Source organism: Microterricola viridarii (assembly GCF_900104895.1).
GTDB classification, from domain to species: domain Bacteria; phylum Actinomycetota; class Actinomycetes; order Actinomycetales; family Microbacteriaceae; genus Microterricola; species Microterricola viridarii.
The window spans coordinates 2,327,958-3,233,437 of record NZ_LT629742.1; the positions used below are offsets into that span (position 1 = coordinate 2,327,958).

General features: G+C 69.0%; 827 protein-coding genes, 6 tRNA genes, 3 rRNA genes, 4 pseudogenes and 3 riboswitches (2 of these 843 cut by a window edge). Of the genes and pseudogenes, 297 read left to right on the forward strand and 543 right to left on the reverse strand.

Annotated features, from left to right (window positions below; all coding sequences use genetic code 11):
- On the forward strand, window positions 1–39 hold the end of the coding sequence (locus BLT62_RS10695; protein WP_083364044.1) for a DUF4352 domain-containing protein. The gene continues 540 nt to the left of window position 1, outside the view; 39 of the gene's 579 nt are visible here — the last part of the coding sequence; its start codon lies off the left edge, out of view; the stop codon is at window positions 37–39.
- Between the two features lie 40 nt (window positions 40–79).
- On the opposite strand, the gene BLT62_RS10700 is transcribed toward BLT62_RS10695, so the two are convergent.
- The gene (locus tag BLT62_RS10700) at window positions 80–1,567 is read right to left on the reverse strand and encodes an MATE family efflux transporter (protein ID WP_083364045.1); all 1,488 of its coding nucleotides are present in this window, start codon (window positions 1,565–1,567) and stop codon (window positions 80–82) included.
- Window positions 1,568–2,272: 705 nt separating this feature from the next.
- Here BLT62_RS10700 and BLT62_RS10710 point away from each other — a divergent pair.
- The 3 genes from BLT62_RS10710 to BLT62_RS10720 all read left to right on the forward strand — a co-directional run bounded on the left by BLT62_RS10710 (window position 2,273) and on the right by BLT62_RS10720 (window position 7,983).
- Window positions 2,273–3,691 (forward strand): HNH endonuclease signature motif containing protein, encoded by a 1,419-nt coding sequence (locus tag BLT62_RS10710; RefSeq protein WP_083364047.1) that lies wholly within the window; start codon window positions 2,273–2,275, stop codon window positions 3,689–3,691.
- A gap of 127 nt (window positions 3,692–3,818) precedes the next feature.
- Window positions 3,819–6,209: a glycoside hydrolase family 3 C-terminal domain-containing protein gene (locus BLT62_RS10715; protein ID WP_083364048.1), complete on the forward strand. Its 2,391-nt coding sequence runs from the start codon at window positions 3,819–3,821 to the stop codon at window positions 6,207–6,209.
- A gap of 991 nt (window positions 6,210–7,200) precedes the next feature.
- Window positions 7,201–7,983 (forward strand): hypothetical protein, encoded by a 783-nt coding sequence (locus tag BLT62_RS10720; protein WP_083364049.1) that lies wholly within the window; start codon window positions 7,201–7,203, stop codon window positions 7,981–7,983.
- A gap of 139 nt (window positions 7,984–8,122) precedes the next feature.
- Here BLT62_RS10720 and BLT62_RS10725 read toward each other — a convergent pair whose 3' ends face one another.
- From BLT62_RS10725 to BLT62_RS10730, 3 genes are all read right to left on the reverse strand, one after another.
- Complete coding sequence (locus tag BLT62_RS10725) at window positions 8,123–8,935, reverse strand: GIY-YIG nuclease family protein (RefSeq protein ID WP_083364050.1); 813 nt, start codon at window positions 8,933–8,935, stop codon at window positions 8,123–8,125.
- A gap of 42 nt (window positions 8,936–8,977) precedes the next feature.
- Window positions 8,978–9,478 (reverse strand): restriction endonuclease, encoded by a 501-nt coding sequence (locus BLT62_RS17690; RefSeq protein ID WP_156786312.1) that lies wholly within the window; start codon window positions 9,476–9,478, stop codon window positions 8,978–8,980.
- Between the two features lie 369 nt (window positions 9,479–9,847).
- Window positions 9,848–9,920: transfer RNA gene (locus tag BLT62_RS10730), tRNA-Val, on the reverse strand.
- Between the two features lie 102 nt (window positions 9,921–10,022).
- Between BLT62_RS10730 and BLT62_RS10735 the strand changes: the two genes are divergently transcribed.
- Complete coding sequence (locus BLT62_RS10735; protein WP_083365418.1) at window positions 10,023–10,739, forward strand: hypothetical protein; 717 nt, start codon at window positions 10,023–10,025, stop codon at window positions 10,737–10,739.
- A gap of 15 nt (window positions 10,740–10,754) precedes the next feature.
- Here BLT62_RS10735 and BLT62_RS10740 read toward each other — a convergent pair whose 3' ends face one another.
- The gene (locus tag BLT62_RS10740; protein WP_083364051.1) at window positions 10,755–11,231 is read right to left on the reverse strand and encodes a peroxiredoxin; all 477 of its coding nucleotides are present in this window, start codon (window positions 11,229–11,231) and stop codon (window positions 10,755–10,757) included.
- A 220-nt stretch (window positions 11,232–11,451) separates the two neighbouring features.
- Between BLT62_RS10740 and aceE the strand changes: the two genes are divergently transcribed.
- From aceE to BLT62_RS10770, 6 genes are all read left to right on the forward strand, one after another.
- Complete coding sequence (gene aceE, locus BLT62_RS10745; RefSeq protein ID WP_083364052.1) at window positions 11,452–14,178, forward strand: pyruvate dehydrogenase (acetyl-transferring), homodimeric type; 2,727 nt, start codon at window positions 11,452–11,454, stop codon at window positions 14,176–14,178.
- Between the two features lie 6 nt (window positions 14,179–14,184).
- On the forward strand, window positions 14,185–15,402 hold the full coding sequence (locus BLT62_RS10750; RefSeq protein ID WP_083364053.1) for a PucR family transcriptional regulator: 1,218 nt from the start codon (window positions 14,185–14,187) through the stop codon (window positions 15,400–15,402).
- 96 nt (window positions 15,403–15,498) lie between these two features.
- Window positions 15,499–16,416, forward strand: a complete 918-nt coding sequence (locus BLT62_RS10755) for an ACP S-malonyltransferase (RefSeq protein ID WP_083364054.1) — start codon at window positions 15,499–15,501, stop codon at window positions 16,414–16,416.
- A 36-nt stretch (window positions 16,417–16,452) separates the two neighbouring features.
- Window positions 16,453–17,457 (forward strand): beta-ketoacyl-ACP synthase III, encoded by a 1,005-nt coding sequence (locus tag BLT62_RS10760; protein ID WP_083364055.1) that lies wholly within the window; start codon window positions 16,453–16,455, stop codon window positions 17,455–17,457.
- Between the two features lie 65 nt (window positions 17,458–17,522).
- On the forward strand, window positions 17,523–17,771 hold the full coding sequence (locus BLT62_RS10765; RefSeq protein ID WP_047410294.1) for an acyl carrier protein: 249 nt from the start codon (window positions 17,523–17,525) through the stop codon (window positions 17,769–17,771).
- A gap of 92 nt (window positions 17,772–17,863) precedes the next feature.
- Window positions 17,864–19,099: a beta-ketoacyl-[acyl-carrier-protein] synthase family protein gene (locus tag BLT62_RS10770; protein WP_083364056.1), complete on the forward strand. Its 1,236-nt coding sequence runs from the start codon at window positions 17,864–17,866 to the stop codon at window positions 19,097–19,099.
- 65 nt (window positions 19,100–19,164) lie between these two features.
- Here the strand turns inward: BLT62_RS10770 and BLT62_RS10775 are convergent, their stop codons facing one another.
- On the reverse strand, window positions 19,165–19,686 hold the full coding sequence (locus tag BLT62_RS10775; RefSeq protein WP_083364057.1) for a DUF3145 domain-containing protein: 522 nt from the start codon (window positions 19,684–19,686) through the stop codon (window positions 19,165–19,167).
- A gap of 127 nt (window positions 19,687–19,813) precedes the next feature.
- Between BLT62_RS10775 and BLT62_RS10780 the strand changes: the two genes are divergently transcribed.
- Complete coding sequence (locus BLT62_RS10780; protein WP_083364058.1) at window positions 19,814–20,422, forward strand: alpha/beta fold hydrolase; 609 nt, start codon at window positions 19,814–19,816, stop codon at window positions 20,420–20,422.
- A 37-nt stretch (window positions 20,423–20,459) separates the two neighbouring features.
- Window positions 20,460–21,005, forward strand: a complete 546-nt coding sequence (locus tag BLT62_RS10785; protein WP_083364059.1) for a PadR family transcriptional regulator — start codon at window positions 20,460–20,462, stop codon at window positions 21,003–21,005.
- Between the two features lie 18 nt (window positions 21,006–21,023).
- On the opposite strand, the gene BLT62_RS10790 is transcribed toward BLT62_RS10785, so the two are convergent.
- Window positions 21,024–22,763 carry a bifunctional 3'-5' exonuclease/DNA polymerase gene (locus BLT62_RS10790; protein ID WP_083364060.1) on the reverse strand — a complete coding sequence of 580 codons (1,740 nt, stop codon included), beginning with the start codon at window positions 22,761–22,763 and terminating at the stop codon, window positions 21,024–21,026.
- A 131-nt stretch (window positions 22,764–22,894) separates the two neighbouring features.
- Here BLT62_RS10790 and BLT62_RS10795 point away from each other — a divergent pair, with 131 nt between their 5' ends.
- Window positions 22,895–23,653, forward strand: coding sequence for a putative protein N(5)-glutamine methyltransferase (locus tag BLT62_RS10795; protein ID WP_331710521.1), 759 nt, complete (start codon window positions 22,895–22,897; stop codon window positions 23,651–23,653).
- A gap of 38 nt (window positions 23,654–23,691) precedes the next feature.
- Here BLT62_RS10795 and BLT62_RS10800 read toward each other — a convergent pair whose 3' ends face one another.
- The 14 genes from BLT62_RS10800 to BLT62_RS10865 form a co-directional block, all read right to left on the reverse strand.
- Window positions 23,692–24,486, reverse strand: coding sequence for a class II glutamine amidotransferase (locus BLT62_RS10800; protein ID WP_407937547.1), 795 nt, complete (start codon window positions 24,484–24,486; stop codon window positions 23,692–23,694).
- A 169-nt stretch (window positions 24,487–24,655) separates the two neighbouring features.
- Window positions 24,656–25,972 (reverse strand): threonine/serine exporter family protein, encoded by a 1,317-nt coding sequence (locus BLT62_RS10805; protein WP_083364063.1) that lies wholly within the window; start codon window positions 25,970–25,972, stop codon window positions 24,656–24,658.
- A 121-nt stretch (window positions 25,973–26,093) separates the two neighbouring features.
- On the reverse strand, window positions 26,094–27,341 hold the full coding sequence (locus BLT62_RS10810; RefSeq protein ID WP_083364064.1) for a ScyD/ScyE family protein: 1,248 nt from the start codon (window positions 27,339–27,341) through the stop codon (window positions 26,094–26,096).
- Between the two features lie 175 nt (window positions 27,342–27,516).
- Entirely contained in the window at window positions 27,517–28,527 is a 1,011-nt protein-coding gene (locus tag BLT62_RS10815; protein ID WP_083364065.1) for a zinc-dependent alcohol dehydrogenase family protein, read from the reverse strand.
- 22 nt (window positions 28,528–28,549) lie between these two features.
- Window positions 28,550–29,752 (reverse strand): metal-dependent hydrolase family protein, encoded by a 1,203-nt coding sequence (locus BLT62_RS10820; protein WP_083364066.1) that lies wholly within the window; start codon window positions 29,750–29,752, stop codon window positions 28,550–28,552.
- 82 nt (window positions 29,753–29,834) lie between these two features.
- Complete coding sequence (locus tag BLT62_RS10825; RefSeq protein ID WP_083364067.1) at window positions 29,835–31,538, reverse strand: hydantoinase B/oxoprolinase family protein; 1,704 nt, start codon at window positions 31,536–31,538, stop codon at window positions 29,835–29,837.
- The gene (locus BLT62_RS10830) at window positions 31,531–33,588 is read right to left on the reverse strand and encodes a hydantoinase/oxoprolinase family protein (protein ID WP_083364068.1); all 2,058 of its coding nucleotides are present in this window, start codon (window positions 33,586–33,588) and stop codon (window positions 31,531–31,533) included. The genes BLT62_RS10825 and BLT62_RS10830 overlap by 8 nt, the downstream gene beginning before the upstream one ends.
- A gap of 60 nt (window positions 33,589–33,648) precedes the next feature.
- Entirely contained in the window at window positions 33,649–34,632 is a 984-nt protein-coding gene (locus tag BLT62_RS10835; protein ID WP_083364069.1) for an ABC transporter permease, read from the reverse strand.
- Complete coding sequence (locus BLT62_RS10840) at window positions 34,629–36,158, reverse strand: sugar ABC transporter ATP-binding protein (protein WP_083364070.1); 1,530 nt, start codon at window positions 36,156–36,158, stop codon at window positions 34,629–34,631. The genes BLT62_RS10835 and BLT62_RS10840 overlap by 4 nt, the downstream gene beginning before the upstream one ends.
- A 6-nt stretch (window positions 36,159–36,164) precedes the next feature.
- Window positions 36,165–37,202: a sugar ABC transporter substrate-binding protein gene (locus BLT62_RS10845; protein WP_083364071.1), complete on the reverse strand. Its 1,038-nt coding sequence runs from the start codon at window positions 37,200–37,202 to the stop codon at window positions 36,165–36,167.
- A 59-nt stretch (window positions 37,203–37,261) separates the two neighbouring features.
- Window positions 37,262–37,576, reverse strand: coding sequence for a hypothetical protein (locus tag BLT62_RS10850; protein ID WP_083364072.1), 315 nt, complete (start codon window positions 37,574–37,576; stop codon window positions 37,262–37,264).
- Between the two features lie 255 nt (window positions 37,577–37,831).
- The gene (locus tag BLT62_RS10855; RefSeq protein WP_172829686.1) at window positions 37,832–39,346 is read right to left on the reverse strand and encodes a PucR family transcriptional regulator; all 1,515 of its coding nucleotides are present in this window, start codon (window positions 39,344–39,346) and stop codon (window positions 37,832–37,834) included.
- On the reverse strand, window positions 39,343–40,425 hold the full coding sequence (locus BLT62_RS10860; RefSeq protein WP_083364074.1) for a DUF917 domain-containing protein: 1,083 nt from the start codon (window positions 40,423–40,425) through the stop codon (window positions 39,343–39,345). The genes BLT62_RS10855 and BLT62_RS10860 overlap by 4 nt, the downstream gene beginning before the upstream one ends.
- Entirely contained in the window at window positions 40,412–41,731 is a 1,320-nt protein-coding gene (locus tag BLT62_RS10865) for a hydantoinase/oxoprolinase family protein (protein WP_231919105.1), read from the reverse strand. Before BLT62_RS10865 ends, BLT62_RS10860 begins: the two co-directional genes overlap by 14 nt.
- Before the next feature lie 128 nt (window positions 41,732–41,859).
- Between BLT62_RS10865 and BLT62_RS10870 the strand changes: the two genes are divergently transcribed.
- On the forward strand, window positions 41,860–42,951 hold the full coding sequence (locus BLT62_RS10870) for a Fic family protein (RefSeq protein WP_231919106.1): 1,092 nt from the start codon (window positions 41,860–41,862) through the stop codon (window positions 42,949–42,951).
- A 176-nt stretch (window positions 42,952–43,127) separates the two neighbouring features.
- Here BLT62_RS10870 and BLT62_RS10875 read toward each other — a convergent pair whose 3' ends face one another.
- On the reverse strand, window positions 43,128–44,081 hold the full coding sequence (locus BLT62_RS10875) for an NAD(P)-dependent alcohol dehydrogenase (protein ID WP_083364076.1): 954 nt from the start codon (window positions 44,079–44,081) through the stop codon (window positions 43,128–43,130).
- Window positions 44,082–44,190: 109 nt separating this feature from the next.
- On the opposite strand from BLT62_RS10875, the gene BLT62_RS10880 reads away from it, so the two are divergent.
- On the forward strand, window positions 44,191–44,667 hold the full coding sequence (locus tag BLT62_RS10880; protein WP_172829688.1) for a nitroreductase/quinone reductase family protein: 477 nt from the start codon (window positions 44,191–44,193) through the stop codon (window positions 44,665–44,667).
- A gap of 45 nt (window positions 44,668–44,712) precedes the next feature.
- Here the strand turns inward: BLT62_RS10880 and BLT62_RS10885 are convergent, their stop codons facing one another.
- Both BLT62_RS10885 and BLT62_RS18335 read right to left on the reverse strand, forming a co-directional pair.
- Window positions 44,713–45,438, reverse strand: coding sequence for a Type 1 glutamine amidotransferase-like domain-containing protein (locus tag BLT62_RS10885; protein WP_083364077.1), 726 nt, complete (start codon window positions 45,436–45,438; stop codon window positions 44,713–44,715).
- Window positions 45,435–45,560 carry a hypothetical protein gene (locus BLT62_RS18335; RefSeq protein ID WP_269457769.1) on the reverse strand — a complete coding sequence of 42 codons (126 nt, stop codon included), beginning with the start codon at window positions 45,558–45,560 and terminating at the stop codon, window positions 45,435–45,437. The genes BLT62_RS10885 and BLT62_RS18335 overlap by 4 nt, the downstream gene beginning before the upstream one ends.
- A 459-nt stretch (window positions 45,561–46,019) precedes the next feature.
- Here BLT62_RS18335 and BLT62_RS10890 point away from each other — a divergent pair, with 459 nt between their 5' ends.
- Window positions 46,020–46,649 carry a hypothetical protein gene (locus BLT62_RS10890; protein WP_156786316.1) on the forward strand — a complete coding sequence of 210 codons (630 nt, stop codon included), beginning with the start codon at window positions 46,020–46,022 and terminating at the stop codon, window positions 46,647–46,649.
- Between the two features lie 513 nt (window positions 46,650–47,162).
- Here the strand turns inward: BLT62_RS10890 and BLT62_RS10895 are convergent.
- Window positions 47,163–47,576: a hypothetical protein gene (locus tag BLT62_RS10895; RefSeq protein ID WP_083364079.1), complete on the reverse strand. Its 414-nt coding sequence runs from the start codon at window positions 47,574–47,576 to the stop codon at window positions 47,163–47,165.
- A 67-nt stretch (window positions 47,577–47,643) separates the two neighbouring features.
- On the opposite strand from BLT62_RS10895, the gene BLT62_RS10900 reads away from it, so the two are divergent.
- The 5 genes from BLT62_RS10900 to BLT62_RS10925 all read left to right on the forward strand — a co-directional run bounded on the left by BLT62_RS10900 (window position 47,644) and on the right by BLT62_RS10925 (window position 56,048).
- Window positions 47,644–48,672 (forward strand): hypothetical protein, encoded by a 1,029-nt coding sequence (locus tag BLT62_RS10900; RefSeq protein WP_156786317.1) that lies wholly within the window; start codon window positions 47,644–47,646, stop codon window positions 48,670–48,672.
- Window positions 48,673–48,692: 20 nt separating this feature from the next.
- A complete protein-coding gene (locus BLT62_RS10905; protein ID WP_156786318.1) occupies window positions 48,693–49,394 on the forward strand; it encodes a hypothetical protein in 702 nt (233 codons plus the stop codon).
- 1,388 nt (window positions 49,395–50,782) lie between these two features.
- Complete coding sequence (locus tag BLT62_RS10910) at window positions 50,783–51,241, forward strand: prevent-host-death protein (RefSeq protein WP_083364082.1); 459 nt, start codon at window positions 50,783–50,785, stop codon at window positions 51,239–51,241.
- Window positions 51,242–52,317: 1,076 nt separating this feature from the next.
- Window positions 52,318–54,291 carry an ATP-dependent nuclease gene (locus BLT62_RS10920; protein ID WP_083364084.1) on the forward strand — a complete coding sequence of 658 codons (1,974 nt, stop codon included), beginning with the start codon at window positions 52,318–52,320 and terminating at the stop codon, window positions 54,289–54,291.
- Window positions 54,288–56,048 (forward strand): UvrD-helicase domain-containing protein, encoded by a 1,761-nt coding sequence (locus tag BLT62_RS10925; RefSeq protein ID WP_083364085.1) that lies wholly within the window; start codon window positions 54,288–54,290, stop codon window positions 56,046–56,048. The genes BLT62_RS10920 and BLT62_RS10925 overlap by 4 nt, the downstream gene beginning before the upstream one ends.
- 252 nt (window positions 56,049–56,300) lie before the next feature.
- Here BLT62_RS10925 and BLT62_RS18420 read toward each other — a convergent pair whose 3' ends face one another.
- A complete protein-coding gene (locus tag BLT62_RS18420; RefSeq protein ID WP_083364086.1) occupies window positions 56,301–56,486 on the reverse strand; it encodes a Wadjet anti-phage system protein JetD domain-containing protein in 186 nt (61 codons plus the stop codon).
- 163 nt (window positions 56,487–56,649) lie between these two features.
- Between BLT62_RS18420 and BLT62_RS10935 the strand changes: the two genes are divergently transcribed.
- Both BLT62_RS10935 and BLT62_RS17695 read left to right on the forward strand, forming a co-directional pair.
- Entirely contained in the window at window positions 56,650–57,540 is an 891-nt protein-coding gene (locus BLT62_RS10935; protein ID WP_156786319.1) for a hypothetical protein, read from the forward strand.
- A gap of 43 nt (window positions 57,541–57,583) precedes the next feature.
- Window positions 57,584–58,378: a hypothetical protein gene (locus tag BLT62_RS17695; RefSeq protein ID WP_156786320.1), complete on the forward strand. Its 795-nt coding sequence runs from the start codon at window positions 57,584–57,586 to the stop codon at window positions 58,376–58,378.
- Window positions 58,379–59,535: 1,157 nt separating this feature from the next.
- Here BLT62_RS17695 and BLT62_RS10945 read toward each other — a convergent pair.
- Window positions 59,536–60,534, reverse strand: a complete 999-nt coding sequence (locus tag BLT62_RS10945; protein ID WP_083364089.1) for a Gfo/Idh/MocA family protein — start codon at window positions 60,532–60,534, stop codon at window positions 59,536–59,538.
- A 393-nt stretch (window positions 60,535–60,927) separates the two neighbouring features.
- Here BLT62_RS10945 and BLT62_RS10950 point away from each other — a divergent pair, with 393 nt between their 5' ends.
- Complete coding sequence (locus BLT62_RS10950) at window positions 60,928–61,656, forward strand: MFS transporter (protein WP_156786321.1); 729 nt, start codon at window positions 60,928–60,930, stop codon at window positions 61,654–61,656.
- A 54-nt stretch (window positions 61,657–61,710) separates the two neighbouring features.
- On the opposite strand, the gene BLT62_RS10955 is transcribed toward BLT62_RS10950, so the two are convergent.
- From BLT62_RS10955 to BLT62_RS10985, 7 genes are all read right to left on the reverse strand, one after another.
- A complete protein-coding gene (locus BLT62_RS10955; RefSeq protein ID WP_083364091.1) occupies window positions 61,711–62,754 on the reverse strand; it encodes a LacI family DNA-binding transcriptional regulator in 1,044 nt (347 codons plus the stop codon).
- On the reverse strand, window positions 62,751–63,311 hold the full coding sequence (locus tag BLT62_RS10960; protein WP_083364092.1) for a gluconokinase: 561 nt from the start codon (window positions 63,309–63,311) through the stop codon (window positions 62,751–62,753). The genes BLT62_RS10955 and BLT62_RS10960 overlap by 4 nt, the downstream gene beginning before the upstream one ends.
- Window positions 63,301–64,539: a D-mannonate dehydratase ManD gene (manD, locus tag BLT62_RS10965; protein WP_083364093.1), complete on the reverse strand. Its 1,239-nt coding sequence runs from the start codon at window positions 64,537–64,539 to the stop codon at window positions 63,301–63,303. Before manD (BLT62_RS10965) ends, BLT62_RS10960 begins: the two co-directional genes overlap by 11 nt.
- 26 nt (window positions 64,540–64,565) lie before the next feature.
- Entirely contained in the window at window positions 64,566–66,359 is a 1,794-nt protein-coding gene (uidA, locus tag BLT62_RS10970; RefSeq protein ID WP_083364094.1) for a beta-glucuronidase, read from the reverse strand.
- Window positions 66,360–66,437: 78 nt separating this feature from the next.
- The gene (locus BLT62_RS10975; RefSeq protein WP_083364095.1) at window positions 66,438–67,265 is read right to left on the reverse strand and encodes an SDR family NAD(P)-dependent oxidoreductase; all 828 of its coding nucleotides are present in this window, start codon (window positions 67,263–67,265) and stop codon (window positions 66,438–66,440) included.
- A gap of 28 nt (window positions 67,266–67,293) precedes the next feature.
- Entirely contained in the window at window positions 67,294–68,589 is a 1,296-nt protein-coding gene (locus BLT62_RS10980) for an MFS transporter (protein WP_231919109.1), read from the reverse strand.
- Window positions 68,590–68,618: 29 nt separating this feature from the next.
- Window positions 68,619–69,842: a glycoside hydrolase family 1 protein gene (locus BLT62_RS10985; protein WP_083364097.1), complete on the reverse strand. Its 1,224-nt coding sequence runs from the start codon at window positions 69,840–69,842 to the stop codon at window positions 68,619–68,621.
- A gap of 107 nt (window positions 69,843–69,949) precedes the next feature.
- Here BLT62_RS10985 and BLT62_RS10990 point away from each other — a divergent pair, with 107 nt between their 5' ends.
- The gene (locus BLT62_RS10990; RefSeq protein ID WP_083364098.1) at window positions 69,950–70,567 is read left to right on the forward strand and encodes a TetR/AcrR family transcriptional regulator; all 618 of its coding nucleotides are present in this window, start codon (window positions 69,950–69,952) and stop codon (window positions 70,565–70,567) included.
- Here BLT62_RS10990 and BLT62_RS10995 read toward each other — a convergent pair.
- The 10 genes from BLT62_RS10995 to BLT62_RS11040 form a co-directional block, all read right to left on the reverse strand.
- Window positions 70,552–72,006, reverse strand: coding sequence for a glycoside hydrolase family 43 protein (locus tag BLT62_RS10995; protein ID WP_083364099.1), 1,455 nt, complete (start codon window positions 72,004–72,006; stop codon window positions 70,552–70,554). The genes BLT62_RS10990 and BLT62_RS10995 overlap by 16 nt on opposite strands.
- A gap of 17 nt (window positions 72,007–72,023) precedes the next feature.
- Window positions 72,024–73,823, reverse strand: coding sequence for a family 43 glycosylhydrolase (locus tag BLT62_RS11000; protein ID WP_083365421.1), 1,800 nt, complete (start codon window positions 73,821–73,823; stop codon window positions 72,024–72,026).
- A gap of 67 nt (window positions 73,824–73,890) precedes the next feature.
- Complete coding sequence (locus BLT62_RS11005) at window positions 73,891–74,715, reverse strand: ATP-binding cassette domain-containing protein (RefSeq protein ID WP_083364100.1); 825 nt, start codon at window positions 74,713–74,715, stop codon at window positions 73,891–73,893.
- Window positions 74,712–76,511: a dipeptide/oligopeptide/nickel ABC transporter permease/ATP-binding protein gene (locus BLT62_RS11010; RefSeq protein ID WP_231919110.1), complete on the reverse strand. Its 1,800-nt coding sequence runs from the start codon at window positions 76,509–76,511 to the stop codon at window positions 74,712–74,714. The genes BLT62_RS11005 and BLT62_RS11010 overlap by 4 nt, the downstream gene beginning before the upstream one ends.
- Before the next feature lie 17 nt (window positions 76,512–76,528).
- Window positions 76,529–77,470: an ABC transporter permease gene (locus BLT62_RS11015; RefSeq protein WP_083364102.1), complete on the reverse strand. Its 942-nt coding sequence runs from the start codon at window positions 77,468–77,470 to the stop codon at window positions 76,529–76,531.
- A gap of 51 nt (window positions 77,471–77,521) precedes the next feature.
- Window positions 77,522–79,087: an ABC transporter substrate-binding protein gene (locus tag BLT62_RS11020; protein ID WP_172829690.1), complete on the reverse strand. Its 1,566-nt coding sequence runs from the start codon at window positions 79,085–79,087 to the stop codon at window positions 77,522–77,524.
- A 303-nt stretch (window positions 79,088–79,390) separates the two neighbouring features.
- Window positions 79,391–80,770 carry a mannitol dehydrogenase family protein gene (locus tag BLT62_RS11025; RefSeq protein WP_083364104.1) on the reverse strand — a complete coding sequence of 460 codons (1,380 nt, stop codon included), beginning with the start codon at window positions 80,768–80,770 and terminating at the stop codon, window positions 79,391–79,393.
- Window positions 80,767–82,179: a glucuronate isomerase gene (uxaC, locus tag BLT62_RS11030; RefSeq protein ID WP_083365422.1), complete on the reverse strand. Its 1,413-nt coding sequence runs from the start codon at window positions 82,177–82,179 to the stop codon at window positions 80,767–80,769. Before uxaC ends, BLT62_RS11025 begins: the two co-directional genes overlap by 4 nt.
- Window positions 82,180–82,527: 348 nt before the next feature.
- Window positions 82,528–85,179: a family 78 glycoside hydrolase catalytic domain gene (locus tag BLT62_RS11035; RefSeq protein WP_231919112.1), complete on the reverse strand. Its 2,652-nt coding sequence runs from the start codon at window positions 85,177–85,179 to the stop codon at window positions 82,528–82,530.
- A gap of 56 nt (window positions 85,180–85,235) precedes the next feature.
- Window positions 85,236–86,459 (reverse strand): MFS transporter, encoded by a 1,224-nt coding sequence (locus tag BLT62_RS11040; protein WP_231919114.1) that lies wholly within the window; start codon window positions 86,457–86,459, stop codon window positions 85,236–85,238.
- A 254-nt stretch (window positions 86,460–86,713) separates the two neighbouring features.
- Between BLT62_RS11040 and BLT62_RS11045 the strand changes: the two genes are divergently transcribed.
- Both BLT62_RS11045 and BLT62_RS11050 read left to right on the forward strand, forming a co-directional pair.
- A complete protein-coding gene (locus BLT62_RS11045) occupies window positions 86,714–87,370 on the forward strand; it encodes a TetR/AcrR family transcriptional regulator (protein ID WP_083364106.1) in 657 nt (218 codons plus the stop codon).
- Window positions 87,371–87,412: 42 nt separating this feature from the next.
- Window positions 87,413–88,255: a sugar phosphate isomerase/epimerase family protein gene (locus tag BLT62_RS11050; RefSeq protein WP_083364107.1), complete on the forward strand. Its 843-nt coding sequence runs from the start codon at window positions 87,413–87,415 to the stop codon at window positions 88,253–88,255.
- Here the strand turns inward: BLT62_RS11050 and BLT62_RS18340 are convergent.
- The gene (locus BLT62_RS18340; protein ID WP_083364108.1) at window positions 88,153–88,479 is read right to left on the reverse strand and encodes a hypothetical protein; all 327 of its coding nucleotides are present in this window, start codon (window positions 88,477–88,479) and stop codon (window positions 88,153–88,155) included. The two genes, BLT62_RS11050 and BLT62_RS18340, sit on opposite strands and share 103 nt — an antisense overlap.
- A 323-nt stretch (window positions 88,480–88,802) precedes the next feature.
- Window positions 88,803–91,052 (reverse strand): glycoside hydrolase family 2 protein, encoded by a 2,250-nt coding sequence (locus tag BLT62_RS11060; RefSeq protein ID WP_083364109.1) that lies wholly within the window; start codon window positions 91,050–91,052, stop codon window positions 88,803–88,805.
- Window positions 91,053–91,200: 148 nt separating this feature from the next.
- On the opposite strand from BLT62_RS11060, the gene BLT62_RS11065 reads away from it, so the two are divergent.
- Window positions 91,201–92,427: a helix-turn-helix transcriptional regulator gene (locus tag BLT62_RS11065; protein WP_083364110.1), complete on the forward strand. Its 1,227-nt coding sequence runs from the start codon at window positions 91,201–91,203 to the stop codon at window positions 92,425–92,427.
- 54 nt (window positions 92,428–92,481) lie between these two features.
- On the opposite strand, the gene BLT62_RS11070 is transcribed toward BLT62_RS11065, so the two are convergent.
- Both BLT62_RS11070 and BLT62_RS11075 read right to left on the reverse strand, forming a co-directional pair.
- Complete coding sequence (locus BLT62_RS11070) at window positions 92,482–93,984, reverse strand: MFS transporter (protein ID WP_083364111.1); 1,503 nt, start codon at window positions 93,982–93,984, stop codon at window positions 92,482–92,484.
- Window positions 93,985–94,954: 970 nt separating this feature from the next.
- Window positions 94,955–95,548 (reverse strand): acyl-CoA-like ligand-binding transcription factor, encoded by a 594-nt coding sequence (locus tag BLT62_RS11075; RefSeq protein ID WP_083364112.1) that lies wholly within the window; start codon window positions 95,546–95,548, stop codon window positions 94,955–94,957.
- Window positions 95,549–95,630: 82 nt separating this feature from the next.
- Between BLT62_RS11075 and BLT62_RS11080 the strand changes: the two genes are divergently transcribed.
- Together BLT62_RS11080 and BLT62_RS11085 are read left to right on the forward strand one after the other, a co-directional pair.
- Entirely contained in the window at window positions 95,631–96,458 is an 828-nt protein-coding gene (locus BLT62_RS11080; RefSeq protein WP_083364113.1) for an SDR family NAD(P)-dependent oxidoreductase, read from the forward strand.
- A 1-nt stretch (window position 96,459) separates the two neighbouring features.
- Window positions 96,460–98,064 (forward strand): FAD-binding protein, encoded by a 1,605-nt coding sequence (locus tag BLT62_RS11085; RefSeq protein WP_083364114.1) that lies wholly within the window; start codon window positions 96,460–96,462, stop codon window positions 98,062–98,064.
- Between the two features lie 124 nt (window positions 98,065–98,188).
- Here the strand turns inward: BLT62_RS11085 and BLT62_RS11090 are convergent, their stop codons facing one another.
- Genes BLT62_RS11090 through BLT62_RS11100 form a run of 3 tightly spaced genes read right to left on the reverse strand, consistent with a single transcriptional unit; the run spans window position 98,189 to window position 103,061 of the window.
- Window positions 98,189–100,606, reverse strand: a complete 2,418-nt coding sequence (locus BLT62_RS11090) for a glycoside hydrolase family 2 TIM barrel-domain containing protein (RefSeq protein ID WP_083364115.1) — start codon at window positions 100,604–100,606, stop codon at window positions 98,189–98,191.
- Complete coding sequence (locus tag BLT62_RS11095; RefSeq protein WP_172829691.1) at window positions 100,603–101,616, reverse strand: Gfo/Idh/MocA family protein; 1,014 nt, start codon at window positions 101,614–101,616, stop codon at window positions 100,603–100,605. The genes BLT62_RS11090 and BLT62_RS11095 overlap by 4 nt, the downstream gene beginning before the upstream one ends.
- Window positions 101,613–103,061: an MFS transporter gene (locus BLT62_RS11100; RefSeq protein ID WP_083364116.1), complete on the reverse strand. Its 1,449-nt coding sequence runs from the start codon at window positions 103,059–103,061 to the stop codon at window positions 101,613–101,615. Before BLT62_RS11100 ends, BLT62_RS11095 begins: the two co-directional genes overlap by 4 nt.
- Window positions 103,062–103,183: 122 nt before the next feature.
- On the opposite strand from BLT62_RS11100, the gene BLT62_RS11110 reads away from it, so the two are divergent.
- Both BLT62_RS11110 and BLT62_RS11115 read left to right on the forward strand, forming a co-directional pair.
- The gene (locus BLT62_RS11110; RefSeq protein WP_172829692.1) at window positions 103,184–104,155 is read left to right on the forward strand and encodes a LacI family DNA-binding transcriptional regulator; all 972 of its coding nucleotides are present in this window, start codon (window positions 103,184–103,186) and stop codon (window positions 104,153–104,155) included.
- 528 nt (window positions 104,156–104,683) lie between these two features.
- Window positions 104,684–105,875 (forward strand): IS3 family transposase gene (locus tag BLT62_RS11115; RefSeq protein WP_156786324.1). Its coding sequence is split into 2 segments (ribosomal slippage): window positions 104,684–104,968 and window positions 104,970–105,875, totalling 1,191 coding nucleotides; the frame shifts between segments, so codons are not numbered across the junction.
- Between the two features lie 498 nt (window positions 105,876–106,373).
- Here the strand turns inward: BLT62_RS11115 and BLT62_RS11120 are convergent.
- The gene (locus tag BLT62_RS11120; protein WP_083364117.1) at window positions 106,374–106,706 is read right to left on the reverse strand and encodes a hypothetical protein; all 333 of its coding nucleotides are present in this window, start codon (window positions 106,704–106,706) and stop codon (window positions 106,374–106,376) included.
- Window positions 106,707–106,815: 109 nt separating this feature from the next.
- On the reverse strand, window positions 106,816–110,364 hold the full coding sequence (mobF, locus tag BLT62_RS11125) for a MobF family relaxase (RefSeq protein ID WP_156786473.1): 3,549 nt from the start codon (window positions 110,362–110,364) through the stop codon (window positions 106,816–106,818).
- A gap of 453 nt (window positions 110,365–110,817) precedes the next feature.
- Here mobF and BLT62_RS11130 point away from each other — a divergent pair, with 453 nt between their 5' ends.
- On the forward strand, window positions 110,818–112,554 hold the full coding sequence (locus tag BLT62_RS11130; protein WP_083364118.1) for an ATP-dependent nuclease: 1,737 nt from the start codon (window positions 110,818–110,820) through the stop codon (window positions 112,552–112,554).
- Window positions 112,555–112,710: 156 nt separating this feature from the next.
- Here BLT62_RS11130 and BLT62_RS11135 read toward each other — a convergent pair whose 3' ends face one another.
- From BLT62_RS11135 to BLT62_RS11150, 4 genes are all read right to left on the reverse strand, one after another.
- The gene (locus BLT62_RS11135; protein WP_231919116.1) at window positions 112,711–113,493 is read right to left on the reverse strand and encodes an alpha/beta hydrolase family protein; all 783 of its coding nucleotides are present in this window, start codon (window positions 113,491–113,493) and stop codon (window positions 112,711–112,713) included.
- 377 nt (window positions 113,494–113,870) lie between these two features.
- On the reverse strand, window positions 113,871–114,893 hold the full coding sequence (locus BLT62_RS11140) for an MAB_1171c family putative transporter (RefSeq protein WP_083364120.1): 1,023 nt from the start codon (window positions 114,891–114,893) through the stop codon (window positions 113,871–113,873).
- Window positions 114,890–115,354 (reverse strand): ImmA/IrrE family metallo-endopeptidase, encoded by a 465-nt coding sequence (locus BLT62_RS11145; protein WP_083364121.1) that lies wholly within the window; start codon window positions 115,352–115,354, stop codon window positions 114,890–114,892. Before BLT62_RS11145 ends, BLT62_RS11140 begins: the two co-directional genes overlap by 4 nt.
- A gap of 64 nt (window positions 115,355–115,418) precedes the next feature.
- The gene (locus BLT62_RS11150) at window positions 115,419–115,856 is read right to left on the reverse strand and encodes a hypothetical protein (RefSeq protein ID WP_231919118.1); all 438 of its coding nucleotides are present in this window, start codon (window positions 115,854–115,856) and stop codon (window positions 115,419–115,421) included.
- A 332-nt stretch (window positions 115,857–116,188) separates the two neighbouring features.
- On the opposite strand from BLT62_RS11150, the gene BLT62_RS18140 reads away from it, so the two are divergent.
- Genes BLT62_RS18140 through BLT62_RS11190 form a run of 9 tightly spaced genes read left to right on the forward strand, consistent with a single transcriptional unit; the run spans window position 116,189 to window position 123,312 of the window.
- The gene (locus BLT62_RS18140; RefSeq protein WP_083365428.1) at window positions 116,189–117,244 is read left to right on the forward strand and encodes an ArdC-like ssDNA-binding domain-containing protein; all 1,056 of its coding nucleotides are present in this window, start codon (window positions 116,189–116,191) and stop codon (window positions 117,242–117,244) included.
- Entirely contained in the window at window positions 117,244–118,149 is a 906-nt protein-coding gene (locus BLT62_RS11160) for a bifunctional DNA primase/polymerase (RefSeq protein WP_156786326.1), read from the forward strand. The genes BLT62_RS18140 and BLT62_RS11160 overlap by 1 nt, the downstream gene beginning before the upstream one ends.
- A 32-nt stretch (window positions 118,150–118,181) precedes the next feature.
- Window positions 118,182–118,808, forward strand: coding sequence for a DUF2637 domain-containing protein (locus BLT62_RS11165; RefSeq protein ID WP_083364123.1), 627 nt, complete (start codon window positions 118,182–118,184; stop codon window positions 118,806–118,808).
- Window positions 118,801–119,208: a hypothetical protein gene (locus BLT62_RS17705; RefSeq protein ID WP_156786327.1), complete on the forward strand. Its 408-nt coding sequence runs from the start codon at window positions 118,801–118,803 to the stop codon at window positions 119,206–119,208. The genes BLT62_RS11165 and BLT62_RS17705 overlap by 8 nt, the downstream gene beginning before the upstream one ends.
- On the forward strand, window positions 119,205–120,083 hold the full coding sequence (locus BLT62_RS11170) for a hypothetical protein (protein WP_231919121.1): 879 nt from the start codon (window positions 119,205–119,207) through the stop codon (window positions 120,081–120,083). Before BLT62_RS17705 ends, BLT62_RS11170 begins: the two co-directional genes overlap by 4 nt.
- Window positions 120,080–121,177, forward strand: coding sequence for a ParB N-terminal domain-containing protein (locus BLT62_RS11175; RefSeq protein ID WP_083364124.1), 1,098 nt, complete (start codon window positions 120,080–120,082; stop codon window positions 121,175–121,177). Before BLT62_RS11170 ends, BLT62_RS11175 begins: the two co-directional genes overlap by 4 nt.
- Before the next feature lie 37 nt (window positions 121,178–121,214).
- Window positions 121,215–121,868: a hypothetical protein gene (locus tag BLT62_RS11180; RefSeq protein WP_083364125.1), complete on the forward strand. Its 654-nt coding sequence runs from the start codon at window positions 121,215–121,217 to the stop codon at window positions 121,866–121,868.
- Between the two features lie 9 nt (window positions 121,869–121,877).
- Window positions 121,878–123,044, forward strand: coding sequence for a M23 family metallopeptidase (locus BLT62_RS11185; RefSeq protein ID WP_083364126.1), 1,167 nt, complete (start codon window positions 121,878–121,880; stop codon window positions 123,042–123,044).
- 1 nt (window position 123,045) lies between these two features.
- Entirely contained in the window at window positions 123,046–123,312 is a 267-nt protein-coding gene (locus tag BLT62_RS11190) for a DUF6112 family protein (protein WP_083364127.1), read from the forward strand.
- Window positions 123,313–123,474: 162 nt separating this feature from the next.
- Here BLT62_RS11190 and BLT62_RS11195 read toward each other — a convergent pair whose 3' ends face one another.
- Window positions 123,475–123,792: a hypothetical protein gene (locus BLT62_RS11195; protein WP_083364128.1), complete on the reverse strand. Its 318-nt coding sequence runs from the start codon at window positions 123,790–123,792 to the stop codon at window positions 123,475–123,477.
- A 450-nt stretch (window positions 123,793–124,242) separates the two neighbouring features.
- On the opposite strand from BLT62_RS11195, the gene BLT62_RS11200 reads away from it, so the two are divergent.
- The 4 genes from BLT62_RS11200 to BLT62_RS11220 all read left to right on the forward strand — a co-directional run bounded on the left by BLT62_RS11200 (window position 124,243) and on the right by BLT62_RS11220 (window position 129,608).
- Window positions 124,243–125,799: a P-loop ATPase, Sll1717 family gene (locus BLT62_RS11200; protein ID WP_156786328.1), complete on the forward strand. Its 1,557-nt coding sequence runs from the start codon at window positions 124,243–124,245 to the stop codon at window positions 125,797–125,799.
- A 659-nt stretch (window positions 125,800–126,458) separates the two neighbouring features.
- On the forward strand, window positions 126,459–126,728 hold the full coding sequence (locus tag BLT62_RS11210; protein WP_083364131.1) for a DUF6112 family protein: 270 nt from the start codon (window positions 126,459–126,461) through the stop codon (window positions 126,726–126,728).
- Between the two features lie 25 nt (window positions 126,729–126,753).
- Complete coding sequence (locus BLT62_RS11215) at window positions 126,754–128,142, forward strand: conjugal transfer protein TrbL (protein WP_083364132.1); 1,389 nt, start codon at window positions 126,754–126,756, stop codon at window positions 128,140–128,142.
- Window positions 128,143–128,144: 2 nt separating this feature from the next.
- Window positions 128,145–129,608, forward strand: a complete 1,464-nt coding sequence (locus BLT62_RS11220; RefSeq protein ID WP_083365430.1) for an SCO6880 family protein — start codon at window positions 128,145–128,147, stop codon at window positions 129,606–129,608.
- 502 nt (window positions 129,609–130,110) lie between these two features.
- On the opposite strand, the gene BLT62_RS11225 is transcribed toward BLT62_RS11220, so the two are convergent.
- Window positions 130,111–130,308: a hypothetical protein gene (locus BLT62_RS11225; protein ID WP_083364133.1), complete on the reverse strand. Its 198-nt coding sequence runs from the start codon at window positions 130,306–130,308 to the stop codon at window positions 130,111–130,113.
- Between the two features lie 443 nt (window positions 130,309–130,751).
- On the opposite strand from BLT62_RS11225, the gene BLT62_RS11230 reads away from it, so the two are divergent.
- From BLT62_RS11230 to BLT62_RS11255, 6 genes are all read left to right on the forward strand, one after another.
- Window positions 130,752–131,192 (forward strand): hypothetical protein, encoded by a 441-nt coding sequence (locus tag BLT62_RS11230; protein WP_083364134.1) that lies wholly within the window; start codon window positions 130,752–130,754, stop codon window positions 131,190–131,192.
- Complete coding sequence (locus BLT62_RS11235) at window positions 131,189–132,676, forward strand: TraC family protein (protein WP_083364135.1); 1,488 nt, start codon at window positions 131,189–131,191, stop codon at window positions 132,674–132,676. Before BLT62_RS11230 ends, BLT62_RS11235 begins: the two co-directional genes overlap by 4 nt.
- A gap of 50 nt (window positions 132,677–132,726) precedes the next feature.
- Complete coding sequence (gene dprA, locus BLT62_RS11240) at window positions 132,727–133,722, forward strand: DNA-processing protein DprA (RefSeq protein WP_083364136.1); 996 nt, start codon at window positions 132,727–132,729, stop codon at window positions 133,720–133,722.
- Window positions 133,723–133,750: 28 nt separating this feature from the next.
- Complete coding sequence (locus BLT62_RS11245) at window positions 133,751–135,562, forward strand: type IV secretory system conjugative DNA transfer family protein (protein WP_083364137.1); 1,812 nt, start codon at window positions 133,751–133,753, stop codon at window positions 135,560–135,562.
- A 96-nt stretch (window positions 135,563–135,658) separates the two neighbouring features.
- On the forward strand, window positions 135,659–136,117 hold the full coding sequence (locus BLT62_RS11250; RefSeq protein WP_083364138.1) for a single-stranded DNA-binding protein: 459 nt from the start codon (window positions 135,659–135,661) through the stop codon (window positions 136,115–136,117).
- Window positions 136,118–136,125: 8 nt separating this feature from the next.
- On the forward strand, window positions 136,126–136,707 hold the full coding sequence (locus tag BLT62_RS11255) for a hypothetical protein (protein WP_083364139.1): 582 nt from the start codon (window positions 136,126–136,128) through the stop codon (window positions 136,705–136,707).
- Between the two features lie 278 nt (window positions 136,708–136,985).
- Here the strand turns inward: BLT62_RS11255 and BLT62_RS17710 are convergent, their stop codons facing one another.
- A complete protein-coding gene (locus tag BLT62_RS17710) occupies window positions 136,986–137,456 on the reverse strand; it encodes a hypothetical protein (RefSeq protein WP_156786329.1) in 471 nt (156 codons plus the stop codon).
- A 1,460-nt stretch (window positions 137,457–138,916) separates the two neighbouring features.
- Here BLT62_RS17710 and BLT62_RS11260 point away from each other — a divergent pair.
- Window positions 138,917–139,450, forward strand: coding sequence for a peptidase inhibitor family I36 protein (locus BLT62_RS11260; RefSeq protein ID WP_172829693.1), 534 nt, complete (start codon window positions 138,917–138,919; stop codon window positions 139,448–139,450).
- Between the two features lie 501 nt (window positions 139,451–139,951).
- On the opposite strand, the gene BLT62_RS11265 is transcribed toward BLT62_RS11260, so the two are convergent.
- Window positions 139,952–140,563, reverse strand: coding sequence for an RNA polymerase sigma factor (locus tag BLT62_RS11265; protein ID WP_231919125.1), 612 nt, complete (start codon window positions 140,561–140,563; stop codon window positions 139,952–139,954).
- A 461-nt stretch (window positions 140,564–141,024) separates the two neighbouring features.
- Between BLT62_RS11265 and BLT62_RS18425 the strand changes: the two genes are divergently transcribed.
- Together BLT62_RS18425 and BLT62_RS18430 are read left to right on the forward strand one after the other, a co-directional pair.
- On the forward strand, window positions 141,025–141,168 hold the full coding sequence (locus tag BLT62_RS18425; RefSeq protein ID WP_407937566.1) for a transposase: 144 nt from the start codon (window positions 141,025–141,027) through the stop codon (window positions 141,166–141,168).
- Between the two features lie 174 nt (window positions 141,169–141,342).
- A complete protein-coding gene (locus BLT62_RS18430; RefSeq protein WP_172829694.1) occupies window positions 141,343–141,621 on the forward strand; it encodes an IS3 family transposase in 279 nt (92 codons plus the stop codon).
- 330 nt (window positions 141,622–141,951) lie between these two features.
- On the opposite strand, the gene BLT62_RS11280 is transcribed toward BLT62_RS18430, so the two are convergent.
- The 5 genes from BLT62_RS11280 to BLT62_RS11300 all read right to left on the reverse strand — a co-directional run bounded on the left by BLT62_RS11280 (window position 141,952) and on the right by BLT62_RS11300 (window position 145,986).
- Complete coding sequence (locus BLT62_RS11280; protein WP_083364144.1) at window positions 141,952–143,142, reverse strand: tyrosine-type recombinase/integrase; 1,191 nt, start codon at window positions 143,140–143,142, stop codon at window positions 141,952–141,954.
- Window positions 143,142–143,378: a helix-turn-helix domain-containing protein gene (locus BLT62_RS11285; protein WP_083364145.1), complete on the reverse strand. Its 237-nt coding sequence runs from the start codon at window positions 143,376–143,378 to the stop codon at window positions 143,142–143,144. Before BLT62_RS11285 ends, BLT62_RS11280 begins: the two co-directional genes overlap by 1 nt.
- Window positions 143,379–143,549: 171 nt before the next feature.
- Window positions 143,550–143,623, reverse strand: a tRNA-Ile gene (locus tag BLT62_RS11290).
- Window positions 143,624–143,651: 28 nt separating this feature from the next.
- On the reverse strand, window positions 143,652–144,914 hold the full coding sequence (locus BLT62_RS11295; protein ID WP_231919126.1) for a glycosyltransferase: 1,263 nt from the start codon (window positions 144,912–144,914) through the stop codon (window positions 143,652–143,654).
- Between the two features lie 151 nt (window positions 144,915–145,065).
- Window positions 145,066–145,986 carry a DMT family transporter gene (locus BLT62_RS11300; RefSeq protein ID WP_083364146.1) on the reverse strand — a complete coding sequence of 307 codons (921 nt, stop codon included), beginning with the start codon at window positions 145,984–145,986 and terminating at the stop codon, window positions 145,066–145,068.
- Between the two features lie 39 nt (window positions 145,987–146,025).
- Here BLT62_RS11300 and def (BLT62_RS11305) point away from each other — a divergent pair, with 39 nt between their 5' ends.
- Window positions 146,026–146,592: a peptide deformylase gene (def, locus tag BLT62_RS11305; RefSeq protein ID WP_083364147.1), complete on the forward strand. Its 567-nt coding sequence runs from the start codon at window positions 146,026–146,028 to the stop codon at window positions 146,590–146,592.
- A 12-nt stretch (window positions 146,593–146,604) separates the two neighbouring features.
- Here the strand turns inward: def (BLT62_RS11305) and BLT62_RS11310 are convergent, their stop codons facing one another.
- The 16 genes from BLT62_RS11310 to BLT62_RS11385 form a co-directional block, all read right to left on the reverse strand.
- Window positions 146,605–146,910 carry an AzlD domain-containing protein gene (locus tag BLT62_RS11310; protein WP_083364148.1) on the reverse strand — a complete coding sequence of 102 codons (306 nt, stop codon included), beginning with the start codon at window positions 146,908–146,910 and terminating at the stop codon, window positions 146,605–146,607.
- A complete protein-coding gene (locus BLT62_RS11315) occupies window positions 146,907–147,623 on the reverse strand; it encodes an AzlC family ABC transporter permease (RefSeq protein WP_083364149.1) in 717 nt (238 codons plus the stop codon). The genes BLT62_RS11310 and BLT62_RS11315 overlap by 4 nt, the downstream gene beginning before the upstream one ends.
- The gene (locus BLT62_RS11320) at window positions 147,620–148,525 is read right to left on the reverse strand and encodes a sensor histidine kinase (RefSeq protein WP_083364150.1); all 906 of its coding nucleotides are present in this window, start codon (window positions 148,523–148,525) and stop codon (window positions 147,620–147,622) included. The genes BLT62_RS11315 and BLT62_RS11320 overlap by 4 nt, the downstream gene beginning before the upstream one ends.
- 68 nt (window positions 148,526–148,593) lie before the next feature.
- Window positions 148,594–148,941, reverse strand: a complete 348-nt coding sequence (locus BLT62_RS11325; RefSeq protein ID WP_231919127.1) for an SHOCT domain-containing protein — start codon at window positions 148,939–148,941, stop codon at window positions 148,594–148,596.
- A 92-nt stretch (window positions 148,942–149,033) separates the two neighbouring features.
- Window positions 149,034–149,696, reverse strand: coding sequence for a response regulator (locus tag BLT62_RS11330; RefSeq protein WP_156786330.1), 663 nt, complete (start codon window positions 149,694–149,696; stop codon window positions 149,034–149,036).
- On the reverse strand, window positions 149,693–150,865 hold the full coding sequence (locus tag BLT62_RS11335) for a sensor histidine kinase (protein ID WP_083364152.1): 1,173 nt from the start codon (window positions 150,863–150,865) through the stop codon (window positions 149,693–149,695). The genes BLT62_RS11330 and BLT62_RS11335 overlap by 4 nt, the downstream gene beginning before the upstream one ends.
- A gap of 93 nt (window positions 150,866–150,958) precedes the next feature.
- A tRNA-Asn gene (locus BLT62_RS11340) sits at window positions 150,959–151,031 on the reverse strand.
- Between the two features lie 133 nt (window positions 151,032–151,164).
- The gene (locus tag BLT62_RS11345; protein WP_083364153.1) at window positions 151,165–152,169 is read right to left on the reverse strand and encodes a D-isomer specific 2-hydroxyacid dehydrogenase family protein; all 1,005 of its coding nucleotides are present in this window, start codon (window positions 152,167–152,169) and stop codon (window positions 151,165–151,167) included.
- Window positions 152,166–152,507 carry a TfoX/Sxy family protein gene (locus tag BLT62_RS11350; RefSeq protein WP_083364154.1) on the reverse strand — a complete coding sequence of 114 codons (342 nt, stop codon included), beginning with the start codon at window positions 152,505–152,507 and terminating at the stop codon, window positions 152,166–152,168. Before BLT62_RS11350 ends, BLT62_RS11345 begins: the two co-directional genes overlap by 4 nt.
- Window positions 152,497–153,318, reverse strand: a complete 822-nt coding sequence (locus BLT62_RS11355; RefSeq protein WP_083364155.1) for an ATP-binding cassette domain-containing protein — start codon at window positions 153,316–153,318, stop codon at window positions 152,497–152,499. The genes BLT62_RS11350 and BLT62_RS11355 overlap by 11 nt, the downstream gene beginning before the upstream one ends.
- A 5-nt stretch (window positions 153,319–153,323) precedes the next feature.
- Window positions 153,324–155,015, reverse strand: a complete 1,692-nt coding sequence (locus tag BLT62_RS11360) for an ABC transporter ATP-binding protein (protein WP_083364156.1) — start codon at window positions 155,013–155,015, stop codon at window positions 153,324–153,326.
- Window positions 155,012–156,055 (reverse strand): ABC transporter permease, encoded by a 1,044-nt coding sequence (locus BLT62_RS11365; RefSeq protein ID WP_083364157.1) that lies wholly within the window; start codon window positions 156,053–156,055, stop codon window positions 155,012–155,014. Before BLT62_RS11365 ends, BLT62_RS11360 begins: the two co-directional genes overlap by 4 nt.
- Window position 156,056: 1 nt before the next feature.
- Complete coding sequence (locus BLT62_RS11370) at window positions 156,057–157,160, reverse strand: ABC transporter permease (protein ID WP_083364158.1); 1,104 nt, start codon at window positions 157,158–157,160, stop codon at window positions 156,057–156,059.
- 87 nt (window positions 157,161–157,247) lie between these two features.
- Window positions 157,248–158,891, reverse strand: coding sequence for an ABC transporter substrate-binding protein (locus BLT62_RS11375; RefSeq protein WP_083364159.1), 1,644 nt, complete (start codon window positions 158,889–158,891; stop codon window positions 157,248–157,250).
- A 200-nt stretch (window positions 158,892–159,091) separates the two neighbouring features.
- A complete protein-coding gene (gene dnaG, locus BLT62_RS11380; RefSeq protein WP_083364160.1) occupies window positions 159,092–160,981 on the reverse strand; it encodes a DNA primase in 1,890 nt (629 codons plus the stop codon).
- 263 nt (window positions 160,982–161,244) lie between these two features.
- Complete coding sequence (locus BLT62_RS11385; protein ID WP_083364161.1) at window positions 161,245–162,081, reverse strand: endonuclease domain-containing protein; 837 nt, start codon at window positions 162,079–162,081, stop codon at window positions 161,245–161,247.
- 272 nt (window positions 162,082–162,353) lie between these two features.
- On the opposite strand from BLT62_RS11385, the gene BLT62_RS11390 reads away from it, so the two are divergent.
- The 3 genes from BLT62_RS11390 to BLT62_RS11400 are packed head-to-tail and all read left to right on the forward strand — an operon-like array spanning window position 162,354 to window position 165,443.
- Window positions 162,354–164,003, forward strand: a complete 1,650-nt coding sequence (locus BLT62_RS11390; RefSeq protein ID WP_083364162.1) for an amidohydrolase — start codon at window positions 162,354–162,356, stop codon at window positions 164,001–164,003.
- Between the two features lie 49 nt (window positions 164,004–164,052).
- The gene (locus BLT62_RS11395; protein ID WP_083364163.1) at window positions 164,053–164,580 is read left to right on the forward strand and encodes an ArsR/SmtB family transcription factor; all 528 of its coding nucleotides are present in this window, start codon (window positions 164,053–164,055) and stop codon (window positions 164,578–164,580) included.
- Window positions 164,577–165,443: a M23 family metallopeptidase gene (locus BLT62_RS11400; RefSeq protein ID WP_083364164.1), complete on the forward strand. Its 867-nt coding sequence runs from the start codon at window positions 164,577–164,579 to the stop codon at window positions 165,441–165,443. The genes BLT62_RS11395 and BLT62_RS11400 overlap by 4 nt, the downstream gene beginning before the upstream one ends.
- 12 nt (window positions 165,444–165,455) lie before the next feature.
- Here the strand turns inward: BLT62_RS11400 and BLT62_RS11405 are convergent, their stop codons facing one another.
- Together BLT62_RS11405 and dusB are read right to left on the reverse strand one after the other, a co-directional pair.
- Entirely contained in the window at window positions 165,456–166,733 is a 1,278-nt protein-coding gene (locus tag BLT62_RS11405) for a deoxyguanosinetriphosphate triphosphohydrolase (protein ID WP_156786331.1), read from the reverse strand.
- Complete coding sequence (gene dusB, locus BLT62_RS11410) at window positions 166,723–167,883, reverse strand: tRNA dihydrouridine synthase DusB (protein WP_083364166.1); 1,161 nt, start codon at window positions 167,881–167,883, stop codon at window positions 166,723–166,725. Before dusB ends, BLT62_RS11405 begins: the two co-directional genes overlap by 11 nt.
- Window positions 167,884–167,914: 31 nt before the next feature.
- On the opposite strand from dusB, the gene BLT62_RS11415 reads away from it, so the two are divergent.
- Together BLT62_RS11415 and BLT62_RS11420 are read left to right on the forward strand one after the other, a co-directional pair.
- Window positions 167,915–168,484, forward strand: coding sequence for a dihydrofolate reductase family protein (locus BLT62_RS11415; RefSeq protein WP_083364167.1), 570 nt, complete (start codon window positions 167,915–167,917; stop codon window positions 168,482–168,484).
- A complete protein-coding gene (locus BLT62_RS11420) occupies window positions 168,481–168,987 on the forward strand; it encodes an aminoacyl-tRNA deacylase (protein ID WP_083364168.1) in 507 nt (168 codons plus the stop codon). Before BLT62_RS11415 ends, BLT62_RS11420 begins: the two co-directional genes overlap by 4 nt.
- Before the next feature lie 100 nt (window positions 168,988–169,087).
- Here the strand turns inward: BLT62_RS11420 and BLT62_RS11425 are convergent, their stop codons facing one another.
- Window positions 169,088–169,483, reverse strand: a complete 396-nt coding sequence (locus BLT62_RS11425) for a VOC family protein (RefSeq protein ID WP_083364169.1) — start codon at window positions 169,481–169,483, stop codon at window positions 169,088–169,090.
- Window positions 169,484–169,567: 84 nt separating this feature from the next.
- On the opposite strand from BLT62_RS11425, the gene BLT62_RS11430 reads away from it, so the two are divergent.
- Window positions 169,568–170,431 (forward strand): alpha/beta fold hydrolase, encoded by an 864-nt coding sequence (locus BLT62_RS11430; protein ID WP_083364170.1) that lies wholly within the window; start codon window positions 169,568–169,570, stop codon window positions 170,429–170,431.
- Between the two features lie 4 nt (window positions 170,432–170,435).
- Here the strand turns inward: BLT62_RS11430 and BLT62_RS17860 are convergent, their stop codons facing one another.
- Together BLT62_RS17860 and BLT62_RS11435 are read right to left on the reverse strand one after the other, a co-directional pair.
- Window positions 170,436–170,576 (reverse strand): hypothetical protein, encoded by a 141-nt coding sequence (locus BLT62_RS17860; protein WP_172829695.1) that lies wholly within the window; start codon window positions 170,574–170,576, stop codon window positions 170,436–170,438.
- Window positions 170,573–171,247 carry a DsbA family oxidoreductase gene (locus BLT62_RS11435; protein ID WP_083364171.1) on the reverse strand — a complete coding sequence of 225 codons (675 nt, stop codon included), beginning with the start codon at window positions 171,245–171,247 and terminating at the stop codon, window positions 170,573–170,575. The genes BLT62_RS17860 and BLT62_RS11435 overlap by 4 nt, the downstream gene beginning before the upstream one ends.
- A gap of 72 nt (window positions 171,248–171,319) precedes the next feature.
- On the opposite strand from BLT62_RS11435, the gene BLT62_RS11440 reads away from it, so the two are divergent.
- On the forward strand, window positions 171,320–171,907 hold the full coding sequence (locus tag BLT62_RS11440; RefSeq protein ID WP_083364172.1) for a HEAT repeat domain-containing protein: 588 nt from the start codon (window positions 171,320–171,322) through the stop codon (window positions 171,905–171,907).
- A 63-nt stretch (window positions 171,908–171,970) separates the two neighbouring features.
- Here BLT62_RS11440 and BLT62_RS11445 read toward each other — a convergent pair whose 3' ends face one another.
- The 3 genes from BLT62_RS11445 to recO are packed head-to-tail and all read right to left on the reverse strand — an operon-like array spanning window position 171,971 to window position 174,188.
- Complete coding sequence (locus tag BLT62_RS11445; protein ID WP_083365433.1) at window positions 171,971–172,615, reverse strand: DsbA family oxidoreductase; 645 nt, start codon at window positions 172,613–172,615, stop codon at window positions 171,971–171,973.
- A gap of 38 nt (window positions 172,616–172,653) precedes the next feature.
- Window positions 172,654–173,457, reverse strand: a complete 804-nt coding sequence (locus BLT62_RS11450; protein ID WP_083364173.1) for an isoprenyl transferase — start codon at window positions 173,455–173,457, stop codon at window positions 172,654–172,656.
- Window positions 173,454–174,188, reverse strand: coding sequence for a DNA repair protein RecO (gene recO, locus BLT62_RS11455; protein ID WP_083364174.1), 735 nt, complete (start codon window positions 174,186–174,188; stop codon window positions 173,454–173,456). The genes BLT62_RS11450 and recO overlap by 4 nt, the downstream gene beginning before the upstream one ends.
- A gap of 38 nt (window positions 174,189–174,226) precedes the next feature.
- On the opposite strand from recO, the gene BLT62_RS11460 reads away from it, so the two are divergent.
- Genes BLT62_RS11460 through BLT62_RS11470 form a run of 3 tightly spaced genes read left to right on the forward strand, consistent with a single transcriptional unit; the run spans window position 174,227 to window position 176,008 of the window.
- Entirely contained in the window at window positions 174,227–175,006 is a 780-nt protein-coding gene (locus BLT62_RS11460; protein WP_231919128.1) for an SDR family oxidoreductase, read from the forward strand.
- The gene (locus tag BLT62_RS11465; RefSeq protein WP_083364175.1) at window positions 175,003–175,662 is read left to right on the forward strand and encodes a trimeric intracellular cation channel family protein; all 660 of its coding nucleotides are present in this window, start codon (window positions 175,003–175,005) and stop codon (window positions 175,660–175,662) included. The genes BLT62_RS11460 and BLT62_RS11465 overlap by 4 nt, the downstream gene beginning before the upstream one ends.
- Before the next feature lie 13 nt (window positions 175,663–175,675).
- Window positions 175,676–176,008: a hypothetical protein gene (locus BLT62_RS11470; RefSeq protein ID WP_083364176.1), complete on the forward strand. Its 333-nt coding sequence runs from the start codon at window positions 175,676–175,678 to the stop codon at window positions 176,006–176,008.
- A 186-nt stretch (window positions 176,009–176,194) separates the two neighbouring features.
- On the opposite strand, the gene leuA is transcribed toward BLT62_RS11470, so the two are convergent.
- The 13 genes from leuA to hrcA all read right to left on the reverse strand — a co-directional run bounded on the left by leuA (window position 176,195) and on the right by hrcA (window position 189,560).
- Window positions 176,195–177,976 (reverse strand): 2-isopropylmalate synthase, encoded by a 1,782-nt coding sequence (gene leuA / locus BLT62_RS11475; RefSeq protein WP_083364177.1) that lies wholly within the window; start codon window positions 177,974–177,976, stop codon window positions 176,195–176,197.
- 268 nt (window positions 177,977–178,244) lie between these two features.
- Window positions 178,245–179,657, reverse strand: coding sequence for an ABC transporter permease (locus BLT62_RS11480; RefSeq protein WP_083364178.1), 1,413 nt, complete (start codon window positions 179,655–179,657; stop codon window positions 178,245–178,247).
- Window positions 179,657–180,418, reverse strand: coding sequence for an ABC transporter ATP-binding protein (locus BLT62_RS11485; RefSeq protein WP_083364179.1), 762 nt, complete (start codon window positions 180,416–180,418; stop codon window positions 179,657–179,659). Before BLT62_RS11485 ends, BLT62_RS11480 begins: the two co-directional genes overlap by 1 nt.
- Before the next feature lie 79 nt (window positions 180,419–180,497).
- Window positions 180,498–181,151, reverse strand: coding sequence for a response regulator (locus tag BLT62_RS11490; RefSeq protein ID WP_083364180.1), 654 nt, complete (start codon window positions 181,149–181,151; stop codon window positions 180,498–180,500).
- Window positions 181,148–182,377, reverse strand: coding sequence for a sensor histidine kinase (locus BLT62_RS11495; protein WP_083364181.1), 1,230 nt, complete (start codon window positions 182,375–182,377; stop codon window positions 181,148–181,150). Before BLT62_RS11495 ends, BLT62_RS11490 begins: the two co-directional genes overlap by 4 nt.
- Window positions 182,378–182,381: 4 nt before the next feature.
- Complete coding sequence (era, locus tag BLT62_RS11500) at window positions 182,382–183,305, reverse strand: GTPase Era (RefSeq protein ID WP_083364182.1); 924 nt, start codon at window positions 183,303–183,305, stop codon at window positions 182,382–182,384.
- Window positions 183,302–184,621 (reverse strand): hemolysin family protein, encoded by a 1,320-nt coding sequence (locus BLT62_RS11505; protein ID WP_083364183.1) that lies wholly within the window; start codon window positions 184,619–184,621, stop codon window positions 183,302–183,304. The genes era and BLT62_RS11505 overlap by 4 nt, the downstream gene beginning before the upstream one ends.
- Window positions 184,622–184,624: 3 nt before the next feature.
- Window positions 184,625–185,086 carry an rRNA maturation RNase YbeY gene (gene ybeY, locus BLT62_RS11510; RefSeq protein ID WP_083364184.1) on the reverse strand — a complete coding sequence of 154 codons (462 nt, stop codon included), beginning with the start codon at window positions 185,084–185,086 and terminating at the stop codon, window positions 184,625–184,627.
- A gap of 14 nt (window positions 185,087–185,100) precedes the next feature.
- Window positions 185,101–186,198, reverse strand: a complete 1,098-nt coding sequence (locus BLT62_RS11515) for a PhoH family protein (protein ID WP_407937548.1) — start codon at window positions 186,196–186,198, stop codon at window positions 185,101–185,103.
- A complete protein-coding gene (locus BLT62_RS11520; protein ID WP_083364185.1) occupies window positions 186,185–186,556 on the reverse strand; it encodes an HIT domain-containing protein in 372 nt (123 codons plus the stop codon). The genes BLT62_RS11515 and BLT62_RS11520 overlap by 14 nt, the downstream gene beginning before the upstream one ends.
- Window positions 186,557–186,575: 19 nt before the next feature.
- Complete coding sequence (locus BLT62_RS11525) at window positions 186,576–187,349, reverse strand: 16S rRNA (uracil(1498)-N(3))-methyltransferase (protein WP_083364186.1); 774 nt, start codon at window positions 187,347–187,349, stop codon at window positions 186,576–186,578.
- Window positions 187,350–187,354: 5 nt separating this feature from the next.
- Window positions 187,355–188,467 carry a molecular chaperone DnaJ gene (gene dnaJ / locus BLT62_RS11530; RefSeq protein WP_083364187.1) on the reverse strand — a complete coding sequence of 371 codons (1,113 nt, stop codon included), beginning with the start codon at window positions 188,465–188,467 and terminating at the stop codon, window positions 187,355–187,357.
- A gap of 70 nt (window positions 188,468–188,537) precedes the next feature.
- Window positions 188,538–189,560, reverse strand: coding sequence for a heat-inducible transcriptional repressor HrcA (hrcA, locus tag BLT62_RS11535; protein ID WP_083364188.1), 1,023 nt, complete (start codon window positions 189,558–189,560; stop codon window positions 188,538–188,540).
- 190 nt (window positions 189,561–189,750) lie between these two features.
- Between hrcA and BLT62_RS17995 the strand changes: the two genes are divergently transcribed.
- Window positions 189,751–190,350 (forward strand): DUF4870 domain-containing protein, encoded by a 600-nt coding sequence (locus BLT62_RS17995; protein ID WP_083364189.1) that lies wholly within the window; start codon window positions 189,751–189,753, stop codon window positions 190,348–190,350.
- A 137-nt stretch (window positions 190,351–190,487) separates the two neighbouring features.
- Window positions 190,488–190,874, forward strand: a complete 387-nt coding sequence (locus BLT62_RS11545; RefSeq protein ID WP_083364190.1) for a DUF4870 domain-containing protein — start codon at window positions 190,488–190,490, stop codon at window positions 190,872–190,874.
- Between the two features lie 97 nt (window positions 190,875–190,971).
- Here BLT62_RS11545 and BLT62_RS11550 read toward each other — a convergent pair whose 3' ends face one another.
- The 4 genes from BLT62_RS11550 to lepA form a co-directional block, all read right to left on the reverse strand.
- Window positions 190,972–191,784: a histidine phosphatase family protein gene (locus BLT62_RS11550; RefSeq protein WP_083364191.1), complete on the reverse strand. Its 813-nt coding sequence runs from the start codon at window positions 191,782–191,784 to the stop codon at window positions 190,972–190,974.
- A gap of 128 nt (window positions 191,785–191,912) precedes the next feature.
- Window positions 191,913–193,142 (reverse strand): radical SAM family heme chaperone HemW, encoded by a 1,230-nt coding sequence (gene hemW, locus BLT62_RS11555; RefSeq protein WP_083364192.1) that lies wholly within the window; start codon window positions 193,140–193,142, stop codon window positions 191,913–191,915.
- Window positions 193,143–193,148: 6 nt separating this feature from the next.
- Window positions 193,149–193,796, reverse strand: coding sequence for a DUF1990 family protein (locus tag BLT62_RS11560; protein ID WP_083364193.1), 648 nt, complete (start codon window positions 193,794–193,796; stop codon window positions 193,149–193,151).
- A 423-nt stretch (window positions 193,797–194,219) separates the two neighbouring features.
- Complete coding sequence (gene lepA / locus BLT62_RS11565) at window positions 194,220–196,070, reverse strand: translation elongation factor 4 (protein ID WP_083364194.1); 1,851 nt, start codon at window positions 196,068–196,070, stop codon at window positions 194,220–194,222.
- A 107-nt stretch (window positions 196,071–196,177) separates the two neighbouring features.
- On the opposite strand from lepA, the gene BLT62_RS11570 reads away from it, so the two are divergent.
- The 4 genes from BLT62_RS11570 to rpsT all read left to right on the forward strand — a co-directional run bounded on the left by BLT62_RS11570 (window position 196,178) and on the right by rpsT (window position 199,239).
- On the forward strand, window positions 196,178–197,464 hold the full coding sequence (locus BLT62_RS11570; RefSeq protein ID WP_083364195.1) for a sensor histidine kinase: 1,287 nt from the start codon (window positions 196,178–196,180) through the stop codon (window positions 197,462–197,464).
- Window positions 197,461–198,105 carry a response regulator gene (locus tag BLT62_RS11575; RefSeq protein WP_083364196.1) on the forward strand — a complete coding sequence of 215 codons (645 nt, stop codon included), beginning with the start codon at window positions 197,461–197,463 and terminating at the stop codon, window positions 198,103–198,105. Before BLT62_RS11570 ends, BLT62_RS11575 begins: the two co-directional genes overlap by 4 nt.
- Window positions 198,102–198,857, forward strand: a complete 756-nt coding sequence (locus BLT62_RS11580) for an alpha/beta fold hydrolase (protein ID WP_172829696.1) — start codon at window positions 198,102–198,104, stop codon at window positions 198,855–198,857. Before BLT62_RS11575 ends, BLT62_RS11580 begins: the two co-directional genes overlap by 4 nt.
- A gap of 121 nt (window positions 198,858–198,978) precedes the next feature.
- A complete protein-coding gene (gene rpsT, locus BLT62_RS11585; RefSeq protein ID WP_067227368.1) occupies window positions 198,979–199,239 on the forward strand; it encodes a 30S ribosomal protein S20 in 261 nt (86 codons plus the stop codon).
- Between the two features lie 242 nt (window positions 199,240–199,481).
- On the opposite strand, the gene holA is transcribed toward rpsT, so the two are convergent.
- From holA to BLT62_RS11630, 9 genes are all read right to left on the reverse strand, one after another.
- The gene (gene holA, locus BLT62_RS11590) at window positions 199,482–200,495 is read right to left on the reverse strand and encodes a DNA polymerase III subunit delta (protein WP_083364197.1); all 1,014 of its coding nucleotides are present in this window, start codon (window positions 200,493–200,495) and stop codon (window positions 199,482–199,484) included.
- A 26-nt stretch (window positions 200,496–200,521) separates the two neighbouring features.
- Complete coding sequence (locus BLT62_RS11595; protein WP_083364198.1) at window positions 200,522–202,888, reverse strand: ComEC/Rec2 family competence protein; 2,367 nt, start codon at window positions 202,886–202,888, stop codon at window positions 200,522–200,524.
- On the reverse strand, window positions 202,885–203,595 hold the full coding sequence (locus tag BLT62_RS11600) for a ComEA family DNA-binding protein (protein WP_083364199.1): 711 nt from the start codon (window positions 203,593–203,595) through the stop codon (window positions 202,885–202,887). The genes BLT62_RS11595 and BLT62_RS11600 overlap by 4 nt, the downstream gene beginning before the upstream one ends.
- Window positions 203,596–203,714: 119 nt before the next feature.
- The gene (leuS, locus tag BLT62_RS11605) at window positions 203,715–206,246 is read right to left on the reverse strand and encodes a leucine--tRNA ligase (protein ID WP_083364200.1); all 2,532 of its coding nucleotides are present in this window, start codon (window positions 206,244–206,246) and stop codon (window positions 203,715–203,717) included.
- Window positions 206,247–206,384: 138 nt separating this feature from the next.
- The gene (locus tag BLT62_RS11610) at window positions 206,385–206,576 is read right to left on the reverse strand and encodes a helix-turn-helix transcriptional regulator (protein ID WP_067227373.1); all 192 of its coding nucleotides are present in this window, start codon (window positions 206,574–206,576) and stop codon (window positions 206,385–206,387) included.
- Window positions 206,573–206,971, reverse strand: coding sequence for a hypothetical protein (locus tag BLT62_RS11615; RefSeq protein ID WP_083364201.1), 399 nt, complete (start codon window positions 206,969–206,971; stop codon window positions 206,573–206,575). The genes BLT62_RS11610 and BLT62_RS11615 overlap by 4 nt, the downstream gene beginning before the upstream one ends.
- A gap of 68 nt (window positions 206,972–207,039) precedes the next feature.
- A complete protein-coding gene (locus BLT62_RS11620) occupies window positions 207,040–208,314 on the reverse strand; it encodes a low temperature requirement protein A (protein WP_197675132.1) in 1,275 nt (424 codons plus the stop codon).
- A 188-nt stretch (window positions 208,315–208,502) separates the two neighbouring features.
- Entirely contained in the window at window positions 208,503–209,921 is a 1,419-nt protein-coding gene (locus BLT62_RS11625; RefSeq protein ID WP_083364203.1) for an HNH endonuclease signature motif containing protein, read from the reverse strand.
- Between the two features lie 203 nt (window positions 209,922–210,124).
- Window positions 210,125–211,561, reverse strand: a complete 1,437-nt coding sequence (locus BLT62_RS11630; RefSeq protein WP_231919129.1) for an anthranilate synthase component I family protein — start codon at window positions 211,559–211,561, stop codon at window positions 210,125–210,127.
- Between the two features lie 94 nt (window positions 211,562–211,655).
- On the opposite strand from BLT62_RS11630, the gene BLT62_RS11635 reads away from it, so the two are divergent.
- Window positions 211,656–211,979, forward strand: a complete 324-nt coding sequence (locus BLT62_RS11635) for an SdpI family protein (RefSeq protein WP_156786333.1) — start codon at window positions 211,656–211,658, stop codon at window positions 211,977–211,979.
- Between the two features lie 27 nt (window positions 211,980–212,006).
- On the opposite strand, the gene cydC is transcribed toward BLT62_RS11635, so the two are convergent.
- Genes cydC through BLT62_RS11655 form a run of 4 tightly spaced genes read right to left on the reverse strand, consistent with a single transcriptional unit; the run spans window position 212,007 to window position 217,916 of the window.
- Window positions 212,007–213,794 carry a thiol reductant ABC exporter subunit CydC gene (gene cydC / locus BLT62_RS11640; protein WP_083364206.1) on the reverse strand — a complete coding sequence of 596 codons (1,788 nt, stop codon included), beginning with the start codon at window positions 213,792–213,794 and terminating at the stop codon, window positions 212,007–212,009.
- A 13-nt stretch (window positions 213,795–213,807) separates the two neighbouring features.
- The gene (gene cydD / locus BLT62_RS11645) at window positions 213,808–215,472 is read right to left on the reverse strand and encodes a thiol reductant ABC exporter subunit CydD (protein ID WP_231919130.1); all 1,665 of its coding nucleotides are present in this window, start codon (window positions 215,470–215,472) and stop codon (window positions 213,808–213,810) included.
- Entirely contained in the window at window positions 215,469–216,494 is a 1,026-nt protein-coding gene (gene cydB, locus BLT62_RS11650; RefSeq protein ID WP_083364207.1) for a cytochrome d ubiquinol oxidase subunit II, read from the reverse strand. The genes cydD and cydB overlap by 4 nt, the downstream gene beginning before the upstream one ends.
- A gap of 9 nt (window positions 216,495–216,503) precedes the next feature.
- Complete coding sequence (locus BLT62_RS11655; protein WP_083364208.1) at window positions 216,504–217,916, reverse strand: cytochrome ubiquinol oxidase subunit I; 1,413 nt, start codon at window positions 217,914–217,916, stop codon at window positions 216,504–216,506.
- A 94-nt stretch (window positions 217,917–218,010) separates the two neighbouring features.
- On the opposite strand from BLT62_RS11655, the gene BLT62_RS11660 reads away from it, so the two are divergent.
- The 3 genes from BLT62_RS11660 to BLT62_RS11670 all read left to right on the forward strand — a co-directional run bounded on the left by BLT62_RS11660 (window position 218,011) and on the right by BLT62_RS11670 (window position 220,137).
- On the forward strand, window positions 218,011–218,388 hold the full coding sequence (locus tag BLT62_RS11660; RefSeq protein ID WP_083364209.1) for a BlaI/MecI/CopY family transcriptional regulator: 378 nt from the start codon (window positions 218,011–218,013) through the stop codon (window positions 218,386–218,388).
- A 14-nt stretch (window positions 218,389–218,402) separates the two neighbouring features.
- Window positions 218,403–219,380 (forward strand): M56 family metallopeptidase, encoded by a 978-nt coding sequence (locus tag BLT62_RS11665; protein WP_083364210.1) that lies wholly within the window; start codon window positions 218,403–218,405, stop codon window positions 219,378–219,380.
- Between the two features lie 88 nt (window positions 219,381–219,468).
- The gene (locus BLT62_RS11670; RefSeq protein ID WP_083365438.1) at window positions 219,469–220,137 is read left to right on the forward strand and encodes a DedA family protein; all 669 of its coding nucleotides are present in this window, start codon (window positions 219,469–219,471) and stop codon (window positions 220,135–220,137) included.
- An 11-nt stretch (window positions 220,138–220,148) separates the two neighbouring features.
- Here BLT62_RS11670 and BLT62_RS11675 read toward each other — a convergent pair whose 3' ends face one another.
- The 5 genes from BLT62_RS11675 to BLT62_RS11695 are packed head-to-tail and all read right to left on the reverse strand — an operon-like array spanning window position 220,149 to window position 223,952.
- Window positions 220,149–221,108 carry an ABC transporter substrate-binding protein gene (locus BLT62_RS11675; RefSeq protein ID WP_083364211.1) on the reverse strand — a complete coding sequence of 320 codons (960 nt, stop codon included), beginning with the start codon at window positions 221,106–221,108 and terminating at the stop codon, window positions 220,149–220,151.
- On the reverse strand, window positions 221,105–221,845 hold the full coding sequence (locus tag BLT62_RS11680) for an ABC transporter permease (RefSeq protein WP_083364212.1): 741 nt from the start codon (window positions 221,843–221,845) through the stop codon (window positions 221,105–221,107). The genes BLT62_RS11675 and BLT62_RS11680 overlap by 4 nt, the downstream gene beginning before the upstream one ends.
- Window positions 221,842–222,480, reverse strand: coding sequence for an ABC transporter permease (locus BLT62_RS11685; RefSeq protein ID WP_083364213.1), 639 nt, complete (start codon window positions 222,478–222,480; stop codon window positions 221,842–221,844). Before BLT62_RS11685 ends, BLT62_RS11680 begins: the two co-directional genes overlap by 4 nt.
- The gene (locus BLT62_RS11690) at window positions 222,477–223,289 is read right to left on the reverse strand and encodes an ABC transporter ATP-binding protein (RefSeq protein ID WP_083364214.1); all 813 of its coding nucleotides are present in this window, start codon (window positions 223,287–223,289) and stop codon (window positions 222,477–222,479) included. Before BLT62_RS11690 ends, BLT62_RS11685 begins: the two co-directional genes overlap by 4 nt.
- A 21-nt stretch (window positions 223,290–223,310) precedes the next feature.
- Window positions 223,311–223,952 carry a TetR family transcriptional regulator gene (locus tag BLT62_RS11695; protein ID WP_231919131.1) on the reverse strand — a complete coding sequence of 214 codons (642 nt, stop codon included), beginning with the start codon at window positions 223,950–223,952 and terminating at the stop codon, window positions 223,311–223,313.
- 153 nt (window positions 223,953–224,105) lie between these two features.
- Between BLT62_RS11695 and BLT62_RS11700 the strand changes: the two genes are divergently transcribed.
- Complete coding sequence (locus BLT62_RS11700) at window positions 224,106–225,182, forward strand: App1 family protein (RefSeq protein ID WP_083364216.1); 1,077 nt, start codon at window positions 224,106–224,108, stop codon at window positions 225,180–225,182.
- A gap of 38 nt (window positions 225,183–225,220) precedes the next feature.
- Here the strand turns inward: BLT62_RS11700 and BLT62_RS11705 are convergent, their stop codons facing one another.
- Entirely contained in the window at window positions 225,221–226,255 is a 1,035-nt protein-coding gene (locus BLT62_RS11705) for a quinone-dependent dihydroorotate dehydrogenase (RefSeq protein ID WP_083364217.1), read from the reverse strand.
- Between the two features lie 70 nt (window positions 226,256–226,325).
- On the reverse strand, window positions 226,326–226,799 hold the full coding sequence (gene nrdR / locus BLT62_RS11710) for a transcriptional regulator NrdR (RefSeq protein WP_083364218.1): 474 nt from the start codon (window positions 226,797–226,799) through the stop codon (window positions 226,326–226,328).
- 86 nt (window positions 226,800–226,885) lie between these two features.
- On the opposite strand from nrdR, the gene BLT62_RS11715 reads away from it, so the two are divergent.
- Window positions 226,886–227,551: a hypothetical protein gene (locus tag BLT62_RS11715; RefSeq protein WP_083364219.1), complete on the forward strand. Its 666-nt coding sequence runs from the start codon at window positions 226,886–226,888 to the stop codon at window positions 227,549–227,551.
- 27 nt (window positions 227,552–227,578) lie between these two features.
- On the opposite strand, the gene hisD is transcribed toward BLT62_RS11715, so the two are convergent.
- Window positions 227,579–228,883 (reverse strand): histidinol dehydrogenase, encoded by a 1,305-nt coding sequence (hisD, locus tag BLT62_RS11720; RefSeq protein WP_083364220.1) that lies wholly within the window; start codon window positions 228,881–228,883, stop codon window positions 227,579–227,581.
- A 90-nt stretch (window positions 228,884–228,973) separates the two neighbouring features.
- Between hisD and BLT62_RS11725 the strand changes: the two genes are divergently transcribed.
- Window positions 228,974–229,510, forward strand: coding sequence for a flavin reductase family protein (locus tag BLT62_RS11725; protein WP_083364221.1), 537 nt, complete (start codon window positions 228,974–228,976; stop codon window positions 229,508–229,510).
- A 151-nt stretch (window positions 229,511–229,661) separates the two neighbouring features.
- Here the strand turns inward: BLT62_RS11725 and dnaE are convergent, their stop codons facing one another.
- From dnaE to BLT62_RS11830, 21 genes are all read right to left on the reverse strand, one after another.
- Window positions 229,662–233,138, reverse strand: coding sequence for a DNA polymerase III subunit alpha (gene dnaE / locus BLT62_RS11730; protein WP_083365439.1), 3,477 nt, complete (start codon window positions 233,136–233,138; stop codon window positions 229,662–229,664).
- A 99-nt stretch (window positions 233,139–233,237) separates the two neighbouring features.
- Entirely contained in the window at window positions 233,238–234,155 is a 918-nt protein-coding gene (locus BLT62_RS11735; protein WP_083364222.1) for an RluA family pseudouridine synthase, read from the reverse strand.
- 2 nt (window positions 234,156–234,157) lie between these two features.
- Window positions 234,158–234,742: a signal peptidase II gene (lspA, locus tag BLT62_RS11740; RefSeq protein ID WP_083364223.1), complete on the reverse strand. Its 585-nt coding sequence runs from the start codon at window positions 234,740–234,742 to the stop codon at window positions 234,158–234,160.
- Window positions 234,732–235,385, reverse strand: a complete 654-nt coding sequence (locus BLT62_RS11745) for a DivIVA domain-containing protein (RefSeq protein ID WP_083364224.1) — start codon at window positions 235,383–235,385, stop codon at window positions 234,732–234,734. Before BLT62_RS11745 ends, lspA begins: the two co-directional genes overlap by 11 nt.
- Window positions 235,386–235,548: 163 nt before the next feature.
- Entirely contained in the window at window positions 235,549–235,860 is a 312-nt protein-coding gene (locus BLT62_RS11750) for a YggT family protein (RefSeq protein ID WP_083364225.1), read from the reverse strand.
- 7 nt (window positions 235,861–235,867) lie between these two features.
- Complete coding sequence (locus BLT62_RS11755; RefSeq protein ID WP_083364226.1) at window positions 235,868–236,341, reverse strand: cell division protein SepF; 474 nt, start codon at window positions 236,339–236,341, stop codon at window positions 235,868–235,870.
- A 35-nt stretch (window positions 236,342–236,376) separates the two neighbouring features.
- The gene (locus BLT62_RS11760) at window positions 236,377–237,066 is read right to left on the reverse strand and encodes a YggS family pyridoxal phosphate-dependent enzyme (RefSeq protein WP_083364227.1); all 690 of its coding nucleotides are present in this window, start codon (window positions 237,064–237,066) and stop codon (window positions 236,377–236,379) included.
- A gap of 19 nt (window positions 237,067–237,085) precedes the next feature.
- The gene (ftsZ, locus tag BLT62_RS11765; RefSeq protein WP_083364228.1) at window positions 237,086–238,264 is read right to left on the reverse strand and encodes a cell division protein FtsZ; all 1,179 of its coding nucleotides are present in this window, start codon (window positions 238,262–238,264) and stop codon (window positions 237,086–237,088) included.
- 188 nt (window positions 238,265–238,452) lie between these two features.
- Window positions 238,453–239,646, reverse strand: coding sequence for an FtsQ-type POTRA domain-containing protein (locus tag BLT62_RS11770; protein WP_083364229.1), 1,194 nt, complete (start codon window positions 239,644–239,646; stop codon window positions 238,453–238,455).
- Window positions 239,647–239,653: 7 nt separating this feature from the next.
- On the reverse strand, window positions 239,654–241,066 hold the full coding sequence (gene murC, locus BLT62_RS11775; protein WP_083364230.1) for a UDP-N-acetylmuramate--L-alanine ligase: 1,413 nt from the start codon (window positions 241,064–241,066) through the stop codon (window positions 239,654–239,656).
- Window positions 241,067–241,131: 65 nt separating this feature from the next.
- On the reverse strand, window positions 241,132–242,238 hold the full coding sequence (locus BLT62_RS11780) for a UDP-N-acetylglucosamine--N-acetylmuramyl-(pentapeptide) pyrophosphoryl-undecaprenol N-acetylglucosamine transferase (RefSeq protein ID WP_083364231.1): 1,107 nt from the start codon (window positions 242,236–242,238) through the stop codon (window positions 241,132–241,134).
- Window positions 242,239–242,247: 9 nt separating this feature from the next.
- Window positions 242,248–243,528 (reverse strand): putative lipid II flippase FtsW, encoded by a 1,281-nt coding sequence (gene ftsW, locus BLT62_RS11785; RefSeq protein ID WP_083364232.1) that lies wholly within the window; start codon window positions 243,526–243,528, stop codon window positions 242,248–242,250.
- On the reverse strand, window positions 243,503–245,047 hold the full coding sequence (gene murD, locus BLT62_RS11790) for a UDP-N-acetylmuramoyl-L-alanine--D-glutamate ligase (RefSeq protein ID WP_231919133.1): 1,545 nt from the start codon (window positions 245,045–245,047) through the stop codon (window positions 243,503–243,505). Before murD ends, ftsW begins: the two co-directional genes overlap by 26 nt.
- Window positions 245,044–246,135: a phospho-N-acetylmuramoyl-pentapeptide-transferase gene (gene mraY, locus BLT62_RS11795; protein ID WP_083364234.1), complete on the reverse strand. Its 1,092-nt coding sequence runs from the start codon at window positions 246,133–246,135 to the stop codon at window positions 245,044–245,046. Before mraY ends, murD begins: the two co-directional genes overlap by 4 nt.
- Window positions 246,129–247,535, reverse strand: coding sequence for a UDP-N-acetylmuramoyl-tripeptide--D-alanyl-D-alanine ligase (locus BLT62_RS11800; protein WP_083364235.1), 1,407 nt, complete (start codon window positions 247,533–247,535; stop codon window positions 246,129–246,131). Before BLT62_RS11800 ends, mraY begins: the two co-directional genes overlap by 7 nt.
- Window positions 247,532–249,073, reverse strand: coding sequence for a Mur ligase family protein (locus BLT62_RS11805; RefSeq protein ID WP_083364236.1), 1,542 nt, complete (start codon window positions 249,071–249,073; stop codon window positions 247,532–247,534). Before BLT62_RS11805 ends, BLT62_RS11800 begins: the two co-directional genes overlap by 4 nt.
- Window positions 249,074–249,086: 13 nt before the next feature.
- Window positions 249,087–250,889: a peptidoglycan D,D-transpeptidase FtsI family protein gene (locus tag BLT62_RS11810; RefSeq protein WP_083364237.1), complete on the reverse strand. Its 1,803-nt coding sequence runs from the start codon at window positions 250,887–250,889 to the stop codon at window positions 249,087–249,089.
- Between the two features lie 48 nt (window positions 250,890–250,937).
- A complete protein-coding gene (locus tag BLT62_RS11815; RefSeq protein ID WP_083364238.1) occupies window positions 250,938–251,540 on the reverse strand; it encodes a hypothetical protein in 603 nt (200 codons plus the stop codon).
- On the reverse strand, window positions 251,537–252,520 hold the full coding sequence (rsmH, locus tag BLT62_RS11820) for a 16S rRNA (cytosine(1402)-N(4))-methyltransferase RsmH (protein ID WP_083364239.1): 984 nt from the start codon (window positions 252,518–252,520) through the stop codon (window positions 251,537–251,539). Before rsmH ends, BLT62_RS11815 begins: the two co-directional genes overlap by 4 nt.
- Before the next feature lie 99 nt (window positions 252,521–252,619).
- Window positions 252,620–253,051 carry a division/cell wall cluster transcriptional repressor MraZ gene (gene mraZ / locus BLT62_RS11825; protein ID WP_083364240.1) on the reverse strand — a complete coding sequence of 144 codons (432 nt, stop codon included), beginning with the start codon at window positions 253,049–253,051 and terminating at the stop codon, window positions 252,620–252,622.
- A gap of 258 nt (window positions 253,052–253,309) precedes the next feature.
- Window positions 253,310–253,687 (reverse strand): DUF3040 domain-containing protein, encoded by a 378-nt coding sequence (locus BLT62_RS11830; RefSeq protein ID WP_083364241.1) that lies wholly within the window; start codon window positions 253,685–253,687, stop codon window positions 253,310–253,312.
- Window positions 253,688–253,764: 77 nt separating this feature from the next.
- On the opposite strand from BLT62_RS11830, the gene BLT62_RS11835 reads away from it, so the two are divergent.
- The gene (locus BLT62_RS11835) at window positions 253,765–254,889 is read left to right on the forward strand and encodes a polyprenyl synthetase family protein (RefSeq protein ID WP_083364242.1); all 1,125 of its coding nucleotides are present in this window, start codon (window positions 253,765–253,767) and stop codon (window positions 254,887–254,889) included.
- 74 nt (window positions 254,890–254,963) lie between these two features.
- On the opposite strand, the gene BLT62_RS11840 is transcribed toward BLT62_RS11835, so the two are convergent.
- On the reverse strand, window positions 254,964–255,305 hold the full coding sequence (locus BLT62_RS11840) for an Rv2175c family DNA-binding protein (RefSeq protein WP_083364243.1): 342 nt from the start codon (window positions 255,303–255,305) through the stop codon (window positions 254,964–254,966).
- A gap of 234 nt (window positions 255,306–255,539) precedes the next feature.
- Here BLT62_RS11840 and BLT62_RS11845 point away from each other — a divergent pair, with 234 nt between their 5' ends.
- Together BLT62_RS11845 and pknB are read left to right on the forward strand one after the other, a co-directional pair.
- Window positions 255,540–256,793, forward strand: coding sequence for a LysM peptidoglycan-binding domain-containing protein (locus tag BLT62_RS11845; RefSeq protein WP_083364244.1), 1,254 nt, complete (start codon window positions 255,540–255,542; stop codon window positions 256,791–256,793).
- A gap of 142 nt (window positions 256,794–256,935) precedes the next feature.
- A complete protein-coding gene (pknB, locus tag BLT62_RS11850) occupies window positions 256,936–258,894 on the forward strand; it encodes a Stk1 family PASTA domain-containing Ser/Thr kinase (RefSeq protein ID WP_172829777.1) in 1,959 nt (652 codons plus the stop codon).
- 159 nt (window positions 258,895–259,053) lie between these two features.
- Here pknB and BLT62_RS11855 read toward each other — a convergent pair whose 3' ends face one another.
- From BLT62_RS11855 to BLT62_RS11865, 3 genes are all read right to left on the reverse strand, one after another.
- A complete protein-coding gene (locus BLT62_RS11855) occupies window positions 259,054–260,391 on the reverse strand; it encodes a class II 3-deoxy-7-phosphoheptulonate synthase (RefSeq protein ID WP_231919135.1) in 1,338 nt (445 codons plus the stop codon).
- A 129-nt stretch (window positions 260,392–260,520) separates the two neighbouring features.
- Window positions 260,521–261,210 (reverse strand): lysophospholipid acyltransferase family protein, encoded by a 690-nt coding sequence (locus BLT62_RS11860; RefSeq protein ID WP_083364247.1) that lies wholly within the window; start codon window positions 261,208–261,210, stop codon window positions 260,521–260,523.
- Between the two features lie 12 nt (window positions 261,211–261,222).
- On the reverse strand, window positions 261,223–262,170 hold the full coding sequence (locus BLT62_RS11865; protein WP_083365440.1) for an ROK family glucokinase: 948 nt from the start codon (window positions 262,168–262,170) through the stop codon (window positions 261,223–261,225).
- A gap of 189 nt (window positions 262,171–262,359) precedes the next feature.
- On the opposite strand from BLT62_RS11865, the gene BLT62_RS11870 reads away from it, so the two are divergent.
- Window positions 262,360–264,189, forward strand: a complete 1,830-nt coding sequence (locus tag BLT62_RS11870) for an AMP-dependent synthetase/ligase (RefSeq protein WP_083364248.1) — start codon at window positions 262,360–262,362, stop codon at window positions 264,187–264,189.
- Window positions 264,190–264,610: 421 nt separating this feature from the next.
- On the opposite strand, the gene def (BLT62_RS11875) is transcribed toward BLT62_RS11870, so the two are convergent.
- From def (BLT62_RS11875) to BLT62_RS11885, 3 genes are read right to left on the reverse strand one after another with little or no spacing between them, the layout of a single operon-like run.
- Entirely contained in the window at window positions 264,611–265,102 is a 492-nt protein-coding gene (gene def, locus BLT62_RS11875) for a peptide deformylase (protein WP_083364249.1), read from the reverse strand.
- A gap of 6 nt (window positions 265,103–265,108) precedes the next feature.
- A complete protein-coding gene (locus BLT62_RS11880) occupies window positions 265,109–266,485 on the reverse strand; it encodes a MinD/ParA family ATP-binding protein (RefSeq protein ID WP_231919136.1) in 1,377 nt (458 codons plus the stop codon).
- Between the two features lie 42 nt (window positions 266,486–266,527).
- The gene (locus BLT62_RS11885; RefSeq protein WP_083364250.1) at window positions 266,528–269,932 is read right to left on the reverse strand and encodes a pyruvate carboxylase; all 3,405 of its coding nucleotides are present in this window, start codon (window positions 269,930–269,932) and stop codon (window positions 266,528–266,530) included.
- Window positions 269,933–270,008: 76 nt separating this feature from the next.
- Between BLT62_RS11885 and BLT62_RS11890 the strand changes: the two genes are divergently transcribed.
- Window positions 270,009–270,824 carry a ParA family protein gene (locus tag BLT62_RS11890; protein ID WP_083364251.1) on the forward strand — a complete coding sequence of 272 codons (816 nt, stop codon included), beginning with the start codon at window positions 270,009–270,011 and terminating at the stop codon, window positions 270,822–270,824.
- Window positions 270,825–271,044: 220 nt separating this feature from the next.
- On the opposite strand, the gene BLT62_RS11895 is transcribed toward BLT62_RS11890, so the two are convergent.
- The 5 genes from BLT62_RS11895 to BLT62_RS11915 all read right to left on the reverse strand — a co-directional run bounded on the left by BLT62_RS11895 (window position 271,045) and on the right by BLT62_RS11915 (window position 274,047).
- Window positions 271,045–271,593 carry a MerR family transcriptional regulator gene (locus BLT62_RS11895; RefSeq protein WP_083364252.1) on the reverse strand — a complete coding sequence of 183 codons (549 nt, stop codon included), beginning with the start codon at window positions 271,591–271,593 and terminating at the stop codon, window positions 271,045–271,047.
- Window positions 271,594–271,705: 112 nt separating this feature from the next.
- Window positions 271,706–272,401: a transcriptional regulator FtsR gene (ftsR, locus tag BLT62_RS11900; RefSeq protein ID WP_083364253.1), complete on the reverse strand. Its 696-nt coding sequence runs from the start codon at window positions 272,399–272,401 to the stop codon at window positions 271,706–271,708.
- The gene (locus BLT62_RS11905; protein ID WP_083365442.1) at window positions 272,401–272,856 is read right to left on the reverse strand and encodes an FHA domain-containing protein; all 456 of its coding nucleotides are present in this window, start codon (window positions 272,854–272,856) and stop codon (window positions 272,401–272,403) included. The genes ftsR and BLT62_RS11905 overlap by 1 nt, the downstream gene beginning before the upstream one ends.
- Window positions 272,857–272,915: 59 nt before the next feature.
- Entirely contained in the window at window positions 272,916–273,539 is a 624-nt protein-coding gene (locus BLT62_RS11910; protein WP_231919137.1) for a CDP-alcohol phosphatidyltransferase family protein, read from the reverse strand.
- 10 nt (window positions 273,540–273,549) lie between these two features.
- Window positions 273,550–274,047, reverse strand: coding sequence for an NUDIX hydrolase (locus tag BLT62_RS11915; RefSeq protein ID WP_083364254.1), 498 nt, complete (start codon window positions 274,045–274,047; stop codon window positions 273,550–273,552).
- 99 nt (window positions 274,048–274,146) lie between these two features.
- On the opposite strand from BLT62_RS11915, the gene BLT62_RS11920 reads away from it, so the two are divergent.
- Together BLT62_RS11920 and BLT62_RS11925 are read left to right on the forward strand one after the other, a co-directional pair.
- A complete protein-coding gene (locus BLT62_RS11920; RefSeq protein WP_083364255.1) occupies window positions 274,147–274,542 on the forward strand; it encodes an RNA-binding S4 domain-containing protein in 396 nt (131 codons plus the stop codon).
- 49 nt (window positions 274,543–274,591) lie between these two features.
- Window positions 274,592–275,380 (forward strand): lysophospholipid acyltransferase family protein, encoded by a 789-nt coding sequence (locus BLT62_RS11925; protein ID WP_083364256.1) that lies wholly within the window; start codon window positions 274,592–274,594, stop codon window positions 275,378–275,380.
- 34 nt (window positions 275,381–275,414) lie between these two features.
- Here the strand turns inward: BLT62_RS11925 and BLT62_RS11930 are convergent, their stop codons facing one another.
- From BLT62_RS11930 to BLT62_RS12010, 18 genes are all read right to left on the reverse strand, one after another.
- Window positions 275,415–276,869 (reverse strand): glyceraldehyde-3-phosphate dehydrogenase, encoded by a 1,455-nt coding sequence (locus BLT62_RS11930; RefSeq protein WP_083364257.1) that lies wholly within the window; start codon window positions 276,867–276,869, stop codon window positions 275,415–275,417.
- A 133-nt stretch (window positions 276,870–277,002) separates the two neighbouring features.
- A complete protein-coding gene (locus BLT62_RS11935; RefSeq protein ID WP_083364258.1) occupies window positions 277,003–278,046 on the reverse strand; it encodes an LLM class flavin-dependent oxidoreductase in 1,044 nt (347 codons plus the stop codon).
- Between the two features lie 14 nt (window positions 278,047–278,060).
- On the reverse strand, window positions 278,061–278,285 hold the full coding sequence (locus tag BLT62_RS11940) for a carbon storage regulator (protein WP_407937549.1): 225 nt from the start codon (window positions 278,283–278,285) through the stop codon (window positions 278,061–278,063).
- 72 nt (window positions 278,286–278,357) lie between these two features.
- Entirely contained in the window at window positions 278,358–279,362 is a 1,005-nt protein-coding gene (locus tag BLT62_RS11945) for a hypothetical protein (RefSeq protein WP_156786334.1), read from the reverse strand.
- Window positions 279,340–281,382 (reverse strand): flagellar biosynthesis protein FlhA, encoded by a 2,043-nt coding sequence (locus tag BLT62_RS11950; RefSeq protein WP_083364261.1) that lies wholly within the window; start codon window positions 281,380–281,382, stop codon window positions 279,340–279,342. The genes BLT62_RS11945 and BLT62_RS11950 overlap by 23 nt, the downstream gene beginning before the upstream one ends.
- Window positions 281,379–282,479 (reverse strand): EscU/YscU/HrcU family type III secretion system export apparatus switch protein, encoded by a 1,101-nt coding sequence (locus tag BLT62_RS11955; RefSeq protein WP_083364262.1) that lies wholly within the window; start codon window positions 282,477–282,479, stop codon window positions 281,379–281,381. Before BLT62_RS11955 ends, BLT62_RS11950 begins: the two co-directional genes overlap by 4 nt.
- Window positions 282,480–283,241, reverse strand: a complete 762-nt coding sequence (locus BLT62_RS11960; RefSeq protein WP_083364263.1) for a flagellar biosynthetic protein FliR — start codon at window positions 283,239–283,241, stop codon at window positions 282,480–282,482. It lies immediately after the preceding gene.
- Window positions 283,241–283,516 carry a flagellar biosynthesis protein FliQ gene (fliQ, locus tag BLT62_RS11965; RefSeq protein WP_083364264.1) on the reverse strand — a complete coding sequence of 92 codons (276 nt, stop codon included), beginning with the start codon at window positions 283,514–283,516 and terminating at the stop codon, window positions 283,241–283,243. The genes BLT62_RS11960 and fliQ overlap by 1 nt, the downstream gene beginning before the upstream one ends.
- Window positions 283,516–284,322, reverse strand: coding sequence for a flagellar type III secretion system pore protein FliP (fliP, locus tag BLT62_RS11970; protein WP_083364265.1), 807 nt, complete (start codon window positions 284,320–284,322; stop codon window positions 283,516–283,518). Before fliP ends, fliQ begins: the two co-directional genes overlap by 1 nt.
- Window positions 284,322–284,879 (reverse strand): FliO/MopB family protein, encoded by a 558-nt coding sequence (locus BLT62_RS11975; protein ID WP_083364266.1) that lies wholly within the window; start codon window positions 284,877–284,879, stop codon window positions 284,322–284,324. Before BLT62_RS11975 ends, fliP begins: the two co-directional genes overlap by 1 nt.
- 2 nt (window positions 284,880–284,881) lie before the next feature.
- Window positions 284,882–285,631, reverse strand: coding sequence for a flagellar motor switch protein FliN (fliN, locus tag BLT62_RS11980; RefSeq protein ID WP_083364267.1), 750 nt, complete (start codon window positions 285,629–285,631; stop codon window positions 284,882–284,884).
- On the reverse strand, window positions 285,628–286,542 hold the full coding sequence (locus BLT62_RS11985; RefSeq protein WP_231919138.1) for a flagellar motor switch protein FliM: 915 nt from the start codon (window positions 286,540–286,542) through the stop codon (window positions 285,628–285,630). The genes fliN and BLT62_RS11985 overlap by 4 nt, the downstream gene beginning before the upstream one ends.
- A gap of 32 nt (window positions 286,543–286,574) precedes the next feature.
- Window positions 286,575–287,390 carry an OmpA/MotB family protein gene (locus BLT62_RS11990; RefSeq protein ID WP_083364268.1) on the reverse strand — a complete coding sequence of 272 codons (816 nt, stop codon included), beginning with the start codon at window positions 287,388–287,390 and terminating at the stop codon, window positions 286,575–286,577.
- On the reverse strand, window positions 287,387–288,181 hold the full coding sequence (locus BLT62_RS11995; protein WP_083364269.1) for a motility protein A: 795 nt from the start codon (window positions 288,179–288,181) through the stop codon (window positions 287,387–287,389). The genes BLT62_RS11990 and BLT62_RS11995 overlap by 4 nt, the downstream gene beginning before the upstream one ends.
- Window positions 288,181–288,444 (reverse strand): flagellar FlbD family protein, encoded by a 264-nt coding sequence (locus BLT62_RS12000; protein ID WP_083364270.1) that lies wholly within the window; start codon window positions 288,442–288,444, stop codon window positions 288,181–288,183. Before BLT62_RS12000 ends, BLT62_RS11995 begins: the two co-directional genes overlap by 1 nt.
- Window positions 288,445–288,590: 146 nt before the next feature.
- The gene (locus BLT62_RS12005) at window positions 288,591–289,109 is read right to left on the reverse strand and encodes a DUF6328 family protein (protein ID WP_231919139.1); all 519 of its coding nucleotides are present in this window, start codon (window positions 289,107–289,109) and stop codon (window positions 288,591–288,593) included.
- Window positions 289,106–289,255, reverse strand: a complete 150-nt coding sequence (locus BLT62_RS17865) for a hypothetical protein (RefSeq protein ID WP_172829697.1) — start codon at window positions 289,253–289,255, stop codon at window positions 289,106–289,108. Before BLT62_RS17865 ends, BLT62_RS12005 begins: the two co-directional genes overlap by 4 nt.
- Before the next feature lie 60 nt (window positions 289,256–289,315).
- Window positions 289,316–289,582 (reverse strand): DUF7218 family protein, encoded by a 267-nt coding sequence (locus BLT62_RS12010; RefSeq protein ID WP_083364272.1) that lies wholly within the window; start codon window positions 289,580–289,582, stop codon window positions 289,316–289,318.
- A 220-nt stretch (window positions 289,583–289,802) separates the two neighbouring features.
- Here BLT62_RS12010 and BLT62_RS12015 point away from each other — a divergent pair, with 220 nt between their 5' ends.
- The 3 genes from BLT62_RS12015 to BLT62_RS12025 are packed head-to-tail and all read left to right on the forward strand — an operon-like array spanning window position 289,803 to window position 291,381.
- Complete coding sequence (locus BLT62_RS12015) at window positions 289,803–290,048, forward strand: hypothetical protein (protein ID WP_083364273.1); 246 nt, start codon at window positions 289,803–289,805, stop codon at window positions 290,046–290,048.
- A 25-nt stretch (window positions 290,049–290,073) separates the two neighbouring features.
- The gene (locus BLT62_RS12020) at window positions 290,074–290,361 is read left to right on the forward strand and encodes a hypothetical protein (protein ID WP_156786335.1); all 288 of its coding nucleotides are present in this window, start codon (window positions 290,074–290,076) and stop codon (window positions 290,359–290,361) included.
- Between the two features lie 6 nt (window positions 290,362–290,367).
- The gene (locus BLT62_RS12025) at window positions 290,368–291,381 is read left to right on the forward strand and encodes a DNA topoisomerase IB (protein ID WP_083364275.1); all 1,014 of its coding nucleotides are present in this window, start codon (window positions 290,368–290,370) and stop codon (window positions 291,379–291,381) included.
- A gap of 84 nt (window positions 291,382–291,465) precedes the next feature.
- Here BLT62_RS12025 and BLT62_RS12030 read toward each other — a convergent pair whose 3' ends face one another.
- From BLT62_RS12030 to BLT62_RS12110, 17 genes are all read right to left on the reverse strand, one after another.
- Window positions 291,466–292,635 (reverse strand): flagellar hook protein FlgE, encoded by a 1,170-nt coding sequence (locus BLT62_RS12030; protein WP_083364276.1) that lies wholly within the window; start codon window positions 292,633–292,635, stop codon window positions 291,466–291,468.
- 30 nt (window positions 292,636–292,665) lie between these two features.
- Entirely contained in the window at window positions 292,666–293,169 is a 504-nt protein-coding gene (locus tag BLT62_RS12035) for a flagellar hook assembly protein FlgD (RefSeq protein WP_083364277.1), read from the reverse strand.
- An 11-nt stretch (window positions 293,170–293,180) separates the two neighbouring features.
- Complete coding sequence (locus tag BLT62_RS12040; RefSeq protein ID WP_083364278.1) at window positions 293,181–294,599, reverse strand: flagellar hook-length control protein FliK; 1,419 nt, start codon at window positions 294,597–294,599, stop codon at window positions 293,181–293,183.
- Window positions 294,596–295,306 (reverse strand): C40 family peptidase, encoded by a 711-nt coding sequence (locus tag BLT62_RS12045; RefSeq protein ID WP_172829698.1) that lies wholly within the window; start codon window positions 295,304–295,306, stop codon window positions 294,596–294,598. The genes BLT62_RS12040 and BLT62_RS12045 overlap by 4 nt, the downstream gene beginning before the upstream one ends.
- Window positions 295,303–295,743 carry a hypothetical protein gene (locus tag BLT62_RS12050; RefSeq protein WP_231919141.1) on the reverse strand — a complete coding sequence of 147 codons (441 nt, stop codon included), beginning with the start codon at window positions 295,741–295,743 and terminating at the stop codon, window positions 295,303–295,305. Before BLT62_RS12050 ends, BLT62_RS12045 begins: the two co-directional genes overlap by 4 nt.
- A complete protein-coding gene (locus tag BLT62_RS12055) occupies window positions 295,740–297,107 on the reverse strand; it encodes a FliI/YscN family ATPase (RefSeq protein ID WP_083364280.1) in 1,368 nt (455 codons plus the stop codon). Before BLT62_RS12055 ends, BLT62_RS12050 begins: the two co-directional genes overlap by 4 nt.
- The gene (locus tag BLT62_RS12060) at window positions 297,104–297,727 is read right to left on the reverse strand and encodes a FliH/SctL family protein (RefSeq protein WP_172829699.1); all 624 of its coding nucleotides are present in this window, start codon (window positions 297,725–297,727) and stop codon (window positions 297,104–297,106) included. Before BLT62_RS12060 ends, BLT62_RS12055 begins: the two co-directional genes overlap by 4 nt.
- Window positions 297,728–297,743: 16 nt before the next feature.
- Window positions 297,744–298,766, reverse strand: coding sequence for a flagellar motor switch protein FliG (gene fliG, locus BLT62_RS12065; RefSeq protein WP_083364282.1), 1,023 nt, complete (start codon window positions 298,764–298,766; stop codon window positions 297,744–297,746).
- Window positions 298,763–300,355, reverse strand: coding sequence for a flagellar basal-body MS-ring/collar protein FliF (fliF, locus tag BLT62_RS12070; protein WP_083364283.1), 1,593 nt, complete (start codon window positions 300,353–300,355; stop codon window positions 298,763–298,765). Before fliF ends, fliG begins: the two co-directional genes overlap by 4 nt.
- On the reverse strand, window positions 300,355–300,675 hold the full coding sequence (fliE, locus tag BLT62_RS12075; RefSeq protein WP_083364284.1) for a flagellar hook-basal body complex protein FliE: 321 nt from the start codon (window positions 300,673–300,675) through the stop codon (window positions 300,355–300,357). Before fliE ends, fliF begins: the two co-directional genes overlap by 1 nt.
- Window positions 300,675–301,064, reverse strand: a complete 390-nt coding sequence (locus BLT62_RS12080; RefSeq protein ID WP_083364285.1) for a flagellar basal body rod protein FlgC — start codon at window positions 301,062–301,064, stop codon at window positions 300,675–300,677. Before BLT62_RS12080 ends, fliE begins: the two co-directional genes overlap by 1 nt.
- A gap of 14 nt (window positions 301,065–301,078) precedes the next feature.
- Window positions 301,079–301,420, reverse strand: coding sequence for a flagellar basal body rod protein FlgB (locus BLT62_RS12085; RefSeq protein ID WP_083364286.1), 342 nt, complete (start codon window positions 301,418–301,420; stop codon window positions 301,079–301,081).
- Between the two features lie 130 nt (window positions 301,421–301,550).
- Window positions 301,551–301,883, reverse strand: coding sequence for a hypothetical protein (locus BLT62_RS12090; RefSeq protein WP_156786336.1), 333 nt, complete (start codon window positions 301,881–301,883; stop codon window positions 301,551–301,553).
- Entirely contained in the window at window positions 301,876–302,439 is a 564-nt protein-coding gene (gene fliS, locus BLT62_RS12095) for a flagellar export chaperone FliS (RefSeq protein ID WP_331710498.1), read from the reverse strand. Before fliS ends, BLT62_RS12090 begins: the two co-directional genes overlap by 8 nt.
- Window positions 302,436–303,800: a flagellar filament capping protein FliD gene (fliD, locus tag BLT62_RS12100; protein ID WP_083364288.1), complete on the reverse strand. Its 1,365-nt coding sequence runs from the start codon at window positions 303,798–303,800 to the stop codon at window positions 302,436–302,438. Before fliD ends, fliS begins: the two co-directional genes overlap by 4 nt.
- 165 nt (window positions 303,801–303,965) lie before the next feature.
- Window positions 303,966–304,799 (reverse strand): flagellin N-terminal helical domain-containing protein, encoded by an 834-nt coding sequence (locus BLT62_RS12105; protein WP_083364289.1) that lies wholly within the window; start codon window positions 304,797–304,799, stop codon window positions 303,966–303,968.
- Window positions 304,800–304,918: 119 nt separating this feature from the next.
- Entirely contained in the window at window positions 304,919–305,728 is an 810-nt protein-coding gene (locus tag BLT62_RS12110) for a sigma-70 family RNA polymerase sigma factor (RefSeq protein ID WP_083364290.1), read from the reverse strand.
- A 302-nt stretch (window positions 305,729–306,030) separates the two neighbouring features.
- Between BLT62_RS12110 and flgN the strand changes: the two genes are divergently transcribed.
- The 4 genes from flgN to fliW are packed head-to-tail and all read left to right on the forward strand — an operon-like array spanning window position 306,031 to window position 309,195.
- On the forward strand, window positions 306,031–306,516 hold the full coding sequence (gene flgN, locus BLT62_RS12115; protein WP_083364291.1) for a flagellar export chaperone FlgN: 486 nt from the start codon (window positions 306,031–306,033) through the stop codon (window positions 306,514–306,516).
- Between the two features lie 10 nt (window positions 306,517–306,526).
- Window positions 306,527–307,942, forward strand: coding sequence for a flagellar hook-associated protein FlgK (gene flgK, locus BLT62_RS12120; RefSeq protein ID WP_083364292.1), 1,416 nt, complete (start codon window positions 306,527–306,529; stop codon window positions 307,940–307,942).
- Between the two features lie 15 nt (window positions 307,943–307,957).
- Window positions 307,958–308,830, forward strand: coding sequence for a flagellin N-terminal helical domain-containing protein (locus BLT62_RS12125; protein WP_231919145.1), 873 nt, complete (start codon window positions 307,958–307,960; stop codon window positions 308,828–308,830).
- Window positions 308,827–309,195, forward strand: a complete 369-nt coding sequence (gene fliW / locus BLT62_RS12130; RefSeq protein ID WP_083364294.1) for a flagellar assembly protein FliW — start codon at window positions 308,827–308,829, stop codon at window positions 309,193–309,195. Before BLT62_RS12125 ends, fliW begins: the two co-directional genes overlap by 4 nt.
- Window positions 309,196–309,323: 128 nt before the next feature.
- On the opposite strand, the gene BLT62_RS12135 is transcribed toward fliW, so the two are convergent.
- From BLT62_RS12135 to BLT62_RS12145, 3 genes are all read right to left on the reverse strand, one after another.
- The gene (locus BLT62_RS12135) at window positions 309,324–309,848 is read right to left on the reverse strand and encodes a glutathione peroxidase (RefSeq protein ID WP_083364295.1); all 525 of its coding nucleotides are present in this window, start codon (window positions 309,846–309,848) and stop codon (window positions 309,324–309,326) included.
- Window positions 309,849–309,886: 38 nt separating this feature from the next.
- Window positions 309,887–310,363 (reverse strand): VOC family protein, encoded by a 477-nt coding sequence (locus BLT62_RS12140; protein ID WP_083364296.1) that lies wholly within the window; start codon window positions 310,361–310,363, stop codon window positions 309,887–309,889.
- A 161-nt stretch (window positions 310,364–310,524) separates the two neighbouring features.
- Window positions 310,525–311,460 carry an aggregation-promoting factor C-terminal-like domain-containing protein gene (locus BLT62_RS12145; protein WP_197675133.1) on the reverse strand — a complete coding sequence of 312 codons (936 nt, stop codon included), beginning with the start codon at window positions 311,458–311,460 and terminating at the stop codon, window positions 310,525–310,527.
- Window positions 311,461–311,956: 496 nt separating this feature from the next.
- Here BLT62_RS12145 and BLT62_RS12150 point away from each other — a divergent pair, with 496 nt between their 5' ends.
- The gene (locus BLT62_RS12150; protein WP_083364297.1) at window positions 311,957–312,754 is read left to right on the forward strand and encodes an SGNH/GDSL hydrolase family protein; all 798 of its coding nucleotides are present in this window, start codon (window positions 311,957–311,959) and stop codon (window positions 312,752–312,754) included.
- On the opposite strand, the gene BLT62_RS12155 is transcribed toward BLT62_RS12150, so the two are convergent.
- From BLT62_RS12155 to BLT62_RS12165, 3 genes are all read right to left on the reverse strand, one after another.
- Window positions 312,732–313,259, reverse strand: coding sequence for a nitroreductase family deazaflavin-dependent oxidoreductase (locus BLT62_RS12155; protein WP_083364298.1), 528 nt, complete (start codon window positions 313,257–313,259; stop codon window positions 312,732–312,734). The genes BLT62_RS12150 and BLT62_RS12155 overlap by 23 nt on opposite strands.
- Before the next feature lie 64 nt (window positions 313,260–313,323).
- Window positions 313,324–313,797, reverse strand: a complete 474-nt coding sequence (locus BLT62_RS12160; protein ID WP_083364299.1) for a hypothetical protein — start codon at window positions 313,795–313,797, stop codon at window positions 313,324–313,326.
- Window positions 313,798–314,839: 1,042 nt separating this feature from the next.
- A complete protein-coding gene (locus BLT62_RS12165; RefSeq protein WP_083364300.1) occupies window positions 314,840–316,237 on the reverse strand; it encodes an NAD(P)-binding domain-containing protein in 1,398 nt (465 codons plus the stop codon).
- A 422-nt stretch (window positions 316,238–316,659) separates the two neighbouring features.
- On the opposite strand from BLT62_RS12165, the gene BLT62_RS12170 reads away from it, so the two are divergent.
- On the forward strand, window positions 316,660–318,282 hold the full coding sequence (locus tag BLT62_RS12170; protein ID WP_083364301.1) for an ABC-F family ATP-binding cassette domain-containing protein: 1,623 nt from the start codon (window positions 316,660–316,662) through the stop codon (window positions 318,280–318,282).
- Window positions 318,283–318,300: 18 nt separating this feature from the next.
- Here the strand turns inward: BLT62_RS12170 and BLT62_RS12175 are convergent, their stop codons facing one another.
- The gene (locus tag BLT62_RS12175) at window positions 318,301–318,651 is read right to left on the reverse strand and encodes an MmcQ/YjbR family DNA-binding protein (RefSeq protein WP_083364302.1); all 351 of its coding nucleotides are present in this window, start codon (window positions 318,649–318,651) and stop codon (window positions 318,301–318,303) included.
- Window positions 318,652–318,788: 137 nt separating this feature from the next.
- Between BLT62_RS12175 and BLT62_RS12180 the strand changes: the two genes are divergently transcribed.
- The 5 genes from BLT62_RS12180 to BLT62_RS18150 all read left to right on the forward strand — a co-directional run bounded on the left by BLT62_RS12180 (window position 318,789) and on the right by BLT62_RS18150 (window position 325,330).
- Complete coding sequence (locus tag BLT62_RS12180; RefSeq protein WP_083364303.1) at window positions 318,789–320,666, forward strand: DEAD/DEAH box helicase; 1,878 nt, start codon at window positions 318,789–318,791, stop codon at window positions 320,664–320,666.
- A 225-nt stretch (window positions 320,667–320,891) separates the two neighbouring features.
- On the forward strand, window positions 320,892–321,869 hold the full coding sequence (locus tag BLT62_RS12185; protein ID WP_083364304.1) for an intradiol ring-cleavage dioxygenase: 978 nt from the start codon (window positions 320,892–320,894) through the stop codon (window positions 321,867–321,869).
- Between the two features lie 105 nt (window positions 321,870–321,974).
- On the forward strand, window positions 321,975–322,520 hold the full coding sequence (locus tag BLT62_RS12190) for a hypothetical protein (protein ID WP_083364305.1): 546 nt from the start codon (window positions 321,975–321,977) through the stop codon (window positions 322,518–322,520).
- Window positions 322,521–324,506, forward strand: coding sequence for an ATP-binding cassette domain-containing protein (locus BLT62_RS12195; protein ID WP_231919149.1), 1,986 nt, complete (start codon window positions 322,521–322,523; stop codon window positions 324,504–324,506).
- A complete protein-coding gene (locus BLT62_RS18150) occupies window positions 324,503–325,330 on the forward strand; it encodes an ECF transporter S component (RefSeq protein ID WP_231919151.1) in 828 nt (275 codons plus the stop codon). The genes BLT62_RS12195 and BLT62_RS18150 overlap by 4 nt, the downstream gene beginning before the upstream one ends.
- Before the next feature lie 1,175 nt (window positions 325,331–326,505).
- Here BLT62_RS18150 and metH read toward each other — a convergent pair.
- Window positions 326,506–330,132, reverse strand: coding sequence for a methionine synthase (gene metH / locus BLT62_RS12200; protein ID WP_083364306.1), 3,627 nt, complete (start codon window positions 330,130–330,132; stop codon window positions 326,506–326,508).
- A gap of 99 nt (window positions 330,133–330,231) precedes the next feature.
- Between metH and BLT62_RS12205 the strand changes: the two genes are divergently transcribed.
- From BLT62_RS12205 to BLT62_RS12215, 3 genes are all read left to right on the forward strand, one after another.
- The gene (locus BLT62_RS12205) at window positions 330,232–330,633 is read left to right on the forward strand and encodes a DUF1622 domain-containing protein (RefSeq protein ID WP_083364307.1); all 402 of its coding nucleotides are present in this window, start codon (window positions 330,232–330,234) and stop codon (window positions 330,631–330,633) included.
- Between the two features lie 76 nt (window positions 330,634–330,709).
- The gene (locus BLT62_RS12210) at window positions 330,710–331,855 is read left to right on the forward strand and encodes an alpha/beta hydrolase family protein (RefSeq protein WP_083364308.1); all 1,146 of its coding nucleotides are present in this window, start codon (window positions 330,710–330,712) and stop codon (window positions 331,853–331,855) included.
- Between the two features lie 154 nt (window positions 331,856–332,009).
- Window positions 332,010–333,506 carry a S8 family serine peptidase gene (locus tag BLT62_RS12215; RefSeq protein ID WP_083364309.1) on the forward strand — a complete coding sequence of 499 codons (1,497 nt, stop codon included), beginning with the start codon at window positions 332,010–332,012 and terminating at the stop codon, window positions 333,504–333,506.
- Window positions 333,507–333,639: 133 nt separating this feature from the next.
- Here BLT62_RS12215 and BLT62_RS12220 read toward each other — a convergent pair whose 3' ends face one another.
- The 3 genes from BLT62_RS12220 to BLT62_RS12230 all read right to left on the reverse strand — a co-directional run bounded on the left by BLT62_RS12220 (window position 333,640) and on the right by BLT62_RS12230 (window position 336,912).
- On the reverse strand, window positions 333,640–334,575 hold the full coding sequence (locus BLT62_RS12220; RefSeq protein ID WP_231919153.1) for an alpha/beta hydrolase: 936 nt from the start codon (window positions 334,573–334,575) through the stop codon (window positions 333,640–333,642).
- Between the two features lie 70 nt (window positions 334,576–334,645).
- The gene (locus BLT62_RS12225; protein WP_083364311.1) at window positions 334,646–335,020 is read right to left on the reverse strand and encodes a VOC family protein; all 375 of its coding nucleotides are present in this window, start codon (window positions 335,018–335,020) and stop codon (window positions 334,646–334,648) included.
- A 41-nt stretch (window positions 335,021–335,061) separates the two neighbouring features.
- Window positions 335,062–336,912, reverse strand: coding sequence for a glycoside hydrolase family 15 protein (locus BLT62_RS12230; RefSeq protein ID WP_083364312.1), 1,851 nt, complete (start codon window positions 336,910–336,912; stop codon window positions 335,062–335,064).
- Window positions 336,913–337,042: 130 nt separating this feature from the next.
- On the opposite strand from BLT62_RS12230, the gene BLT62_RS12235 reads away from it, so the two are divergent.
- The 4 genes from BLT62_RS12235 to BLT62_RS12250 all read left to right on the forward strand — a co-directional run bounded on the left by BLT62_RS12235 (window position 337,043) and on the right by BLT62_RS12250 (window position 340,991).
- Window positions 337,043–337,573, forward strand: a complete 531-nt coding sequence (locus BLT62_RS12235; RefSeq protein WP_083364313.1) for an O-acetyl-ADP-ribose deacetylase — start codon at window positions 337,043–337,045, stop codon at window positions 337,571–337,573.
- Between the two features lie 108 nt (window positions 337,574–337,681).
- Window positions 337,682–338,995, forward strand: a complete 1,314-nt coding sequence (locus BLT62_RS12240; protein WP_083364314.1) for an MFS transporter — start codon at window positions 337,682–337,684, stop codon at window positions 338,993–338,995.
- A gap of 78 nt (window positions 338,996–339,073) precedes the next feature.
- Window positions 339,074–339,505, forward strand: coding sequence for a nitroreductase/quinone reductase family protein (locus tag BLT62_RS12245; RefSeq protein WP_083364315.1), 432 nt, complete (start codon window positions 339,074–339,076; stop codon window positions 339,503–339,505).
- 232 nt (window positions 339,506–339,737) lie between these two features.
- Window positions 339,738–340,991 (forward strand): HNH endonuclease signature motif containing protein, encoded by a 1,254-nt coding sequence (locus tag BLT62_RS12250; RefSeq protein WP_172829700.1) that lies wholly within the window; start codon window positions 339,738–339,740, stop codon window positions 340,989–340,991.
- Window positions 340,992–341,815: 824 nt separating this feature from the next.
- Here the strand turns inward: BLT62_RS12250 and BLT62_RS12255 are convergent.
- On the reverse strand, window positions 341,816–342,301 hold the full coding sequence (locus tag BLT62_RS12255) for a GNAT family N-acetyltransferase (protein ID WP_083364317.1): 486 nt from the start codon (window positions 342,299–342,301) through the stop codon (window positions 341,816–341,818).
- A gap of 79 nt (window positions 342,302–342,380) precedes the next feature.
- The gene (locus BLT62_RS12260) at window positions 342,381–345,035 is read right to left on the reverse strand and encodes a LuxR C-terminal-related transcriptional regulator (RefSeq protein ID WP_083364318.1); all 2,655 of its coding nucleotides are present in this window, start codon (window positions 345,033–345,035) and stop codon (window positions 342,381–342,383) included.
- 331 nt (window positions 345,036–345,366) lie between these two features.
- On the opposite strand from BLT62_RS12260, the gene BLT62_RS12265 reads away from it, so the two are divergent.
- From BLT62_RS12265 to BLT62_RS12280, 4 genes are all read left to right on the forward strand, one after another.
- Window positions 345,367–346,269, forward strand: coding sequence for a MurR/RpiR family transcriptional regulator (locus BLT62_RS12265; protein WP_083364319.1), 903 nt, complete (start codon window positions 345,367–345,369; stop codon window positions 346,267–346,269).
- A gap of 70 nt (window positions 346,270–346,339) precedes the next feature.
- Window positions 346,340–349,201, forward strand: coding sequence for an FAD-binding and (Fe-S)-binding domain-containing protein (locus BLT62_RS12270; protein ID WP_083364320.1), 2,862 nt, complete (start codon window positions 346,340–346,342; stop codon window positions 349,199–349,201).
- 97 nt (window positions 349,202–349,298) lie between these two features.
- Complete coding sequence (locus tag BLT62_RS12275; protein ID WP_083364321.1) at window positions 349,299–350,024, forward strand: IclR family transcriptional regulator; 726 nt, start codon at window positions 349,299–349,301, stop codon at window positions 350,022–350,024.
- Window positions 350,025–350,092: 68 nt separating this feature from the next.
- Window positions 350,093–352,336, forward strand: a complete 2,244-nt coding sequence (locus tag BLT62_RS12280; protein WP_083364322.1) for a LuxR family transcriptional regulator — start codon at window positions 350,093–350,095, stop codon at window positions 352,334–352,336.
- A 12-nt stretch (window positions 352,337–352,348) separates the two neighbouring features.
- Here the strand turns inward: BLT62_RS12280 and BLT62_RS12285 are convergent, their stop codons facing one another.
- Window positions 352,349–352,675 carry a carboxymuconolactone decarboxylase family protein gene (locus BLT62_RS12285; RefSeq protein WP_083365447.1) on the reverse strand — a complete coding sequence of 109 codons (327 nt, stop codon included), beginning with the start codon at window positions 352,673–352,675 and terminating at the stop codon, window positions 352,349–352,351.
- Between the two features lie 268 nt (window positions 352,676–352,943).
- Here BLT62_RS12285 and BLT62_RS12290 point away from each other — a divergent pair, with 268 nt between their 5' ends.
- On the forward strand, window positions 352,944–353,324 hold the full coding sequence (locus BLT62_RS12290) for an SHOCT domain-containing protein (RefSeq protein WP_083364323.1): 381 nt from the start codon (window positions 352,944–352,946) through the stop codon (window positions 353,322–353,324).
- A gap of 8 nt (window positions 353,325–353,332) precedes the next feature.
- On the opposite strand, the gene BLT62_RS12295 is transcribed toward BLT62_RS12290, so the two are convergent.
- The 3 genes from BLT62_RS12295 to BLT62_RS12305 are packed head-to-tail and all read right to left on the reverse strand — an operon-like array spanning window position 353,333 to window position 355,379.
- Window positions 353,333–354,535, reverse strand: a complete 1,203-nt coding sequence (locus BLT62_RS12295) for an AI-2E family transporter (protein ID WP_083364324.1) — start codon at window positions 354,533–354,535, stop codon at window positions 353,333–353,335.
- 58 nt (window positions 354,536–354,593) lie between these two features.
- Window positions 354,594–354,917 (reverse strand): SHOCT domain-containing protein, encoded by a 324-nt coding sequence (locus BLT62_RS12300; protein WP_172829701.1) that lies wholly within the window; start codon window positions 354,915–354,917, stop codon window positions 354,594–354,596.
- 33 nt (window positions 354,918–354,950) lie between these two features.
- Window positions 354,951–355,379 (reverse strand): DUF6325 family protein, encoded by a 429-nt coding sequence (locus BLT62_RS12305; protein ID WP_083364326.1) that lies wholly within the window; start codon window positions 355,377–355,379, stop codon window positions 354,951–354,953.
- A 145-nt stretch (window positions 355,380–355,524) separates the two neighbouring features.
- Between BLT62_RS12305 and BLT62_RS12310 the strand changes: the two genes are divergently transcribed.
- A complete protein-coding gene (locus BLT62_RS12310; protein WP_083364327.1) occupies window positions 355,525–355,935 on the forward strand; it encodes a hypothetical protein in 411 nt (136 codons plus the stop codon).
- 69 nt (window positions 355,936–356,004) lie between these two features.
- Here BLT62_RS12310 and BLT62_RS12315 read toward each other — a convergent pair whose 3' ends face one another.
- Window positions 356,005–357,897, reverse strand: coding sequence for an FAD-binding monooxygenase (locus BLT62_RS12315; protein WP_083364328.1), 1,893 nt, complete (start codon window positions 357,895–357,897; stop codon window positions 356,005–356,007).
- A gap of 251 nt (window positions 357,898–358,148) precedes the next feature.
- Between BLT62_RS12315 and BLT62_RS12320 the strand changes: the two genes are divergently transcribed.
- Complete coding sequence (locus tag BLT62_RS12320) at window positions 358,149–360,347, forward strand: LLM class flavin-dependent oxidoreductase (protein ID WP_083364329.1); 2,199 nt, start codon at window positions 358,149–358,151, stop codon at window positions 360,345–360,347.
- On the forward strand, window positions 360,344–361,279 hold the full coding sequence (locus BLT62_RS12325; RefSeq protein ID WP_083364330.1) for an LLM class flavin-dependent oxidoreductase: 936 nt from the start codon (window positions 360,344–360,346) through the stop codon (window positions 361,277–361,279). The genes BLT62_RS12320 and BLT62_RS12325 overlap by 4 nt, the downstream gene beginning before the upstream one ends.
- Here BLT62_RS12325 and BLT62_RS12330 read toward each other — a convergent pair.
- Complete coding sequence (locus tag BLT62_RS12330; RefSeq protein ID WP_083364331.1) at window positions 361,266–361,916, reverse strand: response regulator transcription factor; 651 nt, start codon at window positions 361,914–361,916, stop codon at window positions 361,266–361,268. The two genes, BLT62_RS12325 and BLT62_RS12330, sit on opposite strands and share 14 nt — an antisense overlap.
- Window positions 361,904–363,697 (reverse strand): sensor histidine kinase, encoded by a 1,794-nt coding sequence (locus BLT62_RS18345; protein ID WP_156786338.1) that lies wholly within the window; start codon window positions 363,695–363,697, stop codon window positions 361,904–361,906. Before BLT62_RS18345 ends, BLT62_RS12330 begins: the two co-directional genes overlap by 13 nt.
- 359 nt (window positions 363,698–364,056) lie before the next feature.
- Here BLT62_RS18345 and BLT62_RS12340 point away from each other — a divergent pair, with 359 nt between their 5' ends.
- Window positions 364,057–365,508, forward strand: a complete 1,452-nt coding sequence (locus BLT62_RS12340) for an MFS transporter (protein WP_231919154.1) — start codon at window positions 364,057–364,059, stop codon at window positions 365,506–365,508.
- Between the two features lie 33 nt (window positions 365,509–365,541).
- Here the strand turns inward: BLT62_RS12340 and BLT62_RS12345 are convergent, their stop codons facing one another.
- Window positions 365,542–366,465: a pseudouridine synthase gene (locus BLT62_RS12345; protein ID WP_083364334.1), complete on the reverse strand. Its 924-nt coding sequence runs from the start codon at window positions 366,463–366,465 to the stop codon at window positions 365,542–365,544.
- 118 nt (window positions 366,466–366,583) lie between these two features.
- Here BLT62_RS12345 and BLT62_RS12350 point away from each other — a divergent pair, with 118 nt between their 5' ends.
- Both BLT62_RS12350 and BLT62_RS12355 read left to right on the forward strand, forming a co-directional pair.
- Window positions 366,584–367,972 carry an FAD-binding oxidoreductase gene (locus BLT62_RS12350; protein ID WP_083364335.1) on the forward strand — a complete coding sequence of 463 codons (1,389 nt, stop codon included), beginning with the start codon at window positions 366,584–366,586 and terminating at the stop codon, window positions 367,970–367,972.
- Between the two features lie 33 nt (window positions 367,973–368,005).
- Window positions 368,006–368,230: a DUF1653 domain-containing protein gene (locus tag BLT62_RS12355; RefSeq protein ID WP_083364336.1), complete on the forward strand. Its 225-nt coding sequence runs from the start codon at window positions 368,006–368,008 to the stop codon at window positions 368,228–368,230.
- Window positions 368,231–368,272: 42 nt separating this feature from the next.
- On the opposite strand, the gene arfB is transcribed toward BLT62_RS12355, so the two are convergent.
- The 8 genes from arfB to BLT62_RS12395 form a co-directional block, all read right to left on the reverse strand.
- The gene (gene arfB, locus BLT62_RS12360; RefSeq protein ID WP_083364337.1) at window positions 368,273–368,695 is read right to left on the reverse strand and encodes an alternative ribosome rescue aminoacyl-tRNA hydrolase ArfB; all 423 of its coding nucleotides are present in this window, start codon (window positions 368,693–368,695) and stop codon (window positions 368,273–368,275) included.
- A 26-nt stretch (window positions 368,696–368,721) separates the two neighbouring features.
- Entirely contained in the window at window positions 368,722–369,153 is a 432-nt protein-coding gene (locus BLT62_RS12365; protein WP_083364338.1) for a DoxX family protein, read from the reverse strand.
- Window positions 369,146–369,652, reverse strand: a complete 507-nt coding sequence (locus BLT62_RS12370; RefSeq protein WP_083364339.1) for a hypothetical protein — start codon at window positions 369,650–369,652, stop codon at window positions 369,146–369,148. Before BLT62_RS12370 ends, BLT62_RS12365 begins: the two co-directional genes overlap by 8 nt.
- Before the next feature lie 9 nt (window positions 369,653–369,661).
- Entirely contained in the window at window positions 369,662–371,359 is a 1,698-nt protein-coding gene (locus BLT62_RS12375; protein WP_083364340.1) for a DHA2 family efflux MFS transporter permease subunit, read from the reverse strand.
- A gap of 132 nt (window positions 371,360–371,491) precedes the next feature.
- Entirely contained in the window at window positions 371,492–372,709 is a 1,218-nt protein-coding gene (locus BLT62_RS12380; RefSeq protein WP_197675134.1) for an ABC transporter permease, read from the reverse strand.
- Window positions 372,706–373,410 (reverse strand): ABC transporter ATP-binding protein, encoded by a 705-nt coding sequence (locus BLT62_RS12385; protein WP_083364341.1) that lies wholly within the window; start codon window positions 373,408–373,410, stop codon window positions 372,706–372,708. The genes BLT62_RS12380 and BLT62_RS12385 overlap by 4 nt, the downstream gene beginning before the upstream one ends.
- Window positions 373,407–374,522, reverse strand: coding sequence for a peptidoglycan-binding protein (locus BLT62_RS12390; protein WP_083364342.1), 1,116 nt, complete (start codon window positions 374,520–374,522; stop codon window positions 373,407–373,409). The genes BLT62_RS12385 and BLT62_RS12390 overlap by 4 nt, the downstream gene beginning before the upstream one ends.
- On the reverse strand, window positions 374,519–375,025 hold the full coding sequence (locus BLT62_RS12395) for a hypothetical protein (protein WP_156786339.1): 507 nt from the start codon (window positions 375,023–375,025) through the stop codon (window positions 374,519–374,521). Before BLT62_RS12395 ends, BLT62_RS12390 begins: the two co-directional genes overlap by 4 nt.
- Before the next feature lie 161 nt (window positions 375,026–375,186).
- Between BLT62_RS12395 and BLT62_RS12400 the strand changes: the two genes are divergently transcribed.
- Both BLT62_RS12400 and BLT62_RS12405 read left to right on the forward strand, forming a co-directional pair.
- Window positions 375,187–375,843 (forward strand): response regulator transcription factor, encoded by a 657-nt coding sequence (locus BLT62_RS12400; protein WP_083364344.1) that lies wholly within the window; start codon window positions 375,187–375,189, stop codon window positions 375,841–375,843.
- A complete protein-coding gene (locus BLT62_RS12405; RefSeq protein WP_083364345.1) occupies window positions 375,830–377,044 on the forward strand; it encodes a sensor histidine kinase in 1,215 nt (404 codons plus the stop codon). Before BLT62_RS12400 ends, BLT62_RS12405 begins: the two co-directional genes overlap by 14 nt.
- Before the next feature lie 175 nt (window positions 377,045–377,219).
- Here BLT62_RS12405 and rimK read toward each other — a convergent pair whose 3' ends face one another.
- On the reverse strand, window positions 377,220–378,410 hold the full coding sequence (gene rimK, locus BLT62_RS12410) for a 30S ribosomal protein S6--L-glutamate ligase (RefSeq protein ID WP_083364346.1): 1,191 nt from the start codon (window positions 378,408–378,410) through the stop codon (window positions 377,220–377,222).
- Window positions 378,411–378,435: 25 nt separating this feature from the next.
- Between rimK and BLT62_RS12415 the strand changes: the two genes are divergently transcribed.
- Window positions 378,436–378,915, forward strand: a complete 480-nt coding sequence (locus BLT62_RS12415) for an ATP-dependent zinc protease family protein (protein WP_083364347.1) — start codon at window positions 378,436–378,438, stop codon at window positions 378,913–378,915.
- Between the two features lie 116 nt (window positions 378,916–379,031).
- A complete protein-coding gene (locus BLT62_RS12420; RefSeq protein WP_156786340.1) occupies window positions 379,032–379,316 on the forward strand; it encodes a YciI family protein in 285 nt (94 codons plus the stop codon).
- A 43-nt stretch (window positions 379,317–379,359) separates the two neighbouring features.
- Here BLT62_RS12420 and BLT62_RS12425 read toward each other — a convergent pair whose 3' ends face one another.
- Window positions 379,360–379,959, reverse strand: a complete 600-nt coding sequence (locus BLT62_RS12425; protein WP_172829702.1) for a TetR/AcrR family transcriptional regulator — start codon at window positions 379,957–379,959, stop codon at window positions 379,360–379,362.
- Between the two features lie 98 nt (window positions 379,960–380,057).
- Here BLT62_RS12425 and BLT62_RS12430 point away from each other — a divergent pair, with 98 nt between their 5' ends.
- Window positions 380,058–380,480 (forward strand): nuclear transport factor 2 family protein, encoded by a 423-nt coding sequence (locus tag BLT62_RS12430; RefSeq protein ID WP_197675135.1) that lies wholly within the window; start codon window positions 380,058–380,060, stop codon window positions 380,478–380,480.
- Between the two features lie 20 nt (window positions 380,481–380,500).
- Here the strand turns inward: BLT62_RS12430 and BLT62_RS12435 are convergent, their stop codons facing one another.
- Window positions 380,501–381,442: a LysR family transcriptional regulator gene (locus BLT62_RS12435; RefSeq protein WP_083364350.1), complete on the reverse strand. Its 942-nt coding sequence runs from the start codon at window positions 381,440–381,442 to the stop codon at window positions 380,501–380,503.
- 95 nt (window positions 381,443–381,537) lie between these two features.
- On the opposite strand from BLT62_RS12435, the gene BLT62_RS12440 reads away from it, so the two are divergent.
- The 3 genes from BLT62_RS12440 to BLT62_RS12450 all read left to right on the forward strand — a co-directional run bounded on the left by BLT62_RS12440 (window position 381,538) and on the right by BLT62_RS12450 (window position 385,187).
- Entirely contained in the window at window positions 381,538–383,277 is a 1,740-nt protein-coding gene (locus tag BLT62_RS12440) for an L-aspartate oxidase (RefSeq protein WP_083364351.1), read from the forward strand.
- A gap of 97 nt (window positions 383,278–383,374) precedes the next feature.
- Entirely contained in the window at window positions 383,375–384,811 is a 1,437-nt protein-coding gene (gene rox / locus BLT62_RS12445; RefSeq protein ID WP_083365450.1) for a rifampin monooxygenase, read from the forward strand.
- A gap of 82 nt (window positions 384,812–384,893) precedes the next feature.
- Window positions 384,894–385,187, forward strand: coding sequence for a DUF4287 domain-containing protein (locus BLT62_RS12450; protein ID WP_083364352.1), 294 nt, complete (start codon window positions 384,894–384,896; stop codon window positions 385,185–385,187).
- A 65-nt stretch (window positions 385,188–385,252) separates the two neighbouring features.
- Here BLT62_RS12450 and BLT62_RS12455 read toward each other — a convergent pair whose 3' ends face one another.
- The gene (locus BLT62_RS12455) at window positions 385,253–385,738 is read right to left on the reverse strand and encodes an SRPBCC family protein (RefSeq protein WP_083364353.1); all 486 of its coding nucleotides are present in this window, start codon (window positions 385,736–385,738) and stop codon (window positions 385,253–385,255) included.
- Window positions 385,735–387,435, reverse strand: a complete 1,701-nt coding sequence (locus BLT62_RS12460) for a GMC family oxidoreductase (RefSeq protein WP_083364354.1) — start codon at window positions 387,433–387,435, stop codon at window positions 385,735–385,737. The genes BLT62_RS12455 and BLT62_RS12460 overlap by 4 nt, the downstream gene beginning before the upstream one ends.
- 131 nt (window positions 387,436–387,566) lie before the next feature.
- Between BLT62_RS12460 and BLT62_RS12465 the strand changes: the two genes are divergently transcribed.
- From BLT62_RS12465 to BLT62_RS12485, 5 genes are all read left to right on the forward strand, one after another.
- Complete coding sequence (locus BLT62_RS12465) at window positions 387,567–388,151, forward strand: TetR/AcrR family transcriptional regulator (protein WP_083364355.1); 585 nt, start codon at window positions 387,567–387,569, stop codon at window positions 388,149–388,151.
- Between the two features lie 92 nt (window positions 388,152–388,243).
- A complete protein-coding gene (locus tag BLT62_RS12470; protein ID WP_083364356.1) occupies window positions 388,244–388,930 on the forward strand; it encodes a DNA alkylation repair protein in 687 nt (228 codons plus the stop codon).
- 211 nt (window positions 388,931–389,141) lie between these two features.
- Window positions 389,142–390,332: a sensor histidine kinase gene (locus BLT62_RS12475; RefSeq protein ID WP_083364357.1), complete on the forward strand. Its 1,191-nt coding sequence runs from the start codon at window positions 389,142–389,144 to the stop codon at window positions 390,330–390,332.
- The gene (locus BLT62_RS12480) at window positions 390,329–391,015 is read left to right on the forward strand and encodes a response regulator (protein ID WP_083364358.1); all 687 of its coding nucleotides are present in this window, start codon (window positions 390,329–390,331) and stop codon (window positions 391,013–391,015) included. The genes BLT62_RS12475 and BLT62_RS12480 overlap by 4 nt, the downstream gene beginning before the upstream one ends.
- A gap of 73 nt (window positions 391,016–391,088) precedes the next feature.
- Window positions 391,089–392,024, forward strand: a complete 936-nt coding sequence (locus BLT62_RS12485) for an alpha/beta fold hydrolase (protein WP_083364359.1) — start codon at window positions 391,089–391,091, stop codon at window positions 392,022–392,024.
- Here BLT62_RS12485 and BLT62_RS12490 read toward each other — a convergent pair.
- Window positions 392,021–393,343 carry a flavin monoamine oxidase family protein gene (locus BLT62_RS12490; protein WP_083364360.1) on the reverse strand — a complete coding sequence of 441 codons (1,323 nt, stop codon included), beginning with the start codon at window positions 393,341–393,343 and terminating at the stop codon, window positions 392,021–392,023. The genes BLT62_RS12485 and BLT62_RS12490 overlap by 4 nt on opposite strands.
- 56 nt (window positions 393,344–393,399) lie before the next feature.
- The gene (locus BLT62_RS12495; protein WP_083364361.1) at window positions 393,400–393,897 is read right to left on the reverse strand and encodes a GNAT family N-acetyltransferase; all 498 of its coding nucleotides are present in this window, start codon (window positions 393,895–393,897) and stop codon (window positions 393,400–393,402) included.
- A 122-nt stretch (window positions 393,898–394,019) separates the two neighbouring features.
- Between BLT62_RS12495 and BLT62_RS12500 the strand changes: the two genes are divergently transcribed.
- On the forward strand, window positions 394,020–394,673 hold the full coding sequence (locus BLT62_RS12500) for a P-loop NTPase family protein (RefSeq protein WP_331710499.1): 654 nt from the start codon (window positions 394,020–394,022) through the stop codon (window positions 394,671–394,673).
- Window positions 394,674–394,680: 7 nt separating this feature from the next.
- Here the strand turns inward: BLT62_RS12500 and BLT62_RS12505 are convergent, their stop codons facing one another.
- The 3 genes from BLT62_RS12505 to BLT62_RS12515 all read right to left on the reverse strand — a co-directional run bounded on the left by BLT62_RS12505 (window position 394,681) and on the right by BLT62_RS12515 (window position 397,507).
- The gene (locus BLT62_RS12505) at window positions 394,681–395,121 is read right to left on the reverse strand and encodes a hypothetical protein (protein WP_083364362.1); all 441 of its coding nucleotides are present in this window, start codon (window positions 395,119–395,121) and stop codon (window positions 394,681–394,683) included.
- A gap of 125 nt (window positions 395,122–395,246) precedes the next feature.
- Entirely contained in the window at window positions 395,247–396,926 is a 1,680-nt protein-coding gene (locus BLT62_RS12510) for an ABC1 kinase family protein (RefSeq protein WP_083365451.1), read from the reverse strand.
- 35 nt (window positions 396,927–396,961) lie between these two features.
- A complete protein-coding gene (locus BLT62_RS12515) occupies window positions 396,962–397,507 on the reverse strand; it encodes a PadR family transcriptional regulator (RefSeq protein WP_083365452.1) in 546 nt (181 codons plus the stop codon).
- 203 nt (window positions 397,508–397,710) lie between these two features.
- Here BLT62_RS12515 and BLT62_RS12520 point away from each other — a divergent pair, with 203 nt between their 5' ends.
- The 9 genes from BLT62_RS12520 (at window position 397,711) to BLT62_RS12555 (ending at window position 409,789) form a co-directional block, all read left to right on the forward strand.
- Entirely contained in the window at window positions 397,711–400,575 is a 2,865-nt protein-coding gene (locus tag BLT62_RS12520) for a cation-translocating P-type ATPase (RefSeq protein ID WP_083364363.1), read from the forward strand.
- Between the two features lie 176 nt (window positions 400,576–400,751).
- Window positions 400,752–401,912: an ABC transporter substrate-binding protein gene (locus tag BLT62_RS12525; RefSeq protein WP_083364364.1), complete on the forward strand. Its 1,161-nt coding sequence runs from the start codon at window positions 400,752–400,754 to the stop codon at window positions 401,910–401,912.
- Between the two features lie 115 nt (window positions 401,913–402,027).
- Window positions 402,028–403,905, forward strand: a complete 1,878-nt coding sequence (locus tag BLT62_RS12530; RefSeq protein WP_083364365.1) for an ABC transporter permease — start codon at window positions 402,028–402,030, stop codon at window positions 403,903–403,905.
- Window positions 403,902–404,807 carry an ABC transporter ATP-binding protein gene (locus BLT62_RS12535; RefSeq protein ID WP_083364366.1) on the forward strand — a complete coding sequence of 302 codons (906 nt, stop codon included), beginning with the start codon at window positions 403,902–403,904 and terminating at the stop codon, window positions 404,805–404,807. The genes BLT62_RS12530 and BLT62_RS12535 overlap by 4 nt, the downstream gene beginning before the upstream one ends.
- A complete protein-coding gene (locus BLT62_RS12540; protein WP_083364367.1) occupies window positions 404,804–405,565 on the forward strand; it encodes an ABC transporter ATP-binding protein in 762 nt (253 codons plus the stop codon). The genes BLT62_RS12535 and BLT62_RS12540 overlap by 4 nt, the downstream gene beginning before the upstream one ends.
- A complete protein-coding gene (locus tag BLT62_RS17870; RefSeq protein ID WP_172829703.1) occupies window positions 405,562–406,074 on the forward strand; it encodes a carboxymuconolactone decarboxylase family protein in 513 nt (170 codons plus the stop codon). The genes BLT62_RS12540 and BLT62_RS17870 overlap by 4 nt, the downstream gene beginning before the upstream one ends.
- Window positions 406,071–406,703, forward strand: a complete 633-nt coding sequence (locus tag BLT62_RS17875) for a peroxidase-related enzyme (RefSeq protein ID WP_104474053.1) — start codon at window positions 406,071–406,073, stop codon at window positions 406,701–406,703. Before BLT62_RS17870 ends, BLT62_RS17875 begins: the two co-directional genes overlap by 4 nt.
- Window positions 406,704–406,712: 9 nt before the next feature.
- Window positions 406,713–408,635 carry an FAD/NAD(P)-binding protein gene (locus BLT62_RS12550; protein ID WP_083364368.1) on the forward strand — a complete coding sequence of 641 codons (1,923 nt, stop codon included), beginning with the start codon at window positions 406,713–406,715 and terminating at the stop codon, window positions 408,633–408,635.
- A complete protein-coding gene (locus BLT62_RS12555; RefSeq protein ID WP_083364369.1) occupies window positions 408,632–409,789 on the forward strand; it encodes an FAD-dependent oxidoreductase in 1,158 nt (385 codons plus the stop codon). Before BLT62_RS12550 ends, BLT62_RS12555 begins: the two co-directional genes overlap by 4 nt.
- Here BLT62_RS12555 and BLT62_RS12560 read toward each other — a convergent pair.
- Window positions 409,779–410,366, reverse strand: coding sequence for a TetR/AcrR family transcriptional regulator (locus BLT62_RS12560; RefSeq protein WP_083364370.1), 588 nt, complete (start codon window positions 410,364–410,366; stop codon window positions 409,779–409,781). The genes BLT62_RS12555 and BLT62_RS12560 overlap by 11 nt on opposite strands.
- A 71-nt stretch (window positions 410,367–410,437) precedes the next feature.
- Between BLT62_RS12560 and BLT62_RS12565 the strand changes: the two genes are divergently transcribed.
- Window positions 410,438–412,960: an MMPL family transporter gene (locus BLT62_RS12565; RefSeq protein ID WP_083364371.1), complete on the forward strand. Its 2,523-nt coding sequence runs from the start codon at window positions 410,438–410,440 to the stop codon at window positions 412,958–412,960.
- Between the two features lie 24 nt (window positions 412,961–412,984).
- Here BLT62_RS12565 and BLT62_RS12570 read toward each other — a convergent pair whose 3' ends face one another.
- The 3 genes from BLT62_RS12570 to BLT62_RS12580 form a co-directional block, all read right to left on the reverse strand.
- Entirely contained in the window at window positions 412,985–413,398 is a 414-nt protein-coding gene (locus BLT62_RS12570; RefSeq protein ID WP_156786341.1) for an SIP domain-containing protein, read from the reverse strand.
- Between the two features lie 87 nt (window positions 413,399–413,485).
- Window positions 413,486–414,427 carry an alpha/beta fold hydrolase gene (locus BLT62_RS12575; RefSeq protein WP_083364373.1) on the reverse strand — a complete coding sequence of 314 codons (942 nt, stop codon included), beginning with the start codon at window positions 414,425–414,427 and terminating at the stop codon, window positions 413,486–413,488.
- A 123-nt stretch (window positions 414,428–414,550) separates the two neighbouring features.
- Window positions 414,551–415,336 carry an isocitrate lyase/PEP mutase family protein gene (locus BLT62_RS12580; protein ID WP_197675136.1) on the reverse strand — a complete coding sequence of 262 codons (786 nt, stop codon included), beginning with the start codon at window positions 415,334–415,336 and terminating at the stop codon, window positions 414,551–414,553.
- Window positions 415,337–415,470: 134 nt separating this feature from the next.
- Here BLT62_RS12580 and BLT62_RS12585 point away from each other — a divergent pair, with 134 nt between their 5' ends.
- Window positions 415,471–416,010 (forward strand): dihydrofolate reductase family protein, encoded by a 540-nt coding sequence (locus BLT62_RS12585; RefSeq protein ID WP_083364375.1) that lies wholly within the window; start codon window positions 415,471–415,473, stop codon window positions 416,008–416,010.
- Window positions 416,011–416,093: 83 nt separating this feature from the next.
- Here BLT62_RS12585 and BLT62_RS12590 read toward each other — a convergent pair whose 3' ends face one another.
- The 5 genes from BLT62_RS12590 to BLT62_RS12610 form a co-directional block, all read right to left on the reverse strand.
- Window positions 416,094–416,453, reverse strand: a complete 360-nt coding sequence (locus BLT62_RS12590; RefSeq protein WP_083364376.1) for a PRC domain containing protein — start codon at window positions 416,451–416,453, stop codon at window positions 416,094–416,096.
- Between the two features lie 134 nt (window positions 416,454–416,587).
- Window positions 416,588–417,631, reverse strand: a complete 1,044-nt coding sequence (locus BLT62_RS12595) for a glutathione synthetase (RefSeq protein WP_083364377.1) — start codon at window positions 417,629–417,631, stop codon at window positions 416,588–416,590.
- Window positions 417,632–417,692: 61 nt separating this feature from the next.
- A complete protein-coding gene (locus BLT62_RS12600) occupies window positions 417,693–418,904 on the reverse strand; it encodes a flavohemoglobin expression-modulating QEGLA motif protein (RefSeq protein WP_231919155.1) in 1,212 nt (403 codons plus the stop codon).
- Window positions 418,901–419,704, reverse strand: a complete 804-nt coding sequence (locus BLT62_RS12605) for an N-formylglutamate amidohydrolase (protein WP_083364378.1) — start codon at window positions 419,702–419,704, stop codon at window positions 418,901–418,903. Before BLT62_RS12605 ends, BLT62_RS12600 begins: the two co-directional genes overlap by 4 nt.
- A gap of 83 nt (window positions 419,705–419,787) precedes the next feature.
- Window positions 419,788–420,312 (reverse strand): DUF427 domain-containing protein, encoded by a 525-nt coding sequence (locus BLT62_RS12610; protein ID WP_083364379.1) that lies wholly within the window; start codon window positions 420,310–420,312, stop codon window positions 419,788–419,790.
- Window positions 420,313–420,439: 127 nt separating this feature from the next.
- Here BLT62_RS12610 and BLT62_RS12615 point away from each other — a divergent pair, with 127 nt between their 5' ends.
- A complete protein-coding gene (locus BLT62_RS12615; protein WP_083364380.1) occupies window positions 420,440–421,327 on the forward strand; it encodes a helix-turn-helix transcriptional regulator in 888 nt (295 codons plus the stop codon).
- Here the strand turns inward: BLT62_RS12615 and BLT62_RS12620 are convergent.
- A complete protein-coding gene (locus tag BLT62_RS12620) occupies window positions 421,324–421,719 on the reverse strand; it encodes a DUF2255 family protein (RefSeq protein ID WP_083365455.1) in 396 nt (131 codons plus the stop codon). The genes BLT62_RS12615 and BLT62_RS12620 overlap by 4 nt on opposite strands.
- A gap of 53 nt (window positions 421,720–421,772) precedes the next feature.
- Window positions 421,773–422,810 carry a zinc-binding dehydrogenase gene (locus BLT62_RS12625; protein WP_083364381.1) on the reverse strand — a complete coding sequence of 346 codons (1,038 nt, stop codon included), beginning with the start codon at window positions 422,808–422,810 and terminating at the stop codon, window positions 421,773–421,775.
- A 149-nt stretch (window positions 422,811–422,959) separates the two neighbouring features.
- Between BLT62_RS12625 and BLT62_RS12630 the strand changes: the two genes are divergently transcribed.
- The gene (locus BLT62_RS12630; RefSeq protein ID WP_083364382.1) at window positions 422,960–423,844 is read left to right on the forward strand and encodes an aldo/keto reductase; all 885 of its coding nucleotides are present in this window, start codon (window positions 422,960–422,962) and stop codon (window positions 423,842–423,844) included.
- A 21-nt stretch (window positions 423,845–423,865) separates the two neighbouring features.
- On the opposite strand, the gene BLT62_RS12635 is transcribed toward BLT62_RS12630, so the two are convergent.
- Window positions 423,866–424,225 carry a hypothetical protein gene (locus BLT62_RS12635; protein ID WP_083364383.1) on the reverse strand — a complete coding sequence of 120 codons (360 nt, stop codon included), beginning with the start codon at window positions 424,223–424,225 and terminating at the stop codon, window positions 423,866–423,868.
- 198 nt (window positions 424,226–424,423) lie between these two features.
- On the opposite strand from BLT62_RS12635, the gene BLT62_RS12640 reads away from it, so the two are divergent.
- Complete coding sequence (locus tag BLT62_RS12640) at window positions 424,424–424,843, forward strand: cupin domain-containing protein (RefSeq protein ID WP_083364384.1); 420 nt, start codon at window positions 424,424–424,426, stop codon at window positions 424,841–424,843.
- A gap of 19 nt (window positions 424,844–424,862) precedes the next feature.
- Here BLT62_RS12640 and BLT62_RS12645 read toward each other — a convergent pair whose 3' ends face one another.
- The gene (locus tag BLT62_RS12645) at window positions 424,863–425,447 is read right to left on the reverse strand and encodes a TetR/AcrR family transcriptional regulator (protein WP_083364385.1); all 585 of its coding nucleotides are present in this window, start codon (window positions 425,445–425,447) and stop codon (window positions 424,863–424,865) included.
- Between the two features lie 99 nt (window positions 425,448–425,546).
- Here BLT62_RS12645 and BLT62_RS12650 point away from each other — a divergent pair, with 99 nt between their 5' ends.
- A complete protein-coding gene (locus tag BLT62_RS12650; protein ID WP_083364386.1) occupies window positions 425,547–426,251 on the forward strand; it encodes an MBL fold metallo-hydrolase in 705 nt (234 codons plus the stop codon).
- Window positions 426,252–426,307: 56 nt separating this feature from the next.
- Here BLT62_RS12650 and BLT62_RS12655 read toward each other — a convergent pair whose 3' ends face one another.
- The 9 genes from BLT62_RS12655 to BLT62_RS12695 form a co-directional block, all read right to left on the reverse strand.
- Complete coding sequence (locus tag BLT62_RS12655; protein WP_231919156.1) at window positions 426,308–427,249, reverse strand: patatin-like phospholipase family protein; 942 nt, start codon at window positions 427,247–427,249, stop codon at window positions 426,308–426,310.
- Between the two features lie 21 nt (window positions 427,250–427,270).
- On the reverse strand, window positions 427,271–428,047 hold the full coding sequence (locus tag BLT62_RS12660; RefSeq protein ID WP_083364387.1) for a PspA/IM30 family protein: 777 nt from the start codon (window positions 428,045–428,047) through the stop codon (window positions 427,271–427,273).
- Window positions 428,044–428,652, reverse strand: a complete 609-nt coding sequence (locus BLT62_RS12665; protein ID WP_083364388.1) for a hypothetical protein — start codon at window positions 428,650–428,652, stop codon at window positions 428,044–428,046. The genes BLT62_RS12660 and BLT62_RS12665 overlap by 4 nt, the downstream gene beginning before the upstream one ends.
- 248 nt (window positions 428,653–428,900) lie before the next feature.
- The gene (locus BLT62_RS12670; RefSeq protein ID WP_156786342.1) at window positions 428,901–429,485 is read right to left on the reverse strand and encodes a peptidylprolyl isomerase; all 585 of its coding nucleotides are present in this window, start codon (window positions 429,483–429,485) and stop codon (window positions 428,901–428,903) included.
- A 197-nt stretch (window positions 429,486–429,682) separates the two neighbouring features.
- Complete coding sequence (locus BLT62_RS12675) at window positions 429,683–433,597, reverse strand: right-handed parallel beta-helix repeat-containing protein (RefSeq protein ID WP_083364390.1); 3,915 nt, start codon at window positions 433,595–433,597, stop codon at window positions 429,683–429,685.
- Window positions 433,587–434,828 (reverse strand): family 20 glycosylhydrolase, encoded by a 1,242-nt coding sequence (locus tag BLT62_RS12680; protein ID WP_083364391.1) that lies wholly within the window; start codon window positions 434,826–434,828, stop codon window positions 433,587–433,589. The genes BLT62_RS12675 and BLT62_RS12680 overlap by 11 nt, the downstream gene beginning before the upstream one ends.
- A 2-nt stretch (window positions 434,829–434,830) precedes the next feature.
- The gene (locus tag BLT62_RS12685; protein WP_083364392.1) at window positions 434,831–435,778 is read right to left on the reverse strand and encodes a carbohydrate ABC transporter permease; all 948 of its coding nucleotides are present in this window, start codon (window positions 435,776–435,778) and stop codon (window positions 434,831–434,833) included.
- A complete protein-coding gene (locus BLT62_RS12690; RefSeq protein WP_231919157.1) occupies window positions 435,778–436,647 on the reverse strand; it encodes a carbohydrate ABC transporter permease in 870 nt (289 codons plus the stop codon). The genes BLT62_RS12685 and BLT62_RS12690 overlap by 1 nt, the downstream gene beginning before the upstream one ends.
- A gap of 119 nt (window positions 436,648–436,766) precedes the next feature.
- Window positions 436,767–438,005 carry an extracellular solute-binding protein gene (locus BLT62_RS12695; RefSeq protein WP_231919158.1) on the reverse strand — a complete coding sequence of 413 codons (1,239 nt, stop codon included), beginning with the start codon at window positions 438,003–438,005 and terminating at the stop codon, window positions 436,767–436,769.
- A gap of 260 nt (window positions 438,006–438,265) precedes the next feature.
- Between BLT62_RS12695 and BLT62_RS12700 the strand changes: the two genes are divergently transcribed.
- Window positions 438,266–439,414, forward strand: a complete 1,149-nt coding sequence (locus tag BLT62_RS12700; protein WP_083364395.1) for an ROK family transcriptional regulator — start codon at window positions 438,266–438,268, stop codon at window positions 439,412–439,414.
- A gap of 361 nt (window positions 439,415–439,775) precedes the next feature.
- Here BLT62_RS12700 and BLT62_RS12705 read toward each other — a convergent pair whose 3' ends face one another.
- Window positions 439,776–439,991 (reverse strand): hypothetical protein, encoded by a 216-nt coding sequence (locus BLT62_RS12705; RefSeq protein ID WP_231919161.1) that lies wholly within the window; start codon window positions 439,989–439,991, stop codon window positions 439,776–439,778.
- On the reverse strand, window positions 439,988–441,433 hold the full coding sequence (locus tag BLT62_RS12710) for a glycosyltransferase family 2 protein (protein ID WP_083364396.1): 1,446 nt from the start codon (window positions 441,431–441,433) through the stop codon (window positions 439,988–439,990). Before BLT62_RS12710 ends, BLT62_RS12705 begins: the two co-directional genes overlap by 4 nt.
- Window positions 441,434–441,763: 330 nt before the next feature.
- On the opposite strand from BLT62_RS12710, the gene BLT62_RS12715 reads away from it, so the two are divergent.
- Window positions 441,764–442,105, forward strand: coding sequence for a YciI family protein (locus tag BLT62_RS12715; RefSeq protein WP_083365458.1), 342 nt, complete (start codon window positions 441,764–441,766; stop codon window positions 442,103–442,105).
- 105 nt (window positions 442,106–442,210) lie between these two features.
- Window positions 442,211–442,642: a hypothetical protein gene (locus BLT62_RS12720; RefSeq protein WP_083364397.1), complete on the forward strand. Its 432-nt coding sequence runs from the start codon at window positions 442,211–442,213 to the stop codon at window positions 442,640–442,642.
- A gap of 10 nt (window positions 442,643–442,652) precedes the next feature.
- On the opposite strand, the gene BLT62_RS12725 is transcribed toward BLT62_RS12720, so the two are convergent.
- Window positions 442,653–443,147 (reverse strand): DUF1801 domain-containing protein, encoded by a 495-nt coding sequence (locus tag BLT62_RS12725; RefSeq protein ID WP_083364398.1) that lies wholly within the window; start codon window positions 443,145–443,147, stop codon window positions 442,653–442,655.
- A gap of 140 nt (window positions 443,148–443,287) precedes the next feature.
- Here BLT62_RS12725 and BLT62_RS12730 point away from each other — a divergent pair, with 140 nt between their 5' ends.
- Window positions 443,288–443,941: a HEAT repeat domain-containing protein gene (locus BLT62_RS12730; RefSeq protein WP_083364399.1), complete on the forward strand. Its 654-nt coding sequence runs from the start codon at window positions 443,288–443,290 to the stop codon at window positions 443,939–443,941.
- A 323-nt stretch (window positions 443,942–444,264) separates the two neighbouring features.
- Window positions 444,265–445,422: a GTPase family protein gene (locus BLT62_RS12735; protein ID WP_083364400.1), complete on the forward strand. Its 1,158-nt coding sequence runs from the start codon at window positions 444,265–444,267 to the stop codon at window positions 445,420–445,422.
- A gap of 115 nt (window positions 445,423–445,537) precedes the next feature.
- On the opposite strand, the gene BLT62_RS12740 is transcribed toward BLT62_RS12735, so the two are convergent.
- Window positions 445,538–446,365 (reverse strand): GIY-YIG nuclease family protein, encoded by an 828-nt coding sequence (locus BLT62_RS12740; RefSeq protein ID WP_083364401.1) that lies wholly within the window; start codon window positions 446,363–446,365, stop codon window positions 445,538–445,540.
- Between the two features lie 408 nt (window positions 446,366–446,773).
- Here BLT62_RS12740 and pdxY point away from each other — a divergent pair, with 408 nt between their 5' ends.
- Window positions 446,774–447,625, forward strand: coding sequence for a pyridoxal kinase PdxY (pdxY, locus tag BLT62_RS12745; RefSeq protein ID WP_083364402.1), 852 nt, complete (start codon window positions 446,774–446,776; stop codon window positions 447,623–447,625).
- Between the two features lie 28 nt (window positions 447,626–447,653).
- On the opposite strand, the gene BLT62_RS12750 is transcribed toward pdxY, so the two are convergent.
- Window positions 447,654–448,310 carry a histidine phosphatase family protein gene (locus tag BLT62_RS12750; RefSeq protein WP_083364403.1) on the reverse strand — a complete coding sequence of 219 codons (657 nt, stop codon included), beginning with the start codon at window positions 448,308–448,310 and terminating at the stop codon, window positions 447,654–447,656.
- A 418-nt stretch (window positions 448,311–448,728) separates the two neighbouring features.
- Here BLT62_RS12750 and BLT62_RS12755 point away from each other — a divergent pair, with 418 nt between their 5' ends.
- Window positions 448,729–449,190, forward strand: coding sequence for an SRPBCC domain-containing protein (locus BLT62_RS12755; protein ID WP_172829704.1), 462 nt, complete (start codon window positions 448,729–448,731; stop codon window positions 449,188–449,190).
- A 510-nt stretch (window positions 449,191–449,700) separates the two neighbouring features.
- On the opposite strand, the gene BLT62_RS17720 is transcribed toward BLT62_RS12755, so the two are convergent.
- Window positions 449,701–450,225, reverse strand: a complete 525-nt coding sequence (locus tag BLT62_RS17720) for a hypothetical protein (RefSeq protein ID WP_156786344.1) — start codon at window positions 450,223–450,225, stop codon at window positions 449,701–449,703.
- Between the two features lie 224 nt (window positions 450,226–450,449).
- Window positions 450,450–450,860 carry a NucA/NucB deoxyribonuclease domain-containing protein gene (locus tag BLT62_RS18450; protein WP_456238014.1) on the reverse strand — a complete coding sequence of 137 codons (411 nt, stop codon included), beginning with the start codon at window positions 450,858–450,860 and terminating at the stop codon, window positions 450,450–450,452.
- A gap of 2 nt (window positions 450,861–450,862) precedes the next feature.
- Between BLT62_RS18450 and BLT62_RS12760 the strand changes: the two genes are divergently transcribed.
- Window positions 450,863–451,264 (forward strand): hypothetical protein, encoded by a 402-nt coding sequence (locus BLT62_RS12760; RefSeq protein ID WP_083364405.1) that lies wholly within the window; start codon window positions 450,863–450,865, stop codon window positions 451,262–451,264.
- A gap of 496 nt (window positions 451,265–451,760) precedes the next feature.
- Here BLT62_RS12760 and BLT62_RS12765 read toward each other — a convergent pair whose 3' ends face one another.
- The 5 genes from BLT62_RS12765 to BLT62_RS12785 all read right to left on the reverse strand — a co-directional run bounded on the left by BLT62_RS12765 (window position 451,761) and on the right by BLT62_RS12785 (window position 461,734).
- Window positions 451,761–454,175 (reverse strand): AAA family ATPase, encoded by a 2,415-nt coding sequence (locus tag BLT62_RS12765; RefSeq protein ID WP_083364406.1) that lies wholly within the window; start codon window positions 454,173–454,175, stop codon window positions 451,761–451,763.
- On the reverse strand, window positions 454,168–454,668 hold the full coding sequence (locus BLT62_RS17725) for a hypothetical protein (RefSeq protein WP_156786345.1): 501 nt from the start codon (window positions 454,666–454,668) through the stop codon (window positions 454,168–454,170). The genes BLT62_RS12765 and BLT62_RS17725 overlap by 8 nt, the downstream gene beginning before the upstream one ends.
- 71 nt (window positions 454,669–454,739) lie before the next feature.
- Entirely contained in the window at window positions 454,740–456,476 is a 1,737-nt protein-coding gene (locus BLT62_RS12770) for an SIR2 family protein (RefSeq protein WP_172829705.1), read from the reverse strand.
- Window positions 456,477–457,633: 1,157 nt separating this feature from the next.
- Window positions 457,634–459,451 carry a hypothetical protein gene (locus BLT62_RS12780; protein ID WP_083364409.1) on the reverse strand — a complete coding sequence of 606 codons (1,818 nt, stop codon included), beginning with the start codon at window positions 459,449–459,451 and terminating at the stop codon, window positions 457,634–457,636.
- A gap of 1,323 nt (window positions 459,452–460,774) precedes the next feature.
- Window positions 460,775–461,734 carry a DUF4238 domain-containing protein gene (locus BLT62_RS12785; RefSeq protein WP_172829706.1) on the reverse strand — a complete coding sequence of 320 codons (960 nt, stop codon included), beginning with the start codon at window positions 461,732–461,734 and terminating at the stop codon, window positions 460,775–460,777.
- Window positions 461,735–462,006: 272 nt separating this feature from the next.
- Between BLT62_RS12785 and BLT62_RS17730 the strand changes: the two genes are divergently transcribed.
- Window positions 462,007–462,561: a hypothetical protein gene (locus BLT62_RS17730; RefSeq protein ID WP_156786346.1), complete on the forward strand. Its 555-nt coding sequence runs from the start codon at window positions 462,007–462,009 to the stop codon at window positions 462,559–462,561.
- A 274-nt stretch (window positions 462,562–462,835) separates the two neighbouring features.
- On the opposite strand, the gene BLT62_RS18160 is transcribed toward BLT62_RS17730, so the two are convergent.
- From BLT62_RS18160 to BLT62_RS12800, 4 genes and pseudogenes are all read right to left on the reverse strand, one after another.
- Complete coding sequence (locus BLT62_RS18160) at window positions 462,836–463,363, reverse strand: tyrosine-type recombinase/integrase (protein ID WP_231919164.1); 528 nt, start codon at window positions 463,361–463,363, stop codon at window positions 462,836–462,838.
- Between the two features lie 323 nt (window positions 463,364–463,686).
- A pseudogene (locus BLT62_RS18395) lies at window positions 463,687–464,022 on the reverse strand (tyrosine-type recombinase/integrase); the annotation flags it as partial.
- A gap of 31 nt (window positions 464,023–464,053) precedes the next feature.
- A complete protein-coding gene (locus BLT62_RS17880) occupies window positions 464,054–464,239 on the reverse strand; it encodes a helix-turn-helix transcriptional regulator (protein ID WP_172829707.1) in 186 nt (61 codons plus the stop codon).
- Between the two features lie 244 nt (window positions 464,240–464,483).
- Window positions 464,484–464,560: transfer RNA gene (locus BLT62_RS12800), tRNA-Pro, on the reverse strand.
- Window positions 464,561–464,811: 251 nt separating this feature from the next.
- On the opposite strand from BLT62_RS12800, the gene BLT62_RS12805 reads away from it, so the two are divergent.
- The 5 genes from BLT62_RS12805 (at window position 464,812) to crcB (ending at window position 467,491) form a co-directional block, all read left to right on the forward strand.
- A complete protein-coding gene (locus tag BLT62_RS12805) occupies window positions 464,812–465,408 on the forward strand; it encodes a GNAT family N-acetyltransferase (RefSeq protein ID WP_083364412.1) in 597 nt (198 codons plus the stop codon).
- 88 nt (window positions 465,409–465,496) lie between these two features.
- On the forward strand, window positions 465,497–465,973 hold the full coding sequence (locus BLT62_RS12810) for a hypothetical protein (protein WP_083364413.1): 477 nt from the start codon (window positions 465,497–465,499) through the stop codon (window positions 465,971–465,973).
- Window positions 465,974–466,107: 134 nt separating this feature from the next.
- Window positions 466,108–466,629 (forward strand): universal stress protein, encoded by a 522-nt coding sequence (locus tag BLT62_RS12815; protein ID WP_083364414.1) that lies wholly within the window; start codon window positions 466,108–466,110, stop codon window positions 466,627–466,629.
- Window positions 466,626–467,117: a fluoride efflux transporter FluC gene (locus BLT62_RS12820; RefSeq protein ID WP_083364415.1), complete on the forward strand. Its 492-nt coding sequence runs from the start codon at window positions 466,626–466,628 to the stop codon at window positions 467,115–467,117. Before BLT62_RS12815 ends, BLT62_RS12820 begins: the two co-directional genes overlap by 4 nt.
- The gene (gene crcB / locus BLT62_RS12825) at window positions 467,114–467,491 is read left to right on the forward strand and encodes a fluoride efflux transporter CrcB (RefSeq protein WP_083364416.1); all 378 of its coding nucleotides are present in this window, start codon (window positions 467,114–467,116) and stop codon (window positions 467,489–467,491) included. The genes BLT62_RS12820 and crcB overlap by 4 nt, the downstream gene beginning before the upstream one ends.
- A gap of 313 nt (window positions 467,492–467,804) precedes the next feature.
- Here the strand turns inward: crcB and BLT62_RS12830 are convergent, their stop codons facing one another.
- From BLT62_RS12830 to BLT62_RS12975, 30 genes are all read right to left on the reverse strand, one after another.
- Window positions 467,805–468,734, reverse strand: coding sequence for an urea transporter (locus BLT62_RS12830; protein ID WP_172829708.1), 930 nt, complete (start codon window positions 468,732–468,734; stop codon window positions 467,805–467,807).
- A gap of 1 nt (window position 468,735) precedes the next feature.
- Complete coding sequence (gene nicT, locus BLT62_RS12835) at window positions 468,736–469,911, reverse strand: Nickel transporter NicT (protein WP_083364418.1); 1,176 nt, start codon at window positions 469,909–469,911, stop codon at window positions 468,736–468,738.
- A 12-nt stretch (window positions 469,912–469,923) separates the two neighbouring features.
- Complete coding sequence (locus BLT62_RS12840) at window positions 469,924–470,991, reverse strand: urease accessory protein UreD (protein ID WP_083364419.1); 1,068 nt, start codon at window positions 470,989–470,991, stop codon at window positions 469,924–469,926.
- Complete coding sequence (gene ureG, locus BLT62_RS12845) at window positions 470,988–471,623, reverse strand: urease accessory protein UreG (protein WP_083364420.1); 636 nt, start codon at window positions 471,621–471,623, stop codon at window positions 470,988–470,990. Before ureG ends, BLT62_RS12840 begins: the two co-directional genes overlap by 4 nt.
- Before the next feature lie 35 nt (window positions 471,624–471,658).
- The gene (locus BLT62_RS12850; RefSeq protein ID WP_231919165.1) at window positions 471,659–472,339 is read right to left on the reverse strand and encodes an urease accessory protein UreF; all 681 of its coding nucleotides are present in this window, start codon (window positions 472,337–472,339) and stop codon (window positions 471,659–471,661) included.
- Between the two features lie 34 nt (window positions 472,340–472,373).
- Window positions 472,374–474,098, reverse strand: coding sequence for an urease subunit alpha (ureC, locus tag BLT62_RS12855; RefSeq protein WP_083364421.1), 1,725 nt, complete (start codon window positions 474,096–474,098; stop codon window positions 472,374–472,376).
- Window positions 474,098–474,553, reverse strand: coding sequence for an urease subunit beta (locus BLT62_RS12860; RefSeq protein ID WP_083364422.1), 456 nt, complete (start codon window positions 474,551–474,553; stop codon window positions 474,098–474,100). Before BLT62_RS12860 ends, ureC begins: the two co-directional genes overlap by 1 nt.
- Window positions 474,554–474,572: 19 nt before the next feature.
- Complete coding sequence (locus tag BLT62_RS12865) at window positions 474,573–475,514, reverse strand: hypothetical protein (protein ID WP_083364423.1); 942 nt, start codon at window positions 475,512–475,514, stop codon at window positions 474,573–474,575.
- Between the two features lies 1 nt (window position 475,515).
- A complete protein-coding gene (locus BLT62_RS12870; RefSeq protein WP_083364424.1) occupies window positions 475,516–475,821 on the reverse strand; it encodes an urease subunit gamma in 306 nt (101 codons plus the stop codon).
- Between the two features lie 167 nt (window positions 475,822–475,988).
- Window positions 475,989–479,474 carry an FUSC family protein gene (locus BLT62_RS12875; RefSeq protein ID WP_083364425.1) on the reverse strand — a complete coding sequence of 1,162 codons (3,486 nt, stop codon included), beginning with the start codon at window positions 479,472–479,474 and terminating at the stop codon, window positions 475,989–475,991.
- A gap of 38 nt (window positions 479,475–479,512) precedes the next feature.
- Window positions 479,513–481,021, reverse strand: coding sequence for a ribosome biogenesis GTPase Der (gene der / locus BLT62_RS12880; RefSeq protein WP_083364426.1), 1,509 nt, complete (start codon window positions 481,019–481,021; stop codon window positions 479,513–479,515).
- Between the two features lie 39 nt (window positions 481,022–481,060).
- Window positions 481,061–481,753 (reverse strand): (d)CMP kinase, encoded by a 693-nt coding sequence (gene cmk / locus BLT62_RS12885; RefSeq protein ID WP_083364427.1) that lies wholly within the window; start codon window positions 481,751–481,753, stop codon window positions 481,061–481,063.
- Window positions 481,754–481,757: 4 nt separating this feature from the next.
- Complete coding sequence (locus BLT62_RS12890; protein ID WP_083364428.1) at window positions 481,758–482,855, reverse strand: prephenate dehydrogenase; 1,098 nt, start codon at window positions 482,853–482,855, stop codon at window positions 481,758–481,760.
- Window positions 482,855–483,751 (reverse strand): pseudouridine synthase, encoded by an 897-nt coding sequence (locus tag BLT62_RS12895; RefSeq protein WP_083364429.1) that lies wholly within the window; start codon window positions 483,749–483,751, stop codon window positions 482,855–482,857. Before BLT62_RS12895 ends, BLT62_RS12890 begins: the two co-directional genes overlap by 1 nt.
- Window positions 483,738–484,325 carry an SMC-Scp complex subunit ScpB gene (scpB, locus tag BLT62_RS12900; protein WP_083364430.1) on the reverse strand — a complete coding sequence of 196 codons (588 nt, stop codon included), beginning with the start codon at window positions 484,323–484,325 and terminating at the stop codon, window positions 483,738–483,740. The genes BLT62_RS12895 and scpB overlap by 14 nt, the downstream gene beginning before the upstream one ends.
- Window positions 484,318–485,166 (reverse strand): segregation and condensation protein A, encoded by an 849-nt coding sequence (locus BLT62_RS12905; RefSeq protein WP_231919166.1) that lies wholly within the window; start codon window positions 485,164–485,166, stop codon window positions 484,318–484,320. Before BLT62_RS12905 ends, scpB begins: the two co-directional genes overlap by 8 nt.
- Window positions 485,150–486,028: a ParA family protein gene (locus tag BLT62_RS12910; protein ID WP_083365460.1), complete on the reverse strand. Its 879-nt coding sequence runs from the start codon at window positions 486,026–486,028 to the stop codon at window positions 485,150–485,152. Before BLT62_RS12910 ends, BLT62_RS12905 begins: the two co-directional genes overlap by 17 nt.
- Before the next feature lie 141 nt (window positions 486,029–486,169).
- Entirely contained in the window at window positions 486,170–487,069 is a 900-nt protein-coding gene (gene xerD / locus BLT62_RS12915; RefSeq protein ID WP_156786480.1) for a site-specific tyrosine recombinase XerD, read from the reverse strand.
- A gap of 104 nt (window positions 487,070–487,173) precedes the next feature.
- Entirely contained in the window at window positions 487,174–487,827 is a 654-nt protein-coding gene (locus tag BLT62_RS12920) for an NUDIX domain-containing protein (protein WP_083364433.1), read from the reverse strand.
- Between the two features lie 15 nt (window positions 487,828–487,842).
- Window positions 487,843–489,531, reverse strand: a complete 1,689-nt coding sequence (locus tag BLT62_RS12925) for a CTP synthase (RefSeq protein ID WP_231919167.1) — start codon at window positions 489,529–489,531, stop codon at window positions 487,843–487,845.
- A gap of 17 nt (window positions 489,532–489,548) precedes the next feature.
- The gene (gene recN, locus BLT62_RS12930; RefSeq protein WP_083364435.1) at window positions 489,549–491,267 is read right to left on the reverse strand and encodes a DNA repair protein RecN; all 1,719 of its coding nucleotides are present in this window, start codon (window positions 491,265–491,267) and stop codon (window positions 489,549–489,551) included.
- A complete protein-coding gene (locus BLT62_RS12935) occupies window positions 491,260–492,180 on the reverse strand; it encodes an NAD kinase (RefSeq protein ID WP_083364436.1) in 921 nt (306 codons plus the stop codon). The genes recN and BLT62_RS12935 overlap by 8 nt, the downstream gene beginning before the upstream one ends.
- Before the next feature lie 4 nt (window positions 492,181–492,184).
- Window positions 492,185–492,997 (reverse strand): TlyA family RNA methyltransferase, encoded by an 813-nt coding sequence (locus tag BLT62_RS12940; RefSeq protein WP_083364437.1) that lies wholly within the window; start codon window positions 492,995–492,997, stop codon window positions 492,185–492,187.
- 3 nt (window positions 492,998–493,000) lie between these two features.
- Window positions 493,001–493,174 carry a hypothetical protein gene (locus BLT62_RS17885; RefSeq protein WP_172829710.1) on the reverse strand — a complete coding sequence of 58 codons (174 nt, stop codon included), beginning with the start codon at window positions 493,172–493,174 and terminating at the stop codon, window positions 493,001–493,003.
- Entirely contained in the window at window positions 493,171–494,253 is a 1,083-nt protein-coding gene (locus BLT62_RS12945; RefSeq protein WP_083365461.1) for an HAD-IIA family hydrolase, read from the reverse strand. Before BLT62_RS12945 ends, BLT62_RS17885 begins: the two co-directional genes overlap by 4 nt.
- Window positions 494,228–496,525, reverse strand: a complete 2,298-nt coding sequence (locus tag BLT62_RS18170; protein WP_231919168.1) for a primosomal protein — start codon at window positions 496,523–496,525, stop codon at window positions 494,228–494,230. The genes BLT62_RS12945 and BLT62_RS18170 overlap by 26 nt, the downstream gene beginning before the upstream one ends.
- Window positions 496,526–496,633: 108 nt before the next feature.
- A 5S ribosomal RNA gene (gene rrf / locus BLT62_RS12960) occupies window positions 496,634–496,750 on the reverse strand.
- Between the two features lie 185 nt (window positions 496,751–496,935).
- A 23S ribosomal RNA gene (locus BLT62_RS12965) occupies window positions 496,936–500,053 on the reverse strand.
- Between the two features lie 446 nt (window positions 500,054–500,499).
- Window positions 500,500–502,027, reverse strand: a 16S ribosomal RNA gene (locus BLT62_RS12970).
- Together the 16S, 23S and 5S rRNA genes form the textbook arrangement of a ribosomal RNA operon.
- A 557-nt stretch (window positions 502,028–502,584) precedes the next feature.
- Entirely contained in the window at window positions 502,585–504,552 is a 1,968-nt protein-coding gene (locus tag BLT62_RS12975) for an ABC1 kinase family protein (protein ID WP_083364438.1), read from the reverse strand.
- Window positions 504,553–504,716: 164 nt separating this feature from the next.
- Here BLT62_RS12975 and BLT62_RS12980 point away from each other — a divergent pair, with 164 nt between their 5' ends.
- Window positions 504,717–506,444, forward strand: a complete 1,728-nt coding sequence (locus BLT62_RS12980) for an amidase (RefSeq protein WP_083364439.1) — start codon at window positions 504,717–504,719, stop codon at window positions 506,442–506,444.
- An 18-nt stretch (window positions 506,445–506,462) separates the two neighbouring features.
- Here BLT62_RS12980 and tyrS read toward each other — a convergent pair whose 3' ends face one another.
- Window positions 506,463–507,764: a tyrosine--tRNA ligase gene (gene tyrS, locus BLT62_RS12985; RefSeq protein ID WP_231919169.1), complete on the reverse strand. Its 1,302-nt coding sequence runs from the start codon at window positions 507,762–507,764 to the stop codon at window positions 506,463–506,465.
- 130 nt (window positions 507,765–507,894) lie between these two features.
- Here tyrS and BLT62_RS12990 point away from each other — a divergent pair, with 130 nt between their 5' ends.
- Together BLT62_RS12990 and BLT62_RS12995 are read left to right on the forward strand one after the other, a co-directional pair.
- On the forward strand, window positions 507,895–508,512 hold the full coding sequence (locus BLT62_RS12990; protein WP_083364441.1) for a DNA-binding protein: 618 nt from the start codon (window positions 507,895–507,897) through the stop codon (window positions 508,510–508,512).
- Complete coding sequence (locus BLT62_RS12995) at window positions 508,509–509,156, forward strand: hypothetical protein (RefSeq protein WP_083364442.1); 648 nt, start codon at window positions 508,509–508,511, stop codon at window positions 509,154–509,156. Before BLT62_RS12990 ends, BLT62_RS12995 begins: the two co-directional genes overlap by 4 nt.
- Before the next feature lie 68 nt (window positions 509,157–509,224).
- Here the strand turns inward: BLT62_RS12995 and BLT62_RS13000 are convergent, their stop codons facing one another.
- Complete coding sequence (locus tag BLT62_RS13000) at window positions 509,225–509,842, reverse strand: TetR/AcrR family transcriptional regulator (RefSeq protein ID WP_083364443.1); 618 nt, start codon at window positions 509,840–509,842, stop codon at window positions 509,225–509,227.
- Window positions 509,843–509,948: 106 nt separating this feature from the next.
- Between BLT62_RS13000 and BLT62_RS13005 the strand changes: the two genes are divergently transcribed.
- The gene (locus BLT62_RS13005; RefSeq protein ID WP_083364444.1) at window positions 509,949–511,007 is read left to right on the forward strand and encodes an agmatine deiminase family protein; all 1,059 of its coding nucleotides are present in this window, start codon (window positions 509,949–509,951) and stop codon (window positions 511,005–511,007) included.
- Here the strand turns inward: BLT62_RS13005 and BLT62_RS13010 are convergent, their stop codons facing one another.
- The 18 genes from BLT62_RS13010 to infC form a co-directional block, all read right to left on the reverse strand.
- The gene (locus BLT62_RS13010; RefSeq protein WP_083364445.1) at window positions 511,008–511,628 is read right to left on the reverse strand and encodes a DNA-3-methyladenine glycosylase; all 621 of its coding nucleotides are present in this window, start codon (window positions 511,626–511,628) and stop codon (window positions 511,008–511,010) included.
- Between the two features lie 17 nt (window positions 511,629–511,645).
- Entirely contained in the window at window positions 511,646–513,124 is a 1,479-nt protein-coding gene (gene argH / locus BLT62_RS13015; RefSeq protein ID WP_083364446.1) for an argininosuccinate lyase, read from the reverse strand.
- 39 nt (window positions 513,125–513,163) lie between these two features.
- A complete protein-coding gene (gene argF / locus BLT62_RS13020) occupies window positions 513,164–514,093 on the reverse strand; it encodes an ornithine carbamoyltransferase (RefSeq protein WP_083364447.1) in 930 nt (309 codons plus the stop codon).
- Window positions 514,090–515,292: an acetylornithine transaminase gene (locus tag BLT62_RS13025; RefSeq protein ID WP_083364448.1), complete on the reverse strand. Its 1,203-nt coding sequence runs from the start codon at window positions 515,290–515,292 to the stop codon at window positions 514,090–514,092. Before BLT62_RS13025 ends, argF begins: the two co-directional genes overlap by 4 nt.
- On the reverse strand, window positions 515,289–516,263 hold the full coding sequence (argB, locus tag BLT62_RS13030) for an acetylglutamate kinase (protein ID WP_407937550.1): 975 nt from the start codon (window positions 516,261–516,263) through the stop codon (window positions 515,289–515,291). Before argB ends, BLT62_RS13025 begins: the two co-directional genes overlap by 4 nt.
- Window positions 516,264–516,277: 14 nt before the next feature.
- Window positions 516,278–517,429, reverse strand: a complete 1,152-nt coding sequence (gene argJ, locus BLT62_RS13035) for a bifunctional glutamate N-acetyltransferase/amino-acid acetyltransferase ArgJ (protein WP_083364450.1) — start codon at window positions 517,427–517,429, stop codon at window positions 516,278–516,280.
- Entirely contained in the window at window positions 517,426–518,475 is a 1,050-nt protein-coding gene (gene argC / locus BLT62_RS13040; RefSeq protein ID WP_083364451.1) for an N-acetyl-gamma-glutamyl-phosphate reductase, read from the reverse strand. Before argC ends, argJ begins: the two co-directional genes overlap by 4 nt.
- A gap of 225 nt (window positions 518,476–518,700) precedes the next feature.
- The gene (locus BLT62_RS13045) at window positions 518,701–519,138 is read right to left on the reverse strand and encodes a DUF1801 domain-containing protein (RefSeq protein ID WP_083364452.1); all 438 of its coding nucleotides are present in this window, start codon (window positions 519,136–519,138) and stop codon (window positions 518,701–518,703) included.
- 165 nt (window positions 519,139–519,303) lie between these two features.
- A complete protein-coding gene (gene pheT, locus BLT62_RS13050) occupies window positions 519,304–521,829 on the reverse strand; it encodes a phenylalanine--tRNA ligase subunit beta (protein WP_083364453.1) in 2,526 nt (841 codons plus the stop codon).
- Between the two features lie 2 nt (window positions 521,830–521,831).
- Window positions 521,832–522,902 (reverse strand): phenylalanine--tRNA ligase subunit alpha, encoded by a 1,071-nt coding sequence (pheS, locus tag BLT62_RS13055; protein ID WP_083364454.1) that lies wholly within the window; start codon window positions 522,900–522,902, stop codon window positions 521,832–521,834.
- A 44-nt stretch (window positions 522,903–522,946) separates the two neighbouring features.
- Entirely contained in the window at window positions 522,947–523,894 is a 948-nt protein-coding gene (locus BLT62_RS13060) for an amino acid ABC transporter permease (RefSeq protein WP_083364455.1), read from the reverse strand.
- Entirely contained in the window at window positions 523,891–524,538 is a 648-nt protein-coding gene (locus tag BLT62_RS13065; protein ID WP_083364456.1) for an amino acid ABC transporter permease, read from the reverse strand. The genes BLT62_RS13060 and BLT62_RS13065 overlap by 4 nt, the downstream gene beginning before the upstream one ends.
- A 95-nt stretch (window positions 524,539–524,633) precedes the next feature.
- Window positions 524,634–525,509 carry a glutamate ABC transporter substrate-binding protein gene (locus tag BLT62_RS13070; RefSeq protein ID WP_407937551.1) on the reverse strand — a complete coding sequence of 292 codons (876 nt, stop codon included), beginning with the start codon at window positions 525,507–525,509 and terminating at the stop codon, window positions 524,634–524,636.
- A gap of 80 nt (window positions 525,510–525,589) precedes the next feature.
- Window positions 525,590–526,390 carry an amino acid ABC transporter ATP-binding protein gene (locus BLT62_RS13075; protein ID WP_083364457.1) on the reverse strand — a complete coding sequence of 267 codons (801 nt, stop codon included), beginning with the start codon at window positions 526,388–526,390 and terminating at the stop codon, window positions 525,590–525,592.
- A gap of 91 nt (window positions 526,391–526,481) precedes the next feature.
- The gene (locus tag BLT62_RS13080) at window positions 526,482–527,294 is read right to left on the reverse strand and encodes a TrmH family RNA methyltransferase (protein WP_083364458.1); all 813 of its coding nucleotides are present in this window, start codon (window positions 527,292–527,294) and stop codon (window positions 526,482–526,484) included.
- A gap of 73 nt (window positions 527,295–527,367) precedes the next feature.
- Entirely contained in the window at window positions 527,368–527,760 is a 393-nt protein-coding gene (gene rplT, locus BLT62_RS13085; protein WP_083364459.1) for a 50S ribosomal protein L20, read from the reverse strand.
- Between the two features lie 44 nt (window positions 527,761–527,804).
- Entirely contained in the window at window positions 527,805–527,999 is a 195-nt protein-coding gene (rpmI, locus tag BLT62_RS13090; protein WP_047406521.1) for a 50S ribosomal protein L35, read from the reverse strand.
- The gene (gene infC / locus BLT62_RS13095; RefSeq protein WP_083364460.1) at window positions 527,992–528,588 is read right to left on the reverse strand and encodes a translation initiation factor IF-3; all 597 of its coding nucleotides are present in this window, start codon (window positions 528,586–528,588) and stop codon (window positions 527,992–527,994) included. Before infC ends, rpmI begins: the two co-directional genes overlap by 8 nt.
- A gap of 266 nt (window positions 528,589–528,854) precedes the next feature.
- On the opposite strand from infC, the gene BLT62_RS13100 reads away from it, so the two are divergent.
- Window positions 528,855–529,235 (forward strand): DUF1844 domain-containing protein, encoded by a 381-nt coding sequence (locus BLT62_RS13100; protein ID WP_083364461.1) that lies wholly within the window; start codon window positions 528,855–528,857, stop codon window positions 529,233–529,235.
- Between the two features lie 69 nt (window positions 529,236–529,304).
- Here the strand turns inward: BLT62_RS13100 and BLT62_RS13105 are convergent, their stop codons facing one another.
- From BLT62_RS13105 to BLT62_RS13135, 7 genes are all read right to left on the reverse strand, one after another.
- A complete protein-coding gene (locus BLT62_RS13105) occupies window positions 529,305–530,720 on the reverse strand; it encodes a pyridoxal phosphate-dependent decarboxylase family protein (protein ID WP_083364462.1) in 1,416 nt (471 codons plus the stop codon).
- A gap of 123 nt (window positions 530,721–530,843) precedes the next feature.
- A complete protein-coding gene (locus tag BLT62_RS13110) occupies window positions 530,844–531,680 on the reverse strand; it encodes an SseB family protein (RefSeq protein ID WP_083364463.1) in 837 nt (278 codons plus the stop codon).
- A gap of 40 nt (window positions 531,681–531,720) precedes the next feature.
- On the reverse strand, window positions 531,721–532,467 hold the full coding sequence (gene priA / locus BLT62_RS13115) for a bifunctional 1-(5-phosphoribosyl)-5-((5-phosphoribosylamino)methylideneamino)imidazole-4-carboxamide isomerase/phosphoribosylanthranilate isomerase PriA (protein WP_083364464.1): 747 nt from the start codon (window positions 532,465–532,467) through the stop codon (window positions 531,721–531,723).
- 111 nt (window positions 532,468–532,578) lie between these two features.
- Window positions 532,579–533,220, reverse strand: coding sequence for an imidazole glycerol phosphate synthase subunit HisH (gene hisH / locus BLT62_RS13120; RefSeq protein ID WP_083364465.1), 642 nt, complete (start codon window positions 533,218–533,220; stop codon window positions 532,579–532,581).
- Window positions 533,217–533,828: an imidazoleglycerol-phosphate dehydratase HisB gene (hisB, locus tag BLT62_RS13125; protein ID WP_083364466.1), complete on the reverse strand. Its 612-nt coding sequence runs from the start codon at window positions 533,826–533,828 to the stop codon at window positions 533,217–533,219. Before hisB ends, hisH begins: the two co-directional genes overlap by 4 nt.
- Window positions 533,829–533,837: 9 nt before the next feature.
- Window positions 533,838–534,986 carry a histidinol-phosphate transaminase gene (locus BLT62_RS13130; protein ID WP_083364467.1) on the reverse strand — a complete coding sequence of 383 codons (1,149 nt, stop codon included), beginning with the start codon at window positions 534,984–534,986 and terminating at the stop codon, window positions 533,838–533,840.
- Between the two features lie 72 nt (window positions 534,987–535,058).
- Window positions 535,059–535,352 (reverse strand): LysM peptidoglycan-binding domain-containing protein, encoded by a 294-nt coding sequence (locus tag BLT62_RS13135; protein WP_331710500.1) that lies wholly within the window; start codon window positions 535,350–535,352, stop codon window positions 535,059–535,061.
- Between the two features lie 486 nt (window positions 535,353–535,838).
- Between BLT62_RS13135 and lexA the strand changes: the two genes are divergently transcribed.
- Window positions 535,839–536,474 carry a transcriptional repressor LexA gene (lexA, locus tag BLT62_RS13140; protein ID WP_083365463.1) on the forward strand — a complete coding sequence of 212 codons (636 nt, stop codon included), beginning with the start codon at window positions 535,839–535,841 and terminating at the stop codon, window positions 536,472–536,474.
- 67 nt (window positions 536,475–536,541) lie between these two features.
- On the opposite strand, the gene metE is transcribed toward lexA, so the two are convergent.
- The 3 genes from metE to hflX all read right to left on the reverse strand — a co-directional run bounded on the left by metE (window position 536,542) and on the right by hflX (window position 541,816).
- Window positions 536,542–538,890, reverse strand: a complete 2,349-nt coding sequence (metE, locus tag BLT62_RS13145) for a 5-methyltetrahydropteroyltriglutamate--homocysteine S-methyltransferase (RefSeq protein WP_083364469.1) — start codon at window positions 538,888–538,890, stop codon at window positions 536,542–536,544.
- A 159-nt stretch (window positions 538,891–539,049) separates the two neighbouring features.
- On the reverse strand, window positions 539,050–540,024 hold the full coding sequence (locus BLT62_RS13150) for a methylenetetrahydrofolate reductase (RefSeq protein ID WP_231919170.1): 975 nt from the start codon (window positions 540,022–540,024) through the stop codon (window positions 539,050–539,052).
- Window positions 540,025–540,226: 202 nt separating this feature from the next.
- Window positions 540,227–541,816, reverse strand: coding sequence for a GTPase HflX (hflX, locus tag BLT62_RS13155; protein ID WP_083364471.1), 1,590 nt, complete (start codon window positions 541,814–541,816; stop codon window positions 540,227–540,229).
- A 43-nt stretch (window positions 541,817–541,859) separates the two neighbouring features.
- Here hflX and BLT62_RS13160 point away from each other — a divergent pair, with 43 nt between their 5' ends.
- Window positions 541,860–542,480 carry a class I SAM-dependent methyltransferase gene (locus BLT62_RS13160; RefSeq protein WP_083364472.1) on the forward strand — a complete coding sequence of 207 codons (621 nt, stop codon included), beginning with the start codon at window positions 541,860–541,862 and terminating at the stop codon, window positions 542,478–542,480.
- Between the two features lie 33 nt (window positions 542,481–542,513).
- Here BLT62_RS13160 and dapF read toward each other — a convergent pair whose 3' ends face one another.
- The 17 genes from dapF to BLT62_RS13245 form a co-directional block, all read right to left on the reverse strand.
- A complete protein-coding gene (gene dapF, locus BLT62_RS13165) occupies window positions 542,514–543,395 on the reverse strand; it encodes a diaminopimelate epimerase (protein ID WP_083364473.1) in 882 nt (293 codons plus the stop codon).
- A gap of 9 nt (window positions 543,396–543,404) precedes the next feature.
- Window positions 543,405–544,418, reverse strand: a complete 1,014-nt coding sequence (gene miaA / locus BLT62_RS13170; protein WP_083364474.1) for a tRNA (adenosine(37)-N6)-dimethylallyltransferase MiaA — start codon at window positions 544,416–544,418, stop codon at window positions 543,405–543,407.
- Window positions 544,418–546,013: a tRNA (N6-isopentenyl adenosine(37)-C2)-methylthiotransferase MiaB gene (gene miaB, locus BLT62_RS13175; RefSeq protein WP_083365464.1), complete on the reverse strand. Its 1,596-nt coding sequence runs from the start codon at window positions 546,011–546,013 to the stop codon at window positions 544,418–544,420. The genes miaA and miaB overlap by 1 nt, the downstream gene beginning before the upstream one ends.
- A gap of 18 nt (window positions 546,014–546,031) precedes the next feature.
- Window positions 546,032–547,024: a regulatory protein RecX gene (locus BLT62_RS13180; RefSeq protein ID WP_083364475.1), complete on the reverse strand. Its 993-nt coding sequence runs from the start codon at window positions 547,022–547,024 to the stop codon at window positions 546,032–546,034.
- Window positions 547,025–547,037: 13 nt separating this feature from the next.
- Window positions 547,038–548,150, reverse strand: coding sequence for a recombinase RecA (gene recA / locus BLT62_RS13185; RefSeq protein ID WP_083364476.1), 1,113 nt, complete (start codon window positions 548,148–548,150; stop codon window positions 547,038–547,040).
- Between the two features lie 273 nt (window positions 548,151–548,423).
- Entirely contained in the window at window positions 548,424–548,654 is a 231-nt protein-coding gene (locus tag BLT62_RS13190) for a DUF3046 domain-containing protein (protein ID WP_083364477.1), read from the reverse strand.
- A 163-nt stretch (window positions 548,655–548,817) separates the two neighbouring features.
- The gene (locus tag BLT62_RS13195; protein ID WP_083365465.1) at window positions 548,818–549,126 is read right to left on the reverse strand and encodes a helix-turn-helix domain-containing protein; all 309 of its coding nucleotides are present in this window, start codon (window positions 549,124–549,126) and stop codon (window positions 548,818–548,820) included.
- Window positions 549,127–549,305: 179 nt separating this feature from the next.
- Window positions 549,306–549,845, reverse strand: a complete 540-nt coding sequence (locus tag BLT62_RS13200; RefSeq protein WP_083364478.1) for a CinA family protein — start codon at window positions 549,843–549,845, stop codon at window positions 549,306–549,308.
- A gap of 8 nt (window positions 549,846–549,853) precedes the next feature.
- A complete protein-coding gene (gene pgsA, locus BLT62_RS13205; RefSeq protein WP_083364479.1) occupies window positions 549,854–550,474 on the reverse strand; it encodes a CDP-diacylglycerol--glycerol-3-phosphate 3-phosphatidyltransferase in 621 nt (206 codons plus the stop codon).
- A gap of 6 nt (window positions 550,475–550,480) precedes the next feature.
- A complete protein-coding gene (locus BLT62_RS13210; RefSeq protein ID WP_083364480.1) occupies window positions 550,481–553,384 on the reverse strand; it encodes an FtsK/SpoIIIE family DNA translocase in 2,904 nt (967 codons plus the stop codon).
- Window positions 553,385–553,515: 131 nt separating this feature from the next.
- Window positions 553,516–554,733: an ABC transporter permease gene (locus BLT62_RS13215; RefSeq protein WP_083364481.1), complete on the reverse strand. Its 1,218-nt coding sequence runs from the start codon at window positions 554,731–554,733 to the stop codon at window positions 553,516–553,518.
- Entirely contained in the window at window positions 554,730–555,533 is an 804-nt protein-coding gene (locus tag BLT62_RS13220; protein ID WP_083364482.1) for an ABC transporter ATP-binding protein, read from the reverse strand. Before BLT62_RS13220 ends, BLT62_RS13215 begins: the two co-directional genes overlap by 4 nt.
- Entirely contained in the window at window positions 555,533–556,576 is a 1,044-nt protein-coding gene (locus BLT62_RS13225; RefSeq protein WP_083364483.1) for an efflux RND transporter periplasmic adaptor subunit, read from the reverse strand. The genes BLT62_RS13220 and BLT62_RS13225 overlap by 1 nt, the downstream gene beginning before the upstream one ends.
- Window positions 556,577–556,737: 161 nt before the next feature.
- Window positions 556,738–558,414, reverse strand: a complete 1,677-nt coding sequence (locus BLT62_RS13230; protein WP_083364484.1) for a ribonuclease J — start codon at window positions 558,412–558,414, stop codon at window positions 556,738–556,740.
- A gap of 71 nt (window positions 558,415–558,485) precedes the next feature.
- Window positions 558,486–559,463, reverse strand: a complete 978-nt coding sequence (dapA, locus tag BLT62_RS13235) for a 4-hydroxy-tetrahydrodipicolinate synthase (RefSeq protein WP_083364485.1) — start codon at window positions 559,461–559,463, stop codon at window positions 558,486–558,488.
- 195 nt (window positions 559,464–559,658) lie between these two features.
- On the reverse strand, window positions 559,659–560,246 hold the full coding sequence (locus tag BLT62_RS13240; RefSeq protein WP_083364486.1) for a dihydrofolate reductase: 588 nt from the start codon (window positions 560,244–560,246) through the stop codon (window positions 559,659–559,661).
- Window positions 560,243–561,067 (reverse strand): thymidylate synthase, encoded by an 825-nt coding sequence (locus BLT62_RS13245; protein ID WP_083364487.1) that lies wholly within the window; start codon window positions 561,065–561,067, stop codon window positions 560,243–560,245. Before BLT62_RS13245 ends, BLT62_RS13240 begins: the two co-directional genes overlap by 4 nt.
- Before the next feature lie 90 nt (window positions 561,068–561,157).
- Between BLT62_RS13245 and BLT62_RS13250 the strand changes: the two genes are divergently transcribed.
- From BLT62_RS13250 to BLT62_RS13265, 4 genes are read left to right on the forward strand one after another with little or no spacing between them, the layout of a single operon-like run.
- Entirely contained in the window at window positions 561,158–561,628 is a 471-nt protein-coding gene (locus BLT62_RS13250; RefSeq protein ID WP_083364488.1) for a TlpA family protein disulfide reductase, read from the forward strand.
- Window positions 561,609–562,157, forward strand: a complete 549-nt coding sequence (locus tag BLT62_RS13255) for a DUF4395 domain-containing protein (RefSeq protein ID WP_083364489.1) — start codon at window positions 561,609–561,611, stop codon at window positions 562,155–562,157. The genes BLT62_RS13250 and BLT62_RS13255 overlap by 20 nt, the downstream gene beginning before the upstream one ends.
- Before the next feature lie 22 nt (window positions 562,158–562,179).
- On the forward strand, window positions 562,180–562,605 hold the full coding sequence (locus BLT62_RS13260; RefSeq protein ID WP_083364490.1) for an OsmC family protein: 426 nt from the start codon (window positions 562,180–562,182) through the stop codon (window positions 562,603–562,605).
- Window positions 562,606–563,556: a TIGR01777 family oxidoreductase gene (locus BLT62_RS13265; protein ID WP_231919171.1), complete on the forward strand. Its 951-nt coding sequence runs from the start codon at window positions 562,606–562,608 to the stop codon at window positions 563,554–563,556.
- Between the two features lie 226 nt (window positions 563,557–563,782).
- Here BLT62_RS13265 and BLT62_RS13270 read toward each other — a convergent pair whose 3' ends face one another.
- Window positions 563,783–564,226, reverse strand: a complete 444-nt coding sequence (locus BLT62_RS13270) for a tetratricopeptide repeat protein (RefSeq protein WP_407937552.1) — start codon at window positions 564,224–564,226, stop codon at window positions 563,783–563,785.
- On the reverse strand, window positions 564,223–565,050 hold the full coding sequence (gene dapB, locus BLT62_RS13275; RefSeq protein ID WP_083364491.1) for a 4-hydroxy-tetrahydrodipicolinate reductase: 828 nt from the start codon (window positions 565,048–565,050) through the stop codon (window positions 564,223–564,225). The genes BLT62_RS13270 and dapB overlap by 4 nt, the downstream gene beginning before the upstream one ends.
- A gap of 59 nt (window positions 565,051–565,109) precedes the next feature.
- Between dapB and BLT62_RS13280 the strand changes: the two genes are divergently transcribed.
- Entirely contained in the window at window positions 565,110–565,607 is a 498-nt protein-coding gene (locus tag BLT62_RS13280; RefSeq protein WP_083364492.1) for a GNAT family N-acetyltransferase, read from the forward strand.
- Between the two features lie 119 nt (window positions 565,608–565,726).
- Here BLT62_RS13280 and BLT62_RS13285 read toward each other — a convergent pair whose 3' ends face one another.
- Window positions 565,727–566,329, reverse strand: a complete 603-nt coding sequence (locus tag BLT62_RS13285; protein ID WP_083364493.1) for a histidine phosphatase family protein — start codon at window positions 566,327–566,329, stop codon at window positions 565,727–565,729.
- 85 nt (window positions 566,330–566,414) lie between these two features.
- Window positions 566,415–567,908, reverse strand: coding sequence for a M16 family metallopeptidase (locus BLT62_RS13290; protein WP_083364494.1), 1,494 nt, complete (start codon window positions 567,906–567,908; stop codon window positions 566,415–566,417).
- Window positions 567,909–568,315: 407 nt separating this feature from the next.
- On the opposite strand from BLT62_RS13290, the gene BLT62_RS13295 reads away from it, so the two are divergent.
- Entirely contained in the window at window positions 568,316–568,966 is a 651-nt protein-coding gene (locus tag BLT62_RS13295) for a TetR/AcrR family transcriptional regulator (protein WP_083364495.1), read from the forward strand.
- A gap of 20 nt (window positions 568,967–568,986) precedes the next feature.
- On the opposite strand, the gene BLT62_RS13300 is transcribed toward BLT62_RS13295, so the two are convergent.
- From BLT62_RS13300 to pdhA, 8 genes are all read right to left on the reverse strand, one after another.
- Window positions 568,987–570,156: an aldo/keto reductase gene (locus BLT62_RS13300; protein WP_156786347.1), complete on the reverse strand. Its 1,170-nt coding sequence runs from the start codon at window positions 570,154–570,156 to the stop codon at window positions 568,987–568,989.
- 68 nt (window positions 570,157–570,224) lie between these two features.
- Window positions 570,225–571,082, reverse strand: a complete 858-nt coding sequence (locus BLT62_RS13305) for an HpcH/HpaI aldolase/citrate lyase family protein (protein WP_083364496.1) — start codon at window positions 571,080–571,082, stop codon at window positions 570,225–570,227.
- Complete coding sequence (locus BLT62_RS13310) at window positions 571,079–571,612, reverse strand: MaoC family dehydratase (RefSeq protein WP_083364497.1); 534 nt, start codon at window positions 571,610–571,612, stop codon at window positions 571,079–571,081. Before BLT62_RS13310 ends, BLT62_RS13305 begins: the two co-directional genes overlap by 4 nt.
- Window positions 571,605–573,902: an acetyl/propionyl/methylcrotonyl-CoA carboxylase subunit alpha gene (locus BLT62_RS13315; protein ID WP_231919173.1), complete on the reverse strand. Its 2,298-nt coding sequence runs from the start codon at window positions 573,900–573,902 to the stop codon at window positions 571,605–571,607. The genes BLT62_RS13310 and BLT62_RS13315 overlap by 8 nt, the downstream gene beginning before the upstream one ends.
- A gap of 19 nt (window positions 573,903–573,921) precedes the next feature.
- Complete coding sequence (locus BLT62_RS13320) at window positions 573,922–575,592, reverse strand: carboxyl transferase domain-containing protein (protein ID WP_083364499.1); 1,671 nt, start codon at window positions 575,590–575,592, stop codon at window positions 573,922–573,924.
- 72 nt (window positions 575,593–575,664) lie between these two features.
- Window positions 575,665–577,197 carry a dihydrolipoamide acetyltransferase family protein gene (locus tag BLT62_RS13325; protein ID WP_083364500.1) on the reverse strand — a complete coding sequence of 511 codons (1,533 nt, stop codon included), beginning with the start codon at window positions 577,195–577,197 and terminating at the stop codon, window positions 575,665–575,667.
- Window positions 577,194–578,231, reverse strand: a complete 1,038-nt coding sequence (locus BLT62_RS13330) for an alpha-ketoacid dehydrogenase subunit beta (protein ID WP_083364501.1) — start codon at window positions 578,229–578,231, stop codon at window positions 577,194–577,196. The genes BLT62_RS13325 and BLT62_RS13330 overlap by 4 nt, the downstream gene beginning before the upstream one ends.
- The gene (pdhA, locus tag BLT62_RS13335) at window positions 578,228–579,415 is read right to left on the reverse strand and encodes a pyruvate dehydrogenase (acetyl-transferring) E1 component subunit alpha (protein ID WP_083364502.1); all 1,188 of its coding nucleotides are present in this window, start codon (window positions 579,413–579,415) and stop codon (window positions 578,228–578,230) included. Before pdhA ends, BLT62_RS13330 begins: the two co-directional genes overlap by 4 nt.
- Window positions 579,416–579,675: 260 nt before the next feature.
- On the opposite strand from pdhA, the gene BLT62_RS13340 reads away from it, so the two are divergent.
- Window positions 579,676–580,146 carry an Lrp/AsnC family transcriptional regulator gene (locus tag BLT62_RS13340; protein WP_083364503.1) on the forward strand — a complete coding sequence of 157 codons (471 nt, stop codon included), beginning with the start codon at window positions 579,676–579,678 and terminating at the stop codon, window positions 580,144–580,146.
- A 68-nt stretch (window positions 580,147–580,214) separates the two neighbouring features.
- Here the strand turns inward: BLT62_RS13340 and BLT62_RS13345 are convergent, their stop codons facing one another.
- The gene (locus BLT62_RS13345) at window positions 580,215–582,515 is read right to left on the reverse strand and encodes a polyribonucleotide nucleotidyltransferase (RefSeq protein WP_083364504.1); all 2,301 of its coding nucleotides are present in this window, start codon (window positions 582,513–582,515) and stop codon (window positions 580,215–580,217) included.
- Window positions 582,516–582,857: 342 nt separating this feature from the next.
- On the opposite strand from BLT62_RS13345, the gene BLT62_RS13350 reads away from it, so the two are divergent.
- Window positions 582,858–583,049: a DUF5302 domain-containing protein gene (locus tag BLT62_RS13350; RefSeq protein WP_083364505.1), complete on the forward strand. Its 192-nt coding sequence runs from the start codon at window positions 582,858–582,860 to the stop codon at window positions 583,047–583,049.
- Window positions 583,050–583,210: 161 nt separating this feature from the next.
- On the opposite strand, the gene BLT62_RS13355 is transcribed toward BLT62_RS13350, so the two are convergent.
- From BLT62_RS13355 to BLT62_RS13370, 4 genes are all read right to left on the reverse strand, one after another.
- A complete protein-coding gene (locus BLT62_RS13355; RefSeq protein ID WP_083364506.1) occupies window positions 583,211–583,837 on the reverse strand; it encodes an FMN reductase in 627 nt (208 codons plus the stop codon).
- Between the two features lie 2 nt (window positions 583,838–583,839).
- Window positions 583,840–584,991: an LLM class flavin-dependent oxidoreductase gene (locus BLT62_RS13360; RefSeq protein ID WP_083364507.1), complete on the reverse strand. Its 1,152-nt coding sequence runs from the start codon at window positions 584,989–584,991 to the stop codon at window positions 583,840–583,842.
- 172 nt (window positions 584,992–585,163) lie between these two features.
- Window positions 585,164–586,093, reverse strand: coding sequence for an NADP-dependent oxidoreductase (locus BLT62_RS13365; protein WP_197675138.1), 930 nt, complete (start codon window positions 586,091–586,093; stop codon window positions 585,164–585,166).
- Complete coding sequence (locus BLT62_RS13370; protein WP_083364509.1) at window positions 586,090–587,622, reverse strand: amino acid permease; 1,533 nt, start codon at window positions 587,620–587,622, stop codon at window positions 586,090–586,092. The genes BLT62_RS13365 and BLT62_RS13370 overlap by 4 nt, the downstream gene beginning before the upstream one ends.
- A 158-nt stretch (window positions 587,623–587,780) precedes the next feature.
- On the opposite strand from BLT62_RS13370, the gene BLT62_RS13375 reads away from it, so the two are divergent.
- Entirely contained in the window at window positions 587,781–588,200 is a 420-nt protein-coding gene (locus BLT62_RS13375; RefSeq protein WP_083364510.1) for a VOC family protein, read from the forward strand.
- 224 nt (window positions 588,201–588,424) lie between these two features.
- On the opposite strand, the gene BLT62_RS13380 is transcribed toward BLT62_RS13375, so the two are convergent.
- The 3 genes from BLT62_RS13380 to rpsO form a co-directional block, all read right to left on the reverse strand.
- The gene (locus BLT62_RS13380; RefSeq protein ID WP_083364511.1) at window positions 588,425–589,327 is read right to left on the reverse strand and encodes an LLM class flavin-dependent oxidoreductase; all 903 of its coding nucleotides are present in this window, start codon (window positions 589,325–589,327) and stop codon (window positions 588,425–588,427) included.
- A 105-nt stretch (window positions 589,328–589,432) separates the two neighbouring features.
- Window positions 589,433–589,585 (reverse strand): hypothetical protein, encoded by a 153-nt coding sequence (locus BLT62_RS17890; protein WP_172829581.1) that lies wholly within the window; start codon window positions 589,583–589,585, stop codon window positions 589,433–589,435.
- A gap of 223 nt (window positions 589,586–589,808) precedes the next feature.
- Window positions 589,809–590,078 (reverse strand): 30S ribosomal protein S15, encoded by a 270-nt coding sequence (rpsO, locus tag BLT62_RS13385; RefSeq protein ID WP_083364512.1) that lies wholly within the window; start codon window positions 590,076–590,078, stop codon window positions 589,809–589,811.
- A 260-nt stretch (window positions 590,079–590,338) separates the two neighbouring features.
- On the opposite strand from rpsO, the gene BLT62_RS13390 reads away from it, so the two are divergent.
- Genes BLT62_RS13390 through BLT62_RS13400 form a run of 3 tightly spaced genes read left to right on the forward strand, consistent with a single transcriptional unit; the run spans window position 590,339 to window position 593,843 of the window.
- Window positions 590,339–591,130 (forward strand): succinate dehydrogenase cytochrome b subunit, encoded by a 792-nt coding sequence (locus tag BLT62_RS13390; protein WP_083364513.1) that lies wholly within the window; start codon window positions 590,339–590,341, stop codon window positions 591,128–591,130.
- On the forward strand, window positions 591,127–593,097 hold the full coding sequence (locus tag BLT62_RS13395) for a fumarate reductase/succinate dehydrogenase flavoprotein subunit (RefSeq protein WP_083364514.1): 1,971 nt from the start codon (window positions 591,127–591,129) through the stop codon (window positions 593,095–593,097). The genes BLT62_RS13390 and BLT62_RS13395 overlap by 4 nt, the downstream gene beginning before the upstream one ends.
- Complete coding sequence (locus BLT62_RS13400) at window positions 593,094–593,843, forward strand: succinate dehydrogenase/fumarate reductase iron-sulfur subunit (RefSeq protein WP_083364515.1); 750 nt, start codon at window positions 593,094–593,096, stop codon at window positions 593,841–593,843. The genes BLT62_RS13395 and BLT62_RS13400 overlap by 4 nt, the downstream gene beginning before the upstream one ends.
- A 22-nt stretch (window positions 593,844–593,865) precedes the next feature.
- Here BLT62_RS13400 and BLT62_RS13405 read toward each other — a convergent pair whose 3' ends face one another.
- Window positions 593,866–595,344, reverse strand: a complete 1,479-nt coding sequence (locus tag BLT62_RS13405; RefSeq protein ID WP_083364516.1) for an anion permease — start codon at window positions 595,342–595,344, stop codon at window positions 593,866–593,868.
- Between the two features lie 178 nt (window positions 595,345–595,522).
- On the opposite strand from BLT62_RS13405, the gene BLT62_RS13410 reads away from it, so the two are divergent.
- A complete protein-coding gene (locus BLT62_RS13410; protein WP_083364517.1) occupies window positions 595,523–595,963 on the forward strand; it encodes a pyridoxamine 5'-phosphate oxidase family protein in 441 nt (146 codons plus the stop codon).
- 78 nt (window positions 595,964–596,041) lie between these two features.
- On the forward strand, window positions 596,042–596,650 hold the full coding sequence (locus tag BLT62_RS13415) for a flavin reductase family protein (protein WP_083364518.1): 609 nt from the start codon (window positions 596,042–596,044) through the stop codon (window positions 596,648–596,650).
- A 160-nt stretch (window positions 596,651–596,810) separates the two neighbouring features.
- Here BLT62_RS13415 and BLT62_RS13420 read toward each other — a convergent pair whose 3' ends face one another.
- On the reverse strand, window positions 596,811–597,638 hold the full coding sequence (locus BLT62_RS13420; protein ID WP_231919175.1) for a CPBP family intramembrane glutamic endopeptidase: 828 nt from the start codon (window positions 597,636–597,638) through the stop codon (window positions 596,811–596,813).
- Between the two features lie 85 nt (window positions 597,639–597,723).
- Here BLT62_RS13420 and BLT62_RS13425 point away from each other — a divergent pair, with 85 nt between their 5' ends.
- Both BLT62_RS13425 and BLT62_RS13430 read left to right on the forward strand, forming a co-directional pair.
- Window positions 597,724–598,881 carry a M4 family metallopeptidase gene (locus tag BLT62_RS13425; protein WP_083364520.1) on the forward strand — a complete coding sequence of 386 codons (1,158 nt, stop codon included), beginning with the start codon at window positions 597,724–597,726 and terminating at the stop codon, window positions 598,879–598,881.
- The gene (locus tag BLT62_RS13430; protein ID WP_083364521.1) at window positions 598,878–599,177 is read left to right on the forward strand and encodes a protealysin inhibitor emfourin; all 300 of its coding nucleotides are present in this window, start codon (window positions 598,878–598,880) and stop codon (window positions 599,175–599,177) included. Before BLT62_RS13425 ends, BLT62_RS13430 begins: the two co-directional genes overlap by 4 nt.
- Here the strand turns inward: BLT62_RS13430 and BLT62_RS13435 are convergent.
- Entirely contained in the window at window positions 599,113–599,850 is a 738-nt protein-coding gene (locus tag BLT62_RS13435; RefSeq protein ID WP_231919177.1) for a lysoplasmalogenase, read from the reverse strand. The genes BLT62_RS13430 and BLT62_RS13435 overlap by 65 nt on opposite strands.
- A gap of 35 nt (window positions 599,851–599,885) precedes the next feature.
- The gene (locus BLT62_RS13440) at window positions 599,886–600,437 is read right to left on the reverse strand and encodes an adenine phosphoribosyltransferase (protein ID WP_083364523.1); all 552 of its coding nucleotides are present in this window, start codon (window positions 600,435–600,437) and stop codon (window positions 599,886–599,888) included.
- Window positions 600,438–600,543: 106 nt separating this feature from the next.
- Between BLT62_RS13440 and BLT62_RS13445 the strand changes: the two genes are divergently transcribed.
- A complete protein-coding gene (locus tag BLT62_RS13445) occupies window positions 600,544–601,671 on the forward strand; it encodes a hypothetical protein (protein WP_083364524.1) in 1,128 nt (375 codons plus the stop codon).
- 91 nt (window positions 601,672–601,762) lie between these two features.
- Here BLT62_RS13445 and BLT62_RS13450 read toward each other — a convergent pair whose 3' ends face one another.
- The 10 genes from BLT62_RS13450 to BLT62_RS13495 all read right to left on the reverse strand — a co-directional run bounded on the left by BLT62_RS13450 (window position 601,763) and on the right by BLT62_RS13495 (window position 611,829).
- Window positions 601,763–602,134 carry an FKBP-type peptidyl-prolyl cis-trans isomerase gene (locus BLT62_RS13450; RefSeq protein ID WP_197675139.1) on the reverse strand — a complete coding sequence of 124 codons (372 nt, stop codon included), beginning with the start codon at window positions 602,132–602,134 and terminating at the stop codon, window positions 601,763–601,765.
- Between the two features lie 215 nt (window positions 602,135–602,349).
- Complete coding sequence (locus tag BLT62_RS13455; RefSeq protein WP_156786348.1) at window positions 602,350–603,585, reverse strand: PrsW family intramembrane metalloprotease; 1,236 nt, start codon at window positions 603,583–603,585, stop codon at window positions 602,350–602,352.
- Window positions 603,586–603,783: 198 nt separating this feature from the next.
- Entirely contained in the window at window positions 603,784–604,773 is a 990-nt protein-coding gene (locus tag BLT62_RS13460) for a CU044_5270 family protein (RefSeq protein WP_083364526.1), read from the reverse strand.
- A complete protein-coding gene (locus BLT62_RS13465) occupies window positions 604,770–605,318 on the reverse strand; it encodes an RNA polymerase sigma factor (RefSeq protein ID WP_083364527.1) in 549 nt (182 codons plus the stop codon). The genes BLT62_RS13460 and BLT62_RS13465 overlap by 4 nt, the downstream gene beginning before the upstream one ends.
- Window positions 605,319–605,471: 153 nt before the next feature.
- On the reverse strand, window positions 605,472–606,836 hold the full coding sequence (gdhA, locus tag BLT62_RS13470) for an NADP-specific glutamate dehydrogenase (RefSeq protein ID WP_083364528.1): 1,365 nt from the start codon (window positions 606,834–606,836) through the stop codon (window positions 605,472–605,474).
- A 58-nt stretch (window positions 606,837–606,894) separates the two neighbouring features.
- Complete coding sequence (locus BLT62_RS13475) at window positions 606,895–608,028, reverse strand: YihY/virulence factor BrkB family protein (protein WP_172829712.1); 1,134 nt, start codon at window positions 608,026–608,028, stop codon at window positions 606,895–606,897.
- Window positions 608,029–608,240: 212 nt separating this feature from the next.
- Complete coding sequence (gene ispG, locus BLT62_RS13480) at window positions 608,241–609,401, reverse strand: flavodoxin-dependent (E)-4-hydroxy-3-methylbut-2-enyl-diphosphate synthase (RefSeq protein WP_172829713.1); 1,161 nt, start codon at window positions 609,399–609,401, stop codon at window positions 608,241–608,243.
- 129 nt (window positions 609,402–609,530) lie between these two features.
- On the reverse strand, window positions 609,531–610,193 hold the full coding sequence (locus BLT62_RS13485) for a hypothetical protein (protein ID WP_156786349.1): 663 nt from the start codon (window positions 610,191–610,193) through the stop codon (window positions 609,531–609,533).
- Between the two features lie 207 nt (window positions 610,194–610,400).
- Window positions 610,401–611,045 (reverse strand): 3-oxoacid CoA-transferase subunit B, encoded by a 645-nt coding sequence (locus BLT62_RS13490; protein WP_172829714.1) that lies wholly within the window; start codon window positions 611,043–611,045, stop codon window positions 610,401–610,403.
- A 1-nt stretch (window position 611,046) separates the two neighbouring features.
- Window positions 611,047–611,829 (reverse strand): CoA transferase subunit A, encoded by a 783-nt coding sequence (locus BLT62_RS13495; RefSeq protein ID WP_083364532.1) that lies wholly within the window; start codon window positions 611,827–611,829, stop codon window positions 611,047–611,049.
- Window positions 611,830–611,939: 110 nt separating this feature from the next.
- On the opposite strand from BLT62_RS13495, the gene BLT62_RS13500 reads away from it, so the two are divergent.
- The gene (locus BLT62_RS13500; protein WP_083364533.1) at window positions 611,940–613,124 is read left to right on the forward strand and encodes an acetyl-CoA C-acetyltransferase; all 1,185 of its coding nucleotides are present in this window, start codon (window positions 611,940–611,942) and stop codon (window positions 613,122–613,124) included.
- A gap of 52 nt (window positions 613,125–613,176) precedes the next feature.
- Here the strand turns inward: BLT62_RS13500 and BLT62_RS13505 are convergent, their stop codons facing one another.
- Window positions 613,177–613,557 (reverse strand): sec-independent translocase, encoded by a 381-nt coding sequence (locus tag BLT62_RS13505; protein ID WP_083364534.1) that lies wholly within the window; start codon window positions 613,555–613,557, stop codon window positions 613,177–613,179.
- A gap of 88 nt (window positions 613,558–613,645) precedes the next feature.
- On the opposite strand from BLT62_RS13505, the gene BLT62_RS13510 reads away from it, so the two are divergent.
- Window positions 613,646–614,278 carry an O-methyltransferase gene (locus BLT62_RS13510; RefSeq protein ID WP_083364535.1) on the forward strand — a complete coding sequence of 211 codons (633 nt, stop codon included), beginning with the start codon at window positions 613,646–613,648 and terminating at the stop codon, window positions 614,276–614,278.
- An 82-nt stretch (window positions 614,279–614,360) separates the two neighbouring features.
- Here BLT62_RS13510 and BLT62_RS13515 read toward each other — a convergent pair whose 3' ends face one another.
- From BLT62_RS13515 to dapE, 3 genes are all read right to left on the reverse strand, one after another.
- Entirely contained in the window at window positions 614,361–614,534 is a 174-nt protein-coding gene (locus BLT62_RS13515) for a DUF3117 domain-containing protein (protein WP_082716883.1), read from the reverse strand.
- 102 nt (window positions 614,535–614,636) lie between these two features.
- A complete protein-coding gene (locus tag BLT62_RS13520; protein ID WP_231919179.1) occupies window positions 614,637–615,872 on the reverse strand; it encodes a hypothetical protein in 1,236 nt (411 codons plus the stop codon).
- A gap of 2 nt (window positions 615,873–615,874) precedes the next feature.
- A complete protein-coding gene (gene dapE / locus BLT62_RS13525) occupies window positions 615,875–616,990 on the reverse strand; it encodes a succinyl-diaminopimelate desuccinylase (RefSeq protein WP_231919180.1) in 1,116 nt (371 codons plus the stop codon).
- A gap of 87 nt (window positions 616,991–617,077) precedes the next feature.
- Between dapE and dapD the strand changes: the two genes are divergently transcribed.
- Window positions 617,078–618,070 (forward strand): 2,3,4,5-tetrahydropyridine-2,6-dicarboxylate N-succinyltransferase, encoded by a 993-nt coding sequence (gene dapD / locus BLT62_RS13530; protein ID WP_083364536.1) that lies wholly within the window; start codon window positions 617,078–617,080, stop codon window positions 618,068–618,070.
- 63 nt (window positions 618,071–618,133) lie between these two features.
- Window positions 618,134–620,749: a penicillin acylase family protein gene (locus BLT62_RS13535; RefSeq protein WP_083364537.1), complete on the forward strand. Its 2,616-nt coding sequence runs from the start codon at window positions 618,134–618,136 to the stop codon at window positions 620,747–620,749.
- Window positions 620,750–621,340: 591 nt separating this feature from the next.
- Here BLT62_RS13535 and BLT62_RS13540 read toward each other — a convergent pair.
- Window positions 621,341–622,600, reverse strand: coding sequence for a citrate synthase (locus tag BLT62_RS13540; protein WP_231919444.1), 1,260 nt, complete (start codon window positions 622,598–622,600; stop codon window positions 621,341–621,343).
- Window positions 622,601–622,868: 268 nt separating this feature from the next.
- Here BLT62_RS13540 and BLT62_RS13545 point away from each other — a divergent pair, with 268 nt between their 5' ends.
- Window positions 622,869–624,062 (forward strand): hypothetical protein, encoded by a 1,194-nt coding sequence (locus BLT62_RS13545; RefSeq protein ID WP_156786350.1) that lies wholly within the window; start codon window positions 622,869–622,871, stop codon window positions 624,060–624,062.
- Window positions 624,063–624,088: 26 nt separating this feature from the next.
- On the opposite strand, the gene dapC is transcribed toward BLT62_RS13545, so the two are convergent.
- Genes dapC through BLT62_RS18175 form a run of 3 tightly spaced genes read right to left on the reverse strand, consistent with a single transcriptional unit; the run spans window position 624,089 to window position 626,496 of the window.
- Entirely contained in the window at window positions 624,089–625,189 is a 1,101-nt protein-coding gene (gene dapC / locus BLT62_RS13550) for a succinyldiaminopimelate transaminase (protein ID WP_269457783.1), read from the reverse strand.
- Between the two features lie 17 nt (window positions 625,190–625,206).
- Window positions 625,207–625,527, reverse strand: coding sequence for a ferredoxin (gene fdxA / locus BLT62_RS13555; RefSeq protein WP_083364541.1), 321 nt, complete (start codon window positions 625,525–625,527; stop codon window positions 625,207–625,209).
- Window positions 625,528–625,578: 51 nt separating this feature from the next.
- Window positions 625,579–626,496: a hypothetical protein gene (locus tag BLT62_RS18175; protein ID WP_231919182.1), complete on the reverse strand. Its 918-nt coding sequence runs from the start codon at window positions 626,494–626,496 to the stop codon at window positions 625,579–625,581.
- Window positions 626,497–626,679: 183 nt separating this feature from the next.
- On the opposite strand from BLT62_RS18175, the gene efeU reads away from it, so the two are divergent.
- Genes efeU through efeB form a run of 3 tightly spaced genes read left to right on the forward strand, consistent with a single transcriptional unit; the run spans window position 626,680 to window position 630,124 of the window.
- Complete coding sequence (efeU, locus tag BLT62_RS13565) at window positions 626,680–627,534, forward strand: iron uptake transporter permease EfeU (RefSeq protein WP_083364542.1); 855 nt, start codon at window positions 626,680–626,682, stop codon at window positions 627,532–627,534.
- Between the two features lie 39 nt (window positions 627,535–627,573).
- Window positions 627,574–628,752 carry an iron uptake system protein EfeO gene (gene efeO, locus BLT62_RS13570; protein WP_156786351.1) on the forward strand — a complete coding sequence of 393 codons (1,179 nt, stop codon included), beginning with the start codon at window positions 627,574–627,576 and terminating at the stop codon, window positions 628,750–628,752.
- 10 nt (window positions 628,753–628,762) lie between these two features.
- Window positions 628,763–630,124 carry an iron uptake transporter deferrochelatase/peroxidase subunit gene (gene efeB, locus BLT62_RS13575; RefSeq protein WP_083364543.1) on the forward strand — a complete coding sequence of 454 codons (1,362 nt, stop codon included), beginning with the start codon at window positions 628,763–628,765 and terminating at the stop codon, window positions 630,122–630,124.
- Window positions 630,125–630,188: 64 nt separating this feature from the next.
- Here the strand turns inward: efeB and BLT62_RS13580 are convergent, their stop codons facing one another.
- From BLT62_RS13580 to BLT62_RS13610, 7 genes are all read right to left on the reverse strand, one after another.
- Window positions 630,189–630,653, reverse strand: a complete 465-nt coding sequence (locus BLT62_RS13580; protein WP_133161194.1) for a hypothetical protein — start codon at window positions 630,651–630,653, stop codon at window positions 630,189–630,191.
- Between the two features lie 93 nt (window positions 630,654–630,746).
- Window positions 630,747–631,514, reverse strand: a complete 768-nt coding sequence (locus BLT62_RS13585) for a M23 family metallopeptidase (RefSeq protein ID WP_083364545.1) — start codon at window positions 631,512–631,514, stop codon at window positions 630,747–630,749.
- 218 nt (window positions 631,515–631,732) lie between these two features.
- On the reverse strand, window positions 631,733–633,643 hold the full coding sequence (typA, locus tag BLT62_RS13590) for a translational GTPase TypA (protein WP_083364546.1): 1,911 nt from the start codon (window positions 633,641–633,643) through the stop codon (window positions 631,733–631,735).
- Window positions 633,644–633,887: 244 nt separating this feature from the next.
- Window positions 633,888–635,636, reverse strand: a complete 1,749-nt coding sequence (locus BLT62_RS13595) for a dipeptide ABC transporter ATP-binding protein (RefSeq protein WP_083364547.1) — start codon at window positions 635,634–635,636, stop codon at window positions 633,888–633,890.
- Window positions 635,633–636,577 (reverse strand): ABC transporter permease, encoded by a 945-nt coding sequence (locus BLT62_RS13600; RefSeq protein ID WP_083364548.1) that lies wholly within the window; start codon window positions 636,575–636,577, stop codon window positions 635,633–635,635. Before BLT62_RS13600 ends, BLT62_RS13595 begins: the two co-directional genes overlap by 4 nt.
- On the reverse strand, window positions 636,567–637,496 hold the full coding sequence (locus tag BLT62_RS13605; RefSeq protein ID WP_083365475.1) for an ABC transporter permease: 930 nt from the start codon (window positions 637,494–637,496) through the stop codon (window positions 636,567–636,569). The genes BLT62_RS13600 and BLT62_RS13605 overlap by 11 nt, the downstream gene beginning before the upstream one ends.
- 126 nt (window positions 637,497–637,622) lie before the next feature.
- Window positions 637,623–639,248 (reverse strand): peptide ABC transporter substrate-binding protein, encoded by a 1,626-nt coding sequence (locus BLT62_RS13610; RefSeq protein WP_083364549.1) that lies wholly within the window; start codon window positions 639,246–639,248, stop codon window positions 637,623–637,625.
- 299 nt (window positions 639,249–639,547) lie between these two features.
- Here BLT62_RS13610 and BLT62_RS13615 point away from each other — a divergent pair, with 299 nt between their 5' ends.
- From BLT62_RS13615 to BLT62_RS13625, 3 genes are all read left to right on the forward strand, one after another.
- Window positions 639,548–639,865, forward strand: coding sequence for a DCC1-like thiol-disulfide oxidoreductase family protein (locus tag BLT62_RS13615; protein WP_172829715.1), 318 nt, complete (start codon window positions 639,548–639,550; stop codon window positions 639,863–639,865).
- Complete coding sequence (locus BLT62_RS13620; RefSeq protein WP_083364551.1) at window positions 639,862–640,650, forward strand: CPBP family intramembrane glutamic endopeptidase; 789 nt, start codon at window positions 639,862–639,864, stop codon at window positions 640,648–640,650. The genes BLT62_RS13615 and BLT62_RS13620 overlap by 4 nt, the downstream gene beginning before the upstream one ends.
- Before the next feature lie 164 nt (window positions 640,651–640,814).
- Window positions 640,815–641,750 carry an endonuclease domain-containing protein gene (locus BLT62_RS13625; RefSeq protein ID WP_172829716.1) on the forward strand — a complete coding sequence of 312 codons (936 nt, stop codon included), beginning with the start codon at window positions 640,815–640,817 and terminating at the stop codon, window positions 641,748–641,750.
- An 88-nt stretch (window positions 641,751–641,838) separates the two neighbouring features.
- On the opposite strand, the gene gcvP is transcribed toward BLT62_RS13625, so the two are convergent.
- Genes gcvP through gcvT form a run of 3 tightly spaced genes read right to left on the reverse strand, consistent with a single transcriptional unit; the run spans window position 641,839 to window position 646,374 of the window.
- On the reverse strand, window positions 641,839–644,751 hold the full coding sequence (gcvP, locus tag BLT62_RS13630) for an aminomethyl-transferring glycine dehydrogenase (protein WP_083364553.1): 2,913 nt from the start codon (window positions 644,749–644,751) through the stop codon (window positions 641,839–641,841).
- Between the two features lie 47 nt (window positions 644,752–644,798).
- Window positions 644,799–645,170, reverse strand: coding sequence for a glycine cleavage system protein GcvH (gene gcvH / locus BLT62_RS13635; protein ID WP_083364554.1), 372 nt, complete (start codon window positions 645,168–645,170; stop codon window positions 644,799–644,801).
- Between the two features lie 55 nt (window positions 645,171–645,225).
- Window positions 645,226–646,374, reverse strand: a complete 1,149-nt coding sequence (gene gcvT / locus BLT62_RS13640) for a glycine cleavage system aminomethyltransferase GcvT (protein WP_083364555.1) — start codon at window positions 646,372–646,374, stop codon at window positions 645,226–645,228.
- 74 nt (window positions 646,375–646,448) lie between these two features.
- A riboswitch (glycine riboswitch) is annotated at window positions 646,449–646,561 on the reverse strand.
- Window position 646,562: 1 nt separating this feature from the next.
- Window positions 646,563–646,660, reverse strand: a riboswitch (glycine riboswitch).
- A 304-nt stretch (window positions 646,661–646,964) separates the two neighbouring features.
- Here gcvT and BLT62_RS17735 point away from each other — a divergent pair.
- Window positions 646,965–648,833, forward strand: a complete 1,869-nt coding sequence (locus BLT62_RS17735) for a hypothetical protein (RefSeq protein WP_156786353.1) — start codon at window positions 646,965–646,967, stop codon at window positions 648,831–648,833.
- 79 nt (window positions 648,834–648,912) lie between these two features.
- Here BLT62_RS17735 and BLT62_RS13645 read toward each other — a convergent pair whose 3' ends face one another.
- Entirely contained in the window at window positions 648,913–649,428 is a 516-nt protein-coding gene (locus tag BLT62_RS13645) for a GNAT family N-acetyltransferase (RefSeq protein ID WP_083364556.1), read from the reverse strand.
- The gene (locus BLT62_RS13650) at window positions 649,425–649,700 is read right to left on the reverse strand and encodes a type II toxin-antitoxin system TacA family antitoxin (RefSeq protein ID WP_231919184.1); all 276 of its coding nucleotides are present in this window, start codon (window positions 649,698–649,700) and stop codon (window positions 649,425–649,427) included. Before BLT62_RS13650 ends, BLT62_RS13645 begins: the two co-directional genes overlap by 4 nt.
- Window positions 649,701–649,861: 161 nt before the next feature.
- Here BLT62_RS13650 and BLT62_RS13655 point away from each other — a divergent pair, with 161 nt between their 5' ends.
- From BLT62_RS13655 to BLT62_RS13695, 10 genes are all read left to right on the forward strand, one after another.
- Window positions 649,862–650,593 carry an NUDIX hydrolase gene (locus BLT62_RS13655; protein ID WP_083364557.1) on the forward strand — a complete coding sequence of 244 codons (732 nt, stop codon included), beginning with the start codon at window positions 649,862–649,864 and terminating at the stop codon, window positions 650,591–650,593.
- Window positions 650,590–651,957 (forward strand): quinolinate synthase NadA, encoded by a 1,368-nt coding sequence (gene nadA / locus BLT62_RS13660; protein ID WP_083364558.1) that lies wholly within the window; start codon window positions 650,590–650,592, stop codon window positions 651,955–651,957. Before BLT62_RS13655 ends, nadA begins: the two co-directional genes overlap by 4 nt.
- A gap of 1 nt (window position 651,958) precedes the next feature.
- A complete protein-coding gene (gene nadB / locus BLT62_RS13665; protein ID WP_083364559.1) occupies window positions 651,959–653,590 on the forward strand; it encodes an L-aspartate oxidase in 1,632 nt (543 codons plus the stop codon).
- Window positions 653,584–654,450, forward strand: coding sequence for a carboxylating nicotinate-nucleotide diphosphorylase (gene nadC / locus BLT62_RS13670; protein WP_083364560.1), 867 nt, complete (start codon window positions 653,584–653,586; stop codon window positions 654,448–654,450). The genes nadB and nadC overlap by 7 nt, the downstream gene beginning before the upstream one ends.
- Before the next feature lie 11 nt (window positions 654,451–654,461).
- Window positions 654,462–655,652, forward strand: a complete 1,191-nt coding sequence (locus BLT62_RS13675) for a cysteine desulfurase family protein (RefSeq protein ID WP_083364561.1) — start codon at window positions 654,462–654,464, stop codon at window positions 655,650–655,652.
- Window positions 655,653–655,874: 222 nt separating this feature from the next.
- Complete coding sequence (locus BLT62_RS13680) at window positions 655,875–656,348, forward strand: DUF6220 domain-containing protein (RefSeq protein ID WP_083364562.1); 474 nt, start codon at window positions 655,875–655,877, stop codon at window positions 656,346–656,348.
- A gap of 70 nt (window positions 656,349–656,418) precedes the next feature.
- On the forward strand, window positions 656,419–658,476 hold the full coding sequence (locus tag BLT62_RS13685; RefSeq protein WP_083364563.1) for a multicopper oxidase domain-containing protein: 2,058 nt from the start codon (window positions 656,419–656,421) through the stop codon (window positions 658,474–658,476).
- Between the two features lie 71 nt (window positions 658,477–658,547).
- Window positions 658,548–658,685 (forward strand): hypothetical protein, encoded by a 138-nt coding sequence (locus BLT62_RS17895; RefSeq protein WP_172829717.1) that lies wholly within the window; start codon window positions 658,548–658,550, stop codon window positions 658,683–658,685.
- A gap of 325 nt (window positions 658,686–659,010) precedes the next feature.
- Window positions 659,011–660,498, forward strand: coding sequence for an MDR family MFS transporter (locus BLT62_RS13690; protein WP_083364564.1), 1,488 nt, complete (start codon window positions 659,011–659,013; stop codon window positions 660,496–660,498).
- A 568-nt stretch (window positions 660,499–661,066) separates the two neighbouring features.
- Window positions 661,067–662,059 carry an IS481 family transposase gene (locus tag BLT62_RS13695; protein WP_083364565.1) on the forward strand — a complete coding sequence of 331 codons (993 nt, stop codon included), beginning with the start codon at window positions 661,067–661,069 and terminating at the stop codon, window positions 662,057–662,059.
- Between the two features lie 271 nt (window positions 662,060–662,330).
- Here the strand turns inward: BLT62_RS13695 and BLT62_RS13700 are convergent, their stop codons facing one another.
- Window positions 662,331–663,242 carry an EamA family transporter gene (locus tag BLT62_RS13700; protein WP_083364566.1) on the reverse strand — a complete coding sequence of 304 codons (912 nt, stop codon included), beginning with the start codon at window positions 663,240–663,242 and terminating at the stop codon, window positions 662,331–662,333.
- A 177-nt stretch (window positions 663,243–663,419) separates the two neighbouring features.
- Between BLT62_RS13700 and BLT62_RS13705 the strand changes: the two genes are divergently transcribed.
- Window positions 663,420–663,692, forward strand: coding sequence for a DUF2277 domain-containing protein (locus tag BLT62_RS13705; RefSeq protein ID WP_083364567.1), 273 nt, complete (start codon window positions 663,420–663,422; stop codon window positions 663,690–663,692).
- A 132-nt stretch (window positions 663,693–663,824) separates the two neighbouring features.
- Window positions 663,825–664,172: a LysR family transcriptional regulator gene (locus BLT62_RS13710; RefSeq protein ID WP_083364568.1), complete on the forward strand. Its 348-nt coding sequence runs from the start codon at window positions 663,825–663,827 to the stop codon at window positions 664,170–664,172.
- Between the two features lie 39 nt (window positions 664,173–664,211).
- On the opposite strand, the gene BLT62_RS13715 is transcribed toward BLT62_RS13710, so the two are convergent.
- The 5 genes from BLT62_RS13715 to BLT62_RS13735 all read right to left on the reverse strand — a co-directional run bounded on the left by BLT62_RS13715 (window position 664,212) and on the right by BLT62_RS13735 (window position 669,802).
- Window positions 664,212–664,514 carry a transcriptional regulator gene (locus tag BLT62_RS13715; protein ID WP_083364569.1) on the reverse strand — a complete coding sequence of 101 codons (303 nt, stop codon included), beginning with the start codon at window positions 664,512–664,514 and terminating at the stop codon, window positions 664,212–664,214.
- Between the two features lie 5 nt (window positions 664,515–664,519).
- Window positions 664,520–665,389 (reverse strand): hypothetical protein, encoded by an 870-nt coding sequence (locus BLT62_RS13720; protein ID WP_156786354.1) that lies wholly within the window; start codon window positions 665,387–665,389, stop codon window positions 664,520–664,522.
- A 120-nt stretch (window positions 665,390–665,509) separates the two neighbouring features.
- Window positions 665,510–667,180 (reverse strand): ABC-F family ATP-binding cassette domain-containing protein, encoded by a 1,671-nt coding sequence (locus tag BLT62_RS13725; RefSeq protein WP_083364571.1) that lies wholly within the window; start codon window positions 667,178–667,180, stop codon window positions 665,510–665,512.
- 41 nt (window positions 667,181–667,221) lie between these two features.
- Window positions 667,222–668,445 carry an MFS transporter gene (locus BLT62_RS13730; RefSeq protein ID WP_172829718.1) on the reverse strand — a complete coding sequence of 408 codons (1,224 nt, stop codon included), beginning with the start codon at window positions 668,443–668,445 and terminating at the stop codon, window positions 667,222–667,224.
- A 145-nt stretch (window positions 668,446–668,590) separates the two neighbouring features.
- The gene (locus BLT62_RS13735) at window positions 668,591–669,802 is read right to left on the reverse strand and encodes an amidohydrolase family protein (RefSeq protein ID WP_083364573.1); all 1,212 of its coding nucleotides are present in this window, start codon (window positions 669,800–669,802) and stop codon (window positions 668,591–668,593) included.
- A 212-nt stretch (window positions 669,803–670,014) separates the two neighbouring features.
- Between BLT62_RS13735 and BLT62_RS13740 the strand changes: the two genes are divergently transcribed.
- Window positions 670,015–670,767, forward strand: coding sequence for a GntR family transcriptional regulator (locus tag BLT62_RS13740; protein ID WP_231919186.1), 753 nt, complete (start codon window positions 670,015–670,017; stop codon window positions 670,765–670,767).
- A gap of 12 nt (window positions 670,768–670,779) precedes the next feature.
- Here the strand turns inward: BLT62_RS13740 and BLT62_RS13745 are convergent, their stop codons facing one another.
- Together BLT62_RS13745 and BLT62_RS13750 are read right to left on the reverse strand one after the other, a co-directional pair.
- Window positions 670,780–671,169, reverse strand: coding sequence for a DUF1801 domain-containing protein (locus tag BLT62_RS13745; RefSeq protein WP_083364574.1), 390 nt, complete (start codon window positions 671,167–671,169; stop codon window positions 670,780–670,782).
- Between the two features lie 45 nt (window positions 671,170–671,214).
- Window positions 671,215–671,760, reverse strand: a complete 546-nt coding sequence (locus BLT62_RS13750) for a hypothetical protein (RefSeq protein ID WP_083364575.1) — start codon at window positions 671,758–671,760, stop codon at window positions 671,215–671,217.
- Window positions 671,761–671,820: 60 nt separating this feature from the next.
- Between BLT62_RS13750 and BLT62_RS13755 the strand changes: the two genes are divergently transcribed.
- Together BLT62_RS13755 and BLT62_RS13760 are read left to right on the forward strand one after the other, a co-directional pair.
- Entirely contained in the window at window positions 671,821–672,717 is an 897-nt protein-coding gene (locus BLT62_RS13755; RefSeq protein ID WP_083364576.1) for a bile acid:sodium symporter family protein, read from the forward strand.
- An 8-nt stretch (window positions 672,718–672,725) separates the two neighbouring features.
- A complete protein-coding gene (locus BLT62_RS13760; protein ID WP_083364577.1) occupies window positions 672,726–673,712 on the forward strand; it encodes a DUF6578 domain-containing protein in 987 nt (328 codons plus the stop codon).
- Between the two features lie 165 nt (window positions 673,713–673,877).
- Here the strand turns inward: BLT62_RS13760 and BLT62_RS13765 are convergent, their stop codons facing one another.
- Genes BLT62_RS13765 through BLT62_RS13775 form a run of 3 tightly spaced genes read right to left on the reverse strand, consistent with a single transcriptional unit; the run spans window position 673,878 to window position 675,343 of the window.
- A complete protein-coding gene (locus BLT62_RS13765) occupies window positions 673,878–674,066 on the reverse strand; it encodes a hypothetical protein (RefSeq protein WP_083364578.1) in 189 nt (62 codons plus the stop codon).
- A gap of 35 nt (window positions 674,067–674,101) precedes the next feature.
- Window positions 674,102–674,983, reverse strand: a complete 882-nt coding sequence (locus BLT62_RS13770; RefSeq protein ID WP_156786355.1) for an alpha/beta fold hydrolase — start codon at window positions 674,981–674,983, stop codon at window positions 674,102–674,104.
- Between the two features lie 3 nt (window positions 674,984–674,986).
- Window positions 674,987–675,343 (reverse strand): zinc ribbon domain-containing protein YjdM, encoded by a 357-nt coding sequence (locus BLT62_RS13775; protein WP_083364579.1) that lies wholly within the window; start codon window positions 675,341–675,343, stop codon window positions 674,987–674,989.
- 63 nt (window positions 675,344–675,406) lie between these two features.
- On the opposite strand from BLT62_RS13775, the gene BLT62_RS13780 reads away from it, so the two are divergent.
- The 4 genes from BLT62_RS13780 (at window position 675,407) to BLT62_RS13795 (ending at window position 678,092) form a co-directional block, all read left to right on the forward strand.
- Window positions 675,407–675,850 carry a DUF4180 domain-containing protein gene (locus BLT62_RS13780; protein WP_083364580.1) on the forward strand — a complete coding sequence of 148 codons (444 nt, stop codon included), beginning with the start codon at window positions 675,407–675,409 and terminating at the stop codon, window positions 675,848–675,850.
- 128 nt (window positions 675,851–675,978) lie between these two features.
- Window positions 675,979–676,971 (forward strand): IS481 family transposase, encoded by a 993-nt coding sequence (locus BLT62_RS13785; protein ID WP_083364581.1) that lies wholly within the window; start codon window positions 675,979–675,981, stop codon window positions 676,969–676,971.
- 99 nt (window positions 676,972–677,070) lie between these two features.
- Entirely contained in the window at window positions 677,071–677,346 is a 276-nt protein-coding gene (locus tag BLT62_RS13790; protein WP_231919197.1) for a PLD nuclease N-terminal domain-containing protein, read from the forward strand.
- Window positions 677,347–677,390: 44 nt separating this feature from the next.
- The gene (locus BLT62_RS13795) at window positions 677,391–678,092 is read left to right on the forward strand and encodes an alpha/beta fold hydrolase (protein ID WP_083364582.1); all 702 of its coding nucleotides are present in this window, start codon (window positions 677,391–677,393) and stop codon (window positions 678,090–678,092) included.
- Window positions 678,093–678,217: 125 nt separating this feature from the next.
- Here BLT62_RS13795 and BLT62_RS13800 read toward each other — a convergent pair whose 3' ends face one another.
- From BLT62_RS13800 to BLT62_RS13840, 9 genes are all read right to left on the reverse strand, one after another.
- Window positions 678,218–679,654, reverse strand: a complete 1,437-nt coding sequence (locus BLT62_RS13800; RefSeq protein WP_156786356.1) for a hypothetical protein — start codon at window positions 679,652–679,654, stop codon at window positions 678,218–678,220.
- Window positions 679,655–679,723: 69 nt separating this feature from the next.
- Window positions 679,724–680,335, reverse strand: coding sequence for an RNA polymerase sigma factor (locus tag BLT62_RS13805; protein ID WP_231919198.1), 612 nt, complete (start codon window positions 680,333–680,335; stop codon window positions 679,724–679,726).
- Window positions 680,336–680,438: 103 nt separating this feature from the next.
- Window positions 680,439–681,131 carry a hypothetical protein gene (locus BLT62_RS13810; RefSeq protein ID WP_156786357.1) on the reverse strand — a complete coding sequence of 231 codons (693 nt, stop codon included), beginning with the start codon at window positions 681,129–681,131 and terminating at the stop codon, window positions 680,439–680,441.
- A 70-nt stretch (window positions 681,132–681,201) separates the two neighbouring features.
- Window positions 681,202–681,843 carry a hypothetical protein gene (locus BLT62_RS13815; RefSeq protein ID WP_083364585.1) on the reverse strand — a complete coding sequence of 214 codons (642 nt, stop codon included), beginning with the start codon at window positions 681,841–681,843 and terminating at the stop codon, window positions 681,202–681,204.
- A gap of 53 nt (window positions 681,844–681,896) precedes the next feature.
- Window positions 681,897–682,229, reverse strand: coding sequence for a hypothetical protein (locus BLT62_RS13820; protein ID WP_156786358.1), 333 nt, complete (start codon window positions 682,227–682,229; stop codon window positions 681,897–681,899).
- Between the two features lie 109 nt (window positions 682,230–682,338).
- Window positions 682,339–683,307 (reverse strand): Ppx/GppA phosphatase family protein, encoded by a 969-nt coding sequence (locus BLT62_RS13825; RefSeq protein ID WP_083364587.1) that lies wholly within the window; start codon window positions 683,305–683,307, stop codon window positions 682,339–682,341.
- 225 nt (window positions 683,308–683,532) lie between these two features.
- Window positions 683,533–684,036 (reverse strand): hypothetical protein, encoded by a 504-nt coding sequence (locus tag BLT62_RS13830; protein WP_156786359.1) that lies wholly within the window; start codon window positions 684,034–684,036, stop codon window positions 683,533–683,535.
- A 322-nt stretch (window positions 684,037–684,358) separates the two neighbouring features.
- A complete protein-coding gene (locus tag BLT62_RS13835; RefSeq protein WP_156786360.1) occupies window positions 684,359–684,598 on the reverse strand; it encodes a hypothetical protein in 240 nt (79 codons plus the stop codon).
- A 434-nt stretch (window positions 684,599–685,032) separates the two neighbouring features.
- Window positions 685,033–685,443 (reverse strand): VOC family protein, encoded by a 411-nt coding sequence (locus tag BLT62_RS13840; protein WP_083364590.1) that lies wholly within the window; start codon window positions 685,441–685,443, stop codon window positions 685,033–685,035.
- 330 nt (window positions 685,444–685,773) lie between these two features.
- Between BLT62_RS13840 and BLT62_RS13845 the strand changes: the two genes are divergently transcribed.
- Window positions 685,774–686,175, forward strand: a complete 402-nt coding sequence (locus BLT62_RS13845) for a DUF6924 domain-containing protein (protein ID WP_083364591.1) — start codon at window positions 685,774–685,776, stop codon at window positions 686,173–686,175.
- 253 nt (window positions 686,176–686,428) lie between these two features.
- Here BLT62_RS13845 and BLT62_RS13850 read toward each other — a convergent pair whose 3' ends face one another.
- Window positions 686,429–686,818 carry a VOC family protein gene (locus BLT62_RS13850; RefSeq protein ID WP_083364592.1) on the reverse strand — a complete coding sequence of 130 codons (390 nt, stop codon included), beginning with the start codon at window positions 686,816–686,818 and terminating at the stop codon, window positions 686,429–686,431.
- Window positions 686,819–687,878: 1,060 nt separating this feature from the next.
- Between BLT62_RS13850 and BLT62_RS13855 the strand changes: the two genes are divergently transcribed.
- The gene (locus BLT62_RS13855) at window positions 687,879–688,253 is read left to right on the forward strand and encodes a VOC family protein (RefSeq protein WP_083364593.1); all 375 of its coding nucleotides are present in this window, start codon (window positions 687,879–687,881) and stop codon (window positions 688,251–688,253) included.
- Window positions 688,254–688,515: 262 nt separating this feature from the next.
- On the opposite strand, the gene BLT62_RS13860 is transcribed toward BLT62_RS13855, so the two are convergent.
- The 3 genes from BLT62_RS13860 to ychF all read right to left on the reverse strand — a co-directional run bounded on the left by BLT62_RS13860 (window position 688,516) and on the right by ychF (window position 690,890).
- The gene (locus BLT62_RS13860; RefSeq protein ID WP_083365481.1) at window positions 688,516–688,962 is read right to left on the reverse strand and encodes an AAA family ATPase; all 447 of its coding nucleotides are present in this window, start codon (window positions 688,960–688,962) and stop codon (window positions 688,516–688,518) included.
- 123 nt (window positions 688,963–689,085) lie between these two features.
- Entirely contained in the window at window positions 689,086–689,514 is a 429-nt protein-coding gene (locus BLT62_RS13865; protein ID WP_083364594.1) for a DUF2695 domain-containing protein, read from the reverse strand.
- A gap of 302 nt (window positions 689,515–689,816) precedes the next feature.
- A complete protein-coding gene (ychF, locus tag BLT62_RS13870; protein WP_083364595.1) occupies window positions 689,817–690,890 on the reverse strand; it encodes a redox-regulated ATPase YchF in 1,074 nt (357 codons plus the stop codon).
- A gap of 134 nt (window positions 690,891–691,024) precedes the next feature.
- Between ychF and BLT62_RS13875 the strand changes: the two genes are divergently transcribed.
- On the forward strand, window positions 691,025–691,387 hold the full coding sequence (locus BLT62_RS13875) for a DUF1801 domain-containing protein (RefSeq protein WP_083364596.1): 363 nt from the start codon (window positions 691,025–691,027) through the stop codon (window positions 691,385–691,387).
- A 142-nt stretch (window positions 691,388–691,529) separates the two neighbouring features.
- Window positions 691,530–694,571 carry a DEAD/DEAH box helicase family protein gene (locus BLT62_RS13880; protein ID WP_083364597.1) on the forward strand — a complete coding sequence of 1,014 codons (3,042 nt, stop codon included), beginning with the start codon at window positions 691,530–691,532 and terminating at the stop codon, window positions 694,569–694,571.
- A gap of 15 nt (window positions 694,572–694,586) precedes the next feature.
- On the opposite strand, the gene BLT62_RS13885 is transcribed toward BLT62_RS13880, so the two are convergent.
- The gene (locus BLT62_RS13885; RefSeq protein WP_156786361.1) at window positions 694,587–695,504 is read right to left on the reverse strand and encodes a DMT family transporter; all 918 of its coding nucleotides are present in this window, start codon (window positions 695,502–695,504) and stop codon (window positions 694,587–694,589) included.
- 85 nt (window positions 695,505–695,589) lie between these two features.
- On the opposite strand from BLT62_RS13885, the gene BLT62_RS13890 reads away from it, so the two are divergent.
- Entirely contained in the window at window positions 695,590–696,207 is a 618-nt protein-coding gene (locus BLT62_RS13890; protein WP_083365482.1) for an exonuclease domain-containing protein, read from the forward strand.
- 111 nt (window positions 696,208–696,318) lie between these two features.
- Window positions 696,319–697,737: a DNA recombination protein RmuC gene (rmuC, locus tag BLT62_RS13895; RefSeq protein WP_083364599.1), complete on the forward strand. Its 1,419-nt coding sequence runs from the start codon at window positions 696,319–696,321 to the stop codon at window positions 697,735–697,737.
- Between the two features lie 134 nt (window positions 697,738–697,871).
- Here rmuC and glpX read toward each other — a convergent pair whose 3' ends face one another.
- Window positions 697,872–698,864, reverse strand: a complete 993-nt coding sequence (gene glpX, locus BLT62_RS13900) for a class II fructose-bisphosphatase (RefSeq protein ID WP_083364600.1) — start codon at window positions 698,862–698,864, stop codon at window positions 697,872–697,874.
- 286 nt (window positions 698,865–699,150) lie between these two features.
- Here glpX and fbaA point away from each other — a divergent pair, with 286 nt between their 5' ends.
- The 3 genes from fbaA to BLT62_RS13915 all read left to right on the forward strand — a co-directional run bounded on the left by fbaA (window position 699,151) and on the right by BLT62_RS13915 (window position 701,283).
- The gene (gene fbaA / locus BLT62_RS13905; protein ID WP_083364601.1) at window positions 699,151–700,176 is read left to right on the forward strand and encodes a class II fructose-bisphosphate aldolase; all 1,026 of its coding nucleotides are present in this window, start codon (window positions 699,151–699,153) and stop codon (window positions 700,174–700,176) included.
- Window positions 700,177–700,186: 10 nt separating this feature from the next.
- Window positions 700,187–700,813, forward strand: a complete 627-nt coding sequence (locus tag BLT62_RS13910) for a DUF6264 family protein (RefSeq protein WP_156786362.1) — start codon at window positions 700,187–700,189, stop codon at window positions 700,811–700,813.
- A gap of 89 nt (window positions 700,814–700,902) precedes the next feature.
- On the forward strand, window positions 700,903–701,283 hold the full coding sequence (locus BLT62_RS13915) for a YciI family protein (RefSeq protein WP_083364603.1): 381 nt from the start codon (window positions 700,903–700,905) through the stop codon (window positions 701,281–701,283).
- Window positions 701,284–701,316: 33 nt separating this feature from the next.
- On the opposite strand, the gene BLT62_RS13920 is transcribed toward BLT62_RS13915, so the two are convergent.
- Window positions 701,317–702,381 (reverse strand): 4-hydroxy-3-methylbut-2-enyl diphosphate reductase, encoded by a 1,065-nt coding sequence (locus BLT62_RS13920; protein WP_083365483.1) that lies wholly within the window; start codon window positions 702,379–702,381, stop codon window positions 701,317–701,319.
- Window positions 702,382–702,488: 107 nt separating this feature from the next.
- Between BLT62_RS13920 and xseA the strand changes: the two genes are divergently transcribed.
- From xseA to BLT62_RS13945, 5 genes are all read left to right on the forward strand, one after another.
- Window positions 702,489–703,724, forward strand: coding sequence for an exodeoxyribonuclease VII large subunit (gene xseA, locus BLT62_RS13925; protein ID WP_407937567.1), 1,236 nt, complete (start codon window positions 702,489–702,491; stop codon window positions 703,722–703,724).
- 114 nt (window positions 703,725–703,838) lie between these two features.
- On the forward strand, window positions 703,839–704,081 hold the full coding sequence (locus tag BLT62_RS13930; protein ID WP_083364604.1) for an exodeoxyribonuclease VII small subunit: 243 nt from the start codon (window positions 703,839–703,841) through the stop codon (window positions 704,079–704,081).
- Window positions 704,078–704,761: a DUF4245 domain-containing protein gene (locus BLT62_RS13935; protein WP_083364605.1), complete on the forward strand. Its 684-nt coding sequence runs from the start codon at window positions 704,078–704,080 to the stop codon at window positions 704,759–704,761. The genes BLT62_RS13930 and BLT62_RS13935 overlap by 4 nt, the downstream gene beginning before the upstream one ends.
- On the forward strand, window positions 704,758–705,414 hold the full coding sequence (locus BLT62_RS13940; protein WP_197675140.1) for a carbonic anhydrase: 657 nt from the start codon (window positions 704,758–704,760) through the stop codon (window positions 705,412–705,414). The genes BLT62_RS13935 and BLT62_RS13940 overlap by 4 nt, the downstream gene beginning before the upstream one ends.
- A gap of 156 nt (window positions 705,415–705,570) precedes the next feature.
- Window positions 705,571–706,974: a class II fumarate hydratase gene (locus tag BLT62_RS13945; protein WP_083364606.1), complete on the forward strand. Its 1,404-nt coding sequence runs from the start codon at window positions 705,571–705,573 to the stop codon at window positions 706,972–706,974.
- 89 nt (window positions 706,975–707,063) lie between these two features.
- Here BLT62_RS13945 and BLT62_RS13950 read toward each other — a convergent pair whose 3' ends face one another.
- The 4 genes from BLT62_RS13950 to BLT62_RS13965 form a co-directional block, all read right to left on the reverse strand.
- Window positions 707,064–708,026: a hypothetical protein gene (locus BLT62_RS13950; protein WP_156786363.1), complete on the reverse strand. Its 963-nt coding sequence runs from the start codon at window positions 708,024–708,026 to the stop codon at window positions 707,064–707,066.
- Between the two features lie 99 nt (window positions 708,027–708,125).
- A complete protein-coding gene (locus BLT62_RS13955; protein WP_231919446.1) occupies window positions 708,126–709,424 on the reverse strand; it encodes a PhoH family protein in 1,299 nt (432 codons plus the stop codon).
- 358 nt (window positions 709,425–709,782) lie between these two features.
- Window positions 709,783–710,910, reverse strand: a complete 1,128-nt coding sequence (locus BLT62_RS13960) for an aminotransferase class V-fold PLP-dependent enzyme (RefSeq protein WP_083364609.1) — start codon at window positions 710,908–710,910, stop codon at window positions 709,783–709,785.
- Window positions 710,911–710,951: 41 nt separating this feature from the next.
- A complete protein-coding gene (locus BLT62_RS13965) occupies window positions 710,952–711,737 on the reverse strand; it encodes an isoprenyl transferase (RefSeq protein WP_083364610.1) in 786 nt (261 codons plus the stop codon).
- A gap of 71 nt (window positions 711,738–711,808) precedes the next feature.
- Here BLT62_RS13965 and trhA point away from each other — a divergent pair, with 71 nt between their 5' ends.
- Window positions 711,809–712,489, forward strand: coding sequence for a PAQR family membrane homeostasis protein TrhA (gene trhA / locus BLT62_RS13970; protein ID WP_083364611.1), 681 nt, complete (start codon window positions 711,809–711,811; stop codon window positions 712,487–712,489).
- A gap of 178 nt (window positions 712,490–712,667) precedes the next feature.
- On the opposite strand, the gene BLT62_RS13975 is transcribed toward trhA, so the two are convergent.
- Window positions 712,668–712,952 (reverse strand): hypothetical protein, encoded by a 285-nt coding sequence (locus BLT62_RS13975; RefSeq protein ID WP_083364612.1) that lies wholly within the window; start codon window positions 712,950–712,952, stop codon window positions 712,668–712,670.
- Window positions 712,953–713,077: 125 nt separating this feature from the next.
- Between BLT62_RS13975 and BLT62_RS13980 the strand changes: the two genes are divergently transcribed.
- Both BLT62_RS13980 and greA read left to right on the forward strand, forming a co-directional pair.
- Entirely contained in the window at window positions 713,078–713,491 is a 414-nt protein-coding gene (locus BLT62_RS13980; protein ID WP_083364613.1) for a DUF4307 domain-containing protein, read from the forward strand.
- A 119-nt stretch (window positions 713,492–713,610) separates the two neighbouring features.
- Complete coding sequence (gene greA / locus BLT62_RS13985; protein WP_083364614.1) at window positions 713,611–714,102, forward strand: transcription elongation factor GreA; 492 nt, start codon at window positions 713,611–713,613, stop codon at window positions 714,100–714,102.
- An 83-nt stretch (window positions 714,103–714,185) separates the two neighbouring features.
- On the opposite strand, the gene ilvA is transcribed toward greA, so the two are convergent.
- From ilvA to BLT62_RS14015, 6 genes are read right to left on the reverse strand one after another with little or no spacing between them, the layout of a single operon-like run.
- Window positions 714,186–715,445, reverse strand: a complete 1,260-nt coding sequence (gene ilvA / locus BLT62_RS13990) for a threonine ammonia-lyase (protein ID WP_083364615.1) — start codon at window positions 715,443–715,445, stop codon at window positions 714,186–714,188.
- Window positions 715,438–716,748: an AI-2E family transporter gene (locus tag BLT62_RS13995; RefSeq protein WP_083364616.1), complete on the reverse strand. Its 1,311-nt coding sequence runs from the start codon at window positions 716,746–716,748 to the stop codon at window positions 715,438–715,440. Before BLT62_RS13995 ends, ilvA begins: the two co-directional genes overlap by 8 nt.
- Before the next feature lie 9 nt (window positions 716,749–716,757).
- A complete protein-coding gene (locus BLT62_RS14000; RefSeq protein ID WP_231919204.1) occupies window positions 716,758–717,819 on the reverse strand; it encodes an ABC transporter ATP-binding protein in 1,062 nt (353 codons plus the stop codon).
- Between the two features lie 17 nt (window positions 717,820–717,836).
- On the reverse strand, window positions 717,837–718,655 hold the full coding sequence (locus BLT62_RS14005; RefSeq protein WP_083364618.1) for an ABC transporter permease: 819 nt from the start codon (window positions 718,653–718,655) through the stop codon (window positions 717,837–717,839).
- An 8-nt stretch (window positions 718,656–718,663) separates the two neighbouring features.
- Window positions 718,664–719,593 (reverse strand): ABC transporter permease, encoded by a 930-nt coding sequence (locus BLT62_RS14010; protein WP_083364619.1) that lies wholly within the window; start codon window positions 719,591–719,593, stop codon window positions 718,664–718,666.
- A 53-nt stretch (window positions 719,594–719,646) separates the two neighbouring features.
- Window positions 719,647–720,753: an ABC transporter substrate-binding protein gene (locus BLT62_RS14015; protein WP_269457784.1), complete on the reverse strand. Its 1,107-nt coding sequence runs from the start codon at window positions 720,751–720,753 to the stop codon at window positions 719,647–719,649.
- 254 nt (window positions 720,754–721,007) lie between these two features.
- Between BLT62_RS14015 and BLT62_RS14020 the strand changes: the two genes are divergently transcribed.
- Window positions 721,008–722,204: a winged helix-turn-helix domain-containing protein gene (locus BLT62_RS14020; protein ID WP_083364621.1), complete on the forward strand. Its 1,197-nt coding sequence runs from the start codon at window positions 721,008–721,010 to the stop codon at window positions 722,202–722,204.
- Between the two features lie 204 nt (window positions 722,205–722,408).
- Here BLT62_RS14020 and BLT62_RS14025 read toward each other — a convergent pair whose 3' ends face one another.
- From BLT62_RS14025 to BLT62_RS14050, 6 genes are all read right to left on the reverse strand, one after another.
- Window positions 722,409–723,833 (reverse strand): NAD(P)/FAD-dependent oxidoreductase, encoded by a 1,425-nt coding sequence (locus tag BLT62_RS14025; protein WP_083364622.1) that lies wholly within the window; start codon window positions 723,831–723,833, stop codon window positions 722,409–722,411.
- A gap of 123 nt (window positions 723,834–723,956) precedes the next feature.
- A complete protein-coding gene (locus BLT62_RS14030; protein WP_083364623.1) occupies window positions 723,957–725,615 on the reverse strand; it encodes a dipeptide ABC transporter ATP-binding protein in 1,659 nt (552 codons plus the stop codon).
- Window positions 725,612–726,478 (reverse strand): ABC transporter permease, encoded by an 867-nt coding sequence (locus BLT62_RS14035; protein WP_083364624.1) that lies wholly within the window; start codon window positions 726,476–726,478, stop codon window positions 725,612–725,614. Before BLT62_RS14035 ends, BLT62_RS14030 begins: the two co-directional genes overlap by 4 nt.
- Complete coding sequence (locus tag BLT62_RS14040; protein ID WP_083364625.1) at window positions 726,475–727,431, reverse strand: ABC transporter permease; 957 nt, start codon at window positions 727,429–727,431, stop codon at window positions 726,475–726,477. The genes BLT62_RS14035 and BLT62_RS14040 overlap by 4 nt, the downstream gene beginning before the upstream one ends.
- A 96-nt stretch (window positions 727,432–727,527) precedes the next feature.
- A complete protein-coding gene (locus BLT62_RS14045; protein ID WP_083364626.1) occupies window positions 727,528–729,192 on the reverse strand; it encodes an ABC transporter substrate-binding protein in 1,665 nt (554 codons plus the stop codon).
- Window positions 729,193–729,209: 17 nt separating this feature from the next.
- Complete coding sequence (locus BLT62_RS14050) at window positions 729,210–730,835, reverse strand: amidohydrolase (protein WP_231919208.1); 1,626 nt, start codon at window positions 730,833–730,835, stop codon at window positions 729,210–729,212.
- Between the two features lie 229 nt (window positions 730,836–731,064).
- Here BLT62_RS14050 and BLT62_RS14055 point away from each other — a divergent pair, with 229 nt between their 5' ends.
- On the forward strand, window positions 731,065–731,766 hold the full coding sequence (locus BLT62_RS14055; protein ID WP_172829719.1) for a TetR/AcrR family transcriptional regulator: 702 nt from the start codon (window positions 731,065–731,067) through the stop codon (window positions 731,764–731,766).
- Window positions 731,747–732,067, forward strand: coding sequence for a hypothetical protein (locus tag BLT62_RS14060; RefSeq protein ID WP_083364629.1), 321 nt, complete (start codon window positions 731,747–731,749; stop codon window positions 732,065–732,067). The genes BLT62_RS14055 and BLT62_RS14060 overlap by 20 nt, the downstream gene beginning before the upstream one ends.
- A gap of 76 nt (window positions 732,068–732,143) precedes the next feature.
- Here the strand turns inward: BLT62_RS14060 and BLT62_RS14065 are convergent, their stop codons facing one another.
- The gene (locus tag BLT62_RS14065; protein ID WP_083364630.1) at window positions 732,144–733,022 is read right to left on the reverse strand and encodes a M48 family metalloprotease; all 879 of its coding nucleotides are present in this window, start codon (window positions 733,020–733,022) and stop codon (window positions 732,144–732,146) included.
- Window positions 733,023–733,090: 68 nt separating this feature from the next.
- Window positions 733,091–733,657, reverse strand: coding sequence for a LemA family protein (locus BLT62_RS14070; RefSeq protein ID WP_083364631.1), 567 nt, complete (start codon window positions 733,655–733,657; stop codon window positions 733,091–733,093).
- Window positions 733,658–733,865: 208 nt separating this feature from the next.
- Between BLT62_RS14070 and BLT62_RS18435 the strand changes: the two are divergent.
- Window positions 733,866–734,369, forward strand: a pseudogene (locus BLT62_RS18435) (ABC transporter ATP-binding protein); the annotation flags it as partial.
- Between the two features lie 293 nt (window positions 734,370–734,662).
- Window positions 734,663–735,397 carry an ABC transporter permease gene (locus tag BLT62_RS18005; RefSeq protein ID WP_083364633.1) on the forward strand — a complete coding sequence of 245 codons (735 nt, stop codon included), beginning with the start codon at window positions 734,663–734,665 and terminating at the stop codon, window positions 735,395–735,397.
- 495 nt (window positions 735,398–735,892) lie between these two features.
- On the opposite strand, the gene BLT62_RS14085 is transcribed toward BLT62_RS18005, so the two are convergent.
- The 5 genes from BLT62_RS14085 to BLT62_RS14105 form a co-directional block, all read right to left on the reverse strand.
- Window positions 735,893–737,311, reverse strand: a complete 1,419-nt coding sequence (locus BLT62_RS14085) for an HNH endonuclease signature motif containing protein (RefSeq protein ID WP_083364634.1) — start codon at window positions 737,309–737,311, stop codon at window positions 735,893–735,895.
- Between the two features lie 393 nt (window positions 737,312–737,704).
- Window positions 737,705–739,033, reverse strand: a complete 1,329-nt coding sequence (locus tag BLT62_RS14090; RefSeq protein WP_083364635.1) for a D-arabinono-1,4-lactone oxidase — start codon at window positions 739,031–739,033, stop codon at window positions 737,705–737,707.
- A 71-nt stretch (window positions 739,034–739,104) separates the two neighbouring features.
- Window positions 739,105–740,325 carry an alanine racemase gene (locus tag BLT62_RS14095; RefSeq protein ID WP_083365486.1) on the reverse strand — a complete coding sequence of 407 codons (1,221 nt, stop codon included), beginning with the start codon at window positions 740,323–740,325 and terminating at the stop codon, window positions 739,105–739,107.
- Between the two features lie 50 nt (window positions 740,326–740,375).
- A complete protein-coding gene (locus BLT62_RS14100) occupies window positions 740,376–741,668 on the reverse strand; it encodes an MFS transporter (RefSeq protein ID WP_083364636.1) in 1,293 nt (430 codons plus the stop codon).
- Window positions 741,665–742,261: a TetR/AcrR family transcriptional regulator gene (locus BLT62_RS14105; RefSeq protein ID WP_083364637.1), complete on the reverse strand. Its 597-nt coding sequence runs from the start codon at window positions 742,259–742,261 to the stop codon at window positions 741,665–741,667. The genes BLT62_RS14100 and BLT62_RS14105 overlap by 4 nt, the downstream gene beginning before the upstream one ends.
- A gap of 169 nt (window positions 742,262–742,430) precedes the next feature.
- Between BLT62_RS14105 and BLT62_RS14110 the strand changes: the two genes are divergently transcribed.
- Window positions 742,431–743,357 (forward strand): Ppx/GppA phosphatase family protein, encoded by a 927-nt coding sequence (locus BLT62_RS14110; RefSeq protein ID WP_083365487.1) that lies wholly within the window; start codon window positions 742,431–742,433, stop codon window positions 743,355–743,357.
- Between the two features lie 76 nt (window positions 743,358–743,433).
- Here BLT62_RS14110 and BLT62_RS14115 read toward each other — a convergent pair.
- The 8 genes from BLT62_RS14115 to BLT62_RS14150 form a co-directional block, all read right to left on the reverse strand.
- Window positions 743,434–743,507: transfer RNA gene (locus tag BLT62_RS14115), tRNA-Leu, on the reverse strand.
- 83 nt (window positions 743,508–743,590) lie between these two features.
- A complete protein-coding gene (locus BLT62_RS14120; protein ID WP_083364638.1) occupies window positions 743,591–745,162 on the reverse strand; it encodes an NAD(P)/FAD-dependent oxidoreductase in 1,572 nt (523 codons plus the stop codon).
- 42 nt (window positions 745,163–745,204) lie between these two features.
- The gene (locus BLT62_RS14125) at window positions 745,205–746,512 is read right to left on the reverse strand and encodes a S8 family peptidase (RefSeq protein WP_231919209.1); all 1,308 of its coding nucleotides are present in this window, start codon (window positions 746,510–746,512) and stop codon (window positions 745,205–745,207) included.
- 1 nt (window position 746,513) lies between these two features.
- The gene (locus BLT62_RS14130; RefSeq protein WP_083364639.1) at window positions 746,514–747,035 is read right to left on the reverse strand and encodes a DUF501 domain-containing protein; all 522 of its coding nucleotides are present in this window, start codon (window positions 747,033–747,035) and stop codon (window positions 746,514–746,516) included.
- A complete protein-coding gene (locus BLT62_RS14135) occupies window positions 747,032–747,517 on the reverse strand; it encodes an FtsB family cell division protein (RefSeq protein WP_231919212.1) in 486 nt (161 codons plus the stop codon). Before BLT62_RS14135 ends, BLT62_RS14130 begins: the two co-directional genes overlap by 4 nt.
- Before the next feature lie 63 nt (window positions 747,518–747,580).
- Window positions 747,581–748,861 (reverse strand): phosphopyruvate hydratase, encoded by a 1,281-nt coding sequence (gene eno, locus BLT62_RS14140; protein ID WP_083364640.1) that lies wholly within the window; start codon window positions 748,859–748,861, stop codon window positions 747,581–747,583.
- Window positions 748,862–748,978: 117 nt separating this feature from the next.
- Window positions 748,979–750,235 carry a histidine--tRNA ligase gene (hisS, locus tag BLT62_RS14145; protein ID WP_083364641.1) on the reverse strand — a complete coding sequence of 419 codons (1,257 nt, stop codon included), beginning with the start codon at window positions 750,233–750,235 and terminating at the stop codon, window positions 748,979–748,981.
- Between the two features lie 196 nt (window positions 750,236–750,431).
- Entirely contained in the window at window positions 750,432–750,965 is a 534-nt protein-coding gene (locus tag BLT62_RS14150) for a ferritin (protein WP_083364642.1), read from the reverse strand.
- 84 nt (window positions 750,966–751,049) lie between these two features.
- On the opposite strand from BLT62_RS14150, the gene BLT62_RS14155 reads away from it, so the two are divergent.
- Window positions 751,050–752,018 (forward strand): ABC transporter ATP-binding protein, encoded by a 969-nt coding sequence (locus BLT62_RS14155; RefSeq protein ID WP_083364643.1) that lies wholly within the window; start codon window positions 751,050–751,052, stop codon window positions 752,016–752,018.
- Window positions 752,015–753,124, forward strand: a complete 1,110-nt coding sequence (locus BLT62_RS14160) for an ABC transporter permease (RefSeq protein WP_231919214.1) — start codon at window positions 752,015–752,017, stop codon at window positions 753,122–753,124. Before BLT62_RS14155 ends, BLT62_RS14160 begins: the two co-directional genes overlap by 4 nt.
- Before the next feature lie 256 nt (window positions 753,125–753,380).
- On the opposite strand, the gene BLT62_RS14165 is transcribed toward BLT62_RS14160, so the two are convergent.
- Both BLT62_RS14165 and BLT62_RS14170 read right to left on the reverse strand, forming a co-directional pair.
- Window positions 753,381–754,088: a MazG family protein gene (locus BLT62_RS14165; RefSeq protein WP_083364644.1), complete on the reverse strand. Its 708-nt coding sequence runs from the start codon at window positions 754,086–754,088 to the stop codon at window positions 753,381–753,383.
- 9 nt (window positions 754,089–754,097) lie between these two features.
- Window positions 754,098–754,679, reverse strand: coding sequence for a DUF1648 domain-containing protein (locus tag BLT62_RS14170; protein ID WP_083364645.1), 582 nt, complete (start codon window positions 754,677–754,679; stop codon window positions 754,098–754,100).
- Between the two features lie 151 nt (window positions 754,680–754,830).
- Between BLT62_RS14170 and BLT62_RS14175 the strand changes: the two genes are divergently transcribed.
- Both BLT62_RS14175 and BLT62_RS14180 read left to right on the forward strand, forming a co-directional pair.
- Window positions 754,831–756,048, forward strand: coding sequence for a Na+/H+ antiporter NhaA (locus tag BLT62_RS14175; protein ID WP_083364646.1), 1,218 nt, complete (start codon window positions 754,831–754,833; stop codon window positions 756,046–756,048).
- 10 nt (window positions 756,049–756,058) lie between these two features.
- Window positions 756,059–756,379, forward strand: a complete 321-nt coding sequence (locus BLT62_RS14180; RefSeq protein ID WP_083364647.1) for a hypothetical protein — start codon at window positions 756,059–756,061, stop codon at window positions 756,377–756,379.
- A gap of 43 nt (window positions 756,380–756,422) precedes the next feature.
- Here the strand turns inward: BLT62_RS14180 and mfd are convergent, their stop codons facing one another.
- The 10 genes from mfd to BLT62_RS14230 all read right to left on the reverse strand — a co-directional run bounded on the left by mfd (window position 756,423) and on the right by BLT62_RS14230 (window position 769,931).
- Window positions 756,423–760,154, reverse strand: coding sequence for a transcription-repair coupling factor (gene mfd, locus BLT62_RS14185; protein WP_083364648.1), 3,732 nt, complete (start codon window positions 760,152–760,154; stop codon window positions 756,423–756,425).
- Between the two features lie 148 nt (window positions 760,155–760,302).
- Entirely contained in the window at window positions 760,303–761,013 is a 711-nt protein-coding gene (locus BLT62_RS14190; RefSeq protein WP_083364649.1) for a phosphatase PAP2 family protein, read from the reverse strand.
- Window positions 761,014–762,303: 1,290 nt separating this feature from the next.
- The gene (gene pth, locus BLT62_RS14195; protein ID WP_083364650.1) at window positions 762,304–762,891 is read right to left on the reverse strand and encodes an aminoacyl-tRNA hydrolase; all 588 of its coding nucleotides are present in this window, start codon (window positions 762,889–762,891) and stop codon (window positions 762,304–762,306) included.
- A gap of 50 nt (window positions 762,892–762,941) precedes the next feature.
- A complete protein-coding gene (locus BLT62_RS14200) occupies window positions 762,942–763,514 on the reverse strand; it encodes a 50S ribosomal protein L25/general stress protein Ctc (RefSeq protein WP_083364651.1) in 573 nt (190 codons plus the stop codon).
- 238 nt (window positions 763,515–763,752) lie between these two features.
- On the reverse strand, window positions 763,753–764,991 hold the full coding sequence (gene manD, locus BLT62_RS14205) for a D-mannonate dehydratase ManD (RefSeq protein WP_083364652.1): 1,239 nt from the start codon (window positions 764,989–764,991) through the stop codon (window positions 763,753–763,755).
- Between the two features lie 55 nt (window positions 764,992–765,046).
- On the reverse strand, window positions 765,047–766,192 hold the full coding sequence (gene dgoD, locus BLT62_RS14210) for a galactonate dehydratase (protein WP_083364653.1): 1,146 nt from the start codon (window positions 766,190–766,192) through the stop codon (window positions 765,047–765,049).
- A complete protein-coding gene (locus tag BLT62_RS14215) occupies window positions 766,179–766,760 on the reverse strand; it encodes a gluconokinase (protein WP_231919215.1) in 582 nt (193 codons plus the stop codon). Before BLT62_RS14215 ends, dgoD begins: the two co-directional genes overlap by 14 nt.
- Before the next feature lie 2 nt (window positions 766,761–766,762).
- The gene (locus BLT62_RS14220; RefSeq protein ID WP_083364654.1) at window positions 766,763–767,647 is read right to left on the reverse strand and encodes a carbohydrate ABC transporter permease; all 885 of its coding nucleotides are present in this window, start codon (window positions 767,645–767,647) and stop codon (window positions 766,763–766,765) included.
- On the reverse strand, window positions 767,644–768,567 hold the full coding sequence (locus tag BLT62_RS14225; protein WP_231919216.1) for a carbohydrate ABC transporter permease: 924 nt from the start codon (window positions 768,565–768,567) through the stop codon (window positions 767,644–767,646). Before BLT62_RS14225 ends, BLT62_RS14220 begins: the two co-directional genes overlap by 4 nt.
- A gap of 65 nt (window positions 768,568–768,632) precedes the next feature.
- Entirely contained in the window at window positions 768,633–769,931 is a 1,299-nt protein-coding gene (locus tag BLT62_RS14230) for an ABC transporter substrate-binding protein (RefSeq protein WP_083364655.1), read from the reverse strand.
- 136 nt (window positions 769,932–770,067) lie between these two features.
- Between BLT62_RS14230 and BLT62_RS14235 the strand changes: the two genes are divergently transcribed.
- Window positions 770,068–770,886 carry a FadR/GntR family transcriptional regulator gene (locus BLT62_RS14235; protein WP_231919220.1) on the forward strand — a complete coding sequence of 273 codons (819 nt, stop codon included), beginning with the start codon at window positions 770,068–770,070 and terminating at the stop codon, window positions 770,884–770,886.
- 71 nt (window positions 770,887–770,957) lie between these two features.
- On the opposite strand, the gene BLT62_RS14240 is transcribed toward BLT62_RS14235, so the two are convergent.
- Complete coding sequence (locus BLT62_RS14240) at window positions 770,958–771,998, reverse strand: alcohol dehydrogenase catalytic domain-containing protein (RefSeq protein WP_197675141.1); 1,041 nt, start codon at window positions 771,996–771,998, stop codon at window positions 770,958–770,960.
- Window positions 771,999–772,141: 143 nt separating this feature from the next.
- On the opposite strand from BLT62_RS14240, the gene BLT62_RS14245 reads away from it, so the two are divergent.
- Window positions 772,142–772,891 carry a GntR family transcriptional regulator gene (locus tag BLT62_RS14245; protein ID WP_083364656.1) on the forward strand — a complete coding sequence of 250 codons (750 nt, stop codon included), beginning with the start codon at window positions 772,142–772,144 and terminating at the stop codon, window positions 772,889–772,891.
- Here the strand turns inward: BLT62_RS14245 and BLT62_RS14250 are convergent.
- The 6 genes from BLT62_RS14250 to BLT62_RS14275 form a co-directional block, all read right to left on the reverse strand.
- Window positions 772,872–773,774, reverse strand: coding sequence for a Cgl0159 family (beta/alpha)8-fold protein (locus BLT62_RS14250; RefSeq protein WP_083364657.1), 903 nt, complete (start codon window positions 773,772–773,774; stop codon window positions 772,872–772,874). The two genes, BLT62_RS14245 and BLT62_RS14250, sit on opposite strands and share 20 nt — an antisense overlap.
- The gene (gene iolC / locus BLT62_RS14255) at window positions 773,771–774,712 is read right to left on the reverse strand and encodes a 5-dehydro-2-deoxygluconokinase (protein WP_083364658.1); all 942 of its coding nucleotides are present in this window, start codon (window positions 774,710–774,712) and stop codon (window positions 773,771–773,773) included. The genes BLT62_RS14250 and iolC overlap by 4 nt, the downstream gene beginning before the upstream one ends.
- A gap of 173 nt (window positions 774,713–774,885) precedes the next feature.
- Entirely contained in the window at window positions 774,886–775,932 is a 1,047-nt protein-coding gene (locus tag BLT62_RS14260; protein WP_083364659.1) for an L-idonate 5-dehydrogenase, read from the reverse strand.
- A gap of 24 nt (window positions 775,933–775,956) precedes the next feature.
- Window positions 775,957–776,730: an SDR family oxidoreductase gene (locus tag BLT62_RS14265; RefSeq protein ID WP_083364660.1), complete on the reverse strand. Its 774-nt coding sequence runs from the start codon at window positions 776,728–776,730 to the stop codon at window positions 775,957–775,959.
- Between the two features lie 104 nt (window positions 776,731–776,834).
- Window positions 776,835–778,238 (reverse strand): GntP family permease, encoded by a 1,404-nt coding sequence (locus BLT62_RS14270; protein ID WP_083364661.1) that lies wholly within the window; start codon window positions 778,236–778,238, stop codon window positions 776,835–776,837.
- 127 nt (window positions 778,239–778,365) lie between these two features.
- On the reverse strand, window positions 778,366–778,923 hold the full coding sequence (locus BLT62_RS14275; protein WP_407937553.1) for a gluconokinase: 558 nt from the start codon (window positions 778,921–778,923) through the stop codon (window positions 778,366–778,368).
- Between the two features lie 279 nt (window positions 778,924–779,202).
- Here BLT62_RS14275 and gndA point away from each other — a divergent pair, with 279 nt between their 5' ends.
- Both gndA and BLT62_RS14285 read left to right on the forward strand, forming a co-directional pair.
- Window positions 779,203–780,651 (forward strand): NADP-dependent phosphogluconate dehydrogenase, encoded by a 1,449-nt coding sequence (gene gndA / locus BLT62_RS14280; RefSeq protein WP_083364662.1) that lies wholly within the window; start codon window positions 779,203–779,205, stop codon window positions 780,649–780,651.
- Window positions 780,652–780,800: 149 nt separating this feature from the next.
- Window positions 780,801–781,625 (forward strand): hypothetical protein, encoded by an 825-nt coding sequence (locus BLT62_RS14285; protein WP_231919221.1) that lies wholly within the window; start codon window positions 780,801–780,803, stop codon window positions 781,623–781,625.
- 36 nt (window positions 781,626–781,661) lie between these two features.
- On the opposite strand, the gene BLT62_RS14290 is transcribed toward BLT62_RS14285, so the two are convergent.
- The gene (locus tag BLT62_RS14290; RefSeq protein ID WP_231919223.1) at window positions 781,662–783,020 is read right to left on the reverse strand and encodes a glycosyltransferase family 2 protein; all 1,359 of its coding nucleotides are present in this window, start codon (window positions 783,018–783,020) and stop codon (window positions 781,662–781,664) included.
- A gap of 333 nt (window positions 783,021–783,353) precedes the next feature.
- Between BLT62_RS14290 and BLT62_RS14295 the strand changes: the two genes are divergently transcribed.
- From BLT62_RS14295 to BLT62_RS14305, 3 genes are all read left to right on the forward strand, one after another.
- A complete protein-coding gene (locus BLT62_RS14295) occupies window positions 783,354–784,766 on the forward strand; it encodes a nucleotide sugar dehydrogenase (RefSeq protein ID WP_083364664.1) in 1,413 nt (470 codons plus the stop codon).
- A gap of 261 nt (window positions 784,767–785,027) precedes the next feature.
- The gene (locus BLT62_RS14300) at window positions 785,028–788,402 is read left to right on the forward strand and encodes a cell wall-binding repeat-containing protein (RefSeq protein ID WP_172829720.1); all 3,375 of its coding nucleotides are present in this window, start codon (window positions 785,028–785,030) and stop codon (window positions 788,400–788,402) included.
- Window positions 788,403–788,498: 96 nt separating this feature from the next.
- The gene (locus BLT62_RS14305) at window positions 788,499–789,584 is read left to right on the forward strand and encodes an NAD-dependent epimerase/dehydratase family protein (RefSeq protein WP_083364666.1); all 1,086 of its coding nucleotides are present in this window, start codon (window positions 788,499–788,501) and stop codon (window positions 789,582–789,584) included.
- Here BLT62_RS14305 and BLT62_RS14310 read toward each other — a convergent pair.
- Window positions 789,581–790,885 (reverse strand): APC family permease, encoded by a 1,305-nt coding sequence (locus tag BLT62_RS14310; RefSeq protein ID WP_231919224.1) that lies wholly within the window; start codon window positions 790,883–790,885, stop codon window positions 789,581–789,583. The genes BLT62_RS14305 and BLT62_RS14310 overlap by 4 nt on opposite strands.
- Before the next feature lie 88 nt (window positions 790,886–790,973).
- Here BLT62_RS14310 and BLT62_RS14315 point away from each other — a divergent pair, with 88 nt between their 5' ends.
- From BLT62_RS14315 to BLT62_RS14325, 3 genes are read left to right on the forward strand one after another with little or no spacing between them, the layout of a single operon-like run.
- A complete protein-coding gene (locus BLT62_RS14315; RefSeq protein WP_083364668.1) occupies window positions 790,974–791,327 on the forward strand; it encodes a YidH family protein in 354 nt (117 codons plus the stop codon).
- Between the two features lie 7 nt (window positions 791,328–791,334).
- A complete protein-coding gene (locus BLT62_RS14320) occupies window positions 791,335–791,676 on the forward strand; it encodes a DUF202 domain-containing protein (RefSeq protein ID WP_156786366.1) in 342 nt (113 codons plus the stop codon).
- Window positions 791,677–791,719: 43 nt separating this feature from the next.
- Window positions 791,720–792,076 (forward strand): hypothetical protein, encoded by a 357-nt coding sequence (locus tag BLT62_RS14325; protein ID WP_083364669.1) that lies wholly within the window; start codon window positions 791,720–791,722, stop codon window positions 792,074–792,076.
- A gap of 170 nt (window positions 792,077–792,246) precedes the next feature.
- Here BLT62_RS14325 and BLT62_RS14330 read toward each other — a convergent pair whose 3' ends face one another.
- The 4 genes from BLT62_RS14330 to BLT62_RS14345 form a co-directional block, all read right to left on the reverse strand.
- Window positions 792,247–792,720 (reverse strand): hypothetical protein, encoded by a 474-nt coding sequence (locus BLT62_RS14330; RefSeq protein ID WP_083364670.1) that lies wholly within the window; start codon window positions 792,718–792,720, stop codon window positions 792,247–792,249.
- Between the two features lie 325 nt (window positions 792,721–793,045).
- Entirely contained in the window at window positions 793,046–794,023 is a 978-nt protein-coding gene (locus BLT62_RS14335) for a ribose-phosphate diphosphokinase (protein WP_083364671.1), read from the reverse strand.
- Between the two features lie 42 nt (window positions 794,024–794,065).
- Window positions 794,066–795,493, reverse strand: coding sequence for a bifunctional UDP-N-acetylglucosamine diphosphorylase/glucosamine-1-phosphate N-acetyltransferase GlmU (gene glmU / locus BLT62_RS14340; protein WP_083364672.1), 1,428 nt, complete (start codon window positions 795,491–795,493; stop codon window positions 794,066–794,068).
- A 144-nt stretch (window positions 795,494–795,637) separates the two neighbouring features.
- Window positions 795,638–795,709: transfer RNA gene (locus BLT62_RS14345), tRNA-Gln, on the reverse strand.
- Between the two features lie 125 nt (window positions 795,710–795,834).
- Between BLT62_RS14345 and BLT62_RS14350 the strand changes: the two genes are divergently transcribed.
- On the forward strand, window positions 795,835–796,326 hold the full coding sequence (locus tag BLT62_RS14350; RefSeq protein ID WP_083364673.1) for a MarR family winged helix-turn-helix transcriptional regulator: 492 nt from the start codon (window positions 795,835–795,837) through the stop codon (window positions 796,324–796,326).
- Window positions 796,327–796,443: 117 nt separating this feature from the next.
- On the opposite strand, the gene BLT62_RS14355 is transcribed toward BLT62_RS14350, so the two are convergent.
- From BLT62_RS14355 to BLT62_RS14370, 4 genes are all read right to left on the reverse strand, one after another.
- Complete coding sequence (locus tag BLT62_RS14355; RefSeq protein WP_083364674.1) at window positions 796,444–797,103, reverse strand: methionine ABC transporter permease; 660 nt, start codon at window positions 797,101–797,103, stop codon at window positions 796,444–796,446.
- Entirely contained in the window at window positions 797,103–798,128 is a 1,026-nt protein-coding gene (locus BLT62_RS14360) for a methionine ABC transporter ATP-binding protein (RefSeq protein WP_083364675.1), read from the reverse strand. Before BLT62_RS14360 ends, BLT62_RS14355 begins: the two co-directional genes overlap by 1 nt.
- A gap of 147 nt (window positions 798,129–798,275) precedes the next feature.
- Window positions 798,276–799,184, reverse strand: a complete 909-nt coding sequence (locus BLT62_RS14365) for a MetQ/NlpA family ABC transporter substrate-binding protein (protein WP_172829721.1) — start codon at window positions 799,182–799,184, stop codon at window positions 798,276–798,278.
- Window positions 799,185–799,397: 213 nt separating this feature from the next.
- Window positions 799,398–801,245 carry an ABC-F family ATP-binding cassette domain-containing protein gene (locus BLT62_RS14370; protein ID WP_083364676.1) on the reverse strand — a complete coding sequence of 616 codons (1,848 nt, stop codon included), beginning with the start codon at window positions 801,243–801,245 and terminating at the stop codon, window positions 799,398–799,400.
- A gap of 228 nt (window positions 801,246–801,473) precedes the next feature.
- On the opposite strand from BLT62_RS14370, the gene BLT62_RS14375 reads away from it, so the two are divergent.
- Window positions 801,474–802,400 carry an endonuclease domain-containing protein gene (locus BLT62_RS14375; RefSeq protein WP_156786367.1) on the forward strand — a complete coding sequence of 309 codons (927 nt, stop codon included), beginning with the start codon at window positions 801,474–801,476 and terminating at the stop codon, window positions 802,398–802,400.
- 162 nt (window positions 802,401–802,562) lie between these two features.
- Here the strand turns inward: BLT62_RS14375 and BLT62_RS14380 are convergent, their stop codons facing one another.
- The 8 genes from BLT62_RS14380 to rsmI all read right to left on the reverse strand — a co-directional run bounded on the left by BLT62_RS14380 (window position 802,563) and on the right by rsmI (window position 810,942).
- Complete coding sequence (locus BLT62_RS14380) at window positions 802,563–803,498, reverse strand: 4-(cytidine 5'-diphospho)-2-C-methyl-D-erythritol kinase (RefSeq protein WP_083364677.1); 936 nt, start codon at window positions 803,496–803,498, stop codon at window positions 802,563–802,565.
- Between the two features lie 9 nt (window positions 803,499–803,507).
- Window positions 803,508–804,053: a DUF4287 domain-containing protein gene (locus BLT62_RS14385; protein ID WP_083364678.1), complete on the reverse strand. Its 546-nt coding sequence runs from the start codon at window positions 804,051–804,053 to the stop codon at window positions 803,508–803,510.
- A 171-nt stretch (window positions 804,054–804,224) separates the two neighbouring features.
- Window positions 804,225–805,157: a 16S rRNA (adenine(1518)-N(6)/adenine(1519)-N(6))-dimethyltransferase RsmA gene (gene rsmA / locus BLT62_RS14390; protein WP_083364679.1), complete on the reverse strand. Its 933-nt coding sequence runs from the start codon at window positions 805,155–805,157 to the stop codon at window positions 804,225–804,227.
- Complete coding sequence (locus tag BLT62_RS14395) at window positions 805,154–806,206, reverse strand: TatD family hydrolase (RefSeq protein ID WP_083364680.1); 1,053 nt, start codon at window positions 806,204–806,206, stop codon at window positions 805,154–805,156. Before BLT62_RS14395 ends, rsmA begins: the two co-directional genes overlap by 4 nt.
- Before the next feature lie 63 nt (window positions 806,207–806,269).
- Complete coding sequence (gene metG, locus BLT62_RS14400; RefSeq protein ID WP_083364681.1) at window positions 806,270–807,832, reverse strand: methionine--tRNA ligase; 1,563 nt, start codon at window positions 807,830–807,832, stop codon at window positions 806,270–806,272.
- A gap of 59 nt (window positions 807,833–807,891) precedes the next feature.
- Window positions 807,892–809,160 carry an NADP-dependent oxidoreductase gene (locus BLT62_RS14405; RefSeq protein ID WP_083364682.1) on the reverse strand — a complete coding sequence of 423 codons (1,269 nt, stop codon included), beginning with the start codon at window positions 809,158–809,160 and terminating at the stop codon, window positions 807,892–807,894.
- 73 nt (window positions 809,161–809,233) lie between these two features.
- Complete coding sequence (locus BLT62_RS14410; RefSeq protein ID WP_083364683.1) at window positions 809,234–810,028, reverse strand: SDR family NAD(P)-dependent oxidoreductase; 795 nt, start codon at window positions 810,026–810,028, stop codon at window positions 809,234–809,236.
- A 68-nt stretch (window positions 810,029–810,096) separates the two neighbouring features.
- A complete protein-coding gene (rsmI, locus tag BLT62_RS14415; protein WP_083364684.1) occupies window positions 810,097–810,942 on the reverse strand; it encodes a 16S rRNA (cytidine(1402)-2'-O)-methyltransferase in 846 nt (281 codons plus the stop codon).
- A 27-nt stretch (window positions 810,943–810,969) separates the two neighbouring features.
- Here rsmI and BLT62_RS14420 point away from each other — a divergent pair, with 27 nt between their 5' ends.
- The 3 genes from BLT62_RS14420 (at window position 810,970) to BLT62_RS14430 (ending at window position 815,213) form a co-directional block, all read left to right on the forward strand.
- Window positions 810,970–812,709 (forward strand): dolichyl-phosphate-mannose--protein mannosyltransferase, encoded by a 1,740-nt coding sequence (locus tag BLT62_RS14420; RefSeq protein WP_083364685.1) that lies wholly within the window; start codon window positions 810,970–810,972, stop codon window positions 812,707–812,709.
- Between the two features lie 226 nt (window positions 812,710–812,935).
- On the forward strand, window positions 812,936–814,078 hold the full coding sequence (locus tag BLT62_RS14425) for a fatty acid desaturase family protein (protein WP_083364686.1): 1,143 nt from the start codon (window positions 812,936–812,938) through the stop codon (window positions 814,076–814,078).
- Window positions 814,079–814,196: 118 nt separating this feature from the next.
- A complete protein-coding gene (locus tag BLT62_RS14430; protein WP_083364687.1) occupies window positions 814,197–815,213 on the forward strand; it encodes a YeiH family protein in 1,017 nt (338 codons plus the stop codon).
- A gap of 46 nt (window positions 815,214–815,259) precedes the next feature.
- Here BLT62_RS14430 and BLT62_RS14435 read toward each other — a convergent pair whose 3' ends face one another.
- Entirely contained in the window at window positions 815,260–815,574 is a 315-nt protein-coding gene (locus BLT62_RS14435; RefSeq protein WP_083364688.1) for a DMT family transporter, read from the reverse strand.
- A 13-nt stretch (window positions 815,575–815,587) separates the two neighbouring features.
- Window positions 815,588–815,652, reverse strand: a riboswitch (guanidine-III (ykkC-III) riboswitch).
- A gap of 90 nt (window positions 815,653–815,742) precedes the next feature.
- On the reverse strand, window positions 815,743–816,051 hold the full coding sequence (locus BLT62_RS14440; RefSeq protein ID WP_083364689.1) for an antibiotic biosynthesis monooxygenase family protein: 309 nt from the start codon (window positions 816,049–816,051) through the stop codon (window positions 815,743–815,745).
- Window positions 816,052–816,160: 109 nt separating this feature from the next.
- Between BLT62_RS14440 and BLT62_RS14445 the strand changes: the two genes are divergently transcribed.
- Entirely contained in the window at window positions 816,161–816,721 is a 561-nt protein-coding gene (locus BLT62_RS14445) for a cysteine hydrolase family protein (protein ID WP_083364690.1), read from the forward strand.
- A 12-nt stretch (window positions 816,722–816,733) separates the two neighbouring features.
- Here BLT62_RS14445 and BLT62_RS17740 read toward each other — a convergent pair whose 3' ends face one another.
- Window positions 816,734–817,759 carry a GNAT family N-acetyltransferase gene (locus BLT62_RS17740; RefSeq protein WP_231919225.1) on the reverse strand — a complete coding sequence of 342 codons (1,026 nt, stop codon included), beginning with the start codon at window positions 817,757–817,759 and terminating at the stop codon, window positions 816,734–816,736.
- 209 nt (window positions 817,760–817,968) lie between these two features.
- Between BLT62_RS17740 and BLT62_RS14455 the strand changes: the two genes are divergently transcribed.
- On the forward strand, window positions 817,969–819,429 hold the full coding sequence (locus tag BLT62_RS14455; protein WP_083364692.1) for an L-serine ammonia-lyase: 1,461 nt from the start codon (window positions 817,969–817,971) through the stop codon (window positions 819,427–819,429).
- Window positions 819,430–819,559: 130 nt separating this feature from the next.
- Here BLT62_RS14455 and BLT62_RS14460 read toward each other — a convergent pair whose 3' ends face one another.
- The 4 genes from BLT62_RS14460 to BLT62_RS14475 all read right to left on the reverse strand — a co-directional run bounded on the left by BLT62_RS14460 (window position 819,560) and on the right by BLT62_RS14475 (window position 823,563).
- Window positions 819,560–820,930, reverse strand: a complete 1,371-nt coding sequence (locus BLT62_RS14460) for an FAD-dependent oxidoreductase (RefSeq protein WP_083364693.1) — start codon at window positions 820,928–820,930, stop codon at window positions 819,560–819,562.
- Window positions 820,923–821,732, reverse strand: a complete 810-nt coding sequence (locus BLT62_RS14465; RefSeq protein WP_231919227.1) for a methyltransferase domain-containing protein — start codon at window positions 821,730–821,732, stop codon at window positions 820,923–820,925. Before BLT62_RS14465 ends, BLT62_RS14460 begins: the two co-directional genes overlap by 8 nt.
- Window positions 821,729–822,973, reverse strand: a complete 1,245-nt coding sequence (locus tag BLT62_RS14470; protein ID WP_083364694.1) for a type III polyketide synthase — start codon at window positions 822,971–822,973, stop codon at window positions 821,729–821,731. Before BLT62_RS14470 ends, BLT62_RS14465 begins: the two co-directional genes overlap by 4 nt.
- A gap of 71 nt (window positions 822,974–823,044) precedes the next feature.
- Window positions 823,045–823,563, reverse strand: coding sequence for a rhodanese-like domain-containing protein (locus BLT62_RS14475; RefSeq protein WP_083364695.1), 519 nt, complete (start codon window positions 823,561–823,563; stop codon window positions 823,045–823,047).
- A 152-nt stretch (window positions 823,564–823,715) separates the two neighbouring features.
- Between BLT62_RS14475 and BLT62_RS14480 the strand changes: the two genes are divergently transcribed.
- The 4 genes from BLT62_RS14480 to BLT62_RS14490 all read left to right on the forward strand — a co-directional run bounded on the left by BLT62_RS14480 (window position 823,716) and on the right by BLT62_RS14490 (window position 827,624).
- A complete protein-coding gene (locus BLT62_RS14480; protein WP_083364696.1) occupies window positions 823,716–824,294 on the forward strand; it encodes a dihydrofolate reductase family protein in 579 nt (192 codons plus the stop codon).
- A 442-nt stretch (window positions 824,295–824,736) separates the two neighbouring features.
- Window positions 824,737–825,039 carry an acylphosphatase gene (locus BLT62_RS14485; protein WP_083364697.1) on the forward strand — a complete coding sequence of 101 codons (303 nt, stop codon included), beginning with the start codon at window positions 824,737–824,739 and terminating at the stop codon, window positions 825,037–825,039.
- Between the two features lie 56 nt (window positions 825,040–825,095).
- Window positions 825,096–825,248, forward strand: coding sequence for a hypothetical protein (locus BLT62_RS17745; protein ID WP_156786368.1), 153 nt, complete (start codon window positions 825,096–825,098; stop codon window positions 825,246–825,248).
- An 81-nt stretch (window positions 825,249–825,329) separates the two neighbouring features.
- Window positions 825,330–827,624, forward strand: a complete 2,295-nt coding sequence (locus BLT62_RS14490; RefSeq protein WP_083365501.1) for a RecQ family ATP-dependent DNA helicase — start codon at window positions 825,330–825,332, stop codon at window positions 827,622–827,624.
- 290 nt (window positions 827,625–827,914) lie between these two features.
- Here BLT62_RS14490 and BLT62_RS14495 read toward each other — a convergent pair whose 3' ends face one another.
- From BLT62_RS14495 to BLT62_RS14515, 5 genes are all read right to left on the reverse strand, one after another.
- A complete protein-coding gene (locus BLT62_RS14495; RefSeq protein ID WP_083364698.1) occupies window positions 827,915–829,330 on the reverse strand; it encodes an HNH endonuclease signature motif containing protein in 1,416 nt (471 codons plus the stop codon).
- Between the two features lie 796 nt (window positions 829,331–830,126).
- Window positions 830,127–830,981 carry an NAD(P)H-binding protein gene (locus BLT62_RS14500; protein WP_083364699.1) on the reverse strand — a complete coding sequence of 285 codons (855 nt, stop codon included), beginning with the start codon at window positions 830,979–830,981 and terminating at the stop codon, window positions 830,127–830,129.
- Between the two features lie 63 nt (window positions 830,982–831,044).
- Window positions 831,045–831,275, reverse strand: a complete 231-nt coding sequence (locus BLT62_RS14505) for a hypothetical protein (protein WP_083364700.1) — start codon at window positions 831,273–831,275, stop codon at window positions 831,045–831,047.
- 35 nt (window positions 831,276–831,310) lie between these two features.
- Window positions 831,311–832,738, reverse strand: a complete 1,428-nt coding sequence (locus tag BLT62_RS14510) for a M18 family aminopeptidase (RefSeq protein WP_083364701.1) — start codon at window positions 832,736–832,738, stop codon at window positions 831,311–831,313.
- Window positions 832,739–832,899: 161 nt separating this feature from the next.
- Window positions 832,900–833,424 carry a nucleoside deaminase gene (locus tag BLT62_RS14515; RefSeq protein WP_083364702.1) on the reverse strand — a complete coding sequence of 175 codons (525 nt, stop codon included), beginning with the start codon at window positions 833,422–833,424 and terminating at the stop codon, window positions 832,900–832,902.
- 78 nt (window positions 833,425–833,502) lie between these two features.
- On the opposite strand from BLT62_RS14515, the gene BLT62_RS14520 reads away from it, so the two are divergent.
- The 5 genes from BLT62_RS14520 (at window position 833,503) to BLT62_RS14540 (ending at window position 842,828) form a co-directional block, all read left to right on the forward strand.
- Window positions 833,503–835,734 (forward strand): S9 family peptidase, encoded by a 2,232-nt coding sequence (locus BLT62_RS14520; RefSeq protein WP_083364703.1) that lies wholly within the window; start codon window positions 833,503–833,505, stop codon window positions 835,732–835,734.
- A 231-nt stretch (window positions 835,735–835,965) separates the two neighbouring features.
- On the forward strand, window positions 835,966–839,631 hold the full coding sequence (locus tag BLT62_RS14525; protein WP_231919229.1) for a DEAD/DEAH box helicase: 3,666 nt from the start codon (window positions 835,966–835,968) through the stop codon (window positions 839,629–839,631).
- Between the two features lie 147 nt (window positions 839,632–839,778).
- Entirely contained in the window at window positions 839,779–841,398 is a 1,620-nt protein-coding gene (locus tag BLT62_RS14530) for an APC family permease (RefSeq protein WP_083364704.1), read from the forward strand.
- A 68-nt stretch (window positions 841,399–841,466) separates the two neighbouring features.
- The gene (locus BLT62_RS14535) at window positions 841,467–841,898 is read left to right on the forward strand and encodes a DUF1761 domain-containing protein (RefSeq protein ID WP_083364705.1); all 432 of its coding nucleotides are present in this window, start codon (window positions 841,467–841,469) and stop codon (window positions 841,896–841,898) included.
- Between the two features lie 3 nt (window positions 841,899–841,901).
- On the forward strand, window positions 841,902–842,828 hold the full coding sequence (locus BLT62_RS14540; RefSeq protein ID WP_083364706.1) for a fructose-bisphosphatase class II family protein: 927 nt from the start codon (window positions 841,902–841,904) through the stop codon (window positions 842,826–842,828).
- 429 nt (window positions 842,829–843,257) lie between these two features.
- Here BLT62_RS14540 and BLT62_RS14545 read toward each other — a convergent pair whose 3' ends face one another.
- A complete protein-coding gene (locus BLT62_RS14545; RefSeq protein ID WP_083364707.1) occupies window positions 843,258–844,028 on the reverse strand; it encodes a DarT ssDNA thymidine ADP-ribosyltransferase family protein in 771 nt (256 codons plus the stop codon).
- A 389-nt stretch (window positions 844,029–844,417) separates the two neighbouring features.
- Here BLT62_RS14545 and BLT62_RS14550 point away from each other — a divergent pair, with 389 nt between their 5' ends.
- Window positions 844,418–844,702, forward strand: coding sequence for a GNAT family N-acetyltransferase (locus BLT62_RS14550; protein ID WP_083364708.1), 285 nt, complete (start codon window positions 844,418–844,420; stop codon window positions 844,700–844,702).
- On the opposite strand, the gene BLT62_RS14555 is transcribed toward BLT62_RS14550, so the two are convergent.
- The 4 genes from BLT62_RS14555 to BLT62_RS14570 form a co-directional block, all read right to left on the reverse strand.
- The gene (locus tag BLT62_RS14555) at window positions 844,699–845,625 is read right to left on the reverse strand and encodes an LLM class F420-dependent oxidoreductase (protein ID WP_083364709.1); all 927 of its coding nucleotides are present in this window, start codon (window positions 845,623–845,625) and stop codon (window positions 844,699–844,701) included. The two genes, BLT62_RS14550 and BLT62_RS14555, sit on opposite strands and share 4 nt — an antisense overlap.
- Window positions 845,626–845,689: 64 nt before the next feature.
- Complete coding sequence (locus BLT62_RS14560) at window positions 845,690–846,259, reverse strand: hypothetical protein (RefSeq protein ID WP_083364710.1); 570 nt, start codon at window positions 846,257–846,259, stop codon at window positions 845,690–845,692.
- Between the two features lie 119 nt (window positions 846,260–846,378).
- A complete protein-coding gene (locus BLT62_RS14565; RefSeq protein ID WP_083364711.1) occupies window positions 846,379–847,608 on the reverse strand; it encodes a lipase family protein in 1,230 nt (409 codons plus the stop codon).
- A 129-nt stretch (window positions 847,609–847,737) separates the two neighbouring features.
- Window positions 847,738–848,157 (reverse strand): hypothetical protein, encoded by a 420-nt coding sequence (locus BLT62_RS14570; RefSeq protein WP_083364712.1) that lies wholly within the window; start codon window positions 848,155–848,157, stop codon window positions 847,738–847,740.
- Between the two features lie 164 nt (window positions 848,158–848,321).
- On the opposite strand from BLT62_RS14570, the gene BLT62_RS14575 reads away from it, so the two are divergent.
- From BLT62_RS14575 to BLT62_RS14590, 4 genes are all read left to right on the forward strand, one after another.
- Entirely contained in the window at window positions 848,322–849,827 is a 1,506-nt protein-coding gene (locus BLT62_RS14575; protein WP_083364713.1) for a SulP family inorganic anion transporter, read from the forward strand.
- 223 nt (window positions 849,828–850,050) lie between these two features.
- Window positions 850,051–850,752, forward strand: a complete 702-nt coding sequence (locus tag BLT62_RS14580) for a TetR/AcrR family transcriptional regulator (protein ID WP_083364714.1) — start codon at window positions 850,051–850,053, stop codon at window positions 850,750–850,752.
- A 24-nt stretch (window positions 850,753–850,776) separates the two neighbouring features.
- Window positions 850,777–851,637 carry a 3-hydroxyacyl-CoA dehydrogenase gene (locus BLT62_RS14585; RefSeq protein ID WP_083364715.1) on the forward strand — a complete coding sequence of 287 codons (861 nt, stop codon included), beginning with the start codon at window positions 850,777–850,779 and terminating at the stop codon, window positions 851,635–851,637.
- 171 nt (window positions 851,638–851,808) lie between these two features.
- Window positions 851,809–852,081, forward strand: a complete 273-nt coding sequence (locus tag BLT62_RS14590) for a DUF4242 domain-containing protein (RefSeq protein ID WP_083364716.1) — start codon at window positions 851,809–851,811, stop codon at window positions 852,079–852,081.
- 54 nt (window positions 852,082–852,135) lie between these two features.
- Here the strand turns inward: BLT62_RS14590 and BLT62_RS18350 are convergent, their stop codons facing one another.
- A complete protein-coding gene (locus tag BLT62_RS18350) occupies window positions 852,136–855,087 on the reverse strand; it encodes an ATP-binding protein (protein ID WP_172829722.1) in 2,952 nt (983 codons plus the stop codon).
- 166 nt (window positions 855,088–855,253) lie between these two features.
- Between BLT62_RS18350 and BLT62_RS14600 the strand changes: the two genes are divergently transcribed.
- From BLT62_RS14600 to msrA, 5 genes and pseudogenes are all read left to right on the forward strand, one after another.
- Window positions 855,254–855,619, forward strand: coding sequence for a hypothetical protein (locus BLT62_RS14600; RefSeq protein WP_172829723.1), 366 nt, complete (start codon window positions 855,254–855,256; stop codon window positions 855,617–855,619).
- Between the two features lie 93 nt (window positions 855,620–855,712).
- Window positions 855,713–856,885, forward strand: a complete 1,173-nt coding sequence (locus BLT62_RS14605) for a MarP family serine protease (RefSeq protein ID WP_083364719.1) — start codon at window positions 855,713–855,715, stop codon at window positions 856,883–856,885.
- Window positions 856,886–857,185: 300 nt separating this feature from the next.
- Complete coding sequence (locus BLT62_RS17905; RefSeq protein WP_172829724.1) at window positions 857,186–857,641, forward strand: pyridoxamine 5'-phosphate oxidase family protein; 456 nt, start codon at window positions 857,186–857,188, stop codon at window positions 857,639–857,641.
- Between the two features lie 143 nt (window positions 857,642–857,784).
- Window positions 857,785–858,270 carry a peptide-methionine (R)-S-oxide reductase MsrB gene (gene msrB, locus BLT62_RS14615; RefSeq protein WP_083364721.1) on the forward strand — a complete coding sequence of 162 codons (486 nt, stop codon included), beginning with the start codon at window positions 857,785–857,787 and terminating at the stop codon, window positions 858,268–858,270.
- Window positions 858,267–858,787 (forward strand): annotated as a pseudogene (msrA, locus tag BLT62_RS14620) (peptide-methionine (S)-S-oxide reductase MsrA). The gene msrB and the pseudogene msrA overlap by 4 nt, the downstream one beginning before the upstream one ends.
- 33 nt (window positions 858,788–858,820) lie before the next feature.
- Here the strand turns inward: msrA and BLT62_RS14625 are convergent.
- Both BLT62_RS14625 and BLT62_RS14630 read right to left on the reverse strand, forming a co-directional pair.
- Window positions 858,821–859,516: a hemerythrin domain-containing protein gene (locus BLT62_RS14625; protein WP_083364722.1), complete on the reverse strand. Its 696-nt coding sequence runs from the start codon at window positions 859,514–859,516 to the stop codon at window positions 858,821–858,823.
- 79 nt (window positions 859,517–859,595) lie between these two features.
- Window positions 859,596–859,982, reverse strand: coding sequence for a DUF7715 family protein (locus tag BLT62_RS14630; RefSeq protein ID WP_083364723.1), 387 nt, complete (start codon window positions 859,980–859,982; stop codon window positions 859,596–859,598).
- Window positions 859,983–860,140: 158 nt separating this feature from the next.
- Between BLT62_RS14630 and BLT62_RS14635 the strand changes: the two genes are divergently transcribed.
- On the forward strand, window positions 860,141–861,502 hold the full coding sequence (locus BLT62_RS14635; RefSeq protein WP_083364724.1) for a hypothetical protein: 1,362 nt from the start codon (window positions 860,141–860,143) through the stop codon (window positions 861,500–861,502).
- Here BLT62_RS14635 and BLT62_RS14640 read toward each other — a convergent pair.
- Window positions 861,499–861,948 carry a very short patch repair endonuclease gene (locus BLT62_RS14640; RefSeq protein ID WP_231919232.1) on the reverse strand — a complete coding sequence of 150 codons (450 nt, stop codon included), beginning with the start codon at window positions 861,946–861,948 and terminating at the stop codon, window positions 861,499–861,501. The genes BLT62_RS14635 and BLT62_RS14640 overlap by 4 nt on opposite strands.
- 20 nt (window positions 861,949–861,968) lie before the next feature.
- A complete protein-coding gene (locus BLT62_RS14645) occupies window positions 861,969–862,574 on the reverse strand; it encodes a dihydrofolate reductase family protein (RefSeq protein ID WP_083364726.1) in 606 nt (201 codons plus the stop codon).
- Between the two features lie 208 nt (window positions 862,575–862,782).
- On the opposite strand from BLT62_RS14645, the gene BLT62_RS14650 reads away from it, so the two are divergent.
- Together BLT62_RS14650 and BLT62_RS14655 are read left to right on the forward strand one after the other, a co-directional pair.
- Entirely contained in the window at window positions 862,783–863,787 is a 1,005-nt protein-coding gene (locus tag BLT62_RS14650; RefSeq protein WP_083364727.1) for a hypothetical protein, read from the forward strand.
- A gap of 95 nt (window positions 863,788–863,882) precedes the next feature.
- On the forward strand, window positions 863,883–864,218 hold the full coding sequence (locus BLT62_RS14655; RefSeq protein ID WP_083364728.1) for a GNAT family N-acetyltransferase: 336 nt from the start codon (window positions 863,883–863,885) through the stop codon (window positions 864,216–864,218).
- 63 nt (window positions 864,219–864,281) lie between these two features.
- Here the strand turns inward: BLT62_RS14655 and BLT62_RS14660 are convergent, their stop codons facing one another.
- Complete coding sequence (locus tag BLT62_RS14660; protein ID WP_172829725.1) at window positions 864,282–865,097, reverse strand: nuclease-related domain-containing protein; 816 nt, start codon at window positions 865,095–865,097, stop codon at window positions 864,282–864,284.
- 185 nt (window positions 865,098–865,282) lie between these two features.
- On the opposite strand from BLT62_RS14660, the gene BLT62_RS14665 reads away from it, so the two are divergent.
- Together BLT62_RS14665 and BLT62_RS14670 are read left to right on the forward strand one after the other, a co-directional pair.
- Window positions 865,283–868,453, forward strand: coding sequence for a M14 family metallopeptidase (locus BLT62_RS14665; RefSeq protein ID WP_083364730.1), 3,171 nt, complete (start codon window positions 865,283–865,285; stop codon window positions 868,451–868,453).
- 420 nt (window positions 868,454–868,873) lie between these two features.
- On the forward strand, window positions 868,874–870,577 hold the full coding sequence (locus BLT62_RS14670; RefSeq protein ID WP_172829726.1) for a DUF262 domain-containing protein: 1,704 nt from the start codon (window positions 868,874–868,876) through the stop codon (window positions 870,575–870,577).
- Between the two features lie 72 nt (window positions 870,578–870,649).
- Here BLT62_RS14670 and BLT62_RS14675 read toward each other — a convergent pair whose 3' ends face one another.
- The gene (locus tag BLT62_RS14675) at window positions 870,650–872,029 is read right to left on the reverse strand and encodes a DNA cytosine methyltransferase (protein ID WP_231919237.1); all 1,380 of its coding nucleotides are present in this window, start codon (window positions 872,027–872,029) and stop codon (window positions 870,650–870,652) included.
- Here BLT62_RS14675 and BLT62_RS14680 point away from each other — a divergent pair.
- The gene (locus tag BLT62_RS14680) at window positions 871,973–873,151 is read left to right on the forward strand and encodes a hypothetical protein (protein ID WP_197675142.1); all 1,179 of its coding nucleotides are present in this window, start codon (window positions 871,973–871,975) and stop codon (window positions 873,149–873,151) included. The genes BLT62_RS14675 and BLT62_RS14680 overlap by 57 nt on opposite strands.
- 479 nt (window positions 873,152–873,630) lie before the next feature.
- Here BLT62_RS14680 and BLT62_RS14685 read toward each other — a convergent pair whose 3' ends face one another.
- Together BLT62_RS14685 and BLT62_RS14690 are read right to left on the reverse strand one after the other, a co-directional pair.
- Window positions 873,631–874,287 carry a hypothetical protein gene (locus tag BLT62_RS14685; protein ID WP_156786372.1) on the reverse strand — a complete coding sequence of 219 codons (657 nt, stop codon included), beginning with the start codon at window positions 874,285–874,287 and terminating at the stop codon, window positions 873,631–873,633.
- 9 nt (window positions 874,288–874,296) lie between these two features.
- Window positions 874,297–875,025 (reverse strand): alpha/beta fold hydrolase, encoded by a 729-nt coding sequence (locus BLT62_RS14690; protein ID WP_083364735.1) that lies wholly within the window; start codon window positions 875,023–875,025, stop codon window positions 874,297–874,299.
- 82 nt (window positions 875,026–875,107) lie between these two features.
- Between BLT62_RS14690 and BLT62_RS14695 the strand changes: the two genes are divergently transcribed.
- Complete coding sequence (locus BLT62_RS14695; RefSeq protein WP_083364736.1) at window positions 875,108–875,797, forward strand: helix-turn-helix transcriptional regulator; 690 nt, start codon at window positions 875,108–875,110, stop codon at window positions 875,795–875,797.
- A 212-nt stretch (window positions 875,798–876,009) separates the two neighbouring features.
- Here BLT62_RS14695 and BLT62_RS14700 read toward each other — a convergent pair whose 3' ends face one another.
- The 4 genes from BLT62_RS14700 to BLT62_RS14715 form a co-directional block, all read right to left on the reverse strand.
- Window positions 876,010–879,492 carry an ATP-binding protein gene (locus BLT62_RS14700; RefSeq protein ID WP_083364737.1) on the reverse strand — a complete coding sequence of 1,161 codons (3,483 nt, stop codon included), beginning with the start codon at window positions 879,490–879,492 and terminating at the stop codon, window positions 876,010–876,012.
- Complete coding sequence (locus tag BLT62_RS14705; RefSeq protein WP_083364738.1) at window positions 879,489–880,556, reverse strand: DUF4194 domain-containing protein; 1,068 nt, start codon at window positions 880,554–880,556, stop codon at window positions 879,489–879,491. Before BLT62_RS14705 ends, BLT62_RS14700 begins: the two co-directional genes overlap by 4 nt.
- Complete coding sequence (locus BLT62_RS14710; RefSeq protein ID WP_083364739.1) at window positions 880,549–882,096, reverse strand: DUF3375 domain-containing protein; 1,548 nt, start codon at window positions 882,094–882,096, stop codon at window positions 880,549–880,551. Before BLT62_RS14710 ends, BLT62_RS14705 begins: the two co-directional genes overlap by 8 nt.
- Before the next feature lie 143 nt (window positions 882,097–882,239).
- Complete coding sequence (locus tag BLT62_RS14715; protein WP_156786373.1) at window positions 882,240–883,187, reverse strand: FRG domain-containing protein; 948 nt, start codon at window positions 883,185–883,187, stop codon at window positions 882,240–882,242.
- A 160-nt stretch (window positions 883,188–883,347) separates the two neighbouring features.
- Here BLT62_RS14715 and BLT62_RS14720 point away from each other — a divergent pair, with 160 nt between their 5' ends.
- Window positions 883,348–884,856 carry an NERD domain-containing protein gene (locus tag BLT62_RS14720; RefSeq protein ID WP_083364740.1) on the forward strand — a complete coding sequence of 503 codons (1,509 nt, stop codon included), beginning with the start codon at window positions 883,348–883,350 and terminating at the stop codon, window positions 884,854–884,856.
- Between the two features lie 89 nt (window positions 884,857–884,945).
- Here BLT62_RS14720 and BLT62_RS18440 read toward each other — a convergent pair.
- Window positions 884,946–885,269, reverse strand: a pseudogene (locus tag BLT62_RS18440) (DUF7002 family protein); the annotation flags it as partial.
- Window positions 885,270–885,343: 74 nt separating this feature from the next.
- A complete protein-coding gene (locus BLT62_RS14725; RefSeq protein ID WP_133161128.1) occupies window positions 885,344–885,937 on the reverse strand; it encodes a ribonuclease HepT family protein in 594 nt (197 codons plus the stop codon).
- Between the two features lie 104 nt (window positions 885,938–886,041).
- Here BLT62_RS14725 and BLT62_RS14730 point away from each other — a divergent pair, with 104 nt between their 5' ends.
- The 4 genes from BLT62_RS14730 (at window position 886,042) to BLT62_RS14745 (ending at window position 891,128) form a co-directional block, all read left to right on the forward strand.
- Entirely contained in the window at window positions 886,042–887,574 is a 1,533-nt protein-coding gene (locus BLT62_RS14730) for an aminotransferase class V-fold PLP-dependent enzyme (RefSeq protein WP_083365504.1), read from the forward strand.
- Between the two features lie 391 nt (window positions 887,575–887,965).
- Window positions 887,966–888,703 carry an HNH endonuclease family protein gene (locus tag BLT62_RS14735; RefSeq protein ID WP_083364742.1) on the forward strand — a complete coding sequence of 246 codons (738 nt, stop codon included), beginning with the start codon at window positions 887,966–887,968 and terminating at the stop codon, window positions 888,701–888,703.
- 171 nt (window positions 888,704–888,874) lie between these two features.
- Window positions 888,875–890,269 carry an HNH endonuclease signature motif containing protein gene (locus BLT62_RS14740; RefSeq protein ID WP_083364743.1) on the forward strand — a complete coding sequence of 465 codons (1,395 nt, stop codon included), beginning with the start codon at window positions 888,875–888,877 and terminating at the stop codon, window positions 890,267–890,269.
- Between the two features lie 73 nt (window positions 890,270–890,342).
- Window positions 890,343–891,128, forward strand: coding sequence for an alpha/beta hydrolase (locus BLT62_RS14745; protein WP_231919238.1), 786 nt, complete (start codon window positions 890,343–890,345; stop codon window positions 891,126–891,128).
- Between the two features lie 58 nt (window positions 891,129–891,186).
- Here the strand turns inward: BLT62_RS14745 and BLT62_RS14750 are convergent, their stop codons facing one another.
- From BLT62_RS14750 to BLT62_RS14755, 3 genes are read right to left on the reverse strand one after another with little or no spacing between them, the layout of a single operon-like run.
- Window positions 891,187–891,750, reverse strand: a complete 564-nt coding sequence (locus BLT62_RS14750) for a hypothetical protein (protein WP_156786374.1) — start codon at window positions 891,748–891,750, stop codon at window positions 891,187–891,189.
- Window positions 891,738–891,866, reverse strand: a complete 129-nt coding sequence (locus BLT62_RS18355) for a hypothetical protein (RefSeq protein WP_269457785.1) — start codon at window positions 891,864–891,866, stop codon at window positions 891,738–891,740. The genes BLT62_RS14750 and BLT62_RS18355 overlap by 13 nt, the downstream gene beginning before the upstream one ends.
- On the reverse strand, window positions 891,863–892,336 hold the full coding sequence (locus BLT62_RS14755) for a hypothetical protein (RefSeq protein ID WP_156786375.1): 474 nt from the start codon (window positions 892,334–892,336) through the stop codon (window positions 891,863–891,865). Before BLT62_RS14755 ends, BLT62_RS18355 begins: the two co-directional genes overlap by 4 nt.
- A gap of 88 nt (window positions 892,337–892,424) precedes the next feature.
- On the opposite strand from BLT62_RS14755, the gene BLT62_RS14760 reads away from it, so the two are divergent.
- Window positions 892,425–893,018: a TetR/AcrR family transcriptional regulator gene (locus tag BLT62_RS14760; RefSeq protein WP_083364746.1), complete on the forward strand. Its 594-nt coding sequence runs from the start codon at window positions 892,425–892,427 to the stop codon at window positions 893,016–893,018.
- A 43-nt stretch (window positions 893,019–893,061) separates the two neighbouring features.
- On the opposite strand, the gene BLT62_RS14765 is transcribed toward BLT62_RS14760, so the two are convergent.
- Window positions 893,062–893,358 carry a DUF1905 domain-containing protein gene (locus tag BLT62_RS14765; protein ID WP_083365506.1) on the reverse strand — a complete coding sequence of 99 codons (297 nt, stop codon included), beginning with the start codon at window positions 893,356–893,358 and terminating at the stop codon, window positions 893,062–893,064.
- A gap of 75 nt (window positions 893,359–893,433) precedes the next feature.
- Between BLT62_RS14765 and BLT62_RS14770 the strand changes: the two genes are divergently transcribed.
- Together BLT62_RS14770 and BLT62_RS14775 are read left to right on the forward strand one after the other, a co-directional pair.
- Complete coding sequence (locus tag BLT62_RS14770) at window positions 893,434–894,831, forward strand: DUF2252 domain-containing protein (RefSeq protein WP_083364747.1); 1,398 nt, start codon at window positions 893,434–893,436, stop codon at window positions 894,829–894,831.
- Between the two features lie 116 nt (window positions 894,832–894,947).
- A complete protein-coding gene (locus BLT62_RS14775) occupies window positions 894,948–895,832 on the forward strand; it encodes a tryptophan-rich sensory protein (protein ID WP_231919239.1) in 885 nt (294 codons plus the stop codon).
- Between the two features lie 27 nt (window positions 895,833–895,859).
- On the opposite strand, the gene sufU is transcribed toward BLT62_RS14775, so the two are convergent.
- The 6 genes from sufU to BLT62_RS14805 form a co-directional block, all read right to left on the reverse strand.
- A complete protein-coding gene (gene sufU / locus BLT62_RS14780; protein WP_083364748.1) occupies window positions 895,860–896,309 on the reverse strand; it encodes a Fe-S cluster assembly sulfur transfer protein SufU in 450 nt (149 codons plus the stop codon).
- Complete coding sequence (locus BLT62_RS14785) at window positions 896,306–897,628, reverse strand: aminotransferase class V-fold PLP-dependent enzyme (protein WP_231919241.1); 1,323 nt, start codon at window positions 897,626–897,628, stop codon at window positions 896,306–896,308. The genes sufU and BLT62_RS14785 overlap by 4 nt, the downstream gene beginning before the upstream one ends.
- A 144-nt stretch (window positions 897,629–897,772) precedes the next feature.
- Window positions 897,773–898,789 (reverse strand): LacI family DNA-binding transcriptional regulator, encoded by a 1,017-nt coding sequence (locus tag BLT62_RS14790; protein WP_083364750.1) that lies wholly within the window; start codon window positions 898,787–898,789, stop codon window positions 897,773–897,775.
- A 71-nt stretch (window positions 898,790–898,860) separates the two neighbouring features.
- Complete coding sequence (locus tag BLT62_RS14795; protein ID WP_407937568.1) at window positions 898,861–899,730, reverse strand: carbohydrate ABC transporter permease; 870 nt, start codon at window positions 899,728–899,730, stop codon at window positions 898,861–898,863.
- 13 nt (window positions 899,731–899,743) lie between these two features.
- The gene (locus BLT62_RS14800; protein WP_231919243.1) at window positions 899,744–900,733 is read right to left on the reverse strand and encodes a carbohydrate ABC transporter permease; all 990 of its coding nucleotides are present in this window, start codon (window positions 900,731–900,733) and stop codon (window positions 899,744–899,746) included.
- Window positions 900,734–900,851: 118 nt separating this feature from the next.
- Complete coding sequence (locus BLT62_RS14805) at window positions 900,852–902,153, reverse strand: ABC transporter substrate-binding protein (protein WP_083364751.1); 1,302 nt, start codon at window positions 902,151–902,153, stop codon at window positions 900,852–900,854.
- A 244-nt stretch (window positions 902,154–902,397) separates the two neighbouring features.
- Between BLT62_RS14805 and BLT62_RS14810 the strand changes: the two genes are divergently transcribed.
- Window positions 902,398–904,461 (forward strand): beta-galactosidase, encoded by a 2,064-nt coding sequence (locus tag BLT62_RS14810; protein ID WP_083364752.1) that lies wholly within the window; start codon window positions 902,398–902,400, stop codon window positions 904,459–904,461.
- A gap of 47 nt (window positions 904,462–904,508) precedes the next feature.
- Here BLT62_RS14810 and BLT62_RS14815 read toward each other — a convergent pair whose 3' ends face one another.
- On the reverse strand, window positions 904,509–905,234 hold the full coding sequence (locus BLT62_RS14815) for an endonuclease/exonuclease/phosphatase family protein (protein WP_083364753.1): 726 nt from the start codon (window positions 905,232–905,234) through the stop codon (window positions 904,509–904,511).
- 198 nt (window positions 905,235–905,432) lie between these two features.
- On the opposite strand from BLT62_RS14815, the gene BLT62_RS14820 reads away from it, so the two are divergent.
- Window positions 905,433–905,480 carry the 5' portion of a response regulator transcription factor gene (locus tag BLT62_RS14820; protein WP_083364754.1) on the forward strand. The gene runs 630 nt beyond the window's last position, so 48 of the gene's 678 nt are visible here — the first part of the coding sequence; it begins with the start codon at window positions 905,433–905,435; its stop codon lies off the right edge, out of view.

The following is a 905,480-nucleotide window of genomic DNA, read 5'->3' on the forward strand; positions in this document are numbered from 1 at the left end:
AACATGTTCACGGACGGCACGGCGATCCAGCTCGGCTAACGCCCACAGCGTGACCGGGTCAGCTCCTGCGCTGCCCCGGTCAGTGCGTCGGCGTGGAGACCTCGGTGCGGGCGTCGCGATCGGCGAGGCGCTGCACCGGCACCGCTCCCGTCACCACGGCATCGACACTCATCGAGCCGTCGACCGGGCCGATGATGGCGATCGGCGTGGTCGGGGTCGGGGCCAGCGGCTCGACCGGCATCGCGGCGAGCCGGCGGCGCTCCCGCAGATACGCCGGGATAAGCAGGGCGATCGCGCCGAACCAGGCGAGCGGGTTGCTCCACACCACACCGGCGAACCCGAAGAGCGAGCCGAGGACGATGGCCGCCCCGACGCGCATGGCGAGCTCGATGACCCCCGTCAGCGTCGGCACCACGGTGAGGCCGAGGCCCTGCAGCGCACCGCGCAGCACGAACAGCACACCCAACGAGGTGTACGTGAAGCCGCCGACGGCGAGCATGTATGCGGCATCCGCGACCACCGCGTCGGAGCCGTCGCCGACGAAGAGGCGCACCATCTGCTCGCCGAACAGGATGAGCAGGGCGCCGACGACGATCGCGGTGCCGATCGCCATCCACACGGCCTGAGCCACCCCGCGCCGGATCCGGTCCGGCCGGCGCCCGCCGAGGTTCTGCGCGGCGAACATGGATGCCGCCAGGCCGAGCGAGGAGAGCAGCGCCACCGCGATCGACTCGACGCGGGAGGCCGTCGTGTACGCGGCCACCGCCTCGGTGCCGAGCCCGTTCAGCGCCACCTGCACGGTGAGCGTTCCGATGGCGATGATCGAGGCCTGGAAACCCATCGGCAGGCCCACCCGCAGGTGCTCGGCAACCGCGGTCCGCGGCACGCGCCAATCGGCGCGGCGCAGGTGCAGAACGGGCAGCCGTCGGCGGACGTAGTCGAGGCAGAGCCCGACAGACACCGCCTGCGCGACGACCGTGGCCAGTGCGGCCCCGGCGACACCCCAACCCAGCGGCCCGACCATCAGCACGACGAGGCCGACGTTCAGCACACAGGCGAGCACCAGGAACAGCAGCGGGGTGCGCGAGTCGCCGATCGCGCGGATGACGGCGGAGAGGAAGTTGAAGAACATCACGGCGGATGCCCCGAGGAAGCTGACCTGGGTGAACACCGTCGCCTCGTCGAGCAGTTCCTCTGGAGTCTGCAGCAACTGGAGCGCCGGGCCGGCGATGAGCGGCGCCCCGACAGTCAGCACAATGCTGATGGCGCCGGTGAGCAGCGTGCCCGTCGCGACCGAACGTCGCACGGCGTCGAAGTCTCCCGCGCCGAACGCCTGCGCCGTCGGGATCGCGAACCCGGAGGTCACACCCCAGGCGAAACCGAGCAGCAGGAACAGCAGGGAGCCGGTCGCTCCGACCGCGGCGAGCGAGTCGACGCCGAGCCAGCGGCCGACGACGATGGCGTCGGCAACCTGGTAGAGCTGCTGCACGATGTTGCCGATCAGCAACGGAACGGCGAACACGAGAATGACCCGCCAAGGCGCGCCGGTAGTGAGGGATCTTGACATGGGTACTCGCACAGAAAGTGAGGGCGGTCGGATGGACGGCTCGCGCCGCCCGCAATCCTAGCAATCCGCCTGCCTCGGAGGCAGTAGCGAACTCGGGAGGAAACTCATCGCCGACCGGGGCGTCCCCGACCACCGTCCGCGTCCCAACAGGATGCCACAGACCGCCGTTTCTCCCGCGCTGCCGGATGCCGGCGCTGTCGTCCGTTGTCCGCCCCCGGGCTTCGGGCGCTGCGCTGCTCCTTCGTCGCGGCGCGGCCCCCTCCAGCCGACGTGCGGAGGCCAGCCGCCACCACCACCGTTGGTCGAGTAGGCGCGCCAGCGCCGTATCGAGACCCGGCGACCCGACCTCGCCAGCCTGCCCTTGCCCCCTCCGCCCTCTGCCGACCGGCCCCTCCCCACGTCGGCAGGACTCCCCTCCCCGCGTCGGCAGAACGCCCGACCCACGTCGGCAGGACTCCCCTCCCCGCGTCGGCAGAACGCCCGACCCACGGCGGCAGAATGCCCCGTCCCACGTCGGCTGAACGCCCCTCCCCACGTCGGCTGAGCGAGGAACGAGCGAAGCCCCGGAGCCCACCCGCAACGCTCGCCCGCGAGGGTCTACCCGAAGGTCACAATCAGGTCACGACGGCAGAAGTTGTCCACATTTGCCCTGATTTGGGCCCATTTTCGCCTCGCAGTGTCAGAGGTCGGTGAGACGCTTCAGTCATGGAAACGCAGCCAGCGAAGGCCCCCGCAACCGGGTTCGACCCGGTGCTGGATGCAGACCTGGCCGAGCTCTCCTCGGGTGCTTCCGCGGAGTGTGCGCTGCAGGCGGAACGCTACCGGCGCATCGATTCCGCCGTGCGCCGGGCGGTCGCGATCGCCGACCCGCTCGGCGGCCGCCCGTCCCTGGACGAGCAGTTCGCCCGCCGCAGCATCACCGCCGAGCTCGCCCTGATCCTGCGGGTGCACGAGCGCACCATGGTCGGCCTCATCTACGAGGCCGGGCAACTCTGCGGCACCTTCTCCAACACGCTGGTCGAGCTCTCCGCCGGCACCATCACCCAGCGGCACGCCCGCGAGATCCTCGCCGCGGCCGTCTTCCTGCCGCCCACCCTGCACGCCCCCTTCGAGCAGGAATCCCTGGTCAAAGCCCGCACCATGAACGTCTCCGCATTCCACAAGGCGGTTGCCCGGATCCGCGACCGGCTGCACCCAGACGCCCTCGCCGACCGCGCCGCCCGGTCCCGAGCCGACCGACGCCTGGTGTTCGAGCCGGACGCCGACGGGATGGCCTGGCTGCACCTCTACCTGGAGGCGGAGAAGGCCCTCGCCATCAGCACCCGAGTGGGCGACCTCGCCACGGAGGCGCAGAAGGAGGCGGCCGAGGCCGGCGAGCTGGTGACAGACGTGGTGGCAGCGGACGAGGCCACAGGCGAACTGACCGACGACATCCTGAGCGCGGGCACCCACGCTCAGCTCGAGGCCGACATCGCCGCCGAGCTACTGCTCGGCCTCCCCACTCAGAGCACCGACGACGGCCAGACCCACATCCCGACGCTCGCGTTCGCCCGCCCCGAGGTCTTCGTCGCCGTCCCAAAACTCACCATCGGCATCGACACCCTCATCGGCACCTCGGAGGAGCCGGCCGAACTCCACGGCTACGGCCCGATCGACGCCGACACGGCCAGACGGCTCGTCGCCGAGGCCCCGACACTGCACCGGATCCTCACCGACCCGCTCGACGGCACCCCGCTGCAGCTGGACCCGACCCAGTACCGGCTGAGCGCGTCGCTCCGGCGCTGGATCCTGTACCGGGACGAGACGTGCCGGTTCCCGGGCTGCACGAGGAAGGCCGAGCGTTCCGAGACCGACCACACCCGGGCCTGGGAGAGCGGCGGGCTGACCGTCGAGGACAACCTGGCCGTGCTCTGCAAGAAGCACCACCGGCTCAAGCACAACTCCCGCTGGCGGGTGCGGCAGACAGGCGGCGGGAACCTGAACTGGAGGTCGCCGGGCGGCCGCGAGTACACGACGACCCCGTCCCGGATGCAACACGCCCCACCGCGACCACCGACGGTTCCGACGGCCTCAACCGTCGAAATCGGACCGCCACTACTATTCAACGACGCCCCACCGTTCTAGCTTGACGCTGCCACGCCACAAGCCGGGTCGCAGGCACCGCAAACCCAGATACCAAGTAGCGCTCGGGTTTGACATAGTAGTGACGACACTGGTGCCAAGAATGCGGCACTCCGATCAGGGAAGAGCAATGACCACACCGCATCTCGGCAGCGCTGCCGCGCTCGTCTCCCAGCTCACGCTCGACGAGAAGCTCCTGCTTCTCTCAGGGGCAAACATGTGGGCGACGCAGACGGTGGGCGCGATTCCCTCGACGTTCCTCGCGAACGGCCCGAACGGTGTCGGCAAGCAGGCCTCCGAAGCCGACCACGTCGGCGGCGGAGAGATGCTGCCAGCGACCTGCTTCCCCTCCCCCTCGGCGCTCGCCTCCTCCTGGGACGTGGCGCTCGTCGAGGAGGTCGGGGTGGCGCTCGGCCGCGAATCCCGCTCGAAGGATGTCGGCGTGCTGCTCGGGCCCGGGCTCAACATCAAGCGCCACCCCGGCGGCGGGCGTGTTTTCGAGTATTTCTCCGAAGACCCTCACCTGTCGGGCAAGATCGCCGCCGCGCTCGTGCGCGGAGTGCAGTCGCAGGGCGTCGGCTCCTCGATCAAGCACTTCGCCGGCAACAACCAGGAGACCTTCCGGATGCGGCTGGACTCCATCATCGACGAGCGCACGCTGCGCGAGATCTACCTCACCGGTTTCGAGATCGCGGTGCGGGAGTCGGACCCGTGGACGGTCATGACCTCGTACAACCTGGTCAACGGCGAGCACCCCGGCGAGTCGCAGCGGCTCCTCGCGCAGATCCTCCGCGAGGAGTGGGGCTTCACCGGTCTCGTCATGAGCGACTGGTTCGCCGTCTCCGACCGCCCGGCCGGCATCCGCGCGGGGCTCGACCTCGAGATGCCGGGCAACAACGGAATCTGGACCGGGCGCGTCAAGAAGGCCATCGCCGAGGGCACCCTCACCCTTGCCGAGGTGGATGCCGCGGCCACCCGTGTTGCCGAACTCGCCCTGCGCGCCGCCGCAGCAGCAGCCGGCCCCGCCGTTCCGGCCGACCTCGACGCCCACCACGCCCTCGCACGCCGCGCCGCGGCCGCCGGCACCGTCCTGCTCCGCAACGACGGCATCCTGCCGCTCCGCGCAGAGGGCACGATCGCGATCATCGGCGCCGCCGCCGAGACCCCCCGCTACCAGGGCGTCGGGAGCGCGCATGTCAACGCCGTCACAGTCGAGACCGTGCTCGACGCGCTGCCCGGGCGCCTCGGCACGAGCGCCGAGTTCACCTTCGCGCGCGGCTACGACGCCACCTCCGGTGCTGTCAGCGCAGAGGACTCCGCCGCAGCGTACGCGGCCGCCGAGGCCGCCGACGTCGCCGTCCTCCTCCTCGCCATCCCGGCGGGCAAGGAGGCAGAGGGCATCGACCGCGAGAACCCCGTCTTCCCGCCGGCCATGAACGAGCTGGTACGCACCGTGACGGCGGCAAACCCGCGAACAGTCGTCGTGCTCGTCAACGGCGCTCCCCTGGAGCTGCCGTGGGCGGACGCCCCCGCCGCGCTGCTGGAGGCCTATCTGGGCGGCCAGGCGGCCGGGCCGGCGATCGTCGACGTGCTCTTCGGTGATGCGGAGCCCGGCGGGCGGCTCGGCGAGAGCTTCCCCGTCGCGGCAGCAGACCTGCCGGCGTCGGCAAACTTCCCGACGACGAGCCCCACGCAGGTGCAGTACCGCGAGAACATCTACGTCGGCTACCGCTTCCACGACTCGTTCGGGATCGCCCCGCGCTTCCCGTTCGGGCACGGCCTCGGCTACACCAGCTTCGAGTACGGGGCGCTGGAGGTCTCCGGTGAGGGCGTCAACCTGGCCATCACCGTCCCCGTGACGAACACGGGCGAGCGCGCCGGGTCGGAGGTCGTGCAGCTCTATGTGCACGCAAGCGAATCCGCGGTGCACCGGCCGGAGCAGGAACTCAAGGCGTTCGCCAAGGTGCACCTCGAACCCAACGAGACCCGACGCGTGACCCTGAGCTTGGGGCACCGGGCGTTCGCCGTCTACGACGTCGCGCGCTCCTCGTGGGCGGCGGAGAGCGGCGACTACGAGATCCGTGTCGGCTCCTCCTCGCGCGACATCCGCAGCTCCACGATCGTGCTTCTCGACACCGGCGACGCCGTGACCCCCGTCGAACGGCCCCAGGCTGCCGTGGCCAGCGCCGCCGAGTTCGCGCGACTCCTCGGCGGCCCGGTTCCCCCGGCCGCGGGGCTCGTGCCGTACAGCATCAACTCCCCCATCGACGACCTGCGCACCACGTGGTTGGGGCGTCGCCTGCACGGCGCGCTGCTCGGCGTCATCACGAAGAAGCTGCCAGCCGGCGGCGACGACGACACGCAGGCGATGATCACGGCCGTCGTCGGCGGCATGCCGCTGCGCACCCTCGTCGCGAACTCCGACGGCAAACTCAGCCTCGACACGATGGAGCGCATCGTGCGCGTGCTGAACGCCGCGTCGCCGGAGGCCCGGCACGCCCGGCGCGCGGCCACGACCTAGCCGGCCGACAACGCCCGGAAACAGAAAACCCCCGCCTGAGGCGGGGGTTTTTCGATGTGGGCCCTACTGGGCTCGAACCGATGACATCCACGGTGCAAATGTGGCTATAGCCCTGTCCGAGCAAGAATCCGCAAGATTCCGCGGCTTCTCCAGGACCCTTGATTTGCGGGATTCTGCAAGAACACGCGGATACTGACAGAGCTGTCGGCACCGCGGGTCCTGATTAATTTGGCGACAAAGTACGGAATCCCCAAGAAACTAACGACGCCGAGGCAAGAGCCTCGCAGATGACGCCTCTGCCCAGCTCTCAGTTGCTCCGGATCAAAGCAGTGGCGTACCTGCTCGAACTCTTCGGCGGCATCTGCGAGATCTGCGGAGCGCCGGTCGACGGGGAGCTCAGGAGCCCCATCCAGCAGCACCGCAGATAGACCATATTCGGCCTCGTTCGGAGGGCGGCAATGACGTCTGAGGGAAAGTTCGAATCCTCCACAACTCGTGCGACTCGGAACGCGGGCCGGGCCTGCTACCGGTTCCCAAAGAGCGGGCTGTTCGGCTGATGGCTCCCCGCATCGCCTGTCGAGAGGGGCTGCTTGCCCAGGCAGAGCTATACGCGATGGAGATGAATCAGGCGCAGCACAGGGCGGGCGTCCTTCAGCTGACGATGGATGCACTCACTCCCAATGATGGGTGTCTCGCTACGACGCAGCTCCGACGAAATGAAATCAGATTCAAAGCCCGAGGAGAGTGGTGTACGGCGGACTCCTCATGGCGCAGGCTCAAGCGAGAGATAGACGCCGCAACGCGTTCTGAATAGGCGCAGTTGCCGATGGTGCCGGAGAACTTGTCGCATGGGTGCGTCCCCGCCTGCCGGTGATTCGGGTCACTTTGAAGTTAGAGCTTCCGGTGCGCCGGGATCGGCGATCGCACGGAGACATATAGGCTCCACTGAGTTCAATTTAGATGAGTCCCCGCGGGGGTTTAGGGGAGCCCCATGGCTGACGTAGAAGTCAAGTACGAGACGAAGACCGCCACAACTGTACGCGGCATGGAGGCGCGCTCCATCGAGAAGGCAAAGCAGGACGGCTGGGAATTCGTATCCCAGACCGAACTCCCTTTGCTTCGCACCCAGCTGAGCTTCCGTCGTGTGAAACCCAAAGTCAACTGGACCCCATTCTTGATACTGGGCGGCGTGATCGTAGTCTTGGCCAGCATTATCACCGTGATGAGCATCGTCACCGGCGGGGACGACGGGGCGGCGTCGGTTCCAGCGGCACCCACTGCGACCGCGCAAGCCGGAGCGGAGGCCGAGGTGAAATCGGAGCCTGCCGCTGATGTGTTCGTCTACGAAGGCCCCGCATACGAACTCATCACCGCTGAAGATCCGATTAGCGAAGGCGGTCTGAGGCAGTATTGGGTGCTTACGGACAAGCTCGACTATTCGAACCCCAGTTTCAAAGAGCAGGTCAAGCTGATCATCACCGATGTCACTCGTGCGGCAAAGACGACCGACATCATCGTGCAGGTCGTCACCGATGCCGAGATCATCGAGGCGGAATCCTACTCAACATTTGAGAGCTACTCCGCGACACACGATGCGGATCACATGAAGAACGTGCTCTTCCCCAAGCAGGCGACCGACTGGGTCGCTTGGTACGCGGGCGGCTATGACTACGATGAGGTCGCGCTGACTGGGGCTGACGACACTTACACGCTCGACTGGCTCCCCGTGGGCTACGAGGGCCACGAGAAGTGGAAGCCGCTGGCTGAGGGCTAACTTTTTGGCTAGATGGCGTGCCCCGCTCCGTGAGATGCGCCGGCGGTTCGCGAGCGACACGCCTACGCCGACCGGGTGAACTCTTCCTGTGAGGCATCCGTGCTGCACGAGGCCAAGCGTCTACGGCGAGCCACCTCGCCTAGCCTCCGTTCAGGCCATGCCTACGCGTGTCCAGCGCCACCTTGAAGTGGCTCTCTGCTGCATCGATCACCGATGTAGGTGTCGCCGGATCGAATACACGCAGGAGCGAGAAGCGGAAGCTGGCCGGCTGGAGTCCGCGGAGCATGACGTTGCCACCGTGCCCGTTGGCCGCATATGCGCCCCACCGCTGACGGATGTTCTCGAGGCCTTCCGCTTTGCCAACGTACTGGCGCCCGTCGCTGGTGTCAGTGATCAAATAGATACCGGCAACGGATGCGAGCGCGGTACGCCACGAGGCGTACCGGTGTTCACGCATCACCGCCTGGAGTTTCGCATGATCGAGCACGAGCCGGTCAAACCCGGGGAAGGGCACCGGCTCCGCATCGGCGATTCCCATCACAGGGAGGCTTGCCGCTGTGTTGGCCCATACCCACCAGGCACGCGGCGACCTCCATCCGATTACGAGCCGGTTTCGAAGGTCCGTCATGTGATCTGACTCGACCACGTCGAAGATCCGACGCACCCCGTCATTGGCAATCTCGCCGCGGTTCTCGACGACGCCCCAGAGCCGGGCCTGGTCACCGCCCTCCTTGATGAAGACGATCCAAAAACGAGGCGGTACCGCCGGGAACCTCTGCGTGATTGCGGACTGGTTTCTCGTGTACTGGAGAATCTCTGCGTCGGTGGAGTCCGCGTGTATGCCTGGTAGGCCGCTGTCCTCATGTGTTCGCACATACGCGTGTCGGATCACCAGGGCGTCAGCGAGGTCGATGCCCGCGTCAAGGAGAATCGGGCCAGTCGTTAGCGCCATCCGGGACTCCCTCTTTCAGTTCGATCCATTGTGCCGTGACGTTCACACGTTGCCAGACGTGGGAGTCTGGAATCTCGCGACCGGACCATGCTCACGCGGATGTTTGAACAGCTGGTTAGGACGTGGAACGACAGCGGTTCGATCGTCGGCTACGGCGTCAAGCGCGGCCTGCTTCAACATCGTTCCGCCATTTCGGATACTGATACGTGTCGAATACAGTCGCACGGCAAAATCGAGTGTGAAGTCGGTCTGAGGCGCCAGCTCAGCCCCCGTTCCAGCCGCGCTGAACCAGAGCAAAAGCACGCCTGCGGCTTCCACGAACTTGGTGGTTTCATTGCTGAACCGGCATGTTGCGAAGAAAACTGCCTTCTTCCGTTCCGCTGCCGCAATACCAGCGATCTGTCGCACTGCGTCAACGCCCTTGGATCCGGTCTTCGCGTCGTAAATCTTTACCTGAGCTACAAACCGACCCCACGAGCCAGCAACGCCGCCGCCTGTCCTACGTCGGGACGTCTCAGCATCGCGTACCCCCAGCCATCGCATCCAATCCCGGGATTGATATCAAGGCTGTTAGTACGTGGCTTGGGCACAGCGACACCGCGATCACGCTCCGCTTCTACATCCATTGGATGGGGATCGCCGACGACCCTCATGCGAGGACCGTGCTCAACGCTCGGGCGAGTGCGCCGAACGCTGAGGTACGAGTTCTGCGGAAGGTTGCCGTGCGCAGGGCCTAGACAATCCATTGACGCGCGCCGGATACCAGTGGGCGTTTTGTGTTGCACCTTACCCAGCTATCCGCAACAGCCTGGCGAAGCTCGCCACCGACACCTCACCGACACGCGGCCAGCATTTGGGCCACAGCGCCACCGTCTCACACAAAAAACCCCGCCTGAGGCGGGGTTTTCTCTGTGGGCCCTACCGGGCTCGAACCGATGACATCCACGGTGTAAACGTGGCGCTCTACCAACTGAGCTAAAGGCCCATTGCGGGTGGATCACGCGCAACGACTCATCTACCTTACCGACATTTTCGGATGCCGCGCGCCACTGGCCCCGCCTGCGCATCGCTGCCTACACTCATGGTCATGCGCATCTCGCCGGCGAAGGACGATGGTCGCGACGCCCAGGAGCGCCGCTCGGAGACGCGCTGGCCGGCGTTCGCGGGTCTGGTCGTCGCGATCCTGCTCTACGTGAGCGTGCCGAACCCCGACACGGTTGTGCTCCGCCAGGTTGCCACCGTGATCCTGCTGCTCATGTTCATCCCCCTGGTGATCCAGAACCCGCACCGCCTCACCCGGCAGACGCAGTGGTCGCGTTGGCTGTCGATCAGTTTTGCCGCGCTGCTGGTGATCGCCAACCAGGTCAACGTCGCCTACGTCATCCGCTCGCTCATCGACGGCTCGGCCAACGGCCCCACGCTGCTCCTGACGGCCCTGCAGGTGTGGATCACCAATGTGATCGCCTTCGGCCTGTTGTACTGGGACCTCGATCGCGGCGGCCCCGTCGCCCGCGGAAACCTCGAACGCAGCCAGCTGCCCATCGCCGACTTCAAATTCCCGCAGGACGAGAGCAGCGACGACGTCGACGAGATTCGCCGCGTCTCCGCGCAGGCCGCGGACTGGCGGCCCGGCTTCGTCGACTACCTCTACGTCTCGCTGACCAACATGATGGCGTTCAGCCCGACGGATGCCATGCCGATGCGCTCGCGCACGAAGCTGATCATGGCGGCCCAGGCGCTCACCGGGTTCGTCCTGTTGGCGCTCGTCATCTCGCGGGCCGTCAACATCCTCGCCGCGACCTAGGCACGCCCGGCGCGTCTACGCGGCGGGCTGCTCCTCCAGCTCGGCCAGCGCGGCCCGGTACGCGTCCAACTGGCGCGCCTCGCCGGGCGCCGTGACGAAGTGGGCGCGGATGACGCCGGCCTTGTCGATCAGCACGGTGGCGCGTGTCGCGAAGCCCTTCTCCGGCAGGAACGCGCCGTACTGGGCGGCAACCTCCCCGTGCGGCCAGAAATCGGCCAGGAGCTGGAAATCGTAGCCCTCCTGCTCACCCCAGGCCCGGAGCGCGTACTTGGAGTCGACGGACACGCCGATGAGCTCGACGTCCTGAGCCGCGAACAGGGCGAGATTGTCGCGCAGCTCGCACAGCTCCCCCGTGCACGTGCCGGAGAAGGCCAGCGGGAAGAACACCAGCGCGACGGACTTCTTCCCCCTGAAATCACTGAGCTTCACGCCCTGACCCCACTGGTTGGCCAACTCGAAATCGGGGGCGGTCTGGCCAATCTGCAGCGTCACTCTGGGGCTCCTGTTCTGATTCGGCCCGGATATCGCCGAATGCACGCCTCGATCGTAGCCGCCCGGTGTCCGCGTACCCGAAATAGAATCAATAGGATGGCGTACTGTGCCCGGTCGCGACCCGACCTGGTTTTCGCTTGTGTTCAGATTGTTTTTGAGCGCGCTGACACGGCCTGCCCTGCACACGCGATCGGTACTAGAACAAAGAGAGAGGTCGACTGTGACTGTCAACGACCAGGACCCTTACTCGGTCAACAACGTGGACTCCGACCCGGAGGAAACGGCCGAGTGGGCCGAATCGCTCAACGCGCTTGTCGCTGCTCACGGGCACGAACGCGGCCGCGAGATCATGCTGAGCCTGCTGAAGCGCTCCAAAGAGCTGCACCTCGGCGTGCCCATGGTTCCGACCACGGACTACATCAACACCATCGCGCCCGAGGACGAGGCAGCATTCCCCGGCGACGAGGGCATCGAGCGCCGTTACCGCGCCTGGCTGCGCTGGAACGCCGCCGTCATGGTGCACCGCGCACAGCGTCCCGGCATCTCCGTCGGCGGCCACATCTCGACCTACGCCGGAGCGGCCTCGCTCTACGAGGTCGGCTTCAACCATTTCTTCCGCGGCCAGGACCACCCGGGCGGCGGAGACCAGATCTTCATCCAGGGCCACGCCTCCCCCGGCACCTACGCCCGCGCCTACCTCGAGGGCCGCCTGAGCGAGCAGCAGCTCGACGGATTCCGCCAGGAGAAGTCCCAGGCCCCGTACGGCCTCTCCTCCTACCCGCACCCGCGCCTCATGCCCGAGTTCTGGCAGTTCCCGACCGTGTCGATGGGCCTCGGCCCGATCAACGCGATCTACCAGGCGCAGACCAACCGCTACCTCACCAACCGCGGAATCAAGGACGCCAGCGACCAGCAGGTCTGGGCGTTCCTCGGCGACGGCGAGATGGACGAGGTCGAGAGCCGCGGCCAGCTCCAGGTCGCAGCCAACGAGGGCCTGGACAACCTCAACTTCGTCATCAACTGCAACCTGCAGCGCCTTGACGGCCCCGTCCGCGGCAACGGCAAGATCGTGCAGGAGCTGGAGAGCTTCTTCCGCGGTGCCGGCTGGAACGTCATCAAGGTCGTCTGGGGCCGCGAGTGGGACGACCTGCTCGCCCGCGACACCGACGGCGCCCTGCGCACGCTGATGAACGTCACCCCCGACGGTGACTACCAGACCTACAAGGCCGAGAACGGCGCCTACGTCCGCGAGAACTTCTTCGGCCGGGACCCCCGCGCCCTCGAGCTCGTCAAGGACCTGAGCGACGACCAGATCTGGGGCCTCAAGCGCGGCGGCCACGACTACCGCAAGATCTACGCGGCGTTCAAGGCGGCATCCGAGCACAAGGGCCAGCCGACCGTCATCCTGGCGAAGACCGTCAAGGGCTACGGCCTCGGACCGAGCTTCGAGGGCCGCAACGCGACCCACCAGATGAAGAAGATGACGCTGGACAACCTTAAGACGTTCCGCGACGCGATGCACATCCCCATCACCGACGCGCAGCTCGAAGAGAACCCGTACCTGCCGCCGTACTACAAGCCGGCAGACAACGACGAGGCGATCCAGTACCTGCACGACCGCCGTCGCGAGCTCGGTGGCTACCTGCCGGAGCGCCGCAGCGCGCACACGGCGATCTCGCTGCCGGATGACTCGGCCTACGCCATCGCCAAGAAGGGCTCCGGCACCCAGGAGATCGCCACCACCATGGCGTTCGTCCGACTGCTCAAGGACCTGATCCGCTCCAAGGAGTTCGGCCACCGCATCGTGCCGATCATCCCGGACGAGGCGCGCACCTTCGGCATCGACGCCTTCTTCCCGACGGCGAAGATCTACAACCCGAACGGCCAGCACTACACCTCGGTCGACCGCGAACTGCTGCTCGCCTACAAGGAGAGCCCGCAGGGCCAGATCATCCACGTCGGCATCAACGAGGCCGGCGCCCTGGCGTCGTTCACGAACATCGGAACCAGCTACGCCACGCACGGCGAGCCGCTGATCCCGTTCTACGTGTTCTACTCGATGTTCGGCTTCCAGCGCACCGGCGACGCCATCTGGGCCGCCGGAGACCAGATGGCCCGCGGCTTCATGATCGCCGCGACCGCCGGGCGCACGACGCTGACCGGCGAGGGCCTGCAGCACGCCGACGGCCACTCCCTGGTGCTCTCCGCCACGAACCCGGCCGTCGTCTCCTACGACCCGGCCTACGGCTACGAGATCGGCCACATCGTCCGCAGCGGCCTGGAGCGCATGTACGGCGGGGCGCACGAAGACCCCAACGTCATGTACTACCTGACCGTCTACAACGAGCCGATCATCCACCCGGCCGAGCCGGAGGGTCTCGACGTCGACGGCGTCGTGCGCGGCATCTACAAGCTCAAGGACGGCGCGGCCGCCGGCCCGAAGGCTCAGCTGCTGGCATCCGGTGTCTCGGTCGCCTGGGCCCTCGAGGCGCAGGAGCTGCTCGCGGCTGACTGGGGCGTGTCGGCGGATGTCTGGTCGGTCACCTCGTGGAGCGAGCTGCGCCGCGACGGCCTGGCCGCAGACGAGCACAACTTCCTGTACCCGGAGGAAGAGCCCCGCACGCCGTACGTCTGGCAGAAGCTGGGCGCGGCCCAGGGCCCGTTCGTCGCTGTGACGGACTTCTCGCACAGCGTGCCGGACCAGATCCGCCCGTTCATCCCCGGCACCTACGCGACGCTCGGAGCCGATGACTTCGGCTTCAGCGACACGCGTGCCGCCGCCCGCCGCTACTTCAAGATCGACGGACCGTCGATGGTCGTCCGCACGCTGCAGCTGCTTGCTGCACGCGGCGAGGTCGACCCCGGCGCACCCGCGCAGGCGATCGCGAAGTACCGTCTGCACGACGTCAACGCCGGCACGACGGGCTCAGCCGGGGGCGAGAGCTAACAAACCGTGGCGACGAGGCCGAAGACAAAAGAAGAGACGCTGGCTTGGCTGCGCACCCTCTCCGGTGAGCTGTCAACCACGACGTTGAAGCGTCTCGAGGAGACGCTGCCCTGGTATGGCGACATGCCACCGGGGCGGCGCTCCGCCGTCGGCCTCGTCGCGCAAGCGGGCATCACCTCGTTCATCTCCTGGTACGACGACCCGGCCTCCACGCCGTGGATCGCCGCGGACGTGTTCGGGGCCGCCCCGCGCGAGCTCCTCCGCTCGGTCAGCCTGCAGCAGACGCTGCAGCTGATCCGGGTCGTCGTCGAGGTCGTCGAGGAGCGGATCAAGGACCGCGGCGAGGGCCTGCACGAGGCGATCCTGCTCTACTCGCGGGAGATCGCCTTCGGCGCCGCCGACGTCTACGCCAGGGCCGCCGAGGCCCGCGGCCTCTGGGACGCGCGCCTGGAGGCACTGGTCGTCGACTCGATCCTCTCCGGCGAGTACGACGACGAACTGCCCAGCCGCATCGCCGCGCTCGGCTGGCACGGCCACGGCGAGGTCTCCGTGCTCGTCGGCACCACGCCGCGCATGCTGGACGTCGACCAGCTGCGCCGCGCCGCCCGGCATATGTCTGCCGACGTGCTCATCGGCGTGCAGGGCAACCGGCTGGTGCTCGTGATCGGCCGCTCGCAGCCCTCTCCGGGGGCCACCGCCGAGACGGACGACGAGTCCAAGCCGATCGAGCCGGTCATCAGCTTCATGGAGATGGCCGTGCAGCTGGAACCGCACTTCGGCCAGGGCCACCTCGTGCTCGGCCACGAGGTGCCGAACCTGGTGGACGCCTCCAAGAGCGCCAAGGCGGCGCTGGCCGGCTTCGCCGTCGCCCACTCCTGGCGGCACGCCCCGCGCCCAGTGCAGGCCGACGACCTGCTGCCCGAGCGCGCCCTGGCCGGCGACCCGCTGGCCCGCGCCACCCTCATCCACCGCATCTACCGCCCGCTGCAGGCGCACTCCACCGAGCTGCTCACCACCCTGTGGTGCTACCTCGACAACGGGCGCTCGCTCGAGGCGACGGCGCGCGAGCTCTTCGTGCACCCGAACACCGTGCGCTACCGACTGAAGCGCGTCTCCGAGGTGATCGGCTGGGATGCCACCGGCGCCCGCGAGGCGCTGATTCTGCAGTCCGCACTCATCATCGGCTCCATCAGCGACCACGACGGCCTGCGCCGACGCCGCTGATTTGCCCCACAATTTGTGCGAGATTCACAAGGGTCTCGCCGATACGCTGTCGATGCTCCACATCACAGCACGGCATGAGATTGGCAAACTAGAGAAGTGATCGTCGTCGTCTGCCCTGGACAGGGCTCCCAAACCCCCGGTTTCCTCGAGCCCTGGCTGGCCGAACCGCAATTCGCCGAGCGCCTGCGCGCCCTCTCGGATGCCGCGGGCACCGACCTGCTCGCCCACGGAACCGTGAGCGACGCCGACACCATCCGCGACACGGCCGTGGCCCAGCCGCTCATCGTCGCGGCCGGCATCCTCACCCTGCAGGCCCTGCTCGCCGGGGGCCGCCGGGACAAGATCGCCGGCATCGCCGGGCATTCCGTCGGTGAGATCACCGCGGCAGCCGGCGCCGGCATCCTGAGCGACGAGAACGCGATCCGCTTCGTCGGCGAACGCGGCCGCGCCATGGCATCCGCCGCCGCCGCCCAGCCCACCGGCATGAGCGCCGTCCTCGGCGGTGACGAGGCCGAGCTCCTCGCCCGGCTCGCCGAACTCGGCCTCGAGCCGGCCAACTACAACGGCGGCGGCCAGATCGTCGTCGCCGGCGCCCTGCCGGCACTCGCCGCCCTCGCGGAGGAGCCGCCGGCCAAGGCCCGCGTCATCCCGCTGCAGGTCGCCGGCGCCTTCCACACCCGGTATATGCTTCCGGCCGTCGCGCACCTCAGCGAGGTCGCCGCGACCCTCAGCCCGAGCGACCCGACCCTCCCGATCTGGACCAACAACGACGGCACCCGGGTCGAGAGCGGCTCCCGCTTCGTCGACCTGCTCGTCGGCCAGGTCTCGTCCCCCGTGCGCTGGGACCTCTGCATGGAGTCCTTCGCGGCGGCCGGCGTCACCGGCATCATCGAGCTGGCCCCGGCCGGCGCGCTCACCGGCCTGGCCAAGCGCGCCCTCCGCGGCGTTCCCACCGTCGCCATCAAGACCCCCGATGACCTGCCCGCGGCGTTCGAGCTCCTCGACAACGCGTAGTCTCACACTCCTCCACAGCAGATCGGCTTTCAGACCATGACCCGTCCCACCCTGCAGCAGTCGCACGGCCCGGCCCACACCCGCATCTACGCGGTCGGCGCGGCGCGCGGCTCCGTCGCCGTCACGAACGACGACATCGCCGGGCCCATCGACTCCTCCGACGAGTGGATCCAGCAGCGCACCGGCATCATCACCCGCACCCGTGCGACCGCCGACGTCTCGGCGCTGGACCTGGCCACGGATGCCGCCCGCGAGGCGATCGAGCGCAGCGGCATCGCCCCCGAGCTCATCGACGCCGTCATCGTCGCCACCATCAGCAACACGCAGCAGTCGCCGTCGATGGCCGCCGTCGTCGCCGACCGGGTCGGCGCGAACCCCGCCGCCGCCTACGACGTCAACGCCGCCTGCGCCGGGTACGCCTACGCCGTCGCCCAGGCCGACGCCCTGATCCGCGCGGGCGTCGCCCACTACGCGCTCGTCATCGGCGCGGAGAAGCTCTCCGACATCGTCGACCCCACCGACCGCAGCATCTCGTTCCTGCTCGGCGACGGCGCGGGCGCCGTCGTCATCGGCCCGAGCGACTTCGCCGGCATCTCCCGCACCGTCTGGGGGTCCGACGGCTCCAAGGCCGCCGCGGTCGGCATGAACCACACGCTGGTCGAGTACCGTGACGGCGCCGCCGAGTGGCCCACGCTCCGCCAGGAGGGCCAGACGGTCTTCCGCTGGGCCGTCTGGGACATGGCGAAGGTGGCCAAGGAGGCCCTCGCCGCCGCCGGCATCACCGCCGACGACCTCGCCGCCTTCATCCCCCACCAGGCCAACATGCGCATCATCGACGAGTTCGCCAAGCAGCTGAAGCTGCCGGAGAGCGTGGCCATCGCCCGCGACATCGCGACGACCGGCAACACCTCGGCGGCGTCGATCCCGCTGGCCACCCACCGCCTGCTCGAGGAACACCCCGAGCTGAGCGGCGGCCTCGCCCTGCAGATCGGCTTCGGCGCCGGCCTGGTCTTCGGCGCACAGGTCGTGGTGCTGCCCTAACAGTCCTGCCGTCCCCCTAAACTAGGTGGCGGTCAAACGAAACACCCCCCTCAAGGAGAAAACACATGGCATTGTCCACCGAAGAAGTTCTTGCCGGCCTGGCCGAGCTCATCAACGACGAGACTGGCATCGCGACCGACACGGTTGAGCTGGGCAAGTCGTTCACCGACGACCTCGACATCGACTCGATCTCGATGATGACGATTGTCGTCAACGCTGAAGAGAAGTTCGACGTCAAGATCCCCGACGAAGAGGTCAAGAACCTCAAGACCGTTGGTGACGCTGTCACCTTCATCGTCGGAGCCCAGGCTTAAGACCCCTTTCCCCGTCTGGCGGGTCGGCTCAGCCCGACCCGCTTGACCGGGCATGCCCGCTTGTTCCTCACTGCGTGGAGAGTTTGACCGTTATGACCAAAAAGATTGTTGTTACGGGTATCGGTGCGACGTCGCCCCTCGGCGGAACCGTATCCGAGACCTGGGAAGCGCTGCTCGCCGGCGTCTCCGGCGCCGAGACGCTCCCCTTCGAATGGGTTGAGCAGTACGAGCTTCCCGTGAAGTTCGCCGCCCGTGCGAAGGTTCGCCCCGAAGAGGTCCTCGACCGTCCTGTGGCGAAGCGCCTCGACCCCTCGGCGCAGTTCGCCCTGATCTCGGCCATGGAGGCGTGGGCGGATGCCGGCGCACCCGATGTCGCCCCGGAACGCCTGGGCGTCGACTTCGCCACCGGCATCGGCGGCATCTGGACCCTGCTCGACGCGTGGGACGTCCTCCGCGAGAAGGGCCCCCGCCGCGTCCTCCCCATGACCGTGCCGATGCTGATGCCGAACGCGGCCTCCGCGGCCGTATCGATGCACTTCGGTGCGCGCGCCTTCGCCCGCACCGTGGCCTCCGCCTGCGCCTCGAGCACCGAGTCGATCGTGAACGCCTACGAGCACCTGCAGGCCGGGTACGCGGACGTCGTCATCGCCGGCGGCACCGAGAGCGCCATCCACCCCATCACCATGGCCTCCTTCTCCTCGATGCAGGCGCTCTCCAAGCGCAACGACGACCCGTCGCACGCCTCCCGGCCCTACAGCGTCGACCGTGACGGCTTCGTCATGGGCGAGGGCGCGGCCAGCCTCGTGCTCGAGACGGAAGAGCACGCCCTGGCCCGCGGTGCGCGCATCTACGCCGAGGTCGCCGGCGGCGGCGTCACCGCCGACTCGTACCACATCACCGCCAACGACCCGGAGGGTCGCGGCGCGAGCCGCGCCGTCGAGATGGCGCTCGAGCTGGCCGGCGCCCGCCCGGAGGATGTCACGCACATCAACGCGCACGCCACGAGCACGCCCGTTGGGGACATCGCCGAGTACGCGGCGCTCAAGGCCGTGTTCGGTGAGCGCGTCAACGAGATCCCCGTGTCTGGCACCAAGGGCGCAACCGGCCACCTCCTCGGCGGCACCGGCGCGCTGGAGGCCATCTTCACGATCCTCGCGATCACGAACCGCGTGGCACCGCCCACGATCAACCTCACCACGCAGGACCCCGAGATCCCGCTGACCATCTCCGGCCAGCCGATCCCGCTCGGCGACGGCCCGCAGCTGGCCATCTCCAACTCCTTCGGCTTCGGCGGCCACAACGCCGTCGTCGCGTTCCGGAGCGTCTAGCCCCAGAACCCCGACGCTCAGAAGGCCCGCACGGTATTCCGCGCGGGCCTTCTGCGTCTGTGGGGTCAGCCGGTCTTGTGCAGCCAGACCACCGGGGCGAAGTCGCTGGCGTAGCGGTACACGTCCAGCTCGTCGTCCCACTCCTGGCCGAGGGCGAGGCGCAGCTCCCGGTGCAGCTCCAGCGCGTCGGTGCCGGCGCGCGCCATGGCCGAGCGGATCCGGTCCTCCGGCACGACCATGTTGCCGGCGCTGTCGATCTGCACCCAGACGATGCCGAGGCTCGGCGTGTGCATCCAGCGGGACCCGTCGGAGCCGCTGCCGGCATCCTCGGTCACCTCGAACCGCAGCTGCTCCCAGCCGTGCAGGGCGGAGGCGATGGCGGCGCCGGTGCCGCGCTCGCCCTCCCAGTAGAACTCGGTGCGCAGGGCGCCGTCGAGGGCGGGCTGCCCGGCCCAGTCGAAGTTCACGGCGCGCTCAAGGGCCCGGCCGACCGCCCATTCGACGTGCGGGCACATAGCCTTGGGCGCCGAATGGACATAGATGACTCCCCGTGCGGGGCTCGCCTGACGGGCTGTGGGTGCCGTCATGTTCTCTCCGTTTCCTCTGAGGTGCGTCTTCCCCAACGACCTCTGAAACGGCTTCCCCAACGGGCACTTCCCCGATTATGCCCTGAGAGTGCGGCCAGCGTCTAGCCTCTGCGGCCTAGCATGGGGCATGGCTGCGCCCCTTCTCCTGCTGCACGCGTGGGGTGAGACCGGCCGCTCCTTCGACCGACTGCTGCCCCTGCTGCCGCCCGGCGTGGGGGCGCGGGCCGTCGACCAGCGCTGGGACGACTCCGCGGCGCCGCGTACACTCGCCTCGCTGGCGGCGGAGGTGCTGGCCTTCATGGATGCCGCCGGGCTGCCGCGCGCCGTGCTGCTCGGCTCCTCGAGCGGCGGCTACGTGGCCCAGGAGGTGGCGGTGGCCGCGCCGGAGCGCGTGGCCGGCCTCGTGCTCGTCGGCACCCCGCGCAGCCTGCGCGGAAGGCCGGCGTTTGCCGGGGACGTCGAGCGGCTGACCGACCCGGTAGGCGCCGGCTGGGTGCGGCGCTCGCTGGACTGGTTTCCCCGCGTCCAGGCCGTGCCGCCGTGGTACATCGACGACAGGGTCTCGGACGGCGCCCGGATCCCGGCCAGGGTGTGGCGCGAGACGTTGACGGCGCTGTGCACGGCGGAACCGCCCACCGAGAGCGGCGGCGTTCCTCTCGGCGCTGGGATAGCCGCTCCGCCCCGGAATTCCGCGCGCCCAGCGTGGCAACACCCCGGCGCGCCGGGTGCTGCATAGGCTCGAGGCACGAAGTGGGGTCGACGAGAGGAGCGGGATGTCGGTACGCGAGAGCCTGCTCGCCGTGCTCACCCTGGGGCCGGCCTACGGGGCACAGCTGCACGCGGAGCTCCTCTCCCGCCTCGGCCACCGCCGCGACATCAATGTCGGCCAGATCTACGCCACCCTCGACCGCCTCGGCAAGAGCGCCCTGGTGCGCGACGCCGGTGCCACCGCAGACGGCCTGCCGCTCTACGCGCTCACGCCCTCCGGCACGCTGGCCGCCCGGGAGTGGCTGAGCGTCGTCGGCCCGGGCCAGCTGGACTGGAACGAGATGCTGGACCAGCTGCTGGTCGCCTCCTCGCTGCCCGGCGCCCCATTCACGAGCCTGCTCGCCCAGCACCGCGAGCTCTGGGCCGCGCCGCTGCTGCGCGAGACCGAGCCGGAGTCCGCCCAGGGCGCCCTCGCCGCGGCATCCGAGGAGGAGCTGCGCGCGGCCGCCCTGCGCTGGCTCGACGCCTGCGAGGCGGCAGCAGCCAACACGGCGCTCGCCCGGCCGCTCAGCGAATCCCGCCCCCGCCGCGGGCGTCGCCCCGCGGCCTGAGCCACAGCCCGGTCGGGGCTATTTGGCCTCGGAATAGCGGTCGACGACCGCGATGCCGAGCGGGAAGTCCACCGGGAAGTCGCGGAACAGCAGCCGGCCGGCGAAGGCGGCGGCCTCGGTCACCGTCTGGGCGACCTCCTCCGCGTGCTCCTCCGGCGTGTGCACGATGATCTCGTCGTGCAGGAAGAACACGAGGTGCGGGAGGGACTCGAAGACGGCACCGGATGCCGTGGCGAGGCGCCCCGGCGGGGTGCTGGAGCGCTCCTCGATGGCGCGCAGACCGTTGCGGATCTCCCCCATCCAGCACAGCGCCCACTCGGCCGCGCTGCCCTGCACGACGAAGTTGCGGGTGAACCGGCCCCAGTCGCGGGCCCGGCTGCGCGCCCGGGACTCCTCGGCGGCGCTCGCCCCTGGCTGGCTGGCCAGGCGTTGGGCCTCCTGCCAGTCCGCGCCGGGCGCCGGCGACGAGCGGCCGAGCCAGCTGGTCACGTGCTCGCCGCGCTCGCCGGCCCTGGCCGCCTGCTCCACCAGCCGGATCGCGCGCGGGTAGGCCCGGGTGAGCTTCGGCATCAGCCGCCCGCTCTCCCCCGTCGTCGCCCCGTACATGGCGCCGAGCATGGCCACCTTGGCGTGCTCGCGGCTCTCCACCACGCCACTGGCGACGATGCCGGCGTACATGTCGGTGCCGCGGCCGGCCGCGGCCATCGCCGTGTCGGCCGAGAGGGCGGCCAGGATGCGCGGCTCCAGCTGGGCGGCATCGGCCACGACCAGCTTCCAGCCGGGGTCGGCGGTGACGGCGGCGCGGATCTGCTTCGGCAGCTGCAGGGCGCCGCCGCCGCTGGTCGCCCAGCGGCCGGTCGCGGCACCGCCCGGCACGTAGTCGGGGTGGAAGCGCTCGTCGATGATCCACTGGTCCATCCAGGTCCAGCCGTTGGCGGTCAGCAGCCTGGCCCGCTTCTTGTACTCGAGCAGTGGCGCGATCACCGGGTGGCTGTACTCGGCCAGCTCCCAGCGGTTGGTGGAGGTGATCATCAACCCGGCGCGGTTCAACGCCTTGAGCACGTTCTGCGGGGAGTCCGGGTTGACGCTCTGGTCGCCGAGGATGCCGCGGATGCGGCCGGCCAGCTCCTCGAGCCGGGCCGGGCGGGTGCCGTAGGGCACGCGCGGGCCGAGCTCAGCGGTCAGCAGGGCGTCGTGCACCTCGGTGCGCCACGGCAGCCCGGCGTGGCGCATCTCGGCGGCGATGAGCGCGCCGACGGACTCGGCGGCCAGCAGCAGCCGCAGCCGGCCGGCATCCGGCACCTCGGCGAGGGCCTGCAGCTGGCGCCGGTACTCGGCCGCGCTGTCCTCGCGGGCGGCGCTGCGGCCGCTGGCCATGGTCTCGCCGAGGTCGAACAGGGTGCTGTGCACGGGGGCCACGTGCGCGCTCGGCGGCTCGACCGGCTGGTCCCAGGCGCTCGGCTCGGCGCGGGCGAATGCGGTGTGCGCGGTGAGGGTCGAGTTGCGGAGGATCGCGTGGCTGAGCCGCAGGTCGTGGCAGCGCCGCACGCGCACCCCGGCGTTCAGCAGGTCTCCGTACCAGCGGGAGCTGTCGCTCCACACCCAGCGCTCCGGCTCCGGGGCGCCCTCCCGCTCGGCGACGAAGCCGGCGAGCCGGTCGAACGGCAGCACGGTGGCCTCGCCGAGCAGCTCGCCGTGCGCGTCCACGCTGCTCGCCACGACCTCGGTCGGGCTGTTGCGGGCGAGAACGATGGTCACCCACCCATTCTCCACTACCGAACGCACGTTCGAATGCCGCGACCCGCGCCGCTCGTGCATTCCGGGGCTCGAGGGTTTAGCATCGATCCGTCGAAAGGCGCGCCCTGCCCCCTCCCGAAGCCCCGCCGCTGCTGCCAGAGCTCGTCCGCGCGCTCCGGGCGGGCGGCTCCGTGTTCGCGGAGGACGAGGCCGCGCTGCTCGCCGAGGCCGCGGGCGGCGATCCCGCCCGGCTGGCGGGGCTGCTGGCGGAGCGCCTCGACGGGAGGCCGTTGGAGCAGGTGCTCGGCTGGGCCGAGTTCGCCGGCATCCGCGTCGGCATCGCGCCCGGCGTGTTCGTGCCGCGCCGGCGCACCGAGCTGCTCGCCCGGGAGGCGATCGCCGCCTGCGCCCCGGGGGCGATCGCCGTCGACCTCTGCTGCGGCAGCGGGGCGATCGGCGCCGCGATCCTCGCCGCTCGGCCCGGCGTGCGGCTGTACGCCAGCGACGTCTCGGCCGCGAGCGTCGCGTGCGCGGCGGGCAACCTGGCCGGCCGCGCCACGGTGCTGCTGGGCGACCTGTTCGCGGCACTGCCGGGCGGCCTCCGCGGCCGGATCGATGTGCTCGCCGTCAACGCGCCCTACGTGCCGAGCGAGGCGATCGCCTTCATGCCGCCGGAGGCCCGCGAGCACGAGCCGTTGGCCTCGCTCGACGGCGGCAGCGACGGCCTCGACGTGCACCGCCGGATCGCGGCGGAGGCCGCGGAGTGGCTGCACCCGGGCTCCACCCTGTTGATCGAGACGAGCAGCGCTCAGGCCGGGGCCTCTGCGGCGTTGTTTTCGGCGGCCGGGTTCACGACTCGCATCGCGCGCGACGACGCACGCGACGCCACGGTGATCGTCGCAACGGCCTGAACGCGCCAGTCGTTGTCGGCGCCCTGCGCCGCACCACGTCAGTCGTTCGGCGCGAGGAACGGCTCGTGGTGGTAACCGGAGGCATCCACGACGGCGACCGTCGATTCGGGCACCGCGTTGAAGACTCCGGGGAGGTTGTTGAGCGGCTCAGACACGATGAGCCGGGCGCGCGATCCGAACAGCTTGAGTCGTTCGGCGCCCGGGTACATCTCGCGCACGGTGTCCACGTCAACGGAATGGAACAGCGTGCGCGTGCGCCCCTGCGAGGAGTACCGGAACGCCCACACGGTGACACCGTCTGTGACGGCGAGCGTGCCCTGCATCGGAAACGCGATGCCGCGCTCACGCCCGACGGCCTCGACCATGCGGATCGCCTCCCCCATCGCCGCGATCGGGTCGTCTGTGAGGCCGAACGTCAGCGCGAGGTTGAACAGCACCTCGGAGTCGGTCGTGCCCAGAATGGCCGGGTACAGAGACGGGTCAACGGCGAAGGTCAGGTCGCGCTTCATCTTCGCGAACCCGTCGAGGAAGCCGTTGTGCATGAACATCCAGTTCTGGTGCCGGAACGGATGGCAATTGGTCTGCTGGATCGGTGGCCCGGCGGCCGCCCGAACATGGCTGAAGAACAGCGGGCTGCGCACGCTGCGGGTCAGCTCCCGCAAGTTCTGGTCGTTCCACGCCGGCTCGATGCTGCGGAAGAACGCCGGCGCGTCGCCGGCGTGCGCGTTCTCGGGATACCAGCCGAAACCGAATCCGTCGCCGTTGACGGTCTCGTTGCCGAGCGGCGAATCCAGCGACTGTGCCACCAGCGAGTGCTGAGCATCCAGAATCACTGTGGAGGCTTGCAGCGGTTCACCTGTGTATGCCAGCCATCGACACATCTTCGCACCTGCCTCTCGTCGCCCGGCGGTACTCAGACCGTAGACGCGGGCACTGCGCCCGGCGTCACCCGAACCGGGTGATGCTCGCGATCGCCGGGGGTTGGTTGGCAGCGGTGGCCGATCAGCTGAACCGGAGCCCCCAGCGGCTCGGAGCGAGCCGGTAGATCTGCCGGTAGACGGCGGTGCCGGTGACGACGCCGAGCGCGATCGCCACGATCGAGCCGAGCACGGAGAAGGTGTTCACCGTCTCGAGGGCGAGGCCGAGCACCTTCTGGGTGAAGTCGATCAGGCCCGCTGCTCCGGGCACGAGCAGCCAGAAGGCCGGAAGGAAGCAGACCACGGCGGGCGGGGCGCCGCGGAAGGACTGCAGCAGGTAGGCGACGACGGTGAGCACGAGCGCGCCGACGAAGCCGCTGAAGACGGCCGGGACGATCAGCGCCGAGAGCACCTGCGCGCCGTAGGCGGCGAACAGGGTGACGGTGAGGAAGTACACGGCGCGCGGCGGGCCGCAGTAGTACAGGAAGAAGCCCAGCGCCATCAGGATCACGCCGACCCACGGCTCGAACGCGCCGAACCCCGGCCCGGTCACTTGGAGCGCGCGGGAGGGCGCCAGGCCGCTGATGGTGAGGGCGGCGATGATCCCGAAGGCCAGGAGGACGAGTTGGATCGCCCCCGAGACGAGGCGGCTCGACCCGGAGATCATGTCGCCCGCGGCCAGCTCCTGGATGCCGGTGGTGAGCGCCGCTCCGGGCAGCAGCGTGACCAGGGCGGGGACCAGCACCTGCAGCGGCACGGCGAGCAGGTGCGCCTCGGCCGCCGCGAACACGAGCAGCGCGGTCAGGAACGACATGAACGCCGGCAGCAGTGTGGCGGAGAAGGAGTTGGGCCGCACGACGAGCTTGGCTGCCCCGACCAGCGAGCCGAGGAGCAGCGCGCCGATCATGCTGGTCAGGTCGGCGCCGAGCAGGATGAGGGCAACCCCGGATGCCGCGACGCCGTGCCCGATGATCCGCACCGGCCAGCGGAACCGCGGCGGCTCGGCCTGGATCGCCGCCAGTCTGTCCAGCCCCTCCTCGGCGGTGAGCTCGCCGCGCTGGGCGGCGAGGACGAGCTGGTAGACGCCGGACGCGCGGTCGAATCGCACCTCGCCGTCGTGCGGCTCCGTCGCCGCGAGCCCGCGCTCGCTGGCCTCGGTGAGCGAGATGATCATCACGGTCGGCAGCACGATGATCGACGCCTGCTCGTAGCCGAGCGCCCGGGCGACGCCGTGCAGGGTGCGGTGGATGTCGGTCGTGGCGACACCGACCGAGAGCAGGGCGCTGCCCAGGCCGACGAGGAAGCGCTGCGCCGCGGCCGGGTCGGCCTCCTCGTGGACGTCCGGGCGGTCGTCTCGGCTCCAGCGGCGCGAGATCGCGTGCCAGATCGACTTCACGTCCACGGGCGCCTCCTCCCCCGTTCATTCTCGGGCCGCGCTTCAGGGCGCTGCATCACGCGGAACGAATGAGCGCACAGGCAGAGGGGCCGGCCGCGTGGCCGACCCCTCCGCCGTGTGCCTCTCGTTAGCGGTGGCCCCCGGAGTGGCCGTTCTGGCCGTGGTTGCCCCAGTGGCCGTTGCCGCCGTGGTGACCGTGGCCGCCGTCATCCTCTGAGTCGTCGCCCTGCCCGCTGCCGCGCAGGGGCACCTGGGTGACCTTGCCGACCGGCTGCGGACCGGTCTCGCCGAGCACGAAGGCATCCGTCGTCAGGTACAGCTTGCCCTTGGCCAGTGCGATCGCGGCCGGCGAGTTGATGGTCAGCAGGACGCTGGCCGTGGAGGCGCCACGCGGGACGACCGAGACCTGGCCGGTTCCGGTCGGGCCGCCGAACAGCTCCGTCACGTACACCGTGCCGGTCTTCGGCGAGACGGCAACGCCGGTGCTGCCGACGAATCCGGTGGCGACGGTGCGGATCTCCCCGTCGTCGGGGTCGACCTTCAGCACCGAGCCGCGGGCGCCGAGGCTCGCGTCCTCCGGCCCGCCGGGCAGACTGGACACGTACAGCCAGCCGTCCGGGCCGAGCGCGATACCGGTGGGCACCGGCTCGAACGCGTACTCGTAGCCGGCCGCGCAGGCGGGGAAGCCGAACGCGGCCACGATCTCCGCGGTGGCAGTGACCGGTGTGGCCGGCGGCAGCACAGCCGTCGTGGAGATCGTGCCGTCGTAGTCGATGCGCAGGATCGCGTTCGCGCCGGCATCCGCAACATAGATCGCGTCGTCGAGCGCGATGGACGCGTAGGCGTGCGTGTCGACGACGCCCGTGTACGTGGCGGGGAGGAATGGTTCCACCGTTGGATCGAACTGGTCGGCGCACGATTGCGGCAGCCCGATGAAGCCGTAGGTGTTGATCTGGTCGGGGTTGACCGTGCTCTCGTACGCGTAAATGTCGGCGAACGGGGTCGGCGTGCCCTTCTTGCCGATCGACACCATGTTCGAGCGGGTGTGGTCTTGGGCTGCCTGGGCGTAGTAGACCGTGTTCTTCCGCACCGACACGGCGCCGATCTCGTCGCCGGGCGCGCTCGCCACGACGGTCGTGGTGCCGTTCTTCCCCACCTTGTTCAGCGTGCCGGTGAAGTTCTGGCTGACGTAGACGCTGCCGTCGCGGCCCACCGCCATGCTGAGCGGTGTGAGCAGCCCGTCGGCGAGGGTGACCGGGGTGCCCGCCTGGGGAGGCGGATTGTTGTCTCGGCCGCCGGCCACTGCGGGGCCGGCGACGGCGAGCGACGCGAGCGCGAGGACGCCGGCCGCGGCGACGATGGACGTGATTCTCATTGGGTCCTCCAAGATCTCGGAACGAGGTCGATCAGGGAGGCAGAGCCGGACGAGCAGGGCAACCCCGACGACCCGTGTGCACGCGACACTGCCTTTTCGGTTGTGCCCCCAGGGCAACGGCGGGGCCGTCGCTCGGGGGGAAACCTACGCCCGGCCTCGGAGGGCGACTAGGGGGCTAGCCCTGAGTCGCGTGGAGCGATTCGCCGCGCACGACGATCTTGCCGTTCTGGGCGTTGGACTCCATGTACCGGTACGCGTCGATGAGCTCGTGGAAGTCGAAGACCCTGTCGATGATCGGCGCCAGCCTGCCGGTCTCGAGCGCCGCGCTGATCGCCGCGACGGCGCGTGCGCGCTGCCCGGGCTCGCGCATGTGGTTGAACATCGAGTACGGGTGAAACACGGCGTTCGCGCGCACCATCGCCGCGACCGGCACGCTGGGCTGCTCGTCGCTCAGCGTGCCGTAGGCGAGCACGGTGGCCCCCTCGGCGAGGAGGTCGGCGTAGTCGAAGAGCGAGCGCCCGCCGATCGGGTCGAAGGATGCCGCGATCCCCGCACCGCCGGAGACGTCGCGCACGGCCGCCGACAGGTCATCGCGCCCCGTGACGACGACCGCGTCCGCTCCCTGGGCGCGCACCAGGTCGGCCTTGGCCGCGCTGCGCACGGTCGCGATTGCGCGCACGCCGAGCAGCCGGGCGATCTGGAGCGCGCCGAGCCCCGCGCTGCTGGCCGCGGCGGTGATGAGCACCGTGTCGTCGGGGCGCAGCCTCGCGACCTCGACGAAGGCGAACCAGGAGGTCAGGTACTGCATCCAGATGGCGGTGCCCTGCTCGAGGTCGAGGGCGGCCGGCACCCGCGTCAAGTACTCGGCCGGCGTGACCGCGCTCGTCCCCTGCACCCCGTGCGTGCTCGTGAAGAACGGCAGCGCGGTGACTCGATCGCCGAGCTGGAAGGCGGTGACGCCCTCACCCAACTCGGTGACGACGCCCGCCGCCTCCTGCCCGATCCGGGAGGGAAAGCTCGGGATCGTGTAGTGCTCGCCCCGCAGGAACATGAGGTCGGCGCGGTTGAGCGCGAATGCGCCCACGTCATAGCGCACCTCGCCGGGCCCGAGCGGGGCATCCGCGCACTCCACGACCCTGAGCACCTCGGGGCCCCCAAACTCATGGCACTGCACGATGCTGGGCATGCTGAGTCCCCTCGGCCCGCGGCTAGCGCTCGGCGCGGACGATGCGCCCCGCCTGGACGACGGCGCGACGGGCGTCCTGCGCCCAGAGGGCCGACGGCTCCTCGAGCGGGTTCGCGGCGAGCATGAGCAGGTCGCCGTATGCGCCGACGCCCAGGTGTCCGAGCTTGTCGTCGCCGATGAGGGCCGCGTTCTCCTGCGTGAGCGAGCGCAGCATGGCGCTGGGCCCAGCGGCCTCTGTCTGCAGGCGGATGCCGCACAGCTGGTCGTCTTCGAGATCGCCCATGAGATCGCTGCCGAAGCCCACGCGCACGCCGGCGGCCAGGGCGAGCTGAATGGCTTCCTGGCCCTTGGAGAGCACCTCGGAGTTCTTGGCGAGCGAGATCGCGTTGAGGCCGATCTCTGCGCCGCGGCGGTCCATGGCGTCGTAGGCGGCCAACGTGGGGACGAGGAAGGCGTCGCGCTCGGCCATCATCCGGGCCGTCTCGGAGTCAATCAAGTTGCCGTGCTCAATCGAGCGGACACCGTTCTCGATCGAGTGCTGCACGGCCTCCGAGGAGTAGGCGTGCGCGGCGACGTAGCTCCCGCGACGAGTTGCCTCGTCGACGATGACGCGCAGCTCCTCCGGGGAGTACTGCGGGATGCGGATCGGGTCGGTGAGGGAGAAGACCCCACCGGAGGTCATCACCTTGATGGCGTGTGCACCGGTGCGGAAGCGCTCGCGCACGGCGACGCGAAGGTTCTCGGCTCCATCGACGACCTCACACATGTGACCGTGGCTGAAGCACACGTCGACGTGCTCTGAGCGTGGGTCGCCGTGGCCGCCGGTCTGGCTGAGCGCCGGCCCGGTGAAGTGGTACCGCGGCGAGGCGAACAGATTCGCGTCGATGGCGCGCGCGAGGCCGATGTCGCCTCCGGCAACGTCGCGGACGGTCGTGAAGCCGCGCTGGAGCGCCTTCTCGAGACGCAGGGTTCCGTTGATCGCCGAGAAGCTGAGCGGACCGCGCTCGTTCTCGAAGCCGTCCATGCTGGTCGCGTAGGCGTGGAAGTGTGCGTCGACGAAGCCCGGAACGATCCAGGAGCCCGAGCCGTCGACGACCTCCGCGGCGGGGTCGGCCTTCTCGGCCACCAGGCCGTCGACGATCGCGATGTCTCGGGCGGAGAACCCCCGACCCTCCCCCGCCCATACGTGTGCGCCGGCAATGGTCAGCGAAGCAGTCTGCGACATCTCGTGTCACCTCTCGAGTTGAGTCTCACAATTGGGAGTGGGAGGGGCCCGGGCGGTCGGAGCGCCCGGGCCCCCTGAATCGCTAGGCGCGCAGCGCGGCTGTTGCCGCCTCGTCGACCCGGAAGTCCTCCATCACCGCTACACCGTAGTCGTTCCGCGCGGATTCCTCCGAAACGAAGCCGTTGCGCACGTCGTGTGCGACAGCGAGCGGATCGCGCTTGAACGGCAAGCCGTAGCCACCGCCGCCACCCGTCGCGTTCACGAGGACATCGCCGGCGTCGAGCTTGTTGTAGCTGCCGCCCTGAATGACCTCGCGCGGTGTCCCGGGGTTCAGCACGATCCGGTTCGGGCGCCCTTCCTGGCCGCCGCCGATCGACCACGGCTCGGTCTTCGTCTTGTACACGAGGCAGATTCCGGTGGATGGGGCGGTGAAGCGATAGGAGCGGCTGACGCCGACCCCGCCGCGGAACTCGCCCGCGCCGCCCGAATCCGGCCGGTAGCCGTAGTGGTCGATGATCATCGACGACTTGGCCTCGAGCACCTCGACGGGGTTGTTGCGGCAGCCGGGCTCCGAGAGGTGCATGATGCCGTCCTCGCCGTCGTGGTGCGCCGATCCCCCGTAGCCCACGGCCTCGTTGGTGGCCTCCTGCCACGGCTCGCCCGTCCGCGGGTTGATGCCGAGCCCCATCATCGAGCAGACATCGCCGCCGGAACAGGCCGGCACGAGCTCCGGCATGCCCTGGGCGAGGGCGCGCAGGATCACCTCGCCGGCCAGCAGCCCGGTCCACAGGGTGAATGTCGGCATCGGGTCGACGGCGTGCATGACCGAGCCGGGGACGGTGACCACACGAAGTGGTGCGAAGTTTCCGGCGACGACGGGCGAGTTCGGCGTCGTCAACGACTTGAAGATCAGGCTCGACAGTGCGGCGGTCTGCCCGACGGGCAGGTTGATCGGGCCCTCGACGTTCTCGGCGCTGCCGGTCCAGTCGACCACCATCTCCTCGTCGCTGACGGTGACGGTGCACTGCAGGCGGACGAGCTCGCCCTTGTTGATCCCGTCGTCGTCGACGTAGTCGACGGCGCTCCAGGTTCCCTTCGGCAGCTTGGCGAGGGCCAGGCGGGCGAGTCGCTCGCCGTGCTCGTGGATCGACTCCATCACCTCGGTGAGCACGGCAACGCCGTACTTGTCGGCGAGCTCCTGGGTGCGGCGCACGCCGGTGATGCACGCGGAGACCTGCGCCTGGATGTCGCCGATGGTGTGCTTGGGCATCCGGCTGTTGAACCGGATGATGTTGAACACGTCGTCGTTGCGCTCGCCGCGACGGTACAGCTTCGAGGCGGGCATCATGAGGCCCTCCTGCGACTTGTGCGTCGAGTCGAGAACGTATCCGGGGTCCTTCTGGTTGAGGTCCGTGATGTGCACGCGGCAGGAGGCGAAGCCGATGAGCTGGTCCTCCGCGTGGATGGGGGCGAACACCAGCGGGTCCAGAGTGTGCGCGCTCGACCAGTACGGGTAGTTCAAGATGAAGACGTCGCCCGGTTCCATCGCGTCGACGCCGAGGAACTCCATCGAGTGCTTGATGCCGGCGTCGTTGCCCCGCGTGAACACCGCGATGCCGGGGGCATCCGCGACGACGTCGCCGTTCACGTCGTGCAGGCCGATTCCGTAGTCGTGAATCTCATACACGACCGTGTTGTATGCGGTGCGGCAGAGGTTGCGGGCGATCTCCTCGGCAGCGGCGAGAAGGCCATGGCGGATGATCTCCGTGGTTACTGCGTCAGCCACGAGCGGACTCCTTCTGGTTGTTCTTGATCGAGATGGTGAGCTCGCCGTACAGGCCGACCTCGAGGCGGTCGCCGGCGTGCATCACGGTGGTGGCCGTGTGCTCGGTGATGACTGCGGGGCCCTCGACGACGTCGCCGGCCATGAGGGCCTCGCGAGCGACGAGGGTGTACTCCGCGGTGCTGTCGCCGTCGAGCGTCACGGTGCGGATGCCGGCCGTGAAACTCTCGCCGGCGGGGCGGACGGGCGCCTTCGGCAGATCGGGCTTGTCGACGATGCCGGTCGCGGACAGGCGCAGTGCCGTCGTCTCGATCGGGTCGTCCATGATGTGGCCGTACTGGCGCAGGTGAAGGCGGTCGAACTCCGCGCGGATCGCGGCCCTGGCGTCGGCACTCCCGGCTGGGTAGGTGACCGTCACCGAGTGCTCCTGGCCCGAGTAACGAACGGCGACGACGCGCTGGAACGACCGACGCTCCGCACCGAAGCCCTCGCTCTCGAGCGTGCTGACGGCGTCGGCCTCCATCTCGGCGAACAGCTCGTTCGCGATGGCGTCGTCGAGGTCGTCGAGGTTCTGGAGGCTGGTGCGGGAGTAGTCGTGCTGCACATCGGCCATGAGCATGCCGAGCGCCGAGAACGCGCCCTGCCCCGGAGGGACGATGACCTCGGGGATGCCGAGCTCACGCGCAACATCGACGGCTACGAGGCCGCCGCCGCCGCCGAAGGACAACAGGGAGAAGTCCTTGGGGTCGTTGCCGAGCTCGATGGTGATCGCACGGACGGCGCCGACGATCTTGGTGTTGGAGATCCGCACCATGCCGCGCGCCAGCTGCGTCACCGTGAGGCCGAGCTCGCCGGCGATCGTGGCGAGCGACTCCAGCGACTTCTCCCTGTCGAGGGTGAGTTCGCCGCCGAGCGGCGTGTCGACTCCGAGGTAGCCGATCGCGAGTGCCGCGTCGGTGAAGGTCGGTTCCGTGCCGCCACGCCCGTAGGCGGCGGGGCCCGGCACCGCACCGGCGCTCTTCGGCCCCACCTGGAGCGCGCCTGCCTCATCGAGGTAGCCGAGCGATCCGCCGCCCGCGCCGATGGTGTGGATGTACAGCGACGGCGTGTTGATGGGCAGGCCCTCAAACTCGGCGCCGTGGTAGAGCACCGGCTGGCCGTTCTGCACGAGTGAGGCGTCGAGGCTCGTGCCGCCCATGTCGATGGTGATTAGATTGGGGCGGTCGATGAGCTTCGAGAATGCCGCAGCGCCGACGACTCCGCCGGCGGGGCCGGAGAGGATCAGGTGCACCGGCTGCTCGCGGGCGGCGGATGCCGTCATCGCGCCGCCGCCGGAGCGGGACATCAGGAACCGGCCGGCGAATCCGCGCTGCTCCAGCTCGCTCTCGAGCGCCTTCAGGTAGGTGCGCATGATGGGCTTGATGTAGGCGTCGAGCACCGCGGTGCTCGTGCGCTCGTACTCGCGGTACTCGCGGGACAGCTCGTGTGAGAGCGTGACCTCGACGCCGGGGGCCTCCCGCGCGAGGACCTCGCGCATCCGGACCTCGTGGTGCGGGTTCGCGTAGGCGTGCAGGAATGCGACGGCGACGGCGTCATAGCCGCGGCTCGCGATCTCGCGGGCGACCGATCGGGCGTCCTCCTCGTCGAAGGGGGTGCCGACCGTGCCGTCGAAGTAGCTGCGCTCGCTGACCTCGAAGGTGTCGTACCGCTCGAGCAACGCCTTCGGCTTCTGGTAGGCGAAGTCGTACATCACCTTGCGGTCCGTGCGACCGAGCAGATAGACGTCGCGGAAGCCGCGGGTGGCGATCGTCGCGATGCGCGCGCCGCTGCGCGTCAGGAGCGAGTTCAGGCCCAGCGTGCTGCCGTGGTTGAACGTCTCGACCGTCGAGGGCGCGGCATCCGCCTTGTCGAATGCGGCCAGCACGCCGGCGGTGGGCTGCTGCGGGGTGGTGGGAACCTTCTCGAAGCGAAGCTCACCGGTCTCCGGTACGAGCTTCACCATGTCGGTAAAGGTTCCACCGACGTCGATGGCTACGCGAACATTTGTGGACATGAAGATACTTCCTCTTGTGGGTGGTAGATGGGGCTGCAGTGCGGTGATGGAGCGCGCGGCTTAGCGTCGCCCTCGGCCGGCGGCGGCGATGCCGACCGCCGCCAGGATGATGATTCCGGTGACCATGTCCTTCAGCTGCGGGTTGAGGTTGAGCAGGTCGAAGCCGTTGCCGATCAGGGCGATCAGGAACACGCCGGCGATGGAGCGCCAGACGGCCCCGACCCCGCCGTAGATGCTGGTCCCGCCGAGGATCACGGCGGCGATCGCGCTGAGCTCGAGGCCGGCACCGGCCAGGGGCTGTCCAGAGGAGATGCGCGAGACGCCGATGGCTGCGGCGGTTCCCGCGGCGAGGCCGCTCAGGACGAACACGATCACCCGGGTGCGATTGATGTTGATGCCGGAGAGCTCCGCGGCCTCGTCGTTGCCGCCGACGGCGTAGACGTGGCGACCGAAGATGGTGCGCGAGAGCAGCAGCCAGAAGATGGCGGCGACGACGATCATGATGAACACCGCGATGAAGACGCCGCCGACGCGTTCGCGGCCGAGCGTCGAGAACCCGGGCGTCGTCACCGTGATGAGGCTTCCGCCGGTGATCAGCACGGCAATGGTCGTGAAGATCATCGAGGAGGCCAGTGTCGCGAGGAACGAGTGCACCCTGAGCTTGGTGATCACGATGCCGTTGAAGGCACCGAGGACGACGCCGGCGACGGGTGCCGCCAGCAGCGCGAGCCACACGTTCTCCGTCGCGACCGCGATCCACGCCGCGATCACGCCGGCGACACCGTAGACGGCGCCGCTGGACAGGTCGAAGTTGCCCGAGATGATCACGAAGGTGCCGGCCGCTGCGATGATCACGAGCGGTGCGTTCTGGTTCAGGATGTTGACGATGTTGCCGAAGGTGAAGAACGACGGCGAGAGGATCGCGAGCGCGATCAGCACGGCGCCGAGCAGGAAGAGCACGGCGTACTCGATCGCCAGCTCCTTGACGGCAAACCGCTTCCGCGACCGGATCTGGGTGACGGTGGTGTTGATGGCCTCACTCATGCTGCCGGCTCCTCGTTTGGGGTGACGTTGAAGAGCTGGAACAGCACCTTCTCAACGGTGGTCTCCTCGGGAACGATCTCCCCGAAGGTGCGGCCCTCCGAGACCAGGTAGGCCCGGTGTGCGAGCTCCATGATCTCTTCGTGCTCCGAGGAGATCAGGACGACGCCGATCCCCTCCTGTGCGAGCCTCACGATGAGCTCGTAGATGGTGCGCTTCGCACCGACATCCACCCCGCGCGTCGGCTCGTCGAGGATGATGACCTTCGGGTCTGCCGCGAGTGCCTTGCTGAGCAGCGCCTTCTGCTGGTTTCCTCCGGAGAACCAGCCGACGGGCAGCTCAATGTCGAGCGGGCGTATCTGCAGGGCGCTCGCGAACCCGAGTGCGACGCTCTTCTCGGCACGGGTGCTGATGACGCCGGCGGCGGCACGCTTGCCGAGGCTGGCCAGCGCGATGTTCTCGCGCACGGAGCGTTCGAGAACGAGCCCGTCCCGGTGCCGGTCCTCCGAGACAAAGATCAGGCCGGCCGCGATCGAGTCCTTCGGTTTTTTCCGCGCCCAGTCGGCGCCCTGGTAGACGACCTCGCCACCGCTCAGCTCGTCCACGCCGAAGACCGCACGGAGGCACTCGGTCCGGCCGCTGCCGACCAGGCCGAGCAGGCCGACGATCTCGCCGGGCCGGACCTCGAACGACATGCCTTCCACACCGGTGGAGGTGCGCGCGTTGGCGACCCGCAGGAGCGGTGCAGCCGTGCGGTCGGGCGCGGAGGGGCGCTCGGGGTAGGCCCCGTCCAGTTCGCGTCCGAGCATCGCGGTCACCAGCTCGTGCTTGGTGACCTCGGAGGTGGCGACCGTGCTGACCCGGCGTCCGTCGCGCATCACGGTGATGCGGTCGGCGACGCTCAGCACCGAGTCGAGGAAGTGGGACACGTAGACGACGCAGCATCCCCGGTCGCGCAGGGTGCGCATGAGCGCCTCGAGCTGCGCCATCTCCTTGGCCGCGAGCGAGGAGGTGGGCTCGTCCATCACGATGACGCGCGCGTTCCGGGCGAGGGAGCGCAGGATCTCCACCTTCTGCTGGTCGGCGATGCGGAGCCCCCGCACTTTCGCCCGGGGGTCGAGCCCGAAGCCGACCTCGGCGTCGAGGGCCAGGAACCGCTCGCTCAGGTTGCGGCGCTCGAACCCGAATCGCTGCTCCTCCGCACCGAGGAAGACGTTCTGGGCCACGGTCAGATCGGGCACGAGCGCGAGCTCCTGCGCGATCATGGCGACGCCGTGCCGCTGAGCCAGTGCCGGGTTCCATCGCTCGACCGAGACGTCGTCGACGAGGACCTCGCCCTGGTCTGCCGCATAGATGCCCGCGATGACCTTTCCGAGGGTCGACTTGCCGGCACCGTTCTCTCCGACGAAGGCATGGATCTCGCCCGCGCGCACCTCGAGGGAGACGTTGTCGAGTGCCTGCGTGCCGCCGAAACGCTTGCTCACGTTGCGCAGCTCGATCAGAGTGGCCCCGATCACTGGCTCAGCCATGGTGGGTTATCCGTTCCACTCGCCGGTGTAGTCCGGGTGCTCCAGCAGGTCCTTCTGGGTGATGAAGGGGCCGAAGTCGCCCAGCGAGTCAGCATCGACGACGGCTTCCACCGGCTCGCCGCGCAGCTGGTTGACGATCTGCTCGAGCGCCTTCCCGCCCATGGTGACCGGGTAGTTCAGGTAGCCGTTGCTCCAGGTGCCCGCGCGGACGGCGTCGACGGCCTCCCGGGTGCCGCCGCCACCGGTGAGGAACACCGTGGACGGGTCGATTCCGGCATCCTCCAGCGCGATCTGCGCGCCCATCGTCTGCTGGTCGGCGTTGCTCAGGATGCCGTTGATGTCCTTGTTGCCCTGCAACAGGTTGCTCACCGCGGTCAGCGACTTGTCGCGGTCGTAGGCACCCTCGACGGTGCCGACGATCGTGATGTTCTTGTGCTTGTCGAGAACCTGGTGCCACGCGTCGACGCGGGCAACGTCGAGCGGCGAGTTCAGCAGGCCGGCGAGGAGGCCCAGCTTGCAGGGGTCGATGTCCTTGCAGTACTCGACGGCCTGCTCGGCCTGCCCCGTCGCACCGATCGAGGGAGGCGAGGCGACCGTGCTGATGACGCCCTCGGTCTGCTGTTCCATCTTCTCGATGTCCGGGCCGATCGGGTTGAGCACCGTGGCGACGGGAACGTCGTTGCCGAGCGGGAATGCCGCGGCGAGGCCGGGGCCGTCGTTGGGAACGACGATGATGCCGTCGGCCTGGCCGGTGGTGCCGGCGTTCTGCATCTGGGAGAGCTGCGTGTTCGCGTCGAACTGGCCGTCCTGGATCTTGGTGGTGATGGTGATGCCCAGCTCTGCGGAGAGCTCTGCGGCACGTGTCTCGATGCCCTCGTAGACGGCCTGGCTGTAGCCGTTCTGCGACGACGCGGCGAGGAACACGATGTTGAACGACTCGCCATCGGCGTTGCCGGCGGGCCCGGTGTCGGCGCTGCAGCCGGCGAGGGATGCTCCGAGCGCTAGAACACCAGCGCCTGCGATTACTCGGAGAAGAGGCTTCATTGCTTTCTACTTTCTTCAGGGATTGCGGAATCAGGGGGTGCGGAGGGGAAGGACGAATGTCACCGCGGCTCGGAGTTCTTGCTCACTCCGTGGTCGACGCGGTAGAGCCTGCCGACGCCGATCTCGGCGTCGGCGAGCAGTGCTGTCAGCGCGGGGGCCGTGCGGCCGCGGTTCGGGTGGTCGATCCACTCCTGGTAGGCGGCCTCGTCTGGCCACAGCGCGGTGACGATGATCTCCCCCGAGCCGTCGACGGCCGCGGAGATCTCGGATGCGACCGCGCGAGTGAGGGCGAGTGATTCCCGCAGAATCTGCTCTGTGCGGTACATCTCGAAGATGGGCTCGACCTTCTCCGGTGTCGAGCGAAGGGTGAGCACTGAACGAATCATCTGACCGAAAACTCCATTGTCTTGGTGGTGATCACACGCAAGCGGAACGCTGTCGCGGATGTGAGGAGAAGCTATCCGTCGCGCTCGGGGCAGCAGTGTGCAGAATGCACAAGCCCAACGGCTTGCGTTGGGCATTGGCAATTCTCGGCGCCGAGAAGACGCCGTTCTCTGGGCGTCGAATCTCTCGGAAAAAAGCTTGCGGAGGGTCTCGCTCGTGCCCTGGGATCGGCTCCGAGCAGTGCCTCAGGCGCGGCCGGTGACGCCTGAGGCACTGCGCCGACGGGCGAGCGCGGCCAGGATCATGTGGGCGGGGAGGATCTCGCCGGGGTCGTTGAGCGCGACGCCCAACTCCTCCGCGCGGCGCAGTCGCGATTGGACGGTGTTGCGGTGAACGCCCAACGCGCTCGCCGTGTGCGAGATCGATCCGCGCGCCGACAGGTAGGCGAGGAGCGTCTCGATGATCTCGCCGGAAGCGGCGTCCGTGAGCAGCAGCGGGAAGATCTCGGTGGCCACCTGCTCGGCCAGCTCGGGCGGCAGAAGTCGTCGCAGCAGGTGCGAACGGATGTCGTCGAACACGACGAGCGCGTCATCCGAGGCTCCGTCGGAGCCGGCCAGCCTGGCTGCCAGCCACGCCTTTCGCACGCTGTTCACGGCCTCCGCCGAGCCGCTGAAGATCGGCGAGACGCCGACCATGAGGCCGAGGACGCGCAACTGCTCGAGCTGCTCGCGCAGCCGATCAATGATGAGCTGTTGGCTGTCCTCGTCGCGCAACGGCACAAATGCCAGCCAGCCGTCGGTGAAGCGCCCGAGCGGGACATCGGGCACTTCCGCGTTCCAGAGCTGGTGCACGGCGCCGCCAAGGCGTCCCGGGTCGTTGCTCAGGATGCACAGGGCCATGTGGCTTCCGTCGAGCGGCCAGGTCAGGGCAGCTGCGGCTCCCAGGTCGAAGGGGTCCTCGTAGCCGCCGACGCGCGAGGTGCCGGTGAGCGCGGTCATGGTGACCATCGGAAGGGACGCCCGGATCGCGCCCAGCCGCGTCTCGCTGAGCAGCGCCCGTATCGCGGGCACCGCCGCGAGCAGCACGTGTTCGGTGAAGGGACGCGCATGCTCGGTGACGTCGGCGACGAGCATGTCGGCCGCGCTGCCTCGCCGGGAGACGCGAACGGTGACCGGCGCGGCCTGCTCACCGGGTGAGAGGGTGGGGCGCGTGGGAGCGGACGAGCTCCCGGCCTCGGCGATGGCGACTCCGCCTGTCGACACGACCCGCACCCGCACTCCGCCGAGTTCATCGGAGACCAGCGCGACGAGCGAGACGAGGTCCTCGGCGTCCGCCAGCCGAGCGCTGAGAGCCTGGATCCTCGCGACGGACCCGGCCCGAGCGACTCCCAGCTGTATCGCAACGTCCAGCGCCAGCCTGGTCACGTCTCGATTCGTGGTGAGCAGGGAGACACCGAGTCGGCGGGCCAGCTCGATCACGGATTCGGACAGCGACTGCTCTGGCACGATCAGCGCACAGGCCTTGCGCTCCCAGGCGTACCGGAGCGCGGAGGAGATCATCCAGCCGCCGAGCGCGACCCCTTGGCTGAGCAGGACGACGGTGTCCGGGCCGATCGAGGCGATCTCCTCGATGTCGGTGATGAGCGCGAGGTCGCGCACCGGGCTCGCGCCCGAGGCGACGTAACGCGCGGTGAGGTCGTGGAGCTCGCGGGAATCGATCAGGTGGCGCAGCTCAACGGTGCCGTTCGATGGGCGGTTCACGGGCGTTTCTCCCATCGTCGGCGCAGCAGCGCGTGGTGCGCGGCGGGGCCGGCCAACTCGATTCCTGCGGGCGTGTACCACTGCGCGGCGGCCGGCAGCACGACGATGTCGAGGATGTTGCCCACCCACAGGTCGTCAAGCCCCGCGACGCTGGCGTCCTCGGGGCGCAGCATCGTGATGATGTCGGGCAGCACTGCCTCGACGGCGCCGTCGACGAGCACCATCAGAAGCTCGTTCTGAATCTCGATCTGAACGATCTTCCCCTGCGACTCCTCGACGAGGAAGACGCTCGACGGGCGATCCGGCTGGCCAGGTGGCGCCGGCCGGGAGAGCCCCTCGACGTTGCTCACCCGGGCACGGATGATGCGCTGCACGCCCTGCGTGCGGCGCAGTTGCTCGTGCTTGTGGTGCGTGGGGAGGCCAGACTCGAGGATCTCGCCGATGTGGATCAGGCGGGAGACGCTGCCGATCACCCCGCTCGCGCCCAGCGTTCCCGCGCTCATCGGGTACAGGGCCGCGGCGGCCCAGCCGCCGAACTCCCCCGCGAGGGCACGCACGAGGCGCTCGGCCCTGGCCGGCTTGTCGACGTCGAGGATCGCCGTTTCCCCGGTCGGCCCGGTCACGGCGACGGGCCCGGCGGTAAGCCCGGCGAGGGTGAACAGCGACTGGTGCAGGAGGGGGAAGACCCGGCCCATGGGGTCGGCGTCGACGATCGGGAGCCCGATCTGCATGCCGGTCAGGATGGGCACCAGCGCGTTGACGTTCGCCGCGGCCAGCGGCATGAGCCCCGCGACCGGGCGCCCGACGGCCTGCTCGAGCAGGCGGAGGCTCGTGGCGAACTCGTCGCCGGAGGGGCGCAGCTCCGAGAGCGAGAGCCCGTTGTTGACGAAGCCGACCGCGACGATGAGCGCGTCATCCTCGAAATCGTCGACGCCGCGCAGCTCCGGCTCGATCCCGTGGGCGTGCATGTGGGCGAGGGCGCGCTCGGCTTGGTCGGTGCACCATCCCGGGTCGGCCGCGCAGGCCAGGAAGAGTGCGCCCGTGCGCAGGCGGGCGATCTCGGGGCTAGAGAGCCACATCGTACTCCCCCACCCGCAGCATGCTGCCCACCGTCTGACCCGCCAGTGCGCGCACCCGCACCGAGACCACGCGCGGGTTCTCGTACGCGGTCGCCGCGACTCCGGACTCGATGATTCTCACCTCGGATGGCGCCGCGCCGAACGCGACCAGCCTCGCGGTGGCCCGCGCCTCCGCCGCGGCCAGGGCCTGATCCATCTCCACGGCGCTGCCGACAGTCACCACCTGGGTGACCCAGTCGGCGAGGGGCGCACAGGCCGCCCCGAGCGCGCGCAGATCAACGTCTGCTCTGCGGGAGGCCCGCAGCCAGAGGTGGGGAACGAGGCGGGGTGCGCCCTCTGCGGCGACGACAGTGGGCGGCTTGGCTTGCCCGCCCACGAGGAACTCGGTCACGGGAAGTACCTTCGCCGACTGCGTCGCGAGCGTGTCCTCCCCGCGACGTTGACGCTGCGGCACGACGGCAGGCACCCCGGCCAAGATCTCGCCGTGGAAGGACCTCGGCCCGTCGGCGACGATGACGGCGCCGTCCTCGAGGTTGCTCAGTGCGGCGGCGCCGATGAGCTCGCTGGCCTGGCCGGCGTACATGGAGTGCACCGGGGTGCTCGACAGGCGCGAGAGCGGCATCCGCCCACCGTCATTCGTGGTCACGTATAGCCGCGCGTCCGGAACCTGCGCCTCGGCTGCCAGCGCGAGCGAGGTGGCGAGCGATTCCGCGAACGGCACGAGCGCGCTGTTGAGCACCGCCGTGCGCTCCCGGACCGCAAACGAGCTGTTCGAGAACGAGTGCGAGTAGGCGACCGACTGCGGCTCGGCGTGCTCCATCAGGATCCGGCCGGCCGCGAGCTCATGCGCGGTGTTGACGAGTGCGCCGACGCTCGTGACGACGTACCGGCCACCCCGCGCGGCGGTCGAGGCGAAATCCCGGAGCGCCTCCGCGTCCAGCGGGACGATCTCCTCGCCGAGGGTCGTGTGACCGCCGGCGATGTGAACAGCAGTGAAGACGTCTGCATGCGCCCGGCCGTTTCCGAGCTCGTGTTGCGGGTCGATGGGCGGGCGCGGCGCGATGCGCACGACGCTGACGGGTGTCGTCTCCTCCCGCCGGAGCACCGCGCTCACATCGAAACAGATGGAGGAGATCTCCTCGTCCTGCACGAAGCCGGAGTCGGAGGCATAACGGCGGAGTCCGCGGAAGAGCGCATCCGCCGCCTCGGCATCACCCGAGTCAACGAAGTGCATGCCGTAGTTGCCGTCGTCGCGCACGAAGACGCCGACGACTCGATCGCTGGAGATCCGCACACCAATTCTCACTGGCTTCCTCGATTCTCCACGCTGACCTCACGACCCTACTACCCGCGCGGCACCGCTTGAGGACGGTGACGCCTCCCGTCACGTCGCGCGCGGCACCGTCTCGAGCGGGAGCCGAGGACGCAGTGGCCGTGCTCGCCCGTGCAGACGAGCGGATCGGCGAACGAAGCGGGTACCTCAACCACCTGCTCGTGCGATCCGAGAGCATCTCGTCATCCTGGATCGAGGGCAACAGTGTCACCCCCAAGCGGCTCGCCATTGCGGAGCTGCTTCAGCACGGCAGCCGCGTTGCCGTGGACGTCGTGGCGAACGTGCGTGCAACCGAGGAGGCCATCACCGAGCTCGGCGACCGCCTGCACTCTGTCACGACTGCGGACATCGAACGCTTGCAGCACCTCATCGAGCCGCGGCTCGCGCCCGGCCTCCGCACCGAGCAGAACTGGGTGGGCGGGCCCGGCTGGAGCCCACTGCGCGCGGACTTCGTCCCGCCGCCAGCGTCCGAAGTCGGCAGGCTTGTCGATGACCTCGCCCGGTTCGTTACCGCCACCACCGGCAATCCGGTCGTGCGGGCGGCGATCGCCCACGCGCAGTTCGAGACGATTCACCCGTTCATCGACGGCAACGGCCGCACCGGACGCGCGCTCATCCACACGGTGCTTCGCCGCGCCGATGCGCTGCGGAACACCCTGATCCCGATCAGCACGGTGTTCGCCGGCGACAAGGACCGTTACATCGCCGGGCTCACGGCCTACCGCGAGATCCCCTCCCGGCTGGACGAGTGGGTCATCGCCTTCGCCGAGGCCGCCGAGCTGGCCGCCGGCAACGCCGTCAGGCTGTCCTCGGACATCGCAGCCCTCGACGCCGCGGTACGGGAGGAGCTGATCCGATTTCGTCGGGCGCAGGGTATCAAGCCGGCCACACCTCGCCGTGATGCCGTGGTGCTCCGCATTCTGGATGCACTGGCCACCGACCCGGTGCTCACCATTGAGACGGCGGCCGAGCGCCACGAGGTGTCGATAGGGGCCGCGCACCGCGCCCTCGTCCAGCTGGCCGACGCGGGGATCCTCGGCCGCACCAAGGACCACAAGGGCAAGCTGATCTGCTGGACGGCCGACCTGCACCTGGCGCTGGTGAGCCTCACGGAGCACAGCAACCGCGTCGGGGTCGGCGACACGGGGGCCGGCCACCCGCGTCTCGGGCCGCCTGGAGTGAATAAACGTTGAACAAACGTGCGCGCGTCAAGTCTCGAGCGCGAGCTGCCTCACGCTCGACCGACGCCGAGGAGTCGCCCCAGCCTTCGAACAGTTGAGCTACCGGAGGGTTTCTGCGCGTCGGAGGGAACGCCTGGACATCGCCACCACGGTGACACGCCCCCGCCTCCCGCACAATCCGGACCCACTCACGGGGTTGTGACGACCACCTTGCCGCGCACTCGCCCCTCACCGACAGCGGCGAGCGCCTGAGGCACCTCGTCGAGGGGGAAGGCGTGGTCGATGTGGATGCGAAGGTCGCCAGCTCTGCACAGCTCGGCGGCGGGCGTGAAATGCTTCGGCCCTTGCCTCACCAGGAGAACCCCCAGCCGACGCCCGGTGAGCAGGCCGAGCGCAGCGCCGACCGTGACGACCCCCAGCAGCGTTCGCACGGTTCCGCCGACGCAGAGGTAGCGGCCACCGCGCGCCAGCGCCCGCCAGTAGGGGAACACGGATCGGTGCGCGACGAGATCGAGCACGAGGTCGTACCGTCCGAGCCGGGTGAAGTCCTCGCTGCGATAGTCGATCACCTCGTCGGCGCCGAGCGCCCGCATGAAGTCGAGCTTGCCTGCATTGTCAACGCCGGTCACGTGCGCCCCGGCGAGCGTGGCGAGCTGGATCGCGAACGAGCCCGCCCCGCCGCCCGCCCCGTTGATCAACACGCGCTGCCCGCGACGTGCGCGCGCCATCCCCTGAAGCGCGATCGAGCCCGCCTGAGGCAACGTCGAGGCCTCGGCGAACGTCAGCTCCTCTGGCTTGTGTGCGAGCGCCGCCTCAGGCGCCACCGCGTACTCGGCGAACCCGCCCATGAGGCCGAGGTTGTCGCCGTACACCTCGTCGCCGACGCGGAACCGCGTGACGCCGGAGCCGACGGCTGCGACACGCCCCGCGATGTCGGAGCCCAGCACCCGGTGCGCCGGGGTGCGCAGACCCCCGATCCGCGCGTACCCCGGAGTTCCCGTCAGCCCCTCCCAGTCCGAGAGATTGACGGATGTCGCGGCGACCTCAACCAGCACCTGATTCGCGCCCGGTGACGGCACCGGAACGTCTTCGACCCTCAGCACCTCGGGAGGACCGTATCGGTCGTGGACGACGGCCCTCATGCTGATCAGCCGCCGACGGCGGGACGCAGGTACCTGGACATGGCGCAAGCTTACGCAAGGCTTCCGCGAGACCATCGTGGGCACGGGCGCCGGCAAGTAGGATCCAGCTGTGTCGAGAGCACGGGAGGATCGACCGAGGATTCCACCTCGCTGGTTCGTCAGGCTCGCCTGGGGCATCCACCGGGCCATCTACCGAATCACCCGTGGACGGGTCGGATTGTGGCGGCCCAAGCCTCAGGGCTGGGGAACGCTCCATTTGACGACCATTGGGCGCCGCACCGGCGAGGAGCGAGAGGTGATCCTCGGCTACTTCGAGGACGGTCCCAACCTCGTCACGATGGCCATGAACGGCTGGGCGGACCCGGACCCGGCGTGGTGGCTCAATCTCCAGGCCCAACCCGATGCGAGGGTGGTCGTTCGGGACGGCCCGCGCCTCGTGCACGCTCGCGCCGCGCAGGGCGACGAGCGCTCGCGGCTGTGGGCCAGGTGGCGCGACATCGATACGGGGCTGGACAGCCTGGCGGCGCGTCGATCGGCCGAGACCGCGGTCGTGATCCTGGAGCCACGGGCCGGTCCGATTCGCTGAGCCGGCACGAGCGCTCTCACGGCCCGCGAGAAACGGGGACGTGGATCAGGTGACGATCGTAGAGACCAGCACGCCGCCCTCGGCCGGCAGCACCCGCCAGACGCTGCCCACGCCCTCGACCCGGAGCCCGCCGTCGCCGACGATCAGGGCCGTGCGCTCGTCGATCCCGAGCCCGCCAGGGACCAGCCCCGATTCGACGGCAGCGACCAGTCGGGACAACATGCCACGCTGGGCAACGTGTACCTCCACGGCCACGTCCACGAGACCGATGCCGGCGGCGATCTCCAGCTCGTCACCCGCTTCGTCGGGGTCCTCAGGCGAGACGACCACGCCGCCGATGCGCGAGCCGCTTCCGAGCGAGCCCTCCGACGCAATCATCGCGCCGGCCGAGACGCCGAGGTAGGGCACGCCTGCGGCGACCAGCCGGCGCAATTCGCCGAACAGCGACTCGAGCCCGGCGCGCACCTCCTCTACGAAGCCGCCGCCCACCGCGATGCCGTCGACGTCGGCGATCGCGCCGAGCCCGATCGGCTCGCCGGGCCGCCCTGCGATCAGATGCAGCTCGATCGCGGGTCCCGCTCCGGCCTCGGCCAGGAGGTCGCCGAGCGCCGCCGCCTTCTCCTCGGCCTCGGGGTGCAGTGAGATCACGGCGATGCGCGGCCGTGCGCGGCCCGCGTGGCCCGCTCGCAGCGCCGCCTCGGCGACGAACGGAGCGTAGAGCGGGGCATCCACACTCGTGGTCGCGCCGCCGCCGATGAGGTGCACGCTCACGCGGCAGCCTCCCCAGCCGTGACGGCAAGCGACGGGGCCGCATCGCCGAATTGTCCCACCACGAGGATCTCGCGGCGGACCCCGTCAATTCCGGTTACCAATTCGTGCACATCGAAGGTCATCCGACGAGGGTACCCGGGCTGGAATCCCTGTGGCGCCCGCGTCGCGCCGGGTAATTCTCGGCGAGCAGCGGCATCCGGAGTTTGGCGCGGATTCTTTCGCACCCGATGAGGATCACTAGCCGAAATTGGCAGTATGACCACCGGCCCGTGGGCCTCTGTTTGTAGGGCGGACGGGACTTGAACCCGTGACCGGCGGACCCCGGCCGGCACTCCCCCGCGAGCCATCTTGCCTCGAGCAACCTCGAGCATTCTCGGCCTGACTAGGGATTTCTTGCGTGGTGTACTCCATTGTATCGACCCACCTCGACCCATCTCGGGCCGTCTGGAGTGAATAAACGTTGAATAAACGTGCGCGCCTCAAGTCACTACGCATTTGGGGAAGCCCGCGTCTCTCGGCAACGACGACAACACTTCCATTCGTGACGAAGGCCGGGCCGGTGAGTCCGTATCGTTGAGTGTGTGGATACGAAGATCCGGCGATTGTCCGAACGGCACTTCGATGGGGTGCGCATGCTCTTCAACGGATCAGTCGAAGACGGGGCACTCGACGAGATGCTGCGCGCCGACCTCAAAGCAGGTGCAGGCGGGCAAGCCGTCGCACTGGTCGCCGAGACTGCGAGCGGTCAGGTCGTCGGGTTCGTGAACACGTCCCCCCACGACGACTTCGACGGCGACGACGGCCATCTGGACGTCGACACACTCGAAATTGGTTTCCTCCTCACTACGCCGCATCAGCCTGATACCCGACCCCAGCTGCTCGGCAAGCTGATCCCCGCCATTACAGTTCGAGAGTTCGAACGCGTCTACCGGCGGGTACAGTCACCGGAGCAGAGGGTTTTCGAGACGCCGGAATGGTGGATGCTCCCGCTGAACTATGGCATCGCCTGGAAAGACGTCGACGACGCATCCTCCGTGTTCATACAACTGCCAGACGTCGGCGAACAGATCGCGGTGCACGAGACAGGCGCAGGCGACAACTCCTGGGCGTTCCCCATCCCCGACGACCTGGACGAGCTCAGCAGCATCATCGTTGAAGGTCGCGAGTACGCGCGTCATAGAGGCCAGAACGACGACTTGCCCCGAGCATGAGACGCGAAAGCGCAAGCCGTCTCAGCTGCGACATCAGCATCCTGCCAACCGTGACATCGTGCGCCTGAGCACAATGGCGCGAGAGTCCACAGGCAGCGCCGTGAATCATGCCTATGGGGCAAAAGCAACGCTGGTCGGCTGAGATTTTCGATTTCCGCGAAACGTGACCATATGACGCTGGCTGTACTCAACCGCGGTTCATTGTGTCGAAAAGTGAGAGCTGGCGCATGGCTGTTCGGCCTGACCAACGACGTGGCCGAAGAAATGTGGGCGGGACCACGACGGTTGCTCCCCTCTGGCGAACGGCAAATGTGAGCTGACTGCGACTACACGAGGTAACCACTCGCCCTCAACAGTGCTGAGCGGAACGAACTGCGTGACCCGCGGCTGCAGTCCACCGACATTGTCGCGAGTCACCAACACCGAACTCATCGACGCAATCGGGAGGGAACTTCATGGGCATAGCCGCGGATCCTTCCACCAGAAAAAATGCGGAAGCAAACCCGGGACGGTTCACTCCAAGTCCGGTTCGGGAATCTCCGGCGGCGCGGGATAGTCCGAGATCGACGACAGAAACACCCCAGACACAAAGTGCGGATTGTCCGAGTTGCTCGTGATCTCGACGAGAATCGCATCACCGTCGCACTCGAGGACGGTATACGTGTCTTCCTCGCGGAACTCGAGGCCCTGCTCGTCCGTACCGGCAGTGTGAACCGTGAAGCTACGGCCCAATGTTGGACAGGGCGGGCGTTGGTGGCGAGAGTTCTCTATGGCCTTCATGATGGCCTTCGCGGCCTTCTGAGCGCCCACGGTGATCAGCCCGCCCGCAGCGAGCGTGCCGCCGATCAAGAGGGTGCCGGCCTTGGCGGGCCCACCCAGCGTCTTGATGAGCTTGGTGATGTCCTGGTACGCCCCGAGATTCCCCATGGCGGAGAGTCTACTGTTCGGACCGAAGCCCTCGGAGCGCACCGTACTGTCCCACTACGGTAAGAGCATGTCGCTGACTCGTCATCTCAAGAACGCAGACTCTCCTGTCCGGAACTTCATCTACGCGAGCGCACCGGCCCTCGCAGCAGCAGGGATTCGGGGCCCAATTGGTACGGCGACGGCGAAGAAGTTCGGTTTCGACAAGCTCACGTCTCTCGTGACTCAGATTCCCATCCCGGCAGAAGTGAAGCGGGCCCAGAGGAAGTCCCACGCGGTCGTGGCGGGAATGGCGCTGGACTATCGCCTCCGTATGGACTTGCCGGGCTTCGATGTCGGCGAGACCACGGCCTGGAGAGGCCTCGAACGTCTCCAAGCAAACTCGGATGCCATACATCGGGGTAAGCACATCGCGCAGTTGCTGCAGGACGCGCTCAACTTCGGCTATCTGACGCTCAAGGAGAAGGACCCACATCCTCTGAGCCTCGCTCGGATCTCCATCCCGCTTGCCTGGTGCGAAGCCATTTACCGCGCCGGGCCTGTGTCAGCGCTCACCAACGACCTGGGTCGTCGGATCAAGCGTGCGGAGGACGCCGTCGGGCTGATGATGAGTATCGACGAAGAACTAATCTTCGATGTGGCTCAGATGCACAAGCCGCTCGTCCCACTCCTACAGGAGTGGGACGAAGCGGAAGCGGACGGGCGCGTCTACACTCCGAATCCTACGTTCCTCGGAAGCAACGCGGTGGGCGGCGCCGATGCCGACCTCGTGATCGACGATCTGCTTGTCGAGGTCAAGACCCGCGAGCAAATCACGAATCCGTGGATCCGGGACACTCTCTTTCAGCTCCTCGGCTACGCGTTGCTCGACATCGACGACTTGCACGGTATCCGCCGTGTGGCGATTCTGTTGCCGCGTCAGCCGTACATAGCAATTTGGGATCTGGATGACTTGCTGGGTCGAGATGCCGACGATGCATTGCCAGAGCTGCGCGAGGAGTTCGCTGCTCTGCTCATGGGCATGATGAGCAATCAGCCCCGCGAGGGTGGAGCAGACGACGAGTTCGACGATGACGAGCTCGTCGCCGAGCTTGATTGACTGGGCCGGCATAACCCGCAATGATCGGTGACTCCGTTCCCTGGAGAGAAGAGCTCCTAAAATCTGCAGCGCGACTAAGGCGCTGGAACACACAGCGGCGCTGGACCAGCCGCACATATTTCCTCGCCGAGCGCGACATCATGATGGGCGCGTACTCGATCCGGCGTCTCATCGACTCCGAGAAGTCGTCGTCGCTCCTGCCGACCAGGCGGATTCGAACCTACAGATATGCGCTGATCGCTCGGGTCCCGATGCTCCTAGATCGTTTCGAACCTGAACGGTTCTACGACCTAAGGAAGCCCGCGCGTACCGAGCTTGAGGTTGGTCGGCTGTGCAACCAAATCATCCACAGTTTCGTGTTCCAGATCTACCTCGAGCATGACTCCACGACGAGCGTCGTATTCAACTCCGATCGCGACCGCGGCAAACACTTGCACGGGATCTCGTTCGAAGATCTCGCAGCCCTTTTCGACTATGTCGGGAGAGAGGACATCGTCGACTACTCAGGCACGATGATCGACGGAATACAAGAGGTCGTGAATCGCTCCAACCACGATGCCGTGGAGAGCGGTCGAGCGACGTACTCGGATGACGATCGCGTGCTCATCGAGTGGAAGCAGGAGGAGATCCCTGCCTTCGATCAGCAGATTCTCGACATGGTCAACAGCCGCATGGCGGAGCTGCGCGATAACGTGCAGCGGGAAAATGATCACAGAGCATGAACATGGCGACAACGCCTACGTACGAGATGAAGCGAGGGCGTCTGTACTCCCACCAAGCCTGACGGCGGCCGCGCCGAAAAGCACGGCTTCCCTTGACGGAGGGACAGGAATGCGGACCGTGACCCTTTCAAAGACTATAGACAACCAAGTTCCTTGGATGGAGTCCCTACTGTTGCTTGTTGCTTGACCACTCGATCCGAACTGACTCGGCCGCATGCACCTCTGCGCGGGCTCGCCGGCCGTGGCCGATCGACTAGATCGTCGCGGTGGGGCCATGTCCTCGCAATGTCAATCAAGGTGCGCCAAAGGCAAGACTGGCCCGCGACTTGTGGTGCTCGCGACAGACTCTTCGTGCTGCACTCCGCGGTACAGGCCCCATATGAGTTGGATGCCGTGACACCACGACTGACGTTATACACGACTGACGTTATAAGTGAGGTGCCGCGTAATGCGAACGGAGCGCAACGCGCGCCGCTGCCGCCAGACGCTCCACGACGACCAGTCGAGACAGGCCGAGCCGCGATGAACGCCTCCCGAGGTGATTTGAACCCGAGACCAGGTTGCACCGAATAAGTGTTGAATAGACGCGCGCGGGAATCCGCCGATACCCATGCCACCGACGGACTCGGATCCCCGGAACGGCGCGGATCTTGCCCGGCCCCGCCACGGCCAGGCCGCCGAAAACGTGGGGAATAAACGTTGAACGACCTGTCAACACAATCGACATGAGGCTCGGTAGACCCAGCTCAAAGATATATTCGCGTCGACAAAATGAGACTTGACTCCGTGTCGAATAACGAGTGAATGGCCACTTCACATACAAACGCATGGATTTAAATAGTACTTGATCAGGGATTTTACAGTAGGGCGGACGGGACTTGAACCCGTGACCGGCGGGCTCCATCCGCGCCTCCCCCGCGAGTCGATTTACGTCGACTCACCTCGAGTAATCTCGATCTGACTAGGGATTCCTTGCGTGATGTTCCCTCATTATATCGAGATATCTCGACTCCCCTCGGGCCATCTGGAGTGAATAGACGTTGAATAGACGTGCACGCATCAAGTCTCCTCGACGGCACTACACCACACCGACGGGCGGGACCTCGCACCGAGGATCTCCTCGTTTCGCAGGAGAGTCAATATGATCCGTGCGCTGGTTCGCTATCGCACACTCGATCGCTCGCTGCAGCCGCTCCAGCGCCGTCGCTCGCGCAGCTTGATCTAGTTAGCGGTGCGACCAACCAACTCTCGTGAACGACTGCCTGCCAGCCTCCGACCGCAACGCCGAAGCTTAGGAGGCCTGGAAGCGGCCGCAGTTGCAAACCGCAGATGCCTTGGGGCACAAGCACCGTCTGGACTTCCGAATACATTCCGAATACCATGTACTTATGACCCTGCTCAATGAACTCCGGACCACGACGAGACGCTCATCCGACCTGAGCAAGCACTCGGCCGACGTGTTCGCCGAGGCTGAGGACCACACCGTCCAGATCACTCGCCGCGACGGTGAGACTCTCGTGCTGATGTCTCAGCGAGAGGCGGACGCTCGCGACACACTGCTGCAATTTGCAGCAGACCTCATCACGGTCACACTCGATGACGAGGGCACTCTCGCATCACGGATGGCGGACCGATTCCAATGGATGCTTGCATTGTCACCGGAGGATCAGACGAAGTGCGCGCAAGATCTCGTCAATGCCGCTCGAGCGTCGTTCGCAACGGGGCAGCCGCACCTCGCCATCGCCGAGCTCACCTCCTGGCGCGAGACCGCAACGGCGATCGCGGCTGGACTCTCAAGCCTTCCGATCGAGTGGCTCGACGACGCTGAGCCAGTCGAGCGTCCCTGACTGTGGCAAAAGACGAATTGGTCGCCAGGCCCATCAAGAAGACCGAGTACACGATTCGATTCGCGTCGACTGGCGCGCAAAAAGGGTGGCGCGACTTGGTCGCAATGATCCGAAACCCCATGACCGACGTATGGGACTTCCTCACGAAGACGCCCACAGCGAGGACACCGACGAATTACCCGCTCCGCGGGAATCTTGAGTTCATCCAGCGTGGGGGCAAGAGTCACGCGCGCTGGCAGCACAAGCCCACCGCTAAAGGTGACGCTCGAATCTGGTTCTACGTAGACGGACAGGACGTGTTCCTCGAACAGGTCCACACTCATCATCCGAACGCGACAAAGTGAGCGCAGGCGAGAGCAACTAGCGAAGGCTGGCCAAGCACTAGTCAACGGACGTAACAGCTCTTCTCTGGGCTCTGAACGAATGACCCGAGTACAGCGGAGAACTTGATCTCCATGGCGATCCCCGATCAAATGCTTGGCCGCGATGGTGGCGATTCCCGCCATCCTGTTGGCTGGTCGTCGACCAACGTATGGCGATCATTGGTCATCCGGCTCCGAACTGCGGCGCGCTGCGCTCCAACCTACGGGCGTCGCCACGGCTACCGGCTGCCGGCTACCGTCAACTTGGTCGTGTCCTGCATCTCCAGCACCGAACGGCCGAATTGCCTCAGAGCAACCACATTGAGACCATCTCTCCCCCGAGGCCGTTGTCGATGTCGATGTCATTCTCTGGTCGAGCGCCCTTTGCTACTGAGCGCTCATCGAAGTCGAGCGACGAGGAACTATGCACCTCACCCGACTGGCCGGCACACTCGAGATGCTCAATGTAGACGCTCCCGCGAAGAACTACTCATTCCGAGAGGAAACGTTTGACAAGTCGATGAACTGCTCCTCGCTGCACCACCATCACCACACACGACTGGTTCGAAGTAGGGATTGAACGGGCGCTCGCTCAGCTCAAAGGTTCTCGCGGATCCTTAGCGTGCGTCTAACACAGCCCCGACGAAATGGTCGTGGCACCATTGAGCTGCCCTCGGCTTCGCTGGGGAGAATTCAATTGCAATCGGGGGAACTATGTGGCTATCGCAACTCGACCTTTCTAACTATCGGGCCTGCGCGGATACGTCCTTGCATCTCGACCCCAACCTGACCGTTCTCGTTGGGGAGAACGCATCTGGCAAAAGCGCCTTGGTAGACGGAATTCGACTGGCCACTTATCCCGCATCCGGGCGATCCACACTGTGGTTCGACCGAGAACGCGACGTTCATCGAGCAGCACCCGAAGGCACAGCAGTATCCGCGAAGCTGACCTTTTCTGGGCTTTCCGAGGTTGAGCAGGCGATCTATATGGCACACCTAGTGGACGGTGACGACAAGCTTGTTTTTGGGACCGCGTGGGCAACAGCAACAGACGTTCCACGACGGAACATCCAATCAATCTCCATCGGAAGTGCCAGCGTTGACGATCCGGAGCCTTCGGCCCGACGGCGCATAGCCCACGTGTACTTACCGCCACTACGCGATGCGGTCAAAGATCTCGACGGCGGCGACGGCGTTCAGCTCTTCGAAGTGCTCAAGGTGCTCCTCGACAAGGATCAAGACGGCGAGGAAAAGTTCGTGGACTTTGCGAACAATGCGTTGTCGACTATCGCGGACCAAGCATTGCCGAAGATGGCATCGGCGAATATTCAAGCCCAGATGGGCGATGCAACTCCGCCGTCCCGTGCACACACCGTGGGAATAGCATCCCGGGAGCAAGAATTACGTCGGTTGTCCCGACTGCTTCGTGTGCAGCTGGCCGAAGACGGCCTCCAGCTGGGTGAGGTCGGACAAATCGGACTCGGCTATGCGAACTTGCTGTACATCTCGATGATCGTCCTCCAACTCTCGCGAGCATCGGAGTATGACTTGACGTTGCTGCTGGTCGAAGAGCCCGAGGCACATCTGCACCCGCAACTGCAGACCGTCCTGCTGGATTACCTTATGAACCGGGCCCGTGAAAGTGGCACGTCCGACGCGAAACTGCGGCCCGCAGGAAAGATTCAAGTGATAGTCACGACGCACTCGCCTGTCTTGGCCAGTGCGGTCAGCATCAGCAACGTCGGCGTGGTGACCCGTCACGCCACTGATGCAACGACTTCACCATTGCAGGACCAGCAGGAAGTTCAAGGCGATGAGCAGCACCCGGAGGACCATACAGAAGAGCAAGCAACGTCCGGCGAGGAATCCATTCGTGCAACTGGCCTGTGGACGACACGGGTGACATCGATTGGACGACTTGGACTCACCAAGCCTGAAATTCGAAAGATTGACCGCTATCTGCACACCACGCGTGCGGCACTGCTCTTTGCGCGCCACGTCATTCTGGTCGAAGGCATTGCCGAGAGTGTCCTTATGCCCGTCTTCGCGGGCATCATCTACTCACAGACACCTCCAGTTGAATCGGAGACGCCGGCAGAACGAGAAGCGCGCGAGGAGCGCAATGAGCACAACCGCACGTCGCTGCGACAGTTCAAATCGGCGTCGATTGTCGCAGTCGACGGTGTCGATTTCCTGCCCTACCTGAAGCTCCTCTTGGGAGGTAACACGCATCGGCTGGATCGTCTTGCAGTCATCACCGATGCCGATGGCGAGGCTGGACAGCTACGCCGGGCCACTTATCGGAACGCCTTCTCTAAGTCAGTTCACCTCAAGCGGTTGGAAGCGTTTGTCGGCACCAGAACGCTGGAAGCCGACCTCTTCGCCCAGAAGGACAACGAGACCATCCTCCGCACCGCGTTTCTGGAGCTTCACAAGTTGTCCGCGACCAGCTGGGATGCTTTGGCAGAGGCGGCGAAGGACATGTCTCCTGCAGAACGTGCGGATCTTTTTGGGGACGCGATCAGGACAACCAGGAAAGCTGAAGACAAGTTGTCTCTCAATATCGGCAAAGGTGACTTTGCTCAAGTCGTGGCGGAGGGCGCACTTCTAGCAAGTGAAGCGGGAACCGTTCCGCTTACGGTCCCGCCCTACATCGTGGACGCAATCCGGTTTGTGGCTGAGAAGTGACCGACGAGTATCTCAGCTCGCAGCAGCTGAACGCCTTAGCTCCGGCAATTCGGCTGATCGAGGCGGGCCCGGGATCGGGGAAGACCAGGGCCGTGGTCGAGCGATACCGGCAAGTCGCTTCCCAGCCCGGCCAGTTTGCCTCACTGGTGTCCTTCACCAACAGCGCTGTCAATGAAGTACGCAAGCGCTGCGCGAGCCAGCCCCACCTCCTCCAACACCCAAACTTCGTCGGCACTTTCGACGCGTTCTTCCACCGATTTGTCACTACGCCATCTTTCCTGCGTACGGAAGGCAAGCAACTTCGATACGTCGCGTCATGGGACGATCTTCCGGATCACTGGTCTCGACTACGGCCCCCAAAGGGAGGAACCGGCTTCCCCCTCACCGCGTTCGAACCAAGGCCAGATGGGCGGTTCCAGATTGTCGAGAAGCGCTTGTCTCGACTTGAGCGCGCTATGTGGACCAGTCTCCCCGCATTCACTCGGAACAACCTTGCTGCCGAGGCCGCCACTCGCAATGCCCACTTGGCTTCTGCCGGAATTATGAGCGCCGAAAGCGCGCGCAGCTACGCGCTGGGTATTCTTCACACCGCTGAAGGAACTCGAATCTTGGAACGTCTGCACCGCCGTTTCTCCGAGCTCATCGTTGACGAGTTCCAAGACTGCAACGAGACCGAAATCCAACTCTTGGAACTTCTGCAAGAGAAAGGCCTGGCCATCGTCGCTGTCGCTGATCCAGATCAGGCCATATACAACTTCCGCCAAGTAGCAGCAGGCGACATCTACCGGAAATTCCGAGACACGGTACCGGAGAGCGCTATAGCTCCTCTCAACGAATGCCACCGCTCCACCCAGTCGATTTGTGACGTCGTGACGAGTTTGCGAAGTATCTCCCCTGACCCTGTCGTCGCGTCTCCCACGGCACCAGCCGGTTCACCCCATGTCTACGTGTTCAAGGGAAAACGCAACGAGATCATGGCCAGGGCCAATACAGTCCTTCAGACCCATGGAATCAGCCCGCAAGACGCCCGAGTACTCGCCCACGGAAGCACCGATGCTCGACAACTACTTCATCATCAATCAGCACTCACGGGAAACTCCTCCGCCCGACGGGTCCTTCACGCGATACTCGAACTGCGCGGGCGAGGAACTGCCACACATCGCCTATCCGCACTAAACGCCCTCGGCCGCGTATTCCTATCAGCGATCGAACAACCAGGCATCCCGCAGACCTCAACCATGGATGAGACCCTAGCAATCCTCGGGATCGAAGCTGCGACGCTTCGTTTGCTATCCAAAAGGCTGGTGACGACAAGCCAGCAGTGGCAAAACCCGGACGACTATGCGACCTCGTTGTCTGCTGTCATTAGTGAAGGCTTCGCCGAATTCGGGCTCAATCCGAAATCGCAGCTGAAGGTTGTCTTTCCCAAACCAAAACCGGACCTGTGGGCCCATTGGACAAACCAAGTTGATGGTCTCTCCACGGATACGTCCTTCGGTTGGCAATGGTCAAACATTCATCAAGTGAAGGGCGGCGAATTTGACGCCATCTTAATGTCTATCCCGTCAAAGGCCCGCGGAGACAACCCACACGCACTCGACGACTGGGAGACCAACACCAACTCGGAGCAGCGACGGGTCCTTTATGTGGGCGCCAGTCGCGCGCAGCGGGTTCTGATGTTCTGGCCGGAAGGGCAGCGCTACGCGCAGCTAGTACGGATACTGAAACGCGACGGTATCCCCTACTTGGTCGTCTGATCCGGACTTTTCCACCGCGCGGCACGCCACAGAACTCCGCCCTGCCGGAGCGTATGAATTGGCAGCGGCACTGCTAGCGGTGCAGCTTGCGGACACACTCGGGTGACGCCCCCGTGGCGTGGTGCATCTTTCGGCAGAGTGTCACGACGAGCAGAGACCCGTACGAGGGAAGAACTTCAAATCAGACCCTGCGTGAGACGCTCACCGCACTCATCGAGCGGATCCCTCGAGTCAGCCAGAACAAGTAGGCCATCAGTCCCCACTCGCCGCGACGACCGTGGCGCGGGCCATGGGGAGCGGAATCCTCTCCTGCTCGACCCGGCGTTTCCGTGCCCAGGACGGGTGCACCAGATCGAGGTAGAGCGCGCGCTCATCGGCGGTGAGATGAGGGACAGGACGAGGCTCCCGCGCCGCCGAGGGTGAGGACCATTTCGGGATGGATTCATACGGCGTGGATGAGTTCGTCGCCTACAACGCCGACACGACCTCTGAACACAATGCGTTCCCAAGCCAGGCGAACCAGCTTTGTGTATCACCCACGCCGTTCGACCGACGGGTCTCGCGCCACGGGCCAACTGGTGAGGATCACTAGGCTTGCGCCATGAACAGAGGCGAACCTCGCAACCTTCAAGAGGGCTGGTGTCCGGAGGGCGAGGCCTGGTCGAACGCCGCCGCGAGAGTTGACCCGGAAGAGTGGGAACGAATCAAGAACGCGTTCGACCCGAAGAAGGCCGCCGAAGTGACGGCGGCGCTGCTCACTTACGCCTTCACCGGCCTCACGCCGTCGAACCAAGACGATCAGGGAGGGCAAGGGCAGGGCCGCAATGGCGCGGTAGACATTCTGCTCACGGATGCAACCACGGGCGAGCAGCAGGCTATGGAGGTCACCACCTCCCTCGACCGCCGCTACCAAGACTCTTCCGCCGCTATCGCCAAGTTTGAGGAAGCGGTGACGGTTTCATACAACGGTGAACGTTCCTGGTCGCTAGAACTCGAACGAGGCTGGGAAACGTTACGGCTCGTGAAAGATCTTGCTCCCACCGTGGCGAATGCGTTAAATGAAATGCCCGCTACAGGTGAGCCCATCTCAGGCCCAAGGACACTTCACTCGCACGTCGTCGCCTGGCCTATCGACCCAGTGGCCCAGCCCACGGTGAAGGTGACAAGTAGGAATGCAGGGGCGCTCAATCGCGACGACCCGTATCTCGATGCGCTCACCAACTACCTCGCGACGGACATCACGATAAAGTCCAAGCTCGACAAACTAGAGAGTGAGGCCCCGCGCTTCAACGCCACGCGGTCTCACCTGTACATCGGCATGGCCTCCACCGGAGTACTTGGAGGCCTTCTTCCCGCAAGCCCCTCCTACTTCACCTGGGGAACATTTGCGACGCCCAAGCCGCTTACCGACCTTTGGCTAGAGGGCGGCACAGGTGAGATGTACCACTGGACGCAGGAAAACGAATGGATTTTCCACAACCTGCAGAAGTGACACGGTTCACCGGCAGACTAGTGGGGATCACTAGGCTTGCGCCATGAAGCTGATTGAGGACTACGAACGGCCGCCCCGCAAGAGCCACAAGCGGCTTTCCGGCAACGCTCCCGCTCGAACTGCGCTGCACTTCGGCATCAATGTTCGGAGCGGAAGTCGGCACGGCCTGAACATCGACCGAACCACCTACGCTGACATCAACAAGCGGTCCTCAACCCACTTTCCGCGAGAGCTGAACCCCGCTCTTTGGGATGCGCTTGATGAATATTTCGAAGATGACGAACATCGAATCCACACCGACGATTGGTGCGCAGCTCATCAGGCGCGAGCACTTGAAAACTTCGACCTCAACATGGCGTACTTCGCGTCCCTCGAGCACGCGGAGTTCGATCGAGCAATTGCTGAAGCGGTGGCTGCACAGAAGGGCATGGTCGAGGTTGCCGATCTCAACGAGTGGGACGGGAAGCGTGGCCTCTACGTGATGGTGCTCGACGGCCACAGACAGGCCTATGTGGGTATCACAGAAAGCGAGGGAGGAATCAAGGCGCGCGTCAGACAGCACTGGTCGACGAGCAAGCAGTTCGACCGCTTGCTCTGGGGTGGAGTCAACGAATCCATCCTGTCCGTAGATAGCTTTCGAGCACTCGACACCACCCGGATCTTCGCAGCACAGGTGCGCAGCCCCCTCACCCTCGAAAACAAGGTGATTGAGTCACTACCAGGGAAGTTTGTCCTGAACCGCATCGCGGGCGGAGATGCCAAGCTGATCGGTTTCGCCAGCGCGCTGGGCGCTGACATTGTGAAGAAACACCAGCTGCAGGCCGACCCAACTCCATAACTAGATTGCCTGACCCGTCCAGTTAATCATGCCGCTGCTTTACCACCGGCGTCATCGGTTGAGAGGGCGACTGCTCGAGCACAGTGGCTCTACTCGTGCTCCTCGGCGGAACGATCCCGAGGGCGCGGTGGAGGCGCTTGTTGCCGCACAGTGCACTCAGTCGAGGGTGAGCTCCGGGACGTCGGTCGCTGTCTTCAGCGCGCCGGCGAGGAAGGGTCGTTCCTTCGCGACAGCCCCGGCGATTCAATTCGACGCTTTGGGATACCGCTTCGAAGCGGTGGATCGTCCAGCCCCATATGAGTTGGCTGCTGTCACAACACGACTGACGTTCTTGGGTGGGGTGCCGCACAGCGTGAACGGAGCGCAACGCCCGCTGCTGCTGCTGCTGCTGCTGCTGACAGTCGATCCGCCACAATCGGTCGAGACAGGCCGAGCCGCGATGACCGCCTCCCGAGGTGATTTGAACCCAAGGCCAGGTTGCAACCAATAAGTGTTGAATAGACGTGCGCGGAAATCCGTCGATTCACCTGCCGCCAACGGCCCCGGATCCCCGGAACGGCGCGGATCTTGCCCGGCCTCGCCGCGCCCAGGCTGCAGAAAACATGGGCAATAAACGTTGAACGGCGCGCAGAAGCCGTCAACAAGCATCTCAGTAAACCCCAGGTCAAGCCAATATTCTGGTCGGCAAAATGAGACTTGAACCCGTGACTGACTATCAAATGAATGCCCGATTCACATACAAACGCATGAATATAAATAGCGCTTGATCAGGGATTTAACTGTAGGGCGGACGGGACTTGAACCCGTGACCGGCGGGCTTCACACAGCCCTCCCCCGCGAGTGGATTCACCTCGGGACACCTCGAGTAATCTCGATCTGACTAGGGATTCCTTGCGTGATGTTTCCTCATCATATCGCGCCACCTCGACTCACCTCGGGCCGCCTGGAGTGATTAAACGTTGAATAAACGTGCGCGCATCAAATATCGAAGGCCAACGGGCTAAACCGTTCGATTGCATCGACGACGACGATTCAAGTGCCGGGCCGGAACTAGCACCGCGCAATCCAACCGAGCTGGCGGATTGTGTCGATCATCGCGACGGCTGCACGGGCGCCAAAGCGCAAACTCAGGTTCAGGCTCAGGCTCAGGCTCAGGCTCAGATCGAATCTCTCGTCGTTTCGAGCGAGTTATTGTCGACCAACTCACGTATCGCGTCGAGGGTTTGCGCGACCTCAACCGTCGAGTCTCGATCGTGCGACGGGTGCTCCCACAGTCCATCTCGGAGAGCATCGCGAACCGCTCCAAGCATCGGGACGTAGCCATTCCCCTGTCGAGGGTGATTCAGGATCTCCGGCGAACCGAATATTCTCTCCGCCGAACCCGCGTGGATGCGGGCAGTACTACCGGCCCAGAACATTGGATCCAGGGTCACCCAGCCGTGATCGCCGCTGATTGCGGCAGAGAGATCAAGAAACTCGACCCCTGACCAGGCCGCGTGCGCAAAACGCCCGTCGCTGTAGTCCAGTGTCGCGTGTCCAGCGATGTCGACAGCGCCATCAACAACCCCGCTCGCGTTGACCGAATCAGGACGCCCCATGGCCCAGTGCGCCAATGTCACCGCGTAGATGCCCCTGTCGAGCAGGATACTTCCGCCGTCCGCAGGCCGCAGCCGAGTGGGACTCGCTCGGAATGGTGTGCCGAAGCTTGCCCTTACGCTGCGGACGTCCCCGAGCAGACCGGCACGAATCCGCTCTATCACCTCGACGTGGAGACGATTGAAGCGCATCCACATGGCCTCCATGGCAAATTTGCCGACCTCTCGGGCCTTGGCAAAGATCGCCTCAACATCGGGCGCCGACATCGCCATCGGCTTTTCGACCAGCACATGCTTGCCGGCCTCCAGTGCTTCGAGCGCTATCTGGCGATGCGTGTGGGCCGGTGTCGCAATGTAGACCATATCCACATCGCCTCGTTCAAGCAGTCGCGCACGCTGATCCGTTGCAAAAGGAATGTCGTGCTCTGCTGCGAAACTGTCGGCACGCTCCTGCGCCCTCCCCCACACGGCGGTGACCGAGCATCCGTCAACGGTCAGCAGATCGGGAACGAGACGACTCGAAATATCGCCGGTGCCGATGATTCCCCAACGGATCGTCATCGAGTGCCAACTACCCGCATTGCCGCCACCGTGCGCTCGAACACTAGGACTCCTTCGTGATTAGTCGAAGTTCTCATCATGAACCTTTGGCAACCGGTTGTCAATGGGTGGTCCCCACGTTTTGCTTGATACCAACGACCTCTGGTCGAGTGCCCGACGAAGGAGTTTTGCGAATGGTGACCCCCACCCTGACTGCGCCTGTTCCCACAGAGCGCCTCCCCCTCTAGCGGCTGGCGGCATGGGCTGGCGCGGGGCTCTTGGCCGCGGCTAGCTTCAATCTGTGCAATGGCTTCTTTGGACTGGGCGCGGCGCCTCTGGCCAATCGCGACCCCGAGACCCGCTTTGGCAAGGCCCGACATATGAATTCGCCGACTTGGGTATTGGGTTGGCCACGTGGCTACTTTTCTCGACGCCGTCATCGCTCTCCGAAGCAAGACGGATTGCGTGGGTCTTCGCCACGTTCATCAGTATTCAAGCAGTGTTCGACACCCGGTTGAGTGCCCACCCGTGCAGGTGCGCGACATCCTCACAGCACTCACAGGCAATCGGTGGATCTTTGCCCTCGCGGCGCTTCAGCTCGTGGCTGCAGCCATCAACGGCACCGGCGCCGGCGCGTACTACTTCCGGTACATCGTGGGCGACCTAGGGCTGCAGTCCATCGTGTTCGGCGCCGGAATCCTCGTTCTTCCCAGCATCCTCCTTCTCCCCGTTTTGATGAAACGAGTAGCCATCTCACAGACCATCATGACCGGCGCGGTCTGCGGGCTTATCGGTTCTGTCATCAACGGATTCGCAGGTGCGAACGTCTCGATCCTGATCGTCGGCGAGCTCTTCACCGGGCTCGCGTTTCTTCCGGTGAGCTACCTCATCGCTGTTCTGATTCTCGACCTCGTGCTGATCTTCGTGATCATGGTGAGCTCCGGGCGATTCGATCGCCTCATCCTGCCGCAGGTGCACGCTGACCTAGACGCACGTGGGCCTGCCGCGCAAGGATCAGCACAGGGCAGCGAAATCGAGCTCGAGGCGACGCCACATGTGATGGTGGGCGACCCCGCTGGCGTTGACCCGAATCCGTCCCGTGATCTTCTGAGCGTTGCGCGTTCGGTACGCGACGACAGCTGATAACCACAGCGCTCCGCGCTGCGCCAGATCGGCGGCGCGGCGCGGAGCGCTATGTTAGACCGCCGTCTCCGGTGCCGCCCCCGTGCTTCCGCGAATGATGAGGTTCGTGGCAAGCAGTTCGTCGTCTACCTGATCGGCGTTGTGGCCCAACTGCGCGAGCAACTTCTGCACCGCACGCTCTCCCGCAAGCTCAAGTTGTGCTCGAACAGTTGTGAGCGCCGGAACAATGAGCTCGCTGCCGAAGATGTCGTCGAATCCCATGATGCTGAGGTCTTCCGGCACCCGGATCCCGACTGCAGAGGCCGCCTGGATGAGCCCAATCGCCATGAGGTCATTGAAAGCGATGACCGCCGTGGCGCGCGACGCAACAACGCGTCGGAGCGCGATTTGGCCGCCCTCAATTGTTGGCTGGTTGGGGCCAACCTCTACGAGCGCCAGCCCGCGATTCTCCGCGCCATCAAGCATGAGCTCCCAGCGTTGCCGGCTCACCCATGAGGATTCAGGACCGGACAAGAAGAGAAGTGACTTGTGCCCGAGCCCGTCGAGATGAGTCATCATTTCTTCGACGCCCATCTCAACGTTTGGAAGTACCCCCGGCACCCCATCTACGGCACGATTGATGAGCACGACCGGCTTGCGTTCAGCGAGATCCGAGATTTTCTCGTCGGCGAGTCGAGTCGTTGCGAGAATCACTCCGTCGACGCTCGGAACAAGCCGGGAAATGACCTCGGCCTCGGCCTCGCCAGACTCCTGGGACTCCGCGATCACGAGGGTGTATCCAGCAGCAGTAGCGGTGTGTTCGGCACCACGGACGATTCCAAAAATCACCGGGTTCGTGATGTCAGCAACGACAAGCCCCAGCGTTTGGCTCCGACCTGTGGGAAGCGCCCGCGCCATGGGGTTAAACCGGAAGTCCAGCCGCTCTGCAGCCGCCCTGATCCGCGCTTCGGTCTTCACGCTGATTCGTCCGGGCTTGCTCAGCGCGCGTGACACGGTCGACGGGTTGACACCGGCGAGTTCCGCAATGTCGTAAATCGTCGCCGACCCACCGCGGCGTTTGAGCCGCGCGGCCAAATCTGGAGGAAGTTCCTCAGTCACGCGGCTCCTGTCTTGTCCCGATCGCAGTCACGACTTGCCACCCATTCTCGAGCGGCGAGTGCAATGTTCTCCACCGTAGCGTCAATGTCGATTCGGATGCCTGTTTCGTCGCCTTCGAGACGCTCCAGCGTGTCCAGCTGCGAGTCGAGCAGTGTTGTAGGCATGAAGTGGTCCGCCCGCCCAGCGGCACGCTCACGCAGAAGCTCCCTCGTTCCCGTGAGATGGATGAACCCGACGTTCGGAGCAGCACCCCTCAGCCTGTCCCGATACGAACGACGCAGTGCCGAGCAGGCCATCACCACGCCTTCTGCCGGGGCATCCTTGAGCTCCTGACCCACTCGGTCAAGCCACGGCCAGCGATCCTCGTCGCTCAGGGGCACGCCCCTGGCCATCTTCTCAACGTTTGCGGTCGGATGCAGATCGTCCGCGTCCACGTAGGAGATGCCCAGCTGGGCCGCAAGGGTTCTCGCAACGGTGGATTTGCCTGCTGCGGAAACTCCCATCACGACGAGGAGCGGGCCGCTTCCGCGACTCGCCGTTGCGACGTCACCAGTCATGGACGGTTCCATCGGCGAGCCGGTTGTACGGAAGGTATGCACGCTCGTAGGGGTATTTCCCCGCCTCATCCACGTTGAGCTCAATCCCGAGACCAGGCTTGTCGCCCGGGTGCAATAAGCCGTCACGCCAAGTGAAGGACTGCTCGAAGACCTGGTCGGTCTTGGCGCCGTGCTTCATGTACTCCTGAATGCCGAAGTTGTGAATGGCGAGCCCCAGGTGCATTGCCGCGGCCATCCCGACCGGCGAGATGTCCGTTGGGCCGTGCATGCCAGACTTGATCTGGTACATCGCGGCGTAGTCCAGCGTCTTCTTCAACGGGCTGATGCCGCCCATGTGCGTGACAGCGCCGCGTACATAGTCGATGAGCTGGTCGCGGATGATGTCCTTGAAATCCCACACCGTGTTGAAGATCTCCCCAATGGCGAGCGGGGTTGTCGTGTGCTGCCGCACCAGCCGCAGTGCCTCCTGATTCTCGGCCGGGGTGCAGTCTTCCAGCCAAAACAGATCATATGGTTCGAGGCTCTTGCCCAGCTTCGCTGCTTGAATCGGCGTCATCCGGTGGTGGCCGTCATGCAGGAGCGGAATATCTGGACCGAACTCATTGCGCACCGCTTCGAACACTCCGGGCAGGTGATTCAGGTACGCCCGCGTGTCCCAATCCTCTTCTACGGGCTTCGCCCCTCGACGGGCTGGCTCGTGGTCGTAGCGCAGCTCGGAGTCGCCGTGGTCTCCGCCCTGTGATGCGATGCCATAGATCGCGTTGAGCCCGGGCACGCCGGTTTGAATCCGGATGGCCTTGTATCCCTGTTCGAGGTGGGAACGAACCGAATCGAACAGCTCGGGAAGCTCCTTGCCCGAGGCGTGCCCATAAGCGAGGAGCCCGGTGCGGGAGGCGCCGCCGAGCAGCTGGTAAACAGGCATGCCGGCGGCCTTACCCTTGATATCCCAGAGCGCCATGTCGACAGCGGCAATCGCGGCCATCGTCACTGGTCCGCGCCGCCAGTACGCAGAACGGTAGAGGAACTGCCACGTGTCCTCAATCTTGGAGGCATCGCTGCCGAGGAGGAGTGGAACGACGTGTTCCTGGAGGTAGGCGACGACCGCGAGCTCGCGGCCGTTCAGAGTTGCGTCGCCCAGCCCGGTGAGCCCGTCAGCCGTCGTGAGCTTGAGGGTCACGAAGTTTCGGTCGGGGCTCGTGACGATGACTTCTGCTTTGTCGATGATCATTGGATGCCTTCGGGAGTAGTGGTCGGTTATTCAGTGGCGCCGGGCTTACGACCGTTCAGGCCGCGCCAACGGTCGCGGAGCGAGAAGGCCGCGGACTTGGGCTTGCGGTCGCGAGTGAAGACGCCCTTCTTGTTCCCGTCAACGCGGTGGATGCCGTTGGAGGTCGCGAAATCGGCGAAGTTCCAGACCTGTTCGCCGACGAACTGCGGAAAACGGTCAAAGACGCGGTGGTTCATCGCGAGATAGTTGACCTGGTATTCCTCGGTCCAACCGGCATCCCAGACCGAGTGAATTCCCGGCTGCGTGTCTGCGCCGTATTCGGTCATCATGATCGGCTTGCCGGTGCGTTCTACCCACCCCTCAATGTCGCCCTGTAGATACATCTCCGCCGTCTTGAGGTCCCCGATCGCGATGTACCAGCCGTAGTACCGGTTCATGCTGACGACGTCGAAGAGGTCGATGATCTGATCATTCTGGAACGTGGCGAACATCACCAGTGCGTACGTGAGCGGCCGCGTCGGGTCCAGCTCGCGCGCAAGCTTCACCAACGGCTCGAAGTACTCGCGCGCACCGTCTTCATTCGATGCTGGCTCGTTCGCAATGCACCACATCACGACCGATGGGTGGTTCTTGTCGCGCGTGATGAGCTCACGAATGTGTTGGGCGTGAGCATCCTGCGTTGCGGCACCGGCGTACTGTTCCGAGAACGTCGGAAACGGCGGTACGCCGCTCATTCCTCCCACGACGCCCATGTTCAAACCCACCGCTGCGGTCTCATCGATCACGACAATGCCCTGTCGGTCGGCGAAATCGAGAACTTCTTCGGCGTAGGGATAGTGCGAGGTACGGAACGAGTTCGCGCCCGTCCAATCCATGAGCTGGAAGTCGTGCACCATGAACGCGTCATCGTGGCCCTTGCCGCGCACGGGAGAATCTTCGTGCTTGCCAAAGCCCGTGAAATAGAACGGTTCACCATTGATCAGGAACTCATGCCCGCGCACCTTGACGGTGCGCACACCAACGGGAACGGGATAGCTGTCGATGACGTTTTCGCCGTCGACCGCCTCGACGGTGAGCTCGTACAGATAGGCCGCACCGGGCTTCCACAGCGTGACATCGGCGACCACAAGCGAGCCGGCAACACCTTGCGCCTCGGCGACGACAACGCCGCCGGCATCGGCCAGCCGAACGCGTACCTCCGCGTCGCCGTCCAGCTCGACGCGATAGTCCACCGTGCCTACTGAGCCTTCAAAATCGGTCACGACTGTGACGTCCGCGATGCGTGTCTGGGGCATGCAATAGAGCCAGACCGACCGGGCCAGACCGGCGTAGTTGTAGAAGTCGTGGAAGTAGACCTGCTTGCGCCGGCCGTCCATGCCGACCTCGATCCTGCCCGGCGGGATCGTTTCGTTGGACAGATCCCCGCTCACGCCCACCGTCAGCCGGAAAGCTCCGCCGGCCTTGACGCGATCCGTGATGTCGACATCAAACGGGGTGTAGCCGCCGATGTGGGCACCAACAAGCTCATCCCCCACATACACGCGTGCCGCATGGGTGGCAGCATCGAAACGCAAGACGATACGCTCACCAGCCCAGCCTCTGGGCACCCGCACCTCGCGCTGGTAGTAGACCCAGCCCACGTGGTCGCGGATCTCAGAGTCGGTGAACAAATCGTTGTAACTGGCAGGCACGGCCGCTTCAAGGGGCGTTTCCAGCAGTGCCGTCCACGGCTGCTCGCTCAGACGCGAGTCGATTCCGAATCGCCAGACTCCGTCGAGGTTCAGGAGTTCGCGGGTGGGTGTGTGCTTGGGCTTCAACATTGAGGGCCTTCCTGCGCTTCTTTACGTTGTGTTGTTCTAGCTGATCAGAGCGGACCGCGTTTGGCAACCGATTGCCGGCTATATTGTTTCTCCGGCATCGGCGAGCAGCGTACTTCCCGTCATGATCAGGGAGAGGTCGCTCGCGCAGAACAGCACGACCCGCGCGATGTCGTCGGGGGTGCCGGTGCGGCCGATGAGGCTGTGGGACATGGCTGTCGGCATATTCTGCATATCGACCCCCGCCTCGGTCATGGCTGCCATTGCCGCCGCTGCGGCGGCCATGTTGCCCTCCGTCGGAACGTAGCTGGGGGCGACACCGACCACTCGGATACCGCGCGGTGCGAGCTCCAGCGCGAGCTGCTTTGTCAGGCCACGCACCGCGTGCTTGGAGCTCACGTAGGCCGAGAGGCCGGGCGCGATACCGTGGAATCCTGCCGTGGAGACGACGTTGACGATCACTCCGCCGCAGCTCATGCGACGTGTGGCTTCGCGAGCACCGTTACGCACACCGCGCGTATTGACGGCGAACACCGCCTCCCACGTCTCGTCGCTCATCTCGAGAAGTGGCTGGCTGGGGAAGATCCCCGCGTTGTTGACCCAGATATCGACTCCGCCGAAGGTCGCCACGACCTCATCGGTTGCCTTCGCCACGGAAGCTGAGTCAGTGACGTCCATCCGAACGCCCAGCGCCGAGATGCCAAAGCGCGCAGTGATGGTTTCGGCCGAGGAGGCTGCGAGACCAACGTCGAGGTCCGCAATTGCTACTTGCGCGCCGGCCTCAGCGAGGCGCACAGCAATAGCAAATCCAAGGCCCTGGGCGCCACCCGTGATGATGGCACGACGACCTTCGAGGGAGAGTAGCGCGGGAAGAGAGTGTGCCGATACATCGGCGAAGGGGTAGGTCATTTCAATGCTCCAATTCTTGGGATGAAGATCAGCGGATTCCGCGCACCTTGAGCGCGATAATGAGCCCGCCCGCGAGGGCAAGACCCGCGGCGGTCAGGTAGAGCGCGGTGAAGTTCTGCGCGCCGGCGCCAATCACGAGGAGCGCAGGAGCCGCGATGGGCGCGAGCACACCGGGAATCTTTTGGGCGAACATCGTGATCGCCATGTAACGCCCGGCTTGCGTGTCACGCTCGGGCAGCACGTCGAGCACGAGCGCCTGGCCGACCGCGGAGAACAACGCGATGCCGAGCGAGGAGACGAGGGTGCCCAAGACGAGCGTGACGATGTCGTGTGCGAATGCCGCAATGACACAACCCACGGCGAAAAGCGCCGCGCCCGCCAGGGTCAGAGGCTTTCGCCGAGCGGTCTTGTCACTCAGCCAGCCCCCGCCGATGGATCCCAGCACCGCCGTGCCGATGCTGAGCGACGACGTCAGCACCATCACGCCGGCCACATCGGGAACAGCGAGCTCGAGCCGCTGAGCATAGAAGTAGACCGTGAAACTCGTCGTCAGCGTGAGCCCCAGGAAGAAGACAAAGCGGCCCAGCCAGTTCCAAGCGAAATCTGGCACGTCTCGAGGGCGGAAGACGTAGCTCTTGAGAAGACCCGCGACCGTCAGGCGGTCATGCTCGCGCTGACCTCTGCTGTCAGGGTCGCCGGCGAATGTCACAAAAAGCGCCACGAAGACCGTTGCAATGGCAGCGGGAACGGCAAAAACCAGCAGGGTCTGGTCCCGCACCTGCGCAACGAGCAGGATTCCCACGACAGGAGACAACTGCATCATGAGACCGGTGAAACCGGAAATTTTCCCGCGCTGATGCGGCGGCAGCCGATCGGCTTGCCAGTTGCCGATCGACCCGGCCGACGTGCCCCATCCAACTGTGGAGAGCATCCACCCGAGCGCAAGCACGAACACATTCGGCGCCAGCGCCATGACCGGCACGGACGCGATGCCGATGAGTAGCCCGATGACCGTGAATGGCCGTCGACGCCCCCATCGGGATCGGGTCCGATCACTGAGGATCCCTGTCAGAGGGGCGAGCAGGAGCGTTGCGGCCGAGCCGGTGCCGAGAATGTAGCCAAGCACCTCCGTGCGGCCGGGCGCCAGTTCGTCGAGCCGCACCGCCAACGAATACGCCATCGGAACAATCATGGCCATGCCCGCGCCGAACGTGGCCGCGATCAGAAGTGCGATTCCCCACCAGGGAATCGAGGGCAGGGCTTGTTCCTCGTTCGGGTCGAGCGCCGGGGACAGACCGTCCACCGGCGCCGCCGTGACCGACACCGTCATCGTCTTTTCGAGGTCGACTTCGCCTACGCGAGCCCGTTGCGGCGTGCGACGTCACCCAGCCATGCGAGGCTGGGCTTGGGGGTGCGCACGAAAGTCTCCCTGTCGACAACGACCAGGCCGAATGTCGGCCCCCAGTGACCCCACTCGTAATTGTCGAGAAGGGTCCAGTGTAGGTATCCGCGCACATCGATGCCATCGGCAATCGTACCGGCGAGACCCTGCAGCGCCTCGGCGGTGTACCTGATGCGCTGCGTGTCGTCTGCGGTTGCAATACCGTTCTCGGTGATGAGGATCGGCACGCCCTCGGTGACATCCCACGCATGGCGAACGGCCATCGCCAGTGAATCTGGCCGGTACGCCGTGCCTACCAGGGTGTTGTCCGGGCGGGGCGGGTGCGGTACGAGGCCGTTGGCGTCAACTTCTTGGCTGGAGTATGCCTGGACCCCGACGAAGTCGTCTCCACGGCTGCCCTCCCAGTAGACGTCTTCCTTGCCGTAGCGGATCTCCGCGAGTTTCTCTTCGCCGCCGGGGGCGGCCGTGAGAGCGCCCGCCGCGATGGTCCAGCCAACTTTTGCGCTGGTGCGCTCGCGAATGATCGCGCGGGCCGCGTGGTGGATCTGAACGAACATCTTGCCAATCTCGGGATCGGCGTAGGTCAGGAAATCACTGTGCGACTGCTTCTTCTCCTCGCCGCCTTCGCTCTCAACGGTCGGACTCTGCCATTGCCCGCCAGCCTCCAACTGCATGCGGCGCATTGCCGTCATGATTGCGGCCTGCATGTTCGGCTCGTTCATGGTGACGACCCACTCGACGCCGTCGAGAATGGTCGTAGCCTCTGCGACGAAACGCTGGAACTTCTCGGAAGCATCCGGCGCCATCCATCCACCGTCGGTGGCAAACCACTGCGGCGTCGTGAAGTGCTGAAGCGTGACGACCGGGGTGATTCCTCGTTCGAAGCAAAACTCGATCATGCGGCGATAATGCGCGAGTTCAGCCTTGGAGAAATGACCCTGCAACGGCTCGATGCGGGACCACTCAAGGCTGAACCGGTATGAGGTCAGCCCGGCATCCGCAAGCAGCGCAATGTCTTCACGGTAACGGTGGTAGCTGTCGCAGGCGTCGCCAGAAAGCTCCATGCCCGGCATCTGCTGCTCACGCGCCCACCAATCGCTGTTCACGTTGTTTCCCTCGATCTGGTGGCCGGCGGTGGCCGCGCCCCAGAGGAAATCTGCGGGGAAACTTGTCATGAGTACATCCTTGTCTTCGTGAAATGTGCTTGGTGTGTCAACCGATTGCCACACTGTAGCATGAAAATAGTAAGCTCTCACTAATTCTTAGAGGAAGGGCCGCCCATATGGCACGCCAGTACGCAAAGTCGGCCGCGGTACGCCGCACGATCATTGAAAGCTGCTCAGAAACTTTTCAGGAGTCCGGCTTTCGTGGCGTATCGATGGCCGAAATCGCCAGGCGGGCGGGCATCAGCCATACCGGGTTGTTGCACCACTTCCCGCGCAAGGAGGCACTCCTGACTGCGGTGCTCCAGCTACAAGACGAACGCGGAGAGCAGTTCCTTCGCGAACACAGCACCCTCTCCCCCGAGATCGACCCTGTCGCAATTCTGCGGGGAATGGTAGCGACGCTTGTCGAGCGCGACCGCTACGCCGGTTTGGTCGAGCTGAGCGCGACCCTGGGCGGCGAAGCGACGACACCGGGGCACCCAGCGCACGACTACTTCGCCGCTCGCTATCACGATGTGCGCAGCTTCCTCACCCGTCTCTTCACCGCGCTGCGGAACGAAGACCGGCTGCGCTCATCGCTCTCGCCCGCGCATCTCGCGGCCATGACACTTGCAGCCACCGACGGCCTGAACACCCAGTGGCTGTACGCACGTGACGAGATCGACGTTGACGCAATCGTCAATGCCTTCCTTGCCTCGGTCGTGAAGGGCCTCGGCGATCAGCTTCCCGAGTAGGAGAAACGCGTCACCCGCGCGTCGGCGCCGAGCGCTTCCACCCCGATGACACGACCGGTGAATCCACCCGCAACCTCAGTGGACAGATACCGGCCGTCGACGGCGGCGATCTCGACGAAACCCCCGTCTTCGTAGCCAAGAAGGATGCGGTCCGGCCCCTGTCGCTCGCCGCGCTGGCCGCCGAACGGCACCGCGCGCACCGCGAGTGTTGCGCTCATGGGGGCGCTTCCCCGCGAGCCTATGATCTGGTCCAGCGGCCCAATGACGACGCGAGCGGAAATGGTGTCACCGATCCGCTCAACGATGGCCTGGTGCGCATCGTCGATGCGCACCACGAGTGCGAGATCTCCATCTGCCTCGACATCAACATCCCAGGAGAGCTCGGTCGCCCGCACTGCCAGCAAGTGCTCCGCGTCGCGCGCCTGGGGCGTGCGGCCGGCGCGCAACAGCAGGCCACCATCGCCCGGGAATGCGAACACGGCCGGTGCCGTGCCAGGAGCAATCCACCGTGGGTGAAGCTCGGTGGTGACGAATTTCTCGGTGAACACACGCGGATGTGCCGAAACCTCGAAACGTTCCTCATCAACGACTGGCCAGTCATCGACCCAGTCGATCCCGACGAGGAACGTTTCGCGCCCGTTGGTATGCCACCGGGGAAAGGTGCCGCGCGAGCGGGTGCCCAGATGGACCATCGCCCAACTGCCGTCGGCGAGCTCAACGATGTCGGCATGCCCCGTCGCCTGCACCGGAAGCGACGTGCTGCGGTGGGTGAGCAAGGGATTCTCGGCGCTGGACTCAAAGTCACCGTCGATGGTCCTCGACCGTGCAACAGTCACCATGTGACCTGCTCCGGTCCCGCCTTCCGCGGCCAGGAGATACCACCAGCCGTTTCGTTCAAACAGATGCGGCCCTTCCGCGTGAGCCCCACCCGTTCCGCGCCAGATTTCCTTGGGCGCAGAGAGGACCTCGCCACTGATGGGATCAATCTCAATCTGTGAGATCCCTCCACGAACAACGTCAGACCAGGAGAGCCGACAGACGCCGTCGTCACCCCACGCAAGATCAGGGTCGATGCCGATCGCATTCGCCACGTAGACAGGCTCGCTCCACGGCCCGGATGGGCGTTCGGCATGCACGATGAGGTGGCCCTGAACGACCTCATGGATATTCGTTGTCGTCATCCAGAAGAGTCCGTCGTGATGGCGAATGGTTGGGGCGTAGATCCCTCCGCTCGCACCTGCAATGCCCGCGCGAACGCTCAGTTGTGACGTGCGATCGAGGACGTTTCCGATCTGCTCCCAATTCAAGAGGTCCCTGCTGGTGAAAACCGGGACTCCTGGAAAGTACTCGAACGTCGAGTTGACGAGGAAGAAGTCGTCTCCGACTCGACAGATGGAGGGATCCGGGTGATAGCCGGAAATGATCGGGTAGTTGCTCATAGTGCGTTGCGGCGCGCCTACGCCACATCTCCTATCGCTAGTGTCGCAGCGGTGGCCTGCACCGGCTCCCCGAATGTGACGCCATTCTCGTTGAATGAGTCCACCGCGAACCAGGCGCTGGCCCCAGCGTTGAGCGTCGGCACCTCCAGTGAAGTGCGGCCATAAACCAACCAGCTGCGGTAGAGCTTGTCGCGATCCGGCCCGTACCGGATGTTGTAGCCCTGCGCCCCGTCCGCCTCTTCCCAGGTGAGGCTCGCGGTGCGATCGTCGACGCGCACCACATCGGGGACGATCTGCTGTGGAGCGATGCCGCGACCCCGACCGAACACACGAAGTCCGCTCACTGCGAAGGCGCCGTCAAATGGTAGCGACTGAGCCGTTACCCGGATGTAGCGCACGGCTTGGGGTGCGTCGAGCACGACCAACGCGTGCGGTCTGTCCTCTCCTGCCTGACTGCCGTCGTGGAGTACTGCCCAGTTCGCCCCGTCGATGGACCCCTCGAGGAGCACTTCTGCAGGCGCGTGCGACTCATAAATCCCACGCCAGGTGTGCCCGCTATCGGCACCCTCGTCGAGCAGCGGTGCGCTCTGCGCGAGCTCGTGGTCCCCCAGATTCACCTGAACGGCGTGTACGTCCTTTTCCTCGCCGAGATCAGCGGTCAACCATTGGCCAACGCCAGGCAGCGCGGATGCCCACCAAGAACGCACATCCTCGTTGACAGCGAGGTCGGAGTCATGACCTTCGGCATGTGATGACGCCAGCGTGCGAGCTTCATAGGACAGCAGCATCCACGGCGGCCGGCGTAGTTCCTGCGGGTCAAACGCGCCTTCGGGCACGAGCATCGGGTAATCCGCAAAGCTCTGATTGCAGAACAAGACTCCGTCCTCGTCAAAACCTGCGGGGAAGATCCCGACTCGCCGTTCGAAGACGTCGTTCACGCTGATGCGCATTGTCGCCGCATGCCACCAGTTGCCCCATTCATCCTGGAACGTACTGCCATGGCCCGCGCCGGTGATGAACCCACCGGGCTTGGACGAGAACGGACTATTCGAGGAATAGGTGAACGGCCCGAGCGGGGAGCTCGCAGTCAGATAGCCGTCCGCGTAAGTATTCCACTGGGTACCTGGAGCCGAGTACTGCAGATAGTAGAGATCACCAACACGCGTCATCCAGGCGCCCTCGACGTACGTTGACGCTCCGGAGAATTGCGCGACGAGCCGCTCCCGCTCGGTCGTCGGCTCCGGCACCATATAGTCCTCTCCGGGGCGCTCCCATCCCCGGCTACTGGCGTCAGAGTAGGCAAGCGGCACTGCCTCCCCGATCGGCGTCAGCTCGCGATCGAGCTCGATGCCGTACAGCGGCTGCACTGCATCGCACCCCCAGTACAGATAGATGCGGCCGTCGTTGTCCTGGAAGACGCTCGGGTCCCAGAAGGCAAATGTTCCAGCGGCAATCTCTTCGAAGTCGTCCTCGAGCGGGTTGCGGCTGCGGAAGAAGGGCGAGTTTCCGGTCTTCCGCGATGCGCTGATAATCAGCGTACCGTCGACTTCACGGACGTCTGGGGCGTAGTCAAAGGGTGGAAGCTTCGCGGTCGGGTGGAATTGCCAGCTGTTGAGATCGGTCGACGACCAGAATCCGCGAGACATAGAGGCGAAGAGAAGGTAATGCCCCTGGTATCTCACGATGGAGGGGTCTGCAGCCTCGCGGTGCACGCTGCGCTGCGGTTCACCGATCTTGACCCCCTGCACCGATCCCGAGAAACGAACGTCTTGGTAACGGTACGGAAGATCCAGCGGATTACACGATATGTGACTCATGAGTGACACCCCTACATTTCTTGATAGCTGTGCCCGCGCACCGGGCATTCCTGCTCTATTGCTCACGTCAGGCGAGCGCAGCGACCTTGCGTCGCTCGTCTCTGCGAGCCTTTTGTTCGATCGGGTTGGCCACCGGTGCGGCCAGCAGCAGGCGTTGCGTGTATGGATGCGATGGCGTCGACGTCACGGTCGCGGCAGGCCCGGTTTCTACCAGGTCGCCTCGGTAGAGCACGGCGACGCGATGGCTGATGTGTCGTACGACGGAGAGGTCGTGCGACACGAACAGGTAGGCGACACCCGTCTCTCGCTGGATTTCGATGAACAGGTCGAGCACCCGCTCTTGGGTCGACAGGTCCAGTGCGCTGACGGGCTCATCGCACACGATGAGCTTGGGCGCTGGCGCGAGGGCACGCGCGATCGCCACACGCTGACGCTGACCACCGGAGAATTCGCGCGGAAGCCGCTCGGCGGCATCCGCGGGCAATCCCACCTGGTCGAGAAGCGTCTTCACTCGTGCCTTCGCGTCCCGGGCGGAGGTCCCCTGTACCACCAGCGGCTCCGCGAGGATGTCACCCACCGTGAGCGAGGGGTTGAGCGAGGTGTACGGGTCTTGGAACACCACCTGGATGTCCTTCGCGAGACGGCGACGCTCACGGGCACCGAGCCGGGAGATGTTCTCACCTTCAAAAGAAATGCCGCCTCCCGCCGGCTTCACAAGCCCAAGCACAGCGCGCCCGATCGTGGTCTTCCCCGAACCGGACTCACCCACGAGGCCGAGCGTTTCGCCGTGGCCGATCTGCAGGGAAACCCCGTGCAATACCTCGAGCGGCTTAGCGCGCCATCCTCTACCTGGAAAGCTGACGCGGAGGTCGGTGACATCGAGCAGGCTCATCGCATACTCCCCTCAGTGGTGGCTGCAATGGACGGGTCAGTACGCACGGAATCCTCGCTGAGAATTGCGGCGAGCAAGAGTTGCGTGTACTCGTGCTGCGGATTGCGGAAGATCTCATGCGTGCTGCCCGACTCAACGACAACGCCGTCCTGCATGACCGCGATGTGATCGCAAATGTCGGCTACAACCCCAAAGTTGTGGGTCACCAGCAGGATGGCCATGCCAAGCTCGGCCTGCAAGTCTCGCAACAAATCGAGAATCTCGGCCTGCACGGTCACGTCTAAGGCCGTCGTCGGCTCGTCAGCGATGAGCAGCCGAGGGCGGCTGGCCACAGCGCCGGCGATGAGCACGCGCTGCGCCATGCCGCCAGAAATCTGGTGCGGGTAGGAGTCAAAAGTGCGCTGAGGGTCGGCGATTCCACACCGTGCGAGGAGTGCGAGAACACGCTGTTTCGCTTCCTTCGTCGACAGCCCCAGCGCAGAGCGCACTCCCTCAACGAGCTGCGAACCCACGCGGAACGATGGGTCAAGGTTCGACATCGGCTCCTGCGGAATATACGCAATTTCCTTGCCGCGCAGGGGTCGCATTTGGGTATCGGTGAGCCCGACGAGTTCGCGGCCATCGAAGCGGATTGAACCGCGGGTGATCAGCGCTTCCGGAGGGAGCACGCCCAGGATTGCAAATGCAGTCTGCGTCTTGCCTGACCCAGATTCTCCGACGAGCCCGAGCACCTGACCCGGAGCGATTGAGAGAGAGACACCGCTGACAACCTCACGCGGGCGCCCACCGGGACCACGATATGCGACGCCGAGGTCGGTGATCTCGAGCAGCGCCCCGTGCTGAGCAGGCGTAGTGGAGTCGTTGCCGATAACACGCTGACCGATGCCGACCTTGATCGGTTTCGGCTTCGCGCCCTCGAGCGTGTCTCGCAGTGCGTTGCCGAGCAGCACTAGCGATGCAGTGATGACGCCGAGCATGAGGCTAGGCCAGAGGAACTGGGTCGGCGCGATGTAGAGGTTGCGGAAACCCGACGAGATCATGGCACCGAAACTCGGAATCTGCAGCGAGCCAACGCCGAGGAACGCAAGCCCCGATTGCACAGCGATCGCGGACCCCGACATAAATGCCGCGGCAATGATGATCGGTCCACGGATCACGAACAGCACGTGTTTGCTCAGAATACGGAGATTGCCGAGCCCCGAGACACGTGCGGCGTCGACGTAGAGCTCGTTCTTGACGCCGACAACGAGGTTTCTCACGATGCGGTAGATGCCCGGCGAGAGGAGCACGCCGAAGATGAGCATGGTGAACCGGTAGTCGCCACCAGTAACAGGCATCAGGATGATGAGAAGCAGAATGCCGGGGAAAGTCATGATGAGGTTGAAGAGCCACTCGGTGGTGGCTCGAGTGGCGGTGCCAAAGTAGCCGCCGATCAGGCCGGCGACTACGCCAATGACGAGAGCAACGCCCGCGCCGATAAGCGCGGAGATCGCAGCCGTGTTGATGGAGTGCAACAGCCGCGTCCAAATGTCACGGCCAACCTCATCGGCGCCGAGCGGGTACCCCGGTGTACCGACTGGTGCGTTGATCATCGACAGGTCAGCTTCATTCGGTCCGTGCACGGTGAGGAATGGTACGAGAACGCCAAGCACGAAGATGACGATGAGGATGCTCGCAGTAATCACCGCCTGAGGATCTTTCAGCAGACGCTTCCAGGTTGGAGTGCGCGCTGCAGTGGCCGCGTGCTCGATGGCGACCAACAGCTCGGTACTTGGAGTCATAATCGATTGCGTCACAGGTTCACGCTCGTTGCTCAATGAACTCTCGCTTTCGGGTTCAGCCAGCCGTTGGCCAGGTCGGTGAGGAGGTTGACAATCGTGACAAGCAACACGCCGAACGCTGCGACGCCCATGATCACGGGGAAGTCGCCTTGCAGCGACGCGTTGAAAGCGAAACTCCCGTAGCCGGGCAGGGCGAAGACATTCTCGATGATGAGTGCTCCGCCAAACATTTGGATGAACTCGAGTGACATTACGGTCAAAGCCGGACCGCCGGCGTTGCGCAGCGCGTGACGCAACACGATTGAGCGAGTCGACGTGCCGCGGGTGCGCAGAGTGCGCACATAGTCTCGTCGAAGTTCGTCGATCATCCGTCCACGCACCTGTGCGGTCATGCTCGCAATACCACCGATTGAGAGCACGATTACGGGGATGGTAATGCTCCGTATCCAGGCGGCAGGATCCTCCGTTGGCGGCGTATACCCGGTCGCAGGGAGCCATTTCAACTGCACCGCGAAGATGACCACAAGGCCAATGGCCAATAGGAGACCCGGCAGGATGTAGCCGATAAGTGAGATGCCCTGTGCTACGCGGTCGATGGCTCCGCCCCGCGAGGCGGACCACACACCCAGAACGATCGACACGATCACCGAGATGATGAGGGCGGGCACGATGATTGACAGCGTCACTAAGAGTCGTTGAATGACGGAAGGGCCAACCGGCAGAGACGTGTAAACAGAGACGCCGAAGTCGCCTTGGACGGCGTTGACGAGCCAGTCGGCATATTGCACGACTATGGGCCGGTCCCACCCTTTCTCGGCGATGAGTGCCGCGGTGATTTCGGGGGTGGCTGACGAGCCGAGGATTGTCTGCGCAACGTCGTCAAATGACGAACTCAGGAGGAGGAAAGTGATGAGCGTGACTAAAACAGCGAGCACGACGCCCGCACCGAGGCGACGAAGAACATAAGCGAGCATCTAGGACTCCGGATCTTGTGGTGGGGGCGATTGCTCGCCCCCACCCGTCACCTATTCGGTGACCGCGAACTGACGGATCGTGGACAGGGTGTTCGCCTTGCCCACATAGGAGATTCCGTCGCCGGTCGCCCACGTGGTTCCGCTGAAGACGACCGGAGCGACGAGAGCCTGGTCTACGACGTACTCGTTGAGCTCCTTGTACGCCGGCAATGCTTCCTCGAAATCAACCGTTGAATTGATTTCAGCAAAGAGCGCATCAAGCGTCGGGTCAGTGTAGTTGCGGGGGTTTCCGACGTTGTCGACAGCAATGGTTGTGGCAATATCCGCCGCGTCTGAGTTGAAGCCTAGAATCTGGAAGTAGAGTCCGTAGTCTCCCGAACGAGCGGCAGATTGAGCCTGCTGAGGCGGCACGGTCACCCACTCGAGGTTCAGGCCGATGTCAGTAAAGGCCTGCGAAAGTACGGGCTCGATCGTGCCAGTCAGGAACGTGCTGGGGATCTGGAATGTCTCGCCAGCGAAGCCCGCTTCCTCTACAAGCGCACGACCCGCCTTGGGATCGTAAACATAGGTCTTGTTGAGCGACTCGTCGTAGATCGCGCCGTAGGGGCTGGGCAGCTGCGCCGTCTCAAGACCGACTCCGCTATAGAGCGCCTTCACGATGCCCTTGCGGTCGATAGCAAGGTTGATTGCCTGGCGCACTCGCTGATCGCCGAGGGCTGGCCATTTCTCACCGCCACGGTCGAGGATGTTGAGGATGGTCGTCGCTACAGCTTGGTTTTCAGTGATGGTGAAATCATCCGGGTTCAGCTGACTGACCATCTGCGATTGAACGGTGGATGCATTGATCTCACCGGACTGCAAGGCATTGAACGAGGCCGTTGGATCTTGGATTACCTTGACCGTGAGCGTGGAGAACGGCACGTTTTCCGCGTCCCAGTATTCGTCGCGCTTGGTCAGAACGTAGCTGCTGCCCGGAACCGTCTTCGCCACGTCAAGGATGAACGGGCCGGAACCTATCGGATCTGTCGCGGTGCGCTCCTGGTCCATTGTGGCGGGATCGCCGATGGCACCTGGTCCTGATGAGAGGTTGTCGATGAGCTGCGGGTCGAAAGCGGTGAGCTTGATGACCACGGTGAGGTCGTCTGTTGCGCTCACGCTTTCAATTCTCGAGAGGCGCCCCTGAATGTTGCCGGGGGTGATCCGCGAGCGGTCAAGCGTCTTCACGACTGCCTCCGCGTTCACCGGGTCACCCGAACTGAAAGTCATTCCTTCACGAAGCGAGAGCGTCAGCTCTGTGCCGTCTGAGTTGTACTCCCAGGCTTCCGCGGCGCCCGGGATGGTCGAGCCGGTGTCGGGATCCTTCCGCAGAAGAGTGTCGAGCACAGAGGACCACACGAACATCTGCTGTCCGTCAACCAGTTGAGCGGGGTCCAAGGAGTTCGGAGCGGAGAACGCAGCGAGTGAGAGGTCCTTCTCCACAACGACCGGTGCGCCGCTTGCTGCGGGCTTCATGGGTTCCGCGGACGGTGAACATCCGGTCAGCGCGAGGGCCGCGGTGAGAACCGCAGCCGACAGGACTGCCAACTTACGCTGGCGATCCGTTCGGGAATTCGACATCTTATTCATACTCCTTTGAATGAATCAACATTTACGCAAACGCGTGAGAGTCAAAGCCGCAAGGTTGTCTCAACGATTGGGCATGAGCCAGTCAACCATCATTTCGACATTTTGACAACCGATTGCCAGCAGGAGGTTCGGACGTTATGAACACGTGATCCCGTGACAGCATGACCGAGGCCGTTATGGCCGCACTATTTCAATGCAGCAGCAGCGAGATACGCATGTTGCCAGAGGGTGAGGCTACGCCCTGTAAAGAGTGTTCACTTGCGACATCCGATTGCCAGACCGGGCTTGACGCCGTCACCACGACACGAGGCTCTTCACCTGCTGAACCGATTGCTCGATGAGCGTTACGAATGCGAAATCCTCTGCTAGTTCCGCGCTCACAGCGGTGAGCGCCCCGGCCACGGAGTTATCCTTGGTCGGGGCCTCGATGCCGGAGACGGATGCCGGCGCCAAGCCGCTTTCGCTGGCGACCATCCAGGCAGCGAGGACAGTCGCACACCCGCGTGCTGAGCGCCCGGCGCGGCGCTCCCGCTCTGCAACCGGCGCGATGCGCAAGCGGAGTTTCGTTGGTGTGTCGAGCACAATTTGCGACAGACGGTGAACGATTCCCGGGTTCGTGAAGCGCTCGATCAGAGCGGCACGATAGCCGTGAAGGTCCAAATCCTCGGGAAGGTGGCGCTGTGCTTCGCTCCAGAACTCTTCGACCGCCTGGCGACAGACGGGGTCCGCCATGGCGCGTGCAACGTCGACGTGCCCTCTCAGGAGACCAAGGCATGCCAGCAGCGTGTGGGCACCGTTCAGCAGCCACAGTTTGCGCGCCTCCCATGGCTCGAGCTCGTTGGTGAATCGTGCGCCAGAGCTCTCCCACGCCGGTCGACCCTCCGGAAAATCGCCCGCGAGAACCCAATCGTGGAAAGGCTCTGTGAGCACAGGAACGCCGTCCCCGTAGCGCGCAGCGAGAGCTACCTGCTCCTGGCTTGATATGCGCGGGGTGATTCGATCAACGGATGAGGACACGAACGAGATGTTCTGTTCACACCACATCGCCGTTTCTGGCAACACCGAACGTGCCAATGAAACCACGCTGCGCCCCACGTGCCTGCCGTTGTCGGGGAGGTTGTCGCACGAGACGACGGCGAGCGGGGTCCCGTGTGACCGCCGCCGCAATTCGAGGCCCCACACAAGCCGTCCGAGTGCGGTCTGGAGGCGCAACGTCCCGGGGTCACTTCCACGGGCGAGCGTCCGGAGCGCCGCAATGTCGGCAACAACGAGCGGGTCGGTGAGGTCTGGCGCCCCGTCGGCCCCAGATCGATAGCCGGCCTCGGTGATCGTCAAAGTCACGATCGACGTTGTGACCGCCGCAATGTCAGCGAAGAGTGAATCGAGATCATCGCCCGGGTGCGCGCGTACGATGCTCTCGATGACTTCAGCCTGATCGCCACCGGCGGAGCGCTCGATCAGCGTGTACAAACCATCCTGCGCGGTAAGCGCTTCAGCGAGATACGCACTGCGGCCCGTGTATGCAGCGATGCCCCATTCGTGTGCATCGGCCGCGTGAGCGGTGTACCACGCTGTATGCGAACGACTGAACGCGCCAAGCCCCATGTGCACGATTCGAACCGGCGGGGCCGGCCGCGTGCGCGCACGTTTGTGCGCGGGTACGACGAGGCTCATAGTTTGAACACCCGCTTCGGCTGCGGACCGACAATATCGTCAATGATGGCCCCAGCGGCGGCAACCGAAATGCGACCCTCGACGACCAGTCTGGCGAGGAATGAAGCATCGGTTCGACGCGCGGTGTCATGGCGCGCGGGGATCGAGAGGAATGCCCGCGTGTCATCGATGAATCCGGAACCACGAGAGAATCCCGCGGACTCCGTCACTGCTGACCGGAAGCGAAGCATCGCATCCGGAGCATCGAGGAACCACCAGGGAGCCCCGATATACACGCTGGGATAGAAGCTGGCCATCGGCCCGATCTCGCGTGAATACACGGTCTCATCCACGGCAAATAGCACCAGGTGAAAGTCTCGCTCGAGACCAAATCGTTCGAGAAGCGGCCGCAGCCCACCGACGAAATCTGTGCGTCGCGGAAAATCGTGGCCTGTGTCTGCACCGAAGCGCCGATGGGTTTCCGTGTGGTGGTTGCGCACAACGCCGGCATGGATGGTCATGACCAGCCCATCGTCGATGCTGAGCTGCGCCATGCGCAACAACATGTGGCCAGTGAAAGCGCGTCGATCCTGCTGGCTCGCGCCACCCCCGATGACAACTCGAAAAAGACGCTCGGCATCGGCGTCGCTCATCTCGACAGTGACAAGCTCTTCAACTCCGTGGTCAGCCGAGACCGCTCCATGACCGATGAAGTGTTGCCGGCGCGCCGCAAGCGCACTCAAGTATCCGACAAATGTTGCCGGCTCACCGGTCGCAGCCAGGAGCCGATTGACGTTCAGGCTGAAGCTTTCTGCATCCGGATCCAGGTAGCGATCTGGCCGAAATGTTGGCAGAACCCGCCCGGCGAGTCCGCTCCGCGCGATTGCCGCGTGGTCAGCGAGATCGTCCAACGGATCATCCGTAGTGGCGAGCACTTCGATACCGAATCGCTCGAAGAGCGCGCGTGGACGAAACTCAGCAGTCCCGAGCAACTCGTGAATGTGGTCAAAGATCCCATCTGCCGTCGCAGGCGTCAGAGGGGTGTCAATCTTGAGCTCGGCGCGCAGTTCCTGCTCGATCCAGTACCCGGAGGCGGTGCCTGCGAAGAGGTGCCAGTGAGCTGCGAAGATTCGCCAAACCTCCCGCGGATCCACCGCATGCCCGCCAAGCCCGAGCGAGGCGAGGTCGACTCCAGAGGCGTGCAGCAGTCTGGTCACGTAGTGATCGTGTGAGACAAGCAGCGCAGCCGGATCCGGAAAAGGCGTGTCCTCGGCGAGCCATCGCGCGGGAACGTGCCCGTGCGGAGACACGATAGGCGCGTCCGCAACACGTTGGTACAAATCCCGCGCCAGGCCGCGCGTGTTGGGGTCAGCGGGAAACAAGCGGTCGTGGTCGTGGTCGTTCCGATTCGAGGAGAGCTTTTCATTCATTCCGGAGAGCCCCAGCTTCATCGCCACGCGAACTCTCCAGGAACACCAGCGAACGCGCAGCGTCTGGACGGCGAACTTCGGGCCACGGCGCTGTGTCAGGAGAGCCATCTCGGGCCAAGCGCGGCAACCCATCCAGGTCTACGAGCTCACGGGTTGGTGACCATTGGGGTCTCAGCATCGAGGGTCCTCTCTTTCCGGATGGCTAAGCACCGTCCTTGTTGCGTCCCTCGAGCAAATCACGAAAACAAATATTTGGCAAGCGGTTGCCACGCGTGTGTTTCACAGGTGATGGGCAACGCGCGACCCGCTGCGCGCCGCGCCCAGCACAGGGCTGGGTCGCGGCGTCCGTTACGCCGGGTTCGGCAGAGTACGCCTCCCCCGGAAGTGGCCGGCCGCCGCCAGTTCCGACGACCCATCGGGAAACAGAATCACTGCCGACGAACTCGGTGGTACGTCAACTGTGATCTCCATTTCAGCATCCTCAATTCTCCACTCGACCCGAATGAGCCCTTGGGGGGTCTCGTGCGATCCCGACGCCCACGTGACGTTCTCGCCTCGAACCGGCTGCACGATGAAGGACTCCCAAGCGATTGACGTTGGGGCTTGCCGGAGCCCGAGTGTGTGCGTGTGCAGAAAACGGATCACCGCGCCCTTGCTGTAATGGTTCAGTGACTCGTGGGCGTTGCCGTCTTCGTCGATGCCGTCCCAGTCCTCCCAGATCGTGGTCGCTCCGCGGTCGACCATGTAGAGCCACGATGGCGCCGACCGCTGAAAGAGGAGCTCGTACGCCACATCGGAGTGCCCGCTGTCACATAAGACCGGAAGGAGGTCGCCGGTCGCGAGAAACCCTGTTCCCAGGTGCGTGCCTGCAGCGCGAATCAGCTCGACGAGTCGGCGCGCGGCTGGCGCACGGAGTTCATCGGGGACAAGCCCGAATGACAGTGCGCGCACGTAGCTGGCCTGAGTGTCACCGAGAGTTCGACCGTCCCCATGCAGGAATTCCGTCCGCCATGCGTCTCGGATGCGATGTGCTGTCTCCGCATATCTTTCGGCGTCGTCCATGCGACTGAGCACCTCTGCAGTGCGAGCAAGGATCGACACCGAACGGTACAGGAATGCGGTACCGACCTCCCCTTTGTCCGCCATGAACCACGCCATCGGATTGTGCTTGATGGGGTCGATTCGCGAGCCGTCGGCAGCCTTCGCTTTGGGTTCGGTCCACTCCCCCCAGTGGAAAGATCCGTCCCAGAGGTACTGCTCATGCGGCAGCGGTTCGGTGGACCGTTCAATTCGAGAATGATGACGAGCCGTGGCGGATGTGTGAAGTGCCCAGTCAACCCACCTGACCATGGCGTCCCAGTTCTCGACGAGTACTTCCCGATCTCCATACGCCTCGTAGAGTTCCCACGGAACGATGGTGATCGCGTCGCCCCAACCCGCCGATCCCGTCATCATGGCGAACTGGTCGTCAAGGTTGCGCTTGATCTGCCGCCCATCCGGCGAGAAGTTTGCGATCCGGCCGTCGTCGAGCTGGTCGTCCCTGACCGAGCGCAGCCACTTGCGGCTGAATCCCAGAACGTCGTAGAGCCGTGTCGCTGTGGGGGCGAAGACCTGATAGTCCCCCGTCCAGGCGAGTCGCTCACGCGTTGGGCAGTCAGTGGGCACGTCGACGGCGTTGCCGAGAAAACTCCATTCGGCGATTTCATGGAGGCGGTTCAGGTCTGGGTCGCTGCAGGCGAAAGTTCCAGTGCGCTGCAGATCAGAATGCACGATCCGCATCGTCACACTCGCCGGGTCGAGATCGGCTGTTTGGCGACGGATGCGTGCGTACTGGAACCCATGCACAGTGTGGCGCGGTTCGAAGACTTGGTTGTCTCCGGCGGAGACGACCTCATCGCGCTGCACGAATGCTGTCGGCTCCTCCCCGGGACGTGAGGAGTCCAGATGCGCGGTGGAGAGGTCCCCATCCGGGCCCACGTATTCGCCATAGTCGATCGTCGTGCGTGTGCCGACCGGGCCAAGATCGGCAAGCGCGATCCATCCGGATGCGTTCTGGCCGAAATCCGCAATCCAGACACCGGTTTCGATCTTTCGGAGCGTCGCCGGCTTGCGACTACCGACCACACGCACTGCGGGCGCGGGCGACCAGTCGATCGCGGGAGCCGACACCCTGTCAACAAGTACAGCGCGCGGCACATCTGGAACACTCGTCAGATCCACCGTCTGGCCGTCCATGAGGTCCGCCCGAGTGATGGCGGATGGCACGCTCGTCCAGTTCTCGTTTGTGCGCACGATCTGGCGCGCGCCGTTCGCGAGAACAAGGTGGAGCTCGAGTCGAGCACCGAGCACCGTTCCCCATTGGGCGGGCATACGGTGAGCGCCGACCAACCCCCGAAACCAGCCGTCCGACAGCACGATTTTGAGACGATTCGTGCCGATCCGAAGGCTGGTGAGTACATCGGATGCCTGTGCGTACAGGGTTTTGTCGTAGGAGCTCGCACCGGGAGACAACTCGGCGGTGCCCGCACGATCCCCATTGACAAAGGCTTCATAGACGCCGAGCGCGGTCGCGTACAACCGGGCTGTTTGCACATCGGAGGTGAGATCAAACTCCACGGAGAGCGTGTGCGCCGGGCGTTTGCCGTAGCCAGGATCGTTGCCTTGTACGGGCGAGATCCACTTCGCCTGCCAGTCATGGTCAAGCAGTCCGGCTTCGAAGTCGCTCCATTCCGACCAGCCCGAAGCGCCCTCTGTTCCAGCGACGCGCACCCGCCACTTCACGCGCTGCGCGCTCACGAGCGGCGCCCATGGCCACGCAATGTGCAGATGACGGGGCGAGTCAGCCGAGACCGTCGGCATGGATGCGCCGTCGACTGTCGCATCCAGTTCATACCCGATCTGCGCGCCCAACCCCAACGGCACTTTCCAGGACATCCGGGGCGTCGGGCCCGAGACGACGAACTGGTCGCCGTCGCTGTCGATCGTCAAATCAAATGGCATTCGGGTCATCGTGATTACTTCCTATCTCGCGTCGAGGTACGTGGCTCAGATGTCGGCTATCGAACGGACTTGACTTTGAACATGATCACCAAGCCGCCGATCAGAGCAAACGCGGCCCCGGCGAGGTACAGCAGGGTGTAATTCTTCTCCACCCCGACCGCGCCGATCATGATGATCAGTGGCGCGATCAGCGGCGCGATGGCGCTCGGGATCTTCTGCGCGAAGGCGACAATCGCTAGATACCGTCCGGCTTCGGCGCGATCAGGCAAGATAGCGAAGACAATCGCTTGGTCGACGGTTGCGAACACCGCGATAGCAAGTTGCATGAGCACGGCGCCGGCAATGAGCGGCGCCAAGGACCACGCGAATGCCTCCGTGACCGCACCACAGACGAAGAGCGCTGCTGCCACGACGACAAAGAGTCGCCGACGTCTGAGCTTGTCTGAGAGGAACCCGCCCAGAATTGCACCGGCTGCGGCGGCGACGATGCCGATCATGCCGATTGTGGTCACGACACCGGCGACCTCACGCACGGGCAGATCGAGGCGCTGGGCGTAGAAGAAGGTACCGAATGTCGTGTTGAAGTACAGGCCAATGAAGAACACAAATCGTCCGAGCCAGTTCCACGCGAAGTCAGGGTACTTGCGCGGGCTGAAGCCGTAGCTTGTCACGATCTTCTTCAGGGTGACGTCGGAGGTGCTCACGAAATCTCTTGAGCTGCCTTCTGGCTTGAAGACCGGGAGCAGCACCAACAAGAGTGCACCGATGAGCCCAGGAACGAGGAACACGAGAAGCGTGTTGGATGACACCGCATATGCGATGCCGATGCCGACAACCGGGGCAATCTGGGTCGTGAGGCTCGTGAGGGCAGAGACCTTGCCTCGCTGTTCTTCGGGGAGTTTGTCTGCCTGAAGGGTTTGAATCGCGGCACCCGACATCGACCAGCCGGTCATTCCGAGCACCCAGCCGAGCGCGATTATGGGGATTGCCGGCGCTAGGCCGATGATGAGCAGGCCCACGATTCCGATGGCAGTGCCGAGGAAGATGAAGGGCGTGCGTCGCCCTAGTCGGGAGCGCGTTCTATCGCTCCACAGCCCAACCATCGGACTGAGAATGATGTACACCAACTGAGCCGACCCGGTCACGTAGCCGAGAACCTCTTCATGCCCAGGTGCAAGTTCCGAGATGCGCAGCGCAAGGCCATACGCCAGCGGAACCATCATCGCGAGCGAGGCACCGAAGTTCGCCACCATCAACCACGCGACGTAGCTGCCACTCACTCGCTTCAGTGGAGGGGCGCTGTTTCCGCTTCGCTCACCCGCAAGGGCAGTCGAATCTGGGGGGCCACCCGCCACTGGCTGGGAGGCAGCCACTTCCTCGATCGTCGCATCGAGTTGGGACTCACTCGTACTCACCTTGACTCCTTTATCGTTCAGTGACTCGCCGCAGCCAATGGCAATCGGTTGCGGTGCGTAGACAAACTGTAACCACCATGGTTACAATTTGCAAAACAGGTCCGCCGACAAGGAGGAATATGGGAACCGAGGAATCTCCCCAACCCGAGACTGAGCCGGTCAGCCAGCGACGGCGCGGGCCGTACGCCGCGACAGCGGCGCGACGCGCAGACCTCGCGCGCGCCGCGCTCGCCAGCTTCGCTGAGCATGGCCACGAACGCGCATCCCTGAGGGACATCGCCGCCCGCGCTGATATGACTCATGCGGCGCTGCTACGTCATTTCTCGGGCAAGGATGAGTTGCTTCTCGCCGCGCTCACCCAGCATGAGCAGGACGAGGAAGATCTCGCGGCACGGATTGCAGAGTCGCGCCTGCCCGCCGAGAAGATCTTGAGTACGGTGCTCCGCGAAGAATTCTCGGAAGCCGACTATCAGCGAAACTGGATGGCGCTCGTGGTCGCGGCGACCAATCCCACCCATCCTGCGCACGAATTCTTCATGGGGCGGCGCGAGCGCATGCGAACGCGCTTTACCGGCACGGTTCTGACGACTTCACGTGACAGTGCAAGCATTTCGGCCGATGAGAAGGTGACTCTTGCCCTAGCCATGATGGACGGGCTTCGAATTCAGGTTTTGATGGACCCGACGCGCGACGTCTTGGCTGTGCTCGAGGTGTTCATGAAGCTCATCGCGAGCCCCGAAGAACACGGGCACTCTACGACGCCTACAGAGAAGTAACGAAGAATTTCCGACCGCACAACCCCTGACTATTGGAGAACAATGACCACGCCCCGGCTATCAATTCAGCTCTACAGCATCCGTGATCAGCTCGACGACCTCGATGCAACGATGAAGCGCATCGCCGCGCTCGGCATTGATGCCGTTGAGCCCTTCTCGATCTTCGACCGACCGCTCGAGCTGGGAATTGCGCTCCGCGCTCACGGTCTCAGCGCGCCGACCGGGCATGCGCCCTTCCTGTCTGACGAGATCGAATTTGGAGGGCGGATGGTCCCACTTCCCCCGGCATCGATCGCGTTCCAGGCGGCGGCCGCGCTCGGTGTTGAAATCCTGTTCGATCCGATGGTCGCCCCTCATCGGTGGCGGACGCCGTCCGACGTGGCAAGCACGGCAGAACGTCTGAATGTCGCCGCTGAAGAAGCGGCTCAGCTCGGCCTGCGAGTCGGGTACCACAACCACTCCTTCGAATTCCACAATTTCTTCGACGGAGTCTCCGCATACGAGTACTTCGTCTCACTTCTCGATGAGCGAGTTGCTCTCGAACTCGACGTCTTTTGGGCGGCGACGGCAGGCCAAGATGTCCCGGCACTCCTCGGCCGACTCGACACTCGGGTGCGTGCTCTGCATCTGAAAGACGGCGTGCTTGCTGCAGATCCGTTTGCCCCGGCAGCGAGCTACGATCCCACCGCTCTCGAGCTTTGCTCGTTCGGGCAGGGCGAGCTCGGTCTCGACCGCATTCTCGGCGCAGCAACGTCGAGTGAGTTTGATGTCATCGAGTTCGATCACTTCGATGGCGACATTTTCGAAGCAATTGACCAGTCTGCGACATTCATGCGCGAGGTTCGTGGGCAGGCCGTGACGAATCTCACGCACGACATTGCGTAACAGCTTCCAGTAGCGGCTGGGTTGATTTGATGGTTGCGAGAAATGCTCTCGACGATGAGCAGCGGCACGACGTACTCCCGCAGGTATGCGACGACGGCGAATTCGTGACCGTTCAGGGTTGCGTCGCCGAGGCCCGTGAGTCCGTCGGCGGTCGTGATTTTCGAGGTGACGAAGTTGCGGTCGGGGCTGACGATGACCTCGGCCTTGTCGATGATCGTGCTCATGTTGTATTTGGTGATCGTGCGTGGTGCGCCAATGGGGCCAGGATGCCTTGAGTGCGGTGCCATTCGGAGCCGGGCCGGCAGCCGCCTCACGTTCTCCGCGAATCCGACTGCGTCGGGGTCGAGGTACCGGTCCAGGCGGAACGTCGGCACGACCCGACCCGACCCGGAAGCCCGGATGCGGCCAGTGCGCCACACCGTGCGCGCATAACTCCCCGAAGCCTCGTCGCCGAGCAGATCGCGCAGGTCGACGCACGAAGCATGCAGGAGCCGGGACACGTAATCGTCCTCGTTGAAGAGCAGTGCGGGATCGCGGGGTCACACGGTCATTTGGCGATGACGTTGAGCCGGGCATTCAGCGCCGCGACGGCCTCGATGGGCACACCGCCCGCCTGCTTGATGAGCTTCTCCACACTCATACGGTCGACGATGGCCTGCATCGCCGGCGGGATCTCAACGCCGTGACCGACCTCTCCACGGCTGGTCGCGACGGCCTCCATCACCGAGGCGATGACGCGGGCACCATCGTTGGACTGCTTGATGTCGCCGAGCGAGTCGCGCACGGAGAAGAACCCAACGGGGCTCGGCAGCTCGGCCTCGTCGAACCAGTTGGCGATGGTCGTGGTAGGCATCACGCTCGAGGCGGGAACCTCGTCGACTCGGCGGAGCACGACGGCATCGGTGAGATCGCCGGAACGGGCGATGATCTCGTGTTCACCGCTCAGCGGCACCTCGAAGCGGAAGACCCGACGGCCTTCGACAGTGCCGGACTCGACGCCGTCGACGGACAGCGTGACCTTGGCCTGGTTCGAGTACACGATCACCTCGGTGACATCCTCCGCCCGTTCTGTGCGGCGACGCCCTGCGACATGCACGAACGGTTCGCTCGACCAGGCTGCCTTGTACAGGTAGAACGCATCCTTCTTCAGCGATCGGTCGAACGAGACGAGGCCCTTCTGGTTGCGGCCGGCCGCTCCGCCCTCGTCACGACCGGCGGAGCCGAAGTCGGCGAGGTTCCACACGTGGGTGGCCCAGAGCCATGGCCGCTGCTCGATCATGGCGAGCATGTGCTCGTGGTAGAGCGCCTGGTATCCCTCGGTGTAGTCGCCCTTCTCGGGTTCAGCGGACTGGAACTGCGCGTTTGCGTCCGCGCCGTATTCGGCGAGGCCGATCGCGATCCCGGGGTACGCCGCGTGGAAGTCGTCGAGCCAGGTGTCGTTGTCGGCGACCTCGCCGACGTACCAGCCGAAGTAAAGGTTGTACGACATGACGTCGGGCAAGCCGACCAGCGGGTGGTCGGTCTCGAGCAGGAACAAGTTCGCCATGGCGGTCAGGCGGGTGGGATCGAGTTCGTGCGCGAGGTCGTTCAACTCGCGGTGGGCGGCGACCACGTCTTCGCCTGATCCCGCGAGCGTGATCTCATTCGACAGCCCCCAGGAGATGATGCTCGCGTGGTGGCGGTTCTGCACGATCAGCTCGGTGAGCTGGCTGCGGGCGTTCTCGGTCGCGCCCGCGAGGAAGACCGTGATCTGTGGGATCTCAGCCCACACCACGATGCCCGCCTCGTCGCAGAGGTCGTAGAAGCGCTGGTCGTGCTGGTAATGCGCGAGGCGCACCGTGGTGGCGCCGAGCTCCAGAAGCAGCGCGAGATCGTGCTGCTTCATCGCCTCGGTGACAGCGTTGCCGACGCCTTCGTGGTCCTGATGGCGCGAGACACCGCGGAGCGGGTACTCCTCGCCGTTCAGCAGGAAGCCGCGGTGCGGATCAACTGCGAACTCGCGGCATCCGAATCGCAGCTCGACCGCGTCGAGCACGGTCTCGCCCGCGAGGAGTTCGGCTCGGGCGGTGTAGAGGTGGGGGTCGCGCAGGCCGTGCCAGCGGCGCACGCCTTCGATCGTGAGCGTCGCACGCGCCACTCCGCCGACGATCGGCACGGTCTTCTCCGCCTCGCCGACGATGGTGAAGCGAACGGCGGAGGCCGCGCCCGCTTCACTGGTCGATATGGCAGCGGAGACCGTCACCTCTGCGCGCTCGCCGTCGAGTTTCGGAGTGACCGTCAGGCCCGGTCCGCCATGCTCGGCGAGCTCGAAGTGCTCGCGCCCAACGGTTATCAGACGCACCTCGCGGTATATTCCGCCGTAGAAGGTGAAGTCGGCCTGCTGCGGGTAGACGTGGTCGTTCGCGGCGTTGTCCACGATGACCAGGAGGGTACGGGCGCCGGCAGCGAGACCGGCGGTCAGGTTCACGCGGAACGTCGAGTACCCGCCGTCGTGACACGCGAGCAGTTGCCCGCCGAAGTGCACCTCGGCCGACGAGTTCACGCCGGCGAACTCGATCCAGGTGTCGACGCCGGGCACCGCGGGCTCGATCAGGCGTGCGTACGTCGAACGACCGCGACGGTACTCGCCGCCCGCCTGTCCGTCGGTCGCGTTCCAGGTGTGAGGCACGGTAACCTGCTCGCCAGCCGCCGCGACATCCTCCCAGCTCGAGTCCGCAGGCCGCTCGACGGGCGCGAACGCCCAGCCGTCGTGGATCGGCACGACCAGGCGGGCGTCGGTGGCAAGGTGCGGCGTCATGGGAGTCTCCTTCGACGGGAATGCGCCGGCGCAAGCCGGCTGGGGTCCCACCACGATACGAACTACCACCACGCGCATGATAGAACTGGTCACGCACGATCAGAATTGATTCAGCACCATCTGCTGTCCTGACGAACCGAGGCATCCAATGACGACGACGTCGCACTCGCGTCCGCTCGACGCCCTCGACGCCCTCGACGCGGTCACGGCCGCGGTGGCCGGCGTCTTGAGCTGCCCGATCGAGCTCACGACCGACCTCGTGGTTGCGCTCGATGAGTTCGAGGCGGCGCACTGCCTGGACTCGCGCATCCTACCCGCGTTCACTGCGTCGGCGATCCGCGGGTTCGCTCGCGACATGGAGCGGCAGGTCGTGCACGAGATCCGGGAACCGCTCGGAATGGCGATCGCGCTGGTGCACTGGGACGACCGACTGCTCGTCATCGGTCCCTACACGCATGCGCCGATGCATCCCGGCGTCGCCGAGGAGGCATTCACCAGGCTGGGCATTCCGAGTGCCCATCTTCCGGCGTACAAGCTCTACCGCACCCGGTACCCGATCGTCGATGCCGAGTACGTGTATCGCGGGGCCGTGGCCCTGCTCCGAGCGACGGGGAGCGAGGACCTCCTCGGCAGCCTCCGCGAGGTCGAGGTCGAAGGCGGGACGATCGCGCCGGGGTTCGGCGAGACGCTGCAGTCGGCCGCATTCACCGTCATCGAAGACCGGTATCGGCTCGAGCGGGATTTCATGGACGCGGTCGCAGAGGGCTCGTCAGAACGTGCCCTCTCCGCCCTGCAGCGCATGGGGCGGATGCCCCAGACCATCAGTTACCTGAACACGCCGTTCCTCGGCACGACGATCCTGCGGATCATGGCCAGGGTCGCGGCGCAGCGGGGCGGATTGCCGCCGGTGGCCATCGATGCGATCTCGCAGGAGTACGCGCAACGTCTGCACCGGGTCGGCCACTCCTCCATCGCGGAAAGTTCGTTTGCCTTCACCGCGGAGATGGTCAACGACTTCTGCCGGCACGTGCGCCGTCACAACCAACTTGATTTTCCGCCGCTGGTGCGCCGGATCGCTGACGAGGTCGACCTTCATCTCCGCAGCCCGGTCACCACGACGGACCTCGCGGAGCGGCTCGGGGTGTCCGCCTCCACGCTCGCGCGCCGGTTCAAGTCCGCGACTGGCATGACCATTGCCGCCTATATTGCGCAGCAGCGCGCCGAGCGCGCGGCCAGGCTGCTCGTGACGACGACGGAGAGTGTGCGTGACATCGCACTGTTCGTGGGGTATGACGACGCGAACTACTTCGTGAAGGTGTTCCGCAGGGCGCACGGGGTGACGCCGACGGCGTACCGCGAGGCGCACACCGTCTGACGTGAAAGCCGGCCGCCGATCGTGGGATCCGCGGCCCTCAGCACAAGCGCCTCGTCAGGCGAGGACGCCCTCGGTTTCACTACCCGCTGGCTGCAGTGCGTCCTTCTTCTCGGCGACTCGCTTCTGGACCTCGATCATTTCGATGCGGTCGAGTTTGTAGCCCCGCATGGCGATGATGGTGCACGCCCAGCCGAGGATCGGCAGGCCGAAGAAGAGCAGCAGGCTGATCAGCAGGATGGGCGTCGATGGGCTGTCGGTGGGCTGGGGCATAACCGTGGTGAACCCGATGAGGGCGACGGCGCCGAGCGCGAGCGCCGCGCCGAGCGAGGAGATGATCTGGTCGACGATGTTGTACGTCGCGGTGACCGTCGCGGGGAGGAACTTACCGGAGCGGTCTAGCTCGTAGTCGATGACGTCGGCCCGCATGGCGCCCGACGCGACGGTGACCACCATGGACGCGCCGTTCAGAAGCAGGTACACGAGGAAGAACCCGATCGTGAGCCCCAGGTTGCCGAGAATTGAGCCCATGTCGACCACCAGGCAGAACACGGTCAAGATCACGGCGAGGATTATGCAGATCCAGGTCCATGTGACGGTGGCGGCCTTCGAGCCGTGCTTGCCGGTGTAACGAGCACCGAAGATCGCGAACACGATGCCCGGGAGGATCGCGATGAGGCCGAGCACCGATCCGAGTTGCATGTTGCCGAGCAGGATGCCCCACATGAGCGTGCCGATGACGGCCTGCGACTTCACAACCTGGGCGAGCTTGTCGGACGCACCGCTGATCAGGTAGCGCTGGAACGGCCCGTTCTTCGCCAGCAGGCTCCACATGTCGCGCATGGAGACGTCGGCCTTGTCTCGGTCGACCGAGATGTGGGCGAAGTTCTCGGGCTTGTCGATGCGCGAGACACCGACGCAGGCGAGGATCTGGAATACCAGCGAGCAGGCTACGTATGCGATCGCGGTCTCGCTGAGCATCTCGACCGTGAACTGGTTGCCGTGGCGAGGCAGGAAGACCAACGTCGAGAGGATCGAGAAGATCGCGGGCACGAAGTACGCGTAGGCGGTGGACCATACTTGCACGGTGGGCCGCTGCCGAGGGTCATTGGTCAGCACGGGGCCGGTCATCTGCCCGGCTATGTCGTTCATCGAAGATCCGATGATGTAGACGACGTATATCGCGATGAAGAACACGGCTCCGAGCCCACTGTCGGGGGCCCAGACGAAGAGCAGCAGGATCGCAAGGGATCGAATCATCCAACCACCGAGCATGAAGAAGCGCAGCTTACCGAACCGGAAGTCGACCTTCTCGATGATGAGCGCAAGGAGCGGATCGATTAGTCCGTCGAAGACGCGGGTGAGCGTGAGGATGAGTCCTGCCGCCGCGACCGCGATGCCATAGCCGGCATTCTGCAGGTAGCTCATGAGGCCGACGAGGACGTAGAAGATCATCGCCGAGCCGTTGTTCATCTGGGAAAAGGCGATCTCCCACGTCTTGGCGCGGCGGTAGGTGATGCCGTCCGCCTCGCTGGCCGTCTGCTTTGGGTCACGCGCCATTGCGTGTTCACTCCTTCGGGAATCCGCCCCGGCGAGCGACGGGTCGTTCCGCCGGCCGCCTCATGAGCTACAGCCACACTACGAAGGCGGTGCGCGTTCGTGATAGAAGTCGTTGGGCGGGCGTAGAAGAGAACCGGCGAATCTTGCGAGCACCGCGATGGAGCGGAACGTCAGACGCGGCCGTTTTCGCCAGGCGATGTAGTCAAAGAATCGCACACACCATCATTGATTCGCAGCTTGGAGCCGAGGCTGGTCGTGTTGGTCGCGATGAAATCGACGGTGACGGCATCTGCGGTTCTGCCTCGCAATGCGGCCTCTAGATCGTAGTTTCCAAGAGCTCGGCTGGCGACGAGTCCGCATCGCCGTGCAGGCTGAACTCGAGAGCAACCGGTGTCCGCGCGGAATCTAGATTGCCCCTACGCAGTCTTTTCTGTCCACACTCTCTTTGCCTCCCTCTACGAACCATGCTCCGGCGGTGGAATCGGCGTGAAAGTCGCCCTGCCGAGCGACTTCTCGCGGTCCCTCAAGAATCACGAGCTCGGAAGCGGAATCCAGCACTTCTGACCCCGGCGCTCCGTCAATGAGCTCATGGGTGGACGCCTCCAGCCAGCCATCGGCGAGCGGCGATCCGAGCACGACTACGACGCTGAACTGCCCACCTGTCAAGGCCAACCGGCGAGCTCGGGCGTATTCGGTGGAAGCACCGGAACTGCAGTTGTGGTGTAGGTCGGCTCCTGCGGAGCACCAGAAGCACGTCCCGCTCGCCAGGGCCAAGAATCGGATTCTGCATGCACGCAGCTGACAGCACGACACTCCAGTCTGGTCAGCAGATCGTTTCATTTGGCATCCGGATGAAGCCCAAGCATATTTCGGGGTCCGACCACAATTTCAGCACGGATGCATCATTCTCGGCGTGCTGTTGCCGACGATGAACCGACGAGGCGGAATGTGACCCGCGAAGGACGAAAGATCAAGGTTCCCCGAGCGCGCTCAAACTATGGAGAGCCTCAGTAATACAACCGGCGGGATCAGCCACCTCCGCGTGCAGCGCCCACCAGCTGAGTGCTTCCATGATTGCCGCGTGCATTGCTGTTCCCGCGGTGACGCATATCAAGCTATTCGGGGCAAGCTCGAGCCGGAATGCCACAAAGCGGATGATCGCCTGGCGCCAGCCTTCAAAGGTGGCAGATCGACTCGCCTGAAGTTCAGGGGTGAGTGCGATCAGCCTCAATCGTGTGCGCATGATCGCGAGGTCGTCAGCATTCTGATCGAAAACGCCGGCAATGGCATCGGCGACTGCGTCCAGAGTGCTGCGCGCTTCGTCCGCGCTATTGAGCTCTGACACAAGGATTTCGATTGACGACTCGATTCCGCCCCAAACGATGTCCGCTTTGGCGGGGAAATAGCGGTGCAGGGTGCGCACATTCATGCCCACGTCAGCAGCGAGAGATCCCATCGAGGCACGTTCGTACCCAAGCTGCTCGATGAGCCCGAGGAGCTGTGATCGCAGAGCCTCGGGCTCGGCTTTCGGCGGGCGGCCGATTCGCAAGCTATTTTGCTCCATCCGCTAACGCTACCCATCTAGCCAGGCAAATAGTTTTGCCATAGTCTGGCAAAACTATTACCGCATCTACCTGGAGGCCCTCATGCCTTTTCCCTTTTCCGATGTGTCCGCCCGCTCGGTCGCAGATCTGATCGCGCTGAACGGCCGTTCGGCACTCATCACTGGAGGCGCGCAGGGCCTTGGCAGGGCGATCGCTGAACGGCTCGCCGAAGCCGGCGCCAACATCGCCCTCGCCGATCTCAACGGCGAGCTCGCAAGCGAAGCCGCCCTCGCTATAGGCCATCGCTTCGGTGTGACCACCATCGGCGTACGAATGGACGTCACCGATCAGAATTCTGTTTCGGATGCCGCCGCCGAGGCCGCCGCGGTCGTCGGCGCCCCAGATATCTGGGTGAACAACGCGGGCCTCTTCCCGAGCGTGCCAGTGCAGCACATGTCTGTCGAAGCATGGGACCAGGTGTACGCGGTCAATACTCGCGGCGCCTTTCTCGGCGCTCGCGAGGCTGCGAACCAGATGACAGGGAACGGCGGCGTCATCATCAACATTGTTTCCACCGCCGGCTTCCAGACGCCGGCCCCAGGACTTTCCGCCTACGTCAGTTCCAAGCATGCAGTCCGCGGCATGACAAAGGCCATGGCGCTCGAGTTCGCCCCGCTCGGCATTCGGGTTCTCGGCGTTGCTCCCAGTTATGTTCCGACCGAGGGCAACATCGCCATGGCGACGGCGATGATGGAGCAGGCTGCAGCCGCGGGGGTCGAGATTCCGTCTATGGACGTGATGAGCCAGAGCCTCATCGGGCGCATCGGCCGCCCGGACGACATCGCCCGCGTCGTGCTCTTCGCCGCGAGCGACCTGTCCATGATCATGACGGGCAGTGTGCTGCTTGCCGACGCCGGCGAAACGATCTGACATGGCCAGGGTAAATGAGGAGCAGAGCTACGACGTCATCGTCGTGGGATTCGGTGTCGCCGGCGCTGCTGCCGCGATCGAAGCGGCCGATCGCGGCGCGCGCGTGCTCGTGCTGGACAGCTCATACGGCGGCGGCGCCAGCGCGCTGTCCGGCGGAGTCGTGTATGCCGGGGGTGGCACTAGCCACCAGAGCAAAGCTGGGTATGAAGACAACCCTGAGAATCTTTACGCTTATCTCAAGCAAGAGGTTGGAGACGCCGTGGACGACACAACACTGCGCCGCTTCTGCGCTGAGAGCGCTGGGATGATCCCGTGGCTGGAGCAGCAGGGAGCATCCTTCGGCAGCTCGGTCGCACCGTACAAGACGTCTTACCCCACCGACAGGCACTACCTGTACTTCTCCGGCAACGAGAAGGCGTATCCCTACCGACAGGCTGCTACTCCCGCTCCCCGTGGGCACCGCGTGCTGGCAAAGGGCCTCGCCTCGGGAATGGTTTTGTGGACTCGGCTCGCCGAGTCTGCAGTGCGGAAGGGAGTGACATTCATTCCGATCGCGAAGGTCACTGAGCTGATTATCGAAGACGGCGTCGTGACTGGCGTGAAATACCGTGTGCTTGAGCAGGCTCACCCGAGCGCAGCGCGACACCGCCGGATGACAAAGCGCACGGCAAAAATCGGCAACTGGGCGCCGGATCTTGTCAAGGGCACAACCGACCGCATCGCGCACATCTGGAAGAAAGGTGCGGTCGAGCGCGAAGCGCGCGCTTCTGCGGTCATTCTCTCTGCCGGCGGCTTCATCTACAACAAGCAATGGGTCGCGCAACACGCGCCCGGGTTCGTCAAGATCTCCCCGCTTGGCACACCCGCAGATGACGGCAGCGGTATCCAGTTGGGAATGAATGCCGGCGGCACGACCGCGAAGATGGGAAACGTCACCGCGTGGCGGTTCCTTTCGCCACCGAGTGCATTCATCGAGGGCGTCACCGTTGGACTCAATGGCCGCCGCATCGCCAATGAGGATCTCTACGGCGCCACGCACGGCAACGTACTCATGCGCGAGTTCAGCGGCAAGGGCTGGGCCGTCTATGACTCCGAGAACTGGAAGAAGGCCCGCGGGCAGTACTGGACGCAGACACAGATCTTCCACAAGCTCACAGCGACGTTCACGTTCACACTCGGCCACAAGCGCGCCCGAACACTCGAAACACTTGCCGCGAAGATGGGTGTCGACCCTGCCGGAATGGCGCAGACGATCTCCGCGTACAACGCGGGCATCGCTTCCAGCGCCGGCGACCCTGCACACAAAGAGGCCGACGTCTGCCATCCGATCACCAAAGCGCCGTTCTACGCGGTGAACATATCCGACGACTCGTCGCCCTTCTCCCCCATTCCCGGCCTCACGCTGGGAGGTTTGGTGGTCGAGGGAGACAGCGGACTCGTGCAGCGAGCCGACGGGTCGACCATCCCCGGCCTCTACGCTGCCGGTCGAACAGCGGTCGGGATCTGCTCGAACAGCTACGTCAGCGGACTCTCGCTCGCCGATTGCGTCTTCAGCGCCCGCCGGGCGGCAGCCCACGCGGCGGCCCGCCTCCACGCCGTGGCGTAGGCAACCGACCCTTGTGACACCCAGGCGTCGTGAGCGGAGAGGCTTCCCCGTCCCGCTCACGACGCCGGCTGCAAATCTGTGGCGGAACGGGCCCCAAGCCGCGCTCAAGCCGAAGTCCAAACTGTCAGCGGACGGACGCGAGGCTCGTCGCCGTAGCGGTGGCCTGCAGTTGTAGGCTCACCGTGCCGTGTCGGGTACTGGTTGCGGTAAGGACAATCGTTCCCGGAGCGCCTGTGCCACGAATAACTGCCAGAGCCCGACCGCGCCAGGTAGTGTGCTCATCGTCGGTGAAGCTCTCGGTCGAGGATGGGGCGGCGCTGGCAAAGCCGACGAGTTCCGCCGGACCGACGATCTCGATCGCCACGTTGTCATCGTCCAGCATCTCGATGACTCCATTGTGGTCTCTGATTTCGACGTTCACAAAGGCAACATCGCTGCCATCACTCTCAACCCAGCTGGACTCCGCCACCAGCGCGAGAGACGTGTCACTCGCGGACTTCAGGGTGCTCCGCGAAGTCTCGATGTTCCCGCAGTAACCCACGGCAGTGATCTCGCCCGCCTCGTACGGGACCCGGAAACGAGTGACGAACCCTGCTCGAACACCGGCCCGTCGGCGGCCCAAGCTCCGCCCGTTGATGAGAAGTTCAACCTCATCGTCGGAGGAATACACTTCAATCTCTGCACGCTTGCCCTCGGAGCCTCGCCATGCCCAGCTGGCTACGGCATCCGAAGGACGCCACGCCATGCGTCGAACCTTTTGTCCGCTGCGGTCCATCGGGCGGACAGCGATGGCGGGCGCATCCAGCTCACCCCACACGGCGCGGGCTAGAAGCATGGGCGCCCCGGGAACACCGGTAATGTCGATGGCCCCACACCCCGCGGTCAGCTGTGGAAATGGCTTCGTGATTGAGCCGGATTCGGATCCGTAGGCCCACGTTCCAATTCCGGCTTCTCCGAGGTAGTCCCAGCCAGTCCACATAAAGTCGCCGATGACATTTGGCAATTCCTTAACGAGGGGCCAGATTGAGACAATGTCTCCCGACATTGACTCGGACCCGACCACAACGCGGCTCGGGTAGTTGCGGGCATCCTTCTTGTACCGCGACCACGCGTAGTTGTAGCCGGCGACGTCGACAGCGGGAAAGACGTCCCGTGTGCTCTTGTCGGCAATCGGGAGGCCCGAGATGAATTGAGTGATCCGTCCGATCCTGTTTGAGATTACGTTCGCCATTGTGCTCGTGGCTGCGGAGGACTTCCTCACCGGAGCCTTCTTCTCGGTGGAGAACACCGACTTGCCTTGGCTGGCCATGACGTTGAGGAGAAAGTTCACCGCGAGTGTAGTGGGGCGATCGGTATCCAACTCACGCACGAACGAGGAGATTCGACGCGCAGCATCGATCCCGGCTGTGGTTCCTGACTCAGCTATTTCGTTGCCGATCGAGTACATGATGACGCTGGGGTGGTTGCGAACCTTCGCGACGAGCGACCGAGCGTCGTCCGGCCACAGGTCCTCGAAACGAGCAGAAAGGTCGTGCGCAGTCTTGGGCGCAAACCAGACGTCGCTGAGCTCGTCCATGACATACATGCCAAGTTCGTCGCAGGCATCGGTCATGTCGCGCGAGAGCGGATTGTGTGAGCTGCGGATCGCGTTGAACCCATTCTCCTTCAGGATGCGAATACGTCGGAACTCAGCTGCGCGAAAGGTAGCGGCGCCCAAAGGGCCGTTATCGTGATGTACGCAGGCACCGCGCAGAAGCACCGTCTGCCCGTTGATGCGAAGCCCGTGCGTTGCATCAACCTCGACGGTACGGATGCCAACTCGCTGGGTGAACCGATCGAGAATACGTCCATCCTCAACGAGCTCGATCTCCGCGGTATAGAGGAAGGGGTCCTCCGCCGACCAGAGCCGAGCTCCGGGCGCTTCTACAATGTTCGACCCGATCACTCCGACGTGCTCGAGAAGTACCGAATCGCCGTCGCGCAGGGAGATCCTCACCGACGCTGCATCCGACAACGGGCCGTCGACATCCACCTCAACGCAGAGTCGTGCCCGGTCCTGAGTGGAGAGTGTCCTGATTCGCACACCGTCGAACGCGAAGCGGGTCTCGGGAGCAGAGATGAGCGAGACCGGTCGATAGACTCCGGACCCGGTGTACCAACGACTGTTTGGCGTCAGGGTGTTGTCGACGCGAACCTCCAGAAGATTCTCCTCGCCGGGCCTCAGAGCAGATGTGAGCGGCACGCTGAACTCCCGGTACGGGCTGACCGATTCGCCCACGAGCTGACCATTGAGGGAGACCTCAGTCGCTCCATAGACGCCCTCGAAATGCACTGAAAGTGTGTGGCCGGGCTCGACTTCGGCGACCCAGCGTTTCTCGTAAAGGTATCGGCCGCCGGGAAAATACGAGCTATGGTACCCGCCCGCGGCATCGGCCGAGCGGGTCTCGGAGATCATCGCATCGTGCGGGATCACCACGGCGATGTCGTCGACGCCTTCTCGTCGCAGAGTCCAGTTCTGACCGAAGGGTTGGATGATTTTCATGTGGGGAGTCCTAACTGGGGTTGTGAGGTGGCGCACGCTCGAATGCGGTCGAGAATCTCGGCGATCGTGATGCTGTCTTGGAGGGGGTGCAGCGGATGTTCTTTGAGGCCGTCCGCAATGGCCTCGGTCACGGCTCGCAGCATGGGGACATAGCCGAACCCTTCGCGAGGGTGCACCGTAGGGTCGGGGCGGAAGAGAGACTCCTGATCAGTCGCCCCACCCGCGAGAGAATGCAGGACATACCGATCGGTCGCCCAAAAGGGGGGCGAGAGAGTGAGCCAACCGGCCGATCCACTAACCGCGGCACTCAGCTCCGTCCACCCAGTCATCGAGGCAGCGAGCTGCGCGAAGCGGTGGTCGCGGTACTCGAGCGTCGCGTGGACGGCGAGGTCGACACCGTCAGAGCGCACGTGCGCTGTCGCGCATAGTGACTCCGGCACTCCAAGCACATCGAGAGCGAGGGTCACGGGGTAGATTCCCTGATCGAGGAGCGTGCTGCTGCGTCGTTGTACAGTCCAGGACGCGGATTCGGGATCGCCAAAGGGAATCCCGAATGACGCGCGTACGCTTGTCACGCTCCCGATTGCTCCATTGCGTATGTCCTCGATCGCAGCCCTGTACGCGGGGGCGAAACGCATCCACATCCCCTCCATCGCGAAGCGCCCCGACGCTCGGGCTGCGTCGGCGATGCGGCGAACATCACTAGAGTCCACCCCGGCCGGCTTCTCGACGAGCACGTGTCGGCCAGCCTCGAGCGCGCGCACCGCGATGTCGGAGTGCGTCGCATGCGGGGTACCGATGTACAGAATGTCAACGTCCTCATCTGCGAGGAGCTCCTCAACACCGCCGTATGCGCGCTCGATCGAAAACGTATCCGCGAACTCACGCGCCCTCGGTTCTTCGCGTGAAGTGACAGCGAGTCGACGGACGCCCGGCGTCAGAGCCAGATCTGCTGCGATGGCCCGGGACACGCTACCAGTTCCGACGATGCCCCATGCCAGTTCGGTCACCGCGGGTCGCCTTCTGCAGTCGCGACCGCTATGGCGCTGCGGCGAGCGGCGAGGTCGACGTGAATCTGCGGGAGGTATTTGTCGATGTTGAGGAACCACACGATGATGCCGGTGAGAATAGCAACAATGAGTGGAAACCAGAGCTGGAGGAAGATCTCCGCCGAGATGGCCGACGGCGCCTGCAGGGCCGCCTGCCCGTCGTACGATGCCGCGGCGAGCACCCAGCCGACGATTGCGATGCCGAGACCTGCGCCGAAGTTCTGACCAGCCGTGGCGGCTGCATATGTCATGCCGTCCAACCGGGCGCCGTGCTTCCACTCGCCGTAGTCCACGATGTCGGCGACAAGAGCAAAGAGCGACGCCATGGCGGGAATGCCGCCGAATCCTCGGATGGCGGTACCGAGAATCACCAGGGGGAGATTGCTTGGGTCGATCAGCGTAATGATGGAACCGACGATGACAACGACGGTGCCGAACAGAATTGACCGTCGCTTGCCAAACCTGCTGATGACCCGGGGCATGAACCACAGCCCAAGCAGCATTGGCGCGAGTTGAGCAACAGAGAGGAGTCCAAACGAGTTGGGATCGCCGAGCACGTCGCTCGCGAAGTAGACTCCCACCCCGCTGGTTCCTTGGAGGATAAACGTGAGGAAGAACAGTCCGAATCCGAGGAAAAAGAAGGGATTACTCAAGAGCTTCTTCAACTTGATGCCAAGAGGCATGGTCACGACGTTGTTCGCCCCCACCGCAGGCTTCACCCTCTCCTTCGTCCCTAAGAAGAGCACGGCGAACGTGATGGTGGCGATTCCGCCGTATCCGATCATGACACCCGTCCAGGCGCTCTGACCAGAGCCGAGTGCTGTGATGAGAGGCATCGTGATCGCATTGACGACCAGGGTCGTAGCAAGTGCGAAGAATGTGCGGAATACGGTAAGAGAGACGCGCATCTTTGTGCTGCTCGTAATCACCGAGAGCAGCGTGTGATACGCGAGATTCGATGACACGAATCCCACGCCAAGGCAAAAGAAGTAGAAAGCGAATGCGTAGAGCTCCTTGCCACCCGGTGAAAGCCCGGAAGGCACATTGAATAAGAGCACGAAGGAGACCACTAGCACGGGAGTGGAGAACAGAATCCACGGGCGCGCTTTGCCCCAACGAGTGGATGTCTTGTCGATGAGCGTCCCGACAATGAGATCTAGCGTGCCATCCATGACCCGGCCAAAGAGCAAGAGCGTGCCCGCGATCGCCGCTCCGATTCCCACGACATCAGTGAGGTAGAAGAGCAGGAAAGCGCTGATCGGAGCGAAAACGAGGTTGCCCCCGACATCCCCCACTCCGTAGGAGAGTCGTTCCCTGATTGTGAGTCGTTCAGCGGTCGCATCGGCGCTGCTTGATGTCGCCGTTGAGTCGGCAGCCGAAATGGCGGTGGTGGAAGCACTGGTCATGGAACGTCCTTGTTCGGAGGGTGCACGTGCGCGAACATTGTCACGTGACAATGAGAATACACGGTCATTGTCACGTGTCAATCATGGGCTTTCAAGCGATCCCACTGTGCAAGACTTGCCACGTGAGCGAGCAGGCGGAGCAACCATGGCGGCCAACGGCGAAAGATGTCGCCGCATTTGCTGGATTGTCCAGATCCACCGTGAGCCAGATTCTCAATGGGCACGGCGACCGCTTTCACGCTGAGACGCAGCAACGGGTCGCCCAGGCGGCCGCCGAACTGAACTATCGACCGTCTCGGGCCGGGCGCGCCCTGTTGACCGGCCTCAGCGAGATGGTCATCGTCGTCGTGCCCAACGCCACCTTCGGCAGACACCTCCAAGATGCCGTCGATCGAATCGCAGGGGTCACGTCCATCCATGGCAAGTCCGTGGTTGTCCGCTACTCGGGTGACGATCCCGCGGCTACCCTTACCGCGGTGCTAGATCTTCGCCCCGCAGTGGTCGTCGATCTCGGGGTCTTCAGCTCGAGCGAGCGGCGGAGAATCGCGGCGGCGGGGACAACGATCTATCCGGAGCTCACCGCGGAGAGTGGGGTGGAACAGCCGAGTGAAATGGTTGGGCGGTTGCAGGTATCCCACCTCTTGCGGCACGGCCACCGTCGGGTCGTCATCGCTTTGCTCGCGGACGAGCGATCGGACCCGTATGGGCCGTCTCGTGTTGCAGGAGCTACGGCCGAATGTCTCTCCCGCGGGCTGCCCCCGCCGGATGTCGTCTCAATCCCTTTGCGCCGCGAAGGCGCGCGTGAGGCTCTCGAGCCGTTGCTTCGCGAATCCGACGAACCCGTTGCAGTGTGCTGCTACAACGACGACGTTGGCTTGGCCGTGCTCGCTGTTGCGCACGATCTTGGCTTTGCCGTCCCCGAGCAGATCTCCGTAATCGGCGTCGACAATTCCGAAGTTGGCCAACTTGTGGAGCACCCTCTATCCACGATCAGCGTCGACATGCCGTCAATCGTGGCCTCTTTCTTCGCCGAAGTCCCATCCGACAACCGTTTTGATCGATTCGTAACGATCGTGCCTGGCGCCACCACATGAGAATTCACGCCACGAGTTGCCTCACTCACGCCTCGTGGCCTCGAACGGTCTGCAGCCGAATGAGGGCGACAGGACTAGCCACGCTAAACCTGAGTAGAGTTCACGCTAACTAGAAGCAAGGAACGTACCTTCCAGCCCGTCCGAGCCGCCAACGTCGAATAACTCGGTGAACTACACCACGGTCGTGGCACGCTGGGTGAGAAGGAACACCACCGCATACCCCACAGGCCGCGACATGTGGGGAGCGCGTCGATCGCGCTGTTCGTCGGCACTGAATGCAGGGCACGATGCCTTGTATTCGGTCGCCGGCGGCGCGCTCCCGCCCCACGGACGTCACTTCGGGCAGCTTAAGGGTTCAGGCCGAATCTCTCGCCTCTTCGAGCGATTCGCTGTCGACTAGCTCACGTATCGCATCGAGGCTTTGCGCGACCTCAACCGTCGAGGTTCGATCGTGCCACGGGTCTGCTGCACGGTTAGGTGACATCTGATTTGGCTTGCCCGGGAGGGCGGGCCTGGAAGGATGTTGCTGTGCCCAAGCCCTACCCCACTGAGTTCCGTGACGACGTCGTGCGCGTTGCGAGGAACCGCGAACCCGGAGTGACGATCGAGCAGATCGCGAAAGACTTCGGCGTCCACCCGATGACGTTGCAGAAGTGGCTGAGCCGCGCCGCGGTGGACGCGGGCGTCAAGCCCGGCCAGACGCGCAGCGAGGCGGTCGAGTTGCGCGAGGCGCGGAAGAGGATCCGGCTGTTGGAGCAGGAGAACGAGGTCCTCCGGCGGGCGGCGGCGTATCTGTCGCAGGCGAACCTGCCGGGAAAGGCTCTACCCGCTCGTGAGCGAGCTCGCCGGATCGGGGATCCCCGTGACGGTGGCGTGCCGGGTCCTCAAGCTCTCACGTCAGCCCTACTACCGGTGGCTGGCGGACCCTGTCACGCCCAGCGAGCTGGCGGAGGCGTATCGGGCGAACGCGTTGTTCGACGCCCACCGGGACGACCCGGAGTTCGGGCACCGGCTGCTGGCCGACGAGGCCCGCGACGCCGGCGAGCCGATGGCCGACCGGACCGCCTGGCGGATCTCGTTGGCCAACGGCTGGTGGAGCGCGTTCGGGAAGAAGCGGGGACGGAAGGGGAAGAAGCCGGGGCCCGCGGTCCACGACGACCTCTGCACCGTCACCGACGAGAACGGGCGGACCCGGCACGAGTTCACCGCGGACGCCCCGAACAGGCTCTGGCTCACCGACATCACCGAACACAAGACCGCCGAGGGCAAGCTCTACCTCTGCGCGATCAAAGACGTGTACTCGAACAAGATCGTCGGCTACTCGATCGACTCGAGGATGAAGTCCAGTCTGGCCGTCAGCGCACTCAACAACGCTGTGGCCATGCGCGGGAACGTCGCCGGCTGCGTGGTACACAGCGACAGAGGATCGCAATTTCGAAGCAGGAGGTTCCTCCGCACCCTGGCGCGGCACGGCATGGCCGGGTCCATGGGGCGGGTGGCTTCGTGCGGGGACAACGCCGCGATGGAAAGCTTCTTCAGCCTGCTGCAGAAGAACGTCCTGAACCGCCGCTCGTGGAGCGCACGGGAAGAGCTGCGAATCGCGATCGTGACCTGGATCGAGCGAACCTACCACCGCCGACGCCGCCAGCCCCGCCTGGGCCGTTTGACCCCGATCGAGTTCGAGGCCATCATGAACACGCCAGCCACTCTGGCCGCGTGACTACAACCTGTCACCTATTTGTGCAGCAGACCCGAGCGATCTTCTTGGGTATGTATTGTGAGCTGCCCGCAACAGAGTCGCCGAATTGCGCACTACCGCTCTGGCTAGAGGCGGACCGTGTCCCCGAACTCCAAGCGACCCCAACCTCAAGTCGCAATCACGGAGGAACCCCATCAGTCGTCGCCGAAGTGCCCATCCGCACACACCTTCACAGGCCTCGGTGGAGACGTTGAGGCATTTCATGCGCGATTCGATCGGTTTCGCATCACTCGCAACGGTCTTGCTGGATGGATGTGCCCTGACGTCTGAAGAGATGGCAACAACTCTCCACGCCAAATCTGATGTCACGATCCCGCCGAGGCTGCAACCGGAGACGGCGGAGGTGTTGGTGCCCACGCCACCAGAAACAGAGGATCGATGTCACGTCGACGGTCCGGTCTCGGCGAATGCGATGACCGGGGCCAAGCGAGAAGAGACAACTCTCAGGCGGCAGCACCATCAGTGTGCCGGAGGCGGAAGCTGATTCGAGATTCCTTCACGGCGGCGCACATTCAACAGTGCCAAGAGCGTCCCCGGCCCCGCGACGAGAAACTTCAGTGCATTCCAGAGAGACAGAAGCGAAAGCAATGAGAGCCAGCCTCCGTCGCCTGCCTCGAACAAGCCCGCACAGTAGACGGCTGCGAGTCCGTACGGGATCGCGAGCAGCATCGCGGGGGTGCCCCATTTGAGTCCGCGGCGCGAGTGAATCGCGTCGAGCAGAACATTCGTCGGCGCGAACCGGCGGATGAAGTGGTATAGGCGAGCGGCGATCGCCAAGCCAAAACCGAACATGAAGGAACCTCTTCGTTTCAGCAACAAGAGGTCGAGTGGGCTTCCCGTCGCGGGGAGCCATGTCATCGCGACGAGCGATGGCGCGGGTAGGAGGTTGCTTGCTGGCAGTCTAAACCCGAAGCACGGCTCCCGAAAGTGGTCGATGAGCAGTCACCAGCTGCGCTCCGAACTGACCGGAATCTTGTTGCGCGAGTGCGCTTGCCACCTCCATTGCGGCCCGCGCTCGTCCGGCATCGATCGCTTGAATGTCGGTCGCAGGCGCGGCTCCCAGCGGCCGCGCACTCGAGATTCCGTACCGCTCACGATATGCAGCGACGATGCGTGCACTACGCCGCCAAACGGCCTGACTCGAGGACCGCACTGGTGGGGAACCGAGGCTCCGGATCCACGCTTCCCTGCCGTCAATCGCCTTCCGAACCAGTGCATCCGCCCGCGCTTCGATGAGGCGGTGGCGCTCCGCCAAGGCCAGGGCATACTCGGTCGGCATCGGCCCGTCGGCTAGTGGGATCAAACCCGCGATCAGCCGTGGCGCGTTCCGCGTGCGGGCTGCACCGGCATTCCTTACACCCACCCTCATGATTCGGGCGCGGAGCACAGCGGCGATGTCTTGCGCATCGTCGAAGCCACGCGCACGCACGACTCGCCCAAGCAAGCTCTCGACGTTCGAGTGGTGAGCTTCTGCCCTACGCAGTTCTGCTCCCAACGACCCGAAGGCGTCGGAGGCGATGGCGGATGCCGCTTGCTCGGCGCTGAGGCCGCTCCCCTGCACCAGCGCGGCCCACCGTTCATGTTGGGCGGATGCCGCAATCGTCTCGTACTCGGCCGTAAGCTGCGCAATTGAACCCCAGCCGTCCTGCTCGGCCGCAAGCGTCTCGTGCGCGGACGGATCGGAACTGACATGCTGCAGCACCCCGGCCAGAACGCTGCGCCCGGTCGGTACGACCTCATCTCCCGGCAGCGGCGCACTATGCACGGCATCGGGCCGCTCAATCGCGACGTATGCGGTGTTCGAGTCACGCCCACGAGTCATCGCCACGTAGAAGCTTTCCCTCGTCCCTCCCGGTGCAACCACCACGTGGGCGGTGTCGGTAGTGAGCCCCTGGGCGCGAAACGCACTCACGGCATAGCCCAGCTCAACGTGGCGCTCCGCATACTCGCCCGGAAGCACGACCGTACTCCCCCACTGCCTGCCAAGCCTGCGCACTTCGAGCGCGCCGTTCCTCCGCACTGCCAGCACCGTCCAGCGGTCCCCATTTCGCACCCATGTCCCTGTCGCGCGCAGGTCTCGGTCGTTGCGGCGGGTGATGATCGTGTCACCGACTGCCGCGGCCGTGCCGTCATGCAGGGCGGTCTCGCGGCGGGCATCGATGCGGCCGGCCAGGATGCCGTCGGCGCGGGCCCGCGCGTTCAGCGCAGCGAGGGCTTCGTTCGAGCCGCTCACCAGCACGCTGACTTTGGCGGCGCGGGTGTCCTCCCGCCACGCGACGTAGGCGGCATCCGCCATGTCGTCGGCGCTGCCTTCGTGCACGCGACCGTGGGCGACGTAATCGTCGACGGCCTCGGTATTTCCGTGACGCAGTTCGAGCGAAGCCGCGCGCTCCCACTCCTGGGTGAATCGGCGCACCTCCAGGAGCTCCGGCGCATCCGTGCGGTCGTGAACGAGCAGCGCGAAGGCGCCGCCTGCATCGGCCGACTGCAGCTGGGCATGGTCGCCGACGAGCAGCACTTTCGCCCCGGCACCCGAAGCAAGGCGTGTGATGCGATCCAATGCCATGGTGCCGGCCAGGGACGCCTCATCGATGATCACCAGCTGGCCAGACTCGAAGGTCGTACCGTGCGTGAGGTGGTTCTGCCACCACATCGCCAGGTTCTCCGTCGGGATGCCGAGGTCCTGGGCGAGCACGCCCGCTGCCGCCGCGGACGGCGCGAGGCCCAGCACCGAGCCCGGCCCGCGTTGCGCCTCCCAGGCATGACGCAGCGCACTCATCGTGGTCGTCTTCCCGGCTCCGGCCGGGCCCACCAACACGTCGAGCACATGACCCGAGCCGGCAACGGCTATCACGGCTCTGAGCTGGTCATCGCCCAGGGCATCCCAGCCGCCGGCCGCCCGGCGCACGCTCTCCGTTGGCGCCATCGCTGTCACACGCGGCCCCGATGTATCCGCGCCGCGCTGCAACAACCGGGTCTCCGCATCGAGCAACTCCGTCGAGCTGAACACGGTGGAGTACCGGGGGCGGAAGACCGATGTGCCATCCTCACGACGAAAAGCGGCCGGGCTTGTTGCGAGCTCGGGCGGAGAGAGCCGCAGTGAGGCTTGTTCCGCCGCGGCAACGACGCGCTCGATCACCTGTTCCCGGTCGGATGCCGTCGCGAATCGGAAGCCCATGGTCTGACGGGCCGCCTCCGCGAGGAGATTCCAATGCCGCCATGTGGAGCGCTTCTCGCTGACCGCGCCCATCACGCTCCGCCCGATTGTATTGAACGCAGTGGCCGGCAGTTCGTCCGCCCGCAAGGTCGATGCCACCGGGGTGGATGTCGCGCTCTTCGCCCACTGCCCTGCGTCCGCTCCGAGGACGCGGTTTGCCTGCTGGCGCCACGTCGCGGTGAGCTCCGCCAGCGAATGCACCTCCTTCGCGGGCCGGGTCGCGAGAGTCGCTTGAGCGCGGAGCTTCATGACCGTCGTGGGCTTCGGGCGGTGCCCATGCGCGCTCACAAAAGCACTGATCAGTCGGTCGGTCTCCTCATCGATGTGCTTGGCCCGGGTCGAGAACTCGGCGACGAGCGCTACCGGCACGGAACTGATCGCCCAGGTCGGGTTACGGTCACGGCCCCGCTCGCGTTTCTCCCACTGCACCCCGAGGGCACGGGTGAGAGCGTCCGCGAACAGCGTCTCGTGCAGCTCCGACAGGGCGACGACCGCGCCGTGCAGGGGCCGACCATCGAGGGAGCGCCACTTGCCGTCGAGCACGGTCCGCACCTTGTTGCTCACCACGACGTGGGTGTGCAGGTGCGGGTCGCCCGCCCTACTGTCGAAATGGTCGAACGCCGTCGCGATCAGCCCCGACACATCGACCTGCGCGGCAGCCCCGTTGCCGGCCGTCGCACCCGTCCGGGTCGCAGCGACCTCGCGTTCCATGAACGCCACTACGTCGGCCACCGCCTCGTGGTGCGCTCGTGCGATGATGGCCTGCGTCGGCGCATCTGCGATGCCCCACAAGATGCTCGCCGACTTCGGAATCGAAAAGGTGAAGTCGTAGCCCGCAACTGCGCGGCGCACGCATGCGGCCTCAGGCTGGCCTGTGACCGGCTCTGCTGCCACGGGCTCAGTTGGACCAAGCACGGTCTGGGCCTCGGTGGTTGGCGCACCGTTCCGCGCAGCAGCGGAGTAGGCCGGGTATGCCCGACCCAGTTGTTCACCGCTCACGGGATCGCGACCCAAACCGATAAGCAGCTGCAGCTGCCGTTCTGTGACCGCGTCGCCCCGTCGGATGCCGCCGCTTCCCAGTCCGGAAACACCGCCGCCCATCCACAGCCCGGGCGGGGTTCCCTTGGCGCTGTAGTAGCGGGTCAGCGGTGTCGACAGCGAACGGTCTCCGTCACCAGCGGCGATCGTGCGAAGCAGGTACTTGTATCCGTCCCCCGCGCTCATCACACGCATCGACACCGTCACCGCGCCACCTCCGCCATCACAGAGGAGGTGCGCTACCTCGATCTGCAAGAGGCGTGGGCCGACCAATGAGAACGCGGAAGCTCGAGGCGTTGCAATCACATCCCGCCGACGGCGACGCCCTGAGTCGCGACTGTCGAGTCTCGCCACAGGAACGAGCCCTTGTCCGGCCTAACGAGTCGAAGCGTCCGGGCCCCTTTCGCCGCTGGAGACCGCCCGTCCATTGGCCGGGTAGGCGCCTGACAAGTCAGTACAACGAGGCGGTCCGGAAAGATCTTCGATCCTCAGTACTCTGAGAAGTCACGCCTGAAAGGAACCCAATGAAGAGTGACCGATCGCATGCACCTCATGTCATCGTCGAACGATGCGGCGCCGACAGTAGGGAAGTCGTATTTTCTGACTCGATCGTCGAAGTAACGCTCGACACGACAAAGGCCTGAGTGAATGTCGATTCAACACGGCATCCACGTGACCAAGGTCAGGATCGAGAAGTTTCGTGCGATTGGGAAAGCGGAAGTCGAGCTCCAGGAGGCAACTGCTCTCGTTGGGCAGAACGGCTCAGGAAAATCGTCGGTTCTCCGGGCGCTGAACTCCTTCTTCAATTTTGAGGAGGAGAGGGCTGACTTCGAGGCGGGAAGACATGCATATCAGAAGGGAACGGGAAGCACCATCGAGCTGACAATCACGGGGCTCGCATCCGATCCCGCGCTCCCATACGTGCAGCCCGGCGGCACGACTCTTAGGGCACAGTTCAAGTTCACTCGTCTGAAAGCTTCGTGGCACGTTTATACCGGTGGCCGATGGCAAAAGGCACCCGACGGTTTCCGCGACGCGTTGCGAAAGCAGATTTCCTTTGCCTTGATTCCCACTCGGCGTGATCACGAGGTCGCGCACGGCGCAGAACACGGTCTACTCGGTCGCGCAGCAGGAGAGTGGATCGCCGCCAATAGGCAGCGGGATCGAGTAAGCCCGAGACTCGTTGAGATCGGGGCTTCCTTCAAGAAGAACGCGCTCACTGGGTTCCAGAAACAGCTTCGCCAAGTCGCCCCGATGAACGGTCCCTTCAGTTTTGAGTTGGAGTTCTCCACCGACCCGGACTACCGACTACTTCTTCCGAACCTAGCGTTGACGGTGCGGGAAGGAGGCCAGTCCATACGGCTTGAAGACAGCGGGTCCGGAACTCAGAGTATTGCCATCTTCGCTCTCTACGCATATCTCGCAGAACTAGAGGGCAAGGCGTTCATTATTGGAATGGAGGAACCGGAACAAAACCTCCACCCTCAGGCGCAACGACAGCTCATGGCACACCTTGTCGGCATGGGTCTGCAAGTAGTGTTCACAACACACTCACCCACGATTGTGGACACCCTTGAGCACGAGCAGGTCATTCTGTGTCGGCGCGTAATTGGGAAGTCTCGCGGATTGGAGTCGCAACTCACCCAGGTGGGGTCAAACTTCTTCACGAGATACGGGATTGATCGAGCTAGCTACTACCGATTCCATCGAAGACTGAACTCTGAGTTCTTGTTTGCGGACTTTGTCGTAGTCGTTGAGGGTCCGGCCGACACGGCGGTAGTCAACACACTGATGCAGGATGCTGGGGTGGATACCGCCGAACTGGGAATGAACATTGTGACCCTTGGCGGCGTTACGTCTATCGCCCACATGTACTACCTCATGCGGGAGCTTGACATCGCATCTGCATACGTAGTCGACAAGGACTATTTCCTGCCGTACAGCAAGTCTGATCGGGCGGCCAGTTTGGACAGCGCTGGATACCCGCAGTATCAATCTGTTGCCAAGTCCGGGACCCTCCTTCCGGTACTTTTCCCCAAAACCTCGGATCAGGCCACCCTCACAAGGCACCTTCACCGAAACCATGCAGAGGCCATGAAGATGTTGCGGCCCCTAGGGTTCTTCTGTTTTCGCTATGCACTTGAGGTGGACCTTGTGGCGGCGCAGAAGCCGCGGGCGAAGATGTTCGCGAGTTTGAAGGTTGCGGCTAGTGACCAAAACGAAAAGCATCTTCTCACCAAACGATATGCATCCAAAGGAATCAAGAGTCTCGAGGTGATCGTTGATGCCATTACAGGCATTCCACCAGTGGCTCTTCCGAACTCGTATAAGGCTCTCCGTCGTGAGCTCCCCCTGATGGCGCAGGCCGCGCGCAAACGCCCTTGATTGAGCTGACAGCGAGCGGATCCTTCGGACGTGAGAGGCCGATGTCGCGCGTCGTGGAGCCGGAACTGCCCAGCGCGACTGATGCGCGAGGATACATCTATGGGCGCATAGACGCTTGCCAAGGGCGAATCTGTTTGGGAGGACTAACAGCTGCGATCAACCTTTGGCATGTTCCGGTTCACCGCACGATTCCAGGAACGAAAGAACGGCGACTCGCCACCGATCCCTGTCTGAGTTCCATGTCATTGCATGGTCTACGTGGAACTTTTGGAGCTGCACGAGGTCCGGGCGGCGATCGCGGAGGCGTGATGAGATCGCAAACGGCACCGACGTGTCGGTTGAACCATGCAGGATGAGAGTCGGGACGGCGAGTTCGTCGGCGCGCGCGGTCCAGTCAAAATCGCGCAGTCGAGCGCGACCGCCAGGGCCGGTGATGCGAGCGAGAAACCCGCTATCCAGCCAAGGGACAGCGAAAGTGCCTGCCCATGCTGGCAATCCCGACCGCACGCAATTCGCCTTGATCGTCGAAACCCAGTCAAGAACTGGCGATTCGAGCACGAGCCCGGCAACGACGCCGCGGAGTTCAGTGTCGACGGCGAGCTGCAGTGCGATCGCGGCGCCCATGGACCAGCCGAAGAGGACGATGCGGCTCGCACCATGCGCGAGCGCGTAGCGCACGGCATCCCGCACGTCGTCGACTTCCGTGGCGCCCAATGTCGAACGACCTGACCCGACCGCCGGGCCTTCGCGGTCATTCCGGTACGTCACGACAAGTGACGTGAGCCCAGCATCAGCGGCGACTTGTACGCCGCGAAGCGTCGCAGCGCGACTGCTCCCGAGCCCGTGGATATGGATCGCCCAGGTCGACGACGGCCCCCCTGCGGGGTTGATGAGCCATGCGGGTGCCACGCCGACATCCGTCTCGATATCGACGTCCACTGCCTCGAGGCCGGCGTCTTCCGGGCTCGCGAAATAGATGCCACTCCAGGATGCCCGCGAGCCGGATCTCACACTAGGGTCAAGCGGCCCCAGGACTTCGCGGCCAACAAGTGTTGGACCGTGGTCTTTGACTGCGCGCGACAGCCGCACTAGGCCGCCACTTTCGAGCAGGAGACAGTAGGCGCCGGGCGCGGCAGTGCGTGGTGTGCGGTCGAGGAGAACGACCGGTCGCTCCCCCGACCTATCGACACCTCGAATCGTGAGCTCATAGCGTCGCTCGCCGACGGAGGCAGTGAGGCGCCTCGCAATGACCAGGCCGAGGCCCCCCAAAGTTGCGCCGGCCGCAGCCGCCGCACTCGTGACCACCCAACCCAGCCTCATGCGCGCTGCTGCCCGTCGACTATCTCAATCCTCGACATCGAACTGCTAGGTATGCCCGTCGAACTTGCTCCGAGGAGGTGCAGCTCGGCACGCTCAAGCAGCTGTCTCTCTCCTTCGCTCAGCTCGAACGACACCCGGGTATCGATCATCGCGTCACGGATCTCCACGACATGGCGGTGAAGAAGAGTTTCGGGCTCGTCCGCGTTGAATGCAGCCGTCTCGTTCTGGCTGATGCCTGGCCGTAGCGCCGTCGCTGCAGCCCAGAGCGGATCGAGCTCACGCACGAGCATCCGCGCTCTTTGTTCTCGCGAACGCGTCTGCATGGCCCGGGCCGCTGGCTGGCCGGCAAATCCCAGGCAGAGAAAAAGGAATGTCAAGAGGTTCAGCGGCCCATATGCCTCAGATACCGCCGACATCAGGCCCAGGTTGCCCGCCACGTGCGCAAGGTTCATCACGATGACGATCACGGCCAGCATGACTCCGAGGACGCTTCCGAGGAGGAGAGAAACGGATGGCAACCGCAGGGCACCCTCGTTGACACGGATTTGCCTCGCCGACAGCACCGCCATCGCCGCAACCACAATTCCGTAGTAGAGGAAGTGGATTGTCGAGTAGGCAGCCGCGGCAGGCTGATTGCCCAGATCAAGCATGAAGTTCGTGGTGGTGGCGCCACGATCGATGAGGAAGAAGGTGACGACAGCGCACACGAAGGCGATCGCGAGCACGGCCCGCCCGAGTGCGAGTTGCACGGCTCGCGACTGGTGATCGGATGCCCGGTTAACGCCGCGACCGAGGAAGAAGATGCCGACCATCAGGGCGAGATCGGCGACAAGCGTGACGAAGTTGGTGCCGCCCGCAAGACCGTCAAGCGTTTCGTAGACGGAGTCGATGTTCAGGGTCATCGCGATTGCGATGGTGAGCGCGGCGTAGGTGATGCTGCGTTCACCGCGCCCGCGCCGCAGAATGAGCAAGCTCGCGAGAAGCGTCCACATGAGGGCTGATACGAGAACTGGGATCACCCGAAGATCTCCAGGAATTTGGAGCCGTGCATTGTCGAACCCCTGATGGCCGCGGCGAGCTTGTCGGCCAGTGACTCCGCCACGATCTCGTCGGCAGTGTCCAGATTCTGGCGCCGGAGAAGGCGCCGGCGTGTCTCGGACGGGATGTCGGGCAGGAGGACGTCGGGCATATCTGGATCATCATGGTTGCCGTGATTGAGCAGGATGTGCGCGAACTCGTGCAGCACGAACTGCTGCCGATGCAGCGCCGAGTCGCTGTGGGCGTGAAGCACCAGGTCCTCGGCGTCCGTCATCAGCCAAACAGCACAGAGCCCGTCGTGATCGCCGAGTTCAGCCAGTTCGATGATGCGCAGGCGGCGCTGGCGGCGCTCTTGCACCGCGCCAACCAGCTCGTCGAAGGAGAACGTGTCGCCGAGTGCGAGTTCGTCGAAAGCTGCCGACACGATCACGTCTGTGTTCACGATGTCGTCACTTCCCTTCGGACGTGCCTGGATCCCCGCGTCCCCGGCGCACTCAGACAGCTGGCTATGTTTGGGCGATCTCCTCGTCGAGGAACTTGCTAATCGCCTGAAGCGCGTTGGGTGAGATGTCTCCCAAAGTGCGAGCCGCATACGACTTCACCCGCGCGGCGCGCATGGAACGCACCAGATCGAGCTGTGCGCTCACCCGGGCGGGGGTTTCGGCCCCTTCCGCGCCCATCAGGAATGCGGGATCCACGTTGAAGAACTCGGCGAGGCCGTCGAAGAGCGCCTCATCCTGCACGTACCGATGGCCGTTCACCATGTACGTCCAGCGAGAGCGCGAGAGGTTGGACCCACGTTCCTCAAGAAATGCTGCGATCTGCGAAAACGTCGGCTCGGCACCGGTCTCGGCGATCGCAACATCGAGCAAGAGCCGGAGGCGCTTGGCGAGGTCCTCCGCGGCGGCTTTGCTCTCTGCCTCGGTCAAGTCGCGGATCACCATTCACCACCTCTGGGTAGGCACACCACCATCATCAGCCCGCCGCAAATCGTAGAACATTGGGAATGCTCAATTTACTCCTTGAGCATGCCCAAATCAAGGGTTGCGCATGCTCAATTCGAGTGTTAGAACGTATCCATCCACTGCATTGAGCATGCTCAAAGGGAGGCGCCAACACGTTCTAGTTGTAGCCACGGACTCCGCACCGCTGCCGCGTGCGGAGTCCGCGAAGTTCGCACTCTGCGCCCGGGCCAGCCGTGCGCAGCGGAGCACACCTATGTGTCGTCCACGCCTCTTATGTGTGGCGACGACCCGGGAAGGTGATCGATGTGTCGATGAACCCGCAGCCTCATCACGAGTGGGAGGAAAAGCTCACTGAGCTTCATGAGCATCTGGTCTCCGCCGTTGAGGCGCTTGTCACCGGCGATGAGTGGAAACGCGCGCTGGAGTTTGTGGCCCGCTTTCGATCACGCTCGTTCAACAACACGCTTCTGATCTGGTCGCAGCATGACGCCGCGTACCGGCGCGGGCTCGTCCCGGACCCAGTTCCGAGCTACGTGGCCGGTTTCAAGCAGTGGCAGACGCTCGGCCGGCACGTCGTGGCTGGCCAAAAGGGGTACATGATCTTCGCCCCCGTAACCGCGCGGTTCGCATCATCCTCGCCCAGCGACCCTGGCTCGTGGCGAAGGCTCAACCCCTCCGAGAGACCGCGATCGGGCGAGGTCGTGCGCCCGCGCATGATTGGCGTCAAGCCGGCGTACGTCTGGGACGTTTCGCAAACCGACGGACAGCCACTTCCCGACAGTTCCACACCGCACCTGTTGAAGGGTGAAGCGCCGGCCGGGCTCTGGGATGGTCTCGCGTCGCTCGTCCGAGGCGATGGATTCAGCCTGTCGCTGGCACAAGATGCCCAAACGCTCGGCGGCGCGAACGGCATGACCGGCTTCGGCTTGCGAGCTGTCACCGTGCGAGCTGACATGGATGCCGCGGCTCGCGTCAAGACGCTGGCGCACGAACTCGCCCACATCCGGATGCACGAGCCCAACGGCGAAGCACGCTCTCACCGTGGGACCGGTGAGGTTGAAGCCGAATCGGTGGCCCTGATGATCGGTGCGGCGCACGGCATGGACACCACCGCGTACACGATCCCCTACGTGTCCACATGGGCGGCTTCGGTGTCGGGCACGACAGCCGTCGAGGTCGTGCAGGCAACCGGCGAGCGGGTGCGTAGAACCGCCGTAGCGATACTCGACCAGCTCCCCACCGCGCAGAGCGGGGCGGGTGATACCCCGGGGCTCGACCGGTCGAAGCCGGCGCAGGTCATCGCCGACACGGCCCCTAAGCCGTCAACCGCCCAAACGGCGGTGCAACGTGGAGCACTGACGCTGTGATGGACGTCGCTGACGTGCTCTTCACGACGCGCGGGATGCCGTCGCTCGATGCCGCGCTCGCCTTCGCCCGCGCCGGCATCCGAATCTTCCCGTGTGCCAGCGGCGGCAAACGCCCACTCACGCACGCGGGCTTTCACGACGCCAGCCGCGACGTCGCCCAGGTGCGCTCATGGTGGACTCGATGGCCTGCTGCGAACCTGGGGCTGCCAACGGGCAGCGCCTCGGGCATCGAAGTCGTCGACATCGATGTAGCGGATGCCGGTTCGGGCTTCGTCACGTTCGAACGCGCGAGTGCGGCCGGGATGGTCGCGGGCGAGCTTGCTCGGGTTCGCACGCCGTCTGGCGGCCTGCACGTCTATTTCCCCGCTTTGCCGAGCCACCCACAGCGGTGCTGGCAGTCCGCCGTCGCGCACATCGACTTCCGCGGTGAGGGCGGCTACGTCGTCGTGCCTCCCTCGGCGCTGGTGACGAACAACGGAAGAGTGGCCTATCGCGTTGTCTCCCTGTTTTCTTCTGGTTCAACGTCAGTCGATGCTGCCGCGCTCCGGGACTTCATCGACCCCGGGCATAGCCGATCAGAACCACCGCCCGACGGAGCCGCGGCCGCTGCGCCTGCACCAACCCGGCTAGCGCGCTGGATCGCCAATCTTCACGAGGGCGAGCGGAACAGCGGCTTGTTCTGGGCTGCCTGCCGCCTGTTGGAGGCCGGCAGCCGACCCGCCGAGGTCGAAGCGGCGCTCGCGCCTGCCGCGGCGAGCGCCGGACTTTCGGAGCGAGAGATCAGAACGACCATCCACTCGGCGAACCGGCAAAGCGTCAGAATGCCGCTGGGTTCAACTGCCGCGACGTGGTCGTATCCGGTCACTCCGCGACACAGAGATGGAGACGCGCCGTGCCTCTCGTGAAGTGGCCGCGCACAGAAGGCGTCCGGCTGGCGATGGTCACCGCGATCATAGGGACGGTGTTCATCGCGGCCGGCGCGTTCTGGCTGTCGTTCACGTCACTCACCGATCTCGCCCGCCGTTCGGGCATCGATGCGGCTCGAGCATGGGTCTGGCCGCTCATCGTCGACGGAATCATTGTCGTCGCGACTGTAGCCGTGGTCGCGCTCGCACGATCGCGCGCGGCTTGGTACCCGTGGATGCTGCTCATCGCGGGCGCCGCGATCTCTGTCGCAGCAAACGCGACCCACGCGCTCGTTGCCGGAGCGACCGACGTCCCAATCCTGCTCGCGGCATGCGTCTCTGCAGTCCCTCCCCTGGTGATCCTCGCGATCACGCACCTCACATCGGTGCTCATGCGGCACGAGACGGGCAGGGCCGTGGCCCCCGCGACGCAAGACGTTGTCGTGCCGGCCGTCGAGACCCTATTCGATGCGGATGCCGCCGCAGTCGGCGAAGGCCAGGCCGACGCGTCGTCGCTCCGGGCGCTTGGCTGGTCGAACTCGGCGATCGCACGGCGCCTGGGCGTGCATCCGTCTACCGTCGGGCGGTGGTTTCGGGTTCACGCGGGTGCACCTGCTGTCCAGACCACAACAGTAGGCGAGGGCATGAGCGATGAATGACCACGAGGTTGAAGAGGCACTCCTGACGGAACACCTCGATGCGGCTGCCAACGCAGAGGGCACGCACCCGGTGCAGGCCGAGCGCTCTCTGCCCTCCGCAGCCCCCCGGCGCTCGCAGGCGCTTAGACATCCGGGCCGTTCCACTCTGGTGAGGCCTGACTACCGCTCGGGCATCGTCTGGGTTCGCGCATCGGACCTCCTGAACACCGGCACCGGCCGCATTGCCGGTCGTGGGCTCGACTTCGAGTCGGAGCTGGTCCGTCGTATGCGGCGAGCGCCCGCGACAACTCGTCGGGCGATCCGCGAGCGCACCGACCGGCTGCCCCCGCTCTCCGCGTTTGGGCGGTCGACCGAGAGTGCGTCGGTCGCGCAGCATGGCCTTGGACGGCGCGAGCTATGAACACCCCACTGCACACGGCATCCCCTACCGTTCCTGCTGCACCCGCCGCGATAGGCCGGACCGGGCAACGGACTTCTGGCTCGGAGGCGTTCCGCGACTCCGAGGGTCTGCGCACGCTGCTTCGCCGGTTGCAGGCTGACGACGGTTCCGCCTGGCGGACCGACCGTGAGGCGGCCGAGCTCATGCGCTTCGTTGCGGAGCGCTACGCCGCGCTGGCACGCAAGCACGGCTTGGATCCCTGGGAGGCGGCGGCCGCCGCGTTCGACGCGATGCGGGCGCCGTCTGCTCTGCGCGCCGATGACCCGTGGGCGATCGTCACCCGCGCAGTGCAGGTCACCTGCATCGCCGAAGAACGCGCACACGGACTGCTCTGCGCGGTGCACCAGGCACGCAGACCCCGCCTCTCGGGATACCACGACGCCGAACGCTTCAGCGATCGCGAGCACCCTCTGCCGGACTACCACCCAGCGTTCCACACCAGCCCGGTCGAGGAACCCGACGAACCTCCGCTCGGCGTGCAGTCGGCTGTCGAAAACGCGATCGAGTTGTTCCGCTTGCTTGGCTGGCCGCCCGACCGTGCACGTGACGGTGTCGAGTACATTTGCAGCCGGCTCGCGGATGCCGCGTCCCGACCCTCGGCCTACGAGTCCCTGCGGCGGGACTACGCCGCCCGGGCCCTCCTCGACCTCCCGCAGCGCGCGTGGATGACGATGCTCCGTACACTCCTGGGATGCGGTGACCCGCTGCAGGCCCACACGGCGGCTGGCCGCGGCATCCTGCTGCGATTGATAGTCGGCGAACCGCTCGATGTGCTGCTTCGGGATGACGAGCTGGTGTCGGACATCGTGGCCAACGTTCCGGGCGTCGGGCCGTGACCAGCACCCCGGGGCACATCGAGTTGGAGCGATCGATCGACTCCATCCGAATCGGTGCGCGGCATCGCACCGACCTCGGCGACATCGACGCACTCGCCGCCTCAATCGAGCGACAGGGACTTCTCCAGCCGATCACAGTAACCCCTGACGGCATTCTCGTCTGCGGAGCCCGCCGGCTGGCCGCCCTCCGGCAACTCGGAGTGCGCAAGCTCAACGTATGGGTTCGCTCCGGCATCTCGGACCGGCTCACCCAGCTGCTCGCCGAGCAGGACGACAACGCGCTGCACAAGTCCCTGAGCCCGACCGAAGCAGCCACCCTGTACCGCGAGGTGAAGGCACTTCTCGCCGAAGAGGCACGGCATCGGCAGGAGTCGTCGCGATTCGGCGCGGCCCCGGAGAACCGCCGATCAGGTGGTGCTGCCACCGTGGCAGCACCGGTGACGCTGCTCGACGGCTACGCCCGGGCACAAGCGGCACTTCTGGTGACCGGGCGGCGCTCGTACACGACGCTCGATCGCATCAGCGACGTACAACGCATCACGGCCGACGAGAGCGTGGACCCCACGATCCGCGAGCAGGCACAGCGCGAGCTAAGTGCGATTGAGGCCGGCGGCTCCGTCGCTTCGGCGCACCGCCGCTTGAACACGCAGCTCACACTTGCTGAGCTGGAGCATTTGGCAGCGGATGCCGCGCAGCCCGCGGGCATCCGCCAGGCCTCGTCGGTGGCTGCCGCACGCGTGCATGCCGCTGAGCGCTCGGTGACTGCGGCCGAACTCGAGCAGCTGGCGCGGGAGGCCCTCGCCCGCGTGAAGGCAGCACCGAAGGCAAAGGGCTCCCGACCGGCGCATCCGTCAGCGTCGACCGCCATCACTTCGAAGTTGCCGACCCGATCATTCGTCTTCCTCTGGAATGACTTGCACGACTGGTGGCTCCGCTACGACGTCGCTGAAATCGCCGCCGAACTCACCGAGGAGCAGTGGGAGCAGTTTGAAGCGGCGCTGGCAGGCACGCTCACCTTCGCCGAGCGGATGCGCGCGCAGCGCTCGGACGTGCAGGCGGCGGCCCGCGAAGCGCAGGCGGGTGCACCTTCCTAACGTCCGGGTCCATCGCCCCGGCCCCGAGGAGCAGACAATGCACGTCCCACACAGGCGCCGCCCGATCATCGCGATAGCCGGTAGCACCATCGCGCTGCTGATGCTCACAGCGATCGGCGTGTACGGGCTGTTCCGGGGGCCGTCGCCCGCGGCTCGACCGGCGCCGGCGGCGAACAACGGATCCTTTTCATCGACGGTGCCCGATCGCGTCGACCAGCCGCAACCGGTGGCGGTGACGTCTGATCCCAAACTGTTCGCCCGCAGTGTCGCGCGAGCACTGTTCACCTGGGACACGCGCCACGAGGGCGGCCCCGGCCCGTGGGCGCAGGTGCTCGTCGACGCCGCCGATGTCGACGAGGCGGCCGCCGTGGCATCCGATGTTCGCGGCTTTCTCCCGGGCGTCGAGATGTGGCAGCGGCTTGGCACCTACGGCACGCGCCAGTGGCTCGAACTGCGGTCAGTCGCCGTTCCGGATGCCTGGTCGACAGCGCTCGAGCAGGCAGCACCTGGGCAGCTCCCCCGCGGCGCCACGGCTTTGAAAGTGGTGGGCACCCGCCATCGGGCAGGGACGTGGGACACCGAGCTCGTGCGCACAGACCGCTCCGTGTCTTTCACGATCTTTGTCGCGTGCCCGGGCGTGGACCCGTGCGTGCTCCTGCGGCTCTCGCAGCTCGACCGGCCACTGGAATGAGGCCGGGAGATGAAGAGACTCATCGGCTTCCTTGGAATCATCCTGCTGGCCGGCCCGCTACTTGGACTGATGGGCGTCGCCGCACTCATGAACCCCGCTGAGATCTCATGCGGCTGGGGATCACTTGCCGTCGGTCGCATTCCCGACTCGCTCACCGCGCACACGCGAGACGGCGGGTCGATATCGCTCAACCGACAGCAGCTCACCCATGCAGCGACGATTCTCGCTGTCGGAGGGCAGCTGCCTGGCGTCGGCCGCCAGGGCGCACTCATCGCACTGATGGCCGCACTGACAGAGTCGACATTGCGCATGCTCACCAATCCAACCGCGCACCCCGAGTCTGCGAGCTACCCCAACGACGGTGTCGGCTCCGATCACGACTCGCTGGGGCTCTTCCAAATGCGATCGGCCTCGGGCTGGGGCACCGTCGCCGATCTCATGGACCCTGAATACCAGGCGCGGGCATTCTTCGGTGGACCGTCGGGGCCGAATGCCGGATCGCCACGCGGGCTGCTCGACGTTGACGGCTGGCAGTTCATCGACCCGGGCGAAGCCGCGCAGGCAGTGGAAGTCAGCGCGTACCCGGATCGGTACCAGAACTACCAGCCGGTCGCGGAAGCGATCATCACCGCACTCACTCAGCCGACGTCGACGAAGCCGAGCGCTGCCGGTGTGACCGTTCAGGAGACGTCACGCATCGTGTTCCCTCTTCCGGCCGGCACATACACCGGAACCGACAGCTTCGGCTGGCGAACCGACCCCGTCACCGGGGCCCAGGCATTCCACGCGGGCAGCGACCTGGCTGCACCGGCCGGAACACCGATCCTCGCGGTTGCGGACGGAATCGTTGGTTTCGCCGGTCAACGCGGCAGCTACGGCGGGCTGATCGTCATCGAACACACGGTCGCCGGTGGGCCGGTTGCTTCGTACTACGCGCACATGTACGACGATGGAATCCTTGTCGCGGTGGGCGAGCGCGTGGCCGCGGGCCAGCACATAGGCGACGTCGGCTCCGCGGGCAAGTCGACCGGCCCGCACCTCCACGTCGAGATCCACCCGGGCGGTGAGCGCGAACCGGCTGTCAACGCGATGGAATGGCTCGCGGAGCACGGTGCGGCGGGACTCGCCGGTGCCGAGGCAGGCTCGACCGGGTGCAGACCAGGCAAGGCGGCATGACATGGACGTGTTCCCCGACTTCGGTGCCGTGGGCGGCGCCGCCGAGCTCCAGAGCATCGTTGGCGCGCTACTGACTCTCGTACTCATCGTGGCAGTGCTGATGATGGTCATCAGTGGGGTCACTTGGGCGCTCGCCACGGCGAACGGCCATTTCCAAACCGCCACAAAAGCCCGGACCGGGCTCTGGATAGCGTGCGGGGCGGCTGCACTTGCTGGCGCCGCCGTCGCCCTGGTCAATTTCCTGCTCTATGTAGGTGCGGGGCTCTGACGACCGGCCCTCATGCCGAGAACCGCGCTGACAACACGACGTCATGAAACTCGGACGGCTCAGACCTATCTATCAAACTGCCAGCAGCAGCCATCCCCGAAAACGACTGCGCAGATGCCAAGAATCGTCTGCGAATCAGTTTCATGCCCGCAGGCCAAGGGCCTATTGAGCCTCGCCTCTCTCTCGAACTATTCTCCGAACCCATCTGACGGAATCCAGCATGTCTGCCCAATCCAATGCACCAGAACGGCCGATCTCGAAGACGATCTGTTTCAGCAACTCTCGCAACTCCTCATCGCTAAGCGGCCCGATCATATCGAGACGATCTGGCGTAGAGGCGAGGGCGAGGCGAGTTGCCTCGACCCAGCGCCGTTCGGCCGCTTTCCTCTGGAACCGTGCGAACAACGCCTTGCAGCCCCACCAGATCGCTATCACTAGAGCCGCAAGTCCGGCGAGGACAATCGTCAAATCGGGAAGCATGAGCCGGAGTCTATGAGTCAGCAAATACGAGCTCCAGCCCCAGAACTGGTCCTGCCGCCCCTCGGCCGCGCGCCAACGCTTAGGTCGATGTCAAAGCATTGTGACGATAGGTATGGAGAGCGAATCGGGCTCAGCTCACCGGAATAGTCTGTCCATGGTGATCCTTCGGATGTAGTGGTTCGCATCTCCACGTGGGGCGAACGACGATAATGGGTCCCTTTGTTGAAACTCTTCGACAAGAAATTCCGCCACTATTTCGCCCAGCCGCGTCTCTGCCGCCCAATCTTGCGCCTGGAACGGCATTTCGGCTGGGACGGCTGAAGCTATGACAGCCGTCATCGCGCAATGATGCTGCACGTCGCGGCCGACACGCCCCCTTGCGGCAAGCCGACGGGCCATCCATCGATAGGTTGTAGGCAATCACTTGACTACAGAGGATTCGAAACTCCGATGATTTACAGCTCGTTTATCGCTACCGCGGGATTCATCAGCGATCCGTTTGCTTCGACCGATTCCGATCGTGAAGAGAGATTATCCGAGTACTTCGTACCGCCGCCGTACTTCGCAAGTGTGATGGGCGATCCCAGTGATCCCGAAGCCTCGATTGTGTTCTCGCCAAGAGGTACGGGCAAATCGGCGCTGCGACGAATGGTTGAGGAAGGCGCGTCAAATCCTACGACGCCGTACCTCGCGTTGACCTACATGGATTTTGAGTGGGCGGCCGGCCAGACTCCGACCGTCGAAGACCACCAGCTTGCCGTGGCACGCTTACTCACGCTCGCTATCCTTACTGAGCTCGACGCAGAGCCCAACGGCGCAGATCTGTATCTCGATGAGCACGACAAGAACGTCCTCAAAACAGCCGCGAGCGCTCTACTCACAAGCTTGACCACGTCGCAGTATCGCGACGCGATGTCAGCGGTCAAGACCCTTCACGACAAGGCGAGCGAAGCGTGGCACAAATACGGTGGCGTTGTGGCGACCGTGGTCGGCGCACTTATGGCGAAAGCGGGAATTGAAGGTTCGACCATCGACCGCGACCTAGTCTCCACACCTGCCTCGCTCGCCGCGGGGGCGAGAGACCTGCTCACAGACCTGCTGGCGATCTCGAAGAAGCTCTTCTGGCGTTCGGTCTACGTCCTAGTTGACCGGGTAGACGAGACATCGGCGACTGCGAACAGCCCTCAGGCGGCCTTCGACATAGTGTCGAAGCTACTAATCAGCCTGCCCACGATCCAACAAACGGGAGTTGGGTTCAAATTCTTCCTGTGGGACCAGACTGAACGCTTTTTCATGGAAGCTGGGGGGCGCCCCGACCGAGTCATGATCCACCGACTACGTTGGTCCGTTGAAGAGCTCACCGAGATGCTTTCACGGCGGCTACGAGCGCATTCTGAGAAAAGAATCGGCTCGCTCAACGACCTCCTTTCGTCCGAAGCCGGACTTGACGCCCACTTGCTCATTTGCCATGTCGCTCATGGCTCACCGAGAGACATGATCCGCATTGCGAAGCAAGTGATTGCGGAGGCCACAAAATCCCAAGTCGGTGAGGCGCGGATATCTCGAGACAATGTGATGATTGGGATCGGTGAGTTTTCGAAGCAACGAGTCGACGAACTCTACCCGCGATTCTCCGCAGAATTTTCGCGCGTACCGAACGCCAACTTCACGACACCTCAACTGGCGAATGACGTCTTCCGGATTACGACACAGGCAATGCGACAAAAGATCCTCCAATGGGTAGAAGTAGGGGCGGTGCGTAAAGTTGCGGAGCAGCCGACGGGAGAGAACCGCCCCCTGCACGTGTACGCCTTCAGCGATCCACGGATTCTCCTCCGTGGATTTCACGCCTCGACAATCGAGCTGAACTTGGACAACTACCTGCTCGAGTGCGAGCATTGCCGTTTGATCGCGATCGGCTCGGACGCCGCTTTCACATGTGCCGAATGCGGGTCAGACGTGGTACTCAAGGATGCGCGAAGCCTCCTCGAAATTGTGTCCATCTAGGGCTAGCTTTTTTGAGCTCGGTCACGTCCCATGGACTCCTCTTGACTCACAGCGGCGGCGGCGGCGTACGCTCGTTTGTTATCGAACATAAGTTCGACTGAAGCAAGTTTCGAGAGAATGCAGGAATCATGCGCACCGTCACCGACGCTGTAACACTGTGGCTGCACGGCGGGGTCCCAACACGAATGATCTGGCGGGGATCACGATGGCGAGTCACCGACACACCCACCGAGCTCTTCCGCGACGTTGGGTCACTCCCAACAATGATCACGCACCCGCCTGTAATTCCGGTCGGCTGGCGATTCCAAGCTGCCGATAGCGCCGGGCTCAACCGCATCTTCGACGTTCGACGTGATGGCCTGAGCTGGTTACTCGAGCACGTCTATGAGTAGCGGCAGGCTTGGCCGTTGTGGGATGCGCCACGTTTCCGACCCTGATGGAAAGTCCATCAAGTTGGCGCCGAAGTCCCACGACAGCGTGATCAGCGTCATCAGCGCTCGCTAGTTGTGCGGAAGCGTCGTCGGCGATATCCGATGATCTGCGTGCCAAGAGAACGGTCCGGCTTCGTTTGCATACGCAATGGCGCGTTCCTCTGTAGCTCGCGGAAGCGCTGTGCGCTCCTCACGTTCGTACCCATTCAACGAGCGAGGGAGCACCCTGTGATCGACATCGACCCGAACGGGACCGGCCTTCCGGGCATCGAGCAGCTGCGCGTCATCGTCGGCGCGGTGATGACGGTCGGGCTGATCCTGAGCGTGCTCGCCCTGATCATCTCGGCGATCGTCTGGGGGTTCGGCGCCAACTCGTCCAACCCGCACCTGGCGTCGCGCGGCAAGCTCGGCGTACTGGTGTCGTGTGGCGCAGCGATCATCTGCGGCGCGGCCGTCACACTCATCAACTTCTTCTGGGGCGTCGGACAAACCGTCTGACCCAGCGAGACAACCGGTCAGAGCGATGAGTGTCTGCGACATCCCCGTCATCGCCGAGGTGTGCAGCACCGTCGGCGAAGGCACCGCTTCGCTGATCGCGGCACCGTTCGACTGGCTCGCGAGCGCGATGGGCGCGGCCGCGGCCTGGCTCTTCGAAGCCGTCTGGGCAGCATTCGACACAACGACTCTCGTCGACGTCACCGACCCCGGATACCTCGACGTGTACAACGTGCTCTTCGGCGTCGCCGTCTTCGTCACCCTGGTGCTCTTCTGCCTGCAACTCATCACCGGGCTGGTGCACCGCGACCCGACTGCGCTCTCCCGAGCCGCGCTCGGCCTCGCCAAGTCGGTGCTCGGTTCCTTCGTGCTCATCACCCTCACTGGCCTGATGCTTGAGATCACCGATCATTTGGCGATCGGCGTCGTGCAGGCCAGCGGCAACACCATGGAGGGAATGGGCGACCGCATCGCGCTTCTCGCCGGCGGTCTCACGACGATCAGTATCGCTGCCCCCGGTGTCGGTGCGATCGTGACGATCTTTCTCTCAGCGCTCGCAATCAGTGCAGCCGCGATCGTGTGGTTCTCGCTCCTCGTCCGCAAGGCACTGCTACTCGTCGCGATCGTGTTTGGGCCGATCGCTCTCGCGGGCGCAACCTGGGACGCGTCGAAGGGGTGGTTCACGAAGTGGGTCGCGTTCGTGCTCGCCTTGATCCTGTCGAAGCTGGTGCTCGTCGTCATCTTCCTGGTTGCCGTTTCCCAGGTCTCCGCGCCCATCGATGCGGACCTCGCCTCGATCAGCGATCCGATCGCGGGCATCGTGCTGATGTTCATCGCCGCTTTCGCACCTTACATCACCTACAAGTTCCTGAGCTTCGTCGGGTTCGACATGTACCACGCGATGTCGAGCGAGCAGGAAGCCAAGTCCGCACTGAACCGGCCCGTTCCTGTGCCGAGCACACCGATGGCGGAGAACGCGAAGAAGATCCTCGGCCCGAGCAAGGACATCGAGAACGCGACACCTGCAGAGGGCCGCGCTGTGCCTACCGCCGCACAGGGTGGTCGCGGTTCTGCCACTGCAGGCGGCACTGCCACCCCAGCCACCTCGAGCGCTGGCACGGCGGGCGGTGGCGGCGCCAGAGCGGGCACCGCGGGCGCGGGCACCACCGCAGTGCCGGCCGCAGCGGCCGTGACCGTCGGTGCGTCAGTAGTCGGTGGAGCGGCCAAGGCCGGCCCGCAAGTCGGCAATGCGATCGGCCGGAAGGCCGACGCCCACGCGCCATCAGCCGACGACGTCGCTGCGCCTGCCCCGGCGAGTCCAGCACCGCCGGTCGTCGGCCGCCGGCGCCCGCGGGTTTCCTCGCCGTCACCAGGTGCGCATTCCCCCATCACCGCACAAGCACGAAGGGACGTGTGATCATGACCGCGGACGGCAACCGCACCGCGTATCAGCTCTCCCCCGTGCAGTTCTCACGGCTGGCCCGCCGCGGCATCCTGCTCGGGCTCTCGCTGCCGCAACTGATCGCCGTGTCGACCGGGGTACTCACCCTTGTCACCGCGCTCTACACGGCGGGCGCCCCGGGCATCGCCTGGACGAGCCCGATCTGGGGCACGGCGGCGCTCACTGCCGCCATCGCGATCGGCGGACGCAAACTCGTCGAGTGGATGCCGATCGTCAGCCGCTGGATGTGGCGCAGCGCACGCGGCCAACTCACCTACCGGCGCCGCGTCATCCGCCCACGCCCCGTCGGCACCCTCGCTCTCCCCGGCGACGCGGCCTCGTTGCGTGAGTGGAACGATCCGGAGTCTGGCGCCGTGATGGTGCACGACCCGCACGAACAGACGCTGACTGCGATCGTCGCGGTGTCGCACCCGGCTTTCGCGCTGCTCGACCCGGGCGAGCAGAACCGCCGCGTGGCCGGGTGGGGCCGCGTGCTTGCCGGCGCGTGCCGATCTGGCCGCATCGCCCGCCTGCAGCTGTCGGAGCGCACCCTGCCCGACTCCGGCACCGGTCTCGCAGAGTGGTGGGAGCAGCACGGCATCAACGATGACGGCTGGGCGGCCGCCACGTACCGCGACCTGATCGAACGTGCCGGCCCGGCTGGCGAACGCCACGCGACCACGATCAGTCTCGCGCTCGACCTCCACGCCGCGTCCCGACAGATCCACACGCAGGGCGGTGGCATGCGCGGGGCGGCGACGGTGCTCAGACAGGAGATGGCCGCCCTCACCGGCGCCCTGCGCGCAGCGGATCTCGCAGTCGGCGGGTGGCTCACGGCCGACGAGCTCGCCAACATCCTGCGCACGGCATATGACCCCGCCGTCGGCGTCGCCCTGGAACGCCACCGCGAAGTCGGACGTGACCTGGCCACCGCCGGCCCAGTGGCCGTCACCGAGAGCTGGGATCGGCTCCGCACCGACAGCGCATTCCACGCGGTGCTGTGGATCAGCGAATGGCCACGCTCACAGGTGTACCCCGGCTTCCTCTCCCCCGTCGTCTTCACCAACGGTGTGCTGCGCACGGTGTCGCTGCACTACCTGCCCGTGCGCGCCGATCAAGCGGCCCGCGACCTCCGCAAGAAGAAGACCGAGCTGATCAGCGACGCCCACCAGCGCAAGCGCATCGGCCAGATCGAGGATGCCGGCGCGAATGCCGAGTACGAAGATGTGCTGCAGCAGGAGGCCGACCTCACCGCCGGCCACGGTGTGCTGCATACGACCGGTCTCATCTGCATTACAGCCTCAAGCGCCGATAATCTGGACGCGGCGGTCTCCACGATCGAGCAGGCCGCCATCCAGGCGTCGTGCGAGACGCGCCGACTCGTCGGACAGCAAGCGCAGGCGTTCACGGCGGCCGCCTTGCCGCTGTGTCGGAGCGTTTGATCGCTAGGTCCGGCGCCAAGATTATGGGGCCATGGTCGGCGATATCAGGGAACTTCATGTAAATCTTTTGTTCTGACATCGGGACGGCTGTCGCTGGTAAAGGGAGTTCGATCGAGGTTGTGTCCGCCGCTCAGCATTGGCGAGGGATAGCCAACCATCGACACGACGTCATCGTGACGTCCTTCGTCGAATTGGTGGAGACAGCTGGTCAACGGATACCTCCCAAACCCGATCTATGCGGACGCAAGGATGCTGGCTGGAGTACTTGCCTGGCAGTCACCTCGACCACACCCTGGAGCTTCGCTGGCAGGTACGCCCGGACGGAGAGCATTGATCGACCCGAGCTTCCACCTGCAGATCTCGGCTCGGCAGCAAACGGAATCCGCTCGCAATGCGCAACTTGGTTCCAGTTTGAAGCCAACGGGTCTGCTTCCGCGCAAGACATCAAGCCCACGCTCGATCTAAGCGCCTGCACTGCACGCTCCCCATGACAGGAGTAGGCCTAGTAAAAGCGCTCGAGGACCTCGGCGACGTCGAAGCCAGCCGCCTTCGCTTGCTCAATGAGGTCGTGGCACGGCCCGCGACTGGTGAACCCGTTCCTGCCAAACCTACTGTCACAGTCCGGGTCGTCGAACTTCACGCCGTAGGGGCGTTTCGCCCATCTATCGTCGTCAATCTCAATAGTTGCTTGTACAGCCATCACTGATCCTTCTTATTCGCAGCCGGTGAGGAACCGAACCTCGTCAGATTGCGGCGAGGCCGCCCTGAGGAGATCCTCGCAGATACGCGCGCATGTCGAAGCGTTTAGGCGGCACGTCTCCCGTGCAGAAGACGTATGACGGGGGTCACCGCCTGTTTTGGGGGTACCCGGGAGATACCCGTCGCACCCACAGCGTCGGTCATGTGCACTATTTCCTTTAGCAGTGATCGCAACTACGACCTCGAACCGTCAGTGCTGCGCGCGTTCGGTGTCGACTTTCACATGCCAGCATTCACGGGCTCTCGCCCGAAACGCGGGCAGCTCTCGTGAAGTGTGGCTAACGCGTTCAGGTTAGTAGGGGCGCTGACAGTGCTTTTCGCCCGCGCGAAGGGGTATGGGAGCCGTGCGCACCTGTTGGGCAGAAGTCCCTGATTGGAGTCGCCATGTTCAATGATCGCGGCAGAGCCCCGGCATCCCGCTGGATCAGCATCATCTTCCTGCAGGGCGGCGAGGCCGACGACCTCCTTGATTTAATCGATCACAGCGGCCCCGCTGCGGCGATCGAGTATCTGCAACAGTGGGACTTCGGCAACGAGACGGTCGACGCCGCGCTCATGAACGGCTATGTGTACGACCGCATCCCGGCCGGGCACACCGACCGGACAGTTGAAGTTTTCGGCTCCCCCTACGCGTTGACCTACAACGCATCGTTCGGGTACGTCTCGCTCCTCCGCCGTTACAGTGCCGATCCTGAACGGACGCTCGTCACCGCGCCGAGAGCACCCGTCGCTCAGTCGCTTCGAGCTCGTCAGGACGTCGCCGACACCTGGGCCGGCAGCGGCGACCGGGCGACGAGCAAGACCGGGCACGCGGTCTCATTGTGAACAGGTCTGGAGATGAACGGCTGCACACCACCGCGCTGATCGAACCGCGCGGCGAACTTCGGCGAGACCGACATGCACGCCGGCGTGAAGCATCCACCATAGAAGCTGATGCTCGCCGCACCAATCAGCGCGAGGCGCGCGCCCGCTGGCGGGCTGAGCGCGACGAAGCCCGCCAGTCGGCCTGCCTCCCCGCTGGCGGCGAGGCGGGCCCCGCACAGCTGCGGATGCCGGGGCGGCTGCGCCTGCCGAAGCACCAAGACACGTCCGCGACGCTGTCCGGCCACTATCCGTTCCTCGCCGAGGCCGGGCTCGGCTCGGCCGGCGTCTTCGTCGGCCAAGACCTCTACTCGGGGGCATCCTTCGTCTACGACCCGTGGGTGCTCTACCAGCGCGGGATGATCACCGCTCCCAACGTCGTCCTGGCCGGCATCGTCGGCTCCGGCAAGTCCTCGCTGGCCAAGTCGCTCTACACGCGCTCGCTCCCCTTCGGTCGACGCGTCTACGTGCCCGGCGACCCGAAGGGCGAGCACACCGCTGTCGCCGAGGCCGTCGGCGGCAAGGCGATCATCCTCGGCCACGGCTTGCGCAACCGGCTGAATCCGCTCGATGAGGGCCACCGCGCGGCATCCGCCACCGACACCGAATGGGCGGCGCAGCTGGCCGCACGGCGACGCGAGCTGATCGGCGCCCTCGCCGAGACGGTGCTCGATCGACCCCTCAGCCCGCTCGAGCACACGGCGATCGATCTGGCGCTGGCCGATGCTGTGCGAAGCGCCGAGGTGCCGATCCTGCCCATGGTCGTTGAGCGCATCCTCGCCCCGAACCCCGAAGACGACGAAGGCCGGCTCGCGGACGACGGACGCCTCGTAGGCCATGCGCTGCGACGCCTCGTCGCTGGCGACCTCGCTGGGCTCTTCGATGGACCGTCCACCGTGCGCTTCGACCCCTCGCTGCCGATGGTTTCCCTCGATCTCTCGCGGGTGGCGGAGAACTCGACGCTGATCTCCGTGCTGATGACGTGCTCGTCGGCGTGGATGGAGTCGGCGCTCGCCGACCCGGCGGGCGGCCAACAATGGGTGATCTACGACGAGGCGTGGCGCCTCATGGCCTACCCGGCACTCCTCCGCCGCATGGACGCCCACTGGCGCCTCGCCCGGCACTACGGCATCGCGAACATGCTCATCTTCCACAAGCTCAGCGACCTCGACAACGTCGGCGACTCGGACTCCGCGATGCGCGCCCTCGCGTCATCGCTGCTGGCGAACGCCGAAACGCGCATCGTCTACCGGCAAGAGGCCGACCAACTCGGGTCCACGGCGAGCGCGCTCGGGCTCAGCGGCACTGAGCAGAAGTTGCTTCCCGCGCTCGGCACCGGGCAGGGCCTGTGGCGGGTGAAGGATCGCAGCTTCGTTGTGCAGCACCAGCTGCACCCCGATGAGCTCGCGGTGTTCGACACCACGGGCCGGATGACCGCGGGCATGTAGGCACGCGTGTGCCGGGGCGCACCTGTGATGTGGATCGAGGAGGCAGGGCGATGGCTGCGAATGCTGACGAAGCGAGAGAGGCGCGGATGACGCTGGCTGCGCTGTCGGAGCCGGGCGACACCATCACGGGCACGCTGCTCGCCCGGCTTGGCGCGATTGAGACCGTGCAGCTGATCACGTCCGGCGATCGTCTCCCGAATGGAGTCGATCCGGCGGAGGGTGAGCTGTGGCGGCGAAGGCTTGCCCCACGCCTCAACCCCGGTCAGGCAGACCGCATTCGTGGCGACATGGAGCGCACCGGCATGCGGTTGCTGACTCCGGAGGACGTTGAGTGGCCGGGCGAGCTGCAACAGCTCGGCGTGGGTGCGCCGATTGCGCTCTGGCTCCGGGGCGATCCGGGACTGCTATCGGCCGGGCTCCCCGGCAAGGTCACCGTCGTCGGAGCCCGCGCCGCGACGGCGTATGGCGAGTATGTCTCCACCGAGCTGGCCTCGGCGCTCGCATCCCAGGGGCGCGTGATCCTCTCCGGGGGCGCGTACGGCATCGACGGCTCCGTGCACCGCGCCGCGACCGCGACCTCCCCCGGTTCAACTATCGCTGTGCTCGCGGGCGGGCTCGACCGGCTCTACCCCACCGGCCATGAACAACTCTTCGAACGCATCGAGCAGAGCGGCGGCCTGCTTCTCACCGAGCTGCCACCGGGTTCCATCCCGACGCGGTGGCGTTTCCTGCAGCGCAACCGAATTCTCGCGGCGCTCTCCGGCGCAACGGTCGTCGTCGAAGCCGGGCATCGCTCCGGATCACTGAACGTCGCCAGCCAAGCGCACGCTCTCGGCCGACCGGTCGGCGCGGTCCCCGGCCCGGTGACGAGCGCGGCGAGCTCGGGCTGTCATCGGCTGATCCACGAGGGCATCGCGAGCCTCGTCACCGACGCACAAGACGTCACCGACCTGCTGGACTCAACCGCCGGGTTCTCCGGCGACCGAACATTTGTGCACGCGCCCAGTCGAAACGCCGCGCGGACCGGCCCCGGTCTGGTGCTCTGAACACCGCCGAGAGAGTGGCGACGCTGCAATGAGCACCACACGAGCCCAAGGCACACTCGGCGACGAGCTCACCAACCTCGGCGTCGGGCTCCTGATCGGTGCCGCAGCCCTCGCCCTGCTGCTCCGAGCCGCAGGCGCAGTCGCGGCCTGGGCGACGGGCATCGCGCAACCCTCCGGCGGGCCGGCATCCGGGCTCGCGGTGCTCTTCAACCTGGGCAACCCATCCGCGGCACTGAACGCACCGGACCTCAGCCCATTTGCGTACTGGCTCGCGGTCGCCGTGCTGCTCGGGATAGCGGTGACCGCGACGATCTGGCTGTGGAGGATGCTGCGCGACTCAGGACGCACCGCCAGGTACGACCCGCATCGCATCCCCGGCATTGCCACCCGCGCCGAAGTCGCCCGCGCCGCTTCACGCTCAGCCCTCATGAAGCGCGCGGCACACCTACGCCCCTCCCTGACGAAGGCCCGACCAAGCGACGTCGGCTACCGCATCGGCCGAGCACGCGGCACCACGGTGTGGGCAAGCGTCGAAGACTCGATCCTCGTCATCGGCCCACCACGCTCCGGCAAAGGGGCACACATCGTGATCAACTCCATCCTCGACGCCCCCGGCCCCGTCGTCACCACCTCCACGCGCCCTGACAACCTCACCGCCACATTGCGGGCTCGGCAACGGCTCGGCCCGGTTGCTGTGTTCGACCCGCAACAGCTCGCTGCGGGCATCCCGGTGGGGCTGCGCTGGTCGCCGATCCGCGGATGCGAAGACCCGCTCACGGCCATGATCCGGGCGACGGGGCTGGCCGCCGGCACCGGGTTGGCCGCGGGTGGTGTCGACGGCGGCGGATTCTGGGAGGCGAAGACCCGCACGGCACTCCAATCGTTGCTGCACGCGGCGGCCCTCGACCACAGCTCGCCCGCTGAGCTCTTCCGCTGGACCCTCGATCCCGCCGCCGCCCACGACGCGGTGTCCATCCTGCTCAGCACCCCGGCCGCCGCCACCGGCTGGGGAGACTCGCTGCAAGCGATGCTCGAGGCCGACCCGCGCACACGCGACTCCATCTGGCAGGGCGTCTCCCTCGCCTTGGGAGCGTTGGCCGACCCTCGAGTGCTGGATGCCGTCTCCCCCGACGACGGCGAAGGCTTCGACCCTGAGCGCTTCCTGCGCAGCAACGGCACCCTGTATTTGCTCGCCACCGGCGCCGGCGCGAACAACTCCGCTGCACTCGTCGCGGCGTTTGTTGAAGACCTCATCGAGACCGCCCGCCGCATCGCCGCGCGCAACACCGGAGCCCGTCTCGACCCGCCCCTGCTGCTGGCACTCGACGAGATCGGCAACCTCGCTCCCCTCCCGTCGCTCCCGAACCTCATGGCGGAGGGTGGAGGCACCGGCATCACGACGATTCCCGTTCTGCAATCACTCGCGCAGGCGCGCACCAAGTGGAGCGACAACGCGGCCGGCGCCATCTGGGACGCGTCGATCGTCAAGATCGTGCTCGGCGGAGCATCCAACTCGCGAGACCTGCACGACCTCTCGACCCTGATCGGCGAGCGCGACGAGTCCACCAACTCGTCGACGATTGGCGACCGCGGTTCCCGCTCTTCACAACGCTCGATCCGCCGCGTCGCGATCATGCCGCCCGACACGATCCGCACCCTCCCATTCGGCACCGGCCTCATCATGCTGCGCGCGGCTCCGCCCGTCGTTGCCCAGTTCCGCATGTGGACGGAACGCAAGGACGCGAAAGTACTGCGAGCGAATCGCACGGAGATCGAGTCGTTCTTGCGTCTGCCGGCTCACCAGGCGCCTCCCGAGCATCCGATCACCGATGCAGAATGACGGTGCCTGCCTGCGCTCGAAACCATGGCCCGTCTGGCGCACCTCCAAGTAGAAGCGGATCTCAACGAATCCGCCCATCATTTGGAGGACAGTCCCATGGCATTCCACACGCAGCAATCGCTCTCAGGCTTCATCGCTTCGGAACCGCAACAGTCTGTCACCGAAGCCGGCGACACGCGCTTCTACGTGCGCATCGGCCAACCGCACTTCCGCCGCGATGACGGCGGCGGCTTTACGGAGCTGGAGCCAACATTCCACGACATGGTCGCCTACCGCGCCACCGCTGAACGGGCGTACACGCGGTTCGCGAAGGGTGACAGTTTCGTTGCCGAAGGCTATGTGCGCTCGTTCACCTTCGTCCATGACGGCATGGCCTTGGAGCGAGAGGAATTTGTCGCGAAGAAGATCGGCCATGACCTGGCCCGCACGAACTACGACGTCGACCGCGCCCGCCGCTCGTCCACGAGCCCCGACCATGAGCACCCGATCGCACAACTGGACGCCCAGCCAACCCCGATTCCAGATCGGGCCCGCTCAGTCGCACGCGTGATGTGAGCGGCACGATGTCGGCCTACTCGGGCGAGTGGCCCACTGGCGATACGGATGCACCGCAAAGCGCAGCTGCTTACGACGATGTTGACGGGCCGATTGACGCTGAGCCGCCACACCCGGTGAACTGGAATCTCCTGACCGCTGAAGACGCCCAGACCGAATGGATTGAGCTCAACCGGTGGGTGAACTGGCTACGGCGCACGTACGGTCTCCCTGCGTCAATCGTGCCGCCGTTCTGGCACCGACACCCAGAGCTCGTCTGGGAGCTCTCCGCACTCCACCTGCACTGGCTCTGCGCCTACGACCCTGACCAACACGGCTCGGCCCCGCTCGGCTGGCACCGCGACTTCGCTGACGCGCGCCAACGCCTCCACGACTGGGTCGCTACGTCGGGCACTCGCCTCGATCGAGACCGGCCGACACGGCAAACCTCCTGGCCTGGTGAGCCGGCTGCCACGGACATCGACGGAGTCCAGATCGATAGACGCGACGATGACTTTGCACAGTTCGTAGTGGATGACGTCACCAAACGAAACGCGGCCGAAGCGGACTTTTACGCACAGCTGCCCGGGGATGATCCAGCCTCGCTGTAGAGCTCCGCAAGAATACTGGCGGGACTATGCATCCGCGCTATTGCAAACCGCTGCCGTACAGCTGCGTCACATTGGGGTCAGGGGGCTTTGATCTAACGCCGGTGACGCGTTTCACACAGCTGTCACGGGAGACGACGGTGAAGCCCCAATTCGTCAGCTTTGTGCGCTTGCCAACCCCAACGCTGGCTTGGCTGTTGAAGCCAAGCCAGCGTTCAGATTGCGGCCGAGAACACTCGACCGCTTGTCCGACGACGGTGTGAGGTTGGATTGACCTCGTCCTACTTCACTCCGGCGCCCCTGCTTTGTGTGACCTGGCCGACGACGAGAAATTCCCCGAGAACCGTTGACCCGTCAACCCCGTAGACCGGGATTACGTGGTCCTTCGCCCCTTCGGTCGCCTGCCATTTCAGAGCGTCCTCCGGAGATTTGAACGATGCCTGAGCCGCTGTCCCATTGACGGCATCAAGCTCAGTCTTCCTGACGAAACCTTCCTTGCCGTTGGTCGCCACTGCTTGAATCAGGTCAGGCTCTGTCTCAGGTGAGATGGCATCGACTGCGGAACCGTAAGTGAGACCCTGCCGGTTCATTTCATACTCGGGTGCGGGTAGGGGCTTCGATTGCATGCCCTCCGCAGTCAGCCCTGCAGGGGCGAAGAGCGTGGGAACGTATGCGACTGCTGTTCCCGTGCCAAGGCCGGCGAGCGCGAGAACCGCTACGCCAACTGCGAGTGTGGTGGTGCGTTTCTTCATGATTGACCGTCCTTCCTAGGAGTTCTGGAGTCGGGATTGGAAGGTGTAGACCGGATTATAGCCGCTCCCGTTCCAGCCGTACGATACGCCGTATGAGTACCAGGATCCCGTTTGCCATCTAGTGCAAGAGTCTCCGTTGGCGTAGGACGCCCCTGAGTTGTAGGTGATGTTGCCCTCGCAGCTCAGGGAATTGTTGCTAGTGAATAGCCTCCCCTTGGAACCCATGTCCCCGTTCTGAGCCCCCGGTCGTGAGGTCGTTGTCCTTGCCGATGCCCAGTGTCCGGAGGTGTTGCCCGTTACGGTCGCGTAATTTGTGTAGGTCTTGCCGGAAACTGTGAACGTTCCAGTGTCGCTACTGGCGTCGCCAGCCGATGCCGGCTGGAGGCCGAAACCAACGAGAAAGGTCATGACAAATGTCCCGACTAGTAGCATCAACCCGCGACGGCGATGCCCCGGGTCGCGCGTTTCGGAAGGCTCGAGATTCTCTCGAGTTGCGGCTAGATTCATGGGCGGTTCCTTTCTCATCGATGTCGGCCCCAGGCGCAGGCTTACTAAGAGATGTCCGGATCGCCGCGAATGGTTCACGTCTGACCTGATATCCCTCGCGTTCGTAGAATGACCGATGAGGGGTGCAAGTGAAGAGCGAACAAAAGTCGGATTCCGCGCTGTGGCTAGAAGCAATCTCGGGAACCGAGCGCCTTTTCCTAGTGATCTTCGATCGCTACCGAGACCGCACCTTTCGTGCCTCGCCATAGGGCCCAGCGGATCAAGCGGTGTGGGTTGCGGGCTCGGGGCCATACGAGCCATGCGATGAGGTGCCTGATGCCAGGAACTGAGAGTTTTGCCAGTTGCCCGTAGCCTGGTTCTTGGCCCCCAAGCTTGAGCAGCTGGTGCCAAGGCAGGCGGGGCGAACATGGAGAGAACGATGTGCCGATACCAGCCGGTGTTCTGGCGGACTTGGTAGTGATCGAGTCCGGTCTCGCCTTTGGAGGTTTGACAGGTTTCCTCAATGGCCCGCGGGCTCTGGCAGCCCTCGCGGGCTCAATGAGGGTGACGTTCTACGGAGTGTGGCAGATGAAGTGGGCCAAGTCTGATGGATCTTTCACCGACCGGCAGCCCAGTAGCCAGTGCTCGCCGGTTCCGGTCGAGCGGTTGATGCGGATCCGGGCTCAGGCGTAGAGCTTCTCGCCCTTGATGGCAGCACCAGCGGTGCGGGTGCGCCAGGCGCATACGTCTAGAGAAGCGAAGAGCTGATGGGGTCGGCTACCGGAGCCTCGTTCTCTAGGGCTCGGAATCATGGTGCTGGTGGCGCGATGATCTCCGTCGAGCTCCCACCGCTGCTCGAGCTGAGCGCTAGCCAGTTTCACGAGTTGAGGTCGACGTGATCTGGACCGCGTACGTCTCATCGGACATCTCATGTCAAAGGGCTTACGAGGAGCTCTCTGTTCCAGGAGGAAGTTGTGAAGAATCGAATCGTTCAATGTGTGGGGGCGGTCATCGGGGCTGTGGCACTCAGCTTGGGCTCGGCTACGACGGCGGTGGCCGTCGAGAGTTCACCCGCCGTAGAGCATTGTGCTGTTGAGGCAGCTCAGCTCGGCTCAACGGAGGAGTTGGCCGAGCCGGTGTGCTTCGGCACGACCGATGGGCTGAATGCGTTTCTGGAGAAGGTGGGTGCAGGCAACGCTGCACGAGGGGTTACCGCGAACGTGCTGCTCGGGACCGTCTACAAAGATGCCAATGGAACAGGTGCAAGCCTGGCGTTCTACGGCTCGAGCGGTTGCGCGGAGGTGACGTTCGGATTTTCGACGCTGACGGCGGGATGGGACAACAGCATTAGCTCAGCCCGAGGCTCGAATGGGTGTTGGCTCACCCTATACACGGCCACAAACTACGGTGGAAGCAAACTGAATTGCACCCCGTACTGCTCTTCAATCGGAGGCTGGAACGACAACGTGAAGTCTCTCGTTTTCCGGCCGGCGGGCACGTTTGGGTAGATCTACTCGCGGTCGAGTGGCGCCATTCCGAGCGAGAGACAAATCGATTCTGAAGAACTCGGAACGACCGCTGCGCTTCCGTCTCGGAGCACGCAAATTTGCAGCGGTGGCGCGACTCCCGGCGCATGTGCGGGAGCTGTGGGGTCTGAGTCATCACTGAGCGCGCCCTCTTCCCACATCTGCGTGCACAGCACTATTGCATCTGCTACGTGACCTGATCCGCCACCGTTCTCGAGGGTTGCAGACGACCCGGGGTAGCTTCCGTCAGGGTTGACATCGGTGGAGCTGAGGCAGTGAACGAGGTTCATGTTGGACATATGGGTGGCATTTAGAACGATCGCCGCTCCCGTGGCGAAACCACCAACGAGGAGCAAACCCGCGAAGCTTCCTGCGAGGATTCGCCGCCGTGTTCGCCGTGCTACTTCGTGAGGCTCGCCGCGAAGGCGCTGCATTAACAGCTCACGGATCGCATCAGTTCGTTCCGGAGTCATGGCGGGTACGTCATAGGTGTTCACGGTGCGCGCCTCCTCTCGTTATCTCGCCGTCTGCTACTGATGTGTCCACATCCGTCAATTCGGTACGGAGTTGGCCGCGTGCTCGATGAAGTCGCGATTTTACGGTGCCCGCGGGAATGCCCAGAACAGCGGCAGCGGCAGCGATTGGCAGCTCTTCGACCAGACATAGATCGACCACTGCACGATCGGCTGGGGCAAGTTTCCGGAGCGCCTGAGCGAGGCGGTTCCCGCGCATATGAAGATCTATCCGTGCATCGATCTGGGGTGCCGCGTCTTCGGCTGAGGGGCTGGGCGGAAGATTGCCGATGAGGCGCCTGTAGCGGCGCTGAGCTCGCGTCAGATTCCGTGTGACGTTGGTTGTCACAGTCAGGAGCCACGGAAGAAGCGAGCCGTCAACGATCCGCACTTTCTTGCGGAGTCGCCACGCCTCGAGGAAGACGATTGCGACGGCGTCCTCAGCATCAGCGACGTTACCGACCCGCCGATACGCCGCACGGAATACTCTGGCTCGATGCCGGTCGAAGATGACAGCGAAGGCACGCTCGGTGCCAGAAACCGCCTCTAACCACAGGGCCGCATCTGAGTCTCGTTCCTCCACCAGCTCCCACCCCCCGTTCGCGCATCCAGCTTACGGGTTGAGTCCGAATCGAAGGGGAAGCAATCAACCTTTCATCCACGCGCCGAGCATCCCCTAGCAACGGCCTATTGGAGACCAATATCCCTCAAGCCTCGAAAGGCAATGGGAGATGGATTTGAGTAGAAGAATAGCCATATGGGGGTGGTGGCGGTCGGATCGATCGGTGCCCTCCTGATCTTGGGGAGTGCGTTGCCGGTGTCGGCCAGCTCCTCTGGTAAGGATTCGAGACGGAGCTAGGAGTCCGTCGCCTCGTCGATCAGCGCATCGAAGCAAGCCACCGCGGAAAGCTTCGCCGCGAAGTTCGTCTTCGAGGACCCCGTCCACGAAAACGCTCTCGGTTTATCAGCGACGGAGTTCGCGGCGTACAACGATCAGCTCGAAATCGACTTTGACCCCGGCGAGTGGACACCTCACAGCAGAGAATGCTCACTCTGGCAAGGACACATCGGCCGCTCACTCCCGAGCACAAGGACGAGGCCGTGAAGCTGGTCATCACGACCGGCAAGGCAGTCGCCACCGTTGCACGTGAGCTCGGCATCAACGAGGCCACTTGGGTCGTTTGGTGATCGCGTTCAAGGCCCGCAACGAGACCGGGCAGGCGGACGTGACAGAGTCCAGGCGGGCCGAGCTGTTAAGGCTGCGGATAGAGAATGCAGACCTGAAACTGGATCGGACGCTCTTGAAAAAGCGTTCACCTTCTTCGCCCAGGAAGCCACGCGACGGCGGTGAGGATCCAGGACGTGCACCCGAAGAACTACGGCGTCTACGGCGCCCCGAAGGTGCACGCGCAGCTGCGCCGCGACGGCCATCCGGTCGCGCGGAGCACGGTGGAACGGCTGATGCGCCGCGTGGGGCTGCTGGGCGTGTCCCGGCGGAAGGGGCCGCCGCCGACAGTGTCGGGGCCGTTCTCGGACCGGGCGGGCGACCTCGTCGACAGGCCCTGCACCGCGCCGGCGCGGACGGCCTGTGGGGGGCCAGGCAAAACCATACGAACCCGAAGGCGCCTCGAGTTTGACTAGCGTCCAGCGGTCCGCAAAAGCCAGCGCTAGCTGTCCAATTGTGAAGATCAGCGCGTCTGCCTGAGCAACCCTGCAGGCGACATGGTGTAGATGCGGAGGCGACTACGAGTAGTCAGGCGCAACGTCGTCGCCCATACCCGGAACCTAGCAAGCTGCGCAACTCTCGTAGGCGAGAGTGTCCCCGGTCAATGGCGACTCATGCAGCTGTCATTCGCAATGCACCGCGTCAATCGAGAATCGATGTCTCGTTGATCAGAGAGCTACATGCGTCCCTCGGCATGGCGTCCACGATGTGTCAGGAACCCGAATCTCCTGCCTCCCCACATGTCGCTACAGCGAGTCCGGCCCCAAACGTTGCAGCACCTCCGCCGGCGCAGACTTCACCGTGCGATCCGGCTCGGCGTAGTGCTCCTTCGTCGTCGAGGTCGAGGTGTGCCCGAGCATGTCAGCCGCGGCCTGGATGCCGAGCTCGTTGGCAAGCAGCGTCGCGCCCGTTCGGCGGAACGCGTGCGGGGTGATCTCCATCTCCTCGAGGCCCGCGAGCTTGAGGATCTCGCGGAAGTTGCGCCTGACGTTGTTTGGGGCGAGCGGAGTGCCATTCCGCGAGATGAACAACAGATGCTCTGCATCCTCCCCGGCTATCAATGCCAGACGATGTCGAATCACCTCAGCAGCGAACGCCGGCACGGCCAAGACGCGATTCGACTCGTGCGTTTTCGGATGCTCCTGCCGGTACACGCCCTTGCCCGTGCCGACGATCACCGTGCCGTTGATGTACACGCGGGGCGGGTCGGCTGCCATGTCGACGTCACACTTGCGGAGCGCTAGCGTCTCACCGATGCGCGTCGCCGTGCCGAGCATCACCTCAATGAGATCCCGCACCTGACCGTCGGGCCGCGGCCCCAGCGTGCCCGGGGCAGAGCGCCAGTCCCGCGCGGCGATGCGGATCGCGGAGATCTGCTCCATGGTGAGGGCTTTGGGTGTGTGCGGCGGCTTCTTCATCCGCGTGGTTTCCTTGACCGGGTTGCGCGGAATGATCTCGCGCCGCACGGCGAAGCCCAGCACCATGCCGAGGATGGTTTTGGAGTGCTTCGCACGCGGGTAGGACTTTGCCCGCTGCACCTTGAGAAAACGCTCAATACGGCTGACGGTCACCTCACGCACCGTGAAGTGCTCAAAGGTCGGCAACACGAGGGTGCGCAGTTCTCGCTCATAGATTTCTTTCGTGCTGTCCGCACGGTCCATGTCGAGCATGAGGTCTTCCAGCCAGGCTTCAGCGAGCACAGTGAACGGTGAGCCCGCATCCAGCGAGGCTGTCGTGTCGCCGACGTGCATACGCTGCGCCAGATCGGCCTTGAGCGCGGTGATCGCACCGTTGCGGCTCGACGCCGTGCTCGTGACCTGCCGGTTCTGCCCGTCCCAGTCGCGAAAACGGGTCCAAGACCGATAGCGATCGGGCCCGAGGCGCGTCGTCTGGATGGCGCCGAAAGTGCCGACAGGGAGGCGGGGCCGACCGGCCATCAGCGCACCTTCTGACCGAGCGCCAGAGTCGCGGCTGGTTCGTGGAGCCCGTCCAACCAACAGACGACATCGGAGATGCGATAGCGAATCTCTCGCCCCACCCGCATGCCGGAGGGCCCGCGGCCATCGGCGCGCAGATCATAGATAGCCTGCACGTGCACGCCGAGGTACTCTGCGAGCTCACTCGTGGTAAGAACCGGCTCGAGGCCGAGCCCGGCGAGGCGATCGGTGTTCATAACACGTAGGTGTTCGAGGCCAACCCAGCTCAATCGAACCGGGCCGAATACGGGGTTGGCGTGGCGCCGCAGAGTCGCGTTTTCTTCGAATAAGTGTTGAATAAACGTTGAATGTATCAAGTTTCTGCCTTTTCACTAAGACAAGAAACCCTGATCAGTTCGTTATTACAGTAGGGCGGACGGGACTTGAACCCGTGACCGGCGGATTATGAGTCCGATGCTCTAACCAGCTGAGCTACCGCCCCGTGCGCCTGCCGGCATCCGGCCAGAAGATCAGTCTTCTGCGGATGCGGCGGAGGCGACGTTGGTGACCGGATCGGTCACCGGCTCCCCACGATACAGGCTCTCGAAGGTGCTGATCGTCCGCTGGATGTCGTGCACGACGATGCGGTCGAGCGACTCCTGCTTCATGGCGGTGAGCTCGTCCGGGGCCATCTCGAGCACGGCGCGGAGCTTCGCGGCGAGAGCGGCCGGGTTGCTCGGCTCGAACAGGAAACCGTTATGGCCGTCGGCGACGAGGTGCGGCAGCGCCATAGCGTTGGCGGCGACGATCGGCAGCCCGGAGGCCATGGCCTCCATGGTCGCGATGCTCTGCAGCTCGGCGATCGACGGCATGGCGAAGACGGTGGCGGCCGTGTACTCGGCGCGCAGCTCCTCCTCGGTGACGTAGCCGCGGAAGACGACGCGGTCGGCGAGGCCCAGGCTCTCGGCCAGGTGCTGCAGGTTGCGCATCTGGTCGCCGCCGCCGACGATGTGCAGCTTGGTGTCCAGCTCGGGCGGCAGCTGGCTGATCGCCTTGAGCAGCACGTCGATCTGCTTCTCACCGGTGACACGGCCGACGAAGAGCACCGTGTTGCCGGTGCGCGGCTCGAAGTTCGGGGTGTACTCGTGGGCGTCGATGCCGCAGGAGATCGCGTGCACGTTCTCGAGCCCGGTGTACTGCTCGAGGAACTGGGCGGCCTTGGCGGTCGGCGTCGTGACGGACTCCGCGCGGCCGAAGGTGCGCTTGGCCGCCTTCCAGGCCAGGCCGATGGCCCATTCCTGCCAGGCCTTGGGCAGCAGCGTGAACTCAAGCAGGTTCTCGGGCATGAAGTGGTTGGTTCCGACGATGCGGATGCCGCGCTTCTCGGCCTCGATGGTGAGGCCGCGCCCGACGATGATGTGCGACTGGAAGTGCACGACATCCGGCTTGACCAGGTCGAGCACCCGGGCGCTGTTCTGCCGGATCCGCCACGGCAGCGCGAAGCGCAGCCAGTCGTGCGGGTACCAGCGCCAGCTGTACAGGCGGTGCGCCATCATCTTCTGGCCCTCGTGCACCTCTTCCCAGCTGCCGTGCTTGCGGGAGGCGGCCGGAGCCATGATGTGCACCTCGTGGCCGCGGGCGACGAGGCCGGCGGCAAGGCGCTCGGCGAAGCGTGCGGCACCGTTCACATCGGGGGCGAAGGTGTCGGCGCCGATCAGCACACGCAATGGCTTCTGCGCGGACTGCGCGCCGTCCGCGGGGGCGGCGGGAGACGAGCCTGGCGTTTCAGTCAAGTGGAAGGTTCCCTCACGGTGATGGGCCGGGAAATGTCGTCCGGCGAAAAGTCAATGGGCCGCGGTGAAGCGGGATTGGTGCCCCCAGTCTAAACCGGGTCGGCTGTGACCCTACCAAATAGCGCCCGGAGCGTCGCAACTGGGCATGTGTTCAGGATTTGGTCTGCGGGTGGTGCTTGGCCAGCAGGAAGACGCCCCAGATCGCGATCGCCCCGGCGACCACGAAGCCGATGTTGGCCCAGAGCGGGGCCTGTGAGGCCTCGTCCAGCACGAAGATCCCGATCGCTACCGCCACCAGGGGGTCGACGACGGTGAGGCCGGCGATGACCAGGTCCGGCGGGCCGGACGAGTACGCGTTCTGCACGAAGTAGGCGCCGAGGGCGGCCGCGGCGAGCAGCGCGACGACGCACACGAGGGTGAGCCACTCGAAGTTCTGGTGCTGGATCCGGTTGATGATCACCTTGGCCAGGGTGGCGACGAAGCCGTACAGGACGCCGGCGCCGAGGATGTAGAACAGCGCCTTGAACCGGTTGCGCAGCGTCGCGAACGCCACGACGAAGGCGACGAGCACGATGGCGAGGATCACCAGGATCGTCACCAGGTCCTCATCCGTCACCGGCTTGTCGACGGCGGTGAACGCGGCGATCGTCACGAACAGGGCGACGCCGCCGACGCACATGCAGATGGCGATGATGGAGGCCCGGTTCAGCGCCACCCTGCTGATGCGCGCGTTGACGATGGCCGTCAGCACCAGCGCGACCGCGCCGAGCGGCTGCACGACGATGATCGGGGCCAGCGAGAGGCTGGAGAGCTGCAGAACGACGGCGAAGCCCAGCATGAGCGTGCCGATGACCCAGGAGGGGCGCGCGAGCAGCAGCATGAGCTGCTGGATGTTCAGCCCGCTCCCACCGGTCTCCTGCGTGTTGCGCTCGACCTTGACGACGCCCCGGTGCTGGAACTGCGCGCCGAGCGAGAGGAAGACTGCCCCGATGAGCGCCAGCACGATACCGAAGACGACCTTCGGGTCTTGCGGGATCAGTTCCTCGGCGAGGTCAACGATTTCGAAGGGCACCCCACGACACTAACGTGAACGGGCCGATATTCTGTGAACATGGCCGTTCTTCCCATCCGGATCTCCGGAGACCCCGTGCTGCACTCCCCCGCAGCCCCCGTGACCGTTTTCGACGACGAGCTGCGCACCCTCGTCGCCGACATGTTCGAGACGATGGATGCCGCCCCCGGCGTCGGCCTCGCCGGGCCGCAGGTGGGTGTGCCGCTGCGCCTGTTCACCTTCACCTGGGTCGAGGACGACGGCACGAAGTGGCGCGATGTCGCCATCAACCCCGAGCTCTGGCTGAGCCCGCTCACCGTCGGCCCCACCGACGAGGACGAGGAGTCGGAGGGCTGCCTGTCCTTCCCCGGCGAGCGTTTCCCGCTGCGCCGCGCCGAGCGCGCCATCCTGCGGGCGACGAACCTCGAGGGCGAGCGGTATGAGATCGTCGCGGAGGGCTGGCTGGCCCGCATCTTCCAGCACGAGTACGACCACCTGGACGGCCTGCTCTACGTCGACCGCGTCGAGGAGGGCTACCAGCGCCTGATCGGCAAGATCACGCGCAAGCGCGGCTGGGGCGTTCCCGGCAACTCCTGGATGCCCGGCGTCGACGACCTCGACGACTAGGGCGCGGCGCGCTCAGACGAAGGCGCGGATGCCGGCCGCCACCAGGGCGGCGGCGATCACCACGACGATGAACGGCGCCCGCAGGGCGAGCAGCCCCGCGGCCACGATCACGGCCGGCACGCGCGCGTCGAGCACGACCTCCTGCCCGTGCGCGAACGTCTGCACGCCGATCAGGGCTGCCAGCAGCGCGACGGTGAGCAGCTCGGCGATCCTGGAGACCGCCGGGTTCTGCAGCACCCGCGGCGGCACCATGTAGCCCGCCATCTTCATCGCCACACAGGCGATGGAGGCGGCGATCACGATCTGCCACATGGTCATGCCCGCTCCTCCCGCCCGAGCCAGTTGAAGGCGCCGACGATGACGGCGACGAGCGCGGCGACGAGCACCGGCAGCCCGGGCATCAGCACGGGCGTCAGCATGGTGGCGACCAGCGCCGCGGCGACGGCGACGGCGCTGGCCTGCACGCGCTTCAGGCGCGGCCAGAGCAGGGCGAGGAAGGCGGCGGCGGCCGCCGCGTCCAGGCCGTAGACGCGCGGATCGCCGAGGGCGTCGCCGATCAGGGCGCCGATCAGGGTGGTCAGGTTCCAGCCGACGAAGATGACGGCCGCGGTCACCCAGAAGCCGACCCGGCGCAGGTGCGCGGTCGGCTGGGCGAGGGCGACGGCCGTCGACTCGTCGATCGTGCCCCAGGCCGCGGCGAGCCTCGTCCACCAGCGGCCGCCCAACACGGAGGCCATCCGCATGCCGTAGATCGCGTTGCGGCTGCCGAGCAGCGCGGCGCTGGCGATCGCGGTGGGCCCGGCGGCGACGCCGCCGGAGGCCAGCACGCCGACGAGGGCGTACTGCGAGCCGCCGGTGAACATGACGAGGCTGAGGAAGCAGGCCTGCCAGACGTCGAGGCCGGCGGCGACGGCCAGTGCGCCGAAGGAGATGCCGTAGGCCGCGGTCGCGATGCCGACCGCCCAGGCCTCGCGCACGACGACGGCGCGCGCGGCGCGCTCATCGAGGACTTCGGCCTGCGCTGTGGTCATCGAGACAGATTAACGCTGTGCACCCCGTTGTGGAAGCGCAGCGCCGGGAATATGACGGAGACGGAGAATCCGACGCCGGGAACGGTGCGGGCCTGGAACACGCCGCCGTACAGTTCGGCGCGCTGCTTCATCTGGGTGAGCCCCGCGCCGGTGAGGTTCGCGGTGAGCGCGTGCAGGTCGTCGTCGATCGTGTACGCCGTGTCGCGGTTGATGCCGTCGGCGTCGAGGCCGGCGCGCCGGGCCTTGGCGCGGATGCCGTCATCGTCCACGAGCAGCTGCAGGCCGTCGCGGGTCCAGCTGAAGCTGACCTTGGCCTCGGTGCCGGTGCCGCCGTGGGTGAGCGCGTTGGCCAGCGCGCCCTGCAGGATGCGGAAGATGGCCAGCTCGGCGCCGGGCTTCAGCTCGTAGCGCTCCCCCGACTCGTCGAAGACGATGGTGAGTCCGGCATCGCGCATCACGCGGAAGAGGTCGCGGGCCGACTGCAGGCCGGGCTGGCGCGAGGAGACGGACTCGCCCTCGCGGGCCACGGTGAGCACGCGGCGCATGTCGCCGACGGCCTCGCGGCCGGACTCGACGAGGGCGCTGACGACGCGGGAGGCCGAGCTCGGGTCGCTCTCGACCGTGTACTTGGCGCCCTCGGCCTGGGTGATCAGCCTGGACACGTTGAGCACGGCGACATCCTGCAGCTCGCGCACGATTCCGAGCCGACCGGTCTGCTCGGCCAGCGAGAGCTCCAGGTCGATGCGGGTGCGCTCGGCGCTGATCCAGTCGCGGTCGGTGCGGCGCAGCCGGCGTGCGGCGCGCAGCCAGAGCCAGAGCAGTACCGCCAGGGCGAGGAGCAGGACCCCCGCCGCGATGATCAGTACTGTCGGCGCCGATTCGCCCTGTAGCCATTCGGCCATGTGTGTTGCCTCCGCTTTCGTGCGGGCAGAACGCCGTGCTGCCCGCACTCGACTTTAGCGGCTGCGGGCTACTCCGGCGGCCGGTTCGCGCGCAACACCTCCAGCCGGGCCCGGTACTCGGTCTCGTCGATGTCGCCGCGGGCGAAGCGTTCGGAGAGCGTCTGCTCTGCGGCCTGACTGACCGACCAGCCGCGCGGGCCGTGCGGCCCGTAGCCGCGGCCGGCCGCGCGCCAGCGCCGCCCGAAGATGGCGAAGAGCACGACGAACAGGAGGATCCAGAAGAACGGAATGAAGAAGAAGAACCAGCCGGGGAACCCCCAGCCCGCGCCGGGGTAGACGACGTGCAGGGCGGGCGAGGTGAGCAGGGCGGTGATCATGAGGCTCCAATCAGCGGCGGCGCGGCCGGATCCGGCCACAACCCCAGCCTCGCCGCGCCGGCGGCCCGGCACATCCGCCCGCCGGCGTCACCTCGGCTACTCCCCCGGGAGTAGCCGGCCGGCTCGGGGCGCTAGTTCCAGCCGGGCCGCACTAGCCCGGTCTCGTAGGCCGTCACGACGAGGTGCACCCTGTCCCGGGCGCCGAGCTTGCTCATCATCCGCGACACGTGGGTCTTCGCCGTCAGCGGGCTGAGCACGAGCTCCGCGGCGATCTCGTCGTTGCTGAGCCCGCGGCCGACGAGGGCGAGCACCTCGCGCTCCCGCTCGGTCAGCAGCGCCAGCTGGTCCGAGTGCGGGGCCTCCTTGAGGCCGGATGCCATCCGCGCCAGCAGCCGGCGGGTGACCCCCGGCGAGAGCAGCGCATCCCCGGCGGCCACCACGCGCACCGCGCGGATGAGCTCGACGGGCTCGGTGTCCTTGACCAGGAAGCCGCTGGCCCCGGCCCGGATCGCCTCCGCCACGTAGTCGTCGAGCTCGAAGGTGGTGACCACCACGACGTGGGTGTGGGCGAGGCTCGGGTCGGCCGTGATCTCGCCTGTGGCCCACAGGCCGTCGCCGTCCGGCATCCGGATGTCCATCAGCACCACGTCGGGCCGGGTGCGCCGCACGCCGTCGAGGGCCGCGCGGCCGCTCGCCGCCTCCCCGACGACCTCGAAGTCGGCCTCGGACTCCAGCAGCGCGCGGAACCCGCCCCGCACGAGCGCCTGGTCGTCGGCGAGGAAGATCCCGGTCACGACTCCGCCCCCGGTGTGGCCGGGAGCCGCAGCACGACCCGGAAGCCGCCGCCCGGCTGCCATCCGGCCTCGAGCGTGCCGCCGACGAGGGCGGCCCGCTCGCGCATGCCGAGCAGCCCGCGCCCCTCCACGAGCGCTGCGTCGGCCGGGGTTGCCCCGTCATCCCGAACCGTCACGGTGCAGATTCCGCCGTCGAGCGCGAAGTCGACGCCGGCGCGCTTCGACGTGGAATGCCTGCTCACATTGGTCAACGCCTCCTGCACGACCCGGTAGACAGTGAGCTCGGCCAGCTGGGGCAGGCCCTCCGGCGCCGTCCCGGTGACCTCGACCGGCAGGCCGTCGACCGCGAAGGAGTCGAGCAGGGCGGGCAGGCGCTCCAGCTGGGGTTGCGGGGTGCGCCGGTCGGACTCCGGCTCGTCGACGGCGCCGCGCAGGAAGCCGAGCACGCCGCGCACCTCCTCGAGTGCCGCCTTGCTGGTCTGCTTGATGTTGGCCAGGGCCTCCGCCGCCTTCTCCGGCTGCTCGTCTATCAGGTGCAGGCCGACGCCGGCCTGCACGTTGATCGAGGAGAGGGAGTGGGCCAGCACGTCGTGCAGCTCGCGGGCGATGCGCACCCGTTCGCGCTCCGCCTCGCCCTGGCGGCGGCGGGCGGCCTCCGCGCGATACTCGAGGAAGCGCTCGCGCCGGTTGCGGGCCGCCTCGCCGATGCCGACGAGCACGCTGAGCACGAGGAGCACGACGAGCGGGCGCACCAGCTCGCGCGGGCTCGGCGCGGCGATGAAACCCAGCACGAGGGCCAGCAGCAGCGCCCCGCCCACGGTCGCCCAGACCCACGCCCGTGCACCCTGCGCGGTCGCGCCGATCACGGCGAAGGCCAGTGGCAGGGCAACGATCACGGGCAGCGTGGTGAGCGCGACGGTCGGCAGCGTGAGCAGTGCGATCAGCACGAGCGTGGGTCCCGGGTGGCGGCGGAGCCAGAGCAGCGCGATGGAGGAGAGCATCGCGGCCGCCACGGCGGCGATGTCGCCGGGCCGGCCGCCGCCGGTCAGCGCGAACAGCCCGACGACGAGTTGCACGAGCAGCGCGATGACCACCGGGATCCAGCGCAGGCTCCGCGGCGGGCCGCCCCAGGCGTTGACCCGTGCGTTCTCGACCTCTGCCCGCATCATGGATGAAAGCGTAGCGAGGCTTTCTGCGCGCCGGAGCAAAAACACCGGGGCACAAAAAAGGCCACCAGGGGTGGAGCCCGTGGTGGCCTTTCGCTCCCCGACTTGGACTCGAACCAAGAACCTGTCGGTTAACAGCCGACTGCTCTGCCAATTGAGCTATCGAGGATTAGGGAGGTGCTGTACTGCTTGTGTTTCTGTTGCTGCGGTGTTGATCGCTGCGTAGCTACTTTAGCAAAGGATTCGGATCTACCAAATCCGGCGCACCCGGGTGTGTCGCGCCGCCCGGGCCGCCGCGCCGCTCAGTAGCCGCGTTCGGGGTCGACGACGCCCACAAATCGGGCGTCGCCGAGGAATGCCCGCACGTTCAGCCGAATCCGCTCGGCCAGCAGCGGCGCCGTCATCGTCGGTGTGTCGGCCATATGGGGCGTCACGATCACGTTGGGCGCGGTCCACAACGGATGCCCGTCCGGCAATGGCTCGGGCGAGGTGACGTCGACGGCCGCACCGGCGATGGTGCCCTGGTGCAGCGCGTGTACGAGGGCGTCGGTGTCGACGAGCCCGCCGCGCGCCACGTTCACGAAGTATGCCGCCTCGGGCATGAGCGCGAACTCGCGCGCCCCGAACAGGCCGCGGGTGGAGCCGGTGAGCGCGGCGGCGACGACGACGAGGTCGGCATCCGGCAGCACGTCGTGCAGCGCGTCGCTGGACACCGTGACGTCCGCCCCCGGCAGCGGCTCCGCACTGCGGCGCACCACGGTGACGTGGGCGCGGAAGGCCTGCAGCAGCCGGAGCAGCTCGATGGCGATGCCGCCCGCCCCGACGATGACGACCCGAAGGCCGTAGAGCGAGACGCCGTCCGGCCGGTCGTCCCAGGAGGTGGCCCGGATCCGGCGCGGCAGGAAGCGGGCCAGGGCGAGGCTGAGCGCCAGCGCGTGCTCGGCGACGGGCTGCGCGTAGGCGCCCTTGGCGCTGGTCCAGAGCAGGCCGTCCCTGTGCTCGCTGCGCATCACCTCGGCGAAGGCGTCGACACCGGCCCAGGGCAGCTGCACCCAGCCGATCTGCGGGTTCGCCCGCAGCACCCCGGCCAGCTCCCCCGCCCGCCGGTAGTCGAGCCAGACGACGCCGCGGGTGTCGGTCGAGAGTGGCGCGACGGCGCCTCCGCCGGATTCGACGGCGGCCACGAAGACGGGGTCCGGTTCGGGCAGCACGGCGATCGGGCCGGGCGCCGGGCGGTCCGAGACGGCGAGGACGGTCGCGGATTCGGCGAGCACGGCGCGGTGCCGCGGCTCCGGGGCGGCGTTCATGCGGCTCCCCTGGGCGTGCGCGGCTTCTTCGGCGGCGGCGTCGGCAGGGCGTCCGCCGTGGCCTGGACGGCCTCCTGCAGCCACTCCCGGTCCTCCAGCGCCTCGCCCGGCACGCGGCGGTAGAGTTTCGCCCCCGGGTAGGGCGGGGCCGGCTCGGTGCGCGCGAACAGCTCGGCCGCGGCGTCCGACGGCTTGATGAACAGCGTGTCGTCGCAGATCAGGCCGACGATCTTCTCGTCGCAGTAGATGCCGTACTCGCCGAACATGGCGGCGGTGCGAATCGCGAGCGTGCCGAGCTGGTCTTCGATGAACTGGACGGTCCCCGGGCTAGTCGACATCGTGGAAGCTCTCTGCCAGCCGGGCCACGTAGGGGTGGCTCGGGTCGTCGAACACCTCGTCGATGGTGCCGAGCCCCACCAGCACGCCCTGCTGCAGCACAGCGATGCGGTCGGCGACGGCGCGCAGGACGGCGACGTCGTGGCTGATGACGAGCGCGGTGAATGCCCGGTCCCGCTGCAGCTCTGCGAAGAGTTCGCTGATGGCCGCGCGCACCGTGACGTCAACGCCGGCGGTCGGCTCGTCGGCGATGAGCAGGGTCGGCTCGAGGATGAGGGCGCGGGCCAGGGCGACGCGCTGCCGCTGGCCGCTGCTCAGCTCGTAGGGGAACTTGCTCAGGATGCTGAGCGGCAGGCGCACGGCGTCGATCATCGTGACGACCATGCCCTCGAGCTCGCGCCGGTCGAAGTGCTTCTCGCGCCGCAGGACCGGCTCGGCGACGAGCTCGGCCACGGTCGAGCCGGAGTCCAGGGTGCTGCCGGCATCCTGCGCCAGGAACCCGACGTTGAAGCTCAGCTTGGCGGCCTTGCGCCGGCTCAGGCCGCGCAGCGACACCCCGAAGAGCAGGGCGTCACCGCCGGTGATGACGGGGCGCAGCTCGGGCCCCGGATCGACGAAGGCCGCGGAGAGCACGCGGGCGACGGTGCTCTTGCCGGAGCCGCTCTCGCCGAGGAGCCCCAGCACCTCGCCGGGGGCCACCCGCAGGCTCAGCCCGCGCACGGCCACGTGCGCGGGGCTCGCGCCGTGCGGCGGGTACTCGATCGTGAGATCGCTCGTCGCGATCGGGTACCCATGCGCCACAGTGCCTGCCATGCCTCCTAGTCTGCCCCACGCAGCCGGGCCAGCGCCTCCCGGCGCTCGGCCTGTTCCCTCGGGTCCGGCACCGGCAGCGAGGCCAGCAGGCGCTGGGTGTACGGATGCCGGGGCGCCCCGAGCACCTCCAGGCCCGTGCCCTCCTCGACCAGCTTGCCTTTGTACAGCACGGCGATCCGGTCGGCGACGATGTCGACGACGGCCAGGTCGTGGCTGATGAACAGGGCGGCGAAGCCGAACTCCTTCTGCAGCTCGGCGAACAGCTCGAGCACCCGCGCCTGCACCGAGACGTCGAGCGCCGAGGTGGGCTCATCGGCGATCAGCAGCGACGGCTTCAGGGCGAGCGCACGGGCGAGGCTGGCGCGCTGGCGCTGGCCGCCGGAGAGCTCGTGGGGGTAGCGGTCCCCGTAGGCGCTCGGCAGCTGCACCGCCTCCAGCAGCTCGTTCACTCGCGCCCGGGCATCCGCCGCCGAGGAGGCGTAGTGGTGGATGATGAGCGGCTCCGCCACGCAGTCGGCGATCGTGAGCAGCGGGTTGAAGCTCGACGCCGGGTCTTGGAAGACGAAGCCGATGTCGCTGCGCACCGGCTTGAAGTTGCGCTCCTTCATGCCGCGCATCTCGTGCCCGAGCACGGAGAGCGAGCCGCCGGTGACCCGGGTGAGGCCGGCGATGGCCCGCCCGATCGTGGTCTTGCCCGAGCCGCTCTCCCCCACGAGGCCGAGCACCTCGCCGGCGCGGATCTCCAGGTCGACGCCGTCGACGGCGACGAAGGCCGGCCGACCGAGCCGGCCGGGGTAGGAGATGTGCAGCCCCTCGGCGAGCACGACCGGCTTCTGCTCGGCCCAGTCCAGCGCGCGCCCCTCCGCCCGGCTGGCGGCGTGCACGGTGCCCTGCCCGACGTGCGGCACGGCGGCGAGGAGGCGCTTGGTGTACTCGTCCTGCGGGTCGCTGAACAGGGTGATCGCGTCGGCCTCCTCGACGACCTTGCCCTCGTACATGACGGCGACCCGGTCGGCGAGGTCGGCCACGACGCCCATGTTGTGGGTGATCAGCACGATGGCGGTGCCGAATTCGTCGCGGCAGCGGCGCAGCAGGTCGAGGATCTCGGCCTGCACCGTCACGTCGAGGGCGGTCGTCGGCTCGTCGGCGACGATCAGCCCGGGGTCGAGCACGAGGGCCATGGCGATCACGACGCGCTGCTTCTGGCCGCCGGAGAACTGGTGCGGGTAGTAGTCGACCCGGCTGGCAGGGTCGGGGATGCCGACCCGGCCGAGGATGTCGATGGCCTTCGCCCTGGCCTGGCGCTTGCTGTAGGTGCCGTGTGCGCGCAGCCCCTCCGCGATCTGCCAGCCGACCGTGTACACGGGGTTCAGGGCTGTGGACGGCTCCTGGAACACCATGGCGACATCGCGGCCGCGCACCGCGCGCAGCTGCCGCTTGTCCAGGCTGATGACGTTGCTCTCGCCGCTGCCGTCGCGCGTGCCGAGGTAGACGGCGCCGTCGGCGGTCGCCGTCTCCGGCAGCAGGCCGAGGATCGTCTTCGCCGTGACGGTCTTGCCGCTGCCGGACTCCCCCACGATGGCCAGCACCTCGCCGCGGGCGACGGAGAGGCTGACGCCGTCGACGGCGGTGACGTCGCCGGCATCCGTGGCGAAGGTGACGGCCAGGTTCTCGATGCTCACCACGGTGTCGCTCATGCCTGGGCCTCCCGCCCCTCGTCGCCGAGCATGGCAGTCGGCTCCAGGCCGCCCAGCCCTCCGGGGCCGGCCGTGAGCGCGCCGCCGGGCACGACGGAGATCTCCGCGACGGTTCCCGGCGCCTGCTCGGAGGCGCGCCGGCCGCGCAGGCGCGGGTCGGCGAGGTCGTTGAGGCTCTCGCCGACGAGCGTGATGCCGAGCACAACGAGCACGATGGCCAGGCCGGGGAACAGGGCCGTCCACCAGATGCCGCTCGTCACGTCGGAGAGCGACTTGTTGAGGTCGTAGCCCCACTCCGCGGCGGAGGTGGGCTCGATGCCGAAGCCGAGGAAGCCGAGCCCGGCCAGGGTGAGAATCGCCTCGGAGGCGTTCAGGGTGAAGATCAGGGGCAGCGTGCGGGTCGCGTTCCGCAGCACGTGGCGGAACATGACGCGGGCGTTGGAGGCGCCGAGCACCTTGGCCGACTCGACGTAGGCCTCCGCCTTGATCCGCACCGTCTCGGCCCGGATGACGCGGAAGTACTGCGGGATGAAGACGACCGTGATCGAGATCGCCGCGGCGAGCACGCCGCCGATCAGGTTGGACTCGCCGCCGGAGATGACGATGGACATGACGATCGCCAGCAGCAGGGACGGGAAGGCGTAGATGGCGTCGCAGACCACCACGAGGATCCGGTCGAGCGTGCCGCCGAAGTAGCCGGAGACGAGACCGAGCAGCACACCGGCGAAGATCGACAGCAGCACGGCGACGACGATGACGAAGACCGCCGTCTGGGCTCCCCAGATCACCCGGGAGAGCACGTCGTAGCCTCCGACTGTTGTGCCGAGCGGGTGGGCGGATGACGGCGGCTGCTGCGCCCCGAACGACACGCCGTCCTCACGCAGCTGGCCGAAGCCGTATGGGGCGAGCAGCGGCGCGAGGAGCGCGGTCAGCAGGAAGACGCCGGTGATGACGAGGCCGGTGACGAGCATGCCGCGCTGCAGCCCGACGCTCTGGCGGAGTTGGTGGATGACCGGCAGCCGGCCCCAGAATTCGCGCATCTCAGTACCTCACTCGCGGGTCGATCAGCGCGGCGATGACGTCGACGATGAAGTTGGTGATCGCGACGATCACGGCGAGCAGCACGACGATGCCCTGCACCGCGACGAAGTCGCGGGCCTGCAGGAACTGGGTGAGCATGAAGCCGAGGCCCTTCCACTCGAAGGTCTTCTCGGTGAGCACCGCGCCGCCGAGAAGCAGCGCGATCTGCAGCCCGATGACGGTGATGATGGGGATGAGTGCCGGGCGGTAGGCGTGCTTGCGCACCAGGCGCAGCTCGCTGACCCCGCGGGAGCGCGCCGCGTCGACGTACTCGGTGGAGAGCGTTCCGATCACGTTGGTGCGCACCAGCCGCAGGAAGATTCCGGCGGTGAGCAGGCCGAGTGCGAGGCCGGGCAGCACGGCGTGCGCGAGCACGTCGCCGAGCACGGCCGGGTCGCCGGTCATGATGGCGTCGATCGTGTAGAAGCCGGTCTTGTTGGGCAGCAGCTGCATCTGCAGCTCGGCGCCGGTGGAGGCGCGGCCAGCGACGGGCAGCCAGCCCAGCCAGACGGAGAACACCAGTTTGAGCATCAGCCCGGCGAAGAACACCGGGGTGGCGTACCAGAGGATCGCGGTCACGCGGAAGGTGGCATCCGGGGCCTTGTCGCGGAAGTAGGCCGCGATCATGCCGAGCGGGATGCCGACGACGAAGGCCACCAGCAGGGCGTAGAAGGCGAGCTCGGCGGTGGCGGCGCCGTAGGTGGTGAGGATGTCGATGACGGGCCGACCGCTGCTGATCGTCGTGCCGAAGTCGCCGGTGAAGACCTGGCCGAGGTATTCGAGGTACTGCACGATGAGCGGCCGGTCGTAGCCGGCCTCGTGGATGCGCTCGGCGAGCTGCGCCGGGCCGAGCTTGCCGCCGAGCGATGCCGTGATCGGGTCGCCCGTGCTGCGCATCAGCACGAACACCGTCGTGACGAGGATGAAGATGGTCGGGAAGATGAGCAGGAACCTGACGACCAGGTAGCTGCCGAGACTGCCGTGGCCGCGGTCTGCCTTGGGCGCGGGGCGCGCCGCGGGCGGGGGCCCTGACTCTGCCGGTGGGTGAAGTGTTGCCTGACTCATGCCTGCCTATCGTTCGGGATGACCACGGAGGCGACTCGAATGCGAGTCGCCTCCGTGGCTGGCCGGAAATGTGCTCCGGGCGGGCGCTTAGCCCTTCGCGAACGCTGCGTAGCGGAACTTGAAGGACGGGTCGAGGGCATCCTCGGCACCGGTGATGTCGGTTCCGACCACGGCCACCTGGGAGCCCTGCAGGATCGGCAGCGTCGACAGGTCGGCGGCCACCTTCTGCTGGATCTCCTCGATCAGCGCGGTGCGCGCCGCCGGGTCGGTTGTCACGGCCTGCTCGAGGATCAGGTCGTTGACCTCGGGGTTGTCGTAGTGGTTGGACAGGAAGTTCTCGGTGAGGAAGAACGGCGTCAGGTAGTTGTCGGCGTCGGAGTAGTCCGGGAACCAGCCCAGCTGGTAGGCCGGGAACAGGTCGGCGACACGGTCCTTGGAGTACTGCACCCACTCGGTCGACTGGATGTTGACGGTGAACAGGCCGCTCGACTCCAGCTGGTCCTTGATCAGGGCGTACGCGTCACCCCAGGACGGGCCGTAGCGCTCGGAGACGTACTGCAGGTTCAGCTCGACCGGGGTGGTCACACCGGCTGCGGTCAGCGTGGCCGCGGCCTTGTCGGCATCCGGTGCGCCGTTGCCGTCGCCGTAGAGCGACTTGAGCGGCTCGATGGCGCCGGTCAGGCCGGTCGGCACGTAGGAGTACAGCGGCGTGTAGGTGTCCTTGAAGACCTGGGTCGCGATCTCCTGGCGGTCGACGAGGTCGGCCATGGCCTGGCGCACGGCGAGGGCCTTGGCCGGGTCGGCCTCTGCGGTCGTCGCGCCGTATGGCTGCGTGTTGAAGTTGAACACGACGTAGGAGATCTCGCCGCCTGGGCCGTCGACGACCTTGACGGTGTCCTTGCCGCGCAGGTCCTCGATGTCGGTGGCGGAGAGGCTGCGGAACGCCACGTCGATGTCGCCCTCCTGCACCGAGAGCTTGAGGTTGGAGGCGTCCGTGAAGTACTTGACGTTGACCACGTCGGTCTTCGGTGCCCCCAGCAGGCCCTGGTAGTCGGGGTAGGCCTTGTAGGAGATCAGGTTGTTGAAGTCGTAGGACGTGATCACGTACTGGCCGGCGAAGGCGTTGCCCGCGACGATCTCGTCGTCGGTGGTGAGCGCGTCCGCCGAGAAGACATCCTCGTCGACGATCGGCCCGGCAGGGCTGGAGAGGATCTGCGGGAAGATCTGGTCGTTGGCGAGCTTCAGGTTGAAGACCACCGTGGTGTCGTCGACCGCCTCGGTGCTGTCCAGGTTGTAGAGCAGGGAGGCCGGCCCGTTGGCGTCGTTGATGGCCAGCTGCCGGTCGAAGGTGAACTTCACATCGGAGGCGGTGAGGTCGTTGCCGTTGGCGAACTTGAGGCCCGGCTTCAGCTTGACCGTGTACTCGGTCGGGGCGGTGAACTCCGCCGACTCGGCGATGTCCGGCTCCACGTCCGGGCTGCCGTACGGGGTGTTCAGCAGGAACGGGTACACCTGGTTCATCACGGCGAAGGAGCCGTTGTCGTAGGAGCCGGCCGGGTCGAGCTTGGTGACCTGCTCGGTGGTGCCGATCGTGATCGTGCCACCGGCGGCGTTGTCGGTGTTGCCACCGCTCCCCCCGCCGCCCGAGCAACCCACCAGAATCAATGCGGTCACCGATCCCACTGCTGCGGCGGCGAGAACCCGCTTGCCCTTCGTGGATGCGCTTGTCATGTGCCTCTCCCTCTTCCTGGTGCGGAACGAACTGCACCGAGGAGTGGACGAACCTCACGATGCAGCGTGCTGCACAAGATTTAGCACAGGAACACACCCGGGTGGCAGGGGCGTGGCAATTCTTTACCGAGCCGAAACCATCGGCGCACGGAGCCGCTGACCCCGCGCAACATTCGGGCGGAATCCGCCCGTGGCCGCAACTATTCGGCGCGGAGGGCGTTGCGCTCGGCGTCGATGGCCATGAGCGCGCGCTGCAGGGTCACCGAGGTCTCCCGGTCGGCCGGGTCGTTGCGCTGCAGCCGGCCGAGGAGCTCGGCCTTGTGCCGCAACAGGTCGCGGTCGATCAGCGCGATGACGATGCCGCGCACGTACACGGTGAGCTCGCGCTCGCTGCGCTCCGGGATCGGCGCGACGAGCAGCTGCTGGGCGAGCGGCACGACGCCCTCCGGCAGCTCGCTGAGCACGGCTCCCGCCCATGCCGCGGTGTCCAGGGGCTGGTCGGCGTCGAAGTTCACCAGGGCGGCGGCCATGGCGTTGCAGACGATCGCGAGCGACGGGTTGCTCATGCTGCTCTGGGTGGCGCGGCTGAGCAGCGGGCGGCCGGCCAGCTCGGGGTGCTGCAGCATGGCCATCAGGGCGTCCCGCTCCAGGCGGGTCATCGGGTCGGCCGGCAGGTCGGTGATCGAGTACGGGCGGGCGTCTGCGGCGGCCTCCGGCTCCGCGGCGCCGCTCGGCGTGCGGGCCGGCGCGGCGGCCTCGCGCTGGGCGCGGCCGCTGGCGGCCGAGACGGCCCGGGTCACCTCGTGCAGCTCCATGCCGAGCAGGCGGGCCAGCTCCCGGGTGTAGCCGGGCCGGATCGACGGGTCGCGGATGTCGGCGACGACCGGGGCCCCGGCCCGGAGCGCGCTGACGCGTCCCTCCACGGTGTCCAGGTTGAACTGGGAGAGCAGCTGCTTGATCATGAACTCGAACATCGGCTTCTTGCCGTCGATGATCGCACGGACCGCGGCGTCGCCCTTGTGCAGGCGCAGGTCGCAGGGGTCGAGGCCGTCGGGCGCGACGGCGACGTAGGTCTGGGCGGAGAAGCGCTGCTCCTCGCTGAAGGCGCGCATCGCGGCCTTCTGGCCTGCGGCATCCGGGTCGAAGGTGAATACGACCTCGCCGACGCCGGCCGCGTCTCCCAGCACGCGGCGCAGCACCTTGATGTGGTCGACGCCGAAGGCGGTGCCACAGGTGGCGACGGCGGTGGTGACCCCGGCGAGGTGGCACGCCATCACGTCGGTGTAGCCCTCGACCACGACGACCTGCCTGCTGCGCGAGATGTCACGCTTGGCCAGGTCGAGCCCGTAGAGCACCTGGCTCTTGTGGTAGATCGGCGTCTCGGGGGTGTTCAGGTACTTGGGGCCCTTGTCGTCCTCGAGCAGCTTGCGCGCGCCGAAGCCGACGGTCTGCCCGGTGATGTCGCGGATCGGCCAGACCAGGCGGCCACGGAAGCGGTCGTAGACGCCGCTGGAACCCTCGCGGCTGGAGACGAGCCCGGCGGTGGTGAGTTCCTCGGTGCTGAAGCCGCGGCCGCGCAGGTGGTTGGTCAGCTCGTCCCAGCTCTTCGGGGCGAAGCCGATGCCGAAGCGCTCGGCGGCGAGGGCGTCGAAGCCGCGCTCGCCGAGGAAGCGGCGGCCGGGGTCGGCGCCCGGCGAGCCGAGCTGCTCGGTGAAGAACTCGGCGGCGGCCTGGTTGGCGGCCAGCAGCCGGGCACGGTTGCCGTGGTCGGTGGCGGCGCCGCCGTCCTCGTAGTGCAGCTCGAGGCCGACCCGGGCGGCGAGGCGCTCGACCGACTCGGCGAAGGTGACGTGGTCCATCTTCTGCACGAAGGAGTAGACGTCGCCCGATTCGCCGCAGCCGAAGCAGTGATAGAAACCGACCTGCGGGCGCACGTGGAAGCTGGGGCTGCGCTCGTCGTGGAAGGGGCAGAGGCCCTTCATGGAGCCGACGCCGGCGGATTTCAGGGTGACGTACTCCCCGACCACGTCGGCGATGTTTATGCGTGCCTTGACCTCTTCAACGTCTGCTTGTCGAATTCGTCCGGCCATTGTTCAATCTTAGGCGAGCGGGGGCGGTACCCGGGCCGGGCGGCACGTGTCGCGGGCAACTGGCCTCCGTCCGGGCCCGGGGCACCGGGCTGGGCGCCGGGCTAGGCGCCGGACTGCGCGTCGGGTTGGGCGCCGGGTTGGGCGGCAATCGAAAGATCGGGCGGCGGATTCCGGCCCCACGCTGCCTCCCGATCCCCTGTCGGCCTCCCGATCGGATGCGGCGGCCGCGGGAGCCGCGGGGCCGCGGGGCCGCACGGCCCGCATCAGCGCGCCTCGTGCAGCCGCTGTGCCAGGGCGCGCAGGATGTCGGCTTCGACGCGCGGCCAGTCGAAGAGCACCTGGCGGTAGTCGACGCGCAGCACGGTGTACCCGAGCAGGGTCAGCGCCCGGTCGTGCGCGATGTCGGCGCCGCGTTGTGCGGCCGAGGAATGGTGTGTGTAGCCGTCGATCTGCAGCACCAGCCGCTGCCCGATGAGCCCGTCGACACGGTGACCGGCGAGAACCACCTGTTGCTTCACCGTGATGCCGAGCGCGGCCAGTCGAGCGACCGGAATCGTCTCGATGCCCGAATCGGAGAGGCTGGACATCGCTTCGCGAACCGCCCGGGCCGCCCGCGTGCGCAGCGGCAGCCGCGCCAGATGGTGCGGTGTGACCAGCTTTGTGTTGAGGGCGGAATCCCACACGGCGAGTGCGTTCACGAACGGCTGGCAGTCGGCGATGTGCACGAGCGCATTCTCGACGGGCTCGACGAGCGCGTGGTGGGTGACGGCGACGGGGCCGATGCTCCAGTGCACGCGTTGGCCGGGCCCCACGGCGGTGTGGCCGGAGCCGTGGCTGGCGCTGAAGTGCTGCTGGCCGTCAGCGAGGTGCCAGAGGCCCAGCCGCTTCGCCGCGCTGAGGCAGGCAACGCGGCCCCCGAGCTCGGCCGCGGCACGCAGCTCCGCCGGGGCGTCCGGCAACGCAATCCAATCGCGACGCACCCGCCCGATGACCTCCGTGTCGACCGCGGCGCGGATGGCGTAGCGGGTGAACCCGGCGCGGAGCGCCTGCTGCGAGTGGGCGATGCCGTCGTGTTCGGTCAGCCAGCGTGCGAGGGACATGCCGCCAGTCTGCGCGCAGGCGTCCGGCTGGCCCTGCGCAGCGCTCGCGCTGTGGACAAGCGACCGGCGAGGGACGCCTGTGCACACGTGCGCGAACCGGATCGGGCGGCTTTCGGCGGATCGGGCGGCGGTTTCCGGCCAGAAGCCGCCTCCGCATCCTCCGTCGGCCTCCCGACCGGGCGCTCAACCCGCCGTGGCGCCGCATCGGCGCATCGGCTGGGCTGGGCCAACTACCAGCGCACACCGCGGCAACCATCTCTAGACTGACCGCTATGACTGTCGCCGACGACTTTTCAGCCCCCTTTGCCGACCGCGTGTTCTTCGGAACCGTGCTGACCATGGACGAGGAGTTGCCGGATGCCGAGGCGGTCGCCGTCCACGCCGGCCGCATCGTCGCGGTGGGCAGCCGCGCCGACGTCGAGGCGCTCGTCGGCCCGGACACGGCGGTCACCGAACTGGGCGAGGCGGTGCTGCTGCCCGGCTTCGTCGAGGCGCACGGGCATCCGCTCACCGAGGCGATCTTCCTCGGGCCGAAGGTCGTCGACATCCGCCCCGTCGTCGCCGCCACCGCGGCCGAGGTGCTGCAGCGGCTCACCGACGCCATCGCCCAGGGCGACCCGGCCGGCGTCTACGCGAACGGCTGGGATGCGCTGCTGCAGACCGGACTGCCGGAGCCCACGCTGGCCTGGCTGAACGAGCTCTCCCCCGATCGCCCGCTGGCGATCCTGCACAACTCCGGCCACTCCGCGTACTTCAACACGGCCGCCGCCCGCGCCACCGGGGTGAGCCGCGACACCCCAGACCCGGTCGGCGCCTCCTTCGGCCGCGACGCCGACGGCAACCTCGACGGGACGCTCCGGGAGACGGCGGCCGCAGCGATGATCTTCGGCCCGGCACTCCAACCGGAGCCGGCCGAGTACATCGACGCACTCAGGGCCGAGTCCGGGCGGCTGAACCGGGCCGGGATCACGTCCATCGGCGAGCTCGGCTACGACCCGAACATCGCGCCGGCCCTGGCCGCCGCGCGGGAGGCCGGCGCGCTCACGGTGCGACTGCGCCTGTACGAGATGTCCTCCCCGGCCCGATCGAGCGCGTCGAGCCCCGGGGACGGGGACGCCGCCGTGCGGCACACCGGCATCAAGCTCTGGGCCGACGGCTCCCCCTGGGTCGGCAACATCGCGACCAGCTTCCCCTACCTCGACACCCCGGCAACCCGCTCCCTCGGGCTGGAGCCCGGCCACCGCGGGCACGCCAACTACACGCCGGAGCAGATCGCCGAGATCTCCGAGGCGTACTTCACCGCCGGCTGGCAGCTGGCCTGCCACGTGCACGGCGACGCCGCCGTCGACATGGTGCTCGACCAGTGGGAGGCGCTGCTGACGCGCCACCCGCGGGAGGACCACCGGCTGCGCCTGGAGCACGTCGGCTCGATGACGGCTGCCCAGTTCGAGCGCGCGGCCAGGCTCGGCATCACGGCCGGCATCTTCATCGACCACCTGTACTACTGGGGCGACGTGCTCGTCGACGACCTGTTCGGGCCCGAGCACGGAGCGGTCTGGGCCGCGGCCGGCTCCGCCGCGGCATCCGGCATCCGCTTCTCGTTCCACAACGACGGCCAGGTCACGCCGGCCGAGCCGCTGCGCAACATCGAGATCGCTGCGACCAGGCGGAGCCGCTCCGGCACCGTGCTCGCGCCGGAGCAGCGCATCAGCGTCGCGCGGGCACTCAAGGCGGAGACCATCGACAGCGCGTACCAGCTGTTCTCCGACAACGAGTTCGGCTCGATCACGCCGGGCAAGCTGGCCGACCTCGTCGTGTTGGCCCGCTCGCCGCTCAGCGCCGACCTGAGCGCCGGCTCGATCGCCGACATCCCGGTGCTGGAGACGGTGCTCGGCGGGGTCACGGTGCACAAGGCAGACTGATCTGCACGACCAACTCATACGTTAGAACGTTTTAGCGTAGCGTGGGGGCATGCCCGACACATCCGAACCCACTGCTGAGTCCACCGACATCCGCGCCGCGCTCGCCGCCCTCTCGCGGCGGGTCGACAACCTCGAGGGCGCCCGGGCCACGCCGCCCGCGTCGTCGCTGTGGGCGCTCGACGAGCTGCGCAGGCAGCGCGCACAGCACCCCTCGACGGCCGAGGGCGCGGTACTCCTCAGCGGGAGCGTCACCCTGCCGGGTGGCACCCCGGTGGAATGGCAGCAGAGCGCGTCGAGCTCCGAGCTGCTCGCCTCCGAGTGGGGAGAGCGCTCCGCCGCCTTCGCCGCGCTGGGCCACCCGGTCAGGGTGGAGCTGCTGCGGCACGTCCTGAACGGGGTGCACGGCACGGCCGAGCTCGCCGGGATCGAGTCGCTCGGCACGACGGGGCAGCTGCACCACCACCTGCGGCAGCTGCTGGGCGCCGGCTGGCTCCGGCAGAGCGCCAGGGGCAGCTACGAGGTGCCGGCCAGCCGCGTCGTGCCGCTGCTCGTCTGCCTCGCCGCGGTCGGCAAATGAGCGGCTTCCTCGGGCGACTCTACCGCTGGCGGGTCGTGCTCATCGGCGCCTCGATCCTGCTGATCACCCTCGGCACGCTGGCCGGAGCACTGCTCCCTCCCGGCGCCACCGTCACTGCCGTCGCGGGGCTCCTCCCCCTGCTCGGCCTCGCCGGGATGGCGATCGGCGGGGTCACGGCCTGGGTGGGCGGGCGCGGTCAGCGGGGCGACGGACCGCGCATCGCACTCGGCTCCCCCGTCGCCGGCCGCTGGCTGGCCATGAACAGCCCGGCCACGAAGACCCCGAGCCACGGCGTGCGCGCCTACGGCCAGGCGTTCGCGATCGATCTGGTGCATGAGCCGGATGCCACTGCCCGGCCGAGGTTCGGGGGCGGCGCGGCGATGCGCCGGCCGGAGGACTTCCCCGCCTTCGGCCAGCCGGTGTTCGCGATGTGCGATGGCGTGGTCGTGTCGGTGGGCCAGTGGCATCGCGATCACCGCAGCCGCTCCAGCGTGCTCGCGGTGATCTACATGATGGCGGAGGCAGCCGTGCGCGAGCTCGGCGGCCCGGGGTTCATCATCGGCAACCACGTGACGATCCGCTCGGAGGGCGGTCATTACGCGCTCGTCGCGCACCTGCGCCGCGGATCGGTGCTCGTGCGGGTGGGCGACGCGGTGCGGGCCGGCGAGCAGATCGCTTCCTGCGGCAACTCGGGCAACAGCAGCGAGCCGCACGTGCACGCGCAGTTGATGGACTCCGCCAGCCCGTGGACTGCGGCCGGCATCCCGATCGAGTTCACCGGCATCCGCCTGAGCGGCACCTCCGATAGCGGGCCGACCGCCGGGCTCCCGGCAGACGGCGAGCACATGCTCGCCGCGGGCTAGGCGCTCCGAGGCCTAGTCGCGCCGCACCAGCCGCTCGTGCCAGGCCAGCGCCGATTGGTCGGTGAGGCTGGCCACCTGGTCGACGATGACGCGCTTGCGGGCGGTGTCGTCGGATGCCGCGCGCCAATCCTCGGCGAAGCCGGGGTCGAGGTGCGCCTCGCCGCCCTCGTGCAGCACCGTGGCCAGCTCGGTGAGCACCTCGCGCTGCTCGGCGTAGATCGGCTGGCGGGCGTTGTGCGACATCACGAAGGCGGCGACGATGCCCTTGAGCACGGCGATCTCGGCCTGGATCTCGCGCGGCACGATGACGTCGGCGTCGAAGCGGATCAGGCTGGCCAGCGGGAAGGCGGCGCGGGTGGCGTGCGTCGCGGCCTGCGCGAAGCGCCCGATCAGCTGGCTGGTCAGGTTCTTCAGGCGGCCCTGGTCGCGGCGGCTGCCGTCCCAGCTGCTCGGCCAGCCCTCGAGGGAGTCGAGCCGGTCGAAGGCGGCGATCAGCTCGTCGTGGGAGTGCGCGCCGCCGATCCACTCGTACATGGAGGTGACGAGCGCGTCGTGGTCGACCCGGTCGCCGAGGGCGGCGACGTCGATGTAGCCGTTGACGATGGCGTCCTCGAAGTCGTGCACCGAGTAGCCGATGTCGTCGGAGAGGTCCATCACCTGGGCCTCGATGGAGAGCCGGCGCTCCGGCGCCCCGGCGCGCATCCAGGTGAAGACGCCGATGTCGTCCTTGTAGAAGCCGAACTTGGCGCGGCCGCTCGGGTCGGCGACGGAGCTGGTGTCCGGCCAGGGGTACTTGCAGCTGGCGTCGAGGCTGGCCCGGGTGAGGTTCAGCCCGTAGCTCTGCCCGTCCGGCCCGAACACCTTCGGCTCCAGCCGGGTGAGCAGGCGCAGCGTCTGGGCGTTGCCCTCGAAGCCGCCGATGTCGTCGGACCAGGCGTTGAGGGCCTTCTCGCCGTTGTGGCCGAACGGCGGGTGGCCGAGGTCGTGGGCGAGGCAGGCGGTGTCCACGACATCCGGGTCCAGGCCGAGGCTGGACGCCAGCTCGCGGCCGACCTGCGCCACCTCGAGCGAGTGGGTCAGCCGGTTGCGGGCGAAGTCGAGGCCGGCGGTCGGGCTGAGCACCTGCGTCTTGGCTGCCAGGCGGCGCAGCGCGCTGGAGTGCAGCAGGCGGGCGCGGTCCCTGGCGAAGTCGCTGCGGCGGGAGGAGTGCTTCTCTGGCAGCCAGCGCTCGGCGTCGTAGTCGCTGTAGCCGCCGAACAGGCTGGCTCCGAACGCGTGCTCAACCGCCACTGGTGTCGCCCTCCCCCTCGGTGAGGTTGTTCCGCTCGATGCCGTCGAGATCGCGGGAGTTCAGCCAGCCGTCCGGCAGCGCGGGCTTCTTCGGGGTGCCTGCACGGCCGCGCGGGCCCTCGACGCCCTCCCCGGGGTACGGCTGGTCCCAGTCGAGCGTGCCGAGCAGGTCGTCCAGCGACTGCAGCGACTGCACGGTGGCCATCTTGGCGCGCAGCTCGCCGCCGACCGGGTAGCCCTTGAAGTACCAGGCGACGTGCTTGCGGATGTCGCGGCATCCGCGGTCCTCGTCCTCGAAGAACTCGACGAGCAGCTCGGCGTGGCGGCGGAACGCCTCCGCGACCTGGCCGAGGGTCGGCTCATGCCTGGTGTCCTCGCCGCGGAAGGCGGCGGCCAGGTCGCCGAACAGCCAGGGCCGGCCGAGGCAGCCGCGGCCGACGACGACGCCGTCGCAGCCGGTCTCGTCCATCATGCGCAGGGCGTCGGCGGCCGACCAGATGTCGCCGTTGCCGAGGACCGGGGTGTCGGTGATCGTGCTCTTGAGCTTCTCGATCGCGGTCCAGTCCGCCTGGCCGGAGTAGAACTCGCTGGCGGTGCGGCCGTGCAGCGCGATGGAGGCGACGCCGGCTCCCGCTGCGGCCTTCGCGGCCTCGAGGTAGGTGAGGTGATCGGGGTCGATGCCCTTGCGCATCTTCACCGTCAGGGGGATGTCGCCTGCTGCCTTCACCGCGCCCTCCACAATCTGGCGGAACAGTTCGAGCTTCCACGGAAGCGCGGCGCCGCCGCCCTTGCGGGTGACCTTGGGCACCGGGCATCCGAAGTTCAAGTCGATGTGATCGGCCCTGTCCTCTGCCACCAGCATGGTGACGGCCTCTGACACGGTCTTCGGGTCGACGCCGTAGAGCTGGATCGAGCGGGTGGTCTCGCTCTCGTGGTGCGTGATCAGCCGCATCGACTCCGGGGTGCGCTCGACGAGGGCGCGCGAGGTGATCATCTCGCTCACGTAGAGGCCGGCGCCGTACTCGCGGCAGAGCCGGCGGAAGGCGGTGTTCGTGATGCCGGCCATCGGCGCGAGGACGACGGGAACGTCGAGCTCGAGCGGTCCGATCGACAGGCGCGGCGCTGGGGTGAGTGTGGAGGTGGCAGACATGTCCTGCAATTCTCCCAGATAATCGGCGACAATGACTCTCATGGCGCAGGACGGGGCGGCACGGGTCATCGCCCAGCAATGGATCTCGCTCGACGGCTACGCCGCCGGGCACGACGAAGACGCCATCTTCAGCGCCGTCCCCGCCGAGGCGGACTTGCGCAGCCAGCGCTACAACGAGGCGCTCCTGAACGACGTCGACCAGGTCATGCTCGGCCGGCGCACCTACGAGATGTTCCGCGAGTACTGGCCAACGGCCAGCGAGCCCATCACCGCCGGCATCAATGGCATCCCCAAGGTCGTCGCGTCGCGCACCCAGGCCGCGGCGCCCTGGGGAGCCTTCGCCCCGGCGACCGTCTGCCGGGACGCGGTCGAGTTCGTGCGGCAGTGCGGGGGCGGCACGCTGCTCGTCTGGGGCTCGATCGATCTCGTGCACACGTTGCTCACGGCCGGTCTGCTCGACGAGCTGGACCTCTTCGTCTCCCCCATCTGGCTGGGCGCCGGGCGCCCGCTGCTGCCGGCCGGCAGCACCGTCGGTCTCCGGCAGAGCGCCAGCGAGGACTGGGGCGGCGTCACGCACCTCCGCTATACAGTGGAACGATGACGACATCATCCTCCGCGGAGCCCGCCGGAACCGAATCCGCTGGAACCGACCGCGTGCTGGCGGATGCCGCGGCACGCGGCCTGGACGTGGACATCATCACGCGCCCGGCCGCCGGCAGCCTGGCCGAGGCGGCACAGCTGCTCGGCATCGAGCAGTCCGGCATCGTCAAGACGCTCGTCGTGAAGCGTGCAGACGGCAGCTTCCTGTTCGCACTCGTGCCGGGCGGCCGCAAGATCTCCTGGCCGAAGCTGCGCGCCCTCGTCGGCGTGAACAAGCTGCAGCTGCCGGATGCCGGGCAGGCGCTGGAGGCGACCGGCTACGAGCGCGGCACCATCACCCCGCTCGGCTCCAGCACCGAGTGGCCGGTCTACGCGGATGCCGGCATCACCGGCCAGCGGGTGGCGATGGGCGCCGGCGCCCACGGCTTCAGCGCCTTCGTCGACGCGGACGCCCTCGTCGCCGCGTTCGACGCCGTCGTCGCCGACATCAGCGAGCCCGAGTAGGCCGCTCGGGAGGCAAGAGTCACATTGGGAGGCCGGTTCGGCCCACATTTGGCCTCCGAATCCCCCGGATGCCTCCCGATCGTGTGCCCGCGCGCTCCGGCTAGTCCGCGAGCTCGGCGAACAGCTCGACGCTATTGCCGTCCGGGTCCAACAGGATCGCGTAGCGCTGGCCCCAGAAGGCGTCCCAGGGCTCCTTATGCGCACCGGCCCCGTTGGAGACGCACTCGGCGAACAGCTCGTCCAGCTCGGCGACGGAATCGCAGCGGAAGGCCGGCACCATGCGGTGACCGCCGACCGGCGCCACCCAGTCCGGGTCGAAGCTCCGCACGACGTCAATGGTGTCCCAACCGAGGCGCAGCCCGCCCGGCAGCGTCAGCTCGACGTGATCCTCGCTCTCGGCCCCGGCCGGTATCTCCAGCCCGACCCTGCGATAGAAGTCCAGCGAGGCAGCCATGTCGGCGACAACAAAACCAATGAGATCAAGTCGAACGGTCATGGCCGTAGCTTAACTCAGCTCGGCACTGTGTTGACGGGCGACGAGGAGAAACCTAGTCTCACTCTCGTCGAGAGGTGCATCACCATGACCGAATTCACCGTCACCGCCCGCGGCGACCGGGTGGCCTACGACCGGCGCGGCTCCGGCCCCGCCCTGATCTTCATCGCCGGCGCCGGGCCGTTCCGGGCCATGGACCCGGTGACGACGGAGACCGCCACGCTCGCCGCCGAGCGGGGAATCACGACGCTCGTCTACGACCGGCTGGGCCGGGGCGAGAGCCCGGTCGAGGGGCGCATCGACCTGGACCGCGAGCTCGAGGCGGTGGCCGCGCTGCTCGGGGTGGCCGGCGGCCGCGCCGTGCTCTGCGGCCACTCCTCCGGCTGCTCGATCGCGCTGGCGGCCGCCGCCCGCGGCCTGCCGGTCGCCGGGCTCGCCCTCTGGGAGGCGCCGCTCGGACCGCCGGACGGCGGCGCCCGCGAGTGGGCGGCCGAGGTCGACCGGCTGATCGAGGCGGGCGAGCTGGACGCCGCGCTCGTGCACTACATGAAGGACATCCCGCCGGAGTATCTCGAGTACTGGCGGGACTCCCCCGAGTTCCCGGCGCTCGTGGCCAACGCCGGCAGCCTGCGCCCGGACGGCGAGTCGCTCGCCTGGGCCGAGTCGGCCCCGCTCAGCGAGCTCTGCGCCGGCATCCGCGTGCCCGTCGAGGCGCTGGTCGGCGAGGAAACCCTGCCGATCATGCTCAGCGCCGCCGACGCGATCGTCGCGGCGATCCCCGGTGCCGTCCAGAAGCGGATGCCGGGCGCGCAGCACGAGTGGCAGGCCGCGCCGATGGCGGCCGAGCTCGCGGCGTTCGTCACCGCCGCGTTCGGCACGGCCGCGCGCGACACGGCAACAGACGCAGAACGGGGCACCGCCGAATCGGCGGTGCCCCGTCAGGAGTCGTGAGCGCTTAGGAGCAGCAGCCTCCGCCGCAGCAGCTTGCGCCCTCGGCCGAGGCGTCGGCCGAGACGTTGGTCAGCTGGATGAGGGGCTTGACCGCGACGGCCTCGACGGCCGGGTCGACCGGAGTGGTGATGGTGGTTTCGCTCATGCGGGGATCTCCTCGGCTCGCTCGCTCCGCACCTGCTGCAGAACTTGTGCAAACGTATCAGGGTCCTGCGCGCCGGAGACGCCGTACTTGCCGTCGATCACGAAGAACGGCACGCCGTTGATGCCGAACTGCTGCGCCTGCGCCTGGTCGGCGCGCACGGCGGGGAGGTACTCGTCCTCGTTGAGCGAGCGGAGCACGTCGGCCCGGTCGAGGCCGAGCTCTGCGCCGAGGTCGGCGAGGTCCTCCGCGCGCCCGAGGTGGCGGCCCTCGGTGAAGTAGGCGCTGAACAGCCGCTCGGCGGCCTGCAGCTGGATGCCCTGCGCCTTCGCGTAGTGCAACAGCTGGTGCGCCTTGACCGTGTTGGTGTGCTTGAGGATGTCGAAGTTGTACTCCAGGCCGACCGCGGCGGCGACGCCGGTGACCTGCTCGAGCATCCCGCGGAGCTGCTCGGCCGGCATGCCCTTGTGCTCGGCGAGGAAGTCGATCTCGCTGCCCTCGAAGTCGACGGGGGTGTCGGGTGAGAGTTCGTAGCTGTGGTACTCCACGATCACCTCTGGGGCGTCGGCATCCGCCTGGAAAGCGGCGACACCGCCCTCGAACTTGCGCTTGCCGATGAAGCACCAGGGGCAGGCGATATCCGACCAGACGTCGATCTTGATGGGTTCAGTCATAGAGGGGCCCAACGTATGCCCGCTCTCGCATATTCCCGAACGCCCAGCATCGCCAGCTACAGTTGAAGCGCCATGGCAAACAAACTGAATCCGCACCCCGACATCCCCCTCGATCTGCCGACCGGCGAGCGTCTCAACGCCGCCATCGAGCACTACGGCGCCGACGTCGTCGCGCAGAACGCCATCGCCCTCCTGCGCGGTAAGAACGCCGGCAAGGACTTCCTGCTCTACGCCGGCGGACGCCACGCGCTCGGCATCCTCGACGGCGCCCCCGCCCTCTACTGGCCCGAGCTCTGGGGCGCCCGCGCCCTGCTGCACGTCTGGGACGAGCAGGCCGCCCCCTACGTCGTCGTCGGCCTCGGCAACCAGGCCTGGCGCATCCGCGAGATGTGCGCCAGGGTCGTGGCGCTGCGCGAGCTGCAGGTCGCCGACAAGCTGGTGCGCCTCACCACCGACGAGAACCCGCGCGTGCGCGCCGCCGCCCTGCACGCCCTCGGCGCCCAGGGCACCGAGACCCACCTGCCCACCATCGAGCAGCGCCTGCGCGACCCGGAGAAGGCCGTGCGCGTCGCCGCCCAGCAGTCCCGCGACGCACTGAAGGCCCGCCTGGCCGCCGCGGAGCCCGACGCCGCCGCCGAAACCGACGCGCCCGCCGAGTAACTCCCCAGCACCGCGGAAGGCCGGCACCCGAGGGGGTGCCGGCCTTCCGTCGTCTGGTCGGTGCTATGCCTTCTCGCTGCGCACCTGTTCGAGCGCCTGCGCGAACGTGGCCGGGTCCTGCGCGCCCGAGATGCCGTACTTGCCGTCGATGACGAAGAACGGGACGCCCTGGATGCCGAAGGCCTGGGCCTGGGCGACATCCGCCTTGACGTCGGCGAGGAACTCGTTCTCGGTCAGCGCGCGCACGACGTCCCCGCGGTCGAAACCGAGCTCGGCGGCCAGGTCGGCGAGGTCCTCGATGCGGCCGACGTGGCCGCCCTCGACGAAGTAGGCCTTGAGCAGGCGCTCCTTCATCTCGAGCTGGCGCCCCTTCGACTTGGCGTAGTGCAGCAGTTCGTGCGCCTTGACCGTGTTGGTCTGCTTGACGGCGTCGTAGTCGTACTCGAGGCCGACGCCGGCGGCGATGTCGGTGACGTTCTGCAGCATCTGCTGCACCTGCTCGAGCGGCATGCCCTTGCGCTGGCTGAGGTACTCGCCGGGGCTGCCCTCGAAGTCGACGGGGGTGTCGGGGGCCAGCTCGTAGCTGTGGTACTCGATCTCCACGTCGCCGCCGAACTGGGTGACGCCCGCCTCGAACTTGCGCTTGCCGATGTAGCACCAGGGGCACTGCACGTCGGACCAGATGTCTACTTTGATGGTTTCACTCACCGTTGTCACACTAGCGCCCCGGCGCGCACGGGCGGTTCCTAGGCGCTGGGCGCGTCGACGGCTCCGCCGAAGCGCCGGTTGCGCGAGGCGTACAGCTCGACGGCGCGCCACAGCTCCTGGCGGGTGAAGTCCGGCCAGAGGGTGTCGAGGAACACCATCTCGGCGTAGGCGGACTGCCAGAGCAGGAAGTTGGAGGTGCGCTGCTCCCCGGAGCTCCGCACGAACAGGTCGACGTCGGGCATCTCCGGGTTGTACAGCCGCTTCGCGATCGCCTTCTCGTTGACCGCGGACGGCTTCAGCCTGCCCGCCGCCACATCCTCGGCGATGGCGCGCACGGCATCCGTGATCTCGTTGCGGCCGCCGTAGTTCACGCACATGGTGAGGGTCATGGTGGAGTTGCCGGCGGTGAGCTTCTCGGCGAACTGCAGCTCGTTGATGACGGACGCCCAGAGCTTGGGCTTCCGGCCGGCCCAGCGGATCCGCACGCCCCACTCGTTCAGCTGGTCGCGGCGGCGGTGCAGCACGTCGCGGTTGAAGCCCATCAGGAAGCGCACCTCGTCGGGTGAGCGCTTCCAGTTCTCGGTGGAGAAGGCGTACACGCTCAGGTGCTTGACGCCGATCTGGATGGCGCCGGCGACGACGTCCAGCAGCGCGGCCTCCCCCGCCTTGTGCCCCTCGACCCGGGTGAGCCCGCGGGCGTTCGCCCAGCGGCCGTTGCCGTCCATCACGATGGCGACGTGCTCCGGCACCGCCTTGGCGGGGATGGCCGGCGGGTAGATGCCGGTCCAGTCCAGCGGGCGGTACGCGACGGCGTCCTTGTGCGTGAGGGGTTTGGGGTTCATACGCTGCTTTCTCGCGAGACGTGGGAGAGCGAGCGCAGCCCGCGCTCGAGGTGCCATTGGGTGTAGGCGGCGACGACGCCGGAGGCCCCGGATGCCGTGTTCTCCGGCGCGGCATCCGCCACCGCCCAGTTGCCTTCCAGCAGGGCGCCGAGCAGTCCGAGGGTCTCGGTGTCCAGCCGGGGCGAGCCGGGCGGGGCGCAGTCGGCGCAGACGACGCCGCCGATCTGCACCACCATGTGGTTGTGCGGGCCGGCGAGGCCGCAGCGGGCGCAGTCGTGGAAGCTCGGCGCCCAGCCGGCCATGGAGAGGGCGCGCAGCAGGTAGGAGTCCAGCGTCAGGCTCGCGGTGTGCTCGCGGCGGGAGAGCGAGCGCAGGGCGCCGACCAGCAGCAGGTACTGCTGCAGCGACCCCTCCGACTCGGTGAGCTTGTCGGCGGTCTCGACCATCGCGGTCGCCGCCGTGTAGCTGGGGTAGTCCTCGGCGATGAGGGCGCCGTAGGCGCCGAGCGTCTCCGCCTGGGTGATCACGTCGAGGGTGCGGCCCTCGTAGAGCTGCAGGTCGGCGACCATGAACGGCTCCAGCCGGGAGCCGAACTTCGAGGCGGTGCGCCGCACGCCCTTCGCGACGGCCCGCACCTTGCCGTGGCGCCGTGTCAACAGCGTGACGATGCGGTCTGCCTCACCCAGCTTGTGGGTGCGCAGCACGACGGCTTCATCACGATAAACGGGCACAGTCAATTATCGCCTGCTTTCGGCGCTAGAGTCGCTGCGTGAGCGAGTCGAGCGCGATGCGTCCCCCCGGCACGGTGTTGGTCACCGGTGGCACGGGCACCTTGGGCCGTGCGCTCGTGTCCGAGCTCCGGGCCCGCGGCGAAGCGCCCCGGGTGCTGAGCAGGACGCGCGGCGCCGGGCTGACCACGGCCGACCTCGCCACCGGTGCCGGCCTCGACGCGGCCCTGGATGGCATCGACACCGTGTTCCACCTGGCGACGGGCAACCGCAACGACCTCGACATCAGCCGGGCGCTGCTGGATGCCGCCCGCGCGCAGGCCAGGCCGCCGCACCTCGTCTACATCTCCATCGTCGGCGTCGAGCAGATCCCGCTCCCCTACTACCGCGGCAAGCTCGCCGTCGAGCGGGCGATCGAGGGATCGGGGCTGCCGTTCGCGATCCTCCGCGCCACCCAGTTCCACCCCTTCATCGAGCGGCTCTTCTCCGCCCAGCGCGCGTTGCCCGTGCTGCTCGCCCCGAACTTCTCGGCCCAGCCCATCGCCGTCGACGAGGTGGCCGGCCGCCTGATCGAACTGGCGGATGCCGGAACGCTCGGCCGCGCGGCCGACATCGGCGGCCCAGAGGTGCTCAGCCTGCAGGAGCTCGCCCTGGCGTACCGGGCCGCGCGGGGCGGCCGCCGACCGGTCGCGCGGGTGGCGCTGCCCGGTGCGACGGTGCGCGCGTATCGGGCGGGCCACAACCTCGTGCCCGGCCCGCCGTTCGGGCGGCAGCGCTTCGGCGAATACCTGGCCTCACGCTTTGGTATACATGGAGCATGAGCGTCACCCCCTTCGTCATCCCCCTCTGGCTCGACCTGACCGCGGTCGCCGTCGGGGCGATTCAGGGCGCCATGTTCGCCGCCCGCATGAAGGACCGCCGGATCGACCTGCTCGGCATTGCCATCATCGGCGTCGTCGTCGGGCTCGGCGGCGGTCTGCTGCGTGACCTGCTGATCAACCAGCTGCCGGCCGCCATGGCCAGCAACTGGTACCTGCCGGTGGCCACCGCGTTCGCCTTGATCGGCATGGCGCTGGTGCGCCTGTTCGACAAGCTGAACCCCCTGATCATCGCGCTGGACGCCATCACGATCGGCCTCTTCGCCGCGATCGGGGTGACCAAGGCCCTCGCCTACGGCGTGCCGGAGGTGCCCGCGGCGTTCGTCGGCGTGGTGAGCGCCGTCGGCGGGTCGATCCTGCGCGACATGATGCTGAACCTGCCGATCGCGCTCATGCACGTCGGCTCGCTCTACGCGGTCGCGGCCGGCGTCGGCTGCACGCTGCTCGTGATCATGGTGGCCTCCGGCGTGCAGATCACGCTCGCCGGCATCATCTGCGTCGTCATCGTCACGATCATCCGCCTGCTCGCCGTGCGCTTCGGCTGGAGCCTGCCCGAGCAGCGCGCCATCGCCAGCTGGCCGCGCTGGCGCCGCGCCTAGACAACGGAGACCCATGAACCAGCGCCTGCTCGCCCTCCCCGTCGCCCTCCTGCTGGGCCTCGGCCTCGCCGGCTGCTCGAGCGCGCCGGAGACGGCGTCCGTCTCGGTCGAGGTGCGGGCGGATGCCACGACGGGCGCGCCGCAGACGCTCGACGTCGAGGTGCGCGATGCCCGCGGCACCGTGCTGGTGGCCGAGACGATGAGCTCCGGCACGACGCTCCAGTTCGACGGCATCCCGTTCGGCGAGGTGAGCATCGAGGCCATCGGCCTCTGCGAGCTGGGCACGACCCTGGACGCCGCCGGGGCGACGGCCATCTTCGAGCCGAAGCACTGCACGATCGAGTAGTGCCGCGAGGGCGCCTCGTACCACTGGTCGCGTTGCTGGGGGCTCGGCCACGGCGTCGGTACTGCTGCCGTCGGGCGGCGTTCGTGCTGTGGCCGCGCTCGCGGCACGCGAAAAGTCTCGCGGCCCCCGACATACCGGGGGCCGCGAGACTTTTCCAGGGCCGCGAGGGCGCTGTGCTGGTGCGCGCTAGGCGCTGACGGGCTCTGCGCTGCTGCGGGCGGATGCCGCGGCGCGCTCTGCGCGGTTCACGGCCGACACGACGGCCTTCAGCGACGCCACCGAGGTGTCGCCGTCGATGCCGACGCCCCACAGGCGGTGGCCGTTCACGTCGAGCTCGACGTAAGAGGCAGCCTGGGCGTCGCCGCTGGCGGAGAGCGTGTGCTGCGAGAAGTCGAACAGCTCGACGGCGAGGCCGCGGGCGTTCAGCACCGAGAGGAACGCGGCGATCGGGCCGTTGCCGGTGCCCTGCGCGGTGTCGACGGTCTCGCCGTCGCGCACCTCGACCTCGAGCTGCACCGCGTCGCCCTTGTGGCTGGTGACGGTGGAGACCAGCTCGAAGCGTCCCCAGCGCTCGACATCGGAGGCCGCGGCGTCGTCGCCGCTCGGCAGGTACTCATCGCGGAAGATGGTCCAGATCTGCTCGCTGGTCAGCTCGCCGCCCTCTGCGTCCGTCGTGGCCTGCACGACGCCGGAGAACTCGATCTGCAGGCGGCGCGGCAGGTCCAGCGAGTGGTCGTTCTTCAGCAGGTAGGCGACGCCGCCCTTGCCGGACTGCGAGTTGACGCGGATGACGGCCTCGTAGCTGCGGCCGAGGTCCTTCGGGTCGACGGGCAGGTAGGGCACGGCCCACTCGATGTCGTCGACCGAGACGCCGCGCTCCGCGGCATCCGCCGCCATCTGCTCGAAGCCCTTCTTGATGGCGTCCTGGTGCGAGCCGCTGAACGCGGTGTAGACGAGGTCGCCCGCCCACGGGCTGCGCTCTGGCACGGGCAGCTGGTTGCAGAACTCGGCGGTGCGCTTGACCTTGTCGATGTCGGAGAAGTCGATCTGCGGGTCGACGCCCTGCGTGAACATGTTGATGCCGAGGGCGACGAGGTCGACGTTGCCGGTGCGCTCCCCGTTGCCGAACAGGCAGCCCTCGATGCGGTCGGCGCCGGCCAGGTAGCCGAGCTCGGCCGCGGCGACGGCGGTTCCGCGGTCGTTGTGCGGGTGCAGGCTGAGGATCACGTTCTCGCGGTGCGCCAGGCGCCGGCTCATCCACTCGATCGAGTCGGCGTAGACGTTGGGGCTGGCCATCTCGACGGTGGCGGGCAGGTTGATGATGACCTTGCGCTCGGCCGTCGGCTCGAACACCTCGATGACCTGGTTGCAGATGTCCAGGGCGAACTCGAGCTCGGTGCCGGTGTAGCTCTCCGGTGAGTACTCGTAGTAGATCTCGGTGCCGGGCACGCTCGACTCCATCGAGCGGCACTTGCGTGCGCCGTGCAGGGCGAGGTCGATGATGCCCTGCTTGTCCTGGCGGAACACGACGTCGCGCTGCAGCACGCTGGTCGAGTTGTACAGGTGCACGATGGCCTGCTTGGCGCCGACGAGCGACTCGTAGGTGCGCTCGATCAGGTGGTCGCGGGCCTGCGTCAGCACCTGGATGGTGACGTCATCGGGGATCGCGTTCTCCTCGATCAGGCTGCGGACGAAGTCGAAGTCGGTCTGGCTGGCACTCGGGAAGCCGACCTCGATCTCCTTGTAGCCCATGCCGACCAGCAGGTCGAACATGACGCGCTTGCGCTCCGGGCTCATCGGGTCGATCAGCGCCTGGTTGCCGTCGCGCAGGTCGACGGCGCACCAGCGGGGCGCCTCGGTGATGCGCTTGGTGGGCCAGGTGCGGTCCGGCAGCTCGACGGTGAACTGGTCGTTGTACGCACGGTAGCGGTGCACCGGCATTGCGGATGCGGTCTGGTTGTTCTTCATGGTGTCTCAATCTCCTCGCGAGTGGTGGTCAGCCAACGACAAACTCCGCGACGAGGGAGGCCTGAGATTAGGACTCGTCGCGGCAGCTAAGGAGGAGCAGACCGTGGAACACACTTTCAGGCTAGCACTTCCCGCCCGGGGCGGGAGCCACGTGACACGCAAACCGGCGCTCACGTCGTCGGGGTGCGCGCCAGGGCGGCCCACGATCTGAGAGCCGGGGCGTCGGATGCCGCGCCCCAGCCGAGCCGCGGCTGGGGCGCTTGTTGAGTCAGTCCACCGAGAGCGCGAGCACGGGCGAGACCGTGGTCGCCCGGCGCGCCGGGGCGATGGAGGCGACCACGGCGAGCACGGCGCCGCCGGCGAGGGTGGCGGCGATCAGCGGCCAGGGCAGGGCGGGCGCCATCAGCTCGTGGTTGATGGATCCGAGCAGCGACTGCGCGCCGGCCCAGCCGTAGAACACGCCGAGCACCAGGCCGAGGCCGACGGCGGCGATGCTCATCTGGGCGCTCTCGGCCAGGATCATCCCGCGCACCTGGCGCCCGGTGAAGCCGAGCGCGCGCAGCAGGCCGAGCTCCCGGGTGCGCTGCAGCACACTGAGCGAGAGGTTGTTCACCATGCCGACCGCGGCGATCACAGCGCTGAAGCCGACCAGGCCGAGGAAGATGGACGTGGTCAGGGTCACCGACTGGTCGATGGCGGCGGCCAGCTCCGGCCGGTCGGCGAAGGACTCCAGCATCATGGCGCGGTAGCTTTCCATGGTGACCGCGAACATCACGACCAGGGTCACGCCGATGACGAGGCCGATCGTGGCCCGGGAGCTCCGCTCCGGGAAGCGCACCGCGTTCTCCGCGGCGAGCCGGGCCGTCGGGGCGGAGCCGAACAGCCGGCCGACCAGGCGCAGCACGGGCGGCATCACGAGGTGCGCGCCGAGGATGATCCCGGTGAACGAGGCCAGCCCGCCGCAGAAGGCGATGAGCAGGCCGCCCACGAAGGAGAGGCCGACGATCACGCCGAGCGCGAGCAGGGCCAGGCCGCCGAGCACGAGCAGCAGGGAGAAGACGGTGCGGGCGGTGCGGCGTCCGCCCACGTTTCGCGTCTCGGCGGCGGCCCCGACGGCCTCCATCGGCGACACGGTGACGACGCGGCGGGAGCCCACCCAGGCGGCCGCCCAGGTGACGAGCGCCACCACCACGACGGGCACGGCGACGATGGGGTCGAGCAGCGTGTACTCGAGGGCGGGCAGCCAGCCCGACCGGATGCCGAGCGCGACGGTGCCCAGGGTGATGCCCATGCCGACGGCGAGCCCGAGCACGGCGCCGAGGGCCCCGACGAGAAGCCCCTCGGTGGCCACGGCCCGACGCACCGTGCGCGCCTGGGCGCCGATCAGCCGGAGCAGCGCGATCTGGCGCACCCGGCCGGCGATGATCGTCGAGAAGGTGTTGGCGGTGACGATGGCGCCGACGTAGAAGGCGATCACGGTGAACACCGTCGTGACGATCGAGAGGGCGAGTCGGACCGAGTCGGACTCCCCCACCACGTCGGACTCGACGCTCGTCGCGATGATGCCGGTGGCCTGCAGCAGCACGACGCCGAACGCCGAGCCGAGGGCGGCGACGGTGAGCGTCGAGGCGTGGTCCCGCGCCTGGGCGGAGAAGTTGTGGCTGGAGAGCGGGCCGGCCATCAGAGGGCCGATTCCATGCTCAGCATGATGCGCGAGATCTCCTCGGCGGAGGAGCGCGGCCGGTCGTCGACGACCCGGCCGTCGGCGAGGAACAGGATCCGGTCGGCGTGGCTGGCGGCGATGGGGTCGTGGGTGACCATGGCGATGGACTGGGCGTACTCGCGGGAGGCCGTCGCCAGCAGGGCGAGCACCTCCCGGCCCGTGCGCGAGTCGAGGGCGCCGGTCGGCTCGTCGGCGAAGACGAGGTCGGGCCGGGTGCCGAGGGCGCGGGCGATGGCGACGCGCTGCTGCTGGCCGCCGGAGAGCTCGTGCGGGCGGTGGGTGAGCCGGTTCAGGAGCCCCAGCGAGGCGATCAGGTGGTCGACCCACTCCTGCTCCTTGGCGCTCGGCCGCCGGCCGTCCAGCTCGAACGGCAGCATGATGTTGCCGCGCACGTCGAGCGTCGGCACCAGGTTGAACGACTGGAACACGAAGCCGACCCGGCGCCGGCGCAGCACGGTGAGGGCGCTGTCGCCCAGCTCGGTGATCTCGGTGTCGCCGAGCCACACCTGCCCGCTTGTGGCGTTGTCGAGGCCGGCCATGACGTGCATGAGGGTGGACTTGCCGGAGCCGCTCGGGCCCATGATGGCGGTGAACTCGCCGCGGCGAATCCCGATCGAGACGTCGTCGAGCGCGGTGACCGTTCCCGGCCCGGCGCCGTAGTGCTTGCTGAGGTGTGCGACCCGGGCGATCAGGCCGAGTTCTGTGGTGTTCATTCCCATGCCTCAACGCTACGAAGCGCGGGGCGCCGGCGCGTCAGGCTGTGGGGCCATCCCCATCAGCCGTGCGGATGACCCATGGTCAGTCGACGAGATTATGCTCGAACGCGAACACCACCAGCTGCACCCGGTCGCGGAGGCCCAGTTTGCCGAGGATCCGCGAGATGTGCGTCTTCACGGTCGCCTCGCTGAGGAACTCGCGCGCCGCGATCTCGGTGTTGCTCAGGCCCTTGGCGGCGAGCAGAAAGATCTCGCCCTCGCGCGGGGTGAGCGTCGCGAAGCTCTCCGGGGCGTCCGGCCGGGCGCGGCTGGCCGCGAAGTGCTCGAGCAGCTCGCGGGTCGCCGAGGCGGCGATGACCGCGTTGCCGGCGTGCACGGTGCGGATCGCCGCGAGCAGGAACTCCGGGTCGGCGTCCTTCAGCACGAAGCCGCTGGCGCCGGCCCTGATCGCGCGGGCCGCGCTCTCGTCCAGATCAAAGGTGGTCAGCACGAGCACGCGCGGGCTGGGCGCGTCGGCGGCGATGATCGCCTCTGTGGCGGCGATGCCGTCCAGCAGCGGCATCCGGATGTCCATCAGCATGACGTCGGGGGTGGCGGAGGCCGCGAGCTCGACGCCCGCCTCGCCGTCGCCGGCCTCTCCCACGAACTCGAGGTCGGGCTGCGACTCGATGAGCATGCGGATGCCGGCGCGGAACAGTGCCTGGTCGTCGACGAGGGCCACGCGAATGCGCGTCATGGGGTGCCTTCCGGTTGCTGCTGGAGTTGGTGCTGCGCGGCCCCGGACGGGATCCACGCGGAGACCTCGAAACGGCCGGCGCCCGTGCCGCCGGCCGTGAAACTGCCGCCGGTGAGCAGGGCGCGCTCGCGCATGCCCGGGATGCCGTGGCCGAGCGAGCCGGGGGCGGGCTCCGCCGCGCCGGTGCGCACCGGGTTGGAGAGGGTGACGCGCACGCCGTTGTCGGCCCAGCGCAGGCTGAGGCCGACCGGCCGCGAGGTGTCGCCGTGCCGGAGGGCGTTGGTCAGGGCCTCCTGCACGATCCGGAACACGGCGATCTGGTGGCCGGCGCTCATCGGCACGACGGTACCGGTCGAGGACACCTCGACCCGCAGGCCGGTCGCCCGCAGCTGTTCGATCAGCCGCTCCAGGTCGTGGATGGTCGGCTGCGGCCCCTCCGCCTCCGAGTGCCGGAGCTGGGCGAGCAGCAGTCGCACGTCGGCGAGGGCCTCCCTGGCGGTGGCGGCGATGGTGCCGAGGCTCGTCGCCGCCAGCTCCGGATTGCCCTGCGCCGCGTAGCGGGCGCCATCGGCCTGCGCGATCACGACGGCCAGCGAGTGCGCGACGACGTCGTGCATGTCGCGGGCGATGCGGTTGCGCTCCTGCTCCACCACGACCGCGTACTCCGCACGCTCCGCCTCGCGCTGCGCCTCGACCTGCTGCTGTTTGCTCTCCCGCGAGAGCCGGCGGGCGCTGGCCAGCATGCCCAGCATCCAGGGCAGCGCGAGCACCGCGAAGGAGGCGAACAGCGTGAACAGGAAGGCGCCGGTGGCCAGGTCGGCCGGGCCGGTGCCCTGCGCGCCCGGCAGCCACACCATCAGGTAGAGCGCGGCCAGCAGGGCGCCGAGGCCGGCGGAGGCCAGACCCAGCCAGCGCACGACGCGGTTGCCGTAGCATCCGACCGCGTAGAGCACCGCGAGGATGGCGAGGTTGCCGAACTGCACGTCCCGCAGCGCGCCCATCTGGAGGATGGCGCCCGCCCAGGCCACGCCGAGCGCGAGCGGCGGCGAGAGCCGCCGGAACGCGAGCGCCACGGAGTAGACCGCGAGCACCAGCACGTCGCAGGCGGCCGCCCAGCCGGACTGGGCGGCGCCGATGCCCAGAACGATCAGCGCGAAGAAGAGGAAGAACAGGCCGGCGCCGACGATGTCGCCGACGCGCTGCCTGGTCGTGAGTGTGCGGAACACCCGGCTAGAAACCGAGGCGGCCGAGCAGCTTGGGGTCGCGCTGCCAGTCCTTGGCGACCTTGACCCGCAGCGAGAGGAAGACCTTGCGCCCGAGCAGCTTCTCGATCTGTGCGCGCGAGGTGGCACCGACGTCCTTCAGCCGGCTGCCGCCCTTGCCGATGATGATGCCCTTCTGGCTGTCGCGCTCGACGAAGAGGTTGGCGTAGATCTCGAGCAGGTCCTGGTCCTCGCGCTCGATCATGTCATCGATGGTGACGGCGATGGAGTGCGGCAGCTCGTCGCTGACGCCCTCGAGCGCGGCCTCGCGGATGTACTCGGCGATGCGCTCCTCCGTGCCCTCGTCGGTGACGGCCTCCGCCGGGTAGAGCGGCTGGCTGGAGAGCGGCAGGAGCTTGAGCAGCTCCTCGCTCAGGATGTCGAGCTGGATGCCGTCGACCGCGGAGATCGGGATGATCGCCGCCCAGTCGCGCAGCTTCGAGACGGCCAGCAGCTGCTCGCCAACCTTGTCCTTGGAGACGGTGTCGAGCTTGGTGACGATGGCCACCTTCTTGGCGCGCGGGAACTCGTCCAGCTGCGTGTTGATGAAGTTGTCGCCGGGGCCGATCGGCTCGTCGGCCGGGATGCACAGGCCGATCACGTCGACGTCGCCGAGGGTGGACTGCACGAGGCTGTTCAGCCGCTCGCCGAGCAGGGTGCGCGGGCGGTGGATGCCGGGGGTGTCGACCAGGATCAGCTGGCCGTTCTCGCGGTGCACGATGCCGCGGATGGCGCGGCGGGTGGTCTGCGGCTTGGAGCTGGTGATGGCGACCTTCTCGCCGACGAGGGCGTTGGTCAGCGTCGACTTGCCGACGTTGGGGCGGCCGACGAACGAGACGAAGCCCGCCCGGTAGCCGCTGGGAGTGCCCGGTGCGGGCGTGGCGTCGGTCATGGTTGTACTCCTTCATCGTGGCCAGCGGTGTGCGTGGCCGGAAAAGCGTTCTGGGCGTTCAGGAGGGCCTCGTCGCGTTCGACCAGCACCGTGCTGATGCGCTTGCGGCGCCCCTCCGTGCGTTCTGCGGTCAGCGCGAGCCCGCTGACGGTGGCGCTGGACCCGGTCACGGGCAGCCGGCCGAGCGCCTTGGCGAGCAGGCCGCCGACGGAGTCGACGTCGTCGTCGTCCAGTTCCAGGCCGAACAGCTCGCCGAGCTCGTCGACGGGCAGGCGGGCCGCGACCCGGTAGCGGCCGTCGCCGAGCTCCTCGACCTCGACGACCTCGCGGTCGTACTCGTCGGAGATGTCGCCGACGAGCTCCTCGATCAGGTCCTCCAGGGTGACGAGCCCCGCGATGCCGCCGTACTCGTCGACCACCATGGCGAGGTGGTTGGATTCCAGCTGCATCTGGCGCAGCAGCTCGTCGGCCTTCTTCGACTCCGGCACGAACAGGGCCGGACGGGCCAGGTCGGCCATCTCCAGGCTCTCGGCCTCCGGGCCGCGCTCGAAGGCGTGCTTGGCGACGTCGCGCAGGTAGAGCACGCCGAGAACGTCGTCGACCTCGCCGGCCATCACCGGCATCCGCGAGACGCCAGAGCTGAGGAAGAGCCCCATCGCGGCGCTGAGGTCGGCGCTGCCGGAGACGGTGACCATGTCGGTGCGCGGGATCATCACCTCGCGCACCACCGTGTCGCTGAACTCGAAGATGGAGTGGATCAGCTCGCGGTCGTCCTCCTCGAGCACGTCGAGCTCTGTGGCCTGATCGACCATGCTGAGCAGCTGCTCCTCATTGGCGAAGGTGCCGAGCTTCGGCCGCCCGGGGGTGACCTTGTTGCCGACGGCGACGAGGGCGTTCGCGATGGGCCCGAGCGCGACCCGCAGGCCGTGCACGAGCAGCGCGGTCAGGCGCAGCAGGCCGTCCGGGTGGGCGCGGCCGACGCTGCGCGGGCTGGTGCCGACGAGCACGAAGGAGACGGCGGTCATGATCAGTGCCGAGAGCACGAGGGCGATCCACACCTCGTCGAAGGCGGATGCCAGGGCGAGCGTGACGAGCACGGCCGCCGTGGTCTCTGCGATGATGCGCACGAAGTTGATGGCGTTGAGGTGCGCGCCGGAATCGGCCGCGATCGCGCGCAGCGAGACCTTGGCGCGGGCCCCCTCCGCCAGTTCCTCGATGTCGGCGCGCGAGCGGGCCGTGATGGCGGCGTCGACGGCCGCCATCAGGCCGCCGAAGGCGACGAGCACGAAGGCGAGGACGATGAAGAGGATTTCCATGCGCTAGCGCGTGCGCTCCTGCTGGGCGAAGCCGGCCAGGATCTCGCGCTGCAGCCCGAACATCTCCTTCTCCTCGTCGGGTTCGGCGTGGTCGAAGCCGAGCAGGTGCAGGATGCCGTGGGTGGTGAGCAGCTGCAGCTCGGCGAGCGTCGGGTGGCCGGCCGTCTCCGCCTGCGCCTGGGCGACCTGCGGGCAGAGCACGATGTCGCCGAGGAGTCCGGCGGGCGTCGGGGAGTCCTCGGTGCCGGGGCGCAGCTCGTCCATCGGGAAGCTCAGCACGTCGGTGGGGCCCGGCTCGTCCATCCACTGCACGTGCAGCTGCTCCATGGCGCCCTCGTCGACCAGCACGATGGCGAGTTCGGCATCCGGGTGCACGTGCAGGGCGTCCAGCGCATAGACGGCGAGGCGCAGGATGGCGGCCTCGTCGACGGGGATGGCCGACTCGTTGTTGATCTCAATGCTCATAGTTGTGTTGCCTCTCAGGAGCGGGGGCCGTGGCCCTGCTGGCGATCGCGCGGGGCGCCGCGGCGCTCCGCCCGGTTCGCGAATTCTCTGGCCTCTTCGCGCTCGAAGCGGAGGGCCTGTTTCTTGGCGTCGTAGTCGGTGTATGCGTCGACGATGCGGGCGACCAGGGAGTGCCGCACGACGTCGTCGCTGGTCAGCCGGGCGAAGAAGATGTCGTCGATGCCGTCGAGCACGCGGGTGACGAGGCGGAGGCCGGAGGCGCCGGCCGGCAGGTCAACCTGGGTGATGTCGCCGGTGACCACCATCTTCGAGCCGAAGCCCAGACGGGTCAGGAACATCTTCATCTGCTCCGGCGTGGTGTTCTGCGCCTCGTCGAGCACGACGAAGGCGGAGTTCAGGGTGCGGCCGCGCATGTAGGCGAGCGGGGCGACCTCGATGGTGCCGGTGGCGAGCAGCTTCGGCAGCAGCTCCGGGTCCATCATCTCGGCCAGGGCGTCGTAGAGCGGCCGGAGGTACGGGTCGATCTTGTCGGTCAGCGTTCCGGGCAGGAAGCCCAGCCGCTCCCCCGCCTCGACGGCGGGCCGGGTGAGGATGATCCGGTCGACCTCCTTGCGCTGCAGCGCCTGCACGGCCTTGGCCATCGCCAGGTAAGTCTTGCCGGTTCCGGCCGGGCCGATGCCGAAGACGATGCTGTTCTCGTCGATGGCGTCGACGTAGGCCTTCTGGCCGCGGGTCTTGGGCCGGATGCTCTTGCCCTTGGAGGTGAGAATGGCCTGGCCGAGCACGTCGTTCAGGGTGGCGGCCTGGTCGGCCTCGAGGATGCGGGCCGAGTGCGACACCTCCCGCGGGCTCAGGTCCTGGCCGTCGCGCATGACGTCCTGCAGCTCCTCGATCAGCCGGGAGACGGCCTGCACCTGGCTGCTCGGGCCGGCGAGGGTGATCTCGTTGCCGCGCGCGTGCACGGCGACATCCGGATACTCCTTCTCAACGGTGGAGAGCAGGCGGTCCTGCGCCCCGAACAGGCGCACCATGGCGATTCCGTCGATGAGCAGCTTGACCTCGCTGCGCGGCTCGGCGTCGTGCTTTCGTGATTCGTTGTTAGCCGCCGACAAGCGAGCCCTCCTTGAATGTTCCGGCGAGCACGTGGGCGTGCACGTGGAACACGGTCTGCCCGGATTCCGGGCCGGTGTTGAAGATGAGGCGGAACTGGCCGGGCGTCTTGCCCTCCGGCGCCAGTTCCTCGGCCACCTGCGAGGCGACCGCGACGAGCTCGGCGAGCAGGGCCGGGTCACCGGCGGCCAGCTCGACGACGTTGGCGTACTCCTGCGTCTTCGTCGTCACGACGACGTGCAGCGGCGCCTGCGGCGCGATGTCCCTGAACGCGATGACGTTGTCGGTCTCGGCCACGATCGTGGCCGGGATCTCGCGCGCGACGATGCGGCTGAAGATGCTGGGCTCGAGTGAAGTCATGACTCCATCTTAAGGCGCGCTACCAGCGGCCGAGGTGAGCGCTCAGCACCGAGAGTGCGGCGGCGCCGGCCGTGGAGGTGCGCAGCACCGTGGAGCCGAGGCGCACGAGGCTCGCCCCCGCCGCCTGCAGCCGCTCCAGCTCGTTCGGGGCGATGCCGCCCTCCGGGCCGACCACGAGCACGATGTCGAGCTCGGACTTGTGCCCGGCGCCGTGCCCGGCGCGGCCGAGCTCTGCGGCGGTCCACTCCGTCAGCGCGAGCTCCGCCGTCGGCTCCAGCACCAGCATCCTGCTCGTCGCGGCGAGCCGCTCCAGGTCCTTGGTGGAGAACAGCGCCGTCACGTCGGGCAGCCAGGCGCGGATCGACTGCTTGCTCGCCTCGCGCACGATGCTCGCCCAGCGTTCCTGCCCCTTGGCGACCTTGGCGCCCTCCCAGCGGGAGACGGAGCGGGCGGCGCTCCACGGGATGACGGCGTCCACGCCCAGCTCGGTGGAGGCCTGCACCGCCATCTCGTCGCGCCCGCCCTTGGCGAGGGCCTGCACGAGCACGAGCCGCGGGGTGGCCGGCTGCACGTTCTCGACCAGCTCGGCCTGGATGGCGAGCTCGCCGGCATCCGCCGTGACGACGGGGCCGGTGACGATGAGCCCCCGGCCGTTGCCGATGGAGACCCGCTCGCCGAGGCGCGTGCGGTTGACCGTCACGGCGTGCTTGGCCTCTGCGCCGGTGACGCTGGCGATGCCGGAAGCGGCCACCGCGGCCGGGTCGAGGTCCTCCCGCAGGAACAGAGAGCTCATCGGGCCTAGCCCACGAACTTGTCGCGCAGCTTGGAGAAGAAGCCCTGGTGGAACTGGCTGAGCGCGGGCGCCGGGTGCTTGTGCATCTTGGCGAACTGCTCGATCAGGTCCCGCTCCTTGCCGCTGAGCTTGTTCGGGGTGACCACCTGGATGCCGATGCGGAGGTCGCCGCGGCCGGTGCCGCGCAGCTTGCCGATGCCGCGGTCCTTGATCGTGATGACCTCCGCGCTCTGCGTGCCGGGCTTCAGCTCGATCTCCACGTCGCCGTCGAGGGCGTGCAGCACGGTGCTGGTGCCGAGGATGGCGTCGGTCATGGCCACCTCGAGGGTGGCCAGGAGGTCGTCGCCGTCGCGGCTGAACACGTCGTGGTGGCGCACCTTCATCTCGAGGTACAGATCGCCGTTCGGGCCGCCGGCCGGGCCGACCTCTCCGCTGCCGGGCATCTGCAGGCGCACGCCGGTGTCGACGCCGGCGGGGATGTCGACGGGCACGGTGCGACGGGCCCGCACGCGGCCCTGGCCAGAGCAGGTGAGGCAGGGCGTGGCGATGATGGTGCCGTAGCCGCGGCAGCTGCCGCAGGGGCTGGAGGTCATCACGTTGCCGAGCAGCGAGCGGACCGCGCGCTGGATGCTGCCGGTTCCGTGGCAGATGTCGCAGGTGACCGGGCTGGTGCCCGGGGCGCAGCAGGAGCCCTCACAGGTCTCGCAGAGCACGGCCGTGTCGACCTCGATCTCGCGGTGCGTGCCGAAGATGATCTCGTCGAGGTCGAGCTCGACCCGGAGCAGGGCGTCCTGGCCGCGCTCACGGCGGGAGCGCGGGCCGCGGCGTCCGCCGCCACCGCCTCCCCCGCCGAAGAAGGTCTCGAAGATGTCGCCGAAGCCGCCGAAGTCGCCACCGCCGCCGCCGAAGCCGCCCTGGCCGCCCATGTCGTAGTTCTGGCGCTGCTTGGCGTCGCTCAGCACGTCGTAGGCGTGGGTCACCTCCTTGAACCGCTCCGAGGCCTCGGAGCTCGGGTTCACATCCGGGTGCAGCTCGCGCGCAAGCCGGCGGTACGCCTTCTTGATCTCGTCGGTGGTCGCCTCACGCGAGACGCCCAATACTTCGTAGTGGTCAGCCACTCCGGCCGTTCCTTTCCGGCCTCGAGCGCACGGTGCTCACACGTGCACAATGTCGAGGCGATTCGTCTGACTAGTTTTCGCCCAAGAGCCTGGACAAGTACCGAGCGACCGCGCGAACGGCGGCCATGTTGTTGGAGTAATCCATCCGCAGCGGGCCGAGCACGCCGACCCTGGCCAGTTCGGAACCGGCCGAGTGGTAGCTGCTGCTGAGAACCGAGGTCTCGCCGAGCCCGAAGGAGGCATTCTCCCGGCCGATGCTCGCCGAGACGCCGTGTTGGTCCACGGCCATCTCGCCGAGCAGGCGCAACAGCACCACCTGCTCCTCGATGGCCTCGAGCACGGGGAAGATGCTCCCCGTGAAGTCCTCCTCCGTGCGCACCAGGTTGGCCGCACCCGCCATCACCAGCTTGTCGGCGCGGTTGGCGAGCACCTGCTCCACGAGCGTGTCGGCGACCACGGCGGCCAGTCCGGCCAGCTGCGGCGGGGCGACGGCGGCCAGGCCGGCCGCTGCGGTCGCGGCATCCGTCATGCCGAGGCCGGCCAGCGTCTCGTTGACGCTGACCCGGAGGCCCGCGACGTGCTCGTCGCTGACGCCGCCGACGGTGTCGACGACGCGTTGCTCGACGCGGCCGGTGTCCGTGATCAGCACCGAGAGCAGGCGGTTGTCGCTCAGGCGCACCAGCTCGACGTGCTTGACGGTGGCCCGGCTGAGGGAGGGGTACTGCACCAGGGCGACCTGGTGGGTGAGTTGGGAGAGCAGGCGCACGGTGCGGGCGAGCACCTCGTCGAGGTCGGCGGATTGGCCGAGGAAGGTCTCGATGGCGTGCCGCTGGGCGCCGCTGAGCGGGCGCAGGTCGCTGAGCTGGTCGACGAAGAGCCGGTAGCCCTTGTCGGTGGGGATGCGCCCGGAGGAGGTGTGCGGGGCTGTGATCAGCTCCTCTTCCTCCAGCTGCGCCATGTCGTTGCGGATGGTGGCGGCGGACACGCCGAAGGAGTGCCGCTCGACAATCGACTTGGAGCCGACGGGTTCGCGCGACGACACGTAGTCCTGCACGATGACGCGCAGGACTTCGAGGCTCCGTTCCGAAACCATGTGCACCGCCTCCACTGTGCCAGAGGGCGCCGGCGTTCGCCCGTGCGGGCTGCTGGCACTCACTACTCCTGAGTGCTAATCATATCGCGCACTGGCTGGCAATGAGCGTTGCCGCACGGCAGGGGCGGCGCTAGCTTATGGGTGGGCGCAGTGCGCGCCCGCCGGCACCCGTGAATGGAAAGGGCCGATCATGACTGACCCCGCCGCACCAACGCCCCCCTCCGACCCGACTCAGCAGCCGCCGACGCCGCCGACTCCCCCGACGCCGCCGCCGGCTCCGGAGAACCCCTACTCCAGCGCCGCACCCCCTCCCGCGCCGCCCGCCGCGGCCGCGCCGCAGCAGAACCCGTATGCCAGCGCCCCGCCGCCTGCGCCGCCGGGTCCGCCCGGCCCGCCCAGCCCGCCGGCGAACCCGTACGCGAACACGGCGCCGCCGCCCCCGCTCAGCCCGACCGCCGACATCCAGTGGGCCTCATTCGCCCACCTGGGCGGCATCCTCAGCTTCCTGCCCTCGCTGATCATCTGGCTGGTCTTCAGGGATCGCGGGCGCTTCACCAACACCGAGGCGAAGGAGGCGCTGAACTTTCAGCTCACCCTGCTGATGGCCCAGGTCGCCCTGTTCATCATCGTCTCGGTGTTGTCGATCGCGTCGTTCGGCCTGCTCAGCTTCCTGTACAGCCTGTCCTGGCTGATCTGGCTCGTCGGCGTCATCTTCTCGATCATCGCCTTTGCACAGGTCAAGGACGGCCGCGGCTACCGATACCCGTTCGCCATCCGCCTGATCAAGTAGCCCTTTTCGGCCCGCCCTGCTGCGCTCGGCGCGCCGCCTGTGCCAAAGTGGGACCGCGTTACAGCGCAATCCCGCACTGACCCGCGCGCGAGCACGGCCCGAACGCCACGCCGCGCGCTCGACACTCTGGAGACAAAATGTCCGCCGCACCGCCTCCCCCCGCCACTCCCTACCAGGGCCCGACGCAGCTGAGCCCGGCCGATGAGAAGCTCTGGGCGACACTGGTCCACCTCGGCGGCCTGCTGTGGATGGTCAGCCTGCCCGTGATTCCCGCTCTCGTCGGGTTCCTCGTCTTGCGCGACCGCGGCCCGTTCGTTCGCGCGAACACAGCGGCGGCCCTGAACTTCCAGATCTCGATGATCATCTACGCGATCGTGAGCTCGCTGCTGATCATCGTGGTCATCGGCTGGTTCCTGCTGCCCATCGTCGGCATCGTGAACATCGTGTTCAGCATCATCGCCGGCGTCAAGGCGAACCAGGGCGAGGTGTACAGCTACCCGCTGACGATCAAGTTCGTCAACTAGGCGGCACTACCCCGCCGCAACAAACGAGAATGCGCCTTCGCCCGGTCGGCGAAGGCGCATTCTCTGTCTGGGGAACGCTGCGCGTGAGGAACGCGGATCAGTTGGCGCCGGACTCGACGTAGCTCGAGTCGTTCATCGTCACCACGGTCCAGACGCCGTTCTTGTAGCGGAGCTCGCTCACCGCGGCGTTGTCGATGCCCTCGGTGAGCGAGCTGGTGTCTGCACCCATCGCGTCGAGCACCGCGACGATGGTGATGCCGCTGGAGACGACGAGCACGTTGCCGCCGCCCTGCTTCGCCTGCGCGGCGGCGATCGCGTTCAGCGAGGCCATCGCCCGAGCGGTGAGCTGGTCGACCGTCTCCGCGGTCAGACCGCTGCCCTCGTTGGCCGTGACGATCGCGTTGAGGAAGGCGTTCATGTCGCCGCCCGTGAGGTACGGCGTGACCGCCTTGAACGTCGCAGCCTGCGTCTCGCCCTCGAACTTGCCGAAGGCCACCTCGCGCAGGCCCTTGTCACGCACGGGCGCTCCCTTGTACTTGAGCTCATCGAGCGCGAGCGAGATCGTCTCGTAGTGGCGCACCATGTCGGCGGAGTACGCCGACTTGAACTTGACGCCCGCCTCGGCCAGGCCGGCACCGAGGTGCTGGGCGTCGAGCTCCCCGCTCTCGGTCAGCGGTGAGTCGGACCAGCCCTGCATCCGATGGGTGGTGTTGAGCCAGGTCTCGCCGTGGCGGGTGAGGTAGATCGTGACCTCGGCGTTCTTGCCGGGGGCGGCCTTGACCGACTGGGCGGAAGAGCTGGCACCGTTGGAGTTTGCGGCGAGGGCGGGGGTGGAGAGGGCGGCGAGCGAGAAGAGCGCGGCGGCGGCGATGCCGGCGACCGCGATGCGGAGGGTACGACGAGACGACATTGTCTGGGAACCTTTCGAAGAGACGGAGACTTCTGAGCAGGGTGAACTCGAAAACCGAATGCCATTCGGTAACTTCTTGGCTGGATACTAGCGGCGCGCCGCCTCGCCGTCTAGAGAGGGTTTCGCCGCTAGTCGTCTTCGAGCAGGCGGCGCACGACGGCATCCGCCAGCAAGCGGCCGCGCAGGGTCAGCTCGACCCTCCCGGCGAAGGCGGCGCGCGCGTCGATGAGCTCGTCGGCGATCAAGCCGGCCACGGCGAGGCGGCCGGCCGGCGCGAGCGAGGACACGGGGATTCCCTCGCGGATGCGGGCCAGCAGCAGCACCCGCTCGAACTCGCGCACCTCGGGCGAGAGGCTCTCGCGCCCGGCGGCCGGCGAGTGCCCGGCCAGCACCCGATCGGCGTAGGCGGAGGGGTGCTTGACGTTCCACCAGCGCACGCCGCCGACGTGGCTGTGCGCACCGGGGCCGATGCCCCACCAGTCGTTGCTGCGCCAGTAGGCGAGGTTGTGCTCTGAGCGGTGCTCGGTGCCGCGCGCCCAGTTGCTGACCTCGTACCAGTCGTAGCCGGCGGCCGCGAGCAGCTCATCGGCCAGCTCGTACATGTCGGCCTGGAGGTCTTCGTCGGGCTGGGCGACCTCGCCGCGCTTGATCTGCCTGGCCAGCTTGGTGCCGTCCTCGACGATCAGGGAGTAGGCGCTGATGTGGTCCGGCTGCTGTGCGATGGCGTGCTCGAGGCTCGCCCGCCAGTCGTCGATCGACTCTCCCGGCGTGCCGTAGATCAGGTCGACGCTGACGTCGAGCCCGACCTCGCGCGCCCACTGCACGACGAGCGGCACGCGGGCCGGATCGTGGGTGCGCTCGAGTGTTGCGAGCACGTGCGGGACGGCGGACTGCATGCCGAACGAGACGCGGGTGAAGCCGGCATCCCGCAACGTCTGCAGGTAGTCGCGGTCGACGGAGTCGGGGTTCGCCTCCGTGGTGATCTCGGCGCCCGGCGCGAGGGCGTGCGCCGTGCGCACGGCGTCGAGCATCGCGACCAGGTCGGCGGCCGGCAGCAGCGTGGGCGTGCCGCCGCCGAAGAAGACGGTGGCCGCGGGCCGGGCGGGAACGCCGGAGCTCTCCAGGATGCGGGCGCTGTGCTCGATCTCGAGCACGGCCTGGCTGGCGTAGTCGCTCTGCTTGGCGCCGCGCAGCTCGGTGGCGGTGTACGTGTTGAAGTCGCAGTAGCCGCAGCGCACCCGGCAGAAGGGCACGTGCAGGTAGACGCTGAAGGCGCGATCGTGCGCGCCATCGGCGGCAGTCGCGGGCAGGAGTCCATCACTCGGGGCAGGGTCACCGAGGGGCAGGGCGCTGGCCATCGTGGGCTACGCGGATGCCGCGGGGTGCAGGGCCCGCAGGTAGCGACGGGTGTACGAGCGCTCCTGCAGGCGCATCAGCGGCCGCACGAGCTTCCACCGCGCTGAGCTGGGCTGCGAGAAGCTGCGGATCACCAGCCAGACGGAGTCGTCGTCGCGGTGCTCGACCACGAACAGGATCTCGCCGCTCTCCGGGTGCCCGGGCATGGTGCCGTAGGCGAAGCCGACCTGAGCGGGCTCGTCGATGACCAGCACGACGCGCACCGGTGCGGTGACCGTCATCCGCCACGCGGTGATGTGCAGCATCGCGGTCATCCCGGCGGTGATGTACGGGGTGCCGTCGGGGCCGAAGCGCTCCTCGCTCTGGCGCTGCGGCTGCTCAGCGAGCGGCGCACCCTCTGCGTCGAACATCAGGCCCTGGTAGCGCTCGCCCGTGCCCTGCTGGGTGTCGGTCACCTCGATGCCGCTGCCGCGCTGCACGCCCCACGTCATCAGGCTGGCGGATGCCGTCGCGAAGCGCTCGGCGCCGCTGCCGAGCTGCGTGCTGTGCTCGGCCGGGCGGTAGCCGGCTGGCGGGTAGCTCATCAGATCGGGCGCCATGGTTCCACCGATCGCGCCATAGCTGACCGGCTGGTCGGTGAATGTGGAACGACGCACGCGTGAACACTTCTTTCTCGAAAACCCCTCATACAGAGTAGGCGACGATTCTGGCAGCGGGCTCCCCCGCGCGGCGCCAAAGGGGCAGCGCAGCCCCCGAAGCCAACCGGACACGGCCGCCCCGCCATCCGCTGCCCCGACCAGTGGGGACCGCGCGCAGCGTGTTGGCTTCGGTCGCTGGCGCTCCCTCGAGCCAACGGGCGGCGACCCGATACGGTGGAAGGACGCGCCCGGCACGCCGGGCAACTGAACCAAGGAGCACCCATGGAAATCGTCACCGTCGTCGTCGCAGTCGCTGCCCTCATCGTCTCGATCGTTGCCCTCGTCACGACGTTGAGGACGACGCGCCGCTAGCGTGCACACGCGAAAACGCCCCCGGCCACGGCCGGGGGCGTTTTCGTGTTCTCCGCGATCAGCGGGGAGCTACTTCTTGTCCTTCTTCTCGACGTCGCCCGTGAGCGCTGCGACGAACGCCTCCTGGGGAACCTCGACGCGGCCGACCATCTTCATGCGCTTCTTGCCCTCCTTCTGCTTCTCGAGGAGCTTGCGCTTGCGGCTGATGTCACCGCCGTAGCACTTGGCGAGAACGTCCTTGCGGATCGCGCGGATCGACTCGCGGGCGATGATGCGGGCGCCGATGGCGGCCTGGATCGGAACCTCGAACTGCTGGCGCGGGATCAGCTCGCGCAGGCGCGTGGTCATCAGCACGCCGTAGGCGTAGGCCTTGTCGCGGTGCACGATCGCGCTGAACGCGTCCACCTGCTCGCCCTGCAGCAGGATGTCGACCTTGACCAGGTCGGCGGTCTGCTCGCCGGCTGGCTCGTAGTCGAGCGAGGCGTAGCCGGCGGTCTTCGACTTGAGGTTGTCGAAGAAGTCGAAGACGATCTCGCCGAGCGGCATCGTGTAGCGGATCTCGACGCGGTCCTCACCGAGGTAGTCCATGCCGAGCAGCACGCCACGGCGGCTCTGGCAGAGCTCCATGATGACGCCGACATAGTCCTTGGGGGCGAGGATCGCCGCCTTGACGACGGGCTCGCTCACGGCCGAGATCTTGCCGGCCGGGAACTCGCTCGGGTTCGTGACGGTGACGGTCTTCTTGTCCTCGGTGGTGACCTCGTAGATCACGGACGGGGCCGTGGCGATGAGGTCGAGGCCGAACTCGCGCTCGAGGCGCTCGGTGATGATCTCGAGGTGCAGCAGGCCGAGGAAGCCACAGCGGAAGCCGAAGCCGAGGGCGACGGAGGCCTCGGGCTCGTAGACGAGCGCGGCATCCGAGAGCTTCAGCTTGTCGAGGGCCTCGCGGAGGATCGGGTAGTCGGAGCCGTCGATCGGGTACAGGCCGGAGAAGACCATCGGCAGCGGCTCGGTGTAACCGGGCAGCGCCTCGGTGGCGGGCTTCGCCGCCGTCGTGACGGTGTCGCCGACCTTGGACTGGCGCACGTCTTTCACGCCGGTGATCAGGTAGCCGACCTCACCGACGGCGAGGCCCTTGCTCGGGGTCGGCTCCGGCGAGCTGACGCCGATCTCGAGGATCTCGTGGGTGGCGCGGGTCGACATCATCTGGATGCGCTCGCGCGGCTTCAGCTGGCCGTCGATCATGCGCACGTAGGTGACGACGCCGCGGTAGCTGTCGTAGACGGAGTCGAAGATCATGGCGCGGGCTGGGGCGTTCGGGTCGCCCTGCGGCGCGGGGATGCGCTCGGTGACCCGGTCGAGGAGGTCCTCGACGCCGAGGCCGGTCTTCCCGGAGACCCGCAGCACGTCGTCGGGGTCGCCGCCGATGAGGCTGGCGAGCTCCTTCGCGTACTTGTCCGGGTCGGCCGCGGGGAGGTCGATCTTGTTGAGCACCGGGATGATCGTCAGGTCGTTCTCGAGGGCGAGGTAGAGGTTCGCGAGCGTCTGGGCCTCGATGCCCTGCGCGGCGTCGACGAGCAGCACGGCGCCCTCACAGGCGGCGAGCGACCGGGAGACCTCGTAGCTGAAGTCGACGTGGCCGGGAGTGTCGATCATGTTCAGCGCGTAGCTCTGCGTGCCGAGTGCCCACGGCATCCGCACGGCCTGGCTCTTGATGGTGATGCCGCGCTCGCGCTCGATGTCCATGCGGTCGAGGTACTGGGCGCGCATGTCTCGGTCGCTGACCACCCCCGTCATCTGCAGCATGCGGTCGGCAAGGGTCGACTTGCCGTGGTCGATGTGCGCAATGATGCAAAAATTGCGGATGAACGCGGGGTCTGTGGACGCGGGCTCGAGGGCCATCAAAGCTCGTGGTGACATTGTGTGGCCATTCTCCCATGTCCGGCGCCGTTCGGTGGACTCCTTGTAAATTGTGTGGATCTTTCGACGGATGCCGCGACTCCGGCACCCTGACTAGGCTGGCGCCGATGACAAGCACCACGCAGCAGAACCCGTCGACCGACGAGAGCGCGCCGAGCGCCGCCCACTCGGCGCTGACCCCCGTGTTCGTGGCCATGCAGTTCAGCCTGCATGCCTTGATGATCGGCCTCACCGCCTTCGTCGCCGTGCGCGCCATGCTCGGCACCTGGCCGATGCCCCGGCTGGTCATCGGCCTGTGCGTGCTGCTGCTCGTCGTCTACGCGCTCGGCCTCTTCTTCGCCCGGCACGCGATGCCGCGCTGGGTGCAGGCGGTCTGGTTCGCCGCGCTCGTGCTCGTCTGGCTGGTTCTGACACTGCTCGCCTCGGAGGCGGCCTACATCGTCTTCGCGTTGTTCTTCATCGCGCTGCACCTGTTCCCGCCGCGCTGGAGCGTGCCCATCGTGGCGGTGACGATGCTGATGTCGATCTTCGTGCTCGGCATGGACCTCGGCTGGAGCCCGACCATCTTCATCGGCCCGTTCATCGGCGCGGCCGCCGCCGTCGTGCTCGGCCTCGCCTACCGGGCGCTCTACCGGGAGTCGGCGGAGCGCAAGATGCTCATCGACGACCTGCTCGCAACCAGGGAGCGCCTGGCGGCGACCGCGCGGGAGGCGGGCACCCTCGCCGAGCGGCAGCGCCTGGCCGGGGAGATCCACGACACCGTCGCCCAGGGCCTGTCCAGCATCCAGCTGCTGCTGCACGCCGCGGAGCGCGGCATCACCGACCCGGACGCGCTCGAGCACGTTCAGCAGGCGCGCCACACCGCGGCGGACGGCTTGGCCGAGACCCGCCGGTTCATCCGCGAGCTGCGCGCCCCCGCACTGGACGAGCAGTCCCTGCCGGCCGCCCTGGAGCGGCTCGCCGCCTCGATCAGCGCCCAATCGGCATCCACCCGCCCGGATTCGCCGACGCTCGTCAGCTTCCAGCTCAGCGGCGAGCCGCGGGAGCTGCCCATGGTGCACGAGACGACGCTGTTGCGCATCGCGCAGGGCTCGCTGGCCAATGTGCTGCAGCACTCCGAGGCCCAGCGCGCCGCGGTGACGCTGAGCTTCATGGACGACGAGCTCACCCTCGACATCGTCGACGACGGCGTCGGCTTTGAGCCGGATGCCGCCCGCACGGCGGCACACCTCGGCGAGTCGTTCGGGCTCGCCACCATCCAGCAGCGCGTCGAACGGCTCGGCGGGCGGCTGAGCGTCGAGACGGCCCCCGGATCCGGAACGGCGATCGCCGTCTCGCTGCCCCTCGAAGCCGCCCAGCCCGCCCCCGCCGCGAACAAGGAGGTCACCCCATGATCAGGATGCTGCTCGCCGACGATCACCCGGTCGTGCGTGCCGGACTCCGGGCGTTGTTCTCCTCCGAGGACGACATTCTGGTGCTCGCCGAGGCGGCGACCGCCGAGCGCGCCGTCGAGCTTTGCGCCGAGCACGAGTTCGACATCGTGCTGATGGACCTCCAGTTCGGCTCCTCCGGCGCCGAAGGCAGCATGCAGGGCGCCGATGCCACCCGGCAGATCCGGGCCGTGGCCGGGGCCCCGCGCGTGCTCGTGCTCACCAACTACGACACCGACGCCGACATCCTCGGCGCCGTCGAGGCCGGGGCCAGCGGCTACCTGCTGAAGGACGCCCCGCCGACCGAGCTGATAGCCGCCGTGCGCCTCGCCGCGGCCGGCGAGAGCGCCATCTCCCCCGCCATCGAGATGCTGATGCAGAGCCGGGCGGATGCCGTAGGTTCCCCGCTCACCCTGCGCGAGGCGGAGGTGCTCGGGCTCGTCGCCGAGGGGCAGAGCAACCGCGACATCGGCAAGGCGCTCTTCCTCAGCGAGGCGACGGTCAAGTCGCACCTCGTGCACATCTTCACGAAGCTCGGGGTCTCCTCGCGCACCGCCGCCGTCGCGGCCGCCCAGGCCTCCGGCTTGATCCGCAGCCGGTCATGAGCGCGCCACTGCCCGTGCTGCTGGTGCACGGCATCCGCACCTCCGCCAGCATGTGGCGGGTGCAGTTGGAGGACCTCGCCGCCGACGGCCGGCCGGCGCTCGCCATCGACCTTCCCGGCCACGGCGCGCGCATCGGCGAGCCGTTCACGGTGGAGGCCGCGCTGGAGGCGATCGACGCCGGGGTGCAGCGGCTCGGAGGGCGGGTGCTGCTGGTCGGGCTCTCGCTCGGCGGCTACTTCTCGATCGAGTACGCGGCGCGGCATCCGCAGGGCGTCGCCGGGCTGATCGCCGCCAGCTGCTCCACCCTGCCGCGCGGGCCCGGCCTCGCCGGCTACCGCGCCCTGGCCGGCGCGATCAGGCGCCTGCCCGACAAGGGGCTGGCCCTGAACAACGGCATGGCCCGGATGGCGGTCGGCCGGCAGGCGGCCGCCGACCTCGGCGCCGGCGGCATCGCCCTGGACGTGATGGATGCCGGGCTGCGCGCCGCCGGGTCGCTCGACCCGCTGGCCGGGCTCGCCGCCTACCCCGGCCCGGTCTGGATCGTGAACGGCAGCCTCGACCACTTCCGGCTCGACGAGGCCCGCTTCGTGCGGGCGAACCCACGCACCGAGCACGTGCTGATCCCCCGGGCCACACACCTCGCCAGCCTCGTGCGACCCCGCGAGTTCACGGCGATCCTGCGCCGCGTCGCCGCCGCCGTGGACACCGAACCGGGCGGCGAGATCCGGACGATTGTCGACCCGGCCGAATAACTGGTAAAGTTTCCTGTTGGCTTCCGTGTGTATCCCACCACTTCACACGATTGCCGCGAGACGCCCCTCTACCGTCAAGCGGCACAATCCGAATACACATCTAAGCAAGGACGTACTGAACGTGGCAAACATCAAGTCGCAGATCAAGCGCATCGGCACCAACAAGAAGGCCCAGGAGCGCAACAAGGCCGTCAAGAGCCAGGTCAAGACCGCAATCCGCGCGACCCGCACCGCGATCGCCGGCGGCGACAAGGCTGTTGCCGAGTCGGCCCTGCGCACCGCAGGCAAGACACTCGACAAGGCTGTAAGCAAGGGTGTTCTGCACAAGAACCAGGCTGCGAACCGCAAGTCGGCCATCGCCAAGCAGGTTGCAGCTCTCTAAGCTTCACATTCTGTTTCAGAACGGGCCCCGTCTTCGGACGGGGCCCGTTCTGTGTGTGCGGGGCGAGTTCGCCGCAGCCCGCGGCCCGCGGCATCCGGCATCCGGCATCCGGCATCCAACCGGCTCGCGGCCCTCGAAATGTCTCGCGGCCCTCGTTATGTCGGGGGCCGCGAGACATTTCGAGGGCCGCGAGCCGAATGTGCGTTCGCGAGGGCCGCGAGCCGGGTGCCCGTTCGCGCGGGCTAGAGCCGGCCGCGGGCGGCGATGACGCCGATCAGCCGCTCGATCGCGTAGACGGGGTCGCGCGAGGCGCCCTTGACGCCGGCGTCGGCCTCGGCGAGGGCCTCGATGGCGCGGGCCAGGCCGTCCTCGTTCCAGCCGGCCAGGTCTTTGCGGGCGCGGTTGAGCATCCAGGGCGCCATGCCGAGCTCGGCGGCGCTGGCGCGATTGCCGGCGACCTTGGCCATGGTGCGCACCTTCATCGCGAAGGCGGCGACGATCGGTACCGGGTCGGCGCCGGAGTCGAGCGCGTGGCGCAGCGAGACGAGGGCGTCGCCGCGGCGGCCGGCGAGGGCGGCATCCGCGACCTTGAAGGCGTTGCTCTCGACGCGCCCGCCGTAGTAGCGCTCGACGGTCGATTCGTTGATCTCGTTCGAGGTGTCGTCCATGAGCTGCTGGCAGGCGGATGCCAGCTCGGCGAGGTCGTCGCTGAATGCGCCGACCAGGGCGCGCAGCGCACCCGGGGTGATCCGGCGCGCGCCGGCCTTGAACTCGTTGACCGCGAAGTCGTACTTCTCTGCGTCCTTCTTGAGCTCGGCGCAGACGACCTCGATGCCGCCGCCGAGGCCGCCGCGCAGCGCGTCGAGCAGCTTCTTGCCGCGCACGCCGCCGTTGTGGCGCAGCACCAGGTAGGTGTTCTCGGCCGGGTCCTCGAGGTAGGACAGGGTCTCGGTGATGAAGGCGTCGGTGCACTTCTCGACGGAGTTGACGCGGATGAAGCGCGGTTCCATGAACAGCGAGGGGCTCGCCACGGTGAGCAGCTCCCCCGCCGCGTAGCTGTCGGCGTCGAGGTCGACGACCTCCATGCTCGGGTCTTCGCCCTTGAGGAAGTCTCGCAGCCGGCGGATCGCTCGGTCGGCGAGGAAGCCCTCGGTGCCGGAGACCAACACGACCGGGGCGGGTCGAACCTGGTTCCATGCGAGCTGCGGAATGGCCACGGTGCTCTTGCCTCGTGCCTGTGTCGTGCGAGTAGCCACGCGCCTCCCTCTCTTCAGCTTCAAGGTTAGTCGCCACGGCGCGCGCTCCACACCCGCAGCGCGTCCACGCCGCCGGCCGGGCGAGGCGCCACCAACACCAGGCCGTGCAGATCGCTGCGGAACGCCCGCGTGCCGCTCCCCTCCAACATCTCGAGCAGGGCGGATGTCGGGTGCCCGTAGCCGTTGTCGGCGCCGACCCCGATCAGTCCGACGCGGGCAGTGAGCGTCCGATACAGCGCCGGGTCCTGGTCGGAGGAGCCGTGGTGCGCAACCTTGACGACATCCACCCGGCCGAGAGGCTCCAGGCGCTGCAGTGCCGCCTCCGACTCGGCGCCGAGGTCGCCGAGGAAGAGCGAGCGGATGCCGGCGCCCTCGACGGCCAAAACGACACTGCCCGGGTTGCCGGTGCTGAGCGGGCCGTCATCCGTGGCCGGCCAGAGCACCCGCCACTCCAGTTTCCCGAGAGTGCCGTGTTGGCCGCGGATCGCCACTCGCATGGGCACCCCGTCTTGCTGCAGCGGGGCGAGCAGGCGCTCGTCGCGGGGGCCGCTCGACGGCCCCACGAGCGCGGTGTCGACCATGCCGGTGAGCGCGTCGAGGCCGCCGACGTGGTCGAGGTCGTAGTGGGTGAGCACGAGCAGGTCGATGCGGTCTATCCCGAGGCTGTCGAGGCAGGCGCCGAGCGGGGCCGGCTCCGGGCCGGTGTCGATGAGCGCGGTCTGTCCGCCGTCACGGAGGAGCACCGCATCGCCCTGGCCGACGTCGCAGAGCGCGATCTGCCAGTCGGCCGGGCGGCTCCAGTCGCGCACCACGCCGGTACCGAGCAGCGCCCCGCCGTACGCGCCGACCCCGGCGACAAGTGCGGCCGCGGCGAGCGTCGCAGGAACGGTGCGCATTCGTCGCCGGCGGCCGGAGCCGCGCAGCAGCAGCCAGAGCGCGAGGGCACTGGCACCGGCCAGCAGCAGAGCGCCGAGCAGGCCGTCCAGCCAGGGGGTGCGGGCTCCGGGGAGCCCCGCGACCGTGTGCGCGACGCCCGCGATCCAGGCCGCGGGCAGCCAGGCGATCTGGATGACGGCGAAGCCGAGCGAGGGCAGCCAGGGCAACAGCAGGCAGCCGATGAGCCCGAGCAGGGTGGCCGCGGGCGCCGCCGGCCCGGCCAGGAGGTTGGCCGGCACCCCGAGCAGCGACACCGTCGGTGTCAGCAGGATGAGCACAGGTTGGCAGGCCAGTTGGGCGGCGAGCGGGAGGGCCAGTGCGAGGGCAAGCGTGCGCGGCATCCACCGTCCGAGTGCAGTTGCCAGCGGTGCGGTCAGCAGCAGCAGCCCGGCGGTCGCCGACGCGGAGAGCGCGAAGCCGAAGCTGGACGCCAACCACGGGTCGAGTGCGAGCAGCACGAGCGTGGCCAGGCCGAGGGCCGGCACCCCGCCGCCCGGTCGGCCGGACGCCAGCCCGATCAGCACGATCAATGCCATCAGGCCGGCCCGCAGCACGCTGGGCTCCGGCGTGACGAGCACCGTGAACGCCAGCAGTACCAGCAGGGCGAGGGCGACGCGCGCGGCGCGGCGGAGTCGCAGCGCTGCGCCCAGCAGCATGATCGCGGCGACCACGACAACACAGTTCGCGCCAGAAACAGCTGTGAGGTGACTGAGCGAGCTGGTCTTCATCGCCTGGTCGAGGTCCTCGTCGACCGCGCTGGTGTCGCCGATGGCGAGGCCGGGCAGCAGGCGACTGCCCTCCCCCGGTAGACGAGCCGCCGCCTCTCGGAATTCGGCACGCAGCTCGGCCGCCCACGCCAGGTACCAGGGCGGCGTCGCGTCGAGTGTGAGCGGCCCGGTGCCGTAGGCGCGGAAGGCGTCCGGCTCGCCGGTACCGTTCAGCACGAGGCGGGCGGTGAGCGACACCCGGGTGCCGATCTCGAGGGCGGCGGTTCCGGCGGGCGGCTCGGCGAACGCCCGCACCGGGACGGCAAGCCGGCTGATCGGCCCCGCGCGACTCTCCTGCGCCGACTCGACCCGCAGCGCGAAGCGCACGCGTGTGGCGTCCCCGAAGCCGAAGGCCGAGCTCTGTGCCTGCGGCATCGACAGCACCATGCCGCTGAGCGTGACGGGCCGGCCGCCTTCCGCGGCGGCGAGCAGCGTGACCGGTTGGCGCTGCGGGGCCTGCACGGCCGCCGCGGTGCTCACCAGCGCCGCCGCGCTCAGGCAGAGGGCGACGAGCGGCAGCCATCCGCCGTGCGGATTCCCGCTGCCGCGACGACCCAGCACGATCGCCGCCACCAGCGCCAGCACGGCGGCTGTCCACAGCGCGGGCGCGAACGGCCAGCCGGGCAGCCAGATCGCCAGCAGGGCGGCAGCCCAGGCGGCGAGAGCCGGCAACAGCGCCCGGGTCTTCACACCGTGACCTTGTCCTTCAGGCCGTCGAAGGTCTTCGCGCCGATCCCGGTGACGCTGCGAAGGTCCTCCACCGTGCCGAAGCCGCCGTTGGCCGCCCGCCAGTCAAGGATCCGCTGGGCGAGTGCCGGGCCGATCTGGGGCAGCGTCTCCAGCTCGGCCTGCGTGGCCGTGTTGAGGTTGATGAGCGGCAGCGCACCGGCGCCCGCAGCACCACCGGCTGTGCCCCCGGCACCACCGGGCGAGACCGCGGCCTGCGGCGGCGCCTCGCCGAGCCGAGGCACCCACAACTGTTCGCCGTCGCTGAGCGCGCGCGCCAGGTTGACGCCAGCAGGGTCGGCGTCGTCGGCGAAGCCGCCGGCCGCCGCGATGACGTCGACGACACGGGAACCGGCCGCCACCTGGTACAGGCCGGCATCCGCCACCGCGCCCCAGACGTGCACGTAGAGCGGCGCCTCCGCCACGTCGGGACCCCCACTGGCGTCGGGCGCATCGGGCGCACCGGCGCTCGGCGCGATGCTGCCCTCGCCCAGCGGAATCGTCTCATCGGCCCCGGCGGAGCCGAACGCCGACACGAGCACGGCGGCGACGAGCGCCACGAGGAACAAGACGATGGCTGCCCCGACGCCCAAGCGGGTGCGCGCCGACGACACCCGGGCGGACGGCGCCAGCTCGGCCGGCGGCCCCGGTTCGCCGGAAGAAGACTCCATTCCCGCAGCCTAGGAAGGCGGCGGCCGGCTCAAGCGGCCACGCCATCCGCTGTGCACAACAGCGGCGCCTCCCCCGCATGTGCAGGAGAGGCGCCGTCGACGGTGCGGAGAGGTGCGACCTAGCCGCGGATCGCGATGTTCACGAGCTTCGGCGCGCGCACGATGACCTTGACGATCTCGCCCTCGCCGATGGCCTTCTGCACGGCGTCGGATGCCATCGCCAGCGCCTCCAGCTCGGCATCGGTGATCTGCGGCGAGACCTCGAGGCGGTCGCGCACCTTGCCGTTGACCTGCACGATGGCGGTGACCGACTCGGCGACGAGCAGCGACTCGTCGGCGGTGCGCCACTGCACGAGGGCGACAGAGGGCTCGAAGCCGAGCTTCTCCCACATCTCCTCGGCCAGGTATGGCGCGAAGAGGTTGAGGGCGAGCGCGGTGGTCTCGGCGGCCTCGCGCACGGCGGGGTCGGCGGCGCCCGCGCCGGAGTCGATTGTCTTGCGGGTGGCGTTGACGAGCTCCATCAGGCGTGCGACGACGACGTTGAACTTGAACGCTTCGGTCAGGCCAGGCGCATCGGCCAGGAAGCGGTGCGTGACGCGGCGGAGCGCCGTGTCGCCCGTGGCGGGGTCGACGCCGGGCTCGCTCGTGACGTCGTTGGCGATACGCCAGGCGCGGGCCAGGAACTTCGCGGAGCCGACGGGCGAGACCTCTGCCCAGTCGATGTCGTCCTCCGGCGGGCCGGCGAACGCCATGGTCAGGCGCACGGCGTCAACGCCGTGCTTGTCGACCTCTTCGGTGAAGAAGACGATGTTGCCCTTGCTCTTGCTCATCTTGGCGCCGTCAAGGATGACCATGCCCTGGTTCAGCAGCGCCTTGAACGGCTCGGTGAACTTCAGGTAGCCGAGGTCGTGCAGCACCTTGGTGATGAAGCGCGCGTAGAGCAGGTGCAGGATCGCGTGCTCGACACCGCCGACGTACTGGTCGACGGGGGCCCACTTCTCGGCCTCCTTCGGGTCGAACGCCTGGGAGTCATCGTTCGGGTTGAGGAAGCGCAGGAAGTACCAGGAGCTGTCCACGAAGGTGTCCATGGTGTCGGCGTCCCGCTTGGCCGGGGTGCCGTCGACCGGGTTCGGCACGTTCACCCAGTCGGCTGCGCCGCCGAGCGGCGAGGTGCCCTTGGGCTTCAGGTCGAGGCCCGCGGCATCGGGCAGCAGAACCGGCAGCTGCTCGACCGGCACGGGGTGCTCGGTGCCGTCCTCGCCGTGGATGATCGGGATCGGGGTGCCCCAGTAGCGCTGGCGGGAGATCAGCCAGTCGCGCAGACGGTAGTTCTTGGTGGCGCGGCCGCGACCCTCTGCCTCGAGGATCTCGATGGCGCGCGGGACGGCCTCGGCCTTGCGCAGCCCATCGAGCGGGCCCGAGTTGATGAGGGTGCCGTCGCCGGCCAGTGCGACGCCGGTCTCGCTCGGGTCGTTGCTCGCGCCGTCTTCGTTGGTGTTCGGAACGTCGAGGACGACGCGCACGGGCAGGTCGAAGGTGCGTGCGAAGTCGAGGTCGCGCTGGTCGTGCGCGGGCACGGCCATGACGGCGCCGTGGCCGTAGTCGGCCAGCACGTAGTCGGCGGCCCAGATGGGCAGGCGCTCACCGTTGACCGGGTTGATGGCGTAGCGCTCGAGGAACACGCCGGTCTTCGGCCGGTCGGTCGCCTGGCGCTCGATCTCGCTGCTGTGGCCCACCTCGGTGAGGTAGTCGGCGAAGCGCTGCTGCACCGCGGCGCTGGTGCCCTCGACGAGCTCGGATGCCAGGGCGGCATCCGGGGCGACGACCATGAACGTGGCACCCCAGAGGGTGTCCGGGCGCGTGGTGAAGACGGGGACGCGCTCCTCGCGGCCCTCGATCTCGAACTCGACGTCGGCGCCGATGGAGCGGCCGATCCAGTTGCGCTGCATCTGCAGCACCTTGGACGGCCAGTGGCCCTCGAGCTGGTCGAGGTCATCCAGCAGCCGGTCGGCGTAGTCGGTGATCTTGAAGTACCACTGGGTGAGGCGCTTCTTCACGACCATGGCGCCGCTGCGCTCGGAGGTGCCGTCGGCCAACACCTGCTCGTTGGCGAGGACGGTCTGGTCCACCGGGTCCCAGTTGACCCAGCTCTCCTTGCGGTAGGCCAGGCCGGCCTTGTACAGCTCGAGGAACAGCCACTGGTTCCACTTGTAGTACTCGGGGTCGCTGGTGTGGATCTCGCGCTCCCAGTCGAAGCTGGCCGCGTAGAGCCGCATGCTCTTCTTCTGCTGCGCGATGTTGTCGTAGGTCCAGCCGCGCGGGTCGATGCCGCGCTTGATGGCGGCGTTCTCGGCGGGCAGGCCGAAGCTGTCCCAGCCGATCGGGTGCATCACGTTGAAGCCCTGCTGGCGCCAGTAGCGCGCGACGACGTCGCCGAGCGCGTACACCTCGGCGTGGCCCATGTGCAGGTCGCCGGAGGGGTAGGGGAACATGTCGAGCACGTACTTGCGGGGCCGCTCGTCGTCGGGATTGCTCGTGCTGAACGGCTGGAGCTCGTCCCAGATGGGCAGCCACTTCTTCTGGAGGGCGGAGAAGTCGTAGACCTCTTCGTCGTCGTGCCTGCTGCTCGCGGAATCCTGCTCGTGTGCCACGTGACTCTCATTCAATTGCGGATGCGGGTGAGGGAGCGCCTCGGCTCAGCGCCCGCGGCCCGGAACGGCCGCATATCCCAAAGCTCTAGCGTACTCAATTGCCGGGCCCGCCTCGAATGGGCTGGCCTGCCGAGCCGATCACTCAGGCGTGAAGATGGATTCGATCGTTGTGTCGAAGTGCTCTGCGATCTTGAAGGCGAGGGCGAGACTGGGTGCGTAGCGCCCCTTCTCGATGGAGATGATCGTCTGACGGGAGACACCGAGCAGCTTGCCGAGGTCGTCCTGCGAGATCCCACGAGCCTGTCGCAGAGCCAGCAGAGAGTTCTTCATGCGGCCCGATTGATGCCTCGGCGAAGGATCGCATACCGTGCCCAGAAGAGGCCGATGCTCACACAGAGCAAGCCGTACACGAGCAGGGCGGTTTCGAACTGCGCGGTGAGCACGAGGTAGAGCCCGAACGCCGCGGCGATGACCAGCCCGTCGACGAAGGACCCCGCTCTGGCCTGGATGGCAATCTGGTGCTCCACGCTGTCGACGTCGGCGGTGCGGTTCCTCTTCTCGTTGTGCTTGCGAACCCCGAGGCCCCCGACAGCACCGCCGAACACGATGATGGCGTAGAGGATCCTGGGGATCACCTCGTAGCCCGCGGGGAGAACATTGGCCAATGCCCAGACGGCGAGGAGCGCGGCCAGGGCCGCACCCACCAATGTGAACCACGCGCGCATACCACTCCTTGTGTAAATGAACCTTTACATTGAAGGTAGCGGCGCCCGCCGCGACTGTCAAGGCACCTTTACATCGCGGAAGTGGCATCGCCCGCAGCGCGCCCGATCGCGATACGCAGCGCGGCATCCCGATGACGGTGGCCGACGCTTTCATAGCCGACGACCGTGATCAGCGGGGCGCCCATCACGACGATCAGGCACCACGTCATCGGGACGCCGGCATCCGCCAGCCACACCGCGAGCAGGAGCGCACCCAGCCCGCCAAGAAGGAGCAGCGCGTGCAGCCAGTCGGCGACCCGCACCAGATAGGAGTACAGCGCGTAGATGAAGATGATGAACAGGCCGACCGGCAAGGCCAGGGCGAGCACAGTGCCGGTGGCGCCGAGCACGCTCTGCCCCTCGATGAAGCTGGCAGCCAAGTGCAGCCCGGTGCCGACGGCGACCAGTGCCGCGAAGATGAGCAGGTGGCCGTAGCCCCAGACAAAGGAGCGATCGCGCCTCACACTCAGAATCTCGGCGGACGGCAGGATGTAATACGTCCACCACAGCCCGAAGGTCAGGCCGATTCCGGCGACGGCGACGAGCACGGCATCCGGGCTCCAGCCCTGCCGATCCACAACGGCCGAGATCGACGCCACCGTGCCGATCACTCCCTCACCCAGGGTGATGATCACGAGCAGCGCGTAGCGCTCGACGATGTGCGCAACATGCCAGGGCGTTCCGCCCCTCATCCGCTCGGCGATCACCGGCCCGCTCATCTCGACCACGATGAGCACACTCCCCCAGATGAAGGTCTGCGCACCGGTCACCGGGGCGACCAGCAGCACCACCCAACCCGCTTGCGCGACAAGCAGCGTGACGACGTAGCTGAGGGCGGCCGGGCGGTGCACCGGGTCGGATGCCGCGGCGCGCAGCCATTGCGCGACCATGGCGATGCGCATCACGACGTAGCCCAACACCACGACTTCGTTGTCGATCGCGCCCTTCTGGTCGATGGAGGCGAACAGCTGCGGCAGGCCGAGGGCCAGGATGATGACGCCGACCATCTGCACCATCGTCGTCACCCGGTACGGCCAGTCGTCGGTGTCGAACGCGGAGGCGAACCACGAGAAGTTGATCCAGGCCCAGACGACAGCGAACATGGCGAAGCCGAAGCCGGCCAGGCCGCTGGCGAGATGCCCCTCGGCGATCAGGTGGGCGAACTGGTTGCCGGCCACGCCGAACGCGACAGCGAAGGTGAGGTCGAAGAGGAGTTCCAGCGGAGTGGAGGCGCGGTGCTCCTCGAACGGGTCGCGGCCGCGCATCGGGCGGATGCGGGGCTCGGGGGCCGGGGACTGACTCATGTGGGCCTCCCCCACGTTCACGGTGGGAGCAGTGTACGACTCACGCGGTGGCGCGCGCAGTATTGGGAGGCCGACGAGAGATGGGGAGGCCATTGTGGCCCGCTTGCGGCCTCCCAATGCCACGAATGCCTCCCAATCCGATTCTGCATGGGGGTCGAGGTTCCGCCTCCGGGATATTGGGGCGGCCCCTACTCGACCAGCACGGGCTGGCGCTCGCGCTGCTGTTCGAGGAGGTCGGCCAGCTGGGTGCGGGACCTCGTCGATCTTCGCCAGGGCGTCTCGGCCTCGCTGTGGCCGTTCCGCAGCCAGGGCGGGGGTTTCACGTCCGGGACGCCGTCGATCATCAGGATCCGCCAGCCGCTCGTCTCGATGGTGCGGTGGTGGTACCAGCAGAGGAGGACTCCGTTGCAGGTCTCGGTTTCGCCGCCGTCCCGGTACGCGATGACGTGGTGGATCTCCGACCAGGCGGCCGGGATGCTGCAGCCGGGGATGATGCAGCCGCCGTCCCGGAGGCTGATCGCCCGCCGCTGGGCGGCGTTGAACACCCGGTCGGTCGTGCTCAGGCTGACCAGGCGCCCGTCGTCGTCGATCAGCACATGCTGGAGGCCGCCCGCGCACACGAACTGCTCGACCGCCCGCAGGGAGATGGGCGCCTCGCAGCCCTCGACGAACCCGGAGCCGCTGCCGGCGGTCAGGTCGGCCTGCCGCACGGAGACCAGAACGGTCGGGGCGGCCCCGCCCATCGTCGGGGCGGCGGCGCTGCGGGCGGCGCCGTCGATCAGGCTCGCGAAGACGTCGTGCCGGGCCTGCGCGGTCGCGCGGGGGTCCTTCGGCTGGTCCGGGTCGGCGTCGGTGAAGGTGGGCTTCGAGCGCGGGCTCAGGTAGGCGTTCAGCAGCGTCTCGAACTTCGCGTCGACCTCGGGCAGCAACGCCATCCTGCGGTGCACGAGGCCGTCCCGGGTGAGGCCGCCGCTGATGCCGCGGGCGGCCATCGCGCGCTCCTCAATCGGTTCGGTGCCGTCCTCATCCAGCACGCTCTCCCAGACGCGGGCCTGCCCGCGGACCTCGTCGGCCGCGAACGGCAGCGCGGACTCGAGGGTGGGCCCGGTGGCGGCGGCGACGAGCGCGGTCTCGGCGAGCTCGACGTTGAGGTCGCCGACCCGGGCGCGGATCGGGTCGAGGGTGTCGACGATGGCCAGAGCGCTGTCGTAGCCGAGCGCGCCGGACCGGAGTGCGGCGGCGACCTGCTCGAAGCGGGCCGGCATCGTGACGCCGGTCAGGGCGACCCGGGCGCGGGTCGCCGCCCCGAGTCGCATTCGTTGGATGAGGGTGCGCTCGGACGTCAGGGTGACGCGGGCGAGGAGCTCGACGCCGTTGCGGCAGCCCTTCTTGGCCGAGAGGCGTTCCTCGCCGAGCTCCCGGCGGGAGCGGAACGCGACCTCCCCGGCGGCCCGGATGCGGAGCGCGTCGGCGAGCCGGCCGACGGCCTCGGCCGTCGCGGTGAGCTCGAGCAGGGCGTCGTCGCGCAGCATCCGCTCGTCGGATCCGGCGAGGGCGGCGGCGAGGAGGGAGCGTGCCTCTGCCAGCTGCCCCGCCGCGTTTTCCATGCTCCTATTCTACGCGGAATGCAAGCAATTCCCGAGAAAAATGCCTGATGTGGATAACTTTCCGAGGAGTGTCGGTGGGGTGCGGTAGCGTCGGAAGTGGCGCCGCATTCGGGCGGGAAACCGGGCTTCGGTCGCTCGTTCCTCACTCCCTCAGCCGACGTGGGGAGGGACAACGTGGAACGGGCCGGAGTGGGGACGAGCGCCTAGGCGCCGAGGACGGCGAGGAGGGCGGCGGCCTTGATCTGGGTCTCTTCGATCTCCTCGGCGGCGACGGAGAGCGCAGTGATACCGCCGCCGGTGCCGATGCTGGCGCCCGCGGCATCCAGCACGATGGAGCGGATCACCATCGCGAGGTCGACCGCGCCGTCGAGCCCGAAGTACCCGAAGGCGCCCGAGTAGATGCCGCGCGGGCCCTGCTCGAGGCCGTCGAGGATGCGCATGGCGCTGATCTTGGGCGCCCCGGTCATCGAGCCGGCCGGGAAGCTGGCCTCGACGGCATCCACGCCGCTGAGGCCGTCGGCGAGCTGCGACTCGATCGTGCTGACCAGCTGGTGCACGTGCGCGTAGCTCTCGACGGCGAGCAGCTTGGAGACGCCGACGGAGCCGAGCCGGCTGATCTTGCCGAGATCGTTGCGCATGAGGTCGACGATCATCAGGTTCTCGGCGCGCTCCTTGTCGCTCGACTCGAGCTCTGCACGCAGCTCGAGGTCACGGGCGAGCCCGCTGGCCCGGCGCCGCGTGCCCTTGATCGGCTTCGTGGTGACGTGCCCACCTGCGGTGACGGCGAGGAACTGCTCGGGGCTGGCCGAGAGCAGCGACACCTCGCCGAGCCGCAGCAGCCCGCCGTGGTGGGTCGGGCTGGACGCCCGCAGGCGCAGGTAGGCCTCGAGCGGCTCGGGGCGCACGTCGACCCTGATCTCGTTGGTGAGGCAGAGCTGGTAGGCGTCGCCGCGGTAGATCGCGGCCTGGCACTCGGCGATGAGCTCCGCATAACGGTCGGGCTTGTGCCGCCAGCGCGGTTCCGGTGCAGGGGTTGACGCCGCTGCGGCCTGCAGCGGGGCGGATGCCGCGGCAATCAGCGACTCGGTGATCTCCGCGCTCCACGCCTCCAGCGCGGCCGCATCCGCGGCCGCGTCGGCGGCGGTGTTGCCGCTGGCCCGCAGCTGCAGGGTGACGGTCTCGGTGGCATGGTCGAAGGCGAGGCAGCGGTCGATCTCGAGCAGCGCGGCATCCGGGGTCCTGGCCGGGTGCGCGGGAGTGCCGAGAACGGCGGCGCCCAGCTCGTAGCCGAGCCAGCCGACCCAGCCGAGGCGAAAGCCGGGCAGCTCGTGGGCGCTCTCGTGCGCGGCATTCGACATCGGCGCGCGCTGCCCGAGCTCGGCCCGGAGGAAGTCGAAGATGCCGCCCGGCCCGGTCGCCGAGTCGAGGGCGCCGTCGGCGTGGAGTGTGGAGACCGTCAGCGTGCCGGCCTGCACCGATGCGGTGACGACCCGCGCCCCAATGCCGGGGGCGCCCATGTAGCTGGTGCCGCTCTCGGCGCCGGCCCCGCCGTCCAACCAGAAGGCGTGCGGGGAGGAGCCGTACAGGGCCGCGAAGACACGGGCGGGTTCCAGCCAACCCGGCAGCTCTAGTTCGAGCACGGACGGGGAGGGCGAGCGAGTCACCCTCCTAGACTAGGGCGCGACGATCCGCGTCACGCGCCGCCCCTGCCCGGGGCGAGCGGGAGGGAGCAGCGTGTTGCTCAGCCTGATCGGCCTGCTGGCGGCCGCCTTCTCGATGCTCATCGCCGCACTCTGCGCCGCGGGTGTGATCCCACCGAACTCGATCCTCGGATTGCGCAGCACGGTCACACTGCGATCGGAGCGCGCGTGGCAGACCGCCCACCGGCACGCCCTCTGGCCGCTGGCCGTCACGACGGCCGTGGTGGCCGCGATTTGGCTGCTCTACCCGCTCGGCGTGCTCGGCGACAGGGCGGCCGGGGTCGTCGGCCTCGTCGTCCTCATCGCCGGGCTGCTCTGGGGATGGTCGCGCGGCGTCCGCGCGGCGCAGGCCCAGTAGCGGCCCGAGGTCACAAACCGTCCGAGCTCACAAGCCGCCAGTGCCCACAAGCCGCCCGGCGCTCAGCACGAGCTCCCGGTCGACCAGTTCGGCCGGCACCGTGTCGTGCGAGATGAGGATGACGCTGCGGGCCGAACCGGCATCCGCACTGCTCGTGGCCGACAGGATGTCGCGCATCAGCGCGTCCGCCTGCGCGGCGTCGACGTTGGCGGTCGGCTCGTCCACGACGAGCACCGGGAAGTCAGCGAGCAGCGCCCGGGCCAGGGCGATGCGCTGCGCCTGCCCACCGGAGACGAGCGCGCCGCGCTCCCCGAGCTCGGCGTCGAGGCCGCCGCGGCCGCCCGCCCACTCGGCCAGGCCCACGCGCTCCAACATGGCGGTCAGCTCCGCATCGGTCGCGTGCTCGCTCGCGAAGAGCAGGTTCTGCCGCAGCGAGGAGTCGAAGATCCACGGATTCTGCTCGCACAGGCCGATCGTGCGGCGGAGCTCCCCCGGCGGCATCGCCTTGGCCTCGCGTCCACCCAACGTGAAACCGCCCTCGTAGTCGAGGAAGCGCACCAGCACATTGGCCAGCGTGGTCTTGCCCGCGCCGCTCTCGCCGCGCACGAGCACTCGCTCGCCGGGTGCGACGGTGAGGCTGATGCCCTCGAGGGCGACACCGGGGGCGAGCGACGGATCGCCGCCGCCGAGGTCCGGCCAGCGGGCCGACAAGCCGTTGAGCACGATGGCCGGGGCCGCCGGGCGCGGCGCGTCGGACTCGGCTGCGGGCGCGACGGCGCTCTGGTCTCCGGATGCCGGCTCCACCGGGATCCCGCTCGGCACGGTCGCCGGGGCGATCCGGGCGACGCGCTCCGCGCTGGTGCGCACCTGGCGCCAGGCGCCGACGGCGAGCGGGACCATGCCGCACACCTCGAACACGGCCAGCGGCACGAGTGCGACGATGGCCAGCTGCGGCCCCTCGAGCACGGGGGCGCCGACGAGGATGGCGAGCAGCGTCGCGATGCCGGCGGCGAACGTCATGGCAGAGGCGGCGAGGCCGGCGCCGAGGGAGGCCCGCACGCCGTCGCGGCGGAGCGCGGCATCCGTGCGGTTCAGCTCCTCGAGCCGCTCGTCGACGGCGCCGAAGGCGAGCAGCACATCGAGGGAGCCGATGAAGTCGAGCAGCTGCTGCATGAGCGCGCCGCGGCCGGGCGCGAGGCGGCGCTCCGCCCGGGCGGCGATGGCAGCGTGCAGCAGGGTGCCGGCGGCGAAGGCGACGACGAGGCAGACGAGCAGGGTGAGTGCCGCCTGCGGCAGCACGATCCAGACGCCGGCGACGCTGAGCACGGCGATGACCCCGGAGACCAGCAGCGGTTGCACGACCCGCAGCGGCAGGTCTTGCAGGGCGTCGACGTCGCTGACCAGCCGGCTGAGCAGGTCGCCGCGCTTGGTGCGGGCGAGGCCGGCCGGGGCCAGCGGGATCAGCCGCTGGAACACGGCGACGCGCAGCTCGGCGAGCTGGCGGAAGGCGGCGTCGTGGCTGGCGAGCCGGTCGACGTAGCGGAAGGCGGCCCGGCCGAGGGCGAAGGCGCGCACGCCGACGACGGCGGCAGACAGGTAGGCGAGCTGCGGTTGTTCGGCGGCGCGGGCGATCAGCCAGGCCGAGCACGCCAGCAGGGCGACGGCCGAGATCGCGCTGAGCAGCGCGAAGAACAGGCCGGGCGCGAAGCGGCGCGGGCCGGGTTGGGCGTGCCGCAGCACGTCGCGGGCATCCGCCGTGGTGGCCTGGGCGGCGATCGGCGCGGCCGGCCCCAGCGAGGCGTTCTCAATCAACATGCACGGTCTCCAGTCAGAGAACCCGATCGGCGGCGGCCAGAACGGCCTCCCGATGGCTCACAACGATGACGATGGCTCCGGCGTCTGCTGCCGCGCGGAGCGAGCCGAGCAGGCGCGCCTCGGTCTCGGCGTCGAGGGCGGAGCTGGGCTCGTCCAGCAGCAGTACGGGCGTGCCGAGCTCCTGCCAACGGTAGAAGGCGCGGGCCAGGGCGACGCGCTGCGCCTGCCCGCCGGAGAGCCCGGCGCCGTTGACCCCGAGCTCGTGCTCGGGGTCGATGCCGGATGCCACGGCGAGGCGCATGCTGGCCTCGATCAGCCGCGCGCGCTCCGGGTTGCCCTCGGCCAACGCGCTGCCGAGGGCGATGTTGCCCGCGACGCTCCCGCTGCCGAGCCCCGGGTTCTGCCCGGCCCAGGCGATCTCGGTGCGGGTCAGCGGGCCGTCGCCGAGCGTGATCTCGCCCTCGGACGGCACGAAGCCCAGCAGGGCGGCGAGCAGGGTGGACTTGCCGGAGCCGCTCTGGCCGGCCAGCACGCTCAGCGTGCCGGGCTCGAACTCGGCGCTCAGGCCGTCGACGATGAGCCGGTCGCCGCGGTGCACGCTGACCGCATCGAGGCGCAGCGGCCCGCGGGCCCGGGCGCGAGCGTGGGCCGGTGCGGCCGCGGCGGCATCCGCCGGGATCGCGTCGGCGAGCTCGAGCACCTCGAAGACCTCGGCGGAGGCGGCCATGCCGTCGGCGGCGGCGTGGAACTGGGCGCCGACGTTGCGCACGGGGAGGAACACCTCGGGGGCGAGGATCAGCACGAACAGGCCGACGGCGAGCGTCAGCTGCCCGTCGAGCAGGCGCAGTCCGATGGTCACGGCGATGAGTGCGACCGAGAGGCTGCCGGCCAGCTCGAGCACGAACCCGCTCAGGAAGGAAAGGCGAAGCACCTTCATTGTTTCGGTGCGGTAACTATCCGTGACGGTGCGGATGCGGGCGAGCTGGCGGCGCTCTCGCCCGAAGATCTTGAGGGTGGCGAGCCCGCCGACGACGTCGAGGAAGCTGCCGCTCAGGCGCTGCAGGCTGTCCCACTGCTTGCGCTGCACGGCCTGCGTCGCCATGCCGATCAGCACCATGAACAGGGGAATAATCGGCAGGGCCAGCGCGACGATGAGCGCGCTCAGCCAGTCGTTGAGGAAGATGGCGAGCACCAGCAGCGGTGTGGCGATCGCCGTGAGGATCAACTGCGGAAGGTACTTCCCGAAGTAGCCGTCGAGGGCGTCGAGCCCGGGGCCGACGAGGGTCGCGGTCGCGGCGCTCCCCCGGCGCTGGGTCCAGGAGGGTCCGAGCCTGCGGATGCCGGCGAGCACGGCGACTCGCAGCTGGCTCTTCACCCGGGCGGCGCCGGCGGCGGACGCGGCATCCATCGCCCAGACGGTGAAGGCGCGCAGCAGCACCATCGCGGCCAGGGCGGCGAAGGAGCCGGAGAGCTCGGCGAGGCTCTGCCCGGCGATGGCGCCGGTGACCAGCACCGACACGAACCAGGCGAAGCCGATGATGGATGCCGTCTGGAGCAGGCCGAGCAGCCCGCCGAGGGCGAGGAAACCGCGCATCGCCCGCGCCCGCCGAAGCAGGCGCGGGTCGATGGGGGCGCGCGACGAGCGCGCGCCCCGTGTCTCGGTGTCGGTCTGACTCACGCCGCGGGTGCGGCGACGCCCGTGGCCGCCTCGATGGTGCGGCGGCTGACGCGCTTGCGGAACACCCAGTACGTCCAGCCCTGGTAGAGCAGGATCAGCGGCAGGAAGATCAAGGCCGTCCAGCTCATCACGGTGAGCGTGTACTCGGAGCTCGAGGCGTTGTCGATCGTCAGGCTGTTCGCCACGTCGGTGGTGGAGGGCATGACATTCGGGAACAGCGCCGTGAACAGCGAGAGCACCGCCAGGGCGATCGTCACGGCCATCAGGGTGAACGAGACACCCTCCGAGCCGCGCAGGTTGAATAGCCAGGCGCCGATCAGCGCGACGGCCGCGAGTGCGGCGAGCACCAGGTAGGCAACCTTGAACTCGGCGATGAACGCCGTCCAGACCAGGAAGGAGGCCGCGATCACGATCGTCACGACGCCGGCCTTCGTGGCGAGCTTGCGGGCCCGCTCCCGGATGTCGCCGTCCGTCTTGAGCGAGACGAAGATCGCACCGTGCGTGAAGAACAGCATCAGCGTGGTGAGGCCGCCGAGCAGCGCGTACGGGTTGAGCAGGTCGAACAGCGTGCCCGTGTAGTTGAAGTTCGCGTCGATGGCGACGCCCTGCACGATGTTCGCGAATGCGACACCCCAGAGCAGCGCCGGAACGACGGAGCCGACGATGATCATGCCGTCGAACCACTTCTTCCACCGCGACTCCGGCCGCTGGTGGCGGTACTCGAAGGAGACGCCGCGCGCGATCAGCGCCAGCAGGATGAGCAGCAGCGCCAGGTAGAAGCCGCTGAACAGGGTGGCGTACCACTCCGGGAAGGCCGCGAACAGGCAGGCGCCCGCCACGATCACCCAGGTCTCGTTGAGGTCCCAGACCGGGCCGATGGTGTTGATGAGCACGCGACGATCGAGGTCGTCCTTGCCGAGGAAGGGCAGCGTCATGCCGACGCCGAAGTCGAAGCCGTCCAGGATGAAGTAGCCGATGAAGAGACCGGCCACAATCCAGAACCAGAGAATGCTGAGATCCATGATTGTCTCCTAGTAGACCGTCGTAGACGGTTCGATGAGGCCGGTCTCCGGATGCGGTTCCGGGGCGTCTGCCGGGCCCTTCTGGGCCACCTTCTTGATGAGCTTGAATTCGACGACCGCGAGGATGCCGTAGATCAGCGTGAATGCGACGATCGAGATGAGCACCTCGAGTCCGGTGACCCCGGGCGAGACGCCGTCCTCCGTCTTCAGCAGGCTGAACACGAGCCAGGGCTGCCTGCCCATCTCGGCGAAGATCCAGCCGACGATCATGGCGGCGAGGGAGAGCGGGAAGGACCAGATCGCGGCCTTCCAGACCCACTTGTTCTTCGGCAGGCGACCGCCGCGGGTCAGCCAGAGGCCGACGATGGCGACGAAGACGTGCAGCATGCCGAGGCCGATCATCCAGCGGAACGCCCAGTAGGTGATCCAGATGATGGGGGCGTAGTCGCCGGGGCCGAAGGCCTCGGTGTACTGGGCCTGCAGGTCGTTGATGCCCTCGACGCAGCCGTCGAAGGTGTGCGTGGACAGCAGGGAGAGCAGGTAGGGCACGCGGATCGAGAACAGCTCGCTGGTGCCGTCGGGGGTGCCGAGGGTGAAGATGGAGAAGGAGGCCTGCGCGCCGCACACGGTTTGATACGTCGCCTCGGCCGCGGCCATCTTCATCGGCTGCGTTGCCACCATTGCCAGGCTGAGCTGGTCGCCGGTGAGCGTGGTCAGGAGGCCGGCGCCGATCATCGTCCAGAGCCCGAGCTTCAGCGCCGGGCGCATCGTCTCGAGGTGCTGGTTGCGGGCCAGGTGCCAGGCGGCGACCGTGATCACGAGGCCGGCGGCGACCATGAAGCTCGCGAAGATCGTGTGCGGGAACGCCGCCAACGCGACCGGGTTGGTCAGCAGCTCCCAGATGTTGACGAGCTCTGCCCGGCCCTTCTCCTCGTTCATCTGGTAGGCGACCGGGTTCTGCATGAACGAGTTCGCGGCAATGATGAAGTAAGCGGAGATGATGGAGCCGAACGCGGTGGCCCAGATCGTGAGCAGGTGGATCTTGCGCGGCAGCTTGTCCCAGCCGAAGATCCAGAGCCCGATGAAGGTGGCCTCGAAGAAGAAGGCCAGCAGGCCCTCGAGCGCCAGCGGGGCACCGAAGACGTCACCGACGAAGCGGGAGTAGTCCGACCAGTTCATGCCGAACTGGAACTCCTGCACGATGCCGGTGACGACACCCATCGCGAAGTTGATGAGGAAGATCTGGCCGAAGAACTTGGTCAGCTGGAGGTACTTCACGTGCCCTGTTCGGTACCACGCGGTCTGGAAGACCGCAGTGACCGTGACCATTCCGATGGTGATCGGTACGAACAAGAAGTGATAGATCGTGGTGAGGCCGAATTGCCAGCGCGCAAGCGCTAACGGGTCCAAGATCTCGTTCAACGGGGACTCCCCTCAAAGGAGTTCTACACTGCGTAGAACTCTCAACTTCTACAGAGCGTAGAACATTTTCAGCTTCAGCCGGTAATCTGGAGATATGAACACGCTCGGAGTCTTGGAAAGATCGATCATGAACGCCCTCTGGGACGCTCCTGAGGGTCTGTCCGCCCCCGAGCTGGGTGATCGTCTGCTCAACGCTAACGCTGAGTCGCCGCGGAAGGAACACGCAAAGACAACTCTTCTGACCGTGCTCTCGCGGTTGGAGGCGAAGGGCTTCGTGGCGCGCAGCCGCATCGAGCGCCCGCACCGCTACTTCGCCGTGAACTCCCGCGAGGAGCACACCGCGAATCTGATGCACCAGGTGCTCGAGCTCGCCCCGGACCGCGACGCCGCCCTGGCCCGCTTCGTCGGGCAGGTCAGCGCCAGCGAGGCCGACACGCTGCGTGCGCTGCTCGGCACGGCCGGCCCCGCCTAGCCGCCCACTCCCCTGTGCTGATCGCCTCCCTCGCGCTTGCCGCGCTGGCCGTTCTGCTCGCCTGGCCGGTGCCGCTCGCCCTCGCCTCCGCGCGCTGGCCGTCCCGCGCGCCCGGCATCGCCCTCGCCCTCTGGCAGGCCATCGCGCTCGGCGGCGGGCTGGCGATGATCGGCGCCCTGCTCAGCTTCGGCCTCGCCCCGCTGCAGGGTGACCTCGGCGGCATCCGCGCCCTGCTGGCCAGCCTGCGGATCGGCCCCATCCCGGCCGAGTTCGGGGTGCTCAACATCGTCGCGCTCGGCGGCGCCGTGCTGCTCGGGCTGCACCTGCTGCTGAACCTGATCAGCACCGCCGTGCAGACCGAGCGCAGCCGCCGGCGGCACCGGGCGGCCGTGGAGCTGCTCAGTTCCCCCCTGCCGGAGCAGCCGGGCACCCGGGTGCTGGACCACCCGACGCCGATCGCGTACTGCGTGCCGGGCGTGCACACCGTCACGGTGCTCTCCGGCGGCCTGATCGAGCTGCTTGAGCCCGCCGAGCTCGACGCCGTGCTCGCCCACGAGCGCACCCACCTCCGCCAGTTCCACCACCTCGTGCTGCTCGCCTTCCGGGCCTGGCACGCGGCCCTGCCCTGGTTCCCGATGGCGAACCGGGCCGAGAACGCGGTCGGCCTGCTGGTCGAGATGCTCGCCGACGACGACGCCAGGCACGAGGCAGACCCGCACACCCTGGCCCGCGCGATCGCGCTCGTCGGCACCTCGCAGCCGAGCGCCAGCGGCGAGCTCCGTGCGCGCGCAGAGCCGGTCCCCGCCCCTGCGCTGCCGACGGATGCCGCGCGCACCCCGCTCGGCCAGCGGGTGACCCGGCTGCTGCAGCCGGAGCCGCCGCTGCCGCCGCTGGCCCGTCTGCTCGCCCTGACCGCCGCGGCACTCACCGTCTCGATGCCCTCCGCCGTGCTGTTGGGCGTCGCGCTCGGGGTCGGGCCCGCGCTGGCCTGAGGATCGGCCGGAGTGCCGGCCGGAGAGGGGCGCAGGGCGCCACCCCGCGTTCAGCAAGCGCCTCCCCCGACCGTTTATGCTCGGGCAGGTGAACGAGATTCTCGACTGGCTGCTGAACACCGTGCAAAGCGTCGACCCCGCGGTGCGCACCCTGCTCGCCGGAGTCGGGATCATGCTCGAGACCTCGATCCTCATCGGCCTCGTCGTGCCCGGCGACACCATCGTCATCGTCGCGAGCACCGCCGTCTCGACGCCGCTGCAGTACTGGGCGATGGTCGCCGCCGTGATCGTCGGCGCCCTGATCGGCGAGAGCATCGGCTTCGCCCTGGGGCGCTGGTTCGGGCCGCATATCCGCCGCAGCTGGCTGGGCCGGAAGATCGGCGAGTCGAACTGGGCGCGCGCCGAGCGCTACCTGGCCCGCCGAGGCGGCATCGCCGTGTTCATATCCCGCTTCCTGCCGGTGCTGCACTCGCTGATCCCGCTCACCGTCGGCATGAGCAAGATGCGCTACCGCACCTTCATCTCGTGGACGGTTCCCGCCTGCGTGATCTGGGCGTTCGCCTATGTCAGCGTCGGATCGGCCGCGGCCGGCAGCTACCGCGAGCTCTCCCAGCAGCTGCACTTCGCCGGCTACATCTTCGTCGGCGTCATCGTGCTCTTCCTCGCCCTCGTGGTGCTGGCCAAGAAGCTGCTGGAACGGCATGAGGCCCGCCACATGGCGGACCCCATCGACGCGGACCCCGAAGCCGAGGCCTAGAAGAGCCGAGCCTAGAAGAGCGCCTTCTCGTCCAGCCACTGGGTGGCGATGACCGGCGCGGCGAGCTCGTCGTTCTGGCTCTGCGCGTTCATCGACACCAGGTCGGCCGTGGTCAGGGCGCCCTGCACCGTGTTGATCACGGCGGCCGCGTCATCCGAGACGCCCGGGCCGGCCAGCGGCACGACGTGCGAGGCCAGGAACAGGCCCTTCGGGTCGGTCAGGGTGACGAGGTCGTTGGCCTTGATGTTCGGGTCGGCGCTGTAGATGTTCACCAGCTGCACGGTGCCGTCCAGCAGGGCCTTCTGGGTGAGCGGTCCGCCGCTGTCCTCGATCGGCGTGAAGCCGACCGTGACCCCGTACACCGATTTCAGGCCCTCCGGCCCGTACGGCCGCGTCGCCAGCTCGGAGTTTCCGCCGAGCGTGATCGGCGTCGTCACCGTCGCGAGGTCGCCGATCTCGACGAGGCTGTTCGCATCGGCGAAGGACTTCGTCACGACGTAGGAGTCCTGGTCGGTGGCGTCGGCCTGGTCGAGCACCCGCAGGCCGCTGGGCAGCGCGTCGCCGAGCGCCGCGTAGACGTCGTCGGTGGTGCGGGCGGTTGTGTCGGGTGCGTAGTACTGCAGCAGGTTGCCGGTGTACTCCGGGAACAGGTCGACCTCGCCGCTCTCCAGCGCCGGCAGGTAGGCGTCGCGCTGGCCGATGTTGAAGGTGCGCTTCACCGTGAAGCCGTTTGCCTCCAGTGCCTGCGCGTAGATCTCGGCGATGATCTCGTTCGAGTAGTACTGCTGCGAGCCGACGACGATGGTCTCGGATGCCGCCGTGCCGGTGTCGCTCGGGGCGGCCGGGTTCAGGGGGTCGCCGCTGGCGCAGCCGCCGAGCGCGAGGGCGAGCAGCGCCGCGGCGCCGGCCGCGGCCACGCGCAGGCCGCGCCTCGTGGATGGGGAGGAGTGGGACGAGGTGCTGAGGTTCATGCGAGTGTCCTTTGCTCTGGTGCGTGGGTGGCCCCCCGCGTTCGAGGGGCACCCGCTCGGTTGATTCTGCCACTCAACGCCGACACTCCGCGCGGTGTGACGAATTTTTGTATCAGCGCGAAGATCGCCTCCAGCGCCAGCGCGAGCGCCGTGATGACGATGGAGGCACCGAGCATCTCGATGTAGTTGCGCGTCGCGATGCCGAGGAAGATGTAGCCGCCGAGCGCCCCGCCGCTGACGTAGGCGGCCAGCGTCGCGGTGGCGACGACCTGCAGGATGCCGGCGCGGAGGCCGCCGATCAGCAGCGGGAGGCCGAGCGGGATCTCCACCTTGAGCAGCAGTTGCAGCGGCGTCATGCCGAGTGCGGTCGCCGCCTGGATCACGTTGCGGTCGATCGACTGGAGGCCGGCGTACGCGCCGCTGAGCACCGGTGGGATCGCCAGCAGCACGAAGGTCAGCAGCGGCGCCTTGAAGCCGATCCCGAGCCCGAGCGCGAGCAGGATGAGCACGCCGAGGCTCGGCAGCGCGCGCATGCCGCCGGTGAAGGCCACCGCGAGCTCCCGGCCCCGCCCGGTGTGCCCGATGTAGTAGCCGAGCGGGATGGCGATCAGCGCCGCGATCGCGGTGGCGCCGAAGGTGTAGCCGAGGTGCTCGGCGATGCGCTGCGGCAGCGCGCCGGGCGCGCTCTGCAGCGCCGGGTTGAAGATCCAGGCGATGGCGTCGAGGAAGAGGTTCATCGCAGGCTCCCCCGCCACGGCATCAGCAGGCGCCCGCCGAGAACGATGACCGCGTCGAAGAGCACGGCGACGACGAGCGTTGCGACGATTCCGCTCAGCACCTCGGCGGCGATGTTGCGCTGGAAGCCGTTGATGAAGAGGTAGCCGAGGCTGGTCACGCCGACGAGCGAGCCCACTGTCACCAGGCTGACCGTTGTCGCTGAGACGACGCGGAGCCCCGCCACCAACACAGGCCCGGCCAGCGGCAGCTCGAGCCGCCAGAACAGCTGCCAGCTGGAGAAGCCGACGCCCCGGCCGGCCAGGCGCACGTCGTCGTCGATCGAGTCGAAGGCGTCGGCGCTGGAGCGCAGCATCAGCGCCAGGGCGTACAGGCTGAGCCCCACCACGATGTTGACCGGGCTGGTGAAGCCCGTGCCGAGCACGGCCGGCAGGGCGATGAAGAGCGGCAGAGAGGGGATGGTGAAGGCGATGGTGGCCAGGATGAGCAGGATGCCGCGCGTCGCGCGCACCCGGTTGGCCAGCAGGCCGAGCGGCAGCGAGGCCGCCAGCCCGAACAGGATGGGCAGGATGCTCAGCCCGATGTGGGCCAGCGTGAGCTGCCACACCAAGCCGAGGTTGGCGAGGAGCCAGGTCACGGCTCGAGCACTCCCGCCGGTCGCCCCTGGGCGTCGACGACGACCCGGGCCCCGTTGACCTCGCGCACGTGCAGCCGCCTGTTGCCGCGGTCGGCGCCGATGAAGCCGGCGACGAAGTCATCCGCGGGGCCCGCGAGGATCTCGGCCGGGGTGCCGCGCTGGGCGACCTCGCCGCCCTCGCGCATGATGACGACCTGGTCGGCGAGCAGGAAGGCCTCGTCGACGTCGTGCGTGACGAACACGACGGTCTTGCCGAGCTCCCCCTGCAGGCGGAGGAGCTCCTGTTGCAGCTCGGCGCGCACGAGCGGGTCGACGGCGCCGAACGGCTCGTCCATCAGCAGGATGTTGGGGTCGGCCGCGAGCCCGCGGGCCACGCCGACGCGCTGCTGCTGCCCGCCGGAGAGCTGGCTGGGGTAGCGGTCGGCCAACGCCCGGTCCAGGCCCACCGTGTCCAGCAGCTCCAGCGCCCGCGCCCGGGCGTCGCGCTTGCGCACGCCGCGCAGCACCGGCACCGTCGCGACGTTGTCGAGCACGGTGCGGTGCGGCAGCAGCCCGGAGTTCTGCATCACGTAGCCGATGCTGCGCCGCAGTTCGACGGGCCGCCGCCCGGCGATATCCGCCCCGTCGATGAGCACGCTGCCGGAGGTCGGGTCGACCATGCGGTTGATCATGCGCAGCAGCGTCGTCTTGCCCGACCCGGAGGAGCCGAGCAGGACGGTCGTGCTGTGCGAGGGCAGGATGAGGCTGAAGTCGCGCACGGCCACGGTGCCGTCGTCGAACGTCTTGCCCACGGAGCGGAACTCGATCATCGTGCGGCCGCCTGCTCTGCCCTATGCCGTTTCGGGACCGCCGTAGTAGGACACGAGGTATCCGTGCGCCACGGCGCGGCATTCCGCAATGAACCGGCTGTCGCCGTCGGGGTCGTCGCGGAAGGCACGCGAGAGCAGGCCGTCGGCGATCTCGATCGCGACCTCCAGGCGGAACAGGAGATCCGGCCCGCCGTCGAGGCCGAACTCGTCGCTCAGCACGGCGGCCAGGCGAACCGGGAACGAGTCATCGCCGGAGTGCGCAACGAGCTCCTGCTCGGCGTCGGCTCCGGCGACCGGGCCGCCCGCCACGCTCTGCCGCTCGGTGAAGTGCACGATGTGGAAGCCGGGCTCCGTGCGGTACAGGTCGACGAAGGCGGTAATCGCCAGGTCGATGGCCTGCCACCAGTTCTGGGGGGAAGAATCTTGGATGTCGAAGGCGACCCGCGCCCGAAAACGCGCCATCGACCGGTCGCGCAGCGCGGAGAGCACCGCGACACGGTCGGGAAAGTAGCGGTAGACGGTGCCGATGGATGCGCCGGCGTGGTCGGCGATCATGGCGGTCGTGATCCTGTCGAACCCCACCTGGTCCACCACGTAGGCGGCAGAGTCCAGTAGGGCGTCCAGCCGCTCAGCGCTGCGCTGCTGGATGGGCTCGGTGCGCACCGCGCGCCCCGCCCCAAGATCGCTTGTTCCGGCTAATTTAGCTAGTGGCACTTCTCCTCCTTAGCGAACTTCGGTCTACTTTAGCGGCGCGGAGCAAGTCTCATGTACCCCGCGTGTGCAGGATGGGCCTCCGGGGCGTGAAAGACTGGACTCGTGGTCGACTCCAGCGAAGCGTGCAATGCACCCCAGAGCTCGGCCCCGCCCGCGCACCGGGCCGCCCGCATCGAGGACTGGGCGCACGCCCGGCGCGATCGTGCCGCCCGCAAGAGGGGGCACCGGGAGACGGTGATCCCCTACACCGGCTACGGCGGCGACGGCTGGGTGCGCATCCTCTGCCGCGTGCTGCTCTCTCGCCCGGCCGAGCCGCAGCCGGCATCCGCCCGCGCCCGGCGCCGCGCCGAGCGCCGCGGAACGGGCATGCGCGGCTGGCGCAGCTTCACGAGCGTTCCCGTCGGTTACGCCCGGGTGAGCGTCGACGTCGGCGGGCAGAGCTTCGAGCTGGTGGCCGACCGCGGCGGCGTCGTCGACACCGTGGTGCAGGTGGGCCTGACGCCCGGCTGGCACACGGCGACGCTGCGCACCGCCGAGTCGGTGGCCGTCGAGGCCCCGCTCAACGTTGTCGACCCCGCGGTGACCTTCGGCGTGCTCTCTGATGTCGATGACACCGTCATGGTCACCATGCTGCCCCGGCCGCTCCTGGCCGCCTGGAACACCTTCGTGCTCGACGAGCACGCCCGCATCCCGACGCCCGGCATGGCCGTGCTGCTGGACAAGCTGGCCAACTCCCGCCCCGGAACGCCGGTGATCTACCTCTCCACCGGGGCATGGAACGTCGCTCCGACGCTCACCCGCTTCCTCTCCCGCAACCTGTACCCGAGCGGCGTGCTGCTCCTGACCGATTGGGGCCCGACGCACGACCGGCTGTTCCGGAGCGGCAGGGAGCACAAGCGGGACAACCTCAACCGCCTGGCGGCCGAGTTCCCGAACATCCGCTGGCTGCTGGTCGGCGACGACGGCCAGCACGACGAGGAGCACTACCGCCAGTTCGCCCTCGCCCACCCGGACAATGTGGCGGCGATCGCGATCCGCGAGCTCTCCCCCGGCGAGGCTGTGCTGGCCGGCGGCCGCTCCAAGATCGAGGACGGCTACGGCGGCGTGCCCTGGGCGTACGCCCCGGACGGCTCCGGCCTGGCCGACCAGCTCACCGAGCTGGGAATCCTCAAGCCCTAGACCAGCGGCCCTGGGCCCGAGGCCTGGGCCCCCGGCGGCTAGCGCGTCGCGCGGATGCGGTCCAGGCCGCGGTTGATCTGGCGTGCCCAGAGCGGACCGCGGTAGAGGAACGCGGTGTAGCCCTGCACCAGGGTCGCCCCGGCATCCAGTCGCTCGGCGACGTCCGCTGCGGTCTCGACGCCCCCGGCGGAGATGACGCAGAGCGCGGCGGGCACGTTCTGGCGGATGAGCCGCAGCACGGCGAGCGAGCGGGCGGCGAGCGGGGCGCCGGAGAGCCCACCGGCACCGGCGGCCTCGACGACGGATGCCGGCGTCGCCAGGCCCTCGCGGGAAATCGTCGTGTTCGTGGCGATGATGCCGTCCAGGCCGAGCTCGACGACGAGCCCGGCGATCTTCACGACCTCCTCGTCGAGGAGGTCGGGGGCGATCTTCACCAACAGCGGGGTCGGCCCGCAGGCCTCCTTGACGGCGCTGAGCAGGGGGCGGAGCAACTCCAGCTCCTGCAGGCCGCGCAGGCCCGGCGTGTTGGGCGAGCTGACGTTGACGACGAGGTAGTCGGCCAGCGGGGCCAGCGCGCGGGCGGAGATCAGGTAGTCCGCGGTGGCGTCCTCGACGGCGGTGACACGGCTCTTGCCGATGTTGACGCCGATGACGGGGCGGCCGGCCGTGGCGCGGGCCTTCCTGAGGCGCTCGCGGGCGCCGTCGGCTCCCCCGTTGTTGAAGCCCATGCGGTTGATCACGGCACGGTCGGGCACGAGGCGGAACAGTCGCGGCTGCTCGTTGCCGGGCTGCGCGTGCGCCGTGAGGGTGCCGACCTCGATGTGGCCGAAGCCGAGCTGTCCGAGGCCGATGACCGCCTGGGCGTCCTTGTCGAAGCCCGCCGCGACGCCGAACGGGGTGTCGAAGTGCAGGCCGAGCGCCTGCACCGAGAGGTCGGTGCGGGGGTGCGTGAAGCGGTGCACGAGCCGGCCGAAGCCCGCGGTCGGCAGCGCCTTGATCACGCCGAAGGCGAGGTGGTGGGCGCGCTCGGGGTCGAGCTTGGACAGGACGAGGGAGAAGAGTAGAGGGTACATGCCTGCTCAAGAATACCTGCAGGCGCGACCCTGCCCGGACCGCGCGGACGCGCCGGGCGGGCCGGCCGGCCTAGTCGACGGGCAGGGCGGGCTTCCGCCCGTGCTCCTTGCGCAGCTGGGCGATGGCTGCCTCGAAGTCGTCGAGCGATTCGAAGGCCTGATAGACGCTGGCGAAGCGGAGGTACGCCACCTCGTCCAGCTCGCGCAGCGGGGCGAGAATCGCGAGGCCGATGTCGTTGGCCTCGATCTGCGACGCGCCGGTGGAGCGGATCGTCTCCTCGACCTTCTGGGCCAGGACGGCGAGGTCGGAGTCGGTGACCGGGCGGCCCTGGCAGGCCTTGCGCACGCCGGAGACGATCTTCTCGCGGCTGAACAGCTCGACGACGCCGTTGCGCTTGGTGACGGCGAGGGTGGCGGTCTCCGTGGTGCTGAAACGGCGCCCGCACTCTGGGCACTGCCGGCGGCGGCGGATGGAGAGCCCGTCATCGCTGGTGCGCGAATCGATGACCCGGGAGTCGGGGTGGCGGCAGAACGGGCAATACATCGTGATACCAGCCTAGCGGCTCCGCCGGCCGCTCGGCCGATACTGCGGCCCTGCCCGGGCCGCTGCGCGGCCGCTACAGTGTGACCATGACCGCGACGGGCAACGCAGGGCGGCGCGACGATGCAGCGCTCCCCGACTGGCTGGTCGCCCACCCGCTCACCGCCGGCTGGCTCTGGCTCGGCGTCTTCGGCGCGCTCGGCCTCGTCGCCGGCGCACTCGACTGGAGCGTCGCGGCGTCCCTGCTCGTGGTCGCGCTGCTCGTGCTGCCGCCGGTCACGGCCATGATCGTCGTGCTGCGGGAGACGCCGCGGCGCACCCTGGAGACGCACGGCTCGGTGCTCGGGCACTTCCTCACCCGCTACCTGGTCATCATCGCCGGTTTCCTGGCCTGGACGGCGTCGATCGTGCTGGGCGCCACCATCTCGACCTCGCTGACGCTCCTGGCCGAGGGCCGGGAGCGCGAGGTGTTGGGCATCGGCTTCAGCCTGGTGCTCGGCATCGTGCTCCCGACCATCGCGGTGCTCTGGGTCGTCTTCCTGCTGCGTTGCGCCTGGTTCCTGGCGAGGGTGCGCGGCTGGCGGCAGAACCCGGGCAGCACAGTGGTGCCCGCCCGCCTGCTGCTGCGCCGGCCGCGACTGCGCGCGGTCACGATCGGCCTCGCCCACCCCGGTCTGCTGACGGCGACGGCGCTCGTCTCCGGTGTCGCACTGCTGGCGGTCGTGATCGCAGACCTGACGCTGCTGATCGAGTAGCACCGGCCTCCCCGCGGGGCGCAGCAGTTAGAGGAAGCGGGCGCTGATGGCGTCCCCGTGGGCGGGGAGCGCCTCGGCGTCGCTGAGCGCGAGCACATTCTGGTGCACCTCGGCCAGCGCCTCCCGGCTGTAGCGCACGACCTGCTGCGGCCGCAGGAAGGTCGAGGCGCCGAGGCCGGCGGAGAACCGGGCCTGGCCGCCCGTGGGCAGCACGTGGTTCGACCCGGCGGAGTAGTCGCCGAGGCTCACCGGCGAGTTCGGGCCGAGGAAGATCGCCCCGGCGTTCTCGATGAGCTCGAGCACGGCGTCCGGATCCTCGGTCTGGATCTCGAGGTGCTCCGGGCCGAAGGCGTTGCTGAACGCGGCCGCCTCCTCGATGTCGTCGACGAGCACGAGCGCGGACTGCGGCCCGCTGAGGGCCGCGGCGACCCGGGCGCTGTGGGTGGTCGTCTGGGCCAGGCGCTCCAGCTCGGCCTCCACGGCGCCGGCGAGGGCGGTGTCGTCGGTGACCAGCACGGTGGCGGCCAGCTCGTCGTGCTCGGCCTGGCTGACCAGGTCGGCGGCGATCAGGGCGGCATCCGCGGTGGCGTCGGCGATCACGAGGATGTCGGTCGGGCCGGCCTCCGCGTCGATGCCGGCCTGGCCGCGGATCAGGCGCTTGGCGGCGGCGACGTAGACGTTGCCGGGGCCGGTGACCATCTGCACGGGGTCCAGGCCGATGCCGGCCACGCCGTAGGCGAGCGCGCCGACGGCTCCAGCGCCGCCCATGCCGTACACCTCAGTGATTCCGAGCAGGCCGGCGACGGCGAGGATGGTCGGGTGCACGCGCCCGCCGAAGGCGGCCTGGGGCGGCGAGGCGAGCGCGATCGAGCGCACGCCGGCGGTCTGGGCCGGCACGACGTTCATGACGACGCTGGAGGGGTAGACGGCCTTGCCGCCCGGCACGTACAGGCCGACCCGGCCGACGGGCTGCCAGCGCTGGATGATCTCGGCGCCGGGGGCGAGCACGGTCGTGGCGGCGGGTGGGACCTGGGCGGCGCTGGCCAGCCGCACCCGGCGGATGGTCTCGAGGATCGCCTCGTGCACGGCCGGGTCGAGGCCGGCGACGGCCTCGTCGATGTGCGACTGCGGCACGCGGATCGACTCGGGGCGCACCCGGTCCAGCCGCTCCGCCTGGTCGAGCAGGGCATGCTCGCCGCGGGCCCGAACATCGTCGATGAGTTCGGCCGCCACCTCCAGCGCAACGCTCACGTCGGTGCTCGCGCGGGGCACGAGGGCGAGGAGTTCGGCGGGAGTAGGCTGGAGACCGCGCAGGTCAATCGTCTGGATCATGATCTGCCCAGTTTATCCGCACGGCCTGATTCGCACGGTCTCCGGGCGCCGTGGAATACGCGCCCTGCTTCCACGCTTGAGAGAAGGCGTATGAACGCTTCCGCCGCAACTCCCGCCGACTCCCCCGCATCCCCCGGGGCCATGCCGGAGGACCTGCACGCCTTCAAGCAGGCGTTCCGCCGGCATGCCGCGGGCGTGGCCGTCGTCACCGCCCTCGACCCGGACGGGCGGCCGGTCGGCTTCACGGCCACGTCCCTGGCCTCGCTGGCCGCTGTGCCGCCGCTGGCCACGTTCAACATGGCCCGCTCCGCCAGCGCGTGGCGGGCGATCGCCGAGACCGATCGGGTCGTCATCCACATGCTCGGCGCCCGCAACCGCGCCACCGCGCAGATCATGGCCCGCGACGCCTCCGAGCGCTTCATCGGCGACCACTGGCACACGGGGCCGCACGGCCTCCCCGTGCTGAACGATGTCACCGCCTGGATGAGCGGGCGCATCCTGGAACGCGTCTCCGCGCACAACAACGCGGTCGTCATCATGCAGGTCGAGGAGGGCGAGCTGGGCCGGGAGGACGCCCCGCTGCTCTACCACGAGGGCGCCTACCGCACGCCCGGCGAGATCGTCTGAGCCCCCCGCGCCCCCACCCCCACCCGCGCCCGCGCCCCCACCCGCGCCCAGTTGCCGCAAATCGGCGGTGCAGCGAGGCGCAACCGCCAATTTGCGGCAACTGGGTGGGCCCGTGGCAACGGGCGGGCGCGGACGGGAGCGGACGGGGCGACTAGAGCAGGCAGTTCGGGCCGAGCAGGCTCTTCAGCTCGCCGTAGAGGTCTGCCGTCACCTTGACGGAGTGCCGCGGCAGCTCGAACACGCGGGCGGTGCCGCCGCGGGTGAGCTTCAGCCGCACCTCGTTCTCGCCGGCGTGCCTGCTGAGGATCTCGTCGAGGGCCGTCACCGTGTCCGGGGTGGCGCGGATGTCGGGCATCGAGATGTTGACGGTGCCCTCGACCTCGTCCTGGCCCATGTCCGGCATCATCATGCTGAAGGCGTGCAGGTTCATGCCGTCGTCGCGCATGCTGACCCGGCCGCGGACGACCGCGATGGAGTCGGCGACCAGCATCGGGGCGAACTCCTGGTAGCCCTTGCCCATGAACATGATCGTGATCTCGCCGCCGAAGTCCTCGACGGTGATCATGCCGTACTGGTTGCCGGAGTTCTTCGCGGTGCGATGCTGCACGCTGGTGACGAGCCCGGCGACGGTGACGGTCTCGCCGTCCTCGATCGTCTCGGAGGCCATCAGCTCGGCGATGGAGATACTGGCGTGCTTGGCCAGCGGCACCTCGAGGCCGGCCAGCGGGTGGTCGGAGACGTAGAGGCCGAGCATCTCCCGCTCGAAGGCGAGCTTGTCCTTCTTGGCCCACTCCGGGCGCTCTGGCACGTCGGAGGACGGCGCCTCGCCGACCTCCTCGAACAGGCTGTCGAAGTCGAAGCCGACGTTGCCGTTCTCCTCGTCGCGCTTGATCTTGACGGCCGACTCGACGGCCGACTCGTGAACCTCGATCAGGGCGCGGCGGGTGGAGCCGAGCGAGTCGAACGCCCCGGCCTTGATCAGCGACTCGACGGTGCGCTTGTTGGTGGCGTGGATGGGCACCTTGCGCAGGTAGTCGTGGAAGCCCTCGAAGCGGCCCTTCGCCTCGCGTGCGGCACGGATGCCCTCGACGACGTTGGAGCCGACGTTGCGCACGGCGCCGAGGCCGAAGCGGATGTCGGTGCCGACGGCGGCGAAGAAGCCGATCGACTCGTTGACGTCCGGCGGCAGCACCTTGATGCCCATGCGGCGGCACTCGTTGAGGTAGATGGCCATCTTGTCTTTGGAGTCGCCGACGCTGGTCAGCAGCGCGGCCATGTACTCGGCCGGGTAGTGCGCCTTGAGGTACGCCGTCCAGTAGGAGACGACGCCGTAGGCGGCCGAGTGGGCCTTGTTGAAGGCGTAGTCGGAGAAGGGCAGCAGGATGTCCCAGAGCGCCTTCACCGCGGCATCCGTGAAGCCGTTCGCGTGCATGCCGGCGCGGAAGCCCTCGTACTGCTTGTCGAGCTCTGACTTCTTCTTCTTGCCCATGGCGCGGCGCAGGATGTCGGCCTGGCCGAGCGAGAAGCCGGCGACCTTCTGCGCGATCGACATCACCTGCTCCTGGTAGATGATGAGGCCGTAGGTGCCGCCGAGCACGTCCTCGAGGGCGTCGGCCAGCTCGGGGTGGATCGGCGTGATCGGCTGCAGGCCGTTCTTGCGCAGGGCGTAATTGGTGTGCGAGTCCGCGCCCATCGGGCCCGGGCGGTACAGGGCCAGCACGGCCGAGATGTCCTCGAAGTTGTCGGGCTTCATCAGGCGCAGCAGGCCGCGCATGGGCCCACCGTCGAGCTGGAACACGCCGAGTGTGTCGCCGCGGGCGAGCAGCTCGTAGGCACCGACGTCGTCGAGGGCCAGGTCTTCCAGCACGAGCCGGTGGCCGCGGTTCAGCTCGATGTTGTCGAGGGCGTCCGAGACGATGGTGAGGTTGCGGAGGCCGAGGAAGTCCATCTTGATCAGCCCGAGCGCCTCGGCGGCCGGGTAGTCGAACTGGGTGACGATCTGGCCGTCCTGCTCCCGCTTCATGATCGGGATGATGTCGATCAGGGGGTCGCTGGACATGATCACGCCGGCGGCGTGCACGCCCCACTGGCGCTTGAGGTTCTCGAGGCCAAGGGCCGTCTCGAAGACGGTCTTGGCCTCGTGGTCGGTCTCGACGACCGCGCGGATGTCGGCGGCCTCCTTGTAGCGCGGGTGCGACTTGTCGAAGATGCCGGTGAGCGGGATGTCCTTGCCCATGACGGGCGGCGGCATCGCCTTGGTGAGCTTGTCGCCCATGCCGAAGGGGAAGCCGAGCACGCGGGAGGAGTCCTTCAGCGCCTGCTTGGCCTTGATGGTTCCGTAGGTGACGATCTGGGCGACGCGCTCCGAGCCGTACTTCTCCGTGACGTACTTGATGACCTCGCCGCGGCGACGATCATCGAAGTCGACGTCGAAGTCGGGCATGGATACGCGCTCCGGGTTGAGGAAGCGCTCGAAGATGAGGCCGTGCACCAGCGGGTCCAGGTCGGTGATGCCCATGGCGTAGGCGGCCATCGATCCGGCGCCCGAGCCGCGGCCGGGGCCGACGCGGATGCCGTTGCGCTTGGACCAGTTGATGAAGTCGGCGACGACGAGGAAGTAGCCGGGGAAGCCCATCTGCAGGATGACGCCGGTCTCGTAGTCGGCCTGCTTGCGCACGGGGTCGGGGATCCCGTTCGGGTAGCGCACGGCGAGGCCGGCGTCGACCTCCTTGGCGAACCAGGTGTCCTCCGTCTCGCCCTCCGGCACCGGGAAGCGGGGCATGTAGCTGGTCTCGGTGTCGAACTTGACGTCGCAGCGCTCGGCGATCAGCAGCGTGTTGTCGCACGCCTCGATGTTGTCGCGGAACAGGTGCCGCATCTGCGCGGCGCTCTTGAGGTAGAACTCATCGGCGTCGAACTTGAAGCGGTTCGGGTCGTCCAGGGTCGAGCCGGACTGCACGCAGAGCAGCGCCGCGTGCGCGGTGGCGTCGTGGGCGTGCGTGTAGTGCAGGTCGTTGGTGGCCACGAGCGGCAGGTCGAGCTCCTTGGCCAGCCGCAGCAGCTCGCTGATGGTGCGCCGCTCGACGTCGATGCCGTGGTCCATCACCTCGACGAAGAAGTTCTCCTTGCCGAAGATGTCGCGGAAGTCGCCCGCGGCCTTCTTGGCCTCCTCGTACTGGCCGAGCCGGAGCCGCGTCTGCACCTCGCCACCGGCGCAGCCGGTCGTGGCGATGACGCCCTTGGCGTACTCGGAGAGCAGCTCCCTGTCCATGCGCGGCTTGAAGTAGTACCCCTCGATGGAGGCCTTGGACGACATCCGGAACAGGTTGTGCATGCCCTCGGTGGTCTCCGAGAGCAGCGTCATGTGGGTGTACGCGCCGGAGCCGGAGACGTCGTCCTCGCCCTGCGCGCCGGTGCCCCACTTGACGCGGGTGCGGTCCCCGCGCGCGGTTCCGGGGGTGACGTAGGCCTCGGTGCCGATGATCGGCTTCACCCCGGCCGCGGTGGCCTGGTTCCAGAAGTCGAACGCGCCGAACATGTTGCCGTGGTCGGTGACGGCGATGGCCGGCATCTTCTCGGCGACCACGGCTTCCATCAGCGGCTTGATGTGCGCGGCGCCGTCCAGCATCGAGTACTCGCTGTGCACGTGGAGGTGTACGAAGGAGTCGTTTGCTGCTGTCACGTGTGTCTCCGACTGATTCGAAAGCGGGTGGTGCTGGGTGGTGGCCTAGGCGGAGAGCACGGCGAGTGCGTGCTGCAGGTCCGGAGAGTACTCGGTGCGGAAGCTGACCCACTCCCCCGTCGCCGGGTGGTTGAAGCCGAGCTGCACGGCGTGCAGCCACTGGCGCTCCAGGCCGAGGCGGGCCGAGAGCGTCGGGTCGGCGCCGTACATGGAGTCCCCGACGCAGGGGTGGCGCTGGGCGGCCATGTGCACGCGGATCTGGTGGGTGCGCCCGGTCTCCAGGTGGATCTCGAGCAGCGAGGCGTACGGGAAGGCCTCGAGCGTCTCGTAGTGGGTGATCGAGTGCTTGCCGTCCCCGGTCACGGCGAACTTCCACTCGGCCCGCGGATGCCGGCCGATGGGCGCGTCGATGGTGCCAGCCAGCGGGTCGGGGTGACCCTGCACGACGGCGTGGTAGATCTTCTCGACCTCGCGGTCGTGGAAGGCGCGCTTGAGCTCGGTGTAGGCCAGCTCCGACTTCGCGACGACCATCAGGCCGCTGGTGCCGGCGTCGAGGCGGTGCACGACGCCCGCGCGCTCGGCGGCGCCCGAGGTGGAGATGCGGAAGCCGGCGGCGGCGAGGGCGCCGACGACGGTGGGGCCCTCCCAGCCGACGCTGGGGTGCGCGGCGACGCCGGCCGGCTTGTTGATCACGACGATGTCGTCATCGTCGTGGACGATGGTCAGGTCCGGGACGGGGATCGGCACGATCTCCAGCGGGGACTTGCTCTGCCAGCTGACCTCGAGCCAGGCGCCGGCGCGCAGCTTGTCGGACTTGCCGGCTGCCGTGCCGTCCTGGCTGACGCCGCCCGCCTCGATGACCTCGGTGGCGAACGTGCGCGAGAAGCCGAGCAGCTTGGCCAGGCCGGCGTCGACGCGGAGGCCGGCGAGGCCGTCAGGGACGGGGAGTGAACGTGATTCCATGGCTATGCTGCTGTCGCTTCGTCGGGGCCGCGGGTCGCTGTCGCGTCATCCGCCGGCTTCTTCTTCTTCTCTGACACGGTGCGGCTGCCATCGAGGTTGATGCCGCGCAGCGTGAGGATCATGAACAGGCCCATGCTGGTGACGATGGCGATGTCGGCCACGTTGTAGATGGCCGGCAGCATCCACGGGGTGTAGATGAAGTCGATCACGTGCCCCTCCGGGAAGCCGGGGGCGCGGAAGTAGCGGTCGGTGAGGTTGCCGAGCACCCCGCCGAGCAGCAGCCCGAACACGATCGCCCAGGAGATGGAGCGGATGCGGCGGGCGAACCAGACGATGAACACGATCACCGCGCTGGCGATGATCGTGAAGATCCAGGTCTGGCCGCTGGCCAGGGAGAAGGCGGCCCCGGGGTTTCGGACGAACTGCAGTTGCAGGACGTTGCCGAGTACCGGGACCACCTCACCTTCTGTCAGGTTTGAGACGACGAGGAACTTGCTGAACTGGTCGAGCCCGTAGGCGCAGAGAGCAACGAGGGCCAGGACAACAAGCGCAACGGCGCTGACCTTCCCTCGGGTCTTAGACCCCAAAGCCCTGGAAGCTCGGGGCAGCGTCGCTGTTGGCAGCCTGGTTGCCGAAGCCGGCGGACGGTGCCGCGGTGACCTCGAGCTCGTGCAGCTGGCCCTCGATGTAGCTCTTCAGCTTGGCGCGGTACTCACGCTCGAAGGTGCGCAGGCCGTCGATCTTCGCCTCGAGAGCGGAGCGCTCCTTCTCGAGCGCGCCGATCTGGGCGCGCTGCTTGGCCTCGGACTCGGCCACGACGCGGGCGGCGGTGGCGTGGCCCTCTGCGATGAGCGCGTCACGCTTCTCAGCGCCCTCGCGCACGTGCTCCTCGTGCAGGCGGCGGGCCAGCTGCAGGAGGTTGGTGGTGCTGGCCTGCTCGTCGGCCTCGGCGGTGGCCGAAGGCACGGGGGCTGCAACCACGGGCGCGACGACGGTGGCCGGTGCGGGCTCCGGTGCGGTGAAAGCGGGTGCCGGCGCGGCGGCGGCCGGGGCCGCACCGCTCTCGGCGGCGGCGAGGCGCTGACGCAGCTCCTCGTTCTCGCTGCCCAGTCGACGCAGCTCGACCACGACCTCGTCGAGGAAGTCGTCAACCTCGTCCTGGTCGTATCCCTCGCGGAACTTGGTCGGCTGGAACCGCTTGTTGACTACATCTTCCGGAGTTAGCGCCATGGCTTTCCACCCTTAGAACTTGGTTGTGAACAGAAGGTAACGATTGACCAACGGTAACAAACCCCGCTGCTCGCACGCACGATGCACCGTCGCACGGTGTCACCGATTCAGGATACCTGCCAGAGCGCCGGAGGCGTTGAGCGGGCACACAGTGTTGGATGCATTACGAACCGCCGATGTAACGGATCTGGCCGACGATCGGCATCAGGATGATGACGATCAGCATGGTCAGGCTCCAGCCGAAGTCGAAGGCCACGGCGCCGAGGCGCAGCGGCGGCAGAATCCGGCGGAAGAACTTGATCGGCGGATCGGTGATCGTGTACACGAATTCCACCGCGATCAGGGCGAAGCCGCGTGGCCGCCAGGATCGGTTGAAATTGCGCACGAGGTCGAGAACGAACCGCGCCCACATCGCAAAGAAGTAGAGCAACAGAAAGAAATACAGGATCCCCGCGATCAGGGCAACGATGGTCACAGACTAATTATGACTGAGCGAAGAAGGAGGCATCGACGTCGGCGTCCGTCTCGCCGTTCTCGCCGCTGACCACGATGTGCTCGGGAGAGAGCAGGAACACCTTGTTGGTGACCCGCTCGATCTTGCCGTAGAGGCCCTGGGAGAGGCCGCTGGCGAAGTCGATCAGGCGGCGGGCGTCGCCCTCGCTCATCTGCGAGAGGTTGATGATCACCGGGATGCCGTCACGGAAGCTCTCAGCGATGAGCTGCGCGTCGCGGTACTGCCGCGGGTGCACCGTGAGGATCTCGTTCATCTCTGCCGCCTGGGTGTTGGTCTTGGGGACGGGGGCCTTGCGCAGCGGCGTGACCGGTGCGGCGTTCTTGGTCGGGGCCGCGGCGGGCGCCGGCGTGACCGGGGCAGCAGCGGCTGCGGGCTCCTCGTACTCGAGCTCCTCGTCTGCCAGTCCCAGATAGACCATGGTCTTCTTGAGCGGGTTGGACATTACTACCTCCGTGTCAGGATCCGTCGTATTCGAGGTTATTCGGGCTGCGGGCGATTCCCGGTAATGGCGGTGCCAATCCGGAGGTGTGTCGCCCCTTCGGCGATCGCGTCCGCAAAATCTTGCGACATGCCCATGGACAGGGCGGTCGCCCCCGGGGCGGCGCCCCGGATGGACTCGGAGAGCTCGCGGACGCGGGCGAAGGCGCGCCGCGGCTCCTCGTCGAGCGGGGCGACGGCCATCAGGCCGAGCAGCCGGAGCCCGGGTGTGGCCAGCGTCTGGTCGACCAGGGCGTCCAGGGCGGCCGGGGCCACCCCGCCGCGCTCCGGATTGTCGGTCAGGTTGACCTGCAGGAAGCAGTCGATGACCTTCTCGCCGGAGAGCCCGGTCAGCAGCGCCGGCCGGTCGATCGAGTGGATCACGTCGGCGTAGGCCCGCACCTGCTTGGCCTTCTTGCTCTGCAGCTGCCCGACGAAGTGCCAGCGCAGCGGCAGGCCGGCCAGTTCGGCGGCCTTTGCCTGCGCCTCCTGGTGCCGGTTCTCGCCGACGTCGCGCACGCCGAGCTCGGAGAGCGCGCGGACAAGGGAGGCCGGGTGGAACTTGGTCACGACGATGGTCGTGATCTCGCTCGGTTGCCGCCCGCTCGCGCGCGCGGCATCCGCGATGCCCGCCTGCACCGACGCCAGCCTCTCGGCCAGCGTCGGGTGCGGGGCCCCCGCCTCACTCATCTGTGCTGCCTGTGCCTTGCTACTTGAGGAAGTCGGGGATGTCGAGGTCGTTCTCCTCGTCGAAGCCCGGGTCAACGGCGGCCGGGGCCGGGGTGGCGTCCTGGCTGCCCCAGGCGGACTCGACGAGCGCGTCGATGTCGCTGGCGGAGGGCTCCTCGGCCACGGCGGTGGCGCTGGCACCGGCAACCGGTGCGCCGCCGCCGGCGGACACGAAGTTGCTGCGTCGGCCGTCGGCCTGCTTGCTCTGGGGCTCTCCCCCGTCGAAGCCGGCCGCGATGACGGTGACGCGCACCTCGTCGCCGAGGGTGTCGTCGATGACGGCACCGAAGATGATGTTGGCCTCGGGGTGCACGGCCTCCTGCACCAGGCGGGCCGCGTCGTTGATCTCGAAGATGCCGAGGTTGGAGCCGCCCTGGATGGAGAGCAGCACGCCGTGGGCGCCGTCGATGGATGCCTCGAGCAGCGGGCTGGCCACGGCCAGCTCGGCAGCCTTGATGGCGCGGTCGGCGCCGCGGGACGAACCGATGCCCATGAGCGCGGAGCCGGCGCCCTGCATGACCGACTTGACGTCGGCGAAGTCGAGGTTGATCAGGCCGGGGGTGGTGATCAGGTCGGTGATGCCCTGCACACCGGCCAGGAGCACCTGGTCGGCGGTCGCGAAGGCGTCGAGCATGCTGATGCCGCGGTCGCTGATCTCCAGCAGGCGGTCGTTCGGCACGACGATGAGGGTGTCGACCTCTTCCTTGAGGGTGCTGACACCGGTCTCGGCCTGGGCCTGGCGGCGCTTGCCCTCGAAGCCGAACGGCTTGGTGACGACACCGATGGTGAGCGCGCCGATCGACTTGGCGATGCGGGCAACGACGGGGGCGCCGCCCGTGCCGGTTCCGCCGCCTTCGCCCGCGGTCACGAAGACCATGTCGGCGCCGGCGAGGGCTTCCTCGATCTCCTCGGCGTGGTCCTCGGCTGCACGACGGCCCACCTCGGGGTCGGCGCCTGCGCCGAGACCGCGGGTGAGGTCGCGGCCGACGTCGAGCTTGACGTCGGCGTCGCTCATCAGCAGCGCCTGCGCGTCGGTGTTGATGGCGATGAACTCGACGCCGCGGAGGCCGAGCTCGATCATACGGTTGACGGCGTTGACGCCGCCGCCGCCGATGCCGACGACCTTGATCACTGCAAGGTAGTTCTGATTAGTTGACACGTCCGGCCTCCGGTGGAAACTCTCAACTTCTAGTCGAAGCTTAAAGTTATGCTGAGTATGCAATTCCTACCTCGAAGTTATGCGCAGCCGCAGTTTCGCGTGGAAGGCGCGCCCGCGTGTCGCAAACTCCGCCGGCGATCCTGCGGTTCGGCGGCGTGTCGCGGCCTCCGGGCCCCTCGAGGCAGGGCTCAGCGCATCACGGGGCTGGCCGGCGACGAGACGTCGTAGACGGTGGAGGGCCCGGGCGGGGCCGCCGCCATCAGCTTGCCCAGCACGAGCGCCTTGAGGGTTGACTCCTCCGCACTGCCCCAGGCCACCCCGGCACCGCCGGCCAGCACCAGGCTCACATCGTCGGTGCTGGCGGCCCGCACGACGTCCAGCTGCGCGCGGATCTCGGCCGGGAGTGCCTGCACGACGCTGCCGGCCGCGGCGAGGCCGTCATCGCCGACGGTCTCCAGGATCGGGAACCCGGGCGGCCGCTCCGGGGTCGTCTGGATCACCACGCCGGCGGGATCGACCAGCGCGAAGCCGCCCTCCCCCGCGACGGCGCCAATCGGGTCGCGCTCGACGACGCGCACGACGAGCGTGTTGGGCGGTCGGCTCTCGGTCGAGAAGCTCTGGATCAGCGCGAAGCCGGCCAGCCCGTCGTGGATCGCGCCCTGGTCGACGAGCGGCAGCGGCGTGCCGATCTGCCCGCCGAGCGCGGTCGCGACCTCGTCAGCGGCCAGCCGGTTGGTGCCCTCCACCTGGATGGTGGTGAGCGCCATCAGCGGCGAGAAGGTGCCGACGGCCACGAACAGGGCGAGCGCGAGCACGGCGCCGATCCCGGTCAGCCAGGCGGCGCGGCGCCGGCGCAGGTGCCGGGTGAAGCGGCGCACCTCGGAGCGCTCGTACGCCTTCCGCGCCTTGGTCGCGGCGCGCAGCCGGGCGCGGGCGCTGCTCGGGGTGAGTGGCGTGTCGGCATCCGCGTCGGTGCCGCCTGCCGCCTCGGCCGCCTCGGCGACGCGCGGCAGCGCCGCGGTGAGCGGCGTGACGGGCGCCAGCGGGCCGGTCGAGGACGGCTCGCCGGAGGCGGGGCCTGCTGTGCCTGCGGGCTGCGCCGTGGCCGGCTTCTGGACGGGTGCCGGCTTCTGGACGGGGATCGGCTCGGTCACGGCCTCGGCGGTAGGTTCATCGACGGTGGGCGCCTCGCCGGCCGCCGGCTTGTTCAGCCACCAGGCGGTCGGCAGCCCGACGCGGCGGGCGGCCGGCTTGCGCGGGGCGGATGCCGGGGTGTGCGGCGGGGTGTGCGGCGGGGCGGCCTGCGCGGCCGCGGCGGGGCGCTCCGGGGTCGTCGACGGCACGGCCTTCGCCGTGTGCTCGATGCCCTGGGGTCGCTTCATGCCGTGGCTAGGCCTTCGCGCGCGTCAGCGCGTCCAGCAGCTGGGGCACGATCCGGTAGACGTCGCCGCAGCCGAGCGTGATCACGAAGTCGCCGTCGCGGGCGATCTGCGCGGTGTGGTCAGCGGCCGCCTGCCAGTCGGGCACGAAGGCGACGTGGCTGGCATCCTGGAACCGCTCCGAGACGAGCGCGCCGGTCACGCCGGGCTCGGGGTCCTCGCGGGCTCCGTACACGTCCAGCACGACGGTCTCGTCGGCGTAGCGCTCGAGCACGTCGGCGAACTCCTGCGCGAACAGCCGGGTGCGGCTGTAGAGGTGCGGCTGGTGCACGGCGATGATGCGGCCGGAGCCGACCACGGTGCGGGCGGCGGAGAGCGCGGCGGCCACCTCGGTGGGGTGGTGGGCGTAGTCGTCGTAGACGCTCACGCCGGCGACCGTGCCGTGCAGCTGGAACCGGCGCTCTGTGCCGCCGAACTCGGAGATCGCGGAGAGGGAGGCGGCGGGGTCGAAGCCGAGCCCGACGAGCACGCCGAAGGCGCCCGCCGCGTTGATGGCGTTGTGCCGGCCGGGGATGCGCAGCTGCGCGCGGTAGTCCTGGCCCTCCCAGCTCACGCTGAATGCGACGGGGCCGTCGGTGTCCATGGAGTGCACGCGGACGGTGGCGTCGTCGGCCTCTCCGAAGGTGATGACACGCTTGTCCGGTTGGGCGGCGCGGAGCGTCGCGGTGACGCCGACGGCGCCGGCGTCGTCGGAGGAGACGACGACGAGCTCGGATGCCGCGGAGGCGAAGGTCACGAAGGCCTCGTGGAAGGCCTCCAGCGAGCCGTAGTGGTCGAGGTGGTCCGGGTCGACGTTGGTGATCAGGGCGACGGCCGTGTTGTAGAGCAGGAAGGAGCCGTCGGACTCGTCGGCCTCGACGACGAACAGCTCGCCCTCGCCGCGGGCCGAGCTCACGCCGAGCGTGTCGATGACGCCGCCGTTGACAAAGCTCGGGTCCTCGCCGAGGCCGAGCAGGCCGGTGACGATCATGCCGGTCGAGGTGGTCTTTCCGTGCGCGCCCGCGACGGAGACGAGGCGGTGGTTCTGCACCAGCCAGGCCAGGGCCTGGGAGCGGTGCAGCACCGGCATCCCCTTCTCCAGGGCGAGCACGTACTCGGGGTTGTCCTGCCAGAGCGCCCCGGTGACGACGAGCGTGTCGGCCGCGCCGACGTTGGCGGCATCGTGGCCGACGGTGATGGTCGCGCCGAGCGCGCGCAGCGCGGCGATGTTGGCGCTGTCGCGCACATCGGAGCCGCTGACCGTGTAGCCGGCGCCGAGGAAGAGTCGGGCGATTCCACTCATGCCGGAGCCGCCGATGCCGACGAAGTGCACGGCACCCAGCTCGGCGGGGACGGTGATGCTGAGGTCGGGCTTGATGGTCACGGTTGAATACTCGTCTCTCGATTGCGTCGTACGGGTGTGTGCGGTGCGCGCGCACAGCGCTAAGGTTACGCGGCGTCGGTGGGGTTTCCGTGCGAGGCGCGGTCGGCCAGCGCATCGTGCACCAGGGCGAGCATTCGGGCGGAGCCGTCGCGGGTGCCCACGGATGCCGCCCGCTCCCCCATCCGCTCGATCCCGGCGCGGTCGGCGAGCACCGGCAGCAGCGTGGCCTCCACCCAGCCCGGCAGGAACTCGGCGTCGTCCACCAGCAGCGCGCCGCCGGCGGCGACGTCGGCGGCCGCGTTGAAGCGCTGCTCGCCGTTGCCGACCGGGTAGGGCACGAACACGGCGGGGAGGCCGAGGGCGGCCAGCTCGCTGACGGTGGCTGACCCGGCCCGCGAGACGGCGAAGTCGGCGGCGGCCAGGGCGAGGTCCATCCGGTCGCAGTAGGCGAGCAGCGTGTAGCCGTCGATTCCGGGGTTCTCGATCTCGGCCTTGTCGCCCGTGATGTGCAGGATCTGCCAGCCGGCGGCCGTGATCGCGGCCGCGCTCTCGTGCACGGTGGCGTTGATCCGGCGGGCGCCGAGCGAGCCGCCGGTGACCAGCAGCACCGGGCGGTCGGCGTCCAGGCCGAAGAAGGCCAGCGCCTCGCTGCGGCGCGCCGCGCGGTCGAGGTGCTCAATCTCGGGGCGCAGCGGCATCCCGACGAAGCGGGCATGGCGGATGGGGGTGTCCGGGAAGGCGACCCCGACGAAGCGGGTCGAGCGGGCGCCGAGCTTGTTGGCCAGGCCCGGCTTGGCGTTGGCCTCGTGGATCGCGAAGGGGATGCCGGCACGGCCGGCCGCCAGGTAGGCGGGCGTGGAGACGTAGCCGCCGAAGCCGACGACCACGTCGATGCCGCGTTCGGCGATGAGGGCCTGCACCCGGCGCACGGTCTGCCGCAGCCGCTGCGGGAAGCGCAGCGCCTGCATGCTGGGCCGGCGCGGGAACGGCAGCTTGGGGATGACGACGAGCTCATAGCCGCGGGCGGGCACGAGACGCGCCTCCAGGCCCTCTGCGGTGCCGAGCACGAGGATTTCGGCGTCGGGCTCTGAGGCGCGGATGGTGTCCGCGACGGCGAGCAGGGGGTTGACATGGCCGGCGGTACCCCCACCGGCCAGAAGATAGCGGGTCACGCAGTGTCCTTAATTCGCGGGGGTTTTCGTTCGGGTCCGGATGACGCGGCGGATTCCCTGCCGGGCGGGAAGGCCGAGCGCCTCGCGCTCCTCCGGGGTGTGCCTGGCGAAGGAGAGCACGATGCCGATGGCGAGCAGTGTGGTCACCAGCGCCGTGCCACCGGCGGAGATGAGCGGGAGCGGCACCCCGAAGACGGGGAAGACGCCGAGCACGATGCCGATGTTCATGAAGGCCTGCCCGATGATCCAGAACATGGCGGTGGCGGTGGCGACGCGCACGAAGGTGTCGGTGCTCGAGTTCATGATCTTGACGAAGGTGAACGCGAGCACGACGAAGAGCACCAGCACGACGATCGCGCCGAGCAGGCCGAGCTCCTCGCCGATGATGGCGAAGATGTAGTCGTTGTGGGCGGCGGGCAACCACGACCACTTGGCCTTGGAGTTGCCGAGGCCGGCGCCGAGGATGCCGCCGTTGGCGAGGGCGTAGTCGCCGTGGATGGTCTGCCAGCACTCGTTGAGCTGCTTCTCCGGGTCGTCGCAGCTGCCGTCGGCGAACATCATGATGCGCGACAGGCGGTTCTGGCTGCTGACGGCGACGATGAGGAACAGCACGGCACCGGCGCCGGCCAGCGCGCCGAGCATGCGCAGCCGCACGCCGGCGAAGAACAGCCCGCCGAACAGCATGGCCGCCATCACCATCACGGTTCCGAGGTCGTTGCCGAGCAGGACGAGGCCGATCGCGGCGCCGCTGGTGAGCAGCACGGGCAGCAGCCCCGTCTTCCAGTCGTCGAGGAATTCCTCCTTGCGGCTGACGATCTGCGCGATCCAGAGCACGAGCGCCAGCTTGATCATCTCGGAGGGCTGGAACTGCACCCCGAACAGGTTGATCCAGTTGGTGTTGCCTCCCGTGCCAACACCGAGGCCGGTGAACACGACGAGCGCCTGCAGGATGCTCGCCCCGATCAGGGCGAACGGGGCCAGCCACTTCCAGACCGAGATCGGGAAGCGGCTGACGACGAGCATCAGGGGCACGCCGATGAGGGCGAAGCCGGCTTGCCGGAAGAAGCCGGCGAAGAAGCCGTCATCCTCGAGGTACGACTCCACCGAGGAGGAGGAGAGCACCATCATCAGGCCGAAGCCGACGAGGAACAGCGTGGTGCCGAGCAGAACGTAGAAGTTGGTGCCCTCTGCGCGGAGTCGGCGCCCGAGGGAGATGCGGGCCGAGGCGACGCGAGGGGTCTCCTCCTCGCTCGCCCGGGGCCTGCTAGTGGCCCGAGGCGGATTGCTCATCCGCCCCACCTCCCAGAAATTCTCGTACCGCGCCGGCAAACAGTGTGCCGCGCTCCGCATAGTCGGCGAACTGGTCCATGGATGCGGCCGCCGGCGCCAGCAGCACCGCGTCACCGGGGGCTGCGACGCTCGCGGCGAACCGCACCGCGTTCGGCATGACCTCTCCAGTGTCGGTCGAGTCCACCTCGAACACCGGCAGCTCCGGCGCGTGTCGCGCGAATGCCTCGCGCAGTGCGCTCCGGTCGACTCCGATGATCACGGCCGCGCGCAGCCGCTGCACCTGGCTCCGGACGAGGTCGTCGATGTCGACCCCCTTGAGCAGGCCGCCGACGACCCACACCACCGACTCGTTCGACTGGAGGGAGGCGAGCGCGGCGTGCGGGTTGGTCGCCTTGGAGTCGTCGATCCAGCGCACGCCGTCGGAGACGGCGACGAGCTGGATCCGGTGTGCGTCCAGCTGGAAGTGGCCGAGCGCCCGGTGGATCGCGTCCACACCGACGCCGGCCGCCCGTGCCAGGGCGCTGGCGGCGAGGATGTTGGCGACGATGTGCGGCGAGTCCAGGCCCCGCTCGGCGAGCTCGGCCAGCGTGCTCAGCTCGATGGCGCTGTGGTGGCGGTCGTCGAGGAACGCGCGGTCGCAGAGGATGCCGTCGACGATGCCGAAGTCGCTCGGGCCCGGCGCGCCGAGGTCGAAGCCGATGGCGCGGGCGCCGTCGGCGACATCCGCCTCTCTGACCATCGCCTCGGTGACCGGGTCGGCCTTGTTGTAGACGCAGGCGACGAGCGTGTTGGCGTAGACGGTGGCCTTCGCCTCGCGGTAGGCCTCGCCGCTGCCGTGCCAGTCGAGGTGGTCGTCGGCGATGTTCAGGCAGACGCTGGCGAGCGGCTCGAGCGACCCGACGCCCTCCCGGCGCACGTGGTGCAGCTGGTAGCTGGAGAGCTCCACGACGAGGGCGTCCCAGCCCTGCGGGTCGCGGATGGCGTCGAGCACCGGCACGCCGATGTTGCCGCAGGGGGCGACGCGCAGGCCGCCCTCGGCCAGGAAGGTGGCGGTCAGCTGGGTGGTGGTGGTCTTGCCGTTCGTGCCGGTGACCAGGATCCACGGGGCCGGGGCCCCTGACGCGGTCGGCACCTTGTCGCGCAGCCGCCAGGCCAGCTCGATGTCGCCCCAGACGGCGATTCCGCGCTTGGCCGCCCACTCCAGCACGACGTGGTCGGGGTGGAAGCCGGGCGAGGCGATGAGCAGGTCCGGGGCGAACTCGGTGAGGCCGTCCGGCACGGTGTCGAGCTCGCCCTGCAGCAGCCGGGCGCCGATCACCTCGACCAGGCGCGCCCGGTCGTCCGCGGCGGCCGAGGCGAGGACGAGCACGTCGGCGCCGAGCTCGGTGAGGGTGTCTGCGGCGGCGAAGCCGGTGACGCCGAGGCCGAGGACGGCGACGCGGAGGCCGCGCCAGTCGGCGTTCCAGCTCTGCAGGCTGTCCAGTCGGTCGGAGACGGAGTCGAAGTCAGGTGCACTCACGCGCGGGAGATCCATTCGAGGTAGAAGGTGCCGACACCGGCCGCGACGAGCAGGCCGCCGATGATCCAGAACCGCACGACGACGGTGACCTCCGCCCAGCCCTTGAGCTCGAAGTGGTGGTGGATCGGGCTCATCAGGAAGATGCGCTTGCCGCGGGTGACCTTGAAGTACGCCCGCTGCACGATGACGGAGCCGGCCTCGATGACGAACAGCCCGCCGATCAGGATCAGCAGCAGTTCGGTGTGGCTGAGGATGGCGAAGGCGGCCAGCGCGCCGCCGAGGGCGAGAGAGCCGGTGTCGCCCATGAAGATTTGGGCCGGCGAGGTGTTCCACCAGAGGAAGCCGATCAGGGCGCCGGTGATGGCCGCGGCGACGATGGCGAGGTCGAGCGGGTCGCGCACGTCGTAGCAGCGCAGCGGGTCGGTGCTGCCGCCGCCGAAGCAGCTCTGGTTGAACTGCCAGAAGCCGATGACGACGAAGGAGCCGATGGAGAGGATGGACGCGCCGGTGGCCAGCCCGTCGAGGCCGTCGGTGACGTTGACGCCGTTCGAGGTGGCCGCGACGATCAGGCAGATCCAGATGATGAACACGCCGAGCCCGATGATCGGGCCGAGCGTCAGGAAGTCGATCGGCAGGTCTCGGATGAACGACACGTGGGTGGAGGCCGGCGTGATGCCCTGCGCGTTCGGGAACTGCAGGGCGAGCACGGCGAAGGTGCCGGCGACGATCACCTGGCCGGTGACCTTCGCCCAGCCGCCGAGGCCGAGGCTCTGCTGCTTGCGGGTCTTCAGGAAGTCGTCGATGAAGCCGACGAGGCCGAGGCCGACCATCATGAGCAGCACGAGCAGGCCCGACGTGGTCGGCGGATCGCCGCTCACCCAGGTGGCGATGAAGTATCCGAGCAGCACGGCCAGGATGACGACAATGCCGCCCATCGTCGCGGTGCCGCGCTTGGAGTGGTGCGCCTGCGGGCCGTCGTCGCGGATGAACTGTCCCCACTGCAGCTTGTGGAACAGCTTGATGAAGACCGGGGTGAGGAACAGGGTGAACGCGAGCGACAGGGCGCCGGCGGTGAGCAGGGCTACCACGAGAACAATTCTCCCAGCTGATCGCCGAGAAAACGCAGACCGGCCGAATTCGATGACTTCACCAGCACGAGATCGCCCGGCTGGATCATTTTTTTGAGCAGCTCGAAAGCCTCGTCGACGTCGTCGACGATGTGCGATTCGCCGTCGAAGGAGCCCTGGTTGATGGTGCTGATGTGCATGCGGCGGGCGTTCTGGCCGACGACCAGCAGCTGGGAGATGTTCAGCCGGACGGCGAGCAGACCGATGCGGTCGTGCTCCTCGCCGGAGAACTCGCCCAGCTCGCTCATCTCGCCGAGGACGGCGATGGTGCGCTGCCCCGGCGTGCGGATCTGGGCGAGCGTCTTGAGCGCGGCGGCCATCGAGTCGGGGCTGGCGTTGTAGGCGTCGTTGATGATCGTCACGCCGTCGCGGCCGCCGAGCACCTGCATGCGCCAGCGCTCGGCCAGCTCGACGCTCTCCAGCGCGGAGACGATGCCGTCGATGTCGACGCCGAGCGACTCGGCGACGGCGGCGGCGGCCAGGGCGTTCATCACGTGGTGCTCGCCGAGCACGCGGAAGCGCACTGGCCGGCTCTCGCCGGACGCGAGCGTGAGCGTGAAGCTGGTGCCGGTGGCATCCGCGTGCACGTCGGCGGCGCGCACGGCGGCGTTCGGTCCGAGGCCGAACCAGACGATGGATGCCGCGGTCGCGGCCGCCATGCCGGCGACGCGGTGGTCGTCGGCGTTCAGCACGGCGACGTCGGCGGCGGTCAGCTCGCTGACCATCTCGGTCTTGGCGGTGACGGTCGCCTCGATGCCGCCGAACTCGCCGGCGTGGGCGAGGCCGACGCTCAGCACGACGCCGATGTCCGGCTTGGCCATGGCGACCAGCTTGGCGATCTCGCCGATGCCGCTCGCGCCCATCTCGGCGACGAGGAACTCGGTGTCCTCTGTCAGCTCGAGCATGGTCAGCGGGGCGCCGACCTCGTTGTTGAACGAGGCGCGCGGGGCGATGGTCTGGCCGACTTCCTGCAGGATGGTGCGCAGCAGGTTCTTCGTCGTGGTCTTGCCGTTGCTGCCGGTGACGCCGACGATCTTCAGCCTGCCGAGCGCGCGCACCCGGGCGACGACCTCGGTGGCAAAGGCGCCGAGGGCGATGACGACGTCGTCGACGAGGAGCTGCGGCACGTCGAGGTCGAGCTCGTGGTCGACGATGAGCAGCGCGGCGCCCGCCTCGACGGCGGTCGGGGCGTACAGGTGGCCGTCGGTGAACTCCCCCGGCTTGCAGACGAAGACGTCACCGGGCCGCACGTCGCGGGAGTCGGTGTGGGTGAGGCCGGTGATCACGGTTCCGGGCTCCGGCGCGCGCAGCAGCTGCGCGCCCGTGGCCTCGGCGATCTCGGCGATGGTCATGGCGATCACTGCAGCCACCCGGCCTCTCGGAGCGCCAGTCTGGCATCGTCTCTGGCAGAGTAGGGCAGCTTCACGCCGGCAACCTCCTGGTAGTCCTCGTGGCCCGGGCCGGCGTAGAGCACGGCGTCGCCGTCGCCGGCGAGGGCGAGGGCGGCGCGGAATGCCGCGCGGGGGTCAGCGATCTCGTAGAGCTCGGCGTCCGGCACCGCGGCCCGCGCGCCGTCGAGGAGGGCCTGGCGGATGCTGGCCGGGTCCTCGAAGCGCGGGTGGAAGTCGGTGATGACGACGGCGTCGGCGCCGCGGGCGGCGATGGCGCCCATGTCGGCGCGCTTGGTGGTGTCGCGGTCGCCGTCGGCGCCGAAGACCATGATGACGCGACCCTCGGTGGTGCGCCGGATCGCCTCGAGCGTGTTCAGGAACGCGTCCGGCGTGTGCCCGTAGTCGATGTAGACGGTGGGGCCGTGCTCGCCGGAGACCCGCTCCGTGCGGCCGGGGATGTACACGTCGATGCCGCCGTCGCGGTCCAGCGCGTGCGCGATGGCGTCCAGGTCGAACCCGGACTCGACGAGCATCACGATGGCCAGTGCCGCGTTGGCGGCCATGAACCAGCCGAGCAGCGGCAGGGTGGTCTCCAGCCTGCGCCCCTCCGGCCCCTCGAGGGCGAAGCGGGTGAAGGTGGCGTGCTCCTCGAGCACGCTCATGCGCCACTCGGCGGTGCCGCCCGGCAGCGTGCTGAGCGTGGTGACGGGGATCCGGGAGGACTGGGCGAGGCGCGTGCCCCACTCGGAGTCGACGGTGACGACGCCGCGCCGGCTCCGGTCGGGTTGGAACAGCTCGAGCTTGGCCTGGAAGTAGTTCTCCAGGTCGGAGTAGTCGTCGAGGTGGTCATGGCTCAGGTTGGTGAAGCCGGCGATGTCGAAGACGAGGCCGTCGACCCGGTGCCGGCTGAGCGCCTGCGCGGAGACCTCGACGCCGACGGCGCGCACCTCGGCCTCGCGCATGCGGGCGAGCAGGGCGTGCAGCTCGCTCGCCTCCGGCGTGGTCAGGTTGCTGGTGACCGCGAGCTCGCCGATGCGGCGCTCTGCGGTGGAGGTGAGGCCGGCCACGACGCCGAGCTGGCTGAGGATCGCGTAGAGCACGTAGACGACGCTGGTCTTGCCGTTCGTGCCGGTGACGGCGAACAGGGTCGCCGGGTTGTCTGCCGTGCGGTAGATCCAGGCGGCGACGTCGCCGAGCGCCGCGCGGGCGTCGGGGGTGACGAGCACGGGCAGGCCGGCCTCGGCGGCCAGGGCCGCGCCGGCCTCGTCGGTCAGCACGGCGACGGCGCCGGAGCGCGCGGCATCCGCTGCATAGCTCGCGCCATGGGCGTTCCGCCCGGGAACGCCGACATAAAGATCTCCTGGCTGCACCGTCGTCGTGCTCAGGCTGATGCCACTGAGCTCGACTCCGTCGATGTCGCCCCGCACGTCAAGGTCGAAGGTATCGACCAATCCGGACAGGGATCGTGAAACGGGGTGCTGCGGGCGGAGCGCCGTGGGTCCGGTCACTTGGCCCTCTTTCTCACCAGTTTGCTGGCAGTTCGGGCGCCGGAGCGCCGGATGGAACGACCCGGTACTTCTTCAGCACCTGGCTCATGACGTCTCGGAAGACTGGGGCAGGCGCGGCAGAGGTATTCATGTTTACCGGGCGAGCCAAGCTTACCGAAACCACGTACTGCGGATCGTCGGCCGGGGCGAAACCGGTGACGGAGACGATGTAGTCCTTGGAGTACTTGCCGGTGCCGTCAGACATCTGCGCGGTGCCTGTCTTGGCGGCAACGCGGTAGCCGGGCACGTTCCACTGGCTGGCCAGCCAGCCCTGCGTGTGCACCATTTCGAGCATGTCGGATGTCGCGCGCGCCGCGGACGGCGAGATGACCTGCACGCCCTCGGTGCCGGGCTGCCCCGTGACGGTCCCGTCGGGCTGGGTGCAGCCGGAGACCAGCTGCACCGGGAGCCGAACGCCGTTGTTGGCGATGGTCTGGTAGATGCTGGCGTTCTGCACGGCAGTCGTCGTCATGCCCTGGCCGAACATCGTCGCGTAGCGGGTCTGGTTGTCCCAGCTCTCCGGCCCGTCGCCGTTCAGGTCGCCCGGGTCCTCGGACGGGAAGTCGACCTCGGTCTCGGTGCCCAGGCCGAACTTCTGCATGTAGGCGTAGCGGGACTCGTCGCTGATCCGCTCGCCGAACTGCGACATGCCCGTGTTCGAGGAGTCGATGAGCACGCCGGTCAGGGTGAGGTGGTCGTCGCCGTGGAAGCTGGAGTCGTTGACGTCGGCGCCGTTCGGGAAGATCATCCGGTAGGGCGCGACGACCTGCGAGTTCGGCTCGGCCTGGCCGGCGTCGATGACGATGGCCGCGGTCAGCGCCTTGAAGGTCGAGCCCGGCTCGTAGGACGCCGCGAAGGCGCGCGAGCCGCGGTCCTCTGCGGCGGTGCCGTCGACGTTATTCGGGTCGACGGAGGGGTAGTCGGCGACGGCGAGGAGCTTGCCGGTCTTGACCTCCTCCACGACGACGGAGCCCCACGCCGCCCCGGTGAGCTGCGCCTGCTCGGCGAGCGTCTGCAGCGCGTACCACTGCAGGTCGGCGTCGATGGTGGTGTGCAGGGTTCCGCCGGGCTTGGCCTCGCGGACGGTGCGTGTGGTGTCCGGCAGGCGCACGTTGTCGGCCCCGGTCTCGTACGCCTCCAGGCCGTCGACGCCGGCCAGGCAGCTGTCCTGGCCGAGCTCGAGCCCGGCCTGAGCGCCGCCGTCGGCGCCGACGAAGCCGACCAGGTTGCCGGCCACGGAGCCGTTCGGGTAGCTGCGGGCGGGGATGGACCGCGCGTACTGCCAGGCGATGTCGAGGTCGTCGACGGCCCGCCAGACCTCCGTGTCGACCGACTTGGCGACGTAGGCGTGGTCGGAGTCGGGGTTCTCGGCCAAGGCCGCGTCGATGACGCCGAGGATCTCGGCGCCGCTCTTGCCGAGCGCCGCGCCGAGCCGCTCCGTCTCGGCCGTGAGGACGGCGCGGGATTTCGCCGCCAGCTCGGGGTCGCTCTCCCGGATCCCCTCCTTGGAGGCCGCGACGGCCTGCTTGGGCGAGATCTCGATGTCGAAGCGTTGGACGCTGCCGGCCAGCACCGTGCCGTTGGCGTCGACGATGTCGCCGCGGGCGCCGGGGATGCGGGTCGAGCTGGAGCGGTTGTCGAGTGCGGCGGCGTTCAGCTCATCGGCGCGCACGACCTGGATCTCGACGAGGCGCACGACGAAGATGGCGAGCAGCGCGAACAGCAGCAGCGAGGCCGAGAAGATCCGGGCCCTGTTCGACCGGGTGTTGCGCGCCACTATGGGGTTCTCCCTCTGTCTGCCTGGCCGATGGGTGAGTCGGTCGGGCTAGTGGGTGGCCGGTGCGGGGATGCCATTCTGCAACGGTAACTCGGCCGGTGCCTGCGGGGCGGCAGGCGGGGTCGGCGTGGCTGACTTTGCCTCACTTTCGGCGGGCGGGGCCTGCTCGGTGACCAGCGGCACACCGGCCAGCAGCGCGTTCGGCACCAGGCTGGACGCACCGGACGCGCCGACGCCCTGCTCGCCGAACGGCTGGCCGAGCACGGCACCGTCGGAGAGGCGGAGGTAGGCGGGGTTGGCGTTGGTGACCATGCCGAGCGCCTGCGCGTTGGCGGCGAGGAACTGGGGCGACTTCAGGCGGTCGAGGTCCTCTGTGATCGCCTGTGCGTCGCGGGTCGCCTCCTTCTGCTGGGTCTGCAGCGCGGCGATCTCGTAGGCGCCCTGCGAGGTGACGACGCTCAGCACCAGCTGGGCGGCGATGATCGCGATGATGCCGAGCACGGCGGTGATGCCGTAGGCCAGCTTCGGCCTGGCCTTGCGCTGCTCGCGCGATGGAACGATCTCGATGTGCGGCCGGGGCGCCTCGGTGGCGCGCTGGGGTGCGGCCGGGTGCGAGGGCCGGGCGTAGTTCCTGGCCAGGTTGTCGCTCATTCGCCGCTCCCCCGCTTCGTGCCGGTCGCTGCCGGCTTCCAGAGCCGCTCGGCCGCGCGCAGGCGCACCGGCGTGGCCCGCGGGTTCAGCGCCCGCTCCTCGTCGCTGGCCAGCTCTGCGCCGCGCACGAGCAGCTTGAACTGCGGCCTGTGCTCCGGCAGCTCGATCGGCAGGCCGGCCGGGGCCGTCGAGGCGGATGCGGCGGCGAAGGCGCGCTTGACCAGCCGGTCTTCGAGCGACTGGTAGGACATGACTGCGATGCGTCCGCCGACGGCGACGGCGTCGAGCGCGGCCGGGATGGCCCGCTCGAGCACCGACAGCTCCTGGTTGACCTCGATGCGGAGCGCCTGGAACACCCGCTTGGCGGGGTGGCCGGCGTTCTTCAGCGCACCGGGGGTGGCGTCCTGCAGGATGTCGACGAGCCGGCCGGAGCGCGTGATCGGCTCGATCTCGCGGGCGGCGATGATGGCCCTGGCGTAGCGGGCGCTGAGCTTCTCCTCGCCGTAGTGCTCGAAGATGCGCCGCAGGTCACCCTCGCGGTACTCGGCGAGGATCGTCTCGGCCGTCAGCGGCGAGGTGGCGTCCATGCGCATGTCGAGGGGGGCATCCTGCGAGTAGGAGAAGCCGCGCTCGACCCGGTCCAGCTGCAGCGAGGACACGCCGAGGTCGAACAGGATGCCGTCGACCTCGCTGAAGCCCTGCGAGGCGATCGCGGCGGTGATGCCGTCGTAGACGGTGTGCACGAAGCGGGCGCGGTCGCCGAACGGCGCGAGCCGCTCCTTGGCGATGGCCAGCGCGTCGAGGTCGCGGTCGAGCCCGATGAGGGTGAGCTCGGGGAACCGGGTGAGGAACGCCTCTGCGTGGCCGGCCATGCCGAGCGTCGCGTCGACGAGGACGGCGCCGGGCTTGTCGATGGCCGGGGCGAGGAGCTCGACGCAGCGTTCGAGCAGGACGGGGGTGTGGATGTCGTTGAGTGCCATGGTTTCCAGGGAGGGCTCCTGATTCCTGATCCCCATCCGCTCGACCTGCCACCGGGGAAGTGTGGCAGGGCGAATCGGCTGGGAGTCAGGTGTCAGGAACTAGAACAGTCCCGGAATCACCTCCTCTTCTGTGTTCGCGAATGCGGCTTCTTGTTCGTTCAGGTAGTTGTCCCAGGTGGCGCTGTTCCAGATCTCGAGTCGGCTGCCGACTCCGATCACGGTGAGGTCGCGCTCCAGTGAGGCGTAGTTGCGGAGAGTGGCGGGGATCGTCACGCGGTGCTGCTTGTCCGGCGTCTCGGCGCTCGCCCCCGAGAGGAACACTCGTTGGTAGTCGCGGGCCTGCTTGCTCGAGACGGGGGCCTGGCGGATCTTCTCGTGCAGGTTCTCGAACTCGCGTGCACTGAAGACGTAGAGGCAGTGCTCCTGCCCGCGGGTCACGACGACGCCGCTGGCGAGTTCCTCGCGGAACTTCGCGGGCAAGATCAGGCGGCCCTTGTCGTCGAGCTTGGGCTCGTAGCTTCCAAGGAACATGCCATCACCCCCCGCAATTCAGGCCAAGGTCCGAGTTCACTCCACTTTACTCCACTTACCACCCCAAAACAACGATCCTGGCAAGAATCACGTGGAAGGCGCGGCAAGAATCCGCAGAATCCTGCGGATGTTGAACGTGGAGTGAAATGGAGGGATTTTGACACTTGCGGCTCCTGCGGGAGCTTTGGGTACAAAAAAGGGGCCGATCCATGTGGATCGGCCCCGAATTCGAAGCGGTGGTGCAGCGCGGGTGGAGGGCTACTCCTGCCCGTCCTGGCGACGGTCCCAGCGGTTGTTCATCTTGTCCATGAAGCCGGTGTCGGCGCGGGAGGGGTGGGCCTTGCCCCGGGCACTGGCCGGGGGTTCGACAGGGATCGATCTCGAGGGCTTGATCGCCAGCAGCACGCCGCCGAACATGACCACAAAGCCGATGATTCCGATCACGAGCTGGTGCAGCATGACGCCGGCGAGAAGCCCGCCGATGCCGGCCACGGTGATCAGCACGCCGAGTGCGATGGAGCGGTAGCTGGGGCGTCCTCTGGACGCTCCAACGGTCGCGACGAAATCGGCGTCATTGCGATAGAGGCTTCGCTCCATCTCCTCCAGGAGCCTTTGCTCCTGCTCAGAAAGTGGCATCTCATTCCCTTCAGTCTCGGGATCGTGTCGAGATATCAGCATCATTCTATCGCCGCTTCGATGGCTAGGCTAGGCGCGTGGCAGAAAGCACCCGACTGGTCGACCTTGTCGATTCACGCATCTCAGAATTCCTCGCTGACCGTGCTCCCATTGTGCGCGCGATCAGCCCCGAGCTGAACCCATTCGTGGAGTTCTCTCGGCAGTTTCTCAGCGGTGGTAAGCGCTTTCGTGCGCTCTTCTGCTACTGGGGTTTCGAGTCGGTCACCGGCTCGGATTCCGGCTTCGATCCGTTCGCCGATGACGAGGAGCCGGCGCGCGACCTGCGGGCGATCGTCGCCGTCGCGGCCGCGCTGGAGATCTTCCACGCCGCGGCCCTCGTGCACGATGACATCATCGACAACTCCGACACCCGGCGCGGCTCGGCATCCGCCCACCGGCTCTTCGAGGCGCTGCACGCCGACTCCGAGTGGGCGGGCAATCCCGCCGACTTCGGTCGCGCCGCCGCGATCCTGCTCGGCGACCTGCTGCTCGGCTGGAGCGACGAGCTGCTCGACGAAGGCCTGGAGCTGCTCGACGACAGGGCTGCCGCCCGCGCCACCCGCGCGGCCTTCAACCACATGCGCACCGAGGTGACGGCGGGGCAATACCTCGACGTGCTCGAGGAGAGCGCGTGGCTCCGGCGCCCGGACGACGAGCTGCGCGAGCGTGCGGAGCGCGTGATCGTCTACAAGTCGGCGAAGTACAGCGTGCAGGCTCCCCTGCTGATCGGCGCGACCCTCGCCGGCGGCACGCCGGCGCAGCTGGCCGCGCTGCGCGACTTCGGCCTGCCGCTCGGCGTGGCCTACCAGCTGCGCGACGACCTGCTCGGGGTGTTCGGCGACGCCGCCGTCACGGGCAAGCCCAGCGGCGACGACCTGCGCGAGGGCAAGCGCACCGTCTTGGTGGCCATCGCCAGGGGCCTCATGCCGCAGGGAGCCAGGCGCGCCATCGACGAGCTGCTCGGCGACGCCGAGCTCGACGAGACGCAGGTGCGGATGCTGCAGAACACGATCATCGACTGCGGCGCCGTCGACGAGGTGGAGGCGCTGATCTCGCGCAACGTGCGCACCGCGATCGCCGCGATCGGCCCGTCCCCGCTCAGCCGGCGCGCGATCGCGCAGCTCAGCGAGCTGGCCGAGACCGTCACGAAGCGCTCGGCGTAGCAGCCGGCGCACCAGCTGTCGTTGGCTGAGCCTGTCGAGACCGCAGTTTCGACAGGCTCAGCCAGCGAGAGGGTTTAGGAGAGCGCTTGCGCCACGCGGCGCACCTCGGCCTTGCGGCCGGCGCGCAGCGCGTCGATCGGGGCGGCCTGCAGGCTCTCCTCGACGCTGAGCAGCCACTCCATGGCCTCATCGTCGCTGAAGCCGTCGTCCGCCAGCACGAACAGCGTGCCGCGCAGGGCGGTGAGGGGCTCGGACTCGTCCAGGAAGTCGGCGGGCACTTTGAGCACGCCGTCGAGGCGCACTGCGAGCAGGTGCTTGTCCTCAATGAGTCGGCGCACACGGCTCTGGCCAACGCCGAGAAGGTCAACAAGGTCGGGGATAGTTAGCCACTGTCGGCCTGAGAACACATCGGTCACGTTCTAAGAGTGCCACGTCGAGGCCCCGCTGCAAACCAGCGCGCCGCAGCCGGATTGGGCGAACAGTCGAATCTTGGTCACTTTTGCCGCATCAAGCACTTTTGTCACTTACGTAACATCAGCCACACAAAATCACTTCAGACACTCTGGCCACAGTGATTGACTCTCGATCACTTCTCTGCCACGGTGGAGGGGTCAATTGGACGGGGACCAGGGCATGAGACTGATCGGGCGATGAACGAAATCGAAGGCACGACCACACGCCGCGCGGCGCTCCGCGCATCCGCCAAACGGCGATCCTCCTTCGTCACCATCCCGCTCGCCGTCGCCAGCGCGATCGCGGTGTCCTTGAACTTCGCGCAGCCGGCAGAGGCCGCGACAACTCCCAAGCCGACGCTCAAGCCGCGCGCCGCCATTCCGACGCCCAAGCTCACGGCAGCCCCGGCATCCGTCGCCGCTGCCCCCGCGCCCTCCAGCTACACCGTCGTCGAGGGCGACACGGTCAGCGGCATCGCCGCGCGCTTCGGCCTCTCCACGGCCGCCGTGCTGGCGCAGAACGGCCTCGGCTGGTCCGCCGTGATCTTCCCCGGCCAGCAGCTCAGCCTGGGCGGCAGCCCGATCGCGGTCGCCGCGGCGCCGGCCACCCCGTCCTCCGAGATCACCCGGTACACCGTCGCCAGCGGCGACACCATCAGCGGCATCGCCGCCGCCCACGGCATCAGCAGCCAGGTGCTGCTCAGCGCCAACGGCCTGCACGCGCAGAGCCTCATCTTCCCCGGCCAGACCATCGTGCTGCCGGATGCCGGCGAGGCGCCGGCGCCCGCCGCCTCCACCGCCTCCGCATCGGCGGGCTCCGGCGGCACCCACACCGTGGGCTCCGGCGACACGATCAGCGGCATCGCCGGCGCGGCGGGCGTCTCGGTGCAGGCCCTGCTCGACGCCAACGGGCTCGGCTGGTCGAGCATCATCTACCCGGGGCAAACGCTTGCGCTGCCGGGCGCCGCGCTCGCCCCGGCCGTGCTCGTGCGCGAGGCTGTCCCCGAGGCGGCCACCCATCACGACGCCGGCGCCGACACGGTTCCGCTCAGCGGTGAGATGCGCGAGAACGCGCGCATCATCGTCGACGTGGCCCGTTCCATCGGCGCCAGCGACGAGGCCATCGTCATCGCCCTGGCCACCGCCGCACAGGAATCCACGCTGCGGAACATCCACTACGGCGACCGCGACTCACTCGGGCTCTTCCAGCAGCGGCCGAGCTCCGGCTGGGGCACGCCTGCCCAGTTGACGGACCCGGTGTACGCCACCCTCGCCTTCTTCGGCCAGGCGCCCAACGACAACGACATCGTTCCGCGCGGGCTCTTCGACATCCACGGCTGGCAGTCGATGAGCGTCACGGAGGCGGCACAGGCCGTGCAGATCTCGGCCCACCCGGACCTCTACGCGAACTGGGAGCACTCGGCGCGCAGCTGGCTCGCCCAGCTCGGCTAGGCCGACACGCCCGGGGCGACGCGTCTCCGGCACGAGATCTGATAACAACCCCGTGTCAATGCGCCGCTTCGCGGTGTTTTGCCGGGGTTTACCAGCCAGGACTTCCTAGACTTCAACGGTGAGCTCCACACCGAATGATCCGATGATCGGCCGTCTGATTGACGGCCGTTATCAGGTGCGCTCTCGCATCGCCCGCGGCGGCATGGCGACCGTCTACCTCGCGACCGATCTGCGCCTCGAGCGCCGCGTCGCGATCAAGATCATGCACGGCCACCTGGCCGACGACGACACCTTCAAGACCCGCTTCGTGCAGGAGGCCCGCTCCGCCGCGCGGCTGGCCCACCCCAACGTCGTGAACGTCTTCGACCAGGGCCAGGACTCCGACATGGCCTACATGGTGATGGAGTACCTGCCGGGCATCACCCTGCGCGACCTGCTGAAGGACTACGGCAAGCTCACCCCGGAACAGACCGTCGACATCGTCACCGCCGTGCTGGGCGGGCTCGCCGCCGCGCACAAGGCGGGCATCGTGCACCGCGACCTCAAGCCGGAGAACGTGCTGCTGGCCGACGACGGCCGCATCAAGCTCGGTGACTTCGGTCTGGCCCGCGCGGCCAGCGCGAACACCGCGACCGGGCAGGCCCTGCTCGGCACGATCGCCTACCTCTCCCCCGAGCTCGTCACCCGCGGCGTCGCCGACGCCCGCAGCGACATCTACGCCCTCGGCATCATGATGTACGAGATGCTCACCGGCGAGCAGCCCTTCGTCGGCGAGGCGCCGATGCAGATCGCCTACCAGCACGCCAACGACTCCGTTCCCGCCCCCAGCCTCAAGGTGCCCGGGCTCCCCCGCGAGCTCGACGAGCTCGTGCTCTGGGCGTCCGCCCGCGACCCGGAGGACCGGCCGCGGGATGCCGGTGCCATGCTCGAGCAGCTGCTCGCGGTGACCGCGGGCATGCCGGGCGCCGTCGACCCGAACGCCACCGCGGCCACCACGGTGCTGCCGGGCCCCCTCGCCCAGACCATGGTGCTCGGCGGCGGCGCGTTGGCCAACGGCGTCGACGACTTCGCCGGCTCCGACTTCGGCGGCTCCGAGGCCGAGACCCAGATCCTGGGCGCCCGCCACCGCACGGGCCCCGTCGACGCGGCAGAGGCCGACAGCGCCGTGCTGCTGCGCGGCAAGGCCAGCACGCGCAAGCGCCGCGGCTACTGGCTGTTCGCGGCCATCGTGCTCCTCGCCGGCCTCGCCGCCGGCACCGGCTGGTACTTCGGCTCCGGCCCCGGCTCCCGCGCCAGCGTGCCGGATGTCTCCGGCCAGAGCGTCGACGTCGCCACGGCGGCGATCGCCCAGGCCGGGCTGCAGCCGGCCGACGCGACCGCGAGTTGCACCCACCCGAGCATCAAGCCCGATCTCGTCGCCAGCACCGATCCGGCCATCGGAACCGCGCTGCCCCGCGGCAGCACGGTGACCCTCTGCGTCTCCACCGGCCCGGCCATCATCGGCGTGCCCGCCGTGGTCGGCCTGCCGGAGGCGGACGCCCGCGCCGAGCTCGCGCCGCTGTTCACGCTGGCCGAGGCGAGCGATGTGCGCTTCACCGACGAGCAGCCGGCCGGGTCCGTGATCGCCGTCCTCGACGCCGACGGCAACCCCGTCGCCGAGACCGCCTACGAGCGGTCGACGATGAGCCTGGTCGTCTCGGCCGGCCCCGTCCCCAACGTCGCAGGAATGGGCGTGGACGAGGCGACGGAGACGCTCACGCAGGCGGGCCTGGAGGTCGAGACCACCGACCCCGTCTTCGACTCGAACGTTCCGGACGGCGCCGTGATCTCCGCCTCGCCGCAGGGCGACGGGCCCGTGCGGCCCGGGTCCACCATCGTGCTGACCGTGTCGAAGGGCCCGGACCTGATCGCGATTCCCGATGTCGTCGGCATGAGCCTGCAGGACGCGATCCAGACGCTGAAGGACGCCGGTTTCGAGGTCAGCCACAACTTCCCGGAGGCGCTCATCGTCCTGGCGAAGGCGGTTTCAACCGATCCCCCGGCCGGCGAGCTCCTCGAGCGCGGCTCCTCCGTCTTCGTCAAGGCCCAGGTCACATTCTAACGACAGGCCGAGCCCGCCCTGCGGGTGTGGGAGCGCCCGCGCGCCCATAACCGCGCGCCCCGACGCCCTGCGGGCCGGTCGCGCGCGCTGGCCGCTCAGACGACGGATGCCGCGCCCCACACTGTGGGTCGCGGCATCCGTCGTCTCGACTCGAAGCGGCTAGCGCTGCTTGTCTGCCGCCAGCTCCTCGGCGACCAGGAAGGCCAGCTCCAGCGACTGCATGTGGTTCAGGCGCGGGTCGCAGAGCGACTCGTAGCGCGTGGCCAGCGTGGCCTCGTCGATGTGCTCGCTGCCGCCGAGGCACTCGGTGACGTCGTCACCGGTGAGCTCGACGTGGATGCCGCCCGGGTTCGTGCCGACCGCGCGGTGCGCCTCGAAGAAGCCCTTGACCTCGTCGACGACGTCGTCGAAACGACGCGTCTTGTAGCCATTCGGCGTGGTGATGCCGTTGCCGTGCATGGGGTCGGTGACCCAGAGCGGCAGGGCGTCGCTGGCCTTGATGGCCTCCAGCAGCGGGGGAAGCGCGTCGCGGATCTTGCCGGCGCCCATCCGGGTGATGAAGGTCAGGCGGCCGGGCTCGCGGTTCGGGTCGAGCTTGTCGACCAGGCGCATCATGTCGTCGGTCGTCGTGGTCGGGCCGAGCTTCACGCCGATCGGGTTGCGCACGCGGCTGAGGAAGTCGACGTGGGCGCCGTCCAGCTCGCGGGTGCGCTCACCGATCCAGATGAAGTGCGATGAGGTGTTGTACGGGGTTCCCGTGCGCGAGTCGATGCGCGTCAGGGGGCGCTCGTAGTCCATCAGCAGGCCCTCGTGGCCGGTGTAGAACTCGGTGCGCTTCAGCTCGTCGAAGTCGGCCCCGCAGGCGGCCATGAAGCCGATGGCGCGGTCGATCTCGCGGGCCAGCTTCTCGTAGCGCTGGTTGGCCGGGTTGGCGGCGAAGCCCTGGTTCCAGCTGTGCACCTGGCGGAGGTCGGCGAAGCCGCCCTGCGTGAACGCACGGATCAGGTTCAACGTCGAGGCGGCCGTGTGGTAGCCCTTGATCAGTCGCTGCGGGTCTGCCTGGCGCGACTCTGGGGTGAAGTCGTAGCCGTTGACGATGTCGCCGCGGTAGGCGGGCAGGGTCACGTCGCCGCGCGTCTCGTTGTCGCTGGAGCGGGGCTTGGCGAACTGTCCGGCCATGCGGCCCATCTTGACGACGGGCATCGACGCGCCGTAGGTGAGCACGACGGCCATCTGCAGCACCGTCTTGACCCGGTCGCGGATCTGGTCGGCCGTCGCCCCCGCGAAGGTCTCGGCGCAGTCGCCGCCCTGCAGCAGGAACGCCTTGCCCTGGGCCGCGGCGGCCAGGCGGGTGCGCAGCTGGTCGACCTCGCCGGCGAACACCAGCGGCGGCAGCGTGGCGAGCTCGGCGGATGCCGCGGCGGTCGCCTCGGGGTCCTGCCAGTCCGGCTGCTGCTTGATCGGGAGGGTGCGCCAATAGTCCAGACCGGCAATCACAGAGGGATCTGCCAAAACAACCGGTTCGGTGGGGTGTACCACGGGACTATTCCTGTTTTCTCGAGGCGACATCAGAGGGGATGTCGGAATGAACGGCGGCCGGAAGCGGCCGCCGATATGCTCACGAGCCTAGCGCGAAAGCGCGGCCCTCTGCTCCTTCACGGAGCTGGCGTAGACGTCGACATACTCCTGCCCGCTCAGCGCGCGCAGTTCGTACATCAGCTCGTCTGTCACAGAGCGCAACACGAACCGGTCGCCCTCCATTCCCTCGAAACGGCTGAAGTCCAGCGGCTCGCCGATGACGATCCCGATGCGCCGGATCTTGGGCAGGCGCTTGCCGATCGGCATCACCTTCTCGGTGTCGATCATCGCGACGGGGATGATCGGGACACCGGCCTCCAGCACCATCCGGGCGACGCCGGTGCGACCGCGGTACATCTTGCCGTCGGGGCTGCGGGTGCCCTCCGGGTAGATGCCGAGCACCTCGCCGCGGCCGAGAACCGCCAGGCCGGTGTTCAGGGAGGCCTCGGAGGCCTTGCCGCCGGAGCGGTCGATCGGCAGCTGGCCGGACGCGGTGAAGAAGAACCGCGTCAGAGCGCCCTTCAGGCCCTTGCCGGTGAAGTACTCGCTCTTGGCCAGGAACGCCATGCGCCGCTCGACGACGAGCGGCAGGAAGATGGAGTCGATGAAGGAGAGGTGGTTGGAGGCGAGGATCGCTCCCCCGGACTTCGGCACGTTCTCCAACCCGGTCACCCAGGGACGGAACAGCGCCAGCAGGATCGGCCCGATGACGATGTTCTTCATGATCCAGTAGAACATGGCGTCACCTCCCTACTTCTGGCTCGTGCTCAGCCTAGCGAGGTCGGCTGCGCCCACGACTCCGGCGTCGTTGACGAGTTCGGCCACGAGGAACGTCGGCTCCGGGTGGTAGCCGCGCGCCGGGAGGTGATCCAGGTAGGCCGTGCGGATGGGGTCGAGCAGCAGCTCGCCGGCCGAGGCCACGCCGCCGCCGAAGACGAAGACCTGCGGGTCGAGCACGGCCGAGAGGCTGGCGGCTGTCTGGCCGAGCCAGTGGCCGAGCTGGCGGAGGGCGGCCAGCGCCCCGCTGTCGCCGGCGGTGATCAGCTGGGCGACGTCTTCTCCACGGAGTTCGCCGCGCTCTGCGCGCAGCTCGGCCAGGCCCTGGCCGATGCCACCGGCATCCGCGTACTCATTGGCCATGCGCAGCAGCGCCCGGCCCGAGCCGTACTGCTCGATGCAGCCGCGGGCGCCGCAGCCACAGGGCAGGCCGTCCGGAACGACGCGCAGGTGGCCGAGCTCGGCGCCGACGCCGAAGCCGCCGCGGAACAGGCGGTCGCCGCTGACGATGGCCCCGCCGACCCCGGTGCCGATGGTGAGGGTGACCATGTCGCTGTACAGGCGGCCGGCGCCGTAGCGGAACTCGGCCCAGCCGGCGGCGTTGGCGTCGTTCTCGATGATGACGGGGATGTCGAGGCGCTCCTCGAGCACGGCCCGGAACGGCTCGTTGCGCCAGTTGATGTTCGGCGCGTAGTAGACGGTGGACTGGGCGGCATCGATGAACCCGGCGGCGGCGATGCCGGCGGCGGCGACCTGCTCGCCGACGGAGAGGGACTGCACCATCGCGACGACGGCTTCCTCGATCTGCCGCGGGTCGCCGGCGGGCGTCGGCACACGCTCGCTCTTCACGATCGAACCGAACTCGTCGACGAGCGCCCCGGCGATCTTCGTGCCGCCAATGTCGATTCCGATCGCGTGCACGCGCCACAGCCTTTCGATGGGTTTGCAGAGGGAGGCGCCGTCGAGCCCGGCGAAGGGCAGCGGCGCGCACCACATTAGAGTGTAATCCCATCCGTTTTCCGGGACGGCCCTCCCCGGCACGTTGCGCGCCCGTGCGCAGCTGCGCCGATAAGGTGGGAGTATCACATTTCCGGTACCAAAGGAGTTGCCGTGCAAGAATTCTCAACGCCCGCCCTCGTGGCGGCCGATCCACAGGCCAATGTCACTGACCTGCTGATCCAGCGGGTTGCGGCGACACCCGACCTGGTGCTGTTCTCGCTGCCGAACGGCGATGGCTGGACCCCGGTCACCGCCGCGGAGTTCCACCGCCAGGTCGTCGCTCTGGCCAAGGGCCTCGTCGCCTCCGGCATCCAGCCTGGCGACAAGATCGGCCTGATGAGCAAGACCCGCTACGAGTGGACGCTCATCGACTTCGCCGCCTGGTTCGCCGGGGCGATCCTGGTGCCGATCTACGAGACCAGCGCTCCCAGCCAGGTGCAGTGGAACCTGACCGACTCCGGCGCCACCTCGGTGATCCTGGAGACGCCGGACCACTTCGCCCGCTTCGACGAGGTGCGCGCAGACGTGCCCGCTGTCGCGAACGTCTGGCAGATCGACCTGGGCGACCTCGACAAACTGGCCGCTGCCGGCACCGAGATCCTGGATGCCGAGATCGAGCGCCGCCGCAACCTCGCCAACGGCGCCGACATGGCCACGCTGATCTACACCTCCGGGTCGACCGGCAAGCCGCGCGGCTGCGTGCTCACCCACTCCAACTTCGTCGAGCTCTCCCGCAACGCGGAGGTCGCGCTCAAGGAGGTGCTGGAGGCCCCGGGCGGCGCCTCGACGCTGCTGTTCATCACGACGGCGCACGTCTTCGCCCGCTTCATCACCGTGCTCTGCGTGCAGGCCGGCGTGCGCGTCGGCCACCAGCCGGACACGCGCTTCCTGCTGCCGTCGATGGCCAGCTTCCAGCCCACCTTCCTGCTCGCGGTCCCCCGCGTGTTCGAGAAGGTCTACAACAGCTCGGAGCAGAAGGCGGAGGGCGGCGGCAAGGGCGCCATCTTCCGCAAGGCGGCGGATGTCGCCATCGCCCACTCGAAGGCGGCAGAGGCCGGCCGGGTCGGCCTCGGCCTCGAGCTCAAGTACCGTCTGTTCGACGCGCTCGTGCTGAAGAAGATCCGTGCGGCGCTCGGCGGCAAGGTCAAGTACGCCGTCTCCGGCTCCGCGCCGCTCGGCCAGCGCCTCGGCCACTTCTACCACTCGCTGGGCATCGTCATCCTCGAGGGCTACGGCCTCACCGAGACCACCGCCCCGGCGACCGTGAACCTCGCGAACAAGTCCAAGATCGGCACCGTCGGCCCGCCCCTCCCCGGCAACGCCGTGCGCATCGCCGAGGACGGCGAGGTCCTGGTCAAGGGCATCTGCGTGTTCCAGGAGTACTGGAACAACCCGGAGGCCACCGCCGCCGCGTTCGAGGACGGCTGGCTGAAGACGGGCGACATCGGCTCCTTCGACGCCGACGGCTTCCTCACCATCACGGGGCGCAAGAAGGAGATCATCGTGACCGCCGGCGGCAAGAACGTCGCCCCGGCCGGCCTCGAAGACCCCATCCGCTCGAACCCGCTGGTCGGCCAGGTCGTCGTCGTCGGCGACCAGAAGCCGTTCATCTCCGCACTGATCACGCTCGACCCGGAGATGCTCCCGGTCTGGCTGAACAACAACGGAGAGGATGCCGCGATGACCCTCGACGAGGCGTGCGCCAACCCGGCCGTGCTGGCCGAGCTGCAGCGCGCCGTCGACGCCGCCAACGAGACGGTGTCGCGGGCCGAGTCGATCCGCAAGTTCCGGGTGCTGCCGCTGGAGCTGACGGAGGCCAGCGGCCACCTCACGCCGAAGCTGAGCATCAAGCGCAACATCATCCTCGCGGACTTCGCGGGCGAGATCGACAGCATGTACGCCGGCGCCCCCGCCACGGAGGGCATCAGCGTCCAGCAGTAGGGCGTGCGCGCAATCGCGCGTTCGCTCGGAGCGGGTCGGTCACCTCGGTGGCCGGCCCGCTTCGTCGTTCGAGCGTCCACGGCGCCGCTCTGGCGTTGCGACGGCCGCAGCCAGCGAGAACACCCCGTTGGCTCGAGGGAGCGCCAGCGACCGAAGCCAACACCTCAGGGTTTACGACGGGCTCACCCAGCAGGTACTCCCCGTTGGATCGAGGGAGCGCCAGCGACCGAAGCCAACACCGTGCGGGCACCGGATGCGCGGGCGACCGTGCCGGGTTGGCTCCCGGGCTTCGGCGGCTGCGCTGCTCTTTCCTCGCGGCGCGGCCGCCTCGAGCCCACGTGCGGAAAGGAGCCCGCGGTGCGGCCGCCTCGAGCCGACGTGCGGAGAGACGCCCGCGGCGACGGGCGGCGCGGCATCCGCGCTAGAACCAGCTGGACTCGCGGACCTGCTTCATCGCCAGGCGGCGGGCGTCGCCCGTCAGCCGGTCGAGGTAGAGCTTGCCGTCCAGGTGGTCGGTCTCGTGCTGCAGCGCCTGCGCCATGAGGCCGGTGCCGGAGAGCTCGACGGGCTTGCCGTCGAGGTCGACGCCGCTCACCCGCGCGAACGGGTAGCGCACGGTGTCGTGCCAGAGCTCTGGCACCGAGAGGCACCCCTCGCCGACGGGCTCCGGCTCGCCGGAGAGCTCCTCGATGACGGGGTTCAGGATGTACCCGACCTCGCCGTCGACGTTGTAGCTGAACGCGCGCAGGTTGACGCCGATCTGCGGGGCGGCGACGCCCGCCCGGCCGGGCAGCTTGACGCTGTCGATCAGGTCTTGCACGAGCGAGCGCACGCGCGCGTCGATCACGGTGATCGGCTCGGAAACGGTCTTCAATACGGGGTCGCCGAAGAGGCGGATCTCACGAACGGTCATGCGCGGTTACATGCCCCGGTCGGCGGGCAGGCCCTCGACCACGAGCGCGGCGAGGGTGCGGGCGGAGTGCCGGGTGAGCGGCTTGAGGTCCTGGTAGTTGACGACGGAGCCGGCAGCCAGCTGCGGGTCGTACGGGATGCGCACGATCTCGCGCACACGCGACTGGAAGTGCGACTCGATCTCCTCGAGCTTGACCAGGTTGGTGCCCTGGGTGGCCGTGTTGATCGCGACGACCGCATTGCGCACGAGCTCGCCGTAGCCGTTCGCCTCGAGCCAGGTGAGGGTCTCGGATGCCAGGCGCGCCTCGTCCACGCTGCCGCCGGAGACGATCACGATCGAGTCGGCGCGCTGCAGGGTGGCCCGCATCACGGAGTGCACGATGCCGGTGCCGCAGTCGGTCAGCACGATCGAGTAGAACCGGGCGGCCAGGTCGGCCACGACGTTGTAGTCGTTCTCGTCGAAGGCCTCGGAGAGCATCGGGTCGGTGTCGGAGGCGAGGATGTCCAGGCGCGTCTCGTCGCGGGAGACCAGCGAGGAGAAGTCGGTGAAGCCGGTGATGGTGTGCGCCTTGGTCACGACGTCGCGCACGGTGGCGCGAGTCTGCTTGGTGACGCGCTCCGAGAGGGTGCCGCGGTCCGGGTTGGCGTCCACCGCGATGATGCGGTCCTCGCGGGCGTCGGCCAGCGCCATGCCGAGCAGGGTGGTGACGGTGGTCTTGCCGACGCCGCCCTTGCGGGTGAGGATCGGCACGAAGCGCGTGCCGCCGGTGAACTGCTTGGCGATGCGGTCGGTCATGGCCTGCTCTGCGCGCACCTTGGCGGAGTCGCCGAGGTTCACGCCGTGGAAGGTCGCGTTGTAGACGAACCGGTTCCAGCCGCCCTTCGGGGCCGGGCGGGTGCGCCGGTTGACCTCGAGCAGGCGGTCGGCGGTGAGCATGCCGGCGTCCTCCGGGCCGTCGCCGCGGCTGTGCTCGACGGGCGCCTCGTAGCCGCCGGCCATGTCGACGTGCTCAGAGCGCACCCGGTCGCGCCGGGAGTGCTGGGCGGCTGCTGCCGCGGCATCCGTCGCCAGCAGGGCCTCGTACGGCGAGGCGGCCGGGGCCGCAGCGGCCGAGGCCACCGCGGCATAGCTGGAGCGGCGCAGCGGCGGCGTGACGACCTCGATCGAGGTCGTCGACGGCGCGGACGACTCGACGTAGCCCGGGTTGACGGCGACCTCGTCGATCGCCACGGCGACTTCGTCGGCCGGCATCACTCTGGCCGGTGCGGCCGGGAGATCGACCTGAATGCTCAGGCTCTCGGGCAGCGACGACGCGAGGCTGTCCACCGTCTCCGGTGGCAGCTCGCTGTGGAACTCGTCGTCGCTCGTCTTCGTGTTGGGCACGGTGTCTTTCCCCTTATTTCGCGCAGATGTAGCGGTTCAACCTTAGCGCGGACGCACAACCACAAGAAGATCGCCGGCATCCACCTGCTGCGTCTTGGGGATCGCGAGACGCTCGATCACTCCCGCGACGGGCGAGGTGATGGCCGCTTCCATCTTCATGGCCTCGATCGAGGCGACCGTCTGCCCGGCCTCGACCTCGGCCCCCGCCTCGAGCTGCAGAGTGACGACGCCGGAGAACGGCGCGGCGATCTGGCCGGGCTGGGAGGTGTCGGCCTTCTCGGCCGACTTGGCCTCGACGGTGATGCTGCGGTCGCGCACGAAGACGGGGCGCAGCTGGCCGTTGAGGATGGTCATGACGGTGCGCATGCCCTTGTCGTCGGCCTCGCCGATGGCCTCGAGGCCGGCGTAGAGACGCACGCCCTTCGAGATCTCGACGACGTGCTCGCCGCCGGCGCGCAGGCCGTACAGGTAGTCCAGCGTGTCGACACTGGAGAGGTCGCCGAACAGCTCGCGGATCTGCTCGAACTGGCGCGTCGGCGCCGGGAACAGCAGGCGGTTCAGGGTCGAGCGGCGGGTGTCGCTGTCGCCGGCGAGGCCGTCGCGGTCCTCCTGGCTGATCTCGGTGACGCCGATGCGGACGTTGCGCCCGGCCAGCACCTTGCTGCGGAAGGGCTCCGGCCAGCCGCCGGGCAGCTCGCCCAGCTCGCCGGCCATGAAGCCGATGACCGAGTCCGGCACGTCGTACTTCTCCGGGTTCGCGGCGAAGTCGGCCGGGTCGGCACGCACCGCGGCCAGGGCCAGGGCCAGGTCGCCGACGACCTTCGACGACGGGGTGACCTTGGGCACGCGGCCGAGGATCGAGTTGGCGGCGGCGTACATGTCCTCGATGAGCTCGAAGTCGTCGGCCAGGCCGAGTGCGATCGCCTGCTGGCGCAGGTTGGAGAGCTGACCGCCGGGGATCTCGTGCTTGTAGACGCGGCCGGTCGGCCCGGCCAGGCCGGACTCGAACGGGCGGTAGACCTGGCGCACGGCCTCCCAGTACGGCTCGAGGCTCGACACGGCGTCGAGGGAGATGTTCGTGTCGCGCTCGGTGTGCGCGAGGGCGGCCACGAGCGAGGAGGCGGAGGGCTGGCTGGTGGTGCCGGCCATCGGGGCGGATGCCACGTCGACGGCGTCCGCGCCGGCGCGGGCCGCGGCGAGCAGCGTCGCGAGCTGGCCGCCCGGGGTGTCGTGGGTGTGCACGTGCACGGGCAGGTCGAAGCGCTCGCGCAGGGCGCCGACGAGCTTCTCGGCGGCGGAGGGGCGCAGCAGGCCGGCCATGTCCTTGATGGCGAGGATGTGCGCGCCGGAGTCGACGATCTGCTCGGCCAGGCGCAGGTAGTAGTCCAGCGTGTACAGCTCTTCGGCCGGGTCGAGCAGGTCGCCGGTGTAGCAGAGGGCGACCTCGGCGACGGTGCTGCCGGTGGCGAGCACCGAGTCGATGGCCGGGCGCATCTGCGAGACGTCGTTCAGGGCGTCGAAGATGCGGAAGATGTCGACGCCGGTCGCGGCGGCCTCACGCACGAAGGCGTCGGTCACCTCGGTCGGGTACGGCGTGTAGCCGACCGTGTTGCGGCCGCGCAGCAGCATCTGGATGTTGATGTTCGGCAGGGCCTCGCGGAGGGCGGCCAGGCGCTCCCAGGGGTCCTCGCCGAGGAAGCGCAGCGCGACGTCGTAGGTGGCGCCGCCCCAGGCCTCGACCGAGAGCAGCTCGGGGGTCAGGTGCGAGACGTAGGGCGCGACGGCCACCAGGTCGCGGGTGCGCACGCGGGTCGCCAGCAGCGACTGGTGGGCGTCGCGGAAGGTGGTGTCGGTGACGGCGAGGGCCGTCTGCGCGCGCAGGGCCGCGGCGAAGCCGACCGGGCCGAGCTCCAGCAGCCGCTGCCGGGATCCGGCCGGCGCCGGGGCGCTGAGGTCGATCTTCGGCAGCTTGTCCGTCGGGTGCACCAGGGAGACCGGCTTGCCGTTGGGCTGGTTGACGGTGACATCCGCCAGCCAGTTGAGGATCTTGGTTCCGCGGTCCTTGGAGACGCGGCCGCGCACCAGCTGCGGGCGCTCGTCGATGAAGGAGGTGCTCAGGTCGCCGGCGGCGAAGGACGGGTCCTCGAGCACGGCCTGCAGGAAGGAGATGTTGGTGGAGACGCCGCGGATGCGGAACTCGGCCAGCGCGCGCTTGGAGCGGGCGACGGCGGCCTCGAAGTCGCGGCCGCGGCAGGTGAGCTTGGCCAACATCGAGTCGAAGTGCGGGCTGATCTGGGCGCCCGGGTTGATGGTTCCGCCGTCGAGGCGGATGCCGGCACCGCCCGGCGAGCGGTAGGTGGTGATCTTGCCGGTGTCCGGGCGGAAGCCGGCCGTCGGGTCCTCGGTGGTGATGCGGCACTGCAGTGCGGCGCCGCGGAGCTTGATGTCCTTCTGCTCGAGCCCCAGCTCGGCCAGGGTCTCCCCCGCCGCGATGCGGATCTGCGCCTGCACGAGGTCGACGTCCGTCACCTCTTCCGTGACGGTGTGCTCGACCTGGATGCGCGGGTTCATCTCGATGAAGACGTGCTGGCCGGCGCGCTCGCCCGCGGTGTCGAGCAGGAACTCGACCGTGCCGGCGTTGACGTAGTTGATCGACTTGGCGAAGGCGATGGCGTCGGCGTAGAGCTCGGCGCGCTTCTCGTCGCTGAGGTTCGGCGCCGGGGCGATCTCGACGACCTTCTGGTGGCGGCGCTGCACGGAGCAGTCGCGCTCGAACAGGTGGACGGTGCCGCCCTGGCTGTCGGCGAGGATCTGCACCTCGATGTGGCGGGGGCGCAGCACCGCCTGCTCGAGGAACATGGTGGCGTCGCCGAAGGCGCTGTCTGCCTCGCGCATGGCCTCTTCGAGGGCGCCGCGCAGCTCGTCCTTGGTGTTGACGCGGCGCATGCCGCGCCCGCCGCCGCCGGCGACGGCCTTGGCGAAGATGGGGAAGCCGATCTCGTCCGACTGGGAGATGAGCAGCTCGACGTCGCGCGAGGGCGGCGTGGACTTCAGCACGGGCACGCCGGCGGCGATGGCGTGCTCCTTGGCGGTGACCTTGTTGCCGGCCATCTCCAGGACTTCCTTGTGCGGGCCGATGAACGTGATGCCGTTGGCGTGGGCGGCCTCGGCCAGTTCCGGGTTCTCGGAGAGGAAGCCGTAGCCGGGGTAGATGGCGTCGGCGCCGCTGTCGAGAGCGACCCGGATGATCTCGTTGACGTCGAGGTAGGCGCGCACCGGGTGACCCGGCTCACCGATCTGGTAGGCCTCGTCGGCCTTCAGGCGGTGCAGCGAGTTGCGGTCCTCATAGGGGAACACCGCGACGGTCTTCGCCCCGAGCTCGACTGCAGCGCGAAATGCGCGAATGGCGATTTCGCCTCGATTGGCAACAAGGATCTTCTGGAACATGCAAGCCTTTCAAACGCCCCGGGCATTCAGCCGACGGTTAGGTTCTCTAAGACTAGTGAAGGTAACGTGTCTTCTTGTGCACGTTCTCTCCGTCAGCTCCCTCAAGGGAGGCGTCGGCAAGACCACAGTGACTCTGGGTCTTGCATCGGCGGCCTTCGCGCGCGGCATCCGAACCCTCGTGGTGGATTTGGACCCACAATCCGACGTGTCGACAGGCATGGATATCCAGCTCGCGGGCCACCTCAATGTCGCCGATGTGCTCGCCGCGCCCAAAGAAAAGGTCGTTCGCTCGGCCATCGCGCCCTCCGGCTGGACCAAGGGGCGCGCCGGCAGCGTGATCGACGTGATGATCGGCAGCCCGTCCGCCATCAACTTCGACGGCCCGCACCCGAGCATCCGTGACATCTGGAAGCTCGAAGAAGCACTGGCGAATGTTGAGAAAGATTACGAACTCGTCCTCATCGACTGCGCGCCGTCGCTGAACGCGCTCACCCGCACCGCCTGGGCGGCCAGCGACCGCGTCGCCGTGGTCACCGAGCCCGGCCTGTTCTCGGTCGCCGCCGCCGACCGCGCGCTGCGCGCGATCGAGGAGATCCGCCGCGGGCTGTCGCCGCGCCTGCAGCCGCTCGGCATCATCGTGAACCGCGCCCGCACCGCCTCGCTGGAGCACCAGTTCCGCATCAAGGAGCTGCGCGACATGTTCGGCCCGCTGGTGCTCAGCCCCCAGCTGCCCGAGCGCACCTCGCTGCAGCAGGCACAGGGCGCGGCCCAGCCGCTGCACATCTGGCCGGGCGACAGCGCCCAGGAGATGGCGCGCTACTTCGACCAGCTGCTGGACAGGGTGCTGCGCACCGCGAAGATCGAGAAGTACGCGGAGACGCCGGGCGCCTAGCCCCGGTGCGCCCGCGCCGTCAGCCGTTCAGCGGACGCGACGGCCGACGCGCCGTGGAAACGTGCCGAAATACGCCTTTTCGCGGTCCGCATCCGCTGACCGGCAGGCGGCGCCCGGTTCCGACAGGCTCAACCAGCGGATGCAGGCTCAGCCAGCGGCGGCGTCCAGCGTGAGGCTTCCGCTGATCGAGTGGGCCGTCTGCGGCCGTGTCGAGGTCCGGTTAGGAGATCTTCTTGCGGGTGGCGCGGCGAGCGGCGAGCTCGTCGCCGGCATCCGTCTGCACGTTGAGCTCGACCAGGCTGGTCTCCACCTCGCGCAGCACCTTGCCGACGGCGATGCCGAAGACGCCCTGCCCGCGGCTGACCAGGTCGATGACCTCGTCGTCGGAGGTGCAGAGGTAGACGCTGGCGCCGTCGCTCATCAGGGTGGTCTGGGCGAGGTCGCTGACCCCGCTCTCGCGCAGCTGGTTGACGGCCGTGCGGATCTGCTGGAGCGAGATGCCGGTGTCGAGCAGGCGCTTGACGAGCTTGAGGACGAGGATGTCGCGGAAGCCGTAAAGCCGTTGCGAACCGGAGCCGGCGGCCCCGCGCACGGTGGGCTCGACGAGCTCGGTGCGGGCCCAGTAGTCCAGCTGGCGGTAGGTGATGCCGGCCGCACGGGCCGCCACGGCGCCGCGGTAACCGGCGGAGTCGTCGAGTTCGGGCAGGCCGTCGGTGAAGAGCAGACCGAGGTCGTAGCGGTCGTGCTCGCTTCGACTGAGTTCACTCATGCGATTGCCTCTCAAACGGTGCAGGGCGTCGTTCGCCCCACACGTGCAACGCTATCGACAGCGAGGCCCCCCGGCAACGACATCCGCGCAATGGATTCGGCGTGTCGCCTGGTCACGATGTCAGGCGGCCGAGCGCCGAGCGGATCAGGCTGCTGCGCACCACCGCGAGCTGCCCGGCGATGTCGTGCGCGCGCTCCGCGGCCTGTGCCCTGCTGGAGGAGTCCCGGCGCCGCGCGAGCGGTGCGAGGGCCGATTCGATGAGGCCGAGCTCGCGCTCCGCTGCCCCGCGGAAGCCGCGGAGGTGGCGTGGCTCGATGCCGGATCGCTGCAGTTCGACGAGGGCGCACACCACGTTGAGGGTGTCGTCGGTGTAGACCTCGGAGGGCGAGACGAGCGAGGCGGAGATGGCGTCGTCGAGCAGCGCGGCGGAGGCACCGGATTCGCGCAGCAGCTCGTCGCGGCTGTACCGGCGCACGGCGGAGAGCATGGACGGACCGGAGACGACCCCAGGCAGGGCGGGCTCGCGCCCGGCGTCCAGCTCGTCTAGGTAGGTGCGGATCACCTTGAGCGGCAGGTACTGGTCGCGCTGCATCGACAAGATCAGCCGCAGCCGGTCCACGTCGGCGGCGCAGAACTTGCGGTAGCCGGAATCGGTGCGCGCCGGCGTGACCAGCCCCTGCTCCTCCAGGAAGCGAAGCTTGGAGGGGGTGAGGTCGGGAAACTCCGGGTTCAGCCTGGCCAACACCTGCCCGATGCTCAGCATCGGGGCCGGCCCGGCGCTGCGAGCCCTGGCCGTGGAGGCGGGCACTACTCGCTCGCCGTTTGTGCCAGGTCGCGCCGGGAGGCGTAGAAGGTGAGGCGGAACTTGCCCACCTGGACTTCTGCGCCATCGCTGAGGAGTGCGGTTTCGATGCGCACGCCGTCGAAGTAGGTGCCGTTCAGCGAGCCGAGGTCCTTGACCTCGAATGCGGTGCCGTGGCGCAGGAACTCGGCGTGCCGGCGCGAGACGGTGACGTCATCGAGGAAGATGTCGGCATCCGGGTGGCGGCCGGCGCTCGTGACGTCGCCGTCCAGGAGGAATCTGGCCCCTGTATTGGGGCCACGGCGAACGATCAGAATCGCAGATCCGGAGGGCAGCGCAGAGATCGCATCCGCCTCTTCCTCGCTGATATCGCCGTCGATCGACACAAGCTGCGCGGCCAGTTCGCGGCTGAAAGCCAGCGTCGTGTCCACCAGTTTCGGGTGCGCTTGTGTGTGGTCCAACGGCGCAGCACCCTCGTTGTTCGAGTTCTTCTGCTCGGAATCGCCCACGGTAACCTCCCCTAGGGTTCCAGCGTATCGGATTGGCGGGGCAGGGATGCGCGGGCAAGCCGAATCGCGCGCACAGTTTCGATCAGGTAGATGGCGCCGGCCCACCAATACAGGAACGCCCCCCAGAGCGTGATCGCCCAGGCGATGGGCTGGCTGAACACGGCGATCGCCGGCACGGCCAGCCCCAGCATGATCAGCGGCAGCCCGAGGAAGAGGGCGAAGGTGGCCACCTTGCCGAGCTGGTGCACCGGGAGCGGGCCGTAGCCGTAGTTGGCCAGGATGACGCCGAGCACCAGGAGGAAGACGTCCCGACCCACGATGAGACCGACGATCCACCACGGCACGAGGTCGCGCCAGGCCAGCCCAATGATCGCGGCGAAGATGTAGAGCCGGTCGGCAGCCGGGTCGAGCAGCTGGCCGAGCCTGCTCATCTGGTTGAACCGACGGGCGATGTAGCCGTCGAGGAAGTCACTGACGCTGGAGATGACGAGCACGATGAGGGCCGCGGCATCCTGTCCCTGCACCAGGAAGGCGAGGAAGACGGGCACCAGCAGGAGCCGGGAGAAGCTGAGCAGGTTGGGCACCGTGAGCACCCGGTCGCTCACCTGCGCCTGCCCGGTCTCGTTCCCGCTCACGGTGTCGAGTCTAGCCAGCGGCCGTGCCGGGGAGGCGGAGGCGCAGGCTCGGCCAGCTCGCGGCGAAGCCCGGGTGCAGGGCGCGCTCCGCGACCAGCTCCGGCCGCACCCATTCCAGCGCGATGCTCTCCGGGTCGCTGATGACCGCCTCGAACGGCGTCACCACCTCGGCGATCACGGTGGTGTAGCTCCACACGCCGCGATCCAGCACGGAGGTCCCGAGAACTCGCACGGCGGTGGCCGGAACGCCGGCCTCCTCGTTGGCCTCGCGTAGGGCGGCATCCGCCGCGCTCTCACCCTCGTGCCTGGCGCCGCCCGGCAGCCCCCAGGTGCCGCCGTGGTGGCTCCACTCCGCGCGGTGCTGCAACAGCACGCCCCGGCGCGCGTCGGCGACCAGCAGGCCGGCCGCCCCGTAGCGGCCCCAGAACTTGCTGCCGTCCGGGCCGAACACCCAGGCGTCGCCGTTGTCGCGCGGTGCGGATGCCGGCGGGAATGGGTTCAGGGTCATGGTGCCTCCATGCCAAGGCTACGCTCCCGCGGCCCCAAGGCAGGGCACAGGGCTCCCCCGGCCCCGTGCCAGGGCACGCGGCTCCCCTAGTCTGGAGAGATGGCACAGGAAGGCACGGCACGCGTCGACAGTTGGCTCTGGGCCGTGAGGCTGTTCAAGACGCGCTCCGCGGCGACCGCGGCCTCCCGGGCCGGCCATGTGCGCATCAACGGCGAGCGGGTCAAGGCGGCGCAGGGCGTGCGGATCGGTGACGAGGTGCGCATTCGGATCTCCGGCTTCGACCGGATCGTCGAGGTGCGCCGCCTGGTGGTCAAGCGCGTCGGGGCGGACATCGCCGCCGAGTGCCTCATCGACAAGACGCCTCCGCCGCCCCCGAAGTCGGAGATGGCCCTGCTTCCGGTGCGCGACAGGGGCGCCGGGCGACCGACGAAGCGCGACCGCCGCGAGATCGAGAAACTGCGCGGGAACCGCGATCAGGACGAGGAAAGAGAATAGTCCTCATCACATGTCGATATCGGCATGCAGGCGGACGTAAAGTTCAGCTATGGCTACCCACGGCAGCGAACCTATCTATTCCAGCGCGGTCGCGGTGGGGCGCTCGGTCTTCGGCCTCCTGCGCCTCCAGCGCAAGGTCACCGGCATCGAGCACGTGCCGAACGAGGGTGGCGCGATCCTGGCGATCACGCACTTCGGCTATCTGGACTTCGCCCTGACCGAGTGGGTCATCTGGTGCCACAATCGGCGCAAGGTGCGCTTCATGGCCAAGGAGAGCGTCTTCGCCAAGCCCGTGCTGGGCTTCCTGCTGCGCGGGATGCGCCACATCCCGGTGAACATGAAGGCCGGCGCCGCCGCCTTCGACTCCGCCGTCACCGCGCTCAAGGCCGGCGAGCTCCTCGGTGTCTTCCCCGAGGCCGGCGTGAACGCGTCGTTCACGGTGCGCGATCTGAAGACCGGCGCCGTGCGGCTCGCGGCCCAGGCCGGGGTGCCGATCATCCCCGTCGCCGTGTGGGGCGGGCACCGCGTGCTGACCAAGAACCACAAGCCGACGCTGCGGGACGCCTACAAGACGCTCGTCAGCGTGACCTTCGGCCCGCCCATCACGATCGGCCCCACCGCCGACCCCGTCGAGCTCACCCACGCCCTGCACGCGGAACTGCAGACGATGGTGGACACGCTGCAGAGCGAGTACCCGGTGGACGGCACCGGCCAGTGGTGGCAGCCCCGCCACCTGAGCGGCACCGCGCCGACCCCCGAGGAGGCCGCGGCGGCGGATGCGGAGCGGAAGCTCCGGCGCGAGGCCGAGGCGGCCGAGCGGGCGCGGAAGACCCCGTAACCCGCCCGCCGGGCCCGGGGCCCTGCCCCGCGCGTCAGACGGCCGCGCGTGCCGGCAACACCCGCGGGTGGCTCTCGGCCATCACCTCGAGCACCCGGACCACCTGGCAGCTGTAGCCGAACTCGTTGTCGTACCAGACGTAGAGGATCAGGTTGTTGTCGGTGGCGATGGTGGCCAGGCCGTCGACGATGCCGGCGCGGTGTGAGCCGACGAAGTCACTCGAGACGATGTCCGGCGAGTCGACGAAGTCGATCTGCTGGCGCAGTGTCGAGTTGAGCGAGAGTTCGCGCAGGTAGGCGTTGACCTCCTCGCGGTTGGGCGTCTTCTCCAACCGCAGGTTGAGGATCGCCAGCGACACGTTCGGGGTGGGCACCCGGATGGCGCTGCCGGTGAGCTTGCCGGCGAGCTCGGGCAGCGCCTTGGCGACGGCCTTGGCCGCACCGGTCTCGGTGATCACCATGTTCAGCGCCGCCGAACGCCCGCGGCGGTCGCCCGAGTGGAAGTTGTCGATCAGGTTCTGGTCGTTGGTGAAAGAGTGCACCGTCTCGACGTGGCCGTGCACGACGCCGTAGCGCTCGTTGATGGCCTTCAGAACGGGCGTGATGGCGTTGGTGGTGCAGGACGCCGCGGAGAGGATCGTGTCCGACGCCTCGATCGCGTCGTGGTTGATGCCGTGCACGATGTTCTTGAGCGCGCCCTTGCCGGGTGCGGTGAGCAGCACGCGGGTGACGCCGGGGCAGGCGAGGTGCTGGCCGAGGCCCTCCGCGTCGCGCCAGCGTCCCGTGTTGTCGACGACGATGGCGTCGTGGATGCCGTACGCGGTGTAGTCGATGGAGGCGGGGTCGTTCGAGTAGATCACCTGGATGAGGGTGCCGTTGGCGAGGATCGTGTTGTTCTCCTCGTCGACGCTGATGGTGCCGTCGAACGCGCCGTGCACCGAGTCGCGGCGCAGCAGGCTGGCCCGCTTGATCAGGTCGTTGGCCGAGCCCTTGCGCACGACGATGGCGCGCAGCTGCAGGCCGTCGCCGTGGCCGCCGTGGGCGATCAGGATGCGGGCCAGCAGGCGCCCGATGCGGCCGAAGCCGTAGAGCACGACGTCGGTGCCGCCGGTCGGGGCGGCGCCCTCGGCCGGGAGCACCGGGCTGATCTCCTCGCGGACGAAGTCTGCGAGCTCCTGCCCGGCACCGCGCTCGGCGTAGCCGGAGACGAGCCGGGCGATGTCGATGGAGGCCGGGCCGGGGCGGAGCGCCCGCAGCGCCTCGAGCACGCGCAGCGTGTCGTCGAGGTCCAGCTCGGTGTCGTCGACCTGCTTCGCGAACTTGTGGGCCTTGAGGATGCCGATGGCGGAGCGGTTGAGCAGTCGACGTCCGTGAACGGAGGTCACCACCCCGTGGTCGCGGTAGAGCGAGCCGATGATCGGGATCATGGATTCAGCACGCTCCTCGCGACTGATCCAAAGCGTGCGGTGGTCGGTGAAGTGCTGAGTCACGAAATTCCTTTGCGCGGCCAGCGCTGGTGGGTACACCGTGCGGGCCTCTTTGCCTGATGGGACATCGACAACTCTACGCAGCGGACCTGCCCCGCCCACCCGTTAACGCGCTCGGAACGGCGTTAAGAACGGCCTATTTTGACGTTTCGAGCAACTCCCGCACCCGCGGCGCCACGGCGGTGCCGTAAAGTTCGATGCTGCTCATCAGCGCCGCGTGCGGCAGGGTGCCGTTGCTGTACTTGAGGTCGAAGCGGGAGGCCTGCAGGGCGCGCACGGCGGCGGCGATCTTCTGGGCGACGGTCTCCGGTGATCCGACGTAGAGTGCGCCGTCCGGGCCGGCGGACTCCTCGAACTGCTCGCGGGTCATCGGCGGCCAGCCTCGCTCCCGGCCGATGCGCTGCTGCATCACCGCGTAGTGCGGCCAGAGCTCGTCCTTGGCCTGCTCGTCGGTCTCGGCGATGTGGCCGGGTGAGTGGATGCCGACGGGCTGCAGCGGCTGGCCGTACTGGGCCAGCGCACGGTGGTAGAGGTCGACGTAGGGGGCGAAGCGCACGGGGCTGCCGCCGATGATGGCGAGCATGAGGGGCAGGCCGTGGCGCGCGGTGCGCACGACCGACTCCGGGCTGCCGCCGACGCCGACCCAGGTGCGCAGGGTGCCGGACTCGGTGTGCGGGTAGACGTGCTGCTCGTTGAGGCCGGAGCGCACGGTGCCGTTCCAGCTGACCGGGCCTTGCTTGATCAGTTCGACGAAGAGTTCGAGCTTCTCCTCGAACAGCTCCTCGTAGCGTTCCAGCGGCAGTCCGAACAACGGGAATGACTCGGTGAAGGAGCCGCGGCCGAGGATGACCTCCGCGCGACCGCCGGAGAGGCCGTCGAGCGTCGCGAAGCGCTGGTAGACCCGGACGGGGTCGTCGCTGCTCAGCACGGTGACGGCGGAGCCCAGATGGATCCGCTCGGTCTGGCCGGCGATTGCCGCCAGCACGACCTCGGGCGCCGAGACGGCGAAGTCGGCGCGGTGGTGCTCGCCGACGCCGATGAAGTCGAGGCCGACCTTGTCGGCCAGCACGCCCTGCTGCACGAGGTTGCGCAGCACCTCCCCCTGCGAGAGCGGGTGGCCGTCCTGGTCGAAGGTGACGTCGCCGAAGGTGTCGACGCCGAGTTCCACTGATCGCGCCATCGCGCTCTCCTTAATTACTCTGTTGCGGCTGCCGGGTCCGGGACGGGCTGGGCGGTCGGCACGGGCGGGGCCAGCTTGCCGAGGCTCAGCACCAGGCGCTGCTCTTCGGCACTCCCTGCGGCGCCGGTGGCCTCCGCGTTGGCCTCCGCGACGGCCTGCACGACCTCGGAGCGTTGGATCTTGATGCCGCGCGGGGCGTCGACCCCGATGCGGATGCTGTCGCCGCGAGCGTCGAGCACGGTGATGACGATGTCGTCACCGATGAGGATCTTCTCCCCTGGTTTACGCGTCAGAACTAGCACTTCCCCAGCCTATCCTTTCGTGTGCCAGAGCACGGGGAGGCCGAGGGCGGCGACGGAGCCCGGCGTCGCCGTCTCTTCCCCGCCGATCGCCACGATTCCGTGCACATCGACGATCTCGCGGCAGGCCGCGACCCACGCCGCCGTGTCCTCGTCCTTGCGGCTGACATCCACGACGAGCCAGAGCTGGTCGGCGAGCAGCCCGGCCGCCGTGCCGAGCTGCCGCTCGCGCAGCAGGCGGGAGTCGACGTCGGCGTCGGCGCGGGCCGCGGCGAGCTCGAGGACGGCGATGCAGGCGGCGCCCCGCTGGACCCCGCGGGCGCGGGCGGCCGCGGCGTCTCGGCGGTCGCCGAGCTGCGGCAGGCCCGGGTGCGCCGAGACGTCCGCGCCGGCCATGCTCGGCGCGCAGGCGGCGATCTCCGCGCCGTTCTGCGTGGCCCAGGCCGACGCCACCAGTGCGGCGTCGGAGCGCGCCCCGATGCAGAGCACCAGGTCGCCCGGGCGCTCCAACGGCAGCGGCGGTTCGGCTGCCGGGGCAGCCTGCGCCAGGGCGAGCTGCGCGGGGGCGCCCGCGGGGAGCTGGGCACGCGACGGGGCGTGCACGACGGAGACGATCGGCAGCAGCCCGAGTGCGGGAGGCTGTGGCGGCGCGGCCTGCTGGCCGGGCGGCGGCGCCATGTCGCGGGTCATCTGGCGCAGCAGCGCCGCGAAGTCCGGTGAGGCCGTGGTCGGCTGGTCCGGCGCCGCCTCGGCCAGCGCGGACTCGACCGTGTCGGCCTCCTCGAGCAGCGCGGCGAGGCCGACCCGGGTGGGCAGGTCCATGCTGTGCACGCTGGGGCTGCCGGATTCCGGCAGCTCGACGACGACCTCGAAGTGCTGTTTGGCGAAGAAGCCGCGGATGCCGCCGCTCACGACCCGTTCGGCGGAGACGATCCGGGCGTGCCGGCCGTGCTCGGCGAGCACCCGCTCATGGAGCGACTGGAGCGACTGCCCCTCAAGCCGAACCTGCCGTGACACCGCGCACCACCCCCACGGTCTCGATCTCGACGTTGGCGGAGGTGACCTCCTGGTAGGAGAGCACCGCGACGCCGGTCTGCGGGGTGACCAGGCGGTGGATGGCCGGGCGGAGCGCCGGGGCGCACACCAGCACGGCGCTGACGCCCTGGGCATCGGCCTGGGCGAGGGACGCCCGCAGCGAGTCGATGACCTGCTCCATGCTGCGCTGGTCGAGCAGGATCTGGGTGCCGTGCTCGGCCGGGCGGAGCCCCTCGAGCATGCCCTGCTCCAGCGAGGGGTCGATCATGACGACGCGGAGGATGCGCCCGTCCAGGTGCTTGGCGACGATGGCGGGCCCGAGCGCGGCCCGGGCGGCCTCGATCAGCCCCTCCGGGTCGACGGCGACCTTGGCGCGCAGCGAGAGGGCCTCGAAGATGCGGGGCAGGTCGTTGATCGCGACCTGCTCGGCGAGGAGGCCCTGCAGCACCCGCTGCACCTCGGCCAGGCTGAGCAGGCCGGGCGTCAGCTCCTCGACGGCGGCCGGGTTCACCTGCCGCACGCCGTCGCTCAGCACGCGCACGTCCTCCCGGCTGAGCAGGCGGGCGGCGTTGGCCGTGACGACAGAGGAGAGGTGGGTGACGATGACGGAGACGCGGTCGATGACGGTGGCGCCGGCCATCTCGGCGCTGTGCCGCAGCTCGCTGGGCACCCATTTGCCTGGCAGGCCGAAGACGGGCTCGACGGTGGCGGTGCCCGGCAGCGCCTCGAGCGCGTCCCCGAGGGCGAGCACCCGGCCGCCGGGTGCGATGCCGCGGGCCACCTCGACGCCGGCGATGCGGATGACATAGCAGGAGGCGGGCAGCTCGATGCTGTCACGGGTGCGCACCGGGGGCACGACGATGCCGAGCTCCATGGCGATCGTGCGGCGGAGGGCCTTCACCCGGCCGAGCAAGTCGTCGGAGGCGCCGGAGACGACGTCGACGAGGTCGGGGGCGAGCAGGATCTCGAGGGCGTGCACGCGCATCTGCTCGATCAGCGCCTCGGTGCTCTCGGCCAGGGTCGGCGCCTCGTTCTGCGGCGACGCCGCGGCCTTCTCCTCGCGCTCGGTGCGCGCCTTCACGCGCTGTGCGGCGAAGATCAGCAGGCCGCCGATCACGATGAACGGCACCATCGGCATGCCGGGGATCAGCGCCATCACGATCGCGGCGCTGCCGGCGATCATCAGGGCGTTGCGCGACTGCGACAGCTGAGCGCCAGCGGTGGTGCCCATGTCGGCGTCGGCGGTGGACCGGGTCACGATCATGCCCGTGGAGACGGCCATCAGCAGGGCGGGGATCTGGGTGACGAGGCCGTCGCCGATGGTCAGCAGCGTGTAGGTGCTGACGGCGTCGCCCATCTCCATGCCGCGCTGGATCATGCCGATCGCGATGCCGCCGATGATGTTGATGACGATGATCAGGATGCCGGCGATGGCGTCGCCCTTGACGAACTTCGACGCGCCGTCCATGGCGCCGTAGAAGTCGGCCTCGGAGGAGACCTCCGCGCGGCGCTCCCTGGCCTGCACATCGCTGATCAGGCCGGCGTTCAGGTCGGCGTCGATCGCCATCTGCTTGCCGGGCATGGCGTCGAGGGTGAAGCGGGCGCCGACCTCGGCCACGCGCTCAGCACCCTTCGTGACGACGACGAACTGGATCACGACGAGGATCAGGAAGATCACGCTGCCGATGATGATGGAGCCGCCGACGGCGACGTGCCCGAAGGCCTCGATCACCTGACCGGCGTAGCCCTCTCCGAGCACGAGGCGGGTGGAGGCGACGTTCAGGCCGAGCCGGAACAGCGTCACCGCCAGCAGCAGCGAGGGGAACACCGAGAAGTCGAGCGGCTTCCTGATGAACATCGTCGTGAGCAGGATCACGAGCGCCAACAGGATGTTGACGATGATCAGGATGTCGAGCAGCCAGGCGGGCACGGGGACGACGAGCAGCAGGATGATGCCGACGACCCCGATGGGCACCGCGAGCTTGGCGAGGTTGCGGTTCATTGACCGGTCCTTTGGGGTACGAGTTGCGGGGTCATGGTGTGGGTGCCGTAGCCGGCGCCGCGCTTCTTCAGGGCCATCACGAAGGCGAGCACCCGGGCCACGGCGTTGTAGTGCTCGAGCGGGATCTCGTGGCCGATCTCGCACTCGGCGTGCAGGGCCCGCGCCAGCGGAACGTCCTTGACGATCGGCACCCGCTGGGCGTCTGCCTCCTCGCGGATGCGGGTGGCGATCATGCCCTGCCCCTTCGCGACGACGCGCGGCGCGGCCTTGCCCGCCTCGTAGCGGAGGGCGACGGCGATGTGCGTCGGGTTCACCAGCACGACGTCGGAGCCGGCGACGGAGGCGATCATGCGGTTGCGGCTCATGGACAGCTGGCGGGCGCGGCGCTGCGACTTGATCATCGGGTCGCCCTCGCTGGACTTGTTCTCGTCCTTCAGCTCCTGCTTCGTCATCCGCGTCTTCTTGCGGTTGCGCTTCATGACGACCATGATGTCGGCCGCGGCCAGCACCAGGCCGGCCACGACGGCCGACTGCAGCAGCACGGTGGCGCCGCTGCTCGCCGCGGCGAGCAGGGCGCTGACGGGCAGCCCGCCGGCGCTGCTCAGCACGGGCATCAGCCCCTGGATGACGAGGTAGAGCACGCCGCCGACGACGAGCGTCTTCAGCAGCGACTTGGCCCCCTCCCAGAGGGCCTGCATGCCGAACACCCGGCCGGCGCCCTTGACGAGGTTGAGCTGCTCGTACTTGCCGGTGAACTTGCGGAAGTGGATGCCGCCCTGTGCGGCCGCGCCGAGCAGGATCACCCCGGCGGCCACCGCGAACAGCGGCCCGATCGTGCCGAGCATCGAGCCGAGCCCCTGCACGAGCGTGTCGAGGGCCTGCATCGGCTCAGGCGCGGCGATGAGCCCGGTGATGGAGTGCATCTGCGTCTCGGCGGCTGCAGTGCCGAGCGCGATGGTCGTCGGCAGCATCAGGGCGACGGCGCCGACGCCGAGCCAGGCGCTCATGTCCTGGGAGCGGGTCAGCTGGCCCTTCTCGCGCACCTCTTTCATGCGCTTGGGCGTTGCTTGTTCTGAGCGTTCGGAGGCGTCGGACATCTACTTCACCTCCCCCATCGTGCGGAAGGCGTCGGTGGCCAGCGCCGAGATGACCTCGGGCAGCACGACGACGACCATGCCGGCCAGCAGCAGCGTGAGCAGGATCTTGATCGGGAAGCTCATCGCGAAGGCGTTGAGCGCCGGGGCGACCCGGGTGAGCAGGCCGAGGCCGGCATCCGCCAGGAAGAGCACGACGAGCAGCGGCCCGGCGATCTGCACGGCGGCCAGCATCATCTGGGAGAGGCCGGTGACCATCAGCTCCGCGCTGCCGGCGAGGTCCAGGCCGCCGCCGAGCGGCAGCGCCTCGTAGGAGCGCACGATGCCGCCGATGACGAGCTGGTAGGCGCCGGAGGCGAACATCAGCGCGAGGGCCGTCATCTGGAACAGCCGGGTGAACTGGGCGCCGTTGACCATGGAGCCCGGGTCGAAGGCCTGCGCCATCTGGAAGCCGCCGAACATGTCGATGAGGTTGCCGGCGGTCTGCACGGCGGCGAAGACGAGCGAGACCAGGAAGCCGAGCATGGCGCCGACCAGCAGCTCCAGGGCGAGGGCGACGAAGAACGGGCCGGTGTCCAGCGGCGTGTAGCCGGGCGTCACCCGGGGCGAGACGGCCAGCGCCAGCGCGACGCCGAGCATGGCCTTGATCCGGGCGGGGATCGCCTTGTAGGAGAAGGGCGGGGCGATGACGAGGAAGGCCGTCATCCGCACCGCCGCCAGCCCGACGGCCTCCAGCCAGCCGGCCGAGAGTGTCGCGCCGAGCATCAGGCGTTTCCGATGAGCATCGGGATGGTGGCGAACAGCTGCTCGGTGAAGCTGATCAGCTCGCTGATCATCCACTGGCCGGAGATGAACAGGGCGGCGCAGACGGCGATCGCCTTGGGCACGAAGGAGAGCGTGACCTCCTGGATCTGCGTGATCGACTGGAACAGCGAGATGGTGAAGCCGACGACGAGCGCGGTGATCAGGAGCGGGGCGGCAAGCTTGGCGGCGATGATCAGGCTGGCCATGGCGATGTCGAGGACGGCTGCGGAGTCCATCAGCCCCCCTTGTAGCTGGCGATGAGCGACGTGATGATGAGCCCCCAGCCGTCGACGAGGATGAACAGCAGGATCTTGAAGGGCAGCGAGATCATGACGGGCGGGAGCATCATCATGCCCATCGACATCAGAACGGCGGAGACGACGAGGTCGATCACGAGGAACGGCACGAAGATGACGAAGCCGATGATGAACGCGGCGCGCAGCTCGGAGATCATGAACGCCGGGATCAGCGTGGTCAGCGGCACGGCGGCGGCGTTCTCGGGGTTGGCCAGGCCGGCCGCCCGCGTCATCAGGGCGATGTCCTCCTCGCGGGTGTGCGCGAGCATGAACGACTGCAGGGGGGCGGATGCCGCATCCAGCGCCTGTGAGAAGTCGATCGTGCCGGCGGTGAACGGCTGCACAGCCAGATCGTTGATGTCGGTGAGCACGGGGCTCATGATGAACAAAGAGAGGAAGAGGGCGAGGCCGGCGAGCACCTGGTTCGGCGGGATCGTCGGCAGCGCGAGTGCGTTCCTCGTCATGGCGAGCACGACGAAGATCTTCGTGAACGAGCTCATCATGAGCAGCAGCGCGGGGGCGACCGAGAGCAGCGTGATGCCGATCAGGGTGACGACGGCAGAGGACGGGGTGCCGTTCGATCCGTTGATCTCCACCGTCACGCCGCCGCCGGGGTCGGCGGGGTTCGTCGGCGGGGTGGGCAGCAGCGGGTCGCCGGGGACGGCGAGGGCATCGCTGACGCCGAACACGAGGTTGGCGCCGACGAGGAGCGCGATGAGGCTGAGCGCCAGGGCCCAGCGACGCATTACCACCGGTCCCGAACGACGGCAGCGGCCTGCTTCCAGGTCTCGGGCGCGAGGATCGAGCCGGCGAGGCGGCCGGCCGGGCGGGCCAGCGCCGGTGCGGCCGGCACCGCCGCAGACAGCGCTGCGGCAGCCGGCACCGGTGCGGCCGGCGCTGTGCCAGCTGGCACCCCGGCCGCCGGCACGAGGTCTTCTGCCTGGCCGGCCTCGGCGAGCACCCGGGCGAAGTGCGCGTCGCCCTGGTCGGCGTCCGCCGTCTCGGTTGGCGAGGCGGGCGGGGTTGGAGAGGCGGGCAGGGCCGCCGGCACGATCGGGGCGGCGTGCAGCTTGGTGACGCCGTGCTCGGTCACGCCGAGCAGGAAGCGCTGGCCGTCGTGCTCGACCACGACGACGGATGCCTTGGCGCCGACGCTCTGCCGGCCCACGACGGCGAGGCTGGCGGTGCGCGCCTTGCCCTTGGCCGCTCCGCCGCGCGCGAAGCGTCGCTGCAGCAGCCACAGCAGTGCCAGGACGGCACCGAGGGAGAGCAGGACGCGCAGCGCGACGAAGAGGGTGTCCACCGTTAGAGCGCGCCGTCCGCGACGTCGAGGATGCGCGTGATGCGCACGGCGTAGTCCTGGTCGACGACGACGATCTCGCCGTGGGCGATCAGCCGGCCGTTCAGCAGAACATCGGCGGGGGCGCCGGCGGAGCGGTCCAGCTCGATGACGGCGCCGGGCTCGATCGAGAGCACGTCGCGCACCGTCATCCGGGTGCGGCCGAGCTCGACGGTCAGCGCCATCTCGACGTTGTTGATGCGGCCGAGCCGGCCGAGCACGTCGGCGTCGGATGCCGCGCTGCCCGCGGCGGGGGCCAGCACGGCGGCCTCGCGCACGCGCATCGCGAACCAGCCGATCGTGGTGTCCTCGCCGCTGCTGCCGCCCAGCAGCTCGAACACGACGGCCTCGTCGTCGCCGATGAGGCCGCTGGCGTCGCCCTGCGCGCTGGCGCCGAGCAGCCCGGTGCCGAGGGTGGATGCGGCGGCCTCGAGCGAGGGTCGCAGCACGTCGGCGGCGGAGACCAGTGCGGAGTCGCCGCCGGCCGCGCCGAGCAGGGCCGAGCCGTCGAGCACGGCAATGGCCAGGTCGGCGGAGCGGGCTCCGACGAAGCTCGCCTGCACGGCGGAGGCGATCGCGGCGGCCGCCGCCGCGGCATCGCTGCCGCTCAGGTCGCGGGCGATGACGGCGCGGGTGACGCCGGGCAGCGGCAGAACCGCGAGCAGGGCGTCGACGGCGGCACGCTCGAGCGTTCCAAGTTCAGGGGTGGTCGTCATCGTGTTGTCTCCTTGGTGCTCACCACGACGCAGGCCAGACGGGATCCATTGACCCCGACGGCAGCGCTGGCAAGTTCGTGGCCGTCGACGACGAGGTCGAGCGGTCGATGTTGGGAATGGGGAAGCGGAATGAGGTCGCCGACGGCGAGTCCGAGCACGGTGCCCGGCAGCACGGGGGCCGGCGCCAGGCGCAGCGCGACGTCGACGGGCACGGTGCCGAGCTGCTGCCCGATCAGGGCGCGGGCGTTGTCGACGGGGCTGGTCGGGTTGGACTCGCCGAGCTGCGGCAGGATCACGGCGGCGGGCACGGCGACGCTCGCCAGGGAGCGGTGGTCCCCCACGCGCACCGCGAAGCGGGCGACGATCATCAGCTCGGCGGTCGGGGCGGCCTGGGCGAACTGGGAGTTGTACTGGATGCCGTCGATCGAGATGGCGTCGACGAGCAGCTCGCCGAGCGAGTAGCGCAGGTCCTCGAGCGCGTCGTCCATCAGCCGGCGCACCAGCGCCTGCTCGATCTGGGTGAAGACCCGCTCCGGCAGCTCCGCGTCGGCGCTGCCGCCGAGCATCCGCGCCACCCAGGAGAGCCCGGCCGAGGCCGGGAACTGCACAACGGCCTTGGCGGAGGTGCCCTCGATCGAGCAGAGCACCATCGCGGTGGTCGCCGGGAGGACGGCCGCGTACTCGTCGTAGCTGTGCATGAGCACCTGCTCGCACGTCACCTGGGAGAGCACGCGCACCTTCGCGGTGAGCTGCGTCGCCCACTGCCTGGCAAAGGTCTCGAAGGCCAGCTCCAGCACACGCGAGTGCTCGCGGGCCAGCGTCGTCGGGCGCCGGAAGTCGTAGGGCTGGGGGCTGGCCGAGTACGCGGAATCCACGGAGTCTGCGCGCTGCTGCTTGTCTCTGACCGTCACTGTTGCCACTATCGGCAGCGAATGGCGGCGCGTTAGGGAGCGGGCTGCCCTGTCTTCGTGCTGAGCGCCGTGGGGATCAGGTTTCGCACAGACTCCGGCAGGTCCGAGAGCACGGCGATGTCGACCCGGCGGTTGATGGCGGCATCCTCTGCGCTCTCCCCCGTGCGGGCCGGCCGGGTGGAGCCATAGCCGACGGCGGAGATCTGGGAGCCGGGGAAGCCGGCCGACTCGACCATGCGGCGCAACACCTGGGTGGCGCGGCCGCCGGAGAGCTCCCAGTCGGTCGGGAACGGGGTGGGCGAGCCGCGGTAGTCGGCGTGGCCCTCGACCGAGACCTTGTGCTCCGCTGCGGCCAGGATCGGGCCGAGCGTGTCGACGACGACGAGCGCCTCGCCCTGCAGCTGGATGCTGTTGGGTTGGAAGAAGGTCTCCCAGCCGATCAGGCCGACGGTCAGCCCGCGCTGGTCGATGACGAACGTGACGGTGTGCTCGAGGTTCTGGGCGGCCAAAGCGGAGCGCAGCTGCTCGCGCAGCTTGAGCAGGTTGTCGACCTCGGCGGAGGCCTCCTCGGCCTCGGTGAAGCCCGCGCCCTGCTCGTCAACCAGCTCCTCCGGAACGACGACCCCGGATGCCGTGTCCAACTTGCCGACGTCCACGGTGCCGAAGCCGGTGGCGAGCGAGTTCTTCAGGGCGATGAACTTGTCCTGGTCGACGGTCGACATGGCGAACAGCACGATGAACAGACACATCAGCACGGTGACCATGTCCATGTAGGACGCCATCCAGCGCTCGTCGACGTGCTCCTCGGCGTGCTCGGTGTTGCGGGAACGGCGGGCGGGCCGGCTCATGCCGCGTCCGAGACCTTCACCGGCTGTTCCTTCTCGCGCGGCGCCTTCTCGCGCGGCACCATCGCGCGCAGGCGGTCGCCGAGCAGGCGCGGCTGGCTGCCGGCGTGGATGGCGAGGACGCCCTCCATGAGCAGCGTCATCCGCTCGACCTCGAGCTCGGCGAGGCGCTTCAGGCGGGTGCCGATCGGCAGGAAGATGAAGTTGGCGCTGAGCAGGCCCCAGAGCGTGGCGACGAAGGCGGTGGCGATCATCGGGCCGAGGGTGGCCGGGCTGTCCAGCTTCTCCAGCACGTGGATCAGCGACACCACGGTGCCGATGATGCCGATGGTCGGGGCGTAGCCGCCGACGCTGGTGAAGTAGCGGGCGGCGTTGCGGGCAGCGCGGTCGCTCGTGCTGATCTCGTCCTCGAGCAGGATCCGCAGCTCCTCGCCGTCCGTGCCGTCGGCGACGCTCTGCAGCGCGCGCTTGAGGAACTGGTCCGGCTCCTCCTCCGCTTTGATCTCCAACGCGAGGAGGCCCTCTGACCGGGCGATCTCGGCGAGCGAGACCAGCTTGCCGATGGTCTCGTCCGGCTTGGTGGAGCGGCCGATGAACGCGCTGGGCAGTGCCTTGAAGGCGGCGATGGTGTCGCGCAGGGTGCCGCCGGCCATGCCGACGGCCATGCTGGCGCCGAGCACCAGGATCATGGGTGCCGGGAGCAGCACCGCCGTGACGGCGGTGCCCTCGAGGGTCATCATGGCGAACAGCGAGCCGAAGGCGATGACGAGTCCGAGAATGATCGCGATGTCCATCAGCGTGCGTCTCCCGGCGTGTTCAGCGGGCGAAGGACCGGCTGCGGGCCGGCGGCCTGCTGCTCATGCATCTCGGAGGCCAGGTTGATGACCCGCGCGCGGTACTCGGTGATGCGGGTGATCACCTCGGCCAGCGACTCGGTCACGATGTACTTGGCGCCGTCGAGCATGACCAGGGTGGTGTCGGGGCTCTCGTGGATGCGCTCGATGAGATCGGGGTTGATCGCGAATTGGCTGTCGTTGAGTCGGGTGACGACGATCATCGCCTCGCCTCGCTTCTGCTGAAGTTTTCGCGGCCGAATGGCCGTCACGCTGCACTATCGGCAGCGCGCCGCTCCCGGTTAGCGCGGTCGCCGCCCTCGCCGACAGATTCGACGGCCGGGCGCGCCGCCCCAGAGTTCCTCGCCCGTCACTCCCGTGCGGCGGCCGCGGCGGCTGCGTCGGCCGCGCGGTCCGCCGCGCGCGCCCGCTGCGGGGCGATGACCCAGCACAGCACGAGGAGCGCGCCAACCGCCACGGCCAGGCCGATGCCCCACGCCCGGCCGAGCACGAAGTCGAAGATGAGGAGTGTGATGCCCACCACGGTGATGGCAACGCCGACGAGCGTGATGCGGGCGAATCGGTCCGCATACGCGACGACCTGCTCCTTGGCGCGCTTCCGGAAGAGGTAGCGGTGCAAGCTCACCGGGGCGAGCCCGGCGATCGTCGTCACCACCGAGGTGATGACCAGGCACAGGTAGGTGGCCAGCTGGAAGGTGTCGAGTTCGGTGAACCGGGACTGGAACACCGCCGCGAGCAGGAAACCGGTGATGATCTGGGTGCCGGTCTGCACAACACGGAGCTCTTGCAGGAGTTCGCTCCAGTTTCTGTCCAGGCGCTCTCGCTGGCTCTCCCCCGGGTCGGAGCCGTCTGGTTCCACTCTCGTCACGCCGGCGCGTTGTCGGGGTCCACCGTCGCGACGGTGTCCTCCTCAACGTCGTTGTCGGCGGTGAGATCGTTGTCGGCCGTTGGCCGATCCCCGCTCGCGCCGTCCTCGCGCTCCGGCGTCGGCTGGTCGTTCCGTGGTTCGCCCATCTCTTCATCCCCTCTTGCGTCCGGTTGTTCAGTCGTTCAGTTGTTCAGTAGGTCAGGCGTTCAGTGGGTGCGGAGCAGCTCGATCAGCTCGCCCTTGCGCTTCCCGGAGTATCCGCGCAGCCCCAGCTCCTTGGCGCGTGCGCGCAGCTCGGGGACGGTTCGCTCGTCGTAGTCCTCTGCAGTGCCTCCGCGGCGTCCGATCTCGGACCGGCCGCTCGCTGCCGTGGCGTTGGAGATGCGTGCCGCCTTCTCCTTCGATGCGCCCTCGTCGCGGAGCTTCTCGTAGAGCTCGGGGTCTTTCAGGCTTGGATTCGCGCGTCCCGGCATGCTGTGCTCCTCTCTCGTCCCTCCACGCTAGGTTCTGGACAGGCGGCCGGGGAGGGGCTTGACAGACGCCGTCAGGTCATGCCGCTGGCGTCGGAACGGAGGTCGATAACACACGAGGCCGGGCTGTTCAAGCCCCTGCCGAGTCGGCCGGACACGCACTAACGTGAGGCTGACTCACGACGGGCAGACAGTGCCCGCCACGGACAACGGAGAAGGACAGATGCACATCACGGCCCATCGAGCGACCGAGCCGGAGCACAGTGGCTTCGGCGCAAGCGACGTCATTTGTGCGGTGCGCGCGGAGTTGGACGGCCACACACCGGAGGCGGTCGAGAGCATTCTGCGTGCGCAGCTCACCGACCACCAGGTGGAGATTTCGGACGGCGAGCTGCACCGGGTCGCCGCGGACATCGCGACGGCGCGCATCGCGCAGCTGCTCGCAACGCCCCTGGGCGCAAAGCGCTGAGGCGGCTGAGGGGATGGCGCGGGACGTGGACGACACAGGACGCATCGGTGAGGAGAACACCGTGACCGGCGAGACCCAGGATGAGCCGGTGATGGAGCAGGACGCCGTCTCGGACCGGGAGAAGCTGGATGGGATCATCGCCCAGACGATTGCGGATGTCGGCTCGCAGCGCGTCCGGCACATCGCGGGCATCGTGCGGGAGCGGAGCGCCGAAGCGGGGCTGAGCATCCCGGAGGACGAGCAGGCGAGCGCGATCTCTGCCGCGGTGGGCTGGAACACTGCGCACCACCCGGCGCCCGGCTCGGCCGGCTGAGCGCCGATGCCCCGGCTGCGCACGGCGGATCCGTCCTCGCCGGGATGGACCCTCTCACGGAAGGGTGCACATCTGGCCGTCATCGACGAGCGCGGGGCCCCGCTCACCGCGGAGTCGGCCACGGCGCGCGTTGAGGCGCTGAGCATTCCCCCGGCGTGGACCGCCGTGTGGATCGCACCCCAGGCCAACGCGCACATCCAGGCGATGGGAACCGACGCCGCCGGGCGACGCCAGTACCTCTACCACGAGCAGTGGCAGCGGGCGCGGTCACGGCTGAAGTACGACCGCGCCCTCGACTTGGCCGCCAGTCTGCCCGCCGCGCGCGGCGTGGTCACACGGGATCTGCGGGGCCCGCGGCACACGCGGGCCAGGGCCCTCGCCGTCGCCTTCCGGCTGTTGGACAGCGCATATCTGCGCGTGGGGAGCGAGCGCTACGCGCAACGGCACGGCAGCCGGGGGCTGACGACGCTCCTCGGCTCCGACGCCCGGGTCTCCGGCGACACGGTGCTGCTCGAGTTCACGGGGAAGGGCGCCGTCGACTGGTCGTCGCAGACGACGGACCCCGATCTGGCGGCGGCCGTGCGCGCTCTGAAGCGCCGCGGGCCCGACGCCGTTCTGCTCGCGTGGAAGGACGACGCCGGCTGGCATCGGCTGCTCCCCGAGGAGGTGAACGAGTACGTGCGCGAGCGCACGAAGGGCAACTTCAGCGCGAAGGACTTCCGGACGCTGCACGGCACCATCATCGCGGCGCAGGCCCTCGCGGCGCAGGCCCTTGCCTCGCAGGGGCCCGCGCCGCGCGACTCCGGGTCGGCTGCGACAGCCAGGAAGAAGGCGATCGTCGAGGCGACGCGGGTCACCGCGGAGGCGCTCGGGAACACTCCGACGGTGGCGCGCGCCAACTACATCGACCCTCGGGTGTTCGACCGGTTCCGCGACGGACGTCTGCTCACAACGACCGGTCTGGCGCCGGAATCCGCGATCAGGCTCCTGCTGCTCGGCGAGGATGCCCCTGCCGCCTAGGGGAATCGCCCGGCGGCATGCACCTGGCCGTGCAACGGCGATGGCCCCGGTGTCGAGACACCGGGGCCATGCTGTGAGCCGCTGCTAGCGCTTGAGGTTGGTGAGCTCCTGCAGCACCTCGTCGGAGGTGGTGATGATGCGGGCGTTCGCCTGGAAGCCGCGCTGGGCGACGATCAGGTTGGTGAACTCCTGCGAGAGGTCGACGTTCGACATTTCGAGTTGACCGCCGGCGAGCACGCCGAGGCCCGCATCGCCCGGAACGCCGTAGGCCGCGTTGCCCGAGTTGACCGTGGCGCGGTAGCCGGAGGATCCGGCCTTCTCGAGGCCGCCCGGGTTGGCGAAGGTGGCCAGGGCCACGCGGGCGATCGGCTCCTTGGCGCCGTTGCTGAACAGGCCGATGAGGGTGCCGTCCTTGGACAGGGTGAACGATTCGAGCGTGCCGGCCTGGCGGCCGTTCTGGCCCTCGATGGCGACGGTGCTGAGGGTGGCGAAGCCGGTGAGGCCGGCCAGGTCGACCGTGATCCCGCCGATGGCGCCGAGGGTGCCGCCCGTCAGCGCGCCGTTGGCGAAGGTGAGGGATGCCGTCTGCGTGGCGACGCCGTCGGACCCGGAGACGTCCCAGCCTGCTGCGGTCTTCGTGAAGGTGAGGGTCAAGGTGCCCGCCTTGCCGTCGGCGTCGTAGACCGGCACGTCGCGCACCAGCTCGGTGCCTGCGGCGGCGTCGGAGGGCAGGTTGCCGCCGACCGTCGCGCCGGTGGTGGCCACGGCGGGTGCGACGGCCTTGAGCGGCAGGCTGATGGTGCCGACGGCACCGCCGGTCGGCACCTGGCCGCCCACGGCGTTCCAGCCCTGCACGAGCGAGCCGTCGGGCGCGGTCAGGCGGCCGTCGGCGTCGAGCTCGAATGCGCCGGCGCGGGTGTAGCGGGTCTCGCCACCGATGCTGGTGACGAAGAATCCGTCACCGGCGATCATCATGTCGGTCGCCCGACCCGTCGCCTGGGCGGAGCCCTGGGTGAAGTTGGTGGAGATGCCGGCGACCTGCACGCCGAGGCCGACCTGCGACGGGTTGGTTCCACCGGTCAGGGCCTGCGGCCCGCCCGCGCCCTGGGTGAGCTGCGAGAGGGTGTCCTGGAACTGCACGGCGGAACCCTTGAACGCGGTGGTGTTGACGTTGGCGATGTTGTTGCCGGTGACGTCGAGCATGGTCTGGTGCGAGCGGAGTCCGGAGATACCGGAGTAGAGCGAGCGAAGCATGTGTTGGCCTTTCGGTGGAGGTGTCGGCGGTCAGACGGCGGCGGCTGCGCCGGGAGTTTCTGGTTCTGCGGGAGGGTCGACCGGCGGGTCGACCGGTACGTCGGGCACCGGGGGCACGGCGGGGGGCTTGGTGACGCTGGCGATCACATCGAGCGGGATGTTCTTGCCCCCGACGGAGACTGTCGGCACCGCTCCGGCGTAGGAAACCGAGTCGGCGATTCCGGTGATGGTCTCGCCCGTCGCGTTGACGTACGTCACCTGCTGGCCGACGAGTGCGGCGGCCGCGGAGCGCATCTGCAGCGAGAAGCCCTCCGCGCTGGTGACGGCGAGCTCGTTCATCTTCTCCATCATCGCCAGCTGGGTGGTCTGCTGGATCATCTGGCCGGTGTCCATCGGCGAGCTCGGGTCTTGGTTCTGCAGCTGGGTGACGAGCAGCGACATGAACACCTCGCCGTCCATGTCCTGCTTGGGCGCCCGGACGGGTGCGTTGGTGTAGATGCCGCCGCGGGCAGTGGCAATGGGGTCAATCGGCACGGGGTCCTCTTCTATGCGATCAGATCGATGTGCGGGTGGGCGGATGTCGTGGCGGCGGCCTCGAGAAGGTCGGCGTCGCTGGCGTGCTCGTCGGCCTGCAGGGCGGCCAGGGTGCGGGCTGCCACGACCGGCTCCTCCCGCGGCACGGCCCCCTGCTGGGCGGAACCATGCTGGCCCGGCGTGTTCTGGCCGGGCTGGTTCTGGCCAGCCTGGTTCTGGCCGCCCGGGTTGCCTGCGCCCTGCCTGGCCGGGGCGTCATCGCCGGACAGGTTGAGGCTGGCGTGCAGCCCGGTGCCGGCGAGATCGCGGCGCAGTTCTCCGAGGATGCCCCGGACGGCGTCGCGGGCGACGTCGCTCGGGGCAAAGAGCTCGATGCGCAGCTGGTCGCCGGCGACGACCGCTTGCACGGTGACCGGGCCGAGACGTTCGGGGTTCACCGTGATCGTCATGTGGTGCGTGCCGTCGCCGGCGGCGGCCAGGGTGAACAGCGGCCGGGCCAGCTGGGTCGCCAGCGGCACCGGCGCGGCGGGGAGGCCGGGCTGGGCCAGCGAGGCCGTGCCCGTGAGCGCCGAGTTGGAGACCGGAGCCGGACCGACGGCGGCGACGACGGGCGCCGGGGCGCTCTCGCCGTTGCCGTCGATCGGGACCGCGCTGGCCGCCGCAGCCGGGGCGGGGGCCGCAGCGGCGTTCGCTGTGGGGTTCGCGACCGGGTTCGCGAGCGGGCTCGCCGTGGGTCCCGCCGCGGCGAGGGGCGCCTGCGTGGCGGATCGCGCTGCGCCGGCCGCCTCGGTGGCTGAGGGCGCCGGCGCGGCACCGGATGCCGAGCTGCCCGGCACCGCAGCGCTCGGAGCCGCGGCCATCGCAGCGGTTGTCGCCGCCCCGACGCCGGGGAGCGGCGCGGCCGGGCCGGCGGTCGGTGAAGCCGGTGTGGCTACCGCGTCGGCGGGTACCGTGCCGGCCGCCACGCCGGGCAGGCCCACGGCAGGAACGGGCGGTTGCCCGAGTGCGCCGCCCGCGGTCGCCGGGAGCGGCGCGCCCTGCTGAAGCGGAGCGGCGTCCGGCGCACCGAGCGCCGGGGTCCCGGCGGGCGCAGTAGACGTGGTCGTGGCCGCGGCGGCCAGACCCCAGAAGCCGCTCGCCAGGGCGGCCGCACTCCCCCAGCCGAGTGTGCCGGGCTGTGGCGAGACCGCGGGCTGTTCATGGGGAAGCGGTGCGGCGCCGTCCTCGGGGCCGGGCTGCGCGCCGGCATCCGTGCCGGCGCCCGCCCCGGAATCGCCGAGCGGCGCCTGCTCGGCCGCCGCGGCGGCGGTGCCGTCGGCCAGCGTCGCGAGTGCGGCGCCGAAGCCGGCGCCGGCGTCGGTCGTTGCCGACGTGGATGCGGGGCCGCTGGCGCGTCCCGGCGAGACGGAGGTGATCAGGGGCATGCTCATCGGGTCCCTCCGCTCAGCATGGCGGCGCGGGCCGCGGCGAGCAGCGACTCGTTCACGCTCGTCGTCGCGCTCTGCTGCCCGCCGAGCGAGCCGAGGAGCGCCTGGATGTCGAGCCCCGCGGTGTTCGCGGTGTTCGCGCCGGCCGTCGGGACGATGCGGCGGATCGTGACGATGTCGGACTCGTCGAACCAGCGCTCGACGTGGCTGACGGTGCGGCCCTCGTACGGCGCGTGGATGACCTTGTTGTCGCCGGCGTAGATCACGATGTGCTCGGCGTTGTCGGTGACGATGAGGTCGCCCGGCTGCGCCTCGGCCAGCGAGGCGACCGGGGTTCCCGCGGTCATCTGGCCGGAGACCAGTCGCGGCACCTCGATGCCGAGGTCGGCGTAGACGCGCTGCACCAGCCCGGAGCAGTCCATGCCGCTCGCGTCCTCGCCGCCGAAGACGTACGGCACGCCGATGTACTTCATCGCGGCGTCCTTGACCGCGTTGCCGGTGACGCCCTCGCTGCCGGGCACGCCGGTGCCCTGCGTGGCCCCCGCGCCGTTCAGCGCCTGGTTCAGCAGCGCGGTGAAGTCGCTGTTCGCCCCCGAGACGGTGGTGTCGGGCGATGCCGCCGCGCGCGTGGCCGTTGCCCCGCTCAGCTGCTCGATCGTCGAGCGGATGGACTGCATCCGGCCGATCGCCTCTGTCATGGCCGTGGTCATCGTTGCGTCCCCTCTGCCTGGCGCTGCCAGGCGGTGCCGGCCAGCTCGTCGAGCACGATTTGCTCGGCGTGCAGCTCCTCGCCAGCCACGGTCTCGGCGTGCCGGGCGGCCAGTTTCTCCAGGCTCAGCGTGTTGCGGCGCGCCGCGGAATACTCCTGCTGGGCCTCCTCGGCGCGGCGCTGCCGCTCCAGGGTGACGGCGCCGAGCTCTGCGACCATGCTGCGCGCGGATGCCCGGGCTGCCGCGATGCCGTGCAGCGCGTCCAGGGTGTCCGGCGTCGCCAGCGACTCGCCGAGCCCGGCACGGGCGGCGGCCTCGCGTGCGGCGCTCTCGTGGCGGCCGGCGTTGGCTGCGGCGAGGCTGCCCGCCGCCTCGTCCTGTTCCAGCCGACGCAGGCGCAGGAGCCCGTCCAGTGCGAATGCTCGTGTCATGCTCATGCCCCCAACAGTCGGCTCAGTCGGGCCAGTGCGGCCCAGGCGTCATCCGCGGTCGATTGATCGCTCATACTCTGCTGCAGGAACGCGTTGATCTCGCCCTCGTGGTCGACGGCCGCGTCCACCAGCGGGTTCGTGCCGCGGCGGTAGGCGCCGACGTCGAGCAGGTCCTGTGCCCCGCGGCGGGCGGCGAGGGCGCGGCGCAGCACCGCGGCCTGCTCCCGGCGCTCGGGGGCGGTCACGCGGCTGGCCACGCGGGAGACGGAGCCGAGCGCGTCGATCGACGGGAAGTGCCCGACGACGGCGAGCTTGCGGTCCAGCACCACGTGGCCGTCGAGGATCGAGCGGGCGGAGTCGGCGATGGGCTCGTTGTGGTCGTCGCCGTCGACGAGCACCGTGTACATGCCGGTGACGGAGCCGCGTTCGCCCGTTCCCGCGCGCTCCAGCAGCTGGGCGAGCACCGAGAACGTCGAGGGCGGGTAGCCGCGGGTGGCCGGCGGCTCCCCCACAGAGAGGCCGATCTCCCGCTGCGCCATGGCGACGCGGGTGAGCGAGTCCATCATGAGCATGACGTCGTTGCCCTGCTCGCGGAAGGACTCCGCGATCCGGGTCGCCACGAAGGCGGCGCGCAGGCGCATCAGGGCCGGCTCGTCGGAGGTGGACACGACGACGATGGCGCGGGCCAGCCCCTCCGGCCCGAGGTCGTCCTCGAGGAACTCGCGCACCTCGCGGCCGCGCTCCCCGATCAGGGCGATGACGCTGATCTGGGCGTCGGTGCCGCGGGCGATCATGCTGAGCAGCGAGGACTTGCCGACGCCGGAGCCGGCGAACAGGCCGAGGCGCTGCCCCTTGCCGACGGTGGTCAGGGTGTCGAGAGCGCGCACGCCGAGCTGCAGCGGGGTGTCGATGCGGGCGCGGTGCATGGCGGACGGCGCCTCGTTCTGCAGCGAGACGTAGCCGTCGGCCTGCAGCGGGCCCTTGCCGTCGATGGGGCGGCCGAGGCCGTCGAGCACGCGGCCGAAGAGGCCGGTGCCGGTGGGCACCCGCACGGGCTCGTTGCGGGAGCGCACGGGCGTGCCGACCTTGATTCCGGCCATGCGGCCGAGCGGCATGCAGCGGATGCCGCCGCGGGTGGACGCGACGACCTCGGCCTCGATCGGGGCGACGCCGGCGGCATCCTCGCCACCGAGGCGGACGAGGTCGCCGATGGCGCAGTCCAGCCCGACGACCTCAATGCCGAGGCCGACGATCGAGGACACGACGCCGCTGCGCTCGGGGGCGGCGGCCAGGCCGGCCAGACGGAGGCGCTCGGCGAGCTCGGAGGGTTCGGCCAACCTGGCGGCTCCGGCGAGGGTGGCGGTGCTCATGCCGTCTCCTCGAGGAGGGAGAGCGTGGCCCGGTGCAGGGCGCTCTCGATACGGGCGTCGACGAAGCCGTCGGGGAGCACGGCGCTGGCGTCGCCGCGGCGGAGGGTCGCGTCGGCCTGCACGGTGAGGCCCTGCGGAATCTGGCCGGCGCCCTGCAGCAGTGCGAGGTCGTCCTGGTGCAGGTGCACGATGACGTCGGGGTGGCCGGCATCCGCGGCCAGGGCGGAGAGCACCCGCTGGAGCGCGGCGCCGGCGGAGCCCGGACCGTCGGTGAGCCGGTGGCCGATGACGGCCTCGGCGAGCTCGATCGCGGCGGAGACGAGGGTGGCGTCGCTCTGCTCCAGCAGGGGCAGCGTCGTCCGCTGCACGGCGGAGACGGCCGCGCCCAGCACGGCCTGGACGGTGTCCAGGCGGGCCAGCGACTCCGTGACGGCCGCGGCATGGGCGGCCTCCAGCTCGGCCAGACGGATGAGGCCCGCCGCATCCGCCTGGCGCAAGCCCTCTGCGTACCCGGCCGCGTGGCCGCGCACGCGGGCTCGCTCGGAGATCAGCGCCAGCTCTGCGGGGTCGATGGCTCCGTTCGCACCGGCGCCGGCACCGTCCACGCTGGGGAAGGCCATAGCCGCAAATTCCGCGTCAATCGACGAACGCATCTTCGTCTCCACGGGTCACGGTGATCTGGCCCTCCGCTTCGAGGGTGCGGATGGCGCGCACCACCTCGGCGCGGGCCTCCTCGACCTGCGAGAGGCGCAGCGGCCCCGTCGAGGCGATCTCGTCGTCGAGGATGTCGCGGTTGCGCTCGGACATGTTGTTGTGGATCATCTCGGAGACGGGCTCCGAGGCGCCCTTCATGGCGACCGCGAGCACGCGGACGTCGATGCCGCGCAGCAGGTGCTGCACGTCGCGCCGCTCCAGGCGCACGATGTCCTCGAATGTGAGCATGCGCGAGCGCAGCTCCTCGGCCAGGATCGGGTCGCGGAGCTCGAGCCCCTCGAGCACCGCGCGCTCGGTGGCGAGATCGGCGCGGTTGATGATCTCGACGAGGGGCTGCACGCCGCCGACGACGTCGAAGCTGTCGCGGGAGGACACGACGGCGCCGGTGCGCAGCTTGAGGGTGTCGGCGAGGATCCGCACGGCCTCCGGGGTGGCCGAGCCCATCGTCGCGATGGCCTGCGCCACGTCGGTGCGGGCCGTCTCCTCGAACCCGGCGAGCACGGCAGAGGCGTGCTCCGGCCGCAGGTGCGCGAGCACGAGGGCTGCGGTCTGCGGCAGTTCGTCGGCGAGCAGGGCTTGCACGTGGCTGGCCTCCGCGGCATCCAGGAACTCGAAGGCCCGACCGGCCATGGTGGAGGCCACGCGGCTCATCACGCCGGCCGCCTTCTCGGCCCCGAAGGAGGCCTCGAGCAGGCCGACGGCGAAGTCGCGCCCGCCCCGGGTCTGCCGGGCACCGCGGGTGGCCAGGGTGTGGAACTCGGCGAGGGTCGCCTCGGCGAGGGTGGCGTCAACGCGGCGCAGGCGGATGATCTCGCCGGCGATCTCCTCGGCCTCGTGCTCGTCGAACTGCTTCATCACGGCGGCCGCGCGCTGCGGATCCATGTTCATCAGCACGACGGCGGCCTTCTGGGCGCCGCTCAGCGTCGCGCCCTTTGAGCCGCTCATACACTCTGCCTGTCATCCATGAGCGCCCGCAGGTACTCGGCGGTCTTCTGGGGGTCGCGCTCGGCGAGCATCTCGATCTCCGAGCGGGTGCGGTCGGCATCCGGTGTGATCGGCATGACCGGCAGAACTTCCGTCTCGAGCTCCATGGGCGTGGTCTGGGCAGACAGGATCAGCGGCTGCTGCTGCTGCGCGGCCTCCAGTGCCTCCCGTGCTGCCTCGAGCTCTGCCTCGTCGACGGCCTCGCGGCGGGCGCGCCGCGAGCGGCTCACCAGAACCGCGGCCAGCACGACCAGGAGCAGCGCGGCGAGGGCGATGATTCCGGTGCGCACCAGCGACGTGAGCTGTTCGCCTGCCGCGACCTCCTTGGCGTCGTTGAGCGCCTGTTGGGCGGCTGCGGCGCCGCTGGCGTCGAAGGTCATCGCCTCGACGGTGACGGTGTCGCCGCGGTCGACGTCGATGCCGGCCGCCGCGGAGACGAGCGCGCGGAGGTTGCGGATGTTCACGGTGCTCGCGTCGCTCACCGCGACGGAGACGGACTGCCGGCTCAGCGTGCCGGCGGGGATGGTGCGGGTCTCGGTGACCTTGTCGATCGCGTTGTTGCGGGTGACCGACTCGGAGTTGAACGTGCCGTCGCCGGTGCCGCCCGGCACCGCGATGTTGTCCGGGCCGAGCACGCCGGCTCCGGTGCCGCCCGTGCCCGTGTACGACTCGGTCGCCCTGGACTCGTTCAGCGAGGCGATGGCCTCCGGCGCGGTGAAGGTCTCGGCCGTGCGCTCCGCCGACTCGGTGCTGACGTCGGCGGCAACCACGACGGTGGCGTTGCCGGGGCCGACGACCTTGTCGAGCATGGCCTGCACGGAGTCGCGCACCCGGGTCTCGTAGTCGCTGGCGAGCTTGCCCGCGCCGCCGGTCGGGCTGCCGCCGACAGCCGAGAGCACGGTGCCGGACGAGTCGATGACTGCGACATCCGTCGACGTCATGCCCTCGATGGAGGCGGAGGTGAGGTGCACGATCGCCTGCACCTGGTCGGCGCCCAGGGTGACGCCGCGGGTGGTCTCGATGAACACGGATGCCGTCGGTGCCTGCTTCTCGGCGGCGAAGACCGTCTCCTGCGGGATGGCGAGGCGCACGGATGCCGTCTTCACGCCGCTCAGCGCGCTAATCGTCGAGGCGAGCTCGCCCTCGAGCGCCCGCTTGTAGGTGACGGACTGCTGGAACTCCGAGGTGGTGACGCCCATCTTGTCGAGCAGGGAGTAGCCGCCGTTGCTCGCGCTCGGCAGCCCGGCCGCTGCGGCCTTGAGGCGCTGCGCGTAGACGTCGTCCTGCGGCACGAGGATGCTCGAGCCGCCGTCGCTGAGCTGGTACGGGATGGCGTCGGACTGCAGCTGCTCGACGACCGCGTTGGCGTCGGCGGCCTGCAGCCCGGTGAACAGCGGCGCGTAGGAGGGGCGGCTGAGCCAGATGCCGAGGCCGGCGACGCCGAGCACCAGCACGGCGACCGCCAGCAGCGCGATGGTGCGCTGGGCGACGGTGAACTCGCGCAGCCCCGCCGTGAAGCGTGCCAGTGCGGAAGTGACCTGACGGGGCATCAGGCCTGCATCCTCATGATCTCGTTGAAGGCGTCGACGCCCTTGTTGCGCACGGCGGCGACGAGCTCGACGGTCACCTGGGCCCTGGTCGAGGCGATCGTGGCGGCGTGGATGTCGGTCAAGTCGCCGGTGACGGCGCGCAGCGCCAGCTCACTGGAGTTGGTCTGCAACTGCTGCATGTTCTCGACGGCTCCGCTCAGCGCGGTGGCGAAGCCGGCTCCCCCGGTCCCTGCCGGTGCGGCGGCCTGGTCCAGGTAGCCGCTCGGGCGCACGCCCTGCACTGCTCCGGCGCCGATGGCGTCAATAGCTCCGATGGGCATTAGCCACGTCCGATCTGGAGGGCGGCCTGGTAGCTCTCCTTGGCTCTGTCGACGACAGCGGCGTTGGCCTGGTAGCCGCGCTGCGCCATGATCAGCTGCCCCATCTGGGCGCCGAGGTCGATCTCCGGGTAGCGCACGTAGCCGTTTGCGTCGGCCAGGGGGTGCTCCGGTTCGTGCACCATCCGGCCCTCCGCGTCGCCGAGCGCCGTGCCCGCGACGAAGACGCCGCCCTGCTCACCCTGCTGGGCGAGCACGTAGCGCTCCTGGAACGCGGCACCGTCGGTGCCGGTGACGGTGTTGATGTTGGCGATGTTGTCTGAGATCGCGTCGAGCCACTTGCGGTGCACGTTCATGGCCGATCCGGCGATTCCGATGGCGTCAAAAGTCATGGTCTGTTCCCCGATCAGTTGCTTCTCATGGCGCTGCGGACGCTCGTGAATTGGCCCTCGATGGCACGCGAGGCGAACTGGAATCGCAGCACGGTGTCGATGTTGGAGAGCGTCTCGGTGTCGAGGTTCACGTTGTTGCCGTTGAGCTTGGTCGGCTCGAGCGAGCGCTCCGTCGTGGCATCCGCGTGCCCGTCACCGCGTGCGATCGAGCTGGCGAGTGCGCCCTCGAAGGCGACCCGCTTGGCGTGATAGCCGGCGGTGTTGACGTTGGCGATGTTGTCGGCGATCGCGCGCTGGCGCGCGGACAGGCCGTCCAGCGCACTGGAGAGCGCGGAGAAGCTCACGGAATCGAACACATTCGTCCTTCATGACGGCAATGAGGCTGACAAGTGGCCGATCCGTGGCCGAGAGAGGTGAGCGATCCGTGCTCAGTAATAGTTATCGACCGGATGCCGACATCCGTTAGTGCGCGAAGGAATGTTGGGCTCAGCCCGAGACGTCGAGGTAGACGGATGCGGCTGCGCGCGGGCGCGGCACGGCACGCAAAGCCTCGAGGTGGCGCAGCACCTGGGTGCGCTCGGCGACCAACTCGCTCTCGCGCTCGCGTTGACGGCGATGCAGTGCGTCCGCGCGGTCGCGCAGTGAGGCGGGCAGCACGGGAAGCTGGGTGGGCGAGCTCCACATGCCGAGCTCGGCATGGGAGTCGTCGTCGAGGTCGACCGGCGCCTCGAGCTCGGCTTCCAGCTCGGTGAGCACACGCAGCCAGAGTTCTTCCGCGTCGTCCGAACTGCGCGCGGACAGGCTTTCAGCTTCAGGCAATGCCGAGCGCCCCCGCACCGAGCGTGGCTGGCGCAGCCGGCAGGATGGCCGCGGCGTCGTGCCAGGTCTGCCGGAGCGGTTCGAGGAGAACGATGGACTCGCGCGTGCGCGCCACATCGCGGTGGATGTTGGCCATCACGAGGGCGTTCGTCACGTAGGTGTAGAGCGCGAGCAGGCCGTCGGCGCCGTCCCAGACGTCGAGCTTGAGCGAGCCGCTCAGCTCGGTCAGGATGGCCTGCGCGTGCTGCAGCTGCTCGCTGGCGGCCGGCCAGTTCTCGGCCAGCTGAGCCTGCTCGGCCCGGCTCAGGTCGAGCAGCAGACGGTCGTAGAGCATGGTGAGCAGCCGCACCGGTGTCGCGGACAGCACCGCGTCGCGGCCGAGCTGGGCCGCGCGGTCGGCCGCTCCGCGGTCGGCGACGGGGCGCTGCACAGAGGGGAACGGGGAAACGCCGGCGAGCGACGTGAGCGGTGCTGCTGCCGGTGTCGGCAACGACTGTGCCTCGTGCGCGCCGGAGGCGGGTGGCTCGTTCGGTTCTGGGTGGACGATCAGCTTCACTGCGAGTTCCCGGAGTTCAGGCCGGCCAACTGCGATCCGATCCAGGAGGACTGCGCGTTCAGCTTGCTGAGCTGCACCTCGAGCGCCGAGTAGGTGCGCTTGAGGGTGGCCTCGCGCAATTCGAGTCGGCGGTCCCAGTTCGCGATCTGCTCGGTGATGTCTTTGGAGAGGGACGTTTGGCCGGTGATCTTGTTGGTGAGCTGGCCGTCGTACTTGTCCGAGGAGATGCGGGCGGCCTCTTCGAGGCGCGTGGTGATGACGGTGAGTGCCCTCTGCGTCGCACCGGGGTCTGCCGCCATCGACTTTGCGAACTTCTCCGCGTCGAACTCCATCCGACCACCCTTGGTGATGCTGATGCCGAACTCCGAGGGCGAGCGACCATCGATGGGGGCGGACGCCGCGTTGAGAAGGCGCTGTTCGACATCGCGAACGGTGCTGTCGGAGCTGAACACGCCGCCCGTCACCACGGGCTTGCCGTCTGAACCGGTCGTGGTGGTCAGCGTGCGCTTGGAGCCAATGAACTCGAGAGCCTCGTTGAGCTTGTCGATCAGGCTCTCGGCGACCTTGCCGATGGCTGCGTCGTCGCGCGCGACGGTGATCGTGATCGGCGCCGTGCTGATCGCGGTCACGGAGAGGCTGACGCCGGGCATCAGGTCGGTGAAGGTGTTGCTGCTGGAAGTCACAACCTGTTCGGCGGGCGTGCCCTTCCAGAGGGTGACGGAGGCATCTTCGCCGCTTCGGATTGTGGTGGCGGCGAGCTCCGAGCCGGGTACGGCTCCGCTGCCGTTGAAGATTGTGAAGCCACCGGCCGCCCCGGACTCCTTGGCGGTCAGCTGTAGCCGGTAGGTGGTCTCCCCCGTGCCGGCGTCGACGCCGGCGGCGATGCGAGTTGCCTGCACACCGGCATCCGCGGCGTTGATGGCGCTGACGATGTCCTCGAACGACGAGGAGTCAGCCGTGATCTCCTTCAACGAGCCGTCGGCGGCCTTGATCGTGAGGACGGGCGGGTCGCTCGGCCAGGCGGTCATCGGCGCCGTGACAAGTTGCTGCGCCGTTGCCAGCTTCTCGACGGTGACGTCGAGCTGAGTCGCACCGGCACCCGTGCCGACGGTGACCGTGGCGGACTCGTGGGAGCTCTTTGCGGTGTAGAGCTCGAGGGCGTCGGGCTTCATGCCCTTCTTGCCCAGTTCGGCGAGGGCGGCAACGGAGGTGTTGAGGCTCTGCAGCGCCTTCAGGTAGTTCTGGGTGCTGGTGTACTTGTTCTGCAGGATGTTCTGCGGAATTGCCTCAACGGCCATGAGTGACTTGATGAGCTCTGCAGTGTTGAGCCCACTGACCAGGCCGTCGAGCGAGATTCCCATGAGTTCTGCCTTCGCGTTTCAACTGGTGCGCGGCGCCGGCCACGCGGGTGGGGACTGCACGAGGGCCGGTGCTGGGATCGTGACAGGAATGTCGCGCCCGGCACCGGCCGTCGTTGTGTAGTGATGCTCTGCTGCTGTTCAGATGCGGCGTGTTGCCGCGCCTGGCTAGCGGAGGAGCTGCAGAACGCCCTGGTTGGACTGGTTCGCCTGCGCGAGCATGGCGGTACCGGCCTGCGAGAGGACGTTCGAGCGGGTGTACTTGACCATCTCGGACGCCATGTCGGTGTCGCGGATGCGCGACTCGGCAGCCGAGAGGTTCTCCTTCGACACGTTGAGGCTCTTGATGGTCGACTCGAAGCGGTTCTGCACGGCACCGAGACCGGCACGAGCCTCGCTGATGTTGGTGATCTGCGTGTCGAGTGCGGTCACCGCGGCGGCAGCGTTCGCGGCCGTGTCGAAGGTGAGCGCACCGACAGCCGTGGCAACCGTTGCGACGTTCGCAGTGGCGAGGTTCACAACGATCTGGTCCTCAGCTGCAACGCCACCGGCGCCGACCTGGAAGGTCATCGCGGTGCCGGAACCGTCCAGCAGCTTGATGCCGTTGAAGTTGGCGCTGGCGGAGACGCGGGTCAGCTCATCAGTCAAGGCAGTGACCTCGGTCTGGATGGCCGTACGCGACTTGGCGTTGTTCGAGTCGTTGCCGGCCTGAACGGCGAGGTCACGCACGCGCTGCAGGATGGCGTGCACCTCGGTCAGTCCACCTTCAGCGGTCTGGATGACGCTGATGCCGTCCTGCGCGTTGCGGGCGGCGACCGTGAGGCCACCGACCTGCGAACGCAGGCCCTCGGAGATCGCGAGGCCAGCTGCATCGTCGGCCGCACGGTTGATACGCAGACCACTGGAGAGCTTCTCCAGCGACTTCGACAGGTCGTTCTGCGTGATGGACAGGTTGCGGTACGAGTTGTTCGCCGCAATGTTGGTGTTGATCTGCATACCCATGGTGAAATCCTCCGTGATGTGGGTTCTGGTTCACCGGCCCATCCGTGGGCCAGTACTTTGCACAATCGGCTGCTCGGCGGCATCCGTTAGTGGGTCTGGGGAAAACTTCGACGCGCCGGCTATCCGACGTTGCTGATCAGCGAGACGTTGGCGACGCTCGCGCCCTGGCCGAGGTGTTCTTCGAAGCGGGAGAGGTAGGCGACGCGACGCGTTGCAGTGACCTTGGGGTCGGGCAGGCTCTGCACGTCTGCTTCGTCGGCGTAGCGCGAGCCGAGGCCGTCGCGGATGAGCCGGAGGCCCTCCGAGCGCTGCTGCGAGACGGCGGAGTGCGAGATGCCGAGTTCTTCCGCGACCTCTTTGACGGAGCGGTCGTCGAAGTAGATGGCGCGCACGATCATCGCCATGCGCTCCGGCAGGGCGTCGACGGCGGCGGTCACGTAGCGCTGGCGCTCGTCGAGCAGCAACGACTCCTCCGGCGAGGTCATCTCGGAGACGAGGTACTCCGCCGTGCTGTCGTCGATCGTCGTGACGGTGCGCGCGGCATCGGAGAGGGCGGCGGACGCCGTCTCCCTGTCCACGCCGAGGGCGGCGGCCAGCTCGTCGACGCTCGGAACGCGGCCGAGCGTGGCGGTCAGGGCCTCGCGAGCGGAGACGGTCTCGGTGATCCGCTTGCGGGCAGAGCGCGTCGCCCAGTCGCTGGAGCGCATCTCGTCGGCGAAGGCGCCGAGGATGCGGGTGCGGGCATAGGCACCGAAGGGTATGCCGCGATCGATATCGAAATTGTCGGCGCAGTGCACCAGCGCCAAGGCGCCGGCTGCTGCGAGATCATCCCGAGAGAGGTGAGTGGCCCTGGCACAGACGTCGGCGACCAGATAGCCGACAAGCGGCAGGTTGGCCACGACGAGCTCATTGCGTTCCGCACGATTCACAAATATCAATTCCTGCAGTTGTGGCAGCGTGCAGGGTTCACGTACCGGTTCGGACGATTGACTCGGGTATTCGGGTCAGTTCCTCGGGTGCTTTCAACGTTAACGATGTGAGCGACGCGACACACGGTAGGACTGTCCCCCAATGTGGGTGTCCTCCAAAAGGACCACCCTCGTTCGGGGCTGGGGGACATACCGGCCGTTTCAGGGGCCTTCACTAACATGAATGCGACGGCTGCCGAGAGTGGGTTGAGACCGGACAAGGTCCCCCTGTTTCCGACAGCACCCGACAGAAAGGCGAGCCAGTGGGCGTCAACGAACTCTCTGCGGTGCTCTGGCGCGAGCGGGAGTTGCTCGAGCTTCTCTTGTTCAAGCTCGAGGAGGAGCAGCTGCTGCTCACGGCCGGCAAGTCCCGTTGGGTGGGTCATGCCAGTCGCGAGATCGAGCAGGTCATGGTTCGCCTGCGCGAGGTCGCCCTCGGCCGTTCCGTCGAGGTCACCGCGGTCGCGACCGAGTGGTCGTGCCCGGAGGACGCCACGCTCCGCGAGGTCATCGCGGCGGCACCGGTCGGCCCCTGGCAGGACATCTTCACCGCCCACCTCACCGCGATGACCGAGCTCACCGCGCAGATCCGCGACGTGCGCGACGTGAACGAGCAGTTCCTGCGCACCGCCGTGCGCAGCGTGCAGGAGACTCTCGCCGGGGTGGAAGCGGTCTCTGGTACCTACGACGCGAGCGGCGCCGCACAGCACGCCCAGTCGTCATCCATGCTCTTCGACGAGAAATTGTGAGCCAACGCACGTGAGCACATTCAGCGGACTGAACACCGCCTACCGCGGGCTCTCCGCGGCCAAGGCGGGCATCGACGTCGCCGGGCAGAACATCGCCAACTCCCGCACCGAGGGCTACACCAGGCAGCGGCTGAACACCTCCGCCATCGGCGGGCCATCGATGGCCGGCAAGTTCTCGGTCGGCGTCCGCCCGGGCGGCGGCGTCAACATCGACGGCATCGCCCGCCTGGGCGACATGCACCTCGACGCGCGGGTGCGCGCCTCCGCGGCTGTCTCCGGCTTCAGCGCGGTGCGCGCCGGCGTGTTCTCCGACCTCGAATCCGCCCTGCACGAGCCGGGCGCCAACGGCATCTCGACGCAGCTGCAGAGCTTCTGGGCCTCCTGGCAGGAGCTGTCCAACAGCCCTGGCGAAGCCACGCAGTCCGGTCTGCTGCTGCAGCAGTCGCAGGTGCTGGCCCAGCAGATCTCCTCGACCTACACCGAGTTCGACAACCAGTGGTCCCAGGTGCGCGGCGAGGTGCGCGACCTCACCGCCGAACTGAATGGCGCCGCGGCGCAGCTCGCCGACCTGAACGGACGGATCCGTCAGGCGACGGCAGCCGGCGGCTCGGTGAACGAGCTCCTCGACCAGCGCAGCCTCCTCGCCACGACGATCGCCGCCATCGCAGGAGGCACGATCCGGGATGCCGGCGACGGCACCATCGACGTGTACATCGGGGGCAACGCCCTCGTCACGGGCACCACGGCGCGCACCGTCAACGTCATCGGCTCGAACACCATGGCGGGCTCCGACACCTCCCCCGTCACGCTGGAGTGGGCGCACCGCCCCGGCTCGGCAATCTCCCTCGATGGAGGCGAGTTGGCCGGGGCCGTCTCGACCCTGGCTCCAGCCGCAGCCGGCGGCGGCATCGCCAAGGCCGCTGAGTCGCTGAACAACTTCGCCCAGAAGCTGGCGGATGCAGTGAACACCGTGCACCGCACCGGCTTCAGCGCCGGCGGCAGCACCAACCTCGAGTTCTTCGCCTTCACCGCCGGCAAGCCGGCCGCCCAGGGCCTCACGGTCGTGCCGACCAGCGCGGCCGGTATTGCCACCGCTGGAGACGGCCAGGGCGCGCTGGACGGCAGCATCGCCGATGCCATCTCGCAGCTCGGCACGGGGGCCGGCTCGCCGGACTCCGTCTGGTCGAGCTTCGTCGTGGAGCTCGGCATCGCGACCCGTTCAGAGATCCGTCAGGCCGACCTTGCCGCTCTGGCCACCACGTCGGCCGTCGGGATGCAGCTGGCGAACGCATCCGTCGACATCGACGAGGAGAACGTGAGCCTGCTCATGTACCAGCACGCCTACCAGGGCGCCGCGCGCGTCATGACGGCCGTCGACGAGATGCTCGACGTGCTGATCAACCGCACCGGACTCGTGGGGAGATAACGCATGATCACTCGAGTGACTCAACAGACGTCGATGCTCGCGGCTCAGCGCAACCTGCAGTCGAGCGCGGCACAGCTGGCCAAGCTGCAAGACCAGGCGATGACGCGCAAGGCCTTCTCGCGGGCATCGGAAGACCCGAGCGGCGCAGCCGATGCGCTTCGGATCCGGGCACAACAGCGGGCCAACGACCAGCACAGCCGCAACATCGACAACGGCCTGGGCTGGGTCACCACCCTCGACTCGACGCTCACCGAGGTGAACGACCTGATGAAGCGCGTGCGCGACTTGACGGTGCAGGGCGCCAACGACGGCTCGCTCTCCCCCACCGCCAAGGAGGCCATCGCCGTCGAGCTGGTCGGCCTCAAGGACCAGCTGCTCGGCCTGGCCAACACGCAGTATCTCGGGCGCAGCGTCTTCGCCGGCAGCTCCAGCGCTGGCGCCGCGTTCAACCCCGACTTCAGCTTCACCGGAACCCCGGGCAGCACGGTCGACCGGCGCATCGGACCCGACTCGACGGTCCGCGTCGACAGCGACGGCCTGGCCGTCTTCGGCGAGGGCGCCACCTCGGTGTTCGCCCTCATCGAGGGCATCGCAGCCGATCTCCGCGGCGGCACCAACATCGGGTCCCGCCTGGCCGACATCGATCAGAGCATGACCGCCATCCGAACCGAACACTCAGCGGTCGGTAGCCGCCACGCAGTCATCATGCGCGCCGAGGAGGCAGTCATGGACAAAACCGTCAACTTCGAGGCGCAACGAGCCGGAGTTGAGGACATCGAGATCAGCCGCATCATCCTCGACCTCAAAGCCCAGGAGATCACCTATCAGGCCGCGCTGGGCGTCACGGCCCGCGTGCTGCAGCCGACGCTGATGGACTTCCTCCGATGAGCGCGCTGAGCTTCGTCGCCTCGCCTCCCGGTTTCGAGCCGAGCCTGCAGTTCGAGTTCGCGCCGGTTCCCGATTCCGTCGGCCTGTACACGCTGACTGCTGCAGACGACGCGGCACGGCGTGTCTTCGTCGTCGATGCCGCGATCTACCTGCCCGACTATGCGCCGAGCCTGAGCACGCAGCAGGGCGAGTCGCTCGGCCTCCGCTCCGGCGCCGACGCTCAGGTCTACGTCGTGGCCAACGCCGCGGAATCCGGCACCACCGTCAACCTGCTGGCCCCGATCGTCGTGAACGCCGCGACGAATACCGCCGCCCAGTTCATCCTCGACGGCGACTGGCCGCTGCGCGCCCCGCTCGGCGCCTAGAGCTCACCAAACACAGGACCACAGCCTCGCCGCGGCGCATCTGCGCCCGGCCCCGCTGTGGTCCTGTGTTTTTGTGCGTGTTGGCTTCGATCGCAGGCTCCCTCGAGCCAACGGGGGTCTCGACAGCCTCAGGCGGCGGGCGGAGCCTCGGTCGGCTCGGCGACACGACGGGCAGACAGGCCCGCCTCGATGGCGGCGATCACGGCGGGGTCGTCGGGCTTGACCGCCGAGCGGAAGCGCGAGATCGTGCCGTCGGCGCCGATCACGAACTTTTCGAAGTTCCACTTCACGCGGCCAGACTTGCCCGCGGCATCCGGCACATCGTGCAACTCGGCATAGAGCGGGTGCGCGTTTCGGCCGTTCACCTTGATCTTCTCCATCAGCGGGAAGCTGACGCCGTAGTTCAGCTGGCAGAAGTCTTGGATCTTCTCGGCGTTGCCCGGCTCCTGCCCGGCGAACTGATTGCAGGGCAGGCCGATGACGGTGAGGCCCTGCTCACCGTACTTCTCGTGCAACGCCTCCAGCTGGGCGTACTGCGGGGTGAAGCCGCACTTAGACGCCACGTTCACCAGGAGCACGGCGCCGTCGCCGTACTCAGCCAGGGTCGTGGTGCGGCCGTCGAGGGTGGTCAGGGGTATGTCTCGGATGCTCACATCGACAGCGTACGCGGATTCACCCTGCCGGCGGCCGATTATTCGCCGTTGTAGGCGGCTTCCAAGACGGCGATGTCGAGCTTCGTCATGGTGAGCATCGCCTGCATCGCGCGCCCGGCCTTGGCCGGGTCCGGGTCGGAGAGCAGTTCACCCAGGCGCGGCGGCACAATCTGCCAGGACACGCCGAACTTGTCGGTGAGCCAGCCGCACCGGCCCGGCGCTCCGCCGTCGGCGGTGAGCGCGTCCCACAGGCGGTCGATGTCTGCTTGCGTCGGGGCGCTCACCGAGAGCGAGATGGCCTCGCTGAACCCGGGCGCCGGCGCACCGTTGATCGCCTGCACAGACAGGCCGTCGAGCTCGAACTCGACGGCGAGTGCCGTGCCCGCCGGCATCGGGCCGCCCTCGCCGTAGCGCGACACAGTCAGAATGCGCGCATTTGCGAAGAGCGCGACGTAGAAGTTGGCGGCGTCCTCGGCCTGGCTGTCGAACCACAGGCACGGTTTGATCGAGTTCATAGCTCTTCACCTCGGTGTGATGGCCCTGCGTGCAGGGCTGGCGCTGACAGCCCCGCCGGAACGGTCACAGGACCGTTAAACAGGCTACGCCGCCCCGCTCGGCCGCGCAGAAGATTCTGCGAGCCATGCGGGGCGGCGTATGCCGGGTGGGCGGATGCCGCTTAGTACCAGCCCTGCGACTCGGAGGTGTCCCAGGCGCCGCACGGGGTGCCGTAGCGACCAGAGATGTAGCCGAGGCCCCAGGTGATCTGGGTCGCCGGGTTGGTCTGCCAGTCAGCGCCGGCGGACGCCATCTTGCTGCCGGGGAGCGCCTGCGGAATGCCGGCGGCACCGCTCGAGGCGTTGTAGGCGTTGATGTTCCAGCCGGACTCCTTGTTCCAGAGGGCGACGAGGCAGCCGAACTGATCCTCGCCCCAGCCGTACTGGGAGGCCATCAGGTCACGCGCGATCGCCTGGGCGCCGCTCGGGTCGGACGGCGCGGAGGGCCGGGAGCCGCCCGAGTTCGACGAGCTGGACTCCTGCGCGGCGGCCTCGGCGTCGGCCTGCGCCTGTGCTGCGGCGGCAGCGGCAGCGGCAGCAGCCTCTGCGGCAGCCTGCTGCTCTGCAGCGACGCGGTCGACCTCGGCGGTCGCCGCCTGGACGCCGGCGCTCTTGCCCTTGGTGGTGTCCACGAGTTTGAAGACGCGGCTGGGAGTCAGCAGCTCAAAGTTGGAGAGGGCGGCAACGGAGGAGGCGAGGTCGCCGGCATCCGTCTTGCCTGCGGCGGCGGCGATCACGAGGTTGGCCTCATCGATCGTGGCGGTCGCGGTGCTCGCGGCGTTCGCGTTGGCAACCGTGGAGTACGCGGCCAGCTGGTCGGCGGCGAATCCGGTCGCGGCGGTCATCGTGGCCGAGGCGGCGTCGCGCTCGTTCTGCGCGACGACCGACGTCTGCACCACGAAGCCTGTGCCGGCCATGGCGCCGACGGCGACGACTGCTCCCGCGAGGAGGAGGAGCTTCTTGCGGCCCCGGCGACGATTCCGAAGCTGGGAGCGGGTGACCCCGGCATCGAGCGCGGGCTGGTCTGGGCTATTCGTTGATGAGTTTGAGTTCAGCATGTCTTTCACAGGGCAAACCACTCGCGATCGTGCATAGAGCGGCTCTTGATCGACGTCCCAGGCAGGGCCCCGGGCGAAGTTGTCAGTATGCACACGCACCCTGCACGAGTCATCCTCATCATCTGGGAATGTCCTCCGAATGATTTTCGGGGATTTTCGCGCCTTCGAAGCCCCGCGCGGCCCCGCCTCCGTGCGCCCTGCCCGAGCGCTATTCTGGCCAGATGACCCGCCTCGCCGCGCGCGCGAACGCCAGCGCACGAACCGAAAAAGCGCCCGTGACCGGCACTTTGACTGCACACGCCTCTCCCCCGCGTCTCGCGGCCATGCCGCGGCCGGCCGCGGCCACCCGACTCCGAACCGAAATCGAATCGACGGGCCGCCCACCAGCACCCCGCATCATCGCCTCGCGGGGCGCCGCGCGCGGAATTGATGAAACCTTGAGGTGCGACCGATCGGTACACGCCCATACTGCCCATCCGCAGCCGGCGGGCGCCCGATGAGCCCGCACCGTCTCCGGCACCGCGTGCTCGACGTCATTCAGCTGGTTCCGGCCGCCGCGCAGGGCTGGACGCTCATCCGCACGATGCCGAGGCTGCCGGATGCCGCCGGGCCCCAGCAGGGTGTCGTGGCAGCCGCCGCGGGCCCGACGCTCCCCCCGCTCCGCCTCCGGGTGATCGGCGAATCGACCGCGGCGGGCGTTGGTGCGCCGACACAGGACCTGGCGCTCAGCGGACGCCTCGCCGATGCGCTGGCCAGCCGCACGGGGCGGGGCGTGCACTGGCAGGTTGTCGGGCAGAATGGCGCGACCATCCGTCGCATCCGCCACCGCCTGCTGCCCGCGGTGGACGGCTCCGACCCTGACGCGTTCGCCGCCGACGTCGCCGTGATCGCCGCCGGGGCCAACGATGTGATCGGCGGGCGCAGCACCGCCGAATGGGAGGAGCAGCTGCGCACCCTGGTCAGCGGCCTGCGGCACGCGGGCGCGGGCCCTGCGACGCTCGTCCTGCTCACCGGCGTTCCACCGTTCTCGCGGTTCCCCGCCCTGCGCAGCCCGCTCCGCCCGTACCTCGCACGCCGGGCACAGCGCATCGACGCCCGTTCCGCCCTGGTCTGCGCTGAGCTGGGTGTGCTCTTCATCCCCTTCAGCGAACGGGAGCTGGAGCTCGGCGCGGACTTCTTCGCCGAGGATCGCTTCCATCCATCGGCCACGGGCTACGCGCTCTGGGCGGAGTACCTGGCCGAGCGAATCGCCGTGGGGCTCACGGAGACGATCAGCGGGCAGCCCCGCCCGTAGCAGCGGGCGGGTGGATGCCGGCTGGCTGCAGCCGCAGCCGGAACAGCCGCACCGCCCGCCCCGACTCACGCTCGTAGCCGCGGTAGCCCGGCCACTGGGCCTCGATCAGCCGCCACGCGGCCTCGCGCTCCTCCCCGCGGAGGAGTTCGGCGCGCACGGGCATCCGGCGCCCGCGCACCGTGATGGCGGCATCCGGGTGCGCGAGCAGGTTGTAGCTCCACGCGGGATGCTTGTCGCGGGCGAAGCTCGTGCCCGCGACGAGCGCGCTCCCCCGACCGTCTGGTGTGTACATCAGCTCGGTGTCGCGTGGCGCGCCGGACTTCGCGCCGACGGTGTGCAGCACGAGTGACGGCACGAGTAGGCCGCTCAGCTGCACTCGCCCGCCGCTCAGCCGGGTGACGAGCCGCTCCAACACGGGCAGCACCGTGGGCGCCGCCCACCGAAACAGCCGCGTGTGGGTGAGCGGTGCGACGACACCGCGGACGATCTGCACAACGGAAGCCATGCAGGCATTCTGCCCGGCGGCGGCTCCGTGCGGAAGGCTCGTGGCACGGACGCCGCCCTGCCGGTCAGCAGCCCGGATCCGATGGACGCGCGACGCAGCTGCCGGCGACGAGCACCGTCGTGGCCGACTTCACCGCGACCGGCGTGGCGGAGGCCGCGAGGCGGATGGTGCCGGAGATGGGACGCCAGTCTCCCCCACCGAACCGATACTCGGCCGAGAGCTCGACCGCCACGCTTGCCGAGAAGTCTCCTCGGGTCGTGTAGATGTGGCTCGTGGCGGTCTCGCTGAACGCGGCGCCGCCCCAGCTGCTTCCACCGCTGGCGCTGAACCCGGTTGCACCGTCGCCGTAGTCCCAGGCGAAGCCAACCGGTGTGAAGCGCACCTCGGCGGGGAACCCCAACAGGCTCCCGGCGATGACCTCGACGGATGCCGTCGCGACAAAGTTCGTCGGAAGCCCCCGCACCGCCCAGCCATCCGGTTCCATTGCCAGCTGGGGCGCCGAGGCTCGGAACGAGGCGATGTCGCTCCAGGTGATCACGAGCTCCGGGTCGCAGACGTCCGGGGCGCCGGTGCACCCCGGCGGCAGACCGTTGTCGTTGTTCGGAGTCTCGTCCGAGCCCAGCGCGGGCGGCTGGGGCGGCTGCGGCGGCTGCGGCGGTTCGGCGACACCGCCGCCGTCGCTCCCGCCACCGGCTCCCCCGCCGGAGACGCTCTCGCCCCCACCGATGAGGTCTACGCCGCCCGGCGTGAGGCTGGCGTCAATGTCAATCTCACATGTGCCCTGCCTAATCTCCAGCAGTGTGCAAGGACTTTCAGCGTTAGCAGTGCTCGGTGTGGCGAGCGCCAGAATGCAAATCGCAACAGTGGACGTGCAAATCGCGAGATGCCATCGCATCAGCAAAAGTTCCCGTCTACCCACAGCTCTTTCTCCGCAACTTTCAATGCGGTTGGGGAACTACCGACAACAGCAATCAGATACGGAATATGAACTGGCCGGTCGGGCAGCGCCTTGGATTCCCCAGCTTGGTCCAGCAAATCAACCGTCGATAGGTCGTCACATACGTAGGCCCGCACCTCAACGGCCCATTCGTTGCTACTCCGAACAGACTGCAGCCGGTGAATTCTGAAAGACGTAGTGCCACTCGAATGCAATCCATTTGCCACGAAATCTGCGGCACCCGCTAATTCGAAAGCAAGCGCGTTCCCAATCGCAACATCATCTAGTGCCGCGGCGTCGACTCCACCGCTCGTTAGGACTGCGTCACTCGCAGCAATGTAAGCCGCATACGCCTCCTCCGCTGCGGCGAGCGCCTCCTCGTCCGTGGCGAAGAGGGGCGCAGCGCCATCCGTCGTCACGATCGGCGTTGGAGCAGGTTCGGGGGAAGGTGACGGGCCGGCGGCACACCCGGCGAGAGCCACCGCGGCGAGCGCGCACGCGGCAAGGAGCAGTGGCAGGGGCGCACTCCCGGTTCGCATGCGAACACCGTAGGGCAAAGCGGCCCGGCCCCGTCAAAGTTATCCACAGACACGAATGGCGGGGCCCGGCTCAGCCGGGACCCCGCCATTCAGACGAGCTGTCTCTACACGTTCGAGGGCAGGTTGCGCCCGTCGACGATCACCTTGATGACATCGGTCTTCGGGTGAGCCAGGTATCGGTCGGCGCTGTCGTCGAGTTCCTGCAGCCACGGCGTGTGGTGCACAGCGCCCATGGTGCCGGTCATCACGGACGGGTAGACGGCATCCCTGTACGTGAGGATGTTCTCCTGCTTGTCCTTCTTCCATTCCAGGAAGATGCGCACGACCTCGTCGAGGTCGAACATCGGGTAGTCGCTCTGCTCGATCAGGTCACGAATGTAATCGGCCTGGAACCGCACCTCTGCCGCAGCGCTCTCGAGCGCGTGGAAGCGGGCGAGCCAGCGGTCGATGTCGGCGCGCTGTGCCGCGGCATCCGGCAGCGTTGCATCGCCGAGGATCACGTCACGCACGTACCACGCCTGCGCGTCGAACATGTTGAAGGTGAACCACTGGTCCTGGGCGCCCAGGTAGAACAGCTTGTTGTTGGCCTCACTGACCACGCCGCGGTAGAGCGTGTCCGGGTACACGTTGTTCGGGGAGTCGAGCGAGAGATCGCTGGGCAGGTAGGGGTAGTGGTGCAGGTACCCGGTACACAGGATGACGGCATCGAAGCGCTTCGAGGTTCCGTCGACGAAGTGGGCCACCGAGCCGTCGAAGCGCTCGAGCAGCGGCACCTCGGTGATGTCCTCTGGCCAGTCGAAGCCCATCGGGCGCGAGCGGTAGCTCAGCGTCACCGAGCGGGCGCCCATCTTGTATGCCTGCACGCCGATGTCCTCGGCGGAGTAGCTGGCGCCGATCAGCAGCACGTCCTTGTCGGCGAGGCTCTCTGCCCCACGGAAGTCGTGTGCGTGGCGGAGCGTGCCGGGGAACGTCTCGATGCCGGCGAAGTCTGGAACGTTGGGGAAGGAGAAGTGGCCGGAGCCGACGATGACGTTGTCGAACTCGCTGCTCTCGGTGGTGCGGGTGACCAGATCCTCGACGGTGACGGTGAACGTCTCCGTCTCGGCGTTGTACTGCACCCAGCGCACGGCGGTGGAGAAGCGAACGTGCTTCTTCACATCGCTCTTCTCTGCGCGGCCGTTGATGTAGTCCCAGAGCACGGCGCGCGGCGGGTAGGAGCTGATCGGGCGGCCGAAGTGCTCGTCGAAGGTGTACTCGGCGAACTCGAGGGCCTCCTTCGGCCCGTTCGACCAGAGGTTGCGGTACATGCTGGAGTGCACGGGCTCACCGTGGGCGTCGATGCCGGTGCGCCAGTTGAAGTTCCACTGGCCACCCCAGTCGCTCTGCTTCTCGAAGCAGACGATCTCGGGGATCTCCCGTCCCTGCTCCCGTGCTGATTCGAAAGCCCTCAGCTGGGCCATGCCGCTGGGGCCTGCTCCGATAATTGCGATGCGCTTCTGCAAATGTTCCTCTCCGGCCTGGCGGCCTTCGCCTGTCCTTGCCAATTCGAGCTGTCACGGGCAGAAATTGGGCAGGCCGGACGGCCTGCTCCCCGTGAGTTGTTGGTCACCAGTGGCCAGTCGCAGAATGTGTGCAACACCATTGCCGTATGGGATGACCGCGAGGTATGTGCGGCCCAACATTTCGACCCTATCATCGGGCGTTTTGCCAACCCTGTGTACGCACACAGGCTGAGCCGATACCGGCGCGCGCCGTTTGCACTCGTCCCCGTCCTTTGGCAGACTGGGGAGGTCTTGTTGCCGATGGAAGGGTAGGGACATGAGGACATTCGAGGGTTTCGCGCCGCACCCCGCGCGCTGACAATCGTCGATTCGCCGTCCTCGGCTCCGGTTTCAGCGCGTCCGCTGAACACTCTGGAGTCTGTATGTCTACGAACCACCTCTCATCTGGCACCCCGTCATCCGTCACCCTGAACAACGTGTCGTTCAGCTGGCCGGATGGCACCCTCGCCCTCTCCACCCTGAGCGGCAGCTTCGGCACCGGCCGCACCGGACTGGTCGGCAGCAACGGCGCGGGCAAGTCCACGCTGCTGCGCCTGATCGCCGGGCAGCTCAGCCCGAGCACGGGCCAGATCGGCGCACCCGCCGACATCGGCTACCTGCCGCAAAACCTGGCACTGGATGCCGGGGTCACGGTGGCCGGGCTGCTCGGCGTCGCCGACAAGCTGGCGGCGCTCCGTGCCATCGAATCCGGTGACGTCGCCGAGGAGCACTTCGAGGTGCTCGGCGACGACTGGGATCTGGAGACGCGCGCCGACGAGGCCCTGCGGGCGATCGGGCTCTCCGCAGCCGATCTCGGGCGCAGCGTCACCGAGATGTCCGGCGGCGAGGCGATTCTGGTCGCGATCACCGGCCTCCGCCTGCGGCAGGCCGCGGTGACCCTGCTCGATGAGCCGAGCAACAACCTCGACCGCGACGCCAGGGCGAGGCTGCGCACCCTGCTGGCCTCCTGGCCGGGCACGCTGCTCGTGGTCAGCCACGACACCGCACTGCTCGAGGTGATGCAGACGACGGCCGAGCTGCACGCCGGCGCGCTGACCGTCTTCGGCGGCCCGTACAGCGCCTGGCGCGAGAACCAGGATGTGCTCCAGGCCGCCGCCGCCCAGTCGGTGCGCTCGGCCGAGCAACGACTGAAGGCCGAGAAGCGGCAGCGCGTCGAGGCGGAGGGCACCCTGGCCCGGCGCGCACACATCGCTCAGAAGAGCTACGACAACCGCAGCGCCGCCAAGATCGTGATGCACCAGAAGGCGTCCAACGCCCAGGTGTCAGCCGGCAAGCTGCGCAGCGGGGGCGACGACCGGGTGCACGAGGCGCAGACCGCGCTGGATGCCGCCGCGACCCGCCTCCGCAGCGAGGAGAGCATCCACCTCGAGCTGCCTGACCCCGGCGTCCCGGCCGGCAAGGGCATCGCCGAGCTCCGGGACGGAGCAAGCGGCAGCACAATCTACCTGCACGGGCCGGAGCGGGTGGCGCTCGTCGGCGCGAACGGCGTCGGCAAGTCCACGCTGCTCGAGACCCTGCTGGGCGGCAGGCCAGCGGATGCCGGACGTGCCGGCGGCCGTCTGCTGACCGAGCGGGTCGGCTACCTCAGCCAGCGACTCGACGGCCTCGACCCCGACGCCAGCGCCGTCGAGAACGTGCGGGCGGCCGCACCCCGCACACCGGTCGGGGAGATCCGCAACCGGCTGGCCCGCCTGCTGCTGCGCGGCGACAGCGTGACCCGTCCGGTTGCCACCCTCTCCGGAGGCGAGCGGTTCCGCGTGGCGCTGGCCCGCCTGCTCTTCGCCGAGCCGCCAGCGCAGCTGCTGGTGCTGGACGAGCCGACGAACAACCTCGACCTGCCGTCCGTCGACCAGCTCGTCGCGGCACTGCGGAGCTACCGCGGTGCACTGCTGATCGTCAGCCACGACGACGCCTTCCTGGCCCGCCTCGGCCTCGACCGGGTGCTGGAGCTCGGCGCGGATGGCTCGCTCGGCGATCTCGGGTAGCCGCGGGGCGGGCGCCGCCTAGCCGCGCGGCGCCCGCGGCACGCTGGGGCGCACCAGCGCGTGGCTGTCGCGCACCAGCTGCTCAACGAGGGAGTCGTCGAGGGTGCCGTCGAGCAGGAGCGTGACCCAGTGCTTCTTGTTCAGGTGATAGCCGGGTGTGATGTGGCTCGGGTACTCCTCGCGGAGCGCCCGGCCCTCCTCCGGGTCGACCTTGACCGAGAGGGTGAGCGGCACGGCATCCAGAACGCCCAGCGCGAAGATCTTGCCGTTGCCGCTTGTCTTGAACACCGTCGTCTGCTCGCCGAACGGGTACGTCTCGATAGCCTGGGGCAGGCTGAGGCAGAGGGTGGCCAGCTCATCTGGGGTCATGGGGATCAGTTTAGGGAGCGCCGCAGACACCGCGACACGCCCTCGACGCATGCCCGGCTCCTGCGCATTTGCCCCGATAGTGTGGATTCGGGCATGATTGTGCGAACTGTGGCGCCCGAGCGACTACCGTTGAGGGTATGACGTCTTCTGACACCACTCTGCCCGGCGAGGCCGAAACCGCCGCCCCCACCCTTACTTTTTCCGAGCTCGGGCTCGATGACCTCGTTCTCAAGGCCCTGAAAGACGTCGGCTACGAGACCCCGTCCGCCATCCAGGCCGCCACGATCCCGCCGCTTCTCGAAGGCCGCGACGTTCTCGGCACCGCCCAGACCGGCACCGGCAAGACCGCCGCGTTCGCGCTGCCCATCCTCTCGCGCCTCGACGTCTCGCAGAAGACCCCGCAGGCCCTCGTGCTCGCCCCGACCCGCGAGCTCGCCCTGCAGGTCTGCGAGGCGTTCGAGAAGTACGCCGCTCACCTCAAGGGTGTTCACGTGCTTCCGATCTACGGCGGCCAGGGCTACGGCGTCCAGCTCTCCGCCCTCCGTCGCGGCGTGCACATCGTCGTCGGCACGCCCGGTCGCATCATGGACCACCTCTCCAAGGGCACTCTCGACCTCTCCGAGCTGAAGTTCCTCGTGCTCGACGAGGCCGACGAGATGCTCAAGATGGGCTTCGCCGAGGACGTCGAGACGATTCTCGCCGACACCCCCGATGAGAAGCAGGTCGCACTCTTCTCGGCCACCATGCCGGCCGGCATCCGCCGCATCTCGGGCAAGTACCTCAAGGACCCCGAGGTCATCACGGTCAAGACCAAGACCACGACCTCCGCGAACATCACGCAGCGCTACCTGATGGTCGCGTACCCGCAGAAGGTCGACGCGCTCACCCGCATCCTCGAGGTCGAGAACTTCGAGGGCATGATCGTCTTCACCCGCACCAAGAACGAGACAGAGACGCTCGCCGAGAAGCTGCGCGCCCGCGGCTATTCCGCCGCCGCGATCAACGGCGACGTCGCCCAGGTGCAGCGCGAGCGCACCGTCAACCAGCTGAAGTCGGGCAAGCTCGACATCCTGGTGGCCACGGATGTCGCAGCGCGCGGCCTCGACGTCGAGCGCATCAGCCACGTCGTCAACTACGACCTGCCGATCGACACCGAGTCCTACGTGCACCGCATCGGCCGCACCGGCCGCGCCGGCCGCAGCGGCCAGGCGATCAGCTTCGTCACCCCGCGCGAGCGCCGCATGCTCACCTCGATCGAGAAGGCCACGCGCCAGGAGATCACCCAGATGCAGCTGCCGAGCGTTGACGACGTCAACGTGACGCGCCTGGCCCGCTTCGACAGCGCCATCACCGAGGCGCTCAGCCAGGGCGACCGCATCGCGGAGTTCCGCGACATCGTCAACCACTACATCAAGCACCACGACGTGCCGGAGGCCGATGTGGCCGCGGCCCTCGCCCTCGTCGCCCAGGGCGACACCCCGCTGCTGCTCTCGCCGGAGGAGGCGCGTGCTCAGCGTTTCGACCGCGAGGACCGCTTCGACCGGGGCTCGCGCGACGAGCGCAGCCGCGACGACCGCTACTCGCGTGACGACCGCGGTGGCAGCCGCGACCGCGGTGACCGCCCCGAGCGCCCGGAGCGCCGCCCGCGCAGCAACGAGGGCCTCTCGACGTACCGCATCGCCGTCGGCAAGCGCCACAAGGTCGAGCCGCGCCAGATCGTCGGCGCCCTCGCCAACGAGGGTGGCCTCAGCCGGGACGACTTCGGTGCGATCCAGATCCGCCCCGACTTCTCGCTCGTCGACCTGCCGGCAAACCTCAGCCAGGACACGCTGGCGCGCCTCGAGAACACCCGCATCAGCGGCAAGCTCATCGAGCTGCGCCCGGACAGCGGTGCGCCTGCGCGCCGTGACGACCGTGGCTCCTACGGCGACCGCGACCGCGGTGGCTACGGTGACCGCGACCGCGGCGGCGATCGCGGTGGCTACGGCGACCGCAAGCCGCGCGAGCGCTACTAAGCACCACGGCGCCCTCCTGAGCGCCTGACCCCTCCGAGCGGGGGCTTCTGCACAGTGTTGAACCTCGACACCGTGCAGAAGCCCCCGCTCGTTTGTGTCTGAGCGGGTTTGGCGGATGCCGGCCGGCACCGTCCATAGCGGACTCCCAGCCCGCTCAGGGCAGGGGCATGGCGTGGCCACGCATGCTCGGAGTACGCTCCGACAACCAGAACTCGCGAGGTCCCCATGAGCCGCATCCCCGAACCAGAGTCCACCCCGGCCGGCCCGGCATTCGAGGGCCGCCTGCTCGACCGGGCCGACGAGGAGGTGGTCGATCAGGGCGTCGCGTTCGACATCGGCACGCTGCTGAGCCGGCGCGGCGTGCTCAGCGTGTTCGGCGCCGGCCTCGGGGCCGTGCTCCTGGCTGCCTGCACCCCGGGCGGCTCGGGCGGCACGTCCTCCGGCGCGGCGACGGCGGGCACCGCGACGGGCGAGATCCCCGACGAGACGGCCGGCCCGTACCCCGGTGACGGCTCGAACGGGCCAGACATTTTCGAGCAGTCGGGGATCGTGCGCAGCGACATCCGCTCCAGCATCGATGGCGGCGCCACCGCGACGGGCGTGCCGATGGCCATCACGCTGACGATCCTCGACATGGCGGGCAACGACGTGCCGTTCGCCGGCGTGGCCGTCTACGTCTGGCACTGCGACAGCGGCGGTGGCTACTCGATGTACTCGAACGGGCTGGAGAACGTCACCTACCTGCGCGGCGTGCAGGTGGCCGACAGCGCCGGGAAGGTTTCCTACACGTCGATCTTCCCGGCCTGCTACACGGGGCGCTGGCCGCACGTGCACTTCGAGGTGTACCCCGGCGTCGGCGCCATCACCGACTCGGCGAACGCCATCTCCACCTCGCAGCTGGCGCTGCCGCAGGACGTCTGCGAGACCGTGTACGCCCTGGACGGGTACGAGGGCTCCGCAGAGAACCTCGCCCAGGTCAGCCTCGCCAGCGACAACGTGTTCGGCGACGATGGCGGCGCGCTGCAGCTGGCCACGGTGACCGGCGACGCGACATCCGGCTACCAGGTCTCCCTCACGGTGCGGGTGGACACTCGCACGACGCCGACCGCGGGCTCGGCGCCGGGCGGCGGAGGCGGAAACGGCGGCGGCGGAGGGACACCTCCGAGCGGCGGGCCCGGTGGCGGGCCGCCGCCCTCGAACTGAGAGCGGGAGAGTGATCGCCGGGCGCCGACACGCCCGGCGCGGGACGGCGGCTTCATGCGCCGTCATCCGGTCGGCGGGCATGGACGCGCTCGCTACGCTGGACCCATGAAAATCCCCCTCTTTTCCGCGGCCATCGTCGGCGCCCTGTTGTTGAGCGGTTGCGCTGCGAGCACGGATGCCGCACCAGAACCGACCACCCCCGCTGTCGCGAGCGACGCCGCCGCGCCCGGCGCGGGCGAGAGCTGTTCGGGCGTCGAAGTCGTCGTCGACTTCGGCATCCTGGACTCCCCCGCCGTCACCGACTGCATCGACGCCGACGCGGCGATCGCCGCCGCCGACGCGATCGCGCAGGCCGGAGTGGCGACAGAGGGCAACGCCGACTACGGCGACGCCGTGGTCTGCCGCGTCGACGGCCGCCCGGCCGCCGACGAGACCGTCGAGGTGCCGGGCGAGGCGCCGTTCACCGAGCCGTGCAGCTCGATGTCCCCCGCGTACGCTTTCTGGGCGCTCTGGGTGAAGCCGGCCGCCGACGCCGACTGGGGCTTCGCCATGGAGGGCCTCTCCACGCTGCAGGCCGAGCCCGGCCAGAGCATCGGCCTCGTCTACACCACCGGCTCCGGCACCGAGCCGCAGCCCCCGGCGGCGGGCTAGGTGCGCTTCCACGCGGGCGCCCTGCGCACGGCGGCACTCGTTGCCGCCGTGTTCGTGGCGACCCGCGTGGTCTACCGCATCGTCTTCGGCGGGGCGGGCGGCAGCGGCATCCTGCTGCTCGACCTGCCCCGCATCCCGCTCGGCGGGCCGTTCGCGCACGTCGCCCTCTTCGGCCCCATCACGACGGGCGGCCTCTGGAACGCGGCGCTCAGCGCGCTGCCCTTCGCGGCCGTCATCCTTGCCTTCGGGCTCGTCAACGCCGTCGTCGACATGCGCAGGCTGTTCGTGCACGGCTCGACCCGCGGGCCGCTGCGGGCGATCAGCCGCTCGCTCGTGATCGCCTGGTCGACCGCCCCCGCGCTGGCGCAGGCTGTGCGCAGGCTCCGCCGGGCCGCCGCACTGCGCGGCGAACGCGGGAGAGCCGCGCTGCTGGTGCCCGTGTTCGAGCAGACCATCGAGCGGGCGCTCGCCCTCGCGGCTTCCATGGAGGTGCGCGGCTTCGCGGCGCGGCATCCGCTGCCAGCCGCAACGCCGCTCGCCGAGACGCACGCGCCGGTCGCAGAGTTGACGGATGCCGGCCTCCACCGCGACGGCGCGACGCTCCTTTCGGGAATGTCCTTCACTATTACCCCCGGTACCTTTACGGTGCTCGTCGGGCCCACCGGCGCGGGAAAGTCCAGCCTGCTGCGCGGCCTCGACGGCCTGTTCCAGCACTTCGACGGCGGGCAGCAGAGCGGGCGCATCCGTGTTGCGGGCCTCGACCGGGCCACGACCCCTCCGCGCGAGACGGCCGCGTTCGTCGGCTCGGTCGCGCAGAACGTGCGCCTCGGCTTCGCCACCGCCACCGTGCACGAGGAGATCGGCTTCGCGCTGGCCGTGCAGGGCGTCGCGGAGCCGGCGCGCACCGCGCGGGTGCGGGCGACGGCCGAGCTGCTCACGATCGGGCATCTGCTCGACCGCGACATCGTTGCGCTCTCGGCCGGCGAGGCGACCCTCGTCGCGATCGCCGCCGCGGTCGTCGCCCGGCCGCGGCTCCTGCTCGTCGACGAGCCACTCGCCGAGCTCGACGACGCGGCTCGCCTTCGGGTGTCCGCGGCGTTGGGCGGGCTCGTGCGGGAGCAGGGCGTCGCGGTGATCGTCGCCGAGCACCAGTGGGAGCTCTGGCAGCCGCTCGCCCAGCAGTGGCTGCAGATCGACAGTGGGCGGGTGCGGGTGTCCGCGGAGGCGCCCGCGGAGCTGCCCGCGGAACGACTCGAGGCCCCTCCTGCCGCTCCGGCCGCGGCCGCCTGTGCCCGGCATCCGCTCGCCCACGTTCGCGGGTTGAGCGTCACGCACGACGGAGCAACCGTCGTCGACGGAGCCGCGTTCGAGCTGGCCGCCGGCGAGCTCGTGGCGCTGTCCGGCCCGAACGGCGCGGGCAAGTCGAGCCTGCTCCTGGCGATGGCGCTGGCGGATGCCGCCGGAACCGTGCTCGTCGCCGGCGACGACGTCGCGGCGCTCGCCCCGGCCCAGCGGCGGCGGCGCATCGCGCTGGTGCCGGAGCGCGTCGACGAGCTCTTCCTTCAGACCAGCGTGGCGGCGGAGTGTCGGCGGGCGGACCGCGCCGACTCCCCCGCCGTGCCGACCGACACGACCTTTGCGCGGCTGCTCGGGCAGGACGCGGGCAGCCCGAGCCACGTCGAGCTGTTGCTGCGGCATCCGCGGGACCTCTCGGCCGGGCAGCAGCTCTGCCTCGCCCTGGCGATCCAGTTGGCGCCGGGGCCTGACGTGCTGCTCGTCGACGAGCCGTCACGGGGCCTGGACCCGGCGACCCGGCGGATGGTCGGCCTCGCGCTGCAGCGTGCAGCCCTGCACGGAGAGCCGGAGGGCGGGCGAGCCGTGCTGTTCGCCACGCACGACGCCGGCTTCGCGCGGAGCTACGCCGAACGACGGCTGCGCCTGGCCGATGGCCGGCTGCAGGCCGAGGACGCGGCGGTGCCACGATGAGCCGCGCCACCTGGACAGCGCCCGCCCTCGCCACCGGCAGCCTGCTGGCGTTCGCGGGCTTCGCCTGGCCGCTGCTGGCCAGTGCCGTGCCGGCCGATGCCCAACGGGCCGCGCCATACGTCGCCATGGCCCTGGTGCCGGCCGCCATCGCCGTCGTCGCGCTGGCGCTCGACCGCGAGATGCACTCGGCCAAGGCCGTCGCACTGCTCGGTGTGCTCGCGGCAATCGGCGCGGGCATCCGCATCGCCGGCGCCGGTGTCGGGGGCATCGAGGCAGTGTTCATCGTGCTGATCCTGGCCGGCCGCGCCTACGGCGCCCGCTTCGGCTTCCTGCTCGGGCTCATCACGATCGCGGTGTCGTCGCTGCTCTGGGGCGGATTCGGCCCGTGGACGCCGTTCCAGATGTTCGCCTGCGCCTGGGTGGCGGCGGGGGCCGGCCTGTTGCCGCGCATCCGGCCGCGGGTGCGCGGTGGGGCGGATGCGGCGTCCGCCAGTGCCGCGCTGGCCGCGCTTTCCGCGGTGAGGCGGGCGGGCAGACTCGAGATCCTGATGCTCGCCGGGTACGGGGTCGCGGCGTCTTATCTGTTCGGGCTGCTGATGAACATCTGGTTCTGGCCGTTCGCGGTCGGCATGGGCACGGACATCTCCTATGAGGCCGGCGCCCCGCTCGGCACGAACCTGGCCTCGTTCGCCCTGTACTCGCTGGTGAGCTCGACGCTGACGTGGGACACCGTGCGGGCCGTCACCACCGTGGTCGGGCTGGCCCTGCTCGGCCCGGCGCTGCTGGCCGCTCTCCGCCGCGCGAAGCTCCCCGCCGCGCGCTGAGCACCAGCCTCGGCCACACCCGCTGGTCGAGTAGCGAGGAACGAGCGTATCGAGACCCGGTTGCGAGGTCTCGATACGGCGCTGGCGCGCCTACTCGACCAACGGGGATGGGCAGGCCCGGCGCTGTTGGCTTCGGTCGCTGGCGCTCCCTCGAGCCAACGGGGATGGGCCCTCCCCTACCCTCCGCACGCTGGCTAGAGGGAGCGAGGAACGAGCGACCGAAGCCCCGGAGCCAACCGGATCGGGTTGCGAGGTCTCGATACGGCGCTGGCGCGCCTACTCGACCAACGGGGAACGGCCCGGCGCTGTTGGCTTCGGTCGCTGGCGCTCCCTCGAGCCAACGGGGATGGGCCCTCCCCTCCCCACGTCGGCTAGAGGGAGCGAGGAACGAGCGACCGAAGCCCCGGAGCCAACCGGATACGGTTGCGAGGTCTCGATACGGCGCTGGCGCGCCTACTCGATCAACGCTGAGGGGCACGGCCGGCGCTGTTGGCTTCGGTCGCTGGCGCTCCCTCGAGCCAACCGGGATGGGCCCTCCCCTCCGCACGTTGGCTAGAGGGAGCGAGGAACGAGCGACCGAAGCCCCGGGGCCAACCGGACCCGGTTGCGAGGTCTCGATACGGCGCTGGCGCGCCTACTCGACCAACGGGGAGGGGCGCGGCAGGGCGGACGGTGTTGGCTTCGGTCGCTGGCGCTCCCTCGAGCCAACGGGGATGGGCCCTCCCCTCCCCTCCGCACGCTGGCTAGAGGGAGCGAGGAACGAGCACCCGAAGCCCCGGAGCCAACCGGACCAGGTTGCGAGGTCTCGATACGGCGCTGGCGCGCCTACTCGACCAACGGAGATGGGCACGCCCGGCGGTGTTGGCTTCGGTCGCTGGCGCTCCCTCGAGCCAACGGGAGACCCCACGCCCGCCGGACCGCGCCACGCCCCTCCGCACGCTGGCTAGAGGGAGCGAGGAACGAGCGACCGAAGCCCCGGAGCCAACCGGGTCCGGTTGCGAGGTCTCGATACGGCGCTGGCGCGCCTACTCGACCAACGGGGAGGGGCATGACTGGCGGTGTTGGCTTCGGTCGCTGGCGCTCCCTCGAGCCAACGGGAGTTTCCACGTCGGCTCGAGGGAGCGAGGAACGAGCGACCGAAGCCCCGGAGCCAACGGGAGCTCCAGCGCCGGCGGCTAGACCGAGAAGTACTTGGCCTCGGGGTGGTGGAAGACGAACGCATCGGTGGACTGCTCCGGGTGCAGCTGCAGCTCCTCCGAGAGCACGACACCCATCCGCTCCGGCTTCAGCAGCTCGACGACCTTGCGGCGGTCCTCCATCTCGGGGCAGGCCGGGTAGCCGAGCGAGAAGCGGGCACCGCGGTACTCCAGCTTGAACAGCCCGGCGACATCCGTCGGTTCCTCGCCGGCCAGGCCGAGCTCGGCACGGACCCGCGAGTGCCAGTACTCGGCCAGGGCCTCGGTCAGCTGCATCGCGAGCCCGTTCAGCTCCAGGTAGTCGCGGTACTTGTTCTCCGCGAACAGCTTCGACGTCGTCTCGCTCACCCGCTGCCCGGCGGTCACCAGCTGCACGGCGACGACATCCGTCTGCCCGCTCTCCTTCCCGCGCACGAAGTCGGAGAGGCACAGGTGCCGGTCGCGGCGCTGACGGGGGAAGGTGAAGCGCAGCCGCTCGCTGCCGACCGCTCCGCCGGAGCCGCCGTCCGGTGCCAGCAGGCCCGGCACGCCGAGCAGCCCGGCCGCATCGTCGCCGTGGTGCAGCACGACCATGTCGTTGCCGTCCGCGACGACCGGGAAGTAGCCGTAGGCGACGGAGGCATCCAGCATGCCCTCGGCGAGGATCCGGTCGAGCCAGTAGCGCAGCCGCGGCCGACCCTCGGTGTCGACGAGCTCCTGGTAGCTGGCGCCGTCGTCGCCGCGTCCCGGCTTCAGCCCCCACTGGCCGAGGAACGTCGCCCGCTCGTCCAGGAAGGCCGAGTACTCGGCCAGGGCGATGCCCTTGACGATGCGGGTGCCCCAGAACGGCGGCACGGGAACAAGATTGTCCAGCGCGACATCCGAGCGGGCGGGCAGGTCCTCCGGCTCCGTCACAATCAGCTGGCTCTGCCGGTGGATGCGCTTCTTCAGCGCGGGCAGGCCGACGCTCTCCGGGTCGGCGCCGCGGGCGATCGCCACGAGCGGCTCCATCAGGGCGAGGCCCTCGAAGGCATCGCGGGCGTAGCGCACGGTGCCGTCGAAGAGCGCGTCGAGGTCGTCCTCGACGTAGCTGCGGGTGAGGGCGGCGCCGCCGAGGATGATCGGCCAGCGCTTGGCGAAGCCGCGGTTCTGCAGCTCGAGCAGGTTCTCCTTCATCACGACGGTCGACTTGACGAGCAGCCCGCTCATGCCGATGACGTCGGCGTTGTGTTCCTCTGCGGCCGCGATGAACTCGTTGATCGTCTGCTTGATGCCGATGTTCACGACCGTGTAGCCGTTGTTGGAGAGAATGATGTCGACGAGGTTCTTGCCGATGTCGTGCACGTCGCCGCGCACGGTGCCGATCACCATCGTGCCCTTGCCCGCGGCATCCGACTTCTCCATGTGCGGCTCGAGCAGGGCGACGGCGTTCTTCATCACCTCGGCGGACTGCAGCACGAACGGCAGCTGCATCTCGCCTGCGCCGAAGCGCTCCCCGACCACCTTCATGCCCTCCAGCAGGTGCAGGTTGATGATGTCGATGGCGCTCAGCCCACCGGCGCGGGCCAGGTCGAGGTCGCCCTCGAGCCCCTTGCCCTCGCCGTCGATGATGCGGCGCTCCAGCCGCTCGCCCACCGGCAGCGCGGCCAGCTCCGCGGCCCGCTGGTCCTTGAGCGCCGCGGCGTCCACCCCGGCGAAGAGGTCGAGCATGGTGGAGAGCGGGTCGTAGACGAGCGTGCCGTCTGCGTCGTACTCGCGGCGGTCCCAGACGAGGTCGAGGGCGACCTTGCGGCGGTCCTCCGGCACGGATGCCAGCGGCACGATCTTCGCGGCGTCGACGATCGCGCTCGTCAGCCCAGCCTCGACTGCCTCGTGCAGGAACACCGAGTTCAGCACCGAGCGGGCGGCCGGGTTGAGGCCGAAGGAGACGTTGGAGACGCCGAGCGTCGTGTTGATGCCCGGGTACTTCGCGGTGATCTGGCGGATCGCCTCGATCGTCTCGATGGCGTCGCGGCGGGTCTCCTCCTGGCCGGTGGCGATCGGGAAGGTGAGGGCGTCCACGATGATGTCCTCCACCCGCATGCCCCACTCGCCAATCAAGGTGTCGACCAGCCGGGAGGCGATGGCGACCTTCGTCTCGGTGGTGCGGGCCTGGCCCTGCTCGTCGATGGTCAGGGCGATGACGGCGGCGCCGTGCTCCTTGACGAGCGGCATGATGCGGGCGAAGCGGCTGGTGCCGCCCTCGCCGTCCTCGAAGTTGACCGAGTTGACGACGGGGCGGCCGCCGATCAGCTCGAGGCCGGCCTGCAGCACGGCGGGCTCGGTGGAGTCGATGACGAGCGGCAGCGTGGAGGCGCTGGCCAGCCTAGACACGATGGAGCTCATGTCCTCTGCCCCGTCGCGGCCGACGTAGTCGGTGCAGACGTCGAGCATGTTGGCGCCGTCGCGCACCTGGTTGCGGGCGATGTCGACGCAGTCGTCCCAGCGGCCGTCGAGCATCGCCTCCCGGAAGGCGCGCGAGCCGTTGGCGTTGGTGCGCTCACCGATCGAGAGGTAGGAGTTCTCCTGCTCGAAGCTGACGTGCTGGTACAGGCTGGCGACGCCCGGGTCGGCCTCCAGCACCCGTGTGGCGGGCGCGGCGCCCTGCAGCCGCTCGACGACGGCCCGCATGTGTGCGGGCGTCGTGCCGCAGCATCCGCCGATCAGGCCCAGGCCGAACTCCCTGACGAACTGCTCGTGCGCCGTCGCCAGCTCGACCGGGGTGAGCGGGTAGCTGGCCCCGTTGGCGCCGAGCACCGGCAGGCCGGCGTTCGGCATGCACATGACGGGGACGGTGGCGAATTTGGAGAGGTGCCGCAGATGCTCGCTCATCTCGGCGGGGCCGGTGGCGCAGTTGAGGCCGATCGCGTCGATGCCGAGCGGCTCCAGCGCGGTGAGCGCGGCGCCGATCTCGCTGCCCATCAGCATGGTGCCGGTCGTCTCGACGGTCACCTCGACGAAGATGGGCAGGCGGATGCCGCTGGCGGCGATGGCCGCCCGGCATCCGTTGACCGCCGACTTGGTCTGCAGCAGGTCTTGCGAGGTCTCGATGAGGAAGGCGTCTGCACCACCGCGGATCAGGCCGAGCGCCTGCTCGGCGAACGTCGCCTTGAGGTGCGCGTAGGTGGTGTGGCCGAGGCTCGGCAGCTTCGTGCCCGGACCCATCGATCCGAGCACCCAGCGCTGGCGGCCGTCGCGCGCCTCCCAGGCCTCTGCCCGCTCGCGGGCGATGGCCGCGCCGGCGTGGGCGAGCTCCTCGATGCGGTCGTCGATGTTGTAGTCGGAGAGGTTCGACCAGTTGGCGCCGAAGGTGTTGGTCTCGACGGCGTCGATGCCCGTCTCGAAGTAGGCGTCGTGGATGGCGCCGATCATGTCGGGCCGGCTGACGTTGAGGATCTCGTTGCAGCCCTCGAGCTGCTGGTAGTCCGCGAGGCTCGGCTCGTGCTCCTGCAGCATGGTGCCCATCGCGCCGTCGGCGATCACGACCCGCGAGGCGAGTGCGTCCAGCAGGGCCTGGGCGCGGGCGGGGCGCACGGCCTGCGAGATGTCGGTGCTCGTGCGGGTCTCGGTCGGTGCGGCGTCGGTCACCCGCCAATCGTAGCGAGCGCGGCCGGGTGGGCACGCCTCGTGACGCCGCGCGACCACCCCGGGGCTTGCCCCGCGCGCCGCGGCGGTGTAGCAACAGGTATGGACTTCCACGCAACGATCGAGCTCATCGGCACAATCATCGACATCGCGGGCGTCGCGGTGATCGTGGTCGGGGCGATCATCACCACCCTGATCGCGCTGAACGCCCTGCTGCGCCGCCGCGGGCCGGTCTACGTGCCGTTCCGCCGTTCACTGGGCCGCTCGATCCTGCTCGGCCTCGAGCTGCTCGTCGCTGCCGACATCATCAAGACGGTCGCGCTCACGCCGACGATGGAGAGCGTTGCCGTTCTCGGCGGCATCGTTCTGATCCGCACCTTCCTGAGCTTCTCGCTCGAGCTGGAGATCAGCGGGCGCTGGCCGTGGCAGACGAAGACCCCGCCGCAGACGCCGAAACCTGCGCCGGCACTGGCACCGACCGCCGAGGTGCTCGCGCCCGAATAGTCCGACCCCAACAGCCGGACGGCGGGGTCTGCGCCCGTGCCCCGGCTCTCCGCGCCGCTGCCGCTAGAGTGGCCGCATGTCACGCACCGAGACCCGCCGCCGTTGGCCATGGTTCACCCTCGGCGGGGTCGCCGTCGCGGCCATCGCCGGGTGCGCCCTCGTCGTGTTCGGGGGCGCGCAACTGCTGCTGACCCCGCACCATGACACCTCGACCCACGCCGGCACGGTGATCGCCGTCTCCGATGGCGAGGTGACGCTGCGCGCGATGGCGGCGACCAAACGTGTGGGCACCTACGGCCTGGTCTGGGACACGGATGCCGGCCCCGGCACGGGAACGGCGACGATCGGCCCCGTCACCCGCACCACCGCCGACACCGTCATCCGCCCCATCTCGAACATCTCCGGCTCCCTCAGAGCCGGCACGGCCGTCACGCTGAATCCGAACATCTACACCGGCGACCCGGAGAGCAGCCTCGGCATCCCGTTCAGCCCGGTCACGGTCTCCGGCGAGCTCGGAGCGATGCCCGCCTGGCAGGTGCCCGGCGACGGCGACACCTGGGTGTTGTTCGTGCACGGCATCGACGGGCAGCGAGAGAGCGGGCTCCGCCCACTGCCGACCCTCGTCGACGCCGGCCTGCCGACGCTGCTGATCACCTACCGCAACGATGTCGACGCCCCCGCGAGCCCGACCGGGCTCATCGCGCTCGGCCAGACCGAGTGGCGCGACCTCGAGGCGGCCGCCGACTACGCCATCGGGCAGGGCGCGACCGACTTCGTGCTCTACGGCGACTCGATGGGCGGCAGCATCGTCACCCGCTTCATGCACGAGTCGCCGCACGCCGCCCGGGTGCGCGGTCTGGTGCTGGACTCCCCCGTGCTCAACTGGTCCGGCGTGTTACAGGGGCAGGCGGATCGCTTCGGCTTGGGCTTCCTGAGCTCTCCGCTGCAGGCCGCGGTCGCCTGGCGGGGCGGCATCGATCTGGCCGAGCTCGACGAACTCGACCAGACGGCCCCGTTCGAGCACCTGCCAATCCTGCTCTTCCAAGGCCTCGCCGACCCGCTGGTCCCGCATGCCGAGAGTGAGGCGTTCGCGGCATCGCTGCCGCACGCCCGCTACGTTCCGGTCGCCGACGCCGGCCACATCCAGAGCTGGAACGTCGACCCCGGCTCGTACGAGGGTGCCCTCGCCGAGTTCGTGGCCCAGTTCGCGCCGGCGGCCTGACCCGCCCCGCCCGCGGACTGGCACCGCCCCCATCAGACCCCCCCCCGTGCGGGGGGTGTCCCCCTTAATGTCGACTATCCGCGCTCTCAGCTGATCCATAGGCTTCGGAACCAAACAGGGGTCTCTTCGAGGCCCCTCAGAATTGAGGAGAACGATGTCCACACTCCGCACCACCTCCAGCCGCACGCGGAAACGCGCACTCACGGCCGGGCTTGCCCTCTCGATCGCACTCGGCGCCGCGGTACTCGTGCCCGGTGTCGCCACAGCCGCGCCCTACCCCACGGCGAAGGCCCCTGCCGTTGAGGCCACCCCCGGCCCGCTCATGAACTATGCCATCAACGTGCGCATCGTCAACCGCGGCCAGACGCTCAAGGTCGAGCGCGCCGTGGCCGCGGCCGGCGGCAGCGTGATCGAGTCGTACGCCGAGATCGGCGTCGTCATCGCGCAGTCCGACAACGCCGCATTCGCGGCATCCGTCGCCACCGAGAAGGCCGTGCTCTCGGTCGGCGCGACGCGCACTGCGCCCGTCGCAGCCACCGATCCGACGTACGGGGTGAGCGACCCGCTGGCCCCCGGGGAGTCCGGCAACCGCCGCTCCGCGAACCAGACCAAGGACATGGGTGTCGAGGCCGAGGTGAACGTGGTCGCCGACCCGTCCGAGAACCGCCAGTGGGACATGGCCGCGATCGGCGCGACCGCCGCGCACGAGATCACCGACGGCAGCCGTGACGTTCTCGTCGCGGTGATCGACTCCGGCATCCAGGGCGACCACCCCGACCTCGCTGCGAACGTCGACGTGGCCGCCTCGGCCAGCTGCCTGAGCGGCGTGGCCGACAGCAGCTACGAGTCGTGGCAGCCCACGACCAGCTCGCACGGCACGCACGTCGCGGGCACGATCGCGGCAGCCCGCAACGGCATCGGCATCGTCGGCGTCGCACCGAACGTGCGCGTGTCTGCGGTGAAGGTCGTCAACGACGACGGGTTCATCTACCCGGAGGCGGCCATCTGCGGCTTCATGCACGCGACCGAGACCGGTGCTGACATCACCAACAACAGCTACTACATCGACCCGTGGGAGTTCTGGTGCGACGACAACGCCGACCAGAGCGCCGTGAAGACCGCCGTCAACCGCGCCGTGCAGTACTCGCAGGGCAAGGGCGTCCTGAACGTCGCCGCAGCCGGCAACTCGGCGCTGGACCTGGCCAACAAGACGGTCGATTCGGGCAGCCCGAATGACACGGTACCGATCACGCGCTCCGTGGCCACCGGATGCCACGACATCCCCGCCGAGCTCGACGGCGTCGTGACGGTCTCCTCCACCACCTCCACGGGCGCCAAGTCGGGCTTCTCCAACTACGGTCTGGGTGTCATCGACATCGCGGCCCCCGGCTCGTCGATCCTCTCGACGGTTGCTGGCGGCGGATACGGCACCTCCTCCGGCACCTCGATGGCGTCGCCGCACGTTGCGGGCGTCGCCGCCCTGCTGAAGTCGGTGCACCCGGAGAACTCGGGCCTCGGGCTCGGCCAGGTGCTCTACGCCCAGGCCACGGATGTCGCCTGCCCGACCGGATCGGCGCAGTGCACCGGCCCGGCCGCGAACAACGCCTTCTTCGGAGAGGGCCTGGTCAACGCGCTCAAGGCAGTGCAGTGAGCTGAGCTGAGCTGATCTGATCTGATCTGATCTGAGCTGAGCTGAGCTGCGCAGTTCTGAGCTCGGCTGAAAGGTCTGGGGTGTGTCGGCGAGAGCCGGCACACCCCAGATTTGTGTGTCGGCCCTCGTCGCGTCAGCCGTGTAAAGGCCGGAGTGCCTCCCGCAGCGCCTCCGCCTGCGCCGCCCAGAAGTCCTGGGCGACGCCCGCCTTGGCGAAGATGGCATCGAAGCCGTGGAAAGCGCCCGGCACCACCAACAGCCGGCAGGGCACGCCGGCGGCGTTCAGGCGGCGGGCGTACTCCACGTCCTCGTCGTGGAAGAGGTCCAGCGTGCCGACGCCGATCCAGGCCGGCGGCAACCCACTGAGCTCCTCACGGCGGGCCGGCGCGGCGTACGCCGAGACGCCGGCGCTGCCGGGCTCCTGACCGAGGTAGGCGCTCCAGCCATAGCGGTTGCTCTTCGGCGTCCAGGCCCGCACGCCGCGCGTGTCCATGTCGTCGCGCGTCACCGTGCGGTCGTCCAGCATCGGGTAGACGAGCAGCTGGAACACGGGCTGCACGCCGCCGCGGTCGTGGATCAGCAGCGCGGCGGCCGCCGCGAGTCCGCCGCCGGCGCTCGCCCCGCCGATCGCGATCCGGTCGGGGTCGACGTTGAGCACCTCGGCCTCGGCGAGCAGCCCGCGGAAGGCCGCGTAGACGTCTTCGACGGCGGCCGGGGCCGGGTTGTCTGGGGCCAGGCGGTAGCGCACGGCCGCCACGGTGATGCCGAGCTCCGCGGCGAAGGCGATGTTCGTGCGGTCATCCTGCTCGGGGCTGCCGATGATCAGCCCGCCGCCGTGCACCCACAGCAGGGCCGGAGCCGGGGCGGTGAGCCCGGACGGCTGGAAGATCCTGAGGGTGACCGCCGGCGCACCGGCCGGCCCGGCCACGGTCAGCTCCTGCACACTGACGCCGGGCGGGGTTGGGGCCGGGCGCGCAGAGCGCCCGCGCACGAACCGCGCGGATGCCGGCCCGAAGGAGAACGCGGGGATGAACCGCGCTGCGGCCAGATCAGGGTGAAAGGCGTGCACGGCATCCGCTCCTCGAGGTCGGGCCCAGCCTAGCGGCCGCCTGCTGCGCGTCGACCGGCAGCGGCCCCGATCAGCCGACGTGCTGGTCGAACAGGATGATGTTGCCGTCCGGGTCGCGCAGCATGAAGCTGCCGGGCCCGGTCGCCGTCTCATCGGCTTCAGAGAGGAAGTCCATCCCCCGCTCCTTGAACGTCTTCTGCAGGCTCCGGACATCCTCGAACTCGTCGAGCGGCTCGGCCGTGGCCGACCACCCCGGATTGAAGGTGAGCAGGTTGCTGTCGAACATGCCGTGGAAGAGCCCGATCGTCGTGGTGCCGTTGCGGAGGATCAGCCAGTTCTGCGCGGCGTCCCCCATCACCTGTTCGAAGCCGAGCGCCTCGTAGAAGTCCTGGGACGCCTGCACGTCCGCGACGGCCAAGCTGACCGAGAATGCCCCGAGTTCCATGTCGTCCTACTTTCTGATGGGTGCGGCTGATTCAGTGCCGCTCATTCGATGCCGCGCGCGGCGTTCTCGGCGGCGATCAGCCGGTTCGCCGCATCGATCAGCGAGAGGTGGGTGAAGGCCTGCGGGAAGTTGCCCAGGTGCGCGCCGGTTGCGGCGTCGATCTCCTCCGCGTAGAGCCGAAGGGGGCCGGCGAAGCTGAGCATCCGCTCGAAGAGGGCCTCCGCGGCATCCACCTCGCCGATCACGGCGAGCGCCGACACCAGCCAGAACGAGCAGATCGAGAATGTCCCCTCCTCGCCGCTCAGCCCGTCCTCGGTGCGGTCGACCCGGTAGCGCAGCACCAGCCCCTGCTCGGTCAGCTCCTCGGCGATCGCCAAGACGGTGGCCCGCACCCGCACGTCCTCCGGCGGCAGGAACCCCATCAGCGGCAGCAGCAGGAGCGAGGCGTCCAGCTCGGTCGAGCCGTAGTGCTGGGTGAACACGCCCCGTTCATCGACGCCTCTGGCGCAGATCTCCTCCTTGAGCGCGTCGGCGCCGGCCTGCCAGCGCTCTGCCCGCTCCCGGTCGCCGCGCGCGCGGGCGATGCGGATGCCGCGGTCGGCGGCGACCCAGCACAGCACCTTGGAGGCGACGAAGTGTTGCGGGGCGCCGCGCATCTCCCAGATGCCCTGGTCGGGTTCCTTGCTCTTCACGAGCGCCGTGTCCACGAGCGCGCTGAGCCTCGCCCAGATGTGTGGGGCGATCTGCCCTCCCCCGCGCAGGTGTTCTTCGACGGCGTCGAGGAGCATCCCCCAGACGTCGTGCTGGTGCTGGTCGAACGCCCCATTGCCGATGCGCACCGGGCGGGAATCGCGGTAACCGGAGAGGTGGTCCAGGGTGTGCTCGGTCAGGTCGCGCTCGCCACCGATGCCGTACATGATCTGCAGCGACCAGGGGTCGGCCGGGTCCGGCTCTGAGACGGCGTCGATGATGAAGGCGAAATACTCGAACGCCTCCCAGTCGAGCCCGAGACTGTGCAGCGCCCGCAGCATGAAGGCGGTGTCCCTGATCCAGGTGAATCGGTAGTCCCAGTTGCGCTCGCCGCCCGGCGTCTCGGGCAGCGAGGTTGTCGCGGCCGCCATGATCGCCCCGGTGGGGGCGTAGCTCAGGCCCTTCAGCGCCAGCGCGCTGCGCTCCATGTACGGGCGGAAGCGGTGGTCGGGGAAGCGCGCCATGCTGATCCACGACCGCCAGAACGACTCGGTGTACGCCAGCTGTTCCCTGGCCTCCACGAGATTGCCCGGGGAGGTGTCGCCCCAGCTCAGCGCGGCGAAGGCGCTGTCGCCCGCCTCCAGCGTCTTCCGCCCATAGCTGCGTGCTCCGAGCAGGCCCAGCGGCACACTGCTGTTCAGTGTGAGCGTGAGGCCTTCGGCGTCCACGCTCGTGCGGGTGAACCCCTCCCCGTCGTAGTTCCACTGCCCCGGCACCCGCCCGTAGTCGAACAGGGGGAAGCAGCTGAGGTCGAGCTCGACCCGGCCGTCGAAGCAGCGGGCGATGCGGAGCAGGGTGCGCTGCGCGCTGGCGTCGCCGGGAGAGCGCCGGGTGTCGCCGCGCCGGATCGAGGCGACGGGGCCGAGCACGAGCGCATCGGTGACGGTGAGCCAGCCGGTCGCCGTGTGCCAGGTGGTCTCCAGCACCATGGTGCCCGGCAGGTAGCGGCGCTGCTGGGGCACCCGGGCGCCGGACGGCCCGAAGCGGAAGCTGCCCGCCGAGCGGTCGAGCAGCGCGCCAAAGACGCTCGGCGCGTCCGGGCGCGGCAGGCAGAGCCACTCCACGGCCCCGTCCGGCGCGATGAGCGTGCTCACCTCGCAGTCGGAGAGGAAGGCGTAGTCGGCAATGGGCGGGAAGGGCATCCGGATGCTCCCAGGTGTGCGTGTGACCGGCGGGCTGCTGCCAGCACGCTACGTCGGTGGGGCGGCGCTGTCCAGCGCTCCGGCGCACACTCCCCTCGCGGCATCCGGGCCCCGCTGGCAGACTGGGCGCGTGAACACCATCACCCCCGTGCTGGGAGACATCACGCGGCAGGACGTCGATGCGATCGTCAACGCCGCGAACAACGCCATGCGCGGCGGAGGCGGGGTCGACGGCGCCATCCATCGCGCAGGCGGCCCGGCGATTCTGCGCGACTGCATCGCGCGCTTCCCGCACGGCCTCGCGACCGGTGATGCCGGGTGGACGACGGCCGGAGAGCTGCCCGCCCGCTGGGTCATCCACACGGTCGGCCCGAACTACGCGGCCGGGCAACGCGATCGAGGCATGCTGCTCAGCTGTTACCGGCGTTCCCTGGAGGTCGCCGCCGAGCTCGGGGCGCGCAGCATCGCGTTCCCGCTGATCAGTGCCGGTGTCTACGGCTGGCCGCGCGAGGACGCGATCTCCGCGGCCATCGAGGCCATCACCGGCGCGCCGACGCACCTCGACGAGGTGCGCCTCGTGGCGTTCTCCCGGGACACCCACGACGCCGTGCTCCAGAAACTTTCCGAGTGGCCTCCGGAGGTCCTGACGTACGATGGCTGAAGTGCTGTTGGTGCAACGGCACGATTTTGAGGTGTATCTACCATTCGCTCCCCGGCGAAAACGGCGGCACAAACCGTCGCGGCACAGCCGCCAGGGAGGAGCGCCACAATGGCGGGATACGACAATCAACTCGAGGCAGAGGCGTCGACTGACGCGGCGGTAGGGCCCGAGCTCGCTGCAGAGCTGCCGGCCCTCGAGTCGACGGGCACGCAGCCGACCCGGCTGATCCACGCCGCCGGCCTCTCGTACTTCCCCGTGGCCTTCGTGGCGCGTCTGCCGTTCGCGATGATGGTGGTCGGCGTGCTGACCCTCGTCGTCGCGGCGCGCGGCTCCATCGCGCTCGGAGGCATCACGTCCGCGGCCGTCGGGCTCGGAACGGCACTGCTCGGCCCGGTGCTCGGCATGGCCGTCGACCGCTTCGGGCAGCGCCGGGTCGTGCTCGTCGCCGCGATCGGAAACAGCCTCGCCCTGCTCGCCTTCGCCTGGGCGGCCTTCGCCCCCGTACCCGATCTGGCGCTGCTCGGCGTCGCCTTCCTCGTCGGCGCCACCGCACCCCAGGTGTCGCCGCTCTCGCGCAGCCGCCTGGTGGGCATCATCCAGACGGCGCTGCCCCGCGGCGTCCGGGCGAAGACCCTGAACGGCACGATGGCCTACGAGTCTGCCGCTGACGAGATCGTCTTCGTGTTCGGCCCGGTCATCGTCGGACTGCTCGCGACGACCATGAATCCGGCCGCACCGATCATTGGCGCCGCCGTGCTGACCCTCATCTTCGTGACCGCCTTCGCCTTCCACAAGAGCTCGCGCGTCGCCTCCGACGCCCAGACCACGGATGCCGCCGCCCGGGCGCCGTTCCGCGAGCTGCTGAAGCCGCGGATGCTCGTGCTCGTGCTCGGCGTTCTGGGCATGGGATTCTTCTTCGGCGCCATGCTCACTGCGCTCACCGCGTTCATGGACGAGGTCGCGCGCCCCGAGGAGGCCGGCGTGCTCTACGGGGTGATGGGCATCGGTTCGGCGATCCTCGCCCTCAGCGCGGCCGCCTTCTCCCCCCGCTTCTCGATGCGGGCCCGCTGGCTCGTCTTCTCGCTGGCCCTCGTGGCCGGCGCGGTCATCGCGGCATCCGCCACCACCATCCCCGTCATGATCCTCGCGCTGGCCCTCGGCGGCATCGGCGTCGGGCCGACCCTGGTGACGATCTACGGGCTCGTCGCGGCGCGCACCCCCGCTGGCCGTTCGGCCACGGCCATGACGATCGCGGGCTCGGCGATCATCGTCGGACAGGCATCTTCCTCGGCATTCGTGGGGATCCTCGCCGAGGATGCCGGCGCACAGCTCGCGCTGCTCGTGCCGCTCGCCGCCGCCCTGGTGGTGCTCCTCGCGGGCGCGACCAACTGGGTCATCAGCTCGCGGGACGCGACGCGCTGAGGGTACAGCGAACCCGCAACACACTCCCACTTCATCCCCAGCGGCTCGGCTCACGATCAAGAGTGGAGAGGAGCCGCCATGTCCGAGCGACCCCAAAACTGGACCCAGATGATCATCGACGAGTTCCGGGCGAACAACGGCACCGTGACAACGGCCGGGTTCGGGCGGAGACTCGTGCTGCTGCATCAGCGCGGCGCTCAGACCGGTGTCGAGCGCATCACTCCGGTGACCGGCATCCGCAGCGACGAGAACACGTGGCTGGTGGCGGCGTCCCAGAGCGGATCCTCGAAGAACCCGCACTGGTACTACAACCTGCGCGCCCACCCCGATGTGATGATCGAGACGCCGGATGCCGGGATCGTGCCCGTGCGGGCACGCGAACTGCCCCGCGCCGAGCGGGATGCGGCCTGGCCGCTGTTTGTGGCGGCGAATCCCGCCTTCGCCGAGTATGAGCACCGCACGAGTCGTGTCATCCCCGTGTTCTCGCTGACCCGGCGGCGCGGGGCCTGACTCGCCCTCGAATGAACCTGTCACAAAAATGACGAAATCTCTTGTTTTCATCGCAGTGATTGACTAGAATTGGGGCATGCGCAGAAGCATGAAAACCCCGGTCGAGAACCCTTTCTGTGATCCCGGAGCACCGCTTCTGGAGGATGAGTTGCCGCCCGATCCTGACTGGGCATATCTGGACTCTCCGTGGCCTTCCGCCCCCGTCGAATCCTCGCCCGTTCTGGTCTCCCCGGTGGAGTCCGTCGGGTACGCGATCGACTCCGCACTGGAGGCCCAGCACGCCGGGAACCGGGCCATGGCCAGCCAGCTGGCCGCCCTCGCCGCCGTGCTGAACACCAGCCGGGCCCATCTGTCCGTCTACCTGCAGCCCGGCGGCCTGGCCGAACCGGATGCGGTCGAGCTGACCGCCCGCGCCGCCGCCCTGGACGCCGCCCTGCAGCTGAACCTCACCCCGAACCAGGTCCGTGACCGCGCCTACGAGGGCCAACTCCTGCAAGAGAAACTGCCGGCGTTCTGGGAACTGTTCCAGCTCGGCCTGACCAGCTACGCCCACGCCCAGGCCGCCGTCCAGTTCGCGAACGGACTGGATGAGCCGGACGCGGTCACTGAGTACGACAGCACCCTCGCTGCCGCGGCCCCCACCCTCACGCCGGCCGCGTTCCGGACGAAGGCCCGCGTTCTGCAACAGCGCCTCCTCGCCGAGCCGCCCGACGCCCGCACCGCCCGCGCCCTGACGGAACGCCGGGTGTGGGTGGAGCCCGCCGAGGACGGCATGGCCTGGCTGCACGCCCTGATCAGCGCCCCCGACGCCATCCGCGTCAAGGCCCGGCTGAACTCCACCGCCCGCAACGTCGAGAAGAAGCAGAAGCAGGCTGATCGCATCGCGCGGGAGGCGGGAACCACCCGCGCGCCGCGGCGCACCCGGCCGCAGATCCGGGCGGACCTGGCCGTGGCCTGGCTGGCCGGGGACGGCACCCCGACCGCCGCGAAGGTCCGGCCCATCCTGCTCGTGCCGATCCTCAGCATGCTCGGCACAGTGGGCCCGGACGGAGAACTGCCGGTGCTGCACGGCTACGGCCCGATCGACCCGGCCACCGCCGCGAGGCTCTTCGACGACGCCCCCGCCTTCCGCAGGATCGGCACCGACCCGATCAGCGGCGAGATCCTCGACCTGGACCGCACCACGTACCGGCCCACGAAGGCGCAGCGGGACTGGCTCACCGTCAAGTACGGCCGCTGCGCCAGGCCCGGCTGCGACTGCGACGCCGCCACCGCCGACATCGACCACCTCCGGGAATGGGCCCGCGACCACGGGCCCACCGACATCCGAAACCTGATCCCGCTCTGTCCTCCAGAGCACCGGCTGAAAACCCTCACCAAGATCCGCATCAGCCGCGACGACGGCGACTCACTCACCATCCACACCCCCACCGGCTACAGCGCCCGCTACACGCCGACCGCCTACCCCGACGACCCCGCCTTCTAGGGCAGCGCCCCGCCCCGGTCGTGTCAGGGCTTCGGTCGCTGGCGCTCCCTCCAGCCGCCGTGCAGATGCACTCCAGCCGCCGTGCAGATGCACTCCAGCCGCCGTGGGGAATCCCGGGCCCGCCTCCTCCCCACGTCGGCTCGCGGGGCCCGCGCCCTCCCCACGTCGGCTCGAGGGGGCCGCGCCGCGACGAAGGAGCAGCGCAGCCCCCGAAGCCGCGGAGTCAACCCGAAACAGTAGCCCGCAGCACCCGCCCGCAGCACCCAGCCCCCGGCCGTATCAGGGCTTCGGTCGCTGGCGCTCCCTCCAGCCGACGTGCAGATGCACTCCAGCCGCCGTGCGGAAACCCGGACCCACGCCTTCCCCACGCCGACTCGAGGGGCCGCGCCTTCCCCACGTCGGCTCGCGGGGCCCGCGCCCTCCCCACGTCGGCTCGAGGGGGCCGCGCCGCGACGAAGGAGCAGCGCAGCCCCCGAAGCCGCGGAGTCAACCGAAAACAGTAGCCCGCAGCACCCGCCAGCAGCGCCCCGCCCCCGGCCGCTCCAGGGCTTCGGTCGCTGGCGCTCCCTCCAGCCGACGTGCAGATGCACTCCAGCCGCCGTGGGGAAACCCGGGCCCGCCTCTCCCCACGTCGGCTCGAGGGGGCCGCGCCGTGACGAAGGAGCAGCGCAGCCCCCGAAGCCGCGGAGTCAACCCAAAACCGTAGCCCGCAGCACCCGCCAGCAGCACCCAGCCCCCGGCCGTGTCAGGGCTTCGGTCGCTGGCGCTCCCTCCAGCCGCCGTGCAGATGCACTCCAGCCGCCGCGGGGAATCGCGGGGAAACGCTACGCGGCGGCGCCTCGGCGGGCCAGGGCCTCGCCGTCCAGGCGGAACCGCGTCCACTCGTCCATTCCCACGGCGCCGAGCGCGCGGTAGAAGCCGATGGCCGGTTCGTTCCAGTCGAGCACGTCCCACTCCAGCCGGGCGTAGCCGCGCTCCACGCACAGGGCGGCCAGGTTCAGCAGCAGTGCCTTGCCGAGACCCCGGCTGCGATACTCGGGGCTGACGTAGAGGTCCTCCAGGTGGATGCCGTGCACGCCCTCCCACGTGGAGAAGGTCAGGTACCAGATCGAGATCCCGGCCAGCTCGCCCGGCCGGTCGCCGTCGACGACGTGCGCGAAGACCATCGGGTTCTCTCCGAACAGCGCCCGCTGCAGGGATTCCTCCGTGGCGACGACGGCATCCGGCTCCTTCTCGTAGACCGCCAATTCGACGATCAGCCGCAGGATCTCGGCGATATCGGATGGGGTAGCAGGGCGCAGAGAACTCATGCATTCAGCGTAGCGGCGCGCTGTGACCGATCCGATCCGTGCAGCCCCACTCAGAACGCGCTGCCAGAACGCGCTGCGCCTATTCGAGCGCCTCGAGCGCGACGGCAACGTCGTCACGGGAGCCGATCTGCAACTTGAGCAGCACCTTGGCCGCGTGGCTCTCGACGGTGCGCTTGGAGATGGAGAGGCGCCGTGCGATCTGGGCGTTCGAGAAGCCGAGCGCCAGCAACTCGGCGAGCTGCTGCTCGCGGGCGGTGAGCCCGCTGAGGGCCTGGCCGGAGGGGATCACCAGTCCGCGCCGCGCCAGGGCCCGCGCGGCCGACCCAGTCGAGCGGGCGCCACCGGCCGCGATGTGCTCGCAGCTCGCCAACAGCAACGCTGCCAGCGGCGCGTCGATCCGGTTGGCCAGCTCCCGCGCGCGTGCCTCGTCATCCGGGTTCAACCCACCGCCCGTGCACAGCGCGACGGCGTGCAGCGCACGCAACTCCATCAACGCGAACCCGCGCTCGCGGGCGAGCTCGGCGAGGGCCGTTGCCTCGGCCAGCTCCTCGCCTCCCGGCGCGTAGAGCGCGGCGAGCAGCAGGTTGTAGCGGGCCGGCAGCTCGAGCAGCCGGCTGGAGCGCTCACCGAGCGCCTCGAACTGAGCCCGGGTGCCGGCCGAGCCCTCGTGGTCGCCGGTCGCGGCCTGCGCCAGCGCCAGCGACGCGAGCAGGAGGCCCTCCGAGCCGGTGCCGGTGAAGTCGTCGAGCTCGGCGCAGGCGATGCTGAGGTTGCGGACCGCGCCCTGCCACTCGCCCTGGCTGATCGCCAGCAGCCCGCGGCCGAACGCAACGAGCGTGTTGCGCACCCGCACATGGCCGGGATTGCGGTCCATGGCGACGTTGAGGAAGCCGTAGATGATGCTCGCCTCGCGGGTGTTGCCGGTGAACAGGTCGGCCAGGCACCACGCGCCGACCATGTCGCCGACGGCCAGCGGATGCCGCCTGATCGACCGCATCGCCAGGCCGAGCTGTTGCCGGCCGACCGCTCTGGCACGCTTGGTCTCGCCGCGCTGGGCGAGCGAGATCACCAGCGTCGAGGCCAGCGGGAGGAAATCGGCGGAGGAGTGCATCGCCGCATACAACTCGCTCTGCAGGCGGACCGACTCGGTCATCTGACCCGCGTAGCTCAGGTAGATTCCCCGGGCGATCGCGAGGCGCCGAACGGAGTGGGCCTCGGCCGATTCCGCTTCGGCCAGGCGCTCGGCCCAGTCCAGCGTGCGGAGCGCGTCGCGCCAGTTGCCCTGCGGGAGCACGAGGGCGTCGGCCACGACGAGGGCGTGCCCGATGGCCAGCTCGGCCCGGGCGGCACTGGCCGGCATCCGCTCGATGATCTCGCGTGCGCTGGCCGCATCGGACAGCACCGCGTTCGGGGCATTGCTGAAGCGGTGCGCCTCGATGCGGTTGTTCAGGGCGGCCACCCGCACGGCGTCATCCGCGGCCGGGTGCTGGATCAGGGCAGAGTCGAGCAGGATCCGGAACTCGTGGTCGGCCAGCTGCTCGACCAGGGCGAAGGCCCGCTGCAGGATGTCGATCGGCACGGCGCAGCCGCCGCCGATTCCCCACGACACGAGCGAGAGCAGCTCGGAGCTCTCGCCGTTCCAGCGGGACGGCGTCGCACCGCTCCCCTGCGCGAGCGCGGCATCGTACATGGCACGGAGGCGGGCCATCCGCTGCACAGGGCGCACCAACGCGGCCATCACCTCGCCGGAGAGCGGGTGGGCGACCGTCGCGACGACCGTGCGGCTGTTGTCGTGCATCCCGTGGAAGGCGACGAGGCCGTCCACGGCGAGCTCGTCGAGCACGGCCGGCTCGAACTGGGTGCTGAGCAGTGCGAGCGACACGGGCGCGCAGAGCGCGATCGTCTCGAAGGCCGCCAACTTCTCCGGCGTGAGCTGGGCAAGCTCCGAGCGCAGGATGTCGCCGAGCGAGGTGTCCGCGGGGAACGGCCGCCGCCAGACCCACAGGCCCTGTCGAAGCTCCAGCGCCTCGGAGCGTTCCAGGCTGCGCAACAGCTCGATCAGGAACAGGGCGTTGCCGCCCGTCGCCTCGGCCAGTCGCTGCACGGCATCGGGGGCGAGCAGCTTCGGCGCCAGCAACTGCCCCGCGATCTGGGCGATCTCTGCACGGGTCAGCTCGGGAACATCGATGCGGGCGAGGATCCCGTCCCGCCAGGCGCGGGTGAGCGCGGGGGTGAGCCCGGGGGTGCTGCGACAGCTGAGCACGACGCGCACATCGGTGCGGGAGAGCAGGTACTCGACGACGAGCGAACTGAGGTTGTCGAGCAGCGGGACGTCATCGATCATGATCACGAGCTGCGCCGGGCCGGGCTTGCGGCCACCGTTTGCGCCGACGTGTTCGAGGCAGGCTTTCACGAGGGCCTGCGCGATCCGGTCCGGGCTCTCGCCGGCCAGCGCGTCGTAGTCGCGCAGCGCGGGAATGAAGACGGCCAGCGGCGACTGCCTGGTCGCAGTGGTGGCCGCGAAGTGCACAGCGTGGAGTGCCGGATTCTCGCCGGTGAGCCGCACCAGGGCGTGCACGCCGAGCGCCGTCTTGCCGGCGCCCCCGGCGCCGAGGAGCACGACGTTGCTGCCCGGCGCACCGAGTGCCGCCGTGACCTCGGCGCTCAGCTCGCTGCGCCCCCAGAACTGCGAGACGCGCTCCAGCGCCATCGACCAGCGCATCGACCCCATCATGGGCGATCTCCGACAGTCATTTCCGCTCGCACAACCACGCACTCCGCCCGACAGGCGAAATACCTGCGGTTCCAGAGTAGAAGACGAGTACACCCCCAGTGCTCGAGTGCGGGCCCTGCGCCGCGCTCCGCAGCGAATTCACCCCCATTCTGGGGTCCGCACCGCTCTACGGGCAACCAGTCGTGCGCCGGGAATCGCGGCGATAGTCTTGGTGGGGCACGAAAGTACACGCAGAGTGCACTCTATGTAGCAAAGTTTCTTCTAGTGTTGTCTGCATCGACCAGCGCGCACGCGCCCCGTCGTCACCGCTCCGTTTCCACCGAGGAGAACCATGCCAGCATCCGAAGCCCGCACCGCGGTCGCCACGGAGCGCGCCGTGCTCGTGCGCATGCGCGCCGTGCTGCCCGAGCTGCGCCCGAGCGAACAGCGCATTGCCGCGCTGTTCCTCGCCGACCCCGGCGCGATCGCCGAACTCTCCATCGGCGAGCTGGCCGCCCGCAGCGACACCTCGACCACCTCGGTCGTGCGCTTCTGCAAGCGCATGGGCTACGGCCATCTCAAAGGGCTGCGCATGGACGTACTGCGCGATGTGGCACGCGAGCGCTTCGAGACGGCCGGGCTGCCCGAGGTCTCCGGCGACGTCGACCGCGACGACAGCCTGGAGGACATCGTGGCCAAGGTGTCGCTGGCCGAGACACTCTCCATCGCCGACACGGCGAAGGTGCTCGATGTGCCCGCCCTCCAGGCGGCCGTCGACGCGGTCGGCAGCGCGCACCGGGTCGACGTCTTCGGCCTCGGCGCGAGCTCCTTCGTCGGCCTTGACCTGCAGCAGAAGCTCACCCGCATCGGGCGCACCGCCCTGAACTGGTCGGACTCGCACGCGGCGTGGACCTCGGCGACGACCATGCGCAGCGGGGCCGTCGCCATCGCCGTCTCGCACAGCGGCAGCACCGTCGACACCGTCGAGTTCCTCTCCATCGCCCGGGCCGCGGGGGCGACCACCATCGCCATCACCAACCATGAGGGCTCGCCGATCGTCGAGCACGCCGACATCGTGCTCACGACTGCGGCCCGCGAGTCCGTGTTCCGCTCGGGCGCGCTCGGCAGCCGCATCGCCCAGCTCATGGTCGTCGACTGCATCTTCATCGGCGTGGCCCAGGCCAGCTATGAGGAGTCGATGGAGGCCATCCGCAACACGTACGCGGTCGTGCACAACCTCCGCACCCGGCGCTAATGAGCATCTCGGCCCGGCCCCGCACACCGTCCCCCAGTCAGCCCCGCACATCGTCAGGAATCCCCCTCGCATGACCGCCTCAGCCACCGCCATCCGCTCCGCCGTCTCCGCCGGCGACGAGTCGCTCGCCGCCGCGCTCGAGCAGGCCATCGGCGCCCCGCTCGAGGGCGCCGCGCGCAGGGTGAGCGTCGCCGAGTTCGACCGGATCGTGGCCGGCGTCGACGCCTCCCACGTGCTGCTCACCCCCGACGCCGTCGTCACCCCGCAGAGCCTCGAGCAGGTGGCCGCCGTGCTCGGCTTCGCCGCGGCTGCCGGGCGGCACGTGACGGTCCGCTCTGGCGGCACGAGCCTCTCTGGGCAGGCCTCCGGCGACGGCATCCTGCTCGACACCCGGTCGGCGTTCCGCCGCATCGACGTGGAGGACGGCGGCGCCCGGGTGCGCGTGCAGCCGGGCGCCACCGTGCGCCAGGTGAACGCCCGCCTGATCCGGCACGGGCGCAAGCTCGGCCCGGACCCGGCGAGCGAGATCGCGGCGACCATCGGCGGTGTCATCGCCAACAACTCCAGCGGCATGGCCTGCGGCACCCACCAGAACAGCTACCGCACGCTGGCCTCGCTGACCTTCGTGCTGCCGAGTGGCACCATCGTCGACACGGCCCTTCCAGACGCCGATGCCCGGCTGGCCAGCACCGAGCCCGCGCTGCACGCGGGCCTCACCCGGCTGCGCGATGAAATCCGCGGCCGCGCCGACCTCGTCGCCGAGATCGAGCGGCAGTACCGCGGCAAGAACACCATGGGCTACGGCCTGAACTCCTTCCTCGACTTCGGTGAGCCCGTGCAGATCCTCGCCCACCTGCTGGTAGGCAGCGAGGGCACGCTCGGCTTCGTCGCGGAGGCCGTCTTCGACACGGTGACGATCGCGCCCGCCATCGGCACCGCCCTGCTTGTGTTCGACAGCCTCGACGCGGCGACCGGGATCCTGCCCGTGCTGGTCGCCACCGGCGCGGCCACCCTCGAGCTGATGGATGCCGCGTCGCTCCGCGTCATCCAGGCCGACCCGACCGCCGCGGGCATCATCGACGACGTCGTCGTCGCGGGCCACGCCGCCCTGCTGGTGGAGTACCACGGGGCGGATGACGCAGACCTCGCCGCCCAGATCGAGCGCGCCGGGGTGGCGCTGGCCGCCGCCGGCGCCCCCGCGCTCGAGGTGACCCGCGACGCCAAGCAGCGGGCCAGGCTCTGGCACTTCCGCAAGGGACTGTACGCCGCCATCGCCGGCGCCAGGAAGCCCGGCACGACGGCCCTGCTCGAGGACATCGCGGTGCCCGTCGAGCAGCTGGCCGGCACCTGCGCGGCCCTGCAGGAGCTGTTCGGGCGCCACGGCTACGACGACGCCGTCATCTTCGGCCACGCCAAGGACGGCAACATCCACTTCCTGCTCACCGAGGACTTCACCGCCGACGGGGCCATCGAGCGCCAGGCCCTCTTCACCGAGGAGCTTGTCGATCTCGTGCTCGGCGCCGGCGGCACCCTGAAGGCCGAGCACGGCACCGGCCGCATCATGGCCCCCTTCGTGGAACGCCAGTTCGGCCCAGAGCTCTACGCCGTCATGCGCGAGGTCAAGCGGCTCGCCGACCCCCGCGGCGTGCTGAACCCCGGAGTGCTGCTCACCGACTCCCCCACCTCCCATCTGGAGCACCTCAAGGTCACCCCGGAGGTGGAGGCCGAGGTCGACCGCTGCGTGGAGTGCGGCTACTGCGAGCCGGTCTGCCCGAGCAAGGACGTCACTCTGACGCCCCGGCAGCGCATCGCGGTGCGCCGGGCCAGGGCCGCGGCCCGCGCCCACGGCGACACGGCCCTGGACGCCCGGCTGGCCGCGGCCGAGCAGTACGCCTCGGTGCAGACCTGCGCCGCCGACGGCATGTGCCAGACCGCCTGCCCGGTGCTGATCAACACGGGCGACCTGGTGCGCCGGCTGCGCGAGGAGGACGCGAACGCCCCGACCCGCACCATCGCGGCCGGCGTGGCGAAGGCCTGGGGCGGCGTCAGCCGCGGGGCATCCGTCGCGCTCAGCGCCGCCAAGCTGGTGCCGCCCGTCGCGACCCTGGCCAGCGCGGCCGGCCGCGTGGTGCTCGGCAGTGACGTCGTGCCGCAGTGGAGCGGCGACCTGCCCCGCGGCGGCGCCAAGCGGGCGCACGGCTCGCCGGCGACCGGCGACGCCGTGTTCTTCTCGGCCTGCGTCGGCTCCATGTTCGGCCCGGCCGACGGCAGCATGGGCGCCGCGCCCGCATTCCGGTTGCTCGCGGAGCGCGCCGGGGTGCAGCTGATCACCCCGGAGCGCATCGACTCGCTCTGCTGCGGCACGCCCTGGAAGTCGAAGGGCCTCGCCGACGGCTACCGCACGGCGATCGAGAACACCGTGCGGGCCCTGCTCGCCGCCTCGGACGGCGGGAACCTGCCGATCGTCTGCGACAACTCCTCCTGCACAGAGGGGCTGGTGCACGCACTGGAGAACGTGGGCGAACTCGACGGGCGACCGGTGTCGCTCACGATCATCGACGCCGTCGACTTCGCCGCAGAGCGGCTGCTGCCCGGGCTGCCGATCACGGCGCAGATCGACTCGCTCGCACTGCACCCGACCTGCTCCAGCACCCGTCTCGGCTCCAACGAGCACCTGCGCCAGCTGGCTGGGGCCGTCGCGGTCGAGGCCGTCGTCCCGGATGCCTGGGGCTGCTGTGCCTTCGCCGGAGACCGCGGGATGCTGCACCCGGAGCTGACCGCCTCGGCCACCGCCGCCGAGGCCGCCGAGCTCGCCGGGCGCGACTTCGACGCCCATGCCTCCTGCAACCGCACCTGCGAGATCGGCATGACCCGGGCCACCGGTGAGTCCTACGTGCACATCCTGGAGCTGCTGGAGCGCGCCACGCGGTAGTCGTGTCCTATTATCGAACTGGGTGACCGCATTTCGTGCGGATGCCGCGCAGAGTCGACTCAAGCAGAAGCGACACAGGCAGAAGGGCCGGACACCGATGGCAGAACAGGCCGCAGCACAGGCCGGGTCGCAGACGCTGAGCCGCGGCATCCGGCTCCTGGAGATCCTCGCCAACTCCGACCGCAGCCTCTCCATCGCCGAGCTCGCCGCCGAGCTCGCGGTGCACCGCTCGGTGGCGTACCGGCTGCTGCGCACGCTCGAGGACCACGCCCTGATCACCCGCGACGACGCCGGTTTGGTCGCCCTCGGCGCGGGCCTCGCCGCGCTCTCGTCCGGGGTGGCGCGCAACCTGCAGCAGGCGGCGCTGCCCGAGCTCAGCGAGATCGCCGACGAGCTCGGAATGACCTGCCTGCTCGCGGTGATGGTGGACGGCGGCGAGGCCGTCACGCTGGTCAGCGCCGCGCCGCGGCAGAGCGTCGCCGTCGTCTCCTACCGGCCCGGCCACCGGCACCCGCTCGGCCGCGGCGGCCCGGGCAAGGCGATCCTGCTGGGGATGCCGGAGCGCTCCTGGCCCGCCGAGATCGAGGCGGGCATGAGCGAGCAGCTGCGCGCGGAACTCGCGCAGGCGCGCCTCGCGGGCTATGCCTCCAGCCACGACGAGGTCGTGCCCACCCTCACCTCGATCGCCGTGCCGCTGGCCCTCGCCGGGCAGCCGCCCGCCTCGATCGCGGTGATCCACGTGGCGCTCACGCATCCGGAGGCCGAGATCGCAGAACGGCTGCAGCGCGGCGCGCAGAGCGTGACCCGCGCCTACGGCGCCTAGCCGGCCGAGCCCAGCGCAGTACCCGCCGGACGGTTGATGGGGCGCAATGGCGCGTCTATGATTCGATCGTGGCCGAGTCCCCGCGTGTACTGGCCCGAAGCAAAGTCGAGCTGGACAGACTGCTGCTGGAGGCGAAACTGGCGATACCCGCACCTCGGGCGGGGTTCGTCAGCCGCGCAGCGCTCATCGAATCCGCCCTCGAATCGCAACGCCGGGTCGTGACGGTGACGGCGCCATCCGGCTACGGCAAGTCCAGTTTCCTGGCCGAGTGGGCGGCGGCGGAGAAGCGCGGTGTCGGCTGGGTCTCGCTCGACCGGTTCGACGATGACGCCGTCAAACTGTTGACCCTGCTGGCCTCCGCGTTCGTGCGGGCGACGGGCGGGGACGGACGGCTGATCGCCGACATGCGCGGCCACGGGGTCTCGGCACTCGGCCGCGCCGCCCCCCGCCTCGCGCTCGCGCTGCGGGAGAGCCCTCGCGACTTCGTGTTGATGATCGATGATCTGCACGAGCTCGCGACGCCGGCCTGCCAGGACGTGTTGAGCGTGGTGATCGACGCCATCCCGCCCGGCTCGCAGATCGTGACGGCCAGCCGGCACGAGCAGCCCCATCTCGCCCGGCTCCGTGCCGCGGGGCAGACCGTGGAGTTCGGCGCCGACAGCCTCACGCTGGATGCGGACGGCGCGCGAAAGATCTTCGCAGAGGCCGAGGTGCCGTTGACGCCCGAGCTGGCCGATGCCGTCACAGAGCGCACGGAGGGCTGGCCCGTCGGCCTGTACCTGGCAGCCGTCATCGCCCACGACAACGCGGAGGGGACGGCGTTGATCTCCGGCGACGACCGCTACGTCGCCGACTACCTGTACCGGGAGTCGCTGGCGTCCCTCCCGGAGGACGTGCAGCGCTTCCTCCGCTGCACGGCCGTGCTCGACCAGTTCTCCGGCGAGCTGTGCGACGCGGTGCTCGATGTGCTGGGCTCGCAGGCACGCCTGCGCGAGCTGGAGGGATCCAACGTCTTCCTGATCCCGCTGGACCGGCGCCGCGAGTGGTACCGCTACCACCCGCTGTTCCGGGAATTCCTGCTCAGCGAGCTGCGCCGCGTCGACCCCGGCCGAGTCGCCGAGCTGCACGTGCGGGCGGCCGAGTGGTACGAGCAGAACGGCTCCCCGGCGAAGGCGATCGAGCACCTCTTGGAGACACCGGATCGCACGAACAGCGTGCGGCTCGTGGCCGAGCACGCCATGGCGACCTTCCAGGCCGGGCAGATGGGAACCGTGCAGCGCTGGTTGGTCGAGCTCGGGGCCGTCACCGTCGACAGCCACCCGCCGCTCGGGGTGCTGGCCGGCTGGATCGCCGTCATGTCCGGCCAGGCCATCGAGGCCGATCGGCTCGCCGCGCTGCTGGAGTCGGCCTCGTTCGCCTCGCAGCCCTTCGACGGTTCGGCGACGTTTGAGTCCAGCCGGGCCATGCTCCGGGCGCTGATGTGCGCGTCCGGGCCGGAGCGGGCCGCGGCCGACGCCGAGTTCGCGCTCGCCGAGGAACCCTCGTGGAGCCCGTGGCGGGAGCAGGCGCTCTGCCAGGGCGGCGAGGCCGAGCTGCTGCGTGGCAATGCGGATGCCGCAGAGGCTCTGTTCGCCGAGGCGGCCGAGCTCGCCCGCCAGCACGACAACGCCGGAGTGCAGGCCCTCGCCGAGGCCGAGTGCGCGCTGATCGCGATGGATCAGGGCCGCTGGCCGGAGGGGGCGGCCCGGGTGGAGCGCGCACTCTCCGCCGTCGAGCTCCACCGCATCCAGGACTACGCGATCGCCGTGCCCGCCGTCGTCGCCGCCGCGCGGCTGGCCCTGCACGAGGGCGACCTGAGCCGCGCCGAGCGGGAACTGACCAGGGCGATGCGCGCGCGCCCCGTGTGCACCTACGCGGCGCCCGCGCTGGCGACCCGGGTTCGGCTCTCTCTCGCGAAGAGCTACTGGGCGATCGGCGACCATGCGACGGCGCGCCACCTCCTGCGCGAGATCGACGACATCCTGTTGCACCGCCCGGCGCTCGGCGCGCTGCTCGGCTCTGTCGCCGCCCTGCGGGACATCATCTCCTCCAGCGCGGCGGGCGCGGGCGGGTACTCGCCGCTGACCCCGGCGGAGCTGCGCCTGCTTCCCTATCTGCAGACGCACCTGTCGATCCCGGAGATCGGCGCCCGGCTGTTCGTCTCCCGCAACACGGTGAGCACCGAGGTCGGATCGATCTACCGCAAGCTGGGCGTCTCGTCCCGGTCGGAGGCCGTCGAGCTGGCGACGTCGATCGGGCTGCTCGGCACCTAACTGCGCCGGCACTCAACCCAGCGTGTCCTCCACGTCGAAGCCCAGCGCCAGGGCGAGGGTGGGCGCCGCTGCGACCACGCGGGGAAGGCCGACGACCGAGGCGATCCCGAACAGCACGTCGACGATCTCGTCGGCGCTCGCCCCGGCGCTCACCGCGGCCGTGACCTGCTCGCCGAACGACGGCTCCGCACCCCCGACGGCGATCAGCGCCGCGAGTCTGGCCAGGCACAGCGTCTTCGGGTCCAGCGTGCCGGGATCGGAGACACTGGACTCGTCGTCGAGCACGCTCGGCTGGTTGACCGCCAGTCGGCGCAGGCGCTGGGTGTAGTTCGATGGCACATCGTCCTCCCGCGTGTCTCTGCCGACCGACGCCATTGCCTTGGGGCGACTCGCCGCATCGGGTCCCTCCCATAGTCGACGCCCTCTTGGCCGTGATCGCGTCATCCGGATGGGGTGAACACGCCCGACCGCGGCTGCCCGCCTGGCCGCTGCGCCCCTCTCCCGCACCATCATGTGAATGGGATGATGCGGCTGCCGGGACGGCGCAATACGTTCGAGCCGACCGCGAGCCACCGGATGCGCGGCGATCTGAGAGGCGGCACGCACCATGAGTTTTTGGGACTACTTAATCTGGCTGTTCTGGGTGTACATCACTATTGCGTGCATCTGGATCTTCATCACCGTCATCATCGACATGTTCCGGGATCACACCCTGAACGGCTGGCAGAAGGCGCTCTGGGCGTTGTTCCTCGTCTTCCTGCCCTTCCTGGCCACGTTCGTGTACTTGATCGCCCGCGGCAAGAGCATGTCCGAGCGCCGCATGGACGACTACCGGCACGCGCAGCGGCAGACCGACGAGTACATCCGGGAGGTCGCGAGCAGCTCTCCTGCTGTCGAGATCGAGAAGGCGAAGCAGCTGCTGGATGCCGGGGCGATCACCCAGCCGGAGTTCGACGCACTCAAGGCGAAGGCGCTCGCCGCCAGCTGAGGCGCGAACTACTCTTCGTCCCGGGGCGGGATCGGCGGATGTGCGCCGGTCCCGCCCCTTCGCGTCCGCTGCTCGGGCGTGTGGCCGGTGTCTCGGTGCCGGTTCGCCTTGGCCTCCGCGTCGGCGGCCGCCATGATCGCCCTGGCCTCGCCGACGTCGCCGAGGGCAGGTCGCCACCAGCGCGCGGTGGGGTCGGCGTCCACGAGCACCGCCCGGGCCAACAGGGTGATCGGGATGGCCAGCACGGCGCCGATCGGCCCGATCACGATCGCCCAGAACAGCACGGAGAAGAAGGTGAGCGACTGGCTGAGCGCGACCGCGTTGCCGACCACCCGGGGCTGGATGATCGACTGCACGACGGCGTTGACCAGGCCGTAGATGATGATCACCGCGATGAACGTCGGCCAGCCGCCCACGAAGTAGCCGAAGACGAGCGGTGGGATGATCGCGATGAAGTAGCCGATGTTGGGGATGTAGCTGCAGAGGAACGCCAGGATCGCCCAGAGCAGGGCGGCCGGAACCTGCAGCAGCCAGAGCGCGATGCCGTTGATCGCCCCCTGGACGAGCCCGAGCACGGTGGTGACGACCATGTACCGGCGCACCCCGCTGGCGTACTCGACGAGGGCCTCCTTGAGGTGCGGCCGCCGCTGCCCGAGCTGCACCAGCACCGTCGGAACGTAGGAGGCGTCCGCCGCGAGCAGGATCAGCATGGTGAGGATGATGACGAGGGTGGCCGTGATGCTCGCGACCCCGCCGACGAGCCCTCCGAAGAACCCCGCAATGGCGCTCGGGTCGAAGCCGCTCTTGACCTGCTCGATCTCGTTGGTCCCGACGCCCAGCTTCTGCAGGAAGTCTCCGATATTGGCGGCGATCGCGGCGAACTGGTCCGCGTAGTCGGGGAGCATCGCGACGAACTGCGTCACCGCGATGACGAAGGTGTAGGCGAGCCCGGCGAGCCCGGCGAACAGCACCAGGACGACGGAGCCGGTCGCCAGCCCGCGCGGAACCCCGCGGCGTTCCAGCGCGGTGCGCACGGGCTGGGCGCAGATCGTGAGCACGACGGTGAGCAGCACCGGGCCGAGGATCGACCGGATGCTGCTCATCCCCACGGCGACGACCGTGCCCGCGGCCAGGCCGACGAGGATCACGACGCCGCGCGGATACCGCCGCGCCGGCGCCGGGCCAGCCGATTCTGGGGTTGTCTCGGACATGCCTGCTCCAGCCTCCGCGTGCGAATGCCGGCGGCGCCGGGGCGCCGCAGGCGGGGCGTCAACCGAGCAGCTTGGCCTTGGCCGCCGTGAACTCTTCTTCGCTCAGCAGCCCCTGGGCCTTCAGCTCGGCCAGCCGCTGGATCTGGCCAACGGTGTCCGTCGCCGCGGGCGCCGCGGCCGGCGGTGGCGCCATGGCCGCCTGTTGCTGCTGCTCGTAAGCCTGCTGCTGCTCGTAGGCCTGCTGTTGCTCGTACGCCTGGGCCTCGTTCTGCTGGTTCGCCCGGTTCTGCTGGCGGCGGGCGACGTTGCCGCTGACGGCCGTTGCCGTTCCGGCGACGACCGCTGTGCGCGCGGCCATGCCGATCAGCCCGGGTCGTCCCATTCTCCGAAGGGGGGCCATCTGCTGCACCTTTCTCTAGTCGCTCACGGCTCGCGCCTCGGCGACGACGGCGTTGACTGCCGGGGCCGGGATGCGCAGGAAATCAATGACGTAGCCGTTGGACTCGGCCAGCCGGGAGGCGAGGTGCACCGCCCAGCGCAGTTCAACGACAAGCAGCAGCGCCGAGGTGCCGGGCGGCACGTTCGAGCCGAACTCGTTCAAGTCTTCTTCCGAGGCGAGACCGCTGAGCTCCATGTCCATCTCGCCGACCGTGATGCCGGCCTCGTCGACCTCGAGAAAGCTCAGCTCGCCGGACTCCGAGCGAGACACCTGCACGAGGTCGAGCAGGCGGACCGTGCCGGCATCCACCAGGCTCATCACGGCCTCGATCACCCCCACGTTGGGGCGATCACCCTCGAAGGCGGCGAGCACCAACTCGACAGGTCCGAATTCCAAGTCACTCATCGCAACGCCTCTCCTCACGCCGACCGGCCAGACTCCTCGATGGTCCCGCCGCCCCCGGGCGAACGCATCACGCAGTTCGGGTGAAGCGCCAGTCCCGGCGCCGGGTTAGCGTCAACGGCAGCCGTCCGAGCAGGAGGAGGAGCCCATGAGCGTGCCCGTGCCGTCCCGTCCGGTCGGCGTCACCGTCGTCGCGGTGATCGCCTGGGTCTCCGGCGCCGGCAACCTGATCACCGGCATCCTGCTGCTCCTGCAGATCAACAACACCGAGCTGGTGGAGGGCTTCGGCGGTGCCGTGCCGTTTCTCACCCTGGCGATTGCCGTCACGATCCTCGGCGCCGTGATCCTCATTGTCGCCGGCGGCCTGTTCACGGGCATCAACGGCGCCCGGGTGGTGATGACGATCTTCCAGGTGCTCTCGATCGTGGGGGCCGTCTTCCTGACCCAGCTGGCGCTGTGGCTGATCTGGGTCGCCGTCGTCAGCATCCTCGTCTCTGTGGCCGTGCTCGTGCTGCTCTACACCGGGCGCGCGAACGCGTACTTCGCCTCCGACGCCTGAGACAGTCGTCACGGCTGACAGAGAAGGGGCGGGCCAGCGTCTCGCCGGCCCGCCCCTCGTGGCGCCCGGCTAGTTGGCGGGCAGCAGGTTCTGCGCGAAGAAGTCGGCGAGTTCTCCGGTTGCCGACAGCGGCAGCACGGCGGCCACGTACTGGTCCGGCCGCACCACGACGACCGCGCCGGTGCGGCTGATGCCGCGCTGCTCGAAGATGTCGTCGGCCGGCAGCGCGGCGTAGACCTTCTCGTAGTCGATCAGGCCGAACGGCCCCGTCCTCGGCAGGAACGCCTCGGGCACGCTGCCGAGGTCGAACTCGGTGTGGGCCTGCTGATAGACAACCTTGACGTCGAAGACGGCGTCGATGTCGCCGCCGGCCGGCGTGTGCACGGTGAGCGGCGAGTCCGGCGCTGTGCGCAGCCAGTCGGCCCAGTCGCCGAGCGCCGAGGCCTCGCCGGGCGCCGCGGCATCCGCGAAGGCATAGACACGCCAGCGGCCGTCGGCCCGGTGGTGGTGGCCGAGCTGCACGGGGTTGGTGTCGCAGACCCGGGTGACGGGCGAGGACTTGAAGCGCTTGCCGATCGGGAACCCGCTCGCGAGTTCCTGGTGCGTGGCCTCGCCGATCAGCATCGACGGGCTGTACTGCGTCATGAAGCCGGCCGGGAACTCGGCGGTGCGGGTGTAGAAGTCCTCGAGCTCGGTCGGGTCGCCGAGATCCTCCGGCTTGGTCGCCATCAGCGTCGACCATTGCTTGTCGAAGTCGATCAGGTTCTTGGCGATCACCTGGCGCTCGGCCGAGTAGGTGCTGAGCAGGCTCTCCGGGCTGCGGCCGTCGAGCACGTAGCCGAGCTTCCAGCCGATGTTGAAGCCGTCCTGCATCGACACGTTCATGCCCTGGCCTGCCTTGGCGCTGTGCGTGTGGCAGGCGTCGCCGGTGATGAACACGCGCGGGGTGCGCATGCCGATCTCCTCGGGGAGCACGTCGTCGAAGCGATCGGTCAGGCGGTGGCCCACCTCGTAGACGCTGTGCCAGGGCACGTCCTTCACCTCGACCGTGTACGGGTGCATGATCGCGTTCGCCTGGGCGATGATCTGCTCGATCGTGGTCTTGCGCACCTCGCCGTTGTCGTCCTCGGCCACCTCGCCGAGGTCGACGTACATGCGGAAGAGCTGGCCGCCCTCGCGCGGGATCAGCAGGATATTGCCGTGCTCGTCCGACTGGATGGCGCACTTGGTGCGGATGTCGGGGAAGTCGGTGACGGCGAGAACGTCCATCACGCCCCAGGCGTGCTTGGCCTGGTCGCCGCGGAGCGAGCAGCCGATCGAGTCGCGTACGCCGCTGCGGGCGCCATCGGCACCGACGACGTACTTGGCGTTGACGATCTTCTTCTGGCCGGCCCGCTCGCCGGCGGTGTGCACGAGCGTCACCGTGACGGGGTACTCCCCCGCCTTCGTGTTCTCGAGGCTGACGAACTCGTAGCCGTAGTCCGGCTTCATCCGCGTCGGGGCGTTCGCCATGTACTCGGTGAAGTAGTCGAGGACGCGGGCCTGGTTGACGATGAGGTGCGGGAACTCGCTGATGCCGGTGGGGTCGTCGACGGCGCGGGCCGTGCGCACGATGTTCTCCGGCTTGCTGACGTCGGGCTTCCAGAACGCCATCTCGGTGATGTGGTACGCCTCGGCGATGATCCGCTCCGCAAAACCGAAGGCCTGGAACGTCTCGACGCTGCGGGCCTGGATGCCGTCGGCCTGGCCGATTGCGAGGCGCTCGCCGCGGCGCTCGATGATGCGCGTCGTCACGTTCGGGAACATGGAGAGCTGTGCAGCGGTGATGACACCGGCCGGGCCCGTCCCCACGATCAGCACGTCCACGTTCTCTGGCAGCTCGTCGGGTCGGTCGACACCGACCCCGGCGACCGGCTGCACTCGCGGGTCGGTGGACACGTATCCGTGGTGGTGGAACTGCACGGGTTTCCTCACTTCTCTGTGTGGCGCTGGAGCACGCTGGGTGGCACGGGGAGCGGCAATTCGGATGCCGTCCACTGGCGTTGTTCGATATTAGAACTCATGGTTCGCATATCGCTCTAGAAATCATACGGCCGGCCGCGTCGCCACACAACCGCGGCCCCGGCCGCCCACCGCGAACGCGTGGCGCTTACCAAGGGTTAGCGACTTACCGCCCCTTTGCGCCGACACCCCCAGACCACCAAGCTGGAAGCGTGGACAACAACTACGGGCACCCGCTGCGCTTCGGACTCTCGCTGCGATCGAGCGCTCCGGCGGGCCTGGCCGAACGGGGCGCCCTGGCCGAGGCGCTGGGCTACGACCTCGTCTCGGTGCCAGACTCCGGCGAACTGGACGCGTGGAGCGTGGCCTCCTGGCTCGCGGCCGGCACAGAGAGAATCATCCTCTCGCCCCTCGTCAGCCTCGGCGAGAACAACCCGGCGGTGCTCGGCCGGGCGGCCGCGAGCCTCGACTTGCTCTCGGGAGGACGACTGGAACTCGGACTCACTCTGGACTCCGATTCCGACCCCGACTCCGACACCGACTCCGCGGCGCTCGGCGAGGCCATCGACGTCATCCGCGGCATCTGGGCGGGCGAGGCGCGCGCCGCACTCCGCTATGACGGTGAGCACTACCAGTTGCACGGCGCCGCCGGCGGCCCGAGGCCCGCCCACCGGGTGCCGATCGTCGTGCAGGGCGACGGCACGCCCGCCCTCGCCGGCGCAACCGCGGACGGCTGGCTCGCCCGCGGCGCCGCCCTCCGCGACGGCACCGCGATCGTCGACGCCGCCGCGCGCGCGGCCGGCCGGGATCCCCGCGAGATCCGCCGGGTGCTCGAGATCGAGCAGAGCGACGTGCCGAGCACCGCGTGGGCGGCGGAGCTGCTGCCGCTGGTGACCGGGCAGGGCGTCGGCGACATCCTGCTGCAGGGCGCCGACCCGGCGGTCATCCGCCGGTTCATCACCGAGGTCGCCCCGGCACTGCGCCAGGCCGCCGACCTCGCCCTCCCCGGCCTCTCCACCGCCACGCCGGTGCGCCCGGCGGCCGCGCTTGCCCTGCGCGTGGCCGGCATCGACTACGACTCGATCCCCCTGACGCTCGCGGCGATCGAGCCCGGCGACCACGACTACGCCACGGTGCACTCCACCTACCTGCGCGGCGGCAGCCCGGGGCTGGTGCTGCGCCCGCACACCGCAGAACAGGTGACGGATGCCGTCGCCTTCGCGCGCCGGCACCGCGAGCTGCCGCTCGGCATCCGCAGCGGCGGCCACGGCATCAGCGGGCGCTCCACCAACCGGGATGGCATCGTCATCGACGTCTCCGCCCTCGACGAGATCGAGGTCCTGGACACCGAGCGCCGGCTCGTGCGCATCGGCCCCGGCGCCCGCTGGGGCGAGGTCGCCGCCGCCCTGGAGCCATACGGCTGGGCGATCAGCTCGGGCGACTACGGCGGGGTCGGCGTCGGCGGCCTCGCCACGGCCGGCGGGATCGGGTTCCTCGGCCGGGCCCATGGCCTCACCATCGACCACCTGCGCGCCGTCGAACTCGTGCTCGCCGACGGAAGCCGGGTGCGCGCCAGCGCGAGCGAGAACCCGGATCTGTTCTGGGCCGTGCGCGGGGCCGGCCCCAACTTCGGCATCGCCACGGCCTTCGAGTTCGAGGCGGCGGCCGTGCCCGGCGTCGGCTGGGCCGAGCTCGTCTTCGACGCCAGCGACACCGCCGGGTTCCTGGAGAAGTGGGGCGCGACGCTGGAGGCGACTCCCCGCGACACCACCAGCTTCATCACCCTGGGCGGGGCGCGTCCCGGCGAGCCCCTGCTCGCCCGGTTCTCTGCGATGGTGGACTCCGATGACCCCGACACGATCATCAGCCGGCTGCAGCCGTTCGCCGATATCGCCCCGATGTACCAGCAGTCGGTGCAGCTGCTCAGCTACGCCAGGGCGCTGATGCCCGCCCAGGGCGAGGCGAACGGCGGCAGCGGGGAGCCGCACAGCCGCTCCGGCCTGCTCGAGCACATGACACCCGAGTTCGCCCGCGCCGCCGCCGGGCTGCTCGGCAGCGGCGCCAGCTACTTCTTCCAGATCCGCGCGACGGGCGGCGCGGCATCTGACGTCGACCCGGATGCCACCGCCTACGCCCACCGCTCCGCCCAGTTCTCGGTGGCGGCGATGGGCGCGAGCGCCGAGCGGCTGGACCGGGGCTGGGCGGCGCTCGAGCCCGCCTTCGCCGGTCTGTATCTGAGCTTCGACACCGGCACCGGCCCCGACCGCATCGCGGCGGCCTTCCCGCCGCGCACGCTCGAGCGGCTGCGCGCGCTCAAAGCGCAGTACGACCCCACGAACCTGTTCCACGACAACTTCGCGATCACGCCTGCGACCGCATCCGGCAACACCGAGACGAGGGCGGCACGATGACCGACTACGGCCACGACCTGCAGTTCGGGGTGTTCATCACCCCGACCAACAATCCTGCCCAGCACGCCGTCGACCTCGCCGTCGTCGCCGACCGGGCCGGGCTCGACCTGGCCACTTTCCAGGACCACCCCTACCAACCGCGCTTCCTCGACACCTGGACGCTGCTCTCCTACGTCGCCGCGCGCACCGAGCGGATCCGCCTGAGCGGCAACGTCATCAATCTGCCGCTCCGGCACCCGGCGCTGCTCGCTCGCAGCGCGGCCAGCCTCGACCTGTTGAGCGGCGGCCGGCTCGAGCTGGCCCTCGGCGCCGGCGGCTTCTGGGACGCGATCGAGGCCATGGGCGGCGGCCGGCTCACCCCCGGCGAGTCGGTCGAGGCGCTCGAGGAGGGCATCGGCATCATCCGCGAGATCTGGGACACCGACCAGCCGGGAGGCGAGCGCAGGGGCGGAGTGCACGTGCGCGGCCGGCACTACACCGTCGACGGCGCCAAGCGCGGCCCGGCCCCCGCGCACGACATCGGCATCTGGGTGGGCGCGCTGAAGCCGCGCATCCTGCGGATGACGGGCCGCGTCGCCGACGGCTGGCTGCCCTCGCTCGGCTATGTCGAGGGCGGCCCGGCCGGCCTCGACGCCCTGAACGCCCACATCGACGCGGGGGCGGATGCCGCCGGCCGCAGCCCCCGCGCCATCCGACGCCTGCTCAACGTCCAGGGCCGGTTCCAGCCGGCCAACGGCGGCCTGCTGCAGGGCCCGGCCGCGCAGTGGGCGGACGAGCTGACCGCGATCGCGCTCAACCACGGCACCTCTGGCTTCATCCTCGCCAGCGACGACGCCGCGACGATCGAGCGCTACGCGCACGAGGTGGCGCCGGCTGTACGCGAGGCGGTGGCGCGGGCGCGCGGTGAGGCGGCGCCGGTCAGTCCGCGTTGAGGTACTGCAGCACCGCGAGCACCCGGCGGTGCGCGTCGCTGTCGACGGGCAGCGCCAGCGCGTCGTAGATCCGCGAGGTGTGCTGCACCACGGCCTTCTCGGTGAGGAAGAGCCGGGCGGCGATCGAGGCGTTGCTGCGCCCCTCCGCCATCAGTGCGAGCACCTCCTGCTGGCGCGCGGTGAGAGCGCCCACCGCGCTGTCGGCGAGCCGCGCCCTGGCGAGCATCACGGCGACGATGTCCGGGTCGATCGCGGTGCCCCCTGCCGCGACCTCGCGCAGGTCCCCCACAAAGGTGCGCACATCGGCGATGCGCTGCTTCAACAGATAGCCGACTCCCCCGGCTCGGTCGCTCAGCAGCTCGACGGCGTAGCGGCGCTGCACGTGTTGGGAGAGCACCATCACGGCGGTCCCGGGGAAGCGCGCGCGGATGCGAGCGGCGGCGACGAGGCCCTCGTCGGTGAAGCTCGGCGGCATCCGGATGTCGGTGATCACCAGCTGCGGCCGGTGCTCCGTGACGGCGCGCTCGAGCTCGACCGCGTCGGCCGCTGTGGCGACCACCTCGAAACCGCCGTCGCCGAGCACGAGCTCCAGCCCGCGCCGGAGCAGCGCCTCGTCCTCACCGATCACGACCCGCACGGGACCTCCACCTTGATGCGCGTTCCCCGACCCGGCTCGCTGGCGACGGCCAGGCTGCCGCCGAGCACGTCGATGCGCTCGGCCATGCCGCGCAGCCCGGCCCCGGCCGACGGCCGCGCACCGCCGATGCCGTCGTCCAGCACCTCGATGTGCAGGTCGTCCGCCTGCCGGTGCAGCCGCACGGTGATCGAGCGGGCCTGGGAGTACTTGACGGCGTTGGCGAGCGCCTCGGCCACCACGAAGTAGGCGATGCTCTCCACGACGGGCGGGCAGTCGCCGTCGGCGACGTCCAGCTCGAGGACGGTGGGGATCGGCATCCGGTCGACGAGGTCCTCGGCAGCCGCGGAGAGGCCGCGCTGGACCAGTGCGGCCGGCATCACCGAGTGCACCAGGTCGCGCAGCTCGGTGGCCGCCGCGTCGATGCCCTTGCGCAGGGCCGTCGCCCGCTCCTCCATGCTCGCCCCGCCGCCGTTGCCCAGCTGTTGGGCCTCGAGCGCGAGCAGCACCAGCTGCACCTGGAGCCCGTCGTGCAGGTCTTGCGCGATGCGGCGGCGCTCGGCATCCGCCACCTCGACGAGGCGCTCCCGGGAGAGCTGGAGGTCGCGCCTGCTCGAGCGCAGCTCGGCGGTCAGCCGTTCGCGGTCGAGCGCGATCGCCACCACGCGGCCGGCCGTGCGGGCGAGCTCCGGCTCGACCATGAGCGCGTTGTCGTAGGAGATCGCGCCGATGCGCCGCCCGTCCAACTCGACGACCTCCAGCCCGCGGCCGGCGTCGACGTCGGCGGTGACCTCGACGCCCTGCACGTCGACGTAGGCGTCGTGGCCGGGCACCCAGAACCACACCTCGATCGAGGGGTCGCCGAGGGTGCGCGCCAGGGCGACTGCGATCGCCGGCTTCTCGTCGCCGGCGGCCCCCAGCCACGCCCCGAGCTCCTCGAGCTCGCCGGTGCGCGCGACGCCGCCGCGCAGCACGGCGAGGGCGAAGGCGATCGGCACCCCGGCCAGCACCGATAGCTGCAGGACGGCGACCGCGATCCCGTCCCAGCCGAGCACCGCCCCGAAGAACCGCGTCGAGAACAGGATCACCACGATGGCGAAGACGCCGTAGCCGTAGAGCGGGGCGAGCACGCGGCGCTCGGACCGGGTGGCCCTGCGCAGGCGGACCAGGAGGATCGCCGCGGTGGCGACGAACGCCGCCCCGCCCACGGCGGACTGCATGTGCTCTCCCAGCACGGCGAGCTCCGGCTCGTGCACGATCGTGAGGCCCGGCATCGCCCCGTCCGCGAGAAGCAGGTACGAGGGCAGCTGCAGCAGGATCGACGTCGCGTACGCCGTGGCGACGACCATCTTGGCGGCTCGCCCGGGCAGCATCCCGGAGGGGAAGGCGAGGAGCAGGTGGATGAACACGGCCAGCGGCAGGCTCGCCGCGACAGTGCCCAGCAGGATGAACAGCGGGATCTCGGTGTTGCCGGCCCCGCTGAGGAAGAGGGCTCCGCCGGCGAGCAGGATGAGGGCGCCCATCCGGTTGCTCGGGCGGTGGAACCAGGCCAGCAGGCCCGCGCAGAGGTAGACGATCAGGTTGACCGGGAACAGCAGGAGGGCACCCGTCTCGGGGCCGCCCAGAGGCAGGAGGGCGAGCAGCAGCAGGGTGAAGCCCAGGCCGGTGGCCAGGATGGTGAGCAGCGCACGGTCCAGGGAGCGCCGGAGCGGCGAGCGCTCCGCCCGCCCCCGGTGAAGCGGGTTCCTCAGCAACGCGGGCACGGCGGGGCCGGTCGGTGTCACATCGCCTCGGTTTCGTCGGTGGACCGGCATGCTGGGGCGCCGCCCCGTCTGGCGGAAGGGCGCCCCGATCGCGTCCGAATCCCCCCACACACTCGGCATGCAATCACGTCTATCTCTACCACAGCGGCCCGCTCGGGACGCCGCTGCCGAACGCCGGACGGCCCTATTGGGGACCTAGGTCGCCAATCCGCCCCCGACAGCCAGCGGCAAGCAGGAAGTTCACGGCAGACTCCCGAGTGGATCCAAGCCGGCACCGCCCCAACGGGACTAACGTCGCGCTCATGCGCCGGAATCACTCCGAACCATTGCTGCCTCCCCCCGCTCCGCCACACTCCCGGCGCTGGTGGACGCTCGGCGTTGTGGCCCTCGCCCAACTGATGGTCGTGCTGGACGCGACGGTGGTGAACATCGCCCTGCCCTCTGCCCAGGCCGAGCTCGGCTTCACGGACGGCCAGCGGCAGTGGGTCGTCACCGCCTACTCGCTCGCCTTCGGCAGCCTGCTGCTGCTCGGCGGCAGGCTCTCCGATCTGATCGGCCGCAAGCGCACCTTCCTCATCGGGCTGGTCGGATTCGCCGGCGCCTCCGCACTGGGCGGCGCGGCGCAGAGCTTCGAGTGGCTGGTCGGGGCACGTGCCCTCCAGGGCACATTCGGCGCGCTGCTGGCTCCGACCGCCCTGGCCGTGCTGACAACAACCTTCACCATCCCGAAAGAGCGCTCACGCGCGTTCGGCGTGTTCGGGGCCATCGCCGGTGCTGGCGGCGCCATCGGGCTGCTCCTCGGCGGCTTCCTCACCGAGTACCTAGACTGGCGCTGGAGCCTGTACATCAACGTGTTGATCGCGATTGTCGCCTTCGCCGGCGCCCTCGTCTTCGTCAGCGCCGGCGCGCGTACCGAGCCCCGGCCTCGGCTCGACATCCCCGGCACTGTGCTTGCCTCCGGCGCCCTGTTCCTGCTCGTCTACGGGTTCTCCAACGCCGAAACCGACGGCTGGGGCTCCCCGTCGTGCTGGGTGATGCTCGTGTCCTCCGGCGTGCTGCTGATCGCGTTCGTGCTGTGGCAGCGCCGGGCGGCGCATCCGCTGCTGCCCCTCTCCATCGTGCGCGACCGCAACCGCGGCGCCGCCTTCCTCTCCGTGCTCATCGCGGGCGCCTGCATGTTCGGCGTGTTCCTGTTCGTCACCTACTACCTGCAGACCGGGTTGCACTTCACCCCGGTGCAGACCGGGCTCGCGTTCCTGCCGATGATCGCCTCGCTCGTGCTCGCCGCACAGCTCTCCACGAACATCTTCCTGCCCCGTTTCGGCCCGAAGGTGCTGGTGCCGATCGGCATGCTGCTCGGCGCCACCGGCATGGTCTACCTCACCCACCTCACCCTCGACAGCACGTACGCCGCCGACATCCTCGCGCCGTTGGCGATCGTCGGCCTCGGGATGGGCACCATCATGCCGGCGTCGATCCAGACGGCAACCCTCGGCGTCAACCGGGACTTCGCCGGGGTCGCGTCCGCCACGGTCAACACCAGCCAGCAGGTCGGCGGCTCCATCGGCACCGCGCTGCTCAACACGCTGGCCGCCACCGCGGCGACCAGTTACGTCACCGAGCACCTGCCGGCCTCGCCGTCCGTCCTCGCGGAGGCCGCCCTGCACAGCTACTCGGTCGCCTACTGGTGGGCAGCGGGATTCTTCCTCTTCGGCGCGGTGCTCTCGGCACTTCTGTTCCGCCGCGCGGGGCACGGGCTCTCCGTCGCGCATGCCCGCAGCGTGGCCGCGGAACCGGCCCCCGACGGGGCGGCGGAGCCACAGCAGGCCTAGCCGCAGCCGGGCTCAGTGCTCAGGGCTCGGTGCTCAGGCCTCGCTCTGCAGCGGCAGGGTGCGCACACTCTCGAAACGGCGCGGCGCCCCGCTCAACGGATCGGTGAAGGCCACCTCGCTGGCCAGGAGTTGCAGCGGGGTGCTGAAGTCGTCGATGGCGACGGGCCGCACCACCGGGTAGAGCGGGTCACCGCTGATCGGCACCCCGAGCCCCCACATGTGCATGCGCAGCTGGTGGGTGCGCCCGGTGCGCGGGCTCAGCCGGTACACGGCGTCGGCGCCCAGCACGCTCTCCAGCTCGATGAGCGACTCCGCGTTGGCCGCGGCATCCGGGACCACCTCGGCCTGCATCGTGCCGCGCCGCTTGCCCAGGTGGTTGCGCACGGTGGCGGGCAGCGGCAACTCCGGCCGGTGCGCGGCCAGGGCGTGGTACGTCTTGCCCACCTCGCCCCGTTGGAACATGGTCTGGTACGCGCCGCGCCAGCGCTTCTCGGTCGCCATGATCAGCAGGCCGGATGTCACCCTGTCCAGCCTGTGCAGCGGCGAGAGCTCTGGCAGCCCCAGTTCGTCGCGGAGGCGCACGACGACGCTCTGCTGCACGTGCTTGCCGCGCGGAATCGTGGACAGGAAGGCCGGCTTGTCGATCACGATGAGCTGCTCGTCGCGGTGGACGACATGGATCCGCCCCGGCACCGGCGCCTCCTCACTGAGGTCACGGTGGAACCAGACGAAGGTGTGCGGCCGGTACGGGTCGGTGCCGACCGCCGGGGTTCCGCCCTCGTAGACGATGCGTTGCTCGGCCAGGAATGCCGGCACATCGATGAACTCGGAGAGCCGCTCGTGCAGCCAGGCACCCATGCTCGGCCAGGGGTCTGGCCGGGACCGGTCCAGGTCCGGCGTGCGCATCCACGCGGCATCCAGCCCCAGTCTTTGCGGAAGTGGGGAACGTGGAGGCACCGAACGATCCTACGTTGTCGTGCCTGATGCTGCGGAGTAGCGTTGCGCTCACGAAGGGGCCGCCCCTGGGGGTGAGGGTGCACCGCCCGAAGCGCACGCCACTGAGTAGAGGTGCGAGATGACGCACGTGGACCTGTCCCCCCTGAACGCGCTGGACGGCGACTTCGTCGTGCCGGGCCAGCCGGACTATGAAACGGTCCGGCACATCTGGAATGGGATGTTCGACAAACGGCCGGCCGTCGTCATCCGCTGTGCCAGCCCGCACGATGTGAGCATCGGCGTCGCCCTGGCCCGCGACAACGGCCTGCCGTTGGCGGTGCGTGGCGGCGGCCACAGCGCCGCCGGCCACAGCACCGTCGATGACGGCGTCGTGCTGGACCTCGCGCCGATGCACGAGGTCGTCCTGGATGTGGAGAGCGGGATCGTCGACGTCGGCGGCGGTGCCACCTGGGGCCAGGTGGATGCCGTCACCCAGCAGCACGGTCTGGCCGTGCCGGGCGGCGTCTACTCGAAGACGGGCGTTGGCGGCCTGGCGTTGGCCGGCGGTTATGGCTGGATCCGCAACAGCTACGGCTTCAGCTGTGCCAGTCTCGTCGGCGCCGAGCTCGTCACCGCCGATTCCGCCGTCGTGCGCACCGACGCCGAACACCACCCGGAACTGCTCTGGGCGTTGCGCGGTGGCGGCGGCAACGTCGGCGTCGTCACCCGCTTCCTGTTCGAGGTGCATCCGGTCGGGCCGGAGGTCTACTTCCTGTTCGTCTTCCACGACGGCCGCGACGGCGGCATCCCGCGGGCGCTCGGCCTGTTACGGGAGTTCTGCTCCACTGCGCCAGACAGCGTCAGCGCGCTCGCGTTCGCCGGAGTCGTCCCGGACGGCATGGAGGGCGTGGCGGCCGAGGCGTTCGGGCGGCCCTTCACCGCATTCGGGGCGGTCTTCCTCGGCGACCCGTCCGCCGGCGAGGAGTTGCTGCGCCCGCTGCACGATTTCGGGGTGCCGCTCTTCGACGCCTCTGGCACGACGAGCTACGTGCAGGTTCAGCAGATGTTCGACCCGGACTACCCGGCCGGCGAGCGGCACTACTGGAAGTCGGTGCAGCTGGAGGGCCTGGGCGATGAGGCGATCGCGTTGATCGCCGACGCCGCGGTGCGGCCGGCATCCGACCTCAGCACCATCGACGTCTGGCACCTCGGCGGCCGCACCCACGAGCCGATCGACGGCGCGATGCCGGTCACCTCCGCCGCCTACCTGATCAGCCCGGAGGCGAACTGGCGGGACGCCGACCGCGATGAGGCGAACATCGGGTGGGTCCGCGGCCTGGTCGCCGCGCTGCATCCGCTCTCCAATGGGGTGCGCTACCTCAACTTCGCGGGCTTCCAGGAGGAGGGCGACGAGTTGATGCGCAGCTCGCTCGGGGCGAACTACCAGCGGCTGGCCGAGGTGAAGGCGCGCTGGGACCCGCAGAACCTGTTCCGGCTGAACCAGAACGTGCCACCGGCGCACGCCTGATGCCGGGCCGCCCGCGATAGAGTCGGCGGCAGTATGAACGAGATCAAGATCGGCCGCTTCCGGCACTACAAGGGCGGCCTCTACGACGTGATCGGGGTCGCCCGGCACTCCGAGACCGAGGAGGCGCTCGTCGTCTACCGCCCGCTCGCCGGCGACAGCGGACTGTGGGTGCGCCCGCTGGCCATGTTCCTCGAGACGGTCCTGGTGGACGGCGCAGAACTCCCCCGCTTCGCCCCGGTCGACCTGGCGGCCGAGTAGCAGCACGCGACCAGACGGTCACGGCGCCCTGTGCGCCATCGACTAGTCGGATGCCGGCCGCTGGCGCTGCCTCTTCGTCTCCGAGCGCTGGCTCTTGGCAGCCAGCCGGCGCCGGTCCGACCCGCGGGTGGCCTTCGTCGCCCGCCGGCGCGGCCCGTCGGGGGCCAGGGCCCCGGCGAGCAACTCGGCGAGCTTGGCCAGGGCGATCTCGCGGTTGCGCAGCTGCGAGCGCTGCTCGGAGGCGGCCACTGTGACCACCCCGCCGACGAGCCGACCCTGCAGCCGGTCGAGTATCCGCTGCCGTTGGCTCTCGGAGAGCACGCCGGAGCCGGCGACATCCCAGAACAGCTCGACCCGGCTGTCCGAGGTGTTCACGTGCTGGCCGCCGGGGCCGGAGGAGCGCGAGAATCGCCAGCCGAGTTCCGTCGCCGGAATCGTCAACGCGGGCGACACCTCGAGATCCATGCTTCAAGCATGCACTCTCGCGGCGCCTAGCGCGCGCGGTTGCGCCACGCCTTCCACGCCCCGGTGCTCCAGAGCGCCCACAGCACGAGCAGCGGCTGGAACAGCAGGCGGATGCCGCGGGCCCGGTCGGAGTCCAGACCGAAGGCGTCGGAGTGCGTCAGGTACTGCGAGATGTTGCCGGGGAAGACCGCCACGAAGAACGCCGCGACCACCCAGCCGACGCTCACCCGGCGCTTGCGGAGCAGGAGCAACGCCGTGCCGAGGGAGATCTCGACGACGCCGGAGGCCAACACCACGACATCCTTACTGGCCGGCAGCCAGTCGGGCACCTGCGCGGTGAACTCCTGCCGGGCGAACGTCAGGTGGCTGACCCCGGCGAAGACCAGGAACACGCCGAGGGCGACCCGTCCGACGGTGCGCGGAAGAGTGGACCGCACTGCCACCTCGCGGTCAGCCATGCGCCGCAACCTCGAGCGCCAGCACCAGCACGCCGAGCAGGGCGAGGGCCAGGAGCACGGCGAGCTGCTGCCAGGGGCCGATCGCGGTGCGCCGAATGGCGAGGAAGACGACCGCGACGAGCGTGGCGATGAGCAGGACGCTCGCGATGGTGAGCGCCGTGGTGACCGACCAGACGCCCACCGCAGCCAACACCAAGGCGAGGATCGGCAGCACGACGATCCCCACGGCGCCGACCGTGGAGCGGAGCATGTGCGTGACCTCCGCGCGGTCCGGCAGCGCGCTTCCCACGATCATGTGGGTGATCACCTCGGCGATGAATGCGGCCAAGAGCACGCCGAACACCGTGATGGAGAGAGTCGTCGCCGCGGCCTGGCCGGTGAGGTCGTGCGCATGGGACTGCAGTGCGATGATCACCGCCAGACCGGTGAAGGTCACGTAGATCTGTTCGCGCAGGCGGTCTGCAAGGTGCGTCTTCTTACTGCGGCGGTCTTCTGACACACCCCGAGCCTAGTCCTGCGAGGGCGAGGGGCGCCGAGACCTGGCCCGCAGCTGCAGCGCGAAGAGGAAGCCGAGCGCGAGGAAGCCGGCGGCGGCGTAGAGCGAGCTGCGCGCGGCATCCGCGAAACCGTCGGAGAGCGCGGTGGCAACGGCCGGGCCGGACTCCCCCAGTGTGCCGGTCGTGCCCTCCTCCCGGATCTGGCCGATCGTGCCGCCGGCGGAGAGCTCCGTCGCCTGCGCCAGCTGTTCGGCGGCGGCCGGTGGCAGGCCGGACACCGTGTCCAGCTGCGCCGGGATCGCGGTCGCCAACCCCGCCGCGAGCACCGCGCCGATGAGGGCCGTGCCGAGCGCCGAGCCGACCTGGCGCACCGTGCTCTGCGTCGCCGAGCCCTGGCCGGATTTCTCGGTCGGGATGTCGACCAGCACGGTCCCGGTCAGCTGGGCGGATGCCAGCCCGAGGCCGAGGCCGTAGACGACGAGCAGCAGGGCGATGAGCCAGGGCGCGGAGCCGGCGTGCAGGAACAGCGCCGTGAGGGTGACGCCGACGACCTCGATGCCCAGCCCGAGCAGCACGACGTTGGGGGCGCCCATCCGCTCGGAGAGGTGCCGCGCGGAGGCGCCGGAGAGGAAGGCGCCGACACCCATCGCGGCCAGCACGAGGCCGGCGCCGAGCGTGGTGAGACCCATCGCGTTGACGATGAACAGCGGCAGCACGAACAGGAGGCCGAACTCGCCGATCGCCACGCAGAGCGCGGTCAGGTTGCCCCAGGTGAAGGTGGGCACCGAGAACAGCTTGAGGTCGAGGATCGCCGAGCGCCCGTTGCGGCCGCGGTGGCGTTCCCAGAGCACGAACAGCACGATGCAGACGATGCCGATGAGGCCGGCGACCGGCACCGGCGAGACGGGGGCGGTGGTCGGCCACACCCAGCCGAAGATCTCGAACTCGGCGGTCGGCGCCCACCAGCCGAGCGAGCGGCCCTCGATCAGGGCGAAGACGATGCCACCGAAGCCGATCGCGCTGAGCAGCAGGCCGTCGACATCGAGGCCCGGCGAGGTGATGACGGCTCGGGTCTCGGTGACGGCGAGGAAGGCGCCGACCAGGATGATCGCGCCGAGCGGCAGGTTGACGATGAAGATCCACTGCCAGCTGAACGCGGTGGTCAGCCAGCCGCCGAGCAGCGGCCCGAAGGCGGCCATGCCGGAGATGACCGCGCCCCAGATGCCGAAGGCGACCGCCCGGTCCCGCCCGCGGAACGTGGCGTTCACGGTGGACAGCGTGGCGGGCAGGATCAGCGCGCCGCCGACGCCCTGCACGAGACGGGCGGCGATCAGCGTGCCGCCCGAGACCGAGAGGGCGGCGAGCAGGCTGCCCGTCATGAAGATCAGGATGCCGACGACGAGCATCCTGCGGCGTCCGAGTCGGTCGCCGAGCCGCCCGGCGGTGAGCAGCAGCGCCGCGAACACGACCGAGTAGATGCCGTTAACCCACTGCGCATCGCTCAGATCCAGGTGCAGGTCTTCGATGATGACCGGGAGCGCGACGCCGACAATGGTGCCGTCGAGCACGATCATCGACAGGGCGGCGGCCAGCACGCCCAGCCCGATCCAACGCCGGCGCCCGGACTGCGGGGGCGTGATGGACTCGTTCTCCGCGCCGTGGGACGGAGCGTGTGACTGTGACTGTGACTGTGACTGTGACTGTGACATCGACTGCCTTCGCGGCCAGCTGCGGCCGTGCCTTTCACCCTCAGCCTAAGGACAGCGGAGCCTGTCGGCGTCAACCATTAGTGTGATCCGCCGGCACAGGGGTGCCGCCGCCGTCCGGCGGCACCCCCGCCGTCAGCTGCTGAGGGCGGCCGTCGGAGAGGTGCGGGCCGCGCGCACGGCTGGCAGCAGGCCGGCGATCGCCCCGACCACGACCGTGACGGCGACACCGGCCACCAGCACCTCCGGCGGGATCGCCAGTGCCCAGCCGTTGGCCCGGGCGGCGATCGCCGTGATGAGCCAGCCGAGGGCGGTGCCGGCGAGCCCGCCGACGGCGGCCAACAGCACCGCCTCCAGCAGGAACTGCTGCCGGATGTGCCGCCTGGTTGCTCCGAGGGAGCGTCGCAGGCCGATCTCGCGGCGCCGCTCCAACACGGAGATGACCATGGTGTTGGCCACGCCGATGCCGCCGACGAGCAGCGCGATCGAGCCGACGCCGACGAGCAGCCCGGTGAACGCCTGGTCGACCGTGTTCTTCGCCGCGAGGGCGTCCGACTGCCGACTCACCTTCACCGCGCTCGGCTTCTCCGGGCTGACAGTGGCCGGCAGGAGCTTCCGCACCGCGGCGACGCGCGCGTCATCCGAGCGCTCGTAGATCGCCGTCGGGTGGCCGGTGTGCCCGAACAGGGACCGGGCCACCGGTGTGCCGATCAGCGCCATCGAGTCGAGCTCGGGCACGAGCAGCGAGGAGTCGAGGATGCCGAGCACCGAGAAGTGCGCCCCGCCGATCCACACCAGCGAGCCGGGGCTCTGAATGCCGAGCCGCTCGGCCGCCGCCCGGCCGAGCACGACGGTCGGGTACTCGGCGGTCGCCCCGTTCAACCAGGTGCCGGTCAGCATCTGCGCACCCGTCGCGTCCAGCAGCTCAAGGTCGACGGCGGCGACGCTCAGTCCGCCCGTGCGCGAGGGCGCGATCTCGGAGTTGCGGTACACCTGGACGCCGGCGAGGGTCGCTACCCCGCCGGCGTGCTGCACCCCGGGGATGCGGCGGATGGCGGCCACGGCCCCCTCGGCGAGCGGCACCTCCTCGCCGAGCAGGTCGGAGCCGCCCGTGACGGTGAGCATGTTCGTGCCGAGCTCGGACAGCCGCTGCTCGATCAGCGCCTGGCTCGACGTGGAGATGCCGATCACCGAGATCATTGCCGCGATGCCGATGGCGATGCCGAGCGAGGAGAGCACGGCGCGCAGCGGCCGCGCGCGCAGCCCGTGGAATCCGAGCGCGAGCAGGTCGCCGGGGCGCAGCCGTGAACGAGCCGGCGCCGCCGCTGGCCGGCTTGCCCGTGGCCGGCTCACGCCGCCACCCCGCGCTCGTCGGCCACGATCTCGCCGTCGCGCAGGCGCACCTGTCGCGGCATCCGTTCGGCCAGCTCCTGGTCGTGCGTGATGACGACGACGGTCGTGCCGGAGCGGTTCAGCTCGGCCAGGATCTCGACCACGCCGGCTCCGGACTTCGTGTCGAGGCTGCCGGTCGGCTCGTCGGCCAGCAGCAGGCTCGGCTCGCCGACCACGGCCCGCGCGATGGCGACCCGCTGCCGTTCGCCGCCGGAGAGTTGGCGGGGGTGGTGCAGCAGCCGGTCGCCGAGGCCCACCCGGCGCAGCGCCACCTCGGCCTTGCGGCGGCGCTCGCGGGCCGGCATCCCGATGTAGAGCAGGCCGGTCGCCACGTTGTCGAGGGCCGTGACGCCGTCGGAGAGGTGGAACTGCTGGAACACGAATCCGATCGCGTGGGCGCGCAACGCCGAGAGCTCGGCGTCGCTCATGCGGTTGACGTCGTGCCCGGCGATGCGGGTGTCGCCGGCGCTGGCGCGGTCGAGCGAGCCGATGATGTTGAGCAGGGTCGACTTGCCGGAGCCGCTCGGCCCGACGATCGCCAGCATCTCTCCCCTCCGAATACTGAGGTCGACCGCGTTCAGCGCCACCGTCGGCGGGGAGCCGTAGGCGCGGCTGACCGCGCGCAGCTCGACGACATGTTCGGCCGTGGCGTGCTCGCTCATTTGGCCACCACCACGGTGTCGCCCTCGGCCAGCGTGCCGCCGGTGACGGCGACGAGGCCGTCGGCGAAGGCGCCGAGCGTGACGGGGACCACCGTGGTTGCCGGGCCGGATGCCGCCGCGCCGCGCACGACCTCGACGGCGAAGCCGCCGCCCGGCTGGGCCAGCAGCGCGCCGACCGGCAGGAGGAGCGTATCGGCCGCCTTGGTCTGGGTGAGGAGCACGCTGACCGAGACGTTGTCGAGTGCGGCGGCGGCATCCGTGTCGTCCAGCGTGATGCTCACGGGGATCTTCATGGTCTTGCCGCTGGTGCCCTCGCGCTCCACGGGGGCGCCGGCCGCCACCACGGTGCCCGTCGTCTGGGCGCCGCCCGGCAGCGCGATGCTGACGCTGGCGCCGACCGCGACGAGGTCTTGGTTGGCGGTGTCGACGAACGCCAGCACCTCTGTGGCGGTGCCGGTGGTCGAGACGATCGCGGCGCCGGCCGCATCGCCGATGGCGGCCTGGGGCTCCCGGATGCGGAGGTCCGCGGGAGCGAAGGCGATCCGGCCGAGCTCGACCATTCCCGTCTGCTCGAGGCCGAGGGACTTCTGCCAGCGCTCGATGGCGGCCTCCGTGCTGCCGGCGAACTCCTCGTCCGGCTCGCGCTCGAAGAAGCCGAGGGCGGCCAGGCTGCGCTCCAGCTGCAGCACGTCGGCGCCGTCCGTCATCCCCGCGGAGAAGGCGCGCCAGACGGGCAGCTCCCCGTGCAGCAGCACGACGGGGCTGTCATCCACGCGGAACAGCTCGCCGCCCTGGGCGATCACGCTGCCTGCCGAGGGGAGGCCGGTGACGATGCCGGGCAGCACTGTGCCGAGGTCGCGGGGCGCCGAGTAGGCCAGGGTGCCCTGCACGCGCACCAGCTCGGTGAGGTCACCGCGGCCGACGAGTGCGGTCTCGATCTCGATCGGGGCGGGCCCGGCCGCGCCGCTCTGCGGCGGTTGGGCGAGCAGGATGGCTGCCGCGGCGACCGCGGCCCCGAGCAGCCCGGCGACGCTCAGCAGGAGCATCCGCTTGCCGCGACGCCGGGTGTCCGCGGCGGGGCTGTTCGCGGTGGGACTGTTCGCGGCGCTCATTCCGCACCGAAGTCTGCGTAGGCCTCGGCAGAGCAGGCGTCGACGACCTCGATGTCGGTCTCCGGCCCGAAGGCGGGGCTCAGACCGCCGGATCCCTTCACCGGGTCGGGGTAGTCGTAGCCGGCCTCACGCATGCACGCGGCGAAGAGCAGCTGGGCGTCGAACAGCTCCTCCTCGCTGGGCAGGCTCTCGTCGACGGGCGCCTCGCCGACCTGCTCCGTGCAGGACGCATAGGCCTTGTCGAACTCGGCCATGTCGAACTGCGAGATGTCGACGGCCTCCGAGGAGCCGTCGGCGGAGACCTGCGCGGTCAGGTCGAAGCCGGCATCCAGCATGCAGTCGTCCACGTTCTGCCGCCACTCGGCGATCGAGGCATCGCTCGAGCCGGACACCAGTCCAGGGCCTCCGGCGGAGGCCGGCGCGCAGGCGCTCAGCCCGAGGAGCAGGAGGGCGCCGGTCGCGGCGGCAACGGCTGTGCGGCGTGCGGGGAAAGTGGGGAGCATGTTGGCATCCTTCGTCGGTTCTCCGGCGTCGATTGAGCCGGCGGTGACCACTCCAGCAGGGGGCGGGTTTCGAGACGGTAAAGCCCCGCGCTTACCTTTCTCTAACCTCGGGTCTGTTTGACTCTCTGGAGCGGATCAAGCGGAGGCAGGGTGAACGGCGCGTGAGAGTACTGATCGTCGAAGACGAGGAGTTCCTCGCCGACGCCATCCGAGCACGACTCGAGATGGACGCCATCGCCTCCGACATCGTCGGCGACGGGGATGCCGCGCTGTTCGCGGTCGAGGTCAACGACTACGACGTGGTGCTGCTGGACCGGGACATCCCGGGCACCCACGGCGACGACGTCTGCCGGGCGCTCGCCGCCGACCCCGAGGGCCCCGCAGTCCTCATGCTCACCGCCGCCGGACGCCTCGACGACAAGATCGCCGGGCTGGAACTCGGCGCCGACGACTACCTGGCCAAACCGTTTGAGTTCCCCGAGCTCATCGCCCGGCTGCGCGCGCTGAACCGGCGCCAGTTCAGCACGCACCCGCCCGTGCTCGAACGACACGGCGTTCGGCTCGACCCGTTCCGCCGCGAGGTGACCTGCCAGGGGCGGTACGTCGCACTCACCCGCAAGGAGTTCTCTGTGCTCGAGTTGCTGCTGAGGGCGGGCGGCGGCGTGGTCAGCGCAGAGACTATCCTCGAGAAGGCCTGGGATGAGAACGCCAACCCGTTCACCCAGACCGTCAAGGTGACGATCAGCACCCTGCGCCGCAAGCTGGGCGACCCCGGCATCATCACCACGGTTTCTGGAGCCGGCTATGCGATCCGCTGAGGCCGCTGGGCCGGGCATCCGCCGCTATCGGGCGACCGTGCGCACCCGGCTCGCGCTGACCTACTCGGCGCTGCTCACCGGCGCGGGCATCGTCATGCTCACGGTGGTCTACCTCGTGATGCGCTTCCTCCCCAGCTACGAGCTGGTGGCCGCCCCCACCGTGCCTGCCCAGTCGCTGGTGCCGACCGACTCGACATCGGCCGTCATCCCGGACCCCGGCATGGTCGGCGAGCCCGCCGCAGCCGTCACCCCGAGCTCGGCACTCGTCATCACCTCGACCGATCAGATGTTCAACCTGTTGCTGGTCATCTCTGTGGTGGTGCTCGTGGTGCTCGCCATCGTCGGCATCGCTGTCGGCTGGGCCGTCGCCGGGCGGGTGCTCGCCCCGCTGCAGTACATCAACAGCGCCGCCAGCCGGGCCGCACACGGCGACCTCAGCCAGCGCATCGGGCTCACCGGCCCGCGCGACGAGATCTCGGAGCTGGCCGCGAACTTCGACGACATGCTGGCGCAGCTGGAGCGCTCCTTCGCCGCCTCGCGCCGCTTCGCGTTGAACGCCTCGCACGAGCTGCTCACCCCGCTGGCCACGACCCGGGCCATGCTCGATGTCGCGATCGCCCAGCGCAAGCGCCCGGAGGACCAGCAGGTGTTCGACCGCCTGCGTGTGATGAACGAGCGCAGCATCGAGACGGTGGAGGCGCTGCTGGACCTCGCCCAGATTCAGTCGTCGACGGCCTCGCCCGAGCCGGTCGACCTGGCGCAGGCCGCGGCCGCGGTTGTCGAGAGCGCCGCCGAGGAGGCTACCGAGCGGGGTGTCCGGGTCGAGCTCGAGCTGGAGCCGGCCGCGATCGAGGCTGAGCCAGTGCTGGTGCGCCAGCTGCTGACGAACCTCGTGCACAATGCGATCCGGCACAACCTGGCCGAGGGCGGCTTCCTGCGGGTGGCGACGGGGGCGGATGCCGAGGGCGCGACGATCGAGCTCTCAAACAGTGGCGCTGTGCTCAGCCCCGCCGACGTCGCCGCACTCACGGAGCAGTTCACGCGCGTCGCCGGGCGCACGACCAGCTCCTCCGCGGTCGGGCACGGCCTCGGCCTGTCGATCGTCGCCGCGATCGTCGACCGCTTCGAGGGCACGCTGCAGCTGACCCCGCGCCCCGGCGGCGGTCTCCTGGTGCGTGTGACGGTCCCCGCCGCCGCCTGAGCTGCCGGGCGGCGTGCGCAAGCGCGGTGGCTCGAGGGGGCGCCAGCGACCGAAGCCGCCACCCGCCGCCTACGCCATTTCGGCCGGTTCTGCGCCCGTTCAGCTGGCGCGATTCCGGCTGAACTGGCGTAGGCGGCCGGGCCGGCTACGCCGGCATCCGCGCGCTGACGAGCGCCTACCCCTCGGGGATCGGCTCCTTGGGCAGCTTGCGCACGCGCGCGCGACGGCGGCGGCGCTCCGGCACCATCGAGCGCATCTCGTCGAGCTTGCCGAAGCAGAGCAGCCTGTCCCCCGCCTCCAGCACCAGATCGGCCTTGGGGTTGGGCAGCACGGCCGTGCCGCGGTGCACCGTCAGAACGGTGATGTCGCGGTCGCCGAGCCCGGAGGCCGCCATCGTCTTGCCGACGAAGTCCGCGTTGCCGTAGACAACGATCTCGGCCACGCCGTAGCCGGTCGAGACGCTGAGCCGCTGGCGCACGTCGATCTCGGGGAAGCCGACCTGGTCGGCGATGTAGTCGATGATCGCGCCGGCCACGTCGAGTCCGGTCGCCCGCTCGATGCCCTCGAGCCCCGGCGAGGAGTTGACCTCCATGATCAGCGGGCCGTCGTTGCCCTCGAGCATGTCGACACCGGCGACGCGCAGGCCCATGATCTGCGCGGCCCGCACGGCGGCGCGGGTGTACTCCGGCGTCAGCTCGACGGCCTCCACCGTGCCACCGCGGTGCACGTTCGAGCGGAACTCGTCGCCGCTGGCGACCCGGCGCATCGCGGCGACGACGCGGTCGCCGACGACGAGGGCGCGGATGTCGCGGCCTTTGCTCTCGGAGATGAAGCTCTGGATCAGCACGTTCTGCTTGGTCGAGTGCAGCGTCTCGATGATCGCCTCGGCGATCTTCACCTCGGGGGCGAGGATGACGCCGATGCCCTGGGTGCCTTCCAGCAGCTTGATGACGACCGGCGCCCCGCCGACGCGCTCGATGGCCAGGCGCACGTCGGCCCGGCTGTGCACGAACGCCGTCGCGGGCATCGCGATCTCGTGGCGGGAGAGGATCTGGCTGGCCCGCAGCTTGTCGCGGGCGTTGCTGATGCCGTTGGCCGTGTTGGGCGTGTAGACGTCCATCTGCTCGAACTGGCGCACAACGGCGGTGCCGAAGTAGGTGATCGAGTTGCCGATGCGCGGCAGGATCGCGTCGTAGTCCGAGAGCAGGCGGCCCCTGTACTGCAGGTCGGGTTCGGCGCCGGAGAGGTCAATCGCGAAGCGAAGCGTGTTCAGCACCTTGACCCGGTGGCCGCGTTGAAGCGCCGCGGCCCGGAGCCTTTGTGTCGAGTAAGAGTGAGGGGCGCGCGAGAGGATAGCGAGTTTCAACTGTGGAGCCTGCCAAGATGAAGGAGTGAGTGAACCTGTCTATTCAAACACCATAGCGGGCTGGCGTGAGTGGGTCCGTCTGCCGGGCATCGGTGTGCCCTGGATCAAGGCCAAGCTCGACACCGGCGCCCGCAGCTCGGCCCTGCACGCCTTCGATATCGAGGAGTTCAGCGCAGACACCGGCGATTGGGTGCGCTTCCGGGTTCACCCGTGGCAGAAGTCCGAGGCGGATGCCGTCACGGTCGAGTGCCCCGTGCACGACCGCCGCACGGTGCGCAGTTCGTCCGGTCATGTCGAGGAGCGCATCGTCGTGCTCCTCAATGTCGAGATCCACGGGCGCACCGTCACCGCGGAGACGACGCTGACCAACCGCGACCAGATGGGATTCCGCATGCTGATCGGGCGTGAGGCGCTTCGCCAGGGATTCCTCGTCGACTCGGACAAGTCCTTCCTCGGCGGCCGCGCGCCGCGCGAGGTCCGCCGCCAGAACCGCGGGCGCGCCTAACAGCTCGCGGGCGTAAAATCCGCCCTGCCGGCACCGTCAAGCTGCCCGCAGAATCGGAGACGATCATGTCCAAGTTCGCTGTGATTTACACCTCACCGGAGACAGTCGAATCGGCGGTGTCGAATCTCTCTCCCGAAGAGGAGGCCGCCAGCACCCAGGCGTGGATCGAGTGGTCATCGCGCGTCGGCAAGAACCTCGCCGACTTCGGCGCCCCGCTCGGCCAGGGCAAGCACGTCGCGCCGTCCGGGGTCACCGACGCCCCTGTCGGAGTCAGCGGCTACTCGTTCATCGAGGCCGACAGCCTCGACGAGGCCGTGGCGATGATGGACGGGCACCCGCACCTGATGACGCCGGGCGCCACCATCCAGGTGTACGAGGTGCTCGCCGTTCCCGGCATGTAGGAGCCCACGCTCCCGGGGCCCGCCGCGGGAGCCGGAAGCCGCATCACACGCAGGCAGCCGCTGCCGGTTGGATGGCGGCGCGCAGCAGGCGCAGTTGCAGCACAATGCCGGGCCTCACCGGAAGCAGTGCGGAACGCTGGGCCTTGACTCCGTCGACAGTCGCCAACAGCAGGACGGCCAACTCCGCGCTTGCGGTCGCGATGCCGGAGAGATGAATCTCACCGCGACGCTCGGCCGCACCCAACGCGTCCCGGAGGAGGTCGATGAGCCGGCGCCGCGCACCCAGCACCACGTCGCCGACGAGTTCGGCACTGGCGTCAAAGAGCTCTGCCCCATGCGGGCTCGCCGCGATCTGCTCGACGAGACCCTCGAAGTAGGCCACGAGAGCGGCCTCGATTCGCTCGAAGACATCGCCGGGCTGGCCAAGCTCGGCCTCCACGCGCCCCATGACCGCAGCATGGGTTCGCACGGCGCCGGAGCGGAAGACGTCCTCCTTGTTCGCGAAGTGGAGGTAGAGGGCCGCCCGGGACATCCCAGCCGCGCGGGCGATGTCTTGCATCGAGGTCTTCTGAAAGCCGTAGGTGCAGAAGACGGGGAGCGAGGAGTCGAGGATGCGGGCGGACTTGGCGTCGGGGGTGGGCACACTCGATATTGACACTTTCGCCTGAAAGTGTCAACCTGTCAATCGCGTGCCACGCGCACTGCCGCGGCACCCCTCCCGACCGAAAAGGACACCTCATCGTGACGTCATCCGCCACCCCCTCCGCGCTCGCCGAGACTGCCGAACTCGCCGATCCCAGAGCCGAGCAGATTCGCGATCGAGAGCGCGCCCGCCTGCAGGCCCTCGTCGAGGGCGATATCGCGGCGGCGAGCGCACTGCACGCCGACGACTTCCAGCTCGTGACACCGATCGGAGCCCTCCTCACCAAGGCGCAGTACCTCGGCGCGGTCTCCGCCGGCGAGATCGACTACCTTGCGTGGGAGCCGGGCCCGATCGAGGTTCGACTCGCCGGCCCGGCGGCGACGATCCGCTACCGCGCCGAACTCGAAGTCGTCTTCGGCGGGCACCACGTCGCGCGCACCGCCTACTGGCACACCGACAGCTATGAGCTCAACGAAGGCGGCTGGCAGGCCGTCTGGTCCCAGGCAACCGAGATTCGGTAGCAGTCTACGAGGCGGCGGCGCTACCCGGCCCGCACGATCAACGCGTCCCCAGCCGCTCCCACCGAGGCGAGGATGTCGGCCGTGTCGACGATCATGCGCTGCATCGCCTCGGCCGCCCGGGTGGGGGCCACGTCGCCGCGGTGGGCGAGGCTGATCGAGCGGGTCAGCCGGGGCGCGCTGAGGCGCACCGAGCAGAGCCCCGGACGGTCGGCGAGCACCATGGCCGGCACGACGGCGACGCCGAGCCCGCGCTCGACGCAGCGCAGCACGGCATCCATCTCGGAGCCCTCGAGCACGATCTGCGGGCTGAGCCCGGCCTCCGCGAACGCCTGCATCGTGGCGGCGCGCAGGTCGTAGTTCTCGTGGAAGGTGATCTGCGGCAGCGCCGCCAGCTCGGCGAGGGTGATCGACGTGCGGTCGCCGAAGTGCGCGCCGTGCGCGGCGGAGACCACGACGAGCTCCTCGGTGAGCAGTGGAATGCGGCGGAGGCCCGTCGACCGGCCCGGCCCGTCCTCGGTGGTCGTGATCAGTGCCAGGTCGAGCGCGCCGCCGGCCAGCTCCTCGAGCAGTCCGCGGGAGCCGCCCTCCGTCAGGTGCAGCTGGATTCCGGGGTACGCCGCGTGGAAGGCGGTCAGCACCTCGGCGACGAGGCTGATGCAGAGCGTCGGCGTCGCGCCGAGGCGCACCCGCCCCGAGCGGAGCCCAGCCAGCTCCTGCATCTCGTAGCGCACGGCCTCGGCATCCGCGAGCATGCGCTTGGCCAGCGGCAACAACGACTCGCCCGCCGCCGTGAGCGTGATATTGCCGCGCACCCGGTGGAACAGCGGGGCGCCGAGGTCGGCCTCCAGCGTGGAGATCTGCCTGCTGAGCGAGGGCTGGGCGAGGTGGAGCTGCGCGGCTGCGCGGGTGAAGTGCCCGGTCTGGGCCACCTCGACGAAGCTCTGCAGCTGTTCCAGGTTCATGCCGACAGCCTACGTTGCCTCCATAGCTAAAGCACATTGAATCGACTCGAATGATTCATTGGACTAATGATTGGGGCGTTCCTAGCGTTGAACGCATGAGTTCATCACCTGAGAATGAAAAGCAGATCTCGACCACCGTGCTGGTAATCGGCACGGGCGGCTCCGGCCTGCGGGCGGCCATCGAGCTGGCCGAGATGGGCGTGGACGTGCTCGCCGTCGGCAAGCGGCCCCGCAACGACGCGCACACCTCCCTCGCCGCCGGCGGCATCAACGCCGCCCTCGGCACCATGGACGAGGAGGACTCCTGGCAGCAGCATGCCGCAGACACCATCACCGAGAGCTACAACCTCGCCAACCCGCACACCGTCGAGATCGTCGCCCGCGGCGCCGAGCAGGGCATCCGCGACCTGGAGCGCTACGGGATGAACTTCGCCCGCGAGGACGACGGCCGCATCTCGCAGCGCTTCTTCGGAGCGCACACCTTTCGCCGCACCGCCTTCGCCGGCGACTACACCGGCCTCGAGATCCAGCGCACCCTGGTCGGCCGTGCCGAACAGCTGAACGTGGCCATCCTCGACTCCGTCTACATCACCCGCCTGTTGGTGAAGGGCAACCAGGTCTTCGGCGCCTACGGCTTCGATATCAACACCGGCACCCGCTACCTGATCCATGCGGATGCCGTCATCCTCGCCGCCGGCGGGCACAACCGCATCTGGCGCCGCACCTCCTCCCGCCGCGACGAGAACACGGGCGACTCGTTCCGCCTCGCCGTCGATGCCGGTGCGCGCCTGCGCGACCCGGAGCTGGTGCAGTTCCACCCGTCCGGCATCATCGAGCCGGAGTCGGCCGCCGGCACCCTGATCTCGGAGGCGGCCCGCGGCGAGGGCGGCATCCTGCGCAACGCCAACGGCGAGCGCTTCATGGAGCGCTACGACCCGGAGCGGATGGAGCTCTCCACCCGCGACCGGGTGGCCCTGGCCGCGTACACCGAGATCAAGGAGGGCCGCGGCACGGCGAACGGCGGCGTCTGGCTCGACGTCTCCGAGCTGCCCCGCTCGGTGATCATGGAGCGCCTGCCCCGCGTCTACCAGACCATGATGGAGCTGCAGATGCTCGACATCACCGAGCAGCCGATCGAGATCGCGCCCACCGCGCACTACTCGATGGGCGGCGTCTGGGTGCGCCCGGAGGATCACAGCACCGACGTCGACGGCCTGTACGCGATCGGTGAGGCCTCCAGCGGCCTGCACGGCGCCAATAGGCTCGGCGGCAACTCGCTCATCGAGCTTCTCGTCTTCGGCCGCATCGTCGCCCGCGCCGCCGCCGCGTACTCGGCCGGCCTGGACTCGCAGCCGCGCTCGGCCGAGGCCCTCGCCGGGGCCCGCGCCGAGATCAGCGACCTTCTCGCCGCCGATGGCCACGAGAACGTGCGCGCCCTGCAGCGCGCCATCCGCAACATGATGACCGAGCACGCCGGCGTGGTGCGCGACGAGGCCGGGCTGAAGGCGGGCCTGGCCGCCCTCGACGAGATCGAGGCGCGCATGGCCGGCATCGGCATCCACCCCGACATCGCCGGCTACCACGACCTGGCCCACGCCTTCGACCTCAAGGCGTCGGCGCTGGCTGCCCGCGCCACCCTGGAGGCGGCGCTCGAGCGGCGCGAGACACGCGGATGCCACAACCGCAGCGACTACCCACTGACCGACCCCGCACTGCAGGTGAACCTGGTCTGGTCGCCGCGCACCGGTGTCGTGCGCGAGGAAATCCCGCCCGTGCCGGAGGAGATCGCCGCTTACATGCAGGAGGTCTCGGCCGCAGGCAAGCTCGTCGAGTAGCCCGGCCGGTGCAGGGGTGGGGCTTGCCAGCAGGCCCCCACCCCTGCACAGAATGAGCCCGGCCGCATCGCGAGCCCGAGTTCGGAACGGAGTGCTCATGCAAGACGTGATCATCATCGGCGGCGGGCCGACCGGCGTGATGCTGGCCAGCGAGCTGGCGCTCCAGGGCGTCCGGGCGCTCGTGTTGGAGAGGGACGCCGAGCCGACGCCCGTCGTGCGCTCGCTCGGCCTGCACGCACGGAGCCTCGAGATCCTGGAGCAGCGCGGGATCCTGGAGCGCTTTCTGGAGCACGGCACGAAGCACCCGCTGGACGGATTCTTCGCAGGCATCGCCAAGCCGGCGCCGCAGTCGTTGGACACCACACACCCCTACGTGCTCGGCATCCCTCAGCCGGTCACCGATCGCCTGCTGCGCGAGCACGCCGCCGAGCTCGGCGTCGAGATCCGGTGGGGGCGCGAACTCGTCGGGCTCAGCCAGAGCGAGGAGGCGGTGACCGCCGAACTCCTCGACGGCGAGCGTCACAGCGCCCGCTACCTGATCGGATGCGACGGCGGCCGCAGCACGGTGCGACGGCTGTGCGAGATCGACTTCCCCGGTGAGCCGAGCCGCAGCGAGACGCTGATCGGCGAGATGGAGCTGACGATGGCGGCGGACGAGCTCGGCGCCGTGATGACGAGGGTGCGCCAGACGCACAAGAACTTCGGCGCGGGGCCGCTCGGCGACGGCCTCTTCCGCGTGATCGTGCCCGCCGCGGGTGTGGCGGAGGAGCGCGGCACTCCCCCGACGCTCGAGGAGTTCCGCGCACAGCTGCTCGCCATCGCCGGCACCGACTTCGGCGTGCACTCCCCGCGCTGGCTGTCCCGGTTCGGCGACGCCACCCGGCTGGCCGCGCACTACCGGGAGGGCCGGGTGCTCCTCGCCGGCGATGCGGCGCACATCCACCCGCCCTACGGCGGCCAGGGCCTGAACCTCGGCATCCAGGATGCCTTCAACCTCGGCTGGAAGCTCGCCGCCGAGGTCACCGGCTGGGCCCCGCCCGGACTGCTGGACAGCTACGAGGCCGAGCGGCGCCCGGTCGCCGCCGACGTGCTGCAGAACACTCGGGCGCAGGCAGAGCTGAGCTCGCCAGAGCCGGGTCCGCAGGCCGTGCGGGCGCTGCTGGCGGAGCTGATGGACTTCGAGGACGCCAACCGCTTCCTGATTGAGAAGATCACCGCGACCGGCATCCGCTACGACGTCGGCGACGGCCCCGCCCTGCTCGGCCGGCGGATGCCGGACGTGCCGCTCACCCAGGGCAGGCTCTTCGAGCGGATGCACGACGGCCGCGGCATCCTGCTCGACCAGGCCGGCGCACTCTCGCTGGACGGCTGGTCAGATCGAGTCGACCGCATTGTCGACTTCGAGGCGGGGTTCGACGCCCCCACCGCGCCCGCGGCGCTGCTGCGCCCCGACGGCCACGTGGTCTGGGCCGGCGACGAGCAGGGCGCGCTGCAGGACGCACTCCGGACGTGGTTCGGTGCGAGCAAGCCTTGACCGCGGGAACAGCCAGTGGGTACCGTGCCCTGTTGAGCGCCGTCCGGTTCTCGATGCCGAACCACCACCAGGAGAATCAGCGATGTCTTTCCAGGCCTACCTCGACACGATCGAGAAGAAGACTGGGCTCACGCCCCGCCAACTCGTCGACCTCGCCCACGAGCACGGCTTCACGGCCGAGACGAAGGCGGCCCCGATCCTCGCCTGGCTCGCCGAGGACTACGGCCTCGGGCGCGGGCACGGCATGGCTCTCGTGCACGTCATCACCAAGGGCGACCGCATCGACACCAAGCACGTCGGCACGGACGGCTCGCACAGCGACCCCTCCGAGCAGCTCTGGCTGGACGGCATCGCGACCAAGCCCGCCGGCTACTGACGCGCGACAAGAAGGAGCGTCGGCGCGGACCCCCGGGCGCGAACGCCGCGGGGGCCCGCAGCCGCCTAGCTGCCCGCCTGCTCCGTGTAGCCCTTCAGGCCGGCCAGCCCCGGGGCGAAGGCCTGCGTGCCCATGAACCCGTCGAGCATCGCGGCCGTGGCGTCGTCGGCGTCGAAGCGGGCCGTCCAGGAGGCCACCGCGGCGTCCCCGTCGGCGACGACCGCAATCGTGGCCTCGTGGTGCTCGATCGGGAACGGCGACTCGATGATCGAGTAGGCCAGCTCGTGCGCCTCGTCGTCGATCCGGTTCAGCCGTTCGGCGAACGCGGGGCGGCCTGGCGCGGCGAAGCGCCGCACGGTGCCCGGCGTGTTGGCATCACCCGACCAGCTGAGGTGCTCCGTCCCGGCGCCGGCGCCCGGCATCCACGCGCCGTGCCCGCCGAAATCGCGCACCGCCGCCCAGATCAGCTCGACGGGCGCGTCGATCCGGATGCTGCGTGCGACGGTCTGCGCGGGCAGGGCCGCCTCGACGGCGCCCGGGTGCGCGCTCATGCCGCCACCCCCTCTGCCTCGGTGGACTCCGCGGGCCGTGCCGCCGACTCCGCACCCTCGGTCATGAACCCGGCGACACGCTCGCCGATGAGCATCGCCGTCGCCGCGGGGCCCCGCGAGGGGACGAACGGCAGGATCGAGGTGTCGGCCACGCGCAGGCCGCTCACGCCGTGCACCCGCCCGAACTGGTCGACGACGTGGCCGGCCGCCGGGTCACTGCCCATGGCGCAGCTGCCCGAGGCGTGGATCGCGGTGGCCAGGTGGGTCTTCATCCAGACGTCGAGCTTGGCGTCACTCGCCAGCGTCTCGGCGTCCAGCTCGGTCACCCGCTTGAAATACGGCTTGAACGCCTGCGACTGCAGGATCTGGATTGTGGTGCGCACCACCTCGCGCATCCGCACGACGTCGCGCGGGTCGCTCAGGTAGTTGTACTCGATCTTGGGCTGCGTGAGCGGGTCAGCCGACACCGTGAAGACGTTGCCGCGGGATTCGGCCTGCTGCACGGCGATCGCCATCGCCAGGTCATTGGCACGCTGCATCTGCTGCGCGAAGCGCTTGATCGAGACCCCCTTCATCGATTTCAGGAAGGCACCGGGCCGGCGCACGATGCCCCACATCGTCGACAGGGCGCTGCCCTGCTCCATGCCCATCATCGACATCATGGAACGCATCATCGGCAGCACTTCGAGGTCGCCGTCGTACTGGGAGCCGTGTGAGTTGAAGTTCAGCACCGCCTGAAAGGCGAACGGCGTCTTCTCCTTGCCGAGCTTGCGGGTGGGCGACCAGTTGAACGAGATGTCCGGGTGGTCGCTGAAGTCCTTGCCCACGCCGGGCAGGTCGACGAGAACCGAGATGCCGGCCGCCTCCAGCTCGGCGCGCGGCCCGATTCCCGAGAGGGCGAGGAGGTGCGGGGACTTGAACGCGCCCGCCGCGATGACGATCTCTGCGGCCCGCACGACCTCGATGCCGCCGTTCCTGCCCACCTCCAGGCCGGTGACGGTCGTGCCGTCGAAGAGCACCTTGCGGGCGAGCGTGTCGCCCCAGACATCGAAGTTCGCGCGGGAACGGGCCGGATTCACATAGGTGATGCCCGTGTTCATCCGCACGTTGTCGACGGCGTTCATCGGCAGCAGGCCGACGCCGGGAACGCTGGTCGGCGAGTTCTTGTCCTCTTCCCAACCGAAGCCGAGCTCCCGGCAGGCGGCGATGAACGCCTTCGTGTACTGCGTCTGCTGGGCCGGGGAGACTCGATAGATCGGCACGGGGCCGCGCCCCTCATGCCCCTCCTGGCCCTCGAAGGCCAGGTCGTGCTCCAGCTTCTCGTAGTACGGGAGCACCTTCTCGAACGACCACTCCGTGTTGCCCTGCGCGGCGTACGTGTCAAAGTCCTGCTTGCGCCCACGAATGTAATAGGTGCCGTTCAGCGAGCTCGACCCGCCGAGGATCTTCCCACGGGAGACCAGGTAGGGCAGTTCGGGGGTGAGTTTGGCCACGAAGGACCAGTTGTTGGGGTGGCCGGGCATCGCCCCGGACATGAGCCCTGCGTCGAGCAGGTCCTTCGGGAATCCGTCCGTCGAGGCGGGCGCCGGTCCGGCCTCGATGAGCAGGACCCGTCGAGACGGATCCTCCGACAGCCGGGCGGCGAGCGGGCCGCCAGAGGCGCCGGAACCCACAACGATTACGTCGTACTGTGCCACGTGTTGCTCCTGTTTCTTCGTTGAACCAGAAATGCCAGCTGCGAGCAGCCGGCTCGTGCGGCCAGACTAACCGAACACTGTTCAGAATGTAAATACCCCCGCTCGAGCGCATTTCCTGCCAGAGTTGTCCCATGATCGGCAGACCACGGGCAACGACGCACTGGGCAATCCGCGACACCGCGATCGAGCTGTTCATCCAGGACGGCTACGCAGAGACGTCGCTCGCCCGGATCGCGAAGGAGTGTGGCATCAGCCGCACCACGCTGTTCTCCTACTTCCCGGCGAAGGCCGACATGATCGTCTACGGCGAAGAGCGCAACTTCGAGCGGTTGCGCGATGTCTTGGCCGACGCCCCCTACGACATCCCCGCCGGCACCGTCCTCGCCCAGGCGGCGCGAACGATGCGCCCGCTGCCCTCCAACGCCCGCGAGGAGCTGACGCTGTTCTGGGCGCTTCTCGAGGAGAACGCGGATGTCGCGGCCCAGTCGGCGCGCTACGGCCACCGCTACCGCACGGTGATCGAGGAGTTCGTGGTGCAGCGCCTCGGCACCGACCCCGACGACCCGATGCCCGCGGTGTTCAGCGCCACAATGTCCGCGGCGATGTACGCAGCCGCGCAGCACTGGACCAGCCACGCCGAGGGCGAGGCGTCCTTGGAGGACGCGCTCGAGCGCGCCGTCGCCCCGCTCATCGAGGCATATTTGGGCGAGCGCTAGCCGCCTCCGCGTCGCCCGTGTGTCGCCCGTGTCGCCCCCGCGGCATCCGTTCGTCCTAGGCTGAACAGGGAGCCGAGCGAGAGGACGCCGACGTGGCACAGACAACGGTGGAGAGTGCGAGGGTGGCCGAGGTGCTGGCCGAGCTTGCCGCGCTCGAGGAGCCGCGGGTGCGCGAGGTGAACGCGAACCACGGCGACGACCACGGCGTGAACCTCGGCAAGCTGCGCGCCGTCGCCAAACGGCTGAAGACCGACCACGAGCTGGCGCTCGAACTCTGGGACACCGGCGACAGCGCGGCGCGACTGCTGGCGATCCTGGTCTGCCGGCCGAAGGCGTTCACCGCTGCCGAGCTGGACGCCATGATCCGCGAGGCCCGCACCCCGAAGGTGATCGACTGGCTCGTGAACTATGTGGTGAAGAAGAGCCCGCACGCCGAGGCGCTGCGCGTCGCCTGGTCCGCCGACCCGGACCCGCTCGTGGCCGCCGCCGGCTGGGCGCTCACCGCCGAGCGCGTGGCGAAGACGCCGGACGGCCTCGACCTGCCCGGCCTGCTCGACGTTGTCGAGGCGGAGATGAAGACAGCCCCCGACCGCCTGCAGTGGGAGATGAACCACACCCTGGCGGAGATCGGCATCTCGCACGCCGCGCTTCGCCCGCGCGCGATCGAGATCGGCGAGCGCCTCGAAGTGCTCAAGGACTACCCGACTCCCCCGAACTGCACCTCGCCGTATGCCCCGATCTGGATCGCCGAGATCGTGGGCCGGCGCGAGGGCAAGTAGCGCTCAAGCGCCCACTCTCCGGCCCCGGATGACGATCGGCTGACATGGCGCTTTCCGCGCACAGGGCACTCCCGCCGCGGAAGGGCTCGCGTGTAGTACTTGCGGACCATGCGCGGGCCGGGCAGATGGGCACTGGGGAGGACGCGCCGCCCAGGACCCCTCCCGTAGCGTGAAAGCACTCGAAGAACGCCGATCGAAGGACTCCCCACCCATGTTGCTGCTCACCCGCCCGCGCGTCGTCGACGCGCTGGTCGCCCTGAGCTGGGTGATCATGACCATGCCGACGCTGGTGATCACGATGCTGTCCCCGCATTTCGGCTGGCCCGCCGGCGTGGCCTTCGCGGGCATCGTCCTCGCCGTCGCCGCTGTTCTCTTCGGCTTCCGCCGCCGCCGCCCGCTGGTCGCGTTCTGGGTCACCTTCGTCCTCACGCTGCCGCTCGTCCTGGTCAGCCCCGACCTGCTGAACCTGGCCGCCGCCTACTGCGCGTTCGCGGTCGCCGTGTACGACTCGGTGAGGAACGCCTGGCTGGCTGCCGCGGCATCCGCTGTTGTGACCGTCACGGTCAGCGTCACGTACTTGTGGATCGATCACCCGCTGGCACTCCCGGCCCTCGGCAGCTCCCGCATCGGCGATGTCCTCGCCTACGCGGTGACCGGCCTGCTGGTCCTGCTGGTGGCGTTGTTCTGGGGCCAGAGCACGGGCAATCGTCGCCGCTACATCGAGGGCTTGCTCGAGCACGCCCGGCAGCTGGAGCGCGAGCGCGATCAACAGGCGCAGCTGGCCGCTCTCGCCGAGCGGTCCCGCATCGCCCGTGACGTGCACGACATCGTGTCGCACTCGCTGTCGGTGATCGTGCGGCTGGCCGACGGTGCGAACGCCGTCTTCGACCGGGAGCCGGAGCGCGCCAGGGAGGCGATCGCCCAGCTCGGCACCGTCGCCCGCTCCTCGCTCACCGAGATGCGCCGGGTCATCGGCGTGCTCGAGTCGACGCCCGGATCCGCCTCCGCGCAGTCGGGCGCCGGGTTTGACGACCTGCCCCGGCTGGTCGAGGTCTACCGCGGCGTCGGACTGCCGGTCAGCCTCACCGTCATCGGCGACGCCCCACCGCAGTCCGGAGTGCAGGTCGCCGTGTTCCGCGTTGTGCAGGAGGCGCTGACCAACGCGCTGCGGCACGCCTCCTCGCCGACGGCCGTGGATGTGCTGGTGCGGATCGATGACGATGTGAGCGTCACGGCGGTGAACGACGGCGCGCCAGCCGGGGCCCCGAACAGTGATCACGTGGGCAGGGGCCTGGTCGGCATGCGCGAGCGGGCTGCACTGTACGGCGGCACCCTCGCGGCCGCACCGGACGGCGCCGGCCGGTGGGCCGTGCGGCTGACTCTCCCGGGGGCAGGCCGATGACGGGCATCCGAGTGTTGATCGCCGACGACCAGGCGCTCATCCGCACCGGGCTGGCCATGGTGTTGGGTGCGGCGGCCGGCATCGAGGTGGTCGGTGAGGCGTCCGACGGCATCGAGGCGGTGGCGCTCGCCGCGGCGGTGACCCCCGATATCGTGCTGATGGACGTGCAGATGCCCCGAATGGACGGCATCGAGGCGACACGGGCGATCACGGCGAGCAGCGGCGGCAGCCGGGTGATCATCCTCACCACCTTCGACATCGATGCCTACGCGTTCGGCGGGCTGGAGGCCGGAGCCAGCGGGTTCCTGCTCAAGGACTCCGAGAGCGACGACATCCTGGCGGCCGTGCGCGCCGTCGCAGCGGGCGATGCGGTGCTGGCACCCCGGGTCACCTCGGAGCTGCTGCGCCGCTACGGCGAGCTCACGCAGGTGCCGGATGCCGCAGCGCGGACGCGTCGGGAATCCGAGCGGCTCGCGGCGCTGGAACGCCTGCAGGCCCTCACCGACCGCGAGCGCGAGGTGTTCGACTCCCTTGTGCTCGGGCTCTCGAACGCCGAGATCGCCCAGCAGCTCTGGCTCTCCGAGTCCACCGTGAAGACGCATGTCGGCCGCATCCTGCAGAAGCTCGGCATGCGGGACAGGGTGCAGGCCGTCGTCTTCGCGTTCCGCAGCGGCGTCATCTAACTTCCCATCCCCCCTGCCGGTGGGCCCACAAGGCCGACACCGGTGGCTTCTCCAACCCCAGAAACGGAAGAAAATGAAGAAAATCCTCAGAATCTCACTCCTCACGATCGGATCGATCGTCGGGGTCATCGCGTTGGTGCTGGCCACGACGACAATCGTGAACGCGGTCGCGACGGACGCCGAGTCTCGGGACCTCCCGCGCTACGGGCAGCTGGTTCCCGTTGACGGCAAGCAGATGAATGTGCTCGTCAGCGGCGGCGGCGATGAGACGATCGTGCTGCTGCCCGGCTTCGGCACGGCAGCCCCCGCACTGGACTTCACACCACTCATCGCCCAGTTGGAGTCGAGCTACCGGGTCGTGGCCGTGGAGCCGTTCGGCTACGGGCTCAGCGACCAGACGGAGAAGCCCCGCACCACCGAGAACATCGTGAGCGAGGTGCACGAGGCGTTGCAGGCCCTCGACATCGACCGGTACACCCTGATGGGCCACTCCATCGCGGGCATCTACGGGATCGCCTACGCCCACACCTACCGCGATGAGGTGACTGCGTTCGTGGGCATCGACAGCAGCGTCCCCGGTCAGCCGGGGATGGACGAAGAGCTCCCCCTCAACACGATAAACACCCTCCAGACGCTCGGACTCCTGCGCGTGCTGAACTCGCTCAACGACCCCTACGACGGCCTTCCCTTCGACGAGGAGACCAAGGGGCAGATGCTGGTCCTCTCCTCCCAGAACTCGCTCTCCCCCACATACCTGAGCGAGGCGGAGCACATCGGATCCAACTTCGGCGCCGCCCTCGGCACCACCTTCCCGCACGACCTGCCTGTGCTGCTCTTCGCGCAGGCGGACAGCCCCGACATCGCAACCTGGGCCGAGCTGCACACCGAGCAGGCGCAGAGCGTCGAGAACGGCGAGGTCGTCTTCCTCGACGGCGGGCACTACCTGCACCACACCCTGTCGCCGGAGATCGCCCGGGACACCGCGCGGTTCCTCTCTGAGCTGCCCTAACCGGCCAGTGCGCTGAACGGCACCGGGCGGCCGAGGATGTTCTCGGCCGCCCGGTGGCCGGATCGGAGCGCCGCCGTGACCGTGGCCGGGTCCTCGGTCCAGGTCGCCTCCCCGGCGAGGTGGAGAACACCGGCGACGGGGCTGGCCAGCGCGTCGTGGTCCTCGACGTTCCCGCCGGGCTTGAGGTACGCGTACGAGCCCTGCGCAAACGGGTCGTCGCGCCAGTCGGTGATCAGCACGTGCTCTGGCGTCTCGACCCGATCCCCGTAGAGTCCGCGCAGGGCGCCGAGCACCGACTCGACGATGCGGCCGGTGGGCCAGTCGCGGGTCTCGATGGCGCACGGCCCGGCTGCGAAGGTGAGCAGGGTGGGCACCCCGTGCACGGCGGTGAGGTCGTACCAGGAGTGCCACCACGCACTGGCCTCGCCCTGTTGGCGGATCGCGTAGACGCCGTCATCCCAGAATTTGGTGGGGAAGCGCAGGAACACCTTCTCGAAGTCATTCATCTGGAAGGAGTCGATCGCACGGGCAATCGATGCGGGCAGCGCCGGCTCGAAGGCGAGGTCGCCCGAGCGCAGCACGCCGATCGGCACCGTGACGACCGCCCTGTCCGCCGTGAAGGCGCCCTGCTCTGAGCGGACCGTGACACCCTCCGGCGTCCACTCGACGCGGGTCACCACATGCTCCAGCCGCACGTCGAGCCCGGTGGCCAGGTGCGCGGCGAGCCGGTCGAAGCCGTCGGGGAACACGACCTCGTCGCCGTCGACCGTGTCGTCGTCGAGGCCGTGCGCGGCCAGGTCGCCCGCCCACACCCCGTACTGCTCCTCGGAGCGGTGCCGCAGGAACTCGCGGACGCGCTCGGCTCTCTCCGCGTCCCACCCGAGCCGAGCCAGCGCGTCCTCGATCGCGTCGAGGTAAGTCTCGCCCGGCACGGAGGCCGCGACGGCGGCCGCGAGTTGTGCGTCGGCCTCGCGGATGTCGGCGGCGAATGCCCGAACCTGCTCGTCGTCCAGTCGCTCCCCCGCTGGCCCGTAGTACGCGATGGGCCGACCGTCCGGCTGGTAGCTGCCGACCGTGAACTCCACCGTGCGCATGCCGAGGGCCGCGACCAGATGGGTCAGCGGGTTGTCGTCGATGCCGTGGATCCACGAGGCGCCGCGGTCGGTGGCGAGGCCGCCCTCGCGGTCGGTCCAGGTGCGGCCGCCGACGCGGTCGCGCGCCTCGAGCACGAGCACTCGCTGCCCGGCCTGGGCGAGCAGCCGGGCAGCGGTCAGCCCGGATACGCCTGCTCCGATGACGACGGTGTCGAAGTTGGTCATGAGGTCAGGGTAGCGATGCTCGTCGCGGCCCGGGCTGCAGCGCGCGGCCGCCCCGCTCAGGACGGTTCGAGGCCGCGCTCGTACCGGGTGCCCGGGTGGCCGCCGAGGCTGGCCGGGTCCGCGGGCCCAACCGCAACGAACCCCGCATTGGTGAGCACCTTCTGCGACGCGGCGTTTTCGGTGGCGACCGAGGCGGCAACGGTGCGTGCGCCGTGCCGGCTGGCCGCGAACAGGCAGAGTTCTCGCACCGCGGATGTCGCCAGGCCGCGTCCGGCGGCGTGCTGCGCGACCCGGTAGCCGAGCTCGGCGGCACCGTCGCCGGTGAACACCAGGTTGAACCGGCCGAGCACGGCGCCGTCCTCGTCGACCAGCACGTAGAAGGCACCGTCGCCGCTCGCCTGCTCGGCCAGCAGTGCGGCGTGGCGTGCGGCGTACTCGGCGAAGTAGTCGTCGCCGCGGTCTGGCACCGCGGCGCCGAAGTAGGCGCGGTTCTGCCGCTCGAAGGCGAGTACCGCCGGGGCATGGTCCGCGCGCAACAACTGCAAGGTAGGCATCCTTCGACGATAGTCGGCCGCCCGCTCGACACCGCGCCCAGCCGACGGGCAGCCGAGCGGCGCCAGCGAGCACCGCGACATTCCGTGCTGGCACTGAGGGCCAGCGCGAGCGGCCCCCAACCGTGGCTGAATACACTGGGGCGATGCTCACCGCGGCCGACGCCCTTCCCCACCGCCCCCGCCGGGTGGCGGTGGCCGGTGTGTCTGGCACGGGGAAGACAACGCTCGCCGCTCGCATCGCAGCCGTCACGGACGGCGCGCACACCGAGATCGATGCCCTGTACCACGGCCCCGATTGGGTGCCCCGCCCCGAGTTCCTCGACGACGTGCTCGACTTCACCTCCGCGGAGTCCTGGACGACCGAGTGGCAGTACAACGCCGCCCGCCCGCGGTTGGGCGAGCGCGCAGACCTGATCGTCTGGCTCGACCTCCCATTCGCGCGCGTCACCCTCCCCCGCGTCGTGCGCCGAACGATCCGGCGCCGGGCGCGGCGCGAGCAGCTGTGGAATGGCAACGTCGAGCGGCCGCTCTGGACGATCCTCACCGATCCCGAGCACATCATTCGCTGGGCGATCGCCACCAGAGGGGTCTACCGCCAGCGCATACCCGAGCTCGAGCGCCTGCACCCGCATCTCGTGATCGTTCGACTGCGGTCACAGCGCGAAGCCGACGCCTGGGTGGCGACAACCTTGCCGGCTGCCGTGCGCGGCGGGCATGGATCACCGATGGATCAGCGCCTGCACGACCACGGTCCGGCGGCCTCCGAGCCCCGCTGAGTGCGGGTCAGCTGCCGCCCGCTGCCCTGCGGACGTACTCCGTGATGGTCTGCTCCGTCTTCGGCGTCAGCGCGAGAACGGCGAAGGAGGTCACCCAGAGGTCACCGTCATCGAGCTGGGCCGACTCCTCGAAGCCGAGGGTCGCATAACGGCTGGTGTACTTCGAGGCGGGCTTGAAGAAGACGACCACCTTCCCATCCCTATCGGTGTACGCCGGGAACCCGTACCAGGTCTTCGGCATGAGATGCGGAGCAACCTCGGTCACGATCCGGTCGATTCCCTCGGCGAGCGCGCGGTCGTCAGCCGGCAGCTCCGCGATCGCCTCGCGCAGGGCCTGCTCCCCCGCCGCGCGGGTCTTGCCAGCCTTCGCCTCCGCGCGCAGCTCGGCGGCGCGCTGCTTGACGGCCTCGCGCTCCTCCTGCGAGAGTCCAGCGGTCTTCTCAGCCATGTGATGCTCCTTCTGCGAGTGGTGCTGTTCGGTGGCCGTTGCGGCCTACCCACACGCTACGGGTCTGCAGAGGAATGCGCTTCTCGAATCCTGCGCAATTCGGGCTGCCGCCAGACAGCGTCCGGTCAGCGTCCGCGCCCGCCGCCGAACAGGGCGAAGAGCAGCGGGATGATCGAGCCGATCATCAGCACCGTGCCGAACACGACCGCGTCGGCGCGGAGCACGGCGCCGGCGATGAGCAGCGCGGCGAACAGCACGGCGGCCAGCAGGCGCCGCGCGGTGCGCTCCAGCCGGGCGACCCGGCGTTCCAGGTGCGGGTTCTGCACCGACACCTGGCCGTCCTCGATGCGGGTGAGCACGGCATCCACGCGCTTGGGCAGGCGCCAGGCCACCCCCGCGACCTCCAGGGCCTGCTTGCCGAGGTCGGTGACGACGTTGCCGCTCTCGTCCCGAATCAGCTGCGCGGCGTACGGCTCGATGGAGTCCCAGACGTTGAAGTCGGGGTCCAGCGCGCTGCACACCCCGGAGGTGAGCGACATCGCCCGAATGATGAGCAGGAAGTTCTCGGGCAGTTGGAACGGCAGCGAGCGCACCACGTCGCCGAACTGCACGGCGAAGTCGCGGAACTCGCGCGGGTCCACCTCGCGCAGCTCGGCGAAGCCCATGCCGCCGAAGCGGGCGAAGAGCGCCACCATCGCCTGCTCGAGCTCGCGGGTGTCGGTCGACGGGACGAGCACGCCCACCTCGCGGATCGCGTCCACCAGCCCCTTGCCGTCGCGGGAGGCCGCGGCGATGAGCAGCTTTCGCAGGCCGCTGCGCGTGCCGGCGGAGACCTCGCCCATCATGCCGAAGTCGATGAACGTCAGCTTCCACGGGCGCCCGAGCGCCCCGTCTGCGGCCGGGGTGACGAAGATGTTGCCCGGGTGCGGGTCGGCGTGGAAGAACCCGGTGCCAAACAGCTGGTCGAACATGACGGTCGCGAAGACGGGCGCCACCTCGGCCGGATCGATGCCGGCCTCGCGCAGCGCCGCGGCATCCGTGATCTTGATCGCGGTGACGTCCTCCAGGGTGAGCACGCGCCGGGTGGTGCGCTCCCACACCACGGCGGGCACCGCCACCCGGGCGTCTCCGGCGAAATCGGCGGCGAAGCGCTCGGCGCTCGTGGCCTCGTGCAGGTAGTCGATCTCTTCCATGCTCGTGGCCGCGAACTCCTCGACGAGCGCGGGCATGTCCACCCGGTCGGAGACCAGGCGGACCCGGCTGAGCCAGCCGCCCACCTTGCGGAGCGCCGCCAGGTCGACGTCGACGATCTCGTCGATGCCCGGCCGCTGCACCTTGAGCACGACCCCGTGCAGCCCGGTCTCTTCCGCGTCGAGCTCGGCGAGCCGGGCGCGGTGGGCCTGGCCGAGGGATGCCGCCGCCACCGGCACCTCGTCTATCGCCGCGAACGCCCGCTCCAGCGGCACCCCCAGCTCCGCCTCGGCGAGCGCCCGGATGGCGGGGAACGGCACGGGCGGCACCTCGTCTTGCAGGCCCTCCAGCTCGCTCGTGATCTCGGGCGGGAGCACGTCCAGCCGCGACGACATGAACTGGCCGACCTTGATCATCAGCCCGCCGAGCTCCACCGCGAGCACGTGGAAGCGCTGCGCGACGCGCGTCATCCGCGTCGCCCGGGTGCGCTCGGCGACCCGGGCCAGCCCGATGCGCGGCAGGAACAGCTCGTACCACCATGTCACCGCGAGGTTCCAGCCGGCGAAGCGGAGGATGCGGCGGTAGCGGGCACGGGTGGCTCCGGCGCCGGGCATCGCCTCTCCCCCGGTGCTGGCGGCTGCCACCCTCGTCAGTCCTGCGCGAGGATCGAGTAGAGCCGGCGCCGGGCCTCATCGAGCACGGCGACGGCCTGCTGCACCTGTTCGGGCGTGCCCGTCCGCCCCACCTGTGCGGCCGCCTGAGCGAGTTCGATGCCGGCCTTGGGCAGGGCGGTGAACCCGGAGCTGTCGCCCGCGGCCGAGGCGTCCCAGGGGGCGGATGCCGCGGCGCCCGCGGCCTCGGCGCGGCCCGCGTCGGTGAGCGCGTAGATCTTGCGCCCGTTCGACTCCTCCGCGGCGATCAGCCCCTCGTCGGAGAGGAGCTGCAGCGTCGGGTACACCGAGCCGGCGCTCGGCTTCCAACTGCCGCCGCTGCGCTCCTCGACCTCGCGGATGATCTGGTAGCCGTGCATCGGCTGCTCGGCGAGCAGCGTCAGCACCGCGGTGCGCACATCACCCCTGCCCATGCGGGAGCCGGCGCGTTTCTCGAATGCGCCCCGCAGCTGCTCCATCATCTGCCACATCCCATCGCCTCGATTGCCGGCGCCAAATCCGCCGGCGGGGAACGAACCACCCATGATGACCTCCTCGAACACAACTGAGCGATACTCAACGATAGGTCGCGGCGGGCGCCTGCGAAAGGGGTGCCGGCTGGCCGGGCGCGCGGGTGGTGTCCCCCGGGACGGCGGGAGCTACAGTGGTTCTGTGGCCCGGAGGCTCTCAGTGACCCGGCCTCGTCGATGTATGGGATGAACTGCCTTTCCGGAAGCGTGGTCGCACGATGCCAGACGAAGTTGCCAGCAGCACATCCACCGAGGGCGCGTTCCTCCTGGATGCCGAGGCCGTCGCGGCGCAGCTGGGTGTCGACCCGGCAACCGGACTCTCCGACGCGGAGGCGGCCGGGCGGCTCGCGGCCGACGGCCCGAACGAGCTGCGCGGCACACCGCCGGTTCCGACCTGGCGGAAGATCCTGGCCCAGTTCCAAGACCCGCTGATCTACCTGCTGCTCGCCGCCGTCGCGATCTCGCTGTTGGCCTGGGCGGTCGAGGGCGCGCACGGCGCCCCCGTCGACTCAATCGTGATCGCCGCCATCATCGTCCTGAACGCGATCATCGGCTACACGCAGGAGGCGAAGGCCGCGGATGCCGTCGCGGCACTCGGCGCGATGACCGCCGCGAGCTCCACCGTGCTGCGCGGCGGCGAGCTGAAGACCGTGCCCTCCAGCGAGCTGGTGCGCGGCGACATCCTCGTGCTCACGGAGGGCGACGCCGTCGGGGCGGATGCCCGGCTGCTCACCGCCACTGGGCTGCGCATCCAGGAGGCCTCCCTGACCGGCGAGAGCGCGTCGGTCACCAAGAACGCCGCGACACTGCCGGAGCCCGCCCCACTCGGCGACCGGGCGAACATGGTGTTCAAGGGCACCTCGGTGGCTCAGGGCGTCGGCCGCGCCGTCGTCACCGCCACCGGCATGGCGACCGAGATGGGGGCGATCGCCGAGATGCTCGACGCGACCGTCGAGGAGCCGACGCCGCTGCAGAACGAGATCAAGCGCATCAGCAAGGCGCTCGGCATCATCGTCGTGATCGTCGCCCTCGTCGTGATGATCACCTTCATCCTGGTGCAGGGCGTCACCTCGCCCGCCGACCTCGTCGTCGTGCTGCTGCTCGGCGTCTCCCTCGCCGTCGCCGCCGTGCCGGAGGGGCTGCCCACGATCCTGTCCGTGATCCTGGCGATCGGCGTGCAGCGCATGGCCAAACGCAACGCGGTCGTGAAGAAGCTCAGCTCGGTGGAGGCGCTCGGCTCCGCGTCGGTGATCTGCACCGACAAGACCGGCACGCTCACCCGCAACGAGATGACGATCGAACGGATCGTGACGGCCTCCGGGCAGGCCGACGTCACCGGCGTCGGCTACCGCCCGATCGGCGAGGTGGTGGGGCGCGACGGCGAGTTGGCGGGCGCGCAGCGCTTCGAGGCGCAACTGGTGCTCGGCGCCGGCACCCTGGCGAACGACGCGCAGCTCACCGAGCGCGACGGCGAGTGGCAGATCCAGGGCGACCCCACCGAGGCCGCCTTCCTCGTGGCCGCCCGCAAGCTCGAGGGCATCACCGGCCAGATCGCCCGCTTCCGACGCCGGGGCGAGATCCCGTTCACCTCGGAGCGGAAGATGATGTCGACGCTGGACCAGGACAGCGCGGACGGCACCCTCGTCCTGTTCAGCAAGGGAGCCCCGGACGTGCTGCTCGAACGCTGCACCCGCCTCCAGGTCGGCGAGGGCACCGTGCCGCTCACCGCGGCGCTCCGGCAGCAGGCGCAGGCCGAGGTGGAGGCCCTGTCCGCCCAGGCCTTCCGCACGCTCGGCGTCGCCTACCGGGTTGTGGATGCCGCCGAGCGATCTGTCGATCCCGCGGACGAGCTCGACCCGGCGCTGGAGCAGGAACTCGTCTACGCCGGCGTCGTCGGCATCATCGACCCGCCGCGCGGCGAGGCCGCGGCGGCCATCGCCGAGGCGCACCGGGCCGGCATCCGCGTCATCATGATCACCGGCGACCACCCCGTCACCGCCGTGCGGATCGCCGCCGACCTCGGCATCGTCGGGTCGAGCGCGCGGGCTGTCACCGGTGCAGAGCTGGACACGCTGGATGCCGCGCAATTGCGCGCCGTCACCCGCGACGTGTCGGTGTACGCCCGGGTCTCCCCCGAGCACAAGCTGCGCCTCGTCGACGCCCTGCAGGCCGACGGGCAGATCGTGTCGATGACCGGCGACGGCGTGAACGACGCCCCGGCGCTCAAGTCCGCGGACATCGGCGTCGCGATGGGCATCACCGGCACGGAGGTGACGAAGGAGGCGGCGCGCATGATCCTCGCCGACGACAACTTCGCCACGATTGTCGCGGCCGTCCGGCAGGGCCGGGTGATCTTCGACAACATCAAGAAATTCTTGCGCTACCTGCTCTCCTCCAACGTCGGCGAGGTGCTCACCGTCTTCCTCGGCGTGCTCTTCGCCGGGCTGATCGGCCTCTCCGACGCGAGCGGCGAGGGGCTCGTGCTGCCGCTGCTGGCAACCCAGATCCTGTGGATCAACCTGATCACCGACTCCACCCCCGCGCTGGCCATGGGCATCGACCCCGAGGTGGACGACGTCATGGCGCGCCGGCCCCGCGGTCTGACCGACCGGGCCATCGACGCGCGCATGTGGGGCGGCATCCTCTCCATCGGACTCGTGATGGCGCTGGCCGCCCTGTTCTCGATTGACATGTTCTTGCCCGGCGGCCTCGTCGAGGGCCACGACACCCTGGAGGTGGCCCGCACGGTCGGGTTCACCACGCTCGTCTTCGCCCAGCTGTTCAACGCCCTGAACGCCCGCTCGGAGACGAGTAGCGCGTTCCGGAAGATGTTCTCCAACACGTGGCTCTGGGGCTCGATCCTGCTGGGAATCCTGCTGCAGATCGCCGTCGTGCAGGTGCCGTTCCTGCAGGTGGCGTTCGGCACGGCGCCGCTGGATCTGGCCCACTGGGGCGCGTGCATCGCGCTCGGCTCCGTGGTGCTCTGGTACGACGAGATCCGCAAGCTCATCCTGCGTGCGCTCGCCCGGCGGCGCGGAGCGGCGCCGGTGGCGCCGGTGGCGCCGCCGTCGCCGACGTTCTAGTCCGGCGCGGATGCCGGCCGGCCGGCGTAACACTGGGTAGTCAAATTCGGAGGCGGCACTCCATAACTTCTAGTCTCCGAGACACGACGTGGATCGTTCGTTCATCCATTGTCACTCTCTCCCCACGCGCATCATCGACCGTCCGCACGTTCTTCGCCGATCCAGGAGCCACAGTCATGACAATTCTTCGCAAGAGCCTCGCCGTCTTGGGCGCGACCGCGCTCGTCGCGGGCCTCGCCGCCTGCAGCGCGACCGCCTCCGGCCCCGGCACCGGTGCCGGAGCCGAGTCCGCGAGCACCGAGCCGATCCGTTTCGGCGTCGCACTGCCCCAGACGGGCAACAATGCCCAGTACGGCGAGTACTTCACGCAGGGCTTCGAGCTCGCGCTCAAGCAGCTCAACGACGAGGGCGGCATCAACGGCCGCGCGGTCGAGCTGCAGTACGAAGACACCCAGGCCGACCCGGCGCAGGCACCGGCCGTGGCCCAGAAGTTCGTCGACGACCCGACGATCCTCGCTTCGCTCGGCGACTTCGGCACGCCGGCCTCGGCCGCGGCGAGCCCGATCTACCAGGCCGGCGGCCTCGTGCAGTTCGCCTTCTCGGCGTCTGCGTCGACCGTGACCGACCCGGGTGACTTCGTCTTCGCCACCTGGGTGTCCCAGGAGTTCGAGGCGCCCCGCCTGGCCGACTTCGCCGCCACCAAGGGCAGCAAGCAGGCCGTCTTCTTCCACGACACGGACTGGGGCGCCGACACGCACGGCTTCTTCGCCGACCGCTCGGAGGAGATCGGCCAGGACACCGTCTACGAGAGCGCATACGACCCCAAGTCGACCGACTTCCGGCCTCTCCTGCTCACCGCGGCGGCCGCCAACCCCGAGGTGATCGTGCTGATCTCCTACGCGGCCGACGGCGCACTGATCACCTCCCAGGCCCGTGAGCTCGGCATCGACGTGCCCATCGTGGGCATCAGCTCGAACTACAACCAGCAGTTCATCGAGCTCGCCGGCCCCGCCGCGGAGGGCTTCGAGACGCTCAGCTACTTCACGCCGAGCAACCCGGACCCGAGCGTGCAGCAGTTCGTCTCGGACTTCTCGGCCGAGTACGACGTGGCTACCCCGAGTGACTACGCGATCCGCGCCTACGACGCGCTCAAGATCGTCGCCTGGGCCGCCGCCCAGGAACCGAGCCGCGACGGCATCCGCACCGCGCTGGCCACCGGCAGCGACATCCCGACGATCCTCTACGGCCCGATCACGTTCTCCGAGAACCGCCGGGTGACGGATGCCGAGCAGTTCGCGCTCGTCGTCAAGGACGGCGAGTTCGTCCTCGCCGAGTAGAACTCCCCCAGGCGCCGCCCCGGGGCTCCCCCGGGGCGGCGCCTGACTCTGCCATCGCTTCACCGCACCAGCACCAGCACCAGCACCAGCACCAGCCAACAGAGGACGCCACAGAATGGACATACTGCTCGCGGGCATCATCAGCGGCAGCACCTACGCACTCATCGCGCTGGGGGTCTCGCTCATCTACGGTGTCTCGAACATCGTCAACTTCGCGCACGGCGCGACCTTCGCCATCGGGGCGATGCTGGGCTGGTTCGTTGCCTCGGTGCTCGGGTTCCCACTGTGGGCCGTGATCATCGTCGTGATCGCCGCCACCGCCCTCCTCGGCTGGGTGATCCACTTCATCGCGATCAAGCCGCTGGGCTCCGCCCCGCCCATCGCGGCGCTCCTCACCACCTTCGCCGTCGGGATCATCCTCGACAACACCTCGCAGCGCATCTTCGGCGCCGAGACCCGGCGCTTCCCGGCGCTGCTCGAACAGGGCAACTTGGAGCTGTTCGGCTTCCGCTTCGGCACGCTCGGCCTCGTCATCCTCGGCGTGAGCCTGGCCTGCTTCGTGGCGCTCGCGCTGTTCATCACCCGCACCAAGTACGGCCGGGCGATCCGGGCCACCGCGCAAGACAGCGAAGCCGCCCAGCAGATGGGAATCCCCGTCGCGCGGATCCAGGCGGCCTCCTTCGTCATCGCCTCGGCGCTCGGCGGCATCGCCGGCGTGCTCGTGGGCATGTACTACTCCAACGTCTCCCCCACCATCGGCTTCATGGCCGGCGTGCAGGGTTTCGCCGCGGCGACCCTCGGCGGCCTCGGCAGCCTCGCCGGTGCCGTCGTCGGCGGCCTCATCCTGGGCATCGCCGAGGCCTTCGGCGTCTCCATCTGGGGCGACTCCGCCCGCCAGCTCATCACCTTCGGCGTGCTCATCGGCGTGCTCTGGATCCGCCCCGGCGGCATCCTCGGGCGCGTCCCCGCCGTCGGCTCCGAGCCGATGACCGGCACCTTCTTCGGCGCGGGCCGGCCGCTCACCCTCAAGCCATGGCAGTACGCCGTGCTCGCCTGTGCGGGCATCCTGCTCGTCTTCCCCGCCAGCGACTACATCCTGCGCGCGGGGAGCCTCGTCTGGATCTACGCGCTCTTCGCCCTCTCGCTCACCATCGTCAGCGGCTTCGCCGGCCAGATCGTGCTCGGCCAGGCCGGCGCCCTCGCGATCGGCGCGTACACCTCCGCCCTGCTGATGACGAAGGCCGAATGGCCGTTCGTGCCCAGCTTCCTCGCCGCCGGCCTCGTCGCCGCCGTCATCTCCGTCATCCTCGTCGCCCCCACCTGGCGGCTGCGTGGCCACTACGTCTCGATGGCGACGCTCGGGACCGGCGCGTTCATCGCGGCGCTCGCCCTCAACCTGCCCTGGCTCACCAACGGCGCCCGCGGCATCTTCGCGATCCCGCGCCCGGAGGTCTTCGGCTTCGAGATCGCGAGCGCCCCGGCAATGTACCTCTTCACCTTCGCGATCCTCGTCGTCTTCATGCTCCTCGTCTCCCGGCTCGGCACCTCCCACCTCGGGCGCACCTGGGCGGCCGTGCGCGAGGACGAGGTGGCCGCGGCCTCCTCCGGCATCCACCCGGCCGCCTACAAGTCGCTCGCCTTCGGCATCGGCTCGGCCATCGCCGGATTCGCCGGCGCGCTCTACGCGAGCCAGCTGACCTACATCGAGCCGGCCCAGTTCGGCATCAACCTCTCGGTGCTCGCCGTGACGATCGTCGTGCTCGGCGGCATGCGCGCCCCGATGGGCGTCATGGTCGGCGCGCTCGTGCTCGTCGCCGTCCCGGAGATCTTCCGCCCGCTCTACGAGTGGCGCTACTTCTTCTACGGGGCGCTGCTGCTCGCGCTCGTGATCTTCCGCCCGCAGGGGCTGTGGGCGCGCGTCGAGAACGTGCCGGCCTGGCTGCACGCCCCGCTGCGGCGAACACGCGCCCTCGTGGGAAGGAGATCGGAATGACCGCGACTCCGCTGCTCGCCGTCCACGGCCTGCACAAGAGCTTCGGCGGGCTGCACGTCGTCGACGACGTCGAGCTCAGCATCACCGAGGGCGAGGTGGTGAGCATCATCGGCCCCAACGGCTCCGGCAAGACGACGACGCTCAACCTGATCTCCGGGGTGCTGCGGGCGGATGCCGGCTCCGTGCGCCTCGCCGGAACCGAGCTGCGCCACTTCAAACCGCACCAGATCGCCGCGCAGGGCCTGACCCGCACCTTCCAGAACGGCCGCGTGATCGGCAACCTGACGGTGCGCGACAACGTGCTCGTCGGGCTGGAGGCCGTGCAGCGGGTCGGGCGGCCGTTCGCCGCCCTGCGCGGCATCCCCGGCATCCGCTGGATCCCGCTGCTCGCCGAGACCGTGCTCGCGATCGTCGGCACCCCGGCGCTGCGCCGACAGAGCGTTCTCGACAACGCCGCCGTCGACGCGCAGATCGCCCGCTTCGGCGAGCGCCTGGCGCCGCGCACCGAGAACTTCAGCTTCACCCTCTCCTACGCCAACCGCCGACGCACCGAGATTGCGCGCGCGCTGATCTCGCGGCCGAGGCTGCTCGTGTTGGACGAGCCGACGGCCGGCATGAACCAGACGGAGACGGCCGAGGTGATGCACCAGCTGCTCGACCTCAAGGCGGCCGGGCAGACGATGCTCCTCGTCGAGCACAAGCTCGACCTGGTGATGACGGTCTCCGACCGCGTCATCGTGCTCGACAACGGGCGCATCATCGCGCAGGGCACCCCCGAGCAGGTGCGCAACGACCCCCGCGTGATCGAGGCCTACCTCGGCAAGCGCCACGCACCGGCGCCAGAAGCGCAACCGGCAGTCGCGCAGCCGGCCCACTCACAGCCAACGGGAGCCACCGCATGACCGCCCTGCTGCGCCTGGACGGCGTCAACACCTTCTACGGCACCAGTCAGGCGCTCTTCGACGTCAACATCGAGGTGGGAGAGGGCGAGATCGTCTGCCTGCTCGGCGGCAACGCCTCCGGCAAGTCCACGACGATGAAGACCATCCTCGGCCTCGTCACCCCGAGCAGCGGAACAGTGAGCCTCGGCGGGACCGATGTCACGAGCTGGAACTGCGGTCGCCGCATCACCGCCGGGCTGGCCTCCGTGCCCGAGGCGCGACGCGTCTTCGGCGACATGACGGTCGAGGAGAACCTGCTGACCGGCGCCTACGTGCGCCGTGACCGCCGCGGCATCCTGAGCAGCCTGGACGAGATCTACGAGGCCTTCCCCCGGCTGGCCGAGCGCAAGCGGCAGCGGGCGGGCACCATGTCCGGCGGCGAGCAGCAGATGCTCGCCTTCGGCCGCGCCCTCATGAGCAAGCCCAAGCTCGTCTGCATGGACGAGCCGACGATGGGCCTCGCCCCCATCATCGTCGACCAGGTGCTCGAGATGATCTCAGACGTCAACGCCCGCCTCGGGGTGAGCGTGCTCATCGTCGAGCAGAACGCCGAGCTCTCGCTCTCGATCGCCGATCGGGGCTATGTGCTGCGCACCGGCCACATCGCGGTGTCGGGAACGGCGTCCTCGCTGCTCGGCGACGCCAGCGTGCGCGAGGCCTATCTCGGCAGCCCCGTCGAGGTCGGCGCGGCAACAACCACCATCAAGGAGAAGCAATGACGGATGTGATCGACGCCATTTCCGGGCTCGACACCGCGCAGAGCGCCGCGCTGCGCGGCCACCGCCCGGATGTCGTGAGCTCGGCCCAGGCGAGCTACGACGCCCTGCTGCCGCAGAGCCTCGACGCCGACCCGGTGCCCGGGTTCGAGCTGCCCACCCGCCTGCTCGTCGCCGCCCGGTCCGCCCGGCTGGAGCACGCGCCGGCCGCCCTCGCCCACTACGCGGAGCGGCTCTCCGCCCACGCCGGGCATCCGGCACTGCTCGCCGTCGTGGAGAGCGGGCCGGACCGGGGCGCCGGCCTCCTCGCCTCCCGGCGCGAACGCGCCATCCTGCGCCATGTCGAGCTGCTCGTGGCCCGGCCGGCGGCGACGACGGCCTCCGACCTCGACGCCCTCACCGCCGCCGGCCTCACCGCGGCGGAGATCGTCGTGTTGAGCCAGATCGTCTCCTTCGTCTCGTTCCAGGTGCGCATCGCACATGGGCTGACCGTCCTGAAGGGAACCCTGTGAGCGAGTCACGTTTCAGCACAGACGAGCGGGCCTGGCATGCCTGGATCACGCCCGTCGACCCGGCAACCGGAACCGAGCCCCAGCGCGAGGCCATCGAGGCCAGCATCTGGCCCAACTCCCCCTACTTCCGCCTGCTGGCCTGGCACCCGGCCTCCCTGCACGCGCGCACCCTCGTCGACCAGGCCGTCTTCCTCGGCCGGCCCGGCCTCCGCCGCGGCGAGCGGGAACTCGCGGCGACGGTCGTCTCGCGGGTCAACGGCTGCGTGCTCTGCACGAGCGTGCACGCCCGGCTGAGCATCACCTTCACCAAGCGCGAGGACGAGGTGCGCGCCCTGCTCGAGCACGGCATCGACGCCGAGCTGGACCCGCGCTGGCGGGCCATCACCGACGCGGCGGCCGCACTCACCGCGATCCCCAACGCCTTCGGCCCCGAGCATGTGGCGGCGCTGCAGGCGGTCGGGCTGAACGCGGCCGAGGTGCTCGACATCGTGCAGTCCGGCGCCTTCTTCGCCTGGGCCAACCGGCTCATGTTGAGCCTCGGCGAGCCGCTGCCGCCCGCCGCGGACGACGCGCAGGCCATCGCCGACCAGCAGGCCAACGACGCGCGTGCACACACGAGCGAGGACTGACCCGCGGTCGTGACGGAACGCTCCCTCTGCATCGTCGGCGCCGGCCTGCGCGGCGCCGTGCTGCTCGAACGCGTCTCGGCGAGCATCGGGGAGCTGCTGCCGGGGGAAGACCTCGTCGTGCACCTGGTCGACCCGCATCCGGCCGGATCCGGCCGCACCTGGCGTGACGGCCAGCCCGGCACGCTGGTGATGAACACGGTCGCCGCCCAGTCGACGGTGTTCACGGATGCCACGGTGCAGTGTGCCGGGCCCATCGTTCCCGGTCCGAGCTTCCTGGAGTGGTGCGAGGCGGTGGCCGCCGGCGGCATCGCCGCTCCCGGGCTCCCCCCGGCGCTGCGCGCGGAGGCGGCGCGCACCCGCGACTGGTCGAACCCGAGCCGCCTGCTCTACGGCCACTACCTGCGCTGGGCGCACGCCCGCACGGTCGACACGCTGCCACCGGGCATCCGCCTGGTGGAGCACGGCGCGCGCGCCGTCGCCGTCACCGAGACCGAGATCGAGACCGGCGACGCCGACACGGACGGCGCGGCCTGGGAGCTGCAACTGGACAACGGCTCCGTGCTCCGCGCCGACGCCGTCATCCTGGCTCTCGGCTGGCTGCCCGTCACACCGAGCGCGACGGAATCGGAGCTCGCAGCCGCCGTGGCGGATGCGCAGCTGGACTGGGTCGTGCCGGACAACCCGATCGACCAGGATCTCAGCCGGGTGCATGCCGGGGAGCCGGTCATCGTGCGCGGCCTCGGGATGAGCTTCTTCGACACCGTGAGCATGCTCACGGAGGGGCGCGGCGGCCGCTTCGTGGAGGGCGAGCACGGCCTCGACCCGCACCGGCTTCAGTACCTGCCGAGCGGCGCCGAGCCAGTCATCCACGCCGGCTCCCGGCGCGGCCTCGTCTTCCGCGCCAAGTCGCACTATGGGGCGCCTCCCCCGCCCTCGCCGCAGCGTCTCCTGCGCGCCGCGCTTCCCGCGCTGCTGCGCGAGGAACGCATCGACTTCGGGCGCCAGGTCCGCCCCCTCATCGATGCCGACGCCACCGCCGCCTACTACGAGACGCTCGCCCGCTCGCGCCCGCAGGCCCTCGCCCGCCCGGTCGCAGAGCTGCTGCTCACGCTGGAGGCCCACGGCATCGCGTCGCCGCAGTGGCAGCAGGCACTCGCACTGGGCGTGCCCGACGCGGCCGACCGGCTCGACCTCGCACACGTGGAGCGCCCGCTGCCGCAGAGCTTCGCCTCGGCGGAGGAGTTCACGGCGCGCACCATCGCCGCGGTGCACGCCGACGCCGAGCAGGCGGCGCTCGGAGCCGACAGCCCGCTCAAGGCCGCGCTGCTCAGCATCGGCGCCGCCCGCCTCACGATCGTGCCCCTCGTCGAATTCGGTCGGCTGAGCGCCGAGTCCTTCGCCGGCAGCTACCAGGACTTCCAGGCGTTCGCCGGCATCCTCGGCAGCGGGCCGCCTCTGTTTCGCTCCCGGCAATTGCTCGCCCTGCTCCGCGCCGGCATCGTGCGACCGCTCGGCCCGGAGCTGCAGCTGCGTGTGCAGGGCGGCCGCTTCGAGGCGGCCTCCCCGCGGGTGCCGGCCCACACCGTGCGCGCCCGCACGCTGGTGGATGCCTGGCTGCCGCTGCCCGCCGGCCGGCGCAGTGCCGAACCGCTGCTGCGCTCCGTGCTGGAGCAAGGGCTCGTGCGCCCGTTCCGCATCGACGGGCTCGAGACGGGCGCCCTCGATATCTCGCCGCACGACAACGCGCTCGTCCGCGCTGACGGTGCCGCGCACCGCTCCCTCTTCTCCGTGGGCGTCCCCTCGGAGGATGCCCGGATCTTCACCATCATCGCCCCGATTCCCGGGGTAAATTCGACAGTGCTGCGCGAACTGGATGCGACGGCGCGCGCCGCACTCGCAAGCATGGCAACGACGAGGGGAACCCACAGATGACGGAACGGCTCGACACGATCGTGCTCGGCGGCGGGGCGATGGGCTCGGCCACGGCCTGGGCGCTCGCCCAGCGCGGCCGAGCCGTGACCCTGCTCGAGCGCTTCGAGCCCGGGCATCATTTCGGCGCGTCCCACGGGGCCACCCGCAACTTCAGCCTGGGCTATGCGCAGAGCACCTACCTCGACATGCTCGCCGAGGCCCTGCCGCTCTGGGACGAGATCGAGCAGCAGAGCGGCGAGAAGCTCTTCGCGCACACCGGCATCGTCAACCACGGCCGCGACCACAGCTACCAGGGCGTGCACGATGCGCTCCGCGCCGCCGGCTTCGAGGCCGCGTTCCTCCCGCTCGAGGAGGCACAGGAGCGCTGGGCCGGCATCCGGTTCGACTCCCAGGTGCTGCACCTGCCCCAGGGCGGCCAGCTCAATGCGGATGCCACGCTGCCCGCGCTGCAGCGGATCGCCGCAGAGCACGGCGCGATCGTGCGCCACCGCAGCCGGGTGCTGTCGTTTCGCGTGCTCGGCGACGACGATGTCGCCGTCGAGGTGGAGACGGCCGACGGCGTCGAGGTGCTGCGCGCACGCACGCTCGTCGTCACGGCGGGAGCGTGGACGAGCACGCTGCTCGACGGGGTGGTGCAGCTGCCCCGCCTCAGCGTCACCCAGGAGCAGCCCGCCCACTTCGCGGTGACCGATCAGGAGGCGATCTGGCCCGGCTTCAACCACCGCTTCACGCCGGGCGAGCCCGGCTACGACTACTGGCCGTCAGCGATCTACGGCATGCTCACGCCGGGCGAGGGCGTCAAGGCCGGCTGGCACGCCGTCGGGCCGCTCACCGACCCGGACGCCCGGAGCTTCACACCGGAGCCGGGCCAACTCGCGGACCTGCAGCGCTACGCCCGCGACTGGCTGCCCGGCGCCGACGCCGACTCGCTCGTGGCCGTCAGCTGCACCTACACTCTGACGGCCGACGAGAACTTCGTGCTCGATCGCATCGGGCCGATCGTGGTGGGAGCGGGCTTCTCCGGCCACGGCTTCAAGTTCGTGCCCGTTGTCGGCCGCATCCTCGCCGACCTGGTGACCGGCGCGGGCGCGGCGCCCTCGCTGTTCGCGGCGGGCCGCACGACGGCCGGCTCGCTCTTCAAGATCACCTCCTAGCCGGGCCGGAGGGCGCGAAGAGGAAGCGCACCAGCCGGCGCAGCGGCTCGCCGCTGTCGCTCTGCCTGCTCAGGGCGCGCACGATGATGGCGCCGAGGATCGACTCCCCGATCTGGTCGATCGGCGCGTTCGCCGGCAGCTGGCCGTCGTGCACCGCGCGCTCCAGCCGCGCCGCGAGGCTGCGCTCGACCCCCAACCGCTCGCTCAGGCTCGTCCCCACGGCCGGGTCCTCGGCGGCGGCCGCGACGAGGGAGCGCACGAGCTCACCACCGTTGCGGGCGTCCAGCACCGCCAGCACGGTGCTCAGCCAGTGCTCGATGTCTGGGAGCAGCTGCCCGGAGTCTGGCACCTCGAACTCGACCGGGAACAGGCGGCCCTCGGCGAGGCAGTCGGCGATCACCGCGCCCCGGGAGGACCACCAACGGTAGATCGTCTGCTTGCCGACGCCGGCCTCGCGCGCGATGCCCTCAATCGTCAGCTTGTCGTACCCCTGTTCGTGGAAGAGCCGCGTCGTCGCGGCGAGCACGGCCTCCCGCGCCGCGGCGCTGCGGACGGGGCCATTTCGGTGTTGGTTCACACTCTCAGGCTACTCGCAGCCACTAGACGAGACGAGGCGTATGATCAAAAAGTCTAGAGGAGACTGATCGCGTGGCTTCACTGTTGTTCCGTTTGGGTTCGTTCGCTGCACGCAGGGCTTGGGCGGTGGTCGTCTCCTGGATCGTGATTCTCGGCATCGCGGTCGGCGCCTTCTTCGCCTTCGGCGGAGGGCTGAGCAACAGTTTCGACATCCCCGGCACGGCATCCGGCGCCGTCACCGATGAGCTCGCGGCGAAACTGCCGGACACCGCGGGCGGCACCGGAACCGTGGTGTACCAGACGACCGACGGGGCCGCGTTCACCGACGCCCAGCGGCAGGCCATCTCTGAGGTGGCCAGCAGCGCAGAGAGTCTGCCCGGCGTGGCATCCGTCATCGACCCGTTCTCCGCCAACGACCAGCAGGCCGCGCAGGCCCAGCAGATCGCCGACGGCCAGGCTCAGCTGGAGACCGGGCTCGCCCAACTGGATGCCGGCCAGGCCCAGCTCGACGCGGGCAAGGCCCAGTTGGACCAGGCCGAGCAGCAGCTGAGCGCAGCGCGCGACCAGGCCGTCGCGGCCGGCGCCGGCGCGGAGCAGCTGGCCGCGCTCGACGCCCAGCAGGCGCAGCTCGACGCGCAGAAGGCGGCGCTGCAGACCCAGCAGGAGACCCTCGACGCTTCCCGCGCCCAGCTGGAGAGCGGAGCGGAGCAGATCGCCCAGGGCACGCAACTCCTGGACCTTGCCACTGGTCTCGGCGTGGTGTCGGAGGACGGCTCGACCGCGATCGTCAACGTCTCCTTCACCGAGCCGCGCCTCGAGCTCTCCGACGAGGTCAAGCAGGACACGATCGCCCACTTCGAGGATGCCCCGATCGACGGGGTCGAAGTCAGCTTCGGCACGGACATCGCCCAGGGCGTGCCCCAGATCTTCGGCGTCGGCGAGGCGGTCGGCCTCGTCTTCGCCGCGATCGTGCTGATCGTGATGCTCGGCTCGCTGATCGCGGCCGCCCTGCCCATCGTCACCGCCCTCGTCGGCGTCGGCGTCGGTGTCACCGCCTCGCTCGCGTTCTCCGGCGTGGTCGACATGGCGTCGGTCACCCCCGTCCTCGGCGTGATGCTCGGCCTCGCCGTCGGCATCGACTACTCGCTGTTCATCGTCAACCGGCACCGCAAGCAGGTGCTCGCGGGCGTCGCCGTGCGCGAGTCCATCGGTCTCGCCACCGGCACCTCCGGAACTGCCGTGGTGTTCGCCGGCGCGACGGTCATCGTGGCGCTGCTCGCCCTCAACGTGACCGGGGTCCCGTTCCTCGGGCTGATGGGCACCGTCGGGGCCGTCTGCGTCGCCGTCGCCGTGCTGGTCGCGATCACCCTCGCCCCCGCCATCCTCGGCCTCATCGGTACGCGCCTGCTGAACCGCACGGCGCGCGCCACGATCGGCGCCCCGCACGTCGCGAAGTCGGCGAAGCCGGTGAAGCAGATGTCGACGGCTCGCGCGGTCGTCACGGTGCTGGTGAGCGTCGTGGCGCTCCTCATCGTCGCGATCCCGTCGCTGTCGATGCGACTCGGCCTGCCCGATGGCTCGAGCGAGCCGGCCGGCTCCACCAGCTACACGTCGTTCCAGATCGTGAACGAGGAGTTCGGCGCCGGAGCCAACGGCCCGCTGCTGGTGACCGCCACGCTGCCCGACCCGATCCCGGATGAGGAGCTGCTCGCCACCCAGCTGGAGATCGCCCAGACGATCTCCGAACTGGATGATGTGGTTGCCGTCGCACCCGTCGCGACATCGGAGGACAACACGCTGATCGCCTTCCAGGTGCTACCGGCCGAGGGGCCGAACAGTGCCTCCACTGAGCAGCTGGTGAAGGACATCCGCGCCCTGCCCCCGGTCGGCGGCGACATCGTGCTCGGCGTGGCCGGCCAGGCCGCCGCCAACATCGACATCTCCGAGGCGCTCAGCGCGGTGCTGCCGATCTACCTGGTGGTCGTGGTCGGGCTGTCGCTGCTGATCATGATCCTCGTGTTCCGCTCGCTGCTCGTGCCGCTGATCGCGACCGCCGGCTTCGTGCTGTCGCTGTTCGCCACCTACGGCCTGATCGTCGCCGTCTTCCAGTTCGGCTGGGGCGCGGAGCTGATCGGACTGCACAGCACGGGCCCGATCCTGAGCTTCCTGCCGGTCATCCTCGTCGGCATCCTGTTCGGCCTCGCCATGGACTACCAGTTGTTCCTCGCCTCGGGCATGCGGGAGGCCTATGTGCACGGCTCCCCCGCGCGGCTCGCCGTCGCCCAGGGGTTCCGCGCCGGCCGCTCTGTCGTGATCGCCGCAGCCCTGATCATGGTCTCGGTCTTCGGCGGCTTCATCTTCTCCGAGTCGACCATCATCCGTTCCATCGGCTTCGGCCTCGCCTTCGGCGTGCTCCTCGACGCCTTCGTGGTGCGGATGCTGCTGATGCCGGCGCTCATGCACCTGCTCGGCTCCTCGGCCTGGTGGCTGCCCCGCTGGCTCGACCGCATCCTCCCGAACGTCGACCTGGAGGGCGCCGCCCTGGAGCGCGAGCACCCCGGCGTGCAGACCGGCGGCGTGCCGACAGCCGGCTAGGCGCGACGACCGCGCGCAGCAGACCTAGTGCGCGCGGGGATCGTGGAAGTGCGTGTGCTCGATCCGCTGCGCAAGCTCGCGGTAGAGACCATCGACGTGGTCACTCGAGGCGCAGCCGATCCACAGCACATAGGGCGATTGATGGGAGCGCTGCCGCTCGGGCATCCACTCCGCCACCCAGGCTGAGACTGCCCGCGCCACGAGCTCGCCCTGGGCCGCGACCTGTCCATCCTCGCCTGGGGAGCTGTCGCGGCAGAGCCAGCTCACCGTCATGCCCGCGGGAACCGGCCACTGCTCGAGCTGCATCACGGATGCGACCTCGACGTAGATCTGCCCGTAGGCGTTCACCGGCAGCCGGGTGACAATGCTTCGCAACGCTCTCAGGTCGGCACCGTCGCCCACCAGCAAGAAGTGCGCGGCTGCCGCGTTTCCCGTCATGAATATCCCGCCCGTCAGTCCCACCGAATTGTATTTAGGTAAGGCTAACCTAATTCAGGAATCGGGACCAGCCCTCCGCGCGCCCGGTCACTCCTGCGCGCGCACCTCATCGACGATGGCGGTGATCGCCGCCGCGACGAGCTCGGGCTGCTGCACGTGGATGCCGTGGCCGCTCTGCGTGTCGGCGATATGGGTCGCGTGCCAGGCCGCCGCGAGCTCGTCTTGGGCGGCCAGCCAGGCCGGCCAGGTGGAGGCACCCGGCGTCACCTGCAAGTCCCAGGGCTGGTCCGAGGTCAGCACCGTGGCGGGGAGAGCCGGCACTGCGGCGGCATCCGCCAGCTGGGCGAGGCTGCCCTCGTAGTCGGGGCTCTCCGCCCCCGGGGTGGCGGCGGCGGCAATCACCGACATCCAGCCGTCCCATTGCGCCGGACTGAGCGTGTCGTGCAGGTACTCGGAGGCGGAGTCCACCAGGACCAGCCCGGCCACGCTCTGCGGGGGCGTGCGGGCGAAGAGCTGGGCGATCTCGCCGCCCCAGGAGGCGCCGACGAGCACGAGGCTGCCCTCCTCGCCGCTGGCGTCGAGAAGCCGCTGAATATCTGCGACGCCCGTGAGGGCAGTCGTCGGCTGGGCGACCTCGGTCGAGGGCGACATCTCCCCATCGAGCAGTGTCGTTCCGGGGCGATCGTAGGCGCACACCCGCGTGGTCAGCGCCACCGTGTCGAAGACGGAGCGCGCGCTCGGTGTGGGCGGCACCGACGGGTCTGCTGGATCCCCGGCGACCATCCACTCGTCGGCGGCGCCGCCGGTTCCGGAGACGAGCAGCACGGTGGGTTTGCCGGTCCCGCGGCAGCTGAGGAACAGCTGCCGGCCATCCCCGATATCGACGAGTTCACCGGCGTCGGCCGCCGGGCTCGCGGAGGGGGTGTCGTTCGGCGCGGCGCCGGTGCACCCGGCGAGCACGGCCAGCCCGCCCACCAAGAGCCAGCCGAGCACAACCGCTGCCAGCGCACCGCTCCTGCGTTCGGCCATCGCTGCGCCTCCCGTGCCGTTCTCGCATTCGTGCTGCTGAATCCGTGTTGCCGAATGCGTGTTGCCGGTAACGCTACGCCTGCTCCGCCGCACCGGATAGGGCCGCTGCCGCACCCCGAAGTGTCAGCTCGTGCTGCGCCGTCTGAATGCCACCAGCCGCGCCTGCATGTCGGCGTAGGCGGTGGCGGTCGGCAACGGGGAGCCGCCCTGCAGGGCGCGCACAGCGTCGACGGCCGCATCCACCGCGGCGCGGTACGGCAGCGAGCCGGAGCTCACCCGCCGGACGCCCAGCGCGCCCAACTCCACGACGCTGAGCGCCGGGTGCGCCAGCACGTTGAGCGGCAGCGAGGTCTCGGCTGCAATGCGCCGGATGTCGTCAGGCTGTGCGAGCCCGGGCACGAAGATTCCGTCCGCGCCGGCGTCGGCGTAGCTGCGGGCACGTTGGAGTGCCGCCTCGACGCTGGCCTGTTCGCCGAACCAGAAGTTGTCCACCCGGGCGTTCACGAACATCGCGGGGCTCCGCCGTTTGATCGCGGCGATCTTGGCGGCGACATCCGCCGGGTCCACCAGGTGCCCGGCCGCGCTGTCCTCGAGGTTGACCCCGGCGACGCCCTGCGCCGAGAGCTCGGCGACGAGCCCCGCGACGGCGTCGGGGTCGTCGCTGTAGCCGTCCTCGATGTCCGCGGTGACGTGCACGGGCAGCCGGCACATCTCTGCCGCCAGCGCCAAGGTGGCAGCCCGGCCGGTGCCATCCCCGTCGGGCAGGCCGGCGCTGGCAGCGACGCCGAAGCTCGTGGTGCCGACGGCGGCGAAGCCGGCATCCGCGAAGGCGAGGGCGGAGCCCAGGTCCCAAGCGTTGGGCAGCACGAGCGGCGCCGACTGCTCGTGGAGTTCTCGAAACGTGGTCATCGTCGTCCCCATCCCGTGTCGCTGGACAGCGCAGGTCACCTCAGGGTACCGAGGCGTTTGGCTCCCGTCACTGGAGAGGCGCGGATGCGAGGCGTAGCCTTGAGGGACAGCCCGGTCTCTCGGAGGTGCTGCACATGCGCACGGTCGTCGCGTACGAACTGCTCTCGCTCGACGGTGTCGCCGAGGCTCCGAACGAGTTCTTCACCGAGTGGGACGCCGCGATGGACGCCAACCTGGCCGACGTCATCGCATCCCAGGATGCCGTCATCCTCGGACGCCGCAGCTACGAGGAGTGGGCCGAGTTCTGGCCGGGCAGCGAGATCGAGCCCTTTGCGACGTTCATCAACGGGGTCGCCAAGCACGTCGCGACATCCGCACCTCTCACGGGCAATTGGGCCCATGCCACCGCGATCGACGGCGAACTGGCCGGATTCGTGCGGGAGCTGAGGCAACAACCCGGCGGCGACATCGGCGTCCACGCCAGCATCTCCGTCGTCCGGGCGCTGCTGGCCGCTGGCCTCGTCGATGAGCTCAGGGTCGTGATCGCCCCGGTGATCGCCGGCCACGGGCGGCGCCTCCTCGACGGCGTTCCGCCCGCGCGGCTCGAGGTGCTCCGGAGCAGCACCTCCCCCACCGGTCACCTGCTCGTCGACTACCGCGTCGCGCCGCACTAGATCTCCCCCGCAGCGCCGGCCAAACAGCGCGATCCCCGGAGCGGGATGCTCCGGGGATCGCGCGCGGTTCACGTACGGGTCGGTCAGATGTAATAGCCGCCGTAGTAGACCGCGACGCTCTCGCGGTAGTCCGCATCGGTCAGGTTTGCGTCCTCGCTCAGTTCCGGCGAGTTCTTGATCTGCTCCTTGGTGAGATCGACGTACACCTTCTCCTCTGCGTCATCGATGCGCTCGATGACGCCGGCCGGCAGAATGACCTTGCGGCCGAAGATCCACGGTCCGGTGTCGACGACGATGTTGGCGTCACCGACCGCGTCACTGGCCTCATCGATCTTGCCGATGTGGCCATCCGTGGCGTGAACCTTGTAGCCGACTATGCCGCCGGCCTCCGGCGTCCGAGCGACCGACTCTCGATAAGACCAGGGGTCCCATGTGTTGGACATATCCGTTCCTTTCTTCGTGACGGGCTTCGTACCCTTTCGAGTCTGGTGCGCGCCGGGCGACGGCCACAGGGGCTTGCGGATGCCAAAACGGCATGCTAGCCGCGGGCTGTCGCCGTTCGCGGCGCCCGGCAGCGTCAGAGCGTGGCGAGCCTGATATTCGAGAGCTCTGGGCCGTAGTGCCGTCGGATCCTGACCTTCCGCTCCAGGTCCTCGATGATGGCGGTCGTGAAGTCCACGCCGTAGAGTGCCTCGCTGGAGCCGAGGCCGCCGGGCGAGAACACGTTGACCTCCATCAGCTTGTCGCCCACGATGTCCAGCCCGACGAGGTGCAGGCCGTCTTCGAGCAGTTTCGGACGCACCGCGTCCACGAGCTGCAGCATCTCGTCGGTGACCGTCACCGCCTCCGCGCTGCCGCCGGCAGACATGTTGGAGCGGATGTCGTCCCCTCCCGGACGGCGGCGGAAAGCGGCGTAGGCACCGTCGACCTGCAGGGGGTGACCGTTCATGACGAACATCCGCACGTCGCCGTCCTTGGCCGCTGTCAGGTACTCCTGCGCAACCACATAGCCGTCTCGAGCGATCGCCTCCACGATCTGGCTGATGTTGGGCGCCTCCTTCTCGGTGACGAGGAACACGCCGGACCCACCCGACCCCTGCAGGGGCTTGAGCACGGCGCGCCCGCCCATCTCGTCAATGAACTGGCGGACCCGCTCCTCGTCCCGCGAGATCAACGTGCGCGGGCGCGCCGCCTCGGGGAAGTGCTGGAAGTACGCCTTCGACAGGGCGTTGGCCAGGGAACCGGGGTCGTTGACCACGAGGACGCCGGAGGCGGCCGCGAGCTGGCCGAACGCGATGCCGGCTGTGTTCGCCCAGGGGCTGTCCGCGGCATCCACCGCCGGGTCGGCGCGAAGCATGAGCACGTCGAAGTCGCTGAGCCCGACCCGCTCCCGTGCGGCCGCCTGCAGGTCTTCGAGGTAGCGCTCGTGTGAGCGATAGGCCTTGCCGGTGCTCGCGGAGGCCGCGATCGCAGAGAGCGACTCGTCGGGCTCGTAGCCGAAGTCACGCAGGCCCAGGAGAGCGACCTCGTGGCCGAGTCGGGTGGCGGTCATGGCGAGACGCGTCGTCGTGTAGACGGGCTTCTCAGTGGCGATGTCATTGACGACGAAGCCGATCTTCATGGTGTCTCCTCAGAGTTGTGCGGTCAATGGATCGAAAGAGTGTGGGTTGGGGTCGGCGGGACTACGCGTTGACAAGGGCCGCCAGATCGTCGGTGTGAGCGGCGTCGTGCAGCCGGGCTGCGGCAGCCGGGTCGGAGAGGTAGCGGGGCATGACCCGGGCCGCCGTGAGCAGGCCGCGTCCGTCGAGGTCCTCCACGAGCGGCAGGTCCTCCAGGGAGAACTTGCCGAGGAAGAAAAGATCGAGTGCACCGCCGTCTGCCACGTGCTCCAGCAGGGCGAGCAGCCCGCGCAGGTAGATCGCGTCCTTGGTGAACCCGCCGGCGCGATACACCCGCATCGTGATGCCGTACGCGCTCCCGGCCGGCAGTCCGTGGCCGGTCAGCAGCCGGTGTGTCTCCACGAAGCTCGCTCCCCCGACCAGGGAGTGCACCGCCAGAACGCGGGCCGCGAGCTGGCGCAGCCGGGCGGCGGTGAGGCCGCCGCAGGCGATCTCAGCGAGCACGGCGAGCCCTTCCTGCGTCTCGTCGTAGTGGGCGAGGCCGGAGCCCAACATACGGATCGGCTGTGCCAGGCCGTTCACCTGGGTGACCAGGTGCGTGCCCACCTCGTGCTGCAGCAGCGCGTTGACGCGGGGCGCTGCCACTGCGGCGTTGTTCGAGATGAGCAGCGTGTTGCCGTCCACGAGGATGCCCGAGATGTCGTCGCGGATCTCGGCGTGGATGCCGACATCCGGGTCGATCGACCGGTAGTGGTCGATCTCCGCCTGCGCTGCGGCGAGGAACCCCTCCGCGTCCACGGAATCGTGCTCCAGGCGCCCCCGCGGCAGCGTGTCCAACAACCCCTCGGCACGGCTCACGAGCGCGGGCAACACCGCACCGTACTGCGCGATCGAGAGCTGCAGGAAGTCGGGGGTGTTCCGGGCACGCAGCATCTCCACCCGCAATGCCATCTCCCGCTGTCGGTTCCGCAACAGCGCGGCGAGGGTGGTGTCCTCGACGTCGTCGATCGGCAGCGCGACGACCTGCGCGTCGAGCACGTCGGGGTCCACATCCAGGTCGCGGTACTCGAACACCGGGTCGTTCTCCGGGTGCGCGAGAAACTCCGCACGCACGTCGTCGGCGTTCACCGGGGTCATCTCGAGCAGGAAGCGCACGCTGCCCGCCAACGTCGCCATGGCGTGGTCGGCCGCGAGGTCTGCGGGCGAGAGCGCCCCGGCGTTGATGGCACTCGTCTCCGGTGCGTCCCCGGCGTGCGGCACCGGGTCCCCCGTCACGACACGACCGCCTGGCGCAGCGCGCCCTCGACGGCCGGGAGGGTGCCGGCCAGGGCACGGGCCAGTTCGTCGATCCGGGCCTGGTCGACCTCGCCGGTCCACTCGTCCATGAAGGTCTTCTTGAACTCGAGCGCGAGCACGAGCCCGCGGCCCGGGTATCGGGCGTGCGTCCAGGCCGCGAGCTGCCGACCGCGGAACCGCACGTTCTCCCGGACGTCGAGCGGGCCGGTCGACGTCTCCGCCGCCCGCAGCGACCGCATGAAGGTCTCCACCACCGGCCCGAATTGCTCGTGATCCACCGAGCCGGTGCCCACGTTGACCTCGGGGCTCTCCTCGTCCGGGGCCGGGGCGGCGCCCGCCCCGTCGCGCCGGTGGTTATAGGAGTGGACGTCGAACAGCACGAACGGCCCACGGTCGGCGACGGCGTCCAGACGCCGGCCGAGCTCAGCGTAGAAGGCGTCGTACTCCGCAAGAGAGCCAGCCACGACGGCCTCGTCGAGCGGTGGATTGCGGACGACGTCCAGGCCCCACGCCTCCTCGGAGGTGCGGTAGACCGACTCCTCGCGGGTGCGGTTCAGGTCGACCTCGAACCGGGACCGGTTCACGATGACGCGGGCAGGGATGAGCGCGCCGATCTCCTCGGTGTGCGGGTCCTCCTCCCGCAAGCGGTCCGCCTCGGGCAGGATCAGCTCCGCGGCGAAGTCGGGGCGCACATCGTGCCCCGTGTGGATGGCGGTGGCGATGAATTGTCCGTCCCAGTTGCCGAGGAACTCGACCGGGGGACGCTCCGTAGTACTCATGGGCACAGCTTTTCAGCCGTGCTGGCGGGCGACAAGGTGCTTGACGGGGCCGCCAATTCGTGAGATCGCGCGAGGGCGCGCGGTCACCAGCCGATCGTGCCCGGTCCGCCCTTGAACGGGCCGACGATCCGGGAGGTGATCCAGCCGCCGTAGAATCCGCCGGCCTGGGCGAGCACTCGCTCACCGTCGACCTCGCACGAGTCCATCGCGCCCGGGTAGAGAGCGACGCGGTCGCTCAGCGCCTCGAAGCCGCGGCGGGGGTGCGGGTAGGTCCACCCGGCCCGGCGCGCACGCGCTCCCCCGGCGACGACGTCGAAGTAGTGCGCCTGTCCCTTGAACTCGCAGAGGCTGGTGCCTTCCGCTGCAACGAGCGCGCCGACGGGGAACGCGGCGATCGGCAGGTAGTAGACCGGCGGATGACTCGTCTCCAGCACCCGCACGGCGTCGGTGGTTTCAACGATCACCCGACCGCCGAGCCGCACGGTGACCTGCTCGAGTCGGTGTTCGACCCGCGGCGGCCGCGGGTAGTCCCACACCGATTCCTGCCCCGTCTTCGGTGTGATCGGCCGGGGCCGGCTGGATCGGGGAACGGCGCGTGCAGCACTCATGCGGCCATCCTCTGCCGTCGCACTGGGATTCCGCCGCGAGTGCAGCGCCGGTGCGGGCGAGCAGGCCGGTAGTGGCAGGTAGTGGCAGTGCCTCCCGGGGCCGGACGTCGCGGCCTATCGTTGAAGCATGGGCGACGTGCGCAGTGACATCCAGGAGTTCTTGAGTTCCCGGCGAGCCCGGATCACCCCGGAGCGTGCGGGCCTGCCCGCCTACGGCGGCAACCGGCGCGTCCCCGGCCTGCGCCGGGAGGAGGTCGCGATGCTCAGCGGCGTCTCGGTGGACTACTACGTGCGTCTGGAACGCGGCAACCTCGCCGGAGCGTCGGAGAGCGTGCTCGACGCGCTCGCCAGCACCCTGCAGCTCGACGAGGCGGAACGGGAGTACCTGTTCGACCTGGCGAGGGCGGCAGGCCCCACGCGCCGCCCGCCGCGCACACCGGCGAGCGCCGTGCGCCCGGCGGTGCGACAGGTGTTGGAGGCGATGGCGGACGCACCCGCGTGGGTGCGCAACGGGCGCCACGACATCCTGGCAGCGAATCGCATGGGCCGGGCCCTCTACGCCCCCGTGTTCGAGGATCCGCGCCGCCCGGTGAACACCACCCGGTTCACCTATCTGAACCCGGCGGCCCGCACGTTCTGGCGCGACTATGACCAGGTTGCCCGGGATGCCGCCTCGATGTTGCGCCTCGAGGCCGGCCGCAACCCGCACGACGCCGAGCTGATCCGGCTCGTCGGGGAGCTGTCGACGCAGAGCGAGCTCTTCCGCGAGCGCTGGGCGTCGCGCGATGTGGTGTTCCACCGCAGCGGCATGAAACGCCTGCACCACCCGGTCGTCGGCGATCTCGACCTGAACTACGAGTCGATGGAGCTGCCCAGCGAGCCCGGCCTCGTCCTGAACGTGTACACCGCACCGGCGGGGTCGCCGAGCGCGGACGGCCTCCGCATGCTGGCGTCCTGGGCTGCCTCCCCGGAGGGAGCGGACGCCGAGGCGGCGGCCGCCGCCCAGCAGCCCTAGCCGCGGGGCTTCGCCTCGGCCCGCGGCGTCACCTTGAGAGTGGTCTCGAGCACGTCGCCGCCGGTGATCGCCGCGATGGGGGCGGGCCCGTAGCGGTCGTATTTCTGGTGCAGGGCTCGGTCCAGCTCGGCGCGAACGGACGGGTCGGCCAGCTCGAATGTCACGTCCTTCTCGACGCCGCCGGCGCTGATCCGCCCGCGTCCCGCGTGCAGCGCCCGGCGGAACCAGCCGTTCTCCGGCCCGTGGGCGGAGCGGATGTAGAGGGCGTCGCCCAGGGCGCTGTGCCAGATCGTCGTCGCGGGCCGCAGCGACCCGTCGGGGCGCTCGGACGCGACGCGCAGTTCAGCGCTCGCGTCGATGCGGCGGAGTTCGTCGGCCGTCCACTGTTCCATGTCCTGCTCCTCTGTCGTTGTCGAATGATCGTCGGGGCGCTGCGTCGTCATCATCAGAATGTCACGAGCACTTTCAGCGCCGCGCGGTCGTCCATGGCGCGGTACCCGGCCGGCACCTCGTCGATTCCGACGCTGAGGTCGAAGACCGGCCCGGGGTCGAGGCGGCCCTCGAGCACCTCGATGAGGGCGGCGTCGAGGTAGCCGCGCACCGGGGCCGGCCCGCCGGTCAGGGTGACGTTCTTGCCGAACAGGGAGCCGAATCCGATCGGGGCGTCCTCGTACTGCGGCACGCCGACCCGGGAGATCACGCCGCCGGGGCGCACGACTCCGTAGGCTTGCTCGTAGGCGGGCAGGTGGCCGACGGCCTCGAGCACGACGTGGCTGCCCTCGCCGCCCGTCAGCTCCATGACCCGCGCGATCCCGTCCTCCCCGCGCTCGGCGACGACATCCGTGGCACCGAACTCGACGCCCAGATCGGTGCGGGACCGGTGGCGCCCCATCAGGATGATGCGCTCCGCGCCCAGCCGGCGGGCGGCCAGCACCGCGGAGAGGCCGACCGCGCCGTCCCCGATGACGGTCACCGTCTTGCCGGCCTCCACCCGGCCCATCCAGGCGGCGTGGTAGCCGGTGAGGTACACGTCGGAGAGCGTGAGCAGTGCCGGGTAGAGCGCCTCGTCGATGCGGCCGGGCACCTTCACCAGCGATCCATCGGCGAGGGGCACGCGCACCGCCTCGGCCTGTCCCCCGCCGACGCCGTTGTTGCCGTACCAGCCGCCGTGGATGCAGGACGTCTGGACGCCCTCGCGGCAGAACACGCAGCTGTTGTCTTGGAACGCGAACGGTGCGATCACGAAATCACCCCGCCTGAGCGAGGTCACCGCGGTGCCGATGTCCTCGACGACACCGAGGAACTCATGGCCCATCGGGGTGCCGTCGGCGCCGCTCGGCCTGCTGCGGAAGGGGTGCAGGTCTGAGCCGCAGATGCAGGCGCGGGTGACGCGCACGATGGCGTCGGTGGATTCGCGGATGACGGGGTCGGGCACGGTCTCCACCCGAACGTCACCGGCGCCGTACATGAACGTGGCTTTCATACGATCCTCTGTTTCGTGCTTCTCGGGGCAGCGGTGTCATCCGCTCCCAGATCCATCAGACGCGATCCACGGATGCGGCGGCAGTGACTGTCGTGTCAGGTACTGACAGGCCCTCCCACGAACCCGGTGCCCGGCGTAGCGTTGAGCGCATGAGCATCCCCACCCTGTCCTTGAACAACGGCATCGAGATCCCCGCACTGGGCTTCGGCGTCTTCCAGACTCCTCCCGAGGAGACGACGGATTCCGTGACGGCGGCGTTGGAGGTCGGTTACCGACACATCGACACCGCGGCCGCTTACCTCAACGAGCGCGAGGTCGGCCAGGCCATCTCGGCCTCCGGGATCCCCCGCGATGAGCTCTTCCTGGAGACGAAGGTGTGGATCAGCGACTACGGCTACGCCGAGACGCTGCACGCGTTCGACAAGTCGGCGGGCAAGCTCGGCGTCGACCAGCTCGACCTCCTGATCCTGCACCAGGCGCTGCCGGGAAACTTCGACAAGACGCTCGAGGCCTACCGGGCCCTCGAGCAGCTCTACGCCGACGGCAAGGTGCGGGCGATCGGCGTGAGCAACTTCATGCCCGAACACCTCGAGCAGCTGCTGACCGTCGCCCAGGTGGTGCCGGCCGTGAACCAGATCGAGGTGCACCCCTACTTCCAGCAGAAGGCGCTGCTCGCCTACGACACCGAGCACGGCATCCTGAACCAGGCGTGGTCGCCCATCGGCGGCATCACGTTCTACCGCCCGGGCGTCATCGGCTCGACCCTGGAGGACGAGGTGATTGGGCAGATCGCGGCGACCCACGGCAAGACTCCCGCCCAGGTGATGCTCCGCTGGCACCTGCAGGAGGGCCGCTCCGCCATCCCCAAGTCGGTGCGGCCGGAGCGGATCGCCGAGAACTTCGACGTGTTCGACTTCGAGCTCAGCGCCGCCGAGCTCGCCCAGATCGACGCGCTGGACACCGGCATCCGCGGTGGTCCAGAGCCCGAGGTGATCACGCTGGAGACGTTCGGCCGGCCCATCCCCGAGGCCTGATCTCCCGCCGGGCCGGGGGCTTCAGGGGGCGGGGCCCAGCGCGACCGCCAGCAGTGCGAGCACTCCCCCGACAAGGAGGAGCAGGGTGCCGAGCTGCATGGTGCGCGTCTTGTTGCGGTTCGCCACGGTCACGCTGACCTCGAGGATCGGGCACCCGGACCAGCCCAGCAGCCCGAGGCTGAGCGCCACCAGGGCCGCCCCCGCCCACCACAGGGCGCCCAGCCCGGCCGGCAGCACCGCCGGACGCCAGCCTGAGGCGAGCAGCGACCCCGTCGACACGGCGGACACCCCGAGTGCGACAGAGAACCAGACCGTCCCGGTGCGCATGATTCTCTGGACGTTCTCGGATTCCCCCATCAGGTCTGCGGATTCACCGGACATGGCTTCCCAGCTTTCTCGAGCACGACGTCTCACGACGGCGGTCTGCGGGGCGGATGCCGGCCAGCGGCTCGGCCAACGGCGCCACCGGCGTCGGCGTCACTGCGCGGAATCTACCACCAGCGCTCGGGATTTCGATGGGCGCGCGCGGGCGGGCCACGCACAGATCAGCGACCCATCCACGAGGGATATGGTGGCGGGATGAGTGATTACGAAGTGCTGGAGATGGGCGGGCTCGACGCCTGGCAGGAGTTCACCGGCGGGGTCGCCCCCGGCAAGAGGTTCGTCGAGAAGGAACTGCCGCTGGAGTTCATCGGCATGTCGGCCAACGCCGCGGAGCCCGGCAAGCAGGCTCCGTTCTGGCACACCCACGAGAAGGTCGAAGAGCTCTACGTCTTCCTCGCCGGCCGCGGCCAGATGGGCCTGAACGACGACGTCATCGACGTGCAGGCCGGCACCACGGTCCGCGTCCCGCAGGGCACGTGGAGCACCTGGCGCTGCCTGCCGGACAGCCCGGAGCCGCTGCGCTGGCTCTGCATCCGCGCCGGGGGCGACGCGCTCGGGGAGATCGGCCGCGACGGCGCACTCGACCGGGAACGCCCGATGCCCTGGGCCGAGTAGGGCCGGGCACGGCGGGCGCTCAGCCCACCGCCTGCACGTCGTCGCGGAGTTGCAGGGCGCCGGTCAGGGCCCGGATGCCGAACACGAACGCCTCGTCGACATCCCCGCCGAGCTGGAAGGCGTCCGCCAGCTCCATGCTGATGAAGCCGTTCGCCCACGCCGTCAGTGTGCGCGCGGCGTCGAGCGCATGGGCCGGCCCGGCGAGCGCGTCCGCGACCTCAAGGATGGGCGCGCTCGACGCCAGGATCGCGTCGTGCGACGGGCGGGTGGCCGAGGAGCCGGGCGCGAAGATGAGGTGGTACCCGGCCGGGAATCGATGCGCGAATGCCCGGAACGCGAGCGCGACCGCTGCGACTCGTGCGGCGGCATCCGTCGGCGCAGCGGCCGCGGCCCGCAGGTGCTCGCCGAGGTCGACGACCGTGGCCTCGGCGATCAGCCGGATGAGCTCGTCGCGGTTGCGCACGCGCTTGTAGAGCGACGGGGCCTTGACGCCGACCCGGTCGGCGATCGCCTGCATGGTCAGACCCGTCAGCCCGTCCCGCTCCAGGAGCTCGCGGCCGGTCGCGACGATGGCCTCGCGAGAGGTGCGTTCCGGTGTTGGCATTGTGCCCCCTGATTCTGTTTCCATAGCTATTGACCGTAGCCATGATGGCTATGTATCGTAGCCATGCAGTCAGAGTAGCAAGCGGAAAGGTGCAAGACAATGCAACTCGTCCCAGGCGTCCGTCGCGTCGGCAACGACATCGTGGCGCTCCACCTCATCGAGACCCCGGCCGGGATCACCATGATCGACGCCGGGCTCCCCGGCCACTGGCCCGATCTGCTCGCAGAGCTCGCCGCCATGGGCCGCGGCATCGACGACATCCGCGGCGTCGTGCTCACCCACGGCGACAGCGACCACATCGGCATCGCCGAGCGCCTCCGCCGCGACCACGGCGTTCCGGTCTACGTCCACACCGCGGATGCGGCCAGGGCACGCGGCGAGACAACCTCCCATGCCTCGGGCGGATCCATGCGCTTCGGCGCCGTGCTCGGATTCGCCGCGTACGCGCTGCGCAAGGGCGGAGTGCGGGCCAGGCACCTGACGGAAGTGGTGGAGGTCCACGACGGCGAGACGCTCCCCCTGCCCGGGGCGCCGCAGATCATCGGCCTGCCCGGGCACTCGCCGGGAAGCGTTGCCGTCTTCGTGCCGAGCGTCGACACGGTCTTCGTCGGCGATGCGCTCACCACGCGCAACGTGCTCACGGGGGCGGTGGGCCCACAGCCGGCGCCTTTCACCGACGACCCGGTCGAGGCCCTGCGCTCCCTCGAGGCGCTCTCCGCACTCGAGGCACACCACGTCGTTCCCGGACACGGCCCGCCCTGGTCCGGATCGATGGCCGACGTCATCCGCCAGGCTCGGGCCTGACGCGCGTCGGCTGAGGGGTGGCCGGGCATCACGCGGGCGCCGAGGGCCGCGCGGCGTTAGCGCCAGAACTCGGCCAGCCGGGCGGCGAGCGCCCGTCCCTGCTCGAATCCGGCCTTCGCGGCGGGCGCGCGCCGGGACAGGTCCATCATGTTGTCGCCGAATGCGGTGCGCGAACCCTCGTCCGGGAAGACCGTCTCGACGCGGCTGCCGCCGGCGCGCAGGTCCTCGACCTGGGCGGCGAGGTGCATGCCCCAGGCCGCCGGCAGCCGTGACTTGCCCGCGAAGGGGGACAGCACGAGCACTCGTGCGCACCCGGCGGCCAGGTCGGCGTTGTCGGCGTTGGTTCGGTAGCCGCCGTCGATGTAGCGGCGGTCGCCGATGCCGTAGGCGGGGCCGCTCGCGCAGCTGGCGGCCACGGCATCCACCAGGTCGATCCCGCTGGTGCGGTCGAACACGACCGGCTCGCCGGTGTCGGCGTCGACCGCCGTGATCAGCACCCGCTGCGGCGGCCAGAGCGGGCCGGGCAACCGAGCGGCGACGGTGGCGCGCCAGCGATTCTGGGCGGATTCGGGAGCCGCGGCGGCCAACTCGATCCCGGACTCCCCCATCCTGCGGCGCATGTCCGCCGCATCCCGAGCGGCGGCGATGATCGCGTTCGTCGCGTCCAGTCGGTTCACCGTCGGCCGCGCCGGCGCAGTCCCCCGGTCGGATCCGGCCGGCCTGGTTTGGGGCGGTGCGGGGGCGGCGAGGATGTCGGCCAGCAACGCTGCCGGGGGCGCACCCGTGACCTGGGCGGCGGCCGTCGACCCGGCCGAGGTGCCGACGATCAGGTCGGCCTGGGAGACGTCCACCCCGCCCTCGGCGAGGCCGGCGACAACGCCGATCAGCCAGGCGTTGCCGAGCGAGCCGCCACCGCCCAAGACCAGCGCTCTCTGGGCGTCGTGTGCCGCGCCGTCGGGGGAAGTCGTCGCCCGGTCTCTCCTGGGTGCGTGATTCATGGTCGGGGATTCAGAACCGCTCTACTCCGCCGGCGGCGCCTGCCCGATGCTGAGCCAGCCGTCGCGTGCCTCCCCCGTCGCCACTGGGCCGCCTTCGCCTGCCCGCTGCGACTTCATCGCCTTGAGCTGCCGCTCGATGTCGGAGCGCGACGACAGTTCCGCCAGCTGCCGCTCGATGTCGGCATCCGGCGTCGTCGTCAGATCTTGCAGGGTGCCGTTGGAGAGCAGGTCGTCCGTTGCCTGCGCGCGGGCCTGCATCTGGGCGACACGATCGCGGGCGCGGTCGAGGCTCGCACCGATGTCGTTCATGTTCGCGCCGATGCCCGCAACCGCCTCGTTCGCCCGCACCTGCGCCTCGGAGGCGCTGTACGTGGCCTTCATCGTCTCCTTCTCGATGCGGAACGCGGCGATCTGCTCGGCCAGACGACGCTCCCGCTCCTGCAGCTGAGCGGTCTGCTTCTGCAGCGAGGCATGCTGATCCTGCAGCTTCGCCACCTGGCCCTCAATCGCCGCGCGGCGTTGGAGGGCGGTGCGAGCGAGATCCTCGCGCCCCTGGTCCATCGCCTCACAGGCCTGTATGCCCAGGCGGCGGTGCCGCGCGCCCATCTCCTCGCCCTGGAGCTCGATGCGCTTCTTCGCCGTCGCGACCTCGGCGACCGCCTGGCGCACCTCGTGCAGCAGCTTCACCTGTTGCTCGTAGCTGTCGTCGAGGGCGTCGCGTGGATCCTCCATCCGGGTGATCACCTTCGACGTCTTGGTGCGGAAGATCGTGCGCATCCGCGCGCTGTTGTCACTCATGGCTGGACTCCTTTGTGCTGGACAGGATCGGTGGGTGGATAACGGGTGATGCTTTCGTAGCGGTTGAGGTGCGCCAGCTCCACCAGCCCCGCGTGCAGGGAGGCCACCTCGAGGTCGAGCTCGGCGTGCAGGGCGGAGAGCGCGTCTCCCGTGGGGTCGCCGAGGCCGGCGGCGACGGATGCCCGAAGCTCATGCACCATGTCGGAGATCTGGTCGACCGCCACGCTGGCCGCGGCCAGCTGGTCGTCGACCGCGCCGGAGTTCGTCTCGCTCTCCATCAGGCGCAGCTGAGTCCGCAGGGTCGCGCCCTCCGCCTCGATCCGGCGGAACAGCCGGGGCAGGTCGCCGCGACGCCCGTTGTTGCGCACGGCCAGGTCGATCGCGGCTCGCCCGCTGTCGAGGGACTCGTCGAGTTGCAGTTGCAGCGCGAGTGCCTTGCGCCGCGGGCCGTGGCTGAATTGTGCGCGCCCCTTCAGAACCGCGCTGTTCACCGCGGGGCTGCGCCGGATGCGGCGATAGATCGCCCGCACGATGAGAACGACGGTGACCACCGAGAGGGCGGCGATCACCAGAAGAGAGATCAGAACCCCGAACAAGACGTCCATGACCGACGCCTCCCGTTCCGAGTCGCGTGCTTCGGGTCCATGAGGTGCACCTCCGTGATGTCTCCGCCGCGGCATCGGTGCCGCAAACGCGATATAGCTCAACTTACGCTCGCGGGCGGATCAACGAAAGAAGTCTCGACAGATCCTCAGCGATCTCCGCCGCGGATATTGACGGACCCCGCGGCACGGGCGCCTGCTCGCTCGCACCCGGCGCTGGCAGCGCGGAGGCCCGCCAGCGGCCCGCTCGGCTACTGAGGGTTGTCTATCCGCGCCTCGAGCTGGGTGCGGAATCGCGCGGTCGCCAATTGTCTGGACGCCGCCTGCACCACGTCGTCGAAGGGCTCGACTCCTCCGTCTTCCCGCGAGAGGCACTCCAGCTGGGCGAAGCGCCCGTCGCCACGGTCGACCGTCGCCCGCCCGCCGGGTGCGAGTTCGAGCGCCGCCGAGATGACGGCGTCGTCGCGCTCCTGCATGGTGCGCACGGTGTCCTCGTCGATCGTCACCTCAGACGAGGAGAGCGCGCGGCCGTCCGCCCACTCCGTGACCTCGATCGCGATCAGGTCCTGCCGCTCGAATTCGGCCTGGTTCTGCTCGTAAAAGGCGCGCACCTCGTCCACCGTCAGCTCGTCGCGGATACCGAAGCTGATCGCCTGCGCGTTGAGCTCGACTCGCTCCAGGTAGAAGTGCCAGAGCGTCATCCCGCGCACACCGAAGCTCCGCGAAGAAGCGGCGCCCCCGGATGGCGCGCGCGACAGCTCCGCCTCGTAGAGGCGCTCGATATCGCCGCGCGCGACTGGCTCCTCGATCCCCAGCTCGATCGCCCATTCGATCACGGCGACATCTCGAAGCTGCCGGCTTTGCACCTGCTCGGGGTGAATACCCTCGGCGTGCGCGTAGATGGATTCGACGGCTTGGGCGACGTCGCTGGGTGCAGCAGAGCACCCCGCCACTGAGAAGGACAGGGCGAGGGCGACCCCGGCGAAGGCGCGGCGCAGGACTCCGCGTGGCTTGAAGGGCGCCCTGCCCTCCACTAGGCGGAGTTCCGAACCCGGCGCAGCAGCAAGCCGCTCCCGAGCAGCAGGATGCCGACCGCAGCGAGGGCACATGTCCACCCCGCGCCCGTGGCAGGCAGCGGGCTACCGGTCGGTGCGCTCTCCGGCTGGCTCGCGCTCGACTCGCTGCCCGTCTCGAGAGCCGGAGGCACCCCTGGCTCGGACGGCTCGCCCGAACCCGTGCCTGGATCTGTGTCCGGCTCCGTGCCGGGGCCAGGGTCCGTTCCGGGATCTGTACCGGGACCAGGATCCGTGCCGGGGCCAGGGTCCGTGCCGGGATCTGTACCGGGGCCTGGATCCGTGCCGGGGCCAGGATCCGTGCCGGGAACCTCAACCTGGAACTGAATCGCACCAATCGTGATACCGTCCGGGCTCCCAGCGGCACGCGCTGCGGCGGGCTCGGGCAACGGGGAACCGAGGAAGTCAGTGTCGTAGCGGACGCCGTTGATCTCCGGAAGGTTGCGACCGGCAGCGAAGTCGATGCTCTCGCCGCGCAGGGCCTGCTCGTGGATCTGCGTGGGGTCCATGGCCCGTCGATCGGTGGCGGTTCCGCCGTAGTGCGCGAGAATCTGCTCGATCGACACTCCCGCGTTGCGCAGGGCCGAGTCCGCCCCCGGGGCGTATCCGGCGAAGTGATCGCCGGCGTTGCCGCCGGTCAGCGGCGATGAGGAGCCGAGGTTGTCGGCGGGAGCGCTGCCGACGCCCGGCAGCTGGAGCTGAGCGGTGATGGCCTGCTCTTCCTCGTCCGGGACGGCGATGCCACCCGAGTAGGCGTTGTTGAACAGCTTCGCCTTGGTCTTCATGGTCGCCGCCTCGCCCACATAGAATTTCTGGCCGGCGGGGTAGTGGAAGACGTTGTTGAAGATGAACACCTCCCGGTTGCCCGTGCCGGCCGCGGAGTTCGCGAGGTCGAGCACCCCGCCGCGCGGCCCCTGAAGGGTGGTGCTGGAGTAGATCGTGTTGTTGTAGATCATCGTCCCTGCCGCGGTGCCGCGGGCGAACTCGAACGTCTTGTCCGCGTCGTCCTGGCTGATGTTGTACCGGATAGTGGGTGCGGTGTGCGGGAAGCCGTTCATGACAAGCATGAATCCGCCTTCGTTGTCGTGCGAGTAGTTGTATTGCATGACCGTGTGGGCCGAGACGTGATCGGTGTCGAGGCCCTGGCCGTCCTGCACGCCGTGGGTGTTGGACACCTCGTTGTATTGAATCACCGTGTTGGTGGCCTGGAACGGCCAGATCCCTGCGTTGTAGCCGGTGTTCTGGTACCGCGAGTGGCGAACGAGGTTGTGCTCGACGAGCGCGCCGTCGGTGTCACGCACCGTGATCGCGTCACCGCCCATGTATCGGAACTGATTGTCCCGAACGACGACGTCGGTCGACGGGTACCAGTGCAGCGGGGTGTCTGGCGCGTTCTGGAGCGACTGGTTCGCCCAGGCTGAGCTCACCAGTTTGATTCCAGAGCGGTCCACTCGTTCGAGGGTGTTGCCCTCAATCCGGACGCCATCGAATTTGGTCGGAACGCCTCGCAACTCACCGTTCTCGACGGTGGCGCCGACATCGAAGAAGATCCCGCCGTTCCATTTCGAGTTGAGGTTTCCGTTGACGTCATGGATGTAGAGGTCGGTCAGGCTGATGCCGCGTACGACGCCGAAGTCCCGGGCCGAGACGTTGACCGCGCGGAGGTTTTTCTGCCGGTTGGTGCTGGCGTTGAGGCCGAAGCTGGAGTCGAACTGTGCGTCCAGGTTCGTGATCTCGAGCCCCGAGATGGAGATGTGCTCCTGGTTGTAGAGCCCGATCACGTTCTCCACCTGCCCGGCGCCGTTCAGTTGTGGCCGGTCTCCCTCTCCGTAGCTGCCGATGACGATGGGCCGCTGCACTGTGCCGGAGCCGCGGAACGACAACGCGGCCGCGGTTCCCTCGAAGACGCTGCCGCGCTTCAGGAGGATCTGGTCGCCGGGGTTCAGGACACGATCGAGCGGCAGGAGGCTGCCCCAGGCCTCCCCTGCCGAGGTGCCCGCACCGGCGTCGTCGCCCGCCGCCGGGTCGACGAAGTAGCGTGTGGGCGTCGTGGCCACCGGTACGAAGTCCGCGACGAGCATCACGTCATCCGTTGTCCCCTCGGGAACGACGAATCGTTCCCCACCGAGCGGTTGTCCATTGAATGACATCCCGGCGAAGGCGAAGCCACCCTTGGGGTAGGCCATCCAGCTGAGCGTCTCGCCAGCCGCGGTGCGGTGGGCGGAGAGCACGACTGAACCGCTCTCATGGTCTGGATCCGGTTCCCCGGCATTCGTCGCCTCGACGCTCGCGCGGATGTAAACCGGGGTGCGGGCCACCTTCACGTTGTCGAACAGCACGGGGGCGCCGGGCGTCAGGTTGCTCAGGATCAGCGCCGGGGCGAGACCCGACCAGTTGGCGGCGTCTCGCGCACCGTCATCGCCGTTCGTATAGGAGAGCACCGGGGCGCCGTTGGCGGAAACCGAGACGGTTGCCCCCGTCACATCGATGACGATGCGGCGCATCGTGGAATCGAAGTTGTAGCCGACGCTCGTGAGCTCGACGTTCGCACCTGCGCCGTCGAGCCTGCGCAGCAGTGCCTTCGAGCCGTTCAGTGCGAGGACGTAGCGGTCATCGATCCCGTCGCCGCGGAAGGCCACCTGCATGGTGCCTGCGGAGCCGTTGGCCTTGCGCGCGTCGAACGTGATCCGATAGTTGAGGGGCTGCGCCCAGGCAGTGCTGTCGACCACGACGTGTGACGGGCCCTGCGTCGGGGCGATCTCGAACTCGCCATCGGTAATCCGCACGTCGCCGGGTGCGGGGATCGTGTAGGCGCCGTGTTCGTTCAAGGGGCCCTCGAAGTAGTCCTTGAAGACGACATTCGGATCGTCGGCCTCAGTCAGGAAGGTGGCGATGATGATCACGCTGCCGGTCTTGTCGTCCAGCGTGAACCGGTTGTCGGTGATGGTGAGCAGGCCGTCCGTGCTTGTGCCGGTGTCCCGGCGCAGCGACTCGTAGCCGTCAAAGACGTAACCGGGCCGCACCGTGTGGGAGAGGGTCACGACGTCTCCGGCATCGCCGGATGCACGATTCGCCGAGAGAGTGCCGCCGGCCGCGCTCGGGCTGGTATCCGTGATTCCATCGGTCTTGGTGGCGAGCTCGACCGTGTAGGTGCCGACGTGCTCGGCCTCGGAGGTGACCACGCGCAGGGTGTCGACGCTGAAATCTTGGTTCGGGAACTGTGCGGCCACGAGGATCCGTCCTGGTGCGGCCGATGCGGCGCCCGTATTCGCCACGTCGAGGTGATCGTTGCCGTTGACCGAGACCCGCACCCGGTCGTCGGCGACCTCGATGCTGATCGCGTGTGGGGTGCCGCCCGTGTTCATCCCCAGGTTCACGCTCGCGGGCGATCCCAGGACGCTCACGGCGCCGTTCTCGACGCGTTCGAGCCTCAACAGCTTCTTCGGCCCGTCGTAGGTGACCTGGTAGCGGGATGCAGCCGACGCGCTGGCGAAGAAGCCGAACTTGATCGCGCTGTTGGTGTTGCCCGCGTTGATGAACAGATCGGCGCTGAGCGTGAAGGTGTTCGAGAGAATCTCGGCGTTGGAGAGGATGCGGTTCTCCGGGCCGCCGCCCGTGATCGTCACCATGCTGTCCGCGAAGCGCACACTGGAGGCGGCGTTGCTGGCGGTGGCGATCCACTTCGCGCCGTCATTGGCGGCGAAGTCATCCTCGAAAAGCAGCCGCGGCTCGGCGCCGGTGTCGTCAGCCTTGACGACTCCGGCGGCCGCCGCCGAATTCTCGGCCGATGCGGATTCGGCACCGAGCGGAAAGGCGCTGAGAAGCAGCGCCGTCAGTGTGGAGGCTACGAGTGCAGCACGATACCTACGTTCCATTCGCCATCACCATTTCGTCAGGGGTCACTGTGGGTGTGTCCAGATGCCCAAAGGCCTTCAGGACTTCGCATTCGCGCGCGATGGCCTCCCGGGCCTGCACGACGTCAAGATTCGGGTTCCAGATTCGTTCGGCCACAGCGAGCAATCGTGGGAACAGCAGCGAGGTGAGGTCGGCACCGTCCAAGACGAACTCTGACCAGACGCAGGCCTGGATTCCGATGCAGCGCTCGTCGCGTGTCTCCGGCCACGGCGCCGTCAGCAGGTCATCCACCGAGATCGCGGGGATCATCCCCTTCTGTGGCTGCGGCGAGTCGGGGTCTACTCGGTTCAGGTACAGGGTGCGGGCGTCCGCGAAGATGTACGGCTGGCTGGCCCGCCCGATCCGTTCCATCCCTCGTGCTTCATCCCACGCCACGACGAGCGTGTCTTCGGCGTCCCAGATCTCGCACGCTTCGTCCCAGACGGCGACGGACTTGCCGTTCTCCTTCAGCACGCTCGCGGCTCCGTCCATGAACCAGGCCTGCAGCGCTTCGACGCCCGACACCCCGCGAAGTGCGAGCCACTCCCCCATCTGCGGGTCGGAGGACCACTGCTGGTAGGCGCACTCGTCGCCCCCAATGTGCACGTAAGGCCCGGGGAACAACTCTGCGACGCGGCGCATGATGCTGGCAACGAAGTCTCGAGCGGCATCCGTCGGCCAGAGCAGGTCGTTGCGCGCCGGCCACCACATGTGTTCGCGCATTGAGCCCTCCGGCAATGGGAGCCCCACCGGGCGGCCAAGTTCGGGATAAACCTCAATGGCGGCCTTCATGTGGCCGGGAACATCCACCTCGGGCACGATCACGATGCCGTGCGCGGACGCGTGGGCAACGACATCCGCGATCTCGTCATCGGTGTAGTAGCCGTTCGTCCACTTCTCCGGGGCCTCGTCGATGGCGCGCTGCCGGGTGTCCCCCAGCAGCGAGTCGTAATCGTCGAAGTTGCCTCGCGGCAGGTAAGCCGCCGCCTCGGTGAGGCGGGGGTACTCGGGCACGTCGAAACGCCATCCCTGGTCATCGGTCAGATGCCAGTGCAGGCGATTGAAGCCGTAGCGAGCCGCGAGGGCAATGACCTGCTTGATCACCGGAACGGTGTGACGGGTGCGAGCGGAGTCGATCATCAGGCCGCGCCAGGCGAAGCGAGAGCTGCGATCGCCGACGGGACCGACGAGGACAGCGGGGAGGTTGTGCATTTCTAGCCCTTCACCGCGCCGGCGACCATGCCCTGCGAGATTTTGTTCTGAACGATGACGAAGATGATGATCACCGGGATGGCGATCAGCGTGGCACCGGCCATGACCCCGCCCCAGTCGGTCGCCTTCAGGCCCTGCTGGTAGGACTGCAGCCAGATCGGCAGCGTGACCGCGGAGTCCTTCGACAGCACGATGAGGGCGAGCGTGTACTCGTTCCACGCGAAGAGGAAGCCGAACACGGAGGTGGAAATGATTCCGGGTGCCAGCAGCGGAAGCGTCACCCGGCGGAAGGCGCCGACCCGGGAGCAACCGTCGACCATGGCGGCCTCTTCGAGCTCGATCGGGATGCCATCGACGAATCCGCGCATCATCCAGGCGATGAACGGCACGATGGTGCCGATGTAAAGAACGGACAGACCGATGACCGAGTTGAGCAGGCCCCAACCGTCGAGCATGCGGTACTGCGAGATGAACAGCGCCTCGGCGGGGATCATCTGCACGACGAGGATCGCGATGATCATCATCGTCCGGCCGCGGAAGCGGAAGCGGGACAGGGCGAAGGCGGCGAGGAGCGCGCCACCGGAGGCGAAGAGCACGGTCAGCGCCCCGGCGATCAACGAGGAGCTCAGCGCCGGCCAGAAGTTCGGGTTGGTGAAGGCGGTGAAGAAGTTGTCCCAGGTGAACTCCTGCGGCACCAGGTGTGGGGGCCATGCCATGAGCTCGGATTCGGACTGGAAGGCCGAGTTCACCATCCAGTAGACCGGGATCAACCACAGGATCACGATGAGGAGGCCGCCGAGGTTGGCGAGTGGGTGTGAGAAGCCCCACTTCCGGCTCAGCCGCCGCAGCGTGGAGCCAGCGGTGGTGCCGGCTCCGGCCTTGCTGGCCGAGCTGGCGGAGTTCATGGTCTTCGCGGTGGCCTGTGATGTACGGGCTTCTTGAGTGGTCATCAGACCATCCCTCCCTGGCGGTAGAGCATCTGCAGATAACGTCCGGTCAGGATCAGGGTGAGGGCGAGAATGATCATGGCCAGCGCCGACGCCACCCCGTAGTCACCCTGCGCGATGCCGGTCTCGTAGACGTATGTGCCGAGCAGGTGGGTTTCGCTTGCGATACCACCCGCCTGCTGCAGCACGTGGATCTGGGTGAAGACCCGCAGATCCCAGATGACTTGCAGCACGGCGATGAGCGAGATGACGGGGGCGATCGTCGGGAGCATGATCCGGACGACCTGTTGGAAGTTGGAGGCGCCGTCGATCTCGGATGCCTCGAGCATCTCCTTCGGCACCTGCGCGAGGGCCGCGTAGATCGTGATCGCCACCAGCGGGATCGAGGCCCAGATGATGACGGCGGAGGCGATGAGGTAGAAGGTCCAGAAGTTGCCTCCCAGCCAGTTGAAGTCTCTGAAGCCGTCGAGGCCGATCGCCGTCAGGCCGTAGTTCAGCAGGCCCGACCGTGGGTCCACGAGCCACTGCCATACGGTGAGCGAGGCGAGCGCCGGCATCGCCCACACGACGATGAGGGTCGTGTTGAAGATGGTGCGCACCACGGCGTTCATCCGCAGCATGAGCACCGCGAAGCCGACGCCGAGCGCCATCGTCATCCCGGCTGTCCAGATGCAGAACAGCACCGATTTGAGGAAGACGCTCCAGAAGTAGGGATCGGTGAGGATCGTGACGTAGTTCGACAGCCCGGCCCACTCGGCCGGCTGCCCGAATTGCTGCGCGAGACCGAAATGTTGGAAGGACATGATGGCCTGGCGCACAAGCGGGTAGCCGAGCGCGACGGCGATCAGGAGTGTCGCGGGCGCGAGGAGCATCCACGGGGCAAGTCTCCTGCTCCGCTTGCCCACCTTCTTGCTCATCGGTTCTGAGCGCCGTTCAGGCGCGTGAATGGCCCGGGCTGTCGTCTGTGTCATTGTGCTGCGTCTGCCTTCAGTTACTTGTTGAGAGCCGCGTTCAGCTGGTCGTCGAAGGCCTTTGCGACAGCCTCGACGTCTTCACCCTTGGCGATTCGGGTGAAGAACTCGTTCAGCTGCGTGCTGCCGAAGGCGACGCCCCATTCAGCGCTGTTCGGGGTCAGCTTGGAGTTGGTGATGATCTCCCCGGCGATCTGGCCGAACGGCCCCGCGACATCGGCGGCGTATGCCGTGTTGCCGGGCACCCAGCCCTCCTCGGCCAGCAGCTTCTGGAAGCCCTCGGCGAAGATCACGTCGAGCGCCTTCTTGGCGAGCTCCGGGTTCTGCGAGTTCGTGGCGAGGGCGATGTTCGACCCACCCGCGAAGGTGGCTCCGGGCACGCCGGGCTCGGTGGACGGGATCGCGAGCACGCCGACCTTGCCCTCGTCCCACAGCGCCTGGTCGATCTTCGTGCCGATATTGCCGGTGCCGATGAGCATGCCGGTCGAACCGTCGTTGAAGTAGCGCTCGAAGGACTTCTGGCCGGCCTGCGAGTCAAGGGCGTACTTCGTGCCGTTCTGGAACAGGTCCTGCAGCGACGTGAGCGCCTCGAGCGACTGGGGCGCGGAGGCCTGGCCAACCCATTCGCCGCCCTTCTGCGTGGCGTACTCGAACCCCTGCGCGAACAGGTAGGACTCGACCCCGTGCGGGTCGACCGCGGCGAGGTACATTCCCGAGAAGTCGGCCGCGGCATCCGGGTTCGCCGTCTGCAGGTCGACGGCGGCATCGTGGAACTGCTCGATGGTCTGCGGCACCGCGATGCCGGCGTTCTCGAAGAGGTCCGTGCGGTAGTAGACGCCGCGCGCGCCGGCGTACAGCGGGTACGCGTAGGTCTTGCCGTCGACCGTGGCAGCATCCACGAAGGACGGGATGAGGTCCTCGCCGCCGAGCTGGGCCTTCAGATCGGTGATGTCGGCGAATGCGCCCACCGTGGTGAAGGTTGCGGTCTGGGTGTTGCCGATCTCGACGAGGTCGGGGCTCTCGTTTTTCGACGCGAGCGACGTCTGCAGCTTGGAGACGATGCCGTCCCACTGCTGGACCTCGATCTTCAGCTCGCTGCCGGGGTTCGCCGCGGCGAACTCCTCTGTGAGGAACGTCTGGCTTTCTGCGGAGAGCGATCCCTCCATGACCCACATCCGGACCGTGCCGGTGCTGGCGTCAGCGACCGGCGAGCCCGAGCCCGTTGTCTCGGTCGAGCTGCAGGCAGCGAGTGAAAGCATTACAGACGCGCACGCGGCACCTGCCAGGAATTTGCGTAGTTTCATGATTGCTCCGATGGAATCGTGCCCCGTGTGATGCTCACTGCCGCGGGGAGCGTGAAGGTGTTCTCGGCTTTGAGATTGTGAGCCGTGAACAGAATGCATCGCAAATGCGATAGTGTCAAATTACTAAACAGTCTGAAAGAAAGTTTTGTCAGTAGGCTCTCCACAGAGGACGGCCGCATCCGTCTTCCACGCCCCCAAGGAGACCCAGCGTGACAATGCTCACCCCCAACGCGCAGCGACTCCTGCGCGCGCTGGTTATGAACGGGCCCGCCTACCGCGCCGACCTGGCGCGAACGCTGGACGTCTCGCGCGCGACGGTCACCAATTTGACCAGCAGGCTGCAGGCCGATGGCTGGATCGAGGAACCGGACCACGAGCCGGGCCTGCTCAAGAATCTGATTGGCACCTCGCCTCGCCTCGGCGTGCTCGGCTCCATCATGTTCCTCGTCGACACATGCACGGTCACGCTCTCCGGGCTCGATGGGCGATTGTTAGGAGAGTTTACACTTCTGGGATCGTCGGGAACGTCTGCAGCAGATCGAATGGCGGCGGGCGCCGACCTCGTGGACCGCCTGATGGCCGAGCACGACCTCCCCGCGTCCTCGCTGCGCGCCCTGCACCTGGCCGTCGACACTCAGATGGATGCCCGCTCCGGTGACATCTACGCGCAGCGCGCGTCGAGCCGCTGGTTCGGGGTGAACCCGATGGAGTACTTCGCGACCCGGCTCGGCGTCCCGGTGTACGTGCAGAACTCGGCGCGGCTCGAGGGCCTGGCCGAGTACCTCTGGGGCACGGGGCGCGGGCACTCCAACATGCTCTACGTCGAGGTGAGCTACGGCGTCACCTCCGGTCACATCGCCGGCGGCATCATCCAGTCCGGAGCCCGCGGCGGCGCCGGCGAACTTGGCCACACCGTCTATGACTGGAACGGCCCGCTGTGCACGTGCGGCAATGCGGGCTGCCTGATGCAGTACGTCTCGATCCCGGCGGTGCTTCGTGACTACGAGACCGCCACCGGGGTGCGCGTGGACTGGGCCGATTTCTGCGCACTGGTGACCGCGGAGGATGGCACGGCGACGTCGCTGGCGAAACGTGCGGCCACCGTGCTCGGTCGAATCCTGGTGAACACCTGCCATGTGCTCGACCCCGAGGTCGTCGTCATTAGCGGCCAGATCGCCCTCTCCCTGCCTTCCTTCGTCGACGACGTCGCCACAACCATACGAGAGCACGCCCTTCCGCTGGTTGGCCGAAATGTCGAGGTCCTTCGCTCTCAGCTGGCCGACCTGCACACGGCGACCGCACGCGCGGGCATCGACTCGCTGCGCGCGATTGACGAGGTGGTGACGGCCGTCACCACCATCTAGTGCCGGGCAGAGCGCGTCAGGCGCTGCCGCGGCCGGGACTGAGGTGAAATCGTTTGCGCCGGCGGTCGCGCACACTCCCGCCTACACCTTCGAACGCCACGAGGCGGCGGGCTCCCACCGGCCCGCCCCGGGGGGCGGGATGCTCGGGCACAGCGAGCGAATCCTTGCCGCTGTGATCGCCTACAGGTCGGCGTTGGAGCCACGGCCATACCGCGAAGCGATGGATCCCGAGCACGCGATGCGGCGCGATGACCTCCTCACCGCGCGGGAGCGCGAAGCGCTGGGGCCAGCCTGCACGCACCAGAGCAGGGCCTGGTCGCGCCGTTCTGAGACGATCGACGCACGGGGGGTTCTCCCCTCTCTAGCTCTCGGCGTCGGGGTAGATGCCGCGGGTCTCCGCGCGGCGGTTCCGCTTGTGGACCCAATCGGATGGGTAGATCTTCGGCAGGATCTTGGCGATCGAGAGCGCCGCGTACATCAGGGTGTTGATGGCCACGAACGTCGCCCACACGGCGAACCACTCGCTCTGGAGCACGGATTCCGGGAGCAGCAGTCCCGTGGGAAGGGCAGACCTCACCGAGCGACCTCTTCCTCTTCTTCGGCTCTCGCCTCATGCTGAAGGTGCGTCCACGCCGCCCGGCGCCCGATCGCGCTGTCGAGAATGCCCTTCACGTAGACACAGTTCAAGAACATGTCGAAGCACAGCTCGGGGATCAGCAGCACGGCCAACAGCCGGGCGCGCCATCCGCCCTTCCACACCGTGACGACGCGCTCGAGCGTGAACACAGCGCCGATGCCCAGCCAGAATGGGAACCACACCCAGGTGTCCAGCGACAGCGCCATGACGAGAAGGAGCGACAGGTAGCCGAACAGCGCGATGACGCCGTAGCCGATGCCCAGTTGCTGGGCCCAGTACCGCACGGTTTGCGGCTTGACGCCGTAGGCCCCGAGGTTCTCCAGAGCGCCACGCTGCCAGCGCAGCCGCTGGTTCCACAGGGTGCGCCACGTCGGCATCAGCTCAGTGACCACGGTGCACTCCGACGGCGAGGTGATCAACCCGCCGAGCGATTTCAAGGCGATCGTCAGCTCGTTGTCCTCGGTCAGGGCCGCGGTGTCGTACACGTCGCCGGGGATGCCGGGCAGCGAGGTCCCTCGGCCTGATGCCACGGCCCGCAACCCGACGGCTCGGAACAGCGAGGCGGTGCCCGTCAGCACGAAGACCCGGCCGCGCCGCCGCTTCAGCTCACGCGAGTACCGGATGTACTCGTTCCGTTGGAACTGTCCGATCAGGCCATGGCCCGGCTCCCCGTAGAACAGGCCGCCGACGGCCATCAGCGCGCGGTCGCTCGCGAATCGCGACGCCGCAGCGGCCAGGAAGCCGCCGTCGAGCTGCGTGTCGGCATCCATGATCATCACAACATCGTTGTCCCCTTGATCGGGCAGGAGCACCGCCAGAGCCTGGTTCAGGGCGCCGGCCTTCTTGTGCGCGTTGCCGACGGACCGGAAGACCTCGACGCCGCGGGCGGCCGCGACGCGCTCCGTGCCGTCGGTGCAGTTGTCGGCCACCACGATCACCCGGTCGGGGGGCGGCGACTGTGAGAACAACGAGTCCAGCGTGTCCGGGAGCGACGCCTCCTCGTTGTGCGCGGGGATCAAGACGGTGATGGTGATGGGGCCGGCGAAGACGCCCCGGGTGGCAGCCATGATGATCTTGGGCGCCAGCGGAGTCGACGTGCCGTCGGAGGAGCGCCGATAGCGGGTGGCGATACGCCGCTCGATGATCGCGATTCCCGCGGCCAGCAGCAGGGCCAACGCGATGGCGGCGAACACGGCGCTCTCGCTGGGAGCCTGCGTGTTGTAGAGCACGCTCCACAGCCCCAGGAGCAGGCCCGAAGAGCTTGCGGCGCCCTCGCCGCCCTCAACCCTGGCCGCCACTGCGAACCACAACAGGCCCGCGGCCGCCGTGACCAGGCCGGCGATGCTGAGGCCGGCCCACCGGCTGAAGTTCCATTTCCTCACGATTGGGGCTCCCCACGGCCCGACGCCCTGCTCGATGAGTGCCTCGCCGGAGTCGGCGATTCGCTGCGTTCACCTGATCGAGAAATTTGTCTTGCTCCCCCTGCGACGGGATCCATGTGGCTCTCCCACTGTGCAGCCTAGCCGTCCCGCCGCGCCGCTCACAGCCCCAAGTTGACCCTGAGTACACCCCCGCCGGCGGGGCGCGCCGCCCCGTTGCCGGGGCCCGCGTCACCCGTATCGCTCGGCCCTGCCGCGCGGCCCCCTTGTGCGCCGTCGGTGTGTCGCTGAGGATGGATGAGTTCCGAGAAGCGCGACGAAGGAGACGACGCGATGACGAAATACCTGATCTCGTTCCCGAGCGGTGCCATGGATTTTCCCGACGCAGAGCTGCAAGCGGTCTCGGATGCGACGCACGCCGTGGCCGAGGAGGCGAAGGCTGCCGGTGTCTGGGTGTTCGGCGGTGCGATCGACGAGAGCGCTCCGCCGGTCCTGGTGGAGGGGGACGGCACGGTGACGGCGGGCACCTACCCTCAGACGGCGCAGCTCGATGGCGGCTTCTCGGTGCTGGAGTTGCCCTCCCGTGAGGCGGCCCTCGAGTGGGCCGCGAAGTTCGCGGTGTCCTGCCGATGCGCGCAGGAGGTGCGCGCGTTCCTCTACGACCCCGCCAGCTGACGGGCCCTCCGGCGCCCCGCCGTCGCTGGGCCGATGCGCGAATCGCCCAAACGCCGGGGGCGCCGATATGGTCGGTTGATGGTCACCGTAGATTTAGCCCAGTCCATGCTGTGGTTTTGGGTCGCATACATCGTCGTCACCACCGTGGGAATCGGGCACACCGTCTTCAATTGGAAGGCCCTCGGGATGACCGATGAGGGTGTCACCGTCACCTCTGTGTACGACATCTCGTCGTACCGGGCCACGCTGCCGTGGCATCCGCTCTACAACATCCTCTTATTCCCGCCCGCGGCGCTGGCCTACTTCGCGATCGTGCGGCCGGATGACGTCTGGGCACACGCCTGGGTCATGGCCGTGACCTGGGCGGTGGTCGCCATCGTCGTCGACGTGATCGGGTGGGTGCTCATCCGGCACCCGTGGAGCATGACCTGGCACGGCATGTATGTGGCGTACCAGCCGTGGCTGAGCCTGATCTACGCCGCCATATTCGCCGCCCCGCTGATCGCCGCGGTGTTGATCGCCGCGCTGCTCGCTTAGCAGGCCCGGCTCAGCGCTTCTTGCCCCCGACGCCCGGCACGGACGTGACTTGCCTCATCCACTCCGCGATCTGGCGCTCGTCAATGTCGGCCGCCGAGGCGAGTTCCACGCCCCGCGTCGACTTGCCCATGCCCACCGGTGTAACCGGCGGCACCGGGTCCAGCGCCGTGCCGTTGACGAACATGAGCTTGACGTGGCCGGCGAAGCCGCCAACGCAGAAGCACCAGCCGTCGCCGACGCCGTAGTACGACATGCCCCACTTCACGGAGCGCTGCAGCCCCGGCAGTGTCTGGGCCGCCAGCGCATCAATCGCCTCGGCGATGCCGCGCTGCGGCTGCGGCAGGCTGGCGATGTAGGCGAAGACCGGTTTGTCGCCGACCGCGGCCTTCGCCGGGCTGGCCCTGCCGGTCATCGCCTCTGGCAGCGTCCAGGAGCCGTCGGCCTGTGCCTGAGCACCGGGGCCGGATGCTGGACTGCGCGGTTGCGGATCTCCCTGCTCGCTCATGCCAGCACTTTACGCTCACCGGCACATGCAGGCAGCCGGAGATCTGAATCGGGTTGCGTCGCCGGTGGGCCTTGGCATCCGCGCCGTCGGCGAGGATCATTGCCGGTATCGACAGGCGACATTGCTCGGAGGCGCACGACATGGAGAGATCCGACGGATGGCTGTCGGACGCTGACTTCGAGCCGAGGCCAGAACGGATCGACCCGGAGAAGGACAGCTTCTCTGCGGATGAAGCGCCCATCCTGGCGGACCTCCGCGCTGCGGGCTTCGAGTTCGACTCCGTCGACGCACTGCGGGAATCGGGAACGCGCTCTGTGGATGCCATCCCCATCCTCGTCGGCTGGCTGCCCCGGATCGAGAACTCCCGCGTGAAGATGAGCGTCGTTCGCGCCCTCTCCGTCTCGTGGGCACGACCCGCGGCGAACAAGCCGTTGGTGGCCGAGTTCATTCGAGACGCGCCGGGTGACCCCTTCGCTGGTTGGCTGATCGGCAGCGCACTCTCGGTGACTGCCGACTCCTCTATCGTGGAGCAGCTCGTCGAGCTCCTCGGCACCCCGCGATACGGGATGGCCCGGCAAATGCTCCCCTATGCCCTTGCCAGGTGCCGCGACGCCCGGGTCGTGCCGGCCCTGCTGGCGGCTCTCCCCGATGACCAGGTTCGAGCCCAGACGATTGACGCGCTGGCCACGGTCAAAGCGGCCGGCATCCGCGATCGAATCGAACCGTACCTCGAGGACCCGAGTTCGCTGGTCCGCCGCCTGGCGAAGAAGGCGCTGCTGAAGCTCCCCACCTGACCTCGACATGGCGCCAGAGGCTCGACGCACGACGCACGCGTTCGGGCGGTGCGGCGCGATCACCCGCGAAATTACCTGGTGAGCGGTTCGCGAAACCCGTCCGTGCACGGATCGTTGGCCGCGGCGAAGTGTGTTCTCCTCGGTATCTCGCGTGTTTTCCCGCCACAGCTGCTGGATAGCAGCCGACTAGCGCTCCCGCAGACGCTACTCTCCGACGTGTTGGTCCCACGAGATATAGTCAGGCGGGACGGCGAGAGTTCATCCTGAATATTGTCCGGCGACGGTTCCTGGCAAGTTAGCTGTTCAGTGACGAAGGACAAAGAATGACGGATGAAATTCAGTTTGAAGAGACGTTCCGCGAGAAGTTTCAGGAGCAGGCGAAAGCCATGGGCCGCTTCAATCTCGCAATTTTCGGCAAGACTGGTGTCGGAAAATCCACTCTCGTCAATGCAGTGTTTGGCGAAGAAGTAGCACCTACGGGTATCGGCGAACCCGTCACCATGAACAATCACCTCTACCTCCATAAGTCCGGTTTCATGGGGCTAGTCGATACCCGAGGCCTCGAGATCGGCAAGGACACCGATGAGCTCATTGAGGAGCTCAGTTCTTACGTGAAGGAAATGCGCAATGGATCCGAATCTGAGCATGTCCACGTCGCTTGGTACTGTGTGCGGGCCACAGACCGCCGGTTCGAAGATACCGAGGCCGAGTTCGTTCGGCGTCTCCACAAGCTTGGCTTGCCGGTTCTTCTCGTCTTGACCCAAGTCACCTCACGGAACGGGGAGTATCACCACGACGCTATCGAACTCGCAGCACACATCTCAGGGTTGGGCCTGCCCATCGCGGGCGGGCAACCAATTTTGGTGATGGCGGATGGGGACGAATTTACCGGGCAGGTGGAACACGGGTTAAAGACGCTGCTCGATGCCACCTTTCGCGTTGTCCCAGAAGGCGTTGCCGCGGCCCTTGCTGCGGCTCAGAAAGTTGACATGGCGCGAAAGCGCAAAGACGCTCATACCGCAGTTCAAGCCGCCGCGGTCTCGGCTTTAGCCGTGGGAGTTGTTCCCATTCCCTTGGCGGATGCTGCACTGCTAGTTCCGATTCAGCTGGCCATGATGGCACGAGTCGCTGCGATTTACGGATTGAAACTTGATACGGCCGCCATTGCTTCTACGGCAATCACAACAGTGCTGGTTGCCGGCGGGAAGAGCGCGGTTGTCGGTCTCACAAAGCTGGTTCCTGGAGCGGGCACAATCGTTGGTGGAGCGATTTCTGCTGGCGTGGCGAGTACTCTCACTCTCGCAACTGGCTTTGCTTGGGCGGCGGTCTGCCAAGAGCTCACGCTTGGCAGGTTGAGAGGCGTCGGTGGTGCCATCGATAGCACGCTCATTCACGAGCTCTTCAGAGTCCAGTACGCCGCATGGTTCGAGAACGCCAACAGCCGGGTGGCTGCCAGCGGTTCGAGTTCGACACCAGAATGACGGATGCTGGCGCGCTGGCGGCATGAACGCCACGCTCAGCCAAGCCGGCAGCAGTGCGAGTCCATGATGGCGTCCCGGTGGAGGGTCCACCTCACGACTCAAAGTCGCGCATCTCCTAGTTCCTGTTGTGGCCCAGCGACCTGGAGAGCAGGACTCCCTTCCAATAGGTTTCGCGGTCAATGACGTGCTGGTCGTCGGTTCGCATCGACCAAAACTCCAGCAGAGCGAACCGCATCGTGTCGCGGAAGTACTCCTCACCCTTCGCGGCGAGGTGTGCCTTCAGCCCGACGTTGTCACCATGGAGTGTGAGGGCGTACTGGGACCATCGTTGCCAGATCCCTGTATCGCCATAAGCCGAGCCGACGTAGGGCTCGCCCGTTGCCTCGTCGTGGATGACGTAAACGCCCTTCATATGCTCCAAGGCGATCCGCCAGTCAGGTCGCCCCTGCTTCACTATCGCTTGGATCTCGGCCAGGGAGTGATTGATGCGGTCGTGCCCCGGGAACGGGTCACCGTCGAATGGCTCCTCAGCAATCATGGAGACAGTCATGTCGCTGAGACACGCTTCCATGTTCCGGCGACGGTTTCGACCCGCGAGTGCCAAGCGCACGTACAGCCTCTTGATAAACGGACCCATGAGGTCCTTGCGAAGAACGACGTCGTAGGAGTGTTGCCGGGGCTCAGGGCGGCGTCCCACGACTTCCCAAATCCCACCGAACAGCCAGAGTGTCGGGTCACTTCGATCCTGCGCGAGCGAGAAGATGAACTGTCGGTTGAAGTCGTCGTTGACATTGCGCCACGAGTTCCACCGTCGCCACTCATCAGGGTCGTTCGCGAGGACGTCGATCGGAAATGCCTCACCGTTGTAGACGGCGCAGTGGAGCTTGCACTGGGTCGGGTCCAACTCTGGCGGTAGCAGCGGTGCGAGCAAGATCGGATCCATACTGAGAGGCTAGTGCTGCCAGGCCCATGGACACGTGAGCCTGGACTCCGCTTGACGGCCAGCCCATCGAGGCTAGGACCTTCGACCGCTTCTTTCCCTAGAACGAAAGCGGCACGAATCCTGGACGGATCAGAGAGCCTGAAAGTCGCTGACAACGCGCCGGAGTCAGCGTCCGATGAGCAATTGCGTCACCGCATGGAATTTCAGCCCGGAGATTGCCCCGAAAACGCAAGATCGCCCTCGAGTTTCCTCGAGGGCGATTCTGTTTGGGCGGTTTCGCGAAACCCGTCAGCGCGCGGATCGTTGACCACCACGAAACGTCTTTTCCTGCGTGCACTGCAAGATTTTCCTCTCGCCGTGCTGCGTGTGCGTCCGCGAGTGTCGATCAACTGTCGGAAGATTGATGTCGTGAAGATTCTCTCGATTCAGTCTGCCGTCGCCCATGGCCACGTTGGCAACTCAGCGGCGGTGTTCCCTCTCCAGCGCATCGGAGTCGAGGTGCTGCCGGTCAACACGGTGAACTTCTCCAATCACACGGGGTATGGCGCGTGGCGCGGCTCCCTCATCGCGCCGGAGGATGTTCACGACGTGATCCTCGGCATCGAAGAACGTGGTGTGCTCCCCCAGATCGACGTCGTGCTCTCGGGCTACCAGGGCGGCACCGGGATCGGCGACGTCATCGTGGATGCGGTGCGGCGGGTGAAGGCGGCGAACCCCTCGGCCATCTACGCGTGTGACCCGGTGATGGGCAACGCGAAGTCCGGGTGCTTCGTGGCGCCCGAGATCCCCGTCCTGCTGCGGGATCGCGTGGTTCCCGTGGCCGACATCATCACTCCGAACCAGTTCGAGCTGGGATTCCTCACCGGCACCGAGCCGACGACGGTGGAGTCAACGCTCGACTCCGTCGACCTCGCCCGGGCGATGGGGCCCAGCACCGTTCTCGTGACAAGCGTGGAGCGCCCCGACCGCGAGCCCGGCACCATCGAGATGCTCGCGGTGGATGCCGCAGGCGCGTGGATCGTGCAGACTCCGCATCTGCCGTTCAAGGCGAACGGATCGGGTGACGTCACCGCGGCGCTCTTCTCGGCGCACTACCGCGCGACTGGCGACGCCGCTGTGGCACTGGAACGGACCGCGTCCAGCGTGTTCGACCTCATTGAGCTGACGCATCAGTCGGGAGAGCGAGAACTGCAGCTCGTGCAGGCGCAGGACGCCTACGCTCATCCGCGGATGCAGTTCACCGCCCAGCGCGTGCGCTAGGGAATCAGATCTTTCCTTGGGTTGGGCACTAGCTCTCTGAGGGCACCATTGGCAGTTCGGGTCCGTAGTTCCACGACAGGATGGCCGGCTGCTCGCGGTAGTAGCTGAGCACGGAGACCGATCCGGCGTCCAGCGTGATTTGCGCACCGAATCGCGGGGCCAATCTCAGGTACACGGCTGTCAGAATGCGCAGGAAATGGCCGTGTGCGACCAGGGCGACATCTCCCTCCTCCATCGCGGGCAGCACGCGCGTGAGCACGCGCGATGCGCGGGCGGCGACCTCCTCGACCGTCTCACCGGGCGTGTCGCCGCGGATCACGCCGTGGGTGAATGCGCTCCAGTTGTAGCCGAGCTCGCTGCGGATTTCGCGCGTCGTGCGGCCCTCGTACCCGCCGTAGTCCCACTCGACGAGAAACGGGTCGACCTCGGCATCCAGGCCCGCGAGCTCAGCGGTGTGCCGCGCACGCTGCAGGGGCGAGGTCAGCACGAGCGAGAAATCGTATCCGGCCACGAGCCGGCCCGCACCGCGGGCCAGGTCCTCTCCCCGGGCCGTGAGCGGGATGTCCGTGAGCCCTGTGTGTTTCCCCTGCTTCGACCACTCCGTCTCCCCGTGGCGCAGGAGAATCAGCTTCCCTGTCGGGTTGTCCGGAGCGGGATGGTTGGGCAGCGGGTCGATGACGGACATACGGCAACAGTAGTATCGTGCCCCGGATTCCAGCCGAGAGAGATTGTACGCTTCCAAGGAGAACAAGATTGGGCCGCTGCCACACACCTCCCATGGGGATGGCTGGTTCTTGCTGCGGGTACGTGCGTCTAGTCGGCCAATCGGTCCGATCCGAAAATCAATCACAAGGACTCGCGGCGCCAGTCATGTCGAGGCGAATCCGGTGTCAGAACCCTTGTAGATCAGTGCAGAGACTGATGCCGGTTAGGCTCCGACATCCCACGGACCGACCGCTGATGCGTTGCTACTCGCGTTCACGGGTTCTCTCGCCCGAACGCGAGTCGCAATGACGGGTACGCTCATTGAGGCGCATTGCATTTCACGTGCCGTTCGGCGGGCAATGTCCCGTCGCGCTCAGCTCGAACGAGAAGGAAACACCGTGTCTGATCACGCAAGAGTCAAAGGCCACATTGTGACCCGCACCGTGCACATCGAGGCCTCGCGCGCGCAGGTCTGGAAGGCGCTGACTGACCCCGCGGAAATGGCCAAATGGTTCGGAGACAGTGTGGAGTTCGCCGCGCTCGAGCCCGGTGCTACCGGCAGCATTGACTGGGACGGCTACGGCAGCTTCCCGATCGAAATCACCGAAGTGGCGCCCGACGCCTCGTTCGGCTTCCGTTGGTCGGGAATCCCCGCCGAAAAGCTCGACGAGTACTCGACGCATGTACGCTTCACAATCTCCGATGCTGGCACCGGGACGGATGTCACGGTGATCGAATCGGGCTTCGACACACTCCCCGGCGGTACCCGCTACCGTCGCGAACGTCTTGACCAGAACCGAGAGGGCTGGGACGTCGAACTCGACGAGCTGGTGCTCCTTCTCGAGGGTGTCACCCAGTAGTTCACGATGGGTGGGTCGCTCGACGAGTTGGCCCCAACTTTGCTCAGCCGATAAGCAGCGAAGATACCGATCCGCCTCAAGGTCGCTGACGAGCAGGAAGTCGCTCGGCACAACTGCTCAGAACACGACGCCGAGCTCCAAAACCCACGAAACCGTGCGGAAACCAAGAATCGCTCCAGATTTTAATCCGGAGCGATTCTGTGTGGGCAGTTCTGCGAAGAGTTTGGAGAACGGCCCTTTGCTGGGCTGTTCGCGAAACCCGCCAGGACGCGGTTCGCAGGCCGCCACCAGATGCGTTTTCCTCCACATCGAGTTCCTTTTTCCTCCATGCCTGTCGCGGATCCGCTCAATCCGCGGGAAGAGCTAGCCATCGTGGCGGATCACCGCAGACTAGAGAGTCAACCGAAGGTGCAGCTGTCCCATCCGACGCTCACCGACTCCCGTAAGCGCCGGGTGAATGGTCAACCGGACTTCGGTCGCAGGCGAATCCAGACGCCGTTAGTCTGCGCCTCAGCGTCCTGCTGTCTCATCTGGATCCGGCTGAGGATCTTCCACGTCAGCAGGTGCAGGTGCCGCCGGCATTGTGCTTGCATGCATTCCGCCGATCAAAGTTTGCGGTGGGCGTTCCTTCACAGAAATGATCCACGATCTGCCAGCCCGTGAAGCCAACGCAATCAGCACAGCAGGGCTTGCGATTTCAGGCCAGCTGACAAACAAGTATTCCTCGGTCGCTTCGGAAACTGCCGTGTCGTAAGCATCGTCGCGGCCGCGAGCGTGGACCCGAATCCGGTAGGGGCCAGGGCCGAAACCATCCAGGCGAGGACGGTTGGCAGCTGGACGCTCCAACGCCCCGCAGAGTACGAGCGGGCCTTCCTCGGCGATGACAGAAAACTCAGCGATGTCCTCCCAAGACATATCGGTGACCGCCGGCCGCTGCGCCAGGCTTCCGGTAGTAACACCGATGGGCCCAGACCACACACCCGTTTGAAGCTCCACACCTTCCGGCCCGTCAACGATGAGGCCGGTGCTGTCCACATTTGAGCTGAACCGAGGAGGGGCCAACCTGCAGTTGAGAAGTCGCACGCTATGCCATTGGGCAAGAGCTTCAAAGCGCCCGTTCACCCCGTCCCCCTTCACGCTTTGCCGACAACCGCCACATAGAACGGGTCACGGTCAAGGATCCTCAACAGCTTGTAAACCTGACTCTGCAAAAGGGAGCCGGCCAAACTGTTCTCGGCCGCATTGATCATGCATGTGCTCTATCCGACCGAACCCGTTGACGGGACACCAGAAAACGTTTTCTGGCACCAGTCCCTGGTTCGCACAGTACCACCGCCTTTTGACGCCCCTTGATAAGTGGACGCAAAGGGGTACTCGTCGCATGACAACCCCGATAGCTGAGGCCGGCTGCGCGGGCACACGGTCTCCCGGTAGAGGTTCTGCAGCGGGGTGTTCACCATCCGGTAGAGCGGGTTCCGGTCCACCCCGATTGGAAGCCCACCGGGCAGTCCGGATGCGTGAGCTCCTGCTACGCGCGCCCCGAACGTCAGGAACTGCGTCATCGAGTAATAGGCGGCGCCAGTCATGACACCAGGAATCACGCATCCCGGCCCAACACCGGGGAGGGTGTTGTCGCAGCGCACATGCGGTGCCGGCTTGGTGGTCATCATCGATGGCGTTCGACTACGGCACGCGCGAGTGGGAGGAGTTCCACACCCACGCCCGCAACTCGATCGAGTCCCTGAACTCACAAGTCAAGGGCGGCGGCACCGAGGACATCCAATACCCCAGCCGGCGCCAGGTGCGCGGCTTCGGCGCCGCACAGGTCGTCATTACGATGCGACTGGTCAACTTCAACCTGCGGAAGATCGCCGCCTTCATGAGCGACCAGTACAAGGAAGACGCCAACCGGAACCTCGCCGGCGACCCCGTCGAAAAGAAGCTCCGCCGCCGCGACCGCGACTTCTACAACCGCTACACCGACACCCTCCCGCCCGGCGTCGAAAGACCGAACCGCCTGAAGAAACGCGGAACCGCACCCGACGACACCGGCGGGCCACCCACCACCGAGTAGCAGCACACCCACGCGTTCAAATGCTGCCCGAGAGGGCGACGCTTCCAGGCGCACCGAAGACTTCGGTGCGCCTGGAAGTCGTTAACGAGCGTCGAAATCCCGCGGCGAGAGCGCCGGGACGCCGAGTTCGCGCCCCGTCATCCATGAATAGGCTCGGGACATAAGAAATCGCTCCGGATTCTCATCCGGAGCGATTCTTTATGGGCAGTTCTGCGAAGAGTTTCGAGAACGGGCCTTTGGTCGGGCTGACAGGATTTGAACCTGCGGCCCCCTGGAGGATTCGGCCCCTTTCGGGTCCTCACCGGTCGTCTCGGGAATCCGCGGTTTCCCTAGCGTTAGCACGGAACCAAACGGTTCAGTGCCTCTGGTTCTACCCGATCGGTTCCGGTCGATCACGGTTGATTGCGATGGGTAGATGGTGGCCACGAGCCCCGAAACAGATCGTCCGGAAATCCGACGAGGTTCCCCCACACATCTTCGGTCGAGAAGATCGAGGTTAGTTGGCTATTGCGATGTCTGGCGCCCAAAGGTGCCGAGTGATGCCTTGGTCTCCCTCGGTCGCGCGTTCACCGAGTTCAATGGTGATGAGCTCATCGCCTTCGTAGGCAGGGCTGAGCTCGAGAGTTAGGTAGTCAAACAGCTCGCGTTCGTGGACGGCGATGATGACTTGCCGGTCGTTCTGCTTCGAAAGGAGGCGGATGAGGGCAGCGAACTGTGCCACATGCACTTCGTCCATAGCTTGCACGGGGTCATCGAAGACGAGGCACGGGACGAGAGGGTCAACGGCGAGATGGAGTGCGAGGAACAGGGACAGTGCTGCAGTATTCAGGTTGCCCGCAGACAGCATCATTTGAGGCGGGCCGCTGGCTTCGCCATTGCGGTGGGTGGTCTCCAGCTTGATGTCGAACGTCTTCTTTGTTGCACTGGGGATACCGAAGCTTGGGATAAACCCTTCGTTCGGGGCGAGCCTGGTGAAAACGGTCTTCCAGACTTCGTTGAGGGAATCGGTGAAGACGCGGTGGACGACGTTGGTGCGTGCCTGTGTTGCGGCTTCGTGGACCTGCTTCGCTACAACTTGGCGGCGCTTCGCTTCAGCGAGACGGTCGTCCCATAGCTTCTTGTGTTCAGCGATTTCGGCGAGGCGTTGACCAGCGGCGGATTCATGTTCGAGCGCGGCGACGAGGCGAGCCGCGTCGACGTTTGCTTTCCGGTATCGGTCTGCCTTGTCGGTGATGCGGGCGACTTCAGCTTTGGCGGTTTCGAGCAGTTCCTCCGAAGCCGTCTGGAACGAATCAAATTTCGGAACCGCGGAGATTCCCAGAATGGCCGCGTACCTGGCGAGCTCACTGCTGATGTGGTTCTCTTCTGAAGTTGCGGCTTCAAGGTCATCGAGTGATAGTTGAAGGTCACCCACGCGTCGAGTGAGGTTCGTCCCAATGGACTTGGCGGCTTCGATTTCTCCGACTTGGGCGGTGAGCTCAACAAGGGTTGCGTGACGCTGCTCGGCGGCCTGCTGCTGGTCGGTAGTTAGGAGCCGGGCCATGAGTTGGGTGTGTTCGATTTCCAGCCGAGAAATCCGTGCCGCAAGTTGATCGCGCTCACTCCGCAGGTCGACAAGTTGCTGTCCGTGACTTGTGAGCTCAGCCAGCTTCGTGTCGATGTGCGTAAGAAGGCTGTGGTGACCGATTTCGGCGAAGTCCCGGTCGCAGACCGGGCACGTGTTGCTATCGTCGATGACGCTTCGGACTGCAGCTAAGCCTTCGACGAGGGCACTTGAAAGCTCATGAGCATCGGCGAGTCGCATCTGAAGCGCGTCCAACCCAGCTCGGTCGGCCTCCAGTTGCATGCCGACCGATTCCGCCTGCGCCCGCATATTGGAGGCATCTTTCAGATCCTGGAAGGCCAGTCTCGTGGCCTGCTCGACGGCGATACGCGGTTCACTGCGCAGGTTTACACCAGAAGCCTGGGCTGCCGTTTCCCAAGCCAGGACCTTCCCCCCGCTCGTGGCCTCCCACGCCTTCTTGTCGGCGGTTGCGCCCGCCAACGCATTGTGGGTCTCCTCGATTCGTTGCCGGGTCGGGCGTTCGACCAGCGCCGAGATGCGACCGCCAAAGGCCACAAGTTCCTGATGGAGCGCTGCAGCGGCGGCAAACTCGGCACGGATGGCATCGTCGTTGAGCGCCGACCGGACGAACTCAAGAAGGTCCAGATCAGAGCCTTCGTCAGTCGTTCCACGATCGAGTCCAGCGACGGTCTCGCGGGTCGCGGCCCGCGCATCGGCGACCTCCGTCCGGAGCTCAGTTCGCAGAGAGGTCTGTTCCTTGAGTTGTGTCGCTGCGGCCTTCGCTTCGCGGTCGGCCTCGTCGACGCCGACCGCAAGTTTCTTGAAGAGCCTGAAGTCATTTGAATCGCTAAGCCCGCCTCGAAGTGCGTCCAGCTTCTCAAGACCAAGGAGCTCGTTCACGAACTTCTCGAGCGCGGTCTGTTCGTTACCTTCGCGGGCTTGGTAAAGGTCCAGGAGGCGACCCAGCGATGCCTGGTCTAGGTAGCACCGTTCAGCGTAGAACGTCGCGGCGGCGGCGTTGAAGGCCGGGGTACCTTCCAAGCGCGCGCCGTTCACGGTCAGCGGGGTAGCGGGCGTTCCGCCTTGCAGATAGTCGGCGACGTCGGCTCGAACGGTCGCGTAGGACTGTCCGAGGAACGGTAGGTGCGCTCGGTAGCGATCGGATTGACGTTCCATGCTACGAATACCACCGGTCAAGGCGAGTTCGAGCGCAGACAGAACGCTAGTCTTTCCTGTGCCGTTTGGGCCGTGGATGAGAACTATGGGTGCATCGAGAGGCAGCTCCCGGGTGCCTTCTAAGCGCCGAAAGTCGGAGACCATCAAGCGTCGGATGGGGACGTTACTCATCGTTGTCCTCTACTTCGTCGGTCCAGCCTGCTCCTGTATTCGCGTAACGGCGCAAAGTTTCCCGTACCGCGTGGGGCCCATCGGCAGCAGCATTGATGAGCGCGATGTGGTCCGATGTCGCTTTCAAGGGACCAAGCACCGCCATCACTTCGTTGATTGGATCTCTTCCGTGAATCAGGTCTGCGTTCGGCAGTTTCAACGGTACGAGGACAGCAACAGCTTCTTCAATCTCCGCGATATCGGGGGTGGAGGACGCGATAGGGAGGATTCGAGCGTAGCGCTCCAACTCGATCCGATCTGAGGCGGCGATTCCGCCGAGAAGTACGAGACTCACAGGTCGGCGCGACGCGGCCAGATCGAGGGAGCGGGCTAATCCTGCAACGAGACGCTGCAAACGCCGGCGAGGAACTTGGTCGGTCGCAATCAGAACTAAGTCATGCGAAGTATTCATTCCGCGGGCCGCAGCCTCGAAGTCGAACTCCGTGCCGACCACAGTCAGAGGCTTCGGAAGTCGCTCGAATCCAGCGCTCTCTAGCACAGCGAGGACATCTTGAACGCTCGTCATCAGAACCCTCCGGCAAGTTTGAACGCCTCATACAAGTCATCAGGTGATGCCGTGTCAGCGATGCTAGATGCGACGCTGAACCGTCCGGCGCTAGCCTTGCCATCACGACCGAAGCGAGATTTCGGTGACCGGGTCTGCGCCGGGGGCTCTGTATCTGCGATGACGATCAGCACATCCTCATCGCTGTCGTCGAACGAACCCTCCAGCTCAAGCTCCGTCAACGTCGTGGAGTCCTTCACAAAGAACACACGGGCGTTTCGTTGACCAGTAACCAGACGAACGACACCATCGCCGGCTGCCCTACTATCGCCCTGCACAGCTGACCAGTGCCCCGATGCAAGTCCGCGACCAATTAACGCCAGCGCGACGCCGAGCCGCCCGAACTGTTTCGAAGGGTAATCTGCGTTCAGAACCGCCTGTGCGATGGGGCGATCGGACAGCGGTACATATCGCCCGCCACCGGCAGTCGGCATCCTGCCCGCACGAAAGACAGTCAGTCCCAAGTTGGTTAAGTCGATAAGGCGGGCAGCGAACTCTCGCTGAAACTCCACAATCGCCGAGTGTTCGAGCGATTCTGGGTCGTCGGGGTCAGCATGGCTGGCTGCCAAATCGCGGAGGCCAAGTAGATCCGTCTGCAACTGCCGCACGGCTGCCGAACCCCAGACCCGCTCGATTTCATGCTCAACCAACATGCTTAGCTTCTCGGTGAGCGACGACAAGACCAAGGCCAACAATGTTGATTTACCGTACGCGCCCAGAAGGGCGGACTCTGCAATGACGCCGGCGTTCCCCTGGTGATTCGAGCCATACGTAATCTTGAGAAGATTCCGGTGATAAGACTCCAGGTGCTCCTCGCTGAGCACAACCGCAGGCGGTGACGCTGGCCACGGCCGAGCCAAATCCTGGATGGCTCCTGCGAACACCGTATGGAGGTTGGCATCCTGCGCCGATAGACCAAGCATCAACGTCAACCGGTCCGTGTACAACACCTCGAGGTGCTTACGCATCGACCGATTCTCCGGCTGCTCAGTCCACCTCGAAATCTGTGATTCACGTGCGATGAGCAAATCCCGATACTCGGGCTCTTCATCTCGGGCACGAACCGCACAGCCATGGAACTTGATGACTTCGATACGCGGCCCGGTCATGCGGAAATCGTCCGGCTTCACAGCAACCCGGACAAGCGAGCCAAACGCCGGAGTCAGTTCGCCCAGTGCCTTCTCAAGGAGCCCATCCCAGTTCGCGGTGACCGCCGACGCGACCAGCCCCTCCAGCATAAGGATCGCGATGCAGTAGTGCTCCACATCAGGCTCAAGGTCCGGTGACCCATACGTGTTCGGGACGTCGAGGCCCGTCCAGACTAAATAGTCCTCGGGCTTGTCATCGCCCACGAGCACATCGAGAACACGCGAGTAGTTCGTGACCAGCGTTGAGAGGATGCGATCGCGCAATGGCCAGTCCTCGGCCGGCATCGAAAAATCGACGCTCTCCAGCTCTTCGCGCCCCAGCCCGGCGAGGCGCAAAACCTCGCTGAGCGCGGCGCGGTACTCACAATCCGCGTCGTCATTTACGATCTTCGACCGGAGGTGCTCCACAACACGTTCGAGGAGCACATAGACATTCGGCACCCTGTCGCGAGAGATGCCCGAACCAAGCCACAGAACGTATTGGCCTTCGTGGAAGGCGGCGGTGAACTCGGAAAAGGTCGAGCCGAACCGTTCGAGAACGGCTGGCACCGTCCTCACAAACCCAGCCGTCATCCCCTACCCCGTCCAAGTGCATTCAGTCTCCGCAAGCCGCGGACGGTTCGTACGCCAGCGTTCCCGAACCATCTTGCCATGCGCGGGTCCTGCGCGCCGAACCAGGAGGTCGGTCTGGGCACGTCTCGACCCGCACTAGGCGTTTCTGAGCAGTGAGGGTTACTGCGCGAAGCAGTGGAACCCTTCCAAGTCTCTGTTAGAGAGCATGTCCCTGACGTCGGCGCCAAGCCCACCCCCGGACCTTGATCCACAGTCGTCCCGAAACGTCACTCAGGCGGGCTTACGCATGACTCCGGGGTCAGATCATATGAGCGCGTCCTGGGGTACATGCTTCACAGGGTCCTGGTCCCCTTCTGTTCTCTTCTCCTCAATGGGAGTAGATGACCTGCCGGGCCAGCGTTCTAGAACGGGAAGCCCACCTCAGACCACCACGGACTTGACCGAACAAGGGGGCGAGACGACATCACAATCGGCGCATCACATCATCAAGCAACGTGTCGGCTCTCGCCGTTTGCCCATTTTGCCCGGCCTCGCTCAACAACCATCCGAAAACTTGGGGAGCGCGTGCCATTCCTTGGCCCAGGAGTGAGTTGGGTCGTCCTCGCGGTGGGCGGTGTCCGCCAACGCGGCATAGAGCTCCTCGATGTTGGCGCAGCTCGCAAGCAAGTCTCTGATTACATGCCACGCGTGAGCCGTATTTGAGTCGGCGTCCACGGGATACGAAGGGTCCAGCTCCGCCATGACAAGGCGCGTGAGCTCTTTCGACACTGGAAGTTGCGGCTCAGATCCGCCCGCTCCTAGAAGAATGACTACGGCGCTGTCGGCTTCTGCCACCGAGAATCCATGAGCATCATGGTACTGACCTGCCCCGGCTGCCTTGGACAGGCAAGTGGGTGCGATCAGGAGCGATGTCAATACGGCTCTAGTCTTTGACCAGAGCCGTTGCGCCAGGTCCTATGCACTGAGCCAGGCCAGACTGTACGTCAGCCGAGTTGAAGCCCTCAACGCTTGATTCGGCCGGATTGGACCAACTCTTGATGGCCGGTCTCTCTATGCCGTGTGGTCATCTACACCTCGCCAATACCGACCGAAGGACGAGTGTGGCATTGCAGCGAGTCATATTGCACGGCACTTCAGACGGCCGTGGCAGCGACCGCGCTTTTCGCTTTCGGCCCTCGGAGTGCCCAAATCGGCAATGTCCTGAGCTGCTCGTACTTCTCAGGAGCGAGCTGCTCAAGGCAATAGTCAGCCTCTTCATTTTCCCCAAGCAGAAGTGCGCATGCGAACTCGATCTGGCCACCGAGCTCAATGTCGCTCTTTGTCATCTCCCGTTTAAGTCTTCGGATCCCGCGCCGATGCACGGCGGTGAGGCGCCCGAGCCGCCACAAGATTTGCCATCGGTTGACGAGGTGGGTCGGCTCATCGCCCACCAGGCCGATGAGCCATTCGTTGAGCGCCTTCGCGGCGTATAGGAAGGCTTCGCTTCTTTCGTCGTTGGCGTCCGCCGCAGAAATTAGGGCCAGAACCTTCAGATTTGCCAGGGTGGGGGTATCTGACAGGTCTGCGATGACCTCATACGCATCGACGAGCCGATCGAGCCGAAGATTTATCGTTGACGATAGGTGCTCCTGCTCAATCAGCTCATACACAGTCGCGGGGATCTCGTCTGCCGATTCGTCGTTCCCGCGCGCCCAGCCAACGCGGAACTCGTGGCGTGATTCAGGCGCGAAGGGGTCGACGTATCGCCATGACCCCGGGGCAGTCCCCGGAACGATTAGAAGCATCAATAGCCAGCGGCCGACCTCCTGAAGCACTCCCCCGGTTTCAGCCTTCGCATCGAAGAGTTCCTCGTGCTCCACCAAAGAACGGTGCAGAAACTGGAGCTGCCGATGCTGCTGTTCGTTGATCTCGCCGAGGTTGACCAACCGAGTATCCACGCCGAGCACTTCGAAGAGGTCGCCCAGCTGGCAGAGGTAGTCGAGGTGGCGACGCAGCTCCGGTTCATCGCCTTCAGCGACCTTGCCCAGCGAGGAGTTCCCGTTGATGCTTATCGAGTTTCGATCAAGCAACGCTATGTAGAACCGGAGTGCTTGGGTCCGTTCGGGGAGAAGGTCCGCCAAAGTAAATTTGGCCTGCATCGATTGGGTGCCTCCCGCCATGCGGAAGCGTAACGTCAGTCCCTCGGATAGTTTCAACTCAGCCGTCTCCGCGTCGATTTTCTGCACGGTTGCTTGTTCAAAGATGACGCCGCCACACTCAATCACCACGTCGACGCGATGAGGGGTGTAAGCCGGTGGAAAAATATGAAGTTCACCGCCGAGAGGTAGCGACAAACCCTCGGTTGTGGTGAGCACCAATGCGTAATCTGTCACGCCGGGTGCTAACAAAACCGGGGCATCGAAGTTCAAGTCCTGTGCCGAGTAGACCGAGATGCTCTGCATGGTGGGGAAGAGCGAGGAAGCGTCGCCTGCGGACGGCTGTTGTTCCTGGGTCTTGTGCGCGACGCGCACAAGCCTTTCGATTTCGTCGCTGCCTGTTGGGAGGACCTTGAGTGGCACCGTGATGCGCCGGGTGGTTGGAGCCGCATCTTGGAGGATCTTCTCGATATAGAACGGCGAGAGGAGGACGTAGTGGGGGTACCGCTTTCCGGTGTCACGATCAATGAAGACAACAAAATACAAGACGCCTGAGTCAGACTGGAAGGCTTGAAGATCAGTCCGAGAGATTGGGTAGCCCTTCGGAAGCTTCCCATTCGCCGGGGTGGTTCTACCCTTTACCTGAACCGAGACGCGTCCGGCCCACTCGTCTTTGCTGCGCTGCAGGCCGCTGTAGATATCAATGTGACCGTCCGTGAATGGCGTCTTGTCGTTCGTCGACATGACCGGGATCAGGCGCGGGCACATCGCAATCAGGCTGCTGACCTCGTTAACGGCAAGGGTCTCTACGTCCATGACGAAGATTCTCTCAGAGGACCATGGCTGTCATGACAACCATGCAGGGCGACCTCATGTTGCGCACCATCGAGCGGGATGTCGGCGCCGACTGCCTCGTTAGGAACGCGTTCCAGCCCCGTCCGTCGAACCGTCTACGCCCTGGTCGCCTACTGGCGGGCTTCATGTCTTAGGTACGCCCCTCCAACGAATCGGCCAAGTTTCAGCCAAGCCCGTCGACTTGCGGTAACGACAATTGCCACGAGCACCAGCCACATCCAAGGATGAGCCATTGCAGCGACGAGAAAACCTTCGACGAGCACCCGAAGACCATTCCAAATAGCTTCCACCCGCATCGCGCGTAGCTCGCTCCAGTCGATCAATGAAACTCCCTAATGGTCGTGTCGCAGTCAATCACACGCCACCGACATCGCGACGGCCGCAGAAACCGCCGAAGCTCTGCATATCGGCGTTCACCTTTGCACGACCGATTGGGACCAGAAGTCCTTCTTGGCTTATGACGCTTCATACGACCGTTCTCCTAGGCCGCAGACTGACGATCGTCAATACACCGCCATCCGAATCGCTATTGCCGTTGGCCCCGCTCAGCGGGCTTCTCAACGGGTAGGATCTACGGCCGGCCAACGCCCCCGCGCTCAGCCCAGGCCAGGCCAGGCCAGACCAGCCACGACTCGCTACCTAGGCGATGAGTTATTGATGATCGGATCAAATGACGCCGAAGAAAACCCCAGACCAACAGGATTTCCGCAATCGAAACTCCGCATTTGAACCTACTACCACGCGTCTCTTCAGCACGCCCAAGCGGGTCAAGTTCACCGCCTCACGAAACCCAAGATCTGGGCGTTTTCTGTCGGAGACACGCCGCGATTTGACCTTGCGACTCCGCGACTCTCCTGGCACCGAATGACCTGGGCGGGCCATATCGTGCGACTCGAGCAAAAGACCAGATCAGACGGCTGAACTCAAGAGCTCGCCCGGCGTCCGCTCACCCGTCATCCCGACCGAAATGGCCCGATTCGACACGCAAAATGATGAGTGATAAACGAAAACAGTCCCGATAAACCGTAGTTCATCAGGACTTTTGTCGGCTGTTCGCGAAACCAGTCAGGGCACCGATCGCAGGCCGCCGCCAAGTACGTTTTCCTCCGCTCCCCGTATCTTTTTCCTCCACACGTGTCGAGGATCTGCTCAGACTGCAGGAAACACTGGCAGCGGTGACCGATCGCCGCAGATCAACGGGTCAACCGAAGCTGCAGCACTCCCAGCAGGTGCGCAGCATCGTGTCGGACCGGTCCTCCCGGAAGTGGCGAAGTGGCGAAGTCGCTATAAGCCGGAGCTCCGCTCGAACTCGCCCCAGATCTGCTCGATCATCAGATCCGCAGGGTGCTCAAAGACGTCATTGTCAGCGTTCGCGATCATCAGCGCCCGCGCAATGTTGGCGCGTCCTTGGTCAAACTCGGTTGTCATGTCGCCGTTGTGATTCAGGCGGCTCAGGACCGAGGGCGGGTGCCAGTCGGTCATGAGGACGAGATCGCGCGACAAGGCGGTGACCGACCAGCGAGAATTGCGGAAATCTACTGAATGGTGAGTGGCCCGCCCCGTTTCTATTGTGCCTCCAATGAGTGCCACCGGATTGTCGCTGATAGTGAAGTAAGGGGTCGGCGCGCGCATGATGACCCACCGCTGTTCAAAAAGATGACGTGCAAGACGCGGTAGCTGGTCCCGTAAGTACTCTGACTGGAAATTCGCGGGCGCCTGTTCGCCTTTGTGCCAGAGACCATACCGCCGGCCTAGTCGCGCCAAGTCCTCGGGATTTCCTGTCAACACACCGCTTCGAAAAAGATCGACTCCGATGAGCGGCCTGTCGCTCCCTTCTAACATCCGTTCAGCGGACACCTGGACATGCTGCCTATATCGAGGGGTTCGAATCACTGATGCGGCCAGATAGAGAGCAAGCTGGTTGCGGGCCGGGCTATCGAGCGGCCAGACCGTCGACAGGTCCTCAGCGGCGCGTAGCTTCGCCATCACTTTGGCGGCTTTGTCCTCGAGCGGACGGAGGAGGTCATGTTCGTCGACATCATGAGTGGCATTCCACGAATCGAGAATGTAGAGGTCGGTCACGACGGTGGCGCGTTTCGAAGGTATCCGACGGGCGTTCAGCTCGCCTGCGCCTACGTCGAACTTCTTCAGGAACCCGCTTGAATCTGCAAACTGTTTCAGCCAGAACTTCGACACGGTGTGGTGCTCGTGGCTTTGTGGCCTGGTACGCGGCGCGGGGTCCATGGTAGTGACTATGCCACGAGCTCCGGACATCGCGTGTCTCGACGATCATCCCTCAGCGGGCATCACGTCGACGAGAAGGGGAGTTTTTCAACACGTGAGCCGATTTGCCGATTAGTAACGCAGAGCAGCAGCGCTGGCGTCTATGACGGCTGTCCAAACTAATCATCCAGGCGCATGATCTCCATTGTGAATCTCGTCCGGCCATCGGTCGTTCCCTGTGCCCCATCGAACCAAGGCAGTGACAGGTCCGGCCTGTAGTGGATACTCGAGAAATGGATATGGACCTCTCATGGCTCGTGGGAATAGTGACAACGGCGCTCGCGGCCGGCGTCGGCGCATACGTCAGTGCACGTCTGGGAGTGGTTCACGCTGAACGGGCGGACAGCAACCGGCTCCGGCGAGAGACGGCTGAAGAAATCATCGGCGCCCTGACGAAGCTTCGGGACCTTCTTCGCGATGTTCAGAACGACCGGAGTCCTGAGCAGTGGACCGTGCCGGTGATTACGGCATACGACACAATCGACGATGCCCGCTTCCGTCTTCCCCAAGGCCTCCGGCACCTCAAGCAAAGTGTCAGGTTTGCTCTAGGAGAGGCTGTCGGGGGACCGTCGTTGGCCGACCTGCGCCCGTCCAGTGAGCGTGATGAGCTCGCTGATTACAACCATCGGTGGAATGAGTACGCGATCGAGTACGTAGAGATGGCGATGGACTCGGTCCGGCAGTGGCGCGACGCTCCTGCAAAGTCGGCGTCAAGCGTGCGCTTGCCGGGCTTCGATCAGTGGCTGGCCAAGACAAATCGTCACGTTTCCGGAGCTTCCGCAAACTGATACCCCGACGGTCCGCAGGAGGGACGTTCGACGGGCACTCCGACGGTACTTCAGCTCTCGCCCGCTTCAGCGGACCTCGCTGTCGCGTTTGCCCCGCCCGACACTAAGCCCGATGACGGGGCGTCTCACGCACGAGCTCGAGCACGTCATCCTGTTGTCTCACAACCCTAAGGAAGTGAGACGTCTCACGCCGCGCCCTGGGTGGATCGCCCACAAAAGCCCAAGACGTGCGACCAAGCAGGACCACAGCTTTCAACTAGAAGACCGAGATCAGTCAGCCCTCATCCTTCGCAAACGCCTGCTCCAGCAGTTCTGCCGTCGCGGGGTTCACCAGCTCGCGGCGACGAATGTAATGCTGAATGGTGATCTTCGTGTCCGTGTGCCCGAGAAGCTCGGCGGCGAGCTCGACACTCTCGCTGTCGTTGCTGGCGGTAGCCACGGTTCGGCGGAACATGTGCAGCGTGATGCCGGTGATGCCGCCGCGCTCCAGTACCTGCCGCATCTGACGCCGCACATTCGTCGTCGTCAGTGGCGTCCCATCCCTCGACTGGAACAACAGCGCATTCGACTCATGATCGCGCGTCACGGCCAGCCTGCGCCGGACTGCCTCGGCGGTGAACCACGGCAGGGCGACGATGCGGCGGGACTTGGCCGTCTTGGGGTGGTCCTGCCGTAAGGTGGCCTCGCCGTTCCGGCTGATGATGGTGCCGGCGAGCCGGATCGTCGGCGTGCCGCCGGTGACGTCCACGTCGCGGCGGCGGATCGCCAGCACCTCCCCGATGCGGGCGGAGGTGCCGAGCATGACCTCCACGATGGCGCCAAGCTGGCCGTCGGGCCTCGGGCCGGAAACATGGTCGATGCCGGACTCCCAGTGGGCGATGACGGCGGGATGGCGTTCACCTCCAGACTGGTCAGAGCGTCTGGCATGCGCGCCTCGCGGTGCAGCCGGGAGATGTGCTCCATCGGGTTGCGCGCCAGCACCTCGTGCCGCACGCCCAGTTGCAGGGCCAGCCGCAGCACCACGCGGGCCTGCTTGGCCCGGTTGTAGGACTGCTTGCCGAGCATCATGATGAACTGGTCACAGCGCGCCACCCCGATCTCCCGCAGCGTCAGGGCGCCGAACGCGGGCAGCACGAGGGTGCGCATGTTGCGCTCGTAGAGGTTGCGGGTGGTCATTGAGATGCGGCCCTCCAGGTCGATGTCCTCCAGCCAGTAGGCGACCAGGTCGGGGAACGGGCTGTCCGGACTCAGGGTGCCGGGGCCGGGCTGGAACAGCGAGCGCTCGGCGAGCTTGGCCTTCAGGGCGTGCTCGGCGGCCCTCGCGGTGGCGACGCTGGCGGCGACCTGGCGGGCGCGGCCGTCCCAGTCCCGGTACCGGGTGCGGGACTCGAAGCGCCCCGAGGCCGCCTTGCGGGTGGTGATCTCGCCGAAGGTGCCAATCGTCAGCCGCGGGCGCGACATCAGGCCACCGCCTCTCGGGCCAGGCGGGCCGTTAGGCCCGTTCGCGCTGGGCGACGACCCAGTCGCGCACGTCCGAGAGGGCGAACTTCAGGTGTTTGCCGAAGCGGTACGCGGTCGGGCCCTTGCCGTGGGTGCGCCAGTCGTAGATGGTCGCCACCGGAATGCCGAGGTAGCCGGCCAGCTCGGTGATGTCCCAGAGCGGCTCCAACCCCCCCACGCATCGCGGGGAACCAGCGCAGAGCCGTCGGAGACAGTGGACTTGAGGATCTCGTTCTCGTTCATACCGGCAAGGTGCACACCCGCTCCCCAGGTGATCAAAACCGATCAGGAGCGACGGAGACGTGCCGGAGAACAGACCCGAAAAAGGCCGGCCGGAGAAGTCAAAGTGATGAGTTTTTGATGAGTTGATCAAGTCTCTTAACCGAAAAAGTCGCGGAAACCCTTGAGTTTCCGCGACTTCTTGGTCGGGCTGACAGGATTTGAACCTGCGACCCCCTGACCCCCAGTCAGGTGCGCTACCAAGCTGCGCTACAGCCCGTAGTCTCTGTGCAGCCGCCGGCTGAGAACCTCAGCTGCGTGCCGCCCGAAGACAACTTGTCAATAATAGCGCGAACTTCGGGTGCCGCTTGCCACTTCGAATCCGCCGGGCGTGTCCAGGGCCGGTTCCGGATGCCGGGGCGGCCCATTCCGCGCGCCTGCCTCGCGCGCGGCATCCGGCAAAGTGGCGGGTCAACAGTGAGATCGGGGCTCCGGTGGCGCCGCCGCGACCCGGCGATCTAAGGTTTGCTCATGACTGAAATCGCCCCGGTGAGAATCGTCTCCGTCTCGGACGCGCCGTGGGACGACGTCGTGCGGGTGTTCGGGACGCGCGGCGACCCGGCCACCTGCTGGTGCCAGTTCTTCAAGCTCTCCAACGCCGACTGGAAGAACGCGGAGGGGCCCGAGTGCAAGGTCGCGCTCGAACGGCAGGTGCGGGACGCTGCTCCCCCGCCTGGCATCATCGCCTACCGCGACGGCGAGCCGGTGGGCTGGTGCGCCGTGGAGCCGCGCGTGAACTACGGCCGCCTGACCCGCACCCGCGCAGCCGCAGGCAGCCCAGAGGCCCCCGACGACGAGGGGGTGTGGGCGGTGACCTGCTTCGTCGTGCGGGTCGGCCACCGCCGCCTGGGCATCGGCGGCGCGCTGCTGCGCGGCGCACTTGAGCAGGCGCGTGAGGCTGGCGCCCGCGTCGTGGAGGGCTACCCCGTCGACGTCGCCGTGCGCGGCAAGACCAGCTCGGCCGATCTCTACCACGGCACGCTCACGCAGTTTCAGGCCGCCGGCTTCGAGGAAGTGGCCCGGCCGAGCGCCGACCGACCGGTCATGCAGCTGCGTTTCACCGGTTGAGCCGACACACCGGCAGCTCATGGCTCGTTCATAGCTTCTCTCGGTACTGTCAGTCGTCCGCTTCACCTACCCCGAAATCAAGGAACTCATGTCTCGCACTCCCGCGTCCAAGTCCGCCAACCTCCCCGTGATCCTGCTCTGGATCGCCTCGCTCGCCGTCGGGGCCGTCGGCTACCTCGTCATGACGAGCTCGATCGCGGCGCAGACCGACCTTTACACGACCGGCTCGCAGGATGTGGGCGCGATGCTCACCGGCCAGTCCGGCGTCACCCTCGGCACCACGCTGATCGGCGTCGGCGTGCTGGGCCTGCTGCTGGCCCTCGCCGTGCACGCGCACAACTTCGCCCTCGCCCAAGCACAGGCCGCCCTCACCCTCGATGACTTCGATGACTTCGGTGCCGACGACAACGAGCTCGTGCACAGCACGATCACCCCGGAAGAGGCCCCGGCCGAGGCCCACGTCGTCGAGGCGACCGAGGTCGTCACCGCGGAAGCCCCCGCCCCCGTCGACGAGCCCGCCGAGGCCCCGGCCACCGACGAGAAGCCGGCCACGCCCGCCTCGTAGCATCCGCTGCCCCGCGCAGCACCACTCTCGCGCTCTGGCGCCGGGCGGCCCAGCCGTCCGGCGCCAGAGCCGTTTCTGCACCCGGGCGCCACACCGCCTTGTCGGGCTCAACTCCGCGCGAGTAGGGTCGATTCATGGGAATTCACTCGGGGGAACCCCGCAAACACCCCGTCGTGGTCGGCGTCTCCCCTGGCCAGCCGCCCCACGTCGTGCTGCAGGCCGCCCGCTTCGCCATCCAGTTCGAGACCGAGCTGATCTGCGCGCACGTCAACCCCGGGCGCTTCGCAACCGCGGAGTCTCCGGACGGCTCCATGCTGACGGCGCCCCTCGACCCTGACTTCGCCGATGAACGCGAGGTCGCCTTCGACGCCCGGCTGGAGACGGCCCTGTCCGAGACCCTCGCCGACAGCAACGTGACCTGGCGCACGCTGGCCATCGCCGGCGACGTCGCCACCGCCCTCGGCCACCTCGCCGACACCGTCGACGCCTCCATGCTCGTCGTCGGCACGGCCGAGCGCTCCTTCGCCGGCAGCGTGACGGAGTTGTTCAACCGCTCGATCGCGATCAACCTGGCCCGCCACCAGCTGCGCCCGGTCGTCGTCATCCCGGCCAGGGCGGCGGAAGGCACCGCGGCGGCGCACACGGCAGACGCATGAGCTCCGGCATCCGCCCACCACACCTGCGCTGGGCGCCCATCGCACTGGTCGCCGTCGGCGGCGCGCTCGGCGCGGCGGGCCGGGAGGGGTTCTCCCTGGTGATCCCGAACCTCGGCCAGCTGCCGATCGCGATCCCGGTCGTCAACATCATCGGCGCGTTCCTGCTCGGCTACCTCTACGAGGCGGTCACCCGCATCGACCCGGCGAAGCCCACCGGCAAGAACCTCAAGCTGCTGCTCGGCACGGGCTTCTGCGGCGGTTTCACCACCTACAGCTCGCTGGCCACCGACACCGCGGTGCTGTTCCGGGACGGCCTCCCCTGGCCGGCGATCCTCTACGCCCTCGGCACCGTCGTCGTCGGTGCGGTCGCCACCTGGGCCGGCATCCTGCTGGCGAGCAGCATCAACGCGCGGATGACGGCCCGCACCAGCCCGCAGCCGGCCGAGCCCGCCGGCACGCACGCCACGGAGCAGGGGGCCGGCTCGTGACCCCGCTCATCTTCCTGCTGCTGGCCGTCGCCGGCGGGGTCGGCGCCGCCGTGCGCTTCCTCGTCGACGGCTTGATCCGGGCCCGGCTGAAGACGGCGTTCCCATGGGCGACGACGATCATCAACGCGTCCGGCTCGCTCGTGCTCGGGTTCCTCACCGGGCTCACCCTGGTGCACCTGTTGCCGAGCGACCTCAGCGTCATCCTCGGCACCGGATTCCTCGGCGGGTACACGACGTTCAGCACGGCCAGCTACGAGACGGTGCAGCTGATCAAGCAGGGCCGGCACGCGGCGGCGTTCACCAGCGGAGTCGTCATGCTCGTCATCTGCGTGGCGCTGGCGGCGCTCGGGCTGTGGTGGGGCAGCTCGATCTAGGAGTGCGCGTGCCGGGCGCGGGGTCTCGATACGCTCGTTCCTCGCTACTCGACCAACGGGGAATGCGCGCGCGGGTGCGGGGTCTCGATACGCTCGTTCCTCGCTACTCGACCAACGGGGAACGCACGTGCCGGGTGCGGGGTCTCGATACGCTCGTTCCTCGCTACTCGACCAGCGGGGAATGCGTGCCCCAGGTGCGGGGTCTCGATACGCTCGTTCCTCGCTACTCGACCAACGGGGATTGTGCGCCCCCGGGTGCGGGGTCTCGATACGCTCGTTCCTCGCTACTCGACCAACGAAGACTGCCGACACGTCAGGTGCGCTTGGCGGACGGGATGTAGTGCGCGATGACGAGGAACACCCAGGTGGTGAGGATGTACGGCCAGGTGTAGGTCGGCCCGGGCAGCTGGTGCATGAGCAGCGTCACCATGGCGGTGATGATCGTGCCGATTACGGCCAGCAGCCAGGAGATCCCGCTGCTCTGCAGGAACACCACGGCGAGCGCGATCGCGGTGAGCACGCCGGAGTAGCCGGCCAGCCCGTTCGCGGTCTCGGTCAGGGTCTCCCCCATGGCCAGGGCGCACAGGCTGCCGATCGCGCTGCCGAGCACGGCCGCGACGCCCACCTTCCAGCTGGCGATGAACAGCCCGGCGAGGATCAGCGCGCCCGCCCAGATGTTGTCCACCAGCACGACCTGCGACACGTTCGTCAGCAGCGAGCGGGCGAACGCCAGTGGAACCGAGTCGATGGTGACGGATGCCGGCGAGCTCACATGCAGGGCCTGCGTGCTGAGCAGCACCCCGGTGGCGACGATGCAGAACGGGGCCGTCGTCGACGGCAGCGCGAACACCTTCAGCGGGGTCCGGGTGAACAGGGCGACCACGAGCCAGGCGACGGGAGCGCAGAGCGCACCGCCGACGAGCGCGATCGGGTACGCGGCGACCTGCCCACCGAGCGCGGCGAACGTGGCGGCGCCGACGAGCGCCCCGCAGAAGCCCTGCAGCCCGGCGATCACGTCGGGGGCTTTCGCCCCGAGCAGCCGCCCGGCCAGGGTGGACGCGATGCAGCCGATCGCCACCAGCGCCGCCATCCGCCAGTCGGCGACGGCGAATGCGGCGAGGATCAGCACGCCCGTGTAGATGTTGGCCTGGAAGAAGATCTGCGACAGGCCGTGCCCGAATCCGAGCAACCACGCCCCCGGCGAGCCGACCTTGTTCTGCGCCGTGGCGCCCGCTGTGCTCATCTCAGGACTTCCCCTCTGGTGGCCCGCTCGCCTGCGGCGAGGCCCCGGCATCCCCGGCAGTCCCCGCGGGCCCCGCTCCCCCGGCACTCCCGGAGGCCATGGCCCAGCGCTCCTCCACCTTGCCGAGCTTCCAGTAGGCGGTGGAGATCAGCCAAGCGAGCACGAGCGTGCCGACGATGATGTACCCGACGTTCTCCAGGTCGATGCTCGCCACCCAGCCGGTCAACGGGTCTTGCAGGCCGAGCCGCTCGTTGAGCAGGCCCACCAGCTCGATGCCGCCGATGATGACGGCGATCATGACGGACAGCCCGGTGATGGTGAGGTTGTAGTAGACCTTGCGGATCGGGTTGATCGTCGCCCAGCCGTACGCCCGCACCATGACTGCGGAGTCGAGGGTGTCGAACAGGCTCATCCCGGCGGCGAAGATCAGCGGCAGGCAGAGGATCGCGTACCAGGGCAGGCCGGTCGCCGCACCGGTGCCGGCCAGCACGAGCAGGGCGATCTCGCTGGCGGTGTCGAAGCCGAGCCCGAACAGGAAGCCGACGAGGTACATCTTGCCCGGCCGGTCGATCGACTTCATCATGGGGCCGATGATGCGGCTGAGGAAGCCGCGGCCCTGCAGGTGCTTCTCCAGTTCGGCCTCGTCGAGCTTGCCGTCGCGGGAGGCCCGCCAGACCTTGAGGATGCCCATGAACGCGACCGCGTTGATGAGCCCGATGAGCAGCAGGAACACGCCGGAGACGGCGGTGCCGAACACGCCCAGACCGTTGCGCACCCCGTTGCCGTCATCCGTCAGCCCGACCGCCCAGCTCACGCCGATGGCCAGCAGGGCCGCCATCAGGAACACGACGGTGGAGTGGCCCAGGGAGAAGAACAGCCCGACGCCGGCCGCCGGCCTCTTCAGGTCGACAAGCTTGCGCGTCGTATTGTCGATGGCGGCGATGTGGTCGGCATCGAAGGCGTGCCGCACGCCGAGCACGTAGGCGACGACGGCGATGCCCACCCCGAAGACCGAGGAACCCAGCTGCAGGTGCAGCGGCTCCACCAGGATGAAGAACAGGCCGAAGCCGAGGATGTGGATGAGCGCGACGGGGATGAACGCGAGGATGACCTGCGCCCGGTACGACCGCTGCCTCTTCGTTGCCGTCCCCTGCTCCACGGCCGCCTGTGCGCGCATGGCCACCTCCTCCTAACTCTTGCGAATCACCGGCGCGCTGACGCCGGTCAGAAGCTCATGAACGGCGGATGCCGCGGCCGTGTTCGCCCGGGCTACCGCAACCGTGTCGTTGCCCACCAGGCGCAGCCACACCCCCGTGTCGCCGGGCAGCGCGCTCACGCCGAAGAGCAGCGTGTCACCGAAGTCCTCGGCGAGCGCGGCGTGCAGCCGGTCGGCGAGCACGGCGACGGGCACCCGCGGCGTGAACACGTAGAGCATGGCGAGCACGTCGTGGTCGGCCAGGACGCCGAGCCCGGCCACGCCGCTCGATTCCCCGTCCGCGCCGGGGCAGAGCCGCACCCGGTCCAGGGCGACCAGCCGGCCGTCCGGGCGGCGCACCTCGAGGTCGGAGGCGTACACCGCGTAGGCGTGCCGCTCCCCCCTGGCCAGGCGCCCGGCGTACACGGTCTCGCCGAGCAGCAGCGTCGCCGACTCGTCGAGCACCACCGCCGTCTGCTGGTAGAAGCGCGAGTCGACGAAGGGCACCACCGGGTCGGGCAGGTACTCCAGGTAGGCGTCCGCCTCGACCTCGATGTTCATGACCGCGGAGGCGTAGTCGTGCTCCATCCGGTACACCTTGGTGTGCGCCTGGGTGGTGACGTGGGCGGAGGTGCCAGGGCCGAAGCTCAGGTCGGTGCGCAGCCGGTCGCCCTGCAGGATGCCGCCGCCGGTGGACATCAGGTAGGTGTAGGCCATGTCGGGGCGCAGCGTGTTGTAGTAGAGCGGGTGCATGATCTGCAGCGGCGACTTCTGGTAGTGCCGCACCAGCTCGGTCCTGCCGCCGTTCTGGGCGAAGGCGAGCTGCAGGATCCCGACCTTGCCCGGACTGCCGACGGGCAGGCTGGGCGGTGCTCCCGCATAGCGGAGCACCTCGGCCGGCACGCGGGCCGGCTCGTAGAAGTCCGGCTCGAGGCGGTAGCCGCCCGGCCCGGGCTGCTTCAGCGGCAGCGGGCTGACCGGCGCCAGGGTGGCGGGCGCAGACGAGCGAGCGCCGTCGCCGGCATCCGGCGGCTTCGCCAGCGCCGCTCTCGTGCCGCTCATCCGACGAGTTCGGATCGGGCACCGTTCCACTGCGTCATGATCTCCCGATGCAGCTCCTCCACGCCCTCGCCGGTGAGCGAGTTCGTCAGCACGACCGGCTTGCCGTCGCGCACCCGGTTCGCGTCGCTGTGCATCACGTCGAGGTCGGTGCGCACGTACTGGGCGATGTCGATCTTGTTGATGACCAGGATGTCGCTCTCGGTGATGCCGGGCCCGCGCTTGCGCGGCATCTTCTCGCCCTCCGCGGTGTCCAGCACGAACACGAACACGTCGGCGAGCGCCGGCGAGAAGGTGAGCGTCAGGTTGTCGCCGCCCGACTCGTAGATGAGAGTGTCGATGTCGGGGAAGCGCTCGAGCATCTCCGCCCCGACTGCGAGGTTCATGGTGGGGTCGTCGCGCACGGCCGTGTGCGGGCAGGCGCCGGTCTCCACGCCCACCACCCGCTCCGGGTCGAGCACCCCGGCGAGCTCGCGCCGCACGTGTTGGGCGTCCTCCTGCGTGTAGATGTCGTTGGTGATGACGCCGGGTGTGCGCCCGGCCGCGATCAGCAGCGGCACCAGCGCCTCGGTCAGCGCCGTCTTGCCGGATCCCACCGGCCCGCCGATGCCGATCCTCAGTACGTTCTCGCTCATGGTTGTCCCTTTCCCCTCGTTGTGCACAGCTCCGCTCAGCTGGCGAACAGCCGCGCCTCCGCGCGCTCGTGTTGTGCCGACATGATGTCGGCGACGGGTGCGCACCCGCCGATGTCGGCGATGTCGCGCCGGGCGGCATCCGCCGCCACCTGCTCGATCACCGTGCCGATCTCGTACAGCACCACCTGTGCGTGCCGGTGGTCGGTCAAGCGCAGCCGGAGGGCGGCGCCGACGAAGCTCACCGAGAAGGCAAACAGGTCCGATGCGACGGCGGCCTCGGTCTCCACACCACAGGCGGCGTAGACCACGGCCGTCGCGACCGGCTGGCAGCCGGGTGTCGTGCGCGCCTTCACCCGTCGGGCGTACTCGGCGACTCCGGCCGCATCACCGCCGGCGCCGAGCACCTCCGCGGCCAGGTCTGCCAGCTGATGGCCGCTGCGCACCGAGGCGGTGCGCATCTCGGCGTTCAGCTTGGAGGCGAACAGGCGGTGATCGATCTGCTCGACCTCGTCCCAGTCGGATGCCGCGGCGGCTCGGTGCGCCCCGGCGAGCGCTGTCGCGTCGCCGGGCCCCACCGAGTGCACCAGTAGGTCGGCCAGCAGCCCGTGCACACCGTCTTGGCCGACGAGCCGGGCCTGGCTGAATCCCTCCAGGCCGTGCGACATCGTGTAGAAGCCGCTCGGGAAGGCCGAGTCTGAGAATTGCAGACTCGCCAACAGCTGGCGCGCATCCGACACTGCCATCTCTGCCTCAGGCCAGGAAGAACAGCTGGGTGAGCGGCAGCGACTCGGCCGGTTCGATGGTGGCGAGCGTGCCGTCGTAGGTGACCTTGTACGTCTCCGGGTCGACCTCGATCTTCGGCATCGCGGAGTTGCGCACCATGTTCGCCTTGCCGAGCTCCCTCGTGCGCCGCACCGGCAGCACCTGGCTCTCCAGGCCCAGCTTCTCCGGCACCCCCTTGTCGATGGCCGCCTTCGACATGAAGGTGATGCGCGTGCTGCGCTGTGCCTTGCCGAAGGCGCCGAACATCGGCCGGTAGTAGACCGGCTGCGGGGTGGGCAGCGAGGCGTTGGGGTCACCCATCACCGACCAGTTGATCAGCCCGCCCTTCACGATCAGCTTCGGCTTGACGGCGAAGGAGTCCACCGGCCAGAGCACGATGTCGGCCACCTTGCCGGTCTCCAGCGACCCGATGTAGTCCGAGACGCCCTGGGCGATCGCGGGATTGATCGTGATCTTCGCCAGGTAGCGCAGCACCCGGAAGTTGTCGTGCTCCGGCGGGTCCTCCGGCAGCTTGCCGCGCTTGTCCTTGTTGTGGTGGGCCACCTGGAAGGTGCGCAGGAACGACTCCCCCACGCGCCCCATCGCCTGCGAGTCCGACGACACGATCGAGAGCACGCCGAGGTCGTGCAGCACCGTCTCGGCCGCGATGGTCTCCGCGCGCACCCGGGAGTCGGCGAAGGAGACGTCCTCGGGGATGTCGTGGGACAGGTGGTGGCAGACCATCACCATGTCGAGCAGCTCGTCCACCGAGTTCACCGTGTACGGCAGGGTCGGGTTCGTCGAGGCCGGCAGCACGTTGGGGTGACCGGCCACGCGCAGGATGTCCGGGGCGTGCCCGCCGCCGGCTCCCTCCGAGTGGTAGGTGTGGATGGTGCGCCCGTTGATGGCGTCGAGGGTGTTCTCCACGAAGCCGGCCTCGTTGAGGCTGTCGGTGTGCACCGTGATCTGCACGTCGTACCGGTCGGCCACATCGAGCGCCATGCTGAGCGCGGCCGGCGTCGCGCCGAAGTCCTCGTGCACCTTGAGGCCGGCGGCGCCCGCCTCGATCTGCTCGATCAGCGCCTCCGGCCGCGAGCCGTTGCCCTTGCCGCAGAAGCCCGTGTTCACGGAGAGCCCCTCCGCCGATTCGAGCAGGCGGTGCATGTTCCAGACGCCGGGCGTCGTGGTGACGCCGTTGGTGCCGTCGGTCGGGCCGGTGCCGCCGCCGAACAACGTCGTGATGCCGTTGGAGAGCGACGCCTCCGCCTGCTGCGGCGAGATGAAGTGCACGTGCGAGTCGATGCCGCCGGCGGTGGCGATGAGGTGCTCTCCGGCCAGCAGCTCGGTGCCGGGCCCGACGACGAGGTGGGGGTCGACGCCGCTCTGCGTGTGCGGGTTGCCCGCCTTGCCGATGCCGGCGATCTTGCCGTCGCGGATGCCGATGTCGCCCTTGATGACGCCGAGGATCGGGTCGAGGATGATCGCGTTCGTGATGACGAGGTCGAGCACGCCCTGGGCGTCGGTGGCCTGCGGGTCGGCGGCCATGCCGTCGCGCGCGGTCTTGCCGCCGCCGTAGACGACCTCGTCGCCGTAGTGGCCCTCCGCGTAGTCCTTCTCGATCTGGATCACCAGATTCGTGTCGGCCAGCTGCACCCGGTCTCCGACGGTCGGGCCGAAGAGGTCCGTGTACTGCTTGCGCGAGATGATCGCCATTACTTCGTCCCCTTTTTCGTCGTGCCCTGCTTCGCCGCGCCCTTGGCCGCGCCGCTCTTGGCGGCGCTGGGACGGGTAGTTGGTTTGCCGTTCTTGTAGCCGAGCTCGTTCATTCGCGCGATGGCCTGGATCTTCGTGTCCTCCGAGTCCAGCCCGCCGTTGACGAGGTTGTTGAAGCCGATGATGTGGCGCGTGCCCGCATACGCGGTGAGGGTCACCTCCTTGGTGTCGCCGGGCTCGAAACGGATGCCGGTGCCCGCCGGGATGTCCAGGTGGGTGCCGTACGCCTTCTCGCGCTCGAACAGCAACGCCTTGTTCACCTCGAAGAAGTGGAAGTGGGATCCGACCTGCACCGCGCGATCGCCGGTGTTACTCACCGTGAGTGTGACGCTGTCTCGGCCGGCGTTGATCTCGATCTGGTCGCTCATGTGGTCGTACTTCGGGCTGCCTAGCATGGTGTTCTTCCTTCCGCAGTCACTGCGTGTGGATCAGGGACATGTCCGGGTGGCTGCCGCTGGCAGCCTCGGGGTGGTCGTGGCCGGCCCCCGAGTGGTCGTGGGTGTGCGCGACGCCGCGGCCGTCGCCGTGACTGTGCGTGTGCGGGTGCGTGTGCCCGGCGCCCTCGGCGTCGTCAAACCTGGTGGCGTCGAAGGCGTGCGAGTGCGCGTAGCCGTGGCCGTGGTCCGCGGCGAGCCCGGCGTTGATGCCGTCGTCGCCGTGGCTCAGCCGGTGCGCGGCGTCGGCCACGCGATCGCGGATGACGCGCAGCACCGCCTGCTCCGAGAGCAGCGGGCCGTAGAACTCGGCCCCCGCAAAGTCGCCCTCGCCGAACGGCACCGCGCTGGAGCGCTGGAACCCGGCCGGCACGACGACCGCCTGGGGGAAGCCGAGCAGCCGGAGCCGCCGCAGGGTCACGAGCAGCTCGTGCGGCTCGGCGCCGGCGGCCGCCTCGACCTCGTTGCCCGCGCCGTGCGTGCGCACCAGGTGGGCGATGCGGTGCAGCTCCGCGTCGTCGAAGGGGTTCGCCGACTCGGCCGCGATGACCACCGCGGCATCCGGCGCGCGCCGCCGCACGGCGACGGTTGCCGCGCGCAGCCAGGCGGTGAGGTGGTCCAGCGTGCCGAAGTCCTCGGCGAGCGCGAGCCTGCCGGGGCTCTGGGGAGCCAGCCAGCTCAGGGTCTTGGCCGCGTCGGCGACCATCGTCGGGTTGCGCCCGAAGGTGATCGGCACGACCACGACGCTCGCCTGGCCAGGTGCGGACAGCACGCGGCTGACGGTGCTGCTGAGCGCCCGTCCCGGCGCGCTGACGTGGGCCCCCGGCAGCTGCGCCAGCAGCGGGCGAAGGTCCGCGCCATTCGAGCTCTCGTGCCCACCGACCAGCACCACCGAGGGATCTGCGTCGGTCGGCCGGGTCATCTTAAGCGCCGACCGGGTCGTGGCAGGAGACCAGCTTGCTCCCGTCGGGGAAGGTCGCCTCGACCTGGAGCAGCGAGAGGCGTTCCCGCACGCCGCCCATGCACTCCCGCTCGGTGACGATGGTCTTGCCCAACTCCATGCATTCGGCGACGGACTTGCCGTCGCGGGCCCCCTCCAGAATCGCTTCCGTGATCAGGGCTTGGGCCTCACTGAGATTGAGCTTGGTTCCGCGGTCACGCCGCTTTCGAGCCAAGTCTGCAACTTGGTAGACATACAACTTGTCGATTTCGCGTGGAGTGAGGTTCATGTCGTCCCCGGTTTTCTCGATTGGTCTGCCGGATGGGAATCCCCGACCGGATGCCACACCGGCACCATACGCCGATCCCCTCGCCCGGTCTACCCCATTCGGGGGGTGCAAGGGGCGGTGGCAGGCCCGCGGCGTGGGGCGTGAGGGGTCCGCTGACGCGGCTCGGATCAGCGCCCGGCTCGACGGTGGAACAGGCCGGTCGGCTGCGGAATGGCATCCTCGACCATGAGCGCGATTGTCGCGTTCGCCCGGGCGAGCGCGCCGAGGGCTTGCTCCGCGTCGCGTGGTTCCTCACCGTCACCCAGTTCGTCGATCCCGACGTCCGAGTCCGCCGGCCCGGGCGAGCGGGCATCGAAGGCCGCGGCGAGCGCGGCGAAGTTCCGCTCGGTCGCCTCCTCGAGCTGGTTCCATTGCTCGGGCGAGACGTTCGCCTGTGCCGGGTCACCGCGCTCGGTCGCCGCGACGAAATGCCGGGTGTAGTAGAGCAGTTCCCAGAACGAGGAGAGCTGGTTCTCGACACCGCTGGGGTCGAACGCCCCCGAGGCGTGCTGCAGGGGGGCCGCGGTCACCTGCAACGTGCGCAACTGCTCGGCCATCGCGATCTCGCCGCGGGCGAGTGCGGCACGCTCCGCCGCGGAGGGCGCCCGGCCGCTCCGCCACACCTGCAGCGCGGCGGCCGTGACACCCTCCACGCTGTCGAGAAGTTTCAGGGCCTGACGGGCGAACTTCGCGCGAGTGCGGGTCGGCAGCACGAGCGCGGCGACGAGGAGCGCAACAACCGCACCGATCACGGTCTCCACGACGCGCACGTCGACCGCCTCAGTGCTCAACCGCCCGAGGAAATCGTAGAGCTGGGCGAACATCATGGTCTGCCAGAAGGCGGCCAGCGGCGACGAGGCTGAGCGGAAGTAAGCGGAGGCGAAGACGCAGATCGCCAGGACGGGCAACAGCACGGCGGGGTGTGAGCCGGCGGCGATGGCGATCCAGAACCCGACGGTCGCGCCGAAGATGGTGCCGATGATCTTCTGGGCCCCTTTGACGAATGTCTCCCCGTCGCTGCCCCCGATCGCCTGGTAGGCCGGCATTGCCGCCCAGTATTGGTGGCTCGAGGAGACGAAGGAGCCGAGGTACAGCGCGATGCCCGTCGAGAGCGCGGCCTGCACGGCGCGGCGCCAGAGCGCCGCGGACTCGGCGGCACCACCGGGCGGCGCCGCCTGGGCGCCCTGGTGGTGGGGCGCGAGCCCGTCCTGCACCGAGCCGGCCTGCTCCTCGCCCGGCAGCAGCGCGTCGATATCGGAGTCGTCCTGCTCTAGCTCAGGCCCAGGCCCGGCATCCGCCGGAGTGCTCAGCAACTCTGCCGCGCGAGCCGTGTGTAGTTTGTCGCTGGCCTGCTGCAGTTCGAATGCGGCGGCGTACACGCGGCGGGCCGGTCGAGGCCAGTGCTCTGGAGCCCTCGCCGTCTGCAGCCGCTCGGCATCCGGGTGCTGTTCTGGCGCGGTCTCAGCGTCGCCGGGCGGCGGGGCCCCGGCCCAGGCCGGAACCTCCGGGTAGCCGGCGATGTGCTTCTGCACCGTCTGCAGCGCCCCGGCCAGGCGCGCGCGCACCTCGATCGGGATGCCGGCGCCGGTGGCCGCGCGCGCGGCGGTGCCGAGGTTCGCCAGGGCGAGCTCGGCGTCGTGCACGCGGATGCGCAGCGCCTCCGCCTGCTCGACGGACAAGCCGATGTCGGGGTCGTTGCCGGTGAGCTGTGCGCTGAGGAACGCCGCCGTGTGGTGACTCTGCCGAAAATCGCTCCGCGTCCTGCGCTGCAGGTCCGGATCCCACCGCGCGGCGGAGACGGTGTCGATGAGCGGCTCCAGCGAGCGCACCAGGCGCAGTTCGAACGCCCGCACCCCGCCGCGGAGCACCCGCGCGTGCGCCCCCTTGTTCGGGATGAGCTGGATCGCCACCGAGCACAGCACGCCGACGACGGCGGCGGCCACGAAGAGCAGGGTCTCGCTGGGCTGCAGGCGCAGCAACAGGGTGAAGTAGTAGGAGACGAATGCGAGTTGGCCGAGGCCGCCGAGCTGGCGCCCGAATCGTGAGACGGCCACGCCGGCGAAAGCCAGGAGCGTCAGCACGAGCGCGGAGGGGATCGGGTCGTGCGGCACGATCACGTTCAGCGCGATGGCGAACAGCACGGGCACCAGCGCGACCAACCCGGCCACGCGCTTCCAGCCGTGGCCGCCCGGTGAGGACGCCCCGGTGAACATCGCGATCATGCCGCCGAATATCGCCGCCGGCAGCGGCGGCTGCCCGAGCGCGTTCAGGGCGACGGCGAGAACCGCCACGGCCAGCACGGCGGAACCCAGTGCGCGGGCGGCACTGAGCAGGCGCGTGTAGCCGGGGTCGATGAGCGTGACCCGGCGGCCGAGGAAGGCGCGCACGCCGCGCTCGCGGCCGCGCGGCATCGTTTCGTCCGGGGCCGGCGCCAGCACGGCGACGGGGGCTTGGTCCTCCGGCTCGGAGTACACCGGCTGGTAGTCGAGATCCCGCGAGACGGCGGCGCTGAACTGCTGCGCGTGGTAGGCGAACGGCAGCCACTGCGCGTAGCGGGCGTACGCCTCCGCCACGTCCGTGAGCGGCACGGTGGCGGTCAGCTCACCCATCTCGCGGTTGACCTGCACGAAGCGGGCCACCCAGGGGTCGCCCGGGTCCTGCAGCCTGATCCGCCGGGAGCGCCGCCGCTCCGCGTGGCCGGCCTCTGCCCGCAGCTGGGCGGCGAAGTCGTCCAGGGTCACCGTCTCCGGCACCGCGGTGCTCTGCCATTTGAGCAGCGGATGCATGTACTGCTGGAACTTCTCGAACTGGGCCGTCAACGGCTGCAGTGTCGGCTCCTGGGCGACCGGGTTCTGGCCGGGCAGCCCCCAGCGCAGCCCGCCGATGATGCCGGCCAGCATTCGAATCGAGTACGGCAGTGAGAACGTGTCGCGCCCGCTCTGGAAGTAGTACGCCGAATGGTGCAGCCGCACGCCGTCCGTGTAGGAGCCGAAGGTGTCGGAGACGGACTCCAGGTGGGAGTCCAGGTCCCTCGACTCACCGCCAGGGAAGTACGGTTTCAGGCTGGCGATCGGTTCGCCGACGCCGGTGCCCGCACTGAAGAACTGCGCGGAGAGTGCCCGCAGGCTGCTGATGACGTCGTAGATGCCGAGCAGGAAGGTGAGGATGAGCGAGAGCAGAACGACGCCGTTCAGGCTCTCCAGGATCGAGAGGGCGCGCAGCAGGTCGGTGTTCGGAGAGAGCTGCGAGGTGCCGACGGTGGCCAGCTGGGCGGCGCTGAAGTAGATGGCGCCGAAGAAGTCGCCGTTGACGCCGGAGTACTGGAAATTGTTCCCCTGCATGTAGCCGAGGTAGATCAGCCCGTAGCCGAGGATCACGCCGCTGACCCAGGCGATCACGGTCACCATGATCTGCAGGCCGGTGACCTGGCGCAGCACGAGGGGGCGCCACCGGCGGGCCAGGCGGCGGGTGAGGCGCCTGGTCAGCATCCACTGCCCGGCGGCCAGACGGCCGGCGAAGAAGCCAGCCTCGTCGTAGTTCAGCGCAGTGAGGAAGACATCGAGGAGGGTGACCCCCAAGACGAGAATGCCGAGGCCAACCCAGAAGGCGTCCACGCGCCCAGCTTAGAGTGCTGGGCGCGTGAAGCCGAGGGCTAGCGTGCTCTTTTTTCCCTAACGCGCATGTTGACGAAGATGGGCGTTCCGGCGAAGCCGTAGATCTCGCGCAGGCGGCGCTGGATGTAACGGCGGTAGCCCGGGTCGAGGAATCCGGTGGTGAACAGCACAAATGTCGGCGGGCGGCTGGACACCTGGGTGCCGAACAGGATGCGGGGCTGCTTGCCGCCGCGCACCGGGTGCGGGTGTGCCGCGGTGAGCTCGGCCAGGAAGGCGTTGAACTTGCCGGTGGCGATGCGGGTGTCCCACGACTCGAGCGCGAGTTCGAGGGCCGGCACCAGCTTCTCCAGGTGGCGCCCGGTGCGGGCCGAGATGTTCACGCGTGGGGCCCACGAGACGTGGGCGAGGTCCTGCTCGATCTCACGCTCGAGGTAGCGGCGACGGTCGTCGTCCAGCAGGTCCCACTTGTTGAAGGCGAGCACGAGGGCGCGGCCGGACTCGAGCACCAGGTCGATGATGCGCACGTCCTGCTCGCTGATCTTCTCGCTCACGTCGATGACGACGATGGCGACCTCGGCCTTTTCGAGGGCCGTGCTGGTGCGCAGCGAGGCGTAGAAGTCGGCGCCCTGCGAGAGGTGCACGCGGCGGCGGATGCCGGCGGTGTCGACGAAACGCCAGATCTTGCCGCCGAGCTCCACCTGCTCGTCGACGGGGTCGCGGGTCGTCCCGGCGAGCTCGTTGACGACAACGCGCTCCTCGCCGGCGGACTTGTTCAGCAGGCTGGACTTGCCGACGTTCGGGCGGCCGAGGATGGCGACGCGGCGCGGGCCGCCCACCTCTTCCTTGGCGACGGCCGAGATCAGCGGGAGCTTCTTGAGGACGGCGTCCAGGAGGTCGGCGACGCCGCGGCCGTGCAGAGCGGAGACCGGGTAGGGCTCGCCGAGGCCGAGGCTCCACAGTGCTGCGGCCTCCGGCTCCTGGCGGGCGTCATCCACCTTGTTGGCCAGCAGGAAGACGGGCTTGCCGCTCTTGCGCAGCATGCGCACGACCTGCTCGTCGGTGGAGGTGGCGCCCACCCGCGCGTCGACGACGAACAAGACGACGTCGGAGAGGTCGATGGCCACTTCGGCCTGGGCGGCGACGGAGGCGTCGATGCCCTTGGCGTCGGGCTCCCAGCCGCCGGTGTCGACGAGGGTGAAGCGGCGGTCGTTCCACTCGCCCTTGTACGAGACGCGGTCACGGGTGACGCCGGGGGTGTCCTCCACGACGGCCTCGCGGCGGCCGAGGATGCGGTTGACCAGCGCCGACTTGCCGACGTTGGGTCGGCCGACGATGGCGATGACCGGAAGCGCGGGCAGGTAGGTGATCGCGTTGGGGTCTTCGGTGACGGCGTCGAGCACGTCAAAGTCGTCGTCTTCGAGCTCGTAGTCGGCGAGCCCCGCACGCAGTGAGTGGGCGCGCTGGACGGCGAGGTCCTCGTCGAGCGCGCTCATGCGCTCGACGAGATCGTCGTTGGCGTCGAAATCGTCGGTGTCGATGTCAGTCATGGATTGTCTCCTCGGTGGGTCTGTTCGGCCGTGTGGGCTCTACGAGACCGGGGATTGCGTGTCGGCGATCACCGTGATGACGGCATCGACGGTTTCGGCAAAGTTCAGTTCGGTCGAATCGACCGTGGTCACGCCCTCTGCTGCGTTCAGGAAGTCGACCACGCGCGAATCGGCCTGATCGCGTTTCTTGAGCTCGGCTCCCGCGGTTGCGGCGGCGTCATCCTGCAGTTCGGCGGACCGTCTGGCCATTCTAGCCTCTTCCGAAGCTGTGAGAAGGATGCGGACGGGGGCGTCGGGCGCGACGACCGTGGTGATGTCCCTGCCCTCGACGACGACGCCGGGGGCGTCAACGCCGGCGGCGATGCTGCGGAACAGCTCGACCAGGTGGCTGCGCACGGCGGGGACGCGGGCGATCGCGCTGACGGCGGCGCTCACGCGCGGCTCGCGGATCGCCTCGGTCACGTCGGTCTCCCCCACCCGCACGACGTACTCGTCGGGGTTGGTGGCGATGAAGTAGTCGAAGTCGTCGAGCGCGGCGATGACGGCATCCGCGTCCTCGCTGTCGACGCCCTTCTCCAGCACCAGCCAGGCCAGCGCCCGGTAGGCGGCGCCGGTGTCGAGGTAGCCGTAGCCAAGGGCGCGGGCGACGGCCTTGCTCACGCTGGACTTGCCGCTGCCGGCCGGGCCGTCGATGGCGACGACGATCGTCTGGGCGCTGTCGGGGGTGGTCATTTCTCTAGCCTGCAATCCGCCAGCCGCGGGCGACCAGCTCGGTGGTGAGGCGTTCGACGGCCTCGGGAACGACGGAGATCTCGGCGAGGCCGACCTGCACGCCCTGGGCGTGCTCGAGGCGCAGGTCCTCCAGGTTGACGCCGATCTCCCCGATCTCGTGGAGGAGCCTGGCCAACTGGCCCGGGGTGTCGTCGACCATGACGATCATGGTCGCGAAGCGCTTGTCGATGCCGTGCTTGCCGGGCAGCCGGGCGACGCCGGTGTTGCCGCCGGCGATCTCCTCGGCCACGCGGCGGCGGGCGCCGGGGGCGTTGACGTCGTCGAGGGCGTCGATGAAGCGATCGAGGTCCTCGCGGTAAGCGGTGAGGATCTCGCGCACCGGGGCCGAGTTGGCGCCGAGGATCTGCACCCACAGCTCTGGGTCGCTGGCGGCGACGCGGGTGACGTCGCGGAGGCCCTGCCCGGCGAGGTTGACGGAGGCGCTCGGCGCGTCGATGAGGCGGCGGGCCATCAGGCTCGACACCACCTGGGGCACGTGCGAGATCAGCGCGACGCCGCGGTCGTGCTCCTCCGCGCTCATCTCGACGAGGGTCGCGCCGAGGTCCAGGATCATGTCGTCGATGGCGCTGGCTCGCTTGTACGAGATGGCGTCGTGGCCGGCGACCACCCAGGGGCGGCCGACGAACAGGTCGGCGCGGCCGGCGAGGGGGCCGCCGCGCTCGCGCCCGGCCATCGGGTGCGAGCCGATGTAGCGCGACACGTCGGCGCCGCGCGCGATGAGGGTGTCCAGGATCTGCAGCTTGACGCTGGCGACGTCGGTGACGATGGCGTCCGGGTAGTCGGCGAGCTCGCGCGCCACCACGTCGGCGGTCACGTCCGGCGGCACGGCGACGACGATCAGCTGCGGGGCGTCGCCGGGGGCGGCCGGGCGGCCGGCACCCAGGTCCGTCGCGATGCTCACGTTCGTCGGCGAGGCGTCGGCGAGGAACACGTCGATGCCGCGGGCGCGCAGGCCCAGGCCGACGCTCGTGCCGAGCAGGCCGGCGCCGACGACGCGGACGGGCCCGGCGAGCCGGCTCTCCGTGCTGGGGATCAAGGCCATCACAGCCCCCGCTTCTTCGGGTTCTTGTCGGCCTGGCGCACCGAGTGGCGCTGCTGGGCCTCTGCCCCGTCGCGGGAGATGGTGAGCACCTGGCCGAGCTCGGCCTTGGTCAGTTCGCGCATCTGGCCGATCGGCAGCGTGCCGAGGTTGAGCGGGCCGAACTGGCGGCGCACCAGGTCGACGACCGGGTGACCGACCTCGGCGAGCATGCGCCGGACGATGCGGTTGCGCCCGGAGTGCAGGGTGATCTCGACGACGCTGTGCGTGGACGAGCCGGCCGGGTCGGAGAGGATGCGCGCCTTGTCGGCCTTGATCGGGCCGTCCTCGAGCTCGATTCCACGCTGGAGCAGCGCGACGGTCTGGGCCGTCATTCGCCCGCGCACCTTGGCGACGTAGGTCTTGGTCACACCGAAGGACGGGTGGGCGAGGGTGTGTGCGAGGTCGCCGTCGTTGGTGAGGATCAGCAGGCCGCTGGTCTCGGCGTCGAGCCGGCCGACGTTGAACAGGCGCTCCGAGAAGTCCTTGGTGAAGTAGCTGAGGTCGGGGCGGCCCTGCTCGTCGTTCATCGAGGAGACGACGCCGGTCGGCTTGTTCAGCATGATGTAGCGCTTGCTCTGGTCCAGCTGCACGCCGAGGCCGTTGACGGAGATCAGGTCGGTCTCCGGGTTCACCCGGGTGCCGAGTTCCTTGACGACGACGCCGTTGACGGCGATGCGGCCCTCGACGATGTACTGCTCGACGACGCGGCGGGAGGCGATGCCGGCGGCGGCGAGCAGCTTCTGCAGGCGGATGCCGTCGGGCCCGGCGTCCGGGATGCGCTCGAAGTCGTCGGCGAGGTCTTCGGGGCCGAAGTCCTCGGGATCGTAGTCCTTGGGGGTGAAGTCATCGGAGGTCATGGCTAAATCCTTCCGCGCCGTCCTCGAGCAGAGGGGAGATCGGCGGCAGTTCGTCGAGGGAGTTCAGGCCGAGCTGCGTGAGAAGCAGATCGGTCGTGGCGTAGTTGATGGCGCCGGTTTCGGAATCGGTGAAAGCTTCGGTGATGAGGCCGCGGCCGAGCAGCGTGCGCACGACGGAGTCGACGTTCACGGCCCGGATCGACGCGACGGAGCCGCGGCTGATGGGTTGTTTGTATGCGATGACGGCGAGGGTCTCCAGCGCGGCCTGCGAGAGCTTGCTGGGGTTCTGCGTCATCACGAAGTCGGCCACGACGGTGTCGTACTCGGCCCGCACGTAGAAGCGCCAGCCGCCGCCGACCTCGCGCAGCTCGAAGCCGCGGCGCACGCCGGCGGGGTTGCCCGCGGCGTCCACGCCGTCGTAGTCGTTGACGAGCCGGGCGACGGATGCCGCCACTTGCTCGACCGGTCGGCCGACCGCCGTGGCCAGGTGCACCAGGCCCTGCGGCTCGTCGGCGACGAGCAGAACCGCCTCGAGGGCACGGTCGAGCTCGTTGTCGGTGTCTCGTTCAGGCATCGTAATCGGCTCCCAGGGTGGCCAGGCTGTCGTCGGTCCAGTTCTCGGCCGTCCAGCGCAGCGTCAGCTCGCCGAGCGGCTCGAGTTGTTCGAAGGCGATTGCGGCGTGCCGGTACAGCTCGAGCACGGCCAGGAAGCGGGCGATGACGATGCCCTTCTGCCCGGCGCTCTGGTCGAGCCCACTGATCAGCTGCCGGAACGTCACCGGTTCTCCCCCGCGCAGCACCGCCACGATGTGGGCGGCCTGTTCACGGATGCTCACCAGCGGCGCGTGCAAGTGGTCCAGACCGACGACCGGGATCGCGCGCGGCGCCATTGCGAGCGTGGCGAGCGCGGCGAAGTCGGCGGCGGAGAGGTTCCAGACGAGCTCCGGGGTCTGCTGGCGGTATTTCTCCTCCAGCCGCACCGTGCGGGCGTGCCGCTGCGACTCCTGTTCCAGGTGGCCGGCGAACCAGGCCGAGGCCTCCTTGAACGCCCGGTACTGCAGCAGCCGGGCGAACAGCAGGTCGCGCGCCTCGAGCAGGGCGACATCCTCTGCGTCAACGAGTTCGCCCTGCGGCAGCAGGCCGGCGACCTTGAGGTCGAGCAGGGTGGCCGCCACGACGACGAACTCGCTGGCCTGGTCGAGCTCGTCCTCGGAGCTGAGGCCCCGCAGGTAGGAGATGAACTCGTCGGTGACGCGGCTGAGCGAGACCTCGGTGATGTCCATCTCGTGCTTGGAGATGAGGCTGAGGAGCAGGTCGAACGGGCCAGAGAAGTTGCTGAGCGCGACGGAGAAACCCCCGTCGCCGGAGGGTGCTTCGTGGGGAGCTGGCGCGAGGCCGCTAGGCGACTGCGCCACGACTGACCAGTTCCCTGGCGAGCTGCCGGTACGCGCGGGCCGCCGCGTGCTCGGGTGCGAACTGTGTGATCGGGGCACCGGCGACGCTGGCATCCGGGAACTTCACGGTGCGGCCGATGACGGTCTCCAGCACCTTGTCGCCGAAGGCCTCGACGACGCGGTCGAGCACCTCGCGCGAGTGCAGCGTGCGCGAGTCGTACATGGTGGCCAGGATGCCGTCGAGCTGGATGGCGGGGTTCAGCCGGTCGCGGACCTTGTCGATGGTCTCGATCAGCAGGGCGACGCCGCGCAGCGCGAAGAACTCGCACTCCAGCGGGATCAGCACGCCGTGGCTGGCGGTGAGGGCGTTGACGGTGAGCAGGCCGAGCGAGGGCTGGCAGTCGATCAGCACGACGTCATAGTCGTCGCTGACCTTGCGCAGCACGCTGGCGAGGATCTGCTCGCGGGCGACCTCGTTGACCAGGTGCACCTCGGCGGCGGAGAGGTCGATGTTGGCCGGGATCACGTCGAGGCCGGGCACCCGGGTCTTCTGGATGGCGTCGGCCGGGTTGGCGGAGCGGGAGAGCAGCAGGTCGTAGATGGTGGGCACGTCGTGCGTCTGCACGCCGAGGCCGGCCGAGAGCGCGCCCTGCGGGTCGAAGTCGATGGCGAGAACGCGGCGGCCGTACTCGGCGAGGGTGGCGCCCAGGTTGATCGTCGTCGTGGTCTTGCCGACGCCGCCCTTCTGGTTGCAGAGGGCGATGATGCGGGCCGGGCCGTGGCTCTTCAGCGGGGCGGGCTCCGGAAACTCGGTCTGCGGCCGGTTGGTCGGGCCCATGCCCGGTTCCTGCCGCACGCCCCGGCCGTATGCGAGATCGCCCATGGCGGAAAGCTCAGCGAGGGGAAGTTCTGCCGAGTGGTCTCGCTTGCTCGCCACGCTGATCTCCTGGTCTGGGCCGATGCCCACTCATACTGTTGCCTGTGCAGTGCCGACGCGGCACGGCCGCGGGGCACTCAGACGATTCTAGCGAGCGCGCGGGTGGGCACTCGTGTACATATCGCGCAGTGTGTCGGCCGTGACCAGGGTGTAGATCTGTGTCGTGGCCACCGAGGAGTGGCCGAGCAGCTCCTGCACGACGCGCACGTCGGCCCCGCCCGCCAGCAGGTGGGTGGCGAAGGAGTGCCGCAGGGTGTGCGGGGAGACCTCGATGTCGAGCCCGGCGCGGGCGGCGGCGGCGCGGATGATCAGCCAGGCGTTCTGCCTGGAGACGCGCTGGCCGCGCAGGCCGAGGAACAGGGCGGGTGTGGCCGTGCCGCGGAGGGAGAGCTGCGGGCGGGCGCGCACAAGGTAGGCGTCCAGCGCAGCCCTGGCGAAGCTGCCGACCGGCACGATGCGCTGTTTGCCGCCCTTGCCGAGCAGCCGCACCACCTCCTGGTCGATGACGTCGTCGACGTTCAGGTTGACCGCCTCCGAGACGCGGGCGCCGGTGGCGTAGAGCAGTTCGAGCAGGGCGCAGTCGCGCAACTGCTGTACCTCGTCGCCGCGGGTGGCGTCCAGCAACGCCTCGACCTGCTCGATGCTGATCGCCTTGGGCAGCCGGCTGCCGAGCTTGGGCGGCTTCGTCTCGTGGGCGACATCCGTCTCGGTCTGCCCCTCCTCGAGCAGGAAGCGGTGCCAGCCGCGCACCGAGGAGAGCACCCGGGCGATCGAGGAGGCCTTCAGCGGTTCCACCTCGCGCGTGCCGAGGTGTTGCACGAAAGCGCCGACATGGTTGCCGGTGACGCCGGACGGGTCATCGATGCCCTCCCCCGCCAGCCACAGCGTGTACAGGGCGAGGTCGCGCCGGTAGGCGGCGACCGTGTTCGTCGACAGGCCGCGCTCGACGGTGACGTGGCGCAGGTAGTTCTGCACGGCACGCTGCATCGGGCTCGGCGGTGCGGAGCTCGGCGGTGCAGAGCTGGGCGGCGCGGGGCCGGGCGGCGGGCCGGGCAGGTCGGCCTGCGGCTCCGACTCGGCCTGCTCGGCGCTCATTCCCCGAGTGCTTCGCTCTTCGGATGCCGCGGCCAGCTGACATCGCCGGCCTCCAGCCCCTGCCAGCCGCGCGAGCGGGCCACGTTCGCGGCGAGCGCGCCGATCACCAGCGAGGGGTTCTGTAGCCGCCTGGCCATGACCGCGTCGACGAGCTCGTCGAGGCCGACCCAGCGCAGTTCGATGTCCGCCTCCTCCTCGCTGCGCGGGAACGGCTCGGCGGTCGCGCTGAGGCCGCGGGCCAGGTAGATGCGAATGGCCTCGTCGCTGCCGCCCGGCGAGGTGTAGAACTCGCTGAGCACGCTCCAGTCGGAGGCCTCGACGTCGGCTTCCTCTGCAAGTTCGCGTTGCGCGGCGCGCAGCGGGCTCTCCCCCCGGATGTCGAGCAGCCCGGCCGGGATCTCCCAGTCGCGGGTGCGCACGGGGTGGCGGTACTGCTTGATCAGCAGCACGCGCTCCTCGTCGTCGATGGCGAGCACCGCGACGGCGCCGGTGTGGTCGACGTACTCGCGCTCGATGACGGCGTCGTTGTACTCGAAGCGGTCCCGGCGCACGCCCCAGACGTGCCCGTCGAAGACGGTGCTCGAGGAGAGCACCCGCACCGCCTGCCGGGTGTCGGCAAGCGGTTCGCGGGGCTCCTCAGCGTGTGGCATGCGCGTCGCTACTCGTTACTCGGCATCCTTGACCTCGAACAGGCGGCTGGCCTGCTGGCGGTCAAGCGCTGCGGAGACGAGACCGCGGAACAGCGGGTGCGCGTTGTTCGGGCGCGAGCGCAGCTCGGGGTGCGCCTGCGTGGCCACGTAGAACGGGTGCTGGTCGCGCGGCAGCTCGACGAACTCGACGAGCTGGCGGTCGGGCGAGGTGCCGGAGAAGGACAGGCCAGCGGCCGAGATCTGCTCGCGGTACTTGTTGTTAACCTCGTAGCGGTGGCGGTGGCGCTCGGTGATGAGGGTCGAGCCGTACAGTTCGGCCACGAGCGAGCCCTCGTCGAGTGCCGCCTCGTAGAGGCCCAGGCGCATCGTGCCGCCGAGGTCGCCGCCGGAGATGATCTCGACCTGCTCCTCCATCGTCGCGATGACCGGGAAGCCGGTCTCAGGGTCGAACTCGGTCGAGGAGGCGCCGGGCAGTCCCGCCTTGTTGCGGGCGTACTCGATGACCATGCACTGCAGGCCGAGGCAGAGGCCGAGCGTCGGGATGCCGTTCTCACGGGCGAAGGTGAGGGCGCCGAGCTTGCCCTCGATGCCGCGCACGCCGAAGCCGCCGGGCACGCAGATGGCGTCGAGCGGGGCGAGGTTGCGGGCCGCGCCCTCCTCGGTCTCGCACTCATCGGAGGGGATCCACTGGATGTTGACCTTGGTCTGCTGGGCGAACCCGCCGGCGCGCAGCGCCTCGGTCACCGAGAGGTAGGCATCCGGCAGGTCGATGTACTTGCCGACCAGGCCGATGGTGACCTCGTGCTTGGGCTCGTGCACGGCGTCGAGCACCGTCTGCCAGCCGTCCCAGTTCACGTCGCCGGCCTTGGCCAGGCCGAGCTGCTCGATGATGTAGGCGTCCAGCCCCTGCGCGTGCAGCACGGTGGGGATGTCGTACACGCTGCGGAGGTCGGGCGTGTTGATGACCGCCTCTTCCTCCACGTCGCACATCAGGGCGATCTTGCGCTTGTTGCTCTCGGTCACCGGGCGGTCGCTGCGCAGCACCAGGGCGTCGGGCTGGATACCGATCGAGCGCAGGGTGGCGACGGAGTGCTGGGTCGGCTTGGTCTTCTGCTCGCCCGAGGCGCCCATGTAGGGCACCAGGGAGACGTGCACGAAGAACACGTTCTTGCGGCCGAGCTCGTGGCGCACCTGGCGGGCGGCCTCGAGGAACGGCTGGGACTCGATGTCGCCGACCGTGCCGCCGACCTCGGTGATGATCACGTCCGGCTGGGGCACCTCGCTGGCCTGCAGGCGCATGCGGCGCTTGATCTCGTCGGTGATGTGCGGGATGACCTGCACGGTGTCACCGAGGTACTCGCCGCGTCGCTCCTTGGCGATCACCGTCGAGTAGATCTGGCCGGTCGTCACGTTGGCGGCCTGGCTCAGGTTGATGTCCAGGAACCGCTCGTAGTGTCCGATGTCCAGGTCGGTCTCAGCCCCGTCGTCGGTCACGAAGACCTCGCCGTGCTGGAACGGGTTCATCGTGCCCGGGTCCACGTTGAGATAGGGGTCAAGCTTCTGCATGACGACGCGCAAGCCGCGCGCGGTCAGAAGGTTGCCCAGGCTCGCGGCCGTCAGGCCCTTGCCCAAAGAAGAAACGACACCACCGGTCACAAAAATGTGCTTGGTCGTGCCGTTTGAGTTGTCCGCGCTAATATCCACCACGGGCTTCGATCCTATCAGAGGGTTGCGGGCCGGGTGGCCTGCGCGAGTTGAATTAATTCTCGGGCGTGAGCGAGACCGCTCTCCGAGTCGGGCAATCCCGAGAGCAGACGTGCCATCTCTGCTTCCCGTTCGATGCCGCGAAGCTGCTGAACACTGCTCGCGGTGACGGAGCCGTCGCGATCCTTCACCACGGTGAGGTGGTTCTCGGCGAACGCGGCCACCTGGGCCAGGTGGGTCACAACGATGACCTGGGCGGATTCGGCCAGCCGGGCGAGCCGGCGACCGATCTCGATCGCTGCGGCGCCGCCGATGCCGGCATCCACCTCGTCGAAGACGAAGGTCGGCACGGGGTCCGTGCCGGCCACGACGACCTCGATTGCGAGCATCACGCGGGAGAGCTCGCCGCCGGATGCGCCGCGCCCGAGCGGTCGCGGGTCTGCCCCGGCGTGCGGCTTCAGCAGGATCGAGACGGCGTCGCCGCCGCTGGCGCCCAGCTCGTCCCGCGGGCTGACGATGATGGAGAGTTCGGCATTGGGCATGGCGAGCGGGCCGAGTTCGGCCGTGACCTCGCGGGCGAACCGCTCGGCGGCGAGGGCGCGCAGCGCGCTGAGCTCTGCGGCCAGGCGTTCCACCAGGTCACGGTCGGTGGCGACGGCGGTCTCAAGCTCGGCGATGCGCTCGGCGTCACCGTCGAGTTCGAACAGTCTGCTGCTGCCGATCTCCAGGGCCTCGATCACCTCGTCGAGCGAGCTGCCATACTTGCGCACCAGGGCGGCGAGCTCGGCCCGACGCTCCTGCACCGTCTCAAGCTCTCGTGAGCCGTCGGTGTCGAGTCCGTCCAGGTAGCTGGAGAGCTCACCCACCACGTCGGCCAGCAGGAACTCGATGCTCGCCAGCGACTCCGCGATCGGGCCGAGCGTCGCGTCGTGCGCGGCGGCGCGCTCCACTGCCCGGCGTGCGCCGTTCATCAGAGTGACGGCGTCCGGGGATTCGATGATGCCGCCGCCGTCGCCCTCTGCCGAGATCTGCTCGCGGGCGATCGTGGCCGCCTGGCGCAGCTCCTCGAGGTTGTTGAGGCGCTCGGCGCGCTCGGTGAGCTCGCTGTCCTCGCCGGGCTGCGGGGCGACAGCCTCGATCTCGGCCAGTGCCTCGCGCAGCTCCTCTGCCTCGCGTGAGCGGCGGTCGCGCTCGCTCTGCAGCCTGGCCAATTCCTCGGCGTTTGCCTGCCAGCGGCGGTAGGCGTGGCCGTAGTCGGCGAGCACTCCCGCGAAGTCGGCGCCGGCGAAGCGGTCGAGCGCCTCGCGCTGCGCGGTGGCCGAGCGCAGGCGCATCTGCTCTGACTGGCCGTGCACGATCACCAGGTGGTCGGCGAGCTCGGCGAGTACGGCGGCGGGCGCCTGTCGGCCACCCACGATGGCCCGGCTGCGGCCCTCGGCCGAAACGGTGCGGCCGAGCAACAGCTCCGGCCCGTCGAGGTCTCCCCCGGCCAGGCGCACGCGTTCGGCGACGGGACCGTCCTCGGCGACCACCCAGCGGCCCTCGACCCAGCTCTGGGCCTGGCCCTGGCGCACCGCACCGGCGTCGGCACGCTCGCCGAGGAGCAGGCCGAGGGCGGAGACGACCATGGTCTTACCGGCGCCGGTCTCACCGGTGACGGCCGTGAATCCCGGGCCGAGCGGCAATATCGCCTCAGCGATGACGCCCAGGTCGCGAATCGTCAGTTCCTCAATCACGACCGACAGGCCCTCTCCACCCGGTGACCGGAAGTTGGAATTTGTTCACGAGCCTGTCGGTGAATGGCGCCTCGTGCAGGCGGGCCAAGCGCACGGGAACGGGGCTGCGGCGCACCACGACGCGTGCGCCGGGTGGGAGATCGCGGGTGCGGCGGCCGTCGCACCAGAGCACACCGGAGGCGGAGGTGCGGGCGAGTACCTCGACGGCGAGCGAGGACTCCGGGCCAACGACCAGGGGGCGGGCGAAGAGGGCGTGCGCGCTGAGCGGCACGAGCAGCATGGCGTCCAGCGTGGGCCAGACGATAGGGCCGCCGCCCGAGAAGGCGTAGGCGGTGGACCCTGTCGGTGTGGACATGACGACGCCGTCGCAGCCGAAGCTGGAGAGCGGCCTGCCGTCGACTTCGATGACGACTTCTAGCATCCGCTCGCCGCTCGCCTTCTCAACGGTCGCCTCGTTCAGGGCCCAGGTCTCGTAGACCACGTCTTCGCCCTGCTTGACCCGCACGGCGAGCGTCATGCGCTCCTCGACGACGTAGTCGCGGGCGAGTCCCCGGCTGATCGCCTCGCTCAGGCTGTCGCGCTCACTCTCGGCCAGGAACCCGACGTGGCCGAGGTTCACGCCGAGCAGCGGGGTCGAGGCCCCGCGCACGAGCTCCGCGGCGCGCAGGATCGTTCCGTCGCCGCCGAGCACGATGACGAGTTCCACCTCTTCTGGCTGCACGTCGACGCCGAGCGTCAGCAGTGATCCGCCGTGATCGGGGAAGAAGGCGCGCAGGTCATCGCCCTGGTCGGCGGGGATGACGGGGGTGGCCCCGGCGGCACGCAACTGGGCGCAGGCGGCAACGGCCGCCTCGAGTGCGTCACGGCGGCCGGTGTGCGCGACGACGAGTATGGGGCGCTGCACTGGCGTCATAACGTCATGCTCCCGTCGTGGCTGTGACTCGGTCGATCCATTCTGACGGATCGGAGCCGATTGTGGCGCTCAACCAGACCAGATATTCGTGATTGCCGGAACCGCCGGCGATCGGGGAGGCGACGAGACCGGCCGTGCGGAGGCCGAGGTCGTGTGCCGCCCAGAGCACGCCGTTGACGGCATCCGCACGCAGGCCGGGGTTCTTGACGACGCCCTCACGGATGCCGGTGCGCCCGACCTCGAACTGCGGCTTGACCAGCAGCACGAAGTCGGCGCCTTCCGCGGCCGTCGCGACGAGGGCCGGCAGCACGGTGATGAGCGAGATGAAGGAGAGGTCGCCGACGACAACGCTCGGCCGCTCCGGCCAGCGGCTGGCGGCCGCCAGCGACTCGGCGGTCATGTAACGCACGTTGAAGCCCTCGACCAGGGTCAGCCGCTCCTCGTCGGCGAGCTGCGGCGCGAGCTGGCCGTGCCCGACGTCGACGGAGAGCACCCGGGCGGCACCGCGCTCGAGCAGAACCTGGCTGAAGCCGCCCGTGGATGCACCGGCGTCGAGGACGGTGGCGCCGGAGACCTGCACGGGGAAGGCGTCGAGTGCGGCGATCAGTTTGTGTGCCGCGCGGCTGACGTAATGGTCTGCGCCGGCGACCTCGATCCTCTGGGAGGGAAACACCTTGGTGGCGGGCTTCAGGACGGGCTTGCCGTTGACCGTGACGAGGCCGTCGGCGAGGAGCGTCGCGGCGTGTGTGCGGGAGCGGGCCAGGCCGCGTTCGGCCAGCGCGGCGTCCAGGCGCACGCCCTCGATGTGGTCGGTCATGGTCTAGTCCTGCGTTCCCGCGGCGTCGCCGCCCTCGAGTCGATCGCGCATCTCGTCGTGCAACTGCACATAGCCGTCGGCGCGCTCGGCCAGCGGCTGCTCTTCCAGAGCGTGCAGGCGCGCGGCCAGCTCGGCCTGGGCGGGGCCGACCGGGAGTTCGTGTTCTGCTGTCGTCACAGTGCCACGTTACCGGCAGGCGCCGACAGAGGCGCGGCGGCGCCGTTGACGTACAGCTCTTCCGGAACATTCAGCCCGTAGATTGCCCGCCCGGAGTTCCAGATCACGGCGCAGGCAGCCCGCAGCAGGTCGATGCCGGCATCCCCTCGCTTGACGATCTGCACGTCGTTGCCGTTCAGGCGAACACTGGCGGCGTTGACCGTCGCTTGGCTGCCATCGGAGGAGAGCACCGGCTCCGGGTACGGCTCGTGCAGCTGGCGCAGGTCGCTGAGGATGAACTGTGGACGCATGTCGGCCCCCGCGGCCAGGGCCTGCTTGGCCTTGTCGATTCCCGTGAGCACGAGAACGGATGCCATCCCGGCACGGTTCGCGCCGAGGATGTCGGTGTCCAGCCGGTCGCCGATGAAGAGGGCGTTCTCGGCGGCGAAGCGCTCCCGTGCGACCTCGAAGATCGGAACCTCTGGCTTGCCCGCGACGAGCGGCAGCCGCCCGACGGCGGTGTGGACGGCCGAGACGAGGGTGCCATTTCCCGGGGCGATGCCACGGGCGACGGGAATCGTCCAGTCGGTGTTCGTGGCCACCCAGGGGATGTCGGCACCGGGCCCGGTGGGCGCGAGGGCAAAGGCGGCCTCGGCGAGCTGCGCCCAGCCCACATCGGGCGCGAAGCCCTGCACGACGGCGGCAGGGAGATCGTCCGCGGAGCGAGTCACCCGGAATCCGGCCTTCTCCACCTCGACGACGAGCCCGTCGCCGCCGACGACGAGCACCAGCGAGCCGGGCTCGATGAGCCCGGAGAGCAGGAGCATCGCGGCCTGCGGAGAGGTCACGACGTCGTCCGCCTGCACGCTCAGGCCGAGTTCGCTGAGGTGCGCAGCGACGGAGGCATCCGAACGCGAGGCGTTGTTGGTGATGTAGCCGACGCGCAGCGACTCTGCAGCCTGGTTCAGGCTCTCCACGGCGTGTGGGATCGCCGTCGGGCCGGCGTACACGACGCCGTCCAGATCGGCGAGCAGAACATCGACGCCGTCCAGGGGCGTTGCAGATGACACGCGACTACTTCTCCGTCGGAACAGCGCCATCGTCACCCTTGTCGGCCTTGACGGCCTTGACGGCCTTCGCCTTCTTCGGAGCCTTCACGTCGGCGACGCCTTCGTCGGCCTTCACAGCCTTCGGAGCCTTCTCAGCCTTCACGGTCTTCGGAGCCTTGTCAGCCTTCGGCGCCTTCACGACCTTTTCGGCCTTTTCGGCCTTTTCGGCCTTTTCGGCCTTTACAGGCTTCTCGGCCTTCGGAGCCTTCACGACCTTCTCGGCCTTCTCGGCCTTCTCGGCCTTCTCGGCCTTCTCGGCCTTCTCGGCCTTCTCGGCCTTCTCGGCCTTTACGGCCTTTACAGGCTTCTCGGCCTTCGGCGCCTTCTCGACCTTGGCAGCCGTCACCGGCTTCTCGACCTTCGGCGCCTTCACGACCTTGGCAGCCGTTGGAGCCTTCTTAGCCTTCGGGGCAGCGGCAGGCTCGACAGCCTCGACGGCAGCGCTTTCGGCGTCGGAGTCCTCGCCGAGCAGCTCGGCAACCTCGTCCTCGGCGGAGACGTTCTTGATCGACGCGGTGTCAACGGGCGTCGCGTCGACAGCCTCCGCCTCGGCGGGTGCGTCTGCGGCGGGCTCGTCAGAGACGAAGATGCCGTCGTCGCCCTCTTCGTCGGCGAAGTCGATGTAGTCGAGCTCCTCCTCGTAGACGGAGATGGTCTCGTCGCCGTCCTCGCCGTAGGCGGCACCGAGTGCGGCAGCCGCGCGATTGGCGCGGGCACGCCACTCGGCTGCTTCTGCGTCGCGGCTGAGCTCCTCGAGCACCTCGGCGTACGCGGCGAACAGCGGCGGGCTGTAGCTGAAGGCGGTGTTCGGGTCGAGCTGAGAGATCTCCAGCTCGACGAGCGCCAACTCCGGCTGCTCGAGGTCGAGACGGGCACCAGACATGGCGATCGCGAGCTCCACCTGCACCGAGTCGGGCAGGGTGGTGCGGTCGATGCTGCGGCCGAGCTCGAGGGCACGGTCAGGGCGGCCTACGCCGCGCTCGCTGTCGACCATCAGGGCGATCTGGTCGTTCTTGCCGGAGATGCGACGGTAGGTGCGCAGCTCGCGCAGCGCCAGCGCGAAATCGCCGGTGGCGTAGGCGGTGACGGCGAGCGTCTCGCGCACGATGGCGATGCGGCCGGCGCGACGAGCGGCAGACAGAACGTGCTTGTGCGCAAGCTCGGGGTCTTCGTCGATGAGCCGGGCAGCCATCGCGAGGTGCTTGGCAACCCACTCGGCGTTGTCCTTGGTGAGCGTCTTGAGCTCGTTGCGGGCGCCGCGGTCGAGGTCGTTCGCGGTCACGTCGTCGGGCAGATCGGGGTCGTCGTGACGAGGGCGCACCATGCGCAGCTCGTGCTGACGGCGCTGCTCCTCGGTCATCTCCTCGTCGTAGCGGGCCTGACGCTCTGCCTCACGGTCGTTGCGCGCGGGGGCGCCATCGCGGGTCCAGAGCTTCTGCTCGCCACCGGCGCGCGGGGGTCGACGATCGCCATCGCGCTGCGGGCGGCGGTCACCACCGTCGCGGTTCTCCCACGGCTTGCGCTCACCATCGCGCGGCGGACGACGGTCACCACCGGCAGAGCTACCGCTGCGGTTCTCCCAGGGCTTGCGCTCACCATCACGGGCCGGGCGGCTGCTGCTGTCGCGGTTCTCCCACGGCTTGCGCTCACCATCGCGCGGCGGGCGGCGGTCTCCCCCGGCAGAACCGCTGCTGCGGTTCTCCCACGGCTTACGCTCACCATCACGGGCCGGACGGGTGCTGCTGTCGCGGTTCTCCCAGGGCTTGCGCTCACCGTCGCGCGGCGGGCGGCGGTCTCCCCCGGTAGAACCGCTGCTGCGGTTCTCCCACGGCTTACGCTCACCATCACGGGCCGGACGGGTGCTGCTGTCGCGGTTCTCCCAGGGCTTGCGCTCACCGTCGCGCGGCGGCCGGCGGTCTCCCCCGGCAGAGCTGCTGCTGCGGTTCTCCCACGGCTTCCGCTCACCATCACGGGTCGGACGGCTGCTGCTGTCCCGGTTCTCCCACGGCTTGCGCTCACCGTCGCGCGGCGGCCGGCGGTCTCCCCCGGCAGAGCTGCTGCTGCGGTTCTCCCACGGCTTGCGCTCACCATCACGGGCGGGGCGGCGGTCAGCGCTATCGCGCTTCTCCCACGGCTTCTGCTGCGCACCATCGCGCTGCGGAGCACGCGCGGAGCTGTTGTTGCGAGTCTCGTTGCCTCGGCTGTCCCGCGATGGACGCTTCTCGCGCTCGGGTCCCTGACCCTGGGATGGAGAATCGCTCACGGTACATTCCTGTTCTCTGTTAATGGCGCTGCGTAACGCAGCCACCTAGGCAATTATGACTTAACGAAAAATGGCCACCCATTGCTGGGTGGCCATTTTCCAAAGTAAGTCCGGCGGTGTCCTACTCTCCCACAGGGTCCCCCCTGCAGTACCATCGGCGCTGAGAGTCTTAGCTTCCGGGTTCGGAATGTGACCGGGCGTTTCCCTCTCGCTATGGCCGCCGAAACACTGTTGATGTATCAAAGTGAATCGAACAAGCACAAGATCAACATCCTGTGCCGAAGGGCACAGTGCTGTTGGTTGTGTGTTCGGCTCTCGACCGTACATCGAGAACCACATAGTGGACGCAAGCTTCTCACGGACTCTCACCGTGCCGCACACACCAGCCTTACAACGGTGTGTGTGTAGTGTTTTTCAAGATATCGGCTTATTAGTACTGGTCAGCTCCACGAGTCTTTAGTCCTCGCTTCCACATCCAGCCTATCAACCCAGTCGTCTACTGGGAGCCTCTCCCCTAAAAGGGATGGAAATCTCATCTCGAGGCCGGCTTCCCGCTTAGATGCTTTCAGCGGTTATCCATTCCGAACGTAGCTAATCAGCGGTGCTCCTGGCGGAACAACTGACACACCAGAGGTTCGTCCAACCCGGTCCTCTCGTACTAGGGTCAGATCCTCTCAAATTTCCTGCGCGCGCAGCGGATAGGGACCGAACTGTCTCACGACGTTCTAAACCCAGCTCGCGTACCGCTTTAATGGGCGAACAGCCCAACCCTTGGGACCTACTCCAGCCCCAGGATGCGACGAGCCGACATCGAGGTGCCAAACCATGCCGTCGATATGGACTCTTGGGCAAGATCAGCCTGTTATCCCCGAGGTACCTTTTATCCGTTGAGCGACAGCGCTTCCACAAGCCACTGCCGGATCACTAGTCCCGACTTTCGTCCCTGCTCGACTTGTCAGTCTCACAGTCAAGCTCCCTTGTGCACTTACACTCGACACCTGATTGCCAACCAGGTTGAGGGAACCTTTGGGCGCCTCCGTTACATTTTAGGAGGCAACCGCCCCAGTTAAACTACCCACCAGGCACTGTCCCTGAACCGGATCACGGTTCGAAGTTAGATGTCCAATATGACCAGAGTGGTATTTCAACAATGACTCCACCCGAACTAGCGTCCGAGCTTCACAGTCTCCCACCTATCCTACACAAGTCACACCGAACACCAATACCAAGCTGTAGTAAAGGTCACGGGGTCTTTCCGTCCTGCTGCGCGTAACGAGCATCTTTACTCGTAGTGCAATTTCGCCGAGTTCGCGGTTGAGACAGCTGGGAAGTCGTTACGCCATTCGTGCAGGTCGGAACTTACCCGACAAGGAATTTCGCTACCTTAGGATGGTTATAGTTACCACCGCCGTTTACTGGGGCTTAAATTCTCAGCTTCGCCTTGCGGCTAACCGTTCCTCTTAACCTTCCAGCACCGGGCAGGCGTCAGTCCGTATACATCGTCTTGCGACTTAGCACGGACCTGTGTTTTTAGTAAACAGTCGCTTCCCACTGGTCTCTGCGGCCGTCAAAAGCTCCAGGAGTAAATCCCTTCACCCATCAGGCCCCCCTTCTCCCGAAGTTACGGGGGCATTTTGCCGAGTTCCTTAACCACGATTCTCTCGATCTCCTTAGTATTCTCTACCTGACCACCTGAGTCGGTTTGGGGTACGGGCACATTGAACCTCGCGTCGATGCTTTTCTTGGCAGCATAGGATCACCGATTTCGACTTACGTCTACCCATCGAGTCTCAGCCTTATATGAGAGACGGATTTGCCTATCTCTCGGCCTACATTCTTAGACCGGGTCAACCATCGCCCGGCTCGGCTACCTTCCTGCGTCACACCTGTTAATACGCTAACCGCACCAGCATAGGGTCGTGTGCTAGGCCCACACGCATCACCCCGAAGGGATCCGTCACGGGGATTCAGACACTTAGCATCACTGGATTAGCTTGGGCGGTTCTTCTGCGGTACGGGAATATCTACCCGTTGTCCATCGACTACGCCTGTCGGCCTCGCCTTAGGTCCCGACTTACCCAGGGAAGATTAGCTTGACCCTGGAAACCTTGGTCTTCCGGAGGACGGGTTTCTCACCCGTCTTTCGCTACTCATGCCTGCATTCTCACTCGTGTGGCCTCCACGGCTGGTTTACACCGCCGCTTCACTGGCCACACGACGCTCTCCTACCCATCAATACGGCTGGACCACGAAGGCCTACCAAAAATATCAATGCCACAACTTCGGTGGCGTGCTTGAGCCCCGTTACATTGTCGGCGCGGAATCACTTGACCAGTGAGCTATTACGCACTCTTTCAAGGGTGGCTGCTTCTAAGCCAACCTCCTGGTTGTCTGTGCAACTCCACATCCTTTCCCACTTAGCACGCGCTTTGGGACCTTAGTTGGTGGTCTGGGTTGTTTCCCTCTCGACAATGAAGCTTATCCCCCACTGTCTCACTGCTGCGCTCTCACTTACCGGCATTCGGAGTTTGGCTAACGTCAGTAACCTTGTAGGGCCCATCGGCTATCCAGTAGCTCTACCTCCGGCAAGAAACACGCAACGCTGCACCTAAATGCATTTCGGAGAGAACCAGCTATCACGAAGTTTGATTGGCCTTTCACCCCTATCCACAGCTCATCCCCTCAGTTTTCAACCTAAGTGGGTTCGGTCCTCCACGCGCTCTTACACGCGCTTCAACCTGGCCATGGATAGATCACTTCGCTTCGGGTCTAGGACCAGCGACTCATTCGCCCTATTAAGACTCGCTTTCGCTACGCATTCCCCTCACGGGTTAAGCTCGCCACTGATCACTAACTCGCAGGCTCATTCTTCAAAAGGCACGCTGTCACCAGAATCAGACTGGCTCCAACGGTTTGTAAGCAAACGGTTTCAGGTACTATTTCACTCCCCTCCCGGGGTACTTTTCACCTTTCCCTCACGGTACTTGTTCACTATCGGTCATGTAGGAGTATTTAGGCTTATCAGGTGGTCCTGACAGATTCACACGGGATTTCTCGGGCCCCGTGCTACTTGGGATACTCTTCGCGCCATTGGAACATTTCGACTACCGGGCTGGCACCGTCTGTGGCTGCGCTTTCAAACGCATTCGTCTATATTCCTTTGTAACGCTCACTGTTCGGCAGAAGCAGCAGAAAAGTCCCGCAACCCCGACCATGCAACGCCTGCCGGCTATCACACATGATCGGTTTAGCCTCTTCCGGGTTCGCTCGCCACTACTAACGGAATCACTGTTGTTTTCTCTTCCTGTGGGTACTGAGATGTTTCACTTCCCCACGTTCCCTCTACCCGCCCTATATATTCAGGCGGGAGTCACCGGGTCACCCAAAGGGGCCCGGCGGGGTTTCCCCATTCGGAAATCCTCGGATCAGGGTTCGTTTATCAACTCCCCGAGGCTTATCGCAGATTACTACGTCCTTCTTCGGCTCTACATGCCAAGGCATTCACCGTTTGCTCTTAGAATCTTGAAATCACATGAGTTTGAATCGATCTTTCGTTCAGAAAAATTGACCAATGATTAGTCGAACAACAAGCAAAGCCTGTTGTCCTAAAAATCTTTGTGATTGACACCGAAGTGTCAATCTAAGATGCTCGCGTCCACTGTGTAGTTCTCAAAGTACGGGCGGTACTCCCCCAACACCCGCCGGCTTGCGCCTGTGCCGGTGTCGGCCGAAGTCCAGAAGGTCGTCCACGTCAAAACGTGACCCGGTCCTTCAGGACCCAACAGCGTGCTCCAACAACCCTCCACCCCCCGACTCGTTCCTTCCACCGAAGTGGCGTACTGGAACCAGGGAATCTGATGTTGTTGCAATGTCAATGTTCCACCCATGAGCGCCACCGGGAAACATGTGTTCCCGTAATGGCTGGCAGTGTCTGATCGCCCTGTATACAGAGGCGGACTGCACGTGCTCCTTAGAAAGGAGGTGATCCAGCCGCACCTTCCGGTACGGCTACCTTGTTACGACTTAGTCCTAATCACCGATCCCACCTTCGACAGCTCCCTCCCACAAGGGGTTGGGCCACCGGCTTCGGGTGTTACCGACTTTCATGACTTGACGGGCGGTGTGTACAAGGCCCGGGAACGTATTCACCGCAGCGTTGCTGATCTGCGATTACTAGCGACTCCGACTTCATGAGGTCGAGTTGCAGACCTCAATCCGAACTGAGACCGGCTTTTTGGGATTCGCTCCACCTTGCGGTATCGCAGCCCTTTGTACCGGCCATTGTAGCATGCGTGAAGCCCAAGACATAAGGGGCATGATGATTTGACGTCATCCCCACCTTCCTCCGAGTTGACCCCGGCAGTATCCCATGAGTTCCCACCATTACGTGCTGGCAACATAGGACGAGGGTTGCGCTCGTTGCGGGACTTAACCCAACATCTCACGACACGAGCTGACGACAACCATGCACCACCTGTTTACGAGTGTCCAAAGAGTTGACCATTTCTGGCCCGTTCTCGTATATGTCAAGTCTTGGTAAGGTTCTTCGCGTTGCATCGAATTAATCCGCATGCTCCGCCGCTTGTGCGGGCCCCCGTCAATTCCTTTGAGTTTTAGCCTTGCGGCCGTACTCCCCAGGCGGGGAACTTAATGCGTTAGCTGCGACACGGAGACCGTGGAATGGCCCCCACATCTAGTTCCCAACGTTTACGGCATGGACTACCAGGGTATCTAATCCTGTTCGCTCCCCATGCTTTCGCTCCTCAGCGTCAGTTACGGCCCAGAGATCTGCCTTCGCCATCGGTGTTCCTCCTGATATCTGCGCATTCCACCGCTACACCAGGAATTCCAATCTCCCCTACCGCACTCTAGTCTGCCCGTACCCACTGCAGGCTGGGGGTTGAGCCCCCAGATTTCACAGCAGACGCGACAAACCGCCTACGAGCTCTTTACGCCCAATAATTCCGGACAACGCTTGCACCCTACGTATTACCGCGGCTGCTGGCACGTAGTTAGCCGGTGCTTTTTCTGCAGGTACCGTCACTTTCGCTTCTTCCCTACTAAAAGAGGTTTACAACCCGAAGGCCGTCATCCCTCACGCGGCGTTGCTGCATCAGGCTTTCGCCCATTGTGCAATATTCCCCACTGCTGCCTCCCGTAGGAGTCTGGGCCGTGTCTCAGTCCCAGTGTGGCCGGTCACCCTCTCAGGCCGGCTACCCGTCGTCGCCTTGGTGAGCCATTACCTCACCAACTAGCTGATAGGCCGCGAGTCCATCCTTGACCGAAATTCTTTCCACCCCCAGGAGATGCCTCCGAGGGTCGTATCCGGTATTAGACGTCGTTTCCAACGCTTATCCCAGAGTCAAGGGCAGGTTACTCACGTGTTACTCACCCGTTCGCCACTAATCCACCAGGTGCAAGCACCCGGCTTCATCGTTCGACTTGCATGTGTTAAGCACGCCGCCAGCGTTCGTCCTGAGCCAGGATCAAACTCTCCGTAAATGTTTATACGACTAACCAGCAAGCTGGCGTCACATTTTGCGCGTCAACGCCACCGGAAAAAGGCGGACATCTCAGCAAGTTTGAAACTGACAGAACAAATCATTACTGACTTGCTTTGTTGTTTAAATGTTTTCCAAAGGAATCCCGATCACCGAGGTGATCCGGGTTTTTTGGCATTTGACATTGTGCACGCTGTTGAGTTCTCAAGGATCGGATGCACCCGGATTCTCCCGCTTTCTCGCGGGTGTCGCTCCGAGGCAACTTGTCTAACTTACCAGACCCCCGCCGCCCCGCAAAACCGGGCGAATCAGACACTCCGGGCAGGAAAACCTGCGAAGTGAGGACTCGAACCCGAGACGGGGAGTTGGAGAGGCAAGAAGCAATCTTAGGCATGAAACCGGTCAAACGCAAATGCGCAGACACACGATGTTTGGCTGAGATGCTGTGCCGCGGTGAGCGGAGAAGCTGTTTCGCTTCCCGCCGTTGCGGCGACAAGAGACAACAATACGGCCGCCCCGACAGGCGCGCAAAGCGGGCCACCCTCCGGGCGTGTCGCGCTATTCCCTCTGGCGCAGTCGGAAGACGTCGAAGAGCACCCGCAGGGTGAGCAGGCCGGAGAGCACCGTGAGCATGTAGCCGAAGATCTGGAACAGGCTGAGGTCGGGCGTGACCGCCGGTCCCCCATCGCTGATGAGCAGCATCGACGCCATGATGCCGAACGCGCCGGCGAGGAAGCTCACCACGAGGAGGTTGACGACCCCCTGCAGGAGCGTGCGGTCGCGCTGGTCGGCGAAGAGCCGAACGTTGACGCCGAGGCGGCCGTCGACGAGGGCGCCGGTGATGCGGTCGATCCGGGTGGGAAGCCGGCGCAGCAGTGGCGCGACGGACATGAGCTCATCGCGCATGCTCGTGTAGACGGCGAACGGCGCGAACCCGTGTCTGATGCATTCCTGCGCGTAGTCGCGCGCCGCCGTGAGCATCTCGAAGCCGGGGCTGAGCTGCCGCAGCGTCCCCTCGAGGCTGGCGACGGCGCGGAACGCGGTGGCGAGTTCGGCCGGAACGGCGATGCGGTTGTCGGTGAGCATCCGGACCATCTCGGTGAAGACGGTGACGTCGAGCGAGGCGCCCGCGCCCAGCCTGGTGGCAACGAAGACGCCGATCTGGCGGCGCAGCGCCGTCTCGTCGATGTCGTCCGGCAGCTCGACGAAGCCGAGCAGCGCATCCGTGAAGGCCGCGGCGTCTCCCCGGTAGAAGGCCAACAGCACTTCGCCGATCTGGGCGCGCAGCTGGGAGTCGAGGCGGCCGACCGAGCCGAAGTCGAGCAGCACGATCTCCCCGTCTGGACGCAGGATGATGTTGCCCGGGTGCAGGTCTGCGTGGAACACGCCGTCGTCGATGATCTGGGTGAGCGTCGAGCGCAACAGGCGGCCGGCCTGCTCCTCGCGCTCCGCTGCGGAGTGCTCGCGGAATGTGCGCGCATCGCTCAGTGTGTCGCCCTCGACGAACTCCAACACCAGGACCTTGTCGGTGCAGAGCGCCGGGAAGTGCCGCGGAATCCCCACCCGCTCGGAATCGGCGTGCCGAGCCTGGGTCGTTGCCATCGCCGACATGTTGGCGGCCTCGCGCCGGAAGTCGAGTTCGTCGCGCAGGCTGCTGGCGAAGTTCTCCGCCAGGCCGAGCACGCCGAGGTCGCTCCCCCACGCGGTGGTGCGCTCGAACTGGGCGGCCAGCCGGAGCAGGATGTCGAGATCGCGGTCGACCAGCGGCACGATGTGCGGGCGCTGCACCTTGACGGCGACCAGCTCCCCCGTCGTCAGCGTGGCCCTGTGCACCTGGCCAATCGACGCCGCCGCGATCGGGGTCTCGTCGAAGGAGGCGAAGTGGGCCTCGAGCGGGCCGTTCAACTCGGCCTCGAGAAGCGCGTGGATCTCTGCCCAGTCCGCGGCCGGGACCCGCTGCTGCAACTGCGCCAGCTCGGCGAGGAACTCCGGCGGGAGGATGTCACTGCGGGTGGAGAGCAACTGCCCGAGTTTCACGAACGCGCCGCCCGCTTGCTCGAGTGCGCCGCGCAGGGCGCGCGCCTGGCGAACGCGCTCGGTGTGGCCGGCCGCGGTCGGGGCGGCGTTCGCGCGGAACGGCACCAGGCCCTGCTTCAGCGCGATCCGCGAGATCTCGGCGTAGCGGCGAGTGCGCTCCGACCGGGCCTTCAGCGAGGGCAGCCACTGATCGGGCCGGGGAATCGAGCCGGTCGGGACGAGGATCTCGGCGAGCACCAGGAAGGCCACCGCCCCGAAGAGCACAATCGACAGTTGCAGCGGAACGAGGGCCAGGCTGTATTCCTGCTTGCCCCAGACGAACTGGGACTCGAACCCCAGCTCCGCGGCGAGCCCGATGACCCCGGCCAGGACGAGGCGCGTCACCCCGACGGGGACGCCGAGGATCCGTCGGGTGACACGAGCGACGATGACCAAGAAGACGATCGTCACGATGCCCATGAGAACGATGCCCCCGATGGTGCCGGCCATCACTACCTCCTCAGAATTGCTGCTCTGGCCACGCTAGCGCGTGGCCGGGGTCGGGGCACGGTGCTGGAGGCGCCGATCTTGACAGCGCCCGGTCGCTCCGGATACATTCGGCGGACTGTTGATCACATGATCAACAAAGGCTCGAGGTTCAACGGAGATCACGCATGACCGGCAGCCCCACCCCGAAGCGGTTCGACGTCACGGAGGCCAGCATCGCCGGGCTGCGCGACGCGCTGCAGTCCGGCCACGTGTCGAGTATTCAGCTTCTCACCGCCTACCTCGACCGCATCGCGGCCTACGACCAGAGCGGCCCGACCCTGAACGCGATCGTCGTGCCCAACCCCGCCGCGGCGGACGAGGCCCGGGCGTCCGATGAACGTCGAGCCAGGGGCGAGTCACTCGGCGACCTCGACGGCATCCCGTATACCGCGAAGGACAGCTATCTGGCGACCGGCCTCACCGCCGCCGCCGGCTCCCCCGCGTTCGCCGATCTCGTCGCCCAGTGGGACGCCTTCACGATCGCGCGCTTGCGCGAGGCCGGGGCCGTGCTCATCGGGCTCACCAACATGCCGCCCATGGCGAACGGCGGAATGCAGCGGGGTCTCTACGGCCGGGCCGAGAGCCCGTACAACGCCGCCTACCTGACGGCCGCGTTCGGCTCCGGCTCGTCGAACGGCTCCGGCACCGCCACCGCGGCCAGCTTCGCCGCGTTCGGGCTCGGCGAGGAGACGTGGTCGAGCGGGCGTGCTCCCGCCTCGAACAACTCGCTGTGCGCCTACACGCCCTCCCGCGGCGTGATCTCGACCCGCGGCAATTGGCCGCTGGTGCCGACGATGGATGTCGTCGTGCCCCATGCGCGCACGATGGCCGACCTGCTCGAGGTGCTTGACGCGATCGTCGCGGACGACGCCGAATCGCGGGGTGACTTCTGGCGGGCCCAGCCCTGGATCCCGCTGCCTGCGGCATCCGCGGTGCGCCCGGCACGCTACCCGGACCTCGCCGCCGGCGGAACCGCGGCACTCGCAGGCACCCGCCTCGGACTGCCCCGGATGTACGTGAATGCGGATCCGGCCGCGGGCACCTCGCCGCTGCCGAGTCTGGGCGGCCAGCTCGGCCAGCGGATTGACACGCGGCCGAGCGTCATCGCGCTCTGGGAGGAGGCGCGGCGCGCACTCGAGGCGGCGGGGGCCGAGATCGTGCTCGTCGACTTCCCGGTGGTGTCCAACTATGAGGGCGACCGGCCGGGCGCCCCGACGATCGCGAGCCGCGGGCTCGTCAGCCCCGAGTTCCTGCACCGGGAGATCGTCGACCTCTCGGCGTGGGCCTGGGATGACTTCCTGCGGGCGAACGGCGACCCGGCACTGGACCGTCTGGACGGCGTGGACGGCTCGCTGATCTTCCCCGAGCCGGCTGGCGCGCTCCCCGACCGCTACGACGGCTTCGAGGACCGCATCGCCGACTACCCGGAACAGGTGCGGGAGCACTCGGTCAGGGAGTTCACCGCCATCCCAGACCTGGAGTCGGGGCTGCGGGGTTTGGAGGAGACGCGACGGGTCGACCTGGAGGCGTGGATGGACGGCCTCGGCCTCGATGCCGTCGTCTTCCCGGCGGCGGCGGATGTCGGCCCCGCCGACATGGATGTGAACGAGGCGTCCGCCGAGCTCGGCTGGCGAAATGGCGTCTGGGTCTCCAACGGCAACCTCGCGATCCGCCATCTCGGCATCCCGACGGTGACCGTGCCGATGGGCGCCCTCGCCGACATCGGGATGCCGGTCGGCTTGACGTTCGCCGGGCGGGCCTATGACGACAACGCCCTGCTCACGCTCGCGGCGGCGTTCGAGGCGACCGGATCGCGGCGCGTGCCGCCGCCGCGCACACCCCCGCTGGGGTAGCGCGGCGGCGTGCCGGGACTACTCGACGAAGATGCCGGCGAGGGTCTTCTTGCCGCGGCGCAGCACGGCGACTCCCGAGGCGAGCACGTGGCCGGAGATCGTCTCGGCCTCATCGGTGATCTTGACGTTGTTCACCGAGACGCCGCCCTGCTTGATGGCGCGGCGGGCGTCGCTCAGGCTGTCGCACAGCGCGGTGTCGCAGAGGAGCTGGGCGATGCCGGCATCCGGCGCGGTCGTGGTGTTCGGCAGCTCCCGCAGCGCGGCTTCCAGGGTGTCGGCGTCGAGCTCGGCCAGGTCGCCCTGCCCGAAGAGCGCGCTGGTGGCAGCGATGGCGTTGGCCGTCGCCGTCTCCCCGTGCACCAGGCGCGTCACCTCGAAGGCCAGGGCGCGCTGCGCCTCGCGACGGAACGGCTCGGCCGCGACTGCGGCCTCGAGGCGCTCGATCTCGGCCCGCTCGAGGAAGGTGAAGATCTTGAGGCGGGCGACCACGTCGGCGTCGTCGGTGTTCAGCCAGAACTGGTAGAAGGCGTACGGGCTGGTCAGGCTCGAGTCGAGCCAGACGGCGTTGCCCTCGCTCTTGCCGAACTTGGTGCCGTCGCTGTTGGTGATCAGCGGCGTGCCGATGGCGTGCACGCTCGTTCCCTCTGTGCGGCGGATGAGGTCGGTGCCGCTCGTGAGGTTGCCCCACTGGTCGCTGCCACCGGTCTGCAGCACGCACTCGTACTGGCGGTGGAGCTCGAGGTAGTCCAGACCCTGCAGGATCTGGTAGCTGAACTCGGTGTAGCTGATGCCGGCGTCGGAGTTGAGGCGGGCGGCGACGGCGTCCTTCTTCAGCATGGTTCCGACGCGGTAATGCTTGCCGATCTCGCGCAGGAAGTCGATGGCCGACAGCGGGGCCGTCCAGTCCAGGTTGTTGACGAGGGTCATCGCGTTCTCGCCCTCGCGGCTGAGGAAGCGGCTCACCTGCGCCTGCAGGCGGCCGACCCACTCCACGACCGTGTCCTTGGTGTTCAAGGTGCGCTCGGCCGTGGGACGCGGGTCGCCAATCAGGCCGGTGGAGCCGCCGACGAGGCCGAGCGGGCGGTGGCCGGCCAGCTGCAGGCGGCGCATGAGGAGCAGCTGCACGAGGTTGCCGAGGTGCAGGCTCGGAGCAGTCGGGTCGAAGCCGCAGTAATAGGTGATCGACTCCCCCGCGAGCAGCTCTTTGAGCTCGCTGGCATCGGTGGAGACGTGCACGAGGCCGCGCCAGTTGATCTCCTCCCAGATATCGGGGAAGGACGGATCGTTGCGCTGGGCGTTGAGGATTACTGGGTCAGACACGCACCCCAGAGTATCAGCGGCCGAGCGCCGACCGCTCCGGCAGAAGCGTGCAGGCAACATCCGCGGTGAAATAAGTGTTGAGGCTTTAGTAACAGTGAGTTAAGCGTGTAGCCTGAACTCGGAGGTTCCCATGTTCGTCATCACCGCCGATCAGATCGCCAGCCGCACCCGTGCCGACGTCACCGCGCCGACGATCGAGCGCCTGCAGCGCGACCACGGCGCGGCGCTGATGCTTCCCCCTGACCGCACGGCGGGCGATGAGATCCAGCTCGTGAGCGCGGATGCCGCCGCCATAGTGCGCATCGCGCTCGAGTTGACCCGTGGGGAGCAGTGGAGCGTCGGCCTCGGCGTCGGCGCCGTCGGGCTCCCGCTGCCGGCCGCGACGCGGGAGGCCAGCGGGCCGGCCTTCTATGCCGCCCGCGACGCCGTCACCCGCGCCAAGAAGCGGGGCACGCGGTTCGCGCTGCACCGGCAGGGGGCGGCGGATGCGGGCAGCACGCCGGCCGAGGGCACCGAGGCGCTGATCGACCTGGCCCTGGCACTGCGGCAGCGCCGCACCGCGCCCGGGTGGGAGCTCTACGACCTCGTCTCGGCGGGCCTGAGCTACAAGGAGGCCGCCGAGCGGCTGGGCATCAGTGCGCCGGCGGCGAGTTCGCGCGCCAAGGCCGCGCAGCTCGCCGTCGAGGCGAATGCGGTGCCCGCGCTCGTAGGATTGCTGGCAGAACTCGATCGGAGCACGCCGTCATGATCTTTCCCCCGCACCTGGCCGGATTCCTCCCCGTGCTGTTCTGGCTGTTCTTGCTCGGGCTGCTCGCCACCGCCCTGACCTTCGCGGTCTTCGCCGTGATGCGGAAGTTCCCCCACGCCATCTGGGCGGCCGGGGGCGCGCTCGCGCTCGCCCTGCTCCTCACCCTGAGCGCCACCACCTCGTTCTGGCCGACCGGCTGGACGCCAGCCGGCGGGGCCGTCGGTGCCCTGATCGCCCTCGTGGGCGCGGCTCTGGCGGTGTTCGGCGGTGGCCCGGCCGCGCAGCTCGCCCTCTCGTTGGCCACCCGCGGCTCCGTGGCGCCCGGCGCGCACGGCGGCATCCTGGTGCCGACCCCGGCCACGCCAGCCGGCACCCCGGCGCCGACCGGCGAGGACGGCGCTCCGGCCACCCGGGAGGTGCTGCGCGGCGGCGCCGCGATCGGCGTGCTCGAGCGACTCTGCGTCGTGCTCGGGATCGTCGCCGGGTTCCCCGAGGCGCTGGCGATCGTGATCGCGGTCAAGGGCCTCGGCCGCTTCACCGAGCTCGCCGCCGCCGAGGCCAGGGAGCGGTTCATCATCGGCACCCTGGCCAGCCTGCTCTGGGCCAGCGCCTGCGCGGTGCTCGTGCGGCTCGCCCTCGGCTGAGGCCGCCATCGGCTGAGCCCGCCATCGGCTGAGGCCGCCCTCGGCTGAGCCCGCCGCCGGGCGCGGAATCAGCTCAGGGCATCGGCCGGCAGGCCGACCAGCACCGCGATCGTGCGCGCGACGAGGTCGCCGCGATCGCTCGCCCCGCCCCAGCGCACGAGCGACTGGGCGTTCAGGCCGTCAATGAGACCGAGCACCAGCCAGGCGAGCTGCGCCGGATCGGCCGCCGAGAAGTCGCCGGCGCGGGCGCCCGCGGTGAAGGTGGCCTGCAGCACGCCCTGCCACGCGTCCATCTGCTCGCGCACGCTCGCGGCGAGCTGCTCGTTGCGGCGCCCGAGCGCCCAGGCATCCACCCAGACCACGGTGACGTCGGTGCGGCTGCCGTCCGAGACGGTCTGCACGAGCAGCTTGAGTCGCTCGCGCGGGGTCAGCGCGTCGGTCAGCACGACAATCTCGGCGAGCTCGCCGGCCACGATGTCGCCGAAGGTGCGCGCGACCAGAGCATCCATGCTCGGCTCGTAGTGGGCGATCAGGGCCGGGGTGACACCGACCCGCTGGGCCAGTGCGCGGAGCGTGACCGCCGCGAGCCCACTCTCGAGCGCGAGCGCCCGCGCGGCGTCTGTGATCTCGGCGCTGCGCTCGGCCGGCGGCTTGCGCGCGCCCCGCGTGGATGGAGGTCTTGACATGGTCGGACCATTCTATGTACTGTCGGGTCAATTGTTGATCGCCTGATCAACAAGGGCGGCCCGGTGTGACGCAGCTCGTCCGCTGGCGGACGGAGGAGGCAGGCACGTGAGTTGGCGAATGCCGTCGGAGACCACCCGGCACGAGCGCACCTGGATGGCGTTCCCCCGTGCGGGCATCACGCTGGGCGAGACGAGCGCAGCGGCCTCGGAATGCTACGACACCTGGACGGAGGTCGCGCACGCCGTCGCCGGCTTCGAGGCGGTGACCATGGTGGTCGACCCGAGCGAGATGGCCCGCGCCCGGCGCATGCTCGGCAGCGAGATCGAGATCCTCGAGGCGCCGCTGGACGAGTTCTGGATGCGCGACTTCGGCCCGAGCTTCGTCGTCGACGACGAGCGCCCCACCGTGCTCGGCGCGGTCGACTGGGTCTTCAACGGCTGGGGCGCGCCACACTGGGCGGAGTGGGGCAAGTCCGCCGAGGTGGCCCGGATCGTCACGGCGCACAGCGGCGCCGAGCTGATCAGCTCGACCCTCGTCAACGAGGGCGGCGGCATCCACGTCGACGGGGAGGGCACCGTGCTCCTCACCGAGACCGTGCAGCTGGACCCCGGCCGCAACCCGTTTCTCGACAAGGCCAGGGTCGAGGCCGAGCTGGCGCGCACGATCGGTGCGACGCACCCGATCTGGCTGCCCCGCGGGCTGACCCGCGACTACGACGACTTCGGCACCCGCGGCCACGTCGACATCGTGGCCACGATCCCCTCGCCCGGCCGGTTGCTGCTGCACGAGCAGCGGGACCCCGCCCACCCGGACCACGCGCTGACCCGCGAGCTCCGCGGTCTGCTCGCCGAGACGACGGATGCCGCCGGGCGCCCGTGGGAGATCCTCGACCTGCCCGCCCCGGCGACCCTCCGCGACGGCGAGGGCTTCGTCGACTGGAGCTACGTGAACCACCTCGTCGTCAACGACGGCGTGGTCGCGTGCGGCTTCGGCGAGGAGGCCGCGGATGCGACCGCCCGCGCGATCCTCGGCGAGGCGTACCCGGGTCGCCGGGTGGTCACCGTCGACTCCCGGCCGATCTTCGACCGCGGCGGCGGCATCCACTGCATCACACAGCAGCAGCCCGCCCTGCCCAGCCCGCGGCCGAAGGCGCAGAGCGCCTGACTAGGGCGCTCGCCTGGGGTGCCGCTTGTACGGTGAGACGGTCGGGTCGCCCGGGATGTAGAAGCGCCACGGGAATGCCGCTCCCCCGCCCTCGCCACCGACCCCGGTGCGAGCCGTGGTGGCGAAGACCGCCGGGCTCGCCGGCAGCTCCAGGGTGAACGGCGGCGCGAGCAGGTCGGCCCCGCTCTGCTCCAGCCGGATGCCGAGCGCCGACGCGAGCCGGGCCGGACCCCGAGCCAGATCCCGATCCACGGAGGCGGTCGGCCGGCGCAGCCGGGCCAGCTCCAGCCCCTCCACCACCTCGCCGCCGCGCAGCAGCAGCCCGGCCGCCTGTCCGTCCGGCGCGCAGACGATGTTCGCGCAGACGTGCATGCCGTAACTGAAGTAGGCGTAGAGGTGAGCCGGCGGGCCGAACATGACGCGGGTGCGCGGCGTCACCCCGCGGTGCGCGTGCGAGCCCGGGTCCTCGCCGTTGCCGCGGTACGCCTCCACCTCGCTCAGCCGGATCGCGACCGCCCCCTCGGCGGTGCGGTGCCGGATCACGGCCCCCAACAGCAGAGGCGCCAGCTCGGTGGCATCCCGAGCGAAGAATGCTCGGGGCACACCGGCCGGCGCCTGCATGTCTGACTCCGTGTCTGTCAGAGGGTGGTGTTGCCGCTCGGCAGGGCCTGCGCGAGGCCACGCACCCGGGCGGTGAGGGCGGCGAGCTGCTCGGCGACCCGCACCGGGGCGGTGCCGGCCAGGCCGTCGCGGCTGTTCACCGAGCCCTCGATGCTGAGCACCGAGCGCACCTCCGGCGTGAGCCGCGGGTCGATCGTGACGAGTGCGGCGTCGTCGATCTCGTGCAGCTCCAGGCCGCGGTCCTCGCAGAACTTGACCATGGCGCCGGTGATCTCGTGGGCGTCGCGGAACGGCACGTGCTGCTTGACGAGCCACTCGGCGACATCCGTCGCCAGCGAGAAGCCCTGCGGCGCGAGCTCGGCCATCCGCTCCGTGTGGAAGCGGAGCGTGGCCACCATGCCGGTGAAGGCCGGCAGCAGCACCTCGAGGTTCTGCAGGGAGTCGAAGACGGGCTCCTTGTCCTCCTGCAGGTCGCGGTTGTAGGCCAGCGGCAGCCCCTTGAGGGTGGCGAGCAGGCCGGTGTGGTTGCCGATCAGCCGGCCGGACTTGCCGCGGGCGAGCTCGGCGATGTCCGGGTTCTTCTTCTGCGGCATGATCGACGAGCCGGTCGAGTAGGCGTCGTCGAGGGTGACGAAGTCGAACTCGCGGGTGTTCCAGAGGATGATCTCCTCGGACAGCCTGGACAGGTCGATGCCGATCTGGGCGAGCACGTAGCTGAACTCGGCGACCAGGTCGCGGCTGGCCGTGCCGTCGATCGAGTTCTCGACGACGCCGCCGAAGCCGAGCACGGATGCCACCAGGCCGGCGTCCAGGCCGAGCGTGTTGCCGGCGAGGGCGCCGGAGCCGTACGGCGAGAAGTCGGCGCGGCGGTTCCAGTCGGCGAGGCGGTCGAGGTCGCGCACCAGCGGCCAGCAGTGTGCCAGCAGGTGGTGCGAGAGCAGGACCGGCTGGGCGTGCTGCAGGTGGGTGCGGCCGGGCATGATCGCGGCCGGGTGGGCGGCGGCCTGCGCGGCGAGGGCGTCGATCAGGTCGATCAGCAGCCGGGAGACGGTGACGGAGTGGTCGCGCAGCAGCATCCGGATGAAGGTGGCGATCTGGTCGTTGCGGCTGCGGCCGGCGCGCAGCTTGCCGCCGAGCTCGCTGCCGGCGATCTCGATCAGGCCGCGCTCGAGGGCGCCGTGCACGTCCTCATCGCTCTCGGCGGGCAGGAACTGGCCGCCCTGCACCTTGTGCAGCAGCTCGTCGAGGGCGGCGTGCATGCCGGCCAGCTCGGCGTCGTCGAGGTAGCCGGCCGCGGCCAGCGCCTGGGCGTGCGCCTTCGAGCCGGCGATGTCGTACTCGGCCAGCTGCCAATCGAAGTGGGTCGACTTGCTGAGCCGGGCGAGCTCCGGCGAGGGGCCGCCGGCGAAGCGGGCGCCCCAGAGGGCGCCCTCTGTCGTCTCGCCGACGCCGGCGACGGCGCCGTTCGGGGTGTTCTTGCTGAGGTCGTTGCTCATGGCATTCGCTTTTCTGGTCGGTGGGAGGTCGGGCGCGCGCTAGCGGGCGTTCTGGGCGAGCAGCCAGACCATGAGCGCCTTCTGGGCGTGCAGGCGGTTCTCCGCCTCGTCCCAGATGATGCTCTGCGGCCCGTCGATGACCTCGGCGGTGACCTCGTAGCCGCGGTCGGCCGGCAGGCAGTGCATGAAGAGGGCGTCGGATGCCGCGTGCGCCATCAGCTCGCTGTCCACCCGGTAGGCGCCGAGCTCGGCCACGCGGGCCGCCTTCTCCTCCTCCTTGCCCATCGACACCCAGGTGTCGGTGACGACGACGTCGGATCCGCTGACGGCGGCGACCGGGTCGGTGAAGAGGGCGACGGAGCCGCCGGTCTGTGCGGCGATGGCGGCGGCATCCGCCACCACCTGCTCGCTCGGCGTGTAGCCGGCCGGCGAGGCGATGCGCACGTGCATTCCGGCGGTGGCGCCGGCCAGCAGGTAGGACTGCGCCATGTTGCAGGCGCCGTCACCGAGGAAGGTCAGGGTGAGCCCGGCCAGGTGCCCGCGCTTCTCGGTGATGGTGAGCAGGTCGGCCAGCAGCTGGCAGGGGTGGAAGTCGTCGGAGAGCGCGTTGATCACCGGGACGGTGGTTCCCTCGGCCATCTCGGTGAGGCCGGCCTGGCCGTAGGTGCGCCAGACGATGGCCGCGACCATGCGCTCGAGCACGCGCGCCGTGTCGGACGGCGTCTCCTTGCCGCCGAGCTGGCTGTTGGCGGTGGAGATGATCAGCGGGGTGCCGCCCAGGTCGGCGATGCCGACCGCGAAGGAGACCCGGGTGCGGGTGGAGGACTTGTCGAAGATGACGGCGACCGTCTGCGGGCCGGCGAGCGGCTTCTCGGCAAAGCGGTCCTTCTTCAGCTCGAGGGCGAGCTGGAGGATCTCGGCCTGCTCGGCGGGGGTCACGTCGTCGTCGCGGAGGAAGTGGCGGGTCATGATGCGTCGCTTTCGGTGGGGGTGTCGAGAGTGGCGAGGGCGCGGCCGAAGCGCGCCGTGAATTCGGTGATGTCGGCGCTGTCGATGGTGAGCGGCGGCGCCAGGCGGATGGTGCTCGGGTTGGCGGCGTTGACGATGAGGCCCTGGGCCATGGCCGCGGCGGTCAGGCCGCCGGCGCGCGGCTCGCTGAGCGCGACGCCGAGCAGCAGGCCCTGGCCGCGGATGCCGACGATGTGCGGCGAGCCGATGGACGCGATCGCGGCCCGCAGCTCTGCGCCGCGCTCTGCGGCGTTGCGCACCAGGCCGGCGCGCTCGATCTCGCCGAGGACGGCGTTCGCGGTCGCCGTCATCAGCGGGTTGCCGCCGAAGGTGCTGCCGTGGTGGCCCGGGCCGAACAGCTCGGATGCCGCGCCGAAGGTGATCAGGGCGCCGATCGGAACGCCGCCGCCGATGCCCTTGGCCACGGTGATCGCGTCCGGGGCGATGCCGGCGTGCTGGAACGCGAACCACTCCCCCGTGCGGCCTGCCCCGGTCTGGATCTCGTCGATGATGAGCAGCGCGCCGTGGCGGCTGGTGATCTCGCGGGCCGCCGCGAGGTAGCCCTCCGGCAGCGGGAGCACACCGGCCTCGCCCTTGATCGGCTCGAGGAACACGGCGGCGACGTCGTCGCCCATCGCGGCCTCGAGGGCCTCGATCGTGCTGTCGATGTGCTCGACCCCGCCGGGCATCGGCTCGAACGGGGCACGCATCGCAGCCTTGCCGGTCAGCGCCAGGCTGCCCAGCGTGCGGCCGTGGAAGGCGTCGGTGAGCGCGATGATGCGCGGCCGGCTCGCGCCGCCGTGCAGGCGGGCGAGCTTGAATGCGGCCTCGTTGGCCTCGGCGCCGGAATTGCTGAAGAAGACGCGGCCCTCCTCGCCCGCTCCGCTCAGCCGGGCGAGCCGCTCGGCGAGCTCGAGCTGGGGCGGGGAGGCGAAGTAGTTGGAGACGTGCGCGATGGTGGACGCCTGGCGGGTGAGCGCGTCGACGAAGACCGGGTGGGCGTGGCCGAGCGCGTTGACGGCGATGCCGGCGAGGAAGTCGAGGTACTCGTTGCCCGCGTCGTCCCAGACCCGGGCGCCCTGGCCGCGCACCAGCATCGCCATGGGCGCCCCGAACGTGCGCATCATGCGGTTCGCGGATCGTTGCTGCCAGTCGGTCATGCGGGTGCTCCTTGCGTTGTGGTGCCTGCGGCATCCGCGGCGCCGATGTTCTCGTGCTCGCTTGCTTCGGGCAGCACGACCTCGGTGCCGATGCCGCTCTGGGTGAAGATCTCGAGCAGGATCGAGTGCGGCACCCGCCCGTCGATGATGGCGGCCTTGGAGACGCCGCCCTCGACGGCCTCCAGGCAGGCGGCCATCTTGGGGATCATGCCCGACTCGAGCGTGGGCAGCAGCTCGCGCAGCTCGGGCACGTCGATGACGGAGACGAGCGAGTCGCGGTCGGGCCAGTCGCGGTACAGGCCGGCGACGTCGGTGAGGATGACGAGCTTGGCGGCGCCGAGGGCGACCGCCAGGGCCGCCGCGGCGGAGTCCGCGTTGACGTTGAGCGACTGGCCCGGCACCGCGGTGTCGGGCGCGATCGAGGAGATGACGGGGATACGGCCGGCCTCGATCTGGGCGTGCACCGCGGCGGGGTCCACGGCGATGACGTCGCCGACGAGGCCGAGGTCGACCTCCTCGTCGTCGACGATGGCACCGCGGCGGCGGCCCTGGAACAGGCCGGCGTCCTCACCGGAGAGCCCGGCCGCCAGCGGGCCGTGCTCGTTGATGTGGCTGACCAGCTCACGGTTGACCTGGCCGGTGAGCACCATGCGCACCACCTCCATGGTCTCCGGCGTGGTCACCCGGTAGCCGCCGCGGAACTCGCTCGGGATGCCGAGCTTCTCCAGCATCGCCGAGATCTGCGGGCCGCCGCCGTGCACGACGACGGGTCGGATGCCGGCGTAGCGGAGGTAGACCATGTCCTCGGCGAAGGCGCGCTGCAGCTCCTCGCTGACCATGGCGTTGCCGCCGAACTTGACCACGATGATCTGCTCGTGGAAGCGCTTCAGCCAGGGCAGCGCCTCGATCAGCGTGGCCGCCTTGACGGCGGCGTCCGCCTGGATCAGCTCCAGCTCTTCTGTTGATTTCACGCTCTCGCCCATCATCAGCTCGCGTACGCGCTGTTCTCGTGCACATAGTCGTGCGTCAAGTCGTTGGTGAAGATGGTGGCGGATGCCGCACCGACGTGCAGCTCGATGAGCACGTGGGTGTCGCGCGGGCTCAGGTCGACGAGCTCGCGCGGCTGGTCGGGCTCGCCGGCGTGGCAGACCCGCACGCCGTTCATCGACACGTCGACGATGTACGGGTCGAAGGCGGCCTGCGTGGTTCCGATCGCGGCCAGCACTCGGCCCCAGTTGGGGTCGTTGCCGAACACGGCGGCCTTGAAGAGGTTGTTGCGGGCGACGGAGCGGCCGACCTCGACGGCGTCGTCCTCGCTCTGGGCGCCGACGACCTCGATGGCGATGTTGTGGCTGGCGCCCTCGGCATCCGCCTGCAGCTTGAGGGCGAGCTCGCGGCAGAGCACGGTGAGGGCGGCCGTGAACTCGGCCAGATCGGGGGTGACGCCGGAGGCGCCGGAGGCGAGCAGGCTGACCTGGTCGTTGGTCGACATGCAGCCGTCGGAGTCGAGCCGGTCGAAGGTGACCCGGGTGGAGGCGCGGAGGGCCGTGTCCAGCGCGGCCGCGTCGAGCAGCGCGTCGGTGGTGATGACGACGAGCATGGTGGCCAGGCCCGGCGCGAGCATGCCGGCGCCCTTGGCGATGCCGCCGATGCTCCAGCCGCCCTGGCTGATGCTGGCCGTCTTCGGCACGGAGTCGGTGGTCATGATGGCGCGGGCCGCGTCGTCGCCGCCGTCGGCGCCGAGCGCGGTGGCGGCGGCGGCGACACCCGCGGCGAGCACGTCGCCGTCCAGCTGGTCGCCGATCAGGCCCGTGGAGCAGACCAGCACGTCGCCGGCGGAGACGTCGAGTGCCGCCGCGACCGCTTCCGCGGTGCGGTGCGTCACCTGGAAGCCCGCGCTGCCGGTGAAGCAGTTGGCGCCGCCGGAGTTCAGCACGATGGCCGAGACGGTGCCGTCCTTGATGACCTCCTTCGACCAGATGATCGGGTTGGCCTGCGCCCGGTTGCTGGTGAAGACGGCCGCCGCGGCCTGGGACGGGCCGCGGTTGACGACGAGGGCGAGGTCCGGGGCGCCGGAGGCCTTGATGCCGGCGGCGATGCCGGCCGCGTCGAAGCCGAGGGGGGTTGTGACGCTCACGGGGCGACTCCATTCAGGGCGAGACCGGCCGTCTCTGGCAGGCCGAGGGCAATGTTTGCGGACTGGATCGCGGCGCCGGCTGTGCCCTTGACCAGGTTGTCGATGGCGGCGACGACGACGACGCGGCCGGCGGCCTCGTCGACGGCGAGGCCGAGCAGGATGGTGTTGGCGCCGATGGTGTCGGCGGTGCGGGGCATCTGGCCGGCCGGCAGCAGGTGCACGAACGGCTCGTCGGCGTAGGCGGCCTCCCAGGCGGCGCGTACCGTCGCGGCATCCGTGCCCGGAACGACGCGCGCGGTCGAGGTGGCCAGGATGCCGCGCGCCATGGGAACGAGCACCGGGGTGAACGACACGGTCGGGTCGAGAGCGCCCGCGCCGCGCAGTGCCTGCTGGATCTCGGGGATGTGCCGGTGGGTGCCGCCGACGGCGTACGGGCTGGCGGAGCCGAGGATCTCGGCGGCGAGCAGGTTGGTCTTCAGCGCCTTGCCCGCGCCGGACGGGCCGACGGCCAGCACCGAGACGATATCGGCGGACTCGATGACGCCGGAGCGGATGCCGGGCGCGAGCGAGAGCGCGACGGTGCTGGCGTTGCAGCCGGGGGCGGCGATGCGGCGGGTGCCGGCGAGCCGCTCGCGCTGCTTGGCCGCTCCCCCGTCGATCAGCAGCTCGGGCACGCCGTAGCTCCAGGCGCCGTAGAAGTCGCCGCCGTAGAACGCCGCCCAGTCGGACTCGCTCTCCAGCCGGTGGTCGGCGCCGCAGTCGACGACGAGTGTGTCGGCGTCGAGGTGGGCGGTGAGCTCGCCGGACTTGCCGTGCGGCAAGGCGAGGAAGACGACGTCGTGGCCGGAGAGGTTCTCCGGCGTGGTGTCGACGAGGGTGAGGTGGGCGAGACTGCGCAGGTGTGGCTGCACGTCGATCAGCTGCTGGCCGGCGTTCGAGTGCGCCGTGACGGTGCGCACCTCGAAGTCGGGGTGTTGGGAGAGGATGCGGAGGAGTTCTCCGCCTGCGTAGCCGGATGCCCCGGCTACCGCGACCGCGAATGTCATTCTTTTGCCTTACGTGAGTGGACGACGAGGTTGCGACGGCGACGCCACGTCAGACTCCACGAAGGGTCACGCAAGCGCCGCCTAGATTCGGCGGTCGGCCCGGCGTCGACGCAGCGCAGGCACGGCGGGGATGGCCAGTGCGAGGGGGGTGCGCCGAGCGGAAAGCATGTCGTGAGCCTATCGCGCCCCGCGGGCGGGCGGCAAACTCGATTGCGCCGAGTGGGCTCAACCCTCGTACGGCAGCCCGATCCCGGAGATGCCGCGGCGCCAGCTCTCGGCGTAGAGCTCCTCAAGCACGGCCAGGTCGAGCTTGCCGAATCGGCCGACCCAGACGCAACCGGCGCCGCGCTTGTTCGGGCCGAGCCGGTCGAGCAGCTCCTCGCTGCCGGGGTACCGGTCGAGGTAGAGCGACATCGAGGCCTTGCGCGGCGAGAAGCCGATCAACGGGGAGTCGCCCTCGCGCCCGCTGGCGTAGCGGTAGTGGTAGCTGCCGTAGCCGACGATGCTCGGCCCCCACATCACCGCGGGCACGCCGGCGATCCGGTCGAGCATCGCCTTCAGCACGTAGGCGTCCTCGCGGCGGCCGGCGGGCTCCGCACGGTCCAGGAACTCGTCGACGGATGCCGTCGTCGGCACCATCACGGTGTTTGCGCTCTCGCTCATGCAGCCATTCTGGCACTCGGGGGTGCCGCTGTCTCCGGTTGCCGCTGGTTCCCCCTCCCGTTGGCTCGAGGGAGCGCCAGCGACCGAAGCCAACACCGCCGAACGGCACAGAGACCACAGAGGGGCGCCGCAGTGCGGCGCCCCTCCGTCGTTCAGATGCTCCGGCTACTCGCGGGTCGCGGCGCCGAGCAGCTCGGCGGCGCGGGCGGCACCGGCCAACTTGGCCTCGCTCGCCTCCGCCGCGGTGAGCGTGCGGTCGCTCGCCCGGAAGCGCAGCGCGAAGGTGAGGCTCTTCTGCCCCTCCTCGAGGCCGGCGCCCCTGTAGTCGTCGACCAGGTGCAGCTCCTCGAGCAGCGCGCCTGCGCCCTCGCGCACGGCGGCCAACACCGCGGCGGCGGGCACGGACGCGTCGACCAGCAGGGTGAGGTCCTGCGTCGCGGCCGGGAAGGTGCCGATCTCGGCGGCCTCCACGACGGGCTTCGCGAGGGCGATCACGGCGTCCAGGTCGAGCTCGACGACGGCGACCACGCGCGGCAGGTCCGCGTCCGCGGCGATCTGCGGCAGCAGCTCGCCGGCGAAGCCGACGGCCTGGCCGGCGACGCGCAGCTCGGCCGTGCGGCCGGGGTGCATGGCCTTGTGGCGGCCCTGCACGATCTCGATGTCCGCGCCGGTGGCGAGGGCGATCTGGGCGACGATCGCGAGGGCATCGGCGATGCCGGCGGCGATGGCGCTCTGGCCGGGCTGCTTGCGCACGACGTTGCCCATGATGAGCGCGCCGACGTGGCGCGGCTGCGGCGGGATGCCGGCGTTCAGCTCAGCGAGCTGCTCCGCGCTCGGACGCTGCGTGCCGGACGGCAGCGTGGCCTGGCCGTAGGCCGCACCCTCCACCGGGGTGAAGACGAGGCCGAGCTCGTACAGCGCGACATCCGTCAGGCCGCGGGACAGGTTGCGCTTGGCGGCCTCGATCAGGCCGGGCAGCAACGTGGTGCGCAGGTACGGGGCGCTCGCGTCGAGGGCGTTCGCCACCTTGATCTGCGGCACCTCGGCCGCCTCGGCCGCACCGAAGAGGTCGTTCTGCGCCTTCGGCAGGAACGGGAACGCGATGATCTCGGTCGAGCCGGCCGCGGCCAGGGCGTCGGCCACGGTGCGGCGGATGCGCTGCTCGCGGGTGAGGCCGTGCCCGGCGGGGGCGACGGGCAGCACCGAGGGGATGCGCTCATAGCCGACGATGCGGGCGACCTCTTCGGCCAGATCGGACTTGTCGGTCACGTCGGGGCGCCAGCTCGGCGGGGTGACCAGCAGGCCGCCGTCGGCCTCGGCGATGGTGCCGCCGACCTCGGCCAGCGATCCGCGGATCTCCTCGTCGGTGTAGTCGACGCCGATGAGCCCGGAGACGTAGCCGTCGGGCAGGAAGATGGCGGCGGCGCTTGCGGCCTCGCCGGTCAGCGAGCCCGCGTCATCCGCGGTGCCGCCGGCCAGGTCGACGAGCAGCTGCGCCACCCGGGAGGTCGCCGCCGCTGCGATCCGCGGGTCGACGCCGCGCTCGAAGCGCTTCGCGGCCTCGCTCGGCAGCTTGTGCCGGCGCGCCGAGCGGGCGACAGTGACCGGGTCGAAGTTGGCGGCCTCGACGAGCACGTTGCGCGTCGTGTCGCTGATCTCGGTGCTGGCCCCGCCCATGACGCCGGCGATGCCGATGGCGCCGCTGTCGTCGGTGATGAGCAGGTCCTCGATGTGCAGCGCGCGCTCCTGCTCGTCGAGGGTGGTGATCTTCTCCCCCGCGGCGGCGCGGCGCACCACGATGCCGCCGGAGAGCTTGTCGAGGTCGTAGCCGTGGGTCGGCTGGCCGAGCTCGAGCATCACGTAGTTGGTGATGTCCACGGGCAGCGAGATCGAGCGGATGCCGGCCAGCTTCAGTCGGGCCACCATCCACGGCGGGGTCGGCCGGGTCGGGTCGATGCCGCGCACGACGCGCGTGGAGAACACGGAGACGCCGGGGCGGCCATGGATCGGGGCCTCGTCGGCGAAGGTCACCGGGAAGCCATCGTTGGCGCCCGGGGCGAGCTGGCCGTGCGCAGCGGGGTCGCGGAAGGCGGCCCCGGTCGCGTGCGAGTACTCGCGGGCGACGCCGCGGATCGAGAAGGCGTAGCCGCGGTCCGGTGTGACGTTGATCTCGACGGCCTCGTCGGCCAGGCCGAGCAGCTCGATGGCGTCGGTGCCGACCTCCGGGTCGAGGCCGAGCGTCGACAGGCGCAGGATGCCGTCGTGGTCGTCGCCGATGCCGAGCTCGCGCACCGAGGCGATCATGCCGTCGGAGACGTGGCCGTAGGTCTTGCGCGGCGCGATCGGGAACGGGCCGGGCAGCACGGCGCCGGGAAGGGTCACGACGACCTTGTCTCCGACGAAGAAGTTGCCGGCACCGCAGACGATGCCGTGCACGGCATCGCCACCGTCGGCGGCCTGCTGGCCGTCGGGTGCGACGCGCACCTGGCACCAGCGGATGGTCTTGCCGTTGGCCTGTGGCTCCTCGACGAACTCGAGCACCTCTCCGACGACGATCGGTCCGGTGAGGTCGAAACTGTGGACCTCTTCCTCCTCGAGTCCGACCTTGACGAGCGCGGCATGCACGTCGTCAGCTGTCGTTCCCGGTGCGAGATCAACGAATTCCGCGAGCCAACTCAGGGGCACCCGCATGACTAAACCACCATTCCGAACTGCTGGGAGAAGCGCACATCGCCCTCGACCATTTCACGCATGTCTTGTACATCGCTGCGCAGCATGAGGCCGCGCTCGATTCCCATCCCGAAGGCGAAGCCCGAGTACACCTCGGGGTCGATGCCGGCGGCCCGCAGCACGTTGGGGTTGATCATGCCGCAGCCGCCCCACTCGATCCAGCGCGCGCCGTGCTTGAACGTCGGGTGCCAGAAGTCGAGCTCGGCGCTCGGCTCGGTGAACGGGAAGAAGCTGGGGCGCAGGCGGATCTTGGCCTCATCGCCGAAGATCGACTTCACGAAGTGGTCGAGCGTGCCCTTGAGGTGCGCCATGGTCAGGCCCTTGTCGACGGCGAGGCCCTCGAACTGCATGAACACGGGAAGGTGCGTGGCGTCGAACTCGTCGGTGCGGTAGACGCGGCCGGGGGCCAGCACGTAGACGGGCAGCTCGCGGTCGAGCATCGAGCGCACCTGCACCGGCGAGGTGTGCGTGCGCAGCACCAGGTGCGACTCCGGCGGGTCGATGAAGAAGGTGTCCTGCATCGCGCGCGCCGGGTGGTCGGCGTCGAAGTTCAGCGCGTCGAAGTTGAACCACTCGCTCTCGACCTCCGGCCCCTCGGCGATCTCCCAACCCATGCCGGTGAACACGTCGCAGACGCGATCCTGCAGCAGGGTGAGCGGATGCCGGGCGCCGGGGCGGTAGCGGCTGGCCAGCGCGGTGACGTCCAGCGCCTCGGCCTCGAGCTGGGCGGCGGCCTCCGCGGCCACGATGCCCTCCTCGCGGGCGGCGAACGCCTGTGCGACACGGCCGCGGGCCTGGCCGACGAGCTTGCCGAGGGCGGCTTTCTGCTCTTTGGGGACGTCGCGCAGGGTGGCGTTCAGCTGCGCCAGCGGCGAGGCCTCGCCGGTGTGCGCCGTGCGCACGGCTTTCAGCGCGGCGGAGTCGCCGGCGGCCTCGATCGCCGCCAGTGCGGCGTCGACGGCCGCGGCGACGGTGGATTCGGTGATGACGGCTTCGGCGTTTATAGCTTCAGGGAGCTCAGTGGACTCAGACACAAGGCCCAAGTTTACCCAGCCGCGCGTGGGCGGCGCACCGCGGGCTACGCGGAGCCGCCGGTGGCGGAGGCCGCGGCATCCGCGGAGGCCTGCCGCATGTTGAGCATGGCGTCGTTGGGGTCCTCCGGCGGCCGCCTGCGCCCCCGGCCGGCCCTGCCCGCCTTCCCACCGCTCGCGGTGCGGCGGGAGAGCCAGCGGGCGAACCAGGACAGGGACAGGTTCATGATCAGGTAGAGCACGAGGGTGACGAAGAACAGGGAGAAGAGGTAGCGGTTGCCGACCGCGCTGGCAATGTTGTTCATCGTCACCCGGATGAGCTCCGGGTAGCCGACGATGAAGCCGAGCGAGGTGTCTTTCAGCAGCACGACGAGCTGGGCCACGATGATCGGCAGCATCTGCCGGAACGCCTGCGGGAACTCGACGAGCAGCCGGGACTGCAGCGGGCGCATGCCGAGGCTCAGCCCGGCCTCCCGCTGGCCGCGCGGCAGGGCGACCAGCCCGGCCCGCAGCGCCTCACCGATGAGCGCCCCGTTGTAGAGGATCAGCGCGATCACGACGGCCCAGTAGGCGCCGGTCGAGCCGGCCAGCAGGATGAACAGCATCATCAGCAGCACCGGCATGCCGCGGAAGAACTCCAGGATGACGGCGATGGGGATGCGGATCCACCGGGTCTGTGCGCTGCGCAGCAGGGAGAACACCACACCGAGGGCGACGGCGCCGACCGCGGCGACACTCGCCGCCTTCAGCGTGTTGGCGACGCCGACGAAGATGATCCGGTTCCAGACGCGTGGGTCGAGGAAGATGTCCCAGCGGCTGGGATCGAGCATGCTGGGCAGTTCGACGCCGCTGGTGGCCACGCGGGGCGCGGCGAGCACGGAGTAGACCCAGGCGGCGCCGGCCGCGAGCAGCAGGAGCCCGACGCCGGAGAGGATCAGCGAGAGGCGCCGGCCCTTGGGGCCCTGGGCGTCGAAGAGGACGTTGGAGCCGCTCATCGCTGCACCGCCAGTCGCTTCTCGATGCGCCCGGCCAGGAGCCCGAGCGGCACCGTGATGATGAGGTAGAACGTGGCGACCCCGAGCAGGATCGCAATCACCGCATTGCCGTTGTCATTCGCGAGCTCCTTGCCGATGGTGAACAGCTCCGCGACGAAGAAGCCGCCGGCGACGGAGGTGTTTTTCGTGAGGGCGATGAAGACGTTGATCAGCGGCGGCACCGTCATCCGGAACGCCTGCGGCAGGATGACGAGCGTCACGCTCTGCCCGAAGCCCAGCCCGACGCTGCGCGCCGCCTCGGCCTGCCCGATCGGCACGCCGTTGATGCCCGAGCGGAGCGCCTCGGCGACGAACGGCGAGGTGTAGACGCTCAGGCCGATCATGGCGAAGACGAGGTAGCTGAAGTCCACCCCGAAGTAGGGAAGGATGAACGCGCAGAAGAACAGGATCAGCGTCAGCGGGGTGTTGCGCACCAGCTCGGTGTAGACGGTGGCGAAGCCGCGCAGCGAGGCTACCGGCGAGATGCGCATCGCCGCGATCAGCGTGCCGATGATGAATGCCGCGATGCCCGCGACGACGAGCAGCAGCAGGGTGTACCCGAACCCGCTGAAGTAGCGGGGCAGGTTCTCGATCACCGCATCCATGCGCGGGAGTCCTTTCGCGAGAGCGGTTGCGCGTGGGCCGGGCTGGGCCCCGGCCCACGCGCGTCACGCTGAGATGCGGTCGGCTGGGGCCGCGATCAGCTGCAGGGCTCGACGGCCGGCGGGTCGACGTAGGGAAGCACCGTTCCCGCGGTCGAGTTCCAGGCCTCCTCGTAGGAGCCGTCTGCGTACGCGGCCTCGAGGGTCTCGTTGATGAAGGTGCAGAACTCGGTGTCGTCCTTCTTGAGGCCGATTCCGTACGGCTCCTCCGTGAACGGCTTGCCGACGACCTTGAACTCGCCCTCGTTCTGCGCGGCCAGGCCGGCGAGGATCACGTTGTCGGTGCTGACGGCGACCACGTCACCGCTCCGCAGCGGCTCCAGGCAGTTCGTGTACGTGTCGGTGAGGAACGGGATCGCGCCGATCTCCGCGAGCTTCTGCGCCGGCGTCGAGCCGGTCACCGAGCACACGTTCTGCCCGACGAGGTCGTCCTCGCTCTTGATCGTGTCGTTGTCGGCCAGCACCAGGATCGACTGCCCGGCCAGGTAGTACGGGCCGGCGAAGTCGACGACTTCCTTGCGCTTGTCGTTGATCGTGTAGGTGGCGACGACGATGTCGACCTCGCCGTTCTCGATGAACGGCTCGCGGTTGGCGGAGACGGCCTCCTTCCACTGGATGTTCTCCGGTGCGATGCCGAGGCCGTTCGCGATGATCTTGGCGATCTCGACGTCGAAGCCCTCCGGCTCGCCGTCCAGGTTGATCAGCCCGAAGAGGGGCTGGTCGAACTTCGTGCCGACGGTCATCGTGCCGGCATCCGCCAGCGCGGCCATGGTGGTGCCCTCGGCGAAGGTGGGCGCGGGGGCCGCGCTCTCGCCGCTGTCGGTCGATCCGGTGTCACCGCTCGCGCACGCGGCGAGAGCGAGAACGCTGGCCGCGGCTAGGGCGATCAGGGGCATTCTCTTCTTCATGTTCATCCTCATTTCGTCTGGGTGATTCATGGTGGGTGGCGTTTCGGGTGTGGGTGGGGCCCTCGCGTGCGCTCAGCGCCCGGTTCTCAGTGTTCGAGGATCTTGGAGAGGAAGTCCTGCGCGCGGTGCGACTGCGGGTTCGAGAAGAAGTTCTCGGGGGTGGCCTCCTCGACGATCTCGCCGTCGGCCATGAACAGCACGCGGTCGGCGGCCTTGCGGGCGAAGCCCATCTCGTGGGTGACGACGATCATCGTCATGCCGTCCTTGGCGAGGCCGATCATGACATCGAGCACCTCGTTGATCATCTCGGGGTCGAGGGCGCTGGTCGGCTCGTCCATCAGGATCAGCTTCGGGCTCATCGCCAGTGAGCGGGCGATGGCGACGCGCTGCTGCTGGCCGCCGGAGAGCTGGGCGGGCATCTTGCCGGCCTGGTTGGCGACGCCCACCCGCTCCAGCAGCTCCATGGCCTTCTGCTTGGCCTGTGCCTTGGGGAGCTTCTTCACCTTGATCGGCGCGAGGGTCACGTTCTCCAGCACCGTCTTGTGCGAGAACAAGTTGAACGACTGGAAGACCATGCCGACGTCGGCACGCAGCCGGGCGAGCTCTGCCCCCTCCTCCGGCAGGTGCTCACCGTCGATCGTGATGGAGCCGGAGTCGATGGTCTCGAGCCGGTTGATGGCGCGACAGAGCGTCGACTTGCCTGACCCGCTCGGCCCGATCACCACCACGACCTCGCCGCGCGCGACGGTCGTGTTGATGTTCTTCAGGACGTGCAGCTCACCGAAGTGCTTGTTGACGTTGTCGATGACCACGAGGGGCTCGCCCCGTCGAACGGCGATGTTCGAGGTGGCGGGCTCCAGGCGGGCTTTCTTCGGATTTGAATCCATACCCCCAACATAGGGACACAAGACCCTGTTGCGTCACCCCTTCGAGGGGTGGTTACACAACCGTTACGGGGCCGCAGCTGCGGGGGCTCTGCTACCGGTCGCTGGCGCTGCGCTGGGCGAAGGCGGACTCGTAGAGGCAGACGGATGCCGCGGTCGCGAGGTTCATCGACTCGGCCTGGCCGTAGATCGGCACCATGACGGAGCGCTCGGCCAGCGCCAGCTTCTCGTCGGTGAGGCCGCGGGCTTCGTTGCCGAACAGCCAGGCGGTCGGCTCGGCCAGCAGGCCGGTGGCACGCACCTCGAGCATGTCCTCACCCTTGACGTCGGCGGCGATCAGCTGCAGGCCGGCCTCGCGCACGCGGAGGCGCACGTCTTCCAGCTCGACGTCGATGGCGATCGGCAGGTGGAACAGGCTGCCGGTGGTGGAGCGGACCACCTTGGGGTTGTACAGGTCGACGGAGCGGCCGGTCAGGATCACGGCGTCGGCGCCTGCGGCATCCGCCGCGCGGATGATCGTTCCTGCGTTGCCGGGGTCGCGGACCTCTTCGAGGATGGCGATGAGCTTCGGCTTGCCGGCGAAGATGTCCTTCAGGGCGGTCGGGAAGACGCGGCAGACGGCGATGAAGCCCTGCGGGGTGACGGTGTCGGCCATCGCGTTCAGCACCTGCTCGGTGACGAACTCGAACGGGACGTCGGCCTCCTCGGCCGCCTGGGCGATCTCCGGATAGCGGTCCAGCGCGGTCGGCGTTCCGAACAGCTCCTGCACCAGCTCCGGGCGGAAGTTCAGGGCCTCGGCGACGGCCTGCGGGCCCTCGAGCAGGAAGAATCCGCTCTCGACCCTCGCAGCCTTCTTCGCCAACTTGGCTACGGAGCGAACGCGGGGAGAACGAGGATTTTCAAGCATGCCTCAAGTCTACCGACAGCACGAAAAAGGCCCGACACCACGCGGGTGTCGGGCCTTCTCAAGATGGTGATGCTTACGCAGCAACCTTCGCCTTGGGAGCGTTGACGTCGGCGGGCAGCGCCTTCTTCGCGGTCTGCACGAGGGCAGCGAAGGTGGCGGGCTCGTTGACGGCCAGCTCGGCCAGGATGCGACGGTCAACCTGCACGCCAGCCAGGCCGAGGCCCTGGATGAGGCGGTTGTAGGTCATGCCGTTGGCACGCGACGCAGCGTTGATGCGCTGGATCCACAGACGACGGAACTCACCCTTGCGGGCACGGCGGTCGCGGAAGCTGTAGACCAGCGAGTGCGTGACCTGCTCCTTGGCCTTACGGTAGAGGCGCGAACGCTGGCCGCGGTAGCCCTTGGCGCGCTCGAGGATAACCCGACGCTTCTTGTGGGCGTTGACGGCCCTCTTTACTCTTGCCATTTTTGTTTCTTCCTAACGGGTGTGACGGCGGGTGATCGAAAGGATCAGCGACCGAGAAGCTTCTTGATGACCTTGGCGTCTGCCGGAGCCAGCACCTGGTCCTGGTTCAGGCGAGCCTTGCGCTTCGAGGCCTTGACCTCGAGGTTGTGACGCATTCCGGCCTGCTGCTTCATGATCTTGCCGCTGCCGGTGACCTTGAAGCGCTTCTTGGACCCGGAGTGGGTCTTCTGCTTAGGCATTGTTTTCCTCCTGCTTCGCCGCTTTAGTCGCGGCCCGATTTGCGTTGGCCTCACCCTTGACCTCTGACTTGTTCTTCAGAGGACCAATGACCATGACCATGTTTCGACCGTCGATGGTGGGGGTCGATTCGACAGAACCGTACTCCGCCACATCTTCGGCAAATTTCTGGAGCAGGCGCACGCCCTGATCGGGGCGGGACTGCTCGCGACCACGGAACAAGATCATTGCTTTGACCTTGTCGCCGCCCTGGAGGAAGCCGATGGCGCGCTTCATCTTGGTCTCGTAGTCGTGCTTGTCAATCTTGAGACGGAACCGGACCTCTTTGAGGATCGTGTTCGCCTGGTTGCGACGGGCTTCCTTCGCCTTCTGCGCAGCCTCGTACTTGAACTTGCCGAAATCCATGATCTTGGCCACGGGGGGCTTCGAGTTGGGGGCAACCTCAACGAGATCGAGGTCAGCCTCCTGCGCCATGCGCAGTGCGACCTCAATTTTGACGACGCCGACCTGCTCGCCACCAGGGCCGACGAGGCGGACCTCTGGCACTCGGATGCGGTCGTTTGTACGGGGATCGGTGATGCGAGTCTCCATCTACTCAAGATTCAGCCACTGTCACAGTGCGGATGCCCTGTGACGGACGAAGAGGAGAGATTCACGCAAAGACCACTCGTGCGAACACGAGCTTTCTTGCTGCACCCTGGCTGCCTTCCCGCGCCCCAGTCGAAACTGTTCTGCGGGAAAACGGAGTGCTAACTACCCGGTAACCTAGTGAAGCGGTCAAGCGCGGGTGGGAGAATATCCACTTTCGTCACGGAGCATTCGCTCCGTAGCCCAGATGAGCCTAGCAGAGGAATGCCTTGAGCAATAATTTTGATGAAAACCCGGCATTCGACGAGAACGCCGCAGCAGCACAGGCCGCCGAGGCCACCCGTGACATTGCCGACGTGCCAGCGGTTGAGGTCATCACGACCACCGCCGTGCACCTGATGAGCGCGGCCGCCGTCAAGTGCGGCCTGGCCGACGACCCCGAGACGCAGCAGGACCTGGACGAGGCGCGCAAGCTCATCAACGCCCTTGCCGGCCTGATCACCGCCGCCGCCCCCGAGATCAGCGACATGCACGCCCGCAGCCTGCGCGACGGCCTGCGCTCCCTGCAGCTGGCCTTCCGCGAGGCCTCCGTCATCCCGGATGCCATCGGCCAGGGCCCGGGCGAGAAGTACACCGGCCCCGTCAACTAGGCAGCCACACCCGGCGGCCACACTAGGCAGCCACACCCGGCCGGCGCGCGGCCGCGCGGAGCGAGAGGCTCAGCGCGGCGGCAGCGCCGCCCGCACGGCGTCGACCGTGGTGCGCACCTCGTCGGCGTCCGTCGCCCAGTTGCTCACCGAGAACCGCAGCACGGCCCGATCGTGCCAGTGCGACGGCGAGGCCAGCACGCGGCCCTCTGCCAGCAGGCGCTCCCCCAGTGCCGTGGTCGCCTCGTCATCCGGCATCGCCATGCAGACTTGGGTGAACACGACATCGTTGAGGATGCTGACGCCGGGCAGCGCCGCGAGCTCCTCCGCGAGTCTGCTCGCGTTCTGGGCGAGCCCGGTGACCAGCTCCTCGACCCCGTCGCGGCCGAGCCAGCGCAGGGTGGCCAGGAGGGGGACGCCGCGTGCGCGGCGGGACATCTCCGGCACCTTCTCGAACGGGTCGGCCCCGGCCGCCGGCGCGAGCAGGTAGCTCGCGTGCACGCCGAATGCCGTGTGCAGCGCGGTGGGGCGGGCGACGATCGCCACCCCGCAGTCGTAGGGCACGTTGAGGGTCTTGTGGGCGTCGGTCGCCCAGGAGTCGGCGAGCTCGTACCCGGCGGTCAGGTGACGGAGACCCGGGGCGGCGCCCGCCCAGAGCCCGAAGGCGCCGTCGACGTGCTGCCAGGCGCAGGCGGCCCGGCACAGGGCGGATGCCGCGGCGAAGTCGTCGAACGCCCCCGAGTGGATGTTCCCCGCCTGCAGGCAGACGATCGTCGGGCCGCTCCCCTCGCCGAGCGCCCGCGCGAGCCCGGCGATGCTGATCCGGCCGTGCGCGTCGGCGGGGACCAGGGTGGCCTCGCCGAGCCCGAGGTAGCGTGCGGCGAGGTCGACCGCGCCGTGCCGTTCTGCGCCGGCGATGAGGCGGATTCGCGGGGCGCCGCTCAGGCCGTCGCGGTTCACGTCCCAGCCCGCCTGCTCGAGCACGTGCTGGCGGCCGGCGGCCAGCCCGACGAAGTTGGCGGCCGTCGCGCCCGTCACGAAGCCGACGTCGGAGCTGCCCGGCAGGCCGAGCAGCTGCAGCAGCCACTCGCCCGCCAGCTCCTCCGCGGCGATCACGCCGGGTGTCGCGTCGCGCATCCCCGCGTTCTGGTCCCAGGCGCTCACCAGCCAGTCGGCGGCGAGGGCGACCGGATAGGTGCCGCCCATCACCCAGCCGAAGAAGCGGCCGGACTGGCTCGCCATCAGCCCCGGCTCGACCGCTGCGGCGAGCTGCTCGATCACGGACTCGGCCTCGAGCCCGTGCGGCGGCAGCTCCCGGCCGATGGCCGCCTTCACCTGGTCGATGTCGTGGGTGGCGGGGATCGGGCGGCTGAAGACGCCGTCCAGCCAGCGCCTGGCCACGCCGGCGGCGGTGTCGAGCACCGCGTCGTAGTCCGCCGTCGGTGCCGGGGCTGTCTGGGTGCCCCCGCTGAGCGGAACGGGATCCATCGGGGTGTCGGGATCCGACGGGGCGTGTGAAGGCTGAGAAGTGTCCATCCGGAGACCTGGATTCTGCGCGCGGCGCGCTCCCCCGATTCTCCGCCCGCTCCCCCGGTCCGTCAACGGCGCGGCTCAGGCGGAGCGGACCAGCTTCACCGTGAGCGAGTCGACCTGCGTGGCGATGACGTCGCTGGCGGCCCAGCGCTGCGCGAGTCGGGCGAGGGTCGCGTCGAGCAGCTCGCGGGTGAGGCCGTCGACGAGCTCGAGCCGCACGATCAGCTCCGGGCCGGCCAGCACTGCGCCGGGGTCGCCGGGCACGAGGGTGACGGAGAGCACGGAGAGCTCGGTGCGCACCGAGTGCTGGAAGGCCTCGAGCACCTCGCCGGACTCGAAGCTCGGCCGCCACTCCTGTGCCTGCGCGATCGCCCAGAGGGCGGGGCGGCGCAGCGCGAACTCGGTCGGCGAGAGCGGGTCGAGCACGACGAGGTCGGTGTTCTCGCTGGCGGCGGCCAGCGCGACGCGCACGCCGTCGGCCGGCACCGGCCTGGCCCGCGGGTTCCATCTGGCCATCGCCCGCACCGAGCTGAACACGGGCAGCACGTTGCGGCCGTCCGGTCCGGCGACGGTGACGATCGAGAGCTCCTGGCTCTTGTCGATCGTGTGGCCGTGCTCGTTCTCGCCGGCCTCACCGAGGTGGGCGACGAGCGGGATCAGCAGTCGGGCGCCGCGCAGGGCGTCGACGACGCCGGCCTGCCCGTGCTCCCCCGCCCGGAAGCGGGCGAGGGCGTCCAGCAACTCCGGCGGCGCGGAGCCGTCATCCTCTGCGTGCGTGTTCTCGTCGAAGCTGCGGCCGGCCCAGGGCTGGCCGGCGGAGTCGGCGAGGTGCGCGGGAAGCTGCGGCGCTGCACCGGGTTGCGGCTGCGCCGGGTCGGCTGGCGTCGGGTCGGCTGGCGTCGGGTCGGGTCGCATTGGTTCGGGCTGCGTGGGCACGGGCTGCTCGGGGTCCGGCTCAGTCGCTCGCGACGTCCAGCGCCTCGGCCAGCGTGAATGCGCCCGCGTAGAGCGCCTTGCCGACGATGGCGCCCTCGAGGCCGCCGGGGACGAGCTGGCGCAGGGCCGCGATGTCGTCGAGGTTGGAGATGCCGCCGGAGGCGACGACGGGGCGGTGGGTGCGCGCCATGACCTGCTTGAGCAGTTCGATGTTCGGCCCCTGCAGCGTGCCGTCCTTGGTCACGTCGGTGACGACGTAGCGGGCACAGCCGGCGCTCTCGAGGCGGTCCAGCACGGACCAGAGGTCGCCGCCGTCCTGCGTCCAGCCGCGGGCGGCCAGCGTGGTGCCGCGCACGTCGAGGCCGACGGCGATGGCGTCGCCGTACTGGGCGATGACGCTGGCGGCCCACTCGGGGTTCTCGAGTGCGGCGGTGCCGAGGTTGATGCGCTTGGCGCCCATGTCGAGGGCGGATTCCAGCGAGGCGTCGTCGCGGATGCCGCCGGACAGCTCGATGTGCACGCCCTTGACCTGGCGCAGCACCTTCTTGACCACGCTGTGGTTGTTGCCCCGGCCGAATGCGGCGTCGAGGTCGACCAGGTGGATCCACTCGGCGCCCTGGGCGGCCCAGTCGGCCGCGGCGTCGACGGGGTCGCCGTAGTTGGTCTCGGTGCCGGCCTCGCCCTGGGTCAGGCGCACGGCCTTTCCGCCGGCGATGTCAACAGCGGGCAGAAGCACAAGACGCGGGGTCTTGTTGAACTCACTCATGATTGTCCTTGACTCGATGGCCGCCACGTTCGGGCGGCCGACACAAACAGTTGATACTACGCGCTCGGCGCCTGACGCTCCGCACCCCCGGGGCTGGCGGGGCGATTTCGCTCAGGCTGAGCGCAGGGAGTCCAGCCAGTTCTTCAACAGGCGGATGCCGGCATCCCCCGACTTCTCTGGGTGGAATTGCGTGGCGGAGAGCGGCCCGTTCTCGACCGCTGCGAGGAAGCGCCCGCCGTGCTCCGCCCAGCTCAGGCTCGGCTCGGGGAAGGGCGGCATGACATCGAGCGTCCAGCTCTGGGCCGCGTAGGAGTGCACGAAGTAGAAGCGCTCGTCCTCGACGCCGTTGAACAGCACGGAGTTCTCGCCGGTCTCGATCGTGTTCCAGCCCATGTGCGGCAGCACCTCGGCCGGCAGCTCGGTGACGGCGCCCGGCCACTCGCCGAGGCCCTCCGTGTCGACGCCGCGCTCGACGCCGTGCTCGAACAAGACCTGCATGCCGACGCAGATGCCCATCACGGGCCGGCCGCCGCCGAGGCGCCGGTCGATGATCTCGTCGCCGCGCACGGCGCGCAGCGCGCTCATCACCGCGCTGAACGCCCCGACACCGGGAACCAGCAGGCCGTCGGCCTCCTGGGCGAGCTTGCGGTCTGCCGTCAGGGTGACGTCGGCGCCGGCGAGCTCCAGGGCCTTGACGGCCGAGTGCACATTGCCGGTTCCGTAGTCGAGGACGACGACGCTCGGTGCGCTCACAGCGCGCCCTTGGTGGAGGGGATGCCGACGACGAGCGGGTCGACGGCCTTGGCCTGGCGGAAGGCTCGCGCGAAGGCCTTGAACTCGGCCTCGGCGATGTGGTGCGCGTCGCGGCCGCCCAGCACGGTGATGTGCACGGTGAGGGCAGCGTTGTAGGTGATGGCCTCGAAGACGTGTCGCACCATCGAGCCGGTAAAGTGGCCGCCGATGAGGTGGTACTCGAAGCCGGCCGGCTCGCCGCTGTGCACGAGGTACGGGCGGCCGGAGATGTCGACGACGGCCTGCACGAGCGCCTCGTCGAGCGGGACGAGGGCGTCGCCGTACCGGGAGATGCCGCTCTTGTCGCCGAGCGCCTCGCGGATCGCGAAGCCGAGCGCGATGCCGATGTCCTCGACGGTGTGGTGCACGTCGATCTCGGTGTCGCCGTGGGCGCGCACCGTGAGGTCGGTCAGCGAGTGCTTCGCGAACGCCGTGAGCAGGTGGTCGTAGAACGGGACGGAGGTCTGGATGTCGGCGACGCCGGTTCCGTCCAGGTTGATCGACAGCTCGATGCTGGACTCGCTGGTCTCGCGGCGAATCGAGGCGGTACGGGGCGCAGAAAGGATCATACCTTGATTCTATTCACCGCCGGGGGCCTGTGACGCTGCCCCGCCGGGCCCGCCGGAACCGCGGCCGTCGGGGCCGATCTCGGCCAGCGCGGTCAGGAACGCCGTCGTCTCGGCCTCTGTCCCGGCCGTGACGCGCATCTGGCCGGGCAGGCTGACCTCGCGGATCAGGATGCCGCGGGCCAGCAGCGCCTCGAAGACGGCGTGCGGGTCGGCCACGCCCCCGAACAGCACGAAGTTGCTCGCGCTCTCGTAGGGCTCGTAGCCGAGCGCGCCGAGCTCCCGCACGAGGCGGTCGCGCTGCACCCGGATCTCGCCGACCATGCCGAGCATCTCGGCGGAGTGCGCCAGCGCGGCATTGGCCGCGGCCTGTGTGAAGGCGGACAGGTGGTACGGGAGGCGCACCAGGCGCAGCGCGTCGGTGACGGCGGGGTCTGCGGCCAGGTAGCCGACCCGGGCACCGGCGAAGGCGAAGGCCTTGCTCATGGTGCGTGAGACGAGCAGGCGCGGCCGGCCGGGCAGGAGGCCGAGCGCACTCGGCGTGCCCTCCGGCGAGAACTCGGCGTACGCCTCGTCGACGACGACGATCGCGGCGCCGTCGTCATACTGGCTGGCCTCGTAGACGGCCTCGATGACAGCCAGCGGAAGCGGCGTGCCGGTGGGGTTGTTCGGGGAGCAGAGGAAGATGATGTTGGGCTGGTGCTCGCGCACGGCCGCTGCGGCATCCTCCGGGCTGATCGTGTAGTCGGCGCCGCGCGGCACGCCGATCCACTCCGTTCCGGTGCCGGAGGCGAGCAGCGGGTACATCGAATAGGTGGGCGTGAAGCTGAGCAGGGTGCGGCCGGGGCCGCCGAAGGCCTGCAGGATGTGCTGCAGCACCTCGTTGGAGCCGTTCGCCGCCCAGATGTTGGCGGCGTCGAGGCCGTGGCCGAGGTAGCGGGCGAAGCTCTCGCGCAGCTCGGTGAACTCGCGGTCCGGGTAGCGGTTCACGCTGAGCACGGCCGCGGCGACGCGGGCCACGATGTCGTGGGCGACGTCCTCCGGGATGCCGTGGCTGTTCTCGTTGACGTTGAGGGCAACGGGGACGGCGGCCTGCGGGGCGCCGTACGGCTGCTGCCCGACAAGGTCGTCACGGAGGGGGAGATCGCTGAGATTCGTCACCGTACGAGTCTATGGGGAGCGTCTGGGCGCCGGCGTGATCGTTACGCCGCGGGCGCCGCCCGCTGTGCGGCGCTAGTAGCCGGCGGGGACGGCCAGGCGCTGGCCGGCCTGGACCTGCGAGGAGTCGAGCTGGTTGAGCTCGATGAAGGCGGCGATGACATCGCGCGGGTCGGCTTGCGGTGCCAGGTCAACGGCGAGGGTCCAGAGCGACTCCCCCGGCGGCACGGAGATGTAGTCGAAGCTGGCGCCCTGCTGGCTGGCGTCGCCGGCGACGGCGCCGCCGCCGTTGACGGCGAACATGAGCGCACCGGCCACGATGGGTAGGGCTACGAGCGTCGTGAACACGACACGGCCGCGGCTGGTCAATCGAAGGTGGCTACGAACAACGACCGGGGCGCCAGCGCCCTGAACGGCCTGCACATTCGCCGGGATTGCGTGTACTGCACTCATTTCGACCTCCTCTGGGATTCGCGCCCGGGCCCTCGGGTGGGACCGGATTCGAAGCTGTGTTCCGAACATACATTCGAATGATTCGAAGATGCAAGCCTTTCTTCGAGAAATTCGGAAGAAACGCGCGACACACTCGAACATTCGTTTGCCGAGACACCCGGCTCGCGATAAAGTCGTGAGTGTCTGGAGACAGACAATCAGGCACCTCTGACACGGTCAGATGCGCACACCGCCCCGGCGTTGTGTGGCCAGATCACAGCTGGTCAGCACAGCAATTCGGAAGCGGCACGAAGACAGGACAGCGAGGGCAGCACGGTGACGACAGAGCGCGACACACCCCCCGACGTGAAGGGCACGGCGAAGCCGGGCAACCGCCGGCGCAAGAGCCTGAGCGCGAAGCAGATGGCGATCCTCGACGTCATCCAGCGCTCTGTGAGCGCGCGCGGCTACCCGCCGAGCATGCGCGAGATCGGCGACGCCGTCGGCCTGGCCTCGCTCTCTAGCGTCACCTACCAGCTCAAGCAGCTGGAGCTCAGCGGCTACCTGCGCCGCGACCCCAACCGCCCGCGCGCCCTCGAGGTGCTCATCGAGGTGCCGGCGCAGAACGAGGGCACGGAGAGCTACGAGGGCGAGAGCTTCGCCACCCCGATGGCCACCGTCGGCGATGCCGCCATGGTGCCGCTCGTCGGGCGCATCGCCGCCGGCATCCCGATCACCGCCGAACAGCAGATCGACGAGATCTTCCCGCTGCCCCGCCAGATCGTCGGCAAGGGCGAGCTGTTCATGCTCAAGGTCGTCGGCGAGTCGATGATCGACGCCGCCATCTGCGACGGCGACTGGGTGGTCGTGCGCGCCCAGAAGACGGCGGAGAACGGCGAGATCGTCGCGGCCATGCTCGACAACGAGGCCACCGTCAAGGTGTTCCGCCAGCGCGACGGCCACACCTGGCTGTTGCCGCGCAACAGCAACTTCGAGCCGATCCTCGGCGACTACGCCGAGATCCTGGGCAAGATCGTCGCGGTGCTCCGCAGCGTCTGATCCGAACACAACAGGGAAGGGCCCCGATGCTGCGCATCGGGGCCCTTCCCTGTTTGGCATGTCTCGACTAGAGCGCGGCCGCCCCGGCGCGGACCGCCTGCGTGGCGGCGAGCATGTTCTGCAGCGACTCCGTGGTCTCGGCGTAGCCGCGCGTCTTCAGACCGCAGTCGGGGTTGACCCAGAGCCGGCGGCCGGGCACGACCTCCAACGCCCGCTCGAGCAGCTGCGTCATCTCGGCGACCCCGGGCACGCGGGGCGAGTGGATGTCGTACACGCCGGGCCCGATGCCGTGGTCGAACCCGCTGCGGCCGATGTCATCGACGATCTCCATCCGGCTCCGGGCGGCCTCGACGCTCGTCACGTCGGCGTCCAGCCGGCCGATCGCGTCGATGACGTCACCGAACTCCGAGTAGCAGAGGTGGGTGTGGATCTGGGTCTCGGCGCGCACCCCGGCCGTGGCCAGGCGGAAGGACCCGACGGACCAGTCCAGGTAGCCGGCGTGGTCCGCGCGCTGCAGCGGGAGCAGCTCGCGCAGGGCCGGCTCGTCGACCTGGATGATGCCGATTCCGGCGCCCTCCAGCTCGCCGATCTCGTCACGGAGAGCGAGGGCAAGCTGCGTCGCGGTCTCCCCCAACGGCTGGTCGTCGCGCACGAACGACCAGGCCAGGATCGTCACCGGGCCGGTCAGCATTCCCTTGACCGGCTTCTCGGTGAGGCTCTGCGCGTACACCGCCCAGCCGAGCGTGATCGGGGCGGGGCGGGACACATCGCCCCAGAGCAGCGACGGGCGGGTGCACCGGCTGCCGTAGGACTGCACCCAGCCGTGCTCCGTCACCGCGAAGCCGTCGAGGTACTCGGCGAAGTACTGCACCATGTCATTGCGCTCCGGCTCGCCGTGCACGAGCACGTCGAGCCCGATCTCCTCCTGCAGCCGCACGACCCGGTCGATCTCGGCCTTCATCAGGCCCTCGTACTCGGCCGGGCTGAGCGCGCCGGAGTTCAGCCGGGCGCGGGCGCGGCGGATGTCGGGGGTCTGCGGGAAGGAGCCGATCGTCGTGGTCGGCAGCAGCGGCAGCGGCAGGGCCGCCTCCTGGGCGGCGACGCGCTCGGCGTAGTCGCCACGCTCGTAGTCGGCCGTGCCGAGCGCGCCGGTGCGCGCCCGGACGGCGGCATCGCGCACTCCCGGCGCGGCCAGCCGCTCGGCGAGGGCTGCCGCCGCGGCCTCCAGCTCGGCCCGGACACTCTCCCGCCCGTCGCGGAGCCCGGCGGCGACGGCCGCGATCTGGCCGACCTTCTGGTCGGCGAAGGCCAGCCAGTTGCCGAGCGCGCCCAGCTTGGTCTCCTCGCTCGCGTCGTGCGGGAGGTGCAGCAGGGAGGTCGAGCTCGACACGGAGACGGCCGGCGAGAGCGCGCCGAGCGATTCGGCCGCGGTCAGCGCCGCCTCGAGGTCGCCGCGCCAGATGTTGTGCCCGTCGATGACGCCGGCGACGAGCGTCTTGGCCGCCAGCGCCGCAGCGGTCTCCTCCCCCAGCCCGGTCGGCAGGGTCCCGCGCACCAGGTCGAGCCCGATCGCCTCGACGGCGGATGCCGCGAGCACGGGCAGAGCGTCGCCGAGCGCGCCGTAGGGCGCAGCCACGAAGATCGCCGGGCGGGCGGTCGCGCCCGCGAGCACGCGGTAGGCCTCCGCCAATGCGGCCAGCTGCACCGGGCGGGCGACGGGGATGCTCTCGTTGACGAGGCCGGGCTCGTCCAGCTGCACCCACTCCGCCCCGGCGGCGCGCAGGCGCGCGAGCAGCTCGGTGTAGACGGGGAGCAGCTCGTCCAGGCGCGAGATCGGCTCGAATCCGGCCGGGGCGCCGTCGCTCGCCTTGGCCAGCAGCAGGAAGGTGACCGGGCCGACGATGGCGGGGCGGGTCAGGTATCCGGCCGCCTTCGCCTCCTCGAACTCGCGCACCAGGCGGTCGCTGGCCAGCCGGAACTCGGTCTCTGGGCCGATCTCCGGCACCAGGTAGTGATAGTTGCTGTCGAACCACTTGGTCATCTCCAGCGGGAGGTTGTCGCCGGCGCCGCGGGCCAGCGTGAAGTAGCCGGCCAGGTCGAGGCTGCCGTCATCCGCCACCAGCTGCGCGAAGCGGCTCGGCACGGCTCCGACGGTGACCGCGGTGTCCAGAACGTGGTCGTAGAAGGAGAAGCTCTCTGGGATGGCGGAGTCGCCGCGGCCGAGGCCGAGGCCTGCGAGCCGGGCCCTCGTGGTCGCGCGGAGCTCTGCCGCACGCTGCTCGAGCTCGGCGGCGGTGATGCTGCCCGCCCAGAACGCCTCGACGGCGTGCTTGAGCTCGCGCCGGCGGCCGATGCGCGGGTAGCCGAGGATGGTGCCGGCGGGGAACGCCGGGGCGGGAGTGGGTCGTGCGGTCATTCGTCGTCCTTACTGATGGGGTGCGGCCGCTGGGTGGTGCGGCCTGCGGGATTTTCGGGTTCGGCGGTCGTCGGAAAAAGACATGGGGGTAGTGCGGAAGGGTGCCAGAGGGCGTTGCCCGACGTGGGGCCGGGGTACGGGGTCGGTCGCGGGCCTGCGCTAGCGGCCGGCGACCGCCGGCATTCGGCCGAGGCGTTCCAGCACGCCGAGCACCGCGCGGTGCTGGTTGAAGGTGTACAGGTGCAGGCCGGGTGCACCGCCGGCGAGCACCTCGGCGGCGACGCGGGCGATGTAGTCGACGCCGATCTCGTGCTGGCCCTCTTCGCTGGGCTCCACCTCGAGGGCGATCTCGAGCTCGGCGGGGATCTCCTCGCCGGTCAGCTCGGCGATCCTGGCCAGCCGGGTCGGGGTGGTCGCGGGCATCAGGCCCGGCACGATGTCGATGGTGACGCCGGCCGTGCGGGCGCGGTCGACGAAGCCGAGGTAGTCGTCGGCGTGGAAGAAGAGCTGGGTGATCGCCAGCGTCGCGCCGGCGACCTGCTTGGCGAGCAGGCTGTCGACGTCGGCGCTCGATCCGCGGGCACGCGGGTGCCCGTTTGGGAAGGCCGCGACGGCGACGCGCTCCGGCCGGCGGCGCCGCGCGATGCGGCTGCCCTGGCTGGCCCCCGGCACGCGCTTCTGGGAGAACGGCTCGCGCTCCTCCTGCACCCGGTGGATCAGCTGCACGAGCTCCGCGGCGCTGCCGAGGTCGCCGAGCTCGGCTGGCCCGGTGACGCCGCTCGGCGGGTCGCCGCGGAGGGCCAGGAAGCTGGTGATGCCGGCGTCCAGGAACTGCCGGACCAGGCTGTTCGCCTCGGCGTGGGACGAGCCGACGCAGGTGAGGTGGGCCATCGGCTCGACGGCCGTGTGCTCGAGGATGTAGCGGAGCACGGTGAGGGAGCGCTCCCGGGAGGAGCCGCCCGCGCCGTAGGTGACGGAGATGAACGCCGGGTCGGCCTCCGCCAGCTTGTCGATGGTTCGCCCGAGCGCCAGGGCCGCGGCATCCGTGCGGGGCGGGAAAAGCTCGAACGAGACGGGCGTCACGACTCCGCTGTGGCCGCCCGCTCGGGGCGAGACGTGGTGGTAAGCGGCCAAGGTGTGTTCCTCTGCGTGGGCGGATGCCGCGCGGTGCAGGGGTGTCGAACCGTCAGGCCGCGCACCACCGCACAGTGCGGGTGTGGTTGCGGGCGGATGCCGGGCTCGGCTGTCGCTCTGGTTGCCGTCAGACGGCAACAACGTTTCACAGAGAATACAACGGGCGGTCAGCGGCCGGCAGGCTGTGACCGAATGTGACGGGCTAGGCCTCGAGGGCGCCGGCCGGGGCGCGGTAGGCCGAGAACAGGGCCTCGAGGTCGGCGGCGATGCGCGCGTGCACGAGGGTTCCGGTCTCGACGTACTCGGTCGAGATGACCCGGCCCTTCTCGTGCAGCAGCGAGATCAGGTCGCCGCGGTCGTACGGCACGACGAGCTCGATGGCGAGGCTCGGGTCCGGCAGCATCTCGCCGATCGTGGCGAGCAGCTCGTCGATGCCCTCACCGCTGCGGGCGGAGGCGAAGAGGGCGCGGGGCTCGAGGCCGCGCAGCACCATTCGGGCGTCGTCGTCGATCAGGTCGGACTTGTTGAAGACGATGAGCTCCGGGATGTCGCGGGCGCCCACCTCGCCGATGACGTCGCGCACGGTGGCGATCTGGCCGGCCGGGTCGGGGTGCGAGCCGTCGACGACGTGCACGATGAGGTCGGAGTCGGCGACCTCCTCCAGCGTGGAGCGGAACGCCTCGACGAGCTGGTGCGGCAGGTTGCGCACGAAGCCGACCGTGTCGGCCAGCGTGTAGATGCGCCCGTCGGCGGTGGTGTTCTTGCGCACGGTGGCATCGAGGGTGGCGAACAGCGAGTTCTCCACCAGCACGCCGGCGTGGGTGATGCGGTTCAGGATGCTGGACTTGCCGGCGTTGGTGTAGCCGGCGATGGCGACGGAGGGCACCGCGTTGCGGCGGCGGTTGGCCCGCTTGGCCTCGCGGGCGGGCTTCATCGCGGCGATCTGCTTGCGCAGCTTCGCCATCCGGGTGTGGATGCGGCGGCGGTCCAGCTCGATCTTGGTCTCACCGGGGCCACGGCTGCCCATGCCGGCGCCGGCGCCGCCCACCTGGCCACCGGCCTGGCGCGACATGGAGTCACCCCAGCCGCGGAGGCGGGGCAGCAGGTACTGCAGCTGGGCAAGCTCGACCTGCGCCTTGCCCTCGCGGCTCTTCGCATGCTGGCTGAAGATGTCGAGGATGACGGCGGTGCGGTCGATGACCTTCACCTTGACCACGTCTTCGAGTGCGCGGCGCTGGCTGGGCGCGAGCTCCGTGTCGGCGATGACGGTGTCGGCGCCGAGAGCCTGCACGATGCCGGCCAGCTCGCGGGCCTTGCCGCTGCCCAGGAAGGTGCTCGGGTCGGGGTTGGGGCGCCGCTGCAGCAGGCCGTCGAGCACGGTGGCACCGGCGGTCTCCGCCAGGGCGGCCAGTTCGCGCATCGAGTTCTCGGCGTCATCCACCGAGCCCTGCATGTAGATGCCGATCAGGACGACGTTCTCGAGGCGCAGCTGGCGGTACTCGACCTCTGTGACGTCTTCGAGCTCGGTGGAGAGGCTCGGCACGCGCCGCAAGGCGTTGCGGTCGTCGCGGTCGAGCTGCTCGCCGTCGCTGAACGCGGCGGCGCCGGTCTCGGTCTGCAGCGCCTGCGCTCCGCTGGCGAAGATGCCGGAGCTGAAGTGGGCGCTGCCCGCCGACCGGGCCTCGGCGCTGGCCAGCACCCGGGCGACGACGTCGTCGCTCTCGAATGCACCGTCGCCGTCAAAGGCGTCGGTGCCGGTGCTGTCGTTGGTGGTGTTGCTGGCGTCAGTCATTGCTCTCAGTTTACGGGTTTCAATCTGCGATAGATTCGCTGGTATGGCTTCAGAGCATTACTTCAGCGCGGATCCGGGGAGTGAGCTCAAATTGCGCCGCATCCAGGTGCGCCTCGGCGGGCAGGACCGTGAGGTCACGACCTCCAACGGAATCTTCAGTCCGGACCACATCGACCAGGGCACCGAGGTGTTGCTGCGCTATGCGCCGACTCCCCCGGCGACCGGCAATCTGCTGGACCTCGGCTGCGGCTGGGGCCCGATCGCCCTGACGCTGGCCCTGGAATCCCCGGAGGCCACCGTGTGGGCCGTCGACGTGAACGACCGCGCGCTGGAGCTGGTCCGGCGAAACGCCGAGGAGCTCGGCCTCGGCAACGTCCGGGCCGTGCGGCCTGAGGACGTGCCGGAGGACGTGCGGTTCGAGACCATCTGGTCGAACCCGCCCATCCGCGTCGGCAAGGACGTGCTGCACTCGATGCTGCAGCACTGGCTGCCGCGCCTGAAGCCGGGCACCGACTCCTATCTGGTCGTTCAGCGCAACCTCGGCTCCGACTCGCTGCAACGCTGGCTCGAGGCGGAGTTCGCCGGCTCGCTGGAGATCGCCCGCGAGGCCATCAGCAAGGGTTTCCGGGTGCTGAAGGTTACCCGTCCGGACGCCGCGGAGTAACCAACCGCGTGCCCGGCCGGGCACGAGTGTCCTCTAGCCGAGGCTGAGCACCCCGTCGAAGACGAGCTCGGCCGGGCCGGAGAGCGCGACGTGCTCGCCGTCCTCGGTCGGGAACATGCGCACGCCGAGCACGCCGCCCGGCACCTCGACCCGCCACTGGTTGGGCGCGCCGGCGCCGGCCCAGTGCCGGACGGCGAGGGCGGCGGCCGCCGCGCCCGTGCCGCAGGACTGCGTCTCGCCGGAACCGCGCTCGTGCACCCGCATGCGGAAGCGGCCGACGCCGTCGTGCACCAGTGGGTCGGCCGGCACGACGAACTCGATGTTCGCTCCGCCCTCCGGGGCGGGGTCGAGCTGTGGGATGTAGCCGAGGTCGGCGGCATCGAGCTCGGCATCGTCGGCGAGGGCGACGACCACGTGCGGGTTGCCGACGCTGATGCCGAGGCCGGGTCGGGCGACCGGGAGGTTCTTGGCGCGCACGAGCGGCTCGCCTCCGGCCAGCCGCCACCGGCCGAGGTCTACCTGGAAGCCGGTGCGATTGCTCTGCACGTCCCGGACGCCGGCGCGGGTGCCGATCGAGAGGGTGTCGCCGGCTGGCAGCTCGGCCAGGCCCTGGTCCAGCAGGAAGCGGGTGAAGACGCGGGCGCCGTTGCCGCACATCTCAGAGGGGGTGCCGTCGGCGTTCCAGTAGTCCATGAACCAGACGGCGTCCGGGTCCTCGGCCAGCGCCGCGGCGCCCTCCGGCAGGGCGTCGGAGCGCACGGCCCGGATCAGCCCGTCGGCGCCGATTCCGAAGCGCCGGTCGCAGACGGCGGCGATCTGTGCCGGGCTGAGCGGGTGCGAACCGTCCGGGTCGGCGAAGAGCACGAAGTCGTTGCCTGTGCCCTGGCCCTTGGTGAAGTGGAGGTCGAAAGCCATGCGCCCAGTCTAAACGGCGGGTGTGCTCCGGCCGGCCTCGGCCGGCGCTGCGCCGGCCGCCCGCCAGGCGGACAGCGCTGCGTCAACGCGGGCGGCGCCGGCATCCGGCCCGTCCTGCTCCGTCGCGGCCGGCAGCCAGTGCGCGTGCGGGTAGCGCTTGAACCAGCTGACCTGCCGGCGGGCGTAGCGGCGGGTGAGCTGCTGCGTCGCCTCGATCGCCTCGGCCCGGGTGCTGCGGCCGTGGATCTCGTCGATGGCCTGGGTGTATCCGATGGCCCGGCTGGCGGTGACGCCCTCCTCGAGGCCGAGCGGCAGCAGGGCGCGGGCCTCGTCGAGCAGGCCGTCGGCCCACATCTGCTCGACCCGACGGTCCAGGCGCGCGGTGAGCTGCTCGCGCTCGGAGGCCAGGCCGATGACGGCGAGCGGGTGCCAGGGCTCTGGCTCGTCCGGCAGGGCGGCCGCGTTCGGCTCGCCCGTGATGGCGATCACCTCGAGGGCGCGGACGATGCGCCGGCCGTTTGTGGATCCCACCCGGAGCGCGGTCGCCTGGTCGAAGGCGGCCAGCCGGCGGTACAACAGGCCGGGTCCGAGCTCGGCCAGCTCCGCCTCGAGTGCGGCCCGGATGACGGGGTCGGTGCCCGGGAAGCGGAAGTCGTAGACCAGTGCGGAGACGTACAGCCCGGAGCCGCCGACCACGATCGGCACCGCCCCGCGCGCGCGGATGTCGTCGACGACCGCCCTGGCCTGCTCCTGGTAACCGGCGACGGCCGCCTCGTCCCGCACGCCGAGCACGTCGAACATGTGGTGCGGGATGCCGCGGCGCTCGGCGAGCGGCAGCTTGGCCGTGCCGATGTCCATGCCGCGGTAGAGCTGCATCGCGTCGGCGTTGACGATCTCGGCCGCGATGCCGTCGGCGGCGAGGCGTTCGGCAATGTCGAGGGAGAGCGCGGACTTGCCCGTGCCGGTGGCCCCGACGACGGCGATCAGCGCGGCCGGGTCTGCCCCGGGCCGGCCGGGCCGCATCAGCGCAGCTCGTCGTCGGTGTTGTAGATGGGGACGGTGCTGGCGCCGCCCGCGCGCAGTGTCGGGAAGCCGAGGAGGACTGGCCCTGGCGCGCCCTGGCCGCCGTCGGCGGCGCCGGACGGCACGCCGCAGGACTCCGCCTCCTGGCGGTCCCAGGCGTCGCCGGAGCGGGTGCGCCGGATGGCGAGCGGGGCGTCGTCGACGGAGTCGGCGATGAGGAAGAACGGTGCGGCCTGGGTCACCGTCACGGTGACCACGTCGCCGGGGCGCGGCGTCTCGGAGCCGGCCGGCACCTCGAAGTGCACGAGGCGGCTGTCCTCTGCCCGCCCGGAGAGGCGGTTCGTGTCGGCATCCTTCTTGCCGGCGTGGTTGCCGACGAGCACTTGGACGGTGCGGCCGACGACCTTCTCGTTCTCCTCCCAGGAGATGCGGTCCTGCAGGGCGATGAGGCGTTCGTAGCGCTTTTGGACGACCTCCTTGGGGACCTGCTCCTCCATGGTCGCCGCCGGCGTGCCGGGGCGGATGGAGTACTGGAAGGTGAAGGCGGTGGCGAAGCGGGCCTCCTCGACGACGCGCAGCGTCTCCTGGAAGTCCTCCTCGGTCTCGCCGGGGAAGCCGACGATGATGTCGGTGCTGATCGCGGCGTGCGGCATGCGCTCGCGCACCCGCTCGAGGATGCCGAGGAACTTCGCGGAGCGGTAGGAGCGCCGCATCGCCTTCAGCACCCGGTCGGAGCCGGACTGCAGCGGCATGTGCAGCTGCGGCATCACGGAGGGCGTCTCGGCCATCGCGTCGATGACGTCGTCGGTGAAGGCGGCCGGGTGCGGGCTGGTGAAGCGGATGCGCTCGAGGCCCTCGATGGCGCCGGCCGCGCGGAGGAGCTTGCCGAAGGCGAGCCGGTCGCCGAACTCGACGCCGTAGGAGTTCACGTTCTGGCCGAGCAGGGTCACCTCGAGGGCGCCGTCGTCGACGAGGGACTGGATCTCGGAGAGCACCTCGCCGGGGCGGCGGTCCTTCTCCTTGCCGCGGAGGGCGGGCACGATACAGAAGGTGCAGGTGTTGTTGCAGCCGACGGAGATGGACACCCAGCCGCTGTAGCTGGAATCGCGCTTGGTGGGCAGCGTGGAGGGGAACGTCTCCAATGCCTCGAGGATCTCGATCTGCGCCTCGTCGTTGTGGCGGGCCCGCTCGAGCAGGCTGGGCAGGGCGCCCATGTTGTGGGTGCCGAAGACGACATCCACCCAGGGCGCCTTCTCCAGGATGACGTTCTTGTCCTTCTGGGCCAGGCAGCCGCCGACGGCGATCTGCATACCGGCATGGCGGCGCTTGACGCCGGCCAGGTAGCCCAGGTTTCCGTAGAGCTTGTTGTCGGCGTTCTCGCGCACCGCACAGGTGTTGATCACGACGACGTCGGGCTCGACGCCGTCGGCCTTGATGTAGCCGGCGGCCTCGAGCGAGCCGCTCAGGCGCTCCGAGTCGTGCACGTTCATCTGGCAGCCGTAGGTGCGCACCTCGTAGCTGCGTGCTCGCCCCGCGGCATCGTGTGACGCCGACGACGGCGCAATGATCGTGGGGTTCTCGCTGACGGTGCTCATGATGAGCACTAGTTTAGATCAGCGGAACCGAACGCCGCCTGTCGGCCGCTTGCGGGCGGCGAGGGCCGCCTTCACCGCGTCGCGCACCACGCCGGACCCGTAGCCCTTGCGCATCAGGAATCCGGTGAGACGCCGCTCGGCGGTGGCGTCGTCGTAGGAGCTCAGCTGCCCGGCGCGCTTGACCGCCAGCTCCATGGCTCGCGCCCGCTCCTCGTCCTGGTCGGACTCCCCCAGCGCCTCGCTGACGACGGCCGGGGAGATCCTGCGTCGGTTGAGTTCCTGCTTGATGGAGGAGGCGCCGAGGCCCTTGCGCCGGCGCAGCTGGTCGATGATGTTCTCGGCCAGGCGGAGGTCGTCGAGGTAGCCGAGGCGCACCATCCGCTCCACCCATTCCTCGAGCTGCTCGGCCGGCAGGCCATTCTGCTCGAGGAACTGCTCGACCTCGACGATGGACATGTCGCGTCTGGCCAGCTTCTTCAGGAGCGCGCGCTCCAGGGCGTCGGGGTCGAATTCCTCGACCTCGTCCTCGTCGTCCGCCTCGTCGCTGTACTCCTCGGTCCAGTCGCCCGGCTCGGCGAGCTGGCGCGGCAGCGCCACCGGCGCCGATGCGTCGAAGCCGCGCTCGGCCAGCTCGCGCTCCGGCTCCACCCAGGGGCGTCGGAATGCGGTGCTGCCCATGCCGGACTCTGTCGTGACGTCGACGCCGGGTGCCGCCCACGGCAGGTAGCTGACCTTCGCCAGCGGCTCCGCCTCGGCCGGCTCGCCCGCGGGCTCGTCGACCTCGGGTGCTGCGGGGCGGGGCCGGACGGCGCGGGGCTTCGCGGCCATGGGCTTCGCGGCCGCCGGCGTCACGGGAGCCGGCGTCGCGGCAGCCGGCGTCGCGGCAGCCGGCGTCGCGGGAGCGTCCTCCGCGTCCGGCGTGCCGGGGCGGCCGCCCGGCTCGGCGTCGATCTGGGTGTTCTCACCCTCGTCGTCGCTCGAGCCGTGGCCGCCCCACCATCCGATTTCCATGATTCGCCTCGGGCTAGGCGCCCTTGCGGGCCTTCAACTTCTCGACGAGCGGCGTCTCCTCGGGGGCGATGCCCGCCGCGGCGTCTTCCGCCGCCTTCTTGGCGGCCTCCGCCTTGGCTGCGACGCCGGCCGGGCCGATGCCCAGCTTGCCGAGCAGGCGGGTCTCGATGTCCAGGGCGATGTCGGGGTTGCGCAGCAGGAAGTTGCGCGAGTTCTCCTTGCCCTGGCCGAGCTGGTCGCCCTCGTAGGTGTACCAGGCGCCGGACTTCTTGACGATGCCGTGGTCGACGCCGAAGTCGATCAGGCTGCCCTCGCGGGAGATGCCGACACCGTAGATGATGTCGAACTCGGCCTGCTTGAACGGCGGCGCCATCTTGTTCTTGACGACCTTGACACGGGTGCGGTTGCCGACCGCGTCGGTGCCGTCCTTCAGCGTCTCGATACGGCGGATGTCGAGGCGGACCGAGGCGTAGAACTTGAGCGCCTTGCCGCCGGCGGTGGTCTCCGGGCTGCCGAAGAAGACACCGATCTTCTCGCGCAGCTGGTTGATGAAGATCATGGTGGTGTTGGTCTGGCTGAGGCCACCGGTGAGCTTGCGGAGCGCCTGCGACATGAGGCGGGCCTGCAAGCCGACGTGGGAGTCACCCATCTCGCCCTCGATCTCGGCGCGCGGAACGAGGGCCGCCACGGAGTCGATCACGATCAGGTCGATGGAGCCGGAGCGGACGAGCATGTCGGCGATCTCGAGCGCCTGCTCACCGGTGTCCGGCTGGGAGACGAGGAGCGCGTCGATGTCGACGCCGAGCTTCTTGGCGTACTCCGGGTCGAGGGCGTGCTCGGCGTCGATGAACGCGGCGATGCCGCCGTTGCGCTGGGCGTTGGCGATCGCGTGCAGCGTCAGCGTGGTCTTACCCGAGGACTCCGGGCCGTAGATCTCGACGATGCGGCCGCGGGGAAGCCCGCCAATGCCGAGGGCGACGTCCAGCGCGATCGAACCAGTGGAGATGGTCTCAACGGGTGCGCGCTCGTCGCTGCCGAGGCGCATGACGGAGCCCTTGCCGAACTGGCGGTCAATCTGGGCGAGAGCGGTTTCGAGCGACTTCTCGCGGTCTGCAGGTGATGGCATTTCGGTCTCCTTTTGCTGGTTCGATTCGCCTATAGGCTGTCGTGTTCGAGTCGGCGGAATGAGATTCCCTGGGACGAACTGACAAGGCAGTCAGCAGTTCTTCCGCTGATGTTTTCGACTGTACGCCGACCCTCTGACACGAGGTTTTGCACGGGCGTAGTGGTGGAGAACGATCAGCTCAAGCGCTGCTGTGCAGGAGCCTAGTACGAACCGAACAAATATTCGAGCCCAGAGCGGCGTGTCGGCGTCCGGAATCGAAGGCGTTGCGGGCCGCTAGCTCGCGGATGCCGGCTTCGGCAGGCCCACGCCGTACCAGCGCTCCCGCGGGACGTCGGTCTCAGCGCAGATCGCCAGCCACACCTCGCGCGGTTGCACGCCGTCCGCCAGCGCCTGGGCGGCGGTGCGGTTTCCGAGCGCGGTGAGCACCAGGTCGGCCTGCACGACGGCGGCGTATGCCGGGCCGAACTCGGTGGCCATGGCCAGGTTGAACTCACTTCGACGCATGCGACAACGCTAACCAGTGCCGGCCGGGAATCACAATCGCGCCGGAGGAGGCCGGCACCAATGCAAAACGACAGGCCGGTCAGAAGACCGGCCTGTCGAATGTGTGTCTCCGTCGCGCGTCACACCGTTGCGCAGCGACCGAGGAAATAGTGAGTCTGCGTGGTTATCGAACCATCATGTCCACGTCGAAGTTCACGACGAACTCGTCGGGAACGGTGTCGGGGATCGGGTCGATGCCTTCGAGAACGGCGAGACGATCGCCGACCTCACGCATGATGACCGAAATCGGGGTGTCGAGTGCATCAGCAACCGAAGCGAGAATCTCGCTCGAGGCTTCTTTCTGGCCGCGCTCCACCTCGCTCAAGTAGCCCAAGGCCACGCTGGCCTTGCTGGCAACCTGCCGAAGGGTGCGCCCCTTCTGAAGTCGGAAGTCCCTGAGTACATCGCCGATTTCTTGACGAACCAGAATCATCGGAACCTCCTCCATATTTATCAAGGCCCAGAGGCCTGTTAAGGAGGTCAGTTTATCCGAACCCCCCACTGCACCGACTCTAGCGGTGCACACTGGGCTTTTCTTGTGAATTCGTGGGGTGTAACCGCACTTTGTGCGCTTCTATTCCACGGCGGAGCAGGAATATGCACACGGTGCCCTCACGCGTGTGGGCGCTGCCCGTCCAGCGCCTCTCGGAGCGCCTCCAGCGCGGCGTTCACCGACGCGGCCCGCACGGCGGAGCGGTCCCCCGCAAGGCGCAGGCCGACCGAGCGGGTGCCGGCCGCCGAGGCCACGCCGAGGTAGACGACGCCCGGCGGTTGGCCGTCTTGCGGGTCGGGCCCGGCGACGCCCGTCGTGGCGATTCCGTAGTCGGCGGCGCGGCCGTCGACGGCGAGCACCCGGCGCACGCCGTCGGCCATCTGCCTGGCGACCTCCGGGTCGACGGCGCCGCGCTCGGCGAGCAGGGCGGCGTCGACGCCGAGCACGCTGTGCTTGATGGCGGTGTTGTAGGCGACGACGGCCCCGCTGACCGCGGCGGAGGCGCCGGGCACGGCGATGAGCGTCGCGGCGAGCAGGCCGCCGGTCAGCGACTCGGCGATGGCGACGGTCTCGCCGCGGCGGGTGAGCTCGGCGATGACGCGGGCCGCGGCATCCGGCGTCAGCGCAGTCGTCGGCTCGGGCTCGGCGGGGGTGGGCATGGTGCCGCCTACAGGCCGCTCTTCTTGAGCTTCGCGGCGTCGAGGAGGTACTGCACGCCCGTGTAGACGGTGATCAGGACGGCCGCCGTCATGGCGATGCCGTTCACCCAGAACACCCAGTCGCCGAAGAGCGTCCAGAACGGCAGCAGCGCGAGCGAGATCGCCACGGACTGCACCAGCGTCTTGAGCTTGCCGCCCTTGGAGGCCGGGACCACGTTGCCGCGGCCGAGCTCGACGAAGCGCCACACGGTGATGCCCACCTCGCGCACGACGATGATGGCCGTCACCCACCACGGGAGTTCACCCAGGATCGACAGGCAGACCAGCGCCCCGCTGGTGAGCAGCTTGTCGGCGATCGGGTCGAGGATCTTGCCGAGGTCGGTGACGAGGTTCTTGCGCCTCGCGATGGCCCCGTCGATGCCGTCGGTGCCGATCGCGACGATGAACAGCACGGCCGCCCACCAGCGCAGCGCGCCGTCGGCACCGTTGTCGGCCAGCAGCATCCAGAAGAACAGCGGCGCCAGCAGGATGCGCACCCCGGTGATCACATTGGGTGCGTTCCAGTTGCTGGGGCGCGCTGCGGGCGCCGGCTGCGCGGGGCCGCCGGACGTGGTGTCGCTGGGTGTCATGTCTGGCTAGTCCCTACCGGTCAGATTCCAGGCGTCCTCGTCGGTGTCACCCTCGACCTCAGGGTACCCCTCCGACATCTTCGCCACGGGATCGCCGCCGTAGGGGTCGTGCTCGGGGACGGGCGCCGGGGCCGGCGCGGCGGGCGCCGCCGCCTGCTCGCGCGGCTCCTCGCCGCGGAGCTTGGCCAGCACCCCGCCGAGCTGCTCGGCGGTGACCAGCACGTCGCGGGCCTTGGAGCCCTCGGACGGGCCGACGATCTCGCGGCTCTCCAGGAGGTCCATCAGGCGTCCGGCCTTGGCGAAGCCGACGCGGAGCTTGCGCTGCAGCATCGAGGTGGAGCCGAACTGGGTCGACACGACGAGCTCGGCGGCGGCCAGCAGCAGCTCGAGGTCGTCGCCGATGTCGGAGTCGATCTCCTTGCGCTCGACCGAGGCCGCGACATCCTGCCGGTACTCGGGCCGGGCCTGCTGGGTGACGTGCTTGACGACCCGCTCGATCTCGGCCTCGCTCACCCAGGCGCCCTGCACTCGCAGCGCCTTGGACGCGCCCATCGGCAGGAACAGGGCGTCGCCCTGGCCGATCAGCTTGTCGGCGCCCGGCTGGTCCAGGATGACGCGGGAGTCGGTGACGCTGGTCACGGCGAAGGCGAGGCGGGAGGGCACGTTGGCCTTGATCAGGCCGGTGACGACGTCGACGGAGGGGCGCTGGGTGGCCAGCACCAGGTGGATTCCGGATGCCCGGGCGAGCTGGGTGATGCGCACGATCGAGTCTTCGACGTCGCGCGGGGCGACCATCATCAGGTCGGCGAGCTCGTCGACGACGACCAGCAGGTACGGGTAGGGCTTGAGCTGGCGCTCACTGCCGGCCGGCAGGATGATCTCGTTGTTGACCACGGCCTTGTTGAAGTCGTCGATGTGGCGGAAGCCGAAGCTGGCCAGGTCGTCGTAGCGCATGTCCATCTCCTTCACCACCCAGGAGAGGGCCTCCGCGGCCTTCTTCGGGTTGGTGATGATGGGCGTGATGAGGTGCGGGACGCCGGCGTAGGGCGCCAGCTCGACGCGCTTGGGGTCGATCAGCACCATGCGCACGTCGCTCGGCTTGGCCCGCATGAGCAGCGAGGTGATCATCGAGTTCACGAAGCTGGACTTGCCGGAGCCCGTGGAGCCGGCCACGAGCAGGTGGGGCATCTTGGCGAGGTTCGCGACGACGTAGCCGCCGCCGACGTCCTTGCCGACGCCGATCGTCATCGGGTGGGTGCTGTTGGTGGAGGCGCCGGAGCGCAGCACGTCGCCGAGGGTGACGATCTCGCGGTCAGAGTTGGGGATCTCGATGCCGATGGCGCTCTTGCCAGGGATGGGCGAGAGGATGCGCACCTCGTTGGAAGCGACGGCGTAGGAGAGGTTCTTGGAGAGGGCGGTGACGCGCTCGACCTTGACGCCCGGGCCGAGCTCGACCTCGTACTGGGTGACGGTCGGGCCGCGGGAGAAGCCGGTCACCCGCGCGTCGACGGAGAACTGCTGGAGCACGTCGGTGATCGAGCGCACGACCTCGTCGTTGGCCTCCGAGCGGGTCTTGGCCGGGGCGCCGGCCACCAGGGTGGAGGTGGACGGCAGGTTGTACGGCGCCGTCGGCCGGGCGGGGGCACCCTCGCCGATGGCGGCCTCGTCGAAGTCGTCGCCCTCCAGGCCGAAGCCGGGCAGCACGCCGGTGGCGGCGAGGTCGTCGCTCGCATCGTCGGCGCCGTCGGCCTGCAGACCGGTCGACCCGCGCTGCAGGCCCACCTCTCCGGTGTAGCGCTGCAGGGCGGCCTCTGCCTTGTCGAGGTCGCCGAGCACCTCGGTGTTGTAGCCCTGTGCGGCGGGAACGGTCGGCACGGTGGGAGGCGAGACGGGGGGCGCCGCGCTCGGCGCGCTCTCCAGCGCGCTCTCGAAGCCGCCCTCGCCGGGCTGCTCGCCGAACACCGCGGTGAGGTCGTCGACGATGGCGCCGCCGAAGTCCGGGTCCTCCTCGCGCTGCGAGTTGTTGCGGCGCCACCAGGGCAGCGTCCCGTTGCCGGCCGGCTCCTCATCGTCATCGAGATCGTCGATGCCGGCGAGCTCCACCTGCTTGCTGGCGCGTTTGTCGGCTTTGGCGGCCGCGCGCTCCTCCGGCTCCTGCAGCTGCTCGCCGAAGAGCCAGGCGTAGAGCTCGCGCAGGCGCTGCGGCAGCCTGTTCGGCGGCGTCTTGGTGATGATGAACAAGGAGAGCAGCAGAAGCAGCGAGACGACGATGCTCGCGCCGATGGGCGTGATCAGGAGCACCAGCGGCGCGGCGATCATCCAGCCGAGGATGCCGCCGGCGCGGGCGAGCACGGGCATGCCGTCGGCCGGGGCCGGCTGCCCGCCGAAGATGTGCGAGAGGCCGGCGACGCTGACCAGCAGGATGCCGAGGCCGATGCCGATGCGGGTGTTGTCGTGCACGCTGGCCGGGTGCCGGAACAGCCAGCCGGCGAAGAACAGCATGATCACGGGCAGGGCGAACGCCACCCGGCCGACCAGGCCGCCGAAGCTCCAGGCGTCGAGGTTCCGTGCGAACTGCTCGTTGATCAGGAACCACTCCACGACCGCCCCGGCGATGGCCAGCAGCACGAGGAAGAAGGGCAGGCCGTCGCGGCGCTCGTCTTTGGCGAGCTTCTCGGGGCCGAGCGCGCGGAAGGCGCCGCCGGTGAAGTGGGCCAGGCCCATCCACATGCGCACGATGAGGGCCGGCTTCTCCTGCACGGCCTCGAATTTCAGCGTCTTCTGGGCAGCGGTTTGACGCGGTGCACGCTTCGTCGGGGTCGCCCCCGTCTTGGCGGCCGCCGTTTTTGGCACAGAGGCGCGCCCTGAAGTGTTGCCGCCGCGCCCGGTCGGCTTAGTGCTCGTTGCCATAGATTCCACGGTACTTGGGCCCGCCGACATTCGCTCGCAGGCGGCGGCGAGTGTTGGAACTGTGATGAGTGCTCACTATCCTCCCCGGAGGCCTCCCGCGGAGGCCTTTCGGCAGGCGCCACGCTCCCACGTCAGTAGCGGATGGCGTCGATGACCCGCACCCGGACGGCGACGAGCGCGGGCATCAGCCCGGCCAGTGCGCCGACGACCGTGGCCGCGCCGAGGCCGAGCAGGGCCGCCTCGATCGGGAACGGCGGGAAGTCGGTGATCATGCCCTGCCCGATCAGGTCTTCGACCATCGGGGACTTGACGATGAAGATGGCGACCATCACCCCGACGACACCGGCGGCGACGGTGGCCACGACGCTCTCCAGCATCACCGCGAAGAACACCCGGCCGGCCGTCGCGCCGAAGCTCCGCCGGATGCCGATCTCGCGGATGCGCTGCTTCACCGTGACCATGGCGATGTTGACGAGGCCGAGCGCGCCGAGCAGCAGCACCAGTCCGGCGATGCCGCCGACGGTCAGCTTGAGCGAGAGCAGCGGGTCGTCGTCGTAGGCGCCGGGGTCGCTGCGGTAGATGTTGACGACGTAGCTCTCGCCGAGCCCCGCCTGCATGTCGCTCGTCAGGCCGGCCTGGATCTGCTCCGTCAGGTCGGCCGGGATCCACATCTCGTACTCGGTCAGCCCGATGGCCGGCCCGTCACTCGACACCGCGGCATATGCCTCGGTGAGCATGAACATGGTCGGTTCCATCTCCCAGCTCTGCGAGCGGTGCACGCCGACAATCACGGCGGTCGCCGGCGCGTTGCCGAGCAGTTGCACCGTCGGATGGCTGCCGAGGTCCGGCGAGCCGATGCGCTGCCAGAACGCCTCGTTGACGACGATGGCCGGCGCCAGGCGCAGGGCGTCGTCGGCGGCGAACCACGCGCCATGGTCAACTTGCAGCCGGTGCATCTGGGCGTAGGCGGGGTCGACGGCCTGCACCGACACGTTCACGGCGCCGTCGGCGAATTGCACGAACGCCGCCCCGTAGGCGATGCGCCCCGCATAGTCGATGCCGTAGCGCTCGACGGTCTCGGTCCAGAGCGCGGACATCGCCTCCGGGTCCGGGGCGGTGCCGTCCGCCTTCGACGCCGTCACTTTGAGGGTGGCCGGCCGGCCGCCCCAGCGCTCGTTGCTCTCGGTCATCGCCTGCTCGGCGATGCCGGCGACCCCGACGACGGTGGTCAGCGCGCAGACGGCAACGGCCACGCCGATCAGCGAGAGCAGCACGCGCGTGCGGTGGATGCGCAGCTCCTGCCAAGCCTCGGCGAGGGCGCCGACCACCCCGGTGAAGAACCGGCTCATGCGCTGAGCTCCTCGTCCTCGTCCGGCACGGCCCCGGATGCCGCGGGCACCGCATGCACGCCGGCGGCGTGCGGCAGCCGCCGGCTGACGGCGACGAGTTCGCTCGGCCGGCCGTCATCCCGCACCGTGCTCAGTCGGCCGTGGTCGAGCAGCAGGTGCCGGCTCGCCAGGTCGGCGATGGCCGGGTCGTGGGTGATCGTGACGAGCGCGGCGCCCGTCGAGAGCGCCACCTCGTCGAGCAGAGCCATCACGCTGGCACCGGTCTCCACGTCGAGCGCGCCGGTCGGCTCGTCGGCGAGGATGACGCGCGGCCCGCGCACCAGCGATCGGGCGATGGCGACCCGCTGCTGCTCTCCGCCGGAGAGCATCGTCGGCATCGCGTCAACGCGGTGGCCGAGGCCGACCCTCTCGAGCATCTCCCCGGCCAGGGTGGAGCGGTTCCAGAACTGCTTGCCGGTCGCGTAGAGCAGGGGGGTCATCACGTTCTCTCTGGCCGTGCGGCCCTGCAACAGGTTGAACTGTTGGAAGATGAAGCCGATCTCCCGGCCGCGCACCCTGTCGCGCTCGGCGGAGGAGAACTTCTCGGCCGGACGGCCGTCGAAGGTGATGCTGCCCGTCGACGGGCTGTCGAGCAGCCCCATCAGGTTGAGCAGGGTGGACTTGCCGGAGCCGGAGCGCCCCACGATGGAGAGCCGGTCGCCGGAGGAGATCTCCAGGTCGACGCCGTGCAGGATCGTCAGCGGCGGCGCGTCCGGCAGGGGAACCGTCTTCGTGACGGAGTGCAGGCTGAGGAGCGACATCAGCCCTCGACCGCTTCCATGCACTGCATGCCGCCGCCCGGCATCGGCATGCAGCCGTCGTCGGTCTGTGCGGGGGCGCCCGGTACGAACTCGAGCACCATGTCGCCCTCTGCAACGCCAGAGGTGATCTCGACGAGGGTGCCGTTGTTCAGGCCGAGGACGACGGGGCGTTCCTCGTGGCTGCCGTCCGGGAGCACCGCCCAGACGACGCCGTTCTCCGCGGCGCCCTTGACGGCGGTCGTGGGCACGGTGAGCACGTTCTCGGCGCTTCCGGCCGCGATCGTGATGTCGGCGGCGAGGCCGGCGAACACGGTCACCTCTGCCGGGATGGCGCAGCGCACCGTCGTTCCGGAGCCGCCGGCCGCGCCGGCGCCGCTCCCCTCCCCGGGTGTGGCGCTCTCGCCCTGCAGCGGGGTGGAGACGGTCAGGCCGGTGCACTGGAACGGCGCGGGGCCGCCGGTGATCGCGATCATCGCCTCGGTGGGCTGGCTGACCAGGCGGTACTGCTGCTCGGGGCTGAGCGCGCCCGTCACCGAGAAGCTCGGCGGGGCGACCTGGCCGGTCGTGTCGCCGACGGCCACCTGCTGGCCGGCGAGCACGCTGAGGGCCGTCAGCGTGCCGCTGATCGGCGCGTAGACCTTGGCGAAGCTGGTGACCGGCTTGCCCTGGGTGATCGTCGGGAGGCCGTCTGGACCGACGCCCTCGACCGGCTCCGGCACGGTGACGACCTTGATGTCGTAGAGCTTGGTGCCGGCGTCGACCCACTGGCCGGCCCCGACGAACACCTCGTCGACGGTCCCGGCCCCGGTCGCCTTGACCGCGACGGCCGGGTCTGCGGCGACGTTGCCCTTCAGCGTGACCTCGTTCGTGATGCTGCCGACCGCGACGGCAACCTCTGGCTGCGTGATCTGCCCGCTCGGCTGGGCCGGGTTGGAGGTGTCTGCGTTGTCGGGGAAGAAGGCGACCTTCACGAGCGCCGCCGCCACGGCGGCCAACAGCACAATCCGGATGATCGGAAAGATCCACTTGCGTACGACGCCCACGGGGCTCCTCTGGTTCGGTGACAACAGCCATCACGCTAGCGGCACCGGCCGCGCGAAAAACCCCTCTCAGGGATGATTCAGGGTTGCCCGCACCCATGAATAAGGGCCCCGGATGCCACGCGAGGCGGTATCCGGGGCCCTGATCGTTGCTGCGAGGCTGTCTAGGCCTCGATCACGAGCGGCACGATCATCGGCCGGCGGCGGTAGGAGACATTGACCCAGCGGCCGACCGTGCGGCGCACGACCTGGGCCAGGGCGTGCGTGTCGCGCACGCCGTTCTGTGCGGCGTCGGTCAGCGCGGCGGCGATCTTCGGCTTGACGGCGTCGAAGATCTTGTCGTCCTCTGCGAAGCCCTTGGCGTGGATCTCGGGCCCGACGACGATTTTGCCGGTGGAGGCGTCCACGACCACGATGACCGAGATGAAGCCCTCCTCGCCGAGGATGCGGCGGTCCTTGAGGTCGGCGTCGGTGATCTCGCCGACGGTGGAGCCGTCGACGTAGACGTAGCCGAGGTCGAGCTGGCCGACCTGCGTCATGACGCCGGCCTTGAGGTCGTAGACGGAGCCGTCCTCGCCGAGGAACACGTTCTCCTCCGGGATGCCGGTCTGGATCGCGAGCTGCGCGTTGGCGTAGAGGTGGCGGTGCTCGCCGTGCACGGGCAGGACGTTCTTCGGCTGCAGGATGTTGTAGCAGTAGAGCAGCTCGCCGGCGGCGGCGTGGCCGGAGACGTGCACCTTGGCGTTGCCCTTGTGCACGACGTTGGCGCCCAGCTTGGTGAGGCCGTCGATGATGCGGTAGACCGCGTTCTCGTTGCCGGGGATGAGGCTGGAGGCCAGGATGACGGTGTCGCCGTCGCCGACCGAGATCTGGTGGTCGCGGTTGGCCATGCGGCTGAGCACGGCCATCGGCTCGCCCTGCGAGCCGGTCGACATGTAGACGATCTTGTTGTCCGGGATGTCGCCGGCCTTCTTGTAGTCCACGAGCACGCCGGCCGGGACCTTGAGGTAGCCGAGCTCGGCGGCGATCGTCATGTTGCGCACCATCGAGCGGCCGAGGAGGGCCACGCGGCGGCCGTTGGCGTGGGCGGCGTCCAGCACCTGCTGCACGCGGTGCACATGGCTGGAGAAGCTGGCGACGACGACCTTCTTGGTCGCCTTGGAGATGACCTGGTCGAGCACGGGGCCGATCGAGCGCTCCGGCGTGGTGAACCCGGGCACGTCGGCGTTGGTCGAGTCGACGAGGAACACGTCGACGCCGCTCTTGCCGAGGCGGGCGAACTCGCGCAGGTCGGTCAGGCGGCCGTCGAGCGGCAGCTGGTCCATCTTGAAGTCACCGGTGGCGAGAACGGTGCCGGCGACCGAGTGGATGACGACGGCGAGGGCGTCGGGGATCGAGTGGTTCACGGCGACGAACTCGAGGTCGAACGGGCCGAGGGCCTCCATCTGGCCCTCTGCGACGTTCAGCGTGTACGGCTTGATGCGGTGTTCCTTGAGCTTCGCCTCGATCAGGGCGAGCGTCAAGGTCGAGCCGATCAGGGGGATGTCGGCGCGCAGGCGGAGCAGGTAGGGCACCGCGCCGATGTGGTCCTCGTGGCCGTGCGTGAGCACGACGCCGACGATGTCGTCGAGGCGGTCCTTGATCGGGGTGAAGTCGGGCAGGATCAGGTCGACACCGGGCTGGTGCTCCTCGGGGAAGAGCACGCCGCAGTCGACGATCAGGATCTTGCCGTCGATCTCGAAGGTGGTCATGTTGCGGCCGATCTCGCCGAGACCGCCGATCGGTGTGATGCGGAGTGTTCCCGGCTGCAGTGGTGCCGGTGCGTAGACGTCGTTGGGCATATGCCCTCCTTGCGTATGTCGGGCTCGTCGAGCCTCGTTGTGGTGGGCGCGGCCAGGCCGCGCGTTGTTTCCTAGCGTGTGGTTCCGGCCACCTTCGGCAGGGCGCCGCCGGCGGCGGCATTGCGGTCGGGGCGGAAGTTGGAGAGGTCGAGACCGGGGATGTCGCGGACCAGGTCGAGTTCGTCCTCGATCTGCGCGGCCTCCCACTCTTCGGGTCCGACGAGGGGCAGCCGCACGCGCGGGCTGCCGATGCGGCCGAGGCCGTGCAGGATGTACTTGGCCGCGACGGTGCCGGGCACGTGGGTCATGACGGCGCGCACGAGCGGCTCGAGCGCCTGGTGCGCGGCGGTCGCCGTGGCGAGGTCGCCCGCGTTGACGGCGTCGATCATCTGGCGGTACGGGGCGGGGGCGATGTTGGCGGTGACGCCGATGAGGCCGGTGGCGCCGATGGCCAGGTGCGGCAGCACGTTGGCGTCGTCGCCGGAGAAGTACATCAGGTCGGTCTGGTTGAGCACGCGGCTGACCTCGCTGAAGTCGCCCTTGGCGTCCTTCACGGCGAGGATGTTCGGGTGCTTGGCCAGGCGCATGATCGTCTCGTACTTGATCGGCACGCCGGTGCGGCCGGGGATGTCGTAGATGATGACGGGCAGGTCGGTGGCGTCGGCGACCATGCGGAAGTGGGTGAGGATGCCGGCCTGGGTGGGCTTGTTGTAGTACGGCGTGACGATCATGATGCCGTCGGCGCCGGCCTTCTCGCTGGCCTTGTAGAGCTCGATGGCGTGCGCGGTCTCGTTGGAGCCGCCGCCCGTGATGATCTTGGCGCGGCCGGCCGCGACATCCTTGCCGACCTCGACCAGCTTGAGCTTCTCCGGGTCGGTCAGGGTGGACGTCTCGCCGGTGGTTCCGGTGACGACGATGCCGTCTGCCCCGGCCGTGATGACGTCGTCGATGTGCTTCTCCACCGCGGGCCAGTCGACTTCACCGTCTGCGGTGAAAGGGGTCACGAGTGCGACGAGGACCTGGCCGAAGGGATTCGCTGTAGAAGACACAGATCATAGGTTATCTGGTCGGCGGCGCCGCGGCATCCGGGGGCCGTCACGATCGGCCTCGCGCGCCCGCTCAGGCGGCGGGCGGAAACCCGGAGATCCGGTCGACACTCGGATGCAGGGCGCTGGCGCCACGGCGTGTTGACGGCGGCCCCGGCTGCTGGCACGCCGGGCCGAACGGGCCGGGGCCCACCGGGCTCAGGCGCGGGCGTAGCTGAGGAAGCGGTAGTCCAGGCCGGTGCGGGAGGTGTGCCAGCCGGATTCCGGATCGATCGCCTGCACGGCCCAGCCGGAATCGATCGCCGGGGCGTGGGTGTCGCCGTCGAAGCCGGCGTCGATCTCGGTGACCTCGAGCCGGTCGACGCCGAAGCCGGTGCCTGCCCGCTCGGCGCTGCCGGCCAGGGCCAGCGCGAAGATCTCGGCGCCGCCGATCACCCAGACGCGCTCCCCCGGGGTCAGGGCTGCCGCGATGGCCACGCCGTCGGCCAGCGAGCCTGCCGTGTGCGCGCCGTCGGCCGACCAGTCGGCCTGCCGGGTGACGACGATGTTCTCGCGGCCGGAGAACGGCCGGAACCGCTCCGGGATCGAGTCCCAGGTCTTGCGGCCCATCACGACGGCGCCGCCGAGCGTCACCGCCTTGAAGTGGGCGAGGTCCTCCGGAACGTGCCAGGGCATGACGCCGTTCAGGCCGATCACGCCGCCGCGCGCCTCGGCCCAGATCAGGCCGACGCGGATCGGTGCCGGTGCCACGGCAGCGCCGCCTGCGGCATCCGTGCCCGCGCTCATACGGCGACGGCGCCGCGGATGGCGGGGTGGTGCTGGTAGTCGACGACGGCGAAGTCCTCGAACTCGTAGTCGAGCACGCTCGGCCGCTCGGCGGTGATCTCGAGGCTCGGGTACGGGTACGGCTCGCGGCTCAGCTGCTCGGTGACCTGCTCGACGTGGTTGTCGTAGATGTGGCAGTCGCCGCCGGTCCAGACGAAGTCGCCCACCTCGAGGCCGGTCTGCGCCGCGATCATGTGGGTGAGCAGCGCGTAGCTGGCGATGTTGAACGGGACGCCGAGGAACATGTCCGCACTGCGCTGGTAGAGCTGGCAGCTCAGCTTGCCGTCGGCGACGTAGAACTGGAACAGGGCGTGGCAGGGGGCCAGGGCCATGTTCGGGATGTCGGCCGGGTTCCACGCGCTGACGATCAGCCGGCGCGAGTCCGGGTTGGTCTTGATCTGCTCGATCACCTCGGTGATCTGGTCGATCTGCTCGCCGCTCGGCGTCGGCCAGGAGCGCCACTGCACGCCGTAGACGGGGCCGAGCTCGCCGGCGGCATCCGCCCACTCGTCCCAGATGGTGACGCCGTGCTCGCGCAGCCAACCGACGTTGCTCTCGCCGCGGAGGAACCAGAGCAGCTCGTAGGCGATGGACTTGAAGTGCACGCGCTTCGTGGTGATGAGCGGGAAGCCCTCGGCCAGGTCGAAGCGGATCTGGCGGCCGAACACGCTGCGCGTCCCGGTGCCGGTGCGGTCGGTCTTCTGCGTGCCCGTCTCGAGAACCTCTCGCAGCAGATCTTCGTACGGGGTGGCAATGCCGGGGGTGGGGGTCGTCGCGCTCACCCCTCGATGCTAGTCGGCCGCCGCTGGGCTGCGGCTGTCATTCGCCGTCACAGTCGACCGCGCGGCCAGATCCCCGCGTAGATTCACCGCATGAATTGGCCTCCCGTCCTGATCGGCGCCCTCGCCCTGCTCGCCCTGAGCACGGCGCTCGGCCTGCTCTGGAAGGCGCGGAGCGGGCGCGCCCGACGCGCCCCGGCCGCCCTCTCCCCCGTTCTGACCCCGGCCGAGCTGGCGGATGCCGCCGGCACCCCCGCGCTCTTCGGCACCCGGGCGACGCTGCTGCAGTTCTCCACCGAGTTCTGTGCGCGTTGCCCGCAGACCCGGGTGCTGCTCTCCGGCGTCGCCGCCGCGCACGAGGGCGTCCGCACCGTCGAGGTCGACCTCGGCCAGCGGGCCGACCTGGCCCGGCGCTTCCGGGTCATGCAGACCCCGACCGTTCTCGTGCTGGACGCGTCCGGCGCCGTGCACACCCGGATCGGCGGGGCCCCGGAGCGGCGCACACTCACCCGCGCCATCGAACAGATTCTCGGAGAGGACTCCCATGTCGCTGCCATCCGCTGAGCCGGCCGCCCGGCACACGCCCGCCGCGTCCGCACCCGCCGCCGCGCCCGCAACCGCGCCCGCCGCGACCGCCGACACGCCCACCGCGCCCACCGCGCCCGCCGGCATCGATCCGCGCGGCCCCCGCTTCGGCGCCGCGATCACGGCGGTGCTGCTGTTCGCGGTGGTGCTGCTCGCGCTCTCCGGCGCGGAGACGGCGGCCCTGCTCGGCCTCGCCGCGATCGCCGGCCTGTTCGCCTGGGGCGCCTTCGCCGGCATCCGCCGCCACCCCTACGGCGTGCTGTTCCAGAAGCTGGTGCGCCCGCGGCTGGCGGCGCCCACCGAGTGGGAGGACCCGCGGCCGCCGACCTTCGCGCAGGGGGTCGGGCTCGTCGTCACCGGCATCGGAGTCGTGCTCGGCCTGCTCGGTCTGCCCGTCGCGGTCGGCATCGCGGCGGCCGCCGCCTTCGTCGCGGCCTTCCTCAACGCGGTGTTCGGATACTGCCTCGGATGCCAGATCTACGTCCTGCTCGTCCGCCTGCGCGGATAGGCTGGGCGCAGGAGGTTTCACAATGGCGCTCACCAGCGAAGCAACAACGGTATGGAACGGATCACTCTTCGAGGGTTCCGGCACGGTCACCCTGGATTCATCTCAGACCGGGGAGTTCCCCGTGAACTGGAAGGCCCGCTCAGAGGGAGCCCCGCACACGACGAACCCTGAAGAGCTGCTCGGGGCGGCGCACGCCTCCTGCTTCTCGATGGCGTTCTCGCTCGCATTGACGCAGGCCGGCTTCACGCCGACCAGCATCCAGACGACGGCGGCGGTCACCTTCGAGGCCGGCAAGGGCGTGCTCGGCAGCCACCTGCTGGTCAACGCGGTTGTGCCCGGCATCGACGAGGAGGAGTTCCACCGCATCGCGGAGGAGGCCAAGACCGGCTGCCCCATCTCGCAGGCGCTGGCGGGCATCCCGATCACGCTCGAAGCCGACCTCGCCTAGGTGAGCGACCGCTTCATCCCGAGCGGCCACGTCCCCCGCACGCGCCGCCAGAAGGAGTCGCAGCTGCGGGTGCTGGTCTCCGGCGCGTCCGGTCTCATCGGCACCGAGCTCACGCGCCAGCTGGAGGCGACGGGGCACACGGTGCTGCGCCTCGTCCGCCGCCGGCCGGAGGCCGAGAACGAGGTGAACTGGGCGCCGACCGCGCGCATCCTCGACTTCACCCTGATGAACAGCGTGGATGCCGTCGTCAACCTGTCCGGCGCCTCGCTGGCCCGGCTGCCGTGGACGGCGGCCTACCGCAAGGAGATCCTGTCGTCCCGGATCGAGACGACGCACGCATTGACGGATGCCATGCGCATGGCGTCCTCGCCGCCGCCCGTGTTCCTCAGCGCCTCGGCCGTCGGCATCTACGGTGACCGGCCGGGCGAGCGCCTCACCGAGGATGCGCAGCGCGGCACCGGGTTCCTCGCCGACGTCGTCGACGCCTGGGAGCGGGCGGCGCACCTCGCCCCGGAGAAGACGCGCGTCGTCACGTTCCGCAGCGGCATCGTGCTCGGCCACGGCGGCGCGCTCAGCCGCCTCGAGACGCTGACCAAGCTCGGCCTCGGCGGACCGATGGGCAGCGGCGGCCAGCACTGGCCGTGGATCAGCCTGTACGACGAGGCGGCCGCCATCCGCCACCTGCTCACCTCGCAGCTGAGCGGTCCGGTCAACCTGGTCGGGCCGACCCCGGCCACGGCCGACCGCATCAGCAAGGCCATCGCGAGCGAGCTGCACCGGCCCTACCGCTTCGCCGTGCCGGAGAAGCTCGTCTCGCTGACCATGCGCGAGGCCGGCGACCAGCTGCTGCTGGCCAGCGCCAAGGTGGTGCCAGAGCGGCTCCTCGCCGACGGCTTCACCTTCCGCAACGAGACCGCGGAGTCCGCGATCGCCGACATGCTCGGCCGCTAGCGCCGCACTCGCGATCGCAGCCGGCACGAGCCGCGCGCGGTCGCTCTCGCGGTCACGCGCGCCCTCGCGGACGAGAGTGCGCCAGCGGACGCGAGTGCGCCAGCGGACGCCGCGCGTGGTCGCGGCCCGCGAAATGTCTCGCGGCCCCGGACATACCGAGGGCCGCGAGACATTTCGGGGGCCGCGACGTCCGGGAGCTCAACGGGGTGCGCTCAGCGGGGTGCGCTCAGTGGGCGGATCGCTCCAGTGAGATCGCGTGGATGATGGCCTTGCGGGCGCGGCGGCGGTCGCCGGAGGCGTCGTAGGCGAGTCCGAGCCGGAACCAGGCGCGCCAGTCCTCCGGCGCCGCCTCGACTTCGGCCTGGAACCGGCCGAAGTCCTCGTCGGCGGCGTCGCGCAGCGGGCGTCCGCTGGCCCGTGTCGGCAGAACTTCCTCCGGCAGGGCTCCCTCGGCCTCCAACACGCCGACGAGGCGCTGTGAGCGGACGCCGAACAGCAGCTCGCGGCCGAGCGCCCACGCCCCGACGAGCGGCAGCACGATGAGCGCAATGCCGATGCCGACCGCGATCGGCTCCCCCGTCATGACGAACTGCACGGCGCGCCAGCCGATCAGCACGATGTACAGCGCGAGCAGGGCCGCCATCAGGAGGGCGGCGGTGCGGCCCTTCACAGGGCGGGTCCGGATGCCGCGGCGGCGCCGTCTGCCGCGGAACCGGCGGGCGCGATGGGGCTCGTGGCCTCCGGCATCCCGAGGCCGAGCAGCGAGTCGAGGCCGACCGTGACGCCGGTCAGGCCCGGCAGCGCGCGCAGAGCGAGCACGATGCCCTGCTCGTAGGAGCTCGGCGAGAGCGTGTCGTGGCGCACGGTGAGGGTCTCCCCCACGCCGCCCAGGATGACCTCCTGCCGGGCGAGCAGGCCGCTCATCCGCAGGCTGTGGATGGGGATGCCGTCGACTTGCTGGCCGCGGGCGCGCTGGTCGGTGTGTGGGGCGAGCACGGGGCCGAGGGCGCCGCGGGCCTCGGCGATGCGCTCCGCCGTGCGCACCGCGGTGCCGGACGGCGAGTCGATCTTGGCCGCGTGGTGCGCCTCGATGATCTCGATCGACTCGAAGAAGCGGGAGGCGATGGCGCTGAGGGCGGTGCCGAGCACGGAGCCGACCGAGAAGTTCGGCACGACGAGCACGGCGGCGCCGTTGCCGAGGGTCTCGACCGTGCGGGACAGTGCTGCGACGGCATCCGATGACCAGCCGGAGGTGCCGACGAGCACGCTCAGGCCGTGCGCGAGCGCGAAGTCGACGACCTGCTGGCTGACGCCGGGGTGGGTGAAGTCGATGGCGATGTCGGTGCGGGCCTCGCCGCTGCCGAGCATCTCCTCCAGCGCGCTCGAGGAGTCGAGTTCGGCGACGAGCTCGAAGCCCTCTGTCTCGCGGACGAGGCGGGCGGCGAGCTGTCCCATTTTGCCGGTGGCGCCAATGATGGCAATGCGTGAAGTCACCCGTTCAGACTAGCAACTGCGGCCTGCCCTCCCGCCGCGCGGAGCCCTACGCTGGGGGGATGATTCAGTTTGTCGAGACGTCGGTTGACAGCGCGGAGGCGCAGGAGCTCCTGGGCGAGTACTTCGCCGAGCGCGCGGTGGGCTTCCCGCCGGAGCAGGGCGTGTACCGGCCGACGTTCCCCTCTGCGGAGCAGTTCACCGGGCGGGCCGGCCAGTTTCTGCTGGCGCGGGAGGACGCTCCGGGCGAGGCGGGCGACGGCGCGCTGCTCGGCTGCGGCGGCGTCCGCCGCATCCAGCGGGCGGATGCCGGCCTGGTGCGCTTCGAGGTCAAACACTTGTACCTGCGCCCGGCCGCCCGCGGCCGCGGGCTCGGGCGCGCCCTGCTCGCCGAGCTGGAGCGCCGGGCGGCGGAGCTGGGCGCCGAGGAGATCGTGCTCGACACGAACGCGAACCTCGAGTCGGCCGGCGCGTTGTACCAGCGCGCCGGGTACAGCGACATCGCGGCGTACAACGCGAACCCGAACGCGACGAACTGGTACGGCAAGCGGATCGGCTGACGCCTTTCGGCTGAGCGGCGCGACGCGCAGCGTCACGAAAGGCGGCAGCCAGTCCCCAGGAATCCTCCAGACTGGTACCGATGCTTGCCGGGTTGCGACGCTCTACCGGCGGTCGACCGCTAGATCTGCAGCTGGTCCGGCAGCCCGGTGCGCAGCTCAACCGGCAGGTGGCCGAGGTCGTTGTGCGTCACGAGCGTCCACGGGCGGCCGGGCTTCTGCTGCAACACCGTGAGCCCGCAGTTGGCCTGGTTGATGCTCACCCAGCGCCAGTCCGGCGCCCCGAGCACCTCGCGCACGAACCAACCGATCACGAAGTTGTGCGTGATCAGCAGGTCGTGCCTGTCCGCGCTGCTGGACTGCAGGAACTCCGCCGTGGCGTCCTCCATCTGGGCCCGCCCGGCCTCGATCTCGGCCGGCGTCACCGAGCCGAAGAACGGGTCGTAGCTGGACGGGGTCTCCGGCGACGGGCCGGACGGCACGCAGTCGAAGAGCAGCGCCGAGGGTTCCGGCGTGATGGCCGGCAGCCGGTCGGCGATGATCGCGGCGGTCTCGGCCGCCCGCTGCAGCGGCGAGTGCCAAGCACTCGTGAAGGGAACGCCGCCGAGCCGCTCGGCAATGAGCTGCGCCTGGCGGATTCCGCGCGGGGAGAGTGGGCCGTCGGGGAGGCCGTGCTCGGCGTCCTGTTGCTCGCCATGGCGCACGAGATAGAGGTAGTGGGGCACCGGTGACCCTTTCTTGTGGAACGAAGATTGTGGAACGAAGTGTGTGGGCGAACTGCGGGGGCTAACTGCGGGGCGGGGCCGGCGCTCAGCGCCGGGAACCGGGCGGGGTGAGGTCTGCGGATGCCGCGGCCACGGCGTCGCCCTGGGCGCCGGGCGGAGCCAGGGTCCCCGGCGCGGACGCGGTCGCTGCGGTACCCGTGCTGCTCGGCAGGAGCGGGGCGAACACCTCGGCGTCGACGGCGCCGACGGCGACGAGGGAGAGCGGCCCGCTGGCGAGGTCGGCGGCCAGCTCGCGCACGTCGTCCGCGCCGACGAGGGCGAGCCTGCGCAGCGCCTCGTCGAGGTCGACGAACTCGCCGGTGGTGATCTCGGAACGGCCGAGGCGCGACATGCGCGTGTCCGAGTCCTCGAGGGCCAGTGCGGAGGCGCCGGAGAGCTGCCCGCTGGCGCGGCGCATCTCCTCCTCGCTCACGCCGTGCTCTGCCAGGCGGTGCAGCTCACCGAGCAGCAGCTCGGCGACCTGGCCGCTCTTGGCCGGCGAGCAGCCCGCGTAGAGGCCGAAGACGCCGGCGTCGGAGTAGGAGGCGGCGTACGAGTACACCGAGTACGCGAGGCCGCGCTTCTCGCGCACCTCCTGGAACAGGCGTGAGGACATGCCGCCGCCGAGGATCGAGTTGAGCACGCTCATGGTCACCCGGCGCTCGTCGGCCGCCACGATGCCGGGCATGCCGATCAGCATGTTCACCTGCTCCAGCGGCCGGTTGACGATCGTCAGCGGGCTGCCCTGGGTGATCGGCGCGGCGGCGAGGCTGCGGCGTGCGACGGGCTGGGCAGGCGTGCTGAGATCCCAGCCGGCGGCCTCCAGGCTCGCCACCACGATGGCCACGAGCTCGTCGTGGTCGACGGCTCCCGCCACCGAGACGACGAGGTCGTTGGCCCGGTAGTTGGCCCGGTAGTGCTCCATCACGGCGTCACGGGTGACGGCCTCGATGTGGTCGGGGGTGCCGCCGATGGGCCGGCCGAGGGGGTGGTCGCCGAGCACCGCGTGGAACAGGCTCTCGTTGGCGACATCCGCCGGGTCGTCCTGGGACATCGAGAGCTCTTCGAGGATGACGCCGCGCTCTGTCTCGAACTCGATCGGGTCCAGCACCGAGGAGGCGAGCATGTCGGTGAGCACCTCGACGGCCATCGGCAGGTCGCGGTCGCGCACCTTGGCGTAGTAGCAGGTGTATTCCTTGGCCGTCATGGCGTTGTGCTCGCCGCCGACGGAGTCGAAGGCGACGGCGATGTCGAGGGCGGTGCGCGTCTTGGTGCCCTTGAAGAGGAGGTGCTCGAGGAAGTGGGTGGACCCGAAGGTCGCCGGGTGCGCCGGGGCGGAGCCGCGGGCGGGGCGGGCGGGCTGCTCGTCGCGGGATCCGACGGCCACCCAGAAGCCGATGGTGGCGCTGCGGGCGCCGAGCACCTGCTCGCTCAGGACGCGCACGCCGCTCGGCAGAACGGTTCGCCGAACGCGGGCATCACCCGACGCTTGAAAAGACAGCTCGGGCGTATCCAGGGAGAACTCAACTGCACCATTCATCACAGCCACCCTACGCCAGCGCACAGACGGGGGCGCCGAAAAACCCCCCGGGCGGGGGTGCCACGGGCGCCCGATCCGTGCGGAGACGCCCCTCCGGGCGAGGGCCGCACCCCGCGTCGTTCCGGGCGCGCCGAGCGCGTGAGCATGGGGGCAGACAGATCTGTCTGCCCATGCTATGTTCAACTCGTCATCGACCGGCGGCACCCCCAAAACACCGCGAGAAGACGCCGAAGTGGGCGCCGCTACCCCGGCTCCCAGTTCTCCCGCCGCCCCGAACGGCGGAGGAAGCCTCTGACTTCCGGGAGCCCCGAAGCTCTCACGGGAATGCAACACAAACGAGTGTCCCTAGCACTTGTTGAGCATGGCAAGGTTTGTCGACCCTTGCCCGGCACAGAGGAGGTGGCTGGATGGAAGACCGCCACGAAGCGCCCGTCCAGCCCGCCACGCATGCCAAGGTGCGCATCCTGGACACGGCCAATCGCCTGTTCTACAACGAGGGAGTCCACAGCGTGGGCATCGACCGCATCATCGCGGAGGCCGGCGTCACGAAGACCACGCTCTACAAGTACTACAAGTCCAAGGAACTCCTCACCGTGTCCTACCTCCAGCTGCGCGACAACTATGTGCGCGACATCGTCGCGAGCCTGCAGGCGCAGACGGAGGATCCGATCGAGCGGCTGCACCTGTTGGTGGAGGCGATCGCCGGCGAGGCCGAGAAGCCGGACTTCCGCGGCTGCCCGTTCATCAACGCCACCGCCCAGTTCAGCGATCCGCAGCACCCGGTGCGCCTGGCCATCACCGAGCACCGGCGCTGGTACTCCGAGCAGGTGGAGCACATGTTCCGCGATGCCGGGCACCCCGACCCCCTGCAGGCCAGGGACGACTTCTTCCTCGCCCGCGACGGCGCCTACGCCAGTGCGAACCTCGGCGACCCCGCGACGGCGACGGCGGCGCTGCGGCGGATGACGGGGCGGCTCATCGGGCAGGCATCCGGCGGGCAGGCGTCCGGCGGGCAGGCATCCGGCGGGCAGGCGTCCGGCGGGCACAGCGAGGCCTAGCCCGGCCCGAGGCGGGCGGCTCAGTTGCCCGCGGTCGCCCGGTCCAGGTCGATGATGTCGGCGCGGCTGAGCCGGAACGTGGCCGCCGCCATCACGGCGTCGAGCTGCTCCGGGCTGCTGACCCCGGCGACCGGGGCGCAGATGCTGCGCTTGGACTGCAGCCAGGCCAGCGCGACGGTGGCCAGTTTCACGTCGAAGTCCTCCGCGATGCGGTCCATCACGGTGAGGATGCGGGTGCCGCGCCTGGTCAGGTGGGAGGCGATGCGCATTCCCCGCACGTCCGGGGCGATCATGGAGCGCGAGCGGTAGCCGCCGGCCAGGAAGCCGTTGGCGAGGGCGAAGTAGGGCATCACGGCGAGGCCCTGCGCGCGGGCCAGCAGCGCCAGCGACGTCTCGTACTCTGCGCGGTGCATCAGGTTGTAGTGCGACTGCAGCACCCGGAAGCGGGGCAGTCCGTTGGCGGCCAGCACCCGCGCCTCGAGCAGTCGCTCCGCGGTGAAGTTGGAGGCGGCCAGGTAGCGCACGGCGCCCGCCCGGATTAGCGAGTCGACGGCGCTCAGGCTCTCCTCCAGGTGCACGTCTCGGTCGTCCAGGTGGAAGGTGAGCAGGTCGATGTGGTCGGTCTGCAGGCGCTTGAGCGAGGCCTCGACAGCGCGGATGATGCCGGTGGCGCCGAGACCGAGGTTCTCGGGGTTGCGCCCGATCTTGGTGCACAGCACGGTGGCGTCGCGGCCGCCGGTGCGGCGCAGCCACGATCCGATCAGCTGTTCGCTCCGCCCCGCTGCGTAGCTGTCCGCGGTGTCGATGAAGTTGCCGCCGGACTCGCGGTAGCGGTCGAGCACCGCCTCCGCCGCGGTGGCGCCGAGGGTCCAGCCGAACATGCTCGTGCCGAGGGCCAGCGGGAAGACGTCGAGATCGGTGTCGGCCACCCGGCGGCGCATCGCGTCCGGGAGCGGCAGCAGTGCCGCGGTTGCCGCGCCGTGCGCCTCAGCGGGTGATTCGGTACCGGTCGGTGCGCGCGGGTCTGGTTCGGGATCCGCCGTGCGCGTGCCGAGTTCCGGGATCTGGGCGAGCCCGGAGATCTCGCCGGAGTGCGGGGAGTGCTCGGTCCCCTCCGGATGGCCTCCAGACCGAGCGGTCGTTTCTTCGTCCTGACGCTTCCGGGCCCCCACCCGAACAAATTGAGCCATTCTCACCCCTTCCCTGCTTCGACCCTAGCGCCGGGGTACGACTGCGCACCGGGGCCCACACCGAACCGTTACCAAACCGTGTGCTCTGCCCGTTCGAGAAGTGCGCGGGCATGCCGCAGCACGGGCTCGTCGATCATCCGCCCCTCGAAGCGGAATGCCCCGGGCTCGCCGGCTGCCCGCGCGAGCAGGGCGGCCGCCGCGCTCAGCTGCTCGGGGCTCGGCCGGTAGGCAGCGCGGATCACCGCGACCTGGGCGGGGTGGATGCAGGCCGTCGCCTGGAACCCGCTGGCCGCGGCATCCCGGGCCTCTGCGGCCAGGCCCACCTCGTCGTCGATGACGAGGTGGACGGTGTCGATCGCCGCCGTGCCGTGGGCGGCGGCCGCCATCAGCACGGCGGAGCGGGCGTGCCGCGCGACATCCCGGTAGCGCCCGTCCGGGTATCGGCTGGAGCTGCCGCCGAGCGAGGCCAGCAAATCCTCCGCGCCCCACATCAGCGCCGCGACGGAGGCCTCTGCGGCCAGCTGTGGGGCGGCCAACACCCCGGCGGCCGTCTCACAGAGTGCGATGACCCCGATGCGCGGGCTGCCGGATGCCGCGGCGAGCGCCTCGATGGCGCGCACCGCGGCCGGCGACTCCGCCTTGGCGAGCATCAGTGTGCGGTAGCCGGCGGCGAGCGCCGCCTCGACGTCGAGGGTGTGGTCGGACGAGCCGTGCGGGTTGACGCGGACGATGGTGCGGGCAGGGTCCAGCGGGTGCGCGGCCAGCGCGGCGCGGGCGGCCGGGCGCTCGGCGGGCAGCACGGCATCCTCCAGGTCGAGGATGACGGCATCCGCCCGCTCGGCCGCCTTCGCGAACCGGTCGGGCCGGTCGGCCGGGCAGAACAGCAGGGCCGGGCCGGTGCGGTCGAGGTCGACGCCGCCCGTCACGGCGCCTGCCCCGCCCCGGCGGCGTCGATGCACCAGACGAGGGTGGTGCGGCTCGCGGTCGCCACCACGTCGCCGTGCTGGTTGCGCCCCGTGTGCTCGAGCGTGACGATGCCCTGCCCCGGGCGGGACGCGGACAGCCGTTTGGCGCTCACCAGCGTCTCGGCGTAGAGCGTGTCCCCGTGGAACAACGGCTGCGGGAACGCGACGGCGCCGAAGCCGAGGTTCGCGACGAGGGTGCCCTGGGTGAGCTGGGCGACCGAGGCGCCGACGAGCGTCGCCAGGGTGAGCATCGAGTTGACGAGACGCTGGCCGAACGGCTGCCCGGCGGCGAACGCGGCATCCAGGTGCAGCGCCTGCGTGTTCATGGTGAGGCTGCTGAAGAGCACGTTGTCTGCCTCGCCGATGGTGCGGCCCGGCCGGTGCAGGTAGCGCGTGCCCAGCTCGAACTCCTCGTAGAACAGCCCGCGCTGCACGATCTCCCGGCCTGGCTCCCGGCCTGACTCCCTCGCCGATCCGTCTCTGTCACTCATTGCCGATCTCCTGCCGTTGGCCCGGTGTCTGCGCGTCGATGGAGGCGAGCAGTTGGTCGCGGCGCAGCGCATCGCCCAGGCGCACGTGCAGCCGCACCGTGCCGGCGACGCTCGCCGTCACCTGGTGTTCCATCTTCATGGCCTCCACCGTGGCGATCGGGGCGCCGGCGGCCACCGCATCACCGGATGCCGCGTGCAGCTGCACCACGGTGCCAGGCGTCGGCGTGCGCAACTCGGGGCTCGCCGCCACACCGCCCTCCTGCTCGGCCCGGGCGGCCAGGATCCGCGCCAGCTCGCCCTGCAGCTCGGCCTCCCGGCTCACCGCCGTGAACCGGGTGGATTCGCCCTCCACCGAGAGCAGGAGGTCCTCGCCGTCGCGGGCCCAGCTCCAGCGCCGCTGCACCCCGTCGACGGCGATCCCGACGTGCACGCCGGTGGCACGGCTCGGGGCCGTGGCGGCCGGGGCGATGCTCACCGTGTGCGCGGACATGCGGCCGTCCTCCGCGCCGCGCTCCCGCACGGCGACGGCCAGGTGCTCGGTCAGGTGGTCGGTCATGCCGCCCGCCGTGTGGTCCGCTCCCGCCGACCGCGCGACGACCCGCACCTCGAAGGCAGTCTCCGCCTGCGCTCCGGCACGCTCTCCCCGGTGTCGCACGAGAAGGGCCTCCGGGCGGGCGGCCGCCGCTCCCCCGGTGCGCCAACCCGAGCGGTCCTGCCAGGGCGAGCCGGCCGCGGCCGGCGCCTCGGCGTGCAGCAGGGCCCCGGCGACGGCGAGCATCTCGCCGAGCAGCGCGGGCGCCGGGGCGGTGTCGGTCGGCGGCGCGGGCTGCGCCGCTGCGGCGCGGGCCCCTGGAACGCGGGCCGCAGCGGCACGGGACTTTGTGGCCTGCGCATCCAGGTGCCGGGCGATCAGCCCGGTGTCCAGCGCGCCCGCCTGCACGGCGGGGTCGGCGAGCAGCCCGCGCAGGAAGGCGAGGTTGGTGTCGACGCCGAGGATGACGGTGTGCGCCAGGGCGGCGTCGAGCCGGGCGAGCGCGCTGGCCCGGTCGGGAGCCCAGGCGATCACCTTGGCGAGCATCGGGTCGTAGTGGGAGCCGATCTCCCCGCCCGGCAGGAGCGAGCTGTCCACCCGCACCCCGGGGCCGTGCGCCTCGGCGAGCGCCAGCACCCGCCCGCTGGTGGGCAGGAAGTCGCTGGCCGGGTCTTCGGCGTAGATGCGCGCCTCCACCGCATGCCCGTCCAGCCGAATCTGCTCCTGGCGCCACGGCAGCTCCTGCCCGGCGGCCACGCGCAGCTGCCACTCGACGATGTCGATGCCGGTCACGAGCTCGGTGACGGGGTGCTCCACCTGCAGCCTGGTGTTCATCTCCATGAAGTAGAACTCGTCCGGCGCGGCATCCGAGATGAGGAACTCCACGGTGCCCGCCCCCACATAGCCAACGCTGCGGGCGACCGCGCAGGCCGCCTCGCCGATGCGGGCCCGGGTGGCGGCGTCCAGCAGCGGCGACGGCGCCTCCTCGACGACCTTCTGCTGCCGGCGCTGCAGCGAGCACTCCCGCTCGCCGAGGTGCACGGTGTGGCCGGCCCCGTCGGCCAGCAGCTGCACCTCGATGTGCCGGGGGTGCGCGATGAACTTCTCCAGGAACAGGGTGTCGTCGCCGAACGCGGCACGGGCGGTGCGCCGGGCCGAGGCCAGCGCGGCCGGCAGCGCCTCTGGGCTGTCGACGAGGTGCATGCCCTTGCCGCCGCCGCCCGCCGAGGGCTTGATCAGCACCGGGTAGCCGAGCAGCTCCGCGGATGCCGCCAGCGCGGCGTCGTCCGTGGAATCGACGCCGCCCTCGCTGCCGTGGCCCTCGCTGCCGGGTGTCACCGGCACCCCGTGCCCGGCCACGTGTCGTTTGGAGCGGATCTTGTCGCCCATCACCCGGAGGGCCTCCTCCCCTGGGCCGACGAAGACGACGCCGGCCTTTGCACAGGCGGCGGCCAGCAGCGGGCTCTCGGAGAGGAAGCCGTAGCCGGGGTGCACGGCATCCGCGCCGCTCGCGCGCACGGCCGCCATCACCGCGTCGACGTTGAGGTAGCTCTCGGCCGCGGGGGCGGGCCCGATCCGGATGGCGAGATCGGCCAGGGCGACGTGCTTGGCGCCGCGGTCGGCGTCGCTGTACACCGCGACCGCCTCGATGCCCAGCCGCTGCAGCGTGGCGATCACCCGGCAGGCGATCTCGCCGCGGTTGGCGACGAGCACCGTGCGGAACGGGGGTAGGGCCGACGTGGCATGCCCAGTGTTCATCTCTACGCTCATCCGCGCCTCACATCCTGAACAGGCCAAAGGCAGGCTCGGGCAGCGGGGTTCTGCTGCACACGTCGAGCGCCATGCCGAGCACCCGGCGGGTGTCGGCGGGATCGATGATGCCGTCGTCCCAGAGCCGGGCGGTGGAGTAGTACGGGCTGCCCTGGCTCTCGTAGCGCTCCCGGATCGGCGCGCGGAACGCCGCCTCCTCCTCGGCCGGCCACTCCTCGTCGCGGGCCTCGTACTGTTCCCGCTTGACGGTGGCGAGCACGGCGGACGCCTGCTCCCCGCCCATCACCGAGATGCGGGCGCCCGGCCACATCCAGAGGAAGCGCGGCGAGTAGGCCCGCCCGCACATGGAGTAGTTGCCCGCGCCGAAGGAGCCGCCGATGACGACGGTGAGCTTGGGCACCCGGGTGGTGGCCACCGCGGTCACCATCTTCGCCCCGTGTTTGGCGATGCCGCCGGCCTCCGCGTCGCGGCCGACCATGAAGCCGGAGATGTTCTGCAGGAACAGCAGCGGGATGCCGCGCTGGTCGCAGAGTTCGATGAAGTGGGCGCCCTTCTCGGCCGACTCGCTGAACAGCACGCCGTTGTTGGCGATGACGCCGACCGGGTGGCCGTGGATGTGCGCGAAGCCGGTGACCAACGTGGCGCCGTACTCGCGCTTGAACTCGTGCAGCGCGCTGCCGTCGACGAGCCGGGCGATCACCTCGCGCACGTCATAGTCGGCCTGCACGTCGACGGGCACCACCCCGTACAGCTCGGACTCGTCCGCCAGCGGCGGGCGGCCGGCGGCGAGCGCCCAGGCCGGCTCGGCCGGCGGGGGCAGCGTCGCCACGATCTCCCGCACGATCTCCAGGGCGTGGGCGTCGTTCTCGGCCAGGTGGTCGGTGACCCCGGAGACGCGGGAGTGCAGCTCGCCGCCGCCGAGCTCCTCGGCGGTGACGACCTCGCCGATCGCGGCCCGAACGAGCGGCGGCCCGCCGAGGAAGATGGTGCCCTGGCCGCGCACGATCACGGTCTCGTCGCTCATCGCCGGGACGTAGGCGCCGCCGGCGGTGCAGGAGCCGAGCACGGCGGCGATCTGCGCGACGCGGGCGGCCGACATCCTGGCCTGGTTGTAGAAGATGCGCCCGAAGTGCTCGCGATCGGGGAACACCTCGTCCTGCATCGGCAGGTAGGCGCCGCCGGAGTCGACGAGCGCAATGCAGGGCAGCCGGTTCTCGAGCGCGATCTCCTGGGCCCGGAGGTGCTTCTTCACGGTGAGCGGGAAGTAGCTCCCGCCCTTGACGGTGGGGTCATTGCAAATCACCATGACCGGGCGGCCGTGCACGAGCCCGATCCCGGCGATGACGCCGGCGGCCGGCGCCTCCCCGCCGTAGAGCTCGTGGGCGGCGAGCGGGGCGACCTCCAGGAACGGGCTGCCCGGGTCGAGCAGCCGGTCGATGCGCTCGCGCGGCAGCAGTTTGCCGCGCGCCGTGTGCCGCTGCCGGGAACCCTCCGGCCCGCCCCGGCCGGCGTGGGCGAGCGCCGCGTTGAGCGCGGCGACGAGGGCGCGCTGCGCCGTGTCGTTCGCGAGGAACTGCGGCCCCTGCGGGTCGATGCGGCTGCGCAGCACCGAGATCCCGGCGCCGGTGTCCGCGGGGATGCGCGCGGGGGCGGCATCCGGATCGAACAGACCGCTCATCGCGCCCTCCCCCTCGACAGGCGGCGGGGCGTTGCCTCGCCGGAACGTAGTCCCACCATAGTCAGTGCGGGTTCACAGCATGCCGAGAACACGGCCGGGATTGTTCAGGATCGCCCCGACGTCGCGCAGGAAGTGGGCGCCCTGCTCGCCGTCGACGACGCGGTGGTCGAAGCTGAGGCTGAGGGTGACCACATCGCGGAGGGCGATCTGCCCCTGCCACTCCCTGGGCTCCCGGCGCACTGCGCCGAGGGCCAGGATGCCGGTCTGTCCCGGGGGGAGGATGGGGGTGCCCGCATCGATGCCGAAGACGCCGATGTTGCTGATGCTGAAGGTGCCGCCGCGGAGGGCTGCCGGCGTCGTCGTTCCCGCCCGGGCCGCCGCGCCCGCGTCGGCGATGGCCTCGGCGAGCCCGTCCAGGCCGAGCGCCTGCGCGTCGGCGATGACCGGCACGATCAGGCCGCGCGCCGTGGCGGCGGCGATGCCGAGGTGCACGGCGCGGTAGAGCACGATCTCCTGGGCGTCCTCGTCCCAGTGGGCGTTGAGCTCCGGAGTGCGGCGCAGGGCGATGCAGACGGCCTGCGCGACGAGGGCGAGGATGCCGGGGCGGGCGGCTCCCGGCGGGAGGCCCCTGCCCCACCCCGCCTTCAGCTCCTCGAGCAGCTCCAGGCTGCGGGAGACGTCGACGGTGAGGAAGCAGCTCACGTGCGGCGCGGTGAACGCGCTCTGCACCATGGCCGCCGCGGTGTGCTTGCGCACCCCGTGGATCGGGATGCGGGTCTCCGCCTGCTCGGGCGTTCCGGCCGCGGCCGGGCCCGACCCGGCGCCCCGGTCTGCGGGTGCGCCTGTCGGCGTGGCTGCGGATGCCGCCCCGCCGGATGCCGCCGGCCCGGCCGCGCCCGGGCCGGATTGGCCCTCGAAACGCCCGGCGAAGGCCGCCTCGACGTCGGCGCGGGTGATGGCGCCGCCCTCGCCGCTGCCCGCCAGCTGCTCCAGGTCGATGCCGAGCTCGTGCGCGAGCTTGCGCACGGGCGGGGTGGAGCGCGCCCGCTCCGCGTCGTTGCTGCGGAACACGCCGTCGGCGCTGACGATGGGGATCGCCTCCGTCTCCAGGCGGCGCCTGGCCCGGCGCACCGGTCCGCCGCCCGGCTCGCTCGGCGCGCCGTAGCCGACGAGGTTCTCCGGCTGCGGGTCGCCGGTGGCGGTGGCGTCGTCGGTGGCGTCGTTGGTGGCGTCGTTGGCTGGCCCCGCGCCGTTCCGCACAGCCTCGCCGGTCCCGCTCACGGAGATGGGCATCGTGGGCTCGCCGTCTGCGGCATCCGACCCGCCATCCTTCAGTCCGCCGTCCCCGACCCCGTCGGGAGCCGCCACCTCGACGTCGAGCAGCGGCTGGCCGACGTTGACGGTGACGCCCGCTTCGGCGTAGATGCGGGAGATGATGCCGGCATAGGGCGCCGGCAGCTCGACGATGGCCTTGGCCGTCTCCACCTCGGCGATGATCTGGTTGAGGGTGACGGTGTCGCCGACCGCGATGCGCCAGCTCACCACCTCGGACTCGGTGAGCCCCTCGCCGAGGTCGGGCAGCAGGAAGGTGCGGATCTCGCTCACCGGGCCACCTCCCCGCCCCGCGCCGGAGCGGTGGGTATCGCGGCGGCGCCGAGCCGGCCGAGCGCCCGGTCGACGCCGTCGAGGATTCGGTCCAGGTCTGGCAGGTAGTGCCGCTCCAGTTTGGCCGGCGGGTAGGGCACGCCGAAACCCGTCACCCGCACCGGGGCGTGCTCGAGGTAGTCGAAGCAGCGCTCGGTCAGGCTGGCCACGATCTCGGCGCCCAGGCCGCCGAAGCCCGGCGCCTCGTGGGTGACGACGAGGCGACCCGTCTTCTGCACGGAGGCCGCCAGCGTGTCCAGGTCGAGGGGGGCGAGGCTCCGCAGGTCGATGACCTCGATGGAGATGCCCTCGGCGCGGGCCGCCGTGGCGGCATCCGTCGCCGTCGCCACCAACGGCCCGTAGGCGAGCAGGGTGACGTCGCTGCCGGCCACGACAACGTGCGCCCCGCCCATCGGCGCGGCGTCGGCGAGTGGCCGCTCCACGTCGACCTCGCCCTTGACGTGGTAGCGCCGCTTCGGCTCGAAGAACAGCACCGGGTCGGGGCAGGCGATGGCCTGCTGGATCATGGTGAACGCGTCCTGCGGGGTGGACGGGCTGATGACGCGGAGTCCCGGCGTGTGCGCGAAGTACGCCTCCGGCGACTCGGAGTGGTGCTCGGCGGAGCCGATGCCGCCGCCGAACGGCACCCGGATGGTGATCGGCAGGGTGACCGCGCCCCGGGTGCGGGCGTGGGTGCGGGAGACCTGGCTGACGATCTGGTCGAAGGCCGGGTAGATGAAGCCGTCGAACTGGATCTCGACGACAGGCCGGTACCCGCGGTAGCCGAGGCCGACGGCGGTGCCGAGGATGCCGGACTCGGCGAGCGGGGTGTCGACGACGCGGCGCGGCCCGAACTCGGCCTGCAGCCCGTCGGTCACCCGGTACACGCCGCCGAGGGCGCCGATGTCCTCGCCCATCAGCAGGGTCTTCTGGTCGGCGGCGAGGGCGGCGCGCAGCCCGGCGTTGATGGCGCCGGCCAGTGTCATCACGGTCATCGCGCGCCTCCCGCCTGGCCGGCCTGCTGCGGCTGCCCTGGCGCTGCGGGCTCCTCGAACTGCGACAGGTAGCGGAGGTAGTCCGCCCGCTCGCGGGCGAGCCCGGTGTGCGGCTCGGCGTAGACGTGGTCGAAGAGCTCCATCGGGTCCGGGTCGGGGATGGCGATGGTCTCGGCGCGCACCTCGGCGGCGGCGGCATCCGTGGCCTCCGCCACCTGCTGCTCGAACTCCGCGGTGAACGCGCCCTGGCCGCGCAGGAACGCCTCCACCCTGGCCAGCGGGTCACGGCCGGCCCAGAGCTCCAGCTCGGCCGGGTCGCGGTACTTGCGGGGGTCGTCGGCCGTCGTGTGCGGGCCCATCCGGTAGGTGACGGCCTCGATGAAGCTGGGCCCGCCGCCGGTGCGCGCCCGGTCCAGGGCGATGCGGGTGGCGGCCAGCACCGCGAGAACGTCGTTTCCGTCGACGCGCATGCTGGGGATGCCGAACCCGGGCGCCCGGTCGGCGATCGGCCGGCTCGCCTGCAGCCCGACCGGCTCGGAGATCGCCCAGTGGTTGTTCTGGCAGAAGAACACGACGGGGGCCTGGAAGCTGGCGGCGAACACCATTGCCTCGTTCACATCGCCCTGGCTGGTGGCCCCGTCGCCGAAGTAGGCCACGGCCGCGGCGTCGGCGCCGTCGTTCTGGATTCCGAGCGCGTAGCCGGTCGCGTGCAGCGTCTGCGCACCGATGATGACCTGCAGCGGGGCCATGTGCGCCTCGAAGGGGTCCCAGCCGGAGGCGGTGACGCCCCGCCACACCCGGTTGAGCTGGGACGGGCGCACCCCGCGCGCCCACACCACGCCCATCTCGCGGTAGCTGGAGAAGACGAAGTCGTCGCTGCGCAGCGCCCGCGCCGAGCCGATCTGGGCGGCCTCCTGGCCGAGGAGCGGCGGCCAGAGGGCGATCTGGCCCTGGCGCTGCAGGGCGGTGCCCTCCGCGTCCAGCCGGCGGATGATCGCCATGTCCTGGTACAGCGCGCCGATGGCCGCGGCGTCCAGCTCGGCGACCCAGGGGTCCAGCTCGGCGTTCGGCAGCCGCTCGCCGTTCGGGGCGAGCAGCCGGGCCAGGCTCGCCTGCTCGGTGGCATCCGTCTGTGTTGAGGATTCGCGGCCAGCAAAGTGGGCCGGTGTTTGAGTCTGCAGCATGACGCGCACTCCGTTCGGTCACGGTCTGGAACGCACGGGCTTGTGGCCGGTGCGAGCCTCCCCGGCCACACTGCCGGAGATACCGCGACCCTACGCGTGGGGCACAGCAAGCACAATCGATCGGATTTTGACCGTGCAATCTGCACTAGAAAGCACGTGAACAGTTCACAAATGCGCACGGCGCCGCGTTCCGCCGACTCTTCTGCATCGTCCCGCGCTGCGCCCTATTGTTCGCACCGGGCTCCTGCTACTGTCTGGCCATGAACACCGTCGACGGCACAGACAAGCAGCTCCTCCAGGCGCTCAGCGCCGAACCGCGCAGCACCTTCGTCGCGCTCGCCGATCGGCTGGGCGTCTCGCGCAACACGGTGCAGGCGCGGATGAACAGGCTGGAGCATTCCCGCGTCTTCCTGCCGTTCGATCGCTGCATCAACCCGGCCGCCCTCGGCTACCCGCTGACCGCGTTCATCGAGGTGAACCTGCAGCAGCGCCAGATCGGCGCGATCATCGCCCAACTGGCCCGCATCCCGCAGGTCTTGGAGGCGCACGGCATGAGCGGGCAGGCCGACCTGCTGGTGCGGGTGGTCTGCTCCGACGCCGAGGACCTGTTCCACATCGACGCGACGATCCTGGCGATCGACGGTGTCGAGCGCACCGCCACCTCGCTCTCGATGAGCGAGCTGATCCCGTACCGGGTGGCGCCGCTCATCGAGGGGGACGGCGGCGCCTGACGCGTGAAACGACGGATGCCCGCCTCCACTGGGGAGACGGGCATCCGTGTGCGACAGGGTGCGACTGCTTATTCGGCAGCGCCCTCTGCGGGGGCCTCGGAGTGCGCGGCCTCGTGGCCACGGCCTTCGCTGTCAGCGGCCTCGTCGACGACGACAGGCTCGAGCGAGAGCTTGCCGCGGTCGTCGATCTTGGTGATCGCGACGAGGATCTTCTGGCCGACGCCGAGCACGTCTTCGACGTTCTCGACGCGCTTGCCACCGGCGAGCTTGCGCACCTCGGAGATGTGCAGCAGGCCGTCCTTGCCCGGGAGCAGCGAGACGAATGCACCGAAGGTGGCGATCTTCACGACGGTTCCGAGGAACTGCTCGCCAACCTCGGGGTTGGTCGGGTTCGCGATGGCGTTGACCTGGGCACGAGCGGCCTCGGCCGAGGGGCCGTCGACGGCGCCGATGTACACGGTGCCGTCTTCCTCGATCGAGATGTCGGCGCCGGTCTCGTCCTGGATGGCGTTGATCGTCTTGCCCTTCGGGCCGATCAGCTCGCCGATCTTGTCGACGGGGATCTGCACGCTGATCACGCGGGGCGCGGTCGGTGCCATCTCGTCGGGGGCGTCGATCGCGGCGTTCAGAACGCTGAGGATCGTGTCGCGGGCATCCTTCGCCTGCGTCAGCGCGGCCTTCAGCACGGAGGCGGGGATGCCGTCGAGCTTGGTGTCGAGCTGGATCGCGGTGACGAACTCGCTGGTGCCGGCAACCTTGAAGTCCATGTCGCCGAGTGCGTCTTCCGCACCGAGGATGTCGGTCAGTGCCGCGTAGCGGGTCTGGCCGTCGACGGTGTCGGAGATGAGGCCCATGGCGATACCGGCGACGGGGGCCTTGAGGGGCACACCGGCGTTCAGCAGCGACAGGGTCGAGGCGCAGACGGAGCCCATCGAGGTCGAGCCGTTGGAGCTGAGAGCCTCAGACACCTGGCGGATCGCGTAGGGGAACTCCTCGCGGGTCGGCAGAACCGGGACGAGGGCGCGCTCGGCGAGTGCGCCGTGCCCGATCTCGCGACGCTTCGGCGAACCAACACGGCCGGTCTCACCGGTCGAGTAGGGCGGGAAGTTGTAGTTGTGCATGTAGCGCTTCTTGGTGACCGGGCTCAGCGAGTCGATCGACTGCTCGAGCTTCAGCATGTTCAGCGTGGTGACACCCAGGATCTGGGTCTCGCCGCGCTGGAAGATGGCGCTGCCGTGGACGCGAGGGATGACAGCAACCTCGGCGTCGAGCGGGCGGATGTCGGCCAGGCCGCGTCCGTCGATGCGGACACCCTCGTTGAGCACACGGGTGCGCACGACGTTCTTGGTGACCGACTTGTAGGCGGCGCCCACCTGGTTGTTGGCGGAAGCGTCGAGCTCGCCGGCCTCAACCTTGGCGGCGATGGCCTCCTTGACGCGGCCCTTGAGCTCGTCGTCGGCATCCTGACGCGCGACCTTGTCGGCGATCTGGTAGACGGCCTTGAGCTCCTCGTGGGCGAGGGCCGAGACGGCCTCGTACACGGCGTCGGCGTAGGGCGGGAACAGCTTGAAGTCGGCGGTCGGCTTGGAGGCACGGGCCGCGACGGAGGCCTGGGCCTCGACGAGCTGCTTGATGAACGGCTTGGACGCCTCGATGCCCTCGGCGATGACCTGCTCGTTCGGCTTGATGGCGCCGCCCTGGATCAGGTCCCAGGCGTTGTCGGTGGCCTCGGCCTCGATCATCATGATCGCGACGTCGTCGTTGCCAGCGGCATCCGTGACAACGCGGCCGGCGACGACCATGCTGAACACGGCGTCGGCGAGCTGCGAGTGCTTCGGGAAGGCGACCCACTGGCCGGAGCCAGCGCCGTCGGGGATGAGGGCGACGCGCACGCCACCGATCGGGCCGGAGAACGGCAGACCGGCGATCTGGGTCGACATCGAGGCCGCGTTGATCGCGAGCACGTCGTAGAGCTCGTCGGGCTCGATGGCCAGAACGGTCACGACGACCTGGATCTCGTTGCGGAGGCCGTCGACGAACGACGGGCGCAGCGGCCGGTCGATCAGGCGGCAGGTGAGGATCGCCTCGGTGGAGGGGCGGCCCTCGCGACGGAAGAAGGAGCCCGGGATGCGGCCCGCGGCGTACATGCGCTCTTCGACGTCGATGGTGAGGGGGAAGAAGTCGAAGTTGTCCTTCGGCTGCTTGCTGACGGAGGTCGCCGAGAGAAGCATGGTCTCTTCGTCGATGTAAGCGGCTGCAGAGCCCTGAGCCTGCTGAGCGAGACGGCCGGTCTCGAAGCGGATGGTGCGCGTTCCGAACTTGCCGTTGTCGATAACGGTTTCGGCGAACGTGATTTCTGGACCTTCCAAGAGGTCTATCTCCTTTGTTTAGCCTCGCTCGCCCGTGTGGCGCGCGAGTAGAACATCGGAGCAGGGGAACAGACAGATTTCAGCGCATCGCGATTCTCGTGAAGAAAAGCGGCGTGCTTGCACTGGCCACCAGTAGAAATACGCCGTGCGCTGCGAACAGGGTGTCGCGCTCGGAATACCACCACAGGGGACCAGCATCCTGCCAGCCTGCTCCGTTGGTGCTCTATTCAGTTGTCATGCCCTGCGCCCTGGGGCACAAGACATCCGCGCTCACTCTAGCAGAGCGGCCTGTCCAGGCCCCGGATGCCGCGGATCTGGCGCGCTCCGTGGCAGAATGTTCGCATGAGTTCCGAAGAAGAGAACGCCCTCAGCGCAGCTGAAGAGACCAAGCGCAAGTTCCGCGAGGCACTGGAGCGCAAGCAGAACGCCGCCAGCCGAGGCAAGGGCGAGTCCCACCTCGACGGCAAGGGCGCGGCGAACCGCTCCCAGGGTTCCGCGGCGCACCAGCGCGAGTTCCGCCGCAAGAGCGGCTAGCCCGCGCCCGACGCACAACGACGATGCCCCCGCACTCCACTGGAGTGCGGGGGCATCTGTGTGTTGGCGTCGCATCCGCCCGACGCCAGGTGGTGGGCCTCCGCGCCACATCATGTGGCGCGGAGGGCGCCGAAGTGGCGCAGGGCGGACGCCGGGTGCCGCTAGCTGGGCTGGAAGCCGCCGACGCCGCTCATCACGGAGTCGAAGCCGAACGGGTCGCGCAGCTGGCTGCTGCGGTCGGAGTCCTTCACCAGCGCGGCCAGCTCGCCGGCCGCCCGCTGGATGCGGTTCGGCAGCGTCTTGACCGAGTCGGCGCTCTCGCCCCAGTCCCCCGTCGCCGCGAACACGCCGGTCGGTGCGACCACCGCGTGCAGGTAGGTGAACATCGGGCGCACCGCGTAGTCCAGTGCGAGCGAGTGCCGCGGCGTGCCGGCCGTGGCCCCGATCACGACGGGCATGTCGGTGAGCGCCTGGTTGTCGATCACGTCGAAGAACGACTTGAACAGGCCGCTGTAGCTGGTGGTGAAGATCGGGGTGACGGCGATCAGGCCGTCGGCCCCGGTCACCGCCTCGATCACGGACTCGAGCTTGGGGCTCGGGAACCCGGTCAGCATGTTGTTCATGATGTCGCCGGCCACGTCGCGCAGTTCGACGGTGGTGACCTCCACCTCGAAGCCCTGCTCGCGCAGGCGCGACTCGGTCGCCGCGGCCAGGTGGTCGGCGAGCATGCGGGTGGATGACGGCTGGCTCAGGCCGGCCGAGATGACGGCCAGTTTGCGCACGGTCATGGCTAGGCCCCCTTCGTGGCGCTCAGGCCGAAGGCCGAGCCGGGGGCGGCCGCCACGGCATCCGGGGCCGCGGCCGCTGCCGCGTTCTTGGCGGCCAGCAGCGAGGCGTGTGTCGGCGCCTCGGGCACGCCGGGCGCGCGGCGGGCGTCGAACTCGCGGCGGAGCGTAGGCAGCACCTCGCTGCCGAGCAGGTCGAGCTGCTCGAGCACGGTCTTCAGCGGCAGGCCGGCGTGGTCCATCAGGAACAGCTGGCGCTGGTAGTCGCCGACGTAGTCGCGGAAGCCGAGCGTCTTGTCGATGATCTCCTGCGGGCTGCCGACGGTCAGCGGCGTCTGCTCGGTGAACTCCTCCAGGCTCGGGCCGTGGCCGTACACCGGCGCGTTGTCGAAGTACGGGCGGAACGCGGCCTTGGCCTCCTGCGAGGTCTTGCCGATGAAGATCTGCCCGCCGAGCCCGACGATCGCCTGGTCGGCGCTGCCGTGGCCGTGGTGCTCGAAGCGCTGGCGGTAGAACGCCACCATCTTCTGGGTGTGGGATGCCGGCCAGAAGATGTGGTTGGCGAAGAAGCCGTCGCCGTAGAAGGCGGCCTGCTCGGCGATCTCCGGGCTGCGGATGGAACCGTGCCACACGAACGGCGGCACGTCGTCCAGCGGCCGCGGGGTGGACTGGAAGCCCTGCAGCGGGGTGCGGAACTGGCCGCTCCAGTCGACGAAGTCCTCACGCCAGAGGCGGCGGAGCAGGGCGTAGTTCTCGAGCGCGAGCTCGATGCCCTGGCGGATGTCCTTGCCGAACCACGGGTAGACCGGGCCGGTGTTGCCGCGACCGAGGGTCAGGTCGACGCGACCGTCGGCCAGGTGCTGCAGCATCGCGAAGTCCTCGGCGATCTTCACCGGGTCGTTCGTGGTGATCAGCGTGGTCGCGGTGGAGAGGTGCAGGGTGCTGGTCTGGGCCGCGATCGCGGCGAGCGTGGTCGTCGGCGAGGAGGACCAGAACGGCGGGTTGTGGTGCTCACCGAGCGCGAAGACGTCGAGGCCGACCTCCTCGGCGTGCTTGGCGATGGCGACGGTGGCCTTGATCCGCTCGTTCTCACTCGGCGTCTTGCCGGTGGTCGGGTCCTGCGTGATGTCACTGACGGTGAAGAGTCCGAACTGCATGGCGAACGCCCGCTCCTTCTCTCGCTGCTGCGAGCCTGGTTCTGGTGAATACTGCAATTATTCCATGCGTTTGCATGTAAATGAGACAACGGATGCCGAGCCCGCGCTATTCCCGCGAATTCGACATCCGTTTCCCCTGGTTCGGAGGGCGGCAATCGGCCGCGCTCAGACACTACTCGGTGACGAGCACGATCTTGCCGCGCAGGTGCCCGGACTGCAGCCGGGCGTAGGCCTCGCGCACCTGCTCGAGCGGGTACCGGGCCTCAATCGGGAAGTCCACATCGCCGGCCGCGATGAGCTGGCCGAGCTCGGCCAACTCCGCCCGCCCCGCCGCGGCCCCGCCGACGGTCGCCACGCCGTGCTGGGCGGCGAATGGCCGGTCGGCGATGGTGTTGATGCGGCTCGGGTCGACGCCCAGGTCCAGCCCCGCCTGGATCGATGCCGCCCCGTGATGGTCGAGGACAACGGTGACGCCGTTCGGCGCGAGCGCGCGAACGCGCTTGACGAGGCCGTCGCCGTAGAGCACGGGAGTCGCGCCGAGCGAGCGCAGGTAGGCATGGTTCTCGCGGCTGGCGGTGCCGATGACGGTTGCGCCGGCGCGCCGGGCCAGCTGCACGGCCAGCACCCCGACCCCACCGGCGGCCGCCGTGACGAGCACGGTGTCGGCCGCCGTCAGATTCTGGCTGGCCACCTCGGCCCAGGCGGTGCGGCCCACGATGTCCAGCGCGCCCGCCTGTTCCCAACCGAGCCCGGCGGGCTTGGCCACGAGGATGTCGGGGTCGGCAATCAGGTAGTCGGCCTGGGCGTAGAAGCGGCGCCCGCCGTACACCTCGTCGCCGACACTCCAACGGGTGACTCCCTCACCGACCTCGTCGATCACCCCGGAGAAGTCGTTGCCGTTCCCCGACGGCAGGTCCGCGAGGTGGTACGCGGCGGCGACGGGAGGATAGAGCGCGATCTTCCAGTCGACCGGGTTGAGGCCGGCTGCCTTCACCCGCACCCGCACCTGCCCGGCGGAGGCGTGCGGCTCGGGCACCTCGAGCACGTCGAAGACCTGCGTGGCGGGGCCGAAGGCGCTGAACATGACCGCTCGAGACATCATTCCTCCTGATCGGGTGCGCGCCGACCGCCGGCCGACGTGTCGGCGGCCTGCTGCTCGGCGGCCTGCTGCCGCCCGAGCACCGAGTGCCTCCGACTGTACGCGAAGTAGACGATCAGGCCGAGGGCCAGCCAGACGAGGAAGCGCACCCAGGTCAGCGTGGTCAGGTTGAGCATCAGCCAGACGCAGAGCGCGGCGGAGAGGATCGGCAGCACCGGCGACCACGGCACCTTGTAGGCGCGCGGCAGGTCGGGGCGCTTGCGGCGCAGCACCACGACGGCGATGCTCACCAGCACGAAGGCGGAGAGCGTGCCGATGTTGATCATCTCCTCGAGCACGCCGATGTCGGTGAGGCCGGCGAGCAGCGCGACGAGCACACCCACCAGGATCTGCACCCGGGCGGGGGTGTGCCGGGTGTCGGAGGTGCGGCTCATCCACTGCGGCAGCAGGCCGTCACGGCTCATCGCGAAGAGCACGCGGGCCAGGCCGAGCAGCAGCACCATGATCACGGTGGTGAGGCCGGCGAGGATGCCGATGGAGATCACCTGCGCGGCCCAGCCGGCGCCGACGGCGACGAAGGCCGTCGCGAGGCTGGGCTCGGCGGCATCCGCCAGCACCCGGTAGGAGACCATTCCGGTCAGCACCAGGCTGACGGCGATGTAGAGCACGCTGACGATGGCGAGGCCGCCGAAGATGCCGCGCGGCAGGGTGCGCTGGGGGTCTTTCACCTCCTCGGCGGAGGTGGCGACGACGTCGAAGCCGATGAAGGCGAAGAAGACGAGCGAGGCTCCGGCGAGCAGCCCGAAGACGCCGTATTGGGCGGGGGCTGCGCCCGTCGCGAAGGAGAACAGCGACTGCGCCCAGACGTCACCCTCGCCCGGCGCGGCGGGCACGGCCGGCGGGATGAACGGCGTGTAGTTGGCCGGGTTGACGTAGAAGGCACCGACGATGATGACGAACAGCACGATCGCCACCTTGATGATGGTGAACACGGCGCCGACCCGGGAGCTCAGCTTGGTGCCGAGCACGAGCAGGGTGGTGAAGATCGCGACGATGAGGAACGGGCCCCAGCTGACCTCGAGGCCGGCCACGTCGATGGTTGCCGGCACGTCCCAGTTCCACAGCTCGAACACGCCGCTCAGGTAGATGCCCCAGTACTTGGCGATGACGGCCCCGGCGGTGAGCATCTCGAGGATCAGGTCCCAGCCGATGATCCAGGCGAGCAGCTCGCCGAGGGTGGCGTAGGTATAGGTGTACGCGGAGCCGGCGACGGGGATCGTCGAGGCGAACTCGGCGTAACACATGATCGCCAGCGCGCAGGTGACGGCGGCGAGCACGAAGGCGAGCGTCACCGACGGGCCGGCATAGCTGCCGGCGGCCTTCGCCCCGACCGAGAAGATGCCCGCGCCGACCGCGACGGCGACACCCATGATCACAAGGTCGAAGGTGCCGAGCGTGCGGGTCAGACTGCGGTGCTCCAGGTGCGAGTCGGCCAGCGAGGCCTCAATGCTCTTGGTGCGCCAGATCGACATGCAGCCGAGATTACTCCGCAGCCGCCCCAATGCAGAGATTTTCTCAGGATTGCGCGCCGCGGCATCCCGTGGTCGAGGAAAAGGGGCTTGCGGATGCCGGCACGGCGCGGCAGCCTGAGGGGAATTGTGCTCCCCAACCTCAGAAAGCGAGCCGAGCAATGCCCTCCTCGATCTTCGTCAACCTCGCCGTGAACGACCTGCAGCGCTCCCGTGATTTCTACACCGCGCTGGGGTACACCATCAACGAGAACTTCTCGGACGACAACGCGATCTGCGTCGTGCTGAGCGACGCCATCTACGCGATGCTGCTGAAGCCGGACTTCTTCAAGACGTTCACCACGAAGGAGCTGATCGACGCACAGAACAGCATCCAGGTGCTGAACGCGCTGGACGAGCCGAGCCGGGAGGCGGTCGACGCCCACCTGGGCAAGGCACTTGCCGCCGGCGGCACCGAGACCCGGGACGCACAGGACATGGGCTTCATGTACAGCCGCGCCTACGCCGACCCGGACGGCCACGTCTGGGAGATCCTCTGGATGGACCCGGCCGCCGCCCAGGACGGCCCGCCCGACATGTAGGGCACCGTTCCCTCCGTTGGCTCGAGGGAGCTTGCGACCGAAGCCAACCCCGCGCCTTCCCGTTGACTCGAGGGAGCTTGCGACCGAAGCCAACCCCGCGCCTTCCCGTTGGTCGAGTAGGCCCGCCAGGGCCGTATCGAGACCCGATTCCAGCGCGAAACTGCGCCAGGGCAGAGGTCTCGATACGCTCGTTCCTCGCTACTCGACCAACGGGTGACGCCGGATCAGCGGAGCGCAGCCAGCCGGCTCGCGGCCTCCTCGAGCACGGACTCCGAGCCGGCGTAGATCCCCTCTGGCCGCGGCCAGTGCACCATGACGTCGGTGAAGCCGAGCTCTCTCGCCCGGCCCACGCTGTCCTCGAACGCGCCGACGCTCTCGAGTGCGAACTGCCCGCCGGAGTCCAGCGACAGGCTGCGGCCGAAGCCGGCCGGGTCGACGCCGTCGGCGGCCAGCTGCGCGTCCAGGCGCGCGCCGAGCGCGGCGACGCCCTGCCACCATTCCTCCCCGACGACGCCGTCCGGCCCGGTGGTGACCCAGCCCTGCCCGAGTCGGGTGGCAAGCCGCATGCTGCGCGGCCCGTTCGCCGCCATCAGGAACGGCGTGCGCGGGTGCTGCGGAGGCGCGCCCACCATGCGCGCGCCGGCGGCCGCGAAGTGCTCGCCGGCGAAGGAGATGCCGCCCGCGGCATCCGGCTCGCTCGCGCCCTCCTCGCCGCGGAGCAGCACGTCGAGCCCCTCGGCGAACTCCTCGAAGCGGTCGAAGCGCTGCCGGGCCGTGAGCGGCTCTTGCCCGAGCACGACGGAGTCGAAGCCGGTGCCGCCGGAGCCGAGCCCCAGCACGAGTCGCCCTCCGGAGATCTGGTCGAGCGTGGCGACGTCCTTGGCGAACGGCACCGGGTGCCGGTAGTTCGGCGAGGCGACGAAGGTGCCGAGCCCGATGCGGCCGGTCACCATCGCGGCGGCCGTCAGCGTGGGGATGGTGGCGTGCCAGCGCTCCCCCGCGAGGCTCCGCCAGGACAGGTGGTCGTAGGTCCAGGCGTGGTCGAAGCCGAGCTGCTCTGCGCCGCGCCAGTAGCGGGCGGCTTCCGGCCAGTCGAATTGGGGCAGGATGACGATTCCGAAGCGCATGCGCCGAGCCTAGACGCTCGAGCGCGGGCGCGCCGCAGCCCGCGCGCCCGGGCACGCGAAAGGCCCCGCTCGAAACGAACGGGGCCCTGGCGCGCGGCTCTCGGCCTACTTGCCGAAGAGGCGTGAGAAGAAGCCGGGCTCCTTCGGGTCGTTCTCGTGGCCCTGGCAGCGGTCGGCGCGCGCGACGCCGCGCATCACCGAGTCGACGTGCTGGCCGCATCCGGCCCACGTCGTCTTGCCGCACTTCCTACACTTCACTGCACTGCACACGCGAAACAACCTTCTGTCGATCAACTGTTGGGGATACCCGGTGGGTATATAAATACCCTAGGGGTATCCGGCTGGGAGTTTGCCCCGCCGAGTGTCGGCAGCCTCGACCAACGGGTGGGCCGGGCACGCAAAACGGGCCGCCACCCGAAGGTGACGGCCCGTTTCGTAAGAAGTTCGCGTAATCAGCGAAGATCTCCCGTTTCGGCTGCGACTAGCGGCGCAGTCCGAGACGCTCGATGAGCGAGCGGTAACGGTTGATGTCGACGTCGGAGAGGTATCCGAGCAGACGACGACGCTGGCCGACCAGGAGGAGCAGGCCACGACGCGAGTGGTGGTCGTGCTTGTGCTCCTTGAGGTGCTCCGTCAGGTCCTTGATGCGACGCGTGAGCATTGCAATCTGAACCTCGGGGGATCCGGTGTCACCGGGGTGGGTCGCGTACTCTTCGATGATCGCCTTCTTGACATTAGCTTCGAGTGCCATAGAGGAATCCCCTTTTCTCTTTGTTGCGCGGTGCCCGGGGCCGGATGCCTGGGCTCTCTTTATCCGCGGCCGTTCAGACGGCAACCTCCAAAGTTTAGCAGAGTAAGCCCCGCGCTCCGTCCCGGTCTCCCGCGCACGCCAGGCAGCCGGTCAATTTGGCCGCGACTCTTCAGTTGCGCCACCGTGCCGGACTATCGTGAAGCTGTCACTCCCCCGCCGCCGGAGTCGGGGTCCAGGCACGTTCGCGAGCGGGGGCACGGATGTCGAGCACGGCACACACCAGCCAGAACACGAGCCAGCGCGCGCCCCAGGGCAGGGCGCAGGGCAGTTCGCAGGGCAGCGGCCGCCGGGCTGCTCCCCCACGACGACGGCCGTTCCTCTCCACCTTTACGCTCAAGGTGATCATGGCCGTGACCGGCCTGGTCTTCGCCGGCTTCGTGCTCGTGCACATGATCGGCAACCTCAAGGTCTACCAGGGCGCGGAGCACTTCAACGCCTACGCCGTCTGGCTGCGCACGCTGCTCGAGCCGCTCGTCCCCTATGCCGGTGTGCTCTGGGCGCTCCGCATCGTGCTGATCGTCTGCCTCGTCGGCCACGTCGGCGCGGCGGCGATGCTGGTGGCGCGTGCCCGGGCAGCGCGCGGGCCGTTCCGCCGCAAGCGGCTGCCGATGCGCTCCTTCCTGGCCCGCACGATGCCGGTGACCGGCGTGGTGCTGCTGCTCTTCGTGATCTTCCACCTGCTCGACCTGACCACCGGCACACCGCCCGCGGCGAGCGCCTCTTTCGAGCACGGCACGGAGGAGACCAGCCACGCCTACGAGAACCTCATCGCCAGCTTCCAGCGGCCAGAGGTCGCGCTGTTCTACGCCCTCGCCATGATCCTGCTCGGCATGCACCTCGCGCACGGCCTGTGGACGGCCGCCCACGACCTGGGCGCGACCGGCAGGCGGCTGCGCGCCATCGCCGTCGCGGTGGCCGGCATCCTCGCGATCGCCATCATGCTGGGCAACATCTCCATTCCGTTCGCCGTTCTGCTGGGGGTCGTGCAATGAGTGCAGTCTTCGACAGTGCAGCAATCAATATCGACGCCCTGCGAGACCTCGGCGGGGTGATCGACGGCGGCGCGCCGGCCGGCGACCCGGCCCGGGCGTGGGCCGACCGCAAGCTGCACTACAAGCTGGTGTCGCCGCTGAACCGCCGCAAGTTCGACGTGATCGTCGTCGGCACGGGCCTGGCCGGCGCCGCCTGCGCCGCCGCGCTCGGCGAGCTGGGCTACAACGTGCACGCGTTCACCTTCCACGACGCGCCCCGGCGGGCGCACAGCGTGGCCGCGCAGGGCGGCATCAACGCGGCCCGCGGGCGCAAGGTCGACAATGACTCGCTCGCCCGCTTCGTCAAGGACACCGTCAAGGGCGGCGACTTCCGCGCCCGGGAGGCCGACTGCTGGCGCCTGGCCGAGGAGAGCGTGCGCGTCATCGACCACATGGAGGCCGTCGGCGCTCCCTTCGCCCGGGAGTACGGCGGCCAGCTGGCCACCCGCTCCTTCGGCGGAGTGCAGGTCAGCCGCACCTATTACACCCGCGGGCAGACCGGCCAGCAGCTGCAGGTGGCGGCGTCCCAGGCGCTGCTCCGCCAGGTGGCTGCCGGCACCGTCACCCTGCACACCCGCAGCGAGATGCTCGACCTCATCGTCGCGGACGGCCGGGCGCAGGGCATCGTCGTGCGCGACTTGACGACGGGCGAGATCTGGGCGCAGACCGGGCACGCCGTCGTGCTGGCCACCGGCGGCTACGGCAACGTGTTCTTCAAGTCGACGCTGGCGAAGAACTCCAACGTGACGGCCGCTTTCCGCGCGCACAAGCGCGGCGCGCTCTTCGCCTCCCCCTCCTTCATCCAGTTCCACCCGACCGCGCTGCCGCTCAGCTCCGAGTGGCAGTCCAAGACGATCCTGATGAGCGAGTCGCTGCGCAACGACGGCCGGATCTGGGTGCCGAGCGCCCCCGGCGACACCCGGCTGGCCAACGACATCCCGGAGGCCGAGCGCGACTACTACCTGGAGCGGCGCTACCCCGCCTTCGGCAACCTGACCCCGCGGGATGTCGCCTCCCGCGCCGCCCGCGATGAGATCGACGCCGGGCGCGGCGTCGGCCCGCTGAAAAACGGCGTCTACCTGGACTTCCGCGACTCCCTCGCCCGGCTCGGCCGCAAGGTGATCGAGGAGCGCTACGGCAACCTGTTCGAGATGTACACGGATGCCACGGGCGAGAACCCGCTCGAGGTGCCGATGCGGATCGCCCCGGGCGCCCACTTCTCGATGGGCGGGCTGTGGACCGACTACGACGCGATGGCGTCGATCCCCGGCCTGTTCGTCGGCGGGGAGGCCGGCTGGGCGTACCACGGGGCCAACCGGCTGGGCGCGAACTCGCTGCTCTCCGCCTGCGTGGACGGCTGGTTCACGCTGCCCTACGCGGTGCCGAACTACCTGGCCCCGCTGCTCGGGCAGGCAGCGCTCTCCCCCGATGACCCCGCCGTGGTGGGCACGGTTGCCGAGGCGCGCGGCGTCGTGGACGCCTTCGCCGCCTCATCCGGCAGCCAGGGCCCCGACCGCTTCCACCGCCGCCTCGGCGAGATCCTGTACACGCACTGCGGGGTCAGCCGCACCGCAGAGGGGCTCAGAGAGGGCATCCGACTCATCCGGGAGCTGCGGGCCGAGTTCCAGACCGACCTGCGGGTCGCCGGCAGCCCGGACGGCTTCAACCAGGAGCTGGAGCGGGCCGGCCGGGTCGCCGATTTCCTCGACCTGGCCGAGCTGATGTGCATCGACGCCCTCGACCGGGAGGAGTCCTGCGGGGCGCACTTCCGGTTGGAGCACCAGTTGAGCGACGGCGAGGCGGCGCGCGACGACGCCCACTGGTCGTTCGTCTCGGCCTGGCAGCACGGCGCCAGACCGACCCGCCACCACGAACCGTTGCACTTCGAATCGGTGATGCCGGAGACAAGGAACTACAAGTCATCATGAGACTCACACTGAAGATCTGGCGGCAGCGTTCCGGCGAGGAGAGCGGCCGGTTCGAGAGCTACGAGTTGGACGGCGCAGGCGCGGAGTTCACCCTGCTGGAGGCCCTGGACAAGCTCAACGACACCATCGTCGCGGCCGGCGGCGAGCCGGTCGCCTTCGACTCCGACTGCCGGGAGGGCATCTGCGGCAGCTGCGGGGTGACCGTGGACGGGGTGCCACACGGTCCCGTCGCCAACACCCCCTCCTGCCGGCAGCACCTGCGCAGCTTCGCCGACGGCGGCACCGTCACCCTGGAGCCGTTCCGCTCGGCCGCCTACCCGGTCGTGAAAGACCTGGTCGTTGACCGCTCCGCCCTGGACCGGGTGATCGAGGCGGGCGGCTTCGTCTCGATTGATGCGGGCACGGCCCCGGATGCCGACAGCCACCAGGCCAGCCACGAGACCGTCGAGGCGGCGCTCGACTTCGCCGCCTGCATCGGCTGTGGCGCCTGTGTCGCCGCCTGCCCGAACGGCTCGGCGAACCTGTTCACCGGGTCCAAGCTCGTGCACCTCTCCCTGCTGCCGACGACGCAGGAGGAGCGCGGCAAGCGGGCCGGCGCGATGATCGGCGCCATGGAGGAGGAGTTCGGGCCGTGCTCCGTCTACGGCGAGTGCGTGCAGGTGTGCCCGGCCGGCATCCCACTCGCCGCCATCGCCGGGCTGAACAAGGAGAAGCTGCGCGCGGTGCTGCGCGGCAAGGACAACTAGCCCGCGCCGCCGGTGCGCTGCGTCACCACATGCCGAGCAGCATCATCCACAGGCTCGAGGACACCGTCCAGATGGTGATGACGACGATGCTCATGATGAAGCCGACCCGGAACCACTCCGGCACCTTGATGTAGCCGGAGCCGTAGATCACCGCGGCCGGGCCGGAGGCGTAGTGGGTGAGGGCGCCGAACAGGTTGCCGATGAAGCCGAAGACGAGGGCGGCGAACAGCGGCGGGGCGCCGGTGCTGATCGCCGCGCCGAGGAACACGGCGTACATCGCCACGATCTGGGCGGTGTTCGAGGCGAAGAAGTAGTGCGCGTAGAAATAGACCAGGGTGAGGATGGCGAAGGCGACCAGCCAGGGCAGGCCGCCGACGGCACCGGCGACGCTGTCGCCCACCCAGGCGATCACGCCGAGCGCCTTGAGCTGGTCGGCCATGCCGATGAGCACCGAGAAGAAGATCAGCGTGCTCCAGGCCGAGGCGTTCTCGGCCATGTCCTTCCAGGTGATGACGCGCGTGACGAGCAGGATCGCGACGCCGACGAAGGCGGCCGCCGTCGCGTTGATGCCGAGCGTGTTGCCGAGCATCCACATCAGCAGCAGGAGCACGAAGGTCGCGCTCATCACGATCTCGCCGCGCGACATCCGCCCCATCGTGGCCAGCTCGCGCCTGGCCTGGGCGGGCGCCTCCGGCGTCTTGGTGATGCTCGGGCCGTACACCTTCGTCATCACCCACGGCACGGCGACGAGGCTGAGCAGCCCGGGCACCAGCGCGGCGAGCGCCCAGTTGCCCCAGGTGACGTCGATGCCCAGCGCGATGGCCTCCTTCTGGGCGATCGGGTTGCCCGCCATCGCGGTGATGAACATGGCCGAGGTGATGGCGTTCACCTGGGCGCTGGTCAGGGCCAGGTAGGAGCCGAGCTTGCGCCGGGACTCGTCACTGTCTGGCGTCGACTCCCGCTCGATGCTGAGCGAGGCGATGATCGGGTAGATGACGCCGCCGTTGCGGGCCGTGTTCGACGGCGTCGCCGGGGCGAGCACCAGGTCGGTCAGCGCCAGCCCGTAGCTGAGCCCCAGCGCGGAGCGGCCGAGTTTGGTGATGAACCAGAGTGCGATGCGGCGCCCCAGGCCGGTCAGCAGGAAGCCCTCCGCGATGAAGAAGGCGGCGACGATCAGCCAGACGGTCGAGTTCGCGAATCCCACGAGCGCCTCGGTGCCCGGGTCCATGGTGCCGGTGATCATGGCCAAGGCGAGCCCGATCAGGGCGACGGATGGCGTCGGCAGCGGTTGCAGGATGAGCCCGAGGATGGTGCCGACGAAGATGCCCAGCATGTGCATGCCACGCGGGTCGACGCCCTCCGGCGGCGGAATGAGATAGATCACGACGGTGACGAGGAGGATGGCCGCGACCTTGATCGTCATGCTCAGCCAGGCCGGCCGCCGGGTGGCAGGCTCGGCGCCGTTCGCGCCCCCGCCGGATTCTGATCGCGATCGTGCCATCGTTGTCCCCACCCGCTCGGTGAAACCCCGTTCGACGAGCCTGCCGCGCTGAAGGCTCCGTGTGCGGAACAGCATAGCGACGGTGCGCCCCATGCCGTCAAGGGCGGCGGGCGACTCGTTCCGAGAACGCTGCGCCCCGACGGGTGCGGTTCCGGCATCGGCGTGTCAGGATGAGGGCATGGCCAGAGATGAAGCCCCGATCATCGCCCTCTCCCCCGCGGAATCCTGGGAGCTGCTGCTCGGCGCGAGCCTGGGCCGGCTGGCGCTGACCGTCGGCGGCGTGCTCGACATCTACCCCGTCAACTACATCGCCCACGACGATGTGCTCACCATCCGCACCTCCGAGGGCACGAAGCTGCTCGAGCTCACGATCAACCCGAACGTCGCCTTCGAGATCGACGGCGTCGGCAGTGAGGAGGGCTGGAGCGTGGTCGTCAAGGGCACCGCGCGCATCCTGCAGACGGAGGCCGAGATCGCCGGCGCCGAGCAGCTGGAGCTCCAACCGCTCGTGCCCACCGAGAAGCACGTGTGGGTGCGCATCGTTCCGAGCGAGATCAGCGGGCGGCGCTTCCGGCTCGGCCCGGCGCCCGACGACACGCGCAGCTTCACCAACGTCTAGGCGGCGGGCGTCTCCTCCGGCTGCGCCCTGCCGCCGGACGGCCTTCCTGCCGCAGCGCACTCCTGCTTGACTGGGCGCATGCCGACGCACTTCTATCGCCCCGCCGAGGGGCACCGCCTGCCGCACGACCCGTTCAACGCCATCGTCGCGCCGCGCCCGATCGGCTGGATCGGCACGCTCTCCACCGCGGGCGTGCGCAACCTCGCGCCGTACAGCTTCTTCAACGCGCTCTCCTACACGCCGCCGCTGGTCGGCTTCTCCAGCACCTCCCGCAAGCACAGCGCCCGGAACGCGGAGGAGACGGGCGAGTTCACCTGGAACCTGGTCACCCGGGAGCTGGCCGAGCAGATGAACGCCAGCTCGCTGACGGCGGACGTCGACGAGTTCGCCGCGGCGGGGCTGGCGGCGGCGGCATCCGTCGAGATCGCGGCGCCCCGGGTGGCCGCCTCCCCGGTCAGCTTCGAGTGCCGGGTCGCCGACATCGTGCCGCTGCGCGGTGCGGACGGCCGGGCCTCCCGCGGGGTGTTCACCATCGGCGAGGTGGTCGCCGTGCACATCGACGAGGCGCTGCTCCAGGACGGCGTCTACCAGACGGCGCTCGCCCACCCGGTGATGCGCGGCGGCGGGCCGAGCGCGTACTTCGAGGCGCTCGCGGAGGGCCGTTTCGACCTGGTGCGGCCGGCCTAGGGGCGCCGCACCTGGCCTCCGCGGGCGCCGCGCGCTCGCGGCACTCGAAAAGTCTCGCGGCCCCCGACATACCGGGTGCCACGAGACTTTTCGGGGGCCGCGACGGCCGAAACCGGAGCGGAGCGCGCTCGCCGGGACCGCGACCAACGCCCTGGCCGGGCTAGCCGCCGAACCACTCCGGGTTGTGCGCGTAGACGATGACGAGGAACACCACCAGGTCGAAGAGGAGGTGCACCGTCACCACGTAGCTGAGCGAGCGCGTCATCCGGAAGATGGCGCCCTGCACCAGCGCGAACGGGATCGTCAGCAGCGGGCCCCAGCTCTGGTAGCCGAGCTCCCAGAGGAACGACACGAACACCACTGCCTGCAGCCCGTTCGCCAGCCACACCGGGAAGTGCCGGCAGAGCAGGGTGAACACGGTGCAGATGAAGAACAGCTCGTCCCAGATGCCGACGGCGTTCACCCCGATGAACAGGCGGATGACGGCATCCGGCTCGTGCACGGCCGGCCAGTTCTGGTAGCTGCCGCTGGAGATGAAGTAGACCGGCAGCAGCACGATCGCCATCACGACGACGGCGCCGAGGTAGATCCACTGGGCGCGCGTCCAGCGCCCGCTCCCCCGCCACGGGAAGCGGATGACGCGTTCCCGGTAGGCGAAGCGCTGCACCAGGTAGGGCACCGCGACGGCCGAGCCGAGCACCACCGCGAACAGCGCCATGTTCGGGTAGTCGATGTTGGCCTCGAGCGAGATGGTGCTGATGATCACGAGGCCGAGCGCGATCAGCAGCAGGTCACGGAACAGGGTGCGGTCGACGATCCAGGCGGACGCGACCCCGAGCAGCAGCACGGTGTAACCGGCGAGCGGGATCTGCACGCCGAACAGCAGCACCGCCGAGCCGCAGACCAGGGCGGCAGGCAGCAGCTTCCAGCTCAGCGCGGGCAGGGCGCTGGCGGCCGAAGGCGACGGGGCGACGGATGCGGGCTGCACGCGTTCAGCATGCCACATGCCCGTTGGCCGGCACAGGACGCCGACGACACTGGCCACCGTCCGACGCCCGGCCTATGCTCGGCGCATGGCGCAGCAACCGCATCGACATGACCCGCATCGGCACGAACAGCATCGGTGCCTCATCGTCCCGCCCTATCTGCTCGAGGCGGTCGCCCGGGCGGAGGCCGGGCGCTTCGCCACCGCGGCCCGGGCCGCCCGGGCCTCGCTCGAACACGACCGGCCGCTGCGGGCCGCACGCGCGAAGACAGCGCCGCGCCGCACGGCCGCCGCACCCGACGTCGCTGCACCCGATTCCGCCGCGCGCGCACGCGGGCTGCCGGGCCCGCCCACGCCGGGAGCGCCCCGTCGCCTGATCGCCGACGCGCGCGGGGTCGAGACCCTGCCCGGCGAGACCGTGCGCACGGAGGGAGACCCTCCCAGCTCCGACCAGAGCACCGACCAGGCCTACGACGGGCTCGGCAGCGGCTACGCGTTGTTCTGGCAGGCGTACGGCCGCGATTCGATCGACGGCGCGAACATGCCGCTCGAGGCCACGGTGCACTACGGCACCGCCTACGACAACGCGTTCTGGAACGGCAGCCGCATGGTCTTCGGGGACGGCGACGGTGAGGTCTTCCGGGGATTCACCGGCTCGCTCAGCGTGATCGGCCACGAACTGGCGCACGGCGTCACAGAGCGCACCGCTGGGCTGGCCTACCAGGGGCAATCGGGCGCCCTGAACGAGCACATCTCCGACGTCTTCGGCGCGCTCACCGAACAGCACAGCAGCGATCAGGGTGCGGGCCAGGCCAGTTGGTTGATCGGAGCCGAGATCTTCACGCCGGCTGTGCAGGGGAGGGCGCTGCGCGACATGCACAACCCCGGCACCGCCTACGACGACGACGTGCTCGGCAGCGACCCACAGCCGGCCCACATGCGCGGCTACATCACGACCCTCGAGGACAACGGCGGGGTGCACCTGAACTCCGGCATCCCCAACCGGGCGTTCACCCTGGCCGCCCTCGCGATCGGCGGCGCGGCCTGGAACGGTGCAGGGCTCATCTGGTACCGGGCGCTCACGAGCGGCGGCATCGAGCCGGATGCCGGCTTCGAGCGCTTCGCCCGCGCCACCCTCGACGCGGCGGCCGGGCTGTTCGGGCCGGGCTCGGCCGAACAGCGGGCGGTGCGCGCAGGCTGGATCGAGGTCGGCGTGCTGACCGCAACGGAAGGAGCAGGACGGTGATCGTGGTGATCTCGCGCAGCGGGGGCTTCGCCGGCATCCGGCTGACCTGGCAGCTACGACTCGATGACAGGCCGGACGCCTCCGACTGGTTGGCGCTGATCGCCGAACTGCCGTGGACCGAGATCACCGCGCGCGCACCGGAACCCGACCGCTACGTGTACACGATCCGCTGCGCCGACCAGACGGCCACCCTCAGCGAACCGCAACTCGAGGGCCCGTGGCGCGAGCTCGTCACCCGCGTGCAGCGGGAAGTGCCTCCGTCGCCGACCCGGCGGCAGCCCGGCGCTGCACACTGACGACGCCCCAGGCGATCAGCCCCTGGCCCGCCAGGTAGGTGACCATGATCAGGAAGCCGGACTGCCAGAGGTCGAGGGTGGCCAGGAACTTGTTGCTGCCGAGCAGGGTGTCCGAGACGAGGAACAGCGCGCCGCCGCAGGCAATAGCCAGGGTGCCCCGGCTCGCCGCGGCCGCCATCGCCCCGAGCACCAGGCCGTACAGCGCGACGGGAATCAGCAGGCTGCCGAGGGAGGGGCCGAGCAGCGCGACGAAGGCGAGCCACCAGAGCAGGTAGACCAGCGCCCAGGCGCGCGGCCGGGCGTAGCCGAGGCCGCGCACGAACAGCAGCAGGTAGGCGACGTGGGCGAGCAGGAAGAAGCTGAGCCCGAGCACGAAGAAGAAGTCGTTCGCGTAGAGCGGGGTGATGTCGCCCAGCCAGGACAGCGTGATCGCGGCGAGCAGCAGCGCCGTGGCGGTGGAGCGCCGGGCCGGCGTCGCGGCAATGACGGCTAACACGAGCGCCGGCATCAGCAGCCACTTCGAGAAGTTCGCCGCGGCGCCGAGATGCAGGAACTGGAAAACCAGATGCAGTGCCGAGAGCACCAGGAACGGTGCGAAGGCGGGCAGCGGCTTCAACAGGCTCGTCACCGCGGGGGCGAACGCGTGCGTGTTGCTCGGCGACATCGACGTCATCTGGTCATCCTGCCCGAAGTGAGCCGCCGACCGCGTCATTCGGCGAGCAAAACCTGGGTGTCGTAGCCGGCGAGCTGCTCGCGGCCGTCCAGCTCGGCCAGCTCGAACAGCACGCCGATGCCGGCGACCGCGTAGCCGGCCCGCTCGATCAGGCGGGCGGCGGCGCTCAGGGTACCGCCGGTGGCGAGGATGTCGTCGAGCACCAGCACGCGGGCGCCGGGCGCCAGCTGGTTCGGCTCGAGCTCGAGTGTCGCCGTGCCGTACTCGAGATCGTAGCTCTCGGCGATCACCTCGCCGGGCAGCTTGCCCGCCTTGCGCACGACGAGCAGTCCGGTCCCGGTGGCGTAGGCGGCGGCCGCGGCGAGCACGAAGCCGCGCGCCTCGACTCCGGCGACGGCGTCGAAGCGGCCGGCGAAGCGCGCCACCAGCTCGTCGACGATGACCTTGAACGCGGGCCCATCGGCGAACACCGGTGCCACATCGCGGAACAGGATCCCCGGCTTCGGGAAGTCCGGGATCTCGGTGAGCAGGCGCTTGAGCTCGTCGGAGGCGGAGGGGGTGGCGTGGGCAGCGGGTTCGAAAGTCACCCCTTAACGCTAGACGACGGATGCCGCGCCGTGAGACGGATGCCGCGGCATCCGACACGTGCGCCGCGGCGCCCAGCCGGCGCGCCGCCGTGCTTTACTGACCGGCATGAACCCCGCGTCGATCGACTACCGCCCGCTCACCGAGCCGGTGGCCCCGGGCGCCGTCACCGCCTTTCGGAGTTGGGCCCGTTCGACACGGCAGCCCTGGCTGCGCGCATCCGACGCCTCGCAGGCTGCCGTCGTGATCTTCACCGTGCTCGCCGGGGTCATCGCCGTCGCCGTCGTGACGACGGCTGTGTCGATCATGCTGGTGGCGGCCGCGGCCCTCGGCTGGGCCGTTCTGTTCGTCGCCGTGCCGGTGTTGCTGCTGCTCGGGGCGGGCATGCTGCTGGCGGTGTTCCTCGTGCGGCGCGCGGCGCCGTTCGGCGGCTGGGAGCAGCGGTACCGGCTCTTCCACTTCGCGCGGGCCAACGGCATGGAGTGGTACCCGCAGATCGCGGACCCCGGCTACCCCGGCCTCCTCTTCGACCGCGGCTCTGCGCGCGCCGCCTACGCCGGGGCGCGGGCCAGCAGCGGGCGGGCACTCGACATCGGCAACTACACGTACACGACCGGTTCGGGCGATGACCGCACCGTGCACCGGTGGGGGTTCCTGGCGCTCCGGCTGGACCGGCGGATCCCGCACTGCGTCGTCGACGCGCGGGCCAACAACGCGCTCTTCGGCGCCTCGAACCTCGGGTCCTTCGCCCGGGGGCAGGTGCTTCGGCTCGAGGGCGACTTCAACGAACACTTCACGCTCTACTGCCCGCGCGGCTACGAGGCCGACGCGCTGTACATCTTCACGCCGGACCTGATGGCACTGCTGATCGACCACAGCAGCGCCTTCGACGTCGAGATCGTCGACGACTGGATGTTCGTCTACTCGCCCACCCCGTGGAACACGCTGGACCCGGCCGACTGGGCGCGGCTGTTCGCCATCGCAGACACCGTGGGACGCAAGGCCGTGTCGCAGACCGAGCGCTACCGCGACGCGCGCGGCGCGGCACTGCCCGCGCCGCCCTCCTCCCCCGCGGCGGGGAGCGCCGACGACGTAGTCGGCCCCGGGGGGCGGCGCCTCGCCCCGCGACTCCCGGTCGCGGCGATCGTTGCCGTCGTCGCGCTGTTCGTGCTGCCGCTGCTGGCCATCGCGGCGCTGGGGCTGGCCAGCTCCTGGACGACGTCGGTCCTGCCCTGACGGATGCAGCGGCATCCGCGCCCGCGCACACAGACAGGCCCCGCGCACACACGAGGTGGGCGCGGGGCCTGTGCAGTGCGGGCGGTGCCGTTTAGCTGACGCCGAGCAGGTCGATCACGAAGATCAGGGTCTTGCCGGAGAGGTGGTGGCCTCCGCCGGCCGGGCCGTAGGCCTGGTGCGGGGGCACGACGAGCTTGCGGCGGCCGCCGACCTTCATGCCGGGGATGCCTTCCTGCCAGCCCGCGATGAGGCGGTTCAGCGGGAAGTTGATCGACTGGCCGCGGCCCCAGGAGGAGTCGAACTCGTCGCCGGACTCGTACTCGACGCCGAGGTAGTGCACGTCGACGGTGGCACCGGGGGTGGCCTCTGCACCGTCGCCGACGACGATGTCCTCGATGACGAGGGCCTCGGGCGCCGGGCCCTCCGGGAATTCGATTTCGGGCTTTGCGTTCATATCAGTCATGCGACTATCCAAGCCGATTCGGCGTCGTTTTGCACGCCGACGCGACGCCCGCCGCATGCCGCCTGAGACTTTGACGGTAATGCTTGCGTTCCACGCGGGGGCGGGGGAAGATGAGAACTGATCAACTTATCGCCCGGTCGAGTCGCAGGCACTGCCGCACCACCGGGCGATGGGTTGTTTAACGGGCAGTGCTGCACGGCACGTCGCCCGGCCGTTTAGCGCGTCGGCGGGGCCAGCAACACGGCGCGGTCAAGGGTGACGGCCTCCAGCAGGGCGCGCTCCGCCTCCGCCGTGTCGGCCGAGGCACGCCCCTCCCGCAGCCGCTGGCGCACGAACGCGAGCCGAGTGGCGTGCCGGATGAACCGCCGCATCTCGACCCGTTTGTCGCCGGGCAGGGTGCGGGCCCAGCGGGCTGCCGCCCGCCGACCGGATGCCGTGGCCAACATGACGACCTCGCCGTCGGCGAACCAGCCGGCCGCGGCGTACTCCTGCAGGCTCTCCACGGTGGCGCGCTGCTCGGCGCGGCGCAGCCAGAGCACGATGCCGATGGCGAAGAGGAAGAGCGGCACCTGCACCAGGAAGTAGTAGCCGTAGAAGTCCGTCACCACGAGGAGGGCGCCGTTCCACAGTGCGTGCAGGGCGATCGCCGCGGCCAGGCCGAACGCGAAGTAACCGAGGATGCCGGCGCCGCGGGTGCGCGTGGCGCCGAACCCCAGCGCGATGCCGGTGCAGGCGGTGAACATGACGTGTGCGAACGGCGAGAAGAGTCCGCGCAGCAGGAAAGTGGAGCCGAGCTGGTCCGCGCCGCCCTCGATGAGGGCCTCACCGAAGTAGAGGATGTTCTCGGTGAAGGCGAAGCCGGCGGCGCCGACCGCCGCGTAGACGAGGCCGTCGACCGGGCCGTCCAGGCTCCTCTTGGCGATCCAAACGAGCAGCAGCACCCCGAGCCCCTTCGCGATCTCCTCCACGATCGGTGCCTGGATCGCGATCGAGAGCGCCTCGGCCTGCCCGGCGTTGCCGCCAGAGACGAGCAGCTGCTGCAGGCCGCGGTTGACCAGCAGAGAGATGCCGACGGCCACGCCGGCGCCCCAGAACAGGGCAAAGCCGAGCACCCAGCGCGGCTCCGGCTCCCACCGGTCGATCCAGCGCACGGCGAACAGCACCCCGATGAGCGGCACGACCGCCACGACGGTGCAGAGCAGCACGGCGCCGGGACCGAAGGAGCGGACGAAGGAGGCGATCACGACGAGCAGCAGCGCCGCGCCGATCGCGATGCCAATCACGCCGAGCCGGAAGCCGAGTGCCCCGGTGCGCCCCGGTCGAGGCGCGAACTGGACAGGCAACATGGACGCCGCGGCGGCGGATGTCGGGGGCTGCGCGGCCGACGGCAGCAGTCGCTGCGGCCCGTCGGCGAGCGTGGTGCCGGCGGCAGCCGGAGTCGGTGAGGTCACTCGCTCAGGCTAACGGATGCCGGCCTCCGCTCCCGGCGCGCCGCTGCTCCCGCTGCCGGTCAGCGGATGCGAGCCGCGTTCCCGCAGCCGGTCGGCGGATGCGGGCCACAACACGCCGGCAAACCGGGGCGTTGCGGCCCGAAAGCGCCGGCGCATCCGCTGACTGGCCAAGCGGCGGCGGCGTTCCGGTACGCGCTTCTAGGGTGCGGCGTTGACGACGCTCGTCTGCACGGTTGACCAGCTGTACGTCGTTCCGGCGGCTAGCCCGCCCTCGTCGGTGAGCCAGACCCCACGGGTGCCGATGAGCTGGCCCGTCTGCGGGTCGATGATGATCTCATCGCGCATCAGCGACGCGCGAGCGGGCTCGGTGTGCCCGAGTGCGACGCCCGTGCGGCCGTCGAGAGTCGCCATCTGCTCGACAATCGAGACTCCGGGCACCAGCGCGGCCGTTCGGTAGAGCGCGGCGCGGAGATCGGCGGGCACCTCGCCCGTGCGCAGGAGGTCGGTGATGCGCACCCACACGTCCTCATCGATCGACGACGACCCGCCGACATACGCGGCGTAGAACTGATCGCGCAGCGTTGCCGGGTCGCGGGAGTAGCCGTCGAAGTCTCCCTCGCCTCGCGCGGGCCCACCGTAGAAGGCGCCTGCGCGGGCTCGGAGCACACCGTTGAGATCTGGGTCGTCGTCGACGGTTGCGTTGCCCAGTTCGGCCGCCGCCTGCCCCGCCGCGCTGAAGAACACCGTCGCGGGGAGAACCCGGCGCTCCCACACCCAGGTGTCCGAACGGTCGCTCGGAATGTACAAGGTGTCGGTGGCCATGTGCTGCCACATTGGGGCTTCCCGCGTTCCGTCGGTCACGCCGGAGGCCCTGACCGTGGCAATGCGGAGGAACTGACCGGGACCCACCACCGGGTCTGAGGTCTTGACGGTCTCGATCGCGGCGTGGTCGAGGAACTCGACTGCCTGAGCGCTCGCGCCGCGGGTGCGATCGTTGGGCATGACGATACTCGCCACGATAAGGGCGGTGGTGAGCGCGCCGACCCCGACGGCGACGAGGCCGAAGCGGCGTACACGGCGCGGCCTCTGCGGCTGCGGGGTGAGCGGTTCCATAGGCGCCACTCGGTGCATGACGGCGGTGCGCATCGACGCGATCTGTTCCGGCGTCGGACCAAGCTGGGTGTTCATGAGAGCCCTTCGTGCTGGGTGAGGAGTCTGAGTCGGAGCGTGCGCCGGACGGCCGAGAGCCGGTTGCGCACCACGCCATGGCTAACGCCCATGGCGTCGGCTGCCTTCTGGTAGCTCAGCCCTTCGGAGATGCACAGGTGGTAGAGCGTCTGGTCCGCCTCGGAAAGCTCATCGATCGCCTCGGCGATGGCGGCGCCCAGCATCCGGGCGAGCGCTTCCTCCTCCGCGCCGCGCTGCGGGTGCAGCGCGAAGACCTCTGCTGAGTCCAGCGAGGCGTTCCGCGTCTCCCGTCCCCGCAGCTTGATCCGGTTCAGGCTGAGGTTGCGTGTCGTGACCAGGAGCCAGGGCAGCAGCGACTCGTCGACAATCCGAATCTTCGACCGTTTGACCCAGACGAGGACGAAGACCTCCTGGGTGATGTCCTCGGCATCGGCGACCTTCCCCAGCATGCGCAACGCGTACCGATAGACCGAGGTCACATGCGTGTCGTATAGCTGACCAAAGGACGCGGCGTCGCCGGCCTCCAACCACAGACGTTCGCTCATCAGCCCTCCCCTGTTTGTGTGCTCATGCTCAGTAGTGTCCGGACGGCCTAAATCGTCTGAGATTCGCCCCGCGCGCTTTTCCCCCGCGCACGACGAAGGCCGAGCCCGGCGCTGTGCGCGGGCTCGGCCTTCGAGAGCTTACTGCGGTGCTGACTAGACGACGCCGAGGGCGAGCATCGCGTCGGCGACGCGGGTGAAGCCGGAGATGTTGGCGCCGAGCACGTAGTTGCCGGGCTCGCCGTACTCCTCCGCGGTGCGGGCGCAACGCTCGTGGATGCCCTTCATGATCACCGCGAGGCGCTGCTCGGTGTGCTCGAAGCTCCAGGAGTCGCGGCTGGCATTCTGCTGCATCTCCAGCGCGGAGGTGGCGACACCGCCGGCGTTGGCCGCCTTGCCGGGTGCGAAGAGCACGCCGGCCTCGGAGAACACGCGCACGGCCGCCGGGGTGCAGGGCATGTTGGCGCCCTCGGCGACGGCGCTCACGCCGCCGGCGACGAGCATGGCGGCCGAAGCGTCGTCCAGCTCGTTCTGGGTGGCGCACGGCAGGGCGACGTCGATGGAGACCTCGCTGGCGATCGACCAGATGTTGCCCTGCGGGCGGTACTCGGATGCCGAGCCGCGCAGTTCCGCGTAGTCGCTCAGGCGGCCGCGCTTGACCTCCTTCACCTCGCGCAGGAGCTCGAGGTCGAGGCCGTCGCGGTCGTAGACGACGCCGGCGGAGTCGGAGCAGGCCACGACGACGCCGCCGAGCTGGTGCACCTTCTCGATGGCGTAGAGGGCCACGTTGCCGGAACCGGAGACGAGCACGCGGGCGCCGTCGAAGTTCTTGCCGCGGGTGGCGAGCATCTGCTCGGCGAAGAAGACGGTGCCGTAGCCGGTGGCCTCGGTGCGCACGAGCGATCCGCCCCAGCCGATGCCCTTGCCGGTGAGCACGCCGGACTCGTAGCGGTTGGTGATGCGCTTGTACTGGCCGAACAGGTAGCCGATCTCCCGGCCGCCGACGCCGATGTCACCGGCGGGCACGTCGGTGTACTCGCCGATGTGGCGGTACAGCTCGGTCATGAAGCTCTGGCAGAAACGCATGATCTCGGCATCCGAGCGACCCTTGGGGTCGAAGTCGCTGCCGCCCTTGCCGCCGCCGATGGGCATGCCGGTCAGGGCGTTCTTGAAGATCTGCTCGAAGCCGAGGAACTTGACGGTGCCGAGGGTGACCGTCGGGTGGAAGCGGAGCCCACCCTTGTACGGGCCGAGGGCCGAGTTGAACTCGACCCGGAAGCCGCGGTTGATGTGCACGCGGCCGGAGTCGTCGGTCCACGGCACGCGGAAGATGATCTGGCGCTCCGGCTCGCAGATGCGCTCCAGCACGGAACCCTCCGCGTAGTGCGGGTGACGCTCGATCACGCGACCCAACGACTCGAACACCTCGCGCGCCGCCTGGTGGAACTCCGGCTCACCCGCGTTGCGGCGAAGTACCTGGTCGAAGATCGGCTGGATTTTCGGGTCGAGGGTCGTTGTCATCGAAGAGTCACTTTCGTAGGAGGCACGAAGATTGCGCGTATCTCGGGCGGGAATCGCGTTACACCGATCGTCCGGGATCGCCGGACTGACCAGCACGAGGGGTGCTGGGGTGTTCAGGGGTGAGAGCGGCCGCGACGGTCATCGCGGAGGCTAGCTCCTGCTGGGCCTGCAGAACGCGCTGTGTCGCGCGGAGCACCCGACGCTCGGCCGTTGAGCGCATTGCTACGGTATCAGTGATTTCTGAGCGCCTGTCGTCGACGCCGGTCGCGACCCACGCGGCGATCATCAGCAGCAGCTGGTTCATCAGGTTGAACCAGATCAACACCCCGATCAGGGCCGTGAACGACGCCAGCAGGGGGTTGGCGGCCACCCCGCCGAGTAGTGAGCCGCCGAGCAGCTGCAGCACCGTCATCGCCGCGCCGCCGAGCAGGGCTCCGCGCCAGAGGATGCCGCCGGGCACCTGGATGCCGGAGATCACCAGGAACAGGGCGACGAGGGTGAGGGTGTCGATGACGAAGACCAGCAGCGTGGCGACGGCCTGGCTGAGCAGCACGAACCCGGCCCCGCTCGTGGACGCCCCCAGCGCCCCCGCGAGCAGGCCGAGTGCGGAGGTGCTGAGCACACTGAGCACCGCAGCGGCGACGAGGGCGAGGCCGAGCGCGAGCGCCATCCCGAGGTCGCGCAGCGTCAACAGCAGGAAGAAGGTGGTGTCGTTCGGCAGCCGGAAGATGCCGCGCACGGCGGTGCGGGTCGCGCCGATCCAGCCGATCGATGTGACGACGAGCCCGACCAGGGCGATGATGCCCGAGATGCCCAGGCTGAGGGGCTGGATGAGGGAGTCCGGGTCGACGAGGGCCTCCTCGTCGCTGCCAGGGGCCTGCAGCAGGCCGGGGATGAAGCCGTTGATCAGGTCGATCAGCGCGGCCCACACGGCCGGGTTGGCCGCCAGCCAGAGCCCGGCCAGGGTGAACCCGACGTAGACGCCGGCGAAGACGGCGAACAGCGCCTGGTACGACATGCCGGCGGCCAGCAGCGGGGCGTGGTGCCCGGTGTAGCGGTTGAACACCCGCACCGGCTTGAGCGCCAGCACGAACTCGACGACGGCTGTGCCCCAGCGGATCGGGCCCGCGAAGCGGCGCTTGAGCGCGGCGAGCCAGCGCGGCGTGCCGGGCTCTGGCTCGTTCTCTGTCATGGCGCCAGCGTAGTGGGCGCGCGGGCCCCGGCCACCCTGTGCGCGGTGTTGGCTTCGGTCGCTGGCGCTCCCTCGAGCCAACGTGGACATGCACGCCGGCGCGAGGGCGGCGCCTCTCCCCACGTCGGCTGAGGGCGCCGCGCCGCGACGAAGGAGCAGCGCAGCGCCCGAAGCCCGGGAGCCAACGCGACACGGCCCCGCCGGCAGTTGGCCTAGTTGGCGCCGACGGTGACGGTCGGGGTGCCGACCGAGGTGTCGTCGGCCGGCATCTCGGCCGCGATGCGGTTGGCCTCTTCGATCAGGGTGGCGACGATGTCGGCCTCCGGCACGGTCTTGATGACCTGGCCCTTGACGAAGATCTGTCCCTTGCCGTTGCCGGATGCGACGCCGAGGTCGGCCTCGCGGGCCTCGCCCGGGCCGTTCACGACGCAGCCCATCACGGCGACGCGGAGCGGCACGGTCATGCCCTCCAGGCCGTCGGTGACGTCGTTGGCGAGCTTGTAGACGTCGACCTGGGCGCGGCCGCAGCTCGGGCAGGAGACGATCTCGAGCTTGCGCTCGCGCAGGTTCAGCGACTGCAGGATCTGCAAGCCGACCTTGATCTCCTCCACCGGCGGGGCCGACAGCGAGACGCGGATGGTGTCGCCGATGCCCTCGGAGAGCAGGATGCCGAAGGCAGTCGCGCTCTTGATGGTGCCCTGGAAGGCGGGGCCGGCCTCGGTGACGCCGAGGTGCAGCGGCCAGTCGCCGCGCTCGGCCAGCTGGCGGTAGGCCTTGACCATGACGATCGGGTCGTTGTGCTTGACCGAGATCTTGAAGTCGTGGAAGTCGTGCTCCTCGAACAGGCTCGCCTCCCAGACGGCGCTCTCCACGAGCGCCTCCGCGGTGGGCTTGCCGTACTTCTGCAGCAGGCTGGGCTCCAGCGAGCCGGCGTTGACGCCGATGCGCAGCGAGACGCCCGCGGCCTTCGCGGCGGCGGCGATCTTGCCGACCTGGTCGTCGAACTTGCGGATGTTGCCCGGGTTCACGCGCACGGCGGCACAGCCGGCGTCGATCGCGGCGTAGACGTAGTTCGGCTGGAAGTGGATGTCGGCGATGACCGGGATCTGGCTCTTCTTGGCGATGATCGGCAGCGCCTCCGCGTCATCACGGCTCGGCACCGCGACGCGCACGATGTCGCATCCGGATGCCGTCAGCTCGGCGATCTGTTGCAGGGTCGCGTTGATGTTCGTCGTCGGTGTCGTCGTCATGGACTGGACGCTCACCTGAGCGTCGCCACCGACGAGGACCTTGCCTACCTTGATCTGACGGGACTTGCGCCTAGGGGCGAGGACCTCGGGGACCTTGGGCATTCCCAAATTAATTGCAGCCACCCGGTCAGCTTACGCGTCGAGACTGAGTGAGAGGCGAACCGGCGGGGCCAGACGCAGCCGGCGCGGAGAGCCGAGGTGTCACGATGCTCTGCACGAGGGCTGTCTCCGGGAGACGATCGCCTCGGCGGTTCAGTGGCCTGGGACGCCGAAGTTCGTCGGGGCAAAGATCTGCGTGATGGCCGTGGCCGACGGCTCGGCGCTCATCGAGACGGCCCAGGCGTTGGGGTGGTCCGGGTTGTCACCACTCGCCGCGCCGAGCTCGGTGCCGAACTCTGCGGGAAAGTGGAACGCCCCGAACTCCTGCACAGTCCACCCGTGCTCGGCAAGTATCGGCGCCGTCTCCGTGCCCACCTGATAACCCTGAACCGTCTCGACGGACGCAATCTCGCCGATGCTCGGCGCGCTCACGCTGACTTGCAGGTTCGTGAGGCCCGGGAACAGCCCGTCAACCGGCTCGGGGTCGAGCACGGTGAGTCCCGGCCACTCGTATCGCACGCTCGGCGGTGACTCCAGGCCTCCGCCGTCTTCGCGGACCTCCGGCGCAGCGCCGATGGCGACGGTCAACGCGGCGATCATCGTCTCCGCTGGATCCTCATACGACACCGCAAGCACGGTGGCCCCGCTTGTGTCGTTCAGTTCGATTCCGTCTGGCCGAACGACGAGGGTGGAGACCTCTTCGACGGGGTCGGCAGCGGGCACGGCGTCGGGCGCCGCCGTCTCCGTCGTGAGGGCAGGCGTGCCTCCGGCGGGTGGAGTGGAGCCAACCGGGGTGGCGCACCCGGTGAACGCCATGCCGAAAACACAGCAGGCAAGGACCAGGGCGGTTGGGTTCGAGCGTCGGCGCATGGTGAGTCCCCTCTCCTCCACGCCACCGGCAGCTCAGGCGCTGCATACACAATCGCAGATCCGTGGGCAAAAGCAAGAGGAATTTTGCGCGCTGACACTCGCCTACCCGTTCGCCACCCTCTGGGGGCTTCCGTGGGAGTACTGAGCCAGTCCTCAGCGGGTGTCCAGGCGCAGCTCGAGTGGCGGCTCCGTTGCCGCCACGACCTCGTCGATGCTGACGCCGGGGGCCGTCTCCACAAGCACGAGACCGTCCGCGGTGACGTCGATGACGGCGAGGTCGGTGATGATGCGATTGACGACGCCCCTGCCGGTGAGCGGCAGCGAGCACTCGTTCACGATCTTCGCGCTGCCGTCGCGGGCGAGATGCTCCATCAGCACGATCACCCGTTCGGCGCCGTGCACGAGGTCCATTGCGCCGCCCGGGCCCTTCACCATCTTGCCGGGGATCATCCAGTTGGCGAGGTCGCCGGATGCCGACACCTGCATGGCCCCGAGGATGGCGGCCTGCACTTTGCCGCCGCGGATCATGCCGAAACTCAGCGCCGAGTCGAAGAACGCGGCGCCCGGCAGCACAGTGACCGTCTCCTTGCCCGCGTTGATCAGGTCGGGGTCGACGTCGGCCTCGGCCGGGTACGGCCCGACGCCGAGGATGCCGTTCTCGCTCTGCAACACGAGCGTGACGCCGGCCGGCACGTAGTTCGGCACCAGTGTCGGCAGCCCGATGCCGAGGTTGACGTAGGAGCCGTCGGCGAGCTCCGCCGCGGCACGGGCGGCCATCTGCTCCCGGGTGAGGGCCATCTCAGCTCGCCTCCTGCGCGGGGCGCACCGTGCGCCGTTCGATGCGCTTCTCGATGTCGCCGCCAACCTCCACGACGCGGTGCACGTAGACGCCGGGCAGGTGCACGGCATCCGGGTCGATCTGACCCGGTTCGACCAGTTCCTCCACCTCGGCGATGCACACCCGCCCGGCCATCGCGGCCAGCGGCGAGAAGTTGCGTGCCGACTTGTTGAAGACGAGGTTGCCGTAGCGGTCGCCGCGGAGGGCATGCACCAGGGCGAAGTCGGTGCTGATGGCGGGCTCAAGCACGAAGTCCCTCAGCCGGCCGTTCACCTCGAACTGCTGTGTCTGCTTGGCCGGGGACGCCTGCGCGACGGTGCCGTCCGGGCGGTAGCGCTGCGGCAGGCCGCCGTCGGCCACCTGAGTTCCGACGCCGGTCTGGGTGAAGAACGCGGCGATGCCGCTGCCGCCGGCCCGGAGCTTCTCGGCCAGCGAGCCCTGCGGGGTGAGCTCCAGCTCGAGCTCTCCGCTCAGGTAGCGCCGCTCGAACTCCTTGTTCTCGCCGACGTACGAGGACGTCATCTTGCGGATGCGGCCGGCCGCGAGCAGCAGCCCGAGGCCCCAGTCGTCGACGCCGCAGTTGTTGCTGACGACGGAGAGGTCGCGGGCGCCGGCCTCCAGCAACGCGGTGATCAACACCATCGGGTTGCCGCACAGGCCGAAGCCGCCGACCGCGATCGACGCGGCATCCGGGATGTCGGCGACGGCCGCGGCGGCCGACTCCACGACTTTGTCGATCGCCATCGGGCACCATCCTTCCTCGGGCGCGCGGCCCCGGTACGCTGACTGAAAAGTACGATGGAAGTTGAATGAGTGTCAAGGAATCGGGCACTCGACGTGACAAAGGAGTCCGCATGCAGCCAATCGAGGTCGTCATCCTGGCCGGAGCCCGCACCCCGCAGGGTCGTGTCAACGGCCAGCTGGCCAGCAGGACCGCCGTGCAGCTGGGCGCGACGGCCATCGCCGGCGCGCTCGTCCGCAGCGGGGTGGACGCCGGCCAGGTGCAGGCCGTGATCATGGGCCAGGTGCTGCAGGCCGGCGTCGGCCAGAACCCGGCCAGGCAGAGCGCGATCGAGGCCGGAATCCCGTGGGGCGTCAACGCCGTCACGCTGAACAAGGTGTGCCTCTCCGGGCTCGCCGCCGTCGTCGACGCGGCCCGTCTGATCCGCTTGGGCGAGGCGGATGTCGTCGTCGCCGGCGGCCAGGAGTCGATGACGAATGCTCCGCACCTGCTGCCGGGCTCCCGCCGCGGCTGGCCGTACGGCAGCGTCGAGATGCTCGACCACGCCGCATACGACGGGCTGACCGACGCGTTCGACGGGCTCTCCATGGGCCTGTCCACGGAGCGCTCGATCACGGAGCTCGGAATCGGCCGGGTGGAGCAGGACGAGTTCGCGGCGCGCTCACACCAGCGGGCCGGGGCGGCCGCGGCATCCGGAATCTTCGACGACGAGATCGTGCCCGTCTCGGTGCCACAGCGGCGGGGCGAGCCCCTGGTCGTGCTCGCCGACGAGGGCGTGCGCCCGGACAGCACCGCCGAGACGCTCGGCGCCCTGCGCCCCGCGTTCGATGCGGAGGGCTCTATCACGGCCGGCAACTCCTCGCCGCTCAGCGACGGCGCGAGCGCGCTGGTGCTGGCCAGCCGGGAGTGGGCGGAGGCGAACGGGCACGGGTGGCTGGCGGTCGTGGAGGCCTCCGGGCACGTGGCCGGTCCGGACAACTCGCTGCACTCGCAGCCGTCGCACGCGATCGACGCCGCGCTGGCACGGCAGGGCTGGGAGGTCGGCTCGCTCGACCTGGTCGAGATCAACGAGGCGTTCGCGGCCGTCGGCGTGCAGTCGACCCGCGACCTCGGCATCGACCCGGAGATCGTGAACGTGCACGGCGGGGCGATCGCGCTCGGGCACCCGATCGGGGCCTCCGGCGCCCGACTCGCGCTGCACGCCGCGCTCGAGCTGCACCGGCGCGGCGGCGGCCGGGCGGCCGTGGCGCTCTGCGGCGGTGGCGGCCAGGGCGACGCGCTGCTGCTCAGCCTCTGAGCAGGAGCGCGACTCCGCACGCCGGCTCGAGGGGTGGAGCTACGCGTCGGGCCTAGGTGGCCTCGGAGTCGAAGGGGGCCAGCTCGCCGGCGCCGAGCGGCACCGTGGCCTTGCGCACCGGGGCCGAGCGCGCGGCACGCGTCAGGGTGGGCGCCGCGGCCGCCGCAGCGACCGTGGGCTCATCGTCGCTCAGCGCCTCGCGGATGATGCGCCGCGGGTCGTACTGGCGCGGGTCGAGCTTCTTCCAGTCGACGTCGTCGAAGTCGGGGCCCATCTCATCGCGCATGCGGTCCTTGGCGCCGTTGGCCATGTCGCGCAGCTGGCGGACGAGTCGGCCCAGCTGAGCCGCATAGTGCGGCAGCTTCTCCGGACCGAGCAGAAAGACGGCAATGATGCCAATAATCAGCACCTTCTCCATCGTCAACCCGAACATGTCTTCAGAATAACCTGCGGCGAGGCTTCCCCCAGCATTGCCCACGTCCCCGTACTCTGGAATTCACACATTCACCGGGAGCTACAACGTGTCTGACAATGACCTGAACTGGAAGTACGCCGACGACGTCGTCACCGAATCCGATGCGCTGAGCAAGGCCAGACAGCAGTCGCTCGAGCTCGGCATCGACCCGATCTCCCCCGCGACCGGCGCGCAGATCGCGGTCATCGCCGCCGCCACGGCCGCGACGAACATCGTCGAGATCGGCACGGGCGTCGGCGTCTCCGGCATGTGGCTGTTCGCCGGCGCGCCCGGTGCAACGCTGACCTCCATCGACACCGAGCTCGACCATCAGCTGCACGCGAAGGCCAACTTCGCCGAGGCCGGCATCCCCACCAACCGGGTACGCCTGATCCCCGGCCGGGCCCTGGACGTGCTGCCGCGCATGAACGAGAACTCCTACGACATCGTCCTGATCGACGCGGATGCCGCCAGCGTGATCGAGTACGTCGAGCACGGCCTCCGCCTCGCCCGCCCGGGCGGCACCGTCCTGGTTCCGCACGCGCTCTGGCGCGGACGCGTGGCCGACCCGGCCAAGCGCGACGACCTGGCGACCGGCTTCCGCACGCTGATCACCGAGATCGCGGCATCCGGTGCCGTCGTCAGCGCCCTCTCCCCCGCCGGGGACGGCCTGCTGCAGCTGACCAAGCGCGGCGTCTGAGCCCCGCTCAGCTCCCCGAGGACGCAAAAGCCCCGCGGCTGCCGATGGCAGCCGCGGGGCTTTTCAATTCGAACTCCGGCGACTATGCCGGGGCGACGACGCTTGCGAGAGCGTCATGAAGTTCCTTGGCCTCGGCGTCATTAACCGAGACTACGAGGCGCCCCCCGCCTTCGAGTGGAACGCGCACAATGATCAGGCGCCCTTCCTTTACCGCTTCCATAGGTCCGTCTCCGGTCCTCGGCTTCATGGCTGCCATGGCTTCCCCTTTCGTGGCAAGTCTGTACTCATTATCTCGTAAGGTGACGACAGAGAAAAATCAGCCCCGTCACGCACCGCTATCATCGGGCGGCAACACCGGTCACGGGGGCGTCCAATCCAGCCCGTCGACGCCCCAGCCGATGAGCAGCCAGCCCCACTGCAGCGCCACCCCGATGACGAGCAGCGCCCCCCGGTAGACCCGCGAGCGCGGCACGGCCAGCGCCCCAAGCAGCGGGAACATCGGCATCAGCAGGCGGAACACGCTGGATTGCGGGAAGAACACGGCGAGCAGGTAGAGCGCATAGCTGGCGACCCAGATCCGCAGGTCGACGCCGAGGCGCCTCACCGCGGGGGTGAACAGCAGCGCCGCGAAGCCGACGATCAGCAGCACGACGAGCGCCGGGCCGAGCGGGCTGCCCAGCCACCAGTCCGCGCTCTGGAACCAGGGGGTGAACGGCACCAGCTCCTGGTGCCCGATGTACGCGGAGCGCCAGGACAGCTCGGTGTCGGTGTACGACGAGAGGTCGCCGGTGGCGACGGCGGCCGCCAGCAGCCAGGCCACGCCCATCACCGCGCTGAACAGGGCCACGGATGCCGCGAGCACCGCCTCCCGGGCCGGGAACGGGTCCCGCCGGCGCACCGCGAAGCGGTAGACGACGTGCAGGCCGAGGGCCAGTGCGAACGCCAGGCCGCTCGGCCGGGTGAGCGCCATCACCGCGATGACCGGGAACAGCAGGGCGTAGCGGCGTTCCATCAGCAGCAGCAGGGCCAGCGCCAGCAGCATCAGATAGAGCGACTCGGCGTACGCGAACTGCAGCAGCGGTGAGAGCGGCGCGAAGCAGAACAGCGCCACCGCGAACAGGGCGCTGCCGGCCGGCAGCACCCGGATCATCATCCGATAGAACAACAGCGCGGTGCCGAGCGCGGCCGCGAGCGAGACGAACACGGCCAGTGGCGCCCACGGGATGCCGGTGACCTCCATCAGCCCGCGCACCAGCAGCGGGTAGACGGGCATGAACGCCCACGCGTTCTCGGCGACGTGGCCGGTGGCGTCCACCGGCAGCTCGCTGGGGTAGCCCCAGCCGGAGATGATCTGGTACCAGCGGCCGTCCCACATGTTGGCGAAGCTGAAGTAGTCCGGGTGGTCACCCGTCCACGGGTTGGCCAGCTGCACGCTGGCCAGGATCAGCACCAGGGTGGTCGTGACGATCCGCGAGAGCAGGAACACCGCCATCACGCGCAGCCACCACGGGCTCAGCCGGTAGCGCACCCGCAGCGCGGTCAGCGGGTTGCTGCCGCGCGGCTCGGTGCCGCGCTCGGCCGAGGCGTGCTGCACGCTCAGTGGCCGCTCAGCCAGGCGCGGAGGGCGCGCTCGCCGTCGGTGATCTGCTGGAGCGGCACCCGCTCGTCATCGGCGTGCGCCTTGAGCGGGTTGCCCGGCCCGAAGTTCACGGCCGGGATGCCGAGGGCGCTGAAGCGGGCGACGTCCGTCCAGCCGTACTTGGGCCGGGGCTCCGCGCCGACGGCGGCGACGAAGTTGCGGGCGATCGGGGCGTCCAGGCCCGGCCGGGCCCCCTCCGCGGCATCCACGACCAGAATCTCGTAGCCGGGGAACAGCTCGTGCATGTGCGCGGTCGCCTCGGCGACGCTGCGGCTCGGAGCGAAGCGGTAGTTGATCTGCACCATGGCCTCGTCGGGGATGACGTTCCCGGCCACTCCCCCGCTGATGCCGACCGCGTTCAAGCCCTCGCGGTAGACGAGCCCCTCGACCTCGACCTCGCGCGGCACGTAGGCCGCGAGCGTGTCCAGCACCGGGCCGAGCTTGTGGATGGCGTTGTCGCCGACCCAGGCGCGCGCCGAGTGAGCCCGCAGACCGCGGGTGCGCAGCTCGATCCGCAGGGTGCCGTTGCAGCCGCCCTCCACCTGGCCGTTGCTCGGCTCGCCCAGGATGGCGAAGTCGCCCTCGAAGAGGTCTGGGCGGTCGGCGGCGAGGAGCCCGAGGCCGTTCAGCTCCGAGGAGACCTCCTCGTTGTCGTACCACATCCAGGTCACGTCGACCCGGGGCTCTGCCAGCTCGGCGGCGAGCTTCAGCTGCACCGCGACGCCCGCCTTCATGTCGACGGTGCCCCGGCCCCAGAGGTAGTCGTGGCCCTCGACCGTCTCGAACCGGGTCGGCAGGTTGGCGTTGACCGGGACCGTGTCGATGTGGCCGGCGATAACGACGCGCTGCGCGCGGCCGAGTCGCGTGCGGGCGACAACGCAGTTGCCGTGCCGGATCAGTTCGAGGTGGGCGGCATCGGCCAGGCTCGCCTCGATGGCGTCGGCCAGCCGCTTCTCGGTGCCGGAGACGGAGTCGATGTCGCAGATCTGGCGGGTGATGTCGACCGAGCTGGCGGCGAGGTCCAGCCGCTCCGGGCCGGGTGCAGCGCTGCGAGGGGAGGGTGAGTCGGCCATGCCCCCAGCGTAGCTTCCGGATGCCACGAGCTGCGGCATCCGGAACACACAGCGCAACAGCAGCGGGCACGCCAGTATTCTGGGGGAATGCACGCTTCCGAGCCCTCCGGCGCCCCCGCACACCCGTCTGCCGCCACGCACGCCTGGGCTTCCGGCCTCAGCACCATCGCCGCGGACGGCACCGTGCTCGACGCCTGGTTCCCGGCTCCGGCACTCGGCCGCCGGCCGGCGGCCGTCGATCGCTGGATCGCGCCCGCAGACCTCGCCGCGCTGATCGGCGCGGACGCCCGCCGCGCCGTGCGGGTTGACTTCGTCAACATCGAGATCGAGCTGGCGGCCGCCCCCGCCGGAACCGCCGACGCCTACCTGCGCCTGCACCTGCTCTCTCACCTGCTGGTGCGCCCCAACACGATCAACCTGGATGGCATCTTCGGCCACCTGCCGAACGTGGCCTGGACCAACGCCGGCCCGATCGCGCCGGCTGACCTCGACCGCCTGCGCCCGCAGCTGCAGCGGGCAGGCATCCACGTCACGGGCCTGGACAAGTTCCCCCGCCTGCTCGACTACGTCACGCCGGAGCGGGTGCGCATCGCGGATGCCTCCCGGGTACGCCTCGGCGCCCACCTCGCCCCCGGCACCACCGTCATGCACGAGGGCTTCGTGAACTTCAACGCGGGCACCCTGGGCTCCTCGATGGTGGAGGGCCGCATCTCCCAGGGCGTCGTCGTCGGCGACGGCGCCGACATCGGCGGCGGCGCCTCGATCATGGGCACCCTCTCCGGCGGCGGCACCGAGCGCATCAGCATCGGCGCGCGGGCCCTGCTCGGCGCCAACTCGGGCGTCGGCATCTCGATCGGCGACGACACCGTCGTCGAGGCGGGGCTCTACGTCACGGCCGGCACGAAGGTCGTCGTGGTCGACCCTACCGCCGCGGCCGGCTCCCCCGCCCGCACGGTCAAGGCCAGCGACCTCTCCGGCGTGCCGAATCTGCTGTTCCGGCGCAACTCGCTGAGCGGCGCCGTCGAGGTGCTGCCGCGGGACGGCAGCGGCATCGTGTTGAACGCCGCCCTGCACGCCTGAGCGAGGGCGCCGGGACTTCCGTATACAGTCGCAGTGACGGGGAATCGCGACGAGGGAGTTGTTGTGGGAACGGATGCACCACGATCACGACGGCACCGGGGGGTGCGGGCGCTCATCGCGGTGCTGGCCACACTGCTCGTGCTGCTCATCGTCACGGCCGGCATCGGCGTCTGGACGGTGCAGCGCTCCTTCCCCACGACGAGCGGCACGCTGACCGTGCCCGGGCTGACCCAGCCGGTTGCCGTGGCGAGGGATTCCGCCGGCATCCCGCAGATCACCGCCGACAACGCGCACGACCTGTTCTACGCGCAGGGCTTCGTGCACTCGCAGGACCGCTTCTGGGAGATGGACTTCCGTCGGCACGTGACCAGCGGACGCCTGTCCGAGATGTTCGGCGCCTCCCAGATCGGCACCGACTCCTTTATCCGCACCCTCGGCTGGCGCACCATCGCCGAGGCCGAGGTGGCCATGCTCGACCCGGAGACGCTCGGCTACTACCAGGCGTACGCCGACGGGGTGAACGCCTACCTCGGCAGCCGTTCCGGGGCCGACCTCTCCCTCGAGTACGCGGTGCTCGGCCTGCAGAACTCGGAGTACCAGCCGGAGCGCTGGACGCCCGCCGATTCCGTGGCCTGGCTGAAGGCGATGGCGTGGGACCTGCGCAGCAACCTGGAGGATGAGATCGACCGGGCGCTGCTGGCGGCGGCGCTGCCGCCCGCAGACGTGGCGCTGCTGCACCCCGGCTACCCCTTCGCCAGCCACCCGACGATCGTGGGCGGCGCGGTCGCCCCAGCCGCCGCCCCGGCATCCGTCGATGTCGCGCCGCTGCCGGCTGAGGCGTCGGACGCCGCTGAGGCACCGGATGCCGCTGCCGCTCCGGACGCATCTGCCGCGCTCGCCCAGCCGGACGCGCTCGCCTCGCTCGCCGCGCTCAAGGAGAACCTCGCTGCACTGCCCGAGCTGCTCGGCCCGGCCGGCAACGAGATCGGCTCGAACTCGTGGGTGGCGTCCGGGGCGCTGACGGCATCCGGCGCGCCCCTGCTCGCGAACGACCCGCACCTCGGCGCCGTGATGCCGTCGGTCTGGTACCAGATGGGCCTGCGCTGCAGCGAGATTTCGGATGCCTGCCCGTTCGACGTGGCCGGGTACAGCTTCTCCGGCCTGCCCGGCATCATCATCGGCCACAACGACACCATCGCCTGGGGGCTGACCAATCTGGGCCCGGATGTCGCCGACCTGTTCCTGGAGCGCGTCGGCCCCGACGGATACGAGCTGGACGGCGCCGTGCAGCCGCTGACCGTGCACACCGAGACGATCAAGGTCGCCGGCGGCGAGCCGGTGAAGCTGGAGATCCGCTCCACCGCGCGCGGACCCCTGGTCAGCGACATCACCCCGCAGTTCACCAGCATCGCCGAGGACTACCCGGGCGCGAGCAGGCAGCCGGCCGGCGAGTACGCCCTGTCACTGCAGTGGACGGCGCTCGTGCCCGGCCAGACGCCCTCCGCGGTCTTCGCGATCAACAAGGCCCGCAACTGGGACGAGTTCCGGGCCGGTGCCCGTCTGTTCGAGGTGCCGTCGCAGAACCTCCTCTACGCCGACGTCACCGGCAACATCGGCTACCAGGCTCCGGGCCGGATCCCGATCCGGAGCGCGGGCGACGGCACGCTGCCGCTGCCCGGCTGGACGAGCGCGAACGGCTGGGTGGGCGAGATCCCGTTCGAGCAGCTGCCGAGCGTGTACAACCCGCCGAGCGGCCTGATCGTCACCGCCAACAACTCGGCCGTCGGTCCCGACTTCCCGCAGATGATCACCCAGGACTGGGATCTCGGCTACCGCGCCCAGCAGATCGACGGGCGGCTCGCGGCCGAGATCGCCGCCGGCACGAAGTTCACGCCGAGCAGTATGGCCGCCATCCAGGCCGACAACTTCAATGCGAACGCGGCGGCGCTCGCGCCGGTGCTCGCGGCGCTCCCGCTGCGCCCCGAGGCGGCCGAGGCGCAGCGGCTGCTCGCGAACTGGGACTACTCGGATGACGCCGACTCGGCGGCATCCGCCTACTTCAACATGATCTGGCGGCAGCTGTTGGCGGCGATGTTCCACGACAAGCTGCCAGAGGGCACTTGGCCGGCCGGCGGCGACCGCTGGTTCGGCGTCGTCGGCGGCCTGCTCGAGCAGCCGGACTCGCCGTGGTGGACGAACGAGCGACTCGGCATCTCCGGGCGCGACGCCATGCTCACGTATGCGGCGGAGGAGGCGTGGGCGGAGGGCGTCGAGGAGCTCGGCAACGACCCGCGTAAGTGGGAATGGGGCGATCTGCACACGCTGACGCTCACGAATGCGAGCTTCGGCGAGTCGGGCATCGCGGCGATCGAGTGGCTGTTCAACCGCGGCCCGTTCCCGGTCGCCGGCGGATCCTCGGTCGTCAACGCGGTCGGCTGGGACGCGACGACCGGTTACACGGTCGACTGGGTGCCGTCGATGCGCATGGTGGTCAGCCTCGCCGACTTCGACGACTCCAGCTGGGTGAACCTGACCGGTGCGTCCGGGCACGCGTTCAACCCGCACTACGACGACCAGGCGCCGCTCTGGCAGAAGCACAAGACCCGGCCGTGGGCGTTCACCCCGGATGCCGTGCGCGACTCCACCCACGACGTGCTGCAGCTCGAGCCCGCGCGGTAGGGGCACTCTCGCGGCGCCCGCTCCCGCTGGTCGAGCTCGCGGCGCCCGCTCCCGCTGGTGGCTTCGGCCGCTGGCTCTCCCCCAAGCCAACGCGGGAGGGCGCCCCGCTCCCGCTGGTCGAGTAGGCCCGCCAGGGCCTTATCGAGACCCGGTATCCGGCGAGAAACCGTGCCACGCACGAGGCCTCGATACGCTCGTTCCTCGCTACTCGACCAACGGGATCGGGGCGGGTCTCGACAGGGTCCACCGGCGGTAATCGCAACTCCCGTTGGCTCGAGGGAGCGCCAGCGACCGAAGCCAACAACCGAACGACCACGCCGGCTCCCGGGCTTCGGCGGCTGCGCTGCTCGTTCCTCGCGGCGCGGCCGCCTCCAGCCGACGTGCATTCCCCCGCTGGTCGAGTAGGCCCGCCAGGGCCGTATCGAGACCCGGCATCCGGCGAGAAACCGTGCCACGCGCGAGGTCTCGATACGCTCGTTCCTCGCTACTCGACCAACAGGTAAGGCGGCGCACACAACGTGGCCGGGGCGAAACGCGAAACGACCCCGCCGGCCGAGGCCGACGGGGTCGCGTTCAGAGGGAGACGGGGTCTCAGCGCTCCGGGAAGTCGCGCGCGGGCGATCCCGTGTAGAGCTGCTGCGGGCGGCCAATCTTCGTCTGCGGGTCCGCGTTCATCTCACGCCAGTGGGCGATCCAGCCGGGCAGGCGTCCGATCGCGAACAGCACCGTGAACATGTGCGTCGGGAAGCCCATCGCCTTGTAGATGACGCCGGTGTAGAAGTCGACGTTCGGGTACAGGCGGCGGGACTTGAAGTACTCGTCCTCGAGCGCGATCTTCTCGAGCTCCATGGCGATGTCGAGCAGCTCGTCCTTGACGCCGAGCGCCTCGAGCACCTCGTGGGCGCTCTCCTTGACCAGCTTGGCGCGGGGGTCGTAGTTCTTGTAGACGCGGTGCCCGAAGCCCATCAGCTTGACGCCGGCTTCCTTGTTCTTGACGCGCTCCACGTAGCGGGCGACGCCCTCGCCGGAGTCGCGGATCTCGGCGAGCATCGTCAGCACGGCCTCGTTGGCGCCGCCGTGCAGCGGGCCGAACAGGGCGTTGATGCCGGCCGAGACGGAGGCGAACAGGTTGGCCTCGGTCGAGCCGACCAGGCGCACCGTCGAGGTCGACGCGTTCTGCTCGTGGTCCTCGTGCAGGATCAGCAGGCGCTCGAGCGCCTTCGACAGCACCGGGTTGACCTCGTAGGGCTCGGCCAGGTTGCCGAAGTTGAGCTTCAGGAAGTTGTCGACGAAGCTCAGCGAGTTGTCCGGGTACAGGAAGGCCTGGCCGATGCTCTTCTTGTGCGCGTAGGCAGCCATGACCGGCAGCTTGGCGAGCAGGCGGATGGTGGCCAGCTCGACGTGCTCGGGGTTCTTCGGGTCGATCGAGTCCTGGTAGTAGGTCGACAGGGCCGAGACGCCGGATGCCAGCACCGACATGGGGTGGGCGTTGTGCGGCAGCGCGCCAAAGAACTTCTTCAGATCCTCGTGCAGCAGCGTGTGCCGGCGAATCTTCTCGTCGAACTCAGCCAGCTCGGTCGGGGTCGGCAGCTCGCCGTAGATCAACAGCCAGGCCGTCTCGAGGAAGCTCGCGTTCTTCGCGATCTGCTCGATCGGGTAGCCACGGTAGCGGAGGATGCCCTCCTCGCCGTCGATGAACGTGATCGCCGACTTGGTCGAGGCCGTGTTGACGAAGCCGTAGTCCAGGCCGGTGAGACCGGTCTGCTTGGTCAGCGTGGACATGTCCAGGCTGTCTGGCCCGTCAACGCTGGAGATGATGGGGAACTCTGCGGTTCCGCCCGGGTAGCTCAGCGTTGCTACGGCCGGCTGTGCCGGAGTGGCTGATGCTGAACCGGCCTGTGTCTGATCGACGTCGCCCACGGGGCCTCCTGGATCCTGGATGGTGGAAGTAGAAGAAAGTTGATGGACGGGCACGCGATAGGCGGGCAGTCCGAGTTACAGCCTAATCCGCCCCACGGCCTACTGTTGCATCCGTTGAAGAACGGGCGATTCCGTTGGAGGAAAGCTCCTGAGAACGAGCTGAAAACGGGCTCGCGGGCCCACAAGCTATGCTCGGCCCATGATTTCGAGGCGGGGGCTCGCGTGCGTGGTGGCGACGGTGCTGCTCCTAGCGGGGGCCTCCGGATGCAGCGCCCAACCGCCCGCGGGTGCTTGGCTGATCAGCGCGACCCCGGCGAACGATGAGCGCAACGGCCCCCCGGACATCACCTACGGCAACGGCCTGATCACAGACGACACCGAGGGCGGGACATGGTACGTCTCGGTGGGTTCCTGGCTCCGTTCCTCCTCTACGGGCGCCGTCACCCGCTTCAACATCGAGCGCTGGCAGGGCAGGCACGAGCTCGACATCGCCGCACTCTCCCCCACCCGGATCCTCGTGCTCCTGTCGTTGGGGAGGAATGCGCTGTCCACTGAGATCGAGCTCTTCGACACCGAGACGCGGCAGTCCGAGCCGTTCCTCGTCGGCCAGCGCACTCAGACCAGCCCCGACGCCCCGCTCCCCTTCACCGCCGACGGCCCGGTGAACGCCGCCTCGCCCCTCGGCCAGATCACCAGCATCGATGTCGACGCGGCTGGCGCACTCGTCTTCGTGGAGCGAGTGAATGTGGGACAGGCGGCGAACGACGAATACATCGTGCGGCGGATGCTGCCGGGCGGCGAGGTGGAGACGGTGGCCGGCGTTCCGGTGCGCGCCGAGGGGCAGGCGGCCGTCGAACAGCCCGGCGATGGCGAGCAGCTGCGCGGGAGCGCGCTAGCGGCGGCATCCGTCGACGTCTCGGCGGGAGATCCGCGTGGGATCGTGCTCGGCACCGAGCACGGCGTGTTCCAGATCCTAGAGGACGGCACGGCCCGCGTCGTCGCCGGCGCCCTCGACGAGGCGTCACCCCTCCGGGCGGCGCTGGAACCCGGCAACGTCGACAACGTGCGTGTGCGCCCCGTCGACGCCTCGGCCGACGGGCGCATCGTGTACCACCTGGACGACATCGGTCAACCCGCCGGCCACCTGGTCACGCCGGCCGCGCACATCGACGGTGGCTCGGCCGAGTTCCGCGAACTCGTGCAGGGAACACCTGCCCGGGCGTCCGGCACGGGCCTCGCCATCTGGCAGGGCAACGCCCCGCTCGCGGTCAGCCCGGCGCTGCAGAACGCCCGCACCGCAGCCTGGGTCGCCCCGGGCGTGCTCGTGGCCGTGGTGGGCGGCGGGCAGGACAACGCGGCGCTGCCCCGCGTGCAGCTCACGACCGTGCGCTGACCGCCGCCGGGCGCGGCCGGTTGCGGTCAGCCGCGCAGCCTGGCCGCGGCCGCCGCGATGCGCTCGTCGCTCGCGGTGAGCGAGAACCGCACGTGGTTCGGGTAGAAGTCGCCGTAGAACGTGCCGGGGCCGGCCAGAATGCCGAGACCGGCCAGCTTGTCGATGGACTCCCAGGCGCTCACGCCCTCCGTCGCCCACAGGTAGAGACCGGCCTCGCTGTTGTCGATCGTGAAACCGGCGGTCAGCAGCGCGGGCAGCAAAACCTCGCGGCGGGCCCGGTACAGCTCGCGCTGGGCGTCCACGTGCGCGTCGTCGCCGAGTGCGACGACCATCGCCTCCTGCAACGGGGCCGGCAGCATGAGACCGGCGTGCTTGCGCACGGTGAGCAGGCGCTGGATGACGCCGCCGCAGCCGGCGGCGAAGGCGGCGCGGTAGCCGGCCATGTTCGACTGCTTGCTCAGCGAGTAGACGGCGAGCACGTTCTTGCGGTCATCGCCGACGACGCGCGGGTCGAGGATGCTGGGGATCGGCTCGGCGTCCCACGGCGCGTCCCAGCCGAGTTCGGCGTAGCATTCGTCGCTGACGATGACGGCGCCGAGTTCGCGGGCGCGCTCGCGGGCGGCGCGCAGCTGCTCGATGCCGAGCACGCGGCCGTCCGGGTTGCCTGGGCTGTTCAGCCAGATGAGCTTGGTGCCTTCCGGCCACTCGTCGGGGTCATCGGAGGCCAGGGCCTCGGCGCCGGCGATGGCTGCGCCGATCGCGTATGTCGGGTAAGCGGCGCGCGGGTGCACGATCGTGTCGCCCTCGCCGATGCCGAGCATGAACGGCAGCAGTGCGACGAGTTCCTTGGAGCCGACCGTCGGCAGCACGTTGCGCTCGGCCAGGCCCGGCACGCCGCGGCGGCGCTCGAACCACTCGATGATCGCGCGCTGCAGGGCGGGCGTTCCCGCCGTCTGCGGGTAGGCATGGGCATCCGTCGCCTGGGCCAGCGCGTCGCGGATGACGGCGGGCGTCGGGTCGACCGGCGAGCCGATCGAGAGGTCGACGATGCCGTCTGGGTGCCGGCGCGCACGCTCGGCGAACGGCACCATCTGGTCCCAGGGGTACTCTGGCAGCTCTTTCAGCACGGGGCGGGCGCCGGGGCTCAGTGAACCTGCGGTGGCAGCACCGCGATCACCGGGTGGTCCTTGGCGATGACGCCGACCTTGGCCGCGCCTCCCGGGGAGCCGATGTCGTCGAAGAACTCGACGTTGGCCTTGTAATAGTCGGCCCACTGCTCGGGGAGGTCGTCTTCGTAGTAGATGGCCTCGACGGGGCACACCGGCTCGCAGGCACCGCAGTCGACGCACTCGTCGGGGTGAATGTAGAGCGAACGCTCACCCTCGTAGATGCAATCGACCGGGCACTCGTCAATGCAAGCGCGGTCTTTGACGTCGACGCACGGAAGAGCGATGACATAGGTCACGGTGTTCAGATTCCCTTCGCGAGCCCGCCGTGGAGGCGGTACCCACCAAGTCTACGCGCGCGCGGCGGGGCGGTCGGGCAATCGGGGCCACGCAATGACGATCGCGGCGATGATCGCGGGCGCCATCGTCCAGACCAAGCCGAGTGTGCCCTCCGGGATCAGCACCGAGCCGCCCGTGCTGCGCAGGGACAGCACGAAGATCGTCAGCAGCGCGCCGATCGCCGTGAAGAGCACCGTGACGCGGTCGTGCAGAACCAGTCGCAGCCCGATCAGCAGTGCGGTGTAGCCGAGCAGGGCGAGCAGCAGGCCCCAGGGCACGGGCACCCCCGCGATCTCCGTCGTGATCTGGTGGGCGACGGTGCCCATCGCCGCGAAGATCGCACCGACCACGAAGCCGAGCACGGCGGCGCCGACGCGGCTGCCCGTGCTCGGTGCCTCGACGACCTCCGGCCGGCCGCCGCCGATCATCACGAACTGCTCGGTGGTGCCGAGCAGGTGCGGGTCCTGGTCGTCGAAGGTGACGGTGCGGTCGATCACGCTGACGCCGGGCAGCGCGGCCAGGGCGTCGCTCTTGGCACCGAGCTGGTCGGTGACGTCGACAGCCACCAGGCGTTGGCCGGCCGGCATCCGGCCGCTCACGGCCAGGTAGACGGGCAGATGGCGGGCGGATGCCTCGGCCACCGCCGCGGCGACCAGCACGGAGGCCGCGCTCTCGGTCGGGTCCGACCCCAGCGCGGGAACCACGATGGCCGTGCTCTGCTGCCGGTCGATCGCGGTGGCGACGGCTGCGCGGGCGTCCGCCCCGGCGACGGCCTGCCCGCGAGCGCCCATCGCCCAGAGGCCGGCGTCCGCGTCGGCGGCCGCCTCTGCGGTGAGGACCGCGGCAACGGAGCCGGCTTCGATCAGCCGGGCGATCGTGCCGCCGGCCTGAGCCAGAGCGTCGCGGCCATGGGGAAACACGAGGAGCACGCGTTCGTCTCGTCCATTCAGAACCACGTGCACCCATTTCGCTCGAGAACTATCCCAGGGGCTCATCCTAACCAGCGAGCGACTGGACATTCGCGTTTCACAGGTCTACTCTCAACCTCCGAAGGCATTTGCCCTAAGGGTAGCCTTACCAAACTCCCAGACTTCTCCACGCACGGAAGACGCATGTTCGCCAACTACTTGATCGGCCTCCGCGAGGGCCTCGAAGCCGCACTGATCGTCACGATCCTGATTGCCTACATCGTGAAGATCGACCGGCGCGACCTGCTCGGCCGCATCTGGCTCGGCATCGGGCTGGCCGTGCTGCTCGCGCTCGGCATCGGCGCCATCCTCACCTTCGGCACCTACGGCCTGAGCTTCGAGGCGCAGGAGGCCATCGGCGGCATCCTCTCGATCATCGCCACCGCGTTCGTCACCTGGATGGTGTTCTGGATGCTGCGCACCGCCCGCGACCTGAAGGGCGTGCTGCACGGCAACATCGACAAGCACCTCGACGGCACCGGCTGGGGCCTCGTCATCGTCGCGTTCCTCGCCGTCGGCCGCGAGGGCATCGAGACGGCGCTGTTCATCTGGGCCGCCGTACAGGCAACCGGCGAGACAACGATGCCGATCCTCGGCGCCGGCCTCGGCATCCTCACCGCTGTCGGCCTCGGCTGGCTGCTCTACTCGGGCATGCTGCGCATCAACCTGTCGAAGTTCTTCACCTGGACCGGGGCCGCCCTCATCGTCGTCGCCGGCGGCGTGCTCGCCTACGGGGTGCACGACCTGCAGGAGGCCGGCATCCTGCCCGGCCTGCACAACCTCGCCTTCGACGTCAGCGCCGTCATTCCGCCGGACAGCTGGTACGGCACCCTGCTCAAGGGCACCCTCAACTTCTCCCCCGCCACCACCTGGCTGGAGGCCATTGTCTGGCTCGCCTACGTCGTGCCGACGCTCACCATCTTCATCGTGAAGAGCCGCAGGGGCCGGCGCCCCAGCCCCGCACCGGCGCCGGCTGCATCCGCGCCCGTCACCGCCTGACAACCTCCGCACCGCCAGACCCCCACCGAGGAGACCACTGTGTCACGCCTGCTTCGCCCCACCCTCTCCATCGCCGCGACCGGCGCCGCCCTGCTGCTGCTCTCCGGCTGCGTCGCCAACAACCCGACGGCGGATGCCGAGCACACCGCGATCACCGTGGACAGCAGCTCCGACGCCTGCGCGATTGACACGGCCACCGCCCCGAGCGGCAATGTGCGCTTCACCGTGAAGAACTCCGGCGACCAGGTCACCGAGTTCTACCTCCTCGCCGGCGACGGCCTGCGCATTGTTGGTGAGGTCGAGAACATCGGCCCCGGCATCAGCCGCGACCTGGTCATCCAGGCCCGCCCCGGCGACTACTACACGGTGTGCAAGCCGGGCATGATCGGCGCGGGAATCGGCAAGGCCGCGTTCACCGTGACCGACTCCGGCCACGACTTCGAGGCCGACGCCGACCTCACCGCCCAGGTCGCCACCGCGAACACCAACTACGCCGCGTATGTGAAGGACCAGATCGCCCAGCTCGTCGCCGGCACCGACGCCTTCGCCGCCGCCTACGTCGCCGGCGACGACGACGAGGCCCGCGCCCTCTACGCGCCGACCCGTGTGCACTGGGAGCGCGTCGAGACCGTCGCGGAGTCCTTCGGCGACCTCGACCCGATGCTCGACCTCCGCGAGGCCGACCTCGAGGAGGGGCAGGAGTGGACCGGCTGGCACGCCATCGAGAAGGACCTCTGGCCCGCCGACGCCGAAGCCGGCTTCGCCGCGTACACCCCGGAGCAGCGCCAGGCCCTCGCCGCGAAGCTCGTCGCCGACACCGCGACCCTGAACGAGAAGGTGCAGAGCCTCGAGTTCACCCTCGACATGCAGACCAACGGTGCGATCGGCCTGATGGACGAGGTCGCCAGCGGCAAGGTCACCGGCGAGGAGGAGTTCTGGTCGCACACCGACCTCTGGGACTTCCAGGCCAACGTCGACGGCGCCACCGTGCTCTACGGCGGCGTGCGGGACATCCTGCTGGCCAAGGACGCCGATCTCGCCGCGACCCTCGACACCGAGTTCGCCGCGCTGCAGACGCTGCTCGACGCCCAGCGCGACGGCGATGGCTTCCGCCTGTACACCGAGCTCAGCCCGGCCGAGATCCGCGCCTTCTCCGACCAGGTGAACGCACTCGGCGAGCCGCTGAACCAGCTCACCGCCACCCTCGTGCTCAACTAATCTGGAACGTATGAACACTCCTGACGGCCGCTCCCCCGGCGATCCTGCCGAGGGGGCTGCCGATCGCCCCGTGGGCGCGGAGCAGACGACGGATGACGCCGCTGCCGCCCCGCGCGGGCTCTCCCGCCGCGGCCTGCTCGGCCTCGCCGGAGCCACCGTTGCGGGCATCGGGCTGGGCATCGGCGCCGACCGCGCCGTGCTCGCGGCATCCGGGGAAGGAGCCGGCGCTCCGAACGCGGCCAACTACCCGTTCTACGGCAGCTACCAGGCCGGCATCGTCACGCCGGCCCAGGACAGGCTGCACTTCGCGGCCTTCGACATGGCCGGCGGCGCCGGCCGGGCCGAGTTGATCGAGTTGCTGCAGGACTGGACGGTCGCCGCGGCCGCCATGACGGCCGGCCGCGACATCGGCGACTTCGGTGCCGTCAGTGGCAACTACGACGCCCCGCCGGAGGACACCGGGGAGGCGCAGGGGCTCCCCGCGAGCGGCCTGACCATCACCTTCGGCTTCGGTCCCGCGCTGTTCCGCGACGCCCAGGGCACCGACCGCTTCGGCATCGCAAGCCGCCAGCCCGCGGTGCTCAGCCGGCTGCCGCACTTCCCCGGCGACATGCTCGACCCGGCGTCCTCCGACGGCGAGCTCTGCATCCAGGCGTGCGCCGACGACCCGCAGGTGGCCGTGCACGCCATCCGCAACCTCACCCGCATCGCCTTCGGCCGGGCGACGCTGCGCTGGTCCCAACTCGGCTTCGGGCGCACCTCGTCCACCAGCACCGCCCAGGCGACCCCGCGCAACCTGTTCGGCTTCAAGGACGGCACCGCGAATGTGAAGGCGGAGGAGACCGCCACGGTCAACGAGCAGGTGTGGGTGCAGGACGGCGACGGGCCGGCCTGGCTCGCCGGCGGCAGCTACCTGGTGGCCCGCCGCATCCGGATGACGATCGAGACGTGGGACCGGACGATCCTGCGCGAGCAGGAGGCCGTGTTCGGGCGAACGAAGGGCGAGGGGGCACCGCTCTCCGGCGGCACCGAGTTCACGGAGCCGGACTTCGAGATCACCGGCCGGGCCGAGAAGCCGCTCATCGCCGACACGGCGCACGTGCGGCTCTCCCACCCGAGCCACAACGGGGGCGCGGCCCTGCTGCGCCGGGGGTACAACTTCGTCGACGGCAACGACGAGCTGGGGCGGCTGAACGCCGGCCTGTTCTTCCTCAGCTACCAGCGCTCGCCCGAGCAGTTCGTGACGGTGCAGTCGCAGCTGGCCAAGAACGACGCGCTGAACGAGTACATCCGGCACGTGGGATCCGCGTTGTTCGCGGTGCCGGCCGGGGTGCGCCAGGGCGGGTACGTCGGCGAGGCACTGTTCGCCTAGGCCCGTTCGCGCGTCGGGCCAGCGGCGCCGGGCATCGGTGGCCGGGCCGTTGACGGGCTGGGCTCTAGGTGGGCACCACCGTGTAGAGCACGCCCTGCTCGCTGCCGACGACCATGACGACGTACTTCCCGTTCGAGCCGAAGTAGCTCGCCCCGGTGATGCCGTCCACTTCGGGCAGCTTCTCGGGGGTGAAGTTCTCCGGCGGGGTGAAGCCGGCGGCCTCGAGCTGCGCCTGTGCGTCTGCGACCGGGTCGGCCGCTGTGGACTTGATGACGACGACCCAGCCGGCCGAGCCGTCGGGGTTCTTGCCGCCGCCGACGATGTCGCCCTCGATCACGGGGACCTCGCTCGGCCAGCCGGCCGGCATCTGACCGACCGACACGGCTCCTCCCGTGGCATCCTCGACGGCGCCGGTGACGGCTCCGCCGACGGCGTCGCCGACGCTGCTGCAGCCAGCCAGCAGCGGGGCGCCGAGCAGCACGGCCGCGAGGGCCAGGGGGGCGACGACTCGCCTGCGTAGGGTATTCATGGAGTTGCTCCGTTCAGGACTTCTCTGGCGAACGCTTCGCGCTCGCCCATTCAGTTTACGGCTGGCCAGGAGGGCGCAGCTGGGAGGAACCGGCTATCCGGCGTAGGTGGCCAGCCATCCGGCCGGGTCGAATCGCACGCCATCCGTGTAGTACATCTCCAGGTGCAGGTGCGGACCTGTCGACTGGCCGGTGGTGCCGACGACGCCGATGAGCTGGCCGGCGCTGACCGTCTCGCCGACGGAGACGGTCATCGAGCCGTACTCCATGTGGCCGTACGAGCTGGAGACGGACTGGCCGTCGACGACGTACTGGATGTCGACGTGTGTGCCGAGTCCGCCGCTGTCGTTGGCGGCCACGGTCACGACGCCGTCGGCCATCGCGACGATGGGCGTCCCGGCGCCGGGGTTGAGGTCGAGCCCGTCATGGAATGTCGAGCATCCGTCGCACGGCGCCGAGCGGGGCCCGAAGTTGTCGGAGACGCGCGTGCCAGCGGGCACGGGCCAGACGACCGCTCCCGTTGCAGCGGCCGCGGCAGGCGCGGCGGGCTCGGGAGCCGGCGCGGGGGCGACGTAGGCCTCGGCGAGGTACTCGGCCTGCTCTGCGACGGGCTGCTGCAGGCCGGCGAGCTCGACGGTCTGGGAGTCCGGCGCGGTGTGGGCCGCCGCCGCGGCATCTGCCGTCTCGCCGGCCACGACGAGCGCGGCGGCCGGGGTCGTCGGCAAGGCGGCGAAGCCCAGCGAGGTGGCCATGGCCACGCCGGTCAGCAGCACGCGGACGGTGCGGGAGGTCTGGCGGGTGTCGGGCGAGGTGCCATCGGCGAGCGAGGACGCGGACGTTCTGAAGGGAAGGAAGAGGCTCATAACTGAGGAGTGTGCGGCGCATGCTTTCGGGTCAGAGGGAGCGCCGCAGCCGCGGGGCGCGCAAGCAATCTGACGAGTGTAGAAACCCGCCCTGAGCGGGCCCGGCGGTACCGATCTGTTTCCCCTGAGAACTCCTCAGCTTTGCGGATGCCGCCGGCCCCCGCAGACGCAGAAACGGCCGCCACGCATTGCGTGGCGGCCGTTTCGACTTCGGGTGTTTAGCCCTGGTTCTGCTTCTTCATGCGCGAGTAGGTGCGGGCACGCGCGGTCGAGTCGAGCTCCACCTTGCGGATGCGCACGAACTCGGGCGTGACCTCGACGCACTCGTCCTCGCGGGCGAACTCGAGCGACTCCTCAAGGGTGAGCTTGCGCGACGGGGTCATGCGCTCGAAGGAGTCGGAGGTGGACTGACGCATGTTGGTCAGCTGCTTCTCCTTGGTGATGTTCACGTCCATGTCGTCGGCGCGCGAGTTCTCTCCGACGACCATGCCCTCGTAGACCTCCTGCGTGGGCTCGACGAAGAACGACATGCGCTCCTGCAGGGCAACCATGGCGAACGGCGTTGCAACACCGGCGCGGTCGGCCACGATGGAGCCGTTCGTGCGGGTGGTGATCTCGCCGGCCCACGGGGCGTAGCCGTGCGAGACGGCGTTGGCGATGCCGGCACCGCGGGTGATGGTCATGAACTCGGTGCGGAAGCCGATGAGGCCGCGCGACGGGACGACGAACTCCATGCGGACCCAGCCGGTGCCGTGGTTGGACATGCCGTCCATCAGGCCCTTGCGGGCGGCGAGCAGCTGCGTGATGGCGCCGAGGAACTCCTCGGGAGCGTCGATCGTGAGGTGCTCGTAGGGCTCGTGCGTCTTGCCGTCAATCTTCTTCAGCACCACCTGCGGCTTGCCGACGGTGAGCTCGAAGCCCTCACGACGCATCTGCTCGACCAGGATCGACAGGGCGAGCTCGCCACGACCCTGAACTTCCCAGGCGTCCGGGCGGCCGATGTCGACCAGCTTGAGCGAGACGTTGCCGACGAGCTCACGGTCCAGGCGGTCCTTGACCATGCGGGCGGTGAGCTTGTGGCCCTTGACCTTACCGACGATCGGCGAGGTGTTGGTGCCGATGGTCATCGAGATGGCGGGGTCGTCGACCGTGATGGTCGGCAGCGGGCGCACGTCGTTGACGTCGGCGAGGGTCTCGCCGATGAAGATGTCCTCGAAGCCGGCGACGGCGACGATGTCACCGGGGCCAGCGCTCTCGGCGGGGAAGCGGTCCAGCGCCTTCGTGATGAAGAGCTCGGTCACTCGCACGTTCGCAACGGTTCCGTCGTGCTTGACCCAGGCCACGGTCTGGCCCTTCTTGATCGTGCCCTGGAAGATGCGCAGCAGCGCCAGGCGACCGAGGAACGGCGAGGAGTCGAGGTTGGTGACCCAGGCCTGCAGCGGGTGCTCGTCGTCGTAGACGGGGGCGGGCACATGCTTGAGGATGGCCTCGAACAGCGGCTCGAGGTCGTCGTTGTCGGGCAGCGAGCCGTTGGCCGGCTTGTTCAGGCTGGCGGCGCCGTTACGGCCCGATGCGTACACAACGGGCACGTCGAGGATGGAGTCCAGGTCGAGGTCGGGGACCTCGTCGGCCATGTCGCTGGCGAGGCCGAGGAGCAGGTCCTGGCTCTCGGCGACGACCTCATCGATACGGGCGTCGGGGCGGTCGGTCTTGTTGACCAACAGGATGACGGGGAGCTTGGCCTCGAGCGCCTTGCGCAGCACGAAGCGGGTCTGCGGGAGCGGGCCCTCGCTGGAGTCGACGAGCAGAACGACGCCGTCAACCATGGAGAGACCGCGCTCGACCTCGCCACCGAAGTCGGCGTGGCCGGGGGTGTCGATGACGTTGATGACGATCGGGCCGTTGGTGGCGTGCTTGCCCTTGTACGAAACCGCCGTGTTCTTGGCGAGAATCGTGATGCCCTTTTCGCGCTCCAGCTCGTTGGAGTCCATGGCGCGCTCTTCGAGGTGCGCGTGCTCGGCGAAGGAGTCGGTCTGGCGCAGCATGGCGTCAACCAGAGTCGTCTTGCCGTGGTCAACGTGGGCGACAATCGCCACATTTCGGAGGTTATCGCGCGTGGCGAGTGCCATAAAAGTTTGTCCTTGGTCTGCTTTGTGCGTTGAGTTGCGCCTCGCGGCGAGCACTCTGCTCGACGGGATCAGGCTGAGAAGAGCACTGATGAAGCGCGCGATAGGGCCGGTCTTGCGGTTGCGAAATCGAGGTTCGCTGATACCCTATGCGACTAGTTTACCCTGAATTGCAAGAAAATCGGCCCAGCCCCCGGATGCCGGGGACTGGGCCGATCTGTGAACTGCGGGTTACTCCCCCGGAACGCTAGCGTCCGAAGACGAAGTTTCCGCCGGGAATGGCGGCCAGCAGGTCCTGCGTGTAGGTCTCGCGCGGGTTGTCGAAGACCTCGTCGGTCGTCGCCGCCTCGATGATCTCGCCCTTCTTCATGACGCAGACGTTGTCCGCGATCAGACGCACAACCGCGAGGTCGTGCGTGATGAAGAGGTAGGTGAGCCCCAGCTCGGTCTGCAGCTCGGTGAGCAGGTTCAGGATCTGACCCTGCACGAGCACGTCGAGGGCGGAGACCGCCTCGTCGAGCACGAGCACGTCGGGCTTGAGCGCGAGCGCCCGAGCCACGGCGATGCGCTGACGCTGGCCACCCGAGAGCTCGCTCGGGTAGCGGTAGCGCGTCGAGGCCGGCAGCGAAACCTGGTCGAGCAGCTCGAGCACACGGGCCTGGCGCTCCTTGGCGGTGCCGACCTTGTGCGCGAGCAGCGGCTCGGCGATCGTGTTGCCGACGCTGTACTGCGGGTCGAGAGAGCCGTACGGGTCCTGGAACACCGGCTGCACGCGGCGGCGGAACTTGAGCAGATCCGCCCCCTTCAGCGCAGCGACGTCCTGGCCGTCGAACTCGATCTTGCCGCTGGTGATGCTCTCCAGCTGCAGGATCAGCTTCGCCACGGTCGACTTGCCGGAGCCGGACTCGCCCACGATGGCCGTGGTCGTTCCGCGCTGCACACCGAAGCTCACGCCGTTGACGGCCTTGAGCTCGTTGTACTTGAAGCCCTGCTGACGGATGCGGTACGTCTTGGAGACGTTCTGCACCGAGATCAGCGGCTTGTCCGGCGCGGCCTGCTCGCGCTCTGCAGCGCGGGCGATCAGCGTCGCGTCGAGCGAGTCGCCGGAGAAGATCGCGGGCGCCGCGGCGTCCGCGTGCTTGGCCGACTGGATACGCCGCGAGGCGAGGCTCGGCGCCGCCGAGACCAGGCGCTGCGTGTACGGGTGCTGCGGGTTCGCGAGGATCTCCTGCGAGGAGCCGGACTCGACGATCTTTCCGCGGTACATCACCACGAGCTGTTCCGCACGCTCCGCCGCAAGGCCGAGGTCGTGCGTGATGAAGAGCACAGAGGTGCCGTAGTCACGCGTGAGCGTGCCGAGGTGGTCCAGGATCTGGCGCTGCACCGTCACGTCGAGGGCCGAGGTCGGCTCGTCGGCGATCAGGAGCTTCGGGCGGGCCGAGAGGCCGATGCCGATCAGCACGCGCTGGCGCATGCCGCCAGAGAACTGGTGCGGGTACTGCTTGAGGCGCTCGGATGCGTCGCTCAGGCCGGCCTCCTGCAGAACCTGGATGGCGCGCAGGCGCGCCTCCTTGCCCTGCGCGATGCCGTTGGCCTTGATGGCCTCCTCGACCTGGAAGCCAATGTTCCACACCGGGTTGAGGTTCGACATCGGGTCCTGCGGCACGTAGCCGATCAGGCGCCCGCGCACGTCCTGGATCTCCTTGGCGGGGAGCTTGGTCAGGTCGCGGCCCTCGAACAGGATCTCGCCGCCGGTCACCGATCCGGTGCCGGGGAGGAGGTCGATGATCGCCTGGGCGGTCGTGGTCTTTCCCGACCCCGACTCCCCCACGATGGCCAGGCTCTGGCCGGCGTAGAGGGTGAGGTCGACGCCGCGGACGGCGGGCACGAGGCCGCGCTGGGTGCGGAAGCCCACCTCGAGGTTGCGAATCTGCAGCAGGGGCGTTTCCGAGGTATTGATGGTCTCGCTCTGGTTCTCGTTCAGGATCTGTGTCATCGCCGTGCCCTCGCTGCCGGGTCAAGTGCGTCACGCACAACGTCGCCGAGCATCAGGAACGACAGCACGGTGATGGATAGTGCAGCAGACGGGAGCAGCAGAACCTGAGGGTTCGTGCGGATCGACGTCTGCGCCTGTGCGATGTCATTGCCCCACGACATCACGGTCGGCGGGAGGCCGATACCGAGGAAGGAGAGCGTGGCCTCTGCAACGATGAACGTGCCGAGCGAGATGGTCGCGACCACGATCACCGGGGCGATCGAGTTCGGCACCACGTGACGGAGCAGGATCTTGAACTTCGACACGCCGAGCGCCGTGGAGGCGGTGACGTAGTCGGAGTTGCTCGCTGACAACACGGCGCCGCGCATGATGCGGGCGATCTGCGGCCAGGCGAACACAGCCAGCACGAATGCCACCGTGAGCGGCGTGCGCTCCGGGATGACCGACATCAGCACGATCGCACCGAGAACGGTGGGGATCGCGAAGAAGATGTCGCCGACGCGCGAGACGAACGCGTCGAGGAATCCACCGTAGTAGCCTGCGAGCGATCCGACGATGATGCCGCTGATCGTGACCAGCAAGGTCGCGATCAGGCCGACGGTCACAGATGCCTGCGTGCCGAAGATGATGCGCGCGTAGACGTCACAGCCCTGGCGGGTGAACCCGAGCGGGTGCCCCGCGGTCGGGGCCCCGTTGCTGTTCGCCAGCTCACAGCCGAGGTTGGGCGACACCGAGGTGAAGAGCCCGGGGAAGGCCGCCACCGTGACGATCAGGACGATCAACGCGGAGGAGATCCAGAACGACGGCCGACGGCGCATGGAGTCCCATGCGTCATCCCAGGTGCTGCGGGCCTTCTGCGACTCGTCGAGCTTGTCGACGGCGACAACAGGTGTCTCTTCGATCGGAGCAACGAAGTGCTCCTGGAATTTTCTATTTTGCATAGCGGATCCTCGGGTCAAGCAAGGCGTAGAGCAGATCGACGAGCAGGTTCGCGACGACGAAGATGATCACCATGATCGCGACGAACGAGACGACGGTCGGTCCCTCACCCAGGATCACGGCGCGGTAGACGGTACCGCCGACGCCGTTGATGTTGAAGATACCTTCGGTCACAATCGCGCCCACCATGAGTGCTCCGAGGTCGACACCGAGGAAGGTGACGACGGGAACAAGCGAGTTGCGCAGAACGTGGACAGAGACGACGCGACGGCGAGACAGCCCCTTTGCTGTTGCCGTGCGAACGAAGTCCGCGTTCAGGTTGTCGGCGACGCTGGCCCGGGTCAGGCGCACAATGTACGCGAATGACACGGATGCCAGCACGATGGCCGGGAGGACCAACTCGCTATACGGAGCCGCACTGCTGACGGTCGTGCGCGCCCATCCCAGCTGAATGCCGAAGACGTACTGCAGCACGAAGCCGATGACGAAGGTCGGAACCGAGATCAGCAGGAGGCTGACCACGAGTGCGCTCGCGTCGAACAGCTTGCCCTTGCGCAGACCCGCGACGAGACCGACGATGATGCCGAAGACGGCCTCAAAGAACAGGGCGAGGGTGGCGAGGCGCAGTGTGATCGGGAAGGCTTGGGCCATGACATCGCTGACCGGGCGACCAGAGTAGGTCGTGCCGAAGTCGCCCTGGAACAGTCCGCCGATGTAGAGGAGGTACTGCACGATGAACGGCTTGTCGAGGTTGTACTGGGCCCGGACCTGCTCAATAACGCCAGGGGCGGGGGGGCGATCGCCGTAGAGCGCGAGGATCGGGTCTCCGGGGAGAGAGAAGACCATGAAGTAGATCAAGAATGTCGCGCCAAAGAAGACGGGAATCATCTGGAGAATACGTCTGCCGGTGTACCACAGCATCAGCATCCTCCGTTCACAGAGAGAAGCATGGGGGTCACAATCACTGTAGAAGCCTAGTCGCCCTGCTGCCCGGGTTTGTGACTCGGGCAGCAGGGCGAGCTATGAACTGAAGTTAGTAGCGGAGTGCTATTCCTTCGTGATCTGGCTGTACAGCGGGACGGAGTCCCAACCGAACACCACGTTGTCGACCTGGTCAGACCAGACGCCCACGACGTTGGAGTACCAGAGCGGAACGGTGGCGAGGTCCTTCAGCAGGACCTCCTGTGCTGCCTGGTACTTCGCGGTTGCATCTTCGATGCTGGTGGCGTTCGAGCCGTCCTTGAGGAGGGCGTCGAAGTCGGGGTTGGTGTAGCCCTCGTAGTTGCTGCCTGCACCGGTCTGGTAGAGCGGGGCGAGGAAGTTGTACATCGAGGGGTAGTCGCCCTGCCAGCCGGCGCGAACGCCGCCGGTCAGCGTCTGGTTCTTGCGGTCGTCCAGCATTGCGGCGAACGTCGGGTAGGGCTTGCCAGCGGCGGTGATGCCGAGCGTGTTCGCGATGCTGTTGGTGACAGCCTCGACCCAAGCCTGGTGGCCACCGTCGGAGTTGTAGGCAATGGTGAACTCGCCCGTGAACGGAGCGATCGCGTCAGCCTGAGCCCAGACCTTCTTGGCCTCTTCCGGGTTGTACGCGAGGACGTCAGCGCCCTCGAGCTTGTCGGTCCAGCCGTTGATGACCGGCGAGGTGTAGTCGGTCGCCGGGGTACGGGTGCCCTGGAAGATGACGTCGGTGATCTCGTCGCGGTTGATCGACATCGAGATGGCGTGACGGCGCAGCTGGCCCTCTTCACCGCTGAAGTGCGCGATGTACTCGGGGATGTTGAACGCCTGGAAGATCGCGGCGGCCTGGTTCGCCGAGCGCTCCGGGAAGTCAGACTCGAAGGTCTGGAATGCCGAGTCGGGCACACCGTCGAGAACGTCGAGGTTTCCACCCTGAGCGTCGGCGTATGCAGCCTCAAGCGTCGGGTAGAAGATGATCGTCAGGCCACCGTTGACGGGGGTGCGGACACCCTTGTAGTCAGGGTTGGTGATCAGGTCGATCTTCTCTTCGTGCACCCATGCGGTGTCGGAGGCCAGCATGTACGGGCCGTTTCCGATGGGGTTCTGGCCGAAGGCCTCCATGTCGGCGAGGCCGGCCTTGGGCAGCGGCATGTATGCCGTGTAGCCCAGACGCAGCGGCCAGTCGGCCTCGGGAGCGGACAGCTCGACCGTGAAGGTCTTGTCGTCAACGATCTGCAGACCGGTGAGCTCGGTGTCCTCCTCGTAGGAGAAGCCGACGATGTTGTCGAAGAAGTAGGAGGCGCTCTGTGCGTTGCTGAACAGTGCGGCGTACTTCCATGCGTCGACGAAGGAGGCAGCGTCAACGGCTTCGCCGTTGGTGAACTTCCAGCCGTCGTTGAGCGTGACGGTCCAGTTGGTCGCGTCGTCGGACTCGATCGACTTTGCGACCTCGTTCTCGATGCTGCCGGTAGCCGTGTAGGACACCAGACCAGCGAAGATCGACGTGGTGATCTTGCCGCCACCGGTCTCGGTGGTGTTGGCGGGGAGCAGCGGGTTCTGCGGCTCGGAACCGTTGGTGGTGACGATGGCCGTCGAGCTGCCTGCGCCGCTCGTGCTGCCTTCGCCGCTGCCGGTGTCGGTCGCGCAACCGCTGAGCGCGAGCGCGCTGGCGGCAGCAAGAGCGACGGCGACGAGGCCTAGCTTCTTGATCTTCAAGTTTTCCTCCTGTGCAAAGTGGGCAACGGCAGCACGGATTTTTGTCGCACCGCCGCGCCAAGTACCCCCGAGAGTATGCAGCGATCGAGGCATGCGCAAATCCGCTGAGGAACCGTTACAAACAGGAAACATCATGAGCCGATTTCTTGCAGATTCTTACATATCGCCCACTAATTGAGCGTGAATTCGCAGGATCTTGCGTGGGCCTGTCGTGGTTGAATGGCCGCATGGTCATTGCCCCTGTTCCGCGACCCGCGTTGCTCATTTTCGACGGTGATTGTGGCTTCTGCACGAGCACCGTGGGCTGGCTCCGCCGCTGGCTCCCGGCGATGCCGGATGCCTCCCCATACCAGTGGACCGAGCTGGCCGAATACGGCCTGAGCGAGGCGGATGCCGCGGCCAAGGTCTGGCTCGTGGTCGACGGCCGTCGGCTCGGCGGCCATGCGGCCGTGGCGGGCCTGCTGACGCACCAGCCCGCCGCCGCGTTGCGCCTGCTCGGGCACCTGATGATGATCCCGCCGATCTCCTGGGCCGCGGCCGCGGCCTACGCCCTGGTCGCGCGCTACCGCTTCGCGCTTCCCGGCGGCACACCGGCGTGCCGCGTCGGCCAGTCGTGACGCGCGAGCGCGAACTGCTCGTCACCGACCGGGCGGAGCGCCGGCGGATCTGGACGGAAGTCGTCATCGTCCTCGGCCTCTCGCTCGGGGCATCCGCCGTCTACTCGATCGTCTCGCTGATCGCCAAGCTGACGAAACCGGTGCCGCTCGCCGATCAGAGCACCGCGCTGAACACCTCGCAGTCCACGCGGGAGTGGCTCGACTTCACGTACCAGTTCCTCAACATCTTCTTCGCCCTGTTCGCCGTCGCCCTCGTGCTCTACCTGCTGTGGCGGCCGGGCCGAAGCCCGTTCCGGCGCATCGGCTTCGACCTCAGCCGGCCGGGCCGCGACCTCGGCGCGGGCCTCGCGCTGGCCGCGCTCATCGGCATCCCCGGCATCGCCCTGTACCTCGGCGGGCGGGCGCTCGGCATCACGGTCGCCGTCAGCGCCTCCCCGCTGGACACCTTCTGGTGGACGATCCCGATCCTGCTGCTCTCGGCAGCCAACGCGGCACTCAGCGAAGAGGTCATCGTCGTCGGCTACCTGTTCACCCGGCTGCACCAGCTCGGCTGGAACCGCTGGGCGATCATCCTCAGCAGCGCGACCCTGCGCGGCAGCTACCACCTGTACCAGGGCATCGGCCCCTTCTTCGGCAACCTCGCCATGGGCGTGCTGTTCGGCTGGTGCTACGAGAAGTGGGGCCGCACGATGCCGCTCGTCGTCGCGCACTGGATCCTCGACGCGGCATCCTTCGTGCTCTACCCGCTCGCCGTGCTCTGGTTCCCCACCCTGTTCGGCGCGTAGGCCACGCCGCCCGCGGCCGCCGCCCCGGCATCCGCGCCATCGAGAAGCAAGAAAGTGCACCAACGGCCGAGTTTTGGCGCGTTTTCTTGCATCTCGATGAGCGGATGCCGCCCGGGCTGTGCATAACTTCTGCGGGCTTGTGCCGCTTCGCGCGACCATGGGGCATGCCGCGTCTTGTGCCCCTGCCGCCCGGGCTTGCGGGGCGCGCGTTCTCCATCGCCGACGCTCGTGAATCCGGCCTCACGGTCGGGCGGCTGCGCAGCGGCGACCTCGCGGCTCCGTTCCACGGCGTTCGCGTCCCAGCTTCGCTCGATCTCGCCCTGCTCGAACGCTGCCAGGCGTACGCCACGCGGATGCGGCCCGGCCAGTTCTTCAGCCAGCTGACCGCCGCGCGGCTGTGGGGTGCGCCGCTGGCCGGGGCCTTCGAGCCGGACGAGCCGCTGCACGTCTCGGCTCGTTCGCCCCAGCGCCCGCCGCACACCAGCGGAGTCATCGGGCACGACCTGCCCGCCGGCGGTGCCTCGGCGAGCAACCGCTACGGTCTGCCCGTCGCGACCGCGGCCGACACCTGGCTACAGCTGGCCGCGCTGCTGCCGCCGGCCGAGCTCGTCGTCGTCGGCGACCACCTCGTGCTCAACCCGCAGCTGTTCGACCCCGGCGACCCGCGCCCCTACACGAGCATCGCCGCGTTGGCCGAACCGCTGGGCGCCTTCCGGGGGCGCGGAAAGCGTGCGGCCGTCTCGGCGGTTGTGCGGGTCCGCGTCGGCGCGGAGTCTCGACCCGAGACGCTGCTCCGACTGGTGTTGGTGAACGCGGGTCTGCCCGAGCCGCTGCTCAACCGGGAGTTGCGGGACTCAGCCGGGGTCTTCCTGGGACGCGTCGACATGGTCTACCCCGAGTGGCGGGTGGTCGTCGAGTACGACGGCGACCAACACCGCACGAGCAGCCGGCAGTACGACCGCGATCTGACCCGACTGGACGGGCTCCGCCGCGCCGGCTGGACCGTGATCCGGGTGCGGAAGTTCGGGCTGTTCGAGCGGCCGGAGCGGACCGTGGCCGAGGTGCGGGCGGCCCTCGTCGCGGGCGGCTACCACCCGTGACCTCGCGCGGCGGCATCCGCGCCATCGAGAAGCAAGAAAACGCACCAAGACCGGAGTCGTGGTGCGTCTTCTTGCGTGTCGATGCCGCTTAGGCGAAGGCCTCCGGCGGCGGGCAGGCGCAGACCAGGTTGCGGTCGCCGTAGGCCTGGTCGATGCGGCGCACCGGGGCCCAGTACTTGTTGCGGATGAGGGAGCGCACCGGGTAGACCGCGGTCTCGCGGCTGTACGGGTGCGTCCACTCCCCCGAGCCGTCGTCGCCGGTCACGACCGACTGCGCGGTGTGCGGGGCGTTGCGCAGCGGGTTGTCGTCGGCCGGCCAGATTCCCGCGGCCACCGAGTCGGCCTCGGCCTTGATCGAGATCATGGCCTCGATGAAGCGCTCGATCTCGCCGAGGTCCTCCGACTCGGTCGGCTCGACCATGAGGGTGCCCGCGACGGGGAACGACATGGTCGGGGCGTGGAAGCCGTAGTCGACGAGGCGCTTGGCCACGTCGTCGACGGTGACGCCGGTCGCCTCGGTGAGCGGGCGCAGGTCGAGGATGCACTCGTGCGCGACGAGGCCGTTGTCGCCGGTGTAGAGCACCGGGTAGTGCGGGGCCAGGCGCGCGGCGATGTAGTTCGCGCTCAGCACCGCGGCGCCGGTGGCCTGCTTGAGGCCCTCCGCACCCATCATCCGGATGTACGCCCAGGTGATCGGGAGGATGCTCGGGCTGCCGTAGGGGGCGGCCGAGACCGGTCCGCCGGCGTGCACGTACGGGCCGTGGTCGGCGCGCTGGGCCAGCGGGTGGCCGGGCAGGAACGGGGCCAGGTGTGCCTTCGCCGCGACCGGGCCGACGCCGGGTCCGCCGCCGCCGTGCGGGATGCAGAACGTCTTGTGCAGGTTGAGGTGCGAGACGTCGCCGCCGAAGTCGCCGAACCGGGCGAAGCCGAGCAGCGCGTTGAGGTTGGCGCCGTCGACGTAGACCTGGCCGCCGGCGTCGTGCACGGCCTGGGTGATGGCGGTGACCTCGTGCTCGTAGACGCCGTGCGTCGACGGGTAGGTGATCATGAGGGCCGAGAGCTGCTCCGCGTGCAGGGCGATCTTGGCGCGCAGGTCGTCGAGGTCGACGTTGCCGAGCTCGTCGCAGGCGACGACGACGACCTTCATGCCGGCCAGCACGGCGGATGCCGCGTTGGTGCCGTGCGCGCTCGACGGGATGAGGCAGACGGTGCGCTCCAGCTCGCCGTTGGCGCGGTGGTAGCCGCGGATCGCGAGGAGGCCGGCGAGCTCGCCCTGGCTGCCCGCGTTCGGCTGCAGCGACACCGAGTCGTAGCCGGTGACCTCGGCGAGCCAGGTCTCCAGCTGCTCGATCAGTGCGAGGGAGCCGACGACATCCGCCTCGGGGGCGAAGGGGTGCAGCCCGGCGAACTCGGGCCAGGTGACGGCCTCCATCTCGGTGGCGGCGTTGAGCTTCATGGTGCAGGAGCCGAGCGGGATCATGCCGCGGTCCAGCGCGTAGTCGCGGTCGGCGAGCGACTTGAGGTAGCGCATCATCTGGGTCTCGGAGTGGTGCGAGTTGAACACCGGGTGGCCGAGGTAGGAGCTCGTGCGCTCCAGCTCGGCGGGCACGGCGGCGCGCAGGGCGTCGGCGGTGAGCGTGAGGGGCACCGGGGTGCGCTCCGGCAGGCCGAACGCCTCGGCGATGAGGCTGAGGTCGGCCTCGGTCGTGGTCTCGTCCACCGAGATCGCCACGGTGGCCTCGCTCACCTCCCAGAGGTTGTAGCCGCGGGCGCGGGCCCGCTCGATCACGGTGGAGGCGAGGCCGGGCACGTGCACCCGGATCGTGTCGAAGTAGTCGTCGTTCGCGAGCGTCAGGCCGTAGCCGGCGAGCACCTCGGCGAGGGCGCGCGCCTTCAGCGCCGTCGTGACGGCGATGTGGCGGATGCCGGCCGGGCCGTGGTAGACCGCGAACATGCTCGCCATGACGGCCAACAGCACCTGCGCGGTGCAGATGTTGGAGGTGGCCTTCTCGCGGCGGATGTGCTGCTCGCGCACCTGCAGGGTGAGCCGGTAGGCGGGGCTGCCGACGGCGTCCTTGGACACCCCAACGAGGCGGCCGGGAAGCTGGCGCTCCAGGCCGGCGCGCACGGCCATGTAGCCGGCGTGCGGTCCGCCGAAGCCCATCGGGACGCCGAAGCGCTGGCTGGTGCCGACGGCGACGTCGGCGCCGAGCTCGCCCGGTGAGGTGAGCAGCGCGAGAGCCAACAGGTCGGCGGCGACGACGACGAGGCCGCCCTGCTCCTTGGTCGCGGCGATCACGGCGGACGGGTTCCAGACCCGGCCGGAGGCGCCCGGGTACTGCACGAACGCCCCGAAGTGCTCGCCCAGGGCGGCCACGTCGGTGTCGGCGTTCAGCGCGGTGACGACGAGCTCGATCCCGACAGCCTCGGCGCGGGACTCCAGCAGCGCCAGCGTCTGCGGGAACGTGTCGGCATCCACGACGAAGCGGTTCGTCTTCAGCTTGGAGGCGCGGCGGGCCAGCAGCATGCCCTCGACCACCGCGGTGCCCTCGTCGAGCATGGACGCGTTGGCCGTGTGCAGGCCGGTCAGGTCGGTGACCATCGTCTGGAAGTTGATCAGCGCCTCGAGCCGGCCCTGCGAGATCTCGGGCTGGTACGGGGTGTACGCCGTGTACCAGCTCGGGTTCTCGAGCACGTTGCGCTTGATTACCGACGGCGTGATGGTGCCGTAGTAGCCGAGGCCGATCATCGAGGTGCGCACCGTGTTCTGGTCGGCGATGGCGCGCAGCTCGGCCAGCGTCTCGCGCTCGGTGGCGGCATCCGGGATCGCGGAGTTGAGAATCTCACCGACGCGGATCGACTCGGGCACGGCGGCGCCGACCAGGCCCTCCAGGCTGTCGTAGCCGAGCGTCTGCAGCATCTGCTGCTGCTCGCTCGGGCCGACGCCGATGTGGCGGCGTCCGAATGCGTCGGTATTGAATGCAGATGAGGTGGGGTTCATTGCTCTCGAGATTCTCTGGTTGGTCGTCAGAAGCGGGTGTTCGGCGCCTATTCGGCGATGAGCGCGCTGTACTCGTCGTAGCTGAGCAGCGCGGGCAGCTCGGTGAAGCTGATCTTGATGAGCCAGCCCTCGCCGAACGGGTCGGAGTTGATCAGCTCGGGTGCGTCGACGAGGGCCTGGTTGACCTCGGTGACGGTGCCGTCGACGGGGGTGATCAGCTCGCCGACCGACTTGGTCGACTCGATCTCGCCGACGACCGCGCCCGCGGTGATCTCGTCGCCGGAGTCGGGCAGGTCGACGAAGACGACGTCGCCCAGCTGCTCGGCGGCGTAGGCGGTGATGCCGACGACGGCGGTGTTGCCGTCGACGAGCAGCCACTCGTGGTCGGCGGTGTACTGGAGGGTGGTCGGCTCGGCCATGGTGGCTCCTTGGGTGTGGTGGTTTGGTGGGGTGTGTTGCGGGTGGTGCTGGGGTCTACTGGGCGCGCTTGTAGAACGGCAGGGCGACGACGGATGCCGGCACGCGGGTGCCGCGCACGTCGATGAACAGAGCGCTGCCGATCTCGCTGTGGCCGGGGTCGACGAAGGCCATCGCGATGGGGTGGCCGAGGGTCGGCGAGAGCGCCCCGCTGGTGATCACGCCGATGGCGGGAGCGTCGGCATCCGGGCTGGCGAAGAGCTCGTAATCGGCGCGGCCGGCCCGGCGACCCTCTGCGGCGATGCCGACGAGCACGCGGGCGCCGTCGGCCGGGCCCCGCTCGCTGGCGGCGCGGCCGACGAAGTCGCCCTCCTTGGCGAGGGCCACGACGCGGCCGAGGCCGGCCTGCGCCGGGAGGATCTCGGTGCCGAGCTCGTGGCCGTAGAGCGGCATGCCGGCCTCCAGGCGCAGCGTGTCGCGGCTGGCGAGACCGCAGGGCACGAGGCCGTGGTCGGCGCCGGCCGCGGTCAGCGCCACCCAGAGGTCGGCGGCCTTCTCGGTCTGGATGTAGAGCTCGAAGCCGTCCTCGCCGGTGTAGCCGGTGCGGGCGATGAGCAGCGGGGCCCCGTCGAAGAAGGCATCCGTCGACCAGTAGTACTTGAGCTCGTCGAGCGCGATGCCGGGGCCCGTGATGCCGGGCGTCGCCTCGAGGATGGCGCGGGAGGCCGGCCCCTGCACGGCGATGAGGGCGAGGTCGTCGCTCTGGTCGGTGACGGTCACCTCGAAGCCGGCCGCGCGCTCGGCGAGGGCGGGCACGACGGCGAAGCGGTTGCCGGCGTTGGCGACGACGAGGAAGCGCTCCTCGGCCAGCCGGTAGACGACGAGGTCGTCGATGATGCCGCCGGCCTCGTTCAGCAGCAGGCTGTACTTGGCCTGGCCGAGCTTGACGGCGGAGATCTTGCCGGCGAGGGCGTAGTCGAGGAACGCCGGGGCGCCCGGGCCCTCGACGAGGATCTCGGCCATGTGCGAGATGTCGAAGAGGCCGGCGGCGGTGCGCACGGCGTGGTGCTCGGCAAGGTCGCTCGAGTAGCGCACGGGCATCTGCCAGCCGCCGAAGTCGGTGAAGCTGGCGCCGGCCGACACGTGGAGGTCGTGCAGCGGCGAGAAGCGTGCGGTGCCGGTGGTATCGGTGGTGGCGTCAGTCATTGACCAGGAGTTCCTCACGTCGAACCGGCAGGCGCCGGGCGAGATTCTGGACGGTCGCTTGACCGTCTCGGAACTCCCCCTCTGTCATCCGGCCTGAGAGTTTCACCGCGGCCCGCCGGAGTCGGCAGGGAGTGCGGCTTTCACCTTGGGCGGGATCTCGCTCGGCGAGATCCTCTTTCCAGAGTGGCCAGCTCGACGCGGTACATATACCTGAGAGATTGTCGGGGAGGATTGCTCCTTCGGTGCCGATACGCATCGCTGCGCCCGGCTCTCCCGCGTCGACCATGTGGCCCGATATTCAATTGCTGCTGCGTGCGCGGATGCTGCGTGAGCACAGCGCGCTGCCAGCATACCGCGCCGCACGTACGGCCAGTTGCAACACCTGTGAGGAGTTCGCGAACATTAGTTCACGGTCGAGCGACACCTTCTGAGGATCACCAGATCGGCTCAAACGATACGCTCGACGCGTGACTCTCCCACCTCCTGCAAGGCACCGCCTTTCCGCGCCGTTGCGGAGTGCGCCATTTCTTGATCGCGTTTCTCGGGTCGAGGGGACTGTGCCAATTGGCCCTACTGCTTGGGAGCATCATGTGAAGACGTTGACGAGCTCTCTGCGGTCGCTGGAGCGCCTGCTGATTGGGCCTGAGGTTGCCTCCTTCGAGGAAGTTCGTCATTGGACCCGTCAGCTCCTCGATACTCGACTTCGCGTCGCGTCCAGTCTCCTTGCGCTTCAGCCTTTTCTACCTTTCGACGTCGAAAAGGCCAACAACCTTTTGGACCTAATTAATCCAATCTGCGTGGATGCCGCAGAAGCTGTGGATTCTGCTAAACGGTACGTCGGGCCATCAGATTCAGTTCGGGCTGCCGCCGAGCGCTGGGATTCTTCATACGCGGGCGAGGGAGGCGGAGAAATCTGGCGCACCGCATTCAAGGTGCCATCCGACCCTGTCGATCAGCGAGGGGACTTCCGCCCGGAATGGGTACTGCAGCACTACGCGTACAGGAACACCGAACTCCTAGATCTGGTCATCCCCCATCTTCAGTCACTTGGTGTCCCCTTCGTAACGGACCCGCTCGCTGCAGTAAGCATTGTTGGCTGGGTTATCGGCAGCGAAGACCCTGTGCTCGCTTACATCTCGATGAGGAGCGCTGTGGATTACAGTCTCCGGTCCGATCCTCACCTTTATCGCCGCATCGCGACAGAGCTCGAATCAAAGGAGCCCGCATTGCGCCGCTCTCGCGATTCGGCGCGGCGCGCTCTTGCGATTTCCACATCGTCCGACGAAAGCGCAGAAACACGTGCTGCGGCGCTCGCAGAGGCCTACAAACGCATTCTGGAGGGCCCATTCCGGCAAAACAGCTGGGCGGTTTTCTGCTTGATCGATGGCGAATTGACATCTCCGCCGACCCTTTTTGAGCTGCGCCAGCGATTGGGCTCAAAAGGAGGGCTACTCCGCGAGATTGCCGAAGAAGTTGTGATTCCCGATTTGCGGAACGGAGAAGCCCATGAAACCTGGAGGTGGGACGGTTTCGCGGAAGAGTTCGTGACTGAACGTGGCCGCATTTCACTTGTGAAGGTCTCCGCTGCCGTTGCGATCGCCGATTCATTCGCCCGAGGCTGCGAAGCAGGATTCGCCGCAGTTCGGTCACTCGACATACAGAACGATGTCTTGAGGCTCCCCGATCCGAGCGAGGCCGGACGGATGGCGTCGTGGCGCCGGGCCCAGGCATTCTTTGGCACAAATCGACTTCACCTCGTCGATGCTCGACTCAATGCCCGAGATGCTTCAATTCGCCTAGAGTCCCTAGCGACCACAGACATCAATCCGTGTTTTCAGGCCCTCATCTTGTCGCGCCGTCTCATCCCCGAAATCTCGACATTCAGCGTTTCGACATCGCGAGAGCTAAGGCCAGTGATCACCGTATCGGCCGAAGCGCTCGACGCAACAATGCCGATATGGGAACTCGCCGTCTCGTCCATCGACCAAATGCCCCTGTCAACTTTCTTGCCCGCGAACTTTGATGCTCGAAGACGCATAGAACCCGCCTCAGTGGCTGCTCGCTCAGCAGCCTGGATCGCCGTCGATGACTCTGTTGACGCGGTTGACGGAAGCCCGGCGATTTGGGGGCCGAGCACGGTCACCCTGATAGATGCACGACTGCAAATAGTCGAGATGGCCATCGATCAGACAATGCAGCATGTTGAGATGCCTAATTCGCGGCTTGCAAGCGTTAGCTCCTCCGTTAGGGCATTGCGCGCGTGGCTGGCCCAACCACCAGAGCCAAACCGGAAATCTCTTGAATCACATTCGGCCCTTCAGCTGTTGAGGCACCAATGGGCACATTGGGGACCAGTTCCACGCCACCCGTTGGTAGTCGACGACCAGCGGCCCTTGGCCCCGCAACGACAACCTGGCTTGAGAGCGCGACCTGAGACCGGACGATACTCGACAATCTAAGCGATTCGGCTGACTGCTCCACGGTTCGCATGCAGCGCGCTGGACCCGTGACATGTCCGCAGCCATCGGGCAAAAACAGCTACGCCAGCAGACTGGCGATCGTCGCTTCTGCATCCGCGACGGTGACAAACATCACTCGTGCGCTGTCAGGCACGAGCGTGAAACCGAACTTGAGATAGAACTGTTCCGCGCTCGCACTGATGGCATGCACTACCAACGCGCGAGCACCAACAATCCGTGACGCCTCGATGCCCTTTAGAATCGCGTCCTGCAGAAGCGATACTCCGAGACCGAGCCCTCTAAACTCCGCATCTACCGCGAGCCGACCGATCAGGATTACGGGAATTGGGCTCGGCATATTGCGTCGCAGGCTAGACGTGGCCTCCTCATGGCCAAGCGAGCTGGCAGACAGGCAGTAGTACCCAGCGACCCGACCAGAAGCTGCCTCAATGCTGACAAATGTTCGAGACGCACCGGTCTTCTCGTTCTTGAGCGCACGCGTCCGCACCCACTCGTCCAGCGTGAGCTCTCCGCAGTCAAAACTTGAGTAGTCGTCGCCCGGCTGGATCGCCCGGGGTCGTGCGAATGAGCTCAATCGTTGAACACGGAGGGTCGACGAAGCAGATCGGCCAGCCCCGACAGCGGCTTGGCGGGCTCATCCAGAATCCGATTGAATGCATCCCAGGCGCTCTTTGACATCTTGAGCTCTCTCTCCTGACGAATGACCTCGGTGGCCTCGTCGACAAGCAGCGGAATTGAAAAATCCGTGACTGATCGACCTGAAATGGCTGCAGCTCGCTCGATATCCGTCTTCTGCTCGCGAGTCAGACGCAGCTCGAGTCGCTCGCTTTTCATCACTGTGACCATGGGAGTATCGTACGGCACATTTCCGTACATTGCTAGAGCCGCATCGCCAAGGCACCGCGGAGCGTCGTCACAGAATTGCCTTCAGGTCAACATGACCATAAGATGGAGCCCTGACTTAGAGTCAATCTGACTCCAAGGTGTCCCCGAATGGCGGATGACGCATGAGCCCGGCCCAGCGCAGCACACCGGCGCACGAACCCGCCACGGCGGAGCTCGCCGTCTCGACCGTCATCTTCGCCCTGCACACCGAGGCGGATGCCGCCCTGCCCTCGCTGTGGTTGCCGCTCGTGCGGCGCACGCGCGAGCCGTTCCAGGGCCAGTGGGCGCTGCCGGGCGGCTGGCTTCCCGTGGACGAGGAGCTCGGCAAGGCCGCCGCGCGCACCCTCAACGAGACCACCGGGCTGACCCCGAAGTACCTGGAGCAGCTCTACACCTTCGGCGCACTGGACCGCTCCCCCGGCCGCCGCGTCGTCTCGGTCGTCTACTGGGCGCTGGTGCAGTCCGACGAGGCCGCGCGCACAGCCGAGGGCGAGAACGTGCGCTGGTTCCCGGCCGACGACCTGCCCGAGCTGGCCTTCGACCACAACCTCATCGTCGACTACGCCCTCTGGCGGCTGCGCACCAAGCTCGAGTACTCCCGCATCGCGCACGCCTTCCTCGGCGAGACGTTCACGCTCGCCCAGCTGCGCGAAGTGCACGAGGCCGTGCTGCAGCGGCCGATCGACCCGGCGAACTTCCGCCGCACCCTCGAGGCGTCCAAGACCGTCATCGCCACCGACGAGTACCTGGCCGGCACCCCGCACCGGCCGCCCCGCCTCTACCGCTTCGACTCAACCATCGACCCCGCAGACCTCGGCCCCCTCGGCCGCGCCACCCCTGGGAAGGCATCATGAGCACCACCGCGACGAACCCCGCCCCCACGAACCCCGCTCTGACCGCTTCGGTCGACCGCGTCATCCAGCTGATCGGGAGTGGCGGCTCGACCGCCGAGAGCTGTTCCCCCGAGCTCGCCAAGGGCCCGTGGGAGTTCGACGCCGGCCCCGTCTCCTACGGCCCCGGCTCCTCGATGAGCGACGTCATCCCGACCGGCTCGCCCCGCCAGGGCGCCCTGCCGGCCGAGTACAAGACTGCCAGCGACGAGGAGCTCGACGCCCGGGTGCGCGCCGCGAAGGCGACGCTCGGCGACCGGGTGCTCGTGCTCGGCCACTTCTACCAGCGCGACGAGGTCGTGGCCCACGCCGACTACATCGGCGACTCGTTCCAGCTGGCCGGCGCCGCCCGGTCGCGGCCGGATGCCGAAGCGATCGTGTTCTGCGGCGTGCACTTCATGGCCGAGACCGCCGACCTGCTCTCGACCCCGGAGCAGGCCGTCATCCTGCCAAACCTCGCCGCCGGCTGCTCGATGGCCGACATGGCCGACATCGACTCGGTCACCGAGTGCTGGGAGGCGCTCGAGGAGCTCTACGGCACCGAGCCAGACGAGACCGGCCGCGTGCCCGTCATCCCCGTCACCTACATGAACTCCTCTGCTGCCCTCAAGGCGTTCTGCGGCGAGCGCGGCGGCATCGTCTGCACCTCCTCCAACGCCGAGACTGTGTTGGAGTGGGCGTTCGAGCGCGGCCAGCGGGTGCTGTTCTTCCCCGACCAGCACCTCGGCCGCAACACGGCCAAGGCGATGGGCGTGCCGCTGGAGCGGATGCCGATGTGGAACCCGCGCAAGAGCCTCGGCGGCAACACCGCGGAGGAGCTCGACGCCGCCCGGGTGATCCTCTGGCACGGCTTCTGCAGCGTGCACAAGCGCTTCACCGTCGCCCAGATCGAGCAGGCACGCGCCAGCCACCCCGGCGTGCGCGTCATCGTGCACCCCGAGTGCCCGATGCCCGTCGTCGACGCGGCCGACGAGTACGGCTCCACCGACTACATCACGAAGGCGATCCAGGCCGCCCCGGCCGGCTCGACCTTCGCGATCGGCACCGAGATCAACCTCGTGCAGCGCCTCGCCGCCCAGCACCCGGAGCACACCATCTTCTGCCTCGACCCCGTGGTCTGCCCGTGCTCGACGATGTACCGCATCCACCCCGGCTACCTCGCCTGGGTGTTGGAGTCGCTCGTGGCCGGCGAGGTCGTCAACCAGGTGTCGGTCAGCGCCGAGGTGGCGGAGCCGGCCCGGCTCGCCCTGGAGCGGATGCTGGCCGCCAAGCCGCCGGCGAACGGCGGCGGGGCCGCGGCCGCTGCCACCACCACCACGGCGGCCTGAGATGACCAGCGTTCTGGTGATCGGCAGCGGGCTCGGCGGGCTGTTCGCCGCGGTGCGCGCCGCCGATGCCGGCCACAGCGTCACCCTGGTGACCAAGGGCGCCCTGGCCGAGAGCAACACCGGCCACGCCCAGGGCGGCATCGCCGCCTCCCTCTTCCCCGACGACTCCCCCAGCGCCCACCTGCTGGACACCCTGCTGGCTGGCGCCGGGCTGAGCGACGCCGCGGCCGCCCAGGTGCTCTGCGACGAGGGCCCCGCCCGGGTGCGCGACTTGATCCGCTTCGGGGCGCACTTCGACCAGGACGAGTCCGGGCTGGCCCGCGGGCTCGAGGCGGCCCACCTCCGCGCCCGGGTGCTGCACGCCGGCGGAGACGCGACCGGCGCCGAGATCGCGCGCGCCATGCTCGACGCCCTCTCCCGCCGGCCGATCACCGTGCGCGAGCACACCCTCTTGGTCGAGCTGCTGACGGAGGCCGGCCGCGTGGTCGGCGCCGAGGTGCAGACGGCCGACGGGCGCCGCGAGGCGCTGCACGCCGACGCCGTGGTGCTCGCCACCGGCGGGGCCGGGCAGCTGTTCCTGCACACCACCAACCCGGCCATCGCGACCGGGGACGGCGTCGCCGCCGCGTGGCGGGCCGGCGCCGCCCTCCGCGACCTCGAGTTCGTGCAGTTCCACCCGACCGCGCTGGACGTGCCCGGCACCCCGCTCGTCTCCGAGGCGGTGCGCGGCGAGGGCGCCGTGCTGCTGAACGCCGCCGGGGAGCGGTTCATGCTCGGCCGGCATCCGCTCGCCGAGCTCGCGCCCCGCGACATCGTCGCCCGCGAGATCGCGACCGAGATGGCGGCCCAGGGCGGCCGGCCCGTGCTGCTGGACGCCACCGCTCTCGCCCCAACCCCGGCCGCCAACGCGGCGCTGCTCGCCCGGCGCTTCCCCACCATCTCGGCCGCCTGCGACCGGAACGGCCTGGACTGGGCTGCCTCCCCCGTCGCCGTGACGCCGGCCGCGCACTACTGGATGGGCGGCGTTGAAACCGACCTCTGGGGCCGCAGCTCGCTGCCCGGCCTGTTCGCCGTCGGCGAGGCCGCCTGCACCGGCGTGCACGGCGCCAACCGGCTCGCCTCGAACTCGCTGCTGGAGGCGGCGGTCTTCGCCGAGCGGGCCGTGCAGGCGCTGACGGCGGATGCCACCGAGCGCCCCGCCGATCTGCCAGTCAGCGGATGCGAGACGCGACACGCCGCACCCGGCGCCTCCGAGCACGGCGCGTCGCACGCCGCATCCGCGGACCGGCCGCGGGACGCGGGGCAGGCCGGGGCGGCGGAGACGGATGCCGGGCTGCGCGCGCGCATCCAGACGCTGCTCTGGGACGCGGCCGGCCTGCAGCGGGACGGAGCGACCCTGGCCGCGGCCGCGGCGACACTCGCGGCCCTCCCCCGCCCGCACACCGGCGCCGGGGCGAGCCGCCGCGCCGTCGAGGACGCCAACCTGCTCGACCTCTCCCGCCTGCTGGTGGCCGCGGCGAGCGCCCGCACCGCGTCGGTCGGCGCCCACTTCCGGCGCGACGCCGCACCCGCCGAGAACCACGACGAATCCGCCGACTCCTCGGCCACCCGAGAGGATGCCCTCGCATGCTGACCGCTGCCGCCATCACCGCCGTCGTCTCGGCCGCCCTGCTCGAGGACGCCCCGTGGGGCGACGTCACCTCCGAGCTGCTCATCCCCGCGGACGCCACCGCGACGGCCGAGCTGGTCGCCCGGGAGCGCGGCGTGTTCAGCGGCGCCGCCCTCGTGCGGGCCGCCTTCGTGCTCACCGACCCGGCGATCGCCGTCGAGATGCTGGTGCCGGATGCCGCCGCCTTCGAGCGCGGCGCCGTGCTCGCCCGGGTCAGCGGCCCGGCCCGCGGCATCCTGCAGGCCGAGCGCGTCGCCCTCAACCTGGTGCAGCGGATGAGCGGCATCGCCACGCTCACCGCCCGCTACGTCGCCGAGACCGAGGGAACCGGCGCGCGCATCGTCGACACCCGCAAGACCACGCCGGGGCTGCGCGCGCTGGAGCGCCAGGCCGTGCGCGACGGCGGCGGCCACAACCACCGCTTCAGCCTGAGCGACGCCGTCATGGCCAAGGACAACCACCTGGCCGTGCTCACCGCCGGCGGCCTCTCCGTCACCGACGCCCTGCTCGCCCTCCGCGCCCGCCTCTCGCACACCACCCACCTCGAGGTGGAGGTCGACCGGCTCGACCAGATCGAGCCGGTGCTGGCCGCCGGCGTCGACACGATCATGCTCGACAACTTCAGCCCGGAGCAGCTGCGCGCGGGCGTCGCGCAGGTCGCCGGCCGGGCCATCGTCGAGGCCAGCGGCGGGGTCAGCCTCGACACGGTGCGGGCGATCGCGGCATCCGGGGTCGACATCATCTCGGTCGGCGCCCTCACCCACAGCGTGCGCGCGCTCGACCTGGGCCTCGACGTGGTGCTCCACCACGCCCTCGCCGACTGACAGGCCCTCCGATGAGCCAGCCGAGCAGCGACCCGCGTTCCCTCTACGGCGACGCGATCTACCTCGACCACGCGGCGAGCGCCCCCGTGCGCCCCGAGGCCCTGCAGGCGATGTGGCCGTGGTTGAGCGGCGAGTTCGGCAACCCGTCCAGCCGCCACCGGGCCGGGGAGACCGCCGCCGCCGCGCTGGAGGTTGCCAGGTCCGACGTTGCCGCCGTGCTCGGCTGCCGGGCCGGCGAGGTGCTGTTCACGTCCGGCGGCACCGAGTCCGCCAACCTCGCCGTCAAGGGGCTGGCGCTCGGCCGGCCGCGCGGCCGGCACATTGTCAGCACGCCGCTGGAGCACGAGGCGGTGCTCGAGTCGCTGGACTACCTGCGCCGCCTGCACGGGTTCGCGATCGACTTCCTGCACCCGGATGCCGCAGGGCTCGTCGACCCCGCGGAGCTCTCCGCCCTGCTCCGCCCGGACAGCACGCTCGCCAGCGTGCACTATGCCAACAACGAGATCGGCACCGTGCAGCCGATCGCGGAGCTCGCCGCCGTCGCGGCCGCCGCGCGGGTGCCGCTGCACAGCGACGCCGTGCAGGCCGCCGGCTGGCTGACGCTGGACGTGCGGGCGCTCTGCGTGGACGCGCTCGGCATCTCCGGCCACAAGGTCGGCGCTCCCAAGGGCGTCGGCGCGCTGTTCGTGCGCGGCCGGCTGCCGCTGGAACCGCTGCTGCACGGCGGCGGGCAGGAGCGGGGCCGGCGCAGCGGCACCGAGAACGTCGCCGGGGCCGTCGCGCTGGCGACCGCGCTCCGCCTGGCGGAGGCCGAGCGTCTGGCCGGCGCCGCTGAGGGTTCCGCGGCCCTCCGCGACGCGTTCATCGGGTCGGTGCTTGCCGCGGTGCCCCAGGCCAGCCTCACCGGGCACCCCAGCCAGCGCCTGCCCGGCTCCGCCTCCTTCGTCTTCGCCGGCACCAGCGGCGAAGCGGTGCTGGTGGAGTTGGAGCGACGCGGCATCATCTGCTCGAGCGGCTCGGCCTGCGCGGCCGGCTCCGACGAGGCCTCCCCCGTGCTGACGGCGATCGGCCTCCCCGCCGAGCTGGCGCAGACGGCGGTGCGCTTCACCCTCTCCCCGGCCACCAGCGCGGAGCAGCTCCAGCTGGCCGCCGCCGCGGTCGTGGGCGCGGTCGCGGCCGTCACCGGCATCGCCGCGCGCTGACGGCCCGCCGCCGGCCGGCCCGCGCTGTTCCCGGGGCATGCGTTCCGCCGGGTTCCGGCGTGAAACGGCGTGCCGAAGCCGACGGCATCCGGCGCGCACCCCGGTGGCACGATCGGGGCAGGGTCCAGTCGCGGTTCGGGGATGCCACGGATGCCGGGGGCCGCGCTCGGGCGCACGCTCGTATGGGTCGCCACCCGGGCGGCACGAAAGGACACATTCCCCATGCGCACGCTTTACGCCGTCGTGGCCACACTGCTGACGGCATCCGTCATGCTGCAGCTGTATTTCGCGGCTGTCGGAGTCTTCAGCAATCCCGACGATGAACTCTTCGCCATCCACGGCACGAACGGCCGCATGGTGCTGCCGCTCCTCGCGCTGCTGACGCTGATCTGCGCCGCCATCGCCCGACTCGGCAAGCGGATGGTCTGGCTGAGCGCCCTCCCCCTGGTCCTGATCCTGCTGCAGACCGTCATCTTCATCCTGACCGGGGTGATCTTCGGTGTCGGACCCGACTCCCACGCGAGCCCGCCGCTGGCCGCCACCCTGTTCGTCTCGCTCCACGCCCTCAACGGCCTCGCCATCGTGCTGCTCAGCCTGTACCTCGCCCGCGTCGGCTGGAAGCTGGCCGGATCCCTCGGATCCCGGCGGCTCGCACCCGAGAACCCCGCGGCCGAGAACCTCTCGGCCCGACTCTAGCGGGCTCGGCACCGTTGCTCACCTCACAACACCCGGAAGCCGTGACACCCCGAATGCCCGGTGACCTCCGATGAGCACAGTTACCCTGCTCGTCCTCGACCTCGCGCTGACCATCGTCGGCGCGGGGTCGTGGCTTGCCGCCCTGAGCTTCGCCGCCGGAACCATCGCCCCCAAACGGGCCCGGCTGGCGCTCCTCTTCTCCGGCCTCGCCACCCTCGCACTGCTGGCGCGGGTCCCGCTCGTTCTCGCCCTCTCCGGCAGCGGCTGGTGGTTCGTGCAGGAGAAGCTCACGTTCTCCCTCCCGCTGCAGGCCCTCGCCACGGCCGCGGCACTCGCACTCGCCGTACCCGCGCTGCTGCAGGCCGCGCGCCGGGCGGCACCGGCACCGGATGCCGCAGCGGACGGCGAGCGGGAGGGCGCCGCCCCGAGCACCCAACGCCTGCCGGCCCGCGCCCCGACCGCACTCCTCGGCGCCGCCCTCGCCTGCGCCGCCGGGCTGCTCGCGAGCACGCTCATCGGCTACCCGCTGGACCTCGGCGCCGCGGCCGTGCTCGCCGTGCTGGTGCTGCTGGGCACCGGCGTCGGCTACGCCGTGTTCGCCCGGGCCGGCCGCCGGATGCTGGTCGGCTTCGCCGGGCTCGGCGCCCTCGTGCTCGTGGCGGCCGTCGCGTTCTCCTGGATGACGAGCATGGTGCCGCCCGACTTCGCCGAGGCGCAGCCGGGCGGCGGGCACGCAAGCGCCCACGGGCTCGCCGCCGCCGGCCCCACCTCCTCCGCCGGCCCCGCGTCCACGGCCGGCACCCCCGACGAGCTCGGCGTGGACAGCCTGCGCACCCCGGCAGACGTGGCCGGGCCGCGAAAGGAGTTCACGCTGCGCGCCGCCACCGAGACGCTCACGCTCGCCTCCGGCGACGAGGTCGAGTCGTGGAACTACGGCGCTCTGCCCGGCCCCGAACTGCGCGTGCAACAGGGCGACGTCGTCGAGGTGCACCTGGAGAACGTCGATGTCGAGGCCGGCGTGACGATCCACTGGCACGGCTACGACGTGCCCAACGGCGAGGACGGCGTCGCCGGCGTCACCCAGGACTCGGTGCTGCCCGGCGAAAGCTTCGACTACCGTTTCGTCGCCGAGCAGGCCGGAACGTACTGGTACCACACGCACCAGAACGCCTCCCGGGGTGTGCAGCGCGGCCTCTTCGGCGTGCTCATCGTCGAGCCGGCCGGCGGCATCCCCGAGCGGCACGACCTCGTCGTGCCGCTGCACACGATCGGCGACTCGGTGTTGCTCGGCACCTCCGACCGGCCGAGCGGCATCGGCGTGCCGACGGGCGAGAGCGTGCGGCTGCGGCTCGTGAACACCGACATGCTGCCGACCAGCTTCCACCTGGCCGGCACCCCGTTCACCGTCGTCGCCGTCGACGGGCAGGACGTCGCCTCCCCCACCCCGGTCGACGGGCGGGCGCTCCGGCTGCCGGCCGGCGGCCGCGTCGATCTGGCCTTCACCATGCCGGACGAGCGGGTGGCCCTGACGACGGATGCCACGGCGAGCGCCTGGCTCGCCCTGACGCCGGGCCAGGCGGCATCCGGCCCCGCGTCCGGCCCCGCCTCGGAGCGCCCGCCGGACCGCTCGGCCGAGCCCGAGCTGGACCTGCTGGCCTACGGCGGCGGGCCCGCCGCGACGCTGCCGGCCGGGCCGCTGGTGCGCGCCGAGATGGTGCTGGACCGCAACCCGCGCTTCCTGCAGGGGGTGCCCGTCAACGGCTACACCGTGAACGGCGCCGTTTACCCGCAGATCCCGAGCATCACGGTGGACGGGGGCGACGTCGTCGAGCTGACGGTGGCGAACCGTGGCTGGGAGACGCACCCGATGCACGTGCACGGCCACCACGTGCTGGTGCTCTCCCGCAACGGGGAGCCGGCGACGGGGGCGCCGCTGCTGCTGGACACGTTCGACGTGCGCCCCGGCGAAGTGTGGGTGGTGGCGCTGGTGGCCGACAACCTCGGCATCTGGATGGACCACTGCCACAACCTCGACCACGCCGCGGAGGGCATGATGATGGCGCTGCACTACCGCGGGGTCATCACGCCGTACGAGCACGGCGGCGCGCACGGCAACCGGTCGGAGTGAGCGCCGGCCGGCGGCGGCCGAGCCGCGAAGTCGAGGTTTACGTCGGAAACGATCACGGCTAGGGTGAAAAAATGAGCACTCCAGCATCCACCCCAGACCGAGATGACCACGACCTCTCGGACGAGGAGCTGCTGGCGCCCGAGGAGTCGATTCTGAAGGGGTGGCTGCCCAGCCCGACTCCGACCGATGGGCCGGCGCCCGCTCCCTGAGCACGCCTCCCCCTCGCCGCGGCCCCACTGCTCGGGCCCGCGGCACCGCACGAGTGCACCGCCGCGATCATCTGTCGGTGGTCGGGAATAGATTCTGCATTGCCGGCGCTGACCTGATCTGTAGATCTGCTGAGCTGTAGATTTGCTGATCTGTAGATCCGCGGTCGCTGGCTGACTTGCCCATCGGTATCCGGCACCACCTCGACGAGGTGTCCGCGGCATCCCCGGCGGCCCGCCCGCCGCTGCTTCGCCGGCCATCAGCCGACGCACATTGCTCTCACCGTGCATTACGCCCTCTCAACCTTCATCGAAACGAAAACTGACTGTGACTGAACGCACTGCCCCCGACGCCGAGTCTCTCGATACGAGCTCCGTCCCCCTCCCACTCGACCCCGCAGTGGAACGCCGCAACAACAAGGTCATCTGGCTGCTCGTCGCCTCGACCTTCGTCGTGTTCCTCAACGAGACCACGATGGGCGTCGCCCTCCGCCCGATCATGGAGAGCCTGCACGTCGACGAGCGCGCCGGCCAGTGGCTGACCACCGCGTTCCTGCTGACCATGGCCGTCGTCATCCCGATCACCGGCTACCTGCTGCAGCGCTTCAACACCCGGCCGATCTACATCGCCGCCATGTCGCTGTTCTCCGTCGGCACGGCGATCGCCCTCTTCGCCCCGAGCTTCGAGGTGCTGCTCGCGGCGCGCGTCGTGCAGGCATCCGGAACGGCGATCATGATGCCGCTGCTCATGACCACCCTGATGACGCTGGTGCCGCCGCACCACCGCGGCAAGATGATGGGCAACGTGTCCATCGTCATGTCGGTGGCCCCGGCCATCGGCCCGACCTTCTCCGGCCTCATGCTGAACAGCCTCGGCTGGCGCGGCATCTTCGGCGTCATGCTGCCCATCGGCCTGGCAATGCTCGCCTACGGCATGCGCAAGGTCGAGAACGTCAGCGAGCCCCGGAAGGTGCCGCTGGACGTGCTCTCGGTGGTGCTCTCGGCGATCGGCTTCGGCGGGCTCATCTACGGCCTGAGCGCCGTCGGCCAGGAGTCCACCAGCGCGATCGACCCGGCCATGGTCGGCCTGATCGGCGGCGGCATCGCCCTCGTGCTGTTCGTGCTGCGCCAGCTGGTGCTGCAGCGCCGCGACGAGGCGCTGCTCGACCTGCGCACCTTCCATTTCCCGCAGTTCACGATCTCGCTGGCCATGATGCTGGTGATGATGGCCTCGCTGTTCGGCGTCATCATCGTGCTGCCGCTGTTCATGCTCGGCGTGCTGGGCCTGGACCCGGTCACGGCCGGACTGCTGCTGCTGCCCGGCGGCATCCTGATGGGTGTCATCGCGCCGTTCGTCGGCCGGCTGTTCGACCGCTTCGGGCCGCGACCGCTGCTGGTGCCCGGCACGGTTCTGGTCAGCGCGGTGCTCTGGACGCTCACCATCGTCGACGAGAACACCTCGATCTGGTTCCTGCTCGCCGCCCACGTGGTGATGAGCTTCGGCCTCGCCCTGATCTTCACGCCGCTGTTCACCTCGGCGCTCGGTGCCGTATCACCGCGGTTCTACTCGCACGCCAGCGCCATGCTCTCGACGCTGCAGCAGCTGGCCGGCGCGGCCGGGACGGCCCTGTTCATCACCGTGCTCGCCAGCCAGACCGCACAGTTGCTCGCGGGCGGGGCAACGGCGGATGCCGCGGCGGCCGGCGGCACCCGGGCGGCGTTCACGATCGGCGCGATCATCTCGCTGCTGGCCATCGTCGGCGCCTTCTTCGTGAAGAAGCCGGCCGACATGGAGGGCGTGCACGCCGGGCACTGAGTGCGCCGTGCCTCTCCCCACGTCGGCTGAGGGCGCCGCGCCTCTCCCCACGCCGGCTAGAGGGCACCGCGCCCCTCCCCACGTCGGCTGAGGGCGCCGCGCCGCGACGAAGGAGCAGCGCAGCGCCCGAAGCCCCGGAGCCAACCCGATCGGGTAGCCCGGGGCTGTTGGCTTCGGTCGCTGGCGCTCCCTCGAGCCAACGTGGAGTGGCGCTCCCTCGAGCCGACGTGCATACCCCCGCCGGCCGGAGGACGCCGCGCCTCCCCCACGCCGGCTAGAGGGCGCCGCGCCGCGACGAAGGAGCAGCGCAGCGCCCGAAGCCCCGGAGCCAACCCGATCGGGTTGCCTGGGGCTGTTGGCTTCGGTCGCTAGCGCTCCCTCGAGCCAACGTGGGAATCCACGTCGGCTGGAGGGCGCCGCGCCTCCCCCACGCCGGCTAGATGTACTGCCCAGGGACGTTGGTTGAATCGGTGTGACGACTCGCTGTAGTCCTTCGGGAATGAGTGAGGACCTCCTGCTGCAGAGTGGAGCTGCTTAGAAACCAGTTCTGCGAGACCAGGAGGCCCTCATGTCCCACGCTAACGCTGCGCTGACTCCACGCCAAAGGCTGCGCATGGCGCGCCTGATCGTGGACGACCGTTGGCCGATCTCGCAGGCCGCGAGACAGTTCAACTGCTCCTGGCCGACCGCCAAGCGGTGGGCTGAACGTTACGCGGCGATGGGTGAGGACGGCATGCAGGACCGCTCCTCCCGGCCGCACCGGAACCCGAACAGGACCCCGCAGCGGCTGGTGCGGAAGATCGTGCATCTGCGGTGGAAGAAGCGTTTGGGGCCGGTCGCGATCGGCGCGAAAGTGGGCATGCCCGCGTCGACCGTGCACGCCGTGTTGACCCGGTGCCGGCTGAACCGGTTGAGTCACGTCGACAAGCGCACCGGGGAAGTCGTGCGGCGCTACGAGCACGACAAGCCGGGGGCGATGATCCACGTCGACGTGAAGAAGCTCGGCAACATCCCCGATGGCGGCGGCTGGCGTTACCTGGGCAAGCAGCAGGGCGGCAAGAACCGGGCCGCGACCGTTGGCGCGGGCCGGAGCAAGCGCCGGCAGCCGCTGGTCGGGACGGCGTTCGTGCACACCGTCATCGACGACCACTCCCGCGTCGCCTACGCCGAGATCCACGCCGACGAGCAAGCGGTCACCGCCGTGGGTGTGCTCCGCCGGGCCGTGTCCTGGTTCGCCGCCCGAGGCATCACGGTCGAACGGGTCCTCTCCGACAACGGCTCTGCCTACAAGTCCCACCTCTGGCGCGACACCTGCACCGAGTTGAACATCACACCCAAGAAGACCCGCCCCTACCGGCCACAGACCAACGGGAAGATCGAACGCTTCCACCGCACCCTCGCCGACGGCTGGGCATTCTCACGGTTCTACGCGTCCGAGTCAGCCCGCCGGAACGCCCTCCCGGCCTGGCTCCACGAATACAATCACCACAGGCCCCACACGGCCATCGGGAGCAAACCACCCATCAGCCGGTTAACCAACCTTGCTGGGCAGTACAGCTAGAGGGCGCCGCGCCGCGACGAAGGAGCAGCGCAGCGCCCGAAGCCCCGGAGCCAACCCGATCGGGTTGCCCGGGGCTGTTGGCTTCGGTCGCTAGCGCTCCCTCGAGCCAACGTGGAGCGGCGCTCCCTCGAGCCAACGTGCAGCGGCGCTGCCTCGAGCCAACGCGGAGGGCCGCCCCGGCATCCGCTCGCACGCCATCGGCATGCGTCGAGAGGACAGCTGAACGTGTTCCCGGTGCCCGGGAAGACGTTGAACTGTCGTGTCGGCGTGGCTAGAGCTGGGCCTCGGCGGAGAGCTCCAGGTCGGTGGCGGGGCGCTGGCGCTGCGTGGCAATCGCCGTCGCGGCGGCCGCGCAGACCAGGCCGATGGCCACGATCTGCATGCCGCTGAACTGCTCAGCGAGGATCAGCCAGCCGAACAGCGCGGCGATGGCCGGGCCGCAGGCGGTGATGATCGCGTACACCCGGGTGTCGACGCGGCGCAGGATGAAGGTGTCCAAGCTGTACGGAAGCGCGGAGGACAGCACGCCGATCGCGACGAGCAGGCCCACGATGCCGAGGTTCAGCGTGGTGGCGTCGAACGTGAAGACGGCGACGGGGATCACGAGCACGAGGCTGACGATTCCGGCGACGGTGAGCCCTTCCAGCCCGGGCAGTGTCAGGGCGACTCGGCGGGTGAGCAGGATGTAGCCGGCCCAGGCCGCTCCGGCGATCAACGCGAGCGCAATGCCCAAAAGGTCGACCTTGCCGTCGAGGCCGGTGAGCAGCACAACCCCCACCCCGGCCGCGAGCGCGCAGACGAAGTCGAGCAGGCGGCGGCTCACGGCGAGCGCCAGCGCGAGCGGGCCGAGGAACTCGATGGTCGCGGCCAGGCCGAGGCCAATGATGTGCACGGAGGCGTAGAAGCTGAGGTTCATGACGGCGAGCACGACCCCGAGCGCGACGGCCGGCCACAGCCTGGCCCAGCTGAGCTCCGCCCGCTTCGGCCGGTACAGCGGCAGCAAGACGATCGTCATCACGATCTGGCGCACGGCGACGACCACGGGCGCGCCGACCAGCGGCATCGCGATGCCGGCCAACGCCGAACCGAGGTTGATGCTCACCTCGGTGCCGACCTGGGTGATGGCGCCGATCGTGCCGCGTCTGGCGATGTGAGCCTCATGCTCAGTGCGCTGCGTACTCATGCCGAAGGGGCCCTTCTTGTCACGGATGCGGACAAGCCCTGTCGATCCAACTCTGCCCGGCCGAGCGGCCGAGACAGCTTTCCAGTTTAGGCGCTGTCAGCGTCCCAGCCGACACGGCCGGCATCCGGCCCTCTCGCGGGCCTTTCGGTGGCGGATGCCGCTGGCTACCCTCGAAGCATGTGCCGAAACATCCACACACTGCACAATTTCGAGCCAGAGGCGAGCGACGACGAGGTGCACGCCGCGGCGCTGCAGTACGTGCGCAAGATCAGCGGCTCCAGCAAGCCGTCGCAGGCGAACGCCGCCGCGTTCGAGCGGGCCGTCGCCGAGATCGCCCACGCGACGCGGCACCTGCTCGAGGACCTGGTGAGCTCCGCCCCGCCGAAGAACCGCGAGGAGGAGGCGTTGAAGGCGCACGCCCGTGCGGTGCAGCGCTTCGGCCCGGCCTGAGCACGGCCGAGCCCGGGCAGGGCCCCGGCAGAGCCCGGCCGAGCGGGGCCGGAGCCCGGTGGGGCGGGCGCTCAGCGCGGGCGCGTACTCTGGAGGGACCGCTCATCGGCGCGGACCTTCGAAAGGCCCTCCGTGGACATCTCCCTGCTCCGGCACTACGTCACAGTGGCGACCGAGCTCGACCTGGCCAAGGCCGCGACCGCTCTCGGCGTCTCGCACGCCACTCTCAGCGGCTCGCTGAACCAGCTGGAGGCGCTCGTCGGCGCGCAGCTGGTGAACCGCACGACGAGCAGCATGAGCCTCACCGAGGCCGGCGAGCTCTTCCTCGCGACAGCGACCGCCGAAATCGCCGCCTTCGACGCCGCCAACAAGCCCCCGGCTCCGAAGGCCGGCGGCAAGGCGAAGGCCAACAAGGGCAAGGGCCGCGCTCCCCGGGTCAAGGGCGAGCCGCTGCCGTACAAGAAGCGCCAGTCCCGCTAACGCGGCCGGTCGGTCGCGCCACGGTGGCGCGGCGTCCGCTCAGTCCAGCAGTCCCTCGGTGATGGCCCGCAGCGCACGCAAGTGCTGCTGGTAGGCGCGATGCCCCTGCGCGCTCGCCTGCACCCACGTGCGCGGCCGATTGCCGACATAGCCCTTGGTCACCGTGACGTAGCCGAGCTTCTCGAGGTGCGAGACGGCCTTGCTGAGCACCGAGTCGTCGGCCTCCAGCAGCTCCCGCAGCGTGCGGAAGTCGATCTGGGCGGTGCGGCCGAGCGCCGCCATCAGCGAGAAGCGGACGGGTGTTTGGAACGCGTCATTCAGTTCGTGGCGCGGATGGGCCATGGCGCTCAGCGCGCCTTGGCGCGGGTCGGCAGCACGGATGCGGCCAGCATGAGGAGCAGCGCGACCGCCCCGGCCGCGATCGACACGGGTGTCGTCACCCAGAGCGTGCGCGAGAGCAGCACGCCCATCAGGAACAGGATGCTCATCGTGACGCCGAACGCACCCCAATGCAGCGGGCCCCACTCGAAGCCGGTGCGCAGCAGGCCCCAGGGAGCCCGCCAGCCCAGGAGCACTGCGACGAGGAACAGCATGCTGACGAGCGATGCGTACGCGTACCAGCTCTCGCTGCTCGTGGCCAGGAGCACCGCGGAGGTCACGCCGATGAGCGCCGTCATCCAGCGCACCGCGGGGCTGAGGGGTTGATTGGCCCAGCGTTCATCGACGGATGACGCAGGCGCCCGGCGCAGCTGCTGGAGTGGCTCGTACGCCAGCGTGATGAAGACGGCCACCGCGAGCATCGGGTTGAGCAGCCAGGGGTAGTCGACTCCGAACAGGTTGAGCACGAGCAGCAGCACGAATGCCCCGAGCGCGAGGCCCTTCGCGACCCAGCCGGACCCGGCGGCCCGGCTGCGGATGCTGAACCGCTCCTGCGCCCCGCGGACCAGGGCGCCGAAGAGCAGGAACGGGAAAACCAGCATGTTCGAGTACAGCCCGCTGCCCGCACCACTGCCCCCGGCCGCTGGATCGCCCGATGTCAGGGAGAAGGAGAGCAGGAAGGCGGCCATGTACACGGCCAGGGCGAGCGCGCCCCACACCGTCAACAGCGCGTACGACCGCGAGGGGCCGAGGTGCTCGACGCGCTCGCGCATCTCGCCGTGGCTGCGCAGCAGCTCGGCGGCAGCCTCCGGCGACGGCACGCGCGATTCACTTTCCATTTGGAAAGTATATGCGCGTCGGAAGGCTCAGCGGAGGGGTGCGCTCCGACATCCGCCGCCGCGTGTTTGCGCCAGCTCGGGGCGCGGACGGGGCGCGACCCGGCCCCGAGGCCGCGGCGGCTACAGCTCGGTGACCGTGCCAGACTCGACGGCCCAGCGGCGGTCGATGCGCACCGTGTCGAGCATGCGCCGGTCATGGGTGACGAGCAGCAGCGTGCCCTCGTAGCTCTCGAGCGCCTGCTCGAGCTGCTCGATGGCGGCCAGGTCGAGGTGGTTGGTCGGCTCGTCGAGCACGAGCACGTTCACGCCGCGCGCCTGCAGCAGGGCGAGGCCGGCGCGGGTGCGCTCCCCCGGCGAGAGCGCGTCGACGGGGCGCAGCACGTGGTCGGCCTTGAGCCCGAACTTGGCCAGCAGGGTGCGCACCTCGGCCGCAGCCATCTCCGGCACGAGCGCCTCGAACGCCTCGGCCAGCGGCGCGTCGCCGACCAGCTGCGAGCGGGCCTGGTCGATCTCGCCGATCGAGACGTTGGCGCCGAGGCTGGCGCCGCCGGCATCCGGAGCCTGGCGGCCGAGCAGGCCGCGCAGCAGCGTCGACTTGCCCGCGCCGTTCGGGCCGGTGATGCCGATGCGCTCGCCCCCGTTGACCTGCAGCGACACCGGGCCGAGGGTGAAGTCGCCCTGCCGGAACTCGGCGGCGTTCAGCGTGCTGACGACCGAGCTGGAGCGCGGGGCGGCGCCGATCGTGAACTCGAGCTGCCACTCCTTGCGCGGCTCCTCGACCTCGTCCAGGCGCGCGATGCGGCTCTCCATCTGGCGCACCTTCTGCGCCTGCTTCTCGCTGGACTCCATCGAGGCCTTGCGGCGGATCTTGTCGTTGTCCGGCGCCTTCTTCATCGCGTTGCGCACGCCCTGACTCGACCACTCGCGCTGGGTGCGGGCCCGCCCGATGAGGTCGGCCTTCTTGGCGGCGAACTCCTCGTAGTCGTCGCGCTTGTGCTGGCGGGCGATGGCCCGCTCCTCGAGGTAGGAGTCGTAGCCGCCGCCGAAGAGCCGGTTGCTGTTCTGCGCCAGGTCGAGCTCGAGCACCTTGGTCACGCTGCGGGCGAGGAACTCACGGTCGTGGCTGACCAGCACGACACCGCCGCGGATGCCGCTGACGAAGGCCTCCAGCCGGTCCAGGCCGTCAAGGTCGAGGTCATTGGTCGGCTCGTCCAGCAGCACGATGTCGAAGCGGGACAGCAGCAGCGCGGCCAGGCCGACGCGGGCCGCCTGCCCGCCGGAGAGGGAGGTCATCAGCGAGTCGGCGCTCAATTGGCCGCCGTTCTCGAGGGTGATGCCGAGGTCGGCCAGCACCACCGGCAGGCGGTCGTCGAGGTCGGCGGCGCCGCTGGCCAGCCAGCGCTCCAGCGCGACCGCATAGACGTCGCCCGGGTCGGTGCCGGGCGCGGCCAGGCTGGGGTCGCCGAGGGCGGCGGCTGCGGCATCCATCTGCTCGGTCGCCTCGGCGCAGCCGGTGCGACGCGCGATGTAGGCGGCGATGCTCTCGCCGGGCAGCCGCTCGTGTTCCTGCGGCAGCCAGCCAACGAAGGCGTCCTTCGGCGACAGGCTGACCGTGCCGGCCTGCGGCTCGAGCTCTCCGCCGAGGATGCGCAGCAGGGTCGACTTGCCCGCGCCGTTGGCGCCGACGACGCCCACGACGTCGCCGGGGGCGACGGTCAGGTCGAGCGATTCGAACAGAGTGCGGTGGGCGTAGCCACCGGCCAGGCCCTGGGCCACGAGAGTTGCAGTCACCCGTCAACCCTATGCGGCGCTGCGCGGTGCCCGGCGCAGCCTCAGCTGCGCCCGGCCGGCTCGCCCCGCCCGCCCGGGGCGGCGCCGGCATCCGCCTGTGCATTCGCCTCGGCGTTGGCCTCGGAATCCCCCGCGACCATGTCGATCGGCGGCCGCCGCACCAGGAGCGCGGTCGCCACGCTGAGCGAGATCGCGAAGGCGCCCATGAGCAGGAAGCTGGGGGCCCACTCGCCGGATGCCGTGTGCACGACGCCGACGAGCAGCGAGCCCGCACCGGCCAGGATGTAGCCGACTCCCTGCCCGATCGCCGAGACCGCTCCGGCGGTGGCCGCATTGGCGGACAGGCCGACGATGAGGCTGATCGCCAGGCCGAAGGCGGCGCTCTGCACCGCGCCGAGCAGCCCGACGACGAAGAGGTACTGCCCGCCGTCTGCGACGAACAGCCAGGCCAGGCCGATCGCGACCGCGAGCCCCAGGCCCGGGCCGAACCAGCGGAGCACCCGGGGGCGCCTGGCGATGATGGGGGTGACCAGGGTCGGCAGGAAGCCGGCGATGCTGAACCAGGCGAGCAGCCAGCCGCGCACCGCCGTCGGCTCGCCGCGGTCGGCGAGGAAGACCGGCAGCCACGCGGTCACCGCGAAGTAAAGCAGCGCCTGCAGGCCGAAGACGAGCGTGACCAGCGCGAGGGTGTGCACTCCACCGGCGGGCAGCCGCAGGCGGGGCAGGGCTCCGGCGCGCTGCGCCGTGAGCTCGCGCCGCTCGCGGCCGGCCCGGGCGCCGACGAGGCCCATCGCCAGAGCGGCTGCGATCGCGGGCACCGCCCAGATGGCGAGGGCGGCTGGCACGCTCTCCCCCGTCGCCCGGTGCAGCGGAACGGCGAGGCCGGCGCCGAGCGCCGCACCGACCCCGAAGGACATGCTGCTCAGCCCGACCCAGAGGCCGCCGGCGTTCAGCGATTTCAGGTACTGCGGCAGCAGGGTGCCTGCGGCCATGATCGCAATGCCGACGACGGCGGTGCCGAGCAACAGCTGCCCCGGCAGCAGCACGCGCAGGGCGATGGCGGCCGCGAGGGCGACCATCGCCCAGCCGAGCGCCCCGGCCACGCCGATGCGCCTGGCCAGCCAGGGGCCGAGCGGCGCGGTGAATCCGAACGCGATGACCGGCAGCGTCACCAGCGCCGTCACCTCGCCCGCGCTCAGCTCGAAGTGCGCCGTCACCTCGCCGACCAGCGCGGCCACCGAGGTGATCGCCGGGCGGAGGTTCACCCCGACCAGGAGCGCGGCGATCAGCCCGAGCGTCGCCGCACGGGGCGTGAGCGTTCGCGATTTCCCCGCTCGAGGCTTCCCCGCTCGGGCCCTCCCCGCGCGGGAGTTCGTCTGTCCTACGGCTGCGGCATCCGCGCCGCCGGTGCTAGCGGCCGAGGACACGGAGCCCGTCGGCGACGACGCGGCCATTGTGGATGACAGTGCGGTCGGTACCCCGGTCCATCACGGCGCTCGTCGGCGTCTCGCCGTCGACGAGCAGAAGCTCGGCCCGGTCGCCGACGGCGACGCCCTGGCGGCTGCCCAGACCGGAGACGCGGGGGGCCTCGTGGGACATGATGCTGGCGCCGCCGAGCGTGGCCACCGCGAGGGCGAGCTCGACGTGCTCGTCGCGCCGGAATCCGCTGGTGAACGACAGCTGCCAGGTGCGGTCGAGCATGTCGCAGTTGCCGTAGGGGCTCCAGTAGTCGCGCTGGCCGTCCTCGCCGAGCCCGACCCGCACACCGGCCTCGACGAGCTGCAGCAGGGAGAGCGGCCGGCGGGCCGCCGGGGCGATCGTGGCCATCGCGATGTCGAGCTCGGCGAACTCCTCGATGAGGCGGCGGCTGACGGCATCCGACACGGAGCCGAGCTCGTAGGCGTGCGAGAGGGTGACCTTGCCCTGCATGCCGAGGGCCCGGGTGCGCTCCAAGATCAGCTCGGTGCTGAACACGCCCAGCTCGCCCGGCTCGTGCAGGTGGATGTCGATCTCGACCTGGTACTTCTCGGCGAGGCCGAAGACGATGTCGAGGTGCCGGGCCGGGTCGCGGTCGAGCTGGCTCGGGTCGATGCCGCCCATGACGTCGGCGCCCTGCTTCAGCGACTCCTCAAGCACCTCGACGGTGCCGGGCTCGCGCAGGATGCCGGCCTGCGGGAACGTCATGATCTGCACCTCGGCCTGCTCGGCGAAGGCCTCCTTCGCCGCGAGCACGGCCTCGAACTTCTCCAGCCTGCAGTCGACGTCAACCTGCGCGTAGCTGCGCACCCGGGTCGTGCCCTTGGCGATCATCTGCTCGAGCGTGCCGGCCACCCGCTCTGGCAGGCCGATCTCGGCGTCACGCCAGTTGTTCCTGTCGTTCAGCATCATCGCCCACACCCCGGGGCTGCCGGTGTGCTCGCGGAACGGCAGCCCGATGCGCGTCGAGTCCAGGTGCACGTGCACGTCGCTGAACGCGGGCAGCAGCAGGCGGCCGCGGCCGTCCACGACATCCGCGCCGCCCGTGGCGAGCGGGTCGTGGGCGCGCACCTCGGTGATCGCGCCGTCGGCGATCTCGACATCGGCTGCGGGGCCACCCCACGGGCGGGCGTTGCGAATGAGCATGGCGTCGGTCCTTCCACATCTGGATGCCGGCGACAGCACCGGCCTGCGTCGAGCCCACCGGCCCGCGCACTGGCGTTAATGGTATCCCAAATGGAATACACAGCCCCTTGTACCCAGAAAGACACGGAGATTCGGGGGAACACTCTGCTATTTTGGGATACCAAGACGGGGCGGGCTCGCTGCGACGCGCCGCCGACGAGCGAGGAGACGCCATGCGGCAACCGCCGACCCACACACCCCCGGCGGGCCCCACCGCCGACGGCGCCGACACCGACGCCGCCGTCGACAGCGCTGACATGGCCGACGCCGCCGTCGAGCGCGAGGCCCGCCCCGACGGCGTGTATCGCGCTCTGTTGCGCTCGATCATCGCCGGCGAGGCCGCGCCGGGCAGCAGGCTCAAGGAGCGCGAGCTCTCCGAGCGCTTCGAGGTCTCCCGCATCCCCGTCCGTCAGGCGCTGCAGCGGCTGGAGTCCGAGGGCTTCGTGGTGGCGGAACCGCGTCGCGGGGCCGTCGTCAGGCCGATGACCCGGCACGACGTGGAGGAGCTCTTCGACGCGCGGCTCTGCATCGAGCCCTTCGCCACGCGGCAGGCGGCCCTCCGGCTCTCTGCCGGCATCGAGGCGGCCGATTCCCTGGTCGAGAGCCTCGCCAGCGCCCAGACCCAGTTCGCCGGTGGCGACGAGGCCGAGGGGATCTCCTCGAATCTGCGCTTCCACGCCGAGATCGTGCGGCTCTCCGGCAACAGTCTGCTGGTGCGGAGCCTGCAGCCGATGCTCGGCCGGATGGAGTGGATCTTCCGCCTCACCCACGGAGCCCGCGAGGGTGACCAGGCCGGCGAGCACCGCCAGCTCTACGACGCGCTCGTGCAGGGCAAGGCCGAGCTCGCCGCCGCCCAGGCGTACGCGCACATCGAGCTCGGCCGCGCGCCGACGCTCGCAGCGCTCGCCCCGTATCTCACCCGGTAGCGGGCGGTCGGCCTAGGGGGCCGGCTGGGTTTGGGCGATCCACTGCCGCAGCACCCCGCCCAGCGCCTCGCGGATGCCCTCCAACTGCTCGGCGTCCCGCACGATGACGACGGCGCGGTCCGTGCCCTTCCACTCGAGCAGCCCATCGGCGCCGGCGACCGTGACGACGAGGGGCTCCGACAGCTTCTTCGCCCCGGTGTGCAGCACCAGTCGGAGCTGGCCCCGCGGCGACAGCCCGGTCGTGGCGAAGTGCTCGGCGATGAAGAAACTCGGGGCGTTCCACTTGATCGTCTCCTGCACGCGCGGGTCGGCGGCGCGCACGATTGCGCACAGCTCGGCCAGCGTGCCCGCCTGCGGGTGGTCGAGCTCCGACAGATACCGGTCGACCTCAGCCCTGGTCATCGACGCCTCCGTCCTGGCCCCGCGCGTTCACCGCGTCGTTGGCTCTCATAGGCCCAGCAGTCCGACCCGCTCGGCGAGATAGCTCTCCAACGGCACGAGGCCGTCCTCCCCCGCGCCCGCCCGCCAGCGCACCAGTGCGCTCGCACCGCGCAGCACGAGCGGGCCGGTCGCCGTGCGCAGCGCGCCCGGGGTCAGCTCGATCTCCTCGACGTCGAAGTTCACGGTCTCGCCGCGCTCGAACGGCCCGCGAAAGGCTGCCGCCCTGAAACCGCGGCGTTCCTCGGCAGAGACCGACTGGTAGCCCGGATGCCGCGGGTCCACCGCCCGGGTGGTGTGCCCGGTCGCGTACAGCGCGCCGTCGGCCCCGAGCAGGAACACGCCGAGCCGCCACACGCGGCCGAGCGGCACCATCTGGGCCTCGCGGGTGAACAGCAGGGCGCGGCGCCGCGGCGGCTCGAAGCGGGCGAGCGCCTCGGTGGCGGCATCCGCCCCGCTCAGGCGCTCGACGGCGTCGGCGAGCGCCCGCTCGATAGACGCGCGCGCCTCGCGGTCGGCTGCACCGGCCTGCCCGCTCGCACCCTGCTCACTCACGCTCTCGAGTTTAGGGTGGGGGCTAGCGGCGGGGGTCAGAGTCTGGGCCATACTGAGGCCATGGGATCAGCGTTGACCACCATCGGATTGCCCGTCGCCCTCGGCATCATCATGTTCGGGCTGGGCCTGAGCCTGACGCCGCGCGACTTCGGCCGCGTCGCCAAAGCGCCGAAAGCGGTGGTCATCGCCCTCGTCTGCCAGCTGCTGATCCTGCCGTTCGTCTGCTTCGGCTTGGTGCTCGCGTTCGAGCTGCCGCCCGTGCTGGCGGTCGGCATGCTGCTGCTCTCGGCTTCCCCGGGCGGCACGACCGCGAACCTGTACAGCCACCTGTTCCGCGGCGACGTCGCCCTGAACATCTCGCTCACCGCCCTCAACTCCGTGATCGCCGTCATCACGCTGCCGCTCATCACGAATCTGGCGATCGCCTACTTCATGCCGGGCAACACCTCGCTCGGGCTGCAACTGGCCAAGACCGTCGAGGTGTTCGTCATCGTGCTGGCCCCTGTCGGGCTGGGCATGCTGGTGCGACGCTGGCGCACCAGCTTCGCCGACGCCATGGACAAGCCGGTGCGCATCGCCTCGATCGTCATCCTCATTGTGGTGATCGCCGGCGCCATCGTCTCGAACAAGGACATCCTGCTGGCCAATCTCGGCCAGCTGGCCCTGATCACCACACTGTTCTGCCTGCTCAGCCTGAGCATCGGCTTCTTCGTGCCGCGGCTGTTCCGGGTGGAGCGGCGCCAGGCCGTCGCGAGCTCCTTCGAGATCGGCATCCACAACGCGACGCTCGCGATCGTGATCGCGCAGACGGTGCTCGGCAGCCTCGAGCTCAGCCTGCCGGCCGCCGTGTACGGCGTGCTGATGTTCTTCATCGCGCTCGCGTTCGGCTTCGGGCTGCGTGCGGCCGACCGCTCGCGGGCGGATGACGCGCCAGAGGCCGTGACGGCGAGCGCGTGAGCGGGCGGATGCCGAGGCGCATCGAGGTGCTGATCGTCGGCTGGGAGCAGCAATGCTGCGGCGTGCCCGCCCGACTGGGCGAGACGGTGAGCTACCGGCTCGCGGCGCTCGACCCGGGGCTCGACCCGGCAATTGACCCTGCGCTCGAGCCGGCAATCGACCCCGCCCTCGCCCTCGATGCCGCGGCCGATGTGGCCGTGCCGCGCCTCCTCAGCGACAATCACGGCGAGGAATCTGCGGAGACGCCGCGGCTGAACATTTCGGGTCTTGTCGCCGGCATCACCGGTGTCACCTATCCGAGCGTCCCGGTGGCGGGCATGCCGGGCACCCGCACCTCGGATACCGCCCACCCGCAGCTGCACCCGTTGAGTGAGCTCGGCACGGGCGACGACGCCGAGATGAACGACTATCTGGTGCTACTCGACATCCCTGGCGACACCGTGCTGCCGCTCTTCGTGCCGAGCGCAGAGCGCACCGTGCATCAGGACCGGGAGGCGCACACCGCCCGGCTGCGCGCGCTGCGCGCCCAGGGCGAAGTGGGGATGCTGCTGCGCGCGCTCGCGGATGACGCCGCCACGCGTTTGGGCGCTCGCGCCCGCATCCTGCGCTCAGACGACGCCGCGGCCGTCACGATCGAGCCGCGGCGGGCCGGGGCGGCCGCCCTGCACTGGATGCGCTCCGCGGAGGACGGAGCCGACGGCATCCGGGTTCACCTCGGCGACGGCGTCTGGAACCTGCCCGCCGACGTCGACCAGGTGGAGCTGCTGCGGGAGTTTCTGGATGCCGCGGCGGCTGGCCGGGTCGAGGAACGGATCGTGCAGGGCGGGGACGGGTTCGGCCCGCTGCAGACGGTCGCCACCACAGCCGATGGCCGCAGCTGGACGGCGACGACGGATCGCCTCGCGCGCTTCGGCAGCGGCGGCGTGTTCGCGATGGCCGGGCCGCTCGCGCTGCGCCTGGAGCGCGGATCCCACCGTTACGTCGCCTGGGAGTAGCCGCACACGGCTGCACCGGTCACGGCCCGTCGCGGCCCGTCACGGCCCGTCACGGAGCGTCGCGGAGCGTCGCGGCCCGCGTTGTGTCTCGCGGCCCCCGGTATGACGCGGGCCGCGAGACGAAACGAGGGCCGCGAGTGCGTGGTGGCCGGCGGGCGGATGCGGCTACTCGGGCGAGGGCTCGATGCGCCACTGCCCGACGGGCACGTAGGCCGTGTCCGAGAGGGTCTCGTGGGTGCCCTCGACCAGTTCGTAGTGCTTGAGGTTGCCGGCCCAGTAGCGCAGGATGCGGGAGAGCTCCGCCTCCGGCTCGCCGGTCAGTGCGTCCATGTCGACGGTGAGTGTGAACTGCATCCGTCCACGCTAGGCAGCGCCCGGCGAATCCGCAATCAGTCCCAATCCCAGCGGACCGGGCCGTCCCCGTCCAGCCGGCTGAGCAGGTCGCCGAGCACGGCGGACCACTCCGCGGTCGCGTCCAGGTGCGCGTCGTGGCTGCCCGCTCCGAGGTCCACCCGCAGCGTGCCGGGCCGCGCCTCGAGGAAGGCGAGCTTGCGCTCCTCGTCGAACATGCCGTCCGGGGCGAACACGGCCGCCGTCGGCACCGTGAGGTTCTCCCACTCCTCCCAGCGGGCCTGCGCGTGCAGCGCCGCGATCGAGGCCTGCAGGAACGCCGGCTCGAAGCGCGGCCGCAGCCCGCCCTCGCACGGCTCGAGGTCGGCCAGCCAGGCCCGGCCGATGACGCTGTCGCCGAGGAAGGCACCGGCCGCCGCGGCATCCGCGAACGGCACCGGCCAGGAGGCGAAGTATCCGCCAATCCGCTCGGCGGCCTCGGGCGGCGAGGACTGCACGTCACCCTCCAGCAGCACCAACATGCGCACCAGGTCCGCGCGCGCGGCGGCCACGAGCAGCGCCGTGTGCGCGCCCATCGACTGGCCGACGAGGGCGACGCCCGCCGGCCCCGTCGAATCGGACGCGTTCAGGTGCTCGAGCACGGCGATCACGTCGCGCACGTAGGCTTCCCGAGAGGCGTCGGCCGGATGCCGGGTGCTGCGGCCGTGCCCGCGCAGCTCGACCAGCACCGAGTTGTAGCCGACGCCGAGGGCGGCGGCGGTCGGAAGGAACTCGGTGGCGCTTCCCGCCAGGCCGTGCAGGAACACGACGGTGGGGCGGGCGGCGCCGGATGCGGGTGCGTCGGCTGCGGGTGCGTCGGCCGCACCGGCATCCGTCAGGAAGCTGATCGTGACGTCGCCGAGGGCGAGATCCTGGCGCACCGGCTAGACCTTCTTGACGACGCTGGACTTCAGCTGGGTCGGGCCGACCCCGTCGACCTTGCAGTCGATGTCGTGGTCGCCGACGCCGGGCAGCAGGCGGATGCCGCGCACCTTGGTGCCGACCTTGATCACCGTGGAGCTGCCCTTGACCTTCAGGTCTTTGATGACCGTCACCGTGTCGCCGTCGGCGAGCACGTTGCCGACCGCGTCCTTGATGACCGGCTCGGCGGTCGCGTCATCCGACTCGTCAGCGGCTGCGGCCGCCCATTCGTGCCCGCACATCGGGCAGACCAGCAGCGCGCCCATCTCGTAGGCGTGTTCGCTGGAGCATTCGGGGCAGTGCGGCAGGGAGTCAGTCACCGGTCCAGCGTATCGGGCGCGTAACACTGGCCGTTCGAGCCGGATCTCGCCTAGTTTTTTCGTATGAGCGAGAACGAGCAGCCCCAGCGCATCACCGAGAGCGGCGGCCTGCGTGTGCTGCACGTCGACCCGGCCGGCCCGCCGATCGTCAGCTCGGAGGACACCTCCGACCTGATCGGCAACGCCTGGGTCGACAACGCGGACGTCATCGCGCTGCCGGTGTCCCGGCTCGATGCGGAGTTCTTCCGGCTGGCGTCCGGGCAGGCCGGGGCGATCCTGCAGAAGGTCGCGAATTACCAGCTCAAGTTGGCCGTCATCGGCGACATCGGCGCGCAGCTGGCCGCCAGCGGGGCGCTGCGCGACTTCGTCTGGGAGTCCAACCGCGGCGAGCACATCTGGTTCTTCGACGAGACGTCCGAGCTCGGGCAGAAGCTCGAGCAGAGGAAGGCCGTGCTCGACGCGGCGCTGGCCGCACAGGCGGCACGAACGGCCGGTGCCGCGGGCTAGCTGTACTGCCCAGGGACGTTGGTTGAATCGGTGTGACGACTCGCTGTAGTCCTTCGGGAATGAGTGAGGACCTCCTGCTGCAGAGTGGAGCTGCTTAGAAACCAGTTCTGCGAGACCAGGAGGCCCTCATGTCCCACGCTAACGCTGCGCTGACTCCACGCCAAAGGCTGCGCATGGCGCGCCTGATCGTGGACGACCGTTGGCCGATCTCGCAGGCCGCGAGACAGTTCAACTGCTCCTGGCCGACCGCCAAGCGGTGGGCTGAACGTTACGCGGCGATGGGTGAGGACGGCATGCAGGACCGCTCCTCCCGGCCGCACCGGAACCCGAACAGGACCCCGCAGCGGCTGGTGCGGAAGATCGTGCATCTGCGGTGGAAGAAGCGTTTGGGGCCGGTCGCGATCGGCGCGAAAGTGGGCATGCCCGCGTCGACCGTGCACGCCGTGTTGACCCGGTGCCGGCTGAACCGGTTGAGTCACGTCGACAAGCGCACCGGGGAAGTCGTGCGGCGCTACGAGCACGACAAGCCGGGGGCGATGATCCACGTCGACGTGAAGAAGCTCGGCAACATCCCCGATGGCGGCGGCTGGCGTTACCTGGGCAAGCAGCAGGGCGGCAAGAACCGGGCCGCGACCGTTGGCGCGGGCCGGAGCAAGCGCCGGCAGCCGCTGGTCGGGACGGCGTTCGTGCACACCGTCATCGACGACCACTCCCGCGTCGCCTACGCCGAGATCCACGACGACGAGCAAGCGGTCACCGCCGTGGGTGTGCTCCGCCGGGCCGTGTCCTGGTTCGCCGCCCGAGGCATCACGGTCGAACGGGTCCTCTCCGACAACGGCTCTGCCTACAAGTCCCACCTCTGGCGCGACACCTGCACCGAGTTGAACATCACACCCAAGAAGACCCGCCCCTACCGGCCACAGACCAACGGGAAGATCGAACGCTTCCACCGCACCCTCGCCGACGGCTGGGCATTCTCACGGTTCTACGCGTCCGAGTCAGCCCGCCGGAACGCCCTCCCGGCCTGGCTCCACGAATACAATCACCACAGGCCCCACACGGCCATCGGGAGCAAACCACCCATCAGCCGGTTAACCAACCTTGCTGGGCAGTACAGCTAGCGACACTGACCGCTGCCGCGAGAACGACTTCTCGAGCCCTGTGCGTTTGGCCGAACTCCTGCGAGACTGGGACACACTCCGAGGATCACGAGGTGGATCATGCAGAAGCAATCGAAGCGGCAGATGCAGAAGCGCAAGCAGGTGCGCAAGAAGATGCAGAAGCAGCGCTGGGAAGACATGAGCACGGGTCAACGCGCCGGAACTCTCGTCGCCGGGGCCGTGCAGATCGCGCTGGCCGTCACCGCTTGGGTCGACCTGGCCAAGCGCCCGGCCGAGCAGGTCAACGGGCGCAAGTGGGTGTGGGGCGCGGTCATCGCCATCAACTACGTCGGCCCGATCGCCTACTTCCTCGGCGGGCGCCGCCACTCCGACTGAGTCCGCGCTCTGCGGATGTCGCAGGCGTCGCGTATCCTGCCGCCATGGACATCGTGCTGGTACCCGGATTCTGGTTGGACGCCTCCTCGTGGGATGAGGTGACGCCGCCGCTCGTCGCGGCCGGCCACCGGGTGCACCCGCTCACCCTGCCCGGGCTGGAATCCGCCGACGCCCCGCGCGCCGGCATCGGTCTCCAGACGCACATCGACGCGGTGACGGCCGTCGTCGACGGTCTCGAGGGGCCCGTCGTGCTGGTCGGCCATTCGGGCGGCGGCGCGATCATCTACGGGGTGACGGATGCCCGACCCGACCGCATCGCGCGGGCGGTGTACGTCGATTCCGGGCCCCTCGGCGCTGGCCAGTCGATCAACGACGAGCTCCCCGCTGAGGGTGACGACGTGCCGCTGCCGGCGTGGGACGTGTTCGAGGATGAGGACCTCGTCGACCTGGACGAGGGGCTCCGCGCCGCGTTCCGGGCCCGGGCGATCCCGCAGCCGAGGGGCGTCGCCCAGGACGCCATGCAGCTGCACGACGAGCGACGCCTGACCGTGCCGACGACGGTCATCGCGTGCGAGTTCACGGCCGCCCAGCTGGCCGAGTGGGTCGCCGCCGGTGCGCCGTTCGTGGCGGAGCTCGGCCTGATGAGCGACACCGAGTACGTTGACCTGCCGACCGGGCACTGGCCGCAGTTCACCAAGCCGGCCGAGCTGGCTGCGGCGATCCTCGCCGCGGTCGACCGACAGTAGCTCGCTGGCCGCTGGCGCAGAAAGTGCACTCTCGCCGCACCTGGGCTGATGCCCGGTGCGGCGAGAGTGCGGAGGCCGCGGGTGCTCCGTCCCCCGACGAGCGGCCCGCGACGTGTGGCCGCAGGCTAGTTGCCCGCGAAGTTCAGCATCGAGTCGGCGACGGCGATGACCGACCAGGTGCCGCCGTCGGCATCCGTCAGCTCGTAGGCCGGGATGACGAGCACGCTGCCGTCCGGCTGCCACTGGCTCGCCAGGCCCAGTCGGGCGCTGACGACCTCGACGTCGTTCGTCGGCCAGGAGACGCTGGCGCCTGCCGACGGGGTCGCCGGCGGCTCGGTCGGCGGCACCCACTCCGTGCCGTCGAGGAACGGCTCCGCCTGGCCGCGCATGCTCAGGGGCAAGGCCGTCATCTGGGCGCCGAAGCGCGGGTCGGAGAGCCGTTCGAATGCCTGCTGCTCGCTCACCACGTCGTAGTCGCCGAGCGGCACCAGTGTGGCCAGCGCCCCGTAGACGCTGGAGATTCCGGCATCCGTCATCTCGAGGTACCACGCCTGGTCGACGCGCTGGCCGTCGACGAGCGGGTACGCCTGGGCACTCCGGGTGTAGGAGCCCTCCCAGGTCTCAGAGGTGAACTCGAACGTGTCGGCGTCGCGACCGGCGGCGGTGACGATGCCGCGCAGCGCGTCGATCGCGGCCTGCTCGCTGGGAAGGCTGGTCGGCAGCGGGCACATCCCCGTGGCGTCGGGCTGGTCGCACTGCCACGGGCTGATCGCAGGGTTGTTGAAGTTGAAGCCGAGGGTGCCGTCGAGGCTCACGTAGACCGCGGGCCCGGAGCCGTCCTGCGGCCCCACCTGCCATGCGCCGTCTTTGAACTCGGGGGTTCCCTCGACGCCGAGGGAGGCGGCGAGCGCCGCGATCCGCTCGGGGGTCGACGCCGAGCGGGCGTCGTAGGCGTAGCCGGCGGCGCTCCCGGTCTGCGTGGACAGCCCGGAGGCGCTGAAGCTGTTGCGGCCGAATCCCCACGGCGCCATCTTCGTGTCGCTCAGGGCGCCGGATGCGGCCTGCTGGCCCAGACCGGAGACGCGGCCCTGCCCGCCCGCGACCTCGGGAGCCGTGCCGCCAGCGCCCAGCCCGGACTGCAGCGAGATGGGAGGAGCCGCGCCCTCGGCGCCGCCCAGCGGTCCGCCGGCCATGTTGCTGTTGCTGACGCTTGCGCCGAGGCCGAATCCGGCGCCGCCGACGATCGCGATGGAGGCGGCGACTGCCGCGATCGGCAGCCAGCGGGGGCGGCGGCGTGCCCGCTCGGCCGTCAAGTCGTGCACCGGGGCGGGTTCGGAGGCCGCGGTCGAGCCGGCGCCTGCCGCCCCGACAGTGCGGGCGAGCACCGCGTCGACGAAGCCGGCGCTGGGCTCGAGGCCGATGGCGGGGTCCGCAGCGCGCAGCCGGGCCTCCGCGTCGAGCCCGGTGTCGGCGCTGCCCGCATCGTTCCCGGCAGCGTTCGCTCCGCCAGCGGCGTTCGCGCCGGCGTCGTCGTGGTCGTTGTCGTTCATGTTGGCGTTCATGTCGTTCACCCTCCGTGAGTGCGGTTCACTGGGGAATATGTGCCCAGGGGCCCAAAGCTTGCAGGTGGTCTAGAAGGAGAGGCGTTCGTGCCAGGCGTCCCGCAGCCGTTTGCGGGCGCGGGAGAGGGCGGCATCCGCCCCAGAGCGCGAGATGCCGAGCACCTCGGCGAGCTCGACCCCGTCCAGGCCCTCCCACGCGTTCAGCAGCAGGATGTGCCGGTCGCGCTCCCCCACGCTGGCGAGGGCGCCGCGGAGTTCCGCGTCGAACAGCAGGCTCAGCTCGGGGTCGTCGCCGACCCGCACCGACCCCGTCTCGGGCACCTCGTCGACCGGCAGGTCGACGAGTTTGCGGCGGTGGTTGGCGAGCGTGAAACCCGCCGTGCGGTACAGCCAGGGCAGCACGGCATCCGTCGGCACGTCGCCGCGGCGGCGCCACGCGGTCGCGAAGACCTCGGCGGCGAGGTCCTCGGCGTCCTGACGGGGGCCGCGGCGGGCGAAGTAGCGCACCAGCGCCGCCCCATGCTCGCGCACCACCGCGGTGAACCAGGCCCCGTCGTCGCGTGATGCGGCGGGCGCGGGCGCGTCGGGCTGCACGTCGCGCTGCACGTCTTCGTCGGTGCGCTCAGGCATCGCCTCCCCCTCGCTCGCATCGGCCACGGCTGTCTCGTTGTCGATCGTCACGCTTGGAATATGTCGTGACCTCGCCGATTCTTGCACCGGATGCCGCAGATCCCGTTTCGTGCGCGCGAGCCTCGGGCGCACGAAACGGGCGACGGCACGATTCCTACGCGCAGTACTCGCTCGGCGGCCGGGGAGTATCGCGCACAAAGATCGCGCCAACGACCTCCTCGTACACGGAAAAGACCAGCCAGACCCCGGCGGGGTTCTGCAGTGCGTAGTAGAGGGTGGGAGTCCCGCCGCCATACTCCCCCGACTTCGTGATCGTCGGGTAGGCAGCGAGCATCTCGCCCAGTGTGGAGCCGATCCCGATGCCTTCCGCCGTGCGTGGGGAGCTCTCGGTGGTGGCAGCCGGATCGGCCCCGCCACCTACGAACATTCCCGTGACCGTGGCGAAGTCCTCGTCCAGCGTGGCCACCACCGTCGGGCCGCCCGCGCGGTCAAATTGTGCGACAGGGCACCATTCGGGCATCGCGCGTTCGGAGAAGGCGCCCATCGCCGGCCGCACATCGACGATCTGCGCGCCGCGATCGATCGGCCCGATGCCCTCAAAGCCGATCAGCCACGTGCCCGGGTTCTCGAGGTCGATCGCGGGAGCCGCCGGCTGCTCGGGCTGCGCCGGCGTGCCCACCGGCGTCGGGCGCGGCGCCGAGGTCTCCGCTGGGGGTGCCACCGTCTGGCCATCGCTGCGAGGCGGTTCCGCCCCCGGCCCGATGGCGCACCCGCTGAGCAGCGCCGCCACGATGCCGGCGCTGAGCACGGTCGCCAGAGCTGGCTTGGTCCCCCCAAGTGTTCGCATGGCCATCACTGTAGGCGATCGCAAGCCGTCATCGTGCACGCTGCAGGCCACGGCATGTCGAGCCGCCCGCTCAGCTGCAGTACTCGCGGTTGACGACGGGCATGTCGCGCACGACGATGGTCTGCACGACGTCCTCGTACAGCGTGAAGAGGATCCAGTGCCCCGCCTCATCCGACAACCCGTAGTGCGGGGTGGGTGGGTCGCCCTGGAACTCGATGTCCGGGTACGCGGCCCGGAGCTCGGTGAGGCTCGACCCGACGCCGATGCCCTCTGCGGTTCGCGGCGCCCCCTCGGCGAGCCCGAGCTCGTCCACATTGCCCATCAGCACGATCTGTTCGACGAGCCCCGTACCCAGGCGGTCGGGGATCACGATGGTCGGCACGTGCGCCTTCTCGAAGGCGACAACTGATTCGCATCCCTCGTAGACGGCGCGGGTGAAGCCGTCCATGCTCCGATCGACGGAGGCGATCTCGGACCCGAGCGTGATCGGACCCACACTGGCGAAACCGATCGTCCAGACGGCCGGTTCCTCCGGTGCGGTCGGGGTCGGCGTTGGCGTTGGCGCTGGCGCGACCCGCGCTGCGCTCGGCGGGGTGGACGCCCTGGGGGCGGCCGCGTCGGTCTGTGCCGTCGCGCAGCCCGTCAGCAACAGGATCGCGGATGCTGCCGCAACCAGCACCAGTCCGCGCATGCGCGAACTCGATGCGATCATGATCCGGTTCCTCCTCGTCGCCGCGCCGGCCACACGTTACACCCGAGTGGGGACTACAGCGAGAACGGTACCGCGAAGCCGCCGGAAAACAGAACCGTCCCGATCCCGAGCAGGCAGAGCACGCCGAGCACGATATAGGCGGGCGCAGCCAGCCAGCCGCGCTGGTGCGGGCGCTCGGCCACGAATGCAAGTGCCAGCAGCGGCAGCAGGAGCAGCGCCCCGTAGCTCAGGGCGGGTGCGAGACGCACGTCGGGTGCCGGGCAGGTGAAGGCCAGTGCACACACCGTCGGGATCCCCTGCGCCAGCGCCATGAGCGCCCAGGTGACGAGCACGACGATGACGGGCGGCAACAGCACGCGGCGCCACGCAGGAGTCTCCACGGTCATATGCCCACACTGGCATGTGTGGCCTCGACGGTCAGCGGAGCGCCGCAAACGTTGTCGCTTCGTGACACCCGCCACGTGCCACCGGAGAGAACGGGTGCGTCGAGAGCGCTCAGCCGAGCGAGAGCGCGACGCCGTCCAGGATGTCGTGTTCGCTCGTCGTGACGAACTCGAGCGGGTGCCCGGCGGCGGCCGTCGCCTCCGCGATCCGTTGCAGCACCGTCGACCAGATCACCGCACCGGCCACGATCACGTCGACCCGTCCCGGGTGCATGAATGGCAGTGCGGCGCGCTCGGCGCGCGGCATCCGGGCCAGTGAGTCGCAGGCTGCGAGCACGACGCCCAGCGGCAGCCTGCTGCCGTTGATCAGCTCGGGCCGGTACGCGTCGAGGCGCAGGGCGTGCGCGGTGATCGACGTCACCGTGCCGGCCACACCGACGACATCGGTCGCGAGCGACACGTCGACGGTGGCGGAGGCCGCGTCCAGCGCGGCGTTCACGTCGGCGCGCAACGCGGCGAATGCGGCGTCGTCTCGTGCCACGTCGCCGTCCACCCCGGCGCCGAGGTGCCGCTCGGTCATGCGCACGCAGCCGATGTCCATCGAGATCGCGGCCTCGGGGCCCTGCCGGCCGAGCACCAGCTCGGTCGAACCGCCGCCGAGGTCGATGACGAGGTGCCGCGCCGCAGCATCCGCCCCGGCGCCGGCCACCGCGGTGAGCGCGCCACGGAAGGAGAGCTCGGCCTCCTCGGTGCCGGGGATCACCTCGGCGGGCACGCCGAGGATCTGCTGCACAGCATCGGTGAACTCGTCGCGGTTGGCGGCGTCCCGGGTGGCGGAGGTCGCGACGAACCGGGCGCGCTCGACGCCGTGCTCGCGGCACAGCTCGGCGTACCGGCGGGTGGCGTCCAGGGTGCGGGCGAGCGCGTCATCCGCAAACCGGCCGGTGCGGTCGACCCCCTGCCCGAGCCGCACAACCTCGAGGGTGCGCAGCACGTCGGTGAGGCCGCCCTGCCCGTCGAGGTCGGCGATGAGGAGGCGGATCGAGTTGGTTCCGCAGTCGATGGCGGCTACACGGGTCATGGGTTTCAGGGCTCTCTGTCGACGGTTCGGTGCCCCTCGAGGCTATCCCGCGGATGCCGCCCGCAGGTCGCCCCGGCCTCTTCGCCGCTCCACACCGCACCGACAAGCAAGAAAGCGCACGAAGACTCGTCTCTTGATGCGTTTTCTTGCTTCTCGATGCGGCGGGCTGTTGGGGACTCGTGTAGTGCGCACCTCGTTGGCGCGCGGGCCGGCAGTTCGAGCAGCCTAGGACGGGATCTCGACGCTGACGGGCGCGGCCTCGCTCGGCCCGCCGCACTGCTCGCTGCCGCCCACGCGCCGCCAGTCGAGTGCGACCTCGTGCTCCACAAGAACGTCGCCAGTTGAGGACAGCGCGCGAATCGTGGCCGTCTCCGGGGCCGCCATGTCCAACGCGATGCGCCACGTGCTCTCGTTCGTGCGGATGAAGGAGAAGATCGGGGGAACCGCTGTGGGCAACGGCGAGGCCTCGCGAGGAGCCGGGGAGAACGTCTGCAGGTCGATCGGCTCCAACGTCGTGAGAGGCAAGGGTTCGTCGGGCAACGGTTGAACGTCGGTCGATGCGGCGCACATGCCATCGATGCAGAACTCCAGCGCGGCGACGTCGTCAACGTTCCCGGTGAGGTTCACCGTTGCGCGGTTGAACCACGCGATTGCGGGGCATACCCCGGGGGTCACGAGAGTACATCCCGACAGCGCCACACTCAACAGCAGCGCGCCGGTGAAGCCCACCCGCCGAACGTTCCTCATGCCGGCCAACCATAGCAACCCGCTGTGGACGCGCGTCGGCATCCGGAGTCCGGGTGGCCCCGCGTGCGCCTGGCTACACGCGTCGGGAGAAACCCACTCGGTGCGTTCTCGCTCTCAACAGCATGAGCCCGAAAGCGCTGCCGAAGATGAGCGCGAACAGCCAGAGAGACCCAGCGAGATCGACGCTCGCCATCTGTCCCAGAGCGGCGAACAGGGCGACACCCGGCGCGACGGCACCGGTACCGGCAACCAGCCCCTGAGCGAGGGGGGAACGCCGCAACCGAGAATCCCCGATCCAGAGCGCCTACAATGCGCCGACGCTTGCCGCGAGTCCGAACACGAATCCGCCGAAGGTGGAGAAGATGATCGACATCATGAGTGACTGCGTGGCGGCACCGCTGCTGGACGAGAACGCGTGCAGGAGATGGGCGCCGATGGCAATGAGGGCGCCCGCGACGCCGCCGAGGCCGACTCCGAGGGCGAAGGTGCCCGCTATCGCGCCCGGATTGCAGCCTCCCAGATGGGGCATCGTCTGAACCGTCACACCGACACTGTGGCAGACCACCCCGACGATCGGGCATGTTTATCGCTACTACCCCGAAATTGCAGTCCGCCCTGGATCGTGACCGTGACGGTAGTTGGCTCTGAGCCCACCGCGAATGCCACGGTCACCTGGTCGGGCGGCGAGGGAGGGCTGCACGACATCGCGAGGCAGAATGCCCCGTCACCGCCCAGCGGTGGTCCCTGACTCCGTGCTGATCGTCGTCGTGTTCCTGCGTCACGGCGTGCCTCTAAGCGGCAAGAGCAGAAGATGAGGTGCTCCGCCATCGAATCGTCTGATCATCGGCCATTCCACGTTTGCTGATTTCGTTGCGTCGCCACGACCACCTCAGAAAAGGCCACGCCTGCCGAAGCAGGCAGGGCCGTCCCAGAACGGAGCGAGCGCCGGGCCTTGAAGCGGGGCTCCACCGCGCCCCGTCAGCGGGCCTCGTGTGGGCGCGGCGGGTTGTGCATGAATTCGATCCGGATGCCGTTGTCGTCCTCGACGAAGGAGGCGTAGTACCGCTCCGTGAACCGGGGGTACTCTTTCGGGTCGCGCACGACGGTCCACCCGGTGTCCGTCGCGATCCGATGCAGGCGGTCGACCTCCTCGCGGGAATCTACGGCGAACGCCAGGTGCTGCCACCCGACTCGCCCGTGACGGTGCGGACCGGTGCCCGGGTCCCGAGCCGGCATGAGGATGAGCTCCGGCTCGCCGTCGAGGTTCCAGGAGACCGAGCCGTTGGCGTCATACCGGGCGAAACCGAGCGCCGCCAGCACCGGGTCGAACTGCTCGATTGCCCGCGGGACGTCGTCGACGGTGATGCCGAGATGATCGAAAATGGCCATGAGCTGACGCGACCGGATGCATCCGCCCGGGCCATGGGCCACGTCCGGCGCCACGGGCGGCCGACAGGCGTCTCCACACGCGTCGCGGGGACCAGGCTCGGCGTCAGCGTATGTTGCTCGACTTTGAAGCGGAACTCCACCACGTGGCGCTATCGAGAAGCCTCAGAAATGTTCAGCATTCGACACGCTCTCTTGACGTTTGCCACCGCCGTCCACACGCACCTCTGAGAGCCGAACGGACGCAGCGCGGACTGTCGGCATCCCGCGAAGCAGGTGGCATGCGGAGTCCCCAACAATGTCTACCTGCCAATTTCGAGCTTCACGCCTCCTGTGCGCACTAACTTCGCTGACGACGCTCAGTGGTTTGCCTTGCTCGAGGGGGTCGCAAAGGAGTCCGATCACGGGTTCCGCGCAGACGTACAAGCGATCAATAACGCCGACTTCAGGAACGCCGAATGGCAAAGCCAGCAAGCGGCTGTCCCGCAAAACAGGTTCGGCGCCGCAATTCTGCTTGTCGCCGAAACCGCCGCCTTCAGTTCACCCGATTTTCCAATTCTCGTTGTCGACACACTTCGGGACAGAATTCCATTTCGTTGCATCGCAGCCGAGCTATGGGCTGTTGAGAACAACCTCAATCTCGCGAGCATGGACTGGCAGGATTTCACGACCTCGGCCGATCAGGACGAGGTGTTCCGCGGCTTTTCGAGTCCCGCGACGTTGCTGCGCCAATAACCCGGCGAACAGATGAAGGGCCGAGTTGTCGGTTCAAATTCTGGATGCAGTTGAGCTCGAAGTTGCCACGCATCTCCACCGATTCGCCTCGTACTGTCTCCTCGGTGCGACCAGCTTCCTCGACTACAGAATTGGCCCCATCTTTAGACGCAGAGAGGGCCAATTCGAAGCTCAGATTGTTAGACGTTGAATCCAGACTCCACCCCGTTCCGCCACAGAACAACCTTTGGCTCTGGCCTAAACGGCAGGGCTCCTACGGCTGCACCGGAGTCATCACCTCAAGGCGATTGCCGAAACCATCACGCGTATGGAAGCGAATGTACCCCTCGAACGTATCCCGTTCCGCCCAAGAGAGCTCATACCCGCCGAGCCGCACACGCTCCGCGGTCGCTTCCAGTTCCTCACGTGACGCGCAAACAAGGCCCGGATGCGCCTTTGCGGCAGGGACAAACGGATCGTCGGCGCCGAGATGGATCTCCGCAACGACGACCTCACCGTCGAAAGCACGGAACCAGCAGCCACCTCTGCCGGCCAAGGATGGCGGCTTCTGAACTTCATGCAGCCCGATCGCTTCGCCATAGAAGCGACGTGCCTCAGCTTCCTGACCACGCGGCATGGAGACCTGAACATGATGGAGCTTCATACCCAACCCCCTCACATTCGTCTTGACATCAAGATAAATGTAGCAAGAGTGCGTGCGACCGAGCGAGCGAGCCCAAGACGGGGACCACATGAAAGCACCCCGGCTTTGGGGCGATGGGCTCGCCAGAAGTTGGACCGGGCCGCGACTAGACGTTCAAGCGGAACTCCATCACGTTCCGAAGCCAATTAGTATCTGGGCCGTTCGTTTGAACAGGTTACGACGGGATGTCAAGGGTCACTGGGCCAGCCTCGCTCGGACCGCCGCATTGCTCGCTGCCACCTACGCGCCGCCAATCGAGCTGAACTTCCTGCTCGACGAGGACGGAGTCAGTTCACGCCACGGCACGAAGCGTGATCTTGTCGGGTGCGGCGAGAACATAAGTGACGCGCCACGTGGTTTCGTCCTCACGGGTGACGGAGAACACCGATGACTGAGGTGCCGAACCCTTCGGCCCGGTCTGCCGAAGGTCCGCGGAGCCCCGCTTCAGGTCGAGCGGGCCCACAGTCGACGAGGTACACACACCGTCCTCGCACACGTCAACTGAGGCAACGTCGTCAACGGCCCCGGCGAGGCTTACTGTGACGTGATTGAACCAGCCAATTTCAGGGCATGCCTCCGGTGTTCTGCAGCCGGACACCGCGAAGCCCACCAGCAGCGCGACGGCAACCCCCAAGACTCGAGCTCTCCCCATGCTGGCAACCCTAGCCACCGGACGCGGACGCGGCGCAGCATCCGCAGCCGGGCAGCACAGAAACGACCCCGCCTGCCGAAGCAGACGGGGCCGTTCCAGGAGCGAAAACGAACCACACGTTGAAGCGGACCTCCACCACGCCCCGGCGCCGAACAACGTTTGAACGTGCAGAGTTCCCCTCCAGAAACACCGTCTCCCCTCGGTGAAGCCCGATTGACGTTCGTTCAGGTGCCCCACTAGATTCGACGGTGATGATGACCAGTCAGGCCCCGCTCGGCCGTTCCCGGAACGGCAACCTGGTCGTTCCCTGACCCGTGCGCCTCCTTGCGTGAGTGACCCGAAATCACCCACCACACGACAAGGAGAATCATGACAGCGCTCTTCAACCACACGATCATCGCCGCGAAAGACCCCACTGAGATGGGCCAGTTCTATCGCGATCTACTCGAAGCCGACGAAGCCCCCAGCTGGGGCCCGTTCGTCAACATTCAGATCGGAGGCGGTGTCCTGCTCCAGTTCGCGGCCCCGCCGTTCGAGTTCCCGCCCCAGCACTACGCCTATCTGCTCGATGATGCCCACTTCGATCGGGCACACACCAAGATCAGTGGCAGCCGGCAGGAGTACTGGGCCGACCCCCAACGCTCCCGCCCGGGCGAGATCAACAACGATCACGGCGGGCGCGGCGTGTACCTGCTCGACCCGTCCGGGCACTACCTCGAGTTGATCACGCAGCCCTATCTGTAGGGCGGCGGGTTTGCATACTCACGTACTGCCGGGCCTCCCCGCTGGTGTGGATGCCGGGCACAACCGGCATCCGCACCGGGCCGGCAAGCGGGCGACACATTGTTAGAGGTGTGAATCCCACGGTCTCGGAGCCGAATCACACGATAACTCGTGTGGACCTCCAGAAGCACAACTGTGGCCGGCGCTCTCTCGGCGTGGATTCGCACACGCACGCTTCGCCGTCCGGCGCTCACCGTCTCCAGTGACGGCGTATGGCGCGCATTCAGCGGGCGACGACGCTTATCGGCCCCTCGTCAGGAGTCGGTGGTTCAAAGTGGTCGAAGTAGTCTGCAGCGGTCACCGGGTCCAAGGCGAAATCGTCGCCATGCGCGCGAGAACGGGCGGCCACGCGTGCCAGGCACGTGGCCCGGTCCGTTGCAATGTAGATCGTCTCCGGGACTATTCCGTGAGACCGCACGAGATGGCGCCAATCGTCCCGCATGGCCCGCGACCAAAAGGAGAAGTCGAGAACGACGTCCCTCTCTTCGCCGATGAGACGAAGCAGACGATGACGGAGATATTCCTCCACATCGCGCTGCACATCGTCGGAGAGTGGCATGTGTTGAATGCCGCGCTCCCATGCTTCCTGGTCGAACGAAAGCCTGACCATGCCCTCAGTCTCGAGGCAGCGCGCCACCGTCGATTTCCCCGAGCCTGCAGGGCCGCACATGAAGACAACTCGCGTCACAGCCACACCCTAGCGCCAGGGGCGCTTCCCGCTGACCGCCAGCAGGCGTCGTGGTGAAATGCGGCCCGACCTTGAAGCCGAACTCCACCGCATTCTGAAACCGAATTACCGGTACCGCGGGCGGAAAACGCGCTCCCAGTTCGTGCATGGCTTGGTCGAGCCCCGTCGTGTCGTCCCGCACGGAGGCATCCTGTCGGGTGGCTTGAAGTCCACCCGTTCACCCCACTCCTCCGAGTCGACCGATTCCTGCACCGGCGTCCACAGCCGCGCGGCGGGCTCGTAGCTGTTCATGAACATCTCACAATCGCAGCAGCATGCGCCCATCGCTGAGAGTCGCGAGAGCAGTGCCGTGGCGCGAGGCGCAACGCTGTCTCGATAGTGCGAAATAAACCGGTGGGTGCCGTCGCACCCGAACTCGTCGAGCTGGCGAGCCACGAAGCAGACGAGACATTCGCCGGCCGTGGGTGTCGTGAGGGTCGAGGCGGCATCGTGAAGGATCCGCTCGGCCCGTTCCGTGATCTCTGTGCGTTCCATGAGTGAACCGTGCCACGAGCCACCGACACCGCGGCCGACCTCGGCATCCGCATCGGCATCGGCATCGGCATCGGCATCGGCCCTACCGGACGGGCCGCTCGGCCGCGCCAGGCCCGCCCGTTCGGCTGCGCGCCGTTCGTCGGGATCCGCCCCGCCGTCGCGGCCCGTGAAATGTCTCGCGGCCCGCGATATGTCGGGGGCCGCGAGACATTTCGGGGGCCGCGAGCGCGAAGCCAGCGGGCGAAAACCGGAACGGCCCCGCCTGCCGAAGCAGACGGGGCCGTCCCAGAAACTAGCGAAGGCTAGACGTTGAAGCGGAACTCCACCACGTCGCCGTCCTGCATGACGTACTCCTTGCCCTCCATGCGGGCCTTGCCCTTGGCGCGTGCCTCGGCGACCGAGCCGGTCTCGACGAGGTCCTCGAAGGAGATGACCTCGGCCTTGATGAAGCCGCGCTCGAAGTCGGTGTGGATGACGCCGGCCGCCTGCGGAGCCTTGGCGCCCTTGGGGATCGTCCAGGCGCGGGTCTCCTTCGGGCCAGCCGTCAGGTAGGTCTGCAGGCCGAGGGTGTCGAAGCCGATGCGGGCGAGCTGGTTCAGGCCGGACTCGGTCTGGCCGGTCGAGGCGAGCATCTCGGCGGCATCCTCGTCGTCCAGGTCGATCAGCTCGGATTCCAGCTTGGCGTCGAGGAAGATGGCCTTGGCCGGGGCGACGAGGGCGGCCAGCTCGGCGAGCTTGGCGTCATCCTGCAGGACGGCCTCGTCAACGTTGAAGACGTAGATGAAGGGCTTGGCCGTCAGGAGGCCGAGCTCCTTGATGGGCTCGAGGTCGACGGATGCCGCAGACAGCGGGGTTCCGGTGTTCAGCGCGTCGCGGGCCTCGTTGGCGGCCACGAGCACCTCCGGGCCGAGCTTCTTGCCCTTGATCTCCTTCTCGAAGCGCGGGATCGCCTTCTCGAGGGTCTCCAGGTCGGCGAGGATCAGCTCGGTGTTGATGGTCTCCATGTCGCCGGCCGGGTTGACCTTGCCGTCGACGTGCACCACGTCGGAGTCGGCGAAGCCGCGCACGACCTGCGCGATGGCGTCGGCCTCGCGGATGTTGGCGAGGAACTTGTTGCCCAGGCCCTCACCCTCGCTGGCGCCGCGCACGATGCCGGCGATGTCGACGAACGACACCGCAGCCGGCAGGATGCGCTCGCTGCCGAAGATCTCGGCGAGTTTCTCCAGCCGGGCGTCGGGCAGGTTGACGACACCGATGTTGGGCTCGATCGTGGCGAACGGGTAGTTCGCCGCGAGAACCTGGTTCTTCGTCAGAGCGTTGAAAAGGGTTGACTTGCCGACGTTGGGCAGACCAACGATTCCAATAGTAAGAGCCACGGTCGAACAGTCTACCTTTCGGGGGCGGCTCCGTCGTCTGACCGGCGGATGCCGCGGCAAAGCATTGACGGCGCTGCGACCGCGCAGTAGCCTCGCACCGCCCGCGACACCCCGGCCACGGAGGAGAGCAGTCCATGCGCAACAGAGACTTCGACGTCTTCGCCGAGGCCAGACTCACGCCCGCGTACCGCGAGGTCTTCGAGTCGCTGCGGCGCCTCGTCGAGGAGACCGTTCCGAGCGCACACGAGGTGGTCAGCACGGGTTCGCCCGCGTGGCAGGGCACCCGCATCCTCGCGAGCGTCAGCCCCAGCGCGCAGTACCTGATTCTCGTCTTCGAGCGCGGCGCAGCCTTCACCGACGAGCACGGGCTCCTCGAGGGCACCGGGTACAACACCCGGCACGTCAAGCTCTGGCCAGAGGAACCCGTGCCCCTCGACGCCCTCCGGGACTACTTCACCCAGGCGGCCGCCATCGACGCGCCGGCCGCCCGCGCCTAGCAGGGCGCTCTGCGTGGAGCGGGGCCACCTGTCGGTTGAACACGGCACGGCGATTTGTTTCGACGACGGCGCTGTGTGAGATTGGGCACGGCTACGTCACATTGCGTCTTGCGATCTCGGGCCCCGCGAACGAAACGGCACCATGCACGAGAACGCCACCACATCGCCGACCACCCGCGCCCCCGCGCTTCCGCTGCGGGACTGGCGATTCCAGGGCACGCTGCGCGGCTATCAGGCCGAGGTGCTCCAGCAGGTCACAACGACGCCCGACGACCCTCTGCACATCGTCGCACCGCCCGGCTCTGGCAAGACTTTGCTCGCACTGTTGCTCGCTGTGCGCGACGGCCGCCGCGCGCTCGCCCTGGCACCGACGGTGACCATCCGCCAGCAGTGGCAGCGCACCGCACTGCAACTCGCACCAGACGCCGAGCAGGTCTCCAGCACTCCCGATCGCCTGGCCGACCTCACCGTCCTGACCTACCAGATGCTCAGCATCGTCGCGGCCGACACGTCCCCGTTCGAGGATCTGGCGCGGCTCACCTGGGTGGACGAGCTCGTGCAGTCCGGCCGGGTCCAGGCGGATGCCGAGGCCTGGTTGTCAGAGCTGCGCGACAAGAATGCCGCACAGTACCGCAGCGGCATCCGCCGTCGTTCGCGTCGAGTGCGGCGCCAGCTCGTGCAGCAGGAGCCGTCCGAGCTGGCCCGCGTCCTTCACCCGAACGCGCTGGCGCTGCTGGAAAACCTGGTCGAGCACGGCGTCGAGACGATCATCCTCGATGAGTGCCACCACCTGCTCGACCACTGGGCCTTCGTCGTGGCCTACCTCGCCGGTCGCATCCGCGAGCGGGGCGGCAGCCCACACCTGATCGGCCTGACGGCAACCCTGCCCTCGACCGAGGACGACGAGGCGTACGAGATCTACACCCAGCTGCTCGGCGACGTCGACTACGAGGTGCCGACCCCGGCCGTCGTCAAGGAGGGCCACCTGGCGCCCTACCGCGACTTCGCCTGGTTCACCGAGCCGATCCCCAGCGAGCTCGCCTTCATCCGCAAGCACGAGAAGCGCCTGCACACGCTGGTTGGCGAACTGCTCGCCACCGAGACCGGGATCGCGTTCCTCGTCGACAAGCTGCAGCCGCCGGCCGCGGATGCCGCGCTGGGAGCAGGATCCGGCACCGGCGAGCGCGTCACCCCCGCTCCCCCGCCTGCCGCCGCGCCCACTCCCGACGACATGCTCGCCGCCCTGGACCGCGCGCTGGCGCAGGACTTCTACCTGGCGCGCTCGGCCGGGCTGGCGCTGCGTGAGGTGGCGCCGCGGCATCCGCTCATCGGAATGCTGCCGGCGGCCCTGCTCGACCGCTGCACGAGCGACGATCTCCTCAGCGTGCTCGGCCGCTACTCCTTGGAGCGACTGCTCACCGACCCCGAGGCGCAGCCGCTCTGGGCCGAGGCCAAGCGCGCCCTCGCCGACTTCGGCTACCACCTGACCGATCGCGGCATCCGGCGCGGCCGCAACCCGATCGAGCTGACGCTGGCCACCTCTCAGTCGAAGGACCAGGCTGCGGCGACGATCCTGCGCCACGAGCTCGGCCGCCCAGACGGCGAGCGCATTCGCGCCGTGGTGATCACCGATTTCGCCGTGCACGGCAGCCAGCGCAGCACCTCGGACGGCGAGCCCGCCGGGGCGCTGCGCTGTTTCGCCTCACTCAGCGCCGACCCCGTCATCGCCGGGCTGCGGCCGGTCCTGCTCACCGCGCAGCTCCTGCGGGTGCGCGCAGCGGACGCCGAGCTGCTGGCAGACGCCCTCTCCGACGAGCTCGGCCAGCCCGTGCAGGTTGAGCCGACGGACGCCGGCGCAGCCGACCTGAACGCGCCGGGCGTTGGCAGCGGCCGCCTCGTCGAGGCGGTGTCGGCGCTCGTCGCCCGCGGCACCGTGCGCCTGATCGTCGGCACCCGCGGCCTGCTCGGCGAAGGCTGGGACTGCCCGCCCGTGAACACCCTGATCGACCTGACCGCCGTCGCCACGTCCTCGGCCACCCAGCAGCTGCGCGGCCGATCGCTGCGGCTGGACCCGGCCTGGCCGGGCAAGGTGGCGCACAACTGGTCGGTCGCCTGCCTGATCCCGGCGAACGTCGCCATCGACACCCCCAGTGAGATGGCCCGACTGCGCCGCAAGCACCGGCACCTGTGGGGGCTCAGCGCCGAGGACAACTCGGCGATCATCAGCGGGCTCGGCCACGCCCTGCATCCGGATGAGCTCGGCCTGCTGACACGGCTGCTCGGCAAGGAGAAAGGCGCGAGCGCCGACCAGGTCAATTCCGGCGTCCTGGCGCGGATGCGCACCCGCGCGCAGAGCCACGCCGATTGGCGGGTCGGCGGGCCCTACGCGGGGCACGAGCAGGAGCTCGTCGCGCTGAGCCCCGACCGCTCACACCCCGTCCTGCGCAGCGGCCCTACGCTGGCGCTCCTGCTCACGACGTTCTTCGCCTGCACGGCCGCGGTGTTCGGATTCGCGATGTCAACCCTGGCGCGCAGCGGGGCGCACTCCCTCGGCGCCGAGGCCGTCCTCTGGCTCAGCATCCTGCTCACCGCCGTGGTCTCAGGCGCGGTTTTCGCGCCCGCCTTCCTCCGCGCCTACCGGCAGCGCGCCCAGCCGACCGTGGTGTATCGCGGGGCCGCGCTCGCCATAGCGCGCACCCTGCACGAGGCGGGGCGCGTGGGCGAGTTCGGCGAGGGCAACATCGTGGTGCAGGAGCAGCGCTCTGGCTCGGGTCGCAACGGCAAGAGCGTGGTGAGCGGCATCACCGTCGAGTTCAACGGTGGCAGCGCCGCCGACCGGGCGGTGCTCGCCGACGCCCTCGCCGAGCTCTTCGGCCCGGTGCAGAAGCCCCGCTTCCTGGTGCGCGTCGACCGGGGCCCGATCGGCCGGCTGAGCACCGTCTTCGCCGGGCCGATCGCCGTGATCGAGCGGATGCTGCCGACCCGCACCCTGCTCAGCGTCCCGGCCGCGATCGGGCGCCGCAAGGCGGATGCCGAGCTGTTTGCCCGGCACTGGGCGAAGAGCGTCGGCGCCTGCACCCTGCACGAGGTCACGGGTGTCGAGGGTGTCGCGCAGCTGCGCGAGGCCCGTGCGGCATCCGGTCGTCTCAACCGTTTCGAACCCCGCGGCCGCAGCTGGGCCTAGCCGCCCGCTCGGGGCTCACGCCGACGCGGAATCTCGCTGCTGCGCCGCTCCGCCGCGCGCTCCGCCGCGCCGCGCCGGCCTGCTGGTCAGCACGATGCCCGCCAGCACGAGCACGCCCCCGGCGATGAGCGCCGGCGTCAGCGCCTGGCCGAGCAGCACTGAGATCAGCACGGTGAAGACGGGGAGCAGGTTGAGGAAGACGCCGGCCCGCGCCGGGCCGATGCGGCGCGCGCCGAGGTTCCAGAGCGCGTAGGCGGCGACGGAGGGGAACAGGATGATGTACGCCAGACCGGCGAAGCCAGCGGCATCCGCGGGCAGCTGCAGGCCGAAGAGCGCCACGAATGGGGCGAGCAGGATGACGGCGAACACCGCCTGCACCGCGGTCGCCGTGACCGGCGGCGTCGTGAGGCGGCGGCCGACGAGCGTGTAGCCGGTCCAGGAGAGCATGGCGGCGACAATCAGCAGGTCGCCGGGGTTGAGGCCGTTCTCGAGGATGCGGGCGATGTCGCCGCCGCTCAGCACGATGAGCGCCCCGCCGAAGGCGAGCACGAGCCCGAGGATGCGCGCGGCGCCCAGCTTGTCGCCAAGGAACAGCGCCGCGGCGAGCGCGATCAGCGCTGGGTTCGCCGCGCTGATGACGGCGGCGGTCAGCGGGGTGGTGAAGCCGAGCGCCCAGTACAGGAACAGTGTGTAGCCGAGCAGCCCCAGGGTGGACTGCAGGGCGTGCAGCCTCCACTCGGCGAGCGCCCTCCGCCACGGCACACGCTCGATCAGCCAGGCCAGCGGCACGAGCAGGAAGGATGCGCAGAACCAGCGGCTGAAGGTGAGCGAGATCGGCGAGACCTGCGTGACGACCATCGCCCCCAACACGAAGTTGCCCGCCCAGAAGAGATTGGCGAGCGCCAGGAAGAGGTAGACCCTGGCGTGCTTCACCACCCCAGTCTGGCAGGGCGGATGCGGAAGCCCGCGCCCTGTCCGCTCCAAGCCGACTGTCACCGCTGCGTGAGAACATGGTTTCGTGCCCCTAGATTTCACCGCGATCGACTTCGAAACCGCCAACTCCTCCGCCGCCTCCGCCTGCTCGGTGGGCCTGGTCAAGGTGCGCGACGGCCGCGTCGTCGACGAGGCGAACTGGTTCATCAAGCCCGCGCCGCCGCATGACGAGTTCGTCGAGTGGAACACCCGCATCCACGGCATCCGGGCGTCGGATGTCGCCGGCGCCGCGAACTGGGCCGGGCAGCTGCCCGATCTGCTCGACTTCGTCGGCGGAGACCACCTGGTCGCCCACAACGCCAGCTTCGACCTCGGCGTGATCAAGGCGGCCACGATCGCGAGCGGGCTCGTCGTGCCCGACCTCCGCTACGTCTGCAGCCTGCAGGTGGCCCGGCGCACCTACCACCTCGACTCCTACCGCCTGCCCGTCGCGGCGATGGCGGCCGGCTTCGAGGACTTCCGGCACCACGATGCTCTCGCCGACGCGGAGGCATGCGCCGCCATCATCGTGCACGCCGCCGGCCGGCACGAGGCGGAAGACCTCGAGCGCCTGGCGCACATCACCCGGGTGAAGATCGGCGTGATCGGGCCCGTCGCCACCGCCGAGCGGGCCAGCACCCACGGCCCGATGGCGCTGCAGTAGCGCCGCCTTCACGCAGATTCCGGCCCAATCCCGCGCCGCCTGCCGGCCGCGCCGGCGCCGCAGCCGCCTGTCGCAGCCGACCCTGTCGGTGGCAGCTGATTCACTTGCAGTATGGAACCTCTTCTGATGCTCGTGCTCGGCCTGCTGCTCGGGGCCGCCGTCGGCGTGATCGCCACCTGGGTGTACGCCCGCCGGGGCGCAGCAGGCGGCCTGACCGACGCGGCGCAGTCGCCGGAGGTGCTGGCCGCGCGGCACGCGCTGGAGCTCTCCGAGGTGCGGGCCGGGGCGGCATCCGCCCACGCCGGCCTGCAGGCCGAGCTGGCCGCGGCCGACGCGACCGTCGACAGCCTGCTCGCCCAGATCGAGGCGCAGAAGCTGCAGTTCGGCGAGCTCGCCGAGCGGCACCGCGCCGACCGCATCGAGCAGGCGGAGCGGGAGCGCCGCGAGAGCGCCGTGCTGCAGGCCCTCGGCCCGGTGCGCGAGACGTTGAACACCATGCAGACAACCGTCACCGAGCTGGAGAAGCAGCGCAGCGAGCAGTTCGGCTCGCTCGCCGAGCAGCTCAAGCAGGCGCAGCTCTCCGACGAGCAGCTGCGCGGCGCGACCGAGTCGTTGGCCAGCGCCCTGCGCTCCAACAGCACGCGCGGCGTGTGGGGCGAGACGCAGCTGCGCCGCGTGGTGGAGGCGGCGGGCCTGGCCCAGTACGTCGACTTCGACGTGCAGCAGACGATCACGACGGATGCCGGCATCGGCCGCCCCGACATGGTGATCCGGCTGCCCGGCGGCAAGTCCATCGCCGTCGACGCGAAGGTGCCGCTGGAGCACTACCTCGAGGCCAGCCAGATCGCCGTCACCGCGACCGGCGAGGAGGGCGCCCGGCGCAAGGCGCTCGTCGACCGGCACGTCAAGGCGGTGCGCGGGCACATCGATGCCCTCGCCAAGAAGACCTACTGGGAGGGCCTGGACGCCAGCCCCGAGTTCGTCGTCGCGTTCATCCCGAGCGAATCGCTGCTCTCCTCCGCGCTGGAGGCCGACCCGGCGATCCTGGAGTACTCCTTCAGCAAGCGGGTCGCGCTCGCCTCCCCGGTGAACCTCTGGGCGGTGCTGAAGACCGTCGCCTACACCTGGCAGGAGCAAGCGCTGACGGATGACGCCAAGAAGCTGTTCGAGCTGGGCAAGGCGCTCTACGCCCGGCTCGGCACGCTCAGCACGCACGCCGACGGGCTGCGCAAGGCGATCGAGCGCACCGTGGACAGCTACAACAAGTTCGCGAACTCGCTCGAGACCCGCGTGCTCGTGACCGCGCGGCAGTTCCCCGGCATCGACGAGACGAAGCTCGACCTGCTGATCGCGCCGGCACCCATCCACGAGGTGCCGCGCAAGCTCACCGCCGTCGAGCTGGAACTCCCCGAGGCCGACCTCGAGCTGGACCTCCCGGAGGCCGACCCGCTTGAGCTGGAACGGTCCAACACCGAACCGGAGCAGCCGAGCGCCCGGCACAGCCTGCCGGAGTACTCCCCCGCCGACTGAGCGTCTGCCGCTGGCCGAGTAGGCGCGCCAGCGCCGTATCGAGACCTCGCAAGCCGGTCTCGATACGCTCGTTCCTCGCTACTCGACCAACGGGTGGTCGCGCGCTCCCCGGCTTCGGCGGGGCTAGCGGCGCGCTACTTCAGCCACTTGGAGACGAGGTGGTCCGCCGTGATGCGGCGGATCGTGCCCGACTTGCCGCGGAGGATGATGCTCTCGGTGCGGATGTGGGTGCGGCCGACCTTGCGCGGCCCGGCCAGCAGCCCGCCGTCGGTCACGCCCGTGGCGACGAAGAAGGTGTTGCCGCCCTTGACCAGGTCGTCCGCGTCGTACACCCGGTCGCAGTCGAGGCCGGCGGCCTCGCCGCGGGCGCGCTCTGCGTCGTCCTTGGGCGCCATGCGGGTCTGCATGAAGCCGCCGAGTGCCTTGATGGCGCAGGCGGTGGTGATGCCCTCCGGGCTGCCGCCGATGCCGACGCACATGTCGATGCGGGAGTCGTAGCGGGCAGCGTTGATGCCGCCGGCGACGTCGCCGTCGCTCATCAGGCGGGTGCCGGCGCCGGCGGCGCGGATGTCGTCGATGAGCTGCTCGTGCCGGGGGCGGTCCAGCACGGCGATGCGCATGTCGCCGACCTCCATGTCCTTGGCCTTGGCCAGGGCGCGGATGTTCTCGCCGATCGGCCGGCTGATGTCGATGACGCCGTGCCCCTCCGGTCCGGTGACGATCTTGTCCATGTAGAACACGCTGGACGCGTCGAGCATGGTGCCCCGGTCGGAGACGGCGATCACCGAGATCGCGTTCTGCCGTCCGACGGCGGTCAGACTGGTGCCGTCGATCGGGTCGACCGCGATGTCGCAGGCGGGGCCGCGGCCGTTGCCGACGCGCTCACCGTTGAAGAGCATCGGCGCGGCATCCTTCTCACCCTCGCCGATCACGACGAGCCCGTCGAAGTTGACGGTTCCGAGGAAGGCCCGCATCGCGTCGACGGCGGCGCCGTCTGCGGCGAGCTTGTCGCCGCGGCCGATCCACGGCACGGCACGGATGGCCGCCGCCTCCGTGGCCCGAACGAGTTCCATCGCGAAGTTGCGGTCGGGGTGCAGGTAGATGCTGGCGGTATCGGTGCTCGTCATGGTGGGTCCTCCCGGACGCGATGGTGAAAGGCTTCGGGTGCGTGTGTGCGCCAGAATGCTCGCCAGCGAGTTGGCGAGCCGCCACACTCAGGGTATTTCACCGTCGCTCGCTGTGGCGCAAGAATCCACGCGGCAAATCGGAAAGAATCGTGAACTTTAACAGAACAGACAAGTTCAAGCCGATCCTTCACGCGCGTCCGCCCGCGGTACCGCGGGCGCGGATGTGGACGAGGCCGGGGCTGGCTAGACTTTGCTCACACTCTCAGACCAACGCCAAGGAGCCTCCATGCCCATCGCAACGCCCGATCAGTACGCCGCAATGCTGGACAAGGCGAAGGACAAGGGTTTCGCCTACCCCGCCTTCAACGTCTCCTCCTCGCAGACGATCAACGCCGTTCTGCAGGGACTCACCGAGGCCGGCTCTGACGGAATCATCCAGGTCACCACGGGCGGCGCCGACTACTTCGCCGGCCACACCGTGAAGAACCGTGCCGCCGGCGCACTGGCCATGGCCAAGTTCGTGCACGCCGTCGCCGACAACTACCCCATCACCGTTGCGCTGCACACCGACCACTGCCCGAAGAACGCCCTCGACGACTTCGTGATGCCGCTGATCGCCGCATCCGAGGAGGAGGTCAAGGCGGGCCGCAACCCGATCTTCCAGTCGCACATGTGGGACGGCTCGGCCGTGCCGCTGACCGAGAACCTCGAGATCGCCAAGGAGATCCTCCCCCGCCTCAAGGCCATCAACGCCATCCTCGAGGTCGAGATCGGCGTCGTCGGCGGCGAGGAGGACGGTGTCAGCCACGACATCAACGACAGCCTGTACACGACCCTTGACGACGCAATCGCCACGGTCGAGGCCCTCGGGCTCGGCGAGAACGGCCGCTACATGTCTGCCCTCACCTTCGGCAACGTGCACGGCGTATACAAGCCGGGCAACGTCAAGCTGCGCCCGGCCCTGCTCAAGGAGATCCAGGACGGCATCCAGGCCAAGTACGGCACCGGCCCGAAGCCGCTCGACCTCGTCTTCCACGGCGGATCCGGCTCGACCGACGCCGAGATCGCCGAGGCCGTCGCCAACGGTGTCATCAAGATGAACATCGACACCGACACCCAGTACGCCTACACCCGCGCCATCGCCGACTACATGCTGAAGAACTACGACGGCGTGCTCAAGGTCGACGGCGAAGTGGGCAACAAGAAGCTGTACGACCCGCGCGCCTGGGGCAAGGTCGCCGAGTCGGCCATGGCCGCTCGCGTGCTCGAGTCGACCAAGCAGCTCGGCTCCTTCGGCCACTCGAACAGCTAGTACCCGCATCATGACTGAGAACGAGGCCGCTTCCACCCCCGATCCCTCGAAGCCTGATCCTTCGAAGGCGGATGAGCGGCCTCGTCCTCGGTACGGCGAGCTCGCGCCGGAGGGCTGGACCTGGCAGCCGCCGGTCCCGCCCACGGCCGAGCCACCGCAGCCGCCGGCAGCGCCGGCGCCCACCGGCATGGCCGCCCCGCGGCATTCGGCACCACCCGCACCGCCCGCCCCGCCGGCAGCTCACACTCCCGCACTGGCGAAGACGCCCGCGGACGCGCTCCGCACCGACCGCCGCATCACGATCGCCCTGCTCGTGTTCGGCCTGTTCGGCTTGTGGATCGCCATCAGCACCCTCAATTCGATTCCCGAGGCGATCCAGATGCTGCACAGCCAGCAGGGCCTCGCCGACTACGTCGCGAGCCAGGACGACATGCGCACCATCCTGATCGGCAACGTGCTGCAGGGCATCCTCTGGGTGGCAACGGCCGCCTGGGCCGTGCTCCGGCTGCAGAAGTCTCGGCGCGCCTTCTGGGTGCCGCTGGTCGGTGGCGCGCTCTCGGTCATCCTGCTCTTCGCCATCGTGTCGATCGTCGCCGCGAATGACCCCCTGCTGATGCAGCTGGGCGGCGCCCTCTAGGCACTCCGCGGGCGCGGTATCCGGGCTGCGCCGACGCTGGTGCGCGCGCGTGCGCGGTGGCAGAATCGGGTGCACGGGAGGCAAACCTCATGCGATTCACGCTGCTGATGTACTACGCCGAACAGGGCGACACGGGGATGACCGAAGAAGAGATGGCGCCGTGGCGCGATGCCTTCAATCGCTACGCACGCGAGCTCGACGACGCCGGGGTGATGGTCGCGGCCGAGGTGTTGCAGCCGTCGACCGAGTCGGCCACGCTGTCGTTGCAGGGCGGCAACCGGGTCAACCTCGTCGGCCCGTTCCAGGACACCCCGGAGAAGCTCGGTGGCTTCTTCGTGATCGAGGCGCACGACCCGGCCGCGGCGCTGGAGTGGGCGGAGAAGTGCCCGGCCGCCCAGTGGGGCACGCTGGAGATCCGCCCGACATCCGTCAGCTGGTCGCACGACGACGGCTGGCGCACCCCGAACTGAGGTGCGCCGAGCCGGCGTCGAGTGCCCGAGGCGCTACTTGGTGTTGCAGTCGGAGTCGGCCGCGGCCGGGGTGTTCCGGCCGCCGAGCGCGCGCGGGTCCTGCTTGCCGGAGCGCCCCGTGCGCAGTTCCTTGGGCAGGCTGAAGACGAGGTCTTCCTCGGCCGTCTTCACTTCCTGCACGGTGCCGTAGCCGGCATCCGCCAGGTCGCGCAGCAGCTCCTGCACGAGTTCGTCCGGCACCGAGGCGCCGCTGGTGACGCCGACGGTTGCGACGCCGTCCAGCCACTCCTGCTTGACCTCGCTGGCGTAGTCGACCCGGTAGGCGGCCTTCGCGCCGTACTCCAGCGCGACCTCGACGAGGCGCACGCTGTTGGAGCTGTTGGCCGAGCCGACCACGATGACGAGCTCCGCGTCGCGGGCAACCTTCTTGATGGCCACCTGGCGGTTCTGCGTCGCGTAGCAAATGTCGTCGCTGGGCGGATCCTGCAGCTTGGGGAACTTCTGCCGCAGGCGGCGCACCGTCTCCATGGTCTCGTCCACGCTGAGCGTGGTCTGCGAGAGCCAGACCACCTTGTCCGGGTCCTTGACCTCAATGTTGTCGACATCGTCCGGGCTGTTCACGATGGTGACGTGGTCGGGTGCCTCACCGGCGGTTCCCTCGACCTCCTCGTGGCCCTCGTGCCCGATCAGCAGGATCTCGAAGTCGTCGCGGGCGAAGCGCACCGCCTCGCGGTGCACCTTGGTGACCAGCGGGCAGGTGGCGTCGATCGCCTGCAACCCGCGGTCGGCCGCGGCATTGACGACGGCCGGCGAGACGCCGTGCGCGCTGAAGACGAGGTGCGAGCCCTCCGGCACCTCGTCGACCTCTTCGACGAAGATGGCGCCGAGCGCCTCCAGCTCGGTGACAACATGGATGTTGTGCACGATTTGCTTGCGCACGTAGATCGGAGCGCCGTAGTGCTCCAGGGCTTTCTCCACGGCGATCACGGCGCGGTCAACGCCCGCGCAGTATCCACGCGGGGCGGCGAGCAGCACCTTCTTCTCGCCGGGAACAGGATTGTTTTTAAGGTGCCCTCGGCGGCTGGGAATGCGGGGCATCCCGAGGCCGATAATGGTGGCGTCCGTCAGATTCGTCACCCCCCAAGTCTAGGCTGGGAGCCTGAGAAGATGTGGCGCGCCCCGGCGCCGCACCGGCCGGCGACATTCTGGAGGAAACCCGCGTGAGCGACGCAACACCCACCCTCGAGGCGCCCTGGCCGGTTGCCGTGCTGTCGCAGAAGATCCGCGGCTACATCGAGCGGCTCGGCACTGCCTGGGTCGAGGGTGAGATCACCCAGTGGGGCGTCTCCGGCGGCAACGTCTACGGCAAGCTGAAAGACCTCGGCGAGGACGCTACGGTCAGCTTCACCGTCTGGTCGTCGGTGCGCGCGAAACTCGACGGCGACTTCAAGCAGGGCGACCGCGTGATCGCCCTCGTCAAGCCGAACTACTGGGTGAAGGGCGGCACGCTCACCATGCAGGTGTTCGAGCTGCGCCACGTCGGTCTCGGCGACCTGCTCGAACGGCTGGAGCGCCTGCGCAAGCAGCTCGCCTCCGAGGGGCTCTTCGACCCGGCCCGCAAGAAGCCGCTGCCGTTCCTGCCGCACTGCATCGGCCTGATCACCGGCAAGGACTCGGATGCCGAGAAAGACGTCATCCGCAATGCCCAGCTCCGCTGGCCCGCCGTGAACTTCCGGGTGGTGCACGCCGCGGTGCAGGGCGACCGCACCGTCGGCGAGGTGTCGGCTGCGATCGAGCGGCTGGACGCCGACCCCGAGGTCGACGTGATCATCATCGCCCGCGGCGGCGGCGACTTCCAGAACCTGCTCGGCTTCAGCGACGAGCGGGTCGTCCGCGCTGCGGCCGCCGCCCGCACCCCCATCGTCAGCGCGATTGGGCACGAGGCCGACCGGCCGCTGCTCGACGACGTCGCCGACCTGCGCGCCTCGACCCCGACCGACGCCGCGAAGCGGGTGGTTCCGGACGTCGCCGAGGAGCTCTCCCGGGTGCAGCAGGCCCGCGCCCGCATCGGCAGCCGCCTCACCGGCATCCTCTCCGCCGAGATCGACCGGATCGCCCAGCTGCGCAGCCGCCCCGTGCTGGCCGACTCGGCCTGGATCATCGAGTCCCGCAGCCAGGACCTCACCCGCTACGTCGCCCGCGGCGCCGAGCTGGTCGAGCGCAGCATCGAGCGGGCCGGCAACCAGACCGCGGAGCTGCGCGCGCAGCTGCGCGCACTCTCGCCGCAGGCCACCCTCGACCGCGGCTACGCCATCGCGCAGCTGCCCGACGGCAACGTGCTGCGCGCCGCCGACCAGGCCCCGGCCGGCACCGCGCTGCGCATCACCGTCGCCGACGGCAGCATCACGGCCGAGTCCACCGGGCCGGCCGCGAAGCGCTGACGGCCGGGCTCCGAACGACGGGTGTCGTGCCCCGGGGCCCCAGCAGCGGCGGGGGCCAGACGGCGGGATCGGGTTCCGAACCGCGCTGTCGGCCAAGCCGCATAGAATCGAGGCATGCCCACGAACGACGACCGCGCTGAACTGAGCCTCGCAGACCTGAGCTACGAGCAGGCCCGCGACGAACTGATTCGGGTGGTGAGCGAGCTCGAGCAGGGCTCCTCCACGCTGGAGCAGTCCCTCGCCCTCTGGGAGCGCGGTGAGGCGTTGGCCCGCCGCTGCGAGGAGTGGCTGATCGGGGCCAAGGAGCGCCTGGACGCCGCGAGGGCCGGGGCAGAAGCCGCGGCATCCGCCGAATGAGCACCCCGACGGTGAACCCGCCCCAGCAGAACAAGGCCAAGGCCCCGCGCGTCGTCGCGGAGCTCGGTCGCCCGGAGACCCCAGAGGAGACCGCGGCCCGCAAGGCCGAGAACTCGCGCAAGCACCGCGCCAAGCAGACCATCAACAACCTGGTGCTCTCGCTTGCGGCCACGCTCGGCCTCGTCATCGTGATCGTGCTGATCGTTCCGCGCAGCGACAAGCCGATCGAGCGCGCCGTGGACTGGTCCTCCGTGGCCGCCGAGCTGCAGCCGACCGTCGACGTGACGCTGGTTGACCCGGCGCTGCCCGCCGGCTGGACCGCGAACTCCACCGAGCTCAGCACCGACAAGGCCGGCATCACCAGCTGGTACATCGCTCTGATCAGCCCCGAGAAGCAGTACCTCGGCATCCACCAGGGCATCGACACCGACGCCAGCTGGCTCGCCGCCAAGCTGGACGGCAACTCCCCGGTGTCGACCGCCGTGATCGACGGCGTCAGCTGGGACGTGTACTCAAACCCGAAACCCGCCGACGAGCGCGGACTGTTCCACTACGCCCTCGTGACCGAGGCCGGGCCGAGCACGATCGTGCTGCTCGGCGAGGCAGGCCCCGAGGTGTTCGATTCCGTTGCAACAGAACTGGCCCCCGATGTGCGGGCCGCCCAGGAGGATGCTCGATGAGCGCAGGCCACACGACCGCAACACCCAGCACCACCCCCGCCCAGGCTTGGGCGGAGATGCGTGCGGGCAACGAGCGATTCGTGGCCGGCAAGCCGCTGCACCCGCACCAGGACGTCGACAGCCGGCGCTCGCTCGCCGGCGCGCAGGGCCCGCGCGCCGCGCTGTTCGGCTGCGCCGACTCGCGTCTGGCCGCCGAGATCATCTTCGACGTTGGCCTCGGCGACCTCTTCGTCGTGCGCAACGCCGGCCAGGTGATCGGATCCTCGATCATCGGCTCGCTCGAGTACGCGGTCGGCGTGCTGCACGTGCCGCTCATCGTCGTGCTCGGCCACGACTCCTGCGGCGCCGTCCAGGCCGCCATCGAGTCCAAGCTTCCGGATGCCGCGCCGCTGCCGCACTTCATCGACAAGCTCGTACAGAAGATCGTGCCCGCCGTGGAGCGGGTCACCGGCGGCCGCGAGATCGCCAACGCCAGCCAGGTGGATGCCGGCTTCGTCGGCCGCGAACACCTGCGCGACACCGTGTCGGAGCTGCTCGCGTCATCCGAGATGATCAGCGACGCCGTCGCGGCGGGCACCCTCGCCGTCGTCGGCGCCAACTACCGCCTCTTTGAGGGCCGGGCCGAGACCGACGCCGTCGTCGGCGTCGTCTGAGCCGCCCCCACCACTTCTTCACTTCGAACAGCAACACTTCGAACAGCAACACTTCGAACAGCAACACTTCGAACAGCAACACTTCGATCAGCAACACTTCGAACAGCAACACCGAGACCGGACTCCCCAGTCTCAGAACACACCGAAAGGGCAACCGTGAGCAATTCAGCTGACGCGGAATTCCGCATCGAACACGACACCATGGGCGAGGTGCGCGTGCCCGTCAACGCGCTGTACAGTGCGCAGACGCAGCGTGCCGTTGAGAACTTCCCGATCTCGGGGTCGACGCTGGAGTCGGCCCAGATCGTGGCGCTGGCGCGCATCAAGAAGGCTGCCGCGCAGGCGAATGCGAAGCTCGGCCGCCTGGACCAGGGCATCGCCGACGCCATCGCCTCGGCCGCCGACGAGATCATCGGGGGCGCACACCTCGAGCAGTTCCCGATCGACGTCTACCAGACCGGGTCCGGCACGTCGACGAACATGAACATGAACGAGGTGCTCGCGAGCCTCGCCACGGCGCGCCTCGGCAGCCCGGTTCACCCCAACGACCACGTGAACGCCTCGCAGTCCTCCAACGACGTGTTCCCGACCTCCGTGCACATCGCTGTGACCGGCGCGCTCATCGACGAGCTGATCCCCTCCCTCGACCACCTCGCCGTGGCCCTCGAGGCGAAGGCCGTGCTGTGGGCGGATGCCGTCAAGGCCGGCCGCACGCACCTGATGGACGCCACCCCCGTCACCCTCGGCCAGGAGTTCGGCGGTTACGCCCGCCAGATGCGCCTCGGCATCGAGCGTGTGCGCTCGGCCCTCCCCCGCGTCGCCGAGGTGCCGCTCGGCGGCACCGCCGTCGGCACCGGCATCAACACCCCGCTCGGCTTCCCGCAGCTGGTGCTCGAGCTGCTCACCGCCGAGACCGAGCTGCCGATCACCGAGGCGAAGGACCACTTCGAGGCCCAGGCCAACCGCGACGGCCTCGTCGACGCCTCCGGCGCCCTGCGCACCATCGCCGTGAGCCTGACCAAGATCTGCAACGACATCCGCTGGATGGGCTCTGGCCCGAACACCGGCTTCGGCGAGCTGCACATCCCCGACCTGCAGCCGGGCTCCTCGATCATGCCGGGCAAGGTCAACCCCGTCATCCCCGAGGCCGTCCTCATGGTCTGCTCGCGCGTGATCGGCAACGACGCGGCGATCGCGTGGGGCGGCGCGTCCGGCTCCTTCGAGCTCAACGTGCAGATCCCCGTCATGGGCACCGCCCTGCTCGAGTCGATCCGCCTGCTTGGCAACTCCGCGCGCGTGCTCGCCGACAAGACCATCGACGGTCTCGAGGCCAACCTCGAGCGCGCCGCGGCCCTCGCCGGCATGTCGCCGTCGATCGTCACCCCGCTGAACAAGATCATCGGCTACGAAGAGGCCGCCAAGATCGCGAAGTACTCGGTCAAGCAGGGCGTCACCGTGCGCGAGGCCGTCATCGAGATGGGCTACGTCGAGAAGGGCGCGATCACCCTCGAGCAGCTCGACGCCTCGCTCGACCTGCTGAGCATGACGCACCCCGGCTAGGCAGCCGGACCGCAGCCGCAGCACCCAGCGCCGCCCCACGCACCCGCGTGGGGCGGCGCTTCTGCGTGGGCTGCGTGGCTGCCGGCCCGTCAGGCGACGGATGCGGCGGGCACCGGCATCCGCCGGGGTCCGGGCACCAGCGCGATCAGCACGGCCGCGACGAAGGCCAGCGCGCCGACGGCCGAGAGCGCCTGACCCTGCCACGAGCGGCCGCCGGCGTAGGGCGGGATCGTGTCGGAGATGCTCATGCCGAGCGAGAAGCCCGACCAGCCCTGGAAGAAGATGATGACGGCGCCGAGCAGCAGGGCGGAGACCGTGACGCGGCGCGGGGTGAGCAGCACGTTCAGGGCACGTGCGAAGCGGCCGCGCAGCAGGCAGAGCACGAGCAGGGCCACGACGGCCACGCCCCAGAACACCAGCCAGACCAGCGCCATCGCGATGCCCGAGGAGCGATCCGCAGGGCTGAGCAGCGCGTAGATCTCATCGATCTCGTAGCCGGGGGCCAGCGCCAGCGGGCTCAGCACCAGCGTCTCGTAGCCGCCGAAGGCGAGGAGGCCGGCGAGGCCAGCGAAGGCGATCCGCCCGGCGCGCGCCCGCGTGCCCGAATCGGTGGGGGCCGGCGCGGCGCGCGCCGGCAGCTCGACGCGCGCGAGCCCGCGGGCGAAGCCGATGAGGGCGAGGATGGCGCCGACGGTGGCCAGCACGAGCAGCACCGGAATCGAGGTGGCGAGGACGCCGTTCCGGTACACCCAGTCCGTCCCGGGCAGCATCGTCGCGAGCGCGGCCGGCACGATGACGCCGAGCAGCCCGAGCGCGACCAGCGCGGTGCCGACCGTCGCCAGGCGATTCGCGCCGCGCGCCGCGGCAATGAGCAGCAGGAACCCGAGCGCCAAAGCCGCCAGGCTCAGCCCACCGGAACCGGCGACGAGCAGGGCAAGCGGGCTGCCGGGCTCGGCGTTCAGGGTTCCCGTCACCCAGAGCGTCGCCAGCACGACCGGAGCGCTGACGACGAGCGCCAGCCCCCAACGCATGCGCCGCATCGTCCGATCCATGCGCACACTCTAGTGACATCCGGCGCCGAGACTGCGCGACGTGCCGTTCGGAGGCACCTGAACGACAAGTCGCGCAGTCTCGATGAGCGGACGGGGAGGTCAGGCGAGCTCGTTGGACTCCAGCATCTCGGTGACGAGGGCGGCGATCGCCGAGCGCTCCGAGCGGGTGAGCGTGACGTGCGCGAACAGCGGGTGCCCCTTGAGCGTCTCGATCACGCTGGCGACGCCGTCGTGCCGGCCGACGCGGAGGTTGTCGCGCTGGGCGACATCGTGGGTGAGCACCACCCTCGAGTGCTGCCCGATCCGACTGAGCACCGTGAGCAGCACATTGCGCTCGAGCGACTGTGCCTCGTCGACGATCACGAAGGCGTCGTGCAGGCTGCGCCCGCGGATGTGGGTGAGCGGCAGCACCTCGAGGATGCCGCGGTCCAGCACCTCCTCGAGCACGTTGTCGGAGACGAGGGCGCCGAGGGTGTCGAAGACGGCCTGCGCCCACGGGTTCATCTTCTCGGTGGCGTCGCCGGGCAGGTAGCCGAGCTCCTGACCGCCGACCGCGTAGAGCGGCCGGAACACCATGATCTTCTTGTGCTGCTGGCGCTCCAGCACCGCCTCGAGGCCGGCGCAGAGCGCGAGCGCCGACTTGCCTGTTCCCGCGCTGCCGCCGAGGGAGAGGATACCGATCTCCGGGTCGAGCAGCAGGTCGATCGCGAGGCGCTGCTCCGCCGAGCGGCCGTGCAGCCCGAACACGTCGCGGTCGCCGCGCACCAGCTTGAACTCACCACGCGCGGTCACGCGACCGAGCGCGCTGCCCCGCTCGGAGTGCACGACCAGCCCCGTGTTCACCGGCATATCCTGCACGAGTCGCGTCTGCATCCGTTCGTTCTCGTACAGCGCGGCCATCTGCTCGCCGTTCAGCGTGATCTCGTCCATGCCGGTCCACCCGGAGTCCACGGCGAGCTCGTGCTTGTACTCCTCGGCGGCGAGGCCGATCGAGGCCGCCTTCACACGCAGCGGCAGGTCTTTGGAGACCACCGTGACGGCCAGCCCGTCGTTGGCGAGGTTCAGCGCCACCGCCAGGATCCGCGTGTCGTTGTCGTTCAGCTGCAGGCCGCTCGGCAGCACGCCCTGGTTGGAGTGGTTGAGCTCGACCCGCAGGGTGCCGCCGTCGCCAACGGGGATCGGGAAGTCCAGGCGCTCGTGTTTGATGCGCAGGTCGTCGAGGTTGCGCAGCGCGCGTCTGGCGAAGTAGCCGATCTCCGGGTCGTTGCGCTTCGATTCCAGCTCGGTGATGACGACGACCGGCAGCACGACGGCATGCTCGGCGAAGCGGAACATCGACGAGGGGTCAGACAACAAAACCGAGGTGTCTAAGACGTAGACACGCTCGGTTTGTTTGATCTCCCGCGGCCCGGATTCCCCGGCCCGCGGTTCCCGTTCCGGGCTTGCCTGCCCCGACCCTCGATTGCCCCTAGACGGCTGACCAACTGTGACCACAACCACTCCCGCCTCGGCATTTCTGCCCAGTGTTGCGATTCGGCCACGTGGTTTCGAGTCGAACTTATGTGGCCGTCTCGATCAGGCGCTCGCCTGATGCACCTGACGCTACGACCGCGGGCGGCGGCGTGCACTGCGACACGCCACCGTGCAGGCAATATTTACCGAACGGATGCCGAGCACACAGCCGGGTGGCCGCGGTGTCGGCTTCGGTCGCAGGATCCATCTCACCGACGGGACTGCGGCGGGACGCCGGAGCTCGTCAGTAGGTGGCAGCGCTCGCGTAGGAGGTGAAGGCGCCCCGCACCATGTCGACGGTTTCTTCCTCCAGCACGGCGTGCACGCTGAGCCGCACCGAGCCCTCGCGCACGGTCGCGGTCACGCCGTGGTTGAACAGCGAGGCGCTGAGCAGTGTGAGGTGCTCGCGCGGCGGCTCGAGCACGAGGATGCCGGCCCGCTCCCGCTCGTTGCGCGAGCTGGCGACGGGGATGGCGAACTCGTCGGCCAGGTCGATCATGCGCGAGCCGTTGGCGGCGACGGCCGCCTGGATCTGGCCGACACCGACCGCGGCGATCTCCTCGAGGGCGGCAGCCAGCCGGGCCTCGGCGATGCCGTCCGGGTTGGAGGTGCGGAACGCCCGGGCCCCGGCGCTCGGCGGCGGGGTCGGGATCGTGTCCCATATCTCGTCCTCGTCGGTGCCGGTGAACCCGGAGAAGACCGGCGTCAGGCGGGCGAGGGCCCGCTCGCTGAGCGCCATCACACCCGTGCCCCAGCCGGCGCGGCACCACTTCTGGCCACCGCTGACGACGACATCCGCCAGTTCGTAGGGGGCGTCCACGACGCCGAAGCCCTGGATGGCGTCGACGATGAGCAGCCGGTCGCCGATCACCTGGCGGATGCCCTCGAGGTCGGCCAGGTAGCCGGTGCGCGAGTCGACCAGGCTCAGCGCGACGGCGGCCGTGCCGGCGCCGAGCTGCGCCTTGACCTGGCCGGGCGTGACTGTCCCGTGGTCGGTGCTCAGCCACTGCGGCTTCGCCACGTGCAGCGCCTCGTGTGCGCGGGAGGCGGCGATCGGCAGGCTGGGGAACTCCCCCGGCGAGAGCAGAACGTCGCCGGTCAGGCCGAACATGGCGTGCAGCAGCCCGGTCGTGGTGTTCGGGATCGCGACGATCTGCTCGGCCGGCTGGCCGAGCAGCGTGCCGGCCGCGGCGCGCAGGCGCTCATCTTGGTCGAGGATCCCCTGCAGGCTGCCGAAACGCGCGCGGCCGAGGGTCTCGATGAGCCCGGTCGATTCCGCGGACGCCGCGGCGGAGATCGGCCCGATGCGGCCGTAGTCGAGGTAGCCGGGCTCTTCGCCGAAACCGGCGGTGTAGTCATCCCAGGTGGTCATTGTTTCCTTTCGGCGGCCTCGGGTGGGCGCGCCTGGTCGAGCTATCCGCCGAAGCGGCGGTTGCGCTTCGCGTAGTCACGCAGGGCGCGGAGGAAGTCCACCTGGCGCAGGTCCGGGCCGAGCGCCTCGACGAAGTAGAACTCGCTGTGCGCGCTCTGCCAGAGCATGAAGTCGCTGAGTCGTTGTTCGCCGGAGGTGCGGATGACGAGATCGGGGTCGGGCTGGCCACCGGTGTAGAGGTGCTCGCCGATCAGATCGGGGGTGAGCCGCTCGGCGAGGTCTTCGAGGCTGCCGCCGCCGGCGTGGTGATCGGCGACGATGCTGCGCATGGCATCCGTGATCTCCTTGCGCCCGCCGTAGCCGACCGCGAGGTTCACGTGCAGGCCGGTCTTGTTCATGGTGCGGGTCTCGGCCGCGCCGAGCGCCGCGACGAGCGGCTCGGGCAGGCCGGCGGTGGAGCCGACGTGCTGCACCCGCCAGTCCCGGTAGCGGGAGAGGTCGTCGGCGAGCTCGGCGATGATCTCGATCAGCGCGGCGAGCTCATCGGAGGAGCGATTCGTGAGGTTGTCGCTGGAGAGCAGGTAGAGCGTGACCGTGGAGATACCCAGGTCGTCGCACCACTCCAGGAACTCGCGCATCTTCGCCGCGCCGGCCCGATGGCCGTGGGCGGCGGTGTCGTAACCGAGTTGTTTGGCCCAGCGACGGTTGCCGTCGATGATCATGGCGACGTGGCGTGGAAGGGTCTCCGCAGTGAGCCCCCGCCGTAGCCGGTTCTGGTAGAGGCCGTAGAGGATACCCCGGCCCAATGATTCATCGCGCGTGTGCACAGAATTACGTTAGTGCACTCCCCTGCAGACACCCACATTTCTCGCGCTGATGTGTGTCGTATCCTGAGCACATGGCACTGCATGATCCCGCTGTGGACAGCCCCGTCGACGTCAAGCCGCTCTGGCGCGGGTGGATTCATGCCGGCACCTTCCCGGTGACGATCGCAGCCGGAATCGTGCTCATCTCCCTCGCCCAGGGCGCCCCGGCAAAGTGGGCGAGCGCCGTGTTCATGCTCACGTCGATGCTGCTGTTCGGCAACTCGGCGCTCTACCACCGCTTCAACTGGAAGCCGCGCACCAAGATGCTGCTCAAGCGCATCGACCACGCGAACATCTTCCTGCTGATCGCAGGCACCTACACACCGCTGGCCGTGCTCGCTCTGCCGCCGGAGAAGGGCTTGGTGCTGCTCGCCGTCGTCTGGGGCGGCGCGCTTCTCGGCATCTGCTTCCGCGTGTTCTGGATCAACGCCCCGCGCTGGCTCTACGTGGTCACCTACCTGGCGCTCGGCTGGGCGGCCGTCATGTACCTCGGCGACCTGCTCGCGGTGAGCGTGGCGATGATGGTGCTCGTGGCGGTCGGCGGGCTGCTCTACAGTGCGGGCGCCGTCGTCTACGCGCTGAAGAAGCCCAACCCGATTCCCGGGGTGTTCGGATTCCACGAGATCTTCCACGCGTGCACGGTGCTCGCGTTCCTCTGCCACTGGGTGGCGATGCTGATCATCGTGTTGCACCCGGCCTACCACGCCGGCTAGTGGCGCCTGGCCCGGGAGCTGACCTGATCGGGTGCTACGCCACTTCCGTGGGAATCGCGCCAGCTCAACTGGCGCTGTTCCGGTTCAACTGGCGCAGTTGCCCCGCGTGCCGATCGGCTTCGGTCGCTGGAGCTCCCTCGAGCCAACGGGGAGCGCGGAACGCGCGCCGGCGGGTTGGCTACTTGTCGTCGGGGGCGGATGCCGCAGTGCCGCCGTCGGTCGCTCCGGTCGCTCCGGCCTCGCGCTCGGCCAGCTCGGCCTCGAGTCGGGCGCTGATCTCGGCCTTGTAGTTGGTGCGGCGGATGCGGCGCACCATGTCGAAGCCGATGCCGACAACGGCGAGGGCGATCACCGCGGTGGCCACGAAGCCCCAGATTCCGGGGGTCACGGTGTCCGGATCGAACTCCTTGTCGCCCGTCGCCAGTGCGAAGCGCGTCGAGAGCTCCAGAATCGTCGTGTACACGTGCGGAACTCCTCAGGATTGCCGGATAGCCTTAGACAAGCTTAAGCCACGTCGAGGCCGGGCTGTGCCCACCGGCCAGCCCCGTGCCGCGCCACAGAATTCCCGCCGATCAGGAGCCCCGCAGCATGAGCACCGCCAACGCCCAGCCGGCCGATCTCGATCAGCGCTACGGCCGCAGCCCACGCAAGGGTCGCCGCGACCGCCTGACGCTGATCATCTCGGCCGCGATGTTCGCCGTCGTGCTCGTCGCCTGGGTGGTCTGGGCCGGCCTGGACGGCAGCAAGCCGATGGTCGAGGCCCGGGATGTCGCCCACACCGTGATCGACGACCAGACCGTCCGGGTCGACTACGAGGTGTCGATGCCGATCGGCGAGAGCGCCACCTGCGCGGTGCAGGCCCTCAACGAGGACTTTGCCGTCGTCGGCTGGAAGATCGTCGACGTACCGGCATCCGACCGCTTCACCCAGGCATTCAGCGACACCGTGCGCACCGCCCTCCCGGCCAACACAGGGTTGATTTTCGGCTGCTGGCTCGCCTAAAATAAGGGTTTCGCCCCGGCTGACCAGTCGGGGCGTCAGCTTTACCCCGCGCACTATCACGAGCAACATTTCTGGCGATGCCCGGACTCCGTCCGCATCGCTCAATCCAAGGAGAAGCGATGGCATCCGACACGAGCGTTACGTGGCTGACACAGGAGGCCTTCGACCGCCTGAGCGCCGAGCTCGAGGCTCTCTCGACCACCGGCCGCGTCGAGATCGCCTCCAAGATTGAGTCTGCGCGCGAAGAGGGCGACCTCAAGGAGAACAGCGGCTACCACGCCGCCAAGGACGAGCAGGGCAAGCAGGAGGCCCGCATCCGCCAGCTCAAGGATCTGCTCAAGCGCGCCGAGGTCGGCGACGCCCCCGAGAGCAAGGGCATCGTCGAGACCGGCACCGTGATCACCGCCGTGATCGCCGGCGACGAGACGGTGTTCCTGATCGGCGACCGCGAGATCGCCGGCGACAGCGACTACGACGTGTACAGCCCGCAGAGCCCCCTCGGCGAGGCCATCCTCGGCCTCAAGGTCGGCGCGAGCACCAGCTACACGGCCCCGAATGGCAAGCAGATCGCCGTCGTGATCAACAACGTCGAGACCTGGTCCGGCCAGTAACGACCCGCACACGCGCAGAGCGCTGGGCGCCACCCCTCGGGGCGGCGCCCAGCGCTCTTCTCGTGTAACGGCTGCCGGAGCGGCTAGTTGCGGCGCTTGTCGAGCTTGGGCTCGTAGCCCTCCGCGCGGAGGGCCGCGACGACCTCTTCGACGTGGGACGGCCCGCGGGTCTCGACGGTGATGTCGAGCTCCACCTCGGTGATCTGCAGGTCGGGGCCGTGCTGGGTGTGCAGCACCTCGATCACGTTGGCGCGCACGCCGGCGAGGATGGCGGCGACGCGGGCGAGCTCGCCCGGGCGGTCCATCAGCATGACGCGCATGGTCAGGTAGCGGTCGGATGCCGCCAGGCCGTGGCTGATCACGCGCTGCATCAGCAGAGGGTCGATGTTGCCGCCGGAGAGGATCGCGACGGTGGTGCCGCTGTTCTTGATCTTGCCGGCCAGCATCGCGGCGACGGAGACGGCGCCGGCGGGCTCGACGACGAGCTTGGCCCGCTCCATCAGCACGAGCAGGGCGCGCGCGGCGTCGTCCTCGCTGACGGTGACGATCTCGTCGACGGCATCCCGGATCATCACGTAGTTCAGCTCACCCGGGCGGTACACGGCGATGCCGTCGGCGATGGTCGGCTTCACCGGGATGTTGACCGGGGTGCCGGCGTCGAGCGAGGCGATGTAGGAGGCGGCGTTCTCGGCCTGCACGCCGATGACCTTCACCTGGCGTCCGCCGGCTGCCGCGTGCTGCTTGAACGCGCTGGCGACGCCGGAGATCAGGCCCCCGCCGCCGATCGGCACGACGACGGTGTCGAGGTCGGGCACCTGCTCGAGCAGCTCGAGCGCGATGGTGCCCTGCCCGGCGACGACGTCGGGGTGGTCGTACGGCGGGATGAAGGTGCCGCCGGTCTCCTCGGCGAAGGCCGCGGCAGCAGCCAGCGTCTCGCCGAAGATCGAGCCGCTCAGCACCACCTCTGCACCGTAGTCGCGGGTGGCCTCGAGCTTGGGCAGCGGCACGTTGGTGGGCATGAAGATCGTCGCCTTGATGCCGAGCTCGCGCGCGCCGAGTGCGACGCCCTGGGCGTGGTTGCCGGCGGATGCCGCGACGACGCCGCGCGCACGCTCCTCTGCGGTGAGCGCGGAGAGCCGGTTGAAGGCGCCGCGGATCTTGTAGGAGCCGGTGCGCTGCAGGTTCTCGCACTTGAGCAGCACCGGCGAGCCGAGCACGTCGGAGAGGAAGCGCGAGGTCTCGACGGGCGTAATCTGAGCGACCGCCGCGACAGTTCCCCGAGCAATCTGCATCTCGGCCAGCGTGGGGCCGATCAGCGTGGAGGTTGTGGCGTTGTCAGTCATTGCGTCGATTCTCTTGCGTGGGGGCGGACGGGGTGGATGTCACGGCGCGGCGGTAGCCGGGCCGGGTCTGTGGGACGGTACTCCAGAGCGGCGCGCTGGGCGCGGGTTGTGGGAGCGGCGGTGTGTTCCGCCAGGCCCCGCTGGAGATGTAGTGCACCATGACGTTGAGCACGGCGGCGACGGGCACGGCGAAGAGCGCGCCGGGGATGCCGGCGAGCATCGAGCCGGCGGCGACGACGAGCACCACGGCCAGCGGGTGCACCTTGACGGCGGTGCCCATGATGAGCGGCTGCAGCACGTGGCCCTCGATCTGCTGCACCAGCAGCACGACGCCGAGCATGGCCAGCGCGATCGGCCAGCCGTTGTAGATCAGGGCGATGGCGACCGCGACAGCGCCGGTGGCGACGGCGCCGACGATCGGGATGAAGGAGCCGAGGAAGACGAGCACGGCGATCGGGATGGCCAGCGGCACCTGCAGCAGGGCCGCGCCCAGCCCGATACCGACGGCGTCGATGGAGGCCACCAGCACCTGCACCTTGACGAAGTTGCCGAGCGTCGTCCAGCCGGCCTTGCCCGCGCCGTCGACGGCCGCACGGGCCCGGCGCGGGAAGATGCGCACGGCCCAGCCCCAGATGCCCTTGCCGTCGATCAGCATGAACAGGGTGGCGAACAGCGCGATCAGCAGGCCGGCGACGAAGTGGCCGAGCGAGGACCCAATGCTCAGCGCACCGCTGATGAAGATCTGGCTGTCCTGCTGGATGGCCTCGATGACCTGTGCCAGGAAGGCGTTGATCTGGGTCTCGGTCAGCTGCAACGGGGAATCCAGCAGAGCCTGCTTGAGCTGCGTGAACGACTCGATGGCTCGCTCGCTCAGCGCGCTCGAGCTGCGTGCGATCTGCGTGATGACGAGCACCATGAGCCCTGCGACGAGAGCCAGAATGCCGACCATCGCCACGGCGATGGAGAGACCGCGCGGCCAGCGGTGGCGGTGCAGGAAGTTCACCAGCGGGCTGAGCAGCGCCGTCAACAACACGGCCACCAGCACCGGGATCACGATCAGCCGCAGTTGGACGATCAGGAAGATGAGAACGGCGATCATGGCGCCGATCAGCAGCAGACGCCACGACCAGGCCGCCCCGAGCCGCACGCCGGTCGGCAGCGACTGCGCGATCTGCTCCTCGCTCGGCAGCGCCTCCGCCGCCGGTGCTGCTGTTACCCCCGCCGAGAGCTGCACGGATTCTTTCCGTTTGGCACGCCACGGAAACCAACGCCCGCCCATGCGTTTACCCGTTGATTCGGTCATTCGCACAGTCTATTGCCGCGTATATGCCGTTTCGGTTGTGGAGCTGCGCGCGACGGCCCGACCGCTCCATCCAATACCGAGGGACTCCCCCGGTTGCGGGTTCTGTCCGACGGAATGCTGCACCACCAGCACGGTCCCGTCGCCGAGCCGCACACTCGTCCGGCGCATCGACCCGAGGAAGCTGGAGGCCAGCACGACAGCGGGGATGCCGGCCGAGGACAGTTCGATGTCCTCCGGCCGCACCAGCACCTCGACGGCGCCCGCGGCATCCGCACTCTCCAGCAGCGGCACCTCGTGCCCGTAGAGGTCGACCATGCCGCCACGGGCGACACCGCGGACGCGGTTGCTCTGCCCGACGAAGCGCGCCACGAACGAGGTGGCCGGGCGGGTGTAGAGCTGTTCCGGCGAGCCGATCTGCTCGATGCCGCCCGCGTTCATCACGGCGACGCGGTCCGAGATCGCCAGCGCCTCTTCCTGGTCGTGGGTGACGAAGACGGTGGTGATGCCGAGGCGCAGCTGGATGCGCCGGATCTCCTCGCGCAGTTGCTCCCGCACCTTCGCGTCGAGGGCCGAGAGCGGCTCGTCGAGCAGCAGCACGCGGGGCTCGGTCACCAGCGCCCGCGCCAGGGCGACCCGCTGCTGCTGGCCGCCGGAGAGCTGGTGCGGGTAGCGCTCGGCATGCGCACCGAGGCCGACCAGCTCCAGCATGGCCAGCGCCCGGCTCTCGGCCTCGCGCGCCCGCATCCGGCGCATCGCCAGCCCGAACATGACGTTCCGCACCGCGCTGAGGTGAGGGAAGAGCGAGTACGACTGGAACACCATGCCGATGTCGCGCTTGTTCGTCGGCTGCCGGGAGACGTCGACGCCGTTGACGAGCACGGCGCCGGAGGTGGCATCCTCGAGGCCGGCCAGTACGCGCAGCGCGGTCGTCTTGCCGCAGCCGGAGGGCCCGAGCAGCGAGACGAGCTCGCCCGGGCCGACGGTGAGGTCGAAGCCGTGCAGTACCTGCTGCTTGCCGTAGCTCTTGGAGACGTCGGAGAACTCGACGGTGCTGCCGGTGTGCGCGTTCATGGGGTCACTTTCTCGGCTCATGAGGGCGGGCGGATGCCGCGGCGCCCGCCGATGGATGCGGTTCGGTCGATCACGAGCAGCAGCGCGAAGGCGAAGCCGAGCGCGAGCAGCGAGAGGATCACGGCCACGTAGGGGTCCTGTTTGTTGACGACGAAGAGCGCCGTCTGCAGGTTGGGTCGGTTCAGCAGCGACGCGATGGTGAACTCGCCGAGCACGACCGCGACGGCGATGAGCAGAGAGGCGAGGATGCCGGTGCGGAGGTTCGGGGCGAGCACGCGCAGCAGCACCGTGCCCCAGCCGGCGCCGAGCGAGCGGGCGGCCTCGGCCAGGGTGGCGATGTCGACGGCGTCGATGTTGGCCTGGATGGCGCGGTAGGCGTAGGGCAGCACGGTGATGCCGTAGGCCAGGGAGAGCGGCCAGATGCCCGTGCCAATGGTGCGGCCGATCACGAGGTAGACCGGGGCCAGGCCGACCACCAGAACGATCGCGGGGATCGAGATGGGCAGCAGGCAGAGGAACTCGAACGGCCGGCGGAGGCGCGGGAACCGCAGGGCGATCAACACCATCGTCGGCAGCACGAGCAGGAGCACGATCGCGGCGGCGCCGACGCAGAGCACCAGCGAGTTGCCGAGCCCGATCCAGATCGGGCTGTAGCTGGCCCGGTTCGCCGGGTCGAACAGCGCGAACCAGTGCACCAGGCTGTGGCCGCCGTCGCCGTCTCGCAGTGTGAACTCCGCCATCGAGACAAGCGGGATGGCGAAGAGCAGGCCGATCACGCCGACGATCATCCGGCTGCCGAGGGCGCCGGGGGCGAGAACGGGCGGACGTTCCCGCATGGCGCCGCTCACTTCTGCCACCGGGCCGCGCGGCCCTGCACGACGGCGTAGGCCCACATCACGAGGCCCATCACGATGATCATACCGAGGGCCAAAGCGCCGGCCAGGTTCTCCCGGCCGAGCACCGTCTCGCTGGTCAGCGCCGCCCGGATCTGCAGCGGCACGATCTGCGAGCCCTGGCTCGCCAGCGCGGCCGCGGTCGCGTAGGAGGAGAAGGCGTTGGCGAAGAGCAGCAGGAAGCTGGCCAGGAACGAGGGGGCGAGCACGGGGAGGGCCACCCGCCGCCAGAAGGCGGCGGGGGTGCCGCCGAGTGTCAGCGTCGCCTCCACCCAGGTGCCCTTCAACGCGGTCAGCGCCGGCATGAACGTGATCACCATGAGCGGCACCTGGAAGTAGATGTAGGGCAGCACCAGCCCGGGCAGGCCGTAGATCCAGGCGCCCTCCGCGAAGATGTCGATGCCCCAGCTGTCGCGCAGCCAGACGGTGACGAGGCCCTGCAGCCCGATCGTCGCGACGAAGGCAAAGGCGAGCATGACGCCGCCGAACTGGGCCAGCACGCCGCTCAGCGCGGCGACCGTCGCACGCACGGAGCCGTCGGCGCGGAATCCGAGCAGCGCGTAGCAGAGCAGGGCGCCCAGCACCGCGCCGAGCACAGCGGTCAGCAGCGAGAGGCTGATCGAGTTGGCGAAGGTGGCGACGATGACCGGCTCCGCGAGGGCGGCCACGTTGTCCAGGGTGAAGCCGCCATCCGAATCGAAGAAGCCGCTGCCGACCGCGAGCACCGTCGGCACGGCGAGGAAGAGCAGCAGGTAGCTGGCGAACGGCAGCAGGCCGAGGATGTCGGCGCGGATGCGGCGCACCCGCGGGGCGGGGGGAACGCGCCGCAGGGGCTGGCCGGACTGGCCAGCCCCGACGGGCGTCGTTGTCAGTAACGACATGCGTGTCTGAGCGTCAGTGAGTCTGAGTGTCAGTGTGCCTGGGTGTCCGCGCGTCAGTTGACGGCCGCGGCCCAGACCTGGCCGAGCAGCGTGCCGGCTGCGGTGCTCTGCTTCTCGGTCGGCACCACGGTGTCGGCCGGGCTGTCCGGGAGGGCGGCGAAGAGCTTCTCGTCGATCGTTCCCGCATCGGCCATGGCGTCGGCGCGCACCGGGCGCGCACCGCCGGCGAGCCAGAGGTTCTGGCCCTCGTCGCTGTAGAGGAACTCCTGCCAGAGGCGGGCAGCGGCGGGGTGCGGGGCGTCCTTGTTGATCGCCTGGTTGTAGTAGCCGGCGTAGCCGGTGCCGGGCAGGATGACGACTTCCCAGTTCTTGTTGTCGGCCTTGTGCGCGGCGTTCAGGTAGTCCCAGTCGAAGACGACGGGGGTCTCACCGGATGCCACGGTGGCGGTGGTCACGTCGACCTTGAGCATGTTGCCCGCGGCGTTGAGCTCGCCGAAGAAGTCGATGCCGGGCTGGAAGTCGTCCAGGGTCCCGTCGCTCTGCACGGTGGCGAGCCCGACGGCAGCGAAGGCGGCGCCGGCCTGGGTCGGGTCGCCGTTGATCGCGACGGCGGCCTTGTAGTCCGCGCCGAGCAGGTCCTGGAGCGCGGCGGGGGCGTCGAACTTGGACGAGTCGTAGCCGATGGACATGTACCCGCCGTAGTCGCCGACGAAGAGGCCGGACGCCTCCTTGAGTGCATCGGGGATGTCACCCCACGTGGCGACCTGGTACGGCGCGAACTGCGCCGTGTTCTGCAGGGCGACGGTGAGGCCGAGGTCGAACACGTCCGGCGCGGTGTCCAGGCCGGCGTTGGTCTTGGCCGCCTGGATCTCCTCGGCGCTGGAGACGTCCGGCGACTGCTCGGTGATGGTGATGCCCGGGTACTTGGCGCTGAAGGCGTCCAGCACGGCGCCGTAGTTGGCCCAGTCGCGCGGCAGGGCGATCACGTTGAGCGCGCCCTCCGCGTTCGCTGCCGCCTCCAGGTCGGCGAGGGTGCCGAAGCTGCTGAGGCTGGTGGCCGTTGCGGCGTCGGCCCCGCCGGCGCCCGCCGTCGAGGTCTCACCGGCACAGGCGGTGAGGGCCAGGGTCAGGGCTGCTGCGGTTGCGATGCCAGCGACCAAAGTGCGCTTGGTAAACACGTGTCCTCCGGTGGGTCGCGGCGGCCGCTCCTGCTGTGTGGGGCGTTGGAACCGTTGCGAGCCTCTGCGAGAGTACGGAGGGCACATTTCCGCTTGGCTGTCGTGGCGTGAACGGCTGGTGAAGCGCGGATGGAGCGCGCGTGCGGGGCGGTTGCTGGGCAGTTTCGGGGCCGTTTCGGTGCCGCAGCCGGGGCGCGGTTCGATGCTGTCGGATGCCGGCGCTAGTGTCGTTTTTCATGGTGAACACTGTCTCTGCGGCATCCTCCCGCCGCATCGCCCTGGCCGCGCAGGGCTTCGCCCGGCCGCGCCCCGCCGCCGTCGGCAAGCGCCAGCTGAACGCGCTGATCGGGCGGATTGGGCTGCTGCAGCTCGACTCGGTCAACGTCTTCGAGCGTTCGCACTACCTGCCGGTGTTCGCCCGGCTGGGCGCGTACGACAAGGCCGCGCTCGACGCGCTGACCTTTGCCCGGGGCGGCGACTACGTCGAGTACTGGGCGCATGAGGCGGCGGTGATCCCCGTGGAGACCTGGCCGCTGCTGCGCTGGCGGATGCAGCACTACCGCGACAAGCACGTCGCCGATCTCTCGGCGTGGGCGCACGCGAACGGCCCCATGATCGACTGGCTGAAGGCGGAGCTCGCCGAGAAGGGGCCGATGCCGGCGAGCGCGATCGAGCACGACGCGAACAAGAGGAGCGGCCCGTGGTGGGGCTGGTCGGACGTGAAGATCGGGCTCGAGGTGCTGTTCCGCTGGGGCGAGCTGGCCTCGGCCGGCCGCACCCGGTTCGAGCGGAACTACGCGCTCCCGGAGCAGGTGCTGCCGGCCTCCGTGATCGAGAAGTCGGTGCCCCGCGCCGAGGCGCAGCGCGAGCTGGTGCGGCATGCGGCCGTGGCGCACGGCATCGGCACCGCCGGCGACTTCGCAGACTACTTCCGGATGGGGCGAGCTGACACGATGGCCGCCGTGCAGTCGCTGGCGGAGGAGGGCGTACTGCTGCCGGTGAGCGTGGAGGGCTGGAAGCAGCCGGCCTGGCTGCACCGGGACGCGCGCGTGCCGCGCCGGGTGGAGGCGGCCGCGCTGCTCTCGCCGTTCGACCCGGTGGTCTGGGACCGCAAGCGCGCGGAGCGACTGTTCGGCTTCCACTACCGGATCGAGATCTACACGCCGGCGCCGCAGCGGGTGTTCGGCTACTACTCGCTGCCGATCCTGCTCGGCGAGAGGGTGGTCGGCCGGATCGATCTGAAGAACGACAGGCAGGCCGGCGTGCTGCGGGTGCAGTCCGCCTGGCACGAGGAGGGCGTCTCCCCCGACATCGCCGCTCAGGTGGCACCGCTGGTGCGCGCCGCCGCCGAGTGGCAGGGACTCACCGACGTGACCGTGAACGACTGGGGCACGCTCGCGCTGCCCCTGGCCGCCGAGCTCGCCCGCGCCTGAGCGCGCCGGCGCGCCCCGATCGGTTGGGCTGCGGGTGTTGGCTTCGGTCGCTGGCGCTCCCTCGAGCCAACGGGAGTACTCGTCGGCTCGAGGGCGCCGCGCCGCGACGAAGGAGCAGCGCAGCGCCCGAAGCCGCGGAGCCAACGAGACCAGCGAGTTGGCTTCGGTCGCAAGCTCCCTCGAGCCAACGGGGGCGGGGGCCCGCTAGGAGTCGAAGCCGAGGCCCAGTGAGTCCAGCGTCTTCAGCAGCAGGTTGCGCTTGCCCTCGCGGTGGTCGGCCCGGTCGAGCGACCAGCGGGTGAGGTTGATGCCGATGGATGCCGCCGGCTCGGGCGGGAAGGGCATGCCGCGCTTCCGCACCATCTCGAGCTCGGTGCGCTCGGTCTTCTCCCCCGCCAGCTTGTCGAGCATGACATCCGCGCCGAAGCGGGCCGAGCCAACGCCGAGGCCGGTGAAGCCGGCGGCATACGCCACCCGCCCCGTGCGCGCCACACCGTAGAACGCGCAGAAACGCGTGCTGGCGTCGATGGCCCCCGCCCAGCGGTGCGTGAACTTCACTCCCTCCAGCTGCGGGAAGGTGGTGAGGAAGTGGGAGGCCAGCTTCTCGAAGCTCTCCGGGCGGTCCTCGTACTCCGTCTTCACCTTGCGTCCGGAGTGGTAGATCGCGTCGTAGCCGCCGAACAGGATCCGGTTGTCGGCGCTCAGCCGGTAGTAGTGGAACTGGTTGGCCATGTCGGCCAGCCCCTGGCGCCGCGTCCAGCCGATGCTCTCCATCTGTGCCTCGCTGAGCGGCTCCGTCATCAGCACGTAGTCATAGACGGGCACGGTCATCAGCGCGTTGCGCTTGAGCAGCGACGGGAACACGTTGGTGGCCAGCGCCACCTGCGGCGCCCGCACGGTGCCGCGGTTGGTGACGAGCTCGATCAGCGCGCCCTCCTCGTCAATGCGTTGAACGGCCGTGTGCTCGTGGATCGTGACGCCGAGCTCGACGCAGACGCGGGCCAGCTCGGCGGCGAGCTTGGCCGGGTGCACCATCGCGCAGCCCTCCTTCTCCCAGTGGCCGGCCAGGAACGTCGGCGACGCGATCTCGGCCTGCATGGCCGCGCTGTCGGCGAACAGGTTCTCGTCGGTGCCGTCGCCGGCGATCCACTCGACCTGGTGCGGCTCCACGGCGACGGCGATCATGCCGGTGCGCTCGAAGTCGCAGTCCATGCCATAGCGGGTGATGGTCTCCTCGATCGCGTCGAGGTTCTCCAGGCCGAGGCGGGTCAGCGTCTCCATCTCGTCCGGCCAGCGGGACTGCCCGTTCTCCTCGCCGTGGGTGAGGCTCGCCTCGCAGAACCCGCCGTTGCGCCCGGATGCCGCCCAGCCGATCGTCTCCGATTCGAGCAGCGTCACGGTGCGCCCCGGTGTGCGCTCCACCGCGCGGAGGGCCGTCCAGAGCCCGGTGTACCCGCCGCCGACGACCACGAGGTCGGCCGCGGCGTCGCCGGCGAGTGCCGGGTATTCCGTGCGCCCCTCTGCGATGTCGTCGAGCCAGAACGGCCGTGCCACAGCGCCCTCCAGCGCCTGCTTGACGGCGGCCCGGGAGGGGGCTGAACGTTCGAATACCGTGCGGTGCGCGGTCACTGTGCATCCTTTTCGTTGTGTGCTTTGTTTTGTGTGCTTCGCTGTGTGGTGACGGGCGGACTCGCCCGTCGGTGGGCGCTGCGAGGGTAAACCCCACAGCACCTGTCTAGCGGTCGGCGGCGCTCAGGCGTTCGCTGCGGCAGATTCCCGCGCGTCGCTCTCCCACGCCGGGCGCGGGATGGAGTCGAGCAGCAGGCGCGTGTACGGGTGCTGCGGGGCCGCCAGTAGCTGTACCGACTGCCCGCGTTCGACCACCTCGCCGGACTTCATGACCACCGTCTCCTCACACACCCGGCGTACAACAGCCAGGTCGTGGCTGATGAAGAGCACGGTCAGCCCACGCTCCGTGCGGATGTCGGCGACGAGGTCGAGCACCTGGGCCTGCACCGACACGTCGAGCGCGCTCGTCGCCTCGTCCATGACGAGGACATCGGGCTCGATGGCCAGCGCCCGGGCGATCGCAACTCGCTGGCGCTGCCCGCCGGAGAGGGTGCGCGGGCGGGCATCCGCATACTGCGCGGCGAGCCCGACCTGGTCGAGCAGCTCGAGCACGCGGCTGCGGGCCGCGCGGGAATCGAGCTTGCTATGCAGGCGCAGGGCGTCCTCGATCGAACGGCCGGCCGCGATGCGCGGGTCCAGCGAGAGGTACGGGTCCTGGAACACCATTTGCACGGAGCGGGCGTGTGCCAACCGTTCCGCGCGGGTGTGCGGCACGGTTGTGCGGTCGCGGCCGTCGACCCGGATGCCGCCGGCGTCGGCGCTCTCGAGCCCGACGATCATGCGGGCCAGCGTCGACTTGCCCGAGCCGGACTCGCCGACGACGCCGAGGGCGCCACCGCGCGGGATCGACACGGAGATCGACTTGACGGCATCCACCGGCGCCTTGCCGCGACGCCGGTAGGACTTGCACAGTCCCTCGACCTCGAGCATGGGCTCGGCAGCCTGAGCGCCACCGGCCACAGCCGGCGCGCTCTCGCGCTGTGCGAGTTCTGCCGTCTCCGCCGCGCTCAGCGCGATGCTGGGCGTGGCCTCGATGAGCCGGCGGGTGTATGGCGTCTGCGGGCTGCCGAACACAGCGCGCGCGGTGCCGTGCTCTTCCACGCGGCCGGCCGACATGACGTACACCCGGTCGCAGAGGGAGGCCGCGAGGTTGAGGTCGTGGGTGATGAAGAGCATCCCCATGCCGCGGCTCGCCCGCTGTTCGGCCAGCACGGCCACGATCTCCGCCTGCGTCGTGACGTCGAGCGCCGTGGTCGGCTCATCGCAGATCAGCAGCTGCGGCGAGCTGGTGAGGGCGCCCGCGATCATCACGCGCTGCAGCATTCCGCCAGAGAGCTCGTGCGGGTACTGGTTCATGTGGTCGTCCGGTCGGGGAAGGCGCACGGCGGCGAGCAGCTCTGTGGCCCGGGTCTTGGCCTCGGCGGTCGACTTGCCCTCGCAGAGTCGCAGGGCCTCGGTGAGGTGGTCGCCGATGGTGCGCATCGGGTTGATCCCGGCCCTCGGGTCTTGGAAGATCATGGATGCCGTGTGTCGCCGCAGGTCGAGCAGCTGGGTGACGCTGGCGCCGAGCACCTCCGTCTGCCCGAGCCGCACCGATCCGCTGGTGCGGGCACCGTCGGGCAGCAGCCCAATCACGGCGCGCGCGGTGAGCGATTTGCCCGAGCCGGACTCGCCGACGAGGCCGACGGTCTCACCCGCGTCAATCCTCAGGCTGATGCCGTCGAGAAGGCGGTTGCCGTTCGGCAGGTCCAGCGTCAGCTCGCTGATATCCAAGAGCGTCATGCGGGAACTCCCCCACCGATTCGATCCGACAATTCTTCTCCGATGATGTTGACGGCGACGACGACGATCACGACGGCCACGGCGGGCACGATCGCCGGCAGGAAGTACCCGCCGACGAGGCCGGCCTGGGCCTCGTTGATCATGGCTCCCCAGTCGGCGGTCGGCGCCTGCACGCCCAGGCCGAGGAAGGAGAGGCCGGCGAGCTCGGCGAGCACGTAGCCGAAGTTGAGCGTGGACTGCGCACCGACGATCGGCGTCACATTGGGCAGCACCCGGCGCAGCGCGATCCACGGACCGCTGAACCCCTGCACCCGGTAGGCGGACACGTAGGGGCGGCTGCGCTCAGAGAGGATGAGCTGCCGGGTGAGCCGCGCCACGAATGGCGCGTACGCGATGCTCATGGCGATGACCGGCGCGACCAGGCCCTTGCCGAACAGGGCGACCGCCATGATGGCGATCAGCAGCGAGGGGAACGCGAAGATCACGTCGAAGAAGCGACCGAGGACCGCGTCGAGCCAGCCGCCGCGCCAGCCGGCGACAAGCCCGAGCAGGATGCCCAGGATGGTGGAGAAGACGACGACGAGCAGTGGCCCGAGCAGGGCCGTCCGCGCCCCGAAGATCATCCGGCTCAGCGTGTCGCGCCCGAGGGAGTCGGTGCCCAGCCAGTGCGCGATGCTCGGCGACTGGTGCACCGCGCTCAGGTTGACGAGGTTCGGGTCGTACGGCGCAATGAACGGCGCGAAGACGGCGGCCAGCGTCATGACGGCGAGGACGCCGAGACTGACGAAGTACCAGCTGGCGGCCCGCTTCAGCCGCGGCCCACGCATCATGCGCACGGCCAGTGTTGGTGTCGGTGCACTCATCGTGCGCTCCCTCCTGCTGCCGATCGTGGGTCGATCCACGGCTCGAGCACATCGATGATGCCGTTCACGACGACGAAAGCGGCCACGACGAGCAACACGATCGCCTGCACGACGGGGAAGTCGAGCCGGTCGACGGATGCCACGAGGAGTGAGCCGATTCCCGCGAGGCCGAAGGCGGCCTCGACGATGGTGCTGGCCACGATCAGGCCGGCAACGAGCATGCCGCTGACAGTCAGGATCGGCCCGATGGCGTTCCGGAATACGTGACGGCGGATGACAACGGCCCGACGCAGCCCCCTGCTGGTGGCGACCTCGACGTGCTCGCGGCCCAGCTGCTCGACCATGGACGAGCGGGTGACCTTGCCGACCAGCACCACGAACACGAGGGCCAGGGCGATCGAGGGCAGCACCAAGTGGTAGATCCGGTCGAGGAATCCTTCGCCGGAGCCGAAGGTCGGGAACCAGCCCAGCTGCACGGCGAAGATGGCGATCAAGACGATGGAGCCGACGAACGACGGGATGGCGCCGAGCACCGTGAGACCGATCAGGATGCTGCGGTCCAACGGCTTGCCGCGGTTGAGTGAGGCGATGATGCCGGAGGCCAAACCGATCACCCCGATGAGGATTCCTGACATGACGACGAGCCCGAGTGTGACCGGCAGGCGTTCGCCGATCACGGTGGAGACGTCCTGGCGGTACTGCAGCGAACGGCCGAAGTCGCCCTGCAGCATGCCGGTGACCCAGTTGACGTATTGCTGCCAGACCGGCAGGTCGAGGCCGAACTGAGCCCGCACCAGCTCGATGGCCTCCGCGCTGGGCTTGCGCCCGCGCAGGAGGAAGCGGATGGGGTCGCCGGGCACCAGGAAGCGGGAGAAGAAGACGAGCAGTGAGGCGAGAAAGAGTGTGAGCAGCAGCCCACCCAGTTTTCCGCCGATCCGACGTGCCAGCATCATCGTGCGCCTCCCTGGCTGAACGGTGTGGTGTGGATGGACGAGGTGAGACGCCCCGCCCTGCCGCGCACCAGGCGCGGCAGGGCGGGGATGCGGCTGTTAGCGAGCGCCAATGGTTGCCGCCCAGGGGTAGTAGAGGTAGGCGACCGACGGTGCGACACCGGTGATGCGCTTGCCCAGGAACATGGTCGTCGGCCCGGTGAAGAGCGGCAGCCAGGGCAGCTCGGCATTGGCGAGCGCCTGCGCCTGTGCCGTCACCGCGGAACGCTCGGCCGGGTCGTCGATGCCGAGAGCCTCGGTGACCAGGGCGTCGAACTCCGGGTTGGACCAGTTGCCGTAGTTGCTGAACTCACCGGTGCGCAGCACGCCGTACATCTCGAGCGGGTCGGGGCTGGAGAGGTACCAGGATGTGTAGAAGAGGTCGACGCCCTCGCGCGCGCTGGGGTCGGAGAACAGCGTGGTGTACGCGTTCGGCGTCACGGTCTGGATCGTGACCTTCAGACCGATCGCTGCACCGGCGGCGGCGGTCGCCTGCGCGATCACGTTGAAGTCGTTGCCGATGGGCGCGGTGACGAAGACAAGCTCCTCGCCGGCGACCCCGGCATCCTCGACGAGCTTCTTCGCTGCCTCCAGGTCGTACGGGTAGTCTTCGACGCCGTCGAAGGCCGCGGTGACGGCGGCATCGCTGGCACCGACCCAGACCGACTTGGTGGTGTGCACGTCGGTCACCTCACCGACGCCCTTGTACGCCGCGTCGACGATGCCCTGGCGGTCGATGGCCATGAGGAGCGCCTTGCGCACGTTCGGATCGCCGAGCGGGCCGTCGAGGTTGCTGATGACGAGGTTGGAGACGGCGGTGTTCAGGCCGTAGTACATCTCTCCTGCCCCGGAGGACTGCAGCTGGGTGACTCCCTCCATCGGGATCATCCAGCTGCCGTCGACATCGCCGGACTTCAGGGCGTTGACGCGGGCGGTGGCGTCGTTGATGAAGACAATCTTGACCTCGGCCGACTTGGCGGTGAGGTCCGTGTCCCAGTAGTTGTCGTTGCGCTTGAGGGTGATGCTCTCACCCTGCTGCCACTTGTCCAGGCTGAACGGGCCGGTGCAGTTGACCCCGCCCGAGGAATTGCCGTAGTCGGTGCCGGCGGCCGCCAGGGTCGCTGCCGACTCGATGACACCGGCGGAGCCGCCCATGCCGAGGTTGAACTGCGAGTCGGGGATGCCCGTCTTCACCGTCACCTGCATGTCGCCGGTCTGCTCGATGGAGACGACGTTCTGGTAGACCGAGTACCACGATGCGCCCACCGCGGGGTCGATGATGCGGCTCATCGAAGCGACGGCGTCGGCGGCGGTGAGCGGGGTGCCGTCGTGGAAGGTGACGCCCGGGCGGATGTTGTAGACCCAGGTCAGCGGGTCGGGGTGCTCGAACGACTCGGCGAGGCCGGGCGTCAGCGTGAAGTCGGGGTTGAGGCGGAGCAGCGACTCACAGACGTTGGCGAGCACCTGGTTGTCGGCGTAGTCGAAGGCGTAGGCGTAGTCGAGGGTGTACGGCTCGGCGTAGCTCGCCCAGCTGAACGAGTCGATGTCACCGGACGGCGCTGCCGTCTGGGTGGTCATCTCCCACTCGATCCCGCCGCCCCCTTCTTCCTGGGCGGCCGGGGCCGAGCAGGCGGTGAGGGCGAGTGCGGAGGCAACTCCGACCGCGATGACGGCGGTGCGCCGACGCGCCGCCCGGCGCGTTGAGGCTGTGCGTGAGGTGGACATGCTGTGTGCTCCCTTGGTCAGTCGTTGCGTGCGTAGGCGAGGGTGCCGTCGATCCAGGTGGAGACCACGCTTGCGCTGTAGATCTCCTCCAGGGGAAGGCTGAACGGGTTGGGCTCGATCACGACCAGGTTGGCGAGGTAGCCCTCGCGCACAGAGCCGGTGTCGTGGTCGCGGTGGTTCACGTAGGCGGTGCCGGACGTGTACGCGGCCATGGCCTCCGCGAGGCTGATGCGCTGGTGGGCGCCGCCGAGTGGTTCTGAATCCGAGCCGGGCACGACACGGTTCACGGCGATGTGGATCGCCTCGAGCGGGTTCGCGCTGGAGACGGGCCAGTCGCTGCCGGCCGCGAGGCGGGCGCCGCCCCGCACCAGGTCGCCGAAGGGGTACTGGCGGGCGACGGCCCCCTCCTGCATGAACGGCAGGGTGAGCTGGTCGAGCTGGTCCTCGTGCGTCGCCCACAGCGCCTGGATGTTCGCGACGGCTCCGAGCGGAGCGAAGCGGGCGGCGTCGGCCTCCGCAACGACCTGCAGGTGGGCGAGGTGGTGCCGGCCGTCGGTCTCGCCGTTGGCGCCGCGCGCGGCATCCAGAGCGTCCAGGGCCTCCTTGACCGCCCGGTCGCCGAGTGCGTGGAAGTGCACCTGGAAGTCGTCGGCGTCGAGCGCGGTCACGATTTCGCGCAGCTTCTCGGGGTCGATGAAGGAGAGCCCGCTGTTGGCGGTGTCGTGACCGCAGCTGTCGCGGTACGGGGTGAGCATGGCCGCCGTCTGGTTCTCGGCGACGCCGTCGACCATGATCTTGACGGTTCCGAGGGAAAAGCGGTCCTCGTGGCCGAGGGCCCTCACGGCTTCGCGGCGCTCACGCATCTCCGCGGCCTGCTCGATGCCGCCGGAGCGCTCCCACCACTGCGCGCCGACGACGTGGGCGCGGAGGGTGCCCTCGCGCAGTGCGCGCTCGTAGATGCCCTGCACGTCTTGCACGCCGCTGACGGCGCCGCCGATCATGGCGTCCTGCCAGCCGGTGATGCCGAGGGAGATGAGTGCGTCCTGCGCGGCCATCAGGCCGGCGTAGGCGACATCATCGCTGATGATCGGGCGGACGTGGGCGAAGAGTGCCTCTGCCCCCTCGTGGAAGGTGCCGGCCGGGGTGCCGTCGGCCTCGCGCTCGATCCGACCGTCGGCGGGGTCGGGGGTGTTGGCGTCGATGCCGGCCAATGCGATGGCGGCGGAGTTCGCCCAGGCGCTGTGGTGGTCACGGCTGTTCAGCAGCACGGGCACGTCGGGAACGATCGCGTCCAGCAGCGCGCGCACGGGTGCGCCACCGGGGAAGTGGTCCATCGACCAGCCGCCGCCGCCGATCCATTCGATGCCGGGGTTCGCGTCGTAGTAGGCCTTGACCGTGGCGACCGACTCCTCTGCGCTCTCCGAACCGCTGAGATCGCAGGTGAGCATCTCGACGCCGCCGCCGGCGGGGTGCACGTGTGCGTCCTGGAAACCGGGGGCCAGTAGGGCACCGCCGAGCTCGATGACCTGCGTGTGCTCGCCGATGAGGGCCGCGGCTTCCTCGTGGGGCACGACGGCGACGATGCGCCCGCCGGTCACGGCAACGGCGTGACCCGACACCGGTTCACCGGTCCCGGTGAACACCGCACCACCTTGGAAAAGAATCTCTACAGCACTCACTCAGTTCCCGCTTCCTCGTCGAATGGGCCAGACGAGCCGAGACTATTCAGTGCGAGTCGCTATTGTCAACAGTGTTGACAACGGTGCTGTTCAACTCGTTATGCTGACTGCGTGCCACACCCCGCCATCGCTGCCGATGGGCGAGCGAGCATGCCAGCATGGAACGACGACAGTTGACGATCGGATGGCGACTATGGCAACAGCGGTGAAGCGCACGAGCACGCGCCCCAAAACGAGCGGTGCGACACGGGTACCGCTCGATCGCGAGCGGATCATCGCCGTGGGCCTGGAGCTCGCGGCGGAACCGGGCAGCCTGTCGATCTCGGTCCGCGAGCTCGGCACGCGCCTCGGCACAGACCCGACCGCGATCTACCGCCACTTCCGCAACAAAGAGCAGTTGATGCAGGCGTTGCTGGACGAGGTCATCCACCGCAGCGTCATCGACGTGACGGCCGACCCCGCGGAGTGGCAGGAGCGGCTGCGGCAGCTTGCTGCAGCGACACTCCACCACTTCGTGCTCTACCCGGCGATCGCCATCGAGGCGACGGTGCTCACCACGCAGGGGCCGGGCGAGTTGGCGGCCGTCGAGCTGATGCTCGACGCCTTCTCCCGCGCCGGCCTCGACGAGGACGAGGTGGTGCACCAGTACGCCCTGATGGCCTCGCTCGTGCTCTCCACCGCAGCCGGTATCGCGCGGGCCCGCGGGGAGCGCGCCCCCGTCAGCGGCGAGAAGAGCCCCTGGATCGAGGGCCCGCTGCTCGCGGACCCGCGCAAGTATCCCCTCGTCGCTTCCCTGGCCGGCAAGCTCGCCGACCTGGAGGACCAGACGCTGTTCATTTTCGGCGTCGATGCCCTGATCGAATCGGCCGAGCGCCGTGCAGCCACGCCGCGCTGAGGCCCGGGTGGTGCAGCTCCGCCGCTACCAGTTGGCCCCCGGCAGCTACGCGGAGTTCACCCAGTGGTGGGCCGAGCGGATGCGGCCGCTGCGCCTCGCGGCCGGCTTCGACATCGAGCTCGCCTACGGGCTGCCCTCGTCGGAAGAGTTCGTCTGGGCGGTGAGCGCCCCCGGCGACCTGGCGGCGTTCCTCGCCCTCGAGGCCGCCTACCTGGCATCGGAGGCGCGCGCCGAGGTCATGCGGACGCAGCCGGAGCCGGCGCTGTCGATGCAGGTCGAGTTCGTCGAGCAGATCGGCTAATCGCCGGCATCCGCTGACCCGTCCGAATGCTGCGGGAAACGCCGCGGGAAACGCCGCGCAGGACGTGGCGCGGAGCCTAGAAGCTGCCGCCCATGGTGCGCAGTCGCTCGACCCGGTCGGCGATCGGCGGGTGGGTGCTGAACAGGCGGTCCATGATGCCGGGCTTCAGCGGGTCGGCGATCCAGAGGTGCGCCATCGACGAGTTCTGGCGCTGCATCGGCCGACCGTAGGCCTCCAGCTTGAGCAGCGCGTTGGCGAGGGCCTCCGGGTGCCGGGTGGTCATCGCGCCCGTCGCATCGGCCAGGTACTCGCGCTGCCGGGAGACGGCCATCTGCACCATGCCGGCCACGAGCGGGGCGACCAGCATGGCCACGAGGCCGAAGACCATGACAATCGGGTTGCTGTTGTTGTTGCTGTTGCGGCTGAAGAAGGCCATCCGCATCAGCATGTCGGCGATGAAGCCGACGGCCACGACGAGCCCGAAGACGACCATCGAGAGGCGGATGTCGTAGTTGCGCACGTGGCCGAGCTCGTGCGCCATGACGCCCTCCAGCTCGGAGTCGTCCATGATCTCGAGCAGCCCCGTCGTCGCGGCGACGATGGCGTGCTCTGGGTCGCGCCCGGTGGCGAACGCGTTCGGCGCCGGGTCGTTGATGATGTAGACCTTCGGCATGGGCGTGCCGGTGGTGATCGAGAGGTTCTCGACGACGCGCCAGAGCCGGGGGTGGTCGGTCACCGAGGTGACCTCGATGCCGCCGCTCATGGCCACGGCCTGCCTGCTGGCCAGGAAGTACTGGAACACGGCGTACAGCGTCGCCACGACGAGCGTCGTCACCACGATCGACGGGCTCTGGTAAATGGCCCCGGCCAACCAGCCCAGGCCGCCGATGATCAGCAGAAAGAAGATGATGATGAAGACGGTGTTGCGCTTGTTGCGGGCTATCGCGCTATACATGTTTCCTGATCACGGAGTCCTGGGCAGAGGCGGGTGCGTGTGTGCGGTTCGTTCTAGAGCGGTGCGTTCTAGAACTGCACGCGGGGCGGCTCGGCAATCGCCGCGGCATCCGCCACCTCGAAGAACTGACGCTCGCCGAAGCCGAGCTTGCCCGCGAAGAAGTTGTTCGGGAACACCTTGATCTTGGTGTTCATCTCGCGCACGCCACCGTTGTAGAAGCGGCGCGCGGCCTGGATCTTGTCCTCGGTGTCGACGAGCTCACCCTGCAGCTGCAGGTAGTTCTGGCTGGCCTGGAGCTGCGGGTAGGCCTCGGCCACCGCGAAGATGCTCTTCAGCGCGCTCTGCATGTGGTTCTCAGCGATGGTCGCATCGGCCGGCGTCTGCACCGAGAGGCTCTCGGCGCGGGCCTTGGTCACACTCTCGAACACGCCACGCTCGTGGGCGGCGTAGCCCTTGACGGTCTCGATCAGGTTCGGGATCAAGTCGGCACGGCGCTTCAGCTGCACGGTGATGTCACTCCACGCCTCGTCGACGCGCACATTCAGCGTGACCAACGAGTTGTACGTCGCCCAGAGGTAGATGCCGACGATGGCAGCGAGGACGACGACGATAAGAATCGGGATGAGCCATTCCATGGCAGATGCTCCTTGAGAACGCGTGTTTGTGGTGCGGGACTTGCTTGGGTGCTTCTCCATACTATGGGTCGGTTTCCGGCATTCATGGCGTTCCCACCAGACTCCAAGGCGCCCCGCCGCATACTCCCGGCCTGCCGCCGCGACGCGCCGCGAAAACGACCCCGGTTCGGGGGTATCTGCGCGGCGGGAAGGGGCGAATAATACGAGCATGACAATCACTGCGGATGTCGCCGACGTCGCGATCAGCATCGACGGGCTGCATGTGCGGCGAGGGAAGAGCCCCGTGCTGCACGGGTTGCGGCTCTCCGTTCCGCGCGGCCAGGTGGTCGGCCTGCTCGGCCCGAGCGGATGCGGCAAGACCACCCTGATGCGCTCGATCGTCGGGGTGCAGCAGATCGAGTCGGGAACGGTCACGGTGCTCGGCCAGCCCGGCGGCAGCGCCGGGCTCCGGCACAGGATCGGCTACGTCACCCAGGCGGCCAGCGTCTACGACGATCTCACGGTGCGGCAGAACCTCGACTACTTCCGACGCGTGCTCGGGGCTCCGGCCGGGGACACGCAACGCGTGCTCGAGGCGACCGCGCTCACCCCGCAGGCCGAGCGCCTCGCCGGCGATCTCTCGGGCGGCCAGCGCAGCCGGGTGTCGCTGGCGACGGCGCTCCTCGGCTCCCCCGAGCTGCTGGTGCTCGACGAGCCGACGGTGGGCCTCGACCCGGTGCTGCGGGTCGAGTTGTGGGGGATGTTCCACCGGCTCGCGGCATCCGGGGTCAGCCTGCTCGTCTCCAGCCACGTGATGGACGAGGCCACCCGCTGCGACCGGCTGCTGCTCATGCGCGACGGCGAGATCCTCTTCGACGACACCCCGGCGGCGCTGCTCGCCAGCGCCGGCAAGAGCGACGCCGAGGGCGCCTTCCTCGAGGTGATCACGCGGCAGGGCCCGCCGACGCCCGCCCGGCATGTGCTGCCGCGCAAGCGCCCGGGCCACGGCGCGCGGAGGGAGCACTCGTGAACGCGCGGAGGCTGTTCGCGACCACGGGCCGGGTGCTCACCCAGATCCGGCACGACCCCCGCACCATCGCGCTGCTCCTGCTCGTGCCGACGCTGCTGATCGGCCTCGTGGCGTGGATCTTCTCCGACACGACGGTCTTCGACACGATCGGGCCGGCGATGATCGCACTGTTCCCGTTCATCGTCATGTTCCTGGTGACCAGCATCGCCACGCTACGGGAGCGCCGCACCGGTACCCTGGAGCGGCTGCTGGCGATGCCGCTCGGCCGCGGCGACTTCCTGGCCGGCTACACGCTCGCCTTCGGCGGGCTCGCCGTGGTGCAGGCCAGCATCGCCGTCGCCTTCGCTGTCTGGGTGTGCGGTCTGGAGATCTCCGGACCAATCGGCCTGCTGCTGGTGGTGGCGGTGATGGACGCCGTGCTCGGCACCACGCTCGGCCTGCTGGCGAGTGCGTTCGCCCGCACCGAGTTTCAGGTCGTGCAGTTCATGCCGGTGATCGTGTTCCCGCAGATCCTGCTCGGCGGCATCTTCCTGCCGCGCGACCAACTGCCCGATGTGCTGCGCGCGATCAGCGACTGGCTGCCGCTCTCGCACGCGATCGACGCGCTGAACGACGTCGCGGCCGGCGTCGCCGACTACGGCCCCGTTTGGGTCGATGTTGCCATCATCGCCGCGTGGGCGATCGGTGCGGTTGTGCTCGGCTCGCTGACGCTGCGGCGACGGACGCCCTAGCCCCGGTATCCGGCATCCGGCATCCGGCATCCGGCATCCGGCATCCGGCCTCCGGTCTCCGGTCTCCGGTCTCCGGTCTCCGGTCTCCGGTCTCCGGTCCAAAACCGACCACGGTGCGGGGTCTCGATACGCTCGTTCCTCGCTACTCGACCAACGGAAGCCGGCAACCTCCGTTGGCTCGAGGAAGCGCCAGCAACCGAAGCCACCCCCGCCTCCGCGCCACTTCCCGCCATCTCCGCCGCCGCGGCGGGACGCAGAGCGCAGAAAGTGGCGCGGAGCGCGCCCTCCCCGCTGGTCGAGTAGGCCCGCCAGGGCCGTATCGAGACCCGGCATCCGGCCGGAAACCAAGCCCCCCACGAGGTCTCGATACGCTCGTTCCTCGCTACTCGACCAACGGAAGCGGGCAATTCCCCGCTGGCTGGAGGGAGCACCAGCGACCGAAGCCCGGAGCGTGTGCGCGATCAGGTTGGAGGGGTTTCCTTGTGGCCGCGGCTCCTACTCGACCAGCACCGGCTGGCGCTCGCGCTGCTGTTCGAGCAGGTCGGCGAGCTGGGTGCGGGACTTTGTCGATCTTCGCCAGGGCGTCTCGACCTCGCTGCGGCCGTTCCGCAGCCAGGGCGGGGGTTTCACGTCCGGGACGCCGTCGATCATCAGGATCCGCCAGCCGCTCGTCTCGATGGTGCGGTGGTGGTACCAGCAGAGGAGGACTCCGTTGCAGGTCTCGGTTTCGCCGCCGTCGCGATAGGCGATGACGTGGTGGATCTCGGACCAGGCGGCCGGGATGGAGCAGCCGGGGATGATGCAGCCGCCGTCGCGCAGGCTGATGGCCCGGCGCTGGACGGCGTTGAACACCCGATCGGTCGTGCTCAGGCTGACCAGGCGCCCGTCGTCGCCGATCAATGCATGCTGGAGGCCGCCCGCGCAGGCGAACTGCTCGACGGCGCGCAGGGACAGCGGTGCCTCGCAGCCCTCGATGAACCCGGACCCGTTGTGGGCGGCGAGGTCGGCCTGCCGCACCGAGACCAGCACCGTCGGGGCGGCCCCGCCCAGGGTTGGGGCGGCGGCGCTGCGGGCGGCGCCGTCGATCAGGCTCGCGAACACATCGTGCCGGGCCTGCGCGGTCGCCCGCGGGTCCTTCGGCTGGTCCGGGTCGGCGTCAGCGAAGGTGGGCTTCGAGCGCGGGCTGAGGTACGCGTTCAGCAGGGTCTCGAACTTCGCGTCGATCTCCGGCAACAGCGCCATCCTGCGGTGGACCAGGCCGCCCCGGGTGAGGCCGCCGCTGATGCCGCGGGCGGCCATCGCCCGCTCCTCAATCGGTTCGGTGCCGTCCTCATCGCGCACGCTCTCCCAGACCCGGGCCTGCCCGCGCACCTCGTCCGCCGCGAACGGCAGCGCGGACTCGATCGTGGGGCCGGTCGCCGCGGCCACGAGGGCGGTCTCGGCGTGTTCGACGTTGAGGTCGCCGACCCGGCCGCGGATCGGGTCGAGAGTGTCGATGATCGCCAGAGCGCTGTCGTAGCCGAGCGAACCGGCACGGAGGGCGTCGGCAACCTGCTCGAAGCGGGCCGGCATCGTGTCCCCGGTGAGCGCGGTGCGGGGCCGGACGGCCGCCCCGAGCCGCATCCGCTGCGTGAGGGTGCGCTCGGACGCCAGCGTCACCCGGGCGAGGAGTTCGACCCCGTTCCGGCAGCCCTTCCTGGCCGAGAGGCGTTCCTCGCCGAGCTCGCGGCGGGAGCGGAACGCGACCTCCCCAGCGGCCCGGATGCGGAGAGCGTCGGCGAGCCGGCCGACGGCCTCGGCCGTCGCAGTGAGCTCGAGCAGGGCGTCATCGCGCAGCATCCGCTCATCGGATCCGGCGAGGGCGGCGGCGAGGAGGGACTGTGCCTCTGCCAGCTGCCCCGTCGCGATTCCCATGACACCATTTTACGGCGGAAAGCAAGGGCGTGACGAAGAAAATCCCTGATGTGGATAACTTTCTGTTCGTGCGGCGGGGTCTCGATACGCTCGTTCCTCGCTACTCGACCAACGGGTTGCGGCAGGGCCTGTTGCCGGTTCCGACGGGCTCGACCAGAGGGCTTCGGTCGCTCGTTCCTCGCTCCCTCAGCCGACGTGGGGAGGGAAGCTCAGCCGACGTGGGGAGAGGGACACGCGAGTCGCACGCTGACTGGAGGCGGGGCGCGGGAGTCGCACGCTGGCTGGAGGGAGCGCCAGCGACCGAAGCCCTGACACAGCAGGAGACGGGCGGGGTGTCGACACGCTCAACCAACGGAGCCCTTTGGACGGGCGGCGCGGAGGAGCGAGCGGCGCTCAGTCGCCGAGCACCCGGCGCAGGTACGGGTTCGCGAAGACGCGGTCCGGGTCCAGCTGGTCGCGCACGGCGAGGAAGTCGTCGAATCGCGGGTACACCGTGCGCAGCGACTCGGCGTCGCGGTAGTGCATTTTGCCCCAGTGCGGCCGGCCGTCGTGCGCGATCATGATCTGCTCGACGGCGCGGAAGTACTCCTCCGGGTCCTCGCGGAAGAAGCGGTGCACTGCGATATAGCCGCTCTCGCGGCCGTACGCCGTCGACAGCCAGTTGTCGTCGGCGGCCGCCGCGCGCACCTCCAACGGGAACGAGATCTTCCAGCCCCTGCGCTCGATCAGCGCGCGCACCTCGGCGAGCGCGGCCGGCACCGCCGCGAGCGGCACCGCATACTCCATCTCGCGGAAGCGCACCGTCCTGCTGGTGGTGAAGACCGACGGCGAGAGGTCGGTGAAATCGCGATTGCCGGTGACCTTGTCGGCCAGCCGGCTGAGCCGTGGGATGGTCGCCGGCGCGAGGCGGCCGAGGTTGCACAGCGCCCGGTACAGGGTGTTGCCGACGAGCTCGTCGTCGACCCAGCGCTTGAACGGCGGGATCGGGGCGAGCACGGCGTCCCCCGGCAGCCGGGTGTTGGTCTTGGTCAGCGCCGTCTCGGTGTGCGGGAACCAATAGAACTCGAAGTGGTCGACGGATGCCGTGCGCTCCAGGAACCCGTCCATGACGGCGGCCAGCGGCTCCGGCCGCTCGACGGCCTGCAACGCGAAGGCGGGCACCAGTTGCATCGTGATGTCGACGATCACGCCGAGCGCGCCGAGTCCGAGCCGGGCGGCCGGCAGCAGCTCGGCGTTCGATGTGTCGCCGTTGCAGTCGGTGCCGATCCGCATCAGCTCGCCGCGGCCCGTCACCAGCGTCAGCCCGATGATCTGGGTGGCGAGCCCCCCGAGCTTCAGGCCGGTGCCGTGCGTGCCCGTCGAGGTGGCGCCGGCGATGGTCTGCTTGTCGACATCGCCCATGTTCGGCAGGGCCAGCCCCAGCGGGGCGAGCAACCCGGGCAGCTGGTACAGATTCGTCCCGGCCGCGAGGGTCACCTGGTGCTTCGCCACGTTGTGGGCGATGACGCCGCGCAGCCCGGAGAGCTCCAGCTGCACGCCGGGCGCCACCGCGATGCCGGTGAAGCTGTGCCCGGCTCCGATCGCCTTGATCGGGAGCCCGGCGGACGCGGCCGCCTGCACGGCGCGCTGCACGGCGCCGACGCTGGCCGGGCGTTCGACGCGCACCGGGCGCACCGACTCGCTGCGGCCCCAATTGCGCCAGATCGCCCCGGTCGCGGCCATCGTTGCTCCCCCACTGCTCGTTCCAGTCCCTGCCGCTCCCGGGGCGTGGCCCTCGCGGGTGCTCTCTCCACTCACAGGAATGCCTTTCCCTCGCCGCGATAGCTGGGCATCATGCCCACCACCTGGTCGCCGTCGACCAGCGCGAATTCGTTGACGTGCTCGGCGAGTTCGCCGGACTTCGTGTGCCGCAGCCACACCCGGTCGCCGGGCCGCAGTCGGCGGGCCGCCTCCCCGGTGAGCGGGCTCTGCACCTCGCCGGCCATCTCGCGCGACACGTAGCTCAGGCCCTCCGGCCAGACCAGTTGCGGCAGCCTGTCGACGTTGGGCGGGCCGGATGCCACCCACCCGCCGCCCAGCATGGTGGCGGTGTCCCCCGTGGCCTTGCGCACGATCGGCAGCGCGAACGCGGCGGCCGGCGCCGGCGCGAAGTGCTCGTAGTTGTCGAAGAGGTGCCCGCCGAAGATCCCGCTGCCGGCGGCGATCTCGGTGACGGACGGGTCACTCGCCGTGCTCTCCAGCGAGCCGGTGCCGCCGCCGTTGACGAACTGCAGCGGTGCGATGGCGCGCACAGCGGCCACCGCGGCGCCGCGGCGCTCGTGCAGCTCGGCGACGGACTGCCTCTGCATCCACCGGTTGACCGCGCCGTCGACGGGCTTGCCGATTGGCCGGTTGCCGACGCCGGCGATCTGCGCCTCGTACGCCATCATGCCGACGAGCTCGAAACCGGGCCGGGCGACGATGTAGCCGGCGAGTGCGCGGGTGTCCTCGACGCTGTGCACCGGGGACCGCCAGACGCCGAGGTGGCCCAGCACGGGCGCGTTCCAGGAGGCGTCGAGTTCCAGGCACACCCGGATGCTCTCCCGCTCCCCCGGCTTCAGCACCGCGTCGATGACGTTCAGCTGGTCTGGCGAGTCGACCATCAGCGTGACGCGGGCGGCCAGCTCCGGCGAGGTGGCCAGGCGCCGGATGGCGGCGCGGTCCACGCTCGGGTAGCCGACGACGACGTCGTCGACCGTCTCGGCCAGCCAGAGTGCCTCGGCCAGCGTGTAGGCGAGCACTCCGTGGTAGCCGGGCAGGGCGAGCAGCTGCTCGATCACCCCGCGCACGCGGAGCGATTTGCTGGCCACCCGGATCGGCGTGCCGGCGGCCCGGCGCAGCATGTCGCTGGCGTTGTGCCGCAGCGCGTCCAGCGCCAGCACGGCGAAGGGCGGGTCCAGCTCGGCCGTGGCGGCGTCGAGGGCGCGCCAGTAGTCGGCGCCGTCGAAGCGGGCGGGCAGCGCGGACGCCGCCATGCCGGCATCCGGCAGCTCGAAGCCCGAGCGCAGCAGGAGCTCTGTCGTCATCAGCGCACTCCCTTCACTCGCGAGACGGCCAGTGCCCCGGCGAAGGCGAAGACGGCCGACATGAGGAACAGCCCTTGGAAGCTGCCGAGCATCGCCACGGTCGCGGCGCCCAGCATCGGGGCGATGGCCTGCGGCACGGTGGTGGCGATGTTCATGATGCCGAGGTCCTTGCCGCGGCTGGCCGGGTCGGGCAGCACCTGGGTGGCCAGCGCCTGGTCGACCGAGAGGAAGCAGCCGTAGCCGAGCCCGAGCAGCCCGGCGGCGACCATGGCAACGGGCAGGCTGGGGAAGAACGCCAGCATCAGCGCGGCGACGGCCTGGGCACTCGACGACATGAACACGAAGGACTTGCGCCGGCCCAAGCGGTCTGAGAGCCGGCCGAGCACGAGCGAGGCGAGCACGACGAAGACCATGTAGATCAGGGTGAGCAGGATCAGGTTCTCTTCGGCGTTCGCATCCTTCAGCTGGAACATCAGAAAGTAGAGCAGCAGGCTCGTGCCGAAGGCGTTGCCGAAGTTCACCAGGATGCGGCTGAGCAGCGTCCAGCCGAAGTCGGGGTAGCGACGTGGGCTGATCCACAGGCTGGCCAGAATGCCGCGGGTGCTGAGCGGCTCGCGCTGTGTCGGCAGCAGCACGGCCTCCGGCTTGAGCAGGAAGGGGATCATCAGCAGCACCAGCAGCACGGCCATCGAGAGGTAGCCGAGCAGCTGGCCGGTGAACACGGTGAGCACCAACACAAGGCCGAGGATGGTGCCGACGGCCTGCGGCGCCGACATCCAGCCAGACACGTAGCCGCGCTGGTTCACCGGCACCTGGTCCGAGATGGTCGCGGTCAGCGCGGCCGTGAGCACGCAGAAGCCGGTGCTGGCGATGATCCAACAGATCGCGATGCCCACCAGCTGGGTCTGGAAGCCGAGTGCGACCAGCGCGGCCGCGAACATCGCCGTGCCGACGGCGATCCACGGTCGGCGGCGGCCGAAGCGGGAGGTGGTGCGGTCGCTCAGCGCGCCGGTCAGCGGGAAGGCGAGCATCGCGATCAGCCCGGCGATGCCGGAGATCACGCCGAACGCGACGACGCTGTCCGTCCACTGCGCCGGCTTGAGCTGGGCGTCGATCTGCAGGGGCAGCAGCATCTGCACGGGTGTCAGCTGCGCCATCCAGATGCCGAGCCAGGCGCTGCCGAAGGCCGCGATCCAGCGGCCGGGAACCCGCTGGGTCGGTTCGGCGAAGACGCCGGGCAGCGTCGGGGCGCCACCGGCGCTCGTGGCCGTGGTCGTGGGGTCGCCGCTCATGACTGCCTGCCCAATCCTGCGAGCGCATCCGCCGCAAAGTCCATCACGGATGCCGCGGCCGCGTCGTCGCGGTCGACCAGCCAGGAGACGGTCAACCCGTCGGTCAGCACCACCAGCAGGCGGGCCACCTCCTCGACGGGAAGGATCCAGGTCGTGCCCGTGTGCTCGGCCGCCGTCGTCAGCGCGGCCGCGGCGAGCGTGTAGTAGTGGTCGTATTGCAGCCGGGCGAGCTGTTCCATGCCTTCCGAGCGCAGCGCCTGCTGGGTGAGTTCGAGCATCGCCTGCTCGCGCAGCGGGTCGGCGCGCAGCAGGTCGGCGTAGCGCTGCAGCCCGGCGCGGATGATGTCGCGCAGGGAGGCGTCGCCGTAGGGCCCGGGCAGCACGGCCGCCTCCTCGTGCGCGACGACGAAGGAGATGAGCTCGTGCATGAGCTCGTCGCGGGAGGAGAACGCGTAGTGGAAGCTGGCCAGCGACATGCCGGCCTCGGCGACGATGGCCCGCGTGGTGGCCGCCGCGACGCCCTGGGTGGCGACGACGCGCAGCGCCGCCTGGACAAGTGCCGCACGGCGTTCCGCCGCGGGGATGCGGGGCATCTGGACCTCCTTACACGACACTGAGCAAGTTTGTTCTCCGCCGCGCAATCGTGCGACGTTTCAGAAGTGGGACATTCGACCCACTTGTTGAATGTGAAACAGTATGCACCATCGGCGTCCAAACCGCGCCATGTTCGCCGTGGTTGCCGCCGCGCACTATCGTTCGAGAATGCGACTTGGAGTTCTCGACGTCGGTTCGAACACCGTCCACCTGCTGATCGTCGACGCCCACGTGGGGGCCGCGCCCGTGCCGATGGCCTCGCACAAATCGGTGCTGCGCCTGATGCGCTATCTGCTGCCGGACGGCTCGATCAGCGCGGAGGGCATCGACGCGATCCTCGAATCGGTGCGCTCGGCCGCCGCCGTCGCCCGCCAGAACAACATCGACGAGCTCCTGCCGATGGCGACGTCGGCGCTCCGCGAGGCCACCAACGGCCAACAGGTGCTCGACCTGATCGCCGCGGAGACGGGCGTGGAGCTGCACGTGCTCTCGGGCGACGACGAGGCCCGGCTCACCTTCTTCGCCGTGCGCCGCTGGTACGGCTGGTCTGCCGCCGACACGCTGCTCTTCGACATCGGCGGCGGTTCGCTGGAGATCGCGGCCGGGGCGGACGAGTTCCCCGCCGTCTCGCTGTCGCTGCCGCTCGGCGCCGGCCGCAGCACGATCGCCTTCCTGCACGATGACCCGCCGACATCCGCCCAGATGAACGCGCTGCGCGAGCACGCCCGCTCCGTGCTCGAGGAGGCGCTGCCCGCGTTCGCCGAGCTGCCCGCACCGGTGCACGTCGTCGGCTCGTCCAAGACGATCCGTTCGCTGGCCCGTCTGGCCGGCTCGCTGGTGGACGGCGTCGGCGCGCTGGACCGCTCGCTGCTGCGCCGCTCGCAGCTGGAGGACTGGATCCCCCGCCTGGCGAGGATCCCCGCGGATGCCAGGCCCGCGCTGCCCGGCATCACCGCCGACCGCACCTTCCAGATCGTGGCCGGCGGCATCGTGCTCGCCGAGGCGATGGCGGTTTTCAAGGTGAAGGAGCTCGAGGTCTCGCCGTGGGCACTGCGCGAGGGCGTGCTGCTGCGCTACCTCGACCGGCTGGGCTAACCGCCCGCTGGACCGGCCTCCTGCTCGACCCCGCTGTCGATGCGTGTGCCGTCGCCGCGGCGCGAATTCTTCTCGGTACCCCCACAGGGACTCGAACCCTGACTCGGACGATTTTAAGTCGTCTGCCTCTACCGATTGGGCTATAGGGGCGCGCTGTGCAGTCTAGCCGCGAACAGAACGGCCCCGAGGCGATGCCTCGGGGCCGTTCTTCAACACGTGTGCCGAGGCACCGCCTACTTGGCGGCGACGGCCTCTGCAACCTCGACGACCTCGGCGGCGACCTTCTTGGGTGCGCGCGCCTTGGCGGGGGCCTTGGCCTTCGCCGGAGCCGCGTCGGCCGGGGCCACGTCGGACGTGGCCGCAGCGGTCTTGGCTGCAGGGGTCTTGGCCGCAGCGGTCTTGGCCGCAACAGTCTTCGCCGCGGGCTTGGCGGCCGCTGCCTTGGCCGGGGCCTTCGCCGCGGCGACCGGAGCAGCCTCGACGGCGGGCTTCGGGCGGGAGGCGAACTCCTCGAACGCGGCGCGCGGGGTGGTCACCGCAGCCAGCGAGACGATGTCGCGACCGAGGAAGAAGTTGTTGATCCAGCCCCAGATCACGCGGATCTTGCGCTCCCAGGTCGGCATGGCCAGACCGTGGTAGCCGCGGTGCGCGAACCAGGCCGGGAGGCCCTTGATCGCGATCTTGCCGGACTGGAACACGCCGTAACCGATGCCGAGGCCGGCAACAGCGCCCATGTTCTTGTGCAGGTACTCCTTGGGGCCCTCGCCACGCAGAACGGCGACGATGTTCTTCGCGAGCAGCTTGCCCTGACGAACGGCGTGCTGGGCGTTCGGAACGCAGTAGCCGCCGACGCCGCCGCCGGAGAGGTCGGGGACGGCGGTGATGTCACCGGCGGCCCAGGCACCCTCGACGATGTCGTCTTCGGTTCCGATGCGCAGGTCGGCGCGCACCTGCAGGCGGCCGCGCTCCTCCACGGGGAAGTCGGAGCCGCGCACGACGGCGGGGTTCGCCATCACGCCGGCGGTCCAGACGATGAGGTCGCTCTCGAAGCTCTCGCCGGTCGACAGCTCGATGACGCCGCCGACAGCCGACTTGAGCTGCGTGTCCAGGTGTACTTCTGCACCGCGCTGGGCGAGGTTCTTGAGCACCCAGTGGCTGGTCTCGAGGGACACCTCGGGCATGATGCGGCCCATCGCCTCGATGAGGTGGAAGTGCGTGTCGTCGAAGGTCAGCTGCGGGTACGAGCTGAGCAGCGAGCTGGCGAAGGAGCGCAGCTCGGCGAAGACCTCGATGCCGGCGAAGCCGCCGCCGACGACCGTGAAGGTGAGCAGGCGGTCGCGCTCGGGCCCGGCGGGCATGGCCGCGGCCTTGTCGAAGTTGGTGAGCACGCGGTCGCGGATCGCGACGGCCTCCTCGATCGTCTTGAGGCCGATGGCCTCATCCGCGACGCCCGGGATCGGGAACGTGCGGGAGACGGCACCGGCAGTGACGACGATGATGTCGTAGTCGAAGGTGTAGGGGTCTCCGACGGGCGGCGTGATCGTCGCCTGCTTGGTGGCGTGGTTGATTCCGGTGACCTTGGCGGTCAGGACGGTGGTCTTCTTGAGGTGCCGGCGCAGCGCGACGACGGAGTGGCGCGGCTCGATGGAGCCGGCGGCAACCTCGGGGAGGAAGGGCTGGTACGTCATGTACGGCAGCGGGTCTACGACAGTGACGTCAGCTTCGCCCTTGCGCAGCCACTTCTCGAGCTTCCATGCGGTGTAAAAGCCGGCGTAGCCGCCACCGACGATGAGGATTTTGGGCACGGTTGAGGATCTCCTACGTGATCATGGATGTGCGAAAACCGCTTACCTGCGCAGTATTCGCCTGAAATGCCGTGTGGCCCCTATGCCCAGCAGCACAATAAGGATAGCAAATCCTGCGAGCACAAGAATCGGCACGACGACGGTGGTCATCGTGAAACTGTTCGGGATGATGGATGCGAACGAGCCCTGCTCCGGCGCGGGAGGGTCTGCCTTCGCCACGATCGGCTCGCGGGTGGCCGGCTCTTCCTCGCTCGGGGCCACCGCCGCGCGGCGGTGCAGGTGCACCCACTCTTTGAGCTGGGTCTCCGGGTCGGTGCTGGCGGCGGCGACCTCGGCGTTGACGGCGGCATCCGCGTCGATCAGCCCGTTGCCGTAGATCTGCACGGCTCCACGCGGAACCGCCGTGGAGACGACTCGGTTGATGACGTCGGCCGCGCCGAGCTCCGGGTAGGCGGAGCGCACCAGCGCGACCAGACCGGAGACGATCGGGGCGGCGCCGCTGGTGCCGTCCCACTTTGCGTAGCCGCCGCCCGGCACCACGCCGACGAGGTCCTCGCTCGGGGCCGCGACCGAGATCGTGATGCCCTGCGAGGAGGCGTCGAAGCTGGCGTCACCGTCGCGGTCGACCCCGGCGACCGTGAGCACGCCGGGAATCGTCGCGGGAGCGCCGACTGCTGCCGTCCCGGCGCCGCGGTTGCCGGCGGCCGCCACGACGACGACATCGTGCTCGAAGGCGTAGAGGAAGGCGTCATCCCAGCTCTGCGGCCAGTCCAGGGTGTTGCGCGTGAGGGACATGTTGATCACGTCGGCGCCGTTGTCGACAGCCCAGCGCACCGCGGTGGCGATCTGATCGTCGTTGCTGACCGTCGAGCCGGTATTCGTGCCGAACGCCACGGATGCCGCAAGCAGCTCCGCCTCCGGGGCGACGCCGATCACGCCGCTGCCCGGCACCGGGCCGCGGCCGCGCCCGGCGAGCAGGGAAGCCACCATGGTGCCGTGCTGGCTGTTGTCGCCGACCGGGGTCTGCCCGTTCTGGGTACCGATGCCCGAGGCGTCCATGCCGCCGACGATGGCGCCCTTGAGCTCGGCGACGGAGCCGTCGATGCCGGTGTCGATGACGGCGACGGTCACGCCGGCGCCCTTCGTGCTCAGCCAGGCCTCGTCGAAGCCGTAGTCGGCGAGCCAGTACTGCATGTCTCGGATCTGGTCGGCCTGTGCCGGCGGGGCATCGATCACCGTGGTGCCCAGTGTGACGGCGGCGACGATCGCCACCGCCGCTGCAGTTCCCCACCGCCCCCAGCGCCGCATCAGCGAGTGGCCGCCGCTCGCCCGAACGTCAGTCGTCTGCAACTCACTCGTCGATCCCGGGATAGACCACGCACTCGCAGACTGCGGGCGACCAGGTGGAGCGGGCCAGGGCGAGGTCGCCTATCGGGTTGACGCCGGGGCCAGCCGCGAGGGCGTGGCCGGCGAGGGCGTGCAGGCACTTGACGCGCACCGGCATGCCTCCGGCGGAGAAGTTCTCGAGCTCCGGCACGACCAGGATGCTGTTGCGGTCGGCCAGGTAGGCCTCGTGGGCGCGGCCATAGGCGGCACGCAGCTCCTCGTCCTCGCCGAGCATCTCGTTGAACTCGTTCATCACCTGGGTGGCCTCGAGGAAGGACATCGCCGCCGTGGCAGCCGGGTGGGACAGGTAGTAGAGCGTGGGGAACGGGGTTCCGTCGGCCAGGCGCGGCGCCGTGGAGACCACGGTGGGAGCGCCGCAGACGCAGCGTGCGGCGATGCCGATCACGTTGCGCGCCGGGCGGCCGAGCTGCGCCGAAACGATGGCGATGTCCCGCTCGGAGGCCGGATCGAAGGGGGGTGTCGTCATGGTGCTGGTGCGCTTTCTGCAAGGCCCGCCGTCATCACGGAGGCGAACATTGACTGTAACCAATCAAGCTGGGTGTTTTGAATTTCGGCGGTGACGGGGGCCTGCGCGCTCTCCTCCACCTGCGCCGGGAGGTCGATCACGAGGAAGCTCACCTCGCCCGGCATCACGTAGTAGAGCCGGTCCCTGGCCTGCGTGATGACGAAGGTCCGGTCGTTCCAGCGCTCGCGCTCTGCATGCAGGGAGTCCACCTCCTCGCGCTGTGCCTCAACGGTGGCGCTGAGCGCGGCGATCTCCTGGCGCTGCTCGACGAGCACGCGGAGGCCCGGCGCCAGCACGACAACGGCGAGCACGAGGATCACCATCATGATCAGGGAGAAGCCGGAAAAACGGATGCCGCGCAGCCAGCCCCCGCTCGGGGAGTCGCCGGTGGCCATGGCCACCGGCACCTTCCGAGTGTGCGTCTTCGTCGAGGTGTCAGGCATTGCCCTGATCCTCCATTCGAAACGCCGGGTGCGTGCTGCGCGGCAGAAACCGCGGGGAGCGAGTTACGCGGTGAAGCGCGGGAACGCGCTGCGGCCGGCGTAGACGGCGGCCTCACCGAGTTCTTCTTCGATCCTCAACAGCTGATTGTACTTAGCGACGCGCTCGCTGCGGGCAGGCGCACCGGTCTTGATCTGACCGCAGTCGGTGGCGACGGCGAGGTCGGCGATCGTGGTGTCCTCGGTCTCGCCGGAGCGGTGCGAGAGGATCGCGGTGTAGCCGGCGCGCTGCGCCATGGCGACGGCATCCAGCGTCTCGGTCAGGGTGCCGATCTGGTTGACCTTGACGAGGATCGAGTTGGCGGTGCGCAGCTCGAGGCCCTTGGCCAGGCGCTTCGGGTTGGTCACGAACAGGTCGTCACCGACGATCTGCACCTTGTCGCCGAGCTGGGCGGTGAGGTGGGTGTAGCCGTCCCAGTCCTCCTCCTCCAGCGGGTCCTCGATGGAGACCAGCGGGTACGCCTCGACGAGCTCGGCGTAGTAGGCGACGAGCTCCTCGGCCGAGAGCTGCTTGCCCTCGAAGTGGTAGCTGCCGTCCTTGAAGAACTCGGTGGCGGCGCAGTCCAGGGCCAGCGCGATGTCCTTGCCGGGCACGTAGCCGGCGATCTGGATGGCCTCGACGATGAGGTCGAGGGCCGCGCGGTTGCTGGGCAGGTTGGGGGCGAAGCCACCCTCGTCGCCGAGGCCGGTCGCCAGGCCCTTCGACTTCAGCAGGCCCTTGAGGGCGTGGTAGGTCTCGACGCCCCAGCGCAGAGCCTCGCTGAAGGTCTCGGCACCCAGGGGAACGATCATGAACTCCTGGATGTCGACGTCGTTGTCGGCGTGCGAGCCGCCGTTGATGATGTTCATCAGCGGGACGGGCAGGGTGTGCGCGTTCGGGCCACCGAGGTAGCGGAACAGCGGCAGGTCGAGCGAGTCGGCCGAGGCCTTCGCGACGGCCAGGCTGACGCCGAGCATCGCGTTGGCGCCCAGGCGGCTCTTGTTCTCGGTGCCGTCGAGCTCGATCAGCGTGGCGTCGACGACGCGCTGCTCGGTCGACTCGATGCCGTCGATCTCGTCGCCGATCTCGTCGAGCACGGCGTCGACGGCCTTGAGCACGCCCTTGCCGCCGTAGCGGGCTGCGTCGCCGTCGCGCAGCTCGTATGCCTCAAACGCACCGGTCGATGCGCCGGAGGGAACACCGGCGCGTGCGACGGTGCCATCCTCCAGGAGAACCTCGACCTCGATGGTCGGGTTTCCACGGGAGTCCAAAATTTCGCGAGCGCCTACAGCCTCGATCAGAGCCACAACTATCTCCTTGAGTAAGGGGGGTATGGGATGCGGAAAACACCGTCGTGATCCACCGCCCAGTCTACTCACGCGGCGGGCGGGGCAACGGAATCCGTCTCAGCCCTGCTGCCTGGCCTAGCCGCCGAGCGGCTTGAACTCCAGCTGGCCGGCATCCGTCACGCCGTGGCCGAGCAGCGCGAAGCGGGTGAAGCCGTCGGCCTCCGCCCGCTCGAGCAGCGCCTTGAGGTTCTTGCTGCGCTTCTCGAGGCGCACCCGCGTTCCGGATGCCACCAGCTGGCGCTTGAGCGCCATCAGCTCGGCCGGCAGGGCGTCCTTCTCGTGCACGATGACGGCGGCATCCGCCGTGCTCGTGGCGTCCTCCGGCAGCAGGTCGACGATGCGCTCGAAGCCGATCGAGAAGCCGCAGGCGGGCACGTCGGTGCCGAGGAAGCGGCCGATCATGCCGTCGTAGCGGCCGCCGCCGCCGAGCGAGTAGCCGAGGTCGGGGTGGGCGATCTCGAAGATGGTGCCGGTGTAGTAACCCATGCCGCGCACGAGGGTCGGGTCGAAGACGAGCTCGACCTCCGGCAGCGCGGAGCGCAGGGTGAGCAGCTCGGCGTATGCCTCCTGGTCGAGCCAGGCGGGCACGCCGCCGTCCAGCAGCTCCCAGCCGGCGTTCGCGATGCTCTCGAGCGTCTCGGCGATGCCCTCGGCTGCGATGCCGAGGCCGGCCAGCTCCTCGGCCACTCCCCCGGCGCCGATCTTGTCGAGCTTGTCGATGGTGATGAGCGCCCGCTCGTACTGCGTCTCCGGAACGCCCCAGTGGGCGAGCAGGGCCGCCAGGATGCGACGGTCGTTGATGCGGATACTGCAGCCGGTCAGGCCGAGCGCGTCCAGTGTGCCGGCGGTGGCGCCGATCAGCTCGATCTCGGCCAGCTGGCCGGCCTCGCCGATGATGTCGATGTCGCACTGCACGAACTGGCGGTAGCGGCCCTTCTGCGGGCGCTCGGCACGCCAGACGGGCGCGATCTGGATGGCACGGAAGACGCCGGGCAGCGCGGAGCGGTGAGTGGCGTAGAAACGGGCCAGCGGAACGGTGAGGTCGAAGCGCAGGCCGAGGTCGGCCAGGGCGAGCACGTCGCCGGAGGCCGCGGCGGCGGCCAGGTCTTCCGCGCCGAGGCCGCGCTTCATGACGGCGAAGGCGAGCTTCTCGTTGTCGCCGCCGAGGCCGGAGTGCAGCCGGGCCGCGTCCTCCATGACCGGCGTCTCGATCTCGTCGAAGCCGTGCGCGGCGTAGCTGGCGCGGATGATGCCGAGCGCGTGCTCGCGACGGGCCTTGTCGGCGGGGAGGAAATCGCGCATGCCGCGGGGCGGGGTGACAGTCTGAGCCATGCCCCCATTCTTTCAGAACGGCCGGGGGTGCTCCGCGCGCTCGGCCGCCCGCGGCATCCGCCCCTCCCCTTTCGCCCGGCCCTCCCCTCGAGAGCCGCCGAGACGACAGTTGAGCGTGTTCCCGGCGGCCGGGAACACGCTCAACGGTCCTGTCGATGCGGGGCGCTGCCCGCTGGCGCTAGTTAGAGGGCGCCGGTTAGTGGGCGCCGCCGGCGGCCTCTGGCGCGTCGGAGTCGACGCCGCCGTCGCCGATCGTCTCGCGGGCGACGAAGTTCTCGATGTCGAACAGGTTGTCCTTGGCCCGCTCGGCGATCGTCAGCAGCGTGCTCATCGAGGCGACCTCCTCGACCTGCTCCTTGAGGAACCAGAGCATGGCCTGCTCGCCGAGGGCGTCGCCGTCGCGGCGGGCGGCCTTGAACAGCTCCTCGATCTGGGTGGTCACCTGCTTCTCCTGCGCGAGCGCGAGCGCGACCGGCTCGACGACGTTGGCGAACTCGTTCTGCACGGCCGGCACACCGGGGATCGTGATGGGCAGGCCGCGGTCGAGGCTGTACTGCACGAGCATCATGGCGTGGTTGCGCTCCTCCACCGACTGGCGGTAGAAGTGGGCGGCCAGCTGGGGAAGGTCGTGCCCGTCGAACCACACCGCGATCGCGATGTACTGCTGCGAGGCGGCAAACTCGTTGCCGATCTGGATGGTCAGGAGTTCGTTGAAGGTCTTCTCGCTCATGAGGCGACGTTACCGCCGCGAATGCCGCGCTGGCTAGGGAGGGCAGGCTAGCCTGAGCACACACTCGCGATCGATGGGGGCACGATGAGCGCAGCACCGGTGGGAATCAGCGTGAGCGGCGTCAGCCGCAGCTTCGGGGCGGTGCACGCGGTGCGCGACGCATCGCTCGAGGTGCGTCCGGGGTCGGTCACCGGGTTGATCGGCCCGAACGGTTCCGGCAAGACCACGCTGCTGCTCATGCTCGCCACCTTGCTGCAGCCGGATGCCGGCAGCATCCGCATCGCCGGGTTCGACCCGATCGGCGACACGACAGAGGTGCGCGCCCGGATGGGCTGGATGCCGGACGTGCTCGGCGCCTGGCCGACACTCACCGTGCGCCAGGCGGTCGAGACCACGGGCCGGCTGTACCGGATGCCGCAAGAGCAGGCGGCGCGGCGCACCGAGGAGCTGCTCGCCATAACCGGCCTCACCGCTCTCGCCGGCCAGTCGACCCGCGTGCTCTCCCGCGGGCAGAAGCAGCGATTGAGCCTCGCCCGCGCCCTCGTGCACGACCCGGCGGTGCTGCTGCTGGACGAGCCGGCCTCCGGCCTCGACCCGGCCGCCCGGGCCGACCTCCGCACTCTGGTGCGGCGGCTGGCCGGTGAGGGCACCGCGATCCTGGTGTCCAGCCACGTGCTCTCCGAGCTCGACGAGATGGCGGATGCGGCCGTGTACATGTCCGCGGGCGTCACGGCGAGCGCCGAGGAGGTGGCCCGGGCGCAGAGCAGCCTGCGGCAGTGGCGGGTGCGCGCCCTGGACCGCGCGGTGCTGGCATCCGCGATCGCCACCATCGGGATGCCGGCCGAGCGCGTGGCCCTGGACAACGTGGGCGCGCTGCTCTCGTTCACCGACGAGGCCGAGGCCGCCGCGGCGCTCGGCCGGCTCGTCGGCGCGGGCGCGGCCATCAGCGACTTCGGGCCGGCCGTCGGGGTGATGGAGCACACCTTCCTCGATCTGAACCGCGACGTGAACCGCCCGCAACCACTGCCGACCGAGGGAGGGAGCGCAGCATGAGCACGACGATGACCACCCACACGGCCGCCGGCCCGACCGATTTCTGGGCCGGCATCCGCCTGATCATCGGGCTCGAACTGCGCCAACGTGTGCGGGGCGTGGCCTGGTACGTGTTGCTCGGCGTCTTCTTCGTGATCGTCGGGCTCGTGACCCTGCTGCTCTGGTTCGCCACGAACGCGATCGATTCCGGCGGCGGCGGCATGTTCTCCACCATCATCTTCTTCGTGCTGTTGCTCGGCTCGCTGGTGTCTCCGGCGCTCAGCGGCAACGCGATCAACGGCGACCGGGAGACTGGGGTGCTCGCCACCACGCAGGTGACGCTGACCAGCACCTGGCAGTTGGTGCTCGGCAAGTTCGTGGCGGCCTGGCTGACGGCGCTCGCCTTCCTGGCCGCCGCGCTGCCGTTCCTGCTATTCGCCGTGGTGCTCGGCCAGGTGTCGATCGGCACCATCGCGGTCTCGACGCTCGTGCTCGCCCTGGAGCTGGGCGTGATCGCCGCGATCGGTGTCGGGCTGAGCGGCATCCAGACCCGGCCGCTGTTCTCCATCGTCACCACATACCTGGTGATCGCGGCGCTCAGCGTCGGCACCCCGATCCTGTTCGGCCTGGCCGGGTTGGCGACGCAGTCCACGGCGACGAACACCTCGATCGACTACAACTGGGACGAGCAGGCAAACGGGGAGGCGGGCGACCAGTGGACCTGCGCCGCGCCCGTCGTGATGGAGTACTCGGTTCCGCGCTTCGACTACTACTGGGGAGTGCTGGCCGCGAACCCCTACGTGGTGCTGGCGGATGCCGCTCCCGGCACCTTTGACGACAACGGCAACCCGCGCGACCTGTTCGGCTGGATCGCGGTCGCCGTGCGCGGCGCCCAGCATCCGCCGGAGCTGAACAGCGTGTACGACGCCTGTGCCGATGGGCTGGGGCCGAACGACCCGCGCCCGAACGACTACGAGACGGCCGAGCAGATCTACAACCGTTCGGTGCCGTCCTGGTTCGTCGGGCTCACGGTGCACCTGCTGCTCGGCGCGGGCGCGCTGTTCTGGGCGGTGCGCCGCACCGACACCCCGGCGAAGCGCCTGCCCACCGGCAGCCGGGTGGCGTAGTCACGGCGAAGCCAGCGAAACACAGGACCAGAGCGGGGCGAGCCCCGCGGAGCGACCCGGCACCACTCTGCTCCTGCTTTTTCGGCAAGGTGGGCGCTGTTGGCTTCGGTCGCTGGCGCTCCCTCGAGCCAACGGGAGAAGCCACGTCGGCTGGAAAGCGCCGCGCCCTCACGCCGGCTGGAGGGCGCCGCGCCGCGACGAAGGAGCAGCGCAGCGCCCGAAGCCCGGGAGTCGACGCGCAACCGCCGCGGTGCGGCTACTCCGTGCCCTCGGCCTCTCGGATCTCCGCCTGGAAGTCGCGCAGCGTGCTGCGCAGCGCCCGCTCCGCGTCGAGGCCGCGCGCCTTGGCGCTGGCGACGATGGCCAGCAGCATCGGGCCGAGCTCGTCCTCCGTGCTGAAGGCGGCGCTGAGCGGCGAGCCGGCATCCGCGCCGTCGTCGATCAGGCCGAGCTTCGCCGCCTTGCCGAGCAGCTTGTCGGCGAGCCCGAGCGAGGGCATGCCCTGCGGGATGCCGTCGAGCACGCTCGTGCGCTCCGGCTTCTCCGCGGCTTTCAAGTCGTCCCAGAACGCGACGACGTCCTCGGAGGTCTCGGCGACGACGTCGCCGAAGACATGCGGGTGCCGGCCGATGAGCTTCGCGTTCAGGGTGGCGGCGACATCCTGCACGGTGAAATCCTCGCCCGCGGTGTGCGCGGCGATGTCGCTGTGCAGGATCACCTGGTAGAGCACGTCGCCGAGCTCCTCGATCATCTCGTCGCGGCTGCCGGCCTCGATCGCGTCGACCAGCTCGTGTGTCTCCTCGACGAGGTACTGCACCAGCGAGGCGTGCGTCTGCTCCGCGTCCCACGGGCAGCCGCCCGGTCCGCGCAGCTTCGCCACGGTCGCGATGAGCGCGTCCAGCGGGGTGCCCGCGGCCTCCGCGGGCGTCGTCGGGGCGGATGCGGCAGCGGCGGTTTCACTCATGCGCCCAGCCTAAGCGCCGACCTTGTAGGTCTCGGCGCGCTCGCTGCGGACGATTCCGACGACGCCGAACGCCAGCACGCCGAGGAACCCGCCCATCAGCAGGATGAACGCCCACGGCGCCGCCCAGCCGGGCACGCCGAACCAGGTCAGCAGGGCGACCGTGCCGATGAGCAGTGCGACACTCAGCGCGAGGCGTTCCAGCATGCGCCGGGTGAGCAGCAGCGTCTGCGTCGTGGCGGGGGCGCGCGGGGAGAGCTGCATTCCGGCGGCCGGATGCGGCTGGCTCCCGCCGAGTGCGTCGAGCACCGGCAACAGCGCGGCCAGCACCCACATCAGCAGGGTGGCCCCGAGGCCGATGAACACAGGTAACAGGAAGCCGCCCACGCTCTTGGCCGCCCAGGCGTCCGGCTGGAAGGCGGCGTCGAAGTGCACGGGCATCGGGTCGGGCACGGCCGGGTAGTGCGCGATGCCGATGCCGGCCACGGCGAGCAGATAGCCGAACCCAGCGAGGATCGGCCAGAGCCGGATCCGCGCCGGCGGCGCCGCCTGGGCCGCGCTTTGTGCGCCCTGCTCGCTCTGTGTCTCCCCCACGCCTCGACCCTATCGCGGCAGCCCTCATCCTTCGCGGGACCGACGGCATCCGCCCCACGACCGGTACACTGATTCACGGTGAGCCGGGAAGTCTGGTCGGCGGGCACATGTGCTCTATGACGTCGACTGAACCCAATCTGGAGGGCCATCTGTGGCTATTTTCCGTTCCGAACGCTACGCCGCGATGCTGCTCCTGGGCGCGGCCGTCCTCGGCCTTGTGCTCGCCAACAGCGCGATCGGCCCCGAGCTGCTCGCCCTGAAGACCGCCCACCTCGAGCTGCCCTGGCTCGGCCTCGATCTCTCGCTCGGGCATTTCGTCAGCGACGGCCTGCTCGCCATCTTCTTCTTCATTGTCGCCGTCGAGCTCAAGCGCGAGCTGGCGATCGGCGAGCTGAACAGCCTGAGCAAGGCCGCCCTGCCGGCCATCGCGGCGCTGGGCGGCGTCGTCGTGCCCGCCGGCATCTTCCTGTTGATCACCGCCGGATCGGGCTGGGAGAACGGCTGGCCGGTGCCGACGGCGACCGACATCGCCTTCGCGCTCGGCCTGCTCGCCATCTTCGGGCGGGGCATCCCGACCCGGGTGCGGGTGTTCCTGATGGCCCTGGCCGTGCTCGACGACCTGGTCGCCATCCTCATCATCGCCTTCTTCTTCACCAGCGACGTGCAGCTGAGCTCGCTCGGCTTCGCCGCCGTCACCCTGCTGCTGTTCTCCGGCGTCAGCCGGCTGCTGCGGCCGCGCTCCGGCTACATCCTCAGCCGCAAGGCGCAGTGGCCGCTCATGCTGGCGATGTGGGTGCTCGCGATCCTCACCTGGTACTTCGTGTTCCAGTCCGGTGTGCACGCCACGATCGCCGGTGTGCTTCTCGGCCTTGTCATGGCGCGCCGCCCGGGCAGCCGCGCCGTGCACGGGCTCGAGCCGTGGTCGAACGGCCTGATCCTGCCGCTGTTCGCGTTCTCGGCGGCGCTCGTCGCCATCCCCACCGTGAGCCTCACCCAGCTGAGCCCGGCGTTCTGGGGCATCCTCATCGCCCTGCCGGTCGGGAAGCTCATCGGCATCACGCTGGCCGGCGGGCTCAGCGGGCTCGTCGCCCGCCGCTTCGGCGGAATCTCGCTGCGGATCGGCGACCTCCTCGTCGTCGCCTCGCTCGGCGGCGTCGGTTTCACCGTCTCACTGCTGATGAATGAGCTTGCCTTCGCGAGCAGCCAGGAGGTCGTCGACGAGGGCACCATCGCCGTGCTGCTCGGCTCGGCCGTCGCCATGGTCTGCTCCGCGGCGTTCGTCAGCTGGCGTGCGGCCCAGTACCGGGCCGGCAAGCTGGCCGCGACGCCGACGGACGAGCCGGCGCCGGGCACGGCGCCGCTGTTCTAGGCTGACGGGCATGCACTCTCACGGCGGCGACGACTCCGCATCGACCGAGCCCGCGTCTGCGCACCTGACGGCGGAACTCCGCCCGCGGGAGAGACCGCGCGGCATCCGGGGCGTCATTCACACCGTCGCCTACCTGGCCGGCACAGCCCTCAGCCTCGGCAGCCCGTCGGTGGCCGACATCATCGTGGTGCGCACCGCAACGGGCAACGAGGTGCTGCGCAGCAGCGCCGGGGATCTCGTCGAGGCCGACATGCTGCTGCAGCGAATCCACGGCGACCTCGAGTCGATGACGGTGAGCGAGTTCCTCCGCGAGTGGGGTCACATCAGCTGAGCGGCCGGGGTGGCCCCGGCCGCCGCGCCGGCCACTCCGCCCGCTATTCGGCCTGCTTCCCCGGAGCCTTCTCCTGCACCTTCTCCTGCACGACGACGGGCGGCGGGAAGATGGCGGTGAGCAGCTGGCTCACCCACTCCAGCAGCGCGGCATCCGGGTTCTCGTTGTCGGAGAGGTCCGGCAGCGGCACCGAGAGCACGCCCTGCTGCGCGAAGTAGCGCGAGCCCAGGTACATGCGCTGCAGGCGCACCTGGATCGAGTCCGGCAGCGTGGCCTGCGCGATGCGCAGCTTGTCGCCCATCGCGACGACCTCGCTGAGCCCGGCCCGCTGGGCCTGCCGGCGCAGCTTCGACACCTCGATGAGCGTCTGCACGGGTGCCGGCGGCTCGCCGTAGCGGTCGACGAGCTCCTCCAACACGAGGCCGATGGTCTCGTCCTTGGCGGTGATCGAGCTGGCCGTGGCCAGCTTCTGGTAGGCCTCGAGGCGCAGTCGCTCGCTGTCGACGTACTCCTCCGGGATGTGCGCGTCGACCGGCAGCTCGAGCCGCAGCTCGGTCTGCCCCTCTGCGACGTCGCCGCGGAACGTCGACACCGCCTCGCCGATCATCCGCAGGTAGAGGTCGAAGCCGACGCCAGCGATGTGCCCGGCCTGCTCGCCGCCGAGCAGGTTGCCGGCGCCGCGGATCTCGAGGTCCTTCAGCGCCACCTGCATGCCGCTGCCGAGCTCGTTGTTCGCGGCGATCGTCGCCAGCCGGTCGTGCGCGGTCTCGCTGAGCGGGGTGTTCTCGTCATAGAGGAAGTAGGCATAGGCGCGCTCGCGGCCACGCCCGACGCGGCCGCGCAGCTGGTGCAGCTGGCTGAGGCCGTACTTGTCGGCGCGGTCGATGATGATGGTGTTCGCGTTGGCGATGTCGAGGCCGGTCTCGATGATCGTCGTCGAGACGAGCACGTCGAACTTGCGCTCCCAGAAGTCGGAGACGACCTGTTCGAGCACCGCCTCGGAGAGCTTGCCGTGGGCGACGGCGATGCGTGCCTCCGGCACCAGCTCGGCCAAATGGGCGGCCACCTTGTTGATGCTGGACACCCGGTTGTGCACGAAGAAGACCTGGCCCTCGCGCAGCAGCTCGCGCTTGATCGCGGCTGCAACCTGCTTGTCCGAGTACGGCCCGACAAAGGTGAGGATCGGATGCCGGTCCTCCGGCGGCGTGGCCAGCGTCGACATCTCACGGATGCCGGTGACAGCCATCTCGAGGGTGCGCGGAATCGGCGTCGCACTCATCGCGAGGATGTCGACGTTGGTCTTCATCTTCTTCAGCGAGTCCTTGTGCTCGACGCCGAAGCGCTGCTCCTCGTCGATGATGACGAGGCCGAGGTCCTTGAAGACGATCGAGTTGGAGAACAGCCGGTGGGTGCCGATGACGACGTCGACGGTCCCGTCCAGCAGGCCGGAGATCACCTCGGCCGACTCCTTCTCGGTCTGGAACCGGCTGAGCGCGCGCAGGTGCACCGGGAAGCCGGCGAAGCGCTCCTGGAACGTCTCGAAGTGCTGCTTCACGAGCAGCGTGGTCGGCACCAGCATTGCGACCTGCTTGCCGTCCTGCACCGCCTTGAAAGCCGCCCGCACGGCGACCTCGGTCTTGCCGAAGCCGACGTCGCCGGAGAGCAGCCGGTCCATCGGGATCGGCCGTTCCATGTCGGCCTTGACCTCGTCGATGGTCTGCAGCTGGTCGGGCGTCTCGGCGTAGGGGAACGCCTCCTCCAGCTCGCGCTGCCAGGGCGTGTCCGGCCCGAAGGCGTGGCCCTTGGCCGCCATCCGCGCGGAGTAGAGCTTGACCAGCTCGACGGCGATGTCGCGCACCGCCTTGCGCGCCTTGCTCTTGGCGTTGGCCCAGTCGCTGCCGCCCATCTTGCTGAGCGCGGGCGCCTCGCCGCCAACGTAGCGGGAGAGCTGGTCGAGCTGGTCGGTGGGCACGTAGACCCGGTCGCCCGGTTGGCCGCGCTTCGACGGCGCGAACTCCAGCACCAGGTAGTCGCGCACGATCGTCGGCGCCGCGGCGATGCCGGCCGTGCGGGAGGGCCCCTTGGGCCGGCTGCCTGCGGCGACGGTGCGCTGGGTCATCTCGATGAAACGGCCGATGCCGTGGGTCTGGTGCACCACGTGGTCGCCGGGCTCCAGCTGCAGCGGGTCGACCACGTTCTTGCGGCGGCTGGCGAGCTTCTTGACCTGGCGCGAGTCGTAGCCGACGGCGCGACCGTAGAACTCGCTCTCGCTGATCAGGGCGAGCTTGGCATCCGACAGCTCGAAGCCGTGTGCGGCCTCGGCCTGCACCAGATAGGCGACGCCGGGCTCGGGCTCGGCCGGGAACGAGTCGACGATCTGGGCGGCGAGCCCGCGCTCGGCGAGCACGTCGTTGGCGCGCTCGACAAGGCCGCGACCGCCGGCGACGATGGCCAGGCTCCAGCCGTCGGCCAGCCGGGTGGCGACGTGCTCGATGGCGCCGCCGACATTGCCCTGGAAGCTCGGAACGGCCTGGCTCTGCACCCGCACCGTGGTGCCAACCTCGAGGCCGGCCACGAGCTCGGCGATGCTCTCGTCCGTCAGCTCCGCCAGGGCGTCGCCAGAGTCAAACACGGAGAAGGTCCACCACGGGTGGTCCGGCGTCTTGTGCCCCGGCGCCCCGAGGCGCACCGCATCCCGCACGGCGTTGAGGGTGAGGAAGTCGCCGGATGCCAGGTCGATCGGGGTCTCGGCACCGAAGGTCGCCGCGCTCCAGGCCGCCGAGAGGAACTCCCGGTTCGTCTCGGCCAGGCTGACGGCGCGGCTGGCGACCCGCTCGGGCGAGAGCACGGCGACGGCGGCGCCGTCCGGCAGGTAGTCCGTCATCGGGACGAGCTTGTCGACGAGGGCGGGCGCGAGACTTTCCATCCCTTCGACCGGGATTCCCTCGGCGATCTTGGCGAGCATCTGCGACAGGCTCGGGAACTCGTGCTGCATCTCGCGGGCCCGCTGGCGCACCGGCTCGCTGAGCAGCAGCTCGCGGCTCGGCGGCAACAGCACGCTCGTCACCGCATCCGGCAGCGAGCGCTGGTCGGCCACCGAGAAGGCGCGCATCTGCTCGATCTCGTCGCCGAAGAAGTCGACGCGCACCGGGTGCTCGGCGACGGCGGGGAACACGTCGAGGATGCCGCCGCGCACGGCGAACTCGCCGCGCCGGGTCACCATGTCGACGCGGGTGTAGGCCAAGTCGACGAGCTGGCCGGCGAGCTTGCCGAGCTGGTAGCCGCGGCCGCCGGCGACGAGCTCGATCGGTTCGAAGTCGGTGAGGTTGTCAGCGACGGGCTGCAGGGCGGCCCGCACGGAGGCGACGACGATGAGCGGATGCGGCGGCGCGGCGGCGGCAGCCTCTCCCCCGGCCCATTCCTCGCCCCACGTGCGCATCCGGCGCAGCGCGAACAGGCGCCGACCGACGATCTCTGCGCTCGGGCTCAACCGCTCGTGCGGGAGCGTCTCCCACGCGGGGAAGTCGATGATCTCGGCATCCGGGACATAGGCGGCGAGGTTGGAGCGCAGCGTCTCTGACTCGCGCCCGGTCGCCGTGACGATGAAGAGCACGGGCGGTTTGCCCGCCTCCCGGCGGCGTTCGAGCAAGGCAGCCAGCAGCGGCGGGTTGAGCCCCTCGGCGAGCGAGAAGTCGGCATCTCTGGAGTACTCGGCCAGGGCCGCTTCGAATGTGGAGGCGCGCGAAAGCGCACGAGACAAGCCCTGAAGTATCACCCTCAGATTCTACGCAACCACCCGGGCGCGGCGTCGGCCGGGCGGCGGTGCCGAGAGCGAACGCACTCGTGACCCAGAACCCAGTCGTGGCCCAGAACCGGGGAGGCCCTGGGCCACGACGAGGCGGTGCGCGGCAGCGCAGCTCCGGCTAGGCGGCGCGCTCGCCTGCGCGTGCCCTGGGCTGGCGAGGCTTGGGCTGGCGCGCGATCGCCTGCGCGAAGAGTGGCCAGAGCAGCAGTGCGACGGCGGCGCCGAGCGCGATGCCGGCGAACGTGTCGCTCAGCCAGTGCGCCGAGAGGTAGGTGCGGTTCAGCACGGTGACGATCACCAGGACGAGAGCGGTGATCCAGGCCCAGCGCCGGTTGATCAGGAGGCAGAGCACGACGACGAACAGGGTGAACCCGGTGAGGTGCCCGGAGGGGAAGGAGCCGAAGTCGACCGTGACGAGCGGGTCGTTCGGTCGTTCCCGGCTGACGACGGCCTTGACCACCTGGGCGAGCGTGGACGCCAGCATCGTGGCCACGAAGAAGTACAGCGCGGCCCACCAGCGGCGCAGCACGAGCAGCGCGACGAGCGGGATCAGGATCGTGAAGATGGATCCGATCGGCCCGCCGGTCGTGTGGTCGACGACGACGTTGAACGCGGTGAACGCGTCGTTGCGCGGCGCGAGGACGACGTCGTGCCACCACTGGTCCATGGCGACGAACCAGGGAGAGTTCGCACTGGCCAGCACGCTGGCGAACAGCACGGCGAACACGGCCAGGCTGATGAGCCCCCAGGCGACCGCGAGGCGTGCGGGCAGCTGCGCGCGGCGCGGGGGCGCCTCGGCCAGGGGCGTGGTGTCGGACGAGATCGCCATTGATGCTCCTTCTCGGTGCGCCGCTCAACACCGAGCGGCATTCGGTTTCTAGAGACTATAGCGTCGCGGGCAGCTCGGGGGTCAACACGGGCGCGGGGCGGCGTCTCCCCCACCGGAGGGCGGGCATGCCAGGACCGTGTCGAGACCACACCTCCCGCGGGCAATCGCGCCGCGTGCGGGGTCTCGATACGCTCGTCCCTCGCTCCTCGACCAGCGGGAGATTCACGCCGGCTGGAGGGGGCCGCGCCGCGACGACGGAGCAGCGCAGCGCCCGAAGCCCCGGAGCCAACGGGAAACCGTTTCGGGTGCGGGTCTCGATACGCTCGTCCCTCGCTACTCGACCAACGGTGTCCGCGGCGTTGGCTTCGGTCGCAAGCTCCCTCGAGCCAACGGGAGATTCACGCCGGCTGGAGGGGGCCGCGCCGCGACGAAGGAGCAGCGCAGCACCCGAAGCCCCGGAGCCAACGGGAAACCCAGCCGCGTGCGGGGTCTCGATACGCTCGTCCCTCGCTACTCGACCAACGGTGTTGGCGGCGTTGGCTTCGGTCGCAAGCTCCCTCAAGCCAACGGGAGATTCACGCCGGCTGGAGGGGGCCGCGCCGCGACGAAGGAGCAGCGCAGCACCCGAAGCCCCGGAGCCAACGGGAAACCCAGCCGCGTGCGAGGTCTCGATACGCTCGTTCCTCGCTACTCGACCAGCGGTGTCTGCGGCGTTGGCTTCGGTCGCAAGCTGCCTCGAGCCAACGGGAGACTCACGCCGGCTGGAGGGGGCCGCGCCGCGACGAAGGAGCAGCGCAGCACCCGAAGCCCCGGAGCCAACGGGAAACCGCACCGCGTGCGAGGTCTCGATACGCTCGTTCCTCGCTACTCGACCAACGGCGTCGGCAGGGTTGGCTTCGGTCGCTGGCGCTCCCTCGAGCCAACGGGAGATTCACGCCGGCTGGAGGGCGCCGCGCCGCGACGAAGGAGCAGCGCAGCGCCCGAAGCCCCGGAGCCAACGGGAAACCGCGCCACGTGCGGGGTCTCGATACGCTCGTTCCTCGCTACTCGACCAACGGCGTCGGCAGGGTTGGCTTCGGTCGCTGGCGCTCCCTCGAGCCAACGGGAGATTCACGCCGGCTGGAGGGCGCCGCGCCGCGACGAAGGAGCAGCGCAGCGCCCGAAGCCCCGGAGCCAGCGAGAAACCCAGCCACGTGCGGGGTCTCGATACGCTCGTTCCTCGCTACTCGACCAACGGTGTCGGCGGCGTTGGCTTCGGTCGCAAGCCCCTCGAGCCAACGGGCAACGGCGCTACGCGGAGGGGGCGTGCACCTTCTGCTGGGCAGCGAGGAGCCCGTCGGTGATCACGAGCTCGACGGCATCCGCCGCATCGGAGAGCAGATTCGGCAGCACGGAGCGCTCGGTGGACGAGAAGCCCTGCAGCACGAAGTCGGCCGGGTCCTGCCGGCCGGGAGGGCGCCCGACGCCGACGCGCACGCGCACATACTCGGGCGAGTTGGCGGCCTTGGCGATGTCGCGCAGGCCGTTGTGGCCGCCGTGCCCGCCGCCGATCTTCAGCTTGATCGTGTCGAACGGGATGTCGAGCTCGTCGTGCACGACGATGAGGCGCTCCAGCGGCAGCGAGTAGAACTTGAGCAGCGCGGCGACCGGGCCGCCCGAGGTGTTCATGTAGCTGTTCGACTTCGCCAGCACGAGCTTGGGCCCGCCGGGACGCAGGAATCCCTCGGCCACCTGGGCGGGAGTCTTGTGTTTCTTAAAGGTGGCACCGATGCGCGAGGCGAGCTCGTCGACGACCATCTGGCCCACATTGTGGCGGTGGTTGGCGTAGCCGGGCCCGGGGTTGCCGAGCCCGACCACCAACCAAGTGTTGCCGGGCACAGAATTCACAGAGTGCTCCTTCTGCGCCCGGCGAAACAGGGTGAAAATGATTACTCGGCTGCCTCGGTGCCCTCGGCCTTGGCGGCGGCGAGAGCGTAGATGCTGAGGACCAGAGCGTTGGGCTCCTCGACCAGGGTCGAGCCGGCGGGCAGCGTGACGTCCTTGGCCAGGATCTGAGCACCCTCGGTGAGGCCGTCGACGTTCACGACAACGCTGGTCGGGATCGCGGTGGCGAGGGCCTCGAGGCGGAGGGTGTGCAGGTCCTGGTCGACCTGGTTGCCCGAGAAGGGCTCGCCCTCGACGTGCACGGGGATCTCGACCTCGACCTTTTCGCCCTTCTTGATGACGAGGAGGTCGATGTGCTCGATGATCTGGCGGACCGGGTCCTTCTGAACGTCCTTGACCAGGACGAGCTCGCTCTTGCCGGCGATGTCGAGGTCGAGCAGCGCGTTGGTCTTGCGCAGGATCAGGCCGATCTGGTGGGCGGGCAGGGTGACGTGCTGCGGCTCGGTGCCGTGGCCGTAGATGACGGCGGGGATCTTGCCCACGGCGCGGATCTTGCGGGCAGCGCCCTTGCCGAAGGACTCGCGGACCTCTGCTACAACCTTGTCAACGTCGCTCATGATGATTCTCCTTGTGGGCAAAGCCCATTGTGGGCGCTGGGCCCAGATCGATGTCCGTCCAGACCGGGGGCCTGGATCGTCAACTCGAACGCATGTCAGCGTGAGGACAAGCCGCGAAGCCCCTCCACCGCGTCGATAACGGATGCCAGATTCGCCGGTGTCGGCTGGTCTGCGGCATCCCTCGCCGAAGTTCAGTCGCCAAGCTTAGCAGGCCCCGCCTGAGTGCGCCGCGACAGCCCTACCAGTCGTGGACGGTGCCGTCCGCGAGGCGGTTGTAGGGCAGGTAGGCCTGCTCGTACGGGTACTTCCCCGCCTCGTCGACGTTGAGCTTGACGCCGATGCCGGGCTCCTCCCCCGGGTGCAGCAGGCCGTTCGACCAGGTGAACGACTGCTCGAACACGCTGTTGGTCCGGGCGCCGTGCTGCATGTACTCCTGGATGCCGAAGTTGTGGATGGCCAGCCCGAGGTGCATGGCCGCCGCCATGCCGACCGGCGAGATGTCGGTCGGCCCGTGCATGCCCGACTTGATCTGGTACTGCGCCGCATAGTCCAGCACCCGGCGCAGGTGCGTGATGCCGCCCGTGTGTGTGACGGCGCTCCGCACGTAGTCGATCAGCTGTTCCCGGATGATCTGCTGGTAGTCCCAGACGGTGTTGAAGATCTCGCCGATCGCCAGCGGCGTCGTCGTGTGCTGGCGCACGAGGCGCAGCGCCTCCTGGTTCTCGGCCGGCGTGCAGTCCTCCAGCCAGAACAGGTCGTATGGCTCCAGCGACTTGCCGAGCTTGGCCGCCTGGATCGGTGTCATCCGGTGATGGCCGTCGTGCAGCAGGGGGATGTCCGGGCCGAACTCGTTGCGCACCGCTTCGAAGACGCCGGGCAGGTGCCGGAGGTAGGCGCGGGTGTCCCAGTCCTCCTCGGCCGGGTGCGCGCCGCGTTGGGCCGGCTCGTGGTCGTAGCGCACACCCTCGTTGCCGGCCAGCCCCTCGTTGGAGGCGATGCCGTAGATGGCCTTGAGGCCGGGCACCCCGGTCTGGATGCGGATGGCCTGGTAGCCCTGCTCCTGGTGGGCGCGCACGCTGTCGAAGAGCTCGGGCAGGGTCTTGCCGGAGGCGTGGCCATAGGCCAGCAGCCCGGTGCGGGAGGCGCCGCCGAGCAGCTGGTAGAGCGGCATCCCCGCCGCCTGCGCCTTGATGTCCCAGAGCGCGACGTCGACGGCGGCGATGGCCGCCATCGTCACGGGGCCGCGGCGCCAGTAGGCGCTGCGGTAGAGGAACTGCCAGGTGTCCTCGATGCGGTGCGCGTCGCGGCCGATCAGCAGCGGCACGACATGCTCGGAGAGGTAGGAGACAACGGCGAGCTCCCGCCCGTTGAGCGTCGCGTCGCCCAGGCCGACGAGCCCGTCGTCGGTGGTGAGCCGCAGGGTGACGAAGTTGCGGTCGGGGCTGGTCACGATGACCTCGGCTTTGTCGATCTTCACAGGGTGTTCCTTTGCTTCGGTTAAGTTCGTGTCATTCGGGCGCGGATGCCGCGGGCTACCACTCGGCGAACGAGCCGTCGGCGTGCCGCCAGAGCGGTGTGCGCCAGGCGTTGCCGACGGCGTCCGCGGCGCGGACGGCCGCCTCGTCGACTTCGATGCCGAGGCCGGGCCCGGTGAGGCGTTCGATGGAGCCGTCGACGAAGCGCAGCGGCGTCTTGTCGACCACGTAGTCGAGCACCTCGGCGCCCTGGTTGTAGTGGATGCCGATGCTCTGTTCCTGGATCAGGTAGTTCGGGGTCGCGAAGCCGACCTGCAGGCAGGCGGCCAGCGCGATCGGGCCGAGCGGGCAGTGCGGCGCCAGCTGCACGTCGTAGGCCTCGGCGAGGGCCGCGATGCGGCGCACCTCCGAGATGCCGCCGGCGTGCGAGAGGTCGGGCTGGGCGACGGCGATGCCGGACTGGAGCACCGGCAGGAACTCCTGCCGGTTGTACAGCCGCTCCCCCGTCGCCACCGGCACGGACGTGCCCTGCACGAGCTGCCCGATCAGGTGCGAGTTCTCCGGCACGACCGGCTCCTCGATGAAGAAGGGGCGCAGCGGCTCGAGCAGCGGCGCGATGCGGCGCGCGTTGGCCAGGGTGAAGCGGCCGTGGAAGTCCACGGCGACGTCGCGGTCGGGCCCGAGCACCTCCCGGGCGGCCTGCACCCGTTCCAGCACCCCGTCGATCTCGGCGACGGTGCCGATCCGGCCCATCACTCCGGAGGCGTTCATCTTGACCGCGGTGAGGCCGACGGCCATCTGCGCCGCGATCGCGTCGGCGACCCCGCTCGGGTCATCGCCGCCGACCCAGCCGTAGACGCGGATCCGGTCGCGCACGGCACCGCCGAGCAGCTCGTGCACCGGCACGCCGAGGGCCTTGCCCTTGATGTCCCAGAGTGCCTGGTCGATGCCGGAGACGGCACTGGCGAGCACGGCGCCGCCGCGGTAGAAGCCCGCCTTGGTGAGCACCTGCCAGTGGTCCTCGATGCGCGAGGCATCCTTGCCGATGAGGTATTCGGCGTGTTGCTCGACGGCGGCCCGGACGATGCCGGAGTTGCCCTCCAGGCTCGCCTCGCCCCAGCCGACAATGCCCTCATCCGTCTCGATGCGCACGAAGAGCCAGCGCGGCGCGACCGCGAAGGTCTCGACTCTAGAGATCAGCACCGGTGCGCTCCGTCCTTGTTCCTGTTGCCAGGGTTCCTGTTGCCAGGGTTCCTATTGCCGCGGTGGCCGCGCCGAGTGCGGCGACGACCGCCTCGACGAGCTCCTGCGGTGTGCGGGCGATGTCGATGGTGACCCCGCGCTCGCCGGCCGCGAGCGGCTCGAGCGTGTCGAACTGCGACTGCAGCAGCGCGGCCGGCATGTACTGGTGTGAGCGCTGGCCGATCCGTTCGGCGACCAGCTGCATCGACCCGGCCGGGTGGACGACGAAGAGGCCGGGCACGCTCTCCCGGAGGAGGTCGCGGTAGCGCTGCTTCAGCGCGGAGCAGGCGACGACGATCCCGTCGTCGGCCCCGGCGCTGAGCGTGCTGCCGACGGTGCGGAGCCAGGGCTCGCGTTGCGCGTCGGTGAGCGCGCGGCCCGCCGCCATCGCCGCCACGTTCTCCGGCGTGTGCAGGTCGTCGCCGTCGACGAATCGGTAGCCGAGTCGCTCGGCCAGGAGCTGTCCCAGCGTGGATTTGCCCGCGCCTTGGACGCCCATCACGACGATGGGCGTGGTGTTCTCGCCCACGATTACCCCTTCGTCGCCCCGGCGGTGAGGCCGGAGACGATGTATTTCTGTGTGAAGAGTGCGATGACCATGATCGGCAGCGTGATCACCACGGCGGCCGCCATCAGTCCGCCCCAGTCGATGCTGGCGTAGGCGACGAAGTCGAAGATGGCCACCGGGAGCGTCTTCGTCTTGGAACCGGAGAGCACCAGGGCGAACATGAAGTTGTTCCAGGAGAAGATGAACGAGAGGATGCCGGCCGTGGCGATGCCGGGCACAGAGAGCGGCAGTGCGATCCGGAGGAACGCGCCGATCGGGGTGAGCCCGTCGACCAGTGCCTGCTCCTCCAGCTCGAGCGGCAGCGAGTCGAAGAACGACATCATGATGTAGACCACCAGCGGCAGGGCGACGAACATGTGCGAGAGGATCAGCACCTCGTAGCCGCCGACCATGCGCAGGTTGGAGAAGATGAAGTACCACGGCACGAGCAGGCTGACGCCCGGGATGATGCGGGCCAGCAGCACGAGCGCCGCCGACTTGTTCATCACGAAGCGGCTCATCGAGTACGCGGCCGGCACACCCAGCAGCAGCGAGAGCCCGGTCGAGGCGAAGCCGACCCAGAAGCTGTTGAAGATGTACTCCAGGTAGTTGGCCTGGCCGAAGACCGTGCCGTAGTTCTGCAGCGTCGGCTCGAAGATGAATGACTTCGACGAGTCGTAGATGTCGACGTTCGTCTTGAGCGAGGCGAGCACCATCCAGGCGATCGGCGCGACGAAGGTCAGCACGATCAGGACGAGCATGACGGCGCGGAAGACGTCGTAGGGGCGCTTCGCGCGCTTGCGGGTGACCAGCTCGACGGGCGTTTCCCGCTCGGCGGCGCTGGCGGTCTGGGTCGTGGTCATGGTCATGACTTGTCCTTCTTGCGGCTGGCGGTGAGGATCCAGATGCAGGCGATGATCATCGCGAAGAAGATGATCAGCACGGTCGACGAGAGGCCGTACTTGTTGTAGTCGAAGCTCAGTCCGTAGGCGTAGATGTTCAGCGTCTCGACCTCGTGGAAGGACCCGCCTCCCTTGCCCTTGGTGGCATAGAGGATGTCGAAGGTCTTCAGCGCGTCGATTCCGCGGAGCAGGATCGCGGTGATCACCGTGGCCCGCATCAGCGGCAGGGTGACGTACCAGAAGCGCTGCCAGGCGGTCGCGCCGTCGACGCGGGCCGCCTCGTCCGGCTCGTCGGAGAGCGACGTGAGGCCGGCCAGCAGAATCAGGACGACCATGGGGGTCCACTGCCAGATGTCCACGAACATGAGGGTGGTCAGCGCGGTCGCCTCGCTGGAGAGCCAGGGTTGTGCCGGGATGCCGAACCAGGCGAGCGCCTGGTTCGCGAAGCCGATGTTCGGCTCCAGGATGAGCCGCCACATCATGCCCACCGCGACGGGGGTGGCCACGAGGGGCAGCAGGATCGCGATGCGCACCCAGCGCTCGCCCCGGAAGGCGCGGCGCAGCAGCAGTGCGATGGCCATGCCGAGCGCCAGCTCGAAGAAGAGCGCTCCGGCGGTGAAGTAGACGGTGCGGCCGACGGCCGGCCAGAACCGGGTGAAGTCGCCCAGAACCGTGAAGTAGTTCTCCAGGCCGATGAAGTTGGACTCGGCGCGGACGGAGCCGCGGGCATCCGTCATGCTCAGGTACAGGGTCCACACCACCGGGAAGGCGATGAGGAGTGCGGTGAAGACCATCGCCGGTGCGGCGAAGACCCACTTGCGGTTCGTGTTGGCCCAGCGGGAGAACTGCTCCCCCTGGCCGATTTTCTTCTCGAGTACGGCGCTCATGTGAATTCTCCTGTGGAGGGGTGCGGCCGGCCCCGCAGGGCGGGGCCGGCCGCGTTCTCGAGTGGTTACTTCTCGTCGTCCAGGAACGCCTGGAACTCGGCCTGCGCCTCGGTGATGGCGGCCGCGACGTCACCGCCGGTGATGGAGACCACGATCGGCTTGCCGACGATCTCGCGGGCCTGCGGCACGCTGATCACGATCGGGCGGTCGTAGCCGACGCCGACCTTGCCGCTGCCCTTGATCGCCTCGGCGAGGTCGGCGGGGAAGGATTCGATGCCGGCCGGGTTGTCCCAGACCGAGGTGCGCGGGCCGGGGACGCCGGCCTGCTGGATCTGCAGCGTCATGTCGGCGCTGGTGAAGTACTCGATGAACTTCCACGCGCTGTCGTAGTTCGGCGAGTCGGCGTTGACGCCGAGCGCCCACGCGGCCACGTTGTACGGGCGCGATCCGTCCGGGCCGGCCGGGAACTGGGCGAAGCCGACGGTGTCGGAGATGGTCGAGTTCGCCGGGTCGGTCGCGTTCTTGTAGAGGCTGTCCGCCTCCGTGTAGAACGCGGCGTTGCCCTGGGTGAAGATGGCCATGGCCTCGGGCCAGCTCATGTCGGTCGAGACGTTCTCCGGGCCGTACTCGCGGATCAGCGTGCCGTAGATCTCGTACGCCTCGGCCGCCTCGGCGGTGTCGATGGTGGCGTTGCCGTCCTTGTCGAACCAGTCGCCGCCGCTGCTGTAGAGGAAGCTGCTGAACTGGGTGACGGCGGCGGAGACCGCGGTGCGGGCCACGAATCCGGCCACACCCGGGTTGCTCTCGCTGATCGTCTTGGCTGCCGCCTGCAGCTCGTCGAGGGTCTGCGGAACCTCAAGCCCTGCGGCCTCGAGCAGGTCGGTGCGGTAGTAGAGCACCTCGCGCTCGGTGATGATCGGCACGCCGACGACCTGGCCGTCGATGGTGGTGAGCGAGACCGGGCCCTCCTGGAAGTCGTTCCAGTCCCACTCCGCGTTCTCGTCCACCGAGCCGGAGAGGTCGGCGACCCACCCGTTCTGGGCGAAGAGCTTGGCCTCCTGCAGCGGCCGGAACATCATGACGTCGATCTCGTCGGTGCCGGCGTTGAGCTTGACGTTGTACTGGTCGGAGAGCTGGTCCTCGCCCAGCTGGGTGAGGTTGACCTTGATGCCGGTCTCCTCCTCGAAAGCCGGGAGCGACTTCTTGACGATGTCCGTCCAGACGTGGTTCGCGAGGGTGACGTTGAGGGTTGCGGACTCGGAGCCCGCCTCCGGTGCTGAGGAACTGCACGAGGCGAGGGCTGCCACGGCCATAACGGCGGCTGTGGCGACTCCGGCGGCTCGCAGGATGCTGTGTCGCTGCATTGTGTGTCTCCAATTCCGAGCCAACGCCACTTTGCGCTGACCCCACAGACGCGTCTTTACGTCTGCCTAATCACCGACCCTAGTCAGAATGATCTGATTTATACAAGAGTCCCCTCGAGATGGATATGATTTGCTCGTGGTCACCAATGTCGAACTCTCCGCCTCGCCGCCGTTGCACGGCTCGGTCGCCGCGCGCACGAGCGATGGCGAGGGTTTGCACTCCCAGGTTCTCGATGAAATCGGCCAGGCCATCTGCGAGGGCCGGATGCCGGCAGGCATGACAATCAGGAGCGAAGAGCTCGAGAATCGCTACCAGGTGTCCCGCTCGGTGATCCGCGAGAGCCTGCGCGCCCTCGAGGCCATGGGGATGATCGCGTCCAAGCGCCGCGTCGGCATCCGGATCCTGCCGATCAGCGAGTGGAACGTCTACGACCTCAGCGTGATCCGCTGGCGCCTGGCCGGACACGGCCGCATCGCGCAACTGCGCTCGCTCACCCAATTGCGCTCGGCCATCGAGCCGGAGGCGGCCAAGCTCGCCGCCAGCCGCGGCGCGCTGGGCGAGGCCAGCGACCTGATGGGGCTGGCCGGCCGGCTCTGGGCGGCGGGCCGGAGCGGCAACGAGCGCGAGTTCCTCACCCTCGACGTCGAGTTCCACTCGCTGATTCTGCACATGAGCGGCAATGAGATGTTCGCCAGGTTGAGCAACCTCGTCTCCGAGGTGCTCATCGGCCGCACCCACTACGGGCTCATGCCGAAGTACCCGCACGACGAGGCGCTGCAGCTGCACGTGAATGTTGCCAACGCGATTCAGAGCGGCAACACCGAGATGGCCGGGCAGTCGATGCTGCGCATCATGTCGCGCACCATCGACGAGATGGGCGAACTCTGGGACATGGACCTGATTGCGGACAGCGCGGTCGAGCCGCACGAAGGCACGGCGATGCACGAGCACTGACGCCCGCGTCCCCCGGCGGATGACGGACGTGCCGCCGCCATCCGCTCTCATCGCCCGCACCGATTCTGCGCCTACACGGCCGAGTCGGCGCCGAGGATCACGGTCTTGATGCCCTCGCCAGCCTGCGCCGCATCGAATGCCAGCTGCCAGTCCGTGATCTCCACCCTGCGCGTGACGAGCGGCGCCAACCGCACGGCGCCCTGCGCGAGCAGCGCCATCGCCCGCCGCCAGGACTGGGCGGTGGAGGCGAAGCCGCTGCTGACGGTGAGCTCCTTGTAGAGCACGAGGTCGATCGGCAGCGTGACGTCGCGGCCGAAGATGCCTACCTGCACGTAGCGGGCACCGCGCTTGGCCGCGCGCAGCGCGGCGGCCGCACCCGGTGCGCTGCCCGAACACTCAATCACCACGTCGAAGCTGTCGGCCGGCGGCGTCTCCGCGGTTGTCGTGATGCCGAGCTCGGCCGCGATGGCGAGGCGCTCGCTGTCGCGCGCGAGGCCGGCGAGCGTGACACGGCCGCCCATCGCCTGCGCCACCTGGGCGGCGATCTGCCCCATCGCTCCCGGGCCGGTCACGAGCACGCTGTCGCCGGCGTCGATCACGGGCGGGTCGAGCAGGCACTGGGCCACGCAGGCGAGGGGCTCGGAGAGCACGCCGTCGAGCGGGCCAAGCGTGGCCGGCAGGCGGTGCAGATTCAGCACCGGCATCCGCACGAATGCGGCAAAGCCGCCGTCCTCGAAGGACCCGAGCGAGCGCCGAGTCGGGCACAGGTTGCGCCGGCCGGCCCGACACCACTCACACACCTCGCAGGTGGAGTAGTACGTTTCGCAGGCGACGCGCGCACCGATCCAGGCCACGTCCTCCGGATCGCCGACCTCGACCACCTCGCCGAGGATCTCGTGGCCCATGGCGACGGGCGCCTCGTAGCCGTACTCGTCGTGGGCGATGTGCACGTCGGTTCCGCAGATCCCCGTTGCGATCACCCGCACGACCGCAGTGCCCGGCAGCGCTCGCGGCCGGGCGATGGCCTGCAGCACCACATTGTCGGCACCGGGGCCGGTCTTGACGACGGCGAGCATCTCGTGCTCGGTGAGTGCGGGCGGTGTGCTGGGCAAAAGACTCTCCTCGTGGCGGACAGCGCGGCCCCACGTCGGGCCTCGGCGCTCCTCCTCTCCGACACTAGCAGGGCATATGTTGTATTGTCAGAACAAAGTCACGGTCGTTTGCCCCTCGTCGGGCAGCAGAAGGCGAGCTCAGCATGGCCATCGCAACGCGAGATCTGTTCCTCGACCTGGACCGCTCCAGCCCCGTCCCGCTCTACTTCCAGTTGGCCGAGCGCCTCCGCGCCGCCATCGAGGGCGGCGTGCTCGAACCCGGCGCCCGCATCGAGAACGAGGTGGCGCTCGCGGCCCAGATCGGGATGTCGCGCCCCACCGTGCGCCGCGCGATCCAGGAGCTCGTCGACCAGGGCCTCCTCGTGCGCCGGCGCGGGGTCGGCACCCAGGTGGTGCGCGGGCGGTTCGCCCGCGAGGTCCAGCTGTCCAGCCTGCACGACGACCTGGTGCGGGGCAATCGAGAGCCGAGCACGCGTGTTCTGGAGTACCGAGTCGTCGCCGCCGACGCCGAGCTCGCCGCACAGCTCGGCGTCGAACCGGGCACCGAGCTGCTTTCCCTCGAACGGCTGCGCTCCGCCGACGGCGTGCCGATCGGCCACCTGCGCAACCACCTGGCCCCCGAGTATTCGGACATCCCGCGCGAAGCCCTCGAGCGTTTCGGCCTCTACCAACTGCTCCGTGGGCGCGGTGCCAGCATGCGTGTCGCCAAGCAGAGCATCGGTGCGCGGGCCGCGAGCGCCCGCGAGGCCGAGCTGCTCGAGACCGAGGTGGGGGCCCCACTGCTCACCATGTCCCGGTCGCTCTACGACGACACAGGGCGGGCGGTCGAGTACGGCTCGCACTGCTACCGCCCGGACCTGTACTCCTTCGAGGTCACGCTGGTCGAGAAGTAGCCGCGGCGCCGTGCACCAGCCCGGCGGCGGAGTCGACGGCCGACGCGACGTCCCCGCCGCGCGGGTAGAGCAGGGTGCGCCCGACGACCAACCCGCGCACACCCGGCTGGGCGAGGGCGGCGGCCCAACTGGCGTAGACCTCGTCCGGTTGTGCGTTCGGGTCGCCGCCGAGCAGGAGCGTCGGCAGCGTGGTCGCGGCCATCACGCGCTCCATCTCAGGCACGACGGGAAGCTTCATCCAGCTGTAGGCCGAGCTCGTCCCGAGCGCCGAGGCGATCGCGATCGAGCGGATGACGGCATCCGTGCTCAGATCGTTCACGATCGCGCCGTCGCGCCACTCGCTGAGGAACGGCTCGAGCATGATCGGCAGCCGGGCGGACGCGGCTTGGCCGACGGCGCCGGCGGCTGACTCGAGGGTCGGCGCGGTTGCCGGGTCGGCGAGGTTGACCCGGAGCAACAGCTTGGCGGCGTCGAGGCCGGAGGCGACGGCGCCCGCCACGTCGTACCCGGTGAAGCGGTCGTCCATCTCGAAGGCCGCGCCGCGCAGGCCGCCCCGGTTCATGGAGCCGACGACGACCTTGCCGTCGAGGGCGCCCAGCAGGGCAAGGTCATCGATGATGTCAGGCGTCGCGAGCATGCCGTCCACGCCGGGGCGGGCGAGCGCGACGACCAGGCGCGCGAGCAGCTCGGTGCGGTCGGCCATCGCGCGCGGGTCCGCCCCGACGGCCAGTGCGCCCCGCCCGGGGTGGTCAGCAGCGATGAGCAGCAGCCGGTTGTCGCCCTGCAGGAGCGGGCGTCGCGCGCGGGAGGCCAGGGCCTCGGCGATGGCGGCGGGGTTGACCGCACGCGTCTCGCGCAGCCCGGCGAGGTCGAGCGCGCTCATACGAGGGCCGCCATCATCGCCTCGACCTCGGCGCTCGTCGGCATGGCCGTCGAGCACTCCAAGCGGGTGGCCACGATCGCGCCGGCCGTGTTGGCGAAGTGCAGCGTGCGCTCGAGTGGCCACCCAGAGAGCAGGCCATGGCAGAGCGCTCCGCCGAATCCGTCTCCGGCGCCGAGCCCGTTGACGACCTCGACCGGGATGGGCAGCGCCTCGACGGTCTCGGTCCGGGTCTTGGCGAGCACGCCCTTCGGCCCCTGCTTGACGATGGCAAGCTCGACGCCGCGCTCCAGCAGGGCGTCGGCCGCGCGATGCGGGTCGGTCTCCCCCACCGCGATCTCACATTCCTCGCGGTTGCCGACGGCGACCGTGACGTGCTCGAGCGCACGCTGAACCTGGGCGCTGGCCTCGGCCTCATCGCTCCAGAACATCGGGCGGTAGTCGAGGTCCAGAATCGTGTTCCCGGTACGCCCGCGCGCCTCCCACGCGGCGAAGTGCGCGGCGCGGCTGGGCTCCTCGCTCAGGCCGGTCACCGTCGACCAATAGACGCGCGCGGTACGGATCGCGTCGAGGTCGAGCTCCTCCGCCCGGATGACGAGGTCGGGAGCGAGCGGCTGGCGGTAGAAGTAGAGCGGGAAGTCGTCCGGCGGGAAGATCTCGCAGAAGGTGACCGGCGTGGCCAGCCCGGCCACCGCGCTCACGAAGCGATTGTCCACGCCAAGACGGGCGGCCTCGGTGCGCACGAAACGGCCGAACGGATCGTTCCCGACCCGCGTGATGATCCCCACGTCGCGGCCGTGCCTGGCCGCCGCGACGGCGACGTTGGTGGCACTGCCGCCGAGGAACTTGCCGAAGCTGGTGACCTCGTCCAGCGGGAGACCGGTCTGCAACGGATAGAGGTCCACCCCGGATCTGCCGATCGCCAGAACATCGAACACCACAGGGCTTCCGTCAACCACGCTGTCTCCCTCGAACTTTGTCTTTACATACTGACATAGTATTCACCGGCTGCCAAGGGAGCCGGGGCCGGGCCGCCGCGCCCGCCCGCGAGCGGATACGCGGACAGGCCCAGTCCGCGGGGTTCCCCGCGGAGTGGGCCTGTCGGCATCGAGTGTTAGGAGAAGCGCAGCAGCACCTTGCCGCTGGCGGCGGAGTCGCGCGCGACCTCGAACGCCTGGAGCGCGTCGGCGGCGTCGAACTCGTGCGTGACGACCGGTCCCACCTGCAGCGAGCCGTCCGCCAGCGCGGCGATGACGTCGTCGATCTCGTCGTTGAAGCGGAACGAGCCGACGAGCTCGAGCTCGCGGGTGATCGCCAGCGAGATCAGCGCGGGCTGCTCGCCGGAGGGCAGCAGGCCCACCATGACGACACGGCCGCCGCGGGTCGTGCCGCGCACGGCCGAGGCGAGGCCGCGGTAGTTGCCCGAGGTCTCAAAGGCGATGTCGGCCTGCACGGCGGCGATGGAGTCGGCATCCGTCGCCACGATCGTGCGCGTGGCGCCGACGGCGGTGGCGATCTCGAGCGGCTTGTCGAACATGTCGACGGCGATGATCTCGGCGGCGCCTGCGCGCTTCAGCACGGCGACGGTGAGCGCGCCGATCGGGCCGCTGCCGACGACGAGCACCCGCTTGCCGCTGACGTCACCGGCGCGCGAGACCGCGTGCCAGGCCACGGCGGCGGGCTCGACAAGGGCAGCCTCGCGCAGCGAGAGGCCGGCCGGCAGGGCGCGGAGCATGCGCGCGGGCAAGACGGCGAACCGGGCGAAGGCGCCCTCGGTGTGCGGGAAGCGCGCCGCACTGCCGAGGTAGGTGCAGCCGGGCGAGAGGTTGGGGCGGTCGGCCGGGTAGGGCGTCCCGTCGCCGGGGCCGGGCGTCGCGGGGTGCACCGCGACGTCGGTTCCGGATGCCGGGCCGCTGCCGTCGGCCGCGGCGACGAGGACGCGGCCGACGACCTCGTGGCCGAGCAGCATCGGCGCCTTGAGGATGGACTCCCCCGCCGCGCCGTGCTGCCAGTAGTGCAGGTCCGAGCCGCAGATGCCGCCGTAGGCGATCTCGACGACGGCCTCGTCGGCGGCCGGGGTCGGCACAGGGACAGACTCGATGCGCATGTCGCCCGCGCTGTGCGCGACGACGCCGAGGGTTTCGGTGGGGATGGTGCTCATGTTCTTCTCCGCTACTTCTGGGAACTAAACGACGACCGTCATGCCGCCGTCGATGAAGACGACCTGACCGTTGACAAAGTTGGAGCCGGCAGAGGCCAGCCACACCGCGGGACCAACAAGGTCTTCAACCGTGCCCCAGCGGTGGGCGGGCGTGCGCCCCAGGATCCACTCGTTGAAGACGGTGTCGTCGACGAGGTTCTGCGTCATCTCGGTGTGGATGTAGCCCGGCGCGATCGCGTTGATCTGCAGGCCGTGCGACGCCCACTCGGCCGTCATGGCACGGGTGAGGTTGCGGATGCCGCCCTTGGACGCCGTGTACGGCGCGATGGTCGGCCGGGCCAGGTCGGTCTGCACGGAGGCGACGTTGATGATCTTGCCCGCACCGCGCGGGATCATGTGGCGGGCGGCCTCGCGGCCGACCAGGAAGGCGCTGGTGAGGTTGGTGCGGAGCACCCGCTCCCAGTCCTCGACGTCGAGGTCGAGCATCGGGACGCGGTGCTGCACGCCGGCGTTGTTGACCAGGATGGCAAGCGGGCCGACCTCGGCCTCGACCCAGTTGATGGCGGATGCCGCGGCCGCGGCGTCCGTGACGTCGAAGGCGATCGCGCGCACGCGCTCCTCGCCGATCTCGGCCGCCAAGGCCGCGCGGGCGGCTTCCAGCCGCGCCTCGTCGAGGCCGTTCAGCACGATGGTCGCGCCGGCGGCCGCGAGGCCCCGGGCGATCGCCGAGCCGATTCCCCGGCTGGAGCCGGTGACGAGGGCAATCTTGCCTGTGAGATCGAACATGTTCAGTGTCATAACGCTCCTCGGTGGTGCTGTGTGCTGGCGGGGGCGCGCATCGCTGATCGCGATACGCGCCCCCGCAGAACTGTTGTGTTACCCAGTGGCACTAACCAGTGGTACTAAAAGGTGCTGGCAATCAAGTAGATGGCGAGCGAGAGGATGAAGCCGCAGGCACCGATCAGGGCCTGGCCGACGGTCCAGGTCTTCAGCGTGGTCTTGGTGTCCATGCCGAAGAACTTGCTCACCAGCCAGAAGCCGGAGTCGTTGACGTGGCCGGCGAACACCGAACCAGCCGCGAGGCTGAGCACGATGGCAACGGTCTGCACCGCGTTGAACTCGGGGTTGCCGAGCACGACCGGCTGGATGAGCGCGGCGGCGGTGGTGAGGGCGACGGTGGCCGAGCCCTGGGCGATGCGCACGACGGCGGCGATGACGAAGCCGGCGACGATGACCGGCAGGCCGATCGCGTCGAGCGAGTCGGCAATGGCGTTGCCGATTCCGCTGGCGCGCAGGACGCCACCGAACATTCCACCGGCACCGGTGATGAGGATGATGGAACAGATCGGGCCGAGCGCGCTGTCGACGACGGTCTCAACGAGCGAGCGCTCCTTCTGCTGGCGCCATCCGAGCAGCCACATGGCCATCAGCACGGTGATCAGCAGGGCGATCGGCACCTCGCCGAATGCGCGCAGGATCTGGACCCAGGTGTCCTCGAGCGAGACGACGCCGGCCGTTGCCAGCATGTTCAGGCCCGTGTTGAGGAAGATCAGGCCGAGCGGCAGCAGCAGCAGGAAGACGATGGTGCCGAGCTTCGGGGCCGAACGGAACTTGTTCTCGATCGAGTCCGACGGGGCGTCCAGGATGGTCGGCACGGGGATGTTGAAGCGACGGCCGAGGAATCCACCGAAGAGGTAGCCGGCGAGGTACCAGGTCGGGATGGCGACGAGGAGGCCGAAGATCAGCACGAGTCCGACGTCGGCACCGAGCAGGCCGGTGGCGGCAACGGGGCCCGGGTGCGGCGGCACGAAGATGTGCATGACCGAGAAGGCCGCTGCGGCGGGGAACGCGTACAGGAGCAGCGAGCCGCCGAGGCGACGCGCCACCGTGAAGATGATCGGCAGCATCACGACGAGGCCGGCGTCGAAGAAGATCGGGAAGCCGAACATCAGCGAGGCGATCGAGAGCGCGAGCGGTGCGCGTTTCTCGCCGAACGTCTTGATCAGGGCGTTGGTGAGCACCTCTGCTCCACCGCTGACCTCGAGCATGCGGCCGAGCATCGCGCCCAGACCCACGAGCAGCGCGACGCTGCCGAGGGTGGAGCTGAAGCCGCTCATGAGCGTCGGAACCAGCCCGGCGGCGGGGATGCCCGTAGCAACCGCGGTCACCACGCTGACCACGATCAGCGCCACGAAGGCGTGAATGCGGAACTTCATGATCAATACGAGCAGCAGCGCGATTGCGCCGGCTGCGACGAGCAGGAGGCCTGGCGTACCAAGCGTCCAGTTGAGCTCGAGGTCAGTCATCGTTGTCTTTTCCTTTTTGTGGATTGTTTCTGCACGGAGTGCAGCGCTGCTGGTGAGCAGATGGGGCTGGTGGTGCGGGTAGGTAGTGCAAGTGGATGGAGCGGTCGGATGCCGCTCAGGTGCTGGGTTACGGGGTGGCCGCGTCGATGACGGAGAGCCGGTCGAGCACAAAGCTCACGATGGCGTCCGGCTTCATTGTGAGGTCAACGATCACTTTGCGCTCGTCGTCCTGCAACGGTTCGAGCGTGCTGAACTGCGAGTCGAGCAGCGTGTTCGGCATGTACTCGTGCACGCGGTGGCTCTGGCGCTCGGAGATGATCCCGCGTGCGCCGTCCAGGTGCACGAAGACCGTGCTGGGCGCGTAGGCGGTCAGCTGGTCGCGGTATTTGCGCTTGAGCGAGGAGCAGGCGACGACGATGGGGCGGCCATCGGCCAGCTCGGCGCCGATGCGCTCGGCGATGATCTCCAGCCAGGGCGCGCGGTCTTCGTCGTTCAACGGGTGGCCGGCAGCCATCTTGGCCTTGTTGGCGCGGGGGTGCAGGTCGTCGCCATCGATGAACTCAATGCCCAGCGCGGCGGCGAGGGCGGTTCCGATGGTCGACTTACCCGAGCCCGACACACCCATCACGATGAGCGGGGGAACGTTTGCGGGCACGGTGTTGCCATGCACAGGGTGATCAGACACGATCTTGGACTCCTCAGACGCTTCATTACATCTGATTCTTCATCGATACTAGATTCATAAATCAGATTTATTAGGAATACGCTAACACGTCGAAAGTTCCTCAGCTCCCACTCATCCGACGCCCACGCCAGCCCCAGCGAACGGTTGGCTCCCGCCCAGCACCTGACACTGGCACCTCGTTTGTCATGCGAGCATGAGGTGGTCAGGGCTTTGCTAGCGTTGACGCAGGGCGGATCACTCTGCCCGCTATTCCACCCAACCTCGTATTGGAGCATCCCCGTGTCGAATTCTCAGGCAAACATCGGCGTGATCGGAATGGCGGTGATGGGTTCGAACCTCGCTCGCAACCTCGCCAGCCGTGAAGGCAACACCGTCGCGATCTACAACCGCTCCGCCGAGAAGACGCGCGCCGTTGCGGCCGAGTTCCCGGATGCCGGCTTCGTGGCGACCGAGACCATCGAGGACTTCGCCGCCTCGCTGCAGAAGCCGCGCACCGCGATCATCATGGTGCAGGCCGGCCGCGCCACCGACGCCGTGATCAACCAGCTCGTCGAGGCCTTCGAGCCGGGCGACATCATCGTCGACGGCGGCAACGCCCTCTTCACCGACACCATCCGCCGCGAGAAGGCCGTGCGCGAGACCGGCATCAACTTCGTCGGCGCCGGCATTTCCGGCGGCGAGGAGGGCGCGCTCCTCGGCCCGTCGATCATGCCCGGCGGCTCCGCCGAGGCGTGGGAGACGCTGGGCCCGATCCTCACCTCGATCGCTGCGGTCGTCGACGGGCGCGCCTGCGTGACCCACGTCGGCACCGATGGCGCCGGCCACTTCGTCAAGATGATCCACAACGGCATCGAGTATGCCGACATGCAGCTCATCGCCGAGGCCTACGACCTCATCCGCCGCGGCACAGGCAAGAGCCCGGCCGAGATCGCCGAGATCTTCGCCGAGTGGAACAAGGGTGAGCTCGAGAGCTACCTCATCGAGATCACCGCCGAGGTGCTCCGCCAGACGGATGCCGCCACCGGCAAGCCGCTCGTCGACGTGATCGTCGACCAGGCCGGCGCCAAGGGAACCGGCGCCTGGACGGTGCAGACCGCCCTCGACCTCGGCATCCCCGTCTCCGGCATCGCCGAGGCCGTGTTCGCCCGCTCTCTGTCCTCGAAGCCGGCACAGCGCGCCGCCGCATCCGCCCTGCCGGGCCCGGATGGCGACTTCGCCGTCGCCGACGTCGATGCCTTCGTCGAGGACGTGCGCCTGGCCCTCTACGCCTCGAAGATCATCGCCTACTCGCAGGGCTTCGACGCCATCGTCGCCGGCGCGGAGGAGTACAACTGGGACATCAAGAAGGGCGACATCGCGGCCATCTGGCGCGGCGGCTGCATCATCCGCGCCCAGTTCCTCAACCGCATCACCGACGCGTACGCCGAGAACCCGGGCCTGGTCGCCCTGGTCACCGCGCCGTACTTCACCGACGCCGTCGCGGGCGCCCAGTCGGCATGGCGCCGCGTCGTGATCGCCGCCGCCCAGGCCGGCATCCCCTCCCCCGCGTTCTCGTCGTCGCTGGCGTACTACGACGGCCTGCGCGCCGACCGCCTGCCGGCCGCGCTCGTGCAGGGCCAGCGCGACTTCTTCGGTGCGCACACCTACAAGCGCGTCGACCGCGAGGGCACCTTCCACACGCTCTGGTCCGGCGACCGCAGCGAGATCCAGGCAGTCGACGCTCACTAGCCGTCGATTCACGACAGCGCCGCCCCGCTCTCGCGGGGCGGCGCTTTCGCGTCTGCGGATGCCACGTCCCGCCCTCGACGTCGGAGCCGCCGCGGCGTAACATCACCCGGTAGTCGCACCGGTCGATGGTGCCCCAGGAGCACACCACCATGGCTGCCAGATCAGATCGCCCCGTGCCGTGCCGGCGCCCGCTCCGCGCGGCCGGGCGCCCCCAGCAGGGAGTCGTCGCGGCCTCCGCCCTGCTCGTCCTCCTCGGCTTGACGGCGTGCGCGCCGAACAGCGCACCGGGCGATGGCGACCCGCCTGCGCAGCCGACCGCCGGCTACCCCCTGCACACGGGCATCATCGCCACGACGTTCTGGGTCGGCGAGATCTTCGACCCGAATGCCTCCGACGGCAGCCAGATGATCTCGACCTACGACGGCGAGTGGTTTGCTCATTACGGCGGATGCGACGGCGACGACTCTGCGGGCAGCTGCGAGACCGAGGCGCGCAGCGCGGCCAATGACTACTTCCCGAACTCGATGACGCCGCTGCTCAACCCGTTCTACCTCGACCTCCCCTTCGACGACGTCAACGACCCCGCCGCGTTCGCCCGCCGCGCCGAGGTGATCCCCTGGGCGAACGCGCCGGAGTACCAGGGGCAGGCGGAGAACAGCTCGGTGAGCATGATGCTCAACCGCTGGGTCAAGCTCATCAAGGGCGATCGGGTCTGTTATGGGCAGATCGCCGACGCGGGCCCCGGCCAGTACAACGACGCCGAGTACGTCTTCGGCAGCGACGACGCCCGCCCGCAGAACCAGAAGTTCAACGGCGCAGGCATGGACGTCTCGCCCGCGTTGAACGGCTGCCTGGGGTTCAGCTCCCTGAACGGAGAGGATGACCTGGTCGACTGGCAGTTCGTCGAGGAATCCGATGTGCCGCCCGGGCCGTGGCTGCGAGTGGTGTCACGGGGCCACGAGGTGCAGTGGTGATGGGGTCACCGCTCGCATGAGGGCGCCCGGCCCGCCCTAGACCGTCGTGTCGCCGGAGACCAGGTCCAGGCGGCGTGCGGGACTGACCCAGCGCCCATCGCCGCCGACGGCGCGCGATGCCCGCAGGGTGCTCAGGCAGATCCACGCGTCGGCCGTGCGCACGAGGGGGAAGAACACGCCGACGAACAGCATCTTCGGACGCCCGAGGACGAGCGCGGCGAACAGCGTGAGCGCGTAGTCCGGCAGCACGATCACGAGCAGGACCTCGCCCGGGGTGACGAAGGACAGGAGCTCGTCCGACCAGGCGGCAGCAGTGCCCCACAGGTCCAGCCCTGGCCACATCGCGTTGTCGACGCTCAGCACGGTCGCGGCATCCGGCGTCGTGATGAGCTGCGCCAGGATCGTCGTTCCGAGCAGCACGAGCAGCGCGAGGTACACGAACGCGCTCGTCGTGATGTCGACGATGTAGAAGCCGACCGCAACCCAGAAGACGTGCGGCCGGAAGTGGTGCTTGCGCACCGTCTGCCAGAACCCGAGGCTCCAGCGCCTCGTCTGGTTCAGGTAGTCGTGGATGGTGCCCGGGTCCTGTGTGTACGCGACGGCGGCCCGCGGGTGGAACGCGATCCGGCCGAGCCGCTGGGCGTGCACCTCGAACGTCATGTTGAAGTCCTCAATCACCAGGCCCGGAGGATCGATGTCGATGTTCGGCAGCACACGGGTGCGGTACATGCTCGCGAAGCCGGGCACGATGAAGATCGCGTTGGCCCGCTTGGCCGCTTGCCCGTATTTGAGGAACAGCTGGAGCACCACGTAGAGACGCTCCCGGTAACTCACCAACACGCGGCCGAGCCGCGTGGGCGGCGCCGGGCTTGCCAGTGTGCGCACCCGGCCGGCCACGGCCACGACCTCTGGATCCCTGAACAGCCGGAGCCCGGTGACCAGGTAGTCGGGCGCCAGATGGGTGTCGGCATCCAGCAGCACCATCACCTTGAATTTCTCGACGATCTCGAAGTGCTCGAGCGCCGCGACCAGGGCACCGGCCTTGCCGCGGTTGGGGTTCAGGTCGAGCACCTGCGCGCCCTCAGCGCGCGCGATCGCGACCGTGTCATCGCTGGAACCGTCGGACACGATGTGGATCTGCGCCAGCGGCAGATGCATGGCCGCCTGTCTGATGGTGCGCGCTATCACGGCGGACTCGTTGTGCGCGGCGAGCAGGATCGCAACGTCGGACAGCCCGATGGAGTCGATTTCCTCGGCGCCCCGCCGTCGAATCTTCGGTCGGACCGCCAGGGAATGGGTTCCCAGTCGCTCGCCCACAAAGCGGAGCATGCCGATGACGATCCAGAAGACCGTGCTGACGCCCGTGAGCAGGAGTATGACGATTCCAATGAACACTCGCCACTCCCGCCGCTCTCTCGCCCCTCTCGGGCGCCGGCGTCATCGGTCAGCGGCAGAGCCCGACAGGCCCACCGTGACGGCCCCCGAGGGTGACTCCGCGACCACGATAGCTGCTTTGCGGTGGGCACGCCAGCGCTTTCCCGCCACATCGAAACGGCCTGGTGAAGCTCGAAAGTGACCCCCAAAATGGGGGTACAACTCCCCGTGGTCATTTATTTTTCGCGATGCTAAGGTCCCCTAGTGAAGTCGAGGAAATCTCGAGTTCATAACGTACGCAAATTTGTTTGTGATCATCGGGGTGACCACGACTCGCACGACGAGGAAACCGCCATGGTCTTGGACAACACCCGTTCGCGCAACAAAACGCAGGGTGCCGCGCTGCTTGAACCGATTGAGTTCGAAAACGTTGATCTCAACGCTGTTGATCTCAACACCGTCGAGTTCATTCCCGGCTCCGTTCTCAAACGACTGCCGGAAGAGTCGCCCTTCAGTTACGACATTGCGATCATCGGAATGGGCTACGTTGGGCTGCCGACGAGCCTCGCCTTCGTCGAATCGGGCCTCCGGGTACTGGGCGTCGAGCTGAGCCAGCTGCGCATCGACGCCATCACACGCGGCCACGTTGACCTGCTGGCGTCCGACCAGGACCGCCTCACCCGGGCGCAGCAGAGCGGATTGCTGCACGTCTCGAGCGATTCCGCACTGATCTCGCAGGCCGCAACCGTGATCGTCTGCGTGCCCACCCCCGTCGACGCGTACCTTGTGCCCGACCTCAGCCTGCTGAGGAGCGCATGCGCCACGGTGGTGCAGCACGCAGTGGCGGAGCAGGTGCTGATCCTCACCTCGACGTCGTACGTCGGAAGCACGAGAGATTTGATGATGAATCCGCTGATCGAACGCGGATTCACCCCCGGAACCGACATCTTCATCGCGTTCAGCCCAGAGCGCATCAACCCGGGCGCGGCTGGTTACGCCCACGAAGATGTCCCACGCGTGGTCGGCGGTGCAACCCCGAATTGTACCGCCGCCGCGGCTACCATCGTTGGCGGCTACGTCAACCAGATTCACCTGGTCAGCTCGATGGAAACGGCTGAGATGACCAAGCTCGTGGAGAACATTTTCCGAGCGGTGAACATCGCGTTGGCGAACGAGTTCGCCGACGTCAGCGCGTTGCTCGACCTCGATGTCGTCGAGGTCATCAACGCCGCGGCCACGAAGCCCTACGGCTTCATGCCCTTCCTGCCTGGGCCGGGGGTCGGTGGACACTGCATCCCCTGCGATCCGCACTACCTGCTCTGGCAGCTGCACAAAGAGCGGCGCAGCGCACCGCTGATCGAGCAGACCATGAGCCTGATCGCGGCCCGCCCACGCCGCGTCGTCGACCGAGTGCGGGAGCTGCTCTCGACCCACCGGCGCGGTCTGACCGGAACCCGGGTGCTCGTCGTGGGCGTCGCCTACAAGCCCGACGTCGAGGACGTGCGGGAGTCGCCGGCCCTCGAGGTGCTCAGCGCTCTCCAACATGAGGGCGCGATCGTCGCCTACTACGACCCGCTGTGCCCGCACGTGCGACTCCACGACGGGTCGTTGCTTTCCAGCGTCAGTGACCCGACCGAGTTCGGCAGCGAGGTCGCCGTGATCCACACCGCCCACAGCGGAGTCGATCTGGGCTGGCTCGACGAGGTCGAGTTCGTGCTCGACACCAGCTACACCGCTAGTGCCATCGCCCACGCGGTGCGCCTCTAGCCCCACAGACGACGGAAGTCGCCCGCTTCGAGCCATGCGACTTCCGTCCCCCTTCCGCAGAACACCGCAGAACACCGCAGGACAACCGCTTCACCCGTTTCACCCGTTTCACCCGCTTACCCGCGAACCCGCATTTGTTTTCCGTTTGAGAGCACGGCTCGCGACGCACGGCCCGCCACACCACAACCCGACGATCGGAATCTGATGTCCCGTCATCTAGCCCGCGCCCGCCACGAGTCGACTCCAGCCCCTCAACCCCCAGTGGCTGAACAGCCGCCTCGACACCGAAGACTGATCGCCCTCGGAACCGTCGCCGCCCTCGCGGTGACGATGGGTGTGACCGTCCTGGCAGCGGCGCCCGCGCAGGCTGCCGGCGAGACGGTTGTGTCGCTCACCTTTGACGATGCCAATGCCGACCAGATGCCCGCAGCCCAGATGCTGAGCACCAAGGGGCTCCCCGGCACCTTCTTCATCAATTCGGGCTTTGTCGACCAACCGGGCTGGATGAGCACTGCCGATCTGGCCACGCTGGCCGCAGAGGGACACGAGATCGGCGGCCACACGCGCAGCCACCCCGATCTCACGCAGGTGCCGCAAGACGAGGTGTTGCGTCAGATCTGCAACGACCGTGTCACGCTCAGCAACATGGGCTACCAGGTCACCAGCTTCGCGTACCCCTTCGCCTCGGCCAACGCGAGCGTCGAGGCGGCAGCCGCGAGCTGCGGGTACAACAGCGCCCGTGGGCTCGGCGATCTGCGCACTGCACCCGGAACGGAGTGCGCATCGTGCGACTTCGCCGAGTCGATTCCGCCGGCCGACCCGTACTGGACCCGCGCGGCCGACCAGGTCGATGCCACGTGGACGCTTCAGAGGCTCCAGCAGACGGTCACCGATGCGGCCGCGAACGGTGGCGGCTGGGTTCAGCTGACGTTCCACCATGTCTGCGATGGCTGCGACGACCTCGCGATATCGACAGCCGTGTTCGACCAATTCACGACATGGTTGGCGGGATGGAAAGACAACGCGACAAAGCTGGTCAAGACGGTGAACGGGGTCGTCGGCGGCGCCGTGAAGCCGCTCGTTTCCGGACCGGCCTTCGTGCCGCCGCCGGCCGCGGGGCCCGGCGTGAATGCCCTGCAGAACCCCGGTTTCGAAGAGATCGCCGCGGCGGGCATCCCCCGTTGCTGGTGGGATTCATCCTTCGGCCTGAATACCTCGTCATTCGCCACGGTGAGCCCCGGTCGAACGGGCACGTACGCCTCGCAGGTAACCGTCAGCGGGTACACGACAGGTGATGCCAAACGGCTACAGATATTCGACGGCGGCGCGTGTGCGCCCACCGTTGTGGAGGGCCAGACGTACTCGCTGCGCTCCTGGTACAAAGCGACGGGAGTCACCCAGTTCACCGTGTACTACCGCCAGACGGACGGAAGCTGGATCTACGGTACTTCGAGCCCGTGGTTTGCCGCCGCGACCGACTACACCCAGGCGCTCTGGACGACGCCGGCGATTCCCGCAGGCGTGAACGGCATCAGCTTCGCACTGAACGTCTTCGGGAACGGAGAACTCACCACCGACGACTACTCGATGTACAACACCGTCGGAGCCCCGGCCACCGATGAACTCGTCGCCCCCGCGCCCACCATCACGGGCACCGCCCAGGTCGGCTCTGTGTTGACCGCCAACGCGGGCACCTGGACTCCGGCTCCCGTCACCCTGGCCTACCAGTGGCTCGTCGCCAATGTCGCTGTCCCCGGCGCCACGGCAGCGACATACACACCGGTCGCCGGCGACGTCGGCAAGACCGTCACGGTGCAGGTCACTGGAACCAAGACGGGCTACGTCACCAAGGCCGTGACCAGTGCCGCGACCGCCGCGGTGGCCGCGGCCCCGCCGCTCGTGCTCGTCGCGCCGACGCCCACGATCACCGGCACCGCCAGGGTCGGCTCGGTGTTGACCGCCAACGCGGGCACCTGGACTCCGGCTCCGGTCACCCTGGCCTACCAATGGCTCGTCGCCAATGTCGCCGTCCCCGGCGCCACGGCAGCGACATACACACCGGTCGCCGGCGACGTCGGCAAGACCGTCACGGTGCAGGTCACCGGAACCAAGACCGGCTACGTCACCAAGGCCGTGACCAGTGCCGCGACCGCCGCAGTGGCCGCAGCCCCGCCGCTCGTGCTCGTCGCCCCGACGCCCACGATCACCGGCACCGCCAGGGTTGGCTCGGTGTTGACCGCCAACGCGGGCACCTGGACTCCGGCTCCGGTCACCCTGGCCTACCAGTGGCTCGTCGCCAATGTCGCCGTCCCCGGCGCCACGGCAGCGACATATACACCGGTGGCCGGCGATGTCGGCAAGACCGTGACGGTGCGTGTCACCGGAACCAAGACCGGATACACCACCAAGGCCGTGACCAGTGCCGCGACCGCCGCAGTGGCCGCAGCCCCGCCGCTCGTTCTCGTCGCCCCGACGCCCACGATCACCGGCACCGCCAGGGTCGGCTCGGTGTTGACCGCCAACGCGGGCACCTGGACACCGGCTCCGGTCAGCCTGAGCTACCAGTGGCTCGTCGCCAATGTCGCCGTCCCCGGCGCCACGGCAGCGACATACAAGCCGGTGGCCGCCAACGTCGGCAAGACCGTGACGGTGCGCGTCACCGGAACCAAGACGGGCTACACCACCAAGACCGTCACCAGCGCCGCGACCAGCCCGGTCGCCGCAGCGCCAACACCGCGAGGCCCACAGCGGCTCGCGGGCGCAGACCGCTTTGAGACGTCGGCCCTCGTCTCGGCAGCGACCTTCAGCGCTGGGGTGCCCGTCGTCTACATCACCACCGGCGGCGACTACCCGGATGCACTCTCTGCCGGGCCAGCCGCGGGGACGGGTGGGGGCCCGGTGCTGCTGGTCTCGCGCGACGCGATCCCGCAACCCGTCAAGACCGAACTGCTGAGGCTCAAGCCGGCACGCATCGTCGTCGTGGGTGGCACCAGTGTTGTCTCTACCGCAGTACAGACTGCGCTCGCGCAGATCGCCCCGACGAGCCGTGTGGCTGGCGCCGACCGCTTTGAGACGTCGGCCAAAATCTCGGCCGCCAGCTTCAAGCCTGGTGTTGCGGTGGCGTACGTTGCCGCCGGGACCAACTTCCCCGACGCCCTCTCGGGTGGCGCTGCGGCCGGCTCCGTGAAGTCGCCTGTGCTGCTCGTGACCTCCACGGGCATCCCCGAGGTGATTCGCGCAGAGCTTCAGCGGCTCAAGCCCGGCAAGGTCGTAATCCTCGGCGGGACCGATGTCGTATCGGCTGGGGTGGCGACTGCCCTCGCTGGGATCGCGCCGACCTCGCGGGCTTCCGGAGCGGACCGGTACGCGACGTCGGCGAAAATTTCCAGCACCACATTCTCTCCCGGAGTGAAGGTGGCCTATTTGGTCACCGGAGGGAACTTCCCGGACGCCCTCTCGGCCGGCTCTGCGGCGATCGTCGGCGGTGGACCGGTCCTGCTCGTGCAGGGTGGTTCCCTCCCCACCGCCATCGCGGCCGAGCTCTCCCGGCTGCGCCCCCAGCGCATCGTTGTGCTGGGTGGCCCGGTGGTGGTGAGCGAAGCGGTGTTGAACGCCGCACAGACATATGTGCGCTAGCCCTGACTGTCGGCGGCTGGACGCCCGGCCGCCGACACTGCCGATAACCCGCTCGCTCCATCCGCGACACATCGACCTGGAATGCGATAAAACACAATGATCACCACAGTTACCGGCGGCGCCGGGTTCATCGGCAGCCACCTGGTCGAGCAGTTGATCGAACGCGGCGACTACGTCACCGTCATCGACGACCTCAGCACCGGCTCGATCGAGAACCTCGCCCCCGTCCTCGGCCACATCCGAATGCGCTTCATCGAGGGGTCCATCCGCGATCCGGAGGCCGTGGCCAGCGCTGTCGAGGGCGCCGACCGCGTCTTCCATCTGGCTGCCGCTGTCGGCGTGCGCCTCATCGTGGAGCACCCGCTCGAGAGCCTGCGGACGAACATCCACGGCACAGAGACGGTACTCGACGCGGTGCGTGCGGCCGGTGCGACGCTGCTGCTCGCCTCGACGAGCGAGGTGTACGGCAAGAACACCGCAGACAGCCTCGACGAGGAGGCCGACCGGATCCTCGGCTCGCCCCTCAAATCACGCTGGACATACGCCGCGGCCAAAGGCATCGATGAAGCTATCGCCCACGCATACTGGCGCGAATACGGGCTTCGCGTCGCGATCGTGCGACTCTTCAACACGGTCGGCCCCCGACAGACCGGTCGCTACGGCATGGTCGTTCCCACGCTGGTCGGGCAGGCCCTGGCCGGCGAGCCCGTCACCGTGTTCGGCGACGGTTCGCAGACGCGCTGCTTCGGCTACGTCGGCGACGTGATCCCGGCCCTGATCGCCCTGGCGGAGGAGCCGGCCGCATACGGGCAGGCGTTCAACCTCGGCGGCCGCTACGAGGTGTCGATCCGAGACCTGGCGCAACGGGCCATCGACCTGCTGCACAGCGACAGCTCCATCGTCTACGTGCCGTACGCCGAGGCCTACCCGGAGGGCTTCGAGGATATGCAGCGTCGAGTGCCCAACAACGGCAAAGCCCGCGAGCTGATCGGCTTCGACCCGCAGACAACGGTCGACGAGATCATCGCCCATGTCGCAGCGGCATTGTCGACCTCTGGCGCGCGCCGCGCCGCCGTCACGGAAGTCGCCGTCGAGGAGTTCGCCCCCGGCGTCGTCGAGCAGTCGGGCGAGCCAGAACTGGCGCTCGACGAGCGGCTGGCCTACAACCAACGGGTGGTCTAGGCCGGTCGCGATCGTGGTCTCCGCCGTGCGCCTCGCGCCAGGCGGAGGCCACGGGCGGCCAGCCCGACGACGAGCACGACCCCGGCCGTCAGCACGCCCTGCCAGGGCAGAGTGAAGGCCAACAGCGTGCAGCCGACGGCTCCGACGACATGCACGGACGGGTGCAGCCAGCGCTCGGCAACGGGTTGGCGCAGTGCGGCCAGGTGAGCGATCGCATAGTAGGCCAGCACGCACGTGGCCGAGAAGCCGACCAGCCGGGCCGGGTCGAGCAGGAGAACGGCTGCCATCGCGAGCACGGCGACGACGAGCTCGGCGACAACCGGTGAGCCGCGTCGATCCGAGACCCGACTGAGGCTGCCGGGCAACTCCTGGTCGCGGGCCATCGCCAGACCGGTCCGGCTCAGCCCGGCCAGAATTCCCAGCAGAGAGCCGAGGCACGCCAGTGCGGCGACGAGGCTCACCACGAGCACCCACGTGTTCGGGCCGCCGGACAGGCCCGGGCCACCGGTGACAATGGCCGCCACCTCGGCCAGCGGCGAACTCGAGCCTGCAAGGCGCTCCGGGCCCAGAACAAGCACGACCGAGAGGCCGATCGCCGCATACAGTCCGAGAGCGATTGCCAGCGCCCCGAGGATCGCGCGGGGAAGGGTGCGGCGCGGCTCACGCACCTCTTCGCCGAGGGTGGCCATGCGCGCATAGCCGGCGAAGCAGAAGAACAGCAGCCCGGCCGATTGCAGCACGCCCAGCCAGCCGGCACCCTCCCCGGGCAGAACCGGGGCCGGGGACGCTGCGACAGGGCCGCCGCCCGCCGCCCACAGCACCACGAGCACCACCAACCCGCCGAGGCCGACCAGGACGACGGCCACGAAGGCTCCGCTGAAGCGGGCCGTGCTGCGCACGCCGAGTGCGTTGACGGTCGCCAGCACGGCGATGGCGCCGACCGCCACCCAGCGCCCCTGCCCCGGCCAGAGGTACTCACCGGCGATCAACGCGATCGCCCCGGCCGAGGCCGTCTTCCCCGCCAGGAACAGCCACCCCGCCGAGAAGCCCCACCACTGTCCGAGCAGCGCGCGGCCGTAGGCGTAGGCGCCACCGGAGACGGGGTGCGCCATGGCGAGCTGGGCAGAGCTCAGCGCGTTCAGCGTGGCGATCACGGCCGCGATCAGCAAGCCGATCAGCAGCCCGGCCCCCGCCGCCTCGGCCGCCGGCGCCCAGACGTAGAACACGCCCGCACCGATCATCGAGGCCAGGCCGATCGATATCGCGCCGGGAATGCCGAGGTGACGTCGCAGTGTGTTCACCCGCAGATCGTAGCGGGGAGGGGTGAACGGCATGGTGCGCTGCCGTCATCCGCGATACTGGAATGCGCGCAACAAGCAAGGAGAACGCATGCGGAACCCTCAATGGCGGCAGCAGGGCGAGGAGCCCGACTACCGTTTCACCCTCGCCAACGAGCGAACCTTCTTGGCCTGGATCCGCACCGCGCTGGCGCTGCTTGCCGGTGGCGTGCTGCTGCACCAGTTCTCCCACGCCCTCGGCCCGCGCTGGGTTGTCGTGGCGCTGGCCGTCGTGCTCGCCCTCATCGGCGCCGTCCTCAGCGTGATCGCGTACACGCGGTGGCGGGCCAATGAGATCGCGATGCGCACCGGCAAGCCGCTGCCCTTTTCGCTGCTGCTGCCGCTGCTGGCCGGATTTTGCCTGCTCACGGCGGCCATCATCGCCGTCCTCATGATCTTCGGATGACGCAGCAGTGATCCCCGCCCAGCCGACGGCCCCGCGCCCGCGCGACCCCGGCTTGCAACCGGAGCGCACGGCGCTCGCGTGGAACCGCACCGCCCTGGCCGTCGCGGTCAACGCGGCGCTCGTGCTGCGTGCCGGCGCGCTCGGCGATGCCCCTCTGTTGGTGGGTGTTGGCGTCTTCCTGCTGCTGGCAGCGGGAGCGGCGACCGCCTACTCGTCGATCCGCAAGCGGCAGCTGCTGCGCGCGATCGACACGCCCCCGCCGAGCAGCTCCCTGGCGCTGACGCTGGCGGCTGTCCTCGCGCTACTGGCCAGCGCGGCCGGAATCGCGTCGATCCTCACGATCCGATGACCGTTCCCGCCCAGGCAGCGGCGAACTGCGAAGATGGAGCACGATGACAAACCACCCAGAGCTCGCCATCCACGACGACGATGATTCCCGGCCGCTGCATGGCAACCGGCGGCGACGACTCACCCAGATCGTCGTTCTGCTCTGCGTGCTCGGGCTGGTGCTGCCGACCATCTTGACCACGCTCAGCGTGTCTACCGCGACGGCGGATCGGGCCTGCGAGATCACGGTCGGCGCGTACTATCCGGACGCCGGCGGCTCTCGCGCCGGGTTCGAGCTATTCGGCAACGGCGGCCCCGGCTGGCAGTGCTACCGGCTGAACCAGAGCGGCGCCGAGTTCTACCTGGCCCCGCTCGGACTCCTGCCCGGCATCCCCTCGGTCGTCCCCGGCCAGCAAAGCTAGCCTGTTCGCGTCGGCTCGAACCAGGGTGCGCGGTCTCGATCCGGCCCTGGCGGGTCTACTCGACCAGCGGGATTGGTCGTTCCCCCGTTGGCTCGAGGGAGCGTGCGACAGAAGCCCACTCTGCGACCCCTCTGAGTGAGACCGTCGCACTCCCGGAGCCGTCAGCGGGCTCAGCCCTCTGGCAGGAACACCCGCTTGTACTTGCGTCCGTCCGGAAGCTCGATGGTCTGCGCCTCCAGTTGCCCCCGCGTCACGCGCAGGTAGATGGCCTGAGCCGTCACGCCGAGCTTGTCGGCGGCCTCGGCGACGGAGAGACCGGGCAAGTCGGTGGGCTTCGCGCTCGGCCGCGCCGAACGCTTCCGGCTTGCCTGCTGGCGCTCGGCGATCGCCGCGTCGTCGCCCTGCCAGCGCGCCTTGGCGGCGGCCGGGCTGAGCCGGGCGGCCGCCCCGATCTCCCCCCAGTCGGCGCCCGAGGCGAGGGCTTCCCGCACGGCCGTGAGCGAGGCGGCATCCGCTTCGAGCGCGGCGATCAGGGTGCGCACGGCGGAGAGCCGGTCGAGCGCGGATGCCGGCGTCGGGGTCGCCGCGTCGAGCTCCTGAGCACGTGCCAGGGCGGCACGGGTGTCATCGGCGAGAAATGGCATGGGTACCTCCGGTTTGGGGACGCCTGAGTCAGGGCGGCGTCCACCTAGCGAATCTACCGAATCGCCGTGGACCGCGGTGTTGCGCTGCCGCACGGCCAGCGGCGCAGAAACCGCGTCTCGCTGCAGCTGGTGCTGCAGTGAAACGCGGTTTCTGGGGCGGAGCTGGGGTGGCGCGAGTGGCCAGCGGTCGGCGTTCCTGAGGATGCCTGGGTATGGGCTGCCGTTTTTCTCGGCGCCCCCGTGGCCAGCGGTAGCTGTTCCCAAGGATGCCTTGGTATGGGCTGCCGCCTTTCGCCGCCTAATTATTGATGCACTGCATCAATAATTACGCGGCGCCGTCAAACATGCTGGTGACGGAGCCGTCCTCGAACACCTCGTGGATGGCGCGGGCCAGCAGCGGGGCGATCGGGAGCACCGTCAGGCGGTCCCAGGTCTTCTCCGGCGGCAGCGGCAGCGTGTCGGTGACGACGACCTCGTCGATGAACTCGCTCTGCAGCAGCTCGGTCGCGGGGTCGCTGAACACGGCGTGCGTCGCGGCAACGACGACGCCGATGGCGCCGGCGGCCTTGAGCGCCTCTGCGGCCTTGACGATGGTGCGGCCGGTGTCGATCAGGTCATCCACCAGCAGGCAGACGCGCCCCTCGACCGGGCCGATGATCTCGTGCACGGAGACCTGGTTCGGCACCAGCGGGTCGCGGCGCTTGTGGATGATGGCCAGCGGGGCGCCGAGCTTGTCGCTCCAGATGTCGGCGACGCGCACGCGGCCCATGTCCGGCGAGACGACGGTCAGGGTGGCCGGGTCCAGCTTGTCCTTGAAGTGCTTGAGCAGAACCGGCATGGCGAAGAGGTGGTCGACGGGGCCGTCGAAGAAGCCCTGGATCTGTGCGGCGTGCAGGTCGACGCTCATGATGCGGTCGGCGCCGGCCGTCTTGAACAGGTCTGCGACGAGGCGGGCCGAGATCGGCTCACGGCCGCGGCCCTTCTTGTCCTGGCGGGCGTACGGGTAGAACGGAGCGACGACGGTGATGCGCTTGGCAGAAGCGCGCTTGAGGGCGTCCACCATGATCAGCTGTTCCATCAGCCACTCGTTGATCGGGGCGGAGTGCGACTGGATCACGAAGGCGTCGCAGCCGCGCACGCTCTCGTCGTAGCGGGCGTAGAGCTCACCGTTGGCGAAGGTCCGAGCATCCGTCGGCACCAGATCGGAACCCAGCTCCGCGGCGATGTCGATGGCAAGTTGCGGGTGTGCTCGCCCGGAGACGAGGACGAGGCGCTTTTCTCCGCTGGACTTGATTCCGGACACGTGTAGTCTCGCTCTCCCCGACGGCGGGCCGTCGAAATTTTGTTATTCTGCCTGCGCGGCCTGGGCAGCGTCGTCCGCGGCGCTCCCGGCCCGGTGGGTGTGCACCCAGCCGTCCATGTTTCGCTGCGGAGCGACGCTGATGGCCAAGGCGCCGGCCGGTACGTTCTTGCGAACGACCGTTCCCGCACCCGTGTACGCTCCGTCACCAATTGTAATCGGCGCGACGAAGACCCCGTGCGACCCGGTGCGCACATGTGACCCGATTTGCGAGGAATGCTTGTTCACACCGTCGTAATTGGCGAAGATCGATCCGGCGCCGATGTTGGAGTGCTCGCCGATCGTCGCGTCGCCGACATAGCTGAGGTGCGGGACCTTGCTGCCGGTGCCGATCTTCGCGTTCTTCGTCTCGACGAACGCACCGATCTTGCCGTCGGATCCGAGGATCGTGCCGGGACGGAGGAAGGCGAAGGGGCCGACGGACGCCGCGGCGCCCACCACCGCGAGCGTGGCGTCGCTGCGGCGCACCTCGGCGCCCTCGCCGATCTCGCAGTCGACCAGGGTCGTGTCCGGGCCGATGATGGCACCGGTCTCGACGACGGTCGCACCGAGGATCTGGGTGCCGGGCCGCAGCGTCACGTCGGGCGCGAGCTTCGCCTTGAGGTCGATCCAGGTGCTTGCCGGGTCCTGGATCGTGACGCCGGCCAGCTGCCAGCCGCGCACGATCAGCGCGTTCAGACGCAGGGCCGCCTCGGAGAGCTGGGCGCGGTCGTTGACGCCGGCCACCAGCCAGGCCTCGGCCACGGGAACCGCGCTCACGTCGGAGCCCGCCGCGCGCAGCAGACCGATGACGTCGGTGAGGTACTTCTCGCCCTGGGCGTTGTCGGTGGTGAGCTTGCCGAGCTGCTCGCGCAGCGCGTCGGCGGAGAAGATGTAGACGCCGGCGTTGCCCTCGCCGATCGAGAGCTGCGCTTCGGTGGCATCCTTCTGCTCGACGATGCTGTCGAACTCGCCGGAGTCCCGGCGCACGATGCGGCCGTAGCCCGTGGCGTCGTCGTAGACGGCAGAGAGCACGGTGGCTGCGGCGCCGCTCGCCCGGTGCGCCTCGACGAACTGGCCGAGCGTCTGGGCGTCCAGCAGCGGAACGTCGCCGTTGATGACGAGCACATCGCCGGAGAAGTCGGCCGGCAGCGCGGCGACGGCCTGCTCGACGGCACGGCCGGTGCCCGGCACCTCGTCCTGGTCGACGATGATGCTCTCTGGCAGCTCGGAGTTGACGACGGCAGAGACGAGGTCGCGCTCGTGGCGCACGACGGTGACGATCGTCGCGGCATCGAGGGCCTTCGCGGTCGCGAGCACGTGGCTGACCATCGGCATGCCGGCGATCGGGTGCAGGAGCTTCGGCGTCGCCGACTTCATGCGCGTGCCCTGGCCTGCTGCGAGAACGATAATCGCCAGATTCTGATCGGTCATGGTTTCAGGCTCCTCGTAGTGGGAAGTGGGCCGCTTTCGTGGCCGTGTAGGTGCGGGCACGGTTTCATTTCCAAGGATTTCCTTGGAATCACGCTGCCGCCTTTCGGAGCGCCCTTATTTCAGCGCACAGCGCTGAGAAAAGCGCTCCGCCGCCAGGACTCGAACCTAGACCTAACAGCTCCAAAGGCTGTCGTGCTGCCATTACACCACGGCGGAACGCGCCGAAGTGACTTCCGCGCGTCCTCCAGTCTGCCAGAACATGGGGCCGGTCTCCGACGCGAACGCCGAAGCTGTGCGTGCCGCGCGCCGCGGCCGCGCCGTGCGGCCGGGATAATGGGGGGATGCCCACGAGTGACGAAGTCGACCGCATCGTCGATGCCTGGCTGCGCGAGCGCCCGGATCTCGACTTCACCCCGCTCCAGGTGCTCTCCCGGGTCGGTCGTTTGGCCAAGCACCTCGACCGCGCGCGCCGCACGGCCTTCGCCCGCTCCGAGCTGGAGTCCTGGGAGTTCGATGTGCTCTCGGCGCTGCGCCGGGCCGGAGAGCCGTTCCAGCTCTCCCCCAAGCAGCTCCTGCAGCAGACGCTGGTCTCCAGCGGAACGATGACGAACCGCATCGACCGGCTCGTGGTGCGCGAGCTCGTGCAGCGCCGCACCGACCCCAACGACGGCCGCGGCATCCTCGTCGTCATGACCCCGGCGGGCCAGACCCGGGTGGATGCCGCGATCACCCGCCTCGTCGACGCCGAGGCCGAGCTGCTCGGCGCGCTCAGCGCCCCAGAGCAGGAGCGCCTGGCCGGCCTGCTGCGCAAGCTCTCGCTCGACTTCGACTGATCGGCGCCCCCGGTCTCGATACGCTCGTTCCTCGCTACTCGACCAGCGGGTGTTCTCAACATCCGTTGGTCGAGTAGCGCCGCCCGCGGCGCGTATCGAGACCCGGGACGGACCCGTCTAGCGGCGGAGCGCCTTGCGGGCGAGGCGGTTGCCGAGCCACTGCACGAGCTGCACGAACACGACGATGAGCAGGATGGCCGCCCACATCACGACCGGCTCGAACTGGCGGTGGCCGTAGAGCTGCGCGAAGTAGCCGAGGCCGCCGCCGCCGACGAAGCCGGCCATCGCGGTCATGTCGACGATCGCCACGACGACGAAGGTGTAGCCGAGGATCAGCGGGCCGAGCGCCTCGGGGATCACGATCGTGCGGAGGATCCGCAGCGGCCCTGCACCCATCGCGCGGCCGGCCTCGACCACGCCGGGCGACACCGTGACGAGGTTCTGCTCGACGATGCGGGCGATGCCGAACGCCGCGGCGATGGACAGCGCGAACACGGCGGCGTTGTTGCCGATGCCGGTGCCGATCACGGCGCGCGTCAGCGGCTGCAGCGCGGCGATGAAGATGATGAACGGGATCGGCCGGAAGAAGTTGATCACGACGTTGAGGATCGTGGAGATTGTCTTGTTGGGCAGCAGCCCGCCGGCACGGGTCGTGTACAGGCCCAGCCCGATCAGCAGGCCGAAGAAGCCACCGAAGAGCAGCGTCGCCGAGACCATGTAGAGCGTTTCGGCGGCGGCCTTCCAGAACTCGGGCTGCAGTTCGATCAGCGCATCCATCACGCCACCTCCGTCACGCTCGTGGCCTGGGCAATGTCGGCGAGCACGCCGTCGATGACGGCATCCGATGCCCGCAGCGCCAGGGTCAGGTGGCCGAAGGCCTTGCCCTGGATGTCGTTGATTCCGCCGTAGATGAGCTCGAACTCGACGCCGGCCTGGGCCAGCTTGAGGAACACGGAGGCCTGGCTGGCGTCGCCGTCGCGGAACGACAGCGTCACGATGCGCCCCTCGTGCCGCTCGCGCAGCACGGCGCGCTCGGCCGGGCTGGGCACGCCCTTGACGACGGTGCCGACGAAGGTCTGGCTGGAGCCGTTCTGCGGGTTGGAGAACACCTCGAACACGTCGCCGCTCTCGACGATGCGGCCTTGGTCCATCACGGCGACCTTGGTGGCGATGCTCTGGATCACCTCCATCTCGTGGGTGATCACGACCATCGTCACGCCGAACTCGGAGTTCACCCGCTTGAGCAGGGCGAGAACCTCCTGCGTGGTCTCCGGGTCGAGGGCGCTGGTGGCCTCGTCACAGAGCAGGATGCTGGGCGCGGTCGCCAGCGCGCGGGCGATGCCGACGCGCTGCTTCTGGCCGCCGGAGAGCTGCTCCGGGAAGTTCTTCGCCTTGTCGGCGAGGCCGACGAACTCCAGCAGCTCGTCGACGCGGGCCTGGATCTTCTCCTTGGAGGCGCCGGCCACGCGCAGCGGGTAGGCCACGTTGTTCCACACCGTCTTGGCGTTGAACAAGTTGAACTGCTGGAAGATCATGCCGATGCCGAGGCGCACGGGGCGCAGCTGCTTCTCGCCGAGCCCGGCGAGCTCCTGGCCGTTGACGACGACGCTGCCGTCGGTGACGGGCTCGAGGGCGTTGATCAGCCGGACCAGGGTGCTCTTGCCTGCGCCGGAATAGCCGATGATGCCGTAGACGTCGCCCGCCTCGATGTCGAGACTGACGTCGTTGATGGCGAGAACGGGGTCGCCGCCGTTCGGGTTCGGATACGCCTTGGTGACGTTCCGCAGGCTGACCAGGGCCATGGGCTACTCCTTTGCGGCGTCCTGCGGGGTGTGCATCGGCCGCGTTGTGTGAAAACGTGAGGAGCGGCCCCGCGGGGAGGATCCTGGCCCGGTGGGGCGGATGCCTCCCCGCGAAGCCGCGGGTGGTGCGGTGTTGCTACTGCTGAACTACTTCTGCGCCTTGGTGTCGGCCTCGACCGTGGCGAGCGAGGCGACCAGGTCGGCGACCGGGGTCTGCAGCGCGAGGCCGGTTCCGGCGGACGACTCGAGCAGACCGGCCTGGACGGCCTCGTCGGTCTGGAAGATCTCGACGAGCTTCTTGTAGGTCGCGTTGTCCTTGTCCTCGGCGCGCGCCGCGAAGACGTTGACGTAGGGCAGCGCGTTGGGGTCGCTGGGGTCGTCCTTGGCGATGGCGTCGGAGAACTCGAGGCCGGCATCCTGGACGAAGTCGTTGTTGATGACCGCGGCGGCGACATCCGGCAGCGAGGTCGGGATGAGCGAGGCTTCGAGGGCGGTGACCTTGACCTTGGACTTCGCCTCGTCGACGTCGTTCAGGCCGGAGAAGATGCTGCCGCCGTCCTTCAGCTCGATGAGCTTGGCCGACTGCAGGACGAGGAGCGCGCGGGCCAGGTTGCTGGCGTCGTCCGGCACGGCGACCGTCTCGCCGGCGGGGATGTCGGCAACGCTGCCGTACTTGGTGGAGTACAGGCCGAGCGGGTAGATGGCCGTGGAGCCGATGACCGTGAGGTCCTCGCCGGAGGCGACGTTGTAGTCGGCGAGGTAGACGATGTGCTGGAACTGGTTCAGGTCGAGGTCACCGGCGGTGAGCGCGGGGTTCGGCTGGGCGTAGTCGCCGAAGTCGACCAGCTCGACCGTGATGCCCTCGGCTGCGGCCGCATCGACGAAGGCGGGCCACTGCGGGTCGCTCTTGCCGACGACGCCGACCTTGACCGTCTCGGACTGCTCGGAGGATCCGCCGCCGACCTCGGCGGTCGTGGCGCAGCCGGCGAGGGCTGCGAGGAGGGGAAGCGTTGCGAGAGCTGCGAGGACCTTGGTGGTCTTCTTCGAGATGGACATAACTACCTTTCGCTGTGTGTACCCGACGACCGGTGATCTGCTGCGATCACGAAGCCGGTGCGGCTCCGCCATCTCTCTCGGCGCATAGCTCCGCCACGGGGAAATTCCACGGGGGTTTTGTGCGCCGCAGCTGTGCGGGGTAGTTACAACCGTACGCGGCCAATCTTCGACCGCCGGACCACTCCGCCTTAGTTCGTCACAGTTCCTGCGGCGCTAGCCCTCGAGAAGCTCAGAAAGTTCGATCCACCGGGTCTCGTTCGTGACCACGTCAGATTCGAGCTTCTGCAGCTGGGCCGTCAACGCACCCAGCCCGTCGTAATCGCTCTGGTCGTGAGTGGCGAGCTTCTCGTGAATCTCGGCGATCTGCTGCTGCCACTTGGCGATCTTGCGGTCGATGGATGCCAGCTCCTTCTGCGCGTTGCGCAGCTCGGCGCCGCCCAGCTTCGGCTTGGCGGCCGCGGCGGGCTTGCCCGCGGCAGCCGGGGTGTCGTTGGAACCGACGACGCTCTCGAAGCCGACGTTGTCGGCATCCGCCGCAACCTGCCGCTTGCGCATCTCGATGTACTGCTCGACGCCGCCGGGCAGGTGCTTGAAGTGCCCCTCGGTGACGGCGTACTGCTGGTCGGTGACGCGCTCGATCAGGTACCGGTCGTGGCTGACGACGAGCAGCGTGCCGGGGAAGGAGTCGAGCAGGTCCTCCATCGCGGCGAGCATGTCGGTGTCGAGGTCGTTGGTCGGCTCATCGAGGATCAGCACGTTCGGCTCGTCGAGCACGATCAGCAGCAGCTGCAGGCGGCGCTTCTGGCCACCGGAGAGGTCCTTGACCGGGGTGGAGAGCTGCGAGCTCATGAAGCCCATGCGCTCGAGCAGCTGGCCGGGCGTCATCTCCTTGCCGCCGGCGACGTAGCTGGAGCGCTGGCGGCCGATGACCTCGCTGACGCGGTCGTTCTGGATCGCCTTGAGCTCGTTGAGCTGCTGGGTGAGCACGGCGACCTTGATCGTCTTGCCGCGCTTGACGGTGCCCGTGGTGGGCTGCAGGGTGCCGGCGACGAGGTTCAGCAGCGTGGACTTGCCGGCCCCGTTGACGCCGAGGATGCCGGTGCGCTCGCCCGGCGCGATGCGCCAGGTGATGTCGTTCAGCACGGTCTTCTCGGCCGAGTGCGCGGTGGCGGGGAACTTGACGGTGACGTCGATCAGGTCGACGACGTCCTTGCCGAGGCGCTGCATGGCCATCGACTGCATCGACACGGTGTCGCGGGGCGGCGGCTCGTTCGCGATCAGCTCGTTGGCGGCGTCGATGCGGAACTTCGGCTTGGCGGTGCGGGCCGGGGCGCCGCGGCGCAGCCAGGCCAGCTCCTTCTTCATCAGGTTCTGGCGCTTGGCCTCGCTGACGGCGGCGGAGCGGTCGCGCTCGACGCGCTGCAGGATGTACGCCGCGTAGCCTCCCTCGAAGGGCTCGATGATGCGGTCGTGCACCTCCCAGGTGGCGTTGCAGATCTCGTCGAGGAACCACCGGTCGTGGGTGACGACGACGAGGCCGCCGCTGCCCTGTGGCCAGCGGCGCTTGAGATGCCCGGCCAGCCAGGCGATGCCCTCGACGTCGAGGTGGTTGGTGGGCTCATCGAGGAAGATGACGTCGTGGTCGCCGACGAGGAGGGCGGCGAGGGCGACGCGGCGGCGCTGGCCGCCCGAGAGGCTCTCCACGATGCCGTCCCACGGCACGTCGCTGAGCAGCCCGCCGATGACGTCGCGGACGACGGGGTCGCCGGCCCAGACGTGCTCGTCGATGCCGCCGACGACGGCCTGGGCGACGGTGAGCGTCGAGTCGACCGTGTCGGCCTGGTCGAGCATGGCCAGGCGCACGTCGCGGCGGCGCGTGACGCGACCGCCGTCGGGCTCCATCCGGCCGGCGAGCAGCTTCAGCAGGGTGGACTTTCCGTCGCCGTTGCGGCCGACGATGCCGACGCGGTCGCCCTCATTGAGCCCCACCGTCACTTCGTCGAAGATCACGCGGGTAGGGAATTCGAGGTGCAGCCTTTCGGCGCCAAGCATGTGTGCCATATCGCCACCAACTCTACTGGGCGCGCCTGTGCGTCGGGCCCGCCTCCCCCGCTCTCCTCTCATTCCCCTCCCTCCTCCCCTCCCCGCTTCCATCGAGACTGCGCGACTTGTAGTTCAGGCCCGCTCGAACGACAAGTCGCGCAGTCTCGATGCTTGGAGGAGGGAGGCGCGTGGGGCAGCTGTGGATAACTTCTGCGGGGACAGGCGGCGTTCGGGCACGCTGTGTGCATGCACAAGCGCGACCAGCTGCGCCATTTCCTCGCCGCGAGCGGACCGCTCGCCACGAACGAGTCTGCGGCCATCGGCATCACTCCAGGACAGCTGCGGCACCGCGATGTGCTCAGCCCGTTTCGCGGAGTCGTGATGGGCCGGGCCGCCGAGTCGGTCCCCGAGTTGGCGGCCGCCTATGCGAAGCGGATGCCGCGGCGCCAGTACTTCAGCCATTCCACCGCGGCGCTGCTCCACGGCATCCCGCTGCCAGCCGAGCAGGAGAGGGCTCTCGTGCTCCACGTCAGCACCTCGGTCGCCGGAGGGATTCCTCGCTGCCGCGGCGTCGTCGGCCATCAGGGCGCCTGGGATCGCTCGCCCACCGAACGCGCGGGGCTGCGCCTCAGCGCGGCCGTGCACGCCTGGTGCGAGCTCGCGTCGCTCCTCGCCGTCGACGACCTCGTAGCCGCCGGCGACTTCCTGGTGACCGGGGACGAGCCGTACTCCGGCATCCCTCCGCTGGCCACGCTGGAGCAGCTGACCGCAGCGGTGAGGAGGTACGGCTCCCGGCGCTACGCGCGCCGGCTTCGCCAGGCTCTCGCACTGGTGCGCTACGGCTCGATGTCGCGGATGGAGAGCCTCACCCGCCTGGCGATGCAGACTGCGGGTCTCCCCGAGCCCCGATTGAATCACCCGGTGTTCGACGAGCACGGCACCCAGATCGCGCTGATCGACCTGGCGTACCCCGAGTTCAAGGTCGGCATCGAGTATCAGGGTGACGGGCACCGCGATCGGGTGCAGTACCGCAACGACACGGCCAGGCGGGAGCGCCTCGAAGACCGCGGCTGGACGATCGTCTACGTCACCGCCGACGACCTCAGGTTCCGCTTGAACGAGACCATGAACCGCATCCGAACCCGTCTGCGCCAGCGCGGCGCCCGCTTCTAGCCCACCCACCCCAGCGCGCACGCCGCCCCAAACGCCCACCTATTCACGTCGAGACTGCACGACTTGTAGTTCGCGCGCGCCTGAACGACAAGTCGCGCAGTCTCGGCGCAGGGTGTCGGGGCGTGCGGGCGCGGAGGAGCTGGGGGCGGATGCGGGGTGTGTCTAGGAGTGCATGACGCGGGCGCCGTGCACCGGGCCGTGTGCCCGCACCGCGGTCAGCCGCGAGGCGGAGAGCGCCACCTGCAGCTCGAGTGCGGTGTCGGCGTCGGGCGCCAGGAAGGCCAGCGTCGGGCCGGAGCCGGAGACGATCCCGGCCAGCGCGCCGTTCGCCTCGCCGAGCTCGAGGATCTGTCCGAGTCCGGGGGCCAGGTGCAGCGCCGGCGCCTGCAGGTCGTTGTGCAGTGCCTCGGCGAGCAGGGCGGAGTCACCGGCGCGCAGGGCGTGCAGCACGCGGGCGTCGACCTGCGGCGAGACGGCCGCCGGCCGGATGTCGGCGGCGTTCCGCTCCCGGTGCCGGTCCAGCTCGGCGTAGACGGCCGGCGTGGACATCCCGAACTCGGCGACGGCGAGCACCCAGTGGAAGTTGCCCTGCGCGAGCGCCGGGCTGAGCTGGTCGCCGCGCCCCGTCCCGATCGCGGTGCCGCCGGCCAGGGCGAAGGGCACGTCGGCGCCCAGCTTGGCCGCCAGCGCGTGCATCTCGTCTTTGCCGAGCTCGGTGCCCCAGAGCGCGTCGCAGGCGATCAGGCTGGCCGCGGCATCCGCGGAGCCCCCGCCCATGCCGCCGGCGATGGGCACGTTCTTCTCGATCTCGAGTCGCACGCCGCCGCGGTAACCCGTCTTCCGGGCGAGCAGCCTGGCCGCCTTGATGGCGAGGTTACTGCCGTCGACCTCCAGCCCGGAGGTGTCGACGCTGCCGCTGAAGCTGACCGAGAAGTCGTCGGCCGGGTGGGCGCGCACATCCTCGTACAGCGAGACGGCCTGATAGGCCGTGGCCAGGTCGTGGTAGCCGTCGTCCTGCAACGCGCCCACGGCGAGGAAGACATTGATCTTGCCCGGCGCCCTCGCATGTACAACTGGGGAGGCGGCGGCGAGAGTCATATCTTCACGCTATCCCAACTCGGCGGCGGCCTGCAGCCAGCCCTGCATGCGCAGCTTGGCCGGGGCGACCTCGTCGGCCCCGCCGAGCCGCTGCCAGGTGAGACCGGCCGAGGTCTTGCCGCCCTTCGAGGGCGCGGCCGAGGCCAACAACGATCCGACCGGCATCGGCCAGCGCGCGGTGACGTGCTTCGCGGCACGGCTCTCGGAGGCCGGCGCGCCCAGCTCGGCCGAGACGGCCGCGATCACGGCGTCCAGCGCCGGGAGCTGCTCGAGCGGGAGCGTCTTGGAGACGCTCGCCTCGAAGCTGCCGTCCTGGCGCTGGCCGGGCGCGCGGATGCCGCGGGCCTGCTCGTAGCCGACGGTGACACCCTGCGCCCACCACCCGCCGAGCGGGTAGTTCGCGTCGAGCCAGCGGGCGATCACGGAGTGCTTCCAGCCGGCGGCCCCCTCGGCGTCGAGGATCGCGAACCACTCCGGCCAGGTCTTGCCGGTCGCAGCCGCGAGCGCCTCGTCGCTGACGCCGTCGCGGCGCCCGGTCACAGGTTCATCGGTCATGCGGGCAACGCTAGCCGGTGGCCGCCGCGCCGCGCCAGCGCGACGCGCAGCGCCGCGAAAGGCGGCAGCCAGTTCCAAGGAAGACTGCGAAACTGTCACCGGTGCGTGCCGGGTTTCGACCCTTCGACAAGCTCAACCAGCGGAAGGGCTGCTCTCCCCCGTTGGCTCGGCTCAGTTGGCGCTGGCGGCGGCGGCGCGCGCGATGCGCAGGAAGTCGTGCACGGTCAGCTGCTCGCCGCGGTCGGTCGGGCTGACACCGGCGGCCTCGAGCACGGCGCTGGCCGCCGCGGTGTCGCCGAGCACGGGCGCCAGCGACTGGCGCAGCATCTTGCGGCGCTGCTGGAAGGCGGCATCCACGAGCGCGAACGTTGCGAGGCGCTCCTCCTCTGTGCCGATCGCGCCGGTCTCGTCGATGGCGGCGTCGCCGCTGGATGCCGCATCCCGGCGGTCGAAGCCGACGAGGATCGAGTCGACGTTCGGCACCGGCCAGAACACCTGGCGGGAGACGTGGCCGGCGGTGCGCCAGGAGCCGTACCACTCGGCCTTGACGCTCGGGCTGCCGTACACCTTGGAGCCGGGGGTGGCTGCGAGGCGCTGGCCGACCTCCGCCTGCACCATGACGATGCCGGAGCGGATGGACGGGAAGTGTTCGAGGAAGTGCAGCAGCACGGGCACCGAGATGTTGTACGGCAGGTTGGCGACGAGTCGGGCCGGCTCGCCGGGCAGCTCGGTAACGCGCATGGCGTCCTGGGTGATGACGGTGAGCGGGACGCCCGGCTGCATGAGCTCGACGGTCTTCGGCAGCTGTTCGGCCAGGCGCTTGTCGATTTCGACGGCGGTGACGGATGCCCCGGTCTCCAAGATCCCGAGGGTGAGCGAGCCGAGCCCCGGCCCGATCTCGACGATGTGCTCGCCCGCGCGCACGCCGGCGACCTTCACGATGCGCCGCACCGTGTTGGCGTCGATGACGAAGTTCTGGCCGAGCTTCTTGGTGGGGGTGACATCGAGGAGTTCGGCGAGGTCGCGGATCTCGGCGGGGCCGAGCAGCCGGCCGTGCCCTGGCACCGTCTCAGGCGTTTCTTCTTCGTGGCGGTGTGCGGTCATGCGATGCCTCCGATGGCCTCGGTGTTGCCAGGTGAAGTCGTGGCAGGGGAAACGGCGGGTGAGGCAGAAAGCGGTGCGGAGCGCGGCGCAGCGGATACCGCGGCGGACGGTGTGAGGGAGCCGACCGGCTCCGCGTCCCAGCGGCCGTAGACCAGCTCGGTGTTCGAGTTGACCTGCGCGGCCAGCACGGCGACGTCGGTGCCGAGCTCGGCCGCCATGGCGCGCAGCGTCAGCGGCAGCAGGTAGGGGGCATTGGGCCGGCCGCGGAACGGCGTCGGCGTGAGGAAGGGGGCATCCGTCTCGACCAGGATCTGGGAGCGCGGGATGACGGCGAGGGCGTCGCGCAGGTTCTGCGCGTTCTTGAAGGTGACCGTGCCGGCGAAGGAGAGGAACCAGCCGTTGTCGGCGCAGACCTTGGCCATCTCGGCGTCGCCGGAGAAGCAGTGGAAGACGGTGCGCTCGGGCGCCCCGACCCGCAGCAGCGTCTCGATCACGGCGTCGTGCGCGTCACGGTCGTGGATCTGCATGGCCAGGCCGTGGCGCTTGGCGATGTCGATGTGCGCCTCGAACGAGCGGTGCTGGGCGGCGCGCCCCTCCTCGCCGGTGCGGAAGTAGTCCAGGCCGGTCTCGCCGACGGCCACGACGCGTGGCAGCGCGGCGAGCCGGTCGATCTCGGCGATCGCCGCGTCGAGCCCGCCTTGCCAGCTGCCGTCCGGGCCGCCGGCGGTGTCGTAGATGGGCGCCTCATTGGGGTGGATCGCCACGGCCGCGAGCATGCGCGGCTCGATCGCGGCGGTCGCCGCGGACCACTGCGAGGTGGGTACGTCTCCGCCGACCTGGATCACGCCGCGCACGCCGACGGCCGAGGCCCGGTCGAGCTGCTCGCGGTAGTCGAGCGGGTTGTCGCCGTCGGCGATCTCGAGGTGCGTGTGGTTGTCGTAGATGCCGACGGTGAGCGCCTCCGGCAGCGGGGGGTAGCTGAGCTCCCGCCCCTCGGTCTGTGCGCGTGTGCGGACGTGCCCCGAGATATCAATGTTGGCGTCGCTCATCGTCGTTCCTCCTGGCCCCGGTCCCTGGGCGGCCGCGAACGGCCGCCCCGGGCAGCGGGCATGTTATTCGGCCGAGGTCTCGATCCGCGGGAACAGGGCCTCGAGCGGGGTGACCGTCCCGGATCCGGTCCACTCCCAGGCCTGGTCGATGCGCACGTCCTGCACGACGCCGTCGCCGCCGAGCGCGGTCCACAGCGTCGCGGTCGCCTTGGTGAGCACCGGCGAGAGCAGCACGGCGAGCGTGCCGAGGCCGCGGACGGCGGTGTTCAACACCGTCTCCAGGCGCTCCCGCTTCTCCGGGTCCTTGGCGAGAGCCCACGGCTCCTGCTCGGTGATGTAGCCGTTCAGGGCGTCGACGAGCTCCCACACGGTGCCGATGGCCTCGTGGATGGCGAGCCGGTCGATCGCGATCGATGCCGTGGCGGTCGCCGTGCGCTCGATCGCGCGGATGGCGGCATCCGCGTCGGTCATGTCGCCGGCGGCGGGGATGACGCCGTCGCAGTAGCGGTTGACCATGGCGATCACGCGCGAGGCGAGGTTGCCGAAGCCGTTGGCCAGCTCGGAGGTGTAGCGGGCGTGCAGGTCCTCCCAGGAGAAGGAGCCGTCCTGGCCGAAGTGGATGGCGCGGAGGAAGTAGTAGCGGAACGCGTCGGAGCCGAAGGTGTCGGTGATCTGCGTCGGGGCGATGCCGGTGAGCTTGGACTTGGACATCTTCTCGCCGCCGACGAGCAGCCAGCCGTGGCCGAAGACGCGGTGCGGCACCTGCAGGCCGGCGGCCATGAGCATGGCCGGCCAGATGACGGCGTGGAAGCGCAGGATGTCCTTGCCGACGAGGTGGGTGGCCGGCCAGCGGCGCTCGAACTCGGCATCGTCCTGGCCGTAGCCGACGGCGGTGACGTAGTTCAGCAGCGCGTCGAACCAGACGTAGACGACGTGCGTCTCGTCCCAGGGCACCTTGACGCCCCAGTCGAAGCTGGAGCGCGAGATGGAGAGGTCGTCGAGGCCGGAGCGGACGAAGGACATGACCTCGTTGCGGGCGCTCTCCGGCTGCACGAAGTCTGGACGCTCCTCGTAGAGAGCCAGCAGCTGCTCGGCGAAGGCGCTCATCTTGAAGAAGTAGTTCTTCTCGTGCAGCAGCTCGACGGGCTTGGAGTGGATCGCGCAGACCTTCTGGCCGGCGTAGTCGCCCTCGCCGTCGAGCAGGTCGCCCGGCTGCTTGTACTCCTCACAGCCGACGCAGTAGAAGCCCTCGTACTCGCCGGTGTAGATGTAGCCCGTGTCGTAGAGGTGCTGCAGGAACTTCTGCACGTTCTCTTCGTGGCGCTTCTCGGTGGTGCGGATGAAGTCGTCGTTGGAGAGGTCGATGGTCTCCAGCAGCGGCTTCCACGCCTCCTCGACGAGCTTGTCGGCCCATTCCTGCGGGGTGACGCCGTTGGCGGTCGCCGTGCGCAGGATCTTCTGGCCGTGCTCGTCGGTGCCGGTCAGGAACCAGGTGTCGTCGCCGCGCTGGCGGTGCCAGCGCGCGAGCACATCGGCGGCCACCTCGGTGTAGGCGTGTCCGATGTGCGGCACGTCGTTGACGTAGAAGATCGGCGTGGTGACAAAGAAAGAGGAGCCATCGGACATGCGCTCCATTCTATTCGGGCGCAGGATGCCGCTGGGGCGCGTTACCGGAGGCGGGGCGTTCAGCGGTCGATCACCGGTTCGCCCTCCTCCTCCGTCTCCGCTTCGGCCTCCGCTTCGGCCTCGGCCAGGGCGGCGGCCTCTGCGGCCTCTTCCGCGTCCAGCTGTTCGGAGGGGTGCGGGTGATGCTGTCCGCGCAGGTGCCCGAGCACGGGGGGCAGGTTCTCGAAGACCCGCATCCTGGCGTGCTTGGTGGGAACGTCGACGGTCGAGGCGGATTCCTTGAGGGCCACCCCGTGCGCGGTGGCGCCGTGCACGCGTTGCCGGGAGTAGCCGACCGGGTGCATGCCGAGCAGGATCTTGCCCCTGACGTGCCCGCGGTCCAACTCCTCGAACGCCTCCCGGACCTCGTCGATGGCGAAGATGTCAGAAATGGGCAGCAGCAGCCGGTGCTGCACGGCCAGTCGGGCGAGTCGGCTGACGACTTCGTGCCCGTACTCCTCGGCGCTCTCGTCGGCGATGTCCGAGCCGTCCGCGCGGGAAGCGGCTGCACCGGAGCCCCGCGTACCCGGCTTGGTGCGACCGTACTCATCGAGCCCGTAGTCGAACACGCCGTCCCAGTCGACGACGCTGCGGATGCGCGCCTCCTTCACGTTGAGCTCGCGCGCGATCTCGAGGTTCTGCCCCCCGAACGCGTCGAGGTACACGTCGACCCCCTCGGGCGCGAGCTCCCGGATCTGGCCGGCGACATCGCCGTCGTGGATCACCGGGATCACATCGAGCTGGCGGAGGAAGTCGGCGTTGCGCTCGCTGACCGTGCCGATGACCTTCGCCCCGCGCAGGCGGGCCAGCTGGGCTGCGATGCAGCCGACGCCGCCGGCCGCGGCCGAGATGACGACGGTGTCGCCCTGGCCGATGTCCACCGCGTTGATCGCGGCCCACGCGGTGGTGCCCGTCACGAACAGGCTGCCGGCGACCTCCCAGGGGAGGTGCGGCGGCTTGGGGGTGATGTTCGTGGCGGGCACGGTCAGGTGGGTGGCGTGCGAGCCGCGCGAGACGTGCCCGATGACTTCGTCGTTCACCGACCACCCGGTGACGCCGGGGCCGATGCCGCGGACGAAGCCGGCGAAGTCCGAGCCCTGGCCCTGCGGGAAGTGCGCCGGTATCCGATCGGCCAGTTTGCCTTCGCGCAGCCGCGAGTCCGCCGGGTTCACCCCGGCCGCGACCACCTCGATCAGCACCTCGCCCTCTCCGGGCACAGGCATGTCAATGTCAACGACCTCGAGAACCTCTGGACCGCCGTATTGCGAGAACTTCACTGCTTTCGGCACGGTGCACCTCCAACACTGGCTTCAACGGATTAAACGCAGCCGGGCCGTGCGTTGTTCCCGGCTGCTGGCACCATCACGGCAGGATCGCCCCGGCCGAGATGTTGAGGTTCGCGGCCGTGATCGTGCGGGCGTGCTCGGAGGCGGCGAAGACCGCGACGTTGCCGACGTCCTCCAACAGCGCGGCTCTGCCGAGCATTGTGTCGGCGGTGACCATCTCGGCGATCTGGGCGAACTCTGCCGCCTCGACGGGGTCGGCCGGGGTGTCGCCCAACACGCCGCCCGTCTGGATCATCACCGTGCGCACGCCCCGGGGACCGAGCTCTGCGGCGAACTGCTTCTGCAGGTGGTCGACGGCCTGCAGCGCCACCTGGAATCCGCCCATGCCGAAGCCGCGCACCGGATCGCCGGTGCCGCCGAAGAACAGCAGCACCCCGGAGCCCTGCGCGCTCATCTGCCTGGCCGCGGCCCGCGCCGTGAGGAATGCGGTGCGCACCCCCAGGTGGATGGGGCGCTCGAAATCGGCGAGCGACATGTCCACGAGCGGCGTCCCCATCACCTCGCCGATGCCGATCACGTTCAGTGAGATGTCGATGCGGCCGGATTGCTCGACCACCGCGGCCGCGTGTCGCTCGACCTGTTCCTCGTCCAGCGCGTCGACGACAGCCGGCTCGGCCTGCCAGCCCGCCGCGCGGAGCTCGACGGCGAGTTGCTCCACCGGTTCGGCGGTGCGACCGGCCAGGTGCACGGTGGCGCCGGCGCGGGCGAACGCGCGCGAGACCGCGCCGCCGATCTGGCCTCCAGCACCGTAGACGATGGCAACACGGCCGTCGAGTAGTCGGCTCCCCGAGTGGCTCTCCTGCGGCTGCATGGGCACCTCCACCGCCATGATCGCACCGGCACCGGCCGCCCGCAATCCCCGCCCAGATCGGGCGGGGCCTAGGGCGTGGTTGGCTTGCCCGGCTTGGCCGGCTTGGCCTCCAAGGCCGCCTGGTAGAGCTCGCGCTTGCCGAGCCCGGTGCCCTCCGAGACGACGGCCGCGGCATCCTTCAACCGCTCCCCCGCCGCCACCAGCGCCAGCACCTCGGCGATGCCGCCGGCCAGGTCGCCGACGCGCTTCTCCGCCCCGGCCACGACGATGCAGATCTCGCCCTTGACCCCGGATGCCGCCCACTCGGCGAGTTCGGCTGCGGTGCCGCGCTTGACCTCCTCGTAGAACTTCGTGAGCTCCCGGCAGACCACGACGCGGCGCTCGGCGCCGAACACGCTCGCCATGTCGGCGAGGGAGGCGGCCAGGCGGTTCGGCGACTCGAAGAACACCATGGTGCGGCGCTCGTCGCGCAGCTCGGTGAAGGTGCTGACCCGCTCCCCGTGCTTGCGCGGCAGGAAGCCCTCGAAGGTGAACCGGTCGGTCGGCAGGCCGGAGACGGCGAGGGCGGTGAGCACGGCACTCGGGCCGGGCAGCGCGGTCACGGTGACGCCGGCGCTGGCGGCGGCGTCGACCAGGTGGAAGCCGGGATCGGAGACGGTCGGCATGCCGGCGTCGCTCAGCACGAGCACGTCGCCCTCACGGGCCAGCTCGACGAGCTCGATCGACTTCTCGCGCTCGTTGTGGTCGTGCAGGGCGATGAGGCGGGGGCGGTTCTCGATGCCGAGGGCGGCGAGCAGGCGCTGCGTGACGCGGGTGTCCTCTGCCGCGATCACCGTGGCGGAGCCGAGCGCCTCGACCAGGCGCACCGAGGCGTCCTTGAGATTGCCGATGGGGGTCGCCGCGAGAATGATCATGTGTCCAGTCTGGCCTAGCATGGGCGAATGAGCATCGGGACGTCGCAGCAGCCGAGCGGCGATGACGCACCCAGCTCCCCCGTTCTGGCCGCGGGGCCGGTCGGCCAGACCGCGCCGGTGGGCCCGCCCGAGCAACAGATCGGGCAGCCGACCGAGCAGCCGACTGAGCCGGTCGCGGAGCGGCCGGAGCCGCGCGGCAGCCGCCTCGACGAGTGGTGGGGCCACCTGCTCCGCACGCCCGGCCGGCGGCGGCTCTGGTACTGGGGCGGCCCGATCGCCGTCACGCTGCTCGCCGCCGTCCTGCGGCTGTGGAACCTGGCCAGCCCGCACTCCCTCGTCTTCGACGAGACCTTCTACGTCAAAGACGCGTACACACTGCTGAACAACGGCTACGAATCGCAGTGGCCGGCCGGCGCCGACGAGCGCTTCAACTCCGGAGACACCGACATCTTCAGCGACGAGGGCTCCTTCGTGGTGCACCCTCCGCTCGGCAAGTGGGTGATCGCCCTCGGCCTGGCCGCCTTCGGCGCCGACAACTCCTTCGGCTGGCGCATCGGCACCGTCGTCGTCGGTGTTCTCGCCGTCTTCCTGCTCACGGTGATCGCCCGGCGACTGTTCGCCTCGACCATCGTCGCCGTCATCGTCGGCTTCCTGTTCGCGATCGACGGGCACGCGATCGTGATGTCGCGGGTGGCACTGCTCGACGGCATCCTGATGTTCTTCGCCCTGCTCGGCTTCGGCGCCATCCTGCTCGACCGCACCTGGCACGAGAAGCGCCTGCGCGCCTGGCTGGCCGAACGCCAGGCGAGGGTGGATGCCGGCCTGGCCACCGAGTCCAGCTGGGGCCCCGGCCTGTGGTGGCGGCCGTGGCTGCTCGCGGCCGGGCTCGCCTTCGGCATGGCGGCGAGCGTCAAGTGGTCTGGCCTGTACTTCCTGGCCGCCTTCGGCGTCTACGTGGTCGTCGTCGACGCCCTCGCGAGGCGGCGGGCCGGCGTGGCCTTCTGGGCGAGCGCGGCCGTGCTCAAACAGGGCCCCATCTCGTTCCTGTTGATGGTGCCGATCGCCCTCGCGACCTTCATCGCCAGCTGGACCGGCTGGTTCCTCACGGCCGGCGGCTACTACCGCAGCTGGGCCAGCGAGGCCGGCAACGCCTGGACCGGCGCGCTCGCCTGGGTGCCGGAGAGCGTGCAGAGCTTCTGGCACTACCAGGTCGCCGCCTACGAGTACCACGTGGGCCTCAGCACCCCGCACCCCTATCAGGCGAACCCGCTCACCTGGCTGTTCATGACCCGACCGACGAGCATGTACTACAAGGGCTCGAGCCTCGGCGAGGACGGCTGCCTGGCCGACCTGTGCAGCGCGGCGATCCACTCCGTCGCCAACCCGCTGATCTGGTGGGCTGCCGCGGCCGCCGCGTTCTACTTGCTGTACCGGCTGGCGCGCTACCGCGAATGGCAGACCGGACTGATCCTGATGGGCGTCGCCGCCGGCTACCTGCCCTGGCTGATGTACCTGAACCGCACCGTCTACCAGTTCTACACAATCGCCTTCGAGCCGTACCTGCTGCTCGGCCTCGGCGTCGTGATCGCCGTCATCCTCGGCCGACGCGACAACCCCCGCTGGCGCCGTCAACGCGGCATCGGGGTGGTCGCGGTCTACCTCAGTGTCGCCGCACTGGTCAGCGCCTTCTTCTACCCGATCTGGACGGCCCAACTCGTGCCGTACTGGTTCTGGCACCTGCACATGTGGCTGCCCAGTTGGGTCTGAATCCGGCCTGGACACGCCCGGAAAATCGGGCACATTGCCCGCGAGGAACATACACCCTTCATATTCCCGCCACGGCATGCAACCAGCGTGTAATCGAGGCCGTTTCTCAGCCAAAGCGACGTAGGCTGCTCTCATCTGATCGCAATGTCGCCGTATGAATTTCGACACGTGAGCTCCGGGCAGTTGCCCACCCCCGACTGGGAAGTCACTCACACGAAGGTCGACGATGAGCGAAGCGAACGCCGCCCCCCTTGCCGCCGGAGCCGCGGCATCCGTCACAATCACCAAGCCTGCCGTGCGGATCATCCGCACCCGCCCCGGCGGTGACCGGCAGAACCCCACCACCGAGTACTCGGCCCTGCTGCACACCGTGCGCAACCTCGGCCTGCTGCGCCGCGCCACGTGGTTCTACTGGATGATCTTCGGCATCCTGCTGGCCGCCCTCGGCGGCATCGTCACCGGCTTCGTGCTGCTGGGCGACAGCTGGTTCCAGCTGCTCATGGCCGCGGCCCTCGGCATCGTGCTCACCCAGTTCGCCTTCCTGGCGCACGAGGCCTCGCACCGCACCGTGTTCGAATCGGGCAAGGCCAACGACCGGGCCGGGCGCATCCTCGCCAACGCCTTCGTCGGCATCAGCTACTCCTGGTGGATGACCAAGCACTCGCGGCACCACTCGAACCCGAATGTCGTGGGCAAGGACCCCGACATCGACAACGACTTCATCGTGTTCCAGCCGGAGGAGGCCGCCAAGGTCAACCGCGTTCACGCCTTCGTCACCCGCCGCCAGGGCTGGCTGTTCTTCCCGATGCTCACCCTCGAGGGCCTGAACCTGCACATGCACGGCCTCCGCACCGTCATGGGCAAGGGCAAGGTCGACAAGCGCGGCCTCGAGATCAGCATGATCGTCACCCGCCTGGCCGCCTACCTGGCCGTGCTCTTCCTCTTCCTCCCCCTCGGCATGGCGTTCGCCTTCCTCGGCGTGCAGCTGGCCGTGTTCGGCGTGTACATGGGCGCGTCCTTCGCCCCCAACCACAAGGGGATGCCGATCCTCCCGCACGACTCCAAGGTCGATTTCCTGCGCCGCCAGGTGCTCACCAGCCGCAACATCCGCGGCGGCTGGGGCATGCTCACCTTCATGGGCGGCCTGAACTACCAGATCGAGCACCACCTGTTCCCGAACATGCCGCGCCCGCACCTGCGCAAGGCGCAGGAGCTCGTGAAGGAGTACTGCCAGGCGCACTCGATCAGCTACACCGAGACGGGCCTGTTCCAGAGTTACGGCATCGTCGTCGAGTACCTGAACAGGGTGGGGCTCTCGGCCCGCGACCCGTTCGACTGCCCGATGACGCAGCGCTTCCGCACCCACTAATCGCACGCGCCACACGGCGTGCAGGAATACAGGAGTAGAGCCCCGGCGGGCCAGATATGGCCTCGCCGCGGCTCTGCTCCTGTTTTTTGTCATTCCGGCATGCGGTTAGGCTCTCTAGGTGAAGTGGTTGCCCGGTATCGCACTCGCGGCTGCGGCCGCCGTCCTGTCGTGGGGAATCCACGCGCTGATCCCCGCGACCCCGCTGCTCACGGCCGCCGTCGCCCTCGGCATCATCGTCGCGCAGATCCCCGCGCTCCGGCCGGCCCTCGCCGGCCCGCTCAAGCCCGGCCTCGGGGTGGCGTCCAAGAAGTTCATGCGCCTCGGCGTCGTGCTGCTCGGGCTGAAGCTCAGCCTCGTCGACATCCTCGGCCTCGGCTGGGTGTCGATCGCGATGATCGTCGTGATCGTCGTGCTCACCTTCGTCGGCACGATCGGGCTCGGCCGCGCGCTGCGGCTGCCCGGCCACCAGCCGCTGCTGATCGCGACGGGATTCTCGATCTGCGGCGCCTCGGCGATCGGCGCGATGAGCGGCGTCGTCAAGGCCAAGGATGAGGAGACGGCGACGCCGGTCGCCCTCGTCACCCTCTGCGGAACACTGGCGATCGCGGTGCTGCCGTTGCTCTGGCATCCGCTCGGCCTCAGCAACGAGCAGTTCGGCCAGTGGGTCGGCGCGAGCGTGCACGACGTCGGCCAGGTCGTCGCGACCGCGCAGATTGCCGGCCCGGCCGCCCTCGCCGTCGCGATCGTCGTCAAGCTGACCCGCGTCGTGATGCTGGCCCCGATGGTCGCCACCGTCGCGGGCATCGAGCGCCGCAAGCACAGCGCCGCCGTCGCCCATGCCGCGGCGACCGGCGGTGAGGCCCCGGATGCCGGGGCCCGCCCGCCGATCGTGCCGCTCTTCGTCGTCGGCTTCCTCGCCGCGGTCGTCGTGCGCACCGTGTTGCCGGTGCCGGAGGTCGTGCTGGAGACGGCCGACGTGCTGCAGACGGCACTGCTCGCCATGGCTCTGTTCGGCCTCGGCTCCGCCGTGCGGCTGCGCGAGCTCGTGCTCACCGGCTGGCGCGCACTGCTGGTCGGCCTGCTCTCCTGGGCGCTGATCGCGGGACTGGCCTGGGCCGTCGTCGTCTACGTCTAGCGCCGACGACGCGGCGAGCCGGGCGGCCGGCACTACGAGCCGGCGGCTAGTCGACGAACTTGAGCCCGACGATGCAGCCGACGAGGCCCATCAGCAAGGCGATCTTCAACCAGGACACGCTCGTGTCGCCGGTGATCATGGCGTAGACGACGGTGAGCGATGCGCCGATGCCGACCCAGACGGCGTAGGCCGTCGCGGTTGAGATCCCGCGCATGGCGAGGGCGAGCCCACCCATGCTGAGCACGATGCTGATGCCGAAGATGACCGACGGCCAGAGCTTGGTGAAGCCCTCTGATTTGCCGAGCGCGGTGGCCCAGACGGCCTCGAGCACGCCGGAGACAATGAGGATGATCCATGACATGACTGTTTACTCCTGTGGCCAGTCTTGTCGCGTTCCGGGTACTGATCCCTCGTCCGGGGCCGCAGTCGGCGGCCTCAGAAAAGACTAGCAGCGCGCAGGCGGCCGGCCCTGTGCAGTCACTGTGCACGGCCGGCATCCGCCCGCCGTGGCGTCGATTCAGCCGCCGATTCAGCCGCCGAGCACGCCCTCGAGCACGCCCACGAAGTGCTCGACCACCGGGAACGGCTCATAGAAGGGGTGCAGCAGCGTGCGCCATTCCTGGTACTCCGGCGAGCCGCGAAACCCCTGCTCGTGCGCCTCCACGCTCTCCCAGCCGACCAACAGCAGGTATGTCGACGGGGACTCGATGCCGCGGGAGAGGCTGAGGTGCAGGAAACCGGGCTGCCGCTCGATCAGCGGGCGGGCCAGCGCGAAGGCCGCCTCGAACTCGGCCTCGCGGCCGGGCAACACGGGCAGCAGGGCGTGTTCCAGGATCATGCAGGCCAGCGTATCCCCTGGCCGCGATCGGCCCCGCTCGCCCGGCCCGGTGCCGTCTGACCCCGCATTGCCCCTTCCGGATGCCGCCGGCAGCCGCCATCATGGGTGCATGAGCCTCGACCCCAACGCCGCCCTCATCGTCATCGACATGCAGAAGGGCTTTGCCGACCCCGGCTGGGGCCCGCGCAACAACCCCGACTGCGAGTCGAACGTCGAGCGCCTGCTGGAGTCCTGGGCCGCATCGGCGCGCCCGGTGGTGCTCGTGCGGCACGACTCGGTCGAGGAGTCGCCGCTGAACCCGAACCACCCGGGCAACGCTCTGATGGACTTCGTGGCTGCCGCCCCGCACGAGCTGTTCGTGCGCAAAGACGTGAACTCGGCCTTCTTCGGCGAGCCCGACCTCTCCGGCTGGCTCGACGAGCGCGGCATCCAGCAGATCGTGATCTGCGGCATCCAGACCAACATGTGCGTCGAGACGACGGCCCGCATGGGCGGCAACCTCGGCTACGAGGTGCTCGTGCCGATCGACGCGACGCACACCTTCGACCTCGAGGGCCCTGGCGGCGTGCGGTTGAGCGCCGACGAGCTGTCCCGGGCCACCGCGGTCAACCTGCACGGGGGCGAGTTCGCCACCGTGCTCAGCACCGACGAGCTGCTCGAGCGCGCCTAGGCAGCGCCGGCTCTAGGCGGTGAGGGCGTAGCCGAAGCTCAGCAGCTTGAGCTGATTGCCGTTCGGGAACGTCATCACCGGCTCGCGGTCGAGCAGGCGGTCGAAGCCGACCTGTGCGTACAGCTTGTGCGCGCCGAGCATCTCGGGGCCCGAGTTCATGACCACCTGGGAGACCTGGCGCAGCCGGCCGAGCAGGAGCACGTGGCGGCTGAGCAGCTCGCCGAGGCCGCGGCGGCGGGCATCCGGGCTCACCGCGAGCAGGCGGAAGTCCATCTCGCCGGGCTGGGCGAGGTCGGTCATGGTGGCGCCATCGCGCGGGGTGGACACCGTTCCGAGCAGGGCGCCGGTCTGGGTGTCGACGGCGACCCACACCTGGTGCTCGGCGGCACGGCCGGCGACGTCGACGATCGACGCGCGGTAGGAGTCGTTCAGGGTGTAGTCGTGGGAATAGGCACGCTCAGAGAGGCTCGCGACGGCATCCACCTCGTCGTCGTGTATCAGGCGCACGAGCACCTCGTCGGGGCTCTGCTGCAGTGGGTATCGGTAGACGACGAGCGAGGCGGCGCGGCCGGTGCCGTCGATAACGGCCTCCCGCTCGAATCCGAGGCGCTCGTAGAGGCGCTGGGCCGTCAGGTTGAGCTCGCCCGTGTCGAGCACGAGGGCCGTGGCGCCCCATTCCAGGGCGACCTCGAGGCTGGCGCGCATCAGGGCGTCGCCGATGCCGGCGCCGCGCGCCTCGGGGGCGACGGCGAGCAGGCGGATTTCGGCCTCGCCGGCGCTGGCGCGGCGGGCGTACGGGGTGCCGGCACGCAGAACGCTGGCGGTGCCGACGAGGGCGCCGTCTTCGTTCAGGGCGACGAGCAGGGTTCCGGATGCCGCACGGCCGGCAGCGTCGAGCGAGAACGCGCGGCGCTCAGCGCTGACGGGCAGGTGACCGTAGGGGCCGACGAGGAAGGCGCTCTCGGTGAGCTGACCGATTGCGGCGGCCTCGGAGTCGAGGGCGGGCCGGATGGTCAGGGAAGAAGGTGCGAACGTCACTGAATCCAGTGTACCGGGGCGTAATGAATCGCAATAATCGGCGAAGTGGTTGACGGTGGGAGCGCCGCGGGGTTCAACCGTTGCCATCGCGCCGAGAACGCCGCGTTCGCGCACCCCGGCCACGAAAAGTGCCGCCCACCGGGTGAATACGCACGAATCTGCGATTCGATGCCACACTCCTGCGCGCCGCGCTCTCTACGATGAGAGGCGTGACAGCGTTCGTCTCAGCCCTCGATCTCTTCTCGATCGGCATTGGCCCGTCCAGTTCCCATACGGTCGGCCCGATGCGGGCTGCCCTCGACTTCGCCGGCCGTCTCGGGCCCGGCACCCTGGAGAGCGTCGACCGCATTTCGTGCGTGCTCTTCGGCTCGCTCGGTGCCACCGGCATCGGCCACGGCACCCCGGATGCCATCGTCGCGGGTCTGGCCGGGCTGCGCCCGGAGGACTGCGACCCCGCCGCGGTGCGCGGCGCCTGGAGCACGTTGCCGCGGGCAGCCGATGGTGCGGGCACCGTGCTGCTGGGCGGTTCCCGGCCCGTCGCGATCACCCGCGACGACATCACCTTCGCGCCGTTCACCCGCCTGCCCGGGCACCCGAATGCCATGACGTTGCACGCCTGGGCGCGCGATGCCGCCGGCACGGAGCGCGAGCTGCTGCACGAGACGTACTACTCGGTGGGCGGTGGCTTCATCCGCCGGGCCAGCGAGGATGCCGGCGGAGCGGCCTCGCTCGCGGGCGGCTCCCGTTCGGCGGCGGCGGCGCCCGGCATGAGGCGGGCGACCGCGGCGGCCACGGCCCGGCATCCGCTGCCCTACTCCAGCTCGGCCGAGCTGCTCGCCCTGTGCGAGGAGCAGGGTGTCGGGCTCTGCGACATCGCACGCGCCAACGAGGAGGCGCTGCACGGGCGCGAGGCGCTGGATGCGGGACTCGACGCCATCTGGGCGGCCATGCACAGCTGCGTGGAGACCGGGCTCGTCACACCGGGCGTTCTGCCCGGCGGCCTCGGCGTCAAGCGCCGCGCCCCCCTCGTGCGCGAGCAGCTCGACGCGCACGATTGCCAGCCGGTGCGCGAGCGCGACACCTCCACCGAGTGGCTGCACGCCTTCGCCCTCGCCGTCAACGAGGAGAACGCCTCGGGCGGCCGGGTCGTCACGGCGCCGACCAACGGTGCGGCCGGCATCATCCCGGCGGTCGCGCACTACTATCTGCGTTTCGTGCCGGGGGCGTCGCCGGAGGGCATCCGCAACTTCCTGCTGACAGCGGCCGCGATCGGCTCGCTGGTGAAGGCCAACGCGTCCATCTCGGGGGCGGAGGGCGGCTGCCAGGCCGAGGTCGGCTCCGCGTGCGCGATGGCCGCCGGCGCCCTCTGCGGCGTGCTCGGCGGCACGCCGCGCCAGGTGGAGAACGCGGCCGAGATCGCAATGGAGCACCATCTCGGCCTCACCTGCGACCCGGTTGGCGGGCTGGTGCAGGTGCCGTGCATCGAGCGCAACGCGATCGCCGCGTCGACCGCGGTGTCGGCTGCCCGGCTCGCCCTCCTGGGCGACGGCACCCACCTGGTCTCGCTCGACACGGTGATCGAGACGATGCGCCAGACCGGCCTCGACATGATGACGAAGTACAAGGAGACCAGCGAGGGCGGGCTCGCCGTCAACGTTATCGAGTGCTGAGCCCTGCTCTGTGGGCTGATGCCGCGCGAAAACACAGGACCAGAGCGGCGCGACCCCTCCCTGGAGGCGTCACGGGCGTCTCCTCCTGTTTTTGTGTGCGCCGGCTACTGCGGTCTTCGGATGCCGGGGCTCAGAGCCCGCGCATGGTGAACGCCTGCGCCAGCAGCGCCCGGAACGGCGGCCGGGCCAGCAGCCGCACGAGCGCGTTGCGCGCTGCGAGGCGGCTGCCGCGCGCCGGCCGCCCGACGCCCATGTTGAACGAGGCCTGCAGCACGGTGCGGCGGGCGGCACAGCCGCGGCGGGCGCTGTAGTCGGCGAGGGCGCGGGAGCCCAGCGCGTGCCCGCCGCGCACGCCCAGCTCGAGGGCTGGGGCGAGGGCTGCGGCATCCAGCCAGCCGAGGTTCATGCCCTGGCCGCCGATCGGGCTCACCTCGTGCGCCGCGTCGCCGAGCAGGGCGACACGGCCGGCCGCCATGGTGCCGGCCCGGTGCTGCCGCACGGCGAACGCGCTGATCGAGCGGGCGGTGCGCTGCGCGTTGTCATGGTCGCTGTCGTGGGCGTGGTTGTCGTCGTTCCCGGCGGTGGCGGCTGCCGCGTCCAGCACGATTCCGGTGCGCTGCCGCACGATGGCGGCGAGCTCGTCGGCCGTCGCCTCCGGGCGCAATCGCCCGGTGAGCACCACCCAGCGGCGCCAGCCGCCCGGCAGCGGGAAGGACTCGACGACTCCCTCGCGCTCGAAGGCGAGCAGCGCGGTCGTCGCCATGTGCGGCGCGGCCATCGGGCTGCCCCGCACGCCCGACCGCGCGGGCCCGCTCTGCTCGCTGCGGAAATCGCCCATCAGGTACGGCTGCGCGTCGCCGACCGCGCGCCAGCTGATGCCCAGGTACTCGCGGACGCGGCTCCGCGCGCCGTCAGCACCGACGGCGTAGCGCGCCCGCAGCCCGGCGCCTGCGGCCAGCCGCACCTGCACGATGTCTTCCCGCTGCGAGAGCGCGACGACGCGCGCGCCGCGGCGCACCGGGTCGCGGCCGTCGCAGAGCTCGGTGAGCCGTTCGCGGAGCAGCCGCTCCGTGTCCCGCTGCGGCAGGGCAAGCACGAAGGGGTAGCGGCCGGCCGCCTCGCTGATGTCGAGCCCGCCGAGGACCTCGCCGTCGCACCATGCCTCCCCGCGGAAGATCGGGGTCCCGGCGGAGACGGCCGCGTCGGCGAGCCCGAGCTGGGCGAGCACGGCGAGGCCGGGCGGGTGGATGCCGATCGCTCGGGAGTGCTCAGAGGCCTGCTCGCGCGCCTCGAGCACGACGACGCTCAGCCCCCGCTGCACCAGCAGGCAGGCGAGGAGCAGCCCGACCGGGCCGGCGCCGACGACTGCGACGTCCACGACCTCTGCGTCCGCTGCGTCTGTGGCGTCCGGGGCGGCCGTTGCGTCCGCGGCGTCAGTCGCGCGAGCTGCGTCTGGGGCCTCCGGGGCCGTGTCGGTGCCCGGGTCTAGCGTGTCAGACATCGGGACCAGCCCAGGTGAGCAGGTAGCGGAAGTGGCTCTGCGGCAGGACCGACCAGCCCGGCGGCAGGGCGGCCTGCAGCTCGGCCGGCCGGTAACTGCGGCGAATGGAGGTGAGGCCATCGGCACGGATGTACGAGCGATTCAAGAGGTTGCGGGCGAACGGCAGCGTGCCCAGCGCGAATCCCGCGTAGGCCAGGGCGCTCCGGGTGATGTCGCTGTGCAGCGCGCGCGGCAGCCGCCGGCCGTTCGGGCCGACAGCGTTGCCTGGGCTTGTGGGGTCGGACGCCGGCCGCACCAGCCGCTCGCTGTCGAAGAGCAGGCCGCCGAGCTCGGCGGGGGTGAGGTGGTGCAGCATGTGGTTGGAGATCACCAGGTCGAACTGGGCGCCCTCGGCGACGAGCTCGGAGCTGAATGCGCGCCGGAACTCCACACCGCCGACGCCGGGCTGCAACCGGGCCGGGTGGCGCAACACGAGCTGGCGCCGGGCGAACTCGTCGGCCCGGGCATCCGGGTCGATGGCCGTGATCTGCAGGCGCAGGCCGTCGTTGGTGGCCCAGTGGGCCAGCGAGAGGGGCAGGTCACCGCCGCCGGCGCCGATGTCGAGCAGCGTCGTGTCACGGGTCGCCGAGAGGTGCGGCCGGACGAAGCGGCGGTAGATGTCGCGCCACCCGGAGACGGCGGCGTTGACCAGGCGAAACTGCTCGTAGGTGCGCGCCAGCGTCTCCGGGTCGGCGTCGGCGGCGTCCATGAGCTCGGTGGCGTCCGTCGCCCTCGAGCGCAGCGGCCAACCCCAGCGGGTCACGTCGTCAGTACCGAAGCTGCGGCGGGCTGCGGGGCGGCCGCATTCGCCTCGGTGTTCGCCCCGGCAGCCGTCGGCGCCTCCGCGGCCTGTGGAACCCGCACCCCGGCCACGGTCAGCAGCGCCGTCTCGACGGTGAGCCCCGGCCCGAACGCCATCGCGAGCACCCGCTCGCCCTCGGCCGTCGCGGGTGCCTCCAAGATCTTCTTCAGCACGAACAGCACCGTCGCACTCGACATGTTGCCGAAGTCGCGCAGCGTCTCGCGGGCCGGCACCAACTGCGCCTCGCTGAGGCCGAGCTTCTGCTCGACCTTGTCGAGGATGCTGCGCCCGCCCGGATGGATCGCCCAGTGCTGCACGCTCTGCCCGGCGGCCCCGGCGGCGAGCGCCGCGGCGAGCACCGGCTCGGGGGCGAACAGGGGGGCAAGCGCGCCGCCGATGTGCTCGTCGATGATGTGCGGCACGTAGCTGGAGAGCACCATCTCGAAGCCGTTGTCTCCGATGCGCCAGGCCATGTCGCCCTCGCCGACGGGGGTGATCACGGTCTCGGAGCGGTCGAGCACGAATGCGAGCTCGCCGTCCGCCGGTGGGCGCGAGCTGACGATGCCGGCGGCCGCGCCGTCGGCGAACAGCGAGGAGGCGACGATCTCGTCCGGGTCGTTCGAGCTGCGCAGGTGCAGCGTGCAGAGCTCGGCGCTGACGACCAGCACGACGGCGTCCGGATCGGCCTCGACGAACTGCCGGGCGGTGCGCAGAGCCGGCATGGCCGCGTAGCAGCCCATGAATCCCAGGTGGTAGCGCTGAACGGATGCCGCCAGCCCCAGCTGGCGCACCAGCATGTAGTCGGGCCCGGGCTGGTAGAACCCGGTGCACGAGACCGTGATGACGTGGGTGACGTCGGCGGCCTCGACGCCGGGGCAGGCTGCGAGCGAGCGCCGTGCGGCCTCGACGAAGAGCAGTGTCGCCTGGTCGGCGTAGAGCTCGTTGCGCACCTTGGTGCCCGGGCTGAGCAACAGCCCCGTCTCGGCGTCGAAGAACTGGTGCTCGCCCGGGGATTGCTCCAGCGAGAGCTCCTCGATCACCGAGTATCGAGTCTCGATTCCGGAGGAGTTGAAGGCCGTGCTGACCAGGCGTTGGCCGAGCCGGCCGAGGCCGGGCTGGCTGGCGAAGACGTCACGCACCTCCTCCTGCACCAGCACGGTGGGGGGAACAGCGGTCTGCAGTGCGCGAAGCGTCACATCCATGGTTCATAGTAGGCGCGCAGTCCGGTGGGGCACAGAAGAAAATCGGAATGTTCCCAGCCTCGGCGCGCGCGTTAGCAGTCGCAGCGGATGCCGGCGGCCCCCGTGCCCGCCGAGACCGGGCCGACCAGCGGGTCCACCGGACCGGCTGCGGTGCCGGCATCCGTCTCCACCGGGTAGCCCTCCCTGGCCCAGTACTCGAAGCCGCCGATCATCTCGCGCACCGCGTAGCCCTGCAGGGCGAGAGCGAGGGCCGCCTTGGTGCTGCCGTTGCATCCGGGGCTCCAGCAGTAGACGACGACGTTCGTCCCGGCGGGCAGGAGCGCCGCGGCCCCGCCGGCGATCCGGGCGGTCGGCAGGTGCACGGCCCCGGCTGCGCGGCCCTGCGCCCAGGCCGCATCGCTGCGGGTGTCGACCAGCACGAAGCTCTGGGCGCCCGCTTCGAGCTCGGCCCAGACGTCGGAGGCGTCGGTCTCGAAAGCGAGCTTCGCCCGGAGGTGGGCGATGGTCTCGGTCGGGCTGGCGGCCGGCTCCGCACCGAAGATGGGCGCGACGGGGGACACAGAGGACGCAGTGGGCTGGCTGGCTGTCATGCGCCCATGATGCCGGATGACGCCGGCGGGCGCCGCCAACGCTTGACAGCGTGTTGGCCCCGACCTAGGTTCGCCACTGCCGGGTGTCCCGGGCGGATGCCGCGGCATCCGCCCGTCGCGCCGAACCGGCGGCTCAGAGAGGGAGAAGGACCATGAGGATTGTGAGCCTGGGGATGCAGATCACCCTGGACGGTTTTGTCGCCGGGCCGGAGGGCGAACTGGACTGGGCGATGGAGCGGCTCGACGATGAACTGTTCGCCCACCAGGAGGTGCTGATGCAGGGCTCCGACACGATGCTGCTCGGACGGGTGAACTACCTCGACCAGGCCGCCTACTGGCCGACGGCCACGGAGCCGCTGGCGAAGATCCTGAATGCCCAGCAGAAGATCGTCTTCTCGACCACGCTGAAGAGCGTGGACTGGGAGAACTCGCGCCTGGCCACGGCGTCGCCGGCCAAGGAGATCGCCGCCCTGCGCGCCGCGAAGGGGACGGCGATCAGCGTCGCCGGCGGCTCCCGCTTCGCCCAGTCGCTGTTCCGCGAGCACCTGATTGACGAGGTGCGCCTGTACGTGCACCCGATCGCGCTCGGCCACGGCATCCCGCTTTTCGCCGAGCAGATCAAGCTCGAGCTGACCGGCACGCGCCGCTTCGCCAACGGCACCCTGCTGAACAGCTACCGCGACCCGCTCTCCGCGGCGTCCAAGGCGGGCGCGACGACTCCGGCCGACTGAGAGTCGAACGGCGCAAGCTCCCTCGAGCCAACGGGAGGGGTGTCTACCCGCTTCACTCAGCGATGCAGTTCGCAGAGCAACTGACTCTTAACCAGTGGATTCCCGGTTCGCGCAGCGTCGAGAGATCCGAGCCAACGGGAACTCCCCACGGCGGATCGAGGGAGCGAGGAACGAGCGACCGAAGCCGCACAGCCACCACGACCAGGCAGGCACCCGGATGTTGGCTTCGGTCGCAAGCTCCCTCGAGCCAACGGGAACTCCCCACGGCGGCTCGAGGGAGCGAGGAACGAGCGACCGAAGCCGCGCAGCCACCGCGACCAGGCCGGCTCAGGTCGTTGGCTTCGGTCGCAAGCTCCCTCGAGCCAACGGGAGGAAAGCGAGCCAACGGCGAGGGAAGCGAGCCAACGGCGAGGGGGACGCGGGGCGAGCGTAGGATGCCGACATGAACCAGCCTCCCGGCGACCAGGTTGCGAAGCACGTCCTCGTGCACGGCCTCGTGCAGGGCGTCGGCTTCCGCTACACCGCCCGCGCCGAGGCGGAACGCCTCGGCGTCGCCGGCTGGGTGCGCAACCGCTCTGACGGCGCCGTCGAGGCCGAGGTCCGCGGCGACGCCGAGGCGGTGGCGCGCATGCTGGACTGGCTTGGTCGCGGGCCGCTCGGATCCGACGTCTCGTCGATCGAGGTCAGCGACGCACCCGACGCCACGCCGCGGCATCCGTTTGCAGAATTTCGCATCCTTCCGTGATGCGGCGCTCAGCGCGCGCTCGGCGATTGCCCAGCAACCGGATTTAGCCTGATCGCATGACCCAGGAAATGTGGTGGATCCTCCTGTCGGCATCCGGGCTTCTCGTGCCCATGCTGCTCGGCCTCGTCGCCCCCAGACGCCGCGCCGTTCCGGTGCGGGTCGCGCGTCAGGCCGACGCCCGCCGCGACGCCGACAGCTTCTCCCGCTAGCTCCGCCTTCTTCGGCCGCGCGCTTTGCTGTGTGCGGGGCACGATGTCAGCGACGTCTGTCAGGCTGTAGCCGTGAACAACATGCAGAACGCAGACGTGCAAGACACAGACGTGCAGAACGCCGTGCAGAACGCCGAGCAGCCCGCCGCCGCCTACTCCCCCGACTCTGGTGCCGGCGGCATCCGCCCCGCCGCCCTCGCAGCGCTGCGCGCCCTCGTCGGCCGGCCCGACGCCGACTTCCACGACGGGCAGTTCGAGGCGATCCAGGCCCTCGTCGCCGAGCGCCGCCGCGCCCTCGTCGTGCAGCGCACCGGCTGGGGCAAGTCCGCGGTCTACTTCGTCGCCACCAAGCTTCTGCGCGACGCCGGAGCCGGCCCCACCATCCTCGTCTCGCCATTGCTCGCCCTCATGCGCGACCAGGTCGCCGCCGCCGCCCGCGCCGGGGTGCGCGCCGTCTCGATCAACTCCGCCAACGCCCACGAGTGGGGCGCCGTGCTCGAGCAACTGCGCGCCGACGAGGTCGACGTGCTGCTCGTCTCCCCCGAGCGCCTGAACAACCCGCGCTTCCGCGACGAGCAGCTGCCCGCGCTGATCGACCGGGTCGGCCTGCTCGTCGTCGACGAGGCGCACTGCATCAGCGACTGGGGCCACGACTTCCGCCCCGACTACCGGCGCCTGCGCGAGCTGATCGCCGAGATGCCGGCCGGCGTGCCCGTGCTCGCGACGACGGCGACCGCCAACAGCCGAGTGGTGACGGATGTCGCCGAGCAGCTCTCCGTGGCCGCCTCGCACGGCGACCCGGCCGACGCCGCCCCGGTGCTCACCATCCGCGGCCCGCTCGCCCGCGCCTCGCTGCGCCTCGGCGTGCTGCGCCTGCCCGACGCGAAGGCGCGCCTGGCCTGGCTGCTCAGTCACCTGGCCGAGTTGCCCGGCAGCGGCATCATCTACTCGCTGACCGTCGCCGCCGCCGAGGACACCGCTCGGCTGCTGCGTGAGGCCGGCCACGCCGTCTACGCCTACACCGGGCAGACCGACACCGACGAGCGGGAGGCGCTCGAGGGCCAGCTCAAGCGCAATGAGCTCAAGGCGCTCGTCGCCACCAGCGCGCTCGGCATGGGCTTCGACAAGCCCGACCTCGGCTTCGTGCTGCACCTCGGCGCGCCCTCCTCCCCCGTCGCCTACTACCAGCAGGTCGGCCGCGCCGGCCGCGCCACCGACAACGCCGACGTTCTGTTGCTGCCCGGCATCGAGGACGAAGCTATCTGGACGTACTTCGCCACCTCATCCATGCCCGACGAGGAGAAGGCTCAGGCCGTGTTGACCGCGCTCGCGCAGAGCGAGCGGCCCCTCTCCACCCCGGCACTGGAGTCGATCGTCGACCTGCGCCGCTCCCGGCTGGAACTGCTGCTCAAGGTGCTCGACGTCGACGGCGCCGTGCGCCGGGTGCAGGGCGGCTGGAGCTCCACCGGGCAGCCGTGGGTCTACGACCGGGAGCGCTATGCCCGCATCGCCGCCGAGCGCGTCGCCGAGCAGCGCTCCATGATCGAGTACGAGCGCACCACGGAGTGCCGGATGGCGTTCCTGCAGCGTGCCCTCGACGACGACACCGCGGTGCCGTGCGGGCGCTGCGACAACTGTGCGGGAATTTGGTACCCGGCTGATGTGGCCGCGGATGCCGCGGCCAGCGCCAGCGCTTCCCTCGATCGGGTCGGCGTGGCCATCGAGCCGCGTGCCCAGTGGCCCACCGGGGTGGCCTCGCTCGGCGTGCCGGTGAAGGGCAACATCCCGCCCGGCGAGCGGCTGGAGCCCGGCCGGGCGCTGGCCCGGCTGAGCGACCTCGGCTGGGGCGGCCCGCTGCGGGCGATCTTCGCCCCGAGCGCCGCCGAGCAGGAGGCGTTTCGACAGGCTCAACCAGCGGGAGAGTATGACTCCCCCCACGGTGCCAACCCGAGCGACGCTCCGGCGACCCCGGCGCTGCTGCAGGCCTGTGTGCGGGTGCTCGCCGAGTGGGGCTGGGAGGAGCGCCCGGCTGCGGTCGTCGCGATGCCGTCGCGTCGGCATCCGCAGCTCGTCGGCTCAGTGGCGCAGGCCATCTCGGAGCGCGGCAGACTGCCGCTGCTCGGCACCCTGGACTGGGCCAACGGGGGCCCGACCGGGGGCTCCGGCGGCAACAGCGCCTACCGGCTCTCCAACGTCTGGGACCGTTTCGCCGTCGGACCTGAGCTCGCCGCCGCACTGGAACAGTACGCCGGCCGCCCCATCCTGCTCGTTGACGACATCGCCGACAGCCGGTGGACCCTGACCATTGCCGGCCGGCTGCTGCGTCAGCACGGAGCCGGCGCGGTGCTGCCGTTCACCCTGGCACTGCAGGCCTGACCAGGCCGCGCCGCACAGGGCCAGGCACAGACACAGGCACAGGCACAGGCGGCGCCTAGGCCGTGTCTCGTCATACCCTCGTCCAGAACGCGCTCACCCGGAAGACAGCCAGGTAACGATCATGACCGGGCGAACCTGTCGAAGTGAGTGGCGGGATCACACCGCTGGTTCACATCGACGAGAACAGACCAGCCGGGTCGAGGTCCTGCAGGACTCACTCATCTAGTAGATCTCGGGCACGGGCTCGGCAGTTGACTGGTGGGCGGGTGTTGTTCGACTCGACCGGCGGCCTACTCGACGAGCACGGGCTGGCGCTCGCGCTGTTCCAGCAGGTCGGCCAGCTGGGTGCGGGACTTCGTCGATCTTCGCCACGGCGTCCCGGCGTCGGTGCGGCCGTTCCGCAGCCAGGGCGGCGGTTTCACGTGCGGGACGCCGTCGATCATCAGGATCCGCCAGCCGCTCGTCTCGATGGTGCGGTGGTGGAACCAGCAGAGGAGGACCCCGTTGCACACCTCGGTCTCGCCGCCGTCCCGGTACGCGATGACGTGGTGGATCTCCGACCAGGCCGCGGGGATGGTGCAGCCGGGGATGATGCAGCCGCCGTCGCGGAGGCTGATCGCCCGCCGCTGCTGCGCGTTGAACACCCGGTCGGTGCTGCTCAAACTGATCAGGCGGCCGTCGTCGTCGATCAACGCATGCTGGAGGCCGCCGGCGCACACGAACTGCTCAATCGCCCGCAGGGAGATCGGCGCCTCGCAGCCCTCGATGAACCCGGCGCCGCTGCCGGCGGCGAGGTCGGCCTGCCGCACCGAGACCAGCACCGTCGGCGCAGCGCCGCCCATCGTCGGGGCGGCGGCGCTGCGGGCGGCGCCGTCGATCAGGCTCGCGAAGACGTCGTGCCGGGCCTGCGCGGTCGCGCGGGGGTCCTTCGGCTGGTCCGGGTCGGCGTCGGTGAAGGTGGGCTTCGAGCGCGGGCTCAGGTAGGCGTTCAGCAGGGTCTCGAACTTCGCGTCGATCTCGGGCAACAGCGCCATCTTGCGGTGGACCAGGCCGTCCCGGGTGAGGCCGCCGCTGATGCCGCGGGCGGCCATGGCCCGTTCTTCGGCCGGGATCGTGCCGTCCTCGTCGAGGACGCTCTCCCAGACGCGGGCCTGCCCGCGCACCTCGTCCGCCGCGAACGGCAGCGGCGACTCCAGGGTCGGGCCGGTCGCCGCGGCGACGAGGGCGGTCTCGGCGTGTTCGACGTTGAGGTCGCCGACCCGGGACCGGATCGGGTCGAGGGTGTCGACGATCGCCAGGGCGCTGTCGTAGCCGAGGACGCCGGACCGGAGTGCTGCGGCAGTTTCGGGGAACGCGGCGGGGAGTGTGTCGCCGCTCAAAGCGGTGCGGGGCCTCGTGGCCGCGCCGAGCCGCATCCGCTGGGTGATCGTGCGCTCGGAGGCGAGCGTGGTCCGGGCGAGGAGCTCGACCCCGTTGCGGCAGCCCTTCCTGGCCGACAGCCGGTCCTCGCCGAGCTCCCGGCGGGAGCGGAACGCCACCTCCCCGGCCACCCTCAGCCGGAGGGAATCGGCGAGCCGGCCGACGGCCTCGGCCGCCGCGGTGAGCTCGAGCAGGGCGTCATCGCGCAGCATCCGCTCATCGGATCCGGCGAGTGCGCGGGCCAGGAGAGACTGTGCCTCCGCCAGCTGCCCCGCCGCGATTCCCATGCTCCTATTCTACGGCGGAAAGCAAGGGTTTGACGAAGAAAATCCCTGATGTGGATAACTTTCCGCGGAATGTCGGTGGGCTGCGGTAGCGTCGGAAGTGGCGCCGCGTTCGGGCTGGAAACCGGGCTTCGGTCGCTCGTTCCTCGCTCCCTCAGCCGACGTGGGGAGAGAAGCTCAGCCGACGTGGAGACGGAAGCCCAGCCGACGTGGGGGTCGGAGCCCAGCCGACTTGGGGGTTGGAGCCCAGCCGACTTGGGGGTTGGAGCCCAGCCGACTTGGGGAGAGGAGCCCGGCCGACGCGTGGAGAGAAGGCGGGGCGCTGCACGCCGGCTGGAGGGAGCGCCAGCGACCGAAGCCCCGACATCGCGTGAGACTGGCTGTGTATCGAAAGGCACAACCAGCGGAGCCCACCCGGGGTGGTCGGTCGGAAACCGGGCTTCGGTCGCTCGTTCCTCGCTCCCTCAGCCGACGTGGGGAGAGGGAAGCCGACGTGAGGAGAGGTGCCCAGCCCACGTGAGGAGAGGGGGCCGGTCGACGTGGGGAGAAGGAAGCCGACGCTGGGAGAGGGGGCCGGTCGACGTGGGGAGCAGCCGACGTGGGGAGAAGTCGACGCGGGGAGAAGTCGACGTGGGGAGAAGTCGACGCGGGGAGAAGTCGACGCGGGGAGAAGTCGACGCGGGGAGAAGGAAGCCGACGTGGGGACAGGCTCAACCGGCGGGGCAGGTTCGCTTGGTCCCGGCGGCGGGGCTCACGGGGCCGACGGGAGTGCCGGGACTGACCGCTGAGAGAAAACCGGCTAGGCCGACGCGGGCGGGAACAGGTCTGCGAGGCCGCGCGCCGGGTGCCCGGTGAGCCGGCGCACGTCGTTGCTCACCGCGGCCAGAGAACCGTCGGCGATGGCCGTGTATGTACTCACCCAGGCGTCCAGCTGCCACTGCTCCACCCCGTAGTGGGCGCGGGAGGCATAGGCCTCCTCGACCGTCTCGTTGTGGAACGTCAGCCCTGTCGCGGCCGCGATCTCGTCGAGGGTGAGCGCCTCCGGCCCGGTGAGCGAGTACGTCGCGTCCAGGTGGGACGGCAGGTCGCGGATGACGGCGACGGCGGCATCCGCGACATCGGCCCGCGCCACCGCGGCGACCCGCCCCTGCCCGGCCGGGCCGCGGATCACGCCGTTCTCGTCGGCGAAGTGCGGCAGCAGGTCGAGGTAGAGGTTGTCGCGGAGGAAGGTGAAGCGCATGCCGCTGGCCCGAATGACCTCCTCCGTGTAGGCGTGGTCCTGTGCGAGGGTGAAGGTCGCCCCCGGATCGGCCCCGACGAACGAGGTGTAGACGATGTGCGGCACGCCGGCGTTCGTGGCGGCCCGCACGAAGTGGCGGTGCTGGTCGCGCCGGTCCGCAGACTCGGTGGCCGACACCATGAAGACGACGTCGAGCTCGCCGAGGTCGACGGCCGTGACCGAGTCGTAGGAGGCCTGGACCACCTCGATCGCCGAGAGCACGTCGCCGTTGGCGACCCCGTCGAGGCTCGGCAGCCTGGCCGGGTCACGCGTGATGAGCCGGAGTGTCTGGTCTGGCACCGGCCCCGCAACCAGGGCTTTGGTGACGAGACCGCCGATGTAGCCGGTGGATCCTGTGATGCCGATGCGCGTCATGGGGGCACTCTAACGCCGAACCCTGTCAGTGCGAACAGCTCCGCCCGAATCCGGCAGCACGCGTCAGGACGGCGTGCTCAGCTGCCCGGCTTCGGTCTGGGCCCCGGGCAGCTCGTCGACGTAGGGGCCGCGCGGCATGACCACGATCAGCAGCGTGGCTATCGGGCCGAGCAGCAGTGAGAGCAGCCACCAGTTGAAGCGGCCGCGCCCCTTCGACTCCGCCAGCCCCGCATTGATGAGCGAGAGGGTGAACCAGATTCCGCCGCCGCCGAGGCCTTCGATGCTCAGATCCATGGCGCCAGTATGGCGTGTTGGGTGAGGATCCGGCGCTATGCCCCGCGGAGGAACGCGGTGATGGCGCGGCTGAGCGCCACGGCGTCGTCCACGTGCACGAGCTCGCGAGCCGAGTGCATCGACAGCAGCGGCACGCCGACGTCGACGGTGCGGATGCCGAGGCGGGTGGCCGTGAGCGGTCCGATCGTCGAGCCGCACGGCACGGTGTTGTTCGAGACGAACTCCTGGAACGAGACGCCGGCCGCCGAGCAGGAGCGCACCCAGAGGGCGGCGCCGGCGGCATCCGTCGCGTAACGCTGGTTGGCGTTGATCTTCAACAGCGGTCCGCCGCCGGCGTGCGGGCGCACGTTCGGGTCGTGCCGCTCACCGTAGTTCGGGTGCACGGCGTGGCCGGCATCGGCGGAGACGCACCAGGAGCCGGCGAACGCCTGCAGCTGCTGCGAGGCGGTCGCGCCGAGGCCGTCGCCGATGCGGCTGAGCACGTCTGCCAGGAACGGTCCGGAGGCACCGGAACGGGTCTCGGAGCCGAGCTCCTCGTGGTCGAAGGCGGCGAGCACGCTGATGTGCTGAACGGTTGCGGGCGTGCGGGCGGGCGCTGCGGCATCCGACCCGCTCGGCGCCGTCGCGAGGGAGGCGACGTCGATCAGGGCGACGAGGGCCGCGTAGACGGAGCTGAGGTTGTCCATGCGGCCGGAGGCGAACAGCGCCTCGTTCAGACCGAAGCGGGCGGGCGCCGCGGTGTCGGCGGTGAGGATGTCGTAGCCGGCGACGTCTTCGGGGTTCAGCCCGGCGATGCCAGCGAGGTGGCCGAGGAGGTCGGCCTCGCTCGGGTCGCCGACGCCCCAGACGGGCTGGGTGTGCCGCTGCTTGTCGAGCGTGAGGCCGTCATTGACGCCGCGGTCGAGGTGGATCGCGAGCTGCGGGATGCGCAGGAACGGGCCGGTGCGCACCAGGTGGGCGTGGCCGTCGCGGGTGACGAGGCGGCCGGCGAGCTCGAGCTCGCGGTCGAGCCAGGAGTTCAGCAGCGGGCCGCCGTAGACCTCGACGCCGGCCTGCAGCCAGCCGTTCGACCCGGTGGTCGGCTTCGGCTTGAGCTTGAAACCGGGCGAGTCGGTGTGCGCGCCGAGGATACGGAACGGGGTGGTGGGGCCGGATGCCGCTGGCTGCACCCACGCGATGATCGCGCCGTCGCGCACGACGAAGAAGCGGCCGGGGGCGTCGCTGTCGGTGTTGTCGGAGCTGGCGTCGCTGTTGTCGTCGCTGGCGTTGTCGTGGCTCGCACCGGCATCCGCTACGGGCCTCGGCCACTCTGCAGTCTCGTCCAGGCCGGTGAATCCGGCCTCCGTCAGTCGCCGCGCGACCTCTGCGGCCGCGTGGTACGACGACGGCGAGGCCTGGATGAAGCGGGCGAAATCTTCGATGTAGGCGGTGGTGTAGACATCGGCACTGACTTCAAGATTCATGAGTCCATCCAAGCAGACCTGCGCGACGCGCAGCGTCGCGAAAGGCGGCAGCCCAACCCAAGGAATCCTCCGGACAGCTACCGATGCTCGCCGAGTTTCGACAAGCTCAACCAACGGGCACGGGGTTCGCCGAGCTCAACCAGAGGGAGCGACGCGGGCGGCTACACCCAGAACCCGTCGTGCACCGCGCGGGCCTCGGCGGCGAGCACCTCGGCCGGGCCGGAGACGACGGTCGGGCGTTGCCCGGCGGCGAACACCTCGCGACAGGGCAGCCGCATCGTGGGATTCTCCGGGTTGGCGCCGGTGATCGCGTACAGCTCCGCCTCGGCGAGCGCGTAGACGACCCGGCCGATGCCGGCCCAGTAGATGGCGCCGGCGCACATCGCGCACGGCTCGCAGCTCGTGTACAGCGTGCACGAGTCCAGCTCGGCCGGCGTGTAGTCGCGGGAGGCCAGGCGCACGAGGTTGGTCTCGGCGTGGCCGGTCGCGTCCCCGGTGGTGACGACCGTGTTCTCGGCCTCGAGCAGCACCGTGCCGGCGGCATCCGTCAACACGGCCCCGAAGGGATGGTTGCCGTGGCTGCGGGAGCGCGCGGCGACCCGGATGGAATCGAGCAGCCGGTCGAGGTCGCGCGGCCCGGGCTCGGCGGGGGCCGGCACGGCGCGGGCAGGGGAATCGCTCGTCATGCGCCCATTCTGCACGCGCACCCCCGCGTTCGCGAGCGAAACCACCCACCGGATGCGCTTCAGGCTTACCCTGAAGACATGCTCACGCCACCGCTTGCCGCCCAGGTTCCGACGGAACGCGTTCACCACGGCGACGTCTACGTCGACAACTACGAGTGGATGCGCGACAAAGACAGCCCCGCCGTTCAGGCGCACCTGCACGCGGAGAACGCGTACACGAAGGCCCGCACCTCCCACCTGAGCATCCTGCAGGAACAGCTCTTCGAGGAGATCAAGGCGCGCACACAGGAGACTGACCTCAGCGTGCCCGTGCGCCGCGGCGACTGGTGGTACTTCACCCGCACCATCGAGGGCCAGCAGTACGGCGTGCACTGCCGGGCCCCCATTGCGGATGCCGACGACTGGACTCCCCCGACGATCGCCGCGCCCGCCGCCGCGGAGGCCGGGGCCGCGGCGCCCGACAACGCCGCGAGCCCGGCGGTGACGGCGCGGGTGGCGACCACCCTGCCCGGCGAGCAGGTGCTGCTCGATGACAACGCCGAGGCCGAGGGGCACGAGTTCTTCGAGCTCGGCACCTTCGCCCTCAGCACCGACGGAAGCATGCTGCTGTACGGCGTCGACGTTGAGGGCGATGAGCGCTACACGCTGCGGGTGCGGATGCTCGACCGGCCCGCCAGCGCGGACGAGACGGAGGCCGGCGTCATCCGGTTCAGCGCCGCCGACGACCTCGCCGACGAGATCGTGGACACGGCGGCCGGCGCCCTGTTCGACCCGAGCGGCCGCTACATCTTCTACACGACCGTCGACGACGCCTGGCGCCCCGACACCGTCTGGCGCTACGACCTCGGCGCGGAGGCGGCCGCCGTCCAGGTGTTCCACGAGCCGGACGAGCGCTATTGGGTGGGCGTGGGCGCGACCCGCAGCCGCAAGTACCTCGTGATCGAGCTGGGCTCGAACATCACCAGCGAGACCCGGCTGCTGGACGCCGGCGACCCGACCGGCGAGTTCGCCGTGGTCTGGCCGCGCGAGGACGGCGTCGAGTACGACGTCGAGCACGTCGTGGTCGGCACGCAGGACCGCCTGCTCATCGTGCACAACCGCGACGCCATCAACTTCGAGCTGGTCAGCGTCGCGGCATCCGACCCCCTCGGCGAGCGCCGCGTCATCCTGGCGCACAACCCAGAGGTGCGTCTGGAGGGCGTCGAGGCGTTCCGCGACTTCGTGGCGATCGAATACCGCCGCGAGGGGCTGACCCGACTGGCCGTGGCGATGGTGCCCCGCAACGGCGGGCGCTACGAGGACACCCCGCACGAGCTGCACTTCGACGAGCAGCTTTTCGCCGTCGGCCTGGCCGGCAACCCCGAGTGGGGCCAGAAGACGATCCGCCTCGGCTACACGAGCTTCGTCACGCCGTCGACCGTCTACGACTACGTCGTGGAGGAGGACGAGCTGCGGATGCTGAAGCAGCAGCCCGTGCTGGGCCGGTTCGACCCGGCGCTCTACACGCAGCGGCGCGAGTGGGCGACGGCCCCTGACGGCACGCGGGTGCCGATCTCGCTGGTCTACCGCACCGACCTCGTGACGCCGGGCGAGCCCGCGCCGACGCTGCTCTACGGCTACGGCTCCTACGAGGCCAGCATGGACCCGAGCTTCGGCATCGCCCGGCTCAGCCTGCTCGACCGCGGCATCGTGTTCGCCATCGCGCACGTGCGCGGCGGCGGCGAGCTCGGCCGGCTCTGGTACGAGAACGGCAAGAAGCTGCACAAGCGCAACACGTTCACCGACTTCATCGCCTGCGCCAAGCACCTGATCGACCGCGACTTCACCGCCAGCGACCGGCTGGTGGCCGAGGGCGGCAGCGCCGGCGGGCTGCTCATGGGCGCCGTGGCGAACCTCGCCCCGCAGCTGTTCTCCGGCATCCTCGCCGAGGTGCCGTTCGTCGACCCGCTCACCTCGATCCTGGACCCCTCGCTGCCGCTCACGGTGATCGAGTGGGACGAGTGGGGCGACCCTCTGCACGACGAGGAGGTCTACTTCTACATGAAGGGCTACTCGCCACTGGAGAACGTGCACGACACGCACTACCCCCGCATCCTCGCCGTCACGAGCATCAACGACACCCGCGTGCTCTACGTGGAGCCGGCCAAGTGGGTGGCGAAGCTGCGCGAGGTCGGCGCGGACGCGCTGCTCAAGACCGAGATGGCGGCCGGGCACGGCGGCGTCTCCGGCCGGTACAGTGCCTGGCGGGAGCGGGCGTTCAACTACGCCTGGGTGATCGACGCGCTGGGGGCGCACCCGAGCGGCGAGTAGCCGGGCCGGCGGCTCCCCCGTTGGCTCGAGGGAGCGCCAGCGACCGAGGCCAACCCGCGGCTCCCCTCCGACGGGTTGGGAGGCGTTCGGCGGATGCGGCGGCCGTTTCCGACCCGGAACCGCCTCCCGATCCCCCGGTTGCCTCCCAATCGTGCGCCGGCGGATGCCGGGGCGGCGCGCGCGGCCGCCCGCACCGCGCTTGCTGTCAGCGGGGCGTGACACACTGGGTGCATGCTCGCACCCACGTATCCGCTCGTGGATGTCGGCGACATCATCCGCCTCGTCGGCCGCGGCCTGTACGAGCGTGGGCGGGGGCGCGCCCGCGACGGGTCCGTCAGCGGCGTCGTCTGGCACGAGATGACCGAGACCCTCACCGGCGTGGTGACGGATGCCGGCGCTGACCCGTTCGAGATCACGGTGCGCATCGAGCCCACCACCCGCGGCTTCGGCACGCCCTTCGCCAGCGGTTGCGGCTGCCCGCTCGGCGGGGACTGCGCGCACGTCGCCGCCGTCATCCTGAACGCCAACGGCGAGGCCGCCCGCCGCAAGACCACCGAGCCGGCCGAGCGCCCCGAGCCTGTCGCCGACGACGGCCGGTCGAACGCGAGCACCAGCGCCGACGGCTGGTGGCCGTCCGATGTCGAGCCGACGGACGACTCCGCCGTGGCATCCGACGACGAGCTCCCCCCGTGGGCGAGCGAGCCGGACAACCGCGAGGCCGCGGGCGCCCGCTCGCCCGGGATCGCCAACCGGGTGTCCCCGAACTCCCCGCGGCCGCCCGCGCTCCCCGCCTGGAAGCAGGCGCTCGGCCCGATCGCGCAGCCGCCCGGCGACGCGCGCCTCCGCAGTGACGAGGAGGGCGCCCCGACCGGCTCCCGCACCGGAACCGCCCGGGTCGCCGCCGGCCCCACCCGGATGGGCCTGCAGTTCGAGCTGCGCGAGCCGACCCGGCGCTCCTCCACCCCGTGGGGCGCGCAGAGCTGGCGCGGCGGCGCCCGCCCGCCCCGGCCGAGCTTCGGCGGCCCGTCCTCCCGTGGCGGCGCACGCCAGAGCGCCCAGCTCATGGTGCGCCCGGTGCTGCACAACGAGCGCGGCAACTGGGTGCGCAGCGGCATCAGCTGGGGCACGCTCAGCTACCAGTCGAACCGGCTCAACCTCGACACCGCCCAGCACCGCTGGTTCTGCGAGTTCGGCGCCCTCTACCGTGCCTCCCGTTTCACCTACACCGGCGAGGACGCCGACTGGATCATCCTCGACGAGTTCGCCAGCCCGCTGCTCTGGCGCCTGCTGGAGCGCGCCACCGAGCTCGACATCCCGCTGCTCGGCGCCAGCAAGACCCTGAGCGTTCGGCTCGCCGGGCAGGCCGGCCTGAGCTTGGACGCCACCAAGCCGGATGCCGGCCTGCTGCTCTCCCCCGTGCTGACCGTCGACGGCGCGGCCCACCCCACCGGTCGGGCCGCCGCCATCGGCGAGCACGGCGTGTACCTGCGCGAGGTCGCCGAGATCGTCGAACCGGTGCGCTACGGCCGGCGCACCGCCGCCCAGAAGGTGGCCGACGCCCTCGCCGCCAACGAGAACGCCGCCGGGTCTGCCGCCGACAAGGCCAGCACCCAGCACACCACGATCACGCTGGCCCCGTTGGACGCCCCCCTCACCGCGGAACTGCGCGCCCTCCTCGGCCAGCCGGAGCCGCTCGCCGTCGCGCCGGACGAGGTCGCCGAGTTCCTCGAGGGCTACTACCCGCAGCTGCGGCGGCGCATCGCCGTCACCAGCAGCGACGACTCCGTCGAGCTGCCCGCCCTGCAGCGCCCGACGCTCGTGCTCACCGCCATGTTCCGGCCGAAGCACGTGCTCGTGCTGGCGTGGAACTGGGAGTACCTGGACGGCCGCGAGCCCGGAGACGACGCCGAGGCCGAGGCCGAGATCGCCGAGCGCCTCTACGACGAGACCCATCAGGAGATCGAGGAGCAGCACCGCCAGCTGCAGGGCATCGACGCGGCCGAGTTCTGCGCCGGCGTGCTGCCGCGCATCGAGCGCATCGACGGCGTCCGCGTCGACGTGCAGGGCACACGCCCCGACTACCGCGAGCTGACCGAGGACCCGGAGCTGACCATCAGCACCGTCGAGTCTGACCAGACCGACTGGTTCGACCTCGGCGTCGTCGTCACTGTCGGCGGGCGCAAAGTTCCGTTCGGCCCGCTGTTCCAGGCGATGGCGAAAGACCGCAAGAAGCTGCTGCTCATCGACAACAGCTACCTCTCGCTCGAACACCCGGCCCTCGACCGGCTGCGGGTGCTCATCGCCGAGGCCAAGGCACTCTCCGAATGGGAGACCGGGCTGCGCATCAGCCGCTACCAGACCAGCCTCTGGGCCGATTTCGAAGACCTCGCCGACCACACCGAGCAGGCGCAGTCGTGGCGGGAGTCCGTCGCCGGGCTGAACGCGATCGACTCCCTCGAACAGACCCCGGTGCCGGATGCCGTCGCCGCCACGCTCCGGCCTTACCAGCTGGACGGGTACAACTGGCTCGCCTTCCTCTGGCGGCACAAGCTGGGCGGTGTGCTCGCCGACGACATGGGGCTCGGCAAGACGCTGCAGACGCTGGCCCTGTTCGCCCACGCCGTCGAGCAGAAGCCGGCCGGGCAGCGCCAGCCGTTCCTCGTCGTCGCCCCGACATCCGTCGTCTCGAACTGGGCGGCCGAGGCCGCCCGCTTCACGCCGGGCCTCACCGTGCGCACGGTGAAGACGACGCAGGCGAAGGGCACGCAGACGCTGGCCGAGCTGGCCGCCGGCGCCGATGTGCTGATCACCTCGTACGCGCTGTTCCGCCTCGACGAGGCCGCGTACGGCGCCCTGGAGTGGGCCGGGCTGGTGCTGGACGAGGCGCAATTCGTCAAGAACCACAAGGCGCGCGCCCATCAGGTGGCCAAGGAGTTCGCTGCGCCGTTCAAGCTCGCCATCACTGGAACGCCGATGGAGAACAACCTGCTCGAGCTGTGGTCGATGTTCTCGATCACGGCGCCCGGCCTGTTCCCCAGCGCCCGCAAGTTCACTGAGACGTACGTCCGGCGTCTGGAGAAGGGCGTCGACAAGGCGGAGAACCGCGAACTGCTGGCGACGCTGCGCCGCCGCATCCGCCCGCTGATGATGCGCCGCACCAAGGAGCTCGTCGCGCCGGAGCTGCCCGCCAAGCACGAGCAGACGCTCGCCATCGACCTGGAGCCGCGCCACGCCAAGCTGTACGAGACGATGCTGCAGCGCGAGCGGGCGAAGTTGTTCGGCCTGATCGACGACATGAACAAGAACCGGTTCATCGTGTTCCGCTCGCTCACCCTGCTGCGCATGCTCAGCCTGGACGCCTCGCTCGTCGACCCCAAGTACGCCCACATCCCCTCTAGCAAGCTGGACGCCCTGCTCGAACAGCTCGAGGACGTCGTCGCCGAGGGGCACCGGGCCCTCGTGTTCAGCCAGTTCACCGGATTCCTGCAGAAGGCCGCCGCCCGGCTGGAGGAGCGCGGCATCGCGTACGCCTACCTGGACGGCTCGACGACGAAGCGCGACGAGGCGATCGACGGCTTCAAGCGGGGCGACGCCCCCGTCTTCCTGGTCAGCCTCAAGGCCGGCGGCTTCGGGCTCAACCTCACCGAGGCCGACTACGTGTTTCTGCTCGACCCCTGGTGGAACCCGGCCAGCGAGGCCCAGGCCGTCGACCGCGCGCACCGCATCGGTCAGACGAAGAACGTGATGGTCTACCGGATGGTCGCCACCGGCACCATCGAGGAGAAGGTGATGGCGCTCAAGGAGGCGAAGGCGCGCGTGTTCAGCGCGGTGCTCGACGACGACGCCGCGTTCAGCGCGGCGCTGACAGCCGACGACATCCGGGGCCTGCTGGCCTAGCGGTCGCCCGCCGCTCTCTGTCAAAACTCTCAGGCCGCGCCCGCCTGAACGGGCTTACACTTTCCCCGATCAGATCGCTCTTCGCTGAACGACCGCACTGACCCCGCTGTGCCGCCTCTCGCGACGGCTGCCCGTTGGGAGAGTCTGATGAGTTCACCCGTTCCATCCAGCGGCCCGGATGCCGCGGCATCCGGTTCCTCGCAATCCTCAGCCTCGGCGAGTGCCGTCGACAGCAAGGGCTTGAAGGGCGGCGCGCTCGGCCTCGTCTCCAGCGTCGTCATCGGCGTCGCCTCCACCGCCCCGGCGTACAGCCTGGCGGCGAGCGTCGGCTTCATCGTGGCGAGCGGCGGATCGCTGCTCGCCGGCACCAAGGCGCCCGGCATCGTGCTGCTCGCCTTCGTGCCGATGTACCTGATCGCCGTCGCCTACGCCGAGCTGAACAAGGCGGAGCCCGACTGCGGCACCACCTTCACCTGGGGCACCCGGGCGTTCGGCTCGGTGACCGGCTGGATGGGCGGCTGGGGCATCATCGTCGCCGACGTGATCGTCATGGCCAACCTCGCCGCGATCGCCGGCTCCTACTCCTTCATCTTCCTCGGCGAGCTGGGTGTGTCCGGCGCGGCCGACCTCGCCGACAACGTGCTCTGGTCGACGCTGGCCGGGCTGGCCTGGATCATCGTGATGACCTGGATCTGTTACCGCGGCATCGAGCTCTCCGCCCGCATCCAGGTGGTGCTGCTGAGCATCGAGGTGGTCGTGCTGATCCTCTTCGCCGCGTTCGCGCTCGTGCGGGTGTACACGGGCACCGCGGAGTCGTACTCGCTGGTGCCCTCCCTCGACTGGTTCAATCCCTTCACGCTCGACTTCAGCAGCATCATCGCCCCGGCCATGCTCACCGCGATCTTCATCTACTGGGGGTGGGACACCGCCGTCTCGGTGAACGAGGAGACCAGCGAGCCCGACAAGACGCCGGGCCGTGCCGCCGTGATCAGCACCCTGTTGCTGCTGGTCACCTACGCGCTCGTCACGACCGCCGCCGTCGCCTTCGCCGGGGTCGGCACCACGGGCATCGGGCTCGGCAACGAGGCCAACGCCGACGACGTGTTCACCGCGATCGGGCCCGCCCTGTTCGGAGACTCGCCGATCGGCACCTTCTGCATGCTGTTGCTGGCGGCCTCGATCCTCACCTCGGCGTCGGCATCCACCCAGACCACGATCCTGCCGACGGCCCGCACCGCCCTGTCGATGGCCGTGTTCAAGGCGATCCCCGAACGCTTCGCCCGCATCCACCCGCGCTTCCTCACCCCGACCTGGTCGACGATCGGCATGGGCATCGCCTCCTGCGTGTTCTACGTCGTGTTCACCCTGATCAGCCCCAACCTGTTGAATGCCCTGATCGGGTCAATCGGCCTGATGATCGCCTTCTACTACGGCCTCACCGGCTTCGCGTGCGTCTGGTTCTACCGGCGCACCCTCACCTCCTCGGCGCGCAACATGATCATGCGGGGCATCTTCCCGCTGGTCGGCGGCCTGGTCCTGCTCGCCGTGTTCATCTACGGCACGGTGCAGTTCGCGGCCCCCGACTGGCTGACGGATGCCGACGGCAACAACGTCACGATCCTCGGCATCGGCGCCGAGGCCGTCGTCGGCATTGGCGGCCTACTGATCGGGTTGGTGTTGATGGGCATCTGGTGGGCCAGGCATCCGGACTTCTTCCGTGGGAAGACGCTGCCGCGGCGGGCCGCGGAGCGCGAAGCGGCCTCCTAACCCCCGCGCCGCAGTAGCCCCGGAGTAGACTTCCAGCACACACTCAGCTTCAACGCTCGGAGGCACGCATGGTTCCCGATATCAACTACTGGGCCGTGCTTCTCGCGACCGCCTCGAGCATGGTGGTTGGCTCCATTTGGTACACCCCGAAGGTGTTCGGCAACTACTGGATGCGGATGGCGAAGGTCACGCCGTCCGGCAACGCCAAGGACGCGCTCTGGCCGATCATCGTCACGCTAATCGTCAGCTTCGTGACCGCCTGGGTGCTCGCCGGCGCCGTCTTCATCGCCTGGGACTTCTACGGCGGCAGCTTCCTGCTGAACGCCGTGTTCACGGGTGTCATCCTCTGGGCCGGCTTCACCGCGGCCCGCTTCATCACGCACGACGCCTTCGACGGCCGCCCCTCCGGGCTCACCGTGCTCAACATCGCCCACGAGCTGGTGACCATCGTGATCATGGCGCTCATCATCGGCGTCTGGCCGCCGGCCGGCTCCGTCTAGGCGGTGGTTGGCCCGCACTCCCCCGGATCCACGACGGTCATCGGGGCAGACAACTTCTCCCCCGAGCTGGTGGCCGCGGTCGTCCGGGCGACGGATGCCGCAGCGGCGGCATCCGCGGCGCTCGTCGGCGACGGCGACAAGAACGGCATCGACGCGGCCGCCGTCGCGGCGATGCGCGCAGGGCTGCTCGCGGCCCCGTTCGCCGGCACGGTCGTGATCGGCGAGGGCGAGAAGGACGACGCCCCGATGCTGGCCAATGGCGAGCGGCTGGGGCTCGGTTTCGGCGCCGCCGCTTCTGCTCCTGTTTCGGCTGCTGGTTCTGACATCGCCGACTACCCCGCCTGCGACATCGCCGTCGACCCGCTGGACGGCACCCGGCTGGCCGCCGAGAACCTGCCCGGCGCGGTCTGCGTCATCGCGCTCGCCCCGGCCGGCACCCTGTTCGACCCGCGCGACGTGTTCTACATGGACAAGCTCATCGCCGGGCCCGCCGGCGTCGGCGTGCTCTCGCTCGCGCTGCCCGCCGCCGAGAACGTGCGCAGGCTTGCGGATGCCACCGGCCGCGGCGTCGGCGAGCTGACCGCGGCCGTGCTCGACAAACCGCGGCACGCCGCGCTCATCGCGGAGCTGCAGGCCGCCGGTGTGCAGCTGCGCCTGGTCGGCGAGGGCGACATCGGCACGGCGATCGAGGCGGCGACCCCCGGCTCGGGGCTCGACCTCGCCCTCGGCGTCGGCGGCACGCCGGAGGGTGTCATCGCTGCCTGCGCGGTGCGCGCGCTCGGCGGCTTCATGGAGGGCCGTCTGGCCCCGCAGGGCGACGAGCAGCTGGCGCTGGCTCTCGCCGTCGGGCACGACCTCGACCGGGTGCTCCGCCTCGACGACCTCGTCGCGAGCGAGCGTGTGCTCTTCGTCTCGGCTCCGGTCACCTGAGCCGCCGCCGTCGGTTGAGCCAGTCGGAGCGCGCGGCGGTTGACTTCGGTCGCTGGCGCTCCCTCGAGCCAACGCGGGGGTGCCCGATGGTCGAGTAGGCCCGCCAGGGCCGTGTCGAGACCCGGGCTCCGGCGGGGAACCGGGCCCCGTGCGAGGTCTCGATACGCTCGTTCCTCGCTACTCGACCAGCGGGAATCCGGAGGCTCCCAATGCGGGCCGCGTTGGCTTCGGTCGCTGGCGCTCCCTCGAGCCAACGGGGGCGGGCGTGCGCTCTAGCCAGCGGGAGACGGGATGCCCGTTGGCTCGAGGGAGCTTGCGGCTCTCTCCCGTTGGCTCGAGGGAGCTTGCGACCGAAGCCAACGTCCCCCGACAACGCAGAAGACCCGCCCTCGTGCGAGGGCGGGTCTTCTCTGTAGCGAACGGCCGAAGTTACTCGGCGATGTCCTCGGTGGCCTGGAACCACGGCGGGTACACGGCGACCTTGGTCTTGTGGCCGGCGTCGGCGAGGATGCCGCGCACCGTCGCCCGCACCTTGTCGTTGGCGACACCGATGAGCGAGATCTGCTCGAACGGGAACGTGTCGGCGACGAGCACCTCGGCGCCCAGGATGGCGTCGGACTCGTCGTCGGCGCGCAGGCGCTTCAGCATGCGCTCGGCCTCCGACTTGTCGGTGGCGAAGCTCGTGAGCAGGCCGACGGCATCGCCGTCGGACACCGCGAATCCGCCGAGGCTGCCGTCGACGGCATCCGTCACATCGGCGTCAGCGGCAGCAGCCGCCTGCGCCGTGGCCGCCTCGAAGGCGTGCTTGACGGTGCTGACCAGCAGCACGAACTCGGATGCCGCGTAGCCGAGCGCCTCGAGCGTGAGGCGCGGGTCGTCGTGGCCGGCACGAATGCTGTTCCAGACGTGCGCGTTCGGGGAGAGGTAGAACGGCACGTAGTCGGCGACGACGCGGGGGCCGATGTCCTCGCTGAGCACGCGCTCGTCGACGGTCTTGTTGCGGCGCGCCTCGCGCACACCGGCGGAGGACACGTTCACCGGCGGCTTGGCGTAGTCGGCGAAGAGCTGGCCGGCCTTGAGGATGCTGCTCAGGTTGTCAACGTGGGTGACGTGGTAGATGCGCAGTTCGGCGACCTTGGTCGGGGCAGCCTCGACCTTGAGCGTCACGGGCGCGGCGCCCCGAGTCGTGGGCTTGGCCATCGGGGCCTCCCGCAGCGAAGCTGGCTTCACCCGGGCCACGCGCTTGACCGGGGCCGTGAGCGGCTCCGTGACAGGCGGGGGAAAGCACTGCGCGCAGAGGCCGTCATCGAAACCATGGATACATTCGTCGCTCAAGGCAACCCTTCCGTCTGTGTTGCACTCGCCCACCCCGAGCAGTTCAGCAGGCAAAAAACCCGCCGCCCACTCGCACGGCGTTAAGTGCCAACCCTCTAGAGTACGCCGGATCCGACCTGCGCACGTACCACTCAAATTGGCACCCGCCCGGCCGCACCGCGCCCGGCACCCCTCCCGCCGCCCGACAAAGCGCCCGCGGTCACGACTCGCGGCCGAGCGGCCCCCTCCCCCGAAAGGCCAACTAGTCTGGGGTCATGGCTCACACTTTTGAGAATGAGACGGATGCCAGCCGCTACGCCATGCGTGACGGCGCGACGCTGATCGGCGTGCTGGACTACGCGGCGAACGATTCCGAGATCGCACTGACCCGCGCTTTCACCCCGCCGCCGTTCCGCGGCAAGGGCTATGCGGCCGATCTCATGGAGTTCGCCGTGAATGACATCGAGGCCACCAGCACACTGCGCGTCGTGCCCAGTTGCTGGTACGCCGCCCAGTGGTTCGAGCGCAACCCCGACCGGGCGGGCCTGCTCAGCCGCTAGGCGAAAGCGGGGGCAACCTCTGCGGCGATCAGCTCCAGGTGCTCGAGGTCCTGCATGTCCATGATCTGCAGGTAGACGGTCTCGACGCCGATGTCGGCGAGCGCGCCGAGCTTGTCGACGGCTTCCTGCACGGTGCCGCCGAGCGACTCGGCACGGAACCCGGCCGGGTCTTCCCCGATCGCCTCCGCACGGCGGCGGTACTCGGACTCGCTCGCGCCGATCGCGGTGGTGATCGCCGTCGAGTAGATCATCGAGCCGGCGTCGCGCCCGGCCTCCTCGACCGCCGCGCGCACCCGGGCGAAGGCGGCATCCGTCTCGGCGATCGGACTGAACGGCACGTTGTACTCGTCGGCGAAGCGGGCCGCCAGGCGCGGTGTGCGCTCTGCCCCGGTGCCGCCGACGATGATCGGGATGTGCTGCTGGGCCGGCTTCGGCAGGGCCGGGGAGTCGCGCAGGGTGTAGTGCGAGCCGGTGAAATCGAACCGCTCGCCGAGCGGGGTGTCCCACAGGCCGGTGATGACCTCGAGCTGTTCCTCGAGCAGGCCGAAGCGCTGCCTCGGGAAAGGCACGCCGTAGGCGGCGTGCTCCGCGGCGAACCAGCCGGTGCCGAGCGCGAACTCGACTCGGCCGCCGGACATCTGGTCGACCTGCGCCACCTGCACGGCGAGCAGGCCCGGGTGGCGGAACGTCGCCGAGCTGACCAGGGTGCCGAGTCGGATGCCGCTCGTCTCGCGGGCCAGTGCGGCCAGCGTCAGCCAGGCATCGGTCGGGCCGGGCAGCCCGCCGTTCGGGGCGTCCATGGCGAGGAAGTGGTCGCTGCGGAAGAAGGCGTTGAAGCCGAGCCGCTCTGTCGCCTGCGCGATGGCGAGCTGGTCGTCGTAGCTGGCGCCCTGCTGGGGCTCGGTGAAGATCCGGAACTTCATGGCCCCACTCTGCCAGCAGATCCGCGCCTCCCCTCCGAACCGCGCCGGGCGACGCGGCGCCGGTTCAGCCGGAGGTGCGCCGCTCGCTCAGGGAGATGGCGAGGCTGCCCGCCAGCCGCGAGATCGCCAGCAGCCGCGGCTCGATCAGCTGCTCCCTGGCCGCAGCCTCCAGCTCCGCCCAGAGTTCGATCGGTATCCAGAACGGCACGCCGGCCCCGCTGCCGGAGGCCCGCGCCAACGCCGCCTCACCGCTGGCGCGCAGCTCGCTGAACGGGCGCGGGATCGGCGCCCCTGCTGCCGCGGCCTCGGCGACCGCCTCGCGGGCGCGGTTGCGGATGCCTGCCAGCGCCGCTGTCTGCTCGTCGGCGAACCAGCAGAGCTCGGGCAACTCGTCGACGCTGCCACGGAACGCGCGGTCCGGGCCCGACCACACCACGCAGTAGTTGTACTGCTCGCTGGGGTCGGCGGCCCCGAGCGAGTCCACCTGGAGGCGGGCGATCAGCGAGCTGAGCGCCGCGGCGGTGCGCTTGTCGCGGGCGGCGGTGGTCAGGCGCTGGGTGCGCACCGCGGCGCCAGCGGCCGAACGGCTCTCGAGGGGGTTTGGTCGCAGTGCGTCGGATTCGTGTGCGCTCATTCCCTCATCCTGCGCCGCTGTGAAGCGGGCCGCCCATCTCCCTCCCCCGCTGTGGAGAACGTCGGAGCAGACGGCGCTTGTGCGCAACAGGGCGCCGCACGCCACCTCCTCGGCGGCGGCTAGCGCAAGGCGGTCGGTGCGGCGTTCTGGGCGAGCCATTCCATCAGCCTGGGCATTGCCCGCAGGGCAACCAGCGCGTGGCCGGTGTCCGGAATGACGATGGACTCGACGTCGGCCCCCAGGGCCCTCTGCGCCGTGACGAACTCGGCGGTCAGCGCGGGCCTCACCAGGGTGTCGCTCGCCCCCTGGGCGACGAAGAGCGGAACGGGCATGGCCGCGGCGCCCGGGGTGTTCTCGGCGAGGAGGGAGGCCCACGGCTCCATCGTGGTGGGGTCGTGCGCGACGAACCCACCGATCAGGGGGCGGGCGATGACGTGCAGGGCAGAGTTCTGGCCGAGCAGGCACAGCGCGGCCATCTTCGGGAGAGCGGCGACGCCCGCCGGCGTCAGGATCGCGTCGAGTCGGAGGGCTGGCTGGCTGGCCGCATAGGCGGACGAGTATGCGTCGAAGGCATATGCTCCGATCGTCACCCCTGACACGTCGCCGATATCCGCGTTCAGCAGCCCTCCGAGCTCGGTCGCCGGGGCAGCGACGGCCACAGCCTGCAGGCGCAGCTCCGGCGCATAGCTCGCGGCGAGTTGGGCGGCGAACAGCGCGGCGTGGCCGCCTTGCGAATGCCCCCAGAGCGCGAGCCTGTCGCTTGCGCCGGCCGCGGCGAGCTGCCTGGCAGCCCGGGCGGAGTCCAGCACGTTGTGCCCTTCCGTCGTTCCGATGAGGAAGGATGCCGGCCCGGCCGAGCCCATGCCGGAATAGTCGGTGGCCGCGACGACATACCCTGCGTGCACGAGGTCGCGCAGGCCCTCGATCACGTCGAAGGGGTCGATTCCGCTTGAGGGGGCGCAGCGCGCGGCTGTGCCCGTCGTCGGATGCCCCCAGGCCACGACCGTTCGCCCGGCCGGCGGTGAGGCGGTGTCGGGGGCCGCGATGATCCCGGAGACGAGGATGTCGGCGCCGGCTCGGTCGGTCGAGTGGTACAGCACGCGCCAGCCGCGCATCCCGTCCGGCGCGCTCGCCAGTTCCTCGCTGCGCACGAGGGTTCCCGGTGCCGCAGAACCCACGGTGGCGGGGTGGTCGTAGAACGCCTGTTCGCCGCGCTGCTCGGCCGCGCCGGCCTCCAGCCGCCGCACCAGCGTTGCGGCGTCGCTGACGAAGGCGAGCAGCAGGCCCGCGACGACGGTGAGCAGCAGCACGCGCAGCAGCAGACGGGGCTCTCGCGCTGCGGGGGTCATGCTCGACTACCCTCCATCCGCTGGCCGGTGGGCGATGTGATCGAAGCCGGGAATCGGATTCACCATAGCCGGTGCGCTTGTGGCGGGCCAGCCCTCTGCGTTGGAGCGAGTGGCCTCTGCCGCAGCCGCTCAGAGGAGGTCATCGGGGGCCACCCAGCGCACGCCGCGGTCGTGGCTGATCAGCTGGGCGCGCACCGCGATGCCCGCGGCAGCACAGCTGGCGCCGAGCGCCCTGGCCCAGCTGAGGTCCAGATGGGTGAGGCGCCGGCCGCCCGGACGCTCCCAGACGAAGACGACCTGGGCTGCGCCGCTGAGCACGACCGTGTCGCCGATGCGCTCGGCGAGGGCCTCGGCGGCGCCGCCATTCGGGGTGGTCGGGTAGTCCGCCATCGGGATGATGATCGGCAGCTGCCGCCCGGCATCATCCAGCAGGAGCATCCACCACTGTCTTCGGCAGGCGACCCCGATCAACAACTCCACCCGCTCCTGCACGGCGGCGTCGCTATCGAGGGGGATCTGTTGCAGCTCGTCGGCTTCGTGCGCGCTCATTCCCCCATGCTGCGCGCCCGAGGCGACGCCTGCCCGGGCGATCTCGAGACGGTGGAGAATTGCGGCATCCGCTCGGCCTGTGCACAACAGCCCTCAAGAACCGCAGCCCGCACCCCGAGGAGAGCTCGCCGGAGAGTCGGAGCCGAGCGCCTACGCTGGAACGCGTGCCGAATCCCCCCACCACTCCCGCAACAGGCATCCCCGCCGCCGCTCCGCAGACCGTGCGGGAGGTGCTCCGCAACCCGCGTGCTCTCAGCGTGGAGGTGCTGGCCGGGGTCGTCACCACGCTGGCGCTGATTCCCGAGATCATCTCCTTCTCGGTGATCGCCGGCGTCGACCCGCAGGTGAGCCTGCTGGCATCCGTCGTGCTGGTGATCTCGATGTCGTTCCTCGGCGGCCGGCCGGCGATGGTCACCGCCGCGGCCGGCGCCGTCGCCCTCGTGGTCGGCCCGCTCGTCAAGGAACACGGCGTCGAGTACCTGCTGCCCACCGTGATCCTGGCCGGAATCGTGCAGATCCTGTTCGGCGTCTCGGGCCTCGCCCGCATCATGCGCTTCATCCCGCGCTCGGTGATGCTCGGCTTCGTCAACGCCCTCGGCATCCTCATCTTCGTCGCCCAGGTGCCGCACCTGCTCGACGTTCCCTGGCTGGTCTACCCGCTGTTCGCCCTGACCGTGCTGATCGTGCTCGGGCTGCCCCGCATCACGACGGCCGTCCCCGCCCCGCTGGTGGCGATCGTCACCGTGACCGCGATCACGATCATCGCCCACCTGTCGGTGCCGACGGTCGGCGACGAGGGCGCCATCGGCGGCCCCCTGCCCGGCCTCACCGAGCTCGCCGTGCCGCTAAACCTGGACACACTCGCCCTGATCTGGCCGACCGCGCTCAGCGTCGCCTTCGTCGGGCTGATGGAGACCCTGCTCACCGCGAAGCTCGTCGACGACATGACCGACACCTGCTCGAACAAGAGCCGCGAATCCTGGGCGCTCGGCGTCTCGAACATCCTGGCCGGGTTCTGGGGCGGCATCGCCGGCTGCGCCATGATCGGGCAGACCGTGGTGAATGTGAAGCTGGGCCGGGCCCGCACCCGCCTCTCCACCCTCGTCGCCGGCGTCACCCTGCTGGTGCTCGTCACCGCGTTGAGCGGCCTGATGGCGCAGATCCCGATGGTGGCGCTGGCCGCCGTGATGATGATCGTCGCCGTCAAGACGGTCAACTGGCACAGCGTCGCCCCGGCCACACTGCGCCGGATGCCGCTGCCGGAGACCCTCGTCATGCTGACCACCGTGCTCATCGTCGTCGTGACCCAGAACCTCGCCATCGGGGTGGCGGCCGGCGCGGTGCTGGCAATGGTGTTGTTCGCCCGGCGGGTGGCGCACGTCGTGACGGTGCGGCGCTCGCTCGACGCCGACGGCAGCCACGCGCACTACACGGTGAGCGGCCCGCTGTTCTTCGGCAGCTCCAACGACCTGGTCGAGCAGTTCAGCTACGGCGCCGACCCGGCCGAGGTCACGGTCGACTTCACCGAGGCGCAGATCTGGGATGCCTCGACGGTCGCCGTGCTCGACGCGGTGCAGCAGAAGTACGCCGAGCATTCGGCATCCGTCAGCTTCACCGGCCTGGACGAGCGCAGCACCGCCCTGCACGGCCGGTTGAGCGGGTACCTCTAACCGACCCTGCCGCCGTCTGCGCGCCGCGAGCGCAATCGACTCTCCAGAAAACGTTCCAAAACTCCGATTTTGGGACGTTTTCTGGCGAGTGGATGCCGGAATGCGCGGCTCCCGGGCGAGCCGCCCCGGCATCCGCAAAACGGAGTACACTCATAAATGAGTTCACTCAGTTATTAGCGGATGCGGGCGAGAGGCCCGCGCAGTCGAGCGAGGTGGTGCAGCGATGCCAACGGACGATCAGCCGAACCCCGCCGGGCGCCGCGAGCGCAACAAGAGCGACAAGCAGCAGCGCATCTTCGACGCGGCCGACGCCCTCTTCGCCGAGCGCGGCTACGCCGCCGTCACCACCCAGCAGATCGCCGAGCGGGCGGATGTCGCAGCCGGCACCGTGTTCCGCTATGCCTCGAGCAAGGCCGAGCTGCTCCTCATGGTGCACAACCAGCGCTACCGCCGCGCCCTCGAATACGCCGAGCTGCACCTGCCGCCGGCCGGGCAGGTCGCCGAGCGGCTCGCCGCGCTGCTCACCCCGATCGTGCACTTCGGCCGCCTGAACGACGAGAACACGGCGGCCTACGGCCAGGCGATGTTGTTCGGCAGTTCGCACGAGCCGTACCGCACCGAGGCGCTGCAACTGATGGACCGGCTGCAGCAGCGCGTGGCCGAGGTGCTCACCACCGCCTGGGCGCTGCAGCACGCGGGCTCCCCCGGGCAGCCCGCGCTGCCGGCGCCGGATGCCGCGCCCGCCGCCCGCGCCATCTACGCCGTACTGCTGTTCGCGTCCATCCAGGCGACGCACACCGATGTGTCGGTCGAGCACGAGCTCGCCGGCATCCTGAGCCAGGTAGACGTGATCTCACGTGGCTACCTTCACCCCGCGCCGGCACACAATGCCACCAGCGCATCCGAGCTGCACGACTCCGTCTAGCTCAGCAAAGTAAGGAAGATACACATGTCTGACATTCGCACCGTCACCGTGCTGGGAACCGGCGTTCTCGGCTCGCAGATCGCCTACCAGGCCGCCTACAGCGGCTTCGCGGTGACCGCCTACGACATCAACGATGCGGCCATCGAGGCCGCCGCGAAGCGGTTCGCCGGGCTCGCCGAGACCTACAAGGCCGAGGTGGCCGGCGCCGCGGACGAGAAGGCCGACGCCGCCCTCCGCAACCTGACGCTGACCTCGACCCTGGCCGACGCCGTCGCCGACGCCGACATCGTCATCGAGGCCGTGCCGGAGAACCTCGAGATCAAGCGCGACACCTACGCCAAGCTGGCCGAGCTGGCCCCGGCCAAGACCATCTTCGCCACCAACTCCTCGACCCTGCTGCCGAGCGACATGGTCGGCTTCACCGGCCGCCCGGAGCGCTTCCTCGCCATGCACTTCGCCAACCGCATCTGGGTGCACAACATCGCCGAGGTCATGGGCACGCCCGCCACCGACCCGGCCGTCGTGCAGACCGTGCTCGAGTTCGGCGCCGAGATCGGCATGGTGCCGGTCGAGATCAAGAAGGAGAAGGCCGGCTACCTGCTCAACTCGCTGCTCGTGCCGTTCCTCAGCGCGGCCGGCGAGCTGCTGGTCGACGGCATCGCGGAGCCCGTCGACATCGACAACACCTGGCGCATCAGCACCGGTGCCCCGATGGGCCCGTTCCAGATCTACGACATGGTCGGCCTCACCACGGCCTACAACGTCAGCGCCAACGGCGGCCCGAAGCAGCGCGAGTTCGCCGCGCTGATCAAGGAGCGCTACATCGACCAGGGCAAGCTCGGCATGTCCACCGGCGAGGGCTTCTACACGTACCCGGCCAAATAACGGCACTCCCGCTGGTCGAGCCTGTCGAAACCCGGAGTGATTTCGACAGGCTCAATCGGCGGGGTGGGCGGCCCGCTCAGCTGGGTGGCCGGTCCCGTCAGCGGGCGGTCGCAGCGCTCGAAATCGCGCGCCCCTCGGAGTAGCCTCGAAACAACTGTTCGAGGAGGCTCCATGCCGTACTTCATTATCGAACGCAGCTACGCCGAAGACGTTCCCGTTCCACTCGACGCCGCGCCAGACATCGTGCTCATCAACGACGACGCCGAGGTGCGCTGGCTCTACTCGTTCCTCTCCGTCGACCGGCGCAAGAGCTACTGCCTCTACGAGGCGCCCTCCGTCGAGGCCATCCTCGATGCGGCGCGGCTGGCCGGGCTGCCGGCCGATGTCATCACCGAGGTCGACGGCCGCATGATGCCGAGCGGCCAGCTGGCCGCCGTCGGCTGAGCACACCGGGCTGAGCACACCCGCCTCAACCCACCGGGCTGAGCCGCGATGCCGCTAGGCCAGCCGGTTCTCCCTGGCGTACTTGGCCGCCTGGGTGCGGTTGTTGGCCCCGATCTTGACCAGGATGCTGCGCACGTGGTTCGCCGCGGTGTGCTCGCTGATGACGAGCGCGCCGGCGATCTGCCGGTTGCTGCGCCCGTCGGCGAGCAGGGCGATCACCTCCAGCTCCCGGGCGGTGAGCCCGTCGGGGCGGTGGCCCGCGGATGCAGCCTGCTCCGCCGGCCCGCTCGGCTGCAGCATCCGCAGCACACGGGCCAGACCCGCCGGTCTCGCGATGGCCTCGGCCCGCTCGGCGAGCGCGGCCGCACGCGCTGAGTGCGGCTCGTATTGCCGCAGGAAGCGGGCCGTCGCGGCCAGCGTGTAGGCGGCGTGCAGCGGGGCGCCGGTGCGCTCGTCGAGAGCGAGGGCCGCCTCAAAGTGCGCGCCGGGGTCGCCGACGGCGCAGAGGGCGTCCAGCTGCCCCAGGTAGCGGTCGGCGCTGCCGAAGATGGCGACGTAGTAGCCCGACATGACGTTGAGGCCCTCGTACTCGGCGAGCAGCGGGCGCAGCTCGGCCGCTGCCCGCCGATCTCCCAGCCACAGTGCCGCCTCCACCATGAAGAGCAACTGGGCGGGCCACTGGCCGGATGCGCGCGCGCCGGCTGCCCTCCGCGCCGGCGCCGCCTCCCGCTCGAGCAGCCAGCGCAGCAGCAGCCGGGCCGGCTCCCGCATCTCCAGCTCGCAGTACAGCGCCAACAGGCCCGGCGCCCACCGCGAGCTCGGCGATTCCTCGCCGGTGACGAGGTGTCGCACGGAGTCGAGCCGCCCGCGCTCGCGGCGCACCATGTAGCTCTGCAGGGCGTTGACCCCGAGGCTCAGATCGGAGCGGAAGCCCGACTCGACGCTGGCAAGCTGCGCGCACAGCGCTGCGGCATCCGTGAGCCGGCCCGCGATGTACATCCGGCCGAAGCGGGCGCAGACCGCCCAGTACTGCCAGTAGCCGCCCCAGTGCCTGGCACAGTCGGCGACGCGCTCCTCGGCGGCGAGCATGCCCTGCCCGTCGCCGAGCACGTAGCCGCTGACGCTCAAGAAGTTGGCGCCGGCTCCGAGCGCATCACTGTGCGGGCGTTGGCCGAGGCCCACCAGCTCGCGGGCCCGCTCCCGGCGGGCGGCGAGGCCCTGCGGGCGCAGCGACTGCGTGATGCTGGCGCGCAGCACCTGCGGGAGCACGGTCGGGTCGGTGCACCGCCGGGCCAGCGCGATGGCCCGCTCGACCAGCGCCTCGGCCGCGTCGATGTCGCCGGTGAAGGCGATCGCGCGCGAGAGTGCGCCGAGCGCCTCGATGCGCAGCGGGTCGCCGTCGTCGGGAGGGATGCCGGCGAGCGCGGCCGTGAGCATGTCGACGGCGCGGTGCCCGGGTAGCCCGGGCTTCCAGCTGGCCTCTTCGAACTCGATCGCCGCGAGCACGCGGGTGCGCGGCGCGGCCAGCTCGATGACCTGCTCGCAGAGCTCGCGGGCCTGCGCGAAGTCTGTGGCGGCGATCCAGCGTCTGGCGGCCTGCACGCGCAGGCTGTCGCGCTCGGCGGCATCCGAGGTGCATTCGGCCGCGCGCTCGAACAAGCGTCCGGCATCCTCATGGGCCAGCCGCTGATCGGCCAGCTCGCTGGCCCGGATCAGGTAGCTCACGGCGCGGTCGCCGAAGCCCAGGCTGCGCGCCGCCGAGTAGTGGTGGGCCAGGCGCTGAACCCGGTGCGGCGCGGCCGGGAACTGCCGTTCCAGGGTCTGGGCGATGCGCGCATGCAGGGCAGGCAACGCGGTGGGACCGGCCGCCTCCAGCACGAGCTGCCGGGCGATCGCGTGCACGAAGCGGTAGCGCCCGTCCCGGCCCCGTGGGGCCTCCAGCAGGCCGAGGCTCACGGCCAGCTCGACGGCGGCGAACACGAGCGGCCGGGGCACGGCGGGTGGGGCGGCGCTGACCGCCAGCAGCTCGCCGAGGTCCGGTTCCAGCCCGAGCACGGCGGCCAGTGCCAGCACGGTGCGCTGCTGCTCGTCGAAGCGGGCCAGCCTCGACTGGAACAGTTCGCCAATGCTCTGCGGCACCGCGATCGGCTGCCCGGCGGCTCCCGTCTCCGCCTCGACGACGGCCCGCCAGCTCTCGCGCAGCAGGAAGGGGTTGCCGCCGGTGAGCGCGTACAGCGTGCCGGCCGAGTGGCCGAGGCCGGTCGACGGCAGCGCCAGCTGCGCGGCGAGGTAGTCGGCGATCTCGCCCGGGTTCAGCGGCGCGAGCTCGCGCGTGCGCACGGCGTCGCTGCTCTGCAGCTCGGCCAGCATCTCGCCGAGGGCCTCGGAGCGTTCCAACGGACCGGCCCGCAGCGTGCCGAGGATCAGCACCCGGGCACCGTCGGCGCGCTCCACGGTGCGGCGCACGAGGTGGGCGAGCAGCCGGATCGCGGTCGGCTCGGCCCAGTGCAGGTCGTCGATCGTGATCACGAGGGGGCGGGCGTCGGATACCGCGCCGAGCAGTTCGACGACGCCGTCGTAGAGGCGCATCTGACCGACATCCGGGGCCGCGTCCTGCTCATCGCGTTCCCGCGCCGGGGAGCGGGCGAACACCTCGCGCAGCAGCCGGACGGTGTCGGCTGCGGCATCCGACGCCTCGTCGTCCAGCCCGGCGAGCAGCTGGCGCACCACCTGGTCGAGCGGCTCGAACGCGGCGCCGAGCTCCTGGATGCAGGCGCCGGAGAGCACCGCCGCGCCGCGCGCGTGCAGCCGTGTGCACGCCTCGGCGACAAGCCGTGATTTACCGGAGCCGGCGTCCCCGCTGAGGAACAGCGCGCCGGCCGAGCCCCGGAGCGCGTCCTCCCAAGCCTCGTCGATCCAGGCGAGTTCCTCGCGCCGGGCGACGAAGAGCGGCTGAGCGGAGCTCGTCCATCTCGGCGGCAGCGGTGGAGAGCGCCACGTGCGCATCCCTTCACGATACGCCCGAGCCGGCGCGGCGGCATGGGTGATTTTGACTATGCGGCGCCCCGTCGGGCGCGGACAAGAGGGGCAATCACTGTCATGTGCGGCGGCTGCGCGATTCCTAGCGTTGGAACTGCTCGACCTCACCAGAAGGCCGTGGAAGAAGGTCATCATGAACATCCGCACCCCGCTGCTGGCCGCGACGACACTCGCCGCGAGCGCGATCCTGACCGGCTTTGCGCCGACCGGCGGCCCCGACGACGAGCAGGACACGACGGGCGTGGCCCCGGTGCCGCTGCGCATCACCTCGCTCTGCAGCGCCCCCGACTACGTGCTCGCCCAAGCCCCTGAAGGTCTCTGCGACAGCCTGTCGAACGAACCGCTCCCGGCCGCGAGCGAGCACTACCACCCGCGCTGGGCGCACGGCGGCGACGCGGTTGACTCGGCGCCGCTGCGCTTCACCCCGAGCGCGCAGCTCTGCAGTGATTCGCCGGGGTCCCCGCTGTACGGCCACCGCGGCTACCGCATCACCTGCTGAGCACCCGGCGCTTTCCCAGCTGGGCGATGGCCGGATGCCGGAGAGTAGTAGTCTCTGCGGCATCCGGCCGCCTGTTCTTCTGAAGGAGTCCGCGTGACGAGCTCGCTCATCCTCGACATCGTGGTGGGCCTGATTCTGCTCGGCGCCGCGCTCTCCGGCTGGCGCGCCGGCCTGTTCCGCAGCGCGTTCGGCGCGCTCGGGCTGATCGCCGGCGGCGTCGCCGCCTACCTGCTGCTGCCACAGATCTCGGCGTGGGTGCCCGCGCCCGAGTGGCGCGCGGCGATCGTGATCGGCAGCGGCATCCTGCTGTTGATCGCGGGCAACGCGCTCGGCTCGCTCGTCGGCGGTTTGCTCGGCCGCGGCATGAAGGTCATCAAGTTGAGCGTGCTCGACCGCATCGCCGGATTCGCGCTCAGCCTCGTCGCCACCGCCCTCGTGCTCGGCACGGTGGCGGGCGGCGTCGCCAGCATGGGCGTTCCGCCCGTCACGCAGGCCATCTCCGGCAGCGTGACCCTCGGCTCCATCGACCGGATGACGCCCGACCCGGTGCGCTCCTTCCTCGCTGGCGTGCGCACCTCCGCGATGAACGACGCGCTGCCCTGGGTGATCGACACGATCGCGCCGCCGGAGAACCTGCCGACCGCCGCAGATGTCGATGCCGGCTCGCCCGCGTTGACTGCCGCCGCGGCGTCCGTCGTGCGCATCACCGGCACCGCCCCCGCCTGCGGAATCAGCCTGGTCGGCAGCGGCTTCGTCGTCTCGGACGACCGTGTCGTCACCAACGCGCACGTCGTTGCCGGAGTGGAGGAGGCCGTGATCGAGGCACCAGGTGAACAGCCGAAGACCGCCCGCGTCGTCTACTACGACGCGGCAACCGACCTGGCCGTGCTCGCCGTCGACGGGCTGGATGCCGCCGCGCTCGACCTCGGCAGCGCGCTGTCGCGGGGCGACGGCACGGCCGTGCAGGGCTATCCGCTCGGCGGGCCGTTCCGCTCGCAGGCCGCGACCGTCGCCGAGGTGACGAGCATCCCCCGCACCGACGGCAGCTTCGGCCGCGAGGTGTACGCCCTGTCGGTCGAGATCCAGCAGGGCAACTCGGGTGGGCCACTGCTCGACCAGAGCGGCGACGTGGTCGGCGTCGTCTTCGCGAAGTCCGCCGTCGTCAGCGATATCGCCTACGCGCTGACCCTCAGCGAGCTGGCCCCGGTGGCCGCAGCCGCGCCCGGCCTGGCCGAGCCGGTGTCCTCCGGCGTGTGCGTCGGTTAGCCTCCCAGCCCGGCCGGGCTCTCGTTCCGGCCCTGTCCGCGGCACGGGCTGTCCGTGGCAGAGCCTGTCCGCGTGCCGACCCTGTCCGCGTGCGCTCGGCCGGGCATTCGGTTGCCACGCGCAGCGGGGCGCCCGCTTGAGCGGCGTATCGACACAATCTCCGGCCGAGGGTGCACCGGATGCCGGCGCTTGGACCCCTCCGGCCGACGGTACTCGTTGGCTCGAGGGACCCTGCGACTGAAGCCAACCCGGCGTGCTACCGTGTGGCCACCCAGCACCCCTGTGTGGAAGGACTCCCCCGTGACCGCTTCGACAGGACAGCCCGCGTTCACCCTCGACCCGGCCGACGACGTGCAGGCCCGTGCCCTCGCCCGGCTGCAGAGCGAGCAGATCGCGTGGTTCACGAGCATCCGCCGCTCCGGCTTCCCGCACGCGGTGCCGGTGTGGTTCCTCTGGTGGGAGGGCGAGCTGCTGGTGCTCAGCGAACCGCAGGCGGTCAAGGTGCGCAACGTCCGCGGCAACGAGAAGGTGCTCGTGCATCTGGAGGCCGGCCGCGGCGGCGAACACCTGACCGTGCTGCGGGGCACCGCCGCCGTCTCGCCCGAGCCCACCAGCGGCTGGATCGACCGCATCGGCGCCGAGTACGCGGCGAAGTACGGCCGCGGCCTGGCCGGCCTGAGCCTCGACATGGCCGGCATGGCCGCGCAGTACAGCGCCGTCATCCGGATGACGCCGACCAAACTCACGGCGTGGTAACCGCAGTCGGGCGCCGCCGGGGCCGCGGGCGCCCCCGAACTCACAGCCGGGGCACAGCCTTGCGGGAACACGGCCGCCACGGCATCCGTTCTTTACTGTGACGTCGCGGCCAGCGGCGCCGACTCACCACCAGGAGGAACACAGTGTCCACCGAGTACCGCAAGACACCAGAGTCGCTCGCCCATCTCACCCATGCGCAGCACTTGGTGACGCAGAAGGACGGCACGGAGCCCGCCTTCCACAACGCGTATTGGAACAACCACGATCCCGGCATCTACGTTGATGTCGTCTCCGGGCAGCCGCTGTTCTCGTCCACCGACAAGTACGACAGCGGCACCGGCTGGCCGAGCTTCACCCGGCCGATCGAGCCGGCCGCGGTCACCACGAAGACCGACCGCGCCCTGTTCATGAAGCGCACCGAGGTGCGCTCCAGCGGCGCCGACAGCCACCTCGGGCACGTCTTCGACGACGGCCCGGCGGATGCCGGGGGCCTCCGCTACTGCATGAACTCCGCGGCGCTGCGTTTCGTGCCCGTCGCCGAGCTCGAGCAGCAGGGGTACGGTGAATACCGCGGCCTGTTCGATCCATCCGCACCATCCGCAGATTCACGTAGCAAGGAGCAGTCATGACCGCCGCAACCGAAACCGCCATCCTCGCCGGCGGTTGCTTCTGGGGAATGCAGGACCTGATCCGCAAGCGCCCCGGTGTGCTCTCCACCCGGGTCGGCTACAGCGGCGGCGACGTGCCGAACGCCACCTACCGCCACCACGGCACGCACGCCGAGGCGATCGAGATCGTCTTCGACCCGAGCGTGACCAGCTACCGCGAGATGCTCGAGTTCTTCTTCCAGGTGCACGACCCGACCACGCCTAACCGGCAGGGCAACGACCGCGGCACCAGCTACCGCTCCGCGATCTTCACCCTCTCCCCGAGCAGAAGGCCATCGCCCACGACACGATTGCCGATGTCGAGGCCTCCGGCCTCTGGCCGGGCAAGGTCGTGACCACCGTGTCGCCGGCCGGCCCGTTCTGGGAGGCGGAGGAGGAGCACCAGGACTACCTGGAGAAGTACCCCAACGGCTACACCTGCCACTTCGTGCGCCCCGGCTGGGTGCTGCCGAAGCGGGACGCCGCGGCGTCCGTCTAGCGCCGGCCCGACGCGGAACCCAACCGCGCGTCGCTAGCCCACGAGCGACGCGCGGTAGCGCGCGTACTTGCGGGCGCCGACCGTGCGCCAGATGAGCCGCGCGGGCGCCGGCAGGTGCTTGCGCTGCCACTCGGCGCCGCCGTCCGGCTGGGCGGCGAGGATCATGCCGAGCGTCGTGAACATGGCGCCCTTCGGAGCGGATTTGCGCCCGTGCTCGGCGAGCGCCTCCACCTCGTCTTGCGCGAGCACGTGCTCCATCACGGGCACGACGGTCGTCTCCTCGTCAGGCAGGTGCACGGCGAGTGCCGCGTTGATCCCGGTGAGCGCCTCCGTGACGGCCCCGACATCCGCCGCCCGCCCGCTGAGCCGCCAGCGCGGCAGCGCCACGTCGAGCGCGGTCAGGTGCACCAGCATCTCGGCGTGCTGCCGCCGCATCCGCTCGACGTGCACCGTGCACGCGGGGGCGCGCTCCTCCAGCCGGTCCCAGAGCAGGGTGTCCTCGCCCTCGTGGTGACCGTGCAGCCCGGTCGAGAGATTCGCCAGGTGCTGCCCGACCCGGTCGGCGTGCGCGGCGTCGCCCTCCCGAACGCCGCGGATGAGGGCGGCGCCCTCCCCGAACCCGGCCCGGAACATGCGGTGGATCTCGGCCATCCCGCTGGCGTCACAGCTCTTCGTCCCGCCCGCGGGTTCGGGCTGGTCGCCATTCGAGGGCAGCGCGGTGGCAGGCATGAGGCCTCCGATCGTCGGTGAACTGGCGATGGCACACTACGCCCCGGCCACGGGCCCGGCAAGCGAATTGGCCCGGGCATCAGCGCCGCACCCGCACGTGGTCGACGCAGCGCTCCACGACGAGCCCCTCGCGCAGCGGGGCCGCGATCGCCACCAGTCTGCCGGCTTGTTCCACCGGGTCGAAGTCGCAGCTGCAGCCGTTCAGCGCCGGCCCGTGGTGGGCGACGGCGAGCGCCAGGACGAGGTCGCCGAAGCCCACATCATCGAGGTCGCGCACCATCGCCGTTGAGGTCACCCGATCGCTGAAACAGCCGCGAAAGGTGATGGCGCAGTCACACGGCCCGTACGGGAACCGCCGACTGTCTGGGCACGGCTCCACCAGGAAGACGAGCTCGCCCTCGACGCCCTCCATGACGTCGCTGGGCCGGGACCCCTGCTTCTTGCTCGTTGCCACGAGCACCTTCATCGTTCTCTCCGCTCCGGCACGAGCGTGTTCGATTGAGTTGTCTGCAGGCTACGCCGGGCCTCCGACACGACTCGGCGCAGCCATGCGCCAGCACGCAATCACTGCCGGTATCGTGGAAAACACGTGCGCCCGGCATCCGCAGAGAAATGATCAGTCCCATGTCGCAACAGAAGAAGTCGCGCTCCACCGGCCCGAAGTCGCGCCCCTCGCGCCCGGCCAGCCCGAGCGGCCAGGCCCACCGCGGTGCGCGCGAGACGCCGTCGACGGCGGAGGCGCGCCTGCTCGCCCAGTTCGCCACCTGGTATGCCCGGCACCTGACCGAGATCGACGACGCGGAGTCGCACGGCTCCCTCGAATCGATGCACGGCACCCTCGGCGTGCTGATGGAGATGACGCGCACCCTCGGGCCGCGGATGACGCTGGCCACGCCGACCGCGCGTACTCTGCAGGCGCTCCTCGACTATGTCATCGAGCTCGGCCGCGACGGAGCCGCGCCTGCCGAGACGGCCCGCGCCGACCTGGACGCGAGCGACGAGGACGAGCTCGACCTGCGCGACCGTGTCGAGGCGCTCGTCGAGGTGCTCGAGCACTACCTGGACTTCCTCAGCGAGACCCGGAGCTGGCGGGCCTCGGATGCCGACTTCGACGCCGCCTACGACGTGCTCGACGACGCGATCGCCGAGTACACCCCCGTCGGCGAGATGGTCGGACTGCTGCTGGACGCCCTCACCGAGGTCGAGCAGGTTCCCCCGGCGGAGCAGCTGCAGGCTCTGGACGCGCTGCCCATCGTGCAGGGCGTCGACGGCCTCCTGGCGTGGGTCGGCCGCGGCCGGCCCATCCTGCGCACGGGGGCGCTGCAGCTTGCCGACATCCAGACCGTGGCCGCCCTGATCGGCATCAATGCCGTCGGCCAGCCCGGCGCGGAGAACACCGACCTCGCCCACCACCTCTACGAGATGGCGACGGCCGGAACCCCGGGTGCCTTCGACCCCGAGGCCGAACCGCGCCAGGCCGGCTCGATGTGGGACCTCAGCGACCTCAGCGCCTGGTGGGCGGCGCTCGCCCAGTCCGGCATCACCGAGGTCACCGCCACCACCGTGCGCCCGGGCCCGACGGCCGCCCAGTGGCAGGCGGCGGATGCCACGGAGCGCCTCGCCGCGCGCACCGAGCTGATCGACAACTACGTGCAGGAGTGGCTCGACAGCGAGGCAGAGAACGAGGCCCCGACGACCGCCCAGACACTCACGCGGATCATCGCCGTGCTCGCCGGAGCCATCTGCCCCGCGGCCTTGCCGGCGGCCGGCAGCGCAGAGATCGCGGAGCTGGTCGATGCGGAGCTGGACTTCGAGGCCAACGCCACGGCGTCCTTCGCCGCGTCGCTCGTGCTGCACCAGCTGAGCCGGGCCGGGCTGTTCGAGGCCCGGAGCGCAGACGACGGCACCGAGCGCCTGCTGGTGCCCGCGGCGCTCCGCCCCGCCCTGGCGGCCGTGGTCGGCCCGCTCGCCGCGAGCCTGGTCTAGCCGCGCCCGGCCGAGGCGGCGTCCAGCACAACGTCGATCGCCGCCACGACGGATGCCGGCTGCTCGTGCTCCCAGAACCGCAACACCGTCCAGCCGGCAGCCGCCAACCGCTCCGCGGTGTCAGCGTCGCGGGCCCGGTTGCCGGCGGCCTTCGCCTCCCAGTAGTCGCGGTGCGCGACCGGCGCCTGGTAGTGCAGCGGGCAGCCGTGCCAGAAGCAGCCGTCGATGAAGACCGCCACCCGGGCGCGGGTGAAGACGACATCCGCGGTGCGGCGCAGCCCCGCCACCGGCCGGTAGTTCACTCGGTAGCGGCGCCCCTCTGCGTGCAGCAGGCGGCGCACCGCCAGCTCGGGGGCGGTGTCGCGGCTGCGGTTGCCGCGCATCGAGGCCCGAGCTGCCTCCGAACTGGCCCAGGAGGTGGCCGGCATCCGAGGCGAATCGACCATGAGGGGCCATGGCGCAGCCCTCAGTGCAGCACCTTGTAGCGCACGTGCGTGACCAGCGGCGAACTCGTCACGCCGAACTGCTCCAACTGCACGTCGCCGACGCCCTCGAGCAGCCGCTCGCCGGCGCCCAGGACGACCGGCGCGATGTGCAGGCGCAGCTCGTCGAGCAGGCCGGCGGCGAGCGCCTGCTGCACCGTGGACGCACCCCCGGCGATTGACACCCCGCGGCCGCCGGATGCCGCGAGCGCCCGTTCGTGGGCAGCGACGAAGCCGTCCGTCACGAAGTGGAACGTCGTGCCGCCCGCCATCTCCAGGCTCTCCCGCGGGTAGTGGGTGAGCACGAAGACCGGGCCGTGGTACGGCGGCTCCTCGCCCCACCAGCCGCGCCACTCCTCCGGCCCTGCGGAATCCCACGGGCCCCGGATCGGCCCGAACATGTTGCGCCCCATGATGAACGCGCCCGCGTCGACGATGGCCGCGATCTCGGCCGCGCTCTCCTCGGGGTGCTCGAGATGCCAGCGGTGCAGTTGCATGCCGCCGACCCCGAGCGGGTTCTCCAGGCTCTGGTTCGGCCCGGCGCTGAAGCCGTCCACCGAGACGGCGATGTCGCTGAAGACGTTGCCCATGGGCCGATCCTCCTCCCGCGGGCCGCCGCCTGCAAGCATCGGTCACTGTCCAGAGGCTTCCTTGGAGTGGGCTGCCGCCTTTCGCGACGCGCGCGTCGCGCCCGCTGGCTCGAGGGAGGGTGCGACCGACGCCAACTCGCCGCATCCGGGCAATCCCTGTGGCGGCGCGGCTCCGCGTCCCCCAGACTTGCGGCGGAAAGGCCCTCCCATGCTCATTGTGCTCGTCTGCATCGCGCTGGCTCTCTGCGGTCTGGCGCTCATGGTCGCCTGGCGCCGACTGAGTCTGACCCCGCCGGATGCCGCCGAGCTCGGGGCGAGCGCAGGCAGCCGGGAGGTGCAGCCGAGCCCCGCGGAGTCGGTGCCGGCGACCGCCCCGGTCGCGGTGCCGCCCGGGTCGCCGCTGCCGGCGCCCGCGGCGTCTGCCGCCCCGCCCGCATCGGCCGCCCCGGCATCCCCCAACACACCACCCGCACCTGCCGGCCCGGCCCAGCGGGTCCGCGCCGCGCTGCGCCGCTACCTGTGGTGGGCGACCGTCGTGACGGTCGCGTGCTTCGGCACCGCCCTGCTCTGGAGCCTGCCCGCCTCCCGCCTGGTCATGCGCGTGTTGGCGCTCACCTCGCCGCACGCCGAGGGCAGCCACACCGAGGCGGAGGCGCTCGTGGGCACCATCTCCGTCGACGGCACCCTCTCCCTGCTGATCTTCGGCGTCCTCCCCAACGCGTTCCTCTCCGCCGTCCTGTTCGCGCTCATCCACCGTTGGCTCCCCCGCGGCTGGCTGGGCGGCCTGATCTTCGGTTCGCTCCTTCTGGTGGTGGCGGCGCCGATCGACGACCCGCTGCGCGCGCGGAACCCCGACTTCGCCTTCCTCGGGCCGGGCTGGCTGGCCGTGCTCCTGTTCACCGTGCTCGTCCTCGGGCACGGGATGCTGCTGGCCGCGGTGTTCGGCTGGTACAGCAGGCGGCTGCCGCTGCGCCCCGCGCGCCCGTGGCTGGCCTACGCCCCGCTGCTCGCGGCCGTGGTCTACATTCCGATCGGCGTCCTGCTGCTGATTGGCGCGGGCGCCACTGCGCTCGGGGCGCTGATCGTGCCGGCGGTCGGGCGCTGGTGGGTGTCCCGGTCGGTGGCACTGGCCGGCCGCATCGCGCTGGCGCTGCTCACCCTGCTCGCCCTGCCCGGCTTCATCACCGCGGTCATCACGATCGCCGCTCGCTGAGCGCCCGCCCTCCCCGCTTGCTCGAGGGAGCCTGTGCCCGAAGCCAGCCGCCCCGCTCGGGCATACAAACCGGTCCACCCGCGTTGACCCCTCCCATGAGCGAATCCACAGTGCAGCCCGAGGCCGTCGACACCTCCACCGTCACCATCCGCCGCAACGACGAGGCGAGCCGCTACGAGGCACTGGTCGGAGCGGATGTCGCAGCCTACGCCGAATACCGTCTCCGGCCATCGGAACGCATCGTCTTCACGCACACCGTGACCGAGGAAGCCTTCACCCGTCGCGGCATCGCGACCCAGCTCGTCGAATGGGCGCTCACCGATGCCCGCGACCGCGGCGAGACCATCGTGCCCCGCTGCCCGTTCGTGGTCAGTTATCTGGAGACGCACCACCAGTTCGACGACGCGCTGGAGCGCCCGGCCGGCGACTAAGCGCGCACGCCCCTTTTCACGTCGGCTCGAGGGAGCGCCAGCGACCGAAGCCGAGAGCGCCCGCTACCCGGCCAGCGCGCCGAGAATCAGCGGCAGCAGCGTCGGCAGGAGCGCCCACAGCCCCACGAGCAGCGCGACAATCCCGGCCATGCCGGCGAAGCCCCACAGCCGTCGCCGCCTCCGCGCCGCCCGCACCTCCGCGTGCAGGGCCGCGAACTGGCTGCGCGCCGCGACGTGGTCGCCGGCATCCGTCGCCCGCCAGGAGGCCGGGTCGTCGACGACGGCCAGCACCTCCGCGACCGCATCGGCGCTGAGCACCGCCGGCTGCTCGCGGAGCCACCGGCGCACCTCGTGCGAGTTCAGCACGCGCACGCGCTCGGGCCGCTCCTTCACGGTGATGCGCTTGGGGTCGACGAACACGAGCAGCGGGTGCACCGCAATCGGATGCGGCAGCCGGCTGCCCAGCAGCTTCGCGACCTTGCCGGCCTCGCCCGTCGCGGCCGGGATGTACGGCTGGCGCTGCCCGTCGACCAGGAGCGTGCGTCCGGCCACCCAGATGCCCTTGTCGGCGTGGTGCTTGGTGTTGATCGTGAAGACGCCGCCCGGCCCGACCACCAGGTGGTCGATGTCGGTGTCCTTGGTACCGACTGGCAGGGCGTGCCGCGTGGCCCAGCCCTCCGGCAGGCGTTCGAGGATGCCGCCGACAGCGATCTCTCCGACCGCGCCGAGGTACCAGGAGCGCGCCTCCTCGGCGAGCGGCGAGCTCCCGAAGAAGCGTTGCACCGGAGTGCGGGGCGTCGCGCCGGCCTGGTGGCGCAGTGTCTCGTCGATGACGAGCTGGCCCGCGAATCGTTCGCGCATCGTTGCGGTACTAGCCATCGGCTCCCCTGAGAGTTTCTCACTCACAGTAATGCCCATTGCGGCAAACGGCCGAATCCCCCGAACGGGTCTGAACGCAGGAAATGCGAGCAGGGCACTCAATTCACTCTTGACGGCACCCGAACGGGGGTCAAAGATGTGAATCGTTCGGCTTGCCACTGTTCTGCTTGACGCCAGGAGTGCTCATGTTCCGTCACCTCGCCATCGCCACCGTCGCCGCTCTCGTCATCACCGGCGTCAGCGCAGCACCGAGCATGGCGAGCTCGCCGCCGCCCGAGGCATCCGACCAACTCTCCGTCTACACGGGCACCGTGGACGCCGCCGGCCTCGCGGCCCTCGTCGACCTCGGCGTCGACCGCCACGACGTCACGGCCACACCCGGCAGCGACGGCAGCATGGACGTGCAGGTGATCCTGAGCGGCGAGCAGGCGAGCGAGCTCGCCGAGGCGGGCACCGAGCTGGAGCTGAAGGCGGCCCCGGATGCCGGCCGCCGCACGCTCCAGGCCGAGGGCGTCTTCCGCATGTACAGCGGTGCCGGCGGCCTGCAGGAGGAGCTCATCGGCCAGGCGGCCGCCTTCCCGAAGATCGCCCAGCTGCAGCAGATCGGCCAGACCGTGAACGGGCAAGACATCACGGCGGTGCGGGTGACGAAGAACGCGAAGGCGGGCAAGGACGGCAAGAAGCCGACGACTGTCTTCATCGGCGCGCAGCACGCCCGCGAGTGGATTACCCCCGAGATGGTGCGCCGCCTGCTCAACGAGGTGCTCACCGGCTACGGCAGCGACCCGCGCATCACCAAGCTCGTCGACACGACCGAGATGTGGTTCATCCCGGTGGCCAACCCCGACGGCTACGACTTCACCTTCCAAGAGGGCCAGCGGCTGTGGCGGAAGAACCTGCACGACAACAACGGTGACGGCGTGATCGGCACGGGCGACGGCGTCGACCTCAACCGCAACTACCCGACCCGCTGGGGCTACGACAACGAGGGCTCCTCGCCGAATCCGGCCAGCGAGACGTACCGCGGCACCGCGCCGGCATCCGAACCCGAGACCAAGGCGCTCGACTCGCTGTTCAAGCGTCTCTCCCCCGAGTTCTTCATCAACTACCACTCGGCCTCGGAGTTGCTGCTGCACGGCATCGGCTGGCAGGTGGCCACCCCGTCGCCGGACGACGTGATCTACGAGGCGATGGTCGGCGACGACGCGAACCCGGCCGTGCCCGGCTACGACCCCGACATCTCGGCCGAGCTGTACACGACGAACGGCGACACCGACTCGCACATGCAGGAGGCATACGGCGCGCTCGGCTTCACCCCCGAGATGACGACGTGTGAGACGGTCTCCGACTCGATTCCGGATGACGCGTGGCTGTCCGAGGACTGCCTGAGCGGCTTCAACTTCCCGGACGACGAGGGCCTCATCCAGGCCGAGTTCGAGAAGAACGTGCCGTTCGCGCTGGCCGTCGCCGAGTCGGCACTCGACCCCGACGACCCCGTGTCGGTCGTCAACCGCGACGCCGCCGACTTCCAGGTCGACAGCTTCACCGTCTCCTACGGCGACCCGCAGCCTGTGGCCGTCGTCGCCAAGCGCAGCCTGCAGAAGCGGGAGCTGAACTACTCCATCAATGGCGGGCCCGTGAAGCGCGCGGGCGTGAACGAATGGGCGGGCGGCGAGCGCTACGGCGCCGAGAACACCGACTACTACGCCGAGTACCGCGGCATCGTGAAGGGCGCGAAGCCCGGCGACAGCGTCGAGGTGTGGTTCACCGGGCGCGCGCACCCCCAGGACAAGAAGGGCAGCGCCGCCGCCCGCACGGTGGAGAGCGAGCACTTCACGTACACGCTCGCCCAGGACACCGGCAACCCGGCGCTCGTCATCGCCAACGAGGACTACACCGGCGTGAACCCCACCTACCCTTCCGGCACGACGGCGCCGAAGTACCTCGACGAGCACGTCGCGGCGCTCCAGGCCAACGGCGTGACCCCGGACGTGTGGGATGTCGACCAGCAGGGCGTGCCGCATCCGCTCGCCGTGCTCAGCCACTACGACGCGACGCTCTGGTACCTCGGCGACAACCGGCTCACCCAGGACCCGGAGGACGAGCTGACCGAGTTCGGAAGCCAGGCGCTGCCCGACCTGTCGGTGGCCGAGCGCACCCAGTACCTGACGCTCGCGCTGCGCGACTACCTCAACGAGGGCGGCAAGCTCGGCTACACCGGCGAGACGACCGGCTACTACGGCATCCTCGCCGGCACCCTCGGCGGCATCTACTACGGCCTCGACGGCGCCCCCGACCAGCCCTGTGCCGTGACCCGGGACGCCTTCAGCGACTGCCTGCTCTACGCCGACGACTTCACCCAGTACTGGATGGGCGAGTACAACCGCACCCCGCTCGCCGCCAGCGGCGTCCTCGGAACGGCGGCCCCGATGGACGGCATCTCGGCCCTCTTCGGCGGCCCGGCCACGGTCGACAACCCCGTCGACGAGGCCGGCGCCCTCTCCCCCACCAGCGCCACGCTGCCGGTCGATGAGTTCCCGCAGTTCGCCAGCAGCGCGGTCGCCGACTACGCCGACCCGCAGGGCCCGTTCATCGCGATCGAGGGCTCGTGGGCGATGGCCGCCCCGCACATCGACGACGGCTACCAGCGCCTCGTGCGCAGCTACGACCTCAGCGCCCTGACGGCGGCCGACGCCCCGGCCTTCGAGGCCAAGTTCTCCTTCGACACCGAGGAGGGTTACGACCACGTGATCGTCGAAGCCCGCACCGCTGGCGGCACGAACTGGACGACGCTGGCGGATGCCGCAAGCGGCGCCCCCGGCGCCCCCGGCGACGTGGCCACCTCCAGCGCCGTGCCGGCCGAGTGTGAGGCGGGCTTCCTCCTCGAGGAGCACCCGCAGCTCGCCAACTACCTCACCCTCGCCAACCCGTGCGTGCCGAGCGGTAGCTCCGGCGACTGGAACTCGTTCACGGGTTCCTCCGGCGGCTGGGTGCCGGTCTCCTACGACCTCAGCGCCTTCGCCGGCCAGCAGGTGGAGCTCTCCGTCAGCTACGTCACTGACCCGGCCACGGGCGGCACCGGCCTCATCCTCGACGACACCAAGCTCGTGACGACGGCCGGCGAATCGCAGGCGGAGGGCTTCGAGACAGGCCTCGGCGCCTGGAGCGTCCCGGGTGCCCCGGCCTCCAGCCCGGGCAACGCCTCGGACTTCGTGCGCACGAACGGCCTCGGCGGCATCGTCGCTGGCGTCACCACTCCCGACACCGTGATGCTCGGCTTCGGCCTCGAACAGCTCGCGACCGACGCCGACCGCGCCACCGTCGCCGGGCGGGTCCTGAGTCACTTGCTCGGGTAGGCGAATCGACCAGCTGCAGCAACACGCCGCGGATCGCTGAAGGCCCGCTCCCGAGCACGCCTCGTTCAGCAAATGAGAGGGTTGCAGGTTCGCTATCGTTGCGCAGATGGAGGTCGATCGACGCCGAGGTTCGTCTGGCTCGAGCCGAGCCTGATGATCAGCATTCACCGGCGCAGTCGAATCCGAGTCTTCCCCGCGGGGCTGTCGAACGTGACCGTTGCCGAGACACAATCACTCAGCTGGGCATCGCAGCCCGCGCTCCGAACGCGCGGTCACATCGACTAAGTGGTGAGGTGTTCAATCCACACCAGCATCAAGCGTCACGCTACGCTCAGATGCGATAGGCATCGAGAGCGGCCCGCCAGAGGATGCCCCGACAACGGCCGAGGGCTACCTGCCCAGTCGCCCATAGGAATCGCCTTGCCAGAAATCGATTTTCAGCCAGACAAGCGCACTGTAGAAGAACTCTTTGTCGGCGCGGATTACTACGTCATTCCGCGTTTTCAGCGGCCGTACAGCTGGGACGCGTCAAACCTGGATGATTTTTGGCGCGACGTCGTATACGACAATGAAATCGGCTACTTCATAGGCCCGATGGTCGCTTGGCGTGATCCGAGCAGCCCTGTACGTCGCCTCGTCGATGGTCAGCAGAGGTTAACGACGATCTCGATCATGTTTGCTGTGTTGCGCGACCACTTCGCTGCACTCGGAGAAACCAACCTCGCGAAGGGCGTACACCGCTATCTGGAGAAGGCCGACAGAAACAATGAACAGCAGTTCACCCTTCAAACGGAGGTTGACTCGCCATTTCTTGCGCAAGCGATCTTCCGAGACCCGCCAGAGACCACGGTACTGCCGGCTACGGAAGAGGAACACGCGCTATCGAAGGCGCTTGACGCAATCAGACGGCGTGTTGAGGAGGAGGCTTCGAAGCGAAAGGATCCTCTCAGCTGGCTACTTGATCTACGAGATCGGCTACTCGGACTTCGCGTCATCTGGATTGAACACAGCAACGAAGACGACGCGTACGTTATTTTCGAGACCCTCAATAGCCGCGGGAAGGACTTGGAGGTCATCGATCTTCTCAAGAACCATCTTCTGAACAAACTCCGTGGTACGGGCAATGCTGCGGCTGACACAGCCAGAACTAAGTGGCACAAGATGCGGAATGAACTGGAAGCAAACGAAACGCGCAAACGAATCGATCCGAACCGCTTCATATTGCACTGGTGGCTGTCCGAAGAGAACTACGTTGCGGAACGCAAGCTCTTTCCAGCAGTAAAGCAAAAGGTGAAGTCGACAGCTATGGCAAAGACGCGCCTGGCCTCGCTTGTTCACGACGCGCCCCTTTATCGGGCCGTCATCGAGCCGTCGTCGCGCACCTGGCCAACAGAGGAAACTACCGCCCGGCGCAGTTTGGAAGCGCTCGCCGTTTTCGGAATCGTGCAACCCGCACCCCTGCTGCTTGCTCTGTTGCGCGCTAGAACCGACGCCCAGAAGCTCAGCGCTGGTCAGTTCAACAAGACGCTTCAAGTCATCGAACGTTTCCACTTCCAGCACACTGTTGTAAGCCAGCTTCGGAGTAGCGGCGGGGTCTCAGAGATGTATGCCAAGGCAGCTCGGGAGCTGAGCGCAACACGAAATGACGCCCAAAAACGTGCAACTGTTCTCAACGACATTCGAAAGAAACTCGTCGACCGAGCACCTGACCCCGAGCAGTTTGTCTTGGCTTTCCAGGAACGCTTCCTATTCACGAATGACTACACGCGCGACAGCAAACTCATCCGGTACGTTCTCGAGAACTTCCTCCGCGATGCAGCCCCATCCACAACCACGCAACAACTCACTATCGAACACATAATGCCGCAGCGGGACCTTTCCAGAGGGGCGTCCCTCGATACAGTTGGCGCGCTCGGCAATCTGATCCTTGTGAGCGAAGCAGTGAACCACAAGCTCGGAGATAAGCCATTCGAAGCGAAGAGGGCGATCCTTGCGAAGGAAGGGGTCAGCTATGACATCGGAGGAGTTCTCGACCAGTCGCAATGGAGTGCTGTGGAGGTTGCACAACGCACCTCCATTCTCGCCAAGCGCGCGATTGATCGAGTTTGGAAGCTTCCGCTGTAGAGCCTGATCTCCGTACTTGCGGCGCGCCCAGGAGGCGCCTTCCGAGCCCAAATGGCTGAGCCCCTCCTGGTGTTATACGTTGATGCTGGCCTGCGCAGATCTCGTGTTTTTCAAGTAGCCGAGCTGGGTCATAAGGGCGCGAACGACGACTTTTCCGAGTTCAACTGGCACTGCATTGCCAAGCTGTCGCTGCACCTCGACTCGGGTACCGCCGATTACGTAGTCGTCAGGAAACGACATCAGTCGCAGCATCTCGTTTACATGCAGCCTCCGAGCGCGCTCCGCGCCCGAACTCGTTCGGACGTTCTCCCAGTGGAACGGGCCGACCCATGGACCTGGTTGCGCTTGCAACGTGGATGACGGGCGATTCGGATCCAATCGTAGGAGAAAAGTCCAGTACCGACTGCGCCATTCGAACCGATCACGGCCGCCGTACCGATCCGTGTGCCAGAGATAGTTCTGCCCTGGCGGCACCTCGGACGCGAGCTCGCCGTACTGTCCATCCACAATCGCGTCGTCGTCAACGAAGTCGAGGCGCGGCAAACTCGCGAACGCCTGAGCGGCCGTCACATGTGGGATCTTGGACGCATCCACTACCCGGTCGCGCTCGCTCCAGCCAGAATGGGTCGGTTCCGGAAAATGAAACTTCTCGCCATCACGGCGACCGACTACAAAGACACGCCTTCGAAGCTGAGGGACACCATAGTCAGCGGCGAGCAGGACTTTCCACTGCGGGTTGTATCCGAGTTCGCCAAGCGCCTTAAGTAGGCGATCGAATTGGGCGCGATGAGTCTTGTAAGTCAACCCCTGCACATTCTCAAGAATGAAGGCCTCGGGCCGCGACTCGCGAACAACCCGCACGTACTCATCGAGCAGCGAGGCATTCGGATCCCGGCTCTCTCTCTTCTGCTCGAGCCAAAAGCCAGACTTGCTGAATGGTGTGCAAGGTGGCCCGCCAACAAGCAGGACCGGCTCTGCGCTGCGGAGGCCCGCTGAATGCAAGATCTGTTCAGTGCTCAGCTCGCGGATGTCGCCCGCCAATGTCTCGGCTCCGGGAAAGTTCGAAACGAGCGTCTCAAGCGCCGGTTCGTTGTAGTCCGTTGCTACCGAGACGCGCAGAAGCCCATTTCCCTGGTCCTCAGATGCGAGCGGTTCTGCGTCGGCACGTTCAACAGCGAGGTCGAGCCCGCCTGCGCCGGAGAAAAGACTAACGACGGGAAGATGCTCTCGCACAAATGACCTCAAATTTCTTGAATTCGCGCAACCGCCGTTGGAGCAAGTCTGCGCAGTACCAGTATCGTCGATGTAATTGTGTCTTGGGCCACCGACATCCTTCCTTCGAATGGGGGTTGGCAGTTCAGCAACGTTGATCGGAGTCAATTGCAGGATCATATTGTGGCCAATCGAGCGTTCGGAGAGGTTTACCAGGTTTCCGGAAAGCGAGATATTCATCAGTTTCTTATCGATGCGGTGGAGGCTTCCGGGGCGCGTGTCTTGTATGCCAGCCAACACGTTCGCGCGCCAATCTATCTCGGCGTGCAACTCGACTCTGATGAGCGCATTGGACTGCTAATTTACGCATTCCGTGTCAAGGGACGCGCGACGAACAACCGGCCAGCAGACGAAGTTCGTGGTCAGTTGCGCTACGGATCCGAAGAGAATTGGGACCGCACTCACACGCTTTCGAAGGACGTTGCTGGCGTCGATTTGACGCTCGTTGTTGGCGTGGATCTCGAGGATCAGATCATCATCGGCCTCGACCCATTGCTTTGGGATCCGCTTCCAATGGGGATCTCCTTCTATGCAAAGCGGCCAGACATCGAGAAGGCGCAAGCGTCTGGCTGGCATGTTTGGGAGAAAAGCAACCGAGGCGGAAACAAACGTCCCGAATCGCGTTCCCCGTCCAGCCTTGAAACGATCGTCGCGCTCCGGCCGAATAGGTTCATGGACTACACGCGGCTCGAACGGCGCGCATCCGCGCTGCGACTCGAACCCGCGCTCCGACACTCTTTGGCCGTCTCAATGACCGAGGCAGTCTCCTCCACGCAAGCGTCTCCTCGACACGTGCTTGAAGAGCGTTTTGATCTAACAGGCGAGCAGATCCTAGACATCATCGGGGGACGAAGCCGGCTTACGGTCGCTGTCCGCGGCGGCGTAGCCGAGCATCACCTCGAAGCCTTTCTTGCGAAGCATCCCTCTGTCGCCCATGTTGAGCGGCTCGATTTGGATGCACAACACGACTTCAACGTTGAACTCATTTCGGGAGAGGTGCTCCGCGTCGAGTGCAAGAATGCAAGCCCCGAGGTCTACAAAGACAGCGATCTCGAGCATGGCTACTATTCGCGCGGCGATGGCAAGGTCGAGGTTCAGAAGACTCGTGCGTCCAAGGACGACCCTGCCTCGCGCTTCTACGCGGTCGACGCGTTCGATATGGTCGCCGCATGCACATTCTCGTCAACTGGCCGCTGGGAGTTCCGATTCGGCCGCACGAGTTCCATGCGCCGTCACAAGGACTTCCCGGACCGCCTCTCACCCATTCAGGCGATAAATTCGAGCTGGGCACACGATGTGTAGTCGCATCCGCTTGTTGAGACAGTACGCGGCGCAGGTGCGAGTTCAGTTCGGGGCCGGGCTGCCTCGGGGAAAGCCCAATGATTCCGGCCGGCCCGATGGACGTGCCCTGTAGGAGGACGCAGCACACTCACGCAGCGACAGCCTACGGCCCCCGATGGGCGGCCCACGTCGCCCGGCTCGCAACTGCGATCCAACGGCCGACCCGTTGCTCCTCGGCGCGGGTGCTGCATCCGCGCGGCGAAGACGCCGGCCATCAGAGGCTGGTGGATCTCGGGCCACACTTGATGGGCGGAGCGTGCCACTTCGATGCTTCTGCATGCCCCTCACACTGCTCAAAATACTGAGTGCGATGGCCGCCATCGTCTGAAGGTGACGGCGTACCGGCTGGCGGGTGCACCGCTCGCCGAAGGGTGAGACGTGGGCAACAGATCCATCCGGCTAGTGAATATCGCGAGCAGCCCGGTCAGCCCGGCTAGCGCTCAGAGTCGGCGCCGCCCACGCGAGGCGCGCACCTCGCCGTGCAGCTCAGCGAACTGACGCCGGGCCTCGGCTGACTCACCCTTATCCGTCGCCCGCCAAAGAGCGGGGTCGTCGATGAGGGCCGACAGGTCCGAGACGGCATCGGCGCCAAGCGTGTCAGGCTGCTGCTTCAGCCAGCGGCGAACCTGGTGCGAGTTCAGCACTCGGACGCGATCCGACTGCGCCCTCACTGTGATGCGCCCGGGGCCGACGAGCACGATCAGCGCGCACGGGCACAGGCACAGGCACTCGCTCGCCCAAGAGCAGAGCGACCTTGTCGACCTCCCCTCGGTCTTGGGAACGTACTGCTGCCGTTGGCCGTCAACCGGCATGGTGCGCCCGGCAGCCCAAATGTTCTTGGCGGCGTAGTGGTTCGTGGTGATGGTGAAGACGCCGCCGCGGCCTAGGGTCAGGTGGACAGTGTCGGAATTCTTTGTACCGACGGGCAACGCGTGGCGAGCAGACCAGCCCTCGGAAAGGCATTCGAAGATGCCGCCTCCGACGATTTCACCGACCGCGCCGAGGTGCCCGGGGCGGGCTGCGTCGAAGAGCGGACTGACCCGAAGAAGCGTTTGATGGCGCGCTGGGGCGACGCTCCCCGCCAGCTGAGGGAGCACAACCCCGGCTCAGCGCACGGCTGCGGTCGAGATCGCGGCGGCGAGGTCTGCAGGGCGGCTCCACATCGGCCAGTGCCCGGTCGGCAGGTCGACCAGCTCGAGGTCGCGGAGTGCTGCCGTCTCTGCCATCATCTCGTTGCCAGCGCGGGCCATCTGCATCAGAACCTCCGACGGGAAAGAGCAGGCAATGATCGTGGACGGCACGTCGCGTCGAGCATCGTTCGTGAGATGCACCACCTGCCGCATGGCGGGGCCTGGCTGCGGCACCGCCCGCTCCCGGAACTGGCGCAGGTCGCTCTCGCTCAGGCCCTCCAGGCTCGCCGCGAGCTGGTCGAATGGCGGCAGCTCCAACTCCTCCTGCTCCACCGGGAAGCCCGCGTCGAATGCCGAGCCGTCGCTCACTGGGCCGCTGTCGACGTAGACGACGCGGCTGATCGCGGTCGGATTCTGGTCGAGGAGGACCGAAACGGGAGTACCCGCTCCGCTGTGCGCGACGAGCACGACGTCAGTGCCGTCGGCGGATGCCGCGGCAACGGCCTTCCGCAGTGCCTTGGCTTGGTCGTCGACAGTCCTCAACGAGCGATCCGGGTCGTCGGGGTCAAGGCCCGGAAGGGTGAGCGCGGTGACGGCGTGGCCGCGGGCGCGGAGCTCGGAGGCGACGGCGTCCCACGCCCAGGCGCCGAGCCAGTGGCCGGGAACGAGAATGATCGAGGGCAGAGTGTTGGTGGTGACATCCATGTGTCCATCGTCCCGCGGCCACCGGACAGCGGCATGTCACTATTTCTGTCACTTTTTCACGATATTCTGAGATGATGGCCGGGTGAAACGTACCGAGCGCCTGCACGCCCTCACCGAGTCGCTGCGCCGTGCCTCGGTGCGCGGGCGCACGGCACAACAGCTCGCCGACGAGTTCGAGGTGACCACCCGCACGATCAAACGCGACCTGGATGCTCTGGAGGCCAGCGGCTTGCCGGTCTGGGCGCGCACCGGCCCCGGCGGCGGCTACGGCCTGGCCGAGATCACGAGCCTGCCACCGGTGAACCTGACCGCCGCGCAGGCGCTGGCATTGAACACCGCGGTGGCGGTCGCGACGCAGGCGCCGTACTCGGATTCCGCCCGCGCGGCAGCCAACAAGATTCGGGACGTGCTCGACCCGGGCACCCGCCGGCGGGCCGCGGACCTCTCCCAGCGGGTCTGGGTCGACGTCGGGCCGAGCGCCCCGCGCCGCGTGATGACCGTGCTCGAGAAGGCCCTCGTCGACCAGGTCACGGTGAACATCGACTACGTCGACGCGCGCGGCCAGGCCTCGCGGCGCGAAGTGGAGCCGATGATCTTCGCATTCACCGGCGGACGCTGGCTGCTCGTGGCGTGGTGCCGACTGCGCGATGATTTGCGTTGGTTCGCGCTGCACCGGGTCGAGCGGGCGACGGCTACGCGGAGCGCCTGCAGCGGACACTCGATCGACGAGATTGGCGAGCCGCCGGTTTCGGCGCGGTCCGTGGGCGTGTGATTGCGGGGCTGGTTCCGAGGCGGGGTTGGCTTCGGTCGCTCGTTCCTCGCTCCCTCGAGCCAACGGGGAAGGGTTAGCAAACGGGAAGGGTTGGGCAGCGGGACCGGGTCGAGGGGCTCAACCGGCGGGCCGGAGTTTCGGGTACGGGGTCTCGATACGCGCCGCGGGCGGCGCTACTCGACCAACGGATTTGGCGCTGCTCGACCGACGGGTTAGGCGAGGGCTGGGGCGGAGTTGGATTCGGTCGCTCGTTCCTCGCTCCCTCGAGCCAACGCGGGAGCGGCCGCGGGCACGGCGGCATCGGCGATCGGGGTGATGTAGGAGAAGCCGGCGGCGTGGTTCTTCGTGATCGAGAGCACGAGGTCCATGTAGGGCTCCAGGGCGGTCACCTTGTCGAGCGGGGCGCCGACGATCAGCTGGAAGCCGAGGCCCTTCCACGCCGCGACGGCGCGGCCGGCGAACTCGGCATCCGACTTCACGAAGCCCTCGTCGAGGAAGACGGGGGCGAAGCGGGGCCGCGTGCGGCTCTCGTCGCCGAGCTGGAACCGCAGCGCGGCACCGACGACGAACGCCACCAATTCTTGTGATTCGCCACCGCTCTTGCCGCCGAGCGACGAGTAGGTGCTGAGCACCTCGCCGCCCTCGCCGAGGCGCGTCGCGGTCACCTCCACGTGCCGGCGCACGTCGAGCAGCAGATCGCGGGTCGGCGACGGCTTCGACTCGTCCTCCGGCTTGCGGATGCCGGCCATGAACGCCTGCAGCCGCAGGAAGCGCTCCTCGGTCTGCTCGTCGGTGAACTGCTCGGTCGCGCCAGAGGAGAGCTGCTTGAGCTCCCGGCGGAACGCGACGGAGTCGTCGCGGTGCAGCCGGCGCAGCGTGATCTGCAGCCGGTCGCGGCCGGCGCCGAACGGCAGCGTCGAGAGGATGTCGTTGATCGGGTCGAGCCTGTCCTCGATCTGCGAGATGGCGGAGTCGAAGGCGCCGGCCAGCGGCACCAGGTCCTGCCCGCTCCAGGCGGCGAGGCGGCGCTTCCACTCCTGCCGGCGCTCGTGCAGGCCGAGGGTGAGGACCGAGTCGAGGATGTCGCGGTAGCCCTGGTAGGAGTCCAGGCCGGTGCCGATGGTGGGGTCGGGCCAGGCCCGCTGGTACGACTCGAAGATGCTGAGCATGGCCCCGGCGGCGGATGCGGCGCGCTCCCGCTCGCTCGCGGACTGCGCGGTGAGCCGCTCACGCAGGCGTTTGAGCCCGGCGGCGAACGTCTCCAGGTCGTCGGGGTCGCCGACGGCGGCGAACTCGGCGTCCAGGTGCGCGCCCTGCTCCTCGGTGAGGCTCACCTGGTTCTCGTCGGTGATGCGCTCCAGCTGGGCGTTGACGGCGTCCTCGCGGTCGACGATCTCGCCCTGCGCCTCGGCGAGCACGCGGGCGGCCCGCTCGGCCTCGAAACGGGCCCCCTGGGCAGCCTCGAGCTCGGCCTCCAGCCGCTGCTCCTCTTCTTGGAGGGCGCGCAGCACGTCGCTGTTGGCCAGCACGCGGGCGAGCTCCGCTTCCTTGGCGGCAAGCTGCGCCTCGGCGGCGTCGACGTCGATGAGCTCCCAGACGGCATCCACGACGGACTGGCTCGCGTCGCGGCGGGCGCGGAGGGCGGCCAGCTCGTTCGCGAGGGTGTGCGCCTGGCCGGCCAGCTGCTGCACGGAGGCGGTGATCTGGCCGAGCTCCTGCTCGATCTCGTCCTGCCGGGCCTGGCTGGAGAAGCCGATGATCGGCTTCTGGTCGCGGTTCATGCCGTGCGCGCCACGGCTGCCGCTGCGGGTCTGGCCGCTGAGCGCCACGAAGGGGCCGTCGCCGTCGAACTCGGCCGGCGTCTCGACGCAGCGGGCGTCGAGGGTGCTCTGGCGCAGTCGCTGCCGCACCCAAGCGGTGAACGGCGACTCCTTGTGCACGAGCTTGCCGGAGACAAAAGCGGCCTCGAAGTCGGGGGCGGCCGGATGCCGCGTGCCGGCGTCATCCGCAGTCGAAGACGTCGAAGCAGAGAGCGGCACGCCCTCGAAGTGGATGCGCACCGGCAGCTGCAGCGGGTCGATCGCCCGGCTGAGCGCGGCCAGCTTGGTCTCGTCGACGAGCAGGATGCGCGCGACAGAGCCGAGGGTGACCTCGGCGGCCTGCCGCCAGCGCTCCTCGCCGGGCGCGAGGTCGATGAGCTCGGCGAGGAACGGCAGCTCGTCGGGGGCCATGCCGGCCGCCTCGGCGATCGCCAGCCGGGCGCCGTGCAGGTGCTGCGGCACCAGGCTGTGCCGGCCGGCGAGGAAGTCGCGCTCCTTCTTGAGCGTGCGCACCTGCTCCTCGAGCGGGTACTGCTCGCGGCGGAGCGTCTCGTGGTGCGCCTCGGCGCTGGCCTGGGCGTCGGGGAAGGCGGCGAGGGCCTCGGCGGCGGCGGCCTGCGCGGCGGCGAACTCGGCGGCGGTGCGGGTCGGCGCGGCCAGCACGGCGACGCGGGCCTCGAAGCGGGCGCGGGAGCCGAGCCTGTCGTCGCGGGCCTCGGTGAGCCGGGCCTGCTCGGCGGTCAGCTCGGCGAGCACGTCGCCGCCGTTCTCGCGCTGGCGGCGCTGGCTCTCGGCCAGGCCCGCCTTGAGCTCCTTCTCGGCGGCGGTGGCGGCGCTGAGCGCGGCCTGCACGCGCTTGCGCTCGGATCGGTTGCCGTCGCCGGCATCCGCCAGCAGGCGCTGCTCGGTGCCGAGCTCCCAGTAGCGCAGCGGGGTGTCGCCGCTGCGGGCCACACCGAAGGTGTCGACGAGGTCGGCGCGGTCGCTGGCCTCGACGAACTGCTTCTGCAGCTCGGGCAGGCGCTCCAGTACCTGCGCCTTCTGCGCCTCGGTGACCATGGCGCCGTAGGAGCGCTCGAGGTCTTCGAAGTGGTTGACGGCCTTGTCGGCGGCCGCATAGGTGGCGGGGCGCTCGAGCACCATCGACTTGTACAGGCCGTCGACGGTCTTCACCTGCTGGCCGGCCTGGATGCGGGCGAGCAGGCGCAGCGCCTTGCCGCCCTCGCCGTTGGCGCCGATGCCGAGCCGGGTGTAGAGGGTCTGCGCGAACGCGGCGTAGGTGTCGAACACCTCGATGCCGGCGAAGCGGGCCTTGAGGGCGCGCTTCTCAAACTTGGCGGGGACGACATCTTCCAGCTCGCCGAGGTGCAGCGCGCCGTCGAAGGTCGCCATCCGCATCGACACCTCGGAGTAGCTGTTCGTCGCCCGCGGCACGTAGTAGCTGCGCAGCACGGTGAAGCGGCGCTGGTTGTCGTCGACGAACGTCATCGCGATGGCGCCCCAGGTGGGTTCGCTGCCCCCGCGGAGCACCTGATCGTGCAGGGCGCCGGTCTCGGCCTCGCGGTTGTCGTCGGTCTTGCCGCGCAGGTAGGTGAGCACGTTGCGCTGCTCTGCACTGCGGGCCCGGCCGGATCCGGCGTCGTTGGAGGCGCCGTTGAATGGGGTGTCCGAGGGCATCATCAGGGCCAAGTAGGCGTCGAGCAGGGTGCTCTTGCCGGTTCCGGATGCGCCGGAGACGAGCGTCGCGGTGGTGGCGAGGTCGACGGAGTGGTGGCCGTGGAAACCGCCCCAGTTGACCATCTGGAACGTCTCCGCCCGCCACTGCGTGGTGCCCTCGGTGGCGCCGTCGATGTAGAACAGCGGGGAATCGCTCATACTGCGGGCTCCAGTTCGGGGGCGACGGGGGCGGTGTCGGGTGTGGCGTTCTCGGCGTCGTCGTCGGGGGCGGATGCCGCGGCAGCCGACTCAGCGGTGTCGGAGTCTTCGTGCGGCGGGGTCTCGATACGCTCGTTCCTCGCTACTCGACCAACGGGATCGGCGGAATCGGCGGGAGTTGCGCGGTCCACGGGGGCAACGGTTTCGGCGGCATCCGCCTCGGCCTCGATGAGGGGCACGACGGCATTCGTCATCTCGACGCTCGCGGAGCCGTTCTCGGCGCGCAGCCAGTCCAGCAGCTCGGCGAGCCGCTGGACGGGAAGCAGCACCTCGATGACGGGGGCGATGCGGAAGCGGTCGGGGTCGCTGGTGCGCAGCAGCACGTGCGCCTTGGCGAGGGCCTCGATCGCGGCGGACGCCTTCTTGGCGTCGCCGGAGCGGTTGGTGGCGTGCGCGGGCCGGAAGTGGGCAACCTTCTCGAGCAGGTTGTCGCGGTCGACGATGACGAACTCGTGCCCGCTGGCGCGGTCGCTGCGGAAGCGCTGGCGCAGCACGACGAGCAGGATCGTCTCCTCCCGGGTATAGGAGGTGTCGTGCAGCACGGTCGGGAAAACGGCACCGCCCTCGCCGTGCGCCTGGCGCTTGAACGCGACCTCGTAGTGCTTGTCGACGTGTAGGTCGAGGAAGAGGTCGTTCAGCCGGGACTTGATGCGGCTGGTGGAGGCGAGCAGGGTGCGCCAGGCGGCCGGGTGGTCGGCGGCGGAGATGTAGCGGTGCTTGAGAAGCAGCACGAGGGTGCGGCGCTGTGCGGCGGAGAGTCCGCCCTCGTCGCCCTCGAACAGGGAGAGGCTCTCGCCCTCGGCGTCGGAGGCGTCGGAGACCTCGGCGGGCGCGTCGGCGCGCTCGGTGCCGTACTTCGACGGGGCCGGGGTGCGCTGTACCCGGGGCACGTGCTCGATCGTCGACTTGTGCCCAAACGCGGCGGCGCCGAGGGCGCCGGCTGCGTCATCCGTCTTCTCTGGGGTCTCGCCCTGCCAGTCGTCAGTCCCTGCTTTTTCAAGCATTGTGCGCTCCAGAGTTCAGGGCGGCGAGGGCCGCGGTTTCGTCGTCGGTGAGGGTGATGCGGGCGACCTCGAAGGTGCGCTCGGTGCCGTCGGGGCGCACCGTCAGGTACTGGTCGAACTCGGTATGCTCGCCCGCGCCGCCGTGCCCGACGGCGTCGAGCTGGGTGGCGATCTGCATGAGCCCGAGGATCTCGACCGGGCGGCGCAGCGCCGGCTCGAGGGCGTTGAAGACGTCGCCGATGGAGGCGTCCGCGGCATCCGTGCTCGCATCGAGGGCGGCGAGCGCGCCCAGCAGCGCCTCGCGCATCTCTGGCAGCTGCGGTCCGCCCTGGCGACGCATCGCGTCCAGGCTCGGCGCGACGGGCGCCTGCGCCGAGACATCGGCCAGCGGGGCCGGCGGCACGTGCGACTGCGGGTCGTAGAAGCGCTCGCGCAGGTGCGGGGCGTCGAGGTTGCCGGGCATGATCTCGGCCTTCACCCGTGCCTTGGGGCCGGCGGTCTGCATCCAGGTGGCGAGCTCGGTGTTGATCTCGCGGAGCAGCCCCTCGAGCTCGCGGTCCTTGACGATGTCGTGGTTGACGATGTGCTCGCGCAGCGTCGTGGTGAGGCCGATGCGCTGGGTGAGCACGTCGTCGATGCCGCTGCGGATCAGGCTGACCGTGGCGGCGAAGCTGCGCCGCTCAGACGGCTTGAGTTGCGCGGCGAAGGGGTGCGCGAGGATCGCCTCGATGTCGCCCTTGAGCCCGAGCAGCAGGGCGTCGTCGCGCAGCAGCTCGAAGGCGCCCTCGAAAGCGCGGCCCTCGGCGGTCAGCGACATGAGGGCGTCGGTCTTTGCCAGGTACTCGTCGAGCACCTCGCCGACGGGGCGGTCCTCCGCCCGGAAGTCGTTGACGATCTGCCGGTGCATGCTCGCCACCGACTCCTCGACCCGCTTGAAGTCGCCGGGCAGCTGGCCGATCAGGTCGACGAGGTTGGCGTACCCCTCCCTCATCTGGGCGACGGATGCCGCGGCGATCTCTCCCCCGTCGGCGACCCGGTCGCGCTCGCGGGTGAGCTCGGCGATCTGCAGGTCGAGCCGGTGGAGGCGCTCGTCGCGGTCGGGGTTGGCCTGCGTGGCGCGGTGGTGCACGGCATCCACGATCATGGTCAGGCGCGATTCGCTGATCAGGGCCCGGTCGCGGGACAGGCTCTCGACGAGGGAGAGCGCCTCGAGGGCGTGCGAGGTGAGCGAGTAGTGTTCCTCGGCGTCGCCCTCGTCATCGCCGGCGATGTCGCGGTAGAGCCACTGGTCGTTCATCCACTGCACGCAGAGGCTGCGGCCGTTTCCGTTGGGCGTCTCGGTGCCGACACTGCGGAGGTCGGCGAGGTAGGCGTCGACCTGGGCGTGCAGCCGGTCGCTCTGCACGCTGGTGCGGTCGCGGCTGAAGGAGCTCTTGAAGACGGCCAACACGAAGGGCGCCCACTTGCGGTCGAGCAGGCGCAGCGTCGGCTTGTCGAATGCCTCGCGCACCCGCGCCAATTCGCCCGCGATGTCGCTCATGCGCCGCGCCCCCTTTTCTGACCTCCACAACCGTAGTCGTCAGCCCGGGCAGCCCGAAAACGGAGGGGTTCCTGCGGCGCGGCGCCGGCCCGCGTGCTCGTGCTCGGGCTCCTGCTCGTGCTCGTGCGCGTGGCGGCGTCGGCCTATTCGAGCGTCGCGCCGCTGCCGATGTGGCGGGTCAGGTAGTCGGAGAGACCGACCATGTCGGAGTAGAGCGTCGAGGCCCGGTAGCCGAAGTTCGCCTCGAGCTTCTGCCGGATCTCCGCCTTGGCGTCCCGCGCGATTCGGAACGTGAACACCGGCGCGGAGTATTGGCTGATCGGGTCGCGCGCGATGTGGCTGAGCCGCAGCGGCAGCGAGCTGGTGTGGCGGAGGTCTTCCGTGCTCCACGGCATCGACCGGCCCCGTGCGGAGCGCAGCTGGCGGTCGCCGTCGAAGGCGAACGGCGCCCCGTCCACGATGAAGCCCGCGTTCTGCGAGGAGATGCGCGAGTCGTAGGCCGGCGGCCGCCAGTACTTGAGGCTGCCTGTCCCCCAGCGGCGTATCAGGCGACTGGCGTCGTTCGTCAGCTCGTGCCAGCGCAGCGTGCGGCCGCCCCACACACTGTTGAGGGTGATGCGCGTGGCCGGCTTCGCGAAGGCGAACACGCGGGCGTCGGCATCCGCTGTGTTCAGGGCGCGCTCGACGGCGAACCACAGGGCGACGAGCGGGTTCTCGCTGACGTCGACGAGGCGCGTCGGGGCGCCGAAGTGCTGCAGCCGGGCGAGCAGCTCCAGCGCCGGCATGTCGTCGAAGCGCCAGTCCTCGCGGGCCAGGCGCAGCGTCTCCACCTCGGCGGCGACCATCTGGTCCTCGGTCGGCGGGGTGCGGGTCGGGCTCGCGTCGAGCAGGGTGCGGTAGAGCGAGCTGAACAGCGCCCAGTCGGCATTGCCGGAGCCGCGCCAGAGCATGTCGCGGTAGCCGTGCGTCTCGGTTAGGGCCCGCGTCTGCTCGAGGAACTGCTCCCACGAGTGCACGGGGATGTCCCAGGGCTCCCAGACGGATGCCGGCGACACCCAGCCGGTCGACGTGTTCCGGTAGCTCTCCAACACCGCGCTCCCTCTGCGGGCCGTGCGATGGCTCGCCCGCCCAGCCTAGGACTCGGCGGCTGCGAGCGCGCTGGCCGCTTGCTGCTCGCGGTCGCCGTGCGCCCGGTGCGCGCCCCGTCATCTGGGGCCAGCGCCGCCGTCGCAGGCCGCGATAACGTGGCGGATGCCCGGACGTCATGCCCTCGTCGTCGAGGACGAGAACCTCGCGCCGGCACCTCCCCCGCCTCCCTCAGGGTGGTACACCGACCCCGCGGATTCCGCCCAGTGGCGCTGGTGGTCCGGCGAGGAGTGGGCGGAGCACCGGAGCCCGCGCGACGCCGAGTTTGGGGCGGGCTATGCGCCGGCGGGCACATTCGCGGCCGCGGGCGTTGTCGAGGCTGCCGTCGAAGCTCGCGTCGACGTCGCTGTCGAGGCTGACCTGCCCGAGGCTGCCGCCGCGATGCCCGCTCAGGCCATGCCACCGACCACGGGCAGCGATCTGCGCAACCGAGTCCCTGCCCAGTCGCTGATGGAGCACGTCATCCGTCTCAGCCGCCAAGCATCCGGGCGTCGCGAGGATCTTGCGGAGGAGATTCGGTCGTGGCATGCCGGCATCGTCGGCGAGCGCCGCGTCGCCAGGATCCTCAGCAATCTGGGCCCGGAGTGGACCGTCCTGCACTCGGTTCCTGTCGGCACCGAGGGAGCCGACATCGACCACCTTCTCGTCGGGCCCGCCGGGGTCTACACGATCAACACCAAGCATCACGCGGGCAAGGACGTCTGGGTTGCCGAGCGTGCACTGCGGGTCAACAACCATCCGCAGCATCACATCTCGAACGCGGCCTTCGAAGCCCGCCGGGCCGAGAAGCTGCTCACCCAGGCGAGCGGGCTCACCGTCGAGGCCGCGGGCCTCATCGTCCTCGTCGGAGTCAAGCGGCTCACGATCAAGGCCGCACCGGACGGCGGCGATGTCATCGTCGGGGTCGTGCGCGACTCTGACCTGCTCCGCACGCTGCAGTCCCGCCGCATCTACAGCGACGACCAGGTGCGCCGCATCGCCGCCGCCGCGGTGCGGCCCCGCACCTGGAGCTCTCTCCCGGTGCCCCACGTCGACCCGCACGAGGTGTACACAGAGTTCGAGGCACTCGCGCTCGAGACGTCTGCCGCCCGGGCCGTTGTCTCGAGTTCTCGCCCCAGTCGCCCCGTGCGTGCGCCGCGCCCTGCCTCGGGCCGCGCTGCCTCGAGTCGCCCGTCCACGCGGCGCCCGTCGCGCAAGCGCCGCTCGGTCCTGCCCGAGCTGTTCAAGCTGGCTCTGTTCGCGGTCGTCGCCCTCGTCGGCGTCAACTACCTCAGCGGCGTGGGCAAGACTCCCCCGCCGGCGAGCGCCGAGTTCGCCTCGGCCGAGGCGGAGCTGGCGGCCCTCACGGAGGCGGCCGGCACGGCCGCGCTGCGGCTCGATGAGCTGAGCCCCGACGGCATCCGGCCCGCGTCGTTGGTGGTCGGAGAGGGGTCGACCCTGGAGACTCCCGACGGCACCGTGCTCGTCACGCTGCCGAGCGGCACCACTGCTGCCTATGCGCCGAGCGCCGACGGCCTCTCGTACACGCTCGCGCTCGGGGGCGCCGTCCACGGCACTGTGGTGACAGTGACGCCGGAGGCAGGCGTCTTGCCCGGGCTGCCCGTCACCCCGTAGCCGGCGCTGTGTAGGGGGCGCGACCTCGAACGAGCACGGCGTTGTGAGCAGAGCGGTGGCGCTGGCGGGACCAGCGAAATTCGGCGCCGCTGTGGGAAGAAGAACACGCGGCCGTTCAGCGTCTCGTACCACTCCGACACGCTCAGACCATCGAGGGAATCGGCGAGCGACGGTTCGTGGATCGGCTTCTGGTCGCGGAGCACAACCGTGCCGAGCTCGGGGTGCTCGATCGGCTGCGACTCGGCACGCCGTTCGGAGAGCAAGCTGCGGCGCGCGGCATCCGAAGTCACTCCCCACCGCTCGACCAACGCGCTCGCCGACAGGAGTCCGTGCGCTTGGATGGACGGCCAGGCGCCGTCGGCCGCCATGTGGAAGAGCTCCGGGTAGAGCCGGACGAACTCGCTTGTCTGCATGAGACGAGCGTAGCCATGTGCCGGGTTGCCACGCCGGTGGTGCCGCCGCGACGGCGGCGCGACGACGGCGCGGGCTAGCTGGCCTGCTGCAGCGGCCGGCGCACCGACGCGGCGACCTCCGCGATCTCTGGGAAGCCCTCCGACATCACCATCCAGATCGACTGCTCGTCGACGCGGTTGTCGTGGTGCACGACCATCTGGCGATTGTGCGCGGCGAGCGTCCACATCGGGTCGTGGAAGCGGTCTGGGTCGAGCCGGGTGAGCAGGCGGGCCAACTCCCCGACCCGCGCGATCAGCGCCTCGCAGGCCAGCGGCAGCGCGACATCCGTGCGGAAGGCAGCGCGCCCCCTGTCCACGATGCCGACGCCGGCGTCGACGGCGGTGACGAGCCCGTTCAGCCAGCGCTCGGCGAGATCGTCGCGGGTGACGCCCGGCGGCAGCTCCGGCAGCTCGGCCTCTGGGGCACGCGTCTCCGCAACGCTTGGCGGGCCGCCGAGCACGATCTGCTCGTAGCGCGCGTACGGCAGAATCACGGCCTCGGCCCGGCGATGCGAGCCGAGCACGACGGGCTGGGCGCCCTCCGGGTCGGCCCGGAACCGGCGCAACGCCCCCGACAACCCTGCGCGCGCATGCGCGACCGTCGTCACAAGAAGGGGGCGGTCGGTCATTCCCCCAACAATAAACGCTGCACAAGAATATGTACATTTTCATGTACATCCCTCGCGGGTCGGCCCCCTTCTCTCCGCTCATGGTGCGGCGTATGCTGTGCCGCATGGGCGCCCCGGATCTGGCTTCGGGCAGCATCCTTGCGGATGCCGCCGGCACCCGCAGCGCGCCAAACCAAGCCCGCAGCGCGCATGCCAGCACCTCCCCCGCGCACGCCGATCCCCGGCTGGCCCTCGTCGGCTCGGATACCGAGGTGCCCCTGGTCAGCGGCGAGATGCGCCGCTTCGTGAACCTGGACTACGCGGCATCCGCCCCGGCCCTGCGCGCCGTGCACGACGCCGTCGAGGAGCTGCTCGGCTGGTACTCCTCGGTGCACCGCGGCGCCGGCTTCAAGTCGCGGGCGTCGACCGCCGCCTACGAGGGGGCGCGCGAATCGATCCGGCGCTTCGTCGGCGGCCGGAGCGACGACGCGGTCATCATCACCCGCAACACCACCGACTCGATCAACTTGCTCGCCGCCTCGCTGCCGCCCGGCACCCACGTGATCGCGTTTGCCGGCGAGCACCACGCCAATCTGTTGCCCTGGCGCCGACTCAAGGCGCACTACCTGAACGCGCCGGCCACGCCCGCGCTCATGCTCGAGCAGCTGGAGTCGGCCCTGTCCGCGCTGCCGCACGGCGCCGCGGCGCGACTGGTGGCGGTGACCGGCGCCAGCAACGTCACCGGCGAGATCTGGCCGATCGCCGAGATCGCGCGCGTCGCGCACGCGCACGGCGCCCGGGTGCTCGTCGACGCCGCCCAGCTCGCCCCGCACTCCCCGATCGACATGGCCGCCGACGACATCGACTACCTGGCCTTCTCCGGGCACAAGCTCTACGCACCCTACGGCGCCGGTGCGCTCCTCGGCCGGCGCGACTGGCTGGCCAGCGGCGACCCGTTCCTGCGCGGCGGCGGCGCGGTGAAACTCGTCTCGATCGCCGAGACGCTCTGGGCCGAGCTGCCGGAGCGGCAGGAGGCCGGCTCCCCCAACGTGCTCGGCGCGGTCGCCCTCGGCGTCGCCTGCGACACCCTCGTCGCCGTGGGCATGGCGCGCATCGCCGCCGAGGAGCGCGAGCTGCTGGGTTACGCGCTGGGCCGGCTGGCGGCGGTCGACGGATTCCACCCGCTGCGCGTCTGGCCGGCCGAGCACGCCCGGGTCGGGCTGGTCACCTTCGCGGTGCGCGGCATGCCGTACGACCTGCTCGCCGCCGCGCTCTCCGCCGAGCACGGCATCGGCATCCGGCACGGCTGTTTCTGCGCGCATCCGCTGATGGTGAGCCTGCTCGAGATCTCGGATGCCGAGGTGCACCGCCTCTTCGACGAGACCCGCCTCGGCCACCACGAGCGGCTGCCGGGCGCGGCGCGGGCGAGCCTCGGGCTGGGCTCGACGCGCGCCGATGTGGACGCCCTCTGCACCGCCCTGGATGCCCTGGTCGCGGATGGCCCGCGCTGGACGTACTCCGTCGACCCGGACACCGGCATGTACGAACCCGACCCGGACCCACGCCCGCTGCCCGCGCTCGGCATGCGGCTGGTGGAGCATCCGACCGGGCACGCGAGTTTGCACGGGCACGCGCACAGCCACGGCGAGTCGGCCTGAGGCGGCCTGCTCCGCCGCTCGCCCCCGCTGGTTGACCCTGTCGAAATCAGCCTCATCGTTGGCTCGAGGGAGCGTGCGACCGAAGCCAACACCCGGCACGTCATCGACTTGCGGGAAACTGTTCCAACGGCGGGCTTTTGGCGCGTTTTCTCGCGAGTCGATTCGGGGCAGCCGCATCACGATGGCTCCGGGGCTTCGGGCGCTGCGCTGCTCGTTCCTCGCGGCGCGGCGCCCTCCAGCCGACGTGGAGACAGAGGGACGTGCTGGCTGGGGCCCTCGAAACCCCACGTTGGCTCGAGGGAGCTTGCGACCGAAGCCAACGCCTGCTCACGGCATCCGTGTCGGTGGGCTCGCATAGCCTTGAGGTTTGGCATCCGAACACAAGGCGGCAATGAGTACCAGGTCCCACCCCCGACGCACCCCTTCGAAGAAGCGCCGCACGCTGGCCGGCTGGGCGGCCCTGCCCGTCCTGCTCGCGATCGGCATCGCCGCCGTCACCGCGCTGACCGGCCCCAACGAGATCACCCCGGGCGCCGAGGCCGCGCCGCCCGCGGCATCCGGAACCGCCCTCGCCCAGCTCGACACCCTGCCGGTCAAAGGCCGCGCCCCGAAGACCGGCTACGACCGCACCGAGAGCTTCGGCACCGCCTGGCGCGACGTCGACCAGAACGGCTGCGACACCCGCAACGACGTGCTCGCCCGCGACCTCACCGACATCGACCGGCCGGCCGGATGCCGCGTGCTGAGCGGCCGGCTCGCCGACCCGTACACGGGCACCACCATCGACTTCGTGCGCGGCCAGGGCACCTCGCAGGCCGTGCAGATCGACCACGTCGTCGCACTGATGAACGCGTGGGAGACCGGCGCGCAGAAGCTGACCGTCGAGCAGCGCACTGCCCTCGCCAACGACCCGCTCAACCTGCTCGCCGTCGAGGGCCGGGCCAACTCGCAGAAGGGCGCCGGCGACGCCGCCACCTGGCTGCCGCCGAGCAAGGGCTTCCGCTGCGAGTACGTGGCCAGGCAGGTCGCGGTGAAGTCCGCCTACAACCTGTGGGTCACTCAGGCCGAGCACGACGCGATCGCGGGCGTGCTCGCGAGCTGCCCCGGGCAGCCCGTGCCGGCAGCCTGACGCCGGCGGCGGCGCGCTGCCGCACTGTGCGCCCGAATCGCGCGCCCGAATCGCGCGCTCGACCGCCTGCGCGCCGGCTGCAAAAAGTCGTGTCGGTGGCTGGTGAGAGGCTGTATCTAGAAGCAGAGCAGCCCGCACGGCGGTGCGGCGACGGGCACAAGGAGGTGCACGGTGAACGAAGCGGTCGAAGCCCTCAGCGAGACAGTCGCCGAGCTGGCCACCTCCTGGCAGCAGGCCGCACCCGCCCCTTTCGCCCCGTTCCCCGGCGAGCACGCTGGCCGTGAGCTCGAGGCGGAGTTGGAGGGCATGACGGATGCCACCCTCATCCACACCCTCGAACAGCTGCAGTGCGTGCAACGGGCCACCGACGCTCTCCGGGTGCGGGTCGCCGCCGAGATCGGCCACCGTTCCCGCCCCGAGCTGGGCCCGGAGCGGCTCTGCACGAAGCAGGGCTCGACGTCCGCACCCGGGTTCCTCGCCGAGGTGATGCGGGTGCCCGTCGGGGAGGCCGCCAAGCTGCAACGCCTCGGCGAGCGCACAGCGACCGGTCTGAGCTTCACCGGTGCCGTGATCCTGCCGCCCTTTCCGGCGGTCGCCGCCGCCCTCGCCGAGCACCTCATCGGCACCGATGCCGCCGCGCTCATCGTGCGGATGCTGGAAGCAGTCGCTCCCCGCGCCGACCACGAGCACATGCGGGCCGCCGAAGACGCCCTCGTGGCCGCCGCCGCGACGCTCTCCGTCGCGGACGTCGCTCAGCTGTGCCGGCTCTGGCGGGATCGCCTCGACCAAGACGGAATCCGCCCACGGGAAGACGAGCTGCGCCACCAACGTGCCCTCACCAGGCGCACCACCGCCGACGGCATGATCGAGCTGCACGCCAGCTGCGACCCGGAGAGCGGCGGCGTGCTGCTGACCGCGATCGACGCCATCGTCAGCGCGCAGCTGCACGCCAACCGCGACAACACCGACCCGGCCCTCGTCGACGGTCGGGACCTGGCCGCGATGCGCCTCGACGCGCTGGTCGACATCGCCCGGCACGGCCTCGGCTGCGACAACGCCCAGCCCGCCCTGCGCGGCGCCACCCTCATGGTCACGACCACGCTGGGAGAGCTCACCAGCGGCATCGGCAGCGCCCGGATCGACGGGGTCGCCGAGTGCATTTCGGCCGACAGCGCCCGACGGCTCGCCGCCAGCGCCGACCTCATCCCCGCCGTCCTCGGTGGCGACAGCGAGCTCCTCGACCTCGGCCGCACCCGGCGGCATTTCAGCCGCGCCCAGCGCCGCGCGCTCGCCCTGCGCGACGGCGGCTGCGCCTGGCCGGGCTGCCCACACCCGCCCGGCTACACCCAGGCCCACCACATCTCCTGGTGGAAACGCGACAAGGGGCGCACCGATCTCAGCAACGGCATCCTGCTCTGCAGCGGCCACCACCATCGAATACACCGCGACGGCTGGCAGATCGAGATCCGCCGCAACGTGCCGTGGTTCATCCCGCCACCGAACGTCGACCCGGCCCGCACGCCCCGCCGCGGCGGACGCATCCAGATCGACACCCTCGCCGGCTAGAACGACGCACTCGCCGGACAGCAAGCAGTGCCGACCTCGGTCGGCCGCGGCGGACGCTGCGAGAATAGAACCTGTGAGCAGCGCATCCGAGATCCCGTCCACCCGCACCCGCCGCCCGAATAGGCACCGCCTGCGCACCACGGTGCTCTGGATCCTCGGCGTGCTCGTGCTGCTCGTCGTCGGCGTGCTGTTCTGGGCGCATGCCGTGATGCTGGGCGAGCGGCCCGCCTCGCTCGAGGTGTGGCGCAACCCCGACATCACGGTCACCGCCACCGACCATTCGGTCGTGCTCTCCCCCAGCAACAACGCCTCCGAGGTCGGGCTCGTGTTCATCCCCGGCGCCAAGGTCGACCCGTACGCCTACATGTACAAGCTCTCCGGCATCGTCGAGCAGACCGGCGCGACGGTCGTCATCACCAAGCCGACGCTCAACCTGGCGTTCTTCGACACGCGCCCGCTCGACACCTTCACGAACGACGCCCCGGAGGTCACCGAGTGGTTCGTCGGCGGCCACTCCCTGGGCGGCGTGCGCGCCTGCCAGATGGCCGACACCGCGGATGCCGCAGCCGACGGCGTCACCGGTCTGGTGCTGTTCGGCAGCTACTGCGCCAACGACCTCAGCGAGTCCGGGCTGCGCGTGCTGAGCATCAGCGGCAGCGACGACGGGCTGAGCACCCCGGCGAAGATCGACGCGGCCGCGCACCTGCTGCCGGCGGATGCCGTCTTCGTCGAGATCGACGGCGCCAATCACGCCAGCTTCGGCGACTACGGCGTGCAGCCGGGCGACGGCACAGCCACCATCGACGACACCGAGATGCGCCGGGAGATCACCGACGCCCTGCAGGGCTTCGGGCTCTAGCTTCACGAAACAGGAAACGCCGGCAGCCGAAGGGCTGCCGGCGTTTCCACATGCCGAGCTACTGCGCGGGCAGCGCTGCGGAGGCGACGCGCGGCGCATCCGGCTCCCCTTCGAGTGCGCCCTCGATGTGCACGACCTCCTGGTTGCGGAAGTGCCCGACGAACATCATCACGATGCCGACTGCGGCCCACACCGCCAGCACCAGCCACGACTGCAGCTGCGGCGCCTCCGGGAAGTAGGACAGCTCGCGCAGGAGCGTCGTGCTGGCACCGGGGACGAAGAACTGGCCGATGATGCCCCAGTCGCCGGGCAGGAACTGCATCGGCTGCGCGGCCCCCGAGATCGGGTTGCCGATGAACATCGTCACGAGGGCACCGATGCCAATGCCGATGCGCCCGAACACGGCGTTGGCCCCGACGATGAAGGCGCCGGTGCCGAGGAAGGTGAGGCTGAGCGCCATCCAGTTGACCGCGAAGTCGCCCTGCAGGATGCCGAACCAGGGCTGCATCACCGCGGTGACCGCCGCGCCGGCGACCAGGGAGTAGAGCGTGATGGCGCCGAAGCGGCGCCAGGTACCCGTCACCGGCAGAGAGATCAGGATGCCGCCGATCATTCCGCCCATGACGAGGGGAAGGCGGATGCCGCGAAGCCGACGCCGCGCTCGTCGGTGGCGGCGAGCGGCACGATGTCGGTCGTGGTCACGACGGGAGTCTCGGCGGCCAGCGCTTCCCCGATCATTTGCAGAGCCTGCTCGGCGGGGAGCTGCCCCGCCTGCACGGCGGCGGTGGTCTTCTCGATGGCGGCCTGTGTCCCGGGGACACGGCCGCGTCGATCTGCGCCTGCAGCTGGGCGGCGAGCTGGCCCATCACTTGGGTCGGCACGGCCCCGCCGGCGGAGGCGGTCAGGACCTCGGGCGTCTCACCGAGGATGACCGCGCCGTAGATCTCGCGCCGCTCGATCTTGCTGACGGCCTCAGCACGATCCGCGGTGTCGACGATGTCGAAGCGTCCGGCCGCGTTTTGCTCGAGCGCGTCGGTGAAGGTGCCGACCTGGGCCGAGTCGCCGGCCACGCCGATCGGCAGGTCTTTGACCGTGGACGTGATGGTCGGCCAGAGGAAGGCGAGGACGACCACGATGACGATGGCCGAGGCGGCCACAGCGAGCGCGACCACGCGCGACCACGTGGTCTGGGGTGTAGCTGGGGGCATGGGATCTCCAATAAAGAATGTTCGTTCGGTATTATTCGTGGACGCATCCCCACTTGTCAAGAACGATCGTTCCTTTTAGGATCGTCCAATGCCCAAGGTCAGCGAAGAACACCGCATCTCCCGCCGCAAGGAGATCCTCAACGCCGCCGTCGTGCTGTTCGCGCGCAACGGCTTCGACGGCACCTCGATGGCCGACATCATCGCCGAGTCCGGCCTGTCCGCCGGGGCGATCTACGGACACTTCAAGAGCAAGGCCGATCTGGTGCAGAGCTCGGTGGAGGACATCTTCGTGCAGCGGCAGACCGAGCTCGAGGAGATGCTCGCGAGCGACATAGTGCTCTCCCCCGCCGCGGTTCTGACCCGGCTGCTCCAGGGCATGCGGGAGGAGATCGAGAGCCCCGCCCTGCTCCTCCAGCTCTGGGCGGCCGCGAACCGCGAACCCGAGCTGCACCGCCTGGCGACCGGGCTGGCGGATCACCTGATCGACGTGCTCTCGCAGTATTTCGCGGCGTGGTACCGCGAGAACGGCCGGATCGAGGGTGAGGCCGAGGCCCGGGCGCGCAGACTCGCGCCGCTCTGCCTCGGCATCGCCCAGGGTTACATGATCCAGGCCTCACTCATCGACGGCTTCGACGGCAAGGCCTACATCGCGGCCATCCCTGAACTGCTGGGAGAGCACTAGCCCGCAGCCAGCCGGCATCCGCCAGCCCACATCCGCGTGCCGGCTACAGCTCGACGAGCTCCAGGCTCACCTGCACCGGCTCGCCGTCTTCGAGGCCCTCGGCCACGCGCACGGCCTTCTTGATCGGCAGCCAATGCCCGCCGGTGCGGGAGTCGGGGAACACCGAGGTGAGCCAGCTCGTGCCGCCGACCGTCACGCGCACCTTGATGGCGCCGAAGCCGCGCGGCATCCGCGGGATCTCGCGGAGGTCCTCGCTGGCCTCCTCCGGCAGGGTCACGAAGAACCAGGACGCTCCCTGCGAGCTCCACTCCCAGAGCGGTGACGTGAACTCGAATCGCATGCCCCGATCGTAGACGAGCACGCAGACAGCCCGCAGCGCCCGGTATCCTCGCCTCACACCCGAGAGAGGCCGCCGATGTCCCCGATCAGCACCGCCGTAGACGCCCAACACCTCAGCCAGGCCGAGAGCATGGTGGAGGGCCGCGCCATGCGCGCGCTCACACCCCGCCGCGACCTCGCCGAGTACGTTCCGAGCGAGCGCGACCCCGTCGCCCTGCTGGCCGAGCAGAATGCCGACAGGGTGCCCGAGTTGGTGCCGCTCCGGATGGGGCGCATGTTGGCCAGCCCGTTCGCGTTCTACCGCGGCACCGCCGGCCTGATGGCGGCCGACCTGGCCCGCTGCGCGACATCCGAGATCGAGGTGATCAGCTGCGGAGACGCCCACATCAGCAACTTCGGCCTGTTCGCCTCCCCGCAGCGCAACCTCGTCTTCGACCTCAACGACTTCGACGAGGCCGGCCCCGCCCCGTTCGAGTGGGACGTGAAGCGGCTGGTCACCAGCGTCCTCATCGGGGCCAGGGATGCCGGCTTCAGCGAGCCCGAGGCGCGGGACGCCGCAACGCAGGCGGCGCTCAACTACCGCCGCGTGCTCACCGGCATGATGCGCCTCACGGTGCTCGAGCGCTATTACTTCCGGGCGGACACCGACCAGATCCGCGCCGGGCTCGGCCGCTCCGGCCAGCGGATGCTCGACCGCGCCGCGAAGCAGGCTCGCAAGCGCACCTCCGAGGCCTTCGCCGACAAGGTGACCGAGACGCTGCCGGACGGCCGGCTGCGCATCATCGAGAACCCGCCTCTGCTGCAGCACCTGGACACCGAGCGCGGCGGCGCCGTCGCCGACCTCTTCGCCCAGTACCTGCAATCCGTGCCGGCCGACATCGCGGTGCTGCTCGCCCAGTTCACGCTGGCGGATGTCGCGATGCGCGTCGTCGGCGTGGGCAGCGTCGGCACCCGCTGCTTCGTGCTGCTGCTCACCGGGCCGCAGGGCGAGCGCCTGGTTCTGCAGATCAAGGAGGCCCCGCCCTCGGTGTTGGAGACGTGGGGCGGGCGGGACGCGCACCGGCTGCCGACACCGGCACGCGGGCCGGAGTTCGCCGACAACGAGGGGTTCCGCGTGGTCGCCTCGCAGCGCATCCTGCAGGCGGTGTCCGACTCGTTCCTCGGCTACTTCCGCGCCGACAACGGCCGGGACTTCTACGTGCGCCAGTTCCGGGACCGCAAGGGCTCCATCGACATCGAGGGACTGAGCGTCGGCGACTTCGGCACCTACGCCAATGGGTGCGCGGCGCTCCTCGCGCGGGCGCACGCGCAGAGCGCGAGCGCGCCCGCCGTCGTCGGCTACCTCGGCAGCGGCGGCAACGCCGACCGCGCCATCGTGGAGTGGTCCTTCGCCTATGCGGAGCAGTCGCTCGCCGACTTCACGGCGCTGCAGGCGGCCGTCGCCTCCGGGCGGGTGGCGGCGACGGCCGTCTGAGCGTATGGGCGGCGATTGCACGCCGCTCCGAGCGAAGTCTGGGAGCGGTTGCGCGTCGGGCGCATAGCCTGAATGGAGGCTGCCCGATTCGGCGGCCCCGATCGAGAGGAAGCGCCATGACCGACCACTCTCGCCCCGAGCTCGCCGACGCGGAGCCACACTCCACCACCCCGGCTCACGGCGGCCCCGGCGACCTGGTGCGCCAGCTCACCGTCGCAGCCAGCGCCGTGATCGCCGTGGCCGGCTCGTTCATCGGGTCTGGCGCGGCCGGCGGAACCCCGATCCAGGATGCCGCGGGCGGCGCCCTGGCGGCGGATGCCACCCTCATCGCTCCGGGCACCGGGGCGTTCAGCATCTGGAGCCTGATCTACCTGGGCCTGCTCGTGTACGCGGTCTGGCAGTTCCTCCCCGGCCAGAAGCGGGCCGCGCGGCAGCGCAAGCTGGGCTACCTCGTCGCAGCCTCCCTGTTGCTGAACGCGGCGTGGATTCTGAGCGTGCAATTCGACCTGCTCTGGCTGAGCGTGCCGGTCATCATCGTGCTGCTCGTCGTGCTCGCCCGCGCCTTCGTCGTGACGATTCAGAACCCGCCGACCAGCGCCGTCGACGGCATCGTCACCGACGGCACCATCGGCCTCTACCTCGGCTGGGTGTGCGTCGCGACCGCGGCCAACATCGCGGCGGTGCTGGTTGCCGCGGGCTTCGACGGCTGGGGCATCGGCGCCGAGGTGTGGGCGATGGCCGTGCTCGCCCTGGCCGGTGTCGTCGGAATCCTGCTCGCCGTCTACGGCGGCGGCCGCATCGCACCAACGCTCTCGCTCGTGTGGGGCCTGACCTGGGTCGGGGTGGCGCGCCTGAGCGCCGAGCCGTTCTCGGGCGCCACCGCGATCGGCGCCTTCGTCACTGCGGGTGCCGTGGTGATTGTGACCGCGGTCGCCCGCGTGCACGCGCAACGCACCCCGCTCAGCGCCCGGTTGCGGGAGGCACGCGGCGGCCGGGTCTGAATGCGCGCCGCCGCGCGGGCTGCGCGGCTAGGAGGCGGGCCGCACCTCGAGCAGGCAGGCCTCGGCGGCGACCCAGGCGAGCATCGCGCACTTGATGCGCATCACGAACTTGGAGACGCCGTGGAAGGCGACCGCGTCGCCGAGCACCTCGTCGTCGGGCTCGCCGGCGCCGCGCGAGCGCAGCATCTCGCGGAACTCGCCGATCAGCGCGCGCAGCTCGTCGACGCTCATGCCGGGGGCCATCTCGGAGAGCACCGAGGCGGACGCCATCGAGATACTGCATCCGGCGCCGGTCCAGCCGAGTGCGGCGACCGTGTCGGTGCCGGGCTCCATCGCCAGCTGCAGGGTGATCTCGTCGCCGCAGCTCGGGTTGCGCTCGAAGTGCTGGGCGTCGTGGTGCTCGAGCAGGCCGTCGCCGGAGCGTTTCTTGGAGTGGTCGAGGATCAGCTGCTGGTACAGCCCGTCGAGCGCGCTCATGCCTGTGCTCCCGTGGTGGTCGTGGCCGGGGCGGTGACAACACCGAAGTAGAGGCGCACCTGGGCGACAGCGGCCAGGAAGCGGTCGACCTCCTCGGTCGTCGTGTAGACGTAGGCGCTGGCCCGGGTCGTGGCGGTGAGGCCGAGCCGGCGGTGCAGCGGCTGGGCGCAGTGGTGGCCGACGCGCACGGCGATGCCCTGGGCGTCGAGGAACTGGCCGACGTCGTGCGCGTGCACGCCGTCGACGTCGAAGCTGACCAGGCCGGCGCGGGGCACGCCGGCGGCCGGGCCGACGACGCGGATGCCGTCGATCAGCGCGAGCCCGGCCAGCATCCGCTGGGCCAGCTCGTTCTCGCGGGCGTCGATGTGCTCCAGCCCGACGTGCTCCAGATAGCGCACCGCCTCGGCGAGGGCGACGGCCTGCGACACCGGCTGGGTGCCGGCCTCGAAGCGCTGCGGGGCGGGCAGGTAGCTGGCCTCGGTCATCGTGACGGTGCTGATCATGGAGCCGCCGGTGCGGAACGGCGGCAGCGCGTTCAGCAGCTCGGCGCGGCCCCAGAGCACGCCGATGCCGGAGGGGCCGAGCATCTTGTGGCCGGAGAGGGCGAGGAAGTCGACGCCGAGCTCGGCGACGTTCAGGCGCCGGTGCGGGGCGGACTGGCAGGCGTCCAGCACGACGAGGGCGCCGCGCTCGTGCGCGAGCGCGGCGATCTCGGCGACGGGTGCGACGAAGCCGGTCACGTTGGAGACGTGGCCGATGGCGACGATGCGGGTGCGCTCGGTGAGGGCGGCCGCGGCATCCGCCAGCGTGTAGATGCCGGCGTCGTCGACGGGGATGAAGCGCAGGGTGGCACCGGTGGCGGCGGCGAGCTCCTGCCAGGGGATGAGGTTGGCGTGGTGCTCCGCCTCGGTGACCAGGATCTCGTCGCCGGCGGACAGCGCGAAGCGGCGCGCGGCCTCTCCCCCGCGGCCGCGGGAGGCGTTGCCGATGCCGTAGGCGACGAGGTTGAGCGCGTCGGTGGCGTTGGAGGTCCAGACGATCTCGTCCGGGTCGGCGCCGAGGAAGTCGGCGAGGGTCGCGCGGGCATCCTCGAACGCCTCGGTGGCGAGCCCGGCCAGGGTGTGCGCACCGCGGTGCACGGCGGCGTTGCTGGTGAGCAGGAACTCGCGTTCGGCGTCGAGCACGGATGCCGGCCGCTGGGCCGTCGCCGCAGAATCCAGGTAGGCGAGCGGCTGGCCGTTCACCTCGGCGGCGAGCGCCGGGAAGTCTGAGCGCAGTCGGAGGACCTCGGCCTCGCTCAGGGCGAGCCCAGTTGCCACGGGCGCGGTTGGTGTTGCGGGTGAAGCGTGGGTGGACACGACGGCCTTTCCTGGCGGCGCGCGGCACGGTCTGCCCAACGCCTCTTAAGGGTGGAACCCCGGCGCACGCCGGATTGTTCCACTCTTGAGGGTAGGCGATTTCGGCTAGGCCGAGCCGCGCCGGACGAGTTCGGTCGGCACGGTGAGGGCGGCGGCCGGTTGGCCCTCGATCACCTGCATCAGCAGACGCACCATCTCGTTGCTGATCCGCTCGAACGGCTGCCGCATCGTGGTGAGCTGCGGGGTGGTCGTCACGGCCACGGGCGAGTCGTCGAATCCGACGATCGCGATCTCGTCCGGCACACTGCGGCCTGCCGCCTGGATGACGTCGAGCGCCCCGGCGGCCATCAGGTCGTTGGCCACGAAGACGGCGTCGATCTGCGGGTCCCGCTCGAGCAACTCCGCCATCGCGGTGGCCCCGCTGGCCCGGCTGTAGTCGCCGATCGCCACGAGCGACTCGTCGAAGTCCTCGCCGAGTTCCTCGCGGTAGCCGGCCAGGCGGGCCACGCCGCCGGAGGTGTCCTGCGGGCCGGCGATCGTGGCGATCCTGCGGCGCCCCTGCTCTCGCAGGTATTCGACGGCGGAGCGGGCGCCGTCGGCATCCGCGGCACTCACGTAGCCGATCTTGCGCTCGAAGCCGATCGGAACGCCACAGGCGATGGCGGGGATGTTGGCCGCGACGAGCTCGCTCATGAAATCGAGGCGGCCGGTGTGTGAGGAGACGAGCAGCACGCCGTCGACGTGCCCGGCGAGAATGAAGTCGGCCGCGCGGCGCTGCTCGGCGTCGGAGCCGGCCATCAGCAGCACGAGGGGAAGATCGCGCTCCTCCAGCGCCTGCGCCGCACCGCGCATGAGAATCGAGAAGTTCGGGTCTTCGAAGAGGCGCTCGTGCGATTCGGTGAGCAGGAACGCGATCGAATTCGCCTTACTGGTCGCCAGATTGCGGGCGTGCGGGTTGATCCGGTAGCCGACCTTCTTGATGGCCCGGTTCACGGCGTCCAGCGATTCGGGGCTCACCCAGTGGCCGCCGGTGAGCACGCGCGAGACGGTGCCTCGCGACACCCCTGCCTCGGCCGCCACATCGTCGATGGTTGGGCGCCGTCTCACCGTTGAATCAGTCACGGCTTTAGCGTACTGGCCGCCACGTCCCCGCTTGCCCGCTGCATCCGTCACCGCAGGCACCCCGCCCAGCACTAGGCCTTCACCGCTCCGGCGGCGAGGTCGACCTTCCAGAATCGCTGCAGTGCGAGGAACAGCAGGATCAACGGGATGATCGAGAGCAGCGCGCCCGTGATCACGAGCGTGTACATCGCCGGAACCGTCGCCCCCTGGTTCAGCAGGCCGTTCAGGCCCACCGTGATGGGGAAGAGCGAGTCGCTGCCCAGCATGATGTACGGCAGCATGAAGTTGTTCCACACGGCGACGAACTGGAACAGGAAGATCGTGACCAGGCCCGGGAGCATCATCGGCATCGAGATGCGGTGGAAGATGCCCACCTCGCTCGCGCCCTCGGTGCGCGCGGCCTCGACGACCTCCGTCGGCACGGATGCCGCGGTGTAGATACGCGCGAGATAGATGCCGTACGGGCTGATGATCTGCGGCAGCAGCACCGCCCAGTAGCTGTTGGTCAGCCCAACCTGAGCCATCAGGAAGTACTGCGGGATCGCCAGGATGACGCCGGGAACCAGCACGCCCATGAGCAGGATCTTGAAGATCATGCCCTTGCCCGGGAAGGTAAACTTCGCGAGCACGTAGCCGGAGATGGCCGAGATGTAGGTGGAGATGAGGGCACCGACACCGGCGTAGAGCGCGGTGTTGAGCATCCAGCGCCAGTAGAGCCCATCACGGTACTGGCTCAGCTCGACGATGTTGTCCCAGAGGTGTGAGCTCGGCGCGAGCGTGAAGGTGGAGAAGAGCTCTGAGCCGTCTTTGGTGGCCGCCATCAGCACCCAGAACACGGGGAACAGGCAGTAGATGGCTCCGATGATCAGGATGCCGGTGGAGAAGACGCTCACACGGGCGCGCGGCGTCTTGGACGACCCCGAGATCGTCGTCATGGTCATTGTCGAGGTCATGTCAGTCTTCCTGTCCGAAGGCGCGCTTCTGGACAATGCGGAGGAAAAGGAACGAGATCGCGAACGTCGCCACGGCGATGACGATCGAGGTCGCCGCGGCCGAGTAGATGTCGTCGCGGGTGAATGCGTCGCGGTAGACGAGCATGAGCGGCGACCAGCTGGTCGAGAGGCTGTTGGTCAGCGGGCGCAGCGTCGTCGGCTCGGAGAACACCTGCAGCGTCGCGATCATCGAGAACAGCGCCGTCATGATCAGGGCCGGCATGATGATCGGGACCTTGATGCGCAGCGCGATCTGCACCTCGGAGGCCCCGTCGATCGTTGCGGCCTCGTACACCTCCTGCGGCACGGCCTTGAGCGAGGTGTAGATGACGATCATGTTGAAGCCGACGCCGCCCCAGAGTGCGATGTTGGCGATGCCGAAGATCACGAGGTCGGGCGAGAGCAGGGTCGGCACATCCCAGCCGAGTGCATCGAACACGTAGTAGAACGGGCTGACCGCCGGCAGGTAGAGGAAGCCCCAGAGCAGCGAGCTGATCACGGCGGGCACGGCGTAGGGCAGGAAGATCGCGGTGCGCGAGAAGGTCTTGGCCCTGCTGCGGCGGGAATCGAGCAGCAGCGCGAAGAGCAGCGCCAGCCCGAGCATCGTCGGGATGAGGATCGCACCGTAGAGCAGGACCCGGCCGACGCTCGCACCGAACTCGGGGTTGGTCAGCGTCGCGATGTAGTTCTCGAGTCCGGCGAAGACCTGCTTCTGCGCACCGGAGCCGAGGCCGAGACCGACGACCTGCTTCTTCTGGAAGCTGAGGAACAGCGTGTAGAAGATGGGCGCGGCCATGAAGACGGCGAACAGCACAATGCCGGGCGCCAGCATGAGATAGGCGCTGCGGGTGATCGAGCGCTGTGCACGCGAGGTCTTGTTGCGCACCGGCGTGCCTGTCGGCGCGGATGCCGGGGTGCTCACCCCGTGCGGGGTGTCGACGAGAGTTGCCACGGAAGTCTCCGTACTGGGGTGGGTGGGGCGTGTGGATCGCGAGTGCGGGCGCGCGGACGCGGCGACAGGCGCGGAAGAAACTGCGTGGCGGCCCGGTGGGCCGCCACGCAGGGTGGCGCTACTTGACGGTGAAACCGCTCTTCTTCAGATCGGCTTCCGTGATGCTCTGCATCGACACGACGGCTTCTTCGAACGCCGACTGGGTGCGCGCTTCCGCGGCCTTGGCGAACTCATCGTTGTACGCGCTGAAGGCGACGTTGACGTTCGGGCCGTAGGTGAATGGCTGCACTGCGGCACCGGCCTGCGCGGCGATGTCATAGAAGTCGCTCTGCTGCGCGAAGAACTCGGGCGGAGACGTCAGCGCGGCCTTCGCGGCCTCGACGTCGGCCGGGTAGATTCCCGAGGTCTCGATGAGCCCGGCGATCGCCTCCGGCGAGGTGTTCAGCCAGGTCACGAACTCGACGGCTTCCTTGACGTGCTTGGACTGGGTGGTGACTGCTGTCGTCGATCCGCCCCAGTTGCCGTTGCTCGGCTTGGCGGCATCCCACTGCGGGGGAAGCGCGGCCGTCCAGAGTCCGGCGGTGTCTGCGGCGTTGCCGGCGAGCACGCCCGGACCCCACACCGACGAGACCCAGCCGACCTGCGTGCCGTCGTTCAGTCCGGCGTTCCACTCGGGGGTGTACATCGGCTTGTTGTCGATGACGCCCTCCTCGATGAGGCCGCCCCAGTACGCGGCGACCGTCTGCGTCGGCGACTCATCGATGTCGACGCTCCAGGCGTCGCCGTCGATCGCCCACCACGACGCCCCGGCCTGCTGGGAGAGGCCGGTGAACCAGCCGGCGTCGTTGGCGGAGAAGGTGCCGAGGTACTTGCTCGGGTCGGCGGCGTGGAGTGCGCGTGCGGTCTCGGCGTACTCGTCCCACGTCGTCGGGATGCTGAGGCCGTGCTCGGCCAGGATGTCGGCACGGTAGTAGGCCATCATGGGGCCGGTGTCCTGCGGCACGGCGTAGACCGCGTCGCCACCGAGCGTCACGGCGTCCCACACACCGGCGGGGAAGTGATCCTCGATGTCGTTGGCGCCCTGCTCGGCGATGTCGGCGAGTGCGTCAGAGCCGACGAGGGTCGGCAGCTTCTGGTACTCGGCCTGGATCAGGTCGGGCGCTCCGCTGCCGGCCTTGATGGCGGTGAGCAGCTTGGTGATCGCCGGGTCGCCGCCGTCCTGCTTGTTCACCGTCACCTGGATGTCGGGGTTCGCCTGGTTCCAGATGTCGACCACCTTGTCGAGGTTCGGGGCCCATGCCCAGTAGGTGAGTTCAACGGGGCCGGAGTCACCCCCGGTGGTGTCTGCCGAGCATCCGGTCATGAGCAGTGCTGAAGCCGCGATTGTTGCGACGGCCGCAAAGCGAAGTGATGTGCGCATTCGTCCTCCTTGTCGAATTACTGCAGTGGTGCGTGTGGGTGGTGCAGGGGTGCTGCGAGTGGTGCGAGGCCCAACGCCGAGGCCGGATGCCACGAGAAAGCGTCAACGGTTCACCGGGGGCCTGTGAGCGGTACTAGTAATTCACACAATGAAAACCCTGTCAAATAGAGCGTCAACTGCTGACATGCCACGAACCTTCTGTGATAGAACTGTGACCGCACACAGTCTTTGAGGAGTTCTGCCAATGTCGACATTTGTTCCCCCCGCGCACGCCGAGCGCCGCTCCAATCGTTCTGAGGCCCCGGCCCGCTGGATCCCCGGAACAGCGGCGCTCCGGTACGGCGGCGACTACAACCCCGAGCAGTGGAGCCGCGAGGTGTGGGTCGAGGACATCGCGCTGATGCGCGAGGCCGGGGTCAACCTGGTGAGCGTCGGCATCTTCTCCTGGGTGCTGCTCGAGCCCCGCGAGGGCGAGTACGACTTCAGCTTCCTCGACGATCTGATCGGCCTGCTCGGCGACGCCGGCATCGACGTCGACCTCGGCACGCCGACCGCGGCGCCGCCCGCCTGGTTCTGGGCGAAGTACCCCGAGGCGCACCCTGTGATGCGCGACGGCACCCGTCTCGGCTTCGGCTCCCGCGGCATGGTCAGCCCCAGCTCCCCCGAGTACCGCCGCGCGGCGACCGGGATCACCGAGCAGCTCGCCCGCCGCTACGCGCAGAACCCGACCGTCGTGATGTGGCACATCCACAACGAGTACGGCGCCCCCATCAGCGACAGCTACGACGACTACTCCGTCGCCGCGTTCCGCGCCTGGCTGCGCGCACGCTACGGCACCCTCGACGCGCTGAATGCCGCGTGGGGAACCACCTTCTGGGGCCAGAGCTACGGCGAGTGGAGCGAGATCGACGCGCCCCGCCTCTCGGCGAGCGTCAGCAACCAGGCGCAGCGCCTCGACTTCCAGCGGTTCACCTCCGACGCACTGCTCGCCTGCTACGTGGCCGAGCGCGACGTCATCCGCGAGTATGCGCCGAGCACCCCGATCACCACGAACTTCATGGCGACCAACTGCCCGTCGATCGACTACTGGAAGTGGGCGGAGGAGGTCGACATCGTCGCCAACGACCACTACCTCGTCGCCGAGCGCCGCGACAACCACGTGCTGTTGTCGATGGATGCCGACTTCACCCGTTCCCTCGCCGGCGGCAAGCCGTGGATCCTGATGGAGCACTCCACCTCGGCCGTCAACTGGCAGCCGCGCAACATCGCCAAGCGGCCGGGCGAGCTGGCCCGCAACAGCCTCGCCCACACCGCCCGCGGCGCGGACGCCATCATGTTCTTCCAGTTCCGGGCCAGCCGTTTCGGCGCGGAGAAGTTCCACTCGGCGATGCTCCCCCACGCCGGAACCGGCACTCGCCTGTGGCGGGAGGTCGTGCAGTTCGGCGCCGATCTCGGCGCACTGGCCGCCGTGCAGGGCTCGACGGTGACGGCATCCGTCGCCATCGTGTGGAGCATCGAGTCGTTCTGGGCGCTCGACCTCGAGTGGCGCCCCTCGGTCGAGCTCGGCCACCGCGAGCGCATCGAGGCCTACTACGCGGCGCTCTGGTCGCTCGGCGTCACGGTCGACTTCGTGCTGCCCGGCCACGACCTGAGCGGCTACGACGCGGTCATCGCGCCGAGCCTCTACCTGCTCGACGCCGACTCCGCCGCGAACCTCGACGCCTACGTCTCCGGCGGCGGCACGCTGCTCGTCTCGTACTTCTCCGGGATCGTGGCCGAGAACGACGAGGTCTACCCCGGCGCCTCCCCCGGCGCGCTCCGCGACACCCTCGGCCTCGAGATCCACGAGTTCCTGCCCCTCTACGCCGACGAGACCGTGACGCTCAGCGACGGCCGCAGCAGCACCGCCTGGAGCGAGGACATCGTTCTGACCGGGGCCAGCGCCGTCGCCGAGTACAGCTCAGGTCCGGCGTCCGGTCGCCCGGCCATCACCCGCAACGAGCGCGGCTCCGGCGCCGCCTGGTACGTGTCGACGAAGCTCGTCGGCGAGGATCTGCGCTCGCTCATAGTCACCGTCCTCACCGAGGCCGGCACGGCGATCGCCGAGCTGCCCACCGACCTCGAGGTGGTGGTGCGCTCGAACGAGAGCACCGACTTCTCGTTCTTCATCAATCACGCGGATGCCGCGGCCACCGTGCCGCTGCGGCTGGCCGCCGCTGGCACCGACGCGATCACGGGCGAGCCCGTCGGCGCCGACGTCACCGTGCCGGCCGCCGGGTTCCGGGTGATCGCCAGCCCGCGCGCCTAGCCGGCCACTGGGGCGCGTCGCTCAGGCGTGCCCCGTGGCGCAGCGGCTCAGATGGTGAAGTCGGCGGGCGCCGTCGAGACGACCGGGCTCGGCGCCGCGGCATCCGTCGAGTAATTCGCCGTCACCAGAATCGGCATGTGGTCGGAGGTGCCTCGCGGCAGCGTCTCGACGTGCTCGATGTCGAGGCCGACCGAGGTGGCCAGGTCGAAGTGCCCGCGGAAGAACTTGTAGCGCGTGTAGGTGCGCTTGTCGCTGAGCGTCAGGTCGTAGCCGGCGTCGCGCACCTTGTTGCTCAGGTTCTCCTTGAACACCGGGTAGTTGTAGTCGCCGACCATGAGCGTCGGCAGCCCGGGGCCGAGCTGCCAGAGCTCACCGAGGGCCGAGTGGATCTGGTGCCGGCGCAGCGAGTTGAGCGCGGTGAGCGGGGCGGCGTGGAAGGAGGCGACGATGAGTTCTCGCTCCGCCTCCCGGTCGTAGAGCCGCGTGCCGATCAGCCGTTCGTGCGCCGGGGTCAGCACCCGGTCGTGCAGCGACTTCTTCAGCGAGAAGGTGCGGGTCTCGAGCGCGTCGAAGCGCGTCTGCCGGTAGTAGACGGCGAGGCCGAGCCGGTTGCGGCTGGTCGAATCGGCCAGCCGCAGCTCGCCGATCACGGCGGGCATGTCGTGCGTGTCGAGCTCCTGCAGGCAGAGGACATCCGCCGCGTAGCGCTCACACAGCGAGATCAGCTCACCGCTGGCACTGTGCTTGCGCAGGTTGTAACTGATGATCTTCACTACACACCCATCGCCATTGTTGCCGTACCCACCTAGCCTAAACCGCGCGCCGACTAGCACAGCTAGCGCGCAGCGAACTCCCGGCTTCATGCGGTGGCGGATGCCGCGGCATCCGCCACCGCATAATTTCAGCCCCGCTTCAGCTCGGATGCGCCATGATGAGCACACTCGGACAGCCGCGACGCGAGAGGGAGCTGCATGCGCATACTCGTGGTCGACGATGAGGCCAGGCTCGCCGATGGCCTG

Excerpts from the sequence above, each read along its gene's own strand:
- BLT62_RS10700 (WP_083364045.1), bottom strand. The coding sequence starts at position 1,567 with ATGTCAAGATCCCTCACTACCGGCGCGCCTTGGCGGGTCATTCTCGTG.
- BLT62_RS10710 (WP_083364047.1), top strand. The coding sequence starts at position 2,273 with ATGGAAACGCAGCCAGCGAAGGCCCCCGCAACCGGGTTCGACCCGGTG.
- BLT62_RS10715 (WP_083364048.1), top strand. The coding sequence starts at position 3,819 with ATGACCACACCGCATCTCGGCAGCGCTGCCGCGCTCGTCTCCCAGCTC.
- BLT62_RS10720 (WP_083364049.1), top strand. The coding sequence starts at position 7,201 with ATGGCTGACGTAGAAGTCAAGTACGAGACGAAGACCGCCACAACTGTA.
- BLT62_RS10725 (WP_083364050.1), bottom strand. The coding sequence starts at position 8,935 with ATGGCGCTAACGACTGGCCCGATTCTCCTTGACGCGGGCATCGACCTC.
- BLT62_RS17690 (WP_156786312.1), bottom strand. The coding sequence starts at position 9,478 with ATGCGATGGCTGGGGGTACGCGATGCTGAGACGTCCCGACGTAGGACA.
- BLT62_RS10735 (WP_083365418.1), top strand. The coding sequence starts at position 10,023 with ATGCGCATCTCGCCGGCGAAGGACGATGGTCGCGACGCCCAGGAGCGC.
- BLT62_RS10760 (WP_083364055.1), top strand. The coding sequence starts at position 16,453 with ATGACCCGTCCCACCCTGCAGCAGTCGCACGGCCCGGCCCACACCCGC.
- BLT62_RS10765 (WP_047410294.1), top strand. The coding sequence starts at position 17,523 with ATGGCATTGTCCACCGAAGAAGTTCTTGCCGGCCTGGCCGAGCTCATC.
- BLT62_RS10770 (WP_083364056.1), top strand. The coding sequence starts at position 17,864 with ATGACCAAAAAGATTGTTGTTACGGGTATCGGTGCGACGTCGCCCCTC.
- BLT62_RS10775 (WP_083364057.1), bottom strand. The coding sequence starts at position 19,686 with ATGACGGCACCCACAGCCCGTCAGGCGAGCCCCGCACGGGGAGTCATC.
- BLT62_RS10780 (WP_083364058.1), top strand. The coding sequence starts at position 19,814 with ATGGCTGCGCCCCTTCTCCTGCTGCACGCGTGGGGTGAGACCGGCCGC.
- BLT62_RS10785 (WP_083364059.1), top strand. The coding sequence starts at position 20,460 with ATGTCGGTACGCGAGAGCCTGCTCGCCGTGCTCACCCTGGGGCCGGCC.
- BLT62_RS10810 (WP_083364064.1), bottom strand. The coding sequence starts at position 27,341 with ATGAGAATCACGTCCATCGTCGCCGCGGCCGGCGTCCTCGCGCTCGCG.
- BLT62_RS10815 (WP_083364065.1), bottom strand. The coding sequence starts at position 28,527 with ATGCCCAGCATCGTGCAGTGCCATGAGTTTGGGGGCCCCGAGGTGCTC.
- BLT62_RS10820 (WP_083364066.1), bottom strand. The coding sequence starts at position 29,752 with ATGTCGCAGACTGCTTCGCTGACCATTGCCGGCGCACACGTATGGGCG.
- BLT62_RS10830 (WP_083364068.1), bottom strand. The coding sequence starts at position 33,588 with ATGTCCACAAATGTTCGCGTAGCCATCGACGTCGGTGGAACCTTTACC.
- BLT62_RS10835 (WP_083364069.1), bottom strand. The coding sequence starts at position 34,632 with ATGAGTGAGGCCATCAACACCACCGTCACCCAGATCCGGTCGCGGAAG.
- BLT62_RS10840 (WP_083364070.1), bottom strand. The coding sequence starts at position 36,158 with ATGGCTGAGCCAGTGATCGGGGCCACTCTGATCGAGCTGCGCAACGTG.
- BLT62_RS10845 (WP_083364071.1), bottom strand. The coding sequence starts at position 37,202 with ATGAAGCCTCTTCTCCGAGTAATCGCAGGCGCTGGTGTTCTAGCGCTC.
- BLT62_RS10860 (WP_083364074.1), bottom strand. The coding sequence starts at position 40,425 with ATGTGGCTCTCTAGCCCCGAGATCGCCCGCCTGCGCACGGGCGCACTC.
- BLT62_RS10875 (WP_083364076.1), bottom strand. The coding sequence starts at position 44,081 with ATGAGGGCCGTCGTCCACGACCGATACGGTCCTCCCGAGGTGCTGAGG.
- BLT62_RS18335 (WP_269457769.1), bottom strand. The coding sequence starts at position 45,560 with ATGACCTTCGATGTGCACGAATTGGTAACCGGAATTGACGGGGTCCGC.
- BLT62_RS10895 (WP_083364079.1), bottom strand. The coding sequence starts at position 47,576 with ATGGGGAATCTCGGGGCGTACCAGGACATCACCAAGCTCATCAAGACG.
- BLT62_RS10900 (WP_156786317.1), top strand. The coding sequence starts at position 47,644 with ATGTCGCTGACTCGTCATCTCAAGAACGCAGACTCTCCTGTCCGGAAC.
- BLT62_RS10905 (WP_156786318.1), top strand. The coding sequence starts at position 48,693 with ATGATCGGTGACTCCGTTCCCTGGAGAGAAGAGCTCCTAAAATCTGCA.
- BLT62_RS10910 (WP_083364082.1), top strand. The coding sequence starts at position 50,783 with ATGACCCTGCTCAATGAACTCCGGACCACGACGAGACGCTCATCCGAC.
- BLT62_RS10920 (WP_083364084.1), top strand. The coding sequence starts at position 52,318 with ATGTGGCTATCGCAACTCGACCTTTCTAACTATCGGGCCTGCGCGGAT.
- BLT62_RS10935 (WP_156786319.1), top strand. The coding sequence starts at position 56,650 with ATGAACAGAGGCGAACCTCGCAACCTTCAAGAGGGCTGGTGTCCGGAG.
- BLT62_RS17695 (WP_156786320.1), top strand. The coding sequence starts at position 57,584 with ATGAAGCTGATTGAGGACTACGAACGGCCGCCCCGCAAGAGCCACAAG.
- BLT62_RS10945 (WP_083364089.1), bottom strand. The coding sequence starts at position 60,534 with ATGACGATCCGTTGGGGAATCATCGGCACCGGCGATATTTCGAGTCGT.
- BLT62_RS10960 (WP_083364092.1), bottom strand. The coding sequence starts at position 63,311 with ATGACTGGTGACGTCGCAACGGCGAGTCGCGGAAGCGGCCCGCTCCTC.
- manD (WP_083364093.1), bottom strand. The coding sequence starts at position 64,539 with ATGATCATCGACAAAGCAGAAGTCATCGTCACGAGCCCCGACCGAAAC.
- uidA (WP_083364094.1), bottom strand. The coding sequence starts at position 66,359 with ATGTTGAAGCCCAAGCACACACCCACCCGCGAACTCCTGAACCTCGAC.
- BLT62_RS10975 (WP_083364095.1), bottom strand. The coding sequence starts at position 67,265 with ATGACCTACCCCTTCGCCGATGTATCGGCACACTCTCTTCCCGCGCTA.
- BLT62_RS10985 (WP_083364097.1), bottom strand. The coding sequence starts at position 69,842 with ATGACAAGTTTCCCCGCAGATTTCCTCTGGGGCGCGGCCACCGCCGGC.
- BLT62_RS10990 (WP_083364098.1), top strand. The coding sequence starts at position 69,950 with ATGGCACGCCAGTACGCAAAGTCGGCCGCGGTACGCCGCACGATCATT.
- BLT62_RS10995 (WP_083364099.1), bottom strand. The coding sequence starts at position 72,006 with ATGAGCAACTACCCGATCATTTCCGGCTATCACCCGGATCCCTCCATC.
- BLT62_RS11000 (WP_083365421.1), bottom strand. The coding sequence starts at position 73,823 with ATGAGTCACATATCGTGTAATCCGCTGGATCTTCCGTACCGTTACCAA.
- BLT62_RS11005 (WP_083364100.1), bottom strand. The coding sequence starts at position 74,715 with ATGAGCCTGCTCGATGTCACCGACCTCCGCGTCAGCTTTCCAGGTAGA.
- BLT62_RS11015 (WP_083364102.1), bottom strand. The coding sequence starts at position 77,470 with ATGCTCGCTTATGTTCTTCGTCGCCTCGGTGCGGGCGTCGTGCTCGCT.
- BLT62_RS11020 (WP_172829690.1), bottom strand. The coding sequence starts at position 79,087 with ATGTCGAATTCCCGAACGGATCGCCAGCGTAAGTTGGCAGTCCTGTCG.
- BLT62_RS11025 (WP_083364104.1), bottom strand. The coding sequence starts at position 80,770 with ATGAGCCTCGTCGTACCCGCGCACAAACGTGCGCGCACGCGGCCGGCC.
- uxaC (WP_083365422.1), bottom strand. The coding sequence starts at position 82,179 with ATGAATGAAAAGCTCTCCTCGAATCGGAACGACCACGACCACGACCGC.
- BLT62_RS11035 (WP_231919112.1), bottom strand. The coding sequence starts at position 85,179 with ATGCCATTTGATTTGACGATCGACAGCGACGGCGACCAGTTCGTCGTC.
- BLT62_RS11045 (WP_083364106.1), top strand. The coding sequence starts at position 86,714 with ATGGGAACCGAGGAATCTCCCCAACCCGAGACTGAGCCGGTCAGCCAG.
- BLT62_RS11050 (WP_083364107.1), top strand. The coding sequence starts at position 87,413 with ATGACCACGCCCCGGCTATCAATTCAGCTCTACAGCATCCGTGATCAG.
- BLT62_RS18340 (WP_083364108.1), bottom strand. The coding sequence starts at position 88,479 with ATGAGCACGATCATCGACAAGGCCGAGGTCATCGTCAGCCCCGACCGC.
- BLT62_RS11060 (WP_083364109.1), bottom strand. The coding sequence starts at position 91,052 with ATGACGCCGCACCTTGCCACCGACGCCCGCCTGGTCGTGCCGATCCAC.
- BLT62_RS11065 (WP_083364110.1), top strand. The coding sequence starts at position 91,201 with ATGACGACGACGTCGCACTCGCGTCCGCTCGACGCCCTCGACGCCCTC.
- BLT62_RS11070 (WP_083364111.1), bottom strand. The coding sequence starts at position 93,984 with ATGGCGCGTGACCCAAAGCAGACGGCCAGCGAGGCGGACGGCATCACC.
- BLT62_RS11075 (WP_083364112.1), bottom strand. The coding sequence starts at position 95,548 with ATGGAGCAAAATAGCTTGCGAATCGGCCGCCCGCCGAAAGCCGAGCCC.
- BLT62_RS11080 (WP_083364113.1), top strand. The coding sequence starts at position 95,631 with ATGCCTTTTCCCTTTTCCGATGTGTCCGCCCGCTCGGTCGCAGATCTG.
- BLT62_RS11085 (WP_083364114.1), top strand. The coding sequence starts at position 96,460 with ATGGCCAGGGTAAATGAGGAGCAGAGCTACGACGTCATCGTCGTGGGA.
- BLT62_RS11090 (WP_083364115.1), bottom strand. The coding sequence starts at position 100,606 with ATGAAAATCATCCAACCCTTCGGTCAGAACTGGACTCTGCGACGAGAA.
- BLT62_RS11100 (WP_083364116.1), bottom strand. The coding sequence starts at position 103,061 with ATGACCAGTGCTTCCACCACCGCCATTTCGGCTGCCGACTCAACGGCG.
- BLT62_RS11120 (WP_083364117.1), bottom strand. The coding sequence starts at position 106,706 with ATGTTCGGTTTTGGCTTGGCGATCGCCGCTCGCCTATACCACTTCATC.
- mobF (WP_156786473.1), bottom strand. The coding sequence starts at position 110,364 with ATGCGTGTGATGAGCGCGGGGGACGGATACAAGTACCTGCTTCGCACG.
- BLT62_RS11130 (WP_083364118.1), top strand. The coding sequence starts at position 110,818 with ATGTCGATTCAACACGGCATCCACGTGACCAAGGTCAGGATCGAGAAG.
- BLT62_RS11150 (WP_231919118.1), bottom strand. The coding sequence starts at position 115,856 with ATGGTGATCCGCGACTTGACCGAGGCAGAGAGCAAAGCCGCCGCGGAG.
- BLT62_RS18140 (WP_083365428.1), top strand. The coding sequence starts at position 116,189 with ATGAACCCGCAGCCTCATCACGAGTGGGAGGAAAAGCTCACTGAGCTT.
- BLT62_RS11160 (WP_156786326.1), top strand. The coding sequence starts at position 117,244 with ATGGACGTCGCTGACGTGCTCTTCACGACGCGCGGGATGCCGTCGCTC.
- BLT62_RS11165 (WP_083364123.1), top strand. The coding sequence starts at position 118,182 with ATGGTCACCGCGATCATAGGGACGGTGTTCATCGCGGCCGGCGCGTTC.
- BLT62_RS17705 (WP_156786327.1), top strand. The coding sequence starts at position 118,801 with ATGAATGACCACGAGGTTGAAGAGGCACTCCTGACGGAACACCTCGAT.
- BLT62_RS11170 (WP_231919121.1), top strand. The coding sequence starts at position 119,205 with ATGAACACCCCACTGCACACGGCATCCCCTACCGTTCCTGCTGCACCC.
- BLT62_RS11180 (WP_083364125.1), top strand. The coding sequence starts at position 121,215 with ATGCACGTCCCACACAGGCGCCGCCCGATCATCGCGATAGCCGGTAGC.
- BLT62_RS11185 (WP_083364126.1), top strand. The coding sequence starts at position 121,878 with ATGAAGAGACTCATCGGCTTCCTTGGAATCATCCTGCTGGCCGGCCCG.
- BLT62_RS11190 (WP_083364127.1), top strand. The coding sequence starts at position 123,046 with ATGGACGTGTTCCCCGACTTCGGTGCCGTGGGCGGCGCCGCCGAGCTC.
- BLT62_RS11195 (WP_083364128.1), bottom strand. The coding sequence starts at position 123,792 with ATGCTTCCCGATTTGACGATTGTCCTCGCCGGACTTGCGGCTCTAGTG.
- BLT62_RS11200 (WP_156786328.1), top strand. The coding sequence starts at position 124,243 with ATGATTTACAGCTCGTTTATCGCTACCGCGGGATTCATCAGCGATCCG.
- BLT62_RS11215 (WP_083364132.1), top strand. The coding sequence starts at position 126,754 with ATGAGTGTCTGCGACATCCCCGTCATCGCCGAGGTGTGCAGCACCGTC.
- BLT62_RS11220 (WP_083365430.1), top strand. The coding sequence starts at position 128,145 with ATGACCGCGGACGGCAACCGCACCGCGTATCAGCTCTCCCCCGTGCAG.
- BLT62_RS11225 (WP_083364133.1), bottom strand. The coding sequence starts at position 130,308 with ATGGCTGTACAAGCAACTATTGAGATTGACGACGATAGATGGGCGAAA.
- BLT62_RS11230 (WP_083364134.1), top strand. The coding sequence starts at position 130,752 with ATGTTCAATGATCGCGGCAGAGCCCCGGCATCCCGCTGGATCAGCATC.
- dprA (WP_083364136.1), top strand. The coding sequence starts at position 132,727 with ATGGCTGCGAATGCTGACGAAGCGAGAGAGGCGCGGATGACGCTGGCT.
- BLT62_RS11245 (WP_083364137.1), top strand. The coding sequence starts at position 133,751 with ATGAGCACCACACGAGCCCAAGGCACACTCGGCGACGAGCTCACCAAC.
- BLT62_RS11250 (WP_083364138.1), top strand. The coding sequence starts at position 135,659 with ATGGCATTCCACACGCAGCAATCGCTCTCAGGCTTCATCGCTTCGGAA.
- BLT62_RS11255 (WP_083364139.1), top strand. The coding sequence starts at position 136,126 with ATGTCGGCCTACTCGGGCGAGTGGCCCACTGGCGATACGGATGCACCG.
- BLT62_RS17710 (WP_156786329.1), bottom strand. The coding sequence starts at position 137,456 with ATGAAGAAACGCACCACCACACTCGCAGTTGGCGTAGCGGTTCTCGCG.
- BLT62_RS18425 (WP_407937566.1), top strand. The coding sequence starts at position 141,025 with ATGCTCACTCTGGCAAGGACACATCGGCCGCTCACTCCCGAGCACAAG.
- BLT62_RS11280 (WP_083364144.1), bottom strand. The coding sequence starts at position 143,142 with ATGGCCGGTCGGCCCCGCCTCCCTGTCGGCACTTTCGGCGCCATCCAG.
- BLT62_RS11285 (WP_083364145.1), bottom strand. The coding sequence starts at position 143,378 with ATGAACACCGATCGCCTCGCCGGGCTCGGCCTCGAGCCGGTTCTTACC.
- def (WP_083364147.1), top strand. The coding sequence starts at position 146,026 with ATGGCCGTTCTTCCCATCCGGATCTCCGGAGACCCCGTGCTGCACTCC.
- BLT62_RS11310 (WP_083364148.1), bottom strand. The coding sequence starts at position 146,910 with ATGACCATGTGGCAGATCGTGATCGCCGCCTCCATCGCCTGTGTGGCG.
- BLT62_RS11315 (WP_083364149.1), bottom strand. The coding sequence starts at position 147,623 with ATGACCACAGCGCAGGCCGAAGTCCTCGATGAGCGCGCCGCGCGCGCC.
- BLT62_RS11320 (WP_083364150.1), bottom strand. The coding sequence starts at position 148,525 with ATGGCCGAATGGCTACAGGGCGAATCGGCGCCGACAGTACTGATCATC.
- BLT62_RS11335 (WP_083364152.1), bottom strand. The coding sequence starts at position 150,865 with ATGATGCGGGCAGAGGTCGAGAACGCACGGGTCAACGCCTGGGGCGGC.
- BLT62_RS11345 (WP_083364153.1), bottom strand. The coding sequence starts at position 152,169 with ATGAACGCCGCCCCGGAGCCGCGGCACCGCGCCGTGCTCGCCGAATCC.
- BLT62_RS11350 (WP_083364154.1), bottom strand. The coding sequence starts at position 152,507 with ATGTCGACTAGCCCGGGGACCGTCCAGTTCATCGAAGACCAGCTCGGC.
- BLT62_RS11355 (WP_083364155.1), bottom strand. The coding sequence starts at position 153,318 with ATGGCAGGCACTGTGGCGCATGGGTACCCGATCGCGACGAGCGATCTC.
- BLT62_RS11360 (WP_083364156.1), bottom strand. The coding sequence starts at position 155,015 with ATGAGCGACACCGTGGTGAGCATCGAGAACCTGGCCGTCACCTTCGCC.
- BLT62_RS11365 (WP_083364157.1), bottom strand. The coding sequence starts at position 156,055 with ATGCGCGAATTCTGGGGCCGGCTGCCGGTCATCCACCAACTCCGCCAG.
- BLT62_RS11370 (WP_083364158.1), bottom strand. The coding sequence starts at position 157,160 with ATGAGTCAGGCAACACTTCACCCACCGGCAGAGTCAGGGCCCCCGCCC.
- BLT62_RS11375 (WP_083364159.1), bottom strand. The coding sequence starts at position 158,891 with ATGACAAGCGCATCCACGAAGGGCAAGCGGGTTCTCGCCGCCGCAGCA.
- dnaG (WP_083364160.1), bottom strand. The coding sequence starts at position 160,981 with ATGGCCGGACGAATTCGACAAGCAGACGTTGAAGAGGTCAAGGCACGC.
- BLT62_RS11385 (WP_083364161.1), bottom strand. The coding sequence starts at position 162,081 with ATGTCCCTCGCACGCTGGCTGACCGAACACGACGGCATCGCCCACTCG.
- BLT62_RS11390 (WP_083364162.1), top strand. The coding sequence starts at position 162,354 with ATGACTGTCGCCGACGACTTTTCAGCCCCCTTTGCCGACCGCGTGTTC.
- BLT62_RS11395 (WP_083364163.1), top strand. The coding sequence starts at position 164,053 with ATGCCCGACACATCCGAACCCACTGCTGAGTCCACCGACATCCGCGCC.
- BLT62_RS11400 (WP_083364164.1), top strand. The coding sequence starts at position 164,577 with ATGAGCGGCTTCCTCGGGCGACTCTACCGCTGGCGGGTCGTGCTCATC.
- dusB (WP_083364166.1), bottom strand. The coding sequence starts at position 167,883 with ATGTCTGCCACCTCCACACTCACCCCAGCGCCGCGCCTGTCGATCGGA.
- BLT62_RS11415 (WP_083364167.1), top strand. The coding sequence starts at position 167,915 with ATGACTCTCATGGCGCAGGACGGGGCGGCACGGGTCATCGCCCAGCAA.
- BLT62_RS11420 (WP_083364168.1), top strand. The coding sequence starts at position 168,481 with ATGACGACATCATCCTCCGCGGAGCCCGCCGGAACCGAATCCGCTGGA.
- BLT62_RS11425 (WP_083364169.1), bottom strand. The coding sequence starts at position 169,483 with ATGACCGTTCGACTTGATCTCATTGGTTTTGTTGTCGCCGACATGGCT.
- BLT62_RS11430 (WP_083364170.1), top strand. The coding sequence starts at position 169,568 with ATGACCGAATTCACCGTCACCGCCCGCGGCGACCGGGTGGCCTACGAC.
- BLT62_RS17860 (WP_172829695.1), bottom strand. The coding sequence starts at position 170,576 with ATGAGCGAAACCACCATCACCACTCCGGTCGACCCGGCCGTCGAGGCC.
- BLT62_RS11435 (WP_083364171.1), bottom strand. The coding sequence starts at position 171,247 with ATGACTGAACCCATCAAGATCGACGTCTGGTCGGATATCGCCTGCCCC.
- BLT62_RS11440 (WP_083364172.1), top strand. The coding sequence starts at position 171,320 with ATGGCAAACAAACTGAATCCGCACCCCGACATCCCCCTCGATCTGCCG.
- BLT62_RS11450 (WP_083364173.1), bottom strand. The coding sequence starts at position 173,457 with ATGAACCCCAAACCCCTCACGCACAAGGACGCCGTCGCGTACCGCCCG.
- BLT62_RS11465 (WP_083364175.1), top strand. The coding sequence starts at position 175,003 with ATGAGCGTCACCCCCTTCGTCATCCCCCTCTGGCTCGACCTGACCGCG.
- BLT62_RS11470 (WP_083364176.1), top strand. The coding sequence starts at position 175,676 with ATGAACCAGCGCCTGCTCGCCCTCCCCGTCGCCCTCCTGCTGGGCCTC.
- leuA (WP_083364177.1), bottom strand. The coding sequence starts at position 177,976 with ATGAAGAACAACCAGACCGCATCCGCAATGCCGGTGCACCGCTACCGT.
- BLT62_RS11480 (WP_083364178.1), bottom strand. The coding sequence starts at position 179,657 with ATGGCCGGCCCGCTCTCCAGCCACAACTTCTCCGCCCAGGCGCGGGAC.
- BLT62_RS11485 (WP_083364179.1), bottom strand. The coding sequence starts at position 180,418 with ATGGGAATGAACACCACAGAACTCGGCCTGATCGCCCGGGTCGCACAC.
- BLT62_RS11490 (WP_083364180.1), bottom strand. The coding sequence starts at position 181,151 with ATGACGCGCATTCGCGTGGCCCTCGTCGACGACCAGGCACTGTTCCGC.
- era (WP_083364182.1), bottom strand. The coding sequence starts at position 183,305 with ATGACCGACGCCACGCCCGCACCGGGCACTCCCAGCGGCTACCGGGCG.
- BLT62_RS11505 (WP_083364183.1), bottom strand. The coding sequence starts at position 184,621 with ATGGAAATCCTCTTCATCGTCCTCGCCTTCGTGCTCGTCGCCTTCGGC.
- ybeY (WP_083364184.1), bottom strand. The coding sequence starts at position 185,086 with ATGAGCATTGAGATCAACAACGAGTCGGCCATCCCCGTCGACGAGGCC.
- BLT62_RS11520 (WP_083364185.1), bottom strand. The coding sequence starts at position 186,556 with ATGACTTCACTCGAGCCCAGCATCTTCAGCCGCATCGTCGCGCGCGAG.
- BLT62_RS11525 (WP_083364186.1), bottom strand. The coding sequence starts at position 187,349 with ATGAGCTCTCTGTTCCTGCGGGAGGACCTCGACCCGGCCGCGGTGGCC.
- hrcA (WP_083364188.1), bottom strand. The coding sequence starts at position 189,560 with ATGGTTTCGGAACGGAGCCTCGAAGTCCTGCGCGTCATCGTGCAGGAC.
- BLT62_RS17995 (WP_083364189.1), top strand. The coding sequence starts at position 189,751 with ATGACTGACCCCGCCGCACCAACGCCCCCCTCCGACCCGACTCAGCAG.
- BLT62_RS11545 (WP_083364190.1), top strand. The coding sequence starts at position 190,488 with ATGTCCGCCGCACCGCCTCCCCCCGCCACTCCCTACCAGGGCCCGACG.
- BLT62_RS11550 (WP_083364191.1), bottom strand. The coding sequence starts at position 191,784 with ATGTCGTCTCGTCGTACCCTCCGCATCGCGGTCGCCGGCATCGCCGCC.
- hemW (WP_083364192.1), bottom strand. The coding sequence starts at position 193,142 with ATGGCCAGCGCCCTGCCCCTCGGTGACCCTGCCCCGAGTGATGGACTC.
- lepA (WP_083364194.1), bottom strand. The coding sequence starts at position 196,070 with ATGTCACCACGAGCTTTGATGGCCCTCGAGCCCGCGTCCACAGACCCC.
- BLT62_RS11570 (WP_083364195.1), top strand. The coding sequence starts at position 196,178 with ATGACAAGCACCACGCAGCAGAACCCGTCGACCGACGAGAGCGCGCCG.
- BLT62_RS11575 (WP_083364196.1), top strand. The coding sequence starts at position 197,461 with ATGATCAGGATGCTGCTCGCCGACGATCACCCGGTCGTGCGTGCCGGA.
- BLT62_RS11580 (WP_172829696.1), top strand. The coding sequence starts at position 198,102 with ATGAGCGCGCCACTGCCCGTGCTGCTGGTGCACGGCATCCGCACCTCC.
- BLT62_RS11600 (WP_083364199.1), bottom strand. The coding sequence starts at position 203,595 with ATGGAGTCTTCTTCCGGCGAACCGGGGCCGCCGGCCGAGCTGGCGCCG.
- BLT62_RS11610 (WP_067227373.1), bottom strand. The coding sequence starts at position 206,576 with ATGAAGAACTCTCTGCTGGCTCTGCGACAGGCTCGTGGGATCTCGCAG.
- BLT62_RS11615 (WP_083364201.1), bottom strand. The coding sequence starts at position 206,971 with ATGCGCGCGTGGTTCACATTGGTGGGTGCGGCCCTGGCCGCGCTCCTC.
- BLT62_RS11620 (WP_197675132.1), bottom strand. The coding sequence starts at position 208,314 with ATGAGTCAGTCCCCGGCCCCCGAGCCCCGCATCCGCCCGATGCGCGGC.
- BLT62_RS11625 (WP_083364203.1), bottom strand. The coding sequence starts at position 209,921 with ATGGAAAACGCGGCGGGGCAGCTGGCAGAGGCACGCTCCCTCCTCGCC.
- cydC (WP_083364206.1), bottom strand. The coding sequence starts at position 213,794 with ATGTTGATTGAGAACGCCTCGCTGGGGCCGGCCGCGCCGATCGCCGCC.
- cydB (WP_083364207.1), bottom strand. The coding sequence starts at position 216,494 with ATGGATCTCAGCATTCTCTGGTTCTGGATTGTGGCCGGTCTCTTCATC.
- BLT62_RS11660 (WP_083364209.1), top strand. The coding sequence starts at position 218,011 with ATGAACACGCTCGGAGTCTTGGAAAGATCGATCATGAACGCCCTCTGG.
- BLT62_RS11675 (WP_083364211.1), bottom strand. The coding sequence starts at position 221,108 with ATGAACCTCAGCACCTCGTCCCACTCCTCCCCATCCACGAGGCGCGGC.
- BLT62_RS11680 (WP_083364212.1), bottom strand. The coding sequence starts at position 221,845 with ATGAACCTCTTCCTCGACGCCATCGCCTGGATCTTCAACCCGGCGCTG.
- BLT62_RS11690 (WP_083364214.1), bottom strand. The coding sequence starts at position 223,289 with ATGATCGAGTTCCGCTCCGTGGGCAAGACGTTCGACGACGGCACCGTG.
- BLT62_RS11705 (WP_083364217.1), bottom strand. The coding sequence starts at position 226,255 with ATGTACCCTCTACTCTTCTCCCTCGTCCTGTCCAAGCTCGACCCCGAG.
- nrdR (WP_083364218.1), bottom strand. The coding sequence starts at position 226,799 with ATGTATTGCCCGTTCTGCCGCCACCCCGACTCCCGGGTCATCGATTCG.
- BLT62_RS11715 (WP_083364219.1), top strand. The coding sequence starts at position 226,886 with ATGACCGCGACGGGCAACGCAGGGCGGCGCGACGATGCAGCGCTCCCC.
- hisD (WP_083364220.1), bottom strand. The coding sequence starts at position 228,883 with ATGATCCAGACGATTGACCTGCGCGGTCTCCAGCCTACTCCCGCCGAA.
- BLT62_RS11725 (WP_083364221.1), top strand. The coding sequence starts at position 228,974 with ATGAACGCTTCCGCCGCAACTCCCGCCGACTCCCCCGCATCCCCCGGG.
- dnaE (WP_083365439.1), bottom strand. The coding sequence starts at position 233,138 with ATGCTGGACGGCGCCGCGCACATCAAGCCGCTGATGGAAGCCGTGGTC.
- BLT62_RS11735 (WP_083364222.1), bottom strand. The coding sequence starts at position 234,155 with ATGGAATCACGTTCACTCCCCGTCCCTGACGGCCTCGCCGGCCTCCGC.
- BLT62_RS11745 (WP_083364224.1), bottom strand. The coding sequence starts at position 235,385 with ATGGCGCTAACTCCGGAAGATGTAGTCAACAAGCGGTTCCAGCCGACC.
- BLT62_RS11755 (WP_083364226.1), bottom strand. The coding sequence starts at position 236,341 with ATGTCCAACCCGCTCAAGAAGACCATGGTCTATCTGGGACTGGCAGAC.
- BLT62_RS11760 (WP_083364227.1), bottom strand. The coding sequence starts at position 237,066 with ATGAGTGAGGCGGGGGCCCCGCACCCGACGCTGGCCGAGAGGCTGGCG.
- BLT62_RS11770 (WP_083364229.1), bottom strand. The coding sequence starts at position 239,646 with ATGAAGCGACCCCAGGGCATCGAGCACACGGCGAAGGCCGTGCCGTCG.
- ftsW (WP_083364232.1), bottom strand. The coding sequence starts at position 243,528 with ATGAGCAATCCGCCTCGGGCCACTAGCAGGCCCCGGGCGAGCGAGGAG.
- BLT62_RS11815 (WP_083364238.1), bottom strand. The coding sequence starts at position 251,540 with ATGAGCGACAACCTGGCCAGGAACTACGCCCGGCCCTCGCACCCGGCC.
- rsmH (WP_083364239.1), bottom strand. The coding sequence starts at position 252,520 with ATGGCACTCAACGACATCCACACCCCCGTCCTGCTCGAACGCTGCGTC.
- mraZ (WP_083364240.1), bottom strand. The coding sequence starts at position 253,051 with ATGTTCCTTGGAAGCTACGAGCCCAAGCTCGACGACAAGGGCCGCCTG.
- BLT62_RS11830 (WP_083364241.1), bottom strand. The coding sequence starts at position 253,687 with ATGCCACTTTCTGAGCAGGAGCAAAGGCTCCTGGAGGAGATGGAGCGA.
- BLT62_RS11845 (WP_083364244.1), top strand. The coding sequence starts at position 255,540 with ATGAACGAAATCGAAGGCACGACCACACGCCGCGCGGCGCTCCGCGCA.
- pknB (WP_172829777.1), top strand. The coding sequence starts at position 256,936 with ATGATCGGCCGTCTGATTGACGGCCGTTATCAGGTGCGCTCTCGCATC.
- BLT62_RS11860 (WP_083364247.1), bottom strand. The coding sequence starts at position 261,210 with ATGTTCTACTGGATCATGAAGAACATCGTCATCGGGCCGATCCTGCTG.
- def (WP_083364249.1), bottom strand. The coding sequence starts at position 265,102 with ATGACCGTTCGTGAGATCCGCCTCTTCGGCGACCCCGTATTGAAGACC.
- BLT62_RS11885 (WP_083364250.1), bottom strand. The coding sequence starts at position 269,932 with ATGTTCCAGAAGATCCTTGTTGCCAATCGAGGCGAAATCGCCATTCGC.
- BLT62_RS11895 (WP_083364252.1), bottom strand. The coding sequence starts at position 271,593 with ATGAGTGAACTCAGTCGAAGCGAGCACGACCGCTACGACCTCGGTCTG.
- BLT62_RS11915 (WP_083364254.1), bottom strand. The coding sequence starts at position 274,047 with ATGACCCTGAACCCATTCCCGCCGGCATCCGCACCGCGCGACAACGGC.
- BLT62_RS11920 (WP_083364255.1), top strand. The coding sequence starts at position 274,147 with ATGGCACAGGAAGGCACGGCACGCGTCGACAGTTGGCTCTGGGCCGTG.
- BLT62_RS11925 (WP_083364256.1), top strand. The coding sequence starts at position 274,592 with ATGGCTACCCACGGCAGCGAACCTATCTATTCCAGCGCGGTCGCGGTG.
- BLT62_RS11935 (WP_083364258.1), bottom strand. The coding sequence starts at position 278,046 with ATGGCGCGATCAGTGGAACTCGGCGTCGACACCTTCGGCGACGTCACC.
- BLT62_RS11950 (WP_083364261.1), bottom strand. The coding sequence starts at position 281,382 with ATGAACCGCAACCTCGCCAAGCTCGCGGTGCCCATCGGGGTCGTCGGC.
- BLT62_RS11955 (WP_083364262.1), bottom strand. The coding sequence starts at position 282,479 with ATGTCCGACGCCTCCGAACGCTCAGAACAAGCAACGCCCAAGCGCATG.
- BLT62_RS11960 (WP_083364263.1), bottom strand. The coding sequence starts at position 283,241 with ATGCTCGGCGCGACACTCTCGGCCGGCTGGCTGGAGGCCGTCGGGCTG.
- fliQ (WP_083364264.1), bottom strand. The coding sequence starts at position 283,516 with ATGGACTCCGCAGCCGTCCTCGACATCGCCATGGCCAGCCTGATCATC.
- fliP (WP_083364265.1), bottom strand. The coding sequence starts at position 284,322 with ATGCGTCGCTGGGCCCTGGCGCTCAGCCTCATCGCGCTCCTCGTCGGC.
- fliN (WP_083364267.1), bottom strand. The coding sequence starts at position 285,631 with ATGACGACCACCCCTGAACTTGGAACGCTCGAGCGTGCCGCCGTCGAC.
- BLT62_RS11990 (WP_083364268.1), bottom strand. The coding sequence starts at position 287,390 with ATGAGCCGGCCCGCCCGCCGTTCCCGCAACACCGAGCACGCCGAGGAG.
- BLT62_RS11995 (WP_083364269.1), bottom strand. The coding sequence starts at position 288,181 with ATGGACATCGCGATCATTCTCGGACTCGTCATCGCCTTCGGCTCGCTG.
- BLT62_RS12000 (WP_083364270.1), bottom strand. The coding sequence starts at position 288,444 with ATGATCGTCGTCACCCGACTCAACGACAGCCAATTCGCGATCAACCCC.
- BLT62_RS17865 (WP_172829697.1), bottom strand. The coding sequence starts at position 289,255 with ATGGGCGAACCACGGAACGACCAGCCGACGCCGGAGCGCGAGGACGGC.
- BLT62_RS12010 (WP_083364272.1), bottom strand. The coding sequence starts at position 289,582 with ATGCCGGGACGCGCGAATCCAAGCCTGAAAGACCCCGAGCTCTACGAG.
- BLT62_RS12015 (WP_083364273.1), top strand. The coding sequence starts at position 289,803 with ATGCACATCACGGCCCATCGAGCGACCGAGCCGGAGCACAGTGGCTTC.
- BLT62_RS12025 (WP_083364275.1), top strand. The coding sequence starts at position 290,368 with ATGCCCCGGCTGCGCACGGCGGATCCGTCCTCGCCGGGATGGACCCTC.
- BLT62_RS12030 (WP_083364276.1), bottom strand. The coding sequence starts at position 292,635 with ATGCTTCGCTCGCTCTACTCCGGTATCTCCGGACTCCGCTCGCACCAG.
- BLT62_RS12040 (WP_083364278.1), bottom strand. The coding sequence starts at position 294,599 with ATGAGCATGCCCCTGATCACCTCCGTCTCGCCGGGACGCGCCAGCGGC.
- BLT62_RS12045 (WP_172829698.1), bottom strand. The coding sequence starts at position 295,306 with ATGACCACGGCCATGACAGAGGCGATCGGCCGGATGCAGTCCATCCGC.
- BLT62_RS12050 (WP_231919141.1), bottom strand. The coding sequence starts at position 295,743 with ATGAGCATGACACGAGCATTCGCACTGGACGGGCTCCTGCGCCTGCGT.
- BLT62_RS12055 (WP_083364280.1), bottom strand. The coding sequence starts at position 297,107 with ATGAGCACCGCCACCCTCGCCGGAGCCGCCAGGTTGGCCGAACCCTCC.
- BLT62_RS12060 (WP_172829699.1), bottom strand. The coding sequence starts at position 297,727 with ATGGCCTTCCCCAGCGTGGACGGTGCCGGCGCCGGTGCGAACGGAGCC.
- fliG (WP_083364282.1), bottom strand. The coding sequence starts at position 298,766 with ATGAGCGGCTCAAAGGGCGCGACGCTGAGCGGCGCCCAGAAGGCCGCC.
- fliF (WP_083364283.1), bottom strand. The coding sequence starts at position 300,355 with ATGCCCCGTCAGGTCACTTCCGCACTGGCACGCTTCACGGCGGGGCTG.
- fliE (WP_083364284.1), bottom strand. The coding sequence starts at position 300,675 with ATGCCCATCGGAGCTATTGACGCCATCGGCGCCGGAGCAGTGCAGGGC.
- BLT62_RS12080 (WP_083364285.1), bottom strand. The coding sequence starts at position 301,064 with ATGACTTTTGACGCCATCGGAATCGCCGGATCGGCCATGAACGTGCAC.
- fliD (WP_083364288.1), bottom strand. The coding sequence starts at position 303,800 with ATGGGAATCTCGCTCGACGGCCTGGTCAGTGGGCTCAACACTGCAGAG.
- BLT62_RS12105 (WP_083364289.1), bottom strand. The coding sequence starts at position 304,799 with ATGGGTATGCAGATCAACACCAACATTGCGGCGAACAACTCGTACCGC.
- fliW (WP_083364294.1), top strand. The coding sequence starts at position 308,827 with ATGAGCGCGCTGAGCTTCGTCGCCTCGCCTCCCGGTTTCGAGCCGAGC.
- BLT62_RS12140 (WP_083364296.1), bottom strand. The coding sequence starts at position 310,363 with ATGAACTCGATCAAACCGTGCCTGTGGTTCGACAGCCAGGCCGAGGAC.
- BLT62_RS12145 (WP_197675133.1), bottom strand. The coding sequence starts at position 311,460 with ATGCTGAACTCAAACTCATCAACGAATAGCCCAGACCAGCCCGCGCTC.
- BLT62_RS12150 (WP_083364297.1), top strand. The coding sequence starts at position 311,957 with ATGAGCCCGCACCGTCTCCGGCACCGCGTGCTCGACGTCATTCAGCTG.
- BLT62_RS12155 (WP_083364298.1), bottom strand. The coding sequence starts at position 313,259 with ATGGCTTCCGTTGTGCAGATCGTCCGCGGTGTCGTCGCACCGCTCACC.
- BLT62_RS12170 (WP_083364301.1), top strand. The coding sequence starts at position 316,660 with ATGTCTACGAACCACCTCTCATCTGGCACCCCGTCATCCGTCACCCTG.
- BLT62_RS12175 (WP_083364302.1), bottom strand. The coding sequence starts at position 318,651 with ATGACCCCAGATGAGCTGGCCACCCTCTGCCTCAGCCTGCCCCAGGCT.
- BLT62_RS12180 (WP_083364303.1), top strand. The coding sequence starts at position 318,789 with ATGACGTCTTCTGACACCACTCTGCCCGGCGAGGCCGAAACCGCCGCC.
- BLT62_RS12185 (WP_083364304.1), top strand. The coding sequence starts at position 320,892 with ATGAGCCGCATCCCCGAACCAGAGTCCACCCCGGCCGGCCCGGCATTC.
- BLT62_RS12190 (WP_083364305.1), top strand. The coding sequence starts at position 321,975 with ATGAAAATCCCCCTCTTTTCCGCGGCCATCGTCGGCGCCCTGTTGTTG.
- BLT62_RS18150 (WP_231919151.1), top strand. The coding sequence starts at position 324,503 with ATGAGCCGCGCCACCTGGACAGCGCCCGCCCTCGCCACCGGCAGCCTG.
- BLT62_RS12205 (WP_083364307.1), top strand. The coding sequence starts at position 330,232 with ATGGACTTCCACGCAACGATCGAGCTCATCGGCACAATCATCGACATC.
- BLT62_RS12210 (WP_083364308.1), top strand. The coding sequence starts at position 330,710 with ATGTCACGCACCGAGACCCGCCGCCGTTGGCCATGGTTCACCCTCGGC.
- BLT62_RS12215 (WP_083364309.1), top strand. The coding sequence starts at position 332,010 with ATGTCCACACTCCGCACCACCTCCAGCCGCACGCGGAAACGCGCACTC.
- BLT62_RS12225 (WP_083364311.1), bottom strand. The coding sequence starts at position 335,020 with ATGGAACTCGGGGCATTCTCGGTCAGCTTGGCCGTCGCGGACGTGCAG.
- BLT62_RS12230 (WP_083364312.1), bottom strand. The coding sequence starts at position 336,912 with ATGCCCTTCCCGCCCATTGCCGACTACGCCTTCCTCTCCGACTGCGAG.
- BLT62_RS12240 (WP_083364314.1), top strand. The coding sequence starts at position 337,682 with ATGGCGGGATACGACAATCAACTCGAGGCAGAGGCGTCGACTGACGCG.
- BLT62_RS12245 (WP_083364315.1), top strand. The coding sequence starts at position 339,074 with ATGTCCGAGCGACCCCAAAACTGGACCCAGATGATCATCGACGAGTTC.
- BLT62_RS12255 (WP_083364317.1), bottom strand. The coding sequence starts at position 342,301 with ATGAGTTCTCTGCGCCCTGCTACCCCATCCGATATCGCCGAGATCCTG.
- BLT62_RS12260 (WP_083364318.1), bottom strand. The coding sequence starts at position 345,035 with ATGATGGGGTCGATGCGCTGGTCGATGGCGCTGGAGCGCGTCTCGCAG.
- BLT62_RS12265 (WP_083364319.1), top strand. The coding sequence starts at position 345,367 with ATGCCAGCATCCGAAGCCCGCACCGCGGTCGCCACGGAGCGCGCCGTG.
- BLT62_RS12270 (WP_083364320.1), top strand. The coding sequence starts at position 346,340 with ATGACCGCCTCAGCCACCGCCATCCGCTCCGCCGTCTCCGCCGGCGAC.
- BLT62_RS12275 (WP_083364321.1), top strand. The coding sequence starts at position 349,299 with ATGGCAGAACAGGCCGCAGCACAGGCCGGGTCGCAGACGCTGAGCCGC.
- BLT62_RS12290 (WP_083364323.1), top strand. The coding sequence starts at position 352,944 with ATGAGTTTTTGGGACTACTTAATCTGGCTGTTCTGGGTGTACATCACT.
- BLT62_RS12295 (WP_083364324.1), bottom strand. The coding sequence starts at position 354,535 with ATGTCCGAGACAACCCCAGAATCGGCTGGCCCGGCGCCGGCGCGGCGG.
- BLT62_RS12300 (WP_172829701.1), bottom strand. The coding sequence starts at position 354,917 with ATGGGACGACCCGGGCTGATCGGCATGGCCGCGCGCACAGCGGTCGTC.
- BLT62_RS12305 (WP_083364326.1), bottom strand. The coding sequence starts at position 355,379 with ATGAGTGACTTGGAATTCGGACCTGTCGAGTTGGTGCTCGCCGCCTTC.
- BLT62_RS12310 (WP_083364327.1), top strand. The coding sequence starts at position 355,525 with ATGAGCGTGCCCGTGCCGTCCCGTCCGGTCGGCGTCACCGTCGTCGCG.
- BLT62_RS12325 (WP_083364330.1), top strand. The coding sequence starts at position 360,344 with ATGACCGACTACGGCCACGACCTGCAGTTCGGGGTGTTCATCACCCCG.
- BLT62_RS12350 (WP_083364335.1), top strand. The coding sequence starts at position 366,584 with ATGACGCACGTGGACCTGTCCCCCCTGAACGCGCTGGACGGCGACTTC.
- BLT62_RS12355 (WP_083364336.1), top strand. The coding sequence starts at position 368,006 with ATGAACGAGATCAAGATCGGCCGCTTCCGGCACTACAAGGGCGGCCTC.
- arfB (WP_083364337.1), bottom strand. The coding sequence starts at position 368,695 with ATGGATCTCGAGGTGTCGCCCGCGTTGACGATTCCGGCGACGGAACTC.
- BLT62_RS12365 (WP_083364338.1), bottom strand. The coding sequence starts at position 369,153 with ATGGCTGACCGCGAGGTGGCAGTGCGGTCCACTCTTCCGCGCACCGTC.
- BLT62_RS12375 (WP_083364340.1), bottom strand. The coding sequence starts at position 371,359 with ATGTCACAGTCACAGTCACAGTCACAGTCACAGTCACACGCTCCGTCC.
- BLT62_RS12385 (WP_083364341.1), bottom strand. The coding sequence starts at position 373,410 with ATGAGCGAGCACGCCACGGCCGAACATGTCGTCGAGCTGCGCGCGGTC.
- BLT62_RS12390 (WP_083364342.1), bottom strand. The coding sequence starts at position 374,522 with ATGAGCGCCGCGAACAGTCCCACCGCGAACAGCCCCGCCGCGGACACC.
- BLT62_RS12395 (WP_156786339.1), bottom strand. The coding sequence starts at position 375,025 with ATGCTCCCCACTTTCCCCGCACGCCGCACAGCCGTTGCCGCCGCGACC.
- BLT62_RS12405 (WP_083364345.1), top strand. The coding sequence starts at position 375,830 with ATGCGATCCGCTGAGGCCGCTGGGCCGGGCATCCGCCGCTATCGGGCG.
- BLT62_RS12435 (WP_083364350.1), bottom strand. The coding sequence starts at position 381,442 with ATGAACCTGGAACAGCTGCAGAGCTTCGTCGAGGTGGCCCAGACCGGG.
- BLT62_RS12440 (WP_083364351.1), top strand. The coding sequence starts at position 381,538 with ATGAGTTCATCACCTGAGAATGAAAAGCAGATCTCGACCACCGTGCTG.
- rox (WP_083365450.1), top strand. The coding sequence starts at position 383,375 with ATGCAAGACGTGATCATCATCGGCGGCGGGCCGACCGGCGTGATGCTG.
- BLT62_RS12450 (WP_083364352.1), top strand. The coding sequence starts at position 384,894 with ATGTCTTTCCAGGCCTACCTCGACACGATCGAGAAGAAGACTGGGCTC.
- BLT62_RS12455 (WP_083364353.1), bottom strand. The coding sequence starts at position 385,738 with ATGAGCGCGCACCCGGGCGCCGTCGAGGCGGCCCTGCCCGCGCAGACC.
- BLT62_RS12465 (WP_083364355.1), top strand. The coding sequence starts at position 387,567 with ATGATCGGCAGACCACGGGCAACGACGCACTGGGCAATCCGCGACACC.
- BLT62_RS12475 (WP_083364357.1), top strand. The coding sequence starts at position 389,142 with ATGTTGCTGCTCACCCGCCCGCGCGTCGTCGACGCGCTGGTCGCCCTG.
- BLT62_RS12480 (WP_083364358.1), top strand. The coding sequence starts at position 390,329 with ATGACGGGCATCCGAGTGTTGATCGCCGACGACCAGGCGCTCATCCGC.
- BLT62_RS12485 (WP_083364359.1), top strand. The coding sequence starts at position 391,089 with ATGAAGAAAATCCTCAGAATCTCACTCCTCACGATCGGATCGATCGTC.
- BLT62_RS12490 (WP_083364360.1), bottom strand. The coding sequence starts at position 393,343 with ATGACCAACTTCGACACCGTCGTCATCGGAGCAGGCGTATCCGGGCTG.
- BLT62_RS12495 (WP_083364361.1), bottom strand. The coding sequence starts at position 393,897 with ATGCCTACCTTGCAGTTGTTGCGCGCGGACCATGCCCCGGCGGTACTC.
- BLT62_RS12505 (WP_083364362.1), bottom strand. The coding sequence starts at position 395,121 with ATGGCTGAGAAGACCGCTGGACTCTCGCAGGAGGAGCGCGAGGCCGTC.
- BLT62_RS12510 (WP_083365451.1), bottom strand. The coding sequence starts at position 396,926 with ATGCCCGGCGCCGGAGCCACCCGTGCCCGCTACCGCCGCATCCTCCGC.
- BLT62_RS12515 (WP_083365452.1), bottom strand. The coding sequence starts at position 397,507 with ATGGGTGGTTCGTTCCCCGCCGGCGGATTTGGCGCCGGCAATCGAGGC.
- BLT62_RS12520 (WP_083364363.1), top strand. The coding sequence starts at position 397,711 with ATGCCAGACGAAGTTGCCAGCAGCACATCCACCGAGGGCGCGTTCCTC.
- BLT62_RS12525 (WP_083364364.1), top strand. The coding sequence starts at position 400,752 with ATGACAATTCTTCGCAAGAGCCTCGCCGTCTTGGGCGCGACCGCGCTC.
- BLT62_RS12530 (WP_083364365.1), top strand. The coding sequence starts at position 402,028 with ATGGACATACTGCTCGCGGGCATCATCAGCGGCAGCACCTACGCACTC.
- BLT62_RS12535 (WP_083364366.1), top strand. The coding sequence starts at position 403,902 with ATGACCGCGACTCCGCTGCTCGCCGTCCACGGCCTGCACAAGAGCTTC.
- BLT62_RS12540 (WP_083364367.1), top strand. The coding sequence starts at position 404,804 with ATGACCGCCCTGCTGCGCCTGGACGGCGTCAACACCTTCTACGGCACC.
- BLT62_RS17870 (WP_172829703.1), top strand. The coding sequence starts at position 405,562 with ATGACGGATGTGATCGACGCCATTTCCGGGCTCGACACCGCGCAGAGC.
- BLT62_RS12555 (WP_083364369.1), top strand. The coding sequence starts at position 408,632 with ATGACGGAACGGCTCGACACGATCGTGCTCGGCGGCGGGGCGATGGGC.
- BLT62_RS12570 (WP_156786341.1), bottom strand. The coding sequence starts at position 413,398 with ATGACGGGAAACGCGGCAGCCGCGCACTTCTTGCTGGTGGGCGACGGT.
- BLT62_RS12575 (WP_083364373.1), bottom strand. The coding sequence starts at position 414,427 with ATGGCCGAACGCAGGAGCGGTGCGCTGGCAGCGGTTGTGCTCGGCTGG.
- BLT62_RS12580 (WP_197675136.1), bottom strand. The coding sequence starts at position 415,336 with ATGACCACGTTTCGAGAACTCCACGAGCAGTCGGCGCCGCTCGTGCTG.
- BLT62_RS12585 (WP_083364375.1), top strand. The coding sequence starts at position 415,471 with ATGCGCACGGTCGTCGCGTACGAACTGCTCTCGCTCGACGGTGTCGCC.
- BLT62_RS12590 (WP_083364376.1), bottom strand. The coding sequence starts at position 416,453 with ATGTCCAACACATGGGACCCCTGGTCTTATCGAGAGTCGGTCGCTCGG.
- BLT62_RS12595 (WP_083364377.1), bottom strand. The coding sequence starts at position 417,631 with ATGAAGATCGGCTTCGTCGTCAATGACATCGCCACTGAGAAGCCCGTC.
- BLT62_RS12605 (WP_083364378.1), bottom strand. The coding sequence starts at position 419,704 with ATGAGTACTACGGAGCGTCCCCCGGTCGAGTTCCTCGGCAACTGGGAC.
- BLT62_RS12610 (WP_083364379.1), bottom strand. The coding sequence starts at position 420,312 with ATGAGTGCTGCACGCGCCGTTCCCCGATCCAGCCGGCCCCGGCCGATC.
- BLT62_RS12615 (WP_083364380.1), top strand. The coding sequence starts at position 420,440 with ATGGGCGACGTGCGCAGTGACATCCAGGAGTTCTTGAGTTCCCGGCGA.
- BLT62_RS12620 (WP_083365455.1), bottom strand. The coding sequence starts at position 421,719 with ATGGAACAGTGGACGGCCGACGAACTCCGCCGCATCGACGCGAGCGCT.
- BLT62_RS12625 (WP_083364381.1), bottom strand. The coding sequence starts at position 422,810 with ATGAAAGCCACGTTCATGTACGGCGCCGGTGACGTTCGGGTGGAGACC.
- BLT62_RS12630 (WP_083364382.1), top strand. The coding sequence starts at position 422,960 with ATGAGCATCCCCACCCTGTCCTTGAACAACGGCATCGAGATCCCCGCA.
- BLT62_RS12635 (WP_083364383.1), bottom strand. The coding sequence starts at position 424,225 with ATGTCCGGTGAATCCGCAGACCTGATGGGGGAATCCGAGAACGTCCAG.
- BLT62_RS12640 (WP_083364384.1), top strand. The coding sequence starts at position 424,424 with ATGAGTGATTACGAAGTGCTGGAGATGGGCGGGCTCGACGCCTGGCAG.
- BLT62_RS12645 (WP_083364385.1), bottom strand. The coding sequence starts at position 425,447 with ATGCCAACACCGGAACGCACCTCTCGCGAGGCCATCGTCGCGACCGGC.
- BLT62_RS12650 (WP_083364386.1), top strand. The coding sequence starts at position 425,547 with ATGCAACTCGTCCCAGGCGTCCGTCGCGTCGGCAACGACATCGTGGCG.
- BLT62_RS12655 (WP_231919156.1), bottom strand. The coding sequence starts at position 427,249 with ATGAATCACGCACCCAGGAGAGACCGGGCGACGACTTCCCCCGACGGC.
- BLT62_RS12660 (WP_083364387.1), bottom strand. The coding sequence starts at position 428,047 with ATGAGTGACAACAGCGCGCGGATGCGCACGATCTTCCGCACCAAGACG.
- BLT62_RS12665 (WP_083364388.1), bottom strand. The coding sequence starts at position 428,652 with ATGGACGTCTTGTTCGGGGTTCTGATCTCTCTTCTGGTGATCGCCGCC.
- BLT62_RS12675 (WP_083364390.1), bottom strand. The coding sequence starts at position 433,597 with ATGGAACGTAGGTATCGTGCTGCACTCGTAGCCTCCACACTGACGGCG.
- BLT62_RS12680 (WP_083364391.1), bottom strand. The coding sequence starts at position 434,828 with ATGCACAACCTCCCCGCTGTCCTCGTCGGTCCCGTCGGCGATCGCAGC.
- BLT62_RS12685 (WP_083364392.1), bottom strand. The coding sequence starts at position 435,778 with ATGACCACTCAAGAAGCCCGTACATCACAGGCCACCGCGAAGACCATG.
- BLT62_RS12690 (WP_231919157.1), bottom strand. The coding sequence starts at position 436,647 with ATGCTCCTCGCGCCCGCGACACTCCTGATCGCCGTCGCGCTCGGCTAC.
- BLT62_RS12695 (WP_231919158.1), bottom strand. The coding sequence starts at position 438,005 with ATGCTTTCACTCGCTGCCTGCAGCTCGACCGAGACAACGGGCTCGGGC.
- BLT62_RS12700 (WP_083364395.1), top strand. The coding sequence starts at position 438,266 with ATGCTCACCCCCAACGCGCAGCGACTCCTGCGCGCGCTGGTTATGAAC.
- BLT62_RS12715 (WP_083365458.1), top strand. The coding sequence starts at position 441,764 with ATGACGAAATACCTGATCTCGTTCCCGAGCGGTGCCATGGATTTTCCC.
- BLT62_RS12720 (WP_083364397.1), top strand. The coding sequence starts at position 442,211 with ATGCTGTGGTTTTGGGTCGCATACATCGTCGTCACCACCGTGGGAATC.
- BLT62_RS12725 (WP_083364398.1), bottom strand. The coding sequence starts at position 443,147 with ATGAGCGAGCAGGGAGATCCGCAACCGCGCAGTCCAGCATCCGGCCCC.
- BLT62_RS12730 (WP_083364399.1), top strand. The coding sequence starts at position 443,288 with ATGGAGAGATCCGACGGATGGCTGTCGGACGCTGACTTCGAGCCGAGG.
- BLT62_RS12735 (WP_083364400.1), top strand. The coding sequence starts at position 444,265 with ATGACGGATGAAATTCAGTTTGAAGAGACGTTCCGCGAGAAGTTTCAG.
- BLT62_RS12740 (WP_083364401.1), bottom strand. The coding sequence starts at position 446,365 with ATGGATCCGATCTTGCTCGCACCGCTGCTACCGCCAGAGTTGGACCCG.
- BLT62_RS12750 (WP_083364403.1), bottom strand. The coding sequence starts at position 448,310 with ATGTCCGTCATCGACCCGCTGCCCAACCATCCCGCTCCGGACAACCCG.
- BLT62_RS18450 (WP_456238014.1), bottom strand. The coding sequence starts at position 450,860 with ATGATGACCACCAAGCCGGCACCGCATGTGCGCTGCGACAACACCCTC.
- BLT62_RS12760 (WP_083364405.1), top strand. The coding sequence starts at position 450,863 with ATGGCGTTCGACTACGGCACGCGCGAGTGGGAGGAGTTCCACACCCAC.
- BLT62_RS12765 (WP_083364406.1), bottom strand. The coding sequence starts at position 454,175 with ATGAGTAACGTCCCCATCCGACGCTTGATGGTCTCCGACTTTCGGCGC.
- BLT62_RS12780 (WP_083364409.1), bottom strand. The coding sequence starts at position 459,451 with ATGGACGTAGAGACCCTTGCCGTTAACGAGGTCAGCAGCCTGATTGCG.
- BLT62_RS12785 (WP_172829706.1), bottom strand. The coding sequence starts at position 461,734 with ATGGACCCCGCGCCGCGTACCAGGCCACAAAGCCACGAGCACCACACC.
- BLT62_RS17730 (WP_156786346.1), top strand. The coding sequence starts at position 462,007 with ATGGATATGGACCTCTCATGGCTCGTGGGAATAGTGACAACGGCGCTC.
- BLT62_RS18160 (WP_231919164.1), bottom strand. The coding sequence starts at position 463,363 with ATGCTCGGCACCTCCGCCCGCATCGGGGAGGTGCTGGCGATCCGCCGC.
- BLT62_RS12805 (WP_083364412.1), top strand. The coding sequence starts at position 464,812 with ATGACTGAAATCGCCCCGGTGAGAATCGTCTCCGTCTCGGACGCGCCG.
- BLT62_RS12810 (WP_083364413.1), top strand. The coding sequence starts at position 465,497 with ATGTCTCGCACTCCCGCGTCCAAGTCCGCCAACCTCCCCGTGATCCTG.
- BLT62_RS12815 (WP_083364414.1), top strand. The coding sequence starts at position 466,108 with ATGGGAATTCACTCGGGGGAACCCCGCAAACACCCCGTCGTGGTCGGC.
- BLT62_RS12820 (WP_083364415.1), top strand. The coding sequence starts at position 466,626 with ATGAGCTCCGGCATCCGCCCACCACACCTGCGCTGGGCGCCCATCGCA.
- BLT62_RS12830 (WP_172829708.1), bottom strand. The coding sequence starts at position 468,734 with ATGAGCACAGCGGGCGCCACGGCGCAGAACAAGGTCGGCTCGCCGGGG.
- nicT (WP_083364418.1), bottom strand. The coding sequence starts at position 469,911 with ATGCGCGCACAGGCGGCCGTGGAGCAGGGGACGGCAACGAAGAGGCAG.
- BLT62_RS12840 (WP_083364419.1), bottom strand. The coding sequence starts at position 470,991 with ATGAGCGGCACGAGAGCGGCGCTGGCGAAGCCGCCGGATGCCGGCGAC.
- ureG (WP_083364420.1), bottom strand. The coding sequence starts at position 471,623 with ATGAGCGAGAACGTACTGAGGATCGGCATCGGCGGGCCGGTGGGATCC.
- ureC (WP_083364421.1), bottom strand. The coding sequence starts at position 474,098 with ATGGCGATCATCTCGCGCAAGCAGTACACGGACCTCTTCGGCCCGACC.
- BLT62_RS12860 (WP_083364422.1), bottom strand. The coding sequence starts at position 474,553 with ATGCTAGGCAGCCCGAAGTACGACCACATGAGCGACCAGATCGAGATC.
- BLT62_RS12865 (WP_083364423.1), bottom strand. The coding sequence starts at position 475,514 with ATGACCCGGCCGACCGACGCAGATCCCTCGGTGGTGCTGGTCGGTGGG.
- BLT62_RS12870 (WP_083364424.1), bottom strand. The coding sequence starts at position 475,821 with ATGAACCTCACTCCACGCGAAATCGACAAGTTGTATGTCTACCAAGTT.
- der (WP_083364426.1), bottom strand. The coding sequence starts at position 481,021 with ATGACTGACATCGACACCGACGATTTCGACGCCAACGACGATCTCGTC.
- cmk (WP_083364427.1), bottom strand. The coding sequence starts at position 481,753 with ATGACCACCCCCGACAGCGCCCAGACGATCGTCGTCGCCATCGACGGC.
- BLT62_RS12890 (WP_083364428.1), bottom strand. The coding sequence starts at position 482,855 with ATGGCCTTGATCCCCAGCACGGAGAGCCGGCTCGCCGGGCCCGTCCGC.
- BLT62_RS12895 (WP_083364429.1), bottom strand. The coding sequence starts at position 483,751 with ATGACCTCCGATGACTTCACCCCCAAGGACTACGATCCCGAGGACTTC.
- scpB (WP_083364430.1), bottom strand. The coding sequence starts at position 484,325 with ATGCCTGAACGAGACACCGACAACGAGCTCGACCGTGCCCTCGAGGCG.
- BLT62_RS12910 (WP_083365460.1), bottom strand. The coding sequence starts at position 486,028 with ATGGGCGATCTCGCATACGGCCGGGGCGTGCGGCAGGAACCGGGCATG.
- xerD (WP_156786480.1), bottom strand. The coding sequence starts at position 487,069 with ATGCAGCGTGCCGTGCAGAACTACCTGCGCCACGTCACCGTCGAGCGC.
- BLT62_RS12920 (WP_083364433.1), bottom strand. The coding sequence starts at position 487,827 with ATGCCACACGCTGAGGAGCCCCGCGAACCGCTTGCCGACACCCGGCAG.
- BLT62_RS12935 (WP_083364436.1), bottom strand. The coding sequence starts at position 492,180 with ATGACGCCAGTGCAGCGCCCCATACTCGTCGTCGCGCACACCGGCCGC.
- BLT62_RS12940 (WP_083364437.1), bottom strand. The coding sequence starts at position 492,997 with ATGACCGACCACATCGAGGGCGTGCGCCTGGACGCCGCGCTGGCCGAA.
- BLT62_RS12945 (WP_083365461.1), bottom strand. The coding sequence starts at position 494,253 with ATGGCGCTGTTCCGACGGAGAAGTAGTCGCGTGTCATCTGCAACGCCC.
- BLT62_RS12975 (WP_083364438.1), bottom strand. The coding sequence starts at position 504,552 with ATGGCCGGCACCATCGGGGGCATCGTTCTCATGGGCATCGTGACGATC.
- BLT62_RS12980 (WP_083364439.1), top strand. The coding sequence starts at position 504,717 with ATGACCGGCAGCCCCACCCCGAAGCGGTTCGACGTCACGGAGGCCAGC.
- BLT62_RS12990 (WP_083364441.1), top strand. The coding sequence starts at position 507,895 with ATGTTCGTCATCACCGCCGATCAGATCGCCAGCCGCACCCGTGCCGAC.
- BLT62_RS12995 (WP_083364442.1), top strand. The coding sequence starts at position 508,509 with ATGATCTTTCCCCCGCACCTGGCCGGATTCCTCCCCGTGCTGTTCTGG.
- BLT62_RS13000 (WP_083364443.1), bottom strand. The coding sequence starts at position 509,842 with ATGTCAAGACCTCCATCCACGCGGGGCGCGCGCAAGCCGCCGGCCGAG.
- BLT62_RS13010 (WP_083364445.1), bottom strand. The coding sequence starts at position 511,628 with ATGCAGGCGCCGGCCGGTGTGCCCCGAGCATTCTTCGCTCGGGATGCC.
- argH (WP_083364446.1), bottom strand. The coding sequence starts at position 513,124 with ATGAGCAACGACCTCAGCAAGAACACCCCGAACGGCGCCGTCGCCGGC.
- argF (WP_083364447.1), bottom strand. The coding sequence starts at position 514,093 with ATGACCCGCCACTTCCTCCGCGACGACGACGTGACCCCCGCCGAGCAG.
- BLT62_RS13025 (WP_083364448.1), bottom strand. The coding sequence starts at position 515,292 with ATGACCGACTGGCAGCAACGATCCGCGAACCGCATGATGCGCACGTTC.
- argC (WP_083364451.1), bottom strand. The coding sequence starts at position 518,475 with ATGACATTCGCGGTCGCGGTAGCCGGGGCATCCGGCTACGCAGGCGGA.
- BLT62_RS13045 (WP_083364452.1), bottom strand. The coding sequence starts at position 519,138 with ATGAGCGAGAGCGCAAACACCGTGATGGTGCCGACGACGGCATCCGTC.
- pheT (WP_083364453.1), bottom strand. The coding sequence starts at position 521,829 with ATGCGGGTGCCCCTGAGTTGGCTCGCGGAATTCGTTGATCTCGCACCG.
- BLT62_RS13060 (WP_083364455.1), bottom strand. The coding sequence starts at position 523,894 with ATGAGCGGCTCCAACGTCCTCTTCGACGCCCAGGGCCCCAAGGGCCGG.
- BLT62_RS13065 (WP_083364456.1), bottom strand. The coding sequence starts at position 524,538 with ATGGATGCGGTGATCGAGAACCTGCCCCGCTACTTCAGCGGGTTCGGG.
- BLT62_RS13070 (WP_407937551.1), bottom strand. The coding sequence starts at position 525,509 with ATGAACATGAAGAAGAGAATGCCCCTGATCGCCCTAGCCGCGGCCAGC.
- BLT62_RS13075 (WP_083364457.1), bottom strand. The coding sequence starts at position 526,390 with ATGGATTCAAATCCGAAGAAAGCCCGCCTGGAGCCCGCCACCTCGAAC.
- BLT62_RS13080 (WP_083364458.1), bottom strand. The coding sequence starts at position 527,294 with ATGCTTGAAAATCCTCGTTCTCCCCGCGTTCGCTCCGTAGCCAAGTTG.
- rplT (WP_083364459.1), bottom strand. The coding sequence starts at position 527,760 with ATGGCAAGAGTAAAGAGGGCCGTCAACGCCCACAAGAAGCGTCGGGTT.
- rpmI (WP_047406521.1), bottom strand. The coding sequence starts at position 527,999 with ATGCCTAAGCAGAAGACCCACTCCGGGTCCAAGAAGCGCTTCAAGGTC.
- infC (WP_083364460.1), bottom strand. The coding sequence starts at position 528,588 with ATGGAGACTCGCATCACCGATCCCCGTACAAACGACCGCATCCGAGTG.
- BLT62_RS13105 (WP_083364462.1), bottom strand. The coding sequence starts at position 530,720 with ATGGATCCCGTTCCGCTCAGCGGGGGCACCCAGACAGCCCCGGCACCG.
- BLT62_RS13110 (WP_083364463.1), bottom strand. The coding sequence starts at position 531,680 with ATGCGACCCGACCCGACGCCAGCCGACCCGACGCCAGCCGACCCGGCG.
- priA (WP_083364464.1), bottom strand. The coding sequence starts at position 532,467 with ATGAGTGAGTTCAACAAGACCCCGCGTCTTGTGCTTCTGCCCGCTGTT.
- hisB (WP_083364466.1), bottom strand. The coding sequence starts at position 533,828 with ATGATCCTTTCTGCGCCCCGTACCGCCTCGATTCGCCGCGAGACCAGC.
- lexA (WP_083365463.1), top strand. The coding sequence starts at position 535,839 with ATGGCGATCCTCGACGTCATCCAGCGCTCTGTGAGCGCGCGCGGCTAC.
- metE (WP_083364469.1), bottom strand. The coding sequence starts at position 538,890 with ATGACCGCACGACCCACTCCCGCCCCGGCGTTCCCCGCCGGCACCATC.
- hflX (WP_083364471.1), bottom strand. The coding sequence starts at position 541,816 with ATGACTGACGCCAGCAACACCACCAACGACAGCACCGGCACCGACGCC.
- BLT62_RS13160 (WP_083364472.1), top strand. The coding sequence starts at position 541,860 with ATGGCTTCAGAGCATTACTTCAGCGCGGATCCGGGGAGTGAGCTCAAA.
- dapF (WP_083364473.1), bottom strand. The coding sequence starts at position 543,395 with ATGGCTTTCGACCTCCACTTCACCAAGGGCCAGGGCACAGGCAACGAC.
- miaA (WP_083364474.1), bottom strand. The coding sequence starts at position 544,418 with ATGCGGCCCGGCCGGCCCGGGGCAGACCCGGCCGCGCTGATCGCCGTC.
- miaB (WP_083365464.1), bottom strand. The coding sequence starts at position 546,013 with ATGAGCACCGTCAGCGAGAACCCCACGATCATTGCGCCGTCGTCGGCG.
- BLT62_RS13180 (WP_083364475.1), bottom strand. The coding sequence starts at position 547,024 with ATGGAAATCGGATGGTGGGGCGGCCACGGCTCGAGCGACGACGAGGGT.
- recA (WP_083364476.1), bottom strand. The coding sequence starts at position 548,150 with ATGCCATCACCTGCAGACCGCGAGAAGTCGCTCGAAACCGCTCTCGCC.
- BLT62_RS13190 (WP_083364477.1), bottom strand. The coding sequence starts at position 548,654 with ATGCGTCGAAGTGAGTTCAACCTGGCCATGGCCACCGAGTTCGGCCCG.
- BLT62_RS13195 (WP_083365465.1), bottom strand. The coding sequence starts at position 549,126 with ATGATTCTGGTTCGTCAAGAAATCGGCGATGTACTCAGGGACTTCCGA.
- BLT62_RS13200 (WP_083364478.1), bottom strand. The coding sequence starts at position 549,845 with ATGCCCACCCCCGCCGAGCCCGAGCCGACGACTGCGCTGACGCCGGAT.
- pgsA (WP_083364479.1), bottom strand. The coding sequence starts at position 550,474 with ATGACACCCAGCGACACCACGTCCGGCGGCCCCGCGCAGCCGGCGCCC.
- BLT62_RS13210 (WP_083364480.1), bottom strand. The coding sequence starts at position 553,384 with ATGGCAACGAGCACTAAGCCGACCGGGCGCGGCGGCAACACTTCAGGG.
- BLT62_RS13215 (WP_083364481.1), bottom strand. The coding sequence starts at position 554,733 with ATGAGCCGGTTCTTCACCGGGGTGGTCGGCGCCCTCGCCGAGGCTTGG.
- BLT62_RS13220 (WP_083364482.1), bottom strand. The coding sequence starts at position 555,533 with ATGTCGCTCCTCAGCCTGCACTCCGTCACGAAGACGGTTCCCCTGCCG.
- BLT62_RS13230 (WP_083364484.1), bottom strand. The coding sequence starts at position 558,414 with ATGCCCAACGACGTCTACGCACCGGCACCACTGCAGCCGGGAACACTC.
- BLT62_RS13240 (WP_083364486.1), bottom strand. The coding sequence starts at position 560,246 with ATGAGCGCGGGCACGGATGCCGCAGGCGGCGCTGCCGTGGCACCGGCA.
- BLT62_RS13250 (WP_083364488.1), top strand. The coding sequence starts at position 561,158 with ATGAATTGGCCTCCCGTCCTGATCGGCGCCCTCGCCCTGCTCGCCCTG.
- BLT62_RS13255 (WP_083364489.1), top strand. The coding sequence starts at position 561,609 with ATGTCGCTGCCATCCGCTGAGCCGGCCGCCCGGCACACGCCCGCCGCG.
- BLT62_RS13260 (WP_083364490.1), top strand. The coding sequence starts at position 562,180 with ATGGCGCTCACCAGCGAAGCAACAACGGTATGGAACGGATCACTCTTC.
- BLT62_RS13280 (WP_083364492.1), top strand. The coding sequence starts at position 565,110 with ATGATTCAGTTTGTCGAGACGTCGGTTGACAGCGCGGAGGCGCAGGAG.
- BLT62_RS13290 (WP_083364494.1), bottom strand. The coding sequence starts at position 567,908 with ATGAATGGTGCAGTTGAGTTCTCCCTGGATACGCCCGAGCTGTCTTTT.
- BLT62_RS13295 (WP_083364495.1), top strand. The coding sequence starts at position 568,316 with ATGGAAGACCGCCACGAAGCGCCCGTCCAGCCCGCCACGCATGCCAAG.
- BLT62_RS13300 (WP_156786347.1), bottom strand. The coding sequence starts at position 570,156 with ATGGCTCAATTTGTTCGGGTGGGGGCCCGGAAGCGTCAGGACGAAGAA.
- BLT62_RS13310 (WP_083364497.1), bottom strand. The coding sequence starts at position 571,612 with ATGAGTGACAGAGACGGATCGGCGAGGGAGTCAGGCCGGGAGCCAGGC.
- BLT62_RS13315 (WP_231919173.1), bottom strand. The coding sequence starts at position 573,902 with ATGAACACTGGGCATGCCACGTCGGCCCTACCCCCGTTCCGCACGGTG.
- BLT62_RS13320 (WP_083364499.1), bottom strand. The coding sequence starts at position 575,592 with ATGAGCGGTCTGTTCGATCCGGATGCCGCCCCCGCGCGCATCCCCGCG.
- BLT62_RS13330 (WP_083364501.1), bottom strand. The coding sequence starts at position 578,231 with ATGACCGTGATGACACTGGCCGGCGCCATCAACGCCGGGCTGCGCGCC.
- pdhA (WP_083364502.1), bottom strand. The coding sequence starts at position 579,415 with ATGCTGCAGACTCAAACACCGGCCCACTTTGCTGGCCGCGAATCCTCA.
- BLT62_RS13340 (WP_083364503.1), top strand. The coding sequence starts at position 579,676 with ATGAACACCGTCGACGGCACAGACAAGCAGCTCCTCCAGGCGCTCAGC.
- BLT62_RS13350 (WP_083364505.1), top strand. The coding sequence starts at position 582,858 with ATGAGTTCCGAAGAAGAGAACGCCCTCAGCGCAGCTGAAGAGACCAAG.
- BLT62_RS13355 (WP_083364506.1), bottom strand. The coding sequence starts at position 583,837 with ATGACCGTGCGCAAACTGGCCGTCATCTCGGCCGGCCTGAGCCAGCCG.
- BLT62_RS13360 (WP_083364507.1), bottom strand. The coding sequence starts at position 584,991 with ATGCAGTTCGGACTCTTCACCGTCAGTGACATCACGCAGGACCCGACC.
- BLT62_RS13365 (WP_197675138.1), bottom strand. The coding sequence starts at position 586,093 with ATGATGTCTCGAGCGGTCATGTTCAGCGCCTTCGGCCCCGCCACGCAG.
- BLT62_RS13370 (WP_083364509.1), bottom strand. The coding sequence starts at position 587,622 with ATGTCGATCTGGCGCACCAAGAGCATTGAGGCCTCGCTGGCCGACTCG.
- BLT62_RS13375 (WP_083364510.1), top strand. The coding sequence starts at position 587,781 with ATGCCCTCCTCGATCTTCGTCAACCTCGCCGTGAACGACCTGCAGCGC.
- BLT62_RS13380 (WP_083364511.1), bottom strand. The coding sequence starts at position 589,327 with ATGCGCTTCGGAATCGTCATCCTGCCCCAATTCGACTGGCCGGAAGCC.
- rpsO (WP_083364512.1), bottom strand. The coding sequence starts at position 590,078 with ATGGCACTCGAAGCTAATGTCAAGAAGGCGATCATCGAAGAGTACGCG.
- BLT62_RS13390 (WP_083364513.1), top strand. The coding sequence starts at position 590,339 with ATGTCGAGCACGGCACACACCAGCCAGAACACGAGCCAGCGCGCGCCC.
- BLT62_RS13395 (WP_083364514.1), top strand. The coding sequence starts at position 591,127 with ATGAGTGCAGTCTTCGACAGTGCAGCAATCAATATCGACGCCCTGCGA.
- BLT62_RS13400 (WP_083364515.1), top strand. The coding sequence starts at position 593,094 with ATGAGACTCACACTGAAGATCTGGCGGCAGCGTTCCGGCGAGGAGAGC.
- BLT62_RS13405 (WP_083364516.1), bottom strand. The coding sequence starts at position 595,344 with ATGGCACGATCGCGATCAGAATCCGGCGGGGGCGCGAACGGCGCCGAG.
- BLT62_RS13410 (WP_083364517.1), top strand. The coding sequence starts at position 595,523 with ATGGCCAGAGATGAAGCCCCGATCATCGCCCTCTCCCCCGCGGAATCC.
- BLT62_RS13415 (WP_083364518.1), top strand. The coding sequence starts at position 596,042 with ATGCCGACGCACTTCTATCGCCCCGCCGAGGGGCACCGCCTGCCGCAC.
- BLT62_RS13425 (WP_083364520.1), top strand. The coding sequence starts at position 597,724 with ATGGCGCAGCAACCGCATCGACATGACCCGCATCGGCACGAACAGCAT.
- BLT62_RS13435 (WP_231919177.1), bottom strand. The coding sequence starts at position 599,850 with ATGACGTCGATGTCGCCGAGCAACACGCACGCGTTCGCCCCCGCGGTG.
- BLT62_RS13445 (WP_083364524.1), top strand. The coding sequence starts at position 600,544 with ATGAACCCCGCGTCGATCGACTACCGCCCGCTCACCGAGCCGGTGGCC.
- BLT62_RS13450 (WP_197675139.1), bottom strand. The coding sequence starts at position 602,134 with ATGACTGATATGAACGCAAAGCCCGAAATCGAATTCCCGGAGGGCCCG.
- BLT62_RS13460 (WP_083364526.1), bottom strand. The coding sequence starts at position 604,773 with ATGAACACCCAGCTTGGTCCGACGCCGGAACAGATCGCGTCGATGCGC.
- BLT62_RS13465 (WP_083364527.1), bottom strand. The coding sequence starts at position 605,318 with ATGAGCGAACGTCTGTGGTTGGAGGCCGGCGACGCCGCGTCCTTTGGT.
- gdhA (WP_083364528.1), bottom strand. The coding sequence starts at position 606,836 with ATGACAACGACCCTCGACCCGAAAATCCAGCCGATCTTCGACCAGGTA.
- BLT62_RS13475 (WP_172829712.1), bottom strand. The coding sequence starts at position 608,028 with ATGACAGAGAACGAGCCAGAGCCCGGCACGCCGCGCTGGCTCGCCGCG.
- BLT62_RS13485 (WP_156786349.1), bottom strand. The coding sequence starts at position 610,193 with ATGGCGTTCACCGGGTGCGCCACCCCGGTTGGCTCCACTCCACCCGCC.
- BLT62_RS13490 (WP_172829714.1), bottom strand. The coding sequence starts at position 611,045 with ATGGCCCTCACCCGGGAGCAGATGGCCGCCCGTGCCGCGGCGGAGCTC.
- BLT62_RS13495 (WP_083364532.1), bottom strand. The coding sequence starts at position 611,829 with ATGGCGATCGACAAAGTCGTGGAGTCGGCCGCCGCGGCCGTCGCCGAC.
- BLT62_RS13500 (WP_083364533.1), top strand. The coding sequence starts at position 611,940 with ATGCAGCCAATCGAGGTCGTCATCCTGGCCGGAGCCCGCACCCCGCAG.
- BLT62_RS13505 (WP_083364534.1), bottom strand. The coding sequence starts at position 613,557 with ATGTTCGGGTTGACGATGGAGAAGGTGCTGATTATTGGCATCATTGCC.
- BLT62_RS13515 (WP_082716883.1), bottom strand. The coding sequence starts at position 614,534 with ATGGCAGCCATGAAGCCGAGGACCGGAGACGGACCTATGGAAGCGGTA.
- dapE (WP_231919180.1), bottom strand. The coding sequence starts at position 616,990 with ATGGCCGACTCACCCTCCCCTCGCAGCGCTGCACCCGGCCCGGAGCGG.
- dapD (WP_083364536.1), top strand. The coding sequence starts at position 617,078 with ATGCACGCTTCCGAGCCCTCCGGCGCCCCCGCACACCCGTCTGCCGCC.
- BLT62_RS13545 (WP_156786350.1), top strand. The coding sequence starts at position 622,869 with ATGATTTCGAGGCGGGGGCTCGCGTGCGTGGTGGCGACGGTGCTGCTC.
- efeU (WP_083364542.1), top strand. The coding sequence starts at position 626,680 with ATGTTCGCCAACTACTTGATCGGCCTCCGCGAGGGCCTCGAAGCCGCA.
- efeB (WP_083364543.1), top strand. The coding sequence starts at position 628,763 with ATGAACACTCCTGACGGCCGCTCCCCCGGCGATCCTGCCGAGGGGGCT.
- BLT62_RS13580 (WP_133161194.1), bottom strand. The coding sequence starts at position 630,653 with ATGAATACCCTACGCAGGCGAGTCGTCGCCCCCCTGGCCCTCGCGGCC.
- BLT62_RS13585 (WP_083364545.1), bottom strand. The coding sequence starts at position 631,514 with ATGAGCCTCTTCCTTCCCTTCAGAACGTCCGCGTCCTCGCTCGCCGAT.
- typA (WP_083364546.1), bottom strand. The coding sequence starts at position 633,643 with ATGGCACTCGCCACGCGCGATAACCTCCGAAATGTGGCGATTGTCGCC.
- BLT62_RS13595 (WP_083364547.1), bottom strand. The coding sequence starts at position 635,636 with ATGACACAGATCCTGAACGAGAACCAGAGCGAGACCATCAATACCTCG.
- BLT62_RS13600 (WP_083364548.1), bottom strand. The coding sequence starts at position 636,577 with ATGCAAAATAGAAAATTCCAGGAGCACTTCGTTGCTCCGATCGAAGAG.
- BLT62_RS13605 (WP_083365475.1), bottom strand. The coding sequence starts at position 637,496 with ATGCTGTGGTACACCGGCAGACGTATTCTCCAGATGATTCCCGTCTTC.
- BLT62_RS13625 (WP_172829716.1), top strand. The coding sequence starts at position 640,815 with ATGCCGCGTCTTGTGCCCCTGCCGCCCGGGCTTGCGGGGCGCGCGTTC.
- gcvP (WP_083364553.1), bottom strand. The coding sequence starts at position 644,751 with ATGAACCCCACCTCATCTGCATTCAATACCGACGCATTCGGACGCCGC.
- gcvH (WP_083364554.1), bottom strand. The coding sequence starts at position 645,170 with ATGGCCGAGCCGACCACCCTCCAGTACACCGCCGACCACGAGTGGCTG.
- gcvT (WP_083364555.1), bottom strand. The coding sequence starts at position 646,374 with ATGACTGACGCCACCACCGATACCACCGGCACCGCACGCTTCTCGCCG.
- BLT62_RS13650 (WP_231919184.1), bottom strand. The coding sequence starts at position 649,700 with ATGGTCACAGTGATGAAAAGCGAGCGACTCGAGCTGCGTCTGACTCGC.
- BLT62_RS13655 (WP_083364557.1), top strand. The coding sequence starts at position 649,862 with ATGAGCCCGGCCCAGCGCAGCACACCGGCGCACGAACCCGCCACGGCG.
- nadA (WP_083364558.1), top strand. The coding sequence starts at position 650,590 with ATGAGCACCACCGCGACGAACCCCGCCCCCACGAACCCCGCTCTGACC.
- nadB (WP_083364559.1), top strand. The coding sequence starts at position 651,959 with ATGACCAGCGTTCTGGTGATCGGCAGCGGGCTCGGCGGGCTGTTCGCC.
- nadC (WP_083364560.1), top strand. The coding sequence starts at position 653,584 with ATGCTGACCGCTGCCGCCATCACCGCCGTCGTCTCGGCCGCCCTGCTC.
- BLT62_RS13675 (WP_083364561.1), top strand. The coding sequence starts at position 654,462 with ATGAGCCAGCCGAGCAGCGACCCGCGTTCCCTCTACGGCGACGCGATC.
- BLT62_RS13680 (WP_083364562.1), top strand. The coding sequence starts at position 655,875 with ATGCGCACGCTTTACGCCGTCGTGGCCACACTGCTGACGGCATCCGTC.
- BLT62_RS13685 (WP_083364563.1), top strand. The coding sequence starts at position 656,419 with ATGAGCACAGTTACCCTGCTCGTCCTCGACCTCGCGCTGACCATCGTC.
- BLT62_RS17895 (WP_172829717.1), top strand. The coding sequence starts at position 658,548 with ATGAGCACTCCAGCATCCACCCCAGACCGAGATGACCACGACCTCTCG.
- BLT62_RS13695 (WP_083364565.1), top strand. The coding sequence starts at position 661,067 with ATGTCCCACGCTAACGCTGCGCTGACTCCACGCCAAAGGCTGCGCATG.
- BLT62_RS13700 (WP_083364566.1), bottom strand. The coding sequence starts at position 663,242 with ATGAGTACGCAGCGCACTGAGCATGAGGCTCACATCGCCAGACGCGGC.
- BLT62_RS13705 (WP_083364567.1), top strand. The coding sequence starts at position 663,420 with ATGTGCCGAAACATCCACACACTGCACAATTTCGAGCCAGAGGCGAGC.
- BLT62_RS13715 (WP_083364569.1), bottom strand. The coding sequence starts at position 664,514 with ATGGCCCATCCGCGCCACGAACTGAATGACGCGTTCCAAACACCCGTC.
- BLT62_RS13720 (WP_156786354.1), bottom strand. The coding sequence starts at position 665,389 with ATGGAAAGTGAATCGCGCGTGCCGTCGCCGGAGGCTGCCGCCGAGCTG.
- BLT62_RS13735 (WP_083364573.1), bottom strand. The coding sequence starts at position 669,802 with ATGCTCATTCGCAACGCCCGCCCGTGGGGTGGCCCCGCAGCCGATGTC.
- BLT62_RS13740 (WP_231919186.1), top strand. The coding sequence starts at position 670,015 with ATGCGGCAACCGCCGACCCACACACCCCCGGCGGGCCCCACCGCCGAC.
- BLT62_RS13745 (WP_083364574.1), bottom strand. The coding sequence starts at position 671,169 with ATGACCAGGGCTGAGGTCGACCGGTATCTGTCGGAGCTCGACCACCCG.
- BLT62_RS13755 (WP_083364576.1), top strand. The coding sequence starts at position 671,821 with ATGGGATCAGCGTTGACCACCATCGGATTGCCCGTCGCCCTCGGCATC.
- BLT62_RS13760 (WP_083364577.1), top strand. The coding sequence starts at position 672,726 with ATGCCGAGGCGCATCGAGGTGCTGATCGTCGGCTGGGAGCAGCAATGC.
- BLT62_RS13765 (WP_083364578.1), bottom strand. The coding sequence starts at position 674,066 with ATGCAGTTCACACTCACCGTCGACATGGACGCACTGACCGGCGAGCCG.
- BLT62_RS13780 (WP_083364580.1), top strand. The coding sequence starts at position 675,407 with ATGAGCGAGAACGAGCAGCCCCAGCGCATCACCGAGAGCGGCGGCCTG.
- BLT62_RS13785 (WP_083364581.1), top strand. The coding sequence starts at position 675,979 with ATGTCCCACGCTAACGCTGCGCTGACTCCACGCCAAAGGCTGCGCATG.
- BLT62_RS13790 (WP_231919197.1), top strand. The coding sequence starts at position 677,071 with ATGCAGAAGCAATCGAAGCGGCAGATGCAGAAGCGCAAGCAGGTGCGC.
- BLT62_RS13795 (WP_083364582.1), top strand. The coding sequence starts at position 677,391 with ATGGACATCGTGCTGGTACCCGGATTCTGGTTGGACGCCTCCTCGTGG.
- BLT62_RS13800 (WP_156786356.1), bottom strand. The coding sequence starts at position 679,654 with ATGAACGCCAACATGAACGACAACGACCACGACGACGCCGGCGCGAAC.
- BLT62_RS13810 (WP_156786357.1), bottom strand. The coding sequence starts at position 681,131 with ATGCGAACACTTGGGGGGACCAAGCCAGCTCTGGCGACCGTGCTCAGC.
- BLT62_RS13815 (WP_083364585.1), bottom strand. The coding sequence starts at position 681,843 with ATGATCGCATCGAGTTCGCGCATGCGCGGACTGGTGCTGGTTGCGGCA.
- BLT62_RS13820 (WP_156786358.1), bottom strand. The coding sequence starts at position 682,229 with ATGACCGTGGAGACTCCTGCGTGGCGCCGCGTGCTGTTGCCGCCCGTC.
- BLT62_RS13825 (WP_083364587.1), bottom strand. The coding sequence starts at position 683,307 with ATGACCCGTGTAGCCGCCATCGACTGCGGAACCAACTCGATCCGCCTC.
- BLT62_RS13840 (WP_083364590.1), bottom strand. The coding sequence starts at position 685,443 with ATGGCCATTTTCGATCATCTCGGCATCACCGTCGACGACGTCCCGCGG.
- BLT62_RS13850 (WP_083364592.1), bottom strand. The coding sequence starts at position 686,818 with ATGAAGCTCCATCATGTTCAGGTCTCCATGCCGCGTGGTCAGGAAGCT.
- BLT62_RS13855 (WP_083364593.1), top strand. The coding sequence starts at position 687,879 with ATGACAGCGCTCTTCAACCACACGATCATCGCCGCGAAAGACCCCACT.
- BLT62_RS13860 (WP_083365481.1), bottom strand. The coding sequence starts at position 688,962 with ATGTGCGGCCCTGCAGGCTCGGGGAAATCGACGGTGGCGCGCTGCCTC.
- BLT62_RS13865 (WP_083364594.1), bottom strand. The coding sequence starts at position 689,514 with ATGGAACGCACAGAGATCACGGAACGGGCCGAGCGGATCCTTCACGAT.
- BLT62_RS13875 (WP_083364596.1), top strand. The coding sequence starts at position 691,025 with ATGCGCAACAGAGACTTCGACGTCTTCGCCGAGGCCAGACTCACGCCC.
- BLT62_RS13880 (WP_083364597.1), top strand. The coding sequence starts at position 691,530 with ATGCACGAGAACGCCACCACATCGCCGACCACCCGCGCCCCCGCGCTT.
- rmuC (WP_083364599.1), top strand. The coding sequence starts at position 696,319 with ATGGAACCTCTTCTGATGCTCGTGCTCGGCCTGCTGCTCGGGGCCGCC.
- glpX (WP_083364600.1), bottom strand. The coding sequence starts at position 698,864 with ATGACGAGCACCGATACCGCCAGCATCTACCTGCACCCCGACCGCAAC.
- fbaA (WP_083364601.1), top strand. The coding sequence starts at position 699,151 with ATGCCCATCGCAACGCCCGATCAGTACGCCGCAATGCTGGACAAGGCG.
- BLT62_RS13910 (WP_156786362.1), top strand. The coding sequence starts at position 700,187 with ATGACTGAGAACGAGGCCGCTTCCACCCCCGATCCCTCGAAGCCTGAT.
- BLT62_RS13915 (WP_083364603.1), top strand. The coding sequence starts at position 700,903 with ATGCGATTCACGCTGCTGATGTACTACGCCGAACAGGGCGACACGGGG.
- BLT62_RS13920 (WP_083365483.1), bottom strand. The coding sequence starts at position 702,381 with ATGCCCCGCATTCCCAGCCGCCGAGGGCACCTTAAAAACAATCCTGTT.
- BLT62_RS13930 (WP_083364604.1), top strand. The coding sequence starts at position 703,839 with ATGCCCACGAACGACGACCGCGCTGAACTGAGCCTCGCAGACCTGAGC.
- BLT62_RS13935 (WP_083364605.1), top strand. The coding sequence starts at position 704,078 with ATGAGCACCCCGACGGTGAACCCGCCCCAGCAGAACAAGGCCAAGGCC.
- BLT62_RS13940 (WP_197675140.1), top strand. The coding sequence starts at position 704,758 with ATGAGCGCAGGCCACACGACCGCAACACCCAGCACCACCCCCGCCCAG.
- BLT62_RS13950 (WP_156786363.1), bottom strand. The coding sequence starts at position 708,026 with ATGGATCGGACGATGCGGCGCATGCGTTGGGGGCTGGCGCTCGTCGTC.
- BLT62_RS13960 (WP_083364609.1), bottom strand. The coding sequence starts at position 710,910 with ATGACCACCTGGGATGACTACACCGCCGGTTTCGGCGAAGAGCCCGGC.
- trhA (WP_083364611.1), top strand. The coding sequence starts at position 711,809 with ATGGCACTGCATGATCCCGCTGTGGACAGCCCCGTCGACGTCAAGCCG.
- BLT62_RS13980 (WP_083364613.1), top strand. The coding sequence starts at position 713,078 with ATGAGCACCGCCAACGCCCAGCCGGCCGATCTCGATCAGCGCTACGGC.
- greA (WP_083364614.1), top strand. The coding sequence starts at position 713,611 with ATGGCATCCGACACGAGCGTTACGTGGCTGACACAGGAGGCCTTCGAC.
- ilvA (WP_083364615.1), bottom strand. The coding sequence starts at position 715,445 with ATGACTGACAACGCCACAACCTCCACGCTGATCGGCCCCACGCTGGCC.
- BLT62_RS13995 (WP_083364616.1), bottom strand. The coding sequence starts at position 716,748 with ATGACCGAATCAACGGGTAAACGCATGGGCGGGCGTTGGTTTCCGTGG.
- BLT62_RS14000 (WP_231919204.1), bottom strand. The coding sequence starts at position 717,819 with ATGAACGCGCACACCGGCAGCACCGTCGAGTTCTCCGACGTCTCCAAG.
- BLT62_RS14005 (WP_083364618.1), bottom strand. The coding sequence starts at position 718,655 with ATGCGGGAACGTCCGCCCGTTCTCGCCCCCGGCGCCCTCGGCAGCCGG.
- BLT62_RS14010 (WP_083364619.1), bottom strand. The coding sequence starts at position 719,593 with ATGTCGTTACTGACAACGACGCCCGTCGGGGCTGGCCAGTCCGGCCAG.
- BLT62_RS14020 (WP_083364621.1), top strand. The coding sequence starts at position 721,008 with ATGGTGAACACTGTCTCTGCGGCATCCTCCCGCCGCATCGCCCTGGCC.
- BLT62_RS14030 (WP_083364623.1), bottom strand. The coding sequence starts at position 725,615 with ATGACGCTCTTGGATATCAGCGAGCTGACGCTGGACCTGCCGAACGGC.
- BLT62_RS14035 (WP_083364624.1), bottom strand. The coding sequence starts at position 726,478 with ATGAGTGCACCGACACCAACACTGGCCGTGCGCATGATGCGTGGGCCG.
- BLT62_RS14040 (WP_083364625.1), bottom strand. The coding sequence starts at position 727,431 with ATGATGCTGGCACGTCGGATCGGCGGAAAACTGGGTGGGCTGCTGCTC.
- BLT62_RS14045 (WP_083364626.1), bottom strand. The coding sequence starts at position 729,192 with ATGTCCACCTCACGCACAGCCTCAACGCGCCGGGCGGCGCGTCGGCGC.
- BLT62_RS14055 (WP_172829719.1), top strand. The coding sequence starts at position 731,065 with ATGGCAACAGCGGTGAAGCGCACGAGCACGCGCCCCAAAACGAGCGGT.
- BLT62_RS14065 (WP_083364630.1), bottom strand. The coding sequence starts at position 733,022 with ATGTATAGCGCGATAGCCCGCAACAAGCGCAACACCGTCTTCATCATC.
- BLT62_RS14070 (WP_083364631.1), bottom strand. The coding sequence starts at position 733,657 with ATGGAATGGCTCATCCCGATTCTTATCGTCGTCGTCCTCGCTGCCATC.
- BLT62_RS14085 (WP_083364634.1), bottom strand. The coding sequence starts at position 737,311 with ATGGGAATCGCGACGGGGCAGCTGGCAGAGGCACAGTCCCTCCTCGCC.
- BLT62_RS14090 (WP_083364635.1), bottom strand. The coding sequence starts at position 739,033 with ATGGCCGCGACCGGGGCGATCTGGCGCAATTGGGGCCGCAGCGAGTCG.
- BLT62_RS14095 (WP_083365486.1), bottom strand. The coding sequence starts at position 740,325 with ATGGCGGCGTCCGCGCTGCCCGCCCGCTTCGACGGCGCCGACTACTGG.
- BLT62_RS14100 (WP_083364636.1), bottom strand. The coding sequence starts at position 741,668 with ATGAGCGGCGACCCCACGACCACGGCCACGAGCGCCGGTGGCGCCCCG.
- BLT62_RS14105 (WP_083364637.1), bottom strand. The coding sequence starts at position 742,261 with ATGCCCCGCATCCCCGCGGCGGAACGCCGTGCGGCACTTGTCCAGGCG.
- BLT62_RS14110 (WP_083365487.1), top strand. The coding sequence starts at position 742,431 with ATGCGACTTGGAGTTCTCGACGTCGGTTCGAACACCGTCCACCTGCTG.
- BLT62_RS14130 (WP_083364639.1), bottom strand. The coding sequence starts at position 747,035 with ATGACGACACCCCCCTTCGATCCGGCCTCCGAGCGGGACATCGCCATC.
- BLT62_RS14135 (WP_231919212.1), bottom strand. The coding sequence starts at position 747,517 with ATGCCTGACACCTCGACGAAGACGCACACTCGGAAGGTGCCGGTGGCC.
- hisS (WP_083364641.1), bottom strand. The coding sequence starts at position 750,235 with ATGGCTCAGACTGTCACCCCGCCCCGCGGCATGCGCGATTTCCTCCCC.
- BLT62_RS14150 (WP_083364642.1), bottom strand. The coding sequence starts at position 750,965 with ATGAGCGAGAAGACCTTCAACGAACTCCTGACCATCCAGATCGGCAAC.
- BLT62_RS14155 (WP_083364643.1), top strand. The coding sequence starts at position 751,050 with ATGAGCGCAGCACCGGTGGGAATCAGCGTGAGCGGCGTCAGCCGCAGC.
- BLT62_RS14160 (WP_231919214.1), top strand. The coding sequence starts at position 752,015 with ATGAGCACGACGATGACCACCCACACGGCCGCCGGCCCGACCGATTTC.
- BLT62_RS14165 (WP_083364644.1), bottom strand. The coding sequence starts at position 754,088 with ATGAGTGAAACCGCCGCTGCCGCATCCGCCCCGACGACGCCCGCGGAG.
- BLT62_RS14180 (WP_083364647.1), top strand. The coding sequence starts at position 756,059 with ATGCACTCTCACGGCGGCGACGACTCCGCATCGACCGAGCCCGCGTCT.
- BLT62_RS14190 (WP_083364649.1), bottom strand. The coding sequence starts at position 761,013 with ATGGCGATCTCGTCCGACACCACGCCCCTGGCCGAGGCGCCCCCGCGC.
- BLT62_RS14200 (WP_083364651.1), bottom strand. The coding sequence starts at position 763,514 with ATGAGCGACGTTGACAAGGTTGTAGCAGAGGTCCGCGAGTCCTTCGGC.
- BLT62_RS14220 (WP_083364654.1), bottom strand. The coding sequence starts at position 767,647 with ATGACCATGACCACGACCCAGACCGCCAGCGCCGCCGAGCGGGAAACG.
- BLT62_RS14225 (WP_231919216.1), bottom strand. The coding sequence starts at position 768,567 with ATGAGCGCCGTACTCGAGAAGAAAATCGGCCAGGGGGAGCAGTTCTCC.
- BLT62_RS14230 (WP_083364655.1), bottom strand. The coding sequence starts at position 769,931 with ATGCAGCGACACAGCATCCTGCGAGCCGCCGGAGTCGCCACAGCCGCC.
- BLT62_RS14245 (WP_083364656.1), top strand. The coding sequence starts at position 772,142 with ATGGCCATCGCAACGCGAGATCTGTTCCTCGACCTGGACCGCTCCAGC.
- BLT62_RS14250 (WP_083364657.1), bottom strand. The coding sequence starts at position 773,774 with ATGAGCGCGCTCGACCTCGCCGGGCTGCGCGAGACGCGTGCGGTCAAC.
- BLT62_RS14260 (WP_083364659.1), bottom strand. The coding sequence starts at position 775,932 with ATGAGCACCATCCCCACCGAAACCCTCGGCGTCGTCGCGCACAGCGCG.
- BLT62_RS14265 (WP_083364660.1), bottom strand. The coding sequence starts at position 776,730 with ATGACACTGAACATGTTCGATCTCACAGGCAAGATTGCCCTCGTCACC.
- BLT62_RS14270 (WP_083364661.1), bottom strand. The coding sequence starts at position 778,238 with ATGACTGACCTCGAGCTCAACTGGACGCTTGGTACGCCAGGCCTCCTG.
- BLT62_RS14285 (WP_231919221.1), top strand. The coding sequence starts at position 780,801 with ATGGCTGCCAGATCAGATCGCCCCGTGCCGTGCCGGCGCCCGCTCCGC.
- BLT62_RS14295 (WP_083364664.1), top strand. The coding sequence starts at position 783,354 with ATGGTCTTGGACAACACCCGTTCGCGCAACAAAACGCAGGGTGCCGCG.
- BLT62_RS14305 (WP_083364666.1), top strand. The coding sequence starts at position 788,499 with ATGATCACCACAGTTACCGGCGGCGCCGGGTTCATCGGCAGCCACCTG.
- BLT62_RS14315 (WP_083364668.1), top strand. The coding sequence starts at position 790,974 with ATGCGGAACCCTCAATGGCGGCAGCAGGGCGAGGAGCCCGACTACCGT.
- BLT62_RS14325 (WP_083364669.1), top strand. The coding sequence starts at position 791,720 with ATGACAAACCACCCAGAGCTCGCCATCCACGACGACGATGATTCCCGG.
- BLT62_RS14330 (WP_083364670.1), bottom strand. The coding sequence starts at position 792,720 with ATGCCATTTCTCGCCGATGACACCCGTGCCGCCCTGGCACGTGCTCAG.
- glmU (WP_083364672.1), bottom strand. The coding sequence starts at position 795,493 with ATGACCGATCAGAATCTGGCGATTATCGTTCTCGCAGCAGGCCAGGGC.
- BLT62_RS14350 (WP_083364673.1), top strand. The coding sequence starts at position 795,835 with ATGCCCACGAGTGACGAAGTCGACCGCATCGTCGATGCCTGGCTGCGC.
- BLT62_RS14355 (WP_083364674.1), bottom strand. The coding sequence starts at position 797,103 with ATGGATGCGCTGATCGAACTGCAGCCCGAGTTCTGGAAGGCCGCCGCC.
- BLT62_RS14360 (WP_083364675.1), bottom strand. The coding sequence starts at position 798,128 with ATGGCCCTGGTCAGCCTGCGGAACGTCACCAAGGCGTATCCGAACCCG.
- BLT62_RS14365 (WP_172829721.1), bottom strand. The coding sequence starts at position 799,184 with ATGTCCATCTCGAAGAAGACCACCAAGGTCCTCGCAGCTCTCGCAACG.
- BLT62_RS14370 (WP_083364676.1), bottom strand. The coding sequence starts at position 801,245 with ATGGCACACATGCTTGGCGCCGAAAGGCTGCACCTCGAATTCCCTACC.
- BLT62_RS14375 (WP_156786367.1), top strand. The coding sequence starts at position 801,474 with ATGCACAAGCGCGACCAGCTGCGCCATTTCCTCGCCGCGAGCGGACCG.
- BLT62_RS14380 (WP_083364677.1), bottom strand. The coding sequence starts at position 803,498 with ATGACTCTCGCCGCCGCCTCCCCAGTTGTACATGCGAGGGCGCCGGGC.
- BLT62_RS14385 (WP_083364678.1), bottom strand. The coding sequence starts at position 804,053 with ATGACCGATGAACCTGTGACCGGGCGCCGCGACGGCGTCAGCGACGAG.
- rsmA (WP_083364679.1), bottom strand. The coding sequence starts at position 805,157 with ATGACCGCACACCGCCACGAAGAAGAAACGCCTGAGACGGTGCCAGGG.
- BLT62_RS14395 (WP_083364680.1), bottom strand. The coding sequence starts at position 806,206 with ATGAGCGACGCCAACATTGATATCTCGGGGCACGTCCGCACACGCGCA.
- metG (WP_083364681.1), bottom strand. The coding sequence starts at position 807,832 with ATGTCCGATGGCTCCTCTTTCTTTGTCACCACGCCGATCTTCTACGTC.
- BLT62_RS14410 (WP_083364683.1), bottom strand. The coding sequence starts at position 810,028 with ATGCAGCCGCAGGAGAGCCACTCGGGGAGCCGACTACTCGACGGCCGT.
- rsmI (WP_083364684.1), bottom strand. The coding sequence starts at position 810,942 with ATGATCATTCTCGCGGCGACCCCCATCGGCAATCTCAAGGACGCCTCG.
- BLT62_RS14420 (WP_083364685.1), top strand. The coding sequence starts at position 810,970 with ATGAGCATCGGGACGTCGCAGCAGCCGAGCGGCGATGACGCACCCAGC.
- BLT62_RS14425 (WP_083364686.1), top strand. The coding sequence starts at position 812,936 with ATGAGCGAAGCGAACGCCGCCCCCCTTGCCGCCGGAGCCGCGGCATCC.
- BLT62_RS14435 (WP_083364688.1), bottom strand. The coding sequence starts at position 815,574 with ATGTCATGGATCATCCTCATTGTCTCCGGCGTGCTCGAGGCCGTCTGG.
- BLT62_RS14440 (WP_083364689.1), bottom strand. The coding sequence starts at position 816,051 with ATGATCCTGGAACACGCCCTGCTGCCCGTGTTGCCCGGCCGCGAGGCC.
- BLT62_RS14445 (WP_083364690.1), top strand. The coding sequence starts at position 816,161 with ATGAGCCTCGACCCCAACGCCGCCCTCATCGTCATCGACATGCAGAAG.
- BLT62_RS14460 (WP_083364693.1), bottom strand. The coding sequence starts at position 820,930 with ATGTCTGACACGCTAGACCCGGGCACCGACACGGCCCCGGAGGCCCCA.
- BLT62_RS14470 (WP_083364694.1), bottom strand. The coding sequence starts at position 822,973 with ATGGATGTGACGCTTCGCGCACTGCAGACCGCTGTTCCCCCCACCGTG.
- BLT62_RS14475 (WP_083364695.1), bottom strand. The coding sequence starts at position 823,563 with ATGACAGCCAGCCAGCCCACTGCGTCCTCTGTGTCCCCCGTCGCGCCC.
- BLT62_RS14480 (WP_083364696.1), top strand. The coding sequence starts at position 823,716 with ATGAGGATTGTGAGCCTGGGGATGCAGATCACCCTGGACGGTTTTGTC.
- BLT62_RS14485 (WP_083364697.1), top strand. The coding sequence starts at position 824,737 with ATGAACCAGCCTCCCGGCGACCAGGTTGCGAAGCACGTCCTCGTGCAC.
- BLT62_RS17745 (WP_156786368.1), top strand. The coding sequence starts at position 825,096 with ATGACCCAGGAAATGTGGTGGATCCTCCTGTCGGCATCCGGGCTTCTC.
- BLT62_RS14490 (WP_083365501.1), top strand. The coding sequence starts at position 825,330 with ATGCAGAACGCAGACGTGCAAGACACAGACGTGCAGAACGCCGTGCAG.
- BLT62_RS14495 (WP_083364698.1), bottom strand. The coding sequence starts at position 829,330 with ATGGGAATCGCGGCGGGGCAGCTGGCGGAGGCACAGTCTCTCCTGGCC.
- BLT62_RS14500 (WP_083364699.1), bottom strand. The coding sequence starts at position 830,981 with ATGACGCGCATCGGCATCACAGGATCCACCGGCTACATCGGCGGTCTC.
- BLT62_RS14505 (WP_083364700.1), bottom strand. The coding sequence starts at position 831,275 with ATGGATCTGAGCATCGAAGGCCTCGGCGGCGGCGGAATCTGGTTCACC.
- BLT62_RS14510 (WP_083364701.1), bottom strand. The coding sequence starts at position 832,738 with ATGAATCTTGAAGTCAGTGCCGATGTCTACACCACCGCCTACATCGAA.
- BLT62_RS14515 (WP_083364702.1), bottom strand. The coding sequence starts at position 833,424 with ATGACGAGCGATTCCCCTGCCCGCGCCGTGCCGGCCCCCGCCGAGCCC.
- BLT62_RS14520 (WP_083364703.1), top strand. The coding sequence starts at position 833,503 with ATGCTCACGCCACCGCTTGCCGCCCAGGTTCCGACGGAACGCGTTCAC.
- BLT62_RS14525 (WP_231919229.1), top strand. The coding sequence starts at position 835,966 with ATGCTCGCACCCACGTATCCGCTCGTGGATGTCGGCGACATCATCCGC.
- BLT62_RS14530 (WP_083364704.1), top strand. The coding sequence starts at position 839,779 with ATGAGTTCACCCGTTCCATCCAGCGGCCCGGATGCCGCGGCATCCGGT.
- BLT62_RS14535 (WP_083364705.1), top strand. The coding sequence starts at position 841,467 with ATGGTTCCCGATATCAACTACTGGGCCGTGCTTCTCGCGACCGCCTCG.
- BLT62_RS14545 (WP_083364707.1), bottom strand. The coding sequence starts at position 844,028 with ATGGCCAAGCCCACGACTCGGGGCGCCGCGCCCGTGACGCTCAAGGTC.
- BLT62_RS14550 (WP_083364708.1), top strand. The coding sequence starts at position 844,418 with ATGGCTCACACTTTTGAGAATGAGACGGATGCCAGCCGCTACGCCATG.
- BLT62_RS14555 (WP_083364709.1), bottom strand. The coding sequence starts at position 845,625 with ATGAAGTTCCGGATCTTCACCGAGCCCCAGCAGGGCGCCAGCTACGAC.
- BLT62_RS14560 (WP_083364710.1), bottom strand. The coding sequence starts at position 846,259 with ATGAGCGCACACGAATCCGACGCACTGCGACCAAACCCCCTCGAGAGC.
- BLT62_RS14565 (WP_083364711.1), bottom strand. The coding sequence starts at position 847,608 with ATGACCCCCGCAGCGCGAGAGCCCCGTCTGCTGCTGCGCGTGCTGCTG.
- BLT62_RS14570 (WP_083364712.1), bottom strand. The coding sequence starts at position 848,157 with ATGAGCGCGCACGAAGCCGACGAGCTGCAACAGATCCCCCTCGATAGC.
- BLT62_RS14580 (WP_083364714.1), top strand. The coding sequence starts at position 850,051 with ATGCCAACGGACGATCAGCCGAACCCCGCCGGGCGCCGCGAGCGCAAC.
- BLT62_RS14585 (WP_083364715.1), top strand. The coding sequence starts at position 850,777 with ATGTCTGACATTCGCACCGTCACCGTGCTGGGAACCGGCGTTCTCGGC.
- BLT62_RS14590 (WP_083364716.1), top strand. The coding sequence starts at position 851,809 with ATGCCGTACTTCATTATCGAACGCAGCTACGCCGAAGACGTTCCCGTT.
- BLT62_RS18350 (WP_172829722.1), bottom strand. The coding sequence starts at position 855,087 with ATGCGCACGTGGCGCTCTCCACCGCTGCCGCCGAGATGGACGAGCTCC.
- BLT62_RS14600 (WP_172829723.1), top strand. The coding sequence starts at position 855,254 with ATGAACATCCGCACCCCGCTGCTGGCCGCGACGACACTCGCCGCGAGC.
- BLT62_RS14625 (WP_083364722.1), bottom strand. The coding sequence starts at position 859,516 with ATGCCTGCCACCGCGCTGCCCTCGAATGGCGACCAGCCCGAACCCGCG.
- BLT62_RS14630 (WP_083364723.1), bottom strand. The coding sequence starts at position 859,982 with ATGAAGGTGCTCGTGGCAACGAGCAAGAAGCAGGGGTCCCGGCCCAGC.
- BLT62_RS14635 (WP_083364724.1), top strand. The coding sequence starts at position 860,141 with ATGTCGCAACAGAAGAAGTCGCGCTCCACCGGCCCGAAGTCGCGCCCC.
- BLT62_RS14640 (WP_231919232.1), bottom strand. The coding sequence starts at position 861,948 with ATGGTCGATTCGCCTCGGATGCCGGCCACCTCCTGGGCCAGTTCGGAG.
- BLT62_RS14645 (WP_083364726.1), bottom strand. The coding sequence starts at position 862,574 with ATGGGCAACGTCTTCAGCGACATCGCCGTCTCGGTGGACGGCTTCAGC.
- BLT62_RS14650 (WP_083364727.1), top strand. The coding sequence starts at position 862,783 with ATGCTCATTGTGCTCGTCTGCATCGCGCTGGCTCTCTGCGGTCTGGCG.
- BLT62_RS14655 (WP_083364728.1), top strand. The coding sequence starts at position 863,883 with ATGAGCGAATCCACAGTGCAGCCCGAGGCCGTCGACACCTCCACCGTC.
- BLT62_RS14660 (WP_172829725.1), bottom strand. The coding sequence starts at position 865,097 with ATGGCTAGTACCGCAACGATGCGCGAACGATTCGCGGGCCAGCTCGTC.
- BLT62_RS14665 (WP_083364730.1), top strand. The coding sequence starts at position 865,283 with ATGTTCCGTCACCTCGCCATCGCCACCGTCGCCGCTCTCGTCATCACC.
- BLT62_RS14675 (WP_231919237.1), bottom strand. The coding sequence starts at position 872,029 with ATGAATATCTCGCTTTCCGGAAACCTGGTAAACCTCTCCGAACGCTCG.
- BLT62_RS14690 (WP_083364735.1), bottom strand. The coding sequence starts at position 875,025 with ATGGATGTCACCACCAACACTCTGCCCTCGATCATTCTCGTTCCCGGC.
- BLT62_RS14700 (WP_083364737.1), bottom strand. The coding sequence starts at position 879,492 with ATGAGCGATTCCCCGCTGTTCTACATCGACGGCGCCACCGAGGGCACC.
- BLT62_RS14705 (WP_083364738.1), bottom strand. The coding sequence starts at position 880,556 with ATGCTTGAAAAAGCAGGGACTGACGACTGGCAGGGCGAGACCCCAGAG.
- BLT62_RS14710 (WP_083364739.1), bottom strand. The coding sequence starts at position 882,096 with ATGAGCGACATCGCGGGCGAATTGGCGCGGGTGCGCGAGGCATTCGAC.
- BLT62_RS14720 (WP_083364740.1), top strand. The coding sequence starts at position 883,348 with ATGCCCGGACGTCATGCCCTCGTCGTCGAGGACGAGAACCTCGCGCCG.
- BLT62_RS14725 (WP_133161128.1), bottom strand. The coding sequence starts at position 885,937 with ATGACCGACCGCCCCCTTCTTGTGACGACGGTCGCGCATGCGCGCGCA.
- BLT62_RS14730 (WP_083365504.1), top strand. The coding sequence starts at position 886,042 with ATGGGCGCCCCGGATCTGGCTTCGGGCAGCATCCTTGCGGATGCCGCC.
- BLT62_RS14735 (WP_083364742.1), top strand. The coding sequence starts at position 887,966 with ATGAGTACCAGGTCCCACCCCCGACGCACCCCTTCGAAGAAGCGCCGC.
- BLT62_RS14750 (WP_156786374.1), bottom strand. The coding sequence starts at position 891,750 with ATGGGCGGAATGATCGGCGGCATCCTGATCTCTCTGCCGGTGACGGGT.
- BLT62_RS18355 (WP_269457785.1), bottom strand. The coding sequence starts at position 891,866 with ATGATCGGGGAAGCGCTGGCCGCCGAGACTCCCGTCGTGACCACGACC.
- BLT62_RS14755 (WP_156786375.1), bottom strand. The coding sequence starts at position 892,336 with ATGCCCCCAGCTACACCCCAGACCACGTGGTCGCGCGTGGTCGCGCTC.
- BLT62_RS14760 (WP_083364746.1), top strand. The coding sequence starts at position 892,425 with ATGCCCAAGGTCAGCGAAGAACACCGCATCTCCCGCCGCAAGGAGATC.
- BLT62_RS14765 (WP_083365506.1), bottom strand. The coding sequence starts at position 893,358 with ATGCGATTCGAGTTCACGTCACCGCTCTGGGAGTGGAGCTCGCAGGGA.
- BLT62_RS14770 (WP_083364747.1), top strand. The coding sequence starts at position 893,434 with ATGTCCCCGATCAGCACCGCCGTAGACGCCCAACACCTCAGCCAGGCC.
- BLT62_RS14775 (WP_231919239.1), top strand. The coding sequence starts at position 894,948 with ATGACCGACCACTCTCGCCCCGAGCTCGCCGACGCGGAGCCACACTCC.
- sufU (WP_083364748.1), bottom strand. The coding sequence starts at position 896,309 with ATGAGCGCGCTCGACGGGCTGTACCAGCAGCTGATCCTCGACCACTCC.
- BLT62_RS14795 (WP_407937568.1), bottom strand. The coding sequence starts at position 899,730 with ATGACCATGACGACGATCTCGGGGTCGTCCAAGACGCCGCGCGCCCGT.
- BLT62_RS14805 (WP_083364751.1), bottom strand. The coding sequence starts at position 902,153 with ATGCGCACATCACTTCGCTTTGCGGCCGTCGCAACAATCGCGGCTTCA.
- BLT62_RS14810 (WP_083364752.1), top strand. The coding sequence starts at position 902,398 with ATGTCGACATTTGTTCCCCCCGCGCACGCCGAGCGCCGCTCCAATCGT.